The following is a 922,746-nucleotide window of genomic DNA, read 5'->3' as shown; positions in this document are numbered from 1 at the left end:
CACCGTCAGAAATGGAGCTGGAATTGGCGGCAGTGACGGTTCCATCGGCTGTAAATGCCGGGCGTAATTGCGAAATTTTTGTAATTTTTGCACGATCCGGTCCTTCATCTTGACTAATGGTAACGTCTTCTTTACGTCCATGTACGAGAATTGGCACGATCTCATTTTTGAAACTGCCATCTTCCTCTGCTTGCAATGCGCGCGTCATGGAGCGTGTGGCATAGGCATCCTGGTCTTCTCGGCTAAAATGATAGCGTTTAGCCGTGGCTTCTGCGAAAACACCCATTAATTTACCACGGTCGTAGGCATCTTCCAGGCCGTCAAGAAACATATGATCTTTTAGTTCTCCATGACCCAGACGATAACCGGAGCGAGCTTTATTCAGTAAATAAGGAGCATTGCTCATGCTTTCCATGCCGCTTGCAAGGATTACTTGCGCAGAGCCTGCTTTAATCAGATCATGCCCGAGCATGACGGCCTTCATGCCTGAGCCACACATTTTGTTAATGGTGGTTGCCCCTTTTGAGTCCGGTATGCCAGCGAGTCTTGCGGCTTGTCTTGCTGGTGCCTGGCCAATACCGGCCTGCAGCACACAGCCACTGAGAACCTCATCAATATCAGCAGGAGAAATGCCTGCCTGCTCAATGACCGCCCGATGTGCTGCAGCCCCCAACTCTGGAGCAGATAAAGAAGACAGGTTGCCCAACATATTTCCTGTTGGTGTTCTTTTGGCTGCAACAATAACCACGTCATCGTGTTTCATGGGAAAGTTCCTTATCTATGGTAGAGATAGAGTATATAGTCGTTATTTGGCAATAGGTAAAGTGATTTATTTTCCTTTTATAAAAGGGATTATTTTTGTGAGAACCTGTCTTCATAGTCTAACGGTGCAGGGCTAAAAGCCTAGCAAAACCCCGAAGACAGGTTCCGAGTTTCCATGCATTTGAACCAGACTTAAAAATCCCGATTTGTTTCCCTAAAAAGGAATGAGTGACAACAAACGTATGCAATAACGCCCCTTTTCTAATTATATATAAGAGAATAAACAAATGCAGGCTAATGAGCCGTCTCGTTAAATAATTCCCTTCCAATTAACATACGCCTAATTTCGGAAGTCCCTGCACCAATTTCATACAATTTTGCATCTCGTAATAGCCGGCCTGTTGGATATTCGTTAATGTAACCGTTTCCTCCCAGTGTCTGAATGGCTTGAAGGGCCATTTGCGTGGCTTTTTCAGCCGTATATAAAATGACACTGGCAGCATCTTTACGGCTGACCAAACCATGATCACACGCCCGAGCAACTGCATAGAGATAGGAACGAGAGGCGTTTAGCTCTGTATACATATCGGCCAATTTCCCCTGAATGAATTGGAATTCGCCAATCGGTTGTTTGAACTGTTTGCGCTCATGAACATAAGGCAGTACAACATCCAGGCAGGCTTGCATGATACCAACTGGGCCTGCAGCAAGAATGGTGCGTTCATAATCCAGCCCACTCATGAGTACTTTAACACCTTGATTGAGTTCACCCAGTATATTTTCAGCAGGTACTTCGCAATCTTCAAAAACAAGCTCGCAAGTATTGGAGCCGCGCATACCTAATTTATCGAGTTTCTGAGCAGTACGAAAACCTGGAAAATTTTTTTCAATGATGAACGCACTGATTCCGCGGCTGCCAGCCTGTTTATCGGTTTTAGCGTAGACCACCAGCACATCTGCATCGGGTCCGTTGGTAATCCACATCTTTGTGCCATTAAGGATAAAATAATTACCTTGCTGACGTGCATTCAATTGCATGCTTACCACGTCTGAACCAGAATTTGATTCACTCATGGCAAGGGCACCAATGTATTCGCCGCGAATCAATTTGGGCAAATAACGTTTTTTTGTTCACTATTTCCATTCAAATAAATCTGATTGACACACAGATTGGAATGAGCGCCATAGCTTAAGCCCACCGATGCAGAAGCACGTGATATTTCTTCCATGGCAATGGCATGCGCTAAATAGCCCATGTCTGCCCCACCGTATTCTTCGCTGACTGTGATACCCAATAAACCTAAATCGCCGAATTTTCGCCATAGATGGTTAGGAAAAGCATTATTCGCGTCAATTTGGGCAGCGATTGGAGCAATTTCATGACAGGCAAACTGATAAACACTGTCGCGGAGTAAATCATAAGTTTCGCCGAGTTGATGTTGCAGACCATGATGCATAATGACTTCCTGAAGCTATCATAAATACGTTAGACTATACCTGTCCTAGTTGTTGTTGTGAAGATATAAGGGAGAATAACCTGATGCGCGAGTTGGTACTTTGGGGTCATCATGTTGATGAATACGCGGAAATGTTTGATTTGTCTGAGAAAGATTTCAGTGCTCGTTTATTGGAATACGGTTGCGGCCCAAGCGCCATTAATGCAGAACTACATGAGGCAACTGATCATGTCGTTAGTTGCGATCCTTTATTTGCTTTGGATAAATCAACGTTATCGACTAAAGTGTCCTTAATTTTTGCGGATATGGTTGCTAAAGTAAAGCAAGCTCAGGATAAGTTTGATTTTACTCGTGATGGTAGTCTGGATAATTTAATTGCCAAACGTCGCAAGGGGATGGCAGAATTTTTTGCCGATTACGAACGAGGACGTGTCGAAAAACGGTATCTTCCAGTGACTGATTATCATCTGCCTTTTGCGGACTTTTCATTTGATTTTGCCTTAAGTTCCCATTATTTGTTTGCTGATTTGGATGATCAGGATGTTGATTTCCACTTGAAAATTATTCGCGAACTTGCCCGTGTGGCCAAGGAGGTACGGATTTTTCCATTAATTGACCGTTACGGCCAGCCATCGTCCTTTTTAGGACCGGTGCTGTTAGGATTGCAGGAAAGTAATTTTGGTGTGGAAGTACGCGAAGTGAAATATCACTTGCAATCTCATGGTAACGCAATGCTGCGTGTCTGGGCCCAGCAATGTGAGGTTTGAGATGTTACCATGTATCAACAACTAATCAGGCCACTGCTATTTTGTTTGGATGCGGAAACCGCGCATGAGTTGACCTTATTTGTTTTGCAGTATCTCCCCAAGCTATGTTTTTCCAAGCCGGCTTCTTCACCCGTGCAGGTCATGGGCCTGAAGTTTCCTCACCCTGTTGGACTTGCTGCGGGCCTTGATAAGAATGGGGCGTATGTGGATGCGTTAGCCAAACTGGGTTTTGCTTTTATTGAAGTAGGAACCGTCACTCCCAGACCTCAGCTGGGTAATGTTAAGCCACGTCTGTTTCGCTTACCGGCAGCCCAAGCACTTATTAACCGCATGGGGTTTAATAATCAAGGCGTTGATGTTCTGGTGGCCAACATAAAAAAAGCCAATTATCAGGGAATTTTAGGAATTAATATTGGAAAAAATAAAGATACGCCATTAAATGAGGCAGTAAACGATTATTTGTACTGTTTACGGAAGGTGTATTTACAAGCATCGTATGTAACCATCAATATTTCATCTCCAAATACACCGGATTTGCGGCAATTACAGCACCGTGAGTATTTTAATGATTTGATCAGCCAATTGCGGAAAGAACAGTTGCAATTGATGGACCATCATCAGCGTTATGTCCCATTAGTGATTAAGTTATCACCGGATGAATCTGATGAAGCGTTGAAAGAAATGGCAGACGTGATCGTATCTCATGGTATCGATGGTATTATTGCTACCAATACCACTTGTGCGCGTAACGATGTAAAACATCTATTACATGGAAATGAAGAAGGTGGTCTGAGTGGTCGGCCCTTGGCCGCAAGATCAACACAGTGTCTGCAACTATTAAAACAGAGGGTTGGAAATGAAGTTGCATTCATTGGTGTAGGGGGGATTGATTGTCCTGCGGCAGCGAAGGATAAATTGGCAGCAGGCGCTTCTTTATTACAAGTATATACTGGCTTGATTTATCAAGGCCCTGCCTTTGTAAAAGCATTGGTCGAAGGAATAGAGAGTTCTTAGCCTTTTATACGACGGTCTGCCATGCGTTTATTTTTTCTTGATACTCTTGGCATGCTTGAAAAATAAGATATGATCTTGCCTACCGTTACGACTTGAAAGCCATTATGAACGCATTTTTTTTCAGGTTATTAGGCCGATTTTTTTTGTTGTTTCCATTAGTTGCTCATGCTGCAGAACATCAAATTCCCTCAATTCTGCTATATCAGGGAAAGCCAATCGATGCGCTTTGTTTTTTGAGGCCGCTGAATCTGAAGGCGTTGCCGATTTAGCGCAATGCGGTCTGCATGCTGAAGCCGGGCGAGGTATTTCAGGCCAAAACAAACTGCTTACGGCAAAAGGATTTGTTGGTTATGATTACCACTGGCAAGTGGAGGGTGGTAGTGACATGCAGGGTTATAGCTATTACAAACCATTTGGAATGGTTGCTGAGTCTGCCATTGTTGAACTTCTTAATAACAGTGGTGGTACGGGGCAATTTTCAACACTCAGCTTGGTGGCACGTACAGGCAATAAAATAAAGGTGACTTCACTTCATGGTGGCGACCGGTGTAATGGTGGCCTGGTGAAGGTTGTCAGAAAAAAAAGCGGGGCAGAAGAGTATTTGCAATATAGCGTTAATGTAACCACCTATGATCTTTTATCGTTGGCTGGTGAACCTGTTAAAGCTTATGATGATCTGGAAGCTTGTGCTATATGCTGTAAAGCGGTTGCTATTTTTCAACGTCCTATTAGCGCTGATATTGCCAAAGAGAAGCTGCTTTATGTGGATTTATCTGCTTATCCTCAGAGCGAGGGAGAGGCTGCAGCGAATACTCCCTATCAAACATGCTTTAATAAGTTTTTACAAACATATCAGCGAAAAAATACATCAAGACTGGATTTAAAAGGACTGCAACGATTTGTGCAGCAATTTAATGAGCAATGTGTCTCACATTCTGGTTCGTGAGGCTGATGCTTCTTGAGGTGGGCAATAAGAGATTGCCCACTATCACAGTGCTGGAGTGGAATGATGCTGGTGGGCGACGTCTTCTTCAGCAAATTTCCGTTCAATAAACTGAATACGTCTGGCTAATGAGCCATTAATATTAACCAAATGAATTTTATTGAGCTCAGTAAGCAGGCTGTGTTTGTCTTTAATTATACCATCATCCATTTTTTTAACGATTTGTGCGACTTCTTGAATGTGATGACGATTCCAATGCCCAGTGAAAAAGCGCAGCCACCAGGAATTGCCTTTGGTATAATCATTCAATAGGGCGCGTGCGCTTTGTAATGGATCTTTTGACGTTTGATATAATTGATGATAAGACGCTGGTGCTGATAGAGTGGTAGCCTTGAAAAAAGATACGCTGTGTTGCGGATGCACTGTTTCAGCGTGCAACTGCGTTGCCTTTGGTTCCGGTTTATGAGCGGAAGATTGTTTTGCTGTTTCTTTTCTGATGACTGCCATTCTTCTCGGAGCCGGAGCAATTTCTCTGACGGGCTCCTCTTGTAAGGCGGGTAATATTCGTTCCATATCTCTTCTGCCGTCTTCAACAAGTCGTGAGCGTGGAAGTGGCTGGGGAGGTGTGGAAATAATAATTTTAGGCCTTGCTCCAGGAGGTTGTAACCAGGGATCATCCGAGTGCATTTGTCGCCCTTGTAAATAGGCAGCGTAAAAAGGATTGCTAGAATCAGTCGATGCCAGTTGCAATTTTTCGTCATCGGCAAGAGCCATAAAAGCATGCAACTTATCCAATTCAGTTGTGTAGTAGTTGGCCAGTGGTTTGTTTGGAATTTTTTGATTCTCTCCCCAAAAACTGGGTTCTGCCAAGCCATCGCTGTATTGCAAACCAGAATCAAAATAAGAGGTATTGCTATGCTCTCTAATGGGTAACATCAAACTGTAGCCTGCTCCAATGGCACGATAAACATCAGCGATTGCGCCGGCAACGATTTGTTGTTGAGTGAGATTTTTTGACCATTGTTCCATACTGGTCGTGGGTAAACTGAGCGTCGGATACCCTTTACGACCAATATCAGCCGAAGCGGCGGCAAGCCCTCCGCCCCCTTTAATTGAAAATAAGGTTATATTGCGGCCATGATGACCGGAGTTGCCAGGGAATAGAAAGACTACTTTTTGGGGATCCAACCCTTGATCGATGCAGGCGGTTTTGAATGAAGCTGCGTCGATATACCCTGCATAATAGATAATTTTCATAAAACATAATGAATCGTGATTTTGTTTTCAAATTATACTCCTTAGATTTTCCAAGTACAAATTCAATTCTAATTTTCATAAAAAGAGTTATAAGAAACGAATTGTTTCTTATAATTGCCGATTGCTGGTTTGTTACTGGATCGTTTCGATTTAAAGAAAATATTACCCCTCACGACACTCATCTCCGGAATTTCCTGTTTTGTGTTTTCTTATTCAGATCAAGTTGAGCAACTTGCGATTGCCCGTTTTCTCATGGAAGCGGCGGCATCATTTTTTTATTGGGTGCATTTTTGGTCATTCGTATTTATTTTGCCAATCATTTATTTCCTCTTTTATCGGGACTGACCTTGACCATTAGTTTTGACCAATCAGAGTTTTTAGCGTCCCTTATTTTTATTGGTTACGCCATTGGTGCACCACTGATTGCGTTATTAGCCCAGAGATTTGGGATTAGATGGATGATGATGTGTGCTGCACTTACGTCCGTGTTATCCACTTTTTTCCTTGTTTATTTTAGTTGGCCTATTTATCTGGTGGCAATCTTATTATTGTTGCAGGGAGTGACCACTGGTTCATTTGTCTTGACGGCTATGGCGATTAAGCGCCTCACCCCGGAAGATATTTTGGCAAGTACATTAAGCTTTAGCACACTTTTAGCGCAACTGATTGGCTCATTGATGTTGATGCTATTAAGTTGGGTTATTTATATTTGGCACGGCGAAAGTATTATGCATCATCATAACGTTTACTCGTCGGTTATTTTACAAAAAACCATGTATTTATTGGTGATAGCGCTGTGCTTTACTTTTATCGTTGCCTATTTAATCAAGCTGCCTCATCCAAAAAAATAAGTTAATTAAAAAACAATCATTTTATTTATGGTTGGGCATTAGAGATTATCTTAAAGCCCACAATGTTATATATCCCTTTAAAATGAGCAAGTTTGGACGTGATTTGCATTTGTAACGCCGGGGCTATTTGATTGGTATTAACAACCAAGTATGGGGTAGGGTGACTTGAAAATTTGGCAATGATTTTGTAATCCTGTTGATTAGACAATTTTTTCTCAAAATGATAATCCCAGATGCCTACGGCAGCGGCTTTTTGCTCTTTAACAGCAGCCAATGCCTGGGTAATGTTATCATATTGAACCCAGGTTGCTCGCACTCCGGCTTTGGATAATTCTTGCTTTAAACGAGTATAACCTGAGGAAGAGTAGGGATCTGTGTAGGCAATTTTATGGTTTTTCAGATCACGCAATGAGGTAACGCTTGAGTTTTTTTCTGCAATCACATAACTGCTGTAACTGGTCATGGGTTTACCTGTTTTTGGATTTTTTTCTATCACTTGAGCGATTGGCTTTAATGTTTTTTTATGTTCTATTAGGGCTTTATTTTTAACATAGCCCATTGCGACGTTGCCTTTTTTTAAAGCATTCACTAAGGCGCCCTGATCATTGAAGGTTAATAGTTGTACACAATGCCCGCTTGCTTTTTCTAACGCGTTGATAAATAGAGGCCATTCTTTTTCTAAAGCCGTGCTGGTGTATTTGGATTGACTGATACCAAACTTAAGACAAGACGTGTTTTTTGCAAAGATTGGTGCAGCTATCAATCCCAATACAAGGATTGCAATTATTTTTTTCAACTGTTCCATGGGATGCTCCTGGACGCATGCTAATGTAGCATGAAATAGATGGTTGATTTTTTTAGTATAACCAGGATTTTCTGATATGTTAAATGACAGAAAATAAAATAGGGAGGGAGTATCTTTGGCCAAGCAAGCCTGCATGTGCTGTTATATTTCAGGACGAGTTCAAGGGGTATGGTTTCGCGCTTCGACGAAAGAACAGGCAGAGCGGTTAAGACTCAATGGTTGGGCACGTAATTTGCCAGACGGCAGAGTAGAAGTATTGGCTTGTGGTGATGAAAACCGACTTAATTTATTATACGAGTGGTTAAAGCAGGGGCCGCAATTGGCCATCGTCCATGACTGCAGTCGAGAAGACATACCATGGCAGAATTATGAAGGATTCCATATTAAATAATGGCCCATTCTCCCTATGGTTATGCAGGGGCTCGGCTGGCTTGTTGCATTGGCTGCGAAACTTGATCTTCGTCAGGTTCCATGTAATTTCGCCCAATGATTTTACCCATGACACATAGGAAGTTGTACAGGCTTTCTATATTAATAGAATTGGTGTCGCCCGTCGGGTCTCTCTTCTTCTGGCAAGGGAGGAGCAGAAGGAAGAGGGAAAGAACCTGGGGCATTTGGTGCTGCAAAAAAAGAAGGTAATGTAAAATCAACGGTGATGCTGGATGCTTTAGCCAGTGTCCTGGCTGCAGATTGTTCATGCATCGCTATCTCATATTGAGCCGTGTGAATAGCGTTTTGTGTTTCACCTATTCTTGTATACAGTTGTGGTATTTCTACGGTAATAAGTGCTTGGATGTTACTGTTTTCCCGGTCTATGGTGACTATATTATCAGTAATGGTTTGTTCGTTATGCGCTTTTTTCTCGCATCAAGGACGTTTTTGATGCCATAGATTGCTGCAGCTATGAATAATCCTGTCATTGCCAAACCAGCTACTGCGACTGGAATGAGTAACAGAGGAAATAACGTCGCTGATACAGGGGCGGTTATTAAAAAAGGGCCGGCAACGAACGCCAGAGTGAATAGCAAGCTAATCATACCTGCTATGATGATGCGTTTGTTAAGCGCTTGATGTTTTTGAATGGTTTGTTCAAGCCGTTGGTTTTCCTGAGTTAACTGCGCATTTTGCGACTGCAGTTCTGGGATGTTTGCCTGTAATTGGATTTGTCGCTGTTGTTTTTGTTTTAACTCAAGTTCCAATGCGGCAAGTTGCTGCTGTATGGTGGCTAAACGTATTCTTTCGCGCTGTTCAGCGTCTTTTTCGGATAAATATTGTTGCATGCATATGATGATTTGTTCAAGAGCCTGATTAGCTTGCCATGGGAGATAAGGCATGGTCGACAATTGCTGTTGAAGCTGCGCTAAATAAATGGGATAGCACTTTTGTTCAGCCTGGCTTTTTAATTGCCGATATTGATCATTGAGAGTTGCATAGTGCTCCGATATTTTTTTTTGCAGAATACGCCGATTGTCGGCCGACAATTGGGTAAAATCAGGATCAGCCGTCAGTCGGGCCTGAGCGCGTACAGCGCGTGCACAAGCTCGTTCTTGGCGTTGTTGCTGCCTTTCAGGAAGCTGCTCTTTGATCTCCCGATCAATCGCTTCATATTCTTTCTGCAGCCTGGATTTTGTCGAACGTTGTTCATCGAGTTGAAGGCGCAATCGCACAAGTTCCAAAGAGCGCGAGGTGTGTTGTTGAGTTAGGGTTGTGATTGCTTCTTCATGCGTATGGGTATGCGTGTGGGTATGCGTGCCGTCTGAATGGTGATGTTCGTGGGCAGTCTCAGAGATTGGGCCCGAACTATGCTGGTGAGTCGTGGGGTGGAGTCGACGTCTTTCGCGAAGGTCTTGCTCGATGAGAATGAGCGCTTGTTCTATATGTCGTATTTGTCTTTCAGTCCTGCTGATGGTAATGGCATAATGAGTGATAGCATTATGTTTTTCTTCTAAAGTACGTAATAACGTATGAGTACGATGTCGGTCGTCACGTTCTTCTTTAACGTCTGAGGTGGCTTCTCGTTGATCGTATTCCGCTTGGCTTTTGCATGCTTCTTCTTCAAGTTGTTTTTTAGCTTGATGTTTATCGGCAGCGAGTACCATTTGCAATGACTCATCTACTCTATCCATAATTGGTCGAAGAGGGATTCTTGCCAGACAATGTTGCCGCAACGTTTCATAAGAGGGAGTTGTGCTAAAATAATCCAAAAATTTTTGATTGAGCAGCGCTTCGATGTGAACGTCTGAAAGAGACATAAAAAACCATTAAGAATTAATTTTGCACATATTATTTATTTTTTTTAAATAATTCAACCATAATGTGCAGTAATTAAAAAATAAGACACCATTAATCTTTTTAGGACAGTAGGCAGGTATTGCAGAACATGCAATAATCACCCTCATTTAATTAGAAAAGAGTCAAATCCATGTATAAGTTATTTACGTATTTATTAATTACGCTACTGGCTTTTGGACTGGTGGTGAATGAAGCATCGGCCAAGCGTTTTGGCGGTGGGCGAAGTTTTGGTGTTCAGCGTTCAAAAAGCAGTCTCTTTTCAGCAAATTATGCAAAAAATAATAAATCCTTAGGTCAACGTTCTCAAGCCAGCAAATGGGGCGGCGTGCTGGGTGGATTGTTAGTAGGAGGCTTATTAGCCAGTTTGTTTATGGGGCATGGCTTGGCTAATGGGTTAATATCCTGGTTAATTGTCGGTTCATTAATTTTCTTTCTTATAAGTTTCATGCGCAAAAGAATGCAACCCGGCTTTCAGACGGCTCGCTCTGCTGGCTTTAGTCAATACCGATTTAGCAATGCCGCGAATTTTTCTTCAGCCAGGGCGGAGGATTATCAGGCTGTTGATTACCCTAATGGCTTTGAACGGGAATCATTTCTTCGTGATGCTAAAGTCAAGTTTATCCGTCTGCAAGCGGCTTATGATCAAAAAAATATGCAGGATTTAAGTACTTTTACAGCTCCGGAAATATTTGCAGAAATCAAAATGCAGATAGAGGAACGAGGTGATGAGCCTAATGTAACAGAAGTCGTTCAGCTTGATGCTGAATTATTGGATGTTGCCAGGCAAGCGGATGGCTGGATAGCAACGGTACGCTTTACGGGTTTTATTAAGGAAAATAATGATCCTATGACGCAATTGGATGAACTGTGGCATTTTCGTCAGTTTGGTCACAGCAATGATTGGGTAGTGGGTGGTATTCAACAATAGGATAAAACAAGTATGGATAGCCATTCTATCCTTGGTTATGATTTGCATAACTAATTTTTGCTGCTGTTGCGTACTATGAGCGACTAAAAGCCAAAGTACGTAACCTGCAATAGGTGGCGATTTTTAATCATGCGTTTGCCCTGCTCTGGGGTTACCGAAGCAACTTACAAAGCCTCTTTTAAATAGTGTCTCTGTCGTCAGGAATACAGTGAGAAAATTAGGGAGATTTCAACAATTCTTCATTTAAGATCGTGATATCAATCAAAGGGTTCTGGAAACAGTTTTAGGAATGTGTTCATCAGCTGGTTTAATTGGTCTTGCGGAAATTAGTTAGATGTTTGAAGCAAACATTCATTCGAGGCCATACTTACAAGGAATATTATGTTAAGGATATGCTTTTCTTATTACTTTGTGTTTGCTTTCATGCTTTTTATTACGTCATGCACAAATCAAGGAACTGCTCAGATTGCTTCTAATAGGTTGGGTTATAATAATGCTTTACACTCCAGTGATGCACAGCAACAGCTTTTAAATATTGTGCGTTCACGCTATATGGATCCCCCTTATTTTTTGAATGTTAATAATATTGTTTCTCAGTTTTCTTATCAAAAACAAATTAATTCCACCGTCTCAAATAATAGAAATATGCCTCGTCCTGCCACTGTATATTCAGTTGGCGCAGGTGCTGGTGTTACTGAAACGCCTACCATTACTTTAGAACCTTTAGTTGGGAAAAAATACATTGACATGCTGCTCACACCAGTTGATTTTAGTGTTTTATATATGTTTTTGCATGAAGGTTGGGGACTTGGTCATATTTTAAATTTATTAGTTCAAGAAATAGGAAAGTATAAAAACATATCCTTGGCTTCCCCTTATCCAAACTGGAAAGAGTTTGCTGAATTTGCTCATACCCTAGATGAAATTCAATATGCAGAGCTTTTACGTATACAAGAGGTACAGCTCAACGGTCAACCCTCTGTTAAATTGGGAGTTTCTGACTTTAGCCGTTTAAATAAAAAACAACGTGCCATGTTAGCCGGTATTGGTTTAACTCGCGAGACACCTACTATCTTTTTCTCACGCCATCCTTCAAATAAGAGAAATGAAATTTATGTAAAAACCCGTACTGTATTTGGTATTTTTAATTACTTATCTAAAGGAGTAGAGGTCCCTGAATCCGATATAAAACAAGGTACGGTTCCCTTAATTCCTTTAAAAAATGGTAAAGTATTTCATTGGCCTGTTGTTACAAAAAATATCTTACATGTAAAAACTTCTAAAACAAAACCAAAAAATGCGACTGTATGTGTCATGTATCGAAATAATTGGTTTTATATTGCCGATGATGATATTCAATCAAAAGAAACACTTGATTTTCTAGCTATTATTACGGCGGTTTATCAGGGGGCAATGGGAACTTCTGCCCCAGTATTTACAATTAGTTAATTCAGCCATGCCTTGCTTCAGAAAAATTTTTTATTCAGTAAAGCGAAGGCAGAATTTTCAATGATATCAATGATGATTGGTTGTATATAGTTTGAACAACATTGGATGGCGATTAAAATAAAAAGTGTTATATTACTTTTTTAGAGCGATATTTTCATTTATTATTTATATACTTAGTTATACTCATCATAAAAATACTAATGGAGTGTAGTATGAAACAGATTATTATAGGAATTTTAATGGCATTTATTTGCCAACTGAGTTATGCACATCAAACGAAATGCAATTGTAATAATAACCATTTTTGCTCCCTCCCCGCTTTACAAACTGATAAACAATTACTGGAACAATTTCATTTTTATAAAGATCCTGCAGGTGTGGCTGCAGAAGCTAAAGGCAATTTAAAGGATGCTGAGCAGTCTTTACAAAATTATGCGAATAAACATGGTTGTGAGCTTTATACCCTTTCTATGTTTAGCTTGGCTCAAGGTTTGCTGAAAGGTTCTTTTGCCGATATAGATAAGCAGGGTGGTGGTTCAGAAATGCAAGGGATGGAAAAGAAATTAATTATTTTGGAGGGAGATAAAGCAGTTTGCATTAAGAAATTAGGTTTAAAATTACCGATAAATATAATTACTCCTTCTTCTAAAAATGGACATAACTCTTCTAAAAAGGGACATAAATAATCGCTTGTTTTGTCACCTAATAATTAGCAAAATTCAAGGAGTGATATCATGAAAAAAATTAGTCTAATGTTCATGCTGTTGTTTGTTCAGACTTGCATGGCAGATGTTGTTCCTAAAGATTCAGTGATTAAACCCGAGGTTGAAAAAAGTCTTTCTACCTATAAGGTATGTAATGTACAAGAGCTTGCACAAGCGTTGGGAAAGCAATTTAATGTTTTTTATATGACGGATTCTTTAGCAAAATATAATTATTATTTAATTAGAAATAGCTCGGCAATGAATGCTGATGAACTGCGCAAACAAACCTGTGATTATATTCTTAAAAATAATTGTTATCTATTTTGGGGGAATGTAGCTAACATAGCAATGATTGCAGAGCAAAAAGCAGCATGGTTTCCTGCAGATACTAGCCCACATTACATGCTTTCACCTATTATGACGTGTAATCAGTTTCATCAACCTAAAGCAAATAAGTCATAGTGGGGAAACGGTTGAAAGCGTCGACGCATGGTCTGCGATAGGCCGCGGTTTTTTTAAATCATCCCACAGTGATAAATCTATAGGCGGTCATAGAGTCTCATTGTGGGAGGCACATTTGCTTGCTCAAGAGTAATGTGCCGGACGCAGATGCCTGCTTTTTTGTTGGGCAGCCTGCATAAAGTTCCAATCTTATCTTAATCTTCTTTTAAGGAATACAAGATAAACTATTTATAAGCCTCGCAATTTATTAAATCGTTGTATGTCAAATTTAGCCTACGAATTTCGGCAAGCTCTACAAAGTTATCTTCGCGATATGAATCAGAAGGAAAATCAACGTCAATTGGTTCTTGCTTCCTATCGTATTTACGAAGAATTTGTTATAAATCAAAAATTAACGCAAGCGGATGATTTTTGGCCTAAAATCCAGGAATTATTGCAAGGATGCTCATTGGAATCTATTAAAGTCAGCGATGACACGTTGAGAAATATGGCTGTTTTTATTCGACAATTAACCTGGTCAGAGGATGACAGGGTTTGCCAGTCTTTTCATGCTTTAAACATGGCTTATACGCAATGGTTAAGCAAACAAGTTGTGTCTCAAGAAGAAGAAACCATTCGCTTCACGTTGGATGAATTAGAGCAAAGTGCGAGGGAGCTTCTTACCCGAGGAGAGAGGGAACTGGGTTCAATCATAGAGGGTGTTTATCAACAATTAAAAGAAAAAACAGAACAGCATTTTGCTTTGCCAGAAAAAGAACAAAAGCATCATTACCATGCTTTCGCAAGCGAGATAAAACAGATTTGTGCTGAAAACAAGCAATCAATCGATCAGGATATTCGCATCCGAACGGTGGTGCATAACTTGCTCGCAGCAGTGCTTGGCCTGGGTATTTTTTATGGCATTTACCTCTTGGCGACGGCAAGCAACCGCAACACTTTTTTCCTGCAGCCGAAAGAAGTGAAACCATTAGAAAATACAGCCCGTAAACTGGATGCCTTGCATGAAAAACTTATTGATGACGATGATTCCCCACCTTCGCTGTCGGGTAAAGGGGTTAATCGTCTGTTAATATTATTTTTGTTATACTGGCATTAGAAACAATAATTGGGAATGGCAATGAGAAACCACTCAGAATTATATCAAACGGAAGATTTAATTCGTCCTGTCGTCGTAGATGCTCATACCGAACACCATCTTGATGGGAAAAAATTGCATGCGCAGTTAGTGGCAGATGAACCGCTTGGTTATGAGGCTATGGCGGATTTACTGCGAGAAGTCAACGATGCGCAATTTAATATTATCTCTACGGTGGTGACAACACCTGAAGGTGAAACGCAGTGGTTGCGAGATGCCACTCGTGCTATTCCTCTTGCACAACGTATATCTCATGATGCGCCGGTCATTGAAGCCAATAATATGTTGTTGCGTACTTTATCACGTTTGCGACCCATTGACTTTGCCATTGATAAAAAATTAGGCGGTGAGGGGGCTGCAATACGTGCTGAAATGCGCACCGAATTCGCTAAATTGAGCGAAAAGATTTTAGCCATTGCTCAAGACTCCGCTAAAAGCAACGATGCGAAATTAGAAGAAATTAAAGCGGCTGAGAAGGCATTTAACACGTTTCTTGTTGAAAAACTGCATGACGCTCATTTGACAGAAGGTTGTGACAGCGCCAAGGACGCTGAAAATTTATTATTTCGTTATCGCAATCTCTCGAGTGTCTTAACTCCTGCACGCACCATGGTGACGCTGACTTATGATGAAACAGCGGGAATGTTGCAGCGTGAGACGCAATACCCAGTGACTAAAAAAACGCCCGAGCAGCAAGAAGAACTTGAGAAATTAAAAGAAGTCCTCCCTTATCCTGGACATGATGAAAAAAGCGCTCATACGCGTTTGAGTGTTGCTGAACAACAAGCAGATAGTTTGTTTGCGGAATTGATTGCCAGCGAAGATACAGCATTACCGGCGCAGGCAAGAAAAACGCACTTGGTTGGCGCAAAAAATGCATTTATTGTCAAAAATGAATTAATCCTCCTTGAAGAACCATCGGTGCTCGATAGGCCTGATGAGCTTGATGCTTTGCGAGCCGAGGAGGAGAACGTGCTTTGGCTAGCCCGCATGGGTTCACCAGCCTACGTTGGTAGCGGGGAAAGTACCGAGCGAGTCCGGCTTCATGCGGGGGCTGCATTGGAACAAGTGCGTGTAACAGCCGCGGAAAAAATGGGTCAAGAGGCAGCCGATTTGAAGTTGCATGTGACCACGTTAAATACGTACACGTTTCTGGAAAGTCAGGCAACCATCGTCAGTAATATTGCGGCAGTGACCAGGAAAGAAGGCCGTGGGGATGATTACTCCTATTTGCCTACTAATGATGATGGCACGTTTCGTGTTGTGGATATTGCAGAAGGCCTAGATTTTGGTGAAGAAGGCCGCCCGCGAGGGTCGGCGCCACTAGCAAAAGCAACCCGTCTTGACAGTGTTTCAAAAGTTATGCGTGCTGCAGCCAAAACATTTCTCAGTGTTGTCAATTGTGCAAGTGGCCAAGATAGAACCGGTACGGCTGTGGAAAAAACAACCCAGGATTGGACAAAAGAGCGCTATGTTGCCTTGGGAAAAGATCCTACCCACATTGAAGAAGTGCGGGCAAGGGGCGGAAATGCGGCTGAAATCACGGCGCATCATGTGCATGGGTCACCTGGAATGAAAGACGATTCCATCGCAAATAATTACATTGATAGTCACGAGACCTTCAGTGAAGCCGTAACTCGAGAGCTTTACCGTAAGAGCGCAGGGACTAATAAAGAAAATAAAGTCGGTGATGTCGCTTTTCTTAAGCATCCTTGTGCTCGTGCAATCCAAGCCTATGAAGATAACTTGCAGGCGTTTGAAAGGGCATTATCTGCGTTTGATGAAACACATCATTCTGAAAAACATCGAGCATTTTATAAAAAAGGTTGTGAATTATTAGCGTATGTGAAAGAGACTGCTGGCAATGATCTGGGGTCGTTGAAGCCAGATCATCTAGCCGATTTAACCCGAGTATTATCTTGTGCGACTCAAACGCTTAATGACGTGGATGATAAAGATAAAACCCGGAAAATATTGGGGAATTGGCCAAAATTTCCCAGCATGTTTCTGGACGAAGTTCAGCTTGGAAAAATGTAGGGATTGGATTATTAGTGTTTGCTTGTGCTGCGTTGCTGTGCATTGGTATTTTAGCGGCCATTCCTTCGGGCGGCAGCAGTTTGCTATTGACCGTAGCGGGCGCGGCGGGGTTAAGTGTTGCAGCAACGGCTGGCATTACCGTTGGTGCTGCTGCCAGTGCAGTAGCAGGTGCTGGACTTTTTGCTCATGGTAAAGAAAAAGGATTGGCAAAAGAAGTTTCCGAGTTTAAAGCGGCTTTAAAGGAAATAACCAAAGAAAATAGGAGTGAGAAGACCGATGACTTGTCAGAACCATTGCTCGAGGGGCAGCGTAGTAATATCTAGTAAAGGAAGTTTATCCTGAGGTAAAGGTGCCAAGAGTAAAGCCATGAGTTGACAGGCCTGCAGCGGTGAAATATCGTTGCAGGCTTTTTAGATTATTGTCTCACTTGGAATCATGGTCAACATCAGTCGAAAATCGCAATTTTATTACCTGTTTAATATTGTCTTAATCATCGTTTATTAAACTAACCGATATTCATCATCATGGCAGTTGGGGTATGAGCTGTTCAAATAGTGTTAAAAATGAAAAAAAAGCAATAAAATCAATCAAAATCCCGGTAAAATTTTCAGGAACCATTCACAAGGAACAGGATGAATTTTTTATTGCCTTGGCCAAAAAGGGTGGCCATTCTTTCATCATGCTTGGGGTGATGCAAGAGAATAAACCGGTTTTACTGGCGCGGGTAGGTAAAATTGTTATTGATAGTGATGATTGCTGCAAACTGAGTGGGAAATTGCTGTTTACTGGCGCAAAAGCCGAATTACAATCGGAATCTTTGCATCCTAAAGGTGAGATTAGTTATAGTGCTTATGCCATCAGTTATCGTCAGTATTTACAATTTACAAAATTGATGAGTTTTGCTCAAAGAGGTTCCATAAGTTGTTATTTACCGGACAGCGAGGATGACACAACGGCTACTTTAAAATTAAAAACAATACAAAAACGTGAGTTAAGCCCTGACAATACGGAGCAAGAAAGAAAAATTGTTGAGAAAACTCACCATACGACACTGTCAAATACCTGTCGACATACGGCGATTGATTTGATTGAATATACACAAGGCATTCGTACTTTAACCAATAATGTTTCTCGCCTGTTTTTTCGTTCACTCCCCTTAAAAACCAATTTTTCTTATGGAGTTCCACAAGATCATTTTTATATTTTTCCGCTGCCTCCTGATGCCTATCCTGCGGAAAAAGAAAAGAAAACCATCTTAACCAAGATTTATCAGAGAATGGAAAACCTCTTGAAAAAAGATCCTTATGGAGAAAATACACTTGCTAAATTTTCGGCTTTAAAACAGCTTTATATTCAACAAGCAGGGATTCCCATGGATGATATGGAGCAGGCATTGGCTAGCATTCGAACATGGAAATCAATGCATCAGCCGGTAATAGAACATTTAAGAGAGCAAAGCTTCTTTGGTAAACTGTTTGTTTCCGTTTCTTCCACAAAATCCATGGCAGATGAAATAGAACACTTGTTGGAACATCGGGTGAAGCATTGAGTGATATGAGTTTGAACGGGTTGGCACTTAAGCACAATAAGGAGTACAATTTGTCATTTTTACTGCCACTTCCTGATTGTTTTTATGAAAAAAAACACCCATCTTAAAGCTGGACCCTTATATTCTCGTTTATTGACTTACGTCAAACCTTTTTGGCCTGTCCTTCTTTTAGGCGTAGGTGCCAATATTTTTTATTCAGGCATCGATGCCGGTTTCACCTATATGATGCGCCCTTTTCTGGATAAAGGGTTTATTGATATTGATATGTCGTTTGTCAAACAAATTCCTTTAATTGTGCTCATCGGAATCTCAGTTCGCGGCTTGGTAAGTTCTCTTGGCAGTTATTGTATGACCTGGGTGGCGCGCTCGGTGGTTAAAATGCTGCGGCAGCGGGTTTTTGCCCATATCATTCGCTTGCCGGCGGATTACTACGATGAGGCTACCTCAGGTCAATTATTATCCAAGATTCTTTATGACGTTGAGCAAGTTGCCCAGGTCAGTGCGGATGCGTTAACGGATCTTGTGCAAAACACCTGTCTTGTCATTGGCTTGCTGGTGGTCATGATGGTGATTTGCTGGCAATTATCTTTGATGTTTTTATTGACGATCCCATTCGTTGGTTTGTTAGTGAATTTTACCAATAAACGAGTGCGGCGGATTAGTCATAAAGTGCAAAAAACGATGGGTGAGGTAACTGCAATTGCCGGAGAGGCCATAGATGGTTATCGTGTGGTACGTATTTTTGGTGGCGAGCATTATGAGGTCAATAAATTCAATAAAGCCACAGAGCTTTCGCGTCAAAATGATATGAAAGTAGCGATGAGCAAAGCAATCAATGTGTTTGGGGTGCAGTTTATTATTGCATCAGGGATTGCGGTAATTATTTTTGCGGCAATTAAGCTTGCCACCGTAATAACCATCAGTGCCGGCTCTTTCTTGGCTATCATCGCAGCGATGTTGCAGCTTATCAAGCCTATGAAAACATTAACAACGCTAAATGCTACCATCCAGCGAGGTCTTGCCGGGGCGGAAAGTGTGTTTAATTTATTGGACATGCCTGTAGAATCTGACACTGGTCAATCATTGGGTTCAAAGATTCGTGGTTCTGTTTGTTTTGATCGTGTTTCCTACGCATATCGTCAAGGTCAGCCTGTATTGCATGAAGTAGATTTTACTATCGAGGCTGGTGAAACTGTTGCCTTGGTAGGACATTCTGGCAGTGGCAAAACAACCATTGCCAGTTTATTGCCTCGTTTTTATGAAGTAAGCTGTGGCAAAATTACCCTCGATGGCATACCCATACGTGAATTATCTTTAAGCAGTTTACGCGCTAACATAGCCTTGGTTAGCCAGCATGTGACTCTTTTTAATGATACCTTAGCCAATAATATTGCCTATGGTCGTTTTGATGTTGATCGTAAACAAATTATTACTGCTGCAAAATTAGCCTATGCTGATGAATTTATTAAAAATTTGCCGCAGGGGTATGACACCCGTATTGGTGAAAATGGTGTGCTTTTATCTGGGGGACAACGGCAACGTTTAGCGATTGCACGCGCTATTTTAAAAGATGCTCCTCTTCTTATTCTGGATGAGGCAACGTCTGCTCTCGACAGCGAATCAGAACAATATATTCAGGCTGCGTTAGAAAAGGTAATGAAAAACAGAACAACATTGGTTATCGCACATCGGTTGTCTACCATCCAGCGCGCGAATAAAATTGTTGTCATGCATCAGGGGCGAGTGGTAGAGCAAGGAACTCATCAGCAATTATTGGCTTTGGATGGTCATTATGCCCAATTGTATAAAGTGCAGAAGTTAGGAATTAAAAATGAAGAGGAAGCGGTTGCTTAATGTTAGTTGCCATGATTGACAAGTTCTGGTACACACGCCATCCGCTGCGCTGGCTTTTATTTCCCTTTGCTTTGTTGTACGAATTCATCAGTAAATGCCGGCGTTTTTTTCTTCAGCGTTTTTGTCAACAACCAATACCGGTTCCGGTCATTGTGGTCGGTAATTTAACCGTAGGGGGGGTAGGTAAGACCCCTATGGTTATTGCTTTGGCACAGCAGTTATGTGCCCGCGGACTGCGAGTAGGAATCGTTAGCCGTGGTTATGGGGCAAAAGTAAACGTATTTCCTTATGAAGTAACACCGGATTCTAAAGCGGATGAGGTGGGTGATGAGCCGCTATTGCTTGCGAAAAAGACGGGATGCCCAGTGGTGATTGCACCAAAACGAAAACATGCTGTGCAATATCTTTTAGATACCTATCAAACTCAAATCGTTCTTAGTGATGACGGTTTGCAACATTATGCGATGGCGCGTGCGATGGAAATTGTTGTCATTGATGGGACACGCGGTTTGGGAAATGGCTTGTGTTTACCCGCAGGACCTCTGCGTGAAAGTGCCAGGCGCATCAAGTCTGCTGATTTTGTCATTGTCAATGGAGGAGAATGGCCTGATGCTTATCGTATGGAGTTAGTGGCCGGGAAATTCATTCAGCTCATGAGTGGCCAGGTGTTGGATGCATTTGAATTTAATGAGAAGGTAGCTGCCGTAGCCGCTATTGGCAATCCTCAACGTTTTTTACGTCACTCACTAAACTTGGTGTGCAGTTTAAGGCTTATCCTTTTGCTGATCACCATCGTTTTCAGCCAGAGGAATTGCGGTTTTCAGAAAAAAGAATAGTGATGACAGAAAAAGATGCGGTAAAATGCCAGGCGTTTGCTACAGAACACATGTATTTTTTGCCGGTCGAAGCAAAGGTTAGCGACGTCTTTTGGAAGAAGTTCTGGTCTCATAAACAACTACAGGATTATGTATAAGATGAGTCTGATTCAATGGGGTAAACGAATTATTTGTCTCGCATTGCTCATTAATCATAGTGTGCATGCCGGAGAAATAACATTAAAAGACAGTGTATCAACGACCACTGTTGAAGAAGCCGAACCCAAAAGTATGTTGCCCACGGAAACGGTATATGCCAACTGGATATTTTCTGGCATGGCAACCAATGAAAACGGTGGGCATTACGGGTATTTTTTTCAAGTGCAAAGGAATAATAATACCTTTCATGCCCTTTCTGCGGTATTTGATAGTGAAAGCAAGCGAATTCTTCTTTTTGATGAAAGTTCTGCCACTATACATGAACCTAAAACCAGCAGTTGGCAAATTGGTCGAGCCTTTTTAAGTTTTAACCCCATTAATGAAAGTTGGATTTTTGGATTTAAAATCAAAAATAAAGAAGGTTTTAATTTTAAAGTGGATATGTTAAGTCATCCTGAAAATACCCCAGTTATCCAGGATTTACGTTCAGGCATGGAATTGCTGGTTAGTCAAACAGGACGATTGAATGGTCATTTGCAAATTGGCGAAGAGGAAAAAGAGCAATTTGTCACCGCAAAAAATGCCTGGTATCGCCATGTCTGGCTGACAAAAGATCAGGAGACATCACATCCTTTTTCCAGTTTGTTATGCCGATTTAATGATGGCAGTGGTTTGTATTCAGTGAATGTACCTGAAGAAGACGCTTTTCGAGGAGCCGTGGCAGGGCTATGTGACGCTCAGGGAGCCTCCAGGGTCATATCACAATTTATCGACATTAAGAAAGATAAAAAAGAAGATGTTTGGCATATTCGTATCCCATCTCCTGCACTGCATTTGGTTTTATCAGAGACAATCAATCAGAATTCGGTAGTGGCAGGGTTTATTTCCAAAGGAGAGAAAACAGGATTTTGCTTATTAAGCAAGGATAAACTTGGCGAGTCAACTGCCAGCCAACCAGAACCTGCGAGCGAGCATTCAGCAGAACCTAAAGCTTAGTCGTATTTTATGACCTTATTAATTTTTAGGATTTCGCTCTGTTTTTTCAGGGAGAAAAAGCACTAAAATGCTGGCAATCAGGAGTGCTCCAGGGATGGTTAGGAGTGCCATCTGATAGTCGCCAAGTGTGTATTGGCCTTTTTGATTGAAAATATCTAATAGATAACCAATAAGGGTTTGAAAAATAGGAACTGTTAATACCGCTAAGGTGTTGGTGAAACCGGTGCATGTGGATAATAAATCGGCGGGTGCCAGTTCATTGGCAATGGTATAAGCCAGCATATAAGCGCCACAGCAGCAACCCATGATGAACATTAACAAACCGATGACAAAAGGATTATGTAAGGGTAAATACAGCAACGCTAGAAATAAAATGGTAGTCGACAGACATGAGCTTAAAATCAGAGGTCTTCGCTGATTAAACCAATTGGAAAGCATCCCGAACAAAGGACAACTGACCCCGGCGCCAAGGAAAAAAAAGGCTACTAAAATCGTTGCTTCTTGTAAACTTCCGGCCAGTTTTACCTGCAGAAAAGGAACTGCCCACAATGCTCCAAATACGGTGACAATAATAAAGCATAAGCCGACAAAAAGACCGTTGATCCAAGCTTTGCCGTTTTTCAGAATTTGTATAATTTGTTGGCCATAATCAGGGGTAGGTTTTGAGGATCGGGGGCTATTGGGAATATTTATCCAGCATAAACAGGATATAAATAGGCCAAGCATGCCTGCTGCAATGATAAAATAACGCCATCCCCAGGAAGAAATCACTTTTCCCATACTGATCATACCAATGACGGTGATGATAAAAGCCAGCGTTTCTGAAAAACCAATCATGAAGGCAAATTGTTTGATGGGAAAATATTGTCGCAGGATATGAGAAAAACCGACAAAAGCAAAGGCAGATCCGGCACCCATTAAAAAACGGCCTATAAAAAGTCCGGCAAGACTATCGCTTGCTGCAAATACGAAACAGCCTATGCTGCAAAGAAAAGCGTTTATCGCCAACAAGCTTCGACTGTTTTTGCGATCAAATAATATGCCAACTGGAATCTGCAGAGTGGTGTAAATAACATATAATGAGCTGCCGAGTAATCCTGCGGTCAGTGCGGTAAGATGCATGTTTTGCATGATGGCACCAATGACCACACCGGAAGAGAGTTGCATAAAAAACTGAAATAACACAAAAGAAACACCGGCCAACCAAATGCCGAAACGAGACCTTGGGATATCTACGCTAACTGTTACCATAATTAGGCTACTTTATGAATTTTGATTAGCATTCCTGCTTGGGGGTGATCAAGATAATAAACAACGTTGGGTTTTAAACGCTGTTTTTGAGAAAATATAAACGATAGCTCGTTACTGGTAGGGGATGAAAAAAATAATTCAGTATCAAGTAAATAATAATTGCTTTGTCGGACGCGTAAGGTGCCTTCCACATTCCAGCCGTTATTATGGGTAGAGGATAAAACAACAGGCCGTTGATTATTGCTGGGTTGCAGCCAAGTATAATGAAACAGTATTCGATATTGTGGTTTGCGGTTCAATACCCAATATTCATTGCGTAATTGAGAGGCAGATGCAGGCAAAAGATGGTAGGGGGTCCTTGTATTATCCAAACTTTGCAGCGGGATGGCTGTATGAGTGTCTGGGGTAACCAGCGGCGATAAAGTATGCTCAGGATTCTCAGAACTTTGTTGATGAGTAAAAACAATTATATCAATTTGATAGAGGGTGTGAGTGTTGGCATATCCAAAACAGCAATTCGCTAATAAACTAATAAATAAAGTGATTCGTAGCATAATAAAGGTTATCGATATTCAGTAGCGACATTATACACACTTGGTATGTTTTGTAATACTTTCCCTTGTCGCTGATAAAAATGGATTTTCAAGGATTGGATTGCTCGGTGATTAATAAAATGATAGCATGAGCAAATTTTATCCTTATCGATCGGTGAAAAATCCAACTATGCCATATTCACTCAGAAGTAAGTCTGCCAGAACCAGAAAAAGCCGAGTCCGAAAACTTCCAGAACGGTTTCGTGATTACACGTTAACCAGTAATCCTTTTGCCTTTCAGTTTTCATTGGATGAATCCAGTAAAAAACGCCACTTCGACTCGGATCATGGAAGAGCTAAAAAAGGACAAGTAAATAAAAGAGGGCGGGTAAAGGAACATGATGATGCGGTTGACACCGAAAGCACCATGTATTCACTTGGAATCAGCAATATGCATGCCACCGATTATCTTCCTTCTCCTTTGGACAAGCCTGAGTTATGTGCGGTAAGGCCTGTTAATCTTCTCAAAGCATTTGGTGGTTATGGATTGTATGCTACGGTAACGATTCCTGCTGAAACTTGCTTGGGAGAATACACAGGCAGGGAGTTTACGATAGACGAGTTTGAACGCTACCTGGAAACAGAGCCTGGAGCAAATCCTAGTTATGCCATGGATATGGATAATAGAATTATTGATGCAAGAATAGCAGGAAATTTTACTCGATTTATAAATTTTTCTGATAGCCAGGCTAATGTTGAGTTTAGGGAAGGAAGAAGAGGGCATCAACGAGTAGTGATGGTCGTCGCAACCAAACCCATCTATGCTGGTGAACAAATTTTAGTAGATTATAACAAGTATGATGAGCATGCCTCTAAAGATTATTATTTTTTAAATCCTCAAGACAGCTGGCAGTCCACGTGGGAAATGTATGAGGAACATTGTGCGCGTTATGAGCGAGTCAGATATCCTATTGTATTGGATTATTTCCATATTGCCGAAACAGATAAAGTGTATTCGACCAAGCTAGGGATGATGGTATTGGAAGGCGCTCATTTGGATGAGTCGGTGGAAGAACTGGCGGATGAGGTGAATTTGCCTTATTTAAAAATGGATAGCCATCGTAGGATACTGGATGCGTCTGAAACCGATTTATTTACCCCACTCATGATGGCTTGTTTTTTGGGCCAAGTGGAGAATGTTCAATGGCTCATTGAGCATGGTGCCTGCATTGATCAACAACAAAATCACTCAGGCAATTGCCCGCTTTTTTTTGCATTGGAAGGTTATCGCCGTGATGAAAGCCGGCGTCCAATATTCCTGGAAATCATGAGACGATTGATTCTTCAAAATGCAAATCCTGCAGTCCATGATAGAGCGGATTTAACGTTTCTGCATAAGGCTATCTCTGTTTTAGCGGTAGAGGATTTGGGTTTGGTGATTTCGTGGTTAACAAGTCAGCCTGATCGTGATTTTACTGCGTTGTATGAATATCTTAATGATCAGGATAATGACCTCATTTTACATTGCCTTAAAAATAAATTATTTGGTCAGTTTGGGCTTTTATTAAGCGCATACCCAACGTATTTTGAGGATAATTATACCAAGGCTGATGAAGAAGATATGGCATTTTATACCCAGCAATTTAAAAAAGCCACGGAGGCTTATTCAGAGGCTGAAATAGAGTGTCTCCTTGAATGTTTGACAGGTGCGGGCATTGAACTCCAGGATGAACTTCGTGAAGCGGTTGGCTTGCCGGCTGCAAGTTCGGCGATACGGCTGTAAAGTTCAGAAACCATCATACCATATAGAACCATCTAAGAAGCATAAAAAGTTGGATTTGCTGCATTTGTGGTAATATTCAAAATTGCAAATAAAACCGTGATTGCTTTTTGGTTTTGGATGACGCTAAAAAAACTCATAAGTCAAATCAGAAGAAAGAATTACTGAGAGTTATCAGTAAAGATAGTCATTCATTACCTTGATTTTGTTGTATGATACGCTTGTCTGACACAAGTTACCATTTTAAATGTGGTGATGCTCTAAGCATTTGGATTCTTTTATGGGGGCGCTTTTCATACCTCCTAATTCACTATAGACTGAAATAAGGTAAGTATTTCTTTAATAACCAATTACGACAGCTTAATTCACTAAGAAGAGAGCATTGTGAAATCGCATAAAACCCTAAACCACTCTGGAAAAACACCATTAAAATATCAATTATTGTGGATATTATGGAGCTTTTTTTTTCTCAGTCAGGCAATAGCGCCTGTATTTGCTAAAAATAATCCGTTAAAAGACCATACATGGCCAAATAAAGAACAATTGCACGTCATTGAACAAACCATCCAAAATTATCCTTTGGAAAAACAGTTAATTTACCCGCATCGCCGTTTTCTTAACAACGCTCAACCAATCAATGTCGTAAAGCAAGTATTTGATAAAGAGCAGAATTACAGTCAAATCACATTTCAAGAGGAAGTGAAGTTTTTTCTGACTACCTTTGAGAAGCCTGTTAAATTCATATTGTCTGTGTTTATGAAAGACGTTGTTTTTTCTAATGTTATTTCGCAGACATTCATCAATTTTGAATGGGCGTTTTTTATGAAAATGCTTCTTTTACTTATAACCAGTTTGATAATCAGATTAATTTTTACCAGGCTGTTTTTAAAAAACAGTCAATTTTTACGCCTCAAAATTTATGAATGCCAATTTTACCGATGTCAATTTTGATGAGAATGCTATTTTTACCAAGGCGATATTTAAAGACAATACGTTGTTTATTGATGCCAGTTTTGCCGGCGATGCTAATTTCAATGAAACTTATTTTGATGGCAAAACCAATTTTAGTCGTGCTATTTTTCAAGGTGATGTGACGTTTAATAGAGCAGTTTTCAAAGAATTTGCAAGTTTTTCCTATGCCCAGTTTAGAGGACATGTTTCATTAAATCATACCGAATTACCAAAATATTTTGATTTTTCCTATGTGACAAACATTCGAGATGTCATTAATTTTAATAACAGCAATGATCTTTATAGTTATGAAACCAGCATTAATCTGATAGGTACGGATATCAGTAAATTAAGGCTTGATTACAGCTTTTTTTCATTATACTTTCCTGAAGACACCAGTGATACCGACATCAGAAATGTGTATGAAGATCTTATCAAGTTGCAGAAAGATTATGGCTATGATGCAGGCTATAAGAAGATAATGATTGAATACAATACGTATACTTATATGAAAAATAAGCAATATATTAGATACTTTTTCGATAAGTACCTATGGAATTTTGGATTTGATAAAACCAACCTGATTTTAATTGTCATTTATATCATTATTTTCTTCAGTTTAATAAATAGTTTTTTTATTCTACGTTGGAGCGAGAAATTTATCATATTCCTTTTTTAAATATTCAATCAAAAAATAAAGTGATTGAAAATAATGTTTTCTTACGTTACTTGTTCTATTTCCCCCTTTCATTAATATACACATCACTGATTATGATGGGTGGGTTTATTGGTTTTAAAGCCGATTTTATATCCATTAAGAAAAAAAATCTGTTTCTTTCACTTTATCTATTACTCATGGTTATAAGCGGATTAATATCCATATTTTTGATACTGCAGTATATTGTAAAATAAGCAATACCATGATTTTGATTCAACAAATAATAAAAGCGTGGACTAAACATGACTAATAAATCCAAAATGGTTCGAGATGCTCGATATAGTAGCTTGCGAAAAACTCATAAAAAACTAGTGACGTTATGGGCGATGGTTCTTTTTTTTGCACTATTAAATCTAGTCTTGACCTTTGGGTTTATTATCCAAAAAAACAAATTGATAGCGTTAATTACAAAATCCGATGAAATCAATGTAAAAATGATTAAGCTGAGTAAAAAGGTCGATGCGGTGCCATTTTTGTTGGAAAAATATGTATTCACCTTATATTCCTGGTATCTTCAGATTTATTGGCAGCAATTGGAATTGGATTTTACAGTTGATAATTTAATTTATGAACTGTCAAAATTTAATGAATTTAAAAGGGAGGTTGAAGACATAAATAAGGCTGACAAAGAGTTAAGGGAAGAAGAAGTGCTGGCTTTAAAATTGATGTTTTCAGCGTATCATATTCCTCAAGAAGTCATTAATGATAAAATCAAAGCTTATCAACTTTCTGAACAGCAACAAATGTTATCGGATGCAGACAAGTTGCAACAAAGTCACGATATTTTATTTGACATCAACCGTCAAAAAAAATTGGATATGATTCAAAATTCTATTGAAACCCTACGTAAGAAAATAAGCCAGAAATATGACCATAAAATAAAAACTGTAAAAGAAACGATAGGCTGGCTTGAAATGCTGTTGATTATTTCTTCTGTGTTATTAATTTTATGCGTGATTTCCATTGTATGGCTACGTTTAATTAACAAATTAATTGTTTTAAGGTCAAGAGCTTTCATGCCATCTCCGAATTCCAAAAAATAAACATCATGTAAATCATTTTGCTCATACAGCTTAGGCAAGAGTATATTTCTGTTTGCTTGGGATCGCATGCAATTTTAGAAGTTCGGATCCTTGGGATGCATAATATTTCCTTAATCTTCCATTGATATTCTGTGAACATGAACCATGATTTAAGAAAGGATTGACCAATGCCTCCCAGAAGAACAACGGAAGATTATTTTCGCATCATCAAAGAAAATCATAAGAAATACCTTGATGAACATATGGTTACCCACCTTGAGATTAGCGGCGGGATAAAACAAGCGCAGTTGGTTGAGAAGTATGCTGATAAAATCAAACTTTATCGTGCTACTAAAGAACGATATTTAAATCATGCCGTCCAGCAAGTGTCTTTAGCATCAAAAGTTGGTCATGGTGCTTTAGCGGCATTGCTAGGCATTGGTGTAGGCGGGTTGGCTTATTATGCGCAAAAGGACAGCGCAATTTCTGAAGCGCTGAATCCTCTGTCAGGCGCTAAAAATATAGCAGCTGGGGCATTCAGTGCGGTGATTGGAGCCGGTGTCAGTTACTTGGCTTACCAAGCTTGGTTAAAAAGTGCCAAGCATGCGGCAACGGATGATTTTGCCCAATTTCAAGAAGCCATGAAAAAAGCAGGCTTCACGGATGAAAAGTACGCACAACTGTCAGCGGAATTGGTCAAATTATTTCATTTTAGAGAGTGTGTCCTGCTGGGATTAAAGGATGGTAGTGGTACGAACATACGGGAAGAATTTAAAAAGAAATACTCTCCTGATGATGAGCCGTTTGACGATAAGGCGCTTAATATAGCCATTGAAGCTTATTTTCTTGAGCAATTAAATCATTTATTCGATCATGCTTTTAAAGATATTTATGTTATCCATGATCATGAAATTCAGGCAGAAGAAGCACAAAATCCTATCTTAACCTGGTTAAAGAGCTTCTTTGAAAAACCAGAAGAAAGGCAAAAATTTACCCAACAATTGCAAATCCAGTTCATGGAGCAATGTTTAAATTATCTTGAAGCCGAGATGGCAGAACCAAGTTTTATTGCAAAGCATCCTTATGCAACGGCAAGCATCACTGGCTTGGCCGCAGGTTTGGTGGTGTTGACGGTCGCGGCCACTGTTTTGGGAGGACCTGTCACCCTAGGCATTATCACCATTGCCTTAATTACCACAGCAATTACGGCTGCGGCTACCTATTGGGCAGTCAATCATGTGGATGCATTGCACTACAAACGCAGCAAGGAAAATCGCAATGCCATTCATCAAACGATTGAACATGTCACTACCGAATGCACTCGTTTAGAGCGTTTGATTAAACAAGTCGTTGAAACAACCCCTGAAGATATTAAGCAATTAGAAAGGTATCGTGAACACCCTGAAGGAGGATCGTTTCTGGACCATTTCAAGCGGTTTGGCAGTCATGAAGAAGTAGCAACGGGGGCGGGGAAAGCCTGGATAAGAGAACATGCTTCTCGTTATCGTCATAGTAAAGCCATAGAAATTGACTTATCGGCGCAGCATAAGCAATTGATTGAAAAAGGTGAAGCACAAACGGCAGCAATGCAAGGTCATTTAAAAACAATGATGAACTCTGACCGAGTTATTGCCATGCCGGAACCTTTGCAGCGATACATTGATGATACCAAAGCGTATCTGATTAATCCTGAACATCATGATTTTATTAACAAATTTGAATTGGTCGAAAAAATCCGCCAGCAAGTTCTGGATATTGTTGCAGCCATTCCCTCAAACGCCCCACAATCATTGCCTCAGCCGTTGATTGATTTTTATACATTACCTGTTGAAAAAGGTGGATTGGGTGGACTGGCGTCTGATTTACAACAAGTACGTGTATTGGCTCCAATCTTACCTGACTCTATGATAGCTTCAGCTAAAGAGCATCCTTATTACCCATTGTTAGTCAGTGCACAACGACTTAATTTTGCCTTGTCTCGGGATGATAACCGGGCATTTATATTAATAGGCGATGCTGGTTATCGAGAAATGCTGGGATTGCCGGCGACTGTTCCCGTTGACCGCATTGAAAATACACTGCATGCAGGAAACATTCAACAATACTTGCAAGCTTCTTTTAATTTTTTATATTCACTAAATCAAACGGGAGCAATGGACACACTTGACAGTCTGGATAAGCCATTTCAAAACAGCAAGGAATTTAATTTGTATCGCATGTTGTTAATTAAACAGCTGGCTTGTCTTGCAGACCCCAATAATTTGCGTATTGATGAAGCAATACGGCGCGAAATCTATAAGTTTGCTCAAGAGCGATTGCAAATTGATCCAACCGTTGTGTTTGATGATGTGTTGAATCAGTCCTTATTTATTCAACGCGAAGCTGGTGGTCCTAGCATCCAGGATCCTTTAATGTTTGAACGCTCCGTTGCAGATTTAGAATACGTGGCCGAAGCCATTCGTGTCGACATGGCTTATGCTTCCACGCCAATGACTCCTCGTTTGTTGATTGCCATGGAAGCAAAAGATTTTTTAATTCAAATGGGAGATACGGAGAAAACGATATTTTGTTACGGCAATTCCAAAGCGGTTTTGATTCCAGAGGTATCCGAGTCTTATGTTGAAAGAATAAGAAATACTATCGCAACGACTCGAGCTTTTATTGTCGATATGGCCAACCGGGATGTTTTAATAAAATCCAATGCATTAAAAAGTTATTTGCGTGATTCAATGCAAGAAATAGCTCAATTACATCAGGCGATTATAAGTTTGGATCAAATGCTGGGGAATGCTAGTAAATTTAATTCTCCTGAGTTAAGTGCTGCTTCCGAATTATTAAAGCAGTACCAGGAAGAGTTGAATTTGCAATTACAGGAGCCTGTGGAGTCTGTTGAAGTAACGCCATCTAAAAGAGATTACTCTCTTTCCTTTAATTTCTTCAGGAAGCGCCCAAATGCCGAAGGGGTTACACGCCATACAGACGCGTTAACTACTGCAATGAAAGTGCAATGATGACTAGCCTGGATAGCGCGAAGCGATATCCGGGAGATAAGATGGACTTAAAACCTGGTTACCGCAAGGCGTTAACCAGGCTACGAGGCGGATGTGGTGTGGAAACTATTCCATCTCGATATCTTCATCTTCTTCTTCCGGCTCACGGAGTTCCTGATTGTATAATTTCACTTGCTCTCCCGGTTTCACATTGTTCAATTTATCAGCTTCTTCTTTTGGAACCACGGCTTTTATTGTTGTTCCGGAGTCCGTTTCTAACATAATGATGGTAGTGGCAGGTCGGGCTTCTGCAGAATCACCTTCTGCAAAGGCCGTTCCAGCAAGTAAAGCCATGGCAGCTCACTGAGAATCGCTTTCATCATCAATCTCCTGATTTAAAAAAAACGCAATTCAATAAAGTATAGACCAGAAGAAAAGTTGGGGTTGTAGCCTGGATAGCGCAGCGCTATCCAGGAAAAGGATTTAAACTGGACTATAAGATTACCAAAAAAGTCTCAGAACGAGGAATAAGATGATACTTAGCCCAATGAAAAATAAGGCTATGGCCAAGCGGTTTTTCTGTTGTTCTTGTTTGATCCATGGCTCAAAAGCGCCATTTAAACCAAGAAAATCATTAATGACTTTTGCTAGCTTAAGTTTAGGTTTTAAGAGCGAATCATAAGCAGAGTTTAATGGTATTTCAGTTTTATCGTTAAGAATCAATGCAACGCGATAGCAGCGTTGACCTTTACTCGTGGTACTTTCTTGAATTACCACGTCATGGATTTTATCTAAAGAATAATATTCTTCCGTTTGCTGAATGATGTTTTTGCGCACAATTTTAAGTTGATTGGTTGTCTTATTAAATGTCAACAGAACGTTTTTTGTTAACAATAACAAAAAAGCCCTATGCCAACAAAAATCAGAAGAAAGAATGTTGTCCACAGCGGTAGTAGTGGTTGCAGAGATGCAATAGCCAACGTTTGATTTTGGCAATGCTGCAAAAAAGCATTAATTTGATGGACAGCAGCCCACGCATTTGCCTGGCTTGATGTGCCATTGATAGAACTTAAAGGAATTTGTCCATCTTGGGTAAGCAACCCTACATGATAAGTTATGTTCCCTTTAGAAGAGCGTTGCGTGGTTACTGTTGCTTTTTGCAGCTTTAACAAGACGGTTTCTTGTGAAAAAATAACCGTTTGGTTATTAATCGGCATTGATTGGTGGAGTCTTCTGGGCGACATTGGCATTGTAACTCATAAGATTGTGTTATCAGCCATATTGAGCCAACGCCGATGAGTATAAATAACAGTCCTATTAACCGCATTGCATGTTGAGGTAAGTGGATAAGCAGCTGATTTTGGCGTACATTGATTTTCATGGGTTTTTTAGCTTTATAATTCTTAAACGAAGATCATATAAGTATTATAGACTTAAGTAAGGAGTGACAAGGATGACAACTAAAGAATGGCCTGCTGATAATTATGCTATTGGGTCTTACATACAAGCCACAGTGGCAGAACCCTATCTTGCTCATCTTGATATTAAAGCTGGTGATGCTGTACTGGATCTTGGTTGCGGCAATGGTGCATTCAGTTTAAAAATGGTTAAACAATATCCTATGGCCTCTTTTTTAGGAATAGACGCTTCTGAAAATATGCTGGCACTGGCGAGCAAAGAATTGGCTGAATATCCCCATGTTTCTTTACAAAAAGCGGATGTTGAAGCGATGGAGTTTAATAATCAGTTTGATTGGATTGTGTCTTTCTGGTGCCTGCAATGGGTACATGATGTAAAAACCGCATTTGCTAATATTTATCGAGCCTTAAAATCTGGCGGGCGATTGCTTTTGATTTTTCCAACCGGGGATGATCCTTTTATGACGACCTTTAAAGCAGTAAAGGAGTCCAGGCAATTTGCAATATTAGATGATTTTCAGCCGCCAGTGGATTACCAAAAATTTAAAGAGTTGGAACAGACGCTTCGCTTTTTGCCGTTTAAGTCATTTCAGGTAGAACGTGTATCACAAAGCTTGCTTTTGCCATCGCTTGATGTGTTCCGAACATTTGTGAATGGCATTGCTTTCTATCATGGTCAAGTGCCTGAAGAGCAAATAAAAGACCTTAATGAGGCGATGGTTACAGCATTTGCTGAACAATGTCGACAAAGGCATTCAGGCAAATTGCATTTTGATTTTACTATTTTTTACCTGACTGGAGACAAATAATTAAACCGGACTTATCGCAAGAAGGTAAATAAACCGGCTAATAGCAAGAGAAATAGAATGAATCCAGTATCTCTTAAACGCTCTTTGTCAAAGTTGCATGTGACCTTTTATGGATTAGGGACCATTTTAGGTGCCGGTATTTATGTCCTGGTTGGTAAAGTGGCTGCGAAGGCTGGCCTTTATACGCCATTGGCATTTTTATTAGCGTCCTTTATTGCTTTATTTACCGCCATTTCTTATGCCGAATTAAGTTCACGATTTCCTAAGAGTGCCGGTGAAGCGTTTTATGTATATAAGGCATTTCACAAACCATGGTTATCTGGCTTGATTGGCTGGTTGGTCGTTTTTACGGGGTTAGTGTCTGCGGCTGCCATAACTCGCGGATTTGTAGGATATGTTCAACTTTTTATCGATGTTCCAGCGTGGGTTGCTATTATAGGCTTGATTTTTCTAATGGGTGGTATTGCCATCTGGGGTATTAAGGAGTCGGTTACGATGGTGATGCTCATTACCTGGATTGAAGTAGGAGGCTTGCTCATCATTATCTTTCTGGCTCATGATAGCATTCTACGATTGCCTAGCTTATGGCATGAGGCCCCGGCCATGGGTAATTTCGAATGGACAGGTATTTTTTCTGGAGCTTTTCTGGCTTTTTATGCATACATTGGTTTTGAAGACATGGTTAATGTGGCCGAAGAAATAAAAAATCCTGAAAAAAATCTGCCTCCTGCCATCTTTTGGGCACTGGGCATTGCAACCTTATTGTATATACTGGTGGCATTGGCAATGATTCTGGCGCTTCCCATGGAAACACTGACGCAAAGCGAGGCGCCGCTTGCAACCTTTATTGCAGCAAAAGGATTTTCTCCCAGTTTAATTGGACTTGTCAGTCTGGTGGCAATCGTCAATGGCGCCTTGGCGCAGGTGATTATGGCTTCCCGTGTTATGTATGGTATGGCAAAACAGCACAATGCTCCCCGATTTTTAGCAACTGTCCATCCTCATACTCAGACCCCGGTGATGGCTACTTTGTTGGTCATGATGATTATCCTGATATTAGCCCTGTGGTTTAAGATAGAAGCATTGGCAAAATTGACCAGCACAGTCATCCTATGTGTTTTTATGATGATTCATTTAGCACTGATCCGGATAAAATATCAGAAGGAAAAAAATGAGGATGCTGTGACTTATTCTATTTTTTTTCCTATCACTGGACTTGTTTTATCCATTTTGTTTTTACTCGGTCAATTTTTGCAATTATAGGTTTCTCACATTGATTAAGATCTCGGCTGGCTTCGGACAAGCCGGACAATAAAAAGGCTTAGCCTGGAAGCATAAAAGGTATTTACTTCGTTGCAGGGTATTTGTTGCGAAGAAACCAGGCTTCATTAACGGTTGGTTTTTTGATTTAATTCACAAAACAATACCACTTGATTTCTTCCATGATTTTTAGCGTAATAGAGTGCTTTATCTGCGGAGTCTATTAATTCATCTGGTGTTTTACCATCGATAGGATATGAGGAAATTCCAAGCGAAACGGTGATTGGTCCTACTGCCTGCGCCCCATATTTGATTTGTAGTTTGGACACTTCTTTACGAATATTTTCAGCACGAGTTCTTGTGCTCTCAAGATCAATATCATAAAGAAGAATAAGAAATTCCTCGCCTCCATATCTTGAGGCTATATCACCTTCCCGAATGTCATGTTGCAGTATGCTTGCCACTTCTTTCAAGGCGGCATCACCGGCATCATGGCCATAGGTGTCATTGATTTTTTTGAAATGATCTAAATCCAGCATGATGAGGGAAAGAGGGGACTTCGTTCTTTGCGCTTGGCTGATTTGTTTAAAAAGAAAATCTTCCAAATAACGACGATTGTACAACCCGGTCAAGGGGTCACGTATCGATTGATAACGAAGATTTTCTCTTAAACGCACATTGGCTAAGGAAAGCGCTGTTAATTCAGAAAATGCAGTAATGAGCAGTTTCTGGTTTTCATCTTCGAGCGGTGAAATGTCTTGTATTATTTCAAGATATAACAATCCATAAATATCGTTTTGAGCCATCAACGGAATGCAAAGTAAAGAAGCCTTTTTTTCTTCAAAGGAATGAATATGTTCGCAGTGCAATGCCTGATGCGATAAATTGATATGATGGATGCGCCCCAAGCGGATGCCCCAGCATTCGTCTGGTGAAAAGGTCGTGTCTTGTGCATTAGGATTTCCCCAACTGGCTGCCTTTTCCAGATAATTTTTAGAAGGGTGCATGATGTATAAGTAGCCGCTGGCAAATTGCAGTAATTGTTTGGAATAATTCTCCATAACGTCGGTCAACTCTTTTTGCGAACTGCAGGCTAGCATGATATCGCTCATTTCAACGAGGAGAGTAATTTGTTCATTTTTAATTTCCAGTGCTTTCATCCCAATGGCAAGCTGTTCATAGGAGTGCTGCAGTTCGGAATGTTCCTCGATGCGTTTGGTAATATTACGAATACTTTGTACGGCGCCTTGAATCGAATTATCTCCGTTTTGAATCAGGCTTGAGCTTATTTCATAAATATTTTTTTTATGCTCGACAACACACTCTATTGTTTTTTCATACAGTTCGGAATGCAGTGACTCTTTCCAGAGTTGAGCTATTTCATGGCGATTTTCTGGAAGATTTATCAAAGCCTCTTCCAATTGCATACCAACAGCAACTGGCTTGCCAAAAAGACGCTTGAATTCTCGTTGATAAGAATCATTAAAAATAATAAGTCGTTCTTCTTTATCAAACGCTGCAATCATATCGTTTGAACTTTCAATAATTTTTCGCAAACGATCCTGCGTATTTTTATTGTGATACTCGGTTTCTTTTCGTGCGGATAGCTCACGATTGGCTAGAATAATGACAAATATTAACAAGGCGATGCCGAACGCGTTTCCAAAAATTAATATGAGGCTGGTAATATTTGCACTGTTGAGTACGGTTTCAGTGCGTTCTTGCAAGAGCACTCGCTCTACGGATTTAATTTCTTGGCCAAGTCCCTTCACACGGCTGGAAGCATCCTGGCTGCGACTAAATAACTCCAATCCTTCCTGAGTAAATAACTTATTGGTGATTTTAAGTTGTAATATTTTGTTTGAAATTAACAGACGTTGTTCAGTCAGGGTTATAAAACGCAAAACACGTTGATTTTGATCAGGATTGTCTTTAGTAAGGTTATTGAGATTTTCCAATGACTTTTTGAGTTGTGATTTTTTAGTATCAATATCTCCTAAAAAATATTCCTGGCCTGTAATATAATAAGCGCGGTTATGGGATTCAATGTCAACAATCTCATAAAGTGCGGCGTCAATGTTTTGAATGACTTCATGCGAATGAATGACCCAATCACTTTCGCGAATGAGTGCTTTTACCTGCGTATAGGAACCGACGCTTAGAATCAGCAGAAAAACAAGGGCTGAGATAAAAATCAAATTAAGCATGGGCCTGCTTAACCGCAGGCTTTTAACAGGTTGATTTGAAGAAATTAAGTTATTGTGAAAATTATTCAGCATTTAAGTCCATCATCCTGATGCATCATCCTAATTTGAGCAAAAAAATACTCATCATATTGTATCAGTATAGACGACAAGAGGGCGTTGGATGGTTTTTTAAGGCCTTAATTGGCCATTTCCATGAATGAGCCATTTGTAGGAAGTTAAGGCTTCCAGAGCCATGGGGCCACGAGCATGAAGTTTTTGCGTGCTGATGCCAATTTCAGCCCCCATGCCAAATTGTCCACCATCGGTAAAGGCGGTTGAGGCATTGACGTAAACCGCAGCTGCATCCACCTGTTGGAGAAAATAAGTGGCGGCCGCTTCATCTTCGGTAATAATGGCTTCACTATGACCAGAGGTATAAGTGGTAATGTGATCAATGGCTTGCTGCACTGATGAAACCGTTTTAATGGACATTTTATAAGAGAGAAATTCGCGGCCAAAATCGGCAGGACTTGCTTTATGCAGTAAGGTTTGTGGATAAAAGGATAAAAGCACAGGATAGCTTGCTTCATCGGCAAAAAGTTCAACCTTTTTTTCTAGAAGCAAGCCAACCAATTGCCTTAAATCGGTGAGTCTTTGTTCATGAATAATTAAGGTGTCCAGTGCATTGCAAACGCTGACCCGTCGAGTTTTGGCATTATTGATGATCAATTGCCCTTTTTGTAAATCACCGCTTTTATCGAAATAGGTATGTACTATCCCGGCGCCAGTTTCAATGAAGGGTATTTGAGCATGCATACGCACAAAGTTTATTAAGGCTTGGCTTCCTCTGGGAATGCAAACATCCACCAAATTAACGGCGTTTAAAAGAACATGCAATGCTTGTCGTTCGGATGGTAATAAATAAAGGGCGTAAGGATCTATTCCAAATTGAGTTAAGGTTTGATGAATTAAAGAAACCAAATATTGGTTACTGTTCATGGCTTCTTTACCACCTTTTAAAACACAGGCGTTTGCCGTCTTAAAACAAAGTGCAAAAACGTCAACGGTTACATTTGGACGTGATTCATAAATAATTGAGACAACGCCAAGAGGAACGGAAATCTTTTGAATGACCAGGCCATTTGACATGGTTTTTTCACTTAATGTTTTGTGAAGGACGGAAGGAAGCGATGCGACGTGAGTAACATCCTCAGCCATCGTATAAACGCGCTCTTCCGTTAATAACAGACGATCGTATCTTGGATCATCCTTTGCCATTAAGGCCAAGTCTTTGTGGTTTTCTTGCAATATCTTGGGGCAAGCTTGTCGTAAATGTTCAGCCAGCTTCAGTAAGATCTCTTGTCGCATGGTTTCATTTATTGCTATAAGGCGGCGACTTGTTTCTTTCACACGCTTCAAGCGGTTGACTAGATCTTCTTTCACAATCATCTTCCTTATTTGGATAAAAGTGCGCTGGATCAGCAAACGTTGGAATACTTCTCAGGATTTAAGGAAAGCATTCAGTGATTTTCGCAGCAATACCTTTAAAAGAGAAGGGTCATATTGAATACAGGTGCAATTGATCATAGTGGATAAATGCAGGTTTGTCCTTCTGTCCCAGGTAGTCGTTTAATTGAGTTGCATCATATCGTGCAATACCTACCCCGACTTTTTTGTCATCCAACGCGCGTATTTCAACTAGGTCGCCTTTTTTAAAAGCACCAGTCAGTTTTTCGATACCAACAGGCAATATGCTGATGATGCGATTTTTTTCTTCAAGGATTGCGAGCAAGCAGAGATTGACATAAATGGCACCGCTTGGGTTGTCACTGCTATAAGCAATCCATCGTTTGATGTTTGATTTTTTCCTGCTGGGTATGATGACTGTACCCAGAGATTCTTCTTGCATGAGACGAAGAATGATGTCAGGCTGATTAATGTTGGCAATATGCGTCGTAATGCCAAGCTCGGACATTTTTTTTGCTGTTCCAAGTTTGGTGTGCATACCGCCCCGCCCAAGGGTGCTTTTTGTCGAAGAAACATCCGGCCATTGGCTTGCAGAATCAATCCTTTGAATGAGTTTGGCATCCATATCATCAGGATGACCAAGATAAACGCCATCTACAATGCTTAGAATAATCAATTTATCGGCGTTGATTTGCGCAGCAATAAGACCTGCCAGTTCATCATTATCTGTAAACATTAGCTCTTCAATTGCCACACTGTCATTTTCATTGATGATGGGAATGATGTTGTTATGTTTTAATAATTCATGAATTAATCTTGCAATGTTTAAGTAGTGTTGCCGCGTTCGAAAGTCCTGTTTAGTTAATAATAATTGGGAGGCAAGCAAGTGATGTGACTTAAACATGCTGGCATAAAGATGCATGAGTTCATGTTGACCCAAAGAGGCTAATACCTGTTTTTCACCAATGGAGCTGCCATATCGACGACCAAGATATTGTTCCGCCACCTTTCTGCCTGAACCAACGGCACCTGAACTAACCAGCACCACTTGATGTCCGGCTTGTTGTAAAAAGGCAATTTGTTTTACTAAATCAAGCATGATGGCTTCGCATGGTGTTCCATCTTCGGACAAAATGCTTCGTGTACCTACTTTGATAACAATCTTCATAAGAATCCTGGTTACTTATTTTTTATAAATGGATTTTATTTAAATAATATCCTGCTCTTGGAGAGTAGGTACAGGCTTTGCGCCAAATATGTTATATATAGCAGGAGGTTGGATCAGCGGGAGCAATGGGGGCCTGATGAAAGTATACTGGGGACAGAATTTACCCTTGCATAAAAAGTAAACTGGATGCGTCTTTATCTGCATAAACGCACCACAAAATATTAAGCGCATCTTCATGTTGCAGAGGTTTGACAATACAGCCAGATACATCTAAATCACTTATAGCCAGCTTTTCTTGGGTTGTGTACGCACCAGTAAGCACGAATACCTTAACATCTAAAAAGTGAAAGTCTCTTCTTAATTCTTTCAAAAAGTCAATACCATTCATTTGAGGCATGTTGAGATCAAGCAATATCGCGCTTGGTTTGATTTTATGCTTGCCATTACGTCCATATAAACTATCCAGAGCTTGTATTCCATTCTTGGCGATAGTAATGTCAACTTGCTTATTCGTTTTGCTAAATTCACGCTGAACAGCCTTAATGTCAACATCATCATCTTCTACGTACAAAATATCAACCTTCGTGGTCATGTTAAATCTCCCTGACATTTTGCGCCCGGCGCATTATAAATGCCTATATTTACATTATACATCAATCGTGCGGCGTATTGGTCGAAAAAAGCCGTTATTTTGTGGAAATTTTAAGATTTCTTCAAAGCGTATACTGTCTGCAATAACTTTACGATTGCAGAAAGATTTTTAATGTTTTTGCAACCTGACGCTAAACTTTAGCCCTTTATTGCGAATCACATGTCTCAACATCCATCTCCATACCTGCATCACATAATCATTTCTTAATTAAAATGATTTATTATTTTAAATATGGTTTATTATTTATATTAAATGTATATAAATTTAGCATAAATAATACCATGATAACGATTTGCATAGGCAAAAAATTATCAATTTTTGCGTATGTACTATAGGGGAGGATAATAATGTTCCTTAACGTTGCTCAGCGGCTTAGATCCGCCCCCATAAAAGTACATGGACAAAGATTTGTGGCCTATTCGTTGGAAGCGATGCAAAATCGCGGAATATCCACCTATGCTTATGATCGATTTAAAGTGGAGTGGGATAAAATTGAAAAAAGGGAAATTGCTAAAGCGATTACCTTACAAACCATCGTGCCAACTTCCCACGCGCAACGACAAGGTGTGGTATTACCACCTCCTTTACCTTCTGGAAAACAACAGCATCCCTCTGTTATATATGCCATGGGGAGTACTTATGGCAAACCATGTGCCGTCGATAAAATTAACGCCATTTGTCCTGAGCATTATTTATTGATGCGAGTTGCTGTAGCAATAGCAAGGAATCCAGATCCCAAAATTCTTGAATTTGCCAGTATCATAGCTACAGTGCTTGGAAAAGAATTATCTAAGTTAAATCCAACAACGCTTGCCAGCATTTTTGATATTGGTTCAAATGTAAAAGAAAGTCGCTCTCAAGATGTGCTCGAAGATACAAGTGAATTGGTCAGTGTCCTGCAAGATCCTGAACAAGTCTCGCCCCAACGATTGTTAAGAGTTATTGAGGTTGTGTTATCTCCTTTGGGTATGCTTGCTAATGCATATGGGAGCGACTTATGTAAAATAAAGAAAGCACAACAAGCCGGAATGGATGTAAGTGGATTAGAAGATTTTATGCATGAGATGATGCCCTCATTAGAACCATTCCACGTTCCATATATCAAAGCACCGGGATCCCCATATGCCCATTTGCAAATGCAACAATATAGGTTAGGTGCTGAAATAACAGAGGAAGATCTTGTTACAGTAAATCATTTTCTTGAATGTTGTTCATGTAAAGGTAGCAAGATTCCAGATATTCCTCAGTTGCGTAGTGTGGTTGTCAGAGATCCGACTGGCAGGACCATACACCTCCATGATCATTTGAATCTTCCTCATTTCTTTGATGTTTCTGGCACTACCGGGGCAGTGATGCAAGCCGCATTGGGGCTTTTAGCTAGGGCGGGGAGGTCAGATCTTGTAGATGGTCCACATGCAACCATGCTGTTAGGCATGGTGATAGCTGGTTGTAATTTTTATAAACAAGGATATCATAATTTTTATGAAGTTATGCCCGCTTTAAACTGGGTCAATCATCATGTCTGGAAAACAGAGTTTGAAGTGTTAACACCTATGCAACTTCTCCATGCAGTTCCCGATGCGTTGAAGGAATGCGTCGACTCATCCAGTAGGGTAGCTCCCATGGTGAGTGAAACGATGGATTTGGTCACAGAACATTTCGAATTGCATTATGATTTATATAAGCAGGACCTTCAGGCAAAAGCTCAACAAAAACAAATGGCAACTCCGACTCCTCCAGGCATCACTGGAAACGTTACTTAAGAAAGAAAATCATGTTATGTTGATGGTTGTTTAGAAGTCAAAAACAGTTGCACACGAGCACTCATGGTCAAGCCTTTCATAATTGTATGCAAAAATCCGGCTGCAGTTTATTTTTTCATGATGATGTGGATAAATAAATTGCATACAAATTAGCGTTTTGTATGCGTTATTATTTGTGCAATCGTATCTAAATCGAGTGCTTTTTTTATGGAAGTATACGATGTTGGCTCAAGTAAACTATGGTCGAGGTAGTAAATAGGAACGCCATTGTCCGATGAGCTGGTGACACAATCGACGTCGCATAATAATTCATAATGGCCAATTTGCCCATAATATTTTTCAGCTATTTCGAGCCATTCTTGTTTTTCACGCAGGGAGAGTGCATTTAATATCTCAGGGTCGTAAACAGGTGCTGTGCCTAAAAAGCATGGCTTTACTGGAGTAACATTTAATCCAACAAGTTTTGTGCTTGTGGGTAAAGTCTTTATAGTTGCTGGTGTATTGTCGAGTTTAAATAATTTTTGTTGTAGCTTAAGGTGCTCTGTACTGTGAGGAATGGGTATATTCGTCGTTGAAAATAAACGACCGAAACTTTTAGATGTATGAGCTTTAATGCCTTGTGTGACGACTGGCGATAAGCTTTTTGCGAATTTCATAAACATAAAAATTTTTATTGAGAATGAGCAATGTAAAATTTTAACACAATAAGCGACTAAATAAAAATTTCGCATTTCTTCCCAGGATAAACGCATGACATAAAAATAAATACAATTCGTTGTCATTGCGAACGAAGTGAAGTAATCCAGGATATAATTTAATGGAGCATCGATCTGGATTGTCGCGCTTTGCTTCAATGACGGTATATTAGTATTATGAGAACAAAGCAGACGTTTGCTCTGATTTTTTCTAGCCCATCTTGAATGTTCAAGAATCACTTTATGAGTTTGGTCGGAGTGACAGGAATTGAACCTGCGACCCCTGCCTCCCGAAGGCAGTGCTCTACCAGGCTGAGCTACACTCCGCTTGAATACTTTTAATGATCACGTTGAATGGCATATTGAGCGAGATCGGCAAGGGCTTCTTTATACACCGAATCAGGGATAACTTGCAAGGCAGAAAGTGCTTTATCTACTTCTGTTGCAGCAATACTGCGGGTGTAATCTATCGCGCCGGTGGCTTCAATGGCTTCAAGTATTTCGGGAAGATATTGTAAAGTACCTTTTTTTAAACTTTCCTTGATTTTATCTTGCCGGCTGGTTGTGTCATGTTTTAGTACATGAAGCAAAGGCAGGGTTGCTTTACCATCAGCCAGATCATCGCCAATGTTTTTCCCCAGCGTTTTTACATCCGCACAATAATCCAGGGCATCATCAATTAACTGGAAGGCGTTGCCTAAGTGAAGGCCATAGGTGTATAAACCATTATATATGGTTTCATCTGCATGACTGATGAGTGCGCCCATTGATGCAGAAGCAGCAAAAAGAAGCGATGTTTTGGAACGAATAATATCGAAATATTCCTCTATGGTAAGAGAATGATTGTGCCGATTCGCCAGTTGCTTGATTTCACCGCAACTGATTTGATGGGAAATGTTTGTTAGCAGGCGCATGATGTTTAAATCGCCAACGCTGATCATAAGTTGCATGTACTGAATAAATAAGTAATCGCCAACCAGAATACTGGCTTTGCTACCCCATATTTCATTAGCAGTTTCTTGGCCGCGCCGCAACGTGGACCCATCGATAACATCGTCATGCAACAGCGTTGCAGTATGAAAAAACTCAATCATTGCAGCCAAATTAATATGGTCTTTACCTTTATAACCGCAAGCATGGCTGGCTAAAAGAACCAGTAATGGTCGAAGTCGTTTGCCGCCGCTTTGCACGATATGATGAGTTAAATTATCGATTAGAGAAATTTCGGATTGAATTTTTTCAAGAATTAGAGTGTTAACTGCATCAAAGTCTTCACTTACCAACATGCGCAAACGGCGAATCGCCATTAGTATTTCCTCATATAAAGAATGCAAGAATCCTAAGCGTGGTGCACGTGAATGTCAAGATTACTTCTTATAGAGAATAATATCCGGGAGCTGTGGTGTTCGTTTTTAAGAGGTATAGTTTTTGGTTTTATTACCATCTAAGACCTGAGAATAACTGGATTGTTACTTTATTAAGAAGGTTGAAGAAGCCTCTATGATTTTTATAATTTGATCAAAATGTATAAATTTTATATAAATATATATTATTGAATCATTTTTTTGAGGTTTTTCATGATAAGTCTCGGTAAGGCAAAAAAATACAGCATAGCTCACTGGTAAAGAAAAGACAGCGGCGAGACATTCCCCAATGATTAAGTCTCATACTCATTTTCCCTTAATTAGGTAATTAGGCAAAAGGTAGGTTCCGCACATGTTTTTCAATGTGCCCGGGGGAGTTGTCTGATATCGTGTCTGATACTAGGGTAACGGCTACAGGTAAACTTAAAGGCCAATAGTTTATCTGCATTCTAAGAGACTATATTTGCAGTTCTATCGCCTGACTTCAGAAAAAATAGCATTTATAATGCTTTAAAGAATTTTCTTGAAAATTCCATGAAAATAATGATTTAAGTTTCTTAATGATTGCAATGATTTGGAGTAGTAGTTTTACGCATTAAAATATTATTGACCTTTCAATTAAGATCCCTTAATAATGGAAGCATCAAGGATTTATAGTGAGTGAACACTATGCTTTGCGAATTATTTTCCTGGATGAATAATCATGATGGCATTTTGGAAGCTGACCACAGCAGAATTATTGTTCGGAGTGAGTTTGAATCTGAGCAATTGCTTGCCTCAGAAAAAAGACGAAAATTACTGGCTGCTTTGCGGATATTAAGGTTTGAAAACCCATCCGATTCTGTTGGTATTACCAACGCCAGCAGACAAATAGAGCATCATGAAAATTTTCTAAGATTCATGCAGTTTTGCAGGGCAAAATTTGAAACTCATGAAGCGTATTCTCTTATTCAATTGGGCTTAGAGTATCTTCTTTCTCTGGAAGAAGATTCAGCAATAGCCATACCAAGGCAAGAAAAATGCACGCAATTATTTCATGCTTTTTTAGAGCATCAAAAAGAGCAAGCTCATGCTTTTTATGAAGCAAATAAAGCAAAATTAAATGAAGAAATTCATGCAATGGTTGCTGTCGAAAATGTAAAAACATTTTTAGCGGATTTATCCGTAGGATTAAAGCATCAAGGCGTGCCACTTGGCGTTGCCCACTTATTTAAATGTTATCTTGATGATACGGAGAAATTTGCTGCTTCATTGTTATGGCTTGTCCGACAAGGTGTAACTGCTAAAGACATTGTTAAAACCGGCTTGCTCCATGAATTTATGCTATATCATTTAAGTTATTTGCATGACTCGGAAAGCCCTGTATTAGGCTTGTATTCTGTACTGAAACGTTTTCCTGAAGCGGAACTTTTAATTGCAGAGGCAGCGAGGGTTCGTTGTGAAGATAGAGGATTCCAACGATACAATTTAACAGGCGTGGTGCCCGTTGATCCAGACGTTTTGGAAAGCGTTGAGGCTGAGATGCCTGCCCCTGAATTTACGGCGACCCCAGAAAATTTCGCACTCCTGCATGAATTATTTAATGGGCCTTTCACTTATTCCGCCCTGCTATGGTATGCTGCATCAAATCATGAAGCTGGTGCTGCTTTTTTAAGAGAAGCATTAAATCGTGGTTTGCGTCCTGAACAATTGTCGGCACTTATTAATGGCATTGCTTCTTTAAATTCGCCAGAATTATTAGAAAAACTGGCCTCACTGCTTGCCGATGCAACCGTTGAGCATCTGGCTTCTTTAAAGCATGGCTCTGTGTTTCATTTAGTGACCTATATGCCAGCATTATGTCGTAAGATAAGCACCATGGACATGGGAGATTATCTGCAAAAAATACCTGCTGATACATCTGCTTTTGATTACATTGCTCAACTCATGGCATTATTTTTGGTATTTCGTAATACAAGTAGTACGGTGGCTGTCCCGGTATTTGAAGCAATCATCGACAAACTGCTGAGCCATCCAGAGTTTTTGGATGATTCCGAGTTCATTGTGGAATTAAGGAAATTCGCAAGAAAAATACGATCATTGCAGACAAGATGTCTCGATTGGAAACATCACTTGATGAATGTATTGCAGAGCAAACGCTGACTCTACCTTTTGTAGAAGAACATTATCATGCCATTGAAGATACCTGGTTTAGTGTAGCCAGACAAATCTCTTCATTAAGAGAAATTTTACCTATCCCCAGTTATTATCCACAAGATAAATACGCCTTACAGCTCAGTGTTGCCAAAGCTCTCTGGGCCCAACATCCTCGTGAATTTGCTTTGGGCGACTTTTTTGCAGCGCTTGAGATGGAGAGTGTATTCAATGAGGAGAATGTGAATGCTTATGAGCGTATGCTCATTGAAATAGTGACTGCCATCGATGATGAAATACTTCGGCAAGAAATTATCAGACGATTGGCTGAAAAATACAACGGCAATGAGTGGATATGCCATGATTATGGTGGGGGTAGTCTTTTTAACCGTGCTGCCAAGCAAGGCAATGTCGGATTTCTCACCTGGCTTATTGAGGTGGGGCATTTCGAACCAAACCGGTTTGTTATTCGCACGGTCGTGACCCAGGCGGCTGAAGCTCATCAGTGGAACATGGTTGAATTTTTTTGCCGTACCATGCTCGATCAGCTAGATCGCAGTATCATTAAAAAATTATTTAAACAAGCTGCTGAGCATGGTGAATTGAGGTGTGTGCAAATCATTCATGAAAAAGCTTCTCATCTTCTTGATAAAAAATCGATTGAGGAAGCGTTCAAAGACGCAGTTGCCAATGACCATTTGCCAGTGGTGCAATTTGTAGGTAGTTTAGAGCGTCATGAAGCACCATGCGATGCCGTCCAGGTAAAAGGATTTAAGCTGGCACTGGCATCGAATCAACTGGCTATGGCGCAATATCTTACCAGTTTACCTGGAAATAGATTGATGCAGCAGGAAGTTGAGCTTGCTTTAATTGAGTTTGCTGGTAAGAATGATGTGGCAAAAGTGAGACTTCTTTGTGGTTTAACAGAGAATGCACCACGTCAGATAGCCATAGAAAGGGCGTGTGAAAGAGCGGCATCTCGGGGAAGCTACGACGCCTTAATTTATTTTTGCGGTCTGCGGGAAAATGCGCCAAGGGTGCGAACGATTGAAAATGCTTTGCGATTGGCTGTTGGTAGGAGGCGGGTAAGGGAAGTGGATGCTTTATGTCATTTATCCCTTAATCCGCCACGCCCTGGTGCAATTGAACAAGCGTTTATAGGGGCAGCCAGCGCGAATGATCAGGAAATGGTTCGTTATTTTTGTACAAATGAAGCATTGTTAAGCCGCAAAGCGGTGGATTTAGGGTTGCAAGCAGCAGCGCAGGCAGGTCATCTTGCTATTGTACAAGACATTTACCTAAAAGCACCAAGTGCTAAAGCAGTGCGTTATGCGCTTCGTAAAGCTACTTCTGCGGGCCATGAAGCGGTTGTGGAATTTCTCCGTCATCCTTTGGCTATGGCAGTATCTGTGAGTGAACCGAAGCCCGCTACTTTGAAAAGACATTTAAGTGTGGGGGAGGGATTAGTTGCTTTTGGTTTATTTTCTCCTCCAGCGACGCCGTTGCAAAAATCTTTAAGTTATGGCTGCGAGTTATCGCGCCTCCGGGCAGGGCGGGCTATTGTTTCCTTCTAATTTACAATAAACATCAAGTTTGCTGCATCAGCACTTCTGTGGGATAATTTTTGTTTCGCGTATCCTACACAGGTGGATTTATGGAAGAAAATAAACAAAAAGCACTTAATGCTGCACTCGCCCAAATAGAACGTCAATTTGGTAAAGGCTCAGTCATGCGTATGGGAGATAGTACAGCAGTGCGTGATATCGAAGCCATTTCAACGGGTTCACTTGGTTTGGATATTGCTCTTGGAATTGGCGGTTTACCAAAAGGACGCGTTGTTGAAATTTACGGACCTGAATCTTCGGGTAAAACCACATTGACCTTGCAAGTGATTGCCGAATGCCAGAAAAATGGTGGTACTGCGGCTTTTATCGATGCTGAGCATGCTCTAGACCCAAGTTATGCTGAAAAACTGGGGGTCAAAGTGGATGAATTGCTCATCTCACAACCAGACACGGGTGAGCAGGCTCTTGAGATCACGGATATGCTGGTGCGTTCCGCTGCCGTGGATGTGGTGATTGTTGACTCCGTTGCTGCGTTGACTCCAAAAGCTGAGATTGAAGGTGAGATGGGTGATGCTCATGTCGGTTTGCAGGCGCGTTTGATGTCGCAGGCGTTGCGTAAATTAACGGCAAACATTAAACGTTCAAATACCTTGGTGATTTTTATTAATCAGATCCGCATGAAGATTGGGGTGATGTTTGGTAACCCGGAAACTACTACAGGCGGGAATGCCCTTAAATTTTACGCTTCAGTCCGACTGGATATAAGACGAACAGGGGCAATTAAGAAAGGGGAAGAAATACTGGGCAATGAAACGCAGGTTAAAGTCGTCAAAAACAAAGTCGCCCCTCCATTCAAGCGTGCTGAATTTGATATTCTTTATAATGAAGGAATTTCCCGAGAAAGTGAAATTATTAATCTTGCTACAGAATTAGGGCTGATTGATAAATCAGGAGCCTGGTATAGTTATCAGCAGGAAAAAATTGGACAAGGTAAAGACAACGTCCGTCAATACTTGAAGGATAATCCGCAACTTGCTGCCCATCTGGAGCAACAAATCAGAGCAGAATTGCTGATTAAAAAGCCAGTCGCTGCAAAAGACGCGGTTGAATTGTTTGATGAGTAAAGCATTATCTTGCGCCATGCGGCTTTTAGCCCGGCGTGAGCATGGAGCGCATGAGCTTGCTTACAAGCTTATGCAAAAAGGATACGCTGATTCTGAGATAAAGGACGTTATCTCAGAATGCCAGCGCCTTGGTTTTCAAAATGATCAGCGTTTTGCCGAAAGTGTTTGTCGTGCGAGAATTCAGCAGGGTTACGGCCCATTAAGAATTCAGCAGGAGTTGCGAAGCTTGCGGGTTGAGGAAGCACTGGTCAATACCGTCCTTCAGCAAGAACAAGATCATTGGTTAGACCATGCGATTGCGGTGAAGGAAAAGAAGTATAAAAAGCAAGATGAATTGACCTTTGTACAAGTGCAAAAACAGAAGCAATTTTTACTGTATCGAGGGTTTTCTGCAGATATTATAGCGATGATATTTAGGGAGTAATGAAGTTGAACATACAGGCGCTATCCGATTGGACAGGTGTATTTGGATTGTTTTAATAAGCCGTATTGGCCAATAAAGGATGACGGGATTGGTCCAATGCAGGTTGCCCATTATAGATAATAACCATGAAGTTGTAAAAAAATGAAAAGCTCAGACATACGAAAAGCATTTATTGATTATTTCGCCAAACATGGCCATCAGATTGTTGAATCCAGCTCATTGGTACCAGCGAACGATCCAACGCTGCTATTTACCAATGCAGGGATGGTGCAGTTTAAGGAAACTTTTTTAGGACTTGAACCCCGCTCTTATAACCGTGCAGTTAGTGCGCAGCGTTGTGTGCGTGCGGGTGGTAAACATAACGATTTGGAAAATGTAGGCTATACGGCGCGGCATCATACTTTCTTTGAAATGTTGGGTAATTTCAGTTTTGGTGATTACTTTAAACGGGAAGCCATTGGTTTTGCCTGGGAATTTTTGACGAACGTATTGAAATTACCTACTGAGCGTTTGTGGGTGACGGTCTTTGAGGATGATGATGAAGCAGCCGATATTTGGTTAAAAGAAATCGGAGTATCTGCAGAGCGCTTTTCACGTTGTGGTGAGAAAGATAATTTCTGGTCTATGGGGGATACTGGACCCTGTGGGCCCTGCACAGAAATTTTTTATGATCATGGCGAAGAAATCGCTGGTGGGCCGCCAGGAAGCCCAAATGCGGATGGTGATCGTTATATTGAAATATGGAATCTTGTTTTCATGCAATATAATCGTGATAAAGAAGGTCATCTGCACCCACTCCCCAAACCCTCCGTCGATACAGGAATGGGGCTTGAGCGTATTGCTGCTGTCGTTCAGGGAGTGCATAATAATTACCATATAGATAGCTTTCAACATTTAATTCGTGCCATAGCGGATTTAGCCACCATTGAAAACCTTGAGCATCCTTCCTTAAAAGTGATTGCTGATCATATCCGTGCTTGTTCGTTTCTAATCGCCGACGGAGTCATGCCTGGTAATGAAGGACGTGGCTATGTTTTGCGGCGTATTATCCGCCGTGCAGTGCGGCATGGACACAAATTGGGTTTGCCTACTCCCTTTTTCCATCGTTTAGTCACTCCATTGATTGATGTGATGGGGGAGGCTTATCCTGCGCTTGCTGCCAATCAAGTTCAAATTGAGCGTGTTTTAAAACAGGAAGAAAACCAATTTGCCCGGACGCTTGAGCAAGGATTACAGCTATTGCAAGAACAAATTCAGATTTTGGCCGGCAAAGACATTCCCGGAGAAGCTGCATTTAAGCTTTATGATACTTATGGTTTTCCTGTGGATTTGACGGCTGATATTGCACGTGAGCATGGTTTACAAGTCGATATGCAGGGATTTGAGAAGTGTATGCAACAGCAGCGCGAACAATCACAATCTGCCAGCCATTTTCAGGTGGATTATTCAACGCCGGTCGAATTAACAGAAGTTTCCGTGTTTGAAGGCTATGAGCATGATACAGTTCAAAGCAGCGTAGTGGCTCTGTTGGTGGATGGACAAAAGGTTAAGCGATTAACGGCTGGTACAAAAGCCGCTGTGATCTTGCATGAAACGCCATTTTATGCGGAAAGCGGTGGACAGGTTGGTGATCGTGGCCAATTATTGGCACCTGGGATGGTTTTTCAAGTGCATGATACTCAACGGCTTGGGCAATCGATTGTTCATGATGGTGAATTACTTTCAGGTGAATTAACGCTTGAACAAACCGTGACGGCTCAGATAGATACAGCAAGACGTGATGCGATTCGTTTGAATCATACAGCAACTCATTTGTTGCATGCGGCTTTGAAAATAGTTGTAGGAGAACATGTGCAGCAAAAAGGGTCATTAGTGGATGCTGAACGAGCTCGTTTTGATTTTTCCCATTTTGAAGCGTTGACTTCTTCTCAGATTGAACAGCTTGAAACCCTGGTAAATGATAAAATCCGCACTAATGATCTAGTGGCAACACAGATTATGTCGTTGGATGAGGCAAAGCAATCCGGTGCTCAAGCACTATTTGGTGAAAAATATAATGAAGAAGTTCGGGTGTTATCGGTAGGGAATTTTTCCAAAGAATTGTGCGGTGGAACGCACGCCAGACGAACCGGTGATATTGGATTATTCAAAATTACGGCTGAATATGGGATAGCAAGCGGAGTCAGGCGTGTTGAGCTGGTAACGGGTGCTTATGCGCTGCAATGGATTAATCAGCAGCTGGGGTTGCTGCAAGAGATGGCAGACAAGTTGAAGACCACGACCAGCAGCGTTGCAGAAAAATTGTCACAGTTTCTACAAGAGAGTAAGCAGCAGGAAAAGGAATTGGAGCGTTTGCAAGCAAAATTTGCAACACAATCCGGCAATGCCTTATTGAATGAAGTCAAAAAAGTGGGGCATATTAACGTATTGGTTAAGAAATTGGACAATGTGGATGGTCAGGGACTCAGAATGACACTGGATCAATTAAAAGCCAATCTTGATGCGGCTATCATTGTGTTATATACGATAAATCAGGAAAAAATAAGCGTTGTGGCAGGTGTCAGTAAGTCTATTTTAGGGACGGTCCCGACCGCGGCTGAATGGGTGCGTCATTTGTGTGGCAAAGGAGGCGGCCGTGACGATATGGCTCAGGGTGGCGGCATGGTGCCTGAAGATTTGGAAGCAAAGCTTGAAGGTATTCCTGCCATGATTGCTAACGGGAAATCTTCTTAATTTATCGACAAAACCCTTAAATTAAATTCTGACTTGCCGATATAGAGAGTAAGAACTTATTTTTGATGAGGCGCTGACATGGCATTGCTTGTGCAGAAATTTGGAGGAACATCGGTTGCTACCCAGGCACATATCAACCATGCGGCTGATATAGTGGCCAAGGCAAAGCATGCTGGGCATGATGTGGTGGTCGTTGTTTCAGCAATGAGCGGTGAAACCGATAAATTGATTGGTCTTGCTCATCAAATGAGTGAGAGCCCTGAACCGCGAGAATATGCCGCTCTGATTGCTACCGGCGAACAGGTATCTATGACCTTGATGGCCATGGCATTGATTAATCGTGGTATCCCGGCACGTTCTTATACCGGTGGGCAAGCCCGTATCCTGACTTGCAGTCAATTTAAAAAAGCACGTATCCATGCCATTGATACGCAACCTATACTGGAAGACCTTAAGCAAGGCAGAGTGGTGGTTATTGCAGGATTTCAGGGCGTGGATAAAGAGGGCAATATCACTACATTGGGAAGAGGTGGGTCGGACACGACGGCGGTCGCCATTGCCGCTGCTCTAAAGGCCGATGAATGTCAGATTTATACGGATGTGGATGGTGTGTATACGACTGATCCGCGGGTGGTGCCGGAAGCTAGGCGTCTAGATCAGGTGACGTTTGAGGAAATGCTAGAATTATCCAGTTTAGGTGCGAAAGTATTGCAAATTCGCTCAGTGGAATTTGCTGGAAAATATAATATTCCCTTGCGAGTGTTGTCTTCTGCGAAGGAAGGACCGGGCACTTTAATTACCTATCAGCAAGAACGACGTATGGAGTCTTATTCTGTAACCGGGATTGCTTTTAGTCGCAATGAAGCCAAAGTTTCTTTATCTGGCGTGCCGGATGCCCCAGGCATTGCTTCTACTATTCTTGATGAAATCAGCAGCATTGGCGTGAATGTGGATATGATTCTGCAACATCTGTCTGCTGATAACAAAACGGATTTTACTTTTACTGTCCATCGCGATGAATATCAAGCGACGATGCAGCATTTGCGTAAAATAGCCAAAGAAATGCAAGCAAGAGAAGTCATTGGGGTTGAAAAACTTGCAAAACTATCGTTGGTTGGCGCCGGCTTGAAAAGCCATCCGGAAGTAGCTCCCCTGATGTTTAAGACATTGGCAGCCAATGGCATCAATATTCAATTGATCGCCACGTCGGAAATCAAAATCTCTGTGGTGATTGATGAAGCGTTGTTGGATGAAGGTGTTCGAGCCCTGCATCGTACGTTTCATTTGGAAAAAGAGGTGGTGGATGAATCACGCCAACAGGTTGCTAACGCCTTGCCTAAAGCAGCCAAAGCACTATATTAAACAATCAACGAAAGGCGAATGAATAGGGATATGAATATGGATATGAATAACCTCTTGAATTTGTTTGCTAACATCATTGTGTTTGGTGTTATTTTGGGCTTGATTAATGCCTTTCTTCCTATGGCACGCGCCATTAAAAGTTTATTAAATTTATTAGTCTTGATTGTATTAATTTTATATATCCTTCAGTTTTTTGCGATTATTCCAACCGTGATACCGATGTTTAGAGTGATTCGTTGACTTGGTGTGTTTGGAGTTTGCATCTTCACCAAGAAATTAATATTCTTTGGCTTAACTGCTGTTTTAGTTACATTTCCAAATAATCAATTTCATCTTTTTGAGTGACGAATTTGCGTACTTGCCCATTAGGACCGCAATTTCCAAGCGCAATTGTGCAGGGTAAAAGAAAAGGGGGCTTGGTATACAGAACTTGATGCATTAAATCATTGTTTACCCTGCGGGATTGTTGATTTTGCTCGACTTGTTTTGCCCAAAGCGTAAAGTGCGGTTCATACTGCTCTTGTTGTGCTGTGATGCAGGTCCCTTTATTTCTTACCTTGTGGACGATTAAAGATTGCAAGTTTATTAAATCCACCGTTGGTGCAACTTGTAACCAATAAGCAAGCGCCAGTGTTGGATCATGAAACCCCTTTATAATAGCAGTTTTACTAAAAATACCCGCTACGGAAGACGTTAAGCCAGTAACTTGAACTTCTATAGAATGTCCAATGATATCTTGTAAATAATATTTGAGCGATTGCAAACAGTCCGGATTAAGAGGAATTTTTATATGGGCTATGGTGCAATGAGGTTTTGAGTAAATTCCATCATGTCGATGAGAATCCAATTGATAATAAGAGGGAGTTATTGCATTGAATTGGCTTGAAAGCGCAATGGCTGCTGCAATAAAGTCTTTTCCTATGGAATGAGCTTCATCCGGTACCAGGCAAACATTGATGATTTCAGGGAGCATTGCATCTAAACAAGCTTCAGTATGTTGAGTGCTTTTTAACAGATTTACAGCAACAAAGCAAAATAAGTCACGAAAGCACTTCTTTTCAACGAAACAGTTAAAGTTACCTAAAGATATGAGGCTTACGAAAAATTCCAAGGTCAAAGCAAGAAAACATGTTGATGCAGAGGTCTGGACGAACTAAATGACCAAATCAAAATTTCTTTTTAACGCAAGGATTGGGTGTTTTTGTAAGTTCTAAGAGATTAAAAAATATTGACTATACTTAGGATAACTAATTGATAAGGATGTGTGCGAATGAAACGAATTCTATTTTTGTCTTATCTATTTTTCCTAACAGGTATGTTGCACGCTGCCGATATACCGGATGTTGTGATTGGAGATGATCAATATAATCAAGACATGTGTGTTGAACGTTCTGCCAATGACTGCATCAATACAATGTGTTTGACTTCAGAAGATCGTGATTGCCAAGATAAATGTCAAACGGATGCAGAAGATAAATGTAAAGAGCAGTCAGAATAATCACCAACGCCTGCGCATGAAATATTCTCTACGCTTCGTTATTTTATCCGCAGAGTCTGGTTTAATTTTTATGCAAAGTCTCTCGCTAAAATATTTAATTTTGTAAATTACGCGATCAGCGGAAACATGTGCTTTAATAAAAGTAAAGCAACGTAATCAGACTAAACAAGTTAAACCATAGCATTGACGAGTGTTTGATCCCAGTATAAATTGAATGAATAAGAATAAGGAGAACGTCGTGAATGATGCTTTGGCTTCAGACGGCAAAGTGGAGAAACAAACGCAGGAAGCGTTGGTAAAAACTCATGCGTATATGGTCAAACGTATTGCCCATCATTTACTGGGAAGGCTGCCGCCTTCGATTCAATTGGATGATTTGTTGCAGGCAGGGATGTTAGGGCTTTTGGAAGCGGCACTTCATTATGATGCTGGGAAAGGAGCGTCTTTTGAAACGTATGCAAGTATTCGTATTCGCGGTCATATGCTTGATGAAGTGCGGCGTAATGATTGGGTACCGCGTTCAGTTTATCGCAATGCGCGCATGATTGCTTCTGCAGTGCGCGAGGTTGAGAATCGATTAGGGCGGGATGCCAAGGATCATGAAGTGGCAGAAGAACTTGGGATCAGTCTGGAAGAATATCATGAAATATTAAATGATTCCGCTGGAGGTCATTTGTACGCTTTTGAAGATTTAGGCGTCACGGATGATGTGCTATTGAGCGATGAAACAGTCGGTCATTCTACCGAGCCTCATATCAGCGCTTTGCAAGCGGATAGAACATCGCAATTATCTCAAATTATTGATAGTTTGCCTAAGAAAGAACAATTAGTGCTTTCACTGTATTACGAACAGGATTTAAATCTGAAAGAGATTGGAGAAGTATTGGGGGTTAGTGAGTCGCGAGTGTCCCAAATTCATTCCCAAGCGACACACCGAATTAAATCACGCTTACCTGAATTGTAAGGAAGCACATTGTCTTGTGCGATAAATCGCAATGGGTGGTTTTTTAAAGAAGGGATTTCTGTCTACTGACCCTGAATGTTGCATTCTTTCTCGTCTTCATGAGATATGTGTTCAAAGTGTTCTTTCAATGCATTCAGCAGTTGGTTTCCGGTAACGTCATCCCTATAGTTTGCGATGAATTTTTTTCCGAACGCATTACTCTGATAACACAAGTGTTTTTAAAGGATTTTATTTACATGACAAATCAAGTTAGATAGTTGGCGGCTTTAAGGGTAAACCATCAATTCTATGGCCAGAATAGGCCTTTCCTTGTAGAATATCGCCCTATTAATGATAATTAAGGCTGATTACTTATGTTAGAAGTCAATCAAATTAATATTACTCTGGCCGATTTGGAAAAGCGAGTCGAAGCGCTTCGGGGGTATCTTTGACTTCGATAAGAAACGTGAACGTTTGGAAGAAGTGGCGCGAGAGCTGGAATCTCCGAATATCTGGGAAAATCCAGAACAGGCGCAAGCATTAGGACGCGAGCGCGCGCAGCTGGAAGGGGTGGTGCATCAATTACAAGCGTTAAGTCAAGCTATTTCTGATTTGTCGGAATTGTTTGAATTGGCGCGTGCTGAAGAAGATGAGCAAGCCATCCATGATGTTGCAGAGGAAATGGTTATGGTCGCTCGACAAGTGGAAACACTTGAATTTCGACGCATGTTTTCTGGTAAAATGGATAATTCTAACGCATTCTTGGATATTCAATCAGGTTCTGGTGGAACAGAAGCACAGGATTGGGCTGAAATGCTACTTAGGATGTATTTACGTTGGGGCGAGCAGCATGGTTTCGAAACGGAGTTGGTGGAATGTTCTGCTGGCGAAGTGGCTGGAATAAAAAGTGCGACCATTCATTTTACCGGTGAGTTTGCCTATGGGTGGCTGCGCACTGAAACGGGTGTCCACCGACTTGTAAGAAAATCGCCTTTTGATTCAGGGAATCGTCGTCATACTTCTTTTGCTGCCGTATTTGTGTCACCAGAAGTGGATGATGACATTGATATTGAAATTAATCCTGCAGATTTGCGTATTGACACGTACCGGGCTTCTGGTGCCGGTGGTCAGCATGTAAACCGAACGGATTCCGCTGTGCGCATCACACACGAGCCAACTGGCATTGTGGTGCAATGTCAGACTGATCGCAGCCAACATAAAAATAAAGATCAGGCCATGAAGCAATTGCGTGCCAAACTGTATGAGCTGGAAATGCAAAAGAAAAACGCGGCCCAGCAAGCGTTAGAGGCAACCAAATCGGATATTGGCTGGGGTTCCCAGATTCGCTCATACGTGCTGGATCAATCACGTATTAAAGATTTACGCACAGGCGTGGAAACAAGTAACACACAGGCTGTTCTCGATGGTGATCTCGATCCATTTATCGAAGCTAGCTTAAAAGCAGGAGTAGGGGCAGTATGATAGAAGAACACATCGACGAAAGCGAAGTTTACCAAATCCGCAAACAGAAATTGGCACAATTGCGGGAGAAAGGGTTTAATTTCCCTAATCAATTCCAACGCCAGCATTTGGCACAAGATCTAATGGAGCAATATGGTGAAACCACCAAGGAAGACTTGGCGGATAAGCATGTTAATGTTGTGGTTGCTGGCCGTATTGTCTTGCGTCGTATCATGGGCAAAGCAAGTTTTTTTCATATACAGGATGTATCTGGACGTCTGCAAATTTATGTCCGACAAAATGACGTTCCGGAAATTTATGAGCAATTCAAACATTGGGATTTGGGAGACATCGTTGGTATAAGAGGTGAATTATTTAAAACGAATACCGGTGAATTAACGGTTCATGCCGAGCATGTTGAATTGTTAACCAAATCATTACGACCATTGCCTGACAAGTTTCATGGACTTGCGGATCAAGAAATGCGTTATCGTAAACGCTATGTGGATTTGATTGCTAATGAAGAGAGCCGTAAAGTATTTTTAACCCGTTCGCATTTAATCCGCGCTTGCCGGCAGTTTATGGATGGGCATCAATTTTTGGAAGTGGAAACGCCAATGATGCACCCTATACCAGGTGGTGCTTTGGCTCGTCCTTTTATTACTCACCATAATACCTTGGCGATGCAAATGTTTTTACGTATTGCTCCTGAGTTATATTTGAAACGGCTGGTGGTCGGGGGATTTGAGCGTGTGTATGAAATTAATCGTAATTTCCGTAATGAAGGAATCTCGACGCGCCATAATCCGGAATTTACCATGATGGAGTTTTATGAAGCGTATGCAACGTATCATGATTTGATGGATTTTACGGAAGAGTTACTGCGTTTTCTCTGTGATGAGGTAGTAGGCAGTCGTCAAATTGAGTATCAGGGGCAAGTCATTGACTTCACGAAACCTTTTCTTCGCATGAGCATTAAAGAGGCCATTTTAAAATTTCATCCTGAGTTGCAGGCCGTGCAGTTGGAAACCATTGAAGATTGTCGGGTCTTGTTGGATAAGTTTGGTTTTGCTTATAAGAAAACGGATGGGTTGGGCAAATTGCAAATGATTTTATTTGAAGAAACTGTTGAACATCAGTTAATTCAACCAACCTTTATCACCGAATATCCAACGGAGGTTTCTCCTTTAGCACGTTGCAATGAAATCAATCCAGAGGTTACTGATCGTTTTGAATTTTTTATCGCCGGTCGTGAAATTGCGAATGGTTTTTCAGAACTTAATGATCCAGATGATCAAGCGGTTCGTTTTCAAAAACAGGTTGAAGAAAAAGAGGCCGGAGATTTGGAAGCCATGCATTATGACAGCGATTATATCGAAGCGTTGGAATATGGAATGCCACCAACTGCTGGCGAGGGTATAGGAATTGATCGTTTAGTGATGTTATTTACGGATTCACCTTCCATTCGCGACGTGATCTTGTTTCCCCATTTGCGTATAAGCGTTTGATTTTTAAAAATGTCACCTGGATAACGCGAAGCGATATTCGGGAGATTGCTCTTGTAAACCCGGTTACCGCTCACGCGCTAACCAGGCTACAAGGGAGATTAATTATCTTCATCGCGGTTCGTAGCCTGGATAACGCCAAGCGATATCCAGGGGATTGTCCTTCGTAAACCCGGTTACCACTTGCGCGTTAACCAGGGTACACGGGAGGGATTAATTATCTTCATCATCCCAACTTAATGTACCGCCAGCTTGATACTCAATGACTCGGGTTTCAAAGAAGTTTTTCTCTTTTTTCAAATCCATCATTTCGCTCATCCAGGGGAATGGATTTTCGGCACCAGGATATTGCTCTGGTAAACCAATTTGATTTAAACGACGATTGGCAATGAAATGCAGGTATTCTTCAAACATGCCGGCGTTCATGCCCAAGATACCATGTGGCATCGTGTCTTTAGCGTATTGATATTCTAACTCCACGCCTTCTTTAATCATGTGAATCATTTCGTTTTTAAATTGCGGTGTCCATAAATGTGGATTTTCAATTTTAATTTGATTAATCACATCAATACCGAAGTTCATGTGCATGGATTCGTCACGTAAAATGTACTGAAATTGTTCAGAAGTCCCAACCATCTTGTTGCGTCTGCCCATGGATAAAATCTGGGTGAAGCCGACGTAGAAGAAAATACCTTCAAAAACCACGTAAAAGGCAATCAAGTCTCGTAACAGACGTTGATCGTTTTCAGGTGTACCTGTACGGAAGTTTGGATCGCTTAAACTTTGGGTAAATGGTAAAGCCCAGGCGGCTTTGGTAGCCACGGATGGAATTTCGCGATACATGTTAAATACTTCTGCTTCATTTAAACCTAAGCTTTCAATCACGTATTGATAAGCGTGCGTATGTAATGCTTCTTCAAACGCTTGCCGCAAGAGATATTGCCGACATTCAGGATTGGTGATATGGCGGTAAACAGCCAATACCAAGTTATTGGCAACCAGGGAGTCTGCGGTTGAAAAAAAGCCCAGATTGCGCTTAATAATTAAACGTTCATCGTTAGATAAACCGTTTGGATCATTCCACAAGGCCAGATCAGCACTCATGCTGATTTCATTAGGCATCCAATGGTTAGCACAAGCCGTTAGATACTTTTCCCATGCCCAAGTGTATTTGAAAGGCACTAATTGATTTAAATCAGCCCGACAATTAATAATTTTTTTATCGTCGACTTGGATGCGACCAGCCCCCATTTCGAGGGCTTCCAGGCCGGTTGCACCAAGTGATTTCGCAGCTTTTGATTGTTGTAATTGTTCGCTGGTCATAGATTTCTCCTTATTGGCAAGCTTCACAGTCAGGATCTGTAATAGAACAGGCCTTTGGTTCATTGATTTTAACAGCATTCAATGCGCCATCTGTGACGGTTGATTTTTCAGCATTACTGGCACCTACACTGCGTAAATAGTAAGTGGTTTTTAAGCCACGAACCCAAGCCAGGCGATATAGTTCGTCAAGTTTTTTGCCCGATGGTTTTGCCATGTAAATGTTTAAAGATTGGGCTTGATCCAGCCATTTTTGCCGTCGTGAACCGGCTTCAACCAGCCAGATTGGGTCAATTTCAAAAGCGGTTGCATAGCGGGCTTTTAATTCTGCTGGCACACGGCTGATCGGTTGCACGCTGCCATTAAAGTATTTCAAATCATTGACCATCACCTCATCCCACAGGTTCAGGGCTTTCAAATCGGCCACCAGATAAGGATTGACCACCGTAAATTCACCGGACAGATTTGATTTTACATACAGGTTCTGATAAGTCGGTTCAATGGATTGTGAAACTCCACAAATATTGGAAATGGTTGCGGTTGGAGCGATGGCCATGACATTGGAGTTACGCATACCTTGAGTGCGGACTTTAATGCGTAATGATTCCCAATCCAAGCGTTGTGAACGATCTTGCTTTAAATGTTGTCCACGTGCTTGCTGCAGCAAATTAATAGAATCAATGGGAAGGATGCCTTTACTCCATAAAGACCCTTCATAGCTTGAATAGCGACCGCGCTCTTTGGCCAACTCGCAAGAAGCTTCAATGGCATAGTAACTGATAAGTTCCATCGAGGTATCAGCAAACTCAACGGCTTCTTCGGAGGCATAATCCAATTTAAGTTGATACAACGCGTCTTGAAATCCCATCAAACCTAAGCCAATTGGACGATGTTTCAGGTTGGAATTACGTGCTTGGGGAACGGAATAGTAGTTAATATCAATCACATTATCCAACATGCGAATGGCAGTCTTGATGGTTTGTTGCAATTTTTCTCCATCCAGCTTGCCTGCTTTGATGTGGGCAGGCAAGTTTATACTGCCTAAGTTACAAACAGCAATTTCATCTTTCGAGGTATTAAGTGTAATTTCTGTACATAAATTTGAACTGTGAATGACTCCTGCATGCTGTTGAGGAGAGCGCAAATTGCAGGCATCCTTAAAGGTTAACCAGGGATGGCCGGTTTCAAAGAGCATGGACAACATTTTACGCCATAATTTGATGGCTGGAATGGTCTTTACATTTTTGATTTTGCCAAGACGGGCTTTTTCTTCATAGTCCAGATATAAGGTTTCAAAAGAATTACCGTATTGATCATGTAAATTGGGCACTTCATCAGGTGAAAACAGCGTCCAATCTCCTTGTTCATGCACGCGCTTCATGAATAAGTCAGGAACCCACAATGCTGTATTCATGTCGTGAGTCCGACGCCGATCGTCGCCCGTGTTTTTGCGTAATTCGAGAAATTCTTCTACATCACGATGCCAACACTCAAGGTAGGCACAGACGGCGCCTTTACGTTTACCGCCCTGATTAACGGCAATGGCCGTTGCATCAGCAACATTTAAAAAGGGAACTACGCCCTGTGATTTACCATTGGTTCCTTTGATATGAGAACCCATTGCTCTTACTGGTGTCCAGTCGTTGCCTAATCCCCCAGCAAATTTTGATAATAGGGCATTGTCTTTAATGGCGCTGTAAATGCCATCCAGATCATCAGGAACGGTGGTTAAATAGCAACTGGATAATTGAGGACGCACAGTGCCAGAGTTGAACAAGGTTGGTGTTGATGCCATATAGTCGAAGGATGAGAGCAAACTATAAAATTCAATGGCTTTCTCTTCTTTCTCGTGCTCACGGATTGCAAGTCCCATGGCAACTCGCATGAAAAAAGCCTGGGGTAATTCATAGCGTACACTGTGTTCATGAATAAAGTAGCGGTCATAAAGCGTTTGTAAGCTTAAGTAGGTGAATTGCATATCACGCTCGGGCAATAATGCGTTTGCGAGTTTATCCAGATCAAATTCACCAAGTTTTGGATCAAGCATGCCTTGTTGAATGCCTTTGGCAATGTAGGATTTGAAATAGGCTGGATAAAGAGAAGCCATTTCATCAAAGGTTGCTTCATTTTGTATTTCAAGCAGGCTAAGGGCTTCGGAACGTAAACTATCAAGCAGTAAACGGGCGCTGACGAATGTATAGTTGGGTTCAGTCTCAACCAGGGCACGGGCTGCCATAATTAATGCTTTATGAACATCATCCAAACTGGCCTGATTATATAAATTACGTAAGGCATCTTTTATAACAGGTTCAGTTTTAACGTTGGTAAGTTCACGGCATGCTTCTGCAACAATGGTGTGTACACGCTCCATATCCAAGGGAACGAGCTCGCCATCCGGCATGGTGATTAAAGGAACTTGCTTGTCGCTCGCTTGTTGTTTTAATTCTGTCGCGCGAGCTTTTCGCCGTTCTTCACGATAAAGAACATAGGCACGGGCTATTTTGTATTGGCTATTACGCATTAAAGCCAGTTCGACCTGATCTTGAATGTCTTCAATATGAATGGTTCCACCACTTGGCAGACGTCGTTTAAAGGTTTGAGTAATTTGTTGAGCTAATTCATCAATTTGTTGATGAATGCGGTTAGAAGCTGCGGCGTTCCCACCTTCGACAGCAATAAACGCTTTGGTAATGGCTACTTTTATTTTGCTTTCATCATAATGGACGACTTTGCCATTTCGTTTGATCGTTTTTAGCAAACCCGGTGTGTTTGCGGTTAATTCCAGTTGGCTTTGCTTGGGTAGGTCTTTTACTGGTTCAAGTATCTCAGACATGTTTTCTCCTGGGAAGGTGAATATTGTCAACAGCTTATGGCAATATCACATATTAATATTATAGCAAAACACAATATATAGATGTTAAATAGATTGAACTAACAAGATAATGTGTTTTGAATTTGATTTCAAGAGAATAACCCAAGGATATGCTGTGGATAAAATGTGGGTATTTAAGAGGGATACCTACATTAAGGAAGACGTGGTCGGACGATGACTGCATCACTGATGTTGGAAAAACCATGTACATTCAATTGAAACGAACCGATGTTTGCTGTCAGTTGACTGGAACTTCCGCCATCCAGATTAAGAGCGTCTTTACAGTTAAGTGGTGGTGATTTCATGAGTTCAGCTAATGTTTTGGTGGTCATGGGCGTGTTGTCCGTCACCAGGATGATCACGTCGTTGTTGGAGGTAATACCAAGGGCAGAGCGTTCGGCAATGCCAGGTTTAAGCGGCGGGATTTGTCCATCGACCAAAAGACGCGGGCCACTTTGCAATGCAAAATCAATGTTTCGGTCATGTCTAAATTGCCGTGGGCCAGATAAATGAGGTTTTTGGCCTTTGATATAAAATATTCCCCACCAACTGATCCGTTTTAATGGATTATGTTGTTGGTGATTACTAATTCGTAAACCGAGAGAATGATAGTCTCGGTCAAAAAATCCACCATTAATGGCAATCAAGGCATCACTGTGTCGAGCAAATTCATCGGTTGATGCATGTTTTTGAGATAATTGCTTGGCCATGACCAAATCAAATTGATTTTTTTTCAAATCAATGCGGAACACATGAATATGAGACCATGGATTTAATACGCTTGCGCTTAAGTCACGATATTGAATACCCGGGGCAAGTTCCCGCCAATTATCAGCAAAACTCAAAGGGGTTACCAATAAAAGCGTAACTAATAAAATAAGCGATTTTAGTCTTTGCCTTAAGTCAATGGTTTGCCTAAGCATATTAATCTTGTATCCTTGTGTACAAACTTTCAATGCAATGGGAACGTTATGCAAACATTACTGCAAAATAGCAATTCAGCCTTGGATAAGTCAACCGGCGAATTAAAGGAAATTATGCAAAACGTATTAAAATGCGCGGTTCGGCTAGGTGCCAGTGATGCCGCAGTAGGCATGAATGTCGATCGTGGTTTTTCAGTCGATGTGCGTATGGGTGAGGTGGAAACGGTTCAATTCAGTGAAGATAAAGGACTAAGTGTCACGGTATACATTGGTCATCGCAAAGGAGGCGCAAGCAGTACGGATACATCACCAGCTGCCATTGAAGCTATGGTTTCGGCGGCTTGTGATATTGCGCGGGTCAGTGCCGAAGATCCTTGTTTTGGGCTGGCAGACCGGGAATTGATCAATAATCATTACCCTAACCTGGATTTATTTCATCCTTGGGCAATCACTCCATCGGAAGCCATCGAGAAAGCCCTGGCTTGCGAACAAACGGCCTTGGCTACCGATAAAAGAATTAGCAATTCCGATGGCGTTCATTTGTCGACTTATACTTTTTCACATGGCTATGCAAACAGTTATGGTTGTGAAGGTGTTCTTCACAGCAGTCGTCATAGTGTCAGCTGTTCACTCATTGCCAAAGATGAAGAGGGAATGCAGCGTGATTATGATTATACAACGGCGAGGCATTTTAATGATTTGTTACCGCTTGATCTTTTGGCTAAAAGTGCGGCCAAGCGTGCTGTCAGTCGTCTTGGGGCACGAAAAGTAAAAACGCAAAAAACACCGGTAATTTTTTCTTCTCGGCTTTCCCATGGGTTGTTTTCAACGTTTATCAGTGCCATTAGTGGTTCAAATCTTTATCGCAAAAATTCTTTTTTGCTGGATGCCATTGGAAAACAGATTTTTCCCAAAGAAATCCATATTCATGAACAACCGTATTTATTGCGTGGTCTGGGGAGTTCACCACTTGATGGAGAGGGTGTGCCAACGCGAAATAATACATTCGTCAACGAAGGCAAGCTTTGTCAATATGTTCTGGGCAGTTATTCTGCACGGAGATTAGGATTAAAGACCACTGCAAATAGTGGTGGAGTGTTTAATTTAACGATCGACCCGACTGCGGGAGATTTGCAGGATTTATTAAAAAAATGGATAAAGGATTGTTAGTGACCGAACTGATGGGACAAGGAATTAATATTTTAACCGGTGATTATTCTCGAGGCGCCAGTGGGTTTTGGATTGAAGGGGGTGAAATTCAATATCCTGTTGAAGAAATAACAATTGCGGGTAATTTAACCACCATGTTTCGTACGATTGCTGCCATTGGTCGTGATATCAATCCGAATATAGCCACACGCTGTGGCTCTGTGTTAATCGAGGAAATGACGATTGCAGGCAGTTAGCAGCAATGATTGGGCATGGAATATGCCCCCTTTTAAAAGGAGGGGGCTATAAAAGCTTGCAATGGTGGTACCGCAAAAAAACAGGAGGGAAAACTAAAATTGCCAAGAAGAAATCTTAATTTTTATCACGAAAAATAATGCGGCCTTTCGTCAAATCATAAGGCGTTAATTCAACTTTTACTTTATCACCCGTTAAGATTCGAATGTAGTTTTTACGCATGCGCCCAGAAATATGAGCGGTAACAATGTGACCGTTTTCAAGTTCTACACGAAACATGGTATTAGGCAGTGTATCGATGACGGTACCCTGCATCTCAATATGATCTTCTTTTGCCATAGTTCTCCCGGAATTAATATAAACCCTGCATGATATGCAGTAATAAAGACAGTAAAGTGCAAATAGTGCCCTAAAACAAAGAAAATGGCAATTAATGTCAATTTAATCATAAAAAAACCGAAGTGGATCATTCACTCGGCGGACCCTAATATCAACTGGTTTGATTTGTCCATTGTCCCTGGCGGGTTGGGTATTGCAAACTGTTTTTTAAGAGTTTGAGAAACTGATGACGGCTAATGATTTCTGCTCCTAAACGTTGCAAGTGTGCTGTGGGCAATTGACAATCAATAAAATCAAATCCCCAGCTGGAGAGGGTTTGACATAAATAATAAAGAGCCAACTTGGATGCATCGCGAACTTCATGAAACATGGATTCCCCAAAAAACACATGTCCCAGACTGATTCCATATAATCCACCGGCCAAGCTATCTTCAAGCCATACTTCAAAAGAATGAGCATAACCCATGGTATATAACCTGGTATAGGCTTCTGTCATGTCGGTTGTTATCCAGGTATTATTAAGACGGCCATAGCTGGTGGCGCAGGCATGGATGACAGTAGAAAAGGCAGTATCTATGGTAAAATGAAATGGTTTCTTTAGTGATTGTTTCAAGCTGCGCGATGGTTTAAATGAGGTAGGTTTTAAAATAAGGCGAGGATCTGGAGACCACCATAAAATAGGGTAACCAGGATTAAACCAGGGAAATATTCCCTGGCGATAGGCGGTTAATAAACGCTCTGCTGACAAATCGCCCCCAATTGCCAGTAATCCTTGGGAATCGCTGGTTTCAGGATCGGGAAAGGTGAGTTCGTTTTGAGCCAGTAGTATCGGTTTAATAATTAACCGCCTAAGGAATCAAGATATTTTTCAGCATCCAGTGCTGCCATGCAACCAAAGCCAGCGGAGGTGATTGCTTGGCGATACACATGATCAGCAACGTCGCCGCAAGCAAATACTCCAGGAATATTGGTTGCGGTGGCCATGCCATTTAGACCTGAGCGAATGGCTAAATAACCATCGTTCATGTCCAGCTGTCCCTTAAATAATTCGGTATTTGGTGTATGACCGATGGCAATAAATACGCCATCTACGTTCACGTCGTCTTGTTGATTGGTAAGAACATGGCGTACTCGAACGCCAGTTACTTTCATGCCATCCCCAAGCACTTCTTGCAACGTGTGATTCCATAACAGTTTTATGTTTCCAGTGCGAGCTTTTTCAAACAACTTATCCTGCAGAATTTTTTCTGAACGTAGGGTGTCACGACGGTGTATTAATGTCACTGATGCGGCGAGATTCGATAAATATAACGTTTCTTCAACAGCAGTATTGCCGCCTCCTATAACACAGACATGCTTATTACGGTAAAAAAATCCATCACAAGTGGCGCAGGCAGAAACCCCGCGGCCTTGATAAGCTTTTTCTGACTCCAGACCTAAATAGCGGGCAGATGCTCCTGTGGCAATAATTAACGCATCGCAGGTGTATTTTTCGCTATCCCCACTTAAGACAAACGGGCGTCTGCGCAGATCGGCTTCGATGATATGGTCAAAAATAATCGTTGTTTGGAAGCGTTCGGCGTGTTGTTGCATGCGTTCCATTAATGCAGGCCCTTGTAATCCTTCAACGTCTCCAGGCCAGTTGTCGACATCGGTGGTGGTGGTCAGCTGTCCTCCAGGCTGCATGCCTGTGATAAGGACAGGGTTTAAATTCGCGCGGGCAGCATAGATTGCGGCTGTATAACCTGCGGGTCCGGAACCAAGGATGATGAGGCGATGATGGTTGGGTGAGCTCATTTTTCTACCTTTAAATAACCTGTTTTTTATTCTGTGCAAAAATATTTATGTTAAGATGACGATAGTATGATAAATCATGTTGCTTTAAAATACCTATGACAAAACAGCGTAAGGGTAACAAAGCTGCTACCCCTAAAGCAGCTACGCCGCATTTTTTCATGAAACGAATCAGTGAAGGCAGTTTTATTTTAGTGCTGACTGTGGCTTTATTTGTGTTGCTGTCTTTACTTACCTATCGTATGAACGATCCCGGGTGGATGCATATCGCAGATTCTTCTGAAATAGCCAATGCCGGTGGGCAGGTTGGTGCTTATATTGCCGATGCACTTTATTTGAGTTTTGGATATCTTGCTTACCTTCTTCCGGTTTGTTTTGCCTATGTAGCCTGGATGATTTTAAAAGACCATCGTGCTTTGCGTACGGTAAATAAGGCCATGTTACTGCTGCGTGGCGTCGGTCTTGTCTTTTTATTATGTGGTGGTTGTGGTTTGTTTTCTCTGGAATTGCATGCGGCTTCGCATGGAATTGCTCATCTTCCAGGAGGATATCTTGGGTACTATGTTGCCTTTTTTTTAAGCAAAGGCCTCAATGTTCAAGGTGCGACGCTTCTCCAGTTTGCCATGTTATTGGTTGGGGTAACTTGGTTGACAGGCCTGTCTTGGGTTTATGTAACTGAATTTATCGGTTGTTATACTCTGGTTATCATTCGCTGGCTGACTCACGGTGTTGTTAGCAGTTCTCGCCTGTTTTTATCTGCCGTGGCGTTGCTTAAAAAATTTCACTTGCAGAAACGGTCTGAAAAAATAAAAGTTTCTACCATGCCAATCATAAAAGCAGATAAGGTAAATGTAGATAAAGTAAATAAAGAGACGCCAACGATAAGAAAGCCTCTAATACGGGAGCAACCAGTATTAATCAAGAAGGCAAATGAACAGCGCTTGGCAAGCAAACCAGAAGTTTCTGGTACGATGCCCTCTTTAAGTTTGCTTAACAAGGGAGAACCAGGCAAACCTATGGCAGGCTATAGCCATCAGGAGCTTGAACTTTTGTCGCGCGAGGTAGAACAGCATTTATTAGATTTTGGCATACAAGCCGATGTGGTTGCGGTGCATCCCGGGCCTGTTATTACCCGTTTTGAATTGCAATTGGCTGCGGGAATAAAAGTCAGTAAGCTTACAGCGCTTTCTAAAGATCTGGCGCGCTCCTTATCAGTCACCAGTGTACGGGTTGTTGAGATTATCCCTGGCAAAACCGTTGTGGGTATTGAATTGCCAAATCAAAATCGTGCCACCGTATGTTTATCGGAAGTTTTATCCTCCGACGTCTATCAGAAAGCTCATTCACCATTAACATTGGCATTAGGGGTTGATATCGCTGGAAGTCCAATGATTGTCGATCTGGCAAAAATGCCGCATTTGTTGGTCGCAGGAACGACCGGATCTGGCAAGTCCGTTGGGATTAACGCCATGATATTAAGTTTATTGTTTAAATCTTCTCCTGAGCAGGTTCGTCTCATTATGGTTGATCCAAAGATGTTGGAGTTGTCCGTTTATGATGGTATTCCGCATTTGTTGACACCGGTTGTGACGGATATGAAAGAAGCTGCTAGTGCATTGCGCTGGTGTGTGGGAGAAATGGAAAGACGATACCGCTTAATGGCGTTTTTTGGTGTACGTAATTTATCTGGATTTAATGCAAAACTGGCAGAAGCGGCAGCAAGAGGCGAGCCGTTGGCTGATCCTTTATGGAAACCAGCCAATTCCATGGAAGAACAAGCACCCGAATTGCAGCCTTTACCATACATTGTGGTGATCATTGATGAATTGGCTGACATGATGATGGTTGTTGGCAAAAAAGTGGAACAATTAATTGCCCGAATTGCTCAGAAAGCAAGAGCGGCTGGAATTCATTTGATTTTGGCGACCCAACGGCCTTCTGTGGATGTTTTAACCGGATTGATTAAATCCAATATCCCGACCAGAATCTCTTTTCAAGTGTCATCAAAAATTGATTCGCGAACGATCTTAGATCAACAGGGTGCAGAACAATTATTGGGACATGGAGATATGTTGTTTCTGGCCCCAGGAACCGGTGCTCCCTTACGCGTGCATGGCGCTTTTGTTGACGATATGGAAGTGCATTGTGTTGCAAACGATTGGCGAGCGCGCGGCACACCGGATTACATTGAAGAAATTACCCAACACACTGGCGATGGTTTGGAAGGTAATTGGGGTGAAGAAGGGGAGGAGACGGAAGACTCTGACCCGCTTTATGATCAGGCGGTTGAATTTGTTATTCAAACTCGTAAAGCAAGCATTTCAGCAGTGCAAAGACGATTTAAAATTGGTTATAACCGCGCTGCTCGTTTGGTTGAAGAAATGGAAAGAGCTGGTTTGGTGGGCCCTCTGGAGGGTGGTTTTAGGGATGTATTGGTGGCACAACTTGAAGATTAATGTTGTATGTAACCTATAGACTTGACTGTTTACTGAAGAACCAGGCTGGCGACAAAGCGCAAGTCTAGATTTTATCGAGAGATATTATGAAAAAACTAACTTTATTTGTACTGCTGTTTTGTATGCAAAAGGCATTTTGTAATGCTGCCAGTGATGTTTTGCAGGAAAAGCTGAATTCAATTCGAACCATGAGCGCTGATTTCAGTCAAGTCATTAAGGCTAAGAAAAGGCAAGTGTCAAATTCTTCGGGTACGATGGCACTAGAACGGCCTGGGCGATTTCGCTGGCAAACTAAAAGCCCCATGCCGCAGTTGGTGGTTGCCGATGGTGAACGACTTTGGATTTATGATGTGGATCTTGAGCAAGTAACGGTCAAGAAGCAAGAAAAAGGTATTGGTGGAACGGCTGCTCTTTTTTTAAGTGGTTATGATGATACTGTCGCTCGGGATTTTGAAGTCACTGAACATAAGAAAGGCAATAATGACTATTTTGATTTGCATGCAAAATCAAATAAAGCAAATTTTCAGCAAGTCAAGCTTGCTTTTGAAGGCAATACTCTACGTGGCATCGAATTATTTGATCAATTGGGACAACATACGACTGTGCGTTTAAATCGTATAAAAATAAATCAAAAACTCGCGTCAAATTTATTTAAATTCAAGGTTCCGAAGGGCGTTGATGTGGTGAAACAATGAATGATCCGGCTGGCTCAATGGTAACACCGCTCGCGGAATCCTTGCGCCCAACAACCATTGATGAAGTCATCGGACAAGAGCATTTGCTTGGAGCGGGCAAGCCATTGCGTCTTGCTTTTGAATCGGGGAAGCCCCATTCCATGATTTTATGGGGGCCACCAGGGGTTGGGAAAACAACCCTTGCAAGATTGACCGCCAGCGCGTTTGATTGTGAATGGATTGCCTTGTCTGCTGTTTTTTCCGGTGTTAAAGATATTCGCGCCGCCATTGAAGCTGCCAAAACACACCAAGCAAAAAAACGCCATACGATTTTATTTATTGATGAGATTCATCGTTTTAACAAAGCTCAGCAGGATGCATTGCTGCCCTATACTGAATCAGGCTTGGTAACTTTTATTGGTGCAACCACTGAAAATCCATCTTTTGAAGTGAATCCATCACTTCTTTCTCGGGCGCAAGTGTATGTGCTTAAGTCTTTATCAGATAATGAATTGCAAGAGTTGTTGTTGCGTGCGCAAAAAAAAGTTCTGACGCATTTGCACTTTGCGCAGCAAGCAATGGATGTATTAATCACTTACGCGGATGGGGACGCACGGCGTTTGCTTAATTTACTGGAACAAATGAATACAGCGGCAGCTACGTTGAATAGAACGGATATTGAACCGGAATTTGTGCAACAAGTGCTCACTGTAGGCCCTAGACGTTTTGATAAGGGTGGTGAATATTTTTATGATCAAATTTCAGCATTGCACAAATCCGTACGCGGCTCTCATCCTGATGCGGCTCTTTATTGGTTATGCAGAATGCTGGATGGTGGGGTAGATCCTCGTTATCTTGCAAGACGAATTATTAGAATGGCGTGGGAAGATATTGGACTTGCAGATCCGCGTGCTATGCAATTGGTTCATGATGCGGCAGATGCCTATGAGCGTTTAGGTTCTCCGGAAGGAGAACTGGCCTTGGCCCAGGCTGTCATTTACCTGTCTGTTGCTGCAAAAAGCAATGCGGGATATAAAGCTTATCAACAAGCTGCGGCCTTTGTAAAACGTGATAAATCACGAGAAGTGCCTTTGCATCTTCGGAATGCTCCTACGGCATTAATGAAACAATTGGAGTATGGTAAGGCGTATCGCTATGCTCATGATGAACCCTATGGCTACGCCGCCGGAGTAAACTATTTTCCCGAAGGGATAAAAGAGCCGGGTTGGTATCAACCTGTAGATAGAGGTCTGGAAAGCAAAATTTCTGAAAAAATGGATTTTTTACGGAAGTTAGATGAGCAAAAACGATAAAGTAATGGCCAAATTTTTTAAACGATGCTGGATATTTTTTGCTGTCATTATCATCAGCTTTGCTATTTTATTTAGTCTTTTTCGTGCGCTAACACCTTGGGCAAGGCAATATAAAGGCGAAGTTGAACAGCATTTATCGACTTTGATTGGTCAACCCGTAACAATAAGCAGTATGGAAACCAGCTGGTATTGGTTTGAACCGGTATTGAAATTAAATCAGGTTACGGTTTCAAACGCTCAGCAGCCTGTCTTGAAATTGAATAAATTGCTGGTGGGAATTAATCTGTTAAGTTCTGTTTGGCATTGGCAGATACAGCCCGGGATTCTCTATATTGATCATTTACATTTATCGTTACGAGAAGTAGATCATCGCTGGCAGATTGATGGTTTGGGGTTTGGCAAACAATGGACGAAATTGGAACCCGATTCTTATTTACCTTTAATTGGTTGGATTTTGGCGCAACAGAAAATTATGTTGCGTCATGTTTCAGTTTTGGTGCATTTAAATAATGGCTCTCTTTTACCTTTAGAAGATATTAATCTTACGATTGCCAATCGCTCAGGCCATTATCGCCTTAAGGGAAATGCCAGATTGGCTCAGACTATGAACACCAAACTGTCGATTTTGGCAGACATGTACATCGATGCTTCCAATTTGGAGAAAACTAAAGGAGAAGCTTACATTTCAGTATCCCATTTTTTACCTGCACAATGGCAAGAATTGTTGCCTAAAATGCCTTATCATTTGGAAGGAGGGGAAGGAAGTTTTGAGTTATGGCTTAATTTTTTTCAGGGTGGATTAAATTTAATTCAATCACGCATGAATTTTCACCATCTTGCCTGGCGCGATCTTTCTAAGGAAACCAGTTATTTTGTTCGATCATTAGGAGCTAATCTTGCCTGGCAACCTAATGCCGATGGATGGAAGTTGAGTGCTGATCAAATTAAGATGCATCTGATGGGTTTTCGTTGGCCCGATAATAAATTACTGGTTGAATACAGTAAATCACAAGGTGCATACCGTCTGTTTGTCGAGACTTTATTTCTTGAGCCTATTTTAAATTTGAAATTCGATTGGCCAGAGACTGCTCTACCGTTTTTAGCAGCCAAACCGTATGGCGTATTGCATAACACTCAGCTTGAATTGCATGATAAGCAAATCACTTATTTGTTGACCCAATTTAGTGAAGCGGGTTGGCAAGAGGCTTCGAGCATGCCGGCTGTGGCTAATCTCGCAGGTGTATTACATTGGCAGCCTTCGGAGGGCCGTTTGGAACTTGATGCGAAAAATACCTCGCTTAAGTTTCATGATTTGCCGCCCGTGGATTTTGTACAGGCCAACGCTGCCTTTGAGTGGAAAACATTCAGCCATGGATTACGCATCAATATGGAAAGAATGGTTCTGGTTCGTCCTGATTTGGTATTAAGTGCTCGTGCTGCATTGGATAATCCTTCCTCGTCTTCTCCGGGGTATTTACGCCTGAATGCTGAGTTTTCTGCAGATAATGCTCAGCAATGGCTTGCCTATATTCCTTCTAACTATTTAAAACCTAAACTTGATGAATGGTTGAAAGAAGACATCAAACGAATTGCTAAAGCCAGTGGTCAAATTAAAGTGGAAGGAATTCCGGCAAATTTTCCTTTTGATAAGAGTGAGGGAGATTTTTCCATCACCAGTTACCTAAGTGGCGCTGATTTGTATATTACTAACAAATGGCCGCTTAGTCGGGATATTGAAGCTTATTTGCGTTTTAATAAAAGAACGCTGGAAGCGGATATTGTTCAGGCTGACTTACAAGGGGTTCCTGTTGATCAATTGAATTTACGTATTGATGATATTGGACTTGATCGAGAAACATTGCTGATTCATGGAAAGACGAAGGCACCGGCGGATAAAGTAAGGGCATTTGTATTGGCTTCACCATTACGCACTCGTTTAGCAAAATTAAACATGCTGGATGTGCAAGGCGCATTAGGATTAGAGTTGCGTTTGGAGGTTCCGCTGTATCCTGAAAATGATGATGTATTAGCCCGTGGCAGTGTGACCTTTAATGATAATAATTTGATTTTTCATCATACGATGGATGATGTTGAATTAAAAAATGTATCGGGAAATTTGCACTTCAATGAACATGGAATCATGGCAAGTTCACTGCAAGCAACTTTATTAGGCGATTCTGTGATCATGCATATTCAATCATTTCAACAGCCTCAGCCATACACAGAAGTGCTTATTAAAGGAAGCACAACGATTGATTTATTGAAAAAAAAGCTAAATTTTCCAATTTTTTCCCTGCTCCAGGGTAATTTAAATATGGAAAGTCGCTTGATGTTAACGGATGATCCAAATGATTTGGATCACATTGAGATAACGTCCTCATTAGCTGGGGTCTCAGTGGATTTACCGCCGCCGTTAGGAAAATCTTCAGAGGAGTCTGCTCCGTTAGTCCTTGATATGGATTTTAATCCAGAAAAAGCTATTCGAGTACGTTTTGATTATGATGATCGCTTAAGCAGCGATTTATGGTTTGATAGAACAAAACAGTCGTTTTCATTAAGAAAAGGTGAAATTCGGTTAGGGAGTGGGCATGCCGTTGAGCCTAAAAAAGATGATGTGTTGTTGGTTGGTTCATTGCCTTCTTTCGATTTACAGCAATGGTATGCGACGTTATCGAAAATTCCTGCGGATACTAGAACTCCCAATTTGGCTGAGCACATTCGGTTTGTGGATGTAAAGCTTGGGATGGCCAAGTTTTGGACTCATGAATATGAAAATCTAGTCATCAAGGCAACAAAACATGGTAAAAATGAATGGTTTTTAAATATCAAACAAAAAGACATTGAGGGCAGTTTAAGGTATCAGCAAGCAGAGCATAACTTAAGTGGACATATTAAGTATTTGCATCTTCCTAAGCCCTCTTTTTTAAATAAGAGAAATTCTGATTCTATGGGTACGGTTGAACCGGAAACCATTCCCAATATGGATTTGACGATCGATCAATTTAATGTTGGTGATGTTAATTTAGGCCAAATGAGTTTAAAAACCACCAGCAGAAAAAAATATTGGCAGCTTGATTATTGTAAAATCACCGCTCCTTCTTATCAACTATTCATAAATGGTGATTGGCGTCATTTTTCAGCTCAGAAAAATCAAACTGAAATTCACGGGAGTTTGGATATTTATGATTTAACTCAAAGTTTAAAACAATGGCATATTGCCCCAGTGGTTGAAGCTCATCATGGCAAGGTCGAATTTAAAGGCAGTTGGCCTGCTGCTGTTTATGACGTTGCATTAACGAAGCTTTCCGGGAATCTTAGTATGATTTTAAAAGATGGCCGTATTACCAATTTAAGTCCTGAAACAGAAGAAAAGTTAGGGTTAGGAAAACTGTTGAGTATTTTAAGTCTGCAAACCATTCCTCGACGTATTAAATTGGATTTTAGCGATTTATCAAAGGATGGCTATAGTTTTGATATTTTTAAAGGCAGTTTTGTCCTTAAAAATGGTGTTATGACTACTGATGACAGTTATATTGATGGGCCGGTCGCTTATGCAAGCATGAAGGGTGATTTGGATTTAATGAATCAATTGTATGATCTAAACTTACGGGTTTCACCTCACATCACTGCCAGCTTACCCGTGGTTGCCACGATTGCTGGAGGTCCTATTGCTGGAATAGCCACTTGGGTGGCTAGCAAGCTTATTAATCATGGCATGCAGAAAATAAGTGGTTATACTTATAAAATTTCCGGGCCATGGTTGGATCCTGTGGTGCAGCAAGTCAGTATTATTAAACATAAACAACAGTAGGTTATCTTTTTCTGATGATGTGGGCTGTCATCAACCATGACCTATGTATTCACGATGGCTTGCTATCAGCCTTGCAAGTTAACTACATAGCAATAAATCCTTTATTCATTTTCTTTCTGTGTCCTTTCGCTCTACTATAATGATATAGCTTATGAATATGCACGCTGATAGCAAAGAGTAATCCTATGTGGGCTGCATTAATAAAACAATATTGGCGAGTCAGTCTATTTAAAGAAACGCCAGCCAATACGCCTTATTCACCGTTCTTGTTAGGTGTTGTTACCATTTTATTTTTTTTATTAATTATGACGCAGTGGCAATTGGTTGATTATGAAAAGGAATTTGTGTTTAGGGTTAATTTATTCAGCGGATTATCATTAGTGGCTTCTTATTTGGTGTACACGTATTTGTTGTTACAAGTATTTAATCTGGCAAGTCGTATGGTGCAGACGATGACTTGCATCTTTGCGGGCCATATTATCGTGCATTTGTTTGCTTTCCCTTTAATCGTTATGGCATTGACGTTAGTGCATGGGAAAATGCCGCAGATATTGGCAATGATGATTACCTTTGCGTATTTATTTTTAACATTATTGCTAACAGCATGGCAATTTATGCTATCGGCTTATCTATATAAAGAGGCGCTGCAAATAGGCTATTTATCAGCCATTTTGGCCAGTGTTGGACTTCTTGCGGTCAATATTCTGACGGTGTCTTTCTGGCGGTGAATGGCCATTTAAAAATCAATTGGACGATGTTTACTGTGCACCGCTATAATCAGTGACACGACCAAAATTTGGGTAGAATTTTTAAATCATGACAGCACAACGTATTCACATATTAGGTGTGGGCGGCACGTTTATGAGTGCGCTGGCTTTGCTGGCACGGGAAGCAGGTTTTCAAGTTACTGGCAGTGACGCTAATTGCTATCCTCCTGTCAGTGATTTGCTCACGGCAAAAGGAATAGAATGGACCGAAGGTTATGAAGACAGTCAACAAGCTTTGGAGGCAGATGTTGTTATTGTCGGGAATGCAATTAAGCGTGGAATGCCAGTTTTGGAAGCGGTACTTAATGCAGGAATTAAATATACATCCGGTCCGCAGTGGCTAGCCGAGCATATTTTGCCACGTTATCGAGTGATGGCTGTTTCTGGAACCCATGGAAAAACAACCACCACGTCCATGCTTGCTCATATCCTCAATTATGCTGGAATGCATCCTGGATTTTTAATTGGTGGGGTAGCTTCTAATTTTAATACCAGTGCTTGTCTTGGTGATGGTGAATGGTTTGTTATTGAAGCGGATGAATATGACAGCGCGTTTTTTGATAAGCGCCCTAAATTTATGCATTATCGCCCTGAGATTGCTATTTTGAACAATTTGGAATTTGATCATGCGGATATTTATGATGATCTAAAGGCCATTCAACAGCAGTTTCACTATTTTTTAAGAACCATTCCTGGTAAAGGCCTGGTGCTTAAACCTCGTGATGATCTGGCCTTAAATGAAGTGGTAGCGCGCAGCCCATTTTGTCGTGTTGAAGAGATGGCGTTAAACGGTGAAGCAACGTGGCGAGCTGAACTGCTGGACGAGAGTGGACAGGCGTTTCGTTTTTGGCATGTGGGGAAAGAAGTGGCAGAAGTCAATTGGCCATTGATTGGACATTTTAATGTTGAAAATGCCTTGGCTGCTTTTGCAGCCAGTGTGCAAGCTGGCGTAAAACCAAGCATTGCAGCAAAAGCTTTAGAACATTTTAAGCCAGTAAAAAGACGTTTAGAGATAAAATCAAATCGCCATGGAGTCACGGTCTATGATGATTTTGCCCATCATCCTACAGCAATTAAAAAAACGATCGCTGCTCTTAAGCAAAGTGGCCGGCATCAACGAATCTTAGTGGTTTTGGAGTTTGCTTCTTATACGATGCGTATGGGTGTGCATGCTCAGGAAATGGCAGAGGCATTGACCAATGTGGATGCGGTTTACGTATTAAATCCAATGGATTTTTGCCTCTCTGAGGTGGCAAAAGATTGGCGTTGTCCCTATTTGGTATTGACCAGCATAGACTTGATTGTTGAGTCGGTAATTAAAGATGTGCAGGAAGGGGATGCTGTGTTGGTGATGAGTAATCGTGGATTTGGAAATATTCATCAGCATCTCATTTCACGAATTAATGAAAAATTTTCACATTAATAGTGTCCTCGGACAAAATAGTGGGAATAGCTAGCAAGTCTCAGCTCTTAATTAGGAGCTGAGGATTAACCGCAGTTGACAAAAGAACCGCCGTTTGTTGAACCTTTCGAAGGAGGATTACTATTATTATTAATTTCTCCTGAATCAATAGGAACAGCATTTCCATGTGCAGAGAGCGCTGAAATAAAGCTTGCTGCATTACCTTCAAAGGTCACGGTATTGGCCAAAATACCAATTGCATCTACATTACCATCCCCAGTGGCGTTAACGCTTGTACTAGCTGTAATGGTTAAGTTATTTATTATTACATTACCGCGATAACACTATTCGCATTGGCAGCACATCCTCTGCTCCTACACCCAAGTGCTAATACATTATCTGCATCACTGATAACCTCGATGCTACTGTCTTGTACCACCAGGTTGCCAGTGGCATATACTCTAGCCACTGAGGGCGATAAAACGTGGCACAAGTACATCATTTGCTATGCGCTGGTTGTTATTAGAAACACACATATTATAGACAGGCCGAGGTAGACGCCAATCAAACTCAAATTTAAAAAAAGAATATCTTCTCAAACGAGAAAATAAAAATAGATTATAATTTGTATATAGAGGGAGGTAATATGCCAGAAATTTCGGATCAGTGGGTACCTGATGATATGCCCCCCGATGCAGAAAAAACTGCAGCGTCTGATGATGCTGACGACCTTTTGGAGGGATGGGGGCGTCTTGATGATGAAGAAACTGAGGGAGCTTTGCAGCGGGAAAGAGCCTTTGAACAAGCCTTCATTCTAAGTTCACAAGGAAGGAAATCCGCTTTTTTCTTTGGTTCAGTTGATCAGTCATCCTTTTACAAAGCATGTGAACGGCAGCCAGATGTTCAAATTATTAGTAAGTTTCATCAGTCAGGGGTTCTTGGTTTCCTTCCTATGAGTGATCCTGGTGTTTGTAGTTTTATGAGTGATGACTTTGCTCGAGCAGTAACGGAAGGGCGATATAATACCTGGAAGGATAAAATCACTCAAACGGATAAAGAGTTCATAGAGCGGTTACGGGCGGGACAATACGATGGAGATATGAGTGTTCGTGCAAGATTTAATCTGGGAACCGATCGACCGTTTAGCCCTGCTACTACGCCGATAACGAGACATGATGAATCCGATAAAGATAAAATGGATGATTTTCAACTCGCATCGTTGGCTAAAAGCATACATGAAAAGATGAATGCCGACCCTCATGCAACCTCCTGTTTAGAATCGCCTTGCATCAAACTTACCGTCGGATTAGAGCGCCCGGTTCGTTTCGGCACAAATCATCGGTTTGGCCATGCCATGATGTTTACTATGGCTGTTAAGGAAGATGGTCGGTTAGATAAAGAGCATTTATTATTTATGGATGCAAATTCAGGAATAATAAAAATTAAAAATAGTGAGGAATCCCTACGTCAATTCCTGCAATCTGTTGATACTAAACTTTTTAGTGAAATGCGCATTAGAGGAGCACATATAAATGTTGTAACCAATCCTAATATACCAGAAAAAGGCACTCCTGAATGGGGACAACGGGATGACGCTATAAAAGCAGGTCGAGTACCTGATAAAGAGTCTAATTACGCACAATGCAAATTATGTCAGTTGGATAATTACCTTAAAGCACAGATCGCGCGTTTAGAAGTTAAAGGGATTTGGGAGCGAATCACTGGCAATGTGGATGAGAGCAGAGAAGCAAAGTTAGCCTATTTAAGAGCGCAGAGACAAGAATTTCATGACGGTTATCGTGCACTACAAGCAGGGTCAGAGCCCCTTGACAAGGCTGCCGATAAATTATTCCAAACAACCATGGCAACTCTAGATGAGAGTCTTGAATTAAAAACAAAACGTGGCTTATTTAAATCAACTGCCGCCTCAGAATTTGAAAAATTTAAGGAAAAATATCAACATGAGTTAGAAGAAATCAGAGAAGACATCAGAAGACCTGAACCAGAGGGGGAAGAGCGACAGTCAGAGGGAGAGCATCCTTAATTCATCGAAACTGGCTCGCTTGAGCCAGTCCCGCAATTTTTTCCTGGATTATTTGAAGTGTAAATTCCCGTTTTCCCAAGTGACGTTAATGGTATCTCCGGGTTTGAAGAGGCCAGTTAATAAATCTTGTGCTAAAGGATTTTCCAGTTTCTGTTGAATGACGCGTTTTAAGGGTCTTGCGCCATAGACTGGATCAAATCCTGCTTCCGCCAGATGGCTGAGTGCTTGAGATTCAACATGCAAAACAATGTCTTGCTGTTGCAAGCGTTCTTGCAAATAGTGAATTTGAATGGTTGCAATATTGGCAATCTGTTCTTTGGTTAAGGCATGAAATACAATGCTGTCATCGATTCGGTTGATAAATTCCGGTCTGAAATGTTGACTCACCAAATCCATGACGGCCGATTTTATTTGCTGGTAAGTGAGCTTACTGCCCATGTCTTGAATGAGGTGGGAACCTAAGTTGGAAGTCATGACAATAACCGTATTGCGAAAATCCACCGTGCGTCCCTGGCCATCGGTTAGACGGCCATCATCCAATACTTGCAAGAGAATGTTAAATACATCACTGTGCGCTTTTTCAATTTCATCCAGTAAAATAACCGAGTAAGGACGTCGTCGCACGGCCTCGGTTAAGTAACCGCCTTCTTCATAGCCTACATACCCTGGAGGAGCACCAATTAATCTGGCCACGGAATGTTTTTCCATGAATTCCGACATGTCGATGCGGACCATGGCGTCGACGGTATCAAAAAGAAAAGCAGCCAGCGCTTTGCAAAGTTCTGTTTTGCCTACGCCGGTTGGGCCTAAAAAGAGGAAAGAACCAATGGGGCGATTGGGGTCTGATAGCCCGGCTCTTGAGCGACGTATTGCATTGGAGACGGTGTCTACGGCTTCCTCTTGACCAATAACACGTTGATGAAGCGCTTCTTCCATGTGTAACAGTTTCTCTTTTTCGCCTTCGAGCATTTTGGCAACTGGGATACCTGTCCATTTAGATACCACTTCAGCAATTTCTTCTTCTGTGACTTTATTGCGGACCAATTTGGTGCCATGAGGTTCATTGCTGCCAACTTGTGCCAACTGCTTTTCGAGCTCCGGGATTCGCCCATATTGCAATTCGGACATACGTGCAAGATCACCGGCACGTTTAGCAGTATCCATTTCAATTTTTGCCTGTTCAAGCGCTTCCTTAATATGAGTCGCGCCTTGCATGACTGCTTTCTCAGCTTTCCATACATCTTCCAGATCAGCATATTGCTTTTCAAGATCGGCAATGGAATGCTCCAAGTCATCCAAGCGTTTTTTTGACGCTTCATCACTTTCTTTTTTCAATGCTTCCCGCTCAATTTTTAATTGAATAAGACGGCGATCGAGTTTGTCCAGGCTTTCTGGCTTGGAATCAATTTCCATGCGAATTTGACTGCCGGCTTCATCTATCAAATCGATGGCTTTATCTGGTAATTGCCGGTCGGTAATATAGCGATGAGATAACGTGGCTGCGGCAACGATGGCGGGATCAGTGATTTCTACTCCATGATGCACTTCATAGCGTTCTTTCAAGCCCCTTAAAATAGCAATAGTGTCTTCAACAGACGGTTCATCGACCAGTATTTTTTGAAAACGGCGTTCAAGCGCGGCATCTTTTTCAACATACTGACGGTATTCGTCCAACGTTGTTGCTCCAATGCAATGCAATTCACCACGTGCAAGCGCGGGTTTTAACATATTGCCTGCATCCATTGCGCCTTCTGCTTTTCCAGCGCCTACCATGGTATGCAATTCATCAATGAATAAAATGATTTGCCCTTCTTGTTTGGCCAAGTCATTTAATACACCTTTCAAGCGTTCTTCAAATTCGCCCCGGAATTTTGCACCGGCAATTAATGCCCCCATATCCAAGGACAGAAGGCGTTTGTCTTTCAGGCCTTCAGGAACTTCACCGTTGATGATGCGTTGCGCCAAGCCTTCAACAATGGCAGTTTTGCCCACACCAGGTTCACCAATAAGGACTGGATTATTTTTGGTACGGCGTTGTAGGACCTGGATGGTACGACGGATTTCATCGTCTCGTCCAATGACAGGATCCAGTTTGCCTTGTTCGGCACGTTCGGTGAGATCGATGGTATATTTTTCCAAGGCTTGTCGTTGTTCTTCTGCATTGGGATCTGACACTGTCTCGCCACCACGAATTTCATCAATGGCTTTTTCAATGGCTTTGCGCTCGGCTCCAGCTTGTTTAAGCAATTTTGCCAATGTGCCATTTTCTTCCATGGCCGCCAGAATAAATAATTCACTGGAAATATAATTATCCTTGCGCTGCTGTGATAATTTATCGGTTAAATTCAGTAAACGTCCTAAGGAATTGGAAATATGAATTTCACCAGCGGTTCCAGACACTTTGGGAAGACGCTCAAGTGCTTGATCGATCAGTGTTCTTAGTTGAGAAATATTAATACCGGCTTTGGACAACAGCGGTCTGCAGCTCCCACCCTCCTGATCCAATAAAGCTTTCATCAGATGTTCCGGCTCAATAAAACCATTATCTCGACCTAATGCCAAAGATTGAGCATCGGCCAAGGCCAATTGAAACTTTGATGTAAGTTTGTCCATTCTCATAAGATGGCCCTTAATATTAAAAGTGATTCAAATTATTTCCTATCTCCCGTAAAATGGGGGCTTCCTTTGTAAAATCAAGTCATACATTATGATTAATAACCATTCTTCTACAGATACTCCAGATTCGCAGGCATTATTAAATAAAATTGTACTGGAATATATGCGCGAGCAAAAACGCAAGCGTTTTTGGCGATGGGTTACCCGTATTTTTTTCTCATTCTTATTGTATGGGTGCTTTATCAAGTGTTGGTCTTACGCAAGGATGAAATAGCAGTAGGCGCAACACCACATGTTGGTTTAATTGATTTGAAAGGAACTATTTTTGAAAATCAATTGGCCAGCAGTGATAATTTGATTAAAAGCATGGAAAAGGCTTATGAAAACAAAGGAATGAAAGCATTAATTATTCGTATTGATAGTCCTGGCGGCAGTCCGGTACAGGCGGATTATATGTTTAATATCATCCACTATTATCGGCAAAAATACCCTGATATTAAAACGTATGCTGTCTGTGTTGATGTATGTGCCTCTGCGGCTTATTACATAGCCGCAGCAGCGGATGAAATTTATGCCAATCCTTCGAGTTTGGTTGGTTCGATTGGTGTGCTTTACAATGGATTTGGTTTTGTGGATACCATGCAGAAGTTGGGCGTCACCAGACGCTTGTACACTTCAGGTCAAAATAAGGGATTTATGGATCAATTTTCTCCTGAGCAGCCAGGGCAGATAAAGAAATTACAAGTCATGCTTAATTTGATTCACCAACAGTTTATTGACAAAGTTAAAGAGGGGCGGGGCAATCGTCTGCACATGAATGATGAGCTTTTTTCAGGTTTGTACTGGACTGGTGTCCAGGCAAAAGAATATGGTTTGATCGATGGCTTTGCCAGCAGTGGTCAGTTAGCGCGTGATATTATCGGTATTGATAAAATCGTGGATTATACTCATAAGGATACCGTCTTTGAGCAAGTGGCAAAAAACATTGGCACGGCAATGATCGATGAACTTCCCCACGCTTTGGGAGTAAGGCCAGGATTTCAGTAATATTTAGGATGTTTATGATGGCTGGATTTGATCTGGCCATGTTCTAAAATGAGTACTGGTGTTGTGTTCATCGAGACGGTGCGGGGCTCATGCGTTCTTCGAAAGGTTCATCAGTATCCGTTTTGAGCCTTTGTAGTCCTTCTTTCATCGTGTGTGTCGTTCTAATAGGGTCGGGAGGGGGCATTAACAGCATTTCCAGTTTTTTTTCGGTTGCACTAAGCTGCATCTCTTGTAGTTCGAGCTCTATACCGGATTTGGAAACGGCTACCTCATAAATGCATTTACCTGATAATATCGGGGCTTTTCCAGGCTTTTGTACGTATTCCGGATTATCGGGATCTTTTCTTGAAAGATTGCCTTGGTAAACAAAGAGTTCTTTTATTATAAAACCTTCGTCGGTCGGTATTAAGTCAGTACGTCTTTCCATGCCTCTTTTTACATTATCAAGCATCATGCCTTCGCTGTTTAATGATTTTTGTAACTCAGTTTCCAGTATAGTAGGCAGACCGCCTTGATGCAGAACTTGTGCCAGTTGATCATAGACTTGATCTTTGTCATGTAATGCAGCGGGAATAAGAGGGTCTAATAGTTTTTTAAATTGGGCCTGCAGTATTGGGTCATGAGGTGATTCCAATATTTTTGCAAGATCAATACCAACTTCTTCGGCGTGTTCTTGTAAAGATTGGCCATTGATATACAGGTAATGTTTCATACGGGGCCAGTCGATCATGAGTTGCGATAGATTGGCGGCCCTGGAAAATTCAGAGCGTTCAAGCGCTTGTTCAATGGCTGATTTTTGGATATTTTGATGAGACATATATCTCAAATAGTGATCATATAGTTTTATTTTAGATCAATTATGTGATATTAGTAGGGAAATTGAAGATATTTATCGTAATTGATGCCAGGATTGCCGACCAAAACGGCTGCTACCAGGATTTTCAGTCACTTTTTGAATATCACCACTTGTTCCTGGAAGATATTTATATTCGATATTGCCGGCATTAAGGACTGCAGGGGTGTTAACCAAGCCTACATCCGGATGAACGCCACTTGCCGGTACACTGATGTCTTGACCTCCTTCACTATGAACAACAGCGTCGTTACTATCAAACAGATTGTCATTATTCAAATCAAAGACGTGATAATTTAATCGTGCACCACTGAAGGCATTTAATTCCATCAACCAGCTTTCACCGCCAAAGTCACAAGGATCGTCCGTGGGAATAATGGTTGAAAAAATAATTTTTTTATTCAGGAAAAGCATGTTGGAAACGATGCGTTCTCCGCGGGCTACGCCACCGACGATTAAATCCAGATACCAGCCACGATCATTATTGGCAAGCAGGTTTTCGCTGACAACACGCACATTTCCTTGTTCTTCCAGGATGGTTTGTTGACGTAATTCGGCGCGTCCGCTAATGCTTGTAGTATGTGTATCGCGTAAGGTATATATGGTTTGAATGCTGGTGTCTGTTTTATCCGCTGTTTCCAGATATTTACCCGTTCCAATATGAATTTGCAATCCGGAAGCATTGACGTCTAGACGAGAGACGGTTGGTTTGATGGTAATAGGTTGGCGATTGCCATTACTGTCCCTGGCGACGTAAAATGGCAATGGGGTACTTCCTGATTTAAAGCTGAAATCCCATTGATTAGCGTTGGCAGAGGAGATGTTGATTTTCCAGACGTTTCCAAACAAGTCACCCGCATACACCAAATCGGCGATGCCGTTGCCATCGGTATCTACCACAACAGGTGATGACATGCCATTCGGCCGCCCAAGTCCTTGGGGGTCGGCACTCATGCCTGCCTTGGTGTCAAATTTTTTAATGATTGTACCGTTTGTCATGTTGACGATATAGAGTACCGCATTACCCGTCGTGCTTGCTGTGCCATCCGTATAGGTGTTGTTATAACCGTTGCCAAAAATGGCAGCCCATTGTCCGGTAGCAAGACGTACAATCGCCGGCTGGCTATAAGTGAATCCCAAATCTGCGTCGTTCGCATCAGTAAATTCCCATTTTACAATGGTTGCTGCATTATTTTCAGTAAATTGCCCAGGGTTGGTGACATCCAATGCGTACACGCCTTGACCACCGCCATTTAATCCGGCAACGAGCATGGTTCGCCATTGGTTACTAGAAAAAACATCAATGACGGTGGGCGAACCATCTACATAATAATGGTGGGTGTAATCAGGAGAGGTTAATTGCGACAGGTTTTTATAAACAGGTGAAGGAACATAGGCAAACAGTTCTACTCCTGTGTCTGCATTAAAAGCATGCAGCATGCCATCATTGGCTCCCACATAAAGTACCGCCTGGCGATTGAGATTGGCTTGACGAAAGCTGCTGTAGGACACATTATTTTCAGGAGAGTTCCCAGACCATAGCACCGGATATTGTTGTTCAGGCACACTGATTGCAATGGGGTTTGAATTGATAATATCACCAAGAATTGTGGAGCGATCGCGAAAAATACCGCCATGTTGTTCTTCTTGCGCTTGATTGCCGCGCAAATAATTTAAACGCGAGCTGCCTGCCGAATCATTGAGAGCAGTGATGGGATTGGTGTTTAAGGCATTAACTTGTACCAGATCAAGTTCATTACTGGTCGGAGAAGCAGGATTGTTTGGCCAGCGAAAAGGAATGCCAAGATTGGCAGATGGTTTATACGTCAGAATTTGTCTGCCGCTGTTGTAATTTTGGAGATTAAGTTTTTGCGCTGCGTCCCAGACGGAACCAGATGGCCCGCTGCCAGTGGTTAGAATATTACCATTGTTTTCATCAATGGCGAAAGCCAGTAATTGTCCACTCCAGTCTTTTGTACGGAATATGGCTTGATAAATTCTTGTTCCTGTACTCAGAAAACCACTGCTTAAGGCGGCGGATGAGAAAGAACCTGTACGTTCAATGATCAGAGCAAACGCTTTAGCTAATTGCGTTTGCAAATTATTGGCATTGGTGACTAAGAAATAATTATCAGGAGAACCTGTGCCGCTGCTATCGAATTCTTCTGTTTGATCCGGTGTGCCGCTGTTATTGGCGTCAGTAAATCCACCCCATTTTGCCGCATACCATAAAGGAGAATTAAGAATAGCGGCGTCAGGCTGATTGCTTGGTGTAAAGGTACGCGTGGTGACTAGCGGCAAAGCCGTGTTATCTTGCCATCCTTGTCCAGGTAATTGTCCGGGGGGAGTATCCAGAAAATAATTAACGTCACTGCTTGCAGTGGTATCACTATCGCGAACCTCAAGATACACGCCATCGGCTGTGGTACCGGAAATGACATACCCCATATGCTGGGTAATGGAACCCGCACTGTAAATTGTTTCCAGATTAACGGTCAGGGTATTATTGGGATTGACGGTAACGGTGTATTTGACGATGGCATCCATGTCAAAATCAGCGCCTTGTTGAACGTCTTCAAAATTAACTCGAAACACAGCGCTGCTATCTGTTAAGGATTCAATGTAGAAATCAACGATGTTATTAGTAGGCTGATACTGACCTTGCGTTGGGTTGATGCTAAAGCCATTGACCGACTTGCCAAAAGGTATAAGAGAAATCGGATTGCCGCCTACATTAAATTTAATTTCGGGTGAGGGAGAAGACAAGCCAATCATAAAAGATTTTATATTTTGCTTACTTTGAGCATTATTTACATCATTGGTCCAGCCATAGTAAGCCACACTAGCAGCGTAATAACTGCCTTTTGAATTGGCTTCATGGGGAGCCAGTCCGCGGATATTGCCGAAACTGGTAACGGTTTTTGGTGTTGGTGCACCATCACTTTCTCCTGCTGATTGGCCAATAAAGGCAAGTAAACTCGAGAAACCTTCTCCTGTGAAGATTTGTTGGCCTAGCGTTGCGGCATTTAGGGCAGGTGATAAATCGCCTGAAATACTGTTGAAATAACTTCCCGGCACTTGATCGCCGTCATAGGAAGGATAAATATCACTAATCACTAGCATATTGGCTTTAGAGCAGCGAGGATATTGGCTATAGGGATTTTGCCAGGACGGTTTAGGCAAATTAAGACTTGCGTCGGTTCCTCCAGAGTAATCAAACGCTGAAGTTGGTGTTGATTTACCAGCAAAGTAACGTACGGCTTCATACATCATTTCAGCGATGGGATTTCCCCACATTTGGCATTCGCCATTATTAATGTTACGTGTGGTTATCCAGCCGCAACTGTAAGAATAATCCGTTTGAAATCCAGTGACGGTCAAGCGATTTAATGTGGCAATGATGCCGCTTACGCTGGTGAATTGACCGGTGTTTAGGTTAATTTCATCGGTGATGGAGGATATATTTTTTCTGATGACGCCACCTGATAAGTTATTATTGTAGGTGCCTGTCAAAAGGCCAAATTGCATGGCGTCATTTTCACCAAATTCTTGCAGGAGGCCAATAGGCTTATGATATCCTGAGGCGTAAGCGCGGCAGTTGTCTTCCAGCCCTACAGCCGGGTCACAGACTTTTACGCGTACAACATAATCGGTGATTCCTGAAATGGATGGTCCACTGCTGCCATTTAAGGCACGGCTTCCTGCGACAGGGCGTTCTATACTAACCCACTCCCAAATGCGATAGGGCTGATTTAAGGCGACCCTCAGCAAGGGCAAGCCAGTTCCATTTCTAAGCGTCGTGTTGGCGAATAAATGATAAGAACTGCCAGAGGGTTGGCTGTAAGGAGTATAATGACTGATGTCATAGCCATCAACCGCCAAATTTCGATATTCTTTTCCCCAGCTATGGCCATCTTGAGGGATGTAAGTGCGCTGCAAGATGGTTTGATTTGTATCGTCACTAGAGCGATAACCACCATACAAGACTTTGCGTAAAGCATCCAGACGTGCCGTAGTAATATAATTAAGAAAATTGCCACTCCATTGTCCGGAGCATTGTTTGTTGGCCGTCACAGAAACGGGATAAAAATATTGTCCACCGCTGTTGTAAGAGTAACATTTGTAACTGTCAAAATAACCAAAATAGTCGACGCTGGGTTTAAAGCGGATGTCAATGATTCCATCACCGTCAATGTCGGTGGAATCATTATAGGCTTCAAAGTAAAGTTTATGATCACGGCTGACCACCAACATGGTTAATGGTGCAACTTCATCCGTAAGAAACAGTGGGGTTTGTGATAAATTTAAAGGTGCGGAAAAAGCCATACCTGACCACAGACTATAGGATAGCAAGCCGTATAATAGTCGATTGACAGAGAAGGCATGGTTCATCAGAATCTCCTTCCTATCGTTGTCTGTAAAATACTGACTGCATTGTTTGACGAGCCTGTTCCCCTTGCCGTTATCTTATAATAAAAAGTGCCGGTACTTTTTTCGATGAGTCCCCCACTTCAGGAGAATCGGGTACAAATTGCAGAAATTCAATGATGTAGCGAGGAGGGCTGGCGAGGCTATGCAATTGTGAAGCATAAACTGCGGAATTAGTTTGCCACCAGTTACTCGATTGAGTTGAAAAATCCAGATTTTGATAAGTTTCCTGAACACAGGGAAAGGGTGAGCAAGTGGCTAGTACAGGTGGTTGTTGGCTTAAAGAAAGAATCCAGGCCTCTCCTGCAGCGAGAGCGGATTCAGCAGCATTAAAGGATAATTCTTTATCTTGCAGGTTAGATGACATTTTTTCTTGAAAGTTCGATACTTGCATGGCACTGATGCTGAGTAAGGACACAACAAATAAAAGCAGTAATGTAACCGCTAGGGTGGCGCCGGAATATGTTCTCATGATGGCAGCCCTCTATTGCGTATGGTCACAAAACTTTGCCATTCCCGACGTAATTTACGATCCGTTGGGGTATAAGTCGCGCCATTAAATTGATAGGATTGCGGGCTGCTTGCGACGTTTTCAATGGTGGAAAACAGCAGGTTAATTTTGACGCTGATGACATTATTCCAATTATTGCTGTTATTCACTTCTGTGGCTGATTGATAACGATCAGCGGCTTTATCATCGTTAGTATCAACGCCATACAGTATGCGCATTTGTTCTACCCCTTCGACAATTTCCACTTCATTGCCATTGATGTCTTGCCTTACCAAGGCGTAAATGGGTTGATTATCAGCGTTGGTACGACCTGTATTTTTTATATAAAAAGCGTAATAGACATAACGCATGACATGAGATCCTGCTGTGTAAGAGGTGCTGAGATCATTGCTGGTATTCTCGGTTACGGTATGAGTAATGGCGGTGGCATTGGTGTTACCGCCGGCAACAAAAATGTCGCCGACAATGCAATTCGTAATCATGATAATTTCGCCGGCCTGGATTCCTAATCGGTCATAAACCAAGACGGGATTATTGGTTAAATTCATGTCATCTCTTAACTGCACGTTGGTGTTTGCTGCCATTCTTATTTCCAACACATCCGTGTTAGGTATCACTCTTCCCAACAAATTGGTTGGAAGACTCGGACTAAAAGAGGCGCTTAAACCATCAAAGCCAAGCAGTGGTTTTTCGTAGAGCAATATCGGCGAAGGATTTTTTACACGATTCGTGACTTGAGTAAATTCTTCACCAGCACATCCCTGATAACCGGCCATACGAATTTCGTAGTTAAGGAAATAATTGGCGTAACGGGCATTTTCTTGTAGCCGTGCCAATCCTGCCTGAATTCTGTAGTTGGTTTTATTGGTGAGATAAATGGAACCGGTGGTGGCAACCACTAAAGCTCCCAGGGTAATGGCAATCATGAATTCAACGATAGAAAACCCGCTTCCGTGTTTTTTGCAATTCTGTATCATAACTGCACCTCCATAATGAGGCAGGTTAAATCAACCTGACTATTGCCACTGCAATTTAGTCCAGTGGCACCAGTGCGGTTATTGTCCCAATACAGGGTGATGGTATAATGGTTGCCGTTATTGATGACGGTTCCCTGGCCAGAGGGTAGTAAGAGAGCATTGTTGCTATTCCATTGATAAGTATCCAGCTGAGCAATTTGGCTGGAATTGCAGGTCGTGCATCCAGGGTTAGCTGGGATGCCAGAGACGTTGTTATAAAGTCCCGTTTTGACTCCGGTGTAGTTAGCACGCATACGGTCAATCATGTTGTTCGCTTGTGCTATGGCAATTGAGCGCATTTGGGCGGAGTGGTTATAGCGGATCATATTAAGCTGGATTGCTGCAATTCCTAATAATCCAATCGCTAAGATCACCACACTTATTAATACTTCAATTAAAGTGAACCCTTTTTGGCATTGGGCTGATACGTCTTTGTCCATTGGCAAAAATTCCTACGGTTACACTATAATAATAGTTTAAATTTTGATCTTTTTGGTTTAGTTTTTACTGTATTTGTGAGTGGATAATCCAATGTACAGAGACTTTATGGTTAAGTAAAATGAACAAACTTGCAGGAAGGTTTTGTTCCTCCCTTCTTAAAAGGGAGGTGGAGAGAAAGAATTAGAGTTTAATCACAGGAGCTAGGGTTTGCAGAAGTGATTTGAAGATTTTTGGTGTGCCGGCAATAACATCACCCTGTTGCAGATAATTTTCACCGCCTTGCGGGTCACCAATCAATCCACCAGCTTCCCTGACCAGCAAAGCGCCTGCAGCAATATCCCAGGGTCGTAAACCAAATTCCCAGAAGCCATCCAGCCTGCTGCTGGCTACATAGGCTAAATCCAAAGCGGCGGAACCCGTACGCCGTAAACCGGCACATTGACCGTATAATGCTTCGAAGGTGGGTAGATAGCGCTTGGCTAATTCTTTATTGCGGGAATTAAATCCTGTGCCCAGTAAAGACAAACTAAGCTGTGATTGTTTTGATACACGAATGCGGCGATCATTTAAGCGAGCTCCACTGCCGCGGCTGGCCGAGAAGCATTCATGCCGCAATGGATCATAAACTACCCCATGTTCGATGCGTTCTTTGACGCGCACGGCAATTGAAACGGCGTAAAATGGAAAGCCGTGCAAGTAGTTATTGGTTCCGTCCAGTGGGTCAATAATCCACACCGTTTCAGCATCGTCACGATAAACGCCGCTTTCTTCGGCAATGATACCATGTTCCGGATAGGCTTTATGAATGGCTTGAATGATGGTTTGTTCTGATTTTATGTCTACTTCAGAAAAATATTCTTCATGACTTTTGGCGGTAATTTTGATACGGTCAAGTTGCTCAATGTGACGAATAATAATCTCACCGGCTTGGCGGGCGGCACTGACGGCTATATTTAAAAGTGGATGCATAAGGCACTCTTGGTTAACAAAAGTCAAAATTCTAACATAGTTTAGTCTAATGCCTCATCTTGAAAATAAATAGATCACAAATATTCAATAAAAATTAAATATTATTTCTCTTTATGGTATAAACAGTCCGATTTTTTGACTTAATAATAAATTATGAAGTTTGATTCTATTCGTATTGTTTTGGTGGCTACCTCACATCCAGGTAACATTGGCGCTGCGGCACGTGCGATGAAAACAATGGGGTTGCATAGACTTTATTTGGTTTCACCCAAATCATTTCCAGATATGCGAGCTTATGAAATGGCGGCTGGGGCCGATGATGTATTAGAGAGCGCTGTGGTAACAGATTCATTGTTAGATGCTCTTGCAGACTGTCAATTGGTTTTGGCAACCAGTGCACGCCCTCGTGATATCGCTTTACAAGGGCTAACTCCAAAAACACAGGCGGTACTTATCAGTGAGGAGCCGGATCATCTGGAGACTGCGATTGTGTTTGGGCGTGAGCATGCGGGTTTGACGAATGAGGAATTATTGCATTGTCATTACCATATTCATATACCAAGCAATCCTGACTACGGTTCTCTGAATCTTGCTCAAGCAGTACAGATTATTGCTTATGAGTTACGTATGCAACTGCTTTCACCAAAAGCTGAAGTGGATATGGGTAGTGAAAGTCAGGCGACTGTTAAAGAAGTTGAGCAATTGTATGCTCATTTACAGGACGTTTTAGTGGCTATTGATTTTCTAAAATTGTCCAATCCAAAGCGTTTGTTACAGCGATTACGGCGGATGTTTAACCGCATTAAACTTGAACGTATGGAAGTAAATATTTTGCGTGGCATACTAACGCACATTCAATATGCTATGAATAAAGGAAAAGATAAATGAAAGACACAGGCATTCCTATGAATAAACAGCCAATTTATTTTGATTATATGGCGACCACTCCAGTTGATCCGCGTGTTATTGAACAAATGATTAAATATTTAGGACCAGATGGACATTTTGGCAATCCTTCTTCCAAAACACATAGTTATGGTCAGACCGCTGCTAAAGCGGTAGAGCGGGCTCGAATGCAAATCGCTGAGGTAGTTGGCGCCTATCCTGAAGAAATTGTATTTACCTCAGGCGCAACAGAAGCAGACAATTTAGCCATTTTAGGTTCAGCACGATTTTATCAACGCAAGGGTCGTCACATCATCACCATGGTGACGGAACATAAAGCCGTATTGGACAGCTTTCATCAATTAGAGCGTGAAGGATTCGAAGTCACTTATCTTAAGCCCAAGGAAGATGGGTTATTGGATATGAGTGTTTTAGAACAATCATTGCGTAGCGACACGATTTTAGTATCCATCATGCATGTTAATAATGAAATTGGCGTGGTGCAAGACATACAAAGCATTGGAATGCTATTGCAAGGTAAAGGAATTATATTTCATGTTGATGCTGCGCAAAGTGCTGGAAAACTTGAATTAAATTTGCGGGAGCTGGCTGTGGATTTAATGTCTTTTTCTGCTCACAAAAATTATGGTCCCAAAGGAATAGGGGCTTTATATGTCAGACAAAAACCGCGAATTCGATTACAACCATTGAGCTTTGGTGGTGGGCATGAGAACGGGATGCGTTCTGGCACCTTACCAACGCATCAAATTGTAGGAATGGGAGAAGCCTTTACGCTCTCTGAGACATGTCGTCAGAGCGAACAATCCCGTATTCTGCATCTAAGAGAACAATTATGGCAGGGCATTAAACATTTACCAGGCATTCGGCTAAATGGTCATATTCAACAGCGAATTGCTGGTAATCTTAATATCAGTTTTACTGGGGTTGATGGTGAATCATTGTTAATGGCATTGAATGAGCTTGCTGTTTCAACTACTTCTGCGTGTTCGTCGGCCAGTTCGCAGCCTTCTTATGTTTTACGGGCATTAGGCCTTAGTGAAGAATTGGCCTATAGTTCCATCCGATTATCCCTTGGTCGTTATACTACGGAGGAGCATGTCAAACATGCCATAACGGTGATTTGCAAAGCAATCACAACGTTGCATGAGAAACATCATTTTGAAGTATAATAAACTTATTAAGTTGATTTTGAGAGGCAGTTGATGAGCGATGTAATTCAGCATGTAAATGATTCTGAGCAACGTATTGATTTAACGGAAGCGGCTATGAAACATGTGCTGTCCTACTTGACTAAGCAGAACGGCAAGGGAATTCGGTTATCCGTTAAAAAAACGGGATGTTCTGGTTTGTCTTATGTCGTTGATTATGTTCAGTCACCTGCGGTCGACGATATTGTCTTACCACTGATTGAGGATTATGTAATTTGTATTGATAGAAGAAGTTATCCCTATCTTAAAGGAACACAGGTTGATTATGTGAAACAAGGATTGAATCATAAATTTATTTTTTATAATCCAAATCAAACAGGACAATGTGGTTGTGGGGAAAGTTTTACCGTTGATTAAGTCCTATTTTACAATTTTGTATGGTCACGAGTAGATTTTGTTATGACTGTATGGCTATGAATTATCTTTGTTTTGTTATTTATTAATTAAAATGACTTTGTTTCTCTAATAAAATCTCAAATTTGATTTAAATGAATGCCAGGATTTTAATTTATGGTATTTTTTTTGCATTTTGGTAAAAAATAATCATATTCTGTGTAAAAAAACCCTTAAGCTTCGCTTAATAAATGAATATCATTAAAACAATATTTACACTCTTTGAGACATTTGTTATTATATAAATCATGATGTTCGGTCTATGGGATGTTCGATCGAATGTATTTGAATTGTTAAAAGTAAAAGTACAAATAGATTGGAGAAAAAAATGAGTGCAGTAATGCAAGACATTCAACAAAAAGAAGCATTATCACAACAAGTGATTCATGCGGTAAAAGGCTATCTGAATGCAGTAACGAGCAAAGATGCAAATTTAAATTTATACCAACTCATCGTTGAAGAAGTTGAAGCTCCTCTTTTTCGTACTGTAATGGAAATGACGCGTTATAATCAATCCAAAGCAGCTCGCGTTCTAGGCGTTAGCCGTGGTACCTTACGTACGAAGTTAAAGCGTTATTTTGATGATGAGTTTATTGGAACCCGTGAATTTTAATATGGTCTTATGCTAATCACTCTGCTATTATTACTTACAAAGTCGGTCAGGCAATCGCTCTTTGCTTTAGCAAAGGGAGGAAAGTCCGGGCTCCATAGGGCAGAGTGCCAGGTAACTCCTGGGAGATGTGAGTCTACGGAAAGTGCCACAGAAAATATACCGCCTGTATACTACAGGTAAGGGTGAAATGGTGCGGTAAGAGCGCACCGCACGATTGGTAACAGTCGTGGCAGGGAAAACCCCACTTGGAGCAAGACCAAATAGGAATCCATATGATCATTGCGATCATAACGCACGGCCCGTGTGGGATTCGGGTAGGTCGCTTGAGGTAAACGGTGACGTTTATCCCAGATGAATGGTTGTCCAAGACAGAACCCGGCTTATCGGCCGACTTTTATTACCTGTAGGTTAAGGTTTTTTGCCACTATTGCGATAGTTGTTGCAAGACATATTCTTATAAAGAGGTTCTTGTCGTTGGTGCTTATTCTTATCGTGATATAAGTTTATCCTTTTTAATCTCCCTTGATTCTTGTCTTATCTCCACTTACGATCCCGGCTTTCACTTAGGTAGAGTAACAACATGATGCTTTGTATTGATGTCGGTAATTCCCATATTTATGGTGGGGTGTTTGCTGATGAGGAGATCCGTTTACGTTTTCGCCACACATCCAAGATGAGTACTTCTGATGAATTGGGAATTTTTCTTAAAAGTGTTTTGCGAGAAAATCAGTGTTTTCCAGAAGCAATCAAGAGAATTGGTGTGTGTTCGGTAGTGCCTCAACTGGATTATTCGTTGCGCGCGGCTTGCGTTAAGTATTTTGATATTGAACCATTTTTTTTGCAAGCAGGTGTAAAAACCGGCTTAAATATTCAATATCGCAATCCATTAGAAGTTGGGGCAGACAGGATTGCTAATGCTATTGCAGCCACCCATCGTTTTCCAGGTAAAAATCTCATTATCATTGATTATGGAACGGCAACGACGTTTTGTGCTATTAACGCCAAAAAAGCATACTTAGGCGGCGCTATTTTGCCCGGGGTGCGTTTGGCTGTGGATGCTTTATCAAATAATACGGCAAAATTGCCGGCGGTGGAGATTGTCAAAATAGAGCAGGTGGTTGGCCGTTCTACCATTGAAAGTATTCAATCGGGTGTGTTTTATGGCGTGTTGGGTTCTTGCCGTGAGTTAATTCAACGTATTAAACAAGAAGCATTTCCTGCACAGGATGTCTTAGTGTTGGCAACCGGTGGGTTTGCTTCATTGTTTGATAAGCATGAACTTTACGATCATCTAGCGCCCGATCTCGTATTGCAAGGAATACGTATTGCCGTTGCGATGAATTAGTGCCTCTATCTAATAGGGCTACCTTAATTGCAATCCATTGATTTTGTCGGTTTGTTTGTAGCCTGGGCAGCGCGAAGCGCTATCCAGGATATGCTATCTGAGTACTCCTGTTCGCAAATAATGTCTTTAAAGCCACTGTCCAATCAATCCGGGTGAAATTTTAAATTCCTGCCAAAAATAAAAAGCTAAATGTCTTTTAAAAATCACAATGAATAATATATGATCACCAAAAAATTAGCCTAGATTTTTATTCTGAATTTTTTGAAAAAAATGGGATTTTTATCTTGACGCTAGTGAAAATGTATTCCTATAGTGTAGAAAAGTGGTTTAAAATAACTAAAAAGTGGAGAATTGTGGGGGGTAATTTTCCCACAAGATAGAAATCATGTTTCGTGGAATCAATGCAATCAGTGTCGATGCAAAAGGACGTCTTGCAGTTCCTGTCCGTTATCGAGATGCATTAGGGCAAGACAGAGCTCCGTTGGTGGTGACCATTGATACCGAAGAAACATGTTTGCTGCTGTACCCTGCAAGACAGTGGCAGGTGATTGAGGACAACTTGCAGCGTTTACCAAGTTTTAATACAGCTGCTCGTCGAATTCAGCGCCTGTTGATTGGTCATGCAACTGATGTGGAGTTGGATAGTAATGGGCGTATTCTTTTACCGCCTTTATTGCGGGATTACGCCCAACTAAGCAAACGCGTGGTGATGATTGGACAAGGTAACAAATTTGAAGTTTGGGATGAGTCGATATGGCAATCAAAGCGAGAGCAATGGTTAGCCGAAGAAGCATCCAGAGAAGATGGTTTGCCGGATGAAATGAAAACGTTTTCTCTGTAATCAAACCCCATTAAAAGGGGTTATGGAGAATGAATTATGGGTGCGCATCAATCGGTCTTATTGCAAGAATCTATTGAAGGCTTGGCAATTAAGGCAGATGGTATCTATGTGGATGGAACATTTGGACGTGGTGGCCATAGTCGCCTTATTTTGACAAATTTAAATAAAGCGGGGCGATTACTCGCAATCGATAAGGATCATGAAGCGGTTGCTTATGCCAAAGAACATTTTGGTCATGATCATCGATTTACCATTGTTCAGGGATCATTTAGCAAATTACATGAAATTGCTATCCAGGCAGGTGTCTATGGGCGAATTAATGGCATTTTGCTTGATTTAGGGGTTTCTTCGCCGCAATTAGATAATCCTGAACGTGGTTTTAGTTTTATGCAGCAAGGACCTTTGGATATGCGTATGGATAGTAACCAAGAAATAGATGCTGCGCACTTTGTGAATCAAGCGGAAGAACAGGAGATGGCTCTTGTTTTTAAGCAATATGGTGAAGAGCGTTATGCACGTCGCATTGCCCACGCAATCGTTCACGCCCGCGAACAAAGCCCTATTTTAACGACACAAGCATTGGCGGATATTGTCAAAGAAGCAAATCCTAAATGGGAAAAACACAAACATCCGGCAACCCGAGTGTTTCAAGCAATTCGTATTTACATTAATCAGGAATTGGTTGATTTACGGGAGTTTTTAAAGCAATGCATAGGCAGTTTGGCTATTGGAGGTCGGCTGGTCATTATTAGTTTTCATTCTCTCGAAGATCGTCTTGTTAAACAGTTTATGCGGGATGAGGAGCGTGGCATGCAGCCCCCACAGGGAATTCCTTTTAAAGCTTCTGAATTAGTAACGAATTTTAAACGTGTCGGCAAGGCAATTAAACCTAGTGATGATGAAGTTAGGAATAATGTTCGAGCTCGAAGTGCTGTACTTAGGATAGGAGAAAAAATAGCATGAATGCTGCAGCGAAAATGATTCACCAAAGCAATATATTTAGTGGACAATTTGCTGATATTCGCTTGTCCAGGCTGTTTTGCTTTCAGGTCTTCTTGTTGATTTCTGTGCTAGCAAGTGCCTTGGCGGTTATTTATGCAACCAATCAGCACCGTATGACGTTTAGTCAATTGCAGCGTGCTGAGCAAAAAGCACATGAATTGCAATTGCAATGGGGGCAGTTATTGCTTGAACAAGCAAGTCTTGCAACACCAGCACGAGTGCAACAATTGGCCAGGGAAAAATTTAAAATGTCTTTACCTGTAGACAAGCAAATCCTTATATTACGGGTCAAATGAGCAACAAAAATCATAAATTAAGATTATGGATGGTGTCGTTTTTTTTGTATTTTTGTTAACGGCACTGATTTGGCGCATGTATGATCTGACGGTCGAGAATAGACAGTTTTTACAAAATCAAGGAGATGCCCGCAGCCTGCGGACGATTAAAATTCCTGCCTATCGCGGCATGATCACTGATCGACAAGGGGCTCCATTAGCGGTAAGTACGCCGGTAAAATCATTATGGGTTAATCCTAAAGTGTTTAACCCGGATAATCAGCAATTAGTGTCTCTGGCACATTTACTTCATATGCCTGTAAAACAATTGGCAGAGCGCATAGCTCAGGCGAATACTCGTGAGTTTATTTATTTAAAGCGGCAACTAACACCCATGCTGGCTAAAAAAATTGAATCTTTAGCGCTCCCGGGTGTGTATTTTGAAGAAGAATTTAAGCGATATTATCCCCAGGCAGATAGCACGGCGCAATTAATTGGTTTTACCAATATTGATGATCAAGGCATTGAAGGGCTTGAACTTGCTTATCAACCCTGGCTGATGGGAATCAATGGCAAGAAGCGTGTTTTAAAAGACAGAACAGGCCGTATTATTGAAGAGTTGGGTGTCATAACGGAACCGCGTCCTGGTCATGAATTGCGCTTGAGCATCGATAGACGCATTCAATATTTTGCATACCATGAATTGCAAGACACACTCTCCAAGTTTTCTGCAAAATCTGGCTCAGTGGTTGTATTGGATACTCAGACCGGCGAGGTGTTGGCTATTGCCAATGCCCCGTCGTTTAATCCGAACGTACGTGAACATTATCCCCTAGAGATGTATCGCAATAAAGCTATTACGGATGTGTTTGAGCCAGGATCGGTCATGAAACCTTTCAGTATTGCCAGTGCGCTTGAAAGTGGTCAGTTTACGGCAAATAGTCTAGTGGATACTCGACCCAGCTGGATGGTGGTGCACGGCCATACGGTTCGCGATTTAAGAAATTATGGGTTGTTGGATGTCACTGGTATTTTACAACATTCAAGTAATGTCGGTGTCACTAAATTGGTATTAGCCAGTCCGCCAGAACAATTAATAGGCTTGCTGCGACGTTGTGGTATTGGCCAGCGCACCGAAAGTGGTTACCCGGGTGAAAGTGATGGCTTACTTGTTAGAGCCGCTGATGCAAATCCGTTTGTACTGGCAACCTTGGGATTTGGCTATGGCATGTCAGTGAATGCCTTGCAATTGGCAAAAAGTTATTTGATCTTTGCTAATCAAGGTCGTCTCATGCCTGTACGGTTATTGCACTATGACAAACCTAATGAAAGTGTTCAAGTCATCAATTCTAATACTGCTAATCAGGTGCTGGCTATGATGGAAGCGGTGGTTGACGTTGATGGCACCGGTAGACAAGCCAAGATTCCCGGCTATCGCGTTGCCGGTAAAACAGGAACGGCACGCATTGCCGGCAAACACGGTTATGAAGAAAAACGGCATATTGCGAGCTTTGTAGGAATTGCTCCAGCTTCTCAACCAAGATTAATTGTTGCTGTGGTCATTCATGAACCATCACGTTTGAGTTATTATGGAGGAGCAGTGGCCGCGCCCCTATTTGCTAAGGTAATGGGTGCTGCCTTACGTATTCTTGATGTTCCGCCGGATCAACCGATATGATGAGAATAATATAATGAATCTTGCCAAACTGCTTAACTCATGGCTTCCAAACTTCACGTCGGATTGCGAAGTTTTGGGGCTGCACAATGATAGCCGTCAAATAAAACCCGGTTATTTATTCATTGCTTATCCTGGGGCGGCAGCGGATGGCCGATTATATATTCATCAGGCTGTTAAGGCCGGTGCAGTAGCGGTTGTGTATGATCCGGAATGTTTGCCTGATGCTTGTTTGCCTATGCCAGACGTACCTTGTTTACCCATTCGGGAGTTAGGAAAAAATTGGCTGCCATTGCCAATGTTTTTTATGGATATCCCTCACGAGGTCTCACGGTTACTGGAGTGACGGGTACAAATGGTAAAACAACCATTGCTTATCAATTAGCACAAGCGTATGAGCTTTTGGGTCAAGAGTCTGCTTATATTGGGACATTAGGTCAGGGGAAAATACAGAAATTAAGTTCCTTGGCAAATACCACACCCGATGGATTATGTTTGCAACAATTGCTGCACACCTATAAACACGAACATGTAAATCAGGTATGTATGGAAGTATCCTCCCATGCATTAAGCCAGAAGCGGGTAGAACAAATAGATTTTGCTCATGCTATCTATACTAATTTAAGTCATGAGCATCTTGATTATCATCGCACGCTGGAAGCTTACGCTGAGGCAAAAAGTGCATTGTTTGCCTGGCCTACTCTTAAGTCGGCTATTATCAACCAAGATGATGCTTATGCACCTTATATGATTAAAAAATTGAGTGTAAGCTGTCAAAAACTTACGTATGGATTACATCCCCAGTGTGACGTGCGCGCAATAAACTTAAAAGTCAGCAGAACAGGCAGCGAATTTGAAGTTGTTTCTCCATGGGGGCTGCATGATCTGCATATTAAGACGTTGGGGCAATTTAATATATATAATAGTCTTGCGGTGTTTGCCAGCTTGTTAGCGAATGGGTATAAGCCCGCAGAATTGGTAGCAATTATGCCTAATTTGCAGGCGGCGCCTGGGCGTATGGAAGTGATTTCTCAAGAACCATGCATTATTGTTGATTATGCGCATACACCAGATGCGTTGGACAATGTACTTTCAACGCTAAATCAATTGAAATCCGGTCGTTTAATGGTTGTCTTTGGCTGTGGTGGCGATAGGGACAAGGCCAAACGTCCTCTCATGGGACGTATTGCCAGTGAGCACGCTGACTTATCTATTATAACCAGTGATAATCCTCGTACAGAAGATCCATTGCAAATTATTGCGGAAATTAGCGAGGGATTGTTGCCATCAACGCCAGTGTTAAAAATAGCCGATCGCAAACAAGCCATTCAAAAAGCGATTAGTCTTGCCAATAAGCAAGACATTATTTTAATTGCCGGGAAGGGACATGAGTCATACCAACAAATTGGCCATGAACGATTTGATTTTTCAGATCAGAATATTGTAGGGCAGTTAATGATTAGTGATGAGGCTTACTGCGGTGAAAGATCAGTGTAGAGCTGAGATATACACAAAATTATATGCGAATTTGAACAGGTTGCTCTTTTTGTGTTGCTAGCAACGTATCATCTTCAGGGCGCTGTGCATTTATTACCTATGGTCCTTGCATAGGCCGTTGAGGGACCCATGAAGCAGCATTTTGCTGTCCATATATTTGTGATTGTATCATCGTTTTTAATTGTTTGACTTGAAGATAAGAAGCGACGGAAGTAGGTGGAAATTGTTGATTATACATTACCCGTTTATACATTCCTGGCCCACTTGCCTGCATGACTGATTGCATATAAGCTTCTTTCCAGAAATCAAGAGAATTTCCATCAGTTATTTTGTTCATAATTTTAGCTCTTAAAGCAATTAATGGGCTGCTTGCTGTTAGCGGTCCTTTCGTACTTTCTATCATTTCAACGAACTGCTTTTCATCATCGACCGTTCCCTTAATCCGCATATTATTTAAAATATTCTCTAATCCTTCACCACGATACATTTTTACTATCGCAGCTTGCAATGCCGTAATAAAATTAAGTTCCGTTGCTTTCGCCTCGGAGGCAATGATGATAACATCATTACAATAACGGCCATCATGCCTTACCATGGGAATAAGAACAGCGGCAGGGATCTCTTCATAACCATTTTCGGAAAATAAACCATCTGCAAAAGATAGGGGCACGTCAAAATCAGTATAATTCCCCTGTTTATAACAAGGGCTTAATAGGCGTATAATATCACTAGCTGCGGCAGGGTTTCCTCCATGACCTAAGTTTGCCAATTCCAATCGGGCATATCCAAATAATTCTTGCTCACTTTCATCAAGCTTTGAAATAAAATCATCTGAGTCGATGTCAAGAAACTCTATATGGCAAAAATCTTCTTGATGTAAGTCATGATAGAATGTTTGCATCTTGCGTAATTGCTTTTTTCCTTCCTCATTTAAAATAGAACTGCTAAACAATAGAGTAAATTTCTTTTTGGAATTATCTTTTCCTAATGTCAGAAGTTGTTCAGCAATGATTGGATTTATAAATTGTTGAGGATTTGTAGAAAACCAGATTTTTACCCAGTTTTCATGGTTCATCCTAAATTTTTGATCAAAAAACATTTAGCATAGTATAAAAAATAAGGGTTATTTTTAACTTAAAAAGCTCTTCTATTGTTTCCTGCATTTCATCTTGATTCGACTTGGGTAAGAAGACGATAGAATGATTTGCTCAACCAGTGATTGGTTTTTATTTTTCAATGGCAATACGATCATCAAATACAAAGCACGTTCCTTCCCAAAAAGATTCCTGTTCCGGGATGCTATCCAGGTAATTTAAAATCCCTCCATCCAGCTGATACACGTCTTGAAATCCCAGATCTTTTAGATAAGCCGTTGATTTTTCGCAACGGATACCTCCCGTGCAAAACATAGCAATTTTTTTATCTTTTTTATCCATTAAATGGGTTTTAACGTACTCAGGAAACTCACGGAAATTATCTGTATGGGGATTAATTGCATGCTTAAACGTACCCAGATTGACTTCGTAGTCATTACGTGTATCGATGACTAAGACGTTAGGATCAGAAATCAGATGATTCCAATCGTCGGGAGAAACGTGAGTTCCTGACGAGTGTAGCGGCGAAACGCCTTCAACTCCCATGGTTACAATTTCTTTACGGAATTTTATTTTGGCCTTAGCGAATGGTAAAAAATCATCGTAGGTTTCTTTAAACCATAAATCATGAAAGCGGTTATCGTTTCTTAAATAATGATATAAGTGTTCAATCTCATCTCGGGTTCCCGCAACACTGCCGTTAATGCCTTCATGAGCGAGAATAATCGTTCCCAAAAGATGGTGGGTATTCATGACGTGTAAGAGGGGTTTTTTTAATGACTCAAATTCTGTGAGTTCAACAAATTTATAAAATGAGGCAATAACGTATTTCTTCATGTTCCACCTGATATCGTATGCTTTTGTTTGATTCTGCAATTATACTGACATTGTTGATGTCAGCATAGACGGGCTCAGCATATCTTCTGTGTCGGTGATTTGCTGGCGTTGCTGTTTAATGCGGCTAAATGAATGATGTATATTATCAACCTGATACACACGCAGACCAGCAGGTGGAGCTGGCTCGCTGGCTGGCAATAATGTTTCCAAATCTTCTTTTATTTCTTCGGCAATTTGAAAATTGTCCGTGATGTTAGCGTGTTTTCTATTAATTTCATCCTCATATTGTTGTTTTAATAATTGTAATTCGTGTTTTATGTCCAATACTTCATCTATTTTGCGTGCGGTGTCGGTTTTAAAGATAGAGGATATTTTTGCGAATAGATTGGATAACCAGACAAAAAAGTCATTATGTTTGGCCACGAATGCATCAATATGCTGATCCAGCGCTTTAATATCATTAAGTTTTTGCTGATTTCGGAGCATGATGGCTCGTAATTCTTGATATTCTTTGACCATGGCCTTAAGGGTGCTGGTGGACGCATGCAATCGTTTTAGTGCAGGACTGCTCATATTTACAAGTAGGGAAAGCATTTCTTCCTTGGCAGCACGGCGTTCGGTTAAACTGGCAGTGACTGTCGTAATGCCATTTTCTATGGCTTGCAGCCGTTTATTTAAATCAAGCTGGCGTTCCCGTGATAAGGCCATGAGTTCTTCTTTAAATTGACTATCAGCCGTGGCGGGAGCGTATTGACGAACGGTTTCTTGTACAGTCTTTGGAGCCCAGGCACGAAATGCGATGATAGGCAGAAAAGCAAGCGTGCTTATACCATATTGCACACCGCTGGTAATTTTTCTCAAGGGATCGGGATGCTCGAAATTAGCTAGTCGTTCTTCCCAGCGTCTTCTCACTTCTGGCGCAGAATGTTTTATGAGATTATCATAACTGACTCTATGAGTAGTGACTAATTCTAAAGCATATTTCCTGTTTGTGGTTAGGCTTTCATTTTCTTCGAAGGCTCCTAACAATAAGCTTGCATGGCGTAATTGCTTATCGAGCTTTACTTGATTTTCTCTAAATGTTATGAGGCGAGAAAGATTGGTTTCATCTTCTGCAAGCATCTGATGTAATTGTTCAAGTTTCTCTTCCTCTGAAAGGTCTGCCTGAAAGATATCAAGATACGAACCATTAAAATGTTTTATGAGAGGACTTAGCTCTAATAAAATATCTTCTTCCTGTCTTCTCAACAGTTCTTCAAGGTTTGTGCTCACATCCGCAATTTTGTCCAGAAGTATTTGCAACGTGGCTTGCATTTCGTTGACATTAATGCCATAGCTGGTTTTAAGAATATTTTTTAAAGCATCATCGAGTGTACGGTTACGAAGTTCAGTTATTTTTAACGCTGTATACAAAGAATGGCATAAATTTTTTGCCTGAGTTTTGTTTTTGCTATTCAGGGCGAAGCGTTCCAGCCATAAGGAAATGTTGGTAGAAACGTTATCAAGTCTGGTTTTTGGGGCATTGGTTGGATCTGTATATAGATGACCCAAGTCAGTTGCTATCACCGCAAGCAAGGCTTTTTCTTCCCGACTAATTCCCCAGTTTCTGTAGTCTTCCACCGCTAATTTTGCGAAGAGAAGAGCGCCTTGTAAACGTTTTTGACCCAAAGAAATATAATCTGGTGAATTTGCACTGGCGAGTCCCTTTTGAATATCGGTAAGTTTTTTTTGTTCCGTATAATTACTGATTAAAATGGCTGCTGCTAGATAATCTTCTTCCCCGGCAATGTTTACACCACGCCAGGCCAGGAATTGTGCACGAAACCGTTCATTTTTTAAAGCATCTACCATGCCTTACCTCTGAGCCAAGTAGGTATTTGGGCTATATTATACCACAATGATTAAGATTGTGTTAATTTATGCCAATCCAAGCAGCATTTTTTTCTGAAGACTCAACTGATTACCATCATAATAGCAAAAATCGTGGCGATGTTGATGGGCTTGGCGTTGCGCCAAAAAAGCCTGCCTTTTGTCTATTGCTGATTTTAAAATATGAGTGTCGATGCTGGGGTTATATAATGAAAGAATGCAATCCTGCCAGCTGCTCTTATTGGATAACAGTGGCTTGGACGGAACAGGAATGAGCGTCGATGTGATAGGCAAGCCGTAATCATGATAAAGTTGTTGAGCGATTTTAATCACGGCTGCGCGTTTTGCTTCGATACTATGACCTGCGATGTGAGGGGTGCAGAGTGTTGCAAAATTAATAATTTCAGGATTAATATCAGGTTCTGCAAGATAGACGTCTGTGCAATAAATGATTGATTTTTGCGTGGTGAGCAGGGCTTGTTCGTTAACAATGCCGCCTCGTGCCGCATTAATAATAGCCATGCCTGATGATATCGCAGAGAAAAAGTCCTCATCCAGCAGATTTTTGCTGGGATAAGGCAGGGAGTTATGTAGGTTGGCGTGAATGCAAAGTAAATCACAGGATAGTAATTCTGCTTTTGAAATGCATTGCAATTGAGGATCAAGCATGGTTTTTGGCGGATCGTAGAGCAATACCTCAAACCCTGCTGCTGCCAGGCGCTTTATGACTCGCTTTCCTACTTCTCCAACACCAATGATGCCTGCTTTGTTGCCTTTAAGCAGCCTATGTTGCTGCAAAAAGGCAAGGGAAGCTGTTACATAGTCAGCAACGGCATTGGCATTGCATCCTTTGGCATCTAACAAGCGGATGTTCCGTTTTTTTAAATAGTCTAAGTCAATATGATCAGTGCCGCTGGTTGCTGTCGCAACACAATGAATGGTGCTATTGCTTAAAAGTGTTTCATTAACCTGAATGGTAGAACGACAAAGCAAAATATCCTGGTGCGTGACTAAATCAAACAATTCTTGTTGATTTTTATAAGTGGCCAGTGTGAAAGGCTCTGTAAACCATTGGTGTAAATTAGGTAATGCAGCGTCGGCCAAAATTTTCATAAATTAAACAAATACTTGATAAAATAAAGAGACCAAATAAGCAGAGGGTTAAGCAGCCAGCCTAGTATACCTGTGATAAGTAATATGAGCATAATTAAAAATCCAAAGCGCTCCAGTCGTAAATAGACTGCGGCTTGGGCAGGACTTAGTACGCAGGCTACAATTCGACTGCCATCCAGCGGTGGCACAGGAAGTAGATTGAAAAAAGCCAGGATTAGGTTGATGATGATTCCGGCCTGAGAGGCAAGCATTAGAAACAGTGCACTTAAGGAAAATTGAGGATTAAGCATCCATGCCAATTTAAAACAAGCTGCCCAGAAGAATGCCATGATTAAATTGGTGATTGGTCCTGCAAGAGATACAAAGATCATATCACGCCTTGGGTTGCGTAATTGGTCCCAGTCAATTGGCACTGGTTTGGCCCAGCCAAAAACAAAATTAAATTTTGTTAAAATGCCAACAAAGAGTGGAACTAATATGGTCCCTACTAAATCGATATGATGCAGAGGGTTAATGCTTAATCGTCCAAGCTTTTTGGCGGTGGTATCGCCAAATCGACTTGCCACCCAGGCATGAGCTGCTTCGTGGAGGGTAATGGCGAGCAAGACAGGAATTGCCCAGACAGCAATTTTTTGAATCAAGGTTAATGTTGGCATGTAGGTCTCATGATGATTTCTGAACAAACGGACAAAGAACGGCTGCTTTATGCTCATTTTAGGATATGCGACCATTTAATACTAGAATTTCATGTCCAGTTTTAATAGGATGCGATTTTAATTCTTATGAGACCGCAAGTTGACAAGAATCAATCCCTATCTATTGCTTGGTTTATTTTCTTTATTATTGTTTTTACCTGGGATTTCAAATTTACCGGTTGTTGAGCGTGATGAGGCGCATTTTTCCCAAGCAACCCGACAAATGATACAGACTGGTGAGTATTTTCAGATTCGTTTCCAGGATAAAACTCGATTTCAAAAACCACCTGGAATCAATTGGTTGCAAGCGGTTTTTGTGCAGTTATTCAGTGATGGAGAGCGTTCAAGCATTTGGCCTTATCGTATTCCTTCGGTGATTGGTGCTTTATTATCGGTATGGTTTGCCTTTTTTTTCTCGCGTCGCTTTGTAAATGAACGAACGGCATTATTGGCGTCTGCATTTCTTGCTTCATCACTATTGCTTGTGGTTGAGACGCATATGGCGGTTATTGATGCTTCTTTATTGTCTTCGGTCGTGTTAATGCAGGGCGCTTTATGGATAATTTATTCAAAAGGATTAAATCATAAAGCCGTACATTGGGGTTGGGCATTGATTTTTTGGATGGCCATGGCTTATGGATTTGTCTTAAAAGGTGTAACCCCTTTGGTTGGTGTCTTATCGGTTGCCACCCTCTGTCTGCTTGAACGGCGATTGGACTGGTTGCGGGAGTTGCGTATTTTCTGTGGTTTACTGTTGTTTCTTATATTAAGTCTTGCATGGCTTTTCCTCGTGAATGCGGCAGAGCACAGTAACTATCTCTTGCAAATGGTGCACAAGGATTTATTGCCCAAATTACAGGGAGGGCATGAGTCTCATGGTAAACCACCATTGTTTCATTTGGCTATTTTACCGCTAACATTTTGGCCTGCGTCTTTGTTTTTATGGCAAGGAGTTGTCTATGCATACAAGCAAAGGCAGCAAAAAATCGTACGATTCTTAATAGCCTGGATTCTACCGACCTGGATTTTTTCGAAATCATGCCAACCAAATTGCCGCAGTATGTTTTGCCGACGTTTCCGGCTATCGCCTTACTGTTGGCACTGGCTATTGAGCAGAGGTCAGAAAAGCCTGGAAAATGGTTGCATACACTGCAATTTTTATGGGGATTATTGACCATAGGGCTGGCAGCTGGCTTATTAATATTGCCTTATCTTTTGTTAGGGTACTTTACCACGTCGGCCATTGCCTTATTTATAGGGGTTGGAGGATTAGGGGTTGTTTGTGTTCGTTTTGCCTGGAAAGGCGCTTATTCTAAAGCAAGTTTTTTTGTGTTATTAACGGCATTAATTACTTTTCCATTAACATTTTCCATGCTATTACCGCAATTAAAACCGTTGTGGATTTCTTACAATGTGGCGCAATTGATAAACAGGGATAATATTTCTGAGGAAAATCCTTTGCTGGTGGTTGGGTTTTCTGAGCCTGGACTTGTGTTTTATTTAAATACCAAGCACGTCCTATTCACGGATGGAGAGACAGCCTTGGCCAACATGAAACGTAATAAAAATTCTGTTTTATTAATCAGTGAACATGATATGGTTCCCATTGCAGAACAGATGCCTTTTACTATTCTTGGGTATGTCAATGGGTATAATTACAGCAAAGGGAAGTGGATTAAGCTTATATTGATAAAAAAGAATTCAGATTGAAGTTATCCATGCCTGATGAGGAGAATCTATTTTATGAAGCCATTTGATCGATTATTGTCAACATTGACAAAGCCATGGGTTGCGGCAGCTTACTGGGGATTTATTATTTTGTCCTTTTTATATTTTGATCAACCCACCGCATTTTTTTTCTATGATCTTGATCTTACGGCTCATTGGCCATTTTTAAAATGGATTACCAATATAGGATTGGGCGGTATTTATTTTATATCTCTTTTTATACTGGCCTTGGTGTTTCGTTATGTTTATCGTCAACCTCATTGGGAAGCCCAGGCTTGGTTTCTGTGGTTGTGTGTGGTTATTCCCAGCGTGATTTGTCTTTTAATAAAAGCCGCGCTTGGTCGAGCCCGTCCTGAATTGTTGTTTTATGATGGATTATATGGTTTCTACGGTTTGAAAACACACGCTTCCTTTTGGTCTTTCCCTTCTGGACACAGTACCACGATTATGGCACTGGTGTATGGTTTGAGCATTTTATTTCCTCGCTATGGGTATGCATTTATTGCAAGTGGTTTGACGGTAGCTATCTCTAGGATTTTATTGACCAATCATTATTTAAGTGACGTCTTGGCTGCCAGTTATCTTGCTCTTGTGGAAGTGGGATTATTGCTTTGCTGGTTGCGGCATAGAAATGTTTTAATCCATTTACCAGCGTTGATAAAAAATCGTTAAATGCTTGCATTAATGACGATGAAATACCTGTCGCCTAAAATCTCGCATTTTCAATGATAATGAGTATATAATGTATAAATTTTTAGCGATGTTAGGTATTAAAGGATGTCAGTTGATTTTCCCGTTGAATTATCTATTGTTATTCCGGTTTATAACGAAACAGACAATGTGGAACGCTTGTATAATGAAATAGCGAGTGTTTTGTCTGCCACTGGGTATCGATTTGAAGTTATTTTTGTTGATGATGGAAGCACAGACGGTACCAGAGAACGTTTGCGAGCTTTGGCAAAAACTCAAGAACATTTACGCTTGCTTTGTCATAAAAATAATTATGGGCAAAGTGCGGCATTATTAACGGGTGCGCGTGCCGCTCGTTATCGATTATTGGTGACTATGGATGGGGATGGTCAAAATGATCCTGCTGATATTCCGCGTCTCATTGAACAGTTGCCGGACACTCACAGTGTTGTGTTAGGCAACCGCCAGAAACGCGATGACAATTATTTACGCAAGCTTTCCTCACGAATTGGTAATGGCATCCGGCGCTGGTTGCTTAATGATGAGTGTCCTGACACGGGCTGCAGTTTGAAGGTTTTTCCACGCGAGACGTTTTTAAGTTTACCTCATTTTAATCATATGCATCGGTTTTTACCGGCTTTGTTTAAACGTGCCGGATTTAAATTAATTAATGTTAAAGTCAATCATCGTCCGCGTTGCCATGGAGTATCAAAATATGGAGTCATGAATCGCTTATTTGTTGGGATACATGATTTAATTGGCATGCGATGGTTATTGAAGCGCCCATGTACTCCGGAGGTATGTGATCATGAATGTTGAATATATTTGGCTTGGTATAGGTCTTTTGGGACAAGCTGTTTTTTCTGCTCGCTTTATCGTGCAATGGCTCGTGAGTGAAAAAGAAAAGCGAAGTGTGATACCTGTTGCATTTTGGTACTTAAGTCTTTTGGGTGGTATTACCTTATTGACGTATTCTATTTATAAACGTGATCCAGTCTTTATTTTGGGACAGTCAACGGGTGTTTTTATTTACTCTCGTAATTTACTGCTCATACAAAGGGAACGATTGGCAAGACATGAGAAATTGCGTGAGGCATAATTTTATACATGTACGATCCTGATGGGCGAAATTATTTTATATAAATCATATAGGAACAAGGATGCGCGCTGCCGTTAAAACATTATTGGGGTTATTTCTTCTTCTCAATGCGTCGCTTGTTTTCACGGATTCTCAATCAAATTATTGGTTTGAGAAAGAGAAGGAAGAGGTTCAAATTAATGTGGACTTGTTTTTGACGTCAACTTGCCCGCATTGTCAGAAGGCCAATGAATTTTTTCGCAACATGGAAAAGAACAATCCTTGGCTTGCTGTTCATCGCTATTTCATCAATCAGGATAAAAACGCACTGACGTTGTTTCATGAACGTTTGCAGCAACAAAATTCAAATGATTTTTCGGTTCCAGCCTTTTTTTTCTGCGATTCACGCTGGGCAGGGTTTGCTGAAGCGGAAACGTCCGGAAAAACATTAATGCACGCGCTGAATTACTGTCGTAAACATATTCAGCAGGATGGCCAGTTAACCCCGCGTACGGTGAATGTGTTGCGAGAATGGGGGGCTGCCAACCAATTTAATCTTAATAAAAATATGATACAGTCAGCAGCGCAGTTTATTCCAATGGCTGCCTTCATGGATGCCATCACTCCTTGTGCTGTTTTTAGTCTGGCAGCATTTCTTGCTTTTTTGTGGTTATATCCAAGATATCAGTCGCAACTTGCCACAGGTTGTATTTTTATTGTTTCGTTGGTTGTTATTCATTGGATAAGACAAGTCAATGCCATATATTATTATCAGGTGATACCATGGATGAGAGGGCCTGCGGTGATCGTAGGTTTTTTATTGCTGCTGTATATTGTGTATTTTTATCGTAAATTGCGTTTTAATGATGAAACTCGGCCTGCAAGATTACATTATGTATCTGTTTTTCTAACGGCTATTCTGGTGCAAATTTATCAACAAACGTGCGCGTTAAATGTAGCATTGATATTTGAGCAATGGTTGTCAAGCCAAACGCTCACCATGGCAGGGCGACTCTTTTACTATCTCGTGTATCATCTATTTTATGCATTGCCCTTAGTGTTGTTTCTTGCGTTCTATATTTTTTTAAGTCGGTCTGGGCGTCTGGCTTCTCTTTATCATAAGCTCAGCGTTGCCGCCTGTCTTATTTTATTGATGATTGCCGGGTTATTGGTTATTTATCCAACGTTATTAGCCAGCCTTTCTTTATCCAGTATGGTTCTTGTAATTTCTCTGCTGGGTGGGTGGATCATCGTGCGTTTGCAACAACGATATGGACGCTGAAATTTTTCCAGCCTTAATAAATGAGCTTGATCCCAAGAGTTTGATTTGGGAACATAGGCCATCGAATCAACAGGTATCAGCATGAGTAAACTAACGGATATCCCAATTGTTATTGAAAGCGGCCAGAAATATAAAACAAAACAAGGCATCGTGGCTATTAAGGATGGGGTCAAGACTGCCGACTTGCCCTATGAGCGTTTGCCAAAACCCAAATGGCTGCGGATCGTTAACCAAACAACGCCAGCCTATAATCAAGTAAAAGAACGTGTTAAAGAGCATCGATTGGCCACTGTTTGTGAAGAAGCAAAATGTCCAAACATCGCTGAATGTTGGTCTCATGGAACAGCGACCATTATGCTGATGGGGGATGTCTGTACACGAGCTTGCCGTTTTTGTGCAGTAGATACCGGTAATCCTCATGGCTGGCTTGATCAAAAAGAGCCTGAAAATACTGCACGAACGGTCTCTTTAATGAATTTGGATTATGTGGTTTTAACTTCTGTAAATCGTGATGATTTGCCCGATGGTGGGGCAAAACATTACGCTGAATCCATCCGTGCCATTAAGCATCGTTGTCCACACACTAAAGTTGAGGCATTGACGCCAGATTTTCAGGGAAAATTGGATGATGTTGCTGTGCTATTAGATAGCGGAGTGGATGTGTTTGCTCAAAATGTTGAAACGGTTGAGCGTTTAACCCACCCCGTACGAGATAATCGTGCGGGATATTGGCAAACCATAAACGTTCTTTCCTATGCCAAACAATATCGTCCAGATGTTTTAACCAAAACTAGCCTAATGCTTGGCTTGGGTGAAACCGATGAAGAAATCATTCAAACGATGGATGATTTGCGTGCTCATCAGGTTGATATATTAACATTAGGGCAATATTTGCAACCGACCAAAAATCATTTACCAGTCGCGCGCTACGTAACGCCAGAACAATTTTCTGCATTGCGTGATATTGGTTTGCAAAAAGGGTTTTTTGAAGTGGCGTCAGGTCCATTTGTTCGTTCTAGTTATCGAGCCGACCGAGTTTTTAAACGAGATAATCTGGGACTTTAATAAGTATTCAGATAAAACAATGGCTTTCGTTATTAGACCTCTTGCGGTCTATTTTTTGCCAGCACAACATCGATGATATGGGTATCCCGATAAGGGAAAGTAAAAATTTTACTAAATAAACGCTTTAACCGCTGAAGCAAAAAGTTTTTTGGTAATATCCGAATCGATAAGCTGTTTAAAAACCAAGTGCCCTCTATTCCAAACAATACCAACTCATCAATATTATTTATTTCAATAGGAATGCGAATTCGTTGATGGTTCACAATTTGAAACTGATGTTGGGTCAATGCGTGCAGTAATTCATCTTCACCAGCAGCAACCGTCGTATTTTTGACGATGGCTTTATAATAATGGCCAACGATGCGGCTAAGTATGGACTCTCTGGAAACAAAATCCGCTAATTGCTGTTGTGCGACTGGAAAAGATTCATAGGTGGTCGTAATTAATGAGAAATGTCCATTTGCACGGGTGAGGAGCTTGGCTTGATTAAATAATTTATTAATGGGTATGTAGGCGTTTATAAAATGGGCAAGCACCAAGTCTTGACTATGATGGGGCAGATAATGGCTAGCTTCCGTAGCGCTGGTTTCAATGGTGGTTAATTCAAGTGCTGCACGGGCTTGCTTCAGCATGGCGGGTGAGATGTCGATGCCCGTAAATTCAGCCATTGGCATGTAATGTTTAAGCTGTTTTAGAAAAGCGCCATTTCCTACTCCAAGATCAAGGACCTTGTAATGGGGTTTGATTCCTAAATGAGCCTTGGTTATTTGTGCAATGGCGCATTTATGACTTTCACTGATGGCGCCAAAGCGGTTGGCAGTGGAATAGCGGCTAGCAATGCTGTTATACATGACCTTAAGGGGCATGCAATGTTCCTTTTTTTACGCGTCTGGGAAGTATATCGTCAAATTTACAGTTTTGCAGTAATTATGAATGACATTTGAAGTTTATGAGAGCAATCATTCATGTTGATTGGGTTGATTTTAAATGTTAATGACAGTAAACGTTGGGTGGTAAAAAATAATGCAACTATGTTGGAAAATGTAATTTAACCCATTAGAAAATATATATTTTTTAATGGAAATGCGGAAATGAATTTTGTCTTAAATTTGACTAATTTCCATAGGCTTGTTAGTATCCTGCCAGCTTTTAGAGCGAGTTGTTCACCATGATAAAGTGGAGAGCATAGCCGCAGGATTATGCGCCTATGCATTGCGCGGTAAATCAGGCAGAGTTTATAATGTCGCCGTAGGTGTTGTAATGTCCATTTGGAATTTTCAGTGTTGATTAAGCATACGTTTGTTGTCTGGTGAATTAAAGAAAACTGTCGAATGGATAAAAAATATGGATACTATCAAGCGTTGCATGAACATCCATGCTCGCTATGTTCCTGAAATAAAAAATAATTTTGAGGAATATTATGCAGTTCATTGACTTGAAAGCACAATCAGATCGGATTGAAGAGCGACTGCTGCACCGTTTTAAAACGGTGTTAAATCATGGCTCTTACATCATGGGGCCGGAAATTGTTGAGCTTGAGAACGCATTAGCTCGATTTGTCGGTGTGAAACATGCCTTGGCAGTTGCCAGTGGAACGGATGCTTTGCTCATTGCTTTAATGGCCTTGGGAATTAAGGCCGGTGATGAAGTGATCACCACGCCATTTAGCTTTTTTGCTACAGCCGAAGTCATTGCGCTTTTGGGAGCAAAACCTGTATTTGTCGATATTGATAAAGAAACCTACAACATCAATGTTGCCAGCATCGAAGCCGCCATCAATGAGAAAACCAAAGCCATTATGCCTGTTAGTTTATACGGTCAATGTGCCGATTTCGATGAAATTAATACCATTGCGAAACGGTACAATCTTCCCGTTATTGAAGACGCAGCCCAAAGTTTTGGTGCAACTTACAAAGGGCAGCCGTCCTGCGGATTAACAACCATTGGCTGCACCAGTTTCTTTCCTTCTAAGCCTTTAGGATGCTATGGCGATGGCGGTGCTTGTTTTACTAACGACAGTGAATTGGCACAGCGGATGAATGAAATTCGTACTCATGGGCAATCCAAACGGTATTATCATACCCGTTTGGGTATTAATGGGCGTCTGGATACTATTCAAGCTGCAATCTTGCTAGAGAAATTGGAAATTTTTCCTGAAGAAATTCAGCTTCGGCAAAAAGTCGCACAGCAATACCAACGGTTATTGCCAACGGCCATCAAAAAGCCATTGACTAAGAGTCATAATCTTAGTGTCTATGCTCAGTATACGGTAGAAGTCGCTAACCGTGACCAGGTGCAACAAGCATTGCATGAAAAAGGAATTCCTACCGCGGTTCATTATCCACTGGGCTTGCATGAGCAACCTATTTTCAAAGAGCTTTATCCGGAAAAACAATCATTTCCTAATACGGAAGCTGCAGCAAGACGGGTGATGAGCATTCCAATGCATCCTTACTTAACGTTGGAAGATCAAAAGCAAATTTGTGAAGCGTTGCAAGAAGTATTAAGCAAGGAAATGGCAATTGCCTAAGATATGATTAAGTTTGTCTGAAGGATCAGGAACAAAGCTGGATGCTCATTGAAACATGAGACAAGGCTTATTATTTTTCTCTGCAAGAGAAACTTTAACAAGCCTTGTAAGTGGTTAAAATTGAAATAAATAATAATTGATAAATCATGGACAAGGTGTAGCAATGATGTTGAATAACCTCGTGGCAAGAATAAACAATAAAGAAGCGATCATTGGCATTGTCGGCTTGGGATATGTGGGATTACCATTGATGTTGCGATTTGCCGAAGTAGGTTATCGCGTTATTGGCATCGATGTGGACGAGCGCAAAAATGAACAATTAAATCAGGGGCGATCCTATATTCAGCATATTTCCTCCGAGCAGATAGCTAAAGTCAAAAGCCGTATTCACGCAACATCGGATTTTTCTAAGAGTGCCGAAGCCGATGCCATCATTTTATGCGTACCCACACCGCTTGATAAGTATCGCGAACCGGATTTAAGTTATGTTTTGGAAACCACAGAGGCTTTAGTACCGTATTTGCGTGCCGGGCAAGTTATTTCATTAGAAAGCACCACCTACCCAGGCACCACCGAAGAAGAGTTGAAACCTCGAATAGAAAGCACTGGCTTACAGATTGGTAAAGATGTATTTTTAGTTTACTCCCCGGAAAGGGAAGATCCAGGTAATCTGCATTTTACAACGGCAACGATTCCAAAAGTATGTGGTGGCGATACGGAACATTGTTCCAAGGCCGGCCAGGTTCTTTACTCAGCGGTTATTGATAAAGTGGTTTGTGTCTCTTCAACAAAAGTGGCTGAAATGACCAAACTGCTTGAGAACATTCATCGTTCGGTCAATATTGGCCTAGTCAATGAAATGAAAGTACTTGCGGACAAGATGGGTATTGATATCCATGAAGTGATTGATGCCGCTGCAACCAAACCATTTGGTTTTGTTCCCTATTATCCTGGGCCTGGAATTGGCGGTCATTGCATTCCTATTGATCCATTTTATCTTACCTGGAAGGCGCGTGAATACGGGTTGCATACTCGGTTTATTGAACTGGCAGGAGAAATTAATAGCAGTATGCCGACATGGGTGGTCAATAAAGTTGCTGATTCCTTGAACCTAAAAGAACGAGCAATAAAAAACAGTAAGATATTGGTCTTAGGCATTGCTTATAAACGAGACGTTGACGACATGCGGGAATCTCCTTCCATAGAAATTATGGAACTGTTACAGGCCAAGGGAGCAACCGTTTCCTATTCTGATCCACACGTACCTGTTTTTCCTGCCATGCGCGCCCACCATTTTGATTTGCATAGCGTTGCATTGAGCGAAACAGTCATCAGTCAGTATGATTGTGTGGTGTTAGCAACTGCTCATCGTGCTTTTGATTATGCGATGATTGCTCGACATGCCAAATTGATTATTGATACGCGCGGTGCCTTTAAGCAGTTTAAACAGGATAATATTGTGAGTGCCTAAATGATGAATAAAGCTCCTTGGTTCATACAAGATCGTAAAATCAATATTGCTCTGGTTGGCTGTGGCCGAATTTCAAAAAACCATTTGCAGGCTATTCAGCAGCATCAAGACCGCTTAACCTTAACTGCAGTGTGTGATACTCGAGAGGAAGCCATGCTGGCAGCAAGTCAGGAGTATGGGGTTGACGGTTATAATAATATTGATGATTTGTTAAGGCATTGCAATGCAGACATCGTTTCTCTTTGCACTCCCAGCGGAATACATCCCCTGCAGGCCATCAAAATAGCCGAATCTGGTCGCCATGTCATTACGGAAAAACCCATGGCAACTCGCTGGCAGGATGGTTTGCGAATGGTACGTGCCTGTGATGAAGCGGGTGTTCGTCTGTTTGTCGTTAAACAAAACCGATTGAATGCAACCTTGCAATTGCTTAAGAATGCCATTGTGCAAGAGCGATTCGGTAAAATATACATGGTCAATATCAATGTGTTTTGGACAAGGCCGCAAGATTATTACGATCAAGGTGGCGGCTGGCGTGGCACTTGGGAATTAGATGGTGGTTCATTTATGAATCAGGCAAGCCATTATATTGATTTGATTCACTGGTTATTGGGTCCCGTTCAATCCGTGCAAGCCATGATGGGAACGTTGGCAAGAAAAATCCAAGCCGAAGATTCAGGCGTCATGAATATCCGTTGGCGGAATGGAGCCATGGGATCCGTTAACGTAACGATGCTGACTTATCCTAAAAATCTGGAAGGCTCTATTACGATTCTTGGTGAAAAAGGCACGGTCCGTATTGGTGGCCTTGCCGTGAATGAAATACAACACTGGGAATTTGCAGATAAACAGCCAGAAGATGAACAAATAAAAGCAGCAAGCTACCAGACAACGTCGGTGTATGGATTTGGTCATCCATTGTATTATGACAACGTCATTAACAGCCTTCAAGGAACGGCTGAGCCATTGGTTGATGGACGGGAAGGATTGACTTCATTGGAGTTACTGATTGCTGCTTATCGAGCAGCCCGTGATAATCACACCGTGCATTTGCCATTGGAGTTGTAATGACCATTTATCAAGCGCATGAAACGGCTATTATTGATGAAGGAGCGCAGATCGGTGCCGGTACGCGTATTTGGCACTGGGTGCACATCAGCGGTGGTGCAAAAATCGGGGAACGTTGTAGTCTTGGTCAAAATGTATATGTTGGCAATCGAGTCACCATAGGTCATAACGTCAAGATTCAAAATAACGTCTCTGTTTACGATAATGTCACGTTGCAAGATGATGTTTTTTGTGGCCCCAGTATGGTATTTACCAATGTTTATAATCCACGTTCTGCGGTATCCCGAAAAGATGAGTATCGTAATACGTTGGTTAAGCGAGGTGTAACACTCGGGGCCAATTGTACCATTGTTTGTGGAGTTACTATCGGTGAATATGCATTTATTGGTGCAGGGGCAGTTGTTAACCGGGATGTTCCTGCTTATGCGCTGATGGTGGGTGTCCCGGCTCGACAAATAGGCTGGATGAGTGAATTTGGTGAGCAGCTGGATTTACCATTGCAAGGAATAGCTGAAACAGTGTGTAGGCATACTGGGGTTAAATACAAGTTAAATCATCAGCAAGTCATACGTGAAAATTAGTTGTTTTGAGTGGCTGTAACTTTGCCTCTATTGGCTAAAAATAAAAGAGAGGTTATAGGAAATGTAGTTGCCTGCTCCATGAGCGGGAGCAGAAAATCTGGATAAGGAGGGCATGGAGGTTTGAGAAAAAATATGCCTATTTGCGTAATATGTAGTAGTTTATGAATTGTTTTATTTTATTTTTAAATTTATTATTTATTTCATCTAATTTTTTTGATTATGTATGAAAGATAATAAAAAATAGTTAATCAGTACGAATACCCGGATTTTCTCGCTTCCGCTCTTGCTATTCATGGCTCTGTAACGCCTAAAGTATTAAAGCAAGTTTTAGTTACGACTCTTTACGCATGCTTTATATCGTTGTTAAGTTTATTTATCCCTTGGCTTGCTATTCCAATAAGTCCCTTTGAGTATGCAGGGCTTGTCATGGGCTTGATTTTGGTTTTTCGTATTAATGCTGGTTATGATCGATGGTGGGAGGCACGAAAGCTTTGGGGTAGTGTAGTCAATAGCAGTCGAAATTTAGCCATAATAACTGCTAATTATGTGTCATCAACGGAAAAACAATCTATACAGCATCTGATGGGATATATTGCAGCCATTCCTTATTTAATGAAAAATAATTTACGAATGGATGAGTCAATTAAAGAGGTAGAACATTTGATTGACCCAGTGACCTTTCAAGAGCTACCAAACATCATTCATAAACCTAATTTCATATCTAATAAAGTTGCAGGCTTACTTTCTTTACTGGTAAAAGAAATAAAATTAATGAATTTTCGTTCTTAAAAGCAGAAGAATGTCGTGAAATCGTAATAGATTGTCAGGGAGCTTGCGAACGTATACTAAAAACTCCAATGCCTTTTGTCATGGCAATTAAGTCGCGGCGTTTTATTTTATTATTTTTATTAATTCTTCCCATCGCTCTTGTCGATTATTCTATTTATATAAACCCTTTAGTGACGGCACTTGTTGCTTATGCACTGTTTTCTTTGGATCAAATTGGGGTAGAGCTACAAAATCCGTTCTCACCTGAAAAGCTTAGCCATTTGCCATTAGGAGATATTTGCCGAGGTATAGAGACGAATGTGATGGAAATTTATAAAAGTAATGGTAAAAATGAGTCTGAATTGCCTTCATGATAAAGTTTAAAACATTAGGGGCTTGTTGACAATTCACCTACTGCGTACGTGCCGCGGCTTGTTCCTGAGAGATTCTCACAAAATTTAACCATAGTGTTGGATCTCCAGTTGTGCTTGGGCGAGGCACAGATAAAGCATCATTAATGTTTTCAAATCCTTTTGAGTAATTAACCTTTTTCTAAAATAATTCCAATGAGATGTCTTAAGTCTTTAGTACTTAAATTGGTGCATACTCGTGATGCATTGTAATTGTTGAAGCTCTTCTTAATACGATTAAAAAATCTTTTTAAGGTAAATGGTTGTAAAAACCAAGCAGCAACGCATTCTGGAAACATCCATTTATATAACAAGTTTTTTCATAATCGGTTTTTTCATTAAAAGATTTATTTAATACAAATAAATCAATCATGGTTTGCGGAAGATTCATCCCTGCTTCAACAATTAACCGTGTTGTTCCCCATATTTTAGGGTTAATTTCGAGCAAATAGTACTCGTTTTTAGCTGTTTTAATGAAATCAAACAATGCAGGTCCATTCCATTGGAGTTCGCGAATAAGGTTTTTTGCATAGCCCATCATTTCGGGTTCATGAGTAGTAAGATTGATAATTCCACCGCCTCCAAAATCGCGAAGGGTCATGACTCTTTGTTGACTCAGCATCATGGCTGGATTTCCCTGGTAAGCACATAAGGCAACGTCATGCAACGTACCTTGTATCACTTCCTGAATAATGTAAGGTTCATGAATATCAGATCCAGGATCGATGTATCCAGTTAATTTATCAATGGAAGCTTTAAATTCATCAATAGAGTTAAAGAAAAGAACGCCATAGGAAGCATAAGAAATTCGAGGTTTTGCAATAATTGGGAATGTTAATTGCTTGATTTCTTCCAGAGTTTCTGGGGTATTTGTAAATAATATAGTTTTAGGAACCGGGATGCCTATTTTTTTGCATAATTTATAAGTCTCCCATTTGTCAGTTAACTGACTGAATGTTTCATAATTCTCCACAAGAATACTGGTTTTAACATGTTCTTGTAAGTCTTTTTTAAAATAGGAAAGATAGTTAGTAGCCGTGGTTCCTGTTGGAAAAATGGCATCAATGTTATGCTCATTGCAAATTTTAATTAAGTCTTGAAAAAATTGGTTCTTGTCTTCTGACGGATTAGCATATTCTTCTATTTGGGAGATGCGTTTGCTATAAAATAGATTTTTTGCATCCATTTTCGATAACCTTTGCTGCGATTAACGCCCCCAACAATAGTATAACTGGGATCTAGACTATTAATGACAGCCAAGGCATTACGGCTAAAACAGTTTAAAATTAAAATTTTCATGATGTCCTTTTAAAAACTCCAAAATAATTAATGGTTACTCAACTAAATATAATTTTGGCATCGCATTAATTATCTTCAGTGCTTCATCACAATCAAACCCAATGATGCGTGCATATTCTAATATTGATTCATAACGCGGCTGGTTTTCCGTTTTTGCCATGTTTAATGCTTCTTCCCTTGAAATGAGTCCTTCTCGGATTTGGTTGCTGCGAAACGTATCAATTTCGGAAAAACCTGCGGCAGTGTAATAAATGTAGTTGTAAAAAGCAGCAGTACCATCTCCAATTCGCCAGCTTGAATTTGTATCTGTAGCAAATTCCCAATTGTACTCGTCTTTTAAGGTGTTATTGATAAGATTTTCATCCCATTCCAAGTAATTAAATAACTGAATATAATTGGTTCTGTCTACAAAAAAGAATCATATACACCGGCTAATGTATCCAGCAAAGAGCTGTTTAAATATGACCAGTTAGTCATGTATTCTTTTAAATAATAAGATATTATTTTTAGCTTATCTTTGGCTGATATTTCGTAATACCATTTGCCTGCCTCGTTAACGCCGCAGAAGCCAGTCTTAAAATTGGTTTTCTCCATTTGATTACGACAATAAAATACAAGCTCTGTGTTTGTCCGTTTTCTCAGTTCACCAGGATAAGAGATGTATTGCTTATCACCCGCCATAAAGATGGGCACCGTTCCTAAAGAAGGTTTTTTAGCCATGCATGAATATTTTTTCGGATGTGATTACGTTTTTTCTTAATATCCGCAGAAATTAAAATATGTTCTATGCCTAGTTTTCCACACATTCTTGCTTGATTGCGTCGAGCTAAATCCGTCACCATGCCCCAATCATAAGTAAAAGCGATCGGCTTCATTTTTAAAATATTGGTAAGATAGTGAAGACCATAAGAGCTGTCGCGACCGCCACTGAACGCTAGTATGCAGTCAGGCGCGCCATTTTTTTTCCGGAAGGATTCAACACGCTCTAATAGTTTTTCTTCACCCTCGCGATGAACAGGGCGATAATTTTCGCAATAATTACAGATGCCTTGTTCGTTAAAACGTATAAAAGGCATGGTCTCGGGTAAAATGCAACGTTGGCATCTGCGTAGATTATCGCGTGCTTCCTCAGCCTTATTAGAGTGATCTTTAATATGGAGTTTTTTAATATAAGCCGATGTTTGGAACGTTGGTTGTTCGATGTTTTGGGCAAATTTAAAATGTCGTAGTTTGAAATCATGGATATTAAGTAAATAGCCTTCAAACGGTTTAATTTGTATAACATCTGCGTTTAATTTACCCTGAAGAAATTTTTTAGCTTGCTCTAAGATATAGGATTCTGAAGCAAACAATAAAATGTGATGTTTTTCATCAAAACAAATATAAAATGACCCTGTATTTGTGCTGAGGAGTAAATAATCTTCATCATTAAAAAAAGCCGCAAAAGAGGCGGCACCTTCTATTTCACCAAAAACATCCTGCACTGCAGCAAAGAGATTTTTCTTTTGATGATAGAATTTATTCGTTAACGCTAGTAAAACTTCGGAATCCACGTCACTATTGCGTTTAAGATCAGCATGTTTTTGCCATAATTCATCGACATTGACAATAATACCGTTATGAATTCCTACAAGACCGCTGTTTGTAACCGGTTGATTATTATTATTGTTTGCTTGAATACCATTGGTAACCAGCCTGGAATGCGCGATGAGGGCAAATGATTTTTCCAATTGATCGTTTTTGGAAACTTGAGACAGCAATTGACTCATGAGTTTGCGGTATTCAGCTGATTTAATCAGTTGGCTGGCAGAAATAGCTTGTTTATAAATCTGAATATCTTCCAAACGGACTGCAAGGCCAGAAGCTTCTTTCCCTCTGGACTCAGATAATTTAAACATTTTACGGATAAGGCTATCTAACAAACTGGTACTGAACTTAGAGTTTTGATCGGCTACAATTCCAAATATTCCGCACATAGTTGCTTACTCATATGATTTGATTGTGTATTAACAAGAAAAAGCTTGATTCTGTTTATTTAATTCACTGAAGCATGCACACAGTAACGCATTTATTTCCATTAAGGGCATCGTGAAGTCCAGATAAAAGCTGTTACACTAACATTGAAGTTAAAATTTTTACTCTTAATATCTCATGTCTGGATCAAGATAAAATTTAAACTCCAGCAAATTATTGGAAGGGTCTTTAAGAAAAAAAGTATAGTGTTCTTCTTTTTGACCCGGAAATCTTACAAACAATTCTTGAAAAAAAGGTGCTTTGTTCATGCGTGCTTTGTTGAGTAGATCATCAAACTTTGTTTTATCAACAAACGTTACACCAAAATGGCGTGGATACATTTTAGGCTGAACATCAATGTCTTCGGGTGCTAAGTGACAAACTAACTGATCACCAAAAAATTAACGGTGATGCGATCGTGATAACGCCGGGCCAGCTTACACCCTAATTTATTTATATAAAAATCTTGTGCTTCATCCAGATTGGAGCAGGGTATGGCCAGATGAAAAACCTGTATTGGATCTCTCATATAAGGTACTCCTTAATCATTCGGGTTGACCAGCGTATCGGAACGTAAACCAAGTCGTAAGGTTTCAAGCGCGATGACATCATCAAAAGCAATATTGGCCAGATTAACTTCATGACCAATATGTTTAATAAAATAAGTTTGCAAATCTTTATTAGGTGCTTCAAAAATAAGGGAATTTAAATCAATGCCAGAATGAATAATTTCCTCAATCAAGCCATAACGTAATTCACCATTGCTGCGACAAATACCGCTGGCTCCAGATTCTCTGGCTTCAGTAATGACCCGAGAAGCACCTGCATTTAAGTCTTCATTTATAAATTCAATCCATTTAGCTGGATGAAGCTCTTGTGAACGGATTTGATCTTTATACCCAACTTCACTGAATACTTCAAACTCAGATGCAAAGTCCGCTATAAACATGGCTTTTTCATGGTTATCCATGTCAATGGTGCCATTAGATATTTCAACTAACGTACATCCTAAGGCTTTTGCATAGCTTATGAAATCATCAATTTTTTCTGTAAATAAGCTTTTTCAAAAAACGTACCACCCAGAAATACTTCGATGTTATTTTGTCTGGCTGTTTCTATTTTTTTAGTAATATCTTTAGTGATATAAGCAGTGCCCCATCCAAATTTTACGTAGTCTATTAAATGGCCGTGGCTGTTTAATACGTCTGTAAAATAAGCAAGTGGGTATCCATTATCAATTAGGACAGTAAGCCCCTGTTTTCTTGGTTTATTTTGCCTTGAGGGTAGTTTTAAAAAGCTGTCCATTTTATCTCCGACTATGCGACTAAATGTTCTTGATAAATTAATTCAATCAATTGATTATTCAAAACTTGCACCTGATTCATCATTTTAAGATTTCCAAATCTGACAAACGATATCACTCCTCTTGTCCAGCTGCCATGGGAAAATATTAATAATTGTTCAAGGTGCTGATATTTTTCTAAGAATGCCCGTATACGCAATTCAAAATGGTGAATGGATTCACCCAGAACTAATTCTCTTGGATCATCGAACCATGGTTGTCCAAGTTCTTTTATTAATAATTCGCGTGGCTGTCCCTCAAATTTCCCAAAATTTAATTCATTAATCAGTGGTTCAACGAAAAAATTGGAAAATCCATATTCTAAGGCTGTCTCTTGAGTTCGACGCAGAGAGCTGGTTAACACGAGATCAAAAGAATTCACTTTCTCGTGAAGCATTTTTTTTTGTTGTTGGATGAGGTCAGTTACCTCTGGAGCTACCGGTAAAATGTTTAAATCATGAGTACCTTGTAAAATACCTTTTTTATTCCAGTCCGTTTGTAAATGTCGAATAATATATAAATGCATATGCTTATTGTTTCTTAAAGATTTTTATTTGGTAATATGTTATTAATCATTAACACACGCTTGGAATAAATCTTTATCCTGATGTTTTTGCAAGGTAGAATTATGCCACAATAGCGTAAAATTACCATGATAAAATTTGCACACCTGTTGCAATTTTTTTATTTCTTTATAAGCGTCTTCATGATTAAGATTCATATATCCTAAAAGTGATGCTTCCATGACCACTAAAGGGCGCTCAATGACTGCAAGTTGTTTACCGGTTGCCAAATCATAGAGATAATAATCAAAACAAGTTCCTGCTCGAAATCCTGTTTGTTCTGCATATCCTACGGTCGAGTCATGATTAATCGAAGCTTGATGAAGAATCGAAGCGGTACTTTGAGGATCCCATCTTAGATAGTGTTGACGATTCCCCCAATAATTTTGAGTGATGCCATAGCTATCACAAGTTTTTTTTAACCATTCTATTTCTTGGTGAACTATTTTTTCTGACTGATAAGAATAATAACTTCCATGCAAACCAATTTGATGTCCACGGTGATGTATCGTTTTCAGTAATTCTATGAGAAAAGGATGAGTCAGGCTGTAGTCGGCGTTCATACGATTGGTATGTTCAACCATAAAATAAAATGTCGCAGAAATGCCTTGCTTTTCAGCAATATCCATTAAAAAAGAAAACGTATTGAATGGATCACTTAAAGCTTTTTTGCGAACCTTGACCATATAAAAATTATATGGTTGCTGTAAGGCTTGCATGTATTGTTTATTCAATGTTAATTTGGCCATTTCTTTGGTGCAATTTTTCCAGCTTGCAAATGCATATCGAAACGGAATATCAACATCATGGGTTAATCGCAATTGATAGCGGTGTTGTTTTCTTTCCAAGTCTGGCCATAAGTGCTTCATGCAGGCCCAAAGGATTTCCAGATATTCATTAACAAGTGGGCGATGAACGTATTGATTTTGATAAGCATGAGACGCTTCAAAAGGGAAACGCCCATGAATATCACGTTCTTTTTTTACAAACTCTTCATAGCCTGTCAGTAGAAAAAATGAAGAACCAAACACATCTAGATTCAAATGGATCGCTTTGTCGGTGATAAGAAAAAACGTTCCATTTAAATCGTTTTTTCCATAAATGACAGGAAGCTTAGTATCGAGAATAAAGACGTTTAATGGAAAATCTTTGATATCCCAAATGGATGCTTTATTTCGGGGTAATGAGTGCTCGGTGAGCCAATGAACGGGCTTCGTCGAAAATAGCGTATCTTGAATATGCAATGTTTTATGGTTGCAGGTGAGTGTTATTCCCGAGGAATCGTGAGTATTTAATATATAATTGATTCCTAAAAACTGATGTAAAAGAGTATGTAAAATGTATTCTCTTTCTGCACGATAATTTTGGGGAATATTGACCGTAATCATGCTAAAAAAACATTTGTAGCCATGCTTCTACTGCAACCAGTTGCCACACGTATCTGCTGTCTATCTTGCCTTGATTAAACATGGACCAAACGTTCCAAATGACTTTTGGATGAAACAACTCTCGTTTTGCCAAAGAGGTCAGTTGAGTCGTAACATAATTGGACAGATCGTTTTTGATCCAATGGCTCATCGGTAGTGAAAAACCTTTTTTCTTCATGGATAAGCATTCCGGCGCAATGTATTTTTCAGCAACTTTTTTTACGATGTATTTTTGCTGTCCATTCTTAATTTTATATTTGGATGGAATCCGGAAAGCAGCTTCAATCACTTCATGATCTAGAAATGGGAACCGGCCCTCCAGAGAAAAAGCCATGGTAAATTGATCAACCCGATACACATGATGATTACCGATGTAATGAATCAAATCCATGTAACACATGGCTTCAATACTATCCGTAAATGTTGTGTCTTTGCCAATGTAAATTTGATTTAGTTTTTCAATGGTGTTCAGGGATGCTATGTCAGGATTTAAAAATAACTTTTGTTTAATGTTTTCCGACATAATTGTAAACAACAAGCTATAATAACGATCGGCTGTTTTTGCCATCGAAAACTCAGAGACACGAGCATATAATTCTTTATAATTTTTAAGAATCTTAAAAAAAGGTGCGATTGTTCGCATAAGTCGTTGACGGTTTGCCCAACGAGAATGTCTATAACCAGCAAATAATTCATCTCCCCCAAGGCCATTTAATACGACCGTTACCTCATGCTCACTGACCAAACGGGAAATTAAAAAATTGGGAGATAAAGAATAATAAGGCTCTTCAAAATGGCGTATATTATCTTGAATGTTGGTGAGTATGGAGTCTGCTTTTATGGTTCGCACAACATGTTCCAGTGGATACATGGCTGCTGTGGCTTTTGCTTGCGGAACTTCATCAAATTCGGAGGCATACCCTTCATAACCTAAAGTGAAAGCCTTAATTCCCGGGTGTTCTTTGGCAGCCATGGCGGTGATGAGGGTGGAATCAACGCCTCCGGACATGAAGGTACCTACTGTTACATCTGAAACAAGACGACGCTTTACTGAGGTTTTAAGTTTTCTTCCAGTAAATCCGCGGCATCCATTTCGGACATGGTTTGATCTTGAGTATTGATTGGAATTTGCCAATATCGCTGTTGAATGATTTCTCCATTGGGTTTAATAAGCATCCAATGAGATTGAGGAAGAGCAAATACATTTTTAAAGCAGGTATAAGGGCGAGGGGCTACCCCATAACTCATGGCATGATACAATCCTTCATAATCTATGTCTGGTTTATATAAGCCAGAAGCGATCAAAGTTTTGATATCGGAAGCAAAAATAAATCGATTGTTTTGAATGGTATAATATAAGGGCTTAATACCAACCCTGTCTCGCGCGCAAAACAGCGTTTTTTCCTTATCATCCCAAATAGCAAAGGCAAACATGCCATTAAACTTGTCTAATGCTTTGGCTCCCCATTGACGATAGCATTTGAGCAATACTTCCGTGTCGCTTCGCGAGACAATGTCAACGCCTAATCGTTTTAACTCGTCTGCCAGTAATTGGTAATTGTAGAGCTCGCCGTTATAAGTTATCCAATATCGGCGGTCTTCCGTACACATAGGTTGTAATGCAGCATCAGACAAATCAATGATAGACAGGCGTCTGTGAGCCAGAAATAAATCGGCTTTTTGAGGATAGAGGTTGGGATTAGCTTTACTTAAAAACTGGCTATTTTGATTATTTTTATAGGCGAAAAAATAGCCTTCGCCATTGGGTCCACGGTTAATCATGGCATTGGCCATTTTATGAACCGATTCTAGGCCGGAAAAACTGTCTGAACCTAAATTATATATCCCAGCTATTCCACACATATTGGATGATTCAACTTCTTGTTGTTGCCTATGGCATGCAAGTTAAGGAATGCCATTGTAATATAACCAATGGACTTGGCAATACCTAAATAGAGCACGGTGGTGAAATAACTGGCTGAATAAAAAAGTGCTGGCACGAATGCCAGCATGATTAAGGCGACGAAAAAAATATTCCAATATAAGCCAAGCGCTTGCTGTTCCATCAGTGCAAAATTTTGTGAGGGACCAATGATGGCAAATTCTAATAAGAACATGATTCCCAAAAGACGGGCAAACAGGCCAGCGTCATACCAGCTCTCTCCAAATGTCCAGCTGAATATGGAAGGGGCAAACAGTAAGATAAGAACAATAAAGGGAAAGGCAAGCATCAGTGAGTGGCGAATCGTTTTTATGTATAAAGTCCGTAATGCCAGAAAATTGCCTTGGTTTTTTAATACAGCGCCTTCCCCCAAATACACTTGGCCAATGGCTTGCCCTATTAATCCTAAAGGGATGCCAATGACTTGAGCCGTTAAGCCATACCAGCCTGCTACTTGGCTGCCGTAGGTGGCGGAAATGATGACTGCAGGTAAATAAAGCGCCAAGGCATTTATTAATCCTGAAGGCATTGAAAAAACAGGAAATCGCCAATAACGCTTGGCCGTAGTAAATAAAAAGGATGGTCTTATTTTTTTAAAAAAGAGCCTGTCAAAGCGAAGCAGGGCTGTTATAAAGGTTAGTGCTCCAAGAGTATGACCAACGGTTTGTCCAATTAATAATCCTAGGGGTTTAAACTGCATAAGACCTAACGTGATTTGCGTCGTAACAATACCACTTCCCTGGGTTACCTTGGTTTTCCCGATGTGTTCAAAGCTTCGATGACGGACAAACCAGTAACTTAAGGCATTATAAAATCCTACGGCCACTAAACTGATGGGCAGCAACCATAAATAATGACTGAGTTTAGCCATATGAAAGCGATCAGAAAGGGGCTGCCCCCAACCATAAATGATTCCTGCAGTAAACAAAGAAAGGATTAACGTACTTAACAGGGCGATGAGGAGTAAATGGTTTGCTTCCAGTTTTTTTTTGGCAATAGGGATAGCCACCTCAAAGCGCAGAGCAATGATGATGGATAAAATACTCAATAAAGAAAAGTAAACTGTATAGATGCCAAAATCTTCCGGTGCATAAATTCGAGTTATAATTGGCGATAAAAGAAAAACAAGCCCTTGTCCTAATACCGTTCCGCGAACAATCATTGAAACATTCCGTAACAATGGATTTTGTTTGAATAAAGCATTTGTAACATGCAGCAAAGATTTCATTTAATGGAGGATGGCTGAATATTCTTTTGCATTCTAGCATTTTGCAAAAAATGGATGCAAATATAGCAATGAACAAAGTCAACGGATTCTAATGGATTCCTTCAAAAAATAACCCGGTAAAATACCATTTGGAGGCGTCATATAAGTCATTATCATCGATAGGACATTGAAGTTTATTGATTAGAAACTCTGTATTCTTGGGGGCTTTCTTAAACATAGAACGCAAACGTTTTAAAAGAAATTGATCACTAGAATACCCCCTTTTTTGAAAATGTTTTTAAACGTGAGTTTGAAGAGAGTGTTGGAAAAATAATGGCTGCATAGTGTTCCTTATTGCAGTAGTTTTTTGCTTCTTGCAATAAACTCAAGTAAATATCGATACTTAAATCCTTGGCGACAATATCTTCAATCACACCATAATCCAGCCGACCGTGAGTTTTTTTCAAAATGATATAGCCAACTAATGTTTCTTCTTGTTTTGCGGCGATGAATGTATAGTTAATATTGGGATTCTCAAATATTCGCCATTGTAAAAAATGACTGCTTCTATCGATCGTAATACCAAAACAAGCTTTATTGTCCTCCCAAAAGCGGTCCAGTTCATTTCTTAATTCGTTAATGGACGTGATGTACGATAATTCTATTTTTTTATGCGTTACTTTTTTGGCTGAGAAAAAAGGATAAGAAAGACAAGTCAATAATCCAGCTATATTACTCAGAGTAAAGTTCAGTAATTTATTTACTTTTTTTCCTGACAAGCGCTTTTGCACGTTTTTTTTTACATGAGCAGCATTACATAAGGTAAAATAAATTTCATAATGACTGACAGGTTTATAATTTAGGCGCTTGCGAATCTTTCCTGGCGCACCATCCCCTGCAGTGGTAGCCAATAAGTCAAATTGTTCTGAAGATTCACTAAAAAATTTTTTTCGTATAAAAAATAAAGCCCATTTCCCAACAGTTTGGGGTGAATGATGGTATTTTCAGTTTTACCCAAACGGTAGCTTTTGCCCTGATAAACAATACGAACTGGAATCAACCCATGATGACCAATGATTTTTTTAGTGGTTTCATCTTCAATAACCCACATCATCCCTCGGCCTTCAGGCGGATGAAGCCATTCCCATTGGTGTTGTGGGACAGTACGATTGCGTCCTGTTATTTTATTGTATAATTCAACGACTTGCTCTTCATCGCCGTCTTGAAAAGATCTGCTTAACGGTTTAAGCATGGGCGACCTTAGTGCAATTTATTGAGTTGAGAAATAATCTTGCTGATGGAAGTCCATTCATTATTCGCAATGGATTCTTCACTGATTTTAATATTAAATTCTTCTTGTAGTTTAAATAAGATATCAAACATATCTAGCGAATCAATGCCTTGTTCAACCAAGTCTTTATTAATATCAATTTTTTCATGACTGATTTTGGAAACGTCTTGAATGATAGTTAATACTTTTTCTTTCATGATTCTATTCTCCGTATTACCGTTGCTGCCATTGAGAGCCCAACTCCAAAGCCACATAATAATAGAGTATTTGCTTTTTTGGTTAAAAAATATTCTTTTAATAAAATAGGAATGCTGGATGACACCGTATTGCCAAATTCTTCTATGGCAAAAGGCACTTTTTCCTGGTCATATTGTAATTTTTCTGTGAGTTTTTCAATGACGTATTTGCTGGCTTGATGAAATAAATAATAATCGACCTGATCGTGCGATAGATTGTTTTTATTTAAGCATTTTTCTATTAATCCTGGAATTTGCTTCAAAACAAAATTATATATTTCTCTGCCATTCATATATAAAGGAGCTTCTGGACGTTTTATTAAGGCTTGATATCCTTTGCCGTAACTTGCAAACACTCCTTTTTCCAGCGTATAAACCGGGTCATGAGTTAACAAAGTTACCGTAGCTGCATCTCCAAATAGTAAATGCGTATTTTTATCGTCTTTATCGACGATTTGTGAATAGGGATCGCTGGTAAACAATAATCCGCAGTGCATGCCATTGTCATTCATAAAGCTTTTCATGATATGAAGAGCATATACGTAGCCTGAACAGCCTAAAGAAATATCAAACGCTGCGCATTCTGATGATAGATCAAGCTTGCTGTGAACAATTGCGGAAGTATGAGGCAGTTGATAATCACCATTTTGTGTGCATACGCTGATGCAATCTATCTGACTTGCAAGAGCGGGATGACGACTCATTAAATCCTGAAAGGCTTTGACGCATAAATCGGATGAAAATTCTTCATTGCTTTTGCGTGCTGTGGTGTGGATACCAATTTTATTCGTTATAAAGTGAGCGTCCACTTGATAGTGGTTAGCCATGGCTAAATTGTCATTTCTATGTTGAGGGATATAAACCCCAATATCTTGGATTCCTATCATAAGACTGGCCTTGAAAAGAAAATATTACCTACTTTTGTTTCGTTTAAATAAATATTGGAACAGGCACTTTGTAGGCCCAGGTTGTTTCCTAATTGCAGGGATAGCGTGCCAGTTTCAGAGTGTAATGCATGCCAATTTAAATCGCATTTATAAAAATCCATTTTCCATGAACATTCGATGCTAAAACTTCATGGAGCAGTGCTTTATTTAAAGCAATTAATATCATCATCAAGGGGTGATTAGCATTCCATGAATAGGTAATTTTTTCTCAGAAGGAAGGAGGGTGTGCTGAGAAATAAGTACCTCTTCATCATAAGGAATGACTGTTGTTACTTCTTTTTGGGTTCCATTTAAAAGAACGAGATGCTCCACGCTATTACATCGTATTTTAAAGACAGTGGCACTTTTTTTAATATTATTATTATCCATCTGTTCATGCTTTATGAGTTCGTAGCAACCTTGTTCATTTAGCATGCTATAACATGCCATGTTCAAGTGTTGCAAGGCGCCCAAATTCCAGCTGGCAATTGCTTCTATTAGTCCTTGCACTAAGGTTGAACCTTGCACGTAATTACGATGGCCAAGTCTTACAAAATTTGAGTGAAAAGGGGGGTGATTGTTTGGCATACTTAGGTTCATAGGATTCCCAATGTTGCTTTTTTACATATCTTTGGGATGGAGTTTGATTTGCAAAGCTCAATCATAATCAAAGTCAGCCATGCTAGCATATTCTTGCATAGTTTGAAATCTTGGTTGATTTTCAAATTTTTAAACAGAAGCTCAAAGACTTTTGTAAAAAACGGATGCAAATATTGCTAAGTACCTATCATTTCTGAAAATAGACCCAGTATGGTAGGATCAGCGCTCATGAAATTTTTGTGGATGAACTGGCATGTCGTTCATGATTGAGTTGGAATCTTTTATTCATAAAATACCTAAAAAACAAATTATAGAAGACGCAGTAGCCACCACACATTGTAGTACACAGCAAATATCTTCCATACTGGATACTTATATTAATGAAACACGAGTTTCATTAAATCTGGTAAAAGAATACTTGTCAAAAGAGTTATCGATTCTGGAGATAGGGGCAGGATTATGTTTTTTTAGCTTATTTCTTAAAGAAAATGGATTCGCAATTACTGCCTTAGAACCTGCAGCTGGTGGGTTTGAGTTATTTGATACCTTGAAACGCATTGTTTTAAGTTATTATGCTCATCTTAAACTGCCAGTTTTTGATATTACTGCAGAAGATTTAACCATGGCTCATGGTCAATTTGATTTGATATTCAGCAGTAATGTCGTTGAACATATCCCTAATTTTCCCATGGCACTGGATGCGATGGTCAATGTATTAAATCCAAAAGGGAAAATGATTCATGGTTGCCCCAACTATTTAATTCCTTATGAACCTCATTTGGGAATAGTTGTTGTTAAACCCTTTAAACAAATCAGCGAACGGCTATTTAAAACTAAAATCCGTTCAAAGAGAGAGATTTGGGATTCGTTAAATTTTATTACTTATTTATCAGTAAAACACTACGCTAAATACAACGCGCTGAATTGCTATTTTAAAAAGGGCTTATTGTATGAGGCATTGATTAGAATAGAAAAAGATCCTCAATTTAAACAAAGGCATGCAAAAAGTTTGCTGATTTATTTCTACCATTTTCTGAAATACACAGGCACGTTAAGGCTATTGAAATACTTGCCTGCCTGTTTATCAACTCCTATGGTATTCGAGTTAAATCGAATGCAATAATTTTTACATCAGCATTATAAATAATTTTTTAGTTCAATATTTTGATAGAATAAAATGTGATTGTAGGGAATTCGACAAAAATTATCCAAATGGTATTGATAATTTTTCAACAGCTCCCGGTATTCATGGAGTTTTCTGACATAACTTCCGCGGTCTCTGGAAACAATAAATTTTGCAATCAAGTTTTGCTGTTCTAATAAGACTGGGTCAATGGTAAAAATGATGGCATTGGGATTAAAATCCATAAAATTTTCTTTGATTTTTAGTACGTCTTCATTAGCTAGGTGGTGCAAAAGCCCTATGCCAATAATGATGTCCCAACGGTTTGATAAGTTTGTATAGGACTGATGGGAAGATAAGTCAAATTTGATAAACTTGCCTTTATTCTTATACGTTTCCCTTGCGTAAGATAGGTATTCGTCTGAATAATCTACTCCGTGGTAATCGCAGACGTCATGAATCCATTCGCATAATTTCCCTTCTCCACAACCTAAGTCTAATAGTACAGGTTTACGTCCATTTGTTTTTATAAAATCAGTACATATTTTTTCTATGACAGTATAGGTCTTTGGTTTTTTACCACCAACAATCTGTTGAAATGCCCGGTAAATCTTGGGATGAGCAAGTATCTTATAGACAATGTTATTTTTTTCCATGATATGACTTAAAGAATATAATTTCCTGATTGCGATTATGCCTCTTTGTAATGGCAAACCAAAGTTACTAAAAAGTTAACAAACGTTTACTAAGCGTCGGGTATCGGCATCGGCCAATATCGATAATAAATATTCTCCATAAGTGGTTTTGCTGTAGCGTAAGGCTTGTCTTTTAACATCCTCGGCATGAATCCAATGATGATTGTATGCGATTTCTTCCAAACATGCGATTTTTAAGCCTTGACGATGTTCAATCGTCTGCACAAACATTCCGGCTTCGAGCAAACTTTCGTGAGTGCCGGTATCTAACCAGGCGAAACCTCGACCTAATCGTACGACGTTTAAAAGATTACGTTCCAGATAGGCTTGATTGATGCAGCTAATCTCAAGCTCACCTCGGGAAGATGGCTTTATACCTTTTGCAATATTAACGACTTGATTATCGTAAAAATATAAACCGGTAACCGCATAATTTGATTTGGGTTCTACTGGTTTTTCTTCTATAGACAGGGCGCGATTATTTTCATCAAATTCAACAACACCGAAACATGATGGATTCGTAACTTGATAGGCAAACACGGTGGCCCCTTGTTTTCTCGCCGATACTTCCTGCAATGTTGGTGTAAACCCTTGGCCATAAAAAATATTGTCTCCTAAAATCAGGCAAACGGGATCCTTTCCAATAAACGTTTCTCCTATGAGGAATGCTTGAGCAAGCCCCCCCGGATTGGGTTGTATGGCATAACTTAATTGAATGCCGAATTGCTCACCATGTCCTAATAAGCGTTGAAATGAACTTTGATCTTCTTGAGTAGTGATGATTAAAATGTCGCGAATTCCTGCCAACATCAATACTGATAATGGATAATAAATCATGGGCTTGTCATAAATCGGCAATAGTTGCTTGGAAATTCCTTTGGTTATTGGATGCAGTCTTGTGCCTGAGCCACCAGCTAAAATAATACCTTTCATATAAATCCTTACGATGGGTTATGACGGTAGGAACCGTCCAGTACACTTTGACTCCATGGCTGATTGGATAAGTACCATTGTACGGTTTTGTGCATGCCAGTTGCAAAATTTTCCACTGGTTCCCAGTTGAGGTGTGTTTTAATTTTGGTGGTGTCTATGGCGTATCGCCGATCATGGCCCGCTCTGTCCTTAACGTAAGTAATTAATTGCTGGTATTTAGTTATGCCAGCGGGTTTATGTGGCGCTAACTCTTCCAGTAAATGACAGATGGTTTGTACCACTTCCAGGTTTGTTTTTTCATTCAGTCCGCCAATGTTATAAGTTTCCCCAATATTCCCTTTCATGAGCACAAGGTATAAAGCTTTAACATGATCTTCAACGTATAACCAATCCCGTATTTGTTCTCCATCGCCATAAAGCGGCAATGATTTGCCTGCCAATGCCCGATGTATCATAAATGGAATAAGTTTTTCAGGGAATTGATAGGGGCCATAATTATTGGAACAATTGGTAAGAAGAACTGGTAAATCATAAGTACGATGCCAGGCACGTACCAAATGATCAGCGCTTGCCTTGCTTGCGGAATAAGGTGAACTTGGATTATAGGGGGTCTTTTCAGTAAAGGGCTTATCCAAATTAGAAAGATCACCGTACACTTCGTCTGTTGAGATATGATGAAAACGAAATCTTTCTTTTCGCTGAGGGGATAATGTTTGCCAGTAGTTTCTTGCTGCTTCCAAAAGTGTGTATGTCCCGACAATGTTGGTTTGAATAAATTCAGCAGGCCCTGTAATAGAGCGATCCACGTGACTTTCTGCTGCTAAATGCATAATGGCATCAGGTTGATATCGTGAAAAAATACTGCAAATTTTTTCAGCGTCAATAATGTCTGCTTTTTCAAATACATAACGTGAGTTGGTGTTTATGTAGGCTAAAGACAATAAGTTTCCGGCGTAAGTAAGATTGTCTACATTAACCACAAGATGTTCGGAATGCTTAATTAGATAACGAATTAAGGCTGATCCTATGAATCCGGCGCCTCCGGTAATTAATATATTCATTTGCTTAACCTCAACTATTTTTAAGGTTGTTATAAATTGCATGGGTCAGTGTCTCTACAATTCTATCTTGTTGTTCATTGTTCAAGCCAATCCACATGGGTAATCTGATGATGGATTCAGATTGTTTGTTTGTTTGTTGCAGCTCGCCATGGGTACGACAATAACGTTGCCCAGCAGGGGAGTTATGGAGAGGAATATAATGAAAAACAGAATGAATTTCATTATCTTTTAGTTCTGTTAAAACGGCTTGCCTATTAATTTCCGGAGCTAATAACACATAATACATATGAGCATTGTGCTGACAACCTTCGGGGACAATAGGACGACGAAGCAAGCCTTTTTCTTCCAATGTGGTAAAGGCAGCATCATAGTAGCTCCAGATAGCCAGCCTTTGTTGGGTAATCATGGCAGCGGCGTTTAATTGTGACCATAAAAAAGCGGCAATTAATTCACTAGGTAAAAAAGAGGAACCTATGTCCTGCCAGGTGTATTTATCGATTTCGCCGCGAAAAAAACGACTGCGATCAGTTCCTTTTTCCCATATAATTTCCGAACGAATGGCTACGTCTGGTTGATTGACCAGTAATGCCCCACCTTCGCCGCTAATCAAATTTTTAGTTTCATGAAAACTGTATGCTCCGAAATCGCCAATACTGCCCAAAGCGCGTCCCTTATATGTGGCCATGATTCCCTGAGCAGCGTCTTCAATGACTTTTAATTGATAGCGACGAGCGATAGCAAGTATCGTATCCATTTCACAAGAAACACCAGCATAATGGACGGGTACAATGGCTTTGGTTTTTGAGGTGATGGCATCTTCAATTAGATGTTCATCCAAGTTCAACGTATCTTCGCGAATATCAATAAAGACTGGTATTGCTCCTCGAAGCACAAATGCATTAGCCGTCGATACAAATGTGTAGGAAGGCATGATCACTTCATCCCCAGGCTGAATATCCAATAAAATGGCGGCCATTTCTAATGCGGCAGTACATGAATGAGTTAACAAGGCTTTGTTGCAACCGGTTTGCTTTTCAAGCCACTGATGGCAACGTTTTGTGAACATACCATTCCCGGATAGGGCTTGATTGGCTTTGACTTCTCGCAAAAGACCCAACGCTTCATCGGTGATGTAAGGTTGATTAAATACAATTTTTTTATGATTCATATTATTTCCATTCAGTCCGGAGGTATTTCAGTTAGTGTTTTTTCTGGCTTGCTAAATTAGGCATCATTAGCTATTGTCGTCAGGTCTCCTAGTAGGCCAATCATTGAAAAATATTGCTAGAGTCAAATAAAGCAATTTTTAATATTTATTCAAAGTCACAAATATACACGAGTAAATTAGATTAAAATTTAATGAGAGCCTTCCTCAGTAAGAAATTTTTTTTCAAGAAGTTCAATTGCTTTGCTTTTTTCTTTAACTCTTTTTGCAGGAATACCTGTGTAGATACCCCAAGGAGTGGTACTCTTTGTCACAAGCGTCATCGCTCCTACAGAGCAACCTTCTGCTACATGAACGCCAGGGAAAACGACTGAGCTCGCTCCAATAATGACGTGCCGGCCAATGGTTACTAGGGCTTTCAATTCATTTTTATATTCTGCTGGAACCAATGGACTAACCATAAACTGTCCACTGTAATCGTCGGATTGACTAAAAATTTGTGAACCGTAGGAAATGCCAGCGAAATCTTCAATAATAATTCCTTCTGTGCCACCAGCTATTAAACAAAAGGCAGCAATATGGACATAATTCCCTACAGTAATTTTTCCCGAAATTACACAAAAATCATCGATTCTAGAGTTATTGCCTATTGTAATAAATTCTGGATTATAAATACTTGCTTTATCACTAATTTTTACATTTGTACCCAATTGTTTAAAATTCATTGCGAGTAATTGTTCTTGAGATAAATACGCCACAGCATTCTCTTTTTTATTAAAATGGCCTTATGATAAAATACAAAATTGAAAATTAATACACCAATGGATATGAATGAAACTTTCAATTGTTGCTACGCTTTATAAGTCCGAACAATATATTCAGGAGTTTTGTCATAGGGCTTCTATAGCAGCTAAGCAAGTGGCAGGAGATGATTTCGAAATTATTTTAGTGAATGATGGTTCGCCAGATGCCAGTCTAAAAATATCTGTCAGTTTAATTGAAAAATTTCCCTCTCTCATTGTTGTCGACTTATCAAGAAATTTTGGCCACCATAAGGCGATGATGACCGGATTAGGTTACGCTAAGGGAGAAAAAGTCTTTTTGCTTGATAGTGATCTGGAGGAAGAGCCCGAATGGCTTATTTCCTTTTCTGAGCAAATGCAAACAGAACATTGTGATGTTGTATATGGAGTTCAAAAAAAGAGGAAGGGCAATTTTTTTGAACGTTACAGTGGAAAACTATTTTATTTTTTGCTTAACAGTTTAACAAAAGAGCGCTTGCCAGCAAATATAACGGTTGCTCGTTTAATGACTCGTCGCTATGTAAATGCGTTGATACGCCATCAAGAACATGAAATATATATTGCGGGGTTATGGCATATAACAGGCTTTCAACAACATGCTCAAATTGTTAAAAAACATTCTTCAAGTAAAACAACGTACACGCTTGGTAGAAAAATATCTTTATTAGTTAATTCAATTACTTCTTTTAGTAATTTACCTTTAGTTGCTGTGTTTTATTTTGGCTTACTACTTACAGTTTTTGCTTGCAGTTATACGATGTTCTTAATTATTAGTAAATTCTTTTATCATAAGATATTAGACGGCTGGACTTCAGTAATGGCATCTATTTGGTTACTTGGTGGTGCTATCATTTCCTCAATAGGGGTGATTGGAATTTATCTTTCAAAGATGTTTATTGAAATAAAAAGAAGACCTTATACTATCATTCGTGATGTTTATCGGTTGGAAAATACTAATAAATCCCAAAAATTAATAAAACAAGATGGGTAATACATTGCTCTATTATCTTGTAATAGGACTTCTAACTACCTGTTCTGGTTATGTTGTATTTACTCATAATTTACTATGGCGTAAGTGCAAAAGTAGCCTGTAGTTGCCTTTATTTATTTTGTGCAACAATTTAGTTTTCTAGGTAATTGGCGATTAACTTTCAGTAAATTTGGGGGCTTTGAGGTCATGCAACTTGATGTTATGGAGAAAATAAAAGTTCCTCTAGTTTCTCAGCCAAAAAGGTCTCCCTCATGTGATCTTGTTGCTAAACATAAGGAAATTGCTTCATTAATGGGGCGGGTCGGTTTTAAAATGTATTGAGTTCTGCTGTTCTCAAGACCACCAGTGCCCGCGGCTATTTTAAGCGCACCGACAATCTGAAAATCTTTGTCCAATTCTGCACCATAACTTGTAAGAATGTCCGAAGATATATTTCGCGGCCATTCAGGCTCTATCAGTAGCCATGCATGGGCAAGCTGTTTGCAGGAAACTTTTTTTAGGGCTGTTTTCGCAAATTGGTCGCTGCCAGAATATCCACCGAACATCCAGGGTGTTCCTACATTAATTCCACCTAACAAGTAGGGAATTCCAGGAGAATGCCCTGTCAAATCGATCATCGGCGTTCCAGATTTGAAATGTGCATTTTTGAGTATTTCTTTTGACTTTGTCAAATAGATAGCATCTTTATCACAAAGCTTTAAAGTGGTTGCAAATTCCTTTATCTCAAAAGTATAGTTATTTTGGCGCAACGGTTGTGGTTGGCGGTAAGGTTCTTCAATGCTGGAATTTATAAAAACCACGACTATAAATTGCGTAGCTAATACAAATGGAATCAATAAGATGGGTTTTTCTATTTTCAATGATAGGAACCAATAGGATGAAGCCGCTTAGTACCCAAAAGATTCCTGCCCGACTACCATGAGACCAGTAATTATTTCCTGTTCCGATGGCGTATAAATGAGGGAATAGAAGAAATAAAATAGCGAGAGCCCAGTGAGAGCGGGAAATTTTAGATAAGTACTTATACCCACAGAGAAAAAAACCACTCAAGAGCGCAGCAAATGGGATAGACCAAAGCAATAATCCTTGAAAATTGCCAATGGATATATTCTTATGAACTATTCCTAAAATAATTGCTAATTCAAGCAAAATAATCGTTAGCGATAAACCAATACCGAAGGAAATAAGAGTTTGCTTTCTGGAATTTAAAAAACCTACTAAGCACAAAATAGTAATGACTATGATGGTAAACAGATTTTTTGCATTTTGGCTTAGTTCAAACTCGTCTAGCCTGATTAAGTTTTTTAGATTATGGCTATCGCTGCCAAGTATTTGAGTCATTTCCAGTCCGGTTTTTATACGTGTCATAAAGGCAGGTATTGAGCTATCAATGTACCAGGCGCTGAGAATGAGTAAACCTGTGGCGATGCCAGCAGACAGAAGAAGATAACGAGTATGGAGCTTTCTTATCATGAATAAGTAGAGGATGGAGCAAATGGCCAATGCCACTGCGGTAGTGGGTTTGGCCATGACAGAAAGCCAGCCGCTCGTGCCTAAAAAAATCCAGCTCCAAATACGGTTAAGCGGTTTATCAGTAGTTGCACTTGCTGTTTGTTTATCAATTAAGATAAGTGCTATGGACGACATTAACAGAGCTTGCAATGTAAGGCTGTTATAACTTGGAGTTGCAATCCAGGATTGAAAAAAAGCAAAGCTTGCTGTTGCTGTGCCGCTGCTAATAATCCAGCGCTGGGGAGTGTTAATGGGTGATGCGGCATAAAAATATTTAATTAACAGATTAGTCAATAGAAATGATAATGTGAAAAGAATGGCAATATTAGCTTCTCTAAGCAGTGCAACATTGCCATGAAGCAGCTGATGCAGGGGGTGATAGATAAATCCGAATTGTGAAACAGAAGCCTTATATTGATAGGGATTTGTTATCCAAATCAGATAAAAACTCTCATCGGTGAAATCCAAGCCATAGTGACTGTAATGAAATAACCAGCCTAACATAGACATAAAGCTAATGGTTAAGAATAACCATAGGAGGTTAAGAAAAAAAGTTGATGGGGTGTTTGTATTGTTTTTTGTAAGTATTGTCACTTTAAAATCTAATTCATTGATAATGGGCGCACGGTACCCATTTTACAGCTGATTCATTATGAAACAAACAAGGTGCAATCGTAGCATGTGATTTTTATTGAAACAAGCATGGTATGAGGTGGTTTGCAGAATGACTGGACATTGTTTACAATCAAGCCCCTTCATCAGTTTACTAAGAATCACATGTGTGGAATTGCCGGTATCATTAGCTTTAATCAAAACGCTTTTCATGGTGCACAATCCATTCATAGAATGGCAAATGCCATGATTCATCGAGGTCCGGATGATGAAGGGTATTTGCTGGGTTTATCTGGTCAGCTGCCTTTAAAAATAGCATCCGGAGCAACGACCGCTAATATTGATGAAATTCCTGAGCAATATCGTCCGCGGACAGATATTGAGAATTTATACTCCGAAAAAGGAGATATTTTTTTAGCTCATCGCCGTCTTTCCATTATTGATCTTAAACCAACCGGACATCAGCCCATGTCTATCGCCGATGGCCGTTACTGGATTATTTATAATGGCGAGGTATTTAATTATCAGGAGATTGCACAGGAATTAATACAGCATGGAGTTCGCCTAATTGGCCAAAGTGATACGGAAGTCATTTTACATGCATATGCTCTTTGGGGGGAGGCTGCCTTAGAAAAATTCAATGGCATGTTTGCTTTTGCCATTCTCGATCTTGAGGAAAAAACCTTATTTTGTGCCCGTGACAGGATTGGAATCAAGCCTTTTTATTACACCATTCAAAATAATCGTTTTATTTTTGCCTCTGATGTCAAAACTTTGATTGCGTCCGGACTTTATAAACCGGAAGTGAATCTTGAAGGCTTATATCATGCCATGAGTTATGGGGTTGCCCCAAGGCCTTTGACCTCTTTTAAGGATGTTTTTGCTTTGGAGCAAAGCCATTGGTTGAAGATAAATATTGCTAATGGTCAAATGGTGAAACAATCCTATTGGCAGATTCCAGTTAATGCGCAAGATCACGCTTTATCTGAACAAAAGGCGGTGGAGCTTTTGGATGAGGCACTAACTCGCTCCGTAAAATATCAACTTCACAGTGACGTACCAGTGGGTACTTTCATGAGTGGCGGAATCGATTCTACGACCATTTCTGCAATTGCTTCCAAGCATCACCCCCACATCAAAGCATTCACCCTTGGTTTTGAAGGTGAACAGGCGGCTTATTTGAATGAAGTGGATGAAGCGCGTGCAACGGCTGCTATGTATGATATGGAACACATTGTTCATATGCAAAAGCCTGAGGCAATATTAGATGAAATCAATGGCTGTGTTAAAGCCTATGAAGAGCCATTCTTTTCATTGTCACCCAATTTGATTATTTCCAAATTAGTTGCCAGTCATGGAATAAAAGTGATACTGAATGGACTAGGGGGAGACGAATTATTTGCTGGCTATAAAACTTTCCAATTGGCAAAACAATATAATTTACTAAAACTCTTACTGCCTTTTTTAAAAATTGTAAGCTTCTATCATCCCCGGTGGCGACGGGCTTTGGACTTATCTTATGTGAAAAGCAACGCTGATCTTCATGGAGCGTTGTTGAATAATATGTCCTCATTTGAAAAAAACAGATTGTTTATTGATGAATCGGTTAAACATCTTCGTTCATTGGAGAAGTTAAGAGAGTTATATGTGCCACCCAATGTGCAGTTTAGCGATTTTATTGAGGCCATGTGTTACATGTATATGATGAATTACATCGGTAATCATCATGTCTATCGAGTTGATCAATTTACGATGAAATACTCTATTGAAGGACGCTTTCCATTTCTTGATCATCATGTGGTTGAGACAGCGTTTAAAATACCATCCCAATATAAAATGCGAGGAAAAGTCGGCAAATACATTTTGCGAGAAGTTGCCAAAAAATACATTGATTCTTCTTCTTTAACGATGAAGAAAAAAGGATTTGATTTGCCTATGGATTTTTGGATTCGTCATGTCTTAAAGGATTTAGTGCGAGAGAAACTGGATTTATTGTCGAAGCGTACTATTTTTCATCCCCACGCCGTACGTGCAGTCGCTGCTCACTTTGATAAAAAACGTTGCGATGACTACACTTTATGGCAATTGGTAGGAATTGAGTTGTGGTTGGAAGAATTTATAGATCCTTAAAAAATAAAATTCTGGAATTATTGTCGCAAAAAGAAGGATTTTTTCACAGCTCTTCTAATGTGGTCGGCTGGGTGGTTGCGTCGCAGATTCTTATGTTTGCAAGTATTCCGGTCATTAGTCGCTTATATATTCCTGCCATTTTCGGGGTATATGCAATATACACGTCCATTATGTACACCTTAAATCAGGTGATTGGGTTACGCAGTGAATTGCTGATTAATCTCCCCAAAAAAGATTCGGATGCTAAAAATATACTGGCAACTTGTCTTTTAATCGTGGTTTTTATGGGAGGCCTCGTTGCGATTATTACCTATTTTTTTTCATCCTTCATGATGCATTCATTGAGAATGGAAGCATTAAACGGATATTTGTGGCTTATTCCAGCAGGCATTATTATTATAGGAATACGCAATGGTTTATTATACTGGACCATTAGAAAAAGCCGATTCACCGTGGTTGGAATGGCTAATTTTATTCAGGTACCTTTCTTAATTGTTGTTCAGATTGTATTTGGCTTCTTATCACCTAAACCCATTTATCTTATTTTAGGCGCCATAGTCAGCTGGCTTTCCTCCCTAGTGTACTTACTAATAAAAATCGTTGATAGGCGATTTATTGCGAGCTTGTTTGTCCGATTGGGTAGAGCAACGATTATTTTTCGGCAAAATAAGGCGTTTATGCTGCATTCTAGCCTTGCCATTTTATTGCTAAGCATTGCTAATTACATGCCGGTCGTTTTAGTTTCCAGCATTTACGACACTCAGATAGCGGCCTGGTTTGCGCTAGCCATGCAAGCGGTATACAGCCCTCTTGATTTAGTCAGTTTATCTATAGGTCAAGTATATCTTAATAAAGGTGGAAAAATATTGCATGAAAATCCTAAAGGATTGAGTGTATTCTACGTCAAATTAACAAGAAATCTTATTTTACTTGGTGCTCTTCCATTGTTGTGCATCGCCTTATTTGCTGGTCCAATTTTTAAGTTAGTCTTTGGTGAACAATGGTATCAGGCGGGGATTTACGCACAAATTATGTCTGTTATGTTATTAATTCGTTTTGCCGTTTTATCCACGTCGCAAAATCTTGTTTTATTGAAAAAACAGGGACAAGCGTTGGCCTGGAGTTTATTTTTAATTGTTTTACTCATTAGTTCATTTATTCCCGGTTATTTCCTGACTCCAAAGCCAACGCCGGAAATGACCTTAGTGTTATTTTCAATCAATATGGTTATTGCTTATGGGGTTTTCTTTTTGATAAACTTGCGGGCTGCCCGAACATATTCCCAAGAAGTCTCGATGAGCCGTTTGGCATTCAAAACAGAAGATGCTTCGTTAGAGATCCGAAGCTAATTGGGAGCTTGGCAATTGGTTCTACATAGCCTTTGGGTGAATTACTGGCAAGCCTGATAACCAAGGAAAGATGCATGAGCTTTCATACCTATCCCCTTATTTTTGTTCTTGCTCAACTTATTTTTACTTATGGTATTTCCTCATTGGTTATTTACCAACTGTTTTGCCAGTTGTTGAATGCGCAAGGAGACAGTAAAAAACGGATGCTTGCATACAGCCTGGGAGTAGGGCCAATCAGTATTTCCTGGTTGACTGTGATGCTCTTTCTTGCTTTTCCAGGCCATGCAAACTGGTTTTACATGGCATTCATCAATACGATATTTTTCGTGCCTTTTATTTTATTAAGAAAACAGCTTTATGATTTTCCTCTGATCATAAAAGATGTATTTGCAAATATTAGAACCTATTGTAGTCAAGATAAGCCGGCTTTTTTTATTTTAATGCTTGGACTTGTGTTGATTGCTTGTAGCTTTATTTTAGCCATCTTCTTACCGTATTCCGAAAATGATGCTCTTGAATACTCTATGTTGGCAAAAATCATGTATGGGCAGCATTCAGCACGCATGTATCCAATATTGGATGGGACACAATTTGGTGGTTTTATTGCACCATTTACGCATCCATTAGGGTATGTTGGAATTTTTATTTGGTCTTATCTAATTCAAGGCACGGCCCAACATTTTGGCTTAATTAAAATCGTTTCTCCATTTTATGCGTTTTGTATTTTTACCCTAATTATTGCTGTTCTTTCGCATGCAAATAGACGCCTGGCGTATTTGGCCGGGTTATTGTTCATTGCAACTCCTTTATTGCTTAATGGGGTCATACGTCATCAAATTGATGCCTTAAGAATTTATACATTTTTTACTTTTTTCATGTTTTTGCGTGAGCTTCCCTTCTGGGAAAAATGGCAAATTATTTTACCCGCAGGTTTATTGCTGGGGTTGTGCTTATTTAGTCATTCCATAGGAATTCTGGCTATCCCTATTTTTTGGTTTATTTATCTTTTTTTCTCACGTGAGCATTTTTTTACGACATGTAAACGGTTAATCTTAATTACATTCATTGGATTGTTGTTTGTAGTAGTACGCTACGCCATTAGTTTTCATGCAATAGGGTACATCATTCATGATGGTACAATTGTGCGCTCGGTGCCAAGCCTGCATTTTTATGAAATCTATGAACTTATAAACGGCATTTACACCAATGCCCAAAAATGGGTTAATGGCTTTTTTAGCCTGTTTTCTAATACCTTGTATTTTGGTGTTAGCTATTCAATATTGATTTTGTCCTTATTGTTTATTCGCAAACATCATATTTATTTACTCATAAAAGATGGCATTTCCAGTAAAGATTATACGGAGGGAGTATTTGCTGTTTCCGTCTTAACGGTGCTTTGTTTTTTTGGCATGGTGGTTTTATCCATCCTTATAAAGGATGATAATTTTATTGCTAGCGGCCGATACATGATGAGTGTACAACCTTTTGTTGCTATACTCGGAGCATGGGGGCTATTAAAATGCTGCGAAAAAATTCAAATTAAATACCAGAATATTTTGCCGTTGCTTGGTTCTTCGTTGATTTTTTTTATGGCACTTTCATTTCCGATTAATAATGTATTTGATTACAAATTGTCTTTGACTACATTATTTAATAGCAATATGGCGAAAGCCAAGCATGTTCAGGAAACTTATAATCTGCTTGCCTATTTTAGTAAGAATACATCGCCAGATTCAGTATTATTGTCTTTTAGAAATGCAGAAGCAGCTTATTATGCCAACCATCGCTATGTCTACCACACCGATCGCAAAATGCTGCCAGTTTATACGGCAAAAGATAAATCTCAAGCCCATCAAGCGTTGATGGATTTAGGAATTAATTACCTGGCAGTACCGAACCATCCATTATCTTACATTGATCAATCTTACCTTGGAGAATTGATTGGAGATCCTGCGTTTTCCGAGCTTGTTTATCAAAATGGAAGCTCCAGGTTATACAAACTTTATGATAACCCATTATCGTATTCTGCAACGGAGTTGCAACTCACCAATCCTGACTTTTCGCAACGCAATAAAGATCGTCAGTTAATGAATTGGGCTGCATCGTGGAATAAGCGAGGCAATGGCATAGCGAAAGACGTTTATGACGGGGTAGTACTGTGTAATACGTCTCCGAGTCATAGTCAAACGGCGCTTTTTTCAGGTAATTCCTACAAAATTATTAGTGAAGCGTTTAATCGTTATTTAAGCCGGCAAACCACAGGCGACATTGTTCTTGAGCCAGAACAAACTTATCAGTTAAATGTTCGTATGCGAGGGTATGGGAATGTCATGGTTTATCTAGCCGAATACACCAAAGACGGGTATCTGGGTTTGCAAAAAATATGGCATACCATCAGTTATGGCAATGAAAGCAAAAATAAACAGGTTCAATTTCAATCGTCGTCTCTTGCCAGTCAGTATCGATTGGTATTTGTTTTGGATGGCCAAGGTTGGATCAATCTTCAAAACATTGGAATTCGACAAATTCATTATTCACATAAGCCCATCGACCCAAATGAGCAAAAGAAAATTGAATTAATTACACAAGGTTGGCGTGTTACCAGTCCTAATCCTGTACGGACTTATTTTGATCGTTTGAAAAAAGTGCTGGGTTTTAGGTCCGTTCATCTTAATTTTGTGGATAATTGGCAGGTAAGAAGCATGGAAGGCTCAGAGGTTGAATTAAACATTACTCCGGATGCCAGCATTCCCTATGTGATCCATAGTCCCCTTCTGCCCTATCAAGAAAACGATGTAAAGAAAGAATTTCATTTTGCTATTAAAGGAAAAGGACAAGCGGTTATTGAAGTGTTGGCGAATTCAATTCAAGGTCAGTCTTATCATTTATTTAAAGAAGCCATAAATTTAACGGATCACTATCAAACCGTTGATATTAATTTACCCGCTGAACTTTTTAAAAATACATTAATTTTAATTCGGATTTAGCAAACTATCAGCTGCGGATTTATTACTTAAAACCACGCTTTGTTAAGGTTGGTAAAATTAATGTAAAACTTAATCCAGCCACATATGGATGATGGGGTTGGACAAAATATTCGATAACTATGCCAGAAAAAATTGTTCATATAACAACCGTACACAGCGCCAGAGATCCACGTATTTATTATAAAGAATGCAAGAGCCTTGCTGATGCGAACTTTCAAGTAAGTTTGCTCGCGCCTGGGGATGAAAATTCTTGTGAAAATAACATCGACATAATTGCGTTAGGCTTTCCCAAAAATCGCATTCATCGAGCAACCTTATATCAGTTAAAAACTCTACTTAAGGCCATTCAGCAAAAGAGTTGTATTTATCATTTTCATGATCCTGAACTGATTTTTACAGGATTGATATTAAAAATAATGGGTAAAAAAGTCATTTATGATGTTCATGAAGATGTGCCGCAAGACATTTTGCTTAAAAAGCATATTCCAAAGATGTTACGTATTTTATTAGCTCAGGCAGCCCGGTTGTCTGAAAAAATAGCCGGTTATTGTTTCGATGCTATCATCACGGTGACGCCTACCATTGCTAAAAAATTTCCTGCTAAAAAGGTAAGTCTGGTAAGAAATTTTCCAAGAATAAATGCTCAGGATTTTAGTTTTTCAGATTATGATAAGCGAGACAAGGAGTTGGTTTATATTGGCAATATGAATGAACATCGTGGCTTAAAAGAAATGGTGGCGGCAGTGAGTCAATTGAATATGGAAACAAAAGCTTCATTGATGTTAGTTGGTAAAATGTCGGCAGACATGGAAGAAAAATATATAAAATTTAATAAGCACATTGAATATCTTTCCTGGCTGCCATTTCCTGAAGTCAGCAAGGTGTTGAATGCTAGCAAGATTGGCTTGGTTATTTTACATCCTACAAAAACGTTTATAAGCAGTTACCCGTTAAAGTTCTTTGAATACATGGCTTCTGGCCTTCCTATTATTGCCTCGAATTTTCCCGAGTGGGAAGCTATTATCCAAAAGTATGATTGTGGAATAACAGTCGATCCAGAGGATGTAGAGTCGATTACTAAGGCTATTGCTTATCTGTTAACGAATGTTGAGGAGGCCTATAAAAAAGGACAAAATGGCAGAAAAGCAGTGTTGGCTGAGTTTAGCTGGGAAGAGGAGGCAAGGGTATTAACCCAAGTTTATCAACGCTTAAGCTAAAAGAACTTGTCCTTATTGTTTAACTATGTAAGTTTTTGGTTTCAACTTGGCGACTCTGAAGACAGGTTCTAACATTGCTTGTTATCTAATTTTTTTAAGAATGCGTTTTACCACATTGGTCAATTGGTCTGATCCGTAGGAAATCAAAAAACTGGCGGGAGAATAAGCCCAGCGCTCGGGATGAGTTTGCAATATAACCGTTTGTTGGTTATGTTGTAAGAAGTTTATGATGTCCCGAGTTTTGCTAAACGATTCGGAACGCTCCTGCTGATTGACTTTATCGCGTAAATTATATTTTTCACCATCCCAGCGCCGTCCCGTATCGGTTAAATATAAAATATTTTTATAATCAATCGATAAGTAAGGTTCGCCAATAATTCCTAGACTTGTATAATCATAAGTTTTCCAAAGATCCCTATTGTCCCAGGGCGATAGTGGACGACCATGCATGCAGATGGTATTTACTTCTGAAAGTTGTCTAAAGTTATCCAGCTCTCGCTTAAAAATATGATAGGCTTTTTCAGAGTTTCCTTTGGCTTTGGCAAGCGTCTCATAATGATACCCTATTTCATGTCCCATGGCGGCAATTTCAAGGATGATTTTGGGTTTAAACGTTTGTGGCATATGGCGAAAATAATAGGTGGACTGAATTCCTAAATTTGCCTCAAGTTTAGCCATGTTAAGTGCATTTTTTGGCCTTCTATCCACATCATGCCGTAAAACAATTTTCTTTGCAGAAGAAGCAGGTTGATTGCTCATAAACTGCCTTACTGTGCAAGTGGCATGTTGCGTTTCCTGTATTTTCCGCAATAAATGTTCGTAAATGCTTAGAGTAAAATCCATCAAATGTCTCTATATTCAAACGTCATACCAAGTACCTACGTGCCCTGGATCAAGCGACTAAATCGCGGTTGTAATCCGAATCCATCCACATGGCAAATAAACACGTTTGAGCGCTCATAATGGAAGAAAATACAAAAGCTAACGCCGCCAGTCTTGGGATATAACCCGAAACGATCCAGACGTCAAAAATTCTTACCATGAAAGCCAAGCTTATGAAAAAGAGAAAGAAACCAAGAAAATAGAAAAACACCAACGGATGGAAATCTCGGATGATGTATTTTTCCTTAAGGCGCCAAAAGAAGAGCTTTAAGAGCAACCAGCTGATAGAAAATACTACTTTTCGGACTTTTATACCTGATTTTTCACCGACATTATAAACGGGTTTAATGATGACATCTTTCACACGAAAATTGTAAACATTTAAGCGCACCAGCAAGTCATTCGGTTGTCCATAGCGCTTGTACATGCTGTCCCAATCAATTTGTGCCAGTGCTTTTTTGTTAATGGCGGTGTAGCCAGTTTGTGAATCGGTGATATGCCAATAACCAGAAGCGATTTTGGTTAAAAGCGTTAAAATGGAGTTGCCAAAATAACGTATTTTAGGGATTTTTTTATAGGCTTCTCCGGAAGTAAGACGATTTCCCTTTGAATAATCAGCTTTATCTTCAACAACGGGATCAAGAATGGCTGGCAGATCGGCTGGATCCATTTGTGCGTCACCGGCCATGACGGCTGCCACATCAATGTGATTATCCCGTGCCCATTTATAACCTGTAGCAATGCCTCCGCCAACACCTTGATTGACTTCATGTTGAAGAAGAACGATTCTTTCGTGAGTTTTTTGATACTCTTTGACAACTTCAACGGTTTTATCCTTGCTGCAATCATCTATAATGACAATTTTATCGACAAAACCTGGCATGGTTTCAATGACTTTACCAATTTGAGTTTCTTCATTATAGGCAGGAACGACCACGCAAATGCTTTTTCCTTTATACACAGCTATATCCCAGGAGCATGAAAATGATACGATAGTATTTTATACAGACAGCGCAGTCAATAACTTGTTAGCCATTGTCTCCGTAAATGGCAAAAAATTGGTCATTATTGCCCAAGCAGACATCATTTCACAGCCTGCTTTTCCTAGACGTTGGCCTTTTTTAAAAAGAACCAAAAATGCCATCTTTGCATACGAAGTGAAGCAATTTAGACTGATTTTCAAAATTGCAATTCCAAACTAGACCATTGCTTCGCTAATGCTCCTAACTAACTTCAAAAAGTTAGTGCGGTACGTTTTCTAAGTCCCATATAAAGGCTCGTAAAGACAGTTTATCCGTCAATTTTTCAAAAAAGCCAACGTGTTCACTTTCGAAAATAAATTCTTTTTTACGCATAAATGGTAAAATAGGAATAATATTTAAGATATTTGCAAGAGATGGGAAAAACAGAGTCTAAAGTAATTTGGTATTGTCATCATTATGCTGGGGCACCTTCGCGGGGCATGTCTTATCGTCCTTATTATTTAACCCGGGAGTTTTGTCAGCTTGGCCATCAGGCCTATATTATTGGAGCAAGCTATCATCATTTACTCCATTCTACACAAGATGTAAAAGAACCAGTGCACCTGGAGATGGTGGATGGTGTTCCTTTCATTACTTTAAAAGTAAACCACTATGTAGGTAATGGCATTGGACGTGTGCAAAATATGCTGGGATACGCCTCGCGTTTTAAGAAACACGTAGGCGATTTGGTTTCATTAACTGGAAAACCTCATGTCATTATCGTGTCTTCCGCTCATCCATTTCACTATCGAATATTGGAAAAATATTCAAGACAATTTAAAGCAAAATTAATCTTTGAAGTGCGTGATTTATGGCCTCTTTCCTTGCAACAGTTGTTAAATATGCCACGTTGGAATCCTTTAATTTTGTGGTTGGCAAGCATAGAACGTCGGGCATATCGGAACGCGGACTGTGTGGTTTCTGTCTTGCAAGAAGCGTTTTCTTATATGAAAACCCGTGGTTTGACGTATGACCGTTTTCAAGTGATACCGAACGGCACAAACATACAGGAATTCCAGAATGAATGCTCGCTGTCCCAAGACTTGGAGCAATGGTTGCAATCCTTGAAAGTGCAAGGAAAATTTTTATTAGGGTATGCAGGTGCTATGGGTAAACCCAATGCCTTACAATATCTTATTCAAGCCATGGCATTGATTAGTCGGACAAACTCATCCATTCATTGTGTTTTGGTGGGCGATGGTCATTTAAAAAATGAATTGAATCAACAAGTAGTGCAGCTTGGATTGACTAATATAACTTTTTTGCCAGCCATCAAAAAACCTGAAGTTCCTGCCTTTCTAAAGCACATGGATGCGTTGTATTTGGGCTGGAACGAGGTTGATATTTATCGTTACGGTGTCAGTCCAAACAAATTGTTTGATTATATGATGGCTGCAAAGCCAATTATAGAATCAGGCGGAGAAGAGCAGAGCATCATAGAGAAAGTGGGATGTGGTTTGCAATGCAGGGCAGAAGACAGCGAAACCATTGCAAAGCTTATTATAAAAATAAGCAAGCTTTCAGAGATAGAAAAAAACAACATGGGTTTACGAGGGCAATCTGCAGTGCATGAACTCTACAATTATAAGATTTTAGCTGAAAAATACATCAAGCTTTTCTAAACACCTTAAGAAGGGAACCTTATGGCTTGATGGTTAATTTTTAAGCCAGTTGCTAATGTATTGTTGAGTAGCGTAGACGACGTTGATGAGTTGCTGATAAAGAAGTTCCAGTTGCTTGCGATGGCCTGCTTTATAATAGCGCTCTAGGTATTGGCAGGCGTATTTCATTTTAACGGTTCCAATGTAGACGGCGCCACCTTTCATTTTATGGGCAAGTTTTTCGATGGTTTCCCAATCTTTTTGTTCATGAGCGCTTTTAAGGTGGTTAATGTCATGTTGTATTTCCTCAGACATCATTAATTGTAAAATATCATGCATGGTTTCTTCATTACCAATGCTTTTTATGGCACTGTCCACATCAAGAAGGGGGTATTTATCGAGTGTAAATAACTCTTCTTCAGTATCGGGTAAATCAAGTCCTAATTTGCCGTACGAATCTGCAGTGACTTCGGATTTTTCTGTAGGGATGGAGTTTTTAGAGCTCAAATAAGTATTTAAAATGGCATGCATTTGATTAAGATTAATGGGTTTGCTGAAGATCTCATTCATGCCGGCTTTAAGGCATGAGGCTTTGATTTCTCCATCGGCATGTGCGGTGAGTCCGATGACAGGCATGGGATGTTTTTTGTGGTGGCTTTCCAGGCTGCGAATTTCTCTTGCCAGTTCATCCCCTGACATTCCTGGCAGTCCAATGTCTGTGATGACTAAATCAAACTCTTGCGACTGGACTAATTGCAATGCCTGCTCGGCATCAGAGATGGATAGGAATTGGCAGTTGCATTTGGTGGCGTAATTTTCAAGCATTTTAAGGGCGATGTGGTTGTCTTCCACCAATAAAAGCCGAGGTATAGACGCTTGCGTTGCTTGGGTGAAGTGAGTGTTGAGAACGTTTCCATGTTCTTGTTTGGTATGATTGGAATTGGATGATTGGATGAAGTCTTTATTAGAGCTAAATGGCAGCCACAAGTCAAAAAAGAACGTGGTTCCCACGCCAAGTTCGCTGGTTAATTGTATTTCACTGCCCAGCAAGCGCGTGTAAGCTTGAGCAATGTGTAAGCCTACGCCATGGCCGGTATAAATGCCTTTATAAGAAGGATTGACGCGATGAAAGCGGTCAAACACCTTGTCTTGCTGGTCTTTGGGGATACCAATGCCGGTATCGATGACTGCAAAATGGATGAGGGCTTGTTCTTTTTTTAGTGCAAGAAGCTTAACTTCGATGGTGATGGAGCCTTGATCCGTAAATTTAATGGCATTGCCCAATAGGTTTAATAAAATTCGATGAAGCTTGGTGCGATCGCTGATGAGGTATTGCGGCACTTCTTCGTCGACGTTCAATTGTAAATGTAATCCTTTTAATGTCGTTGAGGGTCGTTCGAGTCGAATAAGATCATTCAGACATTGTTTTAGATCAAACGTTTCTCGATGAATATCATATTCACTAACATGATCAGCGGAGGCGACGTCTAAAATACCATTAAGCAGATCCAGTAATTGCTCACCGCATTGATTTATCCATTCGGCATATTGTTGTTGTTCTGGATTTTTTGCGCTTTCTTTTAATAATTCGGACATGCCCACGATGCCGCTTAAAGGGGTGCGAATGTCGTGGCTCATGTTGGCAATAAATTCAGTTTTAGCTTGATTGGCTGCCTGGGCTTTTGCTCTGGCTTCTTTTAAAGCGGTAATATCCATTGAAATGCCGGCAATTCCTACAATGTCACCTTCTTGATTGCGTAGAGGAACTCGGCTTGTCAGAAAATTTGAACAGCTACCATCCGCATGAGGCATTGGAGGATCTTCTTTTCCTATAATAGGTATACCAGTACGCATGACCATCATATCGTCTTGTTTGAGTTTATCACCAAGACCTTCCGGCCAATTACAAAGCATGGATAATTCTTCATAGGTCTTGCCGCGAAATTCTTCTCGCGTCATGTTTAACATGGTTAATACATTTTGATTGCAGCCTATCATTTTTGAGTGTTTATCAACCCAGTAGAGATTGCAGGGAGTGTTTTCAATTAACGTTTCTAACTGATAAGTTTCATTGCGATACTTTTCTTCTAATTGCATGGTTTTCATTAAATAAAACCATTGAGAATGGATGATCGCGGTGTGTAATTGCCATTTGATTGGCAATTTGTGAATCAAGGAAGAGAATTCAAACATTGTATCTTTTCTATTTTGGATTAATTGGTCTTTGCTTATAAAGCAATCAATATTGGATTTGGAGCAAACTTCATCAAACAATGACCCAATCGCTAGAGAAGCTGGATAATTCAATAATGATTCAGCGTGTTGATTAAAGATAACCACATGAAATGATTCATTTAAAACGATAAGTGCTTCAGAGATTTGATCAGCAAGCACTCCGAGTAAAGGATGATATAAATTAGAACACTCTCGATCATTATTCATTCAAATGTGATATCCTTTCCGCACTTTGCGTAGTTATTTTTCTTAAAAACAATCAAATTAAAATAGGTCTTAACTTTAATTATATATAAGAAAAGGAAAAATATGGCTTTAACTTGTTGTTTGATAGGCGAAGATAGCTTGCTTATTCAATGCGGGAATCTGTTATTAAAAAGAAGTCATAAAATAGAACTTGTTGTATCTCCAGTAGCAGCTATCCAGGAATGGGCAAGAGATAACCGTATTTATTGGGTCTCCAAGATCACGGAACTGAATACTGATTTGTTACCCAACATGGATTATATTTTTAGTGTTGTCAACAGTTGTATTTTACCCAAGGAATTTATCGCGCTGGCTGATAAAGGTGTGATAAATTATCATGATTCTCCTTTACCGAAATACGCAGGCCTTAATTCAACCACATGGGCTATTTTAAATAATGAAAGGGAGCATGGAGTAACTTGGCATGTGGTTGATGAGAACATTGATGCCGGGGATGTGGTTAAACAAACAACCTTTGCTATTCATGAACAAGATACAGCATTTACCTTAAATCTTCGTTGTTATGAGCAGGCCATTCAAACCTTTACCGCACTGTTAGGTGATCTGGAACAAAATACTTTAACGTATAGCAGACAAGACTTGGATAAAAGAAGTTATTTTGGTAGAAGCCGCGTATTGCCAAATTCTGGTTTTATTGATTGGGATAATTTCACGGCAGAATACATTGAGCGCATGAGTCGTTCGCTGACGGTTGGCCATTACCATAATAACCTGGGTTCCTTAAAAATTTATATTAATAATGATTATTTCATTATTCCTCACGTTGACATTTCATCGTTTACAGCAAATGAACATGTGCCTGGCAAAGTGATTGCTATTGTTGAAAATGCCTTTCATATAACGACTATTACTCAGGTTATAAAAATAAATCATTTTCTTTCAAAAGAAGGCAAGGCTTTAACCATAGAGGACATGGCTGAACAATATGGTATTACTGAAGGTTTTCAATTTATGGCTTTGCCATCATCGCCAAGGATTGAAGATTTTTATAGTAAAGCATTAAAAAATGAAACTTACTGGCTTAGGCAATTAAAAGCGATAACGGATCACACCACCTTTTCTTCCATTGAAATTCAGAAAGGCGAACCATTTGAGGCTCTTGAGTCAGCCGTTTACCTGGATGAAATGTTGTCCTCCATCCATGGAGACACCCTAAAAACCATCCTTTTAAGCGCTATTTTAATTTATCTCTATCGTTTAAATGATTATGAAAACACAACCGTATCCGTTTTATGTACAAATTACAAAGAACTGGCTAATCAATTTGGTAATTTATTTTCTTCCTTTTTGCCGCTTCATGCTGATTGGCAGGCAGCAACTTCGTTAGAAAAAATGATTCAATATACGGCGGAAAACTGGGAGAAAGCGGAAAAACATGCCATCTTTTTGACGGACGTCTTGACCCGGTATCCTGAGCTAGAAGGGGGCGTTTTAAATTCACGCATCCTAATCAATATGACAGGGGAGTTAACAAACATTGAGTTACCTGAAAATACCGTCCTTTATTTTCAGTATGATGCAATGCATCAGGTGATTCGGATTTATCATCGTCTCAATGATGCTTATTATCCGGATAAAAACAGAGAAATTTTACTCAATATGCCTGGGCATATAAGCAATATTCTGCGCCATTTACTGTATAAACCGCATGTATTATCCCATGAATTTTGTTTTTTAACACCCCGAGAAAAACATACGTTATTGTCGGAGTTAGCCCAGGGTGAACGACGATCATTATCAGATATTTCCATTACAGCATTATTTGAAAAACAGGTAATGTTAAGGCCTCATCATCCAGCGATTGTGTTTGGAGAAACCACGGTTTCCTATTCAGCGTTGCTGGAGCAATCAGAGAAAGTAAGAGCATCGATTCATGAGATTGGCTTAAACTCCCAGTCACTCATTGGCATACACGTCAAAAGAAGCGTTGAAATGCTCGCCATTATTTTAGGCATTTTGCGGGCGGATTGCGTGTATGTTCCGCTGGATACAAAATACCCATTATTAAAAATTGATACGATTGTTCAGGAAGCCAATCTTGAACATCTCATCACTTCTGATAGGTATCTTGAGGAGTTAGAGACACATTTTAAAGCTAAGAAAGCAATCAAGTTGTATAGCATGGAAGCTATGTTAGCCAATCGGGAGAGTACTTCTGTGCACGTCATGCCTGAAGCTTGCGCACAGGTAGAAGATAAACTCGCCTATATCATGTTTACTTCGGGAACCACTGGTGTACCGAAAGGCGTGGCTGTTTCTCAAAGAAATGTTTTAAATTACTGTCATTGGTTTATTGAAACCACTCATTTTAATGCCACGTCCATTATGGATTTTTCTTCCTCCATTGCCTTTGATTTATCGGTTCCTTGCACGATTGCACCATTACTGGCAGGTGGCTGCATTGCCATTTGTGAAGAGAAAGAAAAAACAAATCCACAATGGTATTTACAGCATTTAAAAAAACATAAGATTACCCACACAGAATTAACACCTGGTTATATGGAAATGTTGCTTAATTACCCTGAGACGGTCAAAGAGCTTGTTGACTTAAACGTGTTGTTATTAGGTGCGGATGTGGTGCATTCACCGGAGGTATTGCAATGGCTGGAGCTTTGCCCAAACCATCAGATTGTCAATGAATACGGTCCAACGGAAACGACGGTTTCGGCAACGTCTTATTTTGTGCATAAGGAAATATTAGGTCGTGAATTGTCTGTGCCTATTGGAAGACCTGCTTTTAATTCGACTTGTTATATTTTGGATAAATTCAAAAATCCATGTCCATTAGGGATGAAGGGGGAGCTGTACATTGGTGGTGAACAGGTGACGTGCGGCTATTTCGGTAAACCCGAATTAACTCGAGAAAAATTCGTCGTTGTTTCTTTTCATCACAAGGAGGAGCGATGTTATCGAACGGGGGATCTTGTCGGCTGGCTTCCTGATGGTAATTTACAGTTTTATGGAAGAAACGATCATCAGGTGAAAATCCAGGGGTACCGTATTGAATTAGCAGGCATAGAATCCGTGCTTCTTAAGATTCCATCTGTTCATCAGGCGGTTGTCGTGGTGGAAAAAGGTCATTTTAAAGAAAAATACTTACGTGCTTATTTGGTAGCTGATGATAAAACCTTAAATATGAGTGATGTTAAAGCATTTTTATCGACCTATTTGCCTGCGTATATGATCCCGAAAGAGTATTGTATGACCAATAGCATCCCATTAAAGGAAAATGAAAAAATTGATTTTGAGGCGCTTGCAAAACAGCCCTGTCATTTTTTGACCTTTGATCATGATGTTGCCGAAGAACTTAATGAATTTGAACAAAAAATGATGCGTATTTGGCAACACGCATTTAACAATACCAACATTGCTGTTCATGATGATTTTTTTGATATTGGCGGCGATTCTTTGCTTGCCCTGCAGATTGTGACGGAATTAAAAAATGATTATCACATGGACATTCCCTTGTATTACCTTTTTGAATACCCAACCATTGCCAAATTTGCGAGCAAAATTGCTGAGCTTATTGAGAAAGTCGAGGCTATGCAAGTTAAGGGAAAGGAAAAACAACCTTCATCGCTGATTAAGCTTGCCAGCGGGAATTATGACATCCCCCTATTTTTTGTTCATCCTGTCGGCGGCTCTGTATTCTGGTATAAGCAATTGGCAAAGTACCTCGATGGTAAATATACCATCTACGGTATTCAAGACATCAGCATCGATGGCCATGATCTTCGTTTTGAAACGCTACAAGCCATGGCGAGTCATTATTTACAAGAGATTGCTCGTGTTTATTCAGGTGAGCGATATTGTTTGGCGGGAGCTTCCTTTGGTGCGACAGTGGCATTTGAAATGGCGCATCAGTTAGTAAAGTCGCATAAAAGAATTGAATTTCTTGGTTTATTGGATGGCTGGGCAGAATATCCGCAAAGACTTATGGAACAAAATACCATGGATCTACTGAGTCAGCGGGAAGATTCCGTGAGATTGATGGCGAAACATACGCAGCATTTGCAACAGCTGGAAGACTATAGAAAATCACTGTTGCTTAATTATCAGTTACCTGTTTTAGAAGCGGATGTCGTGTTATTTAAAGCGACGGAAATGTGGATACCGTTTGCTCAAATGGATGATCCATACAATCGCTGGCAGCCTTTTGTGCAGGGGCGCATAACGGTTTATAAAATACCAGGCAATCATGAAACCATGTTTTTTGATGCAAATGCGCATGTTTTGGCTCAGAGTTTGGACATGGCATTTTGATGCACCTATTAAAAACATATAAAAACGGCTTTATATGACAAAACCTGTTGAACTTTTAAATCAATGGCTTCAAGACGAGCGTGATGCTGGGGCACCTAATCCACAACAAGCTGTTCTGTGCACGGCGACCAAGGGAGCTGTTCCTCACAGCAGGGTGGTGGCTATCCGTGAAATTAATCCTGAAGGATTGCTATTTTTCACTCAAAAAGGAACGAGGAAGGTGACTGAGTTGAGCCAAAACCCAGTTGCTTCAATGACTTTCTGGTTTGAGTTATTACAACGACAAGTCATGATTGAAGGGACGGTTAAGGCACTGGGTAGTGCTAAAAATCAATATTATTGGCGAAGTTATCCTCGAGAAGCACAAGTCAGATTTTATAGTTACGCCCCCACTTCTGCTGAGCCCATTGCTAGTAAGCAAATACTCGAGGAAAAAAGAAGCAATGGGACGTGCAGTATGGCGGAGTTTCATTACCCATGAATGAATTTTACTGCGGTTTTAGAATAAAGCCTTTGAGGATGGTGTTTTATGCCTATCGTACCGATGAATTATCGGATGTTGTTGAGTATACTTATGTTTCAGAGGGATGGCATAAACGGCTATTATCACCGTAATGATCGTGAGATTAAGCCGTGAATTTATGGTGTAACTCGGTTCATAATATGTTCAATTAATAAACGAATATCCTTGCATTGATTGGGACGTTCTCCTTTGGGGCAGCGTGCAAGGCAATCCAGTAGCGACATCAAGTTAAGCAGGTGAATGGTGGTACGCCAATGTTCAGGTAACCTGTATTTTGATGTTAATCCCTGAAGAAAGGAATCTTCAAATTCTTTAGGCATGTGGTGGGCATAACGCAGCATGTTAGCGACGTCAAAAAGCGGGGAGCCGGCAAATGAAAATTCCCAATCTAAAATCCCGGAGACTTGCCATTCGTTGTTGGTTTTGGCAACCAGAATATTGGCAGGATCGTAGTCGCCATGAACCAAATGTGTCTCGCCTTCATCGGGAAAGAATAAGTTGAAGCGTTCGAGATAATGGCTGATGGTGGTTAGAATTTCAGGGCCTAATGTTTCCATAACCATGGTATTCCTTAAACATTGTTGGGCAAATTCCATATAACCATGTTGTGATGTCGGTTGAATAACATTTAATTCTTTATCAAAAAAGCCGGCTGCTGAAAATTGATGAGATTGAATTTCAGCAAGCAGGTTTCCTGTGGCAACCATGATGGCACTTAAGTCATAAGACCGATGGGTTAACAGCAAGTCTCTTAAAGTTATACCTGGAAGATATTCGGCTATTGCAAACAGATAATTTTCATCATGGCCGATAAAATAAATCTGGGGGATAGGAATGGTATGTTTTAAAAGTAACCCCAGCTTTTGTTCACGATAGGCTGCTTCTTTGTCACGTAAGTAAATACGCAAAATAAAAGGAGGCTTGTGCCTGGAGGCTAACTGAATTTGAATGTTCAAATTGGCACAACCCCCAGAAATGATTTTAAAAGATGAAAGTTTTTCAGCAGGAAAAGCCAATTTGATCATCGTTGCAATCGTATTAACAGACGGTTGGAACTGTTGGTTTGTTTTTTCCCAATGTTGTTTAAAAGTCACTGGTTTCCTTATAGAAGAAATATTCTAATCACGAACCCGGGTTACATCATCCTGGAGCGTTGAATGAAATTAAACCAATTTTTTTGTTTGTATATAAATGCAATAGCCACAAGTTATTCTTGTCTTTGCTTCACTACGTTCGCAACGACGATATCATCATTTAAGTGTTCATGAAAACGCTGTTCCACTTGTTTAATGGGGATTTCCGGGAGCCAGATTTTCCCAAGCACATCAAACCAGATTTTGGCGAGTGTTGGGATACAGTCAGGATGAGATTTGAGTAAATCAAGGGTTATCATCACGTGTACTTAACGAGCAGGTTATTTTTTGAGTTCATGCAGAATAACGGCATTTCCTTCAGAATCCACAATAATTGCCATTCTGCACACTGGAGAAGAAAAAACATCGAGTTTAAAATCCACTCCATTTTTTTTAAGTTGCGACATTAATAAATCAAGATCATCCACTTCAAAGGCAATACTTCCGCCGCTGAAAGCGCTTGGCTTAACGCCTTCAGCCAAAGTCGTTATTGCAAAACATCCACCATTGGGCAAATCATATTCTACCCAGCATCCATTTGCAGATATTTTATTTGGAATAAGTCCTAGATTATTTTTATAAAAAGCAATGGCTCGCTCCATGTTTTCAGCAGGATACATGGTAAAGGCTACTTTTTTTAACATGCTTATTTCCTTATTCTAAAATAACTTGATTGCCTGGCTAAGCAATCCTATCAGTTAGTAGGTTAAATCCTCCATCTGCGATGGATTCTTCTTGAAATAGTCTGCTTTGGTGAGGCGATACAGCACATGCCGTCTCAGCGGGCTATTTTTATCAAGTTTCGGATGATCAAAATCATCATTTGGATCATGATGCATACCAATTTTTTCCATGACTTTGCGAGACGCCATGTTATTAACAACTGTGAAAGAGACAATTTCATCAAGGTTTAGTCTTGTAAAAGCGTCATGGAGAACTGCTTTGGCACCTTCCGTCGCATAGCCTTGATTCCACTGCTTTGATGACAGTCGCCAGCCAATTTCAACAGCCGGGGTGAAATGGGCTTCAAAAGAAGGGGTCATCAAACCCAAAAAGCCAATCATGTCATGCGTGTTTTTTAATTCAACAGCATACAAAGTATAGTCTTTTTCATGATAATGGTTGATGCAACGTTGAATTCTTGCAGAGGTTTCTTCACGATTTCCGATTCCTGGCAAATATTGACAAACTTTTGGATCCTGATCGATGGCTGTCATGGCGTCCAAATCCTTGTCTTCCCAAGTGCGTAAAATTAGGCGTTTTGTTTCCAATATGTTCATGGTTCATTTAAATAGGCAGTTAGTCAAAACTTACTTCAAACATTACATTGGCTAGATTTTCTTTAATCGTCTCCTCCGTATTGTATTGCGTACGGCTCAAATACCCAATGATGAGATCGGTGGTTTTAGATAGTGATATCTTTATACCTAAAAACACGCGATTTTGGCTAATGGTTTTTTTTGAGACCCAATCCGGATGGTTAAGATTTAAAAAAATCTCATCATAAAGGATTGGGCGTGGCTTTATCTTGGGAAAAAGTTTCAATTCGACAAAACCACGTTCGCGAAGTCGTATGGCTTGTCCTTGGCCTAAGGTAGACAATCTATTTTCAAGCCGGGTGCGTGAAACCAAATTAATAGAGTTTGAATCAATCATCTTAATTTGGGCCTGCCCCCAGAATGCCTGGTTTATTCTTTCTGAATTATGAATTGATTGAAAAAAATCATAGCCAATCCATACACTGAGTTTTTTGCTGACGTTGTACGCCAAGGCTGGCCGCATTAATAATTCATCAACGTTGCTATGATTAAAATAAAATCTGCCTTCTGTTTTAAAATAAAAAAGAATGGTTTATTTTGATTGGAGGTAAAACGAAAACTATCCCAATTTCCATTGAGTGTTCTGTTTGAAAAAGACTCATTGCAATACAGGCAGAGTAACCAGAATGAAAGCAATAGTATCCGTTTCAATGAAAGGATCCTTATAAAAAAAATCGGATAATCATGCGTATGCCTAGCAATATGACAACAATTCCTGCCAACAACATAATAACTCTCGGCTGAATAAAACGGACCATAAGAGCGGCCAATGGAGCAGCAATGGCACCGCCAACAATCAAACCAAGAATGATAGGCCAATGAGACAGTCCTATTGTAAAGAAAAATGTGGCTGAAACGCTGACAGTTACTAAAAATTCCGTCAAATTAACCGAGCCAATTGTATAATGAGGTGTGGTGCCTTGTGCGAGTAAGTTTGAGGTTACAATAGGTCCCCAACCACCACCGCCAGAAGCATCAAAAAACCCACCAGCCAATCCGAGAGGAATTAAGCCCCGAGCTTCATCCGATGGTAATTTATGACTCTTGACTCGTTTCACAATGAATTTTTTTAGAGCCTGCCATAATTTTCCTCCTTGAGAAGCTTTATAGAGGATAAATCCACCCATCATGATTAAATAGAAAGCAATGAGAGGTCTTGCTATTTCTACTGGTATTTTTGTGAGTACATACGCTCCAATAATGCTGCCAATGATGCCTGGGATAGCCAAACGCCGGAATAAAGCATAATCAATGTTTTTAAACATGGCGTGTGAGAATCCTGAAATGCCTGTGGTTGCAATTTCGGCCGTATGCACAGCAGCACTGGCAACGGTTGGCGGGATTCCCATCGTAACGAGAACGCCAGTACTAATCACACCATAAGCCATACCTAACGCACCATCAACAATTTGTGCAGCAAAGCCTACTAGCACAAACAAAAGAAACTGGCTTATCATGAATTATTTCCTTAAAACAGTACATTTTCCTTTATTCCCATGAATAAGCTTAAGCTATGGGATGGGGAGTTAGTTTTCTACGCATAATAAAATCAGCTTATGATTTTATTATAGCAGTTGTTCTGCTTTTGCCGCAGTTATCAGGGCATCACAGATAGGTTGCTAATGGTGTAACGAAGAAGGATAGAATCATCCTCCATCCTGGGAGGGCATCAGAAAAATTACATGTTTGGGATATGGCTTTTAAGCAAGGAAAAATTCATGCTGAGACACCGCTCGCAAAAAGAAGAGTTAATGGATCTTGGGTCAGATTTTTATACCAAAGAAGAGTATGAGCAATGCTTAAGACAGTTGTTTAGAATGAATAAAATGCTTGGCATTTTTAAGCATACAGTAAAAGTACTCAAAAATTTTTCAAAAACTGCTTCTATAACCGATGTAGGCTGTGGTGGAGGATTATTTCTCCTGCACCTCAGTAAGTATTATCCAGACATGCAGATGGTAGGGATAGATATTTCAAAAGACGCAATAATATTAGCGCAACATGAATTAGAGCAATGGAGAAAAAATAATAAAACGCAGAATGTTAGTTTTGAATTACAAGGGAAGCATGAATTAGAGTTATCGTGTAACAGCAGAGATGTCATTTTATTAAATCTGGTGTGCCACCATTTAAAAGATGAAGAATTAATTATTTTTTTAAAAAAAGCGATCGAATCAGTTCGTATTGGATTAATCATTAATGACTTACATAGGAATACACTTGCTTATTGGTTGTATAAAATATTATGTCCTTTATTTTTTCGGAACAGATTAATCAGATACGACGGATTAGTTTCTATTGAAAGAAGTTTTACGCGACAAGAGCTAAATTATCTTTTGCGGCGAGCCAATATCTATCATTATCAGATTAAATGGTGTTTTCCATTTAGATGGAGTGTTGTGGTGTGGAAAAATGAACGCAAGGGATAATATTCTTGATGCTCTTATCATTGGAGGTGGCCCAGCAGGCGCAACTACCGGTATACTTTTGGCAAAGGCTGGTTGGTCTATTGGTATTATTGAAAAAAAAGTGTTTCCGCGAAGAAAGGTTTGCGGTGAATTTATGTCGGCAACTAACCTGGATTTGATCCATCAACTGGGTATTGCTGATTTTTATCTCAGAACAAGCGGGCCTGAAATACAACGAGTAGGATTATTTGCTGCCGATGCTATCTTGGCAACAAAAATGCCTTCAGAGAACAATTCATCCAGAAAGTGGGGCAGGGCATTAGGTAGAGAACATCTTGATCTGGCATTAATGAATAGGGCAGCACAGCTTGGCGTTACGCTATGGCAGCCTTGCATTGCTCAGGATTGGCAGCAAAAGCAAGGAGTATATGCGTGCAATATGATTTGTGATGATAGCGTTAAAGAAATTAAAGCACGTTTTTTAATTATAGCCTGTGGCTCATGGGAAGGTAATGATATACAGTGCAGTAAATATGCGCATAAACCATCAGATCTTTTGGCATTTAAAGCCCATTTTAGAAATACTGAACTTGATTTGGATTTGATGCCTCTTATCGCATTTCCAGGAGGATATGGTGGATTGGTACATAGTGATCACGGACGAGTATCTCTTTCTTTTTGCATTCGCCGAGATGTATTACAGCAAGTGAGGAAACGACATCCAGGAATGCAAGCTGGCGAAGCCTCTTTGTCTTATATAAAAGAACATTGTCTGGGAGTACAAAGAGTTCTTGCACATGCTCAGCGCGAAGGCGGTTGGCTGGCATGTGGCCCTATTCGCCCCGGCGTTCGTCAAAGATATCATAATGGAATATTCTATATTGGTAATATTGCAGGCGAGGCACATCCTATTGTTGCTGAGGGAATTAGTATGGCTATGCAATCAGCCTGGTTACTGTCTCACATTTTAGTAGGACAGCAAAAAAAAATAATAACGGCGTCAGGTCTTAATAAGGCAGGTAGAGAATATAGTGAGCGATGGTATCAGCATTTTGCGACTCGTATCCATGCTGCTGGATTGTTTTCACAGGTAGCCATGCGACCATGGACACAAGCTATTATGATTCAATTCATTAAATATTTTCCCAAGATATTAACTTATGGTGCAAAATTAAGTGGTAAAGTGAAGCAGGTAGTATGCGCAGAAGATATGATTGATAAGGATAATTAATGCCGAATATTATAGCCATTGGAGTGGCAAATCCACCATACAGGCGCGCGCAACATGAGGTTGCTGAATTGATTTGTGAAGGATTTAAATTAAAAGCTACGCAGAAAAAAGCACTGAAAGCCATCTATAAATCTTCAGGAATTGAGTATAGACATAGTGTGATCGAAGATTACACTAGATCCTCGGGTGATTTTCAATTTTTCCCTAATCATCATAAAGAGAAATTCCCATCTACCTCAGAACGGATGAAGTTATACCAAACCAGTGCCTTACCATTAGCACTTATGGCAATAAATAATTGTTTCAATCATGTGGATTCGTTTGATAAAAAGAAATTACCCATCTAATTACTATCAGCTGTACGGGCATGTATGCTCCAGGAATTGATATTGAAATTATCCAACACTTGGGATTGAATTCTTCTACTAAACGTACAGCCATTAATTTCATGGGATGTTATGGTGCCTTTAATGGTTTAAAGGTTGCCGATGCATTTTGTAAAGCAGATCCTAATGCAAAAGTATTAATGGTTAGTGTTGAATTATGTTCAATACATTTTCAAAATGATTTTTCTCTAGAAAGTGTGATTTCCAACGCCATTTTCGCTGATGGAGCCGCTGCAGTTTTAATTCAAGGACGTACTACGCAACAAAAACATTTTAAATTGGAATCTTTCCATGCTGATTTAGTGCCGGATACAGAGCAAGATATGGCATGGAGTATTGGAAATTATGGGTTTGATATGATTCTTAGTGCTTATGTTCCAAAAGTTATAAAATATGGCATTTCTGCGTTTACGGAAAAACTTCTCAGTCAATTAAATTGGTCATTAAATAATATAGATTATTTTGCGATTCATCCTGGCGGCCTTAAAATTCTGCAATCCTGTGAGGAGTCATTGAATATTACTGCTGAGGATAATAAGTACTCTTATGAAGTCTTACGTAACTTCGGCAACATGTCTTCAGCTACTGTTTTGTTTGTTTTAAAAGGTATTTGGGATGCATTAGATCAAGGAGCTTATGGTAAAAATATATTAAGTTGTGCCTTTGGGCCAGGATTAACTTTAGAATCCATGTTAATCAAGGTCTATTTTTAAAAGGAATAAAAATTAAGGCTCTCTATGGGGTTCGGGGTCTTATTGGCTGGAATGGTGCAGTAAAACACAACATGTATTGCGCACCATGGATTGCTAAAATCTTTCATGAAATAGTGCGACCCTTGAAAGAGAAATCCTGCAATTGCTGAGTGTGAAATCGATGAAGCCATAAAACTTTTCGGACATCGACACTTGCAGAGTTTATGTTGATCATCATTCATGAGCTGAATAATGTCTATGAATTAATCAGTAATGCTTGTTCATTATGACATGGTTGGAAAATCTCTAAGCAGAGTCTTAAGGGAGTTATTTTTCAAGGGGTTTAATAGTCTGTTCACAGGGTTATCCACAGATTTTGTGGATAACGATGTATTGATTAAAATTCAGTTTAATGAGCTAAAACCCTTGTGTTTATTGGATTTTTAAGGAAAGGGGAGGAAGGTTAATAAAAATTGACGAGTTGCTTAAAAAAAATATCCACAAGTTGTTTTTTGACAGAAATTTTCCAGGAAAAATAAACCGGTGTTAATCTTGGGCACTCAATGTAGATGACTTGATTGAATCATTTTTATTCTATAAAATGCGCACAAGTTAACCTATATGGATTTATTATAGTCTAAAGGACTTGCCTCGGCGTTTTACACTCATGCATAAATCCACATCTCTTGTGCTGCTGAGCAGAATGCAGAAAGTGAGTCACAAAGGTTAAAAATCCACCAGAACAAGTGAGCGTTCAATTAAAAACTAAAGAAGGCAAAGTGATTCTCGCTCAGGTTCCATCCCAATACCTTAAGGATCGCAAAAAAGGTGAAACAGTAGAATTGGATTGCTGCGGATTTTAAATTTATCTTACAAGCAAGCCTAGGTTGGCCTCATCGGCCCAACCTAGGTTTACCAAGAAGTGAGTTGTTAAGCAGCTGGAGCGGCGACTACTAGACTAATGGTAGTTTCCATCTTATCCAGTTTATAGGCACTGTCTGTTCTGAAGAATAAGAAGTTACCTGTGACTGCTTTGTTAATCAGGCTAGCGACGACATAGCCAATGCCAAGTCCGGCAATGGCGAGGCATAAATTACCAATGATTTGCTTCCAACCTCGATGCGTTTCCAGTTCAGGACGAGCTGTATTGATGGCATCGGTGCAAATATCTCTGAACTCGGCTTTAGTCAGTCTGTTATCAAAATAGAGTTCGGCATTTTTATCGAGTGTGAGGTATAACTGGTCTGCTTCATTGGCTGCTTTAATATGACCATTCTGACGCAATTCTAAAGCCTTGGTGTGAATGATTGCCAATTGAGCATAGAATCGAGTTTTTGAAGCATCCATTTTTATTGATGCATCATGTGGTGTGCTGCCCGCAAACAATGAAGGAGGCAATCGAATTGCAGTAGGGCTTGGCATTTCATCCATAACCGGTGGTAATTGAATAGTAATAAAGGGGGTAGATACAGGCAAGGCTCCGGTGAGAGCTTTTCTGTTATGTAGTTCAGAGGCATCCACGTGCAAGGCGGTTTCAATAGAAGCACTAATTCCATCCGCATAAGGTGCTTTGGCTATAGTGATTGTAGCCATGTCTTTAACCGTTTGTTTGTAGTTAGCGTCAATAAAGCCCTGGCCTTTTATGGTTGCTAAAGGCGTAACGGCGCCTCCAGCATAGTGATTAAGACGCAGTGTTACATTACTGGGTATTAATTCCGGGTATTTAGTAAAGAACGTTTGCAGGTGTTCAAGGATATCTATAGGTGCTCGCGCCCCATTGCCGCGGTCATCATAAAAGTCAAAAATAATGTCTTCTTCTGGATTTTCCTGAGCAACTTTATGCATTTGAGCATAGAGAATGGTCGTTTTGGTTTCATCAAATAACCATTCGCTGTGAGGGCCTTGGTATTTATCTTCCTGACTATCCCTGGCACGTTGGTAAGAGGTACCATCAGGTAAATCACCATAAATATCCGCAAGAAGGAAGGGATCTAGGGTTGTTCCAAGATAATCACTCACTGTTTTTACAGCTGGAAAACAGGAACCTTTCCCCAAACTGTTCGCAATATCAATGCTTAATGATTGTCGATTCGACCCTACAAAGGTAATTCTCTTGGTAAAATCTGAACTTGCTTCCCTAATGGCATCTAAAAAAACTCGGTTAGCAGCAATAACATCTTTAGGTTCACTGTATATATAGTTGAGGTTAAAAAGACAGCCATCAAAATCAAATGAGGTAACACGAATCGTCATAACAAATATTCAAGTAGTAAAAGTTTGGATAGTATATTAAATAAAGATTATGGCAATATTAAGGGATAGTTTTTAGTGCCGATGTTTTTTTAGAAAAAATTATGATGAAATTATACCATCTGCTGAGAAATGCGGTGCTGACTTTGTTTGCTAAAAGAACGGTTGGAGTAAGAGCTCTTTTGATTCATCAAGATAAAATTTTGCTTGTTAAGCATACTTATCAGACAGGTTGGTATACGATTGGTGGCGGCGTTGACCCAGGAGAAACACCAAGAGAAGCCATGGAAAGAGAATTGATGGAAGAGGTTGGTGTGCGTTTAACCTCGTCGCTGCAATTATTTTCTGTCTATCATAGCCGACATGAGAAACGTGATGATTATATCATCGTGTATGTCGGTCATGGCCATACCCAAGAACCCGTGATTTCTCCTGAAATCGCGCAACAACAATGGTTTCCGTTAAGCCAACTGCCTAAAGATATCTCGCCTGCGACTCAGCGAAGAATTCAAGAATATTTAGGGAAGGTCGAAGTGAGCGAGCGATGGTAAATTTATTTTGGTATATAAATCAATCATTAATACTTGCTTGTCAGGGATAGAATTCTTACTATACTTTTATAAATCTATAAATTTACATCGAGATTTCCATGGATTGGGATAAAAAACGCAACGATTATCAAGGTCGGCTTGCTCGTATTAAACCTTTTTTAAAAAATGAAAAAATAGCTGCAAGTAAGGACATGGTTGCCATTCTTGAAGCGGCCATAAAACCAAATGATAAGGTCTGCCTGGAGGGGGATAATCAAAAGCAAGCCGATTTTTTAGCTCGTAGTTTATGTCAGGTAAATCCGAAAAAAATACATGGATTGCATATGATCCAATCGGCCATCGCGCTTGCCGAGCACTTGGATTTATTTGAACGGGGAATTGCGGAAAAAATTGATTTTTGTTATGCCGGACCACAAGCTGCTCGTCTGGCGATCATGATTCAAAAAAGCCAAATAAAAATCGGGAATATTCATACTTATAATGAATTATATGCGCGTTATGTTATGGATTTAACTCCGGACGTTGCCTTAATTACTGCAGAACAAGCCGACCGCCATGGCAATCTTTACACAGGAGCTAACACCGAAGAAACCTCAACCATTGTGGAGGCCACTTCATTTAAAAATGGGGTGATCATTGCACAAGTCAATGAGATTGTAGATGAGTTGCCTCGAGTTGATATCCCAGGTGATTGGATAGATGTGATTTCTCAAGCACCATCACCTTCCTATCTTGAGCCACTGTTTACCAGAGACCCTGCATTAATTGATGAAGTTAAAATTCTAATGGCCATGATGGTCATTAAAGGAATTTATGCACCATATCAAGTCAATCGACTCAATCATGGTGTGGGATTTAATACATGCGCCATTGAACTGTTATTGCCGACGTATGCCCAATCGCTGGGCTTAAAAGGCAAAATCTGTAAACATTGGATGGTCAATCCACTGCCGACTCTGATTCCAGCCATCGAAGCGGGTTTCGTTGAATCCATTTTCTGCGTTGGCGGTGAAGTGGGTATGAATGATTTTGTGCGGGCAAAACCGGATATTTTTTTCACTGGCCGTGATGGTTCTTTACGATCAAACCGATTGTTAGGACAATTGGCAGGACACTATGGTTGCGATGTGTTTATTGGTGCAACTTTGCAGCTTGATACGCAAGCGAACAGTTCTACTGCAACAAAAGGCCGGATTGCTGGTTTTGGAGGTGCTCCTAACATGGGTTGCGATGCATTGGGTAGGCGCCATTCTTCTTATACTTGGCTTAAAGCAGGCCAAGAAAAAGGTCAAAGTCAACCGCATGCCATGCCGCGCGGTCGTAAATTAGTCATCCAAATGGTAGAGACATTTCAGTCAGCAGGTAAACCTACGTTTGTTGAGAAGCTTGATGCCTGGGAATTGCAGCAAGAGATGAAATCGGATTTGCCTCCCATCATGATATATGGGGATGATGTTTCTCATATTGTTACCGAGGATGGCATTGCCAATTTATTACTCTGTAAAACGAGTGAAGAAAGAGAGCAAGCCATTCGCGGGGTGGCAGGGTTTACGCCTGTGGGTTTAAAAAGGGATAAAGAGAAGGTAGCCGAATTAAGAAACCGGGGCATCATTCAACGTGCAGAAGATTTAAATATTTCATTAAAGGAAGCAGATCGGGATTTATTAGCAGCCAAAAGCATCCATGATCTGGTTGAAATTTCAAACGGGCTATACTGTCCACCTAATAAATTTAGAAATTGGTAGAGCAAATGATGGATACCTATACTTACACTTACCCTCTCGAAAAACCACTTAAAAAAGGTCAAGCTATTACGGTGGGCGTTGCAGGTTCCGGTAATCTGGAAGTCATTATCAAGCCAGGTTCCGATTCTAAACGAACCGAATTTATTGTGAAAACGGTGGTCACTGGTTTTAAACCAACCTGGGATGCAGTGATTGAGCGCTTTGTCGAAGATTATCCATTTGGCGGTTTATCCTTCACGCTGAATGATGCGGGTGCAACACCACCTGTGGTTTCTTTACGGTTACGTCAGGCTATTGAAACGTATCAAACCGGGTATCGTGAAAAAGAAAACTATCTGGAAAGTAGTGCACGCGCCAGAATTTATTCTTTGGTAGATAAAGAGAGCTTTCAGGAATTTTTGTTGACCAATGAAGATGCTGCCAGCCCTAATCTTCCAGCATTAAATATGCAAACAGAAGCCGATGATGGTGTCGTGATTGGAGCGGCGACTCTTAACGGCAATAAAATAGCCATCATCTCACAACAAAAAGATTTTATTGGCGGTTCTGTGGGTGAAGTCCATGGTGCCAAAATAAACGGTCTCATCAAATATGCCATAAAACATCAACTGGAGGCTATTGTATTTTTAATCGATAGTGGTGGCGTACGTCTGCATGAGGCAAACGTGGGTGAAATTGAAATTTCCGAGATTATTCGTTCCCTACTCGAGGCAAAATCTGCAGGAGTGAAAACCATTGGGGTTGTGTGTGGTAGCAATGGGGCGTATGGTGGAATGGGAATCATTAGTGGCATACTCGATTATTTAATTGTCAATCAAGTTGCAAGAATTGGGGTTTCCGGGGCGGAAGTGATTCAAGCAGTAAAAGGTGCCGAAGTATTTGATAGCAGCAATCGCTCATTGGTATGGCGTGTGTATGGTGGCAGAACACGCTATCTTCAACAAGCAGTACAAGATTATACAACCAACAAAGTGCAAGACATTCGCGCCTCTATCATTAAAGCAATGATTGCTTTAAATAATAAACCATTGATTAATGTTGATCTGGTGGCTGCAGAACAGGAAGCATTGATGCGGCGTATTAGGGATGCAAATGGTTGTAGTGAAGAGGGTGAATGGCTTGAGAAAAATCAACCGGATTTATCTAAACAGGATATTTTTAACATCCAGGACAGCCAATTTTTAACGCTCATCAAATCCAGGAGATAATTATGGCAAGCGAGACAATCCGTTTAAAAGAAGTCCTGGATACGGTATTTGATTGCAGTGAGACAAAGATTGCAAGTAACATCGTTGCTGGAACAGGTAAAATCAAGAACACAACTTTCCATATTCTTGGAACGATTGAAGACACAACCTTTGGTGTTGATGAAGCGTTGGAAATGGCAAAACATCTTTTAAATATCCTTAAAGTAAAAGATAAATCACCCATTTTATTGCTTGTTGACGTTACCGGGCAAAAGTTGGCAAAGCGTGATGAATGGCTAGGGATGTATGCTTATTTTGCGCATCTTTTAAAATGCTTGCATCTTGCACGTAAGCAAGGGAATAAATTGATTTCTTTAGTATATAACCAGGCCATAGGTGGGAGCTTTATTGCCTTTGGTATGATGGCTGATCGTATTTACGCGTTAGCGCATGCCAAACTTGCGGTCATGTGGTTGGAAGGCATGGCCAAAGTCACTAAAATTGATATCGATGTATTAAGAAAAATCAGCGAAACTTCACCCATCTTTGCCCCAGGGGTAGAAAATTTTAAAAATTAGGGGGGCTGCATGAGGTACTCACGTTAGATAAAGTGCCTGCACAATTATTAAAAACACTGGAAGAAGATTCTATTGATTTAGATAATCGGGCAGAATTGGGCGAACAATATGGTGGTCGCACGAAAGCATATGAAATCATAAGAGCAATAGAAAGCTTATGATTCATTTAAGGCATCATTTATGCTACTTGAAGAACTCCGCAATTTTGCTTGATGGCAAAGAAACAACATTTTTTGAGCAGTGGGTTGCACGGGGATTTCCGTTGATTTGCACAAGGCAGCCCAATCAGTTGTCACCGGCACAGATACAGCTTGCCATTCCTTACGTCGATTGCATGACTCAGCGAAAGTATCGTTTTAGTTTTAAAATTGCCAAGAAAGATATTGCAACCATAGTGGAACTCCCAACGATAGAAGAGGTATTTCCCAATCGATTGTTCAAGCAAATCAGCGCAATTCAAGTGTTTGGTTCCTATTGTTGGCAATATTTAACCGGGCATCCTTATGTACATTCTGCGTCGGATTTAGATTTACTGATTTCTTATGAGCAACAATCTCTTCAGGAGTTATCCGACTGTTTAGCATATTTAAAGGCCTTATTAAAAATCCAGCACATGGATGGGGAAGTACGTTTTAAACAATTTGGGGATTGTGCACTATTAGAACTTCTAGATCGTAAGACGCATGATATATTGTTCAAGACATGGCAAGACGTAACACTTGTCAGCCGGGATGTTTTATATGCAAATTTTCCAACACTGTCTGCCTGATGCGAGCAAGATTGCGCGATATTACGCTAAAATCGCGGTGAGAGCACTTTACGATGAAGTGTCTTTATATCCCAAGCCCGGATTGGTCAGTTTTGTTGACAGTGGGGCACATCGTGATATGAATGGAGAATTGTTTTTTAGAAGTTTATTTGGTTTAAGGCATTATTTTTTAAAAGTGGCTTTTCATTCTGCGCAAGGGGAACCACTGCAAAATTTGGTAAAGCTTGGGTTAGATGCCGAGACAAGAATGCATGCAATAACCTGCGGTATTAACACCCACCGCGGCGCTATTTTTGCGTTAGGGATTGTATGCGCAACCATTTCTCGATTGAGCTCACAAAAGACAAGATTTTCCACCATCGATTTACAGCAAGCCATTGTTGAAGATTGGGCTCCATATTTACAAGAGGTTCATCGTATCGAAAATACTCATGGTGCCTTGGTCAAAAAAAAATATAACGTTCCTGATGCCAGGGATATGGCCATTCGTGGTTATGAACCTGTTTTTAACGCATTTCATGAGCTTGCAGACATGCGCTTAACGGACAAAACATTCTTGGGTTTGCTGGCTTATAAAAAGCTGCTGCTCAGCATTGATGATATTAATATTTTATATCGTACAGGACCAAATGGGTTAGCCTACGCACGATATCACATTCAAAAAGCGATCGTTCTAAATGATAGAGAAACGTCAATTCTTAAAGCCACTAAGCTTCATCGGCTATTTTCACGAAATAACATCAGTCCTGGTGGAGTTGCTGATTTATTAGGTCTTGTCTATTTTTTACAACATGTTTTTTCCGGATACATATCATGAAAATCCTCCTTGTTTTTGCGGGACAAGGTTACAATGATTCAGAATTATTTAAACTTTTTCACGCGGACCAAGAGGCTTTAAGTTATCTCAATGAACTATCCGCAGCGGCAGGCTTTAATCTATTTAAAAATACTTCCCGAATGGAAGATCCTGATTTTGCTCAATTGCTTATTGGAGCCTATCAGTTAACTCTTTGCACAGCAATATCTTCTCTTCTTAGCCATCATCAGGTGGATGTTGCCGGCTATAGTCTCGGTGAAGTGAGTGCCTTTCTAGTCAGTGCACGAGCGTCCTCAAAAGACGCCATTGACGTCATCGGTCATCGTACGCGTTTAATGACGTCACTGATTAAAAGTAATCCGCAAGAGGAGTATGATCTTCTTGCCGTTACCGGAAAGTTCGATGTTGAAGAAATCAAGTGCATTTGTGAAAAACACCATGGGGCTCTTGCCATTATTGCTTCAGAAGAGCAGTTTATTATAGGCGGTAAACTGAGTGATTTAAAAAGATTGCTGCAAGAACTTGCCGCACATCACATGACGCGTTCCAAATTTTTATCCATTCATGTACCCTCGCATACGCCTTTTTATGCACAGCAAGCCAACCAATTTTACCAATTTCTTAGGTCAAAATTTGCAGTCTCAAGGCTTAACAATCCCATGTTTAGTCCGCTTGCACTGAAAAAAATATATGACCTAGAAGAAGAAATGCATTTGCTAGATAGCGAACTTTATTCCACACTGGATTGGCGAAGTGTGTGCCATCTTATGATTGAGTATCAATATGATTTGATCATTGATTTAGGGCCAGGCTCTGCAATGACGTCTTTATTGAAAGCAGCAGCTATCAATTTATTTAATACTTCGATTATTACCGTGGCTAATTTTAGTAGCCTGGCCGGTGTAAAAAATCAAATCAGGCAAATCATTCCAGGGTAAGCCATGGCATTTCATGTTAAGATATTCTGCTGTTGAAGCAGCAGTTACCGCATGACTTACCATGACAAAAGAACAATATAAGATAGTCGGACTCACCGCTATTGCTGGGGCATTGGAATTTTATGATTTCACCATTTATGCCTTATTTGCCCCATACATCAGCCAGCATTTTTTTGCGCATTCAAATCCTTTGATTGCCTTAATCAATACTTTTTTAGTATTTGCCTTGGGTTATTTGGCCAGGCCTTTAGGTGGTATTGTATTTGGTCATTTGGGTGATAAGTTTGGGCGTAAGTTTGCTTTTTCCCTATCGGTTTTTATCATGGCAATAGCCACGTTGTGTATAGGATGTTTGCCGGATTATCAGTCTATTGGTGTGATGGCACCGCTTAGCCTGCTTGGGCTTCGATTATTACAAGGCTTTTCAGTAGGTGGGGAAATACCTGGCGCTGCTGTTTTCACGATTGAGCATGTGCCACTCAATAAACGTGGGTTTTCTATTGGATTTGTCTTTATGTGTATTACCTTGGGGAACTCCTTGGGCGCATTGGTTGGTTTGTTTCTAACATGCTTGCTAAACCAGGAACAGATGATGTCGTGGGGCTGGCGTGTGCCCTTTGTCGTTGGTTTTATTTTAGGTATTCTCAGTTATTTCATTCGCAAAAGAACATTTGAGACGCCTGTGTTCCTTGCTATGATGAAAGAAGGCACACTCCAGAGAAAACCAGTATTAATATTATTAAAATCATCTCGAAAAAATTATTCAAAGGGTTTTTGTTAACGGCAGTATCGTCTGGCATCATTTCCCTATTTCTTTATCTGCCAACCTATTTGTCAAATATTATTCAAATCAATTCCTCACAAGTGTATTTGATTAATCTGGTTACTTTTTTAAGTTTTGCGATGACGACGGCATTTTTTGGCTGGAGTTCCGATCATGTGAATAGGAAAAAATTATTAGCCATAGGAGCTGTATTGCTAATTCTATTCAGTTATCCTTTATTTTTTGGGTTAACGGCGTTGGGCAAATCCTTTATATGGGTATTTTCGTTAGGTTTTGCTATATGCGGAGGTCTAATTAATGGGAGTTATGTGGTACTTATTACTGAATTATTTCCCCCATCCATAAGATATACAGGGGTAGGTTTAAGTTATAGTTTGGGAATAGCGATATTTGGTGGTATTGCACCACTTGTTTTTACCTGGCTTATTCAATGGCTGCAATCTGCCGAAGCTCCCGCTATTTATTTATTAGGATGTGCCTTGTTGACATGGCTGGCTATTTTGGCTGGTGATGAGAATTCTAATAAGGCAAGTAAGTTGGAATCTGCTATCAAGACTTCATGACCTGAAATCATTCAATTTAAGTCTCATGTCTTTATGCGGGATTCCGGCATCTAAATAGAGTTCACTGCATACTTCAAATCCCAATGTTTCATAAAAAGGAATGGCATGCGTTTGTGCGCCTAACTTGGCTGTTGTTATCGTCTTATTTTGAATAAGATCAATCAAAATGGTTTGCATCATATGTTTTCCCAAGCCTTGGCCTCGATATTCAGGTAGTATGGCAACTCGTTCAATTTTAGCAGTATCCTTAATATAGCGTACGCGGGCAGTACCAATCGGCTTTTCATTAAATGATAAAAGATAATGATCACTGTTTTTGTCTTTACCATCCAATTCCTCATGTAAGGGGACGTTCTGGCCTTCCACAAAAACCAGTTTACGAATGTCCAAACACGTCTGGATATCCTTCAATGCAGACACCTTTGCGATCACGATATGGTTTTTATGGTTCATGATTTCTCTGCACATATTTTTTGTTTAGGTAAAAAATAAAACAAATAGCTTAATAATTTATTAATGAAAACTAGATATACTATGCAATTTCAAATTTTATCGGCCATATTAAACTGTTAAGGGCTGATAATGGTTGTATTTTATCTGTTATTTATCATTTCCTTTCTGTTACAACCACTGCATAAGGAAAACGCTTCTTTTTGAGGTCTATATGAACGTTATAGTCATTAATCCTTTGACGATGGATGAGGGCAAAAGAGCAGTTCTCTATTCGTTATTTCATAGTAATGAAAATAAAGGTTTATGGCAAAAAGGGATTGATTATCGTCTTGAAGAGACAATAGTTCGGCTAACTCATGATGTTGTATTGCAACATCATGAATCTAACTACCTGGTCATCGGTAATGAAGTATTTGCTGAAGGTAGAAGAAGTAAAGTGTTTCTTGTGGAAAAAATATTATCCATGTCGGATGGAACGATTATTACACAAGATTCAGGACCACTCATTATTAAGCGCCAATATCATCAGCCTTATAATAATTCTCTCGCAGAACTTGAATCCGAATATAACAATAGTTTGGCGGCTCCTCACCTGGGAGTTAAACAACCGATTGTGGTTCCTAGAGGAAATCAGCGTTACATCAGCTTTACAGTAATGAACCGAATGCCTGGCATAGAATTGTTTTATTTAATCAATGGGAATCATGGAAAAAATCCATATGGTCCATTAACTCCTGCTTTAAAATTATTAATAACTAAACAACTGTTATTAGTGCTAAAAACGCAAGTGACGGATCAGGGGATCGTTCATCAAGACATCAAACCTGAAAATATTATGGTTGACCCAAGTGTCACTTCTCTCATTGTTAACATCGTTGATTTTAATGATTGGTGCAAGGCAGGAGCACCGCGTACTCAATGTGTCGTTACCGAAGGATATGTTGCACCTGAAGTGAATTCATTAGAGCCGGCAGCGGCTAAAACGGATGTTTTTTCTATGGGAAAAGTGTTACAAGAACTTTGGGATTTGGACAAGTTATCATTTTCTGTTTGGCGCAGGAGTCTGTCTTCGACATTGAGCGAACAGCAATGTGCCGGCATTTATGCGCTCGTTGCAACCATGAGCGAGCCTGACTTTGAAAAGCGGTTTTCTATCGATGAGGCGATTGATTTTTTTGCAGGTATTCCTGATCTTAATACGCTGATGAGTGTTCGGCTATCTTCTACTTCTGCGGACAGGCTGCAACAGCCGGAGGAGCATGTTGCACCACCATTAGCGAATAATCCCATACCGTTCGAATTGGAATCTTCAATCAGAACATTCCGTACGTCGTATCAATCTGCCTTTGATCCCACTCTGCTGCCTGGTTATATTCCTGAGATGGGCGTTGAAAACAGCGTTTCCCCCATTCAGGAGCCTGTAACAAGAAGAGTCGTTTATTTGGAAGAAGCACCAAAACCTATTTCAAGTGTGGCCAAGGTTGGGTTATTTAGTAAATTCAAGCGATTGTTGTGTTGTGGGGGGCATTTAAATACTGAGGAGCATGAGGAAGAACAGGGAAACCAGCTCGATGTCGTGGCGATTTCGCGAATTATTGGATAGTTATATTTGATGTATGCATGGAAAAATGATGGAAATGTCACTATAAATAATCATTCATATACTTGCTACAAGGTTATGGCCGTAATTCATCGGTTCTGCATTCTCCCGTTGTTCTTGCCGCTGCTTCTGTATCTGCTTCTGTATCTGCTTCTGTATCTGCTTCTGTATCTGCTTCTGTATCTGCTTCTGTATCTGCTTTAGTTGCTGCTGGTGTTGCTGCTGGTGTTGCTGCTGGTGTTGGGTTGGGGTTGGGTTGGGGTTGATGTTGCTGCTGTGGTTGGGTCAGGAATACCGGCAATGGATGCAGCGTCCAGCACTGCGGTTTTTGTTTCTTCACTTAATCCCATCGCTTCAGCCATGAAACTGGGCCTACAGTCAGTAAACACATAACTTTTGGTAGGCATTTTGCGGACAGAATCTAAATTGGTGCATAATGACAAACACGGTTTGAGACAGTCAATGCATTTTAATACCCGTATTTGGGTCGAACAATCTACAAAATCAATAATATTGGAAGGGTAAACTACGATAGGCCTTCCAACGTAGATTCTTGCAATTTTTTGAAATGTTTCGAGATCACCCCAGTCTTGCTGAATGGCAACTACTCCTGCAACGACTTTTTTTACATAATCTAATGAGTAAAGTTTGCTGAAATGTCTAAAATACTCTGGAGGTTCTATGCCACCGTCAAAACGAACGTTATCCATTAAAGTATCGATAATAAATTCCAGAAAACCATCGGATTTATGAAGAAAATCACGCCATGCTTCTTCCGGAGGCGATGCGGCAAAAAATGCTTGAATTTGCTTCCATGCCAAATAGGTTCGATGACTATTATCCACAATGATGACTTTAGGAAAAACATCAGGTGTTGCAGCAAGCTTGCACGCAATGTCTATGGAGCGAAATAAAGCGGTGCCAACAAGTACAAAGTTCGTATTTAGTGTATGCTCCGCAAGTTGTCGGCCAGTAAGAGGCGTGTCGTTTCCGAGAAAAAAGGGACATAATCGCTTGCCTCCTCGTCCGTTAATCGGGTTATTTTATAGCCAGAACGGGCTGCTATCCCTCGCACTGTTTTTTGAATCCGGCGGGCGGCAGCGGATTCTCTATCTTCTTCGTCCTCACCAGGTTTAGGCATATTATAAACCTATAAGTACAACATATATACATATATGGTTTAACTATTGCCTAATGTCAACTGAGAAAGTGTTTTTGGAATTAAATAAGTTTATAAAGCAGGAGAGATTCTTGAGTGGTCAATAATTACAGACTTAATCCTGAGACTGGAGACTCGTCTTCTATCGTTTCGGTTCTAAAAGTAGTGGCGTCTAGAGAGGCAAGAAAGTTTGTAACGTCGGTTTCTGGAAATGTTTCTAAGCCATTATTCAATAATTCTACGGTTCTTTCTCGCGTCGCGATTGCTTGTATAACGGTTTTAAAATCACCAAAACTAAGAGTCCCTAATTTGTTATTGCTTAAATTGACGATTCTGACTGTGTCGGCTACTTGTCTGAACGCATCAGCCAGATCGGCCGGGTTCATTTTGCCAAGCTGATTAAAACGTAAGTCAATTTCTTTAACAGCTGGTTTGGATGCGAGTAACTTTAATACTCTTGGGAGAAGGGCTGATTCACTTAACCCTAACCCATTGCCACTTAAGTTAACACAGTCAACACTCTCCGGAAGAGATTCTATTTCGGCAGCAAGCTCAGCTGGACGCATGCTCCCTGGCCGATAGGTGTCTTTTTTAAAGCCCAGCCAACTAAAATCCCCAGCCTTTCGGGCAGGTTTAGTTGTATCAAACATCTTAAACCCAGCGAGTTCACCAGCTTCCATAATCATCTCGATGTCTATTTTATTTTCTTTATGGTTAAATTATATATGAAAAAATATATTTTTACTGGTTGCTTTCATAAATTTAATGAATTACCTATGATAATACACAACTAAAAATATTCAGCTTACTTGAAGAAGTCAAGTAGAATAGGTAAGAGTCAGGGCATACGCATCTAAATTTTTAAACAAATACATGTTCAAAATTTAGATGCGTTTGCCCTGGGTAAGAGTGGAGTCCGTATGATGAAGCAACATTCCCCGCGTTTTTTAGCATTAGTGGCTCAAGCTAAGCAGCGTATCCAGGAAATAACAGCAGAAAAACTAAAGGAAAAAATGGTCGCGGAGGAGTTTTTTTATCTTATTGATGTGCGTGAAGACCATGAATGGCCATCAGGACATATTCCTTCTGCCAGGCATTTGGGCAAAGGCATTGTTGAGCGAGACATTGAAAAAGAAATTCCTGATATTCATGCACCCATTGTCGTTTATTGCAGCGGTGGATTTCGTTGTGCTTTGGTTGCTGATAGTTTACAAAACATGGGGTATTCGCACGTGTATTCTTTGGAGCATGGTTTGCGAGGATGGCTTGATGCTGGATTCAGCCTTGAACAATAGCTGCTAATTGATGGAGGCAGACTTGGATATCTGCCAAAAATAGCCTTTTAAATCTAACTCAACAATAACTTAAGGATGGATATTCAGGCTCTTCATAGGCCCCGTCTTCGTTGTAGAATCGCTCTGTATCCTGAGGTTTGAAACCATGAACCATGGTTATCAGCGGTCTTGTTATTAAACTGATGGCGGATTTAACGAGACTAACGGCTGAAAAAAGTAAAAAAGCGCCTGCTCCCAGTAAATAGCTCATGGCTAAGCGACTATGGTGGTCACCATCATCCCTCGCGAGTCCAATCCGAATGGATAATGCCTGCATACCTTCCCATAGAGCTGCAACCGTAAACACAACCGTGTTAGCTACGGATAAAATTGGAACAATGGTGGCGCCGAGTATCTCATCAGCGTAATCATAACCATCATAAAGCGCTTGAAATATTTTGATGCGCTCTCGCATTTGTTCACCAAGTAGGCTGAATTGTTTGCTGTACGATTGGTAAGACAAGAAGCGATAATAAGTCAAATTAGCTTGATGCTCCACATGCTTTAAATGATCGCCATAATTTTGCATAAAACTTTTTTCTGAAGCAGGTTTTTTTTGATTGCCAAAGAAGGTGGGCATAATGTCTCCTTTTTAGCCATGAAGGAGAAAGGAAATCAAATTCTATTTGAAAGTTCAATTTAAGTAAATACTTATTGTTCAATGTATCGAATTAAAAACCTCTTTGTTTTATTATTAATAATTTCATTAATACTTCATTAAACTACTATCTACGGATTCTATCCATTCTAAAATACCGCCTTTTAAATGACGAACATTGATAAAGCCAGCGTTTTGGAGTGTTCTGCAGGCTTGGGCGCTGCGAGCTCCCGATTTACAATAAAGCACCAGATCTTGATCTTTAGGCATTTGTTCAAGGTAATTGTCAAGTTCAACTAAGGGAATATGCTTACCGCCTATATGACAGATTTTGCGCTCATAAGGTTGGCGCACATCAATCAATTGTATTGTTCCGCTATCGGAGGACAGTAAATGAGATAATTCCAGCGCAGTTACAGAAACTATTTCTCGACAGGAGTTTATTCCCATATCAGTATGGAATGACACAGCAGGATGAAGGGCACAATGCTGTTTCTCAATTTCAAATTGAGTAAAGCGCATCGATAATAAATCAAGGCTCAGTAAGGTGCCTGATAAAACATCTCCTATCCCTAAAATGACTTTTATGGCTTCCGCTGCTTGCATTGTGCCGATTACGCCTGGTAAAACTCCTAAAACACCACCTAGGGCGCAATTAGGCGTCAGTGCTGGTGGTGGTGGGCTTGGGTATAAGCATTGATAACATGGGCCATTTTTATAGTTAAACACACTTAATTGTGCGTCAAACTGATAAATACTTGCTGAAATAAGAGGGATGTTTAAAGTACGACACGTCTCGTTCAATAAATATCTGGCCTCATAATTATCCGTTGCATCCAGAACGACATCAAAATGGTTTATAATCTTCTCGGCATTGGAGTTGGATAAATAGCCAGTATAAGCGTTGATGGATATTTCTGGATTTAATGCTAGCAAACGCTCGCATGCAACCTCCGCTTTATTGCGTCCGATATCAGCGGTTTGAAATAAAATCTGCCGTTGCAAATTACTCAATTCAATCATATCACCATCTACGATTCCAAGAGTACCAACTCCAGCAGCAGCTAGATATTGCAAAGCGGGGCATCCCAATCCTCCGCTGCCTACGCACAGGACTTTGGCTTGTTTCAGTTGGCGTTGGCCATCAACGCCAATAACTGGAAAATGGCGTTGATATCGTAGAAATTCGGATTGATTAAACTCATCCATCAGATTTCATCTCCGTGTATTATAATTTGCAATCTAATAATTATTGCTTTAAGTAACAACTGAATGGTTAGTAATAGACACCTGATTATCAAAATACAAGGAATAAGCATCATAAAGCCAATGATGATAATTAATTTTTATCATGCCTAATAAATGAACGGAAGAGGCACTAACATAAGCGGATAAAAATGACGTAAAAACTTGACGGTTTATTCCAATTTGGTTTATCCAGCTTTTAAATTGGGCATGACTATAATTTCGCCATTTTTTTAATTGTTTAAGATGGTACGGTAAATGTTTTTGGGAAATAGTCAAATTGGTCTGATGAACGTGTTGATTAATAGAAAATATAATGATCAATATGACTCGAAGTCTTTTTTGGGATTTTGCAACAAGAGCAGGTGGAAGGGCATAATAATGAGCAATGATCGGCAAATATTTGTCCAAAGTCTCAGAGGTTAAATGTGCAAGACATACCGCTTGACAGATTAGAAGATATACGTCCGATAAAAGCGGGTGGTTTTCATAAAAAGCAAAATCCTGTTCCGGTGAATACAGTTGATTTTTTCTAATATAATTAATTAACGCTTCATTGTTGATGGATTTTTTATCATTTGATGCCAACATCGCCAATTTTTGCATAAACGAAACGATTTCTGCGAGCAACATGTATTCCATGGGAGATTGAGTGTGGAGGGTTTGCAATTGATGTTCAATGTGTGGTAACCAGGGAGAACTATGCTGAAAAGGTGTCGTGTTGGCAAATAAGATGAGTTCTCTTAAAAAGCAAGTCATGGAATTTAAAGGTTTGGTTTGTACCAATTTTTTTGAATAAATAGCAGAGGTGTAGGATGCTTTAATATGTTTGAGCAGGGAGAGGGCGTCATTTTTTTTTATATCCACCACCCCATAATTATCTAGCCATTTTGCAAAAGCCGTATAACTCTGACGGTCGGTTTCCGATAAATATAGGACGGCTTTTTTTAAGGAGCGGTAAGGATAAAACTGAGCTTTACAGTAAGCTATTAGTGAATTTTTTGCAGCAAGCGTCAGTATTTTTTTGATAAGGCTAATTCACACGTTGCCCTAATGTTCACCATGGCATCATTAATTGCTGAAAATTCATCAACTTGGCTAAGATGTAAGACGGCTACTTCATCGTCATCAGAGAGTTTGCCTTCTTTGAAATCATGAAATATGTCACCAAAGCCTTTCATACCATAATGGTGCAGTTCCGCAGCCCGAAGGGCTCCCATACTGGCTGCTCCCCACACTTCAATCCCTGCCTGAATGGCAAAAAGAATTTCTTTATGCCACACTGCGGCCGTTGTTTCATATAAACCATCGATGATAACAATCATGCCTGGATTTAATCTCATTGAGCGAATGATATCCCCACACTGGATGGGAGGATGGTAATGGGCATTCGGCAGAATCTCGCGTGCGATATTTAAGTCAAGGGAAGGACCTAAAAACACATGGATATTATGCATGGTTTTTCCAAAAAATAATAAATTTCTAGAAGATGGCAATTTATCATGATCTTTTTCACAATACAGCTCATGCGGAAAAAACATTATGGAAAACGTAGATTCGGTCAATGACTTATGTAAAGATAGCCGGTTTAAAAATGATTTTTATTTAATAAATAATGGAGTTATAAAATGAGAAAAACTGTATTGCCAATGTTTTTTATGGGTGTATTGGCGCAAGGTGCCTACGCTGGTGGGATGGGGGGGGGCTCTTCGGTTGGAACAGGAAGTCTTGTGCCTTTTATTAGCGGTGAAGGCGCTGTCACCTGGAATACAGTGAAATCTGCGACAGTTTTTGGCAGTGGACCATCCATAAGCAAACAATTATGGGGCGGTCGAGGCGCTGTTGGTCTTGCTTATGGATACTCTAATCATTTTGGTTTTACATCTGAAGCAGGTTGGGGTTATTACGGCAGTACTAATTCGCATGTCTCAGGCAGTATTCCTTCCGGAAGATTATCCATTGCTAATTCCTCTTACCTCTATGGTTTTGACTTGTTGGCTGGTATTACGTACGATTTTGTACCCTTTAGTGTGTATCTAAAAGGTGGAGCCATGGCAGAGAACAGGCACGTCAAAGGGACTGCAATTTTTGAAAACAGCATTGGCAGCAGCAATTATACATCAACCAATCGATTAACAACCGTTTCAACAAACATCCATCCTGAAATTAAAGTTGGCGGCTTGTATAACTTTACTGATCATTTAGACTTCACGTTAGCTTACATGCATGTTTTTGGGAATAATGATTTTTCATCAACCGTCACGGGTGCATTTGCAAGTCCGCAAGCAACGGCAGGTATTTACAGCGTAGCGAATGCCCAAGCTCCATCGCTTGATAGTGTCATGTTTGGTCTCATTTATAATTTTGGATAATTATAAAAAAATTTAAGTTTTGGCTGGAGCAGTAAACAGGATGCTTGATTTAGGGGGAACGTATCGCGCGGTTAGTCCGGAGGAAACGTTGGGTAAAATAGAACCTCTGTTGTGGGATAGGTTTGGTATTACCCGCGTGGCAAATATTACCGGTCTTGATGATTTGAATATTCCTACCTACCTTGCCATTAGACCGGATTCAAGGATTTTAACTACGGCACAAGGGAAAGGGATAACGCATGAGCTTGCTAAAGTTTCTGCCATCATGGAATCAATAGAAAGTTGGCATGCGGAGCGTTTGCTTCCACCAAAACTGTTTGGCTCCTGCCAACAATTGAAAAGTCGCTACGAGCTAGTGGAACTTGAAACATTGGTTAATGGACATTTTGATATTAAACCAGATGCTCTTTATACCATGGAATTATCCTGGGCTTCTGGAATTGAATTAAATAGTGGACGAGAAATTTATTTTCCAAGCTCACTGATTGATCTCGATTCACTGGTTTTAAGTTCAAACCGATTAGGGTGTTTTCCTGGAACATCGAATGGTCTTGCTTCTGGCAACACGTTTGAAGAAGCCGTCTGTCATGGGATGTTTGAAGTTATTGAAAGACATAGTTGGACCCTTTCTGAATTATCTCCGCTGCGCTACATTGACCCATCTACCATCCATGCAAGTCATTTGGTTGCATTGTTAAAAAAAATAGAGCTTGATTCTGTGAAATTTAAGATTTGTGACATGACTTCCGCTAATGGGGTTCCAACGTACAGTGCTACCTTATTTGATTTCAGAGGAACGCGCGGTCTTGATTTTTTTACTGGGGCAGGGGCTCATTTATCCAGTGTGGTTGCCTTATCACGCGCTATTACTGAAGCCATTCAATCAAGGTTAACCATGATTTCAGGCTCAAGAGACGACATCTATCCTGCAAATTATAAATTTAAAAGAAAATTCTATCGCAATGAGTTACCGAACCTGGACTCATTAAAAGACAAATGTATGTCGTTTGTGGAAACTTCCGTCCCAATCGATTTTACCCATTGTATTCAAGAATTGCTTAAACGTTTAAAACAACAAGGATTTGGGAAGGTTATTGTGTTTGAGCATACCCGTCGTGAATTGGGCATTCCAGTGGTTCATGTCATCATTCCAGGCATGCACTTTGATTGGTTTAAACACAAGACGCAGGCTTATGTTCCGGAATTTTTTTGTGATGATTTTCCCAAACCGCATTAAATAAAATAAAGATAATGGGTATAAGCTAATATGATTGATTTAGGTGGGACATTTCGGGCAGTAACTCCTGAGCAAACGTTAGCCAAAATAGAACCTTTATTGTGGGACAGATTTGGTATTACCCGAGTTGCTAATATTACTGGACTCGATCATATTGGAGTTCCAACTTATGTTGCGATTAGACCTCAAGCGAAGCTTTTGACGTCAGCACAAGGCAAAGGCATTACGAATGATTTAGCTAAAATTTCTGCCATGATGGAATCCATTGAAGGATGGCATTGTGAAAATATGGCCCAACCTGCGTTATTTGGGTCTTATCAACGTCTTAAAAAAGATTATCCAATGCTTGAACTTCATCCTCATATTAACCATGGTCCTTTTGAGTGGATTGACATAGATTCTCTTGAAATCCCCTGGGGAAAAGGAACAGATTTAATCAGTGGCCAGGAAATCTATTTTCCATATACCACCTTTAATGTGAATACTACGTTTTTCCGTCCTGGTTATCGTTATTTTCCTCCGACGACCAATGGGCTTGCTTCAGGTAACACCATTGAAGAAGCCATTTGCCACGGTTTATTTGAAGTATTGGAGCGGGAGTTTACGGTAGAAAATTTATTGGTATCAAAATACGGTCAGGTGGATTTATCAACCATAACGTCTCCTTATTTACTGTCATTAATATCAAATATTCACCGTAGTAATCTTTATTTGGAAGTTTGGGATATTAGCACGCATTTAAACATTCCAGCGTATTTGACCATCTTGCACAATCCTGATGAAGTGCGGAACGTTGGCATGATGATGGGAACTGGTGCGCATTTTTCGAGTGTCGTTGCGTTGGCAAGAGCCATTACAGAAGCGATTCAGGCACGCTTAACCATTATCTCTGGTGCAAGAGATGATCAAACCCCGCGAGTGTATCAAAAAATAAAGCGCATTAGGGGAGATTTTGATGGTATGTTTGCGAAAACCCGATTAGAAAAAACACCATTTATTGAAACAAAAATACCCCAAGGTTATTCATTTTCCCAATGCCTGAGTGAATTAGTCCATGTGTTAAAAAATAATGGGTTCAAACACGTTATTGTTTATGATCATACAAGAGAAGATATCAACATTCCTGTTGTTCATGTGATGGTCCCGGGATTGCGTTATTTTCATGGAACCTGTTTTTCATGTTCATTATCTAAATTGTCGTAGAGGTAAGAGGAAACAAGCTGTATGGAGAGATACGACACACATGTTTTTTAGGTCCTACGCTTGATATAGAGACTGCCAAACATTATTTGAGACAAGCGCATTATCATCCCCCTATACAATGTGGTGACATTCTGCGTTTATTGCGATTGACGCCAAAGCGAATTATTTTGATTGATGGTTTGTATGAACAAGTGCCTGCTGTGTGGCATAAAGAAATTATGTTGGCTTTAGATCGTGGTGTTGAAGTTTATGGCGCTGCAAGTATGGGGGCGCTGCGTGCGGCAGAATTGCACGCGTTTGGCATGATAGGCGTCGGAAAAATTTTCCAAGCCTATGCCTCTCATGCTTTAGTGGATGATGATGAAGTGGCTGTGTTGCATTATGGCCAGGAACAAGGTTCATTGCCTATTAATGATGCGATGGTCAATATTCGAGCTACTCTTGAGCGTGCGCATCGGGAGGGAGTTATTGGCCTTGACGTAAAGCAATCATTAACCGCTTGGTGCAAAAAGCAATTTTATCCAAGCCGTTCATTGCGACAAGCATTAAAGCAGATGAATGTAGCGTTTCCTGAGGAATGTTCCAGATTAAATGCATGGCTTAATCAATATGGTTTGGTTGATGTTAAGCGACATGATGCCATTGAAGTGTTGCAACATGTGCAAACGGCTATTTTATCAAAAGGTAACATACCGACTGTTGATAATAAAATGCCGGTTTTGCCTTTTACTAAATTCATCGCTTCTTTAGTTGATGATGTGGATGGTACTCCTTTTCATACATTACAAGATTGGCTTCCGGATATTGAAAAAAAATTAAGGTATTATCTGATACCAAGGCGCAAGACTATAAACTGGTTTTTGAATTGGCAAAATTAATAAAATATTCATTTGCTGTGATTGAGTTGGATGATTTATTGGATGAAGAACATCACTATTTGCATTATATCCAAGCAAATGATCTTTATTTTCCAGAGAAATTTTACCAATATCTTCATCATCATGCAGTTTTATCTCCTTTATCTCGTTGGATGTTGCATTACATCTGTTTAGGCAATATTACAAATCAACGTATTAAAGCTTATTTACCGATTGTGGCTTTTTATTTTGAATACGACGTATTAAGTGATTTCAGTGCAGGTCAAGAATTGTTGTCGTGGATTTTGATGTTTGTTTTTTTGATGCAGCAGCAATTAAATGATCAGCGCTTGAAAGTAAAACGTGAAGTTCTGCTCGAGCATTTGGAAGATATTAAATTTTGGCAGCGTTATGCGCAGCATAAGAAGCGAAGTGCAGAAGAAAAACACGCGCCTGCTCCGATTAATTTGAAACTTGCGTTAAGTTTTGTGATGACTTATATGAAAATTATTTATATTCATCATGGTTTTAAAGATATTAAGCTTGGAGAGGCATGTGCGCCAGATTATTTTAAGTGGATTTATGATGCGATGGCGTTATATGAAAGCGATTCATTAATCGATGCTTTTTGAGTATGAAGAATGTTTAAGTTTCAAGCTTATGGTTTAACGATTTGTAGTGACTTGATGCTAGCGCAGTATTCACCAGTATTGGAACCTCCTTCGAATGCGGTGGCGGACGTGTGTATCACTTATGGGGATGTTTCGCCAAGCGGTTTTGAGGATGCGATTGAGCGAGGATTGTTTTATCAGGTTAAAGCAAACGGTTTATGGTTGAATGTACCGAATATAGGACGTTTCTGGGTAGATGGTGGGAGGCGAATTATCATTGAGCCGGAAAAAGAGATTGATGAAGCGTCTCTAGCCGTATTGGTCAGTGGCCCTTGCCTGGCGGCTTTGCTGATGCAGCGCGATTTCTTGGTGTTGAATGGCAGCGTCTTAAAAATGGATGATCACGCTGTGGCGTTCATTGGACAAAATAGCTCAGGAAAATCATTGCTCCTGGCGGCCATGATGCAACGAGGATATAAGATGCTGGCGGATGACCTATGTATTGTTCGGAAGGATGGTATGGTTTTTCCCGGGCTAAATCAAATTAACTTATGGTCTGAAGCAGTAGATTTCTTGAATATCAATGTAAAAGAGTTGCAAGCCATAAGGCCACAGATTAAAAAATATCGATGGGTTGCAGAAGATGCATTTTATGCAAAACCGCTACCGCTTAAAACTGTGTATACTTTAACCCTCCAACAGAAAGAAATGTTTCATGCAAAACATTTGACTGGCGGGGAGAAAATCAATGTTTTGCAGAAAAATTTTTATAATAAACTTTATTTGTCAGGGATGCGAAAGAATAATTTATATTTTAATTATTGTGCAATGTTAGCAAATCGTATTGGTATTGTATTGATTGAATACAATCGGATGCATGTTCATCTGCAGGATTTTATCGATTTACTAGAGAAGTCGCAGGTTAATAAACATGACATTTGATAAAGGAATTGTGTGGTTGGCTTCTTATCCAAAATCAGGAAACACCTGGTTTAGGATTGTTCTGACAAATCTCTTGTATGCTACTGGTGATAATCTGGATTTAAATAGGCAAACCATTCTTGGGACAGGCGCGGGCGATCGTTTTATGATAAACAGGGCCTTAGGATTTGATAGCAATTTATTAAACGAGGACGAAATAGAACGATTAAAGCCATTAATTTACCGCTGGTTCGGTGAACAACATGATGGTATCCAATATTTTAAAATCCATGATGCTTATTATAAAATAAATAATTGTATCCCCCTTGTTCCAAGCGAAGTGAGTGTCGGGATTATTTATTTTATAAGAAATCCTTTGGACGTCGCTATTTCTTTTGCACATCATATGAATTGTTCGATTGATTCTGCGATTGGGATGATGAATACGCCGTCTTTGACGCTAAGAGGATTTGCGTCTAGACCATCGTTACAAGTACGCCAGATTTGTTCATCGTGGTCATCGCATGTTGAAAGCTGGGTGTCAGTACGTGATATTCGATTGTTGATATTGCGTTATGAAGATATGAATTTTGCACCATTACCAACTTTTTCTAAGGCATTTGATTTTTTAGGAATCAAGATGTCTGACCATGTTATTTTGACTGCCCTGGAGAAAAGCCGGTTTGAAAAATTAAAACAGTATGAAGAGACATTTGGTTTTCGCGAAAGCTCACCAGTGTCTCGTGCTTTTTTTAGAAAAGGGATTGTTGGTGATTGGGAAAATACACTCAATGAGGAGCAAATAAAACGTATTGTGTCCAAACATGGTGCTGTGATGCGGCGCTTTGGGTATTTGAATGAGAGCGGGGAGCCGATTCGTTGTCATGTGAAGCAAACTAAAATGGGGAATTAGGTGGAGCTGTCATTTTTAGAATGTACAATTCGTAAACATCCGGAAGTATGCACAACCTTGATTGATAATGAATTGGTGGTCATGGGGCCTGATGACAATATTTATTATCGCATTAATGCTTCTGGGATTAAGATTTGGGATTTTCTCGAAGCGCCGTGTACAATCAAAGATGTGATTAATTATATTGCAAGTTACTATGGCGTAGAGCAACATTGTGTTTTTGAAGACGTACAAGCATTTCTTGTATGCCTGCTAGAAAAAAAATCTTATGTTATGTTTTTGGCGAAACTGACATCAAATAAGTAATAAGCCTTTGTTATCCTGCTAAATTCAATGTTTGAGTAATATGATCTGAAATTATTCTCGCCTGCTCTACAACCTGACCTATCTCAATCATTCTGAAACAAGCCCCTTTTACCAAATCTCCAAGAGCATAGATAGATGGAGGATTTTTTTGTTTGTCGGTTAAAACATGATGGGTATTGGTATCAATATAAATTCCACCCAAAGGGTGTTTTTTAATTAATTTTCTAGTGAGCATTTGCGCTAATAAAGGCACGGTTTTTGGATCATCGCCGGAACCTGTGGCTCGAATAAGATAATCAGCGGTTAATGATGTTCCATTGTTCAATGTAATAAAAAAATGCGGTTCATTGTATTCAATATCGATTATTCCTCCTTGAATCGATAATTGTTTACTAACCATCATGGATTGAATGATATAGGCATTGGTTAATGGAAATGCGCATAAAAAGGCGAACATTAAGCTCGCGTGCTTTTCCAGAAAGAATAATTGTTCCTGTGGATGTAATTTTGGCCAAATTTTAAAAAGAATTTGATAAAAACAGGATAGTACTAATTGCCAGTTAGCCTCATTTAGTTCGGCGTTTTTTATCTCATGCTTGAGACGCTTAAGAGGGGGCATTTTTTTGATTTGGTTTATAGTATCCCAAAGAGAGAGTCCGTGGGGAAAATATAAGGAGATTTCTTTCTCAAATAAGCGCTCTAATTGAGATAATAAGGTAGTAGAGTCATGCGTCTTTAGTAGATAGCGAATCGTTGAGGGAGTTAAATATTGCATGCTGTGTGAGAGTTTACGGCCTCTGACAGCGCTTAAAAGCCCTGTGCGCGAAACCATGGTCATATGACCTTGGTGTTTTTGACTGTATAACTTTAGCGCCACATCAATCGCTGTTAAATGGGTTCCAATAATGACTACATGATGGTGGGAAGCGAATTTGCGATAAGCTGACATGTCCCAAGGATTATGTTGATAATTGGGGAGATGATGATAATGGGAGAATAACGTCGATGGCAGATGTCCTGTTGCTAAAATAACCACTTGCGCAGTGTATAAAACGCATGTATGTTGATGCCGGGCATGGATTTGATAATTTTGATCGTCTTCTGAAAGGATGTCGAATACATCGTGTTCAGTAAGCGTCATAATTTTCAATGCAGGTGATTTTAAATTTTTTTTCGCATTTAATAACTGATTATGGGCATATTGACCAAAATAATAGCGTGAAGGGAACGTGGTGGATTCTGGTATCTTTTGTAAATCGTGCAGCCAGTTTGAAAAATGATGATGCTCACCAGGAATTAACGTCATGTATTCTCGGGGCAAGTTAATATTAAAAACGTTTTCGTTGATGGAATAGGGTAAGCCATAGCCTATGGCGGTGCTTTTTTCAAACAGAAGGAGATGAACATTGGACTTTAATGTTAAGTTTTTTAAGCTTTTTGCAAGCTGAAGGCAGAGCGATACTCCTGCGGGTCCACCGCCGATGATTGCGATTTTTATTAAATGCTTACTCACATCCTGTTCATTACCTATTTGTAATTCTGTGTGTCATTTTTACATAATATCTATCTAAAAAATACAGCAATGGGTATGATGAAACGGCGATTTTTGCATCCTTGAGGCACGACGATACAGGATTTAAAAAATATGATATTGTATGCTAACTTAATGAAAAGTCTACGGATAGCGGAGAATTAATATGTCAAATAAAACAGAAGAATTCCTGAATCAGTGCGCTGAAAATAAAAAAGCCATGCAGGAACATGAGGATTACTGTTCCCCAACGATCTCCGCGCTCGACCTTGATGATATTGTTGATACGAGGGGAGGAAGCGCAACAACCACGACTACCACAGGGGCTGCGGTTGCTGCCGGCGTGTCTGCGCTTTTTTAACGCCAGAATACATTTTGTTTTAAGCAATGCAACACGTTTTCAATGAATGAGCATCCGGTGAGTTATAAAAAGAGACGTTTGAAACGCGTTAAAACACCAATCTTTATGCAAATGGAAACGGTTGATTGCGGTGCTGCTGCGTTAGGGATTATTCTGGCCTATCATGGATGTCATGTGCCTCTTGCAACGTTACGTTCTTTATGTTTGGTATCACGAGACGGCGTTAGTGCGGCAAACCTCATAAAGGCGGCAAAGCATTTTGGTATGGACGCAACCATCTATCAAAATGGCTTGCCTCAAAACATGATTCTACCACGGATTGCATCTTGGAATCGTAAGCATTATGTGGTTCTTGAAGGGATATCAGGCAATAAAGTTTATATTAATGATCCAAAGCAAGGACCACAGATCATTGATTTGGAGACCTTCAATCGTAATTTTTCAGGTCTGTCGATCCACTTTAAAGCCGATGCCACGTTTAAGAAAATCCCCAAACCAAAACGCTATGTGACGGATTTTTTGCCTTTAATACGAGAACAATGCGGTCCTCTTTTGATCATGTGCTTTGCCATGATCATCGTAGCGTTAATTAATTTAACGCCACCTATCTTTACTAAGATTTTTATTGATCAATATATTTTGAAAAATCATGCTGATCCGGAATTCAGGCTTTTAGGCGTGATGATCACCATGTTTGGGGTGCAGATAGGAATTATTTATTTACAACGTTGGATGTTTCGTTTTCTGGAGACTCGTTTTGCAACCTGGCTTAGTGCGAGCCTTGTAAAGCATTTGATGCAGCTACCTCTTAGATTTTTCACACATCGACGCCCGGGAGATTTGCTTCATCGTTTGCAGGTCTCAGATAGGCTATCTGCTGCGCCCTGGGGCAGTATTTGCTTGATGGTTGCAGCCTTGTTGCAGGGCATTGTTTCATTTGCATTAATGCTTGTATACAGCCTGTGGTTGAGTGTGATTGCTGCTTTCATAGTGACTGTTTATTTCATAGGTACGAGGTATTGCCAAAGGCGCTGGGGGCATATGGCGAATGTTGTAAAAGCCAATATAGCGAGACTGACGACGTTAACGACGCAGGGGGTCTCTCTGATTTCTCAACTTAAGGCTGAATGTTCTGAACAAAGGTATTTTGCAATGTGGGAGGCGCAGTTAAAAGAATATTTGCGTGTTTATCGTCAATCCTCTCTGATGAACAGCATCGTGCAAATCATTTCGCAGCTTATGTTTTCAATAGGTTATATTGTCATGATGGCCCTAGGAACTTATGGGGTTTATAAAAACCTCATGACGGTTGGCGAGATGATGGCATGTCAAGTGTTATTTTTATCATTTAACGATGCCTTAATGCAGTGTTTGAGGCTGAGTAACCAGTCCAATCAAATAGAAGCAGATTTGCAAAGCATGACTGATATTATGGATTATCCTGCTGAAGTGGTTCAACACAAGACTGTTCCTATAGAGGCTTCCCAGCCTGATTTAAATCATCAGCAAGACAATAAAAGCATCCCAGGAAAAATTCAAATTATTGATTTAACATTTGGATACAGTCGTGAGTTTAAACCTCTGTTTGATCATTTTAATATGACCATAGAAGCAGGCAGTAAGACGGCTATTGTTGGTCATTCTGGAAGTGGAAAAAGTACTTTAATTCATTTAATTTCAGGGCTTTATCAACCTTGGTCCGGGACAATCATGATCGATGACATGCCTTTATCGGAACTTTCCTCTGCCCAACGAGCTCATTTAATAGGGGTAGTGAGTCAGGAACAATTTTTTTATCAAGGCAGTATTAGAGATAACTTATGCTTATGGGGAAAGTCATATTCTGAATCAGAAATTATGTTTGCATTGCGTATGGCAGAAGTTGATGAGTTAGTGCTGCAAACTCCACAGGGATTGGATTATCTATTGCTCGAGGGAGGTAAAAATTTAAGTGGGGGACAAAAGCAGCGTCTGGAAATTGCCCGCACGCTCCTTACCAGGCCACGGATATTAATTCTTGATGAAGCCACCAGCTTGTTGGATCCTCTGATTGAAATGCAAATTAAACACAATCTTAATCAATATACTGCAACTCGAATCAGTGTTGCCCATCGTTTCAATACCATACAAGATGCAGATGAGATTTTTATTCTTAATCATGGAAAATTGGTTGATGTTGGCTCAAAAGCCCAGCTTATTTCAAAAAAGAGTGCTTATTTTGCAGAGCTATTTTCTGTGCCAACATAAATTTTGATATATCAGTAGATCTGACTATGATGATGTTGGAGGAGGATCGTTGGAAAAAAGTAATGATGCGCAGCCTTTTGAAATAAAACATGCATTTCTCGTATTTTTAAAAAATAATGCATTTTTTTTGTGGATGATGGGGGCTTTATTTTTTTTTGTGGCACTCATAAGCATTCTTCGACCGGTTATCGTCGGCTATATGATTCATAATGGCTATGGGTTAAAGAACATAGGATTTTTGAGCCATTCTGTGGTGATGTTGTTAATCATTAGTATTTTTATTGTAATTTTAAGTGTAATACGCACGGTTATTTATACGCATCTTGAAGTAAACATTCTTCATTCGTTGCAAGCAATAGTCATGAAAAGAATTCTGGCGATTCCTGTTCATTTTTTTGACCGTTATCCTGTGGGTGATTTGGTGCATCGCATTTTATGGATTGCCTCGTTGGGTCCATTATTTAGCAGCAATCAAATGGGTTTGTTTTTATCATTCATAAGCCTGCTTATGAGCTTTAACATCATGCTCTATTTTAATTGGCAGCTGACGGTGCTTGTGTTCATGCTGGTTGGCGTGCTTACGGGTTTATCTGTATGGGCATCATGTCGCCTTTTTCCCCATTTAGAAGATCATATGAAGGGTATGGGGCAAGCTTATGGTTTTATGTTCCAAGTATTGCAGGGTATGTCACGGATTAAATTATTTGCAAGAGAGCAAGCAGTAGAAGCTGTTTGGATGGAGATGTATGGAGGTACGCGCAATAAGATGCAGCGCACGTATTATAAAGGTATCTTAGGTTATGCGTTTTTTTATAGTGTACCTTCTTTATTTTTGCTTATTATTTTTAATGCGGCTTTGCCACAATTAGATTCTTTATTGTCACAACATTTTGTAATTTTTTTCTGCAGTTTATGTTTGTTAATTGGCAGTATCGTGTCATTTTATATAAATTCGAGTGGTTTTATCGATGCTTTGATTGCCTATCGACGACTGCTGCCAATATTGCAAGCGCCCCTAGAGAATACTCATGCATTAATCATGCAAACCAACGATTTTCCAATCGTTGGTTTTATTCGTCTGAACAATATTCATTTTTGTTATCCTGATTCTCAGATGCAAGTGTTACACGGTGTGGATTGCCTGATATCTCCTGGCCAGCATGTGGCTTTTGTTGGTTTATCCGGTTCAGGAAAATCAACGATTTTAAAATTATTGTTAGGATTTTATTTTCCCCAACAAGGACATGTTGAGATTGACGGTAGACGGCTTTGCGAAATGGATTTGTCAAAATTTCGCTCTAATATTGGTGTTGTTCTTCAGGATAGTCAATTAATGTATGGTACAATTTTTGAAAATATCATGGGCCACATGCAGACAATAGAAGAAGCAGTAGCCTGGCAAGTTTTGGCAACCCTAGGTCTTGATGAGTTTGTTGCAGCGTTGCCTATGGGAATACATACGATGGTTTCCTCAAGTTTTTTGTCTGGAGGGCAAAAGCAATTACTGTTAATAGCAAGAGCGTTGGTGGGAAATCCAAAATTGTTATTATTAGACGAAGCGACGAGCTCATTGGATAATCGCACACAGACTATGGTTATAAGTCGCATTAATCAATTAAAGATCACGCGAGTTACCATTGCCCACCGTATTTCAACGATTAAAAATGCTGATAAAATTTTTGTGTTGCATCAAGGAAAAATTGTGCAGACAGGAACGTATCAGCAACTGATGAAGCAAAAAAGCTTATTTTATCAATTGGCAAACACCCAGGAATAATTACCCTCCCACCATAGCAGTTACAATATCTATTTTTGCATCAGCCATTAATGGTGTTCGTTCAGCGTAAGAATTTAAATTTTTCCGTTAATATAACAGTTAACATAAGGCGTTAATTCGCCTGCTTCATTGAGAATACTCCCTTTTAATTGTGGAAACATTTGGCACAAGGTAGGAATTAGTTCATCAATGGTGGAAACAGAAAGCTCAATCTTATTTTGATTATTAGTAAAGCGTATTAATGAAGGGTGAATGTAAATTTCTGCCATAATCACTCCGTAAAAAATCCTGTAATCCATAAGCTGAGTCGGCTTATCATTCCGGTAATCTCCGATAATAAGAGATATATAACTTGTTTTTTTTGAAATTATTAATTTTCGAGGAGATTTTATAGATACAGTCAATTTTTGCAATCCATCACTTGGATTTTATCAGAGTAAGATTCATACCAAGGCGTTATTGTCCAATACGATTATCGTTATCATGCGAACCTTATATAAGAAGTATCACTTGCAACAGGGGACAAGCTGTCTTCTTGTAAAGACACGGTATCTTCATTGAGGTTCGGATTAACAAACGTTCTCATTTTTAATTTGAAGACTTCTTCTTCTTTAATAAATCCAAAGTAGGCAATGAATTCATATACTTTAAGCAGAAGATGATGAACAGCCGTTGAGTTAAAATCAGAAAAAGCATTGGAGCAGGCCACTTGCAATGTATGGATGGAATCTTTATTATTTAATTCCGCATTTCTTAAGGCCGTTCTTAGATTTTCCAGCGACATGGTATTGCTTTCTTTAGTGGTGTCAATGATTGTTGAACATTGAGCAATCAGCTCTTCTTTTTTCTTTTTAAAAACTTCGATTAACTGGTCATTGAGGGCATCAAACGTTAATTGACGCAAATTAAAATCATAGCGGTGGCAAAGAGCGGAAATTTTGTCTGTTTCCTCAGGGAAAAACTGGCAAAAGATAAGGCCGAAGGAATAAATATCTGAATGTTCTCCAATGTCATCTTCATTTCCATACACATATTCTGGGGCAGTCTGCGGCTGAAAAAATAATCGAAACCCAGAGAAATGCAACGTTTTATCTTTTTCTTTTAAAGGAACGGCTCGGCCTAAGTCAATAATTTCTATGGGAGACGTTGGATTGGTTGCATCATAGATCATATTATCGGGTTTAATATCGCGATGAAGATATCCTTTACGATGTAACGCAATTAATTGCTCTCTAATTTTCATGGCAATATTTATTTTTCTATTAAACTTAAGCCATGATCCATGGCTTGTTTTAAATTGATGCCTTTAAAATACGGCATGGTGAAATAATGAATGCCATGAAGAGAGAGCACGATTGATGGATATCCATACACATTTTTAATGGCTTCAGATTCAGCTTGGGCACGCCTGCGACTATATTCAGATTTGATGCAACATTTTTGTCCTTGTGAATCCACGGCAAGGTAAGCGGTTCCCCAGCAGCCACTGCCTAATTTTTTTTTAATGGTGAATCCATAGTCAGAAAATGTTTCTTGAATAAATCCCATCGCAATACTCATCATAAAGCATTAGGTAAATATTTTACTTTTAGATTAAAAATAAGTCAATATGCGTGATTATTAGGGTATTACTATTAAAAAAGCATTACTCAATTTAAAGTGCATTTTGTCTGTGTGGACTGAATTGGCTATCATTCCTCTGTTATACTCTTATAGTCCAAACAAATTTAATATAAATTTTATGTCAATACCGGATTTTAAACCGAACCTTCTTGTTAGAAACAAGCATTTACAAACCATTCTCAGTTCTAAAAAGAGACCTGTCTTTGATCAAATGATTAAAAACGAGCAGTTAATAAATTTAAAAGTAGAAACTGATGAAATCGTACATTTGAATGGTTGTTATTCACCGCATGTTCAGCCAGTAGGGTTGGTCATTCTCCTGCATGGTTGGCTTGGCTGTGTTAGATCATCGTACATGTTGGCTAGGGGCGAGCAACTCTATAAAAAAGGTTATTCTGTTTTTCGTTTAAATATGCGTGATCATGGGCAGACCGTTGCTTTAAATGAGGGAATTTTTCATGGATGTCGCCTGGAAGAAGTTTTTCAGGCAGTCAAGCAAATTGCCGAATTAAAGCCTGAGTTGCCCGTGAGCCTCGTTGGTTTTTCCATGGGAGGAAGTTTTGCTTTGCGGGTTGGTTGGCGACAAAGCATTACGGACGAACCTATAAAGAATTTAAAAAAAATCATTGCAATTTGTCCTTCCGTTAATCCAGAGCAGGTAACGGATGCAATTGATAAATCTAAAATTTATCGCCATTATTTTTGCAATAGATGGCGAAATAATCTCATTGAAAAACAAAAATGCTTTCCTGAGTTGTATGATTTTTCGGATTTGCTTTCCATGAAAAGCTGCAAGCAAATTACAGCCGCTTTAATTGAAAAATATTCAGATTTTCCAGACATGGATGCTTATTTTTCGGAGTATCATTTTTCCCAAGATAAACTGCGTATGGTGAATATCCCCATGACTGTTTTAGCGGCAGCCGATGATCCGGTCATTCCCATCGATGGTTTTTCAGAATTAAAAATATTAACTCCTTGTTTAATTTGAACATCACGGATTATGGTGGTCATGTTGGTTATATTAATACGTTAATGGGAGATTCTTGGCTTGATATGGTTTTGCCAACCTTAATGGCGACAAAATGATAAGCGTAATAGCTGTTTGATTCTATAGGTAAAATAGACATGTAATTGTTCTAACCATTGGAGTCTTATTATGGTACAAAAAGAGATGTTGATGACATGGCAGCATTTCTTAATTCGCATTTATCTTGGATTGAATATGTTGCCGCATTGCTCAGAAAAATTATTTTTAGGTACGAGCAGCTATTACCAAGAAGTGCATGATTTCATGCTAATGGGGATTATCGATCCTAAATTCATGGTTATCCTCGCAGGAATAATAGAGTTTGCAATTTTCTTTGCTTTTACGTTTGGTTTTTTAACTCGTATAGCAGCTGTAGGTGCTAGCATTTATTTATTAATGACTACCCTCCTTGGTCACCATTTTACAAATGGTTTTATTTGGGTTTCTCCGGGCGGGGGTTGGGAATTTCCTATTATGTGGGGGTTTTTATATTTGACCTTTCTCTTAACTGGCGGTGGTTTATTTTCACTAGACAGCTGGTTATATAAACAATCTAAATTAAAAATATTCCGTTAATTTTAAGGCATTGAGTAAAAACTTAAAATTAAAAGATAGGCTTGCAAGTAAATTTGCTACTTAAGCGAACAATCCTACCTTTTTTTATTAAAAACCTTGGTGACGCCTTTCAACAGTAAAAATCCTGCTATTCCACTGGCAAGAATAACAACCGGCAAAGAGGGAGACGCTTTTATGCGTTTAAAGGTAGATTGACCTTTTTTAAGTTCAATATATCCAATGGGTTCAGCGACAATTCCTCCACCACCGCCTTCACCACGGTCTCCAGATTTTTTGTGGCCAAATCCGCCACCAATTCCATAGCGAATTCTCGTTACAGGTATTATTTTAGTGTCTTCATGCTCAATGGGGTCAGCAAAAATCGTTTTGCCTTTTATGGTTAAACTGATGGCGCTGACCACATGCTCTATAAAAGACTTTTGTGTTTCGTCAGGCATGTTCAATCTCACGGAGTGAATGGATTATTATTTATTATAACCCTGATTAATCAAAAGCCTAATTTAATAACCCTAAAATAAGGTGGGTTATTTTTCTAATTGGATTCTTTTAAAAGAGAGCTCCTCAGGTCGATTCTATCCAAAGTATTTATTGATAGTGACGTTAATACCTTGTTCAGTAACATGCACTTGTTGAGAAAATGCTGTGTATAATCCAGCAGTACCCGATTGCAAACGAATCGTTGGCAGGGTTTGCTTGCTGCTTGCTAAAAAGTTGTATGAAACATCCACCATGAAACGATTAGGTAACATGTATTCAAATCCTACTTGCGCCGCTCCTCCCCAGAGATACTTGGAATGAGTGGTGTTTACTGGCTGAAACGTAGTGCTGGTGGGCGCCAATATTTCAGCATTTAATTCTGCGGCCACATCGACCATTGCAGGACCTATGCCCCCATAGACAAGCCAAGAGCCAAATTGATAACCGCCGTTTAATAAGAGACTTAAATCTTGTCTGAGTTTAGTGTGTAATCCGGCTGATTGATATGCGCCATTTTGAAAAGTTCCTGACCAACTTTGGTCAAATTGTTCGACACCGATGTATTTGTAGAGCACTTTTGCGCCTAAATACCAGTCATTCTTTAAATCAAACAAATAGCCCACATTAACCAATGGGGCAAGATGATTTTTAAGGTTTTGATTTAACAAATACTCCACCGTAGCAGGAGTGCTTGAAACCATGGTAATGTTGGTGTTCCCGCCGACTTGCGAATAAATATAGCTGCCGCCAAAGCCTGCCCAAAGTCCCGCATAGGTGGATGGTAAAGTCCCTGCCGTTCCCGCATGCAACTCGGCTGAAAGAGGTAAGCAAGAGAGTATTAGCCATAAATTCCGTTTAAAACACATGGTTAAATCCTGAAAGAGCTAAAAGCTAGGAAGTATGCCAGAATGCGAGTCAAGAAAAAAGATAAATAAATCTCGTCTTCAAGCCAAATAGGTAAGGAAATTTATTTCAGTGTTCTGGAAGTAAACTCTCTCCTTCCGTAATATAGTCAGAAATATTGTCGCTACATTGAGGAGATTTTGTGAAACGATCTAAGAGTGTGAAAAGAGTTACTGGATTGGCAGCTTGCTGTTTTTTTATCAGTGTCTCATCTTTGGCAGCCTCCTCATCACTTACTTCCGGGCATGGGGCTTTTTTATATGACAGCCATCAAAATGCAGGACCTGCTTCGTCTATTACTAATGATCCTGGGCAGTGGGTGATGGATGTTCAGCAGTTTAATGCTAAAGCTAGCGCAGCAACACTCATCAATCGTTTGTACGTGTACAGCGGCGATATTGAAATGACTTGCACTACTCCTTCTGCTTGTGTTTATTCAGGCTCTGGCCAAAATGTTTTTGTGGGTTATGAGCCTCCTGCATTTGGCCAGGCATCGGTTGCTGCTTATCGAGCCAATTTTCCTGATGCGCTGATTCTTGCCATTATTGATGGGGACTTGGGTTCTTTGCCCTTGCTTAATAATGACAGTGTTGGGAAGGGAGTTGCGAACTTGCTCACCCAACAGCTTTGCGCCGATCCCAATGTGGATGGTGTGTTTTTTGATCTAGAGCCTTTTAGCGCAACGGCGTTTCAATCGCCAGGCCTCTTTGCTCTATACAACCAAACGGCAAAAAATCTCAAGGCATGCATTGACCCGGAACATCCACACGGTCGTGTCATGGGTGTGTTTGCAAATCCCAATAAAATTGCGGATTGGAGTCAAGTTAAAGGGGCTCTTAGTAACAATGGTTTTCTTGCGGTTGCGGCTTACGATATTAATGATACAACCCCACCTCGACCTACGCCGTATTCGCTGTATACCAGTAGCGTCACAGGAAAGATTCAAACATTTATGGATCCAAACTCCAAGCAATATCAAGTTTATTACACCGTAGCGATTCCAGCAGCATCAAGTTTTTCAGAGTTCGAACAATTTGGTTATTACAACACGGCGTATCCCGATGATTTCCAGGTCAGTAATGATTTTCGTACACAAGGTTTTACGCAGCTTGCTTATGTGCAAGCAGCCCGCGCCATTATTCTAAAAAATAGCAAAAGTCCCTACTACCTTGGCAAAGATTATTGGAGCTGGAACCAGTACATATCGCCTGCACCTAAACAGGGGCAAATGCTTTTGCCTAACATTCCATCGGCGGATGTGGTGGAGTATCTGCAACAGCGGGGTTAAACCTTATAAAGACTTTGCTGTGTCTATTCCAATAGCTAGGATAACTTGCTTGAAATCAGGTGTTAAAAACCATCAAGCAGACTTTAGAAATCATTAATCTCATGCTCAAGCGTAGGGGTATACAGTTGATAGTTATTTCGGCCGGTTTTCTTAACATGATACATAGCCATATCTGCATTATTTAAAAAAATTTCAGGCTTTTTACCTGCCTCAGGATAACAGGCGATACCAATACTATAAGTAATGGGGTAGTTTTTTTCTTCTATTTGATAAAAGAATGTAGCTTCACCTATTATTTTTTGGGCTAATTCTTCTGCGTCTTTAGGGGATTTTATGGGTTGAATAATGACAGCAAACTCGTCTCCTCCCATTCTGGCAATAAAATCGCTGACTCTAAAGCATGAAGTTAATCGCTTTGCTACTTCTTTCGCTTCCTTGGCTGGCAGCGAACGTCTCGAAAGGCCATTTTTATACATTATGGCTATAAATAGCGACTTTTAGAAAATATTTCGCCATCATGACTGCAATGGACTTTAAAAGATCGACTATTTTTTAAAATATTGTGGACTTAAATCTAAAATTTCTACAGACGTTGCCGTATTCAAATGATGTTGAGAAATATTCGTGTTAATAATATCCAGTATTTGTTTAGCAAGCTCGCTTTTAAGTTCATTAGTTCGGCCAGGAAGTATTTTAATGGTCAAATGAATAAATGCGCCATGTTCGAAATCATTGCCAATGAAATAATGGTCATGGATAACAACTCTACTTTTGCAACTGGTTATTTGCGTTGGTAATTTATCAGCCAGCAGTTGATGTAGCGTTTGAAACAATGGTTTAAAATCTATTGTTGAGGCGATGTTGTTGCTGCATTCCAGTATTAAATGGGGCATGACCAGAGTCTCTCTTCAATGAAACCAAAAAACTGCAAGCTGAGGCAGGGGGATATCGAAAAGATTGTACTTGGTCATTTGGCAATTAGCAAATGGATTGCTTGTAAACGTTCTCCCATAGAACAAAGCTCCTATATTGCTTCTAATGGGTCGTTTTTCTTTGAATATTTCCCAACAACCAATCCTTATTGACTTCAAGTTCATCAGCGATTTTCTGCATTGAATTGGAGTCAATCGTAACAACTCCATTTAATAAGGCTTCTACTTTAAATTTAGGTAATTTAAATAGTTTGGAACATGCTTGCACACGCTCAGTTATTAAACTGGGAACACCAAGTTCATCTAATTCGTGATTTAAACGTGCGGTCAGTATTTTATTAGGCATGGTACTCTCCTTTTTTGCTTTTTATTAGTGTAAAACACTAAAGCTTAAGGATTGATTAACAATAAATAGAAGGGGGGACGCTTAGCAGTTCAACATCGCCCCTGGAGAGTAGTTTTTTAGCAGCCTGCGCCAGATATAAGTACCGTAGGGATGAGATGATCTTGGTTTACGACGTAGGTTTTATTGGAAACAATATTTACCCAATTTGTGAGTAAATCAGGCTCCTGTTTATCAGTAGACCATACTACTATTCTAAAATACTGGGCATGTTGCGGTGGGGTTAGTTGGATTGGGCCTGTTTGAGAGAGCGTCATTAAAGAGCTTAACTCTAATTCTGAGCCATTCATAATGGCTTGATTGGCTTTTTGCGTGGTGTCAACAGAAGCTGCCCATTGTACTGCAATTTTGCCTGGCTTATCTTTTGTTGGATAATTTGTCTTGTTATCAAGCACGATATGATAAGCTAAGGCCGCTGAGGTCACGAAGTATAGGCATATATAAATTAAGATTTTTTTCATTATTTCACCTAATGATTATTGAATAATTTTTCCTTCTTGAGGCACACAAGTCACATTTTTATTGATTTTTGGTGTTGTTAGAGGAAATTTACCTTCAGAGCAAAGCGTGGTTGTTTTCCCGAAAGTTTTAAAGATTTCTTTAGGGATGTGGACGGCTACGTTTTTAATGACATTGACTGCTTCAGGAATGTCGAAATTTCCTACCAGACTTAAAAACTGGTAACTTTCTTGTGGGGAGAACCCTTGAGTGTGTACTAAAAGGCCAATTGCATTTTGAGAGGCAAGCTGCATGGCTTCAAATAAGTTTTCATGCAACCCCATTACAATCCATTCATTAGAGTTTTCGACAATTGGCCAGGTGAATAAACTGTTTCCATTGCGCTTGGTTTTATCAAATACTCCTTCGGCTTTCAGATCTTTTCTTACAATAAATTGCAAGGTAATTCCTTCATAAGAGGTCTCAAGGGCTGTGACATCAATTTCACCATTACTTTGCATGGCATGGGAATCACCAGTCCAAACCAAAGCCCCTTTTTGAAAAACAGGCAAATAAAGGATAGAACCCACCTGTAAACTTGGTTGATCTAAGTTACCTCCAAAAGGACCAGGCGGGACTGAATTGAATTGCCCTGGGATGGGTTGGCCCATGTGGGTTTCCATATGCACAGGCCACCCATCAGGCCAATCTGTAGGGGGAGCTACTGCGATAATTCCTGGAAATGGCTTTAGATGTAAGCATATGCCCTTGGTGAATTCAGTTGTATTATTTTCTTTATCATATTTAAAGTACATGATTCTGGGTTTGATAAACTCGGATAAAATCCCTTGAGTGGGACTTAAAAAGTTATAGCCAAAATCATTTAATTTGATATCTAACACTCGAATCTCAAGCACATCGCCTGGTTCGGCTTCTTCAATATAAACTGGACCAGTCAGGCTATGCATGCCACGGCGTTTTTGAATATCATACTTAGTATAGAATTTTGCAAGATCGGCGGATGTTGTTTTATTAAAGACCATTGCATGCAAGCAGCTATTCCATGTTTCTAGCGAAACAGAATCTCCAGAGTGAACTTTAATGACAGGGGGCTTATCCAGGATAAAAAGGCCTAGAGTTACTGTATTTTCTGTTGCTGGGACTTTATAAGTTTCTGCCGAAACAGTAGAAAAAAACACAGTGATTATTAATAAAGAGAACATTTGGATTTTATTTAGCATGTCCAGTCCTTATGACGAATGAAGGATGTTTGAAATGACGCATCAAACAATGTAATAGATTTAATATTAATTTTTTGATAATTCAAGTAATTGCATTGCGTTTGATAAAAATCTTTACGAAGGATTTTAATATTAACTGGTTTGGGTTGTTATAAGCTAAATAATGGCAATTGCATATTTTGAGGTATATTTTCTGATTTCAATTTAATCCCTATGCCTATCAATCGTACTGGAATGGATTTTCTGGCAAAACCTTCTTGTATTAATTGACGCAAAATGATGAGGTCAAGTTTGTCATGAACCCGTTCAACAGTCGTTTGCTGGAAATTATTAAACTTTAATTTTACAAACAGATTATGAATACCGAAGATTTCATCTGCACGTTGTATTCGCATTTCAAGCCGTGCAATCAGTTCTGGTAAAACCGCTAAGCATGCTTCGCTATTTGGTAAATCTTTTGGATAAGTCTCTTCAACGCTGATAGACTTTCGAATCCGTTCAGGATTGACGGGACGATTATCAATTCCTCGTGATAATTCGTACAGTTTGCGACCCATCGTACCAAATTTATTTAGCAAATATTCTACGGAATATTGTTGCAAATCAGCGCAGGTTTTAATATGGAGTGCTTTCAGTTTTTCTTCCATTTTCGGGCCGACGCCAAACAATTTTCGTACTGGTAAATCAAGAACAAACGCTGCAACATCTTCTGGTCTGATAACCATTTGACCATTAGGTTTATACCAATCACTGGCAATCTTGGCAAGACTTTTATTGGGGGCAATGCCTGCACTCGCCGTGAGTCGTCTTGTTTGATAAATTCGGGCACGTATTTCCTCGGCGATCCAAGTAGCACTTCCATGACATTGTGTGGATGCAGTAACATCAAGATAAGCTTCATCTAATGATAGTGGTTCAATGATGGTTGTATAGTCTGCGAATATGGTTCTAATATATTGGCTTTCCTTGCGATACGCATCCATACGTACTGGACGCAAGACTAATTCACGACAAAGTTTAAGTGCATGTGCCGTTGGCATTGCGGAGTGTACGCCAAATTTGCGGGCAGCATAATTACAAGTTGCTATGACTCCACGACGTGTTGCATCTCCTCCTACAGCGATAGGTTTATGCGCAAGCTCAGGGAAATCACGCATTTCAATTGCGGCATAAAAACAGTCCATGTCGATATGAATGATTTTTCGTGTAGGATTCATTGTCAATGGTGCAGCCTATATAGCCCGGCTGTTTGCAGCCGGGACCGAGGTAATCTCAAGTAAATCATTTATTGAGCGAAAAATAAAAATACTAATTATAATTTATAACAAATAACCGTTGTGCCAACGAAAAGGTAATTGCTTTTCTTGAGCTCAATACCTTGAAGTTAATTCAACGAAGAGCCTGGATTTAGTTCCATAGGCTGTACATTCGTTTGCTTCTTAGCATTCTTATGGATCCAATAAATGAATACGGTTCCCAAAAGAGCGCACACTGGAATAATGACCAGCGCATGTTGATAACATTGAAGACTGTAGTGTCTCAACCCAAATTCAGTTACGGTTCCCTCCCAATAAAAGTCCATGCTTTTACCTATTAAGGTATGAAAAAATGAGCCACCAAACATATTGATGCAATTTAAAAAGGCCACCGTTATTCCCAAATATTGATAAGGAACGAGTGTGGAACCTGCTGCAAACACAATGACTTGATAACAGCACATCAGCCCTATAATAAAGAATAGAGTGCCAAGTAACCATGCATTATTTATATTGTTAGAGAGTACTCCAAGGAAAGCAACGGCTAATCCAATTCCACAAGCTTCTATCACAGCATAGTTTCCTAACTTTTTACTAAGGAAGGCAAGCACTGGACCGCCAAAGAGCATTCCCATAAAGATCATGGAGATGAGTAGAGCCGCGTCAGATTTATCAAAACCATAGGCGGTTGTTAAATAGGGCACACCCCAAACATCAGCAAAACCCTCCAAAGCTCCCACCATTAATAAATTAGCCAATGCCAACACCCATAACTTCCAGGAAGAAAATAAAACAGAAAAATGAGAGAGGCTTATGGTATTAGTTTTGACTGTTTCAAGATTTCTTGGAGCACGTAAAATCAAATAAGCAAAAATCCCTATTCCTATAGAGCATGCGGCAAGTAATAATCCTACATAGTATCCACCATGGTGCGAGATTAATTGAGTTAATGGTTTGCCACCATAGATCGCTCCTAAAAGACCGACACTAAATGAAAATCCAATCATTTTGGAATATTGAACCCGACTAAACCATTCCGAGACAACTTTGGAGACTCCCAAAAAACCGACCGCTGAACCACAACCAATTAAAAATCTGCTTAATAAAGCCAGGTAAAAATTGTTAGTAGAGATAAAAAGTAGAGCGCCCATTCCACAGAGTAGAGCAAAAGTAAAAACAACGGTTCTGGTGCCAAATTTTTCAAGCAATAGTGCCATGGGAATTTGCATTCCTGCATATCCATAGTAATAAAATGCGGCTAATAGGCCAAAACTGGCAGCGTCAATTGAAAACTGAGCCATTATTTCTTGCATCATCAATCCAGGCCAAAGACGTAAGATAAATTGCAGCGCAAAAAACGATAGGGGAAGAAACCACATGATAAAAGGTAAATAATTATTCTTTGAGTTAAAAAAATTAGCTTGAGTCACAGTGCCTCTCCAGTCTTAATAATCAATCATTTAAAACACCCGATGCTGTCTCCCTAGAGAGGTACGGGGATTTAAATAACTGACCGCTCTAGGGTAAAGAGGGCAAAATAATAATGATTGCAGAGGCTGATATGGATAAAGAATCATGGCAGCGCACGGTCGTGGTGGAAGCGACGGAACAACGATTACTTATGTTAGTGCCACAATGATTCATATTGGGATTGGTTTGGCTAATTACACCTGTTAAGGGTTAAAAATAGCAAGTTGCGCTTAATTTTGTCAATAGTGTTTGATGCAAAAAGCCAGATTGTTGTCCACACATTAGATCATATAAATGAGTATTTACTTAGGAAATCCTTGTTCATCAAGTAACTACTATTATTGCTCTTGTATTATTATCGATTTCTATTCGCCGACGCAGTACACTGCCTAGCAATAGCCGAAGATTAATTTCATATGGACATGCTCATAAGACCTTATTTTCCTAATATTAAATCTCCTGTCCTCAAAGCTATTGTAGCTATTGTTCTTGCATTTACGGTTGATATCGCTGTGGCAGCACCTTGTCCAATGTATATTACTACCTCCATCCCTGGCGTCTGCGAGGTTACAAGTGGGAGCGTTACCGTTACAAATACAGGTAGTGTCGGTGGTATCGAGGCTAATGATAGCAGCATAGGCAGCATTCGAGTTCTTAAGGGTGGACATATAGTTGACAGTAATAATGCTGGCTCGGGGATTACTATTGAGGACTCGACGGTTTCAGGAAATATTTCCAATGCGGGTTCAATTTCTGCATATGATACGGGGATTGCAATTTTTCACGGTTCATCTGTAACTGGGGAAATTTCTAATACAGGTTCGATTTCTACAGCAACTGGTTCGGGGATTGTAGTCGAAGAATCTACTGTCTCAGGAGGTATTTTAAATGCAGGCTCAATTTCCGCATATGATACGGGGATTGCGATTTTTCATGATTCGCCTGTAACCGGCGGTATTTCTAATGTGGGCTCAATTTCCACGGCAACTGGCTCAGGAATTTTGGTTGAAGAATCCACGGTCTCAGGAAGTATTTCTAATACAGGTTCAATGTCTGCGGGTGATACAGGAATCGCGATTTTTTTCCACTCATTTATAACGGAAGGGATTTCTAATACAGGCCCACTGTCTGCGGCAAATGGTTCTGGGATTGTGGTGGAGGAATCCACAGTTTTGGAAGGTATTTCTAATACAAGTTCAATTTCTGCACATGATGCGGGGATTGCGGTTTTTTTTCACTCGCTTATAACAGAAGGTATTTCCAATGCAGGTATGATTTCTGCGACAGATGGTTCGGGGATTGTGGTCGAAGAGTCAACCATCTCAGGAAGCATTTCCAACGTAGGTTCAATTTCTGCGCACGATGCAGGGATTGCGGTTTTTTTTCATTCATTTGTAAGGGATATCTTTAATACAGGCCCGATTTCTACAATAAATGGTTCGGGAATTGTGGTTGAGGAATCAACCGTCTCAGGGAATATTTTCAATGCTGCTTTAGTTTTTGCACATGATGCAGGGATTGCGGTTTTTGGTCGCTCATCGGTGAGCGGAGGGATTTCTAACGCGGGTTTGCTTTCTGCGGCAACAGGCTCGGGGATTTTGGTTGAAGATTCAACTGTCTCACAGGGCATTTCTAACATGGGATTGATTTCTGCTCAGGATGCGGGAATTGCAATTTTTCGTGACTCGTCCATCACTGGGGGAATTTCTAACGGCGGAACCATTCAAGGCGGCCAATATGCTATTTTCGTGGATAATACAAGCCGTGTAAGTAAGCTGGATATTATCGGCCAAAGAGCTCGTATTATCGGGAATGTTTTTGCTGAGAATACCGACGTTAATATCACTGCCGGTGCTCATTTTACTAGCGAAGGTGCATTTAATGTGCAGAATTTTAATATCCAATCCGCTGCCTTTTTTAATATGGCTAACTCAATTACAACGGGAACCCTCGTTAACCGTGGTATCTTGTCCCTTGGAGTCCATTCCCAGTCTCTTGCGGGCACTGGTCATTATACCCAGGAAGCAACGGGACTCTTGCAAATCGGAGCTAAAAATACGACCAATTATGGTAAATTGTCCGCGGCAGGTACCGTTAACTTAACGAATAGTGGTGCCTTTGATGTACAACTAACATCTGATAGCTCTTTTCGATCAGGGAATGTCTTGTATAACGTCATCCGAGGTAATTTGCTGACGCCACCAACAGATGACTACACCGTTACGGACAACAGCTATCTTTGGACCTTTACCGCAGAAACCAATGCTGACAATGGCGTCAATCTTACTATCAAGCCTAATCCGGAAGCCTACTTTGCCTGCAGCGGAACTTATTGTGCCAATGCTGCATCGGTCATTATTGGACAAGTTACTTCTGGCAATACCAGTTTTAGTCCTTTTGTACCACTCCCAACGGCTACCGATTTTTGCACGGCTGCCGCTCAGTCAACGCCGGAGCTCTTCAATGAAAACATTCAGATTACTCGATTAATCTCGCGTTCGGTGATGGACAACTTGCCTATGTGGAGCACTCTTCATGGCCGGCCCATCGACGATAATATGCTTTATCAACCAGGACAATTTTGGTTAAAACCTTATGCTTCTTTCATCTCTCAACAACAACGTACTTCCGTTAATGGCTACCATGCTAATGCTTATGGGGTAATGTTTGGTAAAGACATGCAACTTCCCGACAATGGCATATTTGGCGCAGCGTTGGCTGGAGGCTATGATAAAGTGCAAGGGAAGACGGTGCTTGATGGCCAATCTATTAAGACTAATGCCTACCAAGCTTTTATCTACGCCACCAACTATTTTCCAAATAATGTTTATCTTACAGGCGAAGGCTCGCTCGGTCTCGGATTTAATAATTCAGAACGCTTTATGCCTTTATTTAACAGCACTGCGAAAGGTAATTACCATAGCTGGTTTACAAACTTCACTGCAGAGCTGGGCCGGGGCTATGCTTTAACTCAGCGATTGCTTTTTACTCCAGCTTTAAATGCTAGTTACATGTATGTCAATCAAACCGGTTTTACAGAAAATGGTTCTGTCATGGCTTTAAAGGTGCAAGGAAATAATAATAATTCCTTTCTCCTCGGCGCTGATACTCATCTTGCTTACCATGTAGCCACATCGTTCGCCTCACAATCTGTTATCCTGACAGCTCATGCCGGTATTGCTTATGACGTTCTAAATAATCAGCCTGTGACTGCCGCTACTTTCTTGGCTGGAGGGCCTACGTTTTCAACCTATGGTATTCAATACGATGATGTCATTTGCCGTGCAGGTATAGGCTTATCTCTAGGTAGACCCAAATCTCCCTTTTCACTGACTATGAAATATGATCTTCAGAATGGCAATGACGGTTACAGCGGATTCCTTTCCATGATACTTAAGTATAAAAATTAAGACGTTAATGGGCTAAAAGATTATGAAAGGGGAACATCAAAAATAACTCAGCGTCAAGACTGTTTTTTTTATTTTCTCTGGTAAGCTTTAATGCCGTCCGGTAAAAACATTCATCAGAATAATCTGTGGATATCTTTTTTGAACACTCTGCAAATGGTTCATGACAACATGCTAAAAATTCTAGAAAACCAATATATGCAAGGCGTTCGGCAAGTTTAAATCCATTTTTCTTTTTATTTATCCACAAATTCTGTGGATAACCCTGTGGGCAGATCATTAAAAACCTTGAAAAATAACTGTCTTCCTAGCATGGATAGAGATTTTCCACCTTATCTTAAATGAGTCAATAGAAGCCAATTATGGTGGCTTGGCAGCGACTTCTCTCAAATCAATTTTACGCTCTATTATTGAATTGGAATCCCAAGGAGGCTATGAATTATTTGGTAAGCCCTCTTTCGATGTGCACGATTTGCTACAAGTAAATTCTCAGGGGATAGGAGTTGCCTCTATTCTGAGACTAATGAACTTGCAGGATAAGCCAAAATTATTTTCTACTTTTATGCTGGGACTACTGAATTCCGTCTATTCAGCTTTTTCGGAAATTAGCGACTCAGATAAACCTAAGCTGGTTATTTTCATTTTACATAATAAACGTAAAAATTTTTATAAGCAGCCCTCATTGATATTGGTATTGATTGATACGCTACGATCAATGATGCGGTTGATCTTTAGATTCTTCTTCCTGCATAAGTTCTGGAGTTGACGTGGCGCTAGTTTTTGATGGAACAGCGTGTAGGTCATGCTCTTTGATTACAGTAAGGGCATCTTTTATTTTCACTACTTTTTCTTGTCGTGTAGATAAAGCAAAGTATCCTTCTCCTGCAGAACCAATAGGAGTTTTATCAGACGGTTGAGGGTGGCCTCTATTCATCCAAGCTTTTAATGACGATAAAGAATTGGCAATAAAATGCAAGAAGGAATGAAAGTAACCTAAACGACGGTTAGCTCCCATCTCTGTATAAGCTTTTTCTAAAGTTTTTTCTATGTCAGATGCCAAAGTAGCATCGACTGGTTGAAATCTTCCTTTTTCATCAGTAAGGAGTGTTTTTAAATGGATAGCTAATTGACAGCCCGCTATCCCTGCTCGAGTTTGTTCGGCATGAAGTTTTTCACTGTGTATGATTAAAGAAGCGGAATAATCATATAAATCATTTATAGTCTTTAATAGGTGTGTATGGTGAACATCCATCGTACGTTCATATTCTTTAGACCAAGAGGCAACCTGGGATTTTAATGCTTTATGGAGAGTGCTATTGATCTCTTCTGGCAATGGTGGGTTATCTATCTCCTCTTGAGCAAGCAGGAACAATAAATCTTTTTTCATCGCTGCACACAGTCCTGCTCCATGAGCTTCTAAATAGTGCTTTTGAAATACTAAACTAGTTAATACCTGTTTTAATTCTTTATAACTTGGAATAAGTAAAGTTAATTGATCGCGCATTAACTCACATACATCGCCGCATTGCTTTGCTGATAGGCATCTTAACATAGGTCCCAGATCTTCTGCTGAACGGATAATGGAAGAACATTTTTCTTTCATTGCTTGATAAGCAGCAACGGATTGTTCGTGAGAAAGAGAAGAAAACACGATTCCCAAATCTTTGGGAGATTGGATAGAAGATAAATCTATAGATTTACAAACTGCTGTGATCTGTTCAGGGGATAAAGAACTAAATATTTCACCCAGATCTTCAGCGGATCGAAGACCAACCAGGATATTACCTATCGCCATACATTGTTCTTCAGAAAGAAATTGTAAAGCCAAACCTATATCATTGGCGGATTCAATAATAGAAGGTTTTTCTATTTTTATCTTTTCACAAAGCATCATGCCTTGCTCTGGAGGTAAATAGCGCAAAATTTTACCCAAATCTTCTCCATCCTCTAAAAAAGAAAGTATTTTTTGATCTAGGTTTGCATAGAGTTCAACACGTTGCTCTTTTGATAAATGACTAAACGCATTAAAATCCATAACCGAATTAATCAGTGAAGGTAATGTCTCCTTCATTGCCTGATACATATCAAATCTTCGTTTTTCTGATAAATGAATCATTAATGAATTAAAATCTTGTCCTGATTTAATCATAGCGGGTGGATTTTTTTTATTTCTAGACAAGTCGCATCGAATTCTTCGGTTGATAAAGAACGAAGTTTCCATGCAAAATTATGAATGGATTCGGGTTGCTCCTGGTTTTTAGGCATGATTTACTCTGCTTAAATCAATATTATTAAGATTAGCACAGGCTAGATTACTTCGAAGGATTGAGAAAATAATACCACTGTAAAATTGCAATCCATGTGCATTTTTATTGAGAAGATATAAAATCAAGTGATTTGCAGCTGCTTTTATCCTAAATATTTCAAATAGGTTACTTTGATATAATCAATCACACTTTTTGCAGCTAGCATACATCAGACAAAAAGCATAGGTGCTTTTAGATGCTTTAGATTATAGTTTTGGCTTCAAGTATTGTGATACGTTTTCCTCAGAAGAGGTTGCTTTTATGGACCGGTATTGCTTTTTATACGTTTCAATTATTCCACGAAGCAGCTGATCAGACTGCCCCTTTTTTTCATGCTTCATATCTACATTATTTGAAGAATCATTATTTGATGAATTTTCTGCGTTCGGGGAGTTGGGGCTTACCGTACCAACCTCCACATTCGGTGAATTTTCATCGGTAGACTCTGGTTGCCTCAGCGCATCATTTAATCTGGATATCACATCTTGTTGTGGCTCAACGGCATTACGTTGAGCAATAAAAGCCGTTCTTGATGCAGCTGAAATTTGTCGGCCCAGGGGTGTGGTCGTATAAACATCAGAAAGTGCAACCCCAGATAATGGCACAGCAGTAGATACACTTTCACTCAAACCACGATTTTTGGCAACATCAAGCGCATGCCAAAATAGGTCAGACAAGCATGGCATATTTAAGTGATAGCTGTTTTCTGCATCTGGACCACCTCCACCTGCTCTTAAAGCAATATCTTCGGGTGTGAATTCTTTTTCATACAGCTCTTTTGCCGTTAATCCTGGTACTCCTGCTAACGCATTACAAGGACAATCTTGCGCACCAGCATCAAGTAATTTTTTAATGAGTTCATCATCTCGTAAAATAGCCGCCCAATGCAGGGGTGTCATGCCTTTGGGATCCGTCGCATGAACTAATGATGGATCTTTCTCAATTAATGCCAGTGCAACCTCTCTGTTACCTTTTTTCATTGCCAAAAGTAAAGGACTATTTCGACAAAAATCAACTTCATCTGGTTTTGCTAGCGCTTCTGTTGTACAAAGAGGAATAATTGCCAATGCGCTTGCCGTATGATTTTTAGCAATGGCCGCTAATAAATAAGTATTACCCATCCCGTCTACATTAAGCTCGCTTAGTATCTGAGGGTTTGCTTGTATGAATGTTTTATCTGCGCCGGTAAGTTCATAAGAGCCATTCACAAAATTAAACAATTTCGCTTTTATCGTTTCAACAGTTTCAGTGATTGTAATTGTTTCAGTTGCTTCAGAAAGATGTAAAGGCATGATTACCCACCGATTTTATGAGTCTCATAAGAAATTTATAGATCTAAATTTATAGATCTATATGTTGTCATTATGGTTTATTTTTGTTCTTTTATCGAATTTCTATAAATTATAGTTCTTGCCTATTTTTCAGGCAATAATAGGAAAGAGTAAAAGCAGTTTTTTCTGATTTTATATGCAGGAGCAATTCCTCTTGCTTATGTTGCTTCCTGGATGGCGCAGGCTATTTATATGATTGTGGCATTGATATGGCTGATTCCTGATAGACGTATTGAACGGGTGGTACAGTAGAAGGTCATGACAATCCTCCCGTTGTGGGGGCAGTGCATAAGAAGCAAAGTCCCCTTCGGCCAATCAGACAAATTTGCAGCTGTGAAATGAAATGTAAACAGGCCCTATACTTCAATTAATAATAATGTGGTGTCTGCAGATGAGGTAAATGTTATTGTATCGGCGTCCATTATTTCTGCCCCGTCACCTTGATTCAGGCTAATCTCATCAGCCATCAAACGACCTTCAATCACGATTAAATAGGCCTTGCCATCTAATTTATGTGTAATTTGGTTGTTTGCAGTAAGATTTCCTGCATAAATTTTTGCATCCTGGTTGATGGTTAAAGGTGCATTGCCATTGCCAGAAACAAGTAATTGCAGGCTATTTGTGCTTGGATGTTTAGGAAACTGATGCGTTTCCCAGCGAGGCTTAAGATTTTTTACTCGTGGTATAATCCATATTTGAAACAATTTCGTTTCAATCGTTTCAAGATTGTATTCTGAGTGGTAGATGCCACTGCCAGCGGTCATGACTTGTATATTACCCGCTTCAGTACGACCCTGATTGCGTTGGCTGTCTCTATGGGTAATGGCTCCTTGTGTGACATAGGTAATTATTTCCATATCTTTATGTGGATGAGTAGGAAATCCTGTGCCGGGCTTAATCGTATCATCATTAATGACTCGTAAATGACCAAACCCCATTCGTTTTGGATTGTAGTAATTGGCAAAACTAAAATGATAATGTGTGTTGAGCCATCCATAGTCAGCGCTTCCAAGTGTTGTGTAAGGATATGCTGTGATCATGTTGTCCTCCAGAACCAGAGTTTGGCTGCGTTTAAGTTTTGTATAACTTAAGTATAATAGTAATTAAAATTATTGTAATTTATATTAAAGTTATTTGATTAGTTACTAAAAGTTATTAATATGGCGAATTTATCACAAATAGAAATTTTTCTGGAAGTTGTTAAGCAGGGCAGCTTCATAGAAGCTGCCCGTGCATTAGGCATGACTGGGCCTGCAGTAAGTAAGCAGGTGCAATCACTTGAGAGAACGCTAGGCGTACGCTTACTAAATCGCACGACAAGACTAATTAGTTTAACGGAAGAAGGAGCGATTTATAGTGAAAAAGTTGAAAAGGCAATCAATGATATACATGAAGTAGAACAGGAAATTCTAGAATCCAAATTATGTCCAACTGGCCCACTTAGGGTAAGTGTACCCGTGTCATTTGGTCATCAGTATCTGATTGAACCAATCAACCGCTTTATCCAAGATTACTCCAATGTGGCACTGGAAGTATTGTTTGATGACAGGCGAGTTGATTTGATGGCGGAAAATTATGATGCAGCAATCCGAATTGGAACATTGGAGGATTCAAATTTAATCGCCAGAAAATTACATCACTGCCCCATCGTATTATGTGCAAGTTCACAATTGCTGCAACAATATGAATCACCTGTTCATCCAAAGGACTTAATGAATTTTCCGGCAATTATTTATAATAAGCATGGTCATGAAGATTATTGGCGTTATATTTCTCCAGATGGAGAAAAGGGGTTTGTTAAACTCAGCAAGAGAGTAGCAACCAATACGGCAGAAATGATGGTTCAAGCTTGTCTGAAGGGAGTAGGTATCGCTGCTATCCCAATATTTGCCTGTGTAAATCATTTAAAGAGTGGTGAATTGGTTGAAGTGTTACAAGAGTTTAAAACCCATCCTCAGTCTGATATTTATATCATTTATAAATCCAAACAGCATGTGTCAACACGATTACGAATTTTTATTGATAAGATGGCTGAGTTTGTTAAAACACTTTCTTGGTAAAAATGCTGATTAAATTGAAAGAACCTTTAGTTCGAAGAGAGTAATCGCTCTAAGGCGATGATACGGCCGGAACGGTTTTTTCTCATCGTTGGAAAAACAGCTTGTGTAACACGCCATACACTAAAGAAATTAACATTCATAACCTGTCGCGCTTGTTCAAGCGTTGTTTGTTCCATGGTTCCCAAAAAACCTGCGCCAGCATTATTAATCAAAATATCTATTTTCTTATAGCGCGATATGATGCTCTCAATTGCCGAGTGTACCGATTGATCATCGGCCACATCAATGAAAGCAAGTGTCAAGTTCAAATTTTCTACACGGGCACATTCTTCTAGATATGCACTTTTACTTATTTGACGAACACCGGCAATCACATGATAGCCAGCTCTGGCGAAAGCTAGGGCGGTAGCACATCCTATCCCTGAGGACGCACCGGTTATAAATACGATTTTTATATAAAACCTCCTGTTTTTTATTATTTTTAGACATTCGATCATTCATTAATCATTGATGCTTTGTAAGATATTATAATTGATGAATTTTTGTTTTATAGATTGCAAATATCACCATTTTCCTCTATAAAAACATATGAAACAATAATAAGTTACATAAAATTGGAAAGGGAACTACGATGCAATTTACTTATAGTATGGCTTTGAGCAGTATGATTCTTTTGGGACTTACGAATCCTGTTTTTGCAGATAGTCAAGCACATCAAGCAGAAAAACAAGCTAATATCACTAAAACCTTAGAAACGTATAAAGCTTGTGATATGAAAGAATTAATCGCAGAGCTGCAAGCTGTTCAACTCCAGAATAAAGCGGTCTTTAAGGTAAGCGACCAAATTACAGAAGGGGATTCTTACTATTACGAAGTTAAGGACACTCGTTCAGGGATATATGACGCCACTTTTATTAAAAGCAATGTATGTAATTACATTATGAAAAACTCTTGTTACGTCTACTGGAATAATGTAATGGCCACTGGAAAAATTGCACCCATTGCTCTTAAAACGGTATTAGTTTCTCCTCCAGATAATTTGCTTTCACCTTTATTGGGTTGTAAAACGTCTAGTTGATAAGTGCTATCAACTCTAAATCAAACAAGGATCCTTGAGCGTCATTGCTTATCGTGTGGCATTTTTTTGCATCGTGCGATGTACAAAGCAATGACCAGTTAAAACCAGCGAGTTATTTCTTATCCTTGCTTCCCCATCTATCTTTCAAAGATTTTTGTCCCGTACAAAGGCAGTGGTAAATTGATTATAAAGCTCATAAGGTTGTTTAAGTTAAAATATGATGGCTAAAATTTTCCTAAGAAAGCTTGGAAAGAGCTTCGAGGGTAAGGCCCTGATGTTTTGCCTCGATAAGAGAAATAGCTAAGTAGAAAAACCCTTGTAAAAAATAGTTAATTTCTTAATTTTTGTTTCGCTTTTTTTAATCCTGACAAAATCGCATCAGAAATATGATGGGGAAATGCTGCTGGCAGCTTTTTGGCAACTTCTTCAATAACGGAATCTGTTTTTTCCAACATTTCATTGAGTATGCGCTCAGCTCTATAAATGGAGTAATTTATCGTTTTTGCAGTTTCTCTAAAATCTCTGCCTTGAATGGTATGCCAGAGGTAATGGTTATTTTTGCCTTTCAAGGCCATAGCCATTTTAATTTTTTGGCTTTGCAGTTGTTTTTTATTTATGAGTGGATAGGCTGACATGATGTCATAAAGAGGCGTTAATCGATAGTTTCCCTCAGGCTCAATAAAGAGACTAAAATTTTTAGCATGCCCATCGATGCCGGCAATTAACCAAAAAAAAATCTGAGCACGGTAGAACATATCTCGGTCTTCAATGGCATTGGCTGATCCAAGCAATAGATTCATGATGTCTTTTATACCCGGTCCTCCATCAGATTGATATTTAAGATTATAAGAAACACCCAATGCTTGGCACATGTCTCTTGCGGTAATCTCATGATCCAGCTTTTATCATGAGATAAGCGACGGTCAAAACGCTTTACGGATAAAACCTTGATATCCTCGAAATTCAGAATTTCACACTCGGCAACTGGTAAACCGTAAGCTTTGGCAATGAGGGAACATAACCACTCATTTTCACAACTGTCTCGTAAATCCATTTGCTGGTGCGCGATAAAACCTATAGGTAGCTTAAAAATATGAGTGGTTGGTGTTTCTTGGAGAGGCTCACACCACTGGTGCTCATGAAATAAAAAAGCAGCTTTTTCCTGCGCACCAGCAATGGAGATGCGAAAATCTTCATCTTCCTCACTCATGCCTAAAGGGTTTATTTGATAATTACGCAAAAGAGAAGCAATTTTGTTTTCTGTTAGAGGTTTATATTTAATTTTTTTCTCAAATTTTGGTATTGGATCTGCCATCAGCTGAATGGCGCCTACGCAGTCTCTGCCGATATTTGCCAGTAAATCAAAGGGTTGACTGGTGGGTATTCAAAAGCGCGCTTGTATTCTGGCACGTATTTGCTGATTATCAGGCAGGAGATTATCAAAAAAATTATAAACTACGTCACCACTGTAGGAGTGCGCTACCAGTGGTAATGATAATGAAAGTGGGCGTGCGCCTTCCCTATTTAACCACTCTTGGTGATAAGTAAACTTCAATGCTCCTTGATTTGTTTTTTCAAGTTCACCCACTAGAAGGCCATTCATTAATAGGTGAAGTATTTGATTTTGCTTTACCATTCATCGTTCCATTGATCTTTGGTTTCACCAGGCTCATTTTTGGGTAATAATTTGATGTTTGTTTCAAGAGCTGCCAATACTCTGAATAGGGTGCTTATTTTTATATTTTCTGGATTATTTTCTATAGCAGAAATGGTTTTTTGTTTTAAACCCACCAAGTCACTCACTTCTTTTTGGGTTAGTTTGAGTTTTTTTCGCCGGCTCCTAATCAGCATTGCCAATTCATAGGGTGAGTGTATTAACATATTAGGCTCTAAATATATTTATACCTTATAAGGGATATTGGTAATTATATACCCTCTAGGGTATTAGATCAATAATATACCTTGAAAGGTATAAGATTATTTTTATAGCTTATAAGATAAGCGATGTTCAATTGAAAGTAGTATGAAGATCATATGCAAAAATAAAACTTAGGAATCGGTAATGGAAAGTCATGATGATGTGAAGCAACAATTGAATGAATGTCTTGTGGTACTAACAAAGATAATAGGCACTGATCTGTTAGGGGTTTATCTTTATGGTTCTTTTCTTGTAGGTGGTTTGCAAAAATACAGTGATATTGACTTGTTTGTTGTAGCCAATCGAGCCACTACCGCGGAAGAAAGGGTTGAGCTAACTACCTATCTTCTTCAAATATCAGGCATTTATATGAAAAGTACAAAGCGACCCATCGAAATGACCTTGGTGGAAAAGACAGCGATCAATCCTTGGCATTATCCTCCGCTTTTTGATTTTCAATATGGTGAATGGTTACGTCAATCATTTGATATGGGTAATTTTGAACCACAGTCGAATCGAGAAATGCCGGATCTTGCTTTAATTGTCACTCAAGTTTTATTGAGGAGTCATACATTGTTAGGGGCAAGTCCTGAACAATTATTAATCCCTGTTCCATACAATGACTTTATAAAAGCGATGCTCCATGAGCTTGATAGGCTTTTAGCTGATCTTGCATATGATACTCGAAATGTGTTGCTAACATACGCACGAATTTGGAGTACGTTAGAAACTAATGAAATTAGATCTAAACCTGCTGCAGCCGATTGGGTGATACATCGTATGCCTAAAGTATATCAACCTGTAATGAGCAGGGCTAAATCCATATGTATTGGCAGGGAAGATGAATATTGGGATGATATCAATGAACTTATAAAATCCTGTGCAGATTTTATGTTAAGTAGAATCAATGATCAAAAATTATCAATAAACTTAAAAGATCCTCAAAACTTAATAAAGTTAGCTACAGTTGACATGGCTTGACAGACGCGGGTATTTAAGCGTCGTTGATTTCATGGTGGCCAGAGGCAGAATCGAACTGACGACATGAGGATTTTCAGTCCTTTAAAATACCTTTTTAACATAGTTCGTTTAGTAATAGTAATATTTCCAAGCTCTGATCATAAGAGAAGACCCTCAAGAGCGTTAGTTCAATACGCAGATTTTATAAAACAGATAAGAAAAAATGCATTAAAAAATTCGCAACTTCCCGATCAAATTCCTGGTACTGACATACACAAACCAGAACAATGGTAAGTATAAAATTATTCTCTTGGTAAATCGTTGGTGCATGAGTGGTGATGTATTAATTTCTAATTCAAATGGATAACCATTTTCTTTAATAAAATGACAACGCTGATTGTCCTTTTTGAAGAATCCTTCCGTTACAAAGACTCTTCAAAGAGTCGGTCAGCCCCAATTAAAGGAATGATCCGAAACAGTACTTCCTCCATGACGAGATGCTCCGCTTCAATAATAAATTTGGCTTTTCTATCTTTCCAGGATAATGTTTGAATCAAGCTCGCAGCAACAACAGACGGCTCTTCAAGATTATATACTGGAACTTCAGTACTGCCTCCTCGAATACTGGTGCTTATTGGGCAGCAGATAATTAATCCAGTAGCGCGATTGTATTCTTTCGAGGACAATACTAAGGCAGGGCGGTATTTACCTATTTCTTTTCCTTTTGTAGGTTCAAAGTCTAGCCAAATAATATGATTTCTCTCAGGTATATAGGCTGTTGTCATTATTGCTCGACCTCGTTAGGCAGAGGTGAAGCAAGCAAATCAGCATGGGCTGTTTGTGCGGATAATCCTTTTAGGAGTTCTGATTCTTTAAAAGGAAAATGTTTTTTCATTTTTGATTTGGTAACGATAAAGCCATTTTCAGAAATCTCGATATCCACTTCAGTTCCTTCTTTAAAATGAGGAATCTCACGCATTGCACCACCAATACGCAAGGCTAAGCTGTTACCCCATTTTTGAATTTTTGCATGTACTTTCATGTAAACACCTAATGTATAAACAATGTATATATGTGTAGTATAAACAATGTATCATTGTTGCCGCAATTCATTGTATTAATTTTTTTGGCTCTACACCAATTAAGGGGGCACTTTAATCAAATTAGTCTAGACTAAGTCCTTGATTTAGCGATCAAAAGGAGATTAAAGTGCCTAAGAACAATCTTATCCTAAATTTACCTGGATTTTCCATATTAAAAGTGAGTGGGTATCAACCCTTATTATTAGATGTAACTTATAACCGATTAGCTCGGTGTAGTCATTGCCAAAGTAAGCAGGTTCGCAAGAAATCATCGTATATAAGAACAGTACATCATGAGTTAATAGGGCATCGTCGAAGTGTATTGAGGTTTAAAGCGTATAAGCTTTATTGTCATACTTGTTGTCGCTATGGTAATCAACAGTTTCCCGGTATCAATAAACATCAACGTGCTACTTGGCGAGCTCAAGCTGCAGTGTTTCATGAGCATAGCCGCGGGGTATCGCAAAAAGATTTATCAGAGCGTTATAAGAAAGGAAAAGCGACCATAGAGCGCTGGTATCAGCGGCATTATGAAGAGCAACATCGAGAATTAATCAATAAACCATGTCCTGTGGTACTGGGTATTGATGAACATTTTTTCAGTAAGAAAGAAGGGTTTGCAACTACTTTTTGTGACCTAAGAAAACATAAGATATTTGATGTGGTTCGTGGCCGTCGTGAGCAAGAATTAAAAGAATATCTCCAGCAATTACCTGGAAAAGAACGTGTCAAAGTGATTTGTATGGACTTGAGCAGTACATACCGTTCCTTAGTAAAGAAGTACTTTCCTAATGCTATGATAGTGGCTGATAGGTTTCATGTAATCCGTTTAATTCAACATCAGTGTATGATGACCTGTCGAGAACTCTCCACTGAAATTAAAAACAATAGAGGTATCTTAGCCTTATTAAGAACAAGACCTGATAACTTAAGTGATGAGAAGAAAGTCAAAAGAGATGCGTTTTTCACTGAAAATCCTGCAATAGAGGCTATATATCAATTTCAGCAACAACTGCACTCACTATTAATGAAAAGGGCGCTAACACAGCATGAGTGCCGTAAAGTAATACCTACTTTCTTAGAAATGTTGGCTGAGTTAAAGCAAAGTGGTTTTAAAGCATTAGCATCATTAGGTAAAACACTTTGGGCTTGGAAAGATGAAGTGGCCAGAATGTGGCGATTTAGTAAGTCAAATGGAATAACAGAAGGCTTTCATCGCAAAATGAAACTCATTCAGCGAAGAGCTTATGGTTTTAGAAATTTTGAAAATTATAGGGCTCTACACCAATTAAGGGGGCACTTTAATCAAATTAGTCTAGACTAAGTCCTTGATTTAGCGATCAAAAGGAGATTAAAGTGCCTAAGAACAATCTTATCCTAAATTTACCTGGATTTTCCATATTAAAAGTGAGTGGGTATCAACCCTTATTATTAGATGTAACTTATAACCGATTAGCTCGGTGTAGTCATTGCCAAAGTAAGCAGGTTCGCAAGAAATCATCGTATGTAAGAACAGTACACCATGAGTTAATAGGGCATCGTCGAAGTGTATTGAGGTTTAAAGCGTATAAGCTTTATTGTCATACTTGTTGTCGCTATGGTAATCAACAGTTTCCCGGTATCAATAAACATCAACGTGCTACTTGGCGAGCTCAAGCTGCAGTGTTTCATGAGCATAGCCGCGGGGTATCGCAAAAAGATTTATCAGAGCGTTATAAGAAAGGAAAAGCGACCATAGAGCGCTGGTATCAGCGGCATTATGAAGAGCAACATCGAGAATTAATCAATAAACCATGTCCTGTGGTACTGGGTATTGATGAACATTTTTTCAGTAAGAAAGAAGGGTTTGCAACTACTTTTTGTGACCTAAGAAAACATAAGATATTTGATGTGGTTCGTGGCCGTCGTGAGCAAGAATTAAAAGAATATCTCCAGCAATTACCTGGAAAAGAACGTGTCAAAGTGATTTGTATGGACTTGAGCAGTACATACCGTTCCTTAGTAAAGAAGTACTTTCCTAATGCTATGATAGTGGCTGATAGGTTTCATGTAATCCGTTTAATTCAACATCAGTGTATGATGACCTGTCGAGAACTCTCCACTGAAATTAAAAACAATAGAGGTATCTTAGCCTTATTAAGAACAAGACCTGATAACTTAAGTGATGAGAAGAAAGTCAAAAGAGATGCGTTTTTCACTGAAAATCCTGCAATAGAGGCTATATATCAATTTCAGCAACAACTGCACTCACTATTAATGAAAAGGGCGCTAACACAGCATGAGTGCCGTAAAGTAATACCTACTTTCTTAGAAATGTTGGCTGAGTTAAAGCAAAGTGGTTTTAAAGCATTAGCATCATTAGGTAAAACACTTTGGGCTTGGAAAGATGAAGTGGCCAGAATGTGGCGATTTAGTAAGTCAAATGGAATAACAGAAGGCTTTCATCGCAAAATGAAACTCATTCAGCGAAGAGCTTATGGTTTTAGAAATTTTGAAAATTATAGAGTACGTGTTAAGGTCCTCTGCGGGTGATTAAAGCTGCCCCCTTAAATGGGAAAGAGCCAGATTTCATGGTGGCCAGAGGCAGAATCGAACTGCCGACACGAGGATTTTCAGTCCTCTGCTCTACCGACTGAGCTATCTGGCCCCAAGAGGTTGCTATTAAACTCCGAGAACGGATTTGAGTCAAGAGTAGGCGACTTATTTTTTACAAATCTTATAAATTTCTTATTTGGGCTTTATTGTTCTGGAGAAAATCCGGCCGGTTTTTTTGAGCCTTCACCAAAAAAATAGTTGTTCATTTCCGTTTGTAGAAATTCACGCGCCTTGGGGTCAAAAAGATTTAATCGATATTCATTAATGAGCATGGTTTGATGATCCAGCCACATTTTCCAAGCTTGCTTAGAAACCTGGGCAAAGATTTTTTCACCTAATGGGCCGGGGAAGGGAGGAGCACTCATACCTTCCGCTTCTTGATTTAATTTAATACAGAATACCATTCTTGACATAATTACTGGTTAATCGTTAATGATTGGCACATTATGCGTCAAGATGACTGTATCAGCAACTTCATTGTGCTGATACAATACAGATTATAGATTTATACAGAATCGGGAAGTGGGAGAGGGATAGGCGGAATGGATGATGCCGTTGAGGTCGAAGCATCAGTTGGACTCAATACTTCACTAAGACTCACAAACTGATAACCATGGTCTTTATACATTTGGATAATATCTCCCATGGCGTGGCTGTTCAGCAAATTTGCATGAATGAGCAATATTTGCTTACTCACGGGTTTGTCTTGTGATTTTTTTTCTGCTCTTAACGTTTGTTGCCAAATATAATCAAGATATCGTTTTTTAATTTGATTAAGGTATTTGTTTCTTTCTCGCCAGTTAATGGCTAAAAGTTGTTCATTGAAGCGAAAGTCCTTACTGTCGATGGTGACCGGGGCTATAATGTAATCGTTTTCAATAAGGAAATTTTGGACTTCCTGTTTGGCTTCTCCTTTGCCTTCGGCAAGGTAAGGATATCGGAAATATTTGGGTTTTGACATTAAGGGCGTGAGGATTTGATCGGCGCGTGCGATGTCATTGATGTACTGTTTAGGGTTAGTACGATTTAGATTTGCATGAGAATACGTGTGATTTCCGATGACGAATCCCGCTTTTTTAAAGTCTTCTAGCAATTGCCATTGACCTTGTTCAATGGTTCCTCCTACCACAAATCCAGTTGCAGGAACTTGATGGTCAATTAAGCTCTGCATTATTTTCATAAAACGTTCCTGTTCCCGTTGTAAATTTCCGGGTTTATTATGCGTGGTTCCTACAAAAGGTAAATCGTCAATGGTGATTGCAATTTCATGCACCTGAGCGAAGATTGGAGAGATAAGAACGCATAAAAATAAAAAAGAAGACATCGACTGATTTTAAGCATGGATATTCCCTCACCACAAAAATATTGTTATTTATTAAATAGATTAGCAAGCTTTATTTAATTTGCATAATCGTATAGTTCAAATATTGGTATATTTTTATATTTGATATAAAATGAAAAATACATATTGGTATTTTATTATCCAATAAATGATTTATTGAACGTAGCATCGGCTAAAATTTTTATTCAAGGAGGATGTATGAAAGAATCAAGCAACGCCCATAACTGCCTTTGGGTCCACCGATTTGAGTTGTTGGGTCTTATTTTGTTACTTATTGCAACTATTTTAACCATTCTTACTGCTAATGGTATTGGAATTGCCGCGATGTTTTTAGTTGGCTTGGTATTATGTGCTCATAAATGTCTCTGTCACAAGACTTGCAATGTTTGTCATTCACAACATTTGGAAGAAGACACACCACCTTGGGAAGACAGTGAGGCGTTGCCCAAAAAAACGGTGGGCAAGAAAGAGACGACCGTTAAAAAGACAACCAAAACGCAAGTATAACGATACCTTTGCAGCGACGCTACGCGCATAGTTTGGATGTTTTAGGATGATTAAATTCAAACTATGTGCTGTGTTTTGCAAAAATTGTTAATATTAAATGTTGCATTCTGTAATACAACAGGGATTGGTTGGTTTTTATGGAATATATTAAGCATTTTAATCGGCAAACAGAAAATTATTTAAGTTACCGTCCTGATTATCCTGAATCTTTTTTTGATTTTTTAGCCACGTTGGCCCGAGCAAATGCTTATGTGTGGGATTGTGGCACAGGAAATGGTCAGGCCGCGTTTTCTCTATCCAAACGGTTTGATTTGATTGTGGCTACGGATATTAATTTTTCACCGCTGACCATTGCTCCCCGATGTGATAACCTTAATTACATTTGTTGTGCCTCAGAGAAAACGCCTCTTCTTGAAAGCTCCATTGACTTGATTACTGTGGCGCAAGCATTGCATTGGTTTAATTTTGATAATTTTTATGCTGAAGTTAGACGGGTTGCCAAACCGTCGGCTGTGTTTGCAGCATGGTGTTATTCTCTGGGTCGAATGAATGAAAAAATAGATGCAATTATTGGTAAACTCTATCTGGATATCCTGGGAGAACGCTATTGGCCGAAAGAGCGACGTTATATTGATGAACACTATCAGTCTATTCCTTTCCTTTTCAACGAATCATGACGCCAGCGTTTGTTATAGAAAAAAATCTTGATTTATATGCATTATTAGGATATTTGAATACTTGGTCTGCTGTGAAAGAATATCAAAAATATAATCACGAAAATCCAATAGAATTGATTATAAATGATTTGCAAGCAGTCTGGGGGGATCCAAAGGAACAGCGGATTATGCGCTGGCCTTTGCATGTTCTTGCTGGCTTGATTCATTAACGATAAATGGATGGAATTATGAAATTAATCATAGGGTGTCTGTTGTTTTGCTGTACACTTAATGCCAATGCCAATGCCAATGCCAATGCCAGTACTAATGCTACTGATACCATGACGATGACTGTAAACAAGTCACTCGCGCAGTTTAGAGTAAGATTGCCGGCCAATCCAACAACGGGCTACCAATGGGCAGTCAAGCAATACGACAAGACCTTATTGTCGCTAACGGATAGCACCTACATGGCACCTAAAACTCAATTGATAGGCGCAGGAGGGGAAATGGTATTTACCTTTGTGCGGAAGCCAAATAAAGCTTACCCGCAAAAAACGCTTATAGTTTTTAAATATGCACGTTTGTGGGAATCAACAGGTGCGAGTTTAAAACGGGTGGTCGTGTATTTTGATTCAAAATTGGAAAATAATAATCAACAGGTTAATGTTTCGCCTAAGTAAAAGTAGACTTATTCAGCGATAACATGAAATATAGGGCTAAAAACATTCAAGATTGTTTTTTAGCAAATTTCTGGGATACATCCCCTGTGTCTGGCAGGGGATGAGTAGAAAATTTTAGGGTTCTATTCTTCTATAGGGTAAATAACGCGGCTCCCAACATAGTTCCTGCACGAGTTTATTGAGATCCTTGTCCTGGTTGCATTGAGCAAGCCCGGTTTCAATGGCAGTACGGGCTACCGCAACCGCGATGTGTTTTGCTACGATTTGCGCTTCATCCAGAGAAGGCAATAGGGGCAGATAACTGTCTTTCTTGCTGGGTGAAAAATCGCTTAAGGCTTGAGTAGCGGCCCAAATCATTGCTTTACTTAATCTGGTTGCACGGACGGCTAAAATACCAAGACCAATACCAGGAAACACCAACGCATTATTACATTGTGCTATTTGCAGTAAGCGGTTTTGATACTCGATTGCCGGAAAAGCCGTGCCAGTGGCAATAAGGGCTTTGCCATTACTCCAGGCCAATATATCAATCGGTTGGGCTTCACATCGTTCATCAGGGTTTGAAAGTGGAAAAATAACGGGGCGCTCGCAGTGAGTCGCCATCATCTCAATGATATCTTGGGAAAAGGCGCCGGGTTGAGAAGAACAACCAATCAAAATGGTTGGCTTGATTTTACGGACGGTATCCGCCAAAGAAATGTATTTTTTATCATGATCGTTCCAGCCTATGACTTCACTTTGCATACGAGCATAGGGCGCTTGGGATTCAGTCAGATCTGGATCTCCTTTAATTAATAACCCTTGGCGATCGATGAGCCAAAAACGATCATAGGCGTCTTGTGGGCTGATGCCGCGTCGTATCATGGCATCGACAATTTGATCGCTGATGCCAGTACCTGCTGATCCTGCCCCATAAACAACAATACGATGCTGCTCCAGGCTTAGTCCAGTTATTTCACAGGCAGCAAGCAAGGCAGCAAGCGTTACTGCTCCCGTCCCCTGGATATCATCATTGAACGTGCATAGTTCATTTTGAAATTGATTGAGTATACGTCGGGCATTCCCTCGACCTAAATCTTCCCAATGTAAAAAAGCATTGGGAAAATGTTTATGAATGCTGTTTACAAAGGCATGCACAAAGGCGTCGTATTTTTCAGCATTGATACGTGGGTGGCGACATCCCAGATACATGGGATCAGCTAATAAGTCCTGATTGTTGGTTCCAACATCGAGAAACACTGGTAAGGTTCGGGTAGGATCGATACCGCCGCACAAACTATAAACCATGAGTTTTGCGACAGGAATATCCATCCCTCCTATGCCTTGATCACCAATACCCAATACTCCTTCACCATCGGTGACTACAATTAAATCAATGTATGGATTGGAGCGGTTGCTCATAATTTCATCAATTTGATTTTGGTCAGAATGGGCGATATATAAACCTCTTGGTTGACGATATTCTCGACTGTATTGTTTGACGGCAGTGCCAACAATGGGGGTATAAATAATGGGGAGCATTTCTGCCAGATGACGGCTTAACAGTTTATAAAACAGCACCTGGTTTTTATCATGAAGGTTATTCAAATAAATGTGTTGCTGCAGGCGAGTGTTATAGCTGGCGTATTGCATATAAGCACGCTTAACTTGCTCGTCCAGTGTTTCGACTCGATGAGGTAGTTTGCCTAGTAACCCAAAGGCACGACGTTCTTCCTGGGTAAAAGCGGTGCCTTTATTAAGCTGTGGCGTGGTTAACAAGTGTTTGCCGCAAATAGAGGTTTCAACAAACCATTCACCTGTTTGTTCGTCGCGAACAGTTTTAAAATCTAGCATGATGACTTAGAAGGTTAATAAAAAAATGCTACTACGATAGCCAATATATATGGATCTGTCTACCTAATAGCCTTAGATAACGACAGATGGTAATATCCACCCAATTAGACAACCTGCAGGATAAAGTGATGATAAAATATATTGCCCTAGTCATTGTGTCATTAGGGATGACAGGCTGTTCGGTGCATGATGAACATTATTATAGGATGAATCCTAAAGCTCTTCAGCATGCCATGCGTGACTGTCCCGCGCAATCCCATGCATCATTGAATTGTAAACAGTTAGAAGAAATTGCAGCAAGGTTACAGGAAATGGGGTATCAACTTCGCTTAAATCCACAAGAATATGGTATACGGATTTTGGCCTTACAGGAAACGATAGCCAAACAAGAGTTATCCTTAAAGCAGAATGAGGCACAGCCTGAACTGAAAGCGCAGCTTGATGAAAATAAACAGCAGCTTAGAGAGCGTCTTGCTGTTGTTAAATGGTTGGAATCACCTGAGAGTTAATATGAAGATTTTGATAAGCAATGATGATGGGGTATTTGCTCCCGGCATCCGCTCTCTGGCCAATGAATTGTCAACGGTGGCTGATATCGAAGTAATGGCGCCAGACAGGAATCGTAGCGGAGCCAGCAATTCTTTGACATTGTCACAGCCTTTGAGAGTAAAAAAACTGGATAATGGTTACTACAGCGTCGAGGGTACTCCCACGGATTGTGTGCATTTGGCTTTGACGGGATTTTTTGAATCTTCAGCCGACATGGTGGTCTCTGGCATTAATGAAGGTGCGAATCTTGGTGATGATATCTTATATTCCGGAACGGTTGCTGCTGCAATGGAAGGTCGTTATCTCGGTTTGCCTGCGATGGCTGTGTCGATGGTCGGGGATAATATTCAGCATTACGACACAGCCGCGACCATCACCAGGCAATTGATTTTAAAATTGCGGACTCACCGATTGCCAGCACAAACCATTTTAAATATTAACGTGCCCGATTTGCCTTTAGATAAAATTCTTGGATTTGAGGTCACTCGATTGGGTACACGTCATGGAGCTGAACCTGTTATTAAGGAATATGACCCTAGAGGTCGTCCCATATATTGGATAGGGCCCCCAGGAGTAGAAGCAGATGCAGGACCTGGAACTGATTTTTTGCAATCAGTCAGGGGTATGTGTCCATTACCCCTTTGCATCTTGATATGACACACTACAAAATATTTGAGCAAGTATCGACGTGGATGGAGGGAGTCAATTGGACGCTATGAAATTGTTTTCTCTTTTGTATGATAAAACGTTGCGTTGGTCTGGACATCGGCATGCCCCATATTATCTAGCTGGTGTCTCTTTTGCCGAGTCTTCCTTTTTTCCTATCCCTCCTGACGTTATGCTCATTAGCATGGGACTCGCGGCTCCAAAGCGAGCTTGGTATTATGCCTTGATTACCACGTTTTTTTCAGTACTGGGTGGAATATTGGGTTATTTAATTGGTATGTATGCCATGGAACTGTTAGAACCGTATTTGGCTTCTTCTTCCTATATGTCGAGTTTTAATCAAGTTGCACATTGGTTTAAACAACATGGAGTGTGGGTGGTTATTTTGGCAGGTTTTACGCCTTTTCCTTACAAGGTGTTTACGATCGCAGCCGGCGCAATGCAAATGGCTTTTCTTCCTTTTGTGTTGGGCTCTATTATAGGTCGAGGCCTGCGATTTTTCTTAGTATCAGCCATATTGTATTTTGCCGGCGCTCGAATTGAGACACGGCTTCGACATTACATTGATGTGATTGGCTGGTCGACGATAGTCATTTTCGTGATGGTTTATTTTTTAATAAAATGGATGTCTTGACAGAATGCATTTACGAGCAAGGTGGTGGGTTTCATATTTGTTGCTGATGCTTTGTGCCTGTACTCAACGAGAAGATTTAGCGCCGGTTGTGGAGTTGAATTGGAAAGCAGCAGGTAATCATCAGCGGCATGTGGTTATTCGTGGCGAGACATTGTATGCCGTGGCATTTCGTTATGACCAGGATTATCGTGAATTGGCCAGATTAAATAACTTGCATAGTCCTTATACCTTACGTGTTGGCCAAGTCTTACGCTTGGAGGGTAGAGTCACCCCTAAAGCAGTTAACCATGTGGTTAGGCCACAAGTGGTGACGCAGCATTACTATAAACCAATCGCTGTAAGAACGGGAATAAAAGCAAGAGAAAGAACAATAACAGGCAGTCAATCATCCACTGCCCCCTGGATATGGCCAGCTCATGGACGTGTGGCAGAAAGATTTATTCCCAATCAAGGAAAGAAAGGCATTAATATTGCGGGTAAAAAAGGCGAGAAAATTTATGCTGCGGCAGATGGCGTGGTTGCCTACGCTGGAAACGGTCTGTCTGGTTATGGCAATTTAATCATCATCAAACATGATCATCAATTTATGACAGCGTATGGAAATAACACGCGTAATTTGGTTCGAGAGGGTCAACGTGTCAAATCAGGGCAAGTGATCGCAGAAATGGGTGTGGTGGATAGACGGTATTGGGGTCTGCATTTTGAGATTAGAAAAGCCGGAAAGCCAGTAAATCCGTTAAGTTATTTGCAACAAGGTTGATGACTTATTTTCTATGTCCCTCGGTCCGCAAGAGCGGGAATCTAGCAATATATTTGGAGACCCTGCGCTAGGCACAATCAAACTGCTTATGATTTTGCCCTGCCTAATCTTGCGTTATCAAGGAATTTTTTAATAATTTCTGATATGCTTATAGTTATTATTGATTTTTTTGAAGTGATAATGTAGTAATAGAATCAATAAGTTCTGTAAAGTCGTGCAAATTTGTCGATGACCTCTAAAATCACAATAAAAACGTGCTATTGGTTAAACTAAGCAGGTAAAACAATGTGCCCAAATGATGAGCCCACAGAGGAAAAATTAGAACTGCAGGAAGAAAAGTTTGAGAATTCAAACGACGATGAGCCTGTGTTAGATGACAGCAGCCTTATTTTGGATGAGGATACGGATGAAGATCTGCCGGATTTCAGCGATGAGGAAATTTTTCCCAGTTATCATCGCGGAAAGAATGTGGCCAAAGTCATGGATGCAACTCAGATTTACCTCAGTGAAATTGGTTTTTCTCCATTACTCAGCGCCGAAGAAGAAGTTCATTATTCTACGCTGGCGTTAAAAGGCGATGTAGCAGCACGCAAGAAAATGATTGAATCAAACTTGCGCCTCGTAGTAAAAATAGCCCGGCGTTACCTTAATCGTGGCCTGCCGCTTCTTGATTTAATCGAGGAAGGTAATTTGGGGCTCATGAAAGCCGTTGAAAAATTTGATCCAAAGCGTGGATTTCGTTTTTCTACCTATGCCACTTGGTGGATTCGCCAAACGATTGAGCGGGCAATCATGAATCAAACTCGTACTATACGTTTGCCCATTCATGTCGTTAAAGAGCTTAATGTATACTTGCGTGCCGCAAGACAATTAACACAAAAACTCGATCATGAACCTTCTGCAGAAGAAATTGCCGAAATGGTTGATAAGCCCCTAGAAGACGTTGAAAAATTATTGGGCTTGAATGACAAGGTTACCTCCGTTGATACGCCAATTGGTTATGAAGAAAATAAATCATTACTGGATACCATTGCGGATGAAAACAGTGTTAATCCTGCTGAATTGCTGACGGATGAAAATTTAAGGGCGCATATAGAATCTCTTTTAGGTGAACTCACTGAAAATCAGCAACAAGTTATTGCAAGACGATTTGGTCTTCGTGGTTTTGAAAAATCCACGCTTGAGGAAGTGGGTAAAGAAATTAATCTCACCCGCGAGCGTGTTCGGCAAATTCAGGTGGAAGCGTTGAAGACATTACGCGGGCTGCTTGAACGAGTTGGTTTAACGCAAGAAGATTTATTCTAGCTTTGTTTTTTCAGTAATTTCAACAGTCCAAGTCGGCTTTTTAAGAGCATGGATGGACTGTCAGGAAACATTTTTAAAATTCTGCTTTAATCCTTGCCAGCAAGCTGCATAATCTCGTTGACGTGCAGGGTGATTAAATGCTTGTTCGGTCACCAGCCAGGGCATGCATGATTCAAACATAAATGCTAGGGTATTTTCATAATATTCTGGCTTAAGTTCTCTAGTTGCGGCTTGTTGATAGGTATCTGCATCCGGACCATGGGCTGTCATGCAGTTGTGAATGCTGACTCCACCAACGCAAAATCCCTCTTTTTTGCATCGTATTCACCTTTAATCAGTCCCATCAGTTCGCTCATGATATTGCGGTGAAAATAAGGAGGTCTGAAAGTATATTCAGCGACCATCCAACGTGATGGAAAAATGACAAAATCAAGATTTGCAACACCAGATACCGTACTTTCGGAAGTTAAAACCGTAAAAATGGATGGATCCGGATGATCAAAACTGACGGTATTCATGGTATTGAATAACGACAAATCGTAGCAATACGGGGCATAATTTCCATGCCAAGCAACAACATTTAGAGGAGAATGCTGGTTTTTCGCCATCCACCATTGATGTTGAAATTTACAAATTAATTCGACTTTTTCTTGAGTATCTTCAAAAGATGCTTGTGGATAAAGAAAATGACGAGGGTTAGCTAGACCATTGGCTCCTATTGGACCCAGCGGTGGCAAGGTAAGTGGTGAAGCACTATTTTCACAAAGATATCCCGCGGCATGGGAGTCAAGCAATTCGACCTTAAATTTGACTCCGCGGGGAATGACGGCAATGAATCCGGGAGAAATGTCCAACTTGCCGAATTCGGTATGCAATCTTATTGAACCTAAATAAGGCACAAATAATAACTCTCCATCGTTGTCGCTGAAAAAACGTGCATGCATCGATTGGTTGCATTGATAGAGGTAGGTGTTGAGCAGATGATTCCCTGCCAGATGAAATAACCCATCGATGAAATCTTGTTCCTGGTCAGCTGTAATTAAAGGTGACCATCTGAGTGGGTTAGGAGGAAGTGCCGTGACGTATTGATTTTGAATTTCGTGAGGGTAACGCTCATATCCTTGCTGAACAACAGAGGGGAGTATTCGATACATCCAGCTGAAAAGATTATTATGGCGCGGGCGAGTGAAGGCGGTACCGCTTAATTGTTCGGCATAAAGGCCAAATTCACATTGTTGGGGTGAGTTTTGTTTTTTAGGCAAAGCACCTGGTAAAGCTTCACTTTGATGATGATTTCCAAATCCTGCTAAATACACTGCTACTCTCCTTTATTTCAATGTTAAAAAGCATAGCTTGAATCAGGGTACATCATCAATCCCAAGAATCTTATTTAATGGCCAGGTATAACATTCTTTTTAAAACGCTGCCATTGTATAATTCACATAGAATTTAATTATATGTATTCACGGTGGAGTATTTTTCATGGCAGGTCATAGTAAATGGGCTAATATTCGTTTTCGAAAAGGACTACAAGACGCCAAACGAGGTAAAATTTTCACAAAACTGATACGGGAGATTACTGTGGCTGCCCGTATGGGGGGCGGAGATGAGTCGTCCAATGCAAGATTGCGTGATGTGATCACCAAAGCACTAAAAGCCAATATGAAGCGCGACACCATTGATAATGCAATCAAACGTGGGGTTGGGGGACTCGAAGGCCAGCATATGATGGAAATGCGCTATGAAGGATATGGTCCAGGAGGAGTCGCGATCCTCGTTGATTGCCTTTCTGATAATAAAAATCGAACCGTATCGGAAGTTCGCCATGCTTTTTCAAAGCATGGCGGTAATTTGGGAACAGACGGTTCTGTTTCTTATCTCTTTAATAAGCAAGGTGAGATTTTACTGGCCCCGATGCAGTCGCAGGAACAAGTCATGGAGATCGCTATTGAAGCGGGAGCGGAGGACGTCAATGAAGAAGAAGGACACATTGAGATCATCACGGCTGCAGAGTCTTATCATTCCGTATTATCTGCCTTACAAGCTAAACAAATGGAAATTGAGCATTCTCAGCTGACCATGCGTGCTCAAACCATGGTTCCAGTAGATAAAGAAACGGCAGAAACGCTTGAAAAGCTCATTGACATGCTGGAAGATTTGGATGATGTCCAAGCGGTGTATTGTAATGCAGAATTTCCGGACGGTATTTTTGAGTAATCATGATTATATTAGGGATAGATCCAGGCTCGCGCATCACAGGTTATGGACTCATAAAGGAAAATGATAAGCGTCAATTGCATTATCTTGATAGTGGCTGCATACGCACTCCTCAGGGTGAGTTAAGTGAAAGGCTATTGCAGATTTTTAATGGAATTTGTGAGTTAATGGATGCATTTAATCCCGATGAAGTAGCGATAGAACAGGTATTTATGCATCAGAATGTCAATGCTGCACTGAAATTAGGGCATGCGCGTGGAGTGGCGATGGTGGCTTCTGCGTCTCATCGTGTAAAAGTCAGTGAATATTCTGCACGAGAAATAAAGCAAGCGGTGGTTGGCTATGGAGCAGCACAAAAAGATCAAGTCAAGCATATGGTTGTGAGTTTGCTTAAACTTGATAGCTCCCCGCAAAGTGATGCAGCGGATGCGTTGGCCATTGCCATCTGTCATAGCCACATGCGCAACGGATCTGGGGTATTAAGGAGAAAAACTGTGCATAGGTGGCGTCGATGATAGGGTGGCTAAAAGGTCAGATTATTGATAGAAATCATCCAGGAAAAATAGTCATTGATGTAAATGGCGTTGGTTATGATGTAGAAATGTCTTTACTCACTTTTTTCCAGTTGGAAATGCATGATGGTGAGGTTGGTCTGCATATTCATACCGTTGTGCGCGAGGATGCCTTGTTGCTGTATGGTTTTTTGGATAAGGAAGAGCGTGCTTTATTCAAATCCTTGATTAAAGTTAACGGTATTGGTCCCAAGATGGCGCTGGTGATATTGTCGAGTATTACTCCGGATGAATTTATTCAATGCATTCATCAGCAGAATGCTGTTTTTCTTACTAAATTGCCTGGTATTGGCAAAAAGACAGCCGAGCGTTTGGTGGTTGAAATGAAAGATCGACTCACACATTTGCCACAAACGGCTGTGTTGCAAGAAAAAAACACAGACGGCTCGCTGGCTCAGGAAGAAGCTGTTAAAGCTTTGGAAGCTTTGGGATACAAACCACAGGAAGCAATCAAGGCCGTAAAAAAAGTCAATGAAGCGGGTAAAACTTGTGAGCAGTTAATTCGTCAGGCATTGCAGTTGCTGGCTGGGCATTAAGAACCTGTCTTCCTAGTCTAACTATGCGAGGGTAACAGCCTTGATGTTCTCCTGGCGTTCAACATGCTCAGGAAACCTGAAATTCATTCTTGTTTGGCAGATATTGGAAAATAAACTTTTACTATCAGACCAGTTCCTTCTTTTGGCGATTCAAGCGTGACACGGCCATTATGTAAGGCACAAATCTGTTGGACAATCGCAAGCCCAAGGCCGCTTCCCGTGCTTTTATTGCCGAGAACGCGAAAAAATCGTTCAAAAACACGGGATTGTAATTCAGCAGGTATTCCTGGACCATTATCTCGTACTTCAAGAACGGCCTCATTTTGTTCCTGATAGACTCTTACAATGACTTGCCCACATTCTCTTGAATAACGTATGGCGTTGTCGACCAGATTGCGAATTAATATACTGATTGCTGTAGGATTTCCGATGAAATTGGGCATTTGTTCGTCATGCTCAAGTTCGAGTTCAATTTGTTTTTCAACGGCTGTTGGTGCCAGCATCGCTAATACATCACGAGCAACTTTTGCCATATTAACTTCGTCAAGATCATTAATGGTTTCTGCCTCTGGAACCAGTTTACTCATGGTCAATAACTGCTGAACAATATGAGTACTGCGGTTAACACTGGCAATTAGTTTTTGCAAAGCTATATTTTTCTCATCGATGTTATTCGTGTTCAAAGCGACCTGAGCTTGTGTCTTGAGGGCGGCCAGAGGAGTACGAAGTTCATGGGCAGCATCGGCAGCGAAACGTTTTTCACGCTCAAAGCCTTGCTTTAGCCGGTAAAACAATTTATTTAATTCATCAATGACTGGCTTTATTTCTTCAGGGACTTCCTTAATGCTAACTGGCTCTAAATGATTGGGGGCACGGTTAGCGACTTCCTGTGCTACCCGGTCCAAACTATCTAAACCTCGGCCAATGATAATCCAAATCAGGAGGCCAGACAGTGGAAAAGTGAGCAACATGATATAAAGATCATCTTGAGCGATTCGTTGACCTAACTCATTTCGAGTATCATAGCGTTCACCCAAAACCGTACGTACTCCTGCCTTGTCATTATAAGTTGTGAATACGCGCCATTTTTGTTGATCAAGAACTTTATCGTTGAATCCATCGGTATCTTCAGTCAATGGTAGTTTTGGCGCACTCGATGAATGTAATAATAATTTTCCACCGTCAGTCCAGACTTGAAAGCTGAATTTGTCCAGATAATGCTCGGGCGTGTCGTCTTTAATTAAGGGCCGGTCGTAATAGGTTTTACTTTTTGGGAATCGTGTTCAGGGTATTTTGTATTTTCGATAATGGGCGTTGATGAACATCATCCCCTAATAAGGCTTGATAAGAGAGGGCTGAAACTGCCATTAAAGTATCCAGATGTTCCTGAATATCTTTTTGATCCAGATAATAATTTCCTATGGCAGTTAACGTCGTTGTGATTGTAATTGCCAGTAAGAGGTTAATTAATAAAAATTTACGTATTGAAGCTTTCACGGCCAGGGCCTGTTATGATTAACTAAAATGTGGCTCAGCCCTATCATGGAACGGTATGACATCGTTCGGCAAGATTTTGAGTCACCCGGGGCTGTTAGAGAACTAATTAAACCCCTTCACTTTTTTCGGTATTTTTTTCTGCCATATACCCAACGCCCCGTATGGTACGAATGTAGTTGGCATTAAGTTTTTTCCGTAAATTATGAATGTGTACTTCTAAAGCGTTGCTGTCGACGTCTTCATCCCATCCATAAATGCTTTGCATTAACTGTTCTCGTGATAAAACATGACCGCTGTTTTCCAACAATTTTTGCAGTAAAGCAAACTCGCGTCTTGGAACATTGATAATAACATCATCCACTGTAACGGAGTGTGCAGCCGGATCTAGGGTTACGTTTCGATATTGCAAAACGCTGTCTGCCCGTCCTTGCGAGCGTCTTATCAAGGCGCGAACCCTGGCGCTAAGTTCATTTAGGTCAAATGGCTTAATTATATAATCATCAGCACCGCTATCCAATCCTTTAACACGGCTTTCTACCGATTCCCTTGCCGTTAAGATAATAACAGGGGTTGTATTGCCTTCATGACGAATGGATTGCAAAAGGCTAATACCTGATAATTTTGGTAACCCCAAGTCTAAAATAATCAGCTCAAAAGATTCTGATTTCAACGCGGCGCGCGCGGCTTCCCCATCTTTCAACCAGTCTACTACATAACCAAACTGGGTTAGGCCAGTCTTGACAGCGTCGCCAAGTAATTCATCATCTTCAATCAGTAGCAATCGCATTCTTGCTCCTTACACTATCCGGCTAGCTTCGTGAGTCACTGGAGGAATGTTCCAGATCTTTCTCAACCAAGTGCCTGGTCAAATAAATTGCTTGAAGAAAGATAAAAAGCAGGGTGAATCCTGCACCACCAAATAATTTAAAATTAACCCAAAAATCCGTATCAAAATAATAGGCTACATACAAATTAAGGGCACCCATAACCATAAAAAAGATGGCCCAAGCGACATTTAATCGTTGCCATACCTTGGATGGAAGATTGATGTTACCATCCATCATTTTTTGAATAAGAGGTTTTTTACCAATCACCGATGATCCAAGAAATACGACAGAAGAGAGCCAGTAAATCCCTGTTGGTTTCCATTTAATGAACCAGGGATTATGAAAAAATAAAGTTGCTCCTCCCAAAACCATAATTAAAATCAAGCTGATAAGGTGCATTTTTTCATAATGTTGATTTTTGATGCGGTAAAATACAACCTGGGTAAGAGAAGCAACCATGGCTACTGCAGTAGCGGTGTATATCCCAAAAAATTTATAGCAAATGAAAAATATAAGAATAGGGAAAAAATCAAATAATAATTTCATTGTGTTGGATAAGCTCTTATCAATATACTAAGTATAACACACGATTTTATGCCATCTTGCAAGCTGGTCTTCGTCAAAAATTATATTTATTGCAAAAATAAGTCATTTTAGTGTGAGCTTTGCTAAATTATTGAACATTTCAGGTGTATTGTCCACTCTTTTAACCCAGTATTATTTTTTGCCCTGGCTTAAGCACATGTTTGTGAAGCTCTGGGTTTAATTGCATAATTGACTTGACATTTGTATGGAAGCGTTTGGCAATAGAGCTTAAGTTATCACCCTGTTTAATCGTATAAGAACCTCTATTATTGTATTTCCAGATGATCAATTGTTTCCCGAGGCTTAAAGGGGTGCGTGGTCCGAGCCGGTTCCATTTTCTGATGTTGCTTTCGGTAACCCCATATTTTCTTACTAACTGAGCATACGAGTCATTTTTTTGGATAATGTGGACTACTTTATAATAATGTATTTCATTGAAATGCGAGCTTTTGTTCATTGGTGGGGGAGATTTTCCCGCAGATGAGAGAGCGGGCGTATTTTTGTTGCTTGGTACCAGAACAAATTGCCCTTTTTTAACCGAATTTGTTTTTAACTGATTTAATTCTTTTATTAGATTGGCGGTGGTATGATATTTTTGGGCGATGAGAGTAAGGTTATCGCCAGCACTGACTTGATGGCGAGTCCAACTGACGCGTTTTTCTTCAGGAAAGTTCGCCAGATTTCGGCTAAAATCTTCAACACGATCCACTGGAATCAATAATTTGTATGGGCGATAGGGGGCGGTAGTCCAACGGTTATAGCCGGGATTTAATTTGATTAATTCCTTATAGGAAATACCCGCCAATTTTGCAGCATGGCTTAAATCAATTTGGCTGCCAATATTGACTTCTTCAAAATAAGGCATATGAGGAATTTCTGGCAATTGAATATGATATCGTTGTGGATTTTGAATAATTGCGGCTAAGGCAAGCAATCTGGGAACGTATATTTTAGTTTCCTGAGGGACAGGTAATGACCAAAAGTTAATATTGCGATTTTGCCCATTGTTTTTAATGAGCCGTGCAATGGTTCCCTCCCCGGAATCATAGGCAGCAAAAGCAAGTAGCCAGTTGCCATTAAAAAATTTGTTCAAATAACCGAGATAGTTAAGAGCTGCATCCGTAGATGGGCCGATGCTTCGGCGACCGTCATACCACCAATCTTGTTTTAATCCAAGTCCTGTGCCTGTTCCAGGCATGAGTTGCCAAAGTCCCGCAGCGCCCGCTCCGGAATAGGCAAAAGGATCGTACGCACTTTCTATCATAGGAATCAGGGCAATTTCACCGGGCATTTTCCGCTTTTTGACTTCAGTCAATATATGATAAATATAAGGCTCTGATTGAGTGAGTTTATGCAGATAACTTGGATGAGCAATAAGCCAGCGAATCTGGCTTTGGACTTCAGGGCGAGTAATTTCATGGCTAAGCAAAAATTGCTTGCGTAAAACATCCCATACGTTGGGTGGTGAATAGGCATGGGCTGCTTTAATAACATTCAAACTGGAAAGAATGAGGAGTAAGTAAAGTATAATGGATGACTTAAACTTCAAATTAACAACCAGATTAAATTAAGGAAATTGCAGTCTACTAAAAAAATAAGAAGCGATAAACCTTTTTTGATTGTGTTTTGTTCTTTAAGTATATAATTATATCCTTTCGCGTATTTTTTATTAAAAATGGTCTTTATTTTTACGTAATTGTTTAAATATTTCAAATTGATCCAATGGATTTATACCTTTATTTTTCGCAAAAATTTGTAATGCCGGAGTATCTGTTCTTAAAAAAGGATTAATTTTTTTTCTAACGCGATGGTGGATGGTAATGAGCACGCATTAGGGTGCTGCATGAGGTAGGTTTTGTAAGATTCAATGACTGGATTTTCAGGATCAACGGTTGTGGCAAATTGCAAGTTTTGGCGGGTGTATTCATGTGCACAGTAGACTTGGGTGTCTTGAGGTAACTTTTTTAGTGAAAGAAGGGAGTGATACAAGTCTTCCATGGTTCCGTCAAATACGCGCCCGCATCCGGCGGAAAATAAAGTATCACCACAAAATAACCAGCTTTTGCTTGGTTCATGATAACAAATATGAGAACAGGTATGTCCCGGGGTGGCCAAGACACGAAACGCATAATGATCAATGGGCACAATGTCTTCATTGCGTACAATGTAATTTACTTGTGGAAGCCTTTGATCTTGCGGCCCATATACAATCGTTTTGGGAAATGCTTGTAATAGTTCATCAACTCCTCCAAGGTGATCCGTGTGATGATGGGTGATAAGAATGTGCGTCAGAATGAGTTGATTATTCTTAGCATAAGTTAACACGGTTTGAGCATCACCAGGATCAACGCATAGGAGGGTGTGTTTTGATTCATTTACAATCGCCCAGATGTAATTGTCCTTAAATGCAGGCAGTGCAATGATGGCCATATAATTCTCCAGCTGAGTTCACCTGATTGTAAAATTCGTTTTTCATTATATTGCGTATTTAAATGAGAACAACGCTCCTAAGCTCATAGTTAATTTATTGAACTATACTTTTTATAGGTATAGAGCAGGACTGACCAAAAACTTGGAGGCTATTATGAGCTTGCATAAAGGTTATGATGAGAGTCAAGTGTTCTCTGACCTAAATCATGATGAAGAGATGGAGGAATTTGATCTCATCGATGAATCAGAACACAAAAAACGTGTGCGAAGAATGATTGAAGAGAGACTTGAACGTAAACGCTTGAGAGAGGAGTTTGAAGATGAGCTGGATGATGAGTTTGATTGGGACGAACTCGAGCGTTAGAAAATTGCGTTTTTGTAAAGCGTAATGGTTTTTGGTGATGACTGGATTCAGCACCATTCATGTAAATGAGATGCAGCATAGAATGTATTTTTCAATAAAGTGCTGATGGTCATAGGACCAACCCCCCCAGGGACAGGCGTTATCCACGCTACTTTATCTTTGGCAAGTGCATAATCAACATCACCGCGTAGTGTGCCATCTTCGTTGCGATGAATACCGACATCAATAATAATTTGCTGTTTATTCAGCCAATTGACATTAATGACATCAGGGACTCCAGTTGCTACCACCAGGATATCGGCAGCGCGGACATGATGTTCCAAATCTCGGGTAGCCCGATGGCATATGGTTACAGTGGCTTTAGCAAGTAAAAATTCAAGTGCCATGGGGCGGCCCACGATATTGGATGCGCCGACCACAACGGCGTGTTTTCCTGATAGAGTTAATTGATAATAGTTCAGCATTTGTATGATGCCATAAGGGGTGCAAGGTCTAAGTTGAGGATTCCCTTGTGCGAGCCTTCCCAGGTTGTACGGATGAAAGCCGTCTACATCTTTGGTGGGCTTGAGTCGTTCTATGATGGCTTGGGTATGAATATGGCTTGGTAGAGGGAGTTGTACCAGAATGCCATCAATGTCATTGGCCTCATTGAGTTGCTCGATGAGCATTAATAAATCTTTTTCACTGGTTTGTTCGGGAAGATCATAGGCATAAGATTTAAATCCAACTTCATGGCATGCTTTGCGTTTGTTATTGACATAAATTAAAGAAGCTGGATCTGCGCCAACAAGGATCACTGCAAGACCAGGAGGACGATGACCTTTTTGTTCGTGTGCCATAACGGTTTGCTTGATATCTTGCATGATGGCAGAGGCAATTGGTTTACCAGCTAGTAATGATGCGGACATTTTTTATGCTATGGATGAAGGAGTGACAGATTATGAAATATCTGTGAGGACTAAGCAACGTTAAAATCGTGCATGTTTTTGGTCATCTTATGAACTGATTATGAGATTGACTTACAGGTTAGTTGAATCACACTCCGTATAATGATAATTTTATTGAACAATTAACATGTTAATTGCTTTGAGCCCCTGGGAGCGCTGGTTGAAAAAAATTCTACTGCATACGTTTCTCATTTTGTTAGCGTTTCCTCCCGCTGTTTTTGCTATTGGTTTGGGTGAGATGGTTGTCCATTCCCATCTGAATCAACCGTTTGATGCTGAAATCAACTTACTTGATGTAGGAAATATTCCACTTGCTGGAATAAAGGCGAATCTTGCTGCTGTTGAGGATTTTCAACGCATAGGTCTCGAACGAAATTTTGTATTGGATCTATTAACTTTTCGCGTTGAAAAAAATAAAACAGGAAAAGCCATTGTACGGATTCAGTCGGTGGAAAGAATCTCTGAGCCTTATCTGGAAATATTAGTAGATTTGGCTTGGGCCAATGGGCAAGTTTATCGAGCTTATACTGTTTTGCTTGACCCGCCCGCTTATCAACTGACGTCTTCGGCAAAAACAATGCGTAGTAACGTAACAAAACATCAAATTTATCAATCCGATTCTTACCAGTCTGGAGTGTTAGAAAAAGAAGTGATAAGCCAGGTTGAGCATGCCCCAGATAGTGAAGCAGCACGTGCTCCCATGATTTACGGGCCAACGATGGCGAATGAAAATATTTGGCAAATAGCTCAGCGCTATAAAACACCGGACGTTACATTGCAGCAAATGATTCTTGCTATCGTAGGCACAAATCTGCAAGCGTTTGAACAAGGCAATTTGAATGGTCTTAAAGCAGGGATAAAATTAATTATTCCTGCCAGTGATGTGGTTAGAAAAATTCCAGAAAAACAGGCAAAACTGGAAGTTTATGCCCATGACAATGCATGGCAATTAAAACAGACGATTCAGCATGTTTTGTTACCCCCTTATATTGATGGAAAGCTGGCTAAGACAGGCGTTGTTATGGAAGAAGATGAACATGCTTCGATATTACCGTCTATACCCGCGGCTTTTCAGCCCACTGCAGCAAACGTTCCGACGTCTTATTTTTCTTCATTTTTACCCAAAGTGACGTCACTCTTATCTGTTCACGGTGATGTTGCGTCAGGATCATCAACGGTTACGGTGGATAATCAGCCAATGCCTGCGCAACAGGGTAAAATTAAGGCAGAAATGGATGTTGCTATTGCGGCCATTGAATCGGTCAGAGAAACAAATGCATTATTGAACGAGCAATTGCGCTTGTTACAAACAGAGAATAAACGTTTGCAACAACAATTAGCGCAACGTGAGCAAGAAATGCAGCAGTTACGCAAGCAAGTTCGCTCTCTTATGATAAGACAAGGATTGGCCGGACAGGCCAATGCTCAGCATGAAACAGAAACGGATTATCGTTGGTTATGGTGGCTATTATTCTTAATTATGGTTATTGCAGGCAGTGGGGCAGGTTATTGGTGGTTTTGGCTAAAAAGAAAAAACGACGTAAAACCACCTGTAAATCATGGCGAACCTGAAGTTAAGGAAGATATTTCCGCTTTGGTACCTGGTGCTAAAATTGATGAACGTATCATCACTAAACAATCTGAAAAGAGGCTAGAGCCGGAGGAGGGACCAGAACCGCAACCAGAACCAAGGCTAGAACCAAAGCTAGAACCAAAGCTAGAACCAAAGTTAGAACCAAAGTTAGAACCAAAGTTAGAACCAAAGTTAGAACCAAAGTTAGAACCAGAGCCAGGGATTGCTGTTGAACCTTCTTTACCAGAAGTGTCTGAACATGGTCTGGTATCAGAAGAATTGCATTTGCCTGAGAAAGCAAATGGTACATCAGAGAATAAAGTGCTACCTGACAAAGCTGAGGGCGATGAGTTTGTCATTGAATATGAACCAGTTTTGCCTCAAGAAATAAAACCAATGATGGATGATGGACATGATAAACCAGCGACCATACAGGAAGAAAAAGATGACAATATCATTGATTTCGACTTAAATTTTAGTGAGCCTGAGCCTGAGCCTGAGCCTGAGCCTGAGCCTGAGCCTGAGCCTGAGCCTGAGCCTGAGCCTGAGCCTGAGCCTGAGCCTGAGCCTGAGCCTAAACCTCATTTAGAAACCGATATGCTCAAACCGGTAAAAAGTAAGCGGGCTTTGGATACTTTAATTGATTTGGCAAAAACATACATTAGTATGGAAGATTTTGAAGCCGCAAGACAATCTTTGCAGGAAGTATTGGAGCATGGCAGCGAAGAGCAACAACAAGAGGCTAAGCGCTTGTTGAATGATTTAAAGTAAAAAGCTAAACCGAAAACATCCTAATCTCCCAATGCGCGAAGATATGTTTACTGAAATAATTGGTTTTCTTCGCGATGTCCCTTGTAGGTTAGGGAAAACTTCATAGAACCTAGACAAACTCTTTCCAGTGTTATACATTGGCCGTTTTTAGTGAGAATTGCGTCATGCGTATTGCCTTAATGGTTGAATACGATGGAAGTCAGTATCATGGCTGGCAAGCGCAAACTGGTCTGCGTACGATTCAGCAAGTCTTGGAAAATGCACTGAGTAATGTTGCTGATCATGAAGTCAGTGTGGTATGTGCTGGCAGAACGGATACCGGTGTGCATGCAACCAGCCAAGTTATTCATTTTGATTGTGAAAAAGAGCGTAACATCCGATCATGGATTCATGGAGCAAATGCATTTTTACCCAAAGATGTGTGTGTAAAATGGGGTAAGAGCGTACCTGATGATTTTCATGCACGTTATTCTGCCTTATCACGACGCTATCGTTACATTATATATAATTCTGCCATAAGACCTGCTTTACTGCGTTCCAATGTGACTTGGCAGTATCGGCAACTTGATCATCGTTTGATGCATGAGGCTGGCCAGTGCCTTTTGGGAGAACAGGATTTTACTTCCTTTCGTTCCATGGAATGTCAATCCAAAACCCCAATGCGAAATGTTCAGACTTTGCAAGTAGGACGTCATGGGGACTTGATTATTATTGATATTAGCGCAAATGCTTTCTTACATCATATGGTAAGAAATATTGCGGGGGTTCTTATTGCAGTAGGTTCCAACCGCAAACCTGTATCATGGGTTAAAGAGGTTTTACACGCCAAGGATCGGAAACTGGGTGCTGAAACAGCGCCTCCCTATGGCCTATACTTGGTGGAAGTAACGTATCCTCAAGAATTTGGTATAATGAAACATTCCCCTGGCCCGATGTTTTTGTGGGAGCCTAATTGATGCATCGCACACGCATAAAAATGTGTGGCATGACGCGTGCTGAAGACATCCTGCATGCAGGAATTTTAGGTGTTGATGCTATTGGCTTGATTTTTTATCCCCGAAGCGTTCGATGCATTGCTGTTGAGCAGGGAAAGGTGTTATTGAAAACCTTACCGCTGTTTGTTGATGTGGTTGCGGTATTTGTTGACCCAGAAGTTGAGTTGGTCAGGCGTGTTCTTAGTGAAATGCCTATCGATTATCTGCAATTTCATGGCGATGAGTCTCCAGAATTTTGTCAGCAATTCCGACAACCCTACATAAAGGCTGTGCCTGCTCTTTCAGCAGAACACATTTTGCAGGCGGCAAAACATCATCAGCAGGCTGTAGCGATATTACTTGATACGCCTTCAGATTCAAGTCGCGGAGGTAGTGGGAAAACATTTGATTGGAAACTGATTCCGCAACAATGTTCTAAACCGCTTATTCTGGCAGGCGGGCTTAATGCTGATAATGTGAAAAAAGCGGTCTCTAGCGGGCTAATTGACGCAGTTGATGTGTGCAGTGGTGTGGAAGCATCTTCCGGGATTAAGGATCATAACAAGATGAGTCAATTTGTCAGCGCTTGCCGCTGATTGACGTTGCATGATCAGGCGAACATCGTTCAGTTCAGCGAATTGATATTTTCTTGGTTTATTCTTTTTTAAAGAAAAGGGCATGATTATTAAAATCAGTGGTATATAGGAGAGAGGATGAGCGAAAAAGAGCTCCCTGATGAATATGGGCATTTTGGCCAATACGGCGGCGTTTTTGTGGCAGATACGTTAATGTTTGCCCTCCAAGAATTGCAACAGGTTTATCAAGAAGTTCGCCATGATCCTGAATTTTGGGCAGAGTTTACTAGTGAATTAAAAAATTATGTCGGCCGCTCAACGCCACTTTATCATGCTCAGCGATTAACCAGTCACGTTGGTGGGGCCCAGCTTTATTTAAAGAGAGAGGATTTAAATCATACGGGTGCTCATAAAATCAATAATACCGTAGGCCAGGCATTACTTGCCAAGCGTATGGGTAAAAAACGCATTATTGCGGAGACTGGGGCAGGTCAGCACGGCGTTGCTTCGGCAACGGTCGCCGCGAAACTGGGACTGGAATGTGTGGTATACATGGGTGCGGAAGACGTTGTGCGCCAATCCAGCAATGTTTATCGTATGAAGCTTCTTGGTGCGGAAGTGGTACCAGTCCATTCAGGCTCGAAAACGTTGAAAGATGCGTTAAATGAGGCCATGCGCGATTGGGTGAGTCATATTGATAATACCTTTTATATTATTGGGACTGTTGCTGGCCCTCATCCTTATCCGCAAATGGTTCGTGATTTCCAATCCATCATTGGTCAGGAAGCTCGTTCGCAATTGCATGAAAAAACAGGGCATTTACCGGATGCATTGGTGGCATGTGTTGGTGGTGGGTCAAACGCTATGGGTTTATTTTATCCCTTTTTACAAGATAAGACAGTCGCCATGTATGGTGTAGAAGCAGGTGGCAAAGGGATTGAAACAGGTCAGCATGCAGCTTCATTGTTAAAAGGAAGACCTGGGGTTTTGCATGGCAATCGTACGTATTTGTTATGTGATGAATATGGCCAGATTCAAGATACTTACTCCATATCTGCGGGTCTTGATTATCCTGGTGTTGGTCCTGAGCATGCTTATCTTAAAGATATTGGTCGGGTGCAATACGTCACCATTAACGATGATGAAGCGTTAAGCGCTTTTCATACTCTGGCACGAATTGAGGGTATTATTCCAGCGCTTGAATCCAGTCATGCAGTTGCGTATGCGCTAAAATTGGCAAAGCAAATGGATAAACAACGGCAGATTATTGTTAATCTATCAGGACGTGGTGATAAGGACATTCATACGGTAGCAGGTTTGGAGAAGATATCTTTATGAATCGCATTGATCAAACACTTACCCGATTACGTGAAACAGGAAAAAAATATTAAGCCCATACATCACAGCTGGTGACCCTGAGCCTGATATAACTGTGCCGCTTATGCATGCTCTGGTTGAGGCAGGGGCAAACATTTTAGAAATAGGTATTCCTTTTTCTGACCCTATGGCAGAAGGACCTGTGATTCAAGCCGCTATGGAAAGAGCACTTGCTCATGGGGTTCATTGTGCCACTGTGCTGTCTATGGTGAAAGAATTTCGACAAAAAGACAATGAAACGCCCATTATACTCATGGGTTATCTTAATCCGATTGAACAATATGGCTATGAAACTTTTGCGACTCAAGCCAAACAGGCTGGTGTTGATGGCACCATTCTTGTGGATTTGCCTCCAGAAGAAAGCCACGATATTGCCTCCATCTGGCAAGAGGCTGGCTTATATAATATTTATTTATGTTCACCGACCACGACGAATGAACGCATGGCATTAATTGCTGCTTACGCTCGTGGTTACCTTTATTATGTCTCGTTGAAGGGGGTGACTGGTGCTGATACGTTTGAATTGAATTCTGTGCAAGAACAGTATAGACAGCGCAAAGCTCATAGCAAGTTGCCGCTTATGGTAGGATTTGGTATTAAGACTCCGGAAATGGCGGCTCGTGTATCGCAATTTGCCGATGGGGTCATTGTAGGAGCGGCCCTTATTGAAGAGATACAACAGTCATACCTTGAAAATAAAGATGCAATCAAGGCTGGTGCGACAATTATCAATAGCATGCGACAAGCGATGGATATTGGAAGTAAATTATGAATGAACACAGTGAAAAACGATCCCATTTTATCAGACAATTAATTAGTGAAGATTTAGCCAGTGGTAAACATCAGGAAATAGTGACCCGGTTTCCTCCCGAACCCAACGGTTATCTGCACATCGGACATGCCAAGTCAATTTGCTTAAATTTTGGCTTGGCAGAAGAATTTGGCGGGCGATGTTTTCTCCGCTTTGATGATACCAATCCCATTAAGGAAGAAGAAGAATACGTCCATGCCATTATTGATGATGTACGTTGGCTGGGTTTTGATTGGTACGCGTTGACTCATTCATCGGATTATTATCAGCAGTTATATGATTTTGCAGTTATTCTGATTGAGAAAGGATTGGCCTATGTGGATAGCTTAAGTATGGAAGAGATTCGTGCTTATCGTGGAACACTGCAAGAGCCCGGGCGTGAAAGTCCGTATAGAAACCGCTCGGTGGCAGAAAATCTTGATTTATTTGCTCGAATGAAAGCTGGTGAGTTTAAGGATGGATCGTATGTTCTACGCGCTCGAATTGATATGCAATCAGGTAACTTGAACATGCGTGATCCGGTTTTATATCGAATTCGTCATGCACACCATCAGCGTACGGGTAATGATTGGTGTATTTATCCAATGTATGATTTTGCACATCCGCTTTCAGATGCACTAGAGAAGATTACTCATTCTTTGTGTACCCTTGAATTTCAAGATCATCGTCCTTTATATGATTGGCTTATTGATCATTTGCCGGTTCCTGCAAAGCCCGTGCAAACAGAATTTGCCCGGTTAAATTTGTCGCATACGGTAACCAGTAAACGCAAGCTTAGACAACTGGTTGAAGAAAAGATTGTCCGTGGTTGGGATGACCCGCGCCTGCCTACCTTGCGAGGCATGCGGAAACGAGGTTATCCTCCGGCGGCTATTCGTCAGTTTTGTGAAATGATTGGTATTTCACGAAGTGACTCCATCATTGACATGACTTTGCTTGAAGCTTGTGTCCGTGATGAGTTAAATCAGACCGCAAAACGTGCCATGTGCGTTCTTGAGCCCTTGAAAGTCATTATTGAAAATTATCCTGAGCACACCGTGGAGAATCTAACTGCTCCATGCCATCCACAAAATTCTGAGTATGGTCATCGAGTCATTCCTTTTGGCCGTGAAATTTATATTGAACGTAGTGATTTTATGGAGGAGCCGCCTAAGAAATATTTCCGTTTATCTCCTGGCGCCGAAGTGCGTTTACGTCATGCGTATGTGATCCGTTGTAAGGAAGTTATCCATGATGCTCAAGGTGAGATTGTTGAATTACGTTGTACCTATGATGAACATACATTAGGAAAAAATCCTGAAGATAGAAAAGTGAAAGGGGTGATTCATTGGGTCTCAGCCGCTCATGCGCATCCGGTTAATATTTATCAATATGACCGTTTGTTTAAAGATGAAAATCCAGGTCGTGAAGATGATTTTTTGCAATTTTTAAATCCTGATTCATTTCAGATCGTAAAGGGATGGTGTGAGCCATCATTAGCTTCTCAATCATTGGAGGAAGTATTTCAATTTGAGCGTTTAGGTTATTACATGGTTAATGATATTAAAAATGGTCAGGCCACGACATTTCAACGAGTGGTGGATTTGAAGGATTCCTGGGGGCAATCGTAGTCGGAGCATCTATGTTACATGTTTATAACTCATTAACGCGTAAAAAAGAAGAATTTATCCCTATCTCTCCGGGAAAAATTGGCATGTACGTCTGTGGTATTACGGTGTATGACCAGTGTCATCTGGGCCATGCTCGTTCAATGGTGTGTTTTGATGTGATGGTCCGTTTTTTACGTGCACAAGGATATGAGGTCAAATTTGTGCGTAATATTACAGACATTGATGACAAAATCATCATTCGTGCGCTTGAACGCGGAGTGTCCATTCAGGAGTTGACAGCCCACTATATTGCTGAAATGAATGCAGATACCAAGGCTTTGAATATATTGCCGCCAGATAGCGAGCCTCGCGCTACAGAGCATATTGGAGAAATCATCCTGTTGATTCAACGATTGATGGATAATGGCCATGCTTATGTCAGCGATAATGGTGATGTTTGTTTCCAAGTATCCCGTTTCACGAGTTATGGCAAACTTTCTCATAAAGATTTGGATGGTTTGATGGCTGGTGCGCGCGTTGATGTGGTTAAGGAAAAACGTTCTCCTTTGGATTTTGTCTTATGGAAAATGGCAAAATCGGATGAGCCAAGTTGGCCATCTCCTTGGGGAGAAGGACGTCCTGGATGGCATATTGAATGTTCAGCCATGGCCATGGAAGAATTAGGTGAGCAATTTGATATTCATGGGGGGGCGCTGATTTGCAATTTCCTCATCATGAGAATGAAATTGCTCAAAGCGAGGGAGCTACGGGGCATCCGTTTGCCAATTATTGGTTGCATGTTGGCATGTTACAAGTCAATCATGAGAAAATGGCAAAATCAACCGGCAATTTTTTTACCATTGCTGACGTATTAAAAAAGCATCATCCTGAAGTAATACGCTACTTTCTATTAAGCAGTCATTATCGCAGCCCGCTCAATTATTCAGAAGAAAATCTTTTGAATGCGAATAAAGCATTATTGCGTTTATATCAAGCCATTAAGGAAATCGATTGCGCTGATCAGGAACCTGATCAAGCGTGGATAACAAAATTTGTGTCTGCGATGAACGATGATTTCAACACGCCTGAGGCATTGTCTGTGCTTTTTCAGCTAAGCCATGAAATTAATAAAACAAAATCGCCTATGCTAGCTGCGACATTAAAGCAACTTGCGGAGATATTGGGATTGTTGCAAGAATCACCGGAGTTATTTTTACAGGCGGGACTTGCTGATGAAGATAAAGAAGTAATTGAGAAGTTGATAGAGCAACGTAATGAGGCGCGACAAAATCGTGCCTGGGCCAGAGCTGATGAAATCAGGCAGTTGCTTTTAGAGCAAGGAATTGAATTGGAAGATGGTCCGCAAGGAACCACCTGGCGACGGTTATGAGCTAAGGCGGGAGGGGAGGCTATGTTCAGGAAGCTTGAAATGTAAATGACTAGAAAAGCAATCGACGTACCATACACCACATTGAAAAATCTTGCAAAAACAATGTCAATCTGATTAAGGCCGGGAACATCTAAAAGCAATACTACCGTTAAAGCAATGGCCATCGTATTGGCAATTTGTGAAAGCCAGGATTTTACTCTTAAACAATAACCACATAGAAAGAGTCCTATCGTCAGGGGCAGAATAATCAAGTTATTATCTGCCGTAATGAATAATGCCGTTGCCCCGGCAAATAATGCAACGAGAATATGCGTATGAATGCGTTTCCAGGCATTTTTGATGGTTTTACCAACCAGCATTACTGATTGGTTCATTAGGTGCTGGTTACACGCAATATTTCTGCCAGAGACGTTTCCCCTGCTAAAACGCGTTTAAATCCATCTGCGCGAATACTTGGCATCGTTGGGCGAATGTATGTCTCAATGGATTGCAGACTTTCATTTCTGTGAATCATTCCGCGTAAGGTTTCATCAATCATAATCAATTCATAAATACCTGAGCGGCCACGATAACCGGTCTGATTGCAATGATCACACCCTTGTGGTGCATAAACATGAGATATGTCCGTGCCTTCTTTGATATTCATTAATTCTTGCTCATCGTCGCGTAACGCATGAGGAGTTTTACAATGGCTGCACAATTTTCTTACCAATCGCTGGGCGACCAATCCAAGAATGCTTGAGGACAAGAGAAAAGATTCTACTCCCATATCATGCAGTCGAGTGAGTGCGCCTAAAGCCGTATTGGTATGCAGGGTTGAAAGCACCAAATGACCGGTAAGACTTGCTTGGACCGCAATGTCGGCGGTTTCCAAGTCGCGGATTTCTCCTATCATGACCACATCCGGGTCTTGACGCAAAATAGCTCGTAAACCTTTGGCGAACGTCATTTGTACTTTAGTGTTTACTTGTGTTTGGCCAATGCCAGGCAAATCGTATTCGATAGGATCTTCAATGGTTAAAATATTACGACTGACCTGATTTAATTCGGTTAGCATGGCATACAATGAAGTGGTTTTACCCGACCCAGTTGGGCCAGTTACCAATAAAATTCCATGAGGCTGCGCGATTAAATGACGAATTTTACTTAAGATGTCTTGGGGCATGCCTAGTAGGTTTAAGTCAAGCTGAGCGGCTTGCTTATCTAGAATTCTTAATACAACCCGTTCACCGTGGTTTGAGGGCAGCGTTGATACACGCACATCAATATTATGACCACCAACACGCAAAGCAATCCGGCCGTCTTGTGGCACGCGTTTTTCGGCAATATCCAGTTTTGCCATGACTTTTACACGTGAAATAACAAGTGGAGCAATGCCTCGCTGGATTTCAAGAACTTCTTGCAATACGCCATCGATTCGATTGCGTACGAGTACGCGGTTTTCATAGGTTTCAATATGAATATCCGATGCTTTTTGCTTAATAGCCTGAGTGAATAAAGCATTTAACAGGCGAATAATTGGAGCATCATCCTGGTTATCCAGCAAGTCCTCGCTGACTGGAAGTTGGTCCGCTAACTGGTTTAAATCCAGTTCATCTTGCATTCCTTCAGCGGCATCAAGAATAGAGGATTGTGATTGATAGAAATTGGCTAAATGCTGTTGAAATTCTGTCTCGTTTATTTGTTGAAGTTTTAAATTACATCCTAGCATGCGTCTGATTTCAGAAAAAATCTGAAATGGTGTATCGGGCAAATGATACACCAGTATTTTTCCATCCGGTTCTACAGCGGCGGCAACAACGCCGTGCTTTTTGGCAAATAGATAAGGTAAATGTTGTTCCCGAATATCCATGGTTATTTAGTTACTGTTGCCGGTAATACCGCAGGAGGGGCAGGTGGTTTAACCGGAGGATGGCAGAATGGTTTTGGCAAACGTGCTTCCTGTAAAGGCGGTAAGATAACGTCTTTATTTTTTTCATTGTATTCTTCTTCTCGCACGGATTCCAATTGATACTGACGTACGTCATTATATTTACCACCAGTGACTTGCACGGTATCTCGTTCTGTTCTTAGGATAAGGGGACGGATAAAGACCATTAGAACTTTTTTCTCGCGGCTAGTAATATTATGCTGAAATAAGCGGCCAATGCCTGGGATATCACCTAAAATCGGCAAGCGGTTATCTTCATTTCCCAAGCTGTCTTGGGCCAACCCACCAAGCACAACGATGTCACCACTTTCCACATGTACGGAAGTGACGATAGCAGAAATATTAAAGGTGGGATTGGTGTTTGAATCAAGGGTACTGCCTGGATCAAGCGTATCATTGCCCTGATCAATCTGCATTTGAATGCCTTTCCCGCGAGTAATTTGCGGCCTGACGTATAAATGCAATGCGACATTTACCCGGTCAAATGTGGTAAAGGGACTCGCAGTAGTCGTGCCACCCGCATTATTTGGATAAGAAGAGGTAGCGACGGACACTTGTTTACCAATAAGAATTTTGGCTTGGCGATTATCTAATACCACCACGGATGGTGTGGAAAGAATGTTTGCTTTATGTTCTCTGGCAAGTGCATGAATTTGTGCTTGAAATTGATCCAGGGATGTTTGAGAGTTAATAATGGCAAAACCTGGTCTAAACGTAGAGTTTGATAATGTCTCCTGATTCACCGTTCCCCATTCAATACCCAAGTTGTTAATATCGCTTTCATTGATTTCTGCAACCATTGCTTCAATTAGAATCTGAGCGGGTTTTATATCCAGTTGGCTGATGACCACTTTCAGCATGCGAATCAGAGTGGCTGGCGCGTTAATAATAATCGAATTGGTGTTTGGTTCGGCAATGATTTGCACGGTAGGTTTAGTGCTTCCTTCATTTTGAGTTGCCGCTCCTGTTGTGTTTGGTGTCGCTTGAGGATTGGTAGCTGGCGTAAAATTGGCGCTTGCTGCGGCGGTTTGACCGCCGCTGGATGTACCGCTGGCCATATTGGATGCCGGATTGGTGCTGTCCAGCGCTGGTCTGGTGATTGTCCCGATGGTTGTCCCAACAGTACCGCTAAAACTTGCTTGAGCAATGCCGGCCAGAATAGGGACTAAATCTTCAGCGCGCAAATAGTTTAAGTAAATAACCTGGGTATTGCTATTACTACCATATGGTCCTGTTTTGTCCAATTGTAAAATCAGTAATCGTAACCGGATACGCTCCGTTTTTCCGCCACTAATGAGGATGGCGTTATTGCGGTCATCTGCCGCTATCATGGTTTGATTATGGAGTGAGCCAGGTTGCGTTTTGATTAGATCTTTTAAAGTATTGGCGATATCCATGGCTAGGGCATGCTTTAATGGCACTATATCGATACCGTTTGCGCTTGAGCTGTCTACTTGCTTGATGATATTGGCTAACTGTTTAATATTGTTTGCACGGCCCGATAATATTAGCATATTTGAGGGAGCATAAGCGGATATGCTGCTCCATTGTGGCATTAATGGTCGCAGCACCGGAACCAATTGTTCAGCAGGAACGTAATGAACAGGGATGACTTGCACCATCATATCGTCGCCTTGAGGCGGATTTGTCATTTGACTGAGTAAATCGGGTGCTTGCGTCTTTGCGTCAATGTTTGGAATGATTTTTATCACATCACCCGTTGGAACAGCTGCATACCCGGATACTTGTAACATGGAAAGGAATGCTTGATATAATTCCTTATCATTCATTGGGGTTGCGGAAATAATAGAGATTTTCCCTTGCACCCGCGGGTCAATCAGAAAATTTTTATGCGTCAATCGTGAAACCTCGGCAATGACAGCACGGATGTCTGCGTTTCTTAAATTCCAGATTTTCTCAGTATCAGTAGATGAGGAATGAGTCGTTTCTTCAGGAGATTTTTCAGCAGTAATTCTTTCAGCCGCGTTCTTTGGAGGGGTGTCGGGTTTGGGCGATGCAGGGGTTTTAGCCGATGGTTTATGAATAGAGCTTGCAATCATCTTTTTAAGATCAAGCGCAACGGCGTAATCACTGATTGGTCCAATTTGTACCTGATAAGCACTCTTATTGTCGATAGGCTCAATTCTGACAGGTTGTTTCAATGAGGCCGATAATCTTTTTTGAATCTCTTCCGCTTCTTTTTTTTGCGTAAAAGAACCCACTTCAACAAGGTAAGCATGCTTGCTGCCTCGGGTGAGGGTTTTAATATTAATTTCTGTCGCGTTGATCACAGAAGACCAGAACAGAATGACAAGATAAACCAAAAAATTCGCATTGAACAACCGTAAAATCCTAATTACATTCATAATAACCAAAAATAAATGTCTGTAACAGCGATTCCTGCTCTAAAGAGGTTAAATTCTTTTACATTGAACAAAAAATTTATAGGCTTAGATGGTTTAGGGCAAAATCATATTTTGATTGTATTATATCTATTTGTGCTATTTTAGAGCACATTAAAATCCATCTTGCAAACGAAGTCATGATCCATCATAAGGAATAGATTTCCACCTGCGCGAAAATGACAAATTTTTAGTCACTTTATGAAGGCGTTTGGGCTCTACACCAATTAAGGGGGCACTTTAATCAAATTAGTCTAGACTAAGTCCTTGATTTAGCGATCAAAAGGAGATTAAAGTGCCTAAGAACAATCTTATCCTAAATTTACCTGGATTTTCCATATTAAAAGTGAGTGGGTATCAACCCTTATTATTAGATGTAACTTATAACCGATTAGCTCGGTGTAGTCATTGCCAAAGTAAGCAGGTTCGCAAGAAATCATCGTATGTAAGAACAGTACATCATGAGTTAATAGGGCATCGTCGAAGTGTATTGAGGTTTAAAGCGTATAAGCTTTATTGTCATACTTGTTGTCGCTATGGTAATCAACAGTTTCCCGGTATCAATAAACATCAACGTGCTACTTGGCGAGCTCAAGCTGCAGTGTTTCATGAGCATAGCCGCGGGGTATCGCAAAAAGATTTATCAGAGCGTTATAAGAAAGGAAAAGCGACCATAGAGCGCTGGTATCAGCGGCATTATGAAGAGCAACATCGAGAATTAATCAATAAACCATGTCCTGTGGTACTGGGTATTGATGAACATTTTTTCAGTAAGAAAGAAGGGTTTGCAACTACTTTTTGTGACCTAAGAAAACATAAGATATTTGATGTGGTTCGTGGCCGTCGTGAGCAAGAATTAAAAGAATATCTCCAGCAATTACCTGGAAAAGAACGTGTCAAAGTGATTTGTATGGACTTGAGCAGTACATACCGTTCCTTAGTAAAGAAGTACTTTCCTAATGCTATGATAGTGGCTGATAGGTTTCATGTAATCCGTTTAATTCAACATCAGTGTATGATGACCTGTCGAGAACTCTCCACTGAAATTAAAAACAATAGAGGTATCTTAGCCTTATTAAGAACAAGACCTGATAACTTAAGTGATGAGAAGAAAGTCAAAAGAGATGCGTTTTTCACTGAAAATCCTGCAATAGAGGCTATATATCAATTTCAGCAACAACTGCACTCACTATTAATGAAAAGGGCGCTAACACAGCATGAGTGCCGTAAAGTAATACCTACTTTCTTAGAAATGTTGGCTGAGTTAAAGCAAAGTGGTTTTAAAGCATTAGCATCATTAGGTAAAACACTTTGGGCTTGGAAAGATGAAGTGGCCAGAATGTGGCGATTTAGTAAGTCAAATGGAATAACAGAAGGCTTTCATCGCAAAATGAAACTCATTCAGCGAAGAGCTTATGGTTTTAGAAATTTTGAAAATTATAGAGTACGTGTTAAGGTCCTCTGCGGGTGATTAAAGCTGCCCCCTTAAATGGGAAAGAGCCGGCGTTTGTTGCGTAAAATGGTATGATCTTATTTTGCTTAGATGGCTTTAATTAATAGCTTTTCAGGTTGGTTACGAGGATATAATAAGTCATTTCTGAATGAACTGGATAGGTAGGAATAAACATGGTGGCTATGGGTGGACTCGAACCACCGACCTCAGCATTATGAGTGCCGCGCTCTAACCGGCTGAGCTACATAGCCACAAGTGGCGGAGATTTTGTCCTTTTCAGGCGATGATGTCAAGACTGAAATTAAAATTCATAACGGGCCTGTGCAACGGTTTAGTTAGAAAGAAAGTATTGTCTAATATGTCAATACAGAATAGACAAATAGTGGTCAAGCTGATAAGATTTTAATTTCGTGCGCTAGAAACGATAATCCTACAAGAAACTTACAAATAACATCGGATTTCATTTAACTAACGGAGATATGAATATATGGCTTATAGCAATCCGCAATCGGCAGCTTCTGATATACTGTCTTGTAAGGCAATCATGCCTTGGATTGTGTGGGGTTTGGGATGTCTCTTCTATTTCTATGAATGTCTTTTGCAAGTTTCTCCTAGCGTTATGAGTTCGGAATTAATGCGCGATTTTTCAGTCACCAGCCATACCTTGGGAATTTTGTCTGGTGTCTATTTTTATTCTTATGCATCCATGCAGCTTCCGGGCGGTGTATTATTGGATTATTTTGGCCCCAGAAAATTGCTTACCATTGCGACCTCTATCTGTGCTGCCAGTACGATTGCTTTTGGCTTAACCAATAGTTTTTACATGGCTTGTCTGGCCCGACTTATGATTGGGTTTGGCTCAGCTTTTGCGGCGGTTGGTACGATGAAGTTGGCTGCCAATTGGTTTGCATCGGAACGTTTTGCCTTGTTGACAGGAATCATGGTGACCATAGGCATGCTGGGCGCTATTGGTGGTGAAACGCCGTTGGCTTTACTCATTGATTCCTACGGTTGGCGACATAGCATGGTGATTATGGGTAGTATTGGTATTGTGCTTGCATGTCTCATATATATGGTTGCCAGAGATGTTCCCAAAAACAATGGCAAGCAACAAACTGAGGTGTCGCCAAGTACCGATGATGAGCCTTTGCTACGCAGTCTGGTGGCGCTTTTAAAAAATAAGCAATTATGGCTGGTTGCTACCTATGGTGGTTTGATGTACATGGCCACTCCTGTATTTTGTGGCTTATGGGGCGTGCCTTTTTTAATGTTTAAGATGCAGATTGCAAAGGCAACCGCTGCAAATTATATTTCATTGGTTTTTATTGGATGGGCGGTGGCTAGTCCATTATGGGGAATATTTTCTGGTCGCATTGGCCGTCGTAAGCCTCCTATGTGTATTGGAAGCATTGGGGCACTCATTTGCAGCGTTCTTTTCATTTATGCTCCAATTGAATCCGGCATCATAATGCAATTTTTACTGTTTGCCTTTGGTGTTTTTTCAGCAGGATTTTTGCCTGCTTTTGCCGTAGCGAAAGAGTTATGTAATAAACGCTATGTGGCTACTGGTTTAAGTTTCATGAACATGATGAACATGATTGGTATAGCAGTTGCACAACCCGTGATAGGTTACATTCTTGATATGCTTTGGAAAGGAGAAACCGTCAATGGCGTTCGAATCTATCCTATTGAAGCATACCATATTGCTTTGGTATTGTTGCCGGTGGGTATGTTAATTTCACTGTTGGTTTTGCCACTCATACGCGAAACTTATTGTAAAAGTGTCGAGGGGTAGTCGAGCAGGCAATAGAATGATGTTGTTCTGTAACAACACAGCTTCAAACCAGGAACATTCATTGAATTATTATGACAAAAAAACTTTATATTAAAACAAATGGTTGCCAGATGAATGAATACGATTCGTCCAAAATGGCGGAAATATTGCTGCAATCTCATGGTTTAGAGAAAACGGAGCAAGTCGAAGAAGCGGATGTTATTTTATTGAATACGTGTTCGATTCGCGAAAAAGCACAGGAAAAAGTTTTTTCTCAACTAGGGCAATGGCGCGAATATAAACGTAATAATCCACATGTGGTGATAGGGGTTGGCGGTTGCGTGGCAAGCCAGGAAGGGGCGGATATTATCAAGCGTGCTCCATTTGTTGATTTGGTGTTTGGACCGCAGACATTACATCGGTTGCCTAGCATGCTTGAAGAGCGGATGAATACCAGAAAACCAGTGGTGGATATCAGTTTTCCTGAAATAGAAAAATTTGACCACTTACCTGCTCCGCGCGCAGAAGGACCGGTTGCCTTTGTATCGATTATGGAAGGTTGTAGCAAATATTGTAGTTATTGTGTTGTACCTTACACTCGTGGAGAAGAAATTAGTCGACCATTTGACGATGTGCTTGCTGAATGTTATCAATTGGCTGCCCAGGGGGTAAGAGAAATCAATTTGCTTGGTCAAAATGTTAATGATTATCGTGGTGCGATGCATCATGGTGAAGTTGCAGATCTGGCATTGCTTATTCATTATTTGGCTGCAATTGATGGCATCGACAGGATTCGTTTTACGACGTCTCATCCGGTTGCATTCTCGGATAATTTGATTCAGGCTTTTGCTGAAGTGCCTGAGTTGGCTAATCACTTGCATTTACCCGTGCAAAGTGGTTCCGATCGCATTCTTGCGTTAATGAAACGTGGCTATACGGCCATGGAATATAAATCAAAAATTCGTAAGCTGCGTAAAGTTCGTCCAGATATTCGTCTTTCAACGGATATCATTGTTGGATTTCCCGGTGAGACGGATCGTGATTTCCAGGATACCATGGATTTGGTACATGAGTTGGGCTTTGATACATCGTTTAGTTTTATTTACAGCGCAAGACCAGGAACCCCTGCGGCCAATCTACCGGATGAAACTCCAGTGGCGATTAAGAAACAGCGTTTGAAAATCTTGCAAGATCGCCTTTTGTTACAAGCCTCACGTTATAGTCAATCCATGATAGGTAGTACTCAGCGAATTTTAATCACGGGCACTTCCAAAAAAAATATCCAACAGCTGGCTGGACGCACTGAATGCAATCGTGTTGTGAATTTTGATGGTCCAGTTGAGTTAATTGGACAGTTTGCAGACGTTTTGATTACTGAAGCACAACCCAATTCTTTACGTGGTAGGTTGGTGGCAGAACAACCTGTGGCAGTCGCTTAACCCCAGTTGAACGATGGTTGGGACAACGATTCCTACTTATTATTTATCCAGCTTTTGTAAGGCTGAGTATTTTTTTATATGAATGAAAGGTTAACCAAAGAAATCATTGTGCCAGAGCAATATCGTGGCCAACGTATTGATGTGGTGCTTGCACAACTTTTTTCTGAGTTTTCTCGTTCCCAACTCAGTCATTGGTTGAAAGAAGGTGCAATTACCATCAATCAGCGTTTGTTTAAACCAAAGGATAAAGTATATGGCGGCGAGCAAATTCTATTGCAGGTGTTACTGCAAGCGGAAGAGACATCCTGTCATGCAGAACAAATTCCCTTAGATATTGTCTATGAAGATGATTGTTTGATTATTATTAATAAACCAGCGGGCCTGGTCGTTCATCCGGGAGCAGGCAATCCAAATCATACGTTGGTGAATGCGTTACTAAATCATCATGCGGATTTGCATCATTTACCAAGAGCCGGGATTGTTCATCGTCTGGATAAAGATACAACAGGATTGTTGATTGTTGCAAAAACGCTTTCTTCACATACTGCTCTGATACGGCAAATGCAGGCACGAGAAATACAACGGCGTTATTTGGCATTGGTGTATGGGCATGTGATTGCAGGTGGCAAACTGGAAACTTTTTATGGCCGCCATCCAAGAAATCGTTTGAAAATGACGGTATGCCAGCAAGGAAAAGAGGCTATCACTGAGTTTTCAGTGCATAAGCAATATCAGTATTTTACGTTGCTGGAAGTAAAATTGTTGACCGGACGCACCCATCAAATACGTGTCCATATGGAATATATCAATCATCCTATTGTTGGAGACTTGCTTTATGGGGGGCGAACGCGTTTCCCGGGTGGTGCTTCCCTGGAGTTACGTCAAATTTTACAAGCCTTTAAAAGGCAAGCGCTGCATGCCTACTTTTTATCTTTGCGGCATCCTGATTCACAGAAAGAGTTGACATTTTCTATACCATTACCGGATGATTTTCAAAAATTATTAACACAATTGGATGCCTATGTTTAATTTAGCGGCTAATTGGCCTGCTCCTGAAAATATTTTTGCGTTAACAACCACCCGCATTGGTGGTTTTAGCCAGCCTCCATACGATAGCAATAATATAGCGCTGCATGTGGGAGATGATGAAACTCACGTGCAAAAAAATCGTAACCAGTTAAGAACAACCTTGATGTTACCCCAAGAACCGGTTTGGCTGGAGCAAACCCATAGCAATCGCTGTATTGTTGTTGAAGAAGAATCACAACGGCTGGCTGATGCGGCAATTACTCGCGATAAAACGTACCCATTGGCGATTATGACGGCTGATTGTTTGCCAATCATGCTCTGTGATGCTCAAGGTACTGAGATTGCTGCTATTCATGCAGGATGGCGAGGATTAGTGAATGGAATCATTGAAAATACACTTGCAAAAATGCATAGCTCCAGCAGTGATATCATGGCGTGGATTGGGCCTGCCATTTGTCAGACTTGTTTTGAAGTAGGTGACGATGTTTGGGATGTGTATGTAAGTCGTTACCCCTATACAAAAGAGGCGTTTCGTAAACATAATCATCGATGGTTAGCGAATCTGCCGCAAATGGCAGAATTAATACTCAACACTTGCGGGATTGCGGCTGTGTACCAATCTTCTGCCTGTACATTGGAACATGAAAAACAATTTTATTCCTACCGTCGTGAGGCTCAAACCGGTAGAATGGCAACTTTAATTTGGTTTAAACAGGATAAATAGCATGACTTATTATTTTAAATATTGGTTAGCTGGTATATGTTTGTTTTTGGTCTCGTTTGCGCATGCAGCCGATGAACTTAAGCAAATGCCTACGCTGGCTCCCGTTTTAAAGTCTGCCATGCCTGCCATCGTTAACGTGGCAGTGCAAGGCATTATTCCTGGAAATGTTCCTCTTCCAGAGGATGATGATAATAATGATAATCAGGATAAATCGCAAAATGCTCCTGAAAAGCCCAGGAAATTCCAAAGCATCGGTTCTGGTGTGATCGTTGATCCTGAAAATGGTATTATTCTGACCAATGATCATGTGATTCGCAATGCAACACTGGTTACCATTACGTTAAATGATGGACGCCGTCTGAAAGCAAAAATCATCGGTGGTGATAGTGAAACAGATATTGCTGTGCTTAAGATTGATGCAAAAAATTTAAAGAGTTTGCCTATTGGCGATTCGGATAAAATAGAAGTAGGAGATTTTGTTGTTGCCATTGGTAATCCATTTGGTCTTAATAGTTTTGGTAACAGTCAATCGGCTACATTTGGCATCGTTAGTGCTATGAAACGCAGCGATTTGAATATTGAGGGCATAGAGAACTTTATTCAAACCGATGCAGCCATTAATCCTGGAAATTCTGGTGGTGCCTTGGTGAATGCTAAAGGAGAGTTAATTGGTATAAATACGGCGATTATTTCGCTGTACGGCGGCAACGTTGGTATCGGTTTTGCCATTCCTATTAATATGGCAAAAGATGTTGCTGACCAAATTATTAAGTATGGTTCAGTACATCGTGGTTTAATGGGAATTTTTGTTCAACACCTTACACCAGAACTTGCTCAAGCTCTAGGATATGAAGAAAATTTTCAGGGAGCTTTAATTTCTCAAGTCAATGAAAATTCTCCTGCCGAAGCGGCTGGTTTGAAATCAGGGGATGTGATTGTTCAAATCAATGATACAACCATTACCCAGGCATCGCAGGTGAAAACAACCATCAGCTTACTTAGAGTGGGTAGTACGGCTAAAATTAATATTAAACGTCAGGGCAAAGACATGACCTTTGATGTGGTTGTTACTGATGTTAAAAAACATGAGCAGAAGCTACAAGCTAAAAATCCATTCCTTTATGGTCTGGCTCTGCGAGATTTTGAACAAGACTCACCTTTGCATGGCCATATCGTTGGAGTGCAAGTGGTTGGAGCATCTGAAAATAGTTCGGGATGGCGAGCTGGATTAAGGCCTGGAGATATTATTGTATCGGCTAATCATCAGCCAACGAGAACAACTCGATCATTGCAAACTGAAGCTCAAAAGAAAAATAAACAGTTGCTCGTGCAGGTATTACGGGGAGCAGGAGCGCTTTATATTCTGATTATTTAGAAAGCATTTGTCGTAGCTTGGTTAACGCGCAGCGGCTAACCAGGTTTAGGGATGCTCCTGGATATCGCTGCGTACCCAGGCTAAGCAGGATTCACTCACTGTAGCCTGGTCATCATAAGATGATGACCAGGTTTTTTTTACGCGTATGTTTGCCTGGGTTAAAATGGTTTGTAACTCCCCACGTCATCCCGAGTGCAGCGAGGGATCTCCAGCAACTGGCAGGTATTAAATTAATGTAAAAAACACTTGAAAAATTATGCGGTTATGATCAAATAGCTGCATGAAAGACCATGAACAAATCATCATAACGCTTTTGGCAAAGATTGCTGAACTGGAAAAAATCGTAGAACAGCAAGCTGCACGAATAGCAGAGCTGGAAAAACGACTGAACAAGAATAGCAGCAACAGTTCAAAGCCCCCCTCAAGTGACGGGTTAGGCAAACTACCCCATACGACATCACTACGTGAAAATGGGAAACGTAACAGTGGTGGCCAAAAAGGCCACAAGGGCGAAACGTTAAAACAGATTAAATCACCAGATATTGTCAAAAACCATGTATTGCTAACATGCCCGGATTGTTATGGTTCATTAGTTTCAACGCCGGTGATTGGAATTGTGAAGCGCCAGGTTTTTGATATTCCACTACCCAAAATTGAAGTCACGGAACATCAGGCTGAAGTAAAATATTGCGAGTGCTGTAATAAAACGATAACAGCAGCATTTCCTGCAGGTGTTCTTGCCCCTGTCCAATACGGTGAAGTTATTCGTAGTTGGAGCGTGTATTATCAATATCAGCATTTTATTCCAGAAGACAGGCTGCAACAGTTGTTTTATGACCTGTATGGAATTCAACTGGCTACTGCAACACGGACTGGATATAACCGGATTGCCTTTGATACATTGGCATCATTTGAAGAATCGGTATTGTCTGCAGTCAAAACTGCTGCCGTAAAAAACCTGGATGAAACAGGGTTTCGTGTGGCCGGAAAAACACAATGGTTGCATGTGGCATCGACTAAAACGGCAACTTATTATCACATATCTCCAAAATGAAAATCATTACTGGATGGCCTTTCAGGTACCGTCATTCATGATCACTGAAAAGTTATTACAATTTGGGAGGTGTGGAGCATGCCCTATGCAACCAGCATCACTTGCGTGAATTAAAAGCAATAACCGAGCATGACAAAGAACCATGGGCACAGGCTATGACCCGACTATTACGTGTGGCTCTTCGCTGTCGTCATTTTAATGCACATCATGCAATACCTGTTGCTCGCATCAAGCGGTTGACCAACATCTACAAGAAGATTATTCGAGATGGGCTGGCGTATCATGAAACGCTGCCGCCATTGCCATGCAAAGGCAAACAGGTCGACAACCGTCGACGGACAGGTCACAACCTCTTGTGGCGTTTATTTCATTACAAACAAGACGTTTTACGGTTTCTTCATGATCTGGCAGTTCCATTTACCAATAATGATGCTGAGCGTGATTTACGAATGATGAAACGCAAACAAAAAATATCCGGTGGTTTTCGGACCGCTCAAGGCGCTGAACAATTTGCTCGTATCCGAGGATTTATCAGTACGATCCGTAAACAAGGATTAAGCATTATCAGTTCCATCCAATCTATATTTTCTGGTACTATCCCTGTGTTATCAGGAATCTGAGATAACAATACAGTCCAACAGAGCAAGGAATAGTATATGCATACGGAGTCTTACGTTTACCTTCTGACCAATAAACACAATAATGTTTTGTATACCGGTGTTACCCATGATTTGATACGCCGTGTTTATGAACACAAAAATAAACTGGTGGCTGGATTTACCCAAAAATACAATGTGGATCGACTGGTTTATTTTGAAGTTTGTTCAGGCATCGTCATGGCTATTGAGCGAGAAAAACAAGTCAAAGGGTGGTCTTGAAAAAAGAAGCATGATTTGATTAATGCATTGAATCCTGAATGGAACGATTTGTATCCATCGCTACTTTAAAAATTGTGCCACTGCAGGCAGATCCCTCGCTGCACTCGGGATGACGTGGGGAGTTACAATGGTTTTAAAAAGGGGCTCAAATCGGGCCTTTCGTTCATGCGATATTGATAGACAGCATAAAACGCAATGATGTTTTTATGTAATTACGAGTTTCATGCCAGGGAAGGGTTTCAATCCAGATATCAATTTGCTTGGGTGGATGATTTTTCAGCCAGTAATTTACCTGCCTTGGCCCAGCATTATAAGCCGCGGCCATCAACACCGGATGATTGCCAAAGCGTTTTGCCAGATATTGCAGGTAAGCTACTCCAATATTTATATTTTTCTGTGGTGAAAATAATTGTTTTTTGTCTTCATAGGAGATGTGTTGTTGTTTGGCAATATTTTGTGCAGTTGCCGGCATAACCTGCATTAATCCATGTGCGCCAGCAGGAGAAATAACTTGTTCACGAAACATGCTTTCCTGGCGAATAATGGAAAAAACCAAGGTTTGTGGAATTTGATAATTTTTAGCATATTTTGCGATGGTCTGTTGGTGAACGATTGGAAACCTTAAAGACAGTTGATTATTGAGTTCATTATTATTGCTAAGATACAGTGATTTATCATGCCATTGCAGCTCCCGGGCTAGCCAATACGCCAATGCACTTTTTTCTTCTTTCGGCAATTCAATCACAAAATCATTTAATAATCGCGACGCTTCCAAGCTTTGATTTGATAGGTATAATTCTTTGATTTGATTGGTAAATGGTTGGTATGGCTGTATGGTTTTCAGATCAGTGACAACTTGTTCATTTTCAAAGCTAAAATTTTTATTAATTCGTAAACTTGCAAGAAATCCATAATAACTCCTTGTTTTGGCAAGGTGTTCATACAGAGGGAGTGCTTCGGCTTTTTTCCCCCGAGCTTCCTTGGCGCGAGCAAGCCAATATTGCCAACAAGGATTGTCTTTGTCTTGCAATAATGGAATTAAATGTTCAACATCCTTCCAGCGACCTTGCTTTAAGGCAAAACGAATTCGCCAATCTAGTAAAGCATCGTTATAAAATTCAGGCTTTATTTTGGCAAACCACTGCAAGGTGTCTTCATGATTGCGCATGGCTTTATATAAGGCCACATGAGCTAAAAAGGATTGCTGTTGTTGTTTATTGAGTAATTTTTTGTTTTCACATGCTGCCAATATTGGATAGCCTGCTCCATATTGATGGATACCATGCGTTTAAGGCCATACAGATAATAGTCATCGTGTAACTCTCCCGTGTCCAGTAAGGTAATGCGGGATGGGCTTCGATAAATGTCGTTAAGTATTTGAACATCTTGATGCCGTGGAATTTTATATTGTTTTAATAAATGTCGTGCAAGAGATAGATTGCGTTTTTCCAAGGCTAAAACAATACGCTGGGTTATTAAATTCTCATCAAATTCATGACTGGCTAATAACAATTTAAAGAGTTCATTGCATTCGGCGGGCTGGGAAAGGCCAGTTAGCCATAGAGACTTTGCAGACTGCATGGCTTCTTGTGTTTGGCCTTGATGGTAGCGTGCAGTTAATGCATAACACTGAAGACCGATATCATCGAAATTTTGATAATATTGGGTATAAGCACTCCAGTTTTTGTTTCTGCCCAATTGGTAAAGCCATTTTCTTCTTAATTTTTGCGCCAAAGGCGTATTGGTATCAATAAAAGCAAGAAATTCAGGATCTGGAGACGTCGGTAAATTTTTGCTCCAATAAGTATAGGCTTGGAATTTTTCCAGGTAAGTTTCGGCAGGGGTCGCAAAAATTGGCAAACTTAAGCATAATCCACATAAAATAAGTCGAGTTTTATTCATGGTTGTTCAACGGCTAAATACGGCTTAATTGTCGTCGCATCCTTGTGATGGTAGCAGCATAATCAGTAGCATTAAATATAGCAGAACCTGCAACGAACTGAGTAGCTCCTGCTGAAGCTAAATGTGCAATATTTTCTATATTGACACCTCCATCTACACAAATTGGCAATTGCGGGTATTGCTGATGGACAGCAGCAATTTTTTTTATCATTTCAGGAATCAGGGTTTGCCCGCCAAAACCAGGATTAACCGTCATAATCAATAAAAAATCAAGACGATGAATGCACCATGACAAGCATTCGCTGGATGTGGAAGGATTTAATACCAGGCCTGCCTTGCATCCGTATTCATGAATCAATTGTAAACTGCGGTCAAGATGAGTGGTCGCATCAGGATGAATACTGATGCGTGTTGCTCCAGCTTCAGCAAATTGCTGAATTAAGGCATCTACTGGCGATACCATTAAATGAACATCAATCGGAAGGTCAGGGAAGTGTGCCCGCATTTTCTGGCAGATGACTGGCCCGAAGGTAAGATTGGGGACATAATGATTGTCCATGACGTCAAAATGAATCATGTCTGCACCAGCTTGGGTTACAGCACTTACTTCTTCTCCAATGCGCATCATGTCAGCAGAAAGCAGAGAAGGTAGGATTTGAAAACGCATTAACTTCCCCTAAAAAGCCATGAACGTCGTTTTCTACCCTCCTTTAAAAAGGAGGGAAAGAACATGTAAGCAAATTACATTAATCCTAGAGGCAATTGAATATACCATTAAATGAAAAATTAATGGTATGCACTTGCACGCGTGAATCTATAATGCTGTTAATTTTACCCGTGGTAATGTAGCGATAATCAAGGCCAAATGAAGTGAAATCGTCAAGATAATAGGCTGCTCCAATAATACCTTGACCTATAGGACTGCTGGTGCTTTCAGACAGGCTGGTGCAGGTGATCGGCTGGTTATTGCAGTAAAACTTAATGTCATTTTGTACATAGGCATATCCGACACCAGCGCCTATATAAGGAACAAAACTGGAAGCACCACCTGCCGTGTAAAAATCATAATAGCCATTGATTAATACGCCTACGGTGGTAGTGTCTCCTTTCAAACGTAAACCTTCGCTTTGGCTCGGACTCGTATAAGTGATGCCATTAACCGTTATATTTTGATAAGGGTTGTAATTGACCACGGGTTCTAGTTCAGCACGAAAATGGCTAAGGCGAATACCAATTTGGCCTCCTATATTCCCATAGCCATCGTATGAAAAAGAACCGGTTGTGCTCGTAGAACATGAGGCTCCAACGCTACAAGAACCTGTGGTTGGTGTATTGGGCAAATTGAAAGTCAGAGTCCCACCAGGTGCATAACTACCACCCAGAACAATGCCTGCATACCAACCATTGATTGGATTAAAGGCATGCACGGGATTGTTGCTCAGCATTAATATTGCTAAACTCATTTTTAATGACTGCTTCATGTTCTATCCTTATTTATAACGACCTTCATCAAAACGGTAAATTACCCCAACATTAGCCAGATGCACTTGAAAGATTTTACCTAGCTTGTCGGCTTTCTCGGTAGCAACATAACGATATCCGACATTCAGCGCATAATTTTCTGCAAAATTGTAAGTTAAACCGGCTGTCCCCTGGTAGGCAAAAACACTGTTTGAACCTGTAAAACGAGTTGTACCATAAGGGCCTTCGCTGTTTAATTTTGCATTAACCCAAGCATACCCAAGCCCAAGACCTAGAAATGGTTGAATGGAGGGGAGTACTGCCGGAAAATCATAATAAGCATTGGCCATTGCTAAAATGGCATTTGAATAACCACTTGGACTGGTTTGGTAAACGCCATTGATTTTGAAATTTTTAATGTTTGCATTGAGGTACGTAAGTTCTCCTTCATAACGCATGGGATTACTTTTATAGCCAATACTTCCTCCTGCATCAAAACCAGCCTGATAAGAAGCATCCGTTCGTGTAAGACTATACTGTGTGCGGCTGATATTATTGGGGATATAGGCATAACCACCGAAGACGCTTGAATATAAACCATCAATGGGAGTTGCTGCCGCCGCCATATGAGTGGCAAGTAATGCGGTAGAAACAAGAATAATTCTCATGACACTCCTTGTTATCCATCTTAAAATCATTCCATGTTAGCGATTTGGCTTTTTTTTGCAAGCAACTCTGCTTGAGTTTTACTATTTTATTGTCGACCAATAATGATTGCCACAAAATGAGAACCTGATTTCAGAGTTGCTAGACTGAGGCTAAAAGCTTTGATTTTAGAGCACTGTAGTGCAGAAAACCGAAGATTTTAGCCCTGCTAGTTAGACGATGCAGATAGGTTCTTATTTCGTAAATCCTGAAGTAATGGGGTAACGCCAATCGCGCCCAAATGCACAGGAACTGATTTTAATGCCTGGTGCTGACTGGCGCCGTTTATATTCGTTGCGCGTAATGAGTTTAATGACCCGCTGCACGATATCTAACGGATAACCACGTTCACTAATTTCTTCCGCACTTAAATTATATTCCATGTAGTAGGTAATAATGGCATCCAGAATTGTATAGTCGGGCAACGTATCCTGATCCGTTTGATTTTCAGCTAATTCTGCAGAAGGGGCGCGCGTAAACACTCTTTCGGGAATAACCGCTGAAATTGAGTTTCGATAGCGTGCAAGGGCATAAACTTGTGTTTTCAAGACGTCTTTTAAAACAGCAAACCCTCCCACCATGTCCCCATATAAGGTTGCGTAGCCCACGGCAGCTTCGCTTTTATTACTGGTTGTTATGACCATGTTTCCAGTTTTATTAGAAAGAGCCATGAGCAAAAGCCCGCGTATGCGTGCTTGCATATTTTCCTCAGTAACATCGGGTGGTAAGCCGGTAAAAGAAGCGGCAAGTGTTGTAAGTAGTGTCTTAAACGCTGGTTCTATGGATAAAGTGGTGTGTTGAACTTGTAAGGTATTCAATTGTTGCATTGCATCTTCCAGGCTCATGGCGGCAGTATAGCGCGAGGGCATCATCACGGCATGAACGCGTTCGGCACCAAGAGCATCAACGGCAATGGCCAGTGTTAAAGCGGAATCAATTCCCCCTGACAAACCAAGAAGAACACCAGGAAAACCGTTTTTTTCAATATAATCTCGTAAACCGCAGACCAATGCCTGATAAATCAAAGCTTCTTGCACTAATAGCGGTGTAATCGTACCTTGTAGGTGGTGATTCTTGAATTGGATGGTTTGCAAGTGTTCCGTGAAAGCAGGCGCTCGGGCCATGACTTGTCCTTCATGATTCATTGCCAAAGATTGGCCATCAAATAAAAGCTCATCTTGTCCTCCTATTTGATTGACATAAACAATAGATAGGCCTTGCTTTGCATAATGACGCAACAAGGTTTCGCGTTGCGAGTATTTTTCATAATCAAAAGGCGAGGCATTAATACAAATCATGAGATCTGTTTTGGCTTGAATCAACTGGTCCACCGGCCCTGTTTGCCATAGGTCTTCACAAATGCATAACCCTAGCTGATAGCCTTTAACAACCCATACACAAGGGTTGGCTTTTCCGGCTGTGAAATAACGCTCTTCGTCAAATACGCCGTAGTTGGGAAGCATTTGCTTATGATAGTGAGCGATACACATTCCTTTGTGCAGGACGCTGGCGGCATTAAAACGCTGTTCATCGTGAAGGGATGGATGACCGATAACAACATAACAATGCTGCGTATTTTTCTGTATTGTCTCTAAAGCTTGTTCAACTCGCCTATATAACTCATGGCGAAAAAGGAGATCCTCCGGTGGATACCCAGTAATGGTTAATTCCGGAAAAACAATGACATCATGGTGCTCTTGATGAGTCTGAATGACGTTAATTATTTTTTCAGTATTGGCTGTAATTGCACCGACGGTAGGATTAATTTGAGCCATGAGTAAAGTTAATGCTTGTGGCATGTTGCAATAGTTACCCAAAAACAAGGAATGATTATTTTATACTAAATAGAATAAATTTACCCAAGTATGCCCATTTTTTGTTAAAATAGATGGTTTGACTCAGAGTCCATCGTAAGGCTCTTAAATTCAGGTTCTTCATTATGTTGAGAGCAGCTTTGGCTCGGATGGCCGATGTGTTTCCGAATTATGTATTAAATCGAGGACAAGATTATCAGAGAAAAGGTTATGTGCTGAACGTCCGTTTAAGTGATGGCTTAATTAAAGCACGTGTCAAAGGGGATTCCAGCCAAATTTATAATGTGCATTTTGATTTAAAAACCTGGCCTGGTAGAGCTGCACAATGCAGTTGTTCTCATCATACAAATTGTGAGCATGCAGTTGCTTGTTTATTTGAGTTACAGAGTAAGGAAAACCCGAACACCACTTTTTCGCAGCCGCAATGGAGTTATCCAACCGATACGACGGTCTTGAATGCTGAAGAAGTTGAATGGTATTCCCGTCTTGATGAGCATGGTCAGAATTTTTTTTCTTATCAGTTAGGTATTCTGATTGATAGTAAACCGATCAGTATTGTGCCATTAGTGACGGATTTGATTACCCGCTGGGATGAGAAAACGCTTGAAAGTTTATCCGATGATTTGATCGTTAAATTGCCATTAGAGTTAGGTAAAATATTGAAGATCAAGTTAGCACGCATTAAGCCTTTATTGCGAATTTTATTGCAGTACAGCTTAGGAGGAACAGCAAAACAACAGGAGTTGCCTATTAAACGTTATCAACTGCTGTTGATGATGGAAGCAGAACAGGCTTTGGCTGTCACAAGAAATAGATGGCAGGCGACAGAAGACTTACGCACGAAACTGCAGCAGTTGCTGAACATTGACTCTTTGCCTGAAGCGGCAGTACCTAAAGGATTAAAAACACAATTGCGGGATTATCAACAGCAAGGTTTGGATTGGTTGCGATGTTTATCGCAATATCAGTTTGGAGGGGTACTTGCCGATGATATGGGGCTAGGAAAAACCGTGCAAACGCTTGCTCTTTTGCAGCATGAGAAAGAGCAAGGTAATCTTAAGAGTGCAAGTCTTATTCTTGCCCCTACCAGTCTTATGGGAAACTGGTTTGCAGAGGCCAAACGTTTTACTCCGGATTTAAAGGTTTTAATATTTCATGGTACAGAACGTCATCGCGATGAATTTAATGATTATGATTTGATTATTTCAACCTATGGTTTGGTGCAACGTGATAAAAAGCGTTTCCTTAACTATGCATTTAATTATCTTATCCTGGATGAAGCGCAATTTATTAAAAATGCGCGTACAAAAACCACTCAGATAGTTCAACAGCTTCAGGCGACGCACCGCCTTTGTCTAACGGGAACTCCTGTGGAAAATCATCTGGGTGAGTTATGGTCACTTTTCAATTTCTTAATGCCTGGTTTTTTAGGAGGAGCCAGACAATTCAAGCAGATTTTTAAAACACCGATTGAAAAATATGGTGATCAGGAAAAGAAAGAATTATTAACCCACAGAATACAGCCATTTTTGTTGCGTCGTACAAAAAATGAAGTGGCGAGTGAATTACCGCCAAAAACCATGATGACTCGTACTATTGAATTAACGGGCTCTCAACGAGATTTGTATGAGGCAATTCGTCTGAGCATGGAGAAAAAGGTAAGAGATGCTATTGCACAGCAGGGGTTGGGTAAGAGTCATATTGTATTGTTGGATGCTCTGTTGAAATTGCGGCAGATATGTTGTGATCCAAGACTGTTATCTTTGCCTCAGGCAGAAATGGCTTATGGAACCTCAGCGAAACTTGAGGCATTAATGGAATTGCTTGAAAACCTGATGGAAGAGAGACGAAGCGTTCTGGTATTTTCTCAATTTACATCGATGCTCAAATTGATTGAAAAAGAATTGCAGGAACGTCAGTTTGAATATCTAAAACTGACTGGTGATACGCGAAATCGAGCGGAGGTAGTACAAGACTTTCAAGAAGGAAAGGTAGCTATTTTTCTCATCAGTTTGAAAGCAGGGGGTACGGGATTAAATTTAACTCGAGCCGATACTGTTATTCATTATGATCCTTGGTGGAATCCGGCAGTTGAAGAACAGGCAACCGATCGTTCCCATCGTATTGGCCAGGAAAACCCAGTATTTGTTTATAAGTTAATTGCTGAAGGGACGGTAGAGGAAGCCATTTTGCGAATGCAGGAAAAAAAGCGAGCATTGGTGACGGGAATCTTGTCCATGCAGGAATCCGGAAAATTAGTGCTTACTGAAGAAGAGATTGCAGCATTTTTTGCGCCACTTTCATAAAAGTACTATTACTGTTTCCATTTAATTTTGATAGGTTGGGTGGTATCAATGTTTTTCTGTCATCCCCACTTCATCTGTTGTTATTCCCGCGAAGGCAGGGAGCCATTCTGAACAGAACATAGAGCCACATTAACATGGTTTCCGATTTCGCGGGAATGACAGATAATTTGTCAAAATTAAGAACCACATTGTTCACAACGAGCATTGGCGTTAAGGTTTTAGAGTCTGTTTATACAGATCCTGATTTTTCAGATTGAAAAAAAATCCGTCATCGCCTATTCTCTTATCTCTTTCTTTCCTATCTAAAGAACAATTGGAGATTACGTTATGAAACAGTGGAAACAATGCTTTTTGCTGGTTTTGGCTGTGTTGTATCTGCCATCTGGTTTTGCTCAATCTCTAACCGGTCTTTGGACAACCATGGATGATAAAACAGGTAAGAAAAGAGCGGTGGTTCGCCTTAATCTTGATGATGGTGTTTTAAGTGGTACCATCGTTCGTGTGTATAAGCAACCTGAGGATACAGGTATTTGTTCCAAATGTCCTGGTCAGTTTAAAAACCAGCCAATTGAAGGATTAACTTTTCTTTGGGGCTTGAAAGACAAAGGTAAAGGTGTTTGGGAAGGTGGTGAAATCCTGGATCCAAAATCTGGTAAAGTCTATAAAGCCAAGTTAACAGAGAAAGGTGACAAGTTATATGTTCGCGGTTACGTTGGGCTTTCCATGCTTGGAAGAACCCAAGTTTGGTTACGTGCGAAGCAATGACTTGCATGATGGTAAAATGCATCATTCAAGTTACAATAATGTTTTAGATCATAATTATTAGTATTATGTTAGATGTACAGTCGCGGAAAAAAACATCTGATCCATTGAAGCGGCCGCCTCATTCAATTGAGGCGGAGCAGTCAATCATTGGTGGGCTAATGCTTGAAAACCAGGTATGGGACAAGATTAGTTCCAAATTATGTGAAGCAGATTTTTATCGTACCGAACATAGAATTTTATTTCGCGTGATTCTTAGCCTTGCCAATAAAAGTCAGCCTTTTGATGTTGTCACCCTCCTGAATGCATTAAAGTCAACCAATGTTCTTGATGAAGCCGGCGGTGAAGCTTACTTGTTTGAGTTGGCAAATAATACGCCAAGTGTGGCCAATATTTCAGCCTATGCAGACATTGTTCGTGAAAAATCAGTCCACCGTCAATTGATAACCATTGCTAATGAAATTGCAGATTTGGCCTATAATCCCGTGGGACGGGAAGTCTCAGAACTGCTTGATTTTGCAGAGACTAAAGTGTTTGCAATTGCCGAGCAAACCACGACTGAGGGTGGGCCAGAGCCAATTAAATCCATTCTGGTGAAGGCGGTTGAACGTATCGATGAACTGTATCATAACGGTGATTCAATTACCGGATTGGCAACGGGACTTACGGATTTGGATAATCTGACCTCGGGTTTACAATCCTCGGATTTAATTATTGTTGCTGGTCGTCCTTCGATGGGTAAAACAACGCTTGTGATGAATATGGCTGAACATGCCGCAATCAAAGCGGGAAAACCTGTCCTGGTTTTCTCCATGGAAATGCCTGCTGATTCGTTGGCCATGCGAATGATGTCATCACTGGGGCGTATTGATCAGCATCATATTCGCACGGGTAAATTAGACGATGATGATTGGCCGAGGGTAACTTCTGCTGTGCATATGTTGTCTGAGGCGCCATTATTTATTGATGATACGCCAGCATTAAGTCCTGTGGAAATGCGTGCTCGTGCCAGACGACTCATGAAAGAACATGGTCAGTTGGGACTCATCGTCGTTGATTATCTACAGCTTATGAAAGTTCCAGGCTTTAAAGCTGATAACCGCACGGCAGAGATTTCTGAAATTTCTCGTAGTTTGAAATCTTTGGCAAAAGAACTGAATGTACCAGTCATTGCCCTGTCTCAGCTTAACCGTAGTTTGGAACAACGCCATGACAAACGTCCCATCATGTCGGATTTAAGAGAGTCGGGGGCCATAGAGCAAGACGCTGATCTCATTTGTTTTATTTATCGGGATGAAGTCTATAATGAAGACAGTCCAGATAAAGGAACGGCAGAAATTATTGTTGCCAAACAACGTAATGGCCCAATTGGCAAAGTTCGGGTTGCTTTTCTGGGTAAATACACTCGCTTTGAAGACTTGGCATTTAATGGTTATCAAGGGATAGATTAACGTGACCAGGCCTACTCGTGTCTACATTGATTCTACGGCATTGTTACATAACGTTCGTTGTGTAAAATCTTATGCACGCGGTAAAGACATTATTGCGATGGTGAAAGCCAATGCTTATGGTTGTGGACTAGCGGCTGTTTTACCTGTTCTTGATGGCCAGGTTAATGCATTTGGTGTCGCTTCATTAGAAGAAGCAATGAAGCTTCGGAATTTGGGTAGCCGCAGCGAATGCGTGCTGTTTCAGGGAGTATTTGGCGCTGATGAATTGTATCATGTTGCCAGTCAACGATTGCAATGCGTCATTCATCAGAAGCGGCAATTGCAATGGATTCTTGATACACCGCTTCCTCAAACAATTCGTGTATGGGTTAAAGTGAATACTGGTATGCATCGTTTGGGTTTTTTCCTAACGAAGTACCCAATATTATGGCCGCGTTGCTTGCTTGTCCGTGGGTTGATAAAAATATTGGTTTAATGACTCATTTGGCTTGTGCTGATGAGCCTTCTAAAGTCAGCAACCAGCAACAACTGCAAACATTTCAGGAATTATCTTTGACTTTTTTTGAGCATTCGCAAAGTATTGCAAATTCCGCGGCAATCATGGCTTTGCCGGAGTCTCACGCGGACGTTGTGCGTCCTGGCATCATGTTATATGGAGTTTCGCCTTTTGCTCATAGCACGGGAAGAGAGCTTGGATTGATGCCAGTCATGCATTTTATCTCTTCAATCAGTGCAATTCATCGATGTCCCCCTGCCTCTCCTGTTGGTTATGGCGGGATATGGCAAAGTGATAAGTCTTCTATCATTGGTATCGTGCCGGTAGGGTATGGAGATGGTTATCCTCGCCATGTGTCACAGGCATCCATCTGGGTAAATGGTTTTATGGCGCCGGTGGTTGGGCGTGTTTCCATGGATATGTTGATGATTGATTTGACTCATTGTCCTAATGTGCAAGTGGGCGATGCAGTGGAGTTATGGGGTAGAAATATTCCGGTTGAGCATGTGGCGCGAGCTGCGGGGACGATTGCGTATGAGTTACTGTGCCAGGTATCGCCACGGGTTCGTTTATAAGTGGAAACATTTCTTAAAAGTCGTCTATAGTTCAATATTGTCTTCTTGAGGTGGGATGATGGATAATTTCTATCCTTGATGCTAGAATGTCCGTCGTTTTTGCAAACAATTAAACAGGTGAATTAAAATGAAAAAATTAATAGTAGCCTCCTTGTCGTTATCAGTCTTTCTTGCTGGGTGTGCACAAGTGACGAATGAAGGTGTTGGCACGGTAACTGGTGGCGTAGTGGGTGGCTTGTTAGGCAGCCAGTTTGGTGGCGGTTCTGGTAAAGTCGCTGCAGCAGCTGGTGGTGCTTTGCTGGGCGCGTTCCTTGGTGGCAAAATAGGCCAATATATGGACCGTCAAGATAGAATGGAAATGCAGCGTGCGTTAGAGACAGCACCCACCGGTAAAGCAATATCTTGGAAAAACCCGGATACAGGCAATCAATACACTGTGAAGTCAACTCGCACATATTACAGCAATCAGCAACCTTGCCGTGAGTACATTACCAATGCAATGATTGGTGGTAAAAGTCAGCAGATTTATGGAAAAGCCTGTCGGCAGGCGGATGGTTCCTGGCGAGTTGTCAGCTAAGTTTGAAGCAGTGGATCTTTTAGCAGAAGGCTTTGATTACACCAAATCAAGGCCTTTTGTTTTTCTCGGTAATGATTTGTTAATTTGTCCTTTTTATTTCTCCTCACGTTTTTTATTCCTGTTTAAATAATAGAATGCGGCAAAGTCCCTTGTTATTTTGTGCTAAAATTGTACATAAAGGTGCTAGCGTTTGGGTTCACTATCAGCTATTAGCAATATAACGAATGCGGCTAATTCATTACTGCTAATACAAATACAAGGAGTGTGGCATGTCTCAGTTACTGCATTCAATTTTGCCGCAACCAAGACGTCCTATTGTTTACATTCATCCTGATGTGAGTGTTGCTCAGTGCGTTGAGCTGATGATTCAGGATAATATTGGGGCGTTGGTTGTAACAGATGATGAAAATTTACTTGGCATGGTCAGTGAAAGAGATATCGTTCGCTCTCTGGTGCATAAGGGGCTTGCGCCACAATCGACTAAAGTTTCAGACATCTTGCATGCAAATGTTAGTGTATTGCAAATAACGGATACCGTAGAAAAAGCCATGGAAGTCATTACCATGACCAAACGCCGGCATATTTTAGTGGCTGAAGAGGGTCAATTGGTTGCTCTTGTTTCTATTGGTGATCTTTTGTTTAGTTTGCTGGAGGACAAGGCGCGAGTGATTGAAGAGTTACAGAATTATATACATACTTATTAGGTAATAGAGCGGACAACCCTGCATAATCTGCTGGGGGAAATATAAAAAGGGGGCTATTTTGGAACCGAATGAGATACCTGATGTTCCAGCGGAAATACCAGATGCAACGCCGGAAGAGTCGCCGTCTTTACCGGAGCCTGCTGAGCCATTATCACCTGATACACCTGAACCTGAACCCATTGAAACCCCAGAGCCGTCTCCAATAGAAACTCCGGTGGATCCCGGTTCAAGCATGAAAGGAAGGTATTCAGTGAAGCGGTTATAAAATTTTTGCAAAAGCTAGGGTAAAGCAAAGTGCCAATCCATAGTTTTAGATAATTCTTCTAACATGATTTCTCCTCGAATGCTATTGCCTTTGGTGTTCACACGCGGACTTAAGACAACAATGCCGGCTTTACCGGGAAGTACGGCAAGGGTATACCCTGATACCCCACTTTTGGCAGGCATGCCGGTACGCACCATATGAGTTCCCGTTTCATCATATAATCCACAGGTTGCCATAATAGCCAGAGTAATTTTACAAGTCTCTATGGATATGATTTGTTTACCTGTCATGAAATCCTTACCATAATTGGCGAGTAAGCTTGGCAGATACAAAACTTGCTCTATAAGCGCTTCATAAGAACATAAGGAAAAATATAAATCGAGCGTTTCATGGACATTGGTTGCTAAATTATGGCGACTATGTAGCAAATAAGCGAGAGAGCGGTTACGATCGCCGGTGCGTTTTTCAGAAGCAAACACCAAAGGATTGATTCGTAAACGTTGATTGAAGAGTTTTTCGGTCCAATGTTCTAACCAGGCAAATTGTTGTTCTCCTGTGCCGGGAATGTGTGAGCAAAGTGTAATTGCTCCGGCATTAAGCATGGGATTGGATGGTTTTGGTCCAAATTGTTCCAGACGTGTGATGGAGGCAAAATCATCGCCTGACGGTTCTACCTTCACCCATTCAAATAATTGCTTGGCGCCAACGTCTTCGAGAAGACCGATCAATGGGATCAATTTGGCTGCACTTTGCAAAGTGACTGGTGGCAGGGGTGAATTGCTATATACTATTGGCTCACTACCAAGGGGGGCCACTGCAATCGCGGTGATTTCTTTATTCACATTAGCCAGTTCAGGAATGTAATTTGCTACATTACCTTCTTGGTTTTTTTCTGCATGACTTACTATTTTTTTAAGCAGTGCTGCCGTAAGTTTGTGTGGCGTCATAGTTCCCTCGATATTAAAAAATACTCTATGTTAGTGCAAAAGCAAAGTTTGCAGTAAGCGACCAATATCGTTAGAACGCATCAGTGTCTCACCAATCAGGAAGGCATGAATGCCATGAGATTGTAGATACTCAATATCTTCACGTGTGTGAATACCGCTTTCGCTTATCACTATTTTTTCAGAAGGAATGCAAGATTTTAAATCAATACTGCGTCTAATATCTGTATTAAACGTGTGCAGACTACGATTGTTTATCCCTATGAGCGGTGTGGGCAACAGTAATGCTCGTTCCAGTTCCTCTTGCGTGTGGCTTTCAACAAGCACAGCCATATTTAGTTCTAATGCCAGTTGACAATATTCTTGCAGCTGAACATCATCCAGCATGGCTACAATTAATAAGATACAGTCTGCTCCTAACGCACGACTTTCATAGAGCTGGTAGGGATCAATAATAAAATCTTTGCGCAGTATCGGTAGAGAGCAAAGAGACTTGGCAATGGCCAGATAAGACGGGTCGCCCTGAAAATAATGGATATCGGTTAATATCGACAGACAGGCGGCACCATGTTGTGCATACAGTTTTGTAATGGTAGCCACATCAAAATCTTCACGAATGATTCCCTTACTTGGTGAGGCTTTTTTTATTTCGGCAATGATGGCAGGTTTATTTGATTGCAGTGCAGCCACAAAATTACGTACAGGCAAAGGAGCATCATTAATGAATGTTGCAAGAGGCCGAAGACGCTTGGCTTTTGCCACTTCTTCTTTCTTATGAGCCGCGATTTTATTAAGAATACTATTCATGGTTGTTATCACATTGAGTTAGTGCTTTTAATTGCATAAATCGTTTATAAGCTAAGCCGCTATCAATAGCTATGGCGGCTTTATGGATGGCTTCCTCATAGGTAAGGCAGAGGTTAGCGCAATACAAAGCTGCGGCGCTGTTCAGTAAAATAATGTCACGAGCGGGACCCGCATGTCCGGCAAAAACAGATTCTGCTAACGCCAAACTTTGTGCCGGTGTTTCAACCACAATGTCATCCAGACTGGCATGCGCGCAATGATATTTTTTCGGGTCAATGCTCCATTCTTTAAATTCTCCATGAACGTATTCTACGACGTCGGTGATGGCACAGATACTGATTTCATCCAGATGATCTCGGGAATGGATGACCAGTGTACGCTCACTGCCTAAATTTGCCAGTACGTTCGCTGTAGGTTTTAGCCAATGATGGGCGTAGACACCAACCACTTGTTTTTTAACGTTGGCTGGATTTAGTAATGGACCCAGCAAATTAAACAAGGTACGTATGCCTAACTGTTGGCGGGCATGGCGTGCATGTTTGAGAGCTTGATGGAAATGAGGGGCAAATAAAAAAGCAATGTTGCATTCTTGCATACATCGCTTTAAGCCATTATCCGACAGATTAAGTTTAAAACCAGCATGCAATAATAAATCTGCGCTGCCACTTCGGCTTGAGACAGAATGATTACCATGTTTGGCAACATGCGCTCCTGCAGCGGCTGCAACAAAACTGCTGACGGTTGAAACGTTAAAGGTATTGCGACCATCACCACCTGTGCCAACAATGTCAATCAGATCATTGCCCAAATCAATAGAGTGGGCAAATTGTTGCATAACATGAGCGGCTGCGGTTAATTCTTCGGCTGTTTCGCCTTTCATCCGCATGAGCGCTAGGAAAGCAGCGATTTGAATATCATGTAATCGTCCTTCCATGCAATGCTTGATGATCTGTTGCATTTGGGACGTGGATAAATGCTCGCCACTAATCAATTGTTCAAATACTTGCTTTATGTTCATACTGCAAAAAATTGGTTAATAACTGTAACCCATGCTCGCTTAAGATAGCTTCTGGGTGGAATTGTAGACCATATAATGGATATTGACGATGAGAAATTGCCATGATGGTTTCATCGGCCCAGGCGTCGATAGCAAAGCATGCTGGTAATGTGTTGATATCTGCGACTAGAGAATGGTAGCGAGTTGCAAGAAAATGGTTGGGGATTCCTTGAAACAGACCTTGTTTGTGATGATAAATATTGGATGTTTTACCATGCATGATGGAGGGGGCTTGGATGATTTTTCCACCAAAAGCATGTGCGAGGCATTGATGACCAAGACAAATACCAAGAATAGGAATCGTTTGATAAAAATGTTTAATGGCCGATAAGGAAATACCAGCATCTTCTGGCGCTTTCGGGCCTGGAGAAATCACCAAGTAATCAGGGGATAAACGGGCAATGTCATTAACGGTGATTTTATCATGTGGATAAATGAATACCTCTTGTTCTAGGCATTGAAAATATTGAACAAGGTTATAGGTAAAAGAATCATAATTATCAATAATTAATAGCATGATTTAATTAAAGATATCACTGATGTCTATAGGATAATAAGCATTCCACAATTGGATGATTAAATCATCCAGATAGGCAGGAAAAGCATGGTATCCGCTGGCATAATTATTTTCAAGAAGCAGCTGGGCCGATAGATTATGGGCATAAAAAATAGGGTCAATAAAATGCAAGAGAGTTGGGTGTTTTAAGGAAAAATTAATGGCCATACGCTGACAGAGCACGTTTTCTCCGTTAAAGTGTTCGCCTATTTCATCATCAGCTCCCATATTGGCAAGATAGGCATGTTTGCAATCTTCCTGTGTTAAAAATTGCGATAATACATTTGCTTTTCCTGTAGCAGTAACAATACAAAAAGCTTCTTTTACACAATCTTTAATGGTGTCCGAGTGGGACGTATGCAACGTTTGTACGCCTAAGTTCTTCGCTTTTTCCAAGCGCTCCCATGATGGATCAATGACCGTAATTTGTGATGTTTCTTTTAAAAGATACTTAACGATGCCGTGACCAACTTTGCCAAAACCAAATACCACAAATGATTGATGGGTAATATTTTGCTTGGTTTTTTCTTTAATAGCACGTATAAATCCTTCGCCTGTACCGTACATACCTTCCAGTTTTTTTAAATTGGAATCATCGACATTGATCACTGGGAAAGGGAGGGGTATTCGTTTATAACGTTCACCACCACTTTGTGTTAGTTCGACGATTCCTTTCTTGATGGTGATTTTCTTCATGTCCAGAACTTCAGCACAACAATCCAGAGCAATATCAAATTCACCTTGCACGTCGGCATGATCTGCAATAAAAGGAATACCAAGTTGAGCGAGTAATGAGACAATGGATGGTTCTGGAGGAATGGGTAGAAATTTCGTGTGCGTCACGGTTAATTCTGCTCCTGCGGCCAGAAGCGATTCCAGTTTCACGAGTGTTTCGTACGTTAACGGAATATTGTGCAATATCTTCACACCGGCTAAAGAGGGCTTTTTTAACCATTGTTGTTTCAAGTTGGATAAAAGTCTTGCTTCTTGTTCAGAAAAAATGGCGAGATTGTGTTGAGCCAATAAAGAAAAATCGTTCTGCCGATGCATGCTGAAATGGCCTTACCAATAAGTTTGACTACGAATTATATGTTTTCGTAATTTTTTAGGCAAATAAGCTGAAAACTCTTATGACATACAGAAGCAGAAAGCTAATAGGTCGATAATGCAATGAGGCGTTAGATAAAATGCATCAACAAAGATTTTAAGTGGTTCTTCACTTTCTGTATGGAGTAATTTTATATTATTTTGTCTTGAAATATAAAATAGTTATTATTGAAGCATAAGGCTTTGGCCTTACTTTTTTAAAATGGCAAAAATTATAGTGAAAATTCTTCACCGAGATACACAGAGCGTACTTGCTGATTGGCAAGAATGGTTTCGGGAGCACCTTCGCAAAGAATTCTGCCTTGACTGACAATGTAAGCTCGTTCACAGATATCCAATGTTTCACGAACGTTGTGATCAGTGATTAATACTCCAATGTTTTTATCACAAAGATGTAAAATAATTTTTTTTATATCGAGCACAGAAATGGGGTCAACGCCTGCAAAAGGTTCATCAAGCAGAATAAACGCAGGTTCTATGGCGAGTGCGCGGGCGATTTCAACGCGTCGTCGCTCACCTCCTGACAAACTCATGCCAAGACTTTTTGTTAAGTGAGAAATATGAAATTCTTGTAGTAACTGTTCTAGTTTATTCTGACGTTGCTTGTTATTTAAATCGCGCCGCAGTTGTAAAATAGCCATGATGTTTTCAGTGACAGTCATTTTGCGGAAAATGGATGCTTCTTGCGGTAAGTAACCAATGCCCAGACGGGCACGTTGATGCATCGCTGTTTTGGTAATATTTTCTCCGTTTAAAAGAATTTGTCCTTTATCACAAGACTGTAAGCCAACAATCATATAAAAACATGTTGTTTTACCTGCTCCATTAGGACCTAATAATCCCACACATTCTCCTCGACCGATACGTATGCTGACATCATTGACCACGGTTTTTGATTTGAATGATTTTTTTAAATGAAGTGCTAATAACTCACTCATGACTTTTTCTCTGGATAAATAGTAATGACCGTACGGGCTTTTTGATCGCGGTGAGTTAATACATGTTGACGCTCGGTGTCATAGGTGATTTTAGGGGCCAGAAAAGAATTTTGACCCTGCTCAATGCGGGCTTGACCTATCAACTCGATAAGATGGCGTTCCGGATAATAGTAAATTTCATTGGCGTAGGCATGAAGCGGAGGTTTATCCGGTGCAGTAAGCGTCCAATAATGCGCTTGCTCTTCCTTATTTCCTTTGGCAACGGCGCGTATTAATTTATTGTCTGAATTACCTTGCGTGATGGCTTCGGCTGCACGTAAATGGGTAGAGCCTTGATCAAGTTCTACATGACCAATATAAATTCCAAGATGCTTTTCCTGATTAAGATCGGCTGAATCTGCACGTAATTGTAATACTTGCTGGCGATCTTCAGGTAAGGCAAAAGCAGCATTGGCTGCTATAAAAAAAATAAAAACAGTAAGAATTTAGGCAAACTCAAACTTACGATGGCTATGTATGACCTAGCCATGTTGTGGATCATAGGTACCTCTGGCTTGGTTTAACAATTGCACGCGTTTTTCTGCAAGATAAGCTTTCATACCGGTTGATTGGACAATATTACCAGGCTGCTGGTAAGTGACTTCTTTGTCGGTAATTGCCAACTTGTCTTTTGGAAAATAAATCATTTCTTCTGTTGTGAGCGTGCTTTCTGGTGTCTGCCCATGTTGAGATTGATGGATAATAACGTTTTTGTTGAACGTAATTTTCTGACCGCCATATAATGAAATGGCTTGCTTGGAGCGAATTTCCCAAGGCGATTCTTTTGCTTGAGTAATCATAATATGAGGTGTTTTTAACCAGTGTGTGTTGTCCTTTGGGATATGGCGCAATAAAGGGGTTTGCAGATAATTTGCCAATTCTCCATGAGCATCGTATTGACGAACCGTCAATTGACTGATGGTGGTATCAACGGTCGTCGATAATGTTTGAGCATCGAGTTTGATAGCAACGGCGGGCGTGCTTGCAAAATACCAACCTGAGCATGCAAGAGCAATGAGAGCTATGAATAGCCAAACAGCCTGCTTTCCGGCATTCATAGGCTAAAATACCCGTTCAATGCTTCATCGAATTTATTTTGTGCATTTAAAATATAATCACAAACTTCACGCACAGCACCGCGTCCGCCATGTTGCTGGGTCTGCCATATAGCAAACTCTTTTACTTGATTGACAGCGTTTGCCACGGCAATGCCCAAACCGACTTTACGGATGATAGGTATGTCCGGAAGGTCGTCACCAATATAGGCAAATGCCTCATCATTTAAGCCCAGAGACGCCTTCAATCGCTGATAGGCATCTTGTTTTTCTACCTGGCCTTTAAAATAGTGACGTATTCCTAATTGTTGCATTCGGTGTTCAATAACTGCGTTTTGTGATGTTGTGATGACAGCCACTTCAATACCTGCTGCCATTAACAATTTTAAACCCATGCCATCTTGGACATGAAAGGCTTTTAATTCATTGCCATGATTGTCAAGATAGAGGCGTCCATCTGTTAAAACACCATCAACATCGCAGATGACACATTTGATCTTTTTTGCTTTTTCTAACAATTCTTTCATTTTATTCTCATCGATTTAAAATACCCCCGCTCGTAACAAATCATGCAAATGCACTACCGCCAGAGGCCGTTTTTCCTTATCTATGACAATGAGCGAGGTGATGCTGTATTTTTGCATGATAGCCAGAGCTTCAGCAGCAAGCATACCTTGTGGAATAGTACGACAATTTCGAGACATGACGTCTTTTAGACGCGTTGTATTAATATCATGTTGTTGGGTTAATGTCCGACGCACATCTCCATCCGTATAGATACCGGCCAAGTACCCTTGGGTGTCCACCACGCAAGTCATTCCCAATTTTTTGGCAGTCACTTCTATTAATGCTTCACATACGGTTGCATCTTCATGAACAATAGGCAGTTCGTCTCCTGTATGGCTGATTTCATCAATGCGTAATAAAAGACGTTTGCCAAGGGTGCCAGCAGGATGAGATAAGGCAAAATCTTCGGCGGTAAATCCTCTTGCCTGCAATAAGGCAATGGCCAGCGCATCTCCCATGACTAATGAGACGGTTGTACTGGTTGTAGGAGCGAGTCCAAGTGGGCAAGCCTCTTGGCGGATACTGAGATCCAAATGGACATTGGCTGCTTTTGCCAAGAGGGATTCAGGATTACCACTGAGAGTAATCAATGGAACTTCCAGACGTTTCAATAAGGGAAGCAAAACAACAAGTTCGGCGGTATTCCCGGAGTTAGAAATAGCAACGACCGTGTCCTGGCGAGTAATCATGCCTAAATCGCCATGACTCGCTTCTCCTGGATGCATGAAAAACGCAGGGCTACCGGTGCTTGCAAAGGTTGCTGCAATCTTGCTGCCAATATGGCCTGATTTTCCCATGCCGGTCACAACGATTCGGCCTTTACAGGCAAGCAGTATTTCACATGCCTGTTCAAAGCGTTCATCGATTCGCTGTGTGAGTTCAAATACAGCCTGTGCCTCCGTTTCAATAACTGCAAGGCCAAGTTTGCAAAAATTCATATCCTCATCTAGCCTGTAAACGCCGGTTGAAAATAGTAACATATAATTACGAAAAAAGCAGCGATTGGCTAGTCAGGGTAATAGCTAGTGTTACTGGCGCGTCGAAATGAGGCGGATGGATCTGTTATCGATCTCTCGCTATACATGATATTCCGAGTATATAATGCTAAGGTATAGCAATTTAAAGAAAAATCTTATGCGCGATAATTTAGTGGAAATAACAAACCTGACGTTTTCCCACTCTTACGATAGCCGATTGATTTTTAAGGATATAAATATTAATGTTCGGCGTGGGAAAATAACAGCGATCATGGGGCCAAGCGGCAGTGGTAAAACCACCTTATTGCGTTTGATTGGTGGACTTTTAACGCCCAATGATGGACAAATTTTGGTGGATGGCTGTAATATTCATCAGCTTTCCCGCAAAAAATTACATGCAGCTCGACGGAAAATGGGATTATTATTTCAAAGCAGCGCCTTATTTACCCATTTGTCTGTTTTTGACAACGTGGCTTTTCCTTTAAGAGAGCATACCAATCTCAATGAAGCCATTGTACGTAACATCGTTTTAATGAAACTTGAAGCCGTAGGGTTGCGTGGGACAGCGCATTTAATGCCAGATGCCTTATCAGGTGGCATGGCAAGGCGAGTTGCTTTAGCCAGAACGATAGCGCTTGATCCCCAGTTGATGATGTATGATGAACCATTTACTGGGCAAGATCCAATTTCCATGGGGGTTCTGGTTCGGTTGATTAAGCGATTGAACCAATTGCTGGGTACAACAACCATCATTGTTTCACATGATGTGGATGAAACTTGTTCTATTGCTGATTATGCTTATTTAATTGCTGAGGGACAGGTGATTGGCCATGGTGAACCTCAAGAACTTCGACAATCTTCAAATCCGCAAGTCAAACAATTTATGCATGGTGAAGCTGATGGAGTGGTTCCTTTCCATTATCCGGCGCGGCCTTATATGGAGGAATTATTTGATGCTTGATATGATTGCGCGCCTTGGACAAAGCGGCCTTGGAATGCTCCAGATGCTTGGTAATTCGGCCCGATTTTTATTGCAAGTGTTGTTAAGAAAGCCGGATCTATCGCGGCTTTGGCCAGATTTAAGAATTCAACTTTATTATGCTGGTGTTTTATCCTGCTTGATTATCATTGTGTCTGCTTTATTTATTGGAATGGTTGTTGGTTTACAAGGGTATAATACACTTGAGAAATTTGGAGCCGACAGCCAATTGGGACAACTTCTGGCTTTAAGCATTGTGCGAGAATTGGGGCCTGTAATCAGTGCCTTATTATTTGCTGGTCGCGCTGGCTCAGCATTAACTGCTGAAATTGGCTTAATGAAAGCCACGGAGCAAATTGCAAGTATGGATATGATGGGAATCGATCCCCTAGGGCGCATTATTTATCCCAGATTTCTGGCTGGACTTATTGCCTTGCCGGTACTGACTTTAATTTTTTCGGCGGTTTCCATCTATGGTGGGTATTTAATCGGGGTAGAATGGTTGGGTGTTGATGGCGGCAGTTTTTGGTCTAATATGCAAGCGGCAGTAAATTTTCATATAGATGTCGTCAGTGGAATAATTAAAAGCGTCGTTTTTGCTTTCATAGTAATATGGATAGCAGTGTATCAAGGATTTGCCTGCATCCCAACAGCGGAAGGAATCAGTCAGGCAACGACGCGGACTGTGGTTTTTTCTTCGCTGGCAATACTAGGATTTGATTTTTTATTGACAGCGATGATGATTGGAGATTGGTAAATGAATAAGCAGCGATACATTGATATCAGCGTAGGTCTTTTTATGCTGCTAGGGCTGTTGGCTGTGTTTGTTATGGTCATGAAAGTAAGTGGAATGTCTGATTTTTCTTCTGCTGATGATTATCAGGTTACCGCTGAATTTACTGACATAGGTGGTTTAAAGGTACGAGCACCGGTGACTGTGGCTGGGGTGAAAATTGGCGAGGTTACCGCCATTGAGCTGCAGCCTGAACAATTGAATGCCAAAGTGACTATGTCTTTACGCCGCGATAAACCAATTCCTTACGAAGATAGTTCTGCACGTATCTTGACGGAGGGATTGCTTGGTTCAAATTACATCAGTATCGTCCCAGGTTTTGAGGATGACAGCAATAAAGAACATCCGTATTTACGTCAAGGAGACGTCATTGGCAAAACGCAAGAGGCAATTATACTTGAAAATCTGATCGGCCAGCTTTTGTTTAATATTAAAAAATAAATCAGTAATTACTTAAAATTAAAAGGTGATCTATGAAGCAAATTAAAGCCATAATGCTCATGCTGACGGTGTTCTTGACATCGGGAATTTGGGCTCAGTCTTCACCTATTCCTATGTTGGAAAATGCTGCAAATAAAATTATTGCAACACTCAATGAAAATAAATCCAGTCTGAAGAACAATCCGCAAGTCATACATCAAGCGGTAGAGCGTTACTTATTGCCTATTGTTGATGTTCAAGGCATGTCTCGTTCCGTGCTCGGTCGCCAGGCTTGGAATAAGGCTTCTGCTGCTGAGAGAAAACAGTTTACTCAGGAATTTACGCAATTAGTCATTCGTACTTATGCAAGTCCTTTGGCGGAATATACGGATGAAAAAGTCAAATTTTTACCTTTACGAAATTCCGTCGATGGCCGGTTTATTCGAGTAAATAGTATTATTGTGCGTTCAAACGGTCAGAATATCCCTTTAAGCTACAGTTTGATAGCAAAACAAGGACAATGGAAGATTTATGATTTAAGTGTTGAGGGAGTGAGTTTATTACAGAGTTTTCGCTCTCAGTTTGGTCAGGTTTTGCAAAATTCAAACATGCAAAATTTGATAACTCAGATGCGTCAACACAAGGCAGCTTGATGATGCAGCAATCGCTCGAATTTAAGCTGTCAAATGAATTAACATTTGATACCGTGGAATCTGATTACAAGCGACTGCTTAAGGCAATACAGGATAATGATACCAAGAATTTTTGCCTGGATTTGCAGCATGTCACTGAGTGCGACAGTGCCGGGTTAGCTTTATTAATTGAAGCCAAAAGATTGTGCAAGCAATATGACAAATCACTGTTGATTCATGGGATGTCAAAAGATATTTATGCTTTGGCAAAATTTGGTGGTGTGGAAGTAATGATAAATGATAAGCAATGAACAATTAGAACAGTATTTGAGTGCGACCGATGAGGTGGATTATGTGCGGGTAGAAGGGGATGGTTATCATTATCAGCTCACCGTTGTATCCGATGCATTTGTTGGTAAGCCAAAAGTCGCAAGACAGCAGTGGGTGTATGGTCAACTTAAAGATTATATTACGACAGGTCAGTTGCACGCATTAAGCATGAAGACTTGGACAAAAGAAGAATGGGAGAAGCAACATGGATAAGTTAATCATTAATGGTGGCAAGGCGTTGCACGGGGATGTGATTATTTCCGGCGCTAAAAATGCAGCATTGCCTATTATGGCGGCTACTATATTAGCCACTGATAATGTGACTATTTCGAATGTGCCTCATCTTAAAGATGTGACGACCATGATGGAACTATTAGGTCAACTGGGTGCTCATTTGGTCATTGATGAAAAAATGAATGTCCAGATTGATGCTGGTCATATTAATGAACTTGTGGCTCCTTATGAACTGGTAAAGACGATGAGGGCTTCTATTTTGGTGTTAGGCCCATTACTCAGTCGTTTTGGTCAAGCAGATGTGTCTTTACCAGGTGGGTGTGCCATTGGAACTCGCCCAGTTGATTTGCATTTAAAAGCATTAAAAACCATGGGAGCAGACATTACCGTTAAAAATGGTTTTATCAAAGCACGATGCCGAGAGGGGCGTTTACAAGGAAAAACATTGGTGTTTGATACCGTTACCGTGGGTGGAACAGAGAATGTCATGATGGCTGCTGTACTTGCAAAGGGAAAAACGATCATCAAAAATGCGGCTCGTGAACCAGAAATCGTTGATTTAGCTCATTTCTTGGTGCAAATGGGTGCAAATATTTCAGGAGCCGGGACGTCAACCATTGAAATTGAAGGCGTTGAATCTCTTAGTGGTGGTTCTTATGCAGTGATGCCAGATCGAATTGAAGCCGGTACTTACCTTGCAGCCGGCGCAGTTACCCGTGGGCAAGTGACTGTTCGGCGAGTTAAGCCAGATAATTTATTATCTTTGTTATGTAAATTTGAAGAAGCAGGTGCATCCATTACCATCGGGGAAGATTGGGTGACGTTGGATATGCATGGGATGCGCCCACAAGCGGTCAATATTGCAACCGCCCCTTACCCGGCTTTTCCTACGGATATGCAAGCACAATTTATGGTATTGAATTCAATTGCTGAAGGTTCTTCAACGATCGTTGAAACAATTTTTGAAAATCGTTTCATGCACGTTCAGGAATTACAGCGCATGGGTGCTCAGATTCGTTTGCATGGCAATACCGCTATGATCACAGGAATTGAAAAATTAACAGGCGCGCCAGTAATGGCGACAGATCTTCGTGCTTCTGCCAGCCTAATTTTGGCAGGATTGATAGCAGAGGGGGAAACAAGAGTTGAGCGCATTTATCATGTGGATCGTGGTTACGAACGGATTGAAGAAAAACTTTCGATGTTAGGTGCTGATATTAAAAGGTGTTCATTGTCGTGATTACGCGAGACAAGTTGGCAATCTATCTGCGAGATTATCTTGCGTGTGATAACTTCAATGATTATGCGCCAAATGGCCTGCAAATTGAAGGGAAAGAAACCATCGGTTTAATTTGCACGGCGGTGACTGCTTCGGAGGAAATTATACACAAGGCTTTGGCTTTGCAAGCGGACGCTCTTCTTGTGCATCATGGGTATTTCTGGCAAGGAGAGGCACAAATCATTACTGGCATGAAAAAGCGGCGCATTGGGCAGTTATTGAAAGGGGAAATTAATCTCTTTGCATATCATTTGCCATTAGATTGTCATCCTGACGTCGGGAATAATGCTTGCATCGCCGAATTGTTAGGCATAGAAGCAGTAGAAAAACATTGTGCTGGCAAAGTACCTAATCTTTTATGGTCTGGAAGATTCCCGCAACCAATTTCTGCTTATGAATTATCTCGCAATATTACTGAAAAATTAAAGCGAGAGCCTCTAGCAATCACCGTATCGGATAAACCGATTGAACGTTTAGCATGGTGCACTGGCGCTGCTCAGAACCTCATTGAAGATGCCTATCACCTTGGGGTAGATGCTTATTTAAGTGGCGAAATTTCTGAAAGAACATACTACCAGGCACAGGAGTTGGGAATTCATTATTTTGCTTGCGGCCATCACAGCAGCGAGCGCTATGGAATACAGGCTTTAGGTCAACATTTAAGTACAAAATTTGGTTTACGGCATCAATTTATTGATAGTGCCAATCCAGTTTAAAAAATGACAAAAATATCATCGGCTATGATGATTTATTTACAATGCAATACGTATTGTATGTATACTTATGATTTTTGGCCTAGTTCGAGTCAAGGTAATTTTTTAACATGCAAAAATTCACTTCTTATTGGCAAAAAATCTATTCAAAATTACCCGTATTGGCTTTTGATGCAGCATCGATTCCTATAGCTTGGTACGTTGCTTATTGGCTACGCTATAATATGCAGCCTTTCCCAAATTATTTGACCAGCCAGTATTCTTTAACTTCTTTAGGCGTTCTCACGCTTGTACAGATCGTTTGTTACTATCATTTTAAAGTGTATCGTGGACTTTGGCGGTTTTCTTCGCTAAATGACGTGATCCGCATTATAAAAGCAGTTGTTTGTGCTACTTTTCTCGTTATTCCTATATTTTACCTAACATCATTGCTTCAACACATACCACGGTCGGTATTACCTTTATACAGTATGATTTTGGTGACACTCCTATGTGGTGGACGAATGCTTCTGCGGCAATATTGGGATAAACAAAATTACCATGGCGATGTGGCTGACGTAAAGCGGGTATTAATTATTGGAGCCGGACAAGCAGGAGAAGGATTGGTTAGAGATTTAAAACGAGCTCCATCCTATTTGCCTATTGGATTTATTGATGACAATGTGGCAAAACGAGGACTTGAAGTGCATGGAGTACGTGTTTTGGGAACCGTGCGTGAAATAGCAGAATTAGTGGTGTCGCATCAGGCAGACTTAATTTTTATTGCCATTCCTTCTGCGCGTTCTGCTGCTATGCGGCGAATTGTTAGTCATTGTGAACGCTGTAATATTCCTTTTCGTACCTTGCCCAGTATTCAAGCATTGGTATCTGGCCGAGTGGAAGTGAATGCGTTAAGAGAAGTCAATATTGAAGATTTACTGGGTCGTGATCAGGTAGAACTGACTTGGGATAAAATTGCAGCCAGCATAGAGGGTAAATGCGTACTGGTGACTGGCGGAGGCGGTTCCATTGGGTCTGAGTTGTGTCGACAGGTTATGCAGCTAAACCCGGGAAAGTTGCTGATTTTGGATAATAGTGAATTTAATTTATATAAAATTGATCTGGAGCTGCAGGAGCGGTTTCCAATGGTCTCTGTTGAGCTGTCTTTAGCAAGCGTTACGGATTTAGTGGCGGTGGAGGATTTGTTTAAACGGTTTAAACCGGATATTGTTTTTCATGCAGCGTCTTATAAACATGTACCCATGCTGGAGCATCAAGTTCGAGTAGCCGTACAAAATAATGTGATTGGAACTAAAATCATGGCTGAAGCCAGCGTGGCTTTTGGCGTTGAAAAATTTATTCTTATTTCTACAGATAAGGCAGTCAATCCTACGAATGTGATGGGTACAACCAAACGTGCGGCAGAAATTTATTGTCAAAATCTCGATGCTCGGGTTGATACGCAATTTATAACCGTACGCTTTGGGAATGTCTTAGGATCAGTAGGTAGTGTGGTACCTTTATTTCAAAAGCAATTACAACATGGTGGTCCTTTAACCGTAACGCATCCAGACATAGAACGTTATTTTATGACGATATCAGAAGCTTGTCAGCTCATTCTTCAGGCAATGGCAGATGGCAATGGGGGCGAGATTTTTGTGTTAGATATGGGGGAACCTATTAAGATTCGTTATTTGGCTGAACAAATGATTCGTCTGGCGGGTAAAGAACCTGGAAAAGATATTCAAATCAAATACACTGGATTACGCCCAGGAGAGAAATTATTTGAAGAATTGTTTCATATATCCGAGCAGTTGGAACAAACGGAGCATGAAAAATTATTTAAGGCAAAATTTCGACCAATTAATTGGGATGAACTGACCGAAGTCATGCAAATGTTACAGGCGGCGTGCCATGCGCATCAGAATAATGAGCTCCTGATTTTATTGAGAAATTTGGTGCCAGAATTTCATTGTGACGTGGTAATGACTGCTTAAATTAAATATTGACGATTATTTTTATACTGGCATCATTGCTTCAATGGATGTTTCTCAGTGTTGTTATAATAATGGATGGATTTTAAGGATAGTCATGACAATAAGTTACGATGAATTTGCAAACGTTGACTTAAGAGCAGGTACCGTGGTGAAAGTGGAAGAATTTCCCAGGGCTAAAAAGCCAGCTTATAAAGTCTGGGTGGATTTTGGCCCTGTTTTAGGCATCTTACAAACGTCGGCACAAGTGACAGTTCATTATAAACCGGAATCTCTTTTGGGGAAAAAAGTCATTGGTTGTGTGAACCTAGGTGAAAAAAATATTGCAGGATTTACCTCACAGTTTTTATTGGTGGGATTTTCTGATGCTCATGGAGCAATTTCCCTGGCCACCGTTTTGCACGATGTAGCCAATGGAAGTAAATTGCATTAATTATACTTCCTATTTTCTTGAAAATAATACAGATTTAAGTTGATGGTCTTGCCCAAAATAACCAACATTCGCTAACGTTTGGGAAATATGTCATTAAAATGAGCATGACCATTTTCTGCCATTCGAACTTCCCGATATTTATGCAAGCCAAAATATTTATAGATAAGCATAGGCGCAGTCAGGCTGATAAAGCCAATGATAAAAGCCACTTTATAGCTTGGATCATCATTCATAACAAGAAAAACCAGGCATACCAACATTAGAGTAATGGCAATGATGCCTGTGTAAGGGGAACCAGGGGTTTTGTAACGGAGGTCGGCGGTTGTGTAACCGGCTTTATATAACCGACGACGAAAATTAATTTGTGCCCAACACAACGAAATCCAGGCAATGGCTCCGGTAAATCCTGAAACCAGCAATAAGGCAATGTATAACATGGATTGACCAAAAAAGTAGCCTGCAAGCAGCAGAATCCAGATGGAAATAAGGGTGACAACGCCAGCATTTTGCGGTACGGCATTCCGATTTAATTTTGCTAGCCTTTTAGGAGCCATGCCGTTGCGGGCCAAAGCATGTAAGGAACGAACAATGCCATATACACCGGAGTTGGAGCAGGACAAAGTGGCTGTGAGAGTCACAAAACTGGTTGCAGCACCAGCCCATCTCAAGCCATAGAGATTAAGAGCTTCGGCAAAGACAGAGTTGCTTAAGTTTGCTTTTTGCCAGGGGAAAATTAACACTAAGCAAAACACTGGGATGATGTAGATAAATAAAATACGGAAAGTAACGTTGCGTATAGCGCTTGGTATCATGCGGGCGGGATCAATGGATTCTCCGGCGGCAAGTCCAATGATTTCCGAACCTTGATAATTGACTAACAGAAGAACCATTGCGGTTAATAAGGCCATACCTCCATTGGGAAAAAGTCCACCCTGGTCAAAAATATATTTCCCGCCAATCATGCCTGGAGGTTGGGGACCATGAATAAATCCAAAGAAAATTAAGAGAGAAAGAACTACAAAGCCAAACAGAGCAAGGATTTTAATGAGAGCTAACCAGAATTCAATTTCACCAAATGTGCCTACTTTGGCAATATTAATGTAAGTAATTAATAAACCAAACCCTACTGCCCACACATAACCATTAATGCCGGTAAAATGCTCCATGATGATCCCACCGGCAACGCATTCTGCAGGAATATAGGCAACCCAACTGATCCAATAAGACCACCCGACCCCACAAGCAAGAGCAGGGGATATAAAATCAGCGGTATAATTGATAAAGGAGCCGGAAATTGGAATAGCAACAGCAAGCTCTCCCATACATAGCATGGTCAAATAAATAATTAGTCCTCCGAGTATATAGGCAAGAAAAACGGATGGTCCAACTTGATTAACAACTTCCCCTGTTCCCAGAAAATAACCGGAACCAATAATGCCACCCAATGCAATTAATTGAACATGACGGATTTTTAATGCCCGGCGAAATTCTCCATCGTGAATAGGCTTGATATTGCTTGCTTGTCGATCGGTCACTAGCTGTTTAATTCCTTAAAATATACACCTCAAAAGCGAGAGATGATGGATTTTAAATTCATTCGTCTGGATGTTAAGATCTAAGGACGAATGGCACTAAATTTAAGATCATTTAAGATCAATTTTTAACATCAGGCAAAAAATTAAGAAAATAGTCCTGCTTTTTGCGTAAATGAAATCCTAGAAACGGATTGACCGTTTAGGTTTTCCGTCTGCAAATCACGAGGGCTTATTTTTCGTCGTTTAGCGCCGTAAACCAAGCAGGAATTGTAAAATATTTTTATCTTTTGTCCATATTTTTAAATAGAGATTTCTAAAAAATTTTAAGGTTTGCCATTCGTTGAATTGACAAGAGGGTACGAGAGAGGAAATGGCAAGAATTTAACTAAAAATAGGAGTGGAATTAATACATAATGAAGCGATGCGTCTGGGCAGAACAGGTTAAGCCATATTATGAACAATATCATGATACAGAATGGGGCGTCCCTGTGCATGATGATGATAAGCTGTTTGAAATGCTCGTGCTGGAAGGGGCTCAAGCTGGTTTAAGTTGGAAAACGATATTAAAACGACGGGAAGGTTATCGTAAGGCATTTAAGCAATTTGACCCTCACAAAGTGGCCAATATGACCGATGAAGAATTAGAGGTTTTATTAAGCAATCCTGACATTATTCGCAATCGCCTCAAAATATTTTCTGCACGTAAAAACGCCATAATATTTTTATCCATACAGAAGGAATTTGGCTCATTTGATGCCTATGTCTGGCGTTTTGTCGGGGGGAAGCCTAAGGAAAACTTTCCTAAAAATCAGTATGAGGTACCAACGTCCACAAAAGAATCAGATGCCTTATCTAAGGATTTAAAAGCACGCGGAATGAATTTTGTTGGTTCTACTATTATGTATGCTTACATGCAGGCGGTGGGTATGGTAAATGATCATACGGCGGACTGTTTTAAATCGCACAGGTAAAGAGTTCAGTGCATTTGGCGGAGAGAGAGGGATTCGAACCCTCGATACGTTTCCGTATACACACTTTCCAGGCGTGCGCCTTCGACCGCTCGGCCATCTCTCCAACGCCGCAAGAGTATACTTGAACGCAGAAAAAATCAACTCGACGTTGGCATTTTAGGATCCAGGAGTATCTTTTATTCTGAAAATAATCATAAATGGATGATTTGTCTTGCAAGATATGGATAATTAAACAATAGGTTATGAGATGCATATTTATTGAATTAAAATCTATTCAATATTAACATCCGATTTGGATAAAAACAAAATCTGTATATAATTTATACAAAATAGATTCAAGGTATGGGCGATCATGATTAAAATAATAATCTTGTTTTTTAACATGAGTTTTATGGTTGCTGCACATGCTTTTCCGTGCTTTATTACCGTGATAAAAGACAATTGCTGGACTGATTATAATGTCACTGTAAATGTTCTTGATGCATCGAATGAAAATAATAATTTAGTAACGGTTATTGTCCCGGAGGGTTCCTCTTGGGCCAGACAAAAATTTACTTGCCAACCTAGCCAGAAACTAAAATTTCAAGCACAATTTACACCCGTATTTTGGGAGTCGGATGAGGGAAAATCTTACGATGGGCAACATTATTGGACATTGCCTCAACAAATTACGAAAGATGAAACCGCATGGAGTCTTACTATTTGTTATCCGGAACAATTCTCCGAAGTGCCACTTCCACCAACCGCAGGTGGACAATGTAAATGCAGTACTGCGGGTATTCCACCGGTTCCACCTCAATAATATACCGCACTGAAGTGGGATAGCATGCATTATTTTATTCAGGAGTATGATGCCGAGCTTAAGACATAAAATTGGCCAAATGTTAATCATGGGATTTTCCGGCCTGACAGTAGATGACAATAGCCCCGTTGCAAAATGGTTGCAGACGGACGGATTGGGTGGCGTATTATTGTTTAATTTTGATTTAATGACGAAACGCTATGGTAAAAATCTGAATGATAAAGAACAAATTAAGCGATTAAACGAGCAATTAAATCACTACTCCAAACAGGAAAATAATCTACCTCTTTTTATTGCATTGGATTATGAAGGAGGAGCGGTTGACCGTTTGGCGACGATTGATGGTTGCATGAAGACATTAAAAGCTTGTGAACAGGCCTCTCTTTCAAATGATGCTTTATACGCTGAAAGTGAAAAAATGGCTCTTACCTGTAAAGAACTTGGATTTAATCTTAATTTTGCTCCTGTTATTGATCTCAATTTAAACCAAGAACAAGGCATTATTGGCAAGCTTGGTCGTAGTTATTCTAACGATCCTGCGCAGGTTATTCGTGCTGCCAGCCAGTTTGTAAAAGCATTTAATCATCATAATATTGTTTGTGCTTATAAACATTTTCCTGGACATGGAAGCGCTGTCGGAGATACACATGAAGGTTTTGTCGATGTCAGTGGTTATTATCAGAACAGTGAGCTGCAACCTTATGAAAGCTTGCTGAAGCAAGATGCAGCGGCTATGGTTATGACGGCGCACGTCATTAACCGTCATTTGGATGCTGATGGATTACCGGCTACTTTATCATTTCCAATTCTGACCGGTTTATTGCGGCAACAAATGGGCTTTAATGGGGTCATTGTGAGTGATGATTTGCAAATGCAGGCAATCAGCCATCATTACGCAATTGATGAAGCTTTACGTATGACGATTCATGCTGGGGCTGATATGTTGATATTTGCCAATCAATTAGGACAGATAAGCGCAACAGAAGTTATTGATCGCATTGAACAGTTGACGCGAGCAGGTGAAATCAAAGTTTCCAGAATTGATGAATCGTATCATCGCATCATGCGCTTAAAAGAAAGGCTGACTATAGCTACTTTGTAGTTTCAAGCGAAAACCAGGAGAAATAAGTCTTGGTGCAATTGACATTGCCTTGCAATATGCTAAAATATGACCTTAATGTTCAAAATTAGTACTGTTTATATGAATGATTTAATAAGCGCAATAGGTCATACAATCTGCTGTATTTGCACTCTTCATCCTTGTTGTAGTTGTTAATATAAATTCATTCTTATTTTTCCTCTTATCCGTTGATTAAAAGGGTTGCAAATGTGCGCACAACATTCAGTTCAAAAAAATAATCTTTGGTTGAGTACCCCAGTTTTGTATTTTCTGATGATTTTGTTGGGTATTTTTAGTGGATTATCCGATATTAGTTTATTGAAAAATGTAGGATTGTTTATTGCTGATGTATTCATCAAAATTTTTAAATGCATCAGTTTGCCAATCATTGCGCTTTCCATCATTGTGACCCTATCCAATTATCGTACGGATGGTATGATGAAAAGTATTTGGCGCCGAACGATGTGCTATACGCTGGGTACAACATTGATTGCGGCGGCAATTAGTTGCTTGTTATATATCGTGATTCACCCAACCATGACGGGCGTTGTTTCCCAGGCTGCTTTTTTACCAACAAATCACGTGAATTATTTTCAGCATGTTGCCAATCTTATTCCATCCACTATTTTTTCACCATTTCTTGAGCATCAGGTTTTAAGTGTATTATTTTTAGGGATTGTTATTGGTATTGCCATACGATTTATTCCGGATGCTGAAGCAAGGCAGACCATTACGCAGTTTTTTCGTGGTGCGCATGGGTTGTTTATGGTCATAACCCGATGGGTAATCGCAATTATTCCTCTTGGTCTGTATGGGTTTATCACGACTTCTGTTGTGCAGTTGCGGGGTGGTACTTCCATCAAAGGCATAGGAGAATATTTATTAATTATTGTATTGGCTAATTTAATCCAAGGGTTTGTTATCCTGCCTCTTTGGTTAAAATCGCATGGCATTAAACCCTTTGCCGCCATGCGTGGTATGCTCCCGGCGTTATCCTTGGCTTTTTTCTCCAAATCATCGGTAGGCAGTTTACCGGTGACCATGGATACGGTGGAAAAAGCATTAAAAGTAAAACCGGAAATCAGTCGTTTTGTCTTGCCTTTATGCACCAGTATTAATATGAATGGGTGTGCAGCATTTATTTTTGTTACTGTGATTTATCTGATGCAGAATAATGGGATAGATGTGTCATTGGCTTCCATGGCGTTATGGGTAGTTGTGGCAACGGTCGCAGCCATTGGGAATGCTGGCGTGCCTATGGGATGTTTTTTCTTAGTGCAAGTCTGCTTGCAAGCATGAATGTACCCATCACGCTCATGGGAATCATTCTGCCTTTTTACAGCTTGATTGATATGCTGGAAACATCACTGAACGTATGGTCTGATTCTTGTGTGGCCAAGATAGTGGATGCAAAGCATACATCAGTAGAGGTCAATGAAACGCAGAAAGAAGAGTTAACACAAGCCGTTTATTGATTTTACCATCACGTACAAAACATGGCTTTACTGTAATAAAGCCATGCATTTATATTTATAGCAACAGTGCTTTGCAAAGTGAGTAATACATATCAGCGAGTATTGTTAAATCAGCAAGTGCCACGCATTCATTGACTTGATGTATCGTTTCATTGACTGGTCCAAGTTCAATGACTTCCACGCCATAAGGTGCAATGAAGCGGCCATCTGATGTCCCCCCGCTGGTCGATAATTCCGGTGTTTGGCCTGTTTGTGAGGTAATGACCTCAATACAGGCATCCAACAGGCGACCCTTCATGGTTAAAAAAGGCTCACCATTTAACCGCCATTCAATCAATGGCTGCAGGCCATGACGCTTAAAATATGTTTGTACGGTCTGTTTTAACGTTTCGGCATTTTGCTCAGTGGAATAGCGAAAATTAAATTGCAAAAGAAGTTCACCCGGAATGATATTGCTCGCTTGTCCACCAGACTGGATGTGGGTTATTTGTAATGAAGTGGGGGGGAAAAATGCATTTCCTTTATCCCATTCCGTGGATACTAATTCGACCAGCACAGGACTTATCGTATGAATAGGATTTTCAGCCAACTGTGGGTAAGCAACATGGCCTTGCTTGCCATGCAAGACTAATTTGGCGGTTAACGAACCGCGGCGACCAATTTTTACGACGTCTCCAATCCGTTTGCTGCTGGAAGGTTCACCGACAATACAATAGTCCGGATGGATGCCTTTTTGTTGTAGTTGCGACATGACATAGGGTGTACCTAGATTGAAATGGTCACCTTCTTCTCCACTGGTAATGAGAAAAGCAAGCCTGCCAGGAAAATCAGGATGTGCTTTTACAAATTGCGAGGCGGCGATGAGCATGCAGGCGAGGCTGCCCTTCATATCTGCTGTTCCTCGACCATACAGTAAACCGTTATGTTGATGCAACACAAATGGATCATGCAGCCATTTGGTTAAATCACCGCTGGGGACGACGTCGGTATGTCCAGCAAACATTAAGAGAGGCCCACGTTTACCAATGATAGCAAAAAAATTGGCAACAGGCGGGCTATCGAATTTTTGGCAATGAAACCCAAGTGCTTCCAGATAGTGAATCATGAAATCTTGGCAGCCATTATCATGAGGTGAGATTGACTGGTAACTAATTAAAGAGGTCAATAATTCTTGAAGGGAGTTCATGCCTTAATATCTCTCAATAACTCATTAATGCTTACTTTAGCACGTGTTTTTTCATCCACTTGTTTGACAATAATGGCACAATATAAGCTATGGCTTTTATCTTCGCTCGGCAAATTACCCGGTACGACAACAGAACCAGCCGGGATACGGCCATAGCTAATGTTGCCAGTCAAACGGTTGTATATTTTTGTGCTTTGTCCCAGAAAAACACCCATTGAGAGCACTGAACCACGTTCGACAATAACGCCTTCCACGACCTCGGAACGTGCGCCAATAAAGCAATCATCCTCAATGATGGTTGGATTTGCTTGTAAGGGTTCGAGAACTCCGCCAATACCTACGCCGCCAGATAAATGAACGTTTTTACCAATCTGCGCACAGGAACCGACAGTAGCCCAGGTATCAACCATGACGTTTTCATCAATATAGGCGCCAATATTGACGTAAGAGGGCATGAGAACACTATTTTTTCCAATAAATGCCCCGCGACGAACCATGGCATGAGGTACGATTCTCACGCCGAGCTTGTTATATTCTTCAGAATTTAAATGATTAAATTTAAGAGGAACCTTATCGTAAAATTGACAAAAACCAGCATCAATCATTTGATTAGAGTATATCCTGAACGACAAAAGAACGGCTTTTTTTATCCACTGATGAACGACCCAGTGATCTTCTATTTTTTCAGCGACACGAAGATGCCCTTGATCCAGCCCATGCAGCACTTCCTCAATGGCGTTGATAATTTCAGGCGAAGCCGTGGCCATTGAAAGCTGTTGTCGTTGTTCAAACTGATGTTCAATGATTTGTTGCAATGATGACATGTTTAACCTTGGTGGATGCAAAAATGCAAGTATAACTAACTTTTTATAGGAGTGTCTGCTACCAATCATCATGGTGCCAGCTGTTTTGTATATTCAGTCATAGGAAGTTTGCACAGGATGCAATAGGGAGTATACTGCATAAATTGTAGAGATAAGGTTTTATAATGCAGTTGTTAATTACTGGAAGCGCAGGATTTATTGGTTATCACTTGGCTCAAAAGCGCCTACAACAAGGTGATGTTGTTATTGGTGTGGATAACTTGAATGATTATTATGATGTTCGTTTGAAACTTGCCCGATTAGAGCAATTGCAACGTCATAAAAATTTTATTTTTTATAAAGCGAATATCAGTGATGCCAAAGAGGTAGATAAGATTTTTTCTAATCATCAACCACAGAGGGTGGTGAATTTGGCAGCACAAGCAGGAGTTCGCTATTCCCTTAAAAATCCACATGCTTATATTCAATCAAATTTGGTTGGTTTTACCAATGTTATTGAAGCTTGCCGTCATCATCAGGTTGAACATCTTGTGTATGCCTCAACCAGCTCGGTCTACGGTGCTAACAGTAAGCAGCCTTATGCAGAAAGTGATGGTACCAATCATCCTTTGGCTATTTATGCTGCGACTAAAAAAGCAAATGAATTGATTGCTCATTCTTATTCCCATTTATATCGATTGCCAACGACGGGCTTACGTTTTTTTACGGTATACGGCCCATGGGGAAGGCCTGACATGGCGTTTTTTTCCTTACTCGCGATATTCTCGCAGGCCATCCCATTAAAATTTACAATCATGGCCACATGCAGCGAGATTTTACTTATATTGATGATATTGTGGCTGGCATTTCCCTGGCTATTAATAATCCTGCAACTCCCGATCAGACCTGGTCAGCTGCGGCGCCAAACCCCGCAACCAGTAATGCACCTTATCGAATTTATAACATCGGTCATGGACATCCGGTGAATTTAATGGATTACATTCACGCTATTGAATTGGCGACAGGTAAACAAGCCATTAAAGAATTTTTACCAATGCAGGATGGTGATGTTTTGGCAACTCATGCAGATACTGAGCGTTTGCAGCAAGATTTAGGGTATGTAGCGCGTATTGATGTTAAGGAAGGCATTGCACGTTTTGTAGAATGGTATTTGAATTTTTATCATTAAAAAGGAGGGCGCTTACATGAAGTTAGCAAAATTATTTGTTGCTATGACGTTTGCAAGTGGAAGTGTATTTGCAAACAACATTGAAATTATTGGTAATATTCATCAACCAATCCAATCTCTTCATGCGCACGGAGACACCGTGACATTATTAAAGATGAAGCTGTCGGACAAGGCGTTAAAAGTTGTCCATAATCGAGCACAAAGGCAATATAAGCAACATGAAACAGTTGTTTCATCATCAAAATATCCAGCAAGAATTCAATTAGGCATGAATCAAGTTCCGGTGCTCAATCAAGGTACTCATGGTTCATGCGTTACATTTGCTAATACCGCTGCTGTTGATGCGGTGTTGGGTAAAGGGGATTACATCAGTCAATTATGCCAGCTGCAATTGGGTCGTTACCTTGAATACAACGCCTATGGTCACAGTGGCTGGAATGGTGCTTATGGCCCAGATGTTTTGAACCAGATGACCTTATTTGGAATCGTTAATAAAGAACAACAAAGAATGTATGGCTGCGGTGGTTTAACCGAATATCCTGTTATTGGCATGGATCCGGATACGGAAATGTCCTTGACGGATTATCATAACCTGAGTGAAAAAATACCTGATGATGAGGTTAGGTGGTCGTCTATTCTCGATGTGGACTCTTCTACCAGAGACCGAACTGATACAAATAAAACGTTGCAAGAGATTAAAAAGGCATTAAACGCTGGTGATCGAGTGACTTTTGGTTCTTTATTGATGGATGTTGAATTAGGAGTGGCCGGGGCTGTAGGTAGATACCATGCGGAGAATGATACGTGGGTGCTTACTACAGAAATTGCACGAGATATTTATTTGCGAGACAGCATTGCCGGGCATGAAATGATCATTACCGGTTATGATGATGATGCTATTGCTTTCGATGAGGAAGGACGTCAATATCGAGGATTACTCACGTTGCGAAATTCGTGGGGGGAAAAACGAGGTAATCATGGCGATTTTTACATGTCTTATGATTATTTCAGAACATTTGTATTGGAAGCACAGCGGATTAGAGCTTTGCAGCCAGAATGGATTGAACGTTATAAAGCTTAATATAGGATTAAAAATCCCTGCCAGCCCTTTCTATAAAAAAAGCTGGCAGAGATGCACTGCAATTGTTGCAAAATTTAGGTTAAGGCATACTCTAGATCAGCTTTCAGGTCGTCTATATGTTCGATGCCCACTGATAAACGGATAAATCCATCTTCAATGCCTAATGCTTTACGTTTTTCTGCAGGGATGGAAGCATGTGTCATGATGGCAGGGTGCTCAATTAAGCTTTCCACACCACCTAAGCTTTCTGCTAATGTAAATAGTTCACATCGTGATAAAAAGCGCTTGGCGCTGTTGAGATCACCATCAATGACCATGGAAATCATACCGCCAAATGCCTGCATTTGTTCTTTAGCCAACGAATGTTGTACATGACTCTTAAGCCCCGGATATATTACTTTTTGAATGCGTGGATGGCGTTCTAGCCAGTGGGCTAAAGCAGAAGCATTTTCACAATGCCTTTGCATGCGTAATGGTAATGTTTTTAAGCTTCTAAGAACCAGAAAACTGTCAAATGGTGCAGCGACACCACCGCAGGAATTTTGTAAAAAAGCCAGTTTTTCCGCAAGGTCTGGTCGATCACCTACAACAATCACACCGCTTATAACATCCGAATGACCATTTAAATATTTTGTTGCTGAATGCAATACCAAATCAAAACCCAATTCTAGAGGTCTTTGAATCCAAGGGGTGGCAAAAGTATTGTCAACGACACTAATGAGATTATGACGTTTGGCCATGGTTGCAATGTGACGCAAATCAGCAAGTTTAAGCATGGGATTTGAAGGAGTCTCTACCCAGATCATACGGGTCTGCGGACGAATCGCTTGTTCAATGCGTTCAGGATGACGCATGTCTATAAAAGAAAAGGAAAGATTAGAAGTGCGGGTTTTAACTTTATCGAATAAACGAAAAGTACCACCATAGAGATCATCCATCGCAATAACGTGGTCTCCTGCGTCAAGCAAATCAATTAATGTATTGATTGCTGCCATTCCGGAAGCAAAAGCAAATCCTCGCATTCCTGATTCAAGGCTGGCAATGCAGGCTTCATAAGCAGTACGAGTTGGATTATGTGTGCGTGAATATTCATATCCTTGATGGACACCTGGCGATGTTTGTCGGTAAGTCGAGGTTGCATAAATAGGTGTCATGACGGCACCAGTGCTGGGATCTGGATTTTGTCCGGCATGAATTGCGCGCGTGTCAAAGTGTTTATTTTCCATAAAAAACTCCAATAAAAAATTAATGTGGGGTAGGATCGAACAAAACATTTAAAATGGTATAAAATTAAATCAAAATGATCATTAATTACACGCTAAAGTGTAACCATCGATTGGCCGTTAATAACTAAAGAATGTCATTCTAGTGAGGGATGCATGGGTAAGCAAGGAATCAATTTTGAAAAAGTTGCAGCGATTGCTGCGCGTATAAAAAAGCAAGGCAAAGAACCTTCATTAATGGACGTTTGTGAGGAGATGGGTTTATTATCCATTATCTCAGAGGTGGCTTTTTTACTTGAGAAATGGCATCACTTACAACCAGAGTTTAAGCAAAGCCATGCCAAGTTACTTCTTGAAAACATGCCAATTGATGTGCTGTGGTCAGCAGAAAATCCGGAATTTGAGAAATCCATGGTATTACTTTATGCTTTCTTGGAGTCTACAGTAAATAACATTCTGATAACAGAAGCGGCGAATCAGGTACAAATTGATAAGGCCTTAAAGCACGCATTGGCAAATGAAGAGTTTTATCTTGTTTACCAGCCCCTTATTAATATAAAAAAACTTTCTACGGCAGGGTTTGAAGCATTGTTACGCTGGAATAGCCCTATGCTTGGGGCTATTTCTCCTTTTGAATTTATTCCTGTTGCTGAGAAAAATGGTTTAATCATTGAGATAGGCACTTGGGTGCTTGAGGAAGCCTGTACACAAATGATGCATTGGCATGAGCAAGGTTTTTCTGAGTTGACCATAGCTGTCAATATTTCAGGCCGACAATTGTATCAGACTAATTTTCCTCAGTTGATTGATGACGTGTTGCGTAAAACAGGATTATTACCAAAATATCTTGAATTAGAGTTGACCGAAAGTTTGTTTATTACCAATATTGCCCATGCAGTTAAGATTATGCATCAGTTTAAGGAAATTGGACTTAAGCTTGCCATTGATGATTTTGGAACTGGTTATTCCAGTTTATCTTATTTAAAGCAATTTCCGGTTGATAAATTAAAAATTGATAAATCTTTTATTCATGACTTGGTCAATAATGTCTACGATGCAGCGATTGTCAAAGCAGTGATTAATCTTGGACACAGTCTTAATTTACAAGTTCTGGCAGAAGGCGTGGAAAGTGAAGATCAGAAAAATTTTATTATCACGCATGGCTGTGATTTTGCCCAAGGCTTTTATTTTAATCCACCAGCCAAACCAGAAACGCTCAGTAACTACCTCAATCAATATTTATCTTGATGAATTGCTGAAAATAGAGCAGGAATATGAATGTTTCTTCATACCAATTTGAGCGCATGTGGGATATGATGAGTCTGAAACAATCTGTTGGTCCTGTCAATCGCCGACAGTCCTGTATTTTAAAGGGAAGGAAATTTTTTCGTGTTTTCAGAGCTAAAAGCACTTTTAGTAAAGCCTATAGTCCCTCAATTAATAGCGGTTGGCTTTATTATTCTGATTGTATGGCAAATCGGTGTTGGAATGATATCTGTCATTTTTCGTGATAAATCCATGAGCTCTACGATGACGCCTCCTCTGATAAATGGCGTTACAGTGAACCAGGATTCAACAATAAGCAGCATAACGACTCCTTTTTTTGGTGAATACGTACCTGCCAGTTTAAATGATGCCACCATCAAGCAGTCCATGTTAAATCTGAATGTGGTTGGCATTATCTTTGCGGAGCGTGAGCAGGATTCCAAAGTCATCATCAGTACGGCAAGTGGTAATGAGGAAGCGTATCAAGTGGGGGACTCTTTGCCTGGAGGGGTTGTCATTAAACGGATTACTCCACAAGGGGTCTTGGTCAGCCGTCATGGAGTCATTGAAAGTTTAAGTTTACCTAAAAATGAATTAATCTTTGAACCACCTGCTAAGCCGTTAATGAAGGAATAGAATGTATGTTTTTTAAATGCAGAATTTTTGTTTTTATTGGGGTTTTGTGTTTGTTAAATGGTTGTTCAATTTCCCACCTTAATTTTCAGGAAGGGATTAAAAGCTTTCAAATTCAAGATTATCGTCAGGCATTTATACGCTTAAAGCCTGAAGCAGAAAAAGGACAGCCTGATGCCCAGTATGCTGTTGGGTATATGTATTATTATGGGCAGGGAGTCGTGGAAGACAGAAAAAAGGCGCTTTATTGGATTAAATGTGCTGCCAATGCCGGGCAGCCAGATGCGATTGCTGCGTTGAAAATATTAGGTCATTCAAAATAAAGAAAGTTTAATAAGCATTCCTTATATTGAAATGCTTTTCTTGTGTGGCGTAAAAGGAAAAGTAACCAGTCATGCATGAACGACGAGAGATAGAATATAGCAACCGTAAATGAGAAGCAGTAATCCGCCATGCCAGCGAGTAATTTTTTTTTCTCGCGATAATTAATTAATAGCAATACTCCTGTAATGATGAACATGATTGGAATATCCCGCCAAAGGATTGCATGATTAATGGCTGATGGATTAATAATTCCAGGAAATGCCATGACTAGTAAAAGGTTATACATATTAGAGCCTAGTATATTACCAACGGCAATATCGTCCAGGCCTTTGAATGCTGCGACCAGGGAAGTGGTTATCTGCGGAAGACTGGTGCCAATGGCAATAATGGTTAGGCCTATCTTTAATTCATTGACGCCAAACCACGTCGCCAATTGAACAGCACTGTTCACAACAAAATGCGCACTGAAAGGAAGTACTATCATACCCAGCAGTAAACTGAGTACATTGGCTTTCACCGAACGTGTAGTGACCATGTATTGTTTGTATTCTCTGGCAAAGATATCTCGGCTTGAATGTTGTGCTATAAAAATAAAATAACCAATCAGCACAATACAGCCCAAGATTAAAAGGCAGCCATCCAAAACGCCTAAATAACCATCAATCACTAAAGAGTAAGCAAACAACATACTTAAAATAAGCAGAGGATATTCACGCCGCAACAGAGATGAACGTGTTGTCAAAGGGCGCAGTAAGAGAATAAGACCGAGGATTAAACCAATGTTGGCGATGTTTGAGCCCACTGCATTCCCAATAGCCAAATCATTACGGCCTTCCATCGCAGAGAAAAGGCTGATGGTAATTTCTGGTGCAGAAGTAGCGATTGCAACGATTGTTAATCCTATGATTAATGGGGTAAGGCGGTAGTGGATGGCAATGCCGCTTGCACCAGTAATTAAATGATTTGCTGCCCAAATTAATCCTATAAAACCAAATAATAGGACAAGAATTATAATCATGCTCACTCTCACAAAAAGTTAGGACTTAACAGATTTTTTCTATTATAAGAATTTTTAATCGGTTATTGTTTTACAGTCCCTTGCTCAAATTCTTATTAAAATTTATTCTCTTCATAAGTCCCGAAAGTACAGATATCTAGCTCATCCTATATCGCCGCTCATAGTAAATAATAGAGGCTGGTATTGAGGATTGTTTTCAAGAATTGAGTCGTGTTAGGCCATCACCATTTTTAGCTTCATACAAGTAATTGTCAACCGCTTCTGCAAAGATAGATTAATTTACAAATTAAATTTTATAAGCTAGATATTAGCTATGGTAGAAAAAAATTTATGAGTGTATTGTGGTGCTCACAAGACAAGTTATTCGCACAGAAGGGGAGCAAGTTTCCTCCTCAGCATCACCTGGATTGGAAGCGTCAGCTGAACCTGTTTCTGCCTCACTGGCTGGTCCTTCTCAACCAAAAGCTATTTTAATTGCAGTCAGTGATGGTTTTGGTGGTTATGGAGATTTTTATTTGCCTTAAAGTTATCGGAGCAATTAAGAAAGCAGTATGCTGATGCTGGTGCAACCGTACCGCCTGTTTATCTGGTTACTCAGCCAAGTGGGCAACAAAAAATTCGCTCTCTCAAGGGGGATGTTGAATTTGGCGTGGATGTTTTATCGCCAGATGAACTGCAGGCAAAAGTAGACACAAGAGAAATTGAAGTAGGCACGCTTATCGAAGCCCCTGTTTTTCAGGCCGAGCTGATAGAAAGAATTGATAGCGCTCTGGAGAATGCGCGCGGTCGAATACCACTCATTATGATGCCCGAGTATGGCTATAATAGTGGATCAGACAGGGAAAGAATTGCTTTTCATTGCCGCTTACGCCAACTTCGATGTTCTCATCTTGAATACGCTAGTACCATTTATTCAGGATTTAAAGAAGACGCTGCCGAGTGTGGAATCTTGCTTAGTGAAGCCCTGGTTCATCCTGCCCCTCCTGAAGAATTGGTAAGCCAATTAGATGAAAAGGTTCGTAGGCCTCTTTTAGGTGCGTTAGATGCTATAGATATTGCTCGCTATCAGGAAACGACTGAATTGTGTATGCAATACAGCCATGATACTTATACCTCTGGTAAAAAACCAGCTGCTCATTTTCTGCAAATTCATCGTGAATTCTGTAAAACCAGCGATAAAAATCAAGACGTTGTGATGGTGGGTAAAAGCCAGGATGATAAACGCGCTGCTTTGGAAAGTATTAAAGACAAACTTATTGCCGATGGGTTTAAACGCATTAGCTTTTATAATTCAGAGAGCGGCGAAGAAGAGATTCTTTATGATGCTGGAGAAGTTGGTAAAGCCTATCGAGTTATTTACGCCAGTGGTATGTCACACACCTCCATGATTGCTTGCAATGCTTTATCTGGTCCATTAATTGGTTCTACTGGAGACCAATCTTTTGGTGAAGCATTAAGTAGCGGTAAAATGATGGTGTATGAATGCCTTTTTATCTTTAGAGTCTGTTTACATTTCATTTCACGGCTGCAAATTTATCTGATTGGCGCCACATGGCGTTTGAATTCGTTAAATAGGGCTTGCTATTCGCGGCATTCAAACGCAAAGTGACTCTGAATCACCTAAATTTTCGCTTTGTGAAATGAAATGTAAACAGCCCCTAATCTCATGATATTGAATTTCGGCCATTAAAAAATTGATCGATGATGACCCTTATAGGTTTTGCAAGTCCAAGGTGTTCAATGTCTTTGACCGAAAACCAACGTCCGGATGGTTCTGCAAGAGTAGTATCATGTGCCGGATGTACTTTCATAGAAATGGCTTCAATGTTTAAATGAAAATGGCTGAAGGTGTGTTTCATTGTTAGCAGTGTGGCCATTATGTCAGTCTCCAAGCCGTAGGTATTGAGTACATGGGTTACAGGACATGTTGCTTTATCAATTTTGGGCGTGCACCAAAGACTACCCCATAGACCTGAAGCTGGCTGTTTTTCAAGGTAGAATAAGTTATTCTCAGTGTACATGAGTAAAAATTGCTGCTCTTTAACAGGTTTTATTTTTTCAATTTTTTATGTGGATAATGAGCGACTTCATTCGTTTGATAGGCAAGGCATGTTGTATGTAAAGGGCAATTTGAGCAGTTTGGACTTTTTATGGTGCAGCACGTTGCTCCCAAGTCCATAATGGCTTGGGTATAAGCTGCGCAATCATGAAGGGGCATGCATTGCTTGGCAAGTTGCCAGAGTTGGCGAGTGACGGATGTTTGTTCCATTGAGCCTGCAATTAAAAAGTAGCGGCATAAAACCCGTTTGACATTGCCGTCCAAAATGGCGGTGGGTTTATTAAATGCTAATGAAGCAATTGCAGCAGCGGTGGATGGGCCGATGCCAGGCAATTTCATTAATGTTTCTATATCATCGGGAAAATAGTCGTGAAAATCATTGCAAATGATTTTGGCGGTTTTATGCAGGTTTCTTGCCCGACTGTAATAACCAAGACCAGACCACTGGGCTAATACTTGATCTTCTGAAGCACAGGCCAGAGTTCTCAACGTAGGAAACGTATTCATGAAACGCAGAAAATAGGGAATAACAGTTCTCACTTGAGTTTGCTGCAACATGATTTCAGATATCCAGACGGCATACGCATTACCTGGAATCTGCCAAGGCAAATCTTTGCGTCCATACTGATGAAACCACTGAAGTAAAGGAAGGGTAAAATGCTCGTAAATTTCCTGAGTACTCATGATGATTTAGCGAATTGATTTGAACATAAGCGAAACGTTGCAATAGAACCCGTCACGGCAAATAGAAGTGGTACAAGAAAACTAAGTTTCATATGGGTAAATTCAAACATAAGTACGATGGCAGTAATTGGCATCTTTTGAGCTGCTGCAAGAAAAGCTGTGGCGCCGACCACGGAAAAAGCATTCATTGAAGAACCCGGCCATAAGGTATTCCACAAACCGCCCAGTATCACACCTAATAGTGCGCCATTAGCTAATGAAGGGGTTAACAGACCTCCGTAACTTCCTGCTCTGAGACTCGACCAGGTGATTAATAGTCTAAGTATGAGTAGAATGCAACTGATTCCAACTCCTATCTCATCATCGAATTCTAGTTGTACTGGGCTTTTGCCATTTCCCAGTATGGCAGGAAAATACATGGCCAGAACACCAATGATGATGAAATTAAGCAAACATAATAAAGGCAGTGACCAACCACCGCGCGGTGCTTTGTGACGGCAGAGATTGGCAATGCGGATATACCAGAAAGCGGATAAACCGAAGACAGGACTTGAAAGAATGGACCAAAAAGTCAAGCTATGACTAACATGGTAGGTAGCAAGAGCGTATTGTGAGTGATTTCCAAGTCCAATCCATGATACCACGACGGCAATGGTTGATGTAGCAAAGGCCGGGATTAAAATGGACCAGTTAAGCGTGCATAATAACACTTCCAGGATGAATAATGCGCCTCCCAGGGGAACATTGTATACCGCGGCAAAACCAGCACCAGCACCGCAGGCCACCATAATTTGCGTATCTTTTATACTTAGTCCGGCTTTTGCTGAAAGCCATTCGGCAAAGACAGCGCTCATTTCCCTTGGGGCCGTTTCACGGCCAAGAGGTGATCCTAATGCGATGGTAATAATTTGTAATAATGCATGAATGATGGTTGTCCATTTTGGCATGGATATTTTATTTTTTACTGCATCGCCGACGCTAACCAACGGGTTGCCATAGCGGTGAAGCAACCACCAGCCACCACCGGCGATTACACCGCATAAAGTGAGGATAAGAAAGCGTCGTTGAGGCGAGGCGGCACGGACTCCTTCCAGGAATGTTTCATTGCTGACGATTTGCAAGGGGCTATAACCATAGGCCAAATGCTGGATGGAACGAAGAAGTAAAGCCAGCAACATACCAGCAAATCCCGAACTGATTCCAACCAGGATAATGATGCCAATGAGGACAGGGATTCTATTGGTCTTCATGGTTGTTTATCGCAGCCATTCTTCAAGCCCTTTTTGTAATTTTTTCAATGGCTTATCAAAAGATTTTTTTAATAAATATGTGGATATAACTGGACTGATTTTGCGTAAATCCGGATAAATCATTGGCATTGACATTTTTCCACTGAGTTTAAAAGGCAAGCCGTTATCGAATAATTCCTGAATTTTATTAATGGTTTTATCGGATGTGAGTAGTTTTATTAATAATTCGTTTGCAATCGAAAGATTGTTCAAATCAATTTGACCATAACCTTTAACTTGCAGTTGCTCGGCTTGCAGCAACAAAGAATCATTAAATAAAAGATCATGTTTTAAATCATATTGGATGCTAAGTAATTGAAATTTTGTTTTGCCTTCCTGGTACGCGGCCAGATTCATGTTATCTAGCAGTGAAGCGAGCGATGCATCAAAAGATTTTTGGGTCATTAAAAGGTCAATGGTTTCGGCGATATGGTTAACCAGTTTTTTGATATCGGCAAAATTTAAAAATCCATCTTTAATGGTTACATTTCCTTTCGCTTGCAAGCGATTTTGCCAGTTAGGTTCACTTAAATTACCGGAAGCATGCAAGGAAAAGTCCAGTTTTCCTTTAAGAAGATTATTACCCGTCAAATCATTTAGCAATTGTTTGGCATTAAGGCCTGTAGCAGTCTGACTTAGCGTAAATGCTTTGGATGTCATTCGATAATTTAAATGACCTATGGCTTCTCCCTCATATAATGAGAGATTTAAGGGATTTAAGGTAATTTCCCCTGATTTTGACATGGCATTGGCATTGATTTTGCCAATTTTAAATTGATTAAACTGGAGATTTTGCAGGAACAGTTGCCCATCAAGAGACAAATTTTGCATGATGGATTGTGGATGCGTCAGTGCCTCTGTGGTCAGGCGCGTTTTACCCTTGAAATTCAGTGTGGCATTGACCTGATTGTTCAGTAAGGATCCGGCAATATTACCTTTTAGCTGTATAGAGAAATAATGATTGTTTAAATTCAGTTGATCCACACCAATTTGCAAATCAGTCAGTGCAATATGGTTTTGATGATCCGTAATGATAAGTTGGCCATGGGTTAAAAGTAGAGTATCAATAGCAAATCTTGTCATGAATTGACTAGAGGATTTTGTTTCTGATGGCGCGTGTTTTGTTGATGTTTTATCTGGTTGCGGGGTGGCAGCGATTTCAGGATTGATATTGGCTGTAAAACCGTCAACGTTGATTTCATTAAAAATCAGCTTGCCTTTCATCAGCGGTGTCAGCTGTAAATTAAGATGCAAATTATCTATGAATAAAAAATAATAAGCTTTCTGTTTACTTTCACCAATTTGGATGTTGGTTACTTTTATTCCTGGCCGAGGGAACAATTGCCAATGGATATCCCCATCAATACGACTGTCTTGTCCAGTCAGAGAGGTAATTTGCTTATTCAATAACTCTTTTACAGATTCTGGTTTGATGAATTGAATGAGGGCCCAAAATACAAAGACTACTATGATAAGAAACATCCACAGGAGCAAGAAGGATTTTTTAATTAATTTCATAATGACTACAGCATGTTAATAAAATAAAAAAGATAATAATTGGTGCTAAACCACAAGCATATAGGCATACACCTTGTAAATCAATTTACCCCGTCACTTCTAGGTAAGAAACCTTATTTTTGGCTGAGCTTTTCCTTATAATGAAACAAGCCATTTTGCTCATGCAATCAACGTATGGCTGTATACCATAATCGGTTGTATCGTCAAATAATTTTAGTATTAAGCATGTTGCAATTTTACATATGGAAATGTTAATCTGATAGCCTTCCCCAATGAAAAAAGTAGTTGATTTAGCTTTCAAGTTGTACTCAGGATGAGACACTAAATAAAGGAGAGCATCATGCAACCGAGTCAATGGGAAGTTGTCATTTTAAAACCCACATCTGTCTTTCAATCATTTTTGGCTTCTCAGTTATCGGATATCGAATTGCCGGCCCTTAAGGTGTTGCAAACGGACACAACGGCTTACACCATCCGTAGACACGATAACGAAGAAGACACCTTAGATGAAATCGAGCGGCATTTTCCTTCCATGTTTCGCTATGAAATAAGCCGGTGGTTAGGAAAAGATGCTCGTAATGAGATTGAAGGCAGTTTTCTTGATTTTCTCTGTTGTTTCAAATTTGAATTACATTCGCAAATTGTATTGATGGAGCCATCCATACAGGACGGACAACAGTTAATTTGTATCAAACCACGGTCAGTCTTATTAAAATGGATGAAATCTTCTGTAGAAGACCAAAGCGAATTGGCAACGGTACTGGAGCAAGTCAATTTGTCGCATCTTGCTGAAAATGCAACGGTAGTGGTCAAGAATTTCAAACAACTCTCAGACATTAAACCTTTTATTAAACATTATTATCGACCAATCTACAAAGCTGAAATGCTGCGCATGTGTGACCGGGCAGAGCAATGGCCTGAAGTAGATTCTTTCCAAACATTTAGCCGATATTTTGCGGTTGAAATACATACTCAGTTGATTCATTTGCACTAAGGAGAGTGGGCTATGGAACCCGTTACTATAGCTATCATTGGTACAATGGTATTTGGTGCGGTGACTGCCTTATCTATATTTATTCGTCAGCTTTTATTAAGTCGAGACAAAATGCTGAATGATAAAGCACAGATGAGAGCATTGACGCAAGAGACACGAGAGCTGGAAAAAATGCGAATGCAGATGGAAAATGGCAGACGGTTTGATTCGCATTACCAGGTTCTTGGTGCAAATAAAGATGCGATTCAATATCTTGATCAAAAAATTGAAGAAATTCTCAGTAAGAAACTGGCTTTGATTCATCGGTATGCTGAGGCAGCATCCAAACAATCTCTGGCAACTATTCAGGGAGAAACGCCTGAAGAGCGTAAAATCATTTGCGATAAACTAAGACAGGAAGTGGATTATGAAATTGCGTTTTACGATAAGGAGTTAGAGCAATTACAAGCACGACGCGCTTCCATATGGGATTCACACGCTGACCTTCAGGGGTATTTATTGGAGCAAGAAAAAACCCGTAATCGCCAATTGGATGACATTTATCGGCGTCATACAAGTGTTCTGGAAAAAGTGTATATTCGACATAACGAAAATTCGGAACATGTGGCTACAGCATCCATTGATGCAGGAACGCAAGCGTTTAAATTACTAACCCAACCCTTACAGTTTCTGCTGCAGTTTTTCAGGCTATCGTCCAATATTACGCCCCAGAAAGCGAAAGAGGAGGCAGATTCCAGAAGTGAGGTTGAAGACGCTGAGCGTGATATTAACGAAGGTAACGATTATGAAGAGGATGATGAGAATAATTATTATGCTTCTGAAGAGTCCGCTTCAGAGTTAATGACTTAAAGCATTATCATGATTTGTTTTGATTGTTCTGATTATTTTTCGGACTTATCGAAAGATAATCAGAACAGTTTTTTAAGTTTTTTCAACCATCTTGTATTTACTCATAGAAATTTCAATTTGTTGGCTGAATGTTTGGAAGTAGCATTGGAGTGGTTTCTTTAGAACATTCATCTAGAACATTAACTATTTGACAGGTTGCTTATTATTAAAGCATAATCGGGTCGCTATATCATTAGATTTTACACACCTTATTCATTCCATATGTTTTTATGATGGAGGATTATAATGAAACTCAATGGATTCCGTTTTATCTGCCTGTTTGTTGCCTATTGCGTTTCCCTGTCTGCTTCCGCCGCTAAAATGGATGAATTATTGGCTTATGAAAGAAACACGATTGAAATCTTTCAAAAAGCTTCTCCCAAAGTCATTTATGTTCATCGCATAAAAACTGTGGTGAATGGTTCTTACGAATTGTTGCATATTCCCTCAGGGGCGGGATCAGGAATCATCTGGGATAAAGAAGGTCATGTGGTCACTAACTTTCATGTGATCAACGGCGCTGATAATTTAGCCGTCAGCATTGGAAAGTATACTTTTCCGGCAAAAGTGATAGGGGCAGAGCCACGTAAGGATATTGCAGTGCTTGCTTTAACTTCCCCTAAAGCTCGTGAATTGTTGCAATCATTTACGCCGTTTGAGATAGCTCATACGGATGAGTTATTGGTGGGGCAAAAAGCCATTGCTATTGGTAACCCTTTTGGCCTGGATCATAGCTTAACCATGGGCGTGATTTCTGCGCTTGGTAGGCAAATGCCTGGTATAGGGGGCGTGACGATTCGAGATATGATTCAAACGGATGCTTCTATTAATCCGGGTAATTCTGGTGGCCCATTGTTAGACAGTTCAGGGCGATTAATAGGAATGAATACAGCCATTTATTCACAATCTGGATCGTCTGCAGGTGTAGGATTTGCGGTTCCTGCCGATGAAATTGTGCGTATTGTCAGTCAGATTATAAAAAATGGGCGAGTGGTTTTGGCAGGCATTGGTGTACAGCGTGTCGATCCAAGCGTTGCTTTGCGACTTGGAGTTAAAAAAGGTATTTTAATTTCGGAGGTATTGCCTAACTCACCAGCAGCTCAGGCAGGATTACGCGGTACCTATCGTGATCATTGGGGACGAATCCATTTGGGGGATGTGATTGTTGCCTTAGATGGTCAACCAGTGGGTAATTATGATACTTTGTATAATTTGCAGACGAAGTTGAACATAGGGCAGGAAATTACTTTGACCGTATTACGCAATGGAAAGCGTCTTAACTATAAGATGAAAACCATTGATATTGCTGCCTATTGAAGACAAGTTAAGAATTTTTTAAAAAGGGGTAAAGTGAATGAGACATGAAGTGTTATTGGTTACATTGGAGGATAAACCACAAGGATTTACCGACGGTGATATGCGGTTATTTGCTACACTGGATGCTGTTGAATTAAGGGCGATGGCGCAACATCGTTCACTGAAGGCAAATCGAACGATTTTACATCGTTTGGTGTTGACAGAAGGTGCTTGCCCTGAAGAAATAAAAGAACAATTTTTTAGAAATCTTGCAACATTATTGTCTTTAATGAAGCCTGTCTTAACGGAGGATGATACAAAACGCTTAACGCATCATGTTCTGATTACGGCTAATGTACCTTATGTTAAAGAGCTTGTTCGTACAGCCACAGAGCTTGAATTGGAGGTATTTTCGAATCGAGCGGTTATTGCAACTCATTTGGATTCACAGGAGTATTCTCATCGAGCAATGCGGTGTAGGGAGCTTGGTATAACCGTTCCCACAAAAGAAGAAATCAGACGACATAGTCAAAAAGTACTTCGTACAGAGGTTGCTGTGGCCAGTGTTTCGGTTGCTCCGGTGGTTGCGGAGAAAGAATCTGAATTTCTTCGCGAAATGTTGCTTGCGGTAGAAAGCAAGCTCGCTCGTGTGGAAAGAGAAAAGACGACCGCTGCAGAAGAACTTAGAAAGCTGCAAGAGCAACATGCTGAAACCCAGGCTTTATTAGGAGAAGCACAAGAGCGTTTGGCTAAAGTAGATGGTTTGGACAGTGAATTGGCACGTGAAAAAGAGCAACGAGAAACAGTGCAGGCACAATTACAGAGAACGAGAGCCAAGCTGCAACAAGCCAAAGACAGGGAAGCGCTTCTTAATGATAACCTGGATAAAGCTAACGAAAAAGCAGCTAGCTTGGAAGATGAATTGGCTCAGGCGGTGGCTGAGGCCAGAGAGTTGCAGCGATTAAATCAGCAGTTAACCGTTCAAAGTGGTGAGTTTCGTCGTCGAGAAAGGGCGACTACATTGCAACTGGAGCATGCCCAGCGCGCACAAACCCTGCTTCAGCAAGGCATGACTGCCTTAGCTATGGCCAATGGTGCCACGCCTGAGATTTCAGAAGGGGATGTTGTGTCGGCTGCGGCAAGAACAACTCACAGACGTCCTGCAGCACGTGAGGATCTTGCTGAAGCCGCAGCAGCATCTTTTTCAGGCGAAAGAATGTCTTCTCGTAAACGCTCAGCCGCACAACCGTCTGATGATTTAGAATTGGATAGCAGACAAGCTCCTACAGCTGCAGCGCCATCGGTAGCTCATTCTTCAAGCAGTATGTTTGCTAGTCGTAAACGCGCTGCGGCAAGCGAAGTATTGCCTGAGGCACCGGAATTTAAGCGCGTTCCCTCTCTACTCTGATGACAAGCAGCATTTGAAATCTACCATGTACACATACTCCGCAGAAGGGGAGTATGTGTTTTTGCCATTGAATATGGCCGAGGAAAAAAGCAGTTTGCAAGAAAGGCTGAATTTGATATTAATAACCGTATTGTTTTTGATAAGAGAGCAGTTTTTCAACTTTTTGATGTTCTTCTTGTTTTTCAAATAATCAATCAAATCGAACAGCGTGAGGATAGAAAATACCTGGATTCCTTGCTGTTGAATGTCTTGTATTGCTGATTGATGACTTAGACCTCGCTCACAACGATCGAGCGCAATGATAACCGTCGTTAATTGCCCGCCGTTTTCTTTAATTAATTGCTGTGCTTCACGAAATGCAGTGCCAGCTGTGATGACATCATCAATAATTACTGTTTTACCACTTAGTGGTGCCCCAATCAAATGCCCTCCCTCGCCATGGTCTTTGGCTTCTTTGCGATTAAAGGTAACCGTTGTGGTGATATTCAGGCTCGCAAGGGCAATGGCTGTTGCCGTGGCCAAAGGTAAGCCTTTATAGGCGGGACCAAAAAGATGCTGAAAATCCACTTTATTCTGCATAAGAACATTCGCATAAAATATCCCAAGGCGGCGTAAAGCATCACCTTGATAAAATAATCCGGCATTGAAAAAATAAGGACTTATCCGACCTGACTTCAGAGTAAATTCACCAAATTTTAATGCATTACATTGTAATGCTAGTTTTATAAAAGCTTCTTTTGACGTATTCATACATACTCCTAGGCAATTAAATTTATATTTATAATAGAGTGGTGAGGGAGCCCTTGGATGGCCATCCAGTTACAAACATATTGTCATACATAGAAAAACCATTAATAATCAATAAAAAAATGATATGCTGGTATTGTTGAAATCGTGATAATGATGGTATTTTAACGCAAGTTCACTGATTATTTTGATTTGAACTGAATTAAAAATGGAATTTATAATTCTTGAAAGCAACAAGTCTCAGAAAATACGCTTTTATGACACATCTTTGTAGCGTATCATTGATTTTTCTTGGATAATCTTCAAGAACTTATTTGTAAATTTCACTTATAGCAGATTTAAAGACTAAGAAGAGGAATAGTGAAAATGTCGCAGAGAGAAACTGGACAAGTAAAGTGGTTTAATGAAAAAAAAGGATTTGGTTTTATCATTAATCAGCAAGGGGACGATATCTTTGTCCATTATAAGGATATACAGGGTGTTGGTTTTAAAACTCTGCGTGAAAACGACATAGTAAGTTTTATTCTTGATAAAGGGCCTAAAGGTTTAAAGGCCCAAGACGTCATTATCATGAATGAATGAAAATAAGCAAATTGCGGTAATCACTGGTGCTGCGGACGGCATTGGTCTGGCTTTGGCAAAAATTTGCCTGCAGAGACAAATGCAAGTGGTTATGGCAGATAATGCAAAAGATGACTTGCAAGCTCGCGTCAATGAGTTAAGTCAACAAGCAGCTACGGAAGTGCTTGGCATTGTCTGTGATGTAAGCCGGGAAGAAGAAGTTAGACGATTAGCAGACCATAGTATGGGCCATTTTGGGCGCATTGATTTGCTTATTAACAATGCTGGAATCAGCGGTCGTTTGGCACCAGTGTGGAAGTTATCTGCGGCAGAAATTCGACAGGTGTTCGATGTCAATGTATTTGGCGTGATTCATGGAGTACAAGCTTTTCTGCCTTATATGCTTAAACAACAGCATTCTTCTCATATTGTTAATATGGCAAGTTTTTACGGCCTATGCAGTGGATCGAATATGTCTGCCTATGCCATGTCCAAACATGCTATTGTTAGTTTATCAGAATCCTTGTATTTTGAGTTGCAACCATTAAACCCGAGCATTCATGTTTCCGTTGTTTGTCCTTCATTTGTTAACACCAATCTATTAATTAATTCTTTTTCCGCTAACGCGGAACCTATCCATAAGAAAGTCATGGAGCTTATGGGGCGTGGGCGACCGACGGAAGATGTAGCACAGCATATTATGCATGAAATCAATAAAAAAACGTTTTATATCCTGCCAGATAAAGAGGTTAAGGAATATTGTGTACAGCGTACGCAAGCCATTATCGAGCAAACAATGCCTAATGAATATGCTATGGAAAAAATTATGAGGGCATTAAGTAGAAGGCATCCATCATAATCCCTAGATTCCTTGTTAGATAGATAAAGGGACTCGTTACATCATGACACCAATATTTTTTATTTTAATGGAATAGTCAGTCGAATAACAAACAGGCGCACCAGTTTTTAAAGAATACAATTAGGATAGGCATGGGATTATTATTACAGCTTTTAAGAAAAAAAATTTCTTTCCTCTTTTCTGTACCCAATTTTTTGGTGCATTTAATGATAATGCTTATAAGTTGGCCATGTTAACGTTAATCAGCTATTTTTTAAGTACTTCACAAGCTCAATCTGAAACCTATCAGGCCATAGCTGGTGGACTATTTATTTTCCCTTTTTCTTATTTTCGGCCACTGCGGGTCAAATGGCAGATAAGTATGATAAGGCGCGAATGACGCGCTTTATTAAGTTGTTTGAAATGTTCTTGATGATTCTTGGTGGGTTTGGTCTTTATTGGGGCCATGTTACGATGATGATGATCATTTTGACCGGTATGGGCATCCATTCAACTTTTTTTGGACCAATCAAATACGCCATTTTGCCTACCCATTTACCCAAAAAAGAATTATTAGGAGCAACAGCGTTAATTGAGGGAAGTACTTTCCTTGCCATCCTTCTTGGTACTACTTTAGGTGCACTAAGCATTGGCGGTATATCAGGAGGAGTAATCTATGCCATTTTTTTAACCTGTATGGCGGCTCTGCTTGGGTTAGTTGCAAGCTTTTTTATTCCATCAGCGCCATCCAAGGCAAAGGATTTATACATTGACTGGCGGCTGCTGCGAGCGACTTATCGTATGCTTAAAGACATCATGCGCAATAAGCATATTATTCCTGTGCTGTTAGCCATATCCTGGTTTTGGTTGATAGGTACTGTGATCCTGACCAAGCTGCCTGATTATACAAATTACGTGTTAAAAGCGGAAACATCCGTTTTTGCAGTATTTCTTGCCTTGTTTTCCATCGGCATTGCTGCAGGTTCTCTTACCATTAGTCAGCTATTAAAAGGCAGAATAACATTAAAATATGTACCACATGCAATGATTATCTTGTCAATCTTTGCCTGCGATTTATACTGGGCAACGCCATCTGCGAATACAGAGGATTCTTTGCAATTGCTGCAGGAGTTTTTTAGTCGGATTGCTCACGTGCGTGTGGCGGTTGATTTGTTCCTTATTGCGTTTTCAGGGGGATGTTTATAGTCCCATTGTACACGTTTTTGCAAATTGTCAGTGAAGAAACGTTTAGAGCGCGAACAATTGCAGCCAATAATATCCTAAATGCATTATTCATGGTGGCTGGAACCATATTCGTGATGATGCTTTTGTATTTTCATATGGCAATTTCGGAAGTGTTTCTTATTCTGGGTCTGTTAAATATTTGTGCAGCGGCAATATTTTGGCGTCCACTTACGAAACACTCCTAATGCGATTGGCTTACGACTTGTTTGCCAGCCAGTCACGTGCAGGCAAAAAATCAGTATATAAGGTTGCTTCAGGACTATTTTCTTCCGGTTGCCAATTGTAATGCCAGTGTACTTGCGGGGGGAGAGACATAAGAATCGATTCAGTACGTCCTCCTGATTGCAGGCCAAACAATGTGCCGCGATCATAAATAAGATTAAATTCCACATAACGTCCACGACGATAGAGTTGGAATGCTTTTTCTTTTGCGCCAAATGACAGTGATTTACGTTTTTCCACAATAGGGGCGTATGCTTTCATGAAATGGTTGCCTATGCTTTTCATTAAATCAAAACTGTGTTCAAATCCCTGTTCATTATAGTCATCAAAGAAAAGACCACCAATTCCGCGTGCTTCATGGCGGTGTGGAAGATAAAAATAGCGGTCACACCATTCTTTAAACCGGGGATAAACGTCTTTACCATAAGGTTCGCATGCCTGATGAGCCATGTGATGCCAGTGTTGGCAATCTTCTTGAAATCCATAATAGGGGGTTAAATCAAATCCGCCACCAAACCACCAGATAGGGGACATTCCTTGTTTTTCAGCAACAAAAAATCGAACATTTGCATGCGTGGTAGGTACATAAGGGTTATCAGGATGGATGACAAGGGAAACACCTAACGCTGAAAATTGACATCCAGCCAGTTCGGGTCGAATGGCACTGGCAGAGGGGGGGAGTTGCTCGCCACTGACGTGTGAAAAATTTACACCAGCTTTTTCAAACGTTGCACCTGCAGAAAGCACACGCGAAATACCGCCCCCGCCTTGCGAGCGAGTCCAGGAATCCTCTATGAATCTGGTTGCTCCGTCCAAGGCTTCCAGTTCATTGCAAATGTTGGTTTGCAATTGTAAAAGATATGTTTTGACCAATTCAATGGCGTTGTTTGGCAATGGATGTACATCAGTCATGATTATATAACTCCTAGCTCAATTAGACGCTCTTGTAAAAATTGTCCCGCTGTTTTTTGTAAAGAAAGTTGCACTTCGGGACGAGGATGCAGAAATAATGGCATGGAGAGCCGAGCTTCATTGCTCCCCTCGGGATTGACTACTTGATGAGTGGTGGAACGATAAAAGTCATTGGTTGCCAGTGCAAGCATGTCTCCTACGTTAACCACGATGTTTTCTTTTGAACAAGGAACTTCATGCCATTGCCCTTGGTTGTCTTTTACCTGTAAACCCGACGTTGTTGCACCAACTAAAAGAGTTAGTAAATTAATGTCTTCGTGGGCTGCAGCGCGCACAGCACCAACAGGTTCGTCACCCGATAATGCCGGATAATGCAGGATGCGTAGCATCGTTTGTTCACTGTCTCTGATCATTGCAGATAATGGCATGGATAATTGTTCGGCAATAACCACCGGCAATTCGACCTCTAGCCAATTCAGCAGAGTGGCTGCTAACTCGGTTAATTGGCGGTATAATGCTTTCGTGTTGGCACTCACCGAGGAAGGATATTGTCCCCACGGATAATATTGATAAAATTCCTTTAAATCTTTTAATGTGGCGCCTTTGGCTTTTTCCGAAATGGTCATGGGAAAATAGCCGTCTTGCGTTTCTTTTTTGTAAAGATAATCGTGCTTGTCTTGCCGATTAAAAAATTCGTGCCACTCGTCATAGATAGAGTCAATCAAATCGTTGTCAATTGGGTGATTTTCCAGAATGGCAAAACCGGTATGTCTGAGGGATTCACTGAATATTTTTGCTGCTTGCGGTTGGGTAAAATCGATTTTTAAAACACGCATGTCACAACCTGTCAAGGTAAGTTTCATATTACTGCCGCCATTATACCATGGCTAATCGCAGTAAATCTCTTTTTATTATCCATGACAGGGCAAAATCATACTTTGATTGTATTACACCTTAATTTGTGCCATATGTTCGTACATATTTTGGTCAAAATTGGAATGATGTATAATCTTTCATTTGTCAGGAAGTTTATTCGTGTCTGCCGTACTTTGTTCGCAATCTCCTCTCATATCTTCTCTGGCCATTGCGCCTATGATTGATTGGACTTATACCCATTTTAGGGTTTTTATGCGCATGCTTGCTCCCAAAGCGCTTTTATATACGGATATGCAAACTCCAGGCGCCGTTTTTAATAATTCATCTCGAGCCTTGGGATTTCATCCCATGGAAAATCCTTTGGCTCTACAACTTGGTGGGGCGGATAAAAAAGCATTAGTTTTAAGCGCAAAAAAAGCAGAGCAGCAAGGTTTTAATGAAATAAATTTAAATTTGGGTTGCCCCAGTGATCGAGTTCAGGCTGGACGTTTCGGTGCTTGTTTAATGGCAGAGCCTGAGCATGTTGCTGATTGCATTACTGCGATAAAACAGGCTGTGTCTATTCCGGTGACTGCCAAAACTCGTATTGGCATTGATCACCAGGACAGTTACGATTTTTTTTCGGCGTTTGCACATCGCTTGATTGCCTCTGGATGCGATAAACTTCTTGTGCATGCGCGCAAAGCATGGTTGCGGGGATTAAATCCAAAACAAAATCGTACTATTCCTCCCTTACATTACGAGTACGTATACAACATTAAACAGGAATTACCATCCGTACCAATAGTCATCAATGGAAACATTAATAGTTTGGAAGCTATCCGCCTGCATCTTCAGCAGGTGGATGGTGTCATGCTTGGAAGATTGGCTTGTCAAAATCCTTATGCAATTGCCATCATTCATCATGGCTTATACCCACAGATACCGTTGTTAAAACGTTCTGTCGTTTTGCAACAGTATTTGGATTATCTCAAAACCGCTTATGCCCATGGAGTGGCGATGAGTATTTTGCTCAAACCCATATTGGGATTAGCCCATGGTTTACCAGGGGCAAAATTATGGAAAGAGTTGTTGAGCAATGCCCAACGTGGGGGGGTAATTCCAGAGCATCGAAATGCAATTTCAATGATGGAAAACATGGAACAGCATGATTCGGATGATGTTTCATTGCTATCTTGTCAGGCATTAAATGATGGCTGATGCTATGATAATCATGTAGGACTTATGAAAAACGCCTATCTTTATGTTAAAAAGAAATTTTGATTTGGTCATTAGGTAATCTAAACTCCCGCCTCAAAATTTATTTTTGCTTTAACTTTGTGATTTTTTGTAAGTCACTTTCGCAGTGAGATTGTTTATTTTATTATCAGAAGTCTTTCCCGCAAGTGGTTATTCATGGCTTTTGTAGCTGATTTCTAGTAAATTAAGCAATTTTGAAATTTGGATTGTTGAGAGGATTGTAAAGGCCATGCTGAATACGTTGATGAAGAAGATGTTTGGTAGCCGCAATGAGCGCACTTTAAGGCGCATGGAAAAAACTGTATCAGCTATTAATGCCTTTGAATCTCAAATGCAGGCTTTGACTAATGAACAATTGGCAGCAAAAACTGCACATTTTAAAGCCCGTATGGCGGATGGAGAAACACTTGATGAATTATTGGCGGAAGCATTTGCAGTAGTTAGGGAGGTATCGGTACGTACCCTGGGGCTGCGTCATTTTGATGTGCAATTGATCGGCGGGATGGTGTTGCATGAAGGTAATATTGCGGAAATGCGTACGGGTGAAGGTAAAACGTTGGTGGCGACTTTACCCGCTTATCTTAATGCTCTTACTGGTCGGGGTGTGCATGTAGTGACCGTCAATGATTACCTTGCCAAACGGGACAGCCAATGGATGAAACCTATTTATGAATTTTTAGGTTTAAGCGTTGGGGTAATCTATCCGGACATGCCGCATGCAGAAAAACAAGCGGCTTATCAGGCGGATGTTCTTTATGGCACAAACAATGAATTTGGTTTCGATTATCTGCGCGATAACATGGCATTCAGTCTTGAAGATAAAGTTCAGCGCGAGCTGCATTTTGCAATCGTTGATGAAGTTGATTCCATTTTAATTGATGAAGCACGCACACCGTTAATTATTTCTGGTGCAGCAGAGGATAGCTCGGATCTTTACATGAAGATCAATCAACTTATTCCTCAGTTAAAACAGCAACAGGAAGAAGGAGATGGTGGGGATTACACGATTGATGAAAAACAAAAACAAGCGCATCTGACGGAGACAGGCCACCAGCGTATTGAAGAATTATTGGCTAAAGCGAAGCTTCTGGACCCTGGTGAAAGCCTTTATCATGCCAGCAATATCATGCTCATGCATCATGTCAACGCTGCCTTGAGAGCGCATACGATGTTTCATCGTGATGTGGATTATATCGTGCAAAACAAGCAAGTCGTGATTGTGGATGAGCATACGGGTCGAACCATGCCAGGCAGACGTTGGTCTGAAGGGTTGCATCAGGCGGTTGAAGCCAAAGAAAATGTGCCAATTCAGAACGAGAATCAGACATTAGCTTCCATTACATTCCAGAATTTTTTCCGTCTTTACGATAAATTATCAGGAATGACCGGCACAGCAGATACAGAGGCTTATGAGTTTCAGCAAATCTATCATCTGGATGTGGTGGTTATTCCAACCAATAAGCCAATGCTTCGTGTGGATCAGCCAGATTTAGTTTATTTAACTCAACAGGATAAATACCTGGCAATCATTGAAGACGTTCGTGATTGCGTGGCTCGTAAACAGCCGGTACTGGTCGGAACGGCGTCTATTGAAGCGTCTGAGTTATTGAGCAATTTATTAAAAAAATCAAATATTAAGCATCAGGTATTAAATGCCAAATTTCATGAAAAAGAGGCGCAGATTATTGCTGAAGCAGGGCGTCCAGGGGTAGTGACCATTGCCACCAACATGGCTGGCCGAGGAACGGACATTGTATTGGGTGGTAATCTTGCTGCTGAACTTGGCGAGTTGTCAGACGATGCAAGTGAAGCGGATCACGATGCAGTGAAAAAAGACTGGCAAAAGAGGCATGAAGCGGTGGTTGCTGCTGGTGGCTTGCGTATTATTGGTTCTGAGCGTCATGAGTCACGCCGTATTGACAATCAATTACGTGGTCGTGCTGGTCGTCAAGGGGATCCGGGAAGCAGTCGTTTTTATTTATCTCTTGATGATAATTTAATGCGTATTTTTGCGTCGGAACGCGTCGCTGCCATGATGCGTCGATTGGGTATGAAACCTGGCGAGCCAATAGAACATAATTTGGTCACAAGAGCCATTGAAAATGCCCAGCGAAAATTGGAAGGACATAACTTTGATATAAGAAAACAATTACTCGAATACGATAATGTGGCAAATGATCAAAGAAAAGTGATTTATTCACAACGGTCAGACATGATGGCAATGCATGACCCATTAGAGTCCGTCCAAGCGATTCGTGAAGATGTTTTGGGTGCTCTGGTGGACAGTTATATTCCTCCACAAAGCATGGAAGATCAATGGGATGTAAAATCATTACAGCAAGTTTTACGTGATGATTTTAAATTAAACACACCCGTTCAACAGTGGGTAGAGCAAGATCACAGCATTCAGCCAGAACAAATCAAGGAAAAAATAATAGCATCTTGCACAGAACAATATCGGGAAAAGGAAAAACAGATAGGTCGGGATGTTTTGGCGCAATTTGAGAAGTCAGTGATTTTACAAACGTTGGATAATCACTGGCGGGAGCACTTGGCAGCGATGGATCATTTGCGCCAAGGCATTCATTTACGTGGCTATGCGCAAAAAGATCCTAAGCAAGAGTATAAACGTGAAGCATTTACTTTATTTTCTATGATGCTGGATAATATGAAATACGACATCATTCGCTTGCTTTCTTCTCTTGAGGTGCAGACCGAAGATGATGTGGATGCGGTGGAAGAACAACGTCGTGCTGAACAAATTCAAAAAATGCAGTTTATCCACCAGAGTGACGTTCAAGCTTCTGAAGAAGATGAGGGTGGTGTGACTACATTTAAACGCTCCGAGAAAAAGATTGGCCGTAACGAGCCATGTCCATGCGGCTCCGGAAAAAAATATAAAACCTGTCATGGTACGATAAAATGAACGTTGCAGTGGCTGTAATTATTGATGCTGAAAAACGGGTTCTGATTACCAGGCGTCCAGAACAGGCTTCTTATGGTGGGCTGTGGGAATTCCCTGGCGGAAAATTAGAACTGGGTGAAAGCCCAGTTTCGGCTTTAATGCGCGAAATCAAGGAAGAAGTCGGGCTGGACGTCATTGATTGTGATTTTTTAGGCAATGTTCATTACACCTATGACCAATGCGAAGTTAATTTATTGATCTATCATGTGACTCATTTTACTGGCCATGCGACCTGTCGTGAGTCACAGATGGATTTGTGTTGGGCGGATTTGGTGTCTTTGCCCCAATTTGAATTTCCTGCTGCCAACATGAGTATTATTCATATGATTCGGCAAAAATTGTATTCTGAAGAAATGGCCTGATTTTTTATTCCTAGCTTAAAAGAGAAGGTGTGATAAAGGGCATTTAATTGTTAGAGTTGACAAATGGCTAAATCAATAGCGGTATTGGTATGACGTACTTCATTCATTGATTTAGCTTCACATAGTCTCAAACTTAAGCCATGATGACCAAGCTGCATTTGAGGCACAATCCCGCAATCTTTGTCCATTCTTAATAAAATTAAATGGCATGAAGTTTTTGATGGTAAAGAACGTTGATAAAAACCACTAAGCATATCAATTTTGTCAAATTCTGCAGTATTTCGTAATAAAGCCAAATAAATTGAAACCGTATCGGATAAGGATTGCAATTGTTTTAGCCAGGCATTCAAATCATATTGCCTTTTTTTAGGCTCATTTTCCAGCCACATTAAAAGTTGCGGTGAATGTAATTCACAGTCATTGTGCTCGCCTGCCTGAGCAAGCCGGATGGATTGTAGAAAAGGATCGCTATGAATGTTTTCACCAAATCGTCCTGCGGCATGACTAAGAAATTGAATTTGTACAAAGAGATTGGCATAGAGTGAGTTTGATATGATGATTTCAGCTTTATTCAAAATATGTTCGATACGCATCAATTCTTTTAAAAATCGACTTTTAAGTTCAGGTTTTTCAATCAATTTAATGACTTCAATGATATTTTTTAAAGCATAATGATGAATAACCGGATGCGTTTCTTCGCATGCCTGATTAATCGTAAGAAAAAGACATTCCAGCCGTAAGGCTACCTTGGATAAAAATGGGTTGCTAATTGAAAAGTTATCGTATCATGATGCATAAATGGATGCTGTCCTTTGCTTGTTTGAACAAGCCTATCATAAAATTAATTGAACACAAAAAATATGGCTAATTTATTAGCATTTAATATCTTGCATAAAAAAATAATATTCTTTAGCAAACAGGAACTTACTTAATTCATAAATTCCAAATGTTATAAAAGGTGCCGCAAATACATCAATACTGTAATGGATATGGCCAATAAGTACAATATACGCAAAAAATAGACTGGCTGCGAGCGAAAAATAACGCAGGGTTTTATTTCGCCAGAATAAAAGTGCAAGCAAGAAAGGTCCTCCAACATGCCCAGAAAAAAACAAGTCACCATTAAAGAGAAAGAATGATGAAAAATTTTCAGGAATGATTAACTGATTTGGTGGTGCACCAAGATGAGTCAAGCAAATAAAGGCGCTGCGGGTTATAATAAACACACTGGCTGTTTTGGTTATGAATGGAATCATTCCCGGTCGCATTAAAATATACATAGCAACGACAAACCAAAATAACAACGCTGCATACACATGAACAAATGTGACATCATACACAGGTAAGAGATTAAGAAGCAAATCATCGACCGGGTTTCCTGCTATGGCAGAAGCGTACAATCCAGCGCTATTGGCGATAAAAAACTGATGATTAATAAGGAAAATCCGGTTGTTAACGATCGTAAAAAACCGGGTTTTTGTGAGAGTGTTATGTAACGATCGACTAATATTTTCATTGGCTCATCATCTTTAAATAAAGCTGCTCATAGTGTTTGGTCGTTGCATGAATGTTATGAGACTCCGCTTTTTTTCTACTTTCAATGCCCATGCGTCGACTTTTTTCGGGATGACCAAGAACCTCAGCGAGATAGTATGACAAACTTGCAATGTCATTAGGTGGGAAAAGATAACCATTGACATCCGGTTGGACCAGCTCAGGCAATGCCATGGCATTCGCAGCAACCAGAGGCAAGCCAGAAGCAATTGCTTCAAGGGCGACAATACTTTGTAATTCAGCGGTTCCTGCATTTACAAAGCAATCGGCCAATCCATAAATTAGAGGATATTCCTCATCGCTCAAATACCCCGTAAAAGTGACGTGCTGGTCTATATTCAGATGTTTTGCTAGTTTTTCCAATGCGGGCTGTTCTTTACCACGGCCGGTTAAAATAAAATGGGCGTCTACTTGCTGCCTAACTAAATGAAATGCTTTAAGTACTATGTCCAGATTTTTTTCCCGATCAAGACGTCCTGTGTATAACAGGATTGGTTTATCGGGAATTTGGAATCGTTGACGAAGCGTCTTCGCATCCTGGTGGGGGCTGAATTTTTTTAAATCCACCCCACAAGAAATAACATGAATGGTTTTATGTAAATGAACTGATTTTAACAGGTTAGCCGCGGTTTCAGTCGGCGTAGTCACCATATTTACGTGCGATAGCATATCAACCACAATACGCCAAGTGTAACGCTTGAACCAGGTTTCATACTTTTTGGGAAGATGGGTATAGTGAAAAAAATTTTCTGGCATGAAGTGATTGGTAGCCATTAAAGGGATATTGAGCTTGCGACATGCCCTGTAACATAATCCACCCAGGAAAAACTTTCCTTGTAAGTGGACCACATCGGGTTTAAAGTTTAGGATGGCCTTGATGATATGACGTTTAATAAAAATAGGCCAGCAGACCCGAAAATTCTTATAGTTCGGAATTGGCCATGAGCGTATGGTACAAAGTGGAACCCCATCATAGGTAGTGTAGCCTTGTTTTAAGCTTCTCGATGGGCATAAGACTAAAACGTCATGTCCTCTTGCTTGTAATGATTTAGCCAGGCGATGAGTAAAGTAGGCCCCTCCGTTTAGGTCTGGTGGATAGCTGTCTAGTACAGTCAATATCTTCATAAAAAAGTTATTAGTCCAATTAATAGCCTATAAGATTAACATTTGCTCATATTGATCGCAAGAAAAATTGAATGCATGATAGAGCCCTCTGTTTTATCATCCATTAAAAATAGAAACCAAATAGAAACAAAATCAATCTTATTGATTATAAAGTATACTCGAAGTATAATAAATGTTCTTTTGTGCTTGGGAAGCGTTTCATGCCTGCCGTAAAAATAACTGGAATGGGGCAATATTTGCCTGTAAATAAAATCCTGTCTGTGGAATTAGATCAAAAACTTGGTCTTGCAAGAGGAAGTGTCGAAAAAAAATCAGGACTTGTTTCCCGCCATTTTGCACAAGAGCATGAAACCACGTCTTTTATGGCTGCTCAAGCAGCTCTGGCTGCAATTAAACAGGCTAAAATAGAGTTATTCGAACTCGATGCGATTATTGGTGCCTGCGGTGCAGGTGAACAATTACTCCCATGCTCAGCCGCTTTAATACAAAAAAAGCTTGGTCTTGAACAGTCTGGTATTCCTTGTTTTGATATTAATAGCACCTGCTTAAGCTTTTTAACGGCGCTGGATACTGCGTCTTATTTGATTGCTGGTGGACGGTTTAAACGGGTATTAATTGTTGCCAGCGATATTCCATCGGCAGGATTAAATTGGCAAGACATGGAAAGTTGTACTATTTTTGGTGACGGGGCAGCAGCTTGTATCCTTGAGCAAAGTGATGGTTCGAGTCGAATTCTAGCAAGTCATATGAGAACGTATAGTGCAGGAGCCAGCTTTTGTCAGGTTGAAGCTGGAGGAACACGAATTCCACCGGCTTCAGACTATGATAGGAAATATGGTTTGTTTGCGATGGATGGGAAAAAAGTATTTAAATTAGCTACCCATCTGGTGGTTGAGCTTCATGAATGCTTACTGAGCCAAATTGGTGTAACGCTTGCTGACATTGATTGGGTGGTTCCACATCAAGCCAGTATGCTTGCCATGCATCATTTAAGAAAGCGGCTTAACATTTCTGAAGAAAAATTTGTCGATATTTATGCAACTCATGGCAATCAAATGGCTGCTTCCATCCCGTCTGCGTTTTATCATCTGGTGCAAACCGGAAAAATACAACGAGGACAACTGGTCTATTTACTGGGTACCGGTGCAGGATTATCAGCGGCTGGGATGATCCTGGAGTATTAACATGAGGTATGTCGTAACGGGAGCAACCGGTTGTCTGGGACTAAATTTGACCCGGCGTTTGGTGCAAGAGGGGCATGAAGTCATTGCGATTGGACGAAATAAACAATTGGGGCATATCCTTACGGGCATGGGAGCAACATTCCATGCCTTGGACTTACATGAAAGAGCGCGGTTAGCAACGACAGTGCGTCGTGCGGATGTTATTTTTCATTGTGCGGCTTTCTCGAGTCCCTGGGGGAAATATAAAGATTTTTATCAGGCGAACGTGGTGGGTACCCAACACGTCATTGCCGTAACGCCACCTGGTAGGCGTCTTGTGCATGTTTCTACTCCCAGTATTTATTTTGATTTTATTGAAAAACATGACGTCAAAGAGGATGCAGTTTTACCTTTGCGGCCTGCCAATCACTATATAAAAACCAAATTATTAGCAGAATCACTGGTGGATAAAGCTTGGCAGGAAAACAAGCTTAATGTTATTACGGTGCGTCCCCGAGCTATCTTTGGACCGTATGATCGTGCCATTTTACCAAGATTGTTAAACGCTGAAAAACATGGAATTTTGCCAATAGTTGGGACAGGAGACAATGTGATCGATATTACTTACGTGGACAATGTAGTGGATAGCCTTATTTTGGCGGCCCAAGCTAAAGAACAGTTTTGTGGGAAAAAATATAATATTACCAATGATGAGCCTCGATCTTTAATCAGTATTCTTTCTGCTTTATATGCTGCATTGCAACGACCATTGAATGTTAAATGCGTTCCCTATTCATTAGCGAAATCCATGGCGTATATTTTGGAGAAGCTACATCGCTTGTTTTTATTGAAATCAGAACCACGATTAACTCAATACAGTGCTGCTGTCCTGGCGTTAGGGCAAACGTTAAATATAGAGGCAGCAAAAAATGATTTAGGTTATCGTCCCAAAATAACGCTCGATGAAGGCATGCAATTGTTTGCTCAATGGTATCAGTCATGACGATTACTTATCAGTTGTTTGAGGCCGGTTTTTGTAAACATTGTGAACGGATGACTTTAACGACTGGGCGATTTAAACAGTGCGAATATCCAGCACTTTGCGCTCTTATAAATCATCCTGAACGAGGCTATATTTTATTTGATACCGGTTATACGCAGAAATTTTATCATTTGACCAAAAAATTTCCTGCCTCTTTATACCGGCGTTTAACACCTGTTTTTTGAAAAAATCATTAAAAGAGCAATTAGCTGACAAGGGTATTTCATCGGAAGCCATTCGTTACGTCATCATTTCGCATTTTCATGCAGATCATATTGGTGGGTTGTGTGATTTTCCTCAAGCCCAGTTTATTTGTCATCGAGAGGCTGTCGATGCGATTCGCCATAAAAAGGGCTGGTCCGCTTTGATTAAAGGGTTTTTGCCAGGCTTACTGCCATCTGATTTTTATGAACGCTTAATTTTTTTGGAAAATGAAGTCAAGCTTGATGCAAACCTTGCTCCATTTTCTTTGGGGTTTGATGTGTTTAATGATGGTCGGTTAATGGCTATTTCTCTACCTGGACACGCGCCGGGCCATATTGGGTTATATTTTAAATCAATAAACGATACTTTTTTAATCGCAGACAGCTGCTGGCATCAGGAAACATTTCAAACATTGGTTTATCCCAGTGAGCTAACCTATTTGGTTCATCATGACCGAATGGCTTACCGGAAGACGATTCAAAATTTGCATGCTCTGTATCAGCAGAATAAGGCAATTCGCATGATTCCTGCGCATTGCACGCATGCCCGAAGAGAGATACAAGGAAATATGTGATGATACCTCGAGTTCTTTATTATTATTTTAAGGCGAACTCTTTAAGAGGTCGTTTAAAAACTCGAGCTCAATTGCGTCATTATCAGGAAAAACAATTCAAAAGGCTGGTTAAGCATACATTAAAATACTCACCTTTTTATCAGAATTATCTGGATAAACCGTTGCATCAATGGCCTGTCATCAATAAAAAAATCATGATGGAACATTTTGATGAAATTAATACGGTCCATATCAAAAAAAGGGACGCATTAGAGGTTGCCTTGCAGGCAGAGCATACACGTGATTTTTCTCCTATGCTGACCAATATTGCTGTTGGCCTGTCTTCTGGAACATCAGGAAACAGAGGGCTTTTTCTGGCCAGTGCGAAGGAGCGCGATGCATGGGCAGGCATCATGCTTGCTAAGGCAATGCCTAATGGGATATGGGCAAAAGAGCGTGTTGCCTTTTTTTTGCGGGCGAATAACCGTTTGTATACAACGTTGAATAAAAGCAAAAACATTCAGTTTATTTTTTGATTTATTGATGGATTTTGATGAGCATCTCCAGCGATTAAATCAAATTCAGCCGACCATACTCTCGGCCCCGGCCAGTGTTTTGCTGATGCTTGCAAGCCAACGATATCGATTAAAGATCAGGCCTAAAAAAATATTTTCTGTTGCTGAAGTGTTGGAAAAAGAGGAGGAAGAACAGTTATCTCATTGTTTTAGTTGTAAAATCTCACAAATTTATCAGTGTACAGAGGGATTTCTTGCCATCAGTGATAACAAGTCGAATCATTTGGTGATGAATGAAGAATTTCTCATTATTGAAAAAGAATGGCTGGATGAGAAACGATTTGTGCCAGTCATTACCGATTTAATGCGGACAACGCAGCCAATCATCCGTTATCGTCTTGATGATGTGTTGGTTACCAAAAATTCAACGTCGATTTTTACGGAACTCGATGCCATTGAAGGACGATTAGGGGATGTTTGTTTTGCAAAACAAGGAAATAAAGAAATTCCTTTGTTTGCCGATGTCATTCGTCAGCGGATGACAAGCAGTGGTGTTGATTTTGAAGATTATCGGATATGTCAACATGATATGGGTCAATTCAGCATTCAGGTTTATCCGAATGTGATGGACAAAGAGGCACTTATTCAGCATTTAAATCAGCTGTTTATTCAAAAAAATTGTGAAATTCCTCAATGGCACTGGCAAGCATTTAATCCTGATGAGCCTGGGGTAAAGCGACGAAGAATCTTGTCTTTAATTAATAAAGTTGCGTTAAAGAATGCCTAAATATAGTAATTTTCTTTTTTCCATAATTACGTATACTCGGTAATATAGCGTTGGTGCAGAGTCTCGATCTGATTTTTTAATTGTTGCAGGCTGCCGTTGTTAATTAATACATCATCGGCTATCTGCAAATGTTTTTCGGTGGCTGCTTGAGTTGTCAAGATGGTCTGGGCTTCTTGTCGAGTACACTGATCTCTTGCAATAAGTCTTGCGATTTGGATTTCTTTATCTGCTTGAATAAATAAAATACGGTCAAGATAAGGATAATCTTTTTTATCAGGGAGCAGAGGAATTTCAATGATGCAATAAGGACTTTGGCAATAATTGATTTCACGAGCAATTTCTTGGCGTATTAAAGGGTGCAATAGATTTTCCAGCCATTGTCTTTCTTTGGGTTTGTCAAAGACCAATTGTCGTAACTGACGACGATTGATATTCCCGGATTCCTCTTTAATGGTGTCTCCAAAATGCTCGATAATTTTATAGAACGCCGGTTGACCTTGCTGTGTTAGCTTTTTTGCAATCGTATCCGCACTAATAACATCAATGCCAAGCTTTGCAAACAACGCTGCAACCGTTGACTTGCCGCTGCCTATATTGCCTGTTAAACCAATGCAAAACAAAATAATCTTCTCCTTTAGGGTTGGGCATTAAGATTCTTACAGGTCACCATATTCACATAACAGGTGGTTGGAACAGTGCTGCGTTCTTGGCAATAAGCTTTTGCGCCCAGGGCAGCATCATCTTGATTTGAATAGACAGCACTAACCCATGGTTTGGCCATACGATCTAAGGCGGTACATTGCCACATTGGTCGAGTACTTATTCCATTAATAAAGCCTTCACAATATTCTTTTGCCGTTTTGCAAGTTTCTGGTTTTTTGCTTTGCTTTTTACAGGCCTCATAAGCTTTATTGACAGCGGTGCGTTCATAAGTGCTTTTTGCTGTCCATTGATAATTGTCTTGATCATAGGCACGACACTGCCAATAGCTGTTATCGCCTGTCGTCATCTTATTTTCCTGAGCCCATGCCAATGAAAACGAACAAGATAAGACAACAATCATAAGATAAGATTTACTCATATTTTCCCCTGCGCAGAAGTGTCAATAATTGTTCAATGGTCAATGCTTTAGCAAAGTACCATCCTTGCATTAAGGTAACACCATGGTCTTGTAAAAATTCAAGCTGCATTAATGTTTCAACCCCTTCAGCAATAATTTGCAGATTTAAATTTTTTGCCAAGTGAATAATGGATTGATTTAATGATTCGGTGATTGCTCCCGTACCAATGGCTCCAACAAATAATTGGTCAATTTTTAAATAATTAAAAGGAAAATGTTGCAAATAACTGATGCTGGCATGTCCCGTACCAAAATCATCCACGGCTAAAGAAAAACCAGCGTGGCGTAGTTCTTTCATATATTTAACAAGTTTAATGTCATGTTTACTTAATAAATCGCGTTCTGTTATTTCAAATATTAACTGATGAGAAGAAACTTTATATTGCTTACATAAATTAAAAAACGACTCAAAGAATTGATTATTGGCAAAGTGGACGGCAGAAAGATTAAAAGCCAGATGGAAATGTTTATATGCTTGCAATGCATGTTGGCATTGTTGAAATGTTGTTTCAACCAACTGCAAGGTAATAGGAACAATCAGTCCAGATTGCTCGGCTTCTTCAATAAAAAAATCAGGCATGATAATTTTTGGGTATCTTGCCAACGTAATAGAACCTCAGCACCAATACAAACATCACGATCATTATCAAAAATAGGTTGATATACTGGGAAAAAACGCTTGTCTTTAATGGCTTTAATCAGTTCACGATGAAGAGAAAAATGCCTGTTGATGAGATGGCGCAAGATAAAATAAATGAGAAATGAGCCCAGGATCATCAATAGAGCAATCATCACAATTCCGCCCCATGCCAGTTGGCTTATTTGTTGAGGATTTGCGAATAAAATAAGTTGAAAATGCTCCAAAGAGTTTAAGTTATCTCGTATTGAAAAAGATGGTTGGTCGCTATTAGCAGAAAAATGAATAAATTGTTGGGGACTATCAGTTTGCCAGACAGTACTTTGTGATTCTCTTGTGATTTGCAAAAGAACTTTATTTTGATTGCTGTTATAAAGAGCAATACGAAATATTGATGGAGAGGTAGTTTTTAATTGCTGTTCAATCAGGTATTGCAATACATACACGTCAATAAAATAATCGCCAAGTTGTTGTTGCAGAATAAAAGCAGGTTTGTCCTCGGTGCTGAATTTTATTGGTCCATATAAATTTAATGATTGAGCATTAGGAACGATTTGTTTGTCAGCTTGAAGGAGGGTGCTGCAAATTACTTGGTTTTGTTTATTTTTAATAGTCAATCCAGAGATTTGCGGATTATTAAACACGGTATGTTTCAAATATGATAAAAGAACTGTACTGCATTGATTAAAGTCGTGACCATGGATTGGCATGGTATACACGGATTGCATGATGTCCGTAATAAAATCATCCAATTGATCCGTCATTTCATTGGCGGCATGCCATAAGGATTGATGATTTTCCAGTTGGGCTTTTTCCCATGAGGAATACAACACAAACACTAGAAGAATGGCAGAAAGTACCCCCCAAATAATGTTGAGTACTACATGGGCGGTTGCTCGCTTTTCATGTACGGCATTCATGAATTATCCGCAATTAATAGACGGCTCTAATGGAGTTTAATGTGATTTCAGCTAATTTCTCAATGGTTTCTTTATCAGTCGTTAGGGGAGGGAGCCAATAAAGCGTATTTCCCATGGGGCGTAAGAGCGCACCTCGATTTAATGCTTCCTGGTAGAGTTGAAAGCCGATGCGTTTATCGACAATACCATCCAAATCACCTGCTACACAGGCACCAAGAGAGCGGATATTGCTGATTTTGCCAGTTTGTTTTGCTACTTCGGAAAAACACTGCTGCATCCATAGACCAAGCGTCTTGGCTTTTTGGTTTATAGCATGTTGCTGCATGACCTGGATAGTAGCCAAGGCAGCACTGACCGCCAATGGATTGCCGCTGTAAGTATGAGAGTGTAAAAAGGATTTACCCTGGGCAAAGTCATCGTAGAAAAGATCATAAATGGAATGATCAATTAACACACAACTTAGAGGTAAGGTTCCAGAGGTCAATCCTTTTGACAGACAAATCAAATCGGCATCAACTCCAGCATGATGACAGGCAAGCCATTGTCCGGTTCTGCCTAAGCCGGTCATAATTTCATCAGCAATGAGATAAATGCCATTTGCCTTCGTCCATAAGGCCAATTTACGCAAGAAATCTGCACTATAGCAACGCATGCCTCCGGCTCCTTGAATAAGCGGTTCAACAAGAAGAGCACATGCTTTATCCTTAATTTTTTCAAGTTCAGCAAGCGTGTGTTCCCATATGGAGTCACAGGTTTGCCATAATGAGTCTTCTTCACCACTGACGTAGGGAATTGTTTGTAAAAAATGACAATCGAGGCTAAAACTCTGGTATGGCTTTTTATAAAGCCCTAAATCACTGACGCTTAATGTTGCAAGGGTTTCGCCGTGATAGCTATTTTTCAAGGAGATAAATTGATTGCGTTCTGGATGGCCTTGTAATTGGCTGGCATGCAAGGCCAGTTTCATGGCGATTTCAACGGCGCTTGAGCCGTCACTGGCGAAAAACACATGCTGGCGATTGCTCAATGCGGCCAGTTCTTCTGCAAGCATGACAATTTCAGGGTAGGTAGTGGTCGCGCTAATGATGTGTTCAAAGCGATTTAATTGGTTTTGTATAGCCGTAATGACTTCAGGATAACCATGACCTAATGATTTGCACCACCAGCTGGAAATGGCATCAATGATTGGGCCGTGATTGGTTTCAAGATAACTACCTTTGGCTCCATATACGATAAACGGCGGTGATTGTTCAAAATCTTTCATTTGTGAACATGGATGCCAGATGTGCTTCAAGTCACGCTCAATTAATCCTGTGTTAACCATATAAAAAAAATTAGTTGACAATAGATGTCGTCACTCTATCATGTTCGGTTTTCAGTCTCAATTTAATGCTGATAAAAAGATATAAATACAGGAGTCATCATGACCGAATGCAAACAATCCTGGAACTTTGAGGAAGTGGCTCGAATTTATGAACAGCCATTTAATGATTTACTGCATAAAGCTCATACCATTCATCGTCAGCATCATCCGGCAAATGCGCTGCAATTGGCTACCTTATTAAGTATAAAAACGGGTGCTTGTCCGGAAGATTGTGGTTATTGCTCGCAAAGCGGTCATCATGCCACACATGTTGAAAAAGAAAAATTAATGTCAGTAGAACAAGTTGTGGCAAGTGCTCGCGACGCGAAAGCCGGGGGGGCTAAACGCTTTTGTATGGGAGCAGCCTGGCGATGCCCACCGGTTAAAGTGATGCCAGAGTTAAAAGCCATGATCGCAGAAGTTAAAAATCTTGGTATGGAAACTTGTATGACGCTAGGCATGTTGACGGAAGAGCAAGCGCAAGAGTTAAAAAAAGCAGGTCTTGATTATTACAATCATAACATTGATACTTCGCCAAGTTATTACGATAAAGTGGTTACTACGCGTAAATTCAGTGATCGGTTGCAAACGCTGGAGAACGTCCGGAATGCTGGAATCCAGGTGTGTTGTGGGGGGATTTTGGGACTTGGTGAAACACGCAGTGATCGTATTGAATTTCTATTGACGTTGGCAAATCTGGAAAAACCACCGGAAAGTGTTCCCATTAATCGCTTGATTCCTGTTCAAGGCACGCCATTGGCTTCAGCGACACCAGTTGACAGCATAGAGCTGGTACGTACTGTGGCCACAGCTCGGATATTAATGCCTGAAAGTGTGATTCGCTTAACGGCTGGCCGTACGGAAATGAGTGATGAATTACAAGCTCTGTGTTTTTATGTTGGCGCTAATTCCGTTTTTATTGGCGATAAATTATTAACTGAAGAAAACCCGCAAAGGGAAAAAGACAAATCCTTATTTGCAAGACTGGGTCTTCAAGCTGCCATGACAGAGGATGCTTCAATCTAGAGGCGTTACTGATTGTTTAAGGATTAAATTAAAGTTAATAACAGTCATTGAATTTGAATCATCGGCAAATTTATTAAAATCCATGTTGGCTATTAAACTTCAGAAATTCATATCTCAAATACAGGAGCATGGTCTGCATCGTCAGCGTCGGTTGGCTGGCCCAAGTGAAATGATTAATTTCAGCAGTAACGATTATTTATCATTTTCCAATGATCGTCGCGTCAAACATGCCTATGAAGAAGGGTTTCGCCGCTATGGTACTGGTAGTGGCGGTTCTATGGTGGTGTGTGGTTATCATCCCATACATCAGTCGTTGGAACAGGCTTTTGCCGAAGCTTTGGCCGTGGATCGCTGCCTTCTATTTTCTTCTGGCTATGCAGCCAATTTAAGTGTGGCTGGATTATTAGGGCAGCTTGGTATGCAGGCAGTGATTGATAAAGCCGTACATGCTTCTATATACGATGGTTTGAAATTAGCTCGGGTTCAGTATTTCCGCTATCGACATAATGATCTAATGGATTTATCAGCTAAAATAAAACGCGCTGAGGGTGATGCTGTTATTATGACAGAAAGCATCTTTAGCATGAGCGGGCAACAGGCACCGTTGGCTGCGATAGCTAAACTCAGTCAAAGTCATGTGAGCGCCATGATAGTGGATGAAGCTCATGCCTTTGGAGTTATAGGTACACAGGGATTAGGTGCTGTCATGCAGGATAATTTAACGCAAGAGGATGTTCCACTCCGAATTATTCCGTTTGGTAAGGCCTATGCTTCGGCAGGTGCTATTGTAGCAGGTCAAGCACTCTGGATAGAGGCTCTTTTGCAATGCGCCCGTCCATATATTTATTCTACGGCAATTAGCCCTGCTGTTGCTTATGGTTTATTGCAGACTTTGGAAATAATTCGTGGCGCTGAAGAGCGCCGGGCAATGCTTCGGGAAGCCATCTGTTATTTCAGAAATGCCTTATATGATTCACCACTGATGTGGCGAAATTCATCCACCGCGATTCAACAATTAAAGTTGGGATGCCCTTATCGTGCGCAAGAATATGCTGTGAAATTACGCGAGCAGGGGATCCTTTGCATGCCTATGCGTCAACCCACGGTCAGCAAACAAGAGACTGGATTACGCATCATTTTAAATTATGCACATCAAGCAGAACATATTGACTATTTAATGAAATGTCTTCATCAATTATGAAAATTAATCTCATGACAGCCGGACAGGGGTTGCCTCTGGTTTTATTTCATGGCTGGGGATTTGACTATACGATCTGGTCCTCTTTATTACCAGAGCTAATGATTCATCATCAAGTTTATTTAGTAGACTTACCAGGATTCGGATTAACACCTCTAATGGATTGGAATGATTTTAAAGCGTTGCTGTTAAAGCAATTGCCTGCGCATTTTGCTGTTGCCGGCTGGTCTCTGGGCGGTTTATTTGCAACTCGATTGGCGATTGAGGAATCATCACGCATTACGCATTTGCTGAACATTGCTTCTTCACCCTATTTTGTTAAAGAAGATCAATGGCCTGGGGTAGAAGGCAAAATCTTGACAGCATTTTATCGGATGCTAGAGCGAGATCCGCAAAAATCACTAACGCAGTTCATTGCATTACAATTGCAGGGGCAGACTGCGGGTGATCTTGTCCCTAAGCATTCATCATTACCAGGGTTACGGACGGGGCTTGATATTTTAATAGATTGGGATTTACGGCAGGCACTGCATCAGCTCGGCATCCCTGTTGGATATTTATTTGGTCGACTGGATGCCATAATCCCTTTCAAGACATTGATGGTCATGAAAGACCGATATCCTGAATTTAATTATTATTTATTTTCCAAGTCAGCTCATGTGCCTTTTTTATCAGAGCAAGAAAACTTTCTGGCGACGTTAGAGGACTTTTTGCAATGAAACGTTATTTTATTACTGGAACGGATACGAATTGCGGAAAAACGTATATTACGTGTCAGTTACTGCATCATTTTCAACAGCATTGTTATAATGCGATGGCAGTAAAACCTGTGGCAAGTGGCTGTTGGCAAGAAGGAAATGAGCGGCTTTGTGAGGATCTTCTTTTATTGCAACAATACAATCAGATATCAGAACAGGAGATATGTCCATGGCGTTTATCACTTGCAGTTTCTCCGCACTTGGCCGCTATGCATGAGCAACGATATTTATCCGCTCAGGAAATCACTGATTTTTGTTATCGCGCCGGATGTGAAGACACCGACTATTTATTCATTGAAGGTGCTGGTGGTTTGATGGTGCCCCTAAATAATCATGAAACCTGGATTGATTTTTTAATGCTCAGTCAAATTCCTGTGATTTTGGTGGTTGGTATGCGTTTAGGGTGTTTGAATCATGCCTTGCTGACTGAATCTGTTTTAAAAATGCATAACGTTGCTTGTGCAGGGTGGATCGCGAATTGTTTGGATAAGGATATGTTAATGTTGGAAGATAACATTGAAACATTATCGCAGCGCCTGCATTCACCTTTATTGGCGACAGTCTCTTATGGGGGGAACTTATTGAGCCATCACTCTTTTAAGGCGCTATGATGGCTGAATAGGAATTCAGATAGGAATGAGTTCTTTCCATGATGTTCACAGAATTATCCACAGAATTTGAGGATAGAATACTTTTTAAGATTGCTTTTATTTGGGAAAAAATTTATATTTTTCAATGTCGTTATAACCTTTTGTTACAGATCAAGACATGATAGAAAAATAATTATCCACAGCAATGAAGCACGTTGGAAAAAACCACCTTGCCCATCATAATCAAAGAACATTTAAAAAAACAGTCTTGACTTCTAATTTTTTTACTTGTCATTTAGAACCTGTCTGCATAATCCAACGATGCAAGGCTAAACGCTTAGCGATTCTGAAGGTAAGTTTTTTAACAAATACATGTTCAAAATTTAGATGCGTTTGCCCTGGGAGACGCGTATAAAGATTGTGTCATCAGAGGATGTTAGCTATAATTTACGCCTCATTTGTTGAGTTGAGTTTGGACATTTTGATAAAATATCGTTATTCAAGTGTTAAAGATTAGGGAGTGTTTTGATGCCAATTTATGAATACCAATGTACAGGTTGTCATCATCAGTTTGATTTGATGCAAAAAATCCATGATGAACCGGTTAAGCAATGTCCGCAGTGCTCAAAGAATACTGCCGTGCGTTTGGTATCCGCGGCAGGATTTCAGCTCAAAGGTACTGGATGGTATGCGACTGATTTTAAAAATAAGGGAAAGCCTGAAAAGCCAGCTGAAAAAACATCTTCAGAGCAGGGCACTGCAGGCAAGAGTTCAGACACTGCAACCAAAAGTCAAGGTGAATCGGTTTGAAAAGTAAATCCATCCGTAGCTACCTGCTTGCCGGTTTGGTGGTGTGGTTACCTATCTTAGTGACGTTTGTTATTCTTCGTTTCCTGGTTGATTTACTGGATCAAACCATGGCGCTTTTGCCAAAAGCATATCAGCCGGAGCAATTATTTGGGATTCATTTGCCAGGGCTTGGGGTATTGCTTTCTTTGCTGCTATTACTGGTTACTGGCATTATTGCTACTAATATTCTGGGGCAGCGCTTGGTTTCCTGGAGTGAGTCTATCTTGGAGCGAATTCCGTTGGTGCGTTCGATATATAATGCCACCAAGCAGGTTATTCAGGCAATCTTTGCAACGAATAGCCAGGCGTTTCGCAAAGTACTTTTAGTAGAATACCCACGTAAAGATATGTGGAGCCTTGCATTTCAAACTGGTGTGACGAATGCTGAATTAAATCGCCACTCAAAATCAGAATTGATTTCCATTTTTATTCCAACCACACCAAATCCTACCTCAGGCTATTTAATGATGGTGCCAAAATCGGATGTGATTGAGTTGGCAATGACGATTGATGAAGCGTTAAAATTCATTATTTCTTTGGGCGTGATGCAACCGCTTTCACCGGCTGCATTTGAAGTAAAAGAACAATTATCCAAATAGGCGGTTTTTATGAGATCACACTATTGCTCTGACGTGAATGAAGCGATGATAGATACCCTGACTACGGTATGTGGTTGGGTACATAATCGTCGTGATCATGGCGGTGTTATTTTTCTTGATGTCCGTGATCGTTCAGGGCTGGTGCAGGTAGTTTATGAACCAGAAAAACCGGAAACGTTTGCGATTGCAGAAAAATTGCGACATGAATACGTTGTACGCATCACAGGAAAGGTACGCTTGCGGCCTAGTGGTATGGTGAATGAGAAGATGGCAACTGGACATATTGAAATTGTCGGTACGGAGCTGGATATTTTAAATCAGTCACAAACACCACCATTTTTGCCGGATGAGCATCAATTAGTCAGCGAAGACTTGCGCTACCGTTATCGTTATCTGGATTTACGTCGCGCTGACATGCAGCATAATCTGACCATGCGCCACAAGTTAGTACGCGTCATTCGTGAATATTTAAATGACAGGGACTTTATCGACATTGAAACACCAATGCTTACCAAGGCAACACCAGAAGGTGCTCGTGATTATCTGGTTCCTTCCCGTGTTCATCCAGGGCAATTTTATGCATTGCCGCAATCTCCGCAATTATTTAAACAATTATTAATGATGTCGGGATTTGATAAATATTATCAAATTGTTCGTTGTTTCCGTGATGAAGATTTGCGTGCCGATCGCCAGCCGGAATTTACCCAGCTTGATTTGGAAATGGCATTCATTGACGAAAAAAACATCATAGAACTCATTGAAGGGTTGTTGAAAACCGTGTTTTTTGAGCTGCTGCAGGTTGAGTTGCCAGAAACATTGCCAAGAATTACTTACGCTGAAGCCATGCGGCGTTACGGCAGTGATAAGCCAGATCTCCGCAATCCACTTGAGTTAGTGGATATTGCTGATTTGGTATTGGATTGTAATTTCAATGTCTTTTCTTCTGCAGCGAATGATCCGGAAGGAAGGGTAGTTGCTCTGAAATTGCCTCAAGGCTGTCAGTTAACCCGTAAAGAATTAGATAACTATGGCCAGTTTGTTGGTATTTATGGTGCTAAAGGACTGGCTTACATTAAAGTGAATGATCGCACACAAGGGATAGATGGCTTGCAGTCTCCTATCCTTAAATTCCTCTCTCAACAACACATCGACGCCATTCTTGACCGTGTCCATGCCCAAACCGGTGATGTTATCTTTTTTGGTGCGGATAAGGAAAAAATAGTTAATGAGTCCATGGGGGCTTTGCGCATTCGCTTAGGACAAGATTGCCATTTAATTGAACCAGGATGGAAACTCTTATGGGTTGTTGATTGGCCTATGTTTGAATTAGACGTCGATACGCATAAATTGCAAGCCATGCATCATCCGTTCACGTCGCCAAGAAACCTGTCTGCAGATTCTTTAAAAGCGAATCCCTTAGGTACTCTGGCCAAGGCCTATGATATTGTCATTAATGGATTTGAAATAGGGGGCGGTTCCATTCGTATTCATCAACCAGAGCTTCAGCAAACCGTATTTGAGTTGCTTGGTATTCAGGAAGAAGAAGCAAAAGACAAATTCGGCTTTTTACTGGATGCATTGCAATATGGGTGCCCCCCTCATGGGGGCATTGCCTTAGGCGTAGACCGATTGGCTATGCTGTTGACCGCCTCAAGTTCTATTCGTGACGTAATTGCTTTCCCTAAAACGCAGTCTGCGTCTTGTCTTTTAACCAGTGCTCCTTCAGCGACAGGGCACGCACAATTGAATGAATTGGGAATACGCCTTGCTCCAACTGTACAGACAAAATAGAAGAAATGATACCAACACGGCACTTAAGTGTCTGTGTTGGCTTCAGGTTGTATTTTTTATTATTGGCTGTTTTTTTATTTCCATTGTTAGCTTATCTGCAGCACATGCAAAATCCTACGAAAACAACAACCGTCTCATTGAATTTCTGGCTCAAGAAAAAATCAATTTAACCATTGCCAACAATGAGCTTAAACAATTTTCTCCTCCTTACGACTATGAGAATTATTTAAAGCGTAGACAACAAAATAACACTCTTTTGGCATTAACTCGTGGCAAAATAGCCAATCTTGAAATTTTTTTGGCTAATCAGCACAAGCAACAAGAACAATTGATTCATCGTTTAAAGAAATTGCAGCAATCGCCACCGGGCAAATTGGAAGAAATGGTTGTTCAGGAGCAAATTGGCAAATTAAATACTTTAAATGATGTCAATAAAAAACCATAGAGTTAATGAATGATAATCTGGAATTTGCTCAGCGTTATGAAACAGCCTTACGGGCGGAACGTCATCAATTGGATTTATGGAAGGCTGATTTTGACAAAAAACAGCAATTGAAATCATTGAATAAAAAAATAGCTGGTTTAAGAGAAGAGCTTGATGGTTTATATCAACACAGCATTGCGTTGCAGCAAGAAAAGAAAACCGACGCTAATTTTAATGTGATATTTAATTATGAAGCCAGGTTATTACTTAATAATCAGACAATTAGTCTGATTCAAAACGAGATTTCCTCGCTTGAACTCCGTAAAAAACTAATAAAAGCAGATAATTTATTTTTTAAAAATCAGGATATTAAATCTATACAATCGGCTATTGAAACTTATAAGCAAGCCATTGAACAATTAATGGCCACGGAGCTGTCTTTAAAAAAGATGGTGGATTTGCTTGAGAACGAACAATCTTTATTGGCTGATAATGCGTTGAAGCAACCTTATCTGCAATTGCAAAGAACCATTATGGATCATCTTCAGGAAACTTCCGAACAGCAAGCCATGCTGAAGGGCGTTTTAGAGAAGAAGCAACAGCAGTTAAAAAACGATTATCGACTCGCCAGAGTCTCGCAGAATATCATTTAGACGTTTGGCCTTCCATCTTAAAGCAATTGGTTCTCATTCCTGGTCAATTTTATGATTATTTGAAAATCCTGGTTATCAAAGTCAAAGAAAATTACATTTGGCAGGATGCATTGCCGGCTGGTTTATATTGGCTTTGTCTAATGTTTATTTTATTTGCAGCAGTTGGTTTAAATCGTTTATTAAAAACAATGATTCAGGATAAGGAGCGTTCCAGATTATCTGCTCATCTGTATGATGGGGTGCTCATTCTTTTGCAACGAAATATTCCGCATTTAATGCTGATGGCAATGGTAATCACCACGTTATCTCTGAATCATGTCCCGATGATTAATTACCGGTTATTGATTAATTTGTTTTTGGTGTGGTTGACTTATCGTAACTTGATTTTAATTGCACGTCGGATGCTTTTGGAGCGTATCAGCGATGCTTCGGGAAAAGACGTTCGCTTATATTATCGCTTGAAATGGTTATTGCTTGCCGGGGGCTGGTCAACGGCACTTATGGTATTTAGCCATCAACTGCCATTGTCTTCGTTGTTGCAAGATATTTTCAACCGGATTTTTATGTTGTTTTTACTTGCATTATCTATTGTGGTATGGAAAAGTAAAGATGTTATTCCTTACCTGCTTCGTCCTTTTTTAAAAACAAGAAAACGGTATATCCGAAATGCCATTTCTTTATTGGTGATTCTTATTCCTCTAACGTTGTTTACCACGGCATTCATTGGCATGGCAGGGTACATCAGCCTGGCCTGGACGATGAGTCAATATCAAGTATACCTTTTACTGGTTATTACTGGTTATGTTTTGGCACGCGGCTTGATTTTTGATGCCCTTGAACTTTTATCCGAATGGATGATTTCAGCATTACGTAATGGCTGGTTATGGATAGAGGTTTTATTAAAACCACTGGATAAAATTCTCAGGGCCTTGTTATTACTGGCAAGTACGGTTCTTTTATTTCAATTGTTTGGTTGGTATTCCGATTCCTGGGTGATGACGCACTTGAAGGAGTTTGCGAGTTATCCGCTGGTCAATATTTCGGGCATACATATTACTTTTCTCAGTACGGTGGAATTCTTTATTTTATTGTTTATTTTTATCTGGATGGCAAAATGGACACGAGAATTTTGTTACCGGTGGTTATATCGTCATGCCCGAGATGCTGGTATTCGTAACAGTCTTTCAGTATTTACTCAATATGCAGTTATCTTAATTGGTGGCTTGATTACGTTACGTGTCCTTGGACTTGATTTTAGTGGCATGTCGATGGTGTTAGGTGGTCTTGCTGTAGGAATGGGATTTGGCTTACGTGATTTTGCCAGTAATATTGTTGGAGGTATCATGTTGCTTATTGAGCGACCGGTGCGTGAAGGCGATTTGATTACCTTGGGAGAGTACGAAGGGCGGGTCGCTCATATTGGTATACGATCGATGCGGGTTTCCTCCTGGGATAATATGGAAGTACTTATTCCCAATGCGGAGACATTCAACAAGCCATTCACCAACTGGACTCATCAAGACAGTGTGGTAAGAACCGTTATCCCTATAAAAGTCAGCCGCAGTGACGATCCTGTCATGATCCAGCAATTAATTTTGGATGTTTTAGCCATTATTCCTGAAATTCTTGATGATCCGCCACCGCAAGTTTTTCTGAAGCAAATTGATGATGCATTGATTGAGTTTGAAGTGCGTTATTTTATTAATGTTCAATTACATACCCGTTTTGAAATACGTTCCAAGGTGTTATTTGCCATTACTGCGCAGTTTAAAGCGGCTGGGGTGAAGCCGCCAATACCGCCACTGAGCATAGAGCTCAAAGACAGAGAACGCGATCATGTTAATCAGAAGCCTGTTAAAGAACGAAGCTGATTTATTGGCACGCTGCCAGCAAATAGAGGGACTTACATTAGCCCAGCTGGCAGTGGCATTGCAGTCAAATATTCCGAATCATCCTTTGCAGCGCAAGGGATGGGCTGGTCAGGCGATTGAATTGGCTTTGGGAGCAACGGCGGGCTCGCATGCTCAACCTGATTTTTTCGATTTAGGCATTGAGCTTAAAACCTTGCCAGTCAATCATTTGGGAAAACCTGCCGAATCCACGTTTGTGACATCGATTTCCCTACTTACTATTCATCAGGAAACTTGGGAAACTTCTCAATGTTTTGCCAAACTTAAACGCGTCTTATGGTTACCGATTGAGGCAGATAAGCGCCTTGCCTTTCCTCATCGCCGTATAGGCCGTGCCATTCTCTGGTCGCCCAGTCAAGAGCAGGAAGCGATTTTGGCGGAAGATTGGTCGGAGCTTTCTTGGATGATTAGTTCAGGCAAGCTTGCCGAAATTGATGCACGCTTGGGACAATATTTGCAGGTTCGGCCAAAGGCGGCAAATGGCCAATCATTATGTTATGGCTATGATGAATCAGGAAACAAAATATTAACGTTGCCACGCGGATTTTATCTACGCAGCAGTTTTACCGCCACGATACTATCTTAACTTATACGCTAACGGTCTGGGGATGGTATAGCCTAGGGTTTCTCCTGTAGCGTTTATCTGTGATTAGTCTAGCGGGTGATGGGTGGCGATGCGCGATGTGAGAGCAGAAAAACAAGACTGCCGAGGGTAGCCGAGATCAGTGAGCCTGTGACCACTCCAATTTTAACCATATTCATAAGATTAGAGCCGTTTTGAAATGCTAAGGAGCCGATAAATAAACTCATGGTAAAACCAACACCGCAAATTAAAGCAATGCCATAGATTTGCGTCAGAGTAATTTGATAGCTTTTATAAGATTTTATGTAATGGTCCTGTTTTATAAAAAACCATAGGGGTAAAAAAATCCCAATTTGTTTACCAAAAAATAACCCAGCGGCAATTCCTAAAACAATGGTATTGGTCAGCATGCTGCTGTCAATGCCAATAAAGCTAACACCAGCGTTAGCAAAGGCAAAAAGAGGCAGGATGAGGAACACCACCCACGGATGAATGCCATTTTCCAATTGTGCCAAGAGCGAGTGGGATGATTTATCGGGAATGGTCATGGCGATGACGATGCCGGCCAGTGTGGCATGAACCCCGGATTTTAATACGGCGGCCCAAAGCAGCACCCCAATCACCAGATAAATTGAGAGTCGCTTACAATCGAAGTAATTCAGGGCAATTAGAGCGCTGGTGAAAAAACCGGCTAATGCCAATGAAAGCCATGATAATTTATGCGTAAAAAATATGGCAATAATGACAATGGCGCCAATGTCATCAAAAATGGCAATGGCGGTTAATAAAATTTTTAGTGAGAAAGGAACTTTGGTATTCAGTAAGGATAGTATTCCTAAGGTGAATGCAATGTCCGTTGCTGTGGGTATCGCCCATCCTCTTAAATAAAAAGAATTACCGGAGTTAATTAGAGAATAAATGATGGCTGGAACCAGTAGACCGCATAAGGCAGTGATTGCTGGAACGAGGATGCTGGTTTTACTACTTAAGATGCCTCGTTTGATTTCACGCTTGATTTCAAGCCCTACCAGCATAAAGTAAATGGCCATTAAGCCGTCATTAATCCAAATATGCAGCGGCTTTTTGATTTCAAAGTCACCGATGTTAAGGTTAATGGGTAAGTGAAATAATTTGTCGTAAGCTTCTCGCAGAGGCGTATTAGCAATGATGATTGCCAGTAAAGCAGCAGCAAACAGTAATAGTCCGCCGATGGTTTCTAAATTATAAAAAGACTTCGGTTTATTCATGTCATGTCAGTAAAGATAATTTTGTCTTGGATAAGGGTAGCCTGGATAGTGCGCAGCAATATCCGGGAGCACATCAACCCTGGTTATTGCTGCGCATAACCAGGCTACATGGCTAATCCTGGTGCAAGTCTTAGGTTCTCTAAGGCACTTAGCCTTCTTGCAATTTAACATCAATTAGTTAAAGCTTAAATAGGTATAAAATTATTTTTACAAGGGAGTTAAAGATGAACAGAAGAATAATAATGGGTGGGGCTTGCTTATTGATGTTATCCAGTCTTAGTAATGCCTATGCGGATGATAATACCACCAAGCAAATTCAATTATTAAATAGTCAGATTCAGGCGCAATTGCAAAAGATTCAAGCGGATCAACAAAATCAAATCAAACAGCTTAATACTCAGATTCAGACGCAGCTAAAGCAATTACAACAACAATTGCAAGACCAAATACAGCAGGTAAATACGGATACGCAAAAGCAGATTCAGACATTGCAAACGACCTTGCAGAATCAAATTAAACAAGTACAGCAACAAGCAACACAAGCCGCGAAACAATAATCTCTTAATTCAATTTTGAAACGATGATGCATTTCCTTCTCCTTGACTTGAAAGGAGGAGGAAAATTCTTGTACTATTATTTCTGGTATGTTAATTGTCATGACGTACCTGTTTTAACGCATAGCAAGCATTTCAGTAGTCGCAATATTTGAAAAATCCCAACCTTCATCTGTCTTCTTACCATTTACATATAGGCAGGCTTGAATTTCAAGATAAGGAATATCATGTTTAAAAAGTGCCACATTGTCACCTTACTTTTAATGTTTCCCTGGGTGGAGGCTGTGTATGCAGCTAACCATGCTACTAAAGAATACGTAGACGCTCAAGTAAATAGGTTGCAGTCGCAAATTGCTGCCATTCCGGCTGGCCCTCAGGGCTCTCAAGGCCCTCAGGGACCCCAAGGTGCGCAGGGTCCTCAGGGGCCCCAAGGTGAGCAAGGCCCTCAGGGTGAACAAGGTGAGCAGGGTCCTCAGGGGCCCCAAGGTGAGCAAGGCCCTCAGGGCGAACAAGGTGAACAAGGCCCTCAAGGAGTACAAGGCGACCCAGGGCCTGGCGTTGCGGCTGGTGGGACTACCGGTCAGGTGCTCGCTAAAGCCAGCAATGCGGATTACGATACTGAATGGGTTGATCAAGGGGGAACCGTATATGCAGTTGGTGATTCATACCCTGCTGGAGGACCTCAAGAAGGAGTTGTATTTTGGATTGACGCCACCGGCCAGCATGGCTTGATTGCACAAACCGCAGATACTGGAGGACCTCTTGCCTGGGATAGTACAGTTCCCGTTCCTGTGCCTCCGATCTTTATAGGTGCGCAGGCAGATGGTGTAGGCGTAGGATTAGCCAATACAACTGCTATTCAGGCTGTACTTGGTGCGAACGGCCAAGCGGCAGCGGCGTGTATTGGTATTGGCGACGGCTGGTATTTGCCAAGCAAAACGGAGCTTAGCCTTTTATATCAACAAAGAAATTTGCAAGGCTTGGGTGGGTTTCAGCCAGCTCCTTACTGGAGTTCTACGGAAAGCAACAATGCTGGTAACACTGCATGGGATCAAAATTTTGTCAATAATGTGGGAGGAAATCAAATAGAGATTGCTAAAAATAATCCACTCTTTGTTCGCTGCATTAAAGCTTTTTAATTGCCTTCCTTTTGGCACAGCATTCGGCAAATCAAGGACTTTAAACCTGGTTACCGCTTGTGCGTTAACCAGGCTACCATAAACGTAGCCTGGATAGCGCGCAGCGATATCCGGGAAATCAAGAATCTTAAACCTGATTATCGCTGAGCATTCATTAGATTGCCAAAGAAATCTTAGCCTGAAAATAAACTCATTATTAATATGGCTTAATTTAATTCTTTTATACTATGCATAAAAAAATTACTCCAAGTTATGATTATGTTTGATGCGGAAATTTTCCAGCAAACGGTGACTCTTCTATCCAGTTATTGCGGTGTAAAAAAAGTCGATCCAGCTTTTGGTCAATATCAACAAGGTATCGAACGTGCTTTAAACGAGTTTATTGCAAATAGCATGGAGCAGCCGCTTGCTGAGCAACTTACGTACATCGAGCGGGAATTGAAGAAAAGAGACGGTATTCCTGCAGCACTGGAAGAAGCGAGTGATGGCAAATGTAGCTGAACATGGATTTTTGCGCTGGTTGCTGTTGCGGTTGAGCGAAAGAATGCTTTACCAGAAGATGGCCGAGAAAGAGAGGCTGTTGATGAACTCTTATCTCGGTTAAGCAATGCCTGGATAAACAACTTTGGTTCTTTGAGACTTACTGGCATTCGGCTTAATAAGAAGTGAGAAACTTAGCTGGAGAAGAGGTATCTATTGATAAGCCTGAAGACTTTAAGGGGCCTCTCCAACGAATGCAGGAGAGGCCAGGACATTCTATTTCGCTTATAGAAGCGATAGAAAAGTAACTAGAAGCGTTGGCTGATTTACAAAAAATGGATGTTGCATCATTGATCGAACAATGGGAAACACTTATCTCTAAATCTAGAGCTAAGAAACAAGATGTAGATGAAATTTACATGACTTATCGGCAAGTGCTTGTGGATATTGATAAAGCAAAAAATATTTTATTAATAAGTGATGAAGAGCGTTTTGAATCCATAACTCGTATATTCGGCTTATCGGAAGAGCCTCAAAGCCCAATACCTGTAGTCAGGCAATTTAAACTATTAAGAACGACGATTGAAACAGCTGTGCAAGCCAAAGCGATTGTTGTTGAAGATGGGGTATCAGTTATTTCTGCGAGGGCTGGTTAATAAAGCTCTGAATTATGCGAAGCAGGATTTGGGAAACCAATCTTGATCAGATTTTTTCTTTGCGTGACTTGCAAGCCACAAAGTATATTGCATTAATTTAATGAGAAGCCTGCTACAATATACTCTTTAACTCACAATCAGTTCCGTTATGTTCAAGCCATTGGCATTATATGTAGGATTGCGCTACACGCGCGCTAAAAAGAAAAATCATTTTGTATCGTTTATCTCATTGAGTTCAATGTTGGGAATTGGGCTGGGCGTCATGGTGCTTATTACCGTTCTGTCTGTGATGAATGGTTTTGATGAAGAAATACATAAACGATTTTTTGGCATGGCTCCTGAAATCACCGTGACTGGCCAGGAGGGTAAAATTAACAACTGGAAGGCATTGGCTAGCCAATTGGAAAAAGAGCCGGGTATTGTCGCCATCGCTCCTTACGTTGGCGGCCAGGGATTGTTGACGCATGAGGGGCAAGTATTACCCATTGTTTTAACAGGTATTGCGCCTGATTATGAACAGCGTGTCAATCATTTACAGGATAAGCTGCTCATCGGGGATATGAAGGAATTACAACATTTCGGCATTATCTTAGGTCGTGGTTTGGCAGATAGCTTAGGCGTCATGGTTGGTGATAAAGTGACGATCATGATTCCTCAGGCAACGGTGACTCCGGCAGGCATGATTCCCCGTTTTAAGCGATTTACGGTTAAAGGAGTATTTTCTGCCGGTTCTGGATTTAATTTTGATACAAAATTGGCGTTTATTAATTTGGAAGATGCGCAAAAGCTACTGCAGCTTGGTACGGCGGTGAGTGGTATCAAAATGAAAATTGCCAATATATATCAAGCGCCCCAACTGTCTGAACAACTGGCCGCAAAATTAGGACCAGATTATGAAGTGGGCAACTGGACTCAACAATTCGGCGCTTTTTTTCAGGCGGTAAAGATGGAAAAAACCATGATGTTTCTGATTTTACTGTTGATCATTGCCGTTGCTGCCTTTAACCTCGTGTCGTCATTAGTCATGGTGGTGAATGACAAACAAGCAGAAATCGCTATTTTACGAACGATTGGGGCAACGCCATCTTTGATCTTATGGATTTTTATTGTGCAAGGAATGATGGTGGGGTTTGTAGGAACGTTGTTGGGATTGATTGGCGGATTATTATTAGCCAGTAACGCAACCGACATCGTCAACTTTTTGCAATCTTTATTTGGTGTACAGTTGTTATCGTCCAACATTTATTTTGTCGATTATCTGCCTTCAAAAATTTTATTCCGCGATCTATGGCAAATCTGTGCTGCAGCGCTCTTGATGAGTTTTGCAGCAACCATTTATCCTTCCTGGCGCGCGTCAAAAACAGTTATTGCGGAGGCATTGCATTATGAGTAAGAACATTGTAAGTTGCCGCGCACTGAGTAAGTCCTACCATGATGGCAATACTTCGATTGAGGTATTAAAAGCGTTGGATTTTACTGTCAATGAAGGCGACAGGATTGCAATCGTTGGTCCTTCAGGCTCGGGTAAAAGTACCTTGCTGCATTTACTGGGAGGGTTAGACAAACCCAGTGACGGGCAAGTATTCATGCAGGATATTAATTGGCAAACTCTAACTGAAAAGCAACGTTGCCAGGTACGAAATAAATATTTAGGTTTCATTTATCAGTTTCATCATCTGTTGCCTGAGTTTAGTGCACTTGAAAACATCGCTTTGCCTTTGTTATTAGCCGGGCAATCCATTGAGGCAGCTGCGGCCGCGGCACGGCATATTCTAGAACAAGTAGGTTTAAGCGCACGGGAGGAGCATAAGCCGGCCCAGTTGTCTGGCGGAGAAAGGCAAAGAGTGGCTATCGCACGGGCACTGGTTCATCAACCGCAATGTGTGTTTGCTGATGAACCAACGGGGAACTTGGATCATGCAACGGCCGTGCGGATTTTTGAATTGATGCTGCATTTAAATAGCCAGAGGAATACAGCGTTGGTGATTGTGACCCATGACATGGAATTGGCCAAGAGAATGGATAGAATTATGAGCTTGCAGAACGGGTGTTTAATAGAGAGTTTGTAATTTGTGCTTTAGAAAAATACTTTAAAAGAGAAGAAAATTTAAACGGTTAAAACGTGTAAGTCCCCTCTTTTTTAAAAGAGGGGAAGAGGTTTTTTAATAGTCTGCATGACCAGGCGTGCGTGGGAAAGGAATGACGTCGCGGACGTTACTGACGCCAGTAACATAACTCACCAGACGCTCAAGACCTAACCCAAACCCTGCATGAGGAACGGTTCCATAGCGGCGTAAATCCCGATACCAACTGTATGTTCCTTTGTCTAAATGGCATTCATCCATGCGTTGGTCTAGTACATCAAGGCGCTCTTCCCGTTGGCTGCCACCAATAATTTCACCAATTCCGGGTGCGAGAACATCCATCGCAGCAACGGTGCGGCCATCTTCATTTAGCCGCATATAAAAGCCTTTGATGTCTTTGGGGTAGTTTGTGATGATGACTGGTTTCTTGCATAATTCTTCTGCAAGATAGCGCTCATGTTCAGATTGCAGATCCAATCCCCAATGAACCGGGAATTCAAATTTGATGGTAGCCTTTTGCAGCGCGTTAATTGCATCAGTATAAGTCATGATTTCAAAATCGGAGCGGACAAGATGCTCAAGTCGATCAATGCAAGCTTGGTCTACAAATTGATTAAAGAAACTCATGTCATCGCTGCGTTCATCGAGAACACTTTTACATAGGTAATGTAATAAATCCTGGCTGAGGGCGCAAATGTCTTTAAGAGAGGCAAACGCTAATTCAGGTTCAACCATCCAAAATTCAGCCAGATGCCGACTGGTGTTGGAGTTTTCAGCGCGAAAAGTAGGACCGAAGGTGTACACTTTAGACATTGCCAAACAGTAGGCTTCTACGTTTAATTGTCCGGATACAGTCAAGAATGTTTCTTTCCCGAAAAAATCGCTGGAAAAATCAATTTGACCTTGTTCGTTTTTGCGCAAGTTTTGTAAATCCAGGGTGCTAACTCGAAATAGTTCGCCGGCTCCTTCACAGTCGCTAGCCGTGATGATGGGAGTATGAATCCAAAAATAACCGCGCTCATGAAAAAATCGATGAATCGCTTGCGATAGACAATGCCTGATACGAGTTACGGCGCTGATGGTGTTTGTACGAGGACGTAAATGAGCTACTTCTCTTAAAAATTCAAGCGTATGGCGTTTAGCTTGAATTGGGTAAGTGTCTGGATTTTCTATCCAGCCAACCACTTCAATCCGTTCGGCTTGAATTTCAAACGTCTGTCCTTTGCCTTGTGAAGCCACTAATTTTCCAGACACAATGAGCGAACAGCCAGTTGTTAATTTAAGAATGTCTTGCTGATAATTTGGCAATTCAGTAGGGGCTACGATCTGAATGGGTGCAAAGCATGAACCATCATGCAGGCTGATAAAAGATAGACCGGCTTTTGAATCGCGCCTGGTTTTTACCCAACCTTGCACCGTCACGGTTTCATCAACACGGATATCACCGTCCAAACATTGTTTTATTGTGTAAACGTCAGTCATAATATACTCCAAATGATACTGTACTGGCCAACTTCTAGAGGCTTGTCGATACCTCTTTCTTGATATGTGCAGGAGAAGTGTTTGACAGAGGCACGATTGTCTTGCTGATGACAATAAAGGGAGAATAATACATCAGGCGTATTCAAAAACTCAATGAACGTTTAAGTATAAAATAGCATGAAATAAGGACAGGAATAAAAATATCATGAGGCAGAAGTTTTTCAAAAATGATTCTACACGTTGGATTCGCAGATTATTGGTATTAACAATGTGGCCAGCCGCTTTATTGGCTGAAGATACCGAATTATTGTTTTATCGACCGTTTGCTGAGACAACACATCATCCTTCTTTGATCATTGGCAGGAATGTAAAAGGTCACTGTCGTCAGCAATCGCAACTCATTGTTCGTGAAGACGCTTGGCAATGTATGGCGGAAGGTAAAATGTACGATCCCTGTTTTGTGAAACGTTTTGGTCCTAATAATGAAGCCGTGTGTACGGAATCTCCCTGGGCTGGGCAGGGAATAAAAATCACGGTGGACATGCCTTTGGATGACCGCATGCACAAGAGCCTGGATATTTCAAAGGCATATCCGTGGGCTATTGAATTGAGTCACGGCGAGCATTGTTTGGCCGTGGTTCCTACTGAAGTGTATGATGGCTTGGATGTACACTATCATTGCAACAATGAGGCGACGCTATTTGGTCGCATTCAGCGGTGTGCAACGACATGGACGGTGTTGCAGCGAACTTCTCAAGGTACTTCCACGGTAGAAATTACCAAAGCGTGGTTTTAGGAGTGTCTGGCTATAACAGACATTAAACCTAAAATAACATGCTGATGGTATGGTAGACAGTGCGCCCCGTAAAGTTTGTTGTTTTCATCGTCAAATAGTTGCAAAATAAGGGAATTCAGTCTATTAATTATAATAGAACAGTCAGCAGGGAGCGAGCTATGTTTGGTGCACTTTTTCATTCTTATTTGTTTGCCCAGATTTTCGGGCTATATATGGTTATAACCGCCATCGTCTTATTAAGTAAAGTTCAGTATTACCGTGACATCATTTCTAATCTGCAAGCGAATAATGTTTCTATTGTTTGCAGTGCATCATTTGGTTTAATGCTAGGGTTATTTCTTGTTCTCGTGCATAACATATGGGTATGGGAACCGCGGGTGGTTGTTACTATTGTTTCCTGGTTTATTCTCATTAAGTCCGTATTATGGTTGGCCATGCCGGAATCATTGCTTGCATGGAGTAAAAAGGCATATGCAGGCTCTGGGTATTATATTGCCGCAGTCATTCTGTTTGTAGTAGGGTTTTTTCTAATGACTCACGGATTTTATTTCTATATCCCGGACAGTCATGTACCATTTGATTAATGAGAAATCAATAAATCTGGAATAACCCGGAGGCTAGGCCTCCGGAGCTGCATCAATAAATGCTGGTAATTCGCGGCAATAATCATTAATTTCATTGATGAGTGGATAATCATTCATCGGGAAATTAAATCGTTTGGCGTTGTACACTTGGGGAATTAAGCATAGATCGGCAAGGGATACGTCATTGCCGTAGCAAACATGATTTTTTCGGGGTAAGTCTTTTAGCCGTTTTTCCAAAGCATCAAATCCCTTTTTTAACCAGAGATGATACCATTCGTTGACTTGCTCCTCGGTCGCTTGAAATTGTTGACGTAATTGCTGCAAAACCCTGAGATTATTAATGGGATGTATATCGCAGGCAATAATTAAACTAAGGCTTCTCACCAGAGCCCGCCCTAAGGGATGTTGTGGCAGTAAAGCCGGTTCTGGATTAATTTCGTCTAAGTATTCGATGATAGCCAACGATTGGCTTAGAATGTGACCGTTTTCATCCAGAGTAGGAACCAGCCCCTGTGGATTGATTTTAAGATAGTCCAAATGATGTTGTTCTCCCCCATGATTAATTAAATGCACAGGGATGGTTTCATAATTAATATTTTTTAAATTCAGAGCAATGCGTACTCGATAGCTCGCTGTGGAGCGATAATAATCATATAATTTCACGGTGGTCCTTGACTTTGTGGTGAGCGGTATGGTTATTGACAGAGCAAACCTGTTGTTCTATGGCACCAAAAATGCTTTGTCCTTGTTCATCGTGCATTTCAATGCGAATGGTGTCACCGAAATGCATAAAAGGTGTATTTGGTTTTCCTGTAGCAAGGATTTCCAGCATCCGTTTCTCAGCAATGCAGGAGGAACCTTTGCTGCGATCAAGATTTGACACGGTTCCAGAACCGATAATGGTTCCAGCACTCAGTGTTCTGGTTTTAGCAGCATGGGCAATAAGTTCTGGAAAAGAGAAGGTCATATCAATTCCAGCATTGGGTTGGCCGAATAATTTGCCATTTAAATAACTGTACAATGGTAAATGGAGGCGTTTTCCATCCCAATAGGAACCCAACTCCTCTGGAGTCACGGCAACGGGTGAAAAACTACTTGCCGGTTTTGATTGGAAAAATCCAAATCCTTTTGCTATTTCATTGGGGATGAGGTTACGTAAAGAAACATCGTTCACTAACATCAGCAAACAGATGTGTTGTTCTGCCGAGGTGGCATCAATGCCCATTTTTACATCCTCTGTGATGATGGCAACCTCAGCTTCAAAATCAACCCCATAAGCTTCATCGGTAACCACGATGGGATCGTTAGGAGCAAGAAAGCCATCTGATCCTCCTTGATACATTAATGGATCCGTCCAGAAATTGGCAGGCATTTCTGCGCCACGAGCTTTTCTTACTAATTCCACATGATTGACATAAGCGCTACCATCAGCCCATTGATAAGCTCGTGGTAAGGGAGAGGCCAGTGCGTGCGAATCAAAAGCAAATGTTTCTTTAAGGGAATCTTCATTTAATTGCTGATAAATTTCTTCAAGCTTCTTTTTAGTATGCGTCCAGTTTTCAATGGCTGCTTGCAGCGTTGGGACAATATGTGACACACAAATTGCTTTGGTCAGAGATTTATTAACGACGCATAATTCGCCATCGCGAGATTTTCCTGATTTAAGAGTTGCTAATTTCATCCTTATTCCTCTTGTAAAACAAATTCTAAAACGACCTAATGGGTTGTTTTAAGTGTCTTTTTTATAATGAAAAGCAAAATTTAAGGAGCGCTCCCTTAACTTGTTTCTTTTAAGGTGCCGCGCTTGATTTGATCACGCTCAATGGCTTCAAACAGTGCCTGGAAATTTCCTTCACCAAATCCTTGATTGCCTCGACGTTGAATAATCTCAAAAAAAACAGGGCCAAAAATATTTTCAGTAAAAATCTGCAATAATAAGCCGGATTCAGGAGTTTTTTCACCATCAATTAAGATTTTTTCTGCTTGGAGTTGGTTGAGAGGTTCTTGGTGCCAAGGAATGCGTTCAGCAATCATCTCATAATAAGTATCAGGAACGTCAAGAAAAGAAACGCCGTTTTTCCTTAAGGCATGAACTGTGTGATAGATATTTTCTGTACTGAGCGCCACATGCTGAATTCCTTCTCCATGATAGTCATGCAAGAATTCCTCAATTTGAGAATGATCATCTTTGGATTCATTTAAAGGAATTTTAATTTTCCGCAGGGACTTGCCAAAGCACGACTAACCAAACCAGTCATTTTTCCAGTAATGTTAAAGAAACGGATTTCACTAAAATTAAAAATGGATTCATAAAAGTGCGCCCATTTATCCATGTTGCCGCGATAAACGTTATGGGTTAAATGATCGATATGGGTCAGACCTGTGTTTACCCTTGTATTATCTTGTAAGGGCGTCCATTGTCCAGCAAAAGGTGTATGCTTATGATCAACAAAATAAATCACACTGCCGCCGATGGCTTCAATGGCAGGTAATTGGTGATCGGCATGCTTGCTGTCCCGAAAAGCTGTCGCGCCATGTTTGATGGCATGAGCAAAAGCAAACTCGGCATCTTCTACTAAAAATCCCATAGCACAAGCTCCTGCCCCATGGACGTTAGCGTGTTGCTCGGCTTGGCAGTTTTTGGCGGCATTCAGGATAAATTGGATATGGCCTTGTTCATATAAAGTAATGTTTTCTTTGATGTGAGTTTTGATTGGATAAAAACCCAGCTCAGAAAACTGGCGCTGCACAAAAGTTGCATCAGGGCCTGAAAACTCAAGAAAGGCAAAACCATTAAGGCCGCATGGATTTTCTTTCGAAGAATGACTCATTGCACGGACTCCTTGTAATCATTAACGCTGCACATTATCGGATTTAAGTTGTACTAAAAATATACCATCCCTCACTGGCAATAAGCTTGTGTATACGCGGTCATCTTGTTTAAGCAATGCATTTAACCTGCGGATTTCTCTGGTTTGGCCACCGGTTTCTTGCTCATCTATCACTTTGCCTCCCCAAAGAACATTATCGATGATAATGAGGCCTCGCGGGCGAATAAGCTGTAATCCCAACTCATAATAGTTGACGTAATTGGTTTTATCGGCATCAATAAAGATAAGATCAAATGAATGTGAAAATCCTTCTTCTAATAGTTGCTGCAGCGTATTAAGAGCAGGTGCCAGTCGTAATTCAATCTTATTGGCTTGTTTTGCCTGTTCCCAGTAAACAGGCGCCTTGCTGGTCCATTCTGCATTAATGTCGCAGGTGATTAAATGGCCATCTTCTGGCAAGGCCAGCGCGAGTGTCAGAGCACTGTACCCTGTAAAAGTGCCAATTTCCAATATTTTTTTCGCATCAATAAGACGAACGAGCAGTTGCATAAATTGCCCCAATTCCGGTGATATTTGCATAACTCCAAGGGGCATTTTAGCTGTTTCTTCCCGCAAAGTTCGCAGTACCGGATGCTCGTTGACGGAGACATCCAGTATGTATTCATATAAAGCGGGGGTTAAATTTAAATGACTCATCCATTCCTCTTAAGCCAGCTTTTCTTGTGCAAGGGCGTCTGCAATTTCGCTGACAGGGCGATTTTCATTCTGTGAGCGAGTAAATATCTGCAACAAGGTTGTACCAATTCCATTAATTTGTTCATTTACAAGATCTTCATGCGTATGTAAATATTTGCTGGCAGCAAAAATAAGCCCGCCGGCATTAATGACATAATCGGTAGCATATAATATGCCCTTATCATGCAGTTTCTGTCCATGATATGTATGAGCAAGCTGATTGTTTGCCGCACCAGCAATGATGGTGGTTTGCAACTGGTTAATAGAAATATCATTGATGATGGCTCCCAGAGCGCATGGGGCAAATACGTCACATGGGACTTTATGAATGTTTTCACTGGCAATTGCCGTAGCTCCAAATTCTTTTACAGCATGTTGCACTCGCTGTGGATCAATGTCAGCCACCGTAAGTTTTACACCCAATTCATGAAGATGGCGGGCCAATAAATAACCTACGTGTCCTAATCCCTGAATGGCAACATGCAAACCGTCTAAATTTTCTTTTCCTAATTTGAACAATACGGCAGCTTGTATTCCCCGTAATACGCCTTTGGCAGTATAGGGAGAAGGGTCACCATTATGGCTGGACAGACTGGCAACGTAGGAAGTTTGTGTGGCAATGATATCCATATCACGTAATTCAGTGCCGCTGTCCAAAGCGGTGATGTAACGGCCGCCCAGCTCATTGATAAATTGGCCAAAACGGGTTAGATACGCATGGCGGTCATAGGTTTGCGAGGGCTGAATAATGACGGCTTTTCCTCCACCCAAAGGCAAATTAACTAATGCTGCTTTATAACTCATTCCGCGAGCAAGGCGCATGGCGTCGTATAAAGCGGACTTAGTATCGGGATAAGGAATGAAACGACAGCCACCTAACGCCGGACCAAGTTTGGTGCTGTGAATGGCAACAATGGCTTTCATCCCTGTGTCAGGGTCAACTTTAAAGTGTAAATCACCAAATCCTCGCGTTAATGCGTAGTCAAGAAAATCATCATCATGATTCTTGGAGGTGTTATTTGCAAAGGTATCAATAGACATCATTGGGTAAGGCTCCCTAGGTAAATATTGTGTAATGTTATAGACGTATTTTGTTACTAAATCAATTTAAAATGTCAGTGTATAAGGATGAATAAAAGTAAAACATAGCGTACACTAGATTTTTTATCATTTTGGAGAAAAAAATGAAGAAAATAGCCGGACTACTTGGCTTGGTTTTGTTTAGTACGCAAGGATATACGTGTGATACGCCTGAGCCCGCACTTGATAAAATAGCCTTCCAAGTTTCGGCAAAACAATGGGTCAGTACAAAAACGGCCTTACTCACCGTAAACATCAACGCCACACTTAATAACGCTGAATTGATTAAAGCGCGCGCAGATATCATGATGCAGCTGGGAAAAATAGCAAAGGGAGAATGGCATTTGACTCAATTTGATCGTTCACAAGACAGTTCGGGACTGGAAAAATTGACTGTACAAGCCCAAGCTCGCGTGGATCAGTCCAGTTTGACTGACGTGTATAAAAATGCAAAAGCGGTTAGCAGACCTGGGACCAATTATGAAATTGGTTCCATTGAATTTAAGCCGAGTCTTGAAGAGGTTCAGGAAGTAAAAAACGCGTTGCGTGAGCAATTATATAATCAAGTACAAAACGAATTGACCAGGATAAATAAAGTATACACTGGTCAGGTGTACAGTGTGTATGATCTGGTATTTATTGATGGCGATTCGCTGCCGATGCCGCAACCTAAAGCATATCAAGCACGAGAGATGATTAACACCATGGCTATCGCTGCTCCAGCGCCTGCTTTAACCGTCAGTAATGAATTGGTTATGACAGCCATCGTGCAAGTGGCTTCCAGCCGTCAAGCGGAGAATTAAATTGTTACAGATGGAGCGGATTATAGGTCATCGCGGTGCTGCTGCTTATGCACCTGAAAATACGTTAGTTGCTTTTGATAAGGCATTAGCGATGGGATGTCGGTTTATTGAATTTGATGTGATGTTAAGTGCTGACCATGAGGCCTTTATATTTCATGATGAAACCTTGCAGAGAACAACCAACGGACGTGGTGCATTTGGACTAACCTCATCAGCCGTATTGAAAACCTTGGATGCCGGCGGTTGGTTTTCCAAACAATTTCGCGGTATACATATTCCTACGTTACAGGAAGCAATGGATTGGCTGATTACTGCAAATGTTCAAGCTAATATTGAAATAAAACCTTATCCTGGGCAAACGGAGGCCACCACTGTAGCGGTTTTAAGCCATTTAAATCGGTATTGGCCTCAGGATAAGGCTTGGCCCTTATTATCCAGTTTTGAATTGGAAGCGTTGCAACTGTGTCATAGCATTGCGCCGGAAATTCCCCTGGGCTTATTGTTGGATGAGTGGCAAGAAAACTGGTTACATACGGCACAGCAATTAAATTGTTATTCTGTGCATTTAAATAAACGGGCATTAACAAAGTCACGTGTGGAGGAAATCAGACAGCATCATTATAAAGTATGCGCTTATACGGTGAATCGAAGGCGCCAGGCCAAAAAGTTATTTAGCTGGGGAGTGGATGCTGTCTTCAGTGATTATCCGGATTTATTGTCCTGATTGGTTAAATGTAAATGATTTCTTGTTTTAAGATAAAATGGGCTGTGATGTTGGCAATAGTGATGTTCATATTCTCTATGCCTTCACAGGCCAAACCCATAGAAATTATATGGTGGCATTCATTGGCAGGGAAGCTGGGAGAAGAAGTCAAAAAATTAACTGATGGATTTAATCAAAACCAATCGGATTATTTTATAAAACCCATTTATAAGGGTGATTATCTTGAATGTTTAACCAGTTTTGCCGCTGCTTTCCAGGCAAAACAACCACCGGCGATGGTGCAGATTTTTGAAGTAGGTAAACCAACCATGCTGGCGCCTGCTGGCATTATTAAGCCCGTTGGGCAGTTGATGCAAGAGCAAGGGCTTTCTTTGCCCCAAAATAATTTTTTCCCTGCCGTGCGTGATTATTATAGTGAAGATGGCCGTTTGATGGCGATGCCTTTTAACGTTTCAGTGCCTGCCATGTTTTATAATGCGGATGCATTAGCCAAGATTGGATATACTGCCAAGAATTTCCCGCAGACGTGGGAAGAATTGGAAGTTTTGGCTGAACAACTTAAGAAAGCCGGCTACCCTTGTGTTTATACTTCTGCCCATCCAGCATGGATTTTACTGGAATCTTTTGCAGCCATTCATGGTTTGCCTATGATTGATGTTTATGGTAGGCAAGCATTGTATAATAATCCGCAGGTGATTCGTCATCTTGAACGGTTGGTGCGTTGGCAAAGGCTTCATTATTTTGAATATGGTGGACGTACGGATGATCCAACGCTGCTGTTTACCAGTGGGCGATGTCCGCTCTTTAGTCAATCGTCTGGCGCGTATAATAGTTTGGTTAATCTCGTGCCCTTCAAGGTGGGTGTAGCACCGATACCTCTGGATAAACAAGCTAGTGTTAAACGTTATACGAATGTTTCCGGCGGGGCTGCTCTTTGGGTTGTTGCAGGTTTATCGGCGATTCAATATGAGGGAATTGCCCGTTTTTTTGTCTATTTGGCACAGCCAGAAGTGCAACAACAATGGCATCGAAATACAGGCTATTTACCTCTAGGGGTAGGTGGTATTTATCAATCTTTTGTGGACAGAAAACAACATCCTTCTCTTACGTTAGCACAACATGAATTGGCAGGAATGCAAATGCAAGCAAATGGTTGTCACTTGGGTATGCAAAATCAAATCCGTGTTATCAATGATGAATCACTGGAAGCTATTTTTGCTGGCATTAAGAGTCCTAAAGAAGCAATGAATACCGCTGTTTTACGTGCAAATCATGCCTTATTACGTTTTAAACGCAACACAGGCCAATGAATATAATAAAAAGGGAGCAAAAAGATGCTATTTCGACAATTGTTTGATCATGAATCATCCACTTATACCTATTTAATTGCTGCCGGTTATGGGCGAGAAGCGGTCATTATTGATCCAGTAAAAAGAAACGTTAATCAATATGTGAAATTGATAGAGCAACTTGGCTTACGGCTGGTTGCAGCGATGGATACGCATTTGCACGCTGATCACATCACCGCGTTAGGAGACCTTAACAAACAGTTGCATTGTGTGACGATGATGGGAAAACAAAGTAAAGCCAATTGTGTTATGAAAAGATTTAATGATGAGGAACTTTTAAGTTTTGACGGGTTTGAACTTAAAGTACTTTACACTCCTGGGCATACGGATGATTCCTATTGTTTTTTAATGAGTGATCGAGTGTTTACCGGGGATACACTCTTTATTCGTGGAACTGGACGTACAGATTTTCAACATGGTGACCCCAGCATGCAATACGACAGCTTGTTTAATCGCTTGTTGAGTTTGCCTGATGATACTCTGGTTTATCCTGGTCATGATTATAATGGCATGACGGTCAGCACCATTGGTGAAGAAAAAAAATTTAATCCACGGCTGCAGGTACAATCACGTCATGAATACATCGACTTAATGAATGCGTTAAACTTGCCTAACCCTAAATTGATGGATATTGCAGTTCCTGCCAATCAGAAATGTGGTTTGGTGGACGAAGTGACGTAATTTTATCAGCATGGTAACATCATTTTCAATAGTTAGGATTGCCGGCGCCCGAGTCCTTTAAGCGCCGTGGTTCTTTCTTCGCTGTTCAAATCTCTATCATCAGGCAAATCATGGCCCTCTCTAACTGCTCTTAAAACACTTTTGCTTGCTTGTATTTTTTCTGTAAAGCTTGTTAATTTTTCAGCAAGCAAACCTTCTCGACGGTTATGATGACTAGAAACATCACGATTTTCTTTATCCATAGTCGTCACAATTGATTCTAACTGTATTAGAAACCTTTCATAATCCTGCAAATTATCTATTCGATTCAGTGCTTGTTCTTGAGTTTCTAAATATTCAATTAACGCTTTTGCTATTTTTAGTTTTTCTTCCGTTAGGGCTGTTTTATGGAAAATTGTATGCCATAGACCTTCTCGTTTGGTTTTATAGTCCATAATATCTTGTTTAATGGCATGCAATTCTTTTCTAAGAGTGGCTTTATAAGTTTGTAGCAAGTCTTGAGCCTGACTTTCGTAAAACCTGGGGTACGGAGATGGTTTGGCTGCGATATTCATGACAGCAGGATTTTCAAAGGAATAAAGTTTTGCTTCACTGACATCAACACCGCGTCTTTGAAAATAATCTAATGCCTTATAGATATTATAGAGTGTTGGGCGGTAGTGACCACTGTATGTGGTTATTGCCTTTAATTTACCATTTTCAATCTGAACTTCACCTGCACATACAACAGGACGACCTTCATTCATAGATGAATGAGCAATACCCGTTTTATCGTGGTCGATATGAGGAAAGACAGAAAGCTCACCATTCACATCTAAGGTAAAAGCAGCAAACCCTTTTTTACCATGCGACATGGAGTCATGTGTGCTGATTGGCTCCCCCATGCGCATGAAAAGTCCTCGGTGAATATCAACTCGGAAAGAGTCTCGTTCTAAGGGATTAAAAAATATTGTTTTCTGATTTTTGCCATGCTTTCCCCCGCGATCTTTTTGTTTGGCCTGGGTAATGACATCAAGAAGTTCGCTACTCTCAAACATTGATCTTATGGTAGGGTTATCCGTTTTTCTGAATCTGGCAGTCTGGGAAACGGCTGCCAGCACTTCAGGTGCTAGTACATCTCGAGGCAATGGTGAGCGTCCAGGGATAAAGTTTGGATTTTTATCTTTAATAAGCGCTCTTAGTGCCATTGCTGTTTCTATTTGCTCATTTAGTTTAAAGGCAGGGTTTTGGATGTCCAATGCATAAATTATAAATTCTTGAGCAATTTCTTTATCCATGAGATGAGCGTGCTCATCTGTGTACACAGCATATGCTTTGTCTAATAGAGATGCAAAAGAAGGTGCCTCTGAGGAAACTTGATAAAAACCAGCTTTCTTTTTTCGCGAATGGATTCAAGGTAATCCAGTACAGAGGCATTGAGTTCAGCATCTTCCGCAGAAACTTCTGCACCAAAAGAGGGGCTTTCACCTTTAAGCTTTGAGAAAACCTCTCGAACTTTCTGAGCTGAGCCTTCATCTTCTGATAAAAAAGTTTCTGGATCTTCATGTCGCATTCTTTTGGCAGCATTGATTTGTTTGATAATAAAAAGTGCTGCAGCATTTTGTTTGTCTGCAGAATCTTTTCCTGTCTGCAAACAATCCAATGCGGAGTCAATCCGTTCTTGAATAGGCACGAATTCTCGACGTGCAGGTGTTAATTTGGCGCGTACATTTGCCGTAGCTTCATCGTGATGCAGGAATACTTCATATCGTAATTTATCAAAAATTACACGTTGAAGCTCTTCCCCTTTTAATCTATCAAAAACCAGAGTTTCATAGGCTGCAACGCTTCCGTTGGCAGCATATCTCGTAGGTCTTTTGATTTCACCATCTGCATTGCAAAAACGTTCTCGATAAAAAGCACGTGCTTCTTCGGATAAAAGATATTGTTTGGCTGCGAATTTTTCTTCCCCCGTTTTTGGAGCACGATATTTTTTCCAATTTTCACTGATTCTTGCTTCAATATCAGAAAGTTTAGTGGCACGCGCTTCACTTTCTGCCGTAGTGCTTGTTAATTCAGCATGAACTGCGTTTCTCATAAAAAGTTTGTCATTATAGTCAATGGCACGATCCATGGCGCTCATAAAGCTTGCATCATTTTCTGTCTGGAATAATTGCCTGAGATTCAAGTCTGTAAATCCAGGTATATCTTTGAACATTGCCTGTACTTGTGGGAGTTGAAATACACCGGTAAATTCTTGTAACGAATGTCCACCGGAATTATATATCATGTATGAGATAAAACATTTGAAAAATGTTTTTAATTGCTCGGGATTGTTTTCGTATTCCAGTTTATGCTCTTCAAGTAATTTGGCCATTACTCTCAATTGGCACAGCATAGTGCCTGAAATGGAATTGACAAAGGGACTAACTTCGGATGAGAAAAACTTTTCAGGCATATCGGCGCCAGCAACATAAGTTGACGCATCAGCAGGACGACGATATTGATTTGCAGTTTCCATGGAGGGCTCTTCAAATAAAACATCATCTCGTGATACAGGCATGTAACTTCTCATAATGCCAATATTATTTGACCTGACAACTTGTTTGCCGCCATCGTCAGAGACACGGTTAGTACGACCTCTTCTAGGTCCTGAATAAACGGAATCTGCTTCTCCATAAATATTTAATGGGAAATGAGTATCCTTATGGCATTCTACTGCAGTCATTGCCGCATGTGCTGTTTTTACAAGAAGCATCATTTTATCCATTCTTTCTTTTAAAACATCTTCCGGTGATTCTGACCCAATGGTTTCATCTGGTCTGAACGATGAAAAATTATTTCTATTGCCAAGTTTTTGAATAGCAGTAATCTATTCTGGAGCAGTACTACTTATTTTAGTGACAAAGTCATTGACATTACCCTTATAGATCATTAGGGGTACCATTATCTTCATGGACTGAGGCATTTCAGCAAAAACTTTAGCAAAATGGTGCTGTAATGCAGTTTGATCCAAGCCATCAATACTGTCTCGTAAGGTGTCGTGACATAGGAGGCTTTCAAAATAACGTCTGGTCGGATCATTATTAATGAGTTCCAGTTTGGCTTTTGCCGCATCATACAATGGCACTTCTGTCTCAGTTAATTCCCCCGGTTTTTTTCGCAGCAGTACGAACTCGCTTGGCTCAACTAATGCAATCTCATGGTCTTTGAGTGCCTTATCTTTTAACAGATTTTTAAGTATATGCAGATCTTTCTCGTTTTCTACACCCATCAGGAAAAGATGCTTTACTTGTGCAAATACTTGGGCTTCTCGAGAGCCAGCATCAGCATGTCTGTACTGCTTAGCCAAAAGTGTTAATGCTTGAAATGGAGAAATTTTCATGGCTTTCAACCTTGACTATTTTCTATAATTGTAGTAAGGAAATAACAGTGTTGCCTGCTTCAAAGATGTTTCATGTTATTTTTGGTCACCTGAAATACCACTAAAACTATCAGTAATTAAATTGCTTGCTAATTGTGCTGGAAAAACTCATTATTGATGTTAATTTGACCTCCCGATTCACTTCGAACTTAATGTGGCTTGCTAAAAAAATTGATTATATGTGGACTAGCTTATATTTGAATTTGTTGTTTGATTTTTTTGCTTAAGGTTGGTATTAAACTGTAGCTTTTTGGAAAAAGTAAATTAGGTCATCATTGAGTAATTTTATTAAAAAGGGATTTTTATGGATGAATTTGATCTTTTAAATATTTTTTATGAAGAAATAAAGGCTCGGGGAGTAACCCACGATAAAGTTTTTCTCAATATTGATCAGGATATGGTTAGCCTGTTGCAACAAAATTTTGGTTACAATGTTACGTTGGAGAAACTTTATGAACTTGCAGATATTTGCATAGCTAATGAATGGCTGGAAAGGACAACGGCTGATCCATACTATAATTTTCTTTCTTTGACTGAAGATGGATTAAAAATTGCGGTTAAGCATGCCTATAAAGATAAGATTTGATTTTGTTAGTCATGTTCTAGGATGGCTGTTAAATAAGTGATTGGATCACGGAGAAAACATGGTCGTTGAAATTCTTTCCAGAATACAGTTTGCTTTTAGCATTGGCTTTCATATCTTATTTCCTACCTTGAATTTGGGCCTTGCTCTTTTTCTGGTATGTATGGAAGCGGCGTGGCTATGTACTGACAATCCTCTTTATCTCAAAATATGTAAATTTTGGGTGAAGATTTTTGCATTGACGTTCGGGATGGGAGTAGTTTCAGGGATTGTTCTTGCCTATCAAATAGGTACAAATTTTGGTCCTTTTATTTCTCAATTTGGGAATGTGCTAGGTGCTTTATTTGCCTATGAAACACTAACCGCTTTTTTCCTGGAAGCCGGTTTTTTAGGGGTGATGCTGTTTGGTTGGAAGCGTGTGCCACCTCCGATTCATTTTACTGCAACCTTATTGGTTGGAATCGGAACAACCATATCTGCTTTCTGGATTATGTCAGCTAATTCCTGGATGCAGACCCCATCAGGGTATGAATGGATTGATGGAAAATATCTTGTTCATGATTGGTGGCATATTGTTTTTAATCCTTCTTTTCTGGCACGCATGTTCCATATGCTGTTTGCCTCATACACCACCACTTGTTTTGTTATTGCCGGGATTGCAAGTTATTTTTTATTAAAAGGCAAGCACGATGAGGTTGCCCGAAAATCTTTATCAGTTGCCATGTGGGCAGCGTTATTTTTGGTTCCTGCACAAATTGTCATTGGGGATACGGTCGGTCTTAATGTTCATAAATATCAGCCATTAAAGACGGCAGCCATTGAAGGAGTCTGGGAAACTCAAAAAGGAGCCCCTTTAATCTTGTTCGCATGGCCTTCTCAGGAAAAGCAAAAAAATGAATATGTGATTTCTATTCCTAAACTGGCCAGTCTGATTAATACACATCATTGGGATGGCGAATTGCTTGGTTTACGCTCGGTGCCCCGAGATGCTCAACCATTCGTTGCCCCGGTCTTTTTTTCATTTCGAATTATGGTGGGTATTGGCGTTTTAATGCTGGTAACGGCATTGCTGGCTTTATTTTTACGTCCAGGCCAAAAACTTTTTAACGCTCGCTGGTTTCAATGCTGGAGTTTAATCATGGCACCGCTTGGGTTTGTTGCCGCCATTACCGGCTGGTTAACTGCTGAAGTTGGTCGACAACCCTGGGTCGTTTATTATTTGATGCGTACCTCGGAGGCCGTGTCCGCTATAGATAAGGAAGAGGTCATTATCTCGTTCATCTTGTTGGTATTAGCGTATGGCATCATATTTAGCTTCTATTTATATTATCTTTTTAAAACCATTCGCCTAGGTCCTGAAAGAGCAGAAGAAAAAGAAGTAGAGCATCATATTTTCCAATATATGACGGATCATTCTGGAGATAAAAAATAATGTTGCCATTTATTTTTGCAAGTCTTCTTGGTTTCATCATCATCATGTACGTTATCCTTGATGGTTTTGATTTGGGTATAGGCATTTTATTTTTGTTTACTCAAAGCGAGCGTGAGCGTGATCTGATGATGAATTCGATCGCGCCTGTATGGGATGGTAATGAAACCTGGTTAGTGTTTGGGGGAGCAATGTTATATGGCGCTTTCCCTATTGTGTATGGATTATTATTGCCCATTTTATACATGCCAATCATGCTCATGCTGATTGCATTGATTTTCCGTGGTGTGTGTTTTGAGTTTCGTTTTAAAGCTGAAACGTCCAAGCCGATTTGGAATTGGGCTTTTGCGATGAGTTCCATCATGGCAGCCTTTATGCAAGGTGTTATCTTGGGAGCGTTTGTACAAGGCTTTAATATCAATGAAGCCGCATTGGTTATCAGTGACTCGGATTGGCTAACCCCATTTAGTTTGTTAACAGGTATTGCCGTAATCTGTGGTTATGCGTTATTAGGTGCAACCTGGATGATTATAAAAAGCGAACAAAGCTTGCAAAAGAAAATGATTCATTTGGCGAAAGGATTTTTGATTATGGTGGCCATATTTTTGGTGTTTGTCAGTATATGGACCCCCTTACATAATGAAGAAATTTTTAATCGCTGGTATAGTTTTCCCAATGTGTTTCTGCTGATGCCATTACCAGTCGTCACGGCGGTGATGGTGTTTCTTGTCTGGAAAAACTTGTCCTGTGGGCAGGAGATTAAACCTTTTGTGTATAGTATTGTCATATTTTTTTGCTCTTATGTTGGTATAGGAATCAGTGTATATCCTTACTTGATCCCACATGAGATTACGATTTGGGAGGCGGCGGCCCCTAATACGACGCTTATTTTTATTTTAATTGGGGTAGTCATTATGTTACCTGTGTTGTTAGGATATACTTTGTACGCTTATCGTGTTTTTGGGGGCAAATCGGCTGGGGAAGGATATCATTAGGATGAGTATTCCTCTTACTTTTGAAAAGCAAGATAGCATGGCGGTAATTGAATATAGGTTTATAACAGGTCAGTGAGGATAACGTTAAAAGTTCATGATTGACAGCGTGTTAGTTGCATGAATTGGATTGTGAGGTATTGAGCATATGCATGATGGTACAGTTTTTTATACGATTTTTTTGATTTTTGGTGGTGCTGCTGCTTTTTCAACCGTTGTGCTCTATACCAGACAATCATTACTGGTTGCTTATATTTTATTAGGGGCAGCATTAGGGCCGTGGGGCTTGCAATTGGTTCCGGATTTAAGTGCTGTACAGCAAGTGGGGGATATGGGGATAGTCTTTCTGCTGTTCTTGTTGGGTTTGCACTTGCAGCCGCAAAATTTGGTGCATATGCTGAAGAAAGTGACTTGGATTGCTTTGTTCAGCTCTATCTTTTTTGCAATTATTGCCTATTTTATTGGAAGATGGTTTGGTTTAACCAATGCTGAATCATGGCTGCTTGGCGCAGCCATGATGTTTTCAAGTACCATTATTGGCCTTAAGCTATTACCGACGACGATTTTGCATCATCAACATACTGGGGAAGTCATGATCAGTGTGTTATTAATGCAGGATTTAATAGCCATTGTCGTGCTTATCTTGATTAATGGTGCGCAAGAAGGTAGTGGGTTGTCCTGGAATGATTTGGTTTTAGTTGGGGTGGCTCTTCCTTCTCTCATATTATCGGCTTTTGCCGCAGAACGTTACATTCTTGTCAAACTCCTAGCGCGTTTTGATAGAACTCAGGAATATGTATTTTTATTGTCTATTGGCTGGTGTCTTGGCTTGTCGATTCTTGCAAATCAATTAGGATTATCCGAAGACATAGGTGCTTTTGTCGCTGGGGTTGCTTTGGCAGCCAGTCCAATTTCATTGTTTATTGCGGAGAGTCTGAAGCCTTTACGTGATTTTTTCCTGGTGATGTTTTTCTTTTCAGTTGGAGCAACATTCAATTTTGGTTTTGCTGCGCAAGTTGTAATACCGGCACTAATTTTGGCTGTGCTAATGTTATTGCTTAAGCCATTATGTTTTTACTTTCTATTGATTAAGGCTGGTGAGAAAAAGCGGGTTTCAAAAGAAGTCGGTATTCGCTTGGGGCAAGGCAGCGAGTTTTCCTTATTGGTTGCAAGCATTGCTTTAAATAGTCATTTGATATCGGATGTGGCATCCAATTTGATTCAGGCCACAACGATTTTAACGTTCATCGTGTCCTCCTATGTGGTGGTATTAAAATACCCTACGCCAATGTCATTATCTGAAAAAATGCGTAAAGATTAATGTGGAATTTAATAAATGAAGCTTTTGATTATTGTTCTTTGCTTATTGAGTGAACGCTTTTTAGTTCATGTAAGTGCTCATAAACGATTTTATTGGTTTACTTCTTATTTTAATGCCGTGATCAAATTATTCCCTGAGCACCGCATGATGATAAATCCATGGATAATGCTCATTCTGGTTTTATTGCCATTGTTGCTGGCAACGGCAATCATTTTTTATTTTTTTGAACATTTTTTGTTTGGTTTTGTTGGATTATTGTTGAGCCTTATTATTTTTTATTATTGTCTTGGTCCAGGCCATCCATTTTATCCTGCATGCTCACAATCACCAGAATCAGCAATTCAGGATGACGTTGGTAATTATCTGGCAGAAGTCAATGGACAATTATTCGCCGTCATTTTCTGGTATATTATTTTGGGTCCGCTTGGAGTATTGGCTTATCGTCTCATTTCTCTTTGCCGAAATCAGGATAAGGTGCAAGTCCAAGCCAATTATCTAGCGGCAGTATTGGATTGGGTTCCAGCAAGAATGACGGCGTTGTTATATTTATTGGTGGGGCATTTTCAGGCAGGAATCCATTATTTTTCTAACCATGTCCTTACATCGCCTGATAATAATCAGATGATGTTAAAAACTTGTGGGTTATATGCGGTTGATGGTGATGAACAAGAATTATTGCTAATGTCGAAAGCTGAAACGCTTGTAGAGCACGCCACGATTGTTTTGCTGGTTTTCCTGGCTTTCTTCACCATAGCGGCGTGGTTGTCATGAGTTGAGCGTTGCTGGAAGAAATTAAAAACCACCAAAATAAAAGCAGTAGCCTTAACATTATTAAGAAGAGTGAACTACCATGCACGTCATTATTCGCTTAAGTATTATTTTTATTTTTGCTGTACTTGCCAGCTGCGTAAAGCAACCCTCATCTCCTGAACAGACAAGCTGCAAAATATCCTGTCAAAAACAATTTGATCACTGTAAAACCGTTTGCACGGATAATTGTCGTCGATGTTCTACGTGCGCTGATGTATCGGCTGCTAAAAGCTACGACCAATATAAACATGAACAATGCATACGAGGGGGAATTATTGCTCGTGAGTTGAAATCTTACCGTGATCCACTACAATGCCGCAAACCGACATGTAATTGCCTGGCAGATTACCGCATATGTATCCAGTCTTGTTCGGGCGTCATTCAAAAACGTCTGCAAGTTGCACCAACTTGCTGTTAGAAAAGTCTTTATAGACGGGGAATATTCATGACAGATGAAAAAATTAATGATATTGATCCGGTTGAAACTCGAGAGTGGCTGGATGCCTTGAAGGCTATTGTCGCTTACGAGGGCAATGAACGCGCAGAATTTATATTAAAGGAATTACTTAAAAAAGCCAGCGCCGAAGGAATTACGATTGCCAGCTCAATCAATACCCCTTATCGAAATACCATAAAATTGCATGAAGAAAAGCAAATGCCTCCAGACGAAGGGATAGGCAAACGCATCAATGCGTTGATTCGTTGGAACGCCGTGGCCATGGTATTGCGGGCAGGAAAATATGCACCGGAACTGGGTGGACATATTGCTACTTATGCTTCTGCTTCCACATTATATGAAATTGGCTTTAATTATTTTTTCAAAGGGCCAGATAAACAGTTGGCTGATTTGTTATACATTCAAGGACATTCTTCTCCTGGTGTTTATGCTCGTGCTTTTCTTGAAGGTAGGCTTTCAGAAGAACAGTTGGGAAATTTCAGACAAGAAGTTGAGGTGGATGGGTTGTCTTCCTATCCTCATCCTTGGTTAATGAGTGATTTTTGGCAGTTTCCCACAGTATCCATGGGGCTTGGACCTTTGCAAGCTATTTATCAAGCTCGATTTTTAAAATATCTGGAAAATAGAGGATTGATTGCAACCGAAGGGCGCAAAGTATGGGCTTTTCTTGGTGATGGTGAAATGGATGAACCAGAATCTGTGGGTGCCTTGTCGATTGCTGCCCGAGAGAAATTGGATAATCTTATTTTCGTTGTCAACTGTAATCTTCAGCGGCTTGATGGTCCTGTCCGGGGGAATAGCAAAATTATCCAGGAGCTAGAAGGGTTGTTTCGTGGTGCAGGCTGGAATGTGATTAAAGTCATTTGGGGGGGGCGATGGGATCCATTGTTTGCTCGTGATACTGATGGTTTGATGCAAAAGAGAATGGAAGAATGCGTTGATGGTGATTACCAGGCTTATAAGGCTTATGATGGTGCGTATGTGCGCAAGCATTTTTTCGGCCAGTATCCTGAGTTGAAAAAAATGGTGGAACATATGACGGATGATGAAATCTGGCGCTTGAATCGTGGGGGTCATGATCCACAAAAAGTATATGCTGCGTATGCTCGGGCTGTAGAACATCAAGGCAGTCCAACCGTCATTCTGGCAAAAACCATTAAAGGCTATGGCATGGGAGCTGCGGGTGAGGGCATGAACATCACGCATCAGCAAAAGAAAATGACCATAGAGCAATTGCGTGCATTTCGTGATCGATTCAGTATTCCAATCAGTGATGACAAGATTACGGAAGTTCCATTTTATCGTCCTGATGACGATAGCCCAGAAATACAATATTTGCGCAAGCAACGTGAGATGCTGGGTGGTTACTTACCCACTCGTAATACCGAGTTTGAAGCATTAAAAGTTCCTGATTTATCTGAATTTTCAGCACTAACCAAAAGTTCAGGTGACCGGGAAATATCCACGACCATGGCGTTTGTCCGTCTATTATCAGTTTTGCTGAAAGACAAGGAAATTGGCCAACGAATTGTGCCTATTGTACCTGATGAATCCCGTACGTTTGGCATGGAAGGGCTCTTTCGGCAAATAGGTATTTATTCTCCAGTGGGCCAATTATATACGCCGGTGGATCACGAGCAAGTCATGTATTATCGTGAAGCTCGCGATGGGCAAATTTTAGAAGAAGGCATTAATGAAGCCGGTGCATTTGCTTCTTGGATGGCTGCAGCAACTTCTTACAGCACAAACAAGTTGCCTATGATTCCTTTCTATATTTATTATTCCATGTTTGGTTTTCAGCGTGTGGGTGATTTGGCGTGGGCGGCTGGAGATATGCAAGCCCGTGGTTTTCTATTGGGTGGTACGGCCGGACGCACGACATTAGCGGGTGAGGGATTGCAACATCAAGACGGACATAGCCATCTGCTGGCTTCTACCATTCCAAATTGCGTTTCTTACGATCCGACCTATGCTTACGAATTGGCGGTGATTATTCAGCATGGTTTGTACCGAATGTATCAAAAACAGGATAATGTGTTTTATTACATCACGGTCATGAACGAAAATTATCATCATCCTGATATGCCGAAAGGGGTCGAAGAAGGCATTCTTAAGGGTATGTATTTGTTGCAAAAAAGTAATAAAACATTAAAACATCACGTACAACTATTAGGGTGTGGCACCATTTTGCGAGAAGTCATTCACGCCGCACAGCTATTGAAGGAAGAATTTTCCGTGTCTTCTGATGTTTGGAGTGTGACCAGTTTTACTGAGCTTAGGCGTGATGGTTTAGCGGCCGAGCGTTATAATCGTATGCATCCAGAAGAATCACCGCGGCAAAGTTATGTAAGCCAGCAATTAACTGGTAAAAAAGGACCAGTGATTGCTGCGACGGATTATATGAAATTGTACGCGGATCAAATACGGCCATTTATTCAGGCACCTTTTATCACGCTTGGTACAGATGGTTATGGTCGCAGTGATACCCGCGCGCGTTTACGTCACTATTTTGAAGTGGATGCAAAATTCATTGTTATTGCAGCATTAAATGCTTTGGCTGATCAAGGCGAGTTGCCAAAATCAACCGTGCTCAATGCTATGAAACAATTTGGTATCGACAGAGAAAAACTGGATCCGGCAACGCATTAGGATCAAGAGGTATTTTACCCTTTTGCATGTAAGGGAAAAATATGATGTTTGCACAATAAAGGCGAGAGATTATAGGTATGGCCGACGAAAAAAAATAAAAGTACCTGATATTGGCGGCGCTACAGGGGTAGACGTTATTGAGATACTCGTGCAAGTAGGAGACGAAATAAGCAAGGAAACGCCGCTGATTACATTAGAGTCTGATAAGGCAAGTATGGAAATACCTTCTTCTGAAGCTGGGGTTATTCAATCCATTGAAGTTAAGGTGGGGGATAAGGTATCGGCAGGGGATGTCATTTTACTTCTTGCGCCAAGTCAAAGTGAATCACTAAAAACAAAGGCTAAATCTCAAGATGATTCTGTCCGTAAATCAGTAAAGAAGACAAGCGATGACAGTAAGGAATCTGAGCGCAACATACAGAAAGGTTCTGTGGAAAAAGAAATAAAAATTCCTGATATTGGTGGTGCGCATGAGGTAGAGGTTATCGAGATACTGGTTCATGAAGGAGATAATGTTGCGAAAGATGCTCCACTGATTACGTTGGAGTCTGATAAAGCAAGTATGGAAATACCATCACCTTGCGAGGGAACGATTCAAGCCATCAAAGTAAAATTAGGGGATAAGGTTTCGGAAGGTGATGTGATTTTAACGCTAACGCAAGAAGAGGTAGCGTTAGAACCAGAATCAAAACCCGCTTTGTCTTCTACGAACGACAAGGACAAGGAAGAGCAGGGACGGGAAACACATCCGCCTGTTACGTCAGAAAAACCACCTGTTGCGAGTTCTGTATCCAGTTCTTCTGCGATTGGAATAAAGCCCGATGCGGCTATTTTTGCAGGACCTGCCGTACGGCGATTGGCTCGAGAATTTGGCGTTAATTTGGCTGAGGTACGAGGCACTGGCCGAAAAGCACGGATCAGTAAAGAAGACGTGCAACAATTTGTAAAAACAAAATTACAGGAAAAATCCACGGGTGGATTTGCGATACCGTCTGTGCCCAGCATTGATTTTAGCCAATTCGGTGGTATTGAAGCGAAACCATTGAACAAAATTAAGCGATTAACAGGAATGAATGTACATCGCTCTTGGTTAACGATTCCGCATGTGACTCAGTTTGATGAAGCTGATATCACGGAATTGGAAGCATTCCGTCAGGTCGAGGCAGAAAAAGCAAAGAAATTGGATTATAAGCTGACGTTGCTTGCTTTTGTATGTAAGGTAATCAGTAAGGCATTGGTTGAATTTCCACAGTTTAATGCCTCTCTTGATGCCAGCGGAGAAAATCTGATTTATAAACACTATTTCAATATTGGTGTTGCAGTTGAGACACCGAGTGGCTTGGTTGTACCTGTGATAAAAGAAGTGGATCGCTTATCCGTCAGTGATATTGCGAAGGAAATGGGGCGATTAAGTACCAAAGCGCGTGAAAAGGGGTTAATGCCGGCTGATATGAATGGCGGTTGCTTTACGATTTCAAGCCTGGGGGGAATTGGAGGCACTGCATTTACGCCAATCGTTAATAGCCCTGAGGTGGCTATTCTTGGATTATCTCGTTCCATGATAAAACCAGTCTATCGAGATGGTGAATTTAAGCCGCGCTTGATGTTGCCTTTATCTCTTTCTTATGACCACCGGGTAATCGATGGAGCAGAAGCAGCACGGTTTACCCGATTTGTGAGTGATAGTTTGGGCGATATTCGAAAAATTTTATTGTAATAGGTCGTTTCGGTACGATCCCAGTATTTATGAGGTTTTAAAATGACAAAACAGCTAAAAACAGACGTCGTTGTGATTGGTAGTGGCCCGGGTGGTTATACAGCTGCTTTTCGTGCGGCTGATTTGGGTAAAAAAGTGGTCTTAGTTGAGCGTTATGAAACGTTAGGTGGTGTTTGTTTAAATGTAGGTTGCATCCCATCCAAGGCATTGTTACACATTGCCAAGGTTCTCGATGAAACTCAGGAAATGGCAGAGTATGGCGTTTCATTTGCAAAACCAAAACTGGACAATAAAAAGCTGGTTGCCTGGAAAAATTCGGTGGTAAGTAAATTGACGGGTGGACTAAATGCATTGGCAAAGCAGCGTAAAGTTGAAGTAGTCACTGGTCGAGCTAAATTTTCGGGTTCACATCAAATCATTGTGGATGGACAAGAGGGCGATGTTCAAATTGATTTTGAGCATGCGATTATTGCTGTTGGTAGCGAGTCCGTACATTTGCCATTTATTCCTGAAGACAAACGTATTTTTAGCTCTACAGGTGCGCTTGAATTAGCAGATATTAAAGGCAACTTACTTGTTTTAGGCGGTGGCATCATTGGATTAGAAATGGCAACCGTTTATTCTGCTCTTGGAGTTGAAGTGACTGTGGTTGAATTTATGGATCAGCTTATACCTGGAGCCGATGCTGATTTGGTGAATGTATTGCAAAAACGCATGAGTAAAAAAGGCGTTAAGTTTTTATTGAAAACCAAAGTAACCAAAATGGATGCTAAAAAGGATGGTATTTATGTATCCATGGAAGGTGAACATGCAACGGATAAGCCGTTATGCTTTCAGCAAGTTTTGGTTGCGGTGGGGCGTAAGCCTAATGGGGGTGCAATTGCTGCTGAGAAGGCGGGAGTTAAGGTGGATGAACGTGGGTTTATTCATGTTGATAAACAAATGCGTACGAATGTTTCTCATATTTTTGCTATTGGAGATGTTGTAGGACAACCTATGTTGGCTCATAAGGCTATTCCGGAAGGCAAAGTAGCGGCTGAAGTCATTTCTGGAATGAAGCATTATTTTGATCCCAAGTGCATTGCTAGCGTGGCGTATACAGATCCGGAGATTGCTTGGGCAGGTTTGACTGAAAAAGAAGCGAAGGCGCAAAATATTGCTTATGAAAAAGCGTCGTTTCCATGGGTTGCCAGTGGGCGAGCATTGAGTATGGGGCGCGAAGAAGGAATGACCAAACTTTTATTTTGTCCGGACAGTCAACGTATTTTGGGAGCAGGAATCGTCGGCATTAATGCGGGGGATCTAATTGCAGAAACAGCGCTAGCCATTGAAATGGGTTGTGATGTGGAGGACATTGCCCTGACGATTCATCCGCATCCGACACTGTCTGAAACGGTGGCACAGGCGGCAGAAATCTTTGAAGGAACTATTACTGATCTTTATATGCCGAAAAAAAAGAAAAATAATATAAGCCATTTTTCCTTCCATGGAAGCCCGTGTCATTTCTGTAAAAAGGGAACGGCACGGGCACGATAAGCCATCTATGGCCGTATTAAGCAGGATTTAGTATGTCGTATCACATACGTCCTATGACGATTGATGATGTTGATGACGTGTATGCCATTGAACTTTCAGCACATAAAGCTCCCTGGAGCCGTGATATTCTGAGAGATTGTGTGCTTGTTGGGTATGATTGTCGTGTGCTTGAATCTTGTGAACGAGCGGAACCCGAAATAATCAGTTACATTATTTTACGTTATTATGACCATACTTGTCATATCTTAAATTTATGTGTTGCGCTTGCTTCTCAGGGGAAAGGCTATGGCCGCCTGCTTCTACAGAATGTGATTGATTCGTTAGTGGGTTCTGAGGTGGAAGCTTTAATTTTGGAAGTGCGGCCCAGTAATCTGACAGCGATAAGTCTGTATAAAAAAATGGGATTTTACCAGGCCGGCATTAAAAAAGATTATTATCAGGATGAACTCGGAGTGGAAGATGCCGTTTTATTAAAAAAAGACATCTGATAATGGCGGTTTATGGGGTGTGATTTAAAATGCGGTTTTTGTAACAGCAAAGGGTTTTGGCATATCGTCTGTCATTCTTCGCAGCGCTCGGGGGGATGACGAGATACTAAAAAACGCACTTTAAATCGCACCCCGGTTTAGGTCATGTTTTGTAAAAATTCTTGTAAATGAGGTTTATCTTTTTCTTCTTGCAAATAACAGCGAAGTCTTTCAATGGCACCTCTATACTCCACTTGATTAATAGCACCACGCATGAGTTCAAAGCGTAAATAAACGCAATAAGTGTTTAGAACATCGGTTTCACAATAATCACGAATTCCTTTTAGGTTTCCGCCTTGATATTCTTCCCATACTTTTGCACCACTCATGCCCATTTTCCCTGGAAAACCTAACATACTGGCGATTTCATCCAAGGGAGCGAATGCTTTGTTTTGATAGGCTGCTAGTACGTCCATCAAATCAAGGTGGCGATAATGAAAACGGTTTAGATAATTATTCCAGCGAAATGCTTGTTGATTTTCACCAGCTTCCCAATAGGTTGGGGCTTCTATGCCATGGAGTAAGGCACGATAATGTAATACAGGAAGATCAAAGCCGCTACCATTCCAACTGACCAGTGTTGGTGTGTGTTTGTCAATGCCTGTAAAAAAACGCTGAATGAGTTCGTGCTCTTCTGATTTCTCATCGCCTAGTGTCCAGACTTTCAATTGCGCTGCATTGCTTAAGATCAGTGAAATGGCAACGATTTTTTGAAGATGGTGAGGTAAAAATTCATGTCCTGTTTTAGCTCGGCGCATGGCATAAAGGGCCTTGGCAGTATCTGCATCTGATAACCCTTCCAAATCATACAGCTTACGGCCAGTATGAATGTCGGGGATGGTTTCTATATCAAACACTAAAATCGTCATGCCAGGAGCCCTTCTGAGAAATTGACACGTAAATGGTAGCCTCGATGGCGCATGCAAGCAATGTTCAGGATGCCAGCATTTTTCGTATGTTATCAGAAAAATAAGAATGTTGCGGTTCCTTTGTAAAGAATGAATGCATCGTCATATTTTATTTTCTTATGAATTTTGTTATTAATGCAGTGTCTGTTTACTCTCAGGGAACTTATGGGATGAGTCATGTAAAAATCTGGTTGGGTCTTTTATTGCTTTTGATGCTTTCAGGATGCGTAAGTCCGCCTCCAAAAGATGTTAATAACATTTGTAGTATTTTTAAAGAATATCCAGGGTGGTATGCCGATGCAAAAGATGTACAACGACGATGGCGGGTGCCCATCGCTGTACAAATGGCCATTATTCATCAAGAATCAAAATTTAATGGTAGAGCACGCCCGGAGCGCACTAAATTATTATGGATTATTCCCTGGACGCGGCCATCTACGGCCTATGGTTATACGCAAGCGCTGCGTAGTACCTGGGAGAATTATCAAAAAACGCATGGTCGGTTATGGGCTTCTCGGGACCACTTTGGTGATGGCGTGGATTTTATCGGTTGGTATGCAAATATTGCTCATAATAAAGCTGGTATACGACGTGATGATACGTATTCATTGTATTTGGCCTATCATGAAGGTGTTGGCGGTTATCAGCGCCAAACCTATCTAAAGAAAAAGTGGTTAATGGGTGTGGCTCATAAGGTTGCAGCCAGGGCCCAGATCTATCAGGCACAATTGGCTTCTTGTGAAGCATCATTGAATCGGAAAGCATGGTATAAAATGTGGTAACCAAACAAAGTATACCCCATATTAATCGACAGCCGCTTGTTCATTAATTTCAAGGTGACAATCGCTGTTTGAAACGGTACGATATGGGACACAATTCGGGTGGGAGTCGATGCATGGGGTTAAGGCGATTGATGTTATTAGGTGGTCCTGGAGCAGGAAAAGGTACACAAGCATCAAAATTGATAAATCATTTTGATATTCCGCAGATTTCAACCGGTGACATGTTGCGGGCTGCTATTGCTGCCAGAAGTGAATTGGGTTTAAGTGCAAAAAAAATCATGGATTCTGGCCAGCTTGTTTCAGATGATATTATGATTGGGCTGGTTAAACAGCGGCTGCAACAAGATGACTGTCGTAATGGTTTTCTTCTAGATGGTTTCCCACGCACCATTGTGCAAGCAGAAGCTTTAAAGCAAGCCGGTATTTTTCTAGATCATGTAATAGAAATATCGGTGGATGATGAAGAAATTGTCAAACGAATCAGTGGCAGACGTATTCATCCAGCTTCCGGGCGTGTTTACCACATTGAATATCATCCGCCAAAACAGCACGGCATTGATGATGTAACTGGTGAACCTTTGATACAGCGTGAAGATGACCGTGAAGAAATTATCCGTAAGCGCCTGCAAGTTTATCATCAACAAACTGAACCATTGGTTGAATATTATCGATTGTGGGCAAAAAGCAACGATAAGCAAGCACCACAATTTCATCATGTGATTGGCACTGGCAGTGTCGACGCCATTTTTCAAACCATCTTGGCTGCTATTCAATAGGAGAGAAATCATGTCAGGAAGCAGCATCACTCCATCCGTAAATCATGATAATTTTGAATCACTGATTGGTGATAATGAAATTGTTTTTATTGATTTTTGGGCAGCATGGTGCGCTCCATGTAAGCAATTTGCGCACACTTATGAGCGGGTTGCTAAATTATATAATCAAGTGGTTTTTGCCAAGATTAATATAGAGGAAGAAGCAGAGTTGGCCGAAACCTTTCAAATTCGCTCTATTCCTCATTTATTAGTCTTTAAGCAAGGCATTGTGATTTATTCCGAGGCTGGCAGTATGCCAGAATCAACGTTGAAAGAATTAGTTCAGCAAGCCTTGGAGGTTGACGTGAGTCAAATTCGTGCACAACTCGACCAGGATGAGAAATAATAACCATTGTTAGCCTTGCATGGTTAGACACTGAAGACAAATTCTAACTCCTTTTCTATTTAATTTGGACGGGTTGTCTGTCATCCCCGTGAGGCATTATTGCGTGGATGACAGAAACAAAACTATTTGTAACCACCCAACCCGTCAAAATTAAATGGAAGAGGTATTAGTTATTGTTCTCCAAGGACGGTTGTAGTGCGCTTTTGTGAGATGGGTGATGCTGCTGAGACAGATAATGTTGCAACTTGTTTTGAGCCGCCGTATTCAGTTTAAGACCAAGTTTAGTGCGTCGCCATAAGATGTCATCAACCGTTCTTGCCCATTCTTCCTGGAGAAGATAATTTACTTCTGCCTGATAAAGTGTTTCGCCGAAATGCATTCCCAAGTCATCTTGGGTCTTGCATCCCTGCAAAAATTGTTCTACTCGCGTTCCATAAGTACTTAAATAGCGATCCAGTATATTTTTGTCCAACCAATGGTATTTTTTTTCTGCAAATTTTTTATATTCAGTAAAATTCATTTCTGCCAAAGTAGCACCAGGAAGTGGGATGGTTGCTGAATTTGATGGTGGTAAATCAGGGAAGATGTTTTGTAATTGATTAATGACGTGTAACGACAGTTGACGGTAGGTCGTTAGCTTACCACCGTATATTGTTACGACAGGAGCTGGGGCGCTCGTGTAATCATAGGCGTAATCACGGCTAAGTGCTTTCGGTGCTTTTCGTTCGTCGGCCAGTAAAGGTCTTACGCCACTCCAGCTATGAATAATGTCTTCTGTAGTAAGTTTTTTCAAAAAATAATGATTCACAAGGTCCAATAAATAATTTATCTCATCGGGTTCAATGTGGACATTCTTAGGGTCGCCAGTAAATATCCTGTCGGTGGTACCTATCATGGTGAGATGATGATAAGGAATTACAAACACGATACGATTATCTTCGTGTTGTAACACATAAGCTTGTTTTCCTTCATAAAGCTTAGGCACGACAATGTGACTGCCTTTGACCAGAGACATTTTATATTTCAGTGGTCTATTGAGTAGATTACTCACTGGTTTTACCCAAGGACCTGCCGCATTAATGACGGATTTTGCCTGGATGTGGATGGCATCACCCAAAACAGGTTGTAAAGTCAATTGCCATACATGATGGTTGACTTCTGCTTTAATCAGAGTGGTTCTGGTCAGTATGGTAGCACCATGATATTTGGCTTGTAGCGCATTGATGAGTACCAAGCGAGCATCATCCGTGGCACAGTCATAAAAAAGAAATCCTTTTTGAACATCTTTTTTCAATGGTTGAAAATAAGAGGATTCATAAGCACGCCGAATAAACTTGGTTTTCGGCAGTTTATTTTTCCGACTTAAATGATCGTAAAGATATAAGCCAGTGCGCAACATCCAGACAGGCCTTCTGTTTTTTTGTGAGGTAAAACGAAAAGGATGGGATGGATTAAATGAGGTGCTTGTTGTAACAAAATTTGTCTTTCATCCAATGCTTTTTTTACCATGGCAAAGTCATAGTACTCAAGATAGCGTAACCCTCCATGAATAAGTTTGGTACTGCTGGACGAGGTTTGGGAGCCTAAATCATCCTGTTCACACAGTAAGACTGATAGACCTCGTAAAGCAGCATCAGCTGCACAACCACAACCATTGATTCCACCACCGATAATGGCTACATCGTAAACCTGAGTCATGCTGTTATTTTTCCTTTTTAAACCTTACATGGAGTTTTTTATGGTATAACAAGTTAATGGAGGAAATATAGGTGCGTTGATTTCGGCAGTCGCCGCAAAATTTTCTTTAGCTCCTTTTTGAAGGGAAAAGAATAATTGGCTTATGAGAAATCCCAAGGTCAAGACAAAAATAAATTTTGATGCGGAAGTTTAGACGAACTACAGGACTAAATTAAATTTTTTTAACGCAGAGATTGGACATTTTTCGTAAATCCTAATAAAAAGGTAACTCCCCACGTCATCCCGAGTGCAGCGAGGGATCTCCAGCAACTGGCAGGTATTAAATTAATGTAAAAAACACTTGAAAAATTATGCGGTTATGATCAAATAGCTGCATGAATAGCAGAGCTGGAAAAACGACTGAACAAGAATAGCAGCAACAGCTCAAAGCCCCCTCAAGTGACGGGTTAGGCAAACTACCCCATACGACATCACTACGTGAAAATGGGAAACGTAACAGTGGTGGCCCAAAAGGCCACAAGGGCGAAACGTTAAAACAGATTAAATCACCAGATATTGTCAAAAACCATGTATTGCTAACATGCCCGGATTGTTATGGTTCATTAGTTTCAACGCCGGTGATTGGAATTGTGAAGCGCCAGGTTTTTGATATTCCACCACCCAAAATTGAAGTCACGGAACATCAGGCTGAAGTAAAATATTGCGAGTGCTGTAATAAAACGATAACAGCAGCATTTCCTGCAGGTGTTCTTGCCCCTGTCCAATACGGTGAAGTTATTCGTAGTTGGAGCGTGTATTATCAATATCAGCATTTTATTCCAGAAGACAGGCTGCAACAGTTGTTTTATGACCTGTACGGAATTCAACTGGCTACTGCAACACGGACTGGATATAACCGGATTGCCTTTGATACATTGGCATCATTTGAAGAATCGGTATTGTCTGCAGTCAAAACTGCTGCCGTAAAAAACCTGGATGAAACAGGGTTTCGTGTGGCCGGAAAAACACAATGGTTGCATGTGGCATCGACTAAAACGGCAACTTATTATCACATATCTCCAAAACGAAAATCATTACTGGATGGCCTTTCAGGTACCGTCATTCATGATCACTGGAAAAGTTATTACAATTTGGGAGGTGTGGAGCATGCCCTATGCAACCAGCATCACTTGCATGAATTAAAAGCAGTAACCGAGCATGACAAAGAACCATGGGCACAGGCTATGACCCGACTATTACGTGTTGCTCTTCGCTGTCGTCATTTTAATGAACATCATGCAATACCTGTTGCTCGCATCAAGCGGTTGACCAACATCTACAAGAAGATTATTCGAGATGGGCTGGCGTATCATGAAACGCTGCCGCCATTGCCATGCAAAGGCAAACAGGGTCGACAACCTTGACGGACAGGTCACAACCTCTTGTGGCGTTTATTTCATTGCAAACAAGACGTTTTACGGTTTCTTCATGATCTGGCAGTTCCATTTACCAATAATGATGCTGAGCGTGATTTACGAATGATGAAATGCAAACAAAAAATATCCGGTGGTTTTCGGACCGCTCAAGGCGCTGAACAATTTGCTCGTATCCGAGGATTTATCAGTACGATCCGTAAACAAGGATTAAGCATTATCAGTTCCATCCAATTTATATTTTCTGGTACTATCCCTGTGTTATCAGGAATCTGAGATAACAATACAGTCCAACAGAGCAAAGAATAGTATATGCGTACGGAGTCTTGCGTTTACCTTCTGACCAATAAACACAATAATGTTTTGTATACCGGTGTTACCAATGATTTGATACGCCGTGTTTATGAACACAAAAATAAACTGGTGGCTGGATTTACCCAAAAATACAATGTGGATCGACTGGTTTATTTTGAAGTTTGTTCAGGCATCGTCATGGCTATTGAGCGAGAAAAACAAATCAAAGGGTGGTCTCGAAAAAAGAAGCATGATTTGATTAATGCATTGAATCCTGAATGGAACGATTTGTATCCATCGCTACTTTAAAAATTGTGCCACTGCAGGCAGATCCCTCGCTGCACTCGGGATGACGTGGGGAGTTACATAAAAAGAAAAAATAATGGATGATAAAATTTGCTCTATCAGAAGGATTAAAACACAATGAATTATTTTCTTGCGATTGATCAAGGCACAAGCAGCACTCGAGCCGTGTTGTATTCCAAGGACGGTCAACTTATTCGTATCAGCCAGCATCCATTAACGCAGTATTATCCCAATCCCGGTTGGGTTGAACATGATCCTGAAGAAATATGGGAAAAAACGACATTAGCCATTGCAGAGGTATTGAAGGATATAGCGCCACGCCAGGTGTTGGCTTGCGGCTTAACCAATCAGCGTGAAACAACGTTAATTTGGGATAAACGCACCGGCCAATGCTTATATCCAGCCATCGTTTGGCAAGATCGTCGTACTCAAGACTATTGCCTTTCTTTGTCTGATTACAAGGAAATGATTCAGGCAAAAACAGGGTTGCTTCCTGACCCTTATTTTTCTGCCAGTAAATTACAGTGGTTATTCAATCATATTCCCGAGGCACGACAACTTGCAAAGGAAGAAAAACTTGCATTCGGAACGGTGGATTCTTATCTGCTTTGGCGTTTGACTGGAGGAAAGGTTCATCGGACGGATGTTACGAATGCATCAAGAACACTCTTGTATAATATTATTGAACAACGTTGGGATGAACAATTATTAGAACTGTTTGATATTCCTTCTTCAATATTGCCTGAGGTGCAAGCCAGTGATGCTCATTTTGGTGTCATTGTCGAACCTTTACCAGGTGCTTCTATTGCAATTACTGGTGTGGCTGGTGACCAGCAAGCGGCTTTAATTGGACAATGTTGCTTTGCCGAAAGCATGATTAAAGCCACCTTTGGTACAGGTGGATTTTTATTATTAAATACTGGCAATAAGCCTGTTTTTTCAAAACATCATTTATTGACTACCATTGCTTATCGTATTCGTGGACAAACTGTTTATGGTTTGGAGGGGAGTTTGTATCAAGCTGGAACGACAGTAAAGTGGTTGCGGGATGACATGAAACTTATTCAGGCTGCAAGTGATACTGAATCTATGGCGAACAGCCTGACCAGCAATGAAGGCGTCTATTTGATTCCATCCTTTACGGGATTAGGTGCCCCACATTGGTTAAATACGACAGGGGCTATGATTATAGGACTTGCACGTACCAGCACTGCTGCCCATTTGGCGAGAGCGGCGCTTGAAAGTGTTTGTTATCAGACTCGCGATGTTTTGGCATGCATGCATGATGACAGCGGTCTGGATTTTTCCATTTTACGCGTGGATGGAGGCATGGCGAACAACCAGTGGTTTTTACAGTTTTTATCATCTCTATGCGGTCTATCAGTCCAGCGTCCAAAAGATATTGAAACCACGGCTTTAGGTGCTGCCATTCTTGCGGCCATTGGATGTGAGGCCGTTGATTCATTGGCCTCTTTGCAGCAAAGCTGGACGTATCAGCAACAATTTATTCCATCAACAGATAACAAGGTTATTGAAGCGTATTATGAGGGATGGTTACATGCTTTGCATATGCTGAAAGCGGGTGCAAGAAAGTATTGATGGATTTTGCAAACACATCCAAATGGTGTATGCACCATTTGGATGTCTCAGGTCAAGTTGATGCAAGTATTATTTTACATCGCGTTTCTTTTCCCCAGTATAAAGCTGGCGTGGTCGGCCAATTCTTGATTTGCTGGCAGCCATTTCCATCCAATGTGACATCCAGCCCACGGTGCGGGCCAAAGCGAAAATAACGGTGAACATGTTGGTGGGAATGCCAATGGCACTTAAGGTAATGCCGGAATAGAAATCGACGTTTGGATACAGTTTTTTCTCAATGAAATAATCATCTTCAAGAGCAATGCGCTCCAATTCCATGGCCAGTTTAAATAATGGCTCATTATGGGCATCAACGGCGTTTAAGACTTTATGGCAGGTTTCGCGCATGACTTTGGCGCGTGGATCATAACTTTTATAAACGCGATGACCAAATCCCATCAAGCGGAATGGATCATTTTTATCTTTTGCCCGCTTAATAAATTGATCAATGCGACTGATATCACCAATTTCTTTAAGCATATTCAGGCAGGCCTCATTTGCACCGCCATGGGCAGGCCCCCATAAGGCGCCAATTCCAGCTGAAATACAGGCAAATGGGTTGGCTCCCGTTGAACCGGCTAAACGCACGGTCGAGGTTGACGCATTTTGTTCATGATCGGCATGCAGTGTAAATATCGTATCCATTGCTTTTACAATGACCGGATCCGGTGAAATTTCTTCAGTGGGAACACCAAACATCATATGCAGAAAATTTTCAGCATAAGACATTTTATTTTGTGGATACATGTAGGGTTGGCCAATGGAATATTTATAACTCATGGCGGCCAGAGTTGGCATTTTGGCAATCAAACGAACGGCAGCCGTATAGCGGTCACTTTGGTTATTCAAATCCATGGTATCATGGTAAAAGGCGGAAAGCGCACCAACAATGCCAACCATAATGGCCATGGGATGAGCGTCACGACGAAACCCATTTAAAAATTGGTACATTTGTTGATGTACCATGGTGTGATTATTAATTAACTGATTAAAATGCTTTTTTTCTTCCATATTAGGAAGTTCTCCATTGAGGAGCAGGTAGCATACATCAAGAAAATCTTTTTTTTCTGCCAATTGCTCAATAGGGTAGCCGCGATAAAGCAACACCCCTTCTTCACCATCGATGTAGGTGATTTTAGATTCGCAAGAAGCGGTGGAAACAAACCCTTGGTCGAGCGTAAATACGCCGTAAGATCCAAGCTCACTGATATCAATGACATCGTTGCCCAATGTTGGGCTATACATTGAGAAATCAATTGGCTTTGACCCAGGTATAGTCAATTGCGCAGTTTTTTTTGTCATGGCGACTCCTGTTGATTTAAGCGCTGGCCGATGGTTCTATGTGCATACTGCCTGATGCAGTCGAGTGCAGAACTATATAAAAATGGCCGGCTTACGTCAATTTATCCATCCTTCGAACCAGGGCAAAATCATACTTTGATTGTATTATATCTTATTTGTGTCATTTCTGCACAGGCGGAAATCCATTTTGCAAGCAAAGTCATGACTCATTCTATGAAATAGATTTCCGCTTGTGCGGAAATGACAAATTTTAGTCATTTTATGAAGGCGTTTGCTGATCAAAGCCGCATGATCTTACCCTGTCCTTCTAACTAAATTCTAGATGATTTTTTATTTTTTTCTTAGGTAAATAATTCGCATCCATCTTGCTATTATTCATTTTTTGCAATAGTTTCGCTTGTTAATTCATTTTGTTGATCAGGAAATTTTTATGATTAAACCAGCTGAGTTACCGTTAAACGGTCGTGGGGCGGTGTATCATCTTGATTTACTTCCGGAAGAATTAGCGGATTTTATTATTACAGTGGGTGATCCTGCACGTGTGCAACAAATCAGTTATTATTTCGACCGCGTTGAAGTGAAGCGTGCTCATCGTGAGTTTGTAACTCATACGGGATATATTGGTCAACGGCGCATCAGTGTTCTTTCCACAGGTATTGGTGTTCCCAATATTGATATAGTCATGAATGAATTGGATGCTCTGGTCAATATGGATTTGGCAACGCGCATGCCGTATGAAAAAATAAAGCCGCTGACTATCGTGCGTCTGGGTACTACAGGCAGTTTGCAAAAAACAGCAGACCCGGCGATGTATTTGTGAGTCATTTTTCAGTGGGTTTTGATACCTTACTGGATTATTATCAAAGCGGGTTTTCTCCAGATACAGAGGCTCTGCATAAAGCACTGACAAAGCATTTGGCTGGAGAATGCGGCTCATTTTATGTGGTTGAAGCCGATCACGCCTTACGCCAGTTGTTTAAGAATTTAGGTACGGCGGCAATTACCGCCACCTGTGGCGGATTTTATGGACCACAAGGACGGTGTTTGCGTCTGCCATTACGTTTTCCTCATTTGCTGGAAAAATTAACAACATTTGATTTTTCTAATTTGAAAATATTGAACGTTGAGATGGAAACAGCAGGCATTTTAGGATTGGGGAAGCTCTTAGGCCATCGTTGCATTTCTGTTAGTGTGGTGCTTGCCAACCGTATCACGGGTGAGTTTGCTAGCAATGTCCAGGAACATGTGGAACATTTGATTGTTAAAGCACTGCAATGCATTAGCTAGCTGTCTTCCAATCATGGATCATGATATACTGCCAGACTAAATTTTATCGGGATCTATTGAATTATTTTAGCATTTCATAAAGACCCTAAAGTGATTGCATGAGGACACATCCCGCCATGATATCAGCCAAAGAAGTTACACCTGTTAATATTGAAGACGAACTGAAACAGTCCTATTTGGATTACGCCATGAGCGTTATCGTCGGCCGCGCCTTGCCTGATGTGCGCGATGGCCTAAAGCCAGTCCATCGCCGAGTGCTTTATGCCATGAGCGAATTAGGTAATGACTGGAATAAACCCTATAAAAAATCAGCACGTGTGGTGGGTGATGTAATTGGTAAATACCATCCGCATGGTGATACGGCCGTTTACGATACTATTGTGCGCATGGCACAGCCATTTTCCATGCGTTATATGTTGGTTGATGGTCAGGGAAATTTTGGATCGGTGGATGGGGATGCTCCTGCGGCCATGCGTTACACGGAAGTAAGGATGTCAAAACTGGCTCATGCGCTGTTGGCTGATCTGGAAAAAGAAACGGTTGATTTTAGTCCAAACTATGATGAAACCGAATTTGCTCCAGTAGTATTGCCGGCCCGGATTCCTAATCTATTAGTCAATGGTTCTTCCGGTATTGCTGTGGGTATGGCCACCAATATTCCGCCTCACAATTTGACTGAAATCATTGATGCCTGTGTGGCTTTGGTTGCTGACCCGGAAATCAGTGTTGATGATTTAATGACCATTGTTCCAGGTCCTGATTTTCCAACGGCGGCCATCATTAATGGTCGTGCTGGTATTATCCAGGCTTACCGCACGGGTCGTGGACGTATATTAATTCGCGCCAAAATTGATATTGAAACTGATAAAGACAGTGGGCGACAGGCCATTATTATTACGGAACTCCCTTATCAGGTGAATAAGGCTCGTCTTGTTGAGCGAATTGCCGAGCTGGTTCGTGATAAACGCTTGGAAGGTATTTCAGGCTTGCGTGATGAGTCAGATAAACAAGGTATGCGCGTGGTGATTGAATTGAAGCGCGGAGAAGTTGCTGAAGTCATATTGAATAATCTGTATGCCCATACCCAAATGCAAAATGTATTTGGTATCAATATGGTTGCTTTGGTTGACGGTCAACCACGTACGTTAAATTTGAAAGAAATTTTAGAGTATTTCATTAAACATCGTCGAGAAGTGGTGACACGACGCACCATTTTCGAATTAAAGAAAGCGCGGAATCGTGCTCATTTATTGGAAGGGTTGGGAATTGCCCTAGCCAATATTGATGAAATGATCGCATTAATCAAGCAATCGCCTACTCCGCAAGAGGCAAAAGATGCCTTATTAGCTCGGCATTGGCAACCCGGAATGGTGCGTACCATGCTAGAAAAGACTGGCAGCGATGGTTCTCGCCCAGATGATTTGCCGGTTCATTTTGGTCTAAGCGAACAAGGGTATCTTTTATCGCCTCAACAGGCACAAGCGATACTTGAATTGCGTCTGCATCGATTGACGGCACTGGAGCAGGATAAAATTCTGAATGAGTTTGAACAATTGCTTGCTCAGATTAAAGAACTGCTTGACATTTTGGCCTCGTCAGAGCGTTTGATGCAAGTGATTCGTGACGAGCTTTTGGAGATGAAAGCTCAGTTTGGCGATGGTAGGCGCACGGAGATCATTGCTTCCCAGGAAGATTTAACCATAGAAGATTTAATTACCGAGGAAGATGTGGTCGTCACCATGTCTCATCAGGGATATGTGAAATATCAGCCCTTGTCGGCTTATCAGGCACAGCGGCGCGGAGGTAAGGGCAAGTCGGCGACTCATGTTAAAGAAGAAGATTTTGTTGAGCGTCTGCTGATTGCCAATACGCATGACACCTTGTTGTGTTTTTCCAGTCATGGCAAAGTCTATTGGCTTAAGGTGTATGAGCTGCCGATGGCAAGCCGTATCTCAAGAGGAAAACCAATTATTAATGTATTGCCTTTGGCAGAAAACGAAGCCATCAATGCCATGATGCCGGTACGGGAATATAAGGAAGGCTATTCTGTTTTCATGGCAACCAGTAAAGGTACGGTTAAAAAGGTGCCGCTGGATGCGTTTAGCCGGCCACGCTCCAATGGCATTATTGCTATTGATCTTGATGAGGACGATTGTTTGATTGGCGCGGGTATAACGGATGGGTCTAAAGACATTATGCTGTTCAGTGACGCAGGGAAAGTGATCCGCTTTGATGAAAATCTTGTCAGAACAATGGGACGAACGGCGCGTGGCGTAAGAGGCATTCGTATGGGCGCCGGACAGGCTTTGATTTCTCTGGTTGTGGTGCATCAAGGCGGTACGATCCTGACTGCAACGGAATTTGGCTATGGTAAACGTACTGCAATAGAAGAATATCGTGTGACTGGCCGTGGTGGGCAGGGCGTTATTTCTATTCAGGTAAACGAGCGTAATGGCAAGGTCGTGCGTGCGTTGCAAGTGGATGATAATGATGAAGCAATGCTGATTACTGATAAAGGCACGCTGGTGCGTTTCAGGGTGAATGAGTTATCGATCATTGGCAGGAATACCCAAGGTGTACGTCTAATTAATGTCAGTGCCGGCGAGCGTGTTGTAGGCATGCAGCGGATCGAGGACATCCAGGATGATGAGGATGAGCAGGGTGAGTTAGAGGAGTGAAAGCCAGAGCGTATAATTTCGGCGCTGGACCCGCCATGCTGCCTGAGTCGGTTTTACGGGAAGCACAATCAGAATTAATGAACTGGCAGGGTTCAGGCATGTCGGTGCTTGAAATCGGTCATCGTACGGATGAATTTAAGGCAATGCTTGACGAAGCTGAAGCCTTGCTTCGTGAACTTCTTGCAATTCCTGATCATTATCATGTGTTGTTTTTGGGGGGGGCGGCGCGCACGCAATTTGCCATGATTCCCATGAATCTTTTATCTCCTGCTGAGCAGGCTGGTTATTTAGTATCCGGTCTTTGGTCGTCATTGGCTTTTACTGAAGCAACCAAACTGACGAATGCTTATTGCATCGCCAGTTCAGAATCCGATGGATTTGTTTCTATTCCAGAGCCGCAGAGCTGGCAGGTTCGGCAAAATACAGCGTATGTTTACTTTACTCCTAATGAAACCATCAATGGTGTTCGTTTTTCTTCACCGCCCAGCGTTGCAAATATCCCGCTCGTTGCCGATATGACGTCTTGTTTATTAAGCGAACCGTTAAACGTTGCTGACTATGGTCTGATTTTTGCGGGCGCGCAGAAAAATATTGCTGCTGCTGGATTGACGATTGTTATTATCCGCGATGATTTATTGCAAAAATCTGGCGATAGGCTGTTGCCAACGATGATGGATTATCGTACTCATGTGGCTTATCATTCAGTTTATGCTACACCACCGGTGTTTAATTGTTACCTCGCAGGAAAAATGTTTAAGTGGATCAAGGCTCAGGGCGGTGTTGAACCGTTATATCATCAAAACTGTCAAAAAGCCGCGAGATTGTATCAATACATCGATGAGTCTTCTTTTTACTATGGTCGAGTTGAACAGCATGCCCGCTCGATTGTGAATGTTTGTTTTGCTTTAAAAAAGCCATCACTAGAACAGGAATTCGTTCGAGCCGCCGCCCAACGAGGATTATTATCTTTGGCTGGGCATCGAATGGCAGGAGGATTGCGTGCAAGTTTGTACAATGCTATGCCAATGTCAGGTGTTGAATTATTGATTGCCTTTATGCAAGAGTTTTCTGAGGAACATCATTGATGAAGACGTATCATTTAATAAGTAGTCCCGCTCACTGTATACAGGGTGATATCACGGTACCCGGTGATAAATCTATTTCACATCGAGCGATTATGTTTGGGTCGCTTGCTCGGGGCATAACAACCATTAATGGTTTTTTAGACAGCGAAGATTGTCTGGCGACATTACGTGCTTTTCAGGCAATGGGGGTGCGTATCGAGGGGCCTGTTTTCCAACGAGTTGTGATTCATGGTGTGGGAAAGTATGGCTTGCAAAAACCGAAGCACGTGATTCACTGTGGTAATTCAGGTACAACAATGAGGCTGCTTACAGGCTTGCTGGCAGCTCAAGAGTTTGATAGTGAATTGACAGGCGACGCCAGTCTTTTGAAAAGACCAATGGAAAGAATTGCCAGGCCATTGATGAAAATGGGGGCTAGTCTTACCACGAATGAAGGTCGTCCACCCATTAAGATTCAAGGAGGGCAATTATTGCATGGCATGACCTACGAAATGCCAGAAGCCAGTGCCCAGGTTAAATCATGCATTTTATTGGCTGGATTGTATGCTGAAGGTGAAACTTGCGTTATTGAGCCAGGTTTAACCCGTGATCATACGGAACGTATGCTCACTACTTTTTCTTATCCTATTCAAAAATTTGATAATGCGATTATCATTAATTCATCCAGTGAATGTCAGGGTACAGATGTAATTGTACCGGCTGATATTTCATCCGCTGCCTTTTTTATCGTAGCTGCAACCCTTATACCCGGCTCAGAATTGTTTATTAGAAACGTAGGCATCAACCCAACACGAACGGGTATTCTTCAGATATTGCAACAGATGGGAGCAGATATTAGTTTCAGTAATAAACGCTTATGTGGTGAGGAGCTGGTTGCGGATTTGTACGTTCGCCATGCCCCATTGGAGGGTATTGATATTCCAGCGGCTATGGTTCCTTTGGCAATTGACGAATTTCCTGTTATTTTTATTGCGGCAGCCTGTGCCAAAGGTCAAACTTTATTGCATGGGGCAAAAGAATTGCGTTGCAAGGAAAGTGACCGTATTGCTGCTATGGTGGATGGACTGCAACGACTGGGTATTGAAGCTCAGGCACTGGAAGATGGGGTGTTCATCAAAGGTGGTGTATTGCAGGGAGGTGTGGTAGATAGCTTTGCTGATCATCGAATTGCAATGGCATTTGCAATCGCCGGTGCTGCGGCAAGAGAACCGGTGAACATTTTAAATTGCGCTAATATAGCCACTTCTTTTCCTACCTTTGTTAATACCGCAAATAACGTAAAATTGGCAATTCAAGAAATAAATGACTAATATGGCTTTTTTTAGTTCGGTCTATTTGGCAGGAGCGATGGTGAGACGTGGAAAAAATGACCGAATTTATCGCCTGTTTTACGCGTTACGAGGAATTTAAGATGTCTGAAGAACATGCGCCTGTTATTACCCTGGATGGTCCCAGTGGTACTGGTAAAGGCACAATAAGCCTTATGTTGGCAAGGCAATTGGGTTGGCATTTTTTGGATAGTGGTGCATTGTATCGTGTCCTGGCTTATGCTGCCAAAAAAAAGGCATTGATTTTGATGATATAAAAGAGATGGTAACACTGGCGTATGCATTGAATTTACGATTTGAAGTCAATAAAGAAAATAGTAGTCATGTCTTTCTTGATGAAGACAACATCAGTGATGCAATTCGTTCTGAACAATGCGGACAAGATGCTTCCCGGATTGCAGCTATTCCTGAAATTAGAAAGGCTTTATTGGGACGTCAACGTGCTTTTGCCAGGTTGCCGGGGCTGGTGACGGATGGCCGAGATATGGGGACGGTTGTTTTTCCAAATGCGATATTGAAAATTTATTTGTACGCAAGTCTTGAAGAAAGAGCATCTCGACGATATTTGCAGTTGAAAGAAAAGGGAAATGATGTTAGCCTCGCGCAGGTTGTAGAAGAATTGGCTAAACGTGACGAAAGGGATCAGGCACGTGCCCATTCACCATTGAAGCCAGCATCTGATGCTGTGCAGATTGATACAACCAAGCTAACAATTGCACAAGTATTTAACAATGTACTACAATTAGCTAAAAAGCGTTTGTTTGTACAGGCGGATCATAATAGCAATTGAATCAATTGTTGTTGTGATTTTGTCGTTTAAATTTGTGTAAGATAGGGGGAAGATGAGAGGATTTCAGCTTCCATTTTTTTACTAAAGAGTCTATTAACATGTCTGAAAGTTTTAAAGAATTATTTGAGAAAAGCATTGCCGGTGCCCAATTTTATCCAGGAGCTATTATTAACGCCAAAGTCATTGATATTGATGATGACTATGTGACCTTGAATGCAGGATTAAAATCGGAAGGTATTGTCGCCATTGAAGAGTTTCAGGATAAAAACGGTGACCTGGAAATTCATGTTGGTGACGTGGTAGAAGTGGCATTGGATTCCGTGGAAGATGGCCATGGAGAAACGCTTTTATCCAGAGAGAAAGCAAAACGTCAGGAAGCATGGCGCAGATTGTCAAAATGCCATGAAAATAATGAAACCGTCACTGGATTAATTTCTGGGAAAGTCAAAGGTGGCTTTACAGTAGAAATTGGCTCGATTCGTGCTTTTTTACCTGGTTCTTTAGTGGACGTCAGACCTGTACGCGATCCGTCTTATCTTGAAGGAAAAGAACTTGAGTTTAAAGTCATCAAGATGGATCTTAAACGCAATAATATTGTTGTTTCTCGTCGTGCAGTTGTAGAAGAGGAAAGCAGCGCAGATAGACAAGCATTACTTGAATCCTTACATGAAGGTCAAGTATTGAATGGTGTTGTCAAAAATCTTACGGATTATGGTGCATTTATTGACTTGGGGGGCATCGACGGCTTGCTGCACATTACAGATATTTCCTGGAAACGGGTTAAACATCCAAGTGAAATGTTGTCTGTTGGTCAGGATGTCAAAGTAAAAGTATTAAGTTTTGATAGCGAACGAAATCGCGTTTCACTGGGTATGAAGCAATTAGGTAACGACCCATGGGTCGACTTAGTTGATCGTTATCCAATTGGCAAGAGACTGGAAGGAAAGGTCACTAATATTACAGACTACGGATGCTTTGTTGAAATTGAAGAAGGCGTAGAAGGCTTGGTTCATATGTCTGAAATGGATTGGACAAACAAAAACGTTCATCCAAGCAAAGTTGTTTCTGTAGGTGATGTGGTTGAAGTCATGGTTCTTGAAATCGATGAAGAGCGTCGCCGTATTTCCTTAGGCATGAAACAATGCATTGGCAATCCATGGCAAGAGTTTGCAAAAACTCATAATAAAGGTGAAAAAGTCCGTGGTAAAATTCGCTCCATCACTGATTTTGGAATTTTTATTGGCTTGGAAGGCGAGATTGATGGTTTAGTTCATCTATCTGACATTTCTTGGGATATTCCAGGAGAAGAAGCCGTTAAACAATACAAAAAAGGCCAGGAACTGGAAGCTGTTATTCTTGCCATTGATGCAGAGCGCGAGCGTATATCTTTAGGTCTAAAACAACTGGAAACAGACAGCTTTACCAGTTATGTGGATGAGCATGGAAAAGGCGCCATTGTTACAGGAAAAGTGACAGCGGTTGATCCAAAATCGGTCGTTGTCATGCTGGCTGATGATGTGTTTGGAACCATTCGTGCCAATGACTTATCTGATGAAAAAGTAACCGATGCTTCCACCTTGATTAAAGAAGGTGATGAGATCGAGGCAAAAATTATCAATGTTGATAGAAAAAATCGTAATATTTCTCTTTCTGTCAAAGCCAAAGATGCTCATGATCAAGCTGAAGCAATCAAAAAATACTCGCGAAGTGGAGAAGCTACGGCAACACTTGGTGATTTATTGAAAGAAAAAATGGCTACGAAAGAAGATGAGTAATCTCTCTTTGTAAAGTCTCTTAAAAAAGCGTAGTTATCTACGCTTTTTTTTATAGATTTTTACGTATTGTTTGATGAAATTAAAATGTGGATAATTGAGATAAAAAATCTCTAAACAATAAATGTAGTCTGGATAACACAACGCGCTATCCAGGAATCAAAGCTTAATTCCAGTGGTGTATGCGCTGCTGGGCTACATCATTGTTATGTTTGTCCTAAGGTTTTTATCAGGCAAAAATGAATAAGTCAGACAGGCTTTTATAATCTTATCCAGGGATGTAAACCTGAATTTAATGTTTGAGTAAGGTTGATTTGATGCGGATAATAATAATTATTTTCTATTTGATATTAATTATAGTCGGTGTTAGTTTCGCTGTGCTGAATGCAACTCCTGTATCGGTGAATTTTTATTTTACTGTATTAAAAATGCCAGTGTCCATTCTGATGACCATCACGCTTGGATTGGGCGTGCTTATCGGAGCGTTTCTGTTTTTATGTAAATATTGGCGTCTTAAAGTAGAGCACCATAAACTTAAAAGCCAATTAAAACTTACCGAAAAAGAAATTAAGAATTTACGTTCGATACCATTACAGGATCAACATTAATGGGGGAGTTTAATGATTAATTTATGGCCATTATTACTGCCTGCCGCGGCTTGGTCCGGGTGGTGGGTTGCGAGCCGTAGTTATTCTATTAAAGGAAAGCGTACGAGTAATCATTTCTCCAGAGAATATGTGGTTGGCTTGAATTATTTATTGAATGAGCAACCTGATAAAGCCGTTGATGTATTTATTAAATTGCTGGAAGTCGATAGTGATACGGTAGAGACTCATCTGGCTTTAGGAAGTTTATTCCGCCGTCGCGGGGAAGTGGATCGTGCCATTCGCATTCATCAAAATTTAATTGCAAGACCACAGCTTAGTTTATTACAGCGAAAAGAAGCGTTGATGGCCTTGGGTCAGGATTATATGAGTGCTGGTGTTTTTGACCGAGCTGAGAGAATTTTTACGGAAGTGGTTGAGCTGGGTGGCAACCGTGAGACCAATAGCCTTCATGGTTTACTGGCGATTTATCAACAGGAAAAAGCTTGGGAAAAAGCATTAGATGTTATTAAAAAACTGGAGGACTCAACGGGAAACAGCATGCATGCCCAAGCTGCTCATTATTATTGTGAAATGGCCAGTCAGGCTTTAAAAAATGGTGCGTATGATAAGGCTTATCATGCTGTAAAACAGGCTCTTATGGTGGATAAGCAGTCTGTGCGCGCTAGCTTGATGCAAGCCACTCTAGAAATGAAGGGTGGACGTTATAAGCAGGCTGTGCGTGCTTTAAAACGAGTGCCTGAACAAGATCCTGAATTCTTAACTGAGATTATTGAACCATTGGTTCACTGTTATCGTGAATTAAACGCCATGGATGAATGTGTTCATTATTTGGAGCAAACATTGACGGAATATCCGCGTGCTTCACTGATTTTTGTTATTGGAGAACATTTACGTCGCGAAAAGGGCATTGATTTTGCCATAGATTTTGTTTCCATGCAGCTTAGCCGGCATCCTTCCATTCGTGGTTTGAATCGTCTTATTTGCTGGCATCTGGAGTCCGCTCATGGAAAGGTACGTGAAAAATTACAGATGCTGTATGATATAACCAGTAAATTTTTAGACAATAAACCAATTTATCGTTGTGGTCAGTGTGGTTTTGGCGGTAAATTCTTGCATTGGCATTGTCCAAGTTGTAAACAATGGGGGAGAATGAAACCAATTCACGGCTTGGAAGGTGATTGAGAATTATTATGTCAATAAAATTAATTGTTGCTCTTGACTTTGATAATCTTCCTGCCGCTTTGCGTTTAGTGGATGCGTTGGATCCTGCTCATTGCGCTGTCAAAATTGGCAATGAAATGTTTACCTTATTTGGACCTACTGTTGTCCAGACGTTAGTTGCGCAACAATTTAAAGTATTTCTTGATTTGAAATTTCATGATATTCCCAATACGGTAGCGCGCTCCTGCAGGGCAGCCGCTGATCTGGGTGTATGGATGATGAACGTGCATGCAATTGGTGGCTTATCAATGATGCAAGCTGCCAGGGAAGCGCTCATGTCTTACGGTGCAGCACGGCCATTACTGATTGCGGTGACGGTGTTAACCAGTATGGGGCATCATGAGCTTTTAACGCTTGGCATTCAGGAAACATTGGAAGTACATGTGCGTAAGTTGGCTTGTTTGGCCAAAGAGGCGGCATTGGATGGCGTCGTTAGTTCAGCCCATGAGGCACCCCTCATTAAGGAAGCGTGTGGCAGCAACTTTGTAACCGTTACTCCAGGTATCCGTTTAACCACGGCAAAGACGGACGATCAAACCAGAATTATTACTCCTGCGGATGCTTTAAAGGCTGGAAGTGACTATTTAGTCGTTGGACGGCCAATCACGCAAGCAGAAAAACCCGCGCAAGTGGTGCAACAATTGCTTGCAGAGATTAGATATCCAGCAAATTAACTATGCAAAACTCTCTTCGACAGTATTACTTGCAACAAATGGGTATTGAGACCTGGATTTTGCGTCAACCCAACTCTGGCAGCCAAGCATTGTGTTCATTGGCTGTGGAAGTTAAATCATGTACTCAATGTGTTCTTCATAAAACTAGGACGCAGACTGTATTTGCTCGCGGTAATCCCAAAGCCAAATTAATGATTATTGGTGAAGCCCCTGGTTTTCATGAGGATAAACAAGGTTTGCCGTTTGTAGGAAAAGCAGGTAATTTATTAAACAAGATGTTACACAGTATTGGTCTAAGCGATGAAGATGTGTATATTGCCAATGTCATTAAATGTCGGCCACCTGATAATCGTGATCCGAAAACTGAAGAATAAAAAAATGTTCAGCCTACCTGACCCGGCAAATTGCTTTAGTTAATCCACAATTAATTCTAGCGGTTGGGCGATTTGCTGGCCAATTTTTGCTTAATGAGCTGCTCCCATTGAATAAGATGCGCAATAAAGTTCATCATTATCAGGACAAACCAGTTCTGGTGAGTTATCATCCAGCCTATCTTTTAAGAAATCCACAAGATAAAAAGAAAGCCTATGCTGATTTGTTGCAGGTTAAGCGACTGATTGCATCATGGTTAAACACATCGGCTTAACATTGATAGAATTATTAATTGGACTCGCTTTTCTGGCGATGGTGTTGTGTTGCTGTATTCCTTCTTTGGATAAAAATTATCAAGAAAATCAATTGCAAATCGTGGTGGTGCAAATTAAAAATATTTTGCAATTTGCCAGAACCCAAGCATTACTGCGAGGACAAACATTAGCACTGACACCATTGCCTGATGCAAATGATTGGAAAAAAGGGATGATATTATTTGTTGATAATCCCAGGCATTTATATTCGCAAAACAGTGAAATAATCCACGAATGGCATTGGAATCATTCTGCAGAGGTAGACGTTCTCTGGCAAGGATTTCAATCTCGACATTATTTATTATTTTCCCCCACTCTTAGACAATCTACTCTTAATGGATATTTTTTGATAAAAAATAAGAGAATACAGCAGAAATTGATTGTTAATCGCTTTGGAAAGGTTAGAGAAAATATCGTCGCGCGTATTTTTTAGTCTATAATTAGTACGATATGCATAAAATTTTATTTTCTGTTGTATATGACTAAGAACCAATGGCGTGGATTTTCTCTGGTTGAATTATTAACCGTTTTGGCGATTGCTGCCATCTTGACTATCATGGCAGTACCAGGTTACAACGCATTAATTCAAAATAATAAAATTGTGAGCGCTGCAAATAAATTATCAGCAAGCCTTAACTTTGCTCGTATGGAAGCGGTAAAACGTGGTGTGCGAGTGGCAGTATGTCCAACAGCCAATGCAGGATTTACTGCTTGTGGTAATAACACGCAATGGTCACAAGGATGGATAATATTTATTGATTCAGATAATAACAATGCCATTGAGACGACCAATGATTTGGTGAAGGTTGCCCAACCTTTGCCCAATGATGCAGCGATCACAACGAGCAGCAATGTTATCAGTTATGATGGTTCAGGATTTTTAACGAGCGGAACTTCTTCCTTGTCATTAAGAATGACAAGATGTACTGGAAATAATGCTCGAGTCATCAATGTTGCCAGCAGTGGGCGAGTGAGCGTGAGTATGGCAGCATGCAATTAAGGTCTATCATTCGCCAAGAAAACCAATTTATAGTGGAAAAATCAATGGATGGCGGTTAATATAAACGCCTCGAATATTTAATATATTACTATGTTGATTAACCCAGACAATTTTCTTCAGGAAGAATGTCACCCTTCTTATGCACTATTGCCGTGGATCACCCATCAAAGTTCATTAACGGAAAGGCTTAAACAAAAAACTGGTGAAGCTCGTTTGACCGTCTTGGCCCAACAATGGGGGGCGCCTGATTGGTGGGACAAGCAGGTGTTAAAGCTTGAACATGAATCCGTGCTGCATCGAGAAATTCTAATGAGTGCGAGGAATGCGCCTTGTTGGTATGGACGTACCATCTTACCGAAGCAAACTTATGAAAGCGATGTCGCTTTGTTTACTAGATTGAAAACGGAATCTTTAGGTCAGTTACTCTTTAATAATATAACCATTAATAGATTGTGTTTGCTGCACTATGCAATCAGCCATCGGGTGATAGAATATCATTGGTTAACCGCTGAAATGCATGATCAGAAAGAGGTTCTCTGGGCACGTTTTTCGGCATTTACACTTCATAAACAATTTCCTTTTTACCTGGTTGAAATCCTGTTACCCGGATTGATGAGGTATGTAAATTGAATATAAGCGCTTACTTACGGTTGATGCGTTTCCACAAGCCGGTAGGTATTTTTTTATTGTGGTTTCCTATCGCCTGGGCATTGTGGCTTGCAAATCAAGGATTGCCGTCGTCTACGGTTCTGGTTTATTTCATCCTAGGTACTATATTGATGCGGGCAGCAGGGTGTGTTGTTAATGATATCGCTGATCGTAATATCGATAAGCATGTTAAACGGACTCAACTGCGTCCTTTAACCAATCATGAAATAAGTTTATCAGAGGCATTGATTGTTCTTATTTTATTGTTATTGGCGGCGTTTGTGATTGTGATTCAATTGCCGCGGGCCTGCTTTTATTACGCCTTGCTGGCTCTGGTGGTTACCATTGTGTATCCTTTTTGCAAGCGATTTATTGAGGTTCCGCAGCTGGTGTTAGGTGTCGCATTTTCCATAGGCATTCCCATGGCGTACAATGCCTCCATAAAAGTGCCGAATGTTGAAATGGCGATGCTCTTGCTGATTAATTTCGCCTGGATTATTTCTTATGACACTATGTATGCTATGGTTGATCGCGAGGATGATTTGCGAATTGGAGTAAAGTCTACGGCTATTCTATTTGCTCAGTATGATCGTTTGATTATTATGCTACTTCAGCTATTTTTTCATGCACTGTGGTTAGGGTTGGCACTTGTTTCGCATTTTTCATTATTATTCTATGGTTTTTGGTTAGTGGCGGCGCTTGTCTTAATGCATCAGCAGCGATTGGTCAACAGTCGTGGTGTGGAAGCTTGTTTTAAAGCATTTTCTACCAACGTCTGGTACGGTGCTATCATGTGGGGTGCTTTGATGGTGGCCAGATAATCTTTACGCTCAAAGGAAGAGGAAGCTGAGTGTTTAAATTTCAAGATGATCTTATTTGCTATAATCAGACAGATATTGCTCATGACGGCAATCTTATCTTTTTTCTGGAAAAACACAGTACTAAAGAAGGCACATGGGGATTTCTGCAATTAACTTCTGGAGAGATTGATTTTATTTTTCTAGATGGTTCGGGGCAAGAATTATCCAGGCAGCGTTTGAATCAAATGAATGCTTACCAGCTGATTCCTCCAGCGTCCTGGCACAAGATCCAACCCATCAGTGAAGTATTTACCGCCTCCCTTGAATTTTATTGTAAGCCACACCGCTTTTTTAATAAAAAGCACCGCCTAGCCACGGTTCACACTGACTTGCTATACGTTTATCAAACGTATATTCAGAAGCAAGGGAAGTTGGACATTCTTGATGTTGGATGCGGCTCTGGCCGTAATCTTTTATTTTTAGGATTGGCTGGTCATCGCGTGACAGGCATTGATATCAATGAGTCTTCGTTGCAGCAGATTGACCGCATTGCACATCAAGAAAAAATGACGACGGTCATGACAAGGGTTCATGATCTTCATCAGCCCTTGGATTTTGAAGTCAATGCATTTGATTTTGTTGTTTCAACCGTCAGCTTGCAATTTTTACAACCCGAGCGGATTCTATCATTATTGACCGAGTTGCAGTCGGCAACACGCCCACAAGGGTTACATTTCTTGGTGTTTCCCATTGCAACTAAAACGTTTGCTCTACCTGATTCATTTACTTATCTGGCAGCCAGTCATGAGTTGTATGAATTTTACCAGAACTGTGGTTGGTCAATACTGGAATATAAAGAAACGGTGGGGCATTTACATAAACTGGAGGAGTCGGGCAAACCAATGCAAGGGTTATTTGGATTGCTGCTGGCTCAAAAAATAGCATAGTCCTTAGAGCGATATGATATCCAGGCAAAATTAGCCATTGATACCCATTATATTTTTAATAACGGTGTCTACTGGCAATATTTCATGAATTAAATCAATTCAATCGTTGCATGAGTTGCTCCCTTTCAATATAAAGACAAAATTCCTAATGCTGGGTTTTCATGCATGATAAGTATATAATCAAAAGCACCCCTTTTGAACTTTAGGAAAATAAATGAAAAAAGTAAGCATGATTCTAATAATAGGGTGCTTTTCCAAGCTGCTGTTTGCAGGCAGTGGTTGTGGTTATTTTAATGTTTCTTTGGAAAATTATACAGGCTATCCATGCGCAGTACTTGCTGCAACGGTTCGTGGGGGGAATATTACTGGCGGTGGTGTACCGCAGTACGTCGGTAATGGTGAAATGATGCCAAGTTTCCAAATGCAGCAAGGTTTCTTTTCTGGACCAAAGATTCAACTTGATCTTCAATGCGGTAATAAAACCGTGACTCTTTTTTCCCAGCAAAATTATTGTTTCCTTGAAGCGGGCAATGTGTCGGGAGATGTTAGTACACCCAATAACATTCATGCGAAATACATTGCAGCAAATGGCAGTTATTGGTATTCACGGCCCGGCAGTATTGTCTGGACAATCTTTTAACGTAGGAAGTGCTCTCTTTCCTAGATAACGCGTTTCGCGCTATCTAGGCTGCCAGAGTGTTCAGATGGTGATTCGTAGCGTATGGTCCCGGGTTTGTGATGGATTATCCCCGGATATCGCTTTGTGCTATTCAAGTCCTATTTTTCTATGAATTTATTGATTGTTTTGGTTTGTTTTTTCAAGCAATCGATCCAATAAAGTACTGGCTCCTAAACGAAACCAATGGCTATCAACATTTCGATTGAGTACATGTTGCGCCAAATTGATGTATTCAAGAGACTGTTCTAGGGTTTTAATTCCACCGGATAATTTAATCCCGCAATCTGCCTGTGTATCCTTGATGGCCTTAAGCATGGCAAAAGCCGCTGGAATCGTAGCACCGGTTGGTATTTTTCCTGTGGATGTTTTTAAAAAATCGCAGCCGCGATGGATGATTTCGACGCTTGCTTCATAAATGGCCTCCATGGAAGGAAACGCTCCAGTTTCCAGGATGACTTTAAATAAAACTCCATGCTGCTTGCACAACTGATAGTTTTTTGCACATAAAGACAAGGCATCTTCGTGCTGACCCTGAACGTAGGAAGAATAAGAAAAAACATAATCGATTTCGTCTGTTTGCTGTGTTGCAATGACTTCCTCTATGGTTGCCATGACGTGCTTTGGTGGTTGATTTCCTGAGGGGAAATTGGCTACGGTTGCACGTTTTACCGTTAGAGAAGACGGCAGCCAGGCAAGATGTTGTGGCAAAACACAGACGGCAGCGGTTTGATGCTCTTCGGCTTTTTTCCCCAGGATTTGGATATCCGTTAGCGTGGCGTCGTTGTCCAAAAGCGTTAAATCGAGCAATGGAATAATGTCTCGCCGGCTTAATGTGTTGCTTGACGATTTTTTAAGCCTTTGCAAGGCTTGTGTCAATTGTTCTGTTAATAACGTCACATCAGTTCCGTAATGAGCCGTTTGACCAGTCGATTTAATTTTTCCGCGGCTTGTGAGGCCATAAGAACCACCGCTTCATGGCTATGGCTGGTGTGAGATAAACCGGTCGCATAATTGGTGATCGTCGCAATGACGCCCACTTTCATACCGCAATGGTTAGCAACCAAAACCTCTGGTACCGTAGACATGCCAACGGCATCTGCACCAAGAATACGAAACGCCCTGATTTCGGCGGCCGTTTCATAGTTAGGTCCTAAAACAGAAAGATACACACCTTGATGCAAAGAGATATTTTCTTTGTGAGCAAGAATTAATAATTTTTCGCGGAGCTCATGATCATAGGCATTATCCAGAGGAAAGAAACGTGGTCCAAATTCCTCATCATTTGGTCCAACCAGTGGATTGCCTGGCTGCATGTTAATGTGATCCGTAATTAGCATTAATTCGCCTGGCCCTACGTCTTCTCGCAATGATCCCGAAGCATTCGTTGCCAGGAAATAATTGCATCCTAATAATTTTAAGGTACGAACATAGGTTTTGACGACTTCAAAACTGGTGCCTTCATAAGTATGACTACGGCCTTGCAAGCAGACAACACCAACGCCTGAGAGATGACCTAATACCAGCTTACCACCATGACCGTGTACCGTTAATTTCGGAAATCCAGGTAATTCTTCATAATTAATGTACGTTGGATCATCCAATTGTTCAGCGAAACTACCTAACCCTGAACCAAGGACGATGCCAATGGTTGGTTTGAAGGAAGGTAATCGTTGGATAATTTGCTCAGCAGCAATATGTGCGTCAGTTAATTTTTTATTAGACATTTACTTCTTTCCACAAGTCGATTGTAAATTAAATGCCAACGGCAACAATTCATCAATGGTTAGCGTTTTTAAAACAGTGTCTTGATTGCATAAATGAATGCGTGTTTCCGGTGTTGAAAATTCATATATTCTTTGGCGGCAAGCACCACACGGTGAGCAAAGTGCATTATCTTTCGATAAAACAACGATGTCTTTTATTTGCCGCTTGCCTGCCGCAACCATTTGCATGATCGCAGACGTTTCGGCGCATAAAGTCAATCCGTAAGAACTGTTTTCTACATTGACTCCAGTGAATAAAATCTCCTCTTCACTGCAAAGACAACTGCTTACTGAATAGCCTGAATAAGGAGCATAAGAATGGCTGAGTGCCTGGTGCGCCTTATTAATCATTCGTTTAATTAATTGATTCATGAATCATTCCTGAAGACACGAGCGAGCACTATACTCATAATGTACGTTACAAACAAGGTCTCATCGCTTCATCGGCGGTTGGCTCGCTAAGAGGAACCAGTTGTATTTTTGAAGTCTTTTGCGTAAATAATTTACCCTGATGGTAGGCTGGCTCCGCGTCTTGGCTGCAAGCCATACGAGGATTCGGTCTTTCCTCGTCCATGGATAAACATTCTGCCAGGGTCGCGTAACTGTGAGGCATGACTCCATCAGGCTTGAACTCATCGAAAGTGCTTTTTTTCCAATAATAAAGAGCAATGACTGTTAAACCATTCCCAATAATGCTTGCAAGTAATACAGCCATTGACGCTGGTGGAAATAGAAATCCAAGAGTAGCTGCCAGCGCGGTAATTGCACTAACAGCTGTGGTTAGCAATACATAACGCAGATACGTTTCTTGACGAAGGCTTGAGTAATGCTCATCGTGCGTGGGAGGTTTTTTGTATTTATGATATTCACCGATGGTCCATATCAAATTACTGACGGCAAAGAGCCAAACTGCAGGCAGTATGAGAGAAGGGTATAAAGGACATAAAAAGCAAAGTATGGTTGCTACCGTGCCAATGACAGCAGCCGCTTGATATTGATCTTTAAATTCTGCAAAGCCATACCATGCTTCGCGTTTTCTGGGATGATTCGGATAAAATAAGGTCGCCAAAAACCAGGCTGTATAGCCAATGAGATAAGCAGCCAGCGATACCAGATTCAAGATAGAAGCAAGTAAAAGAATGGGAATACTTTTTAGCTTGGAGATGATAAAACCGGCCAGGAAAAAAGAACCACTTATTTTATCGAGTAATGCTGCCTGTTTCTTCAAACCACAATCCTTAGATTAATGCGGTAGTTTGATTGTAAAAAATCCTCAATGAAATGCAAGTTGATTTTTTTGGACTTTGAGGCAAGAGCAGTACAGTAAAGTATGATGTTGTACTGTTTTTATTCTATCGATTAAATGTTTGTTTTTTCATAGGTATAAATTTATTCGAAATGAATTCATCGTCTTAAAAATGAGTCAAGTTAATAATTTGTTAATGTTTTTATTTTAAACTTATTGTCATGTTAATTAACTACTTGTTTTAATATGCCAAAAGTAATCCTAGTGTATGCAAACTGCGTTAATCCCACCGCCAGAGGCGATTTTTCATTGGCAGGAAGTATTGCAAGGGACCTTGTCCGTGAAATTAAATCAAGTGGGGAAGCCGTCGATGTGGTTTTAACCAGCACGTTAGACGGCATCTCTCGCTTTGAAAGCCTTTATGGAAAGCCTGGCGATAAGCGAGTCACAATAGAAGGTGAAGAGGTTGGTTTATGCGCGCTGGAATTATTTGATGCGGTTGAAAATACAGTGGTTGCATTTATTGAGGCAAATCGTTGTAAATACGCACCAGCAGATATTGTAAAGCGTGTGCTTTCTCCTGAAAGCAAGATTTTATTTGTGGGTGCTGCTAATCAAAACCCCATGTCTGATTTATTCAGTCAAACCATGTATCGCTTGCAACTTGGTATCGATCAGCCTGGCGTTTACAGTAATTTTGACTCAGATGATTTGTTTGTTGGCAGCAGCGGTATCGGTGCGGATCGATTGGGTTTGCCAGCAATTACAAAGGCCGTTGCTCTACCTGCTCTGACTTCGTCACAAACGGCTTTAATGCCCAAAACAAGTTATGGTTTTATGTATCTTGCGGCAATAGACGATGCAAGAGATTATAAATTAATCGCACAATATATGCGGTTAACGGACTCGGTGGATAGTTATGTGTTGGTTGGTAATTTTGCTGGTAAAAGCTGGCAAATCGCTGATGCTTACAGGATGGATACAACCTTAAGCACGCCAAAACGAGCATTGCCGCCTATTGTTTATCATCAAGCCCTGGATAATGGTTTGATGCGCCATATGACGGCGAATGCTTCAACCTCATTAGTATTATCAACGGGCGTCATGGGTACGCTCGAGGCAATGCAAGACAGAAAGTTAACGTATTATCAGGATTTATCTAATAATACCGAATTTGTCGCTTCTTATTTACTGGCGGTGAAATCGATTGTTGCCAGTGATACGGCTTTATGGGGCGCTATGCCACAATTAATTATCGAATTGTCGCAGTTGCTTTTTGCCCAAAAGCCATTAAAGCCTGCAGAGATGGAACGAACGCATGATTTGTTAGCTATTTCTGCTGTTAGCGATAAATTAGTTGCTGCGAATGAGGCCATTGTAGCTCACGCCAATGGAAAATTAGCGCCAAAATTATTGAGCTTTATTGGTGGTGCGAAAAGTACGCATGAACATGCTCAATTGGCCAGCGTTTGTATTTCGTTACGTAAACCAGGAGAAATGGGAAGTCCCTTGCATGATCAAGCCTTAAGGCGTGCTGCCGCCTGGGGGCGATTATTTGAGCTTAAGGTATTAATCAAGGCCATGGCTGCAACAGATGGTTTAAATTTAGCGGATGCAACCCATCAACGAACGGCACTGCATTGGGCGGTTATTGCCCAGAGTGCTGATTGTGTGCGGGCTTTGGTGGTCGCTGGGGTGCTTTTGGATGTTCAAGATAAAGAGGGAAGAACACCCTTACATCATGCGATAGCCAATGGCAATAGACTCTTGATTCAAATTTTGGTAGAAGCAGGTGCTTCGCTGGATATCCCAGACAACAGCCGTAAAAGCCCTATGGAGTGCGCTGATGAGGGAACGGTATTATTTATCCAAAGTTGTAAAGCACATCATAGTGCGCCGGTTACTTATTCAAGCGTGAGTGCTTAAAAAGACGCTGTATGGCAGGATGAATCATTTTTCTTATGTGGTTATAGGCAAGGAAATTCTAACCGAGAGCCCACCTCGTTTTCGATTCCTTGCCTGAATGTCTCCTTGATGTAGTTTGATTGCTTGTTGAGCAATGGCTAGACCCAATCCAAATCCACCCGTCTTTTTTTCCCGAGACGTATCAACACGGTAAAAAGGATGGAAAATATTAGTTAGTTGTTCTTCCGGAACACCGGGTCCATGATCGTTTATCTCAATATAGACTTTGTTTTCTTGAGGATTAGTTCGTAGAGAAATCATTACCGGAGCGTCTGGGGGAGAATAACGCAAGGCATTGCGGAGAATATTTTCAATGGCTCGGTGAATTAAACGTTTATCGGCAGTCAGTGTACAGGGTTCTATGGTTTCTTTTACTACTCGGGGACTTGTGTTGGGAAACTCATAATTTGCATCTTGAGTGATTTGTTCAAGTAATTCCTGTAAATCCACCTGTGAGTATTCAATGGCATCGGTGGATTTTTCGAGTCGAGCAAATTCAAGTATTTCACCAATTAATGTATTCAAACGCGAGCACTCCAATTCCATGCGCTTGAATTCTTCATCGGCAAGATGATTGGTTTTATTGCGGCCAAGCTCAATCGCCAGCTGCAGGCGGGCGAGGGGGGAGCGCAATTCGTGGGAAATATCTTGCAGTAACCGTTCTTTGGATTTAACCAGTGTTTCCAGTTGTTCAGCCATGCGGTCAAATTCATCGCTAAGTTCAGCGATTTCATCTTTGTGATGTCCGGCAAAATGCCCAACACGTGTATTTAGTTTCCCAGTGGCAATGGACTTGGCTGCAAGCTGTAAAGAGCGCAATGGCTGGGTTAAATAAACCGAAAGTAAATAACAAATAAGGCCACTGATAAAAATGGCAATCAATAAGCGAATGGTTAATCCTGCCCAAGGTATTTGGACAAAATGCGCCAGTGGTTTTTCACTGACGGCAGCCAGCCGATAGGCAATGCCTGAAGTCGATAGAATTTCATGACTTACAAAGAGATTACCGGATTTGAAGATTCCTTCATCTAAGCGGTCGTATTCTAAGTTTTTAGCTACTTTTTTCACGATGTCTGGCGGTGGTTGGGCACTGATGATTTCGCCTTGGCTGGTTAAGAGATAAAGGCTCATGTGTTGAGCCAGCCCCGATTTGTTCAGCCATTGAATCAAGGCTTGTCGATGACCGGATTCAAACGTGGCGACAGCGGCGTTGGCATAACTGTCCATAAAGATTTGTTCTCTGGCAGGAATGGATGATTTTTTAGCAATTTCACTGGTTATCCAGGCGATGGTTAAAATGATAAGAATGGTGGCAAGCCAGAATGAAAAAAAATTTTCCAATATAAACTACGCATTGAATAAATAACCAAAACCGCGGACGGTTTTCACCCAATCGTCGCCTTCAGGATTGTAGCCAAGCTTATTGCGCAGGTTACTGATGTGCACATCAATGCTGCGATCATAGGCGGTGTATTTGCGACCTAAGGCATATTCAGTCAATTCTTCTTTGGAAAAGGCTTGCCCAGGTGATTTTATAAGCATTTCCAAAATATTAAATTCGGCGTTGGTTAATTCTAACAGAGTGCCATTAATGGATACCGTGCGTTTTGAGCAATCAACTTGAATATTTCCATGCTCAATGAGAGGACGATGCACGGGATGTTTTTGAGCACGGCGTAAAATCGCTCGTAGACGGGCTATCAATTCACGCGGATTGCAGGGTTTGGCCAAATAATCATCAGCGCCAATCTCAAGACCCACAATACGATCAATATCATCGCCGCGTGCGGTTAACATTAACACTGGAGTGTCCAAATGTTCGCGAATGGTTTTCAAGACTTCAAAACCGTTTAGCTTGGGCAACATGACGTCAAGAATAATGGCATCAAATGGCTGGTTCAGTGCTTTTTTTACGCCTGTTTCGCCATCATGGACACAGTTGACAAGAAACCCTTCAGGCTCCATGTATTGTTTAAGAAGATCAGTGAGTTCCGTGTCATCATCAATGATCAGAATTTTATTATTCATTGTCCGATTTCCTTTAGTAAAACCTGTTTATGTCGTTGATCGAAACATTCCAGTAATTTAATCCGTCTGGCATCGGCATTTAGTATTTTAAATTCGAACTGATCAATGGTTATCACTTCCCCGCGTTTGGGTAAATAACCGAAATTGGCCATCACAATGCCACCGATGGTGTCATAGGATTCATCGCTAAAATGAGCATGGAGCTGCTCATTAAATTCTTCAATAGGCGTATGGGCTTTTACAATATAATGAGCGTCACCATGAGCTTTTATATAAGCTTCTTCATCGATGTCAAATTCATCTTCAATATCGCCAATAATTTGTTCGATAATGTCTTCAAGGGTTACAAATCCTGCGACGGCCCCATATTCGTCAACCACAATGGCCATATGATTACGATTTCTGCGAAACTCGCTTAATAAAGAATCAAGACGTTTACTTTCAGGAACAAAGGTCACTTGCCTGACAATATCAAGCAAATCAAAGGCTAAGTTTTGCTGAGCTTGAAAACGTAAAAGATCCTTGGCGTGAAGAATCCCAATAATATCATCCTTGCTGTCGCCGGTTACTGGGAAACGAGAGTGGCCGGATTGAGTGACAATATCAATGACCTCATGCAGCTCAGCGTCTTGTGAGATGCAAGTCATTTGTTTTTTAGGCAGCATGATATCCCGGACTTTCATTTGTGAAAACAAAATGACGCCTTCAATCATGGCCAGAGTTTCAGCATCAATTAGGGAGCGAATTTGGGCATCTCTCAGCAAGCTTATTAATTGCTCTTTATTTTGTGGTTCAACTTGCAGGAATTGCTTTAATCGTATGAACCAATTGCTATCCTCTTCTTTACTCAATCTTATCATCCTCTGTTTGATAGGGGTTCTCAAAACCAAGTTTGGCAAGCATATCAATTTCAAGTGCTTGCATGATCTTCGCGTCTTTTTCTTCCATATGATCATACCCCAGCAAGTGAAGTACACCATGAATGACAATATGTGCCCAGTGTGCTGTTAAGGGTTTTTCTTGGGCATTACTCTCTTCTTTTAAGACCGTCGGACAAATAATCACATCCCCAAGAAGGGGATATTCTAATTCGACGCTTGTAGGAATATTGGTAGGAAAAGCAAGCACATTGGTTGCCTTATCTTGGTGGCGATAGGTGCGATTTAAATAGGTAATTTCTTCTGGCTCGACAAATCTTAACGTGAGTTCAGCCGAGTCTTTGCATGTTCCAAGAGCAAGTTTTGCCCAATCAATAAGGATGTCGTCATTAACCGGAAGAGGCTCAGCACATGCGTGTTGGATATCGATATGGTAGCTCATTTTTTATAATCCTTTAACTCTTCATCGTAGCGATCAATAATTCTTGATACTAAAGGATGGCGTACGACCTCGCGACTGGTAAAAGTATGAATGGCAATTCCTTCGGTTGATTTGAATAAATGAACGGCATGAGCAAGGCCTGAATCGGTACCTTTGGGCAAATCAACTTGAGTCATGTCACCGGTAACAACCGATTTGGATCCAAAACCAATGCGGGTTAAAAACATTTTCATTTGCATCAAGGTGGTATTTTGTGCCTCGTCTAAAATAATGAATGCTTCATTTAATGTTCTGCCGCGCATAAATGCTAAGGGCAATATTTCAATGACATCGCTTTGAATCAATTTCTGCGCTTCTTTGAAACCGATCATTTCGTATAAGGCATCATAGATAGGTCTTAGATAAGGAAGAACTTTTTCTACCAAGTCTCCTGGTAGAAAGCCCAGTTTTTCCCCAGCTTCTACGGCAGGGCGAACAAATACCAACCGCTGTACTTCCCCTTTTTCGAAATATTCTATCGCTTTTGCCACTGCAAGATAAGTTTTTCCTGTTCCGGCGGGACCCACTGCAAAGGTAAGATCATGTTGATCGATGCTGTTTAAGTAGTCTGTTTGCTTTGCATTGCGTGGAAGAATGGCTTTACGGCTTAATTTGATTGGATTGGTCATCTCAGTTTGATGTTCCTCGTGATTGAATAATGACATGATGGTTTGCGTGCTAATAGGTTGCGCCGCAAATGGATGTAATTTGACCAGCATTTTTTTCGCTCGATGAATATCTCCTGCTGAAAAGCCAGTTAAGGTGATACCATGTTGTCCAGGTTTGATGGTGACGTGATAGATGTTTTCCAGCATTTTGATGTTTTGGTGTAAAGAACCACACAAGTTCGCTAGTTCAAGTGCACTAAAGGCAGGTGATATCAGTGAATCGTTAAAAAATGTACCGCTCAAAGTGTTATTTAAAATAGGTTAATATACTATAAGAATAGTGCATGGACCGAAGGTTAGGCAAGTAAATCATCATGAAGCATCACTTGAATTCTGTCTATTGCCTCGTTGTGAAAATGCGCTCATGCAAAAAGTGATATAATCATTTTTTTTAAACATGATTTATTTTTATGATTGATTTGCATTGCCATAGTCATTGTTCTGATGGTGCTTTAAGTCCTGCTGAACTGCTTGGAAGAGCCATTAAATCCCAGGTTAAAATTCTGGCACTTACCGATCATGATACCATAGCCGGACTTCTTCCTTTACGGGCAGCAGCAGCGCGTCATGAAAGTGATATCACCATCATCAATGGGATTGAATTGAGTGTACGTTGGAAAAAATATGAAATCCATATCATTGGTTTAAACGTTTCATTAGAAGAGCCAGCGTTGAATGCATTAATTGCGCGCCAACATGAGAATCGTAAGGTCCGGGCTTTGCAGATTGCAGGGCGTTTGGAGAAGTATGGCGTTCATGACGCGTATAACAAAGCCTGTGTGGTAGCGGGGCATGAGCAACTGACCAGACCTCATTTTGCTCAGGTGTTAATCAATGAAGGCTTGACCAAAGATATACAAAGTGGATTTAAGCGTTATTTGGCACGTGGCCGCAGCGCTTATGTAACCACTCCTTGGGTCATGATGGAAGAAGCCATCACTGTAATTACTCAGGCAGAAGGAGCGGCAGTACTTGCCCATCCTCTGAAGTATTCATTGACTCGTACAAAGCTACATGAGTTAATCATGGCTTTTAAAATAGCAGGTGGTGTAGGGATAGAGGTTGTCTCAGGCGAGATGCCACTTACACAAATCAATGAACTTGCATTTCTCAGCGAGCGTTTTGGCTTATTGGCCTCCAGTGGGTCGGATTTTCATCGCGATGATCTGTCTCGCGCAGCTCTTGGCCGACAGCCGACATTACCGTTAAACTGTAAACCCATATGGCATCAATGGACTATTTAACCTGAGGATATTATGAGCCAGATTTTTGCAATACATCCAGATAATCCACAATCACGGCTGTTAAGGCAGGCGGCAACCATCATTGAAGAAGGGGGATTGATTGTTTATCCGACGGATTCAGGGTATGCGCTTGGATGTGCTTTAGGGAACAAATCAGCGTTAGAACGTATTCGTCATTTGCGACAATTGGACAAGCATCATAATATGACGTTGGTATGTCGTGACCTATCGCAATTAGGAACCTATGCAAAGGTCAGTAATGCCATTTTTCGCCTGTTAAAAGCATTCACTCCTGGCTCATATACATTTATCTTAAATGCAACGAGTGAGGTTCCAAGGCTGATGTTGCATCCAAAACGCAAGACGCTTGGATTACGAGTACCGGAAAATGTTATTACCTTGTCATTACTTGAGACTCTGGATGCACCATTAATGAGTTCAACGCTGATATTGCCTGGCGCAGCTGCACCGTTAAGTGAACCAGAGGCCATTCGGGATTTATTAGGTAATCAGGTGGATTTAATTATCGATGGGGGCAATTGCAGTCAGCAACCAACGACCGTGATTGATTTAACTGGGGACTATCCTGTCATTGTGCGTGAAGGTAAAGGAGATCCAACTCCTTTCAAATAAATTTTTAAAATATAGGATTGAGGATTTTGATGTCAGCGTTATTTAGTGCAAATAAACGAGTTGTTTCAGGCATGCGGGCCAGCGGTAAATTGCATCTTGGCCATTATCACGGTGTGTTGAAAAACTGGATAAAATTACAACATCAATACGATTGTTACTTTTTGTTGCTGACTGGCATGGGTTGACGACTCATTATGATGAGCCAGGCAGGATTGAACAGAGTCTTTGGGATATGGTGGTCGATTGGTTGGCTTGCGGTATTAACCCCAATCTTTCTCGCATTTTTATTCAGTCGTGGGTTCCTGAGCATGCTGAATTGCATTTGTTACTGTCTATGATTACACCTCTGGGATGGCTGGAGCGTGTTCCCAGTTATAAAGAACAGCAGGAAAAACTTCGTGAAAAAGACCTTTCCACGTATGGGTTTTTAGGATATCCATTATTACAAAGTGCCGATGTGTTGTTGTATAAAGCAGATTATGTGCCGGTAGGGGAAGATCAAGCGCCTCACGTTGAGTTGATTCGGGAAGTGGCTCGACGATTTAATTATTTATATGGACGAGAACCTAATTTTGAAAACTTGGTTAATGAAGCCATCAAAAAAATGGGTAAGAAAAATAGCAAATTATACGTCCAATTACGTAAAAAATTTCAACAGGAAGGTTGTTATGAATCTTTAAATACAGCGAGGGCATTGCTGACTAATCAGCCAAATTTGTCCATCGGTGATAAAGAACGGCTATTAGGGTATTTGGATGGCGAAGGTAAAATTATTCTACCGGAACCGCAAATCATGCTGACTGAGCATGCAAAAATGCCTGGCCTTGATGGCAATAAAATGTCCAAGTCTTATAATAATACCATCAGCTTACGTGAAGAACCTGAGCAAGTTGAAAAGAAAATTTTAACCATGCCGACCGATCCGGCCAGAGTAAAACGCACCGACCCTGGTGAGCCTGAGCGATGTCCTCTTTGGCAGCTGCATAAAGTGTATTCGGATGACGCAATAAAAGATTGGGCGCAGCAGGGATGCCGTACGGCAAACATTGGCTGCATTGATTGCAAACGCCCAGTGATTGATGCCATTAATCGTGAACTACGACCGATACAAAGTGCTATTAAGGAATATGAAGCAGACATGGGTTCAGTCAAGCGTATTTTGGTTGAGGGCAGTGAACAGGCCCGGGAAGAAGCCAATAAAACTCTGGAAGATGTGCGTGAAGTGATGGGGCTGGATTATTAAAATGACGACGGAGTCGGCGGAATCAGAACTTGAAGTTCTGGCAATCGTTGCGGGCAAACCGTTTACCGAGTTGCCCCATGATTTGTTTATTCCGCCAGATGCTTTAGAGGTTTTGCTGGATTCTTTTAGTGGTCCTCTTGATTTGTTACTGTATCTGATTCGTCGCCAGAACATTGATATTTTGAATATTCCAATAACACTGATTACCCAGCAGTACATGCAATACATTCATCTTATGGAAAGAAGACGAATGGAATTGGCTGCCGATTATTTAGTGATGGCTGCTTTGCTGGCTGAAATTAAATCGAGGATGTTGCTTCCTTCTCATTCCGAGCAACAAGATGAAGAGGAAGAAGACCCGAGAATGACTCTGGTGCGGCGATTACAAGCTTATGAACAAATCAAGACGGTTGCGTTGCTTATTGATGCTTTACCACGGTATGAGCGCGATGTATTTCAAGTGCAGTTATCTCCCATAGGAGTTGACACGGAAAAATTTATCCAACCGTCAAATTGACAGAACTGACCATGGTTTTTGCTGATTTGCTGCAGAGCCAACTTCATAAAGAGCATCATCAGGTTATTTGTGAACCATTGTCGGTTCGCGAGCGTATGACCGAGGTATTCGAGCACTTGCAAGGTGGGCGTCTGGTTGAGTTTCATTCTTTGCTAATCATTGCGGAAGGCCGTAGGGGATTGGTGGTCACTTTGTTGGCCGTGCTTGAGTTGTCTCGGCAATCTTTGCTCGTTATGACCCAAACGGATAATTTCGCACCAATTTATTTAAAGGTGGCTCATCATGGATAATTTAGAGCTAAAATTAGTGATAGAGGCATTGTTGATGAGCAGTAGTCAACCATTGTCTTTGGAAAAAATGCAGGATGTTTTTGATGAAGGGCAGAAGCCAACAAGTAGTCAGCTGGAAGCGATCCTTGCAGAATTGACCAATGATTATCATCATCGGGCAATCGAGCTAAAATGTCTGGCGGGAGGGTATTGTTTGCAGACCAAGGCAATGTATAGCTCATGGATAGCGCGTTTATTGGCTGAAAAACCAACGAAATATTCGCGAGCTTTATTGGAAACATTGGCTATCATTGCCTACAAGCAACCGGTTACCCGGGCAGATATTGAATCCATGCGAGGAGTGGCGGTCAGTACGTCCATGTTGAAGACTTTGCTGGAAAGAGAATGGATTCGTATAGCAGGTTATAAGGATGTGCCTGGAAAACCAGCCGTGTATGCCACGACAAAAGCCTTTCTTGATTATTTTAATTTAAAAAGTCTAAATGACTTACCTTCTTTGGATACTTATCATGAGCAATGAGCGATTGCAAAAAGTTTTAAGCCAGGCGGGGCTTGGTTCCAGAAGGGAGATGGAGCGATGGATTGAACGTGGCCTGATTCATATTAATGGTGTACCAGCCAAATTGGGCGATGGAGTAAAGGCGGAAGATAAGATCAGTGTTCGAGGACAAATGATTGCTAACCCCTTAATGGTTACTCAAAAAACTCGTATTTTGCTTTATAATAAACCAGTTGGCGAAGTTTCAAGCCGTCATGATCCTAAGCATACCAAGACCGTTTTTGATCATTTACCACCTCTGCAACAAGGGCGATGGGTGCAAGTTGGGCGTTTGGACATTAACACGTCGGGGCTGTTGATTTTTACTAATAATGGCGAACTGGCAAATCGTTTGATGCATCCAAAATATGAATTAGAGCGAGAATATGCTGTGCGTGTTCATGGGGAGGTTCGCCCAGAGTCCATTCAGGCTTTACTGAAAGGGGTTGAATTAGAGGATGGCTTTGCTCGATTTAAACGCATTGAATTTCGTGGCGGTGAAGGAAAAAATAGCTGGTATCATGTTATTTTAAGCGAGGGGCGAAATCGGGAAGTAAGGCGCTTATGGCAGTCTCAAGGCGTGGAAGTTAGCCGCTTGATACGAGTTCGTTATGGAGCATTATACATGCCTCGCTCCCTGGCTCGAGGACGGTTTGTGGAACTGTCGTCTGAAGAAGTGAACGGTTTTATATCTGCTTTAAAATGATTTGGATGAGTTAATGAGTAAAAGACGTAATCGTGTATCAAACGTACCAGTCATGGCAAGCATTGAAAAATTTAGCCATGATGGCAGGGGAATTGCTCGTATTGAAGGAAAAACCACCTTCATACAGGGGGTACTTCCTGAAGAAACAGTAATGTTTCAATATGTGCGGCAAAAACGTGATTATGATGAAGGCAAATTATTAACGGTGCTCACGCCATCGTTGCATCGGGTCGAGCCTCGTTGTAATCATTATTCTCTTTGTGGTGGTTGTTCATTGCAACACGTTGATGAAAAGGCACAAATTCAGGAAAAGCAAGAACTGTTACTGGATTTATTAATGCGCATAGGGCATGTTCAGCCTGAATGTTTATTGAAGCCTTTGACCCATGAACATTGGCATTACCGTAATAAAGCACGCTTAAGTGTTCGTTTTGTTGAAAAAAAGAATGCTACACTGATTGGTTTCAGAGAAAAAAATAACCCGCGGTATATCGCAGAAATTAGTGCTTGCCCCATTTTAAATGCACGAATTGATGCTGAAATCCCGGCTTTGCGAACGTTGATTGATTCTTTGTCTGCCCCTCATTGCATTGCTCAGATTGAAGTGGCGGCAGGCGATGAAGACATTGCGCTGATACTGCGAAACTTGACGCCATTAACATCAGAGGATGAAGATAAAATTAGAACGTTTGCTGAACGAGCCAATTTTCGAATTTTTCTCCAACCTGGCGGTATGGACAGCGTTTATTTATTTTATCCCAAGGATGGAAATGAGTTTTTAAGTTATTGTTTACCAGAAGAACAAATTCATTTTCATTTTCATCCAACCGATTTTACTCAGATAAATCCTGGCTTAAATCGGTTAATGGTTAAGCATGCCATGCAATTATTAGAACTGTCTGCACAAGATAAAGTACTTGATTTATTTTGTGGCTTAGGGAATTTTTCATTACCGATGGCCAGGCATTGCCGGCAAGTTATTGGTGTGGAAGGCAGTGAAGCCATGGTGGCACGGGCGCGTATGAATGCAAAAGCCAATGGTTTAAGCAATACTGATTTTATTTGCGCAAATTTAGAGGAAGAATCTGCGGTGGCTCAATTGGGCAATTCATTTAACAAACTATTGCTTGACCCGCCTCGTGCAGGTGCGATGGCGGTGGTTAAGCAAATTCATAAAATTGCCTCGCAGCGAATCGTATACGTCTCTTGTAATCCGGCGACCTTGGCGAGAGATGCAGATATTTTAGTCAATCAACAAGGTTATCGATTGACGGCAGCAGGTGTGATGGATATGTTTCCTCATACCACGCATGTTGAATCCATTGCTGTGTTTGAAAAAGCACGAAATTAAGGATAAGAAAGAAGTCATGGTTAAAGTGAAAGAAAATATACCGGTATTATCCGATGGAAGCATCGATGTAGAACAGTGGTTGCATCAGATAAGCAGTAAAGGTTATTTTCAAGAGCTTGAATTAATTCGCAATGCTTGCACGCTGAGTCAGCTGGCTGGCCATGACCAGGCAACAGAAACCGGTGAGTCTTCCTTTCAGCGAGGACTTGCCATGGCCGATGTATTAGCCGATCTGGAAGTGGATAGAGAAACATTGGCTGCAGCATTAGTCTATGAAAGCGTTCATTATGCTGAACTGTCTGTGGATGTAGTCGAAGAGCAATTAGGCAGTAATATTGCAAGGCTGGTGAAAGGCATCGAAAAAATGAACGCCATTTCCAGTTTGCAGGCTTTAAACAGATATCCGCAAAGTAAACATCAAGTGGATAATGTTCGTAAAATGCTGCTGGCTATGGTGGATGATGTGCGGGTAGTACTGATTAAACTTGCCGAACAGTTGTGTATTTTACGCGCTTCATCGCCTTTACCGGAAAGCATGCGCCGACACATTGCCACTGAATCTATGGAGATTTATGCCCCGTTGGCTAATCGTTTGGGTATTGGCGCTATCAAATGGGAAATGGAAGATTTGGCTTTTCGTCATTTATATCCTGACGATTATAAAGCCATAGCCAAGGGATTAAAAGCCAAGCGTTTGGAAAGGGATCGTTTTGTTAACTTTATTGTTGAAGAATTGAACCAGCAAATTGCTAACCTTGGGTTTCATCATTTCGCGGTGTATGGCCGTTCGAAACATATTCATAGTATTTATCGCAAAATGCAGCGCAAAAATGTTTCTTTGGATGAAATTTATGATGCCACGGCGGTAAGAATATTGGTTGAAACCCGAGAGCAGTGCTATGAAGTATTGGGCCTGGTGCATTCTTTATGGCCGCAAGTGGTTGCAGAATTTGATGATTATATTGTCAATCCCAAGCCAAATGGGTATCAATCATTGCATACAGCTGTCAGAGGCCCAGAAGACAAAGTATTTGAAGTGCAAATTCGCACGTTTGAAATGCATGACTTGGCAGAAATGGGGGTTGCTGCACACTGGAAATACAAAGAAGGCGGAACGGAGAAAAAAGAAAGCCATGAACGTAAAATAGAATGGTTGCGTGAAGTGTTGGCTTGGCATCGTGAAATGGCATCAAATCACGGCATTTCCGAGGCGATTGAACGAGAGTTTCTTGAGGACAGGGTGTATGTGTTTACGCCTGATGGTGATGTATTGGATTTGCCTCAGGGGGTGACTCCTCTTGATTTTGCCTATCAGGTGCACAGTGAAATCGGTCATCGTTGTCGAGGGGCAAAAGTCAATGGCCATATTGTGCCACTCACTTATGTTTTAAAAACAGGTGATAAAGTTGAAGTCTTAACCGGGAAGGACGCTAGGCCATCCCGTGACTGGATTAATCCTCATTTGAACTATCTTAAAACACCCCGTGCCAAAGCAAAGGTTTTGCATTGGTTTAGAATGCAAGATTTTGATAGAAATAAGGCCGATGGTCATGAAATCCTGGATAAAGAATTAAAAGCATTAGGGCTTAAAACCGATCGCTTGCAAGAGGTGGCTTTTGCTTTTAACCTTAAGACACTTGATGATTTGTATGCCACTCTTGGACGCGGCGACATAAAATTAGGCCAAATTCTTAATCGGTTGACCCCAGTCGAAACGATTGAAGAGACCGTACAAAATATTGTCAAGCCACAAACGCAACCTGGCATTTCAGGAAGTGATTTACGAATCGAAGGTGTTGGTAATTTATTGACTCATATGGCGCGTTGCTGTCAGCCAGTACCTGGTGATGAGGTTATTGGTTATATTACCCTTGGCCGTGGTGTTTCAGTTCATCGTAAAGATTGTCCTAATATTATTCATGCTGGTGAAAAGCAACGACAACGATTTTTGCAAGTGAGTTGGGGTAGTAACACGCGTGAGCAATATGTGGTTGATATATTAATCAAGGCATTTGACCGCACAGGACTACTAAAAGATGTGACCTCGTTGCTTGCGAATGAAAAAGCTCATGTGTATGCCCTGCAGACACAAACCAATAAGCAGGACAATATGTCCTACATTACCTTAAAAGTTGAAATTGATGGTTTAAACAGTTTATCGCGTTTACTGAACAAACTGGATCAAATTCCTAACGTTCTTGAAGCAAGAAGACAGGTATAAGCTAAGTTACTTAAAAAATAATTCCCAACACAACAGAACGTTGTTCATTTAACAATACATTAAAAGTACGGCAGGCCGCTCCTATCGACATGCATTCCAGACCAATTCGTCGTTTTGATAAAAATAAGTGGATTAAGATGGGAACTTGCAGGCTGGTTTGTTTATGGCCAAGGATAATCACTTCCGGGTTAAGTTCCAGGATGGGCGCCAAATGTTCTTCTGTTAAATCTTGTATCTCATGGATAGGCCATTCGGTAATAAGGGCTTGACGACTTATAATGATGCTTTCTTTATACAACGTGTTGTTAATTTTAATTTCTGAGTCAGAATACGATTGGATCGTATGCATATCAGCATGTTCGCGGGTGATATACATGGTGTTTAATAGCTCAATAATTTATACTGTGATAGCAATTGGACTCTTTATGTTAACATCGTAAGGGGTGATTCCAAAAGAGGGAAAGCCCCTCTTATATGGAAAGTTGCGCAATCTGACAGCAGGACATTTGTATATCTGACAGAGGTTATACCATCATGAGTCAATTTTCACGAATTAAACGCCTTCCTCCGTATGTGTTTAATACATTAACGCAATTAAAAATGGAGGCGCGGGCACGTGGGGAAGATATTATTGATTTTGGCATGGGTAACCCTGATCAAGCCACGCCATCTCATATTGTTGACAAACTGATAGAAACGGTTAAACGCCCAGATACCCATCGATACTCCATGTCTAAAGGTATTCCACGCCTGCGTCGTGCTATGGCAGCATGGTATCAAAAGAATTACCAAGTTACGCTAAACAGCGAAACGCAAATTATAACAACCATTGGCTCAAAAGAAGGGTTGGCACATCTTGCTTTGGCCATTTCTGGGCCGGGAGATACCATTCTTGTTCCAGATCCGGCTTACCCTATTCATACTTATGGGTTTGTCATCGCTGGAGCCAACATCAAGCAAATCCCATTGCGGGAAGAGACGCAATTTTTGCAGGATATTGAACAGGCCATTGAACAAAGTTGGCCAAAACCTAAGGCGTTGGTTTTAAATTTCCCGGCTAATCCGAGTACGCATTGTGTGGATTACCCATTTTTTGAAAAAATTGTGGCTCTGGCCAAACAGTATAAGATATGGGTGATTCATGATTTGGCGTATGCCGATATTGTATTTGATGATTACAAAGCGCCTTCTATTCTTCAGGTTCCCGGTGCGATTGATATTGCTATTGAAACGTATTCACTGTCTAAATCCTACAACATGCCAGGCTGGCGAGTTGGATTTGCTTGCGGAAATGAGGAACTTGTCGGTGCGCTGGCTCGAATTAAATCTTACCTTGATTACGGTACCTTTACTCCCATTCAGGTTGCAGCGATTGCTGCTCTGGAAGGACCTGATGATTGCGTGCGAGAGATTCGGGCGATGTATGAAAAACGTCGGAATGTATTATGCGATGGCTTGCAAGAACTTGGTTGGGTTGTTGCAAGGCCAAAGGCAACTATGTTTGTATGGGCTCCCATTCCTGCTTTTTATCATCATCTTGGTTCGGTCGAGTTTAGTAAATATTTACTAAAAGAAGCACAAGTCGCAGTGTCTCCAGGCCTTGGTTTTGGCCAGCAAGGCGATGGCTTCGTGCGATTTGGTTTGATTGAAAATACACAACGTATTCGCCAGGCCATACGTAATTTAAAACTTATGTTCAGACGGGATGGTTTTTTGCAGGCTGTATGATATGGATGTAATTATTAATGCAAGACAGGAGCTTCCTTGCCCTGAGGGCAGTGTTATGTTGAAGCCGCATGGAAATTTTTATCATCATCTTCTGTCTTGCCTGCATGATGCATCCGAATTTCCTCCCGTCGCTGATTTGTTGCGCTGTTATCATGGTTTACAAGGGCGTTGGTTGGTGGTTTCTCCAATACATTGGCAGGCCACGCATAATGATGCCATGGTGGTCGCAGAATCTCATGAGTTATGCTTATTTGAGGAAGAATCTCGCCGTTGGTTTTCTGCGTTTGCCGAATTCTCGGCTGCAGAAAATATGAATGCCTATTATTGTGATGCTCATACCTGGTTACTTCAGTATGACGATAAACCTGACATTCAGGCAAAACCTGTACATGAGTTATTGCAGCAGTCTTTATTGCCGCATTTGCAAACATTGGATAAGACAGGTTATTGGCAGCGTTTTATTACTGAAAGCCAAATGTTTTTTAGTGCTCATGGGTTAAATGACAAACGCCCTGATTGTATCGTTAATGGCGTATGGTTATGGGGCCATGGTAGGCTAAATGCACCGGTTGCTACACCTGTCATTTGCAGTAATGGACAAATGGCCAAACTCGCACAATACGTATCATCCGAAGTTTTATCGTATTCATCTGTAGCATCCTGTTCTAAAAATGCGATAGTATTGATGCATCATTTAGATTTAAAAGAATTAGAGCGCTTGCAAAAGCAGCTGCGTCATATTCCTGTGCGCTGGCATTGGAACAATGTTGTTTATCGTACACCGCCAAAAAAATGGTTTTCACGCCTGTGGAGTTCTGTTTATCATGCAAATTAAAAGGCGTACTGTCTCGGAGCCTCTGCCTTCTTTATCCGTTGAACATCCAGTGTTGCAGCGTATTTATGCTGCACGTGGAATAATGAACGATAGGCAGCTGGATAAACGACTGCAAACGTTATTGCCTTTTCATCTCTTGCTGGATATTGACAAAGCAACCTCACGACTGGAACAAGCGTTGCGTGAGCAGCAAAGAATATTAATTGTGGGGGATTTTGATGCTGATGGCGCTACTTCCAGCGCCTTGGCGGTTGCGGCGCTGCGTATCATGGGGGCTGACCACGTCGAATTTTTGGTGCCAAACCGATTTGAATATGGGTATGGATTGACGCCTGCCATTATTCATGTCGCAAAAAAATGGCGGCCGAAGCTGATTATCACCGTTGATAATGGCATTGCCAGCATCGAAGGGGTTGCCGCCGCTAATGAAGCTGGCATCGATGTCTTGATTACTGACCACCACTTGCCGGCAGAAACATTACCCGACGCATGTGCCATTATAAATCCAAATCGACAAGGTGACCATTTTCCTAGCAAAGCCATTGCCGGTGTAGGTGTGATTTTTTATGTAATGCTTGCCTTGCGGCGCCAGTTAAATAACAGCGGGTGGTTTAAAGCAAATGGTTTGGTTGAGCCGAACATGGCACAATTTCTTGATTTGGTTGCTTTAGGCACCATTGCAGATGTTGTGGCTCTTGATCAAAACAACCGTATTTTAGTTAATCAAGGCATTTCTCGGATTCGTCAGGGATTATGTCGGCCTGGAATTAAGGCCTTGATTGAGATTTCCGGAAAACGTTGTGAAACCATCAGTGAAAATGATTTAGGGTATGCCATTGCTCCAAGACTTAATGCAGCAGGGCGACTTGATGATATGTCGTTAGGCATTAACTGCCTTTTATGTGACACGATGAAACAAGCTCATTCATTTGCTCATCATTTAGATGAACTTAATCTTGAACGACGCAAAATTGAATCGGAAATGAAAGAACAAGCAACCCTTGCTCTGAATAAAATGATTTTTCCAGTGGCTGAAAAAACGACACAATTGCCAATGGCTTTATGTCTGTATGATGAGTCTTGGCATCAGGGAGTCATCGGAGTCTTGGCTGGTCGTCTAAAAGAGCGTTATCATCGACCAGTGATTGCATTTGCCAAAGTTTGTGATGATGAATTAAAGGGATCAGCGCGTTCTGTGTCGGGTTTAAATATTCGGGATGTGCTTGCTGCGGTGGATAAAGATCATCCGGGACTGATTATTAAATTTGGCGGCCATGCTATGGCGGCTGGTTTAAGTATACACCCACTGGTTTTTTCACAGTTTCAACAGGCATTGAATATTGAAGTGAGTAAATACATCGATGCATCGCAATGCCAGGATGAGATTTGGAGCGACGGGCCATTGCAGACTTCCGATCTGAATAGAGAGCTTGCAGCCCTTATCAAGCGAGCTGGACCATGGGGTCAGCAATTCCCTGAACCAGTGTTTGATAATGTCTTTGAGATCGTAGAGCAGCGCCTTGTTGGCGAACGGCATTTGAAATTAACATTGGTGCATGAGCAACGAGGGGAGCTGGTGGATGCCATTGCTTTTAACATTGATCTTAATGCATGGCCAAACCATCGTGCTCGCTATATCCATGCAGCGTATAAGTTGGATTTGAATGAGTATGGTGGTAAAACCCGATTACAATTAATGATTCTTGCAATGCAAGCTCATGCCTTATTAAATAAGGAGTAAACAGTATGTTTGCGTCAGCGCTGAATGATAAACACTGTGATTTAATATTGTTTGGTGCCAAAGGCGATCTGGCTTGTCGTAAGTTACTGCCTGCACTTTATCAATTGGAAAAAGCGGGGCTCCTTTCTAATGTGGAGCGTATCATTGGTGTCGCCAGAGATGACCTTGATCATGCTGGTTATTGCAAATTTATTGAACTTCATTTGCATAAATTCTTAAAAGAAACGATGGACGTTGAGGTTTGGCAGAGACTACAGAAAAAATTACATTATCTGCAAATGGATTTAACCAAAGCATGCGATTATGACAAACTTAAGAAGGTTGCACAGCCAAGTACAAACATCATCGTCAGTTATTTTGCAACGCTCCCTTCTCTATTTGGTTTGATAAGTCAAGGATTGGCCGAAATAGGGTTTACGCAAGAGCCCGCCAGAGTGGTTCTTGAAAAGCCCATAGGTCAGGATTTGGCATCTTCCAGGGTGATTAACGATGAAGTAGCACGCTATTTCAAAGAAAGTCAAATTTATCGAATTGATCATTATCTGGGTAAAGAAACGGTACTTAATTTACTGGCTTTGCGTTTCGCCAACACCATTTTTGCATCCAATTGGGACAGAACCATGATTGATCATGTGCAGATTTCTGTAGCCGAAGAAGTTGGTGTTGAGGGGCGCTGGGAATATTATGATGATGCTGGCCAAATGCGCGATATGGTACAAAATCATTTATTGCAAATTTTATCATTAATCGCTATGGAACCTCCTGCTAATTTGGACGCAGACAGCATCCGTGATGAAAAACTCAAGGTTTTAAAAGCATTGCGTCCGATTGATGCAGGAAATGTCAGTGAAAAAACCGTTCGTGGTCAATACGCACAAGGGTTTGTTGGTGGGCAAGCAGTGGTCGGTTATCTCGAAGAGCCAGGGGCACGGCCAAATAGTCAGACGGAAACGTTTGTGGCCATTAAAGTGGATATTGATAATTGGCGGTGGGCTGGTGTGCCTTTTTATCTGCGTACTGGCAAACGAATGCCCAAAAAATTAAGCGAGGTGGTGATTTGTTTCAGACCGCAATTGCATAATATTTTTTATCAGACTTATAAACATTTATCGCCTAATAAACTGATTATCCGTTTGCAGCCTGATGAAGGTGTGGAAGTTGAAATCATGAATAAAATCCCTGGGTTGGGTGAAACGATGTGTTTGCAACAAACCAAACTGGATTTAAGTTTTGATAAAACTTTTAAATCTCAACGCATTGCCGATGCTTATGAGCGCTTACTGTTGGAAGCCTTATTGGGCAATCAATATTTATTTGTTCGTCGAGATGAAGTAGAACAGGCTTGGAAATGGGTCGATGGCATTATTCATGCTTGGAAGGATTATCATGAGCTTCCCCGAACTTATCAGGCAGGGTCCTGGGGGCCTATTGCTGCAATTTCGTTGCTAGCGCGGGATGGTCGCAATTGGGATGAATAATATGAAACTGCATTCGTTTGAGGATACTGAGACCTTAAATCAGTATTTTGCTGAACAACTGGCCTCTATTTTATGCCAAGCCATTGCGCAACGTGGCAGTGCTTATCTCGTGGTTTCCGGGGGAAACACGCCTAAAGACTTATTTAAAAAGTTGGCTCAAACCCAAATAAATTGGGAGAAAGTGACCATTACTTTAACGGATGAGAGAAAGTTGCCAGCCACAGACAAAGATAGCAATGAACGCCTGGTTAGAGACTATCTATTACAAGGATTTGCAACGAAAGCAACCTTTATTGGCTTATGCCATAAGACTGATGATGCATTGGAAGAAGAGCAGGTTGAAACACAAATAGCTGCTTTACCAACGTTTGATGCAGTTATTTTAGGCATGGGAGAAGATGGCCATACGGCTTCATTATTTCCCGGCAGTCCTGAAATTCATCTTGGGCTGGCTGATGAAACACAACGCGCAACGGTCTCGGTGATGCCACGCTCTGCTCCCTATCCACGCCTGTCTTTAACCAAAAAACGTTTGCTAAATAGTCGAAGATTATTTTTGCATTTGATGGGTAAGACAAAATTAATGATTTTTAATGAGGCCATGGCAGGACAAGATCGTTTTACAATGCCGATTCGTGCGTTTTTGCACGATCCAACGGTGGATATACAAGTCATGTATGCGCCATAGAGGTGTATTTACAGGATGAACAAGGGGATTTTTCAGTGCCAAATCGAGTGTGATGATGAATCAAGTCATAAAACAGGTAACAGAACGAGTCATTCAGCGCAGTGAACGAAGTCGCAGCGTCTATCTTGAGCGGTTGGAGAAAGCCTGTTTGTCCAAGCCGCATCGAACGGTCTTGCACTGTGGCAACTTGGCTCATGGCTTTGCTGCTTGCAGTCAAAAAGACAAAATAGCATTGCGCGGTGACAGCCAAGCTAATATTGCCATTGTATCGGCTTATAATGATATGCTTTCCGCACATCAACCGTATGAATCTTATCCTGTCATATTAAAGCAGGCTATAGAGGAAGTTGGAGGTATTGCGCAATTTGCGGGCGGGGTTCCGGCAATGTGTGATGGTATCACGCAAGGTCAAGCTGGGATGGAATTAAGTTTGATGAGTCGTGATGTGATTGCCATGGCTACCGCTGTAGCTCTATCGCACAACATGTTTGACGGTGGGTTGTTGTTAGGCATATGCGATAAAATTGTTCCGGGACTGCTGATGGCAGCTCTTGCTTTTGGTCATTTGCCGTTTATTTTTGTGCCAGCAGGGCCCATGCCGTCAGGCATTTCAAATTTGGAAAAAGCTCGCATTCGCCAATTATATGCCCAGGGAAAAGTTGGTAAGCAGGCGCTGCTTGATGTGGAGGCGGCATCTTATCATACCGCAGGAACTTGTACGTTCTATGGGACGGCCAATTCAAATCAACTGTTAATGGAAATTATGGGATTGCAATTGCCTGGGTCGTCATTTGTGAATCCAAATACGCTGTTAAGGCGGGAGTTAACCAAAGCGGCTGCACAACAGATAGTGCAACTTACGCATCTTGGTGAACATTATTGTCCTATTGGCAAATTGGTCGATGCCAAAACTTTAGTCAATGGCATCATTGGATTATTGGCCACTGGAGGTTCAACCAATCATACCATGCATTTGGTGGCTATCGCTCGTGCAGCCGGATTCATCATTAATTGGGATGATTTTGCTGATTTGTCAGCCATTATACCGTTAATTGCGCGAATCTATCCCAATGGCCAGGCCGATATTAATCATTTTCAACGTGCCGGGGGCATGGCTTATTTAATTCGTACTTTATTGGAAGCAGGCTTACTGCATGAAGAGGTCAATACCATTGCAGGGTTTGGTCTGCATCATTACTTGCAAACACCAATATTACAGGGAGAACAATTAGGCTGGACAGAGGGTCCTACTGGTTCTGGCGATAAAGATGTCTTAAGGGCGGTTTCCGAACCGTTTAACAAACATGGAGGATTGCGTGTTTTAAAGGGCAATTTGGGCCGGGCAGTGATTAAAACATCTGCTTTGCCGGAACACGTGGAAAAAATTCAGGCGCCTGCCATTGTATTTTCCAGTCAGCATGAGTTAGAAGCTGCATTTAAAGCCGGTGAGTTGAATAAGGATTGTGTTGCAGTGATTCGTTTTCAGGGGCCTAAAGCGTGTGGCATGCCAGAGTTGCATAAGTTAACTCCTCTGCTGACGGTGCTGCAAGAGCGTGGATTTCAGGTAGGGCTTGTGACCGATGGGCGTATGTCTGGGGCGTCAGGAAAGGTGCCGGCAGCGATTCATATCTCACCGGAAGCGGTTGATGATGGCATGTTGGCTAAGGTTAAAACCGGCGATGTCATCTTAATGGATTGGGCGCATGGGGTTTTACAATGCATGGTTTCAGAGCAAGAGTTAGCACAACGCGAGGCAGCAAAACCTGATCTATCTCATTATTATTATGGCATGGGACGTGAACTGTTTGGCAGTCTAAGGCAACAGTTAAGTGGTGCGGAACAGGGGGCATGCAGTTTATTTACTCTTGAGAAATCATTGTATGAGTAATTCATTGCCATTCAATGAGCGTGTGGCCATTGTTGCCGATATTGGTGGAACCAATGCTCGTTTTGCTTGTGTCGATGTAAATCATTTGATGATCAAAAACATTGTAATCTATCGCTGTGCGGATTTTCCAAGTTTTGCTGACGTATTTCTTGCTTACCAACAACAACAAAAATTGACTGCTGTAAAACAGGCTGTCATTGCTGTGGCTTGTCCAGTGCAGAATGATTTTATCCGTATGACGAATTTTCACTGGCAGTTTTCTGTTGATGAAATGAAACAGCATCTTAGCTTAAACCGATCCATCGTGCTCAATGATTTTACAGCAGCGGCCATGAGTTTGACGAAACTGCCTTCTAATAAAGCGACTTTAGCGCGCTTTGAGGCAAAAGGACGGTTTCATGAATTTAACCGACAGATTGCAACGTATGTGGTTACTGCAGAGCAGCCAGGATTATTGGAGCGGCTGTGTATTTGAAACAAACAATGATGGAAAAGACGCATGATTTCTTGTAATTGGCAACAACAGGCTGAACGATTATTCACGGCAAGTCCGGTGATTCCTGTCTTGGTTATTCATGAGCTAAACGACGTTGTGCCTATGGCACAGGCAATACTGGCTGGGGGAATTCGAGTGTTGGAGGTGACTTTACGAACACCCATCGCGTTGGATGCGATCCAGTTATTACGCCGTAACTTGCCTGAGGCAATGGTTGGTGCAGGAACGATTCTGAATGCTCATCAATTACAACAAGCGATGGAAGCTGATGCCGAATTTGCCATCAGTCCTGGACTTACACCCACTTTATTGCAAGCAGGCCAGGAATCTGATATTCCGTTTATACCGGGAGCCAGTAGTCTTTCTGAATTGATGATGGGGATGGACTATGGCTATAAGCATTTTAAATGTTTTCCGGCCGAAGCCATAGGAGGAGTAAAGACGCTGAAATCTATTGCTGGCCCTTTACCTGATTTACGATTTTGTGCTACTGGTGGTATTAATGAACAAAATTTTCTAGATTATTTGATTTTGCCAAACGTCGCATGCGTTGGCGGTTCTTGGGTGATTCCGACCGAAGCAATCATTAAGAAAGATTGGCAGCGAATTACTGAAATATGTGCATTGGCGGTAAAAAAGGCTAAACAATGTAAACTTGCTTTTTAGGACGATAAACCAAGCGTTCTAACAAAGACTATCTCATGACTTAATTTTTTTCGTTGTTCCTGCGGGTTTCCTAATAAAAATAATCTAAGAGGAAGTGAATTTGATGAAGTAGTTGTGTCTTCTATTATTATATCGCTAATACTCTCTGTGAGCGAGTGATAAGACATTGGAATTGTTTCAACGACCTCAGGGGTTTCATCTTCCATATCATCATGGTTCCACGGAAGAAGTCGGCCATGCAAAATGCCTTCTTTTATACTTCCACCGTATGCAAATAACTTTCCTCGCCAGTCGGAAACAGAGCAAATCATTTCTGCCCAGGGATCAACAATCAAATCCTCAATAAATAAAAATTGATGATTTATACCATATTGACCAATGGAAACAGTACCAGGATATCCTGCAGTTCTTAGTATAATTGCAGAAGCATAAGCCATTTCTTGACAGTTTCCACATCCCGTTTTGAGAGCTTTCATGGCTTTTTTGGCCGCCGAAAAAGTGGGACTTCGGTAATTGCGTATGGTGATTTCAACCTCACCATCCTCAGGATAACCATCAACCTGAAGGGACAATCTGGTAGAACTCCAGGGAATTTCTTGCCGAATGTATTCTAATATGAATTGAGCGGCATCTCTGGCTGATGCTCTAGTCAAGTCAGGCAATACTTTCATGATAAAGACAGTCGCACATAGGTTGTTTTCTTATTTTACCACAAATAAAAAACAAATCATGTGGATCAGTTAATGAGCTTATAGATTAATTATCTATCTTATCAAGTATGGACGGAAAGTGACCATTGTTTGTGGTCGTTGCAATTTAATGCAGCCTGGAGGGTGGGGTCGGATTGTCTTCCTGGTCATGTTCTCGTGCCATAAGAGCGGTTGAATGAACGGTTGAGAAAAATCGAGCTTTTGTATAATGAGAAGGTGTTTCAGTTGTATCAATGGCTGCAGCAGATGCTTCTGTACCAGCAGCAACTTCAGTGGAGACTTCTGTTGCAGCAGGCATTAAAGAAGCGTAAATCTTTGTAACGTGTGCATTCCATAGAACTTTTTCATCGAGCGATAATGATTCATCAATCTTCCTTAAGAGTTCACCGATTTGCACAGAGAGGGTTGTTGATTCTGCTGCCTCGTTATATTTTCTGATGATGTATTCCAAACAGGACGGCTTTTCATTAATCTCACGAGTCAAGGCATTCATCAACAACGCTGGGTTACTGTTTATTAATTTAGAGAAAAGAGCCATAAGAGCCGACATGTCATGGCCATGTTCCATCCCTGCAATGAATGCTTCAACCAGCATGCGGATGCCATGTTTACCGCCATAGGTATGATCTTTACTTACAATCTCTTCGCTTAATGCATGAATGATGGTTGGCAACGGTATGATGTTAAAAAATTGCTCGAGCATGTCGATTACTGCCTTGATTGTTTCGTGGTTGCTATCATTGACATAGGCAGCGGAAGTAAGACTTCTTAAAATAATGTGTAAAGGCACTAAGCCCTCTTGGGGGCCTCTTGCTATTTTTGCCAGTAAAGCATTAGCTAATGAGTCAGCGGCTACATAATGAACCATGTCCCCGAGAACCTTGCAGATGATTTGGCTTGTTTCGGAATTGTCTTTTACGGAAAATTTAAGCGCGTTTGCTAATAGATATAAACCATGTTTATTATGAAATGCACCTGCCGCGATCGGTTGTATCAGCACTTGACTGGTGGCTTCAGGGTATTTTCCCATGCAAAACAACAAAAACTTGGCAATATGAGTGGTGGCGGGTTGGTTAAACCTGGTTTGTGCGGCTTGTATTAAACTCAACAACATAAGGATGAAAGGGCTTTTCCCTTGTTCCTGTCCTTCTTCCACTGCCTTGGTAAGCGCTGAGGAGAATTCTAACGTGGTATGTTCTATGACGTATGCAAAAATGTAATTGATGGCCACAATGTTGGTATAAGTTCGGGCGTCAAAAGTTGAAGAGTAGAGGGCATTCATCCAAACGAATAAAAGCGCTTGGCCTTTAAATGGGCCAACTTCAAAGTTTTTTTCTAATAAAGTAGACAACGTATCGATATCTTTTTCAGCCAATTTAAAAACAATGCTGCAAATATCGCGCACCGTAGACTCTTGTCTCATTTTTACCGATGAATACAGTGCATACGTCAACCATTCCATTAGGTAGCTTGCTTTTATTTCTTCATTGATAGCCGAATCAATGAATGTTCTTGATTGGGTAATGATTTCCTGTATTTCTGCATTGGAAAGGTCAGGAGACGTCGTTTCAAGAATAGGAGTGGTTGGGCCACCAAATTCAACGGGTGGGGCAAACTCCAAAAAACTGTCTTTATGAAAATCAGACATACTGACTTCCCTCATATACAAATCGTAACCGCCAGAATAGCATATTCTTAACGGGTGTAAAATTAAATCTATACCCTATTTCCCGTTACCCCAGGAGGAGCAGGAGTTGATGCATCGCCTGGTTTTGGAGCATCATCGTGTTCAGTTCGCTGATGTTCTGTTGCAGCAAACATGGCATGTCTTGAGTGACCTACAGATACTTCTGTAGACGACATATCTTCCCTACTTGTATGATGCCTATCATGACCATCATCAGCCTCCATTCTACTGGCAGTGGCAGGGGGTGCAGGGGGGATTGCAGCAGCGCTTGCAACGACTGGTGCAGCAATGGCCCTGTCTCTTGCTGCAAGTTCATCAGCTTTGCGAGCTGCTTCTTCGACTTCAAGTCTTGCTCTTTCCACAGCTTCTCGGGCTCTGATGGCCCATTCCGGGATACGCGGCATAGAAACACCAAGAGAATCGTCTTTTTCCGCAACAACCTCAATGGTGGGTAATGTAGAACCTTCAATTTGTCTTGTCATCGCACGTTCAGATCCTAACCCTCGGCTGCCCCCCACGGCACGATAGGCGATGAGTGCACGAAATTCCTCCTCCATGCGGTGTACTTGGGCAGCCAGCGCGTCTTTGTCAGGATCGCTGCCATGAACAACAGCCGCTTCAATGGTTCTCCTGGCGCTTTCAAAATCAATTCTTAATTCATCGACGCTGATGCGGCAAGGTTCTTGCTGCAGACCAAATATTCGAAACTCCAGAATGTCGGCGGCGTTTAGCCTTTGTGAAGGGTGCGACAGGTATTGTTCTTCTAGAGATAATGCTTCCCCTTCTTTATGTGTCCAGCGTGCATGAAACTCGGCAAAGCGTGCACACAATTCATCGACTTCGCCCGCTTCAAAAAACTCCTCATGCACTTCATGTGTTTTAAACGCCTGGAGGTGTTCAGTCAAATCTTTCGGGGTGACGGGCTGATTATCACGGATACGGTAATGATTGTGATTATGGGCGGCTTCTATTTCAAGATGATGCATGGTTTTGACATGAAAAGCATTACTGCCACGATAATATAAATCACAACCTCGTTCCACTTTAGTGTGGCATTCGGCGGCTGCTCCATACAGTCGGTCTCTAAACGCCTGCGGGTATTGATCTTTACCATCAGGAACCCAGAAATACCAAGTGATGCTATGGCCTTTGACTTGCAGAGCAACCCTTACATCAATTTTCTCGCCCTCGTCTCGTGTTTCATAGACAATCATGTCCGTAAGACGAAATGTTTTACCAGCTTCCTGGAACTCTCTTAGTTTTTTACCGTATTCAACGGTATCATTGGCATCTAGCAGTCTTTGTAACTCTCTGGCCTCTGGAGAGTGACTGGCATCGTATGAGGTTACTTTCGGTAACGTATGTACTTTCTTAAGGAAGACAAAGAATGGAGCAGGCATCACTGTTCTCCTAAGCCAATTTATGATCGCTATTATTAAATTTAGACCATATTGTATTCATGTAAAGTTTTATGTTCATTTTTTGAGATTAAATACTGAAACAAGCAGAGAAGGGAGGAGTAATAGGTATGAATCAAATGGCCGAGTTATTTAGCAAAATAATTTTATCTGTACTATATTAATCAACATGATTTATTTTTTCGTGATTGTAAAATCATAGAAAAATGCATAGAGGAAATGAACATGCCTAATCCAATCGATGCTTTGCCCCGTGATAAAAAAATCATAGCCGATAAAGTCATTGGCGGTTTACAGGCATTGAAGCCTTATGTAGATCATTATAAAGAGCGGATTGGTTCATTTAAAGAGCAGCTTGCTTCTGCAGAGTCTTCTGCAGCATTTATTGCAGTTGTTCGACAAATCGTAAGGATGGAAAAAGAACTCTTTAACTTAAAACATCAAGTCATGAGTGGCGTGGATGAAGGCATTGTAGGTGCTTTAAGTGAGTATATTGCTGGACATGCTGATTTAATGGCCGTCATGGGGTTATTTCAATACAACGAGGAACTGACTCGCAGCATCCGAGATACGAAACAGCGATTGAGTGAAAAAGAGTTATTTGGTGATTTATCATCCGAACAACGAGCTGTTTTAACAACATTTATTCATGATGTATTAGGACTTGAAAAAATCGTAGATGTATTAAAGCCTATAAAAGAACGTTATCAACAACGATTGCAAGACGCTGATTCGCATGAGGAAGTTGATGAAATAGAGCAGGAAATAGCAGCAAATGCTGCGGCACTCGCAGCTTTATATAAACAAGAGGTTTCTTATCCGGAAGATGAAAAAACTGCTGCGGCTTTAATTAAATACCTTGAAGCAAATCGTGAATTACTGATGGTTATCAAGACACTTGATGGCGGTTTTGCTGAATCGTTGGATGATGATGTGTTAGCGGCTAGAGCCAGTATAGCCAGTGCTTATTCACCGAGGATGTAGGTTTATTATCTATATCTCTATTAAATAGGCAAATAGTCGCTACAAGGAATAATGTTTAGGGACTAAATCGCCTGGGTATATAAAATATCATCTGAGCCACGCTCAATGGATTTTCCATTTCCATTTCCTTGTTCGACAAAATATCCCGTGGCATAGAGGTTTTTAGACATAAATAACCATTACATGGACGTTTTGATTGATTATAGATCTATTGTAACTCCCCACGTCATCCCGAGTGCAGCGAGGGATCTCCAGCAACTGGCAGGTATTAAATTAATGTAAAAAACACTTGAAAAATTATGTGGTTATGATCAAATAGCTGCATGAAAGACCATGAACAAATCATCACAACGCTTTTGGCAAGGATTGCTGAACTGGAAAAAATCGTAGAACAGCAAGCTGCACGAATAGCAGAGCTGGAAAAACGACTGAACAAGAATAGCAGCAACAGCTTGGGAAGTGTGGAGCATGCCCTATGCAACCAGCATCACTTGCGTGAATTAAAAGCAATAACCGAGCATGACAAAGAACCATGGGCACAGGCTATGACCCGACTATTACGTTTTGCTCTTCGCTGTCGTCATTTTAATGCACATCATGCAATACCTGTTGCTCGCATCAAGCGGTTGACCAACATCTACAAGAAGATTATTCGAGATGGGCTGGCGTATCATGAAACGCTGCCGCCATTGCCATGCAAAGGCAAACAGGGTCGACAACCTCGACGGACAGGTCACAACCTCTTGTGGCGTTTATTTTATTACAAACAAGACGTTTTACGGTTTCTTCATGATCTGGCAGTTCCATTTACCAATAATGATGCTGAGCGTGATTTACGAATGATGAAATGCAAACAAAAAATATCCGGTGGTTTTCGGACCGCTCAAGGCGCTGAACAATTTGCTCGTATTCGAGGATTTATCAGTACGATCCGTAAACAAGGATTAAGCATTATCAGTTCCATCCAATCTATATTTTCTGGTACTATCCCTGTGTTATCAGGAATCTGAGATAACAATACAGTCCAACAGAGCAAGGAATAGTATATGCATACGGAGTCTTGCGTTTACCTTCTGACCAATAAACACAATAATGTTTTGTATACCGGTGTTACCCATGATTTGATACGCCGTGTTTATGAACACAAAAATAAACTGGTGGCTGGATTTACCCAAAAATACAATGTGGATCGGCTGGTTTATTTTGAAGTTTGTTCAGGCATCGTCATGGCTATTGAGCGAGAAAAACAAATCAAAGGGTGGTCTCGAAAAAAGAAGCATGATTTGATTAATGCATTGAATCCTGAATGGAACGATTTGTATCCATCGCTACTTTAAAAATTGTGCCATTGCAGGGAGATCCCTCGCTGCACTCGGGATGACGTGGGGAGTTACGATCTATTTTATGAGTTCATAAACAATACCCATTGTGTATTTTATTGACACGAACTACAATGATGACCTTTATAAATGATTGAGCGACAGTCAGACATCATGGAAAAAGATTACGTTGCGCAAACCGTGCATTTAAAAAATAAAAATTCAAATAAGCTCGCACAAAACATCAGTCAGCTGATATTTATGGGACGTTGGTTACAGGCGCCTTTATACCTTGGTTTGATGTTTATCTTGACAGCCTATGTATACCGTTTTGTGATGGAACTGTTTCATTTGATGGTTCATATCAATTCGGCGGATAATACTCAAATCATGCTGGGAGTTTTGGATCTTATTGATGTGGTCATGATTGCCAATTTATTGATTATGGTGATTATGGGAGGATATGAAACGTTTGTGTCGCGCCTTAATCTTGATACTCATCCTGATCAGCCTGAATGGTTGGATCATTTGGATGCAGGTGCCATGAAAATTAAACTGGCGCTCTCTTTAATTGGCATTTCCTCTATTCACTTGTTGCGAACCTTTATTGATCCAGGCAAACAAGGCAATGATGCTGTTTTGTGGCAAGTTGTGATTCATTTAACCTTGCTTGTATCAGCATTGGCTATTGCATATACCAACTGGTTATTATGTAAAACCAAATAATATTTCTTGAATAAGTTAAATAATCTTTCAATCTTTTCTAGAATTTGTGCAATAAAGGCGGCTGGAATGTTTGCAGTCGGCATTGGTGAGCTAGCATACTTATACGAAGCAGATATAGTGTATTCTTCACTGCAATTATTTGATGTGCAATGTCATATAAATGATACGCCAATTTTATTGAAGCGATTGGCATTTTGAATGCTTATTTTGAATAAATGTTGATAAAAAGATTAAAAAAAGATAAAATTATAATCATTTTTATCGTTCTGTCCTGTTTTCTGCAAAATGATTGCCAAATAAAGCCGATGACGGAGCGGAAAGAATCATGATGGATTAGTTTATTTTTGAGTATGATTATGTTTTCCACAGAATACCGCGGTTCATTTTACGCCATTTTGTCTGGGTTTTTGTATGGCTTCATCGGCTACTTTGGATTAAGTGTGATGAATGCCCATGTTTCCGTGAGCAATATGCTGTTTTGGCGGTTTTTTATTTCAAGCATCATAATGTTGTTTATTTTACTGCCGCACATTAAACATATCACCGATTCCTGGGGTAATATTTTATTTGCATTCTTCTTGGGGGCTGCTTTATACAGTTTCTCTACCATGTTGTACTTTTATGCCAGTCAATACATTGGCTCAGGGTTGGCTATGGTTATCTTTTTTACTTACCCTGTCATTGTGATGTTATTTAATTATTTTTTTTACGGGCAGCAGATGCCTCGAATTTATTATTTGGCGACGATTATTATTCTTACTGGAATGGCGTTATTCATTGACATGCATGAGATAAAATTGGATTTAATAGGAATCATACTTGGGGTAATTTCCGCATTTTTCTATGCTTGTTATATTGTTGCCAGTAAACGCAGTTCTATTTCTCCTAATATGTCTGCCCTTATGGTATCTGTTGGTGTCATGGTGACTTGCTTGCTGTTGACCTGGATGGACCACAGCTTTTTTATACCCACGTCCTTGTCAGTATGGGGAAATTTAATTGGTATTGGCATTATCTCAACAGCAATTCCAATTTTATTGCTCTTATATAGTTTAAAATATATAAATTCGGAAAAAGCTTCTATATTATCAGTATTAGAACCTGTTTTTGTGGTTATTTTTGGCGTTATTCTGCTTGGTGAGGAACTTAGCCTTCAGCACATTGCGGGTATCATCATCGTGCTGGGAGGGGCATTGATTACCTTGTTTAGTCATAAAATTGAAATCAATAAAATGCAGCCTGCAAATGATTAACTTGGATGCCTCAAGATAAAAAATGTGAATGGTATGAGAACATTGAAAGAGGGTTGGCTTTTTTTTATCATTATTTAGTGAAACAAACAGAAGCTACCGGCCAGCAAATTAATTTATTTGCTCTGGTGATGATGATCAATTTTCCTTTATTTGGTGTCATCTGGAGGCTGGATAATCCATTATCGGCTGAAGAATTTACTTTTCGTATTGTTGCCACTATCTTATGCATTCTGCTTTTTTCCAATCGTTTTTGGCCCTCTTCTTGGTTAAAGTTTCTTCCCATTTTCTGGTATATTACGCTTTTGTTTTGTTTACCATTCTTTTTTTCTTATTTAACGTTTCTGCATAATGCTTCTACCATTTGGTTGATGAATTGTGTTTCCGCCGTATTTTTTCTTTTATTAGTCACCCGAGTTCTTGATGCACTTACCTTATTGGCATTAGGATTTAGCCTGGCCTTTTTTAGTTATTTTTATGTTGCGGAACATATGATGGAGTACCTCCCAGGTGATATCTCATTGTATAGTTTGGCAACCACTTTTACTGCGGCTATTATCATCGGTGCTTTATTTGCCCGAGATAGAGAAATCATGCATGACAGTCGTATTTCGGGAATGCGCCTTTTGGCAGGCAGTCTGGCACATGATTTACGAACATCCCTTGCTAGTATTTACTTACAAGCTGAATTACAAGAAATGATTGTTGAAAAATTGAACCAATCGGAAGTGCAGCGGGATTTAAAAAAGAGTCTTGATAAAATGATTCGTGGCATTGAGATGGGTAATCAACTGATCAGCATGCAATTGAATAACATTCAACATGAAAAATTTGATACAAAATATTTCACGATTCAGCCGATTAAAATGTTATTAGAAAAAACGCTTAAGGAATATCCACTTAAGGAACAGCAAAAATTACTTATAAAAACAGATTTAACGGATGATTTTTTGTATGGATTGAAGAAGTTGCTTTTAAAAATCTTATCTGGAATTTGTTAAAAAACAGCTTGGATTGCATCGAGGAAACAGGGAAAGGTGATATTTCTATTTGGTTAACTCGAGGAAATGAAGAGGATAATTTTAATTACCTGAATATCATGGATACGGCCAAAGGCATTTATCCAAAGCAAGCTGAGAAGATTTTTGAGTCATTTTACTCTGATCGTAAGGGAGGAACAGGAGTAGGGCTGGCTTATTGCAAGATGTTGATGAAAACAGCTGGTGGTGATATTTATTGTAAGGGAAAATTTAATCAATTTGCTCATTTTATTCTTAAATTTCCAAAAATAGATTGAACTTTAAAGATAGTTCTGGGAATGGGTGTGGTCCAAAAAAACGTCAATGTGGATAATAAGTTGTTAATGTGTTAGAAAGAGTTTGCCACATTTCAAGTTGGTGTGAATAGATAAAATTAAATGCCTCTTGCACTGTTTCAGGGGAAGATTGCCAAATTCCTGCTAATTGGTCGACCGTTGGCTCAAAATGTTTAACATATCTATGCACTTTGAAGAATTTCATTGCTTTTTCAGATAAATTCAAGGAACGAGCAAACTCGGTCAGCAAGGAATAATCAATGTTATCCAGACGTTCATAAGCAGAGAATGCAGCTAAATGTGAGTGCTTATCATGTTGTGATAACCAGCGAAGATGCTCTTGATTAAATTGTCTGGCAAAAAGCAGGTAATGGGTTTTATTGACAATTTCATCATGAATATTAACGCCGCATTCTTCGGCAAATTGTGCATATAGTTGTTCATGAGAAGCTCGGCCCTTTGAGCCAAGCTCTTCTTGAATATTTTTTAAAATAATATCTTTTATTTCTTCATCATTTGTAAAATTGGCAACATACCACATAAAATCAATGAAATAGCCTCGAAGATGGTAAAATACCGCAGCAAAGTACTTTTTTCGCTCGTTATCCCAGGCCGATGTAATGGCTTGATTAAACAAAGGAAGAGTGGCTATTTGCTGACGATAATAAACATCGGTTTGTTGCAGAAATTGATGAAAATCAAGTAGAGCGCTAATTTTCTTTCTCCTGAAAAGCTTTTAATTCTTAAAAAAAGCAACTAATAATACCATACAATGAATCATAAACGCATCTTAATGTTCAGTTAATAACCAATTTGGTTGATTATTATTTTATTCGGATTGTGAGTTCAATCTTGTATTATCTTTTCCTGATTATTGACATTTATTGGACAGTATTTATAAATTAGGGTCCCCTAAAGCGAGACAGCTTGAGTAAAACAACTGATTGACAATTTTACAATATAAAAGAAGGATAATCATGTACCTGCTCAAAAAATGTGGATTTTTATTGCTAATGATGAGTGTGGGAACGTTCATATGGGCGGCCAGCCATCATCCGCAGGACTTTTTAAAAGAAATTTCTGGTTCAAAAAATGAAGGGGAGCAAATTGTTCACCACTTTTGCAGCAATTGCCATGACAGAAAACCTCTGATTGCACTAGGAGCCCCCCGTATTGGTGTTGAGACGGATTGGGAGCCGCGAGTTAAACAGGGACTTGAAGTATTATTTAAGCACACTGATGAGGGTTTAAACGCCATGCCTGCGCGCGGTGGATGCTTTGAATGCAGTGATCAGCAACTGCTGAAAGCCATCCTTGCAATGATTCCGGAAAATGAAAAAGAAGCGTTATTGGACACCAAAAAAGATCATAATAAAAACAATTAGATAAAAAAATTATAAAAAGTTCTAAATTTATTCTAAATCCGCCCGATAAATTAGAAAAATAGGGAGGATTAACCTATGAAACATAAACTCATCGTTGTACCTTTTTGTTTATCGGCAGTAGCTTGTGCACCAACGGACCCTTCCACGATGGTTGTGGATGATGCCGGCTACACTCATTACACCATGCATTACACCATGGATAATAAAGGGAGCAGTTATTTCCCTGAAAAACGCCCGGCGACCGGCAGAAAGGTGTTTATTTTTGACCCGAAAGCCACCGCCTGGGCAGCTTATGATGCTCAAGGAAATCGAGTGAAAACTGGAAGTGCATCAGGTGGAAAAGATTTCTGCGAAGATGTGGGGCGTCCTTGCCGTACAGTAACAGGTACTTTTAGAGTTTATTCAAAAAAAGGTGAGGAGTGTACTTCCAGCATTTATCCAATAGAAACAAATGGTGGCGCTAAAATGCCTTATTGCATGCATTTTAATGGCGGTTATTCAATTCATGGCGCGTATGAAGTACCTAATTATAACGCCAGCCATGGTTGCGTCAGAGTGTTACCCAGTGCGGCGAAATGGTTGAATGAAAATTTCGTCGACGTTGGTACGACCGTTATTGTCAAACCTTATAATTAATGACAGTGTGCGACATAAAAGACTTCATAAGTCTTTATGTCGCCAGATAAGACACTTATTTTAAGTATTGACGCAATAATTCATTGACTTGTGCCGGGTTGGCCTTACCCTGTGTTTCTTGCATAATCTTGCCCACAAAAAAGGCAAGCAATTTGGTTTTACCAGCCCGATAGCTTGCAACTTGTTCTGGATAAGTTTCTATGACTTTGCGAATGAGCGAGTCCAACAGTGTTTGATCAGCAATTTGTTGATAATTTTCGGCTGCAATAAGGTCATCAACGGTTGTGTTTTCAATCAAGAGACGGTGAAAAATATCCTTGGCAATTTTTGTAGAAATAACATTACTATCCAGGCGATCCAGTAAACAAGCCAATTGTTCGGAGCTGACGGGAGGGTGACTGAAGGATCCTCCTGTTTCTTTTAATGCGGCAGAATAGCTTCCTTTTAGCCAATTAACTAAGGTCTTGGCTGAAGCTTGTGTTTTACCTATAACTTCATCAAAAAAGGCGACCAAAGCGGGCGAGGACAATACAAAATCAATATCGTCTTCGGAAAAATGATAGGTATGCTGCAGACGAAGACGAATGGATTCCGGTAACTCAGGCATGGTTTGTTTAATTTTTTGCAAATCCTGTTCATCAATGGCAATTGGTAGTAAATCCGGATCAGGGAAATAACGATAGTCTTTTTCGCTTTCTTTGCTGCGCATGGAATAAGTGCTATCAGATTCCGGTGAATAAAGCCTTGTTTCCTGCACGATCGTTTGACCTGTTTCTAACAAGTCCTGATGACGAAGTTGTTCATGAATGATTGCTTTTTCAATAAAACGGAATGAGTTTAGATTTTTAAGTTCTGTTCGTGTTCCAAGCACAGGACTGCCTGCGGGACGCAAAGAAATGTTAACATCACAACGAAACGAACCTTCTTGCATATTACCATCGCAAATGTCTAAGAATCGCAATAACTGATGTAAGGTTTTTAAATAGGCAACGGCTTCTTTGGCAGAAGCAAGGCATGGCGCTGTAACAATTTCAAGTAAAGGCGTACCGGCACGGTTTAAATCAATACCAGTGTAATCATGATGTGTTTCGTGTAGGGATTTCCCGGCATCTTCTTCCAAATGCGCTCTTTCAATGATAATGGTTTTTGAGGTGCTATCTGGCATCATGATGGCCAGATGTCCGTGACTGAGAATTGGACGACGATATTGACTGATTTGATATCCTTTGGGTAAGTCCGGATAAAAGTAATTTTTTCGCTCAAAATAAGAAAAATGATTAATTTCTGCGGCTATGGCCACACCAAATTTTATGGCCATATACACGGCTTCCCGGTTTAATACCGGTAATACGCCTGGTAATCCGGCATCAATAAAACTTGTTTGTGAATTAGGTGGCGCACCGTATTGGGTTGCGGCAGCGGAAAATAATTTTGACTGAGTCTTTAATTGCGCGTGTACCTCAAGGCCTATGACTGTTTCCCAATTCATATAGACTCCTTTGGTCTGGCCTGATGCCAGTCGGTATTTCTTTGATAAAAATGAGCCAGACTTAAGAGGCGTGTTTCACTGAAATGAGTTCCCATCAGTTGCAGGCCTATTGGTAATCCCTCATGATTAAAGCCGGCTGGAATGGATAATCCGGGAAGACCTGCCAAATTGGCGGCGACGGTAAATACATCCGCCAAATAACGCTGGGTCGGATCAGCGACTTTTTCACCCAATTTAAAAGCGCAGGTGGGTGTGGTTGGTCCAAGAATGATTTCAACCTGGGTTAAAACCTCAAGTAATTCTTCTTGTATCATTCGTCTTACTTTCTGTGCTTGCACGTAATAATCATCGAAATATCCGGAAGAAAGCACATAAGTTCCTGTCAGGATACGGCGCTTGACTTCAAGTCCAAAGCCTTCATTGCGCGAGCGGGTAATTAATTCAAAGAGATTGTCTGCCTTGGGTGTACGATAACCGAAGCGAATTCCATCATAACGTGATAAGTTGGAAGAAGCTTCCGCACAAGCGATGACATAATAACAAGGAACCCACAAGGATTGTAAGCTAAGATCCACCTCAATGATTTCACAACCAGCTTTTTTAAAGACATCGACAGCATTCATAATGGCTTGTTGAATATCGGCATCCACTTCAGGTTGAAAAAAACAACTTGGCAGGCCAATACGGCAGGGCTTAAAAGGCGTATCCAAAGCATGGATGTAGTCGGGTATCGGCTTATTGATTGACGTTGAATCTTTTTCATCATGCCCTGCAAGAACTTGCAAGATAAAGGCAAGATCTTCGGCGCTACGGGCCATTGGTCCAGCTTGATCGAGGCTGGAAGCAAAGGCAACCATACCAAAGCGAGACAATAATCCATACGTAGGTTTTAAACCAGAAATTCCGCAGAAGGCTGCGGGTTGGCGAATGGAGCCGCCGGTATCGGAGCCTGTCGCAAATGGCACGAGGGAGGCAGCTACTGCTGCAGCTGAGCCCCCTGATGAGCCACCAGGAACGCATTCCTGGTTCCAGGGATTTTTAACGACGCCAAAGTAACTGTTTTCATTAGCTGATCCCATGGCAAATTCATCCATATTGGTTTTGCCAATTAATACCGTCCCTTGTGCTGCCAAACGTTGCACGATAGTGGCTTGATAAGGTGATTGGAAATTTGCCAGCATTTTTGAACCGCAGGTCGTGGGCATGATTTGCGTGCAGAAAATATCTTTATGGGCCAAAGGAATACCGGTTAACGGTTTTGCGTTGCCTGTGTGGAGCAATTTATCCGCCATTTCTGCCGCCGAAATGGCATGCTGCTCATTAATATGAATAAATGAATTTAAAGAATGATTTAATTCAATTCGCTTTAAATAATGTTGCGTTAGTTCAACGCTGGACAATTCTTTATGATGTAAAGCGTGACTGAGCTCGCGTATTGATTTTGTATGCATACGCTTATTTTCCTATATCGATGACTTTAGGAACCAGATAGAGTCCCTCATTAAATAAGGGAGCAATGTTCTCCAATTGGACAACACGATTTTCTTCTTTTACTTCATCGTTTCTTAAAGGTTGATGCAGATCAAGAGGATGAAGCATCGGCGAATAATTTTTTGTATCGATTTTACGTAATTGTTCAACAAAATTCATAATTGCACCGACATCTTCGGTTAATTGTGTGATGCTGTCATGGCTTAGTTCAATACAGGCTAATTCAGCAATTTGATTTAACTCACGTTTTGATGTGAACATGATCGACCCCAATGCCGTTCTAAAGCAGGCCACCATTATACCGCCTGGCCGTAAAGTTACAATGACCTGGTTTTGAGGGTCTGTTTACAGACTCTGGTGATTTTTTTAATTCCAATCAAGGCAATAACATGTTAGAACATCATTCATTGTTTAATTTAAAGAGCATTTCAATTCATGTTGCATCAAGTTAAAACGGCGGGGGGAGTTCATGTTGAATATCAACAGCAGCCACTTTCCTACGCAAATGCCATAGAATCGCTTATAGAACGTTTAGACTCTCATCGCGGAGCTTTGTTTACCTCAAGTTTTGAATACCCCGGACGTTATACATGTTGGGATATAGGTTTTTATAATCCACCTCTTGCCATCACCTGCCGTAAAAATACATTGGTGTTAGCGGCGCTAAATCAGCGAGGGGAAGTATTGCTTGCTATCTTGGTTCATTTTTTAGAAACCTCCAATGAGATAGAGTTTCTTAAAAAATCAGCCCGCTGCTGTCAATTGCAAGTCATATCAGGGAAAAAAATATTTAATGAAGAAGAGCGTAGTCGACAACCTTCGATATTTACCATCGTGCGTCATATTCTTGCTTTGTTTAAGACAGAGGAAGAATCGTATTTAGGGTTGTATGGTGCCTTTGGTTATGATTTGGTATTTCAGTTTGAAACGGTGGAGCGCTCTCAGGAACGTGATGACGCCCAACGGGATATGGTGATTTACTTGCCTGATGAGATTTTTATTGTGAATCATCGCAAGGAAGAAGCATTTGTCAGGCGTTATGAATTTCAATTTCAGGGTAAAACCACCCAGGGATTGGCGCGTGCGGGAGACTATGTTACTTATCAGCCCATACAAAAGCCTGGTAGAGAATGCGATCATGGGCAGGGAGAATATGCACAAGTGGTTGAAAAAGCCAAACAACACTTTGCCTGTGGTAATTTGTTTGAGGTGGTACCAAGCCAGACTTTTTACCTGCATGCTCCGGAAAAACCTTCTGCTATCTTTAAACGAATGCGTCTTGTCAATCCATCTCCTTATGGATTCTTTATTAATCTGGGTGAAGAGGAGTATTTAGTGGGGGCATCCCCAGAAATGTACGTGCGAGTGCAGGGGCAACGTGTGGAAACCTGTCCTATTTCTGGAACGATTAAGCGCGGAGCAGACGCGATAGAAGATGCATTAAATATCCAAACGCTTTTGCAGTCTGAAAAAGAATGTTCAGAGTTGACCATGTGTACGGATGTGGACAGAAATGACAAATCGCGCATTTGTAAGCCTGGAACGGTTCGTGTGATAGGGCGTCGCCAGATTGAAATGTATTCCCGCTTGATCCACACCGTTGATCATGTGGAGGGTTATTTACGCGAGGAATTTGACGCATTGGATGCCTTTTTAACGCACATGTGGGTTGTAACGGTGACAGGGGCACCAAAGCTTTGGGCTATGAATTTTATTGAGCAACATGAAAAATCGCCACGAAAATGGTATGGTGGGGCTGTGGGGTGGTTTAATTTTAATGGCGATATTAATACAGGTTTGGTATTAAGAACGATGCGTATTCAACAAGGGATTGCTGAAATTCGTGTGGGAGCGACGCTGCTATATGACTCCGATCCACAGGCAGAAGAACAGGAAACACGCCTGAAAGCTTCTGCGTTCATTGATTTATTACGTCAGGCCAATGGTCATAAACAGGCAACAACATGGTTACCATCTTATGGTACGGGGAAAAAAGTGCTGCTTATCGACCATCAGGATTCATTTGTACATACTTTGGCAAATTATATTCGTCAGACTGGAGCACAAGTCATTACAGTACGTAGTGAGCATGCACTCGGTTATTTGCAACAGCATTCCTATGATTTGGTGTGTTTATCCCCAGGGCCAGGAAAACCTGAAGACTTTAATTTGTCACAAACCATTCATGCCGTATTGGCAGCCCATACACCATTGTTTGGTGTTTGTTTAGGTTTACAAGGTATTGTTGAATATTTTGGTGGCACACTAGACGTGCTTGATTATCCTGTGCATGGTAAACCGTCTACTATGAATATTTTGGTTGAAGGTGGGCTGTTTAGCGGTCTGGATAAATCATTTGTTGCAGGGCGCTATCATTCTCTTTATGCACGGCTTGAGAGCATACCAGACGAGCTGGAAGTGACTGCGGTAAGCCAGGATGGTATTGTCATGGCAGTATCGCATAAGACATTACCTGTACAAGCGGTGCAATTTCACCCTGAAACTATTCTTTCAATGCCAAAACAGGCCGGTTTAAAAATCATCAATAACTTAATGGAAATGGTTGGAAACAATGCGCGATAAAATTTTAATCATTTATGCCGTGGCTATTTTGTTAGGAATCCTGACGGGGATTGTGGGTTCAGTATTACAATTGGGAATTCAGTGGTGTACTAATCTGTTAGCATGGTGGTTTTCCTTTGCGAAAGCCCATGATTGGCCAGTTGGAATAGTATCTGCTGTAACGACGATGACCATGGTCTTTATTGCGTGGAGCTTGGTAAAATGGATTGCTTCGGAGGCCTCAGGCAGTGGTGTGCAAGAAATCGAAGGGACGTTGTTGCATGAGCGCCCGATTTTTTGGCGTCGGCTGTTGCCAGTAAAATTTATTGGCGGCATCTTGTCTATTTCCGCCAAAATGGTCGTCGGACGGGAAGGCCCAACGATTCAAATCGGTGGAAATTTGGGGGAGATGCTTGGTGAGTGGTTTCACATGGGTCGTCAGAGACGCGATGCGTTGATTGCCGCAGGTGCTGCCGCAGGACTGGCTACGGCGTTCAATGCTCCTTTGGCTGGTGTCTTGTTTGTTCTGGAAGAAATGAGAAATGAGTTTAATTTTTCATTTACTAATTTTAAAACCGTTGCGATTTGCTGCGTTTCGGCCACCATCGTATTACACATGATTTTAGGTGCGCATCCTGCCATTCCCATGAGTGTTTTTGAGTTGCCCAGCTTGAAATCATTATGGCTCTTTCTCATTTTTGGAGTTATCGTTGGTTTTGTTGGGCTTCTATTTAATATATTGCTCATAAAAACGCTTGATAATCTGGATAAGCTTGGAAGCTTGACTCGCCCCATGTATGTCTTGCTTATCGGCTTGGGCGTTGGTTATCTGGCGTATATTTATCCTGATACGGTCGGAGGTGGTTATGAAATCATTGAAAAAGCATTGACGATGCGGCCTGGTTTTGGGATGTTATGTGTTTTAATTGTTGTACGCTTCATCATGACACTGTTATGTTATGGTACAGGGGTTCCTGGGGGGATTTTCGCACCGATGTTGGCTCTAGGGACACTTCTTGGTCTGGCTGCTTCCTACCTCTTTCAACTCATCATGAGCGATATGACAGTACATCCTGGCATGTTTGCAGTAGCTGGAATGGGGGCATTGTTTGCTGCCGCCGTCAGAGCGCCTGTTACTGGAATTATTTTGGTGGTTGAGATGACACAAAATTATTTATTAATTCTTCCTTTAATGGTGACCTGTTTGACGGCAACGGTCGTGGTGCAGCTCGCAAATAACCCTCCTATTTATACACAATTGCTGCATCGAACGTTGAAAAAAGCCGGAGCCTATGTGCACGAAAGGTAGCGACTTTGACTGGAAATGCATGGACATGAGATTTAGGAGAGTTTTTTAAGAGGTAAAGCGTTCGAGTGGTTTGATGGCAAATTATAATCAACAGTCTAAATTAGCATTTTTGTTCATCATGCCACAGTTGCTGGTGACAGTTTTGTTTTTTATTTGGCCAGCCTGCAAAGCAATATGGCAATCACTGTTTTTCAGTGATGCATTTGGCTTGCATCATCATTTTGCAGGTCTTGCCAATTTTATGGATTTGTTGAGCAGTGCGGATTACCTTAAGGCGCTCAATATTACGTTGCTCATTGCATTTGCTGTTACGCTGTTAACGATGACGCTAGGTTTGACGTTGGCTTTGATGGTTTATGAGCGATGTAAGAAGCAGCAACTGTATAAAGCCTTACTTCTTTGGCCTTACGCCGTTGCTCCAGCCGTAGCTGCCATTTTATGGCGCTTTCTATTTCATCCAACGTTGGGGTGGATGACTCGTTTGTTAAATGCATTTGGTATGGATTTCAACTACCTTATTCATGCAAAGCAAGCATTATTTGTGGTTATTATGACAGCAAGTTGGCAGCAATTCAGTTACAATTTTCTCTTCTTTTTTGCCGCTTTAAAATTAATACCCCGTTCGCTTATTGAGGCTGCAATGATTGACGGAGCATCGGCGTGGCGAAGGTTTTGGCAAATTATTTTTCCTTTATTATCACCAACCACCTTTTTTTTACTGACGATGAATGTTATTTATTCATTTTTTGACACGTTTGGTATTATCCAAGTCATCACCCATGGTGGGCCTGAATACAGTACAACGACTCTGATTTATAAAGTCTATGAAGATGGATTTGTTGCCATGGACCCTGGCAGCTCTTCGGCACAATCGGTTATTCTGATGCTCATTGTGATTGGTTTGACCTTGCTGCAATTCCGTTATCTTGAAAAAAGGGTCCATTATCAATGAGCAGGCTATGGTTTGTTTGTAAATTCATGGCTCAAAAAATCGATGGGTTTTGCATCCAAGGCAGAGCCGATGCAAAAAGTCCCTGTTATAAAAATCCTATAGACGGAATGGAGAGCGGGCTGATTGACAAGATGACGTCTTTTGTTTTTGTAGCAAGATTAGATTCTTTCTCTTACGAACTGATGATTAAGCGTATTACTCGTTTATTTTCGCAGGTATTTTTGTACGGGTATATAGGGCTTATGTTTCTTCCGCTTTATCTTGCTTTGGTTGGTGCAAGTCATGACGGTGCTGTGCTGATGAAATCTCCAATTCCTGTCTGGCCAGGAACTTCGTTGCTGACTAACATGAAAGTGGTCTTGTTTGAAGGCCTGGCGGCAACGGGTGGAGAGCCGGTAACAAAAATGCTCATAAACAGCTTTATGATGGCGATATTGATTGCGGCTGGTAAAATCATTTTGGCTTTATTGTCTGCTTTTGCCTTGGTGTATTTTAAGCTTCCTTTCAAGCGTGTATGGTTTGTATTAATTTTGTTGACCATGATGTTGCCGGTTGAAGTGCGAATTGTGCCTACATTCCAAGTGGTGGCTTTGATGGGTGGATTAAATTCTTTTACAGGGCTGACCTTGCCGCTTATGGCATCAGCCACAGCGACTTTTTTATTTCGGCAGTTTTTCAAAACCATTCCTCAGGAATTAGTAGACGCTGCAACCTTGGATGGGGCAGGTCCTGTTCGTTTTTTATTGATATTTTACTGCCACTGTCAAAACCGCAACTGGCTGCGTTATTTATTATCATGTTTGTGTATGGTTGGAATCAGTATCTTTGGCCTTTGGTTATTACGACCAATCCTGATATGGCAACCATTGTCATGGGAATTCGTTCTCTTGCAGGCGTTGCCGATCAAATCCCGCAATGGCATTACATTATGACGGTTGCCTTGGTTGCTTTGTTGCCGCCATGTGTGATTGTTATCGTATTTCAACGTTGGTTTGAAAGAGGGTTGATGAATTAATGGCGACGGTAAATTTAATATCGGTCAATAAATATTATGATGATCAAATCATTTTGAATAATATTAATTTAAATATTGAAAAAGGAGAATTTGTTGCTTTAGTCGGACCATCAGGCAGTGGAAAATCAACATTACTGCGGTTGGTTGCGGGTCTTGACACCGTTAGTAATGGCCATATCATGATCAATAATCAATGTGTGAATAAAATGTCTCCTTCTCGCCGCGATATGGCCATGGTGTTTCAGAATTATGCTCTTTATCCGCATATGACCGTATTTGCCAATATGGCTTATGGTTTAAAAATGCGCGGAATGAAAAAGGCGTTGATTCGCCAGCGTGTGGAAGAGGTGAGCGAATTATTGCAATTAAAAGACTATCTTCATCGCAAGCCGATGGCATTGTCAGGAGGGCAACGGCAGCGGGTTGCGATGGGGCGTGCCATTGTCCGCTCGCCGTCTGTTTTTTATTTGATGAGCCATTATCCAATCTTGATGTAAAATTACGCACAGACATGCGTCATGAAATAAAAAACTCCATCAGCACTTACGTACTACTTGCTTATATGTGACTCATGATCAGACAGAAGCTATGACGTTGGCGGATAAGATCGTTATTTTAAATCGTGGCAACATAGAGCAGGCAGGGACGCCGCAAGAGCTTTATCAATGTCCTGCTACGATGTTTGTTGCAAGTTTTATTGGCCATTATCCGATGAATTTTTTGCCCGGAAAAGTGGATTTGTCGCGTAATACTATTCTTATGAACATGGGAATCGAGGTGCCATTACCTAAATTGCATGCAAAAATTACTTGCGGAACTGAAGTATTCGTGGGAATACGGCCAGAGCATATACTGATTAAGACCCAGCCTGAATCAGGCCAGGTGGAGGCGCGCATAGAATTTATTGATGATATAGGGTCAGATAAACTGGTAAAAGTGATGACCATGCGTGGTCAAGTGCCTTGTAGCATTCGCGTCCTAGACGATATGCCATTATCATCTAATAATCCATTGAGGTTTGAGCTATTGTTGAAAAAGGCCAATTTGTTTTGTCAACGAACAGGCTTTCTTCTTGGGAGATGGAATGAGTAAGAACAGTCAAAAATTACGCAGAGTGGATGCGCCAATTTTTCGTTATTGGCATGCCTTTTACATGTCTTTTTATTCTCGTCGACTATACGTGGATGTCTCTAAGCGCTGGCGTGGTTTCGGTCTCATTTATTTGTTTTTAATTTTGTTGATTGCCTCTATTCCACCATCGATACGAATTATTATGGATTTTAATCAATTCTTTAATGAGCAAGTACTGTCTCCTCTTGGAGAATTACCCCCTCTTTATATTCAAAATGGAAAGGTATTGTTTGACAAGCCTATACCTTACCTCATAAAAAATAAGCAAGGGAAGGTGGTCCTGATGGTTGATACCATGAGTACGAAGGCAGATCTGCCTAAATTAACCCGAACGTATCCAGACCTCAATGTTTTGATTACCAAAGATGCAATGTATTATCGGCCACCAACGCCGCGATTTTTTTTCAGTTTAAATACGCCAATGCCCAGCAGCAGTTTTTATGAGCAATCGTTTCCCAATTATGAAAATGAAGTGTTTGTCGGGCAGGAAATAATAAAATCGGCTAGCATTACACGAATAAAATATATGGCTGAGTTGCTTATTTATTTTTTTGTGTTTGCTTTTTTTTATTCAATATATCTGGTTTTAATGATTACCCTTGCTTTTCTTGGCCAGGTCTTTGCCCAAGTTTTGCTGAATGTAAAAATTAAATATAAGGAATCTTGCCGCCTGTTTGCCATTGCGGCAACCCCACAAATTGTGCTTTTCATAAGTCTGTTTACTGCCAATTTTATATTTCCCAATATTGGATTTTTCTTTCTTGGGCTATTGGCCATTTATTATTACTATGCGGTTATGGCGGTAAAAAGTGAGCGCAATAAGATGGTGATTTCATGAGAGAACTGCTGCATTTTGCTCACGGAAATGGATTTCCTTCGCCATGCTATCGACAAATGTTTCATTATTTGCAGCCCTGTTTTGATTATTGTTATATTGACCGGGTTGGGCATACTCCTGAATTTCCTGTGACTGAAAACTGGCATTATCTTGTTGATGAAGTGACCGCCAGCATTAAACGGCAGGCTTCAAAACCAGTGATTGCTCTGGGGCATTCTTTAGGGGGAGTATTAAGCTTTCGTGCGGCCGTGGCGGAGCCTTCTTTATTTAAAGCAGTCATTCTTTTGGATTCACCCATTATCGGACGTTTTAAATCCAATCTTTTAAGATTATCAAAAACGTTGGGGATGATTGATCATGTTACCCCGGCGTTTCGTACTCGCGGACGGCGCCAATATTGGCAAACCAAGGAGCAGGCTTGGTCTTATTTAAGAAGCAGAACCTTATTTAAAGACTTTACGGATGCCTGTCTTGAGGATTATATTGATTATGGCATGCAACAAGATGAACAAGGTTACTCACTACGATTTGATCGTCAGGTAGAATATCAGATATATCGTACTATTCCGCATATGCTCTATGAATATGAAGGAAAATTAAAAATCCCGGCAGTGCTTATCTACGGTAGTAAGAGCAATATAATTGACCGTATGGACTTGCGCTATATGCAAAAGCATTACAATATTAAAACATATGAAATACGTGGCTCTCATATGTTTCCAATGGAGCATCCTGAGCAAACGGCGAATTTAGTCATAAAAGCGGTGGATGCACTATTTAGATAATGAAGTAAATTTAGATAATGAAGTAAATAATAATATCTTTTCCATTTAATTTTGACAGGTTGAGTTGTACAAATGGTTCTGCTATCTGTTTGAGAGACAAACGGTTCTGTTTTTTTGTTTGAGTGACAAACAGTTCTGTCTTCTGTCATCTTCGCTCTGTTGTTTGTCATCCCCGTGCAGGCGGGGATCCATTACAGAACACAGAGCTAGATTAAACAAGGTTTCCCTCCTTCGCGGGAATGACAGATAACCGGTCAAAATTAAATGGAAGAGGTAATAGTGCTATCCAGGGAGTGTTGGACGATTGCTTTCAGGTTATTGTTTAACCAGGCTGCAGGATAATTATTAAAGGAGAAACCATGCTGCATAGTCTATTGATCGTGATGGTTTTAAGTGTAGTCTGTTTGTTGCTGGTCAAGCAGGCATCCCTCAAGGTCTGGTTCATCAGTTATGCGATTTTTGCATTGTTAGTCATGAAATATGGTTCTCCCGGTTTGTTTGCTCAGACTGGATTGTGGCTGGGTTTTGCATTGTTTCTCATCGGAACCATCAGGCCGCTTCGTCAGGGCTTGTTAACCCGTCCCTTGTTGCATATTGCACGGCAGGCAATGCCGGCAATGTCAGCCACTGAGCGAGAAGCCTTGGAAGCAGGAAGCATTGGCTGGGAAGGTGAGTTATTCAGTGGGGCGCCTGATTTTAGCCGCTTGCACGCCGTTCCTGCGGTGCGCTTAAGTGAGGACGAACAAGCCTTTTTGAATGGTCCAGTCAATACGTTATGCCGTATGATTGATGATTGGGACATCACCCATAATCGTGCCGACATGCCGCCAGAAATGTGGACTTTCATAAAGTCTCATGGTTTTCTGGGTATGATAATTCCCAAGCGGTACGGCGGACTTGGATTTTCAGCAACCGGGCAAATGTCTGTTTTAGTTAAGCTGTATAGCCGTTCAGTCACGGTGGCTTCCACCATTTCAGTGCCTAATTCGCTTGGCCCGGCGGAGCTCCTCTTAAAATATGGTACGGAAGAACAGAAAAATTATTATCTTCCTCGTCTCGCCAATGGCACGGACATTCCTTGTTTTGCCTTAACGGGTCCAAATGCGGGATCCGACGCCGCCTCAATTCCTGATCAGGGCATCGTATGCCGTGAACAAATTAATGGTCAAGAAGTGTTGGGTATCCGCTTAAACTGGGACAAACGTTATATTACGTTATGTCCCGTAGCAACGGTTATTGGCTTGGCATTTCGCTTGTTTGATCCAGACAATCTTCTTGGCAAGGGACATGATGTAGGTATTAGCTGTGCCTTGATTCCTGCCGATACTCCTGGCGTTATCAAGGGGCGTCGTCACTTTCCATTGAATATCGCATTTCTTAATGGACCTACACAAGGTAAAAATGTATTTATTCCTCTTGATTATTTGATTGGCGGGGAAAAGATGGCAGGCCAAGGATGGCGGATGTTGATGGAGTGTCTTAGTGCAGGCCGTGCTATTTCTTTGCCCTCCAGTGCTGCGGGTGGTACACAGGCAATTTCTCTAGGCAGTGGTGCTTATGCACGTGTCCGTAAGCAATTTAATCAACCGATTGGTAAATTTGAAGGCATTGAAGAAGTCTTGGCGCGTATTGCCGGAAAAACATACATGATTAACGCTGCTTTGGCTATGACCACCACCGTCATTGATGCTGGGGTAAAATCGGCAGTGGCTGGTGCCATCTTGAAATATCATACCACCGAATGGGCACGCTCCGTCGCACTTGATGCCATGGACATTCATGGCGGTAAAGGCATCTGCCTTGGGCCTAATAATTATTTAGGCCGGGGTTATCAAGGTGCCCCCATCAGCATTACCGTCGAGGGAGCAAATATTTTAACCCGCAGTTTAATTATTTTTGGACAAGGCGCTATTCGTTGTCACCCCTATGTCTTTCTTGAGATGGAAAGCATTAAGAACAATGATTTATCGGCGTTTGATCAAGCGTTATGGGGGCATGCGGCATTTATATTGGCAAATTTCACCCGCTCCTTGTTGTTTTCTTTTACTGATGGTCGTGTAAGTCATGCGCCAGCAGTAAAAATGAAACGTTATTATCAGTGGATTAATCGCTACAGCAGCCATCTTGCTTTTCTCGCGGATTTCTCCATGATGACTCTTGGCGCAACACTAAAGCGCAAAGAAACATTATCTGCCCGATTAGGTGATATGTTAAGTTATTTATATGTGGCTTCGGCGGTGTTAAACCGCTTTCAGCAAGACGGGGAGCCTGATGCTGATTTGCCATTGGTTGAATGGTGTTGTCAGTATTTATTGCATGAGTGCGAATCTGCCATGCGCGGCGTGATTGCTAATTTTCCACGGCGATGGGGTCGCGCTGTATTAAGGATTATGTTGCAACCCCTTGGAAGTCGACGAACAAAACCAAGTGATAAACTAGGTCAAACGGTGGCTCGTTTGTTGATTGAGCCTAATGAAACCCGCTCGCGCCTAACGTCACTGGTGTTTGCAGAACCTGGAATGAATTGTCCTTTAGGGCAATTGGAAGCTGCATTTCACAAACTGTGTGCTGTAGAGGCGCTGGAAAAGAAAGTGGCACAAGGCGTGCGTGAAAAAGTTATTCATGCTTTGACGCTTCTTGAACAAATTGAAGAAGCAAAAGCAAAAGGCATTCTCAATGCAGAAGAAGCACAGCAGTTAAAAGAAGCGGAACAAGCAAGACAACAAGTCATTGCCGTCGATGACTTCAACACGGAAGAACTTGTCCGGCAATCAGGAGGGTCTAAGGCTGGAAAAAAGCACTCGAATGAAGAAGTGGTGCCATTGGCAGTAGAATGACTTTGTGAGAGCCCCTATAGTGCTGGTTTTGCATCATTACTTACATCTACATGATGCTCTTCAGCAGCACTGGGTATTGGCTCTTCGTATTTTTCTCTAATGGCAGAAAACTTTTCCCTATACTGTTGAGTCTCTGATTTTCCTAAGTTAGAAAAAAAGCTACCTATTTTACTTGCAAGTTCAGAAAGGCCAGACCAAATTTTTTGTAAAACGGTTTGGTTTGGTACCACTTCCACGAATTTAGATTGACTGGCTGAGTCCAAAACAGTTGTTATGGCATTAGGGATTTGTTGAAACTGTAATCCAGCACGCTCATATTCAGCAGGATCCTTTCGAGCTATAGTTAACGTTGCTTCAACTTTATTTAATTGACTTAAGGCTGTATTTATGGAAGCAATCATTTTTCCGGCATCATTTAATAATATCTGATCTGTAGTCAGCGGAACACGAGGTGGATGCCACTCGTCACAAAATTTAGCAAACTGCTTTCCTGTGTCGATATAAGGTTGCTCGCGATTGATTATCGGCTCGCCTTCATCGCTATACGTTTGAACAGTATACGCTTTTTCAAGAAACGCGGATAATGGTAGGCTAGTGTCAGCACCAGCTGGTAGACTGCCGTTTGCTTGAAGTATAGCAGGAGATAAACCACTGGCATCAAGAGTTTTATATAATTCTTGCTTTAAAGACTCTAAATGAGCTCGTGCAGTGCTAATGTAAGATCTCATTTGACTTTGATTACGTTCTACAGTTGCGGCATCAACAGATGATACCTGATATTGATCTTCTGATGAGGATACGAGAGATGGCGTTTGAATTTTATCTATTTTGACTTTCATTTTTACCACTCAATAAGAAATTAATCTATTTGCTTATTATAACATCATTTTATTAAATTAGCGAGGTAGCTTGGTTAACGCAGGCGTTAACCAGGTATAAATGTACAGATTTATCGGATACCGAGTTGTGTTATCCAGACTGCGATTTTTTTCAGTATGGGATTGAATAAGGTAAGAAGGTTGTTGGAAAATATTGAGGAACAAAAAACCGCTGAGACTGTAATTTCAGATGAGTGAGAAGGAAATGCATCTATATTAAGCCAATGCCTCATCCGGCATGGTGACGTTCAGCTCAAGAACGGCATTATCACCCATGCGCTCGAGATTAACACTGACTTGATCATGGCTAATAGGGATGTATTTCGCAATGACGGCCAGAATTTCTTCCTGTAATTTTGGCAGGTAATCCGGCGTATTTCTTTGGGTGCGCTCGTGCGAAATGATGATTTGCAGACGCTCCTTGGCTACTTTGGCCGTCGCGTTGCGCTTGCGTAAGTAATTAAAAATACTCATGCTGGGAGATCCTCCTTGTTTTTTCCGAATAGACGGCGCAATATTCCTTTACGTTCGGCATGAATGAAACGCATGGGGCGCTCTTCACCCAGGAAACGGGCAATGGCATCCTGATAAGCAAGACCCGCATCGCTTTGCTCATCCAAAGTCACTGGCACGCCAGTATTCGATGCCTTAAGCACGGCTTTGGATTCAGGGATAATACCAATTAACGGGATGGCCAGAATTTCTTTAACATCGTCGACGGACAGCATATCCCCTCTGGTGACGCGCTCGGGGTCATAGCGCGTGAGCAAGAGATGTTCTTGTATTGGGGTGCTGCTTTCCTTTGCACGTTTTGTTTTACTGGCTAAAAGCCCTAAAATTCGGTCAGAGTCGCGAACAGAAGACACTTCCGGGTTGGTGACTACAATCGCATGATCGGCAAAATACATGGCCATTAAAGCGCCGGTTTCAATGCCAGCAGGAGAGTCACAAATGATGTAATCAAACTCTTTCGATAATTCGTTTAAAACGTTTTCAACCCCTTCCAGCGTTAAGGCGTCTTTATCGCGGGTTTGTGAAGCAGGTAAAATGTAAAGCTCCGGGATGCGCTTGTCTTTTATGAGTGCTTGCTTTAAGGTGGCATCGCCATTAATGACATTAATAAAGTCATAAACCACACGGCGTTCACAGCCCATGATGAGGTCAAGATTTCTCAATCCTATATCAAAATCAATGACAACGGTTTTATGCCCACGCAGTGCAAGACCCGCTGAAAATGCCGCAGAAGACGTGGTCTTACCAACTCCCCCTTTACCAGAAGTAACGACGATAATCTTGGCCAACGCTTAACCCTTCCCTTCAGTTGACAAAAAGTAATAAATTTGCTTCAGTTTACACGTTCTTATTGGGATTATTCAACTACCTATTGGTAAAATAATTTTCAATTGTACATTCTTGCTTATTTTAATACGGTTTAATGCCGTTAAGTTAAAAAAATTTATTTTCATAACTTCTGCTACAGTATTTAAGATGCAGGGCTGTCCCATGAAACGGTTGTCATTGCGAATGCTCGCAAAGTCGGATGATGAGTATATTACAATTAAAAAAGGCATTGGATGCTCAATCCTTTTCAAGGAGACAGCTTTGATTTAAGGATTTGATCTAAGACAACAAAGCTATTTATCTGTCCTGGTAATTATTATATAATGTTCGGTTAACTAAATTACCGGAGGGTAGTATGCCGCTTTCTATCATCCAACAAGCATTAACGTTTGATGATGTCTTGTTAGTTCCAGCCCACTCGACGATATTACCCAAAGAAGTGTCTTTGAAAACGCGATTGACACGCGACATCGAATTAAATATGCCACTTATTTCTGCTGCCATGGATACTGTAACTGAGGCACGCTTAGCCATTGCCTTGGCTCAGGAAGGTGGTATTGGGGTCATTCATAAAAATATGAGTATCACCTCTCAAGCCGAAGAGGTGAAAAAAGTGAAAAAATTTGAAAGCGGCATGGTCAAAGACCCTGTTTCTGTGGTACCCACCTTAAGCGTTAGGGAACTTCTTGCGGTCATGGCAAAACACAATTTTTCCGGTGTTCCTGTCGTGGATAACGATCATCTCGTTGGCATTGTCACAAGCCGTGATATCCGCTTTGAAACGAACTTGTCATTGCCTGTTTCAGCGGTTATGACACCAAAAGAACGATTGGTTACGGTAAAAGAAGGGGCCAGTCGGGAGGAAATCCGCCGTCTTTTACACAAGCATCGGTTGGAAAAATTACTGGTGGTCAACGACGCATTTTGTCTTCGAGGGCTGATTACCGTGAAAGATATTCAAAAGGCAAAGGAAAATCCTTATGCCTGCAAGGATAGCGCCGAACAGTTACGTGTGGGAGCAGCGGTCGGTGTAGGCGAGGGAACAGAAGACCGAGTCATGGCATTGGTTGAAGCTGGTGTTGATGTCATTGTGGTTGATACGGCTCATGGTCATTCTCAAGGCGTGCTTAATCGAGTTCAGTGGATTAAAAAGCATTTTCCAACCGTGCAGGTCATTGGCGGTAATATTGCCACAGCCGCTGCTGCCCGTGATTTGGTGGCTGCAGGGGTTGATGCCGTTAAGGTTGGTATTGGTCCTGGGTCTATTTGCACCACCAGAATCGTGACAGGAGTTGGTGTGCCACAAATTACTGCCATCACCAATGTGGCTTCTGGCGTGAAAGGAGAAGTCCCTGTGATTGCTGATGGGGGCATTCGATTTTCAGGCGACGTCTGCAAGGCATTGGCTGCCGGAGCGCACACCGTCATGCTTGGCAGCATGTTTGCAGGAACAGAAGAGTCGCCAGGGGAAATCGAGCTGTATCAAGGACGTACTTATAAAGGATATCGGGGCATGGGCTCAATTGGTGCGATGGCTCAAGCACAAGGTTCAAGCGATCGTTATTTTCAGGACATCAGTCAAGGGGCTGAGAAGCTGGTTCCTGAAGGTATTGAAGGACGTGTTCCTTATAAGGGCCCAGTACAGACGATTATTCATCAAATGCTGGGAGGCTTGCGTTCTTGTATGGGGTATACTGGTTGCGGCACGATTAGTTTGCTGCACGAAAAAGCAGAATTTGTTCGAGTAACCCATGCCGGCATGCGTGAGTCTCATGTTCACGACGTGAGCATCACCAAACAGGCACCTAATTATCAGATTGATGAATAGTCTCGTATCCAACTCTATAAACTTAAGATTTATGAAAGATATTAAACAAAACCATTGATTATTCTTGATTTTGGCTCTCAATACACCCAATTAATTGGCCGTCGGGTCCGCGAAATGGGTGTTTATTGCGAAATTTATCCTTTTGATGTGGATGTGTCGCATTTACAGAAATTGGCTCCGTGCGGTCTTATTTTATCTGGTGGGCCTTCTACGGTGATTTATGACACTAATCCCCGTGCACCAGAATGGATATTTCAAGCCGGCATTCCATTGCTTGGTATTTGTTATGGCATGCAAACCATGGCGATGCAATTGGGTGGACGTGTTGAATCATCCAAATTACGGGAATTTGGCCATGCTGAACTTCGCATTCACGGACACAGCGCGCTGTTGAGTCACATTGAAGATCGAACGACGTCAAGTGGCGAGGCCATGCTGGATGTCTGGATGAGCCATGGTGATAAAGTCACTGAACTTCCGCCCGGCTTTCAGATCATTTGCGAAACCGCAAACGCCCCCATTGCTGGTATGGCGGATGAATCGCGTCATTGGTATGGTTTACAGTTTCATCCAGAGGTCACGCATACTTTACAAGGAATGCGAATTCTGGAGCGTTTTGTTGTTGATATTTGTAAGGCAACGACCAATTGGACAGCGGATAATATCATCGAGCAAGCCATCGATAAAATTCGCCAGCAAGTCGGCACTCAAAACGTGTTGCTTGGTTTATCGGGTGGTGTGGATTCATCCGTTGTGGCTGCTTTATTGCATCGCGCTATTGGTAAACAGCTGGTATGTGTTTTTGTTGATACAGGCTTGTTAAGATTATATGAAATGGAACAAGTGATGACCATGTTTGGTCAACATATGGGCATTCATATTATTGCTGTCAACGCTGAAGAAAAGTTTTTGCATGCTTTGCAAGAAGTGAGCTGCCCGGAAGAAAAAGAAAAATAATAGGAAAGCTTTTTATTGAAGTATTTGAAGAAGAAGCTGCAAAACTTAGTAATGTTGGCTGGCTGGCTCAAGGCACTATTTATCCAGATGTGATTGAATCGGCTGCTACTCATATTCGTGGTGGGGCCGAAGTCATTAAGTCTCACCATAATGTGGGGGGATTGCCTGAAATAATGAATTTAAAATTGCTGGAACCTATTCGAGAGTTATTTAAAGACGAAGTAAGGCGCATTGGTTTGGAACTGGGATTGCCCTATGAGATGGTGTATCGTCATCCTTTTCCTGGTCCAGGTCTTGGTGTGCGCATTCTTGGAGAAGTAAAAAAAATCTATGCGGATATTTTACGCCAGGCCGATGCCATCTTTATCGAGGAATTACATGCGGCTGATCTCTATCATAAAGTCAGTCAGGCATTTGCTGTATTCTTGCCTGTAAAAAGCGTTGGGGTGATGGGAGATGGGCGTCGGTATGAGTACGTCATTTGTTTGCGTGCCGTTGAAACCATTGATTTTATGACGGCTAAATGGGCGCAATTACCTTGGGATTTCCTAGCGAAAGTATCTAATCGCATCATTAATGAAGTCAATGGTGTTTCAAGAGTGACTTACGATATTTCAGGAAAGCCACCAGCTACGATTGAATGGGAATAAGTGACGTGGTAAACCAGGACGCGTTCTGGATGTCACAAGCGCTGGAAATGGCTTTAAAAGCAAAAGCGCAAGGCGAAGTACCTATTGGAGCGGTATTGGTAAGCTCCGATAATCGGTTGCTTGGTCGCGGTTGGAACCAAGTCATTCAAACGCATGATCCTACCGCCCATGCCGAGATGATGGCTATTCGTGAGGCTTCCTCTTATTTAGAGAATTATCGGCTGTTGGATAGCACATTATACGTCACTCTGGAGCCTTGCAGCATGTGTGCCGGAGCATTGGTTCATTCACGAATACGACGATTAGTTTTTGCCGCCAGAGACTTTAAGGCTGGTGCAGCTGGTTCGGTTTATAATCTCATGCGAGGGTATCCTTTAAACCATGCCATTCAGGTGGATGAAGGTCCTTTACAGGAAAATGCTGCTGCATTATTAAGGGACTTTTTCGAAAGTCGCCGTAAATTGGATGGGAGTGAGTAATTTCTGTTGATCATTAGTACCGTTTCCATTTAATTTTGAGAGAAAAGATCAATGTGTACAATCAACTTATCAAAATTAAATGGAAACGATACTAATAATGACTGAGTTCATCGATTAATTTTTGATGCAAGCTGTTTTGTTGTTCCTTGGTTAAGGGTTGACCATCCTGGTTGCTTAGATAAAACATGTCTTCTACCCGTTCTCCAGCCGTTGCAATTTTGGCATTATGCAAATGAATTTTTTCATTTAAAAAAATGTGACTGATGCGTGCCAATAGCCCCGGTTTATCGCCTGTGACTAAAAACATGCGTGTGTTTTGATGCTCCATGTCATTGTTGAATGTTATCTGTGGCTTGATTTTAAAATGCGCCTGAATCCGGGATAATCGTCGTGATGCAATTTTGGGCGGATGACTGTGATCACTTAAATGATGCACCAGTGCCCGCTGTATGTTAGCTGCTTGCTGCCTATCAAGAAAGGCCTGATTTTTTCATCAAGAATGATGTAAGTATCCAAATCAAAGTGATTATCGCACGTTAGAATGGTTGCTTCTTGAATGGTGACATGATGATTATTAAGAACAGTGGTGGTGATGGTAAAACGTTCATCGCGATGCGGCATGTAAATAAACACTTCCGTTCCCCCATCACTGTGGTGGGGCATGATGAGCACTAATGGAAATTGTTTGCAAGAGAGTATGGCTTTCGTATGTCTGGCAATGACTTTGGGTGGCTCATGCAAAAAATATTTTTGTTTAAAGTGTTTCCATAGATCATGAACGGAGGCCGGTGCTATATTTTTTTGGCCAAGATAGCTAAAGCCTGCTGTTGACGTGAATGAACGAGGGCTGCTTCATCCAGTAATTTTTTCTCATGCTCCATAGCGCTTTTGGCAGCATAATACAATTCTTTTAGCAAAGAATCTTTCCAAGCATTCCATAAGCTTGGATTGGTTGCGCAAATGTCTGCAACGGTTAGCAAATAAAGATATTCCAGATAATCTGCTTTGGGAAGCAAGTTACAAAACTGTTGAATGGTTTTAGGATCGTAGATGTCTTGACGTTGAGCGGTCTGTGACATGAGCAAATGATTGCGGACTAACCATATTAATAATTGATGCTCTTCCGCATTTAAATGATGACGTGTGGCGAAATTAGATGCATCAATAACGCCCAATTCGGAATGGTCGCCGCCACGGCCTTTAGCAATGTCATGAAACAGGGCTGCTAAGTAGAGAATCTCACGCTTTTGCAATTTAGCCATTAAATGAGCGCATAAGGGAAACTGGCGAGCATATTGATCATTGAGGAAACGTCCAAGATTACGGATGACAAACAAGGTATGCTGATCCACTGTATAGACATGAAATAAATCGTATTGCATTTGACCTGTGACCATGGCGAAGCAATCCAGGTAATATCCTAATACGCCATAACGATTCATACGTTGTAAAGCTTCATAGGGGCTGTTTTCTGCTTTCATCAAGTCCATGAATAATTTAGTTGTTTTGGGGGATTGGTTAAATCGTTTGTCGATAAGATAAAGATGCTGGCGGATTAAGCGAATGGTGTTTGCCCGTACCCCATTGATGGTTGGATTCTTTGTAATCCATAAGAAAATTTGCAGTAACGTTTCCGGTTTTTGGCGAAATACTTTAGCATGCCGAACTTCAATATAATCATTCGATAATTGAAAATCGTCGTCCAGTGGTATTAATTTCTGTTTTTGTTGATGAACAATGGTTTCAGAAAACCATTGCAGTAGCATTTCATTTAATTCTCGGCTGCGCTTGATGATCTTGAAATAGGACTTCATAAATTGTTCGATCGCTAAGGAATGCGAATCATCTTTATAATTAAATAGATTTGCTAATTTAATTTGATGGTCAAATAGCAGGCGATCTTCCTTTTGGGCAGCCAACATATGCAGAGCGAAACGGACTTGCCAGAGAAAATGCTGACAGTGCATTAATTCTTCATATTCTTTTGCCGTTATAAAACCATAACGAATGCCATCTTTCAGTTTTTTGGTGCCAAAATGTCGTTTACTAATGCTGAATATGATTTGAAGATCACGCAATCCTCCTGCGCCATTTTTAACATTTGGTTCGAGATTATAGGCGGTTTCACCATATTTTTCATAGCGCTGGGTTTGCTCTTGCATTTTGGCAAAAAAATAATCATGACTGGTCCACATATGCAATGGATGGGTTTGATATTGTAATTCTTCCATAAGAGCACCGCAGCCACATACCAGGCGCATGTCCATAATACTGGATATGACCGTAAGATCCTGGCTGGCAAGATTGGCACAAGCATCGACGGTTGTGATTTGATGACTGATTTCCAAGCCAATGTCCCAGCAATCCTGAATGAAGGATTGAGCACATTGTAACTGGGTGTCTGAAGCGTCTTCACGATGCAATAATAGCAAGTCAATATCAGAATACAGCTGCAATTCCCGCCGCCCATAGCTGCCAAGGGCAAGAAGACAAAAATCTCCTTCTTTATGGAGCGTATGTTTTTGGAAAAGACATAATAGTAAGTCATCCATGTAGGTGACGAGTTTGTTGGTAATCGAGGTGATGTGTATTTTTTGACAAAAATGAATACTCAGCTCATCCTTAAGCTGTTTAAGATTTTGTTTTAATAAACGATTATCATAGTTCATAAGAAGGTTGAGCCGCTTGCAATGCTTCTCGTTCTTCATGACGCAATGTCAAAATTTCCACGCCGTTGTCTGTGACGAGTAAGGTATGCTCCCATTGTGCAGAGAGGCTATGATCTTTGGTTACCACGGTCCATTGATCAGGCAGCAAACGAGTATGCGGTTTACCGACATTAATCATTGGTTCTATGGTAAAGGTCATTCCAGGACGTAATATTTCTCCTGTTCCTGGTGTGCCATAATGCAATACTTGCGGATCTTCATGAAAAATGCGCCCGATGCCATGGCCGCAATATTCTCGCACGACAGAACAACGATTGGTTTCTGCATGTTGCTGAATGGCATGGCCAATGTCGCCTAAGCGTACGCCGGGTTTTACCATGTTAATTCCAATAAACAGGCATTCGTGGGCAATCTTGACAACGTGCTTTGCTTTAATAGATGGTGAGCCAATAAAAACATTTTACTCGTGTCACCATGGTAGCCATCTTTAATGACGGTAACATCAATATTAATGATGTCACCGTTTTTCAGTGCTCTTTTGCCGGGAATCCCATGGCAAACAACATGGTTGATTGAGGTGCAAATAGACTTTGGAAAGCCATTATAATTCAATGGGGCAGGGATAGCCTGTTGTTTATGAACGATGTAGTCATGGCAAATTGAATTGAGTTCATCGGTGGTAATACCTTCTTGCACATGAGGGGTTATCATCTCAAGAACTTCAGCCGCAAGTTGGCCGGCAACCCGCATTTTTTCAATTTCTTCAGGTGTTTTTATTGTAATTGCCATAGTTTGAATCCATAAATTTTAATCATAGCACAAGCAGCGGATTCGCTACCTATGGGTGTTTTACTCTTAAATTAAACCCTGCGTAAGCATTTTTTCTGCAACTAAAGAAAAGATCAAGTTAAAACATGGGGAAAGTTTTGTTCATTGTTTTTATGAACAATGAACAAAACAAGGGTCTATCAGTCATTCATTTCTTCGTCATGGGCTTTGTGTTTGCTTTCCCATTTATCCATTAGTGCGGAAAACTTTGCTTTTTGTTGGGCATTGAGCACATTGTAAATCTGATTTTTCATCATGATTTTTGTTTTCATTGCGGAGGCTATAATTTCTTTCTTTTGTTCAATGAGCTTATTGAGTTTGTCTTCATCTATTTTTTCTGATTGGATAAGCTCTTTTATTTGGCTGCGAATGTTTTTCATGTCTGCTTCATTCGCGCTCATGTCTTTTTGGGCTTGCTCTTTAATGGCTTTGATTTTGGCTTGTTGATCAGCAGTTAAGTCCAGTTCTTGACTCAGCTTTTGAAGACGCATACAAGGACATTGTCCACCGTTTTTGTCAGCAAAGCTCGGAGCACTGAATGCTAAAGATAAAGCCAAGGCAGGCAGTAAAATCATTTTTTAATCATCTTAATCTTCCTTAAGTTTGGTTAGTAATATCATTACCTTGCAATAGGCACTCAGTAGTATAGACATTCTGAAAAATTTTCCAAGTTATCATTAATTTATTTGTTATTGAAAGTAAATTGCTGATAATCAGTGATTATGGTATTATTCCTGCGCTTTTAACGACACACACGTTTCGACACATGCAGTAGGGTCCTGTTTTGCAATAGTTAAGCATGATGGGTGCTGTATGGGAAATGTGGAGGCTTAACCCTGGAGAAAAATAAAATGAACTTAAGTATGCGTGAATTACTGGAAGCGGGAGCTCATTTTGGTCATCGCACTCGTTTTTGGAATCCCAAGATGGCTGAATATATTTTCGGTTCCCGAAATAAAATTCATATTATAAATTTAGAAAAAACAATGCCCATGTTTAGCGACGCTTTGAATTTCATTGGTCGCCTTGCAGCAAACAAAGCAAAAATTTTATTTGTTGGAACGAAAAGGGCTGCGCAAGACAGTATTCGCGAACATGCAAAACGTTGCGGCATGCCATACGTTGATCACCGTTGGCTGGGTGGGATGTTAACGAATTACAAAACAGTTCGCCAATCCATTTTTCGTCTGAAAGAACTGAAAAAAATGCGCGATGAAGGTGCTTTCGAAACGATGATTAAAAAAGAAGCCCTGATGTTGTCCCGTGAATTGGAAAAATTGGAGCGCAGCCTGGGTGGAATAGAAGACATGGGTGGTTTGCCTGATGCGCTTTTTGTCGTTGATGTTGGCTTTGAGCACATTGCTGTCGAAGAAGCACGACGATTAAAAATTCCAGTTATTGGGGTAGTTGATACCAATAATGATCCAGACCCGATTGATTATGTTATTCCTGCTAATGATGACTCCATGCGAGCGGTTGAAATTTATGTTCGTTGTGTCGCGGATGCCATCATTGATGCTCAACGTGGGAATACGGTTGGCGGGGTATCTTCTGATGCTGAATTTGTTGAAGTTCCTACAGAGAAAGATTCTGAAGAAGCAGCTAAGTAATCTGCTTTAAATGAGTGCACGAACATGTGCACTTTTTTCATATCTCTTGCTGCATCATTGGCTGCAAGAGTTAAGTTCAGCCTGAATAATATGCAGTTGGGCTGCATACGGTAGCCCGCAATTCCCTAAGTTGGGAGGCTTAAGCCTTTCAAATCATTCAGGTTGACTCAATGATAATCTACGGAGAAATGAATTATGACGATTAGTGCTGCCCTGGTAATGAAATTACGTGAGCGTACTGGTGCCGGAATGATGGAATGTAAGAAGTTTCTGGTTGCCACCAATGGTGATATTGAACAAGCAATTATTGAAATGCGTAAAGCAGGTCAAGCTAAAGCAGATAAAAAAGCAGATCGAGTGGCTGCTGAAGGAATAATCGTTATTGCCCGTTCTGCAGATGGACGAAAAGCTACGATGCTTGAAGTTAATAGCGAAACTGATTTTGTGGCACGAGATGGTAATTTTGTCCAGTTTGCCAATCAAGTGGTTGAAACGGCTCTGCATACCCACGCAGCAAATGTCGACGCATTGGCTAATGAAACACTCGTTGGGCATCAAAGCAAAGTTGAGCAAGCAAGACAAGAGCTGATAGCAAAAATTGGTGAAAACATTAAACTGCGTCGCCTTGAACAGATGCAATGCGATGGTGTTATTGGTTCTTATCTGCATGGAAGTCGTATTGGTGTGCTGGTCGCGATGAAAAATGGCGATGAATCTCTGGCTAAGGATATTGCAATGCACATTGCCGCCAGCCGTCCTTTGGTGGTTAGTCGTGATCAGGTTCCAGCAGATGCCATTGAAAATGAGCGTGAAATCTTTACTGCACAAGCGCGTGAAAGTGGCAAGCCACAAGATATTATTGATAAGATGATTGAAGGACGTATCAGCAAGTTTGTCGATGAAGTAAGCTTGCTCGGACAACCTTATGTGAAAGATCCAAATAAAAAAGTAGGGCAGTTATTAAAAGAAAAAAATGCTGAGATTATGGCATTTACTCGTTATGAAGTTGGTGAAGGTATCGAAAAGAAAGAAGATAACTTTGTCGCTGAAGTAATGGCTCAGGTTCGTGAACAATGATGAATGACAATCAACCAAAACTGAAGTACAAGCGCATTATTTTAAAGTGCAGCGGTGAAGCATTAATGGGTAAGGCGCAGTTTGGTATTGACCCATCCATTTTGGATAAAATAGCCAATGATGTTGCTAAACTTATCCAGATGGGTGTGGAAGTTGGTTTGGTTATTGGTGGCGGAAATTTATTTCGCGGTAAAGCGTTGTCAGAAGCAGGACTTGGTCGAGTAACCGGAGACCACATGGGTATGTTGGCCACGGTTATGAATGCCCTGGCTTTGCGAGATGCGCTTGAACGAATTGATTTGCCGGCAAGAATCATGTCAGCAATTCCCATGCTGGGAGTTGTTGACCCGTATCATCGTCGGAAAGCAATGACCCATTTACGCAATGGTCATGCCGTAATATTTGCTGCAGGCACAGGTAACCCATTTTTTACAACGGATTCTGCTGCTTGTTTGCGTGCTATTGAAGTGGGCGCTGATATTGTATTAAAAGCAACAAAAGTGGATGGGGTTTATTCGGACGATCCAGTTAAGAATCCTCAGGCGGTTCGTTATGATTTTTTGACTTATAGGGACGTGTTAAGCCAGGGATTACAAGTCATGGATGCTACTGCGATTTGTTTGTGTCAGGAGCATGGAATGCCTTTGCAAGTTTTTAATATGTCAGAGTCAGATGCTTTAAGTAAAATTGTTATCGGTGAGCGCATTGGAACTATAATAGGAGCTAACCATGATCAATAAGATCAAACAGGATGCAGAAAAGCGAATGCATAAGACCATTGAGTCATTACGGCATGAAATGACTAAAATCAGGACCGGACGCGCGAACGCCAGCCTATTGGATCATGTGCAGGTGGATTATTATGGTAGCCTTACGCCATTAAACCAGGTGGCGAATGTGACGGTCAGCGATGCTCGCACTTTATTGGTAACACCATGGGATAAAGCGATGGTAGCTGCTATTGAAAAAGCTATTCTGACTTCCGATTTGGGTTTAAATCCAGCGACTGCCGGAACAGCCATTCGAGTACCTATGCCTCCCTTAACGGAAGAGCGTCGGAAGGAAATGATTCGCGTTGTTCGCGGAGAAGCTGAGCAAGGGCGTGTTTCCATTCGTAATATTCGGCGAGACGCGAATACCCAGCTCAAAGAAATGGTTAAGGAAAAGGAAATTTCTGAAGACGATGAGCGTCGTGGTAATGAAACGATTCAAAAATTAACCGATAAATACATTGCCGAAGTGGACTTGGTTTTAGCTGAGAAAGAAAAAGATTTGATGGCAATTTAGAGGCTATTGATAGTTAGCTTCAGTACTTACGTGCCGCGACTTGTGCGCGGCACCCAGCGTGCGTTAATTTTTATTTGCTGACACCATTTAGTTGGCGCTTTCCTTTAAATAAACCTGCGCAACCAACCACTGAGATTTCAATGTCAGTTAATGACCAATTAAATCTCGGCGATGCATCCCCAATGCGAATCCCAAGATAATTGTTTTAATTGCTGATTTTTTTTTAGCAATTTTGCCAGTGCCAGAGCGTTTTCTGTACGGGAAGCCAGGATAACCATGTTGGCGCTTCCTTTAACAGGCAGAGAGATAATCGCTTGCTTGAAATGAGTGCGGATGTGTTGGAGTACCGGCCATTGTTCATGTAAGTTTGCTAAATTGATGGCAAGTGTTCCTTCCGGAAGTAAAAGTCTGCGGCAATGCTCAAAAAAAAGGTCATTATTGCAATGTTCGGGGAAGGCGTGTGCATCCGATAAGTCAATCATGATGTGTTGATAGGTTGCTTGGCTATCTTGTATAAATAAATTTGCATCCTGATGAATGATTTTCAAATGTTTCAATCGATCCAGCATGAAATAAGTATGAGCGAGTTCAATAATTTCATTATCATACTCTACAACATCAAGTTGAAAATCCATAAGATGGGAAGACAATGCATGAGCAACGCCCGCACCTCCCAAACCTAACAGACAACAATTTGCTGGTTGCGCACGCACACCGACCGTTAACGGTTTAATATAATCAAGAATGGGTTTTCCCGGATGATGGCGATTAATTAGGGTTTGTATGTCATCATTGCCCAACGTTAGCCAACGGTACAAAAGATTTTGATGCACTTTAATACCTCGGGAGGAATGATAAATGCACCGTCCGCCAAACGTCTTTCGTCGTATTTTGTTCATGATGACAGGACTTAGTTAAAAAAACGTTCATCAACATTTTCCAGCTGGAAAGGGTAGATGCTGCCCAAATTAAGTATAGTTGTTAATTCATCAAGTGCTGAGAAACATTCATTAATCAAGGCAGGATCATCCAGATCATTAATATGTAATTGTGTGCGGTAATGTCGCTGAACCCATTTTTCCAAATCATCTAATAACTTATCATTAATCAAAATGCCTTGATGCATGGCCGCTAATTCCTGCACATTCAACGGAACTCGCAGGCGTAAGCAAGCAGGCCCACCCCCATTACGCATGCTTTGCTTAAGATCAAGATAATGTACTTCAGTAATGGGATTGGTATCATCAGCCAACATTTCGTCAATAAATACGCTGATTTGTTGATGATGTTGACATTCAATAGGCGCTATCAATGCCATTTTTTTCTTGCCATTCTCTGCAGGCAAGGTAATCAATTGGGAGTTAAATAAATAAGTATGGACTGCATCTGCAACTGAAATTTGTTTGGCACGGACTTCAATGATTTGCAAAGGAAAGTTTGCGAGGCGTTGTAATTCTTCTAATACATCGGCTTGTTGAAAAAAAGCTTCCTCATGAATCAATAAGGCCGATTCATTGACTACCGCAATAACGTCGTTATGAAATACTCCTTGATCGATGACTGCGGGATTTTGACAAGCGAATAAAACGTGTTGAAGATCAAGTTGGTGTTGACGAACTATGGCTTGTGAGGCTTCCAATGTTTGTCTGGCAGGGAAACGGCGAGGGCAGGGAAAGGAATTATTGACCGGCAAAGCTCGTTTCCCATATACAAAAAGGTTGATGCCTGGGTGGTCGTGAGAGGCACATATCCGGTTATGATTGGCGGCTCCTTCATCCCCTGTAATAAGCGTTTTAGGCAATGGTGGATGATGATGAAAAAACCGTTCATCAGCAAATATTTTTTTAATAATTGGTAAGAATAATCGGCTTCTTGATGGCGATGCAGATTTCCAACCAAATTGGCGGCAGTAAAGTGTACACGATGATTTTGAGTATCCAGACTTGCTGAGACTGTGGCAGCATTGGCGGTCCACATGCTGGAGGCTGAATAACACGCACCTAATAAATTAAGGTCGGCTTTTTTTGCCTGTTTTACAAGTTCCGCTGGTGAGCCATAAAAACCTAATTGATGTAATAAATGCAAATTGGGTCTTTGATGGGGCGGAAGTAAGGCCTGTTTTAATCCCATTTGGTGTAACAGGCGCATTTTTGCAATGCCTTGATGAGCGGCAGCGGCAGGATTGGCTGTGGTGAATGCATTGAAAGTCGAAGCAATATTACCCGCTGAAAGGCCTGCATAATGATGGCTTGGTCCGACGAGACCATCCATATTTAATTCATATACCTCCATGGAACTCTCCTGTATCTACTTTGATAGGATTGGATCAAAATAATTCAATTCCAGGCAATAATTTTTTAGGAGTTGATAATTGCGGTTGTTCCAGACTTGCAATAGGATAAACGCAATAATCTGCCGCAAAATAAGCACTGGGACGGTGGTTGCCGCTATGGCCAATGCCACCAAATGGCATATTACTTGCCGCTCCAGTGGTTGGTCGGTTCCAATTAATGAGTCCGGCACGAATCGTGTGATAAAATTGCTCATAGCGTTCATAATGGTCCGTTATAACTCCTGCGGCCAAACCATATTGAGTTTGATTAGCAAGAACAAGCGCGTCTTCAAAATGGTGGTAACGATAAATTTGCACGAATGGCGCAAATATTTCTTCATCGGCGGGATGTTTAACTTGGCTCATATCCATGATCCCCGGAGAAAGCAAGCCGGTATTGTCTACAAGTAGAGACATGGCAAGCAGTGAATTGCCTCCGGCTGTTTTTAACTGCTCTTGAGTTTTAAGATGAGTTAAAGCATGAGCATGGCGAATGACTGGGCCCATGAATGGTTCAGGGGTTTCTGTAAATTGCCCCACACGGATTTTTTTACAGGACTGAATGAAATGCTCCAGAAATTGGTCGCCGAAATGATCATCTGGAATCATCACTCGTCTTGCACAGGTACAACGCTGCCCGGCAGTGATGAACGCAGATATCATGGTATGGTATAAGGCTGCTTGCATGTCTTTTACTGTATCGATGATCAGAGGATTATTCCCCCCCATTTCCAGGGCAAGAATGATGTCTGGCCTTTTACTAAATTGTTGATGAATGGCTAATCCGGTTTTATAACTGCCCGTGAAATAAACGCCTTGAATATCCTGTTGCAATAATAGTTGAGCGCTGGTTGCATCCCCTTGAATGCCATTAAGAACACCGCCAGGCAGTCCACTGTCATGCCAGCATTGCAGAATCAACTCTGCTACAGCCGGTGCTAATTCACTTGGTTTATAAACCACAGTGTTGCCGGCCAGTAAGGCAGGAACAATATGGCCATTGCTCAAATGGGCAGGGAAATTAAATGGTCCCAGCACCGCGACAACGCCATGCGGTTTGTAACGTAAATGGCCTATGGTGGTGTCAGGGTTGCTTATTTTTTTTCATCAGTACGTTCTTTATAAGCTTGAATGGACAAATTAATCTTGCCAATCACAGAACTGACTTCAGTATCTGCTTCCCATAAGGGTTTTCCCGTTTCAAGTGCAATTAAGTAAGTTAATTCCTGGCGCTTCATTTCTATCTGATTGGCGAAATTTTGTATATAATTTGCCCGAGTAGAAAAATCATGGCGAGACCAGAAGGGCAAGGCTCGATGAGCGGAGTCAACGGCAGCAACCACCTCTGCTGCTGTTGCACTCCTTCCTTGCCAAATAGAATTTCCATCGGCTGGATTAACCGAGATAAATGAAGGTCCGGAGCCGATGGTCCAATGTCCGTCAAAATAATGAGAGAAGTTATTTTTTTTTGAATAATTCATTATGATTGCCTTAAAAACCTGCTTGATCGATTTGTAATGGAACAATACGTACACAATCGTTGCGCTCTACTTGCAATAATTCCGCTGTTTCTTTACTGATAATACAGGAGCTTTGAGTCTCATTAAAAATGACTTGGCATATGGTTGCCCGAAAGTCCAGTTGAGTATTAGCTATAATAAATGCCTTACTGCTGACGTCGTCAATAATATTTTTTACGGTCATGACTCTACTGGCTGCAACGGTGTGAATTCTTTTCCTAGGTACTTCCAGCGTTGGGCCAGCATCGAAGATGTCTACATAATTATTGTAGCGAAATCCCTCATGCATCAGGATATTCATGGCAGGGACGGTTGATTGATGTGGCTTGCCAATAACTGCCTGAGCGGCAGTATCAATTAATTTTACATACACTGGGTTTCTTGGCATGAGATCCGCAATGAATTGTTTATTGGTTGATATGGTCAATCGATCTGCTTCTGCAAAAGACATGTGGAAAAAATGACTGCCTATTGCATCCCAGAAAGGAGAATTCCCCTCTTCGTCTGAAATACCGCGCATTTCTGCAATGACCTTAGATGCAAAACGATGAGGGTAGTGCGCCATAAATAAAAAACGGGCTCTGGACAGCAATAAACCATTGTTGCTGTGACGATAGCCAGGATCTAGAAATAGGGTGCAAGTTTCACTGCATCCCTGATTATCATTGACCAGGCTTAATACCTCATAATCCGTACGAATGTTTAAAGAATGACAAATTCGGGTACGTTTTGACAGTTTGTAGGAATAAAAAGGGTTGTCATGTCCAGTCAAGGCTTCAAGGGCTGACGTTCCTACCACTTGATGGGTGGAAGGATCTTCGAGCACAAATAAATAATATTCATTATGAGGATGATTAACGGTTTTAGCAAAAGAAACGGTTGACCATTTGAGGCGTTTACTTAACAGCTCCATGTCATTTGGCAACGTGGTTAAGCCAATACCGCTGTGTTCTGCCAAGTGATAAATTGCAGGTAAATCAGTATCTTTTGCACTGCGAAATAGCATCATGGTCATCATGTCCTTAAGATTTATGATTTTCCGGACAGTTCTTCGAGGCCACCCTGTGCCAAATCGACCAGTAATAAAGCATTTAATGTGGCGCGCTCAACAAGACTGTCAAGCAATATATATTCATTCGAGCTATGAATGTGTCCGCCGCGGACTCCTAATGTATCAATGACCGGTAAACCATAGCGTGCCAGATTATTCCCATCACAACAACCACCACTGTCTTGCCAGTCAACCGTCAAATTAAGTTCCTCGCCAATGTGCTGGATTCGTTGAAACAATCGTTCTGTTGCGGGTGTTACTCGTTTAACTGGCCTACCAAAATCACCGTGAACCGTCAGAGAGTAATCGTCTTGTTGTAACTGATTAATAATTTGATCAAGTTGATCGCGAACCCATCGTTCATCTTCTGGTTGGCTGATGCGTATATCCAGCTTGGCCACTGCTTTATCAGGAACAACATTCAGAGCGTCTCCACCTGCGATTTTACCAATATTAATGGTCACCCCTTCTTTTTTACCATTTAATGCATCGACTGCAAGGATGGCATTTGCCAAATAACAAATGGCGTTTCGTCCCTCATGAAATGCGCGGCCTGCATGGGCTGCTCTCCCAGTAGCAATGAGTGTTAATTTACCACTTCCTTTGCGATTTTTTGCCAGCATGCCATCTGCCGTCATGGCAGGCTCATAGACCAAAGCAGCTTGATAATTGGGGGCAAGTTCATCCAATAAAGCACTGGAGGCTATTGAACCGGTTTCTTCATCGGCATTAATAATGACATCCCAACCTAATTTGGTTGCAAATGGCGTTTTTTCAAATGTACTCAGAGCATGCAACATGACGACTAACCCTCCTTTCATGTCTGCTACTCCAGGACCAATCAGATGGTTTTCGTTTACATACGTTAGAGTTTGAAAAGGGTGGTGGGCGCCATACACGGTATCCATATGGCCACTTAAAAGAATACGCCGTTTCAACTCTGGTCGTTTTCTTATATAAAGAATATTGCCAGAAGTTGTCATGGTTGCTTTGCCAGCCATATTGATGGTTGTTACCGGAGGCATGCTACGTGATTGAATTTCATCTGCTAGAGGAATATAAACAGAATGAAGGGCTTGATGCATTGCTTTTAATCCGGGAAGGTTATCGGTTCCAGAATTAATTTCACAAAATTGGTGCAATTGTGCAATCATCATTGAATGGTTTGCACGCACGGAGTGTATAAGTTCTGGTAATGAGTTGAGCATGTTGAGACTCGTCTGCGAAGACTATGACCTTATCTTAAATGATACGCCGCCGCAAGTCAGCCTAGGCAGATATAAGTTAAGATCATGATTTTACATTTAGATTACATTATAAATGAAGCGGAAGAAAACAAAGTACAGCATTCCTGTTGCCAAATTGGACGTAGGAACGCTGTTAGAGTCATTTTGTTACCCAAGACTGCATTTATTTTGCACGTTTGGTAAAGAGCCAGCGTCTTACTTATTGAATGTTTCCCATAATGCGACATGAGCCCCGGTAGGATCTGTGATAATGGCAAATTGACCAAATTCTCCTACTTTTGTAGTGGGAACTTTAATGGTGGCACGATGTTCTTGTACTTTTTTTAAGCTGTTTTCGAGGTTGTCCACTAAAATATAACTCATCCAGTGGGGTGGAATTTGTTTAGACTGATCTTGAGGGATTTCCCAGATACCCGCAAATTCTTTTTCACCGGATTTAATCATGGTGTAGGTTGAGCCATTCATTGAGTGGTCAGAAAATTTCCAGCCAAAGGCATTACCATAAAATTCTTTTGCTGCCTTGACATTGGGCGTTGCCAGTTCATTCCAACAAAACTCTCCTATCTTTGGTCCATTAGACATATTATATCTCCTGTTATTTTGAAGTTTAATTGACATTTAATGACATGAAGCGAGAATAGGGTATGGTTTAGGTTATATTTAAAAAAATGTCAAATGATGTTAGGAGGCTGCATGCGTAATATTATTGAGCAGGCCCACGAGCAGTGGCGTCCTATCCTGCATGAAGCACTTGATCAGGTGGCTGATGATTATCTGCAACAACTGGACACTAGCCAGGATTGGCTGCCGGGCAAGAAAAATTTATTTGCAGCATTTAGTATGCCTTTGACTGCGACTCAATATATCCTTTTAGGAGAGTCGCCATATCCCCGGGCGCAATCGGCAAATGGTTATGCATTCTGGGATAATTCTGTAGGGTCGTTGTGGAGCTCGAATGGATTAAGCAAGGAAGTTAACCGTGCAACTTCTCTGCGTAACTGGATAAAAATGTTGCTTTATGCGCGTGGAGATTTGAAAAAGGAAGATTTTTCACAGCAAGCCATCGCCAAACTTGATAAGACGCATTATATAAAAACGGCAAAAGAATTATTCAATGCTTTTATGGATAAAGGATTTTTGCTTTTAAATGCTTCTTTGGTATATAGTGAAGGAAAGGTAAATTATCATGCTCGCCATTGGCGGCCGTTTGTTCATTGTTTATTTAGAAAATTGGCTGAATTGAAGCCATCCGTGCAATTAATCTTGTTGGGCCATGTGGCAAAACAGATTCCTGAAGCCAATCTTTTTCCAAGCCTTGTGGCTGAACATCCTTACAATATTAGTTTTATCACAAACCCACAAGTGGTGGCATTTTTTAAACCCATGGATTTACTAAGATATCATGAATAAAAAAACTACAATTGATTCACAAGAGATTGCTAAATTTGCGCAATTGTCTAGTCAGTGGTGGAATGAACATGGTCCACTTAAAACACTGCATGATATTAATCCCGCGCGCCTTCAATTTATTCAGAAATTTATTAATTTATCTGGGCAGCATATTTTGGATGTGGGGTGTGGCGGTGGAATTTTAGCTGAAAGTATGGCGAGATTGGGAGCAAAAGTTACTGGCCTGGATGCTGAAAAGGATGCAATTGCTGCAGCCAGTGCTCATGCGAATGAAGGCCATTTGAATATTCAATATGTATGTCAATCGATTGAGACGTTTGCGACAAAATTATTTGATGCAGTAACGTGCATGGAAATGCTGGAGCATGTTTCTGAGCCAGAAACAGTGATTGAACATTGTTCTCGTTTGGTAAAACCAGGTGGTTATTTATTTTTATCAACGATCAACCGGACGCCAGCGGCGTACGCAGCAGCAATCATTGCTGCTGAATATATTTTGGAATTGTTACCACGCCAGACTCATGAATTTAAAAAATTTATCAAGCCCAGCGAATTGGCAACCATGGTGCGGGAGGCAGGATTAGAACCTATTGCCATATCCGGTATGTCTTATAATCCTTTGAATCACAAAGCTTCCCTGCAGCAATCGGTCAGTGTCAACTATTTACTTGCTTGTCAAAAGTTATAGGAGAAGGTTTTATATGCGAGCTTTGTTTTTTTTATCCGTGTAACGTTGCTGATAACGCTGATAAGCGTATTTTGCTTGTTCATCTGTAACAACGTCCACCTCATTTCCAAACAAATCCACTCGTGCAACGTTAGCTTTTTGGCAGCTCAGGTAGGCGGGTGATGCACTATAGTAATTCAATGCCTCGCGCAAGGTTTTTTTACTAAAAGGTGGCGTATCAAGACGTTCATAAAAGTCAATGATGTCATCAAATATCCCAATTTTAAGAGGTTTAACTTGGCTTGCTTTTTTAAAAAAAGCTGCGGGGAAATGTTCTGTTAGCCAATCGATTGTTTTGAATTTATCTTTTTTAGCAATAGTTTGTTGGTTCATTTAAGCATCCGGTAGCATACTTCCCGACCTTAAATTATCACAACAGAGCGTTGCAAACAATCTAATTACTGGATAAGGGCAGCTAATAGGTATCATTTCCGCGCAGGCGGACATCTCTCTTTTATGATGGTTTTTTTGCAAGATGGATGTCCGCTTGCGCGGAAATGACTTAAATAAGATATAATACAATCAAAGTATAATTTTGCTCCAATGGCGGGCTGGCCATGATTATGGTTGTTTTCTTGTAGAGTTCCATGTCTTGCGTGAGTAAGTATTAATTTCTTAAATTGCTGTAAGAAATTTCTTGGTTTTTTTTAAGATATTGCTTAAATTGTGGTTTTATAGCTTTTATTTATTCATAACTATATGAAAAATATAAATTAATAGATTTAATATTGATAAATTTATCATAAATAATTTTATCAGCTTGCCTTGCATATAGGCAATTAGACTGCTAGATTTAAATAGGACTTCATGGATTGAAGCTCTTAAAAGGGATTTTTGATCAGAAGGAACTGATCTTCAAGGATGAATTGCAAGACACTATGTCTTGATTGGAAGACTGTGAAAAGCCAGGGCAATCCCTGGCTTTATTTTTTATGCGACTGCTGCGTAACCGGAATGAGATAAATATTTCCTATCAGGATAATAGGCAAATACAATGGAGCCGCCTTTGATTGTATTGATGACTGGTTTTGCCAGTGTTTGCGCAATGGATGGGCATCCCCAACTGCGTCCCGCACGCCCTGCTCTTTTGATAAAGCTTGGTTCTACATACCAGGCTCCATGGATAACGACGCGACGGCTGTAAGCATTATCATTAAAGCCTTTTTCCAAACCTTGCAGGTTTAATGAATACCCTTTTGAACCAAAATAAGTATCACGGGTTACATACGTTCCCAGGCTGGTTGCTTTACTGGAAGGAGTATTTGAAAAATGGTGAGGAATGTCTAATCCTGAGTTTTTTCCATGCGCAACATGGGTATTGTATAAAAGTTTTTCTCTATTGACATCAAACACCCACATGCGTTGTTTTGAAGATGGAAGCGAATAATCAATCACCGTAAGGACTGGTTTTTTGACCTTGCCTTTCTCTTTTGCCTTTTGATAGGCCGCTAGCGCCAATTTAAGCACTTTTTTATCAAGTGTGGGTGCTTTTTGGCTTAGATGCTTGACTTCTGTATTAACATCAAAAGCAGGTTTTGCAAAACTTGGTGTGCTTGATGTCATATTGCTAGTAAGTAGTGCTACTGAAATTAAAGTAAAAATCGTATTCATAGTACTCCATTTTCTAGTTAGTTGCCCTAAAGGAAATGCGGCTATTCTTCCATAAACTTGGGTATACGGGATACTAAAAATCAACGTATGACTTTTAGCCGCAATACAGTCTGAAAGCCATGCCATAGGCGCTTCAGAAATGGCGATTATATTGACAAGTGAGGCAAAAGTAAAATTATAAGGGTTATTATTGTCCATCAGGAAAAAACATTATTCAATTCAGTCAGTTATAAAACGGCTAATGGCCATATCTGGCCAAAATATATTTAATTTGTTTATATTTTTAGCTAAAATTAGCCTTATTCCCTCTTTTTTTAGATCGAAATTTGTTCAAAAAGAATTAAATTTTAACCATATTTTGGCTGGATTGGAGAGGTAGACGGTCAGTTTTATGAGTGAAAATTATAAATTTAATTTAATTTAAACCCAAATTAAATTATCCTTCTCGAAATTAAAATTCTTATTTGTTTTGGAGGCAATATGCTGGATAGGCGATCACTACAACCGCCCCAAGGGTTACGCGCCACAATTAATGATGCTTATCGTGAAACAGAGTTAAAAAGCATAACCCGTCTGATTGAATACGCTAGCCTGGACGAAGGGCAGGTGAAAGTAGTACAAGGCGTTGCATCGCGGTTGGTAGAAGCCGTTCGCCGTGAACGTAAAAAAGTACAGGAATTGATTCCTTTCTGACGGCGTATGCGTTATCCAGCAATGAGGGAATTGCTTTGATGTGTCTGGCTGAAGCCTTGTTACGAGTGCCAGATACTGCAACCGTTGACCGACTAATTAAAGATAAGATAGTCGCTGCAGATTGGGAATCGCATCGAGGTCAAAGTGCTTCGTTTTTTGTTAATGCTACGACGTGGGCATTGATGTTGACTGGCAAGGTATTATCGCCTGAAAAAGCTGAATCTGTTTTAAGTAAGGCTTTAATGAAAGTCATTAATCGTAGCAGTGAAACGGTGATACGCAAGGCAGTGGATAAGGCCATGCGAATTATGAGCAAACAATTCGTTATGGGACGTACTATTAAAGAAGCCTTGACGCGAGCGAAGAAAAAGAAGCCCGTGGTTTTCGTTATTCATATGACATGTTAGGAGAGGCGGCACTGACAACTGCAGATGCTGAGCGTTATTATGATGCTTATAGCAAGGCCATTGAAGCCATTGGAAAGCAAACATTAGGCAGAGGAAGCGTTTATAGTAATCCAGGTATCTCCATAAAATTGTCTGCCTTGCATCCAAGGTATCAAGAATCACAATATCAGCGGGTGATTAAAGAGTTAACGCCAAAATTGTTGGCTTTAGCGCAATTGGCGAAAAAATTTAATATCGCTCTTACCGTGGACGCTGAAGAATCAGAGCGACTTGATTTATCGCTTGATGTGATTGAGCGTGCTTTTACCGATCCCAGTTTGGATGGTTGGGATGGTTTTGGAATGGCTGTGCAATCTTATCAAAAAAGAGCTTTTTATCTTCTGGACTGGATTGCTGTTTTGGCCCGAAGCAGAGGCCGGCGTGTCATGGTGCGTTTGATTAAAGGAGCTTATTGGGATAGTGAAATTAAGAAAACACAAATGCAAGGGCTGCAAGATTACCCAGTCTTTACCAGAAAACCGTTTACGGATGTCTCTTTTCAGGCTTGTGCCAAGAAATTATTGACCATGACGGATGCAATTTATCCACAGTTTGCTACTCATAATGCTTATTCTGTCGCCTTGATTTTAAATTTGGTGGGTGATTATCGTGATTTTGAATTTCAATGTTTGCATGGTATGGGAACAGAATTGTACGATCAGATTGTACCTGCCAATTGCTACGGGATTCCTTGCCGTGTTTATGCACCAGTTGGTAGCCATGAAGATTTGTTGCCTTATTTAGTACGACGTTTATTGGAGAACGGTGCAAATTCATCGTTTGTAAATCGGATTGTCGATGATACAGCCCCCATCAGTCATTTGGTGGAGGACCCAGTCAATAAGGCCAGGAAATTACTTGGTAAAATTAATCAAAATATATTGTTGCCAGCCTCGATATTCTTGCCCGAACGAAAAAATTCAGCTGGCGTGGATTTGGCAAACAGGAATGTTGTGGCTGATTTGCAGCAACAATTAGCCAAAATGGATTTAACTCATTGGCAAGCATCACCCATTCTTGCAGGTAAGTCAAAAGAAAATAGCCAAGCGCATGACGTTGTATCTCCCCAGCACACTGATCATAAGATTGGGCAAGTTGTTCATGCCAGCATAGAAGACGTTGACTGGGCGCTGACTAAAGCAGTAGAAGCTTTCCCTCAATGGAGTAAAACTTCAGTAGAAACAAGGAGTAAATTAATTGAAAAATTTGCAAACCTGTTGGAAGAGCATCAGGCGGATTTTCTTGCTTTGGCAACGTTAGAAGCAGGAAAAACCTGGAATGATGGAATTGCTGAAATACGGGAAGCGGTGGATTTTTGTCACTATTACGTTGAAAAAGCACAACAAATGATGGCGAAGCCAGTACGTTTACACGGGTATACCGGTGAGTTGAACGAGCTTAGTTTGCATCCTCGCGGTGTCATTCTTTGCATTAGTCCATGGAATTTTCCTTTAGCCATATTTACCGGGCAAGTTGTTGCTGCTCTTGCGACGGGTAATTGCGTCATTGCTAAACCTGCTGAACAGACTTCACTCATTGCCTATTTGGCGGTGCAATTGATGATTAAAGCAGGGATTCCACCCGGTGTTATCCAATTATTGCCTGGACAAGGAGAAACAATAGGCGCCGCGTTAGTAGCTGATAAACGTATAAAAGGCGTTATTTTCACAGGTTCAACTCAAACGGCTGCGCACATTAATAAAACGCTGGCAACCAGAGGTGGTGAAATTATCCCGTTGATCGCCGAAACTGGCGGACAAAATGCCATGATTGTTGATTCTTCCGCATTGCTTGAACAAGTTACTATGGATGTGTTGACGTCCGCTTTTGGTTCTGCCGGACAACGATGCTCGGCATTAAGAGTTTTATACATACAAGAGGATGTATATCCGCGGTTCATTGAATTGCTTAAGGGAGCAATGGCTGAATTACGTGTGGGTGATCCTAAATGGTTGACGACTGATGTTGGTCCTGTCATTGATGAAGAAGCATTATCAACCTTGAAAAAGCATGTGGCGGAGTTGAAAAATCATTGTGGATTGATTTATCAATGCAAGCTTAATGACGATTGTCAACAAGGACATTTTATGCCGCCAACGGCGATAGCCATTGAGCATCTGAACATGTTGAAGAAAGAAGTATTTGGACCAGTGTTGCATGTCATTCGCTTTAAACGCAAGGATCTCGATGAAGTCATTGCTCAAATTAATAATACCGGTTATGGGCTGACTCTGGGCATTCACAGTCGTATTAATCATACCGTGGAGTACATTCGTCAGCGTATTCATGTAGGTAATTGTTATGTTAACCGTAATATGATTGGTGCCGTTGTCGGTTTGCAACCTTTTGGTGGCGAAGGATTGTCAGGTACTGGTCCAAAAGCAGGGGGACCTCATTATTTACAGCGCTTATGCCATGAAAGAACGTATACAGTGGATACAACAGCCGCCGGGGGTAATGCCAGTTTGATGTCCCTACCTGAAGACTAACGTGTTGTCTATAAACCAGTGCTGTTGCTCTATGATTGTCTGCCGTGGCCTGTTCACGGCACTTCAATAAAAGTCAATAAACCTAATAAACGGGTTCATTTTTTTTGGCCAAAAACCATGGTAGCAATACAAAGAGGAGTAGTCCGCCAATCAAAAACAATTCGAAAAACCATTTATTTTTAATTGGAATCTGGGTGGGGGGAATAAAACCGATCATGATCGCTATGCTGCAGCAACCTATGCCCAGGCCTGCGATAAGCCACATGATGACGTTTCCACCAGGAATTTTATAAGCACCCGATTGTTCAGGTCGGCTATATCGTAAGCGAATGGCTGCTGAAAACATAAACACATACACCAATAAGGCCATTTGTGCGCATAAATCACTTAAAATCCAGTACGCTGCATTAATTGAATCAAATAAAACAAATACACTACTTAATAACGTGAAAATGATTCCTTGAGTGATGAGAATGGCAACAGGCGCTCCATATTGGTTTACCTGAGCAAAGGCATGAGGAATGCAGCCGTCACGCGCAGCGACTAGTAATCCTTTGGTTGGACCAATGATCCAGGCAGAAACGCCGCTTAAGCCACCAAGGATAATGAATGCAGCAGTCAGCGACGTCATCCACGGCATATGATAGGAGTTAAAAAAAATAGCGTAAGCATCAATTAATCCCGACACAACGCTTAGCATGGAATTCGGAACCACAATAACAATCGCGAGAGATCCAAGCACTAACGTCGAAAATATGAGGATCGTAGAATACAAAAGAGCACGAGGATAATCTCGTTGAGGATTTTTTACTTCTTCCGCATGCACGGCCGACATTTCCATGCCAAGTAAACCAAACAATACGGCAGAAAATAAAGACAAATTTCCTAGCGAACTAAAATCAGGCGTCCATGAAATGGGAGCTTCAATAGCGAGAGGGCGACCTTGTAGTAGCCATACAATCCCTAAAATAGTAATACCAATCATAGGCAAAAGAGTTCCAATCGATGCCCCAATGATACTGACTAGACTGGAAATTTTCATGCCAAAACAATTAAGCAAAGTAAATAACCAGAATAAACTGATAATGGTTGCTAATAAATAAAACTTATGATTGGCCAATTGCGGAGCAAAAAGATAGGCAAATGTAGCGGCGATGAATGCAAGAATCGTTGGATACCAGACGACGTTATATATCCATTGCAACCAAATGGTAATGAATCCTGCCCGACGTCCAAATGCTTCACGTACCCATATATAAATACCGCCTGTTTCAGGGTAGGCCGTTGCTAATTCTGCGGCTACCAGAGCCACCGGAATAAAAAAGCAACTGCAGCAATTAAATAATAAGAAACGAGTGATAAGCCCAATTTTGCAGTTAATGGCAATGTCCGTAAGCTGTCAACGGCAATGACATTGATCATGACCAGTGAAAAAACACTTAAAACTCGTTTTGAATGACGCACTCGTAGCCCTTAGTGAAATAAAAAAATTAAGCCTAAACGTCGGAAAAGTATCAGGTTAATGGTTCAAATGCAATGAATGATAAAAATAATGATTTATTAAAATTGCCTCATAGTGACATGAGCATAAAAAACTAATGAGCGTTATACTTAAAATAATCCAACTGACATAATCATTAATTAAACCACTTTGTAATGACTTTAATTTCATGGATGGGGGTATGATTAGGATGGTTACTATATTTTTTAACCATTGAGAGCAACGATGACCAAAAAGTGCTAATAGTCCAACCAAGACTGCTCCAAATACGCCTATTAGTTCAATAAGATAATTGCTTGATGTATGCATGAGAGGCTTGTCATATAGAGGTGGTGGAGGTTGATTAAATACAACGGATGAATACCATCTCTGGTTTTGAAATTCTTGTGCGGCTTCATTCAGTAAGACATTAAATTGAGTGAAAGTGTTCAATACAAGAAGTGTCACCATTAAAATGGTGATGGGAATTAACATGGTTATAGGGGTCGCTTTTTTGGTGTGTTCTGTTTCTTGTTGTTGTGTGATATTTTTTACTGGTGTATGTATGGTTTGATGTTTGCCAAAGCCTATAAATATTCTTCCTGATGCTCGAATTAAGGCTCCACCTGTCAGCAATGTCTCAAAGAGTATCAAAAAAATAAACATTTCTTTTTCAAATGATGGCAAGGAAAGTTCAATTAAATTTTTTGCAGTAAAAACTCCCCAAACGGGAAACCCGCACAGCCCAATGGTTGCGATGAAAAAAAGCACGCCTATCAGTGGTATGGCTTTGCCTTTTCTCCATAATTCTAATTCGTCTACGCTTCCAAAGTGATGTAATAATATGCCAACACACATGAAAAGAATTGCTTTTAATAAACCATGGGCAAAAATGTAGTAGATTAAACCCTGCAAACCAATGGGAGTGAGCGAAGAAAGGCCTATTAGCATAACACCCGAGTTACTGATGGTTGAAAAAGCAAGCATACGTTTAAGAGAACGTTCCATAAAACACATCATACTGCCTACCAAAATGGTAAGTGCGCCAATAGTAAAAAATAGAATCAAGAACTGATGTTCTAATGGAAAGGATGGTTTAGCAAACATGGTCCAATAAATTCTTGCCAAACCATATAAACCAAGTTGTGCCATGATGCCAGAAAAAAGCACTGAAATGGGTGTGGGGGCTACAGTATGAGCATCAGCTAGCCAGAAATGAAATGGAACAATGGCGGCTTTAATTAAGAAGCCACTGGTGATTAAAATAAATGATGCGACCATTGATCCATTCATGGATTGATGTATGTATAGGTTCCCAACTTGAGCAAAATTTAAAGCCCCTGTTTGGCTATAAGTAAAACCAATTCCCAGAAGAATTAATATTCCTCCAAGAGAATTGGTTACGACAAAATTGAGTGATCCTTGCAGTGAGCTGCGCGATTCATTTTTGTATCCTGTTAATGCGTAAGCGGAAATGCTCATTAACTCAAAAAAAACAAATAAATTAAATAAATCACTGGTAAAACAAAAACCAAGCATTCCTCCTAAAAAAATCAATACCAGCGCATGAAATAAATTGCCGGCCGCTTCAAAGTAATGCCAACAATAAATGAAAACACACAACGTAAGCAGACTTGCCAGTGTCGCCAGCAAAGCTGCACTTAAATCAATAACAAATCCAATTCCAACGACCGTTTTCTGGATGGGGATATGGTTGCCAAACCAATAAACTAAGGGTGCTTTAAAGACCAGCAGCAGGCAAATTAAGGTGACCAGCAATGAGGTAATAATCGCTATTGAATCTAAAACGCGTCTTTTGAAAAAAGGCCCAATTCCCAATAATAAAATAGCAATTAAAAAGGAAAAAAAATAGGAAAAAGCGGCAAATGATGCATATTAACCTTTCATCGCAATCAACTGATAAGGATCGAGGGTTCCAAACTGTTTATAAGCTTGAATAGCAATGGCAAGCAATAATGACGTGACTACCGATGCGACGATGATGTCGGTTAATGTAATGGCCTGTACAATCGGGTCAACCATAGCAGAAGCCTGTACATGATCTGAAAAAACAGGGGCTGTACCTGCTTGATGATAGCCAATGATTAAAAGAAAGATATAAGCAGAGGATTGTAGGATAGTCAGGCAATTAATCATATGAATTAAATTGCGACTGCTGAGGATTCCGTATAAAGAAACAACAAATAACCAAACAATCACAAAATAGGGGAGATGAGTCATGAGTTTTTCTTCCTTGTATTATGGCGTTTTGTGATGATGAGCTGTTCCATAAATTCATGCAATATTTGAATGATGGCAGCCGTAACCGTAATGCCCACAAGGATATTTAACGGCATAAGTATGCCGGCTGACAAAATATTGCCAAGCATTCCTTTGGGGAGGAAATTAGTTAGAAAGGGCTTTTGATGGAATAAGGGGATACTGCCTAATGTCATAAAGCCAATTAATCCAAGAGTTTCAATCATTTCCATCATTCTTAATGAAAGTTGCTTCATAAATTTAGTGTAAGTGCCGGCAAGATAAATTAACAAGAGAGCAGAACTTATAATAACTCCCCCTTGAAATCCTCCCCCGGGACTAAGCTGAGCATGAAGGATCATATAAAACCAAAAAGAGCAACAAAACCAAGGAGTGCCCACCCCATGGTTGCTGTTGCCGAACTACGGGTGGAAATGGTTTTTTTAATGCGTTTCTGCAACGAGTATTCTTCTTTTTCTCCTTTTCCTTTTCTTAAAAGAAGCATAATCCCAGCAACGGTAGTAAACAGGATAATGGCTTCGACAAAGCTGTCAAAGCAGCGATAATCAAACGCTACTGCAGCCACGGCATTTGCTGCTTTGATATGAACCGGATCATCGGCAAGAATAATGTTTCTATAGCTGTTTTGGGAATGACTATAAGGAGGGAGAGTGAGAAAACTTGCGATTAAAAACAGCGTGAATCCCAGCAGTGATACTAAAAAAAATAGGTTCTCCATGCATTATTCATTTGTTTTTTCCTGATCTTGCTGGCTGATTATCTTGTATTCTTTTATTTTTACCATCGACAATAGAATCATCAAGGGAATCACAGTCATTGTGACTACAATTTCTGATAGTGCCACTTCAGGTGCCTGAAGAATAAGAAATAAAATGGAAATAATAAATCCAAATAAACTTAATATAAGGGATTGTTTTAATGGATCTCTGGTGAACACAGCGGCCGTTCCAATAAAAATAATCAGTAGAAACACAAGATAATTGACAATAATCATGTTTTCCTCTTATGGGTCCGAATATGTATGGTGCGTGCGGTCGCATGCGTTAGGATTGGGCCCATTAATATGAGAAGGAGAATCACTACAATGGTTTTTATACCTTGTTGATTGAATCCTTCTTTCAGTAAGATGGCCACACCAATCAGGAGGGCTCCGAGAGACGTGGCTGGACTAAGATAATGCAGGCGGGCGTAGGCAGTTGGCATAATAAAAAGGCCAATGCAGGATAAACACTCTATGGCTATACCTAAAAAAAGTAGGACGGTGGTTAACATGGTTGACTCATAGCCATCTTTCTAAAAATCGAAGATAAACAAGTAAGTTAGCATAAGTCAATATTGCCATGGTAAGAGGTACGTCAAAGTAAATGGAGCGTCCATACAATTCAGCAAGTAATAACATGATTAAAGTAGCTACGATTCCAGAGAATTGAAGCGCAACTAATCGATTCATAATATTTCCGCGCAGTACACTGATGGCACAAAGAAATAGATTAACCAGCATCCAGATAATTCCGATTAACCAAATATTCATTTTTAATCCTAATTTTTCATGAGCTTATGAATCAATACCTTTCTATTTTTTCTATCGACGTAAATAACATACGTATTTGGGGTCACAGAAAAAGTATAAATGAAAAAGGTCCTATCTATTTTTCTTTTTAGGGAGTTTGTTTTTATACGTTCAAAAGGAATGCTGTCTAAATGGCCTCTTGGTTTTTTACCCGAAATAAAAAATAAACCAATGGCTTTAAACACCAAAAAGGTATCCAATAAAATTGCAACAGGGAGCTTGATCAGAATAAAAAGCCAAACTAAACGGGGTTTTAACGAAATTAAATTTGTTTTGGCCACGGTCAATTGAATCAGTGCTGTGAGGAATGCTGCACTTAGGCCTATTGCCATTTCAGCAAACGTTGCTTTTTCAATCAGCAAGTACCAGAAAGCACTTAATACAAACCACCATAAGAAAAAAATAGGGAAATCCTTAAAGTTCATACGGTATTCCTTTAATCATTTTGTAGCGGAAAAATTGGCAGGCCACATTAAACTATAGTGCTTTTTTTAAAGCCAGAGCAAATGAATTATAGAGTCACCCAGAGTACGATATCATACCATTTTAAATGATTAATAGATGATTATATGGTAATCCTGGCTGTCGGCAGCCAGGATTTTGCACGAACTTAGCAATTATTTCAGATTTCGCAGTACGTACTGCAAAATTCCGCCATGGCGGTAATACTCAAGCTCATTTAAGGTATCAATTCGACACAATACTTCAATACGCTGTTCACTACTATCCTCTCTATTGATGGTGACTTCAAGCAAAGCTCCAGGTCTTAATGAATCATCCACAGCGATGCTGATGCGCTCGCTTCCGTTCAGCTGAAGTGTTTTTCGAGTTGTGCCAGGAAGGAATTGCAATGGCAAAACACCCATGCCAATGAGATTTGAGCGATGTATGCGTTCAAAGCTTTCGGTGATAACGGCTTTAACACCTAATAAATTAGTACCTTTTGCAGCCCAATCACGTGAAGAGCCGGTACCATATTCCTGACCAGCAATCACAACCAGTGGCTGTTGCTCTTGCTGGTACAGCATGGCTGCATCATAGATGGGCATGGTTTTATTGGTCGGAATATGGCGAGTTACACCACCTTCTATACCCGGTGTCATTTCATTACGAATACGGATATTTGCAAAAGTACCGCGCATCATAACTTCATGGTTACCACGTCGCGAACCGTAAGAGTTAAAGTCGGCTTCATGCACTCCCTTGGATTTTAAATATAAACCGGCTGGAGAGTTAGCCTTGATTGAACCTGCAGGAGAAATATGGTCGGTGGTAATGGAGTCTCCTAAAAGAGCTAGAATATAGGCTTTATTAATTGGTTGAATAGGTTCTGGTTGTTCTTTTAAATCTTGAAAGAATGGTGGATGCTGAATATAGGTTGAATGCGTATTCCATTCGTAGGTTTTACCGTGCCCTGTTTGAATGGCTTGCCATTCTTTATCGCCCTTAAAGACTTCCGCATATTCTTTCTTGAACATGCTGCCATTAACTTTTGCCACTTCCGCTACAACTTCCATGTGAGTTGGCCAGATGTCTTTCAGATAAACGTCTTTTCCTTCTTTATCTTTACCTAATGGTTCGCTGCTTAAATCAATGCAAGTGGTTCCACTTAATGCATAAGCAACCACCAGTGGTGGTGATGCAAGCCAGTTAGCCCGTACCTGCGGATGCACTCGCCCTTCAAAGTTACGGTTACCGGATAAAACGGAACATACGATAAGATCATGGTCGGTGATGCTTTGGGCAACAGAGTCAGGTAAAGGACCGGAATTACCAATGCAAGTGGTGCAACCATAGCCAACCAGGTTAAACCCTAACTGATCAAGATAAAGTTGTAAGCCCGCGTGTTTTAAGTAATCGGTTACCACTTTTGAACCAGGTGCGAGAGAGGATTTAACCCAGGGTTTTCTTTGCAATCCTTTTTCAACTGCTTTTTTAGCGACCAGTCCTGCTGCCATCAAGACGCTTGGGTTGGACGTGTTTGTGCAACTCGTGATGGCTGCTATGACCACATCACCATGACTGAGAGTGAACGTTTCATTTTTTACGGCGAATATTTTATCCTTTTCCTCTATTTTATTAGATTGTTTTAGAAAAGCTGAGAATTCTTGTGGAAGCGTTGTTAAATTGACTTTATCCTGAGGACGTTTAGGGCCAGCTAAGGAAGGTTCAACGGTATCAAGATCCAGGCTTAGTGTATCGGTAAATAATGGATCGCTTGCTTCTTTGTCGTACCAGAGTCCTTGTGCTTTACAATACGCTTCAACCAAGGCAATGGTGTGCTCATCGCGGCCAGTTAGGCGTAGGTAACGTAATGTTTCATGATCGACTGGAAAAAATCCACAGGTTGCACCGTATTCGGGTGCCATGTTTGAAATGGTGGCCCGATCAGCAAGTGGTAATTGCGCAAGTCCAGGACCGTAAAATTCCACAAATTTTCCAACGACGCCTTTTTGGCGTAACATTTGTGTGACGGTTAAAACCAGATCGGTTGCGGTGATTCCTTCTTTTAATTTGCCAGTTAATTTAAAACCAATGACTTCGGGGATCAGCATTGATACCGGTTGTCCAAGCATGGCAGCTTCCGCTTCGATACCGCCAACTCCCCAACCTAACACCCCTAAACCATTGATCATGGTCGTATGCGAATCAGTGCCGACGAGCGTATCAGGATAAGCATAATGTATACCATCTTGTTCGCTGGTCCATACTGTTTGGCCAAGATATTCCAGATTGACCTGATGGCATATTCCGGTACCCGGTGGGACCACTTGAAAATTGGCGAAGGCTTTTTGTCCCCAACGTAAAAACTCATAGCGCTCTTTATTGCGTTGTATTTCAATAGCCGTATTAATTGTCATGGCGTCTGGGGTTGCGTATTCATCGACCATGATCGAATGATCGATGACTAAATCCACCGGGGATAGAGGGGAAATTTTTTCAGCGTCCCCCCCCATTTTTTCAATGGCGTCGCGCATGGCTGCTAAGTCAACAACGGCAGGGACCCCAGTGAAATCCTGCATCAATACTCGTGCTGGACGATAGGCAATTTCGTGTTGAGAGGTTCTGTTGTCAAGCCATGCTGCAATGGCTTTAATATCGTCTGTAGTAACGGTATGTCCATCTTCAAAACGTAACAAATTTTCAAGTAATACTTTAAGAGAATAAGGTAGCCGGTTGATCTCTTTAAAATGTTTTTTTTCAGCTTCCTTAAGGCTGTAGTAGTGATATGTTTTGCCTTCGACTTGTAATTGACTCTGAGTTGAAAGACTGTCTTGACCTACTTGCATAAACCAGCTCCTGAAATCAAAATGGCAATCATATCTTAAAATTTAAAAGTTTTCATGAGGCATCTTGATGATTATGGAAGAAACACAAAATGCCTAACCACTGAGGTCAGGCAAGTAGGTTGGTTCATAACAGGTAAGTGATTAATAACAACGTTGTACACAACGGATGACACGGCCCCAGTTATTGACTAGACATCGTTGTTGGCAGTAGCGGTTAATAGGGCGCCAGCCTGTCCAATAACGACCATAGCTGTATCTTGTTCCATATCGATATCTTGGATAAGGGCCATAATAATAGCTTAATACAATAGGAGCTGATACTATTTCTGGTAAGTAGGTATTGGGAGACGTTGCATGTGCAGCAGGTATGAACGCTAGACTTAATAAAAATAATAAAAATGCCGCGATCAAGGGCAGATGGATAGTGTTCCAATGAATGTGTGTGTCCATAATTCAATCCTTTGCTGGAATAACCCTTTAAATTATAGACTAGCAGGAAATAAATTGTACATTATGCGTGTGTTATCGACTACATGGAGTATTGCCATTGGTAATTTGTTAAACTAAAATTCATAATGTATAATAAATTTACAATCTCAATACAAGGACGCTACCATGAGACGATTTTTCATTCCTTTCTTTATCCTTATTTCAAGCTTGGCATTATCTGGTTGTGGTACATACGTGGCGTCTTGTGGCTCAACATGCCCAACGAGAACAACGTATGTTACGACAACCTCATCATGCTGTGCGACCTGTAATCCCTGCTATGGGTATGGATACAGTTGGTACTAAACAAGAGTTTTTATTTATCGTTAAAAACGACACTGTAAGAAAAGTGTCGTTTTTATATATTTCAGTAAATTAATTTTTTAAGGTAAGAACATCACATGGGGCATGATGAATGACGGCATGCGCCGTACTGCCAAGAAAGGCAGGCAATGTCGTTGGTCTGTGGCGACCAATAATAATAAGGTTACAAGCAAGCTCATTCACTTTTTCAAGGACATGCATTTTAATGGAGCCTACTTCAACGAATTGTTGACTGACAGGAATATTCAATGCTTCGCCCAAAACATTCATCACTGCCCAGGCATCCTCTTTAATTGGCTTATCAAACTCAGCAAATCCAAGGCCTTGGGCTAATTGGAGAGAGGTAGGTGGTTCAATCACATGCAATAAAAAAAGCTTGGCATTAAAACATTTTGCAATTTCCACGGCTTTTTCACTCATATGGAAGTGATTTTCACTTAAATCTGTTGGATGTAATATGCTAGTGTACACAAAATCCCTCTTAACTGGATGCAATGATGTGTTCAAGTTTAGTTGATTAGAATCAATAATATCAATATATTTTATGTGCTATTGATAGCTCCATGCCTTTTTGTCCCCTCAAATAATAAAACGTTTGCAATCAGCAAGGCCATTGCTGATGCTTTCTCCATGCGGCAGTTTCAAGCTAGGGGCGATTTCCAATAATGGGATAAGCACAAAATCACGGTTCATGATTTCACGGTGAGGTACAACGTAATCGTGTTCGTTGATAATTATTTCACCATACAGCAATACATCAATGTCAAGCGTCCGTGCTCCCCATTTTTTCTTGCGTACCCTTTGATGTTTTTTTCAATGAATTGACACCATTGTAACAAACGTCTTGGTGAAAGTGTGGTATTAATGGCCAACACCATATTGCAATATCGAGGCTGGAAACGGCTTCCCATGGGACGACTAAAATATAAACTGGACAATTTGGTGACTTCAGTTCGAGGCAATGTTTGCAATTTTGCTATCGCTTGTTTTAATTGACGTTGAGGCTGATTTAAATTGCTGCCTAATCCTAAATAACAACGAGTCATGATGTGGTTTTTGGTTTATAGCGTCGACGTCGCTTACGGGGTGATGGCGGTGAAAGAGTAGCGACCATTTCAAGTTGTTTCTGTTCGTCTTCTTCTTGAAAGGTTGTCCACCATTGCGCAAGCTCCATAGATTCATCCCCTGCTAAAGCGCGTAGAGCAAGAAAATCATAAGCGGCGCGAAAACGGGGATGTTGCAACAAATTAAATGCACGTTTGCCAGTACGTTTTGGAAATCGGTATTGCATTATCCACATTTCACGCATGATTTGAGTGTATCGTTTGGGAATGGTAATAATTTGATTTTGTTCGGAAATAACTTGTGACATAGCTTTTTCCAGCGCAGGTAAGGGCTCCATACCCTCTTTTTTAAATTGCTCAGTACGAGCGATCAAGGGAAACCATAAAAAGACAGCAAATAAAAAAGCAGGCGTCACAGGTTTGTTATCCTGTATTCGTGTATCGGTATTTTCTAGAGCGATTCCAACCAAGGCATTGACTGGGTATTCACCGTTTAAAAGATTATTGGTTAAGGGAAAAAGCTGAGAAAACAGACCATGTTTTACAAGTAAATTTTGTGCGGCTTCTGCTTCTCCACACTGATATAACTTTGTTATTTCATCAAATAATCTAGAACTGGAAACATGACGAATCAGGGTACTTGATTCCCGGATAGGCGCTGCGGTTGCCGGTTCAAGTGCAAAATGCAGTTTGGCACTGAAACGAATTGCTCGTAACATTCTAACGGGATCTTCTTTATATCGGATGGTGGGATTTCCAATGATACGAATCATACGGGAGTCAATGTCTTTAACGCCGCCGGTAAAATCGACAATGGAATAATCATCAATATTGTAATAAAGGGAGTTGATGGTGAAATCGCGCCGCCATGCGTCTTCTTCCAGTGTCCCATAAACATTATCACGTATTAGCATGCCTCGATCATTCGTGAGTTGTTGGGAATCTGTTGTTTCGTGGCTGCGAAAGGTAGCAACTTCAATAATTTCTCGATGAAAAATAATATGGACCAGTTTAAATCGCCGGCCAATGATGCGGGCATTACGAAATAGGGATTTGATTTGGTTTGGTGTGGCATTGGTTGCTATATCAAAGTCTTTAGGCGCTTTACGTAGCAATAAATCACGAACACTACCACCCACCAGGTAAGCTTCAAAGCCTGCACTGTTTATACGATTTAAGACTTTCAGTGCATTAACGCTAATATCAGTCTTTGAAATATGGTGTTGGGTACGAGGGATCACATAGCTGGAATCGACAGAAGACGAAGGTGTTCTGGATTTACGTAACAGCTTTTTGATTAATTTGATGATTGGTGCCACCTGAATCCTTGAAAAATTAGCAAAATATTATAGCCAAGGTAAATGCGAAAGTGAATCGTCAACACCTATGTTTTAGCATATCAGAATGTCAGTAAAAATGAGTCTTTATAATTGAATAAATAAGAGATAATCTTACCTAAAACGTAATTTTAAGTGATTCTATGGAATTATTGGACATTATATTAAGCTTATTTGCCCTGGTTATTTTGGAAATTATCCTTGGCATTGATAATTTGGTATTTCTCTCCATTCTGACGGAAAAATTACCTAGGGAGCAGCGTAAAAAAGCGCGAAGGTGGGGGTTGACTTTCGCATGGATGACGCGCCTTCTGCTGCTTGCATTTGCCGTATGGCTGGTAAAATTGGCTAAACCGTTTGTTACTGTGGGTGATTTTAGCTATTCCATTCGTGATCTTTTTTTACTGGTTGGTGGTGGTTTTTTAATTGCTAAAGCTACCCAGGAAATTCATTATGAAGTGGGAGATGGCAAAACGGAGTTACGTGAAAAAGGGGCTGCTTTAGCCACGTTTAAAGGCGTTGTGATTCAGGTGGCTTTAATGGATATTATTTTTTCCCTGGATAGCGTATTGACTGCGGTTGGTTTAACGGCGCGTTACTGGGTCATGGCGTTAGCCATTACATGCGCCATTCTTGTTATGATTTATGCAAGTGAACCTGTCAGTCAATTTATTGAAAAATATCCTACGGTGAAAATGCTGGCACTGAGTTTTTTAATCCTCATAGGAATGATTTTGGTCGCTGATAGTTTTTCTTTCCATGTGCCGCGTGGCTATGTTTACTTTGCAATGGGATTTTCACTTGGCGTAGAAGCGCTTAATTTGCTTCGGCATCGCAAATTGAATAAGACCGACAAAAAAGGGTCATAGACAGATATGTTAATTTTGAAAGCGTTTCATATTATAGTAATGGTGGCCTGGTTTGCAGGATTGTTTTATTTGCCAAGGTTGTTTGTTTATCATACAGATGCAAAAGATGATGCAAGTATGGCTCGCTTTAAGATCATGGAAAGACGTTTATATTACGGTATTACTTGGCCGGCAGCGGTATTGACTACGTTATTAGGATGGATGCTTTTGCATTATAATCCGCAGTATTACTTCCATGCTGGCTGGATGCATGTCAAGCTTGTACTCGTCATTTTTTTATGGGGCTATCATATAATGTGCGGCCATTTTGTCAAACAATTTGCAAAAGACGGTAATACACGAAGTTCCCGTTTTTTCCGGGTATTTAATGAATTGCCCACTATACTATTGATTGCTATTGTGCTTTTAGTCGTCGTTAAACCATTCTGACGTCAAACAATCAATTCATTTCTACCATTTCAAAATCTTCTTTGCCAGCGCCGCAATCGGGGCAGAACCAATTTTCTGGGACATCTTCCCATTTTGTTCCAGGCTCAATACCGTCCTCGGGCCAACCTTCGGCTTCATCATAAATAAAACCGCAAATAACACAAATATATTTTTTGTAAGACTGCATGTTTAATGCTCAATGTAAAAAGAGTGTAATTTATCCACTCAAGACGCTGATGTAAAGAATAGAAGTAAGAATCTGTAAAAATATCCTTTAATCAGACAGAATGGTTTTTAAAAAATAGGCATTAGTTGAGCAATAGACCTTGTCGCTGCTATCAAAAAAGTATCCCAATGATGAGGCAGGCAGTTTGTTTTGTCGTTTTGATCATTGTAAACTGCGCAGTCATACGATTTTTCACGAGAATTAAAATGAGTTATTCACAAGAGTTGTTTAGACAAGCTCAGGCCGTGATTCCTGGTGGCGTGAATTCACCTGTGCGGGCGTTTAAAGGAGTAGGAGGAGAGCCTATATTTTTTAAGCAAGGGAAAGGTGCTTATTTAATCGATGTGGACAATAATCAATACATTGATTATGTTGGTTCTTGGGGGCCTTTAATTTTGGGCCATTGCTATCCCAAAGTGATTGCTGCTGTAGAGAGCGTGTTGCATACGGGCATGAGTTTTGGTGCGCCTACCGAGCTTGAAATCAAATTGGCAAAAAAAATTACTTCCTTGATGCCTGCCATTGAGAAGGTGCGCATGGTGAATTCTGGAACCGAAGCCACCATGACGGCTATTCGTTTAGCAAGAGGTTATACGAATAGAAATAAAATTATTAAATTTAATGGATGTTATCATGGCCATAATGACAGCTTATTGGTGAAGGCAGGTTCTGGGGTACTTACTTTAGGAATTCCGGCGACCCCAGGAATTCCTGCAAGTATTACTGAACATACATTAACAGCAGATTTTAATCATTTGGAGCAAGTGGCGGCATTATTTGAACAGTATCCAAACGATATTGCCGGTGTTATTTTGGAGCCGATTGCCGGCAATATGGGATTTGTTTTACCAAAATCAGGTTTTCTACAGGGTCTGCGGGAATTATGCGATACGTATGGAGCGTTATTAATATTTGATGAAGTCATGACCGGTTTTCGTATTGCTTTGGGGGGAGCGCAGCAACATTATCAGGTGACACCTGACTTAACGACGCTTGGTAAAGTGATTGGTGGAGGCATGCCTGTGGGTGCTGTGGGTGGTAAGACATCTATTATGAATCAACTTGCGCCAGAGGGTCCTGTGTATCAAGCGGGTACTCTATCAGGTAATCCTTTAGCCATGGCGGCAGGATTAGCGACGTTATCTGAGCTGGAGGGACAGCCCAATTTTTATCAGCGTTTGGGAGACATTTCCGCTGCTTTGATTCATGCCTTAAAAGACGTTGCGGAATCATTCAATATTCCCTTTTGCGGTGCTTCGCTTGGTGGCATGTTTGGTTTTTGTTTTAATCATTTAAATGAAGTGAATAATTATTCGGATGTTGCTTCGTCGGATGAAAAACGATTTAAAGCGTTTTTCCATGGTATGTTACAACAAGGTGTTTATTTTGCTCCTTCTATGTATGAAGCAGGGTTTGTTTCCAGCGCACATCAGCAACAAGACATTCATCATACGCAAAAGGCAGCGGAATATGTTCTCCAGCAGCTGGTTTGACATGAACGACAGTAAACAATAAGAAGTAATTTGTAGTCATGCGGAATTCAGAGTGAGTACTCTTTTTGAAGCAATAACTCCTGCCAAAATTACATGGACATCGGGTTTGCCGTATTCATGTGAATTTGAGGATATTTATTTTTCTACTGCAAACGGTTTGCAGGAAGCCTCTCATGTATTTATTGATGGCAATCAGTTGCGAGAACGATGGGAAAAACTCCCGGATAAACAAGGCAGTCAATTTGTTATCGCTGAAACTGGTTTTGGCAGCGGTTTAAATTTTTTGCTGGCGTGGTCTTTGTGGCAAACGCATGCGCCCAAGTCAGCAAGGCTGCATTTTATATCTTGTGAAAAACATCCTTTAACGCGTGATGATTTATTAAAATCCTTAAGCTTATGGCCTGCATTAGCAGGGCAGTCGCAAGCATTATTAGAGAGTTACCCAATATTAACCCCAGGGTTTCATTTATTATCGTTTGAGGGGGGGCGGGTCAATTTAATTTTAATGCTGGGGGATGCACTAGCCTGTTACGATCAGTTACTAATATGCGGTGACGCTGCTGTTGAAAAGCAATTGCGTCACACGGCGGTTGATGCCTGGTTTCTTGATGGTTTTTCCCCTAAAAAAAATCCCGATATGTGGTGCGAACCATTATTTACAGTGATAGGGCGATTGTCTAGGCAAAACGCTACGCTGGCGACTTTTTCAGCGGCTGGCATTGTAAAGCGCGGCTTACAAGCAGTAGGTTTTACCGTGAATAAAAAGAAAGGATATGGCTGCAAAAGAGAGATGATTACGGCGGTATTCGATCAACCATCGACAAGGTCTTATGCTCGTTATACGCCGTGGCATGCAAGTTCAGTAAGTCCAGTTAAAGACCGACATGCAATGATTGTGGGAGGAGGGCTTGCAGGGTGTTATTCCGCCTATGCTCTGGCTCGGCGCGGTTGGAAAGTGACCCTAATTGATGAACAAAAGCACGCGGGGGAGGGCGCTTCAGGGAATCGACGGGCAGTATTATATCCTAAAATATCCTCTTATCGTTCTCCCTTAACTGAATTTATGCTAACGGCGTATGTATTTGCAATTCGAGCTTATAAAGCCTTGTTGAATCCTCATATCGGGCATTTAGGAGGGGGGTTGCAATTAGCATACAACTCCAAGGAACAAGTCATTCAGGCAGGCTTAAGACCATGGTTAACTCATTATCCTGAACTTGGGAGATTGGTTAATCACAAAGAGGCTTCATTGCTTGCTGGGATAATTTTGGAATCTGATGGATTATTTGTGCCTCATTCCGGCTGGATTGATTCATTGGCTTTATGTCAATTTTTAATCGAGAGCGAGCGCATTCATTGGGTAGGTGGTCATCAAGTCAATGCGTTGAATTATGTTGATGGGACATGGAGTACTGGTCAATATCAGGCTGAGGTATTAATTATTGCAAGTGGACATCATGCGAACCAGTTTTCTCAAACCAGCCATCTTCCCTTGAAACCGATTCGTGGTCAAATGACTATCATTAAGAGTAATGAGGCAAGTTCAAAGTTGAACATGCCATTATGCGCAGACGGCCATGTTTTACCGGCATGGGACGGGGGGCATTATTTAGGTGCCACGTATCATTTAGGATCGACGGATGCAACTTGTCAAAACGTGGATAATGAAAGTAATTTGGCGAAATTAGATAAATTATCTAGCGAATTGACTTGGTCTAAGGACGTTATTAATCATTGGTCAGCAATTCGCGCCGCAACGCCTGATTATTTGCCTTTAGTAGGTCCAGTCGCTCAACCTGAATCGTTTAAGCAACATTTTGCTGCGTTGGCGAGTAATGCCCAGCGCTGGTTGCCTTTTTCTGCGGCGTGTTTGCCTGGACTGTATGTTTGTGCCGGTTTTGGGTCACGCGGATTAACTTCAATTCCCATTAGTGCAGAATGGTTAGCCGCTATGATTAATCGTGAGCCTCACTGTTTACCACGTAAGTTGATTCAAGCCATTTCTCCCGCAAGATTTTTACGTCGAGAGATTATTCGTAGCAGACTCCACACTTGACAAAAGTCTGTCCTGTATGGAGTGCGCTAGACATTGCACATGCAAGTTTGCAAGCGTTGTTTTATTCTTTCATATTTGCCACATGGCCATGAAATCAGTGACAGGTTGCTGAGCAAGCTTATCAAGTTCACTCATGGAATTTATGATTTGCTTAATTTTTTCTGATGAGAATCGTGTGGCTAAATTACGTTCAAACTTCGCAAGCAGTACAGGCACGCCTTCTTTACGACGACGTTTATGTCCAATAGGGTATTCGATCGTTATCAGATCAGTTTCCTTGCCATCATTAAATATCAACTTAATGCTGTTGGCAATGGAGCGTTTTTCAGGATCATGATAATCCTGTGAAAATTGCTTACTTTCATGGATATGCATTTTTTGACGTAATGCATCAATACGTGGATCGGAGGCCTCGGAGTCTTCATAATGTTCAGCGCGTAAATCACCGTGCAATAAGGCAATTGCTACCATATATTGTAAGCAATGATCGCGATCCGCTGGGTTATGCAGCGGTCCTTCTTTACTGATGATGCGGATGGCTGACTCATGAGTCGTGATCTCAATACGAGCAATATCATCTATTCTGTTTTTTATTTGAGGGTGTAGTGCGACGGCACATTCAACGGCAGTTTGTGCATGGAATTCGGCTGGGTAGGATAATTTAAATAACACATTTTCCATCACATAACTTCCATAAGGCCGTTGAAATTTAAATGAATTGCCTGAGAACAATACATCATAAAACCCCCATTTAGGCGCGGTTAAGGCACTGGGATAACCCATTTCCCCAGTGGCGCAAATGAGTGCGAGCCGTACGGCGCGAGAGGTGGCATCGCCTGCAGCCCAGGATTTTCTTGAGCCTGTATTTGGGGTATGGCGATACGTACGTAAACTTTGCCCATCAACAAAAACCTGTGATAACGTGCGTTCTATCAGGGCTTTATCACCACCTAACAGCATGGCAGTTACTGCGGCACTGGCGAGTTTAACCAAAATAACATGATCCAAACCAACTCGGTTAAAACTATTTTCCAAGGCAAGACAGCCTTGAATTTCATGGGCTTTAATCATTGCGGTAAGTACAGTATGCATGGTTAAAGCGTCCGCCTTTTTATGGGTATTCTGGCGGCCTAGGTAATCCGCAACGGCTAATATGGCGCCAAGATTATCAGATGGGTGCCCCCATTCAGCAGCAAGCCAGGTATCATTGAAATCGAGCCATCGAATCATGGTACCAATATTAAAAGCAGCTTGTATAGGGTCAAGTTCATGATGAGTTCCAGGGACTCGAGCACCGCCAGCCAAGACAGCTCCTGGGACCACTGGCCCCAGTAATTTGGTGCACTCAGGAAAATTAAGTGCCAACAGGCCACAACCCAAGGTATCCATTAAGCAAAGTCGGGCTGTTTCATAGGCTTCTTGACTATTAATCTCATAATTCAACACATAATCCGCAATGTCGCTGATGACTGAATCATAATCTGGTTTTATGTTTGTTTCTACAAATGGCGAACTCATGATTATCCTCGGGAATCAATTGCAATATATGGACGTGGTTCTGGCCCTATGTATTCAGACGTTGGGCGAATGAGACGATTGTCTGCTCGTTGTTCAAATACATGGGCAGACCAGCCTGTGATGCGTGATATGACAAAAATCGGGGTAAATAATGAGGTTGGTATGCCACAATAATGATAGGCTGATGCACTGTAAAAATCGAGGTTCGGAAATAATTTTTTCTCGCGCCTCATGACTTCTTCAATGCGTTCAGAGATTTTGTATAACAGCAGATCATCTTGTGATTTCGCAAGTTTTTTTGACCAGGCTTTTATAATATCTGAGCGTGGGTCGCAATCCTTGTAAACACGGTGACCAAAGCCCATGATTTTGGCTTTATTTTCCAACATTACCATCAGTTGTTGCTCCGCTTCATCAGGTGTTTTAAAGCGTTGGATCAATTCCATGGCTGCTTCATTGGCACCACCATGCAATGGGCCGCGTAATGTGCCAATGGCGCTGGTTATAGAGGAATAAAAATCGGATAATGTGGCAGCGGTTACCCTTGCGGCAAAAGTGGATGCGTTAAATTCATGTTCGGCATAAAGAATTAAGGATACGTTCATCATATCGCGATGCAATTTTGGTGGTTTTTTACCATGTAATAACGCAAGAAAATGTCCACCTGTGCTTTGCTCATCGCTTTCGCCACTGATTTCTCTGCCCTGATGGTAGGCATACCAATAACAAAGCATCCCAGGAAAAATAGCTAAAAGCCGATCGGCAATATCATGTTGTTGTGAAAAATTATCTTCTGGTTCGAGATTCCCCAATAATGAACAGCCGGTACGCAAAACATCCATAGGATGCGTTTCTTTGGGAATGAGTTTAAGAACTTTTTTCAATGGATCAGGTAATGTGCGCAAACTGATTAGTTTATTGGTATAAGTCGCCAATTCTGCGCTGGTGGGAAGTTGTCCATACAGTAAAAGATAAGCAACTTCTTCAAAGGCAGCGTTTTCAGCCAAATCATCAATGGAATATCCGCGGTAGTTTAATCCTTTTCCTTCTTGCCCTACCGTGGCAATGGCTGATTGACCAGCAACAACGCCAGCCAGTCCTGCTGATTTATTTACCATCCTGTTCTCCCCTAATTTTATCTAGTGTTTTTTCAAAGTCACGGTATTTTAATACTTCATATAAATCATCGCGTGTTTGCATCGTATCAAGCGTTGTTTTTGCGTGCCTTGTTTAAGAATGGTGTGATAAACATGAAGGGCGGCATGAGACATCGCTCGAAATGCACTGAGTGGATATAAGATTAACTGGACTCCAGCTTCCTTTAATTCATCGCGAGTAAATAAAGGCGTTTTACCGAACTCAGTAATATTAGCCAGCACTGGCACATTTATTAAATGTTGGGTGAATTCCTGATATTGTGCAAGTGTGGTTAGTGCCTCAGGAAAAATCATATCAGCGCCAGATTCTATGTAAAATAATGCTCGCTCTATGGCACTGTTCATCCCCTCGTTGGCAAAGGCATCCGTTCGTGCCATGATAATAAATTGTTCGTCAACACGCGCGTCAACGGCTGCTTTTATGCGATCTCCCATTTCTTGCATGGAAACAACAGCTTTATTAGGACGATGCCCACAACGTTTAGCGATGACTTGGTCTTCTATATGAATGGCAGCCACATTGGTTCGTTCCATTAATTTAACGGTCCTAGCGATATTGAAAGCATGGCCCCAACCCGTATCCACGTCTACAAGCAAGGGTAAAGAACAGGCTTGCGTAACCCGCCGTACATCTTCAAGCACTTCTGCAAGGGAGGTCATTCCCAAATCCGGCAAGCCATAGGAGGCATTAGCAACACCTGCTCCTGATAAATAAATGGCTTGGGCGCCGGCATGTTCGGCAAGCATGGCGGAATAAGCATTGATGGTCCCAAGGATTTGTACAGGTGCCTGGGTTTGAACTAACGTTCGGAATATTTTTCCCATCGAATGCGACATTAACCGTTACTCCTTGAAATAAAAGAGCATTTGTATCATGCTGATTTTAGGATAGCAACCCGCTTTATTTAAATGACTAAATGGCCTTTGAAATACCATTTACAATAACCTGCTATGTGAATACGTTCTGCAAAAACGTCACATAAAACTTCGCCTTTACGAAACGATCCTTGAATGCCTTTAAGGCTCGTTTTATTTAATCGTTCGGCCCAGAAGGGGGCTAATACACAATGCGCTGATCCGGTCACTGGATCTTCTGGAATATGGTGTTTTGGATAAAAACAGCGCGAATAAAAATCGGCATCATTGCTTTTGGCTGTTAATATCAGGCCTCGTTTGGGCATTTTTGCCAGTGATTTTAAATCAACTTGAGCATTTAAGACATCACTTTCATTAGCAAGTAATATTAAATAATCCAGGTCGCTGATAAAGGCACCGGCTATTGGTTTGTCAATAAGGCTGGTCCATGGCCCAGCAGATTGGACCGTTTCATAATTGAGGCGAGGGAAGTCCATGACAAGTCGAGAGCTTTTTTTCTTAATGTATAGTGGACCACTGAGACTTGAAAAATGAATGGTCTCATTCATGCCTTTTCCCAATTCAAATAATAAAAAGCCGGCGGCAAGGGTGGCATGACCACACAAATTAATTTCACCATTCGGGGTGAACCAGCGAATTTGATACCCGTCTTTGGCTTCGAGAATGAATGCTGTTTCTGATAAATTATTTTCAACGGCAATAGCCTGTAATAATTCATCATTTAACCAATGTTTAAGTAAACATACAGCAGCAGGATTTCCATGAAACACCTTGTCTGTAAAGGCATCGATTTGGAAAATTTCAATGCTATACACAGCTTACCTCAAGCGATGAATCAATGGGCGAAGATTAGCAGGTCATTTGTAAATAGCAAGCTTTTAACCCTATAGCTTACGTTTAAGACCAGCTGCTGCCATGATTTTTGTGGTAATTTCTTCGATGGAGTAACGCGTTGAGTTAAGAAAAGGTATATTTTCCCTGCGATACATGGCTTCAACTTCTGAGACTTCAAGACGACATTGTTCACTGGATGCGTATTGACTATTGGGGCGTCGTTCAGTGCGAATTTGCTGCAGCCGCGAAGCATCAATTGTTAGACCAAATAATTTACTTTTATAGGGTCTTAATATTTCGGGGAAACGAAATTCTGACAGTTCTTCTTCCTCGGTAAAGGGATAGTTTGCAGCAAGAATCCCAAATTGTAATGCCATATAGAGGCAACTCGGCGTTTTTCCGCAGCGAGATACGCCAATGAGAATAATATCCGCTTTTTCATAATCGCTAGTTTTTATTCCATCATCATGAGCAAGAGCAAAGTTTACGGCCTCTATGCGTTGATCATAAGATTTTGCATCGGCTACGCCATGCGTACGTCCTACTGTATAGGAGGATTTGATGTTTAACTCTTGCTCGAGCGGTGCAAGAAACGCATTAAAAAGGTCAAAAACGCAAGCATTTGCCTGTTTTATACAAGTGCCAATAGCAGGGTTTACCAGCGTCATAAAAACTAAGGGTTTGATGCCGGTTTCTTCGAAACAATCGTTGAGTCTCGTTATAACCGCTTCGGCTTTATCAATGGAATCAACGTAGGGGATGGTTTGTTTTTCAAATTCAATTTGTTCAAATTGTGTCAACAAACTGTTGCCTAATGATTCTGCAGTTATGCCAGTACCGTCGGAAATCATAAAAACATATCGTATCATTACTTGCTTCATTTTATTGAAAAAAATCATTATAGTAAGCAGCTTCGTACTTGGCAATTATCAGGCTATCTGCTATGTTGATTAAAATCATCCATGGTGAAATAAGTGTTTTTATATGAAATGGGATCAGCAGGATAATTTGCTATACATCGCTGGGATGATTTGCCTTGTTATCAGCATGGCTTTATTAGTATTTAGTGCTTATATTTTTCCCTTTTTGTTATTTAATTGGGTATACGATGTACCTGAGTTTGTCCTCCGCTGGCGGCAATTTTTTCAGGTTGACTACGGTTTTAGTCTTCTTAGGGCGTCATGGGGGTTTTTTGTGTGTTTTTTATTCCGGCTCTGATAATGGCTTTACTTGCCTATGTTTTTTCCCACCGCATTGATGCCGAGCTGCATGGTGTTGAAACGCCGGTGCAAGAAAAAAGGAAAAAATAAGTCTGGAAGTGAAGGCAACCACAAGCATTTTATCAAAAATTATATTTACTGTTATACTGGTATTTATCATTGTCACGTTGTTTGAATGGTTGATTTATATTCCACCCGTTGGATAAAAGGAGCAGGTATGTTGTTCTTAAAACGGCTTAAAATAAAAAGGATTACAAAAAAAATCAAAGCATTACAGCATACTCGTATTCATAATCAACCCAGTGAAGAAGCTTTGAAAAAAGAAATGGCTTTATACCATACCCTTGCAGGAATCTATGAGTCGCTGCGTGGCAAGAAAAAATTTCCATTTGCACGGGAAATGTCCATGGAATGTTACCGAGCAGCAGCCACTATTGAAGATTCGCAAGCCCAATATATTTTGGGAAAATATTTATTGGATGTGGCAAAGTTTAGGGAAGATCTTCAATTAAAAGGTATTTTTGCAAATCCGAGTAACGAAAAACAAATGAAAGAGCATTATGAAGAAGCCCTGGCTTATTTAACTGCCGCCGAACAATTGGGTCATATTCAGGCAAAACGATTGCATGGTTTGTGTTATATTAATGGCTGGGGAGTTGAGGCCGATAAAAAACGCGGATTTGAGTTGGTGGTGGCGAGCATTGAGCAAGAAAATAGCTGGGATAAAGTGCCGCAAATTTTTGCTGCCATTGGTTTGAATAAGCCGGAATTTTTTTCTGCTCTGACGCAATTTCGTGGTAAATCCTAAGGTATTTTTCTTATTGAGGTGTTTGGGATTTCCTGGTGGATGTCACAGGATTCTGTCAGATTTATTCCATTATTAACTCATTAATTAATTTTATTGTTTTTTATGGTGAAACCGTACAAACTTACTGATTCAAATCCAATAAAACCAATACAGATTGACTTGATATTGAACATTTATAGCAATATAATAAGATAATCTTTATATTTATATTCATATTTTTATTATGCCACCAAGACGACCTAGGACACCTGTAAGACCTCTTAGTCCAATGCTGCAAGCATTTAAAATCATCACCAATAAAGATGGATTACCTAGTGAAATGGAAATCCAATCATTCCTGCGCCTATCTCGAACTTCTTCAGAATCTGCTTTATTGGAGTTATTTCAACCCTGGGAACGATTGAATCAACATGATATTGTACCTTCCACCAATTATCTGTTGATCCTGAGTCGTTTGCTGAAGTCTTGGCAGGATGCCGGACAAACTGTGTTGGCAGAAGAGGCATTAAAGAGATTGCATAGTGATTTTCCTTCACTTGCTCCCACAGGAGTTGGTCGGGGCAGCTTTATTTCACAGTCACTGGTCTATTTAAATAAGGTGATCAAGGAAAATAGCCGTTATCAAATGACGTTAGGATCGGTATACGGTGCCCGAGTAGGTGTGCTTGATCCAGGGGTGTTCCTTATTTATCTTGATAGTGGTGCAGTTCGTTATGCTGTTGTCAATTCTGATGGTGAACTCGAACAGGGTTTGCTCAATGTACCTGGCGCATACAAAGATGAGGTATTTGAGCGTTTGGCGGGTACCCGTGATCATTTAAGTCAAGAGGCGCTTAAATCCATCTCGGATTTTATGGAAACCAAGAAATACTACGCAAAACGAGTATTATCATCTCAGATTCATGGGAAAATCACGGCCGCCATGATGGCGATGAATTACATGGAAGCTATTCCAGCCGATTCCAGACAATTTAATGACATTGCTAAGGGAGTATGCGCGGGTATTGCAAACATCTATGCTGTTTCTAGTCTATTAGATGATTTAGAAAGCTTTGAAGCACGGGCCGCTTTTATCGATCAATTTCCTTCTGAATTATTAATTGATCTAATAAGCCTTGCACAAAAGAAAGCTCCGCGTGCAGGTTCTATTGATGGGCTGCCGGCTGTTCATGCAGATTTACTCGAAATGCAGCCATTTTTTGATTCTGTGATCGTGCACCAGAATTTTTCCGAAGTGTCGGAAACATTATTTGGTCGTAGCGTACTACCCCGCCAGGAATTATTGGATTCATTTAAATACATGGTGCCGGCAGAATATGGCCGCAGAGGTATGACATTAAGTAAAGTGTCTGGATTTGCAGGAGCTTATGATCAGGAAACGTTAATCCATGGCTATTTTGCTCCCTTGCAGGAAAATTTACGAGGAATAATTTATCCTGTTTCATTTCTTCTTTCGAGTGTTAATCATAGAATCGCTGTTGTGTATCATCCACGCCATGGTTGGTCGTTTTGTGATGGTGGTCATACTGAGCATTGTGGGGGTGATCTTGAGAAATTGGCAGGTTTGGTTGTCGGTGCATTTTCTACCAATGGTCAGACTAACTTTACTTCAGACGTTTACGTTAACAGTGAATATGCAAGCGATTTAGAACACCGTTTTGAGCAAACTTGCCGCCATGTTTCTTTTAAAACGCTACATCGTCTTACTGCAGATAAATTAACCACAAAAGACAGTGATGGAAACGACGTAGCCAAAATGTTTACTTTGGCTAACCGCAAAGATGGATTGATTAGAAATGTGGTTCATCAATATTTGTCTGCTCAACCAAGAGAAGACAAAATTCAACAATTGCAGTATGCCGTATGCATGGGCCATCTGGAGCAAGTGGAAGCGTTACTTGCCGATGTGGATAATTTGATAGACTTTTTTAGAACAGTTAAATTATCACTGTCCATTGGCACCGTTAACATAGAGCAACCCATTTTTGATTTAGCCCTGCATTCTGAGCGTGCTGCAGAGATGACAGCATTATTATTGAGAAACATATTGACAAGCAACCCGGCATTTTTTGCGTCTGGGGATAATAGCCTGTGGGAATCAAAAGCGAAGATTGTCGCCGCTTTAACCGAACGGGACCAGCACGCCCCGCTTGTACAACGGTTACTGACTTTGGAGGGAGCGGACCATGCGCTGCTGATTGCTTGCACGAACCTGACTCAATCTCCGCGTATTATGCAGACATGCATTGATTTTTATAAGCGACTACCTCCAAGTGCTCCATTGCGTGAGGAAATGAGAACAAGTTTATATCAACAACTGGCAAAATGCATGCTTGGCCATAACGATTTGGATGTAGCAAGAGTTATTCTGGCGAGCATGGGAGATATTATTGATCATCGTCAATTGTTACCCATTATAAATTTCACTGACAAGCGCGCAGCAGCCAGAATTTTTCGTTTTTATAAGGAAACTGAAGCATTAGCGAATGCTATTGCAGAGAATGATTTTCGATTTTTATCGGAATTTGTTGAAGCCATACCAGCGGACAGTATGAATGTTTCTTTGACCCATGGAAAAACGTTGTTGCGCTTAATTGTGGAGCATTGTGAAAAAAATCAGCGTCACTTTGATGTTCTACAACGAGATGCTGCTCAGCGCCTGATTTTACAGCTTCTTGAAAAAGGTGCTGTACTTCACTCTAATCATCCAATCACAGTGGAACTGAAAGTGTCTTTGCAGAGAGCTCCTTTAGCGCAAATGATTGAGCGCTTGCATTTAACGGTTCCGCAACCATCAGCCGCTCCTCGAGCAGAAGCGCCTCGTCAGCAATTTCTCAGGATATTGCGTTTAGCATCCAGTGCTTTGGATGAAAAAATGCTGACGCAAGCCATTGGACGATTAAGTGCAGAACCACTTTTATACCCAAAAGCAGAGCTTGCCTTGCAATTAAAGGAGCGTCTAAAAACCTGTTTAAAAACAATGCATACAAGATATATGGAAGCCCCTCAAGAGGTCGCTGTTTACGTGGAGGAGTTGAAAGAGCAATTTCTAAGAGAGCTTACAGATTCGCATTATGATGAATTACGTGGACTTCCAGGTTGGCCAGACATTTTTGATGGATTAAGAGCTGTTATCAATGGTTCTTCACAGCGTTTAACTCATGAGCCTCCCCGTGTAACGGAGGCACCCCATCGTCCAATTCGACAGGCGTCACCTGGCGCTGGTAAATTGCCGCCCAGCGCAGCGACCACACATCATAATAAGGGCCGTGGTTCTTTATTTCATCCGGTCGTTGGACAACCCCCGTCGGATGATGTCGAATTGCCGGATGAAGCAGCCGCGATTGCTGCTGGAAGACGGGATTCTGAAGTGGCCTCGCCCATATTAACGCTAGGGATGGTAGAATCACCGATTGCTTCCGCCAAAAAAGAAGCCGTAAATCGAGATGAGATTAAAAGGCGATTTTTGGATTTTTTGAGCGAATTTGAAAAGACGATAACCGAGCGCTTGGCGCCCAAGGTCAGGACTATCATAGCAACGGATCCAACTTCCATTGAAGCAATAGCGGCAACTGCCTTGCGAGATAACTTATATCGTCATATTCGCGATGCTCGCAGTCAGTGTGAATCTTCAAAAAATGATCCACTGGATGTTGCAAAAGCTTGGCAACTTAAAAGCATCCAAGAAGTAAATGATACGAAATATAAGGGGCGTAGTGCGAAGCAAATATTAGGTGAGCTTCATGGCATGAAGGCTATTCTTGACACGCTCATAAGAGGTATTAATGCTCTTATTTATTATCTGTCAGGTAAAAATTGCCCTCATTTTTTTGCGCGGCCAGAAACCCTGCTCCCTATGGATGCTTTGAATGGGTTAAATCAAGAGTTTAGTTCAGATGAATCGTTATTACCCAAACCGCCGTCATCCTCTTAACGGAGGTAACGTCAAAATAAAGAGATTAAGATACCAGCGAATAATCGCATCGCCATAAAATAAGGCAATCAGGCCTGCTAGACATAAAAAAGGGCCAAAAGGAATGGGCGTATCTCTTGTTTGCCTGGTTGCTTTTAAATATATGAGGCCTGTCAAGGCGCCCAGTATTGAAGAAAGGAGCAGAATAAAAGGTAACTGTACCCAGCCAAACCAGGCGCCAAAGGCTGCAAATAATTTGAAATCTCCTTGTCCCATCCCAATTTTGCCTGTTAATAGGTAAAATAGTTTAATAAATAGCCAAAGAGCTAGGTAAGCTCCTGCGGCACTTAAAACAGCAACGGAAAGGGAAGTAAATAACGTTTGAGTATTTGCTATTAAACCAAGCCATAAAAGACTTAAGCTTAAACTGTCAGGGATGAGTTGATGCTGTAGATCAATAAAACAAATCACAATAAGCAACCAAATAAATAAAAGAGCAAAAATCAAGGTTAAATTAAATCCAAAATGCCAAACAGCCAAAAGAGACAGGCCTAGGCAAAGTGCTTCAACGAACGGGTAGCGAAAGGGAATAGATTGTTGGCAGGTAGCGCATCGCCCGCGTAAAAAACAATAACTGACAAGGGGAATGTTATGCCAGAATGGAATTTTGTTTTTGCATTGGGGACAGAAAGACCGAGGAAAAAATAAATTTATTTTCTTAGAGGGAGTTTCATCGGGCAACTGTAATAAATTGCGACACTGAGAAGTCCATTCCATCTGTAGCATCAATGGCAGACGATGAATAATGACGTTTAGAAGGCTGCCAATGGCGAGCGAAAAAAGCGCCAAAAAAATATAAATGACAATAGGATAGACGTATAAAAGTTCAGCAATCATTCATTATACCACAGAGCCAAGTTTAAAGATGGGTAAATACATGGCGACCACCAGGCCGCCTACCAATATACCTAATATTGCCATGATCATTGGCTCTAATAAACTACTTAATGAGTCTACGGCATTATCAACTTCTTCTTCAAAAAAATCAGCCACCTTAGTAAGCATTTGTTCCAATGCACCAGATTCTTCACCAATAGCTATCATTTGTACCACCATATTAGGAAATAATTTCGTATTTTCCATGGCGATTTGCATTTGTTGCCCATTGGATACTTCTTCCCTGATTTTATCCGTTGCTTCAGCATATAAAATATTTCCTGTTGCGCCTGATACGGATTTCAAGGCTTCCACTAAGGGTAAACCGGCCGCAAAAGTAATGGAAAGGGTACGTGAAAAACGGGCTATGGCCGCTTTTTCAAGAATGGTGCCAACCACTGGAATTTTTAATAAATAGCGGTCTACTTGGTGGGCAAAATGCGCTGAATGATTGCGAGCATAGATAAAGCTATACACCCCAAGACCTAACAAACCAAATATAATATACCAATAGGATTGGAAGAATTCCGAGAGGCTGATGACACCACGGGTTAATGCTGGAAGATCGGCTCCAAACCCTTCAAATAAAGATTCAAATTGCGGGACAACAAAGATTAACAATCCAGCGGTAACGAGAAATGCTACCACAATAACGGCCATAGGATAGGTAAGTGCTTTTTTTATTTTCTTTTTAATGGTTTCTATTTTTTCCTTATAAGTGGCTATCTTATCAAGCATAACATCTAAAGAGCCTGATTTTTCGCCAGCATCCACCAGGTTACAAAACAGTTCGTTGAAAAAAGCAGGATGTTTTTTAAGGGATTCTGCTAGTGTTAAGCCGGATTCTACATCTTTTTTGATGGTCTCAATCAAATCTTTCATACGCTGATTGCTTTGGCCCTTGGCAACGATTTCAAACGATTGAATTAAAGGAATACCGGCTTCAATCATGGTTGCCATTTGGCGACTAAATACGGTGATGTCAATTGGTTTTATTTTTTTGCTTTTTTTAAAGAAAGGTGCTCTTTTTTTAACGATTTTGCGAGTGATAACTCCCTGTTTGCGCAACTCTGTTTTAGCGATAGCAATACTGCGAGCATCAATAACACCATTGAGTTTTTCTCCGGATTGATTCACTCCTTCCCACTGATAAGTGACGGTGGTGTTTGTGTTTTTAGCCATAATATTAATCCACAGTTACCCGATTGACTTCTTCAATCGTTGTAATACCTTCTTTAATTTTTTCAAGCCCGGATTGATAGACGGTGAGCATGCCTTCTTCTTGGGCTTGCTTGAGAATATCGAGAGAATTTCCGCCAGACATAATTAAGCGGCCAAGATTTTTAGTCATGGGCAAGACTTCAAATAAGCCAATACGCCCGCGATAACCATTAGTGCATTGGCTGCAACCATTAGCTTTGTAGGCTTTCAGAGTATTTGCTTCAACTTCTGAAAAACCAAGTTCAATTAAACTGGCAATGGTGAAATCATCACGTATAACCTTGCATTGATCGCACAAACGCCTCACCAACCGTTGAGCAATAATCAAGCTTACGGAGCTTGCAATATTAAAAGAAGGAATGCCCATATTGACCAGACGAGTCAATGTTTCAGCAGCACTGTTGGTATGCAAAGTGGATAAAACCAAGTGACCGGTTTGGGCGGCTTTAATGGCTATTTCTGCGGTTTCCAAATCCCGTATTTCACCAACCATGATAATATCCGGATCTTGACGTAAAAAAGCACGTAAAGCGCTGGAAAAAGTAAGGCCGGCTTTTGTATTGATATTCACTTGATTAATGCCTGGGACCTTAATTTCCACTGGATCTTCCGCCGTTGAAATATTATTTTCAGTAGTATTGAGTGTGTTTAAGGCGGAATAGAGAGTTACAGTTTTACCGCTTCCTGTAGGGCCGGTAACGAGAATCATTCCCTGAGGCCGCTGAATGGCTTGTAAAAAGTGTTCTTTTTGTTTTGGGTTAAATCCCAGGGATTCAACTCCAAGCTTGGTTGAGCCAGGGTCGAGGATTCTCATCACCACTTTTTCGCCAGCCACTGTTGGACAAGTGCTCACTCGAAAGTCAACAGAGCGGGTTGGTGACAATTTCATCTTAAAGCGGCCATCTTGCGGAATACGACGTTCAGAAATATCCAGATTTGACATGACCTTAATACGGGCAGAAATCCGAGCCGCCAGGCTGATTGGCGGTGTGGTGATTTCATTGAGGATCCCATCTTGCCGGTAACGGATACGATAGCTGCGTTCATAAGGCTCAAAATGAATATCAGAAGCGCTTTTTTTTATGGCTTCAACGATGATTCTATTCACAAATTTTACGATGGGCGCATCTTCACTTGATAAACCGGACGTATCTGCTTCATTATCTTCTTCATCCGTGCTGAATTCCAAGCCGTCAATATCTTTGGTTTCATCAAAATAAGAGGCTAAGCCCTGACTTTCTTTTTCGTGAATGAGTTTATCAATCAATTCATTTAATTTATCCGTTTCAACAATCAATGGCATGGCATGTAAACCGGTATGAAACTGAATTTCTTTCAATGAGGCATGTTTACTTGGATCATCTATGGCTATGTATAATTGTTTTCCGCGACTGAATAAGGGTATCAGACCATGACGTTGAATTAATTTATCGCTGACTAACGTGGTAGGTATTGAATCAATATCGATACAATCCAGATCAAGAACCGGGACACCAAAGTTTTGGGCTACTGACAAAGCAATCTGTTTGGCTGAAATAATGTTACTATCCACCAAGTATTGTTGAAGACTTTGCTTATTACGTGTTGCAAGTTGCTGATATTTCAAAGCATTATCTTTATCAAGTAAATGTTCTTGAACTAAAAGCTGAGCAATACCTTGTAAATGCTCTTCTGGCATAAGGGACATAATGAATAAATTTTTATTAACTTTATGATAACTATAGGCAAAAAAAGTAATGATTGCATTAGACAACGTCCATAAAGTTTCGTGAGGAGCGAAAAAGTGATAAATTGAGGCCAATTTATCGCTTTTGCAGCCCCGCGAGAACTTTAGGGACGTTGCCTATATATTGCGAGAGCGAATCCTAGTTTCTAGTGGTATGCTATGAAATGGAAATGATATAGTACAATGACATTGGCATAGGCAGGATTGATTTTGGCTTTGGAAGAGCAGGCAATTAAATATCGTTCACTGGATGATTGGTTCAAAACACCTCAAGGTGTTAGGGTCGCTTTGGCTTTTGCTTCCGAGCTAAAAAATTTCCACAGTCATTTGATGGGAGGGACCTTGTTGCAACTGGGGAGTTGTGGGGAAAATCTTTGGTTGCCTTCATTACGTTTTCAACATAAATGGATTGTAACGCCATATATTGATGCGCAAAAGGCTTCTTTGAATGCTTCCTTGAATGGATTGCCCATTGATAGAAACAGCATTGATTGTATTATTGCTCCTTTAACCATGGAAGCCTTTCAGCGAGATAAAAATCCTTTGGATGAAATGGATCGTATTTTAAAATCCATGGGATATATTATATTTTTAGGCATTAATCCTTGGAGTTTTTGGGGTGTTTCCTTAAAGTGGAGGCATTTGGCATGCTTTGGTGGCTTGTCAGCAAGCCTGACTTCTTCTTTTTCAGTAAAACGAATTTTGATGCATCGCGGCTATAGCCAGTTTGTGCATACCAGTTTTTATTATGTACCACCGGTCATTCAGGAAAATTTACTTAGGAAATTAGAGTTTTTTAATGAAATGGGAAAGATGATATGGCCATTTCCTGCCGGACTATATTGTCTGATTCTGCAAAAACAAGAACCATGCTCTCCTTTGGCATTATTGAATATGCTTGAAGAAGAGGAGCGGCTGCTTGAAAATAAACCATCATTACCCGCCGCAGGGCGGCAATGGTTGCACAAGTGATTATTTAGTAAAAATATTTGTATCTGGCAAGGGTGAGCATTTGAACACTGTCCTGATGTTTTTGTATACTATGCATCTTTTATTTTCTGGCTTATTTCATGACAAAAAAAATGCTGTACCGCATCACTTTCTCATATCTTGATGCTATTTATGAAATCTATGCGCGTAAAGTGTGTGAAAGTGATATGTTTGGTTTTCTCGAAGTTGAGGATTTTGTTTTTGGAGAAACAACTTCCCTTGTTGTTGATCCTTCGGAAGAACGTTTAAAGGTTGAATTTAATGGCGTCCAACGCACGTTCATTCCCATGCACTCGGTGTTTCGTATCGATGAAGTAAATAAAAAGGGGACAGCCAAAGTTCGGGACAAAGCATCAGACTCTAGTAAAATAAGCATGTTCCCCATACGTGGCAAGCCACAAGAATAAATTAACCACTATTATTTGGAAACCAAATGACAATACCAAGTAAAATTCAAAGCGTGTATAAACGCTCTTCTCGTCTTTTTACGACAGAAGAGGTGGAAGCAGCCTTAGATAATATGGCCGCGAATATTCGAGATGTGTTGCATGACAAAAATCCAATTATTATTTGTGTCATGATTGGCGGAATGGTGCCTTTGGGTAATTTATTGCCGCGCCTGGATTTCCCATTGGAAGTAGATTACGTTCATGCTACCCGTTATCGCGGAGAAACAAGTGGTGGAGAACTTCTTTGGAAAGTAAAACCCTCCTTGAATTTACGGGATCGAACAGTGTTGGTCGTCGATGATATTTTAGATGGAGGAGTAACGCTTGCTGCCATTCTTGCTGAAATTAAAGCGATGGGTGCAACACAAGTCTATAGCGCTGTTTTGGTGGATAAACATCATAAACGAGTAGAAAATGGCTTGAAAAATGCTGATTTTGTCGGTTTGCGCGTGGATGATCATTATATTTTTGGTTACGGCATGGATTATAAAGAATACTTGCGCAACGCACCGGGCATATTTATTGTTGCGCCAGAAGATGAATAAATGTTTATGGCTTAGGATATTTTTTTAGAAGTAGAAAATTGACTTAATGCTACGGATAGCTCTTTATACAATTCCGGCAACCATCTGGGTTGAGCAAACGTTGAGGTGGCCGGTTTTTCCCGCCGTAAGTCATTAGGTGCGATAATGATTTTAGTATGACTCAAGCCAACGCGACGTACCAATAGAAATAATTGGTCAATGGCTTTATCGCCAACAGCAAGACAGCCTACGGAAGAAGATTTTCCATGCAAAAAGATGTTACCACCAAGTTTTGTGCGCCCATCTTTGATGGCTTGCAGTCGATCAAAATGGTTTGGATAATCAATCATCATCGATAAATGATGGGCACTAAATGGATTAAAAGACGTTAAATGATAAATTCCTTCTGGAATTTGCAGATCATGTTCTTTAAGTTTAGGCCCTAAACGCCCGCTAAATGCTGTTAAAGGATACGTGTGTATGTAGCGCCACAGTGTATGTTCGCCTCTTGCCCATAATTCTATGTGTCTTTCTTTCTTAAAGGCTAACAAGGTAATGTCTTTAGGTGGATAATCAACGCCGGCTCTGGAAAACAACGTTTTTAAATGAGGTTCCGTTTGCAAGCCATAACGCCTAACCGCGTTATCAATGGCTTTATTTAAATTAACTTTGGGTGCCATTCCATACATAAGCGAATGGTAGGATAATAAAAGAATAATAAATAAATAGCGCATAGTACTATCTAAAACCGAACCTTCAGTATGGTATCAAAAATAATTTAATAGAACAATTTATAGCCATTAATATGGTCTGTTACTGTCTAATAACGTCCACTATAACTCATTGCATCGGTTGTACCAATTGCCTGGTTAAAAAATCAGGCGTAACATCCAGAGTGCCTACGGATGGAATAAGCCCATAATGATTGGGACATAAGTAGCTTACCCTGTTATTGACATCAATCTTATAAAATACATAGCGATAAGAGCAATAGCTTGGCGGATTAAAAGATGCAACTTGCATCAACGCTGTTCCCGGAAGTTTATTGGCAATGAATCGGGCGTTTATCCATAGATTAATAAGTAAAATTACACTTCCTGTAACCAGCAATGCAAAAGCAAGACCAGCGAGATAACGGATGTATTTTTTTTGAAACATTGGCGTATGAAGCATCCAATAAAATAATGAGCCAAGCATGCTTGTCAGGGTGATTGTATAGAGTGTGGTGTTTTGATAATCAAAATGAGTGCCAAGTATTTCTCCACCGGCATGTTGATATTGCATATAAAGAGCAGCCAGAGATAACCATAGCGCTATCAATACGTAATTGATTCGCTTTCTCATTAAGCCTAGAACTAGTATGACGAGGGATAATAAAGGAAGTATATAATAAATGACACTCGCTAATACATTCATGGCACGAATCCTTCATGACATTTAAAATTAAGGCTTACATTTTACCTCAGCAAAGATAGGTTGTCGCTAGGGATGCCAACATTTCAACGTTCTGAATCCGTCGTTGCAAGACATCATTTTCTCTCATTCACTGCATCATTTTCTAATGGTTCTTTAATGAAGAGCAATTCGGGCGAAATGGCATGAGGAAGTGCTTCTATTTGCTTATTATTCAAGCGAATACGATTAAAATTAAAACCATGTAAAGCTGGTAACATGTATTTAAAAGGATATTGCCAACTGGCTTGTAAATTATTTTGCTTGATTCTTTTTTGTGATGTATGGGGATGAATACTGCCTAGCCAGATGGGTTGTTGATAATGACGTAAATGATAATTGGAACGCCATAATCTTAGTATTAAAAATGGTTCACCTCGACCGGGAGTATATGTCATTACCAATGCTGGCTTTCTATTTTGATATAATTGCGCCATTAATGGCAATTCTTCAGGAGCGTTTTTACCTCCAGCGCGCAGCAGTAAAGAATATAAGAAAGAATTTGATTGTTTTTTCCATCCGTAATTTCTTAAGGCATGCTCAAATACTTCAATTGAACCAGCGTATTGAATATTAAAAAGACCTGTCTGTTGCCCTAATCGATTCGTGGTATAGATAGGAAGCAAAGGTCGGTTTTGATGCCACCAGACTTGATGTGTCAGTATGTATTGCTTGATATAGGGATGATGTGCCTTGACAAGTTTTTTGTAGTAAAACATGCAAGAGATTGCAGTCGTTATTAATAATAATAGGCAGGAACATACGATAGGCAATTGCGAATGTTCAGTCATGTGGGGGGTGCGCCGATAAAATATCCAATGACCTAAACAAATCGACAATCCTATGAAATAAGCACCCATAACACTGTTTAGCCAATTATCGCCAAGATAAACAGAACCTAACCCACTGAGTACTAGCAACAATAAAAGAATAATGCGAATCGCCAGCGTTAGGATGGTACGATATTGCGTACTGATGTATAAAATTAAAAAGCCAAAAAATGTCATGGCAAATGTCAAATCAATGGCTGGATAATGTAAATTGGTTTGATATTTTAGTAAGCCATGAGGTTTTGGTGGATGGATGATGGTCGCAAGTAAGGTGGTGATGATGATGCAAAAAAAACCCAGACTTAGCCAATATTTTAAAGTGCGCCAGTCACGATGATAAATTAAATAAAAAGCGATCGACAAAATGAGTGTTAATAAAGAAAGTGGATAAATAAACAGACTGATGACTATAAAGAAGGCATCAAACGATTGGGTTCGTAAACTTTGTAAAAAATGATGGATAGGTTGATTAATGGCGGTTATCCAGGTTTCTTGAAAAGCCAGCGTGGTAAAAATAAGAGAAATAAGAAATGTAAATAAGAATAAAAAGATTAATGCGGCGGTGGGGTAGTAATTTGTCTCATGGGCCGGCGTCAATACACGAATGTAATTGGCTAGGCGTGGGTGATCTTTTGACCATGCCCAGAACCGATGCAGATGGACACGAAGAATAATATTAAGATGTTTAAGAACCCATTTCATCGCAATGGTAAGTATCCAGATTAAAATAAGCAGCATAAGAATCAGGATGAATAAACGGCTTGCGGTTTCTGCTGACAGCTCACTGCTTGCGGCGCCTATTAAAACTCCAGGCATTACGTACAACATTGCCCAGGCAATGGCTGAGATTATATTTGCTAAAAGAAAATGCCAGCGGTTCATATGCATCATGCCGGCTATAACGGGTATCATAGAGCGCAACGGACCTATGAATCGTCCTATTAAAACGCTCTTTCCACCATGTTTTGCAAAGTAATCTTTTCCATAATGAAGCCAATTGGGATAGCGACTAAATGGCCAAATATTGGTGATTCGATTCCTAAATATGTAACCTAGAAAATAACTGGCACTGTCACCAGCAACTGCGCCTAGAGAAGCTGCAAGTAACGTCAAATCAATTCGCATGATTCCGGAACCGGCAAGAATTCCGATAGCCGTCATAGTAACAGAGCCTGGAATGATGCTGCCTATGATGGCAAGAGACTCACTAAAAGAAATTAAAAAGGTAATAAACAATGCCCAGCTGGGATTGGCATATATCCAGGTCGTCAATGGTTGCAAATAATCCGAAAATAAATGCATGGTTTCTCAATGTTCAAATAGAGTTAAAAAATTTTGAATAAATTTTCCGCTGACCTCGTTGATATGGATGCTTGTGACAAAGTCTTGAATTTGAGTCATTTGCATTTTTGCATATCCACATGGATTTATGCCGGAGAATGGCTCTAGATCCATGGCAACATTGAGTGCTATTCCATGATAGGTGCAGCCATTTTTGACACGCAAGCCAATAGATGCAATTTTTTTCCCGTTGACGTATACACCAGGTGCACCACATTGCGTTTGTGCTTCAATATGATAGGTGTTTAACATATTAATGAGGACTTGTTCTAATCGTGAGACTAAAGTACGGATTCCCAGGTGCCGCCGACGTATGTCCATGAGAACATAGACAACCAGTTGTCCAGGTCCATGATAAGTTACTTGGCCTCCTCGGTCGCTTTGAATAACAGGAATGGCGCGGGGGTTCAAGACATGTTCAGCTTTGCCTGCTTGTCCTTGAGTATAAACAGGTAAGTGCTCAAGTAGCCATAATTCGTCTTGTGTTGCTTCATGCCGTTCAAGAGTAAATTGTTTCATGGCATTCCATACATCGAGATATGGCTGAGTTCCGAGATGATGAATCGTAATCATTACAGTACCATTTTAATATCGGGATGTTGGGTTAAGTCCATATACAATGCATCTAGGGTAATTTGGTCCTGTACATACACAGTGATTGTGATAGAAAGATAATTTCCCTGTTGACTGAATTGAGTACTAATTGCCTTATTTTCAAGGGAAGGGAAATGTTTTTTTGTCATGGTTATAATTTCAGAGAGAAATGTCTCTTTATTTATCCCAATGATTTTAATTGGAAAATCACAAGGAAACTGCATGAGAGTTTGATCTTTTTTCATAGTTTCTGCTTCAGTGATTGTTGAAATTTTGTTTCCAACTGTTGCCAGTATCGTCCTCCATATCCAATTCCTATGGTTTGATTGTTTATATGGGTTATAGGAAAGACTTCTTTTGTTGTACTGGTTAACCAAACTTCCTGGGCATTTATAAGTGCTTCTTGGCTGATGGTTTCTTCGCGCAATGGCCAGTTTAGTTCCTTAATTAATTCTATCACTATTTCACGAGTGATGCCGGGAAGACAAAGGTTGTTTTTAGGTGAAGTACGAATAACGCCATCACTATCCACAATAAAAATATTGCTTGCACTGCCTTCGGTGACAAAACCATCGCGGACAAGAATAGCCGTTTGCGCACCGGCTGAAACTGCTTCATTATTAAGAAGTATATTGGCAAGCATTGAAGTGGTTTTAATATCGCATCGTAGCCAGCGTATATCGTTGACCAAGTGAGCGTGTATACCAAGTTTTTTACTGGCATAGGTTGGATAGGGCACATGCAAAGTAAAAGCAATAATGGTAGGCACTGGATCTTTAGGTAAGTCGTGGTGACGTTTTCCTTGATTACCGCGTGTAATTTGCAAATAGATTTGTAAATCACCGGAACCATTTTGTTTGATAAGCTCTTGAAAGATCATGCGCCAATTTACTGAAGGCATGGCCATTTTTATGCTGTCTAGACTCGATGCAAGACGAGCCATATGTCTTGCATAGAAATAAATCTCTCCTTGATAGACGGGGATAACTTCATAAACGCTGTCTCCGAAGAGAAGGCCGCGATCGAAAACCGAAATTTTCGCATCGGCGGCAGCAACGTATTCTCCATTAATATAGACGATTTGTTTCATGATAGGCGATTAAGAACCAAACCAACCCTTAAAGGTCAGGCGAATGCTATCTTTTACGCGTGTGAAGAAGCCTCCTTTAGGAACCGTTTGTAAGGCATATAAAGGTTGGGTAATAATGATTTTATTATCAAACTGAACCAGCAATTCTCCGACTTGATCGCCTTTATTAATGGGGGCTTGCAGATGTTTTGGAATTCGAGTATTTACACTTAAACGCTGGTATTGACCTTCTGGAATGGTCACGAATTGATCTTTTAGAAGACCAACGGTCACTTTATCGGTTTTACCTTTATATAGGGGTAGCTCGGCAATACTCTTTCCACCTTGATACAGGGTATGAGTTTCATAGAAGCGGAATCCATAATTCAGCAATCGTTCGCTGTCATCTGCTCTTGATTTTTCATTTGGTGCACCAAGGACTACAGCCAGCAAGCGCATGTTATTCCGTTTTGCAGATGAAACCAGACAATAACCGGCATCATTCGTATGGCCAGTCTTAAGACCATCCACTTGATTATCTCGCCATAAAAGTTGATTGCGATTTGGCTGGCGGATCCCGTTAAAAGTAAACCACTTTTGCTTATATAAGTGATAATATTGTGGAAAATCATTAATGATAGCTCTGCCAAGTATGGCTAAGTCTTTGGCAGTCGTGTAAAGTTCTTTATCAGGTAAGCCGGTACTGTCTGTAAAATGACTGTTTTTCATACCTAAATTAATAGCTTGATGATTCATGATTTCAGTAAAAGCTTGTTCGCTGCCACCCAAATATTCAGCCATAGCAACGCAAGCATCATTTCCGGAATCAACAATGATGCCTTTTAGAAGATCTTCCACGCTAACCTGTTGACCTTCCTTAACAAACATTCGAGAACCGCCTGTTCTCCATGCTTGTTCACTGATACGTACATTGTCATTAAGATGGATCTGACCGTTACGCAATGCATTTGAGATGACATAAAGTGTCATCATTTTTGTCAAACTGGCGGGTGGTAATTTTTCTTCACTGTTTTTTTCAGCAAGTACTTTCCCACTGTTGACATCAATTAAAATATAAGCCGTGGCATTTAAAGTAGGGGCAGCAGGAGTAATGAGAGGGCTGCTGTGAATGGTGTCGGGTTGCACTAAGTCTTGCGACAAGGGGGGGTTAGCATAAAAACAATAGAATGAATTGATAAGTATATGAACAATGCGGATTTTGTTATAAAAGAGGAGGGTTTACTCATGTCATTATCCAGTGTTAAAAATGAAGTTATCTTATCACAGCCTTAAGCCGCCAACCAAATGACAAAATCGCATTTTCAGGTAGATCCTAATATTTCCTCGATAAAAAATGTTGCCTGTGGCTAATTCGCTTTTTCATTTTGAAAAGGTATAGTATGTTTTAGGTTGGAGTCTGCTACAGGGCTCTATGTATTAATTGTAAGCAGAGTTGAATTTATGAGGACTTTATTATTGTTTATCATTGTATTATTAGCCAGCTGCCAGCATCAAAAAAATGCCGATAATCTTGACGTTGTGCCACAGAAAAAGGCCAGGGTAAACAAGTCTTCTAACATTAACAGTAAAAAAGTAGCCCAAAAGGCAGTCAAGGAAGTTCGTGATGGAGCGCCAAAGGGCCCTATTCCTACCTCGTTTGCTGAAGTAAAACCTGCAACAGAACCACTAAGTCGTTATGGAAACCCTGATGCGTATAGAATAAATGGTCAAACTTATGAAGTTATGACGACATCAAGTGGTTATCGAGCTCGTGGCCTGGCTTCTTGGTATGGAACAAAATTTCATCGTAAACGGACATCAAGTGGCGAAGATTATGATTTATATGGGCTCACTGCCGCACACAAAACATTACCGTTACCAACGTATGTAAAAGTTAAAAATTTGAAGAATGGGAGAGAGGCTATTGTCAAGGTGAATGATAGAGGGCCTTTCCATCAGGATAGATTGATTGATTTATCCTACGGAGCTGCTGCTAAACTCGGTTTATTACCGGAAGGTACAGCACCGGTTGAAATAGAGGCATTGACAACAAATGGACCCAAAGGGCACGAGGCACATTATTATTTGCAGGCAGGGGCGTTTTCTTCCAAGCAATATGCGCATACCTTACAAAATAAATTGGCAAATCTAACACCGTCTCCTGTATTTATTGAACCATATCAACGTTATTATGTGGTCAAAGTAGGACCATTCGCTAATAAAAAAATGGTGGATAATTTGAAAATGGTTTTAGTCAAGCATGGAATCAACGGCGGTTTTTCTGTCTTGCAATAGCGTTTTTTAACGTTGTTATTTAATTTAGGGAAAAAGCGATATGGCAAAAGATTTAGACTCCGAAATCAAGCAGTTTAATCAAATGGCCCTTGAGCGGGAGTTAACCAGTGCTTTAATCATTAAACATCAATTACAACATATGTTGACTGATTTTGAACACCATTTTCCCGGTGAGCAGTCAGCCAAGATTAAAGAAGAAATCATGAATTCTGCTGATGACAGCATAAAAGGTATGCTGCATGCAGAGAATAAAGAATCTTTTGTTCTGCAAGAAAAACGCCTGAATCACTTGGTTGAACAGCTTAAGGAAAAGTTTGGATTAAAAGAAAAAAATCCGAAGCAGCATTAAGTAGCTATCGTTTGCTGTATGTTGTTCTTCGAGGATTAAAAGAAACGAATTATGAAAGGAAAGACCAACTTTCAACCATCTGGTCTGATTGTGATTGGTGTAAAGAGCACCCTGAATATCCTTCCTGGGTAGAACAGTTGAACGATTTGCAAAGACAAAATAATGAACATGATTTTGAACAGCGTAAATCAGAGCTTTTGGCAAAAATATTAAACGACATCTCTGAAAGAAAATTAGATAGTTTGTCTGCTTTAGCTCTTGTTGAGCAGAATATGCAATTATTAAGCGAAACTCGCTTGTCTTATCTTAAGGAATCCCAAAGTCGTTCCAAGTTGATGAAAAGTATGGGATGGGTTGGCCTTGGTGTTTTGTTAGTGGCAGGCGCAACCGTAGCAGCATTGGCTTTTCCTGTTGTAGCTATCCCCGGAATTATTTTAGGTGGGGCGGTCGTTGGTTATGGGGCGATTGATTTTGCTAAAAAAAGTGCAAACTTTTATACAAAAGCAAGCACGGTTCCTATTGGCAGTCGAGAAGAAGATGCACAAACCAGGGCTCATTTGCAGGGATTGGCGGATCAATTAGGGGTTGATTTACCTAAGTTTATTGAAAAGCAACAAGTCCGAGAAGAAAAAAATCTAATGAAAAAAATGGGTTAAACGATTGGGGATGGCTGCCTCATTCACGGGGCTTGCTCTGGGAATAGCGGCCTTGGCGGCTGCTTTGCCATTTATTGGCATGCCATTGGCTGCAGTCGTGGTTATTGCCGTTATCTCATTAGCAGTTGCAGCATTAACAACCACTCTTTTAGCATATAGAGCACGCAAAAAACAAACAGAATGGAAGAGGGAAAAGCAAGAAGTTGAGCAACAAATAACGGAGGATAATAAATTAATGGATGAAGTTTCTTTGCGAGAGCAGGCGAGGGAGCGTTTGGACAGTACTGCAAAAATTATTATGGATGAAGAAAAAGTTAGTGAGCGACTTCACGAAAGCATTAAGCTAGAGCCGAAGCCTACACCTACACTTGTTTCGTCACCTGCCCCAACTCCTGCCTCGGCTGATGTAACTATGACGCCGATGCCAGCATCTAATACCGTGGTGGAGGAAGAACGTAAAATTGCAAGTCTGTATTTGAAAGAAAAAGCCTGTTTGCTAAAAAAGAGAAAGAGGACACTGATCATGATAAATTAGCCGAGGATCAAGAAGGCAGTGATGAGGATGAGATGAATGAAAGGTTATAAGCCAATTTTATATAAGATTATTTTAATTTAACTTTCCACGGAATCTATGATAACGCGCGTTCCTTTCTCACCGTAGCCAGGAAGATTGATGAATTCTTCATTCAACCAGCGTGCGTCTTCAATAAACATGCGGACACAACCATGGCTAGCACGATAGCCTGGTACCGTATCGCTGCCATGCAATGCATAGCCACGGAAAAAATGCATGCAGTAAGGCATTTCAGCGCCACCATGGTTTCCGTCCGCCCGTCTTGGAAAGGCAGTTGAAATACAATCTATGTCTTGTTTGCGAATAATGCGGAATGAACCAGCGGGAGTTTGACAATAATTATCTCGTTGTGAGCATTGACCAGTTCCTGATGAAATAGGGCCCCACCATATTAATTCGCCAGTTTCATCGTAAGCTCCCCAGGCAAGTTGTTTTTGACTGACGTAAATGGTTTTCTCACCATCGGCTTCGATGTAACGAGGAAAAGGAGCCACATCATAAATCGTTAAGCGCTCAATGTTTTTAGGAACGGCGATCACCATGCCTTTCCTTAGAGGAATGTTCATGCGATTAATTCGTTTGACGATATCACGCTCTTCAACGTTCGGGAAAAGATTTTCCCATTGTTCACCCTGTTTGACATGAATGCAGAAATAATCCGGTGCATTACATAAAGTCTCTCCATAGCGTTGTTGTGAAAAGGCGATTTGTGCCATAAAGAGAGATACAGTGGTGACTATTATCGTAAATGATCTCATGATAACCTCACTGATCTTGCTTTATTCATTTATGCAAATATTAACGGCGATTTTAAAAAAACTTAACATGGGAGTCGTCTCACTCTTATAATCTGTGTTAGAGAGTGATTTAAATCGTGATTGAATTTGTTAAATGGAAACGGTACTAGTATGTTATACTCTACAGCAAACATTCGGCGCCATATGGCCTATTATGTAGTTTGATTAGACGGATTAATTTTTATGAGTTGGCTAAAGAAACTATTGCCTTCAAAAATCAGAACAGAAACGTCACAAAAAAAGGCGTTCCAGAAGGGTTATGGATTAAATGTGAAGGGTGTAATGAAGTCCTTTATCGTACTGAATTAATTAAAAATCTTTCTGTTTGTCCAAAATGCAGTCACCATCATCGCTTATCCGGGCGCGATCGCCTTGCGTTATTTCTTGATGCCGAAGGACAAGAAGAGGTTTTTGCTGAGCTAGAACCAATTGACCGCTTGAAATTTAGAGATTCTAAAAAATATAAAGATCGTATTGTTCAGGCTCAGAAAGCGACGGGAGAAAAAGAAGCCTTAATTGTCTATAAAGGGAGCCTGGAAGGACACCCTGTCGTTGCAAGCGCATTTGAATTTAGTTTTATGGGTGGTTCCATGGGGGCTACCGTTGGCGAGAAATTTATTCGTGCTGTGCAGGTGGCAATGGCAGCACGCTGCGCTTACGTCTGTTTTACGGCCAGTGGTGGCGCAAGAATGCAAGAAGGACTGTTTTCATTAATGCAAATGGCTAAAACTTCTGCAGCACTTGCTAAATATGCGGATACTGGCTTGCCATTTATTGTTGTTTTGACGGATCCTACCATGGGAGGCGTTTCAGCTAGTTTTGCCAGTCTTGGAGATATAATCATTGCTGAACCCAAAGCATTGATTGGGTTTGCAGGCCCCCGAGTGATTGAACAAACTGTACGACAAACGCTTCCTGAAGGATTTCAAAGAAGTGAATTTTTATTGGAGCATGGACATATTGATATGATTGTTGAACGTAAGGCTTTACGTTCTACCGTTGCTGAGTTGGTTAATAAGCTGACGCGGCATGTTCCTCAGCAAGCATTAAAGTAATGTTTGCTTTCAATTCCTTTAAGCTGGATGAGTGGTTGTATTTTCTCGAAAACCGCCATCAACAGGAAATTCAGTTGGGTTTATCGCGTATTCAAACGGTGGCGCAACGGTTAAATCTTTTAGCACTTGAGGCGCGCATTATCACCGTTGCTGGCACAAATGGCAAAGGATCTACCGTAGCAGCATTAGAAGCCATTTATCAGGCTGCCGGATATCAGGTTGGATGTTATACGTCACCACATTTGTTGAAGTTCAATGAACGTATTCAGGTTAACCATCAGCCAATTTCAGACGAGTATTTATGTGCCGCATTTAGATTCATTGAGGAAAATCGTGATGAAATAGCGCTCACGTATTTTGAAATGACTACACTTGCCGCATTTTGGTATTTCAAGCAATTTAAGCTGGATATTATTATTCTGGAAGTTGGTATGGGGGGGCGCCAGGATGCCACCAATATCATTGACGCTGATTTGGCTATCATTACGACTATTGATTTGGATCATCAAGAATATTTAGGGGCGAGCAAGGAGGCAATCGCTTATGAAAAAGCAGGTATTTTAAGGGCGAATAAGCCTTTTCTGTATGCAGACACGGATATTCCTGTAAGCCTTATGAAGGAATCTAGCCGACTGAATGCCTCGATGTGCAGTTTGAATAAAGATTATTTTTTTAAGTCGTCAAACGACTATTTACAACTGGTTTTCCCCTCAGGAGATACAATCAAAGTACCTCGCCCGTCTATTAACCATAAGGCTGCTGCTGCCGCCATCACAGCGAGTCGATTGTTGGAGCATTTGCTTCCAGTAAGTGCTGCTCATCTCTGTCAGGCGATGAAAAATGTTATGATCGCTTGCCGGCAGCAGGTGATTCAAGGAAAAATTACAACGGTCTTGGATGTGGCTCATAATCCCCAGGCTGTAAAATTACTGGTTGATTTTATTGAACAACTGCAACCTAAAAAAAATGTGCATGCGGTGTTTTCAGCATTGAAAGACAAAGATCTTTGCGGTTTAATTAAACCTATGAATGCATGTGTTGATTTTTGGTACCCAGCCCTGCTAACAGGAAAACGTGCGGCTACAAAATCGATTTTATTGCAGGCGTTTAAGAATGCCATTCATGACGAGCCGCCATGTTTTGAAAATCCTTTGATGGCTTATCATGCAGCCTGCAGGCAAGCAGGGCCGGATGATGTAATTATTGTTTATGGTTCATTTTTAACGGTTAATGTAGTTTTTTCCGAAACACATAACTTTGTAGCTGAATAGCAAATTCTACTAAAAAAAGGCAAAATGTGTTATTTTATGCCTTTCGTGAAAATAATATACTTTTTGTCTTATTTATAATGAACTTGTTATCAACGCTCTTATAAAGCAGGAGAAGTGCTAATGAAGTTTGGACTGGATGAGCGCCGAAAACATCGCTTGGTCGGGATCGTGGTCATATTATCGATCACTGCCATATTTTTACCTGCCCTTATGAAAAAATCCAATGAACATCTGGACGAAAAAATTAATTTGTCAGTACGGCTTCCTGCTAAACCATCCCTTCCTGAGGTGATAAAACCTGAAGAAAAAACAATGTTTCAATCTATTAAAGTGGCGCATGTTGATATCGCTGCGGTCAATGAACCGACACGGCTTGCCCATTCAGTAAAGGCAGAATCATTAAGCACAGTGAGTGTCGCGGCTATCCCTGAAAAAGTACAAGCACAATTAGCAACCAATCAGATAGAATCGGTTGTAAAAAATCAGGTCGTTATTCAAGAGGTTGCTTCTCGTCAATCCAATCAAAACAAGATCATGGAAGCGAAAGGGAACGTTAAAAAAGAAATCGTTGCAACGACGGTTCCTTCTAAAAATACGGTGATTACTGCTGCAGCCAATAAAAAAGATTTTTATTCAGTACAGTTGGGAACGTTTTCTTTAAAAAGTAACGCCGTTTCTTTGGTGTCACGCTTACGCAATAAAGGTTATAAGGCCACCTATACAAAAACAAGCAACAAAAAAGGGGACTTTTATAAAGTAATCGTTGGCGAGTTAACTCAGAAAGAAGAGGCACAACATTTGCAAAAACAATTGGCGGAACAAATCCAGTTAAGTGGTTTTGTTGTTAAAACAGGGGTGAGCTGAAGATATGGCCTGGCATTGGGTAGATTATTTTATTTTGATTGTCATTGGGTTGTCGGTGATCACAGGATTGTGTCGCGGCTTCATTAAGGAGCTTATTGCTTTAAGTGTGTGGGTGTTGGCGATTTGGCTTGCGTTCAATTATTCCCAAAGGTTAGATCCTTGGCTACAACCTTATCTCCAAGACAATACCGCACGAATGGCAGTTGCTTTTATTGCTGTTTTGTTAGCTACGTTGATTGTTGGTGGCTTGTTTAATGCTTTATTGAGCTTCATATTAACCAAGTCTGGATTAAGCGGGACAGATCGAATATTAGGAATAGGATTTGGGTTTGTACGCGGTGTGTTTATCGTGGCATTAATTATGCTTGTGGTTAAATTAACATCGTTGCCTTATCAGGAATACAGTCAGCAATCTCGTTTGTATGCCAAATTTGATCCAGTGGTGAATTGGCTTTCTGGCTTTATGCCAGATTTCATAAAACAGGTGAAGATGTATGATAAAAATGAAACAATCATTGATATAGAGCCTGCTCCTTGATGTATTGATATACTGCTGAAGGCAAGTAATTCCGGACATCTGTCCTGCTTTTTATCTGTTTACGCAACCATGAAGATGAAATATCGTATTGGCCAGCATCATAACAAAATATTTTTCCATGGGATTCTGTGAGCAGGTTGCTTTTTTCTGTGGTTTTTTTCAGTGATAACAGCGCTTCCAATGATTGAGGCATGGCAGGCGGATTTATTTGAGGGCGTTGAATCACTAAAATATGACTGAGTGCCAATAGCCGTTGCCACTGATACCATTCTGGCAAGCGAAGAAATGCATCCATCCCCATGAGAAGTGTGATAGGAATTTTTTCACCGATTTCCTCCCGAAAGCTTTCCAAGGTATTTACCATATAAGAGGGCGCATCACGTTCAATTTCCCGAGTATCGATGTGAAATTCCCGATAAGGCAGCAAGGCTAGTTGCAACATGCTAATACGCTGTTCACAAGAGGCTTGAGTGGCTTCCTTTAACACAGGAGTTTTGCAAGGTAGAAATACAAATCTTTCAAAATGAAATTCATTTTGTACGGCAATTGCAGTGTTTAAATGACCATTATGGGGAGGATCGAAACTTCCCCCATAAATAATTAAATGACGCATTTGATTTAATCCCATTCCATAAAGGATTCAATTTTGGTGTCCGCTTTATGCGCTGCAAGAGGGAAACCAGAAGAGTGTTCTGTTCGACTTTTTAAAGCTTCATCCAGACTGACAAAGCGATAACCATGTTGCCGATACATGGTGAGAATGTCTGGCAAAGCATAAGCGTTCAACAAATTAGCATGAATAAGCAGGATTTGCGATTGCTCAGTTTTTCGTGAAGTACGACTACGTTCCTCGGCCATCAATGTTTGTTGCCATAGAAAATCAAGATAGGCAGGTTTCAATACGGTCATAAAGGCCCGGCGACTGTTCTCAGGAACTGCCAATAAAAGTTGATTAAAAATAAAATCCTTACTATCTATCGTCACAGGAGCGATTTGATAATTTTTTGAAGAAAGATAATGCAGCACTTTATTTTTTTTGTTGTTATTTCCCATTTCTAAGTAAGGATAACGAAAATATTTAGGCTCACTGAGTATTGGTTCCAATATTTTATCAGCTTCATCAACGTCTTGAATGTAGGTATCCGCATCTACTTTTTTAAATTAATATGGGATGAAGTATGATTTCCCAAACCTAATCCAGCATCACGGAACTTACGCAGCACCGGCCAATTTTCTGGCTTGACGTTATTTGCAATGATGAAGCCTGTTGCTGGAACTTCATTGTCTTTAAATGATTCAATGATCATGTTTAAATGAAAGTTTTTGCTTTCACCAACAAAAGGCAAATCATCAATTGTAATAGCAACTTGCCTGTTTTGAGCAACACTCACGTTTGTTAAAAAAGGAAAAAAATGACAGGTAGCAAATATAATCTGGACAAAGCAATTCTCGTTTTTAGTTAAATTTATCACTGGTATATCATTTAACCTACATAGGTAAAACTTAACCAACATGGGATCATAAGGCAATATAATATTAAAAACAATCAAATCGATTGCTAAAAAATTAATTTGTGCTTGAGCAAAATAGAATGGCTAGGTATTCCAATCCATGCCAGATTTGATTGTTTTGATTCGATTTAATTTGTTCATCCAATTGCTTGCTTAAATGTAATAATTGATACAACTTATCAAGAGAAAAGCGGGTTGATGCGGCCTGGTATAATCTGGCACGTTGCGGCCATATATTTAATTGGCTGCAAGCCATTGTAAATGGTATAGATTGTTTAATTTTATGTAACAATTGAATCATCTGCCGAATTTCCTGTGTTATCAGCCATAAGATCAAAGTTGGTTCTTGGCGATTATGACAGGCTTGGCGCAGAAGATGAACGGCTTTTTCTATCTGGGCGGCTAAACAGGCATCCGCTAATTCATACAATTGATAATCACATTGATCAGTCAAATGTGGTATGACATGTTGGCTGGTCAGTACATTATTTTCTTCATAAATCAAGGCCAGTTTTTCAATGATCTGGGCACAAGCAAGCATGTTTCCTTGAGTGTATTGATGAATCAATGCAGGGATTGCTGAATCATGATGTATGGAACGGTGCTTCAATTCGGAAGCAATCCAGCTTTGCAGCGCTGCTGCTGTCAATGGGAATGCTTGTACTATCAAGACATTATCATGGTTAGCTAACCATTGTAATTGCTTAATGGGTATTTGCGGTGCTCTTAATATAATCAGGCAGTGGGGATTAATGTGTTCCAGGTAATGATTTAACACTTCTTTACCGGGTTTTTCAATCGTTTTTTTATCCAGATAAACATTCAGCAGGGTTTGTTTGGCAAAAAGAGAATAACTGTTTGCTTCTTCAATGAGCAAAGTCCAGTCGGATGTGGTGTTGCAATTAAGAGTCTTTTCATCGGTTTCAGCCTGGCATAACCAAGTTTTTTAACCTGCAGAGCAGCGTCATTGAGCAAATAAGGATCGTGCCCGATTAAAATATTCATGGCATAAAGCTTATGTGTTAAGGTCGTAGCCAGTGCTTGATGTTTAATGAGCATGTTAACGATGTTTGATTGAACATTGGCTGGTTTTACCATGCAGGAACTGCCATTCCGTGCATAAAGACATTGCCGTTTTGCAGGCATCACTTCCTGTTGCATTCCAGGAGTGCCCATTATTATCAGTAACTAAGCAACGGTCTTCAATTAAAGAAAGAGGCCCTTGCTCACAATACGATTGTGCGGTTTTGCAATGCTGTTGAGCAGATTTATTTTTACATTGGGCTTCAGCAGCCTCCATTGCTTGTTGCAAGGTATCACCTAACCCTTGATAACTGCGTTCCTGAGAATCAAAAGCAAAACATTGCCATTGCCCAGGAGGGATGGCGGCGGAAAGAGAAGTGGTAACTAAGTATATTAATAAGCTGGCGTATTTCATGTTTACATTTCCTTAATAGGCAAGTCAATAACAATCTTTTATTTAAAAAAGTGTCTGTTATTACTGCAGGAATGCAAGCGTTTTGTATGCGAGCAATTAGCTGGCTTGATATCGACTAAGCCGATATAGCATTTGTAACGCTGCATCACGGCGCATTTCCCTTTTAATAATGGCTTCTTCCTCATCTGAGCCCAGTATTCTGTCACTATTCACAGTGAGTTGTCGAGTAATAACCAGTTGACCCGATGGAATAATTTCTTTGCCTTTTGCTTGTTGCAGTTTAAATTGTACGGTATAGATTAGTTGATATTGGCGAGGCGTTGTACTGGAGCTGACACTGGCAATTTGCTGTTGAAATGAATCATTTTGCAGAAACAACCAATAATGTGCTGATGCTGGATCAGAGCTAACATCAACATGATAAGCCTGCAATTGTTCTGCCAATAATTGCTCCAGTTCACGGTGTTCACTTTGATTGATAATGGCAACACGGTCAAGCCAAGGTGGCATATCAACCATGCCGCGCAAATGAAATCCACAGCCTGTTAGTAGCAGTAACAACAGGCAAGTCAAATAATTATATCGCATAAAAAATTTCATTAGCCAATAACAAGATTGATGAGTTGGCGATGAGCGACGACAATTGTTTTTTAATGGATTTCCCATCAAGAAAAGCAGAGACATTCTTCTTTGCCAATTCAATTAATGAATCCTCGGAAGTATCAACAGCAGCAGTAAATTGTCCTCTGAGCTTACCATTGACTTGCACAATAAATTCAACTTCATCCATTTTTAAAGCGCTTTTGTCAACTTTCGGCCAAGGTGCGTCAATAATAATTTTCTCAAATCCCAGCTGCTGCCATAAATGATGACAAATGTGTGGGGTAATAGGAGCTAGAAGACGAAGAAGAATGCTTAAACCCGCATGCAGAAAATATTTATCATCCTCTGTTTCAATTTTATAAGAGGAAAGCTCATTAAACAGTTTCATGCAACCTGAAACGACCGTGTTGAATTGCTGCCGTTCATAATCTTGATTGACTTGGGCTAAAATTTGATGCACTGTCAAACGTGATTTTTGTAACCGGCTATCACAATTTTGCCAATTGATGGCGCTATTCCCATCTAGTATGAGTTCATTAATTTCTATTATTAATGAACGATATTGATAGGCAAAGGCCCAAAGACGTTTTAAAAATCGATGTGAACCTTCTACACCAGAATCAGACCATTCCAAAGATTGCTCTGGTGGGGCCGCAAACATGACAAATAAACGCGCAGTATCTGCTCCGTAGGTTTCAATTAAATGATTGGGATCAACAATATTTCCCAACGATTTCGACATTTTATGACCGTCGCGAAGAACCATGCCTTGACTTAATAGTGCTTTGAAAGGTTCGTCCGAATTTACCAAACCTTCATCACGCATTAATTTATGGAAAAAGCGAGCATAAAGTAAATGCATAACGGCATGTTCAATGCCCCCAATGTATTGATCCACTGGTGTCCAGTATTTTGCCCGGTCATCCAGCATGGCATTTTCCTGGCCTTTGCAAGCAAAACGGGCATAATACCAGGATGACTCAACAAAGGTATCAAACGTATCTGTTTCCCGCATGGCGTCTTGTCCACATTTAGGACAGTTGGTGTGGACAAATTCATTGCATTGTGCCAGAGGAGACCCGTTTCCGGTAAATTCAATATTTTCCGGCAAAACAACGGGTAATTGATCTTCCGGCACCGGCACAATACCGCATATTTCACAACTGATCATGGGGATAGGTGTTCCCCAATAGCGCTGTCTTGAAACTCCCCAATCACGAAGGCGGTAATTGACTTTTTGTTTACCTGCTTCATGTTTTTCCAGCCATGCTGTCACTGCCGTTTTTGCTTCAGCAGAGGATAATCCGTTGAATTCATCAGAATGGATTAAGATGCCTTCCGTTGTGAAGGCTGATTTTTCTAAATCATGGGTTTGCTTGTCTGCAGGCTGAATTACTTCCAATTGTGGTAATTGATATTTTTTTGCAAATTCCCAATCACGTTGATCATGAGCCGGTACGGCCATAACAGCGCCGGAACCATATTGCATCAGAACAAAATTGGCTACCCATATGGGCACTTCCTTCCCGCTAATTGGATGAATGGCAATCATCCCGCTGTTTATACCACGTTTTTCCATGGTAGCTATTTCTGCTTCGGCCATTCTTACTCCCTGACAACTGTCAAGAAAGGCTTGTACTTCTTGATTCTGCAATGCAGCTTGTTTGGCAAGAGGATGATCGGGCGCTACAGCCAAATAGGTAACACCCATGATGGTATCGGGTCTGGTGGTGTATATTTTAAGCCGTTTTGGATAATCAGGAACTTTAAAATAAATTTCAGTCCCTTCAGAACGCCCAATCCAGTTGCGCTGCATTTGTCTGACTTGTGCGGGCCATTGTTCTAGGGTATCCAGATCATTTAATAATTCATCTGCATACGCGGTAATTTTTATAAACCATTGTGAAATTTCCTTATGTTCTACCAAGGCTCCTGAACGCCAACCACGACCATCAATCACTTGCTCATTGGCCAGTACAGTCTGGTCGACAGGATCCCAATTTACAATGGCATTTTTTTTATATACAAGGCCTTTTTCATAAAGTTTAATGAAAAACCATTGTTCCCAGCGGTAATAATCTGGATCACAAGTGGTGATTTCGCGCTTCCAGTCGTATGCATTCCCCAATTTTAAGAATTGCTCTTTCATGGCCGCGATGTTTTGTTTTGTCCAAACGGCTGGATGAATTCCATGTTTGATTGCTGCATTTTCAGCGGGTAAGCCAAATGCATCCCAGCCTATGGGTTGTAAAACATTCTTTCCAAGAGCTCGCTGATAGCGGGAAATAACATCGCCGAGCGTATAATTGCGAACGTGCCCCATGTGCAGAGAGCCACTGGGGTAGGGAAACATGGACAGACAGTAAAATTTTTCTTTATTCAAATCTTCAGTGACGTGAAAAACTTGTTTTTAAGCCAAAATTGTTGGGCTTGTTCTTCAATTTCTTGCGGTTTATAACTGTTATCCATAGTTTGTAAGTCAAAATTTAACGTAAGTTGGTAAGAATAGCGTCTCTTGTGTTTTGCAGCAATAGTAGATTCGCCATGAAATTAGATTCATCATGTCAGGTTGGAATAAAATTATCCAAATTCAACATGGTTTTGCTGAATGTTGTCATGAGTTACCGATTTGATTTTTTATTCAATAAGGCCATGGAAAAAATAAATAGGCTGATGAGCAATATAGGAAGGTCGCCTAGATAAACCCAAGGTGAGGCACCAGTCAATGGCTGTATCATGGCCTCAAGCGTTCCTGCCGTGAAAGCTGGTAATGAGGCAAGAACATCACCATTGGCATCAATAACAGAAGATAATCCGTCATTATTGGCGACGACCTGAAATCTTGCTGTTTGAATGGATAACGCTTGAGCCATTTGCAATTGTTGATACATAGCAAAGGAATGACCAAACCAGCCATCGTCGCTGATGGATACAATCCATTCGGCTCTTGGCAATTGATTGCGTAATAATAGTGGGTATGCCAGCTCATAACATATTAAAGCGGCAATGGGATGGTTTTGCACCTCAATAAGAGATTGATTTTTTTTGCCATGATTCATATTGGCTGTTGGTAAAGACAGCCATTCAATTAATTGTTGAAATGGTCGGGGAATGAATTCACCAAAAGGTACAAGATGTTGTTTTAAATAACTGCCTTTGGCTTGTCCGAGAGATACCATGGCATTGTATAATTGCATTTCATCTGCGCCAGCAGGTTGAAGAATTCCAAGTAATATGGCGCTGCCATTTTGTTGTGCTTTGTTATCCAAGGTATCAAGAAAATCGCTGATGTAACTGGCTGGAACAGGGATGGCTGACTCAGGCATGACGATCAATTGATTTTTCCCAATTAATTGTTCGGTAGTGGTTTGATAGTATTGCTGCAATTGCCAGAACAGTGATTCATCCCATTTGTCGCGCATGGATAAGTTGGCTTGAATAATCCCAACAGAAATTGGTGAAGCGCTGGCCGTTCCCCAGGCTTGATTTTTCAAGAGAGAAGGACATAGTAGCACTAAGGCAAAAGCAATAAACCACGGGTATTGCTTATATCGCCCGGATAGTGCGCCGGTTGCCAGAAACGTAGCAGACAAACAGGCAAAAAAACTGGCACCATAAACACCAAGGATTGGCAACAAATACCTAAGTGGTGTGTCTGTTTGCCCAAAGCCAAGTAACAACCATGGGAATCCCCCCATGATGGTGGCTCGTAGAAATTCTCCCAGGCACCAAAGAGCGCTGAATAATAAACAGGAAAAAATAAAAGAACGTTTTGGGGAGAGCTTTTTATACACGAACGTTATTAATGCCGGATATAAAGCCAAATAGGCAACAAAAAACAAGGTAATGGTTGCAGAACCCAGAGAGTGGAGGTGGCCATATTCATGGATGCTGATATAAACCCATGAAACGCCTAAGCCTGCTGAACTTAACCCAAATACGAAGCCGATGTAAAAAGCATGCCTTAATGAGGCGTGATGAAGCAAACCAAATAAGATTGCAATTCCTAATATGGCGAGTCCTGGAAGATGAAATGGAGCAAAACCTAATGGAAATAACAGACCAGCTAAAACAGCAGGGAATAGATAAACATACCGGTAGGAAGATGAGTGGGCTGCAGGCAACCAGTTGGTTGCAGTTGTTTGAGTCATTTTTACAGGTAAATATATAAATGCTGTGACAATAGATGAGTTGGTTGCGAAGGTCAAGTTTGTTCCAACTCATGATAAGGCAAAATCATGCTTTGGTTATATTATATTTTATTTACGTCATTTCCGTGTAGGCGAAAATCCATCGTATACACGCAGTCAAGAGTCATCATAAAAAATAGATTTCCATTTGTATGGGATGACGCATTTTAGTCACTTTGTTCGGGCATTTGTTAATCAAATTGATATGATCTTACCCTGCCTTCATAACAAACAAGCCATGCCAGGTAAGTTTGTTTTTGCTGGACATGGATACAGTAGCAAGGATTTTTATATTACCCAACACTGACATATGACAGAAGACATGCTTTAATGGTTGGGGAACTAAGTTTAGTGTACGATGACATCTCATGATTAAAGGAGGCGTATTGTATGTATAACGTAATGATTACAGGGGCAGGGAAAATTGGTGCTTTGATTGCGTGCTTATTGGCTGACAGTGATGATTATCAGGTTCATTTGGCGGATTTGGAGTTCAATGGCACGGATGTTGCCCGTCTATTAAAAGCCATACCTTGCATTAAAACAGTTGCGCTGGATGTCAGAGAAAAAACATCCATACAATCGTACATTCAAAAGCATAACATTATTGCAGTTATCTCTAGTCTACCTTATTTTTTAAATACGCACGTGGCTAAAGCGGCTAAAGAAGCCAAAGTGCATTATTTTGATTTAACAGAAGACACGTCTGTGACACAAGCTGTTAAATCTATTGCAGCTAACGCCAGTACCGCTTTTGTTCCGCAGTGCGGCTTAGCACCTGGTTTCATTAGCATTGCTGCAAACACATTGATGCAAGAATTTGAACATTGTCATCATGCCAAACTGAGGGTCGGTGCATTACCTCAACGAGCAAGTAATGCTCTTCATTATTCGTTGACTTGGTCCACGGATGGTCTGATTAATGAATACGGCAATCCATGCCATGGTATTGAAGCTGGTAAACCAATGGTACTGGCACCGCTGGAAGGTTTGGAATCAATACAAATTGATGGTTGTGAATATGAAGCTTTCAATACCTCAGGGGGATTAGGAAGTCTTGGTGAACTTTATGCCGGTAAAATTCAGAGTTTGAATTATAAAACCATGCGCTACCCCGGCCATTGTGCAAAAATGCGCTTTCTAATGAATGATTTGAAATTAAATGATGATCGAGAAACCTTAAAACATATCTTGGAAAAAGCCATTCCGAAAACTTATCAGGACATTGTGATTGTGTATGTTGCCGTAGAAGGAATTAAGGAAGGTGAGTTAACTGAGAAAAGTTATGTAAAAAAAATATATCCAAAATCAGTACGTGGTCTGGAATGGTCCGCTATCCAAATTAGCACCGCTTCAGGAGTTTGTGCGGTGGTTGATTTGGTTTTAGGACAAGCGAACGAATATCATGGCCTGATACTACAAGAAAATTTTCGCCTGGCTGATGTATTGGCAAATCGGTTTGGCCAACATTACGTCTAGATTCTGAAAAAAGGTTAACGTATCTGAGCGGCCTGGCAGAGCATGAGGTGTGTCCATCGTCATGGATAATGACGCGTCGTTACAAAATTGGATAATTCAGGAGACAATATTATGGATTTTTTATCGCGTCTTAATATTCAAACGGTTAATCCCGGGGCCTATGCTGGGTACTCGTGGGAAAGTAAAACGACTCATAACCGTTTTCAGTCAATCAATCCAAGTAATGGCGAAAAAATTGCTGAAGTGGCCAATTGTACCGTGGAAGATTATCAATATGTTATCCAACGTGCCCAAGAAGCCTTTATAACCTGGCGTGAAATTCCTGCTCCCAAGCGTGGTGAAATCATTCGTCAGATAGGTCAAGCATTGCGTGAACATAAAGATTGGCTAGGAAGTCTCGTTTCTTTGGAAATGGGGAAATCAAAACAAGAAGGAGATGGTGAAGTACAGGAAATGATAGATGTGGCTGATTTTGCTGTTGGGCAATCCCGTATGTTATATGGGAAAACCATGCATTCAGAGCGGGCAAACCACCGCATGTATGAACAGTGGCATCCTTATGGCGTCATTGGCATTATTTCTGCTTTTAATTTTCCAGTGGCGGTATGGTCATGGAATGCTTTTATTGCTGCTGTTTGTGGTAATGCCACCATTTGGAAACCTTCTGCTAAAACGCCATTATGCGCTATTGCAACCCATTATATTTGTAGTCAAGTACTAAAACAAAATAATTGCCCTGATATCTTTTCGCTTATTATCTCCGAATCTCATGATGTAGCCGAGACGCTAGTGAATGATCATCAAATACCATTGATTTCATTTACCGGCTCAACGGCTGTAGGTAAAAGGGTTGCGGCAAATGTGGCTAAACGTTTGGGGAGGACCATTCTTGAGTTGGGTGGGAATAATGCCATTATTCTGGAGGAATCTGCCAATCTTGAGTTAGCCATACCCTCGATTGTCTTTGGAGCGGTAGGAACGGCAGGACAGCGCTGTACGTCAACACGACGTTTATTGGTTCAAAATACTATTTATCAGCCGGTTATTGCGCGATTGCAGCAGGCTTATAAGCAAATTACCATAGGTGACCCACTGGATAGTAAACATCTGATGGGACCTTTAATTGATAAACAAGCTGTGGAGCAATTTAATCGCGCGATTGAGCGTATTGTTGCGGAAGGCGGACAATTATTATTTGGTGGCAAATCTTTGGAGCAGGCGGGATATTTTGTTCAGCCGACATTAGTGGCAGGCTTGAGTAACAGCAGTAAAATTGTCCAGGAAGAAACATTTGCGCCGATTCTCTATGTCATGCCCTTTGAGTCAATAAATGAAGCAATCCGGCTGCAAAATGAGGTGCCTCAAGGATTATCTTCTGCACTGTTTACTCAGAATTTGAAATACGCAGAACAGTTTTTAAGTGTGCGTGGCAGTGACTGTGGCATTGCCAATATTAACATTGGTACCTCAGGGGCTGAAATTGGCGGCGCTTTTGGTGGTGAGAAAGAAACAGGTGGTGGACGTGAATCTGGTTCAGATGCTTGGAAAGGTTACATGCGTCGACAAACTAATACGATTAATTGGGGGGATTCATTGCCATTGGCCCAGGGAATAAAATTTGAGATCTAATAAAGGAAGTCATTATGCAAGAATCATTGGTCATACAAAAAGTCGCCGTTCTCGGTGCGGGTGTTATGGGGGCGCAAATAGCTGCCCATTGTGTTAATGCAGGTTTTGAAACGCTCCTGTTTGATTTACCGACAAAAGAAGCAAGTCATAATGCTATAGTAGACAAAGCCATTATTAACTTAACGAAATTAAAACCATCTCCGTTGGCGACACCAAAAACAGCGACGTTATTGAAAGCAAAAAATTATGACGATAACATAGCGGACTTAAAAGATTGTGATTTGATTATTGAGGCTATCGTAGAACGCTTAGATTGGAAAGAAGCCTTGTATCAACGAATCTCTCCTTATTTGCATGAACAATCCATTCTTGTCAGCAATACTTCCGGACTGAGTGTTAATTCATTAGCCCAATCTCTTTCCAGCAATCAGCGTAAACGTTTTTGCGGCGTGCATTTTTTCAATCCCCCCCGGTACATGCATTTAGCGGAATTGATTCCATCGGCAGCAACGGATACAGCGTTATTGGATCATCTTGAGGCATGGTTGACTCGTTATCTTGGAAAAGGTGTGGTGCGAGCTAAAGACACTCCTAATTTTATTGCAAACCGTATCGGTGTGTTTTCCTTACTGTCGACCATGCACCATGCTTTGGAATTGGGACTTGGGCTTGATGAAGTCGATGCGTTGACTGGAACGTTATTAGGACGTCCAAAATCGGCGACGTTTCGTACTATGGACGTCGTTGGACTTGATACGATGGCGCATGTGATTCATACCATGCAACAACAACTGACGAACGACCCCTGGCATGCTTTGTTTAAATTACCGACTTGGCTAAGTCATATGATTGATCAGGGTCATCTGGGTCAAAAATCAGGGCAAGGTATTTATCGTAAACAGGGTAAATCCATTGAAGTATACGATGTTGAAACCAATCAATATCGTGAAGCGCATGGAAAAGTGGATCATGAAATTCAAGACATCATGCGCTTGCCAGCACCAGAGCGCTTTAAGCAATTGCTGCACTCCAACCACAAGCAGGCTCGTTTTTTAGCGGCTTGCTTTTGTGATCTTTTCCATTATTGTGCTTATCACCTAGAAACGATTGCCCATACCGTGCGTGATATTGACTTGGCGATGCGTTGGGGATTTGGCTGGCAATATGGACCTTTTGAAACATGGCAAGAAGCGGGTGTGGCTGCCATCAAGCAATTCATCGAGCAAGCCATTCAGACGGGGCATGCGTTAGAACATGCCAAGCTTCCATCCTGGCTGACGAAATTGAATGATTTTTATAGCAAAGAAGGCGCATTTTCACCAGCCAGTCAAGAATTTCAAGACCGTAGTTCATTGAGTGTTTATAAAAGACAATTTTTCCCTGATCGAATAATAAACGAGCCTCGTTATCAAACTGAGACTTTGTATGAAAATGAAGGCGTGCGTTTATGGCATTTGCAGGACAATGTGGCGGTGGTTAGTTTTAAAACCAAGGCTAACACAATTGGTCAGGCTGTTCTTGATGGTTTTAGTAAGGCATTGGACATTGCAGAAAAACAGTGCCAGGGACTAATTTTGCATCAATGGGATGAAAATAATTTTAGTTCAGGCGCAGATTTGCGAGGAGTTGCTGAATTAATCCGCACTCATCAAACCAATGCGCTAGAAACCATGATAGAACAATTTCAACATCTGGCCATGCGATTAAAATACAGTCCGATACCCATCGTTGCTGCGCTGCGAGGACGCGCCTTGGGTGGAGGGTGTGAGTTAATGATGCATTGTGATCGTGTCGTAGCTGGTTTTGAGTCCTATCCCGGCTTGGTGGAGGTTGGTGTCGGTCTTATTCCTGCTGGTGGTGGATGCAAGGAAATGGCCATGCGTGCAGCCGCGAAAGCTACGGATGCAGACTTGATGGTTTTTTAAAACCTTACTTTGAACAAATTGCAACAGGTTATGTTGCAGGCAGCGCGCCAGAGGCATCGCAACGCGGGTATTTGGGCAATAAAGATGGTTGGGTCATGCATAAAAATGAAGTGTTGTATGTGGCGCTGGTCGAAATTAAAGCGATGCAAGCTGCCAATTATACCCCTCCCATGGCGAGTCGTTTTAAAGTGGCTGGGCGAGAAGGGTGGGCACGTTTGCAGGTTGGGCTGGTCAATTGGCTCGAAGGAGGATTTATATCGCAACACGATTATTTTTTGGCGGATCAATTAGCAAGCGTATTATGTGGAGGCGATGTCAATCAAGGTGAATCTGTGGATGAAGCTTGGATATTAAAATTGGAAAAGGAAGCGTTTATGACCCTTGCTGCGATGGAACAAACCCAGGCAAGAATTGGTCATTTGTTAGAAACCGGCAAGCCGCTGCGTAATTAAAAGGAGATTCATCATGACAAATGTATATGTAGTAGACGTATTACGCACTCCGGTTGGTAAAGCTCCAAGAGGAGTTTTTAAAGATACTTTGCCGGATGATTTGCTGGCTCATACGATAAAGAGTCTAATGCAACGCCATCATGATATAGATTGGCAAAAAACAGGAGATGTGGTTATTGGCTGTGCTATGCCTGAAGCGGAACAAGGTATGAATGTGGCTCGTATTGCATCGTTGCTTGCTGATTTGCCACAATCTGTGCCCGCTATGACCATTAATCGTTTTTGTTCCTCTGGTGTGCAAAGTATTGCAACGGCAGCGGCTTCGATTGCTCAGGGTGATCTGTCATTTGCTTTGGCAGGTGGTGTTGAAAGTATGTCCAAGGTGCCTATGGGGGGAAATAAATATACAGCCAACCCCGCCATTTTTAATAACGAGCATATCGCCATTGCCTATGGCATGGGGATTACTGCAGAAATTGTAGCAAAACGTTGGGATATATCACGCGAACAGCAGGATGAATTTGCAGCGGAAAGCCATAAACGTGCCATTGCAGCACAACAACGTGGCGATTTTAAAGAAGAAATCAGTCCAATTGAAATTACAGTGCGTCAGGTTGATTTAGCCAAGTCGGAAGTGCTCCCTAAGAAACGTTTAATTTGTGATGATGAGGGGCCAAGAGCGGATACGTCTTACGAAACCATTTCACGGTTAAAGCCTGTTTTTGCAGCCAAAGGAAGCATTACGGCTGGCAACAGTTCTCAAATGAGTGATGGTGCCGGACTTGCTTTACTTGCAAGTGAAAAAGCCTTGAAAGAGTATCATTTAAATCCTTTGGGCCGCTTATTGAGCTTTGCCGTCGCTGGTGTTCCCCCGGAGATAATGGGGATAGGGCCTGTGCATGCGATACCGCTTGCTTTAAAAAAAGCTGGATTAACATTGGATAAACTTGACTGGATAGAATTAAATGAAGCGTTTGCTGCACAAGCGCTGGCAGTGATTAAAGCATTAGACTTGCCTCGTGATAAGGTGAATCCGCTTGGTGGTGCCATTGCCTTAGGCCACCCATTAGGTGCAACGGGCGCTATCCGTACCGCAACTCTATTGCATGGTCTACGTCGCATAAAAGGTCGGTATGGCATGGTAACCATGTGTATTGGTACTGGTATGGGTGCTGCCGCAATTTTTGAAGCTTTGTAGGCATGATTTATACATGATAAAATTTGAACGCTCAGTAGCATTTTGGCACCTAAAATAGGAGAAGCTATGACTCGAGAAGAAATGATTTGTCGCATTGTTCGTACAATAACCAATAATAAATCATGGCGAAAAGCCTGTTGCGGTTAATGCAATCACCTAAGTTATCGGAATTACTTGCTTATAAAAATCAGCGAGTCATCCAATATTATTGCCATTACCATATTGAGGTAACCCCAGAGCAAGCAAATCAACTCTTTACTGATTTGCTTGCTTGGTTATGGCTTAATGTCTATCGCCAATTAAATAATCGCCGTACTTATTTGTTTGGGCCATTACTACTATTGGATGACCTATGGCATGCTTTTATCCTGCATACCCGCGATTATTATGCATTTTGTATTCATTTTTTTGATGCGTATATTCACCATGAGATTGAGACGCCTGGTGCCGAGCATGAATTATCAGCAGAAGAACTTGCTGATTTCTTGCAAGATTGTTTTGAGCATCTGGGTGAAGAATGGGTGCTGCGATATTTTTCTTCTTTGCTAGGCAACTCAAAAACTGATTGAACGTAGTCACTTGATTGACGGTTTAGGGATAGAATCATTTATGGAAAAAAACATTGTAGTCATCATCAGAAACCCCTTAAAAAATAAGTCCAATGGCTTCGGCAAGCCATGATACTGCTGTGTATGTTTGTCCGATGCATCCAGAAGTTAGGCAAGCAAAGCCAGGAAGTTGCCCAATTTGCGGTATGAGTTTGGAGCTTGCAACCACAGCAAGCGACGACATTGAAAGCACAGAATATAACGATATGTATTTAAGATTTTGGTTGGCACTCATCTTAAGTCTACCAATTGTTGTTTTGGACATGGGACAGCACTTCTTCGCAGAAGTTATATCTACTCAACATGCAGTCTGGATTCAAATGATGCTAGCAACGCCTGTGGTGTTATGGTGTGGTTGGCCATTTTTTCAGCGTGCAGGGAAGTCATTTGTATCTAAACATTTAAATATGTTTACGTTGATTTCCATTGGGATTGGAGTTGCATGGGGATATAGTGTATTTGCAGCACTATTTCCTGCGTTATTCCCTAAAACCTTTCGCAATGCACAGGGGATGGTAGCTGTTTATTTTGAAGCGGCCGCAATGATTACAACGCTTGTTTTGTTAGGACAAGTTTTAGAGTTAAAAGCGCGCAAACAAACTGGCAGCGCTATTCGCGCTTTATTAAAGTTGACACCAGACGTTGCTCATCGCTTGAATGAAGAAGGTCATGAAGAAGAAACTCTACTCTATGAGATTCAAGAGGGAGATTTGTTGCACGTGCGCCCTGGAGAAAAAATTCCGGTGGATGGAGAAATTCTTGACGGTAAAAGCCATGTTGATGAATCGATGGTGACAGGTGAGCCAATGCCGGTGGAAAAAACAAACACTCCAAAGTCATTGGTGGCACTATCAATCAAACTGGTAGTTTCACGATGAAAGCACTGCATGTTGGTCAAGACACCATGCTTGCTCGTATTGTGCAAATGGTTAGTGACGCTCAGCATAGCCGGGCTTCAATCCAGCGATTAGCTGATCAAGTGTCTGGATGGTTTGTGCCTATTGTATTGCTGGTTGCATTAACGACGTTTATTGTTTGGGCAATGGTTGGACCAGAACCTTCTTTTGCATACGGTTTAATTGCTGCAGTCTCCGTGCTTATTATTGCCTGCCCTTGTGCTTTGGGGCTGGCAACTCCTATGTCTATTATGGTTGGTGTAGGGGAAGGTGCCCGAAATGGAGTATTAATTAAAGATGCGGAAGCATTGGAATGTATGGAAAAAGTAGATGTGTTGGTGGTTGATAAAACCGGAACATTAACGGAAGGAAAACCTACTTTGACTAAGATCATCACGGCTGCAGGATTTCGTGAGGAGGATGTGTTAGCGGCTGCCGCTGCTGTAGAGTATAACAGTGAGCATCCTTTGGCTCATGCCATTGTCAGGGCAGCTAAAGAAAAGAAATTATCTTATTCTAACGTGACTGATTTTGACGCCCTTACGGGAAAAGGTGTTATAGGCATTGTAAATGCTCAGCGGGTGGCGGTCGGCAATGCTAAATTAATGGAAGAAATATTAATTGGGGAGAATCTATTTTTAGAGTCTGCCGATGAATGGCGTTCTGAAGGGGCTTCTGTGATGTATGTAGCCATCGCTGATAAACTAGCAGCGCTTTTTGTTGTTGAAGATCCAATGAAACCCAATACAAAAATGGCGATTAACCGATTGCAGAAGCAGGGAATTTATATGGTCATGCTCACAGGAGATAGTCGAAAAACTGCAGAAGCGGTGGCCAGTAAGCTTGGAATTCAGCAAGTAGAAGCTGAAGTGATGCCAGAAGATAAAAATAATATAATTGAAGCCTTAAAAAAGAAACACCATACAGTGGCTATGGCTGGAGATGGTGTCAATGACGCTCCGGCTTTAGCGCGTGCCGATATTGGTATAGCCATGGGCACTGGTACAGATGTGGCGATAGAAAGTGCCGGCATCACCTTGCTGCATGGCGATTTGAATGGCATTGTTAAAGCAAGGGACTTATCCAAAATGACGTTGCATAATATTCGGCAAAATTTGTTTTTTGCTTTTATTTATAATGCATTAGGCGTACCTATTGCTGCCGGAGTGTTATATCCATTTTTTGGATTACTTTTAAGTCCTATCATGGCCGCAGCAGCCATGTCGTTGAGTTCTGTGTCGGTGATTGCTAATTCATTACGATTACGTTGGGTAAAGTTAGGCAATTCGCTTTGAAGTGCGTTTTGTAATTGGTTATTTGCTTATTTATGGTTTTGTATACAGTCCTATTAATACATCTTCTGCAAGAATATGGTCTTGCATGGCATTGATAACGTCCTGCTTATTGGCACTGGAATTTAAAGATAGCACGGTGTCTAAAGCGTACAATTTAAAATAATAATGATGAGTCCCACTTGGAGGGCAAGGACCTTGATATTTTGTATTACCCCAACTATTTAGGCCAATCATAGCACCTGCAGGAATTTCAGTATTGGCAGATAAGCCCTGTTGATTCGCAGGGATATTAAATAGTATCCAGTGATCCCAGATGCCACTTGGTGCATCAGGATCCTCCATAATCAATGCGTAGGATTTTGTTCCTGCTGGTGGATTTTTCCAGCTTAAAGGAGGAGAAATATCTGAACCATCACAAGTATATTGTGAAGGAATTCTGGCGTTAGGGGCAAATGCCGGACTGGAAATCGATAAGCTCATGGCAAAACTCCTTATGCTCAAGGTGCTTAAAATAATTAAAATAACAAAATAGTCATGTTTCCTCATGTTTAACTCCATGTTTCCATCCTTGAATACTTCCTGGCGGAGCAAAACTCAGAAAATGCATCATGTTGGCTATGTGTTTTAATTATAGTTTAAAATTTTACTGAGCCTATGATAAACCAGGCCAGAATTTTACTAACCATGATGAATGATTAAGAAACAGAGTAACCGACATTCCCACGCTCGCTTGCGCGGAGATGACAGACTGTATTGATTTAAAATATTTCTGTGTAGTATTGAAGTTATTCTAATTTAAAAGATGCACAAAAGAGCGTGGGAATATGAGAATTAAGATAATTCATAGGATAAAATGTTGCATTAAATTTCATCTAGTGTAAACTTTACCCAGTTATGAAAGCAAAATTACCTCTTATACTCATTATTTTAATTATCCTGGTGTTGCTTACTACCATGTTTTTGTTATGGAAGAAGCAGCCGCCTGTTCAAGAACTGCATTTAAAGCAATTAACTTTTACAGCATTGCCTGGTTGGGAAAAAAGCAATCCCATGACTTCTTTTCAGGCATTTCAAAAATCTTGTAAGGCTTTTTTAAAACAGAAACCAGAGAAAAATGTTGGTAGTAAGTACATTAGTCTAAAAGCAAAAGATTGGTATCCTATTTGCCAAGCGGCACAGAATGTGGATGTCAGCTCGGACAAATCAGTCAAAATGTTTTTTGAACAGTGGTTTACTCCTGTGGCATTTTATGAAGATAAACCTGTTGATGGTTTATTTACAGGCTATTATATGCCAATGCTCAAGGGTAGTTTAACTAAAACAAAAGAATATAATACCCCCATTTATGGACTTCCTAGAAATCTGATCACCGTTAATTTGGGGCTATTTTTTCCAGAGTTGAAGCATCATCGGAAAATCATTGGGCGACTTAAAGGGAATCAATTAATTCCTTATTATACCAGTAAACAAATTACAGATGGTGCTATTGATAACCATGCACCAGTGCTTGCTTGGATTAATAATCGAATTGATCGTCAATTTCTGGAAATTGAAGGTTCGGGTGGTATCGAGTTGACTGATGGGAAAACACTGTTTCTAGGATATGCTGGTGAAAATGGCAGGCCATATACCTCCATCGCTCGTGTATTAATTGATAAGGGGGTCATGACGAAAGATACAGCCTCCATGCAGCGTATCCGCAAATATTTTAAAACTCATCCACAACAAGTTGACTCCGTGTTAAATCAAAATCAGTCGTTTGTGTTTTTCCATGCATTACCTCGGGAAGAAGCCTTAGGATCACAAGGGGTTGCTCTCACACCTGGTTATTCTTTGGCCGTTGATCTGCAATGGGTCCCTATGGGGGTTCCAGTTTGGCTTAATACCAATCGACCTGATAAAGAGAAAAAAACAGTCACTTTCCAACGCCTGATGATTGCACAAGACACTGGCGGCGCTATTCGTGGACCAGTTCGTGGAGATATTTATTGGGGAGCTGGAAAGGAAGCGATATACATTGCCGGTCATATGAAAAATAAGGGGTATTACTGGTTGCTATTGCCTAAGCTTATTCTTCCGCAATTACAGGATAAAATGATTTAAAATCCATATTTTTTTATTTCCATGCAGACGTAAATGACGTAACTGCGTCAATAAATGATTCTCCTTGCTTCCATACTCAATTAATTGTTTAAAAGTTTGATTTATTGATTGGTTATTCTACTCTAAAGAATAAGGGATTGTTTTTGGAGTGGACATGCGTCCTATTCTATTTGGGCTAATTCTTGCAATAAATACCGCATTTGCTGATGATTTCATCGGATTTTCTGCTTACGAAAATGGCGATTATCATACGGCTTATCAACAATTAATTATTTCCGCCAAAGGAGGAAATGAGGAAGCTATGTATTTGATAGGCCGTATGTATCAATATGGATTAGGGGTCAATAAAGATATAAAAAATGCCTTATATTGGTATCAAAAGTCAGCTGAAAAAAATAATGCCTTAGCAGAATTAAGTCTTGGGTTTTTATATGATGCCGGAGAAGGTGTTCCTAAAAGCTATTCTCAGGCGTTTTCCTGGTATTTAAAAGCAGCAAAACAAGGTAATGAAATCGCTCAGCGCAATGTTGGCTTAATGTATGCCACAGGAGATGGCGTTGATAAAGATGAAAAACTTGCTTTTGAATGGTTTAAAAAATCAGCGATGCAAGGATACAGTAAAGCCCAGGTTAACTTAGGCTATCAATACATGATGGGATATGGAACAGAAAAAGATGTGAACGAAGCCTTAATATGGTACGAAAAAGCAGCCTTACAGGGTGATGAAAAAGGACAATACAGTCTTGCATTATTATACAGTGGCAAATATGGTATTCCTCCAAACCCGGAAGCTACAACATACTGGCTGCAACAGGCAGCAGCTCAGGGTCATATTAATGCTCAAGCTTATCTGGCATATCAATATTTAAATGGTTTTGGGGTACAACGTGATGTTCAAAAGGCAGTATTTTGGTATCATGAAGCGGCTCAGCAGGGTAATCCTTTTGCACAAGCCGAGCTTGGCCAATTGTTATTGACTGGCATAGGATTAGATAAAGATTATCAAAAGGCGGCTTTTTGGTTTCATAAATCAGCTGAGCATGGTAATGCTACAGCACAAGGAAAGCTTGGCTATTTATACGCAGCAGGTCTTGGTGTTCCCAAAGACGCCATTAAGGCTTATGGATGGCTAAAATTGGCTGCTCAAAATAATAATGAACAAGCTAAAAAAGATTTAAAGCGTTTGGAAGCAGAATTATCCACCAGCGATAAAGAACAGGGCGAGCATTTCTTAAAGGAAATCGCTGTTCAAAATGAGCAATTCTATGATGAGGGCCCTTAATATTGCTAGAGCAAAATCATAGTTGCTCACTTCGTGACTATATGATTTGAGCTTTAAATTCATGATCAACCGTGAATTACTCGGTGATATGCATAGCTTACCCAATCTGATTTCCATGATAAAAAGGTGGTGAGTTGAATGTTTACACTTAAATTATTAAACCTATATAAATTAATCCACCAAGCAGGCTGGGTGAATTTTTTTTCAAATCACCTGCACTTAGAGGAGTACTTTGCAAATTAAAAATTGCGTAATTAATTTGTTCCGCAATGTAAATATTCTTTGTTATTTTTTGCTCTGCACCAATACTCGCTATAGCACCATATACAAAACCCGAATTTGAGCCAACTGACTCCGGAGAGTTTTCAATGTAGGTACTTTTCATAAATGCTGCTTCTGGGCCAATCATTCCATAAAACATATTATTACTTGATAATGCATACCCTAACTTGGCGCTGGCTCCATAGTTCCAGTTAAGGGAGTGATTTGCGCTGATTAAACCAGGTATTGCCCGACTTGGGCCAGAGTTGTTATTTTGATAGGCATTATGTTGCATATGCAGATCAGGACCTAATAACCAGCCCTTGGTGAGAGGGAATAAATAACCTACACTTAAAGCCGTTGCAAAGCCAGAATTACCATATCGGTGATTTTCATTTTGATTTCCAATCTTGTCATACCCAAGATGATGATAATTGGTAGAAGACAGGCCCATACTCGCTCCAAGGTGAGTGCCTGCGAATTTGTTATTGGCAAAGGAAGAGTTTGTAAATACATTACCCGTAAGAAATAAACTTATGCCGCTTAACAATACAATATTGATATTTTTTATCCTAATTTTATTCATTAAATGATGTCCGACTTTTTCATGGCATAGACTATCCTAATTCCCCCTAAACAAAATTTCACCATTATCATAATGAATTTAAAAAAAGACGAGAAGCAGTACTCAATTTTATTTCCTGTTTCATCAAATACCCCTATGATAAAAATTTATCCTTTGTAATTTGTAAAAAGTACATGTCTGAAATTATTTTTAGAGCAGAAAAGTGGGGTTTATAAGACATAAGACGCTTACTAAAAATGAATTCTGAAACCATTCTTAATTTTTTTAATGACTTAACGCCAATATAGTGGTGGAAAAGATTCAAAAATTGGTCAAATTATCACCATTCAATTAGCTTCTTTACATCGTCAGGTACTTCTTTGTGCAAGTCATCAAGCCTTATTATTCGAGGTTTTTAATAGGCTGCTCACAAATTTATCCACAGATTTTGTGGATAAAAATCGTCGCTGTTGTGAAATGGGGTTGTTTAATTTAAAAACTCTATTCTTATTTTGCAACCTAAAACAGCCAGTTGCGCGTTTTCATGTCTTAGTTTTCATATAAATGGGCAATTTTTTTTCATGAGTCGTCTGAACAAAGTAATGTATAAAGCAAATGAGGAGAGGCGATAAGTTCTTCTTTTTTCGTGCGAGATAACTTTTTAATACGATGCTCCAATTTCATAGCCAGTGATTTATCTCCCATAATTTCCCAGGATTGAGCCAGGCTTATGGGTTTAAAGCTTCGAGTATATTTGCATCCTGTCCCTTTTTTATGAGATTGATAGCGTTTCATCAGGTTTGTTGTATACCCTGTATAATAGGTATTATTCTCACAATGGAGTATATAAATCCAATACGGTTTCTTTTTAGAGATTGGAGTATTCATAAGCAATCATTTTTAAATGGTATTCAGGCTTTCATAGATGAGGCTCATGGTTATTTTTCCTTGTTTATCTTTATTGCGCTTTAAAATAGTAAATGTGGTTAAATTCAAGTCTTCGGAAGTAGCATAGGCTACACTTAAAAAGTATTGGCTTTCGAGTGTTATTTGTTCGGCAGGGATATCCAATTTTTTAATAATAACGGTAGGGTATTGGCGTTGAACATTCCTTCCTCGCCTCGTGCCTGTATGATTTCATTGACTTGAGACTGATTTAAACCGTTTCCCAATGTCATTAATACGGGTAAAGGGGCTGTATTAATATTAATGGGTGTTGTTTCAGGCAAGGCAATGACATAAGGTGATAGAGTTTGATAAATTTGTGAATCAACACCGTGCAGCAGGCGAAATTCCGAGACGCTTTTCATGAGTTGATGACTGGGCAGATATGGGGGATTTTGTTGCAAGTAGAATGCTTGAAATTCATCATGGCCGCTATCAGGGCGATATGGTGTAATCCAGTTTTGGGTAGCCCTGACGATGGTTTTGCGTTGAGCATCTGAGGTTTTTTTTAATAAAATTTCTAGTAGTCGATAAAAAGAAGCCTGATGTTTTGCATCCTGTAAATTATTTAGATTAAATCGTGCCTGCAAGTCATATAGACGGCCTTTAGTGACAAGTTGTGGATAAATGGTTGCAAATTCTTGAGGAAATTTCAGACCTTCTATGGGGAGGAGAATGGTTTCTTTTTTTGAAAGTTTATCCATTGCCCAGAAAGTAACTGCCTGCGACGCAAGATGTAATTTATCGCTGGTTATGGTGAGACGTGTACGATAGATATCCAATTGCAAGCGGGTACTCATGGCGGTTGCAGCAATGGCCACCAGCGTCATGATAAACAAGGCGGAAAGTAAGGCACTACCGCTTTGAGGCGATGATTTATCCTGCATACAGTCCCTCGGGTATAATAAAAAGTAAGCTCATTTCTCCCCAATTATGTAATTTAAGAGTCCATTGTATGGCAATTGGCATAGGGTCTTTTATCTGATTTTGCATGACAACATGCTCATGCCAGTCGGTTAATACTTGGCGATTGTGTGATAAATAGGCAAAAGAGCAGCTATCCAGATTATTGAGTATGATTTTATCCTGATATTGTTTGCGTTTTGGTTCATCAAGATTCCAGCTTCTTCTTATTAATTGTTGCTCTTGGCAAATAAAAGCAATTCGTTTCATAGTGCTGCGCTTTTCCGTACCATTAGGATTGACGATTCCTCCGCGAGTAAATTCAAAATAAAGCGGCTGGCCGATAAATGAAGAAGATAAATGCATTTCTGCTTCACGAACAGGGCGGTTTACCGCTTGCTGCGCATCACGTGTTATTATTGTCATGGCTAACTGCAATTCACTGAGTCGATCGGAGTGTATATTAACGCGGGCGCGAGTATTAAAGGCATGATACATGGCAACGGAGGTTAAAACAGCCAGGATAGCAAACACAGCAAGAGCAACCATGATTTCAATCAGTGTGTATCCTTGAGTTTTCATGACATGTACCTGAATGCAATCACTGGATCATGAAAAGGTCCTGTCTGATTTTTACTGGTGGTAATCTGAATCTCTTCCATTTTTTTTATTTGAGTGGGCAACAATTTTGCTCGCCAATACCATTGCTCTCCAAGCATGCTAGTGACCTGAGTCACTTCCTGTCCTGAATGAATAGGTAACAGACCTAACTGAATCATATGAATACCCTGCATTGCAACCCAATGACGAATTGTTTTTTCCTTAATTCGGTCGGTTAAAGCTACGTCTTCGGAGGTGGCTTTTAACAGAGCGGTTAGGGCAATTGCGATAACGGCAAGGGCAAGAAGCACCTCAATTAAAGTAAATCCTTTTTGTTTATTCATGGTGAAGTCATGGTTTGAAAAAAAACACTGCCGTTCTGTTGGCCAATTACGGCAGCTAGCTTCGGTACTTTATATGAGCCAAAATATAGAGTAAATGGTGTTATATCTCCCGAAGCATGAATAATAATATCGGGAGAAACACTCTTTTTCTTCTCTGTTGCCCAATGAAGCATGGTATTATTTGGAACCGCCTGGATGTGAAAAATACCTTTTGGCGGCATGGCCTGCCAGTGTCCTGAAGTATTAAAACGGAACACTTGATAAGTCTGATTATGAAAGCGAATGCCTAAGGTACTAGCTTCAAGAATCGCTTGCTGCTGGGTTAATTTGACGTAGTTGGCGAATTGTTCAGCGGCCATCATAACACGTCGTTTTTCACCAAAATCTCCAAAAGCAAGAAGCGCAAAACCAAGAGTAATTCCAATGATGACAAGAACCACCAAAATTTCAAGAAGGGTAAACCCTTTTTCCTTGTTAGGCGAAGTTGGGTTATGAGTTTGCATCCCAATTACCAACTTCTGCATTAACGCCTGTACCGCCTGGTTGACCATCGGCACCTAGTGTAAAAACATCAATTTCTCCATGCTGACCAGGATTTAAATATAAATATTCACGACCCCAGGGATCCTTGGGCAAGGATTTAAGATAAGGTTTCCAGTCACGGGGGATAGGATTCGTTGTGGGTTTCTCAACCAAGGCAAGCAAACCTTGGTCTGTGCTGGGGTAAAAGCCGTTATCTAACTTGTACAAGTCCAACGCATTTTGAATGGCCAATACATCCTGCTTGGCTTTAACAATTCGTGCTTCATCGGGTCTGCTGATAATTCTGGGAACGACGATGGATGCCAGAATACCAAGAATAACAACAACGACCATAATTTCAATAAGAGAAAAGCCATGCTGTTTGTTCATATTACAAGTTGCTCCATAGAAAAAATTGGCAATAAAGTTGCCAAAACAATAAAAAGAACGACCCCGCCCATTAAGAGTATGATTAAAGGCTCCAACAGGGTCAACGCAGTGTCAATTAATCGTTTTACTTCATTATCAAGATGTAAGGCGGCGCGTTCCATCATGGAGGCAAGTTGACCGCTTTTTTCTCCGCTGGCAATTAGATGGACCGCCATGGGCCCGAGAAATCCAGTTTCTTTAAGAGCCACATGAATGGCCGTTCCTTCCTTGACCCGGACAGCGGCCATATCAAACGCCTGACGCATGACAAGATTGCTAATCAGGCTGGTTGATACACGCATGGTTTCTAAAACGCTGACACCTGCGGCAAATAAAATGCTAAATGTATGGATGTAGCGTGCTGTGTTAATTGATTTTACAAGATAGGCCACAATGGGCAATTTTAAGATCAGTCGATGCCATGCTGTTTTTATTCGTACATTCGCCAAGCTTTTTTTAAATCCTAGCAACAGCAAAATTAAAATGAATACAACGTATAATCCATAGGATTTAACAAAGGTGCTAATTAGGATAAGAACATTCGTCATGGGCGGCAGAGACTGGCCGCTGTTGCTGAATACGTCAATAATCTTGGGAACCACAAAGGCCAGTAAAAAGCTGATGATGGCAGTCGAGACGACTATCATAAGCGCTGGATAAATAAGGGCTTGTTGAATTTTTTGCCGGGTCTGTTGTTGTTTTTCCGTATAATCAGCCAGTTTTTCCAGCACCAAATCCAAACGACCGGTTTGTTCTCCCGCCGCGACGGTTGCTTGATATAATTCTGGAAATGCATAGGGGTATTCTGTCATGGCTTGAGCTAAGGAATAACCTTCTACCACTTTAGAGCGAACACCGATAATTAATTGTCGGGTTTTGTCTTTTTCAGTTTGCTCGCTTACTCCGCGCAACGATTCATCAACTGGGATCCCTGCCGCAAGCAAAGTAGCCAGTTGGCGAGTAAATAAAGATAAATCCTGTGCGGACAATTTATTTTTATGTTTTGATTGCTGTATTTTTTTAAAGGTATGAATTTGGGTCGGAATTAAGCCTTGTTCCCGCAATAATTGCCGGGCATGCCGTTCGGAGTCTGCTTCAATGATGCCTTTACAGGCTGTTCCTGATTTTTTCAGCGCTTGATATTGATACGCGCCCATAGTTTTATAACCGATTTAATGGAGTAATTAAATAAATAGAAAACGCAATAGCCTCTAGTATTAATCCATGATTTATTGTATATGGGATAGTTTAATCTATTGGGTTTCATAAGTCACTTAAGGTAAACTAGCCACGGCCAATCACGGAGACAATAATGAGTAAAAACGCGCTACTTGATGCGATTAAACAATACGACGCTAAATTTATTGATTTGCGTTTCACCGATACAGTAGGAAAAGAACAACATATTACCATCCCTGTCTCTGCAGTCAGTGACGATTTCATAGAATATGGGAAAATGATTGATGGGTCCTCGTTTAAAGGATGGCAAAAAATACATCAATCTGATTTGGCACTGATGCCTGATTTAGACAGCATTCTTCCCGATCCCTTTTATCAAGAAAATACCTTGTTTGTCCGTTGTAACGTGGTTGATCCACAAACAATGCTAGGGTATGAACGGGATCCACGATCTTTAGCGCAAAGAGCAGAAGCCTATTTGCAATCCACTGGGATTGCTGATCAGGCTTTATTTGGCCCTGAACCTGAATTTTTCCTGTTTGATGATGTGCGATGGGAAACAAACATCAGCGGATCATTCTATAAGATTGATTCAGAAGAAGCGCAATGGAATTCAGGTAAGGTGGTGGAAGGAGGCAATATTGGCCATCGTCCCAGCATTAAAGGTGGATATTTCCCTGTGCCGCCAGTCGATTCGTCTCAAGATATTCGTTCTGCTATTTGTCAGACGCTTGAAACATTAGGCATTGAAGTGGAAGCGCATCATCATGAAGTTGCAACCGCAAACCAATGCGAAGTGGCAACCCGCTTTAATACCCTGACCAAAAAAGCAGACGAACTGCAGATTTTAAAATACGTGGTTCATAATGTTGCGCATAATTATGGTAAAACAGCAACGTTTATGCCAAAACCATTGGTAGGAGACAATGGCAGCGGGATGCATTGTCATCAGTCTTTGGTCAAAGATGGGGTTAATCTGTTTTCTGGTGATCAATACGCCGGTTTATCTGAAACTGCTTTATATTATATTGGCGGCATTATTCATCATGCGCGTGCAATCAATGCATTTACCAATCCGGCGACAAACAGCTATAAGCGATTAGTGCCTGGCTTTGAAGCACCTGTATTGCTGGCTTATTCTGCACGTAACCGCTCTGCAGCCATTCGTATTCCGCATATCAATAATCCCAAGGCTCGTCGTATTGAGGTGCGTTTCCCTGACCCAACGGCGAATCCATATCTTGCTTTTACAGTCATGATGATGGCGGGGCTTGATGGAATCAAGAAAAAAATTCATCCAGGACAGCCAATTGATAAAGATTTATATGATTTACCTCCAGAAGAATTAGTTGACGTTCCAACGGTTTCCGGCTCTCTGGAAGAAGCAGTGTACCACTTGCGTAACGATCACGATTTTCTTTTGGAAGGAGATGTATTTAGTAAAGATTTCATTAATAGCTATATCGCGTTGCGTGAAATGGACATCGCTCATGTCCGTAGTCTGGTTCATCCAATTGAGTTTGAGCTTTACTACAGCAGTTGAGGTTTGCCGGCAATATGGATGCTTCTGATATTGATTCAGAAGCATCCATATAAATCATCAGTATCAAGGCATATATACTCAATCCATGGCTTAAAGAAACACAGTGGCCAGCGAGGTAGTTTTTGCGCAACAAAAATAGTAGAAGGATTTCGTGTCATCTGTATAAGGATCGTTGAATATGAGGATAGATAAACTGCTTTTTTGTTTTGTGATGGCGATTAGTCCATTGCACGCGCAAATTTATAAGTGGACCGACAGCAACGGAAACGTTTATTTCAGCGATAAACCTCATCCTGGCGCCGAAAAAATAGAATTACCCGAGGTGCAAACTTTTTCTTCTCCTGCCCCTTCTTCGGAAAGTTCAGCGGCGATGCAACAGGAAGCAATAGAAGCTTCAACGGATTATGCGATGACTATTCTTGCCCCTAAAGATCAGGAGACGATACGGAACAATCAAGGGTATGTAGCCGTCAATGTGCAATTAGAACCATCATTAAAAGCAAATGATAAGTTACAAATAATCTTTGATGGTAAGGCGTTAGGTAAACCGCAAGCAACCACCGTTTTTGCTTTACAAAATATTAATCGCGGTTCCCACACGATTGCCGTTCAACTCGTCAATGAACAAGGGGATGTGCTCAAAACCAGTCCGTCCGTGACGATTTTTATGCATCGACCCCGAGTTGGGATGGTACCTCAAACTCGTCCAAGTCAAACCCCTTGAAATTTCGCTTTTTTGCCCTCATATAGGTTGCTTATTCCAGTATATATTGACAGGAGATTTATCAATGGTGGCTAAGCAACAAACAATGGGTTTTCAGACTGAAGTAAAGCAAATGCTTCATCTGGTTGTTCACTCACTTTATAGTAATAAAGAAATTTTTTACGTGAGTTGATATCCAATGCGTCTGACGCTCTGGATAAATTGCGATTTTTAGCCCTGGCTGACAGTGGACTGTACGAAGGGGATTCCGATCTTAAAATTACGGTTGAATTTAATCAAAAACTTAAAACCATTACCATTACGGATAATGGAATTGGATTAAGCAGGGAAGAGGCGATAGAAAATCTGGGAACGATCGCCAAATCCGGTACTAAAGAATTTCTAAGCCACATATCGGGTGAAAAAGCAAAAGACTCTCATTTGATTGGTCAGTTTGGTGTTGGCTTTTATTCAGCCTTTATTGTCGCTGACAAAGTAACCGTTAAAAGTCGCCGTGCTGGCTTGACATCTGAAGAAGGCATTGTTTGGGAGTCTCATGGAGAAGGAGAATTTACTATTGGTCAGGAAGCCAAGAAAACTCGTGGTACTCAAATCATATTGCATTTGAAAAAAGAAGAGGAAGATTTTTTAAGCGATTGGCGCTTGCGTAGCATCATCAGCAAATACTCTGATCATATCTGCTGGCCCATCGTCATGAAAAAAGTACGGACGAAGATAAAGAAGATAAAAAAGAAGAATATGAAACCGTCAATAAAGCAACAGCACTTTGGACTTTACAAAAATCTGAAATTTCGGATGATGAATATAAAGAACTTTACAAACATATTTCTCATGATTATCAAGAACCGCTTGCGTGGTCGCATAATCATGTTGAAGGTAAACAGGATTATATAAGTTTGCTATATATTCCAAGTCATGCACCCTTTGATTTATGGCAGCAAGAAGTAAAACACGGCTTGAAATTATACATCAAACGTGTGTTCATCATGGATGATGCGGTTCAGTTTTTGCCGCGTTATTTACGTTTTGTCAAAGGGATTGTCGATGCCAGTGATTTACCTTTAAATATTTCGCGTGAAATTCTGCAAGATAATAAACAAGTCGATAATATTCGTGCAGCATGCACTAAGCGTATTTTGTCCATGCTTGAAAAAATGAGCCAGGAGGATGTTGAAAAATATCAACGTTTTTGGGATGAATTTGGTTTGGTATTAAAAGAAGGCCCTATTGAAGATTTTGTAAATCGTGAAGCAGTGGCCAAACTATTAAGATTTACAACCACCGTCAATGATTCGGAAAAACAAACCGTTTCTCTTAAGGAATACGTTGACCGCATGCAGAAAGATCAGGATAAAATTTATTATGTCACGGCTTCAAGTTACAATGCAGCCAAGCATAGCCCGCATTTGGAAATTTTCAGAAAGAAAGGGATTGAAGTCTTGTTATTAAGTGACCGTGTGGATGAGTGGCTGGTTGGTTATCTAAGTGAGTTTGACGGTAAAAAATTACAATCCATCAGCAAAGGCAAAGTGGATTTAGAGGATGCAAAAGAGGTTGAGAAGCAAGAAAAAACATTCGAACCCATGCTAAAACAAATTAAAGAAATTTTGGGTGAGCGAGTGAAAGACGTGCATATTACAAGCCGTCTGACCGATTCACCAGCTTGTGTGGTAGCGGATGAGCAAGATATGGGGCTTGAAATGCAGCGTATTCTCCAGGCTGCGGGTCAGAAAATGCCCGAAATAAAACCTATCTTTGAAATCAATCCTGAACATGCGTTGATAAAACGTTTGCATGCCATGGAAGATGATGATCGTTTTGCTCAGTGGGTGGTCGTTCTCTTTGAGCAGGCTGTTCTGGCAGAAGGTGGCCAATTGGATAATCCCGCCGATTTCGTGCGACGCATCAATCAATTGCTTGTTGCCTCTTAAAAACAAACGCAACTGAGTGGGCTGCATCGCAGCCTACTCTTATCTAAAGAGAGAGTGAACATCGCTTTAGCAATTTTTTCAGGCAAAAAATCAAGCCATCTTATTCTCAGTTCAACCTATTTTACTTGTATAATGTCTATCCATATGCTACATCTTTGAGTAAGAAATACTCAAAATGAGTGTGCTTATGCCTAATATGTACGATGAAGCAGATTCTCCTGCTGACGTGGCTATTGTTGGTTTGGGTCCTGGCGGTTTGGCTGCCGCTTATAAAGCTGCTCAAAAAGGTTTGAGAGTGGTCGCTTTCACTGATCGAAAAGATTATATTCGTGGGCAGAGATTAGTTGTATCTGAAGAGACAGAAAAGTTTCTTCGTGAGATACGAAATCCTGCTGATCCTTTAGATCAAGTATTTTGGGATAACTATGCAAAAGAGGGAACACTCAAGACAAAAGATATTGAAATGTATATTTATCGAAAATTAGAAACGATGGAAAATGTTACGATTGTTCAAGCTACTAAAGGAACTGAGCATGCAATTAGCGCAATTAAAGCAGGAGATGGCGCCGATTATGTCGAGTTAGGGACGGGTGAAAAGTATCATTTTAGGCATTTGCTTGGTGCAGACGGGGCACGTCATGGTGTGGCTGATATGGTTCGTGATGGTTTGGGGAAAGAAATTTCGTATGCTGATAGCAAAGAACAGGAGAGGCACCCATATCATGCTGTTGTACAATTAAAATTAAAAGAGGGCGCGGCAGTAGATGAGGCGCTCAAACAAGTTCGAGGTACAAAAGTGGCTAAACTTGGTTGGATGGAAACATTCATGCCGAAATGTTATGTATTTCCAAATAAAGATTTAACTGAATTTTATTTCGCAGGTGAAGTGCCTCAATCCATCTTTCGAGCGAGTGAAGAGGATAGACCGGAATTATTAAAGCAATGGGCTGGGGCAGCGATTAAGGAAAAATATGGCGTAAATATTGATGATTTGGAATATCGGGTTACGGGTAATAGAGCTGAAGATGCTCTACAAGCAACGGTATTTGAAATGAGGATGAGACAATCCCAACATTCTTTAATTGATGTTCAGGCAGGGAAATTCGCAAGAATTGGAGATGCTCGAAGAACACCAAACTATAATTTAGGTCATGGCATGAATGATGCTATTGCAGGTGGTTTGGCATTTGTCGAATGTATTGGTAAACCTCCACATGCCGATGAGTTTGATTCTGCTCAATTTAATAGAACAATGCAATCTATGGATGCGCAAGTGGAAAGGAGAATGGCTTATTTACAAAATAATCAAGCTTCTCAAAGGCAAAAAGCACAAGATGAATTAATGATTAAAATTAATCAAGTTTCTACAGACGTCAATGAAACCATGCGAATTTTGGAAGTGGAGTTAGCAAAAGGTGATGACAGGGCAGCCGCTATTCAGCATGCTTTGGATTTATGTCGCGGTGCACGGCTGAATTTGGAAGTGCTACGCGAGACTGTAAGAGAGGATACTAATATTAGCTCTTTACTAGAATGCATGGAGTCAACCAAGTTAATTCTCACAGAGACTCATGAAGCCGTTCAAGCACTTCATATTGACATAACCCCCCATATAGAGGAAAGCAGCAGTAATCTTCTTGTGCGATTCTTTAATTGGCTTGCATCCTTGTTTTCTGATAAAGCTGTTCAGGCTAATCCTATGACTATAGAGCAACATGTAAAATCTCTTGAAGACATGCAATCAGTAACTCAAAGAATGTAATTTAGGCTCTAATATAGATATTGCAAGTTGCATTTGAGATTAAATAAGAAAGGCCCATATATGGGCCTTTCTTATTAGGGCAAAAGTATTATTCCTCAGTTAAACGGAAATATTTGGTTCCAAAATAACGCTGTAATTTTTTCCTGATGGTTCCGCGGCTAATCCCTAGCATTTTTGCGGCTTGAAGTTGATTTCCTCGGCGCTTCTCCATAACCGCCTGTAAAAGAGGAGGCTCTACTTCAGATAGAATCATGTCATATAGACCGTCAATAGATTTATTTTTATTGTCAGCTAAGAAGCGGCTGACCAAGGTGTATACTAAATCTTGAAGTCCTTGCTCTTGTTTGACGTTGCTATTGGTTTGTATTTCAGTGACATTCATCGTAACTTCCTTATCTTGGTTAAATCAAACTCTCCAAATGCTTTCAAAGGCAATGAAAGCAAAATTTATTGTACATGAAGGATAAATGATAAGCTAGGAGTTGCTATTAAGTTTATTCATTTCACGTTCAATCAACGCACTTATTTTACAGTCAGCTTGTTGTATTGAAAGTGAGGATTTAAGCATATGCAAGCGTTTTGTTATACCCTGGGAAGTATTTGGGTTCATTAATAATTCTGAAACAAGGCGGGTTACTTCCAGTGGATTGCAATCATATTGCAGTAATTCAGGGACAATCATTTTATTCTGTAATAAATTGCATAAACCTAAATATTTAACTTTCATCAGCTTGGACGCGGCGATAAATGTTAATAAGGAAGCTTTGTAAATAATACACATTGGTTTTTCAAGTAACGCACACTCCAAGGAAGCGGTTCCTGAGGCAACAATCACACAGTTGCTGCCGGCAACCACGTGCATAGCATTCCCTTGAATGAGGGTATAATCAATGGCGTAATTAGTAAAATAGTTGTTTACCATGTCAGAATCAATGGTGCTGGCAATGGGGATTACGAAATGCAAATCACTAAATTGCGCGGTTAACTGTTGAGCGCTACTGACTAATATGGGCATGTGCCGTTCAATTTCATGAGTTCTACTACCGGGAAGCATGGCAATTAAGCGTTTATTTTGTGGTAAGCCAAGCGTATGCCGTGCCGTTTTCATATCAGGGCAGTTATTTATCTTTTCTACCAAAGGGTGGCCTACATATGTGACTGGAACTCCTGCATTTTCATAAAGTTTTTTCTCAAAAGGAAAAATGACAGCCATGTGATCAATGTTATCCCGAATCGTTTTAATACGGCCTGCTTTCCAAGCCCAAATTTGCGGACTGATATAGTAGAGAATACGAAGGCCCAATTCTTGTTTAGCGTATTTAGCCAAGCGAAGATTAAATCCAGGATAATCAACCAGAATCAATAAATCCGGTTTGTTTTCTTTTAGATGAGCTTTTATGTCTTTGAATGCTTTTTTTATCGTGTGAAGATGACGTACGACTTCTGAAATGCCAGTGACACCAAAGCGGGCGAGGTCGCTAATAAGAGTGGCGCCGGCTTTTTGCATATGCTGTCCGCCAATGCCGCTAATTTGTAGTGCAGGGTAAGTGACCTGCAATTCTCGAATAATAGCAGCTGCATGGATATCACCTGACTCTTCACCAGCAATGATGACCAGTCGCTTAATTGGTTGCATATCGTGCAGTCAGATTTTTGTTAATCAGCGATGTTATTTTTTCCGCAGTTGATAAAGCAGCGCATCCTTCTTCACCAGTAACGAGAGGGTTACTATCTTGTTGGATGCATTGAATAAAAGCCTTAATTTCTTCAAGTAAGGCATCTCCTTTTTCAAAAGCGGATTGATGACGCGTAATCTCGGGAATACCGGGAAACATTTCACCTTCTCCTTTTTGAAAAACGGCGAATTGCTTGTTTTGATAATCAATGGAAATGTAGGAATCTTTCTGAAAGATACGGGTTTTTCTTTCTGTTTTAAAACTGATGCGACTGGCAGTAACATTTGCAACACAGTGATTTTCAAACGTAATGCGCGCATTGGCGATATCAATGGATTTGGTCAAGACAGGTGCGCCTTGAGCCTCAATGCTTTTTATAGGGCTTCGAACAATGGTTTGAATGATATCAATATCATGAATCATTAAATCCAGGATCACATTCACATCAGTTCCTCGTGGATTAAATGGAGCCAGTCTTTGAGATTCAATAAATAATGGTTGATCAAGATGATCATCGAGTGCAAGTCGTGCCGCGTTAAATCGTTCTAAATGACCAATCTGAAGTTTGGTTTGATGAGCGGCAGCCAGTGTAATGAGTTCTTTTGCCTGAGCAACGGTTTCTGTCATTGGCTTTTCTAACAAAACGTGAATGCCTTGTTCCAGACAGTCTTTAGCGATTTGATAGTGCATATTTGTTGTGGCTGCGATGCTGACCGCATCAACCTGACCAAACAAATCATGATAGTTAAAATAAGCTGGTACGTTCAGTTCTTTTGAAACGGCTTCACACGCGTCTGGATTAACATCACAAACGGCAATGAGCTCTACATCATCCTTTAAAGAACAATATTTCTGGGCATGAAATCGTCCAAGATATCCCACGCCAATAACCGCACATTTAAGTTTACTCATAGCATGACAACTGGTAATAATGTGCGCGTATTATCGCACTATCTAACCTGGTTATCAATTTCAATACGTAGAGTGGCGTCCCAGGCAGGATTCGAACCTGCGACCTGCCCCTTAGGAGGGGGCTGCGCTATCCATCTGTGCCACTGGGACGTTAAGACAGAAGTTTGTAAAATAAAACCAAGGCAAGTCTACAATCATCCCCCACAAATAACAACACGCCTTGCCGCTGTAACTTCATATTTTTAATTTACATACCAACGTAATTAGGGCCACCGCCGCCTTCCGGCGCGCACCAAACAATATTTTGTCGTGGATCTTTAATATCGCAAGTTTTGCAATGGATGCAGTTTTGTGCATTGATTTGCAATCTTGGTCCGGATGATTCTTCTATAATTTCGTAAACGGCAGCAGGGCAGTACCGTGTTTCAGGCGAAGCGTATTGCTTATAATTAATTTCTATTGCTAATGTTTTATCGCGCAGTTTCAAGTGAGAGGGCTGATTTTCTTCATGAAACGTATTGGATAAATAAACGGATGACAAACGGTCAAAGGTTAAAATGCCATCGGGCTTCGGGTAGTTGATTTTTTTTGATTTGCTTGCTGGTTGTAATGTTAAATGGTCAGCATGATTTGCAAGTGTCCAGGGCGATTTACCGCGAATGATATACGTTTCAAACGCAGCATTGGCCAAGCCAGCAATCAATCCATAGCGGAAACCTGGTCGAATGTTTCGTACTTTATAAAGCTCTTTTGCGACCCATGATTGCCTAATTTTGTCAGAATAGTTAATTAATTCAATAGGGTTTTGCACGTCTTGCGATAATAGTTCAAAACAGGCTTCTGCAGCAAACATACCAGATTGCATGGCCGTGTGTATGCCTTTTATTTTGGCGACGTTTAGAAAACCTGCAGCATCACCAATCAAAGCACCGCCTGGGAAAGTCAATTTAGGTATGGATTGCCAGCCGCCTTCATTTAAAGCTCGGGCGCCATAAGCAACACGTTCACCACGATGTAATACATCACTTACGAGCGGATGGGTTTTGAAGCGTTGCATCTCTGCAAAAGGATTTAACCAGGTATTTTGATAATCAAGGCCAACCACAAATCCAATAGCGATTTGATGATTAGAAAGATGATAAATAAAAGAACCTCCATACGTTTTATGGTCAAGCGGCCAGCCCACGGTGTGGATTACTAATCCTTGGCGATGTTTTTCAGGTGGAATTTGCCATATTTCCTTTATGCCCAAACCGTAAGTTTGTGGTTGAACGTTTTGATATAATTGAAAGCGGTTCATTAAATTAAGGCTTAATTGACCTCGACAACCTTCGGCAAATAGGGTTTGCTTGGCATGAAGATGCATGCCGGGTTGGTAGTTTGCCGTTTTTTTGCCTTCTTTATCAATCCCCATATTGCCGGTTGCTACCCCAATGACTTCTCCCTTGCCATTGTACAGAATGTCAGTCGCAGCAAATCCTGGATAGATTTCACATCCCAATTTTTCGGCCTGGATGGCTAGAAACTTGCATAGTTCGCCAAGGCTAATGATAAAATTTCCATGATTTTTCATTGGCTTGGGAGTAGGAAGGCGAACCGCGCGCTTTTGGGTCATATAATAAAATTCATCTTGAGTCACTGGGGAATCCAGAGGGGCTTCTTGCCAAGTATCTGGTAATAAGGCTTGTAAACTGCGAGGCTCTAATACCGCACCAGATAAAATATGTGCCCCAACTTGTGCTCCTTTTTCCAGAACGCATATACGAACATCTTTATTCTGGGCAGCGGCTAATTGCTTTAATTTAATTGCTGCTGCTAACCCAGAAGGACCAGCTCCGACAATCAGTACATCGTATTCCATGGTTTCTTGTTCCACACCAACTCCGATTTGTGAAAACCAAAATAATCGCTTTTATAGAGTTTAAGATCAAGAATCAATTCAACCTAATTTAGATGCGCTATACTTATCACCGGTTTGAAAAATGATTGATGGTTAAGGAAGAACAACATGGATGCACAGCAATGGCTTGCAAGTCTGATAAGTTTTGATACTACATCACGCAATACCAATATACCGTTAATCGAAGTGATTGAAGCCTGGTGTAAACGTCATCATCTGGCTTCCCAAATTATTTTGGGGCGCCATGAAAAAAAAGCGAACTTGTTTGCAACCATCCCAGCAAAAAACGGCGAAGTAGAGGGCGGTATTATACTATCAGGACATACGGATGTTGTGCCGGTAGACGGGCAGCTATGGGATAGTGATCCATTCGTTGCAACAGAACATCATGGAAAGATCTATGGCCGAGGAACAGCCGATATGAAAGGATTTATTGCCGTCGTATTAGCTTTGTTACCAGAATTTAAAACATTAAAATTAAAGAAACCCATTCATGTTGCTTTTACCTGCGATGAAGAAATTGGTTGTTTGGGTGTGCCTTATTTATTGGATTATCTGCAAAGAGCTGGAATTCATCCAGAAGCGTGTATTGTCGGAGAACCGTCCGGAATGCGTCCTATTGTGGGCTATAAAGGTCGACAAGTATATCATTGTCAAATTAGAGGACTTGCAGCTCATTCATCATTAACAACTCGAGGGTGTAATGCCATTGAATACGCTTGCCGCCTCATTTGCTATATTAAGCAAATTGCAGATTATTTAAAAAAAGAAGGGCCATTTGATAATGATTTTGATGTGGAATTTACTACCATGACCACCAACATCATTAGTGGCGGCGAAGCAAGTAACATCATTCCAGGTAATTGCGAGTTTATTTTTGAAATACGTTATATTCCTAATAGTTCTCTTGAGAATATACGCAGCCAAATTGAAAACTATATCAATCATACGTTGCTTCCTGAGATGCAGAGTGTGTACTCAGAGGCGGCCATCTATCTGGATTTAACGTCCGATGCCCCCGGATTTACTGCGCTTGAAGATGAACCAATTACAAGTTTGGTGCGCACGATTACAGGAGAAAAAGAGCGCTTTAAAGTCTCTTATTCTACTGAGGCTGGGTTATTTCAGCGTGCTCATATTCCAACACTGATTTGTGGTCCTGGCCATATTGAGCAGGCTCATCGCCCAAATGAATACATCAGTATCGACCAGCTAAAAATTTGTGAGTCTGTGCTGCGGAATGTGATTCATTTTTTTTGTTTAAATTAAAGTACTCCTAGAATGTTGTTTTTTTGTCATAGAATCGTGACCTATTCCTGGTTTTTTATTCGATAAAATTTGCTTTTCATACCTTTGTATGTCCCATCTTTATAATAGGTCATGCCGCATTTTTCCATGACGCGAAAAGACGCTTTATTATCCTTATCCGCATAGGCAATAATGTAGTCTGCATCAATATTTTTTTTGGCCCAATCTAATAAAGCACACAATATTTCACTGGCATATCCCTTATCCCAATAGTTTTTATGAAACAGATAGCCGATTTTAACCTCGCCTGTTTCATAATGATCAAAATAAGCTCTTCCCACAAATTGTTCAGTATCCCGCCTAAAAACTACAAAGGCAGGTAAATTGCGATGTTTGCAGTTGGACAAATAATCTTCTATGAGTTGTTGCAATTCTTTGCGATCGAGCGTACCAGAGGGAAAATACTCTTTGACTTCTGGATCATTATCCAACTCTTCAAGATAGTGGATATCTTCTTTAGTAATAAAACGCAAACCAAGGCGGTCAGTTTTTATCAGATATTTCTGCATGATTTTTAAGAATCGCCTGTTAACTTTAGTATCAACTATACTTTTATATAGACAATAATATTAGAAAAGCAATTAATAGACTCAAGGACGAAGATGAAAGTTCTGCCGTTTAAAACCTCCAAGAAGGTTTCCATTGGTGTTGAGTTAGAGTTTCAGATTATTGATATTCATAGTTTTTCTTTAATTTCTCGCGCAAAAGAATTTTTTAGAAACTTAAATGAAATAAACTATAAAGAAAGAATAAAACCTGAAATAACTCAAAGCATGATAGAAATAAATTCATCGATTCATCATGCTCCAACAACGCTATTACAAGAATTGTTGGAATTGCAATCTTTTTTAAAATCAAAGACCGCAAGTACTGACATAGGTTTTTGTGGAGGAGGGACGCATCCTTTTCAGCAATGGTCCATGCAAAAAATATACCCAAGCCAGCGGTATAGAAAAATTTCTCGACGATTCCGTTACTTAAGCAAACGAGCAACGGTATTTGGCCAACATATTCACGTAGGTTGTGCTAGTGGCGATGATGCAATTTATTTGACGCATGCTCTCGCAAGATATGTACCGCAATTTATCGCATTAAGCGCTTCATCACCTTTTTATCAAGGCATTGATACAGGTTTTTTTTCTGCACGCTCTTCTATTTTTAATTCATTCCCATCAAGCGGTGTGATGCCTTATTTTAAAGATTGGCAGGAATTTTCTAATTATTTTTATAAAATGCGGGATTGGGGACTCATCAAAACCATGAAAGATATTTATTGGGATATTCGACCTAAGCCCGAATTTGGAACGGTGGAGATACGAGTATTCGATACACCGCTTACTATAAAAAAATCCGTTGCCATGGCTGCTTATGTTCAAGCATTAGCGCTTTATCTTTTAATGGAAAGGCCTGAACTTATCTCGCGGGATTTATATTATTTATATAATTATAATCGTTTTCAGGCCAGTCGTTTTGGTCCTAGTGGGACGTTTATTAATCCTTATACTAATCAACATGATTTGATTCTTGATGATGTGCTCGATACCATGAAAAAATGGAGCAATATACGAGACAGCTTGACAGTGATGCTTATATTGCAAGTCTTAGAGACGATGTGATTAATAATAAAAGTGATGTGATTTTATTAAGAAAAATATTTAAAGAATATCAAACATTTACACAGGTGGTTGCTGAACAATATAGACAATGGATAGGTCAAAATGAATTATAAAAAAAATGGCTTAATCCGCAAAGCCGAATTAGAAGCTCAAATTAAATATTTGCAACACGGTGTATTAAGTCATTATCTGAGTCGCCATGAGTTGGAACAGATGCTAACCCATTGTGATATCGTGGTGTTTGAACCCAATGCACTTATTATACAACAGGGTAAGAATACAGATGGTTTTTATCTTATTGTTGCAGGTCGGGTTGATTTGATGGCAAGAATTTTGGGGAAAGGGATACAAAAAATAGAAACCCTTACCGTAGGTCATTTTATAGGGGCGGCAAGTTTTATTGAAGACGCTCCATGTGCAACCTCGGCCGTGGCTCAAGAACAGGTTGAGTGTTTACATATTACCCCTCTTTATTTTGAACTGTTGGCAAGCTATTTTCCACAGACGCAGTATAAAATTCTTAATGCGGTTAGCGTGCAGGTTTGTCATCACTTGAAACGCATTCATGATAAAGCAACGGCGTTTATAGCTCATTCTGATATGATCACTTTATCCTTCTTTGGCCGGGTTATTCATACATTAACTCAGCCAAAAAAGCTCGCTTCCATGTCTGATCAGGAAGCCAAGACGCTGCTACAGGGGAAACCGATATTCCAGGGATTTACCCCAGATGATTTAACGGTTTTATTTGCACATTCTACCTTTTTAGAAGCGCCAAAAGATTGCATTTTAATTCATGAAAGAGAGAAAAATGCTTCTTGCTTTATTGTTCTTCATGGTGCTGTGCAATCCAGTATTATGCAAGACAATAAACTTGCCAAATTATCCGTTATTGGACCGGGATCATTATTTGCAAGCATTGCCTGTGTGGATCGTAATTCTGAATTTACCATCACCTTTTTGACTTGCGAATCGGCGGTACTATTAAAAATTCCGGAAAAAGCTCTGAATTTTTTTGAAGTACATCATCCTGAGCTTTGGTACAAACTATTTAATCTGATTTGTGAATCATTAGTGGCTCTTAGTAAATCAATTAATAAATTAGATATCAGGCTGCATATTGAGGCCTATAACAGGTGAACGGGTATGTGTAGAATATTGTCTTATCTTGGGCGGCCAGTGATGGTTGAAGAATTGCTTTATAAACCTGATAATTCATTTATCAAACAAAGCTATCATCCAAAGTACATGTCCTATCTGCTTAATTTGGCTGGTTTTGGCATGGCGGCTTGGGAGCATACTTCACGCAATCCGTTAAAACCTTATTTGTATAAAACCCCACAACTGCCATTTTACGATGAAAATTTACGCCATCTAGCCTCAAAAATTACCCCTCATTGTTTGCTTGCCCATTTGCGAGGGGTGTCTTACCATGAATCCCAAGTGGTGGCTAATCAAAATGTTCATCCATTTGTATTTCCCGACTCCAATATTGCTTTGGCGCACAATGGCTCGCTTCATAATTTTAATACAATGCGCTACGATTTACTCGAATACATACACGATGATTATAGAAAACTCATAAAAGGAACAACGGACAGCGAATGGATTTATGCCGTCTTTTTGTCACAGTTATCAAATCCATTGGGAACGTATGAAATTGATGATATTGTTAATGCAATTATTTCAACATTAAAAATACTTAAATACGTTCGTCATCAACATGATATTGCGATAAATTCACCCGTTAATCTTTTTATTACGAATGGTGAATTTATTGTTGCCACTCGATTTGTACTGGACTATGGATGGTTGCCAGATAATGCGCCGCCCTCGAGTCATTTTTCTTACCATTCATTATGGTATACCTATGGTGAAAGCTATGGATATTATGATAATGAATACAAAATGAAAAGCGGCAAAAATAAATCAAGTATTATTATTGCATCAGAACCGTTGACAGAGGACACAACGACCTGGCTTGAGGTGCCGGAATATACATTGATTCTGGCCTATCTTCAGCAAGAAGAAATTAAGATTATTTCGCATGATATTTCCCTATGATTTTGTCAAAAGTCCTAGAGTTGTTCGGAGCGTTAAGAAATTAGATAACTTATCGATGATTTAATTCAGTCCAACGATTTTTACTGATGATTCTATAAGTTACAGGTACGCAAGGTTAAATAAATACATTATAATGCCGAATCCTTAGGGGTTTGGATTCATTATGACCATCAGCGCTTGGTATTTGCCGTCGTTTGTTTCTTTATTTCTTTATGGTGTTTGGGGATACTGGGGCGCAAAAGCATCCAGTCTGATTCAACCGCTTTCTACCGTTTTTTATTCAAGCCTTGGTGTGTTAGTGGCTGGGTTCATTGCCTTATTTCTTTTAGGGTTTAAGCCTGAGCTTTCTATGAAAGGAGGTGCTTACGGTTTGCTGAATGGTCTGGCCAATGGCATTGGTTGTATTTTTTTTATTATTGCCTTGCGCAAAGGGCCAGCGATGCCTGTTATCTTAATTACATCCATGTATCCTTTTATTACGTTATTATTTTGCGTTCTTTTCTTAAAACAGGGCGTCACCTGGAAACAAGGCATTGGTATGCTGTTTGCCATTATGGCTTTGATTTTTTTGTCTTTGGAATAGACATTTGCTAGCTAATGACGGGTTGAGAAGTCAATTTCATTTCTGCCCCGAGGATTTTCCGCTGCAAAATTGGATTTAAGATATTAAGTTCCTGTTCTTCTGTCCTGATGAGTTTTGCAAGCGTGGCTAAATGAATTCTAGTTTTGTTAGCTTGCTCATTTAACTGGTGGATACTTGCAGAAATACGTTGCATCTCATCATGATACGCAGCCATGGGAGAATAGCTCAGTAAAGAAATTCGAATAAGATAATTGTCAACAGATCGGTCCTCAAGGCTATCAGCCAGTGCTTGCTTTCTTGCTTCTTCCTGCTCAATAATTTCTTGTTCTCTAGCTTTAAGACTTGTCAATTGTGATTCTTTGTCAAGCAGTTGAGCTGTGCATTGCTGCAATGACGTTTCTGTCAATTGTTGACGTCTAGATAACTTTGTCAGGGTGAGATTGTATTGTGTTTTTAACAATTCTAATTGTTCTAGTGAAGACTCATTTAAAGCATTTTTTATTTCCAGGGGAGATTTGCCTAGAAAAAAAGCCATATTGTTCTCCAAGAACCAAAAATGATTTTATTAATCTAGCTTATTGTGTGCTGCATCACCAGATTTTTGATAAAAAATATTAGAAAATTTTAAGCATAGACATCATACATTTTTTCTGTGCAGAAAAATGACTGCAATAGCTAATCGATAGTCCAAGTCAGAGTTGCTGTAGCATAATAATTTGTTTTACTTTGATTACCATTCCATTGTTGGAGCAGCGGGAAGGCAATACCAGCTTGGATAATTAAAGTCTGAGTGGAGTACCATAAAGAAGGTGTGATATTGACGATGTTGCCACCTGAATTTGGATCTTTTTTCCAAATAATTTGTTTTTTCAGAATAAACACCATCCAATTCCAGCAGGCCTGCCCATATAAAACGATCGCGCTGGCTTTGAAAGTTTTTTCCTATTCCGAATTGATACAGATATTGGGAACCCATAAGAGTATGATCTTTGACAGCAAACCAATTAATGCCGGGAGACACAAACCATGACCAATCGATAAATATCTGATTATAAGTACCGCCTATGAAAAAATTGTAAGTATCGTTGCCTGTTGGAGGATTTTTAGTTGATGAACCTGTGGGGAACGTAATGGCTGTAACCATGGTTGCCTGTTGCGTTGATTTGCTGTTTGAATTGTCATAAAAAGCATACTCTCCTTGCAAACTTACGTCTGAGAGGCCTGAAGAGTGATTAGATCCTGTGGTGTATTTGACAGCTACAGGAAGTGTGAAAAAGATAGAAGCTGTATCGCTTAGGCCATATAAAAAAGAAGTGCTGAGTGCTAAAAAAGAACTATTGGTTTGGTATAAGTAGCTAGGATCAAAATCAATTTGAATCTGATTCTTCCCAATAATATTTTGTCCAAATGAAAGAAATGGCCCTGGTTGTTGAGGAGCTGGCAAGGCAAAGTTGCCCTCAGCAGGGGGCTGATTATTGGATAGTATAGTATCACAAAATCCCATTGCTGAATAAAATGAAAAAATAAAAAATAGAAGAGTTCCTTTCATAAGCAACTTTAGCATACACTTATGAGTGTACGTTATTGATTAAGGAGTGTCATAAAGGATCTGTTGACTAAACGTTAAATTGGCTCATCAAATCCTTTCATGATACTTTTCATTAAAGACTGCACAGACATCACCTTAGTAAAGTAATTTCTCATCCATGTTGCAAAAGAAGAGCTGACAAACATCATTTTTGCTAATTTGCGTGAGTCATTTTGCGCGCCTTCAACACGTGCTTTTCGGCGTTTCTCGAATAAACTTAAAGCATGAGGAATAAATTCAGTGCTGGTGCGAGATAAAACGTCGTTTAAAACAGCAGCCGATTCTAATGCCATGGAAGCTCCGACGCCTGCAGTTGGTAAAAACGCAGCAGCAGAATCACCAACCAGTACCACACGCCCCTTATGCCAGGTTGTAGCCCGCTGATCGTTTAAAGACCAAAAAAATACAGGTTCTTGATCTGGTGGTAAATCATTCAAAAAATCTGGGTGCTGCTGAAAAACTTTGGCAAATTTCTGTGAAATAAATTCTTGTCGACTTTTTTCTCCCTCCAATGCTTTTTCTGCTGTGGGAGAATCGATTGCTGCAATAAGACCTGCTTTTCCTTTAACTGGATAGGCGCCTAAAAAAGTACCTTGCCCCCAGAACTCCTGAATGGTGTTTCCCGGTAATGTTTTTCCTTGAGACCACCATACCCAACCACCCCAGCCGGTATTAAAATACTGATATTCATGACTGCTTAAAATAAAACTTCTAACTTGAGAATGGAGTCCATCTGCACCCACCACCAAGTCAAATCGAGCTTTGGTTTTATCATGAAACTGGACTTCGACCTCATGTTCATTTTGCGTCAACGAAGATACTTCCGTATTGAAACGGATGTTTAAATCACCACAGGTTTGGCGAAGAATGTACAATAACTCATAGCGCGTAATTAATTGGTAAGGGCCATATTGTTCTACCATCGGTGTAAAAGAGAATTGTTTAAGCAGTTTATTGTCACTCGTATAGGCTGCATACGCTTGACCAGGTACTGAAACTTCAAGATATTGATCATAGCAATTTAAAGCCCGCAATACATTAGCCCCTGTTGGGTATAATCCAAGCATGTATCCCACGGCGCCAAATGATGCTGACTTTTCTATTACGGTAGGCTCCAAACCACGCTGCTTTAGCAGTGCTGCCAAACTTAAGCCGGCAATGCCCGCACCAACAATTAATACCCTCATGACCTATCTCCTGTGCAATGATTCCTTTTTATACCGTCATATTTTTCAGGTTTTTACTTGTATTAGATTAAAGCCTATTTCGTTGTTATACCCAGTTATTAATAAATGTTAGTTGTCATTAATATATGATTAAAAGAGATAAAAACAAATAAGTAGAGTTTTTAGGTGTTAGTTTTTCAGAGTTTCGGCGGCTATAGGAAGCGTATCAAACAAGCGTTCGTTGATGGTGGATTGATGATCATTTGCTAGCTTATTTTGGAAAAATTATAAACAAGGAATTAAGGAGGAAGGATGAGTTATCGTCATGACTCACTCACTATATGATCGTTCATTTTAGATTGGAATATATTGATCATTTTGTCTAGACTATTAAACATGTCATTGAAAAATAAAGCACATCGTTTATGAAAATACTAGGAGTGTTGCTTTTTTCTTTTTTGATGTGTTCCCAATTACTTGCCGAACAACTCATTGTTGCCGCCTCTCCTTTTAATCCTCCTATGGAAATGCAAGCTAGTGATAAGGGAGTTTTTGTTGGGTTTGAAATTGATATTGTCAATGAAGTCTGTCGCCGTATTAATGCGTCGTGTATTTATAAGGCGATGACATTCTCCGATATTATGGCGGCTGTTCAGGCCGGAGAAGCAGATTTAGGGATAGATGGTTTTTTCATTACCCAAGCAAGACTGCAATATTTCTTATTTAGCTTACCTTATTTGCAATCTAAAGCGCAATTACTCACAAATGCTGACTCTAATATCAATGATAATAACATCAATAAAGGGCAACGCATTGGTGTTGAAAAAGGTACTATATTTCAAGATCTGTTATTAGAAAAATACAATAATGTTCAGGTGATTACCTACGCAGAACAACAAGATATGCTACATGATTTAGAGAGTCGTAAGATTGATCTTATTATGTTTGATTATATTGACGCTTCCTATTGGGTCGAGAATAACCCCCAAAATCTTAAATATGTTGGAGCTCCTATCCCAGTTGGTCTTGGTTATGGGATCTTGGCAAACATCAACAATGCCCAACTCATCATTCGAATCAATAAGGCCTTGATTGATATGGAAAATGATGGAACATACTTATCTATTTATAATCGATATTTTTAAATAATGACAAAATCAATTTTTTAATTCAAAACCCACCGTGCTTGAGTTAGATGCAGGCCATGAATAGAAATACACAGCTATTTTGAGCCCCATATTGGTAATAGAAATGCAGTAATTAATGGTGTGATAAACATCCTGGATAAGATTTACGCCTCAGTTATCAATTGGCACCTCCATGCTCAAGGATTCAGGCATAGCGGATTTTTTCTCCATCAATTAGACAAATTTTCTGAATATATTGCGCAATATCAATATGAAGAAGATACCCCGAAAACCTTCATGACCCACATCATTTAGTATAAATAAATTTATTTATTATTTAATCAACAAGAACAAAATAAAAACAAAACCCATAGTTAGTCTATAATTGTTCATATAGTTTAATTATGGAGCATAATTATGCCCGAGCCTACTTCAGGATCATCAACCAAAACAATTAGTGAGGGATTAACGGCGGGTAGTACTGAACACAGTGCAGCAACTTCTGCTGGGGCTGGTGGCCAGGCAAGACCACATAGTGATATATGCCGATGCACCATGTGCATGAAAAGTAAATTAGATGATGAGGTAGCTGCCAGTCACGAACATGCATTAAAATCGACGATGGTGGATAGAAGAAATCCTGATAACCCCATTAGACCTTTAATGAAAGCAATGGAAGCTCATGCGATCCTTAGGGCAGGGACACAAGTTGATTTATTAGCAGTAACTGGGCTGCAAGCGGATGATTTGCCCATCAGCTATGATGCTGAACCCGTAGAGCCAGAAGAATTAATTGTTGAGGCAACCTGGAAACATCGCTCCGTAGAAGCAGCAAGAAGTGGCAGGGATGCCAGCGTATTTGGTGGGTTAGGGGTATTGTTAATTCCTAAGGATATAAAACTTGTCGATATTCCTAAAATGAATGCGCTTGCTGTTCCACCATCTTTCTTAAAGCATTATGGAGCAGAGCTGATTTCTCTAAAAGAACCTGTGACCATCGACCCCGTTGCTCATAAAGAATTGGAAGAGCTTTATTTGGTGCAATATGATTTTGATAAAGATTATATTGAGCAATACGTAATGAATATAGCAGGGGGAGGTGGTTTGTTTGTTGAAACCCATCCATTTGCTCATGTGTTTACACCCTTATCCCGCGATTGTAGTGGCGCACTGATTCTTGGAGTTAATTTAGGGGATGGTCGCTTTAGTTTTGCGGCATTTCAAATTCCTTTTGGATTTACCATGAAAATAGGGGCGAATGTCATTCATGGAGATTCATTTTTTGTGGGACCTTATGCCATTGCATTAACTGAGACGGATTTGGCCGATTCTGTCTTATTTAAACAAGAAACACCAGAACGAGGCATCCAACGGGTGAGCCAAAGAGCTGTTGCACCCGCACAATTGCCCATTTTAGCTGAATATCGGTTAGCAAGAACCATTAATAATCTGATGATGATTGATAAAATACGTCATGAAGGCGCGGCTGGCAAAGGCTTAAGTTTCTTCCAGCAATTGCCAACAGAAGTTTTAACACGAGTCAGTGATCTCTCTGAGGAAGCAGAAGAAGCTTATGAGGAACGATTAAAGATGCTAGGGCGATAAACAGGCAGAGTATTCAATCTATGGTTTATTAATGTGGTTTGAATTGCATAGCACAGGCTTTAAAAAACAGGTTGTTTATTTAGTGGTTCATCGTGTGCATTAACGATGCACTTCTTGAACAACCTATGTTTATAAGGTATTCAACCGTCTAAACACAGACTTATCCACAGATTTTGTGGATAAGATGCTTTTTTTCCATAAAACGATCCATTTGGTGTATAATATGTAAACACTTTTGTAAGGTAAATAGTCTTATGTTTTCTCATACTATCTTAGGCAAGATGGCCGAAATGTTTTCAGCTTCGGCTCCCCATGGGCTTTGTTATGGCGGAGTGGGGATGTGGATGAATGCCATGTTTGCTCGTGATTTATCCTCTTTTGAGGCTCGACTTATTACCTTAAGTACCTACTTTCATTCACCTACAGCACTGATTGAAGGCATTACGGCAGTACGTACCAAGGTAAAAAATGGTATGCCAATCACTGAGAAAGAATACCAACTGCTTGAGATAGAAGCATTTTTTCAAATGCAGAAAATGCTGCTAACGTCTCATTCCGACATTAGTCTGGTTGGGGAGGTTGCAATAAGTCAAATGGATATGGCAGCCAAACTGAAACTTTTTTCTGATTTTAGCGGCGAACGAAATCCTGCAGTGACTCGAATCCATGGGGTTACGCGGGCGTTTGCTCCAGCAACCTTAAATGATTATTTAATCAGGTTAACGCCCATTTTGGAGAAAGCGCAAGAATCGGGCAAACCATATCCTCTCATGTTGAATGCGAATGGCCATGGTGTTGGCTTTCATTATGATCAAGCACATAAAACCTGGACTCTCTTTGATTTGAATTTATTGAGTGCGGATAATCCTACGGGTCAATTATCTGGACTTTCTGTCGATGAATTAACGAATAAGTTATTCGAAGTTGCGGATTTTTATAAATCTCAAGGATTTTTAATAGCAGGCATTCAGGTTATTGGCGAAGAAAACATTGAATTAAGCAAAGCATTGGTTGAACTAGACGCGACCATCCCTGTGCAATCACTGCATTTTTTAATTAAGGATGGGGAAGGGAAATCATTATTAGAGTGCGCAAGAATAAACGCAGATAACATACCGCCCCCGAACGAGTTTGAGGATGAGCGTATAGAGCGCCTCATTCTGGCCATACAAGTGAATGATGCAGATGTGGTTGTTTCGCAATTAAGCAGGTTTACTGCAGAGGAGCAATGGGCGCTCATTAACAATCCGTTTTTCGAATATCTATTGTATCAAAACGCGACTCTAACTTGTTTGCAATATTTTCTTCCTGAGGATTTGGATGATGAGCTAGGCCAGGAGCAACTGCTCAAAGCCTTAGAAAAAGCGGTAAATGCTGATAGGGATGATCTTGTTTATGAAATAGTGAGTAAACTGAATGAACATGCCGTCGGACGTCTCGAGTTTCTGCTTGCTTTAAACGCGGCCATGAGTGCCAAAGGGAACTCAGCACTCATATTACTGCAAAAGCTGGAGCAAGAGTTCTATAGCTATAGGGCGGAAACTTGGCTGACTTTATTAAAAAACGCATTCTACAATGGTGCTTTGCATAATGTGCAAGCCATGGCTAAAGAACCAGAACGATTGTTTTTTAAGGATGGTGCTGGATTTAATGCGCTTCATTTGGCGATTCGTCATGGTAACGAGGAGATGGTTGAATGGGTGTTATCACAAATGGCCATACGCCCAAAAGAACTGGTGACAAAAGCATTTGAGAGAACAGCGTATGGTTTAAATGCATTTGATTATGCCAGGCTTTATGGTGAAGAATCTTTACAGAAAAAAATACTTGCTTCTGTAACCAGCGCCTTCCAGACGCTTACTCCAACAGAGCGTGCCAATATTCCAGATTTCGAATCTCAAATCATTTTCCCACCGAACGGTATTCAACGAATTTGGTCCAATCTTATTAATAAATTAAGTCAATGGTTTTGGTCATGTGTGCATTACATAGCGGATGGATTTAATAGAATTAAAAATGCTATGGTATCCATCATGAAATGTGCTTCTTTACCAGAAGAAGAGCTTATGCCTGGGTCAACCACCGCAAAAATATCACTGACTCTGGCGCAAGGGGATAGGCAGACAGCAACCACTGCTTTGAAAACTTCAGGCTTTGTACAACAAGAATTAGGAGTCCCAATCCCGCATTCCGAAGTATTGTTCAAGGCAATGACTTTTGAAACAAAAACACAAGAATCAGAATCTCCCCATCATGATAGTAGGCCTGGGTTTTGAGGCTGACCTGGAATGAGTTATGATAGGAACATTCGTTTATTGGCCGATACCATGCAACCTATCCAAGATATATATCAACTTATTTTAGAGTTAAACAAGCTTAAACTTGTTTTTCGAAATACAACAACTCATTCTGATAGAAAAGAAAGTACTGCTGAACATTCGTGGTCAGTCAGCATGATCACGATGATGCTTATGGGGGAACTTAAAAAAGAGTTTGCTGACATTAATGAATTAAAAGCCATTAAGTTGTCACTCATTCACGATGTTGTGGAAATTTACGCTGGGGATGTCATTGCTTTTGATACGAAAGCACGGCAAGAAAAAGAAAAAATTGAAGCGGAAGCATTGGAAAGGCTTGCTGATATTTATCCGCCATTTGGGCAACATTTGCGGGAGTTATGGCATGAATTTGAGCAGGGTGAAAGTCTTGAAGCAAAAATTGCAAAAGCTGCCGATGCCATTTGCCCTATCTTTCAGCGACTTAAAGCAAAGCAGTCTTATATTCCATTTAATATTACAATCGCCGATCTGGAAAAAGTAAAATATCCGCGTTTTGCATTCAGTAAAACCTTTTTAGCCTTGTATCAGCAATTAAAAGTTGATTTACTGGATAAAACATTGATAGTAAATTCTTAGTTTATCTAAAAAATAGACGCGGGTGGGTTAACGTTTAAGGCTGTTATTGTATGTATGCATTGCAAGAAATAGATGCGTTGGAACTGTTTGTTTTAATGGATAATGTCTCTGATCCGTTTACCAAAAGCTCGACAGGCATTCATTGGAATGAATCACAATATCGACCAGATAGGCCATGAATCTTCTTAATTCACTGTCTCATAGGTGGGTTTCATTTGGCAGGTGAGGAGTTTGTTAACCGCGTTCATTCAACGTTGGTGGATTTAAAGATAATAAACCCTGACTATGTGATTACCGGGCATTGTACTGGCAGGAAAACCCAGGCAGAACTATCCAATGTATTTCATGAGCGTCATATTCCTTATGGGGTTGGCGCTGCCTTCAAACTTTAGTGTAATAAGGTGATTTATGAATCATACTGAAAAATTATTTTCTTATGGCACACTGCAATATGAGACCGTCCAGTTTGCTAATTTTGGACGTAAATTGGTAGGCCAAGTAGACCGTTTATCAGGATTTAAGTTGTCCAGCGTTGAAATTACCGATGCGAATATGATTGCTGCAAGCGAAGAAAAAGTATATCCCATTGTTTCTTACACAGGGTTATTGTCTGATGAAGTCTGTGGCATGGTATTTGACATAAGTTTGAATGAGTTAGAACAAGCAGATGCTTATGAGGGCAAAGATTATAAACGCATTCAAGTCCAACTGGCATCAGGAGTTAAAGCCTGGGTTTACGTGGATGCAAGACAAGAAGGAAGTATAAATGCATAAATTGTTTGCTCTTGCTTTATTGACTATCAGTATAAACACAGCTGCTTATGCGATCACATCACAAGAGTACTCCCAGTTATTTAAAAACTATGATGCTTGTTTCATTCTTTATAATATGAATGAGCACAAGATCGTTAGTCAATATAATCCAAATCATCGTTGTAGCGAGCGCATTGCCCCAGATTCTACGTTTAAAATTCCTTTGTCGCTGATGGCATTTAATCAGGGCATCATCAATCAAAATACCGTGTTTAAATGGCAGGGAGAGCAGGGGGTTTTAGCAGAGCATGAGCAGGATCAAACGCCCGGAAGCTGGCTTAAATATTCTGTGGTTTGGGTTTCACAACAAATCACTCCACAATTAGGTTATGCACGTACCAAACATTATTTGGCAGGCTTTGATTATGGCAACCAGGATTTTAGTGGCGATCCCGGTAAAAACAATGGACTGAGATATGCCTGGTTATCAAGTAGTTTAAAGATATCAGCCATGGAGCAGCTTAATTTCTTAAAAGCCATGTTGAGTTATGAATTGCCAGTGACCAAGGAAGCCATAGAAAATACTAAAACAAACTTATATCTTGGAAAACTTGATAATGGGGCTGACTATTATGGTAAAACGGGTTCTGGGCGGCATGGACAGAATGAAAGGGAAGTAAATCCAAGTGCGTTACGTGATGGCTGGTTTGTGGGCTTTGTTGAGCAGGGTTCCCAACGATATATTTTTGTAAGCAATTTGACTGATAAAACTGCGCCAAAATCTACAGACAAAACCTTTGGCAGTCAACTTTTAAAGCCAATCACAATGAAACTATTAAATGATTATTTCTCTTCAAAAAACCATTCATCAAATTCAAGGAATGAAAGCAGGGGATAGGGAAAAATTATACTTTGATTATATTTTTCGTGCAGGGCACGGAAATCCATCTTTCAAACGCAGCCCTAAAAACGCGACTTGACATTAAATTTGTGTTAAAATTGTTCCATTATATTATATATGATTCAAAATGTCATTTTTTGCATCATTAAGAGGCATTTTAAATGATTCCTGCAAAAGAAGAGGCTGAGCTATTTCGCTATCGTGCGTCTAAAGCAGATATCGAACTACTGATTGCTGATAAAAAAGAAAAACGCGATATTAATTGTCATGTTATTGTAGGTAATGATCCTTGCTCATTGTCTGATTTTTTAGATAATCTCAGCAAAAATGGCCAAAAGCGTACGCAATTGATATTCAAAATTGCTAGCGGGGAGCATTGGTCGGTCATGGACATACAACGAGACAAAACAGGTCGATTAAGCATTTTTTTCTTGATGCCATTGGTCATGAACATAATTTAAAACCGCTCTTAAACTATAGCAAAGGGAAAAAGATTAAAGTCATTACTTCCATGGGAGAATTACAAAAAGATAGTTCCAGTTGTAGCATCTTTTGTATTGATCAGGCATTTCATATGTCTAAAATAGTTGATCTACATGCGCAACTTGCACAAGTAAAAAACAAGATCCAAAGCATAAAGCAAGACTTCATGTAGATCCCTTTGATTTACCTCCAGTCTTAGTAAAAAATGTGCAATCAGTATCATTCATAGGAAAATATCTAACAAAACATCCCGAGTATGAACACCTAATCATCAATAAAAAAGGACAAACCTTAAGAGAATATGCTGCATCGCATTACGTTACAACTGCCGATGGCACAATAGCAGGTGCCATTCAATATAAACAACAACGCTATAGAACCCGGGTAAATAAAAGCAAAGGATATCCAGAAGACCCTCATTATAAAGAAAAACTAGCAGCGCAGGCTCAAAATACGATTGCGCAAGCAATCAAGAAGATTGATCATCTTAATGTCGATTTTGATCCTTCTCAGTCTTTACAGGAAATCCATTCAGCATTATTGCTGCAATTAAAAAAATAAGGGATTCTCGTCCCTTAAAAGACGCCTACACTGTTTTAAATTTAAAAAAGCCACCGCAAGCACTGCAAGAGGTCATCGCTAAAAAACAGGAGCAAATTGATCGTTTACTTTTTCTTTCTGAAATGAAGTTTGATAAGCATCTTGTAATTTTTATCGCAAAAAACGATGAAATGATGGAAAAAGCAAAAAAAATCCTGACTACGAAAAAGCCACACAGACAACAACCGTGTTTTGTGAAGCTTTGGTAGCTGCCATGAACAAGTTTTTGCATGCTAGAGCAGAGCAACCGTTCAAAGAAAATCTATATGACGATTGTAAAATGGCCATTAGAAATGCAAGTAAAATCCTGCATAAACATCGGGAATGGATTGGTGCCATTAAAAAGTTTTTGATTGATATTGCTGCTTTTCTGACACTGGGATTCAGTGATGGTAAATTAGGCATATTTGCGAAAACAGATTCCGGCCAAAAACTGGATGCCTTTGAAGTAGACGTTGTAAATCAATTAAATGCAACGGGATGATGTTTGACGTAAATATACTCTATACTTCCTCTCTAATTCTGTCATTTTGTATGTCTTTTATTGAGTTACATTCCAATAAAATAAAATCACAAAGAGCCTCTACCTTATGAGTAACGTGCGGAGAAACTTCTATTACAGCAGGAGCTTGAATAAATTCACTATATTTCTCAGTTGTTCCGATTTTCCTATAAGAAAATGTAATATCTCCTGATAGCAAGACAAACACTTTCGGATTTGTCGCGGTATTTTTTCCTTCATGATAAGTGTTTCCAGAGACGGATTTTTCTTTTCGAGTAAGAAATACAAACTCAGCTTGTTTTCTTGGAAGGGAAAACTCAGCCGTCAAGCCACGCTCATCATGTCCTACAACATCAAATTTTTTTATTCGAACAAGCTCTTTATTAGACATCCTATTTTCTCCTTATATTATTTTTTAGTAAATTTTTTGATATTTTATGGATTAAATTTTTGAAATTTTGCTTATAGCATCAATGGCTTCATCAATGGTTAAGACAAAACTTACAAGATTTGCGTGGCCTGGTGCAGCAAATTTTTCTTCGATGACATTATGCACGAGAGCTTTGAGTGGATCCCAATATCCTATTGTATTGATGATAATGATGGGTTTATCATGCAACTGTAATTGGCGCCAAGTCAAGGTTTCAAACAGCTCATCTAACGTTCCAAATCCACCTGGCAAAATAATAAAAGCGTCTGCAAGTTCAGACATTTTACGTTTGCGCGTATGCATCGAATCGACAATTTGAATATCTGATAAAGCAGGATGAGCCCCTTCAAGCTCGGTGAGTAATGCCGGAATAATCCCTGTGACATAGCCTCCATTGGCTAAGGCATGATCTGCGAGAATGCCCATAAGCCCCAAACGCACTCCCCCATAAACAATATTAAAACCGGACTTGGCTAGTAGCTCGCCTGTTCGTGCTGCAACTTCTTTATAAGGAGCATCCGCCTGATTTGAGGCACCACAATAAACACCAACTGTTTTTATTGCTGGCATGATTATTCCTTTTTATTAGACTTATACCTATAAGTATAATATCTATCTTGATAAACAAAATCTTGAAAAAACTTATGATAAGACCACCCCTCTGTATGCAAAGGGGCTGAACCAAATGTTACCCCTTCTTCATTGTCTGTATAAAGCCTATACCATCTTTTGCTTATCACCTTCATAGACTAATTATCTTAAATAGGAGTGATTTCATGCACGCATTCTGGAGTATTATTATGCACAAAATATCTTCCTACTTTTAAAAAAATGCAATGAAATTAATCTATGTTTTACCATTTGGTTTTTGGTGTTTTCAAGCAATAGCTTTACATAGCACAATGCTTGATCCTTTAGGAAAAATTCGTGAAATCTATTATGTAAATCAAGATGGTTATGCTGTAGTGGAAGACGATATCATTTTAAAATTTACCTAACCTGCATGCATCTATTATTCCTAACGTAGGCGGTACTCGCTGGCCAGAAGGGAAAGTACCATTCAAAATTGCTAGTAATCTACCAAAAACAAGTTTAATTGCATTCAAAGAAGCGATTGCTCTTTGGCAAGAAAAAACTCATATTCAATTCATTGAGATTACTTCTGATGATATTGACCAGTATCCAGACTACCTTTTGATTCAGCCCGCTGAAGGGACTATCTGCGAGTCAGAAGTAGGCAAAAAATATGGGGAGCAGCCTCTGTGAGATTATCCACACATTGCAATACCATGAGCATTGTACACGAATTGGGCCATGCATTAGGCTTATGGCATGAGCAATCACGTCACGATAAAGATCAATACATTCAAGTAGTCTGGGAAAATATTAAAGATGGGCACGCATTTAACTTCACTCAACACTTAACTGATGGAGAAGATTATGGGCCTTATAATTATGATTCTATTATGCATTATTCTGCTTATGCATTTTCTAAAAATGGTGAAAAAACAATGATTCCTCTTCAAGAAAACATTTCCATAGGTCAAAGGAATCATCTAAGTCAGGGTGATATTGATGCAGTTAATGGAATGTATCCTTAATAATCAGCAGTTATATTTGTTGGAAAAAACCAAATCATACCTACCCATATGAGTATCATCGTGCCATTTCAATTTCTTTTCTTTGCGCTTCTTTCTAGCTGTTATTTCCAAGCTCTTCCTCAAGAAAGGGGTAGGGTACAAGTCCCTGCTGGCTTGAATAACTTTAAGGAGATGAAAGCCCTAAACGCTTCGAGTTACAATTTCAATTTTATTGAGAAGTGATTACAGTGGCCATTAAGTCTGATTATTTTGATAATCAGACTTAATCTATAAAGTGTAGTCAATGTAGTCAACGTTAAATAACTGGCATATATTTGCCCATTAACGTTGGAGCTATACTTATGAAAGTACAAAAAATAAAACTAAATAATTATGATTACACCTGGCTAGTTCTAGACAATAATTATTTACCCAATTCTATATAATCGGGACTTAGTAGTTAATAATAGGGATTTAACTAGCTTTCTAACCGCTCGTTAAAAATTGCTACAACTTTAACTCAGATTTTACAGTGTTTGGGGGGGCACTACAGGGCGTTATATTTTTACAGAGCGTAATTCACTTAGGTTGCAAAAAAAATAGGAGTCATTTAACTATTCTTCCTCCGGCTTATAAGAGCAATGAAACTTTAGCCAGAGGGAAAGCTCTTTTGTCGTTACCAATCCATTGGCTAATAAAACAATCATATCTGATGCGCGATCGTTTTGAACATTGAGCTCCATTTCGTTTAACAAAAGAAAAATTATCATGCTGCCAAGAGCAGTTCTTTTGTTTGCACTATTAAAACATTGTTGACATGCTAAACACTCGGCATATAAAGCGGCAATATCAAATATTCCGGTCACACCATTATAATGAACGTGATTTGTTATTCGATTTAGAGTTGCTTCTAGAGACTTGTCTTTAGCAAGACCCGTTGGTTCATCCGGATAGTGCTTGAGAATAACCTCATTTAAAGTGATGATATCTTGTAGATTTAGATATGTTAACTCCTTCATCTTTTTGATAAATCATCAAAGGCAGATTTATATTTTGCTAAAACTTTTTCAGTGACCTCTCTCACTTGTTGTCTAGTTGCAAAATGTCTGTCTTTCAATTGATTTTTTTTGTCATCAAATTGATTAGGGCTTTTGTCAGTGTGTTTCATTTAAATCTCCGTCCTGTCATATAACCAAGTATAGCCTTTTTAAATTAATACAATATTAACTTTTGCCTGCTAGAATAATAATCACCAAATCTATGACTTATACCGGCAACTCAATCTTATACTTTTTAGGTTATTTTGTCTTTATCAACTATCCTTTCAATAATCTTTCTTTATATTCTAACTCAGATTTTTGATCCTATATAAGGCCATGATACATTGATAGTAACCCCAGTAATGGGTTTTAAATTTCAAAATGAATTATTTTTCAAATTGTTATTGAATTTTCAGGTAGGAAAAGTAGCTGGAACAACGTACTATCGCAATTTTTTCCCGTCTAAAGGATATTGTGATATGGACATGCACCAGCTGGTTGATATTTTCTGTGAAGTAGATGATTTTTGCAATGAGTTAGATAAACACTGCCAAAATTACATGCTATCAGGTCCAACAAAAAGTAATCGTGGCCCCACCTGTGATTTGTCGATTAGTGAAATTATGACTATTTTAGTCATGTTTCAAATGTCTGGATTTAGGGACTTCAAAAATTTCTACACGGGTTTCCTTAGCTTCTATCATAAAAGCTATTTTCCGAATTTGCCTTGCTATGGACGTTTTGTTCGAGCTATTTTTCCATTAACAATTTTCACGCAATTAAAGGCTGGAAAACAAACAGGTATTTACTATATTGACTCGAGTTGTTTGCCTGTTTGTCATATAAAACGCTCAAAAAGGCACAAAACATTTGATTTAGTTGCTGCATATGGGAAGACTTCTGCGGGTTGGTTTTTCGGTCTCAAGTTGCATATTGTGACCAATGATCATGGAGAATTATTGGCTTTTAAAATCACAAGAGGTAATAAAAGTGACAGCCAAGAGGCTGTGCCTTTATTAAAGTCTCTTAAGGGTCTTGCCTTTGGCGATAAGGGTTATATTGGTAAAAAATATTTGAGGAACTGCTTAACGGTGGTTTGAAACTGATCACAAGAAAACGTAAAATATGAAGGATAAGCAGCTTTTATCATGCTATGAAAAACAGCTCCTGAATCAGCGTGGTATTATTGAAACTGTAATCGGCCACCTTAAACATTGTTATCAAGTTTGGCATACAAGACATCGCTCTATCATAAACGCAATGACTCATTTGGTAGCTGCCTTGGCTGCTTATGCAATCGAACCCTTAAAGCTCTCTGCAATTAAATTGCTTGCAAATTGTGCATAGAAAAACCCATTACTGGGGTTAAATTAAAATTATACCGCCAATTCTAATGCTTTTATTTCAAAGGGCGAAACTCGTGATCTTGTCTATAATTACTCTACACAAAGAACTAATGTTACTAGAAAATAATCTGCAATGAAGTAAACATCTGATTAGAAGCATTTGGAGGCTATGATGGGCAGCGATACGAATGTTCAGAAATATGCAAACAATATTAGGCACATAATAAAAGAATGTTCTGAATATAAAGAGCATATTGATAAAGCTCTTTTGACCCATCTTAATGTAAAAGGGGAGATAGACCAAAAGAGACTCGAGCTCCTTGGTAGTTCTACCAATAATAACATTAAACAACTGCTCGAAAAGAGGCGCATTCTAATACAATTAATAAACGCTATTCCCAATGAAGATGATAAGACAGAGGAGGATAAGCTTGAGAAACTTAAGCAGTTTCAATCCATCCTGGAATCGAACAAAAATACTCTTGAGAAAAGTCGTGATACTTATTTTGTTCGATTCATTAAAGCAATTGCATTTTCATTCTCATGTGCATTTTTTTGGATAGCCCCTCCTCTACTTGGGAGTGGTGATATCCTCAGGTATAAAAATAAACGTGCCATTACTATACCTGGAGATTTATATAATCGCCTATATACAGTTGAAGGACAATTTTTCTTCGAACAAGTCAATACGAGGACGTCCTATGAACTAGATATTACTTCTTGGATAATAAAAAAAATAAAATCCTATTGAAACTAAATGATAGAAAACTTTCTTTTATCATGATTCTTCCAAATGGAAGATATGCTTACGGTGATGTTGAAGGGATAGATCTTCCCAACTCCTTAACTAATGAATTTATACGATCAACAGGCGAAAAAATTAAAAATCAAATCTTGAGTACAATTAGTGAGCAGACTAAATTCCTTATTTTACCCGAGGAAACATCTAGTGAGCAGCCAGTCGCTCTAGAGAGAGGTAAGAAACATAAAAAATAATTCACCTCCTAGATTTAAAATCAAGAAATCTAAATACAGACTGCTAAATCATCAGAGAAAAAAGTCAATTGAAAGTAAAAAATTATCTGCGTAAATTTTAGATCTACTTGGCCTCAGCGCAGCGGTCTTAATGTCGGGCCAAATAAAATATATAATTTCATACTTTTGAAGAGTAAAAATTTTTTATCATCTGGATGACTCGATCAATATCTTCGTGTGTTACATCAAGATGCGTGACCAATCTGATTAAATTCTTATTATTAGGTTGCTTGGGGAAAAGAATTCCTTGTTGATGCAAATATGTTTGTAAATCTGTGTAATGATTAGGAGTTTTGATAAAAAGAATATTTGTTTGCAACGAGTCTTTATCAACTTCAATGGCATGAATCGTAGTCAGGCTTTCAGCAAGCCATGCGGCATTGTCGTGATCCTGTTTTAAACGTGCAATATTGTTTTCCAAAGCATAAATACCTGCTGCGGCCATGATACCTGCTTGACGCATGCCTCCACCCAGAACTTTTCGCCAGCGCCGCGCTTTTTTAATAAAGTCTTTTGTTCCACATAATACAGAGCCAACAGGTGCACCTAATCCTTTTGATAAACAGATGGAAATGGAATCAAAATACTGACTGATTACCCGTAATTCGACATTGAGTTTAACTGCGGCATTAAAAACTCTTGCACCATCCAAATGACTAGCTAACCCGTGGGATTGACAAAACTGGGCTGCATTTTTTAGATAGTCAAGCGGCAGCACCTTGCCGGCTATTGTATTCTCAAGACAAAGCAATTTGCTTCGTGCATGATGATCATCAATAGGTTTAATAGCGAGCTTGACTTTATCCAAAGCGAGGCTGCCATCTTTTTCAAAATCAAGCGGTTGTGGTTGTACGCTGCCTAATACCGCTGCCCCACCCCCCTCCCATAAATAAGTATGGGCGGTTTGTCCAACAATGTATTCATCTCCCCGTTCGCAATGCGCCATAATTCCAAGCAAATTAGATTGGGTGCCGCTGGGTGCAAAAATAGCCGCTTCCATTCCAGCGCGTTCAGCAAGCATTGCTTCAAGTGTTTGAACGGTTGGATCTTCTCCAAAGACATCGTCACCTACTTTGGCACGCATCATGGCATCCAGCATGCATTGGCTGGGCCTGGTCACTGTGTCACTACGTAAGTCTATGATTTTCATTTTTTGCAATTGGTTTGAAAACGCAAGATAATAACAAATAAAAGAAAAGAATATAACCCATAAGGGTTATATTGACTCATGGTTAAAATAAATCGCCTTATCCACCAAGTTTTTAAACAGCCATTCAAACGTAATATCCATGTTTTCTTTAATATCTTTTTCTTTTTGCTGAAAAGATTTAAACAAAGATGCGATTTCTTGATTAACAGCATCAAGTTTTGCGGCATTTTTTTCAACTTGTGCGATGAATCGCAGCTGCTCTTCATTAGGATTTTGATTTCGCCAATGTTTACATTGGGCAAATAATGCCCAGTTATCTGTGTTTTGTGAGCGGTGACTTTTGACTAGGCGAAAGAGTGTTTCTTTATCTACATAATCTGAATGGGGTTTCATTTGTTGTAGTTTTTTCAATTGGGCACAAGATTCTTCTAACCAGCTTTCTACCATTTCAACATAAATCGGCAACAGATTTAATCCATACCATGTGATGTTTTTGGACATGATTGACCTATTCATGAGAGTGAGTTGGTCTTTATTAGTAAAGTACATGTATGATCATTTGTACAGGGATATGATAAAAATATCTTTGCCCCTATTTTTATTTGTTTTATTTTTATTTATTCTTTGTACGTGTGATGAACGATCCGGATGAGGGTATTTGATCTCACCAACCGTTTCTTTTGCGGGCGTAGTTTAATGGTAGAACTTCAGCTTCCCAAGCTGATAGCGTGGGTTCGATTCCCATCGCCCGCTCCATTTTTTGCCTATTAAAAACGAGTCAATAACCGCAGGAAAACTTATTCTAAAATAAAGAGGCAATTGGATTGCCTCTTTATTAACTGCATTATGAAAAAGCGCGGATGCACCGAACCCGAAAAGTGTTATCCTTATCGAAATGTTCTGGCTCACCATTGACGGAAAACTGCAGAAGCCATGCTTGATCTTGACTAAACTCAGTTGAACTCCAGTAGTTGCCATCAACAAGATTAAACCCACCCACCACAGCTCTTTGCAAATACAGTTGATTCAGCTCAAATTTCGACGGTAGATACCAATCAGCATAGCAACTGGCTCCTGCAGCACCTACAGAGGCGCAATCTGTGGTGCCATCAGCTTGGATAGCATAATTGGCGCAAACTTGTGCGGCAAAATTATTAGCACCATTCTGTATTAGAATTGCCATGATTTGACCATTATTTGCCCTTCCAGCGAATATGCCATCGCTTGAAGCGCCAGTAATGGAATATGGATCTTGTGGAGTTCCTGCAGCAGAATCCCAAACGATTCCAGCTCCGCCGTCATTATCTGCCGTAGCCGCAATCAAACCATGTTGGCCTGTATCATCCACCCAAAACACAATACCACCCATCGCTTGGTCACCAACGGCATACGATGGAGCAGGTTCGCCTTGCGTACCTTGAGGACCTTGCGCACCTTGAGGACCTTGTGCACCTTGAGGACCAGCAGGAATGGCAGCAATTTGCGACTGTAGTCTCGTTACTTGAGCATCCACGTATTCTTTGGTAGTCGGATTGCCAGCATAGCCCGTACTTGCCATGGTAAAAGCTGACCACAGCGCAATTAAATAGCGTTTTTTATTCATGAGGAAGTCCTTTTATAAAGCAACAGTTAAACCAAGCAGCACACCATTTTGCATGGGAATGTTAGATACTCGTGCGGTGGCATTATCGGCATTGTAACGAAAATCAGGATTACCACCATAAATACCCTGGTATGACAGACTCAAGCTTGTCCGCTCACTGATAGCATATCCCAAGCCTGCCTGTAATTCGCCGGCAATCAGGGATTTATCGTTGATGCTGTCGCGATCGTTAAACTGCCAGTGGCGATAGGCAATCCCGCCTTTAAGTACACCAAACACAGGGGTTGTACCAAACGACGCCGTTTTCACGGTTGCCAACAAATCAAGCATGGGTTTTACCGTCGTTTGGATTGGAAGGCCGCCTAATGCATCAATAGCTGCTTGCGACGGGAAATAACGCATGGTATTGCCGTTTTGCACGCCAACTTCAAAGCCCCACTGTAGAAAATGACTGGTATAAATCTCGCGGCCAATGGCAAAACGACCTACCGCCGTTTGACCATCGCTGCGGTACATGTCTTCATACACCGTATAACCAAGACTTCCAGTGACTGACCACGGATGAGCGGCAGGAAGATTTACGTTTCCCATGTTGCCGGCAATAGCAGGTAATGTCATACAGGCCAGCGTCAGGCCAATAAAACCAATACTTGCGCTCTTTAATCGAAACGTACTTCCTGAAAAATCCATAATATTTCCTTTAGTGTGATCAAATCAATCACAAGATAACAACAAAAAATATAAATCACAATGCTTTCATTGATCCTCAATTGCTTGAAATTAATCTAGCGCTTCTTGACCCAGTGCCGGGGAATCTAATTACCACATCCACGCTTGATTGGGCCGGTATCAGTCTTGCTAAAAAGACCATGGATTTAAGAGCATGTAAACCTTTAAAAAACGTACTGACACTTTATCCTCATCAACCTCTGCCCACACTTGCTGTTCATGCGCCATTATTTAGTCTTTATCCTGAACACACCAAGATAGACGAAGATGTTATTGCAGGGTGTCATTCTGGTGCACAATTTCAATATTATGATGCAAATGAAGTGCATTTTAAACGCGACAGTTTTATAACGTTTGCGCGTATTGTCAAATTCCTTCAAGGCTGTGGTACTCAATTTAAACCATTTCCTGAATTAAGTGTTGCAGACATGCCTGATTTACGAGTGAGTACAAATGCATTGGAACCGGCATTATTGTCTGTATATCAGGCAGAAAATGAAGCCTATCATGAGAAAACCACGAGAAGTTGTCACTCAGCGACAGGTGTTTATATTAATACCAAAAGTAGCGCCGATTTTTTTAATGTGCATCATCAACGGCTCGCAGGCATTTCAGAAGATAAAAGTCGTGTGCGCGTGACCATAGAAGAAAACCATGATCCTGTTTCACAATTAAAACGAACGATGTTGCATTACCCTAAAACTTGGCAAATGATAAAGTGGTCCTTATTAAGTATAGGGGTAGCTAGCTTGATTTTTTTCACAGGCGGCTTGGGAATAATTCCAGTATTAACTGGTGTCATTGCTAAATTGGGAGTGTTAAGTATCGTTGCTTCAGCTCCAATTGTTGGAGGAGTTTTAGCCAGCTTATGGTATGGGGGAATTAAGCCGTTGTCGCAATGGGCCATTAACCGCTTTTTTATCCTAAATTCGACATTCGTCACATCGAGCCTGTTGAAGAAGTCATCACAGGATCGCCACAACGATTGATGGCCAATTTAGGAGTTCCCCATAGACGTGAGCACACATTGCTAGAGCGTGAAAAAAGAGCTGAGCCTTACCAACATCCATCGATATTTGCAACTCCTGCTAGTATTCTGGCAGAGGAAGATGAAAAGTTAAATTCCATAGGAAATTCCATGAGTTACCTATAAAAAATCAGTGTTGTTAGGGTTACGCTGCATAGTCAACCACTACAACGGATTCAAAACCGTTTTCCAACATAGGGAAAATAAGTTCGGCAGCTATTCTTTTATGTTCTGGATGATTTAAATAAACGTCTCTTCCATGGGCATCATCAAATTTCATGATGAACGCATGCGTGTATCCCTGGCTCAGTTTTTCAGGGCTACAATTCTTTCCAAATGAAAAATCTTTCATGGCGGGAATAACAGTCATTAAATGACCTAACTGTTCTAAAACAGAGTTAATTTCAGATTCTGTTATGTGAGCTTTAAAGGTTAAGAAAACAATATGATTGATCATGAAATTTTAATCCCCATAAAAAAATGTTTTAAGACTTTAGACATTTACCTCTGTACATGACAAAAAAATCTGTCATGCCCGCGCAGGCGGGCCACCATTTCTGGTTTGGCACGGAAGTAAATTAAGATAACTCGCTGACATACAATGAAAATCATATAATCTCGATCGCCAAAAGGAGGTTATATGGAGTGTATCAACGAGTTGAAGGATAGTTTAAACGTGTATTTTGGCTGGAACAAGGCGAGAATGACATGTTTTGTAAATATGCTACTTGTAGGATGAAACATGGAAGAAAACAATATTATGTTTACATATTAGCCAGTAAAAAATATGGAACCCTATATACCGGCATAACAAGTAACCTTGTGCAACGAATTTGGCAACATAAAGAAGGCTTGGCTGAAGGATTCACCAAAAAGTACAATGTTCATCACTTGGTTTATTATGAAATTCATTCTGATGTCTACGAAGCGATAACTAGAGAAAAACGCATCAAGAAATGGAGCCGACAATGGAAAATAAACCTTATCGAGCAAAACAATCCCCAGTGGCTTGATTTGGGTATTGGATTATTTTGATAGATGGTTGCCCGCCTGCGCGGGCATGACAGATTTTTTTGTCATGTACAGAGGACATTTACAATATCTCAAATGACACGTTTTCATTTCATGAATGTTTTAATTTTTCCACAGTAATGGTCCAATCTGGTCCGGCGTTTACGTGATATGTTTTAGCAAAATTGCCTTGATTGGTGGCAATAGCCAAATTCAGCAAACTATTTAAATAAAGTAAATTCGCACCTTTTGCAGTTTCACCAAACGTATTATGCAAAGAAAGAATACCTGCATATTTTTGCGTTTGATTATGGTAAATTTTTACTTGATAACGTTCATTGATGTTCATGCCGTATTTTTCCATCAGACGTTTATCGATGTTTGTCCAAATATTTCCATATTGTGGGTCTAGGATGACAAGAGTGCCACGCAACACATTCTTGTCCATCATTGGTTTTTGATAAGGTAGTTTTACAATAGGTTCATTTAGGACAGGCCCTACTTCTTCAAAAGTAATTTTGCCTGAAGCAAGTTTTGCAGCCGTATACGCGTAGACATCTCTACCATAAAAAGTATAAGAAGCATTCGAAGATTTTAGGCGATGTTTTGTTTCATCAATGATTCTTGTTTCTTTTATGCCATAAACATCATTAATGAGTGTTAAAGTGCCATTGTCAGGTGTTACGAAATATTGCCCATTATTACTGAGAGCCACGACAGAACGCCGCTTTGTGCCAACTCCTGGGTCCACCACGCTGACAAAGACAGATTGCTTTGGCCAATAAGGGGCTGTTTGATAAAGGCGATAAGAAGCCTCCCAAATATTATAAGCCGGAATTTCATTGGTTAAATCTGAGATAATGAGCGATCGATCAACGGAATACATGACGCCTTTTACCGCACAGACAGCCCCATCTTTTTCACCAAAATCACTTTGAAATATCACCATGCCCGGTTCAGCAAAACCATGGGATGCAAAAAAGAAAAGAAAAATACTCCCTTAAACCACTGACGTACGCTTGATTTAAGCATGGTGAAGTACTCCGATATCATTGTAGATAATTTTCCAGTATTTTTTGTTGATAAGATTCAGGAGTTACCCTAAGGTTATAATTTCCCCATCCGTGACCAACCGACCATATCGTCCAGCCCATAAAACCAGACTCTTTGTCTTTCGCTGAATTATCTTTCAGGTAATTCATAAACTCTATGAGTGCTGGTGTACAACTGTCTGAATTTCTACCAACACCAAATTCTGTTACCATCGCTTTAAACTGATTTTGTTGTAAGTAGTCCACGAATGCCATCAAGTTAAACCCAGAAGGCCCAATCGTAGACAAATCCTGCTGACAACTGTCTTGTGTACCACTAAAGTTACTGTCTAAATATTGATGAACATTGATAATAATTTTGGATAAATCGTAAATACCAGCCTTATTAAAATTTTCTCGTGTAAACAAGGTAGCATTCGTATACGTTTGGCCATTACTGCCCTGCCATTGTTCTGTCGCCCATGAATGCAATCCAGACCACGCATTTCCTTCGACTAATATGTAACCTTCAAATCCTTGTTGTCTAAGCATTTTGATTAAATTAGCTTGGATAGTAAACACTTTATCATCAGGAACCCCCACTGGCTCGTTGACCAAATCTATCATGATATAATGTTGGTCAATGGTAGAATCATTTTTGATTAAAGCATACAGTTTTTTCCAAACATCCTCATAAGCCTTAGAATCTGTGATTAATGTGCCATCAGGGCATGGGCCATCCATTCCGCAGCCAGCATATTGTTTACCGAATTGGGAATATCGCATGTAAGCATGCAAATCGATGATGGTATAAATTTTAGCGTGCGTTAATGTTTGCAATAAAGGGCGAACGTAATGATTATAATAATCTGCATAAATATCTCCTTTTCCTGGTCCCTGTAATTGCAGATATCCCCAATGTAAAGGGATTCTAACTGTGTTAGTACCCTGTTTAATGAAGGCATTGATTGCATTGAGATCGCTATTAATGGTATTGATGTCTGCTGCCGACAAGTTAGGAATCACAAAGGGGTCAATGGATTTGCTAAATTCCAAGCCCGATAGATTAATGCCGGTAAAATCCCAATATTTTCCCTGTTTAGCTGGTTTAAGATCATAATTGGCAGCAATTTGAGTATAGCGAATCTTACCGGTTACACGTCCTTGAGCATCAATGGCACCTTGCTCATAGGCGATGTGAACCCCTTGTGGTGGGGAATAATTATTAATAGAGTTATTTCCCTGATCACTTACATTAAAACCAACGTATCCAAGATAGGAATTATTGTAACCACATCCATCAAACCTTAAGGTAGCGCCTACATAATAGGGATTTCCTGCCATTTTATTACCATCAATGGATTGACCTGGCGCCAGAGCATAAGTCACCTGACCTGAGTCATTTTGAATACAAAGGTAAGGTTTTACCGAATTATTTAGCCCGACACCCTCTATTTGATTGCTCAGATTAGCGGCCAGACCACTTCCTGGTATGAGCAAGGTCAATGCTATTAATATTCTGAAAGAGCATAACTTGATGAATGGGTTGTTTAAAGTATTCATAAAACTCTCAATAATGATAAAAATAAGACAAGCAATCCATAATTGACTTTTTAATGTCATATGGTCATTTTTAAAAATGCTCATAAAAATGTTGTCTTTGCGAATGAAGTGAAGCAATCCAGTTCGATGTTCAATTAGAATGCTTTCGCTATCGCTCGCGAGGACAAGTTATTAGCCATTTTTATAAAAATAGTTAAAGTCCTTGAGGATGTATTATAACTAAATTGATCTATTATTTTCAAATTTGTTTCTAAAAACAACAATTCATATTAGAATATGAGGGTCTTGTAAATCATACAATGAGTTGCTTTTATAGTGATTAATCCAAGACGTGCTTTATATCATTATGCTAAAATTACTGCATATATCTATCAATGGAGACTTTGATGTCTAAAGAGCAACAAAGAGAACTTGAGCGTTTGAGAGAATTAAGAGCCAAAGAAGAACGAACGAGGGAAGAAAATGAAGAGCTTGAACGATTAAGAGCTAAGCATGCCGCCTATATGCAAGCTACGGCAGACATGAAAGCCCAATTACGCCGTGAATCAATGGAAGAATTGGTGGTAAAAAGTGAAGACCAGGATAAAATGATTCAGGATTATATGGAGTTCATGAGGCGAATCACCAAAAAGCCTTTTGATGAAGTTCCTGAAACAGAAAATGGCATGACAAAACTGTCATTTCCTTCTTTGGCGGATGCAAGTCTTTTTTTCCAGGAGCAATCTGAAAAAAATCGGCGTTTTATTGTTGTCGATGCCGACACCCAAACCGTTATGGCTTATTCCAATGGGAAAGATGGAAAACTTTATCACGGTGATGGCAGGGAATTCCAAAAAGGCGATGTATTAACTCCTTCAGGCATTAGTCACGAAGATTTTAAAATACCTGAGCCTGATTCAATCACTCCTAAACCACGTTAGGGGATAATTTTATCATTCTTGAAAAATCATACATTACAGAACGAACAAGGTGGCTGTATCTAAGAAGTAGATTATTATTACCTTGATGGCTTAGCATTCCGGAACCTGTGCTAATGCAAAAATTTGAGCAATTTTCATTGCCTGAGGGGCATTAAGTTTAATGTTTTTTCACATGCTTCATGAGCCGCTTTTTTCGTTTAATTTGTCTTGGACTGAGTTTGTTTTTCTTATCTTTAAATGGGTTTTCCCCTCCTTTAAATTCTATTTTTAAAGGAGTGCCCACCAAATTCAGTTTTTCAGTGAACGCATTGATCAAATAACGTTTATAACTACTAGGTAAGGCGTCAAGCTGATTACCATGAATAATAATAACCGGGGGATTATGGCCGCCAGCATGAGCGTATCTCATTTTAATGCGTCGCCCTTTAACCATAGGAGGGGTATGCTGTTGAATAAGGTCTTGCAATAAACGTGTTAAATACGGTGTAGAAAGTGCTTGTACAGCGGATGCATAAGCTTGCTCAATATCTTTAAACAATAAGCCTACTCCACTGCCGTGCAGCGCTGAGATAAAACGAATTTTGGCGAATTGAACAAAACCTAACCGTCTATCTAAATCTTGACGTACTTTTTCTTTATGTTCTTCTTCTAATCCATCCCATTTATTCACTACAACGACTAAGGCTTTACCTGTTTCAATGATAAACCCTAATAAATGCATATCTTGCTCAGTTAAACCTTCTTTAGCATCAATAAGCATCAAGCAAACATGGCAAGCTTTAATCGATTGTAGGGTTTTAATGATTGAAAACTTCTCAATTTTCTCATCCACTCGTGCACGCCTACGCATACCTGCCGTATCAATTAATGTATATTGCTGCTTATCGCGTTCAAAAGGAATAGAAATACTATCGCGGGTCGTGCCTGGCATATCATAGACCACCACCCTTTCTTCACCCAAGATCCGGTTTATCAAGGTAGATTTACCAACATTGGGCCGTCCAACAAAGGCAATTTTAATCGAATGGTCTTCTGCAGCTGAAATTTCTTCCGAAGGTAGAAAAGATACCGTCACAGATCTTAATAAAGAGTGTAAACCGCGGCCATGCGTGGCTGAAATGGCATAAATATTAACAAATCCCAATGATCGAAAATCAGAACAGGCAATTTCTTCATCCAATCCATCTGTTTTATTTACAATTAAATAAATTGGCTTACTTGTTTTTCTCAATCGATCGGCAATTTCCTGATCAACCGCCGTCAATCCCGAACGTCCATCCACTAAAAAAAAGACGATGGAGGCCTCCTCCAAGGCAATGCTGGATTGCCTGGACATTAATTTATCCACGGCTAAATCATCAACACCTATCCCACCCGTATCTACTACAATGAATGATTTATCATTAAATTTAGCTTCGCCATATTGGCGGTCACGGGTTAGTCCGGGAAAATCGGCAACCAGAGCATCTTGGCTATGAGTTAACCGATTAAATAAAGTTGATTTTCCTACGTTGGGACGACCAACCAATGCAATCACTGGCAGCATAGATTAACTCACTGAAAAACGACTTAATTTGCCATTTGCACTTATCACGTAGGCATGATTTTCTGATATCGCAGGTGCAATATATACTGGCCCAGCTAATGGCGCGCGGCTAAGAAATTCACCATTTTGGATTGATAAGGCATGAAGATATCCGGCTTTATCAGCGATGAGCAGGTATTTGCCCATTAATACAGGTTCAGTCAAGCCACGTGCTTTTAAGTCAAGTTGTTTCCATTTAACTTGCCCATTTTTTTTATCAAAAGCCCAAACGACATCATCACTGTCTGTCATATAAAGATTTTTTCCATCCATGGTGATATTTTTATAGGTCGAGGCCGGTTTACGCCAGATAAATTGACCATCTGTTAGCGATAAAGCGCCTACATAACCTTGATAGCTTGCCAGATAGATAATATTTCCTTGCACGATCGGATCAGCATCGATATCGACTAAACGTTCAACATCACTGGCTCCACTGGCATATGCAATGCCACGTTGCCAAACGATGGTGCCTGACTGCAGATCGACAGCGTCCAATTTTCCATCAGAAAATCCAACTAAAGCAAGTTTGTCTAAAATAACAGGGGCAGAACTGGCTTTTAGGACAAGATTAGGTGCTCCATGATCAGCCGCCCATAATTTTTTGCCATCCAGCAAATTAAATGCGTATAAGTTACCATCAATGGTTTTAACGATAACTTTTTGACCAGAAATAACAGGTTTGGCCAAAGCATCTCCAGAAACATTGGCGTTCCATACTTCACTCCCGTCCGTTTGTTTTAAAACAATGATGGTTGATGCATTTGTTCCTAGAGCAATATAACCATGGGCAACCGTCGGTCCACTGATGATGCCTTGATTTAATTGTTTTGCCCAAAGCACTTTTGCCGTTTTTTTATCGATTGCCTGCACCAAGCCGCCCGCATCAGCAGTATATAGTATCTGCCCTTGAATAACTGGTTGCAGTTTTAAATAATGACTGCTTTTAGCAGGTTTGCCCACGGGAATAGACCAGTCTTCGACCAAACTCACCTGAGATTTTATAGGTTGCAATGCGCTTGGTTTAGGGGTGTTGTCTTTGCCAAGCATGTAGTCATCCACTTGTGTACAAGCCTGAAGCAAACAACATAGGGCAAAAATAATACTTGTTTTATTAATCATAAATCCTCAGTGTCTAGGCAGCCTGCAATGTTTCTTGAGCCAAATTTAAATTCAAGGAGTGTGTTAGCGCTGCTAACTCATTGGTTTTCATTTCTAAAAAGAGATTACCTACTCCTTGAGACTGAGCTTCATGAATTGCCTTACGATAAGAAGCAACTGCTTGTGGATAACGCCCAGTCGCAGCATAGATATCGCCTTTTAATTCGTTAATGACTGGCATATAAGATGCATCATTGATATGACTTAATTCTGTTAATGCCTTATCATATGCTTTTTCCGCTACAAGCAAACGTGCTAAACGTATTTTGGCAACTTGCTGTATTGTTGGGATTGAGGAATAGGATGCTACTTGCTGCAATTGTTCCTGAGCTTTTTTATAATTTTCATGAATAATGAAAAGCTTTGCTAATGTCAGGCGCGCAGCATCAGCATACACGGTTTTTCCATATTCTTTTATTAATTGATTCGCATAAGATTGAACTTTTTTATTATCCTGATTTGAAAAAGCAATCATAAGATGCTCATAAGCGTCGGAGGCTTGCTGTATTAAGCGAGATTCATGCCAGTTCCAATATTTATATCCGGCAATTGCTAATAATGTAACAGACACTACGATCGTTATAATACCATTGTAACGATGCCACCATTTTTTTATCGCTTCTAATTGTTCCTGTTCTGTCATATAAACCGACATGCTTTGTTACTCCAACTGGGATTTGATGTATTGAGTTAATTCATGTTGAGGAATCGTTTTTTGTTCTTCGGAATGACGTAGATCCTTAATGCCAACCTGCCGTTGACTAACCTCATCGCTTCCAAGAATTAATGCGAATCGAGCTCCACTTTTATCAGCTTTTTTAAATTGACTTTTAAAACTGCCGCCAGATGTATGAACAATAATATTCCATTGATGTTCAGCATTCCGTAGCGTTTCAGCCAAAACAAGCGCTTGTTGTAATGCTTCATCACCTACAGCAATGAAATAAATGAAGGGGGGCGGTTCTTTAAATTGTTCTGCAGCAATTGTTTCGCGAAGTAATAATAAACGTTCAATACCCATTGCAAAACCCACTGCAGGGGTTGGATTACCACCAACTTGTTCAATCAGTTTATCATAACGACCACCGGCACAGACAGTGGCTTGGCTACCCAATTTATCAGTCACCCATTCAAATACCGTATGGCCATAATAATCAAGACCGCGCACCAGAAATGGATTCACTGTATAAGAAATGCCTAATGCATCTAATCCCTTGCATACGGCTAAAAAATGTTGTCGGCTTGGTTTACTGATAACATCAATCAGTTTGGGAGCTTTCTGGATAATCGATTGCATGTCCGGATTTTTACTGTCCAGTATACGCAATGGATTTTTATTTAAACGACGTTTGCTGTCATCGTCCAGCTGTTCAAAATAAGGCTTAAGATAATTAATTAATGCTTCTCTATAGGCATGTCGCTCGCTAAGTTCGCCCAAGGTATTAATTTGTAAACGCACAACGTTGGTAATGTCTAATTGTTCCCATAATCGCTTACAAATAGCAATAAGTTCAAGTTCGATACCAACGCCAGCGATTCCTAATGCTTCCACTCCTAATTGATAAAATTGGCGATAGCGTCCTTTCTGTGGTTTTTCATGGCGAAACATCGGACCACAATACCATAATTTCTGCTGTTGGTTGTGCAATAATCCATGCTCAAGACATGCACGCACACAACCTGCAGTACCTTCTGGTCTTAATGTAATGCTATCTCCATTTAAATCCGTAAAGGTATACATCTCCTTTTCTACAATATCTGTGACTTCACCGATGGTGCGTTTGAATAATTGCGTGCTTTCCACCAAAGGAAAACGAATTTCTTGATAGCCATACTGACTTAAACAATTAGCAAAAGATTGTTCGAGGTGCCGCCAAGCAAATGTTTGCTCAGGCAGTACATCGTTCATACCCCGTACTCCTTGAACTTTTTCACTCACCGGGCTCCTCCACTGTACTGTATTGATTGCCTGAAGAGAGTAAAGACCGCATTTTTGATAAATCGGTAAGCCTTATCTCATTTTCCGATTTATTTGATGAAGAGTCCTGATGGCTTACGTTTGCAGGGAAAATACGCTCGTTATCTTTATTTTTATACCACCATATACCCACTGCGATTAGCGCACCGATGGCAAATAATGCGGTTAACCACCGTATGGCATGTTCTGCCTTGTTTGTTTCTCGTCGACTTTGCCATAAAGCCCTTTCCAATTTACGTTCACCGCTGTACAAACCATTAAATGCTTCAAGCAATGGTTCTGGAGAAACATCCAGCAATTTTGCATAAGCACGAAGGTAGCCTTTAATAAATACAGGCTCGGGCATGCTGTGATATTCATCGGCTTCTAATAATTCAATTAACCGCACGCGCAGATGAAGTTTACCTGCAACATAATCAGTGCTGTATCCTTTTGCTTGACGCACTGCAGCTAACTGTGCGCCAGGTTTTTCCTGCATGCTTTCTTCTATTTCATCCATTATCGTTGTTGTATGCATGTTTCTCTCCGGTATTGTCCGAAAAATTACTCAGTTGCTGCAAACGCGCTCTATAGTCTGCCTCAAGGTCAATCTTTCCTGCTTTATGGGCAGCCTCGGCTGCCAAAGATAACAAGGCATGATCACGCAAAGAAAGATTAGGATATTTTTGCAAATAAGCCAGAGCCTCATTTTGCTGATCTTGTTTGATGCTCATAGTGACTAATTCATATAATGATTGCTTGCGCGAAGAATCTTGTTCAAGCGCTTTAATAAAGTATTCCTTTGCTCTGGTGTAATTAGGAATAACCATCGCACATAAGCCTGCATTTTCATAAGCCCCTGCTGTATTTTCATAACGGATATCTTTTACAGCTTTCATGAAATATTCTTCTGCTTTATTGTACTGACCTTGTCTGCATAAGAAAGCACCATAATTATTTAATTGAGCCCCGCTTCCTGGCGCTAATGACAGGGCTTTTTGATAATAAGATTTGGCTTCCTGAATTTCCCCTGTTTTTTCCATAAAGTAAGCCATAGCCGAATTGACAGACGGCGAGTCAGGAGCTTGAGACAATGCAATGAGTAATTTTCGCTTAGCCCTTGGTCTGTTGCCTTGTTTCAAGTAGGCTAATCCGAGCTGGGTATTGTATGAAGCAGCTTCACTACGATTGTATTCTCGAGTAACAACGTCTTCTTTAACTTCGCTCTTTTGTTGGCAAGCCTGCAGCAACAGTAATAAGCCAATGCTCAGAAGATAATGAAATTTCAATATTTGCTCTCAGCTTATATGAAATGGATGGTCATTATAACCGTGAACATAAGAGGTCACAAATGAATTTGTAATTTTTATCGTATATATGCCACTTAGTTGTTCAGAACGTCCTTGGGTTTAAAATGCAATTTTTGCCAACGTTGCGAACGGCTGGTTTTATCTTTTACTGAACCCGCTAATTGCCCACAGGCAGCATCGATATCATCGCCTCGAGTCTTGCGAGTAATCGTATTAATTCCTTTCGCCACTAATAAATCACGAAATGCATCGATGGTTTTTGTGGTGAACGCTCATATTGTGTTAATGGAAAAGGATTAAAGGGAATTAAATTTACTTTAGCAGGAACATTATGCAACAACTTAATTAATTGAGCCGCATGTTCAGGTTGATCATTAACGCCCTTGAGCATCACATATTCAAAGGTGACTTTTCGCTTTGGTTCATTTTGAAAATAATGCTTACACAATGCTATTAATTGGGCAAGAGGATACTTTTTGTTAATAGGAACCAGCTGATTTCGTAATTCATCCGTAGGCGCATGCAGTGAGACGGCCAGAGAAACTGGACTGCGTTGTTTTAACCGCTCCATCTCCGGAATAACCCCTGAGGTACTTAACGTAACGCGCCGTTTGGATAAACCATAAGCAAAATCATCCATCATAATATCCATGGCAGTGACAACATTGTCAAAATTCAATAACGGTTCACCCATCCCCATCATCACAACGTTTGTTATCCGTTTGTCATGCATGCCGTTTTGGCAAGATAATTCACGAACCGCCAGCCATACCTGACCGATAATTTCTGCTGTGGTTAAATTGCGATTAAATCCTTGTTTGGCCGTGGAACAAAAACTACAGTTTAAACCGCATCCTACTTGTGATGATACGCATAAAGTTCCACGACTTGTTTCTGGAATAAAAACCGTTTCGATGCAATTACCGCAATCGAGCTTAAGTAACCATTTATGCGTACCATCACTGGATTTTTGACAACTTACAATTTCAGGCAAATGAATTTCGGCAATGTGTTCGAGTCGTCCTCGCATCACTTTGCTTAAATTACTCATTTGAGAAAAATCATGATATCCCGCTTGATGAATCCACTGCATCAACTGTTGGGCGCGATAAGGTTTTTCACCACAGTCGGCGACAAATTGACGCATTTGTTCATAATTATAATTCAGGAGATTGATTTTTCTGTTCATCGCTTGCCTTAACTATGCTTTATGAGCGCTTGTGCAATTCATGCGGCTCAAAGAAAAATGCTATTTCCTGAGTGGCGGTTTCATGACTGTCTGAGCCATGTACTGCATTTGCATCAATGCTATCAGCAAAATCTGCACGAATAGTACCAGGAGCTGCTTCTTTAGGATTAGTCGCGCCCATAATTTCTCGATTTTTGGCAACCGCATTTTTACCTTCTAAAACTTGTACCATGACCGGGCCTGAAATCATGAATGAAACCAAATCATTAAAAAATGGTCGTTCTTTATGAATAGCATAAAAACGCTCTGCTTGCTCTCGAGACAAATGCGTCATTTTTGCTGCAACAATATTTAACCCAGCTTGCTCAAATCGCGTGTAAATTTGACCAATGACAGATTTTGCAACAGCATCGGGTTTAATAATAGATAAGGTTAATTCCATCGTAGACTCCCTGAATAAATAAAAAGCAGGAATTATACACGAAAAGAGTCCAAACTGGCCAGGATTTAAGATAAATACACGATTCTTTTATTTTTTACTGCTATTGACCATTTTCTTATGACCCTTCCCTTATGCAAAGGAAATTCAGAGGAGTTTCTGCTTTGAGCCCTCTTTTAACGGCCATTTAGAACGAGTAGGCTTAAATGAACAAGAAAATCGCCATCATTCTTCGCCTATTTTTGCATCAAAATCAAGAGACTCCAAATTTTCTGCTCGGCGAGTTTCATCATCACGATAGTCAGGCAATAACTGGATCAGTTCAGATGCTCGAAGAATTTGTTTATAAAATTTGCTGCGAAAATCTCGAAGCACCTTAGTCATTTCATTGGTCAATTCAAGATAAATTTCAAGAACTTCATCGATCTGGTTTCTTGCCTCTCTAAATTCATTTAATACGTCAGCTGATTGCTGACGCAATTCATCGTTTAAAGTAAGATTTAAATCTTTTTCCATGATGGACCAAAATAAGGAAGTGTTACTGAATATCTCATGGTCTTCCTTATCATAATGAATGGTAGCGGCACGAATGGCGTGTTGAATGGCATCATGAGATTTGGCAATCTTTTGAGTCTGGAAAATACGACTAATCTTTTGCGCCGCTGATTCCAGAGTTTTTTGTAATTCTCGAGCGAGTTTAATAAGACTGGCCTGGCTTTCAGAAATTAATTTTAGATGTGCCGATTCTTTTTCACTAAACGCTTCTCCCAGCTCAACAAGATTTTTTCGTTCTGTTTCCATGTCTTCACGAATACTTGCGCCAGGTGCTTCTTGAGGTTTGTCGGCTTGGCCAGACATAAGATAATCAATAAATATTTTTTGAGCGTATACTTGATAATCCCGAATCTGCTGGAGAATGATGCCATTAAATATATTTTTCAATGGGACGCGTAACAGCTGAAAATAGATGCTGCGGGGATTTTTTATAGCACTGACCAATTCATCATGATCAAGCTGAATTTTAAATCCTTCAAGAATTCGCTCGGCTGTCAGCATGCCGTAAGTTGAAAACCATAAGGCTAAATCCGGTTCTTTTATTTCTTCATTCATAATTTATCTTAAGACACGTATAATATTATTTTCCAAAGTATAGTGTATTATTTTATGTTAAAGCCAGATATTCCCGATGTTCAAGTTCTTATTCAATTCTTACATACCCCAACTCCCTCAGCATGGCTGGAACAAGCAATACAACAACTGCCTTTATTATTACTGGACCATGCGCATTGTGAAAGAAAAGCAGCAGCAACGGCAATCAATTTCATCAGTAAATATCCGGAAAAAGAGGAATTGGTTGCTGTCATGTCACCACTGGCACGAGAAGAATTATTGCATTTTGAAAAAGTCATGATGATTTTAAAAGAACAAAACATTCCTTATGGACCATTACAACCTTCTGCCTATGCTCAAAGATTGCATAAAGAAGTAGCTATTCATTGTGGTACTCCCCGCCTATGCGATCAATTAATTGTCGGGGCTATCATTGAAGCGCGCTCTTGCGAACGATTTAGCGCTTTGGTTCCTTTATTGCAAGATCAATCATTGGCAAAATTTTATGCCTCTCTTGTTAAATCTGAGGCTCGACATTTTCAAGATTATTTGCGTTTGGCAACCCTGTATGGCAAAAACATCGAAACACGCCTGCAACAATTTATTGCACTTGAAAACGAATTAATTTGTGCAAACGATGCGGCATTCCGCTTTCATAGCGGAATACCGGCAGAATGCATGAATTGATGTAAATCTAGGATCTTATTGGAGAAGGCGCGGGTGATTCATCCTCTTCCATGGCAGCAGCATTTCTTGCGGCTTTGCGTAAATCCACGCCAAGTTCTTTGGCACGGGCATACAGGGCGTCCTTATCCGTCTCATTGTAGGCTTGAGCTGCATTCAGTTGCTTCTGATATTTAACAGAATCAAGCAACTGAGCTACTCTTTGGTGTCCTTCAAGGAACAGTTTACCCATGGGATCGGAGGCCGCCATAGCAGTACCTAATTTTTTGCAAAGCCCTACAATTCTGCTCATGGCAGACACCCAGTTATCAAAACCATTTTGACCTTCTGCAATTAATGCATCAGCGGCTTTAGCCAATTCATCCCATTTCTCATCGGCGTGAGCGGTTTTTTCTCGCGCCTTGCTCTACGCTCCAAGGCACCGATTTGCGATTCCTGAAGCTCACGTTTAGCATTTTCTTCCATTTTTGCGCGAATGAATTCTCGAACTTCTTTTAATTCTCGTAAAAGCGCTTCATCGGCTTTCTTTTTGTCTAAGTCGCCCGCCATGTTACTCTTCCTCCGCGATGAGGTCAAAATAAAAACCATTTGAATTATCATAGCACACCAAAACAGGTTTGTCATCCCAGTCACTTAATACGAATTGGCTGTAGGATTTGCCTTGGTATTCATGAATATTTAATCCAGGTTTGTGTATGTGGCCATGAATGACAACTTTAACATTCAATTGTTTCATATGCTCTAACATCGAATCAGAAACTACTTCAAACTGCCACGAGGGTAACTGTCGCCCGCTTTGACTATATGCTCGAACTTTGTTAACGAATTTATTTCTGATCTTAAAGGGAATCCGTAAAAATAATTTGGGGAAAATACGATTGCGAGTCAGACGCCTTAGCCATTGATGACGAACATCCTTGGTGCAATAGCGATCGCCATGAACCAATAATACCCGTTCCACCCCTAATTTAATAACGGCGGGTTCCTCAAGCAACCGTATGTTTGCAAGCTGCGCAAACCGTTGCCCCAATAAAAAATCACGATTTCCATGCATAAAATAAATTGAAACACCTTGGGAGGCCAACCAGGCCAATTGTTCAGCAATGGAGATGCTCCAGGCATCCAGTGCGTCATCCCCAGGCCAGACGTGAAAAAAATCACCCAATATATAGACAGCACGACTATTTTTTGCAGCCCATTTGACAAAATCAAAGAATCGTTTAGTAATCTGCTTTTCTTCAGGATGCAAGTGCAGATCGGAGATAAAAACAGCGGCAATCATAGCAGTTCGATTTGAATATGATCGTCCTGAAGGTAAATCTGGCATGGCTTGGACAAAGGTTCAATTGCATCACTTAGGCGATAATATCCAGCAATAGAAACAAGTTCAGCTTCGAGAGACTGGCAAAAAATTCGAGCCTGTTTGTTGCCATCGATTCCAGCCAGAGCTCGGCCCCGCAAGGCTCCATAGACGTGGATATTTCCATCCGCTAAAAGCTCAGCACCATGACTAACAGCAGCAGTCACAATGAGATCGCCCGCTGTAACCACCTGTTGGCCGGAACGCACTGGCGTTGTTATCAACTTGGTTTTAATGATTTCAGTCACAGACGTTTCTTCTTGATGATTATCCAGCAATAATTTGTCATGGCTGGAAGAAGCATGAACCACTGCAAGTCCTTGACATTGGGCTAATGTATCCAGCATGGCATTACCTCCCTGTACAGCAACCGGGATTAACCCATGTTCACGCGCTACTTGGCAAAAAGCTTGTAAATCCAGCTGACTGCTATCAATAGCTGAACAATCCAAAACAACTGGTGTCTGTTTAAACAAGCGGGGAGCTTGTAATACAATTTCCGCCAGTTGTTGAGAAAAAAGAACCCTATCTGTATCTAATATAGATAGTACAGTAAGGGTATATAGCCTACCTTTTAATTTAAATGCCTGTGATTTCAGTATTTTATCTGCCATGCCTGCGATATCCATCGCTATTTTTTTGTTTATACTAACATGCAGAAATCAATAACAGAAGGCCAGAAACGTGGAGAAATTATGGTTGTCACAGTATCAACAAACTGTCCCAAGTGAAATCAATATGAGTGATTATGTTTCTATCGTTCATATGTTTGAGGAGAGTTGTCAAACCTTTAAAAATCATATTGCTTATGTAAATTTGGGTACTGAAATCAGTTTTGGAGAGCTAGACAAGTTGACTTTACAATTTGCAGCTTATTTACAAGGGCTTGGTTTAAAAAAAGGAAGCCGCATCGCCATTATGATGCCCAACTTATTGCAATACCCTATTGTACTTTTTGCCAGTCTGCGTGCTGGTTTGATTGTTGTGAATACGAACCCGCTTTATACTAGTGATGAACTTGTTCATCAGGTCAATGATTCGGAAGCGGAAGTCATTGTCGTTTTGGCTAATTTTGCCAAAACGGTCGAAAAAGCATTGCCGCAAATGCCTTCTTTAAAGCATGTTATCGTTACTCAGATTGGCGATGTATTTCCCGCCATAAAGCGCATGCTGGTCAATGCTGTCGTTAAATATGTAAAAAAGATGGTTCCTGCTTACCATATTCCAAATGCAATCGATTTTACTCGAGCGCTGCAACGCGGGAAAAATACGACATTCCAGCCCGTTGAGCTAAATCAACAAGATATTGCGTTTCTTCAATACACAGGCGGGACAACCGGTGTTGCCAAAGGAGCCATGCTGACGCATGGGAATATGATTGCGAACGTTTTGCAAGCTTCTGCCTGGATAAAACCCCTGGCAATGGACGATAAGGAAATTATCGTTACCGCTTTACCTTTGTATCATGTGTTTTCTCTTACAGCCAATTGCCTAACATTTTTAAAGCTTGGGGCTAAAAATATATTAATCACCAATCCTCGTGATATTCCCCATTTTATTAAAGAAATCAAACACACAAAGTTTACTGCCATTACTGGCGTCAACACATTATTTAATGCGTTGCTTCATCATCCAAAATTCGATGAAATTGATTTTTCCAAACTTAAATTGGCACTTGCTGGTGGCATGGCATTACAAAAAAGTGTTTCAGTTGAATGGCGGGAAAGAACAAAATCACGGGTGCTTGAAGCTTATGGCCTTACAGAAACAAGCCCTGCTGTTACCATTAATCCTATGTACCTTGAAGAATATAATGGCAGTATCGGTTTGCCCTTGCCATCAACCGACATCTCCGTTCGCGATGAAGATGGCCGCGAACTTCCATTGGGAGAACGCGGTGAGTTATGCGTGAAAGGACCGCAAGTTATGGCGGGGTATTGGCAACGCCCTGAAGAAACAGAGCGTGTGTTTTGGCCCGATGGATTTTTGCGTACTGGGGATATTGCAACCGTTGATGAACAAGGATTTGTTTATCTGGTTGACCGTAAAAAAGACATGATCGTTGTTTCAGGGTTTAACGTGTATCCCAATGAAGTTGAGCAGGTCATTAACATGCATCCCGATGTTTTGGAAGTCGGAGTCATTGGTGTCAATGACGAAAACTCCGGTGAAAAAGTAAAAGCCTGCATTGTAAAAAAACATCCTTCCTTGACAGAAGAAGAAGTCATTACTCACTGTCGTGAGCATTTGACTGCTTACAAGGTTCCAAAAATTATTGAATTTTATGAAGAGTTGCCAAAGTCAAATGTAGGAAAAATTTTAAGGCGAGCATTAAGATAATGTTGCTTTTCCGCGCCCTTTTTTATAAAAATTGGCGCGGAAAATAGCATGTTCGTATATCCAGCCAACAGTATAAATCAATAGGCCAATATGTGGATCATAACGATTTTTTCAATGCATGACGAGTGATCGTTAAGATGGATTATGTCTTGCTCCGTCATCAATAGGGATAATACAACCATTTAAAAAACTTGAACCTGAACTGGCTAAAAAACCACGAGATCGGAAACCTCTTTAGGCTCAGCAAAACGATGAAGAGGGATTCGCCCCTCTATTTTTTGCGCATCTCTTTTCGCGAAGGATCATCCCATACTTCCTTTCCCATATCAGTTAAAACCACAGTAGGACAGATCGCATTAATTTGAATGTTATAGGGCCCCCATTCTACAGCCATGGTTTTTGTGAGCTGATTAAGTCCCGCTTTTGAAGCGGCGTAAGCACCTAAGCCAGGGGTTCCAAAAAAGTTCCTAGGGAGGACACATTAATAATTTTTCCATACCGTTTTGCAATCATACCTGGAACAATATATTTTGATAAAAGAAAAGCGGCGCGTAAATTAACTTGATAGATATCATCCCAGTCTTTAGCAGCTAATTCTAATAAGGGAGCCGCTTTAGCAATTCCAGCATTATTGATCAAAATATCCCAGGAACTATTTAATTCGAGGAGTTTTTTAGCCGCCTCTTCAATGAGATTTACTTCTTTTAAATCAACCTGAATTAAATGGCAATGTCCGCCCGTATCCTCTATAAGCGATTTTGTTTTTTCAAGCCCTTTAATATCTCGACCTAAAACAGCAACATACGCACCTGATTTAGCTAAAGATACCGCAATATCAGCGCCTAATCCCTTAGAGCCACCTGTTACAATTGCATTTTTTCCCTTAAGAGAAAGTTCCATAGAATTCCTTCAAATGTTAATTTCAATAAAAATACTATCCTCAGTAGAGTAAATGGCTCTACCCCAAAAACTGTCTCTTGATCACATTTTCATTAACTCAGTAGCTATCCTCAGTCCTTCAACTCGCTCTTGTAAATGGAACCATCCTTTCGAGATAGTATAGACCAAGCTGGTAGATAATCGTTGTTCCACAATTTTTTATAGTCAGATGGCATTTTCTAGGGGGTTAAATTGCCAATCAACGGGCTGGTTTAGTATAACATAATTGCCTCATAATACGGGCCGTTGCTCCCCATACAAACTGCTCACTGGCAGTAAACTGCCAGCATGAAAAGGTTTTGCCATGCCGTTTTATAGCAATTTCTTGGTAATTACTGAGTTTAGTCACCTCTGCCATAGGTAACGTAATGACGTCGGATACTTCATTTTTATTGATTTCATAGGGCTTTAACGTTGGAATTGTGGCAAACCACGGATAGATGGTTGTTCCAATCAGTGTTTGCTCCGGTTGTAATTCCATGATGAATTTCACTCTTGACGAAGCGATACCCAATTCTTCATGCAGTTCACGTAAGGCGGTTGACCATAAATTAATGTCCCCGCGTTCCCAGCGTCCTCCTGGAAAACAAAATTCCCCGGGGTGATGCCGCAGCTGAAGGCTTCGTTTGGTCAAGATTAACGAATCGCACGATTGTTCATGTAATACAACAACAGCAGATTTTTTAGACATAATTTTATAGCGATGCTCAACACGTTACCAAGTTATTCATAATGGCCTTGATTTTAGTATAGCATTCTAAATACTCTTCTTCGCATGTTGAATCAATGACAATGCCTCCGCCAACCGGTAAATATAAAAAGCCATTTTTGGCTACTGCTGTGCGAATAGCAATGTTTGTATCAAAACGACCATGCAATGAAAAATAACCAATGCTTCCACAATAAACCCCACGCGCAAATGGTTCTTGTTCAGCAATAATACGCATGGCTTCTCTTTTAGGAGCCCCGGTGATTGACCCGCCAGGGAAACAAGCAGCAAACGCTTCCAAAGGTCGGACATCAGCAAGACAATGCGCTTTAATATGACTTACCAAATGATGCACGGCATTAAAACTTTGTAGCTCGCATAAGGAATTCACTTTTACACTCCCAGGTACCGCAATTTTGCCTAAATCATTACGCAACAAATCAACGATCATGATGTTTTCAGCACGATTTTTAGGACAGGAAAGGAGCATTTTTTGGCATTGATCATCTATAACAGCATCATTTGAGCGTTTGGCGGAGCCCTTAATTGGAGAAGCCAACAAATGCTTGTTATTTAGCAAGAGAAAACGTTCTGGAGAAAAACTGAGAATATCAGCATTGTCTAATCGTAAAAAAGCTGAAAAAGGAACAGGATTGCGTTTGTGAATCAAGCGATACATGCCCCACGTATCCCCGGAATAATGAGCTAAAAATGGTTGTGTGTAATTAACTTGATAAGCGCGGCCTTGTGTCAATGCTTGATGAATGGCTTGAAATGCCTGTTGATAATTTTCTTTTGATAATAAAGGCGTCAAGGATTGCAATAAAGTAAATGGCTGAGGAAAGACGGGTTGTTGATGCCAACGCGCCTGAATTTCTTTAAGTATGCTGGCTGTTTCAGGTTTCAGATTCGCTGTTATTAAATGGACTTGCTTGGTTTTATGATCGGCAATGATTGCCCAGTCATAAAAACGTAAGTCAACCATTGGCATATCGGCCAATAAAGGATGAAGAGAGGACTGTATACCAAACAGTTTTGCGCCTAAATCATAGGAAAAATAACCAATCGCACCGCCTTGAAAAGGAAGATCAAGCGTTGTAGAGATACTAGGCAAACGATTTTGGATCTGTTCAAACACACGATTAATTTCAGAATAATCATGCTGAATTTTAAATTCGTCGTAAGGACAAGCGCTCACAATATCATAACGCCCTCTGATTTTATCGCTACTTTCCAGCAATACAAATCCCGGAAGATCACTAAGCGCGTGATAACGGCTAATAAGATCCTCCGTATAGCTTAAAGAATGAACCGTTACATTACTCATGTTTTAATTATTGTTTACCACTGACTTATTAATTGCCATAGCAGAAGTAGTCTTAGTTGTATTTATACCACTAATCGAAATAAGTGCGGGCGGATAAGCTGTGTTCTCAACCGTAAAGTATAATTTACAAGATTTACCTGGTTTGATTTTCAGGCAATCTGTAGCGTCTTGCTTCACATTAGTCCAATTATCCGGTAATTGAGCCTTAACTTGTTCTGCTCTTCAGTATAATTCAGCGTAAATTCTTTTTGCGCCTGGGCATAGGCGCGTTAACATTATACCCATAGTTAACATAGTAGAAAATATATAGTTTTTCATCGCTTGTCCCGAATGATGATCCTTAGGAAATGATAGCATTCCAGGTAATTAATTCCACATTGGAATCCGTATGCAATATTAGAAATGACTATTTTTGAATGGCTCACCGACGCTTGTACTTGTTAATAATAGTCAGAGTCTACCCATTGCAATGGCTGGTGTTTACAAAAAATTATGAGTATTCTATGGGGCTTCTAGCTTAAATGGAGATAAGCCATGGCAACAACAATCGTTGCACGCTTTGAAATACCTTTTAGTCAAATACTCAATAGTGATGGTGAGTTATGTGCTGCCCTACCTGATTTTGCTGAAGACTCATCCACGTTAATTGATTTGTACCGCCAGATGGTTCGCGCCCGTATGTTTGATAAAAAGGCAATCGCCTTACAGCGCACTGGCAAAATGGGAACCTATGCGCCCATTAATGGTCAGGAAGCCATTTCAACTGCAATCGGCCATGCCATGCAGGCAAACGATGTATTGGTGCCTTATTATCGCGATTACGCTGCTCAATTCCAGCGAGGCGTAAAAATGTCTGAGATCCTGGCCTACTGGGGTGGAGATGAGCGAGGCAGCCAATTTTCCTGTGATTCTGAAGATTTACCTATATGTGTTCCTATTGCCTCCCAATGCCTGCATGCTGCAGGCGTGGCTTTTGCTTTTAAACATCGCGCACAACAGCGTGTAGCCGTCGTTTGTATTGGTGAAGGCGGTACTTCAGAAGGTGATTTTTATGAAGCCATGAACGTTGCAGGCGTCTGGAATCTTCCCTTAGTATTTGTGGTTAATAACAACTGCTGGGCTATATCGGTCCCATTAAATAAGCAAACAGCATCGCAAACCATAGCCCAGAAGGCAATCGCTGCTGGATTTAACGGATTACAAGTGGATGGCAATGATATTTTGGCAACGAGACAAGCCCTTGGTGAAGCTATTGCCAAAGCACGACAAGGAGAAGGCCCTACATTAATTGAAGCATTAACCTATCGTCTTTGTGATCATACGACTGCGGATGATGCTACGCGTTATCAGCCTTCACAAGAAGTGAAAGAAGCGGCATTAAACGAACCTCTCAAACGATTTAAACGCTATCTTGAAAAGCAAGGCATTTGGAACGAGGAAAAAGAAGCGGAATTAATTCAATCTTGTTCAAATGAAATACAAAAAGCCGTGGATGAATATTTAAGCAAAACACCCCAATCAATCAGCAGTGCTTTCGATTATCATTTTGAAACACTTCCGGATTATCTTGTTGAACAACGCGCAATTGCTATGGAGGAAGCAGCAAATGGCTGATATTACTCTTGTAGAAGCGGTGACCCAGGCATTAGCCTATGAATTGGCGCATGATGAAAACGTCGTCGTGTTTGGTGAAGACGTCGGTAAAAATGGCGGTGTTTTCCGTGCAACCGTTGGTTTACAGGAACGATTTGGTGAAACACGGGTGTTTGATTCACCGTTGGCCGAATCAATGATTGCAGGTCTTGCCGTAGGGATGTCGGTTCAGGGATTAAAGCCTGTGGCTGAATTTCAATTCATGGGCTTTATTTATCCGGCAATGAATCAAATAATATCGCATGCTGCCCGCATGCGTAATCGTACCCGCGGCCGATTGCATTGTCCTTTGGTATTTCGCGCTCCATTCGGCGGTGGCATTCGAGCACCAGAACATCATTCCGAAAGTACTGAAGCATTGTTTGCGCATATCCCGGGGTTACAGGTTGTTATTCCTTCCTCACCAAAGCGTGCCTATGGATTGCTGCTTGCCGCCATTCGTAACCCTGATCCAGTTATTTTCCTTGAGCCTAAACGAATCTATCGCTTGGTCAAACAACCTGTTGAAGACGATGGCAAGGCTTTGCCTTTAGGTACATGTTTTACTCTCCAGGAAGGAGAAGATGTCACCTTGATAAGCTGGGGTGCAAGCATGCACGAAACTTTACAAGCAGCAAAGCAGCTGGCTGATGAAGGGTTGTCTTGTGAAGTCATTGATGTCGCTACCATCAAACCGTTGGACATCGAGACGATTCTAGCTTCCGTCGAAAAAACAGGACGTTGTGTCATCGTTCATGAAGGTGCAAAAACTTGCGGAGTGGGTGCAGAGATTTCAGCGCAAATCATGGAAAACTGCATGGCGGAATTACTTGCTCCTGTGCAACGGGTAACAGGCTATGATGTTGTCATGCCTTATTTTCAATTGGAAAAACACTATCTTCCCAGCATACGCCGGATTAAAGAAAGTGTTTTAAGCATAATGGAGTAATCATGAATATTTTTAATTTACCTGATTTAGGGGAAGGTTTACCGGACGCCGAAATTCATGAATGGTTTGTTAAAGTGGGAGATCAGGTCAAGGTAGATCAACCCCTGGTTTCCATGGAAACAGCAAAAGCGGTTGTGGATGTTCCCTGCCCGCAAGATGGCACCATTACCAAGCTTTTTGGTAAATCAGGTGATGTCATCAAAACAGGAGAACCGTTAGTTGCCTTTGCAACAGAAGAAACGGTCATTAAAGATAAGGGAACGGTGGTTGGCAATCTTGAAGAAAGTACGGAAATCAGCGAGGACCACTTTGTCATTGGTTCAGGTGCCAATACTCAAAAACGTATTAAAACCACTCCGGCCGTGCGTCTATTAGCAAAAAAACTCGGCGTTGATTTAACGGCGTTGCAAGGCAGCGGTGAACATGGCGTGATTACCCGTGAAGACGTGCAGCGAGAAGCCGACAGAAAATCTCGCCCTAAAGAAGGCTTTGAACCTTTAAAGGGAGTACGCCGAGCCATGCTGAACAGCATGGTGCAATCGCATCAAGAGGTTGTTCCGGTTAGCCTCTTTGATGAAGCAGATATTGAATGCTGGAAGCCCAATGACGATATTACCGTGCGTCTGATTCATGCCATCACTGCTGCTTGTAAAAAAGAGCCTGCATTAAACGCCTGGTTTGATACGGAGCATGGAGCACGCCGCTGTTTTGATGAAGTCCATTTGGGTCTGGCTATGGATACTGAAGATGGCTTGTTTGTACCCGTCATTCGTAATGTGGCTCAATGCTCGGCTAAAGAGTTGCGCGATATTATAAATGAATACAAGCATTCCGTACGTGAACGTGCAGTATCGCCAGAAAAACTAAAAGGCGCAACCATCACCTTATCTAACTTTGGCAAATTTGCTGGGCGTTTTGCAAGCCCAATCATTGTGCCACCTATGGTTGCTATCCTTGCTGTAGGCCGATTATATCAAGGAGCGGTGAGCGTCAATGGGAAAATCGAATCACATCGTTTATTGCCACTTTCATTAAGTTTTGATCATCGTGCGGTGACAGGAGGAGAGGCAACTCGCTTTCTGGGCGCTGTCATGGATTCATTACAACATCCATAATACCAATATGTGCTGTGATGCAGGCCGCCACAGCACATGAGCCGTATCCATTCTCGTAGCCAACCAACCTTAATCACTCAAATCTCCTATCCTTCTCACCCTCAAGATTTAATCAAAATATATACTATAATTGAGTTATCCCTCTTGCTGATGAGATAAAGAATGCCAAAAACCACCTTAGCAATATCGGTTGACACCATTAGGATGAATTCTGATCTTAAGAATCCAGAAAATACTATGTCATTCAACTTTAACGGACTTGATTTTAATGTCAGTTTTCATGAGGATGGGCGTGTGGCTCTACAGATCAATCTCCCTGATGGTGCCGGGCAGGCTGATGAAATACGGTTTCGAGAATATGCTGTCCTGGCACAACAGGCAGCAACCACGGAAGGCGAAGATAGTTTGAAGGCCGTTATTAATTTTTTAGATAATAAGCGTTTTGGTGATGGTCGGTTTGGTCATTGCAGCAATGCAGAAGATTTGAAAACGGTTTTAACCAGATTTTTGCAGCCATCTCAGCCAACCCTGGAAGCGTTGGTGGCTAGGAGCAGAGCTGAACGAGCTGCCGCAAATGACTCTGATACGCCAACTGTACCTGTACCCTCAGTCAAGAGACCAAGACAGGACATACCACCAGGTTTTTTAGAAATATCTGAGGATACCATTCGAATTAGAATGGGGAGCATTGATTCTGAATCCAGGTCACGTACGTTCAAAGTCAAAGGCCTCGATGCTGAAGTTCATTTTGATAGAGACGGAACAGGTATTGAACTTGTGGTGAAAAAACCGCCAGAAGGAGGAGAACAGTTTTCAAACGTTGTCAGGCTGGCACTCACTGCAATGCATGATGTGCAAGAGTCAGAGGAAAACAGAGGCATTAAAAAAATAACTTCGTTTTTAAGCAGATTACTTTTAGAGCCACCAGAGCTCAAAAGTCCAACAACAGCAAAAAGTTTAGAAAGTGCTCTAAACTTCGTTGTGAATAGGCAGGAAGAACAACGTGCTGATGCAAAAGCCAGGGCTCAAGCTGCTGCTGAACAAGAAGCCAGAGAAGCTGCACAAGCCAAAGCAGCTGAAGAAGCCAAGGCTGAAAAAACACATACTGCCACTTTTATGAGTAAATATAGAGAGCGTGGTCCTTCTTCTAAAAGTCATTGGAATGAAAATCGAGTTGTTTTTGATAATTTAGTCAAGCATGCTTATGGTGAGTTGAATTCAGGTAGCGGTCAACGATCAAAAATAACTCTAATTGTTTTAAATTGGGTGCGTGAAGACCATCAAGGCAACTTAACAGCAACGGAGACTGCCCCAGCCAGCTTTAAAAAAGCGCTGGATACTTACAATGCAAGCCCAGAACATCAGTTTATGATGAAATATAAAGAAAGTTTGGGGGTTTTTGCAACGAATCATTGGGCAACGCATGAAGTAAGTTTGGAGGCTATTATTCACCATGCTTATGGTGAAACAGGGGGTACCGGTAAAAGAACAAGAGAGGCTCTCGCAGGCTTAGGTTGGGTGTCTATGGATGAACACGGCAAGTTATCCGCTCGAGAAGATGCTCCAGAAGCCTTCAAAACAACACTTGCAGAGATCAATTCACACAAGTTTCCCGAGCCTCAACAAACTGCTGCATCTCCCGAGCATGAGCTAGGCATGAGCCCCCTACCAACCAAACCTTGATATCTTGCTTGCATACTGCCCTTTTGCACTCTTCACGCTAAGGCCGAGATGCAAGACGCAATTTCTTGCGTCATTTCTTTAGTAGACTTTTGTCAATTTGATTTAGCATGGCCGCTAAACGGCAACCGGCCAAGGCAAGACGTTGCTCAGTAATCCGTTGAGCATTTCGCTGATATTGAGCAGTGGGTATTGCATTATTTTTTAGCGTATAAACGTATTTTACTGCGAGATCGTGCGATTCTTGGGCCCAATGCATTGGTTTATTATCTAATCCCGGCTTGCATGGCCAGCGTTTCTCAATATTTGCTGCCATAGTCATGATTTGTGATTGGCTAAAACGTTTTCCTATCAATAGGCCAGCCCCTTTATCCCAATATAAATGAAGATTATCTGCAATTGGATTTTTCCTGAGAGCTACCTTATTACCACCACGATCGCCTGCTGGCATCGATTTACTAACTCTTGATGCGGCATGCAATGGTTGGTGAAGATCACCGACAACATGCAAAAGAATACGTAAACTAAATCCTTTCTCAAATTCATTAGACTTTTTACTGTTCAAAATGCGACGAGCTTCTTTGATTGCCCAAACGGCATTAACAGGTTGTGGGGAAGGTAAAAGACTGCCATCTTCAGTAAAATACCAGTCTATATAATGCAAACTATTAAACCAATTGACATCATGGTGCCTTAAGCTATCCAGCCATACGGCTGCATTGATGAAACTGTCCGCACGATATTCCTTATCTAAAGCATGATTATAATGATTAAACGTAGCACGGGCATGTGGGGTCAAATAATCATAAGCAATTTGTGCAATCAATTGATGCCCTAACGCGTTCCAGGCGAAGGTCTGAAACGGTAAAAGACACCCTGCCAGTATGAATGCAAGCGTTTTATTTTTCATACCAATAGGCTGAATCATCCTAAATAGGGGGACCAGGATGGCTCCTGCACATCTCCTTGTCGGGATGGCAAGCGCATTCGAATACGTCCATCAATCGATACTACTGCCAATACTCCTTTATCTTGATGATGGGTTGCATAAAGGATTAAGCGTCCATTTGGTGCAACGGAAGGAGATTCATCCATTGGAGAGTATGTCAATTGCGTGATTCGACCGGTATCGGTATTTTGCACACCGATGTTAAATTGTTTATCTTCACGATGCAGTAAGACAATGTTTCTCTGATTCGGCGTATAAGAGGCGCGAGCATTATAATTACCCTCAAAGGTCACTCGATTTATTCTTCCATCTGCCAATGACAGCCGGTAAACTTGCGGTGCCCCTCCTCTGCCAGAAGTAAATAATAAAGAGCGACCATCTGGCGCATAATGAGGTTCGGTATCAATCGCATCACCGAAGGTCAATTGTTTCATAGCACCGCTGGCTAAATCGACCCTGTATATTTTAGGTGTGCCTTCTTTTGAGAGAACGACAGCCAATTCACGGCCATCAGGAGACCAGGCAGGAGCACCATTAATGCCTGGGAAATTAGTGACCAAACGACGATTTCCGGTTGCAACATTCACCGTAAAGATTTGCGCCCGTTTCTTTTCAAAGGACACATAGGCAATCTGCGTCCCATCAGGAGACCAGGCTGGGGACATGATGGGCTCCGTTGAAATGAGCAAGCTTTGGGGATTGTGGCCGTCAACATCCGCTACTTCCAAAGAATATTTTTGTCTTCCCTGGTCGCGTTGAACTAAAATATAAGCAATTCGAGTAGAAAATACGCCACGTTCCCCGGTTAATTTTTGATAGACTTCATCGCTTATATGATGTGCCAGTGCTCTTAACTCATTGGCATTGATTTGAAAGCTCTTTGCTAACAGCAAGCGACCGTGCGCCGCTGCATCCAATAATTCAAAGTGAACATCATAACGATTAAACCCAATTTGCGTTACTTGTCCTGATAACACACTATCAGCCCCACCTTGGCGCCAAGTATTCACATCAGAACCAGGCTGAATTTCGGGAATGATTTTAAATTGGCCGGAAAAACGCAGATCATTTTCAATAATGCCATTGAGCATTTGTCCAGCTTGCCCACCATTAAAGGTATTAATGCCAATAGGCAATGCGGCATTAATGCCTTGCGTTAACTCCAGATCGAGCGAAAAAGCCATTTTAGTAAACAATAAAAACAGAATGGCTATAAATCGATTCATCACAAATTACCCCCTGACGTTTTCGGGACGTACGGTTAAACTTATATCACGAAACATATTAAATGCATCCGGATCACTTGGCACGGGCAGTGGAGATGCTTTATAAATGGCTGACTGGGCTGAGCGGTCAAGAATAGGATCCCCGCTACTGCGAATCAGACTAACTTCAAGAACAGCACCATTGGGAGCAAGTCGAATACGGAACTTGCTGGATAATTGGTTATCGACATTCTCAGGCAATATCCATTGACGACTAATGGCATTAATGATTAATGCCTTATATTTATCCACCTCTCCGGCAATCCGGGCATTTTTTTCCGCATCTCGTGCTGCTTGTTCTATCTCAGCCTGTCTTTTTCTTTCTTGCTCGGCTTTGGCTTGCGCTTCACGCGCCTTTTGCTCCCGGGCTTCTTCCTCTGCTTTTTTCTTTTTCAATTCAGCCAGTTTAGCTGCTTCTTCTTCCTGCTGTTTTTGCAGCTGGAGCTGTTTCTTTTTCATGTCAGCCAGACGTTGCTCTTCTTCTTGCTTTTGTTTTGCTAATTGTTGCAAGCGTTTTTGTTCTTCAACCAGTTGCTGTTGGCGCGCCTTAGCCAATTTGGCAGCTTCATTTTTTAATTTTTCCAGACGTTGCTGTTCTTCAACACGACGTTTACGAGCCACTTCCGCCTGTTGCATCAATGCCCGCTGTCTTCTTTCTTCAGCCTGTTTCTGTCGTAAGCGTTCGGACTTTAAACGGTTAACCGTTTCCATGACTTCCTGATTATCAACGCTCACTGCTTTAATGGCCTGTTCTTGAGGTTGCGGTTCCATTTGCTGGATTTGATGATTCTCATTTTTAGCCTCAAGCGTTAAAACAGGGTGCTTATTGCTAGGTTCTGATACTAAAAAAATCACAATCAAAACATGCAACATAATGGCAGCGGCAAACGCCACACGATAACTTTTCTCCGCCATCATGCCATATCCCCCTGAGTTAATTCAGAAGAATCAGTAATTAGCCCAACCTGTTCAGCGCCAGCTTGTTTTAATAGACTCATTGCAATAACCACTTTACCGTAAGGAACTCCTTGATCACCCTTAACCAGAACATTAATCGGTTTTCCTGATTGACGTGCCAACTCCAATTCGGCAGCAACACGCACCATCAAGGCTTGCGGCGCCATTGGCATGTCCGGGGTTGAACTAATATTCAAAAAATAATCGCCTTGTCGATCGACAGACACAATAATAGGTTCACGTTCAGCCGCCTTAATTGTGTCACTCGCTGCTTTAGGTAAATCAACGGTGACCCCTTGCGTCAACATGGGAGCTGTGATCATAAAAATAACCAAAAGAACCAGCATGACGTCAATGTAAGGAACAACATTAATTTCAGCAATTGGACGAGTACGTATGCCTTTCTTTTTCATCATGAAATTCATCCTCTTCCAGGTGATGAAGTTTGCTGTGTGATTAATGCGATGAGCTCTTCTTGAAAAAGATCATATCTATCCAGCAAAGCATTTGACCATGCCGTATAACGGTTAAAAGCAATAACCGCGGGGATAGCAGTAAATAATCCAAGCGCTGTTGCCACCAAGGCTTCTGAAATACCAGGAGCCACCATGGCAATAGTGGCTTGTTGAGCATGACCTAATGCTTGGAAAGAAGTCATAATTCCCCATACCGTGCCAAATAGACCGACGTAAGGGGCAATAGAACCCACCGAAGCAAACAAAGGCAAATGTTGTTCAAGTCGCTCAGCTTCTTTGGCATGACTGATTTGCATCACTCTTTGTATGGGCTCCAATACAATTTGACCCAGTTTACGGATACGTAAAAACTCTTTGAATCCAGAGTGGAAAATAGCAGCCAAGCCATACCTATCCGTTGAATTTGAATCAAGTTCTGCGTAGAGCTTGCTTAAATCACCAGACTCCCAAAAGCGTTTACTAAATGTTTCATAGTGCTGCTTGATGCGTCTAAAAAACCAAGCTCTTTGTATAATAAGCGTCCACGAAACAATCGAGGCAGCCAGCAAAATCAGCATGACCGTTTTTACAACCAATCCTGCTTGAAAAAAATAACCCAAAACATTGGCATTGGCCATGTTCTACTCCTTTAATAAAGTATCTGGTAAACGTTTCGGCTTTAAATGGTCATTTACACAGACAACACAGACAATCACTTCACTTAATAAATGGTTTGTTTGATTATACATCAGTTGTCTAAACTCCAAAGTGCTTGCTCTGGAACGCGTGCACTTTGTTTTAATCGTCAGAAGCTCATCCAATCTGGCTGGATGAAAATAGCGTATGTGTACATCACGAATGGCGAAATGTGTACCATATTTTGCCATTGAAGTCAAAGATAACCCAAAATCACGTAACATATCCGTGCGTGCGCGCTCAAAAAAATACAAATAATTCGCATGATAAACAATGCCCATGTGATCGACATCTTCAACGTACACCCTAAAATAGCTGTTATGTTCCTTATCTATTATCATAAATATTAATCAGGCTCTGTCATTACCAGGCCAAAATGCTGATAAGCCAATTGAGTTGCCATTCTTCCTCTGGGGGTTCGCATTAAAAATCCCTGTTGGATAAGATAAGGTTCAAGAACATCTTCTATCGTTCCTTTTTCTTCCCCAATGGCCGCAGCAATGCTATCAATACCCACAGGACCACCGGCAAAACGTTCAATAATAGCAAGCAGCAATTTCCTGTCCATCACATCAAAGCCATGTTCATCCACATGCAACATGTCTAAAGCACATTGTGCTATTGATTTATCGATGACGCCGTTGCCTTTTACTTCTGCATAGTCCCGTACTCGTCTTAATAAGCGATTGGCAATACGCGGTGTTCCACGAGCGCGTAAAGCAATTTCACTCGCACCTTCATCATCGGTTGGGACATGCAATAATCGGGCTGAACGGCTCACAATATGCGTCAAAGCGGCAACAGAATAAAACTCCAGGCGTTGAACGATTCCAAAACGATCGCGCAGAGGAGAAGTTAAAGAACCGGCACGTGTCGTTGCACCAATTAACGTAAATGGTGGCAATTCCAATTTGATAGAGCGTGCTGCAGGACCTTCACCTATCATAATGTCCAATTTATAATCTTCCATGGCTGGATATAATATTTCTTCAATAACAGGACTAAGCCGATGGATTTCGTCAATAAACAAAACATCGTTTTCCTGTAAATTAGTCAAAATAGCAGCAATATCTCCGGCGCGCTCCAACACAGGACCGGACGTCTGTCGCAAATTAACACCCATTTCATGAGCAATAATATTAGCGAGTGTTGTTTTACCCAATCCTGGCGGTCCAAAGACAAGGACATGATCCAGCGCATCATGACGTTTCAGCGCAGCATCAATAAATATCCTCATTTGTGATCGAACCTCATCTTGACCAATGTACTCTTCAAGATTTAATGGTCTAATCGCCCTATCGATGGCATCTTCTGATAAGATGGCTTGCGAACTAATTAAACGATCACTTTCCAGCATGGAAACAAGGTTGTTAGTTATGATGTCAGGATTTTAACATAGGTTTTATAACAAGGCTTGTTAGAATTTTATCAAATTTTTAAAAAAATATTTTTATCTGAATGGTTTTTATATGGTACAAATTTTGTTAATATGTATAAAAAATGCTTACTATAATGCACTCTGAATTTCTTATTATCTTATGTCTGTTGCGCAATCGTCCCCCTATGTAAAGTCTTCTCGCCTTTTAGCTCTGGATGTATTTCGCGGTTTAACCGTTGCACTAATGATTTTGGTTAATAGCCCAGGCAATAAAACAGCATACTCATGGCTAATGCATTCTTCATGGCATGGATGCACCTTGGCTGATTTTGTTTTTCCCTTTTTTATCTTCATGGTTGGAATATCCTTAAGCTTCACATTGACGAAAGCTCGTACTCAACACGCATCGCTTCAAAATTTATTACAAAAAATCTGCAAGCGTTCTATCGCGTTGTTTTTAATTGGGTTGGCTTTAAACTTATTTCCTCATTTTGATTTCACCACACTTCGTTTTTTCGGTGTGTTGCAGCGTATCGCCATTTGTTACTTTGTTGCTTCCTTGCTCTTTTTAACGACAAAACCACGGACACAGCTTCTTATTTCATTCTTCATACTGATTGCCTATTGGATTATGATGACCAAAATTGCCATTCCTGTATATGGCGCAAATGATCTCAGTCAGACAGGAAATGTTGCAGCTTTTGTGGACCGATTACTTTTTTCTTCGTCCCATTTATATGGCAAGGTCTTTGATCCAGAAGGATTGTTAAGTACTCTTCCTGCCATTGCCACCGCATTATTAGGCAATCTTACAGGTATCTGGCTGTTGTCTGTTTATTCAAAAAAACAAAAATTAACTGGACTGTATAGTATAGGTGCCCTTTTGGCCACTACCGGATGGATATGGGGAATAGAATTTCCAATTAATAAAGCACTTTGGACCAGTTCTTATGTTTTATGGACTGGTGGAATGGCATTACTTGTTTTGGCTCTCTGCTATTGGTTAATTGAAATAAAAGCTTGGCAAAACTGGACAGAACCCTTTAAAGTATTTGGAACCAATGCCATGCTGGCGTATGTTCTGCATGTTTTTTTCTTAAAAGTTCAAGCCATGATTGTTTTGCAACATGCGGATGGTTCATCAGGCAATTTAAAACAATGGATTACTGACTCCATGTTTGGTTGGGCGCCCCTCCCCATGTCTTCTTTGTTGTACGCATTCAGTTACACTGGCTTATGGCTAGCTATTCTCTGGATTTTTATTTCTAATAAAAAAAATCAGCTCAACCTTCCCTCTACCAAGCATAATTGTATTATTTTATTTTCGTCAGAATACACAATAGACTTTTTTGTGAAACCGGTATTTGATCCGCAAACAAAGTTATGTTTTTTCGACAACCATGAGCCCCAGTTAAGCTCAAAATAAAAAGAACCCGGCATCAAAGCAAATGGACATGCGTTCATATTTAATCTGTTGCCCATTTGCGTGGTGTAAAATCCACTCCCCAGACTGGTAGGACAACTTGCTATAAACAGACAGCGAATTATTAAAAAAAAGGGCAGAACGCAGCAAAAGAAATAAGATTCCTGATATCGTTATTAGGGTAATCAGCGACCATGCAGATTGCCACCATGCAAACGCCGCTATACCATAAGCAAGCAATGTCAACTTTAAATAATCTCTGGATGGATTAATGATTACCGTGATGTTTGACAATGGCGACAATATCAATCAACTCCCTGTCCTTAGGCTGCTCATATCCCATTAGCCAAGCATAAATATCCGGATCCTGACAGCTCAATAATTTTTCAAATGCCTCAACCTGGTTGCTTGATAAAAATTCGAATTGTTTTTCCATAAATCGATTAAGAATTAAATCCAGTTCAAGCATGCCTCGACGGCAATGCCAAATTATTTTGGCCCTTTTTTCAGAAGAAATCATTTAACAGCATAATAGAAGATTTTAATACGCTCCAATGGTACACTACGCACCTTGTAACAGCAATCCAATATCCCAATGACTGGAACACAATATCTTATTAATCATCGTCCCCTTTCCATATACTCACCTCTGAATCAGGAGTTATTTTTTGAATCTCATAAAAATTATCTGTTTGATTTGTCTTATCTTGGCGTGATGAATGTCGAAGGAAAACATGGCAGCGAGTTTTTACAAGGACAAATCAGTTGTGATGTGCGGGAAATCAATACCAAGCAAATGCGCCAAGGCGCTCTCTGTAATTTAAAAGGACGAGTGACGGCTTTACTTGATGTATTGGCATGGCAAGGGCTTCATCTCATTCTTCCTGATGATTTGGTCATTGAAACCCAACGGTCACTGATGAAAGCTGCCATGCTTTCCCGAGTGAACGTACAACGGTCCTCGGCTCATCAACTGTTTGGATTATATCTACAAAATAAAGATGATTTGCTTCCTTTTAACATCGAGCTACCTCTGGAACGATGGGGGGTATCGAGTCATGAAACATACTGCTGTTATCACTTAGGAGATAATTTTTTTATTGTCCTTGTATCATCCAAACAGACGGCGACCTTTATATCCTCCTTTCATGCACAAAACCAGTGGCGCGGCTCCCTGGCATGGCATGCATTGCAACTGCAGCATCGCCGCATTGAAATTTACCCAGAATCACGCGGATTATTTCTGCCTCATCGGCTAGGTTTGCATCTTTCAGGTTATTTGAATTTCAATAAAGGATGTTACAAAGGGCAGGAAATTATTGCACGAACCCATTTTCGTGCAACATTAAAACACGAGTTAAAATTATTTGTCATAGAGACCAGCGAACCCTTATGCTCAGGCCAAAAAATGTACGCTAATTATCGTGATATAGAAATTGGGGAACTCATTGATTTTTGCCCCATAAAAGATGAAAAATTTATCATTGCTGCAAGTGTCTTATTTGATCACCCGTCTCAGTGTTTGATTGAAGGGCATCAGCATCCTGTTTGCCTTTCCTAGAGCCGGGTAACATGCTTTGCAACACATCATCCTTATCAAGGAAGAAATGTTTCATAGCACCGGCAACATGCAACACAATCAGGACAATTAAAATCCAGGCAATGACTTCATGAGTTTCATTCATGAATGTTGCCAGTTCTTTATTCGGCGTAATTGGCAAAGGAACTGGAAATAATCCAAAAAAAATGGGCGTTCTATTTGCAGCCACTGACATAATCCAGCCGCTCATTGGCATGGCGAACAAAAATATATACAAGCCGTATTGCACACTTCTTGCCAATATTTTTTGCCAACCAGGGACGGTGGGCGGTAAAGATGGCTTACCGCGATAAAATATCCAAATAATACGCAAAAAAAGCAGGAAAAGAACAACTAATCCAAACGACTTATGCGTCAGATACCCCAACGGTTGATGCCTTTCAGGCAAGTCTTCCAGAAAAAAACTTAATGACAACATGGCTATCACAATGACAGCACTTAACCAGTGAATTATTTTAGAACTCTTTGAATAAGTATCTACAGCCTGTTTTAACACGTCCACTCCTTGTTGTTACCGTAAAAAAACACCGGCATAAAACTATTACATCGCACAATACATTGACGAATGTAATAAAATCTATGCCTCTGCCAATGCCTTGCGATTTTTATTTTCATTCATTTGCATGGTGGTTTGAGTTAAATCCAACAGCTCACGAGTGGCCACAAAAAACATGGTGTAATTCAGCGGGCTGGTGGAACGTAAATTACTCAACACATGGCGCCATCTTTCAATAAGATTGGACTGTTTTTCTGCCCATGCATTAAAACATTTCATAAAATTTTTTTCTTTTCATCATATTGAATAATACCAGCAGTTAATTGTCGTTGCTGCCAATCCAAATCGTCCCGTAAGGCTTCTCTTGATAAAGCGTCCCAATGATCATCTGTAGGATGGATAATCACTTGAGTCCGGATCCATTCCAGTTCAAGAAACTCGCCTATATTAAAGTAAATTTCAGCCACCTTGCTTATATTAACGTTTGATTGATGTGCTACTTCAATGATATCCAATACGGCAAATAATGCACGAGTTATTGCCAGTTCATGAGCCAAATGCTCTGTCAGTCCCATTTCTTTATACTTGCCATAGTGTCGCTCGTATTTAGTGCGGTTATTTTCCCCTAAAATATCGGGCAAGGATTTTTTTAATTCCTCCACCCCAGGCCCATATAACTTAACCGCCTTGGAAATATCCAAACGTTTACGTTGGTTTCGCAAGAACCAGCGAGTCAGTCGTCTGAGAAGACGTACATACATCATCATAATTTCTATCTGACTCTCTGCTACAATCTGATTGCTCAGTGCATCAATTTGCTTCCAAATGGTTTCCATATCCAGAACACTACGAGCAATCATATAGGCCCGCACAATGGCTGAAACCGGTGCCCCAGTTTCATCCTGCATACGAAATACGAAAGAAAATCCCATTTCATTGACAACAATATTACTTAATTTAGTCGCAATGATTTCTCGTTTTAATGGGTGATGCTGCATCTCTTCACAAAAGCGAACTTGCAATGGTTCAGGAAATGATTGAACCAACAATTGTTTAAGATAAGTATCTTCAGGCACATCTGATGATAAAATCGCTTCTTTTAGCAGAATTTTGCTGTAACAAAATAATACAGACATGCTAGGCCTGCTTAACCCTTTCCCGCTTAATTTACGTTCCAATAACGTTTTTTCATCCGGCAAAAACTCAAGTCGTCGGTCTAATTTGCCACTACGCTCGAGCTCATTGATATAACGAGAATGTAATTCCAATGAACGCAATGATTGAGTGGCCATTAAACTAATAGCACGAGTTTGCAAGAAGTTTTCACGTAAAACCAAGTGTGCAACTTCATCCGTCATTTCGACCAATAATTCATTGCGCTGTTTAATGGTTAAATCGCCAGCCGTCATAATCATATTAAGCAATATTTTGATATTAACTTCTTTATCAGAACAACTGACACCGGCAGAATTATCAATAAAATCCGTATAACTTAACCCACCATTTAAGGCATATTCAACGCGTGCCAACTGAGTAAGGCCCAGATTTCCTCCCTCACCAATGACTTTGCAACGCAATTGTTTTGCATTGATACGAATAATGTCATTAGTACGATCGCCAACCTCCGCATTGGTTTCTGATTTTGCTTTCACAAATGTACCAATACCAGCACTCCAAAGCAGGTCAACGTTAGCTTGCAATACAATTCGTATTAATTCATTCGGCTCGACAGAAGCTTGCTTAATCCCAAACACTTGCTTCATTTCCTTGCTGACTACAATGGACTTGGCATTACGATTAAACACACCGCCACCTTTGGAAATTAATTTCTTATCATAATCAGCCCAGGTCGAGCGTGGTAAATTAAACAAGCGTTGCCGTTCTTTAAAACTTGTTTCCGGGTCTGGGTCTGGATCAATAAAAATATGCATGTGGTTAAAAGCAGCAACCAATTTAATACGTTTCGATAACAACATGCCGTTACCAAAAACATCACCAGCCATGTCGCCAATTCCTACGACCGTAAAATCAGTGGTTTCAATATCCACTCCCATTTCATAGAAATGGCGTTTAACTGATTCCCATGCACCTTTAGCGGTAATACCCATTTTTTTATGGTCATAACCGATAGAACCACCAGAGGCAAAAGCATCGCCTAACCAATAACCATATTTTAATGAAATTTCATTGGCAATATCCGAAAAAGTAGCCGTGCCTTTATCAGCAGCAACGACAAGATAAGGATCATCTTCGTCATAACAAATAACATTAGTTGGCTTTGCAATTAGGCCTTCTTTATAATTATCTGTAATATCTAATAGGCCACGAATGAATAATTTATAACAATTAATTCCTTCAGCAAATATTTCTTCACGACTGCCGTTAAGCGGTAATTGTTTGACAACAAAACCTCCTTTGGCACCACTAGGAACAATAACGGCATTTTTTACCTGTTGGGCTTTCATCAACCCTAATATTTCAGTACGGAAATCCTCTTTACGATCAGACCAGCGTATGCCACCTCTCGCAACTTTCCCGCATCGCAAATGCACACCTTCCAGTCTGGGCGAATAAACGAAAATTTCAAACATTGGATATGGTCTGGGAACCCCTGCAATGGTCTTGCTGTTCAATTTTATGGAAATATAGTTTTTATATTTACCTTCATCATCGAGTTGATAAAAATTAGTACGTAATGTTGATGTTATCGCTTGAACATACTGCCGAATAATTTTATCTTCATCCAGATTATCTACTGCATCTAGATCAGTCAGTATTTCTGCAACCAAACCATGAATTTGACTTTCACGATTTTTTATTTTAATTGGCTTAAAGTGCAACTCAAACAGCTGCACTAATTTTTTAGCAAGCAAGGTATTATTATTCAATGCAGAGACCATATAGTCCTGACTAAATGTTATGCCAATCTGCTTAAAATATTTGGCATAAGTCCGTAACACAGAGACTTGTCGCCAATCCAAACCGGCAGCCAATACCAATTGGTTAAAACCGTCATTTTCCGCATCACCAAACCAAATACTGGTAAATGCATTTTGAAATAGCTCCCGGATATCATCAAAATTAAAGATATTGCCGCGCGTATATTGCATGGCAAAATCATTAATCCAAGTAATTTTTTCATCATCGAATTTCAGTGCATAGGGACGTTCGGTAATCGCCCTCATTCCAAGATTTTCAATGATAGGTAATACATCCGACAAAGGAATGGTGACGTCATGTTGATATATTTTAAGTCTGAACGTATCAGAAAACTCATCCAAAGGACGGTAAAAATTCATACTTAACGCATTTTCCTTAGACAGCTGTTCAATGTGTTTAATGTCAAACACTGCCGTTCTGGGTGGAAAATTAGTTTTATAAACAGCCGGGAAGGCATCTTTATATTGTGCATATAAGCGATTAGCTTTTTCTTCACCAAATGCTTCTGCCAGGTGCTGCTGTAAATCATCGGTCCATGAGCGCCCCACTTCAATTAATTTCTTTTCAACTTCCTTAAAATTGAACTCCATACTTTCTTGCGGATTGATACGGATAATAAAATGAATCCGAGCCAAGATAGATTCAGAGAAGCGTGTAGAAAAAGTAATTTCCTGAGCATTAAAACTTTCGCGTAATATTTCTTGCATCTCTTGCCTGAGTTCGGTATTAAACCGTTCTCTGGGAACATACACCAAGCAAGATATAAATCGACGATAGACATCCACACGAGCAAACATTCTGATGCGTCGCCGTTCTTGCATGTAGAAAATTCCCATTGCAATTTCAAGTAACTCATCTTCTGATGCTTGAATTAAATCATCACGGGGAAAAGTTTCCAAAATATTGAGCAACACTTTACCAGCATGGCTACGAGGACTTAGTAATGAATTTTTCATGATTTGCGCAACTTTATGGCGCAGAAATGGGATGTGCTTAGGATTTGTGTTGTAGGCAGCTGAAGTATATAAACCAATAATGCGACATTCACCAATCACTTGCCCTTTTTTATTGAAACGCTTAACACCAATATAATCGGTATAGGCATCACGATGCACGCTGGCGAGTGTATTTGTTTTAGACATCACTAAAATACGAGAGGACAGTATCAATTCTCTTGCTTCCGGTGTCATGGTAGAGATACTGCGTGCTTTTGATTTGCTTAACTGCTGCCGCAAAACACCCAATCCGGTTTCAGGAATAGCTTGCAGAATGGCTTCTTTGTCTTTTTCAACGATTTCATAATCTCGAATGCCAAGAAACGTAAAATGATGGTCTTCAATCCAATTTAAAAAAGCCTTAGTTTCTGCAACTTCATTGGCATCCAACGTAGTAGAGATCGTATCCAATTCATGGATGATTGTCCTGACTTTTTCGCGCATGAGGGCCCAATCTTCAACAACGACCCGGTTATCTTCCAATACACGTTCAAAATTTCGATATAATTCATCAAGCACATGTGGGTCAGTTTGCCGGTCGATTTCCATAAAAATGGGAGCATCTGTTTCTGCTTCTGGATGGGTTTGATCATATTGTGGCAATACGGCGGTCACTTCATTGTCTTTACCTCGTAATAAACGTACTCCCCCCATATGAATAATGAGATGGGAAGCTAATCCCATCCGGTTAACAACCATACGAATGGAATCCACTAAAAAGGCATGTCTTTGCAAAGGATTTCAACCACGGTATGGGTTGTTTGCCAACCATGGCGCTCAAAATCAGGATTATAGATTCGAATTTTGGTCTCATCAGGCGCACGACGATAAATAAGTGACCAGAAATTAACGGCAGCGCCATAAAGGTCATCCGTGTCCCACTCTAACAAATCATCCAATGCCACAGTGCCAAAGAATTGACGCACAAATTCCGCGCAAAAGACGGCTTGTTCGCCAGTCATTTTTTGCTTTATTTTTTCAATAACGGTTTCAATGATTTCATCTTTACCTGCTTCAAATTTGTAAGACATTCAAGCACCCCATCAGGCATGGAATTTTAACAAAAATAATTTGAGGCAAATTATATACCTATTGTATGGTAGTTGCGATATATGTAAGCAGGAGACTACACAATATTTATGTAAATCAGGCCAAATCAGCAAGTAAAATGTCTTAGTATTATTCTATACACACCCGGGTATCTATTTTTACCCAATTTGCCAATTCTATAATATCTTGATTATGCATGCGTACACAGCCACGGGAACCAGGAATTCCTAGTGGAGTCGTATCAGGCGTGCCATGAATATAAATATAACGTTCCAAGCTGTCTACATTGCCTCCTTTATTACGGCCAGGTTCCAAACCATCTAATTGTAATATACGCGTCAGAATCCAGTCGCGGCCAGGATATTTTACTGCCAACTCAGAGCTGTATATTTCACCAGTCCAAAGTCTGCCAACGAAAACGCTATTGACCTCATTCTCGAGGCCAATGATGCTATGAATTCTATGCCAGCCACGTGGGGTACACTCACTGCCCTGTTGTTCACCCAATCCATTTTTACCAGTAGACACAGGATAAGTTTTAAAAAGCTCATCCTGCTCATAACAATGCATCTGCTGAGATTGCGCGACTATAATGATTAATTGATTCGTTTGCATATCATTTGATACTGACTGTTTTGGTATTAACGAACTCAAGAATTCCTTCTCTTGATATTTCTCGTCCAAACCCCGAGCGTTTAATTCCCCCAAACGGTACACGCGGATCTGAGGCGACATAAGTGTTTACAAAACAACTGCCTACTTCGATTTCTTCCGTCGCAATTTTTTCACCACGCGCTAAATCACTGGTAAATACAGCACCACCCAAACCATACTTGCTTTGATTCGCTAAACGAATGGCATGTGCCTCATCTTCAGCACTCACTATCGCAATAACAGGCCCAAATAATTCATCATCAAACGCGGGCATGCCAGGACTAACGTTTGTCAATATGGTAGGAGGATAATAAAAGCCTTTGCGATGAGGAACAGTCCCGCCGCGCAGTATTTTAGCGCCTTTTTTTTCGCTATCAAGCACTTGCTGATGCAGTGTATCCCGTAAATCTTTGCGTGCCATAGGCCCAAAATTGGTTGAAGGATCGAGTGGGTTTCCCATTTGAAATTTTTCCACCAGCTTCACAATGTGCTCAACAAACTCCTCCACCACTTCATCAACAACAATCGTTCTTTTTGCTGCAATACAAACCTGGCCACTATTATTCATGCGTGAAGTGACCACACAATTTGCCGCCAGTTCAAGATCAGCGTCTGCAAGAATAATATAAGGATCGTTCCCTCCCAACTCCAATACGGATTTTTTTAAATGACTCGCTGCGTGGCTTGCCACAATACTTCCTGCTTTTTCACTACCAGTCAGACTAACACCGACAATTTTTTCATTGGCAATGACTTTCGCAGCCAACTCATTGTCTAAGATAAAATGCTGAAATAAATGCTCAGGGAAACCGGCTTCAAGAAATAATTCGGCAATAGCATTACCAGCTCCAGTGGAAATAGGAGCATGTTTCAAAATGGCCGCGTTTCCAGCCATGATGGTAGGCGCTGCAAATCGAAAAACCTGCCAGAAGGGAAAATTCCATGGCATAATAGCAAAGACTACCCCTAAAGGTTGATAACATACCTTTGTTTTTGTCATTTCAGTCTGAATCAATCTTGGCGCAAGATACTGTTCTGCTTGTTTGGCAAAATGTTCACAAACCCAGGCGCATTTTTCAATTTCACTTTTCCCAGCAGTTAGCGGCTTTCCCATTTCTTTAGCCATAAGCGCGGCATATTCTTCTTGTTTCTTTCGAAGAAGTTCAGCCATCTTCAACATGCGTTGTCGCCGTTGTGAAAAACTTGTTTTACGCCATGCCTGATAACACAGATGGGCTGCATCAATAAAGGCATGAACCTGTTCTTCTTTAAATAAGGGGTATGATTGCAATATTTCTTCGGTAGCCGGATTAATTGTTTTGATTTGCATTATTTAGCTCCTTGCTCATATTTTATTCCAAAGTGTCATGAATTAAATGGAATTCTTGCAGATAAGTTTTAATTGTTGATACCATCGCCTAGGAAAAATTTAACGCGTTAAGATTTATTTTTATTATAAGAAATATCCATTATCCTGTAAAAAGCTGTTAAATCCATAAAATTTGCTTTTTAAGCCGAATTCATATTAAGTAGGGTAACTAATGAAAAATAAAAGTGGTTGTCGCATTATGCCGTACCTATTGGCCTGGGCTGTTCATATATTTACTGCCAGCGCTGTTTTTATAGGTTTATTAAGCCTTATTAAAATATATCAGCATGAATACGTCGTAGCACTTTGGTTAATGGCAATCACCGTTGTCATTGACTCGGTAGATGGCTCATTAGCAAGGCTTGTTAATGTTAAGAAAGTTTTGCCAAAGATAGATGGTACCTTACTTGATAATATGGTGGATTACTTAAATTATGTAGTAACTCCTTCTTTCTTTCTACTCGTCAAACCCGATATGCTCCCACCCGAGTATGATTTATGGCTAATTTTTGCCATTACTCTTACATCAGCTTATCAATTTTGTCAAGACGATGCTAAAACACCGGATCATTTTTTAAAGGATTCCCCTGTTATTGGAATTTTGCTGTTTTTTACATGTTTATTTTTAATACCTCGATGGTTACCAACGCTTGGATTTTAAGTATTCTCTGTCTTTTAATTTTTATTCCCATCAAATACGTTTATCCCTCACGCCTTGATTATCTTACTACATCGACAACCCTTAAAGCGCTTATGCATAGCTGCTCAACGATTTACGGAATAAGTTCCGCTTTTTTATTATGGAATTATCCACAAAGTAACCCCATTTGCTTAGCTATTTCTTTAGGATATGTGGTTGTGTATTTAATTTTAAGCATCTATCGCACCTATTCACCCATGATAATCATTAAAAATAACGGTTCGCATGGATGAATGAACATTTTGCAACCATTAGAGAATAGATTATTGGACTTTGCTTTTTTTAAATTAAAATAAGGCCCCTATGATTGCTTCTGAGACTGTTCATGGCACGTAATAAAAAAATTATTATCCTTTTTGCATGGCTATCGATTTGGACTAACATGAGCATCGCCGCCACTACTGTTTTTCCTAGGGGTTGTGAAGTATCGGGATTTGGCTATAGTGATAATTATCTTATTTTGAACGATAAAGGTGAGCAAACCTTTTATTTAATTCAAAATCGCTCTGATACCCAAATCGAACTTGAACGTCATGAAACACGCGAAGTATTCATGAGCCCTACTTTAAAAAGCAAATTGGATCCATCGCAATGGGCAGCATTTGCGTCAGACCTGGAAAATTTGCATTTTAAATGTTTTACTCATCAGGATAACAATGTTGCAATGGTTAATTGTAATGATGTTCTTGAAGTCTGCCAGTATCCTCGTGTTAAATTTGCTTTAAGTAACATGGGTAACTACTGGGTATCAACCAATAAGCCACAAGCCCAGGTAATTAAAGATGCCGTTGCCAAAGGAATCTTACTTCGTTGGTAATTCAGCAAGTAAAAAAATTATATCGTTTGTTGTATTAATTGCTGGTATAGTTGGCGCCCTGATTGTTCTGTTTGGTTTTACCCAGACAACCCCACAGATTTATTATGCATCAGGCGCCTGTTTACTGCTTCTTACGGCTATTTACTATAAACTAACTTACTTTATTGCGCTTGAACTCATTCTTCTTGCCGAACATGGTGCCGACCTTCTGGGAATAGGACCTATTTTACAAGTTGTGCTTCCTATTTTATTAAGCTTGCAAATGCTGGTTTATTATCTTTTAAGCGGCCAACTTAATAATATTTTTCGCTTAATTGGCGTCGTAGGAATTGCTTTACTGTCGATAGGATTTTCCTTTCAAAATAATTGGATTTTTTTATTTGGAAGCTTGGCTGTAGGCATCTATGCGCTTGATAATGTGTATCGCGGTAAATACATTGCCCTGTTGTGGGCAATCCTAAATTTATTTTTTGTATTTGCTATGGCGCTTGTTATTATATTTTAGTCATTTGGAGAAATTTTATGGCAAAAACACCATCAACGATGTTGCCTCTTGGAACGCATGCTCCTGAATTTTCATTGCCTGATGTTGTTGGTGGAAAAAACATTAATCTGCGTAGCAATCAAAATGTTATTGCCACAGTCATTATGTTTATTTGCAATCATTGTCCTTATGTAAAGCACGTTAATCATGAGTTAACCCGACTTGCAACGGATTATATGGCAAAAAATATCCGCTTTCTTGCAATTAACTCCAATGATGTCGAAAGCTACCCGGATGACTCCCCTGAAAATATGATAAAAACCGCTCAAAAGTATCACTATCCTTTTCCTTATTTGTATGACGAAACGCAAGAAGTTGCCAAGGCTTACCATGCTGCCTGCACACCAGACTTCTTCGTGTATGATAAAAATCTTATTTTGGCCTATCGTGGACAATTGGATGACTCGCGTCCTGGGAATAGTATAGAGCCTGATGGGCATTCCATACGAACCGTGCTTGATTGTCTTATTAATGGAAGTCCTGTTCCTGAAAATCAGAAACCAAGTATTGGCTGTAATATCAAATGGAAGAAATAATGCAATACCAACTTATTTTTATGTACCTGAAAGCCATCTTGATGCAGTAAAGCATGCCTTATTTAGTATTGGCGCAGGCAGGCAAGGAGACTACGGTGAGACTTGCTGGCAAACACTAGGCCAAGGCCAATTTCGTCCGCTTGCAGGAGCTAATCCCGCCATTGGTGAATTAGGAGAGTTAACGTTTGTTAATGAATACAAAGTTGAAATGCTTTGTTCTGCTGAATTAATTCACTTGGCTGTACAAACATTAAAAGAAGCACATCCTTATGAAGAACCAGCGTATGCCATCATTCGTTTGGAAACATATTAGACGTTATTGTCTTTAATCCAAAATTATTTAAAATAAATACTTTTTGTTTGATACTTGTTCTTAAATTTTATAAAATGACCAACCAATATTATTAGCAGTCTTATCTTACACAAGTCTAAAATGCCGTGGTGAGGGAACGCCGCTTTATCTGGAGTTTCCTATGCCGTTAACAGAAACAGGTTATGTCTTACAATACACCGGGCTGCGTTTTACCGAAGATTCATTTACTTCTACCAATCAATACATCGATCCAGATGTTTCACTATCGCCATTTCAAGCATTTGTCGAGCGTTTTAGCAATCTTGGGGCATTGGTGATTCGTAATCATTTGTCTCATGGCAAACGAGCGGGTCTGCTGCAACAGATTGCAAGAATTGACTATGCAACCAATCCAGTTGAGCGACCAGCCGAAGGAAGCGACGAAATTGGTTTGTTTTTCCGAGAAAAAATGGGTGGCCGACCAATTCATGCTACCGTTACTACAACGCAAGCGTATGAACACAATGCCCATTGTACCTTAGGACAAGGTAAAGTATTAAATACCAGGGCACAGCCTTTGATTCATACCAATTCCAAAGGTTATTATGGGGAACAAGGCGTCTGGGACATTCTGCATGCACCCGTTTGGAATGTTGGCCGTGGCATGCAATTTGAATTGAAAAATCAAGGTTTTAAATACGTAACGTGTCCTGCTGGAATCACATCGGAACAACGATCATTACTGGATGGAATGCTTCGAACACGTCGTCCTCGTCTTGAAGAAGACAATACACTTCACCTGGAAGATACGATATTGACGGCAGCCGACATTTCGACCTTGAATATCATCACCGATGATAAAAAAACATACACCAAAGAAACCAATGGATTGGCTATTCAAGTAAAATTCAGCGGTGCAGAAAGTACCCCAGCGCCGTTAGGCTGGATCATTCACGAAGCAACGGGTGAAATTTTGCCGCAGGATATTACTGAAGACATCATACGGGTAACCGCCATCTCCAAAGGTGGATTTTATGAACGTACTAAAGCTCAACAAGCTATTTTACAGGCAGGGCGTTTAAGTAACACTTCTGGCTTGGGGTTATTTGTTCAAAATCAAGCATTTAATGCCATGTACGCTATTTTTGATTATCTTCAAAAATATGAATTTGATCCACGTCCATTGTTAGACAATGCTTTGTTTGTTATGAAAAAACGACTGACAGAAAAATTTGCAAGCGAACCGGATGTCATTGATGATTTACTGACAGGGGCATTGCTCAATGAAATTGTAGAACCTTTGCACGTCAGCCGTCCCAGAAGCGAACGAGCAGCATTACCAATTCGCTTTACGAATTCAAGCCATGTATGTTGCAATAATCTTAAAGCCATTGCTTATGCGTTTGACTTAAAAGATCATGATGGTGCTTCCTTATTTAAATCTTACGATGATGCACCGTTAGTTGAACCAACGCCCTCCATGATTGATAGGAGACTGAACGGTGAATTGGCAACCCCTTCTTTCAATACTGGCGTTCATGTAAGCGCTGTTTTATCTGCAGCAGGTTTGGTTGCTGAACAAATGATATTAGAGCAATTACTGGCCAGGGCACTGGAGTCTGAAGCACCAATAGAAGCCAGCGACTTATATAAGCTATGCCTTAATGTATTGGAAAATGAAGCTCGAGCGGGAGCATTGGTTCGTCAATTAATGGAATTAGCCAGAACAATCGGTGTTCAAGGTAAAAACCCTGATGCTCCCAAATTAGCCTTAGGTTTACAATACAGTTATTGCCAAGAGTTGGTTGCTGCATTACGTGAAGGCTTAGGACTTGACCAACTAGCAAGGATAAGCTGTTTATTTGGTTTTCCAGGAAAATCGACTCAAGACGTCGTGACCGAAATGAGCCGGGATGATCAAGAAAAGCTTCAAACCATTCTGAAAGCCTTATACAAAATAGGAAATCATTTACAAAGCTCCCGACATACTTCTGTTGAAGCAGAACATTCTCACGGCCTCAATGCCGGTGTTATTCCTCTTATGGAACATTTATCGCCATCGTTGATCGTTGAACTGCATGGGGCAGCAAGTCATCGACCCAAAGCCAGCGTTCCTGCAGTCACACCAGAAAACATTCATAAACGACTTTCCACCCAAGATTTTGTAACCGGTTGTCCTTTTCTTGCACGCCGTCAAAAAGAACGTAGAATAGCCATAGTATCGCCACCACCGGTTGAACCATCTAGGGGGATCGCTCAATTACTGAGTAGCGTTGGAAGTTTCCTTTGGGAAAACAAAACTCATATTGCAGTTGCTGCTGGGGCCGTCGCTGTCGAGTATCTGATATAGATAACAATGTTTCAGAAAAGAGGGTTTTAAATATTTAAAACCCTTAAAAATCAAACATAGAGACTAAAAAAGTTTACCCTTGAAAAATTCAAATGAGCATCAAGATCCTAACTACCATCTTTGATGGTAGTTAGGAATAAGGCATTATTTAGCCTGAGTGACTTCCACTTTTAAATTTGCAATGACGTCACTATGTAAATGAATTTCAACGGTATACTCACCTATTGAATGTAAAGGCCCTTCCGGCATAATAATCTCGCGCTTATGAACGTCAATAGAGCGCTTAACCAAAGCATCCTTAATTTCATGCACACCAACTGAGCCATATAATTTACCTTCATCACTCGCTTGAGCGGAGATAACGACGGTAATATCATTTAACTTGGCAGCCCGTTGTTCTGCAGTAGCTAATGTTTGTTGTGCTTTTTTCTCCAATTCAGCACGTCGTTGCTCAAATAATTCAACATTTTTTGCTGTTGCAAATACAGCCTTATTTTGTGGAATCAAAAAGTTCCTGCCATATCCGGCCTTAACGGACACTTTATCACCCAGATTTCCCAAATTTCTCACTTTTTCCAACAAAATAACTTCCATCTTAACCCCCTTCATATTTTACATCCGCACGTACCATCGTTTTTCTAAGAATACGATCTAGGCAGATATAATCTAAAATTAAATAAACTATCCAATGAACCCACAACCACATACACTGGTAACATCACCAACGGTATGAGTAACAATGGTGCAATCAACAATAAAAAAGAGCCCAATGGCCTTTTTTTAGCAAATAGATTAAAGCCCAAGCTTAATCCTGAAAGTAAAAAATAAACTATTAATACCGGCAAAATAGTCATGGCAAGAACATTGTCATGACTTGCAGCAATCATCATGATTACCAGTAAAAACAATCCTAATTTTTCACCCCTGAAATCAAGCATCTCTTTTCTAAAACCGCCAGGATAATAAAGCTGAGATTGCAAAGAGCGAGCAAGCATCAATGACAAAGCTGCAGAAAGAACAATTCCCGCAGCTTGAATACCAAGCAAGTAATTCGCCAGCGTTAAATCCTTTATACCATGATTACCATTTACAAATTCCAATAAGGTATTATCGTATTGTAAATCTCGTAAAGCAGTCTTGAAATAAAGAAATTGTGTCATACTGAAATCAGGCAGCATCGCTTGCAACAGCATCATGGCAATGGTTACTTGCAGAAAAAAACCTCCTGCTACAGCCCGCCAACTGGCGGTTATACGTAACAGAATAGCTGCTAGATAACATGGCATAAAAACAAGCAATGTATTAATGATGGCCAGCTTGGCCGTTAATGTTGTCAACGAAAAAGCGAAATGAGCCAACAAAACAGCGGCTAACAGCACCCCACCTTCTCGGCTGCCCTTTCGCAAAGTCACCAAAGCAATCAATGCTACGGACAGCCAAGAAGTATAAGGCAGCAACGCTAATACAACAGCACATAATATTGCATGCCAAGGGTTTTCCAACAAAAACTTAGCCTGATTACGCATAAACATGCTCAACCTGGTTATTTTTACTGATGTCGATCACAATAAGGCAAAAGTGCAAGAAATCTTGCATGCTTTATGGCTTTAGCCAATTGCCGTTGAAAACGAGTTTGCACGCCAGTAATTCGACTTGGTACGATTTTACCCGTTTCGGTAATGTAATTTTTTAATAGATTAATATCTTTATAATCAATACCTTCTGCGCCTTCGGCAGCAAATCGGTTCATTTTTTTGCGACGAAAATAAGCTGACATTATCATGTTCTCCTTAAGCTGCTCGGCTTTCTTTTTCTTTTTTCATCATAACGGATTCTGTAGTAATTGCATGTTTTTGCTTAACAACCAGATATCTTAATATTGCATCATTGAATTTGAATGCAGTTTTTAATTCATCCAGAGCGGCTTGATTACATTCAATGTTCATCAAAATATAGTGAGCTTTATGAACATCATTAATGGGATAAGCTAATTGTCTACGACCCCAATCTTCTTTACGATGAATTTTTCCCTCATTTTTGGTGATAATGCCTTCATAACGTTCAACCATACCGGGCACTTGTTCACTTTGATCGGGATGCACTAGAAAGACAATTTCATAATGTCTCATGAGTTTCTCCTTTTGGATTACAGTCTTCCCGAATTAAATCCGAGTAAGACAAGGTTTTAAAAAAAGCGGTTAATCATAACCTATTTATACGTACTGAGCAATTTTTTGCTTTAATTTTGAGTAAACTAAAAGTTTCGCCGTTTTTTTTCTATTTCCCTCTTTTGTCAGATTGCATTTACTAGATGAATAAGTTATAACACGTTAAAAAATAAAGAGGTTTTTTATGCATATTGTAACTGTCCCCTTCGAAGAACCATTAATTATTGATATTAACGGCAACATTGTTCAAATCATCGCTTTTAAAACCCAGGAGCATGGCAACATTAAATTTGGCATCAATGCTCCCAGGTCAATTAATGTTCATCGAGAAGAAATCTATCATGCAATCAAACAGAAAGAACAAGCGGCTAGTGAATGATTAATACCCAAAAAACATGCGTACTCTGAAAACAACATGTATCATTTCTTCGGGCGCAGGGTTGTGTGGCTTTGCTATTATAGTCATGGCCATCAATTACTTTTTTACCAATACCCGGGTAATAATTATATTCCACCGATATTTTTAACTATCGCGCTTTTTTTATTGCTCACTTATTCAGGGGCAATCTTGCAGTATGGTCGTTCCGGTAATCTAACCTTAATGATAAAAGAAGCCATTTACTATTACACCGTCGTTATGATCCTGCTTTTTGCATGTAATGCAATTCAATATACCCCTTTCCCACCAATCGACAAATATATTTTAAAATTTGAATCCTCGCTATATATTAATATGGAAGGCATTGTCCGTTGGACTCGTGAACATCCTAACATCAATACCCTGTTAATGTATTCTTATCGAACCCTGGACTATCAATTAAACTTCATTCCCATTCTGGTGATTGCGGCAAAACGTTTTCAATTAATGCGTGAATATTATTTTTTATTGTTCTCAAGCGCGCTTATTGGATACACTTTTTACTATTTTTTTCCTACGACGGCACCAGCCAGTGTCATTGACAGTCCTTTATTTTTTGAAGCCCAAAGAGCAACCGGACTTAAATTTCAACAAATTCACAGCTATATACAGCCAACAACACTAGAAGGAGGCATGATTGCAACACCATCTTTTCATGCAATTTGGGCATGGTTCTGCCTCTATTTGTTACGCCCGTGGCCTATTGCATTTGGAATACTACTCATTGTGAATTTACTATTATTTACTTCTTGCATTCTTTTAGGATGGCATTACCCTATCGATCTTGTCGCAAGTGTTATTATTGTCCTCATCGCTCATAAACTATATGCAATTTGTCAACGACCTTTATACAAAAAATCAATTTACAAACCTTAGAAACACTGACAAAATAACATCTAAACGGGCAAATAATGATCTAATAATGAGTGTCTTTCCCACGAAAGCAGAAATCCATTTCGAATAAAGCTTCAATTTTTAATCATACATGGATCTCCGCCTTCGCGGAGATGACATTAAAAAACACCATGAAAAACTTTTGCTAGTGTGTAACTCCTAAACTTTTAGACTGATATTTTCCGAGGAACACCAGAAAGACGTTTAAGTTCTTGATGTAAAACGTTCTGATTGATAGAACTATTTTTATTCAAATGTCTAAAAAGACGCTCTGCTAATCCTTGTAAATCAGTACTGCACTTTTCTTTTAATACGGGATGCGCTTCCAAATAAAGCATGCCATTTAATTCACCAAGTTTTAATGGTTCATTTATGACCCTCACGGGTGTACCAACCTGAACTAATTCATATAAATACTCAATATCATCAGGCAACATACGAATACAACCTGCACTTACTCGCATCCCCACACCATCCGCATGATTAGTGCCATGAATCAGGTAGGTTGGCCATCCCAGACGCAGAACATAACGCCCCAGCGGATTCACCGGTCCAGGAGGAAATTCTTCCGGCAGCAGTTGTCCCTGTTCGTTCGCGTAAGCTTTCAAATTCGCTGTCGGCCGCCATACTGGATCTTTTTGTTTGGCAATAACTTGTGTTACCCCAACGGGAGTATTCCATCCCTGGCGCCCAATGCCTACGGGGTATGTAATGACCACATTATCATTTTCCGGAAAATAATAAAGGCGATATTCTGGCAAATTAATGACGAGACCCCGTCGAGGTGCAGCAGGTAAAACAAACTGTGAAGGAATTAGAAGGGTAAGATGTGGTGATAATGGCTGCTCTTCATCAACGTGCGGATTCGCTCGTCGCATTTCATCAAAACCAATATCAAAACGAACCCCCACCTCACTTAAAGTTTCGCCTGGTTGCGGATGGACAAAATGCAGCTTCCCTATCACATTTCCATCCAGCGGCAACACGTATATGGCAGCAATTAAAGGATTTGCATACAGTAAAAAAAGACAAAACTTCAAAAGCTTGCGCATCATCATGATTTCCTCATTGCTCTTCCAGTAAAAGAGCAGACGAACCTTGGCAAACAAAGGGATGATAGTCCATAGAAATATTTAAAACATTCCTCTCAATCTCCCTGTTGGAACCGATAGGAAAAATAAATATTAATCAGGCTGCCTTTTATAAGCAGCCTCAAAAAATATCACAATCCGGTATCCGCCTTGAATCGCTCTCCATATTGTGTTTCAAGCTGTGAAAACAATTCATTGAGCTTATCTCGACCGAAATGCTTGGCATAATGCATAGGGCCACCTCGAAATGGCGCAAACCCAGTTCCAAAAACCATGCCAGCATCCAGCAAGTCGGCATCAACCACCACTCCTTCGCGCAAACAGGCCGCAGCCTCATTGACCATACGCAAAATCAAGCGATTGGCAATTTCCTTTTCATTACCATGACTGGTTATTTGATGTTTTACTGGTTTTCCATTTTTATATCGATAAAAACCTTCCCCTGATTTTCGGCCTAATTTACCTGCCTTAACCATGTCTTGCAATTTTTGAGGAACCTTGCCACCAAAATGACCCGTCAAATTTTCTGCAACCGCAAGGCATACATCCATACCTACCGTATCAGCCAATTCAACAGGCCCCATAACCATACCAAATGATTGTGCTGCCTTATCAATAAGTTCTGCACGGTAACCCTCATCAAGCAATTGCACACATTCCATTAAATAAGGCATCAGGACCCGGTTAACTAAAAATCCCGGACTGGATTTAACAGGTAAGGGCAAGCGACTAATTTGATCGACAAAAGAACAGGCATCTTGTGCAATCTCTTTTGATGTCTTGGAACTGCTAACCACTTCAACCAAATCCATTTTGGCCACTGGATTAAAAAAGTGAATGCCAACCAATCGATGTGGATGGCTCATTACTGTACTGATTTCATCCAACGGAATACTCGACGTGTTAGTCGCAATAATAGCATCCGGCTTTGCGCGCTCTTCCACCGCTTTCATGATGGTTTGTTTTACATCCAGATTTTCATAAACCGCTTCAATGATAACGTCTGCCCGGAAAACACCATATCCGTTTGGATCAGCAATGAGACGATCAGCTGCAGCCTGAATTTCTCTAGCCGTACGTAATTTTTTATTAAACAGCTTACGTGCTCTCCCGATAGCTGGGGCAATATATTCATAAGACTTATCTTCAAGCGTCACGCGCAGTCCCTTTAAAGCGCACCATGCGGCAATATCCCCCCCCATGACCCCGGCACCAATAACATGAACATGTTCGGCCTTAAAATTACTTTTTTTCGCAAATCCCTTCAGCCGTTCACGCAATTGAAAAATGCGAATCAAATTGGTTGCTGTTTCATTTTCGGTAATCAATTGCTCAATAGAATCCACTTCTTTTAAATAAGCTCTTTCATCAAAACTACTTTCTTTCTCCCATAAATCAATAACAGCAAACGGCGCCGGATAGTGCTCTTTTTGTACCTTTTTAGCAACTTGTTTGCGAAATAGTTTAGCCAACAAGACTCGAGCCCAGGCATAATTGCTTAGGGATTGCAGAAACGCAGGTTTATGTTTTTTCGGCCGATTTTCTACGTAATAAACCGCAGCGCGGTCCAATTGCCGAAGTGGTGTAACATCATCAACAAATCCTAATTTTTTTGCTTTATGAGAAGACAAGGTTGCGCCCGTTAAAATAACTTCTGATAAAGCGTGGAAACCACCAATCAATCTGGGCAAACGCACGGTTCCACCCCACCCAGGATGAATACCAAGTAACACTTCAGGCAAGCCCAAGCGTGTGCTTTTATCATCGGTTGCCAGACGATAATCACAGGCCAAAGCCAATTCCAAGCCGCCTCCCATGCAAAAACCATTAATAATTGCAACCGTTGGAATGGACATAGATTCTATACGGTTAAATACAGCTTGCCCTTTGCGCAAAAAATCAATGGCACGTGCCGGATTGTCAAACTTGGCAAACTCATTGACATCCGCTCCAGCAATGAATCCTTTTTGCTTAAGGGAATGAACAATTAAACCTTTCGCATCTTTTTCCTGGGCTACCTCTTGCAATAGACCATTTAATTCATCAAGCACTTCATCATTAATGGTATTAACGGACGTATCTTTACGATTCAGACCAAGCCAAAAAATATTTCTAGAATCTTTTTTTACTATCCAATGTTTATAATTACTCATGTCCTTTTACCTCTGTCGTTCGCTCCAAAAACATCGCCCCTCCCTGACCACCCCCAATGCAAATTGCGGCCATCCCGCGCGTTCCATTTCGTTGCTGAAGATCCTGCAACACATGCAATACAATGCGTGCACCACTTGCACCAATTGGATGCCCCGCAGCAATTGCACCACCATCTTTGTTTAAAACAGCACGAGACGGTGCACCCATGGCCTGCTTTAATCCCAACTGAGTACGACAATATTCGTCATCATCCCAGGCAGCAAGGCATGCCAGCACTTGGGCAGCAAAGGCTTCATTAATTTCCCAGCAATCAAAATCCTGCGGTTTTAAATGCTGACGTTCCATAATGGGGGTAGCGGCATGTACTGGCCCAAGTCCCATCTGTGCCGGGTCTAATGCAGCCCATTGGGAATCAACAATTTTCCCCATAACAGGAAGCTTATATTTTTTAACTGCCTCGGCACTTGCCAAAAGCAACAAACAAGCTCCATCAGTAATTTGTGAACTATTTCCCGCCGTTACCATTCCATATTTTTTGTCAAAAAATGGTTTTAATTTTGCCAGCTTTTCTACGGTTGAATCTTCTCGAATACCATCATCTTTAAGATACAATGTTCCTTTTGCATCAATCATGGGAACTACTTCTTGCATTCGTCCCTCCTGAAACGCTTCTGCTAATCGACGATGGCTTTCACAAGCATACTCATCCATTTGTTCCCGAGTAATATTAAATTTAAATGCTAATTTTTCAGCAGTCTGCCCCATGTTTAGACCAACAATCGGATCTGTTAACCCTCGCAATAAAGCAACAACAGGCGCAAGATAAGAAGGTCTAAATTCTGCGATTAAACCTGCTCGCTGTCTAAACGTTTTAGCGGCATACCATTTGGCAAGCCATGCAGCCATTTTTTGATTAAACAATAAGGGAGCATGACTCATGGCATCCGTCCCTCCTGCTAAAATCAGATGGCTGCGTCCACTAGCAATTTGCATGGCAGCATTATCTAAAGCCTGCATACCAGATGCACAATTTCGCATCACAGTAAATGCTGGGACCTTCTCCCCACATCCCAGTCTTAAGGCCGTCACCCGGGCTATGTTTGCTTCATCCGGCCCGGGCATTGCTGAACCAATAATGACTTCATCCAATTCTTTAGGAGAAAAAGGCTGTCGATTTAACAAAGGCAGACCAGCGGCTACCGCCAAATCCGAACCACTGAAAGGTCCTACCTCTTTAGCTTTTAAAAAGGGCGTACGGCTTCCATCAACCACATAAACATCTTTGCCGTTTAAATTTGATTTATGTTTCATTACTCCTCCTGATACTTGCCATCATGGCCAACAAACCATATCGATAGGGCAATTGCTCGATTTCGATGGACAAATCTAATGATACTTAAAACTAAGCCCTGAATAAGGCGTTTAAAATGCTAGACTAAAGATAGCAGTAATCCCTATTTTTTGGAAATATTGTATTCATCATTATTGCTTGTCCATCCTCAGTGGATTTTTTTAAATGTTTTGAATAAACCTTCAGCTAGAGTTGACGGCATCCGAATACCTGATATACTTCCCGTCCATTGATTGGAGAGATGGCCGAGTGGTCGAAGGCGCTCCCCTGCTAAGGGAGTATGGGACAAAATCCCATCGAGGGTTCGAATCCCTCTCTCTCCGCCACGAAACACGCGCCCGTAGCTCAGTTGGATAGAGTATCTGGCTACGAACCAGGGGGTCGGAGGTTCGAATCCTTCCGGGCGCGCCATTTTTGGCTCATATAAATATGGCCATATCCCTAAATATGGGGCAACAATCAAACGCAGAATCATCAGGCATCATTCAATGGTTGTCTGAGCACAAGGAGGCTCTTCCCCAAATCCGGGGGCACTAATCAAGGACGTATTATGCTGTTCAGAAGGCAGCTCATTACTCACATTAAAAAATCTGGCTCTTTCCCATTTAAGGGGGCAGCTTTAATCACCCGCAGAGGACCTTAACACGTACTCTATAATTTTCAAAATTTCTAAAACCATAAGCTCTTCGCTGAATGAGTTTCATTTTGCGATGAAAGCCTTCTGTTATTCCATTTGACTTACTAAATCGCCACATTCTGGCCACTTCATCTTTCCAAGCCCAAAGTGTTTTACCTAATGATGCTAATGCTTTAAAACCACTTTGCTTTAACTCAGCCAACATTTCTAAGAAAGTAGGTATTACTTTACGGCACTCATGCTGTGTTAGCGCCCTTTTCATTAATAGTGAGTGCAGTTGTTGCTGAAATTGATATATAGCCTCTATTGCAGGATTTTCAGTGAAAAACGCATCTCTTTTGACTTTCTTCTCATCACTTAAGTTATCAGGTCTTGTTCTTAATAAGGCTAAGATACCTCTATTGTTTTTAATTTCAGTGGAGAGTTCTCGACAGGTCATCATACACTGATGTTGAATTAAACGGATTACATGAAACCTATCAGCCACTATCATAGCATTAGGAAAGTACTTCTTTACTAAGGAACGGTATGTACTGCTCAAGTCCATACAAATCACTTTGACACGTTCTTTTCCAGGTAATTGCTGGAGATATTCTTTTAATTCTTGCTCACGACGGCCACGAACCACATCAAATATCTTATGTTTTCTTAGGTCACAAAAAGTAGTTGCAAACCCTTCTTTCTTACTGAAAAAATGTTCATCAATACCCAGTACCACAGGACATGGTTTATTGATTAATTCTCGATGTTGCTCTTCATAATGCCGCTGATACCAGCGCTCTATGGTCGCTTTTCCTTTCTTATAACGCTCTGATAAATCTTTTTGCGATACCCCGCGGCTATGCTCATGAAACACTGCAGCTTGAGCTCGCCAAGTAGCACGTTGATGTTTATTGATACCGGGAAACTGTTGATTACCATAGCGACAACAAGTATGACAATAAAGCTTATACGCTTTAAACCTCAATACACTTCGACGATGCCCTATTAACTCATGATGTACTGTTCTTATATACGATGATTTCTTGCGAACCTGCTTACTTTGGCAATGACTACACCGAGCTAATCGGTTATAAGTTACATCTAATAATAAGGGTTGATACCCACTCACTTTTAATATGGAAAATCCAGGTAAATTTAGGATAAGATTGTTCTTAGGCACTTTAATCTCCTTTTGATCGCTAAATCAAGGACTTAGTCTAGACTAATTTGATTAAAGTGCCCCCTTAATTGGTGTAGAGCCAAAAATCTCTTGCGATTTGTTTTTTCATCAGTGTAAGCACTCCTTTGGTTGCACAACATGAACATCATCGCACTCCAATGCAAGCATCCACCTCTTCGGTAACATCAACTCCCCAATCTGCGCAATCTAAAAAAAACATCAGCTCTACTGAGTTGAAAAAACCTATTTTTGCTGGAACCGAACGTATTATCAATTTGGACATCAGCTATAAAACGGTTCATTTCGCAGGAGAAACAAGAAAAGCCATTGCAGTCAATCATCAAATTCCTGGACCCACCTTACACTTTAAAGAGGGTGATCGTGTCATTATTCATGTACACAATCATTTGGATAAGGGAACTTCAATCCACTGGCATGGTATCCTTGTTCCGTGGCAAATGGATGGTGTACATGGAGTCAGCCAAACGGTGATTCCTCCTGGCGGTGTTTTCCATTATCAATTTACTCTTTATCAAAGAGGAACCTATTGGTACCATGCACATACCGATGAGCAAGAACAAGAAGGATTATATGGTGCCTTCCTGATTGATGCACCCCAACCCCCGCCCTATCATTACACCAAAGATTATGTGGTTATACTCTCCGATTGGAGTAATACTCCCGCCCAGGCGGTTTTCGCCAATTTAAAAAAAGATGGCGATTACTATTCACCAAAATTCCCTTTACAACCATCGCTCAATAAATTTATTCATGACTATCGTCAAGCCTCTCCTGACGAAAGAAAAAACTAATCAGTGATTACAACATGATGCAACACATGCGCATGAGTATTTATGATTTAAGTGACGTTGCCTATGATGCCTATTTGCTCAATGGCAAACCTAAATCCCATCCTTGGACAGCTCCTGTGCGTGTGGGTGATATCGTGCGTTTACGCTTCATAGGGGCAGCAGGCAGTACCATTTATCGGGTTAAAATCCCAGACACGTCCATGGAAATGGTTCACATTCAAGGCAATGACATACAGCCTTACGCCATTAAAAATTTTACCATTGCTCCAGGAGAAACCTATGACGTCTTGGTGCGTATTCAAAAAAACAAGCCCTATATTATTTATGCCGAATCCATTGATACTCGTGGAAAAGCTTATGGCGCATTAGTCACTGACCCGCATCAACCTATTCCTTATGCTCAGGTTAAATCATTTCCCGAACCTTTGCCTGTCACTCGAGAAATGATGGCTAATGGGATGTCGGACATGCATGAGAAGATGAAGCATTTAACCACAACGCATGCTCATCCCCTTCCCATGAATATAGAATCATTACATTCAACGATGCATAACACATCCTCCAAATTAACCAGCCATCACACCATGCCAACCGAACCAACCATCATCGGTGATAAAATATCAGCTCCAAATTCTTCTACCGCTACCACAAGCGGAACGAAGTATCAAAACTTAATGGCCGCTGCCAAAACCAATAATCCTGATAAACCTGTGGATGGAATCATCAACATGGAATTATTTGGTTATATGGAACGTTTTATCTGGTTTATTAATGGATTGCCAGAATATAAAGCAAACCCCATACCTCTGGAGCCAGGAAAACGCTATCGAATTATCTTTACCAATAACTCGATGATGCGCCACCCCATGCATATTCATGGGCATTGGTTCATTCTTCGTAATGGCCACGGCGCTTATGATCCTCTATTACATACCATTTCAGTTCCACCTGGCGCTACCGCCGTGGCAGACATAGATGCCGATGCCAGTGGTCAATGGTTTTTCCATTGCCATCATCTTTATCACATGATGGCGGGTATGGCACGAACGTTTCAATATAAAACGCTTATTGAGCTGGTCAAAGGGCAAGTAAAACCAGCGCATTATGTGGCATTACAACCTTATGTGAATCGAGCTATTGTCAGAGAAGATGAAACCATGCCTATTAATCCCTCGCTGGTTTACCATCCTCTTGGACATCATCAGGGATTATATAGCGCAAACTTCGTCGATGTTGGGGAAGATCCTTTCCATAATATCCAGGAAATGACATTTAAAGGATTATATGGTGGCGATTATCATAAGCTTGAATTCTTGACGGAAGATGCTGAAATTAATAAAGGAGCCATAGAAAATGCCGACATTGACGTTTTTTATTGGCATTTGATTAGTCAATTTTGGGCTGTTAAAGGCGGTATTAATTATTTCTATCGACCCGCTAAAACCCCCTATTGGCAGCCAGGAATTGGTATTGAAGGAGTAATGCCTTATTTTATTGACACCAACGTGAGAGGATATTTTTATAAAGGCAGCGCCAAACTTGATATGGAATTATCACGTGACACACTCCTGGCCAATAACTTCTTAATTCGATTAGGCATACGAAGCATTCTAGCGACAAAAACCGTAGCCTCAGCGGAGATTGGCAATGGTTTAAATCAAATGCGCTACATTGTGCGACCCTATTACCGTTTGATGCCAGGCCTGAACTTATTTACTGAATACGAACGCACTCAAAATTATGGTGCATTTAAAACCATGCAGAGGCGTGCCGGAGAAGCAGCCAATGAAACCTCATTAACGTTTGGTTTGTCTTTTTTATTCTAAAATCGGTATAAAGCTACCTCATGACCAATCAATTTTCTGGAATGTGCCAGCCATAAAATGCTTTTGTAAAAAAATATTAATATCAACGGTTGATTCCGTGTCTATAGCCATACAACATGCTTCTTGCATATGTCTTCCTTGTTGCAGTGCCAATAACAGAACATACTCGCCAGCAGTTAATTTTTCAAAATATATTTGCATGTTTCTGCGGGTGACTAAAACATATTCTCCATTACTATCAAGGTTTAAATGCTCGCTATGCGGTTCATAACAAAAATCCCGGATAGCCAATACAGGAAATTTAAATGCAAAAAGATGACAGGCGGCAGTAAGTTGCAGTTTAATTTTGCCATAGCTTTCTTCTGGAATTTTAGCCAATATCTGCCAATCAACAACGGGACTTTCTTCTGCATGATAAGCTTGATGGCCTGCCCATTCCATCTGTGCTATTTCAGGCAAATACGGCAGCGTTTGTGTGGGAGGGAAATCATCAAGAAAGCGCGATAATTGGCCGCCAAACTCATGCAAATCACCAGAAATAGAAGGATAGCAACGAATATAAGCTTTGGCTGTGGCTGCAAAAAATCCTTACCTACAAGTTTCTGAGTGAGTGGATATATGTTTTCTAAGGCCTCGGTTAAACTAATGTAATAATTATTGCGGTAAACTTGCAACAAGCGTTCAGGATGCAACCTCTTATTTTTTTAATATAAACATGAAAGGCTGGATCTTCATTTAACACACCTTGTTTAAACCGGTGTTGTACCTCATGCAGAGATGGCATACACATCGTCTAAAATCCTTTTTGCTTTTTCCGCCTCACCTAAAAGAATGGAAAGATCGGGAAGATTTGCATCCCATTCAATCAACGTAGGCTTTGGGCCAAGATATTGCAAGCTTTGCTCATATAACATCCAAACGTCCTGGGTCACTGGCTTATCATGGGTGTCAATTAATAATAAGGCATCATCAAACACTTTTTGGGTAAATCCAGCAAGATGTATTTCCTGAACTGCTTGTGGAGCTAAATGATGCAAGTATGTCTTTGTATCCCAACCATGGTTGACTGAATTTACATACAGATTGTTCACATCCAAGAGAATGCTGCATCCTGTTGCCTTGATAATCTCCATCATGAATTCATACTCAGGGATTACAGAATGATCATATTCCAAATAAGAAGAAATATTTTCAATTAAGATGGGACGCTTTAAATAATCCTGAACTTGATGAACATGCTTGATGACCAGCCACAAAGATTCGGGGGTATAAGGCAGTGGCAATAAATCATTGAAATAAGTTCCTTCCACGGAGCCCCAGCAAAGATGCTCTGAAACAAACATCGGTTCAAAGCGGTCAATTAATGCTTTAAGTTTTCTTAGATGTTGGGCACTGAGCCCATCGGTTGATCCCAGAGACAAACCTACGCCGTGAAAACTCAGAGGATAATGGTTTGCAATGTGTTCCAGGCAAACAAGAGGTTTGCCACCTTGGCCAAAATAATTTTCACAGTGAACTTCTAAAAACCCAATATTGGGAAGGGAGTCAAGAAAGTTTGAATAATGTTGACTGCGCAAGCCAATCCCCACACTGCCGGAAACTGGCTTGAACGCTCTGCTGTGGGATCGCATTAGCTTTTGGTTTTAGCTTCAAGCGAACCACCAACTATTTTTTACACACACCTTCCGGCAAAAGAACATACGCGTCTGCTTGCCCATCGGTCTTGGAGGTTCCAGCACAAGAAGAAGTTGCTGTATTGCAATCGTTCATACCAGCTTTCGCAATCCCATAGCATTTCTCTTGACCTTTCTCTGCAGCCATAGCTTGAGTAGACGCCATCAATGCCCCTGCAGCAGTTAAACTCAAAACGCCTGTAATCGCCGACTTGATTATTTTATCCATTTTTTCTTTTCCATCGTTAGCTCCATTTATTATTAGACAATCAATTACAGCCATACTCAATCTAGCAAAGATTACGAATCATATTAATTTTATAAGGACGATGAAGCTTTATTGGCCGCCTGTTCGATTTCCTGCCCACCCTGAGAGACGTCTTTTCCAAACCCCTTCACCGTATTACACCCACTTAAAAATAAACACGCAGAGCACATTAATCCGATAAACAATTTTGTTATTTTTTCATGAATGCGATCCTTCTTATTGGTTTTAGTAATTCATTATAAAATGAAAATGCATTTTTTCAATGAAAAACCGTGCTGCGACTTGTTGTACATCTGACATACACCTGAATATAATTTTTTGAATTATAATGTTTTTGATATGAATAAGATATTTAATTTAATCATTTTTGCTTTTTGGCTTTTTCTTCATACATGTTCATGTCAGCTTGGTGAATCAAAGCATCAATGTCTATTCCATCATCAGGATACAGCGCGTAGCCTATGCTGGCTATGATAGGCAACTTACTTTCTTCATGCTGAATGGTTGAATCCTTCATGGCATTTAATAGATTTTGAATAAACATGGCCGTAATTTCCCTGGTTTGTATATTTGGTAATACAATCATAAACTCATCCCCTCCAAATCTGGATAAAACATCCGACTCCCTTAGATGATCTTTTAAAAATTTGGAAAACTTAATGAGGTATTCATCACCAACATGGTGGCCATATCGATCATTAATGGGTTTAAAATCATCCAAATCAATAAATAAAACAGCCAATTTCTGCTGATTACGCTTTGCATGCCTCATTTCATGGTGCAATTCTTCTTTAAATAATCGTCTGTTAGGCAAATTGGTTAAGGGATCATAATAGGCGTAATGACGAGTTATATCATCCAATTTTTTTCTGGAGGAAATATCTGTCAAAACCCCAACATAGTACGCGGGCGTATGACGCTTATCTTTTATAATGCTGATGTTAATCCATTCAGGAAAAAGTTCGCCTGATTTTTTACGATTCCATATTTCCCCTTCCCAATAACCTTTTGACTCAAGAATAGACCACATTTTTTCATAAAATTCCTTGTTTTGTCTGCCAGAGCTTAAAACATTTGGATTTTTTCCAACCACTTCTTCAGAGGCATAACCAGTAATTTCTGTATATTTTTTATTTACATATATAATTTTGTTTTGTTTATTGGTTATAACAATACCATTTCCTAATGAGTCAAACATTTTCAAAGCAAGTTTTAAATTTCTCTTTAAAGAATTTTTTTGATGCCAGACATGAGCGGTGGTAAGACTAAAAACGATGATTAAACATGCGATGATACTTCGCATCCAAAATTCATTTTCGTCTTTTGGAAATAACTGAGAGACAATCGTTCCTGAGTGAAAAACATACACATGGATTATGGATTCTATAAACCAGAACGTTACTGCAAACATTATCCCAAGGATAAATGCCTTTAGATAAAGACCTATTAATCCTGAGGTAAAAAATAAGGCTTGTTCAATTGACTACCTGTTTTTAGCCTAACTATTAAATAATAATCTATTTTTAGTAAAATGGCTTTAGGACTCACTGTTGTATCCCAAAAAACTTATTTTAGGATAAGCCAATCCCGCCATGTCGATGATTTTAAAATCATTTCGGCCATAATTGGCGCAAATTCAAATTCCCAGTAGCTTAAAATGCTAATTTGTGGCGATAAAAAACAAATTTTCTACGAAAGCCTATTTGCAGATAAATAAATTAATGGTACTAATGTCCTTAATATTTATGGATATTCATGCGCATGTTAAAGATTTTAACACTCATCTCCTATTTACTTCTTGCAGCCTGTATGGTCGGACCTAATTACAAAGAGCCGAAAGTAAAAGTTTCCGATCACTGGTTACAGACTCGTAAACATTCGCCTGTAACAGAAGCCCCTACCAGAAATGCAAACTGGTGGAGTGTATTTCATGACCCTACGCTTACTTCGTTAATTCATCAAGGTTATCAAAATAATATATCTTTACAGATTGCCGGAGTTCGGGTATTGCAAACCAGAGCGCAACTTGCGCAATCCGTTGGGGAGCTCTATCCTCAAGAACAAGCCATGACTGGCAATTATACTTATCAACGCATTGGCGGTGGTTCATTACAATCATTCTTGCCATCGAGCTTTGAATCGGCTTCATTAGGTTTTTCAGCCAGTTGGGAACTTGATTTTTGGGGAAAATATCGCAGAGCCATTCGCTCAAATGATGCTACCTTCTTAGCTTCAGTTGCAGCGTATGATAACGCCCTGGTCACTCTTACCGCAGACATTGCCAGCACCTACATTAATATTCGTACTTACGAAGAATTGATAAAAGTAACAAAAGCAAATATTCAATTGCAAACCATGAGTTTGCAAATTGCCAAGTCCCGCTTTAAGGCCGGGCAAACCAGTTTATTAGACGTTCAGCAAGCACAAACAGAACTTGCGCAAACGCAAGCCAACCTTCCTACACAACTTAGTCAACTACAGCATTATAAAGACACATTAGGTGTCTTACTTGGTATTGTTCCCACTGACGTAGATGCTTTGCTCAAGAAAAATCGAAGCATTCCTAAAGCATCCCGTACCGTAGAAGTTGGCATTCCCAAAGAAACACTAGTACAACGACCAGATATTTATCAAGCCAGATTGGAAGCTATCGCCCAATCCGAAGCCATAGGTGCTACAAAAGCAAACCTTTTCCCGGCATTTTCATTAGCTGGAACCTTTTCTTTTTCTTCAACGAATATTGGGAATTCATCCATCAGCGATATGTTTAACTGGGCAAATCGCACCATCACTGCAGGGCCTTCATTCAACTGGCCTCTCCTTAACTATGGCCAAATTACCAACTCTGTACGGGTACAGGATGCGGCATTCCAGCAGGCTTTATTAAAGTATATCAACCTAATATTACAGGCCCAGCAAGAAATACAGGACAACATTACAAAATACCTCGAAGCCAAAAAGACTGAGCGCTCCCTGACGGTTGCTAACAATTCAGCGATCCAATCCACAAGATTGGCATTAATCCGTTATAAAGAAGGAGAAGCGGACTACACTACCGTACTTGATGTAGAACGGCAACAACTCCAAGTACAAACCTCATTAACGACTGCAAAAGGGGACGTTTCTCAAGCTTTGGTGGCGCTGTATCGCGCATTAGGTGGTGGTTGGCAAATCCGAGGCTGCAATGATATTGTTCCGCAGCAAATTAAAAAGGAAATGGCTACACGTACCAACTGGGGCAATCTGTTGCAACAGCAAAACCATATGCCGCCTACGACCAATGAACAAAGAATAAAACAACTATATTTACCGAGCTGGTGATGGACCATGAATCAAGATAGAAAATTAAAATTAATAAAAACCACTGCCATGATCATTGTGGTTGTTCTTCTTGCTTATTTTATTGTGTTTCATAAAACAAAAAGTACTACCCCAGCGCTACAACCTCCGGTTGTTATTGTTAAAAAACCAATATTAGCTGAGATGGCTGAATACATCACAGAAACAGGCAATACGGTGGCTTATAATTCGGTGAATTTAGTCGCGCGTGTTGAAGGCTATCTTGACGCAATCAAATTTACCGACGGTACTTTTGTTAAAAAAGGACAAGAGCTGTTTGTTATCGAACCTCAACCCTATTTGGATCAACTTAAGGAAGCCCAGGCGTCTGTCGCTGCCCAAAAAGCGAATCTTGCCTATAATAAAGCAGAGTATGCCCGCCAGCAGCAAATGTATAAAGAAAATGCGACTTCTCTAAACAGCGTGCAAAAATGGCTGGCCAAACAAGAAGAATCCGAGGCAGACGTCGCCAAGGCCGAAGCAAATGCTAATAGTGCTGGCATCACTTATAGCTATACTCATGTTTTAGCTCCCTTTGATGGACGAATCGGTCGTCATTTGATTGACGTAGGAAATCTGGTCGGCAACGGCAAAGCGACTGATTTGGCAACCATTGAACAAATTGACCCCATCTATGTGTACTTTAATGTCAATGAGCTGGATTTAATTAAAATTCGTACGGCAGCGCGAGCTCGAGGCTTTAAACCATCTGATATTAATAAAATTCCGGTGTATGTTGGCATGCAGAATGAGGCAGGATTTCCACATGAAGGTCGACTTGACTTCGTTAATACCGGTCTTAATGCATCTACCGGAACGATGGAATTTCGCGCCCTATTCCCTAATAAAAATTACACTTTGGTACCTGGTCTTTTTGTGCACGTACGCATTGCCATCAGTAAACCCTCACCACGACTAACGGTACCCGATACCGCTGTTCAATCCGATCAAATTGGTCCTTATTTACTCGTGGTTGATAAAAATAATATAGTCGTTACGAAACGAGTAGAAATTGGTGGTTTAGAGCAAGGCATGAGGGCGATTACTAAAGGACTTGATGCCCAAGACGATGTCATTGTTAGTGGATTGCAAAATGCCACACCTGGCAATCCAGTCACTCCTCAATTCTCTTCATGAGGAGCAATAAATGATTTCTAAATTCTTCATTGAGCGCCCAGTACTAGCAAACGTTATTGCATTAATGCTAATGTTTCTTGGTTTGATCTTTATTGCAGTTTTACCAGTATCACAATACCCGGCGATTGTTCCTCCAACCATTCAGGTAACCACAAATTACCCAGGTGCTGATGCAAAAACATTAATTAATACCGTCGCGCTTCCTATTGAACAACAAGTCAATGGGGTGGAAAATATGCTTTACATGCAATCCACCAGCACCAATAGCGGCAATTATAATTTAATCGTTACCTTTGCAATTGGAACTGATCTCAATTTTGCACAAGTGTTAGTACAAAACCGCGTGCAAGCAGCCATGGCGCAACTACCACAACCAGTTCAACAGCAAGGTGTCTTAGTACAACAAAAATCCACGGCCATTTTACAATTTATTACTCTAACCTCTGAGCATGGGGAATACGACGGATTATTTCTTAATAATTATGCCACCATCAACATGCAAGATGAATTGTCACGTCTTCCTGGTGTAGGAAATGTGGTTATTTTTGGTTCAGGCACGTACGCTATGAGAATATGGCTTGACCCACAAAAAATGCGAGCGTTTTCTTTAACACCACGTGAAGTACTTGAAGCGATTAGCAATCAAAATAAGGAAGTGTCTGCTGGGCAAATTGGTAACCCGCCAACGGTTGGCCCGCAGGCCTATCAATTGACCGTCAATGTTCCTGGCCAACTTGCTGACCCAGAGCAATTTGGCGATATTATTATTAAATCACAAGCCACAGAAGCGGATGAGAATGCCAATGCCAGCAGTAGTGCGCAGATCATACGTGTTCGTGATGTAGGCCGCGTGGAACTTGGTTCCTCCACCTATAGTCAACTTGCCAAACTGAATGGGAAGCCCACAGCGGCCATCGGAATATTCCAGCTCCCGGGCGCCAATGCCCTGCAAGTCGCCAGTGAAGTGCGCAAAACTGTAGATAAAATGGCAAAAAAATTCCCTCCGGGAATGCAATACTCTATCCCTTTTGATACCACCATCTTCGTCAAAGCATCCGTCGACGAAGTATATAAAACACTCTTTGAAGCAGGCATTTTAGTCTTGCTTGTCATTGTTGTTTTCTTACAGAATTTTCGGGCAACCCTGGTTCCGGCAACCACAGTTCCCGTAACCATTATTGGAACATTCATAGCCATGTTTATGCTGGGTTACAGCATTAACTTGCTGACTCTATTTGCATTGGTATTAGCTATTGGTATCGTGGTGGATGATGCCATCGTTATCGTTGAAGGGGTCACTCAACATATCGAGCGAGGCATCCCTCCCAAAGAAGCAGCCATTCAAACCATGAAAGAATTGTTTGGACCAATTATTGGCATCACTTTAGTGCTTATGGCGGTGTTTGTACCAGCCGGATTCATGCCGGGCTTAACTGGCTCAATGTATGCGCAATTTGCTTTGGTCATTGCCGCGACTGCATTTATTAGTGCTATTAATGCCATGACTCTTAAACCTACTCAATGTGCTTTATGGCTTAAACCGATCGATGAAAACAAACCCAAAAATATTTTTTTCCGCACTTTTGACCGACTATACAACCCAGTAGAAGCAGCATACGTACGTTTTATGGATCGCCTCGTGCACCATAGCGGTCGCGTTTGTTTAATTGGGATTGTATTAGTTGCTTGCGCAATTTTTGGGCTTAGTCGAATTCCAACCGGTTTTATCCCTATCGAAGACCAAGGCTATGTTATTTTAAGTGTTTTATTGCCGGATGGCGCCAGTTTGCAGCGCACTGAAGCGGTTTTAGATAAACTAAGTAAAGAAGCATCGAAAGTGGCTGGCGTTGCAAACGTCATCGCAATTGATGGAATTTCACTGTTAGACAATAACTCAAGTCTTGCCAATGCCGGGGTTGTCTACGTTATGTTTAAAGATTGGAGTGTACGCGGTAAAAACGAAGATTTGCTGGCCATGTATAAAACATTTAATGACATTGCTACAAAAACACTCGATGCCAAAGTATTGGTTGTTGTACCCCCACCGATCCAAGGTTTAGGGTTGTCAGGTGGTTTCCAAATGCAGGTTGAATTACAAGATGGCTCATTTGATTATAAAAAATTACAAGACGTCACAGATCAGCTCATCCATTACTCTACTCAATGGCCAGAAGTACAAAAATTAATGACTTCCTTTCGCTCTTCAGTACCGCAACTGTTAGCCCCTATTAATCGAACAAAAGCAGAATCTTTAGGTGTTTCCATTGGCGATGCCTTTGATACATTACAAACCTATCTTGGTTCTTCTTACGTTAATCTTTTTACAAAATTTGGACAGGTATTCCAAGTGTATGTGCAAGCGGATGCCTCCTCACGAATGACGATTGAAGACGTACGTAACTATTATGTAAAAAATCAATCCGGTGAAATGGTGCCGCTGGGTACCCTGACTGATATGGTGCCAGCCGTAGGTCCTGGGATTATATCCCTTTACAATCTTTACCCTTCCAGTAGTATCAATGGCATGGCAGGAACGGGCTACAGCTCGGGACAAGCCATGCAAACTATGGAAAAACTGGCACAGCAATTATTGCCAGCTGGAGTATCTTACGAATGGACGAGTACCGCTTATCAAGAAAAGATAGCTGGGAATCTCAGTTACTTTATTTTTATTTTGTCGCTGATTTTGGTCTATATGATTTTATCTGGGCAATATGAAAACTGGCTCACTCCCGCCGCCATCATTCTTAGCGTGCCCTTGGCATTAATTGGTACTGTCTTGGTTCTGTCTCTATTAGGCTTGGCTAATAACATGTACACGCAAATTGGTATATTATTGCTCATTGCTTTAGCCGCCAAAAATGCCATCTTGATTGTTGAAGTTGCCCGTGAAGAACGGCTCATTCATAATAAATCCATTATAGAAGCAGCCGTTCTAGGAGCAAAAACACGTTTTCGGCCCATTTTAATGACGTCCTTTGCATTCATCATGGGAGTCATGCCATTAGTCTTTGCCAGTGGAGCAGGAGCCAATGCACGGCGCTCTATTGGTATTGCGGTAGCCAGTGGTATGCTGGCTTCTACTTGTCTTGCTGTGGTATTTGTCCCAGTTTTTTACGTGCTGATACAAAGCTGGCAAGAACGCAGACGATTGCAAAAAGAAAGACGTTTAGCGGGCTAATCCATTCATATCTAGCTTCTATCTATTTGCCAATTGGATATGGCGAATTTTTTAAGTCATGTTTGCTATTTATTGTTGGAGCAAATGTCACATAGGTTCAATGATATGTGTATTAGAAAGTTTGCTTTTAGTCAGTTTAATGCTCACGCGATTGCGTCAGATCACTAATTCTCACTTCATCGATGCAGTTTTCTAATGTGCTATTTATTTGATAAATTTTAAAACACATAGTAAAATCTATGAACCTTGCCTACAGTTTGATGAAAATCAAGTATGTAAACCAGTAGATTACCTTGATTGGATACCCCCTATTTAAAAAATAACTCGTCTTTTTATCCAAACTCAAGCGTGGCATTAAAAATGCAGTCAATTATTTTAGGTTATTGAATGTTTAGAACAAAGCAAAAAACCATGACCGATGAGCTTAAGTCAGTCCAGCAAGAAATTAAAATGCGTCATAAAGAATTTTTTGAATCTCAGTTGGCATACCGACTTCTTTCCCATCCGGAATTATTCCCTGCAGTCAAAAAATATCAGGATCGATTTGCTATCTAATAACACAAAATAAAGAAATCCTATTAAAGATACTTGCGGAAAATAAAATAATCTCTGATGAGTTATTAGATGAAAAATACTATGGTCGCTTAAAATCCATAGACTCCACTCCTGTCACAGGCGAAATAATCTTGCAAAAAATACTGGAAGTGCTTTGCAGTGACAAAATCAATTTAAGTCAAATTTTACAAATTCATATGGTCTTTATTCATAGACTATTTGATGAAATAATAAATTTTTCTGACTCAAACACCATGCGAGAAATCACTGCAAGAAAAGCCGCGTTGGTGAAGCAACTGTTTCCTGATGCTCTTTTTCGAGATCGAGCAAGAAAAGAAATAAATACCAGCCCTTCTCTCACCAGGCAACTAGGTATTACACGACATCCCGTGTTTAATAAACTTGTCGGAATGAGTGAAGACGCTCATCTACGTGCACTTGACCGCTTTGCAATTGATCAAGGCTCTGTATTTTATAAAAATACCATTGGAAAAATCATTCCTAAAGTGGCAGGTCCCTCAGGACATACAGGAGCATTACTATTAGGTGCCAACCTGTATGGCAATCTTACATCAGAGGAATTACACCAATACACAATTGCCTGCTTCGTGTTTTTGGCCACTGGTGGCAATCATAGTTTTCATGAAGTGATGATCGTTGCTCAACAAGTAGGTATTCATTATCGGGAAAATGATTATTTGCACAATCTCCCCTCATCAATTAAAGACACTGAATTTTTCAAAACATTTTCCGCTGAATTCCCGCAATATTTCCAGGAAAATGACATAGAAAACTATTCTTCGTTATCGCCTGGGGCTTAAGAACGCGCTCCATTATGCTGATAATATTCATTTTTGACCGGAAAGAGGCGTTCCCTGATGAAAAACCATCCGCCACTTTCCTTGATGCAACCGCCATATGGAAGAACGGAACACTTGCTTACGATTTGCACCCTGATTTTCTTTGTTTTCACTGATATACGTCAGCAGGATAACTTCATCAGCCAGTTGTTTGGCATCAAACTGAACACCATAGTATTCTGAGCGTTCATCACTCATCAACCAGCGAGCAACTTCTGCTTTGTCATGCATTTCACCGTATTTTCCAATTTCCATAAACTCATCATCAATTAAATCAATTAAATTTGAAACAGGCTCTTTTCTCGCTAGTAATTGATTTTCCTGTCGGATGATCGTCTTAAAGATTTCCTCATGCATATTCTGTTCACCATGTAAGTCTTTTTATCTTAATCTTCATGACCCATTTACATAAATTATAAATAAAATAGTCTTAACCAAGTATTTTAATGTGTATTCTTTTTCTAAACATTCATGTTAAGCTGTCCCTATTTAATCAGTGACTCACCATGAAATCTATTTGTGTCTATTTAGGTGCTAACCTTGGTCAAGAACAAGCATTTTCTCAATGCACCGTGCAAATGGGGCAAGAGCTTGTTCGACGCAATTACAGATTGGTATATGGTGGCTCAAGCCATGGACTAATGGGCATTTTAGCTAATACCGTTTTGGATTGTGGTGGGAAAGTTACTGGCATCATACCAAAACATCTCATTGCACAAGAAGAACCGTTGGAAACCTTGGATGAGCTGTTCATCACCGAAAACATGCAAGAACGCAAATTGATGATGCAACAACACTCTGATGCCTTTATCGTCATGCCTGGCGGATTAGGAACGTTGGAAGAAGCATTTGAAACTTGGGACGCAATTAAAATTGGAGTCGTCAATAAACCGCTGGGATTTCTCAACGTAGGCAATTTCTACGATGGTTTATTTTCTTTTATTACCCATTGCGTGCATCATAAATTCATTTCTCAAAGCCAAATGCGCATCCCCAAAATTCATTCCAATCCTACGCTTTTACTCAATGACATGTTTGAGCAATCTTTAGAAACGTTAGTTTAATCCATGCAATCAGACCATATTCACCATCAGCACAAACCTCGCGTATCAGGAATATGCTGATGACTGAGATGGTAATTTGATTCCCAGTTTTTCAGCATTTTTTGAGCATATTTTCTGATAGAGGCTATCTGACAGCCCGCTCGTCTTAAGAAAATCCATGGATTGATTTGCATTTTCATACGGATAGTCGGTTGCCAACATGACACGATGTTCACCCATAATTTTTAATGTATAGTCCAGCAACTCTTTAGAAAAACGACCACTGGTGGTAACGTAAAAATTTTCAAGAATCACTTGCGATGGTATACGTTTAATATCAGGGCGTTGCTTAATAAATCCCGGCAACTTCGATATTTGTGGGTTGCTATAGGCCCAATCTATTCTGTCTGGCATTAAAAAAGGAAGCATTTCCCCCATATGACCAAGAATAATCTTCAATTTAGGAAATGCATCAAATACACCAGCGTATATCATACGCAAGGCGCATAAGGCCACATCCGTCTGAAATCCCAGTGGCGGTCCTGCCAACGCAAAACCATATTGACCAAATTCTTTGGTCAAAGGTGTTGTCGGATGAAGGTAAATGGGTATATTTAAGGATTCAGCAGCTTCCAGCAATGGCCAATATTTTTTATCATCGAAATAGTTATTTTCGCCAAAATTGGAATGAGCAAGCCAACCGACAAATTTTAATTTTGTAATCGCTCGCTCCAACTCCCTTACACCCTGAGAAACATCATAAGGAGAAATGGTAGCAAACCCAAGGAAACGGGTCGGATGTTGTTTGATGGTTTCATAAAGCAAATCATTTAATTCTATAGCCGCTGACCCTGAAAATTTATGATCAGCATCGAATTCATCAATTCCCGGCGAAGAAAAGCTAAGAACTTGAATATCTATGCCGGCTTTATCCATTGCATTAATCCGACTTTCACCAAGATCACACAACTGATTGATAAAAGCGGTGCTTTGAAAAAGCGCTATTTGTTTAGTAAACCATAGATTGTAAGAATCGGGTTCTTTTTCTTTCACCAATCGGGGAAAAGTATCCTGTTTTCGTAGGTACTCAAAGATAGCTTTGGTATAAAAATGCGCTTCAAGATCAATTGCAGTCATAATTTCCTTATTGTAACTAAATTAAAATACCTTTAAGTGAATCTAATTTGCAAATTTGCATTAACAATACATTACAATTGATTTTCTGAAAATAAGCAATTTATAAACCCCCTATTTTTTGTGACAATGGACGTATTTTCAGCTAATCTTAGAAACTAGAATCCTAAGGGTCTCAAATGCTATTTTTACAAGGAATGTGACCATGTCTATACCAGTAACAACCAGCAACTCGATTGATGGGCATCCCATCAAACAATATCTAGGCATTGCTCGAGGAATTGTGGTTCGCTCTCCAACCATCGCACAGGGATTCATGGGGGGACTAAAATCCATTGTTGGGGGTAAAATCGGTGCCTACACACAAATGTGTGAGCATGGGCGGGAAGAAGCTTATCAACTCATGTTAGCGCATGCCCAAGAACTCGGCGCCAATGCCATTATTGCCATGCGCTATGACACAGGAGAGCTTGGTCAAGTGGGAACTGAAGTGTTATGTTATGGAACGGCTGTTATCATATAGCACTGCAGAAAGGAAAAAACACCCAATAGCGCACGCTAAACGCTATTTCTGCGAAAATTTGCGCAATTGGAAACACTCGTTCCTGAACAAATGCAGTATTTATTAAATATTAAATGCCATCGGCCATTTTATAAAGAGTCATAACTAATCCAAAAAATTGTTTAAAATCATAATAGATCATCGTGGATAAAACAGGATAGTAGCCTTTCTCTATGGTATCCGTTAAAATAATCGTAAAAAAAATGAGCAAAAATATCTTTGAGCAATGGGAATAAAAATGAATGATTTGGTTTTTGAAAACATTCCATTGGGAATACATTGGAATTAGGTAAAACGTCAGACTATGAATCAACCTATAATCCAAATCGACTCTACCCTATCCCAAGAGCAGCAAAGCGACAAGACATTGGTATTGATCCCGCCCATCCTCCTTTTTTAGGATTTGATTGCTGGAATCATTATGAGGTGTCCTGGCTTAATGAAAAAGGAAAACCTGTGGTTGCTATTGCTGAAATTGTCTATGATTGCAATTCACCCATGCTGATTGAGTCCAAATCATTAAAACTTTATTTTAATTCATTCAATAATACGATATTTAAAAGTATTGAGGAGCTAGAAAACATTATTAAAAGAGACTTGGAAACCCGTATCAACGCTGATGTTTTAGTGTGTATTCATCCTTTAACTCGCGCCCAAGTCATCACGTTGCAGGACTCTTTTACCGGTGAATCCATTGATGATCTGGATGTAGAATGTTCCGTTTATATGGTTGAGCCATCCTTTTTATCCGTCAGCAATGAAGACGTAGAGGAAGTCCTTTATTCTGATTTATTAAAATCCAATTGTCTCGTCACCAATCAGCCAGATTGGGGCAGTGTGCAAATTGCCTATAAAGGAAAAAAATAAACCGGGAAGGTTTATTAAAATACCTTGTATCCTACAGAAACCACAATGAATTTCATGAACAATGCATCGAGCGTATCTTTGTAGATATTATGACCCATTGTAAACCTGAATCATTGACCGTTTATGGACGCTACACACGCCGTGGTGGCTTAGATATCAATCCATACCGCTCAACGGAACGCGCTCTGTTTGAAAACAGTAAAAATACGCGGTTAATTCGTCAATAAATAAAGCTCGTTAGCATACATTCCGTTTAAGATCCGGACTTGTAATTTTATACTAAAATTAAAACAAATAGACTTTTAAATTTACAATCCGGATAATATAATGCCTAGAAAAGTCTTTTTTTCGTTTGCAGGGACGGGAGATACTGCAGATAATATAAGCAATTTTCATGAACGAAAGCCTTTTGGTGAAAACGTCATTCGAATTTATTTTAATGGCTGCCAGGATAGTAAAATAGGTGGCGGTTCCCCTGGTATAGGTTATATTGCTCCTGATCTTGATGTTGTTGCCAGTAAACTGCGCACCTGTTTCACGGAAAGTGGAGAACTTTCACTTGAAACACTAAAAAGACAGTTTGGCAGTTCCATTATCATTAAAGGAGCCGAAGCAGACCTTGATCGTGTGGCCATTGACGATATTCATTTGCAAGGATTCAGCCGTGGGGCGGTAACCACCTTTGCTACAGCCCGTCATTTAGATGATCTTAATATACCCATCTCGCTTATCGCCGCAGACCCTGTGCCAGGAAACACTAAAGCTTATGCTTTAAAGCCTTCTTCTGAATTTTATAAAAATCGCGATCTGCGAGGATGCAAAAACCTGCGCCATGCAGAAGTTATATTGGGGACTTATGATAAAGAAGTAAACCCGCTTCACAATACATATTTTAGGCAGATGGCGCCTCTTTTTAGTACCGATTGTCAGCATTTTATTTATACGGTACCTAAAACTCATCATCTTGAATTCTCCCGCAAAGCAGAAAATCATGTGTTTGATTATTGCACTAAAATGGGACTGACTACTCATGCTTTAGAATACGATGAAACACTCGATCGCATGTTTTATACACCCAAAATATTGCAACAAAAATTTCATGTTAGTGTTGCTGGTCGTACACAATTGTCTTTACGTTATAAACAAGCCTTATTTAGAGAAGTGTCTAAATCCCGAGCAACACTTACCATGGATGAGATGGTCAAAGCTGGCCAGGCGCTGTACGCTCTGAACCGCAGCTCTGACTTTCCCGGAAAAGATACGTTATGTGGTAAAATTACAGAAAATCGCTCGACTGAAGGGAAAGCATTACGAGAATTTATCGTTGAATTTGAAAATATCCTGCAATATTTTTTTCATGATAATGAAAAAATTGCTCCTGTTTTAGATAATATTCGCCAGGATATTTATCAATTAATTAATCAATACTCTTGTGAAACAGCTAACCACCACCAAAAACAAGCCTTGATAGATAATATTCTAAAATCGCTGGAATCTCTGAAAGGTAATATTCCTGCAAGACAATACACCGCGTTCTATGTAAGCATGGCTCATTTTATGAAAGAAAACGTCATGACTCATCCAGAACTTGTACACTATCTTGACGAAACAGAAACCTATCATGAAACACCTTGTCGCACCATTACAAGCGCTAATCCTTTTGCCGATATTAAGTATGCAACAAGCGCAGAAGAGCTAGCTACCATTTTATACCACATGTCAGAACGTTCCAGGGCAGCTGCTTATGATGATCTTACTCCTTTACTTCCAAGGCTTGTTACCAATGCCAACCAATTGGGAGACATTCTTCGCTTTCTTCCATCGGATAAAATCAAAGACGCCCTTAATATGCCCCATATCACAGCGCTCATTAACAATATAGAAGACGCCAATCTCATCATGGGAAAACTATTTACTAATGGGCAACGAAACCAAGTATTTCAATCCATATTAGCCACATTTAGGGATCGACTTAAAGATTCCCCTTTAAGTTTTGAGGCCGTTGGTAATTTAATGCAATTTTTATCTGCAGACAAATGCAGGGTATTTTTCACTACGGTGCCATTTGCAAGTATCCATGCCACATCAAATAGTGATGTTTTAAAATTTTTCGAAAAACTAACCACCAAGCAATTAAATGCCATTTTACCCTTAATTGCAAAACAATTAACGGATTACATCAAAGATAAAATGGAGCCCACCGCAAGAACCGCACTCGAGGAACATCTAACCGGTAAAATGACAGGAGAATCAAATCTTAGGTTGTTATCAAAAATCTTTCCAGAACGCCATCCACCAACGCCCAGCCAACATGAGTTAAAAGCAAAAATAACCATTGCTCGCAGCGAGATGCTTGATTGTACTCTAGAAAGTAGCTCCATAGCATCCCATGGCGCCTAAGTTAGGATAACCTGATGATTATTTTGGGGACAGTCCATCTTCTTCTTTTTTCTCTTCACCCTCTAAATGCTTACGCATTTCTTTATACATTTTTTCGGTAGACGTTGAAAAGAGTCTGCTAAAAACGCCTGGATCTCGTTTTTCATGTAAAACCGTTTTATTTGTTGCTTCATGGTCGTTGATTTTTACCAAAAGCTCGCTGGCAGACAACTGGTTTTTTCCTGCCAGCTGGGTATAAAGCTCTTTTAATTTATCAAACTTTTCACGAGTTTTGGTATCTTCTGGTTTTATTTTAGGGATCTTTTCCAGCCTTGCGTATAATTTTTCTAACACGTATTGTTGTTGAGTAGATACACCATGGCACGTATTGGGAGGAGGAGGCAGGATATAAAAACTATCCTTATCAGGCTGACCTGCACGCAATGTACTTTTATAATCCGGATCAATAAAAAAATGGCGAGATACCTTGGTTTTAAAGCCTAAAATCGATTCAAGAATATTAAGCGACGTCGTTCGGCAAGTATTGCTGACATGCAGGCTTTGTGCACCAGTCACAATAGCCGAATCAGCAGAAGATTCTCGATGATATCCTGCACCCTCGAGCGTTTGATATTTTAAAGTGATACTATCTGCCTCCACCCCACTTTCAATGGGTATATAACACTGTATTCTTTCATCCCTTACAGCGTCCCGGATAGCCGGATTAGCAAGCTGCCTTCTCTCAATGTCCCCAATTAATTCCAGAAACTGTTTAAATTGGTTGTAAGTAATAGCATACGCTTTATAATTAACATCTGCCACATGATCATCGCGACGAGTAATGCCTTCATCGGCAAGCCTTGCCATCGTTTGACTAAGAATTGCTTTTCTCGTCATCGTGGCTTGACTTGCAAAATCAGGGTCAATGTCATTTGTCTTCCCAACCCTGGCCAATAATTGCGGTGAACCATCCGCACCAACCACCCCAAGCATGATAAAACTATGTATCCCTTGCTTGGCAATTGAGATAAAAAACTCACTATCCCGTCTAACCGTCAAATCACCAAGCATGTTTCTATCCAATAAAAATCAATCTATTGAATAATTATAGAACATACAGATAATTATTTTATTTATTAATAAATTAACGGATAAATACATAAAACAAAATGCCTTAGCCACTTTTGATGATTGTCAATGGTGCACTCCCAGAAATATTAGCCATCGCCTGTTGTAAGACAGGAACATCCAGCATCAACTCCCCTTTTTTGCTTAGCCAGCCAAGCTCCTTTAATACATGACGCGTTCTTGTCCCACCCTCCTGAAGAGCATGACGCAATATCTCCTCTAAAGAAGCCTGTTTATAATCAATTCTGGGATGCTGAAAAGCATAAAAAAATCCTTGCTTGTCCTTATCAAGAGACGTTTTATACTGCTTGCGAAACGAGGCAAGCAACGCTTCTTCAGAACATGCTCTTTTGGATTTTAATACTCGATCGGGCTCCAGGAGTTCATACTGTGTCGATAAGCGCGAATAAAAATGAGACGCTAATAAGGCGTGCATGTCCGCTGAAGGATGCAAGTCATCATAAAACAGGTATCCTCTGGCAGGAGAAGAACCATCGGATGGGTCATCAAAATCTTCAGAGTCTGTATAAGCAATCGCTCGTTTTTCCGGGTCAAAATAATAGCGTGCTGGATTTTGATAGATGTTTAAGAATTCAGTATTTACATCAAAAACATTCACGATACAATGCGGATAATCACGATTCAATTGCTCACAAGCATTCTGTAATTGTGTGTTGAAATACAAAGAACATTGCCTGGCTTCTTCACGTTCTTTTTCAGATTTTGCCTGAAAGCGAGGGGTTAGCGATAAGTCAGGAAGATTAAATAAAATAAAATGCCGATAACCTGCAGCCATAAGCTTTTTAGCATTTTGAATTCTTGCTGCCATCGCTTTATCCACTTCTTCAAAAGAAGGTTTGGCATTCACAGTAACCAAATCATTGGCTCCCGACCATTCAATCACGAGCGTTTCTGCTTTTTGTTGGTGGGAAATATGATGTTTGTCATCATATTGTAATATCTTTTTTCGCATGTCCGTCAACGCCGATAATATAATGCGGCTGAAAAAACGGGGAATGCTTGAACTCAGTGTCCAACTGTAGTCATGAGACATAAGCCCGCCTTCACAGTAACTTCTTACCCATACCTTGCCGCGATAATTCACAAATCGGTCATCATCGAGGGAGTAACTGTCATAAACTGCTCGCAAAATACGTTTGTCGCGAGCAATGACGGCATCAGCAATATCCTTATCATCCAATTGCCATTTTTTTGTAATCGTTTTATCGTAAAATCACTCGCAATGCTTGCTGTCACATGATCACTCCATACCAAACCATTCGTAAATCGTCCGTCTGGCGAATGCTTATTCAGACCGCTTAGGTACCGCATGGGAATACACCCAAACAAGAAAGTCTTATTTAAGGTTCCTCTGTCAGAAAGACTGTCTCCCATCATAATGATATGTTTAATTTGAACCGGTTCCCTGAATGTTGCAGATAAGTGTTGCGCTCCGAATGCCACCATCAATAACCTCCATTATTATTCATGAGTGTTCAACCATTAAGGTTAGTACAATTTTGGAATTAGCAATGATTTTTTAACATTTAGGTACTATTCGGCTATGGACATGAATTCAATGGTTCAGAATAATGAGCGGCGTGTGCACAAGAAACCTCATAGGCTTCATCTAAAAAATGACGTTCATGGGCAACAGAACGACAAAATCCAGTCGTCATGGCATCAATAGCTTGTTGTTGTTCATATTGAGCATACTCGTTAAATACTTCCACAACGTATTGGGTAGCCATTCTGAATGATGGACTTGAGTACGTTTGGACCCAGTCTTTATAGGGATGGTTGTCAGGCAAGAATGCTCCGGGCATTTGCTCGCCTAATCTGCAATAAATCCAAAAGCAAGGGATACAGCCTGCGATGGCCGTGGCAATGGATGCATGTGTCGCCCCGTCAAGAAGATGCATACGATACGCTTTGATGACCGGCGACTCTCTTCTGGTTGAATGGGCAGAAAAAATAGATAAGGAGAGGGTTTTAAGTATTTTTGCAACAACGTTTGCTCTGTACGTATCATTCTAGTCGCCAGCCGTTCAAATTTATATTGTTGCTCTTTATGAGGTAAACGCTTGGTAATAACCATTAAGGTTTTAGCAAAATGATGAAGATAGATTTGATCTTGCATAACAAAATGTCTAAAAGCTAGCGGGGACAATGTGCCACGATATAAATGGCGATTAAATGGATGAGTATATATTTTTTGTACGTTCGCTTCAGCGACACGCAGCATGTGTTGCAAGATGGGCACGTAAATCTTCCAAAAAATAAAAATGATCAATTGGGCCATGGCCATGACCAATATGCCTATGACTTCCCGATGCAAGCGCATTAGCAAGATAGTGTTTTGCAAATCCAATCGCCGTTTCCAACGGCTCTTCCTGAGCTAGGAAGGAAGCGATGGCAGCGGATAAACTGCAGCCAGTTCCATGCGTATTTTTAGTAACAATGCGTTTGGCATGAAACCATGTCATGGTTCGTGTTTTGATGGAATAAAGCACATCAGAAGCTTGTAAAGAATTTAAATGACCTCCCTTAAGTAAGACATTAACGCCATATGCTTCTGCCATTGTTTTTGCAGCATCAGCCATGTCCTCCCTGGTTGTAATCGCAGCATTCAATATCTTTTCTGCCTCAAACAAGTTTGGAGTAAGTAGATGAACGTTTGGAAAAAGTCTGTCTTTAAGATAAGCAAGAGTTTCTATTTTAAGCAGCGGCGAGCCATTTTTTGCCACCATCACCGGATCGAGTACCACATGCTTGGGTTTGTAAACCTGGAGAGACTGAGTGACCACATCAATGACGTCTATGTTGTATAACATGCCAATTTTCACACTAATAATATTCAAATCCTGACAAACTGAATCAAGTTGCTGCCGAATAAAAGAAGCCGGCACGTCTAAAATGGCCTGCACGCCTTGGGTATTTTGCGCAACAAGCGCAGTAATGACAGAAGCCGCATAGCTACCGGTTGCTGAAATCGCTTTAATATCTGCCTGGATTCCAGCACCACCCGAAGGATCAGTTCCGGCAATGGTCAGTACACAAGGATGATTTTTTTTATTCATTACTGTTTCCTTGAGAATATTGATACAACGCATCCAGAAAATGCATTTTAAAAGAACCAGGGCCTTGCGCTTTATCAGCAGCCAACCGGCCACAAGCACCATAAAATCGTGTAGCCGCTTGTGCCGCCATATAATAATCGTTATGAACTGCACAAAAAGCTGCAATAATCGCGGTAAACAAGCAGCCTGTACCGGTCACATATGGCATGATTTCCGAGCCACCATGAATGCAAATTGACTGCGTCTGACTAACAATCACATCCGTTTCCCCACTGATTGCAATCACGGCCTGGCTTAATGAGGCAAGCCGTTGCGCTGCTGCAATGGCTTCTATGGCAGCCCTGGAACTGTCCACACCATTCGTTCTGACGTTTGAGTCGACCAATGCCATGATTTCACTGGCATTCCCACGAATCACTGCAATGGCATTAGAATCCAGCAACTGCCAGCAAGCATTGGTACGAAGAGAGCTCGCCCCTGCACCCACCGGGTCAAGAATAATTGGGACGGAAAACTGATTGGCAAGTTTGCATGCTTGGTGAGCTAAAGAAATAAAGTCCGTATTTAATGTTCCAATATTAATCACAACTGCCTTGGAACATTGCAATAAAGATTCAAGCTCTTCTTCCGCAAAGCTCATTACTGGTGCAGCGCCGATACACAATAAACCATTGGCGACTAATTCAATGGAGACATAGTTTGTCAAATTCAAAATCAAGGGATTTTGTGCTCTGATTTGGGCAATAATTGCCTTATCTTGGCTCATGATGTTCATCAATAACTCTCCTTAATGCGCTTGCCGCTTGTTGATAATCTCTTGCCTGATGGACAGCACTTACCACGGCTACCCCATAGGCACCTTGCTCAAGAACAGATTGCAAGTTAGACGTATTAATTCCCCCTATTGCAACCACTGGATGCCTTGAAGCATTTACCAATGTTTTTAAACCTTCCAAGTGCCAGACGGTTTTACAATCCGTTTTAGTTAGGCTTGGGAAGACTGCGCTGGCAGCAATATAATCAAGGCAATCCAATGTATTGGCATAATCCAAGTCTGAAAATGACTCTACGGATAATCCAATGAGCTTCTTTGGTCCTAAATACTCGCGCGCAAAGATGGGAGAAGCATCACTCTGCCCCAAATGGACACCCTCCGCATCAACGTCATACGCCAACTTAACGGAATCATTGACGATGAGAGGTACCGATAAAGGTTGTAAAATCGATTTAAGAATGCGAGCCCGGTGGTATAAATCAGAGGAAGAACTATTTTTGTCGCGTAATTGTATGGAGGTTACCCCACCGCTTACTGCTTGCTGAATAAGCTTAAGATAACTTGAAAATGAACAACCATGAATATGTGTTACCAAACACAATTTGAGTGTGGATATCATCACTCTCCCTCCGCAGGCATTATCCAGTGCAGGTTATAAGGGTGTTTCTCAGCCCTGATTAATTTCAGAGCACCCCTGGTGAATTTTTTTTACATACTAACGAGACATGATGAAGGAGTCAACGATTCTCCATGGATTTTTCTCCTACATGACAAAAACTCGCACATTGAACGAGAAAAACAAATTAAGGGATGGTCACAAAAAAAGAAGCATGCTCTGATTAATGCATTGAATCCTGCATGGAACGATTTGTATCTATCACTACTTTAAAAGTTATGCCATCGCAGGGAGATCCCTCGCTACGCTCGGGATGACGTGAAGAGCCATGCATCCGCTTCTTGCTCCAATCTGCCTGTTGGGCAAAAATTGACATCATCATTCTATCTCGTGTATGCTAGCAATCTATTATTTTCAACAGGTATTCCTCCAATGCGCAAATAATTTTCCATTTTTTTGTTTTGGCATAAAAAGCGGAGATTATTCATGCGTGATTTACCTCAGATTTTTCTTAATCATTTGTCTTATTCCATCCCTGGTACCAGCGTTGGATTTCAAGACGTGTCATTTGCTTTTAAGCAAAGACGATATGGTATTGTCGGCGATAATGGAACAGGAAAAACAACCTTATTAAAATTAATTGCCCAATGCATGCTACCACAACATGGTACCGTAAAAAGTACTGGACGCATTGCCTATTGTCCTCAGCAATATAAACCGGCTCACCCCAAAGAACAGATATCTGAGCTGTTAGGCATTGCAGATAAACTGCAAGCCCTCCATCGCATTCAGCAGGGCCAAATCTCTGAAAAAGACTTGCTTCTCCTTGCAGACAACTGGGACATTCATGCCAAAGTAGCCCAGGCATTCGCCACTATTGGTTTAGATGAGTTGGATTTAGCACGTCCTGTCTTAAGTTTAAGCGGTGGAGAAACAACCAAATGCTTATTGGCTCGTGTCATGCTTACGAATGCAGATTTTATTTTATTGGATGAACCTACTAACAACCTGGACAGGTTGTCACGAAAAAAACTGTCTGTCTGGATAAAACAGGCCAAACAAGGGTTTTTAATTGTAGGTCACGATCGTCATTTGCTTGACACCATGGATGAAATTATTGAAATAACCCCAATTAGCGTCAATCATTATGGGGGCAATTATTCGTTTTATCAGCAACAAAAACAAATTCATCAGGGCGCTTTAGAGCAACAATTACAAGAAGCCAAACATCAAATTCATACAACACAATGCAGCATTCAACGTTCCCTAGAAAAACTCGAGCAACGCCGAAAACAAGGAAAAACATTAAAGCATCAAGGCAAAATTGATAAATTAATGGCAAATTCCATGCGAGGCCGAAGCGAACGAACACAATCCCGACATGCCACGCAAGCCGATAAAATGCTGCAACAGGCAAAAGCAAACATGGCGATGGTCCGTTCCCAAATTGAAGTTAAAGAACCCATTCGGGTCAACCTTGAAGCAACGCAAGTGCCTAATGGTAAAATAGTGCTTCGTATTAATGCGCTAAATTATGCCTTTCCCGGGCAACCTGACTTATTTTGTGATTTTCATTTACTCATCACGGGTCCTGAGCGTGTGGCAATAGCAGGCAACAATGGCACAGGAAAAACAACATTAATTCAATTGATCTTGGGTCATCTCAAAGATTATCAGGGAGAGATTCATCTTGGCGTTTCACCAGTGTGTTATTTGGATCAACAAGTGCATTTTCTTAAATCTAATCTTTCTCTGGTTGAGAATTTACAAATATGCAATCCTGACATGCAAATTCAAGAAGCTTATGCCGCTCTGGCTTCCTTTAATTTTAGAAATAAAGATGCTGAAAAAACCGTTTGTCATCTTAGTGGTGGCGAGCGCTTACGTGCAGGCCTAGCTATCCGTCTTTTATCCAAAATACCACCGCAATTAATGATTCTAGATGAACCGACGAACCATTTGGATATACGAAGTATTGAGGCCATTGAACAAATGTTACGTCGCTATGAAGGGGCGTTGGTCGTGGTTTCCCATGATCAAGCGTTTTTAAACAACTTAGGAATACATCGAACCATTATTCTGGAGAAATACGATGGCTAATAATCACCATGCTCCGCAATCATTAACTATTTGGGGATTTTTATGGACCATCATTAAACCCTATCGTTGGTGGTACGTGTTGATGCTTCAAGCTCCATTAGTCACCGCACTCTATGTATTTGCAAATAACTATTCATTGAAATTGCTGATTGACGCTTTTTCCATGGAGTCAATCATTGATTATCATCATTTAATTTACCCTATTGTTTTATTCATTACTGCCCAGATTGTTTTGGACTTGTCATGGCGAGTAAGCAACATTGCTGAGTGGAAAGCGGAACCGTTCGCGCGACGCCGCTTATTATTAAAAACGTATGATTACATTCAATACCATTCCTATACTTATTTTCAAAATAATCAAAGTGGCACTGTCATTAGCAAACTAAAAGGTATTCTTGATGGATATGACAGTGTGTTTGACAACATTCACCACATCATTGGCAAGAATTTTTGTGTGGTCATTCTCTCTATTTTGGTCTTATGGTTAATCAATACGACGGTTTTTCTTTTTATGCTAGCCTGGTGTATTCTTGTGGTCTCCGTTCTTTATCCCATGGCTTTGCGATTAAATCAGTTATCTAATGAGGTTGCTGAAAGCAAACACCATGTTATTGGATTATTATCCGACAACATTACTAATATCTTTTCTTTATTTTATTTTGCAACTCGTAAAATCGAGCTTAAACGTGCTGACTCTTTCATGTCAAAAGACTACGTACCACGTCAAATCAGCATGTATCGTTATGATTTTGTTTTTAATTTTGTCGGCAGCATCTTGTATTGGATCATGCTGATTTCTGTTTTTTTATTCATGATTCATTTACGTACAAACGCTTCTATTTCAACTGGAGATTTCGTTTTTGTCATGCTAACTGCCATTGCCATTTCTTTTGAACTATGGGGATTTATTTCCGCAATGTGTAAATTTATGAAAGACATAGGCGATTTCAAATCCTCTTTTTCAGTATTAACTACACCACATACAGTCATTGATCGCCCCGACGCCATAGATCTTCATGAAATTCAAGGAGCTATTGAATTTAAAAACCTATTTTTTGCCTATGAAGGCGGAAAACCGATATTCACCGATTTAAATTTGACCATCAGAGCAGGTGAAAAAATCGGACTTATTGGTCATTCTGGTGCTGGAAAGTCCACACTTATTTCCTTATTGCTTAAAAATTTCCAGCCATCCTCAGGCAACATTTTAATCGACGGCCAGGATATTGATGCCATCACCTCAGATTCATTAAGAAAACAAATTTCACTCATTCCGCAAGACATCATGCTTTTTCATCGCTCCATTGCGGAAAACATTGGCTATGCCAAAGAAACAGCCTCTTTACAAGACATTAAAAAAGCCGCCAAAATGGCCAATATCGATGAATACATTGACTCTTTACCCGATGGCTATCATACCTTGGTAGGGGAACGCGGCATAAAGCTGTCCGGTGGCCAAAGACAGCGTATTGCCATTGCTCGTGCCATTTTAAAACATGCCCCTATTATCATTCTTGATGAAGCAACCTCCAGTCTTGATACCGCCACAGAACAACAAATTCAACAATCGCTGAACTTAATACTGGAAGAAAATAAGACCACCGTTATCGCCATTGCCCATCGTTTATCCACCATTCGTCATATGGATCGCATTGTGGTGATGGAAGAAGGACACATTGTTGAAGAAGGCAGTTTTAATCAACTGATGAACAAGAAAAATGGTTACTTCCGGCAATTATGGGACAATCAGGTGAATGGCATGGTTTTGTAACCGTTGCATTAATACGTCACATATTCGTAACAATAGTTTGTAAACAATGTGTGGAATCCAATTTTTTTATATAAATGAAACCCCATACCAGATGCTTCTAGAAAGCAATATCGTGCATTCAATTCTTTTGCCCGTTTTAAGGCGGCAAAAACAAGCGCGCTGGCATAACCCGCACGCTGATGAAACGGCATCGTTGCAAGGTCATCAATACGTGCTTTATTGCCACACAATGATAAGGATAAGGAACAAACCACTTCCTTACCCAAAAAACCGGAGAAATGATAAAGCTTTTTTCCTAACGCAACTGCCTCTTGGTGTCTGATTGCATAAGGACTTGTTATTTCTGGCGTTGATTCAAATCCATAAATCAACGGTATGGACCATTCTTCCAAATTTCCTTGTATTTCTTTAATTTCTAATGGCGTTTCTTGTGAAGGAAATTGAATGTCCTCCAGCATGATGGCCATTGCCATGCCATTGTCTCCATTTAACACAAAATGATATCGGGACAACATGCTTTCAACGTCTTTATTATAATAATATTCAGGTAATATTAATGCCCAAGGTAACTGTTTTTCAGCATAGAAATCACGGCATGACAGTAAATTCTCTGCAAATTCTGCATCTATCTGTTGCACAATGGCTGGATTTAGACCTGGCGCTTGTATGCCTGTAGCGAAAGCAATTAAATTACCATAATCAACCTGCTCAAGGCTCACCATACTAAAGAAATTTTTTTCCATTGTATGAAACGCATCCACTAAATAAGGCATACCTTTGTCTCTATCATGTTCCAAAATGATAATTTTTCTTTAATTTTAAAGTACTTCTGTTTCCGTATACAAAACTTTAATCACTTGTTTTCAAAAAACGCCTGCACGATAATAAATCAGCTGAGATAAACCGACCATCCCGCTTTGCTGTATTTTTAATATATTATTCTGTGTATGACGCAAAAAAAGTCTGCCCTATAGGAACTATTATTAAATTCTATTAAATATAGAACTGGTAAAGTCATAAAAACATGCTAGAATTAAAACTCCTATATTAGAGAATAAACAACATGTCAGAAAAAGTACGCGGTACCGTAAAATGGTTTAATGAGAGTAAAGGCTTTGGATTTATTGAAAGTGAAGGCAAAGATTATTTTGTTCATTTCAGTGCTATTCAAGGCAGTGGCTTTAAAACTTTAGCTGAAGGAGCTTCTGTTTTATTCAAAGCTGCTAAAGGTCAAAAAGGCCCACAAGCTGAAGAAGTAGAAATTGCCTAAATTCAGTGATTTTTTCTTCATTATCCTATAGAGCGCCATCAGTTTGCATATCTGGATTGATGGCGACGCCTGTCCCAATGTCATAAAAGAAATTTTATTTCGTGCAGCCGTTCGCACAAAAACCAATCTCATCATCGTTGCCAATCATCCTGTTAAAATTCCTCCTTCTTCCTTAATAAAAAATGGGTAGTTGCCAGTGGCATAGATGTTGCTGATGACACTATTGCCAATCATGTAGCCAAGCATGATCTGGTGATAACAGCAGATATACCTTTTGCCAAGACAGTCATTGATAAGGGGGCAAGCGTGTTAAATCCAAGAGGAGATCTATATACTGCAAATAATATTCATCAGATTCTTGCCATGCGCAATTTGAACGAATCCCTGCGAAGTTGTGGCCTCATCAACGGTGGTGCTGCAAAAATCAGCCCAAAGGAAATACAAAATTTTTCCAATCATTTGGATAAAATTCTAAACAAGCACCTTAAGAACGGAACTTGTTAACTCCATAGGGAGCGTCTAAATTTACAATTAGACTACTTTCCAAAACGGACTTGGCATGCATGACGCGTCTCTACAGTTTTTAAATCCTGATACCTCTTTTTCTACTATGCTTTATTTCACCTTGATTGGACTACCCATCATCCTTATTTGGATGTATTCGGTCACAACTATTTTCTGACTAAGCATACTATGAATTCAAATATTCAAGACCTAGCATGGCAATTTTTTAGAGAAAAAGTGGAATTTTTAAAACAACCCGATTCCTATTATGAGGATAACTCCATCATTGATACCATTGAAACTCATCTGTCATCGGTATTTCTTACCGACAGGCACGCTTATAAAATTAAAAAACCTGTAGCATTTTCTTTTCTTAACTTCAGTCATATAGCAAGCCGTTTTTTAAATTGCCAGAAGGAACTTGAATTAAATCGACAATTAGCACCTGATGTCTATTTGGATGTTGTTCCTATGATTCAAAGCCGCCCACACCATTTTTATCCTATTGGCTGGACGCAAAAAGGGAAAATTGTTGATTGGCTGGTAAAAATGCGTCAATTTCCCAGGGAGAAAACACTTGATAATGCCATACTGAGAAATAAAATCGACCGCACGTTACTTACAAAGGCCGCCCATACATTAATAAATTTTTATCAAGACGCCAAACCTCTTGCATTATCTCCCTATGAATACAAACACCAATTGTGTCAGAGCATTGATGAAAATCATCAATCATTAAGTAAGCCGGAATATCAATTTAATCAAGCGGTCATTCGAGAAATACATGAAGCACAGATGCATCAACTGAATGTATTGTCAGACTATCTTACTCAACGAGTGCTCCAAGGCCGCATCATCGAATGTCATGGTGATTTGCGGCCTGAGCATATTTGTCTAATATCCCCTCCGGTTTTTATTGATCGCCTTGAATTTAATATCCGTTTACGGATTATGGATGCAGTGGCCGAATTATCGTATTTATCCCTTGAATGTGAGCTACTGGGTAAACCTGAAATTGGCGAGTTTTTTTTAAAAATTTACCAACAAGAATTTGATGATATCCCCGATCCAAAACTTGTTGAATTTTATAAAAGTTACAAGGCATGCCTTAGGGCAAGAATTTCAGCATGGCATCTTGACGATGCGCAAATTATAAATCAGGAAAAATGGCACAAGAAAGCCAACGCTTATTTAAACTTGGCAACAAACATTCTCAATTAAGTGACCTCATTTTATCCCAATAGAAAACCTATTTTTTATGATGGGATCATAACAAAATGACAAAATATTAGTCACTCTATCAAGACGTTTATTGATCAAAATGGTAGGCTCTTACCCTACTCCATCTTCCTGATATTTCTGTAATAATTCAACCACTGATCCATTATCGTGCATGATTTTTACTGCCTGTGCAAATAATCGCGAAGCATCCAGCATCACCACTTTTTCCTGCAATAATGGTTTAGCCAACCGATATGGCAAAACCGTGTTGGTCACCACAATTCTTTCAAGTCTTGAATCGGCAAGCGTTTGATTCGCTTTATCCAAAAATACACCATGAGTAGCACATGCCATAATGCGTTTGGCACCCTCACGATGCAGCGCCGCTGTTGCCAGGCTAATGGTTGTACCGGAACTTATCATGTCATCTATAATGATGGTCGTACGATTTTTAACTTCACCAATAATCACGCCTCCGCCACTAACCTCACCGGCGCTTCTTTTTTATCCAAAAATGCTTTACCAACCTCTCGGTGCAAAAGCTCACTTAGCGTCTCGCGAAACTGCTCCGCTCTTTTTGCTCCTCCAACATCAGGTGACACCACGGTTACTTCTTCATCCTGAATGAGGTTAGCAAAATAGGGAGCAAATAATAGTCTGGCTTCTAAATGCTCTGTTGGTATACGAAATGCATTTTGGAAAGCAGCGAGATTATGAACATCCATGGTCACAACATTATCAGCCCCTGCCGTTTCCAACAATCGCGCAACATATTTCATGGTCACCGGATCCCTGGATTTGGTTTTACGATCTTTACGGGCATAAGCCAAATAAGGAATAAGCACAATGACCTCACGGACCGACGCATCCTTCAAAGCACTAATAAAAAAAGCAACCGACAAAGTTTGTCATTTACACTTTGCTTGTGATCACTAAACAACGATTGCAATAAAAAACCCTTTGGCCTCTCACACTTTCCAGAGAACGTGCCTTATGCTCCCCATCTTCAAAATCTCGCTCTTCATGGCGGGCAAGCCGAATATTTTTAATGTGCGAAACCAAGTGATTTCCCCATTCCTTTGAAGCATTCAATGCAAAAAGCATAATATCCATATTCTTTTCACCATCCCTTGATTTATTTTTCTTGTTCAATAGCGACGATGATACCTTAATTTCATAGGTACTGTTTACTAGCGATCCCTCACTACGCTCGGGAGGACATAATGAGTAATAATTGATTGACTGTTTGTAAAACTCACTCCTTTATCCGCAAGTTTATGTTTTATTTCCTTATAATCCTCTTTATTTAAAGGCTGAGTGGCGTCTTCTATCAACCAACATTTGAAACCCTCAGTTAAAGCATCTTGAATGCTAAAATAAACACAAATGTCTGCTGCAAGACCACAAAAATACAACTGGCCTATCTTTTTATCATGAAGGTACCCTGTCAACCCGGTACTTTTACGATGGCCGTTATCATAAAAACTGCTATAACTGTCTATGTCAGGATCGGTGCCTTTACGGAAAATAGCCTCAATTGGCCGAATATCAAGCTCAGGATAAAACTCCGCTCCCTGGGTGCCTTGAATACAGTGATCAGGCCAAAGTATCTGTTTCATCCCATGCAAAACGATTTGCTCAAATGGTTTTTACCAGGATGATTTGAGGCAAAGCTTGAATGGTTTGCAGGATGCCAATCTTGCGTCGCCAGCACCAAATCAAAATAGTTTTGAATGCGGTTAATGACAGGAACAATGAGATGGCCATCTGGAACCTCCAGAGACCCATTTTTATAAAATCATTCTGGACATCAATGATAACAAGAGCTCTCATAATCTATCCTTTATGGATATGAATCAATTGATCACGAATCGTTTTTAATTGCTCACTGATTCCAATTTTATAAACACTTGGATCGTCAAAACGTTTAAATTCTTTAGGTAATAATTTTAGTCGATCTTGACTAAAATGAGCGATTTCTTTAAGTGATTTAGGCTTTTCCGTGCGTTTTCCATTTTTTACGACCTGCTTCAATAAAGGTTCCTGTTTAAGATTTTTGAGTACTATAGGATTAAAATGATTAAAAGGACAATACATGCGTGTCATATCTTCTTCATCATCTAAAGAGATCACATCAGCCCCCCAAAATATATCATCCTTAAGAATTCGATGTACTTGTTTCTTACCTGGAATGGTAACTTTACTTATATTTTCTGAGAGCTTAATTCTTGGTTTATCATCTGCAAAAACCAGCTTATAAACACCATCTAATGCGCCGTCTGGTTGTCCTATGACCAGGTTTGTACCAACACCAAACACATCAATGGGCGCTTTTTGTTCCAGCAATTGTTTAATTACAAATTCGTCCAGTTGATTGGACGCAGCAATTTTAACATAATGCATCCCTGCTTCATCTAGTAATTGTCGAGACTGCTTAGCAAGTAACGCCAAATCACCGCTATCCAAACGAATGCCTCTAAGCCGGTGTCCTTTAGCTTCCAACTCCTTACCAATTTTAATTGCATTAGGCACACCGCTCTTTAAAGTATCATAAGTATCCACTAATAAAACACACTCATCCGGCCATACTTGCGAAAAATCATGAAATGCAGAATATTCATCATCATAACTTTGAATAAAAGCATGAGACATCGTACCAGACACAGGAATACCATAGTCACGACCTGCCACTACATTACTGGTCGCATCAAAGCCACCAATAAAAGCCGCACGAGTCGCATAGTATCCTCCGGCACCCTGCGCTCGCCGTAATCCAAAATCAATTAATTGACGTTGCCCAGCTACCTGACGCATGCGATTTGCTTTAGTTGCAATCAGGGTTTGAAAATTTAAAATATTTAATACCAACGTTTCAATCATTTGAGCTTCAAGAATATTTGCTTCAATGATGATAACTGGCCGAGTCGGAAAAACCACATCCCCTTCCTGAGAAGCATAAATATTCCCATGAAAACGAAATTGTTTAAGATATTCAATAAATTCCGGCGCAAATTGTTGTTGTTTTAAAAATTGTAAGTCTTCATCATTAAATTTGAGATGTTCTAAAGCAGTCAATAAATCTTCTAAACCAGCAAATATAGCGTAGCCACCATCAAAAGGAAGTTTTCGAAAAAAATAATCAAAAACCGCTGAATGATTTGCTCGTCCCTTGAAAAAGTAAGTCTGTGCCATGGTAAGCTGATATTGATCAGTATAAGTTCCTGTAAATGTGAGCATAACTATATGGATTCTCTAAAAACATTAATGACCGTTACTATAGCCGACATTGCATCCCTTTTTCATCATGACCGGCAATTATAAAAGTTCAACATTGAATTATCACCAAACATATCCTTTAATTTCCAGAACAAGGTGACAACACACTTACTGCAAATAATGTAGAACTGCTTCAGCCTGTCATGGTGCCGGCCGTTCCATGAGCAGACATCAAGCCAAGAAAAAATGGCGAGAGAAAGACATCATTGATGAGTTGGTTAGTCAGGCATATACATTAGAAATACTTCTTATCGCGGCGTTGCCGAAGCCCCCCAATGCTTATAAAAACATCCATGCTGTGGTTGTGAATAAGGTTATTTCATTGATGGGACAAATCATTGCGCAAAACCTAGTCTCGCAGAAGGTTAGACATAAGGCCTACTGATCTGCACGCAAAAAAATCTGAGTATAGTAAGCCCAGCCTTGCTTACTGTGCGCAATTCCTATACCAGTTAAATTGTAATGGCCTTGAATGTTTCTACGGTGACCTGGGCTTGCTATCCAGGCATCCACAAGTTTTTTAGCATCCAGCTTGTAATAAGCCACATTTTCAGCACCTCCACGGCAATTTTTTATTTCCTTATACAATCGCTGGATGCGGGCATCAAAATGTTGGTGTCCAAATGGGATAGATTTATTTGCCATATCTTGACTATGTTTCTTGGCTTCAAGTGACATAACGGAATTCATCTGCAATGGAGATAAATGATGTTTTAACCGATACTCATTAATATACTGCAATATCAATGTCTGATAATAAGCATCAGACGTCGCCTGCTCGTTGGGATGAATAGCTAAACTGACTGGCGAAAACACAAGACATGGTATAATAAATAAACTCAATACTATACGAATCATACAATAGCGCATTTTTAAATTCATGTTGCGCAATATTATATCATTTAAAAAGGATTATGAAGCATCCATTTGCTCTTATTACATCATTCTCAACGTCATAGGAATGACGCAATAATTGCATGGGGTTATATAATGATTCTGTGTATAACTGCAATTTTATACTGAGCATATTGCAGCAACCGCAGACGCTCCTACATTCACAAGATATACGCTCGTACCTGGCTCTGCACTGACTGAAATTTGATCGTTATTTTTACCGTAAGAAACGTGGCTTGCCCTTGAGATAAACTCTTGCCATTCACCTTACCTTTATTGTTTAAAACACTGACTCGAATTTTACTTTTGTATTATCATTCTGAACATTGCAAGTCGCATTTAAAGTCCAGGCATAATGATTAGTTAAAGACTTAGACTCCTTGGGAGCAAGCTTAATCATTTTTTGTGCATATGCATGTACAGTAAATAAACAAACCAAAATAAAAACAGCGCCACGAAAATAACTTGACATATCACTCCTCACTTGGGACAACCTTGGATCTTTATATTTTTTAACAAATATGTATAAATTATATACATTAATTCTTAACATTTTATTAGGGATGTCTCATGGTTTCATTAAAAATCTGTTTCAGGAATTTCGTGCATAGACTGATCTCCTATTTTATGCACCAAGGAAATCGTTGCTTAAGTGTTATAAAATATTACGGAGGATAGGTAATTTCCGAAAATAATTGGCCAGTAAAAACGTTAAAGGGATGGCCAAAAGACAGGTTAGCACCCATCCAATAATCCCATCATACCCCAGCCATTGATATTCATAATAAGACACCGGTACGATAATCAACGGATGAATCAAATAAACGGTGAAAGATAATTTGGCTAAGGTCTGAAACACTGGATTTGTGTTATTAAAGTAAGCCTTACTTAAAGCCAATAAACTGATAATCAAACCAAACGCAGAAAAAGCTTCCCATTGTGCCCATAAGAAAGCATACCCATTAGCCCCACCTATCACTGCCGTTATTAAATGATGCTCCAAGACATATTGAAGGTAAAAACCAATAAACCCTATGCTGACCAATGCACTGATGTACCACGGCTTAGCAAACGCTGAATTAACTTTATAGAGCCAATCATTGCGAGCGGCAATAATGCCTGCCACAAACAAAAAAGATACATAGGATAATAACCGAATTGAAAACCATGCCAATGAGTACCGATTGGCCAGTAAAATCTTACCAAAAACGTGATGCATCCCATCAAAAAACTTATCAAAATAATCAACCCTTGTGAAGGTAAGCGTAAGTTTAATTTTGGTGGATAAAAATTGATGTATCGATACATGGAATACAAGAAATTAAAGACAAATAACGTGACAATAAACCAAGTAGGACCAAAAGAAAAAGTATAATGCAACGCCTGGTGATCAAAAAATGAAGCCATTGCCACCACCAAGGGAGAAAAACAAAAAGAATATTAACGCCGGAATGATTAAGCGTAGACACTTATCTTTTAGAAAAAAATTCGACCTTTTTTATCAAAAGATAGGGGGGTAAAAAATGCTGAAATAAAAAGAAAAACCCCATGAAAAAAGATTGATTGATAGCTAGAAAAAATGTTAACCAATAAGAAGAAGCGGAGGATGACCGTTGCGGGACAATATAATACCACCCTCCTAAGCCTCCAAAGGCAATGTCCACATGATGAGCCAATACCAGAATAATAAGCGCCCATTTAAGATGGTCAAGGTAATTCAATCGAGCCATAATAATAAAAAATTTTAACGGTCTTTATAACCCATCACCGCCAATATGCATGGCCCATTGGCTATAACGTTGATATTATTTTCCACGCATTCGTTCATTGCTTTTTCGCTTTCTGCTCCAGGCTGCATCCATATATTTTTTATGCCTTTCGCAATAGCCTGCTCAACTATTTTTTCAGTGATGGCAGGAGGTGTCACCATTGAAATGCTATAAACATCATCGGGTAAATTGTTGATGGTTTGTACACATGGTACTCCTTCAATCATTGTTTCTTTCGGATGAACTGGAATCACTTTTTTATGATGCTGTAAATAACAACGCAACACTTTGTTACCATATTTTTCACGATTGGTTGATGCTCCAACGACTGCATAACCCTTGGAAGTAAAAAACTGTTTTATTTTATCATCCATGATCTTCTCCTAGTGACCAAGCGCCATGCCTTGTTGTTGAGAGCGCTCAAAATCTAGGTCTTCTTTTGCTTTTTTCAGTACAGGGATATTCAAATCCAGGTTACCCGCTGCATCTATCCATTTTAATTCGGTGATGACTGCATGTGTACGATGCCCCCCACCATATAATGCATGCGCCAATATTTCTTTAAGACTTGCTTGTCTGAAATTGATATGACTACGTCTGAAACTGCCAAAAAAACCGGATTGTTCCGCCTGCAATTTACTTTCATATTTTCGAATAAAAGATGCCCTCAGCGCCTCTTCGCTGATGTCTAACTCTTCCTTTTCCAGTGTTTCTTCCTGCGGTTCTGAAAAATGGAATTCTTGACTGTATTTTTCGTAAAAACGCTCAGCTAATAACGCATGCAGATCAGCCGTTGGATGAACATCATCCCAAAACATATATCCTGTGGCTGGTGAAGTACGGTCAGGATTGATTTTAAAATCCTCTGACTCCGTGTATGGTGTTCTAAGTTTTGCTGGATCAAAACCATGCTCTTCAGGATGTTGATAAATCTCGGTAAATAAAGAGCCTACATCAAACACTTCCACCGAACAATGAGGATAGGTTTCTGCCAACTCCTTACATGCTTTGGCTAATTGTTCGTTAAAATACAAAGAGCATGCATGAGCATTATCACGCTCTTCCTGGCTTTTAGCCTGATATCGTGGAGTCAACGAAAGATCAGGAAGATTAAATAAGACAAAATGACGATAGCCGTTTTTAATCATCTGTTCTGCATTGATGATGCGATCTTTAATAGCGCGATCAACTTCTTCTTTTGATGGGTGAGCATTCACCGTAATTAAATCATTTGCTCCAGACCACTCAAGCACAAGAGTTTCTGCTTTATGCTTTCTTGACAATTCATGGTCTCGATCATACGCCAGTAATTTATCACGCATCGTTGCCAGCTTAGATAAAATGATTCGGCTTACAAATCGGCTCACACTGGTGCTGGGCATCCAACTGTAATCATGAGCGGTCAACCCACCTTCATCATAATTACGGACAAGATCACGTCCCTGATAACGAACAAAACGGTCATCGTTTAAAAAATAGGAATACTTGGCCAATTTTCTTATACGCGGATCATCTGCCAAAATTTCATCGGCAATTTCAGAAGGCTTCAACGCATCCGCAGGCGTTTTACGACGAGAATCCGAATGAGTAATGATATCATCGGCAATATCCGTAGCATCACGCTCTTCTCGATGCTCTCCCGTTTCTTGATCGCGTTCTTCCGCTTCCTCGATTAAAAATTCATCCGCGATCATTGCACTGATAAAATCACTCCAGGCCAATCCATTTGTAAAACGGCCTAACGGAGAATGTTTGCTTAACCCACTCAAAGATGCCATGGGAATACAGCCCAACAAATAACGATGGTCTAACGTACCCCTATCAGAAAGACTATCGCCCATCATAATAAAATGAGAAATTTTTTTAGCTTTCATGATTCCCGTCATATATAATTGTTAATAATTTGCACATTATATCCTATTTTAAATATCCTGTAATTAGAAACTAACTGAATTCATCGCCAATTAACTTCTTGATAAAGTCTCTATATGACGCTGCTGTTCAACAACACCCGCGACACGTCCAAGCATCTCTGTCAATAAATCGGTGATATCATCGATGGTTATGATGCCAACCAATTCCCCTTGTTTCCCAATGACCGGTAATCGACGAATGCCTTTAATCCGCATCAAATCAAGAGCGTCGTACAAACTGTCTTCCTCTCCTATGGTTAACAGCGGCCCCGTAATCAAATCCCGGACAACCAGATCTTCAGGGGAAATTTTAGGGACCATGACTTCTATCACCAGATCTCTATCTGTAATAATTCCAATGGGCTTACGAAAATCATCGTGTTTTTCCACTAAAATCACATTCCCTACATGATGTTTACGCATCAGCTTGGCTGCAGTCATGACCGATTCGTCACTATAAATGACGATAACTTCACGATTACAAAATTCGCCTACCTTCATACCATCCCCCCAACAATTGATTGACGGCTAAAATCATCATAGTACAGAATGGATGAATAACAACTGAAGACCATCAATCATGGATTATCTGACTTTTTTTACTCCTTTGCGCGGATTTATTGGGGGTATTTTAATTGGACTTAGTGCTGTCTTGTTTTTATGGTTAAACGGCCGTATTGCAGGCATGAGTGGTTTGATTCATGGCCTTTGTCCTCCCAAAAAATTGTTCGAATTCTGGCGTTTGACTTTTTTATTAGGATTAATCACGGGAGGCTTGAGCTTTTATCTATTGCTCGCAGTTCAATTTACATTACGAAGTCATTATCCAGTTTATCTGTTGCTTTTAGGGGGTTTTTGTGTTGGTTTTGGTACAAGAATGGGGCAAGGTTGTACATCTGGACACGGTGTATGTGGCATTGCAAGATTTTCAAAACGCTCCATTGTTGCCACATTCACGTTCATTATTTCGGCCATGATAACCGTTTTTATACTTAGACATATCCTTGGAGTGTACTGAATGTATTCCTTGATGGCGTTTTTATGCGGTTTAATTTTTGGTTTAGGCCTAACGGTCTCAAATATGATTAACCCTAATAAGGTCTTAAATTTTTTAGACGTATTTGGAAATTGGGATCCCACCTTATTGGTGGTCATGGCGGCCGCTTTGCTGATTACCGTACCTGGATATCAATTCATTTTAAAACTAAATAAACCGATGTTTGATAAACAATTTTATATGCCTAAAAAAATAAACATTGAGAAACATCTAATAATTGGCAGTATGATTTTCGGCATTGGCTGGGGTTTATCTGGTTATTGTCCTGGCCCAGGTATTGCGGCTTTATCCACCTGGGCGGTGGATCCTCTTTATTTTGTCATTGGGCTACTGATAGGCTCTCTGACTTTTTTCGGATTTTTTAAGCAATAAATAACATTCAAAAAAGCATAGCAAGCATTGCGACCACAGATTCATGGTTTGGATACAAAAGAATTTCCTTTAATATAAAATCTTAATAATCTTCTTGCCCAGTGTTTAGCGTAAGAAACTCCAATTCTTGGTTTTTTGACGATAGTAATGCTTGGCTCATCGCGCATTGCAGCAATAAAAAAATCATCGCTTAATAAATCATGACCATTTAATTTTTTATTAATATCCATCGCTTTGCACAATAACCCAGGACCCTGAGTACGGCTATCGATGTTAACCACAGGCTCAAGTGCACGCAATAACACTGCACATCCATTCCCTTCCTCTTCAGTCACCACATTCATACAATAATGAAGACCGTAAATTAAATAAACATAAGCATAACCTGGAGGGCCAAACATGACCTGAGTACGCTTCGTAATCCCTTTTGCCGAATGAGCTGCCAAATCATGGCTACCAAGATAGGCTTCTACCTCTACAATTCGGCCAATACGTATTAAGTGTCCTGTTTGATGCACTAATAATTTGCCAAGTAATCCTTGAGCAACCAATACGGTATCTCTGTTATAAAATTCGCGATTCAGTTTTTGCATCATGAACACATTGATGTTGAAAAAAAATATTGCAGATAATTTTGTTAAGGTATGCTTTTGTTTCAGCGCCCAAATGACCACTATTTTACCTGGATAAAATAGGGTACGCTTATTAAATATCAATCTTATTCGTAACTCCCCACGTCATCCCGAGTGCAGCGAGGGATCTGCCTGCAGTGGCACAATTTTTAAAGTAGCGATGGATACAAATCGTTCCATTCAGGATTCAATGCATTAATCAAATCATGCTTCTTTTTTCGAGACCACCCTTTGATTTGTTTTTCTCGCTCAATAGTCATGACGATGCCTGAACAAACTTCAAAATAAACCAGCCGATCCACATTGTATTTTTGGGTAAATCCAGCCACCAGTTTATTTTTGTGTTCATAAACACGGCGTATCAAATCATTGGTAACACCGGTATACAAAACATTATTGTGTTTATTGGTCAGAAGGTAAACGCAAGACTCCGTATGCATATACTATTCCTTGCTCTGTTGGACTGTATTGTTATCTCAGATTCCTGATAACACAGGGATAGTACCAGAAAATATAGATTGGATGGAACTGATAATGCTTAATCCTTGTTTATGGATCGTACTGATAAATCCTCGGATACGAGCAAATTGTTCAGCGCCTTGAGCGGTCCGAAAACCACCGGATATTTTTTGTTTGCATTTCATCATTCGTAAATCACGCTCAGCATCATTATTGGTAAATGGAACTGCCAGATCATGAAGAAACCGTAAAACGTCTTGTTTGTAATGAAATAAACGCCACAAGAGGTTGTGACCTGTCCGTCGAGGTTGTCGACCCTGTTTGCCTTTGCATGGCAATGGCGGCAGCGTTTCATGATACGCCAGCCCATCTCGAATAATCTTCTTGTAGATGTTGGTCAACCGCTTGATGCGAGCAACAGGTATTGCATGATGTGCATTAAAATGACGACAGCGAAGAGCAACACGTAATAGTCGGGTCATAGCCTGTGCCCATGGTTCTTTGTCATGCTCGGTTATTGCTTTTAATTCACGCAAGTGATGCTGGTTGCATAGGGCATGCTCCACACCTCCCAAATTGTAATAACTTTTCCAGTGATCATGAATGACGGTACCTGAAAGGCCATCCAGTAATGATTTTCGTTTTGGAGATATGTGATAATAAGTTGCCGTTTTAGTCGATGCCACATGCAACCATTGTGTTTTTCCGGCCACACGAAACCCTGTTTCATCCAGGTTTTTTACGGCAGCAGTTTTGACTGCAGACAATACCGATTCTTCAAATGATGCCAATGTATCAAAGGCAATCCGGTTATATCCAGTCCGTGTTGCAGTAGCCAGTTGAATTCCGTACAGGTCATAAAACAACTGTTGCAGCCTGTCTTCTGGAATAAAATGCTGATATTGATAATACACGCTTCAACTACGAATAACTTCACCGTATTGGACAGGGGCAAGAACACCTGCAGGAAATGCTGCTGTTATCGTTTTATTACAGCACTCGCAATATTTTACTTCAGCCTGATGTTCCGTGACTTCAATTTTGGGTGGTGGAATATCAAAAACCTGGCGCTTCACAATTCCAATCACCGGCGTTGAAACTAATGAACCATAACAATCCGGGCATGTTAGCAATACATGGTTTTTGACAATATCTGGTGATTTAATCTGTTTTAACGTTTCGCCCTTGTGGCCTTTTGGGCCACCACTGTTACGTTTCCCATTTTCACGTAGTGATGTCGTACGGCATAGTTTGCCTAACCCGTCACTTGACGGGGGGCTTTGAGCTGTTGCTGCTATTCTTGTTCAGTCGTTTTTCCAGCTCTGCTATTCGTGCAGCTTGCTGTTCTACGATTTTTTCCAGTTCAGCAATCTTTGCCAAAAGCGTTGTGATGATTTGTTCATGGTCTTTCATGCAGCTATTTGATCATAACCGCATAATTTTTCAAGTGTTTTTTACATTAATTTAATACCTGCCAGTTGCTGGATATCCCTCGCTGCACTCGGGATGACGTGGGGAGTTACTCTTATTCATTATATATAAACTAATAATTCATGATAGGCTAATTTCTAGCATGAAACCTTGTAAAAATATCGAATCCTGATGTTTACCCTTCACTGCGCTCAGGATGACGATAATGTGCGCAACAATGGTGTTGAATTAACTTAAAATGGCCTGAAAGCTTCATATAAATCCGTACATCACAAAACATTTGTCCTCTATAGAGTAGAAAATTATAAAATAATGCATTCTTTATAAGCATAAGCGTAATTTTATTTTTAAAAAATCCTAAAGATTCCTCAAGTGCAGACGATAACCAGGAAGGATACTATTGAGGAGGATGCAATGAACCAAATTGATGATTTGAACACCCTAAAAAACATGGATGCCAAGTCGCCCCGTCAAATGCTCGATGCTTTTATGCAATCCTTAAGCTTTGATGATACTGTTAAACAAATCGCTGCATTGAAGGCGATGATTTTTAATGTTCCAGACATCAATCAGGCAAAAATTCAATTCATTAAAGAAGAAATAGCGGCTGGCAGATATCAAATCCAAAGCACAAGAATTGCCCAAAAATTAACAGAATACAATCAAAGCATGAAAGAACCTGAAATTGCCTAATTTTAAGACAAAACTTATTTTAAATGTCTTGGCATTTGTTAGGAAACATCTTGCGAAATACTGGGATTTTTCAAATCCTAAAGTGAAACGCCAGAGAATCATCGTCTTAAATTTGTCCGGAGTAGCAAACCTACTTCCGGACTATGATTATTTTGGTTGCATACGTAGCGCCCCGTCCAAACGGATAACTTCTCCATTGAGCATGCTGTTTTCAATAATATGCAGCACAAGCGCTGCATATTCTTCCGGTTTTCCTAATCGCTTGGGAAATGGTACCGTGTCAGCAAGACTTTGCTGAACCTCTTGGGGCATATTTAAAAGCATGGGAGTCGCAATCAAACCAGGGGCAATCGTATTTACCCGGATACCAAATTGAGCCAACTCACGCGCTGCGGGTAAAGTCATCGCTACAACGCCTCCTTTGGAGGCGCTGTAAGCTATTTGTCCTATTTGACCTTCATAAGCAGCAATGGAAGCGGTATTAATGATAACCCCGCGCTCGGCTGAATCACCAATAACTTCCAGCTCTGTCATGGCAGCAGCAACCACTCTCATGACATTAAAAGTTCCTATCAAGTTGACATCAATGACCTTCTTAAACTCGTCCAAAGGCATAGCGCCCGCTTTTCCTACCATGCGTTTAGCTGGCGCAACTCCCGCACAGTTTATACATATTCTGGGAATTCCAACTCGGGTGATGGTCTCGTGCAATGCCCGTTCTACAGCCTGTTCAGAACTCACATCACAAAAAATAATATCGTCATCCATGTCTTTGGTCTGTTGATCCCAAATGGCCACGCGGACACCACGCTGCCTTAACAGTTGAGCACACGCTCTCCCCATCCCGGAAGCCCCACCGGTGACGACTGCGATTTGATCATCAAGATTCATGTAACGTCTCCCTGCTGCGTTAGCGTAAAAAGGTTTGACTTAATGCTTTAAATTGTGCTGTACCTGCGTGCCTTACCCATTCAAAAAATACCATTTCCGCCGTAACTAAATGAATGCCATTTGCCTTCATGCGCTTAAGCCCATATTTATGATCAATGTCATATCGACTGCTTACGGCATCAGCCACCACAAAAACGTCTATGCCAGCCTCCTTCATTTCCATAGCCGTTTGCAATACGCAAACGTGGGTTTCGATACCGGCGATAACCACTTGTTTTTTATTGATTTCCTGCCAACAATGAACAAATGCTTCTTCTCTATAACTGGAAAAATAAACTTTATCAATACACTTTCCAGCAGATGCCAATTCTTTTAATGCTGTAACTGTATGACCTAACCCCCGGGGGTATTGTTCACTAATTAAGAGAGGAACATGAAGCTCATGAGCCAATCGCATTAGCCATTGACAACGAGCAACCAAAGCATCCGGTTTTATAACGTAAGGAGTTAATTTTTCTTGCACATCCACTAACAACAAACAAGATTCCTCTTTTTTCAACAACATATTCTCCTCCTTAAGGCATCTTTTTCAAAGATGCATCGCATTTGTCTTTCATTCTCTAAAAGATAGCAAACAATGCCGCTGTTAAATACTGTCCTTCCGGAAAAGCCGTTAAAGTCGGATGACAGCTTGCAGGCCCATAAACCCCAAGCGTTCTGATTGTTTTGCCAACTGCCATCGCCTGCTGACTAACCAGCTCGGTAAATTCACTGGTGCTTAAAGCCGAAGAACAGTTACAAGTCAGCAATAAAGAACCTGATCGCATCGCTTTTATTGTTTCCTTGTGCAAATAGCGATAATAATTTTTTGCACGCTGCAAATGTTGTCTTGAAGGCACGAGTTTAGGTGGGTCAAGGATAACCAAATCATACTCCCCTGCTTTTGCTAAATAATCACGGGCATCTGCTTTAATAAATTCAATATTATCAATATGATTTAATTGAGCATTGCGTCGAGCAAGTATAATAGCTTGCTCCGAACTATCCACCGCTGTTACAGCAACGGCTCCTCCTTTCGCAGCATGTAAAGCAAATCCCCCGGTGTAAGTATACAAATCCAGAACTCGTTTACCTTGCGCAAGAGCAGAAATACGCTGATGGTTTTCACGTTGATCGAGAAAAAGCCCTGTTTTTTGGGTGTTAGAGAAATCAACCTGAAAACGTATCCCCGCCTCCATGATTTGTTCACTGTCTGATATGCTTTCCTGAACAGCACTCTCCCAACCATCTTGTGCAAGCGCTTTTATTTGGGGCAACCAGATGATTCGGTCTTTAGGACAAATCCCTTGAATTCCTGCGCAAATGCTTTCCTTATTTGCTTCTACCCAATAGGCTGAACTGGAGACAACACACACGTCATTAAAACGGTCAATGGTAAGACCGGATAAACCATCAGCCTCGCTGTTGAAAAGCCGATAAGCATTGGTTAAAACGTTCGGCAGCCCAAGATTTCGCCGTAATGACGCAGCCTGACGTAAACGCTGCAAAACAATCTCAACAATGGATTCATGATGAATGCTTTCAAACGCTCGTGTTAATATACGGACTCGGTAAAGTGAATGTTCATTATAAATTCCTGTTGCCAAATACTCACTCTCATCACTACATACATCCACCAATTGACCCGTTTCAGGGTTTCCGGCCTGTCTTTTAATGGCTTTGGGGAAAATCCAGGGATGTCCTCGATGCAACGCCGATTGTTTGGCAGGATGGAGATAAACGGTTGGTTTCTTCACTATTTTCATCCTTATAAAAGTCGGTTAATCTACACCACGGATGTTTGATGCTCAAGTGAGTAAAAGTTTTAGTGTTCATTTAAGGGGTTATCATGCAAAAAATAGTCGGATCGATATGCCTGGCTGCGTGCTTTGTGATTTGCGATTTAGCTTATGGCGATCCTTGGTTTACTGGTCCTTTACTGGCTCCGTCAGGAAAAACAATTCCCCGTGGACATGTCAATCTTGAAACCTATGGTTTTTATACTGAAAATTCTGGTATGTTTGACCGCCACTGGAAATTAATTGAAGGCCCCGCCTCTCAAAATATTCAAATCAACCCCTTATTCTCCTATGGGTTAACCGATTTCATGGACCTGCAATTTAGCCTGCCTTACGTCATTAATCGCAGTCAAGGACAAACAGGAAGGCACATTGGTGATACTGCCGCAAGCCTGGGCTTGCAAGTCCTTAAACAAAATCAATCCTGGTGGCGTCCTGACCTTCGTGTTTCTTTACAACAAGTTTTCCCAACAGGACGATATGAAGAATTTAATCCCATAAACCAAGGTACAGCAGCAACAGGCATTGGCAGTTATCAGACAGCACTGGGATTTAATTTTCAACATTTAAACGTAATTGGCCAAACTCATTATTTCCGCCAGCGCCTCAGTTTGACTTACTTATATGCTGCATCAGTAAATATTAGAGGGCATAATAGTTACGGCGGTAACATGGATACCAAAGGCTCAATTAAACCAGGAAATCTATCGAGTGTTGATTTAGCCGGTGAACTAAGTATCACCCAAAACTGGGTGGCTGTTATGGAAGCTTATTATTTTATCCGAGGAGCTTCTAAATTTCAGGGTAATCCAGGCTTTAATACCCAAGGATTACCTCTGACGATTGGACACGCAACCATTGCGGAACTTAGTTTAGCCCCAGCCATTGAATATAATTTTTCCGCCAACTACGGCATCATTGCTGGAGTTTGGTTTTCAAGTCGTGGCAAAGATGCTCCAGATTTCATGTCTACGGTCGTTGCTTTTAACGCCTTTTGGTAATGATCTCTCCTGACATTTTTATGTTTTGCATGTCAGGAGATTACCTCAAGTTGTGTCTTGATTAAGCCGTAAATTCAAATCGCCACCCCTGCTAATTCATGGTAGCATCAACATTTTTCATGAGGGATTAAGAATGTGGTTTAGTAATGCCTTAATATTTCAGTATGATTTTGACAAACCTTTTGATTTAACAACTGCTTTAGCCAATGAATCCCTAAAGCCATGCCCACCTCATGCACGCTTTATTTATGGTTGGCTACCCGCCCATGCCGATGAGTTGGTTCAGGAAGTTGCAGGATCCATGCTCATTTGCCTTGGAAAAGAAGAACGACTATTGCCAAGAAGCGTTATCCATAAGATGCTTGCTGAACGGGTTCAAACCTGGGAATCTCAGCAAGGCAGAACCATGAAGCGTGCAGAAAAAGCGCAACTCGCAGAAGAGCTGGAATTTGAATTGCTTCCCAAATCTTTCTGTTTACAAAAGCGAATGTTTGCTTTATTGGATACCGTCAGCAAACGATTAATCATCAATACAGCAAGTAATAACCAGGCAGCACAACTCACTGCTCTTTTACGTAAATCCCTTCCTGGCATCAGTATCGAACCTTTACAATATAGTGAAAATTTATCTCATCATTTTGCCGAATGGATAAATCATCCAACGACTTTATCTTCCGCCTTTCAATTAGCCTCAGATTGCCTTTTATTCTCACCGGATGACGAAAAAAAGCGTTTTAATTGCAAAGGATATGAATTGCCTGCGGAAGAAATTTTAACCCTCTTATCGCAAGGATTAGCACCTGCTGAAATTTCGTTAATCTGGAATGAGCGCATTCAGTTTACTTTAACTCATGATTTTACTTTAAAACGCATCAAATGCCTGGATTATTTGCTGGATGAATTTAATGAAATTGGCCAACTTGAAGAAGACTATCAGCAACAAGATGCAGCATTAACACTACTTGCCGGTGAATTAAGATCATTGATTAATGATTTACTGGAGGTATCCAAACAACCTCAACCAATCGAACCACACTCATCTGTAAAACATCCTGAGTTAGAACTTACTATTTAGTTTATCTTTTTTTCCATTTCTACTTGCCATAGCCTTTCCTAAGCTTGCCCTTAAAGGGGCAAGCTTATTTAATTAAAACCTTCAACGCTCATTAAAAATAACTTCCTATAAGTTGAATATACATTTAATAAAATGAAATTATATTCAATTTAACTTGACATGCAATCAACAAACCATTAAATTCCAAAAATGAATAAAAATTGGATTTAAAACCAAATGCAACGATTTATACTTATTTTTTTGTGTTCATTGTTACTTACAATTTCTGGATGTTATAAAGAAAAAAACAAATCAAACGAACTGCGTTTTTCCACCGCTGCTGAGTATCCACCATTTGAATATATTGAGCATGGAAACATGAAAGGATTTGATATTGATTTGGCACAGTTGATAGCCAAAGAATTAGGTAAAAAAGCCATATTCGATGATTTGCAATTTAGCACGGTATTAACTGCAGTGGCATCAGGACAAGACGATGCCGCGATTGCCACCATCACCATCACAAACGATCGCAAGAAAAATTTTGATTTTAGTCGCCCCTATTATTTTGAAAGCATGGTAGCCGTTTTTAAGCACCAAGCCCCTATTAAAAATCAACAGCAGCTTGCTGGAAAAAAGTAGCCGCGCAATTAGGTAGTGTCATGGATATATGGCTGCATCAACATATTGCAAGCGCTGATATCATTACTTTTGATAGCAATAATCAAGCCATAGAAGCCTTAATGAGTGGCCATGTGGATGCTGTCGTAGTGGATGGGGCTCAAGGACGGGCATTCAGTCAAAAATACCCGGAATTATCTTATCACGTTCTTGCCAAAGCAGACGATGGATATGGCATTGCTCTGCAAAAAAACTCTCCGTTGACCAAGCAAATCAATCAAGCACTAGCTAACTTAATAAAGCGTGGGGACATTAGCAAGCTCAAGAAAAAATGGCTGGAGGATAACTCATGGATGAATTAAATCAAAGCCTCTTGTTTATTGGTAAGGGAATTGGATTAACGCTGCAATTATTAACCGGCAGTATTACGATTGGCTTAATACTCGGTATTTTATGGGCTATCTGCCGCTATCAAGGGTTGGCGGTTCCATTGATTAATCGTTTTATTTCCATTATGAGAGGAACCCCTTTAATTCTACAATTAAGTCTGGTTTATTTTTCCACTCCGGCCATTTTAGGAGTTAAACCCAGCATTTTGGTTGCTGGCATTATTACCTACGGTTTAAACAGTTCTGCTTATTTGGCGGAGATTTTACGGGCGGGAATTGAAAGTTTGCCGAAAGGACAATTTGAAGCAGCGAAAACATTGCACATTCCTACCTTTTATGTGTGGAAAGACATTATTTTACCTCAAGTATTGAAAAATATTTTTCCAGCGCTGGTGAATGAATTGATTTCCTTACTAAAAGAAACAGCCTTAATTTCCACCATTGGCGGCATGGATTTAATGCGCCATGCGCAAGCATTGGCAGCAGAACAATTTACTTATTTTTTACCGCTGACCATCGCTGGAGCCTATTATTATGGGCTGGTTTTATTGATTGAAACCGCAGGAAAACGAATTGAAAAAAGAGGCCAATATGTTGCAAATTATTGATGCCAGTAAACAATTTGGCAAGACCATGGTGTTGAATCGACTGAATTTAACAATTGCAGAAAACAGCATTGTGGGCTTGGCTGGACCATCTGGAAGTGGTAAATCAACACTGCTGCGCTGCATACAACACTTAGAATTACTGGATTCAGGAACAATTCAATTTACAGGTCAAAGTGGCTTTATATTTCAGGACTTTCAACTGTTTCCACATATGACCGTTCTTAAAAATATGGTGTATGCGCCAACACGACACAATAAACACGGTCATCATATTGAAAAAGCAATGGATTTACTGACAACCCTGGAACTTGCGGACAAAGCGCAGGTTTATCCACAGCAATTATCAGGAGGGCAAAAACAACGAGTGGCGTTAGCGAGAAGCTTAATGATGCAACCGGATTTGCTGCTTTGTGACGAACCAACTTCCGGGCTGGATATGGCCAGCATTGGCAGCGTTATCACTTTATTAAACACTGCAAAATCCATGCAAAAGACGATGATTATTGCTTCTCATGATTTGGAATTTCTTACACAAATTGCCGATCGAATCATTCTATTAAAAGAAGGACATCTAGCTGCCGACATCCAACCAATGACATTGGTTGATCCAATATCTCATTTAAAACAATATTATCAGCTACAGTCGGAAGGGACCTAATTCTGTCACTGGAAACACGGTCTTTTTAATGTTTCTGTCATATCCATCATCCATGAAAAAATTTAAAAAACTTAAATAAAAAAATCTTTATTCTTAGTAATAAATAAATTTTCTTTAAATAAACGTGCATTAAAAACATAACGTCTATGTTTTTTATATTTTTATTTTTTCTTTTGATTCATTACTGCAGAAAAATAAAATTTTTTCTGGAAAAATTGAAAATGTAGACTAATTTTAATTGACCAGATGCGTCTCATATCTGCAATAAACTAACCCGGTTGTGAAATCTCAAGATGTGGTAGGAACTTATGTTAAAAGTACTAAAGGAGAAGATTTAGGGAAAGTTTAGGAAGTAATCCTTGATAAATTGCAAGGGTGTGTGTCTTATGTGATTTTTAGAGATGGGAGACAAGTTGTTTGCGATGCCTTGGGATGTTCTTAAAAATCCATAATTATTACGGCACACATCCCCATACGCTTCACCACTAGAAAGATGCTTCTAGAGTATTAAGCAATGAGTAAAAGACTTAAGGCAGGGTCGAAAACTTCGACCCTATTCTCCCACCTCTTATCACGCAGAATTTTTGATTTCCTCGGGATTGCTATGATAAGTTGCCTGATATACCCGCATGGCATCATCGGCTGCCTTTTTTAATCCCAAAGCCATGTTGGCATGGTAAACCAAAGATAAGGCAGGTTTAGCGCTCGGAGCCTGAGGATACGTTTTAATCAAATAATTGGCTCGCTCTGCTGCGGCAACATACATCTGACGAATGTAATAATAATTAGCAATATTTAATTCTCGCTGAGCGAAAAGATTTCGAAGATAAATCATGCGTTGTAAGGCATTTGCCTTATATTGACTATCTGGAAACTTCTGAATCAACGTCGCAAAATCAGAAAATGCCTGAGATTGTGTGCCAGGATCACGCCAGGATTCATCAATAGGGAAAATATTTGCCAAAGTACCCCGCGTTTGCTGGAAGTTAGCCAACCCTTTCATGTAGTAAGCGTAATCCACCCGTTTAGCCCGTGGGTAAAGATGGATAAAACGTTCAGCCGTTGCAGCAGCAGACGGGTAATCCCCTTTTTTATAATAAGCGTATATTAAATCCAGTTCAGCTTGTTCGGCATAATCATTAAATGGATACATTGTTTCCAACGCTTCCAAACGTTTAATTGCGCTTTCGTACTCTTCTTTAGCTAATGCTTGCTTGGATTCAGTATACAATTGCTGGGCTGACATATCTTTAAATGGCCCTTGGTCATCCTCATCGCTGCCCCATTTTGCACAAGCCGTTATTGATAACAGGAAAAAGATCACAACCAGCATTTTAATTTGTTTCATAAAAAATACCTTAAAACCATACCAGAACGATGAGCATCCATGTATATCAGACAAGAAAAGTACCTGAATGGTGCACAACGCGACATTCAGAAATCATAAGTCAATTGACGGACACCAAGAATATTTAGCCATAATCACTTCGGCACATTATAACCATTACAAATCATTTTTAAAAATGATTGCAAACAACATTCTGTTACGATAGTATTTGCAACCGGAGAGATGGCAGAGCGGTCGATTGCGGCGGTCTTGAAAACCGTTGAAGGGCAACCTTCCCAGGGTTCGAATCCCTGTCTCTCCGCCAACTAACCTTCCATTTAAATGATCTCACCTGCATGTTTAAACACACCATCAATTGTTATGAGCGTTTCTAAGAGCGATTTCATTTTTGCTAAAGGCCAACTGTTCGGACCATCACTCAAGGCCTTATCCGGATCAGGATGGGTTTCCATAAAAATGCCAGCCACACCGGCAGCAACCGCTGCGCGGGCTAAGACAGGGATAAATTCACGCTGCCCGCCTGAAACACCATGACCACCACCTGGTAATTGCACTGAATGCGTCGCATCATAAACTACAGGACACTCTGTTTCGCGCATGATTTTTAAAGAACGCATATCAGATATCAAATTGTTATAACCAAAACTCACCCCGCGCTCGCACACCATAATATGTTCGTTGCCACAGGCTTTTGCTTTGGTAACCACATGCTTCATCTCCCAGGGAGACAAAAATTGTCCTTTTTTAATATTGACCGGTTTATTCATTGCAGAAACTTTTTGAATAAAATTAGTTTGTCTACAGAGAAACGCTGGTGTCTGAAGTACATCAACCACACTGGATACTTCGAGCAATGGTGTATCCTCATGAACATCCGTCAACACCGGCACTCCAATTTGATTTTTTACCTTTTCAAGAATCATTAAACCTTTTTCAAATCCAGGCCCGCGATAACTGCTAACGGACGAACGATTGGCTTTATCAAAGGATGATTTGTAAATGAAGGGTAATGACAATTGCGCGCACATTTCCTTAAGATAACCGGCTGTTTCTAAAGCAAGCGCCTCACTTTCAATAACACAAGGGCCTGCAATTAAAAATAAAGGAGAATCAATGCCTACTTCAAAACCACATAATTTCATGCTTAAACCTCCTTTTTTTGATGGTAATCACGTGCCGCAAGCACAAATGATTTAAACAAAGGATGACTGTCTCGAGGAGTCGATGTAAACTCAGGATGAAACTGACAGGCAAGAAACCAAGGGTGATCGGCAAGTTCTATCATTTCAACCAAATTTTCATCCCCTGAACGTCCGGAAATGATCAACCCGTGCTGCACGAGCGAGTCAACAAATAAATTATTGACTTCATATCGATGCCTATGGCGTTCAATGATTTGTGCTTTTCCATAGGCTTTCCTGGCTAATGAATCTTCCACTAAATTACAAAACTGAGCACCTAGACGCATCGTACCACCTAAATCACTATTTTCATTTCTGGTATGAATGCGACCATCAGCTTCCATCCATTCACTAATCAAAGCAATGACCGGATAAGGGGTATGTTTATCAAATTCAGTTGAGTTAGCCTTTAATAAGCCTGCAATATGGCGCGCATATTCAATCACCGCCACTTGCATGCCAAGACAAATACCAAGGAAAGGAATGTTATTTTCTCGAGCAAATTGCACCGAGTGTATTTTGCCTTCAACACCTCGCTCGCCAAACCCTCCAGGAATTAATATGGCATCAAGACCTGATAACAATGAAGTACCGTGCTTTTCAATTAATTCCGCATCAATATATACAATTTCAACACGGGTTTGCGTATGGATACCGGCATGCAGCAATGCTTCATTTAAAGACTTATAGGCATCATTCAATTCGGTGTATTTACCCACCATGGCGATCTTAACCGTCATGGACTGTTTAGCTTGAGCATCAATAACTTTTTGCCATTCTGAAAGATCCGCTTCTGGAACATCCAAACCCAATTTTTTACAACGATTTCATCTAATCCTTGTTCATGCAAAATCATTGGTATTTGATAGATACTTTTTGCATCTTGCAACGGAATGACACCATCTTTTTCCACATTGGTAAATAAGGCTATCTTTGCTCGATCATGCATGGATAAAGGCTGCTCCGAGCGACATATCAGAATATCGGGTTGAATTCCTATGGAACGCAATTCTTTCACAGAGTGCTGTGTTGGTTTGGTTTTGGTTTCACCTGATGTTGGAATATAGGGAACTAACGTCAAATGAATAAATAATGAACGCTGGCTTCCCAGTTCAATGCGCATTTGACGGATCGCTTCAAGAAAGGGCAAAGACTCGATATCACCAACCGTTCCACCAATTTCCACCATCGCAACATCAAAACCATCTGCTCCCAGTTTAATGCAACGCTTTATCTCATTGGTAATATGAGGAATCACTTGGACCGTACCGCCAAGATAATCACCCCGGCGCTCTTTTTTAATTACGTTTTCGTATATTTTTCCAGAAGTAAAATTATTCAGTTTAGTCATGGTAGTACGAACAAAACGCTCATAATGCCCAAGATCAAGATCAGTTTCCGCCCCGTCTTGAGTTACGAAAACTTCACCATGTTGAAAAGGGCTCATGGTGCCTGGATCAACATTAATGTATGGGTCAAGCTTGATGAGAGTCACTTTGAGATTGCGTGCTTCCAGAATGGCAGCAAGTGAGGCAGCGGCAATTCCTTTCCCCAAAGAAGAAACCACCCCGCCGGTAACGAAAATATAACGTGTCATAAAAAAAATCCCGTTGTCATGCGTAATCCGCTGCATAAGCGGAACGATAAAATGCATATAAACGGGTGCTTATTTTACCAAATAAAGAATATAAATAACACCAGGAGATACGCGCTTATGTTGATTTCTACTCAACTAACTGTTGTAGCACAGAATACATTGTTATTGCTGCATCAGCGGCATCCATACCTTTATGCCCGTGATTTCCTCCAAGGCGATCCCAAGCTTGTGCTTCGTTTTCAGTGGTGAGCACGCCAAATATTACTGGAATATTTTGCTGCAAAGCAACCTGCTGACAACCATGACTGACCTGTTGGCAAACATAATCATAATGGGTTGTTTCCCCACGAATAACCGCACCTAATGCAATAATGACTTTCCCTTGCTTGTGTTTCGCTAACTGCTGAGCCACAAGAGGAATTTCGACAGCTCCAGGCACTTCAACCACCGTAATATCCTCTTTTTGAAACCACGCTCCAAAAGCCGTTTTACGGCACCCTGCATGAGTTCATGAGTAATGTCTTGATTAAAATAACTAACCACAATGGCAATAGGAAAAGATTGTCCTTGCTCATTTAAGATACCTTTAATATACCTCACGTCTACTCCTTTTTATCGATATTGCTAGCGATTGCAAATCTATTCAACCATTAAAAAATGGCCAAGTTTTTCTTTTTTGGTTTTTAAATAAGCTCGATTTTCACTGGTTGGCTTAATATCAAGGGGAATACGTTCACTGACTTTAATGCCATAATTGGCAATGGACTCTACTTTCGCCGGATTATTGGTCAGTAACCTTAAGACATCGATGCCAAGGTACTTCAAGATTTGAAATGCAATGGCGTAATTACGATTATCAACGGGCAAACCCAACTGTAAATTCGCTTCTACGGTGTCAAAACCCTTTTCCTGCAATGCATAAGCTTTTAATTTATTTGCCAGGCCTATTCCTCTGCCTTCTTGTCGCAGATAAATCAAAACACCGCCTTCAGCCGCAATCAATGCCAATGATTGCTGTAATTGAGAGCCACAATCGCATTTACAAGAACCAAATACATCTCCGGTAATACACTCCGAATGAATACGCACTAAAGGAACCTGATTACTAAACAAAGGAGCTTTAATCAAGGCAAAATGCTCGGCATCATCAAGCCAGTTTTCAAAAACAGTCATGGTAAAATCGCCATGTTTATGCAGTGGAACCCGACTGGTTGCAACGGCTTTGACCAATTGCTCATGACGAATGCGATATTGAATTAAATCTTTAATCGTGATCATGGGTATGTCATGTTTTTGAGAAAACACAGCCAACTCATCTCGCCGACTCATGGTTCCATCGTCATTGATGATTTCGCAAATAACGGCAGCCGGCGTAAGACCTGCCAATTTCATTAAATCGACGCTGCCCTCCGTTTGGCCTGCCCGCTCCAAAACACCTCGTGCACGCGCACGCAAAGGGAAAACATGTCCAGGTGAAATAATATCTTCCGGGCCACTGTTTGGGTCAATAGCAACTTGAATGGTGCGTGCGCGATCTTTGGCAGAAATGCCAGTGGATACACCGTCAGCAGCTTCGATGGACACCGTAAATGCAGTACCAAATGGGGAGCGATTATTTTGAGCCATCATCGGCAGATTTAGCTTATCGACCAATTCATCTGCCATGGGCAAGCAAATCAAACCACGTCCATATCGAGACATAAAATTAATGGCCTCATCAGAAACATAATTGGCAGCAATTACAAGATCGCCCTCGTTTTCACGATGTTCATCATCCACTAAAATCACCATGCGACCATTTTGAAGCTCGGAAATCGCCTGGCCAATAGTGGCAAAAGGATTTGTCATATTTTAAAACCTCATATAAGTAACGTCAGTTTGATATAAAACGCTATAATATATGCTCACAATATCGCAGATGATTGAGTTAATAAACTTAATTGATGAGCAACAACGCGGGTCAAATAATCAAACTCTACATTCAAATAGTCACCTACACATCGTTTTGCCAACGTTGTGTTCGCAAGAGTATGTGGTACCAATAACACACTCACGCCCCGATTTTCTATGGCATTAATAGTCAAACTGACACCGTCCAGAGTAATACTGCCTTTGGGCAATAAAAATCGCATCTCCTCCGGCTTAAATTCGCCAACGTTCATTTCGATGTATTCACCAATATTAGTGACTGCATTCAAATGAATGGTTCTATCCACATGACCACTGACGTAATGCCCCCCAAAACGTGCGGTGGCGGTCATAGCGCGCTCAAGATTAACTGCATCTCCAACACGAAGGGCGCCAAGCGTTGTTCGTGCAAGCGTTTCCGGAGAAACGTCAAAAGCAAGATGAGATTTAAACTTAGGTAATAAAGTCAAACAAACCCCATTCACAGCAATGCTTTCACCCTCTTGCAAGTGTTCAAAAGGAGCGTCAATTAATAACCGCTGGCCAGTTACATTCGTTAAATTAGCAACCACTGCGCCCTGCTGTTCAATCAAGCCGGTAAACACATCCCCTCCTCACGCTGCCATTCGAGCGATACTATCATATTATCTCCCATTGGTTGCCATGTTACCGTTTTTGCGCGTGTGAAAATATCTTCATTAGGATAACCAGTGGTTGCGCTTTCCCCTAATAGACTGGGCACAATATAAATATAACTTCGCTGAACAAGACCCAATCGATGCAATGCACTGAACAAGCGCCCCCCGGCCTCGACCCAGACATCATGATACCCTATTTCACCCAAATGCTTGATAACGGCCATTAAATCAATTTCATCATGTTGAGTTGGTATGCCATAATAAGAGCTATTAGGACAATGTTTATTGATTTGATGATGTTTATTGTAATAAATGTGACATTGTTTCGCTGCAGCAAACAGTTTAGCCTTTGGATTTAAAATGCCTTTGCCATCAATAATCGCAATCGGTTTACTGATGTGCCCATCAGACAAACGCACATTCAATAAAGGATCATCCTGATTAATAGTGCGAGCAGTAGTCAGAATAACATCACTTTGCAAACGTTTCTGATGAGTAAATTCGGAACATAGGGAATTTGACAGCAAAACTCGTTTACCTTCCTTACCCGCGATTTTACCGTCAAGGGTTTGAGCAATTTTCGCAGTCACCCACGGCAACCCTGTGACCATCCACCGATGATAGCTTAAATAAAATTCATCAATTTCAGGCAAAGGATAATGGATAACCTCTATATTTTTCTCTTGTAAGCGTTTGGGTGTTTCATTCGCCGCAACAATTGGATTAGGGTCTGAATATCCATAAACAACCCGTTTAACGCCATAATTTATAATGGCATCCACACAAGGTGGCGTTCGCCCCCAATGATTACACGGTTCCAACGTTACATACAATGTAATATCGGTAAGATTTGCAGGCAACTGGTTTAATAATAATTGTTCAGCATGTGGCGTTCCTGCACCATGATGACGTGCTTGTGCTATAATGGTCCCATTTTGTACTGCAACGGCTCCCACGCTGGGATTAGGGGCACAAAACCCGCGTCCATGAAGCGCTTGCTCGAGAGCTGCAAGCAGAAACTGTTTATGCATAGTTAAAAACCCTTAAAATGGGCATGTATGATAACAAATTATTCAATTTTTGAGTAGACTCATGACCTTGTCGAAAAAGGCCCAGCAATTTACAATGGTTTTTAAAAAAATACGCATATTTATGGCAAAATTGAATCGATGTTTTATTTTTTTCTGAGCCTATTATTTATTTACCAGACAACCTGGGCAACCTACTCTCCTTATTCAACAACAGAATTGGAAGAATTGGAAAAGGAGTTCATTCAGCAAATTAACGAATCTGACAGTGTATTACGCAACCCTTTAGCTAACCAATACATCAACCACTTGGGTAAAACCCTGGCACGTAGCTCCCAATTGCCCATTCCTTATTTTTTTATTGTTAAATCGAATGAAATCAATGCATTTGCCGGGCCAGGCGGTTATATCGGGATAAATTCACAACTTATTCTTGCCACTGAAAATGAAAGTGAACTTGCCGCTGTCATGGCCCATGAAATAGCGCACGTACGCCTCCACCATCTATATCGCCTTATTCAACACCAAGAACAAATGCGCATCCCTATGCTCGCCTCCATTTTAGCCGCGGCAGCTCTTGGCATTGTGAATCCCACGCTCGGCAGCGGAGCACTGATGGCTTCTCTTACGGGGATTGCTCAGGATAATATTAATTTTACGCGCGCTAATGAAAAAGAAGCCGATAGAATTGGCATTGGCATGCTTATAAAATCAGGACTTGATCCCCGAGGTATGGCAGGATTTTTTAAAAAAATGCAGCAAAATTCACGTTATTATTATACAGCCAATATTCCGGCTATTTTACGTACCCACCCGTTAGATGACGACCGAATCGCTGAAGCAGAAAACCGCAGCCTGCCTTTGGCCAAAAAGCATTACGCCGATAATAGCATGGATTACCGCTTATTTAAGGAGTTAGTCAGAACCTCTGTCGCCGGAGACAATAAGCAATTACTGGATTACTATCAACAGCAATGTCAAAAAAATAACACAGAAAAAGCCTGTCAATATGGAAATGCTCTAGCCCTCCTGAATATCAATCAATACGAAAAAGCCAAGGAAAATTAAATTCTTTGGTCAGCCGTGATCATGATAATTTATTTTTTGAAATTGCGATGGCTCAAGCCGAACTTGGCTGTCATCAGTACGCCGATGCGTTAACAAGACTCAGTGAATTACAAGCCAATTATCCCGATAATTACGCCGCACTCATAAGCTACGGGCAAGGTTTGCTAAACGCCAACAAGGCTGAACAAGCAGCAAGTCTTTTACTTAAAGGCAGCCGCGTGTTTAAGGAAGATTTACCACTTTGTCAGTTACTCGCTCAAGCACAAGCAGCCGCTCATCGCAAAGATTACGCCTATTTTACTCAAGCACAATGCGAATTAATGCAAGGCCATCGCCACAGTGCAATGAAGCAGTTAAAATTGGCTGAGAAGTTATCGACAAAAGACCATTTATTAAGCGCAAGAATTACTGCCAAAATTGAAGAAATCAAGTTTCTTAGCGAACAGTAAGCCCATATCAAAATAAAAAAATCTCACCGTTTTTATAGAGCAATAATCAACGAACTCTAATCAAGTCCCAGCTTTTTTAATCGATAACGCAACGTGCGAAAACTGACTCCCAGTAATCTTGCGGCTGCCGTACGATTCCATTTTGTTTTTTCTAAGGCATGCAAAATTAATTCTTTTTCATGTGCTTGCAATGCTTTCTCAAGATTCAGCGTTTCAGTTGGCGTGTGCAACATGCGTTGCTGTGTTTGCGAAAGCTGTAAATCGGTGACATCAATCGTCTTCCCATTACACAACGTCATAGCACGTTCTAATATATTTTCAAGCTCACGTACATTTCCTGGGAAAGAGTATGCTTGCAATGCTTGTAAAGCTGCTTTTGATAATACTGGCGGTTTTTGTTCTTGCTCTTTGGCAAGTTTTTGTAAAATATTATCCGCGAGCAAAGGAATATCAGAAGCTCGTTCCTGTAAAGCGGGAACATGCAACTCAATCACATTAATTCGATAATATAATTCTTGCCGAAATCGACCGGCAGCAATCTCGTCCTGTAGATTTTTATTGCTTGCACTTAAAATACGGACATCCACAGGGATTTCATTTAATGCACCGACAGGTTTGACGGCTTTTTCCTGAATCGCACGTAATAGTTTCACTTGCATGGCTAAGGGTAACTCCGCCACTTCATCAAGAAATAAAGTACCTCCAGCCGCCGCTACAAATAATCCCTGTTTATCATTAAAGGCACCTGTAAAACTTCCTTTTTTATGTCCAAAAAACTCAGACTCCATTAATTCACTTGGGATTGCGCCACAATTGATTGCAATAAACGGCTTTTCATTTCTTGGACCATACGCATGAATAAGGCGAGCAACCAATTCCTTGCCGACGCCTGATTCACCCTGAATAAACACTGGAGCCTGGCTACGTGCTAACTTACGAATATTTTGCCGTAATGTTTGCATGATCTCACTCTTGCCTAAGAGTAATTCATCCGGTGTTTCCGGCCGCTGATACATTCGTAATGCCGTATTAACGAGAGATTTAAGCATGGTTAAATCGACCGGTTTGGAAACATAATCAAAAGCGCCCGCTTTTAAGGTGTTCACAGCACCCTCCACATTCCCATAAGCTGTAATCACTGCCACTGGCAGTTGAGGAGATTGTTTTTGTATATAACGAACGATCTCATACCCATCTCCATCGGGAAGACGCATGTCCGTTAATACCAGAAAATATTCATTGTTTTTTATGCAGGTAATGCCCTCTTCAAATCCTGCGGCAATATCACAGGATAACCCCATGCGTTTTAATGTGAGGGATAGCAATTCACGAATATCAGGCTCGTCATCAATGACGAGCACTTTTTCATTGCTCATAATTTTATCTCATTGCCATAATTGAAATTAATACTAAAACAGCATCCCTGTTTACTTTCAACAAAATTAAGACGTGCCTGGTTTATTTCACAAAGATCCTTGGCAATAAATAATCCCATACCATTTCCACTTCTTAGCGTACTAAAAAAAGGGTCAAAAATATTATTACGTATTTCTTTTGTGATGCCTGGTCCTGTATCGCATAGAGTAAGCAGCATGTGCCGAACGTGTTCTTCAACAGCAATCGTTATATTGACTTCGCCTGTGCTATCTCGTCCATGTTGCATAGCATTATCGCAAAGAATAATTAACACTTGCTCGAGTTGACTCTTGTCAAAAACTACTTTTCTAGCCTTATTAAGCGGTAAATTAATCGTAATATTGCACTGATTAATGAGGCAAAATTCGTGCTTGAACTGCTGAAGAAATGAAGTCAAATCTATAGCTTCAGGTGAAGATTGCTGCCTTCTGGACATTTGTAAAACGTTTTTTATGACCTGGTTCATGCGCTCACAATTCTTAAGGATAAGCTGTTTTAACCGACTATCCTCCTCATTTAAATATTCCTCCTCTCCTAACAATTGAATTGCATGAGAAATAGCCCCCAAAGGATTACGCAATTCATGAGCAATACTTGCAGAAAAACGTCCCAGCGATGCCAGTTTTAATTGTTGCGCCTGCTGGGCAATATTCATCATATCGTCAATAATAATTAAAACCGCTGTTTTCTCAGCATCGGAAGCAGAAAAAAAATGCACCTGCAAATAAGGTTTATCAATCGTTGCTTGAGCAGACTGTTCGTTTGCCTGTTTTTGAGATAAAAATTGCAGATATTTTTTATATAAAGGCAGAGAAACTTCCTCTAAGGTAGAATGATTTTGTTGGAAGGCAAGATTTAAAAATTGGCGCGCAGCCTTATTAATCACTTTAATTTGCCGATTAGAATCTACATAAATCACGCCATATTGCAAACGTTCGACAATGTATTCATTTAATCGATGCATACTAGCCAGTTCTTTGGCACGATCTTGGGCCAAATGTTCGCTGCTGCGAATAAGACTTGCCAAATACCAAGCCGTCAGGGCCGTAGCAAAAAAACCTGCGCCATAAATTCCGGTGGAAAAAAAACCACTCAAATCGTTCTGATTACCATGGACATAGGCAGCTATGCTAATTGCTAATAACAAACAACTGGCAATCGCTGCAAAATAGATAGCCAGACGACCAGGAGCAAGGATGCTTAAAACAGCAATATAGGCATATAATAGAATCCCAAGCGCTGATTCAATGTATCCAATCTTATTAATTAAAAAGACTACGACAATAATATCAATGGTTCCAGACCAAAGTACCTGTTGTTCAAAATGGGGAAACCGTTGATACCATAGATAAAGAAAACTAATCCAAAAATAAAATAAGCCGTTAGTGACCCAATATAAACGGTCCAATCTGAACGATGATAAGCATCCAGCCAGAATACCCCAAATAAGGCAATAATGCTCCCCAGGCGATAAATATTATATACCAATAACAATCGCCACTGTCTTACCAGAGAGTAATTGTTTGATTTTTTTCCATTTGTGAAGTTCATTGGCTTTTAATAACTATAGGTCAGTCAGAGCAAGCATGCCAGTATTGTTTTTATTAATGGAATTTTTTTATGTTCATCAATTGATGCAATTTTTATTTTTTGCACTATGCTTAGAAACAGAGAGAAAAAAGACAGACAAATAAAAGGGAGTCACCATGTTAAACCAAAATCAATACAAAGAACCGGAATCAGAAAAAATAAATGAAGAAAATGCATCCAGCGCTCGCTTATTTTATTCCAATTACAATGCTTCGTCCTCAGGATTATATCCACCTTATGATTTTGATCTGGAAGAAGAATTTGATGCTGTACGCTCCATCAATTAAAAAAGTAAAAAAATTTTCAAAAGCGCTGCATTTTTCATAATACCACGTAATGCAGCAGCTTATTTTGATAGTGATTTTTTCTTGTATTCGCTAAAAAAATTTTAGATGAAAACTTAATAATACTTGCTCAAAAAATAGTATACGTTTAGACTCTTGGCCGGCAATTTTTTTCCGAACCACAAGGATATTTATGGCTGTACGTGTACTATCGTTTGATTTTGACGGTTGTCTTTTCAATGAAGCTTATTGCGAAGCTGCTTCTGATGACAAAAACATCATCGCTCATAATCGGGCTTTTTTGGAAAAAATAAAAGCTGAAAATCAACTCTTTAGTCATGTCACTGCATTCATCGGCTCAAACCGTCAATCCCTTGAAATCGACGAATTTTGCACGACCGATTTTAAAGGCTCCTGCTTCCCTGAGATAAAGCATATATGCGACTATCTTGGCGTCGATTTTGATCCTCTATTACTTGCGGATATTTGCGGCAAGCTGCCTGATGGAATGTCCTACGCCCGTGCCATAGATAAAGATTATACTGGCGAACATAGCGCCTGGGTATTTGATGCAAGCAAACTTATCATCTTATATGCTCAAATCCATAAAATGGCAAACCAGTATTCTGATGAATCGATTGTATTTGATTTTTATGATGATAAAGGTAAGGGATGTCGTGCAGAAGGTGATGACTTGCTGGAATATTTACAACAATTTTTTAATACTTATCCAGAATTGCTGCCTGCCAATGTAACCCTGCGCCTGAATCATTATGCCGGAAGCGACGTTTCCCCCTATACTCCTATACAAGGAACGGGCAGAATTGACCCAGCCTATCGCCAAACCATCCTCGATATGATCCAGATATCCGAGGAAGAGGCGTTCAGAAAATATCCCGATATTGACATGGAAGACAAAATTTCTGCCACGGATTTTGTCACGCCGGAATTATTACGATTAAAAGCGCAGCAACGTGCGCTCATCGCGCGTCCGCTTGAGCTTATAGAAGAAAGAATAGAACGGCTTCGTCGGCAACTGGAAATAGCACAAAAATTACACGAAGAATTATCAGCAAGCTCCGCCGGTTATTATCCTACGGTAGGCGAATTACGAATGCAGCTTGTACCAAATATTCTGGCGGCAAGGGATCAATTAAGTACCAATGATTCACTTTGGACTGAAAAAATGAGTGAGCATGCTCGCCATGTCTTAGAATTTGCACACAGTGAAACGATGCCAAGTATACGTTCAGCGGCCGCTTCTGGTCTACTGGTCTTCGCCTCTCCAGTAAAAACAGCAGGTGCCCCAGACCAACCTTCCGAAAAAATAATGGCAGCAGGAGCTGCTTTTGTTCCACAATAAGCACTATGACCCAAGAGAGAGCAAAGCCTAGCGTTTTCGTAAATACCACGATAAATCCACATGGTATTCCTTATCAACAAGGATTATCATAAAAGTATTTTGCTATGGACAACGCCCAATGGCTAAAAACATCCATCGGATTACTTCATGTTAGCATTCATCTCTCATCGCGATTGTCTTCTGCATGATATGGGAGCATCGCATCCTGAATGCCCAGAGCGTCTCAAGGTGATAGCCGATGCTGTCAAACACTCTCAGCTTGAAGAAAAAATTCATTATTACAATGCTCCATTGGCTAAAAAAGAAGATTTATTACGTGTGCACGATAAACAATATATTGATTACCTTTTTAATATAAATCCAGGCGAAAAAATCATACCACTTGACCCAGATACCTGGATGAATCAGCATACTTTACAGGCTGCCTTACGGGCCGCGGGCAGCGTCATCCTAGCCGTTGATTTGGTTATGAATAAAACGTGTGAAGCCGCGTTTTGTAATGTTCGGCCTCCAGGACATCACGCTGAAAAATCCCAAGCCATGGGGTTTTGTTTTTTCAATAACATTGCTGTTGGCGCAGCCTATGCTTTAGCGCGCTATGATTTAAAACGCATAGCCATTATTGATTTTGACGTTCATCATGGCAATGGAACAGAAAATATTTTTCAAAATAATGAACACATATTGCTTTGTTCATCGTTTCAATATCCTTTTTATCCTCATCATGAATTATTAACCAAGCAGGATCATATCATTCATACTCCATTACCTGCAGGTACCGAAGGAAAACAATTTCGCAAGCAAATAGAAAAGCAATGGCTAGGAAAGATCGATGCCTTTAAGCCTCAAATGATATTTATTTCCGCAGGATTTGACGGTCATCGCCAAGATATAATGGCCAATTTTCAGTTAGAAGACGATGACTATGTCTGGATAACGAAAAAATAAAACAGCTCGCTGATAAACATTGCCCAGGGCATCTTATTTCTGTGCTGGAAGGTGGATATGCTTTATCGGTTTTGGGTCAATCCGTCTTGCAACATATTTGTCACTTAGTTAATCCCCCCGTTTAAAGGAGAAAAACCCATGAATTCGATGCCGGCATGTCCCCAGTGTGGTTCTGTCTATACTTATGAAGATAACGACCTTTTTATTTGCCCCGAATGCGCCCATGAATGGACTAAAGACACCATTACAGAATCTCAGACGGCGGAGGATGTGATTAAAGATGCCCATGGTACGGTACTTCAGGATGGTGATACGGTCCAAATCATCAAAGATTTAAAAGTAAAAGGTTCCTCATCTATCATTAAAGTGGGAACCAAAGTCAGAAATATTAAACTGGTCGGCGGCGATCATGATATTGATTGCAAAATTGACGGCATTGGCCCCATGAAATTAAAATCCCAATTTGTGAAAAAAGTATAAACGCAGGCCATTCGTAGAATGTCACTGACTTTATCTAATGCCCCATTGAAGCATGTTATCCATTTCGGGCCACGTGTGCTTCTTCAGCCAGCGTGGCCATTATGTAAGGGCCCGCTTGCTGACGGATAATGTCATAAATACCGCCGTTCCCATTTTTCCAAGGCCAATAAATGTAATGTTCATAGCAATCGTCTTATCTCCATTCTTGGTTGACTTTTTCTAATCTAAGAGTTCGTCATCAAGATAACTTGGAACATAACAATGCCAGCCATATCGTTTTTCAATTTTTTCCTTAAGTGCTGCGGATGCGTCATTTTCTCCATAGGTGATAAATAATTTCTTTGGCACTTGCTTTACACCACCTAACCATGCCAATATCTCTTCATAATCTGCATGTGCTGATGTATTTTGCAAACGTACTATCTCTGCACGAATTGGAACCATCTGACCAAACATTTTTATTTTATCTTCTCCTCTTAACAGGCGATCTCCGCGAGTACCTGCCGCTTGAAATCCACACAAAACAATTGTGTTTCGCCGAAAGGAAAATCAATTAAGGAAATCCAAACCTTAAGTGATTTACAGAAAGACATGCAATTAATTAAAAACACTGCTCATTATTTTTGCGATTGAGAGTCTTTTACTTCCTGATATGTTGAAGAAATCCGACTGTCTGAGGCAAACGTTGCAATAGCTTTAAGAGCAATCAGCCATGCGTTCAACATTAAATGCAAGAGTTTTGTTGTCAACACACTAAACTTATGTTTTTGTACGGTCATGATAAGCACTTCCTATGCTAAATAAATACTGTCCTATTGCTATTATAATCATGATTATGCCCACCATTCCAGCCTGTTTAGGAAGATCATTTTTATAAAATTCAATCGTTTGCTGCCTGCGATTTTTCTGAATTCAGCTGAGATGTATTTTAAAACCCCACTTGCCTCAATGCGTTGTCTTCCTATTCCTATAGGCTTTTTTCCAAATGAACACGAAGAAACTTTCCGATCGGGCATAAACAGCGCGCTTATTGTACAATTTGTAGTCTATAATGTAAAAATGAAAGGATTTCGAGCTTCCGCATGAAGGTAATACATCTTGGCCAACTTCATAAATTACCGTTCGAGTACGGTCCAACTGATAACTATGTTCAAAAGTTTTTACAAAATCAACTTGAAATTGCCAAATATTTACGATATCACCTTGATAGTCCTGTATTGCTGGAAGGCTTGGAATACACGTCTGAACATTATACAGGTCCCATGAATCGAGTGGTTCAAACCATTTTTCCTGAGGCACTGCCGCGCCAAGCGACTGAACTCAATAAAATGCAGCGAGAATTTTTATATCAAATTGGTTCCGTCAGAACCCTTCATTATCTAGGTGAATTAACCCAAATCCACCGCGCCATTCGTCCTGAAAAATTAGAAGAAATCAATAAAACAGCAACCAGTGGTGACAGTCTTACCATCATTAAACCCAGGGAAGAAGAAGCCATTGCTTGTCTTCAAGAGGTCATTGCGCAAAAAGAATCTTGCCATGAAGTCATTCTGGTCTTTGGGGAATTTTATGATTTCCACCCACATTGTACAGAATATGGCTATGAGTATGAAAAAATAAATTGTGGTGCACCAAACGCTACCAAAGAAATGCACACATCAGATGATTCTTTAAAACGTCATGCTTTATCATCATTTAGAACAGCGAATTTATTTTTTTTCCGGCCACAAAAGGAAGAGGAAAAAAGCTATCATGTGAAAGGAAATTTATTTTTTACTATTAAAAGAAGTAATCATTCCGATTATCATTTAATGGTCTTATTAAATGGAGAAGAAGTCAATAAAGTGATTCTTTCAAAACGGGAGGCCCTTAAAATTGTTGCCAATCTGAGTAATCCCGACCGCCTAAGCTCTGTATTAAAATCCATGGATTCTACCCTGAAAATTGCAGACATTGTCGACGCAGCAGATGACATGCCAACCCCTTCCTAAGGGGGATAGTTGCATTAACCCCCTTAAAAATAAGGGGGGGTAGATAAAAAGAAAACATTGCAAGATTTATTTGATTTTTTCAATCGCCAAAGCTTGATCCATTGCTTTTAATACGGCAGCCATACGAATAGATGTTTGAATCGCTGATTTGGTTAAACCATGAGACATTAGTTGTTTTACATGCGAATCCATACATAAACCACAACCATTAATCGCTGAAACGGCTAAAGCAAGCAGTTCAAAATCAGCTTTTGCCATGCCATGTGACTGCAACCCATTCATCCGTAATTGCGCCGGCATGCTGGCAAACTCCTTATCACTGACAAGATGGATAAAGCGATAATACACATTATTCATTGCCATCAACGTTGCCGCAATTTTTGCGGCTTCTTCCAATGCTTGATGACAATGGCTGCCACCTTCTTCCTTAATAGCGGCAACCATAAGCTGGTTATTCAAACTGAAAGCAACGGCCAATGCCACTCCATAAAATTGCTCTGCCGTCAATCCGGATTGAGCGTAATTATTAAATAAGGCGCTCACATTCAACCGAATATCTTTTGCAAAATCCGGAAGAGAATTTTTCAATGGTTCAATCGCCATGATATCTCCTTGCATTTATTTTTAAATTAAAGTGTCTCACCACCTAATGGTCGATTACATGGGCATAATTCGTTGGTTTGCAATGCATCAAGAATTCGCAATATTTCTTGTGGATTACGACCAACATTCAAGGCGTTAACACTGACATGCTGAATGATATTATTAGGGTCAATAATAAACGTTGCCCGTAAAGCAACTCCTTCGGTTAAATCACGTATGCCTAACGCATCAGTAAGTTGTCCTTGAGTGTCTGCAAAACTATACTGATTTAATCCAGCTAAATCCTTATGCTCTCGTCGCCAGGCCAATTTTACAAATTCATTATCCGTACTGCCCCCTAGAATTACAGCATCTCTGTCAGCAAACTCACCTTGTAACTTGGCAAATTCAACGATTTCAGTCGGACACACAAAGGTAAAATCCTTAGGATAGAAAAAATAACTTTCCATTGTCCTGGAAAACTGTTTTCATTAAATTTTTCAAAAGCACTCACCCCATTTTCTTCATGATGATTAAACCCGGGCTTGACAACGATAAGGCTAAATTCCGGTAATTTTTGGCCAACAGTAAGCATAATCTTCTCCTAAATTGTTATTTCATCATGATAAGTTTACGATTGGTTCTTGATTATTTAAAATGAATAAAATAGGTAATTTTAATAGAAAAATCGATGATAAAACTTCCAAGCATCCGTCATTTGCAATATCTAATTGCTCTTTATGATCATCAACACTTTGGACAAGCTGCTGAATCTTGTTTTATCAGCCAATCTACTTTAAGTGCTGCAATCACTAATTTAGAAGAACAACTGCAAGCGCAATTATTGGAGCGTGATCATAAAACGTTTATTTTCACACCGTTAGGACATGAAATTGTACGAACAGGTCGAAAGATAATACAAGATTATGCAACTTTGGTTGAACATGCCCGTTATCATGGCCAACCGATGAAAGGCATTATGCGCTTAGGATGCATTCCCACCATTGCGCCATTTATCTTAAGTGATTTAATGACTTTAACCAAAAAACGATATCCTGAAATCCAGATGCTATTAAGAGAGGACACCACAGAAAATGCCCTGGATGCCTTGACTAAAGGCTATTTGGATTTGGTTATCCTTGCTTTACCTTATGAAACAAACCAATTTCATACTAGAGTACTTGCTCGTGATCCGTTTAAACTGGTATTACATCACGACTGGTTAACAAAAGGGTTTACAAAAGACATGCACCAGTGGCCAGATGAAAGCGTTTTTTTGTTGGAGCGCGAACATTGCATGACGAACCACGCATTGATGGCATGTCAGTTAAGAGATAAGAAAAAAATCAATCCCTTCTTTGCCACCAGCCTGCACACCTTAACTGAAATGGTCAACCATAAATTAGGTGTCACGTTTTTATCGCAGTTGGCAATCCAAAGTGGTATTTTATTAAAAACCAATTTGGTAGCACTCACTCCAACAGCAGAACAAGCCTATAGAGAAATTGGGATTGCCTGGAGAAAATCTTCTGTCCGCCAACAGGAGTTTCGATTGATAGGCGATATGATCACTGAATTATTAGCCAATAAAGGCATTCATGCCTAACCTGATTCTTTTATTTTAAAGTAGGCGCAAATGTTTTGAAGATACGCTGTAACTCCCCACGTCATCCCGAGTGCAGCGAGGGATCTCCAGCAACTGGCAGGTATTAAATTAATGTAAAAAACACTTGAAAAATTATGCGGTTATGATCAAATAGCTGCATGAATAGCAGAGCTGGAAAAACGACTGAACAAGAATAGCAGCAACAGCTCAAAGCCCCCCGTCAAGTGACGGGTTAGGCAAACTACCCCATACGACATCACTACGTGAAAATGGGAAACGTAACAGTGGTGGCCCAAAAGGCCACAAGGGCGAAACGTTAAAACAGATTAAATCACCAGATATTGTCAAAAACCATGTATTGCTAACATGCCCGGATTGTTATGGTTCATTAGTTTCAACGCCGGTGATTGGAATTGTGAAGCGCCAGGTTTTTGATATTCCACTACCCAAAATTGAAGTCACGGAACATCAGGCTGAAGTAAAATATTGCGAGTGCTGTAATAAAACGATAACAGCAGCATTTCCTGCAGGTGTTCTTGCCCCTGTCCAATACGGTGAAGTTATTCGTAGTTGGAGCGTGTATTATCAATATCAGCATTTTATTCCAGAAGACAGGCTGCAACAGTTGTTTTATGACCTGTACGGAATTCAACTGGCTACTGCAACACGGACTGGATATAACCGGATTGCCTTTGATACATTGGCATCATTTGAAGAATCGGTATTGTCTGCAGTCAAAACTGCTGCCGTAAAAAACCTGGATGAAACAGGGTTTCGTGTGGCCGGAAAAACACAATGGTTGCATGTGGCATCGACTAAAACGGCAACTTATTATCACATATCTCCAAAACGAAAATCATTACTGGATGGCCTTTCAGGTACCGTCATTCATGATCACTGGAAAAGTTATTACAATTTGGGAGGTGTGGAGCATGCCCTATGCAACCAGCATCACTTGCGTGAATTAAAAGCAATAACCGAGCATGACAAAGAACCATGGGCACAGGCTATGACCCGACTATTACGTGTTGCTCTTCGCTGTCGTCATTTTAATGCACATCATGCAATACCTGTTGCTCGCATCAAGCGGTTGACCAACATCTACAAGAAGATTATTCGAGATGGGCTGGCGTATCATGAAACGCTGCCGCCATTGCCATGCAAAGGCCAACAGGGTCGACAACCTTGACGGACAGGTCACAACCTCTTGTGGCGTTTATTTCATTACAAACAAGACGTTTTACGGTTTCTTCATGATCTGGCAGTTCCATTTACCAATAATGATGCTGAGCGTGATTTACGAATGATGAAATGCAAACAAAAAATATCCGGTGGTTTTCGGACCGCTCAAGGCGCTGAACAATTTGCTCGTATCCGAGGATTTATCAGTACGATCCATAAACAAGGATTAAGCATTATCAGTTCCATCCAATCTATATTTTCTGGTACTATCCCTGTGTTATCAGGAATCTGAGATAACAATACAGTCCAACAGAGCAAGGAATAGTATATGCATACGGAGTCTTGCGTTTACCTTCTGACCAATAAACACAATAATGTTTTGTATACCGGTGTTACCAATGATTTGATACGCCGTGTTTATGAACACAAAAATAAACTGGTGGCTGGATTTACCCAAAAATACAATGTGGATCGACTGGTTTATTTTGAAGTTTGTTCAGGCATCGTCATGGCTATTGAGCGAGAAAAACAAATCAAAGGGTGGTCTTGAAAAAAGAAGCATGATTTGATTAATGCATTGAATCCTGAATGGAACGATTTGTATCCATCGCTACTTTAAAAATTGTGCCACTGCAGGCAGATCCCTCGCTGCACTCGGGATGACGTGGGGAGTTACGATACGCTTATATTGGTTTAAAAATCATCAAATAAAAAATAATCAATACCGCAATAAATGCTGGCCAACCTAGATAAAACCAAAGACGCTCATAAGTCACATAACGTTTGGATAACCCAATCGACTCAGCCACTTCAGGCATGATTAATAATTGATGCATTTTAATTTGCAGCCAGACCACTGGCAACCAACAAACTCCAGCAAAAACATAAAGCCCTAATGACCACATGATCCACTTACTGGTGAACGGATAATGAAGAATATGCATTAACCAAAGACCCGTAATGGGTTGAATGATGATAGCAGGCGTAGTAAATACCCAATCCGCAATGACCACATTCCTTGCCGCAAACTGCATGGCCTGTAAATTCTTGCTTTGATTAGCTCGCCACATATAAAAAGCGCTGCCTAATCCTGTGCCGAAAATTAACGTGGAACTAATAATATGAACATATTTTAAAATGAAATAAAGCATGATTTCTTTCTCTTAACGCTCATCAGTCATTCCCATCCAAATTAGTACGGCAACTAAAATCGGAATATTTTTTAATAAAGGCCCCAGAGGATCGAGCCATAAACCAAAGGCTCCCACAGTCGCCACCATAGTATAAGCACCAATGGTTAACAGCTGCAGTATACCAAAAAACCATTTTTGACGAGTCATTACCATGCCTATGGCAAGAAAAACATCCCAAAAACAACTGATAACTCTTACAACAGAAACCATCGCGGAAGGGAACCCAAGATGATGCAACAGTTGTTCTGCTGCTTGCTGATTAGTTAGCAAAGGAATTATCCCGGAAAAAAACCAAAGTAAAAACAAACTGATCGTCAGAGCGGGTTGTAAGAAATATAATCTAGCATACCATCTATCTTGAGTCTGGCTTGGGTAAAAATTAAGGCCTTCCGGAAATGGAGTTAAATCAAAATTAAGCAATGCGCGTAATGCCTTATAATCACTCATGTTTTCTTTCAATATCATTTGATAAGAAACTGAATTCAGCGGGCCTGAAGAAAAGACATTACCAAACATGACGAACAGCTTAATGAGCCAATGAGGAATTGCGTAGGTTTTTGCAAAAGGCAACCCCAGCCATTGACGAAACGAAAGCAGAATTGATTTAACCGTTGCGGTTTTGGGCCCGACCACATCAATAACACCATGGTAATCTTGCTCTAAAAAATGCTCAATTACTCGAACCAAATCAAACATGGCAATGGGTTGAAAGCGAAATTGCCCAGAACCTATCAAAGGAATTGCATAGGGAAGAGCAGCCAAGGCACGTAATAAAGAAGTGCCGCCGTAAGCACCACTTGCATATACTAAAGATGGTCTTAAAACACAAGCCGATACGCTCATATTCAACAACGCCTCATCGGCTTTGCGTTTGGTAATAACGTAATCAATCTCAGGCCCATCAACCACTCCCAGAGCCGATATCTGAAGCACGCGTTTTATCTGCAATTGTTCACAAGCTTTAAATAATGCAACAGGTGTTTGATAATGAATATGATGAATATTTTGCTGTCGGGAAGCAGTCAAAACACCCGCACAATTGATTACAACATCAATATTCGCAAGGCGAGGTAACCAATCCGAGATATGAGTATCACGATTGAAATCACAAGATATCACCGTGGCTAATGGAAATCGTAATTGCGTTTGACAAACAGCGCGAACACAACATACAACTTGATGGCCGCCTTTTAAAAGATGGGCAACCAAATATCCCCCAATAAAGCCATTTGCCCCAGTGATAAGTATTCGCATAAATTATCATTAAAATTTAGCATGCATGGTCACTCTAATATAACCTCAAAATAGGGAAACTTTTCATACAACTTATGAAATTTTTAAGATTTATTTATCTTGACTGCAATTCTTGGCAAAATAATTTATTTATCTGAGCGCATTCATTACTGTGCTGATTAAGTCATCATTAGATGGAATAGGATCAGGCGCCACACTACTTCAAATAGGAGCATCGCGCCTGCTTTCTTCAAAGAAAGTGCTCCCAACAGGCTAAGTATCTAGGCAAAAACACGCATCACAACAACCTGTACATCCGATCTAATCTGGCCCATCAGTATTCACTTTTATTTCAAAATCAGGATACCGGCCCACAGAATGAAGATAATAAGGATTTCGTTGAATATCATCTTTATATCCTACAATGATTAATGTAATTATGATTAGAATGCTGATTAAAAACTCACTCATTTTGAATATAAATCCATTAATAAGCATTTTTTTGAATATATTATCATTTGCTTGTGATGTCAATCGCACCTAGATATAATTTCAATAAAAATTTTTGAATCCATTTTAAGGATATAGATGACACACGACAGGATTTTGGATGGGCACATATTAGCGATTGTGCAAAACCAGGAAATTCATGAACAAAGTGAATTACAGGATAAATTGAAAGAACGAGGTTATGACATCCCTCAAGCCACCCTCTCACGCCGGTTGAAAAAACTAAAAATTGCCAAAGTTGCCAACGTTTATAAAATTGTTGATTTTAATCTTCCCAATTTACCGATTGTTTTAAACATTCAAGTCTCTGAATTTGGCTTGATTGTGTTACACACGCACCCAGGTAATGCTAACAGCCTAGGTTATTTTATTGATCAAAAATACGTAGCGCTGCATTCACAATCTTCTAAAAAAACAGGAATTCTTGGCACCATTGCAGGCGATGACACGGTACTTCTAATTATTGAAAGTAAGGCGCAGCTGGAACCGGTTTTGCAGTTATTGCAAGAAGAATTCCCTTATTTGAAATCTTCTGCAATAACCCGCTAATCTCGAAAATGCTGACCGTGCTCTCATAACACAACACATTTACTTCCTATTTTCCCAGATTCACCTTCCGTGATGCAATGCAGTAAGAGCGTGGCCGTGCATTTTCTTTTAAATAAAATAAAAGCATCCATTTCTACATAGCTTGGCAATGACAATTCACATGGGGAAGCCCACTGCCTTTTGCGAATTTTTGTTGGCCTTGGCCTACATTCAGGCTCCTCTAAAATCGTATTATCCTGAATATTTTTAATCAACCTTGCAAGATATCCATCTTCATGTGTTGTACTTTGATAATTCGGAAGCCTTTCTTTAAAATAAGATAACAAATCCTCTTTGGAGCAATCAAAAAGCGCTGGATTCCTTGTTCTATACCATAAAGAAAGAATTTCGATTTCAAAAATACACGCATTTTCTTCTGAATTACTTATTTTTGCAGCCACATTAAAAGCATGGCCAACTTCATGAGTCAGGATGCCAATAATCTGCATCGAAGACTTTTCTAACAGATTTTCTTGAACAGCAATGGTTTTATTTTTTCCCAGGTTCTATGATATCGCCCTAATAATTTATATGTATTTTCGTTAACAAAAATAGCTGGATTGCTACCAACTCCAAGAAAATTATTAGGAGGCGTTAAAAAGTCAATTATAAGATCATCAATAGTCGCCTGAATTCCATTTTCAAGACCATGCCTTCCTGCGATACGACACTCCGTTATGATTCTTTGTATATCCTCTTTTGTCAGCATCGTGTTGCCCTCCGTGATTGTTAACATTCCTTTAAAACAATTAAACAGATAGCACCATTTAAACTTAAACTGATTCAAATATTTCGTCAAATTTTATTAATAAGCGCAGAGGTTAGATTACACCATTTTGTTTATATTATAAGCAAATCATGATTTTGCCCTGAATAAACGAAGAAGTCTCTTATTAGTCATGAAATAGCAAGCGTGTCGCTCGCTTCCTTGGCTGGCAGCATGAAAGCATTTGTTAGGGGGTTTGATAGTAATCAAGATAAGAGTCTTACAAATTTGGCTCGATAATAAGACGCATTGGTTATAATATGCGCATCATTTACTAAAATACTGACCCTCACTTTTAGCTGCTGTTCTTATTATGCCTTGTGCTGTGGACAACATTTTTTAAGCGGGATTAAAACCATTCATTGAAAATTGTTCCATTGCCTGACATAGTTCGTCACCATCATTATATACTTCTTCAGTAAACTCATATTGTAATACAGGTGGGTTTCCGCCATTTAAGCTCGCTAAGAAAAGCATCATACTTTCTTCCTCATAAATAGACGAACTAACGATATCATTCTCAAAGTCAATGAAATTCAGCTCATCCATTGGATATATATCATTATCAATTTTTGATATCCAGCCATCAACAAATAAGACTCTTGAATTAATATGTTCCCATAAGTAATTGATAGGCAACTCTATTTTAACAAAAGCATGATTTGAACCATTCATAAAATCTACAAAACATTTACTAATCACAGTACCCTGAGGTAGACCCGCTATATGTTTTAAATTATATGCTATCAAATCAGCAAATTCTCCACACTGCCCCGTCCGAGTCATCTTGGTATTCATTACCCTATGAGCCAGATTGGAATAATCTTTATTAAAAAATCCTATTTGTTTTCTAGCCCACACAATATCGCCATGACCTATATTTTTGTTAGGCACGTGATAAATAGTATAGAAGGCTGATAAAATTGGACTTTTGATGTATTGAATGTTTAGCAACATATTGAATAGCCCTTTTGTTTGATAAAAACAAATCGATTGGAAAATATTATACCAATTGTATATATTTAAATCAACATGCACTATGGTACGCTTAAAGGGGAGCAATAGGATGACAAATCATCCACCGCCCAGAAAAAATTTAAATGTAACAGATATAGAGCTAATACGTAGTAACTCCCCACGTCATCCCGAGTGCAGCGAGGGATCTGCCTGCAGTGGCACAATTTTTAAAGTAGCGATGGATACAAATCGTTCCATTCAGGATTCAATGCATTAATCAAATCATGCTTCTTTTTTCGAGACCACCCTTTGATTTGTTTTTCTCGCTCAATAGCCATGACGATGCCTGAACAAACTTCAAAATAAACCAGTCGATCCACATTGTATTTTTGGGTAAATCCAGCCACCAGTTTATTTTTGTGTTCATAAACACGGCGTATCAAATCATGGGTAACACCGGTATACAAAACATTATTGTGTTTATTGGTCAGAAGGTAAACGCAAGATTCCGTACGCATATACTTCCTTGCTCTGTTGGACTGTATTGTTATCTCAGATTCCTGATAACACAGGGATAGTACCAGAAAATATAGATTGGATAGAACTGATAATGCTTAATCCTTGTTTACGGATCGTACTGATAAATCCTCGGATACGAGCAAATTGTTCAGCGCCTTGAGCGGTCCGAAAACCACCGGATATTTTTTGTTTGCATTTCATCATTCGTAAATCACGCTCAGCATCATTATTGGTAAATGGAACTGCCAGATCATGAAGAAACCGTAAAACGTCTTGTTTGTAATGAAATAAACGCCACAAGAGGTTTTGACCTGTCCGTCGAGGTTTGTCGACCCTGTTTGCCTTTGCATGGCAATGGCGGCAGCGTTTCATGATACGCCAGCCCATCTCGAATAATCTTCTTGTAGATGTTGGTCAACCGCTTGATGCGAGCAACAGGTATTGCATGATGTGCATTAAAATGACGACAGCGAAGAGCAACACGTAATAGTCGGGTCATAGCCTGTGCCCATGGTTCTTTGTCATGCTCGGTTATTGCTTTTAATTCACGCAAGTGATGCTGGTTGCATAGGGCATGCTCCACACCTCCCAAATTGTAATAACTTTTCCAGTGATCATGAATGACGGTACCTGAAAGGCCATCCAGTAATGATTTTCGTTTTGGAGATATGTGATAATAAGTTGCCGTTTTAGTCGATGCCACATGCAACCATTGTGTTTTTCCGGCCACACGAAACCCTGTTTCATCCAGGTTTTTTACGGCAGCAGTTTTGACTGCAGACAATACCGATTCTTCAAATGATGCCAATGTATCAAAGGCAATCCGGTTATATCCAGTCCGTGTTGCAGTAGCCAGTTGAATTCCGTACAGGTCATAAAACAACTGTTGCAGCCTGTCTTCTGGAATAAAATGCTGATATTGATAATACACGCTCCAACTACGAATAACTTCACCGTATTGGACAGGGGCAAGAACACCTGCAGGAAATGCTGCTGTTATCTATTACAGCACTCGCAATATTTTACTTCAGCCTGATGTTCCGTGACTTCAATTTTGGGTGGTGAAATATCAAAAACCTGGCGCTTCACAATTCCAATCACCGGCGTTGAAACTAATGAACCATAACAATCCGGGCATGTTAGCAATACATGGTTTTTGACAATATCTGGTGATTTAATCTGTTTTAACGTTTCGCCCTTGTGGCCTTTTGGCCACCACTGTTGCGTTTCCCATTTTCACGTAGTGATGTAGTATGGGGTAGTTTGCCTAACCCGTCACTTGAGGGGGGCTTTGAGCTGTTGCTGCTATTCTTGTTCAGTCGTTTTTCCAGCTCTGCTATTCATGCAGCTATTTGATCATAACCGCATAATTTTTCAAGTGTTTTTTACATTAATTTAATACCTGCCAGTTGCTGGAGATCCCTCGCTGCACTCGGGATGACGTGGGGAGTTACAATACGTATTTAATGAAAAAATAATCTTCATCAGAAAGATAGGATTGATGTATTGGGAACCAAGATAATGTATCAACGTTTCTAAATAATCAGCACAAATTAAATAAATTACATGAACTGTTACACCTCATGGCAGAGCAGGAAAATCTCAAACGATAAAATCGACATTGAAAAAGCACATGCCAAGCAAAACTGAACAACGGTTGAAAATTGGCCCACAAAATGAAAATCGCTTGTCAATACCTGGAAAGTCAATGCAAAATTACCCTTTATATCTTTTCCTTATATCAACTCCTATCTGTTTTCTATGGCATAGGAGTTTACTCGATAGCTAAAACAGCATCCAACAATGAGACATAGGCTTTGCAGGACAATTGCGTGTCCTGTAAATATCGCTTAATGAATAAATCCAGCGACGCCTTTTTGGATTTTGGAGGCGTCCCACCTTGAGTTTCAAGCGTTAATGCTATTGCTGCGTTAATAACCGCCATATGCTCCAGTATGTTGCATATGTTCAAACTTTGTTCCTCAAAGTTTAACAATTTCATTGTTTTTATATCAGCCATTAAGTCATCAATCTTGCTTTTAAATAATGGTTTATGCGAATTATTATCATCCACTCGTTCTAATTGTTCGAATAAATAAGCAAGAAATAATTCATCCACATTAAATTTATGCATATCTCTTAAAATTTGCATCCACAAGGTAAAATGTGTGCCCTCCCAATTTTCGCAAACAATACAATCTCTTAGTAACCGCGGTAGAGAAGAAAAACTTTCAATGGTACCGTTGCCGGCTAATACATCAAGGCAATGATGAATATTTTCCACACAACGTTGGGCTGTAAAAATTTATTTAAATTGGCCAATGTTCTTAACAACCATAATTGCTTTTTCAATTGCTTTTCTCGTGGTTGACTATCAAGTTTATCCTGCTGCTGCACCATCTGAAAAATACTGGCAAGCATGGCGATATTTTCTGCCTTAATATGAGCCAACTTTTCTTTGACTAAAGGATAATCAATAATAGGGTGAGCAAAAGCCAATCGATTACAAGCATAATAATAAGCAATTTGATAAGCGCGTCTGGCCATTCCTAACACTGCAAATGCATTGAAGATTCTTGATAAATGCAATACATTTTCCATGACCAAATGAATTCCTTCGGTAACATCCCCCATGGGATAGGCAAACGCTCCATCAAAGTCAATTTCCGCTGTTGCCATGGTTCTGGTGCCAATTTTCTGTTTTAAACGTCTTAATCGGTAATGATTTTGACTGCCCTTCGGCAAACGACTTGGAACCAAAAATAATCCTAATCCTTGAGTTCCTGGTAACTCTCTATTAAAACGTGCGGTCATTAAAATCAAATCGGCATTGGCATTGGAACAAAACCATTTTTCGCCAGTAATTCGCCATTGCTGTTGTTCATCTAAATGTGCTTGTGTTGCATTTGCGCCCACATCAGAACCGCCTTGCACTTCAGTTAAGAATTGTGCGCCTGTGTAGTTATCACGAAAAGACGGCTCCGTTAATTTATCCAGATAATCGTGGGTTTCCTTCAGATTAGAATAATGACTTAATACACGAATAACACCAGCAGAACAGGCAATAGGACAATTATGTCCTGCTTCTCCCGCATGGGAAGACAATAAAAACAAGCTTAGGGTTTTTAGCATCTGACCAGGTGCCAGTAGATAGCGCATTAGACCAGAACCGTAAATGATGTCCCCTGCTCTTTCGTAGGAAGGATGATGTATAACCTTATCCTGCCGCTCCCCAATTGCATTATATTGTTCAAGGCCAGGAAGATTGACATCTAAGTTATTTTCCATGACAACTGGCTCTAATTCATTAGCCACCGCCGCTGAAAAATCAAGGAGTTGTTGGATAAACTCTGGATCATCAGGAAAATACAATCGATAAGTATGCAGCAAACAAGATTGCTTCAATAATATACTTTCTCTAAGTTGGACATTCCATTTTACAAAGTGCTCTCTTGCTTCTTGATATGAATCTTTATTAATCATTTTGCCTCCTGCTCTCTTGCACTTAATGGTTTTACTGTAGCAAAGAACTTTTGTCTTCGTACAGTACAACCCCATTTAACCGTCGACTAAACCTGCCAAAATTCAATGGAAAAAAGATTATTTAGCTACAAAAAAATACTGATTGCTGCCAGAAGAAAATGCATCTAAGCGGCGCACCTATTTAAAATACAAATGCCTGTTTTGCGCCTAGCGCGTAGACAAAAACTATTCAAGAATTAGATGCGTTTACCTTGCTATCTCTGCTAAACAGTTGGCGAATGATAAATTTCATGATAGTGTAATCGCCTTACTGCTCATAATTTTTACATACCAGTTGTATCACATGCCGCTCCCGTCTCTGGGATAATGGTAATTATTTAATTTTAAAATTTACTTTTTATTTGGCTTGATAAAGGATTTACTAAGATGTCTAATACATTTTTAAAAAAATAAAACTTCCAGTTTGTCTGCTTGCCATCCTCATTGCCCCTCTTTTTTCGGTCCATATATTCCCCTTGAAATCAAATCTATTAGTTATGCTCTAAGTTTGAGCATGAAAAGCATTCTTGAATTTTTATTACCTTTTATTATTTTCAGCTTTGTTTTTTCTTGTCTGGCTAATTTACAGAAAGGAGCAGTTTTTTTTGTGTTTTTATTGGTGACGTGCGTCTTCTTTTCCAATCTGTTAGCACTCATGCTTGGCTATTCATCCGGTTGTTTAGGCCTTAATTTGCTTCACTTTAAAGAAACCGCCGTGGGAATATCATCGCCACTGGCTCCTGCATGGCAATTTCATTTAAACAAGCTAATATCCAATGACATTGCCTTATTAATTGGCTTTATCACGGGAATTTTCTTTTCTATCTGGCCAAATGAAAAAGCAAAAATGATTGCAGACCGCTTAAACAGGTTATCGAATGGTTTTCTAAGAAAAGTATTTATTCCAGTCTTACCTCTATTTATTCTGGGCTTTGTCTTCAAATTAGAATATGAACAAGTATTACAGACCTCTTTAAAAATATATGGCCCTATCCTCATTCTTGTCATCATTACTCAATGGCTATACTTAAGTTTCTGGTATCTTGTAGCCAGTAATTTTTCCATTAAACAAATGCTTTTTTATCTCAAAAATGTATTGCCTGCGAGTTTAACTGGCCTAAGCACCATATCAAGCGCAGCCTCAATGCCGGTATTACTGGTATCCACTGAAAAGAACTTAAATAACCCACAACAAGCTAAAATGCTTGTTCCTGCCATTATTAATATCCATACCATTGGCAGTGCTATTGGCGTCCCTATTTTAAGCCTGGCTACTATTTCTACTTTTGGTCTACCTATTCCTTCTCTATCGACGTTTTTTATTTTTGCTTTATATACAGCACTTGCAAAATATGCCGTAGCTGCTGTGCCTGGTGGAGTGATTATTGTGGTCACACCATTATTGGAAGCCCATCTTGGTTTTTCAAGCGACATGATAGGATTAATCACTGCGGTATACTTAATATGCGATCCATTTGGAACAACCGCTAATGTTACAGGAAACGGAGTGTTCCCTATTCTATTTACTAAATTACATGCTAAATTAAAGCAGCTGCAACTGCCGGACTTTCTAGGCGCAAAAAAGCCATCCATAAAAAGAATTCATGGTGTCGAGTAATGCATCGACACCACCCATTACACTTCTCACTTCAAAATACGGTGTTCAGACGACCTGAAGCGGACTAAAATAAATCCATACATCACTCCATGGAGATAAACGTTATGGCAATATGGTTCAGACCAATCACCCCAGATGATCTTAATCGACGAGGAGAACATACTCTGGCTGATTTTCTTAATATTCGCTTTATAGAAGTTGGAGAAGAGTCTCTTACTGCAACCATGCCAGCCAATGAACGAACAAAACAGCCTATAGGTATTATTCATGGTGGTGCAAACGTTGTTTTGGCAGAAACCGTTGCCAGTACCGCAGCAAATGCTGTGATTGACTTAAATAAATGTTATTGCGTCGGGCTGGAAATTAATGCCAACCATATCAGACCAGTTAAAGAAGGCATTGTTACGGCCATTACTCGCCCCATTCATCTAGGGCGCACAACCCAAGTATGGCATATTGATATTTTCAATGAAGAAGGTAAGCAAACGTGCGTTTCAAGGATGACTGCCTCTGTGATTTCTCGATCATTTAAATAAGTTATTAATGACAATAATAAGCTATTAAATCAACTAAAAACTGGCGATAACGCTCCAGGGCATCAATGCAAATGGACTCATTTGGTTGATGCGCCTGTTCTATCTCCCCCGGACCAAATACGACCGTTGGAATGGAAGCCTGCTGAAAAAGTCCTGCCTCTGTTACAAAAGGTACGGTGGTAACCTTGATGCCTTCTGGTAAAAACTGCTGCAAAATTTGAATGGCAGTCTGATTTCCAGACGCAGTCAAGCCCGGTACAAACGAGATAACATGATTTTTAATCTCCACTTGCGAACAGGTACGAATTATTTGGCTCATGGACTCCACCGACTTATTGATTTGTTGGATATTGATCTGAGGAAGAGGTCGACACTCCCAATCAATTTGGCAGTGTTCTGCAATAATATTAAGCGCATTGCCACCATGAATACTTCCCGCATTAAAAGTAGTTCTTGACGGATTAAATCGTTTATCTTCCTCCATAGGCATCACGGAGGGCAATTTTTGTAAAAAATCAGCCGCTGCCATAATGGCGCTATGGCCCAAATGAGGGCAGCTTGAATGAGCCGGTTGGCCAACAAATTCTGTTCTGGTTGCCTGCAAGCTTTTATGGGCATTCACAAGCGTATAATTGGTCGGTTCACCAATCAAGGCAAACTCTATTGAAGTTGCCAACTCTGCCAGTTTCTTTTGCAAGGCTTTTGCACCAAAGCAACCAATTTCTTCATCGTAAGTAAATACCAAATATAAAGGTTTCTTTAGACGATTTAAATCCATGGTTCCCACAACATCACAAACCACAGCAAGAAACCCTTTCATATCTGCCGTGCCACGACCAATCAAACGGTTGTCTTTTTCAATCAATTGAAAAGGAGAAGCATACCAATGTTGTTCTGCCACTGGAACAACATCCGTGTGGCCAGATAACAAAATGCCACGTTCGTCTTTTGGTCCAATGACAGCAATCAGATTAGCTTTGCTTTTATCCTCATTGTAATAATAATTAGTTTCAAACTGATGTTGCTGTAAATAAGTAGCCAAACAGTCAATAAAGGGTAAATTGCTTTGACTTGAAACCGTATTAAATGCAATAAATTTCGCTAATAGTTCCTTATAGCCAGGTTTAATAACGGTCATACCATCCTCTTTAATGATTTTTAAACGATTCTTTTCAACTAAAACATCCTAAATAATTCATTCTAACTGATGTAAAAAGAGCAATATACTCTTTGACACATAGTCCATGTTTTACAGCAAACAAAAACCAAAATAGCCAAACTAAACGGTTTACGATAAAATGGCGCGCATCATTCATTGGTCTAAAAAAATCCAGTGAAGTTCGCTGCTAAAGGAATAGTCAAATGAGTTATGGAAAACCAACCACTCTATCTAGATCATTAAAATTACCCTCTTTAAGAAAAACCACCTTTATTACCCCTAAGACAAGTCAAGAAAGTCTAAACCAACTTCGTACGGCCCAGCAGCAAATTTCAGACGTAAAGAATTCCCTTGGCACCCTCCTCACTTCCTTAGAAGAGAATTCAAGTCTGATAACAAAAGCAGCTAATTTCTGGGGGAAAAGACCACTCTGGCAAAAAATTGTCATAGGTCTTGTAATATTTGGAACACTCATGAGCGTTGGCTTATCAGTACACTTAATGATTCTTGCCGTCATCGGCGGTATTGGTGGTCTTACTTATCTAGGAGCCAGTTTACTATTGGATAACCATTATAATGAACACACGCGAGTAAAAGATAACTTAAAAAGCGGAATACTAGCCCTGGCTAACCTTTTTGATACCATGATTGCAGCGTTAAATAAAATTCGTCTTCAATTGATGCAAGAAATTGCTCATTTCAAGGAAGAAAATAAGAAACTTACGGTAAATATTCAACGTCTGAATAAAGAAGTCACGCATCTTGGCGAAGAAGTTCAGCAGCTGTCCAGAACGCAAAAAACGCTCGAAGCAACTGAGCAAAAATTATCTAAGCTCCAAGAGGAATATCAACGCACTACCGATGAATTACAAGAAAAATCAATGAATTAACTTTATTGCAAACTGCCTCCTCATTAGAAATTGAAAAACTTCGAAAAATCAACCTGACTCTGCAAGGCACAGTACAAGCCCTATCAAACACAGTGATTGAAGACGAATCTCAACGCCGTGAATTTTTAAATCGTCTAGAAGCGTTTCTGGCCGACAGTACCGCCAGTTTTCATCAGATTGCAGACAGAATTTGTGAAGCAGAACGTGAGCTCTCTCAGATAAAAAAGGAGCTCGCGCTCAGTAACCGGCGTTATAAGCAATTACTAAATAGGCACGCCATTGAGATTGGCCGTCTTGAACGTCTAGGTAAAATAATGTCCAATGCTCTCCCCGACCATGAGCCAGTAAGTCCATCACCACAAGTTAAATTGAGCCTATATAGCAAAAAAATACGTGAAACTATGCAGCGGAGCCATTTTAAAGATTCCAATAATGAGCAATTAAGACACTTACCCTATTAATATGAGGAGAGCTTATGTTTGCGGCAGTCATTTTTGATTTTGACGGTGTGATTTTAGACAGCGAACCCATGCATTATGAAGCCAGTCGTTTGACCTTACAAGAAATAGGCATTCATTTGGAATACCAAGAATATTCTAATGAATACCTTGGGTTAAGTGATAAAGAAATGTTTCCCCAAATATTGATGAATAAGAAGCTCTTCTACTCTTCTAATGAAATCAGTGCCCTGGTAGACAAAAAATTAAACATTACATTCATATTATAAATAACTGTGATAGATTGCCCATTACCCCAAATGTGGATCAATGCATCAGATCCATAGCCCGAGCAAATAAAAAGATAGCCATTTGCACAGGATCTACCAAACGAGAAATATTTCCGGTGCTTGAAAAATTAATTATGGTCATCTTTATTCTTACTTTGACACTATTGTTACTTCGGAAGATGTGCAATATGGAAAACCCTCTCCCGAAGGTTACTTATTAACAGCAAAACGTCTAAATGTTCCAACGCATCAATGCCTCGTCATTGAAGATTCACCACACGGTGTTGATGCGGCTAAAAAAGCAGGAATGTACGTTATGGCCCTCTTAACGTCCTATGAGAGGCAGGAAGAACTGCAAGCAGCAGACAAAATCATCCACAACCTGGAAGAACTGTTGTGTGTAACAACGAATGAACAGGTATTGTTTTGATAAGCATTTTTATTTAATTAATGCCAAGTTTCAGGTTCCAAGGGCACCAAAATCCATAAAATAACATAAGCCAGCAACGCGGACCCTCCAAGGAAAAAAACAGGATGAAAATTAATCGCATCCAGGTGGGATCTATCTCAAAATATTGAGCAAGACCACCACATACGCCAGCCAACATACGCTCTCGCCGCGAGCGGTAAAGTTTTTTATAAGGTTTTGACACCTGTTTCATTATCCTTCCGTCATAAAACGTTCAAAACGTTATTTTATGATATTTTCAGTACCTGCAACAGTGACTATTTTATTAAATCCTGTCATGAAACTTCATCGTTTAAAATCACGCCTTTTTGAAAAAATTTTTTATGTTAAAAGTTTCGTATTGAATACCAATTATCCAAAATAAACCTTAAACAACAAAAATATTCCTATCACCAAAAAAACGACTCCGGCGACAATCATTCTGGCAGGACGCTCCAAAAAAGACTGCCCCATTTTTGCCGCTACATCTGGAAAAAATAATCTAACGATGCCGCTAAGCAAAATAAGCCATGCAAACAGGGTTATAATAACGGGCCACCCCATCACCCAAATATTATGACTGGTTACTAAAAGTAATCCTAATATCAAGGTAATAATTGCCAGAATAAACAATAAAGCACGATGAGTCATAATTTCACTCATCACTGGCCTTACAAGCTCATGCTTGAAAATCAACAGCAAACTTGTAATCACCAAATACCATCCAATGACTGTTGCTAAAAAAATTGAAATCATCACAATGCTCTCTTTCCTGTTCCCTTAGTTTAAGTATAGTTAATTGTAAAAATATTATACAGATCAATTATTAACTATTGGGAAACAATAACCGGTAAAGAGACAATATTGATGCTTCTAATAACGCTATGAATTCGTTTAATGGAGCTTGGCTGTGAAGTAAAAACTTACCCACAAATTCTGTGGGTAAGTCTGTGATTAGGTTATTAAAATCTTTTAAATATATCTTTCCAATGTCGTTCATGAATGAGTGAATTTAGCACTTTCGTCGGGCGCATCTTCCATGATGTGGGCTGCCCTCATCACATCTTCGGTTGGACTCGTAATTAACTTTTTAAAGTCTTCCCATTCCATTGGTTTTCCTTTGCTATCTACCGCCATCGGCCGGCTTCTGACAACACCGTCGTCGTCAAAAAATGATACACCTTTCTCGTAGGCATTTCTTATTACCCGCCAAATCTGAACTTCAGAAGGAATAAATTTTTCGAAACTGTGTTTTACTCGATCCTCAATATTCCTGAAAAATTCAGGTTGAATCTGCACACCAGCAGCCGCTGCTTTTTTCGCAATAGCATCTTCCCAAGCAGTGGTTAAAAGCATGGCATTTTTTTCATCCAGTGCAAAATGACCAAGCTCATGTTGAATTTTTAAAAAATTGAGCATCATATTACCATTTGGTACTACCGTGCCCCGCAAATCCATTGCTTTTACGGTTTCCACTCCAGTACTTGAAATAAATACCTTAATGGCATCAGGACTGGGCGCAGTATCTACATACTGGACCCGACTAGGGTCATCAGTCACTACCAGCGTACGATCCAACTTAAAGCCCATGGCTGAAAATAGTTGTGAAGTCATGACCCGCATGTCGATTGTTCGACCACGAAATACATCCTTGGCAAGAATGCGCACATCCTCCTCATCAAGAAACTCTAATTGCGCGTCTTCGAGCTGAATAGCTGCATGAAGCTTATCCGCAAGTTCAGGACGAGCTCTATCGCCAGGAGGAATAAGATGGATAATAGGGGAAAGATGATGCATATCGCGACAAGCCCAATCAAGATTTAAACCGCTGCCTATGACCACTCGCGGTATTTGAGAGTCTTTTTTAGAAACTGAGTAAGCATCACCAAAATGCTGAACCGGAATGCCTTCTGGTCCAATAGGAACGCGGCCGGTATGTACGACTTGATAATCAGTACCAGTCGCTATTTTGATGACCTCATCACTACAATGAATTGCAACGCCATCCACACCACCTACAATACGATGAACGATATCTTCAATTAAAGGAATCCCTAACCCCTTTAGTTGTTTTCGTTGTTCTTCTTCAATGGCTTTCATCATGCCAAACGTCATCAATTTATCATCAGGATAATGAGGAAAGAGAACATCTGCAATGCCTCGGCTTACGTCAGGAAGATAACGCTTAGGCTGTCCCCATGGTTTTTCATACCAATCAGGATGAAGTTTCTGTAACCAGGTTAGAGAACTGACAACCGTGGTTTTACCCACAATCTCAGGCTTTTTTTGAGCTTGGGCTAAAACACTTGCTTGTACTGACATGCCGCCGACAAGAATCCGATGGACAGCTTTTGATGTTGCCACTGGAGGAACAGCAATCTCTACTCTCGGAACGATTGGAGAGACAACAGGCATGGTAACAAACCCTCGATGAATATCCAGATGCAAGGCTTCCGATATTTTATGACCGGCAAATTGTTTTACTTTGTGCACGGTTTCAACAACTCTAGGAGCACGAAACATGATGCAACCTCTCTGTTTTTTACTTTGTATATAAAAATATTACACTATAATTATTAATTAATTATTAAGATAATTATTTGAACACAAAATTAACCTTATTGGACAAAGAACACAGAAAGATTTATAAATCTAATAGTGGTTATTGCGTGCCCAAGTAGAAGGCAAGCCATATTTTTATTTTAAAAGGATCGGGAAAATGAAAAAAAAGGATGACGTAATTGTCATTATTTTAAGACCAAGAGCACTTTTTTATGCTTGGGTAACGGATGTTCTCTCCCATCTTAAAGAAAAAAACGACGTTAACATTCAAGATATTGCTACTAACCATACGGTTCTTATGGCTCCTGCAAAAAGCTCAGAAGACCTTTCCATGTTGTTTGCAGAACATTTAGAGGCCATTTTAAAACGAGAATTTTCTCGCTGGACCACTGATGAAACCCTTTGGCCTCCTCGTTATGATCTTGATGTATTAACGCAATATTTTGATTTGGAAATACATAATACGGTTGTAGACTGTCATTAATTTTAAACGTTTAGTGGATACTTATCATGGATGTTAAACAACAATACGTTCTAATTGTTAAACCGAAATCACCCGTAAAAGAGTGGTTAAAAAGGTATTTATATTAAAAAATGAATTGCCGGGTAAAATTGAGCATATTGATTTTTCTCTTTTTGAAAGAGATTCGACCGTTTATTTATTGCCTTCATCGGTTAACTCGATGAATGAATGCACTTTATTTATACAAAAAGAAGCGATTGCCATACTGGAATTTGAGTTGGAGCAATTCATTCAGGATAAATCATTATGGCCTCAAGAACGCTCTTTCACTTTATTGACAGAATGGTTTGATTTCGAAGTCTATCCACAAATACTAACTTTTTGACATTCCTATCTATTATAACAATACGCTTCATGATTAACGCATGGGTAAATCATGCTTTTCCCCATCCAAAAAACACAGATCTGTTTATGTTTTAAACATCAGGCTAAAATAACTTGACTATTTTTACTCCAATTATTAGCATGGTAAGCACGTCTTCTTTTATGGATAATTTATGATACCTCGAGTCTCTTTTTTTGCAGCAAGCGCGGTAAAAGAATCTATTCCCGTATTGAAAAACGCCACTCCAGTAGTCCAAAGAGCAGCCCAACGCTTTTTCTCAGCGGCAGCACATAGTACAGATTATCTTCGAGCGCAACAAGAAGCATTTGCTCGCAGAGCCAAGCCTGTTGAAGTGAATCACTTGCCTAAGGGTGCACGTTTTGTTGGACCTAACGTGCAAGTCCACGAGCCTGATCTTTTAGACAGTGTCCCTTTATACGAGCGTAGCTCATTGGCTAAATTAAGTGAACAGGAAAAGGAAGCTCTTTTGGAAATGAAAAAGAGGTACTTGGGAAGGCTCGTGGAGTATGAAGTGCGAGAAGACATTCCTTGTGTGACGAGTAAAACAGAGCAAGGTGCCCCAGTTCATCACGTGCATCATCGCGCTCTAAAAATGCGCTATCCATCTGAACCTCTTGAGGAATTGCTTAGCTCATCGACACCAACCTCACCTAGAAGGTAATAAAGTTATTATGTGGCAGGTGGGACAATAAAAATCCTGACCTGCCAATCCTAAAAATATATATTCAGAACATCTTTACAATAAGTCATACCGTACGTGGATGGTCGTAAACCACACGACATGACATTACTTTCTCTCTATTACCGTTGGTTATTTTTCTTGCATCATGCAGATTATTTACTCTTGCCCTAAGCATGTGAGATACTTATTCTACAGATTTACATAATGGTAATATATTATGACAAAGTTCAGCGAAGCTCAAAGAATCGTTTCTACCGCCGGAAAACCAAAAACATCCACAGAAGTTAGAGAAAGGTTTAAGGAAACCCTAACCCCCAGCACAGAACCCAGTGGAATACTGGCCTTAAAAAAGGAAATTGATAGGAATGTTAAAGAAATTGCTCGTGCTGTTGGCCGACATCCAGCACCAGAAGTATCCCATCAACTTGCTATCATCCACAGTAAAATGAAAGAGCAATTTCTGCATTTACCAGATGCATCCATCGAATGGCTGCTTGGTGGCTCATCAGAAATGGCAAGAGGAGGATTCCAACCCGAAGCAGGGAAAAGCGCTGCGCAAAAATTTAAAGACTTTTTAAGAGCCGATCCAAACGCCATTGCCCCACAAAAACTCTTAACGAACATTGAAACCATCGCTACGGCAATGGGATATCGCGCCATCTATGCTGATTGGGTTGAACCGCCATTTTATCCAGAAACATCTGAACAACAAACAATGTCTGATGTTATACAATCAATGATGCAAGGACGATTAGTGCGTTCTATAGGAGAGGTATACACTGAACGTGGAAATGACGATGTTGCAAGAGCGCTTCAAGGAAATCCAACGTTGTATTCTCCTGAACAGCTGGTATATGGTGAGCAACAAGCTGTTTCAACAGCAAGCGAAGTAGACAATGAGGACAAATACCCAAAGAAAAACCTTGATTCAAGAACCTTTAGAAAGAACGTGGATGAAGAAACGCGTTCTTGGGTAGGTGCTGCATTAGAAAGTGGCATTGCAATTCGCGGCCATACCTCAGGCACTTGTCCTTTAGCCATGGCAGCCATAGATGGTTTATGTCGTACCGGAACATCTCCAGATACCTGGTTGATGGATGATGAGAACTTCAAACAATTGGCTGGTGCTTTATTCATACCCACGTTTGTACGAGGCGATTATCATAGCATTGCCGAAACCGCTGCAGGTGTTCATCATTATTTAAATGAACGCGCTATTAACGCTCATGATACCACAAGGAAAAACGAACCCATGAAACCTTATCGAGCTTTTTCAGAGGCTCTTTCCATGATGACGCAAGCAGCAACCCCTAAAAAGTTACATGAAGGTGATGCATTAAGTTTAAGAGAAGCTATTTCACAACGAGCGGATGAAGCAAAACAGCAAGTACAGCGTGTCATGCACCCACCACTTTCTACGCAGGCTGATGAAGCAGCCTTACTTAGAACACAACAATCTACTGCATTTCGTGTGGCATTGGCCGCATTAAAAGAAGATGATGATGGAGAAGATTTTTCTGAGGGAGAAAGTTTTTCCGATTCTGAAGAAAGTCTTTTGATAAGATAACGCCTATAAACATGCAATCTTCGTTTCTGGCTTGTTTTAAACAAGCCAGGCGTAGTTTTTTAACTGAGCAGAACAGAGCGCCTCGCCTTTTAGTTTTATTTAACATACAGCAAATGTAGTTTCATATCTAGGCATTACCTCCACGGAATGATCAATGACACCTTCTATTTTCTCCGTTAGTGCAGTACCAATCTTTGGCTTATAGGGGATTTGACGAGCAGATAAATAGGCATCGAGTATTCTAACAACAGCCGCATGATTCATTTGCGCAGCCAATCGAATGCATCGAAAATTATCCACAGACGCATCCGAGCGGCCATCATCTAACAATAACGCCACCACTTTGTCATGCCCCTTATAACAGGCCATTTGTAAGGCATACGAATCCGTTACTGCTGGTGAAATTGCAAATTCTCTTGCTTGGAATGAACAAGCAGCAGGATTTGCTCTTTTGTCTGCAAGCATCCTCTTTACAATATCACTGAACCCTTCTTCGGATGCTTTTTGCAGTGCTTCATCAAGTTCTCGCTGTGGTATAACTTGACTCAGGGATAAAATACCATCTACCGCAGGCCAATCATTCTTCGAGGCGGCTTCAACGAGTCTCATGTATGCTCTCCAAGATAAAACAAGATATAAAATGCATTAAAACCCTAAAAAATATAACATACACTTTGTCCTCGTGCCTATGAAAATTAGGCATTAAGTCATTCAAAAATCATCAAATGCTCATCTTTTATTCATTTTTTAATAAAAAATAAGCGCGGATGCGTCAAGAGAAAATAATTATAAAAATTTATTTCTCATTTGCCTTAAAAATAATCTATCTTAATTAATATAAGTCAACTTGTAGGTAGAATTGGCTTCAATAAGGAAAGACAATGAAAAAGAAAAAAAATTATGGATATTTGCATTAACCATTGCCTGCTGTTCTTTGCCATCATATGGTATGCCCCTTGACAATCCTTATTGCAAACGACCAACGATTGATGATTCTGCATCCTTGTTAGGAATCACGCCAAGCGACTCTCAAAAGCTTACCTACTTTCTTCATGGAATCAAAACCATGCTTCATCATGAAGCGCCAACCATGAATCAAGCCATGGTAGATAAAATATTAACAACCTTAAAATGTGCTAATCAATACGACGTCGAGCACACTCCTGTTTTGACCGTCATTGATTATTCGAGACCTTCCAGTGAAAAACGCTTATGGATTTTTGATTTAAAAGGAAAAAAATTACTCTTTCATACTTATGTATCGCACGGCATAAAATCAGGCATATTATCGTCAAATTATTTTTCTAACCAATACAATAGCAAAGCCAGTAGCATTGGTGTGTATAAAACAGATAAAGCTTATTATGGCCGCCATGGACTTTCGATGCGCTTGGACGGGCTGGAAAAAGGATTCAATGATAACGCATCCAATCGCGCTGTTGTCATGCATGGCGGCTGGTATGTTGACGAGAAATTTGTAAAAAAATATGGTCGTGCAGGCCGAAGCTGGGGATGTCCGGCGGTCCCATCAGAATTAACAAAACAAATCATCAATACAATAAAAGATAATTCATTATTTGTGGCTTATTATCCAAATGAGAACTGGTTTTTAAAATCAAAATACTTACATTGCGATAATTATTCTCATCTCCCACAAGTGGCACAACTGGAAACCAATGCCACGGAACCGTTGGAAAATAGAGATGAAATTCTTTTTGCAGAAAAAAATAACAATAATAAACGTGAAGAAAACGAACCAATCGTCGTTATGGCAGCCGACAGTTATCAACGAATATTCAATACAAAAGTTCCTTTAAAACGTATGCTTCGTCGTCAAATCAATCATACGGAATACGTTGCCTTAAACAATAAAGAATTTAAAAACATTGTTGCGGATAATCCCGAACTTTTAAATTCAGCAACAAAAGATGGTTCAAATGAACTGTGTTTCGTCATACCGGTTATTAAGAAAGTACGAGGTTACTATGCAACAGAAATGCAAATCATACCGCTTGGAAAAATAAAGGAAGTCGTCACCAGCAGCACTCAGAAAAATCAACCGAATTACACCATTCATTTTCAAACAAATGCTTCAATTCATCTAAAAACCACAAATCAATTTATCCGTTGGCTAGGATTATAGGCTATGGGTTATCATGCTCTTTGTAACCTTCTGCCTGTCCACTATCAGACAGTATACTCGATAGCGTCTTTATAATATAAAATTGCGCCCTATAAGATTGCTGCAAGCAGGCAAGACTTCTTGCTCATACAATGGATTAAGATTTGCATGAAAATAAAAATAACAATATTGACCAGTACATTGGCATGTTTATTATATCCCATCCATCATTTTGCTGCTCAACTCGCTCCTGATAAACAGGTAAATTATCATGCAGATAAATTATCTATTAATACAGCATTAGGCTATTTGGGAGGTGAAGCCAATGAGTACGTTTATGATGAAGATACCCATTGGAAAGTCAGCCAGTTAAATTGGAAAATAAAGCGGGCGGCAATTATTAAAGGAGAAATCAATTACGATGTCCTAACTTGGCTTACCGCAAACGCCAGTGGCTGGATTACATTGACAACAGGGCAAGCAAGCATGGATGATTATGATTGGCTCAATCCCAATCAGATCAACTGGACAGACTGGTCCCATCATGAAAATACCGATCTTCGTTACGCCAACGATATAGACTTCAACCTCAGAGGATGGGTTCTACAAAACAACCATTTAAAACTTGGCATGACAACAGGCTATAAGCGAACCTCTTTTAGCTTTTTGGCAAAAGGAGGCTGCTTTCAATACAGTAATGGAACCTTCATTGGATGCTTTCCTTACAATGAGCCTGGTTTGGGATATCAACAGAAATTTAATACAGTCTATCTTGGTTTGGCAGGAAATTATTCCATCAATAACCTCGAATTTAACGCCGTTTTAAAATTTAGTCCTTGGGTTTGGGCAACTGATGTTGATCAACACTATCTTCGCAATCTCACCTTTAAGGAACATGGAGATAATTCAAATTTCTATTCCGCAGGAATTATGGCGGGCTATTATATTACTCATCATACAAAAATTTTTGCTGAAGCAACCTACAATCGTTTTACAAATGGGAAAGCGGATACGGAAATAGTGGATAACCGCGATGGAACGTATACTTATCTAAACAATACAGCTGGTTTAGGTAATAAAAATTATAGTCTGGCAATTGGGATACAATATAGAACTTGATTAACCTTTAAAATACAATTCATATCACTTTTATTGCCGTGGTTTTCCTGCTGAATTTTGTCAGATGAAGGCGCAGAACAATTTCAGCGACTCGTTGCCCCAATGCTTCACCTTGTTTTATAAATTCAGAGTTCACTGCCTGCGGAGGATCGTCACTTCGTATTAGCGCATTATCCACAATAGCGGATGCCCCAAAAGGCTGATGCTGGCTTGCGCCCCCACAATAATAAATTAAAAATCATCATGGCTCTTAAAAGATCCATCTGAGTTGCTTCTTCGCCAGCAGAAATTTCACCCGCTATTACAAAAACCGCCCCTACTTTATCTTTGTAAGAAGGATCATGAAGTGGCCAAGTATTAATAAATTGCTGAACTTGGGGCGCGGCATTTGCATTATAAACAGGACTACCAAGGATTACTCCCGCTGCATTCTTGACATCACTAAACGTTGTTTTTTCAATAGGCAGAACTTTAACATCAACGCCAGACACCGCTTGTACTCCCTGAGCAATTGCTTGAGCCATCACATCCATCGAACTCGTAGAATAATAAGAAATCAATACCAAAGGTCTAGCCATAGCGCTTTGGCATAAAAACGATAAAAAAAGGATGAAATATACGATTCTTGTATTAAGGAGACGATTCATTCCAATTCCATGTAGGTTATACAAAAATAATTTTTATGTTTATTAACGATTTTTACCATGTGGTGATGGTTAACAGTCAACCAGCTATTCTTCTTATTTTGGATAGCCATATCGATTTCTTTTTTGATGATGAGCTCGTTTTTCAAAATGCTGGTAATCTTGAACATCGAACCAATCTCCACCCCAATCCCAACCATATTTAATAAATTCCTTATATATAAAACTATCTTTCGTAATTTTTCCCCGATAAGCTTTATTTCTCGTCACAAATGGTTTACCAGCAACCGGCAATATTTGTTCGCCTTTAACGTAGGGATTAATTAAAGGATTAATATCAATGGCACGCCCATAGCTGTGTTGAGACAATACACTTGGCTGACCTGTCACCTCTCGGCAATTAAAAGCAGACGTATTATTTGCTGCCATGGCAGCCAAGTCATCTCCATGGTAATCCTCCATGAGTTCCATTCTCTGGATAGGAAACTTATGAACATAGAGCGCCCGAAAAATAGCAACTATTTCAAGCGCCAATTCTTTATTAACAATCAAGGTACCTTGATGCGTTTTTTCATCAAAACCCCAATAACTTAATTTGACTTCTCTTAAATCATTGTATAGGAAAGAGCAAGGTGAATTCATCATCTGTAATTTAGTGCTTATAGATAGAGGTTTGATGCTGCTTTTAAAGCTTATCTCATGGATTATTTTAGCAGCAGTAACTTCGGGAAATAAAAAAACATAAACACTAATAACAGACATGACTTCATTTCAGCCCCATAGAAGCATTGTATTATTTATCTAAAGACAACAATACTTCATAATGACCATAGGCATTATTCGATAATTCAAATTTTTGCACACTGCCAGTGCTACTAACTATTGGGCCTTCTTTTTGATTGGGCATGCTCCAGCGCGCCTGCAAATGACCGTGTTCATTGTGCAGTTCCACTCGAATCACGCCAATAACATCATCAGGATTCATAGGTTTTGCGTCCTGATCTATGAGCGAAATAATCAGAATAATTTTTTGCCCGTTCTTAAGCGATTCAGACCACAAAGGAACCGATTTAAGAGAAGCAAGCTCAGTAGATGGCCAATATAGCGGATATTTGGGTACTCGAAGATATTGAGTTGGCTGATTTGCTTTTAAGATGCTTATGTCAAAATACAAATCGTCACCAAGCGCTTCTCCCCCTTTTATCATCTTTATTTGATTTAAATTAAGACTGGGCTGAATAGTTTGGTTATTGGCAGCCAATACAACTGATGAGAAAAATAAGCCTATGAATACCCCCCAATGAATCCGTCGCATGATTTTACTCCTTAAGCCAGTAACTGTTTTTCTTATTTTGCCTTTCATGCATTTTCTTCAGGACGTAAGTCCCTTCGTTTCAAACCCTGTAAATTACCATGCTTTCTTTGCAAAGTGCTCGTTTAACATACAATAAACCATTAGAATCCTATTATTCAGTATGGTATATCTCCAGAAAAATAACCATAATATCAAGCATTATTGCTCAACATACACATGCATTCATGTCTTTTAGATAAGGATATTTCAAATGAATCATAACCACGCTGATATTTTATTTACTCCTTTTAATTTGCGAGACATAACCCTGCAAAATCGTATTGTTATGGCACCCCTGACCCGCAATCGCGCTATTCCTGGCACCGATGCACCGCACGCATTGAACGCTCAGTATTATCGTCAACGGGCTTCTGCTGGATTAATTATTTCTGAAGCCACTCAAATTTCACCGACTGCAAAAGGTTATGCCTGGACACCAGGCATGTACTCCCCAGAACAAATTGCCGGATGGAAATTAGTCACCGACGCTGTGCATGCACAAGGCGGTGTTATGTACGCACAATTATGGCATGTGGGACGTATTTCCCACCCATCCTTGCAACCGGGAAATGCTCTACCAGTCGCTCCTTCTGCGCTTATGCCTGCGGGTCAAAAAACTTTTATTGAAACCGGTGTCTTCACGGACATTGGAAAGCCGCGCGCGTTGGAATTATCGGAAATTCCATGCATTGTGGAAGATTACCGCAAGGCGGCAAAAAACGCATTACAAGCGGGATTTGATGGCGTTGAAATCCACGCTGCAAATGGCTATCTTATTCAACAATTTTTATCAGATGGTTCCAATCATCGGACCGATCAATACGGCGGCTCCATCACCAATCGTTTACGTTTTGCCCTGGAAGTGGTCGAAAGCATCACGGCTGAAATAGGCGGACATCGCACAGGCATTCGTTTATCGCCAGTCACGCCCGCAAATGGCATTACGGATTCATCCCCTACTGAGGTTTATTTTCCGTTGGTGCGAGCGCTCAATCGTTTCAATTTGGCTTATATTCATGTCATTGAGGGCGCAACCCAGAGTTCGCGTGAGTTTCATGGCTTTGACTTTCAAGCATTACGCAAAGAATTTCATGGCCCCTGGATGGTTAATAATAATTATACTCGCAAAATGGCCATTGACGCCGTTTCCTCAGGCTATGCAGACCTAATCGCCTTTGGCCGCCCCTTCATTGCTAATCCGGATTTGGTCAGACGTCTTAAAGAAGATGCGCTGCTCAATGAGCTTGATCGCGCAACGTTATATGGAGGCTCTGCCAAAGGTTATACGGATTATCCAGCATTAGAGGGAAAATAATGGACAAATCATGTTACTATGCAAACCGCTATTATTTATTGGAGTATCCATGATGTTTGGAATTTTAAACCTATCCATTTGGGGTTACTTGGTAGCCGGTCTTATATTGACACAAATCACTACCGCATCAGTCACCCTCTATTTGCACCGTTGCCAAACGCATCGAGCATTAACGTTACATCCAACCATCAGTCATTTTTTTCGCTTTTGGCTTTGGCTAACTACAGGCATGGTCACGGCAGAATGGGTTGCCATTCATCGAAAACATCATGCAACCACCGATGTTGAAGGCGATCCTCACAGCCCTATTGTACTCGGCCTGAAAAAAGTGTTTTGGCAAGTCCCCGAATTATATCGTAAAGCGCGTTATGACAAAGACATGATTGCCAAGTATTCGCATGGGACTCCTAACGATTGGATTGAGCGCACATTATATTCCCGCTACAATTCCAAAGGCATCTTACTCATGTTCTTAATTGATTTACTGCTATTTGGAATTCCCGGCGTTACCATGTGGGCAATACAAATGATGTGGATTCCTCTTTCAGCAGGCGTTATCAATGGAATAGGACATTTCTGGGGTTATCGTAACTTTGAATGTCCTGATGCATCAACCAACGTCTTCCCTTGGGGATTTTTGATTGGTGGTGAAGAGTTGCATAATAATCATCACACGTTTGCTTCTTCTGCCAAATTCTCAATCAAATGGTGGGAGTTTGATTTAGGTTGGTTCTATATTCGCTGCTTATCTTTTTTAGGGCTTGCCAAAGTTAAAAAGTTACCCCCAAAATTAGTTAGGGACAAAGGAAAAAGGCATATTGACTTGGATACTGTAAAAGCCGTGATTGCGAACCGATTTCCAATCATGTCCGATTATTACGAACGCGTGATATGTCCAATTCTTCATCATGAAAAATGCAACAGTACGGACAATAAAGCAGATCAACGCTTATTTCACCATGCCAGGCACCTGCTGCGGCGACAAGAAAATTTATTATCGCCACATGCCAACTTTCATTTGCAAGCCTTATTAAATCGTTTTGAACCGTTACGCCTCGTGTATACGTTTCGCCAGTCTCTACAACATATCTGGCTCAAGACTGCTTCATCACAAACTGAATTGATTGAAGCCTTGCAACAATGGTGCAAGCAGGCAGAAGAATCAGGACTTGATGTGTTGCACGAATTTGCTCAGCGGTTGAAAAGTTATGTTCCTAAACCGATTCTTAACTAAGACCACTGACTTATTCTGCCGATCGGCTAAATTTTTTCTTATCTTTTGCATAGGATTAAATCTAGAGTCTTTCTTAAGCGGGTGATTGCCTCTTTTAGAGGTAGCCACCTTTGAAGCTGGCAAATGATGCGTGGGTTCAAAATCATCAATTTCAATGCGCTCAAGCGTTTGTTTAATTAACTTTTCAATGGAGTGTAATTGGGTCACTTCATCAGCACTGACCAATGATACAGCAAGACCCAATGCCCCAGCACGCCCTGTTCTCCCGATCCGATGCACATAATCTTCAGCAACCTGAGGTAAATCAAAGTTCACCACACAAGGAAGTTTTTCAATATCAATGCCACGTGCTGCAATATCGGTCGCTACCAGAATCTGTACTTTACCAGATTTAAAATCCGCCAGCGCCTTGGTTCGCTGCGCTTGAGATTTGTTTCCATGGATTGCTGCGGAATGAATATGCGATTCAGCCAGTTGTTTCACCAGTTTATTCGCACCGTGCTTCGTTCGAGAAAATACCAGCGTTTGCCCCCATTGATTCTTATGGATTAAATGAGCAAGAAGAGCTGATTTTCGATGTTTATCTACTGGATGAATGGTTTGCTGGATGGCGGCGGCCGACGCATTCCTGGGAGCCACATCAATTTCCGCTGGTTGCTTTAGGATCCCTTTCGCTAGAGTACGAATGTCTTCAGAAAACGTGGCAGAAAACATTAAGTTTTGCCTCTTTAGAGGTAATAATTTGATGATTCTTTTAATATCATGAATAAATCCCATATCCAGCATCCGATCCGCTTCATCCAGAATCAAGGCATCAACCTCATCAAATTGGATGGCGTGTTGCTGATATAAATCCAACAGTCTTCCCGGGGTTGCAACCAGCAGTTCCACCCCTGAACGTAATCGCATCATTTGCGGATTAATTTTTACCCCACCATAAACAACGGTGGAGCGAAGTGATAAATAACGGCTATATTGAATAACATTTTCATGTATTTGCGCGGCTAACTCGCGAGTTGGCGTAAGAATTAATACCTTAACACGATTAGATTTAGCACGCGGCTTTTTGCTTATCTGCTGCAAAAGAGGTAATACAAAACTTGCTGTTTTTCCTGTTCCTGTCTGCGCGGAAGCTAACAAATCACCACCTCGTAAAATAACCGGTATGGTTTTCAATTGGATGGGGGTAGGTTCTGTATAACCCAATTCGCTGACAGCGCGAATCAAAGGCTCAATTAAACCCAATGCTGTAAAACTCATGATTATTCCTTATTGTAAAAAGACCCATGGCAGTGTGCATTGGGCAAATGAGCTGAAGTTCGGTGAAATCGTTCTGAATTTGATGTTACATTGCTTCAAAGTGATTTTTTTTAAACCATTATAACACAAATGTAACTTCCCACATCATCTCTTGCTATGCTCAGGATAACTCGTGGAGTTACAACATAAATAATAAAAGGAAAGAATCCAAGCGATAAACCCACTTACGATGAAAACAGCCATGTTTTTTGGTGGTTAAGCCCCGTTGAAGGAAACATCACATCACCAAAACCACCCAGCTGTTGCTGATTCTCAGCCAAAAACTGCCCGGTGGCACGTGCTGGATATTCTGGTACGGGAAAACTCGGAAACAGATTGGCATAACTGACCGTGGTATTAAACAAAGTAATGGCAACGAGCGATAATTTTGGCTTCATCCATAAAGTCCTGTCATTAAAAATTAAACGTCGTAAAATGAGAAGATTTGTCAGCAGGCCCCAGCGTGGCATATACAAAACAGCAATGCTTTAAATTAATGCGTTGATAAAATACTTAATTTTCCAACTTAACAATCACTGAATAATTGGGCAAGTTTTTACAGTAACTACTCTTAAATGGCCGCCACTATTTTCTCTACAGCCCTGCTTGCTGCATCAAGAAAAGGCAAAAACACCATGTCTACACCTTGTACTTTAAGTGCCTCGACCTGATTTGCATGTTGAGTGGAAACAGCAATTTTTCCTTGATAGTGATGAGTTTTCAACCCATTGATCAGCATTACACGAGGATCATGGTGTGTTAAACCAGGAGCATGCTGCGGTATTGCGCAAATAACCCATTTAACTCCCGTTAAGGGAAGAGAACGGATGAATTCAATATCGCAAGCATCTCCATACATCGCATGCTGGCCTCGTTTTAACCATTTCTTCACTTCATCAGGATTAAAATCGATGGCAAGCACCTTAAGATTATTTTGCAACAGGTGTTCGGCAATGGCTTGACCATACCGACCTAAACCAAACAGTACAATCTCATAGCACTTATCGAGCAATTGTTGTCGAACATTATTGGATTCTTCGCGATGAGGAAGTTTGCGTTCAAATATACTTAATACAGGATCAAACCATTGGTATAATGATTGTGAATAAGTAATCATATACACTGAAACCGTTATAGTAATCAACCCAACCAGTGTCACTAGTCCCAACGATTCAGCGTTTATATGGCCGAGCTTTAAACCCATCGCCATAAAAATAAAAGAAAACTCGCTGATTTGTGCAACCGTAAGGCCGACAAAAAAACTGGTACGCTTACGGTATCCCATAATTCCCATAATCACTAACATAATAAGCGGATCGCCAATCAATACAAATAAAGAAAAGATGGCTGCAGGAACAATTTGCTCCCCAAGTTGATTAAAGTGAAGCTGCGAACCTATGGTAATAAAGAAAAACAATAATAAAAAATCACGCACAGAAGACAGGCGTGAAGCAATTGCATCCCTGAACGGTGTAGAAGCCAAAGATATCCCAGCCAGTAACCCGCCCAACTCTTTACTTAAACCCAAGACACTGCCTAAACTAGCTAAACAGGCAGCCCAGCCAATTGAAAAAATGATGAGTAATTCAGGCGAATGAGCAACACTCCTTACTAGCGGGTTTGCAATACATCGAATAAATAACCCGAGAAAAAATAAGACAACCATCGCTGATAAAAACATCATGACAATATCGGCCATAACCTGGCCTAATGTCCCATCATGAATATTTAGATCAAACGCGGATAAAATAATCATCGTCAAGACTACAAAAATGTCTTGTACTATCAAAACTCCGATCGCAATGCGTCCATGCAATGAGTCCGCTTCCCGCTTATCAGACAACATTTTGACAATGATGATGGTGCTGGAAAAAGTCAGAGCAACACTAACGTATAGTGCGTTGATAACATTCAGCTTAAGTGCCAAAGCAATAAAAAAACCAATGATTGCCGTAAAAACTACCTGACCTATTCCTGTAGCCAAAACAACAAGCCCAAGTGTTCTTATGAGCTGAATATCCAGCTTAAGACCAACAAGAAAAAGTAATACCGTAATTCCCAATTCCGCCAGTAATTCGATAGAACCATAAGATTGAACGATACCCAAAAAGCCAGGTCCAACAAGAATACCCACCACAATGAAACTAACCACCATTGGCTGACGTAAGAAAAGACTGACCCAACCAGCCGCTATGGCAAAAAGTAAAAGAGCAGCTAACTCATAAAATGGTGATGTGTGTAAAAAAGTCATTATAATTCATCGCCATGACGATTACACAATTCCATATGGCGCAAAGAAATAAGGTGTAAACGAAGTTGTTTTTCTATTTCAAGTATAGAAAAAAACACCACACCAACCAGGATGATCAGAATTCCGTCCAGAACAGGAACTGATCCTGTCATGAAAATTGTTTGCAATGGTAACCAATAAGTAATTGAAAATTGAGCAACAATAATAACAATAATACTTAACCACACCATGGTTGTTCCCTGAACTGCTTTCCATGTCAATGATGTTCCATAGATATTACGAATATAAAACAGATGAAAAATTTCCATAACCACCAACGTGTTCAAAGCAATAGTACGAGCAAGCGTCAATGAATACCCTCTATCCAGAGCATAATAATAAATACCAAAGACCCCACCTATAAACAGCATTGATACGAAAATAATATGCCAGGCTAATTCTCCAGTTAAAATAGGTTCATTACGAGGGCGAGGCGGACGCTGCATGGTATTTTTTTCGGGTGGCTCAAATGCCAAAGCTAATCCTAGCGTGGTTGCAGTAATCAAGTTAAGCCATAAAATTTGAATAGGGGTCACGGGAAGGCTTACATCAAGAAGTAAAGCCAGAATGATAACCATCGCTTCGCCCGCATTCGTAGGCAAAGTCCAACTGATCACCTTTTTTAGATTGTCATAGACTGTACGACCTTCCTGAATAGCTGCTACAATCGAGGCAAAATTATCATCTGCCAAAACGAACTCAGAAGCTTCTTTTGAAACTTCATTGCCTTTTTTGCCCATAGCAATACCCACATCTGCTCGTCTTAAGGCAAGTGCGTCATTCACGCCATCTCCAGTCATTGCTACAATCATGCCATGAGATTGCAAAGCCATCACCAAGCGTAATTTATGCTCTGGGCTTGTACGGGCATAAATATCATACTCTAATACAATACCCGCCAGCTCACTATCACTCATTTTATCCAGGTCAACGCCCGTTAGAATTTTATCTGAATAACGAAGTCCTATTTGCTGCCCTATTGCCTTTGCAGTGGCCGCATGATCGCCCGTAATCATTTTTACCTGAATACCAGCATTTAGACAGTGTGCCACAGCAACAATGACCTCTTCACGTGGCGGATCAATCATTCCGGTCATGCCAAGCAAGGTTAATTCTTGAACCTCGGAAAACTTGAGAATCATTTGTTCAAGTTTTACCGGTTTCAATGCGAATGCCAGCACACGCTGACCTTTTGCAGCAATTGCTTCAATTTGTTGGCGCCAATATTCAATATCGACCGCTTCAAATCCACCATCGTCTGTTTGTTGTTGTCGGCACATGCTTAAAATCCGTTCGGGGGCTCCTTTGACAAAAATAAAAGCTTCTCCTTGATAATTATGATGCAGGGTTGCCATAAAATGATGTCTGGAATCAAATGGAATCATATCGGTTCGCGCCCATATTTTTCGTTCCTCAGCAATCGATACACCAATTTTTCCAGCCAGTGTCAGCAACGCCCCTTCCATAGGGTCACCGTTAACAATCCAGTGTCCATTACTTTCAAACAAAGCGGCGTCGTTACAAAGTATTGCAGTACGAGCTAATTCCTTCAGCAACGGATAACTACTATTTTCAATGACATGCTCCTTTAATGTAATCAAACCAGACGGAATATATCCTGCCCCTGAAATTGTAAAAACATGGCGACTGGTCACCAGAGATATAACCGCCATTTCATTGCGGGTTAATGTACCTGTTTTATCCGTACATATAACCGAGATAGAACCAAGGGTTTCAATGACAGGCAAATGGCGTACGATAGCATTTTTACGTGCCATAACCTGTACCCCAACAGCCAGCGTAATAGACAAAACGGCAGGAAGTCCCTCAGGAATAGCGGCAACGGATAACCCGACCACGATCATAAATAATTCACTAAACTCATAATGCTGTACAAAATAACCGTACGTAAGGAGTAACGCCGCCACCAATAAAATCAACAAGGTAAGCCATTTGGAAAATAATTCCATTTGTTTAATCAGAGGGGTGGTTAACGTTTCCACTTGTGATAGTAAACTGCTGATTTGACCGATTTGAGTCATTTTTCCAGTAGCAACCACCACTCCTTTTCCTTGACCATTAATAACGAAAGTTCCGTTATAAGCCATACACACTCGATCACCTAAAACAACATCCTTTCTAACTGGTTTATTATATTTTTCAACAGGAATCGACTCTCCTGTGAGAATGGCCTCATCAATGATTAAGCCGTGGGTTTTTAAAAGGCGTAAATCTGCGGGCACTTTATCGCCTGCTTCCACAAGAACAATATCGCCAGGAACCAGTAAATGACCATCAATACTCTGACGCTTGCCATCACGTAATACCGTGGCTGTGGGTGCTAACAGGTGACGAATCGCATCCAGTGCTTTCTCTGCTTTACCTTCCTGGATGAAACCAATTATGGCATTCACAAAGACCACAGCGAGAATGACTAAGGCATCCATTCTATGATGCAACAGAATGGTAATAACTGCCGCCCCCAACAAAATATAAATCAAGATATTATGAAATTGCCGGAAAAAACGAATCCAGGCACTTTGTTTGACCGTCTTGGGCAAACGATTTTGACCATATTTTCTCAATCGAATTGTTGCTTCAAACGCACTTAACCCTGTTATTTCAGCTTGCAACTTAGTCATGACATCATCCACCGATTGTGCGTGCCACTTCATTTCCTTCAAGCTTCTTTCCTCCTTCAGCATCACCTTTATCCTTGGTTTAGAAAGTATTAAACAGGTGAAACAAACCCCGGAGGTTTCAATGCTAACAGTGAACAATCAATTTTCTGTAAAATATTTTCTGCCGTGTTCCCAATGATAAAACCCGTGATTCCTGTTCGAGCCACGGTTCCCATGACTAAAATATCAATGACTTGTTCTTCAATGAAGGTGGGAATCTGTTGTTCCGGCCGACCTTTTAAATGATACAACTGATAATCTTCATCATTGAGTTTCGTCGCCTTCATTAGCGCTTGTAAGGCTTCCATGTTTAGTTTTTCTTCATCCGCAATCATTTGCTTCAATTCATTTTCAGACGTTTTTATCCAAATATTTTCACGAAAATATTCTTCAAATGGAAAATGCCAACAAGACACCACATCTAGGTAACCCGAGCCATTTTTTGCCAATGAATGCGCGATTTCTAAAAGAGTAAGCGACAGGGATGTTCCCGCTGGATCGTCATCTTTAGGATCAATTGCAACGGCCACATACGCTTTTTGCTGCGCATGTTTTAATGGCCGACTCAGAAATAGAGCACAAGGACATTTACGCAACAACTCCATATCTAACGCCCTAAACCCTTTGGAATTCTCATTTAATTCTGTCGCTTTAATTAAAAGGTCGTGAGCATGCTGCAGCACATGGCGAATAATTCGCACATCCGGGGCAACATCACATTCTAATGTTATTTTAATCGGTAAAGTTCTGATGCCTAATGCCAACTGCGCTGCCTTAACAGCCTTCTGCATATTGTCAAGCAATGATGCCTCGTAAGATGCTTCATATTCTTTAAGAGGTTGTGGGACTGGAGGACAAACGATCAAAATGCTTAATGAAGCCTTATTATCATAACTCAGTTTGAGTGCCTGTCTTAAGGTGTCTTCTTCATTGCCAATTCCATGGCTGACAAATAAAATATTATGAAATCGTCGCATATTTTATTTCCCTTTGTTCTGTCATCCAAAATTTACCGTAGCAAACATCGATAATAAGGTGCAACAGAAATACTTGCCATTCATAAATGTTAACCCTCTTTTTTATTTCATGTTGCTTGAGCCATGATAGGGCAGTTGACTGAACAATTTTGTTTTATCTATAGCATGAGTAAGTTTACAGAATAGATTTATTAAACTTAACTGTTCAACGTTCTTTGCAGACACTTCCAGTAATCCTGGGCTATAAACAATGATGGCCATGCACTGAGCTCGCGATATGGCAACATTCATGCGATTTTTATTAAATAAAAAATTGATGCCACGTGTCGATTCATTTCCATGACTGGCGCACATGCTTAAGAAAACAACAGGCGCTTCTTGTCCTTGAAATTTATCGACGCTTCCAACGTTTGCCTGTTTTCCCAAGGCAGATTTAAGCTTGTTAACCTGATGGTTATACGGTGCGACAAACAATAAATCTTCCCAACCGATTAACCGTTGGGAGCCATCTTTATTAGTAAATTCGCGGCCAAGCAATTGCATGGTTAAACTCACAATGCATTGGACCTCTTCATCACTGGCTTGAGTATTTCCTTCATGCATCACGGGAATAGCAATGATTCCAGCTTCCTTATTTAAGAGACCTTGATAATCATTAGGAACATGAATACGTTGCTTGTCATTTTCTGGCGCTGATTCAAGCCGACCCTCATAAATTGTATCACTGATAAATTGATTGACGGCGGAATGCATGCGATACGTTGTTCCCAGAAAAATCCCCATATCTTCTGCAATAGTGGGTGTTGCATGCAAAAGATAATCAAGGATGGATAAACCGCTTTCTTCAGGGTGACTGCCTTGCGATGGCTGCCCCAACTGCATTTGATCTCCCATTAAAATAATATTTTTGGCGGCACGACTCATGGCAATTAAATTAGCAACACTGACCTGGCCAGCTTCATCAATAAACAAATAATCAAACGCACTCGCCATCTCATCGCGGGCAAATCCCCACGCCGTTGTTCCAACGACACTGGCAGATTGCAACCATTGGGCAATATTCTTATTTTCAATAATAGTCACGCCTAATTTTTTTAATGACTCATCGGTTTCCCTGGTACAGGCAAAATGCCCTTTTATTTTTTCTCTTTGACAATATTCAACGGTATTGAGCAAAAGATGATTAATAGCCTTGTGACTGTTGGAAGAAATTCCTATGGTCTTACCTTGTTGCAACAAGGCCGCAATAATGTGTTTAGCAGTATATGTCTTTCCGGCCCCCGGCGGCCCCTGAATCACTAAATAACTGGCATCCAGATTATTTACCGCGTAAATAATTTGTTCCAGACGTTTTTTGGAATCATGACTTGAAGCAATTGGATGCCCACTTTGATGACCAATAATTCTTGGTCTGCTTCTTTGAAGAAAATCCAAAATAGCGGATTTATCGAGCATGCTCTGTTCAAATGCTTCGGCCTGTTTAGCAATGGCTTGGGGAATTGGCTCAGGCCGTAAGTAATCATCAGGTACTAATGTAATCATTCCATCCAATTCGTCTTTCATTTGCAAGGCAATAAACCCATCTGCCAATCGACTATCCTCTTTATAAAATGTAACTTTTAAAGGCTTGCCTTCAGCCGTTTCTTTTCCCAGGATGTAATATTGCTCGCTGGTTCCTTTAAATTCCTGATTAGGGTCAAAAGAATATTCATAAACAAGATGACGTGCTTTCGGCGTTGGCTTATAAGGTGGCTTATCGGTGCGCATGCAAAGAGCAAGACAATCCAAATCATCTAATAACTCCTCATCGCTTAAGCCAAGTCTGTCAAACAAACGCCAGAAAACAGGCTTGGATTCACGACGATGAAACTCCAGTGACCAAGCAAACATAGAATAAACGGCAGCATCCCGACCCTTACCCTGCAAATTTAAATCATGAACTTTCTGCAATAACCGATCGCGCAATTGCAATCGTTCATGAATTTCTTCTTTTTGCTCAACGGTAACAAGCTCGACTTTTCCAAGATAAGGAATACCTTGTTCTTTTTGCCTGAGTCTAAGCCAATCAACTAATTCCTGGGTCGAATTGCAATCATCAATGTTATAGTCACGAATGTCTTGCAATATCTTTGATGTCTGCCAAGTATCCCCATCCGGATTTTCCCGCCAATGCCCGTAAACCACGACAGAATCACTACCAGTTCCAACGTCTGTCAAGCGCTTGGAACGATACAAATGTTCAACATTTTTAATGGAATATCGAGGTTCCCCTAAAATCAACGCATTCTTTACTATTTTATAAAGATCAATAAACACTTCATTTCGTAATAATTCATCCACTTCATGTTCACATACTCCATAGCGCCCCATCAGTTTGCGACAAGCACTCACCTCATAGCTGGCATAATGATAAATATGCATGTTTGGATCTTGCTGCCATCTTTTATAAACCCAAGCAACAAATGCCATGAAGGCTTCTTTTTCCTGGGTTGAATTATGAGCCCAAAAGTCTTTATATTGACGGGTTCCTTGCTTATCGAAGTAAGTCATCCCCCAAAGATACTCCAACCCACCTTCTGTCAGTGGAAATCCTTCCATATCAAAAAACACATCGAGCGGTGTTGGTGGGGGAAGTAATGCCAACCCTTGTTTTTTACCTGATTCATGAGGCAATAGTTTGTATAAAGGAACCTCATGACCAACGCTTTGTTTCTGAATAGCGGCTTGTGCTTTCAAGCGTTCAAATACGGATTGGTTAAGACCCTTGATACGTTTAGAATCGGTAGTAGTTAACGCCTGCATGGTATAAATTCCGGCGTTATGCAATTTTTTAATCTGACTTTTGGTTATGGTTGCAACCTGAGCAAGATGATCAGATTGCTTAAGTAACTCCTCTGCATAACGAGACCACCTTCCCCAATGACCCGAATCCGCAGGATCAGGCTGCTGATAAGCATCAAAGGTCTGATGCGCCTGCAGGAAACGATCTTTTAAATAGAGATAATAGTAAAAATAATCACTCGTGCGCACTGCTTGCTTCTCACCATGGCCTAACAGAACCCAAAGCTGTTTTGGTCTTCTTCCTTGCATGGCTTCCAATAGGTCTGCATAGCAGCACAACTGCATGATAACCTGTGGTTTTAGTGTGCTGGCTAGTTTGGTATCCAAGATTTCATAATGGTAGTTGCCCAATAAACTATCACCTTGAGCTTTTACTAGAAAATCAGCAAATCCTTTGAAGGGTGATACCACCAGGCTAGCTTGATAAATGACATCAGCACCGGCTTGCATAGCCAATCGTGTGGCATGGGCTGCGTCCATAGCCCTTGACAAATTAACGACATTAAATCCTTCTGCTGAAAAGGAAGCCAGCGCTGCAGCTTCATGTTCATATCCCTTTGTTGCAATACCGCTCCTAAGGCATCTTCTACATCAGGCATTGGCAATAATTCAGGATTGGTCAATGCCAAATGCTCCATCCAGGAAGCAAATGGACTATCCATGTATTGAGTTAGATCGGATGGTGAAAAAACAATTTGACCAGCTTCAAGGTACATGACCTTTACCATGACAGTTTTTAAATTTTTTCTCACTGCCGCAAGGACATACACTATTGCGACCAATTTTTTGACTTTTTTGTGCCTTGCTGTTTATAGGATAGTGTCCATCAACGTAGTACCATTGCCCTTGCTGACAATGAAATTCGCTGATTTCATGAAGGGATTTCACAGTATTTCCATCAATAAAATGCGCAATGAATTCAACGTATCCCAACTCAGGTGTTTCGTTCCTTGCATGCATCACCTTCAAACCAAGCCATATCACTTGCTTGGCCCATGCCCGAGCTTCTGTTTCATTAAAACCATGTAACGGCTTTCCATGCATTGTTTTTTTTATGTAATCTATATTAGCTAAGGAATATGCTGTATACCGCGAACGCATTAATGCCTCTGGTGAGGGGGGAGTTTGCTCTCCTTCCAGATATAATCCGCAACAATGTAGATAGTCCATATTGGAACCGCATGGGCATTGAGTCATAAAAAATTTAAATTCATATCATTATAGATTGAGTGTAACACATAAGACATTAGAACAATTTAGATGATTTTTCATCCAGTGACTCCAGATGATGTGCTTTTTTCGGGTTCATTAACCTATATATATCATCATCGAAACTGAACTGATTTTCTTTCCAAAGCAAGAGAACAAAGCATCAGGATGATACCCACCATGGCGCCAAGTGCTGTTCCAATACCAAGCAATTTTAAACTACCGATGACGGCACCTATGGCCATGCCAATGGCTATCTCCAAACTAATGCCTAAACCACTCAAAAAAATCTCAATCACCTGCTCCGAGGATAATTGAGGCAACTGATATGTTTTTTATGAATTTTGTAAAGAGAAAAGCAGCCTGTGAGAATGCCTCCTAAAATAGCACCCATAATAAGGCCAAAGAGCGCTCCTGCGACACTACCAAAATTTACCCCCACAAGAGGAACCGCCCATCCTGGGCATAATTCAAGTCTAATACCAATAAATCCTCCCGATACGGCGCCAACGACTCCTCCTACAGCTCCTCCCGGAACGGTGCCAACTACAGCAGCCACGTATAGATTGGGATTTTTTACAAGATTTGTAATGTGTTTTTTAATACTCATGGACGGATCAAACTGAATTTAAACTCATCGCTATCAGATTATTAGCATACCCCATTTTTCTTCTCTTATCATCAAAAGAAGGTATGATAATCTCAATCTCTAATTTGATAGATATAGAGCTCCTGAAGGGAATTGAATGTGTATTGGTCAAAGAAATTCAATGAAATTTGCATATAATGTCATTGTTCCACTGCAAATTATTTTCGTGCTGTTAGGACTGCCTTTTCTTGTATTTTTAGATAGTCCTTGGCTAAGTCATTATTTTTTGCATGGACAAGACACTGTCAATATCATTATGATTTTTTTCTACAGTTGGCTTTTACTCAGCGTAAAACGTCGATTATATTGGCTAATATTACTCATGACTATCGTGAGTTTTTTTGCCGAAGTATTTGGATCTTTAATCTTAGCCTTATATCAGTATCATCTAAAAAATATTCCCATGTATATCCCGTTAGGTCACGCTGTTATGTACGCTACCATATACCAAATTTGCCGACGGCCATTCATTTGGCACCATCATATAATCATAGAAAAATGCTTGTATCGAATTGCCTTTATCATCAGTTTTATGTCGTTAGTGATTCTTAAGGATGTAGCCGGTTTCTTATGTTATATCTTTTTTCTAAGTATCTCCTATCAGAGAAAAAAGCCTTTATTCTACTTAAGCATGTTTGTTATGGTGTATTATCTAGAACTTTTGGGAACAGTTTTTTCAGCATGGTCATGGTATGCCGTTCTTGGCAATCATCCAAACTTTCCCTCAATTGCCTATACTCCATCAGGTATTGCAGGTTTATACATGCTCATTGATATAACGACTAATTCCGTTTATTTCCATACAAAAAAATAAAAAATACCTTTATAAATTGGTAACAGGCTCAACATTCAATACGAAAATAGCCAGTACTATTTCTTAATTTAACTCCAGTTTGAAGTTCTTGCTTAATGAGCTGTGAGTATATCAGCCGAAATTATTGGTTATTAAATTTACTATAAGATTTAAAATTAAATACTTTGTGATATTATCTTTCTAAAATATTTTTTAAATATCTCTATGAATCTTGAAAAAATACCGCGTTTTGAACATAAAAATCTAAAATTACAAGCCGCAATGGAAAACAGGAATAGGCCTCGTAGTTAGGTGGTCAATAGATAATAACGATGCCATTAAGGTGTACGGTCTATGAGCTTTAATACCGCTTCAGGATAACGCTCTCCTGCAAATTTAAAAGTGGCGAGGAATTGACCCAGTTTATCCCAATCAGACGTTGGTATCACGATATGGGTTGCCTGGAGATTGTCTTCAAGATGAGAAAGCCGTTTTGTACCAGGAATAGGAACAATGTTATTGCCTTGTTTTAATAACCAGGCAAGAGAGATTTGCGTTGGTGTGACGTTATTTTTTGTTGCTAACTCCTGCAAGAGTTCAATTAGTTTAAAATTATGTTTAAGATTTTCATCATGAAACCGCTCCAGCATTTGACGAAAATCCCCTTCTTCCAGCTCTTTGGTACTGTGTATTTGTCCTGAAAAAAAACCACGACCCAAAGGGCTGTATGGAACAAAACCAATACCAAGCGCATTTAAAGTTGGCAATATGTCATCTTCAACGTTTCTATCCCATAAGGAATATTCAGATTGAACGGCTGTAATCGGATGTATTGAATGGGCGCGACGAATAATGCCCGAACCCACTTCAGAAAGACCAATGTAGCGAATTTTCCCCTCTTTTACGAGATCTGCAAGGGTAGCAACGGTATCTTCGATAGGTGTTTCAGGATCTAAGCGATGTTGATAATAAAGATCAATATAATCCGTTTTCAATCGTTTGAGTGACCCATCAATAGATTGTCTAATATGTTCTGGCTTGCTGTTAACGCCATTTGGAAACCCTTCTGAATTCCAGGTAAACCCAAATTTTGTGGCAATAACGATGGATGCACGTGGTTTACTATTTAACCAATTTCCAATTAATTCTTCGTTTTTATAAGGACCATATACTTCAGCCGTATCAAAAAAGTTAACACCCAACTCCAGAGCACGGTCCAGCACTCGCAAACACTCTGTTTGATCGGCAGAACCATAGGCATAAGACATCCCCATGCAACCTAAACCTAATGCAGAGACTTCCAACCCTTGTCGACCTAACTTTCTTAATCTCATTCTGTCACTCTTTGTAGTATGGTTAATACAAAAGAATACGTCATACTCATCATTCCTTCAAAATTCTTATTTTAAAAGTATTCCACAATATGGATAAATTTATTACAATTAGACAAATTTAACTACCACATGACAATCGTGAAGCGATTTTTACTGACTTTATTCCTAATCATTTACTCTTGTAGTGCTGCCGCTAATTATAACATCACGGATTATCAAAGAGTTTTTTACCGGTCTATTCAGAGCATGGTGATTTTCTAATGGCTATACGAGTGTTTAAAATGAATGAAATTCCATCCTTTCTGGTGGTTGATCCTGAAACTTTACAAACAAAAGTCATGCCTGTTAAAACCTTACTGCCTCGTGATTTCAGACAAAAAGACAAGCCCGGATATTTTACTCGGTGGAATATAGCCAGCACACGCTACTATCAATTATTACATAAGACCACTGCAGCTCCTTACGTATTAGAAAATCAGGGTATAAAACATGCTCAGCATGGCAAGCATGGTAACGTTCTTACTATTGATTTATGTCCATCAACCAAACCATTTGAATCTGAGTTTTTCAATAGTCTGGTCAAATTATCTGAAACGTCTAATAAACCAATACCCGTTACCATTGCTATTTCAGGCATGTGGCTTATTGAACATCCGGAAGAATTTCAATGGCTCATTGCCCAGGAAAAAGACAAAAAATTAGCAATAACCTGGGCAAATCACTCTTTCAGTCATGTTTATTATGATGATTTGCCATATTCTGAAAATTTCTTGCGCTCCCCGGAAACCAATATTGAACTGGAAATATTGACCACGGAAAAATACCTTTTAGAATCAGGAGAAGTGCCTTCTGTATTCTTCAGATTTCCCGGCCTTGTTTCAAGTAAAAAATTAATTAGACAGTTAAGACAATATGGCTTGATACCACTAGGCACAGATACTTGGCTAGCAAGAAATCAAACCATTATCCCAGGCGGGATCCTTTTAGTTCACGGCAACAGCAATGAACACGAAGGCATCGTAAAATTATTACCCATATTAAAAGAGCTTAATTGGTTAGACATCAAATCTGCCGTTTAACCTCATGTAACATTCCGCGATAGCCAAAACAAGGTAAGCGATTCAGCCCATCATCCATATCAACCGAGCACACATCCTGTTTGATTAATAGTAATCACCGTGCCTGTTTTAACAACATTTTGTAAATTTTGACAACTTGCCGCATTAAATGGATAGCCTTTTTTCTTTGTGGCTTCGTTTAACGATATATTTAATTGAAATGTGTTTTCGGTCGTCAACCAACCACGATCACTCATGTCTTTCAGATGACTCACTACCAGCCCGCCTATATTTTGATATACATAATGACAATCAACGGACTCAACCGGATATTTCGTTGGGCAATGGCCCCATTGCTTCCGCCATTGAATATCAATTTTATCAGCATCCAATAAGTCGCCTTGTTTTAAATAAAAAGTGCCTGCCCATGCGTTTGATGCAATTAAAGTTGTGTATAATCCAATCATTAACCATTTTTTCTTCATTTTTATGTTCCATCCTTATTTAAGCAACCATGCATTTTATCACGACTTTACTATACAACAATATCATAGCTCAACCATGAAAATAGACTATATTCAAATAGATAAATTAAAATTTCAAGGAGACAATGATGAACGCTGACAAGGATAGTCCAATAGCCCATATCAACAAAATACAACGACTTTTTAAAGAGCAAGTTGAGCATCTTCGTAAAGATATTACAGAGATTGATGAATCTCCATGCAAAGCAATGTTTGAAACCAGCGCTGAAGTATTACTTGGTTTAATCAAGGCATTTGAAGATTATAAAGAAAAGAAAGAAACTGCATGGCAACATTAACAGCCATTAAACAGTCATTATTTGTATATTTTAACTTGTAATCTTTCATCGCAACCAATCCAGGCGCAATGCGATTGCAATAGTCATGTTTAAATCTCGCTTCTAATTATTTTAATTATTTTCCTGCATAAAACATCAAGCCAACGGATTTAATTCAATGTAGGTTAAGATCATGCCATTAGCAATAAAAAACCAGTTAAAATTAAATGATCATCTCTAATTCTATTATTCAGGCAATCCTGTTTTCTTTTTGATTTTATTAAAAATCAACCTATACTTTAAAGAAACGCATTCATTCGCAGCTTTGGCTTATATAGGGAAGCATTATTAAGGAGTTCATCATGTTAAGCTGGGCTATTTTGTTTTTTATCATTGCAATTATCGCAGGAGTATTTGGCTTTACTGGAATTGCAGGTACTGCAGCCGGAATTGCAAAAATATTATTTTTCCTATTTCTTGTAATGTTTGTCGCATTTCTGGTTCTTGGACGTCGGGGACCTCCACCTCTTTAATCATTTTTTGTATTTTGATCTTAACGCTTATTATCTTTAAACTAAGCGGTCTTAAACGACAAAAGCCACGTCATCGTGGCTTTTGCAGAGAGCCGTTGCTCAATAATGCAAACAACCAGCTCTACATTTAAATTATAGTACCCCAACTAAAATTGTTCAATTTTTTATCTAAAATACTCCTTAACATAACTAACATAAACCATAAAAATACATTATCTTAATGCCAATAATTTTTTTTAAATTCTTTTATAATTCTCTTGGCTTCCTCTCGGGAGTAACCATAATGCTTTTGAATTTTCCCACAAAGTTCCTGATGATTTCCCTCGATTTCTTTTAAATCATCATCGGTTAACCATCCCCAGGCTTGTTTGATTTTTCCTTTGGTTTCTTCCCATTTTCCTTCAAAAATATCTCTATTCATTTGAATCTCCCTATTCAAATAAAAATCGCCATCATTGCTGCATAGTCGTTGCATCTGAATCTGAATCAGAAGGCATGGCGGCTCCATTACTTTGCTCACTGCCTTGATATTGCAGTGTATCTCCTTGTTTTAAGCCTTTTAAATCATCTTCATGAATCAACGCATTAATCGTTTGACCAGTATTTGTTTTAAGTTGCACATCGACGTGATTATCAGATGCCGGAGTGCTTTGCATAGTACTGCTACTGTCTTGCATGCCATTAGAATTATTAGTACTGTCCATTTGAGAAAATGCCATAGGTGAACAAAACATGGCTAGTGCAGCGGTTAATCCTAATATATTTTTGTTCATCATTGCTCTCCTTGCTATGTGTACAACTTTAAGTTTAGTACAAAAAAATGGAAAATATTTTTTATTTTTTTTTGAATAAATTTTTATTAAAAAAACACGCAATGTATTGAAAAATTTAATTAATAAAAATATGTATTTTTATGATCGATAATAGTTTCAAAAACTGTAACTCCCCACGTCATCCCGAGTGCAGCGAGGGATCTCCCTGCAGTGGCACAATTTTTAAAGTAGCGATGGATACAAATCGTTCCATTCAGGATTCAATGCATTAATCAAATCATGCTTCTTTTTTCGAGACCACCCTTTGATTTGTTTTTCTCGCTCAATAGTCATGACGATGCCTGAACAAACTTCAAAATAAACCAGCCGATCCACATTGTATTTTTGGGTAAATCCAGCCACCAGTTTATTTTTGTGTTCATAAACACGGCGTATCAAATCATTGGTAACACCGGTATACAAAACATTATTGTGTTTATTGGTCAGAAGGTAAACGCAAGACTCCGTATGCATATACTATTCCTTGCTCTGTTGGACTGTATTGTTATCTCAGATTCCTGATAACACAGGGATAGTACCAGAAAATATAGATTGGATGGAACTGATAATGCTTAATCCTTGTTTATGGATCGTACTGATAAATCCTCGGATACGAGCAAATTGTTCAGCGCCTTGAGCGGTCCGAAAACCACCGGATATTTTTTGTTTGCATTTCATCATTCGTAAATCACGCTCAGCATCATTATTGGTAAATGGAACTGCCAGATCATGAAGAAACCGTAAAACGTCTTGTTTGTAATGAAATAAACGCCACAAGAGGTTGTGACCTGTCCGTCGAGGTTGTCGACCCTGTTTGCCTTTGCATGGCAATGGCGGCAGCGTTTCATGATACGCCAGCCCATCTCGAATAATCTTCTTGTAGATGTTGGTCAACCGCTTGATGCGAGCAACAGGTATTGCATGATGTGCATTAAAATGACGACAGCGAAGAGCAACACGTAATAGTCGGGTCATAGCCTGTGCCCATGGTTCTTTGTCATGCTCGGTTATTGCTTTTAATTCACGCAAGTGATGCTGGTTGCATAGGGCATGCTCCACACCTCCCAAATTGTAATAACTTTTCCAGTGATCATGAATGACGGTACCTGAAAGGCCATCCAGTAATGATTTTCGTTTTGGAGATATGTGATAATAAGTTGCCGTTTTAGTCGATGCCACATGCAACCATTGTGTTTTTCCGGCCACACGAAACCCTGTTTCATCCAGGTTTTTTACGGCAGCAGTTTTGACTGCAGACAATACCGATTCTTCAAATGATGCCAATGTATCAAAGGCAATCCGGTTATATCCAGTCCGTGTTGCAGTAGCCAGTTGAATTCCGTACAGGTCATAAAACAACTGTTGCAGCCTGTCTTCTGGAATAAAATGCTGATATTGATAATACACGCTTCAACTACGAATAACTTCACCGTATTGGACAGGGGCAAGAACACCTGCAGGAAATGCTGCTGTTATCGTTTTATTACAGCACTCGCAATATTTTACTTCAGCCTGATGTTCCGTGACTTCAATTTTGGGTGGTGGAATATCAAAAACCTGGCGCTTCACAATTCCAATCACCGGCGTTGAAACTAATGAACCATAACAATCCGGGCATGTTAGCAATACATGGTTTTTGACAATATCTGGTGATTTAATCTGTTTTAACGTTTCGCCCTTGTGGCCTTTTGGGCCACCACTGTTACGTTTCCCATTTTCACGTAGTGATGTCGTACGGCATAGTTTGCCTAACCCGTCACTTGACGGGGGGCTTTGAGCTGTTGCTGCTATTCTTGTTCAGTCGTTTTTCCAGCTCTGCTATTCATGCAGCTATTTGATCATAACCGCATAATTTTTCAAGTGTTTTTTACATTAATTTAATACGTGCCAGTTGCTGGAGATCCCTCGCTGCACTCGGGATGACGTGGGGAGTTACCAAAAACTTATATAAGTTAAAAAAAATACACATTATTGCAGCATCTAATTATTGAAATACCAGTCTTACTCCGTGCTTATAAAAACCCTTGTGTTGTATACAACGCATTGTTCATATTAAAATCAATTTTTTAATTAAATGCTCATCATGTTCCCATTTACAATCCCACTGATCGATGAATTACGTGAACGCATCCAAAAAGAAATTGAGCTAATACGTCAAGCCAGGATGATTACAGATGCACGCACCAAGCTTGAGCTGGCGTGCACACTTTGTGAAATGAATGGTGATTTTTCCTACGCAGCAGAACAATTACCATTATTGAAGCATAAAATACGGCAAGTTGAAACGACGCTTGATTTGCAAAATGCTTTAAAAGAATTAATTCATATTTCCACAATGAATATAGATATAGATCACGAAACAATCGAATCTCGTGCTAATCGTTATAAACCAACATTCTGGAATACCTGTCCGGAAGAAAAAGGAATACTCTTCGTTACCATACATGCAATGTTGCCCTCCTGGTTACGGCCACAATTAGACGAAGTAATGCGTTCAGAAAGCAGACTGTCTTTTTCAAGCTGGAATTCGCAACCTGTTATCTAATTTGATTCAGATTCAATGAAATTAAAATGCATCTAGGACGCAGGCATTGTAATTAATTCTTGCCCGTCCTCTTTTTTCAAATGCATAAATACAATGGTTGATAAAAGTGTCAATATCCCTATCGCAATAAATACTTGATGGAAAGTATGTATGGATAAAGACAAATGATTGGGAAATTTAATTGAAAACAATTTTACAAGAATGGCTGCAGCAGCTACTCCAAAGCTTTGAGCCAACTGCTGAATAGTACTCATAATGCTCGTTGCAGCACTAAGATCCTCATGAGAAATATTGGCATATGCCAATGAATTCATACCTGTGTATTGTAATGAAATTAAAAACCCATAAATAAAGGTTAAAAATCCAATACTATAAATTGAAGAAAATTGGTCAATTAAAGAAAAAATCGACAGTACTAAACTAACCAAAATTGTATTTAAAATTAATAATTTTTTATAACCCAAAAACCTTAATATGGACACTGACAAAGGCTTCACCAAAATAACGCCGAGAGCGGTTGGTGCCAATAATAATCCAGATAACTGTGGAGAAAATCCAAGACCAATTTGCAAAAGCAACGGCAATAAAAAAGGAAGACCACCAAATCCTAAGCGTGCAAGCAAATTACCCATCACAGAAACACGAAATGTCCTTGAATGTAATAGCTCGATTCTCACGATGGGATGTTGCTGTCGATGAGAATGCCAAATATAAAAAATCAATAACAAACATGAAATTCCAATGATTAAGATGGAATGAACATCTTGCACTTCCGATTCACTAAGGATGGATAAGCCATAAGTTAATAACGCAAGCCCACTGCCAAACAAGATGAAACCAAATTTATCCAATGCATGGACAGGAAGAGCAGGCATGACAGGCAATAAATAGATGGATAAAAATATTGCCAGAAAACCAACAGGCACGTTTACCCAAAATATCCAGCGCCACGAGAAATAATTCGTGATAATACCTCCTAATACTGGACCCATCATCATCCCAACGGCAGCAACTATCACTACAATACTCATTTTTGCAACTAATTCATGGCGCTCACAAGTACGCACAATGATCAATCGTCCAACAGGAAGCGTTAAAGATCCCCCTAAACCTTGTATAAATCGTGCAATAATCAGCTCTGATAAACTATGCGAAAATCCACACCAAATTGAGCTCAGAGTAAAAATAGAAATAGCAGCTATAAAGATTTTTTTAACGCCATATTTGTCTGCTATCCAACCACTAATTGGAATAAAAATAGCCAAACTAACCAAATAACTGATTAAAGCTAATTTAAGGTCTATGGGATTTACATTTAAACTGCGCGCCATCATTGGAACGGCCGTATTAATGATGGTGGTATCTACTGTTTCCATGAACATGGCAAAAGAAACAATAAATAATATGATATTTTTTTTCATTAAATCAAAACCGTCCTAAGACATTGACCTTTACAGATTAGGTAACTGATCTTTCATTTGCAAAATGATAAAACAATACTACACGCTTGTTATTAGAACCTAATATTTACTTATCTTAAGGTCAGGCCAAGTAGAAAAACACCTGACCTTAAGACTAATTTTTATTCTTGATTAGTTCCTTGATTCATTTTGACGTTTTCTCGCTGCAGTTTTTTATCCAGCTCTGCTTTGCATTGCTGAAGCTGATCTTCACTGAATGTAACATTGGGTATCGTTTTTTATGATTAATAATTGGCATGACACAATCTTCCACTAATCCTTTCCCAACTTTATTGCCGCCAATATAATATCCCTCTTGCACGCAAGCTTCAGCCAATGATTTACATGGAGTATCTTCCGCCCACCCAGGTAAAGATATCCCCATTGCAGCCATTAACACACATAATTTTAAATGTAATTTATTCATAATTCGTTCCCTGATAATAAGATATCTCAATGGTGTACAAACATTATAGCATATGAATTGTTATGGTTACGTTTGAAGCAGTTATGATCACTTAGTTTGCAAACAATATACTTGTTCAATCGCAGATTTAAGTCCCTTGGCATGAAGGTGATCTGGAATAACCTTAATTATTTTTTTATACAACTGTTTTATATTAAAATGTTCTCCATACAACGCCTTAACTTCCTGTTCATCTACTGAAAATGGCGGCCCTTCCATGTCACGCTGATCATAAGACGTGACGATTAAAAATACCTGTGTGTTTTTATCCAGTAATGTCAATAAATAAGCCACATAGCGTTTACGTAACTCAGTAGGTAATGCAATCAATGCTGCCCGATCATACACAGCATCGAGCTGACCAATTTGTTTTTTACTTAATTGAAAAAAATCCCCTGCAAACAAAGTAATGGGCTCTTTCTGAAACACAGTAAAAGCTGAAAGTTCAAATACGCTAGCCACCTTATTGTTTTCTTTAAAAAAAGCATCGCAGGCCAGTTGGCTGAGCTCCACACCAATGACTTCATATCCTTGGGCTGAAAGCCATAACATATCGATACTTTTTCCGCATAAAGGAACAAAAATCCGGGCATGCGACTCCAGATTTAAACAGGAAAAATAACGCTGCATTAATTGATTAGGTTCTGCCTGATTGAATCCAATCTCGTTGGATTGCCATTTTTGCTGCCAGTATTCTGCTTTCATGATAATGAAATTAAAAGCAAATAATGTTAATCAATGACATTTTAATGGAATATAGTCAATGCCACTAAAACATCAGTCTTGAATTGATAAAAAATAACCTCTCCATAGAGGAGAGGTCTACAGTATAACCCTATATAGTATATAAAGCAGAAATTCCGACGTAATTGCTGCATACTTGCTGGGTAAAACTGGTATTAAACGCTCCTGCCGTTGTATTCACTTTTGGATAATGCGTATAGAAGTAATCTAAACCAATACCTAGATTACTATTAAATGCAAAATTTAACCCCGCACCAATTCGTCCACCCCATTTATTTTCAGAAGAATTAAACGCTGGCACCAACGCAGTCGCTGCTTGATTAAGCTCAAAATGAGCATAGGTTAAACCAGCTCGTCCATATAATAGCCAAGCTTCATTCAGTCGATACCCGGGCAATGCATCGATAGTCGCGTAATCTTGAACACGCATGGTATCAGTAAATGTTGACGCAGTGATAAATACGCCCGGACGACCATAATTCGTGGCAGAACGGCTAGGAAAATAAGTGCCAAGTTCTCCTGCCAAATAAAATCCGGAATCAGCGGTGCCACCATAGCCAACAAACACATTCCCGACCGCACTGGTTTTTTCATTCATTGGGCTTTTTACAGTAAACCCATTGATGATGTTTTTTGTTGTTAAATCAAATTGGTCGAATGCCGCACCAATACCTGCACCAAAATAAAGCCCATCTCGGCTACTTGCATGCACATTGATGGCCAGACATGTTCCTACGCATGCCAGAGTCAATGGTTTCCATTTTATGTTTATCACCGTTTTGTTCTCCCCCTAAACTTAAGATAAGCAATCAACCGGGCATTATTCAAAAAACCTTTGGGGATTGCAAGCATGCTTTTAAGTTGTACTATGGTGACTGCATCATTCAATTGCTATATTGAGAAAAAATAGGTAAGGAGTGTCTATTATGAACAAATACATCATCGGTCTGCTATGGGTATTATTTTTTCTTCCCGCGCAAGCGGCTGATGTTTCTGAAGAAGCCATGCAAGCACAACAAAGCGATCAAGCGCTATGTGTACAACAACAGCTAACGTTATGCATCGATAAATGCCGAAGTCGTGAAGATAATCATTGCATGCAACTGTGCAAAGAAAATATTAAAAATGAGTGTCGCGATGCGGGGGAATAAATGACTTAAAACCCGGTTACCGCAAGCATTAACCAGGCTACAAGGCTATAAATATTGAAGTGCGCCTGAAAACTTACGAAATCGCATATTTATATTCAGTCTGAAGGAAGCGTGATATGAATAATAAAGCCATGATTGTTATCAGTCTAAGCGTTGATGTTGAACTTGTCGCCGCTATGCCAGTCATGGAAGAACTCCAACAAAATATCTCACTCTCTATGAAGCAAACGGCCCGGAAGGGCTAAAAAACTTTTCTAAGCCTCATGCGTGCCCCATATCGTTTAAAATAAAATGCGTCTTGGAAACAATGGGACTTGGGGAAAAATGCAGTCATCATCAAGGAAGATGCCACCACGTTTATTTCAATATTCAGGTATCCAGATTAAACAGACATCGATGGCAACAAATCATCCCGAAGAACAGGTTCCAATTTCTTTTGCACAGCTATGCTTAAATGTTCCTATAGAACATTCCCAAGATAAGTACTGTATAAATTAATGTAAGTTCCATCGTTTTCCATAATTTGAAGCTGCTGATTAAATTGCTGAATTAAGTTGATATTTTTGGGCAGCGCCATGATTCCCATCCCTTCGCCTATAATGGTCGGAGGTCCCAGCAATTGAAATTGTCCTCCTCCATTTTGTTGCCAATAAATGGCTGTCGATTCATGGACGAATGCTGCTGCAATCTCTTTATTAGATAAAGCAGTAAGAACATCCGCTATATCATCAAAAGCTTTAATTTGAAATTCATCGGCATAATTGGTATTTAAATAATTATAAAAGACTCCTTCGTCTTGTTCGCCTCTGATGACGCCAACGCTCTTTCCCTTTAAACCGGTGATGGACTGGAGATTATTATCCTGTAGCGTTAAAAACTCTCCTTTACTAAGCAAATAAGGAGTAGTAAATATATAGCGATTCAACCTTTCTGGGGTAATGACAATCCCCCCAATAGCCACATCAATAGCTCCTGAGTCTAATGCTCCAAAAATTTTATTAAAATCCATAGGCACCATCTGACATTGCAAATTCGTTCTACGACAAAGAGACTGAATTAAATCCACATCAAATCCTTGATTGACGGACATGACAAACGGTGGGTAGAAAATCATGGTTCCTACTTTAATGACATCGGCAAAAACAAGAGAGGTATAAGCGTAAAAAATGATGGGAAATACTATAAATTTGAACCATTTCATTTAATCTTCCTTTCACATGCATCATCCTATAAATATAAAGATAGTCCAACGTTTTAAAAAAATATACATTTCAAGTATTTTTATAACAAAATCAACAGAGATTAAACTGTTTAAACCTTAATCCTACTTATCACTCCATTTTGATCATTAAAAGTTCGTCATTCATTTCATTAAAACGTTATGACTTTATCGCTACTAATCACCCACTCTGCCAATTCCGCCATCGTTGACTTTTCAGCACCTTCAAAATATGGGTGATTTTTATATAAGCCGCACCGCGCCATACAAGTGCCACATACTTTTACGGTTATCCCTTTGATAATTAAGGATTTTAGCATTGCCGATAAGTCTTGATCATAACCAGCAGGAGGCTTGTTTGCCTCACGAGCCATATCGACAGCATCATTCATCAAAAACAGCCGTACTTCTTGACCGGTTTCTAAAAGCTTTTCTGCCAATCGCAATCCATTCCATGCCACATCAGAGCCGTCGTATGGGGCATGATTAAAAATGATAAGACAACTCATGTGTAGATTTCTCCTTTCATAAAATATGATAAATTCAGCCCAAAACCAAGTTTATAACTTAACATGCATCATTTTTTTCCATCTGTATAAAAAAGCCTCAGCACCCTTCTTGATCTGTTCACTCGTCAAATCTTGCTTGTGTGTGGCGAGCCTCCAGGAATAACCAAATGGGTCATTGATTTGTCCCACCCGATCCACGGACTGGTTACTTTAATCGGACTGCTTAGTAAACACGGTATTTTAATCGTACCATTTGCTAATGACTTACAACAAGAAGGTAAAAATAAACGCCAGGCTGTTGAAATGGCCGCCAGCATACGGCTTCGCCCGATTTTAATGACCACTGGTGCCATGGTTCTGGGTGTCATTCCATTGATTCTCGCCACTGGAGCAGGAGCGGTCAGTCGTTATAATATTGGTTTGGTTATTGCTTCCGGCATCGACATTGGAACTTTATTTACCTTATTTGTTGTACCGGCGGTGTATATGCTTCTAGCCACAGAACATTCATCAGAACATACGAAAAAACGCTAATCTGCGCGTTAAAAAGAAAATTTTGATTTGGTCATTTAGTTAGTCTAAACTTCCGCATCAAAATTTCTTTCTGCCTTGATCTTAAGCGTTTTTCATAAATCCAGGAATCCCATGGAAAATTTCCAATTTTTATTTAAACCTGTTGCTAAAACTCAACAGCAGCTCATTCATGAATGGATTGCTCAACCACACATTAATCAATGGCTCCATGGGGAGGGATTAAAAAATACAATTAAAGATTTAGAGCAATTTGTTCACGCCAAAAATCCTTGGGCTATGCATTGGATAGCTTATGATAACGATGTGCCTTTCGCTTATCTTTTAACCTCTGAACTTGAAAAAACACTCGAGCAACCAAAAAGTGCCATCACACTTGACTTGTTCATTGGTAGGCTGGATTACATTGGAAAAGGAATTGCGGTTCAAATGATCCATGAGCTTTTAATGCAACATTTTTTGCATGTGGAAGAAGTCCACATTGACCCAGAAATCCGTAATGAACGTGCAGTGCATGTCTATAAAAAAGCAGGCTTTAAAATTACAGGTGAATTTATTGCACCTTGGCATCCTGTGCCACATTATAAGATGCGACTTATCATGGCAGATATCATTCAACCATAAATCGCTCATGACAGACGGACTCGTAATTTAGATTTTTTAATCTAAAATTATACAAAAACCTATGTTTTAAAACGCTTTAAAACACAAGGGCAACATTATGCATATTAAATTGGCTGTTTTTATCTTTTTCATGTTTTCCTGCACCGCCTATGCAGATGATACAACAACCATTGGTCACTGGGCTCAACACGTATTAGTGGAAACTCTTTCAGCCAGTTATAAAGACACGCCTGCTGAAATTGCAGCCGTAAGAAAAAATTACCTTCCAGGCGCCTGGGGACCAATGCATCAGTTTTTGCTTGATAAGCGTGTTGAGATTAATAAAAAGAAACTTACTTTACACCCTAAACCGCTACACCCCCCTGTCGTAATAGCCAGTAATGATTGTGGATTATCACCGTGCTGGAAGGTAAGCCAATCTTTTAATATCCCTGAAATGTCTCTTACACTTGATTTTTCCTTGCAAATTGTTCCGGCAAGTCTTGTTAAAAAGGCCACCTCTCTTTTTTAATTCAAAGCCTTTCTATTGTTATCCATGATCAAACCAGAACGTTTTGATACACACATTTAAGTTAAACCAAGATCAGCATTAACGAGTCTAATCTCAATTCGTTCTTTTCCCCTGCCAATATTGCTCCTTTTTAAGGTAATAAACCCAACTTCTGAAGTTGTTTTTACATGCGTACCACCGCAAGCTACTTTGGAAAAACCATGAATTTCCCAAAAACGTCGTTGCTGCTTAATATCAGAAAAACCTGTATTAATTGGTTTGTCTTCCAGGATGATTTCATTATATTTAGCCAATACATGTTCAAAGATATAAGAAATATTTTTATTGTAAAAAAGTCTATTCTGGCTTTGGTTTCACCAATATGCGCTCCTATTTTTTTAATGCCGAACATTTGCGTCATAAGCTCAAGCACCAATTCAGCAGCAAAATGCAAACGCATGAGTCTATATCTTCGAGGCCAATCAATTTCCATCGCCACTGTATCGCCTGGAGTCAGGGCATGGTTGTCTGGAAGAATATAATAAATCAGGTTACCGATCATTTCTGAATGAATAACAGCTAATCCATTAATGTAAGCTCTATCGCTTTCTTGTCCGCCAGAAAAAGAAAATGCAATGGTGTCATCAAATAAAACTCGATTATCATCAACCGTCAAAACGGTGGTTATTAAATGACGTTGATAAGGGTCGGTCCAAAATAATTTTCTCATCATTAACCTATTTCACTGAAACTATTTGTCCATGAATCAACCATTCGATATCACGAGCATACAGACTAAAAACAGCATGTGGAGTTCCAGCTGCTGCCCACAATGTTTCAAATTTCAGCAAGTCTTCATCGATAAAAATAGAATGGATGATCTGTTTATGTCCCAGCGGTGGCACACCCCCTATCGCAAAGCCAGTTATCTCCCGCGTAAAATCAGCATCAGCTTTAGTAATTTTTTCCCCCAGTAAAGTTTCAATGCTCTTCTCATTAACACGATTGGCCCCAGAAGCCAAAATAAGAATAGGTTGATTTGTTTCTGTTGAACGAAATAATAATGACTTCATAATTTGCCCTACATCACATCCTAAGCTTGTCGCTGCATCATGAGCGGTATGTGTACTGGAAGACAGCTCCAATATCTCAACAGTTAATCCTTTTTTTAACAACGCCGTTTGTACACTCTGCGCACTTTGACTCAATGGCTTATTACCCTTAGGCATGTTTACCTCCATTTATTATCGCCAAAGTGAACATTTTCTAGTTAATTCAGTCACCTTATTCCAATCACCAAATAAAACAATTCCAAAATAAATAAGATGTTCATCATGCACTTGCAATGTTCTCTCAAGTTGTTCTTTATACGTACCGACCGTCATCGTATCCGTGAAATCATTAAATAAAATATGGTTTGCAATAGCTTCTGCACGCAACTTTCTAATTTTATTTGAATTTTCTGATAAAATAATAAAAGGCATTTCAGAAATAAATGGATGTGAGCCATCATCAGCATCATAATAAGTAGCGAGACGTAATGCCTCTTTACCGATAACTGAACCTAATCCAATGCACAGATGAGCCAGCGCATTCATGACTTTACCCGGCTCAATATTTTTATTAAGAACTGCCACCAACTTATTTTTAAACTGTTCTGCCGCCATACATCTCCTCCATATTAAAGTTTTAATTCACAACTTGTGCGCTATAACGCATAATAGAATAATCGTATCATTGTGCGTTATAGCGCACAAGCTGTTTCTTTGAATTTAGACGAGATTGATTATGGACGATATATATAAACGTATTGCATTAACTTTAAAAAACCTACGTCATGAACGCGGATGGAGTCTAGACAAAGCGGCGCATGCAACAGGCGTGAGTAAAGCCATGCTAGGACAAATAGAACGAGAAGAATCTAGTCCAACGATTGCGACTTTATGGAAAATTGCCAGTGGTTTTCACACATCGTTTTCTTCCTTTATTGAAAACATAACGACGGACTTTGATGAAGCGATTTATCGAACTGGGCAGGCACAAAATCTCCATCCCAATGATGAGAACATTCGAGTACTGCCAATTTTTCCTTTTGATGGCCAATTAAATTGTGAAATTTTTATTATTGAATTATTGCCTGGATGTGAGCATCTATCTCCCCCCCATAAACATGGGGTCATTGAACATGTCATTGTAATAGAAGGAACCATGGACGTTTTAATTAGGGGAAACTGGCAAACGATAGGCTGTGGAGAAGGAGTGCGATTTAATGCCAATCAAGCCCATGGGTATCGAAATCCCTCCCTTGCCATTGCCCGTTTTCATAACATCATCCACTATCCTGAATCTTGAACAATAAGCATTCATAGACCTTTTACCTAGGCAAAAGGTCTAATGAATCTTACTGCTTGCATCATCTTCATTTTTCAAGGCTGCAAGCAACGCTAACACAGCTAACTGCCCCATGTCTTCTTTGGGGCAAAAATCCATAGCCGTTGCAAATCCTACTTGAGACTCATCGACAGGAAAATCAACCGTACCATGCAGAATGGGGGCAATTTTTTTAATCATCGCCTGCATGGCAATATCATCCATCAAGACGACAGCTTGTTTCCTGTTGGATATCATTTCATATAATGTTGTATAAAGCGCGTATTTCAATAAATACAAGGCGTGATCCTTCGCTTGCTCTAGTGTATCAAGCTGAATTAGATTTGATCCATGATATAAGTGGGTAAATTCATAATCATAAGGTGAAAAATCATTGTGAATGATAGACTGATAAACATCCTTAGCTTCACATCTGAAAAAAAGCAGGTGCCTACCACGCCTACTTAATTCAATGATCTTAAAATATCCTTGAAAAATGCATGAAGATTCCCAAATAGCAACAAGCACCAGGGTTTCAATATTGATGTCGATAAAATTTTCTTTATTTACCATCACAGAACTACTGTCTATTCTGAAGATTTTTATTACACTTGTTCTTTACTATATCATTTTTAAAAGATAGGGATAACGAGATTTTTCATGATTTCTATTGGGGATATATTACTTAAGATAGACATTCGGGCACGTTACGCGCCCGGATTCAATACACAGCATCATGCCATGTTGGTTTGTGACATTCAACAAGGTCATCCTGTTGTGGCGCATATGAAATTCACCGATTTCGCCAAATACACAGGCCACCTTGTGATCGAGCCATGTCCAGCGGCGAAAGATGTGGTTGTCATTCATTGCCCCCTTTTTAGTGAGGCATTACGCGCTGAGATTGCTGCGATTGCCTATGAAGCGGCACACAATAATGTTTTACGAATTGAAAAAGAGTTTTTAGAAACCGAATATCATGAAGCCAATGATTATTGCAGTCTTAATTTATCTGAATTAAGAAAAAACACGAGGCGTTATCCCATTCCCCGACAGATGTTTTGACCGAAAAAGAACGCCTAATCAGTTGTCATGATTTTGTTTTATCCACCATCCATCTTGCTTGTGCTCGTTTAAGTGTCCCCATTCCTGATGGTTTAAATCTTCCTCCTAAATTGGCATGGTCTCCTCTGCTGTATGCATCAGTCCAAGCTGATCCAGAACTTGAATACAATGTGATTGATCGCCTAACCCCCCCATCAACATCCATCATCGCAAATAAACCGGCTTTTTTCGCTCCGCAACGACCTCAACGCACAACAGCATCCTGTTTTACAAATCAATGTGCTATTTTATAAGCATCATAGTGCTCATGAACACACTCATCATTAGAATGAGCACCGCAAAGTCGCCTAATCAGGGACATTGCCAGGTTTCAATCGGTACGTTGTCAAACCAATAATACAACATGGCTAAAATAAGAAACCATCACAGCAATATTAAAAAACCCAATGATAAAACTCCATTTTAATCGTGTTGAGGGAGTATTGGGTAAACAATTGGCTAAATAAAGCGTTAAAATAACGCCCAATAACATGCTAACTTGCGTTAAAAGTTGTTGTGTCAATGGAGTGAAATTAATAACAATAATCATAAGCCCCACGTACAGCAGAAACCAGGCAATGTAGATTGAAACAATGAGTTTAACAATACAAAAGCTTAGGATATTGCTTGTGTCCGCTGTTTTTGCTAGTGAGCGTTTCACGATAAAAAGGACACAATACAATAAGAGGGCAACCATTCCTAATATATTAATAAGCATGAGATTAAACGACATCATTTGCAAGGCTGAAAGAACCATTACAAATTGCAGGAGCCAAAAAATAACTGGAAAATTTATAATAATTTTTAATTTTTTCCAGATAAAAGCATTGGATTGGCTTTTCAGGCATGCAGCCCATCCATTGTGAAACAGGGTAAAATCATTATCATTATATACCCAGGAAGTAAGCAAAAAACAAAAGAACCAACTTACGGTAAAAAATAGCCCAAAACCTAAATTTTGTATTAAAGACTGATGATAAAGACTGCCAAATATAAATAAAGAAAGTAACAGGTAAAGCAAGGCTAAATGCAATACTTCCCCTGCAATATTGTTTTTAGCTTGACCAAGCTGATTTGAATTATCCAAGTGTTCTCCCTGCTTCTTGAACTTCTGTCTTAATATTGCCAGTTTTTATCGTTGCTGGGAACTAAGAACGTTTATAGCAAGCATACAAAAAACAAATGCAGTTAATTTATTAAAAAAAGCTTGAGCGGTAGCATTGGAAAAAAGACGATCTTTTAAATAAACAAATAAAAAACATACAGAAAATTGATGGCTGTTCCTAAAATTAAAAACACCCTCCTAACGTTACTAACTGCAGCTCTACCTTACCCTGTCCAGGATCTACAAACTGAGGTAAAAAGGTTAAAAGAAAATACCCACTTTAGGATTTAATATATTGGTAAACACTCCATTTTTATAAGATTTCCAAACAGAAATTACTCGTACCTGATGAAGATTAGGTTGCTTTTTTGCATACGACCATGCTTGATAAGCAAGATAAAATAAATAAAAAGCCCCAATGATTTTAATGACATTAAAAAGCAGTGGCGAATGCATCAAAATACCAGATAATCCCAATACCGAAGCAATAACGTAAATGGCAAGTCCCGTTCCAACACCAATGGTTGCAACTACTCCATGCTTAAAGCTGTTAAGACTTTGACTGGCAATGTACAATACATCATTGCCTGGCGTTAACCCTAAAATAATGGTTGCCGTTAGAAAAAACAAATTCTGTTGCATCAGGAAACATCATCTCCATCTCTATTTTATTCAGCATTAAAACCATTATTGAAACATAACAGCCTATGTTTACATGCCATGAAATACTCTTCAAACTCACAATTATACACAAAACCCCAATGATGGTCTTAATTTTTCCTTAATGTATTTTATTTAGAATACCATTTTTATTTTGGGAGTAACCAATGCCTTTTAATATAGAATTAACTAAACAAAGCAATGCAATAATCAAAATACAATCTGTAAAAAACACCATTAGTATTTATATTAAAGGCACGTCGAAAGCTGTGGAATTAGCTACTTTAAGAAATTGGCAGCATTTGGAAAATCATTTTATTAACACAATGCCAGAATATCATGCCGATTGGGTAAGAGGCCCTGATGCCCCTCATATTAAGAAAAACCATACTTCTTCCTATGAAGTAACTTCTACTCATTATCATTCTGAATTTAATACTGAAATTACTCCCGGGATGTTTTCTTTTTATTTAAGAAATATTTTTACACAACAACTTGCACATCCAAGTGATGAATATCAATTTTTGTCAACTCCGCTGAAGTTGAAAGCATTATTGAGACATATGCCATCTACTATCGTGAGTATAAAGACTCAAGTACAGAAGAAATATATGAATCGGAAACGACACTGACTTCTGAAGAACAACAAGCGTATGATGCGGCTGTTATGGATAGTAAAATTCATCGCTCCATTGGTAGCCTATTACCGTTAATATTCTTAGTAGGCAGTGGCCGGCATGGAATATATCGTGCGCCAGCAGCTGCCACTTTAGCAGATAAAGAAGACACTTTGTCTTTAGACGATGGAAAGTGCTCTATTATGTAATATTTTAATGCCTGAGCAAAAGCTAGGGCTCAGGCTTAAACTACTTTCGGAGTTTTAAACCAAGTCATTTACGACCCATAGGCAAATAGCACTATCCACCTTATAAATCAAACATCCTTATGGCAAGAATAAAAAGAATCAATGCCCCTATTAAATTAAATAACGGCCCTAATCTCTTTGACACTCGTTTTGCAATCGCCATTCCCAAGATGGTGGATGCAAAAGCCCAACCGCCAATGGAAATAATAAAAGGAATTATAGGCTTATCAGCAACACCTAATCCAACGCCCACAGCAAGCGCATCGATGCTCGTTGCCAGAGAAACCATGAGTAACCTGATAAATCCGTGAAATTTAACATCCAGTTGAAAGTGACTAGGCTTAAGCCCCGATAGACCTTCATAAACCATATGGATTGCAACTGCTGCTAACAGCAAAAAAGCTATCCACTGGTCAACTGGACTGAAGCGAGAAACAATCTTTTCCCCAGTCATAGCTCCTATGAGTGTAATCAAGGCTTCTGTGCCACCTGATAAACAGGCAAATATTAAAGCATCACGGTTTTTATGAGGCCTAAACCCCATAGCTAACGCCGCCGAGAAAGAATCAGCACTTAAAACAAGTCCAATAAGAATTACTTCCATTAACTGCATCATAAGAAATTTTGTAACTCCCCACGTCATCCCGAGTGCAGCGAGGGATCTGCCTGCAGTGGCACAATTTTTAAAGTATCGATGGATACAAATCGTTCCATTCAGGATTCAATGCATTAATCAAATCATGCTTCTTTTTTCGAGACCACCCTTTGATTTGTTTTTCTCACTCAATAGCCATGACGATGCCTGAACAAACTTCAAAATAAACCAGTCGATCCACATTGTATTTTTGGGTAAATCCAGCCACCAGTTTATTTTTGTGTTCATAAACACGGCGTATCAAATCATTGGTAACACCGGTATACAAAACATTATTGTGTTTATTGGTCAGAAGGTAAACGCAAGACTCCGTATGCATATACTATTCCTTGCTCTGTTGGACTGTATTGTTATCTCAGATTCCTGATAACACAGGGATAGTACCAGAAAATATAGATTGGATGGAACTGATAATGCTTAATCCTTGTTTACGGATCGTACTGATAAATCCTCGGATACGAGCAAATTGTTCAGCGCCTTGAGCGGTCCGAAAACCACCGGATATTTTTTGTTTGCATTTCATCATTCGTAAATCACGCTCAGCATCATTATTGGTAAATGGAACTGCCAGATCATGAAGAAACCGTAAAACGTCTTATTTGTAATGAAATAAACGCCACAAGAGGTTGTGACCTGTCCGTCGAGGTTGTCGACCCTGTTTGCCTTTGCATGGCAATGGCGGCAGCGTTTCATGATACGCCAGCCCATCTCGAATAATCTTCTTGTAGATGTTGGTCAACCGCTTGATGCGAGCAACAGGTATTGCATGATGTGCATTAAAATGACGACAGCGAAGAGCAACACGTAATAGTCGGGTCATAGCCTGTGCCCATGGTTCTTTGTCATGCTCGGTTATTGCTTTTAATTCACGCAAGTGATGCTGGTTGCATAGGGCATGCTCCACACCTCCCAAATTGTAATAACTTTTCCAGTGATCATGAATGACGGTACCTGAAAGGCCATCCAGTAATGATTTTCGTTTTGGAGATATGTGATAATAAGTTGCCGTTTTAATCGATGCCACATGCAACCATTGTGTTTTTCCGGCCACACGAAACCCTGTTTCATCCAGGTTTTTTACGGCAGCAGTTTTGACTGCAGACAATACCGATTCTTCAAATGATGCCAATGTATCAAAGGCAATCCGGTTATATCCAGTCCGTGTTGCAGTAGCCAGTTGAATTCCGTACAGGTCATAAAACAACTGTTGCAGCCTGTCTTCTGGAATAAAATGCTGATATTGATAATACACGCTCCAACTACGAATAACTTCACCGTATTGGACAGGGGCAAGAACACCTGCAGGAAATGCTGCTGTTATCGTTTTATTACAGCACTCGCAATATTTTACTTCAGCCTGATGTTCCGTGACTTCAATTTTGGGTGGTGGAATATCAAAAACCTGGCGCTTCACAATTCCAATCACCGGCGTTGAAACTAATGAACCATAACAATCCGGGCATGTTAGCAATACATGGTTTTTGACAATATCTGGTGATTTAATCTGTTTTAACGTTTCGCCCTTGTGGCCTTTTGGGCCACCACTGTTACGTTTCCCATTTTCACGTAGTGATGTCGTACGGCGTAGTTTGCCTAACCCGTCACTTGACGGGGGGCTTTGAGCTGTTGCTGCTATTCTTGTTCAGTCGTTTTTCCAGCTCTGCTATTCATGCAGCTATTTGATCATAACCGCATAATTTTTCAAGTGTTTTTTACATTAATTTAATACCTGCCAGTTGCTGGAGATCCCTCGCTGCACTCGGGATGACGTGGGGAGTTACGAAATTTTTTACTAAAGCATCAAAAATACATCATGTTAAATACTTAGTCACAGGATGACATACAATGGTGAATAGTAGCGATTTATTGCTTTCTTTGCAGAGATAATACCAACATCACCAATGCTAATGGCACCATCACGTAATCAGCGACATGTCCAGGTGCAGTGCCCGTAATATGGACAGGTTTGACATGCATGAAGAACATGCGAAAACTGTATTCCAGAAAAATGAGCAAGTACATAAAAGGAATCCAAGCTTGATAACGCCAAATAACAGCAAGATAGACAACAGCCATCAGCAGTTGCGACGCCCCCCATAAAGCAAAGATTAAAATGACCGTAGCAGCACCATTTGAGGTAAATGTATTGAGTGGAATCGTAGCAATGCTTTGCGCCCCGCCATCAGGAAGAAACATATGGAGTAAACTACGAACAATTGTTATCAAAGTAATAAGATAAAATATCCATTTAGCAATGGCATAACCTTGATAATTATTATTCAATGCGCGGGGAAACAAGCGATCTAACATATTTTTTCCTTATCGATGTTTATTTTAATCAGTAAATCCTGTTAATACTCTCATCAATTAAAATAATTTTTTGCAAATTACTTACAATAATATAAAAATATTCTATCCATGGAATAATAACCATAAAAAGGAGAAAAAAATGTTACTCAGATCATTAGCTATCTTATTTAGTTGTGTGTTGTGTTTTAATCCAGCAGCCGCTTTTGCTGATGACACAAAAGAATGCAATGCTGAGCAAACCGCAAAATGCGAGCGTTTTTGTGGTCAGCATGATGGTTTGGAGTCGTGCATTATTGACATTACCACACGCAGTGGCACATGCACCTGCCAGGACGGAGCATCAGTCACAAGATAATAAGCGATGTTTCAAAAAAAATAAGAAGTTATTTCTTTGTTTCTCTCCCTTTATTCTAAGGGGAGTCAAAGAAGCCAGTTCATTCCCATCGACTAATATTATAATGACATTGATCATCATGGTTTTCGCATCGCCAAAAAGACTTTGGGCTCCAGTATCAGATCAGTTTCTAATCCAAGAGCAGTTTTCACTGAAGCACCACCCTCTTTTCTATTTTTAAAATAATCGAGCCAAGCTTACCCTGACAAATACTTAAACCCAAACCTTTACCCCCAAGGCAAATACGTCGATCTTTTTCAGAGGAAGCTGGCCGTTCCAAAAAAGGCACGCTTTTCTCCACTCCTTTAAATCCCGAACCATTATCTTTTACCTTTAAATAAGTTTGCCCTGTTATATTGGTAGCAATCGTAATTTTTATCTCGAGGTAAGCAGAAGTTTTTTCTTGGGAAAAAAAGGCATCAAAGCTATTTCTAATCGTCTCTCTTAGAAAAAAATACAACCATCGACTTTCATGTCCAGGATCATAAGTATCTGGAAACGTAGGGAGGTTCAGATTTTTTACCTTTTTAACCTCGTTGAGAAATAAAGTTGCTTTACCTAACACTTCATCAGCAAGTTTTTGTTTGATTTCTCGAGAAATGACTACATATGAGGACAGGTCTATTTTGAATGTTGTTTCTTCGTGTAATGGCATGGTTTAAAAACTTCTATATATAAAGAGTAAAAAGATTGGCAAAATTCTAATTTTAGACGCTAACTCTGCGTGGAATAGGTGGCGGGTCAATTAGAAGGCTGTTTAACTAATCTCTTAGTGTACCAAAAAACAGCAAATACGACAAAATTTGCTTATAGTATAAAGAGCTTTTATAATCAACCTATAGACTAATTTGGTCATCCATGAACAATAAAAGATGTTGGAGATTTCCAACATCTTTTTATTCAGCACCGTTATGGTGAAAGCATGTGAAAATGACGACGATGAGACTATGACCATCACGCTCCTGATACTACTCTGCTAACGAGCTCTGCTTCTTGATAGCTCTCGTCCGGCTTCTCTGATTTTAATCTGGCAGCGTGAACGGCTTTAAAAAAAGATTGTAATATAGAAGCGTAACGAAACACCGGCTCTGATACAAAATGACTAGGTTTCCCCTCTTTATCTGTTTTTAATATAAATCCTTTCTCTGCTGCTTCAGATGCTTTCATAAAAGATACAACGCATTTATTACGCGCTTTCTCAACTTCAAAAACAGCCGCATTATGCCATGGAGTGCCACCTGGAGAATGATCTTCGTTAAACCATATACCAATTTTGTCAGAATCTACTGTTTTAGGATGACATGATAGTCGCAGTGCTTCTGGCTCAATAACGGATAGATAAGTGCTAAGTGCAGCACTCATGCGTGCCACACCACGAGCGACAATGGCAGCATCCTTTTTTATTCGCGACATGGATCTATCCGGGTAAGCCATACTTAATTCAGTTGTAAAAAATCGGATTTCACCTCGATACAAATTAAGACTATCAATATCCGCATGAGTTTTAGGCTTTCTAACTCGCTCTTCAAAACTTGCATCCGTTTCTGCGTATTTATTTAGATCAACAGTACCTGATAAATTAACAATTTTTATATTGTTCAAGTGACTTTGCTCAATCATACTCGTTAATTGAGCCAAGTAACGTTCGCGTTTATCTTTAGTATGAATATCAGGAAATACCTCATCAAATGCAAATCCATCAGTATAAATAACCATCTCAGCCCCCGCAGGATAAACGGCCGCTATCTTCTGACAGATGTTATTTAAATGTTGTAAAGAAACCAATTCTGCCATATCGGGAGAATCACTGAGTGTTTTACCTCGAACAGGTGCTTTTTCTGGAAATGCAGGCATCACAAGCCGTATTTTTTCACCTTTAATGACCATGGCATCTACGATTTCAATAATCTTGCTTGAAAATTCAGTTATACTAGATGCCTCTCCATCTTGAGGAATTCTTCTATGTTCTGATAATACTTCAAGAATTTTCATTGTATAAAGGCTTGGCATTTAAATACTCCATGAGACAACACCAAACAAATTATACTTTTTTTGCACAGTTAAATCAATAAAAATACAATTGGCGCGTTTTAAGACTCCAAAGTCGCTCTTAAGATTTCATTAGCAATCAATTTGCCCTAACTAAATGCTATAGTGAGTGTCTGGCGGGAGAAAAAGCCTTTATTAATATCAAAGAAATAAAAAGTTAAATATTCAATATTTATTAATACCCATCCATGGGTTGCTCATTTTTTCAATTTCCGTATGGGTAGAATCTCAACCATCAATTAAAAAAATACAAGGGAAGGACGAACGAGGCCTGTTCAATCTGGAATATATCGAGTTAGGGAAGAGCTTTACCCCTCAACACCGAAAAGCCGTAAATCGACTTTTATATCAAGATATGGTTTCTGATAAATGGTGCTCTGCCGACACTGCCAATCAAGATACCCTGTATTCCAAAAGTATTGTGCAGTTAAAATAATCACCAAAGTATTTGCTAAGTTTTACGAACAATATGGATATTTATTGTGCTGGCCCTTATCCGATACAGCCGCTTTGTATTCTACGTATGATTTAGATTCTTTAAAAAAGATAAAATTATTTAAAGAAGTTCGCAATGAAAAAAAGTTTAAACACTTTTTTGTAAAGCAGTTTCTTAAACAAAAACCCCAATTATCGAAAGATTGCAATCAGCTGCTCAAAAGAGAATCGACCTCTGATATTCTTTATTGAAAGAGGACGACTTATAATAAAGCAAAAATATCCCCACGCCACAGAGCTTGCGAATATGACATCACAATAAGTTGCTGTGAGTTAATTAAATTCCTAAAACAAGAACCACCATTAATGTATTTTTGTCGACCAGCTGTACGACATCCAGTTAATGCGGCATCTCTCTCTGTCTCATAGAAAGAGGTTGGGAACAATTCCCACCTTTTTTAAAAATCTTCACTTCCATTATCTGGAACTACACGGGTATGCGTACCGTAAATCACTAAAATATGTTGTTTATTTTTAAGTTTAATATCCTCTGCCTGAACAACGGAGATGATACCGCCACTATTGAGTCGAATCACGTATTCATACCCCTTGCTTCGACCAGGACCACTACTGCCCGCACTACTCTCAGGGGTCGCCTCTGAAGAGAGTGTTTCATCAGCTTTGCTATGTAGTCTAACCGGACGCATAGAAATGATGGTTCCAGGCACTACTTTTTTAATTTTTCCAACTTCTGCTGAATCGTAATCTCCAGGTGGTATATCTTTACTGCAACTGACCAATAATAGGCAGCCCACTAATCCTGCCATGAATGATGTTTTTTTCAATTTCATTTTCTTCTCCATAAAGTAGGAAGGAGCTTGATATAAAAATATTGGCCAATATAGTAATGTGACCGCCGTTCAAAATCAATGGAATTTACGACAGGAAAAAGACTACCGTGTTGCATCACTGGAAACCCAGACTATGGCATTTTAGCCTATTATTTATATATAAATCCGTTAACAATGGGAATGACATGTTTGCCATGCTTATGGAAAAGCCAGGCCAATCATTAAAATGTACAAAATTAGAAAAACCCCATCCAACCTCTAATGAACTACTTATCAAAGTAACAGCATGTGGAATTTGTCGGACCGATCTGCACGTCGTTGATGGTGACTTAAAACATCCCAAGCTCCCCCCTTATCCCAGGACATCAAATTGTGGGCATTATTGAGGCGGTGGGCTCAACCGTTAAAGAATTTACTGTTGGGCAGCGAATCGGGATTCCATGGTTGGGAGAAAGCTGTGGAACGTGCCGCTTTTGTCTATAAAGAGTTTTTAGCACTAGCACCTAAAATTCCCATCAAAACCGAAATACACACTTATTTTTTGTCTGAAGCAAACCAGGCGCTGGATGATCTTCGGCAAGGGCGTTTTACAGGAGCCGCTGTACTTATGTTAGACCCAAGCAAGCATGAACATTCTTAAATTGCGCGATGATTATCCATCTATAAGCATAAACTGTGTTTTATAAGGAGCAACGTAATGTATTACCTTCTTACAAAGTTGCTCATTGGTTGGATCTTCAATGGCCACAATTAAGCATTGTTTATCTTCATCCACTTTAAGAGGACTGACTCCATGGTTAACCAACCATTTCATTTTTCTTTTAGACAATGACACTGCGCAACGATTTCTGGCCACAGGAATTTGATCTCGTGGGAATAAAGAGAGATTATATTGTGTTGCTAAAATTTGCATGAGCTGAGTGTGATTGATGAAATTTAATCGGCACAGGATCTGGCCCAAACGCTCTCCAGTTTTATATTGCTCCAAGAGTCCTTGACGTAATTGTTCTCTACTAATTAAAGAATGTTCAAGTAATAAGTCACCTAATCTTCTTCTGTAAGGCACCAGTAAATGACTGCCTGGAAATTGATGCTCGGTTTTATCCCAGACAGGCTGATTGCCGGATGATTGCTTTTTCGGCGAACTAAAATAAATGCTGTATGCTCGGATTAAGGCATGCAAATTTAATATATTGCCATATAATGAACGCGGTATAGCAAGAAAGGCCGGTATAAACCCATAAATACGAAATGTTGCAATGGTTCGTTGAATGAGCCGTTCACACATAATCATGACAGCAATAAAAATCAATCCCTTGATCCATGGATGTAAATTAAATTGCTCTTGCAAAGCCGGGTACTCCGGATTTGCATTGGTAAAAAAAGCATACAAGACCCAAAAAATAAACGTTAGATAGCCAAATCCGTTAATAAAATGGGTGATAAAGGCTTTTCTATCATGGGCCAACGTATAGCGAACTCTCCATTCCCGCGGCCACCGGCTATGACGCCACTCCTGAAAGACAATACCAATGATCCAACGCGATTTTTGACGAATGGCTTTGGCATACTCGAGCGGGAATAATGCACGGGTCGCAATAACTTCTTTCACAGGCTTTTGTACGTATCTTTGGCCCCAAAACCAACGTTTCTTCCATTGCATACGTATAATATGCCGGGTCAAAAATATTTGCTTTAATCCATACACCCGCAACGTCAATGAAGTACGGTAATCTTCCGTTAATGAATCGGTAGAAAATGGTTCTCCAGTATCTGAATGTTCAAGAATCTCTAAGGAGCGCCTGGAAAAAGCAGTTCCAACCCCTGCGGAAGGCACATGGGCTCCAATGGATTCACGGACTACAATATCTTTCGTATGGCTTTCTGCAAATTCATCTGCATAAAGCCAATGGGTGAAATTCCAATAATTTACCTCTAAGGGGAAAATTGGAATTTGAATCATGTCTTTTCGGGGAATTAAGTAATTGTAAAATTTAAAGGATAAGGGATGAATAACATCTTCTGAATCATGCAGCACAAAGATGGTAAACGACTGATTCAGCGTGCGTTCAAACGCTTTGATAAATTTGTATATTCCATTTAAGTTCGTGGCTTTATTTGTTGGCCCAGGATGTTCTCCAATAATACACTGCACGTGTTTATTCAGATTTGCTACCTGTTGCACTTCTGCAATCGTGTCAGGATCATTGGGATAAACACCAACAAAAAAATAATAATTATTATAATCAATGGAATAAGTATTATGTTTCAGCATGGTTGCAATAACATTTGCTTCATGCCAACAAGGAACTAATACAGCGATTAATTGCTCCTCATGAGCAAGCAATTGTTCATACGTAAGAGGACTATAGCGACGTGTTTTCCAGATTCTCCATACGTATCGACACCAATAGTACAAGTCGATAAATAAATCATCTAATCCCGAAAGAATAAACAATAAACATAGGCCAACCAACAAATACCACATCAAAAAATATAAAATCAATATTGTTTCGTTTGGCATTACATCGTCACGTAAAAATGAAGTTGAACGAGATTGTTGCTATAGTATTTACCGTAAGGATTAATCGAAGCTCCCCCCACTGGCAAATAAGCACCCTTTATATGTTCAAATCGCAATTGCAAATTAAAGCGATTTGAAGGAACAAATGCGATACCCGGCCCAACTTCGGCCAGATTATTGAAAAACTCACGGCGCGTATCTGCAATGACCCGCCCCGTCATGTATAAATTCAACAGGCTGCTGTGATATTGCAATAAATGGATGCCCTGATGCGTACGTATTAGCCCAATCACATCATTTTTATATCTGGAAAAATAAGTGACATCGGCATACCAATCGCTGTAATAACAAAAACTTATTTGCAATTTATCAAAATAAGCAGGCCTCGCACCATATTCCTGGTAATACATAAAACCGCCGCGCAAGTCCCCTCGCCAACGATTTCGGTCACGATACACCAGATCGTATGCGGCACCCGTTTCAACAAATCCAACAATAGGCAATCCTCTGAACGGTGTTACTTGCCCACCAATGCCCATGATTTGAACATTATCTTCGTATATTTGTGAAATTTCACCCAAATTTTTGGAACGATTATCATCCGTTCGACGGAAAAATAAATATGTCCTACTCTGCATTAAATCGTGTTGCTCAATACCAATCCTGAAAACAAATGGCCTTACCGTTAAACCAAAACGGCTTTGAGTAAATGGATTAAAATAGATTTCTGAAAAATAAGGTGATGGCAATACCTTAGTTTGCTGACCGCCAAGAATGGTTAATGCATTTTCAGCCTGAAAAGATAGATTTTTATCCAAGCTGCGGCTTGCTAATTTAAAATATTGATAAGCTGCGGGTTTATTATTAATTTGATCATATAAGTAGGCCAGCTGCATTGCCAAACTTGGTTCATTACTCTCATTATAAGCTTGAGTAAAGTAATGTATTGCTTTGATTTTCTTCCCTTTTCTTATGGCAGCATAGCCTGCTTCTTTGAGTGTTTGTATATTGTCGGGTTGTTTATCAATGGCATGCTTTAAGAAACGACTTGAAACCGCAATATCTTTTTTCTTAAACCTGTCATCGTTTAAAAGCACATTTGCTTCTTTCGCTGGTTCAATGTTATTTTTTGACTCATGAGGAATGGTTTTTAAATTTGCAAAAAAAACAGTAGGCTCCGTACAACAATCAATGACCGATCCTTTTATGAACCATTCAGCAGAAGCATACAATGCAGGCACATCCTCTACAAAGGCATAATCCTGGTAGAAAGGCAAATATGAAGCCATTGCATTTAATGCTTGTTGCGCCTGGAGTTTAACTGTTCCTTTCACGTGCTCCATCATCCGCACATATAAACGTGTCGACTTTTCCCAATCACCATTCAAATAATATAAATACCCCAATTGCAAAGCATATACATCGTCATTATCAGGCAAAAGATTATCTATACGCTCTAATGAATGGAGTGCTTGCTGTACATTATCACCATTCAGTAGCCATTGACTGAATTCCTTATGAGCGGGCAAATAATTATTATCCTGATTTAAAACAATAAGAAGTGCGTTTTTTGCCGCTTCGGGATTTGATTGTTTTAATCGGTAGTATTTATTCATTAACACGATGGGATCACGATGTAGTTTCTTAGCTTGCTTCATTGCAAAATAGAATAACGTTGCCATGATGAGCAATAAAACGCCTATTAAAATAATAACCCACTTCCTAAGCATATTTCCCTCTACTGCCCTTACCAGGCAAATCCAACAATCTCCGCCATTTAACCATGTTGAAAAGCGTATTTCTCACGACAAAGATCAAGCAGGATTTGGATACATATCACTGGCAGCACCTACACAACGGTATAATAAAGATTCAAATATCCACAAACGAGTCGCTAAAAGCAGGAGAATTTATAAATAATTCTTTTTTTAACGCTTCAACAATCCGTTTAGCCGCGTTTCCATCCCCATAAGGGGAAACACCTCGCGCCATATTCGAATACATGTTTGTATCGGTTAATAATTGACTAACCGCCTGAATAATGTGGTTAGTTTCTGTTCCAATCAATAATCCAACTCCTTCGGTGAGAATGGCAAGTCGTTCTGTCTTGTTTCTTAATACCAACACAGGCTTGCAAAGAGCAGGCGCCTCCTCCTGAATGCCTCCTGAATCTGTTAATACAAATAGTGAACGTTGCATTAGATGGGTAAATTCATCATATTTTATGGGTGGTAAAAGATGAATACGTGTTTTTTGTGAAGTAATGCTTCAATCTTTTGTTGCACAGAAGGGTTAGGATGAACCGGTAAGATAAAATGAATATGCTCAAATCGGGCAACCAGCTCAATCATGGCTGAACAAATGTTTTGCAAATTTTTGCCAAAATTTTCTCGGCGATGGGCCGTAACTACAATGATGTTTGTCAGATCTCGAGCATAAGCATTTTGATCTGGTCTATTTTTTAGAACCCAAAACAACGCATCAATAACAGGATTTCCGGTGACAACAATTTTAGAAGCAGGAATCTGCTCACGCAGAAGATTTTCTTTTTCTAATATGGTCGGAGCGAAATGCCAGGTTGCAAGAGGAGCCGTTAAGGTACGGTTCATTTCTTCTGGAAAAGGTTCTTGAGAATTAAACGTCCGTAATCCTGCTTCAATATGTCCAAAAGGAATTCGATGATAAAATGCAATTAATGACGTGGTAAAGACGGTTGTGGTATCCCCGACTGCAAGCAGTGCATCAAAATGCGTGTTTTTCATCAAGTCATCGAGTTTTTCACACAAATTAGCCGTCAGCTTGCCCAACGATTGGTTAGAAATCATCACATTTAAATTGACATCAGGAGATACATTAAACACTTCTAACATATCCTCGAGCATGTCCTTGTGCTGGCCTGTATTAATCACAACCACCTTTGCCCAAGCACACCTTTGTAATTGAAAAATAACAGGAGCCATTTTAATAACTTCAGGCCTCGTTCCTAAAACGCAGCCAATGGTAAAGGACTTAAATGCTTGCATCCCTTAATCCTTGATTTTTAATGCCTATTGCTGTGACGACTTCCACCTGAAACGAGGGAGACCGCTAACCGTCATTAGGATAACTTAATATCATGATTTAGCAATCAAAAAAGTTATCTCATGATCTTATTTTGTTATAAAATATAATAATAAAACCACATTTTCCATTGTCATCGCGCAAAATCCAGGCCTATTGGCCCACATGGAGATTTAAATTATCGATGAAGACCATTCTGTTGTTGCTTGGCTCGAATGTTTTTATGACATTTGCATGGTATGGCCATCTTAAGACTTTAAATCATAGACCTTTAATAATCGCTATTTTGATGAGCTGGGGAATCGCATTTTTTGAATACGTCTTACAAGTCCCTGCTAATCGTATTGGTTATAAGGACTTTGATTTAGGGCAATTAAAAATCATCCAGGAAATCATCACCATGGGTGTCTTTGCTCTATTTGCTTATTTTTATATGGATAAGCCCTTAGGATTAAACTTCTTTTATGCTGTCTTATGCATGATCGCCGCAGCTTATTTTATATTTCATCAATAAATTTTTACTTTATGTTAATTTTGTTTAAACGGTATTTTTATTATAAACCATTGTCTTATTCCGCCCTGAATTTTTAGCATGATAAAGAGCCATATCGGAAGCAGCAATAAGATCATGCATGTTTTTACCATGCAGCGGGTATACTGCTAAACCAATAGAAATCGTGATTTGCATTAAAGCATTTCCTCCATATCTTAAGTGAATATGACTTACTGCCTCATGCAGCAGCTGTGCTCGCTCCAATGCTGTATCTAACCCAATTTCAGGTAAAATAACAATGAATTCTTCGCCACCATACCGACATGCGATATCCTCTTTTCTTACAAAATTATGTAATACTTTAGCAAGAGCCTGTATTACTATATCTCCTGCTTCATGTCCAAATGTATCATTGAATTGTTTAAAACGATCAATATCTATCATGAAAAGCGCAAGAGTTGTCAATCTTCGCGCACAACGACTTATCTCACGTTCTAACGTTTCCTCTAAATAGCGTCGATTGTAAAGACCTGTGAGCACATCACGAAAAGATTGATTGCGTAAAGTTTCGCGAAGTTTGATATTTGAAATACCAATTGCTATCTGTTCTGCAAGCATGCTTGCTAAAAGATATTGATCTTTTTTTTGCGCAGCATCCTCATAATTTTTTGTATGTTTCCATTCCAAATAAAATAAACCTAGAATATCGCTTTGGGCAAATAAAGGAATGCACATATAAGGTCGAAAATTTTTATTTCTTTTAAAATGGGGGCAAATTAACTCATTTTTTGGTTCGTCTACTCTGTAAATAGAACCACGCCGCAAACCTAAACATTCATCTGGTTTTATAATTTTTTCTTCTAATAAAGGGTGCTTCCAGGAAACCATTGCTTCTAAATAATTGCGTGAAGGGTGCATTAAATAGAAAATTCCCGCTGCATCAGGCAGCAACTTATAAGTATATTGAGCAATTAACTGATACGCTTCTTCAATAAATAAACAGGTTTGCAAAAATGAACTGAACTCTTTCAATAATTGTATTTCTTCATTACGACGATTTAATTCATCTAAAGTACTCTCAAGCTTTCTATTGGCTTCCATTAATTTTCTAGTAATTTCAATTTGTGCTGATGTTTCTTTAGATCCTTGCTCCAATTGAGAATGGAGTTGAACATTTTCCATGGCTACAGACGTCGCATCAGCAAGCGCTTTTAATAAATTTAGTTGTTCTTCAGTAGGCAGGTAATTTTCAGCCCAATAAGTGCCAATTGCACCAATAGGAGATACATTTCTTATAGGTACCATTGCCAAACTCTTTACAAAAGTAGGCCGATAAGCATCCGCTGGAATCCTAGGATCAGAATAAATATCTTCAATCATAACCGACTGACGATTTTCCATAACCCAACCACTGATACAAATTTTCATAGGAAATCGTTTTCCTTTCCATAAGGGTGCAATAGCATCTTCATCTGCATAATAACACTGATCTCCATCACGCAGTACAAACGTTGCCCCATCAGCTCCTGTTAAATATCGAGCTGCACGGCGCACAATAAACATGATGGTTTCCAGATCTTTTGCCAAAGACAGTTTTTGTACTACATTTAATAAAAATTCAACTTGGACATTAGAGCCTTGCGACATCAGAGATGTGGGATTTTGATCTGGGAAAGATTCTACGGTAATTTTCTTCGCTACCGCTTTAACATTTTTGTCCATTTTCTTTCAATGCATGCTTGTCATATATCTTTAATATATAGTATAGAGCATAGCGAAATCCTATAATCTCTCTCATGACATTGAAGTCTCGAGTCTTTTTTCAAAAGATAAGTCGGAATCCAAATCAGCATCCATTGTTGCCGATAGTTTCCTTGCCTTTTTAGCGGGCGGCTGAAAAGGAGATGAAGAACTAAACATGGAAAATTGACTGAGTTGACTCGGTTGAACAGGAGATGGTGATAATGTATAAAAATCCGCTCCTGAAGTTGTTTGCACTGACTCAACTGTTGCAGCTGGCACAGTGGTTACATTATTAAAAAAGGGGAAATTTCTGAAAGGAAATTCGTCATTTCTCCTGGTTCAGTAGAGAGTTGTGCTATATAGTCATCAAAGCTTGTCACTGACGTTGACTCCAAGTGCTGCGCTTTGGGGGCTAACTCTTCCAAAATGACTTGCTTCCACGACATGTCCTTTCTGTCCAGGTCAAGGCAACTCTTTCTAAGTCTTATGACCAGTTCTGGTGTAATATTATCCTCAGGTAAATGGTAAGTTACGTGTATATCCATGATGTACAACAACATTTCCATCGTAGGTACATCAAGAGGAATACGTCGCTCACGAAATATATGTAGCTTTTTAATAACTGCCGGGGTGATGTACTCATCAATGAGGTCAGACGAGGCAAGATATTGCTCCATGTACAGCAACGTTTTTAGAATGGCTACGATATTAGATTTATTATAGGGAGGCCTTTCCAACTTTGACCAATAGCTTATAATTGCTGCCTGATTTTCAGGATCACTGAGGAATGCTACGGTCGCAGGCGAACCTCGCTGCAGAGCTTCATCCGTATCAACTAATAAGGCGCGCCCTTGGTGCATTAAAAAATTTCCAGGGCTGGCCGCATCAATAACAATATTTCTTGTCCGTCTATAAATATCTATCAAAGAATCTTCAATGGCAGCATCTGGTGCAGTCTGATTTCCAAAATAAGGAAACAACAAGGCTTGACGAGAACAATCTAATGCTTGAAAAATTTTATTTTCCTGCCAGGGTAAAAGATGCAGTCTATGTGAACTTTCAGTTTTGCTCTTATTTTTTAATGTCTTAAACTGGCGTCGGATAGCATGGTCGTTGTCAATGCTGTCCAATGTTACTCGTTGCAATGCACCGTCCGAATGAATTGACGCAGCCATAAGAGACTGATTGGCCATATACACATACAAAATACCAGGATGAATATCACTGTCAGCGGGTATGGCATTAAACGTCAATTTTAATCGATACCCTTCGATCGTAAAGACAGGGTATTGTGGGTTAATTGCCTGTAATTTTCGTGCAGCCCTTGCAGGTTGACTCATAACGTCTAATTCATCTTCCGTCGCATGAGGGTATTTAAGAACCCAATGGCTGGTATGGCCTGCCACGGTAAATGATGTTTTAGATTTTATTGCGTGGTTAAATGAACCGCTTCCCAAGGAGATCCAATCCATATTTTGCAGCAGCTTAACTAATTCAGAACGACTCATGCAGCACTCTATTTAATTAAAATAATAACAATTAGATTAACATTTGACTTTTCCAAGTGCAAATGCCGCTGCTTATAAGATAAAAAAATGAGAATTTTCTTGAACGCTTACTATGGCCCACCAGGGGCTGCTCCATCACCCATTAAACCATGTTGAAACTCAATTTCTTCTTCTTCACAAATATGTTCAATCATCTCAGCAAGCCTGGCGCTAAATGCTTCTATATCTAATTCTCGATGAGCGCCACGATTAAAATCTGCAACACTGCTTCTTAATCGTTCAAAAGCAGCACGTTGATCATCGTCAGCACTATTAAGTTCTTCTTGAATGCGCTCAAGAGTAGTTCTAATAATTTCATTTCGATCTTCAACGACTTGATCATGTTCTGGAACACCTATAATCGATTGCTCTCTAAATAAACCTGGAGAATAACCTGGTGGCGGTGGTAGGCATCATCATGATCCGGCATAACAATCTCCTAAACAGTTAAAAATTTAACTTAATGATAAAAATAAATGCTATTAAAATATATAGCATAATTTTTTAATCGGCGCTGCTACTGCTATACCAGATGCTTGCTAAAACGGAAGATTGTATTTTTTGCAATTATAAGTTTTGAAACTCTCCGTACTAGACGAGCATCCATTCATACTGCTGAATATGTTACAATTTATCCAATAATTAGCATTGGAATCTGATATGCCAGCTCCGGAAACCTCTCAAATTGACTCTCATAACCTCAATTGTTTTGCCTACCTAAGTCAAATCGCACTTAATACACCAGATAAAATTAAAGAAATATTTAAAGATCAAACCATAAAACATTTTTTTCTGAACCCAGAGCCCTACAATCCAACCATATCGTACGCCAATTTATATACGAAATTTTTAACAGCGCTTGAACGTCAAATTGAAAAAACCAAACGGCAATCCCCGCAGCCTTCTCCGCCGCAGATCCATCCCATGGAAAGAAAAACTATCAACAATGGATTAATACCATTTATCAAAACAGAAATGATATTCTACCAGAAACCTATGAACGATTTAGAGGTGCTTTGGCAACAAGGAGACTCGTCGATTCAAGACCAGAGAAACTGGTTCGTTCTGCAATGAAATCTTACACAACCTCTGAGACATCTCATCAGTATACTCCTCAAAGAGAAGGTGGGTTATGGAGACGAATCCGTACTACCACCTCCAGTACGTTTAAACCTATGCTAACCACCAGCATCCCTTCTACTCGAGATTATCAATATACTTTATTACTAAGGGAGGCCGATAAGAGTTATCCGCAAGAATTAAGATTTGGCACACAAGGTCAACGTCATCAGGACAAACCACGAGTCTCGCCTTTATTCAAAGAATGGCTACGTCAAAAGAATGATAAAAAATTGCGCATGTTTATTTTAATTTATTAGGCTATGACCGAAGCAACTATGAAGGGAGTAAAGAACGTGAATTAAGTTTGGCACTGCATGAACTGGAAACAGAACATCCCAATATTGTTGTCATTACCTTACCTGCTGACCAAGGATTGATGGAACAACATGCGTATGAACATACCCAAAATGACCCCGAGTTAACGACAGAAACATTCTTTGCTGAGATGATGGAAATCGCAAATGGCGAGAGCCGTTCTCCAATTAAAGACTTTGTCATCAGCCTCAAAGCCAAACAATTACTGTATGGGGAAGCTGGTGAGGATTATAATAAAACCAAAGAAGTTGAAGTTCTTACTCGATTATTGGGCAATAGTTTTCGGGCGATGGGACTTGAAATTAATAATCAAACACTCCTAAGTCCTGCTCAACAGCAAGCCATCTGGTTTCATTTTACCAAGTATGAGATGCCACAGTATGTTTTAACAGCGCTACAACCGGACACCTGGAATGCTTCATGCAAAGATGCCATTGACCGAGGAGGCGTGGCTTCAGCCTATTTAAATCTAATGCGTTCACTCCGCTCCCCTCTCCCTATGTCTCGAGATGAATTTGAACAAGCCTTGCATGCAGCAGCCACCTTGGTCAAGGGCCGAGGGTTAAATCATCACTATGAAATCATATGGAATGCCCTCGATAAATACATTGATGCTAATTTTACAACCTTATCCAGTGATCCTAATAAAACCTGGTTGATTCACTGGCGTAATGATAATACACCGCAGATCATTGCACGCATGCCTTCATACTTTGCCAAGGTTCTTAAACAAAATGAAGCGCTACTGAATCAAAAATTAGAGGAACTGCATGGTTTACCACGACCCCATAATAGATTTACCGTCAATCATATAGTCGCCATTCATAAAGCTCAGCAGATCCTGGCATCCGTCAAAGAACAATTATTTGATGAAAACGGCAATCCCAAAGCAAGTAGCGGTAAACGCTTATTATTGGAGATTGTCTCCCATACGGCGCAAATGGCATTATCTCCCAATTCACCGCCGGCCAAAGACTTAAGCCTGGTATTGTCCGAATTAGGTGAAAATCCCATGTGGGGTAAAATCTGTGGTTATTTCAAGGTATTTGTGGGATTTATCGTCTCTTTTACAGACTGGGGTAAGACATTAATGCAGAAAGGATTTGATAGCATTGAGCGATACAGTGACATCAACCTAGAACGCCGAACAGAAATAGAAACTAAATTTAAAGACATGAAAACAAAGCTCCAGGAAGAGCACATTGAGGAACAGTCTTCTGAACTCGAATCGACGCTCACGTTGGTAATTTCATGACTTATGCTCTTGAATTGGCACAACGCTTAGAACATATTTGCACTAGGCAATACGGCATGTGCTAAACCAATAATTCCAGCTTGTTCATCGGCAAATAATACAATTGGACAATCTGCGCTATCGGAAGCAAGCACCATTTGTTCCTGTTTCGTCACCATGGCATCGGCTTTAGACCGATTATCGTCATTCCATGGCATATCAACAATAACGACGTTATTTCCATGCACCATACTGACGGTGATCATCGAAATCGAAGAAAGATTCAATTGTTCTAAGGCCCTGCATTTATTTTACTTGATGTATTCGGGTCGATCAGCGCTGGTATCATTGCAATTAAGAGAAGCATAATACCCTCTACTAACGCCACCTTTACGTGTAAAAAAAGCGTGCCCTATTGATTTTAACTTTTTAAATTCAGAGTCCAGAATAATATCGATCACTGTTTATCCTTGAAGCAGAAAAATCATTATGTGTAATATATAGAAAAAAATGACTGGATATAAAGAATTGTTTATTAGAACCGTTAAACAATCGGATTTTTCTGATTGGAAAATACTTTATAAAAAATATTTAATTTTTTATAAAACAAATCTGACGGAAACAGAACTTGTAAAACTTTGGACTTGGTTTTTTGAACCACAGAAACAAATTTACTGTTTTATAGCTATTGTTCAAAATAAGCCTATTGGCTTAATCCATTTTCGTGAGTATTTGCGGCCCATTAAAGCGACTAACGGTATGTTTATAGACGATTTATATGTAGACAATGCATTCAGAGGACAAGGTACAGCACGAGCATTGATTAAAGCAGTCCGTGAATTCTGCGTGAATAAAAAAATCAATTCTGTACGCTGGATTACAGCACAAGATAATCATGACGCCATGAAATTATATGATCAACTTGCTATTCAAACACCATGGCGGATGTATGAAATGCCTATCCAAGACGAAGTCTGAACCCCATTAACGATAGGTTACTAGACACCTCTCATGGAATCTGCTAGTAATTTGATTAATACTCCTATGTTTTTAATTTACTGTATGAAAAATAAAAAATTTTCCCTTATAGCTCTCTTTCTGATCTTAAGCGCATTCCGTATCGCCATGATATTTACTGCACCACCTGAAGCGGCTTCTCTACCCGATCCAAATCAGCTTGGGTACACTGGTCTTTTAAAAAATTCAATCATCCAATTATTATTCTGCATAAGCTTTATTATTATGTTAGGCGGTTTTAGTTATGTCCTCAGTATATTACCCAAAGAAAAACACACCACCTCTTCAAACATTGAACAGCTCATTTTTGTGCTGATTGCAGGATTAACCTGCATTGCTGCAAGTATCTTATGGATAAATTGGACTTATATTCATCTAGAATTTAGAAATTTAATTTCAATGCTCATGTATGAGTCATACAATCCGCTATCAGCACCCCATATGAGTTATTACCAGTGGAAGTATTCTATTAACCCAGCCAAACTGACGGTAAGCTTATTAATTGTACCAGTACTTCTTCCCTTACTTTATTATCAATTAAAAATCCGCAAACAAAAATAAAAAGCGCCTAATACTGATTGAGTTTCACCGAGCATCAAACACACCATTCAATCAGTAAAAAGCGACGTTACAAACACAGGAATTTAATAGCGAATACAACAAACAAAAAGAGGGGCTCACTCTTCTGAGTTGAGTAAAAAATAACTCATGAACACCTGTATACCTCTAAGGGAGCATACTTATCCGTCTATGCGGGTCTAGGAGGCTCTGTGGATTCTGGTTGCTCTGGGCTCTCAGGAAGTTCTGGTTGTTGTGCTTCTTTTCCTTTTCTTTTTGCAAGAGCTATTTTTTGAAGTGCTTCTGCCGTCAAAGTGGTTTCTTGTGCCAAAACATGTTTTCTATCTTTTCGATCATAGGCTTCTGCTTCTTTTCTACAGGATTTACCCCATTCTTCATCTGGAATTCTTTTAAAGAAAGTCATAATATGCTCCATAGTTATATTTTTGGCATTGTACCACGTTCTTCTGTCATTTTCTCGCCCTCACCTTCGTGTTGTCGAAGATAATCTAACTCATAACTGTTTGGTGATGCAGATGTCAACTGGATTGTGCCGATGGTACAACGTTCGTCTAGTAAAGGCTGTAAGTATGAGATATGACTAGGATCTTCTGCGGCCTCAAGATATAATTCATCTTTAGAACGTGCATTAATATTAATTTGCGCTTTTGCCATAAAACGCTCCAAGTTAACTTTAGAAAAAATTTCAATTTCTCCAGATCTTAAGTTAATCGCCATGACATCTTTTGCCTGTTCTCCCCTAGGCACATTATTATCTACCAGCAGAAAAGAAACTTCTTGGCCGACAAATTTGGCTAACGTTTCCGGTATTTGCTGACACATAAGCTTATGGCAACGTAATATACCCTGGGTGTGTTCATAGCGTCCTTTTGTACCCTCTTCCAATCCCCGGGCATAGGAGCGTTCTATAGCATCTGTAACGTCTGTAGAAACAATAATTCCTCTAACTTTACCACCATTCAATAAGCCAAATTCAATTTTATCTTTACCTAAAAACACTTGGTCTATAAAGACATGGGGAGCTTTTCCCTGTTGTGCCATTTGCATCAATCGCCCTTGAATTTTTTGATGAATAATGGAAGCTTCTTCCTGTGCTAATTGAGAGTATAACTCAGGCCTTACCGTACCTGGCTCAAGCAACAATGATTTGTAACTATCGGTATTAATTTTAACAACATTATCCCATTCCACCCCTGCCTCTTCGACACTTCGCTTGATTCGTGTTACTGAAGAACCTTTGCCCGAAGCTTGTCCGCCAGCAACCATCAAAGTAAGCCTTTCTGTTGGTGCTGGTATGTCTAAAGGAGTAAGAGTGTCAGATTCACTGATTGTACGTTGAACCAATTCGCCAATTTTTTTATTGGCTGCTTCTGTATAAAACACATCAGTTAGATAAGTAATCATTGCATCTTTAGCCGTATAATGTTCCTTATATGTACCAAAAGTAGCGCCACTCTCCTCTATTTGTTTGCAAATTTTAGCAATTCTTGCTCCCTCAGGCCTACTGCTAATATCAATGCCTCTTAAATAATCATTAACCATTTGTGTAGTATATCTTTTGATTGTTTCTCGCTTTTGATCCAAATCCAAGCTTTCAAGCTCATCAAGAACACTTCCATACACTTGCATGCATTTTTTATACATATCCTGCTCATTTTCAACCTTAATTTGAGTGGATACTGCCACAATCGTTTCGTGCCATGCTAATCGTTCTGGTCTAAAGGCTACAAACTCTTTGGGAGGAAGCCTGGGATTAATTTGATGTAACTCCGCTAGTTCCTCTGCATCATGATAGGAAACATGCTCACCATCTAAAACCGTATACTTTAGATCACCTACCAAAACCCCATCGACAGTGGGCTGTTTTTTTAATGAGGATAAAATGCTTACCGTAGATACTTCCCATGCTTGCTTTGTCATAATAACAATGCCTTTGAATTGCTATTTATTGGAATTATAGAATAAAATTTGATCTTTATTTAAATTTTTTGATCAAATGTATCGGCATAGGGTATCTTAGAATAATCAAAAACCTGATTTGCTTGAAAAACAATCGCTCCATTGAGTTCAAGCAACCTAATATGTTGATTTCAGGTCAAGCGAGGAGATAAAAACGAGAAATATAAGAAATACTAATGAGAACCAAAGTTTGGCTTGAGCACAGCTAGCAATGAATTTTCAATGAAAATTGGCTGTGCATCCGCAAAAACCACTATGAATACTAACCCCAAGTCCCTGATGTGCCTCGATAAATCCCCCGTGTTATGGTATCAGCAACTGTATCCCTTACCCACGTTTGAGCATTATTAGTACTTACCATTAAGAGAGGTTGGTCCACCGTATTATCAACTCCGGCTGCCGTACAAATGGTTTTAGAACCATTATAGGTGCAATTTGTACTAAATAACGCGCCACGATTAGGCAAGGTTGGTATTGCCTTCATTGCCCAGTTACTACCACCATCCGTGCTCACAGCCAGCATAGGAGCAGCGGCAGCTCCTCCTCCAGTTAAATCTTCACCTGCTGCCACACAAACCGCAGTATTCCCGCTTGTCCCACAACTAACCCCATTGAATATCCCCAATGCGGGGCTATTAAGCACAGCTTTTACATTCCAAGTTAGCCCCCCATCACGGCTAACCACAAGAAAAGGAGCATTTTGCATCCGTCCTACCGCTACACAGGTTGCAGTAGCACCACCACCTTGGCAATCAATATCATCGAGGAAACCACCAGCAACCGCAGAAATAATTGGCCTGGAGCTCCAAGTATTTCCACCATCCGTGCTTACAGCAATAAAAGGCCCTGTCGCAGTATTATAACCAGCCAAACCACAAACAACCGCATTACTGGCGCCAGTACAACTTACCGAGTTAAATACGGTTAATCCTACCGGTAAAGGATTAGTTAAATTTTTAGTGACCCAGCTATTCCCACCATTCGTACTTACTGCCAAGAGCGGACCAACTTGAACACCCAAGTTATTTGCTTCTGCACCAACCGCAGCGCATATGGCTGTATCACCATTTCCAGTGCAACTTGTTGCATTGAACTCTCCAAAAGGAGGAATGCCAGCAACTGCTTTGACTTCCCAGTTATTACCGCCATTCCTCCCAACAGTCAATAAAGGCGTGTCTGTTTGACCAACAAGCACCTGCCCTACAGCAACACAAACTGCATTATTTTCTTCACCACTACAACTTGTACCAGAAAATAGACTGTCCGCTGGTGCGCCAGTAGGAATTGTTTCCCAGGTTTTACTGCCATCCCTGGTAATAGCGAGAATAGCGTCTGCAAAATTATGGCCAGCGGCCGTACAAATAGCAGTTAAATCCTGTCCCGTGCAACTGGTTGTAGTATAAAAACCGGCTAGAGAAGGATTTATAATCGCCTGCAAATCCCATGTAACGCCTTCATCCGTACTTGTTGCAATAAAGGGAGCAACTCCTGAACCGCCACCGCCACCACCTACAGCAGTCAAAACACTGTTTGTTGCATTATTTGGTACTGAAAATGCCATGGTAGCGCTTAACGGTCTTCTTCCTTGATAATCGACCAGTAATGTTTGATTAATGGATAAACCGGCAATCGTTTGGGTCGGAGAAATTTTTATTCCAAGATTACATATTGAGGGACCAGCAGGCAGAGTGTTACCACAGTCATTTGCAACCGTCACTCTACTAATTGGATTAGAAATACCGCGAATTGAGATTGGAAAACTTGATTGAGGGACATTATTAGTTATTGTATAAATAAGAGTAGTGGAACTTCCAATCATATAAGTATTGGCTAAAGCAGGATTAGGTCCTGACAGGATAACTGGGATTGCAGCCTTTGCCGATTTTATAATAAATAAAAATATTGGATACAAAACTAAAGCCATCCATTTCATATTTTATCCTTTAAAAGCACCAACGAATTCCCGCCATTATATTCTGGCTATGAAAAGTAAACACCGGTGGGGTCTGTAAAGCCACATCATTAGCACGAGCATAAGACGCTGACACACTCCCTAGATAGGTATACAAATATTCCAGCATTACACTAAGTCGATTTGAAATTTTAACTTGCATACCAAATCCTAAATCGTAAGCAATTTTATGATTTTGCTTCTCCTGCAAAGGCAAATAACTGAGCGGGTCTATACCCGCTCCTGTTACTCGTTCACGGTAAGTTAAATCATTCCACGCCATACCAACACCAAAGATGGCATAAGGAGAAATATATTGATAGGTAAATAAGTTGGGCTTTGCTTCCAGCATGACACGGGTACTGGTAAATGGCGCATTAAAACTGTAATTATTAAACTGTGGTAATTTGTACTGCCATACATCACCGTATATTGTGGTTGACGTATAATAAACATTAACTTCCAAGAGCAGTTGATTTAAAAGTTGGCGATTTTGTAATCGCTCCATTAAAATGGGATAACCTACTCCTCCCTTCCATAGGGAACTGCGTGCCACATGAAGATTATGAAGACTATCTGTTTCATAATCAGAAATAACGAGTTGATTATTTTTAGATGTTTGCAGCCAACTGCCACCACCAGCAAAAGAAAATTGCAATTTTTCTCTGACACTTTTATCAATGGAGGAAGCAAATGCATGTTGACAAAAGATACATATCATTGCACATAGCATACTAATTAACTTAGGCATATTCCCTCAATTCTAAGTTAGGTATTAGGATTATACTCAATCCAGTCTATCAAAAAATATAATGAAAAAAAGCGTTAGAGATGGAAAAATCAGCTCTATTTTCAGGACAAATTATTTCCTGCTCAAGAGCAAAGAAATAGCCACATGATAAACATGCAAATGCGCCTTTCATCATCAGTGTCGCATCAAAAATTATTTTTTTGCTCAAATGCTTTTTTATATTTACGAAGGCTAATCAAATCAGCATCAACAAACTCTTGCCCTTTATGCGCGGTTTTAAGTGGTTTACTCGGTTCATCATCCGCAACGCCAACAATGGCATCCAGTATCACACTTAACAATCGAAATGCCTTTTTCATTTGCAGTGTCCCTATAGTAAAAATTATCATAGTCCAACCATTATAGTCTTGAATCAGACTTTTTTGCCAATGTCGGCCAATACGCTATCACTACCATCTATTAACTTAAGCTTCAAAGCACTAAGTTTTTCAAAAAGCAACGAAAAGCACATGTTCGGTGGGACAAAATCCAAACCGATAAACTGAGTATCCTCCAGATCAGTATTACGCTGTTTACACCATAGTTGCTTCAAAATACGATATTCTTGATTAATAAAGCACACAAATATCACAGGAATATTGTATTTTTTAGCACTCCAGATGGAGTGAATAGCGTATAAACGCCCCCCCATCACCAACAAAACAGACTGCATGTTTGATGAATCATTTCTGCTGTTTTACCCATTTTTTTCAAAGCTTCGACAGAAGTAAAAAATTCATTTTTGTAAATACTGCTGATTTTGCTGTAGTGTCCAAATGCACTAACACTTGACGCAATGTAGTGCCAATATCTCCCACTACACATAAATCGCAAGGATAATCAAAGCCTAATTGTTGTGACGACGATGAAATTTGAATAAGCTGCTTATCGTGAGGAATGCTTGGTTTTCCTGTATATAAAAAGGTAGAGATTTTTTCTCCCAATACTACAAACGTTGCAATAAGAGAGCAAAATCATCAATCCGTTGTACCTCACATGCATATTTGACTGCAGTTGCTGCCAGCCCTGTTAAATTGCCTGATAGCACAGGATTATAAATAAGATGCCGCCGATCTTGCTGCCCAACCGTAATCAATAGCGGAATCCCTGAAGTAAACGCATTGTACAAATTACAAAGAGAATTGGCCAAGCCAGGATAGGTATGAACATTCACGATGGCAGGTTTTTTGGTTACCATGGCATAACCCGCTGCTATACCAATAACACTAGATTCTTGCAATGCTAAAATATACTCCAAATGCCGACATTCAGCTAAAGCAGCTAGAAATGTCGTTTCAGTGGTACCTGGATTTCCAAAAACATATTTAATATGATTGGATTCAATAAATTCTTTTAAAACTTCCCAGCCTTTTTTCATCATTGATATCCCTATGCGCTCCTGGAAATGAGGATAAGCCTTTTTAGTAGAGATCAAGAATCCCTAAAAAGAATTGGATCATGTTTCTTAACAATAGACAAGATTAGGACTTACGAAAAAACCCTGTATTACGGCTACACCTAATACAGGCTACAAGAACTAACTAATTGTTTTTTTCATTAAAAAGTAACCTAATCATTATTTTCTTGTAACTCCCCACGTCATCCCGAGTGCAGCGAGGGATCTGCCTGCAGTGGCACAATTTTTAAAGTAGCGATGGATACAAATCGTTCCATTCAGGATTCAATGCATTAATCAAATCATGCTTCTTTTTTCGAGACCACCCTTTGATTTGTTTTTCTCGCTCAATAGTCATGACGATGCCTGAACAAACTTCAAAATAAACCAGTCGATCCACATTGTATTTTTGGGTAAATCCAGCCACCAGTTTATTTTTGTGTTCATAAACACGGCGTATCAAATCATGGGTAACACCGGTATACAAAACATTATTGTGTTTATTGGTCAGAAGGTAAACGCAAGACTCCGTATGCATATACTATTCCTTGCTCTGTTGGACTGTATTGTTATCTCAGATTCCTGATAACACAGGGATAGTACCAGAAAATATAGATTGGATGGAACTGATAATGCTTAATCCTTGTTTACAGATCGTACTGATAAATCCTCGGATACGAGCAAATTGTTCAGCGCCTTGAGCGGTCCGAAAACCACCGGATATTTTTTGTTTGCATTTCATCATTCGTAAATCACGCTCAGCATCATTATTGGTAAATGGAACTGCCAGATCATGAAGAAACCGTAAAACGTCTTGTTTGTAATGAAATAAACGCCACAAGAGGTTGTGACCTGTCCGTCGAGGTTGTCGACCCTGTTTGCCTTTGCATGGCAATGGCGGCAGCGTTTCATGATACGCCAGCCCATCTCGAATAATCTTCTTGTAGATGTTGGTCAACCGCTTGATGCGAGCAACAGGTATTGCATGATGTGCATTAAAATGACGACAGCGAAGAGCAACACGTAATAGTCGGGTCATAGCCTGTGCCCATGGTTCTTTGTCATGCTCGGTTATTGCTTTTAATTCACGCAAGTGATGCTGGTTGCATAGGGCATGCTCCACACCTCCCAAATTGTAATAACTTTTCAGTGATCATGAATGACGGTACCTGAAAGGCCATCCAGTAATGATTTTCATTTTGGAGATATGTGATAATAAGTTGCCGTTTTAATCGATGCCACATGCAACCATTGTGTTTTTCCGGCCACACGAAACCCTGTTTCATCCAGGTTTTTTACGGCAGCAGTTTTGACTGCAGACAATACCGATTCTTCAAATGATGCCAATGTATCAAAGGCAATCCGGTTATATCCAGTCCGTGTTGCAGTAGCCAGTTGAATTCCGTACAGGTCATAAAACAACTGTTGCAGCCTGTCTTCTGGAATAAAAAATGCTGATATTGATAATACACGCTCCAACTACGAATAACTTCACCGTATTGGACAGGGGCAAGAACACCTGCAGGAAATGCTGCTGTTATCGTTTTATTACAGCACTCGCAATATTTTACTTCAGCCTGATGTTCCGTGACTTCAATTTTGGGTAGTGGAATATCAAAAACCTGGCGCTTCACAATTCCAATCACCGGCGTTGAAACTAATGAACCATAACAATCCGGGCATGTTAGCAATACATGGTTTTTGACAATATCTGGTGATTTAATCTGTTTTAACGTTTCGCCCTTGTGGCCTTTTGGGCCACCACTGTTACGTTTCCCATTTTCACGTAGTGATGTCGTACGGCGTAGTTTGCCTAACCCGTCACTTGACGGGGGGCTTTGAGCTGTTGCTGCTATTCTTGTTCAGTCGTTTTTCCAGCTCTGCTATTCATGCAGCTATTTGATCATAACCGCATAATTTTTCAAGTGTTTTTTACATTAATTTAATACCTGCCACTTGCTGGAGATCCCTCGCTGCACTCGGGATGACGTGGGGAGTTATATTTTCTTTTTTATAAGAATTGTTTATTCCGTCATTCAAATACGGATGCAAAGTCATTTTTTGACGGTAGCCAGAAGCTTTTTTTAGAGTACAAATTTACATTTAATTTACACGCCTATGCTTAAAATATAGGTATATTACCACACAAAGTGGACTATATTTACACTGCAATTATCATTTCATGGGAAGTAACTCGTAAAGTACAAAGTTAAAGGCATGCTACTTTAACGACTGAAAGACACTGAATAGCGATCAAAAATAACTCTCAGAAGCTGCAGTACGTAGTATCAATGCCTATTGCTGGGAGACGCATCATGAGTGACCAAACATTAAGTTTGCGAGGGATCGCAATTTCTGGCGCTGAAGCAGGATCAGACGTAAGTTATGCTTATTTAGGCATGCCGTCTTACGCCGTCGACATGGCCTATTATGCAGAGCATGGAATGAATACGGTTAGAATACCAATCAATTGGTCTTATATTGTAGACCATGCGAACGATATTCAAGCTTCAATAACAGGGCAAACCTATTTAGCACGGGTTCTAAGCTCGGTTGAGGATATGCTTGATCATGGTCTCAATGTAATGTTAGACCTGCATTCTTATATGCGATTTTCGCCGGGCAGCTATGCTGGCTCAGGCAACCAAATTGCCACCGCCCAAGAAATGTACAACATTTGGTCAATAATAGCGGATACCATGCATGATGTTGCTCAAGAACACCCTAATGCTCTGCTGTTCGAAATTGCCAACGAACCAAACAGCATGTCTTCACAACAGATGCTTGCCAATAATAATGCCGGCATTGCCGCCATTCGTGATGCCGGATTAGAAAATATGGTGGTATTACAAGGCAACAGTTGGAGTGGTATGCACTCCTGGTATGAAGTTGGTAGCGCCACTGATGGCATCAGCAACGCGCAAATCTTAATCCCAGAAAATATTATTGACCCTTTGAATAACTATGCGATAAGTGTGCATCAATATGTGGATTGGAACGGCAGCGGAACCTCCCCTACCGGTCAATCACTGAATAATTTTATCAACTATGCCAATTTCAACGAATTTATGGAATGGGTTCATGAGCATGATGTTAAGGTTATACTCGGAGAATTTGGGGGTGGTAATGATCCGAATGCAATTGCGGATGTGAATTACTTACTTCAACAAGTCGAGTCTAATCCTTATACAGAAGGAGAAGGAGGATTTATTGGTTGGACCGCTTGGGTAGGAGGTCATACCTGGGCACAATACAACTTTAATTATATTGGGCCCAATGCAGACGGTACGGATAATGCATTAATGACACAGATTTATGATAATTTTTTAGACGGTAGTTTTGTACCACTGCCTACGCCAGATCCACAGCCAGGACCAGAGATAGATCCATCGCCAGAACCAACCCCGGATCCAACTTCAGATCCCGTAAATAATGTAGGTGAAACACACCAAATAACCTGGAATTGGGGCGCACGGGAAGTGATACAGGGTTTCGATGCCCAATCAGACGTCATTGATTTGGGAGCCTTTTGGAAAGGGTATCAGGATATAAGCCTGCATAATGACGGCCAGGGTAATTTGGTCATTAATTTGCTGAATGTAGACAACCACCTGATTACTTTGATGGGAATCACCCTTAATGAATTCGGTGCTGGCAACTTGCATGGAATGACTGGGGGAAATTTCCAAGATGCGGTGGAGAATGATGCAAAATTTTATTCCTTCAAATGGAACTATGGATTACAGACGGTCATTAATGATTTTGATCCAAACGCTGGTGTAATCGACCTAAAAACATTTTCCAGCAAGCAATTTAGCGATCTTGTCATCAATGAGAATGCGGAAGGAGATGCAACCATCTCTCTTGGCTTTAACAATCAACTCATAACGCTCGTTGGTGTGGATGCAAATGCATTATCCGCCGATAATTTCGTGGGCCTAAATGGTCAGTTTGCAGATGCACTGGCACCAAATATCATTGCACAACCAGAGCCAGAGCCAGAACCAGAGCCCGTTCCTGAACCAGGACCAGAACCAGAGCCAGAGCCTGTTCCTGAACCAGGACCTGTGCCTGGGGAAACAGAAGTGGAGACACAAGTTTTCACGTTCGGATGGAATTGGGGTGGTCGACAAATCATCCAAAATTTCGATGCAGATCACGATCAACTTGACCTAACGGCTTTTTGGACTAATTTTAGCAGTTTCAATATTCATGAAGACGGCGAAGGTAATGTTGTGATTGACATGCTCGAACTAAATAACCAAACAATCACCTTGTCGAATACAACCTTAGCCTCGCTAAGCGCGGAAAATTTTAAGGGGGTCACAGGCAGCTATACAAGTGCAGTCGAAGTAGATCCTGTAAAATTTTATGACTATAACTGGAGTTATGGTACAAATTCCAGCATTGATAATTTTGACCCCGATATTGGAGTGATTAATTTACTAGCCTTTAATCAAAGTTATGATAAGGTACAAGTGTCTGATAACGCGAATGGAGATGCCGTCGTAAACCTACCGTTCGATCATCAAACCATCACCTTAATAGGGGTTTCATCGGATGATATTTCGTCAGATAATTTTCTTTTCTAGAAAATCTAAAAAAACCTGTATTACGGCTACGCCTAATGCAGGCTACAAGTGCTAAACAACTCTCAGGCAAGATTAAATAAAACCCCTCAAACGAGGGGTTATTTTAATCATCGAACGGTATTCGTTGTGGCAGGTGCTTTGAGTGTTTTTGGTTTTGGTACGATCGGTGCCAACTGACCAGCCGGTGCTAAACCTTCTATACGTTGGTAATTTTTACCTGGCGTATCAGTGGCTCGTATTTTATTTGCATCGCGACAACGCTGATTATAACATTTTATTTTGCAGACACCATCAACGCAGCCATAGCACCCCCAGTCGGCCCAACAGCAAGCCCAATTACCGCCAGACTCTGTCCAAGTTCCACCAGAGACTTCACAAGTGTTTTTCACGTCGCTGTTATCACTTGCTTGTTGAGCAAAAACTGAGAAACTGAAGGTAAACAATAAGATTCCTAATAAGCTAATCCATTTTTTCATACACAATTCCTTTAAATCCATTTTGATTTATTAATAATAGCTCAGAGTTAACATCAGGGGTAATACTTTGCTTTAACTACCCCCAGAGTCCCATATTTATAGAAACAACGTGTTATTGCGCGTAGAAAACCAGAAAACTCATATATATACAGTCATACCACTGACGCTGTAAATCTTGTTATACCGCTTTTTAACGTAAGCGCAGATATCTTTTACGTAGAGAAAGGTTACCGCACGAACATCGGCTTTAAGCTCTGCTATCTCATGTGCCGCCGTTACGTAGCTTTCACTACCCCCATTCTGCAAGCATGGTTAGAGAAGCCTAATATTAATATCACTAGAGAAGACAACCGCCCTCCCACGACACCTGAAACGATTGCAAAAGTTGTAACAGCACCATACAATTCCACCGAAAATCCAATCACGCAAATAACTTTGCGAAGGAATTTTTGCAAATCGCTTCAGAATTTCTTTCGTAGTATGACCATGTTCTAAGTTTTTTATTGCCAAATGATTGTTCCTATAAAATAAAGGTGGCGATGATAAAATAGATTGACACACTAATAACATCTTGTAGAGCTGTTGCCAAAGGACCGCTGCCCAAAGCTGGATCTCCCCGATAAATGTTAAAAACAATAGGCGTCATACAAGCTAAAACCGTAGATACTGTAACTGCCAGGAACAAGGATACACTCACCACTAAACCGATAGAAATATCTTGGGAAATCAAAATAGCACCTATTCCTCCCAAGAGACCAAGAAAACCACCAATAAACATTCCTATAATTAATTCTTTGAAAAGATAAGCAAAAATATTAATTTTGAATACTGTTATTGCTCGAATAAAAAGGGTTTCTGTCTGAGTACCAACTGAATCAGCAATATAGGCAATGACGGGAATAAAAAAGGCTAAAGCTATATTTTGTTGTAAAGTTCTTTCAAATCCTCTTGCAATCACACCCAATCCTATACCAACCACTAACCCCATAATCAGCCAAGGCAGCCTCGCTTTAAGGATAAACAATAAATTACCGGTTGCAAGTTCTAAGATATGAGATCCTTTGCCTCGAATACCTGAAGACCTTAAAAAATACTCGAGGTGCTCCATATGCAGGATATCAATTATTTTATCAGCAAGAATAACACCCAATAGCTTGCCATCCTTCTCAACAACAGGAACTGATTCAACATCAGCCTTAATGGCCTCTATAGCTACTTTCTCTTGACTTAAAGATGCAGAGATAGTGATTTTAGGTTTAGTCATTAAATATTTAACTGGTTCACTTTTATTAGCGGCTAAAACCTTTAAAACTGGAATTAAACCTTGTAAAATACCTTCCTCCGATAATACAAAAACGTTATGAATATCTCCCCAGTCTCTGCTCGAGAGCATTTCCACTACATCAGCAGCTGTATCTGACACTTTAACTATAGGTACCGAGGTCACCATTAAGCTTCCAGCAGATCCAGTAGAATAGATCTCTTTAGGACTTTCTGTATATCCAGCCCAAACAGGCAATGAATTTTTATGTGTCATGGCAAATCCATTTTAATATCGTTCCCAAAATTAATTTTAATGCATTGGTAAATTATAACGCTGGAATTATCCTTAAATCATTGACACGGAAAGTCGCACCACAAGAAACTAGAAATAGACCATCAATTTGTTAGGGAACCACCAGCGTTGTTTCCCCCATAACCTCCATCAACTTCTTGTGAATCTTGATTAACCGCACCATCACATGAGCTCAAAAAGAACATTGTTCCAATTAGTCCAATGAACGCAACCATTTTGCTTATTTTAAATTTTGATATTTGACACCCCTTAATAATAAACGCTGTTTCAACTTGAACTTTTAAGGCTTCTTACTAACTTGTTTTTACTAAGGCATCCACAATCAAATCACTGACATCAATGGCATTAGTTACATGACTTATGGTGTTGCAAGTGAAGATTTGCGTACCCATCATTCCTGATAACACAGAATAAGCATCTTCTGCAAAAAGTGCATGCACGCCAATACAAATTACTGAATTAAGCCCTGAATTTTGTAAATGCTTCACAGTTTCCATCATGGTTCTGGCGGTTGAAATGATGTCATCGACTAATACAGGTGTAGAGGATTTAATATCGGAGATACTTGGCACCGAAATAACCACTTCTTTATCACCGCGTCGAATTTTTTCCAAAATTACATAAGGAAAATTCCCCTTTTCCGCAATGTCGGCAACCCATTGTTGACTTTCCATATCAGGACCAATAATGACTGGCTTATTAACATGATTTTTTATCCATATTGCTATATTCCCTGTGGCATGCAAGACAAAAGTGGGTATTGAATAGATTTCATCCAAGGAGTTATAACGATGCAAATGAGGATCAATTGTCATCAACCAATCAAAGGATGTTGACAAAATTTCAGCAAAATAACGCGACGTAATCCCCTCACCCTTATGAAAACGTTTATCTTGACGTAAATAGGAAAGGTAAGGAGCAATCAAACCAATTTTTTTAGCGCCTAATTCTTTGGCTGTTTTAGCAAAAAATAGTAAAGGTACTATCTTTTCATCGGGTTGACTTAAGCTGTTCACCACAATAATGTTGCGATTTTTTATTTCCGAATTTATTTTTAAATAACACTCTTTATCTGGAAAACGATGTAATGTCACATCACCTTGTTCCACATCAAGATGTCCAATGAGCTTCCTGCTTAGTTCAGAGGGCTCAAAAGAAAACAGGATAGGCTTCACGATAGTTCTCCCAGAGAAATCATCTTTTTGCTCTGAATAAAACCCCGCGCATAATTTAGCTCACCGGCTGATTCGGCATGAATCGTAAAGAGTGGTTGCCCCTTTTCAATGGTGGTTCCTATTGGGGCATGAAAATCAACTCCCGCAGCTTTTGAATGAGGAGCACCTGCAAGCTTACCCATTTTGGCTAATAGGCGATTATCAACGGCTATAACCTTCCCTGTATGTTCTGATACAACGGTATGTGTGAATTGTGCTGTTGTCGGCATTGACATACCGCCTTGTGCCTCACATATGGCTTGAAATTTTCTAAAGGCTTGCCCTGAATCTAATAATGATTTAGCTATACTCATACCACTACCAGCTTTTACCGTAGGGGAAAATTCAAGCGCTGTTCCCGCCAAGGTTAATGCTCTTTCACGCAAATCCAGTGGCGCATCAGGTAAGCCTTGCAATACTGCTAATACATCACGAGCCTCCAAAGAAGGACCAATCCCACGTCCTACAGGTTGGGAACCATCAGTAATTAAAGTATGGATACTCACTCCTAACTGCTTCCCTATTTCTTCAAGAGCCTGCTTCAGTTCCGAAGCCATAGTAACATTTCGAATTTTTGCAGTAGGTCCTACTGGCATATCGATAACAATGTGCGTCGAACCTGCAGCAATCTTTTTTGAAAGAATGGAAGCAATCAGCTGGCCCTCAGAATCCAAATCAAGTGCTTTCTCAACACGAATGAGTACGTCATCGGCAGGACTTAATGCAACGGAGCCACCCCAAACGATGCAACCCTGTTCCTTTTCAACTACCCGACGCATTTCATCTGGACTCAGTGCTACCGGTGCCAAAACCTCCATCGTATCGGCCGTTCCCGCTGGAGAAGTAATCGCTCGTGATGAGGTTTTAGGAATCATCAATCCAAATGCTGCAAGAATAGGTACCACAATGAGCGTAGTACGATTTCCAGGCAGTCCACCAACACAATGTTTGTCTACAACAAGATTAGAAGACCATTTTAATTGTTCACCGCTACAAATCATTGCATGGGTAAGTGCCTTAATTTCACCCCTATTTAATCGTCCGCCAGCGCATGCAGTTAAAAAAGAGGCGATTTGAATATCTGAAAGTTGACCACTCAATATATCATTCACAATTTCTTGCATTTGCTCCAATGAAAGCGAATTTCCATAAATTTTAGAATGAATAAAACTCAATGATTCAAGTGGTGCTGGGTGAGACAAACGAATTTCGTCACCTTCTGCAGCATGCAGGGTTTCCCAGGCATAATCAGATAAACCCGCCTCACCTGGAAGAATAACCTCTGATTCAATGAGATTAAGTGTAGCAATTATTGAATAGCTACCTAGACTCACTTGAATACGCGTCTGAACCTCAAAACCTTCCGAACGACAAATATGACAATCCGGTCGCATGTAGATAATTGCTTCATGATAGGTATTAATTCCAAGATGTTTTAACCTTAATGTATGGTTAACCTTGATCACTGCAAGTTCTCCGATTGCAAATAGGAAGGAACAGAACAGTGCCAGCCAAATTGTTTTTCGACTTTTTCTTTAAAGGACTGTGCACTTTTTATCTCGCCATGAGTGATAAACACTTTTTTGGTGGACGCTTAAAGTGTTTTAACCAATCCAGTAATTCTTGATAATCTGCGTGAGCTGAAGCACTGTTCAATATTTCCACCTTCGCACGCACAGGGATTAGTTGACCATGAATTTTTAATTCTCGCTCACCTGCCATTAACCTTGCTCCTCGCGTACCACCTGCCTGATATCCAGCAAGAAGTATGGTACTTTTATTATCCGGTGCAAATTCTTTTAAGTGATGCAATATACGACCACCTGTCAGCATGCCACTCGCAGAAATAATAATTTGTGGTATTTTTTGGCGATCAATTTGTTTCGATTCATCAGGAGTACTGGTGTAGGTTGCAACATCACACAGCCCCTTACATTCTTCCTTACTTAATCGGTGATCGTTCATATAAGCACATAAAATATGAGTAGCATTGATCGCCATAGGACTATCCAAATAAACAGGAATACTATTTGGAATAGCACCACTTTTTTTAAGTTGATACATATAATAAAGAAGGCTTTGTGCTCGACCCACAGCAAAAGCTGGAATAATGACTGATCCACCTCGTTTAATCGTTTGGTTAATAATTTTACCTATTTTAGGAAGTGGATCGGTTGTATCATGTAATCGATCACCATAAGTTGATTCCATCACCATATAATCGGCCTCATCAATCAAAGTAGGTGCTTTCATAACCAGTTCATTAGGGCGACCTATATCCCCGGTAAATAAAATTGAAGTGTCCCCTTTTTTATTTTTATAAAAGAAGCGCCAATAATATGTCCTGCCCGGCTAAACTCAAAATTCAGATCGTTAAATAACGGAAAAGAAACACCAAATTCAACTGTTTCACAGTGTAATAATGCCTTTCTTGCATCAGCTTCTGTATAAAGCGGTAAGGCAGGCTGATGTTTTGAATAACTGTATCTATTCGCAAATTTAGCATCATCCTCCTGGAGATGGCCACTATCAGGCAACAAAATAGACGATAAGGCTTTTGTTCCAGGTGACATATAGATCTTCCCTTTAAAACCATTTTTCACCAATAAAGGTAAGTAGCCTGTATGATCGATGTGTGCGTGAGTCACAATCACTGCATCTATCTCTTGAGGATTGATAGGAAATTTTTCCCAATTACGTAAACGTAATTCTTTATAGCCCTGGAAAAGACCACAATCAATGAGAATCTTTTTTGAATCTACTGTTAATAAATATTTAGATCCTGTAACCGTCTGGGTCGCTCCTAAAAATGTAAGTTTCATTTAATCTCCTGAATTGTTTGTTCCTTTAACTCACTATGCCAGCGCCACATCACATAAACCACAGGAATTACAATTAAAGTCAGTAAAAGGGCCGAAAAAACACCTCCTACCATGGGAGCCGCAAGCCGCTTCATGACATCCGCACCAATACCAGTTGCCCACATCACCGGTAATAGACCAAGTATATTAGCCAACCCTGCCATCACCATAGGGCGAATACGTGACACCGCACATTGTTGCACCATCTGAATTAAATCCGGCAAGGTTTTGAGTAATCCTTTTTCTTTTTGGCTGTTGTAATCCGAATCAAGATAAGCAAGCATCACTGCACTAGTTTCCGCAGCAACACCTGCCAGGGCAATCATTCCTACCCAAACTGCGATACTCATGTTGTATCCCAATAAATAAAGCAGTAAAAATCCACCAAATAAAGCAAAAGGAACACCAAGCATCACCATCAAAGTCTCGGTGATGGTGCGGAAGGTAAAGTAAAATAAGACAAAAATAATGGCTAAGGTGAGTGGCACAAAAATTTTAAGCCGCTCATAAACCCGTTGCATGAACTCGTACTGACCTGACCATGCCAATGTATAGCCTGGAGGTAATTTCACTTTGGCTTTGACTGCTTGTTTTAACTCCTCCACATAGCCACCAATATCACGATTACTGATGTCAATGAACACGTAACCTGCTAGCATGGCATTCTCATCGCGAATCATGGCAGGACCTGAACGAAAGCTTAAAGTCACCAATTGCGCAATAGGCACTTCAGCACCACTGGGAGACTTGACTAAAATGCGATTGAGCTTATCCGGATCATCGCGTAATTCTCGCAAATAACGCACGTTAATTGGATAGCGCTCGCGCCCTTCAATCGTGGTGGCAATGTTCTCACCACCAACGGCCGACTCTATAATCCGATTGACATCCATAATCGTTAAGCCATAACGTGCCAATTGATCGCGATTAATCTGGAAATCAAGAAAGTAGCCCCCAGCCACCCGCTCAGCATAGACAGTACTTGTACCCTTTACTTCTTTGGCCACCATTTCAATTTCTTTGCCAATGGCTTCAATCTTTTTAATGTCAGGACCAAAAACCTTAATTCCTACCGCAGTTCGAATTCCTGTGGTGAGCATGTCATTACGTGCTTTAATGGGCATGGTCCAAGCATTACTCACTCCTGGAAACTGCAAAGCTTCATCCATCTCTTTCACTAAGCTTTCATAAGTCACCCCTTTACGCCAAAATTCTTTAGGCTTTAACTCAACAATCACTTCCATCATGCTAAAGGGTGAAGGATCGGTTGAGGTTTCAGCTCTTCCTGTCTTTCCAAACACATGCGCCACTTCAGGGAAGGCTTTTAATTTCTTATCCATTTCCTGAAGCAAAGAGGAAGCTTCTGTCACAGAAATACCAGGTAAAGTCACTGGCATATACAAAATGGTGCCTTCATAAAGGGGTGGCATGAATTCAGAGCCTATGAGTTTATAAAGAGGGACCGTACTTAATGCAGCGACCACTGCAAGCCCTATCACAACATTGCGATGCTTCAAAGCTGATTTTAAAACCGGTGCATACATTTTTTGCATTAAACGGGTAATCGGATGTTTTTGTTCAGGAATGATTCGACCACGTACCAAAAGAGGCAATAGCACGGGAATCAAAGTAATCGCGAGCAAAGCACTCATAAAAATAGCCAGGTTTTTGGTGTAAGCCAAAGGTGAAAACAGTCGTCCTTCCTGAGCTTCCAGGGTAAAAACAGGCATGAACGAGATGGCAATCACCAATAGTGAGGAGAAAATCGCAGGACCCACTTCCTTTGCCGAATCGATTAGCACTTGAGTACGATCGCCTGGACTTCCTTTCGCTTCCCAATCTGCCAAGCGTTTATGGGCATTGTCGACCATGATAATGGCCGCGTCCACCATATCGCCAATGGCCACAATGATGCCACCGATGGACATGATGTTAAGACCTATTTTGAAAAAATAAATGGGAATAAACGAAATCAAAATCGCAAGCGGTAAGGTAATGATCGGAATCAAGGCCGAGCGAAAATGACCTAAAAAAACTATGATGAGTAACCCCACCACCACCAACTCTTCAATCAAGTTCCAATTGGCGGTTGAAATGGCCTCGTTAATGAGATGACTGCGGTCATAAACCGTGACCATTTTAATCCCTTCAGGAATCGCAGAAGCCAATTCTTTCAATTTATCCTTGATGCGACCTATCACTTGCAGCACGTCTTCACCAAAGCGCATAATGACAATGCCACCGACTGTCTCCCCTTGACCATTTAAATCAACCACACCCCGACGCATGTCCGAGCCAAGCTGAACACTCGCCACATCACGCAGTAAAATCGGCGTTCCATTGGCATTGGTGCCAACGGCTATTTTTTCGATATCATCGGTCGACTTAATGTACCCTCGCCCGCGGATCATATACTCTACCCCTGAGAACTCGATCACCCGACCACCGGTGTCGTTATTGCTCATGCGAATTTTTTCGATGATGTCAGGAACCGATAGATTGTAGGCAAGGACTTTGACTGGATCCAAATTGACTTGATACTGCCTGACAAATCCTCCTACACTTGCCACTTCAGACACCCCAGGAATCGCTCTTAACCAATAACGTAAATACCAATCCTGAAACGTGCGTAACTCGGCCAGATTATGCTTCCCATTTTCATCCACCAAGGCGTATTGATAAATCCAACCCACCGGCGTTGCATCAGGTCCTAATTGCGGGGTCACCCCTTCGGGTAATTTCCCAGCCAGTTGACTCATATACTCCAAAACACGACTTCGCGCCCAATAAATATCGGTACCGTCCTCAAAAATGATATAGACATAAGAAAAACCAAAATCAGAAAATCCTCGAACAGCAACAACCTTCGGTGCAGATAGCAATGCGGTTACAATGGGGTAAGTGACTTGGTCTTCCATGAGATCGGGAGAGCGTCCCATCCAAGTGGTGTATACAATGACTTGCGTGTCTGAAATATCAGGAAGCGCATCCATCCGGGTATTTTTCAAGGCGATGTAGCCCATGAAAGAAAATCCGAGCACAAAAAGCAACACAATAAAGCGATTGCGTGCACAAAATTCAATAATCCATTCAACCATAAAATCCCTTTTACTCCATAAGAATCTCCTACACTTTCTCTGCTTTCACAAGGAAGAGTGTTATGTGATAACGTCTGTTTCGCACATAAAAAGCACTTCATGCTTTTTGTTATTAATGCCGCATCCCGCCCATAGCGGCTTTTAACTGGCTCTCTGAGTCAATGAGGAAATTAGCCGAAGTAATGATGTTATCCCCTTCTTTAACTCCTTGTAAAATTTCTAACAAATCACCTGCCCGCACCCCAAGCGTGACGTCTCGCCATTCAATCTTACCATTGCCATGATAAATAAAGACCACCGCCCGTTCACCCGTGAGTAAAACGGCGTTTTTAGGCACGACAAGACGCTCTCCTAATGGGATTTTTAATTCCAGATTAACATACATACCTGGTTTTAATTGTTCTTTTTGATTATCTACTTCAAAGCGCACCTTGGCCGTGCGCGTTTTCATGTCAATGATGGGATAAATAAAATCAAGCTTGGCTTTAAATAATTCATTAGGTAAATAACTAAGGGTCAAATCAGCCATTTGTCCAAGCTTAATGTAAGGAAGCTCGTATTCGTAAATATCTCCCAAAACCCATAAGCGCGATAAATCAGCAATCGTGTACAATTCATCTCCCGGTTCAATGCGCATGCCTATCAGCGCCATTTTTTTAAGAACTGTTCCTTGAATGGGTGAATGAATAGTCATCGTCCGAGTGATTTTCCCAGTGCGCTTTAATTGTTCAATATCTTCCTCAGTAATCCCCCACAGCAACAACCTTTGATGAGCTGCTTGAAAAGCCCCAAGGGCTCCGCGAGCAGCACTCGATGTGGTGTTTTTGCTTAAGATTTTTTGCGCATTAAAAGCAAGTAAATATTCTTGCTGAGTAGCCACAAGTTCCGGGCTATAAACGGTAAACAGAGCTTGGCCCGCTTTCACTTGTTCACCCGTGAAATTGATGAACAATTTCTCTATCCAACCATCAAAGCGTACATGAATATGAGCAACACGTCGCTCATCCGCTTCAACGCGCCCTACAGTGCGGATTGTTTTTTCAACCATTTGACGGCGTACTGGCTCTGAAGTGATGCCAATGGCTTGCAAGCGGACTGGATCAATCACAATCTCATTGTTCTGAGTGGGCTGTTTCATATCCATCTTGTCATGCCCAGCGGTTGTATTTTGCGCATGGATTAATGGCATCAAAGACAGCAGGCTCATAATGAGAAAACTCTTTATAATCAACTGATAATTCATAAATACGTCCCTGTAATTTCTTCGATTTCTGCGATCGCTTTTTCATGTTCAGCAAGCTCACCATGCCATTCCAATTCGTTTTCTTGAAGGGTCAATAAATTATTCAGCGTCGTTAAAAAATCGACTTTGCCTACCCCGTAATTGGCTTGAGAGGAAGTAAACGTCAAAGTGGCTTGCGGGATAATGGTATGTTGAATTAATTGGATGAGTTTTGCAGAACGCTCAGCCAACAAATAGGCATTCTTCACTTGAAAGGAAAGCATGCGATACGTTGTGTGCAAATCTTCAACATCCGCATTGTAGCGGGCGAGTGATTCACGCACCGCATTATTTTGTTTTTGCATGAAATAAAGAGGAACAGTCGCCTTCAGCAACACTTGGTAGCCTTTGGTATTCATCGCCGTATCACGAAGTCGTCCCCCCTCGATTTCAACATCAGGGAAATAATCCATTTTGCTTAACTTTATGGCTTGCTGCCCCTTTTGAACACTGCGTTGTTGCATGATTAATTGGGGGGCTCGCTGCTTAACCAGTGAATAAAAATGTGACAAATTATGACGAAGAGGCGTGACTGACAAAGTCGAAGGGGTACTCACTGCAATTTCCAAAGAACGATTTAAAAGGCGATTGATATCCGCTTGCAGGGATTCACGTTGTTGCTTTAAGATGACCAAGCGCATCAAAAGACGCGAAATCTCCGTTTGAGCTCGATAAATATCTTGTTGCGGTGTTTTTCCTACACTGTAATTGACTTCGGCACTTTGTTCCATTTCATGAAGAAGCTCTTGATTTCGTTGCACAATTTCAATGGATTTATTAACAAAATAAAGGTCATAATAAAGCCTTTTTAATTGAGCAATAACCGCGAAACAAGTCGCTTGGTATTCCGCTTGCGCTCGTTTAGCCTCCAAGGTAGCTATTCTTCCTCGAACAATGAGCTTGCCAGGAAAAGGGATTTCTTGTCCTGCGCCCAACATTTGCTCGCGTCTGGGGTCAACATCCATAGGAATGTTCTCAGACATATGGATGTAACCGGCATTAAGCTTGGGATCAGGCAAAGCACTGGCTTGTGGAATCACATGGATTGCTGCAAACAAACGATCGCGCGCGGCCCGAATCTGTGGATTGTTTTGGGTGGCTTCCTGAATTAACTGAGTTAAACCGGGCATTGGCTTGGCATAGGTTAAACTGCCAATTAGACAAGAAATCCATACCATAGCCCAAACCATTTTTTAACACTAAAAAACCTCATCAGGTGCCTTCCTTAGCCATTTTTGGGCTTCAATTACTAATAAAGGCAGCATGCCTAATAAGATCCAGGAAAGACATTGGATGGATGAGACGGACTCAATCCCAAATAATTCACGCAGCATGGGAATATGATGAATCAAGACTTGCAGTGAAAAGCTGATGCTTACAATAAAAACAACCGCAGATTGGAAAAGAACCCGACTTGCCAAATGGACTTCGTATCGCTACGCGCCCCAAAGGCACGCAGAAGCTCCGCGGTGACTAGTACTGAAAAAGCGGCGTCCTGAGCCTGGATTAAGTCACCATCAATTAAATATTCATAGGCAAACACACCGAGTGTGACTAGAGCCGTTAAGCAACCAATAAACGTCACCCGTTTGAAAAACACAACATCCATCAGGGATTTTTGTGTGGCTCTCGGTGGATGATTCAAAATTCCCGGTTCAGAGGGGTCAGTCGCCAAAGCGATTGCTGGCAAACCATCCGTGACCAAGTTAATCCATAATAATTGGATAGGGAGTAAGGGCAATGGCCAGCCAATTAAAAGGGCTACAAAAACAACCAGTAATTCCCCACTGTTGCCTGCCAATAAATAAGAGAGCGTTTTAGCAATGTTATCGTAAATGGTTCGACCTTCCTCAATACCGGCCACAATCGAAGTGAAGTTATTGTCCATGACAATGATGTCAGCGGCCTCCTTGGTGACCGCTGTTCCCGTTTTCCCCATCGCAATACCCACTGCCGCTTCTTTTAAAGCCGGAGCGTCATTGACTCCATCGCCTGTCATGGCAACAACCTTATTCTGCTTTTTCCAGGCCCGAACAATTTTTAACTTATGCTCCGCAGTCACACGGGCATAGACCGCAATGTCTTTGACGCAGTGATTAAATTCTTCATCAAGCATGTTTTCAAGCTCATTGCCGGTGAGTAATCGGTCACCTGCTTCCAAAATGCCAAGTTCTTGAGCAATGGCTCTTGCCGTATCAGGATGGTCTCCGGTAATCATCACCGGTTTAATACCCGCTTTTTTACAGCGGCTGACGGATTCCTTGGCACTGGCGTGTGGTGGGTCTTGAAGACCAATAAGGCCTAAGAATACCAAGTTATTTTCAATTTCTTCCTCTGTTTTTTCTAACCCCAAAGAGTCTAATTGACGCTCAGCAAAAGCTAACAGTCTCAATGCTTCGCTGGCCATGAGTTCACACGATTGTTTCATGCGCGCCCGGTCATTCGGTGTTAATTTTTTAATGCCCGTTTTCGTCAAAATATGGGTGCAACGTTCCAAAACAATTTCCGGTGCTCCTTTTACATAAGCGACCAATTCATTGTCTTGTTGACATACCACCGTCATGCGCCTGCGTTCTGAACTAAACGGTAACTCTTTGATACGAGGTAACGAGGTTTGCAGCTTTGCGCGCCATATACCCCCTTTGGCTGCGGCAACCAAGAGTGCCACCTCGGTTGGGTCACCCACCGTTACCACTTGCTCCTCTTGCTGGCTAAATTCGGCGTTGTTACAAGCCACCATAGCATGTAAGGCGGCTTGTAACAGCTTGTCTTCAGATACCATCATTTCTTGGCCTTGAAGAGCAAATCCCCCACTGAGGGTGTAACCTTCCCCTCGAATACTATAAACATCTCCTGCAGTAACCAGTTTGCGCGCCGTCATTTCGCCTACGGTCAACGTTCCTGTTTTATCAGTACAAATGACTTGTAAACAGCCAAGCGTTTCTACCGCCGATAACCGTCTTACCAGTACAGCACGTCGCACCATGCGTTGGACACCAAGGGCTAAAGCCACCGTCACCACGGCAGGCAATCCTTCAGGAATAGCCGCAACAGCCAGACTCACCGAACTCATGAACAGTTTAAAAATGGGAATGTTGCGCAGCAAACCTAAACCAAAAATAGCAATGATAATGAAAAAACAAAGCCACAACAAACGTGAACCCACTTGGTTAAGTTTTTGCTGCAAAGGGGTTTCCCCATGAGAGGCTTCGCTCAGCATCTCGGCAATATGGCCCATTTCCGTTTGCACCCCAGTCGCCACGACAAGAGCACGACCTATGCCATCGACAATGGAGGTTCCCATAAACACCATGTTTTTACGATCGGCTAGTGGGGTCTCTGTTGTACAAACATCAAGATGTTTAGCAACCGGTATGGATTCTCCCGTGAGCGGCGCTTCATTAACTTTCAGTGCTGACAGCTCAAAAAGCCGAGCGTCTGCAGCAATTAAATCGCCACTTTCAAAAAGGATAATATCACCTGGCACGATATCTGAAGCAGCAATCATCTTCGCATGGCCATCGCGAAGCACCGTTGCTTTAGGAGCGGCCATTTGTTGCAGGGCTAACATGGCACGATCGGCGCGATATTCTAACGCAAAACCAATGATGGCATTTAAAATGACAATGGCAAAAATGGCAATGGCATCGGCTTTTTCATCGAGTAAAAAAGAAACAATCACCGCACCTAAAAGTACCCAAATGACTACGCTCTCAAATTGCTGAAAAAAAATAATGAGTGCCGATGATTTCTTCTGCTTGCCGAGCAGGTTGGGACCTACTTCTTCTAATCGCCTCTGAGCAGTTGCCTCAGTTAAACCTAAAGTCAGGTCTGTTTTAAACTGAGAAGTAATATCCTCGATTGTTTTTTCATACCATCGTTCTGCCGTTGCATCCATCCATTGCCCTCGCCCATCCATCCTTGAGTGAACTAAATTTTTACCAACTTTAGTGCTCTAGTAGGTCATCATTACAGATAACTACTTATAAAATAGAACATTTATTGAGGTAAGTATAACAATCTATATTATGTTATCATCCCACTTATTGATTAAAATCAACAGTAAACAGACAAAAATAATTGAAAATGATCCTTCAGAACGTTTGATTGTCTTGGAGACCACCGCCTCGTGAAAAAATTTGCCGCTACCCTAATGAGCTTGTCATTAATCAATTTATATCATCCTATTGCTTTTGCTGAGAATTCCCATCATCATTTGATGCAAAATCTAACAACAACCGCTTTGAAACCAGAGAATAGCCCTGGCATGCAATTATCAGTTCAGAAGGTAATTGATAAAAAGGATAAGAAACTGGTATTGATCCAATTAACTGACACGAAAAATAACAAACCAGTCACCTTAAATGATCTCATTGAGGCGCATACACAAAAGATTCATTTGTTGATTATCGATGACACGCTCGTGGATTACAGCCATGTCCATCCAGTCGAAACGATTACTCCGGGCGTGTATCAATTTGAATGGCGACCTGCTCTCAAGAACGCTTCTTATCGAGCATGGGCCGACTTAATAGCGGAAAATACAAAAAAACAAGAGTATGTTATTGCCGATTTTCCTTCTCCAAAGACTATGAAAAAAAAGGAAAATACCATTGATCACCAACCATTATTCGAAAGCACTGTGGATGGCTACCATTTCAAATTGTCTTTTGATAAAACACCATTACAAGTGGGTCAACCTGCCATGGGTAAAATTGAGGTTATTGATACCAAGGGAAATCCCGTCCATACGTTAGAGCCGATTATGGGTGCTTTTGCGCACATCGTTGGCTTTAATAATGACTTTAAAACAGTAACTCATGTCCATCCTATGGGCAAAGAACCAATAAACAACTCCGAACGAGGAGGATCTCCGTTGCAATTTCATATTGAACCCAATAAAGCGGGATTTATTAAACTGTTTGCCCAAGTCCAAATCCATGGAAAAACGCTCTTTGCTCCTTTCGGGCTCCCAGTAAGAAAGGCATAGAAGTGTAGCAAATCAGGTAAAATGGATGCGGTGGATTCGAGGAGTAATCCAGTTCTGTTTGGCTGGAAATAAAGAAAAATTTAACACAAAATTTAATCTGTATTAAATGTAAACAGCGTTTTAATCATACCCTACCACGGGAGCAAACTCCCGTGTGGGATTGCTCCATTCACATAAGGAGATAATCCCACCCTATACAATAGAAGAAATAAGTCTCTGTGTTAATGGAGAAGTCATTGATTGACCAAAAGTATAAAAAGGAACGAGTAACCATAACGAAAATTTTCCTGATTTTTTTAAAACTGGGATGCATTAGCTATGGTGGCCCCATAGCACATCTTGGTTATTTCCGTGATGAGTTTGTCGGTCGATTAAAATGGCTGAGTGACCATGCCTACGCTGATTTGGTCGCATTATGTCAATTTTTGCCAGGGCCAGCGAGTAGCCAAGTGGGTATTGCACTTGGCCTGTCAAAAGCGGGTGTTCGTGGTGCCATTGCTGCCTGGCTTGGATTTACTCTGCCTTCTGCTTTGCTGATGGTGATATTTGGCCTTGCTCTTATCAAGATGGGTATTCATGATAATCCTCCCTGGATTCATGGCTTGAAAGTCGTCGCTGTTGCGGTTGTTGCTCAAGCACTTTGGGGCATGAGCGTTTCTTTATGTCCTGACAAAACAAGAGCAAGCCTTGCCGTATTGGCTTGCATTGGCTCAAGCATCATTCCTTATGCCAGTGGACAAATAGCGATGATAGTGCTTGGCGGTCTTTTTGGTTTGTTTTTCTTTCGACTGAAAAATCACTTCCTACCAGTGAATTGAGCATTAATCTCAGTAGGCGTGCAGGGATTATTGTGTTGCTTACTTTTTTTATTTTGCTCACTCTATTACCGCTTTTGTCTTTTTATATCGCAAGCTACCCTATGCAGTTATTTGAATCCTTTTATCGAGCTGGTTCTTTGGTCTTTGGTGGGGGACATGTGGTTTTACCTCTATTACAAGCCAAGGTTGTTCCGAATGGTTGGGTCGATAACTCTCTTTTTCTGGCAGGATATGGTGCCGCACAAGCATTGCCTGGCCCTCTTTTTACTTTCGCAGCGTTCCTTGGTGCGGTATCGACAAGTACCCCAAATGGATGGATTGGGGCAATCATTGCCTTAGTTGCTATTTTTCTGCCTTCGTTTTTATTGATAATTGGAGCATTACCTTTATGGGAAAACCTGCGCCAACATCCATCCATGCAAAAAGCCATACTGGGAATTAATGCATCCGTTGTTGGTTTGTTATTAACAGCATTCTATCAACCCGTTTGGACCAGTGCGATTTTCTCGTTGAATGATTATTTGTTAGCAATGACGGCTTTTCTTTTGCTGCAATTTTGGCGTGTTCCAGCATGGATTGTTGTCCTTCTTTGCGCCGTATTGGCCGGATTAGGATAGCATTAAACCAGATTAATGGGTGTCTATCTAACCGAAAAGCTCTTAACTTTCTTTCACTTAACCTGTTTTCGTATTAATTTTACAAATACTTATGCTGTGAAGTTGCTCAGAAAGCGGAAATACATACTGATGAATTAGGGGAGAAATATAAATTATGATGCTTGTAGAAAGCAAAGCAACAATAGCACCACCTAACATATCAAAGGGAAAATGCACACCTACATAAATACGAGCCCAAGCAACCAAAAAAGATGACACTATGAGTACAGATAATGGTTATTATTGTATATTTCTTAAAAATAACCGCCTATAACAAAGATTAAATATAAAAAACCAAGCTCCCGCCCATCCATCGCGATATTCTTTGCGTTAACATGAAAAGAGAGATTACGATCATGGTGAGCAGGCAAAAAGGTAGGTAAAACATCAACGTTTGCTTATCGAACGTAACTGGTTTTATCATGGCAATGATACCTGCATTAAATAAGAAAAAAGCAAAAATTGAACCCACCACATTACCAAAGCTTATCTCTGCTCTTCCTTGAAGTGCTGCAGGCAATTCCCGTGCTATTTCTTCGATACTGACTAAAAAGGCAAGAATAATCATTCCAAAAAAGGTGCCAGAAAGTCCCAAATAACGAATCATGGTTTTGGATGCCATAACGATGAACTCACTACCGATAATAATGGCTGCAAGAGAAAGAACTAAGAGTCCTAAAGCTTTCCATCGATGTTCTTTTTTAACGGAATCAATGGTCTCCGAAAGCTCATGAGACGGCTTGATGTCATACCCTTTTTTATTGAGCCATAATAGATAGATTACTGAAAGAATAAAACTTAAAAATAAAATCAATCCATCGATTCTCGAAAGCTCTCCATCGAGTGCTAATAGTCCTAATAAAAGAATGGCCAGATTAGGTAAAATAAGAATACGTTTTGGTGTTTTCTTAAATGTCATGGGTGCAATTAATGCCGTGATGCCAAAAGCGAGTGCAATAGCCACCATCGTGGCGCCGATGATGGAACCTAAAGCAATCCCTGCCATTTCATTAAAAGACCCAACCGCACCAACAGCCAGATTTTCTGGGTCAAACCCAATAAAAACAACACTTATGAAAAAGGTAGAAATTCCAAAACTGACCGAAGTTCCCACAGCTCCTTTCACCAGTTTTTCAGCAAAATAAATCACTAATACAAGCCCTACTATAAAGAGCCCAACGGCCAGAAAAATATTCAAATTTTTTCTCCGAGAATGGATTGGAGCGTAAATTTTGCAAGGTCATAAATATTTAATTCTTTTGCCCCTTTTGTCCCGGCGTGATGACAAACTTATGACATATGAATAGCAATATAACTAAATATAACCTATAATAACTAAAAGATAAAAGTTGTTTTTAAGATGTCATACACATTGCTTATTAAAAAACAGGCTAAGAAAACACTGCAAAGTGTACCACAACCCGACAAAACCAGAATTATAGAAAAGATTGTGTTATTAGGCAAAAATCCTGACAACACGAGTTTAGATATAAAGAAGTTAAAAAGGTGAGCCCTATTTCCGATTGCGCATAGGGTCATGGCGAATTATTTTTGATAGAGATGATCGATCAGGTAAAGATTATCTCCATTGAAAAAATCAAACCACGTGGAGGTGCTTACAAATGAACCTGCAAACGATTAAATCTCTCGATGGCAAAGTGGAATATGTTTTATTACCTGTTGCTGCTTATAAAGCCTTACGTCACCAAATTACCGAGCAGCTAAGGCAAACGCAGGAAAGCGATGATTATGAAGTCTTTGACCCCTCCGATTACGTGGATAATCCAGTAGCATTGGCTCGTATTCAGGCTGGACTTACTCAAGAGGAACTAGCCAAATTGATGGATGTAACTCAGGCTTATATTAGTAAAATTGAGAATCAAAAAAAGGTATCTGTAAAATTATTAAACAAAGTTAACAAGGCTTTGGGAGAGAAATAGTTAGATACAAATCTTGATGCGCTGCGCTTGCTTAGATTAAATACTCCAAGAGAACAAATTTATTGGTTTAAAATTCAAATGCAACGAGAATTAAGCGGGGAGCTGATGAAAATAGATGATATTGAATACACAATCAGAACAGTGAAGGCGACTGATTTGGATCAATTATTTAGCATGTTGGTCGATTTAGTAAAACATGAAGGCACGTTTAATCGCTTTAAATTAACAAGAACACGCTTAGAAGATGAATTATTTGGAAATAACGCTGACTGGCATTGTTTAGTAGTGGCAGACTCTTGCGAAAAATTGTTCGGGTTTTGCCTTTACACTTTTGCTAATATCAATAGAGCTTTTAATACGAGTCCTATGATCCAGATTGATGACTTATATGTAAGTCCAGAGGTTAGGAATGCAAAAATTGGTTCTAATTTAATTTATCAGCTAGCTTTGATAGCCAAAAATAAAAATATCGGACGCTTAAATGTCTGGTGTGTAAAAGACAATGTACAAGGACAAAATTTTTATCAAAAAATAGGTGCGGATAAAATAGATTTTATTGATGTGTATTCAATTCAGGTAACCAATTTATTAACTTTGTTTGAGTAATGAATTTTATAGCATCCAAAATTTCTTAATTTACATAAAATTATAGCGAATTAAAATTTGGCGGAATTTGGGCTCTACACCAATTAAGGGGGCACTTTAATCAAATTAGTCTAGACTAAGTCCTTGATTTAGCGATCAAAAGGAGATTAAAGTGCCTAAGAACAATCTTATCCTAAATTTACCTGGATTTTCCATATTAAAAGCATGAGTAAAGGTGATTTTCAATTTGCAGCATCTTTTTTAATAGATAAATTAATGCGTGAATTAGAGACTAAATTTTTAAATCAATACACGCCTTGTAAATTTAGTGGCGACGAACTGACATACGCGCTGGGTATTGTTCATGTTGAATTGATCATTATTCACCCCTTTAGAGAGGGTAATGGCAGAGTATCCCGTTTGCTCGCAAACTTAATGGCAATGCAGGCGGGATTCCCACAATTAAATTTTGAGCCTATTGATAAAACAGAAAATACGGATGGATTTAATCAATACATTGAAGCAATACATGCTGGTTTTGATGGACATTACCAACCAATCAAACAAATTTTTGCAAAAATTTTAAATGCGTCCTAGCTTGATTGCAGCCTTTTTTTCATCTTGGCATATACGGAGTTTGAACGAGAATGATCAATTTTTATTGATAAGGGTCTGTCGGTAACAACAATACCCTCAACACCGCAAGAGGTTCGGGCAGAGCGTTCATTTAAGCGCTTGGCGAGCTCCTTATCCTGTAGATAAGGATTTGTTTCTGATAATGTTTTCATAATTTTAATTATAACATATTTTTAACTTCTTAACCCAGAAACTTTTTGCACCTTGTTTAAATGATGGGACGCTTGGGACAACTGGGGCAGCCTTACTATTACTGGATTATAGGCGTCCCCAGCTTTAAAAACAATGATGGGATAAATGGGACATTTGGTGAATAGAGTGGGATCTAGTTGGTGAAGGTTAAACTCATAATCCGTTGGTCCTAGGTTCAAGTCCTAGTGGGCCCACCAATAACACACACAAGCACTTCTAGTTAGAATTTGCCGCCCAAAAACTCGAAAATCTCATGTAGACGCAATGTAGACGGATAAAAAAGCTGAATGGAAGCAACTGAAAATAAACTATTGAACTCATTTGATGAGTATATTCTATGCTCTGACTGCTTTAAGGACTATGGTTTAATACTCCAGGCGCAAAAAATTGGTATAAATAATAAAGAAGCTTGCATAAATTGCTGTTCTACTGAGGGCTCAAAACTAACCGGGAAACTGATTCAAGATATTGCCAGTTTATTCTTCGTTGAAGGTACCATTTCAAAATCTAAGTACGGTGCATGTCCTATAATTCAGTTCAACTATTCAAACCCAGGTGATTCATTTGACGATTTTTCAGATGAATTAAGAAAAGATATGGCTCTAATCGAATCCAAAATAGGATTAAAATTTTTTACTATGGGCCAAGGTTATGGATGATAGGTGAAAATGAACCATTGAAATCTCTTCAAAAAAAACCGAACAGCAGGCGATTCTGGATAGGATTATTAATGAGTACCCGTCAAGGACTTTACATACTGAAGATATATTCTACCGTTTAAGAATCAATCCAGATAAAACGCACCACCACGCTGATTATGATAGTCCACCAGAAAATATAATTAAAAAGGGTCGTCTTGAATCAAAAAAATTACCAATACTGTACTGTAGTCAAGATATTGAAACATGTATTCATGAGTGTAGAACCACAGCAGAGGATAATTTATATATAGCTGTGTTAAATCCTACCAAAGAACTAAAAGTTATAGACCTTACGCCAATTGTTGGAAATGATGATGAAACTGAATTTGAAAGCCTTGACATAGCAATTCATATGTTATTTATGGCTTCAAAGCATTCATATAACATTTCTAGAGAAATTGCTTTAGAAATATATAATAATGGATTTGATGGTCTAATTTATCCTTCTTATTTTAGTACCCTAAGAACAGGTGCTACCCCACTAGAAACTATATTAGGCATATCCATTAGAAAAATCCCGCAATTGACAGAATATGCTGAATCACAAATCAAATCTAACATAGCTCTATTTGGGCGACCAATTCAAGATGAAAAGGTTACTATCAAGGGAATAAACAGAATAGTGTTAAAAAAGGTAATTTATGACTATGATTTTGGACCTGTAGAAAAAGCTCCTTAGCGTGCGTAGCCGTTAGGAGCGGAGCGGATTATGGGTTATATATTTCTTGCAACAGCAAGTAACCCGTTTGCTTGCAAACGGGGAAACCAACGATGATTCCCAACAAAACCATAGATTAGTTACGGTCTTATAAAAATTGATAGGGACAAAGGGGACAAGTGGGTCACCCGCGTCATTCCTGAGCTATTACCGTCCCCAAGACAATTCTACTAAATGGGGCAATTGGGACATTTTTGGATTTAGCGATCATGACCCTCTTTTTTCTAAAGGTATTTTTAATCTATTGATAAAGCTCTAGATATAAGTTTTTAACTTGATCTGCCACACTAACTTATTGACTACATTTTGGAGTAAATAAAGTATTATTATTTTCTTCTTTACTTTCCAAATTTTCTTTAAAAGAACTATTTCTTTTTAACTCTTTTTCAATAGAAATTTTAACAAACTCATTTAAACTTATATTATTCTCAAAAGCAGCAATAGCAGCTAATTCATGAAGCTCATTCCCTATACGTATATTAAAAGATCCCTTAAGTGGTTTTTCAGGAGTTTGACCCGATTTTTCACATGTATCTAGATAATCATCTACAGCTTCTTCAAAAGCTATTTTAATATCTTTTGGAGTTTTTCCTTCATAACTTACTAAATCTCTAATAAATTCTAATTTTCCATATAATATGTCATCTTCAAGATCAGTATTTATAGAACCGTAATAACCTTTATAATTCATCATATTTTTCATAATAACCCCTCATCTTGGAGTTGCTGGATAATTTGTTTTACTTGGTATTTTCTAAGTACTGGTGGATTGTGAGGCTTATGCAAATTTATCATACTGTAAGTCTTATGTATGAAACTAACGCGCGAACCACTTGTTTTGCCTTTTTGAAACTCTCTATATCCCATACTAGCTAGTAACTTTGTTAACTCATCCCAAGTAAAATCTGTAGGAACACCCAATAACCTAATTTTTAATTTATCTATTTTGGTCATTATTGCACCGTTAAATATTCATAACACAAGTATAGTGTAAGGCTAAAAAATGTGCAACCATATTTAGTTGCAAAAAATAATCATAGATTATTTGCAATTAGTTAAACAGCAAGGTACAAGTGAGAGTTGGAGCCCAATCATTGCTATATTGTCGTCCCCTTCTCAAATTTTCAGTGTGTGACATAGTGGACATTTTTAGATTTTTTTGGCGTAAACGATCATGTTATAAATTTAACCATTTACCGATTTATTTTCTACCTTATAAGTCATGATGTCATTGGGATCTAATAACATCTCTCTGCTAGTTATTGGACACTCATTAAAGTACTGCACTATTTCTATTATATTTTGAGCTAATATATCTGAGTATTTGTCAGCAATTTTGTATTTATTTTGCAAGCATTTTTCATGTGTTATTTTACATTTAGCAAGCTGAATTAGTTCTCCTTTATATTTAAAAAATAAAAACCATCACTATTCACGGTGATTTCAATATTTTTATCAATATTTTTGTCAACAAGAATAAAAATTTTTTCAAACTCTCGATCCAATATATGACCAAAAGTTTTAATTCTTTTATGTATTTTTATAAGGGATTTCGCTTCTTCGGAATTTAGGTTATCTGCAATGAGGTTACTATCAAATAATTTTTCTAGTTTATTTAAGTAAGCTAACCAATCAATAAAAATATCGAATCCCAAAAATTCTTTATTTGATAAGACATCTGAAAGTGTATCTTTTGTATGCTCGCCTAACGTTTTAAAATCCTTAAGCTTAGTAGGCTTCGTGTTGTTCAAACAAACTATACGACATAGCCTTTGAAGTATCTCCATTAAAATTTTGGTTGTCTTATAATTTATATATTGGTGAATTTCCTCGTTGAGTTTTCTATTTGCAAAATACTCAACTGTTTCAACAAGTAGAAATACACCTACGATTGAAAACGAGGTTGAGCTTATTCCTATAAAAAGATCTTTATTACTAGGAAAATAGTTTGCAAGGATAAGGAATACAACGCCAAGTATTATTGAAACAGCATAGGGAGCTAAGTTAAAATAAAATTTATTACTCTTCCTACTAAATATAGCCATATTCTTCCTTGAATCATTTGTTTAATAACTATTGTAGCTAAGTTAGTACAAATCTTATGCGCCACTGCAATTTATGTGCAGTGACGCGTAAATCGGCTTTTAATTTTATCCAGTAAAATCAATCTATTAAGCAATGATGTTCAGGCACGCTCAACGCGTTTGAACAAAAACACAATGAATTACTAATTTTTCTAAAAAAATAACTAATGTCATGACAATGCTATCAAAAACCACAGGGACAAATGGGACTATTGGGGCAACCGTGTCATTGCTGGTCTAAAAGCGTCCCCCACCTTAAAATTCAAGATGGGGCATATGGGACATATTTGATGATAAAAATCCATGCAATCAAAGCAGCTCATCAATATTAGGGATAGGATTATAAGTAAAACCCTTGATTTCATGTGTGGCGTTACTTTTTTTCACTGCATTCTTATTAACCAATTTTTTGGGTTTAGGGAATGGGCTGTCCTTTTGCGAATACCCTGGCTTTTGGCCATTAAGATATTCGGCTCTACCCCAAATAAAGGGGCACTTTAATCGGATTAAAGTAATCTAACTCTTTGATTCCGCAATCAAAAGAGGATTAAAGTGCCGAAAAAAGATATTATCCTAAATTTACCTGGCTATTCAATAACTAAGGTGACGGGAAACAATCCCGTTTATATTGAAGTAAATTATAACCGAGTAGTACGATGCATTTACTGTAATGAAAAGCGGTTAAGGAAGAAGGATAGTTTTGAGCGAAAGATACGTCATGAATCGATAGGATTGCGTTATAGCTATTTAATTATCAAGTCGCATAAGTTTCAATGTTATGGGTGTAAGCGCTATTTTAACCAGCGTTTTCCAGGTATAGGTAAATACCAGCGAGCCACAGAGAGCTTACGTAAAGAGGTGTTTCATCATCATACTCAAGGCGTTAGTCAAAAGGATTTAAGCCGTCATTTTCATACCGGCAAATCAACGATAGAACGCTGGTATCATTATGGTTATGAGCGACAGGAGAAGCGCATTACCTCCCCTTTATGCCCTAGGGTGTTAGGTATCGATGAACATTCATTTACAAAGAAGCAAGGCTATATCACCACATTGTGCGATTTAGGTAAGCATAAGGTATTTGATATTGTTAAAGGCCGTTCAGGACGTGACTTGGAAAGCTATTTTAAAGCTTTGCAAGGTAAAGAGCGTGTTCGAGTTGTCTGTATTGATTTAAGCAGCAGTTACAAGTCGTTGGTCAAACGTTACTTTCCAAATGCCAAAATTGTGGCTGATAGGTTTCATGTCATTCGTTTAATCAACCAACTTAGCATGCAAACCTTTCATCAAATCGACCCTGCTATGAAGTACCAAAGAGGTACGCTCATGGCCTTGAAGACCAAGCCGGAGAATCTAACACCATTGCGCCTAAGTAAACGCAACCGTTACTTAGAGCAACAACCAGCAATTGCTGCAATTTATGATTTTAAACAACAATTACATCAACTACTAGCTAAGAAGCATTGTACGGCTAAAGAATGTAAACGCTTGTTACCGCGTTTCTTGGAGATGGTTAAAGAGCTAAAACAAAGTGCTTTTCAACACCTTAGAACATTAGGGAATACTTTATTTAAATGGAGAGAAGAAGTCGTTAGAATGCTGCGTTTTACGAAGAATAATGGAATAACTGAGGGATTTCGGCTCTACACCAATTAAGGGGGCACTTTAATCAAATTAGTCTAGACTAAGTCCTTGATTTAGCGATCAAAAGGAGATTAAAGTGCCTAAGAACAATCTTATCCTAAATTTACCTGGATTTTCCATATTAAAAGTGAGTGGGTATCAACCCTTATTATTAGATGTAACTTATAACCGATTAGCTCGGTGTAGTCATTGCCAAAGTAAGCAGGTTCGCAAGAAATCATCGTATGTAAGAACAGTACACCATGAGTTAATAGGGCATCGTCGAAGTGTATTGAGGTTTAAAGCGTATAAGCTTTATTGTCATACTTGTTGTCGCTATGGTAATCAACAGTTTCCCGGTATCAATAAACATCAACGTGCTACTTGGCGAGCTCAAGCTGCAGTGTTTCATGAGCATAGCCGCGGGGTATCGCAAAAAGATTTATCAGAGCGTTATAAGAAAGGAAAAGCGACCATAGAGCGCTGGTATCAGCGGCATTATGAAGAGCAACATCGAGAATTAATCAATAAACCATGTCCTGTGGTACTGGGTATTGATGAACATTTTTTCAGTAAGAAAGAAGGGTTTGCAACTACTTTTTGTGACCTAAGAAAACATAAGATATTTGATGTGGTTCGTGGCCGTCGTGAGCAAGAATTAAAAGAATATCTCCAGCAATTACCTGGAAAAGAACGTGTCAAAGTGATTTGTATGGACTTGAGCAGTACATACCGTTCCTTAGTAAAGAAGTACTTTCCTAATGCTATGATAGTGGCTGATAGGTTTCATGTAATCCGTTTAATTCAACATCAGTGTATGATGACCTGTCGAGAACTCTCCACTGAAATTAAAAACAATAGAGGTATCTTAGCCTTATTAAGAACAAGACCTGATAACTTAAGTGATGAGAAGAAAGTCAAAAGAGATGCGTTTTTCACTGAAAATCCTGCAATAGAGGCTATATATCAATTTCAGCAACAACTGCACTCACTATTAATGAAAAGGGCGCTAACACAGCATGAGTGCCGTAAAGTAATACCTACTTTCTTAGAAATGTTGGCTGAGTTAAAGCAAAGTGGTTTTAAAGCATTAGCATCATTAGGTAAAACACTTTGGGCTTGGAAAGATGAAGTGGCCAGAATGTGGCGATTTAGTAAGTCAAATGGAATAACAGAAGGCTTTCATCGCAAAATGAAACTCATTCAGCGAAGAGCTTATGGTTTTAGAAATTTTGAAAATTATAGAGTACGTGTTAAGGTCCTCTGCGGGTGATTAAAGCTGCCCCCTTAAATGGGAAAGAGCCACTGATTCAGAGAAGAGCATATGGATTTAGAAATTTTGAAAATTATAGATTAAGAGTTAGAGTGCTTTGTGGATGAGTAAAGTGCCCCCGGATTTGGGGAAGAGCCCGATTTTACTGGTGCCGTTGAGAGGAGTCGAACCTCCGACCTATTGATTACGAATCAATTGCTCTACCGACTGAGCTACAACGGCAAGTACGCGAAGTATAACCTCGAGACTAGGATTGATGCAACACCACACCCAAGGTCCAATCAGAGTTTTTTGAACTTGGCAGATAATTTATTGGCTGTTCGGGTTGAATGCCATAACCATTAACGATTAATGCATAATAGTAGGAAGGAAATAAACAATATCCATACAGAAAATCATTGCCTGGAAATCCATCTAGCAATTCTTTCCATGGTTTATGGCAAACTTCATTGTCAGCCTGCTCCAGAAGTCTTTGACTGGTAAATTGGTTATTTTCAAAATGAAAAGGTTTATCTTCTACCAAATTAGTCAAACCACCCATGGTATACCAAGCATTGACTGGGTTTTCAGCAATCACGGGTTTAACCATTTGCCCTACGTCATGAACGTTATTAATTAATTTGGAAACTCCTGTCTGACAGGAAGCTGCATCACCTTCTGCTAAAGAGCCATTCGGTAATTGATAATCATTGGAAAAACAACTGGGAGAATCAAGAAACTGATAAGCAAATACTGTTTGTCCTAATCCTAAGAAGCTGTGGACAAATAACTTGACATGCCGTCCATACACATCAACATCGATCAAATTGCTTTTATCAATATTGGTGGTATTCTCCACGGGGAAAGCCACTTGCACGGATGCTCCACCCATGTCCATCACACCAGCGAACGCCTTACTTTTATCCGTCAGCGCACCTAATTGATAATTCACTGCCAACCAGCCAAACAAGCCTTCTTCACTGCCAGTAATGGTTTTGGATTCCATTAATTGCCATTGCGGGTTATTAGCGAACCAATGACGTAATTTTTGATAATACATGGCTTGTTTGGGTTCAGAGAGCAATCTCATGCCCGCTGTGGCATAAAAATATACCGGAAGATTCTGCTGAGGCGCGTCAGTAAACAGCGCATTTAAATAATTGTTAATGGACTCCTGGTTGGCATCAAGCGTTGCAAAACCAGGTTTGATTTTCTTTGACCATACTTCATTGATGTCAACAGCACTATTCACTTCATTTAAATCATAAGCATAGATATGTAACCGAGAGCCTGTACTGCCTCCATCAACGATGGCAACACAATGATGTTGCTGACATGGCTGCTCTCGAAGACTATAAGCTTCTATGTTCCCAATGAACGTAAATAACAAAATCAGCAATGTAAACATGCGCACCATACAGCATCTCATTACAAAAAATTGTACAGATAGTACATTTTGCGCATTGTTTTGTCAATTACAGCATTAGATTCAACCCATGCGATTTAAGAATGGCAGACCATAAAACTCTAACAAGTATTTCCACACAATGCATGAAGATAATATCTAGAAGTCTCATCCTGATCCAGTCCAGACGACTATCTATTTTCTACAGGATTTAAGAATATCTAGCGCTTGCATAATACTACCCGAAAATGCGCACTGGCACATTTTCGGGCATATATGGCATCAAAGCAAACTCTTACGCACCAGAATCATCAAGACACTAATGCCTAAAAAATACAATGGCATAGGCAGAAGTGTTCCATTATGGAACAAAGCCATTCCAAACGTTAATAATGAGATAACGCAATAATAAAAAAAACCAAATAAGCTAGATGCCGTACCAATACACCATTTGTAATCGACCAATGCCAGGGCCAACGCATTACTGACTGTCATGCAACTGCCGAACATCATAATCATTTGTGCACCAACCGTCACGGCAACTAGCCATGTAACCGATGTATTAATTATTTGAGACATCAAAATAAATAAAGTAAATAAACCACTTCCCAAAAACATGATGGTAAGCCCATAACCAATGATGGTCTTTGCATCGTGGCGATCATGCAGTCTTTTGGACATAAGACCACCCGCAATGGTACTTGCCGCAATGGCAACAAAACTTAAACCATACTGACTGGGTGCGATCCCTAATAGCTTAATCAGGAAAAACGAACCCTCAGCAAAATAACTGAAATTGATGCCATTACATCCTGCAACGATCATCCCAAAGCCAATCACTTTTTTATTTTGTAATAAACTTAAAACCACACCCATCAAGGGGACAGGCTGGCGATTATGAGCATGATGCGTTTCTGGCAAATGCCATATCACCATAAAACACAAAAGCGTCCCCACGAGAATCAAACATAAAAAAATCGTAGGCCAACCAAAATGCTCTGCAATTAAACCGCCCACAACAGGCCCAATGGCTGGAAATACAGCCAGAGCGCTACTTACCGTCGCATATACTTTTCCCAAGGCTGGGCCTTGAAAAGCATCACGGCAAACGGCTTGTCCTAATACCGAACCGATGCTGCCACCAAATGCTTGAATAAAACGGCTGGCCAGTAATACCTCAATGGATTGAGCTTGATAGCAACCAACACATCCTGCGATAAACACCAAAAGCCCCATAACCATGCATGGCTTGCGACCATAATGATCAGACAGTTTTCCCCAAAAAAGCGTTCCAACAGCAAAGCCAAACAAATAAATAGTTAGCGTATATTCAACGTTTGCTTCGGAGACTTGCAAGGCATGAGCAATAGCAGGCAAAGCGGGTGTATAGACGGTTTCAGATAATTGAGGTAATCCAACAATGAATAAAATAAGCCAAATGGCCGGCGTGATAACCTGTGACATAAAAACCTCGACGTTTAAAATTTAAGCAAAAATCAACCGCTCTTTAACGCATTAAAGAGTTTGTCAATGATTATGCTTTTCAAACGACGACAATTCTTTTCACAGTCACCCTCATAAAGAAAAATTTCTAACAAAGGGGGATTTTAGCAAAAATCTCTTTACTAAGTAAGAGCCTAGGAATGGAAACAAAACGGCGGTGAGGCTCCACCTTTTTCAAATTTAATACTAATCATTCCACAATCTACGGTGTTAAAAACCGCAATGTGTTGCGCCTTATAAGCAGCCATTGCTTGGGTATGCGGAAAATGATAACGATTGTCAAACCCATAGGAAGCCATGGCATAACGAGGAGCAACCTGCTTTATAAACGATGGCGAAGAAGACGTTTTGCTGCCGTGGTGCGGAATTAAAAGCACCGTCGATGCCAGCTCCTGCCCATAGGTTTGCGTCAAATAACGTTCAGCCAATGTCTCAATATCTCCTGTCAATAAAAACTGACCTCCCGGCGCCCGCACTTGTAAAACGCACGAATGATTATTTTTCCCCTTTAAATCCTTTTTAATAGCGAAAAATCGAAACGATATTCCATCCCACACCCAACCAGGGTGATCATGACAAGAGCTGCCACGTCCATAATAAGAAGGATCGTCCACAATCAATTCAGTCCTACTGTATTTCTCTTCCAAAGACGGCAAACCACCGCGATGATCAAGATCAGGATGACTGATTACTATTTTATCCACTTGCTTAATCCCCAGAGTATCGAGATAAGGCATGATGGCAAGCTTACCCATGTCCGTGCCACGGTAAAATTTAACGCCAGTATCATAAATCAATGCATGATGGGCGGTACGGACCAATACCGACAATCCTTGTCCAACATCCAACACATCCATTCTGACTTCTTGCGCTTTAATGGTTTCATAAGCGGGAAACAGGCCGGCCATGATCAATATTAAAACGGCTGGAAATAAACGACTGTATGGGAAAAAGACCAGGATTATTATCACCGCCATGCATGCTAATGGTGAATACACTTTGGTAAAAGGTACATTCAGATTGACTACCGCAAATGCATCAATCCACTGCAAAAAATACAATAAGCCATGGATAGCAAAGTTAAGAAGCTCCACCAAACCTGGAAAAATTAACCATTGCCCCAGGACAAGGGTAAGCAAAGATAAGGGAATCACCACAAAACTCACCCAAGGGACGGCTACCAAATTGGCAATTAATCCATTGACTGCGCCATAGGAAAACCAAAATAGGGTCAAAGGCATCAATCCAAACAAACAGGCTGCTTGCATGACGACCATTTTTTTTAATCCCGTATAACTTAGGCGTTGATTTACGGATAATAAAATAGCCACCGCCAGAAAAGATAAATAAAATCCGGGCATCAACACGGAATGAGGTTCACACACCAGCACGGTAAACAATGAATATCGCCATGCCTGCCAGGCACTGAAACGCTGATTGCAAAGGTATCGTAACAACATAAAAAAACAGACAATCAATGCACGCTGTGCAGGAACCCCCATCCCCGCCAGTAAGGCATAAAGCAGTGCCATGAACAACGCCATAATACTCGCCGCTTTTTGTGCAGCAAAATAGATGCAAAGTCGACTACAACGACACCACAACCATCGGGTAAGCATATACATCATGCCCGCAACCAATCCAATATGCGCGCCAGAAATAACCATCAAATGAATGGTTCCGGTTCTCCGAAATAAATCCCATTCCCCTTTATCGATGTAATTGGTTACCCCTAAGGTCAATGCCTGTAAAACTCCCAATGTTTTCTCGTTTGAGTCAACTTGTGCAAGCAAAAGCGCTAAACGTTCACGTAACGCCAATAAAGGGTAAGCGTTATGTTGGATTGATAATGGGTGAAAAGAACCACGCTGCACAGAACCTGTCCAGCTAATATGGCGTGTGTTTAACCAGCCAAGATAATCAAATGCGCCGGGATTTCCAATGTTATGCGGTTTTTTCAGTTTGGCGGTCAATTGCCAATACTGGCCAGCATGTAACTCGGGACAATGATCATAGCACGTCAACAATAACATTGCCTTGACCGATTTGTTATTAAGACGCTCGGCATGAAATTGAAATTGTATTTTTGTCGTCGTACGCGTTGGAATGGAAGCAATATACCCTTGCAATAAGGCGTTTTTAATGATTTCCTCATTAGGCATGCCCCAATCAGCTATCCACCACTGGTGAATAGTTGCCCATCCAAAGGCTGCAAAAAACCAGATAACCAAGCTTGCTCGAGCTCGAGGTCTAAAAAAGAAAACGGCCAATAAAAATAGCAGCAGAAAAACATGTTTTGTATAAAAAAATGCTGTCCCTGCAAAAAAACAGAGAATTTCCATATGCATTCAGGTTGGACAAATCCTAGAGAAAACTTTACAGCAAATGTTGCCTAAGCTCAAATACCAATCTTAAAAATACTCAGATCCTGGGTCGCATTCCCTGATTGTCTGAGGCTTATGTCTTATAAAGCGGATAAAAATATAATAAGATTTGGTAGGTTATCTAAAATTCTCATCACATCAGATTAACTAGTTAAGCTTTGCAAATTGCTATGGATTTTATAAATGAAAAAAATGCACCTGACTCGAATCATATTAATTTTTTTTGCAACTTGTTTGGCGGCCGGTTTTCTGATTGTCAACTGGAAGCATGATGTCCATAAAAAAGAAACACCAGAATTTTTGGTTACGAATCCATGGGTAGAAAAGCTTACGATAGATAATGATTACGTAGCTCAAATTAAGTCCATTCAACACATTGAACTGCGTTCATTGGAGAAAGGTTATTTACAACGTATTTACGTAGATGAAGGTCAGTTTGTTAAAAAAGGTCAGAAAATGTTTCAAATTATGCCTCTCGTGTTACAGGCTGAATTTGAGAAAACCAAAGCTGAATATGAAATTACCCGCATTGAATATGAAAATACTCAACGCCTGGAATCCAAACAGGTAGTTTCTCCTAATGAATTAGCCTTATCCAAGGCAAGGTTAGATAAAGCACTGGCAAAAATGAAACTTGCCGAAATTCACTTGCAGTTTACGACCATCACAGCACCATTTGATGGCATAATAGATCGTTTTCGAGTGCGCTTGGGCAGCCTGGTTGAAGAAGGGCAACTTTTAACGACCATGTCAGACAACAGTCGAGTCTGGGTATATTTCAATGTTTCCGAAGTCGACTACCTTGATTTTATGACAAAACAAAATACCGATAAGAAATCCTCCCTTAAACTTATGCTGGCTAATGGCCAATATTTTAATCAAAAAGGTCAAATTGATACCGTTGAAGCCGATTTTAATAACGAAACCGGTAATATTGCATTCAGAGCCAGTTTCCCCAATCCAGAAAATCTATTACGGCATGGTCAAACAGGTACGATCATTCTAACTGCACGACTGGATAATGCGCTTGTCATCCCGCAAAAGGCAACTTTTGAAGTATTGGATAAAAAGTTTGTTTATGTCGTTGATGAAAAAAATAAGATTAGGTCACAAGAAATTGTCATTGCGCAAGAAGTTCCTCATTTATATGTCATTCAATCTGGTCTAAAAAAGATGACAAAATTCTTTTAGAAGGTTTAGGTAAAGTTCATTTGGGACAAAAAATAAAACTACGCTATCAAAATCCATCAAATGTAAAACACAGCTTAAATTTGCCGGTAAAATAATTATTAGGGATTATGAATGTTCAAACGCATTATTAGAAGACCAGTTCTTGCCATTGTCATATCCCTTTTGATTACATTTTTGGGGTTTCTTTCTATAAGAGCACTACCAGTATCACAATTCCCTAAAATAGCTCCTCCCCGAGTCATGATTGCTTTAGCTTATCCGGGCGCAAGTGCTGAGGTACTGATAAACTCAACGCTCATTCCCTTAGAACAGGCATTAAATGGTGTGCAGGGAATGCGATATTTGATTTCTGACGCAACCAGTGCAGGAGAAGCAACGATTCAAGTGATTTTTGACTTGGATACAGATCCAAATGATGCAGTGATAAGAGTAAAAACCAGGGTTGATCAAGCCATCAGTCAACTGCCCTCATTAGTACGGCTTGAAGGCATCATTATTCAACCTGTACAACCCAGTATGTTGATGTACGTAAATCTTTACAGCACAAACAAACATGATGATGAAAAATTTCTTTTTAATTATGCAAAAGTATATATCTTACCAGAGTTGAAACGAATCAATGGCGTTGGACAAGCAAGAATTTTAGGAAATCGTAATTATGCCATGCGCATCTGGCTAAATCCTGACAGAATGCGCGCCTACAATATTTCCACAGAAGAAGTGATGCAAGCCATCAGTGAGCAGAGTATTCTTGGCCGACCTGGCCAGATAGGCAAGAGCTCTGGAAAAAAAGCCCAGTCACTTGAATACGTACTCTCATACGAAGGTCGATTTGATGAGCCAGACGAGTATGAAAACATCATCATCCGAGCAAACGCTGATGGTGAAACGCTGTATTTAAAAAATATAGCTAAAATTGAATTAGATAGTGAATTTTATGATATCTATTCAACGGTTGATGGGCATCCATCTGCCGCTATACTTTTAAAACAAACATTTAACAGTAATGCAAATGAAGTCATTAAAGAAGTAAAAGAAAAATTAAAAGAATTAAGCCACAATTTTCCAGCTGGCATGCATTATAAAATCAGCTATGATGTCTCAAGTTTTTTAAAAGCCTCTATTGATAAAGTATTGCATACTATTTTTGAGGCTTTTATCCTTGTCACGCTTGTGGTATTTATTTTTCTTGGTGACTGGCGTTCAACTCTGATTCCAATTCTTGCTGTCCCTGTTTCGCTGATAGGCGCATTCATTATTATTCAATACAATGGACTAACCATTAACCTGATTACTTTATTTGCCTTAGTGCTTGCTATTGGTATCGTGGTTGATGACGCCATTGTTGTGGTTGAGGCCGTTCATGCAAAATTATCAGATGAATCGCTTTCCCCCTACGAAGCTGTAAAAAAAGTTCTAAGAGAAATTAGTGGTGCGGTCATTGCTATTACCCTTTTAATGGTCGCTGTTTTTGTTCCTATTGCTTTTATGACAGGGCCTGTTGGTGTTGTATTAAAACAATTTTCCATCACCATGGCATCCGCCATTATCCTTTCCGGTTTGGTTGCGTTGACACTGACTCCAGTATTGAGTGCCATAATTTTGAAAAAACACTCCAAGAATACCTCTCACCAAAAAATGCCAGTCGCCTATTTTCTTGAAAAATTTAATCAAGGCTTTGAAAAAATTTCTAACTACTATGTTAAGTTTTTAAAAATTACCATTCATCGAAGGCTAGTGACATGGGCTGCTCTGGCTCTATTTAGTGCAGGCATTTTTTTTATCATCAAATATATCCCTTCGGGTTTTATACCTAATGAAGATCAATCGATGATTTATGCGATCATCCGTACGCCTCCCGGTTCAACCCTGGAAAAAACATTTGATGTTGCTCAAAAACTTCAAAAACTCGCCATAGAGGTTGAAGGCATTGAGTCAGTTTCCTCCTTAGCAGGATTTGAGATATTAACCGAAGGAAGAGGGTCAAACGCAGGAACATGTTTTATTAATTTAGATCCCTGGAACAAACGTCATAAATCGGTGCATGAAATTATTGAGGAGTTGGAAGAAAAATCCAAAGAACTGGGGGCAATCATTGAGTATTTTGAGCCACCTGCGGTGCCAGGATATGGTGCTGCAGGTGGAGTAGCGTTTAGGCTTTTGGATAAAACCAATCTGACGGATTACCATAAATTTGATGTTCTGAATACAGAATTTATAAATCATTTAAGTCAGCGAAAAGAATTGACAGGATTGATTACTTTTTATGCCGCAAATTATCCACAATATAAAATTGAGTTAGATATAAAAAGAGCGATGCAAAAAAATGTTTCCATTGGAAAGGCCATGGAAAATTTAAATATATTAATTGGTAGTACCTATGAACAAGGATTTATTCGTTTCGGTCAATTTTATAAAGTATACGTGCAGTCAGCACCTGAGTTTAGAGATTTGCCTACGGATGTTTTAAAGTTTTATATAAAAAACAATAAGGATGAAATGGTTCCATATTCCGCTTTTATGACGCTGAAAAAAACGCAGGGACCAAATGAAATTACCCGTTTTAACTTGTACAACTCATCCGTTATTCGTGCAAAACCTGCATCAGGTTATACCACCGGCGATGCTATACAAGCGATCCGTGAAGTCGCTAAAGAAACGCTACCCAAGGGCTACGATATAGCATGGGAAGAGCTTTCCTACGACGAAGCTTCGCGCGGTAATGAATCCATTTATATTTTTTTCACGGTTCTTTTTTTCGTCTACCTTGTTTTATCAGCACAATATGAAAGTTTTATTATCCCTCTGGCTGTTTTGTTTTCCCTACCACCAGGCATTCTGGGCTCATTTCTTATGATAAAAGCAATGGGCGTTGCCAATGACGTGTATGCGCAAGTTGGCTTGATTATGCTGGTTGCACTCTTAGGCAAAAATGCGGTTTTAATCGTTGAATTTGCAAAACAAAAACAAGCCCAGGGAATGTCTGTATTAGACGCCGCGATTGAAGGAGCCAAAGTTCGTTTTCGACCTATCTTAATGACTTCTTTTGCTTTTATGGCTGGATTAATTCCTCTGGTGCTAGCAAGCGGTGCAGGCGCTGTTGCCAATCGTACTATTGGAGCCTCTGCATTGGGAGGCATGTTGTTTGGAACAATCTTTGGCGTACTGATAATTCCTGGGCTTTATTATATCTTTGGCTCGATTGCGGAGAATAAGAAACTGATTCAGGATGAATCGAGCAGACCGCTAACAGAAAGACGTGAAGATTATAAAAACGAGTAGGAAAAATCTTGATTAATCAACAACAAACCGTTTTAATATGGTGTATGTGCCTTTGTCTGCTATTACAGGCTTGTGTTCCATCACCACCTGTAAATCAGACACAAAATCCACTGATTACAGTACCAAAAACTTATCCTGAATATAGCCGCCAATCACCACGTTTGAGCGATTCGTCAAAAACACAACAAAGCAATAGTACAGCGGATAAAAACTGGCAAGATTTTTTTACTGATAAGCACTTAAATACACTGATTAAAACAGCGTTAGAGCATAATCAAGAATTAAAAATTTTAGAGCAAGAAATTCAAATTGCTAATAATGACATTATAGCTCGCCAAGGAAAATATTATCCAAAACTCCGTGGAGGATTTAGCTACCAGGTTGAAAAATTTGGGGAATTTACCAGCGAGGGGGCAGGCGATGCGGCCACAGAGTTTCTACCTGTTCCAACAGTACCCACAGTTTTACATAATCATCAAGCAGGTTTACTCACCACATGGGAAATAGATATTTGGAAAAAACTTCGCAATGCAACCCGTTCAGCTTACTATCGTTATCTAGCTTCCATTGAAGTTAAAAAATTTATGGTGACGCATCTGGTTGCAGAAATTGCTACCACTTATTATGAGTTAATTGCATTGGATAATCAGCTTCAAATTGTAACGCAGTTTATACATACGTTGAAACGCGCGCAGGAAGTGGCGAACATCCAGAAAAGTTCAGCAAGAACCACCTCCCTGGCAGTAAAAAGATTTGAGGCAGAAGTTTTTAAAAATCAAAGCCGAATTTATAAAATAAAACAAGAAATCATCATTCATGAAAATAAATTAAATGCGCTGGTTGGACGGTTTCCACAACAAGTAACCAGAAGTCCAAAACAACTGGATGAATTGATTCCCAAGGAATTCAAAACAGGCGTCCCTTTTAGATTGCTTGAAAATCGTCCCGATGTAAAACGCTCCTCGCTTGAACTTATGGCAAGCAAAATCGATATAGAAGTTGCCAAAGCCCGTTTTCTTCCTTCTTTAGGCATAGAAGCAGGAACAGGTTATGAAGCATTTTCAGGTCAATATTTCATTACCCCAGAATCCATATTTTATAATATGGCTGCAAATGTAACCTTACCTCTTTTAAATCGCCAGGCGATTAAAGCGGCTTACTTTACTGCTAACAATAAACAAATCCAATCTATTTATAACTATAACCTGACTGTTTTAAATGCTTATAAAGAAGTGGCAAATCAGCTTGCTACCATTAATAATTTAAATAAAACCTATCAATTGCGCTTAAAGCAAGTCAAGGTGCTTACGGAGTCCGTAGATATTGCAAATATGCTTTTTCAGGCAGCAAGAGTCGACTATCTAGAATCATTATTGACCCAAAGAGACTTACTTGAAGCACAAATAGAGCTGGTAGAAATTAAAAGAGATCAATTTACCGCTTACATTGCACTCTATAAAGCTTTAGGTGGAGGATGGCGTGATAATGCCAGAGTAAACTGCTGAGAGGGTTACGGCTGAATGTTGTGTACAGCCATGGATTCTTACGTGCCATAATCGATGCAAATTGCTAGGATTTTCTCTGGTAAAAATCACTGGGTTGCCATAGGATATATGGACAATGGTAAAAAGGACCTTAGCCATGATTATTGCGGCAATGCATGAAGGCGGTAATGAAACCCGGGTTGCCATCACACCGGCTGCGGTGAAACGTTATACCAAACTTGGTTTTGAAATCCTCTGTGAACACAATGCCGGCAAGGCATCTGGCTTCAATGATAAGGAATATGAAGCAGCCGGTGCGGAAATGGTCAAGGATAAAAATATTCTCCTGCAACATGCGACCATTCTTTTATGCGTGAATGAACCTTCTCCACAAGAATTAAAAGGTTTGGCGCCCGAATCATTATTGATAGCACCGATTGATGGGGACGCGCAAAGTGCCCTCATTATCTGGTGTTTAAAACAGCGCATCAGCGTGTTTTCCATGAATCATATCCCCCGCATTAGTCGCGCCCAAAGCATGGATAGCTTGTCATCGCAGGCTAATTTGGCTGGATATCGCGCCGTATTGGAAGGCGCCACGCATTTTAATCGCGCCCTGCCTATGATGATGACGGCGGCCGGCATGATTCAACCGGCTAAAGTGTTAGTTTTAGGGGCCGGCGTGGCGGGCTTGCAAGCGATTGCGACGGCAAAACGTCTGGGGGCTGTGGTCTATGCATTTGACGTTAGGACAGCCGTAAAAGAACAAGTTGAAAGCCTGGGGGCTGAATTCATCGAAGTCAGCCAGGCGCAGGACGCTGAAACCTCTGCGGGTTACGCAGGTGAAGTCAGTGATGAATATCGGCATCTGCAAGCACAACTCATCGACCAATACGCACGCCTTGCCGACATCATCATTTGCACAGCCCTTATCCCAGGTAAAAAAGCACCTGTTTTGCTGAAAGCAGAAACAGTGGAACGTATGAAACCAGGCTCTGTCATCGTCGATTTGGCCACTTCGCGTGGGGGCAACTGTGAGCTTAGTGAGCGCGATGCAATCATCCGCCACAACAGCATAACCATCGTCGGTTACAGTAATATGGCAGGTCTCATACCCGCCACAGCCAGTGAATTATACGCAAACAATTTGGTGCATTTAGTGCAAACGTTTACCGCCCCTGACTCTGCCCTTTCTTTTAATGAAGAGGATGAAATCATCCGCCAAGGCCTGTTATGCCATGATGGGCAATACCTTCCTTTTCACTTCGTCAAGGAGCACTAGCATGACTTCTATCAATACGCTCGCCAATCCCTATATTGCCATTATTACTATTTTTATGTTGGCCTGTTTTGTTGGTTATTACGTGGTCTGGAAAGTGACTCCTGCGTTGCACACGCCATTGATGTCGGTCACCAACGCCATATCCAGCATCATCATTCTTGGGGCCTTAATCGCTACTGGCAGTCACAGGTTGGGTCATTTAACCATGCTCGGCGGTATTGCGATTTTTATAACGGCCATCAACATTTTCGGTGGCTTCGTGGTCACTCATCGCATGTTACGCATGTATAAAAAATAACCGCAAGGTGCCGCTACCATGACAACGCTTATTTCATTTCTTTATTTACTCGCTGCCATCTGTTTTATATTGGCACTTAAAGGATTAGCCAGCCCTGCCACGGCAAGACGGGGCAATTGGTTAGGCATTTTTGGCATGATCATTGCCGTTGGCTCAACGATGATGATGCCTTTTATCCATCATCATCTCCTGTTGCTGGCGCTAATCCTTGCTGGCGGTGGTGTTGGTACCCTCATCGCATTAAAAATCAATATGACCGCCATCCCTCAACTGGTTGCCGGCTTCCATTCATTGGTTGGCATGGCTGCGGTATTGGTGGCATTTTGTGCCTTTTTAACGCCGAATTCTTTTGGCATTGGCGTACCCGGCGCAATTGCCCTCACCAGTCTGCTTGAAATGAGTCTCGGTTTAATCATTGGGGCGATTACCTTTTCCGGCTCTGTCATTGCATTTTTAAAACTGCAAGGATTGTTGTCTGGTAAACCGCTGCGTTTCAGTGGACACGCCCTGGTGAATTTACTCATTGCTTTAGTCATACTGGCTGTATTGGTTCTTTTTATGATGACCCAATCCTTGCATATATTTGTAGGGCTTGCATTGCTGTCTTTTCTCATTGGCGTGCTGTTAATTGTCCCCATTGGCGGAGCGGACATGCCCGTTGTGATTTCCATGTTAAACTCATACTCAGGCTGGGCTGCAGCTGGCATTGGCTTTACCTTGAGCAATCATTTGCTTGTTATTACCGGAGCATTGGTTGGCGCAAGCGGGGCTATTTTAAGTTACATCATGTGTGTGGGCATGAACCGCTCCATCATTAACGTTATTTTTGGAGGATTGCAAAGCCACAGCCATACTGCTCAAACCAGCCAAGGAGAAGCCTTGCAAGTCCGCCAGGCCAATGGTGAAGATGCGGCTTTTCTCTTAAATCAAGCCAAAGATGTTATTATTGTTCCCGGCTATGGGATGGCCGTTGCCCGGGCACAACATGCGGTTAAAGACTTGGTGGAAGCCTTGGAAGCCCGTGAGATCAAAGTACGGTTTGCTATTCATCCCGTCGCTGGTCGCATGCCTGGACATATGAATGTATTATTGGCTGAAGCCAATATTCCTTATGATCGGGTTTTTGAGCAAAGCGAAATTAACCGCGATTTTACTACTGCCGATATTGCTCTGGTGGTTGGCGCCAATGACATCACCAACCCCGCCGCCAAAACCAACCCAAGCTCTCCCATTTATGGCATGCCAGTCCTGGATGTGGAACACGCTAAAACGGTTTTGTTTGTTAAACGCAGCCTTTCGCCAGGCTATGCTGGCGTTGAAAATGATTTATTTCATCGTGACAACACTTACATGCTATTTGGTGATGCCAAGGACATGATCGAGTCCATTACCAAATCCATTGAAGAACTATGAGACAAGATCATCTCATTTTGAGTTCTCATATTAAGCAAATTATCGTCATAAGCAAATGATCGTCATCCTGAGCGAAGCGAAGGATCTCCTTGCCTAAACATCAGGATTATCTACAGAGACTTCGCTTCGCGCAGGATGACACCGTTTGCAAGAGATCTAATGTTTTTTTATTTGCCATAGATGCAATTGAGCGGTATCTTAGTGCGTTATATGATCATTAAGGAGAGAGATATGATTCGTAAAATGAGTACTATGATGCTTTGTATGGCTATGTTGTTTATAGCTAATACATCCTTTGCAACCACCGTCCATCCCCTTGTGCAAGGCGTCTCGGTCGACTATGATTTGCCTCCTCAAAATCCGCAAATATTCAGCAATGTTTTTTTCTGGACCGTCAAAGCCAGCTGCACCATCATCACGGAAATGCCTGAAAGCGCTATTGTCATCAAGGCATTGAGTAAAACCGGTTCCGTCAATGATATGCATTTATCAGCCGGGCAAACGGTAAGCATCGCCGTCAGAAATGGCGATAAGTTCACGATTTCTGCTGCCTCAGGAGCCAAAGTCGAACTAACCAATCAAGGTGAGAAAAACATCGTCGCCAGATGCACAACCGTCTAATTGTCTTGAATGAGTATAAAAAAAATTAGAACCTGTCTTCACAGTCGCTAGGCTGAGATAAGATGTGCTGGTTTTAGAGGACCGTTGCGCAGCATACATAGAAGTATGTGAGCAACGGACCGCAGAAAATCGGCGCATTTTAGCCAGCATAGTAGACTGTGAAGACAGGTTCTTAATGTTCCCGTGTTGCAGAAAACTGTACTTTAGGATAACGCTCTTCTGCCATGGAGAGATTCACTCGGGTAGGTGCTAAATACGTCAGAGTATCACTACCGTCTAAGGCCAAATGATCAAACGCTTTTGTGCGAAATTCAGTCATTGCTTTTTCGTCTTCGGAATGAACCCAGCGAGCGCAGGAAATACTAACCGCCTCATAAATACAATCCACTTTATATTCATGTTTCAAGCGGTGAGCAACCACATCAAATTGTAACGTTCCTACCGCACCAAGAATCAAATGATTGCTGTTCAAAGGACGGAACACTTGTGTAGCCCCCTCTTCCGACAATTCAATCAACCCTTTTATTAATGCCTTGCTTTTCAAAGGATCCGTTAGGCGAACCAGACGAAACAACTCGGGTGCAAAATTAGGAATGCCGGTGAATTTCAATAATTCTCCCTGAGTAAACGTATCCCCTATACGAATCGTGCCATGATTATGCAGACCAATGATGTCGCCTGCCATTGCAATCTCCGTATGACTGCGATCGCCTGCCATAAACGTCAAGGCATTGGCAATTTGTACTTCTTTTCCCAGACGCAAGTGATTGAGTTTCATGCCTTTTTTATACGCCCCCGAACAAATACGCAGGAAAGCAATGCGGTCACGATGTTTGGGATCCATATTCGCCTGAATTTTGAATACAAATCCTGAAAAAGTCAGCTCTTCTGGTGAAACAAGCCGCTCTTGCGTTGCTCTTGGCATTGGCGCCGGAGCGTATTGGGCGAAATCGTCCAATAATTCCTTAATGCCAAAATTATTAATGGCCGAACCGAAATAAACCGGAGTCATTTTCCCTGCCAAATAAGCGTTTAGATCAAACGCGTGCGAGGCTCCTTGCACCAACTCGATTTCATCACGCAATTCCTGGGCGCTGTCACCCAGTAACTCATCCAACTGCGGATTATTCAAGCCTTTAATCGCCAGAGCATCCTGCTTTTGCGCATTTTTGCCCGGCTGATATAAATACACTGTATCCTGATGCAGATGATAAATGCCTTTAAAGCGTTTCCCCATACCAACAGGCCAAGTCACTGGCGCACATTGAATTCCTAACACGGTTTCTACTTCATCCAATAATTCAATAGGCTCTCGCCCTTCCCTATCCAGTTTATTGATGAAGGTCATGATGGGGGTGTCACGTAATCGGCATACTTCCATCAATTTAACTGTACGCTCTTCCACCCCTTTGGCAACGTCAATCACCATTAAGGCAGAATCCACCGCCGTCAAGGTACGATAGGTATCCTCGGAAAAATCCTCATGCCCTGGCGTGTCGAGCAAGTTCATCACATGATCATGATGGATAAATTGCATGACGGATGTGGTGATTGAAATACCTCGCTCTTTTTCCATTTCCATCCAGTCTGATGTCGCATGGCGTGAGGCTTTGCGGCCTTTCACCGTACCGGCAAGCTGAATTGCACCGCCGAACAATAGCAATTTTTCCGTCACGGTGGTTTTACCGGCATCGGGGTGAGAAATAATCGCAAACGTTCGACGTTTGCTAAAGTCTTGATAAATATCGGACATGAAGACCCTATAAATAAATGAGGCTTGTGCTTTTTAAAAAGCACTTATCCTAAAAAATAATTTAAATAAACAATTTATCCAACCAGCATTGCAGACAAAAATTATACGTTGATTGTATATTTTTATGGGCAAAGCCTGTCATTCCCGCGCAGGCGGGAATCCATCTTCCAAAATAAAACAACGCTTTCTGTAATAGATTCCCGCCTACGCGGGAATGACAAAAACACGACAAAATTAGCATACAAAAGCACACTGCATACCCAAACTGATATTCTCTTGCCCTAATCCGCATCACCGTATTTTTAGACAGTTATTTAAAAAAATACAACTAAAAATACTCCGCTGAAAAAAATTTTCAATAAACAAGATGCTCTTAACAATTCGTTAATGTTGTTTCGTTACACTGAAATTAATGAAATTAAACGAAATGATTAAGTATCAATCATGCGGAAAATTCATTGGACATTATATCAAACTTTGATTGCTTCTGTATTAACTGACATTTATCATTCATTTTGTTTATATAGTATATAATTTGACTATATTAAATACAAACAACATCCATGAGGTGTGTTATGGTAACTAACGAAACTATTCAAAGACTACTTGATGATCAGAAAGCCCATCTACAAGACTGGGTTGGATTGCAAATGTCTCCTGTGGATTCAAAATTAATACTCTTCATGCAAAGAAAAAAGAGTTGATGGAACAATTTAAAAGTAAATTACCGGCTGAATTATTACCTAAAACTTTATCTGAAGGCCCATCTGAAGAGGAAAAACTGCGGCAATTCGAAGAAGCTCAAAGACAATTAGAAATCGCTAGCACGCCACAACAACTATCCCGAGCCAAAAACACATGGGCAGGATTAATCGGCAAAGCGCGAGAAGAATTGCAGCAACTTGTTGCCCTGTCAGTCGGTCAACTTGAACACGAAACTAACGAAGAGCTCGCTGCGCTCATTGCAGAAGCAAACAGTGAAGTGGCACAAAGTAAATTGGCATCTGGCGAACGCGAGGTTCTTAAATACTTGGAAGAACTTTTTGCCAATGAAAGTACATTTATTGCGAATATCTTAAAACTTAGAACCATTTTAAGCCCTTATCGCGAAGAGGTAAATTTAAGAAAACTAACTCCTGCCCAACGTGAAAGCGTGACCACGTATTTAAATGATATAGACCGCTTATTAGAAGCCTATCAAACACTAGGATTTCATCAACCCATTGCGGAGGCTAGCACCACACCAGAAGAAGTAATCATAGATGCAGATAGAGTTTTTAAAACGGAACAATTTGCACGATATACAGACATAATCAAGGCATTAGCCCATAGCCAAAAAACAATCGATGCTATTGCCGAAGAAAATGCAACGTTCCAACAAACGACCGCTGCCGGAGCGACACAAGTAGGAGAAATGTCACTTAGCAGTTGTACCATTCGTCCTCCACAACACATTGCAAGATATCGTTTGCAATGGACAACCATTGTCAAAGAATTAAATGGGCTCGTTGAAAAAGCAGAAGCCGTTGAGAGAACAGCCATCAGTGATGGGCGAGATTCTCCCCGCAGTAGCGGATCAGAGGTTTCTATATCTTCTGAGAGTTCGCGCTCAAGTGCCGGAAGCGCCTATGAACAGGCAAAGAAAATAGGCGATAGTTTAAATTTAGAGGTCGGAAATAAAGAGAGTATTGCAATTGCCGAAGCTCAAATGAAAGCAGCCCCCCGTGCAGGCGCAGAGCGACAAGCATTTGCATTACGAAAAATTTTAGAACTCAATTTAAATACCCCTCTGCAAAATAATTCAACTCATCCAGAAGGCAAATACCTGGACCCTTATTTAAAAACGATGTTGGCTCAAAGCTATTCCGATGTCTTTAGTCTCGATCGTCGAGGAGAGCTTGTCGTTAATATCAGTGTAGGCCATGCTAAATATGGGGCAATATATGAAGCATTTGGCTTAGATACTCGTGCTCCAGCCGCCACCTTTAAGCTTGATCCGGCAAAGTTTAATGCAGAAACATTCGACAGACTCTATAAAGGCGCTGATAGACTTTCAGGTGATGCTAATCCTTTATGGCTCGTTTTAAAAAGCACCATGCCGGTCAGCGAAACGTTTACTGCAGAGCAAAAAATTCAAACCTACCAAGAACTCGCCGCTGCGGCGGCTGCAGGACAACTCGGTGGCACCGATAAATACATCGTGGCATTGAATCTGCAAAAAGCCGCTTTTGCCATCGCAACAGAACACGATGCCTTGCCTGCTTTTACGGCTGCTTTTGGTCCAGACAGTGAGCTTGGAAGATACATCGATGGTAAAATCAGGGAACATCGCAGTGAACTAAGATCCGTTTCCATTGCGGATATTCAAGCAGTAGAAATAAGCAAAGTTGAAGCAGCGGTTGCTGCACAAAAAGAATCCATCCAGGAAAAACTCGGTGAAGTCACTCCAAAACTAACAACTGAACCTGAAGATACCCGAAGCCTACATCAGGAACTGAGTGTAGAACTGCGAAGAACACTAACCTCGGCTAAAGAATCAATGAATGCTTTAAAAACAGCAGCCAGTATTTTACAAACCAGCTTAAACAGGCCAGATGCTGATAGAGCGGAACTTGCAAGAGAGCATGCAAGAATAAGCAATGAACTGGCAACAATCTATGATCATGGTAGAGTACAATCACAATTACGTTCTGTTGAACAACGCGCTGCTGCAAAAAGAGAAGAAGTAGCGCAATTGGAAACTTTGCTTCGTGAACTGAAAGAGCGCTGCACAACAGAAGAAGCAAGACTAACCACCGTAGGCTCGACCAATGCCACACTCAAGGGAGCCTTAAGCGAACAAAAAGCCGCAATAATCGCATTACAAGAAAAACTTATAGCGGTTAACGCCGAGCTGGACGGCTTACAAATCACTCATCAAGCACTATCGCAAGAAGCAACCGCATTGGCGAGCGAGAAAAAATCACTCAACAGCATGTTAGCTACCCTCGACACCGTGCTAACGCTTCAAGCAGAAAAGCGTGAACTTGCAGGACAACTCGCAGAAACCACCAGCACGTTGCGCAGTGAACGAGAGGCCTTGAGCCGTGCGAACGATGAACTCATCCATATTCGTTCTTCTTTAGACACAGCAAGCCAGGAATCCACTCGCTTGAGAAGGCAAATCGAAGAATTAACGGTAAGCCATACTGCAAAACTTAAAGAAATCGGCCTTGAAAATACAGAAGCCAGAAGACAATTGGTAGAGGAACACTCTAGCCAACTACAACAATTGCAAACCAGACTGCAACGCTCAGAAGAACATGGATCGTCTTTAGCTGAGCAATTAACCACAAAAAGCCGTACTCTCGAAGATCGTGAAACTGAGTTAAGTCGTTTACGCGATACACTTGTAAAACAAGAACTTGCTCAACAACAATTACAAGAGCGATTTGAGGCATTAACCTCAACTCATCATGAGTTAGGGGTACAATTACACACGCAAGAAGAAGCCACTGCAGAAGCCAGGCATCAGTTCGAAGAAGCCAACGCAGCTCTGGCTTCATTGCGAGCAACACATCATGAATTAATGCAACGTTCTGAGCGTTTAGCTTCTGAAAATGGTGCTTTACGCGAGCAAATCGCACCACTGCAAGCGCGTGTTCAAGACTTAGAGCTCCAATTAGCTGCCCGTGATGAAGAATTGCGTGCAGCAAGAGAAACAGCATCCATGGCAATGGCAGAACTCCAAAGCAAGTCATCCGCATTAGAAGAAGCAACGATTGAAATTTCAGCACTTAGAGCCCAGCTGGATGAACTACGACGACAACAAGAACTTCCTCCTCCATTAATCAGAGATACCGTCAGCAGTGCCAGAGCAGCTATAAGAACAATGAGAGATGGATCTGAAGAAGTTCACGCTGCCCCAGCTAAAATAAGTTTTGCAGAGTTTTGTGCACAATTTAAGGCAAGATTTCCAAAACAAACAGTGACGGCATCAAAGACATGATAAAATTTATGGAAAGTATACGGAATGATGGTCATTATACATCTGACGAAGATAAATTTGCCGCCACTGCAAAACGCATGCATGACATAGCAGCTGATAGAGCTGATAGTGCCTGGCTGCAAAATAAGAAACTTGGTCTCTTTGGCAGTGGCAGAAGCCCGGAAGTGCAAAAACTCTATAATGCAATGAAGCAAGACGATTTTTCTCTGAATTCGGAAATCACAAAAAATTTCCTTCTTGGCCGTGAATCTGCTGCCCCAAGCAGTGAACGAGCCTTCAAATCGTAACACCCTCTCAAAAAGATGTTCGGAAAAGACAAACACTCTTTTCCGGGCATTTTCTTCACAAGCACAGGCCAAACGCATCTAAATTTTGAACATGTATTTGTTAAAAAATTTGTCTTTGCGCGATAGCGAAGCAACCCAGATCGACACCCTAGTGAAAATTGGGTCTAGATTGCTTCGCTATCGCTCGCAAAGACGACATTCAGGATTATTTTTAGTCATAAGATGCGTTTGCCCTGTCGCAAGCATGAAACCCTATACATTATTTTTCTATACGATATGATTTAAATATACTCTTCGCACTTGAGATTTCGGCGTTGCTGCAAACTCATTCGTCATCGGCCATGCACTGCTTGTACACTCCCTCGACTCATTCATTTGCGCCTAGCCAAAATTTCAATTGCTGTGAGTATAACCGTCATTGCGAGGAGTACGACGACGAAGCAACCCAGAAATGATTTTACATAAAGCGGGTCCAACAAAGAAAAGGAATAAATCACATGCGTGAACGACAGCCTGCTGTGTATATCATGGCGAACAAGCGTAATGGCACCATTTACACCGGCGTTACAAGCAATTTAATCAAAAGAGTGTATGAACACAAATACGCTGATCTCGATGGATTTACTAAAAAATATGGTTGTAAGTACCTTGTCTATTATGAACTTATTGAAGACATGGCTAGTGCCATATCTCGAGAAAAGCAACTCAAAGGTGGATCTAGAAAAAAGAAACTAGCGTTGATTGAAAAAATAAACCCTCTTTGGGAAGATTTGTATGAAACACTAACCTAATGCAATTGGTGATATTCTAGATTGCTTCGTCGCGACACTCCTCGCAATGACGCAGGGCAATTAGCGCTATTCAGCCATTATTTTGCTTTTTTTCATGAGAGCACACATTGCAAAATGCAACATTTAGCGTTTTTATGCCTATGATTATTATAGATCTAGTTATGGAGAATACTATGGCACAATCCGTCAGATTATCTGATAGCCTGGTAAAACAAGCTAAAGCCATTGGCGAAGTCATGTCACGCTCTGGAGCAGGTCAAATTGAACACTGGACAAAAATAGGAAAAATGGCAGAAGAAAATCCTGATTTATCCTATGAATTCATCGGAGACAGCCCAAAGCAGAAATAGACAACGGATTGGTTAACGATTATGACTTTGGCAGTTAAAGAATCTAACTCATTTAAAAAGACAATTAAAAAATTAGTGCTCAATCCATTTTAGATAAGACTAAGTAAAGGCAACTCCTCACCATCCTTGAAATACTGCTCAACCATACGCTCATTGACGTCCGCAAGGGTTGGCGGCTGCCATCGAGGCGATTTATCCTTATCCACCAATAAGGCACGGACCCCCTCATAAAAATCCTGTGCCTGCATAAAATGCCTGACCAGGCAATAATCCATTTTTATGCACTCTGCCATAGTCATTCCTTTGGCTTTTCTTATTTGTTTATGGGTAATTTTAAGGCTTAACGGTGATTTTTGTTGCAAAATAGCCAATATCTCTCGATGCCAATTGTCCTCACCTTCTTTCAAAGCGTCCAGAATCGTTTCAACATCACTTTGACCGAAGGTGTGATTAATAAGCGCTGCTAATTCCAGAACAGGCGCAGAAGTAATAGGAGTAGCAAAGCGTTGCAAACAAGCATTCACCGTTTCATGGGGTGCAACGGATAAATCTGCCGCAAGCAAATGATGAAAGGCTGCTTCCCATTGCTCAGAAGCAATCACTTGTTTCACTAAGCCAAGTTCATACGCTTCCGAGGCATTCAAACGGTTTCCGGTTAATCCTAAATACATGCCAAATTGCCCAGGACAACGGGACAGCAAATGGCTTGCGCCAATATCCGGAAAAAATCCAATGGTGGTTTCCGGCATGGCAAAAACAAACTGTTCAGACGCAATCGGGTGAGAGCCATGCAAGGAAATACCGACACCTCCCCCCATGGTGATGCCATTCATGTAGGCAATATAAGGCTTACTAAAATGATGGATAAAGTGGTTTAGGCGATACTCATGAAAAAAGAATTGCATTTGCTGAGGATCATGCTGGCGGCCCTGCTCGTACAACCAGCGAACATCACCACCTGCACAAAAGGCTTTACCGGGGGCGGCACAAACAACCACCGCATGAATGGTCTTATCATGTTGCCAGGCTAATAATTGCTCTTGTAACGCAAGAATCATTGGCAACGTCAGTGCATTCAGTGCTTGCGAACGATTTAATGTAATGATCCCAACTTGGTTTTCACGGGTAAATAACACATCATCTGCCATGACCGACTCCCAACCTTAATGGCCTTTAAAAGTGGGTTTGCGTTTTTCCAGAAAAGCATGAACGCCTTCTGTTTTATCGTCACTCGCACAAACCTTGGCAAAATGCACAGCCTCTAAATGCAAGGCATCCGACAAGGACACATCATAGCCTCGATCAATAACCTCCATGACACTCGCAATCGCTAAAGGGGCCATGGCCAAAATATTCTTTAAAATAGCCTTGCTTTCGGTTACTAATTGCTCTGAACTGACCACTTGATTCACCAATCCCCAATTTAATGCCGTGCGTGCATCGATAAATCGGCCCGTGAGGCACAGATCGAGCGCCCTTCCCTTGCCCACCAAGCGAGCCAGCCTTTGCGTACCACCATAGCCAGGGATGACGCCAAGTTTCACTTCAGGCTGGCCAAACTGGGCTTCTTCCGCTGCAACACGCAGGGTCGCTGCCATCGCAAGCTCACATCCGCCACCAAACGCATACCCATTCACCGCGGCCAAAGAGGGCTTGCCCATAGTCTCCAATTGGCGAAAAACATCCTGGCCAAAGCAAGCAAACCGATAACCGCTTTGTGCATCACATTCAGCCAGACGATTAATATCCGCACCAGCACAAAATGCCTTTCCTGTACCCGTCAATAAGATGGCTTTATTTTTTATTGTCTTTAGCTGAGATAAACAATTCCGATAAGGCTTGCAACGCTTCCGTGCTCAAGGCATTTAATTTATCAGGTCGGTTCAGCGTTAGCGTGAGGATGCCATCATCATCCAGATGTTGTTCAATTAAATTCATATTCCGCTCCCTAATCGATTAAATAGTCATCATCCAACGTCGTTTTTGCAATGATTTCTCGCATGATTTCATTCGTACCCTCAAGAATTTGATGTACTCTTAAGTCCCTGAAAATTCGTTCAATTTGATAATCACGCAAATAGCCATAACCACCATGAAGCTGCATTGCTTTATCACTGATTTTAAAAGCAACATCGGTTGCCATACGTTTTGCCATGGCACAATTCATAGGTGCCTTTGGATGTTGTTTGTCTAAAGAATCCGCCGCCCGATACACCATTAAACGTGCGGCTTCAAAATCGGTGAGCATGTCTGCAAAATAAAATCGTAATGCTTGCATGTCGGTTAAAGACTTTCCAAATTGCTTACGCTCTTTCATATACGATTGGGTGAGGCGTAAGCAGGCAAGCGCACCACCCAATGAGCAAGCAGCAATATTAACACGGCCGCCATTCAAAGCATTTAAAGCAATCTTAAACCCCATGCCTTCTCGCCCGATACGATTAGACACTGGCACTCGGCAATTTTCAAAAAAAACCATGGAAGTAGGTTGGCTGCGCCATCCCATTTTCTTTTCCAGTTTGCCAAAACTTAATCCTGGCCTGTCTTTTTCAATCAGTATACAGCTGATGCCCTGATAAGAATCATCTCCCGTTCTCACCATACATAAATAAACATCGCTTGCACTACCGCCAGAAATAAACGCTTTACAACCATTGATGACATACTCGTCACCCTCAATGACTGCGCGAGTTTTTAACGAAGCGGCGTCAGACCCTGACTCCGGTTCGGTCAGGCAATAGCTGGCTAATACTTCCATAGCCGTCAGCCTTGGCCCCCACGCTGCCCTGAGCGCATCGTCCGCATAGCGGTCCACCAGTGACGCAACCATATTATGAATGGAAAGATAAGCACTGGTGCTGATGCATCCACTGGCTAATTGCTCAAAAATAAGAGCGGCATCCAAGCGACTTAACTGAGCCCCGCCGATGTCTTCACGCACTACCATACCAGCCATGCCAAGCCGGGCCGCTTCGCGTAAGACATCGATGGGGAAATGACTGTGCTCATCCCAATGAGACGCTTGGGGAAATAATTTGTTACGTGCAAATTCAGCCGCCATATCACGAAAGGCAAGATGCTCTTCGCTAAGTTGAAATTGCATAGTCCATACTCCTATTTAATTCACTATCCGTGATGAAAAATGTTATTATTGCCAATTTTTATCGCCCATGAAAGAAAAAGAAAGAATAATCATATGGAAATTTCAGAGCGATTTCAGCCCGCCGCCCGTATTTTGAAAGATTATTACGGTTTTGATGCTTTTCGACCACCGCAAGAACAAATCATACAAGACTTAACAGCCGGTTTGGATGTATTGGTACTGATGCCCACAGGTGGCGGAAAATCCTTATGTTATCAAATTCCTGCCCTGTTACGACAAGGCATTGGCATTGTGGTGTCACCGCTCATTGCACTCATGGAAGATCAGGTTGCCGCCTTGAAACTACAAGGCATACGCGCCGCTTACTATAATTCATCGCTAAGCAGCACAGAAGCAAGAAGCGTCCTGGCACAATTGCATAAACAAGAACTGGATTTACTGTACATTGCACCTGAACGCCTGGTAAGCCCGGCATTCCTTGAGCGCTTGCAAGAATGCCAAATCGCTCTTTTTGCAATCGATGAGGCGCATTGCATTTCGCAATGGGGTCATGATTTTCGCCCGGAATACGCCGCTTTGGGTATCCTCAAATCGCAATTTCCCCAAGTTCCTGTGATTGCCCTGACCGCCACCGCAGACAAGCAAACCCGACAAGATATTATTCGCAAATTAAACTATCAGCCCAAAGAATACATTGCCTCATTCAATCGTCCAAACATTCACTACCGCGTTCTTATGAAGGATAATCCGTTTAAGCAATTAAATCTTTTTTTAGAAACGCAACATCAGCAATCCGGCATCATTTATTGTGGAACTCGTTCCACGGTTGAACGGCTGGCAGCAAAACTTCAGCAACAAGGACATCGTGCCCGTGCCTATCATGCCGGCCTTGCGCATCGAGAGCGGCGAGAAGTGCAATCGTTATTCCGCCATGACCGCATTGATATTGTCGTCGCTACCATTGCATTTGGTATGGGCATTGACAAATCTAATGTACGATTTGTCGTGCATTACGACTTACCTAAAACCATTGAAAGTTACTATCAGGAAACTGGACGAGCAGGACGGGATGGATTACCGGCACAAGCCCTGCTGCTTTACGATCCTGCCGACAGTACACGTTTTCGTGGTCTTATTGCTGCCCTCTCCAGTGAAGCACAGCAACGAATCGAACATAACAAATTAAACCATATGTTGGCCTTTGCCGAAGCATCCTGCTGCCGCCGACAAATTTTGCTTCGTTATTTTGATGAACATTATGAAAAAGCTTGTCGCCATTGTGATGTCTGCGATCACCCGCCTGAAACGGTTGATGCTACCGTTGATGCGCAAAAATTTCTATCCTGCATTTATCGACTTCGTCAAAATTATGGTATGACTTATCTCATCGAAGTCCTGCGCGGCAGTACTTCCGAAAAAATCAGGCAATCAGATCATCATCAATTGTCAACATTTGGCATTGGTCAAGATAAATCAGCGACTTATTGGAAGCATTTAGCATGGCAATTGATTCACCGTGACTATTGTTTTCAAGACCTGGAGTATCATCAGGTATTGCGTTTAACCCCAAAGGCAATACCTGTACTACGTGGCGAACAAAAAGTAGAGCTGACCATTGCAGCGCAAAAACCGGAAAAAAACCAAAAGATAAAAGAACGTCAGGCATTCACCAGTTCTAACGCTTCTTTATTTGACGCCTTGCGCGTTTTGCGACGACGATTGGCGGACGAAGAAAACAAACCACCATTCATGATTTTTAGCGATGCTACTTTGCATGAGATGGCACACGTCAAACCTAAAACGTCAGAAGAACTTCTCAACATTTCAGGCGTTGGTCAGCACAAACTCAATCTCTACGGATGGCAATTTTTAAAGGCTATAAAAGAAGCCAATGTGGATGCCACTCTTTAATGCGCGTGGCAGCCAATTTTCAAACGTACTTGGTAATATTTACTTTTATTGCCTTCAATAAAACCACGAGTTTCCAACACTTCATACCAATCCAACTTGCCGTGAGACTTTGCCGCCTGAGAAATCGCATTATTTATGGCGTCCTCAATACCATCCATTGAAGTCCCTACCAATTCAATCACCTGATATACTTTTTCTACCATGTCTTCCTCCTTTAAATGTCCATTACAAATTGGTTTATCTCTAAATCCGGTTATCGCCATGCATTAACCAGGCTGCGATGATTATTGTATGCTCTGTTGAGCTTTAGCGATGGCCTTACGTATTGCCTTCGCATCGTCCGATTCAGGGGGAACTACCCTCAACAGACGCTGCCAATAATCCACAGCGAGTTGATAATCATGGCTCATGAAAGCGTCCATGGCAAGCATTGCCAATGCATCAGGCTGATTTGCATCCTGTTGCAGTACTGATTTAAATAAGTTGCGCGTGGTATCATCAAATTGGCGTTGCTTCACTTGCCACCGGCTTTGTGCGTAATTAATGGTTATTTTTTCATCCTGCGGCATCAAACGATGAGCCCTGGCAAACGCATCATAAGCCTGTTGCCATTCATTTTGACTTACATACAATCGACCCAGCAAATACCAGCCACGGGCGCTGTCAGGTTGTTTATTTAATTGCGCTTTGAGCTTGTCTATTAATTCCTGAGGTCCCTGAATGGATTTCAAGATCTGGCGGACCTGTTGTTGCCTTGTTTCTGAACGCGAGTATTCTTGCCAACCAGACCAGCCCCCCCAACGCCAATAAGAGGAGGCCACCAAAATAATTAAAAGCGGGATCATAGTCAGTATAAGTGCTCTATCCTTACGCAAAGGATACAACGCCATCCCCAGAGCAAGGATTAATAATCCCAAAAAAACAACGTATAGCCACCATTCATTCATCACTGCGCCGCTTCATACAAGTATGCCAAAAAATCCAAATGCCCAATACCATAAACAAGATAGGCCCAAACCAAAGCAATGCAGTAATAGACTTAACTGGTGGTTTAAATAAGATAAAATCACCGTAACGTTCCGTTAAATAACCAGTAATTTCTCCATCGGTTTTTCCTTCCTTCACCAATTGATAGACTTCTGCACGCAAATCCTTGGCCAACTCAGCATTTGAGTCAGCCAAATCCTGATTTTGACAAACAAGGCAACGAAGCTCTTTTAAAAGATGATTGAACTGAGCTTCCTGGCGTAGAGTATCCAAAGGATATAAAGAATTGGCCAAGGCCATCTCTGTCAGAACACTTAGCAATAACCCTATTAATATTCTAACGCTTGCTTTTACTTTCTGAACCGTCATGCCGTTTTCTCCAGGGCTTTGATTCGAGGCAAAAATTCCCGTGTCCACACTTCATCATTCAAAGGACCCGCATGACGATATTGAATAACGCCTTGAGCATCGATCAAAAACGTCTCCGGTGTTCCATAAACGCCCAACTCAATGGCTACTTTTCCATTTAAGTCATTTCCGGTCCTCTTATAAGGATTTCCCCATTCTGCTAACCAGCGAGTCGCGTCTTTGGGATTATCTTTGTAATTTAATCCATACAAGGGAACACCTTGTCGTGCCAATTGCAATAAGAATACTTGTTCTTCACTGCAAGCAGCACACCAGCTTGCCCATACGTTCAATAGGGTTGTTTTTCCTTGCAACAGGTTAGACGTAAAAAGTGTATGCTCATCGTTTAAATCAGGTAACTGAAAAGGTGGTATGGTTTTACCAATCAGAACGGATGGTAAATGTTGCGGCTCAAGGGATAAACCACGCCAAAAAAAACGGCCAAAGCAATAAAAACAATAAGGGGATTAATGGCCAATACAGCTTCATGGCATAACCTCTTGCATGGTGGTATGATTTTGGCGTTGCCTATAATAGCGGCGATCAGACAAAGCCAATAAACCACCTGTCAATATTAAAAATCCTCCACCCCATATCCAGCGTACAAAAGGCTTGTAATATAAACGCACGGACCAGGCATTTTCTCCTAAGGGTTCGCCTAAAGCCACATACACATCACGAAAAGGAGTAACATCAATGGCGGATTCAGTCATTGGCATGTTTCCTACCTCATAAACACGCTTTTCAGGATAAATCACCGCTTCATGACGATGGTGATTGATTTTAAAACGTGCACGTGTGCCATGATAATTGGGTCCTTTCATAGACGCTTCATCCTCAAACTGGATACGATAATCAGCCAGCATAGCGCTTTCTCCAGGCGCCAGTTTAACATCATCTTGTATCCCATACCCCGAAGATACAGCAATCCCTATGACCGTGGCAGCAACACCACAATGAGCGATGATCATTCCCCAAAATGCCTGACTAAATTGCGCTATTCCGCGTGATTTAATTCTAATTGCCAGTAATTTCAATGTGCTTAGAATAATCCAAAACGCCAATATCAAACCAAACAATACAGAAGCATGGATTGTTTTTGTCAAACTGAATAATAAGAGCACAGGCAACAGTAAGCTCAGCAATGCCACGCCACGCAATCGCAATAATACGCTTTTAAGGCGATCCTGCTGCCAGCGTACATGCACGCCAACCCCCATCAATAATAATAACGGCATCATTAAAGGAACAAACACGGCGTTAAAATAAGGAGCTCCTACCGATAATTTTCCCAATCCCAAACCGTCAATGAGCAGCGGATATACCGTGCCCATTAATACCGTGAGCATGGTGACTGCCAGAAAAACATTATTCAATAATAAAGCACTTTCACGGGAAACAGGATTGGGTTTCACCTGGTTTTGCAGCGTCTGGGCACGCCATGAAAACAAGAATAATGAACCACCAATAACCAACAGTAAGAACAATAAAATATAAAGACCTCGCTCTGGATCCACTGCAAACGCATGGACAGACGTCAAGACACCCGAACGGACAAGAAATGTTCCTACCAGACTTAAAGAAAAAGCGCTAATGGCCAACAGCAATGTCCATGCCTTAAATTGTTGGCGCTGCTCATTGACTGCCAGAGAGTGCAATAATGCTGTCCCCATCAACCACGGCATAAAAGAAGCATTTTCAACCGGGTCCCAAAACCACCAGCCACCCCAGCCCAACTCACGATAAGCCCACCAGCTGCCAAGCGTAATTCCTGCGGTTAAACAACACCAAGCAGCCAGCGTCCATGGCCTTGTCCATTTGGCCCAAGAAGTTTCTATTCGTCCGGCCCATAATGCTGCAATAGCAAAAGCAAACGCTACGGAAAAACCAACATACCCCATGTACAACATGGGTGGATGAAATAAAAATCCAGGATCTTGCAAGAGAGGATTTAAATCCCGACCTTGACTGTCCAATATCTGAAACTGACGCGTAAACGGATTGGAGGTCATTAATAAAACAAGATAAAACCAATGCTAAGCCATCCCAACACCGATAAAACCCGGGCACGCATGGCTAAATCCAATGGAGCACTTAAAAAGGCAACCGCAAGCATCCACGTACTGAGAATGGATACCCATAACAACATGGACCCTTCATGCCCCCCCCATACCGCACAAAGCTTATAAAACCAGGGAAGCATCAGACTGGAATTGGTAAGGACGTATAACACCGTAAAATCATTACGGAGAAAACAAATTGTCAGGCATCCATAAGCCAGGGCTACAAAAGCAAATTGTCCACAAGCATACGTCGGTGCCGCTGCTTGCCAGTTCAATTTATTTCGCCAGACCCCCAAAGCCGGGATCACAGCAAGTAATACTGCAAACAATAAAGCCAACACCAAACAAAATACACCTATTTCAGCAATCATATTGTACAAACATCTCCCAGGGGCGACCTTTAAAAATCTCTATCCGACGTTCCTTTAAGAGTTCCACCGATAACCGTCCATATTAACTTGTTCTTCCATTCTTCGCCAAAGCGGCTTTTACTTCTGGCGGCATATAATTTTCATCATGTTTTGCCAACACTTCTGTTGCCTGAAAATGACCTTTTGCAGTCAACTGCCCCTGCGCCACAATCCCCTGCTCTTCACGAAACAAATCGGGCAGAATACCGCGATAGACGATTTCCACGGTATTTTGAAAATCAGTTACCCTAAAGCGTACGGATAAATCATTTGTATCTCGGACCACACTACCTTTAACCACCATACCCCCTACACGCACAGCACGATGAAGCGGCGCTTCCCCTGCCGCAACCTGCGTCGGTGTATAAAATAAGCTGATGTTTTGCCTTAATGCATACAACACTAAAGCAGTCGCCACCGATAAAATAGCAACGACCAATAAAAGCATGAACAATTTGTGCTTTCGAGCTGACTTCATCGTTATTGTCTTTTAAACCATTGCTGTAATTTTTTGCGAGTGCGGGTACGTTGCCATTTGATGCCGAGCAAATTCATCACCAAAACAACACAAACCAAACCATAAGCAGGCCAAATGTAGATAGAATATCCTCCCATGGCTAGCCATTCTAAAAACTGATTCATTGTTCTTCTCCTACAATCAGAGCCTTAACCCAGCTTTGTCGGCGTTCGCGCAACAACAATTCATTACGAGCTTTCATTAAAATAATCAGAAAACAATACAGAGAAAGTCCTATGAGCATCAGTAATAAGGGATAAAGCATGCTCGTATGAATTTTAGGTTTGGCAAACATCGAAAGAGTTGCCCCCTGATGAAGCGTATTCCACCAATAAACGGAATAATGAATGACAGGCAAATCCACAAGCCCTACCAACGTTAAAATAGCCAGTACCTTATCTCCCTGTTCCTTATTTTGAAAAGCACTACCAGTGGCTAAAATAGCGCCATATAGAAACAACAATATTAATTCCGAAGTCAAACGTGCATCCCATACCCACCAGGTCCCCCACATGGGCTTTCCCCAAATACTGCCTGTCACTAGCGCCAAGAAAGCCATGCAAGCGCCAATCTGAGCAAAGATGGATAACATAAGTCCAGCCATTTTAATCCGCCAGACTAAGAGCAGTAACGCTAAAAACCCCATCCAGGCATACAATGCCATGGATAAAAAAGCGCTGGGAACATGCACATACATAATTCGAAATGCATCGCCTTGTTGATAATCCGCTGGCGCAAAAACCAATCCCCACACCAAACCGGAAACTAATAAAAATACAGTACTGGCACCCAGCCAAGGAAGCCAGCGACCAGATAACTGATAAAATTGCTTAGGCGATGCCAATTGATAAAACAACTTCCACATAGGAAATATTTGCAACAGAAAAAAAGATAGAAATTTTAACACGCCTTTGCCGACATGTCTGCAACCCGCTTTACTAATCCAGAGCAAACGCATCTTATGACTAAAAATAATCCTGAATGTCGTCTTTGCGAGTTTTTTAACAAATACATGTTCAAAATTTAGATGCGGTTACCCTATTTACTAATCCGCAAGGCTGATGCGCATCATAGCGGCAATCGCGAAAGGCAAAAATCCGACGGTAACCAATGACATCGCCAATAACAGGGCCAGATATCCTCGTACCTCCATGCCTTGCATGGCCATCGTAACAGTACCACTGCCAAAGATCATAACGGGAATGGTTAACGGTAACAAAATCAGCGCCATAAATACACCTCTTTGCTTTAATCCTCCGCTGAACACTGCAGCTAAGGCACAAAGAAAAAGAAGTGCCGGTGAGCCACACATTAAGCTCATGATAAGAATGACGGTTTCATGAACATTGAATGCAAACAGCAACGCAATAGCCGGGCATAAAATAATTAATGGCAATAAATTAAATAACCAATGTGTTAGAATTTTAGCCAAAACCATTAAACTGACCGGATAACCTGATACGAGCCATTGTTCAATCACTCCATCTTCATAATCCTGTTGAAACAAACGCTCAGCAGATAATAACATAGCAAGCAGTAAGGCAATCCAGATAAGGCCTGGAGCAATCATACGCAATAATGCCCTGTCTGCCGGCATGGTTAAGGGGAAAAATATTAAAATCATCAAAAAAAGAGGATTGCATTAACAATAAACCGTAATTGTCTTGTAATCAGCAACGTTTCTCGTTGCAATTGCCGTTTAAAAAGCAGCCCAAGACTCATCACAAGCCATACTCCTGATAACGTTGTTGTTCACTCATTACAAAACGTTGATGAGACGTTAAAATAATCTGACCACCCTGTGCAAGATGCTCGTCAAGGCAGTTCATCAAGAGATAAACGCCTTCTTTGTCAAGCCCAACCAGTGGTTCATCCAACAACCATAATGATGCGTCCGATACAAGCAATCGGGTCAGGCCGACGCGGCGGCGTTGCCCCATGGACAATAAATGACAAGGAGTATCTTCCAGGCCATTTAGAGCCAGTTGTTTCATGATTTTATCGAAGTGCTTTGCCTCACGAACAGCAGACAATCCCAAAAAGCAATTTTCCCTCACCGTCAATAAAAGGCTGATGCCTATTTTATGACCAATATAACAAAGATTTTGCTGATACGCGGCAAGATCATGTTCAATGGGAAAACCATCGTAATGAATCTGGCCGCCATCGGGATGCAATAAACCTGCCAGTAATTTCAATAACGTTGTTTTCCCCGCACCATTTGCTCCACGCAAATGCAAAAGGTTTCCTGCACTTAACGTGAATCGAACCTTTTGTAAAACTGGCTTGTCCGGATAGTCATAATTCAAATCAATGACATCGAGCATAATATGGGAGATAGATTTAAAAGAGGCAGACTATCTTCAATTGCAAATTATGGCAAGGTCTTCACTTGCATGCAGGGAGAATGATAGCGATAATTGCAGCTTTAAATTCTTTAAAGGTAAACAATGGAATTTCTTGCCGAATATGGTTTGTTTGCATTAAAAACATTTACGCTGGTGATTGCCGTCTTGCTATTAATGGCTGGAATTTTTTCCTTAGGACGCAAACCCAAACCTAAATTGGAGATCACATCACTGAATAAACACTGGGATGACATTAAGCAGCGCATGCAAAAAGAAATTTTCAATAAAAAACCTGAAAAAGAAAAATCCCAACATAAAAAAGAGAAAAAATCAAAACCTTCGTTGTATGTTCTTGATTTCAATGGAGATGTAAAAGCCTCTCAGGTCGATCAATTTCGTGATGAAATTTCAGCCATTCTTGCCGTCATAAAACAAGATGATGAAATCGTTGTACGCTTGGAAAGCCCTGGTGGCGCCGTCAATGCCTACGGATTAGCCGCCTCACAATTACAACGAATCCGTGATAAAAACATACCATTAACGGTTTGTATTGATAAAATCGCCGCCAGCGGCGGCTATTTAATGGCCTGTGTTGCCAATCATATCATCGCAGCCCCGTTTGCCATTATTGGCTCCATTGGTGTCGTTGCCCAACTGCCCAATTTTCACCGTTGGTTAAAAAAGAATGATATTGACATCGAATTATTAACAGCAGGTGAATACAAACGTACCTTAACGCTTTTTGCTGAAAATACTGAAAAAGGCCGGCAAAAATTCAAAGAAGAACTGGAGCAAATACATCAATCATTTCGCGGTTATGTGCTGGCAAACCGAGAGCAATTGGATATTGAAAAAGTAGCGACTGGCGAACACTGGCTTGCTCAGGATGCTTTTGATCTGCACCTGGTGGATACCTTGAAAACCAGTGATGAATATTTGTGCGAGAAAATGACTGCATTCAACTGCTTCAAAATCACCATGCATGGTAAGCAATCGCTGGCAGCTAAACTGTTAAAACCCACACTGAAACTGCTACACCCATGGGCGTAAATCAGCCATTTAATAAAGGACTGGCAATAATATTTCGCAAAATGGTGATGGATGTATATAATTATATTAGGATTCCCATTCAACGACGGAGCGCAACATGAGTGATTTCAAATCCAAATTGCCTGATCTGAAAGAGCTAGGCTCAATGACCGGTAAATTAGTAAAAGACATTAAAGCCAGCGTTACTGAAATCATTGCCGACTATAAGAAAAAACGTGAAGAAGAAGCACTGGCAGAAAAAAAAGCTGAAGAAGCAAAACCAGCTGCAGCACAACCTGTAGAAGAAACCAAAGCACCGGCGGCGGAAACGACCACCAAACCAAAGGCTGAACGAACTTCGAAGGAAACTCCCGTGCAAGAGGCTCCTGTGCCTGAAGCTGCCAAACCTGCCGTTGAAGAAGTGCCTCCAGCAGAAACCGCAATACCAGAAGAAACGGCTATTAAATCAGAAGAAGAGAATAAAACCGATAAAGAATAACGCTGTTATTCCATAGCCTGGTTAACGAATGGGCGATAACCAGGTCAATGGGGCTATCGGTAACAAATAATCTCACTAAATCCGACGCATTCTTTACCAAAACATAGTTTCTGGTTGCCTATCGCTTTCGTTGCAGGAACATGGTCTTGTTTCTTGTATCCATCTGTTCTTAAATAACCCATTCGCCGGCAAAAAGAACGCGCAGCCTGACGCCCGCAGCCTTTTCCGTTTTCATAACACCAGTCAACGCGGTAATGCTCCATACGAGGGAAAGAAAAACGACGATAGCGATAATAATAGATTTGCGGAGGCTTATGAGAAATATTTCCCACGCAACGAATCAACTTGAAGCCATTACAACGCCACCCCTTGCATTGGGCCTTGGATAAAAGATAGTTGGTTAATCCAACATTATATTCAATGATTTGCTTATCCGCGTCTTTATAGCCCATCATCTGACAATAACGACGTGCCACAGACATCCCACATTCTTTGCCGTCTAACGTACAATAATTTAAACGTTGCACATGAAACGTTGGACTCCAAAAATTCCGGTAATAATTTTGATTTCGTCCCTCAGCATTTACTTTGCCAATCGCTACGCAAAGCAACGTCAATAGAAGGAAAGCGTGACGAACAATGATCATTAAATAATCCTTTATCCTGTACGTTAATGAATACTGAATCAAGACTTGGCAACAAATCTCTACACATGCGAAGTATCCTACCAACCCCCTCTTGCTTCGTTAAATCTTGCATACAGGGCACAAGCCACAAGCTCTAGCTCAAATGTAGCAAGGGGTTGAAATTTGAGTTAATTCTGCACTTATATGTTAGCGTATCATGCCTGGTTTGTTAATAACGCAACTCAACCCGCTGATTATCCAGTAAATCAGCCAAACTCTTCAAGACTTCATCACTTGGGTTTACCCGCCAGGAAGCATCCAGATTTAAAACAGCCTGAGCTTTTTCATTTGCATACTGTATTTGAATGGCGCATTCTCCCTTATGAGCCTTTAATATCGACTGCAGTGCGGGCAGGAGTTGCTGATCGTTTACAGTCAACTTTAAAAGCAGACACTTGGCAAAACGAACCCGCGCTTCCTCTAAGGGATACAACGCAGCCGCGGTCATTTTAAGTCCTCCACTGTAATCATCCTGAGAAACTTCACCGTCAACCACCAGAATTTGCCCCACCTGAACATTCAATTGCTGCGCTTCGAGTACTTCTTCAAATACAATCACATCCAGGTTGGCAGAAGCATCTTCAAACCCGATGATCATGATTTTCTTCCCGCGTTTGGTCAGTAAACGGCGAATACTCTTGACCAGACCACAAACCATGTATTTTTTAGAAGCAGCAGGATTAAGTTTGGCAATAGGGGCCGTATAGTCTTTAAATTCCTGCAGATAAGCCGATGCAGGATGTCCGGTTAAATAAAATCCTAATGTTTCTTTTTCGCCCTCCAACCGCAGCGTTTCACTCCAGGCATTACAATGAATGTATTTTTCTTCCTGAGTATCTGTTTCCTCCAGTAACCCAAATAAATCCGTTTGGCCACTGCTTTGATTTTGCAAAAAGAGAAGGCCAGTCTGCATGGCCTTATCCAATGACTCAAATAAAACCGCACGCTCCATCTGCCAATCATCCATCGCACCACTTTTTATCAGTGCTTCCAACACGCGCCGATTCACCTTTCGTAAATCCTGGCGTTTACAGAAATTAAACAGCCCCGTGTAGGGTCCCTCTTTTTCCCGAGCACTCACAATGGTTTGGATTGCTGCCTCACCGACCCCCTTGATTGCCCCAAGCCCATAAAGAATTGTATCGTCATTAATGGCTGAAAAACGATAATCTGATTGGTTCAATGAAGGCGGCAATACTTTTAGATTCATACGCCCACATTCTTGAATGAAATTCACCACTTTATCAGTATTATCCATATCGGAAGACATAACCGCTGCCATGAATGCAGCAGGATAATGAGCTTTTAGCCAGGCTGTCTGATAGGCAACCAAAGCATAAGCAGCGGAGTGTGACTTATTAAAACCATAGCCTGCAAATTTCTCCATTAAATCAAATATATTTTCAGCCGTCTCAGCAGCAACTCCGCGTTTGGCGGCACCCTCCGTAAAGATAGCACGCTGCTTTGCCATTTCTTCAGGCTTTTTCTTTCCCATGGCGCGTCGTAACAAATCAGCCGCTCCCAAAGTATAATTGGCCAGAACTTGGGCAATTTGCATGACTTGTTCCTGATAAAGAATAACGCCATACGTGGGTTTTAAAATTGGCTCTAAATCAGGATGCGGGTATTCGACTTTTGCCCGTCCATGTTTTCGGTCAATGAAATCGTCCACCATACCGGATTGCAATGGACCAGGCCTAAATAAAGCCACCAGCGCAATAATGTCTTCAAAACAATCAGGCTGCAAACGGTGTATTAACTCCTTCATGCCCCGAGATTCAAGCTGAAAAACCGCAGTCGTCTGGCAAGACTTCAACAAGTCAAAAGCAGCCTTGTCATCCATTGCAATTTCATTGATATTAATTGGTGGTAAACCTGCTTTGCTCTGCTGATGATTAATGATATTGAGCGCCCAATCAATAATGGTTAAGGTGCGCAGCCCCAAAAAGTCAAATTTGACAAGCCCTGCCGCTTCGACATCATCTTTATCAAATTGACTGACTAACTGTGCTGAACCTTCCTCACAATAAATCGCGGTAAAATCAGTCAACTCGGAAGGAGCAATCACCACTCCCCCTGCATGCTTGCCTGCATTCCGTGTAATGCCTTCAAGTTTTAAAGCCAGATCAATAAGCTCTTGGACTTCTTCTTCCTGTTCATAGCGACGACGTAACTCTTCTTCCTGTTCAAGTGCTTTTTTTAATGTAATGCCCAGCTCGAAAGGAATTAATTTGGCAAGTTTATCCACAAAACCATAAGGATGACCCAAAACCCGGCCTACGTCTCTGACTACTGCTTTTGCGGCCATCGTACCAAAGGTAATGATTTGCGAAACACTTTGCCGGCCGTATTTTTCAGCCACGTATTCAATCACGCGGTCACGCCCTTCCATGCAAAAATCAATATCAAAGTCAGGCATGGAGACACGTTCTGGATTTAAAAATCGCTCAAACAGCAAATCATATTGCAGTGGGTCAAGATCAGTAATTTCCAAAGCATACGCAACCAGAGAACCAGCCCCTGAGCCGCGCCCAGGCCCGACAGGGACGCCATTCAGTTTTGCCCATTTAATAAAATCAGCCACAATCAGGAAATAACCGGCAAATCCCATGGAATTAATCACATCCAATTCAATCTGCAAACGCTGATCATAGATACTGCGTGTTTCATGCAATGCGTGCTCTTTGCCGCGAAAAATGTGCTGTAAGCGCTTTTCCAAACCATCCTTCGACAAATGAGATAAATAATCTTCGACCGTTGAGTTAAGAGGAACTGGAAAATTTGGCAAATAATTTTTCCCAAGCTCAAGCTTCACGCTGCATCGTTTGCTAATTTCAACCGTATTTTGCACGGCCTGAGGCAAATCACTAAATAATTCCACCATTTCCTCTGCAGAGCGCAGATATTGTTTTGCATGATAACGTATAGTACGACGTGGATCGGCAAGCGTATATCCCTCATGAATACATACCCGCGCTTCATGAGCTTCATAATCTTCTTCATGTAAAAAACGCACATCATTGGTTGCAACCAGAGGAAGTTGTAATTGTTCAGCCATACGCACAATTTTTTCATTGTAAACGGCCTCATCCGAACGATTGGTTCGCTGAATTTCCAAATAAAACCTATCCGGAAACACTTGTGCCCATGATTTGGCTAGTGTATTGGCAGTCATCTCATCTCCCGCCAGCAATGCCTGCCCTATGGCACCCAGACGTCCTCCGGACAAAGCGATAAGTCCTTCCGCATGCTCTCGTATCCAGGGAGTCTGTATGCGAGGTTCACCGTGATATTGACCTTCCTGGTAAGCCTTGGAAACCAAGCGTGTTAAATTACGATAGCCAACCTCATTTTGACACAGTAAAACCATAGAATGAACCACATCCGGTTTATCCGGATCATGGCAAACAAGATCACAACCCAAAATAGGTTTTATCCCTGCAGCTACGGCAGATTGAAATACTTTAACGGCTGCAAATAAGTTACAATGGTCCGTGATTGCAACTGCATTCATGCCCTTTTCAGGAAGCGCTTGCATTAAAGGTTTGATGCGTACCAACCCATCCACTAATGAATATTCAGTATGCACTCGAAGATGAACAAAACGTGATTGCATAAAAATGCCATACCTCATTAAATCCATGGCAGCAATGTGCTAGACTCATTATGTCCCAGCAAACATTATGCCTATTAGCACAACAGTGTTATTGATTAGAGCTTATTAACAAATTCTACTAAAAATGAACACTAACCGTCATTTTCTGCGCTCCGCTGCTCATGTACCTCTATATACACTGCACTGCGATGCTCGTAAATAATGGCTATTGTTCTATTTTTAGCGATTTTGTTAACAAACTCTTAGACCGTTTTTATCATAAACTTGCTCGCCGCGGGTCAAAGGCATCTCGTACCGCATCGGCAAATAGGTTACTGGCTAACACCAAAACAAACATAAAAAGAAATGCAGCAAACATTGGCCACCAAATAATTGGTTCGCGTGCCAATTCAAGTCGAGCGGCATTAATCATATTTCCCCAACTGATGGTCAGCGGTGAAACACCAACGCCAACGTAAGATAATACAGCTTCTGCCAGCACCAGAAAACTAAAATCCAGAACAAGCGTAATTAAAACAATATGCATCACATTTGGTAGTAAATGTTTAAAAATAATTTTAAATGCATTACTTCCCAACGCCTGAGCAGCCAACACAAAATCAATTTCACGCAATTTCAAAGCCTCGGCACGTAACAGACGACAAAGGCTAGTCCAGCTGGTCACTCCGAGGATAAAACATAACGCCAGCAATCTTGCATCCGCATTTTGCCCCAGCGTAGTAAATTGCTCAGGATGATTGGCAATGTATGTTTGCATGGATAAAATCGAGGCAGTAATGAGCAATACTCCTGGGATAGAACTTAGCGTGGTGTATATGTATTGGATAATATCATCAATCATACCGCCAAAATAACCGGCTGCAATGCCCAATATCAGCGCCAGCGGCATCATAAACAAGGTCGTTAAAATACCAATCACCAACCCTGTACGAATACTTTTTACCGCATAGAAAAAAATATCCTGGCCAATTTTACCGGTTCCTAATACGTGCAAATAACGAGACAGCCAATAACCTGCAATCATCAGAGTACAGCAGATAAATAAGGTAACTAACGCACTCATTTCTGCCCGGCTGATCGTAAAAGAGAGTTTGCCAGTATAAAAAGTTCTGACGGCAATCATGATAGCCCAAAAGGTAGCAACCATAGCCAGAGCTAAAGCCACTGTGATCAATAAAATAGGTTCAACAAGCTGATGCCAAATATCTTTATCGTCTTGGAGAGTTTTTGGTGGATATTTTAAACGTGGATAGATTTGCTCGACTTGTCCATCAACCATGATGGTTTCTGTTGCATACAACGTCAGAGACATGGGCGCGGAATATGTTTTTTCATAGTCATCTCCTAACGGCGCAAGAATTCTGTCCAGCAAGGATTTAGGCTGATGTTCGTCTGCGGTTTTATAGTGAAGCGAATCCATCACGGCAATGATGAGAAAAAACATTAAAATGATTGCCGCACTTACCGCTATCGGTTGCTTGAAAATCCGTTGAAATGCTCTTCGAACATGCATCTTGCGCATGCTTTTCATCCATACGGCAGCACTCAACAGTAAAACCAGTAAAAAACATTCATCGGTCCATAATAACTCCAGCGTCATTGCAATCTCACTCGTGGGTCAACCAATGTATAGGAGATATCCGTCAAAATTAATCCTGCAATATAAAGCACAGAACCTAAAAACACCATGGCCCTAACAATAGCAAAATCTTGCTGTTGAATAGCATCGATGATGTAATTTCCCAATCCCGGAACGCCAAAAAATGACTCAAGCACCAAACTGCCCATAAATAAGGAAGGAATAATAACGACTACTCCTGTTAAAATAGGTAACATGGCATTTTTCAAAATATGGCGAAATAACACACTCAACTCAGACAAACCCTTAGCACGTGCTGTTTTTACATAATCTTTGTCCATTTCTTCTAAAAACAGAGTTCTATACCAGCGACTCCCGGCTCCCAAACCTCCTATCACAGCAACCAAAATCGGCAACGCCACAAATTTGATGCTGTCTAAACCATCGTCGTATCCAGAGATAGGGACTAATCGCAGCACTTTTCCAAACAAATATTGGCCACCAATAATATAAAACATGGTGGAAATCGACATCAAGATGATGCAAAAAATCACCCCAGTGAGGTCAAGATAACTGGAACGGAAAAAAGCCATCATCATGGCAAATAAAATATTTGCCAGCATCCCAAACACTAACACCGGAAAGGCAATGGCAAGACTTGGCCACATTCTTTGGGAAATATCATAACTGATGTCTCTGCCTGCATCGGAAACGCCAAAATCAAATACAAACAATAACAACGATTTTTTAAAAAACAACGTGTGTGTCACTGTCTGTAATCCACTTGCATTGGCATTATAAAACAGCGGCAAATCGTAACCACGCTGCGTTTTCCATTGTTGAATAGCCACAGGAGAAATATGTTTTTCACCCAATTGCATGCGTGCCATATCATCTGGCGTATTCACCATAAAAAAAAGTGCAAAAGTCAGTATATTGATTCCTAACAAAATAGGAATGGCATAGAGAATACGTCGAATCAAATAGCCTGTCATAAATCCATCCTCGGTGCACAACGTCGTTGTTTACGACGGTAAGCAAAGACAAACGGTAACAAAAACAATAAAAATAACCCTATAAGCACGCCGATAGGCCATAATACTGGTTTATTCCATGCCGCACGCAATGCATTGCGCAAAGGAACATCAATCGCCATGTATTTTAAAATATTGGAAGAAATAGTATTAGGTTTTATAGGTGTCACCCATTGCTGAGTAAGGATAAGGCTCTCACTATTAATTCCCCACACCCATGGGGCGTCCTTGCGCACAATCGCTATCATGCTGTCAATTAGCTGCTGCCGTTTGGCATCATTGCTACGATTTTTCATCAAAGTATACAAGCGATCATACGTAGGATTCTGGTAATTGGAGGCATTTTCTCCTCCATATTTAACTTTTCCATTAGGGCCATACAGTAAAAATAAAAAATTTTCCGGATCTGGATAATCCGCATTCCATCCCCAACTGAATATTTGGGCATTTCCATTACGCATTTTTTCCTGGAAACGATTATATTGCGTCGCACGGATATTAAGTGAAATACCCAGACGAGCGAATTGTTTACGCATCCAGTTTAATTGCTCTTTATCATCAGGACCACCAGTCGCTGCCACATCATAATGCAAGATTAAAGGATTACCCGTAGCGGGATCTATGCCGTTAGGATACCCTGCTGCTTTCATTAATGCTTTCGCATCTTCAATGGGCCGCCGTTTTGCAGCATTTTTAACCCATGTATAAACATACGGATTAATGCCTTCTTTTCCTTCACGATAACCAAAAATTCCAGGAGGAATTGGGCCTTGCGCAGGCTCTCCTCGCCCATTGAAAAAAATGGCAATATTTTCATCATAATTGACCGCGATGGAGATGGCTTGCCGCAGCTTCCGCGCTCGTTCACTTTTTCCACCGACGACATTATCCAGCATATTAAAACCAAGATAATAAATCGAAGGATCAACCATTTGAGTCAAACGCACACCTTGCTCACGCATGGCAGGTGTTAATTTTGCATCCCCGGAACGGGTTATTTGGATCGCTTGATCAAAACTATCTGCACTGATGCCCGACAAATCATAATAGCCTTGCAAAAATTTGCTCCAACGCGGAATAGCTTCTTTTTCAAGCGTATAAACCGCTTTTTCTATGAGTGGCAATCGCTCTCCATGATGGCGCAAATAACCTTTTTGTTCATCTTCCTGATTGTCTGAAACAGGGAAATACGTATCACGATAATTGGGATTTTTATCCATAACCATACGGCTGTTTGGATTATTTTCACTGAGCATGAATGGACCTGTACCAAGAGGATACCAACCAAGTCCAAGGTTCCTATCATCCATATCCGGTTGAGAATAGAAACGATCAGCCTCCCAGGGAACGGGAGAGAAAAAAGGCATGGCTAACCAAAAAGAAATTGAGGGTATTGGCCGTTGATAACTATCTCAAACGTGTAATCATCCACTTTTCGCACGCCTGATAAAGGATATTGACGCAAATCAATATAACCCTGGTGAGCGCCTTTACCTGGTAAAGTGGCTCCATAATCACGAAATCCTTGGATGTATTCACTCATTAATCCATAAATCGGTGAATTTACTGCTGGATTAGCTAATCGTTGTATCTCATAGATGTAATCATCTACAATGAGTTCTCTCGTCCCAGTATGTTCAAAATCAGACAATTGGTTAATGCCATGCTCATCAAGAAAATCAGCGGATAATTGATGATAAAAATAATGACCGTGCTTATCTTTAGCAAATGCAGGATGCGGTTGATAATAAATACCAGGAAGTATATGTATGGTATAAACAGAATAAGCAATGCGCCCATCTTGTGGGTTAGTCAACGCATTGCCTTGGTCATCGTAGTAACGCACGTCGGGCATTTGTGCCGCCGTTAAAGGAATTAATTTATAAGGGCGGATTAAATAATCATACTGCAAGACAGGTTCATAAATTTGGGCAATGAATTGATATTCATTGCTGGAATAGGATTTGGCCGGATCCAGTGTTTTGGGTTGCTCACTAAAAGAAGTGTAGTAAATTTTCTGCTGGGACTCATTGGCCGGATATGGATTATTTAATACCCAGCTACCAGCATGCACCAAAGGGGTTACCAGCAGAAAAACAAGCCACATCCGTAGTACAATGGCAGAAAGCAAGGAATCGTCTCCTGTTTTATTATTGCAGTGACATCATGTTAAGCAACTCATCCTCACTCAACACACGCACACCAAGCGCCGTCGCTTTATTGAGTTTGGAACCTGAATCCTCCCCGGCGATGACATAATCTGTTTTCGCCGAAACACTGCCACTCACCCGAGCTCCTAACGCCACGAGCCGTGACTTTGCTTCGTCACGACTCATCGCAGTTAACGTACCAGTCAAAACCACCGTTTTATCATACAGTGGATGATGAGTGTCTATTTTCTTTCTTTCTTCAACCGGCCAATGCACGCCATAGTCCAGAAGTTTATGGATGACCTCCATATTATGGGTCTGCGCAAAAAAATGCACCACATGCGATGCGACAACCGGCCCAATGTCTTTTAATTTCGTTAATTCTTCTATGGTTGCTTGTTTAAGTGCTTTTATATCGGAAAAATTTTCTGAAAGAATATGGGCGCTCGCTTCACCAATTTCGCGTATGCCCAAAGCATAGAGAAATCGTTGAAACGTCGTTTTCTTGCTTTTCTCGATGGAGTTCACCAAATTCTCAGCCGATTTTTTCCCCATCCTCGGCAATTGAGCCAATTCCTCCTTCGTCAAGGTATACAAATCGGATACATCGTTTAACCGGCTTCTATCGACCAATTGTTCAATCAGCACATCGCCCAAGCCATCGATGGCCATTGCTTTGCGAGACGCATAATGCCACACCATTCGCTTTAATTGCGCTTTACAAAACAAACCACCAGTACAGCGAGCAACGGCTTCATCTTCCTCACGGATAACATCGGCACCGCACACCGGGCAATGGGTTGGCAAATGAATAATTTGTGTCTCTTTAGGCCTTTTTTCCTTAACAACAGAAACCACTTCTGGAATAACGTCACCTGCCCGACGAATAACCACCACATCGCCTATATGAATGTCTTTACGTTCAATTTCATCCATGTTGTGCAATGTTGCATTACTCACCGTAACACCTGCCACACTGACCGGTTTTAACCGGGCAACGGGCGTTAACGCCCCCGTTCTTCCTACTTGAAAATCAACGGCCAGCAACGTGGTCATCTCCTCACTGGCAGGAAACTTGTGAGCGCAGGCAAACCGTGGCGCACGCGCAACAAAACCCAATTTTTCCTGCAAAACCGCACTGTCAACCTTATAAACTACCCCATCAATTTCATAAGGCAACGCTGCTCGAGATGCCAGCATACGCTCATAATACGCAAGGCAGCCTTGCAGTCCCCGAGCAGTTTTAATTTCGTCATAGGCCACCCTAAATCCCATGCGCCGCAAACATTCCAATTGTTGCCTATGACTATCAGGAAAAGAATATTCGTCGCTGACTGCCCCAATACCATAACAATAAATGGCCAAGGGTCTGCTTGCGGTTACTGCCGGATTCAACTGACGTAAACTGCCTGCAGCAGCATTGCGTGGGTTAGCAAATGTTTTTCTTCGCGCCGCCGGGCTTCTTCATTGTATGCCTCAAAACCTGCCTTGGGCATATAGACTTCCCCACGAACTTCCAGCAAATCGGGTGGCTCATCCGTCATCAATCTTAAAGGCACAGCGGCTATGGTCTTGATGTTATTGGTAATATTCTCTCCTACCGTCCCATCGCCACGAGTTGCGGCAGATTTCAATGTTCCTTTTGCATACGTTAAATTGACAGCCAAGCCATCCAGCTTTGGCTCGCAAGCAAACACCAACTCGTCTTGCCGGATGTCTAATCTGTCCGATACCCGTTTGATAAATGCCTGCAATTCTTCTGTAGAAAAAACGTTTGAGAGAGACAGCATGGGTTGCAGATGAGCAATGGGCTCCAATTCTGTTGCCGGGGCAACACCCACTCGTTGAGTAGGGGAATCTGGGCTAACGTATTGGGGATATTGTGCCTCAAGAGATTCCAATAACTTAAAGCAACGGTCATATTCCACATCAGGGACTAATGGTTCATCAAGAACATAATAATGATAATCGTACAGCCGGATGCGCTCACGCAATGTTGTAATCTGTTCTAATATAGAGTTATCACGCATGTCAAATAGCCAAAACCAAGAAAATCATGTCTTAAATGATTGAATAGTTACATTTTTACCACATCGAATCAACTTGACGTTATACTGTGCATCATTGCCCCAACATTTAAATTTAATATGACTGACTTACCAATACTTGCCATTATTTATGGTGCAGGCATTGTCCTGCAACTAGGACTGCTGCTTTTTTTATTGCGTCGTTACGACACATTTCAACAAACGCTGACGACACAATTTCAGCAATTGCATATGGATTTGCAACAAGCCCAGCAGACAAGTCAACAAACGATTTATGAAAAAATTGCTCAAGGCCAATTGACCACTCAGCAATTAATCACTGAAACCGTTCAGCGGCAAATGACGGATGTACGTGAGCAAATGAATCATAGCTTTAAACAACATGCCGGCTCCTTAAGCGCCCATCTCCAGACCTTAACCGAAGAAATACGCAATCACTTGCACAGCTTAACCCAGCAGGTCAATCACCGATTAACAGAAGGCTTTGAAAAAACCTCATCGACGTTTACGGATGTTATTCAACGGTTAACCATCATCGATGAGGCACAAAAGAAAATCACGGAATTATCCAGCCATGTCGTTAGTCTTCAGGATGTTCTAGCCGACAAACGCTCCAGAGGGGCTTTTGGTGAAGTGCAATTATCCACGCTCATTGCCAATATGATTCCGGCCCATCATTACAGCATGCAATACACATTAAGCAATCAGAAGCGGGCTGATTGCATCTTATTCTTACCAGAACCAACGGGTAACGTGGTGATTGATGCCAAATTTCCACTGGAAACTTATCAAAAACTTATGAATACCGAGGCAAGCTCTGCCGAAAAAAAATCATTGCAACAACAATTTCGTCAGGATTTGCAAAAACACATCAAAGACATCGCTGAAAAATACATTATCCCTAATGAAACTGCGGATGGTGCTGTTATGTTTATACCAGCAGAAGCCATTTTTGCAGAAATTCACGCCAATTACCCTGAAATCATTACCTTGTCACAACGCTTGAAAGTCTGGCTGGTTTCACCCAGCACATTAATGGCGGTATTAACCACAGCAAGAGCTGTCCTTAAAGATGACATCACTCGTAAGCAAGTGCACATTATCCAAAAACATTTACAAGCACTGGCGGATGATTTTCAACGTTTTGAAAAACGTATGGACAAATTATCAAAACACATTGATTTAGCCCATCAAGATGCCACAGAAGTTAACACATCAGCGAAAAAAATTACGCAGCGCTTTCAAAAAATTGAATCGGTAGAAATAGGATTGGAAGATAAATCGCTCGCCTAACTGGAAAAATTAAAATGAATTGCTTAATTTTATACAATAGATAAAGCCACAAAAAGCTTTGCAGGTTAAAGAAATTTAGCTGATAATCTTTGCAAAAACAGCGGATGAAAAATCGCAATCACATTAGGTAAATTCTGAAGGATTCGCATGGTGAATAAAAAAAAATAAGATTTAACAATCGCATACTAATTATTGGATTTGGTAGCATAGGGCAAGCCTTGCTTCCTCTACTTTTTAAGCATCTAGAGATTCATCCTGAACAAATCACCATTCTGACCAAAGATGAAGAAGGATTAACAATTACACAAGAATTTGGTATTTCTTTGCAATTAACAACCATTACCGAACAAAACTATCTCAAAGTACTTGCCAACAGGCTGGGAAAAGGAGACTTATTACTAAACCTATCCATTGACATCTCAAGTATTAGCTTGATTCGTTTTTGCCAGCAAAAAGAAGTATTGTATCTCGACCTTTGCATAGAACCTTGGGCAGGCTTTTACGATAATAGCCAAGTCGCCCCCAGCGCACGCACCAATTATTTATTACGTGAATCTGCCCTCCAATTAAAAAGTAATAAAAGCACCACCGCCGTTTTAACACATGGAGCAAACCCAGGCCTAGTCTCTCACTTTGTAAAACAAGCGCTCTTAAACATGGCTCACGATAACGAAATTTCCTGCAGTCTTCCCACCACCTCTGCAGAATGGGCCAATTTGGCTATGAAGCTCAACATTAAAGCCATCCATATTGCAGAACGTGATACTCAGATTTCCAATCGACCCAAAAAACCTGGAGAATTCGTCAATACCTGGTCAGCAAATGGTTTCATATCAGAAGCGCTCCAACCGGCTGAGCTGGGATGGGGAACGCACGAACGGCATTGGCCTTCCGATGCAGGGAAACACGATCATGGGCAACAAGGTGCCATTTATTTAAATCGTCCGGGAGCCAGCGTTCGTGTACGCAGTTGGACCCCTGGCTTCGGACCTTTTCACGGATTTTTAATTACCCACTCTGAATCCATGTCCTTGGCTGACTATTTAACGTTGAAAGATGAAAACCAAGTGTCATATCGCCCTACGGTACATTATGCTTATTTACCTTGCCCGCTTGCCGAACTTTCCTTGCATGAATTGGCAGGAAAGGAATGGCAAAAGCAAAAGAACAATGTCTTAATGATGGATGACATCATGACTGGCACGGATGAATTAGGTGTTTTGTTAATGGGAAATAAACGAGGCGCCTACTGGTATGGCTCGCAACTGAGCATTCAAGAAGCACGTCAGTTAGCCCCCCATAATAATGCGACCACACTGCAAGTTGCAGCAGGAACCCTAGCAGGCCTGTTGTGGCTCATTGAACATCCTAACAAAGGGCTGGTGGAACCAGAAGATTTAGATTTCAAATACATCTTGGATATTGCCACTCCTTATCTAGGAAAGGTAGGTGGTTTTTATACCGATTGGACTCCCTTGACTCACCGGGAATCTTTGTTTCCGGAAAACGTGGACCGCACGGACCCCTGGCAATTTATCAATATCCGAGTGGGCTAATAAGATAGCAGCATGTATTGAAAAATCCCTATCAACCTCTCTTTATAAAAGAGAGGTTGATACTCTCAGAGATTTTGATTCAAATTGATTTGCAATGAGACTATGATATCCTAAGTATATGTAACCAAATGGAATTAGTAATGCGACGTTTTCTTATTGCAATTGCAATGCTGTTGGTGTTTTCAACAGCCATAGCCGAAAATTATTGCGCCAATCCTTGTCCAAAACCGGGTGGAACTTGCTATTCCCCTTGTCCTAGCTGTTGTGAAAATATGGGAGGGGTAAGTTACTGCGATTCATCAGCTGGCCGTTTTGTATGTAACAATGGCTATTATTCATCCTGCTACTGTTCTCGACATGCCGTGATGGATTTGCAAAAACTCAAGGGATGTTGTTTATGGCAAGGTGGTGTTATGAGCGCAGACGACCAAGGATTAGTCGTTTGTAATAATGGCGGAGTATCGGAAGTCTGCAGCACGCAAAATGCCATGGATAAATTGTCTTGGTAATCTTAAAGCAGCACTAGCTGCTGCTTTAAAAGCCCTGATGATCACATTTCGATAATGAGGTTGCCGCTATAATCCTTATGCTAAAAAATCCTATGCATTAGCAACATGAAAGCCATAATAATCATTCCAATATCTTCTGTTAGAGTGACGGTAGATAATGGTACATCAAGCACCGCCCCCATGCATGGGCAATGAATCTAGGGAAAAATAATACTATTTTGATTAACAAATGCCCATCATAAAGTGATGGAAATCTGTCATCCCCGCATAAGCGGAGATCCATTATATAAAATAGCAACGCCTATTGATATAGTATTTTGAGATGCACTCAATCAAGCTGGACAAATAATATGCCAAGCCTCATAATCTCAACTTTTTTAAAATCATTTTAAAAATGATAAAGGTCGGTGACTGAAGAATAAATGAATAAAAGTAACCTTTTTATAATACAAGCATGCTAAATCCATTGATTGAACTTAAACAAATCTATAAATCCTATGGTTCAACTGACATTTTAAATAATATCTCCTTGTCGGTTTATCCAGGTGAGTTTCTAACATTACTGGGTCCATCAGGCTGTGGCAAAACGACGTTGTTGCGCTTGATATCAGGATTTGAAGCCCCGTCTTCCGGTGAAATTTTCATCAATGATGTTTGCGTAAATCACCTGCCGCCACAGAAAAGAAACGTACACACCGTTTTTCAAAGTTATGCCCTATTTCCACATTTATCCGTATTTGAAAATGTGGCCTTTGCTCTGCGTTGCAAGAAAGTTAAACAAGATGACGTCATGGAACGAGTCGATGAGGCTTTAAAACTTGTTCATCTTGAGTTATTTGCCCAGCGAAGTATCCGCCAGTTAAGTGGAGGTCAGCAGCAGCGAGTTGCAATCGCCCGGGCCATTGTCAACCGCCCACAAGTCTTACTTCTTGATGAACCATTAAGTTCGCTTGATTACCGTTTACGTAAAGCCATGCAATATGAACTGAAACAATTGCAAAAAACCTTGAACATGACCTTTATTTTTGTCACTCATGATCAAGAAGAAGCCTTATCGATGTCTGATCGTATTGTCATTTTTAATCATGGCCATATTGAACAAATTGGCACACCAAGGGAAGTCTATGAAACACCAAGCAACCTGCACGTTGCCAAATTTATCGGTGAAACCAATATTTTTGACGTTGAAATCCGTGCCTTAAATGAAGGATATTTGCAAACTGAAATTGAATCCATTGTTCTTCAATGTAAAAACACGGGAAATTTTCAACCAGGCGAAAAGGTCCACTTGATTATACGACCCGAAGATATCCGCGTCTGGGGTCAAACGGAGGTCAGCGAAAGTGCGGACATGCTACCAGGAAAAATCGTAGATATTGTTTACAAAGGTTCAACGGTTGATCTTAAGGTGGAATTACATTCAGGTAAAATCATTAATGCTTCAGAATTTTTTGATGAAGATGATGACAAACTTGAATATTCATTGAATGAAGACGTCTGGGTGCACTGGTTGCCAGGTTGGGAAGTGCTACTACCTTATGAAAGCTAAACCTTATTCGCTTTATTTCCTATATTTCTGGTTAATAGCATTTGGCTTTTTACCACTGGGGTTAATCTTTATCACCAGTTTTCTGTCAAAAGACAGCGGACATTTAGTTTCACTGCCATTTACCTTAAATCATTATGCTGAATTATTTTCTCCATTATTTGCCAAAGTATTTTTGCGCTCATTTATTATCGCGCTTGTAACAACGCTCTGCTGTCTTATTCTTGCTTATCCTTTCAGCTATTTATTAATTAAATCCAAACACCAATCGGTCTTGTTATTGTTGATCATCATCCCTTTTTGGACCAGCTCATTAATCCGAACCTATTCTCTTATTGCCATCTTGAAATTTCGGGGAATCTTAAACGCCATTCTCCTGAAATTGCATCTGATTGATCAGCCACTGTCATTACTTTATACCAATTTTGCAGTTATCAGTGGCTTGGTATATAACCTATTCCCATTTATGGTACTCCCTATTTTTACCAACATGGAACGCTTTGATTTCAGATTAATTGAGGCAGCGAAGGATTTAGGTGCTAGCCAATGGGCCATTTTTTTTCGAGTTTTTTTACCCAATACGGCTGGAGGAATCATTTCCGGTTGTCTACTGGTATTACTGCCGGCAATGACTTTATTTTATATACCAAACGTTTTAGGCGGAGCACGCTCCATTTTATTGGGTAATATGATCCAAAATCAATTTCTGGTTTTGGAAAACTGGCCACAAGGAGCCGCAACCAGTGCCATTCTGACAATACTTTTATTGCTTTTACTGTTTTTTTATCGTCAACATGGACGGGAGGTCATCCATTGAAGACGCTGTTGCAAAAATCGTACCTTTCGCTCATTTATGTTTTTCTTTATTTTCCGATTCTGATTTTAATCTTGTATTCGGTAAATCAAGCCAGATTTTCATTGCAATGGCATGGTTTTTCTACCCATTGGTACATGGAGCTCTTCCACGATCGCGAGCTCTGGTCTGCTTTTTTACATTCAGTCATCTTAGGGCTTAGCGCTTCCATCATAGCAACCCTGGTGGGCTTATTTACATGCGTCCATTTCTTTTTGCATCGTAACAACCGCCGTCGTCGCTCATTATTTGCGATGTTGTTACTATTAGTCATTATCCCTGATCTGGTATTAGGGGTCGCCTTGCTGATATTTTTTAACCTTATCTCATTATCACTTGGTTTTTTCAGCCTGCTAATTGCCCATATCACCTTCTGCATTCCTTTTGTGGTGCTTACCATTAATAGCCGGATTCACACCCTGGATGCCAATATTTATTACAGCGCCTTGGATTTGGGCGCCAGTCATACAAGAGCACTAGTTAAAATTTTATTGCCCTTGTTATGGCCTGCAGTTCTAAGTGCATTATTGCTGTGTTTCACTCTATCATTTGACGACGTTATCATCAGTTATTTTGTTGCAGGACCGGATTTTAATATTTTGCCTTTAACGATTTATTCTCTGGTTAGAGTGGGAGTAACTCCTGAGTTAAATGCTTTATGTTCAATTACTTTCTTCATCTCCATGATCCTTGTGATCATTGCCCATCGATTAGCGCGGAAATCGGCATGAAACAAAGCATACGTACTTTCTTTTTATTACTCATTGTTTTATTCACTGCCCCAACTTACGCTAACAATGTGGTCAATGTCTATGTCTGGGGCGGAGAAATCCCTAAATCACTCATCCATCAATTCGAACGAGAAACAGGGATCAAGGTGAATTTCTCCACCTATGACAGCAATGAAACCATGTATGCCAAATTAAAAGCAAGCCGGCAATCCGTTTATGATGTCATCATGCCGTCTGGTTATTATGTAGAACGGATGAAAAAACAAGGCATGCTGACTAAGCTTACCCACGATAAAATACCTAACTTGGACAACATCGACCCGCTGTTTACAAAAAGCCAATATGACGCCGGCAATCATTACAGCGTGCCACTCACTTGGGGAGCCACTGGTATTTTTTATAACACCCAGTGGGTGCATGACATTCCTAAAAAATGGAGTGACCTATGGGAAAAACGCTGGCATCGCCAATTGCTGTTACTTGATGATTCTCGCGAAGTCTTTTCAATCGCTTTAATGAGCTTGGGCTATCATCCTAATGATAAAAATCCTGCACATATCCAACAAGCTTATGAGCAATTATTAGCCTTGGTTCCTAATATTAAACTCTTTGCCAGCGACAGTGTGCAAGCCATCATTATTGATGAAGACGCCATCGCAGGTTCAGCCTGGAATGGTGATGCTTATAAAGCGCAAGCAGAAAACAAGCAAATCCATTTTATTTATCCCAAAGAAGGATACGTCATTTGGGTAGGCTGTCTTTCCATTCCCAATCACCCTCCTCATCCCAAAGAAGCTTATGCGTTTATCAACTTTATGCTCAAACCAAGCAGCGCTGTTCAAATTGCATTGCGGGAAGGCCATGCCATTACAAACGCCAAAGGAAAAGCGTTGTTACCAGACACGATTCGCCATAATCCAATGATATACCCTTCTCAGGAAACACTTAAACGTGGTTATTTTCAGCAAGATGTTGGTGATAAAACCATCGCTTTATACAATCAATATTGGGAACAGTTAAAACTTTCTTTTTAACACTAGAAGTTGACCCGTACCTGCAAGTTTTATTATAAACTATACTGCTTTAATCAATGACCTAAAAAACACAATACCAGAACAGGACTGAGTTAAAATAGTGAACCCATGCGAACAAGCATTACAATGGGCATTGCAATACCTGGTTTCTCATAAGAAATCTAATGTTCAGCATTATCAAAAAATTGTTCAAACGTCCTATTCCATAGTTTATAGGATTAAAACAACCACCGATATTGTTTACTTAAAACAAACGCCTGAAGCGTTATTTATAGAAGCAAAAACATTAACTTTTCTTCATGCTCAAGGCTGTAAAAATATACCTGAACTTCTAGCTGAAAATGGTGCCTTACATTGCTTTCTTATGACTGCATGTGGAGATCACTCACTACGCCAACTTTTCCAAGGACAAATTGATTTCAACACACTGAAACAAGGGATTTTAAATTATACCAACATTCAACGTTTACTAGAAAACAAAGTCCAAGCCCTACTATCTCTGAGTGTTCCTGATTGGCGACTCCAAAAATTTGCTTCATTGTATTATCAACTCATCACACAAGAGAGTTTATTAATAGATGACGGATTAACCAGAAAAGAAATTGACCGTTTGCATCAACTATACCCTCTGTGCAATCAGTTGTGTGAGGATTTGTTGGAATACACAATACCTGAAACCATAAATCATTGTGACTTTCATGAAAATAATATGCTGCTCGATAAGAAAACAGGGGGCATCAATATTATTGATTGGGGTGAAACTGTGATTACTCATCCATTTTTTTCATTAAATGGCTGTTTATGGAATATTACTCATTTCAATGCACTCAAACAAACAGATTCACTATATCTTAAATTACAATCACAATGCATTGCCTCCTGGTTAGATTTATATGACAAAAAAGAGTTACTTCGAGCATTAAGTATTGCTAACCAACTGAATGGAATTTATGCGGCACTTGCTTATGAACACATGTACATTACAACCAAAAATCAAATAAATACAGTACAGCAAGAACACCCTGGCTCAATCGCAGGTTGTTTAAGGTCATTTTTAAATCTTCACTCTACCCTTTAGCGCACTGAGGGAAATATAGTAAGTGATGTAATTTGTGTGATTTATAGATAAGTCCTCAAATCAGCAGCGCCCGTTTTGTAATCCCTCCGTGGCACATATTTAAATGAAATTACACACCATATAAATGATACAAAGCTGAATTACAAAAATGAACCTCTTAATGCCATACAATATTATTATGTAGCATTAGCCCATTTTTAACCTTTTGCAAACTAATATATCTATAGAGAGTAAATCTAATGCACAATTGTTCAAGGACTAGCGCTATGGAAATAAAACAACAAGAAATGTTAAACCAAGATGAGACTACAAAAATCATAGAAGCAACCAAACAAGCATTTGATTCTCCAATTCTTATCGAAACAGGTAAAAAAATCGCCCCTTTTCTAAAAGGCTTTCGAGGAAAACAAGGGAAGGCAATTGCTGCCGTCTATCCTGGTACGGCTGTTGAACTTTATAAATTAATACAACTTTATCGAGAATTAAATGTAGGTTTCATCTTGCAAGGAGCAAACACAGCTTTGAAAGGTCAGGGAACGCCTAATGGAGAAGATAAACCTGTTGTTATCATTAAAACTTCAAAGCTAAATAAAATTAAAGTACTCAATATTCCTGGAAATAATGAATATAAGATTTTGCTGGCGCAGTCTGGTGCTTCTTTAAAAGAAGCAGAGCATATTCTTGAAAAAATAAATTTTGAGTTGCCACATAAAACAGGTTCACATGATTTAGGAAATACCTTTGGCGCCAGTTGTGCAAACGCTTGTGGTGGCGTACAAGTCGATAATAGAGATGGTAGGCCTTCATTAACTGATACAGGTAATATGGGCGTAGTAGCCATTGGTACTAACGGGATTATTTACAATGGCTTTATTGAGCCTCAGCGTATTCAGTCGGGCAAAAAATTATTAGAGCGTATTGATGCAAACGATATTGAGATTAGCGATATTCTTATGCCTAGCTTAAACGAAATTAATACCTTTTTAGAAAAACTATTTTTTGAAAAAATTATCCGATTAGAAACCACCGCGGTGAAATTCTTTTTTCAGGGGATGGCGGAGAAGGCTTACAAGCGATTGTGTACCAAATGTACTTAATTCGTAAAAAACCGCAAAAATTGCGTACTTATGCCTTATTATTCAAAGAAAACCTAAAAGAGCATTTTTATAAAGAAGTCATTTTTTCTGAAGGGCCAGAAAAAACAGATGCATTACCTACGCTATGCGAATCGATGAATTCTAACATCGTTCAAGAAATTGTAACAAATGGATTCGGATTCCTATCCGCCATTCTTTTAGCATTAAAAAATCGTTGGTTGACTGGGCATATACAAAAATTGTTATCTTTACGTAACCAGTTAATCCAACTAATTCCAAGCGTATATATTAAATTTGAATTATTTTTAGGCAAATATCTTTCAAAACTACTAATACCCTCTGTGATCCGCAAAAGTAAGTATAAAGAACTTCTTGTTTTGCAAGTTTCAGAACGCGAATCTAATCCAGGAAACATCGCTAACTTCGAAAAAAAATTATCACAATTTATCGAACATCATCCTAATGCGCTTCAATTAATTCAGTATCAACCTCATAGTTTTTCAGAAAAAATCATACTCAATACTCGCATGAGTGCAGCCCTAGCGACGTTGACGCTAACGATTTATAAAAGAGGGGTATTATTCCCTTTTGACGATGCAATTATGCCTGGAGAAATGACAGAAAGTTATGCCTCTCAATTAGCTCAAAAACTTTCAGAGCTCTGTCCAAAGCACGAGTTACTAGGCCCTTATTTATATGGACATGATTTAAAGCAGATCAATCATAATGATTGGATTATCACAGGCGAATTATCTGAAGAAACTTTAAAAAAAATCCACCATGTACAATGTGAGCTTGTTCAAGCCGTTGGAGGGCATCCTCATGCAGAACATGGAGTAGGCGATTATGCAGATACTGACCTCAATTATGATGAGCTTGTGAAATTAGTCGCCCATCGATTACTCAATGATGTTTCAGGCTTAGCTAACCCGGGTGGTGCTTATCAAAAAGCCTTTAAAAAAGCGATTGAAGATAAAGGTATTGTGGGGGATGCTATTCAATTTGCTATTAAGGCCATCGAAAGGGAGCAAACCCGCTTTACTTTGTTCAATTGGAATGAAGCGTTAAGTCTGCCAAAAATGATGGAGGTTTTTCATAAAAATCTTGAGGAATTGCGCTCTAGATTCCAGCATGAAGTGAATTAGTTTTGACTTAATCTGACTCCACTTGAAAAGTGAGAGTTTCTGGTTTTGATAGAAGAGTGAACTTTAATCAAACCTAAAAGGAAAACTCTCATGTTAGACAATAACGTTAAAATCATTAAACACAAAGTTGGTCTTCAATGAGCTTCGTAAACAAGGTATCTTTCTTTCTCCTAGTGGTGTTCATAGTATTTGATTGCGATATGAACTTGCCAATTTCAAAAATCATTTAAAAGCAGAGAATAAAGTAGCTTCTAACACCAACTATTTTAATTAACTGAATTGTAATGTTCTAAGTAATTATCATATATTCAAGACTCTCTTCATCTAACAAAAACTGATTATGAACATATTACCTCTACCTCAAACTAAACCATGTCTTGTGGGTGAAAGTCCACACTGGGATGCGCCAACACAATCCCTTTATTGGGTTGATATTTATGGTAAAGCAATTTTCCAATATGAATTAAATAAAAACCAAATTAACCAAATTGATTTACCCGAAATGGTGGGTCCTGTTATTCCTATTTCTAAAGAAGAAGTGATGGTTTGCATGCCAAGTGGCATTTATAAGCTGCAACTTTCAAATAAAAAACTAGACCAAATCTCTGAGCTTGAACCCCAGTTACCTAACAATCGTCCGAATGATGGTAAGTATGATCCCCAGGGCCGTTTATGGGTAGGAACCTGCGATTTAGAGTTTAAGCCTGGTGCATCTTCCTTGTATCGTTTAGATTCTAATGGACACTTAACTCAAGTTCTCAAAGGGTTAACGCTCGCCAATGGCATGGCGTGGGATACTGTGAATAATATTTTTTATTTTATAGACTCATCCGTTCAATCTATTTATAAATTTAATTACCATCCCCAAAGTGGTGATATTTCTGGCGGCTCAGTCGCTTTTTCTTATGATCAATCGTTCGGAATACCCGACGGTATGTGCATTGATTCAGAAGGCATGCTATGGATTGTGGGTTTTGGTCGCGGAAACGTCAGCCAATTCAACCCAAAAACAGGCAAATTAATTAAAAAATTGAACTACCTACCCCTTACCCTACCGCTTGCGCTTTTGGAGGAAAGGATTTAAATCAATTATTTGTAACGAGCGCAAGTCATTTAGTCACTGATAAAAATAAAGATGCGTATTCAGGGCTAACGTATATGATTACTTTTTAATAACAAGCATGGTTTGGTTGATACCCGCCGAGATATTGACGATATTTTTTCACGAATTTCCTTCTGTCTCTTCAACGTTAGGCACGCGTTGCATGTCTTCATCAGGATATAATTGCTTTAACCCACGTACAAAAGTCCCCTGAGCATTGAGCAAGGCCAACACAAGGCCATCTCGACCATCCAGAAAACCACGCTGCAAAATAAAACATCGAAAAAACATCCAGCCAGTACCAACGATGACTCGCATGATATTAGTTGGTTTTTTTTGCGCAAGACGGATTCTTGCACTATAAGACGAATAACGATTCATCTTGTAGATTGCATGTGAAATATCATAATAGCAATGATGACGGATGGGATGGGTTATTTTTCCAATCCTGGCTTTTGGAGGTAAAATAACTTTCTCATGAACAATGTCGTGGCTGTAAGAGGCGTCTTTTCTTTTAAACAACCGAACATGTCGCGAAGGACTTCCCGAATGGCGCAACTCTTTACCATAAAACCACATGCGTATCGGAACCTGATAGGCATCAACCTCATCAGACGCCATTGCCTCAATCATTTCCTGTTTTAAATCTTCATCAACGAATTCGTCTGCATCAAGATTAAGTACCCAATCGCCAGTAGCAAACGATAATGCCCGATCTTTTTGTATGCCATAGCCTTTCCAATCGGTTTCATAGACATTTTCCGTGTATTCCAAAGCAATGGTGGTGGTTTTATCCGTACTGCCTGAATCGAGTACAATAATTTCGTCTGCCCATTTGATAGATTCCAGACAGGTTCTTATTCTTTTCTCTTCATTTTTTGCGATGATGATAACACTGAGCATAGTGTGACTATTCAGCAAAACATTGTAACATTTTAACGAAACCTCCCAAGAATTGTAAGGGCCATACATTTCATCGAGTGATGCGCTCAACCCTTCCATCTTATAATCTGGCTACCTATTTGCGACGAGTAACCAGATTGGTTAGTTTATTGTCCAAATCAAGAAGCTTCAGCACACCCCTTCCCGATGATCCTGGCAATCAAAATGCAGCTTTCCATCTTTCATTCTTAACGTAACATGGCCGCCATTAGCTAATTTACCGAACAGTAATTCGTCAGCCAGTGGTTTTTTAACGTTTTCTTGAATTAGCCGCGCCATGGGCCGTGCGCCCATTGTTTTATTATATCCATGTTCTATTAACCATTCACGTGCTGACTTTTCAACCTTAAAGGTAACTGCCTTATTACTTAACTGTTCTTCAAGCTCCATAATGAATTTGTCTACAACCAGTCCAATAGTTTTCACATCGAGCGCCGTAAAGTTAATGATGGCATCGAGGCGGTTTCTAAATTCAGGACTGAATTGACGCTTAATCACTTCCATACCGTCGTTGCTGTTGTCTTGGAAAGAAAACCCAATGGAATTACGGCTGATTTCGCTCGCACCAGCATTACTGGTCATAACTAATATAACATGACGGAAATCGGCTTGACGTCCATTTGTATCCGTCAACGTGCCATGATCCATAATTTGCAACAACAGATTAAACACATCGGGATGTGCTTTTTCAATTTCGTCAAGCAACACCACAGAGTGCGGATTTTTGGTGACAGCCTCAGTCAAAAGCCCACCTTGATCGTAACCAACGTACCCTGGAGGTGCACCAATCAGGCGTGATACCGTGTGTTTCTCCATGTATTCAGACATATCAAACCGTAACAACTCAATTCCCAGAACATTGGCAAGCTGTCGGGTTACTTCCGTCTTACCAACCCCTGTTGGGCCAGCAAAAAGAAAACACCCCACCGGTTTCTCTGGTTCACGCAATCCAGAACGAGCCAGTTTGATTGCTGAAGACAATGCGGTTATGGCATCATCCTGGCCATACACCAAGAGTTTTAAATCACGCTCGAGATTTCGCAACGTATCTTTATCACGCGCAGACACTTTTTTAAGAGGAATCCGTGCAATTTTTGCCACAACGTTCTCAATTTCAGTGACACTAATAATTTTCTTGCGTTTATTTGCTGTTAGGAGATTTTGATAAGCTCCGGCCTCGTCCACCACGTCAATGGCCTTGTCCGGTAGAAAACGATCATTGATGTATTTGGCGGACAATTCGGCGGCTGCTTTTAATGCGGGAATTGAAAATTTTACGCCATGATGAGCTTCCAGCCGTGCTTTTAGCCCTTTTAAAATTTCAAACGTTTCCTCAACGGTCGGCTCAGAAATATCGATTTTCTGGAATCGTCTGGCAAGCGCACGATCTTTTTCGAAAATACCGCGATATTCCTGATAAGTGGTCGAACCAATGCATTTCAATTCACCATTGGCCAATAACGGTTTGATCAGATTTGATGCATCCATAACACCACCAGATGCAGCGCCGGCTCCAATAATGGTATGAATCTCATCAATAAATAATATACCGCCCTCTTGCTCACCCAATTGTTTTAAAACTGCTTTTAACCGTTTTTCAAAGTCACCGCGATATTTTGTACCCGCTAATAAGGCACCCAAGTCCAGTGAATATACGACACAATTCTTAATTGCCTCAGGCACTTCACCATCAACAATCCGACGTGCCAAACCTTCAGCAATAGCCGTTTTTCCAACCCCGGCTTCCCCTACCAACAAAGGATTATTTTTGCGTCGACGACAGAGAACCTGCACGGTACGCTGGATTTCTTCATGACGACCAATCAACGGATCAATTTTACCCAATCGAGCGCGTTTATTGAGATTCATGCAATAGCTTTCCAGCGGCGATTCATTGCCTTCAGAAACCATCATGTCTTCATCCATTGACGAATTCATGCTGTCTTGCAAATCATTATTTTGATATTTGGACACACCATGTGAAATATAATTAATGACATCCAGGCGAGTGATATTTTCGCGACGGAGAAAATAAACAGCTTGGCTTTCCTGTTCACTAAAAATAGCCGCAAGCACATTTGCACCGCTGACTTCCGTTTTACCGGCAGACTGCACATGGAAAACAGCCCGTTGCAATACTCGCTGAAAACCAAGCGTTGGTTGCGTTTCACGCTCTGATTCATCCTCAGGAATTTTTGGCGTTGTTTCATCGATAAATTCGGTCAAATCACGTCGCAATGATTCAATATTCGCATCGCAAGCCTGCAATACATTGCCGGCAGCGGGATTATCAAGCAGCGACAAAAGCAAATGCTCAACCGTCATAAATTCATGTCGTTTTTCTTTCGCTTCTTTGAAAGCCAGATTTAAGGTGAATTCAAGCTCTTTATTTAACATGATCGCTGCTCCTCCTATCCAGCACTGCTATCATTCCGGCTCCATTCTACACAGCAATGGATGTTCATTACTCCTGGCATAATCATTAACCAGGACAACCTTTGTTTCTGCTATATCACGTGTGAAAACACCACACACACCCCGTCCCTGGTAATGGACCTGAAGCATGATTTGAACAGCTACTTCTTCATTTAACCGAAAAAATCGCTTCAGGACCTCTACTACAAATTCCATAGGTGTATAGTCATCATTGAGCAATATAACTTTATATTTTCGAGGCTCCTTAAGCTGCGGCAGCGCTTGCGACTCTGCCGTTTTTTGCTCTACAACATCCTCTAAATACCACCCACTCATTTACATACACCCTTTACTAATTTTATAGACTTACATGTCTCATTTGGCCAGTAAAATTGATCAATTTTACATATGTTTTATTATAGCCTGTGCAAAGCCAGAACAGCTGACGCACGTCGCACCATCCATCAACCGTGCAAAATCATAAGTCACTGTTTTAGCTTCTATTGCTCCTTCAATGCCGGTAATAATCAAATCAGCCGCTTCTACCCACCCTAAATGCCGTAGCATCATTTCTGCGGATAAAATGATTGAACCGGGATTCACTTTGTCCTGACCCGCATATTTAGGCGCAGTACCATGCGTCGCTTCGAACACAGCAACACGTTCGCCTATGTTGGCGCCTGGAGCAATACCTATTCCTCCAACCTGAGCGGCAAGAGCGTCTGAAATGTAATCGCCATTTAAATTTAAAGTTGCAACCACGCTATATTCTTCTGGCCTTAATAAAATCTGTTGTAAAAACGCATCAGCAATGACATCCTTGATAATAATTGGCTGACCACTTTTAGGATTTTTAATTTCCAGCCATGGACCACCTTGATATTCTTTAGCGCCAAATTGATCTTGAGCAACTTGATATCCCCAGTCTTTAAAGGCACCCTCTGTAAATTTCATAATATTGCCTTTATGGACTAAAGTAACAGAATCACGTTGATTATCAATAGCATATTGAATAGCGGCTTTTACCAGACGTGATGTTCCCTCTTTGGAAACCGGTTTAATTCCAATACCGCAATGTTCTGGGAAACGGATTTTTTTAACCCCCATTTCTTCACGAAGAAACCGGATGACTTTTTTTGCCTCTTCTGAATCCGCTTGCCACTCGATGCCAGCATAAATATCTTCAGAATTTTCACGGAAAATCACCATGTCAGTATTCCATGGCTCCTTCACAGGGCTTGGAGTTCCTGAAAAATAACGAACAGGTCTAAGGCAAGTATAAAGATCCAGTTCCTGACGAATAGTGACGTTTAATGATCGGATGCCACCTCCGACTGGTGTGGTCAGTGGACCTTTGATGGATACAGAAAATTGCTTCATGGCATCCAGCGTTTCTTTCGGCAACCATTGACCATCTCCATACACCGTGGTGGCCTTCTCGCCTGCATAAATTTCCATCCAGGCAATTTTCTTTTTATCCCCATAGGCCTTTTGTACGGCTGCATCAACCACTTTTAGCATTGCAGGCGTGACATCCACACCAATACCATCCCCTTCAATAAAAGGAATAATCGGATGATTAGGGACTTTTAAGCTTAAATCTTCATTGATGCTAATGGTTTCACCATGGAGCGGTACATTAATTTTTTCGAATGGCATAAACATCTCCGTCTAATTAAAGACGGTCATCATAGCATGTGAAAAACATTATTTCAGCTCAAGCCAATGTTTTATACACGCCTACTTTTTATAGCGCAAAAGCATAATCTGCAAGAAGAAACACGGCCATATAAATCATGTCTTAACGATATGTCATTTTGGTTACTTTGGTTAATAAAGTATTGTCTGCCAGTATTCTTATCCATGGCCATGCCAATGTAGCAACCATTGAACTGCAGATCACTTTAAATGGCATAAATTGATAACCAGATACAGCATCAATCATAAGAATAATGCATTGGTAAATAGAACAAAATAATAAAATCAGCATCATTTGCTGACCAATGGGAAAAAAGTTAAAGCGCCTCGCTTTCCCGGAAGCCAACCAGGCAGTCAGCAACAAAGCAAAAACATGTTCACCAAGAATGGTTGAGAGCAAGACATCCAAACAAAGGCCGACTAAAAAATAAAAATTACATTAAAAAAGCGAGGAAGAAAAAATTGAATGTATAGAATAAGTAGCAAGGCCCAAGGTGGTCTAAATTCACTCAGCCATGTGGGTAAAGGCATAATACTTAACGCCAACACAAGCAGCAAAAACAGTAAAAATCGAACTCTAAAATAAATCATATTCATCCACTTAGCTTGGCAAACCCGGTTAACGCTGAGCGTTAACCAGGCTACGCGATTCATTGTAGCCTGGATAGCGCCGCGCAATATCCGGGAAAAGCTCCTTAAGCATTTTGCTTGAAGCCATCCAGTACACTCATTCGTTCAACGATTTGGGCAGCTAATTCCGCATGCTCTTTCCCGGGCCAAAGAAGTAATACCAGTTGATTACGGTTTAATAAAGCGATTGGACTCACGCTTACTTTGATGAATTCTTCACCAGGAATATGTTTTACTTCTCCCACCCGACCCACAGGATACCCTTCAGGATAACGTCCTCCAAGTCCTGATGTCACTAATAAATCACCCCTCATAATAGAAGACGATTTAGGCAAATTAATTAACGACAATTGGTTCATGCTATTAGTGCCTATGAGAATAGCACGTTCCCCAGTACGATTATTCTGAACGGGCACGGCACTTTTTGAGTCTGAAATTAACAAAACAGTACTCGTCATAGAGCCAACATCAATGATTTGCCCCATGACCCCTTTGGCATCTAGCACCGATTGGCCAGAAAAAACCCCATCGCGTTTGCCTTTATTCAACACCACTAACTGCCTTGAGCTACTTGTATCCACAGCAAGGATCTGTGCGGCCATGACGCGCGTTTTCGTATTTGCTGAAGCCAACAGCAATTCCTTGAGTTGAGAATTTTCATTGCGAATAACAAGCAATTTTTGCAATTGCGCCTCAAGCATGGTTTGCTGATAACGCAATTGCATATTTTCATCAATTAATGCTTTTTTGGAACTTACCACCAGTTTTACCCAGTCAATGACATGTACAGGATAATCAACCGCATATTGCAACGGCGCAACAAAAAAGAAAAACCACTACGGACACTATCCAGATAACGATAATGGAAATCCGCAATCATAAAAATAAAGGAAAGCAACAGAGCAAACGCAAAACTCAAGGGTGAGCGTCTGCCCTGGCCAAAAAGAGGATTCTGAGAATTATTCTGTTGAAAGGAAATCACCGCCGCGTAAATCCATGGTTTCCAATGCTTTACCGCCGCCACGAGCAACACAAGTGAGCGGATCTTCTGCGACCAGCACGGGCAGGCCAGTTTCTTCCATAAGCAAGGTGTCCATATTTTTCAACAATGCACCGCCTCCGGTTAAAACCATACCACGTTCTGCAATATCGGCCGCTAATTCAGGAGGAGCTAATTCAAGTGCCGCACGAACTGCACCTACGATACCTGATAGAGGTTCTTGCAAGGCTTCAAGGATTTCGGCACTGGTCAAAGTAAAGCTACGTGGAACACCTTCAGCCAAATTTCTACCACGTACTTCAATTTCAAATAAATCACGGCTTGGGAAAGCAGAACCAATTTCATGTTTGATACGCTCAGCCGTCGTTTCACCAATTAACGTGCCATAATTACGCCGTACGTAGGAAACAATTGCATCATCAAATTTATCACCGCCAATACGAACGGATTGATGGTAGACAATACCGCTTAATGAAATGATAGCCACTTCCGTTGTACCGCCGCCAATATCAACAACCATAGAGCCGCTGGCTTCTTCAACTGGCATGCCGGAACCCAATGCTGCAGCCATTGGTTCTTCAATGAGGAATACTTCCCGAGCACCTGCTCCCATAGCCGATTCACGAATAGCCCTTCGCTCTACTTGTGTAGAACCACAAGGGACACAAACCAATACTCGAGGGCTGGGGCGTAGGAATCGATTTTCATGGACCTTATGAATAAAATGCTGCAACATTTTTTCTGTAACAAAAAAGTCGGCAATCACGCCATCTTTCATGGGTCTTATCGCATTGATATTTCCTGGCGTTCTGCCAAGCATGCGCTTGGCTTCAAGTCCAACCGCCGCCACTCTTTTCTGTCCTGATTCATTGCGCAGAGCAACAACGGATGGCTCATTTAAAACAATGCCCTTATCTCTGACGTATATCAGTGTATTTGCTGTTCCCAAATCAATGGACAAATCATTGGAGAACACCCCCCTCAATTTCCTGAACATGACCTCTACTACCTCGATCGTTTTTGTGAGCACTTTAACTCAAATTTGGATAAAAATCGACTGATCTTTTGCAAAAGATTTTATTACAAAAAACAGTTAAGCTTCCTCGTGTTGATAAATATTAATGATGTCAACTTGCCACAAGAGCTGTATCTCCTGAGCATTCCCCTCTTTTCTCTTCACATTTCTTTTACCGCCGCATAACAAAAGAAATCTATTCTACAGAAAATTTTTCTTGCAATTGCGCAAAATGAAGTCTTACAAAAGAACGACTGATGCCGCGCACTTCAGCAAGATCTTCAATCGATTTGAAAGCCCCATGCTCTTTACGATATTGAATAATAGCTTCCGCCTTTTTTTGACCAATTCCTTTAATTGAATGAATCAACGTCTGAACGTCGGCTTGATTTAAATTAATTTTAACAATGGGGCGAATGGTTGTTTCTGCAATAGCCGAAGTGGCAGGTTGAATTGGCACTGCAGCGGCAGGAATTGATACAGCAATAAAAGAGAGTGCAGCAGCACCCAAAATTGCCTTCATAATAATCTCCATTATTGATTGGACTCCACTCTTGTTTCTTCTAACAAGAGGTGCTCAGTATCGCAAGATTTTTCTCCTCTGTCGAGAGCATTGTTTAATGAATTGCCATAATATGCTTGTGAAGCACATAAGCAACACTGGCGGTTAATTTTTTTACCATGTCCAGATGTAAAAACTCATTCGGGCCGTGCGCGTTTGCATTTGGACCTAATACCCCAGTTATCATAAATTGAGCCTCGGGAAACAGGTTGCCCAACATCGCCATAAACGGGATAGTGCCACCTTCCCCCATATAAATGGCAGGTTTCTGAAAAAATTGCATGGAGGCATCATAAGACGCTTGGGCCAACCAATCTGCAAGCAAAGGCGCATGCCATCCCATGGCGTGATCATCCACTCTGAACGACACGTTTACCTCATAAGGTGGATTTTCGGTCAATACTTTTTCTATGGATTGTGCTGCTTTTTTGCATCAACCAAAGGCGGCAAACGCATGGATAATTTCAAAGAAGTGTTAGGACGTAATACATTCCCAGCACTGGCGATAGCAGGCAATCCTTCTGCGCCAGTAATGGATAAGGCAGGCCGCCAAGTACGGTTCAAAATCAATTGCTGAATATTTGAAAGTACTGGTTTGGCATGAGGAAGAAAAGGGAAAACATCATAAACATGCTTGCCCAAAACAGCAGCACAGTCAGCCGCTTCATTAATCCTTGCAGGAGGAATATCGCAATATAAATCTTTTAATTGAATCTCGCCATTGACTTCATCTTCAAGGCGACTCAGCAAATGTCGAGCAATACGAAAACTATCGGCTACAATACCACTGGCATTACCGGAATGCACCCCTTCAGCAAGCACTTCAACCGCTAACTCTCCAACCACATTGCCCCGTAAAGACGTCGTCATCCATAATTGTTCATAATTGCCTGCACCCGAATCCAAACAAATAACCAATTTTGGGTATTTTATTCTATCTTTAACAACATCAAGATAATAAGGCAAATCATAACTTCCACTTTCTTCACATGCCTCAATAAGAATGACGCAACGCGCATGAGATAAATTCTGTTCTTGCAAGGCACAAATTGCCGTAAGAGCAGCATAGACAGCATAACCGTCATCTGCTCCACCTCGTCCATACAAACGTCCATCTTGCAACACAGGTTGCCATGGCCCTAATCCTTCTTTCCAACCTGTCATTTCTGGCTGTTTATCCAGATGTCCATACAACAAGACGGTTTCCTCTGTCTTGCCAGGTATATCAATAAACAACAGTGGAGTACGCCCCTCAAGACGCAATATTTCAAGGTTCATGTGTTTCGGTGCATGAGTTTCACACCATTTTGCCACATGAGCAATCGCTTCCTCCATATACCCATGTTCTTGCCATTTTGCATCAAAATGCGGTGATTTATTAGGAATCTTGATGTAATCACACAAACTGGCAATGATGTGTTCCTGCCATTGCTTTTCAATATATTCAAACAGTCGTTGCGGGTTCAACATGCCCAACCTCCCTAATAATTGCCATGATGTGATCGGTTGCGGAATGAATATTCAAGGCTTTTATTTTTTCAATGATTTCATTCTCATGCGCACCTACTTCATCCACTGCGGCCATTAATGCTTCTGGAGTCAACTTCTCTTCATCAATCACAACACTGATGTTCTGTTGTTGAAAATAACGTGCATTTTGAATCTGATCACCACGGCTGGCACGGCGTGATAAAGGAATCAGAATATGCGGTTTGGTTAAAGCCAGGATTTCATATAATGAATTGGCTCCCGAACGGGAAATAATCAACTGGCTTGCAGCAAACAAATCCGCCAATTCTTCCTTGGCATATTCCAATTGGCAATATCCTTGTTGACTGGTAAGAGACGGATCAATTTTTCCTTTCCCACATAAATGAATCACCTGAAACTGCTTGCATAAAAGTCCCAGTGCTTTTCTTACACAAGCATTCATTGCATTCGATCCCTGGCTGCCGCCAATCACGAGTAAACAAGGTTTATCTTCATGAAAGCCACATAGAGCCAAACCTTTGGTTTTGTTGCCATGGAATAATGTCTCGCGGATTGGCGTACCGGTTACTACCACTTTATCAGGGCGTTTAAAATGTTTTTGTGCCGCCGCAAACGTTACACATATTTTATCAACGAAGGGAAAGCTTAAGCGATTGGCAAGGCCGGGACTCATATCCGATTCATGAGCAATCACTGGAATCCGATTCAACCAAGCCCCTACGACGACCGGAAACGCAACAAATCCTCCCTTGGAAAAAACAACATCGGGCTTTAGTTTGCGTATCAGAAAATAGGATTGAACAATCCCTGCCATAATCTTTATAGGGTCAATAAAATTTTTCCAGCTAAAATAGCGACGTAGTTTACCACTGCTTACTTCATGATACGGAATCTGAACCGCCATGATCATCTCTTTTTCAACACCATCAGGTGACCCTATATAATGAACTTGCCAACCCTCTGCCTGCAATACTTCGATCAATGCGATATTCGGTGTTACGTGCCCAGCGGTGCCCCCACCCGTCAATATAATTTTATGATTCATCATATCTTATGCTCTAAGCTTCATTAATTAATAAACTCAAATCAATCGCCCGTATTGATTTGGTGATGGCACCTACTGAAATATAATCCACTCCCGTTTCAGCAATGTTCGCCAGTGTAGATAACTCAATACCGCCAGATGCTTCTAATGCGCATTGCTTTGGGTTGTTAATAGCCACTGCTTCTACCATCATATCACGCGTAAAATTATCCAGCAGAATTCGGTCAGGTCTTGCCGCAAGCGCTTCCTGAAATTCTATAAGATTTTCTACTTCGACTTCTACCAGCTGTCCCTTACTCATTGTTCTTGCCAGTGTAATGGCTGCCTGAATAGAACCACAGGCTTTAATATGATTTTCTTTAATTAAAAAAGCATCATACAAACCAATTCGATGATTAACACCACCGGCGCACGCAACAGCATATTTCTGAGCATGACGCAATCCAGGCAATGTTTTACGAGTATCCAGTAAACGGGTCGAATATCCTTTAAGTTGCAAAAGGTATTGGTACGTCTGCGTTGCTGTTGCAGAGAGGGTTTGCATAAAATTCAAAGCACTGCGCTCGGCCGTCAAGATAGCACGCGCCTGACCATACAGATGACAAAGAGTCGCTGGTTCATCAAGCCAGGCACCCTCTTGGACTAGCCAATGAATTTCAATCCCTGGATTAACCCTGGCAAAAACGCATTCAACCCAGGGACGGCCACATACCAACATTGGTTCTCGTGAAATAATTTGAGCACTTACCATCAACGTCTCGGGTAAAAGTGCTGCAGTAATATCTCCTGTTCCAACATCTTCCGTTAACGCTCGCTCAACATCCGCTAAAATATCTTCTTGTTTAGGAAGCATGTTTCGATTCCTTATAACGCGATTTAAACCAGGGAGGAGCAATTAGCGTGGTCACAATGACCATCAAGATAATGGCAGAAAACAGTTTATCAGACATAATGCCCAACTTTCTACCAATGGATGCAAACACTAATCCCACCTCACCACGGGGTACCATGCCAATGCCAATTAAAACGCGATCATCCCAACGATTACCCCCAAAACCACTTAATAACTTTCCCAAAATAGCTGCCATGATCAAGCCACTGGCCATCAACAATACCTGCCAGTCCATGAATAACTCAATCTTGACTTGCATGCCAATCAACATAAAAAACAGTGGCACCAAAATAAACTCCAGGGGTGCTATCAACTCTTTAATCGTCAAAGCATTGCGATGATTATTTTCCTGTTCAAAAAACCATCATGAATGATAATGCCTGCAGCAAAAGCACCTATAATGGTTGCCAATTGCACCGCCGTTGCAAGCCATGCCAAAAACATCACAAAGACAAACGAAATAAAGAGTTTTGCTTCCCAAGGCTCAAGAAAACGAAAAATCTTATTGCTTTTTGTAATACCCAGGGACCAATCCATAAGGCACATACAAAAAACAGGATGGCTAATACAATGATTTGGTTGATTTGCATCATATTAACCACGTCACTAATGACGATGCTGCTGACAATAGCCAGAATGACCAACCCAAGAATATCGTCAATCATGGCAGCACCCAATATGGTTCTTGCTTCACGGGTGTGCAATTGTTGCATTTCTTTCAGTACACGTGCCGTAATACCAATGCTGGTTGCCGATAGCGTTGCTGCAATAAATAAGTTAGCCTTAAACGAAGAGTTTGGCATCAGGACATACATGCTCAATAAACCCAATACAATCGGGGCAACAATTCCTATCATGGCAACCTGAAACGATTCGCGCCCCGTATGTTTAAGTTCTTCGATCGATGTTTCTAGTCCCACCATGAATAGCAAAAAAATAACCCCATAACGGGAAAAAATATCTACAATATAGGCTACTTTAATCCAATCAATACCGCGACTGCCACTTAAGGCGTTGATAATTTGACCCGTAT

At 40.5% G+C, this 922,746-nt stretch carries 859 protein-coding genes, 12 tRNA genes, 1 other RNA gene, 78 pseudogenes and 1 riboswitch (2 of these 951 running past the window's edge); of the genes and pseudogenes, 473 read left to right on the top strand and 477 right to left on the bottom strand.

All coding sequences use genetic code 11. The annotated features are described in order from the left end of the window. Positions 1 to 763, bottom strand: the 5' portion of a protein-coding gene (locus LOA_RS09915) for a thiolase family protein (RefSeq protein ID WP_025386207.1). It extends 422 nt beyond the left edge of the window; the window shows 763 of its 1,185 coding nt (coding positions 1-763); the start codon lies at positions 761 to 763; its stop codon lies off the left edge, out of view. 293 nt (positions 764 to 1,056) lie between these two features. Next, positions 1,057 to 2,219 (bottom strand): annotated as a pseudogene (locus tag LOA_RS09910) (isovaleryl-CoA dehydrogenase). Positions 2,220 to 2,302: 83 nt separating this feature from the next. Here LOA_RS09910 and LOA_RS09905 point away from each other — a divergent pair. The 3 genes from LOA_RS09905 (at position 2,303) to LOA_RS09895 (ending at position 4,946) form a co-directional block, all read left to right on the top strand. Beyond that, positions 2,303 to 2,986: a class I SAM-dependent methyltransferase gene (locus tag LOA_RS09905; protein ID WP_025386206.1), complete on the top strand. Its 684-nt coding sequence runs from the start codon at positions 2,303 to 2,305 to the stop codon at positions 2,984 to 2,986. Between the two features lie 9 nt (positions 2,987 to 2,995). Next, positions 2,996 to 4,000, top strand: a complete 1,005-nt coding sequence (locus tag LOA_RS09900; RefSeq protein ID WP_025386205.1) for a quinone-dependent dihydroorotate dehydrogenase — start codon at positions 2,996 to 2,998, stop codon at positions 3,998 to 4,000. A 226-nt stretch (positions 4,001 to 4,226) separates the two neighbouring features. After that, the gene (locus LOA_RS09895; RefSeq protein ID WP_025386204.1) at positions 4,227 to 4,946 is read left to right on the top strand and encodes a hypothetical protein; all 720 of its coding nucleotides are present in this window, start codon (positions 4,227 to 4,229) and stop codon (positions 4,944 to 4,946) included. Between the two features lie 42 nt (positions 4,947 to 4,988). Here LOA_RS09895 and LOA_RS09890 read toward each other — a convergent pair whose 3' ends face one another. Further along, on the bottom strand, positions 4,989 to 6,200 hold the full coding sequence (locus tag LOA_RS09890; RefSeq protein WP_025386203.1) for a DUF5617 domain-containing protein: 1,212 nt from the start codon (positions 6,198 to 6,200) through the stop codon (positions 4,989 to 4,991). A 290-nt stretch (positions 6,201 to 6,490) separates the two neighbouring features. Here LOA_RS09890 and LOA_RS09885 point away from each other — a divergent pair, with 290 nt between their 5' ends. After that, on the top strand, positions 6,491 to 7,051 hold the full coding sequence (locus tag LOA_RS09885) for an MFS transporter (RefSeq protein WP_158423050.1): 561 nt from the start codon (positions 6,491 to 6,493) through the stop codon (positions 7,049 to 7,051). Positions 7,052 to 7,076: 25 nt separating this feature from the next. On the opposite strand, the gene LOA_RS09880 is transcribed toward LOA_RS09885, so the two are convergent. Next, positions 7,077 to 7,856, bottom strand: coding sequence for a phosphate/phosphite/phosphonate ABC transporter substrate-binding protein (locus tag LOA_RS09880; protein ID WP_158423049.1), 780 nt, complete (start codon positions 7,854 to 7,856; stop codon positions 7,077 to 7,079). 115 nt (positions 7,857 to 7,971) lie between these two features. Here LOA_RS09880 and LOA_RS09875 point away from each other — a divergent pair, with 115 nt between their 5' ends. Next, positions 7,972 to 8,247 carry an acylphosphatase gene (locus tag LOA_RS09875; protein WP_025386200.1) on the top strand — a complete coding sequence of 92 codons (276 nt, stop codon included), beginning with the start codon at positions 7,972 to 7,974 and terminating at the stop codon, positions 8,245 to 8,247. 140 nt (positions 8,248 to 8,387) lie between these two features. Here the strand turns inward: LOA_RS09875 and LOA_RS14735 are convergent, their stop codons facing one another. Continuing rightward, positions 8,388 to 8,558 carry a hypothetical protein gene (locus LOA_RS14735; protein ID WP_158423048.1) on the bottom strand — a complete coding sequence of 57 codons (171 nt, stop codon included), beginning with the start codon at positions 8,556 to 8,558 and terminating at the stop codon, positions 8,388 to 8,390. Between the two features lie 119 nt (positions 8,559 to 8,677). After that, positions 8,678 to 10,108 (bottom strand): hypothetical protein, encoded by a 1,431-nt coding sequence (locus LOA_RS09870; RefSeq protein WP_025386199.1) that lies wholly within the window; start codon positions 10,106 to 10,108, stop codon positions 8,678 to 8,680. Between the two features lie 170 nt (positions 10,109 to 10,278). On the opposite strand from LOA_RS09870, the gene LOA_RS09865 reads away from it, so the two are divergent. From LOA_RS09865 to LOA_RS09815, 11 genes and pseudogenes are all read left to right on the top strand, one after another. After that, positions 10,279 to 11,076: a Tim44 domain-containing protein gene (locus LOA_RS09865; RefSeq protein WP_025386198.1), complete on the top strand. Its 798-nt coding sequence runs from the start codon at positions 10,279 to 10,281 to the stop codon at positions 11,074 to 11,076. 381 nt (positions 11,077 to 11,457) lie between these two features. Further along, positions 11,458 to 12,525 (top strand): hypothetical protein, encoded by a 1,068-nt coding sequence (locus LOA_RS09860; RefSeq protein ID WP_042238916.1) that lies wholly within the window; start codon positions 11,458 to 11,460, stop codon positions 12,523 to 12,525. A gap of 212 nt (positions 12,526 to 12,737) precedes the next feature. Next, the gene (locus tag LOA_RS09855; RefSeq protein WP_025386196.1) at positions 12,738 to 13,211 is read left to right on the top strand and encodes a hypothetical protein; all 474 of its coding nucleotides are present in this window, start codon (positions 12,738 to 12,740) and stop codon (positions 13,209 to 13,211) included. Positions 13,212 to 13,259: 48 nt separating this feature from the next. After that, on the top strand, positions 13,260 to 13,691 hold the full coding sequence (locus LOA_RS09850) for a hypothetical protein (RefSeq protein WP_025386195.1): 432 nt from the start codon (positions 13,260 to 13,262) through the stop codon (positions 13,689 to 13,691). A 259-nt stretch (positions 13,692 to 13,950) separates the two neighbouring features. Then, the gene (locus LOA_RS09845) at positions 13,951 to 14,787 is read left to right on the top strand and encodes a hypothetical protein (protein ID WP_025386194.1); all 837 of its coding nucleotides are present in this window, start codon (positions 13,951 to 13,953) and stop codon (positions 14,785 to 14,787) included. A 21-nt stretch (positions 14,788 to 14,808) separates the two neighbouring features. Further along, positions 14,809 to 16,863, top strand: a complete 2,055-nt coding sequence (locus tag LOA_RS14825; protein WP_025386193.1) for a hypothetical protein — start codon at positions 14,809 to 14,811, stop codon at positions 16,861 to 16,863. Between the two features lie 14 nt (positions 16,864 to 16,877). After that, positions 16,878 to 17,186, top strand: a complete 309-nt coding sequence (locus LOA_RS09835) for a hypothetical protein (protein ID WP_025386192.1) — start codon at positions 16,878 to 16,880, stop codon at positions 17,184 to 17,186. Between the two features lie 215 nt (positions 17,187 to 17,401). Then, positions 17,402 to 18,412: a hypothetical protein gene (locus LOA_RS09830; protein ID WP_025386191.1), complete on the top strand. Its 1,011-nt coding sequence runs from the start codon at positions 17,402 to 17,404 to the stop codon at positions 18,410 to 18,412. Positions 18,413 to 18,496: 84 nt separating this feature from the next. After that, complete coding sequence (gene msbA / locus LOA_RS09825) at positions 18,497 to 20,266, top strand: lipid A export permease/ATP-binding protein MsbA (protein ID WP_025386190.1); 1,770 nt, start codon at positions 18,497 to 18,499, stop codon at positions 20,264 to 20,266. Positions 20,267 to 20,277: 11 nt separating this feature from the next. Then, positions 20,278 to 21,239: pseudogene (gene lpxK / locus LOA_RS09820) on the top strand (tetraacyldisaccharide 4'-kinase). A gap of 1 nt (position 21,240) precedes the next feature. Next, positions 21,241 to 22,236, top strand: a complete 996-nt coding sequence (locus LOA_RS09815) for a hypothetical protein (RefSeq protein WP_051399005.1) — start codon at positions 21,241 to 21,243, stop codon at positions 22,234 to 22,236. A gap of 18 nt (positions 22,237 to 22,254) precedes the next feature. Here LOA_RS09815 and LOA_RS09810 read toward each other — a convergent pair whose 3' ends face one another. Together LOA_RS09810 and LOA_RS09805 are read right to left on the bottom strand one after the other, a co-directional pair. After that, entirely contained in the window at positions 22,255 to 23,487 is a 1,233-nt protein-coding gene (locus LOA_RS09810) for an MFS transporter (protein ID WP_081726646.1), read from the bottom strand. A gap of 2 nt (positions 23,488 to 23,489) precedes the next feature. Next, entirely contained in the window at positions 23,490 to 24,041 is a 552-nt protein-coding gene (locus LOA_RS09805) for a CsiV family protein (protein WP_025386187.1), read from the bottom strand. A 127-nt stretch (positions 24,042 to 24,168) separates the two neighbouring features. Between LOA_RS09805 and ankI the strand changes: the two genes are divergently transcribed. The 5 genes from ankI (at position 24,169) to LOA_RS09780 (ending at position 31,502) form a co-directional block, all read left to right on the top strand. After that, the gene (gene ankI / locus LOA_RS09800) at positions 24,169 to 25,803 is read left to right on the top strand and encodes a Dot/Icm T4SS effector AnkI/LegAS4 (RefSeq protein ID WP_051399004.1); all 1,635 of its coding nucleotides are present in this window, start codon (positions 24,169 to 24,171) and stop codon (positions 25,801 to 25,803) included. 381 nt (positions 25,804 to 26,184) lie between these two features. Then, positions 26,185 to 26,751: a hypothetical protein gene (locus LOA_RS09795; protein WP_025386186.1), complete on the top strand. Its 567-nt coding sequence runs from the start codon at positions 26,185 to 26,187 to the stop codon at positions 26,749 to 26,751. Further along, entirely contained in the window at positions 26,720 to 27,430 is a 711-nt protein-coding gene (locus tag LOA_RS09790; protein ID WP_025386185.1) for a pentapeptide repeat-containing protein, read from the top strand. Before LOA_RS09795 ends, LOA_RS09790 begins: the two co-directional genes overlap by 32 nt. Before the next feature lie 281 nt (positions 27,431 to 27,711). Then, on the top strand, positions 27,712 to 28,512 hold the full coding sequence (locus tag LOA_RS09785; protein WP_025386184.1) for a hypothetical protein: 801 nt from the start codon (positions 27,712 to 27,714) through the stop codon (positions 28,510 to 28,512). Between the two features lie 167 nt (positions 28,513 to 28,679). Beyond that, on the top strand, positions 28,680 to 31,502 hold the full coding sequence (locus LOA_RS09780) for a hypothetical protein (RefSeq protein WP_025386183.1): 2,823 nt from the start codon (positions 28,680 to 28,682) through the stop codon (positions 31,500 to 31,502). Positions 31,503 to 31,607: 105 nt separating this feature from the next. On the opposite strand, the gene LOA_RS09775 is transcribed toward LOA_RS09780, so the two are convergent. From LOA_RS09775 to LOA_RS09765, 3 genes are all read right to left on the bottom strand, one after another. After that, positions 31,608 to 31,835, bottom strand: coding sequence for a hypothetical protein (locus LOA_RS09775; RefSeq protein WP_025386182.1), 228 nt, complete (start codon positions 31,833 to 31,835; stop codon positions 31,608 to 31,610). A 147-nt stretch (positions 31,836 to 31,982) separates the two neighbouring features. Then, positions 31,983 to 32,375: a hypothetical protein gene (locus tag LOA_RS09770; protein ID WP_158423047.1), complete on the bottom strand. Its 393-nt coding sequence runs from the start codon at positions 32,373 to 32,375 to the stop codon at positions 31,983 to 31,985. Beyond that, positions 32,369 to 32,698, bottom strand: a complete 330-nt coding sequence (locus LOA_RS09765; RefSeq protein ID WP_148294896.1) for a hypothetical protein — start codon at positions 32,696 to 32,698, stop codon at positions 32,369 to 32,371. The genes LOA_RS09770 and LOA_RS09765 overlap by 7 nt, the downstream gene beginning before the upstream one ends. Before the next feature lie 236 nt (positions 32,699 to 32,934). Here LOA_RS09765 and LOA_RS09760 point away from each other — a divergent pair, with 236 nt between their 5' ends. Both LOA_RS09760 and LOA_RS09755 read left to right on the top strand, forming a co-directional pair. Then, complete coding sequence (locus LOA_RS09760; protein WP_025386179.1) at positions 32,935 to 33,708, top strand: class I SAM-dependent methyltransferase; 774 nt, start codon at positions 32,935 to 32,937, stop codon at positions 33,706 to 33,708. Between the two features lie 57 nt (positions 33,709 to 33,765). Continuing rightward, positions 33,766 to 34,971 carry an APC family permease gene (locus LOA_RS09755; RefSeq protein ID WP_025386178.1) on the top strand — a complete coding sequence of 402 codons (1,206 nt, stop codon included), beginning with the start codon at positions 33,766 to 33,768 and terminating at the stop codon, positions 34,969 to 34,971. A gap of 125 nt (positions 34,972 to 35,096) precedes the next feature. On the opposite strand, the gene LOA_RS09750 is transcribed toward LOA_RS09755, so the two are convergent. From LOA_RS09750 to LOA_RS09735, 4 genes are all read right to left on the bottom strand, one after another. Then, the gene (locus tag LOA_RS09750; RefSeq protein ID WP_025386177.1) at positions 35,097 to 37,247 is read right to left on the bottom strand and encodes a sensor domain-containing diguanylate cyclase; all 2,151 of its coding nucleotides are present in this window, start codon (positions 37,245 to 37,247) and stop codon (positions 35,097 to 35,099) included. A gap of 96 nt (positions 37,248 to 37,343) precedes the next feature. Next, on the bottom strand, positions 37,344 to 38,597 hold the full coding sequence (locus tag LOA_RS09745; protein ID WP_025386176.1) for a glutamate-5-semialdehyde dehydrogenase: 1,254 nt from the start codon (positions 38,595 to 38,597) through the stop codon (positions 37,344 to 37,346). Positions 38,598 to 38,712: 115 nt separating this feature from the next. Next, positions 38,713 to 39,789 carry a glutamate 5-kinase gene (gene proB, locus LOA_RS09740; protein WP_025386175.1) on the bottom strand — a complete coding sequence of 359 codons (1,077 nt, stop codon included), beginning with the start codon at positions 39,787 to 39,789 and terminating at the stop codon, positions 38,713 to 38,715. Positions 39,790 to 39,949: 160 nt separating this feature from the next. After that, on the bottom strand, positions 39,950 to 40,381 hold the full coding sequence (locus tag LOA_RS09735) for a response regulator (protein ID WP_025386174.1): 432 nt from the start codon (positions 40,379 to 40,381) through the stop codon (positions 39,950 to 39,952). Positions 40,382 to 40,788: 407 nt separating this feature from the next. Between LOA_RS09735 and LOA_RS09730 the strand changes: the two genes are divergently transcribed. Further along, on the top strand, positions 40,789 to 42,204 hold the full coding sequence (locus LOA_RS09730) for a hypothetical protein (RefSeq protein WP_025386173.1): 1,416 nt from the start codon (positions 40,789 to 40,791) through the stop codon (positions 42,202 to 42,204). Positions 42,205 to 42,353: 149 nt separating this feature from the next. On the opposite strand, the gene LOA_RS09725 is transcribed toward LOA_RS09730, so the two are convergent. The 3 genes from LOA_RS09725 to LOA_RS09715 all read right to left on the bottom strand — a co-directional run bounded on the left by LOA_RS09725 (position 42,354) and on the right by LOA_RS09715 (position 44,206). Next, positions 42,354 to 42,935 carry a hypothetical protein gene (locus tag LOA_RS09725; RefSeq protein ID WP_158423045.1) on the bottom strand — a complete coding sequence of 194 codons (582 nt, stop codon included), beginning with the start codon at positions 42,933 to 42,935 and terminating at the stop codon, positions 42,354 to 42,356. A gap of 214 nt (positions 42,936 to 43,149) precedes the next feature. Further along, positions 43,150 to 43,226 (bottom strand) — tRNA-Pro (locus LOA_RS09720). Between the two features lie 11 nt (positions 43,227 to 43,237). Continuing rightward, complete coding sequence (locus tag LOA_RS09715; RefSeq protein WP_025386171.1) at positions 43,238 to 44,206, bottom strand: polyprenyl synthetase family protein; 969 nt, start codon at positions 44,204 to 44,206, stop codon at positions 43,238 to 43,240. Positions 44,207 to 44,923: 717 nt separating this feature from the next. Here LOA_RS09715 and LOA_RS09710 point away from each other — a divergent pair. The 7 genes from LOA_RS09710 (at position 44,924) to LOA_RS09680 (ending at position 53,844) form a co-directional block, all read left to right on the top strand. Then, positions 44,924 to 46,405 (top strand): hypothetical protein, encoded by a 1,482-nt coding sequence (locus LOA_RS09710; RefSeq protein ID WP_148294893.1) that lies wholly within the window; start codon positions 44,924 to 44,926, stop codon positions 46,403 to 46,405. Continuing rightward, a complete protein-coding gene (locus tag LOA_RS09705; protein WP_025386169.1) occupies positions 46,354 to 47,970 on the top strand; it encodes a hypothetical protein in 1,617 nt (538 codons plus the stop codon). The genes LOA_RS09710 and LOA_RS09705 overlap by 52 nt, the downstream gene beginning before the upstream one ends. An 80-nt stretch (positions 47,971 to 48,050) precedes the next feature. Then, entirely contained in the window at positions 48,051 to 49,085 is a 1,035-nt protein-coding gene (gene recA, locus LOA_RS09700; protein ID WP_025386168.1) for a recombinase RecA, read from the top strand. After that, positions 49,078 to 49,509 (top strand): recombination regulator RecX, encoded by a 432-nt coding sequence (recX, locus tag LOA_RS09695; RefSeq protein WP_025386167.1) that lies wholly within the window; start codon positions 49,078 to 49,080, stop codon positions 49,507 to 49,509. The genes recA and recX overlap by 8 nt, the downstream gene beginning before the upstream one ends. 141 nt (positions 49,510 to 49,650) lie before the next feature. Further along, a complete protein-coding gene (gene alaS, locus LOA_RS09690; protein WP_025386166.1) occupies positions 49,651 to 52,242 on the top strand; it encodes an alanine--tRNA ligase in 2,592 nt (863 codons plus the stop codon). Positions 52,243 to 52,320: 78 nt separating this feature from the next. Then, on the top strand, positions 52,321 to 53,604 hold the full coding sequence (locus LOA_RS09685; RefSeq protein WP_025386165.1) for an aspartate kinase: 1,284 nt from the start codon (positions 52,321 to 52,323) through the stop codon (positions 53,602 to 53,604). A gap of 42 nt (positions 53,605 to 53,646) precedes the next feature. Further along, positions 53,647 to 53,844 carry a Thivi_2564 family membrane protein gene (locus tag LOA_RS09680; protein ID WP_025386164.1) on the top strand — a complete coding sequence of 66 codons (198 nt, stop codon included), beginning with the start codon at positions 53,647 to 53,649 and terminating at the stop codon, positions 53,842 to 53,844. A gap of 67 nt (positions 53,845 to 53,911) precedes the next feature. Here the strand turns inward: LOA_RS09680 and LOA_RS09675 are convergent, their stop codons facing one another. After that, entirely contained in the window at positions 53,912 to 54,715 is an 804-nt protein-coding gene (locus LOA_RS09675; RefSeq protein WP_025386163.1) for a hypothetical protein, read from the bottom strand. A 159-nt stretch (positions 54,716 to 54,874) separates the two neighbouring features. On the opposite strand from LOA_RS09675, the gene LOA_RS09670 reads away from it, so the two are divergent. From LOA_RS09670 to lysS, 4 genes are all read left to right on the top strand, one after another. Then, complete coding sequence (locus LOA_RS09670; RefSeq protein WP_025386162.1) at positions 54,875 to 55,102, top strand: hypothetical protein; 228 nt, start codon at positions 54,875 to 54,877, stop codon at positions 55,100 to 55,102. Positions 55,103 to 55,316: 214 nt separating this feature from the next. Next, positions 55,317 to 56,066, top strand: a complete 750-nt coding sequence (locus tag LOA_RS09665) for an RNA polymerase sigma factor FliA (RefSeq protein ID WP_035895156.1) — start codon at positions 55,317 to 55,319, stop codon at positions 56,064 to 56,066. 353 nt (positions 56,067 to 56,419) lie between these two features. Further along, a protein-coding gene (gene prfB, locus LOA_RS09660; protein ID WP_118996661.1) for a peptide chain release factor 2 occupies positions 56,420 to 57,527 on the top strand; the annotation gives its coding sequence in 2 pieces (ribosomal slippage) (positions 56,420 to 56,494 and positions 56,496 to 57,527; 1,107 coding nt in all). Beyond that, a complete protein-coding gene (gene lysS, locus LOA_RS09655; RefSeq protein WP_025386159.1) occupies positions 57,524 to 59,014 on the top strand; it encodes a lysine--tRNA ligase in 1,491 nt (496 codons plus the stop codon). Before prfB ends, lysS begins: the two co-directional genes overlap by 4 nt. A 210-nt stretch (positions 59,015 to 59,224) precedes the next feature. Here lysS and LOA_RS09650 read toward each other — a convergent pair whose 3' ends face one another. From LOA_RS09650 to LOA_RS09640, 3 genes are all read right to left on the bottom strand, one after another. Continuing rightward, positions 59,225 to 60,334, bottom strand: a complete 1,110-nt coding sequence (locus LOA_RS09650) for a ribonucleotide-diphosphate reductase subunit beta (protein WP_025386158.1) — start codon at positions 60,332 to 60,334, stop codon at positions 59,225 to 59,227. Between the two features lie 10 nt (positions 60,335 to 60,344). Next, positions 60,345 to 63,164, bottom strand: a complete 2,820-nt coding sequence (locus LOA_RS09645) for a ribonucleoside-diphosphate reductase subunit alpha (RefSeq protein ID WP_025386157.1) — start codon at positions 63,162 to 63,164, stop codon at positions 60,345 to 60,347. A 191-nt stretch (positions 63,165 to 63,355) separates the two neighbouring features. Continuing rightward, the gene (locus tag LOA_RS09640; protein ID WP_025386156.1) at positions 63,356 to 64,126 is read right to left on the bottom strand and encodes a phosphodiester glycosidase family protein; all 771 of its coding nucleotides are present in this window, start codon (positions 64,124 to 64,126) and stop codon (positions 63,356 to 63,358) included. 48 nt (positions 64,127 to 64,174) lie between these two features. Here LOA_RS09640 and pmbA point away from each other — a divergent pair. Further along, positions 64,175 to 65,532: pseudogene (gene pmbA / locus LOA_RS09635) on the top strand (metalloprotease PmbA). 115 nt (positions 65,533 to 65,647) lie between these two features. On the opposite strand, the gene infA reads toward pmbA, so the two are convergent. The 3 genes from infA to trxB all read right to left on the bottom strand — a co-directional run bounded on the left by infA (position 65,648) and on the right by trxB (position 67,666). Continuing rightward, a complete protein-coding gene (gene infA / locus LOA_RS09630) occupies positions 65,648 to 65,869 on the bottom strand; it encodes a translation initiation factor IF-1 (RefSeq protein WP_025386155.1) in 222 nt (73 codons plus the stop codon). Positions 65,870 to 66,020: 151 nt separating this feature from the next. Further along, positions 66,021 to 66,692 (bottom strand): leucyl/phenylalanyl-tRNA--protein transferase, encoded by a 672-nt coding sequence (gene aat, locus LOA_RS09625; protein WP_025386154.1) that lies wholly within the window; start codon positions 66,690 to 66,692, stop codon positions 66,021 to 66,023. Between the two features lie 17 nt (positions 66,693 to 66,709). Continuing rightward, positions 66,710 to 67,666 carry a thioredoxin-disulfide reductase gene (gene trxB, locus LOA_RS09620; protein WP_025386153.1) on the bottom strand — a complete coding sequence of 319 codons (957 nt, stop codon included), beginning with the start codon at positions 67,664 to 67,666 and terminating at the stop codon, positions 66,710 to 66,712. Positions 67,667 to 67,761: 95 nt separating this feature from the next. On the opposite strand from trxB, the gene LOA_RS09615 reads away from it, so the two are divergent. The 8 genes from LOA_RS09615 (at position 67,762) to LOA_RS09580 (ending at position 80,130) form a co-directional block, all read left to right on the top strand. Next, a complete protein-coding gene (locus tag LOA_RS09615; protein WP_025386152.1) occupies positions 67,762 to 70,119 on the top strand; it encodes a DNA translocase FtsK in 2,358 nt (785 codons plus the stop codon). An 86-nt stretch (positions 70,120 to 70,205) separates the two neighbouring features. After that, positions 70,206 to 70,814, top strand: a complete 609-nt coding sequence (gene lolA / locus LOA_RS09610; protein WP_025386151.1) for an outer membrane lipoprotein periplasmic chaperone LolA — start codon at positions 70,206 to 70,208, stop codon at positions 70,812 to 70,814. Further along, positions 70,811 to 72,106 (top strand): replication-associated recombination protein A, encoded by a 1,296-nt coding sequence (locus tag LOA_RS09605; protein ID WP_025386150.1) that lies wholly within the window; start codon positions 70,811 to 70,813, stop codon positions 72,104 to 72,106. The genes lolA and LOA_RS09605 overlap by 4 nt, the downstream gene beginning before the upstream one ends. Further along, positions 72,090 to 75,917 (top strand): YhdP family protein, encoded by a 3,828-nt coding sequence (locus LOA_RS09600; protein ID WP_025386149.1) that lies wholly within the window; start codon positions 72,090 to 72,092, stop codon positions 75,915 to 75,917. The genes LOA_RS09605 and LOA_RS09600 overlap by 17 nt, the downstream gene beginning before the upstream one ends. Positions 75,918 to 76,102: 185 nt before the next feature. After that, positions 76,103 to 76,645 carry a hypothetical protein gene (locus LOA_RS09595; RefSeq protein ID WP_025386148.1) on the top strand — a complete coding sequence of 181 codons (543 nt, stop codon included), beginning with the start codon at positions 76,103 to 76,105 and terminating at the stop codon, positions 76,643 to 76,645. Between the two features lie 88 nt (positions 76,646 to 76,733). Beyond that, on the top strand, positions 76,734 to 78,107 hold the full coding sequence (gene mpl, locus LOA_RS09590) for a UDP-N-acetylmuramate:L-alanyl-gamma-D-glutamyl-meso-diaminopimelate ligase (protein ID WP_042238908.1): 1,374 nt from the start codon (positions 76,734 to 76,736) through the stop codon (positions 78,105 to 78,107). Between the two features lie 75 nt (positions 78,108 to 78,182). Continuing rightward, a complete protein-coding gene (locus LOA_RS09585) occupies positions 78,183 to 78,428 on the top strand; it encodes a hypothetical protein (protein ID WP_025386146.1) in 246 nt (81 codons plus the stop codon). A 304-nt stretch (positions 78,429 to 78,732) separates the two neighbouring features. Continuing rightward, positions 78,733 to 80,130: a hypothetical protein gene (locus tag LOA_RS09580; protein ID WP_025386145.1), complete on the top strand. Its 1,398-nt coding sequence runs from the start codon at positions 78,733 to 78,735 to the stop codon at positions 80,128 to 80,130. Between the two features lie 48 nt (positions 80,131 to 80,178). On the opposite strand, the gene clpB is transcribed toward LOA_RS09580, so the two are convergent. Continuing rightward, positions 80,179 to 82,749 (bottom strand): ATP-dependent chaperone ClpB, encoded by a 2,571-nt coding sequence (gene clpB / locus LOA_RS09575; protein WP_025386144.1) that lies wholly within the window; start codon positions 82,747 to 82,749, stop codon positions 80,179 to 80,181. Positions 82,750 to 82,941: 192 nt separating this feature from the next. Between clpB and LOA_RS09570 the strand changes: the two genes are divergently transcribed. After that, positions 82,942 to 83,793, top strand: coding sequence for a S49 family peptidase (locus tag LOA_RS09570; protein ID WP_238551216.1), 852 nt, complete (start codon positions 82,942 to 82,944; stop codon positions 83,791 to 83,793). Between the two features lie 67 nt (positions 83,794 to 83,860). Here the strand turns inward: LOA_RS09570 and LOA_RS09565 are convergent, their stop codons facing one another. The 7 genes from LOA_RS09565 to LOA_RS09540 all read right to left on the bottom strand — a co-directional run bounded on the left by LOA_RS09565 (position 83,861) and on the right by LOA_RS09540 (position 92,011). Further along, positions 83,861 to 84,610, bottom strand: a complete 750-nt coding sequence (locus tag LOA_RS09565; protein WP_025386143.1) for a hypothetical protein — start codon at positions 84,608 to 84,610, stop codon at positions 83,861 to 83,863. 72 nt (positions 84,611 to 84,682) lie between these two features. Next, on the bottom strand, positions 84,683 to 89,038 hold the full coding sequence (locus LOA_RS09560; protein WP_025386142.1) for a pilus assembly protein: 4,356 nt from the start codon (positions 89,036 to 89,038) through the stop codon (positions 84,683 to 84,685). Continuing rightward, positions 89,038 to 89,112: a hypothetical protein gene (locus LOA_RS16250; RefSeq protein ID WP_420795677.1), complete on the bottom strand. Its 75-nt coding sequence runs from the start codon at positions 89,110 to 89,112 to the stop codon at positions 89,038 to 89,040. Before LOA_RS16250 ends, LOA_RS09560 begins: the two co-directional genes overlap by 1 nt. Further along, positions 89,109 to 89,546 (bottom strand): pilus assembly PilX family protein, encoded by a 438-nt coding sequence (locus LOA_RS09555; protein WP_052335936.1) that lies wholly within the window; start codon positions 89,544 to 89,546, stop codon positions 89,109 to 89,111. The genes LOA_RS16250 and LOA_RS09555 overlap by 4 nt, the downstream gene beginning before the upstream one ends. Continuing rightward, positions 89,543 to 90,562 (bottom strand): PilW family protein, encoded by a 1,020-nt coding sequence (locus LOA_RS09550; RefSeq protein WP_025386141.1) that lies wholly within the window; start codon positions 90,560 to 90,562, stop codon positions 89,543 to 89,545. The genes LOA_RS09555 and LOA_RS09550 overlap by 4 nt, the downstream gene beginning before the upstream one ends. Next, positions 90,559 to 91,041: a type IV pilus modification protein PilV gene (gene pilV / locus LOA_RS09545; protein ID WP_051398997.1), complete on the bottom strand. Its 483-nt coding sequence runs from the start codon at positions 91,039 to 91,041 to the stop codon at positions 90,559 to 90,561. The genes LOA_RS09550 and pilV overlap by 4 nt, the downstream gene beginning before the upstream one ends. Positions 91,042 to 91,222: 181 nt before the next feature. After that, positions 91,223 to 92,011, bottom strand: coding sequence for an inositol monophosphatase family protein (locus LOA_RS09540; protein WP_025386139.1), 789 nt, complete (start codon positions 92,009 to 92,011; stop codon positions 91,223 to 91,225). A 153-nt stretch (positions 92,012 to 92,164) separates the two neighbouring features. Here LOA_RS09540 and LOA_RS09535 point away from each other — a divergent pair, with 153 nt between their 5' ends. From LOA_RS09535 to LOA_RS09490, 11 genes and pseudogenes are all read left to right on the top strand, one after another. After that, complete coding sequence (locus tag LOA_RS09535) at positions 92,165 to 92,899, top strand: RNA methyltransferase (RefSeq protein WP_025386138.1); 735 nt, start codon at positions 92,165 to 92,167, stop codon at positions 92,897 to 92,899. A gap of 17 nt (positions 92,900 to 92,916) precedes the next feature. Further along, entirely contained in the window at positions 92,917 to 94,086 is a 1,170-nt protein-coding gene (locus tag LOA_RS09530; protein WP_025386137.1) for an IscS subfamily cysteine desulfurase, read from the top strand. 33 nt (positions 94,087 to 94,119) lie between these two features. Next, positions 94,120 to 94,482, top strand: coding sequence for a HesB/IscA family protein (locus tag LOA_RS09525; protein ID WP_025386136.1), 363 nt, complete (start codon positions 94,120 to 94,122; stop codon positions 94,480 to 94,482). Positions 94,483 to 94,846: 364 nt separating this feature from the next. Further along, positions 94,847 to 95,131: a helix-turn-helix domain-containing protein gene (locus tag LOA_RS09520; protein WP_025386135.1), complete on the top strand. Its 285-nt coding sequence runs from the start codon at positions 94,847 to 94,849 to the stop codon at positions 95,129 to 95,131. Positions 95,132 to 95,169: 38 nt separating this feature from the next. Continuing rightward, an RNA gene (gene rnpB, locus LOA_RS13965) (RNase P RNA component class A) lies at positions 95,170 to 95,530 on the top strand. Between the two features lie 181 nt (positions 95,531 to 95,711). Beyond that, positions 95,712 to 96,476: a type III pantothenate kinase gene (locus LOA_RS09515; protein WP_025386134.1), complete on the top strand. Its 765-nt coding sequence runs from the start codon at positions 95,712 to 95,714 to the stop codon at positions 96,474 to 96,476. A 385-nt stretch (positions 96,477 to 96,861) separates the two neighbouring features. After that, positions 96,862 to 97,317 (top strand): division/cell wall cluster transcriptional repressor MraZ, encoded by a 456-nt coding sequence (gene mraZ / locus LOA_RS09510; RefSeq protein WP_025386133.1) that lies wholly within the window; start codon positions 96,862 to 96,864, stop codon positions 97,315 to 97,317. A gap of 36 nt (positions 97,318 to 97,353) precedes the next feature. Continuing rightward, complete coding sequence (gene rsmH, locus LOA_RS09505) at positions 97,354 to 98,280, top strand: 16S rRNA (cytosine(1402)-N(4))-methyltransferase RsmH (protein WP_025386132.1); 927 nt, start codon at positions 97,354 to 97,356, stop codon at positions 98,278 to 98,280. After that, the gene (gene ftsL / locus LOA_RS09500; RefSeq protein WP_025386131.1) at positions 98,277 to 98,615 is read left to right on the top strand and encodes a cell division protein FtsL; all 339 of its coding nucleotides are present in this window, start codon (positions 98,277 to 98,279) and stop codon (positions 98,613 to 98,615) included. Before rsmH ends, ftsL begins: the two co-directional genes overlap by 4 nt. Before the next feature lie 25 nt (positions 98,616 to 98,640). After that, a complete protein-coding gene (locus LOA_RS09495) occupies positions 98,641 to 100,272 on the top strand; it encodes a peptidoglycan D,D-transpeptidase FtsI family protein (protein ID WP_025386130.1) in 1,632 nt (543 codons plus the stop codon). A 13-nt stretch (positions 100,273 to 100,285) separates the two neighbouring features. After that, positions 100,286 to 101,766, top strand: a pseudogene (locus tag LOA_RS09490) (UDP-N-acetylmuramoyl-L-alanyl-D-glutamate--2,6-diaminopimelate ligase). Between the two features lie 97 nt (positions 101,767 to 101,863). Here the strand turns inward: LOA_RS09490 and LOA_RS09485 are convergent. The 5 genes from LOA_RS09485 to LOA_RS09465 all read right to left on the bottom strand — a co-directional run bounded on the left by LOA_RS09485 (position 101,864) and on the right by LOA_RS09465 (position 107,335). Further along, the gene (locus tag LOA_RS09485; RefSeq protein ID WP_158423044.1) at positions 101,864 to 102,841 is read right to left on the bottom strand and encodes a glycosyltransferase family 88 protein; all 978 of its coding nucleotides are present in this window, start codon (positions 102,839 to 102,841) and stop codon (positions 101,864 to 101,866) included. 151 nt (positions 102,842 to 102,992) lie between these two features. Then, complete coding sequence (gene trhO, locus LOA_RS09480) at positions 102,993 to 103,697, bottom strand: oxygen-dependent tRNA uridine(34) hydroxylase TrhO (RefSeq protein ID WP_025386128.1); 705 nt, start codon at positions 103,695 to 103,697, stop codon at positions 102,993 to 102,995. 39 nt (positions 103,698 to 103,736) lie between these two features. After that, the gene (locus tag LOA_RS09475; RefSeq protein ID WP_025386127.1) at positions 103,737 to 105,548 is read right to left on the bottom strand and encodes a hypothetical protein; all 1,812 of its coding nucleotides are present in this window, start codon (positions 105,546 to 105,548) and stop codon (positions 103,737 to 103,739) included. Between the two features lie 66 nt (positions 105,549 to 105,614). Beyond that, a complete protein-coding gene (locus LOA_RS09470; RefSeq protein ID WP_025386126.1) occupies positions 105,615 to 106,679 on the bottom strand; it encodes a 4-phosphoerythronate dehydrogenase in 1,065 nt (354 codons plus the stop codon). Beyond that, positions 106,676 to 107,335 carry a site-2 protease family protein gene (locus LOA_RS09465; protein WP_025386125.1) on the bottom strand — a complete coding sequence of 220 codons (660 nt, stop codon included), beginning with the start codon at positions 107,333 to 107,335 and terminating at the stop codon, positions 106,676 to 106,678. The genes LOA_RS09470 and LOA_RS09465 overlap by 4 nt, the downstream gene beginning before the upstream one ends. A 139-nt stretch (positions 107,336 to 107,474) precedes the next feature. On the opposite strand from LOA_RS09465, the gene LOA_RS09460 reads away from it, so the two are divergent. The 7 genes from LOA_RS09460 to lipA all read left to right on the top strand — a co-directional run bounded on the left by LOA_RS09460 (position 107,475) and on the right by lipA (position 113,217). Next, positions 107,475 to 108,548: an ArnT family glycosyltransferase gene (locus tag LOA_RS09460; protein ID WP_025386124.1), complete on the top strand. Its 1,074-nt coding sequence runs from the start codon at positions 107,475 to 107,477 to the stop codon at positions 108,546 to 108,548. Further along, the gene (locus tag LOA_RS14730) at positions 108,515 to 109,084 is read left to right on the top strand and encodes a hypothetical protein (protein ID WP_025386123.1); all 570 of its coding nucleotides are present in this window, start codon (positions 108,515 to 108,517) and stop codon (positions 109,082 to 109,084) included. The genes LOA_RS09460 and LOA_RS14730 overlap by 34 nt, the downstream gene beginning before the upstream one ends. 33 nt (positions 109,085 to 109,117) lie before the next feature. Then, entirely contained in the window at positions 109,118 to 109,774 is a 657-nt protein-coding gene (locus tag LOA_RS09450; RefSeq protein ID WP_025386122.1) for a phosphatase PAP2 family protein, read from the top strand. 105 nt (positions 109,775 to 109,879) lie between these two features. Further along, the gene (locus LOA_RS09445) at positions 109,880 to 110,611 is read left to right on the top strand and encodes a glycosyltransferase family 2 protein (RefSeq protein WP_025386121.1); all 732 of its coding nucleotides are present in this window, start codon (positions 109,880 to 109,882) and stop codon (positions 110,609 to 110,611) included. Beyond that, positions 110,601 to 110,891, top strand: a complete 291-nt coding sequence (locus tag LOA_RS09440) for a lipid-A-disaccharide synthase N-terminal domain-containing protein (protein WP_025386120.1) — start codon at positions 110,601 to 110,603, stop codon at positions 110,889 to 110,891. The genes LOA_RS09445 and LOA_RS09440 overlap by 11 nt, the downstream gene beginning before the upstream one ends. A gap of 61 nt (positions 110,892 to 110,952) precedes the next feature. After that, positions 110,953 to 112,152 carry a thioredoxin domain-containing protein gene (locus tag LOA_RS09435; RefSeq protein WP_025386119.1) on the top strand — a complete coding sequence of 400 codons (1,200 nt, stop codon included), beginning with the start codon at positions 110,953 to 110,955 and terminating at the stop codon, positions 112,150 to 112,152. 81 nt (positions 112,153 to 112,233) lie between these two features. Continuing rightward, positions 112,234 to 113,217 carry a lipoyl synthase gene (gene lipA, locus LOA_RS09430; RefSeq protein WP_025386118.1) on the top strand — a complete coding sequence of 328 codons (984 nt, stop codon included), beginning with the start codon at positions 112,234 to 112,236 and terminating at the stop codon, positions 113,215 to 113,217. A gap of 32 nt (positions 113,218 to 113,249) precedes the next feature. On the opposite strand, the gene LOA_RS09425 is transcribed toward lipA, so the two are convergent. After that, on the bottom strand, positions 113,250 to 114,083 hold the full coding sequence (locus tag LOA_RS09425; RefSeq protein ID WP_025386117.1) for a class I SAM-dependent methyltransferase: 834 nt from the start codon (positions 114,081 to 114,083) through the stop codon (positions 113,250 to 113,252). Between the two features lie 554 nt (positions 114,084 to 114,637). On the opposite strand from LOA_RS09425, the gene LOA_RS09420 reads away from it, so the two are divergent. The 5 genes and pseudogenes from LOA_RS09420 to LOA_RS16345 all read left to right on the top strand — a co-directional run bounded on the left by LOA_RS09420 (position 114,638) and on the right by LOA_RS16345 (position 120,009). Further along, positions 114,638 to 115,747: a DegT/DnrJ/EryC1/StrS family aminotransferase gene (locus LOA_RS09420; RefSeq protein ID WP_025386116.1), complete on the top strand. Its 1,110-nt coding sequence runs from the start codon at positions 114,638 to 114,640 to the stop codon at positions 115,745 to 115,747. A gap of 163 nt (positions 115,748 to 115,910) precedes the next feature. Then, the gene (locus tag LOA_RS09415; RefSeq protein ID WP_202814059.1) at positions 115,911 to 117,218 is read left to right on the top strand and encodes a nucleotide sugar dehydrogenase; all 1,308 of its coding nucleotides are present in this window, start codon (positions 115,911 to 115,913) and stop codon (positions 117,216 to 117,218) included. After that, positions 117,219 to 118,286, top strand: a complete 1,068-nt coding sequence (locus tag LOA_RS09410) for a Gfo/Idh/MocA family protein (protein WP_272946929.1) — start codon at positions 117,219 to 117,221, stop codon at positions 118,284 to 118,286. Beyond that, on the top strand, positions 118,286 to 118,867 hold the full coding sequence (locus LOA_RS09405) for an acyltransferase (protein WP_025386113.1): 582 nt from the start codon (positions 118,286 to 118,288) through the stop codon (positions 118,865 to 118,867). Before LOA_RS09410 ends, LOA_RS09405 begins: the two co-directional genes overlap by 1 nt. Before the next feature lie 240 nt (positions 118,868 to 119,107). Continuing rightward, positions 119,108 to 120,009: pseudogene (locus LOA_RS16345) on the top strand (bestrophin family protein). Between the two features lie 286 nt (positions 120,010 to 120,295). Here the strand turns inward: LOA_RS16345 and LOA_RS09395 are convergent. The 16 genes and pseudogenes from LOA_RS09395 to LOA_RS09330 all read right to left on the bottom strand — a co-directional run bounded on the left by LOA_RS09395 (position 120,296) and on the right by LOA_RS09330 (position 132,879). After that, positions 120,296 to 121,231 (bottom strand): ATP-grasp domain-containing protein, encoded by a 936-nt coding sequence (locus LOA_RS09395; protein ID WP_025386112.1) that lies wholly within the window; start codon positions 121,229 to 121,231, stop codon positions 120,296 to 120,298. Between the two features lie 147 nt (positions 121,232 to 121,378). Further along, complete coding sequence (locus LOA_RS13835) at positions 121,379 to 121,717, bottom strand: hypothetical protein (RefSeq protein ID WP_052335935.1); 339 nt, start codon at positions 121,715 to 121,717, stop codon at positions 121,379 to 121,381. Positions 121,718 to 121,749: 32 nt separating this feature from the next. After that, complete coding sequence (locus LOA_RS13830) at positions 121,750 to 122,064, bottom strand: hypothetical protein (protein ID WP_052335934.1); 315 nt, start codon at positions 122,062 to 122,064, stop codon at positions 121,750 to 121,752. Continuing rightward, positions 122,043 to 123,320 carry a hypothetical protein gene (locus tag LOA_RS09390; RefSeq protein WP_052335933.1) on the bottom strand — a complete coding sequence of 426 codons (1,278 nt, stop codon included), beginning with the start codon at positions 123,318 to 123,320 and terminating at the stop codon, positions 122,043 to 122,045. The genes LOA_RS13830 and LOA_RS09390 overlap by 22 nt, the downstream gene beginning before the upstream one ends. Before the next feature lie 419 nt (positions 123,321 to 123,739). Continuing rightward, positions 123,740 to 123,886: a VOC family protein gene (locus LOA_RS14920; RefSeq protein WP_202961879.1), complete on the bottom strand. Its 147-nt coding sequence runs from the start codon at positions 123,884 to 123,886 to the stop codon at positions 123,740 to 123,742. Positions 123,887 to 123,898: 12 nt separating this feature from the next. Next, positions 123,899 to 124,662, bottom strand: a pseudogene (locus LOA_RS09380) (phosphosulfolactate synthase). An 11-nt stretch (positions 124,663 to 124,673) separates the two neighbouring features. Continuing rightward, positions 124,674 to 125,225: a histidine phosphatase family protein gene (locus tag LOA_RS09375; RefSeq protein WP_025386111.1), complete on the bottom strand. Its 552-nt coding sequence runs from the start codon at positions 125,223 to 125,225 to the stop codon at positions 124,674 to 124,676. 42 nt (positions 125,226 to 125,267) lie between these two features. Next, positions 125,268 to 126,650, bottom strand: coding sequence for a polysaccharide deacetylase family protein (locus LOA_RS09370; RefSeq protein ID WP_025386110.1), 1,383 nt, complete (start codon positions 126,648 to 126,650; stop codon positions 125,268 to 125,270). 1 nt (position 126,651) lies between these two features. Further along, the gene (locus LOA_RS09365) at positions 126,652 to 127,698 is read right to left on the bottom strand and encodes an asparagine synthetase B family protein (RefSeq protein ID WP_025386109.1); all 1,047 of its coding nucleotides are present in this window, start codon (positions 127,696 to 127,698) and stop codon (positions 126,652 to 126,654) included. A gap of 38 nt (positions 127,699 to 127,736) precedes the next feature. After that, the gene (locus LOA_RS09360; protein ID WP_025386108.1) at positions 127,737 to 128,552 is read right to left on the bottom strand and encodes an asparagine synthetase B family protein; all 816 of its coding nucleotides are present in this window, start codon (positions 128,550 to 128,552) and stop codon (positions 127,737 to 127,739) included. Then, a complete protein-coding gene (locus tag LOA_RS09355) occupies positions 128,540 to 129,859 on the bottom strand; it encodes a lipopolysaccharide biosynthesis protein (RefSeq protein ID WP_025386107.1) in 1,320 nt (439 codons plus the stop codon). The genes LOA_RS09360 and LOA_RS09355 overlap by 13 nt, the downstream gene beginning before the upstream one ends. Positions 129,860 to 130,107: 248 nt before the next feature. Further along, positions 130,108 to 130,749 carry a GNAT family N-acetyltransferase gene (locus LOA_RS09350; RefSeq protein ID WP_025386106.1) on the bottom strand — a complete coding sequence of 214 codons (642 nt, stop codon included), beginning with the start codon at positions 130,747 to 130,749 and terminating at the stop codon, positions 130,108 to 130,110. After that, positions 130,698 to 131,090, bottom strand: coding sequence for a GNAT family N-acetyltransferase (locus LOA_RS09345; protein ID WP_025386105.1), 393 nt, complete (start codon positions 131,088 to 131,090; stop codon positions 130,698 to 130,700). The genes LOA_RS09350 and LOA_RS09345 overlap by 52 nt, the downstream gene beginning before the upstream one ends. 8 nt (positions 131,091 to 131,098) lie before the next feature. Continuing rightward, on the bottom strand, positions 131,099 to 131,326 hold the full coding sequence (locus tag LOA_RS09340) for an acyl carrier protein (protein WP_025386104.1): 228 nt from the start codon (positions 131,324 to 131,326) through the stop codon (positions 131,099 to 131,101). Continuing rightward, complete coding sequence (locus LOA_RS09335; protein ID WP_025386103.1) at positions 131,323 to 132,252, bottom strand: ketoacyl-ACP synthase III; 930 nt, start codon at positions 132,250 to 132,252, stop codon at positions 131,323 to 131,325. The genes LOA_RS09340 and LOA_RS09335 overlap by 4 nt, the downstream gene beginning before the upstream one ends. Before the next feature lie 228 nt (positions 132,253 to 132,480). Further along, a complete protein-coding gene (locus tag LOA_RS09330; protein ID WP_025386102.1) occupies positions 132,481 to 132,879 on the bottom strand; it encodes a hypothetical protein in 399 nt (132 codons plus the stop codon). 274 nt (positions 132,880 to 133,153) lie between these two features. Between LOA_RS09330 and LOA_RS09325 the strand changes: the two genes are divergently transcribed. Further along, positions 133,154 to 134,014 carry a class I SAM-dependent methyltransferase gene (locus tag LOA_RS09325; protein WP_025386101.1) on the top strand — a complete coding sequence of 287 codons (861 nt, stop codon included), beginning with the start codon at positions 133,154 to 133,156 and terminating at the stop codon, positions 134,012 to 134,014. Positions 134,015 to 134,028: 14 nt separating this feature from the next. On the opposite strand, the gene LOA_RS09320 is transcribed toward LOA_RS09325, so the two are convergent. The 5 genes from LOA_RS09320 to LOA_RS09300 form a co-directional block, all read right to left on the bottom strand. Continuing rightward, positions 134,029 to 134,670 carry a class I SAM-dependent methyltransferase gene (locus LOA_RS09320; protein WP_025386100.1) on the bottom strand — a complete coding sequence of 214 codons (642 nt, stop codon included), beginning with the start codon at positions 134,668 to 134,670 and terminating at the stop codon, positions 134,029 to 134,031. A gap of 75 nt (positions 134,671 to 134,745) precedes the next feature. Beyond that, a complete protein-coding gene (rfbA, locus tag LOA_RS09315) occupies positions 134,746 to 135,642 on the bottom strand; it encodes a glucose-1-phosphate thymidylyltransferase RfbA (RefSeq protein WP_025386099.1) in 897 nt (298 codons plus the stop codon). Between the two features lie 8 nt (positions 135,643 to 135,650). Then, on the bottom strand, positions 135,651 to 136,703 hold the full coding sequence (gene rfbB, locus LOA_RS09310; RefSeq protein WP_025386098.1) for a dTDP-glucose 4,6-dehydratase: 1,053 nt from the start codon (positions 136,701 to 136,703) through the stop codon (positions 135,651 to 135,653). 10 nt (positions 136,704 to 136,713) lie between these two features. Further along, positions 136,714 to 137,871, bottom strand: coding sequence for a dTDP-4-amino-4,6-dideoxygalactose transaminase (gene rffA, locus LOA_RS09305; protein WP_035894985.1), 1,158 nt, complete (start codon positions 137,869 to 137,871; stop codon positions 136,714 to 136,716). Positions 137,872 to 138,059: 188 nt separating this feature from the next. Then, the gene (locus tag LOA_RS09300) at positions 138,060 to 138,626 is read right to left on the bottom strand and encodes an acyltransferase (RefSeq protein ID WP_025386096.1); all 567 of its coding nucleotides are present in this window, start codon (positions 138,624 to 138,626) and stop codon (positions 138,060 to 138,062) included. Positions 138,627 to 138,699: 73 nt separating this feature from the next. On the opposite strand from LOA_RS09300, the gene LOA_RS09295 reads away from it, so the two are divergent. Next, entirely contained in the window at positions 138,700 to 139,662 is a 963-nt protein-coding gene (locus LOA_RS09295) for a glycosyltransferase family 2 protein (protein ID WP_025386095.1), read from the top strand. A gap of 230 nt (positions 139,663 to 139,892) precedes the next feature. On the opposite strand, the gene LOA_RS13825 is transcribed toward LOA_RS09295, so the two are convergent. Further along, positions 139,893 to 140,462, bottom strand: coding sequence for a hypothetical protein (locus LOA_RS13825; RefSeq protein WP_025386094.1), 570 nt, complete (start codon positions 140,460 to 140,462; stop codon positions 139,893 to 139,895). Beyond that, complete coding sequence (locus tag LOA_RS09290) at positions 140,437 to 141,678, bottom strand: hypothetical protein (RefSeq protein ID WP_025386093.1); 1,242 nt, start codon at positions 141,676 to 141,678, stop codon at positions 140,437 to 140,439. The genes LOA_RS13825 and LOA_RS09290 overlap by 26 nt, the downstream gene beginning before the upstream one ends. Before the next feature lie 273 nt (positions 141,679 to 141,951). On the opposite strand from LOA_RS09290, the gene asnB reads away from it, so the two are divergent. The 4 genes from asnB to LOA_RS09270 all read left to right on the top strand — a co-directional run bounded on the left by asnB (position 141,952) and on the right by LOA_RS09270 (position 149,469). Next, complete coding sequence (gene asnB / locus LOA_RS09285; RefSeq protein WP_025386092.1) at positions 141,952 to 143,916, top strand: asparagine synthase (glutamine-hydrolyzing); 1,965 nt, start codon at positions 141,952 to 141,954, stop codon at positions 143,914 to 143,916. After that, complete coding sequence (locus tag LOA_RS09280; protein ID WP_025386091.1) at positions 143,889 to 145,265, top strand: lipopolysaccharide biosynthesis protein; 1,377 nt, start codon at positions 143,889 to 143,891, stop codon at positions 145,263 to 145,265. The genes asnB and LOA_RS09280 overlap by 28 nt, the downstream gene beginning before the upstream one ends. Before the next feature lie 74 nt (positions 145,266 to 145,339). Next, positions 145,340 to 148,252, top strand: coding sequence for a hypothetical protein (locus LOA_RS09275; RefSeq protein ID WP_025386090.1), 2,913 nt, complete (start codon positions 145,340 to 145,342; stop codon positions 148,250 to 148,252). A 119-nt stretch (positions 148,253 to 148,371) separates the two neighbouring features. Beyond that, the gene (locus LOA_RS09270) at positions 148,372 to 149,469 is read left to right on the top strand and encodes a glycosyltransferase family 4 protein (protein ID WP_025386089.1); all 1,098 of its coding nucleotides are present in this window, start codon (positions 148,372 to 148,374) and stop codon (positions 149,467 to 149,469) included. Between the two features lie 81 nt (positions 149,470 to 149,550). Here the strand turns inward: LOA_RS09270 and LOA_RS09265 are convergent, their stop codons facing one another. Next, entirely contained in the window at positions 149,551 to 150,312 is a 762-nt protein-coding gene (locus tag LOA_RS09265) for a polysaccharide deacetylase family protein (protein WP_035894973.1), read from the bottom strand. Between the two features lie 49 nt (positions 150,313 to 150,361). Continuing rightward, positions 150,362 to 151,312 (bottom strand): glycosyltransferase family 2 protein, encoded by a 951-nt coding sequence (locus LOA_RS09260; RefSeq protein ID WP_025386087.1) that lies wholly within the window; start codon positions 151,310 to 151,312, stop codon positions 150,362 to 150,364. Between LOA_RS09260 and LOA_RS09255 the strand changes: the two genes are divergently transcribed. Then, complete coding sequence (locus LOA_RS09255) at positions 151,293 to 151,553, top strand: hypothetical protein (protein ID WP_025386086.1); 261 nt, start codon at positions 151,293 to 151,295, stop codon at positions 151,551 to 151,553. The genes LOA_RS09260 and LOA_RS09255 overlap by 20 nt on opposite strands. 194 nt (positions 151,554 to 151,747) lie before the next feature. Next, positions 151,748 to 152,995 (top strand): glycosyltransferase family 4 protein, encoded by a 1,248-nt coding sequence (locus LOA_RS09250; RefSeq protein WP_025386085.1) that lies wholly within the window; start codon positions 151,748 to 151,750, stop codon positions 152,993 to 152,995. Positions 152,996 to 153,028: 33 nt separating this feature from the next. Here the strand turns inward: LOA_RS09250 and LOA_RS09245 are convergent, their stop codons facing one another. Further along, a complete protein-coding gene (locus LOA_RS09245; RefSeq protein WP_025386084.1) occupies positions 153,029 to 155,416 on the bottom strand; it encodes a PAS domain-containing sensor histidine kinase in 2,388 nt (795 codons plus the stop codon). 102 nt (positions 155,417 to 155,518) lie between these two features. On the opposite strand from LOA_RS09245, the gene LOA_RS09240 reads away from it, so the two are divergent. Genes LOA_RS09240 through LOA_RS15405 form a run of 3 tightly spaced genes read left to right on the top strand, consistent with a single transcriptional unit; the run spans position 155,519 to position 160,354 of the window. After that, positions 155,519 to 159,739: an amino acid adenylation domain-containing protein gene (locus LOA_RS09240; RefSeq protein ID WP_025386083.1), complete on the top strand. Its 4,221-nt coding sequence runs from the start codon at positions 155,519 to 155,521 to the stop codon at positions 159,737 to 159,739. Between the two features lie 34 nt (positions 159,740 to 159,773). Further along, the gene (locus tag LOA_RS09235) at positions 159,774 to 160,220 is read left to right on the top strand and encodes a pyridoxamine 5'-phosphate oxidase family protein (RefSeq protein ID WP_238551212.1); all 447 of its coding nucleotides are present in this window, start codon (positions 159,774 to 159,776) and stop codon (positions 160,218 to 160,220) included. Next, on the top strand, positions 160,217 to 160,354 hold the full coding sequence (locus LOA_RS15405; RefSeq protein WP_238551211.1) for a pyridoxine 5'-phosphate oxidase C-terminal domain-containing protein: 138 nt from the start codon (positions 160,217 to 160,219) through the stop codon (positions 160,352 to 160,354). Before LOA_RS09235 ends, LOA_RS15405 begins: the two co-directional genes overlap by 4 nt. 24 nt (positions 160,355 to 160,378) lie before the next feature. Here LOA_RS15405 and LOA_RS09230 read toward each other — a convergent pair whose 3' ends face one another. The 6 genes from LOA_RS09230 to LOA_RS09205 all read right to left on the bottom strand — a co-directional run bounded on the left by LOA_RS09230 (position 160,379) and on the right by LOA_RS09205 (position 164,171). After that, positions 160,379 to 161,356, bottom strand: a complete 978-nt coding sequence (locus LOA_RS09230; RefSeq protein ID WP_025386082.1) for a phosphotransferase family protein — start codon at positions 161,354 to 161,356, stop codon at positions 160,379 to 160,381. A gap of 113 nt (positions 161,357 to 161,469) precedes the next feature. Then, complete coding sequence (locus LOA_RS09225) at positions 161,470 to 161,658, bottom strand: hypothetical protein (protein ID WP_147370122.1); 189 nt, start codon at positions 161,656 to 161,658, stop codon at positions 161,470 to 161,472. A gap of 18 nt (positions 161,659 to 161,676) precedes the next feature. Further along, on the bottom strand, positions 161,677 to 162,039 hold the full coding sequence (locus tag LOA_RS09220) for a VOC family protein (protein ID WP_025386081.1): 363 nt from the start codon (positions 162,037 to 162,039) through the stop codon (positions 161,677 to 161,679). A gap of 54 nt (positions 162,040 to 162,093) precedes the next feature. Further along, entirely contained in the window at positions 162,094 to 162,675 is a 582-nt protein-coding gene (locus tag LOA_RS09215) for a GNAT family N-acetyltransferase (RefSeq protein ID WP_025386080.1), read from the bottom strand. A 19-nt stretch (positions 162,676 to 162,694) separates the two neighbouring features. Continuing rightward, positions 162,695 to 163,243 carry a DUF2490 domain-containing protein gene (locus tag LOA_RS09210; protein ID WP_081726643.1) on the bottom strand — a complete coding sequence of 183 codons (549 nt, stop codon included), beginning with the start codon at positions 163,241 to 163,243 and terminating at the stop codon, positions 162,695 to 162,697. Between the two features lie 133 nt (positions 163,244 to 163,376). Further along, complete coding sequence (locus tag LOA_RS09205) at positions 163,377 to 164,171, bottom strand: sulfite exporter TauE/SafE family protein (protein WP_025386078.1); 795 nt, start codon at positions 164,169 to 164,171, stop codon at positions 163,377 to 163,379. A 261-nt stretch (positions 164,172 to 164,432) separates the two neighbouring features. On the opposite strand from LOA_RS09205, the gene LOA_RS09200 reads away from it, so the two are divergent. From LOA_RS09200 to LOA_RS09190, 4 genes are read left to right on the top strand one after another with little or no spacing between them, the layout of a single operon-like run. Continuing rightward, a complete protein-coding gene (locus LOA_RS09200) occupies positions 164,433 to 165,143 on the top strand; it encodes a methyltransferase domain-containing protein (RefSeq protein WP_025386077.1) in 711 nt (236 codons plus the stop codon). Continuing rightward, the gene (locus LOA_RS09195) at positions 165,127 to 166,353 is read left to right on the top strand and encodes an NAD(P)/FAD-dependent oxidoreductase (protein ID WP_025386076.1); all 1,227 of its coding nucleotides are present in this window, start codon (positions 165,127 to 165,129) and stop codon (positions 166,351 to 166,353) included. The genes LOA_RS09200 and LOA_RS09195 overlap by 17 nt, the downstream gene beginning before the upstream one ends. Beyond that, positions 166,353 to 166,700, top strand: a complete 348-nt coding sequence (locus tag LOA_RS15400) for a beta-ketoacyl-[acyl-carrier-protein] synthase family protein (protein ID WP_238551210.1) — start codon at positions 166,353 to 166,355, stop codon at positions 166,698 to 166,700. Before LOA_RS09195 ends, LOA_RS15400 begins: the two co-directional genes overlap by 1 nt. 20 nt (positions 166,701 to 166,720) lie before the next feature. After that, positions 166,721 to 167,452 (top strand): type III polyketide synthase, encoded by a 732-nt coding sequence (locus LOA_RS09190; protein ID WP_238551209.1) that lies wholly within the window; start codon positions 166,721 to 166,723, stop codon positions 167,450 to 167,452. Positions 167,453 to 168,361: 909 nt separating this feature from the next. Here the strand turns inward: LOA_RS09190 and LOA_RS09185 are convergent. After that, a complete protein-coding gene (locus LOA_RS09185; RefSeq protein ID WP_025386075.1) occupies positions 168,362 to 169,684 on the bottom strand; it encodes a hypothetical protein in 1,323 nt (440 codons plus the stop codon). 101 nt (positions 169,685 to 169,785) lie between these two features. On the opposite strand from LOA_RS09185, the gene LOA_RS09180 reads away from it, so the two are divergent. The 10 genes from LOA_RS09180 (at position 169,786) to LOA_RS13815 (ending at position 177,613) form a co-directional block, all read left to right on the top strand. Further along, positions 169,786 to 170,232 (top strand): NUDIX domain-containing protein, encoded by a 447-nt coding sequence (locus LOA_RS09180; RefSeq protein ID WP_025386074.1) that lies wholly within the window; start codon positions 169,786 to 169,788, stop codon positions 170,230 to 170,232. A 98-nt stretch (positions 170,233 to 170,330) separates the two neighbouring features. Beyond that, the gene (mdcA, locus tag LOA_RS09175; RefSeq protein ID WP_025386073.1) at positions 170,331 to 171,977 is read left to right on the top strand and encodes a malonate decarboxylase subunit alpha; all 1,647 of its coding nucleotides are present in this window, start codon (positions 170,331 to 170,333) and stop codon (positions 171,975 to 171,977) included. Between the two features lie 8 nt (positions 171,978 to 171,985). Continuing rightward, positions 171,986 to 173,185 carry a biotin-independent malonate decarboxylase subunit beta gene (gene mdcD, locus LOA_RS09170; RefSeq protein WP_025386072.1) on the top strand — a complete coding sequence of 400 codons (1,200 nt, stop codon included), beginning with the start codon at positions 171,986 to 171,988 and terminating at the stop codon, positions 173,183 to 173,185. Between the two features lie 2 nt (positions 173,186 to 173,187). Continuing rightward, positions 173,188 to 173,742, top strand: coding sequence for a biotin-independent malonate decarboxylase subunit gamma (locus tag LOA_RS09165; RefSeq protein ID WP_238551208.1), 555 nt, complete (start codon positions 173,188 to 173,190; stop codon positions 173,740 to 173,742). A 32-nt stretch (positions 173,743 to 173,774) separates the two neighbouring features. Next, on the top strand, positions 173,775 to 173,903 hold the full coding sequence (locus LOA_RS15880) for a hypothetical protein (RefSeq protein ID WP_274544553.1): 129 nt from the start codon (positions 173,775 to 173,777) through the stop codon (positions 173,901 to 173,903). Continuing rightward, a complete protein-coding gene (gene mdcG, locus LOA_RS09160; protein ID WP_025386071.1) occupies positions 173,900 to 174,511 on the top strand; it encodes a malonate decarboxylase holo-[acyl-carrier-protein] synthase in 612 nt (203 codons plus the stop codon). Before LOA_RS15880 ends, mdcG begins: the two co-directional genes overlap by 4 nt. Then, on the top strand, positions 174,483 to 175,328 hold the full coding sequence (locus LOA_RS09155; protein ID WP_025386070.1) for a triphosphoribosyl-dephospho-CoA synthase MdcB: 846 nt from the start codon (positions 174,483 to 174,485) through the stop codon (positions 175,326 to 175,328). Before mdcG ends, LOA_RS09155 begins: the two co-directional genes overlap by 29 nt. Next, positions 175,325 to 176,266 (top strand): acyltransferase domain-containing protein, encoded by a 942-nt coding sequence (locus LOA_RS09150; protein WP_025386069.1) that lies wholly within the window; start codon positions 175,325 to 175,327, stop codon positions 176,264 to 176,266. The genes LOA_RS09155 and LOA_RS09150 overlap by 4 nt, the downstream gene beginning before the upstream one ends. Before the next feature lie 61 nt (positions 176,267 to 176,327). After that, the gene (locus tag LOA_RS13820) at positions 176,328 to 177,047 is read left to right on the top strand and encodes an MFS transporter (protein ID WP_052335931.1); all 720 of its coding nucleotides are present in this window, start codon (positions 176,328 to 176,330) and stop codon (positions 177,045 to 177,047) included. Further along, positions 177,041 to 177,613 (top strand): MFS transporter, encoded by a 573-nt coding sequence (locus tag LOA_RS13815; RefSeq protein WP_052335930.1) that lies wholly within the window; start codon positions 177,041 to 177,043, stop codon positions 177,611 to 177,613. Before LOA_RS13820 ends, LOA_RS13815 begins: the two co-directional genes overlap by 7 nt. Here LOA_RS13815 and LOA_RS09140 read toward each other — a convergent pair. Continuing rightward, complete coding sequence (locus LOA_RS09140; RefSeq protein WP_035894941.1) at positions 177,608 to 178,066, bottom strand: GNAT family N-acetyltransferase; 459 nt, start codon at positions 178,064 to 178,066, stop codon at positions 177,608 to 177,610. The genes LOA_RS13815 and LOA_RS09140 overlap by 6 nt on opposite strands. A 211-nt stretch (positions 178,067 to 178,277) precedes the next feature. Between LOA_RS09140 and LOA_RS09135 the strand changes: the two genes are divergently transcribed. Together LOA_RS09135 and LOA_RS14725 are read left to right on the top strand one after the other, a co-directional pair. Next, on the top strand, positions 178,278 to 179,669 hold the full coding sequence (locus tag LOA_RS09135) for a protein kinase domain-containing protein (protein ID WP_025386067.1): 1,392 nt from the start codon (positions 178,278 to 178,280) through the stop codon (positions 179,667 to 179,669). Positions 179,670 to 179,731: 62 nt separating this feature from the next. Next, positions 179,732 to 179,932 (top strand): hypothetical protein, encoded by a 201-nt coding sequence (locus LOA_RS14725; RefSeq protein WP_158423041.1) that lies wholly within the window; start codon positions 179,732 to 179,734, stop codon positions 179,930 to 179,932. Here LOA_RS14725 and LOA_RS09130 read toward each other — a convergent pair. Together LOA_RS09130 and LOA_RS09125 are read right to left on the bottom strand one after the other, a co-directional pair. Continuing rightward, positions 179,867 to 180,511, bottom strand: coding sequence for a hypothetical protein (locus LOA_RS09130; RefSeq protein ID WP_148294890.1), 645 nt, complete (start codon positions 180,509 to 180,511; stop codon positions 179,867 to 179,869). The two genes, LOA_RS14725 and LOA_RS09130, sit on opposite strands and share 66 nt — an antisense overlap. Positions 180,512 to 180,932: 421 nt before the next feature. Then, the gene (locus tag LOA_RS09125; RefSeq protein WP_147370121.1) at positions 180,933 to 181,475 is read right to left on the bottom strand and encodes a hypothetical protein; all 543 of its coding nucleotides are present in this window, start codon (positions 181,473 to 181,475) and stop codon (positions 180,933 to 180,935) included. A gap of 273 nt (positions 181,476 to 181,748) precedes the next feature. On the opposite strand from LOA_RS09125, the gene LOA_RS09120 reads away from it, so the two are divergent. Then, complete coding sequence (locus tag LOA_RS09120) at positions 181,749 to 182,120, top strand: rhodanese-like domain-containing protein (RefSeq protein ID WP_025386063.1); 372 nt, start codon at positions 181,749 to 181,751, stop codon at positions 182,118 to 182,120. A gap of 58 nt (positions 182,121 to 182,178) precedes the next feature. Here LOA_RS09120 and LOA_RS09115 read toward each other — a convergent pair whose 3' ends face one another. The 4 genes from LOA_RS09115 to LOA_RS09105 all read right to left on the bottom strand — a co-directional run bounded on the left by LOA_RS09115 (position 182,179) and on the right by LOA_RS09105 (position 185,459). Beyond that, positions 182,179 to 182,739: a hypothetical protein gene (locus tag LOA_RS09115; protein ID WP_025386062.1), complete on the bottom strand. Its 561-nt coding sequence runs from the start codon at positions 182,737 to 182,739 to the stop codon at positions 182,179 to 182,181. 126 nt (positions 182,740 to 182,865) lie between these two features. Next, a complete protein-coding gene (moeB, locus tag LOA_RS09110; protein WP_025386061.1) occupies positions 182,866 to 183,966 on the bottom strand; it encodes a molybdopterin-synthase adenylyltransferase MoeB in 1,101 nt (366 codons plus the stop codon). A gap of 48 nt (positions 183,967 to 184,014) precedes the next feature. Continuing rightward, positions 184,015 to 184,869 (bottom strand): hypothetical protein, encoded by an 855-nt coding sequence (locus LOA_RS13810; RefSeq protein ID WP_158423040.1) that lies wholly within the window; start codon positions 184,867 to 184,869, stop codon positions 184,015 to 184,017. A gap of 146 nt (positions 184,870 to 185,015) precedes the next feature. After that, positions 185,016 to 185,459 (bottom strand): TfuA-like protein, encoded by a 444-nt coding sequence (locus LOA_RS09105; RefSeq protein WP_158423039.1) that lies wholly within the window; start codon positions 185,457 to 185,459, stop codon positions 185,016 to 185,018. Between the two features lie 171 nt (positions 185,460 to 185,630). Between LOA_RS09105 and LOA_RS09100 the strand changes: the two genes are divergently transcribed. From LOA_RS09100 to LOA_RS09065, 8 genes are all read left to right on the top strand, one after another. Next, the gene (locus LOA_RS09100) at positions 185,631 to 186,374 is read left to right on the top strand and encodes a hypothetical protein (RefSeq protein WP_025386060.1); all 744 of its coding nucleotides are present in this window, start codon (positions 185,631 to 185,633) and stop codon (positions 186,372 to 186,374) included. 40 nt (positions 186,375 to 186,414) lie between these two features. After that, a complete protein-coding gene (locus LOA_RS09095; RefSeq protein ID WP_025386059.1) occupies positions 186,415 to 187,611 on the top strand; it encodes a YcaO-like family protein in 1,197 nt (398 codons plus the stop codon). Between the two features lie 30 nt (positions 187,612 to 187,641). Next, complete coding sequence (locus LOA_RS09090; RefSeq protein ID WP_025386058.1) at positions 187,642 to 188,814, top strand: YcaO-like family protein; 1,173 nt, start codon at positions 187,642 to 187,644, stop codon at positions 188,812 to 188,814. A 167-nt stretch (positions 188,815 to 188,981) separates the two neighbouring features. After that, positions 188,982 to 189,692, top strand: a complete 711-nt coding sequence (locus tag LOA_RS09085) for a TfuA-like protein (RefSeq protein WP_238551206.1) — start codon at positions 188,982 to 188,984, stop codon at positions 189,690 to 189,692. Next, complete coding sequence (locus tag LOA_RS09080) at positions 189,680 to 190,303, top strand: hypothetical protein (RefSeq protein ID WP_025386056.1); 624 nt, start codon at positions 189,680 to 189,682, stop codon at positions 190,301 to 190,303. The genes LOA_RS09085 and LOA_RS09080 overlap by 13 nt, the downstream gene beginning before the upstream one ends. A 9-nt stretch (positions 190,304 to 190,312) precedes the next feature. Further along, positions 190,313 to 191,224 (top strand): hypothetical protein, encoded by a 912-nt coding sequence (locus tag LOA_RS09075; RefSeq protein WP_025386055.1) that lies wholly within the window; start codon positions 190,313 to 190,315, stop codon positions 191,222 to 191,224. Further along, positions 191,214 to 192,116 (top strand): sulfotransferase domain-containing protein, encoded by a 903-nt coding sequence (locus LOA_RS09070; protein ID WP_025386054.1) that lies wholly within the window; start codon positions 191,214 to 191,216, stop codon positions 192,114 to 192,116. The genes LOA_RS09075 and LOA_RS09070 overlap by 11 nt, the downstream gene beginning before the upstream one ends. Beyond that, the gene (locus tag LOA_RS09065) at positions 192,117 to 192,422 is read left to right on the top strand and encodes a PqqD family protein (protein WP_025386053.1); all 306 of its coding nucleotides are present in this window, start codon (positions 192,117 to 192,119) and stop codon (positions 192,420 to 192,422) included. It begins immediately after the preceding gene. A gap of 10 nt (positions 192,423 to 192,432) precedes the next feature. Here LOA_RS09065 and LOA_RS09060 read toward each other — a convergent pair whose 3' ends face one another. Further along, positions 192,433 to 193,935, bottom strand: a complete 1,503-nt coding sequence (locus LOA_RS09060; RefSeq protein WP_025386052.1) for an FAD/NAD(P)-binding protein — start codon at positions 193,933 to 193,935, stop codon at positions 192,433 to 192,435. Positions 193,936 to 194,119: 184 nt separating this feature from the next. Between LOA_RS09060 and LOA_RS09055 the strand changes: the two genes are divergently transcribed. From LOA_RS09055 to LOA_RS13805, 3 genes are read left to right on the top strand one after another with little or no spacing between them, the layout of a single operon-like run. Next, complete coding sequence (locus LOA_RS09055; RefSeq protein ID WP_025386051.1) at positions 194,120 to 194,314, top strand: hypothetical protein; 195 nt, start codon at positions 194,120 to 194,122, stop codon at positions 194,312 to 194,314. 57 nt (positions 194,315 to 194,371) lie between these two features. Further along, positions 194,372 to 196,561 (top strand): peptidase domain-containing ABC transporter, encoded by a 2,190-nt coding sequence (locus LOA_RS09050; RefSeq protein ID WP_158423038.1) that lies wholly within the window; start codon positions 194,372 to 194,374, stop codon positions 196,559 to 196,561. Between the two features lie 49 nt (positions 196,562 to 196,610). Continuing rightward, positions 196,611 to 198,338, top strand: a complete 1,728-nt coding sequence (locus LOA_RS13805) for an ATP-binding cassette domain-containing protein (RefSeq protein WP_025386049.1) — start codon at positions 196,611 to 196,613, stop codon at positions 198,336 to 198,338. A gap of 74 nt (positions 198,339 to 198,412) precedes the next feature. Here the strand turns inward: LOA_RS13805 and LOA_RS14720 are convergent, their stop codons facing one another. From LOA_RS14720 to LOA_RS09030, 3 genes are all read right to left on the bottom strand, one after another. After that, a complete protein-coding gene (locus LOA_RS14720; RefSeq protein ID WP_158423037.1) occupies positions 198,413 to 198,742 on the bottom strand; it encodes a ubiquitin family protein in 330 nt (109 codons plus the stop codon). Between the two features lie 77 nt (positions 198,743 to 198,819). Next, positions 198,820 to 199,581, bottom strand: a complete 762-nt coding sequence (locus LOA_RS09035; protein WP_025386047.1) for a protein kinase domain-containing protein — start codon at positions 199,579 to 199,581, stop codon at positions 198,820 to 198,822. 8 nt (positions 199,582 to 199,589) lie between these two features. Then, the gene (locus tag LOA_RS09030; RefSeq protein ID WP_025386046.1) at positions 199,590 to 199,886 is read right to left on the bottom strand and encodes a hypothetical protein; all 297 of its coding nucleotides are present in this window, start codon (positions 199,884 to 199,886) and stop codon (positions 199,590 to 199,592) included. 193 nt (positions 199,887 to 200,079) lie between these two features. Between LOA_RS09030 and LOA_RS09025 the strand changes: the two genes are divergently transcribed. Both LOA_RS09025 and LOA_RS09020 read left to right on the top strand, forming a co-directional pair. Beyond that, on the top strand, positions 200,080 to 200,952 hold the full coding sequence (locus LOA_RS09025) for a YheT family hydrolase (RefSeq protein ID WP_148294887.1): 873 nt from the start codon (positions 200,080 to 200,082) through the stop codon (positions 200,950 to 200,952). 168 nt (positions 200,953 to 201,120) lie between these two features. Next, positions 201,121 to 201,567: a DoxX family protein gene (locus tag LOA_RS09020; RefSeq protein ID WP_025386044.1), complete on the top strand. Its 447-nt coding sequence runs from the start codon at positions 201,121 to 201,123 to the stop codon at positions 201,565 to 201,567. A 74-nt stretch (positions 201,568 to 201,641) separates the two neighbouring features. On the opposite strand, the gene LOA_RS09015 is transcribed toward LOA_RS09020, so the two are convergent. Both LOA_RS09015 and LOA_RS09010 read right to left on the bottom strand, forming a co-directional pair. After that, a complete protein-coding gene (locus tag LOA_RS09015; protein WP_025386043.1) occupies positions 201,642 to 202,004 on the bottom strand; it encodes a spore germination protein GerW family protein in 363 nt (120 codons plus the stop codon). 135 nt (positions 202,005 to 202,139) lie between these two features. Further along, positions 202,140 to 202,910, bottom strand: coding sequence for an outer membrane protein (locus LOA_RS09010; RefSeq protein ID WP_025386042.1), 771 nt, complete (start codon positions 202,908 to 202,910; stop codon positions 202,140 to 202,142). A gap of 179 nt (positions 202,911 to 203,089) precedes the next feature. Here LOA_RS09010 and LOA_RS09005 point away from each other — a divergent pair, with 179 nt between their 5' ends. Next, positions 203,090 to 204,235 (top strand): hypothetical protein, encoded by a 1,146-nt coding sequence (locus LOA_RS09005; protein ID WP_147370118.1) that lies wholly within the window; start codon positions 203,090 to 203,092, stop codon positions 204,233 to 204,235. Positions 204,236 to 204,318: 83 nt separating this feature from the next. Here the strand turns inward: LOA_RS09005 and LOA_RS09000 are convergent, their stop codons facing one another. The 7 genes from LOA_RS09000 to LOA_RS08970 form a co-directional block, all read right to left on the bottom strand. Continuing rightward, entirely contained in the window at positions 204,319 to 204,711 is a 393-nt protein-coding gene (locus LOA_RS09000) for a diguanylate cyclase domain-containing protein (RefSeq protein WP_025386040.1), read from the bottom strand. 69 nt (positions 204,712 to 204,780) lie between these two features. Next, positions 204,781 to 205,128: a 5-carboxymethyl-2-hydroxymuconate Delta-isomerase gene (locus tag LOA_RS08995; protein ID WP_025386039.1), complete on the bottom strand. Its 348-nt coding sequence runs from the start codon at positions 205,126 to 205,128 to the stop codon at positions 204,781 to 204,783. A 142-nt stretch (positions 205,129 to 205,270) separates the two neighbouring features. Continuing rightward, positions 205,271 to 205,513, bottom strand: coding sequence for a hypothetical protein (locus tag LOA_RS08990; RefSeq protein WP_025386038.1), 243 nt, complete (start codon positions 205,511 to 205,513; stop codon positions 205,271 to 205,273). Positions 205,514 to 205,629: 116 nt separating this feature from the next. Further along, entirely contained in the window at positions 205,630 to 206,031 is a 402-nt protein-coding gene (locus LOA_RS08985; protein WP_025386037.1) for a hypothetical protein, read from the bottom strand. A 15-nt stretch (positions 206,032 to 206,046) separates the two neighbouring features. After that, positions 206,047 to 207,249 (bottom strand): acetamidase/formamidase family protein, encoded by a 1,203-nt coding sequence (locus LOA_RS08980; RefSeq protein WP_025386036.1) that lies wholly within the window; start codon positions 207,247 to 207,249, stop codon positions 206,047 to 206,049. Between the two features lie 149 nt (positions 207,250 to 207,398). Beyond that, the gene (dinB, locus tag LOA_RS08975) at positions 207,399 to 208,466 is read right to left on the bottom strand and encodes a DNA polymerase IV (RefSeq protein ID WP_025386035.1); all 1,068 of its coding nucleotides are present in this window, start codon (positions 208,464 to 208,466) and stop codon (positions 207,399 to 207,401) included. Between the two features lie 167 nt (positions 208,467 to 208,633). Beyond that, positions 208,634 to 209,884, bottom strand: a complete 1,251-nt coding sequence (locus LOA_RS08970; protein WP_118996696.1) for an MFS transporter — start codon at positions 209,882 to 209,884, stop codon at positions 208,634 to 208,636. A 507-nt stretch (positions 209,885 to 210,391) separates the two neighbouring features. Between LOA_RS08970 and LOA_RS08965 the strand changes: the two genes are divergently transcribed. Next, positions 210,392 to 213,385 carry an autotransporter family protein gene (locus LOA_RS08965; RefSeq protein WP_025386033.1) on the top strand — a complete coding sequence of 998 codons (2,994 nt, stop codon included), beginning with the start codon at positions 210,392 to 210,394 and terminating at the stop codon, positions 213,383 to 213,385. 367 nt (positions 213,386 to 213,752) lie between these two features. Beyond that, a complete protein-coding gene (locus tag LOA_RS14200; RefSeq protein WP_237758080.1) occupies positions 213,753 to 214,148 on the top strand; it encodes a helicase HerA-like domain-containing protein in 396 nt (131 codons plus the stop codon). Here LOA_RS14200 and LOA_RS08955 read toward each other — a convergent pair. From LOA_RS08955 to LOA_RS08945, 3 genes are all read right to left on the bottom strand, one after another. Further along, positions 214,095 to 215,561 (bottom strand): hypothetical protein, encoded by a 1,467-nt coding sequence (locus LOA_RS08955; protein WP_148294885.1) that lies wholly within the window; start codon positions 215,559 to 215,561, stop codon positions 214,095 to 214,097. The two genes, LOA_RS14200 and LOA_RS08955, sit on opposite strands and share 54 nt — an antisense overlap. Before the next feature lie 333 nt (positions 215,562 to 215,894). After that, entirely contained in the window at positions 215,895 to 216,980 is a 1,086-nt protein-coding gene (locus LOA_RS08950) for an ankyrin repeat domain-containing protein (protein WP_025386030.1), read from the bottom strand. A 395-nt stretch (positions 216,981 to 217,375) separates the two neighbouring features. Next, positions 217,376 to 218,059, bottom strand: a complete 684-nt coding sequence (locus LOA_RS08945; RefSeq protein WP_025386029.1) for a pirin family protein — start codon at positions 218,057 to 218,059, stop codon at positions 217,376 to 217,378. A 120-nt stretch (positions 218,060 to 218,179) separates the two neighbouring features. Here LOA_RS08945 and LOA_RS08940 point away from each other — a divergent pair, with 120 nt between their 5' ends. Beyond that, a complete protein-coding gene (locus tag LOA_RS08940; protein ID WP_025386028.1) occupies positions 218,180 to 219,079 on the top strand; it encodes a LysR family transcriptional regulator in 900 nt (299 codons plus the stop codon). A 26-nt stretch (positions 219,080 to 219,105) separates the two neighbouring features. Here the strand turns inward: LOA_RS08940 and LOA_RS08935 are convergent, their stop codons facing one another. Further along, positions 219,106 to 219,576: an SDR family NAD(P)-dependent oxidoreductase gene (locus LOA_RS08935; protein WP_025386027.1), complete on the bottom strand. Its 471-nt coding sequence runs from the start codon at positions 219,574 to 219,576 to the stop codon at positions 219,106 to 219,108. 134 nt (positions 219,577 to 219,710) lie between these two features. Here LOA_RS08935 and LOA_RS08930 point away from each other — a divergent pair, with 134 nt between their 5' ends. Beyond that, positions 219,711 to 220,157 (top strand): hypothetical protein, encoded by a 447-nt coding sequence (locus LOA_RS08930; protein ID WP_025386026.1) that lies wholly within the window; start codon positions 219,711 to 219,713, stop codon positions 220,155 to 220,157. 329 nt (positions 220,158 to 220,486) lie between these two features. On the opposite strand, the pseudogene LOA_RS08925 reads toward LOA_RS08930, so the two are convergent. From LOA_RS08925 to LOA_RS08920, 3 genes and pseudogenes are all read right to left on the bottom strand, one after another. Further along, positions 220,487 to 221,367, bottom strand: a pseudogene (locus LOA_RS08925) (HipA domain-containing protein). 174 nt (positions 221,368 to 221,541) lie between these two features. Continuing rightward, positions 221,542 to 221,793 (bottom strand): HipA N-terminal domain-containing protein, encoded by a 252-nt coding sequence (locus tag LOA_RS15395; RefSeq protein ID WP_237758085.1) that lies wholly within the window; start codon positions 221,791 to 221,793, stop codon positions 221,542 to 221,544. Continuing rightward, positions 221,787 to 222,038: a helix-turn-helix domain-containing protein gene (locus LOA_RS08920; protein ID WP_025386025.1), complete on the bottom strand. Its 252-nt coding sequence runs from the start codon at positions 222,036 to 222,038 to the stop codon at positions 221,787 to 221,789. Before LOA_RS08920 ends, LOA_RS15395 begins: the two co-directional genes overlap by 7 nt. A gap of 181 nt (positions 222,039 to 222,219) precedes the next feature. Between LOA_RS08920 and LOA_RS08915 the strand changes: the two genes are divergently transcribed. Beyond that, positions 222,220 to 223,056, top strand: coding sequence for an aminoglycoside adenylyltransferase family protein (locus LOA_RS08915; protein ID WP_025386024.1), 837 nt, complete (start codon positions 222,220 to 222,222; stop codon positions 223,054 to 223,056). Positions 223,057 to 223,088: 32 nt separating this feature from the next. On the opposite strand, the gene LOA_RS14515 is transcribed toward LOA_RS08915, so the two are convergent. The 3 genes from LOA_RS14515 to LOA_RS08905 all read right to left on the bottom strand — a co-directional run bounded on the left by LOA_RS14515 (position 223,089) and on the right by LOA_RS08905 (position 224,077). Continuing rightward, positions 223,089 to 223,155 (bottom strand) — tRNA-Phe (locus tag LOA_RS14515). 302 nt (positions 223,156 to 223,457) lie between these two features. Next, positions 223,458 to 223,820, bottom strand: coding sequence for a type II toxin-antitoxin system PemK/MazF family toxin (locus LOA_RS08910; protein WP_025386022.1), 363 nt, complete (start codon positions 223,818 to 223,820; stop codon positions 223,458 to 223,460). Next, positions 223,820 to 224,077, bottom strand: coding sequence for an AbrB/MazE/SpoVT family DNA-binding domain-containing protein (locus LOA_RS08905; protein ID WP_025386021.1), 258 nt, complete (start codon positions 224,075 to 224,077; stop codon positions 223,820 to 223,822). The genes LOA_RS08910 and LOA_RS08905 overlap by 1 nt, the downstream gene beginning before the upstream one ends. 167 nt (positions 224,078 to 224,244) lie before the next feature. On the opposite strand from LOA_RS08905, the gene LOA_RS08900 reads away from it, so the two are divergent. Both LOA_RS08900 and LOA_RS08895 read left to right on the top strand, forming a co-directional pair. Beyond that, entirely contained in the window at positions 224,245 to 225,441 is a 1,197-nt protein-coding gene (locus LOA_RS08900; protein ID WP_025386020.1) for an ISL3 family transposase, read from the top strand. Between the two features lie 32 nt (positions 225,442 to 225,473). Then, positions 225,474 to 226,649 (top strand): ISL3 family transposase, encoded by a 1,176-nt coding sequence (locus LOA_RS08895; protein WP_025384767.1) that lies wholly within the window; start codon positions 225,474 to 225,476, stop codon positions 226,647 to 226,649. Positions 226,650 to 226,688: 39 nt separating this feature from the next. On the opposite strand, the gene LOA_RS08890 is transcribed toward LOA_RS08895, so the two are convergent. The 3 genes from LOA_RS08890 to LOA_RS08880 all read right to left on the bottom strand — a co-directional run bounded on the left by LOA_RS08890 (position 226,689) and on the right by LOA_RS08880 (position 228,036). Continuing rightward, positions 226,689 to 226,764, bottom strand: a tRNA-Phe gene (locus tag LOA_RS08890). Between the two features lie 91 nt (positions 226,765 to 226,855). After that, the gene (locus tag LOA_RS08885; RefSeq protein WP_025386019.1) at positions 226,856 to 227,125 is read right to left on the bottom strand and encodes an oxidative damage protection protein; all 270 of its coding nucleotides are present in this window, start codon (positions 227,123 to 227,125) and stop codon (positions 226,856 to 226,858) included. A 92-nt stretch (positions 227,126 to 227,217) separates the two neighbouring features. Next, positions 227,218 to 228,036 (bottom strand): polysaccharide deacetylase family protein, encoded by an 819-nt coding sequence (locus tag LOA_RS08880; protein ID WP_025386018.1) that lies wholly within the window; start codon positions 228,034 to 228,036, stop codon positions 227,218 to 227,220. A gap of 216 nt (positions 228,037 to 228,252) precedes the next feature. Here LOA_RS08880 and LOA_RS08875 point away from each other — a divergent pair, with 216 nt between their 5' ends. The 4 genes from LOA_RS08875 (at position 228,253) to LOA_RS08865 (ending at position 229,900) form a co-directional block, all read left to right on the top strand. Further along, positions 228,253 to 228,561 carry a hypothetical protein gene (locus LOA_RS08875; RefSeq protein ID WP_025386017.1) on the top strand — a complete coding sequence of 103 codons (309 nt, stop codon included), beginning with the start codon at positions 228,253 to 228,255 and terminating at the stop codon, positions 228,559 to 228,561. A 137-nt stretch (positions 228,562 to 228,698) separates the two neighbouring features. Next, positions 228,699 to 229,238 (top strand): class I SAM-dependent methyltransferase, encoded by a 540-nt coding sequence (locus tag LOA_RS08870; protein ID WP_052335926.1) that lies wholly within the window; start codon positions 228,699 to 228,701, stop codon positions 229,236 to 229,238. Next, positions 229,235 to 229,447 carry a hypothetical protein gene (locus tag LOA_RS13800; protein ID WP_052335925.1) on the top strand — a complete coding sequence of 71 codons (213 nt, stop codon included), beginning with the start codon at positions 229,235 to 229,237 and terminating at the stop codon, positions 229,445 to 229,447. The genes LOA_RS08870 and LOA_RS13800 overlap by 4 nt, the downstream gene beginning before the upstream one ends. Before the next feature lie 18 nt (positions 229,448 to 229,465). Next, positions 229,466 to 229,900 carry a protease inhibitor I42 family protein gene (locus LOA_RS08865; protein ID WP_025386016.1) on the top strand — a complete coding sequence of 145 codons (435 nt, stop codon included), beginning with the start codon at positions 229,466 to 229,468 and terminating at the stop codon, positions 229,898 to 229,900. Positions 229,901 to 230,014: 114 nt separating this feature from the next. On the opposite strand, the gene LOA_RS08860 is transcribed toward LOA_RS08865, so the two are convergent. After that, positions 230,015 to 231,733, bottom strand: coding sequence for an NAD-dependent malic enzyme (locus tag LOA_RS08860; protein ID WP_025386015.1), 1,719 nt, complete (start codon positions 231,731 to 231,733; stop codon positions 230,015 to 230,017). Between the two features lie 128 nt (positions 231,734 to 231,861). On the opposite strand from LOA_RS08860, the gene LOA_RS08855 reads away from it, so the two are divergent. The 5 genes and pseudogenes from LOA_RS08855 (at position 231,862) to rpoS (ending at position 235,647) form a co-directional block, all read left to right on the top strand. After that, complete coding sequence (locus LOA_RS08855) at positions 231,862 to 232,242, top strand: hypothetical protein (protein WP_025386014.1); 381 nt, start codon at positions 231,862 to 231,864, stop codon at positions 232,240 to 232,242. Position 232,243: 1 nt separating this feature from the next. Continuing rightward, positions 232,244 to 233,001, top strand: a pseudogene (gene surE, locus LOA_RS08850) (5'/3'-nucleotidase SurE). Beyond that, positions 232,998 to 233,582 (top strand): YqaA family protein, encoded by a 585-nt coding sequence (locus LOA_RS08845; protein WP_025386013.1) that lies wholly within the window; start codon positions 232,998 to 233,000, stop codon positions 233,580 to 233,582. The pseudogene surE and the gene LOA_RS08845 overlap by 4 nt, the downstream one beginning before the upstream one ends. Before the next feature lie 4 nt (positions 233,583 to 233,586). Then, positions 233,587 to 234,342 carry a peptidoglycan DD-metalloendopeptidase family protein gene (locus LOA_RS08840; protein WP_025386012.1) on the top strand — a complete coding sequence of 252 codons (756 nt, stop codon included), beginning with the start codon at positions 233,587 to 233,589 and terminating at the stop codon, positions 234,340 to 234,342. A gap of 285 nt (positions 234,343 to 234,627) precedes the next feature. After that, positions 234,628 to 235,647, top strand: a complete 1,020-nt coding sequence (gene rpoS / locus LOA_RS08835) for an RNA polymerase sigma factor RpoS (RefSeq protein WP_025386011.1) — start codon at positions 234,628 to 234,630, stop codon at positions 235,645 to 235,647. A 60-nt stretch (positions 235,648 to 235,707) separates the two neighbouring features. Here the strand turns inward: rpoS and hmgA are convergent. Beyond that, positions 235,708 to 236,963 (bottom strand): annotated as a pseudogene (gene hmgA, locus LOA_RS08830) (homogentisate 1,2-dioxygenase). Positions 236,964 to 237,129: 166 nt separating this feature from the next. Between hmgA and LOA_RS08825 the strand changes: the two are divergent. Genes LOA_RS08825 through ruvA form a run of 3 tightly spaced genes read left to right on the top strand, consistent with a single transcriptional unit; the run spans position 237,130 to position 238,972 of the window. Then, positions 237,130 to 237,864 (top strand): YebC/PmpR family DNA-binding transcriptional regulator, encoded by a 735-nt coding sequence (locus tag LOA_RS08825; protein ID WP_025386010.1) that lies wholly within the window; start codon positions 237,130 to 237,132, stop codon positions 237,862 to 237,864. Continuing rightward, entirely contained in the window at positions 237,864 to 238,379 is a 516-nt protein-coding gene (gene ruvC, locus LOA_RS08820; RefSeq protein WP_025386009.1) for a crossover junction endodeoxyribonuclease RuvC, read from the top strand. The genes LOA_RS08825 and ruvC overlap by 1 nt, the downstream gene beginning before the upstream one ends. Continuing rightward, positions 238,376 to 238,972 carry a Holliday junction branch migration protein RuvA gene (ruvA, locus tag LOA_RS08815; protein WP_025386008.1) on the top strand — a complete coding sequence of 199 codons (597 nt, stop codon included), beginning with the start codon at positions 238,376 to 238,378 and terminating at the stop codon, positions 238,970 to 238,972. The genes ruvC and ruvA overlap by 4 nt, the downstream gene beginning before the upstream one ends. An 83-nt stretch (positions 238,973 to 239,055) precedes the next feature. On the opposite strand, the pseudogene LOA_RS08810 reads toward ruvA, so the two are convergent. The 5 genes and pseudogenes from LOA_RS08810 to gloB form a co-directional block, all read right to left on the bottom strand. Further along, positions 239,056 to 240,469, bottom strand: a pseudogene (locus LOA_RS08810) (ATP-binding protein). Between the two features lie 106 nt (positions 240,470 to 240,575). After that, positions 240,576 to 241,256, bottom strand: a complete 681-nt coding sequence (locus LOA_RS08800) for a response regulator (RefSeq protein WP_025386007.1) — start codon at positions 241,254 to 241,256, stop codon at positions 240,576 to 240,578. Between the two features lie 22 nt (positions 241,257 to 241,278). After that, positions 241,279 to 241,842, bottom strand: a complete 564-nt coding sequence (locus tag LOA_RS08795; RefSeq protein WP_025386006.1) for a septation protein A — start codon at positions 241,840 to 241,842, stop codon at positions 241,279 to 241,281. A 160-nt stretch (positions 241,843 to 242,002) separates the two neighbouring features. After that, positions 242,003 to 243,430, bottom strand: coding sequence for a lytic transglycosylase (locus tag LOA_RS08790; protein WP_025386005.1), 1,428 nt, complete (start codon positions 243,428 to 243,430; stop codon positions 242,003 to 242,005). A 120-nt stretch (positions 243,431 to 243,550) separates the two neighbouring features. Further along, positions 243,551 to 244,311 (bottom strand): annotated as a pseudogene (gloB, locus tag LOA_RS08785) (hydroxyacylglutathione hydrolase). A 154-nt stretch (positions 244,312 to 244,465) separates the two neighbouring features. On the opposite strand from gloB, the gene LOA_RS08780 reads away from it, so the two are divergent. Then, complete coding sequence (locus tag LOA_RS08780; RefSeq protein ID WP_025386004.1) at positions 244,466 to 244,675, top strand: PA3496 family putative envelope integrity protein; 210 nt, start codon at positions 244,466 to 244,468, stop codon at positions 244,673 to 244,675. Positions 244,676 to 244,722: 47 nt separating this feature from the next. On the opposite strand, the gene folD is transcribed toward LOA_RS08780, so the two are convergent. Continuing rightward, positions 244,723 to 245,583, bottom strand: a complete 861-nt coding sequence (folD, locus tag LOA_RS08775; protein WP_025386003.1) for a bifunctional methylenetetrahydrofolate dehydrogenase/methenyltetrahydrofolate cyclohydrolase FolD — start codon at positions 245,581 to 245,583, stop codon at positions 244,723 to 244,725. Positions 245,584 to 245,749: 166 nt separating this feature from the next. On the opposite strand from folD, the gene LOA_RS08770 reads away from it, so the two are divergent. The 7 genes and pseudogenes from LOA_RS08770 to cysS all read left to right on the top strand — a co-directional run bounded on the left by LOA_RS08770 (position 245,750) and on the right by cysS (position 254,682). Next, entirely contained in the window at positions 245,750 to 247,966 is a 2,217-nt protein-coding gene (locus tag LOA_RS08770) for a FimV/HubP family polar landmark protein (protein ID WP_025386002.1), read from the top strand. A 164-nt stretch (positions 247,967 to 248,130) separates the two neighbouring features. Beyond that, on the top strand, positions 248,131 to 248,922 hold the full coding sequence (gene truA / locus LOA_RS08765; RefSeq protein ID WP_025386001.1) for a tRNA pseudouridine(38-40) synthase TruA: 792 nt from the start codon (positions 248,131 to 248,133) through the stop codon (positions 248,920 to 248,922). Beyond that, complete coding sequence (locus LOA_RS08760) at positions 248,922 to 249,536, top strand: phosphoribosylanthranilate isomerase (RefSeq protein WP_025386000.1); 615 nt, start codon at positions 248,922 to 248,924, stop codon at positions 249,534 to 249,536. Before truA ends, LOA_RS08760 begins: the two co-directional genes overlap by 1 nt. A gap of 117 nt (positions 249,537 to 249,653) precedes the next feature. Beyond that, positions 249,654 to 250,853, top strand: coding sequence for a tryptophan synthase subunit beta (gene trpB / locus LOA_RS08755; protein WP_025385999.1), 1,200 nt, complete (start codon positions 249,654 to 249,656; stop codon positions 250,851 to 250,853). Then, a pseudogene (gene trpA, locus LOA_RS08750) lies at positions 250,850 to 251,664 on the top strand (tryptophan synthase subunit alpha). The gene trpB and the pseudogene trpA overlap by 4 nt, the downstream one beginning before the upstream one ends. Then, entirely contained in the window at positions 251,661 to 253,313 is a 1,653-nt protein-coding gene (locus tag LOA_RS08745; protein ID WP_025385998.1) for a glutamine--tRNA ligase/YqeY domain fusion protein, read from the top strand. Before trpA ends, LOA_RS08745 begins: the two are co-directional and overlap by 4 nt. An 11-nt stretch (positions 253,314 to 253,324) precedes the next feature. Further along, a pseudogene (gene cysS / locus LOA_RS08740) lies at positions 253,325 to 254,682 on the top strand (cysteine--tRNA ligase). 373 nt (positions 254,683 to 255,055) lie between these two features. On the opposite strand, the gene lspE reads toward cysS, so the two are convergent. After that, complete coding sequence (gene lspE / locus LOA_RS08735; protein ID WP_025385997.1) at positions 255,056 to 256,534, bottom strand: GspE family T2SS ATPase variant LspE; 1,479 nt, start codon at positions 256,532 to 256,534, stop codon at positions 255,056 to 255,058. A 2-nt stretch (positions 256,535 to 256,536) separates the two neighbouring features. Continuing rightward, positions 256,537 to 258,978: a GspD family T2SS secretin variant LspD gene (gene lspD / locus LOA_RS08730; protein ID WP_025385996.1), complete on the bottom strand. Its 2,442-nt coding sequence runs from the start codon at positions 258,976 to 258,978 to the stop codon at positions 256,537 to 256,539. Positions 258,979 to 259,309: 331 nt separating this feature from the next. Here lspD and LOA_RS08725 point away from each other — a divergent pair, with 331 nt between their 5' ends. After that, a complete protein-coding gene (locus LOA_RS08725; RefSeq protein ID WP_025384767.1) occupies positions 259,310 to 260,485 on the top strand; it encodes an ISL3 family transposase in 1,176 nt (391 codons plus the stop codon). 156 nt (positions 260,486 to 260,641) lie between these two features. On the opposite strand, the gene LOA_RS08720 is transcribed toward LOA_RS08725, so the two are convergent. Continuing rightward, positions 260,642 to 260,718 (bottom strand) — tRNA-Met (locus LOA_RS08720). Between the two features lie 236 nt (positions 260,719 to 260,954). On the opposite strand from LOA_RS08720, the gene LOA_RS08715 reads away from it, so the two are divergent. The 8 genes from LOA_RS08715 (at position 260,955) to LOA_RS08680 (ending at position 268,740) form a co-directional block, all read left to right on the top strand. Further along, positions 260,955 to 262,262 (top strand): MFS transporter, encoded by a 1,308-nt coding sequence (locus tag LOA_RS08715; protein WP_025385995.1) that lies wholly within the window; start codon positions 260,955 to 260,957, stop codon positions 262,260 to 262,262. 71 nt (positions 262,263 to 262,333) lie between these two features. After that, positions 262,334 to 263,680 carry a tRNA (N6-isopentenyl adenosine(37)-C2)-methylthiotransferase MiaB gene (gene miaB / locus LOA_RS08710; protein ID WP_025385994.1) on the top strand — a complete coding sequence of 449 codons (1,347 nt, stop codon included), beginning with the start codon at positions 262,334 to 262,336 and terminating at the stop codon, positions 263,678 to 263,680. A gap of 78 nt (positions 263,681 to 263,758) precedes the next feature. Further along, positions 263,759 to 264,709, top strand: coding sequence for a 23S rRNA pseudouridine(1911/1915/1917) synthase RluD (rluD, locus tag LOA_RS08705; protein ID WP_025385993.1), 951 nt, complete (start codon positions 263,759 to 263,761; stop codon positions 264,707 to 264,709). After that, positions 264,702 to 265,433 carry a peptidoglycan editing factor PgeF gene (gene pgeF, locus LOA_RS08700; protein WP_025385992.1) on the top strand — a complete coding sequence of 244 codons (732 nt, stop codon included), beginning with the start codon at positions 264,702 to 264,704 and terminating at the stop codon, positions 265,431 to 265,433. The genes rluD and pgeF overlap by 8 nt, the downstream gene beginning before the upstream one ends. A gap of 1 nt (position 265,434) precedes the next feature. After that, positions 265,435 to 266,808: a Do family serine endopeptidase gene (locus LOA_RS08695; protein WP_025385991.1), complete on the top strand. Its 1,374-nt coding sequence runs from the start codon at positions 265,435 to 265,437 to the stop codon at positions 266,806 to 266,808. A gap of 280 nt (positions 266,809 to 267,088) precedes the next feature. Continuing rightward, complete coding sequence (locus LOA_RS15875) at positions 267,089 to 267,862, top strand: DUF6444 domain-containing protein (protein WP_042238886.1); 774 nt, start codon at positions 267,089 to 267,091, stop codon at positions 267,860 to 267,862. A gap of 62 nt (positions 267,863 to 267,924) precedes the next feature. Continuing rightward, positions 267,925 to 268,482 (top strand): IS66 family transposase, encoded by a 558-nt coding sequence (locus tag LOA_RS15870; protein ID WP_042238883.1) that lies wholly within the window; start codon positions 267,925 to 267,927, stop codon positions 268,480 to 268,482. A gap of 36 nt (positions 268,483 to 268,518) precedes the next feature. Next, positions 268,519 to 268,740, top strand: coding sequence for a GIY-YIG nuclease family protein (locus LOA_RS08680; protein WP_042238880.1), 222 nt, complete (start codon positions 268,519 to 268,521; stop codon positions 268,738 to 268,740). A 122-nt stretch (positions 268,741 to 268,862) separates the two neighbouring features. Here the strand turns inward: LOA_RS08680 and LOA_RS16245 are convergent. The 5 genes and pseudogenes from LOA_RS16245 to LOA_RS08655 all read right to left on the bottom strand — a co-directional run bounded on the left by LOA_RS16245 (position 268,863) and on the right by LOA_RS08655 (position 274,607). Further along, a pseudogene (locus LOA_RS16245) lies at positions 268,863 to 270,642 on the bottom strand (transglycosylase SLT domain-containing protein). A gap of 13 nt (positions 270,643 to 270,655) precedes the next feature. Next, complete coding sequence (rpe, locus tag LOA_RS08670; RefSeq protein WP_025385990.1) at positions 270,656 to 271,309, bottom strand: ribulose-phosphate 3-epimerase; 654 nt, start codon at positions 271,307 to 271,309, stop codon at positions 270,656 to 270,658. An 85-nt stretch (positions 271,310 to 271,394) separates the two neighbouring features. Next, entirely contained in the window at positions 271,395 to 272,123 is a 729-nt protein-coding gene (locus tag LOA_RS08665; protein ID WP_025385989.1) for an outer membrane protein, read from the bottom strand. A gap of 9 nt (positions 272,124 to 272,132) precedes the next feature. Continuing rightward, positions 272,133 to 272,771 carry an outer membrane protein gene (locus tag LOA_RS08660; protein WP_025385988.1) on the bottom strand — a complete coding sequence of 213 codons (639 nt, stop codon included), beginning with the start codon at positions 272,769 to 272,771 and terminating at the stop codon, positions 272,133 to 272,135. A gap of 231 nt (positions 272,772 to 273,002) precedes the next feature. After that, positions 273,003 to 274,607, bottom strand: coding sequence for an NAD+ synthase (locus LOA_RS08655; RefSeq protein ID WP_025385987.1), 1,605 nt, complete (start codon positions 274,605 to 274,607; stop codon positions 273,003 to 273,005). A gap of 437 nt (positions 274,608 to 275,044) precedes the next feature. Here LOA_RS08655 and LOA_RS08650 point away from each other — a divergent pair. The 7 genes and pseudogenes from LOA_RS08650 to LOA_RS08620 form a co-directional block, all read left to right on the top strand. Next, positions 275,045 to 276,928, top strand: a pseudogene (locus LOA_RS08650) (DEAD/DEAH box helicase); the annotation flags it as partial. A gap of 327 nt (positions 276,929 to 277,255) precedes the next feature. Then, positions 277,256 to 277,693 (top strand): DUF2147 domain-containing protein, encoded by a 438-nt coding sequence (locus LOA_RS08645; RefSeq protein WP_025385985.1) that lies wholly within the window; start codon positions 277,256 to 277,258, stop codon positions 277,691 to 277,693. A gap of 65 nt (positions 277,694 to 277,758) precedes the next feature. After that, complete coding sequence (gene dnaB / locus LOA_RS08640) at positions 277,759 to 279,141, top strand: replicative DNA helicase (RefSeq protein WP_025385984.1); 1,383 nt, start codon at positions 277,759 to 277,761, stop codon at positions 279,139 to 279,141. Between the two features lies 1 nt (position 279,142). Next, a pseudogene (alr, locus tag LOA_RS08635) lies at positions 279,143 to 280,146 on the top strand (alanine racemase); the annotation flags it as partial. A gap of 193 nt (positions 280,147 to 280,339) precedes the next feature. Further along, complete coding sequence (locus LOA_RS08630) at positions 280,340 to 280,789, top strand: RT0821/Lpp0805 family surface protein (RefSeq protein ID WP_025385983.1); 450 nt, start codon at positions 280,340 to 280,342, stop codon at positions 280,787 to 280,789. Between the two features lie 269 nt (positions 280,790 to 281,058). Continuing rightward, positions 281,059 to 281,493 carry a CBS domain-containing protein gene (locus LOA_RS08625; protein WP_025385982.1) on the top strand — a complete coding sequence of 145 codons (435 nt, stop codon included), beginning with the start codon at positions 281,059 to 281,061 and terminating at the stop codon, positions 281,491 to 281,493. A gap of 58 nt (positions 281,494 to 281,551) precedes the next feature. Beyond that, a complete protein-coding gene (locus LOA_RS08620) occupies positions 281,552 to 281,758 on the top strand; it encodes a hypothetical protein (RefSeq protein WP_025385981.1) in 207 nt (68 codons plus the stop codon). Between the two features lie 14 nt (positions 281,759 to 281,772). Here the strand turns inward: LOA_RS08620 and glsA are convergent, their stop codons facing one another. The 10 genes from glsA to LOA_RS08570 all read right to left on the bottom strand — a co-directional run bounded on the left by glsA (position 281,773) and on the right by LOA_RS08570 (position 289,766). Continuing rightward, entirely contained in the window at positions 281,773 to 282,705 is a 933-nt protein-coding gene (gene glsA, locus LOA_RS08615; RefSeq protein ID WP_025385980.1) for a glutaminase A, read from the bottom strand. A gap of 30 nt (positions 282,706 to 282,735) precedes the next feature. After that, positions 282,736 to 283,509, bottom strand: coding sequence for an indole-3-glycerol phosphate synthase TrpC (gene trpC / locus LOA_RS08610; RefSeq protein ID WP_025385979.1), 774 nt, complete (start codon positions 283,507 to 283,509; stop codon positions 282,736 to 282,738). Beyond that, positions 283,502 to 284,527: an anthranilate phosphoribosyltransferase gene (gene trpD / locus LOA_RS08605; protein WP_025385978.1), complete on the bottom strand. Its 1,026-nt coding sequence runs from the start codon at positions 284,525 to 284,527 to the stop codon at positions 283,502 to 283,504. The genes trpC and trpD overlap by 8 nt, the downstream gene beginning before the upstream one ends. Beyond that, positions 284,505 to 285,083: an aminodeoxychorismate/anthranilate synthase component II gene (locus tag LOA_RS08600; protein WP_025385977.1), complete on the bottom strand. Its 579-nt coding sequence runs from the start codon at positions 285,081 to 285,083 to the stop codon at positions 284,505 to 284,507. The genes trpD and LOA_RS08600 overlap by 23 nt, the downstream gene beginning before the upstream one ends. A 3-nt stretch (positions 285,084 to 285,086) precedes the next feature. Then, complete coding sequence (locus tag LOA_RS08595) at positions 285,087 to 286,172, bottom strand: NAD(P)-dependent oxidoreductase (RefSeq protein ID WP_025385976.1); 1,086 nt, start codon at positions 286,170 to 286,172, stop codon at positions 285,087 to 285,089. A gap of 269 nt (positions 286,173 to 286,441) precedes the next feature. Next, positions 286,442 to 287,167 (bottom strand): LPS export ABC transporter ATP-binding protein, encoded by a 726-nt coding sequence (gene lptB / locus LOA_RS08590; RefSeq protein WP_025385975.1) that lies wholly within the window; start codon positions 287,165 to 287,167, stop codon positions 286,442 to 286,444. Next, positions 287,164 to 287,628 (bottom strand): lipopolysaccharide transport periplasmic protein LptA, encoded by a 465-nt coding sequence (lptA, locus tag LOA_RS08585; RefSeq protein WP_420795676.1) that lies wholly within the window; start codon positions 287,626 to 287,628, stop codon positions 287,164 to 287,166. The genes lptB and lptA overlap by 4 nt, the downstream gene beginning before the upstream one ends. A gap of 60 nt (positions 287,629 to 287,688) precedes the next feature. Further along, on the bottom strand, positions 287,689 to 288,264 hold the full coding sequence (gene lptC, locus LOA_RS08580) for an LPS export ABC transporter periplasmic protein LptC (RefSeq protein WP_025385974.1): 576 nt from the start codon (positions 288,262 to 288,264) through the stop codon (positions 287,689 to 287,691). Continuing rightward, the gene (locus tag LOA_RS08575; protein ID WP_025385973.1) at positions 288,261 to 288,788 is read right to left on the bottom strand and encodes a KdsC family phosphatase; all 528 of its coding nucleotides are present in this window, start codon (positions 288,786 to 288,788) and stop codon (positions 288,261 to 288,263) included. The genes lptC and LOA_RS08575 overlap by 4 nt, the downstream gene beginning before the upstream one ends. 15 nt (positions 288,789 to 288,803) lie before the next feature. Then, on the bottom strand, positions 288,804 to 289,766 hold the full coding sequence (locus LOA_RS08570) for a KpsF/GutQ family sugar-phosphate isomerase (RefSeq protein WP_025385972.1): 963 nt from the start codon (positions 289,764 to 289,766) through the stop codon (positions 288,804 to 288,806). 196 nt (positions 289,767 to 289,962) lie between these two features. On the opposite strand from LOA_RS08570, the gene LOA_RS08565 reads away from it, so the two are divergent. The 10 genes from LOA_RS08565 to LOA_RS08520 all read left to right on the top strand — a co-directional run bounded on the left by LOA_RS08565 (position 289,963) and on the right by LOA_RS08520 (position 297,591). Beyond that, positions 289,963 to 290,766, top strand: coding sequence for an ATP-binding cassette domain-containing protein (locus LOA_RS08565; protein WP_025385971.1), 804 nt, complete (start codon positions 289,963 to 289,965; stop codon positions 290,764 to 290,766). Continuing rightward, complete coding sequence (mlaE, locus tag LOA_RS08560; RefSeq protein ID WP_025385970.1) at positions 290,759 to 291,541, top strand: lipid asymmetry maintenance ABC transporter permease subunit MlaE; 783 nt, start codon at positions 290,759 to 290,761, stop codon at positions 291,539 to 291,541. Before LOA_RS08565 ends, mlaE begins: the two co-directional genes overlap by 8 nt. After that, positions 291,542 to 292,018, top strand: coding sequence for an outer membrane lipid asymmetry maintenance protein MlaD (mlaD, locus tag LOA_RS08555; RefSeq protein WP_025385969.1), 477 nt, complete (start codon positions 291,542 to 291,544; stop codon positions 292,016 to 292,018). It begins immediately after the preceding gene. A gap of 32 nt (positions 292,019 to 292,050) precedes the next feature. Then, complete coding sequence (locus LOA_RS08550; RefSeq protein ID WP_025385968.1) at positions 292,051 to 292,650, top strand: MlaC/ttg2D family ABC transporter substrate-binding protein; 600 nt, start codon at positions 292,051 to 292,053, stop codon at positions 292,648 to 292,650. Then, entirely contained in the window at positions 292,650 to 292,940 is a 291-nt protein-coding gene (locus LOA_RS08545) for an STAS domain-containing protein (protein WP_237757991.1), read from the top strand. Before LOA_RS08550 ends, LOA_RS08545 begins: the two co-directional genes overlap by 1 nt. Beyond that, the gene (locus LOA_RS08540; RefSeq protein WP_025385966.1) at positions 292,927 to 293,172 is read left to right on the top strand and encodes a BolA family protein; all 246 of its coding nucleotides are present in this window, start codon (positions 292,927 to 292,929) and stop codon (positions 293,170 to 293,172) included. The genes LOA_RS08545 and LOA_RS08540 overlap by 14 nt, the downstream gene beginning before the upstream one ends. Then, the gene (gene murA, locus LOA_RS08535; RefSeq protein ID WP_025385965.1) at positions 293,165 to 294,433 is read left to right on the top strand and encodes a UDP-N-acetylglucosamine 1-carboxyvinyltransferase; all 1,269 of its coding nucleotides are present in this window, start codon (positions 293,165 to 293,167) and stop codon (positions 294,431 to 294,433) included. The genes LOA_RS08540 and murA overlap by 8 nt, the downstream gene beginning before the upstream one ends. Further along, complete coding sequence (locus LOA_RS08530) at positions 294,430 to 295,188, top strand: Nif3-like dinuclear metal center hexameric protein (protein ID WP_025385964.1); 759 nt, start codon at positions 294,430 to 294,432, stop codon at positions 295,186 to 295,188. The genes murA and LOA_RS08530 overlap by 4 nt, the downstream gene beginning before the upstream one ends. A 107-nt stretch (positions 295,189 to 295,295) precedes the next feature. Further along, positions 295,296 to 297,161 (top strand): polysaccharide biosynthesis protein, encoded by a 1,866-nt coding sequence (locus LOA_RS08525; protein ID WP_025385963.1) that lies wholly within the window; start codon positions 295,296 to 295,298, stop codon positions 297,159 to 297,161. Between the two features lie 94 nt (positions 297,162 to 297,255). After that, a complete protein-coding gene (locus tag LOA_RS08520) occupies positions 297,256 to 297,591 on the top strand; it encodes a tRNA-binding protein (RefSeq protein ID WP_025385962.1) in 336 nt (111 codons plus the stop codon). 71 nt (positions 297,592 to 297,662) lie between these two features. Here the strand turns inward: LOA_RS08520 and LOA_RS08515 are convergent, their stop codons facing one another. Further along, positions 297,663 to 299,126: an amino acid permease gene (locus tag LOA_RS08515; protein WP_025385961.1), complete on the bottom strand. Its 1,464-nt coding sequence runs from the start codon at positions 299,124 to 299,126 to the stop codon at positions 297,663 to 297,665. 413 nt (positions 299,127 to 299,539) lie between these two features. Here LOA_RS08515 and LOA_RS08510 point away from each other — a divergent pair, with 413 nt between their 5' ends. Then, a complete protein-coding gene (locus tag LOA_RS08510) occupies positions 299,540 to 300,097 on the top strand; it encodes a DNA-3-methyladenine glycosylase I (RefSeq protein ID WP_025385960.1) in 558 nt (185 codons plus the stop codon). A 15-nt stretch (positions 300,098 to 300,112) separates the two neighbouring features. Here LOA_RS08510 and LOA_RS08505 read toward each other — a convergent pair. Beyond that, positions 300,113 to 300,200, bottom strand: a tRNA-Ser gene (locus LOA_RS08505). A gap of 249 nt (positions 300,201 to 300,449) precedes the next feature. Here LOA_RS08505 and LOA_RS08500 point away from each other — a divergent pair. The 3 genes and pseudogenes from LOA_RS08500 to LOA_RS08490 all read left to right on the top strand — a co-directional run bounded on the left by LOA_RS08500 (position 300,450) and on the right by LOA_RS08490 (position 303,494). After that, positions 300,450 to 300,899, top strand: a complete 450-nt coding sequence (locus tag LOA_RS08500) for a hypothetical protein (RefSeq protein ID WP_051398985.1) — start codon at positions 300,450 to 300,452, stop codon at positions 300,897 to 300,899. A gap of 49 nt (positions 300,900 to 300,948) precedes the next feature. Next, positions 300,949 to 302,001 (top strand): glycoside hydrolase family 3 protein, encoded by a 1,053-nt coding sequence (locus LOA_RS08495; RefSeq protein ID WP_025385958.1) that lies wholly within the window; start codon positions 300,949 to 300,951, stop codon positions 301,999 to 302,001. A gap of 291 nt (positions 302,002 to 302,292) precedes the next feature. Then, positions 302,293 to 303,494: pseudogene (locus LOA_RS08490) on the top strand (dicarboxylate/amino acid:cation symporter). Between the two features lie 55 nt (positions 303,495 to 303,549). On the opposite strand, the gene dapE reads toward LOA_RS08490, so the two are convergent. Together dapE and dapD are read right to left on the bottom strand one after the other, a co-directional pair. Continuing rightward, positions 303,550 to 304,680 carry a succinyl-diaminopimelate desuccinylase gene (dapE, locus tag LOA_RS08485; protein WP_025385957.1) on the bottom strand — a complete coding sequence of 377 codons (1,131 nt, stop codon included), beginning with the start codon at positions 304,678 to 304,680 and terminating at the stop codon, positions 303,550 to 303,552. Further along, the gene (gene dapD, locus LOA_RS08480) at positions 304,677 to 305,504 is read right to left on the bottom strand and encodes a 2,3,4,5-tetrahydropyridine-2,6-dicarboxylate N-succinyltransferase (RefSeq protein WP_025385956.1); all 828 of its coding nucleotides are present in this window, start codon (positions 305,502 to 305,504) and stop codon (positions 304,677 to 304,679) included. Before dapD ends, dapE begins: the two co-directional genes overlap by 4 nt. A 164-nt stretch (positions 305,505 to 305,668) precedes the next feature. Here dapD and LOA_RS15865 point away from each other — a divergent pair. From LOA_RS15865 to LOA_RS08470, 3 genes and pseudogenes are all read left to right on the top strand, one after another. Continuing rightward, positions 305,669 to 306,181: pseudogene (locus tag LOA_RS15865) on the top strand (GDP-mannose 4,6-dehydratase); the annotation flags it as partial. 284 nt (positions 306,182 to 306,465) lie between these two features. After that, the gene (locus tag LOA_RS15855) at positions 306,466 to 306,672 is read left to right on the top strand and encodes a hypothetical protein (RefSeq protein ID WP_274544684.1); all 207 of its coding nucleotides are present in this window, start codon (positions 306,466 to 306,468) and stop codon (positions 306,670 to 306,672) included. A gap of 16 nt (positions 306,673 to 306,688) precedes the next feature. Beyond that, a complete protein-coding gene (locus LOA_RS08470; protein WP_025385955.1) occupies positions 306,689 to 307,753 on the top strand; it encodes a C1 family peptidase in 1,065 nt (354 codons plus the stop codon). A 74-nt stretch (positions 307,754 to 307,827) separates the two neighbouring features. On the opposite strand, the gene LOA_RS08465 is transcribed toward LOA_RS08470, so the two are convergent. After that, positions 307,828 to 308,979 (bottom strand): trans-sulfuration enzyme family protein, encoded by a 1,152-nt coding sequence (locus LOA_RS08465; RefSeq protein WP_025385954.1) that lies wholly within the window; start codon positions 308,977 to 308,979, stop codon positions 307,828 to 307,830. A 153-nt stretch (positions 308,980 to 309,132) separates the two neighbouring features. On the opposite strand from LOA_RS08465, the gene LOA_RS08460 reads away from it, so the two are divergent. From LOA_RS08460 to LOA_RS08450, 3 genes are all read left to right on the top strand, one after another. Continuing rightward, positions 309,133 to 310,224: a putative bifunctional diguanylate cyclase/phosphodiesterase gene (locus LOA_RS08460; protein WP_025385953.1), complete on the top strand. Its 1,092-nt coding sequence runs from the start codon at positions 309,133 to 309,135 to the stop codon at positions 310,222 to 310,224. A 141-nt stretch (positions 310,225 to 310,365) separates the two neighbouring features. Beyond that, positions 310,366 to 310,878: a type II secretion system protein N gene (locus tag LOA_RS08455; protein ID WP_025385952.1), complete on the top strand. Its 513-nt coding sequence runs from the start codon at positions 310,366 to 310,368 to the stop codon at positions 310,876 to 310,878. Positions 310,879 to 310,883: 5 nt separating this feature from the next. Next, positions 310,884 to 311,198 carry a tetratricopeptide repeat protein gene (locus tag LOA_RS08450; protein WP_025385951.1) on the top strand — a complete coding sequence of 105 codons (315 nt, stop codon included), beginning with the start codon at positions 310,884 to 310,886 and terminating at the stop codon, positions 311,196 to 311,198. Here LOA_RS08450 and LOA_RS08445 read toward each other — a convergent pair. Next, the gene (locus tag LOA_RS08445) at positions 311,186 to 312,217 is read right to left on the bottom strand and encodes a calcium/sodium antiporter (protein ID WP_025385950.1); all 1,032 of its coding nucleotides are present in this window, start codon (positions 312,215 to 312,217) and stop codon (positions 311,186 to 311,188) included. The genes LOA_RS08450 and LOA_RS08445 overlap by 13 nt on opposite strands. Before the next feature lie 344 nt (positions 312,218 to 312,561). Here LOA_RS08445 and LOA_RS08440 point away from each other — a divergent pair, with 344 nt between their 5' ends. Next, complete coding sequence (locus LOA_RS08440; RefSeq protein WP_147370116.1) at positions 312,562 to 312,741, top strand: hypothetical protein; 180 nt, start codon at positions 312,562 to 312,564, stop codon at positions 312,739 to 312,741. Positions 312,742 to 312,866: 125 nt separating this feature from the next. Then, on the top strand, positions 312,867 to 313,826 hold the full coding sequence (locus tag LOA_RS08435; RefSeq protein ID WP_025385948.1) for a hypothetical protein: 960 nt from the start codon (positions 312,867 to 312,869) through the stop codon (positions 313,824 to 313,826). 55 nt (positions 313,827 to 313,881) lie between these two features. On the opposite strand, the gene LOA_RS15375 is transcribed toward LOA_RS08435, so the two are convergent. From LOA_RS15375 to LOA_RS08420, 4 genes are read right to left on the bottom strand one after another with little or no spacing between them, the layout of a single operon-like run. Next, positions 313,882 to 314,238 carry an NUDIX domain-containing protein gene (locus tag LOA_RS15375; protein WP_238551203.1) on the bottom strand — a complete coding sequence of 119 codons (357 nt, stop codon included), beginning with the start codon at positions 314,236 to 314,238 and terminating at the stop codon, positions 313,882 to 313,884. A gap of 29 nt (positions 314,239 to 314,267) precedes the next feature. Next, positions 314,268 to 314,960, bottom strand: a complete 693-nt coding sequence (gene mutY / locus LOA_RS15370; protein ID WP_238551202.1) for an A/G-specific adenine glycosylase — start codon at positions 314,958 to 314,960, stop codon at positions 314,268 to 314,270. After that, on the bottom strand, positions 314,957 to 316,210 hold the full coding sequence (locus LOA_RS08425; protein WP_025385947.1) for a chloride channel protein: 1,254 nt from the start codon (positions 316,208 to 316,210) through the stop codon (positions 314,957 to 314,959). The genes mutY and LOA_RS08425 overlap by 4 nt, the downstream gene beginning before the upstream one ends. A gap of 6 nt (positions 316,211 to 316,216) precedes the next feature. After that, on the bottom strand, positions 316,217 to 317,767 hold the full coding sequence (locus LOA_RS08420; RefSeq protein ID WP_042238872.1) for an AsmA family protein: 1,551 nt from the start codon (positions 317,765 to 317,767) through the stop codon (positions 316,217 to 316,219). 340 nt (positions 317,768 to 318,107) lie between these two features. On the opposite strand from LOA_RS08420, the gene LOA_RS08415 reads away from it, so the two are divergent. From LOA_RS08415 to LOA_RS08400, 4 genes are all read left to right on the top strand, one after another. Beyond that, complete coding sequence (locus tag LOA_RS08415) at positions 318,108 to 318,761, top strand: hypothetical protein (protein WP_025385945.1); 654 nt, start codon at positions 318,108 to 318,110, stop codon at positions 318,759 to 318,761. A 12-nt stretch (positions 318,762 to 318,773) separates the two neighbouring features. Continuing rightward, complete coding sequence (locus tag LOA_RS08410; RefSeq protein ID WP_025385944.1) at positions 318,774 to 319,610, top strand: hypothetical protein; 837 nt, start codon at positions 318,774 to 318,776, stop codon at positions 319,608 to 319,610. Positions 319,611 to 319,895: 285 nt separating this feature from the next. Continuing rightward, positions 319,896 to 320,966, top strand: a complete 1,071-nt coding sequence (locus LOA_RS08405; protein WP_025385943.1) for a S1C family serine protease — start codon at positions 319,896 to 319,898, stop codon at positions 320,964 to 320,966. Between the two features lie 37 nt (positions 320,967 to 321,003). Continuing rightward, the gene (locus LOA_RS08400; RefSeq protein WP_025385942.1) at positions 321,004 to 322,353 is read left to right on the top strand and encodes a hypothetical protein; all 1,350 of its coding nucleotides are present in this window, start codon (positions 321,004 to 321,006) and stop codon (positions 322,351 to 322,353) included. 118 nt (positions 322,354 to 322,471) lie between these two features. On the opposite strand, the pseudogene pyrE reads toward LOA_RS08400, so the two are convergent. Then, a pseudogene (pyrE, locus tag LOA_RS08395) lies at positions 322,472 to 323,103 on the bottom strand (orotate phosphoribosyltransferase). Positions 323,104 to 323,466: 363 nt separating this feature from the next. Between pyrE and LOA_RS08390 the strand changes: the two are divergent. The 3 genes and pseudogenes from LOA_RS08390 (at position 323,467) to LOA_RS08380 (ending at position 325,929) form a co-directional block, all read left to right on the top strand. Further along, complete coding sequence (locus tag LOA_RS08390; RefSeq protein ID WP_025385940.1) at positions 323,467 to 323,682, top strand: cold-shock protein; 216 nt, start codon at positions 323,467 to 323,469, stop codon at positions 323,680 to 323,682. Further along, complete coding sequence (locus tag LOA_RS08385) at positions 323,675 to 324,520, top strand: SDR family NAD(P)-dependent oxidoreductase (RefSeq protein WP_035894715.1); 846 nt, start codon at positions 323,675 to 323,677, stop codon at positions 324,518 to 324,520. Before LOA_RS08390 ends, LOA_RS08385 begins: the two co-directional genes overlap by 8 nt. A 136-nt stretch (positions 324,521 to 324,656) precedes the next feature. Beyond that, positions 324,657 to 325,929: pseudogene (locus LOA_RS08380) on the top strand (MFS transporter). A gap of 10 nt (positions 325,930 to 325,939) precedes the next feature. On the opposite strand, the gene hemF reads toward LOA_RS08380, so the two are convergent. Both hemF and LOA_RS08370 read right to left on the bottom strand, forming a co-directional pair. Beyond that, positions 325,940 to 326,878 (bottom strand): oxygen-dependent coproporphyrinogen oxidase, encoded by a 939-nt coding sequence (hemF, locus tag LOA_RS08375; protein ID WP_025385939.1) that lies wholly within the window; start codon positions 326,876 to 326,878, stop codon positions 325,940 to 325,942. A gap of 2 nt (positions 326,879 to 326,880) precedes the next feature. Further along, positions 326,881 to 327,741 (bottom strand): isopenicillin N synthase family dioxygenase, encoded by an 861-nt coding sequence (locus tag LOA_RS08370; RefSeq protein WP_237757989.1) that lies wholly within the window; start codon positions 327,739 to 327,741, stop codon positions 326,881 to 326,883. 172 nt (positions 327,742 to 327,913) lie between these two features. Here LOA_RS08370 and dusA point away from each other — a divergent pair, with 172 nt between their 5' ends. The 3 genes from dusA (at position 327,914) to mutT (ending at position 332,320) form a co-directional block, all read left to right on the top strand. Next, the gene (gene dusA, locus LOA_RS08365; protein ID WP_272946919.1) at positions 327,914 to 328,954 is read left to right on the top strand and encodes a tRNA dihydrouridine(20/20a) synthase DusA; all 1,041 of its coding nucleotides are present in this window, start codon (positions 327,914 to 327,916) and stop codon (positions 328,952 to 328,954) included. 268 nt (positions 328,955 to 329,222) lie between these two features. Beyond that, entirely contained in the window at positions 329,223 to 331,919 is a 2,697-nt protein-coding gene (gene secA, locus LOA_RS08360; protein WP_025385936.1) for a preprotein translocase subunit SecA, read from the top strand. After that, the gene (gene mutT / locus LOA_RS08355) at positions 331,916 to 332,320 is read left to right on the top strand and encodes an 8-oxo-dGTP diphosphatase MutT (protein WP_025385935.1); all 405 of its coding nucleotides are present in this window, start codon (positions 331,916 to 331,918) and stop codon (positions 332,318 to 332,320) included. Before secA ends, mutT begins: the two co-directional genes overlap by 4 nt. Positions 332,321 to 332,370: 50 nt before the next feature. Here the strand turns inward: mutT and zapD are convergent, their stop codons facing one another. The 4 genes from zapD to LOA_RS08340 form a co-directional block, all read right to left on the bottom strand. Then, entirely contained in the window at positions 332,371 to 333,000 is a 630-nt protein-coding gene (gene zapD, locus LOA_RS08350) for a cell division protein ZapD (protein WP_238551375.1), read from the bottom strand. A gap of 192 nt (positions 333,001 to 333,192) precedes the next feature. After that, positions 333,193 to 333,720, bottom strand: coding sequence for a sphingomyelin synthase family protein (locus LOA_RS08345; RefSeq protein WP_238551201.1), 528 nt, complete (start codon positions 333,718 to 333,720; stop codon positions 333,193 to 333,195). Beyond that, positions 333,702 to 333,836, bottom strand: coding sequence for a hypothetical protein (locus LOA_RS15850; RefSeq protein WP_274544552.1), 135 nt, complete (start codon positions 333,834 to 333,836; stop codon positions 333,702 to 333,704). The genes LOA_RS08345 and LOA_RS15850 overlap by 19 nt, the downstream gene beginning before the upstream one ends. Beyond that, a complete protein-coding gene (locus LOA_RS08340) occupies positions 333,833 to 334,999 on the bottom strand; it encodes a glycosyltransferase family 4 protein (protein WP_025385934.1) in 1,167 nt (388 codons plus the stop codon). The genes LOA_RS15850 and LOA_RS08340 overlap by 4 nt, the downstream gene beginning before the upstream one ends. A 200-nt stretch (positions 335,000 to 335,199) precedes the next feature. On the opposite strand from LOA_RS08340, the gene LOA_RS08335 reads away from it, so the two are divergent. The 5 genes and pseudogenes from LOA_RS08335 (at position 335,200) to LOA_RS15360 (ending at position 339,263) form a co-directional block, all read left to right on the top strand. After that, complete coding sequence (locus LOA_RS08335) at positions 335,200 to 336,183, top strand: beta-ketoacyl-ACP synthase III (RefSeq protein WP_025385933.1); 984 nt, start codon at positions 335,200 to 335,202, stop codon at positions 336,181 to 336,183. A 1-nt stretch (position 336,184) separates the two neighbouring features. Further along, the gene (locus tag LOA_RS08330; protein WP_025385932.1) at positions 336,185 to 337,165 is read left to right on the top strand and encodes an NAD-dependent epimerase/dehydratase family protein; all 981 of its coding nucleotides are present in this window, start codon (positions 336,185 to 336,187) and stop codon (positions 337,163 to 337,165) included. Then, a pseudogene (locus LOA_RS08325) lies at positions 337,150 to 337,982 on the top strand (MBL fold metallo-hydrolase). The gene LOA_RS08330 and the pseudogene LOA_RS08325 overlap by 16 nt, the downstream one beginning before the upstream one ends. Then, positions 337,982 to 338,497 carry a hypothetical protein gene (locus LOA_RS15365; protein WP_238551200.1) on the top strand — a complete coding sequence of 172 codons (516 nt, stop codon included), beginning with the start codon at positions 337,982 to 337,984 and terminating at the stop codon, positions 338,495 to 338,497. Before LOA_RS08325 ends, LOA_RS15365 begins: the two are co-directional and overlap by 1 nt. Positions 338,498 to 338,504: 7 nt before the next feature. Further along, positions 338,505 to 339,263 (top strand): hypothetical protein, encoded by a 759-nt coding sequence (locus tag LOA_RS15360; protein ID WP_238551199.1) that lies wholly within the window; start codon positions 338,505 to 338,507, stop codon positions 339,261 to 339,263. Between the two features lie 26 nt (positions 339,264 to 339,289). Here LOA_RS15360 and coaE read toward each other — a convergent pair whose 3' ends face one another. The 5 genes from coaE to bioA are packed head-to-tail and all read right to left on the bottom strand — an operon-like array spanning position 339,290 to position 343,264. Further along, positions 339,290 to 339,883: a dephospho-CoA kinase gene (gene coaE / locus LOA_RS08315; protein WP_237757987.1), complete on the bottom strand. Its 594-nt coding sequence runs from the start codon at positions 339,881 to 339,883 to the stop codon at positions 339,290 to 339,292. Positions 339,884 to 339,897: 14 nt separating this feature from the next. Beyond that, on the bottom strand, positions 339,898 to 340,344 hold the full coding sequence (locus LOA_RS08310) for a hypothetical protein (protein ID WP_025385930.1): 447 nt from the start codon (positions 340,342 to 340,344) through the stop codon (positions 339,898 to 339,900). Continuing rightward, positions 340,337 to 340,963: an EAL domain-containing protein gene (locus LOA_RS13795; protein WP_052335923.1), complete on the bottom strand. Its 627-nt coding sequence runs from the start codon at positions 340,961 to 340,963 to the stop codon at positions 340,337 to 340,339. The genes LOA_RS08310 and LOA_RS13795 overlap by 8 nt, the downstream gene beginning before the upstream one ends. After that, positions 340,921 to 341,940 (bottom strand): EAL domain-containing protein, encoded by a 1,020-nt coding sequence (locus tag LOA_RS16240; protein WP_052335922.1) that lies wholly within the window; start codon positions 341,938 to 341,940, stop codon positions 340,921 to 340,923. The genes LOA_RS13795 and LOA_RS16240 overlap by 43 nt, the downstream gene beginning before the upstream one ends. A gap of 13 nt (positions 341,941 to 341,953) precedes the next feature. Beyond that, complete coding sequence (gene bioA / locus LOA_RS08300; RefSeq protein WP_035894680.1) at positions 341,954 to 343,264, bottom strand: adenosylmethionine--8-amino-7-oxononanoate transaminase; 1,311 nt, start codon at positions 343,262 to 343,264, stop codon at positions 341,954 to 341,956. 99 nt (positions 343,265 to 343,363) lie between these two features. On the opposite strand from bioA, the gene bioB reads away from it, so the two are divergent. From bioB to mutH, 9 genes and pseudogenes are all read left to right on the top strand, one after another. Beyond that, entirely contained in the window at positions 343,364 to 344,329 is a 966-nt protein-coding gene (bioB, locus tag LOA_RS08295; RefSeq protein WP_025385929.1) for a biotin synthase BioB, read from the top strand. Positions 344,330 to 344,411: 82 nt separating this feature from the next. Further along, positions 344,412 to 345,530, top strand: coding sequence for an aminotransferase class I/II-fold pyridoxal phosphate-dependent enzyme (locus LOA_RS08290; RefSeq protein WP_025385928.1), 1,119 nt, complete (start codon positions 344,412 to 344,414; stop codon positions 345,528 to 345,530). An 11-nt stretch (positions 345,531 to 345,541) separates the two neighbouring features. After that, a complete protein-coding gene (locus tag LOA_RS08285) occupies positions 345,542 to 346,246 on the top strand; it encodes an alpha/beta fold hydrolase (RefSeq protein WP_237757983.1) in 705 nt (234 codons plus the stop codon). Continuing rightward, positions 346,243 to 346,896, top strand: coding sequence for a dethiobiotin synthase (gene bioD, locus LOA_RS08280; protein ID WP_025385926.1), 654 nt, complete (start codon positions 346,243 to 346,245; stop codon positions 346,894 to 346,896). Before LOA_RS08285 ends, bioD begins: the two co-directional genes overlap by 4 nt. Before the next feature lie 507 nt (positions 346,897 to 347,403). Next, positions 347,404 to 347,685, top strand: coding sequence for an FmdB family zinc ribbon protein (locus LOA_RS08275; RefSeq protein ID WP_025385925.1), 282 nt, complete (start codon positions 347,404 to 347,406; stop codon positions 347,683 to 347,685). Continuing rightward, entirely contained in the window at positions 347,682 to 348,323 is a 642-nt protein-coding gene (locus LOA_RS08270; protein WP_025385924.1) for a DUF502 domain-containing protein, read from the top strand. Before LOA_RS08275 ends, LOA_RS08270 begins: the two co-directional genes overlap by 4 nt. A gap of 9 nt (positions 348,324 to 348,332) precedes the next feature. Beyond that, positions 348,333 to 350,114, top strand: a complete 1,782-nt coding sequence (gene aspS, locus LOA_RS08265; RefSeq protein WP_025385923.1) for an aspartate--tRNA ligase — start codon at positions 348,333 to 348,335, stop codon at positions 350,112 to 350,114. Further along, positions 350,071 to 353,062, top strand: a pseudogene (locus tag LOA_RS16235) (mechanosensitive ion channel family protein). The gene aspS and the pseudogene LOA_RS16235 overlap by 44 nt, the downstream one beginning before the upstream one ends. Further along, the gene (gene mutH / locus LOA_RS08255; protein WP_035894659.1) at positions 353,028 to 353,687 is read left to right on the top strand and encodes a DNA mismatch repair endonuclease MutH; all 660 of its coding nucleotides are present in this window, start codon (positions 353,028 to 353,030) and stop codon (positions 353,685 to 353,687) included. The pseudogene LOA_RS16235 and the gene mutH overlap by 35 nt, the downstream one beginning before the upstream one ends. A gap of 68 nt (positions 353,688 to 353,755) precedes the next feature. Here the strand turns inward: mutH and nhaA are convergent, their stop codons facing one another. Further along, a complete protein-coding gene (gene nhaA, locus LOA_RS08250) occupies positions 353,756 to 354,931 on the bottom strand; it encodes a Na+/H+ antiporter NhaA (RefSeq protein ID WP_025385921.1) in 1,176 nt (391 codons plus the stop codon). Positions 354,932 to 355,155: 224 nt separating this feature from the next. Here nhaA and LOA_RS08245 point away from each other — a divergent pair, with 224 nt between their 5' ends. Continuing rightward, positions 355,156 to 355,488 (top strand): hypothetical protein, encoded by a 333-nt coding sequence (locus tag LOA_RS08245; RefSeq protein ID WP_035894652.1) that lies wholly within the window; start codon positions 355,156 to 355,158, stop codon positions 355,486 to 355,488. A 113-nt stretch (positions 355,489 to 355,601) separates the two neighbouring features. Here the strand turns inward: LOA_RS08245 and LOA_RS15845 are convergent, their stop codons facing one another. Continuing rightward, on the bottom strand, positions 355,602 to 355,730 hold the full coding sequence (locus LOA_RS15845; RefSeq protein WP_272946918.1) for a hypothetical protein: 129 nt from the start codon (positions 355,728 to 355,730) through the stop codon (positions 355,602 to 355,604). Between LOA_RS15845 and LOA_RS14850 the strand changes: the two genes are divergently transcribed. The 5 genes from LOA_RS14850 (at position 355,713) to lolD (ending at position 359,829) form a co-directional block, all read left to right on the top strand. After that, positions 355,713 to 356,624 (top strand): DUF1566 domain-containing protein, encoded by a 912-nt coding sequence (locus LOA_RS14850; protein ID WP_025385919.1) that lies wholly within the window; start codon positions 355,713 to 355,715, stop codon positions 356,622 to 356,624. The two genes, LOA_RS15845 and LOA_RS14850, sit on opposite strands and share 18 nt — an antisense overlap. A 258-nt stretch (positions 356,625 to 356,882) precedes the next feature. Beyond that, entirely contained in the window at positions 356,883 to 357,125 is a 243-nt protein-coding gene (locus LOA_RS08235) for a hypothetical protein (RefSeq protein ID WP_035894599.1), read from the top strand. Between the two features lie 296 nt (positions 357,126 to 357,421). Beyond that, entirely contained in the window at positions 357,422 to 357,760 is a 339-nt protein-coding gene (locus LOA_RS08230; RefSeq protein ID WP_025385917.1) for a hypothetical protein, read from the top strand. Positions 357,761 to 357,908: 148 nt separating this feature from the next. Beyond that, positions 357,909 to 359,153, top strand: coding sequence for a lipoprotein-releasing ABC transporter permease subunit (locus LOA_RS08225; protein WP_025385916.1), 1,245 nt, complete (start codon positions 357,909 to 357,911; stop codon positions 359,151 to 359,153). Then, entirely contained in the window at positions 359,146 to 359,829 is a 684-nt protein-coding gene (lolD, locus tag LOA_RS08220) for a lipoprotein-releasing ABC transporter ATP-binding protein LolD (RefSeq protein WP_025385915.1), read from the top strand. The genes LOA_RS08225 and lolD overlap by 8 nt, the downstream gene beginning before the upstream one ends. Before the next feature lie 93 nt (positions 359,830 to 359,922). On the opposite strand, the gene asnS is transcribed toward lolD, so the two are convergent. Next, entirely contained in the window at positions 359,923 to 361,326 is a 1,404-nt protein-coding gene (gene asnS, locus LOA_RS08215; RefSeq protein ID WP_025385914.1) for an asparagine--tRNA ligase, read from the bottom strand. 205 nt (positions 361,327 to 361,531) lie between these two features. Between asnS and LOA_RS15340 the strand changes: the two genes are divergently transcribed. Beyond that, the gene (locus tag LOA_RS15340; RefSeq protein WP_042238866.1) at positions 361,532 to 362,122 is read left to right on the top strand and encodes a hypothetical protein; all 591 of its coding nucleotides are present in this window, start codon (positions 361,532 to 361,534) and stop codon (positions 362,120 to 362,122) included. A gap of 158 nt (positions 362,123 to 362,280) precedes the next feature. After that, complete coding sequence (locus LOA_RS08205; protein ID WP_025385912.1) at positions 362,281 to 362,706, top strand: hypothetical protein; 426 nt, start codon at positions 362,281 to 362,283, stop codon at positions 362,704 to 362,706. 33 nt (positions 362,707 to 362,739) lie between these two features. Here LOA_RS08205 and maiA read toward each other — a convergent pair whose 3' ends face one another. The 5 genes and pseudogenes from maiA to LOA_RS08180 form a co-directional block, all read right to left on the bottom strand. Further along, positions 362,740 to 363,369, bottom strand: a complete 630-nt coding sequence (maiA, locus tag LOA_RS08200; RefSeq protein ID WP_025385911.1) for a maleylacetoacetate isomerase — start codon at positions 363,367 to 363,369, stop codon at positions 362,740 to 362,742. Further along, complete coding sequence (locus LOA_RS08195) at positions 363,356 to 364,387, bottom strand: fumarylacetoacetate hydrolase family protein (protein ID WP_025385910.1); 1,032 nt, start codon at positions 364,385 to 364,387, stop codon at positions 363,356 to 363,358. Before LOA_RS08195 ends, maiA begins: the two co-directional genes overlap by 14 nt. Positions 364,388 to 364,482: 95 nt before the next feature. Further along, positions 364,483 to 365,572 (bottom strand): annotated as a pseudogene (gene hppD, locus LOA_RS08190) (4-hydroxyphenylpyruvate dioxygenase). Continuing rightward, positions 365,559 to 366,233, bottom strand: a complete 675-nt coding sequence (locus LOA_RS08185; RefSeq protein ID WP_025385909.1) for a class I SAM-dependent methyltransferase — start codon at positions 366,231 to 366,233, stop codon at positions 365,559 to 365,561. Before LOA_RS08185 ends, hppD begins: the two are co-directional and overlap by 14 nt. Before the next feature lie 9 nt (positions 366,234 to 366,242). Then, positions 366,243 to 367,316: a Leu/Phe/Val dehydrogenase gene (locus tag LOA_RS08180; protein WP_025385908.1), complete on the bottom strand. Its 1,074-nt coding sequence runs from the start codon at positions 367,314 to 367,316 to the stop codon at positions 366,243 to 366,245. A 140-nt stretch (positions 367,317 to 367,456) separates the two neighbouring features. Here LOA_RS08180 and LOA_RS08175 point away from each other — a divergent pair, with 140 nt between their 5' ends. The 4 genes from LOA_RS08175 to LOA_RS08160 all read left to right on the top strand — a co-directional run bounded on the left by LOA_RS08175 (position 367,457) and on the right by LOA_RS08160 (position 370,909). Next, positions 367,457 to 368,155: a hypothetical protein gene (locus LOA_RS08175; RefSeq protein WP_025385907.1), complete on the top strand. Its 699-nt coding sequence runs from the start codon at positions 367,457 to 367,459 to the stop codon at positions 368,153 to 368,155. 10 nt (positions 368,156 to 368,165) lie between these two features. After that, the gene (ugpQ, locus tag LOA_RS08170) at positions 368,166 to 368,879 is read left to right on the top strand and encodes a glycerophosphodiester phosphodiesterase (protein ID WP_118996654.1); all 714 of its coding nucleotides are present in this window, start codon (positions 368,166 to 368,168) and stop codon (positions 368,877 to 368,879) included. Between the two features lie 62 nt (positions 368,880 to 368,941). Continuing rightward, positions 368,942 to 370,189, top strand: coding sequence for an extracellular solute-binding protein (locus tag LOA_RS08165; protein ID WP_237757981.1), 1,248 nt, complete (start codon positions 368,942 to 368,944; stop codon positions 370,187 to 370,189). A 24-nt stretch (positions 370,190 to 370,213) separates the two neighbouring features. Next, the gene (locus tag LOA_RS08160; protein ID WP_025385904.1) at positions 370,214 to 370,909 is read left to right on the top strand and encodes an MBL fold metallo-hydrolase; all 696 of its coding nucleotides are present in this window, start codon (positions 370,214 to 370,216) and stop codon (positions 370,907 to 370,909) included. A 32-nt stretch (positions 370,910 to 370,941) separates the two neighbouring features. Here LOA_RS08160 and LOA_RS13775 read toward each other — a convergent pair whose 3' ends face one another. The 3 genes from LOA_RS13775 to LOA_RS08145 all read right to left on the bottom strand — a co-directional run bounded on the left by LOA_RS13775 (position 370,942) and on the right by LOA_RS08145 (position 374,273). Then, positions 370,942 to 372,213 carry a hypothetical protein gene (locus tag LOA_RS13775; protein ID WP_025385903.1) on the bottom strand — a complete coding sequence of 424 codons (1,272 nt, stop codon included), beginning with the start codon at positions 372,211 to 372,213 and terminating at the stop codon, positions 370,942 to 370,944. Between the two features lie 14 nt (positions 372,214 to 372,227). Continuing rightward, a complete protein-coding gene (locus tag LOA_RS08150) occupies positions 372,228 to 373,649 on the bottom strand; it encodes a hypothetical protein (RefSeq protein ID WP_158423036.1) in 1,422 nt (473 codons plus the stop codon). 111 nt (positions 373,650 to 373,760) lie between these two features. After that, positions 373,761 to 374,273 carry a hypothetical protein gene (locus tag LOA_RS08145; RefSeq protein ID WP_025385901.1) on the bottom strand — a complete coding sequence of 171 codons (513 nt, stop codon included), beginning with the start codon at positions 374,271 to 374,273 and terminating at the stop codon, positions 373,761 to 373,763. Positions 374,274 to 374,616: 343 nt separating this feature from the next. Here LOA_RS08145 and LOA_RS08140 point away from each other — a divergent pair, with 343 nt between their 5' ends. The 10 genes from LOA_RS08140 (at position 374,617) to rimI (ending at position 386,294) form a co-directional block, all read left to right on the top strand. After that, positions 374,617 to 374,898: a hypothetical protein gene (locus LOA_RS08140; protein ID WP_025385900.1), complete on the top strand. Its 282-nt coding sequence runs from the start codon at positions 374,617 to 374,619 to the stop codon at positions 374,896 to 374,898. A gap of 58 nt (positions 374,899 to 374,956) precedes the next feature. Continuing rightward, positions 374,957 to 376,327 (top strand): cytochrome ubiquinol oxidase subunit I, encoded by a 1,371-nt coding sequence (locus tag LOA_RS08135; protein WP_025385899.1) that lies wholly within the window; start codon positions 374,957 to 374,959, stop codon positions 376,325 to 376,327. After that, positions 376,327 to 377,319 carry a cytochrome d ubiquinol oxidase subunit II gene (gene cydB / locus LOA_RS08130; protein WP_025385898.1) on the top strand — a complete coding sequence of 331 codons (993 nt, stop codon included), beginning with the start codon at positions 376,327 to 376,329 and terminating at the stop codon, positions 377,317 to 377,319. Before LOA_RS08135 ends, cydB begins: the two co-directional genes overlap by 1 nt. A gap of 145 nt (positions 377,320 to 377,464) precedes the next feature. Further along, complete coding sequence (locus LOA_RS08125) at positions 377,465 to 378,637, top strand: cation:proton antiporter (RefSeq protein ID WP_025385897.1); 1,173 nt, start codon at positions 377,465 to 377,467, stop codon at positions 378,635 to 378,637. 15 nt (positions 378,638 to 378,652) lie between these two features. Further along, positions 378,653 to 379,408: a regulatory signaling modulator protein AmpE gene (ampE, locus tag LOA_RS08120; protein ID WP_025385896.1), complete on the top strand. Its 756-nt coding sequence runs from the start codon at positions 378,653 to 378,655 to the stop codon at positions 379,406 to 379,408. Between the two features lie 79 nt (positions 379,409 to 379,487). Beyond that, positions 379,488 to 379,865 (top strand): hypothetical protein, encoded by a 378-nt coding sequence (locus LOA_RS08115; RefSeq protein WP_025385895.1) that lies wholly within the window; start codon positions 379,488 to 379,490, stop codon positions 379,863 to 379,865. Between the two features lie 27 nt (positions 379,866 to 379,892). Continuing rightward, on the top strand, positions 379,893 to 382,553 hold the full coding sequence (aceE, locus tag LOA_RS08110; protein ID WP_025385894.1) for a pyruvate dehydrogenase (acetyl-transferring), homodimeric type: 2,661 nt from the start codon (positions 379,893 to 379,895) through the stop codon (positions 382,551 to 382,553). A 55-nt stretch (positions 382,554 to 382,608) separates the two neighbouring features. Next, entirely contained in the window at positions 382,609 to 384,270 is a 1,662-nt protein-coding gene (gene aceF, locus LOA_RS08105) for a dihydrolipoyllysine-residue acetyltransferase (protein ID WP_042239290.1), read from the top strand. A 42-nt stretch (positions 384,271 to 384,312) separates the two neighbouring features. After that, positions 384,313 to 385,806, top strand: a complete 1,494-nt coding sequence (gene lpdA / locus LOA_RS08100) for a dihydrolipoyl dehydrogenase (RefSeq protein ID WP_025385892.1) — start codon at positions 384,313 to 384,315, stop codon at positions 385,804 to 385,806. 32 nt (positions 385,807 to 385,838) lie between these two features. Continuing rightward, positions 385,839 to 386,294 carry a ribosomal protein S18-alanine N-acetyltransferase gene (gene rimI, locus LOA_RS08095; RefSeq protein WP_025385891.1) on the top strand — a complete coding sequence of 152 codons (456 nt, stop codon included), beginning with the start codon at positions 385,839 to 385,841 and terminating at the stop codon, positions 386,292 to 386,294. Between the two features lie 137 nt (positions 386,295 to 386,431). Here the strand turns inward: rimI and LOA_RS08090 are convergent, their stop codons facing one another. Further along, positions 386,432 to 387,202: a 3'-5' exonuclease gene (locus LOA_RS08090; RefSeq protein WP_025385890.1), complete on the bottom strand. Its 771-nt coding sequence runs from the start codon at positions 387,200 to 387,202 to the stop codon at positions 386,432 to 386,434. Between the two features lie 209 nt (positions 387,203 to 387,411). On the opposite strand from LOA_RS08090, the gene LOA_RS08085 reads away from it, so the two are divergent. From LOA_RS08085 to LOA_RS08075, 3 genes are all read left to right on the top strand, one after another. Then, complete coding sequence (locus LOA_RS08085; protein WP_025385889.1) at positions 387,412 to 388,023, top strand: transglycosylase SLT domain-containing protein; 612 nt, start codon at positions 387,412 to 387,414, stop codon at positions 388,021 to 388,023. Between the two features lie 113 nt (positions 388,024 to 388,136). Further along, positions 388,137 to 388,799, top strand: coding sequence for an adenylate kinase (gene adk, locus LOA_RS08080; RefSeq protein ID WP_035894549.1), 663 nt, complete (start codon positions 388,137 to 388,139; stop codon positions 388,797 to 388,799). Positions 388,800 to 388,809: 10 nt separating this feature from the next. Further along, positions 388,810 to 389,184: a thioredoxin family protein gene (locus tag LOA_RS08075; RefSeq protein ID WP_025385887.1), complete on the top strand. Its 375-nt coding sequence runs from the start codon at positions 388,810 to 388,812 to the stop codon at positions 389,182 to 389,184. Between the two features lie 166 nt (positions 389,185 to 389,350). Here LOA_RS08075 and glpD read toward each other — a convergent pair whose 3' ends face one another. Continuing rightward, positions 389,351 to 390,583 (bottom strand): glycerol-3-phosphate dehydrogenase, encoded by a 1,233-nt coding sequence (glpD, locus tag LOA_RS08070; protein WP_274544551.1) that lies wholly within the window; start codon positions 390,581 to 390,583, stop codon positions 389,351 to 389,353. Then, on the bottom strand, positions 390,547 to 390,882 hold the full coding sequence (locus LOA_RS15840; RefSeq protein WP_274544550.1) for an FAD-dependent oxidoreductase: 336 nt from the start codon (positions 390,880 to 390,882) through the stop codon (positions 390,547 to 390,549). Before LOA_RS15840 ends, glpD begins: the two co-directional genes overlap by 37 nt. 521 nt (positions 390,883 to 391,403) lie before the next feature. Between LOA_RS15840 and LOA_RS08065 the strand changes: the two are divergent. From LOA_RS08065 to glpK, 4 genes and pseudogenes are all read left to right on the top strand, one after another. Then, positions 391,404 to 392,285: pseudogene (locus LOA_RS08065) on the top strand (IS66 family transposase); the annotation flags it as partial. A gap of 18 nt (positions 392,286 to 392,303) precedes the next feature. Then, positions 392,304 to 392,570 carry an IS66 family transposase gene (locus tag LOA_RS16035; RefSeq protein WP_042238854.1) on the top strand — a complete coding sequence of 89 codons (267 nt, stop codon included), beginning with the start codon at positions 392,304 to 392,306 and terminating at the stop codon, positions 392,568 to 392,570. A gap of 36 nt (positions 392,571 to 392,606) precedes the next feature. Next, on the top strand, positions 392,607 to 392,897 hold the full coding sequence (locus tag LOA_RS08055; protein WP_025384817.1) for a GIY-YIG nuclease family protein: 291 nt from the start codon (positions 392,607 to 392,609) through the stop codon (positions 392,895 to 392,897). A gap of 114 nt (positions 392,898 to 393,011) precedes the next feature. Beyond that, positions 393,012 to 394,493 carry a glycerol kinase GlpK gene (glpK, locus tag LOA_RS08050; RefSeq protein ID WP_025385886.1) on the top strand — a complete coding sequence of 494 codons (1,482 nt, stop codon included), beginning with the start codon at positions 393,012 to 393,014 and terminating at the stop codon, positions 394,491 to 394,493. A gap of 69 nt (positions 394,494 to 394,562) precedes the next feature. Here the strand turns inward: glpK and gltA are convergent, their stop codons facing one another. Beyond that, complete coding sequence (gltA, locus tag LOA_RS08045) at positions 394,563 to 395,834, bottom strand: citrate synthase (protein ID WP_025385885.1); 1,272 nt, start codon at positions 395,832 to 395,834, stop codon at positions 394,563 to 394,565. Positions 395,835 to 396,264: 430 nt separating this feature from the next. Between gltA and LOA_RS16030 the strand changes: the two are divergent. The 16 genes and pseudogenes from LOA_RS16030 (at position 396,265) to LOA_RS07965 (ending at position 411,998) form a co-directional block, all read left to right on the top strand. After that, positions 396,265 to 397,121: pseudogene (locus LOA_RS16030) on the top strand (nucleoside phosphorylase). 98 nt (positions 397,122 to 397,219) lie between these two features. After that, positions 397,220 to 399,799 carry a DNA gyrase subunit A gene (gene gyrA, locus LOA_RS08035; RefSeq protein WP_118996651.1) on the top strand — a complete coding sequence of 860 codons (2,580 nt, stop codon included), beginning with the start codon at positions 397,220 to 397,222 and terminating at the stop codon, positions 399,797 to 399,799. Continuing rightward, positions 399,796 to 400,884, top strand: a complete 1,089-nt coding sequence (gene serC, locus LOA_RS08030) for a 3-phosphoserine/phosphohydroxythreonine transaminase (protein ID WP_025385883.1) — start codon at positions 399,796 to 399,798, stop codon at positions 400,882 to 400,884. Before gyrA ends, serC begins: the two co-directional genes overlap by 4 nt. Next, on the top strand, positions 400,884 to 402,194 hold the full coding sequence (gene aroA, locus LOA_RS08025) for a 3-phosphoshikimate 1-carboxyvinyltransferase (protein ID WP_025385882.1): 1,311 nt from the start codon (positions 400,884 to 400,886) through the stop codon (positions 402,192 to 402,194). The genes serC and aroA overlap by 1 nt, the downstream gene beginning before the upstream one ends. Before the next feature lie 101 nt (positions 402,195 to 402,295). Beyond that, positions 402,296 to 403,002 (top strand): annotated as a pseudogene (gene cmk, locus LOA_RS08020) ((d)CMP kinase). A gap of 98 nt (positions 403,003 to 403,100) precedes the next feature. Then, complete coding sequence (gene rpsA, locus LOA_RS08015) at positions 403,101 to 404,777, top strand: 30S ribosomal protein S1 (protein ID WP_025385881.1); 1,677 nt, start codon at positions 403,101 to 403,103, stop codon at positions 404,775 to 404,777. Between the two features lie 314 nt (positions 404,778 to 405,091). Beyond that, complete coding sequence (locus LOA_RS08010) at positions 405,092 to 405,382, top strand: LapA family protein (protein WP_025385880.1); 291 nt, start codon at positions 405,092 to 405,094, stop codon at positions 405,380 to 405,382. A 12-nt stretch (positions 405,383 to 405,394) separates the two neighbouring features. Further along, positions 405,395 to 406,564, top strand: a complete 1,170-nt coding sequence (lapB, locus tag LOA_RS08005; protein WP_025385879.1) for a lipopolysaccharide assembly protein LapB — start codon at positions 405,395 to 405,397, stop codon at positions 406,562 to 406,564. A gap of 8 nt (positions 406,565 to 406,572) precedes the next feature. Continuing rightward, positions 406,573 to 407,277, top strand: coding sequence for an orotidine-5'-phosphate decarboxylase (gene pyrF, locus LOA_RS08000; protein WP_025385878.1), 705 nt, complete (start codon positions 406,573 to 406,575; stop codon positions 407,275 to 407,277). Positions 407,278 to 407,279: 2 nt separating this feature from the next. Next, positions 407,280 to 407,923 (top strand): annotated as a pseudogene (locus tag LOA_RS07995) (uracil-DNA glycosylase). Next, entirely contained in the window at positions 407,902 to 408,396 is a 495-nt protein-coding gene (locus LOA_RS07990) for a GspH/FimT family pseudopilin (RefSeq protein ID WP_025385877.1), read from the top strand. The pseudogene LOA_RS07995 and the gene LOA_RS07990 overlap by 22 nt, the downstream one beginning before the upstream one ends. Positions 408,397 to 408,441: 45 nt before the next feature. Further along, positions 408,442 to 408,963, top strand: a complete 522-nt coding sequence (locus LOA_RS07985; protein ID WP_025385876.1) for a GspH/FimT family pseudopilin — start codon at positions 408,442 to 408,444, stop codon at positions 408,961 to 408,963. A 90-nt stretch (positions 408,964 to 409,053) separates the two neighbouring features. Continuing rightward, positions 409,054 to 409,593, top strand: coding sequence for a chorismate--pyruvate lyase family protein (locus LOA_RS07980; RefSeq protein ID WP_035894462.1), 540 nt, complete (start codon positions 409,054 to 409,056; stop codon positions 409,591 to 409,593). After that, on the top strand, positions 409,590 to 410,432 hold the full coding sequence (ubiA, locus tag LOA_RS07975; protein WP_118996650.1) for a 4-hydroxybenzoate octaprenyltransferase: 843 nt from the start codon (positions 409,590 to 409,592) through the stop codon (positions 410,430 to 410,432). Before LOA_RS07980 ends, ubiA begins: the two co-directional genes overlap by 4 nt. A gap of 29 nt (positions 410,433 to 410,461) precedes the next feature. Beyond that, positions 410,462 to 411,358 carry a methyltransferase domain-containing protein gene (locus LOA_RS07970; protein WP_025385873.1) on the top strand — a complete coding sequence of 299 codons (897 nt, stop codon included), beginning with the start codon at positions 410,462 to 410,464 and terminating at the stop codon, positions 411,356 to 411,358. 214 nt (positions 411,359 to 411,572) lie between these two features. After that, on the top strand, positions 411,573 to 411,998 hold the full coding sequence (locus LOA_RS07965) for a hypothetical protein (protein WP_025385872.1): 426 nt from the start codon (positions 411,573 to 411,575) through the stop codon (positions 411,996 to 411,998). A 153-nt stretch (positions 411,999 to 412,151) separates the two neighbouring features. Here LOA_RS07965 and LOA_RS07960 read toward each other — a convergent pair whose 3' ends face one another. Genes LOA_RS07960 through LOA_RS07945 form a run of 4 tightly spaced genes read right to left on the bottom strand, consistent with a single transcriptional unit; the run spans position 412,152 to position 415,028 of the window. Next, positions 412,152 to 412,934 (bottom strand): hypothetical protein, encoded by a 783-nt coding sequence (locus tag LOA_RS07960; RefSeq protein WP_025385871.1) that lies wholly within the window; start codon positions 412,932 to 412,934, stop codon positions 412,152 to 412,154. Continuing rightward, positions 412,931 to 413,761, bottom strand: a complete 831-nt coding sequence (locus LOA_RS07955; RefSeq protein WP_025385870.1) for a purine-nucleoside phosphorylase — start codon at positions 413,759 to 413,761, stop codon at positions 412,931 to 412,933. The genes LOA_RS07960 and LOA_RS07955 overlap by 4 nt, the downstream gene beginning before the upstream one ends. Next, positions 413,762 to 414,172 (bottom strand): cytidine deaminase, encoded by a 411-nt coding sequence (cdd, locus tag LOA_RS07950; RefSeq protein WP_025385869.1) that lies wholly within the window; start codon positions 414,170 to 414,172, stop codon positions 413,762 to 413,764. Positions 414,173 to 414,218: 46 nt separating this feature from the next. Then, the gene (locus LOA_RS07945; RefSeq protein ID WP_025385868.1) at positions 414,219 to 415,028 is read right to left on the bottom strand and encodes a hypothetical protein; all 810 of its coding nucleotides are present in this window, start codon (positions 415,026 to 415,028) and stop codon (positions 414,219 to 414,221) included. Positions 415,029 to 415,292: 264 nt separating this feature from the next. Between LOA_RS07945 and ankY the strand changes: the two genes are divergently transcribed. Beyond that, a complete protein-coding gene (gene ankY / locus LOA_RS07940; protein ID WP_025385867.1) occupies positions 415,293 to 416,972 on the top strand; it encodes a Dot/Icm T4SS effector AnkY/LegA9 in 1,680 nt (559 codons plus the stop codon). Between the two features lie 33 nt (positions 416,973 to 417,005). Here the strand turns inward: ankY and cpxA are convergent. From cpxA to LOA_RS07915, 5 genes and pseudogenes are all read right to left on the bottom strand, one after another. Next, positions 417,006 to 418,366, bottom strand: a pseudogene (gene cpxA, locus LOA_RS07935) (two-component system sensor histidine kinase CpxA). Continuing rightward, the gene (gene cpxR / locus LOA_RS07930) at positions 418,359 to 419,039 is read right to left on the bottom strand and encodes a two-component system response regulator CpxR (protein ID WP_025385866.1); all 681 of its coding nucleotides are present in this window, start codon (positions 419,037 to 419,039) and stop codon (positions 418,359 to 418,361) included. Before cpxR ends, cpxA begins: the two are co-directional and overlap by 8 nt. Next, positions 419,036 to 419,890, bottom strand: coding sequence for an HlyC/CorC family transporter (locus tag LOA_RS07925; RefSeq protein WP_025385865.1), 855 nt, complete (start codon positions 419,888 to 419,890; stop codon positions 419,036 to 419,038). The genes cpxR and LOA_RS07925 overlap by 4 nt, the downstream gene beginning before the upstream one ends. Beyond that, positions 419,883 to 420,359, bottom strand: coding sequence for an rRNA maturation RNase YbeY (ybeY, locus tag LOA_RS07920; protein WP_025385864.1), 477 nt, complete (start codon positions 420,357 to 420,359; stop codon positions 419,883 to 419,885). Before ybeY ends, LOA_RS07925 begins: the two co-directional genes overlap by 8 nt. Continuing rightward, positions 420,356 to 421,309, bottom strand: a complete 954-nt coding sequence (locus tag LOA_RS07915; RefSeq protein WP_025385863.1) for a PhoH family protein — start codon at positions 421,307 to 421,309, stop codon at positions 420,356 to 420,358. The genes ybeY and LOA_RS07915 overlap by 4 nt, the downstream gene beginning before the upstream one ends. A gap of 167 nt (positions 421,310 to 421,476) precedes the next feature. On the opposite strand from LOA_RS07915, the gene LOA_RS07910 reads away from it, so the two are divergent. The 8 genes and pseudogenes from LOA_RS07910 to relA all read left to right on the top strand — a co-directional run bounded on the left by LOA_RS07910 (position 421,477) and on the right by relA (position 429,809). After that, positions 421,477 to 422,310, top strand: a complete 834-nt coding sequence (locus tag LOA_RS07910; RefSeq protein WP_025385862.1) for a PHP domain-containing protein — start codon at positions 421,477 to 421,479, stop codon at positions 422,308 to 422,310. 12 nt (positions 422,311 to 422,322) lie between these two features. Beyond that, positions 422,323 to 422,943, top strand: a complete 621-nt coding sequence (locus LOA_RS07905) for an L-threonylcarbamoyladenylate synthase (protein WP_025385861.1) — start codon at positions 422,323 to 422,325, stop codon at positions 422,941 to 422,943. Between the two features lie 29 nt (positions 422,944 to 422,972). Then, positions 422,973 to 424,186: pseudogene (locus LOA_RS07900) on the top strand (tryptophan--tRNA ligase). A gap of 1 nt (position 424,187) precedes the next feature. Next, positions 424,188 to 424,993 (top strand): annotated as a pseudogene (locus LOA_RS07895) (segregation and condensation protein A). After that, the gene (scpB, locus tag LOA_RS07890) at positions 424,986 to 425,513 is read left to right on the top strand and encodes an SMC-Scp complex subunit ScpB (protein ID WP_035894441.1); all 528 of its coding nucleotides are present in this window, start codon (positions 424,986 to 424,988) and stop codon (positions 425,511 to 425,513) included. The pseudogene LOA_RS07895 and the gene scpB overlap by 8 nt, the downstream one beginning before the upstream one ends. After that, positions 425,503 to 426,237, top strand: a complete 735-nt coding sequence (gene rluB / locus LOA_RS07885; protein WP_025385859.1) for a 23S rRNA pseudouridine(2605) synthase RluB — start codon at positions 425,503 to 425,505, stop codon at positions 426,235 to 426,237. The genes scpB and rluB overlap by 11 nt, the downstream gene beginning before the upstream one ends. A 13-nt stretch (positions 426,238 to 426,250) precedes the next feature. Then, positions 426,251 to 427,588 (top strand): 23S rRNA (uracil(1939)-C(5))-methyltransferase RlmD, encoded by a 1,338-nt coding sequence (gene rlmD / locus LOA_RS07880; RefSeq protein WP_025385858.1) that lies wholly within the window; start codon positions 426,251 to 426,253, stop codon positions 427,586 to 427,588. Between the two features lie 16 nt (positions 427,589 to 427,604). After that, positions 427,605 to 429,809 carry a GTP diphosphokinase gene (gene relA / locus LOA_RS07875; protein ID WP_025385857.1) on the top strand — a complete coding sequence of 735 codons (2,205 nt, stop codon included), beginning with the start codon at positions 427,605 to 427,607 and terminating at the stop codon, positions 429,807 to 429,809. A 10-nt stretch (positions 429,810 to 429,819) separates the two neighbouring features. Here relA and LOA_RS07870 read toward each other — a convergent pair whose 3' ends face one another. Continuing rightward, positions 429,820 to 430,185, bottom strand: coding sequence for an Mth938-like domain-containing protein (locus LOA_RS07870; protein WP_025385856.1), 366 nt, complete (start codon positions 430,183 to 430,185; stop codon positions 429,820 to 429,822). Positions 430,186 to 430,343: 158 nt separating this feature from the next. On the opposite strand from LOA_RS07870, the gene alaC reads away from it, so the two are divergent. Genes alaC through LOA_RS07830 form a run of 8 tightly spaced genes read left to right on the top strand, consistent with a single transcriptional unit; the run spans position 430,344 to position 439,329 of the window. Then, positions 430,344 to 431,537 (top strand): alanine transaminase, encoded by a 1,194-nt coding sequence (gene alaC / locus LOA_RS07865; protein ID WP_025385855.1) that lies wholly within the window; start codon positions 430,344 to 430,346, stop codon positions 431,535 to 431,537. Position 431,538: 1 nt separating this feature from the next. Continuing rightward, complete coding sequence (locus LOA_RS07860) at positions 431,539 to 432,372, top strand: hypothetical protein (RefSeq protein ID WP_025385854.1); 834 nt, start codon at positions 431,539 to 431,541, stop codon at positions 432,370 to 432,372. Then, positions 432,362 to 434,113 carry a single-stranded-DNA-specific exonuclease RecJ gene (gene recJ, locus LOA_RS07855; RefSeq protein WP_025385853.1) on the top strand — a complete coding sequence of 584 codons (1,752 nt, stop codon included), beginning with the start codon at positions 432,362 to 432,364 and terminating at the stop codon, positions 434,111 to 434,113. Before LOA_RS07860 ends, recJ begins: the two co-directional genes overlap by 11 nt. Before the next feature lie 5 nt (positions 434,114 to 434,118). Continuing rightward, complete coding sequence (gene zwf / locus LOA_RS07850) at positions 434,119 to 435,591, top strand: glucose-6-phosphate dehydrogenase (RefSeq protein ID WP_025385852.1); 1,473 nt, start codon at positions 434,119 to 434,121, stop codon at positions 435,589 to 435,591. A 1-nt stretch (position 435,592) separates the two neighbouring features. Then, entirely contained in the window at positions 435,593 to 436,279 is a 687-nt protein-coding gene (pgl, locus tag LOA_RS07845; protein ID WP_025385851.1) for a 6-phosphogluconolactonase, read from the top strand. Positions 436,280 to 436,334: 55 nt separating this feature from the next. After that, a complete protein-coding gene (gene edd / locus LOA_RS07840; RefSeq protein WP_025385850.1) occupies positions 436,335 to 438,167 on the top strand; it encodes a phosphogluconate dehydratase in 1,833 nt (610 codons plus the stop codon). Continuing rightward, positions 438,160 to 438,642, top strand: coding sequence for a glucokinase (locus tag LOA_RS07835; RefSeq protein ID WP_025385849.1), 483 nt, complete (start codon positions 438,160 to 438,162; stop codon positions 438,640 to 438,642). The genes edd and LOA_RS07835 overlap by 8 nt, the downstream gene beginning before the upstream one ends. Before the next feature lie 24 nt (positions 438,643 to 438,666). Further along, positions 438,667 to 439,329: a bifunctional 4-hydroxy-2-oxoglutarate aldolase/2-dehydro-3-deoxy-phosphogluconate aldolase gene (locus LOA_RS07830; protein ID WP_025385848.1), complete on the top strand. Its 663-nt coding sequence runs from the start codon at positions 438,667 to 438,669 to the stop codon at positions 439,327 to 439,329. On the opposite strand, the gene LOA_RS07825 is transcribed toward LOA_RS07830, so the two are convergent. The 3 genes from LOA_RS07825 to LOA_RS07815 form a co-directional block, all read right to left on the bottom strand. Then, positions 439,326 to 440,000 carry a transglutaminase domain-containing protein gene (locus tag LOA_RS07825; RefSeq protein ID WP_025385847.1) on the bottom strand — a complete coding sequence of 225 codons (675 nt, stop codon included), beginning with the start codon at positions 439,998 to 440,000 and terminating at the stop codon, positions 439,326 to 439,328. The two genes, LOA_RS07830 and LOA_RS07825, sit on opposite strands and share 4 nt — an antisense overlap. Positions 440,001 to 440,145: 145 nt before the next feature. After that, positions 440,146 to 441,687: a hypothetical protein gene (locus LOA_RS07820; RefSeq protein WP_025385846.1), complete on the bottom strand. Its 1,542-nt coding sequence runs from the start codon at positions 441,685 to 441,687 to the stop codon at positions 440,146 to 440,148. Positions 441,688 to 441,755: 68 nt separating this feature from the next. Beyond that, entirely contained in the window at positions 441,756 to 443,126 is a 1,371-nt protein-coding gene (locus tag LOA_RS07815; protein ID WP_025385845.1) for a hypothetical protein, read from the bottom strand. 243 nt (positions 443,127 to 443,369) lie between these two features. Between LOA_RS07815 and LOA_RS07810 the strand changes: the two genes are divergently transcribed. The 7 genes from LOA_RS07810 (at position 443,370) to LOA_RS15320 (ending at position 448,720) form a co-directional block, all read left to right on the top strand. Continuing rightward, positions 443,370 to 444,128, top strand: coding sequence for a hypothetical protein (locus tag LOA_RS07810; RefSeq protein ID WP_025385844.1), 759 nt, complete (start codon positions 443,370 to 443,372; stop codon positions 444,126 to 444,128). A gap of 323 nt (positions 444,129 to 444,451) precedes the next feature. Further along, positions 444,452 to 445,138: an IS66 family transposase gene (locus LOA_RS07805; RefSeq protein WP_025385843.1), complete on the top strand. Its 687-nt coding sequence runs from the start codon at positions 444,452 to 444,454 to the stop codon at positions 445,136 to 445,138. A gap of 36 nt (positions 445,139 to 445,174) precedes the next feature. Next, entirely contained in the window at positions 445,175 to 445,465 is a 291-nt protein-coding gene (locus LOA_RS07800) for a GIY-YIG nuclease family protein (protein ID WP_025384802.1), read from the top strand. 132 nt (positions 445,466 to 445,597) lie between these two features. Further along, positions 445,598 to 446,173 (top strand): TIGR00645 family protein, encoded by a 576-nt coding sequence (locus LOA_RS07795; protein ID WP_025385842.1) that lies wholly within the window; start codon positions 445,598 to 445,600, stop codon positions 446,171 to 446,173. Positions 446,174 to 446,529: 356 nt separating this feature from the next. Then, the gene (locus LOA_RS07790; protein WP_025385841.1) at positions 446,530 to 447,426 is read left to right on the top strand and encodes a DMT family transporter; all 897 of its coding nucleotides are present in this window, start codon (positions 446,530 to 446,532) and stop codon (positions 447,424 to 447,426) included. Between the two features lie 5 nt (positions 447,427 to 447,431). Continuing rightward, entirely contained in the window at positions 447,432 to 448,424 is a 993-nt protein-coding gene (locus LOA_RS07785) for an ATP-binding protein (RefSeq protein ID WP_042238845.1), read from the top strand. Then, on the top strand, positions 448,418 to 448,720 hold the full coding sequence (locus LOA_RS15320) for an ATP-binding protein (RefSeq protein ID WP_238551189.1): 303 nt from the start codon (positions 448,418 to 448,420) through the stop codon (positions 448,718 to 448,720). The genes LOA_RS07785 and LOA_RS15320 overlap by 7 nt, the downstream gene beginning before the upstream one ends. 43 nt (positions 448,721 to 448,763) lie before the next feature. Here LOA_RS15320 and LOA_RS07775 read toward each other — a convergent pair whose 3' ends face one another. After that, complete coding sequence (locus tag LOA_RS07775) at positions 448,764 to 449,375, bottom strand: iron-containing redox enzyme family protein (RefSeq protein WP_025385840.1); 612 nt, start codon at positions 449,373 to 449,375, stop codon at positions 448,764 to 448,766. 340 nt (positions 449,376 to 449,715) lie between these two features. On the opposite strand from LOA_RS07775, the gene LOA_RS07770 reads away from it, so the two are divergent. Both LOA_RS07770 and LOA_RS07765 read left to right on the top strand, forming a co-directional pair. After that, positions 449,716 to 450,123 carry a c-type cytochrome gene (locus tag LOA_RS07770; RefSeq protein ID WP_042238836.1) on the top strand — a complete coding sequence of 136 codons (408 nt, stop codon included), beginning with the start codon at positions 449,716 to 449,718 and terminating at the stop codon, positions 450,121 to 450,123. Between the two features lie 75 nt (positions 450,124 to 450,198). After that, positions 450,199 to 450,759 carry a L,D-transpeptidase gene (locus LOA_RS07765; RefSeq protein WP_025385838.1) on the top strand — a complete coding sequence of 187 codons (561 nt, stop codon included), beginning with the start codon at positions 450,199 to 450,201 and terminating at the stop codon, positions 450,757 to 450,759. Between the two features lie 55 nt (positions 450,760 to 450,814). On the opposite strand, the gene gatB is transcribed toward LOA_RS07765, so the two are convergent. The 3 genes from gatB to gatC are packed head-to-tail and all read right to left on the bottom strand — an operon-like array spanning position 450,815 to position 454,000. Then, the gene (gatB, locus tag LOA_RS07760; protein WP_025385837.1) at positions 450,815 to 452,248 is read right to left on the bottom strand and encodes an Asp-tRNA(Asn)/Glu-tRNA(Gln) amidotransferase subunit GatB; all 1,434 of its coding nucleotides are present in this window, start codon (positions 452,246 to 452,248) and stop codon (positions 450,815 to 450,817) included. Continuing rightward, positions 452,245 to 453,699, bottom strand: coding sequence for an Asp-tRNA(Asn)/Glu-tRNA(Gln) amidotransferase subunit GatA (gatA, locus tag LOA_RS07755; RefSeq protein WP_025385836.1), 1,455 nt, complete (start codon positions 453,697 to 453,699; stop codon positions 452,245 to 452,247). Before gatA ends, gatB begins: the two co-directional genes overlap by 4 nt. 4 nt (positions 453,700 to 453,703) lie before the next feature. Further along, positions 453,704 to 454,000, bottom strand: coding sequence for an Asp-tRNA(Asn)/Glu-tRNA(Gln) amidotransferase subunit GatC (gene gatC / locus LOA_RS07750; protein WP_025385835.1), 297 nt, complete (start codon positions 453,998 to 454,000; stop codon positions 453,704 to 453,706). Positions 454,001 to 454,174: 174 nt separating this feature from the next. Between gatC and LOA_RS07745 the strand changes: the two genes are divergently transcribed. The 8 genes and pseudogenes from LOA_RS07745 to LOA_RS07710 all read left to right on the top strand — a co-directional run bounded on the left by LOA_RS07745 (position 454,175) and on the right by LOA_RS07710 (position 465,168). Continuing rightward, positions 454,175 to 456,322: an anthranilate synthase component I gene (locus tag LOA_RS07745; protein ID WP_025385834.1), complete on the top strand. Its 2,148-nt coding sequence runs from the start codon at positions 454,175 to 454,177 to the stop codon at positions 456,320 to 456,322. Next, on the top strand, positions 456,312 to 457,610 hold the full coding sequence (gene clcA, locus LOA_RS07740) for a H(+)/Cl(-) exchange transporter ClcA (RefSeq protein WP_025385833.1): 1,299 nt from the start codon (positions 456,312 to 456,314) through the stop codon (positions 457,608 to 457,610). The genes LOA_RS07745 and clcA overlap by 11 nt, the downstream gene beginning before the upstream one ends. 73 nt (positions 457,611 to 457,683) lie before the next feature. After that, on the top strand, positions 457,684 to 458,562 hold the full coding sequence (gene ugpA, locus LOA_RS07735) for a sn-glycerol-3-phosphate ABC transporter permease UgpA (RefSeq protein ID WP_025385832.1): 879 nt from the start codon (positions 457,684 to 457,686) through the stop codon (positions 458,560 to 458,562). 182 nt (positions 458,563 to 458,744) lie between these two features. After that, a pseudogene (gene ugpE, locus LOA_RS16025) lies at positions 458,745 to 459,577 on the top strand (sn-glycerol-3-phosphate ABC transporter permease UgpE). Beyond that, positions 459,577 to 460,669: pseudogene (locus LOA_RS07725) on the top strand (ABC transporter ATP-binding protein). The pseudogenes ugpE and LOA_RS07725 overlap by 1 nt, the downstream one beginning before the upstream one ends. Beyond that, a complete protein-coding gene (locus LOA_RS07720) occupies positions 460,662 to 461,546 on the top strand; it encodes a DUF1189 family protein (RefSeq protein WP_025385831.1) in 885 nt (294 codons plus the stop codon). The pseudogene LOA_RS07725 and the gene LOA_RS07720 overlap by 8 nt, the downstream one beginning before the upstream one ends. Continuing rightward, positions 461,543 to 462,331, top strand: a complete 789-nt coding sequence (locus LOA_RS07715) for an alpha/beta fold hydrolase (RefSeq protein ID WP_025385830.1) — start codon at positions 461,543 to 461,545, stop codon at positions 462,329 to 462,331. Before LOA_RS07720 ends, LOA_RS07715 begins: the two co-directional genes overlap by 4 nt. 359 nt (positions 462,332 to 462,690) lie before the next feature. Continuing rightward, a complete protein-coding gene (locus LOA_RS07710; RefSeq protein WP_025385829.1) occupies positions 462,691 to 465,168 on the top strand; it encodes an acyl-CoA dehydrogenase in 2,478 nt (825 codons plus the stop codon). A gap of 14 nt (positions 465,169 to 465,182) precedes the next feature. Here the strand turns inward: LOA_RS07710 and LOA_RS07705 are convergent, their stop codons facing one another. The 3 genes from LOA_RS07705 to minD all read right to left on the bottom strand — a co-directional run bounded on the left by LOA_RS07705 (position 465,183) and on the right by minD (position 467,347). Then, positions 465,183 to 466,007 carry a hypothetical protein gene (locus LOA_RS07705; protein ID WP_025385828.1) on the bottom strand — a complete coding sequence of 275 codons (825 nt, stop codon included), beginning with the start codon at positions 466,005 to 466,007 and terminating at the stop codon, positions 465,183 to 465,185. Between the two features lie 255 nt (positions 466,008 to 466,262). Next, positions 466,263 to 466,520, bottom strand: a complete 258-nt coding sequence (minE, locus tag LOA_RS07700) for a cell division topological specificity factor MinE (RefSeq protein ID WP_025385827.1) — start codon at positions 466,518 to 466,520, stop codon at positions 466,263 to 466,265. Then, positions 466,517 to 467,347: a septum site-determining protein MinD gene (minD, locus tag LOA_RS07695; protein WP_025385826.1), complete on the bottom strand. Its 831-nt coding sequence runs from the start codon at positions 467,345 to 467,347 to the stop codon at positions 466,517 to 466,519. Before minD ends, minE begins: the two co-directional genes overlap by 4 nt. A gap of 395 nt (positions 467,348 to 467,742) precedes the next feature. Here minD and guaB point away from each other — a divergent pair, with 395 nt between their 5' ends. The 3 genes and pseudogenes from guaB to tadA all read left to right on the top strand — a co-directional run bounded on the left by guaB (position 467,743) and on the right by tadA (position 471,301). Then, positions 467,743 to 469,215, top strand: a complete 1,473-nt coding sequence (gene guaB / locus LOA_RS07690; RefSeq protein ID WP_025385825.1) for an IMP dehydrogenase — start codon at positions 467,743 to 467,745, stop codon at positions 469,213 to 469,215. A gap of 31 nt (positions 469,216 to 469,246) precedes the next feature. Next, positions 469,247 to 470,822 (top strand): annotated as a pseudogene (guaA, locus tag LOA_RS07685) (glutamine-hydrolyzing GMP synthase). Positions 470,823 to 470,827: 5 nt separating this feature from the next. Continuing rightward, positions 470,828 to 471,301: a tRNA adenosine(34) deaminase TadA gene (gene tadA, locus LOA_RS07680; protein ID WP_272946923.1), complete on the top strand. Its 474-nt coding sequence runs from the start codon at positions 470,828 to 470,830 to the stop codon at positions 471,299 to 471,301. A 91-nt stretch (positions 471,302 to 471,392) separates the two neighbouring features. On the opposite strand, the pseudogene glnD reads toward tadA, so the two are convergent. The 3 genes and pseudogenes from glnD to LOA_RS07665 form a co-directional block, all read right to left on the bottom strand. Then, positions 471,393 to 473,970, bottom strand: a pseudogene (glnD, locus tag LOA_RS07675) ([protein-PII] uridylyltransferase). Continuing rightward, a pseudogene (gene map / locus LOA_RS07670) lies at positions 473,960 to 474,759 on the bottom strand (type I methionyl aminopeptidase). Before map ends, glnD begins: the two co-directional pseudogenes overlap by 11 nt. 179 nt (positions 474,760 to 474,938) lie before the next feature. Continuing rightward, positions 474,939 to 475,373 carry a Spy/CpxP family protein refolding chaperone gene (locus tag LOA_RS07665; protein WP_025385823.1) on the bottom strand — a complete coding sequence of 145 codons (435 nt, stop codon included), beginning with the start codon at positions 475,371 to 475,373 and terminating at the stop codon, positions 474,939 to 474,941. Positions 475,374 to 475,649: 276 nt separating this feature from the next. On the opposite strand from LOA_RS07665, the gene rpsB reads away from it, so the two are divergent. The 4 genes from rpsB (at position 475,650) to frr (ending at position 478,772) form a co-directional block, all read left to right on the top strand. Further along, on the top strand, positions 475,650 to 476,408 hold the full coding sequence (gene rpsB, locus LOA_RS07660; protein ID WP_025385822.1) for a 30S ribosomal protein S2: 759 nt from the start codon (positions 475,650 to 475,652) through the stop codon (positions 476,406 to 476,408). Positions 476,409 to 476,600: 192 nt separating this feature from the next. Next, complete coding sequence (gene tsf / locus LOA_RS07655) at positions 476,601 to 477,485, top strand: translation elongation factor Ts (protein WP_118996648.1); 885 nt, start codon at positions 476,601 to 476,603, stop codon at positions 477,483 to 477,485. Then, entirely contained in the window at positions 477,482 to 478,225 is a 744-nt protein-coding gene (gene pyrH, locus LOA_RS07650; RefSeq protein WP_025385820.1) for a UMP kinase, read from the top strand. Before tsf ends, pyrH begins: the two co-directional genes overlap by 4 nt. Further along, on the top strand, positions 478,215 to 478,772 hold the full coding sequence (frr, locus tag LOA_RS07645) for a ribosome recycling factor (RefSeq protein ID WP_025385819.1): 558 nt from the start codon (positions 478,215 to 478,217) through the stop codon (positions 478,770 to 478,772). The genes pyrH and frr overlap by 11 nt, the downstream gene beginning before the upstream one ends. A 158-nt stretch (positions 478,773 to 478,930) precedes the next feature. Here frr and LOA_RS07640 read toward each other — a convergent pair whose 3' ends face one another. From LOA_RS07640 to LOA_RS07615, 6 genes and pseudogenes are all read right to left on the bottom strand, one after another. Continuing rightward, positions 478,931 to 479,605 (bottom strand): spermidine synthase, encoded by a 675-nt coding sequence (locus LOA_RS07640; protein ID WP_051398980.1) that lies wholly within the window; start codon positions 479,603 to 479,605, stop codon positions 478,931 to 478,933. Positions 479,606 to 479,682: 77 nt separating this feature from the next. Further along, positions 479,683 to 481,064, bottom strand: a pseudogene (gene astB / locus LOA_RS07635) (N-succinylarginine dihydrolase). 34 nt (positions 481,065 to 481,098) lie between these two features. Continuing rightward, positions 481,099 to 482,585, bottom strand: a pseudogene (gene astD / locus LOA_RS07630) (succinylglutamate-semialdehyde dehydrogenase). Between the two features lie 10 nt (positions 482,586 to 482,595). Further along, complete coding sequence (locus LOA_RS07625; protein WP_025385817.1) at positions 482,596 to 483,633, bottom strand: arginine N-succinyltransferase; 1,038 nt, start codon at positions 483,631 to 483,633, stop codon at positions 482,596 to 482,598. Between the two features lie 20 nt (positions 483,634 to 483,653). Continuing rightward, positions 483,654 to 484,883: a hydrolase gene (locus LOA_RS07620; protein WP_025385816.1), complete on the bottom strand. Its 1,230-nt coding sequence runs from the start codon at positions 484,881 to 484,883 to the stop codon at positions 483,654 to 483,656. 234 nt (positions 484,884 to 485,117) lie between these two features. Further along, positions 485,118 to 485,504, bottom strand: coding sequence for a VOC family protein (locus LOA_RS07615; protein ID WP_025385815.1), 387 nt, complete (start codon positions 485,502 to 485,504; stop codon positions 485,118 to 485,120). A gap of 111 nt (positions 485,505 to 485,615) precedes the next feature. Here LOA_RS07615 and LOA_RS07610 point away from each other — a divergent pair, with 111 nt between their 5' ends. Continuing rightward, positions 485,616 to 486,332, top strand: a complete 717-nt coding sequence (locus LOA_RS07610; RefSeq protein ID WP_025385814.1) for a uracil-DNA glycosylase family protein — start codon at positions 485,616 to 485,618, stop codon at positions 486,330 to 486,332. Continuing rightward, positions 486,325 to 487,020 carry a bifunctional 2-polyprenyl-6-hydroxyphenol methylase/3-demethylubiquinol 3-O-methyltransferase UbiG gene (gene ubiG, locus LOA_RS07605; RefSeq protein WP_025385813.1) on the top strand — a complete coding sequence of 232 codons (696 nt, stop codon included), beginning with the start codon at positions 486,325 to 486,327 and terminating at the stop codon, positions 487,018 to 487,020. The genes LOA_RS07610 and ubiG overlap by 8 nt, the downstream gene beginning before the upstream one ends. A 9-nt stretch (positions 487,021 to 487,029) precedes the next feature. Here the strand turns inward: ubiG and LOA_RS07600 are convergent, their stop codons facing one another. Both LOA_RS07600 and LOA_RS07595 read right to left on the bottom strand, forming a co-directional pair. Then, entirely contained in the window at positions 487,030 to 487,392 is a 363-nt protein-coding gene (locus LOA_RS07600; RefSeq protein ID WP_025385812.1) for a ProQ/FINO family protein, read from the bottom strand. A 597-nt stretch (positions 487,393 to 487,989) separates the two neighbouring features. Then, on the bottom strand, positions 487,990 to 488,670 hold the full coding sequence (locus LOA_RS07595; protein WP_025385811.1) for a murein L,D-transpeptidase catalytic domain family protein: 681 nt from the start codon (positions 488,668 to 488,670) through the stop codon (positions 487,990 to 487,992). Between the two features lie 480 nt (positions 488,671 to 489,150). Between LOA_RS07595 and putA the strand changes: the two are divergent. Next, positions 489,151 to 492,298 (top strand): annotated as a pseudogene (putA, locus tag LOA_RS07585) (bifunctional proline dehydrogenase/L-glutamate gamma-semialdehyde dehydrogenase PutA). An 82-nt stretch (positions 492,299 to 492,380) separates the two neighbouring features. On the opposite strand, the pseudogene LOA_RS07580 reads toward putA, so the two are convergent. The 14 genes and pseudogenes from LOA_RS07580 to pcnB form a co-directional block, all read right to left on the bottom strand. Beyond that, positions 492,381 to 493,762 (bottom strand): annotated as a pseudogene (locus LOA_RS07580) (APC family permease). A gap of 55 nt (positions 493,763 to 493,817) precedes the next feature. Beyond that, the gene (locus LOA_RS07575) at positions 493,818 to 495,617 is read right to left on the bottom strand and encodes a proton-conducting transporter transmembrane domain-containing protein (protein ID WP_025385809.1); all 1,800 of its coding nucleotides are present in this window, start codon (positions 495,615 to 495,617) and stop codon (positions 493,818 to 493,820) included. A gap of 57 nt (positions 495,618 to 495,674) precedes the next feature. Further along, positions 495,675 to 496,019 (bottom strand): cation:proton antiporter subunit C, encoded by a 345-nt coding sequence (locus tag LOA_RS07570; protein ID WP_025385808.1) that lies wholly within the window; start codon positions 496,017 to 496,019, stop codon positions 495,675 to 495,677. Beyond that, a complete protein-coding gene (locus tag LOA_RS07565) occupies positions 496,016 to 496,399 on the bottom strand; it encodes an MnhB domain-containing protein (RefSeq protein WP_025385807.1) in 384 nt (127 codons plus the stop codon). Before LOA_RS07565 ends, LOA_RS07570 begins: the two co-directional genes overlap by 4 nt. Next, positions 496,396 to 496,776 carry a hypothetical protein gene (locus LOA_RS07560; RefSeq protein WP_025385806.1) on the bottom strand — a complete coding sequence of 127 codons (381 nt, stop codon included), beginning with the start codon at positions 496,774 to 496,776 and terminating at the stop codon, positions 496,396 to 496,398. The genes LOA_RS07565 and LOA_RS07560 overlap by 4 nt, the downstream gene beginning before the upstream one ends. 3 nt (positions 496,777 to 496,779) lie before the next feature. Then, complete coding sequence (locus tag LOA_RS07555; RefSeq protein WP_025385805.1) at positions 496,780 to 497,052, bottom strand: DUF4040 domain-containing protein; 273 nt, start codon at positions 497,050 to 497,052, stop codon at positions 496,780 to 496,782. Beyond that, positions 497,049 to 497,330, bottom strand: coding sequence for a cation:proton antiporter (locus tag LOA_RS07550; protein ID WP_025385804.1), 282 nt, complete (start codon positions 497,328 to 497,330; stop codon positions 497,049 to 497,051). The genes LOA_RS07555 and LOA_RS07550 overlap by 4 nt, the downstream gene beginning before the upstream one ends. A 7-nt stretch (positions 497,331 to 497,337) precedes the next feature. Beyond that, positions 497,338 to 497,508: an MrpF/PhaF family protein gene (locus LOA_RS07545; protein WP_158423035.1), complete on the bottom strand. Its 171-nt coding sequence runs from the start codon at positions 497,506 to 497,508 to the stop codon at positions 497,338 to 497,340. An 89-nt stretch (positions 497,509 to 497,597) separates the two neighbouring features. Further along, positions 497,598 to 498,053, bottom strand: coding sequence for a hypothetical protein (locus LOA_RS07540; RefSeq protein ID WP_025385802.1), 456 nt, complete (start codon positions 498,051 to 498,053; stop codon positions 497,598 to 497,600). 192 nt (positions 498,054 to 498,245) lie between these two features. Then, on the bottom strand, positions 498,246 to 500,918 hold the full coding sequence (gene acnA / locus LOA_RS07535) for an aconitate hydratase AcnA (protein ID WP_025385801.1): 2,673 nt from the start codon (positions 500,916 to 500,918) through the stop codon (positions 498,246 to 498,248). Positions 500,919 to 501,059: 141 nt separating this feature from the next. Then, positions 501,060 to 501,368, bottom strand: coding sequence for a hypothetical protein (locus LOA_RS14500; protein ID WP_147370115.1), 309 nt, complete (start codon positions 501,366 to 501,368; stop codon positions 501,060 to 501,062). Positions 501,369 to 501,782: 414 nt separating this feature from the next. Then, entirely contained in the window at positions 501,783 to 502,202 is a 420-nt protein-coding gene (locus tag LOA_RS07530; RefSeq protein ID WP_025385800.1) for a universal stress protein, read from the bottom strand. Positions 502,203 to 502,310: 108 nt separating this feature from the next. After that, a pseudogene (folK, locus tag LOA_RS07525) lies at positions 502,311 to 502,777 on the bottom strand (2-amino-4-hydroxy-6-hydroxymethyldihydropteridine diphosphokinase). Continuing rightward, a complete protein-coding gene (gene pcnB / locus LOA_RS07520) occupies positions 502,774 to 504,084 on the bottom strand; it encodes a polynucleotide adenylyltransferase PcnB (protein WP_025385799.1) in 1,311 nt (436 codons plus the stop codon). The pseudogene folK and the gene pcnB overlap by 4 nt, the downstream one beginning before the upstream one ends. Before the next feature lie 191 nt (positions 504,085 to 504,275). Between pcnB and LOA_RS07515 the strand changes: the two genes are divergently transcribed. Together LOA_RS07515 and hemJ are read left to right on the top strand one after the other, a co-directional pair. Next, complete coding sequence (locus LOA_RS07515) at positions 504,276 to 505,001, top strand: TerC family protein (protein WP_025385798.1); 726 nt, start codon at positions 504,276 to 504,278, stop codon at positions 504,999 to 505,001. Between the two features lie 6 nt (positions 505,002 to 505,007). After that, complete coding sequence (gene hemJ, locus LOA_RS07510) at positions 505,008 to 505,430, top strand: protoporphyrinogen oxidase HemJ (protein WP_025385797.1); 423 nt, start codon at positions 505,008 to 505,010, stop codon at positions 505,428 to 505,430. Positions 505,431 to 505,440: 10 nt separating this feature from the next. Here the strand turns inward: hemJ and LOA_RS07505 are convergent, their stop codons facing one another. After that, positions 505,441 to 505,617 (bottom strand): rubredoxin, encoded by a 177-nt coding sequence (locus LOA_RS07505; protein ID WP_025385796.1) that lies wholly within the window; start codon positions 505,615 to 505,617, stop codon positions 505,441 to 505,443. 245 nt (positions 505,618 to 505,862) lie between these two features. Between LOA_RS07505 and hemL the strand changes: the two genes are divergently transcribed. Both hemL and mnmC read left to right on the top strand, forming a co-directional pair. After that, positions 505,863 to 507,149: a glutamate-1-semialdehyde 2,1-aminomutase gene (gene hemL, locus LOA_RS07500; RefSeq protein ID WP_025385795.1), complete on the top strand. Its 1,287-nt coding sequence runs from the start codon at positions 505,863 to 505,865 to the stop codon at positions 507,147 to 507,149. Between the two features lie 52 nt (positions 507,150 to 507,201). Then, positions 507,202 to 509,205, top strand: coding sequence for a bifunctional tRNA (5-methylaminomethyl-2-thiouridine)(34)-methyltransferase MnmC2/FAD-dependent 5-carboxymethylaminomethyl-2-thiouridine(34) oxidoreductase MnmC1 (mnmC, locus tag LOA_RS07495; RefSeq protein ID WP_025385794.1), 2,004 nt, complete (start codon positions 507,202 to 507,204; stop codon positions 509,203 to 509,205). 69 nt (positions 509,206 to 509,274) lie between these two features. Here mnmC and LOA_RS07490 read toward each other — a convergent pair whose 3' ends face one another. From LOA_RS07490 to ppsR, 5 genes and pseudogenes are all read right to left on the bottom strand, one after another. Then, entirely contained in the window at positions 509,275 to 510,723 is a 1,449-nt protein-coding gene (locus LOA_RS07490) for a bifunctional 2-methylcitrate dehydratase/aconitate hydratase (protein ID WP_025385793.1), read from the bottom strand. Between the two features lie 2 nt (positions 510,724 to 510,725). Further along, positions 510,726 to 511,841, bottom strand: a complete 1,116-nt coding sequence (gene prpC / locus LOA_RS07485) for a bifunctional 2-methylcitrate synthase/citrate synthase (RefSeq protein ID WP_025385792.1) — start codon at positions 511,839 to 511,841, stop codon at positions 510,726 to 510,728. Beyond that, positions 511,831 to 512,717 (bottom strand): annotated as a pseudogene (gene prpB / locus LOA_RS07480) (methylisocitrate lyase). Before prpB ends, prpC begins: the two are co-directional and overlap by 11 nt. A gap of 68 nt (positions 512,718 to 512,785) precedes the next feature. After that, positions 512,786 to 513,571, bottom strand: a complete 786-nt coding sequence (locus LOA_RS07475; protein ID WP_025385791.1) for a PhzF family phenazine biosynthesis protein — start codon at positions 513,569 to 513,571, stop codon at positions 512,786 to 512,788. 69 nt (positions 513,572 to 513,640) lie between these two features. Continuing rightward, a complete protein-coding gene (gene ppsR, locus LOA_RS07470) occupies positions 513,641 to 514,459 on the bottom strand; it encodes a posphoenolpyruvate synthetase regulatory kinase/phosphorylase PpsR (RefSeq protein ID WP_025385790.1) in 819 nt (272 codons plus the stop codon). Between the two features lie 568 nt (positions 514,460 to 515,027). On the opposite strand from ppsR, the gene LOA_RS07460 reads away from it, so the two are divergent. Together LOA_RS07460 and LOA_RS07455 are read left to right on the top strand one after the other, a co-directional pair. Next, a complete protein-coding gene (locus LOA_RS07460) occupies positions 515,028 to 515,618 on the top strand; it encodes an SEL1-like repeat protein (RefSeq protein ID WP_025385789.1) in 591 nt (196 codons plus the stop codon). A gap of 223 nt (positions 515,619 to 515,841) precedes the next feature. Then, complete coding sequence (locus LOA_RS07455; RefSeq protein WP_147370113.1) at positions 515,842 to 519,552, top strand: hypothetical protein; 3,711 nt, start codon at positions 515,842 to 515,844, stop codon at positions 519,550 to 519,552. On the opposite strand, the gene LOA_RS07450 is transcribed toward LOA_RS07455, so the two are convergent. Genes LOA_RS07450 through pilB form a run of 3 tightly spaced genes read right to left on the bottom strand, consistent with a single transcriptional unit; the run spans position 519,541 to position 523,375 of the window. Beyond that, positions 519,541 to 520,428 carry a prepilin peptidase gene (locus LOA_RS07450; protein ID WP_025385787.1) on the bottom strand — a complete coding sequence of 296 codons (888 nt, stop codon included), beginning with the start codon at positions 520,426 to 520,428 and terminating at the stop codon, positions 519,541 to 519,543. The two genes, LOA_RS07455 and LOA_RS07450, sit on opposite strands and share 12 nt — an antisense overlap. Positions 520,429 to 520,431: 3 nt before the next feature. Further along, complete coding sequence (locus tag LOA_RS07445; RefSeq protein WP_025385786.1) at positions 520,432 to 521,649, bottom strand: type II secretion system F family protein; 1,218 nt, start codon at positions 521,647 to 521,649, stop codon at positions 520,432 to 520,434. Between the two features lie 4 nt (positions 521,650 to 521,653). Next, complete coding sequence (gene pilB / locus LOA_RS07440) at positions 521,654 to 523,375, bottom strand: type IV-A pilus assembly ATPase PilB (RefSeq protein WP_025385785.1); 1,722 nt, start codon at positions 523,373 to 523,375, stop codon at positions 521,654 to 521,656. Between the two features lie 249 nt (positions 523,376 to 523,624). Between pilB and LOA_RS07435 the strand changes: the two genes are divergently transcribed. The 3 genes from LOA_RS07435 (at position 523,625) to LOA_RS07425 (ending at position 525,398) form a co-directional block, all read left to right on the top strand. After that, the gene (locus LOA_RS07435) at positions 523,625 to 524,386 is read left to right on the top strand and encodes a methyltransferase domain-containing protein (RefSeq protein WP_025385784.1); all 762 of its coding nucleotides are present in this window, start codon (positions 523,625 to 523,627) and stop codon (positions 524,384 to 524,386) included. A gap of 98 nt (positions 524,387 to 524,484) precedes the next feature. Continuing rightward, positions 524,485 to 524,811, top strand: a complete 327-nt coding sequence (locus LOA_RS07430) for a DUF1820 family protein (RefSeq protein WP_025385783.1) — start codon at positions 524,485 to 524,487, stop codon at positions 524,809 to 524,811. Between the two features lie 26 nt (positions 524,812 to 524,837). Beyond that, positions 524,838 to 525,398: a hypoxanthine-guanine phosphoribosyltransferase gene (locus tag LOA_RS07425; protein WP_025385782.1), complete on the top strand. Its 561-nt coding sequence runs from the start codon at positions 524,838 to 524,840 to the stop codon at positions 525,396 to 525,398. Positions 525,399 to 525,409: 11 nt separating this feature from the next. On the opposite strand, the gene LOA_RS07420 is transcribed toward LOA_RS07425, so the two are convergent. The 7 genes from LOA_RS07420 to LOA_RS07390 form a co-directional block, all read right to left on the bottom strand. Further along, entirely contained in the window at positions 525,410 to 526,111 is a 702-nt protein-coding gene (locus tag LOA_RS07420; protein ID WP_025385781.1) for a L,D-transpeptidase family protein, read from the bottom strand. Positions 526,112 to 526,217: 106 nt separating this feature from the next. Further along, on the bottom strand, positions 526,218 to 526,793 hold the full coding sequence (locus LOA_RS07415; protein ID WP_035894210.1) for a hypothetical protein: 576 nt from the start codon (positions 526,791 to 526,793) through the stop codon (positions 526,218 to 526,220). Positions 526,794 to 526,906: 113 nt separating this feature from the next. After that, the gene (locus LOA_RS07410; protein WP_025385780.1) at positions 526,907 to 528,961 is read right to left on the bottom strand and encodes a VTT domain-containing protein; all 2,055 of its coding nucleotides are present in this window, start codon (positions 528,959 to 528,961) and stop codon (positions 526,907 to 526,909) included. A gap of 6 nt (positions 528,962 to 528,967) precedes the next feature. Continuing rightward, complete coding sequence (gene lipB, locus LOA_RS07405; protein WP_025385779.1) at positions 528,968 to 529,570, bottom strand: lipoyl(octanoyl) transferase LipB; 603 nt, start codon at positions 529,568 to 529,570, stop codon at positions 528,968 to 528,970. A 2-nt stretch (positions 529,571 to 529,572) separates the two neighbouring features. Further along, positions 529,573 to 529,839 carry an HP0495 family protein gene (locus LOA_RS07400; protein WP_025385778.1) on the bottom strand — a complete coding sequence of 89 codons (267 nt, stop codon included), beginning with the start codon at positions 529,837 to 529,839 and terminating at the stop codon, positions 529,573 to 529,575. Next, entirely contained in the window at positions 529,836 to 530,684 is an 849-nt protein-coding gene (locus LOA_RS07395; protein ID WP_025385777.1) for a D-amino acid aminotransferase, read from the bottom strand. Before LOA_RS07395 ends, LOA_RS07400 begins: the two co-directional genes overlap by 4 nt. Before the next feature lie 9 nt (positions 530,685 to 530,693). Next, on the bottom strand, positions 530,694 to 531,824 hold the full coding sequence (locus tag LOA_RS07390) for a D-alanyl-D-alanine carboxypeptidase family protein (RefSeq protein WP_025385776.1): 1,131 nt from the start codon (positions 531,822 to 531,824) through the stop codon (positions 530,694 to 530,696). Positions 531,825 to 532,124: 300 nt separating this feature from the next. Between LOA_RS07390 and LOA_RS07385 the strand changes: the two genes are divergently transcribed. Genes LOA_RS07385 through LOA_RS07370 form a run of 4 tightly spaced genes read left to right on the top strand, consistent with a single transcriptional unit; the run spans position 532,125 to position 534,498 of the window. Then, complete coding sequence (locus LOA_RS07385; RefSeq protein WP_025385775.1) at positions 532,125 to 532,958, top strand: septal ring lytic transglycosylase RlpA family protein; 834 nt, start codon at positions 532,125 to 532,127, stop codon at positions 532,956 to 532,958. A gap of 40 nt (positions 532,959 to 532,998) precedes the next feature. Beyond that, positions 532,999 to 533,307 carry a hypothetical protein gene (locus LOA_RS07380; protein WP_025385774.1) on the top strand — a complete coding sequence of 103 codons (309 nt, stop codon included), beginning with the start codon at positions 532,999 to 533,001 and terminating at the stop codon, positions 533,305 to 533,307. A gap of 11 nt (positions 533,308 to 533,318) precedes the next feature. Further along, positions 533,319 to 533,963, top strand: a complete 645-nt coding sequence (locus LOA_RS07375; RefSeq protein ID WP_025385773.1) for a hypothetical protein — start codon at positions 533,319 to 533,321, stop codon at positions 533,961 to 533,963. 10 nt (positions 533,964 to 533,973) lie between these two features. Then, positions 533,974 to 534,498: a hypothetical protein gene (locus tag LOA_RS07370; protein WP_025385772.1), complete on the top strand. Its 525-nt coding sequence runs from the start codon at positions 533,974 to 533,976 to the stop codon at positions 534,496 to 534,498. A 77-nt stretch (positions 534,499 to 534,575) separates the two neighbouring features. Here LOA_RS07370 and LOA_RS07365 read toward each other — a convergent pair whose 3' ends face one another. Beyond that, a complete protein-coding gene (locus tag LOA_RS07365; RefSeq protein WP_025385771.1) occupies positions 534,576 to 535,295 on the bottom strand; it encodes a L,D-transpeptidase in 720 nt (239 codons plus the stop codon). 222 nt (positions 535,296 to 535,517) lie between these two features. On the opposite strand from LOA_RS07365, the pseudogene accD reads away from it, so the two are divergent. From accD to LOA_RS07345, 4 genes and pseudogenes are all read left to right on the top strand, one after another. Then, positions 535,518 to 536,389: pseudogene (gene accD / locus LOA_RS07360) on the top strand (acetyl-CoA carboxylase, carboxyltransferase subunit beta). Next, the gene (gene folC, locus LOA_RS07355) at positions 536,389 to 537,660 is read left to right on the top strand and encodes a bifunctional tetrahydrofolate synthase/dihydrofolate synthase (RefSeq protein ID WP_035894198.1); all 1,272 of its coding nucleotides are present in this window, start codon (positions 536,389 to 536,391) and stop codon (positions 537,658 to 537,660) included. The pseudogene accD and the gene folC overlap by 1 nt, the downstream one beginning before the upstream one ends. A 120-nt stretch (positions 537,661 to 537,780) precedes the next feature. Next, positions 537,781 to 538,524, top strand: a complete 744-nt coding sequence (locus tag LOA_RS07350; RefSeq protein ID WP_025385769.1) for an SPOR domain-containing protein — start codon at positions 537,781 to 537,783, stop codon at positions 538,522 to 538,524. Positions 538,525 to 538,528: 4 nt separating this feature from the next. Further along, on the top strand, positions 538,529 to 539,062 hold the full coding sequence (locus LOA_RS07345; RefSeq protein WP_025385768.1) for a CvpA family protein: 534 nt from the start codon (positions 538,529 to 538,531) through the stop codon (positions 539,060 to 539,062). Here the strand turns inward: LOA_RS07345 and nadD are convergent. The 8 genes and pseudogenes from nadD to lnt form a co-directional block, all read right to left on the bottom strand. After that, complete coding sequence (gene nadD / locus LOA_RS07340; RefSeq protein ID WP_025385767.1) at positions 539,037 to 539,675, bottom strand: nicotinate-nucleotide adenylyltransferase; 639 nt, start codon at positions 539,673 to 539,675, stop codon at positions 539,037 to 539,039. The genes LOA_RS07345 and nadD overlap by 26 nt on opposite strands. A gap of 5 nt (positions 539,676 to 539,680) precedes the next feature. Continuing rightward, entirely contained in the window at positions 539,681 to 540,166 is a 486-nt protein-coding gene (locus LOA_RS16230) for a polysaccharide deacetylase family protein (RefSeq protein ID WP_420795664.1), read from the bottom strand. Between the two features lie 44 nt (positions 540,167 to 540,210). Next, complete coding sequence (locus LOA_RS16225) at positions 540,211 to 540,534, bottom strand: polysaccharide deacetylase family protein (RefSeq protein WP_420795663.1); 324 nt, start codon at positions 540,532 to 540,534, stop codon at positions 540,211 to 540,213. 94 nt (positions 540,535 to 540,628) lie between these two features. After that, positions 540,629 to 541,492, bottom strand: a pseudogene (gene holA / locus LOA_RS07330) (DNA polymerase III subunit delta); the annotation flags it as partial. Positions 541,493 to 541,633: 141 nt separating this feature from the next. Continuing rightward, positions 541,634 to 542,011 carry a hypothetical protein gene (locus LOA_RS07325; protein ID WP_025385766.1) on the bottom strand — a complete coding sequence of 126 codons (378 nt, stop codon included), beginning with the start codon at positions 542,009 to 542,011 and terminating at the stop codon, positions 541,634 to 541,636. A gap of 96 nt (positions 542,012 to 542,107) precedes the next feature. Next, positions 542,108 to 542,599 carry an LPS-assembly lipoprotein LptE gene (locus LOA_RS07320; RefSeq protein ID WP_025385765.1) on the bottom strand — a complete coding sequence of 164 codons (492 nt, stop codon included), beginning with the start codon at positions 542,597 to 542,599 and terminating at the stop codon, positions 542,108 to 542,110. 11 nt (positions 542,600 to 542,610) lie between these two features. After that, positions 542,611 to 545,083, bottom strand: a pseudogene (gene leuS / locus LOA_RS07315) (leucine--tRNA ligase). Between the two features lie 152 nt (positions 545,084 to 545,235). After that, positions 545,236 to 546,765 carry an apolipoprotein N-acyltransferase gene (lnt, locus tag LOA_RS07310; RefSeq protein WP_025385764.1) on the bottom strand — a complete coding sequence of 510 codons (1,530 nt, stop codon included), beginning with the start codon at positions 546,763 to 546,765 and terminating at the stop codon, positions 545,236 to 545,238. Between the two features lie 429 nt (positions 546,766 to 547,194). On the opposite strand from lnt, the gene LOA_RS07305 reads away from it, so the two are divergent. From LOA_RS07305 to LOA_RS07280, 6 genes and pseudogenes are all read left to right on the top strand, one after another. Continuing rightward, positions 547,195 to 548,283, top strand: coding sequence for a saccharopine dehydrogenase family protein (locus LOA_RS07305; RefSeq protein WP_025385763.1), 1,089 nt, complete (start codon positions 547,195 to 547,197; stop codon positions 548,281 to 548,283). A gap of 111 nt (positions 548,284 to 548,394) precedes the next feature. Continuing rightward, on the top strand, positions 548,395 to 549,912 hold the full coding sequence (amaB, locus tag LOA_RS07300; RefSeq protein ID WP_025385762.1) for an L-piperidine-6-carboxylate dehydrogenase: 1,518 nt from the start codon (positions 548,395 to 548,397) through the stop codon (positions 549,910 to 549,912). Positions 549,913 to 549,926: 14 nt separating this feature from the next. After that, positions 549,927 to 552,289 (top strand): annotated as a pseudogene (locus tag LOA_RS07295) (3-hydroxyacyl-CoA dehydrogenase NAD-binding domain-containing protein). Positions 552,290 to 552,302: 13 nt separating this feature from the next. Continuing rightward, complete coding sequence (locus LOA_RS07290) at positions 552,303 to 553,487, top strand: acetyl-CoA C-acyltransferase (protein WP_025385761.1); 1,185 nt, start codon at positions 552,303 to 552,305, stop codon at positions 553,485 to 553,487. 122 nt (positions 553,488 to 553,609) lie between these two features. Further along, positions 553,610 to 554,056, top strand: coding sequence for a glycine-rich domain-containing protein (locus tag LOA_RS07285; RefSeq protein ID WP_337589107.1), 447 nt, complete (start codon positions 553,610 to 553,612; stop codon positions 554,054 to 554,056). A gap of 104 nt (positions 554,057 to 554,160) precedes the next feature. Continuing rightward, a pseudogene (locus tag LOA_RS07280) lies at positions 554,161 to 556,286 on the top strand (copper-transporting P-type ATPase); the annotation flags it as partial. 30 nt (positions 556,287 to 556,316) lie between these two features. Here the strand turns inward: LOA_RS07280 and LOA_RS07275 are convergent. Beyond that, positions 556,317 to 556,766, bottom strand: a complete 450-nt coding sequence (locus LOA_RS07275; protein ID WP_035894307.1) for a YbhB/YbcL family Raf kinase inhibitor-like protein — start codon at positions 556,764 to 556,766, stop codon at positions 556,317 to 556,319. A 414-nt stretch (positions 556,767 to 557,180) separates the two neighbouring features. Here LOA_RS07275 and mltA point away from each other — a divergent pair, with 414 nt between their 5' ends. Continuing rightward, complete coding sequence (mltA, locus tag LOA_RS07270; protein WP_025385758.1) at positions 557,181 to 558,389, top strand: murein transglycosylase A; 1,209 nt, start codon at positions 557,181 to 557,183, stop codon at positions 558,387 to 558,389. Between the two features lie 154 nt (positions 558,390 to 558,543). Continuing rightward, positions 558,544 to 559,671, top strand: a complete 1,128-nt coding sequence (locus LOA_RS07265; protein WP_025385757.1) for a tetratricopeptide repeat protein — start codon at positions 558,544 to 558,546, stop codon at positions 559,669 to 559,671. 148 nt (positions 559,672 to 559,819) lie between these two features. Here the strand turns inward: LOA_RS07265 and LOA_RS07260 are convergent, their stop codons facing one another. The 8 genes from LOA_RS07260 to lspF all read right to left on the bottom strand — a co-directional run bounded on the left by LOA_RS07260 (position 559,820) and on the right by lspF (position 565,397). After that, on the bottom strand, positions 559,820 to 560,518 hold the full coding sequence (locus tag LOA_RS07260; RefSeq protein WP_025385756.1) for an outer membrane protein: 699 nt from the start codon (positions 560,516 to 560,518) through the stop codon (positions 559,820 to 559,822). A gap of 558 nt (positions 560,519 to 561,076) precedes the next feature. After that, positions 561,077 to 561,385, bottom strand: coding sequence for a GIY-YIG nuclease family protein (locus LOA_RS07255; RefSeq protein WP_025385755.1), 309 nt, complete (start codon positions 561,383 to 561,385; stop codon positions 561,077 to 561,079). A gap of 158 nt (positions 561,386 to 561,543) precedes the next feature. Continuing rightward, positions 561,544 to 562,329 carry a type II secretion system minor pseudopilin GspK gene (gspK, locus tag LOA_RS07250; protein ID WP_238551182.1) on the bottom strand — a complete coding sequence of 262 codons (786 nt, stop codon included), beginning with the start codon at positions 562,327 to 562,329 and terminating at the stop codon, positions 561,544 to 561,546. Beyond that, positions 562,319 to 562,927 carry a GspJ family T2SS minor pseudopilin variant LspJ gene (lspJ, locus tag LOA_RS07245; RefSeq protein ID WP_025385754.1) on the bottom strand — a complete coding sequence of 203 codons (609 nt, stop codon included), beginning with the start codon at positions 562,925 to 562,927 and terminating at the stop codon, positions 562,319 to 562,321. The genes gspK and lspJ overlap by 11 nt, the downstream gene beginning before the upstream one ends. Beyond that, entirely contained in the window at positions 562,924 to 563,289 is a 366-nt protein-coding gene (lspI, locus tag LOA_RS07240) for a GspI family T2SS minor pseudopilin variant LspI (RefSeq protein ID WP_025385753.1), read from the bottom strand. Before lspI ends, lspJ begins: the two co-directional genes overlap by 4 nt. After that, positions 563,286 to 563,792 carry a type II secretion system minor pseudopilin GspH gene (gene gspH, locus LOA_RS07235; RefSeq protein WP_156411356.1) on the bottom strand — a complete coding sequence of 169 codons (507 nt, stop codon included), beginning with the start codon at positions 563,790 to 563,792 and terminating at the stop codon, positions 563,286 to 563,288. The genes lspI and gspH overlap by 4 nt, the downstream gene beginning before the upstream one ends. Beyond that, entirely contained in the window at positions 563,779 to 564,201 is a 423-nt protein-coding gene (gene lspG, locus LOA_RS07230) for a GspG family T2SS major pseudopilin variant LspG (RefSeq protein ID WP_025385751.1), read from the bottom strand. The genes gspH and lspG overlap by 14 nt, the downstream gene beginning before the upstream one ends. Beyond that, positions 564,198 to 565,397, bottom strand: coding sequence for a GspF family T2SS innner membrane protein variant LspF (lspF, locus tag LOA_RS07225; RefSeq protein WP_025385750.1), 1,200 nt, complete (start codon positions 565,395 to 565,397; stop codon positions 564,198 to 564,200). Before lspF ends, lspG begins: the two co-directional genes overlap by 4 nt. Before the next feature lie 155 nt (positions 565,398 to 565,552). Between lspF and glnA the strand changes: the two genes are divergently transcribed. The 4 genes and pseudogenes from glnA to LOA_RS07205 all read left to right on the top strand — a co-directional run bounded on the left by glnA (position 565,553) and on the right by LOA_RS07205 (position 571,379). Next, entirely contained in the window at positions 565,553 to 566,962 is a 1,410-nt protein-coding gene (gene glnA / locus LOA_RS07220) for a type I glutamate--ammonia ligase (RefSeq protein WP_025385749.1), read from the top strand. Between the two features lie 178 nt (positions 566,963 to 567,140). Next, positions 567,141 to 567,686, top strand: a complete 546-nt coding sequence (locus LOA_RS07215; protein WP_169728701.1) for a DUF4124 domain-containing protein — start codon at positions 567,141 to 567,143, stop codon at positions 567,684 to 567,686. Positions 567,687 to 567,750: 64 nt separating this feature from the next. Continuing rightward, positions 567,751 to 569,617 (top strand): annotated as a pseudogene (htpG, locus tag LOA_RS07210) (molecular chaperone HtpG). Between the two features lie 175 nt (positions 569,618 to 569,792). Beyond that, positions 569,793 to 571,379, top strand: a complete 1,587-nt coding sequence (locus tag LOA_RS07205) for an NAD(P)/FAD-dependent oxidoreductase (RefSeq protein WP_118996646.1) — start codon at positions 569,793 to 569,795, stop codon at positions 571,377 to 571,379. An 88-nt stretch (positions 571,380 to 571,467) separates the two neighbouring features. On the opposite strand, the gene LOA_RS07200 is transcribed toward LOA_RS07205, so the two are convergent. The 5 genes from LOA_RS07200 to LOA_RS07180 all read right to left on the bottom strand — a co-directional run bounded on the left by LOA_RS07200 (position 571,468) and on the right by LOA_RS07180 (position 575,843). Then, positions 571,468 to 571,761: a helix-turn-helix domain-containing protein gene (locus LOA_RS07200; protein WP_025385746.1), complete on the bottom strand. Its 294-nt coding sequence runs from the start codon at positions 571,759 to 571,761 to the stop codon at positions 571,468 to 571,470. A 93-nt stretch (positions 571,762 to 571,854) separates the two neighbouring features. Then, a complete protein-coding gene (lpxB, locus tag LOA_RS07195) occupies positions 571,855 to 573,015 on the bottom strand; it encodes a lipid-A-disaccharide synthase (RefSeq protein WP_025385745.1) in 1,161 nt (386 codons plus the stop codon). Further along, positions 573,002 to 573,967 carry a Gfo/Idh/MocA family protein gene (locus LOA_RS07190; protein ID WP_025385744.1) on the bottom strand — a complete coding sequence of 322 codons (966 nt, stop codon included), beginning with the start codon at positions 573,965 to 573,967 and terminating at the stop codon, positions 573,002 to 573,004. Before LOA_RS07190 ends, lpxB begins: the two co-directional genes overlap by 14 nt. A 73-nt stretch (positions 573,968 to 574,040) precedes the next feature. Then, a tRNA-Arg gene (locus LOA_RS07185) sits at positions 574,041 to 574,117 on the bottom strand. A gap of 97 nt (positions 574,118 to 574,214) precedes the next feature. Next, on the bottom strand, positions 574,215 to 575,843 hold the full coding sequence (locus LOA_RS07180; RefSeq protein WP_025385743.1) for a 4Fe-4S dicluster domain-containing protein: 1,629 nt from the start codon (positions 575,841 to 575,843) through the stop codon (positions 574,215 to 574,217). A 132-nt stretch (positions 575,844 to 575,975) separates the two neighbouring features. Here LOA_RS07180 and argE (LOA_RS07175) point away from each other — a divergent pair, with 132 nt between their 5' ends. Then, positions 575,976 to 577,136 carry an acetylornithine deacetylase gene (gene argE / locus LOA_RS07175; protein WP_025385742.1) on the top strand — a complete coding sequence of 387 codons (1,161 nt, stop codon included), beginning with the start codon at positions 575,976 to 575,978 and terminating at the stop codon, positions 577,134 to 577,136. Positions 577,137 to 577,177: 41 nt separating this feature from the next. On the opposite strand, the gene LOA_RS07170 is transcribed toward argE (LOA_RS07175), so the two are convergent. Beyond that, complete coding sequence (locus LOA_RS07170) at positions 577,178 to 577,684, bottom strand: GNAT family N-acetyltransferase (protein ID WP_025385741.1); 507 nt, start codon at positions 577,682 to 577,684, stop codon at positions 577,178 to 577,180. Between the two features lie 93 nt (positions 577,685 to 577,777). Between LOA_RS07170 and LOA_RS07165 the strand changes: the two genes are divergently transcribed. From LOA_RS07165 to LOA_RS07150, 4 genes are all read left to right on the top strand, one after another. Continuing rightward, entirely contained in the window at positions 577,778 to 578,791 is a 1,014-nt protein-coding gene (locus LOA_RS07165) for a YbdK family carboxylate-amine ligase (RefSeq protein ID WP_238551181.1), read from the top strand. Between the two features lie 102 nt (positions 578,792 to 578,893). Then, positions 578,894 to 579,931 (top strand): Crp/Fnr family transcriptional regulator, encoded by a 1,038-nt coding sequence (locus LOA_RS07160; protein WP_025385740.1) that lies wholly within the window; start codon positions 578,894 to 578,896, stop codon positions 579,929 to 579,931. A gap of 6 nt (positions 579,932 to 579,937) precedes the next feature. After that, complete coding sequence (locus tag LOA_RS07155) at positions 579,938 to 580,855, top strand: class II glutamine amidotransferase (protein ID WP_025385739.1); 918 nt, start codon at positions 579,938 to 579,940, stop codon at positions 580,853 to 580,855. Positions 580,856 to 581,018: 163 nt separating this feature from the next. Then, positions 581,019 to 581,438, top strand: a complete 420-nt coding sequence (locus LOA_RS07150) for an EamA family transporter (RefSeq protein WP_025385738.1) — start codon at positions 581,019 to 581,021, stop codon at positions 581,436 to 581,438. A gap of 7 nt (positions 581,439 to 581,445) precedes the next feature. Here the strand turns inward: LOA_RS07150 and LOA_RS07145 are convergent, their stop codons facing one another. From LOA_RS07145 to LOA_RS07135, 3 genes are all read right to left on the bottom strand, one after another. Continuing rightward, positions 581,446 to 581,973 carry a hypothetical protein gene (locus LOA_RS07145; RefSeq protein WP_025385737.1) on the bottom strand — a complete coding sequence of 176 codons (528 nt, stop codon included), beginning with the start codon at positions 581,971 to 581,973 and terminating at the stop codon, positions 581,446 to 581,448. A gap of 195 nt (positions 581,974 to 582,168) precedes the next feature. Further along, on the bottom strand, positions 582,169 to 582,987 hold the full coding sequence (locus tag LOA_RS07140; protein WP_052335919.1) for a hypothetical protein: 819 nt from the start codon (positions 582,985 to 582,987) through the stop codon (positions 582,169 to 582,171). A 74-nt stretch (positions 582,988 to 583,061) separates the two neighbouring features. Continuing rightward, positions 583,062 to 584,213: an FAD-dependent oxidoreductase gene (locus LOA_RS07135; protein WP_025385736.1), complete on the bottom strand. Its 1,152-nt coding sequence runs from the start codon at positions 584,211 to 584,213 to the stop codon at positions 583,062 to 583,064. A 404-nt stretch (positions 584,214 to 584,617) separates the two neighbouring features. Here LOA_RS07135 and LOA_RS07130 point away from each other — a divergent pair, with 404 nt between their 5' ends. The 11 genes and pseudogenes from LOA_RS07130 to LOA_RS07090 all read left to right on the top strand — a co-directional run bounded on the left by LOA_RS07130 (position 584,618) and on the right by LOA_RS07090 (position 593,060). Beyond that, a complete protein-coding gene (locus LOA_RS07130; RefSeq protein ID WP_025385735.1) occupies positions 584,618 to 585,337 on the top strand; it encodes a transporter substrate-binding domain-containing protein in 720 nt (239 codons plus the stop codon). A 399-nt stretch (positions 585,338 to 585,736) separates the two neighbouring features. Further along, on the top strand, positions 585,737 to 586,924 hold the full coding sequence (locus LOA_RS07125; protein ID WP_025385734.1) for a hypothetical protein: 1,188 nt from the start codon (positions 585,737 to 585,739) through the stop codon (positions 586,922 to 586,924). 254 nt (positions 586,925 to 587,178) lie between these two features. Continuing rightward, complete coding sequence (locus LOA_RS07120) at positions 587,179 to 589,200, top strand: ankyrin repeat domain-containing protein (RefSeq protein ID WP_147370112.1); 2,022 nt, start codon at positions 587,179 to 587,181, stop codon at positions 589,198 to 589,200. A gap of 12 nt (positions 589,201 to 589,212) precedes the next feature. After that, entirely contained in the window at positions 589,213 to 589,839 is a 627-nt protein-coding gene (locus LOA_RS07115; RefSeq protein ID WP_081724974.1) for an HD domain-containing protein, read from the top strand. A gap of 50 nt (positions 589,840 to 589,889) precedes the next feature. Continuing rightward, positions 589,890 to 590,018, top strand: coding sequence for a hypothetical protein (locus LOA_RS15830; protein ID WP_272946924.1), 129 nt, complete (start codon positions 589,890 to 589,892; stop codon positions 590,016 to 590,018). 36 nt (positions 590,019 to 590,054) lie between these two features. Continuing rightward, positions 590,055 to 590,231, top strand: a complete 177-nt coding sequence (locus LOA_RS14710; protein WP_156411357.1) for a hypothetical protein — start codon at positions 590,055 to 590,057, stop codon at positions 590,229 to 590,231. 16 nt (positions 590,232 to 590,247) lie between these two features. After that, complete coding sequence (locus tag LOA_RS07110) at positions 590,248 to 590,613, top strand: gamma-glutamylcyclotransferase family protein (RefSeq protein WP_025385731.1); 366 nt, start codon at positions 590,248 to 590,250, stop codon at positions 590,611 to 590,613. Further along, positions 590,606 to 591,490: a penicillin-binding transpeptidase domain-containing protein gene (locus LOA_RS07105; RefSeq protein ID WP_025385730.1), complete on the top strand. Its 885-nt coding sequence runs from the start codon at positions 590,606 to 590,608 to the stop codon at positions 591,488 to 591,490. The genes LOA_RS07110 and LOA_RS07105 overlap by 8 nt, the downstream gene beginning before the upstream one ends. Before the next feature lie 164 nt (positions 591,491 to 591,654). After that, complete coding sequence (locus LOA_RS07100) at positions 591,655 to 591,954, top strand: hypothetical protein (RefSeq protein ID WP_025385729.1); 300 nt, start codon at positions 591,655 to 591,657, stop codon at positions 591,952 to 591,954. 178 nt (positions 591,955 to 592,132) lie between these two features. After that, positions 592,133 to 592,537 (top strand): annotated as a pseudogene (locus LOA_RS07095) (YopJ family acetyltransferase); the annotation flags it as partial. A gap of 253 nt (positions 592,538 to 592,790) precedes the next feature. Beyond that, positions 592,791 to 593,060, top strand: coding sequence for a hypothetical protein (locus tag LOA_RS07090; protein WP_025385727.1), 270 nt, complete (start codon positions 592,791 to 592,793; stop codon positions 593,058 to 593,060). A 19-nt stretch (positions 593,061 to 593,079) separates the two neighbouring features. Here the strand turns inward: LOA_RS07090 and LOA_RS07085 are convergent, their stop codons facing one another. Further along, positions 593,080 to 593,469: a polysaccharide biosynthesis C-terminal domain-containing protein gene (locus tag LOA_RS07085; RefSeq protein WP_025385726.1), complete on the bottom strand. Its 390-nt coding sequence runs from the start codon at positions 593,467 to 593,469 to the stop codon at positions 593,080 to 593,082. 51 nt (positions 593,470 to 593,520) lie between these two features. Further along, positions 593,521 to 594,078, bottom strand: a complete 558-nt coding sequence (locus tag LOA_RS07080) for an LOG family protein (RefSeq protein ID WP_025385725.1) — start codon at positions 594,076 to 594,078, stop codon at positions 593,521 to 593,523. Between the two features lie 429 nt (positions 594,079 to 594,507). Here LOA_RS07080 and LOA_RS16220 point away from each other — a divergent pair, with 429 nt between their 5' ends. Both LOA_RS16220 and LOA_RS14480 read left to right on the top strand, forming a co-directional pair. After that, positions 594,508 to 594,774, top strand: coding sequence for a M12 family metallopeptidase (locus LOA_RS16220; RefSeq protein ID WP_118996693.1), 267 nt, complete (start codon positions 594,508 to 594,510; stop codon positions 594,772 to 594,774). After that, the gene (locus LOA_RS14480; protein WP_272946925.1) at positions 594,771 to 595,109 is read left to right on the top strand and encodes a M12 family metallopeptidase; all 339 of its coding nucleotides are present in this window, start codon (positions 594,771 to 594,773) and stop codon (positions 595,107 to 595,109) included. The genes LOA_RS16220 and LOA_RS14480 overlap by 4 nt, the downstream gene beginning before the upstream one ends. A 593-nt stretch (positions 595,110 to 595,702) precedes the next feature. Here LOA_RS14480 and LOA_RS13765 read toward each other — a convergent pair. Together LOA_RS13765 and LOA_RS14705 are read right to left on the bottom strand one after the other, a co-directional pair. Further along, positions 595,703 to 596,107, bottom strand: coding sequence for a type II toxin-antitoxin system death-on-curing family toxin (locus tag LOA_RS13765; protein ID WP_025385724.1), 405 nt, complete (start codon positions 596,105 to 596,107; stop codon positions 595,703 to 595,705). Continuing rightward, positions 596,104 to 596,256, bottom strand: coding sequence for a hypothetical protein (locus LOA_RS14705; protein WP_155831642.1), 153 nt, complete (start codon positions 596,254 to 596,256; stop codon positions 596,104 to 596,106). The genes LOA_RS13765 and LOA_RS14705 overlap by 4 nt, the downstream gene beginning before the upstream one ends. A 234-nt stretch (positions 596,257 to 596,490) precedes the next feature. On the opposite strand from LOA_RS14705, the gene LOA_RS15825 reads away from it, so the two are divergent. From LOA_RS15825 to LOA_RS07055, 4 genes are all read left to right on the top strand, one after another. Further along, positions 596,491 to 597,228, top strand: a complete 738-nt coding sequence (locus tag LOA_RS15825) for an IS982 family transposase (protein WP_052335917.1) — start codon at positions 596,491 to 596,493, stop codon at positions 597,226 to 597,228. A 25-nt stretch (positions 597,229 to 597,253) separates the two neighbouring features. Then, positions 597,254 to 597,475 (top strand): transposase, encoded by a 222-nt coding sequence (locus LOA_RS16215; RefSeq protein WP_052335916.1) that lies wholly within the window; start codon positions 597,254 to 597,256, stop codon positions 597,473 to 597,475. Between the two features lie 168 nt (positions 597,476 to 597,643). After that, on the top strand, positions 597,644 to 598,225 hold the full coding sequence (locus tag LOA_RS07060) for a hypothetical protein (protein WP_148294881.1): 582 nt from the start codon (positions 597,644 to 597,646) through the stop codon (positions 598,223 to 598,225). Next, the gene (locus tag LOA_RS07055) at positions 598,195 to 598,470 is read left to right on the top strand and encodes a hypothetical protein (RefSeq protein WP_025385722.1); all 276 of its coding nucleotides are present in this window, start codon (positions 598,195 to 598,197) and stop codon (positions 598,468 to 598,470) included. The genes LOA_RS07060 and LOA_RS07055 overlap by 31 nt, the downstream gene beginning before the upstream one ends. A gap of 157 nt (positions 598,471 to 598,627) precedes the next feature. Here the strand turns inward: LOA_RS07055 and ltaE are convergent, their stop codons facing one another. Then, entirely contained in the window at positions 598,628 to 599,659 is a 1,032-nt protein-coding gene (gene ltaE, locus LOA_RS07050; RefSeq protein ID WP_081724971.1) for a low-specificity L-threonine aldolase, read from the bottom strand. A 66-nt stretch (positions 599,660 to 599,725) separates the two neighbouring features. Further along, complete coding sequence (locus LOA_RS07045) at positions 599,726 to 600,208, bottom strand: hypothetical protein (protein WP_158423034.1); 483 nt, start codon at positions 600,206 to 600,208, stop codon at positions 599,726 to 599,728. A gap of 133 nt (positions 600,209 to 600,341) precedes the next feature. Between LOA_RS07045 and LOA_RS07040 the strand changes: the two genes are divergently transcribed. After that, positions 600,342 to 600,415: transfer RNA gene (locus tag LOA_RS07040), tRNA-Gly, on the top strand. Between the two features lie 88 nt (positions 600,416 to 600,503). On the opposite strand, the gene LOA_RS07035 is transcribed toward LOA_RS07040, so the two are convergent. Continuing rightward, positions 600,504 to 601,262, bottom strand: a complete 759-nt coding sequence (locus tag LOA_RS07035) for an Lcl domain-containing protein (protein WP_025385719.1) — start codon at positions 601,260 to 601,262, stop codon at positions 600,504 to 600,506. Between the two features lie 12 nt (positions 601,263 to 601,274). Continuing rightward, entirely contained in the window at positions 601,275 to 601,952 is a 678-nt protein-coding gene (locus LOA_RS07030; RefSeq protein ID WP_025385718.1) for a hypothetical protein, read from the bottom strand. 80 nt (positions 601,953 to 602,032) lie between these two features. Between LOA_RS07030 and LOA_RS07025 the strand changes: the two genes are divergently transcribed. Further along, the gene (locus LOA_RS07025) at positions 602,033 to 602,980 is read left to right on the top strand and encodes a hypothetical protein (RefSeq protein WP_025385717.1); all 948 of its coding nucleotides are present in this window, start codon (positions 602,033 to 602,035) and stop codon (positions 602,978 to 602,980) included. A gap of 183 nt (positions 602,981 to 603,163) precedes the next feature. Here LOA_RS07025 and LOA_RS07020 read toward each other — a convergent pair whose 3' ends face one another. Then, entirely contained in the window at positions 603,164 to 603,475 is a 312-nt protein-coding gene (locus LOA_RS07020; protein ID WP_025385716.1) for a Dabb family protein, read from the bottom strand. A 251-nt stretch (positions 603,476 to 603,726) separates the two neighbouring features. On the opposite strand from LOA_RS07020, the gene LOA_RS07015 reads away from it, so the two are divergent. Beyond that, a complete protein-coding gene (locus LOA_RS07015; RefSeq protein WP_238551180.1) occupies positions 603,727 to 604,053 on the top strand; it encodes a GIY-YIG nuclease family protein in 327 nt (108 codons plus the stop codon). 88 nt (positions 604,054 to 604,141) lie between these two features. On the opposite strand, the gene LOA_RS07010 is transcribed toward LOA_RS07015, so the two are convergent. Both LOA_RS07010 and LOA_RS07005 read right to left on the bottom strand, forming a co-directional pair. Further along, positions 604,142 to 604,978 (bottom strand): SAM hydrolase/SAM-dependent halogenase family protein, encoded by an 837-nt coding sequence (locus LOA_RS07010; protein WP_025385714.1) that lies wholly within the window; start codon positions 604,976 to 604,978, stop codon positions 604,142 to 604,144. Positions 604,979 to 605,078: 100 nt separating this feature from the next. Further along, positions 605,079 to 606,623, bottom strand: coding sequence for a glycoside hydrolase family 5 protein (locus LOA_RS07005; protein ID WP_035894126.1), 1,545 nt, complete (start codon positions 606,621 to 606,623; stop codon positions 605,079 to 605,081). A gap of 386 nt (positions 606,624 to 607,009) precedes the next feature. Here LOA_RS07005 and LOA_RS07000 point away from each other — a divergent pair, with 386 nt between their 5' ends. Further along, positions 607,010 to 607,543, top strand: coding sequence for a hypothetical protein (locus tag LOA_RS07000; RefSeq protein WP_035894124.1), 534 nt, complete (start codon positions 607,010 to 607,012; stop codon positions 607,541 to 607,543). Positions 607,544 to 607,700: 157 nt separating this feature from the next. Here LOA_RS07000 and der read toward each other — a convergent pair whose 3' ends face one another. The 9 genes and pseudogenes from der to LOA_RS06955 form a co-directional block, all read right to left on the bottom strand. Then, positions 607,701 to 609,089: a ribosome biogenesis GTPase Der gene (gene der / locus LOA_RS06995; protein WP_025385712.1), complete on the bottom strand. Its 1,389-nt coding sequence runs from the start codon at positions 609,087 to 609,089 to the stop codon at positions 607,701 to 607,703. 3 nt (positions 609,090 to 609,092) lie between these two features. After that, positions 609,093 to 610,250, bottom strand: coding sequence for an outer membrane protein assembly factor BamB (gene bamB / locus LOA_RS06990; RefSeq protein WP_025385711.1), 1,158 nt, complete (start codon positions 610,248 to 610,250; stop codon positions 609,093 to 609,095). A gap of 13 nt (positions 610,251 to 610,263) precedes the next feature. Next, positions 610,264 to 610,944: a YfgM family protein gene (locus LOA_RS06985; RefSeq protein ID WP_025385710.1), complete on the bottom strand. Its 681-nt coding sequence runs from the start codon at positions 610,942 to 610,944 to the stop codon at positions 610,264 to 610,266. A 6-nt stretch (positions 610,945 to 610,950) separates the two neighbouring features. Further along, positions 610,951 to 612,198 carry a histidine--tRNA ligase gene (hisS, locus tag LOA_RS06980; protein WP_237757963.1) on the bottom strand — a complete coding sequence of 416 codons (1,248 nt, stop codon included), beginning with the start codon at positions 612,196 to 612,198 and terminating at the stop codon, positions 610,951 to 610,953. 22 nt (positions 612,199 to 612,220) lie between these two features. Continuing rightward, entirely contained in the window at positions 612,221 to 612,784 is a 564-nt protein-coding gene (locus LOA_RS06975; protein ID WP_025385708.1) for a helix-turn-helix domain-containing protein, read from the bottom strand. Beyond that, the gene (gene pilW / locus LOA_RS06970) at positions 612,759 to 613,535 is read right to left on the bottom strand and encodes a type IV pilus biogenesis/stability protein PilW (RefSeq protein WP_237757959.1); all 777 of its coding nucleotides are present in this window, start codon (positions 613,533 to 613,535) and stop codon (positions 612,759 to 612,761) included. Before pilW ends, LOA_RS06975 begins: the two co-directional genes overlap by 26 nt. Positions 613,536 to 613,630: 95 nt before the next feature. Further along, positions 613,631 to 614,745, bottom strand: a pseudogene (gene rlmN, locus LOA_RS06965) (dual-specificity RNA methyltransferase RlmN). 19 nt (positions 614,746 to 614,764) lie between these two features. Continuing rightward, on the bottom strand, positions 614,765 to 615,187 hold the full coding sequence (gene ndk / locus LOA_RS06960) for a nucleoside-diphosphate kinase (RefSeq protein WP_025385706.1): 423 nt from the start codon (positions 615,185 to 615,187) through the stop codon (positions 614,765 to 614,767). A gap of 222 nt (positions 615,188 to 615,409) precedes the next feature. Next, entirely contained in the window at positions 615,410 to 616,294 is an 885-nt protein-coding gene (locus LOA_RS06955; RefSeq protein WP_025385705.1) for a hypothetical protein, read from the bottom strand. Between the two features lie 54 nt (positions 616,295 to 616,348). On the opposite strand from LOA_RS06955, the gene LOA_RS06950 reads away from it, so the two are divergent. After that, on the top strand, positions 616,349 to 616,981 hold the full coding sequence (locus LOA_RS06950; protein ID WP_025385704.1) for a MiaE family protein: 633 nt from the start codon (positions 616,349 to 616,351) through the stop codon (positions 616,979 to 616,981). Between the two features lie 7 nt (positions 616,982 to 616,988). Here the strand turns inward: LOA_RS06950 and LOA_RS06945 are convergent, their stop codons facing one another. From LOA_RS06945 to minC, 4 genes are read right to left on the bottom strand one after another with little or no spacing between them, the layout of a single operon-like run. Next, positions 616,989 to 617,336, bottom strand: a complete 348-nt coding sequence (locus LOA_RS06945) for a hypothetical protein (protein WP_025385703.1) — start codon at positions 617,334 to 617,336, stop codon at positions 616,989 to 616,991. Beyond that, complete coding sequence (locus tag LOA_RS06940; protein ID WP_025385702.1) at positions 617,312 to 617,527, bottom strand: hypothetical protein; 216 nt, start codon at positions 617,525 to 617,527, stop codon at positions 617,312 to 617,314. The genes LOA_RS06945 and LOA_RS06940 overlap by 25 nt, the downstream gene beginning before the upstream one ends. A gap of 1 nt (position 617,528) precedes the next feature. Next, positions 617,529 to 618,260 carry a UDP-2,3-diacylglucosamine diphosphatase gene (locus LOA_RS06935; protein ID WP_025385701.1) on the bottom strand — a complete coding sequence of 244 codons (732 nt, stop codon included), beginning with the start codon at positions 618,258 to 618,260 and terminating at the stop codon, positions 617,529 to 617,531. After that, a complete protein-coding gene (gene minC, locus LOA_RS06930; protein ID WP_025385700.1) occupies positions 618,257 to 618,952 on the bottom strand; it encodes a septum site-determining protein MinC in 696 nt (231 codons plus the stop codon). Before minC ends, LOA_RS06935 begins: the two co-directional genes overlap by 4 nt. A gap of 70 nt (positions 618,953 to 619,022) precedes the next feature. Between minC and LOA_RS06925 the strand changes: the two genes are divergently transcribed. Further along, a complete protein-coding gene (locus LOA_RS06925; protein WP_025385699.1) occupies positions 619,023 to 620,678 on the top strand; it encodes an AMP-binding protein in 1,656 nt (551 codons plus the stop codon). A gap of 271 nt (positions 620,679 to 620,949) precedes the next feature. Here LOA_RS06925 and LOA_RS16210 read toward each other — a convergent pair. The 4 genes and pseudogenes from LOA_RS16210 to pabB all read right to left on the bottom strand — a co-directional run. Beyond that, positions 620,950 to 621,075 (bottom strand): annotated as a pseudogene (locus tag LOA_RS16210) (SDR family oxidoreductase); the annotation flags it as partial. Between the two features lie 44 nt (positions 621,076 to 621,119). Then, positions 621,120 to 621,578: an SDR family NAD(P)-dependent oxidoreductase gene (locus LOA_RS06920; RefSeq protein WP_052335915.1), complete on the bottom strand. Its 459-nt coding sequence runs from the start codon at positions 621,576 to 621,578 to the stop codon at positions 621,120 to 621,122. A 238-nt stretch (positions 621,579 to 621,816) separates the two neighbouring features. Beyond that, a complete protein-coding gene (locus LOA_RS06915) occupies positions 621,817 to 622,308 on the bottom strand; it encodes an NUDIX hydrolase (RefSeq protein ID WP_025385698.1) in 492 nt (163 codons plus the stop codon). Between the two features lie 16 nt (positions 622,309 to 622,324). Then, complete coding sequence (pabB, locus tag LOA_RS06910) at positions 622,325 to 623,653, bottom strand: aminodeoxychorismate synthase component I (protein ID WP_025385697.1); 1,329 nt, start codon at positions 623,651 to 623,653, stop codon at positions 622,325 to 622,327. Positions 623,654 to 624,187: 534 nt separating this feature from the next. Between pabB and pdhA the strand changes: the two genes are divergently transcribed. From pdhA to LOA_RS06890, 4 genes are all read left to right on the top strand, one after another. Beyond that, entirely contained in the window at positions 624,188 to 625,267 is a 1,080-nt protein-coding gene (gene pdhA / locus LOA_RS06905; protein ID WP_025385696.1) for a pyruvate dehydrogenase (acetyl-transferring) E1 component subunit alpha, read from the top strand. Next, a complete protein-coding gene (locus LOA_RS06900) occupies positions 625,260 to 626,234 on the top strand; it encodes an alpha-ketoacid dehydrogenase subunit beta (protein WP_025385695.1) in 975 nt (324 codons plus the stop codon). The genes pdhA and LOA_RS06900 overlap by 8 nt, the downstream gene beginning before the upstream one ends. A 2-nt stretch (positions 626,235 to 626,236) precedes the next feature. Further along, positions 626,237 to 627,349 carry a dihydrolipoamide acetyltransferase family protein gene (locus LOA_RS06895; protein ID WP_025385694.1) on the top strand — a complete coding sequence of 371 codons (1,113 nt, stop codon included), beginning with the start codon at positions 626,237 to 626,239 and terminating at the stop codon, positions 627,347 to 627,349. A 162-nt stretch (positions 627,350 to 627,511) separates the two neighbouring features. Continuing rightward, a complete protein-coding gene (locus tag LOA_RS06890; protein WP_025385693.1) occupies positions 627,512 to 629,032 on the top strand; it encodes a hypothetical protein in 1,521 nt (506 codons plus the stop codon). Positions 629,033 to 629,102: 70 nt separating this feature from the next. Here the strand turns inward: LOA_RS06890 and LOA_RS06885 are convergent, their stop codons facing one another. Genes LOA_RS06885 through ruvB form a run of 7 tightly spaced genes read right to left on the bottom strand, consistent with a single transcriptional unit; the run spans position 629,103 to position 634,708 of the window. Next, positions 629,103 to 629,939, bottom strand: a complete 837-nt coding sequence (locus tag LOA_RS06885) for a S1/P1 nuclease (RefSeq protein ID WP_025385692.1) — start codon at positions 629,937 to 629,939, stop codon at positions 629,103 to 629,105. Positions 629,940 to 629,953: 14 nt separating this feature from the next. Continuing rightward, entirely contained in the window at positions 629,954 to 631,204 is a 1,251-nt protein-coding gene (gene tolB / locus LOA_RS06880; RefSeq protein WP_420324032.1) for a Tol-Pal system beta propeller repeat protein TolB, read from the bottom strand. 6 nt (positions 631,205 to 631,210) lie between these two features. After that, positions 631,211 to 632,161 (bottom strand): cell envelope integrity protein TolA, encoded by a 951-nt coding sequence (tolA, locus tag LOA_RS06875; RefSeq protein WP_025385690.1) that lies wholly within the window; start codon positions 632,159 to 632,161, stop codon positions 631,211 to 631,213. Beyond that, positions 632,158 to 632,616, bottom strand: coding sequence for a protein TolR (gene tolR / locus LOA_RS06870; protein ID WP_025385689.1), 459 nt, complete (start codon positions 632,614 to 632,616; stop codon positions 632,158 to 632,160). Before tolR ends, tolA begins: the two co-directional genes overlap by 4 nt. Positions 632,617 to 632,621: 5 nt before the next feature. After that, on the bottom strand, positions 632,622 to 633,293 hold the full coding sequence (tolQ, locus tag LOA_RS06865; RefSeq protein ID WP_025385688.1) for a protein TolQ: 672 nt from the start codon (positions 633,291 to 633,293) through the stop codon (positions 632,622 to 632,624). A 3-nt stretch (positions 633,294 to 633,296) separates the two neighbouring features. Further along, complete coding sequence (locus LOA_RS06860; protein ID WP_042238803.1) at positions 633,297 to 633,692, bottom strand: YbgC/FadM family acyl-CoA thioesterase; 396 nt, start codon at positions 633,690 to 633,692, stop codon at positions 633,297 to 633,299. Positions 633,693 to 633,697: 5 nt separating this feature from the next. After that, complete coding sequence (gene ruvB / locus LOA_RS06855) at positions 633,698 to 634,708, bottom strand: Holliday junction branch migration DNA helicase RuvB (RefSeq protein ID WP_025385686.1); 1,011 nt, start codon at positions 634,706 to 634,708, stop codon at positions 633,698 to 633,700. 181 nt (positions 634,709 to 634,889) lie between these two features. On the opposite strand from ruvB, the gene LOA_RS06850 reads away from it, so the two are divergent. Beyond that, positions 634,890 to 636,155 (top strand): acyltransferase family protein, encoded by a 1,266-nt coding sequence (locus LOA_RS06850; protein ID WP_025385685.1) that lies wholly within the window; start codon positions 634,890 to 634,892, stop codon positions 636,153 to 636,155. Between the two features lie 265 nt (positions 636,156 to 636,420). Here the strand turns inward: LOA_RS06850 and LOA_RS06840 are convergent, their stop codons facing one another. Then, positions 636,421 to 636,672, bottom strand: a complete 252-nt coding sequence (locus LOA_RS06840) for an FAD assembly factor SdhE (RefSeq protein WP_025385683.1) — start codon at positions 636,670 to 636,672, stop codon at positions 636,421 to 636,423. A gap of 75 nt (positions 636,673 to 636,747) precedes the next feature. On the opposite strand from LOA_RS06840, the gene ygfZ reads away from it, so the two are divergent. Then, entirely contained in the window at positions 636,748 to 637,713 is a 966-nt protein-coding gene (ygfZ, locus tag LOA_RS06835; RefSeq protein WP_025385682.1) for a CAF17-like 4Fe-4S cluster assembly/insertion protein YgfZ, read from the top strand. On the opposite strand, the gene LOA_RS06830 is transcribed toward ygfZ, so the two are convergent. The 4 genes and pseudogenes from LOA_RS06830 to LOA_RS06815 form a co-directional block, all read right to left on the bottom strand. Continuing rightward, positions 637,634 to 638,248, bottom strand: coding sequence for a cytochrome b (locus LOA_RS06830; RefSeq protein ID WP_025385681.1), 615 nt, complete (start codon positions 638,246 to 638,248; stop codon positions 637,634 to 637,636). The two genes, ygfZ and LOA_RS06830, sit on opposite strands and share 80 nt — an antisense overlap. A gap of 81 nt (positions 638,249 to 638,329) precedes the next feature. Further along, a pseudogene (locus LOA_RS16205) lies at positions 638,330 to 643,214 on the bottom strand (NAD-glutamate dehydrogenase). 148 nt (positions 643,215 to 643,362) lie between these two features. Then, positions 643,363 to 643,848: a L,D-transpeptidase gene (locus LOA_RS06820; protein ID WP_025385680.1), complete on the bottom strand. Its 486-nt coding sequence runs from the start codon at positions 643,846 to 643,848 to the stop codon at positions 643,363 to 643,365. A gap of 1 nt (position 643,849) precedes the next feature. Beyond that, positions 643,850 to 645,217: an NAD-dependent succinate-semialdehyde dehydrogenase gene (locus LOA_RS06815; RefSeq protein ID WP_025385679.1), complete on the bottom strand. Its 1,368-nt coding sequence runs from the start codon at positions 645,215 to 645,217 to the stop codon at positions 643,850 to 643,852. A gap of 211 nt (positions 645,218 to 645,428) precedes the next feature. On the opposite strand from LOA_RS06815, the gene LOA_RS16340 reads away from it, so the two are divergent. The 6 genes from LOA_RS16340 (at position 645,429) to ceg17 (ending at position 650,495) form a co-directional block, all read left to right on the top strand. Next, positions 645,429 to 645,917 (top strand): CDP-alcohol phosphatidyltransferase family protein, encoded by a 489-nt coding sequence (locus LOA_RS16340; RefSeq protein ID WP_476630043.1) that lies wholly within the window; start codon positions 645,429 to 645,431, stop codon positions 645,915 to 645,917. A gap of 364 nt (positions 645,918 to 646,281) precedes the next feature. Next, entirely contained in the window at positions 646,282 to 646,773 is a 492-nt protein-coding gene (locus LOA_RS06805) for a hypothetical protein (RefSeq protein WP_025385678.1), read from the top strand. Continuing rightward, positions 646,739 to 647,278 (top strand): hypothetical protein, encoded by a 540-nt coding sequence (locus LOA_RS06800; RefSeq protein WP_237757961.1) that lies wholly within the window; start codon positions 646,739 to 646,741, stop codon positions 647,276 to 647,278. Before LOA_RS06805 ends, LOA_RS06800 begins: the two co-directional genes overlap by 35 nt. A 17-nt stretch (positions 647,279 to 647,295) precedes the next feature. Further along, positions 647,296 to 647,853 (top strand): thioredoxin family protein, encoded by a 558-nt coding sequence (locus LOA_RS06795; protein ID WP_025385676.1) that lies wholly within the window; start codon positions 647,296 to 647,298, stop codon positions 647,851 to 647,853. Next, positions 647,825 to 648,166, top strand: coding sequence for a YqfO family protein (locus LOA_RS06790; RefSeq protein WP_025385675.1), 342 nt, complete (start codon positions 647,825 to 647,827; stop codon positions 648,164 to 648,166). Before LOA_RS06795 ends, LOA_RS06790 begins: the two co-directional genes overlap by 29 nt. Before the next feature lie 160 nt (positions 648,167 to 648,326). Next, complete coding sequence (ceg17, locus tag LOA_RS06785; RefSeq protein ID WP_025385674.1) at positions 648,327 to 650,495, top strand: Dot/Icm T4SS effector Ceg17; 2,169 nt, start codon at positions 648,327 to 648,329, stop codon at positions 650,493 to 650,495. Between the two features lie 144 nt (positions 650,496 to 650,639). Here ceg17 and rplI read toward each other — a convergent pair whose 3' ends face one another. The 4 genes from rplI to rpsF are packed head-to-tail and all read right to left on the bottom strand — an operon-like array spanning position 650,640 to position 652,624. Next, positions 650,640 to 651,089: a 50S ribosomal protein L9 gene (rplI, locus tag LOA_RS06780; protein ID WP_025385673.1), complete on the bottom strand. Its 450-nt coding sequence runs from the start codon at positions 651,087 to 651,089 to the stop codon at positions 650,640 to 650,642. A gap of 44 nt (positions 651,090 to 651,133) precedes the next feature. Then, positions 651,134 to 652,021 (bottom strand): hypothetical protein, encoded by an 888-nt coding sequence (locus tag LOA_RS06775; protein ID WP_052335914.1) that lies wholly within the window; start codon positions 652,019 to 652,021, stop codon positions 651,134 to 651,136. 23 nt (positions 652,022 to 652,044) lie between these two features. Then, entirely contained in the window at positions 652,045 to 652,272 is a 228-nt protein-coding gene (gene rpsR / locus LOA_RS06770; protein ID WP_025385671.1) for a 30S ribosomal protein S18, read from the bottom strand. Between the two features lie 13 nt (positions 652,273 to 652,285). Further along, positions 652,286 to 652,624, bottom strand: coding sequence for a 30S ribosomal protein S6 (gene rpsF / locus LOA_RS06765; protein ID WP_025385670.1), 339 nt, complete (start codon positions 652,622 to 652,624; stop codon positions 652,286 to 652,288). A 223-nt stretch (positions 652,625 to 652,847) separates the two neighbouring features. Between rpsF and LOA_RS06760 the strand changes: the two genes are divergently transcribed. Next, complete coding sequence (locus LOA_RS06760) at positions 652,848 to 653,042, top strand: carbon storage regulator (RefSeq protein ID WP_025385669.1); 195 nt, start codon at positions 652,848 to 652,850, stop codon at positions 653,040 to 653,042. 63 nt (positions 653,043 to 653,105) lie between these two features. After that, entirely contained in the window at positions 653,106 to 653,957 is an 852-nt protein-coding gene (locus LOA_RS06755; protein ID WP_158423033.1) for a phosphatase PAP2 family protein, read from the top strand. A 185-nt stretch (positions 653,958 to 654,142) separates the two neighbouring features. On the opposite strand, the gene LOA_RS06750 is transcribed toward LOA_RS06755, so the two are convergent. From LOA_RS06750 to LOA_RS06740, 3 genes are all read right to left on the bottom strand, one after another. Continuing rightward, the gene (locus LOA_RS06750; RefSeq protein ID WP_118996645.1) at positions 654,143 to 655,033 is read right to left on the bottom strand and encodes a L,D-transpeptidase family protein; all 891 of its coding nucleotides are present in this window, start codon (positions 655,031 to 655,033) and stop codon (positions 654,143 to 654,145) included. A 164-nt stretch (positions 655,034 to 655,197) separates the two neighbouring features. Beyond that, positions 655,198 to 657,219: a 3-hydroxyacyl-CoA dehydrogenase NAD-binding domain-containing protein gene (locus LOA_RS06745; RefSeq protein WP_025385667.1), complete on the bottom strand. Its 2,022-nt coding sequence runs from the start codon at positions 657,217 to 657,219 to the stop codon at positions 655,198 to 655,200. Continuing rightward, positions 657,212 to 658,531 (bottom strand): acetyl-CoA C-acetyltransferase, encoded by a 1,320-nt coding sequence (locus tag LOA_RS06740; RefSeq protein ID WP_025385666.1) that lies wholly within the window; start codon positions 658,529 to 658,531, stop codon positions 657,212 to 657,214. Before LOA_RS06740 ends, LOA_RS06745 begins: the two co-directional genes overlap by 8 nt. A gap of 275 nt (positions 658,532 to 658,806) precedes the next feature. Here LOA_RS06740 and LOA_RS06735 point away from each other — a divergent pair. Both LOA_RS06735 and LOA_RS06730 read left to right on the top strand, forming a co-directional pair. Then, positions 658,807 to 658,897, top strand: a tRNA-Ser gene (locus tag LOA_RS06735). Positions 658,898 to 658,905: 8 nt separating this feature from the next. Then, positions 658,906 to 658,982: transfer RNA gene (locus LOA_RS06730), tRNA-Arg, on the top strand. A gap of 212 nt (positions 658,983 to 659,194) precedes the next feature. On the opposite strand, the gene LOA_RS06725 is transcribed toward LOA_RS06730, so the two are convergent. Beyond that, positions 659,195 to 660,370, bottom strand: a complete 1,176-nt coding sequence (locus tag LOA_RS06725; RefSeq protein ID WP_025385061.1) for an ISL3 family transposase — start codon at positions 660,368 to 660,370, stop codon at positions 659,195 to 659,197. A 158-nt stretch (positions 660,371 to 660,528) separates the two neighbouring features. Between LOA_RS06725 and LOA_RS06720 the strand changes: the two are divergent. Continuing rightward, positions 660,529 to 663,008: pseudogene (locus LOA_RS06720) on the top strand (multicopper oxidase domain-containing protein). An 18-nt stretch (positions 663,009 to 663,026) separates the two neighbouring features. On the opposite strand, the gene LOA_RS06715 reads toward LOA_RS06720, so the two are convergent. The 6 genes from LOA_RS06715 to LOA_RS06700 all read right to left on the bottom strand — a co-directional run bounded on the left by LOA_RS06715 (position 663,027) and on the right by LOA_RS06700 (position 666,252). After that, on the bottom strand, positions 663,027 to 663,536 hold the full coding sequence (locus LOA_RS06715; protein WP_025385665.1) for a hypothetical protein: 510 nt from the start codon (positions 663,534 to 663,536) through the stop codon (positions 663,027 to 663,029). Continuing rightward, complete coding sequence (locus LOA_RS16200; protein ID WP_081726638.1) at positions 663,455 to 663,700, bottom strand: HvfC/BufC family peptide modification chaperone; 246 nt, start codon at positions 663,698 to 663,700, stop codon at positions 663,455 to 663,457. Before LOA_RS16200 ends, LOA_RS06715 begins: the two co-directional genes overlap by 82 nt. Before the next feature lie 75 nt (positions 663,701 to 663,775). Continuing rightward, complete coding sequence (bufB, locus tag LOA_RS06710; protein WP_025385664.1) at positions 663,776 to 664,639, bottom strand: MNIO family bufferin maturase; 864 nt, start codon at positions 664,637 to 664,639, stop codon at positions 663,776 to 663,778. A 34-nt stretch (positions 664,640 to 664,673) separates the two neighbouring features. After that, entirely contained in the window at positions 664,674 to 664,910 is a 237-nt protein-coding gene (locus tag LOA_RS06705; protein WP_042239241.1) for a BufA1 family periplasmic bufferin-type metallophore, read from the bottom strand. An 89-nt stretch (positions 664,911 to 664,999) separates the two neighbouring features. Next, positions 665,000 to 665,119, bottom strand: a complete 120-nt coding sequence (locus LOA_RS14175) for an entericidin A/B family lipoprotein (protein ID WP_081726637.1) — start codon at positions 665,117 to 665,119, stop codon at positions 665,000 to 665,002. A 191-nt stretch (positions 665,120 to 665,310) separates the two neighbouring features. Next, entirely contained in the window at positions 665,311 to 666,252 is a 942-nt protein-coding gene (locus LOA_RS06700; RefSeq protein WP_158423032.1) for a sensor domain-containing diguanylate cyclase, read from the bottom strand. A 458-nt stretch (positions 666,253 to 666,710) separates the two neighbouring features. Between LOA_RS06700 and LOA_RS06695 the strand changes: the two genes are divergently transcribed. The 5 genes from LOA_RS06695 to LOA_RS06680 all read left to right on the top strand — a co-directional run bounded on the left by LOA_RS06695 (position 666,711) and on the right by LOA_RS06680 (position 673,982). Further along, complete coding sequence (locus LOA_RS06695; protein ID WP_025385662.1) at positions 666,711 to 668,270, top strand: efflux transporter outer membrane subunit; 1,560 nt, start codon at positions 666,711 to 666,713, stop codon at positions 668,268 to 668,270. Positions 668,271 to 668,276: 6 nt separating this feature from the next. Then, the gene (locus tag LOA_RS06690) at positions 668,277 to 669,425 is read left to right on the top strand and encodes an efflux RND transporter periplasmic adaptor subunit (RefSeq protein ID WP_025385661.1); all 1,149 of its coding nucleotides are present in this window, start codon (positions 668,277 to 668,279) and stop codon (positions 669,423 to 669,425) included. Positions 669,426 to 669,435: 10 nt separating this feature from the next. Beyond that, entirely contained in the window at positions 669,436 to 672,606 is a 3,171-nt protein-coding gene (locus tag LOA_RS06685) for an efflux RND transporter permease subunit (protein ID WP_025385660.1), read from the top strand. A 387-nt stretch (positions 672,607 to 672,993) separates the two neighbouring features. Next, positions 672,994 to 673,161, top strand: a complete 168-nt coding sequence (locus LOA_RS14700; RefSeq protein ID WP_158423031.1) for a hypothetical protein — start codon at positions 672,994 to 672,996, stop codon at positions 673,159 to 673,161. 131 nt (positions 673,162 to 673,292) lie between these two features. Continuing rightward, positions 673,293 to 673,982: a hypothetical protein gene (locus tag LOA_RS06680; RefSeq protein WP_025385659.1), complete on the top strand. Its 690-nt coding sequence runs from the start codon at positions 673,293 to 673,295 to the stop codon at positions 673,980 to 673,982. Between the two features lie 27 nt (positions 673,983 to 674,009). Here the strand turns inward: LOA_RS06680 and LOA_RS06675 are convergent, their stop codons facing one another. Then, positions 674,010 to 674,378, bottom strand: a complete 369-nt coding sequence (locus tag LOA_RS06675) for a nuclear transport factor 2 family protein (protein ID WP_025385658.1) — start codon at positions 674,376 to 674,378, stop codon at positions 674,010 to 674,012. 149 nt (positions 674,379 to 674,527) lie between these two features. Here LOA_RS06675 and LOA_RS06670 point away from each other — a divergent pair, with 149 nt between their 5' ends. Next, the gene (locus LOA_RS06670; RefSeq protein WP_025385657.1) at positions 674,528 to 675,085 is read left to right on the top strand and encodes an LOG family protein; all 558 of its coding nucleotides are present in this window, start codon (positions 674,528 to 674,530) and stop codon (positions 675,083 to 675,085) included. 45 nt (positions 675,086 to 675,130) lie between these two features. Here the strand turns inward: LOA_RS06670 and LOA_RS06665 are convergent, their stop codons facing one another. After that, positions 675,131 to 676,201 (bottom strand): amidohydrolase family protein, encoded by a 1,071-nt coding sequence (locus LOA_RS06665; protein ID WP_035894046.1) that lies wholly within the window; start codon positions 676,199 to 676,201, stop codon positions 675,131 to 675,133. 202 nt (positions 676,202 to 676,403) lie between these two features. On the opposite strand from LOA_RS06665, the gene LOA_RS06660 reads away from it, so the two are divergent. From LOA_RS06660 to LOA_RS06645, 3 genes and pseudogenes are all read left to right on the top strand, one after another. Next, entirely contained in the window at positions 676,404 to 676,721 is a 318-nt protein-coding gene (locus tag LOA_RS06660; protein WP_025385655.1) for a YbjQ family protein, read from the top strand. Positions 676,722 to 677,027: 306 nt separating this feature from the next. Beyond that, positions 677,028 to 677,854, top strand: a pseudogene (gene queF, locus LOA_RS06650) (NADPH-dependent 7-cyano-7-deazaguanine reductase QueF). A 100-nt stretch (positions 677,855 to 677,954) separates the two neighbouring features. Next, entirely contained in the window at positions 677,955 to 680,027 is a 2,073-nt protein-coding gene (locus LOA_RS06645) for an alpha/beta hydrolase family protein (RefSeq protein WP_025385653.1), read from the top strand. Between the two features lie 18 nt (positions 680,028 to 680,045). Here LOA_RS06645 and LOA_RS06640 read toward each other — a convergent pair whose 3' ends face one another. The 7 genes from LOA_RS06640 to thiE form a co-directional block, all read right to left on the bottom strand. Further along, a complete protein-coding gene (locus tag LOA_RS06640; RefSeq protein ID WP_025385652.1) occupies positions 680,046 to 681,077 on the bottom strand; it encodes a hypothetical protein in 1,032 nt (343 codons plus the stop codon). 103 nt (positions 681,078 to 681,180) lie between these two features. Then, positions 681,181 to 682,335: an SGNH/GDSL hydrolase family protein gene (locus tag LOA_RS06635; RefSeq protein ID WP_148294879.1), complete on the bottom strand. Its 1,155-nt coding sequence runs from the start codon at positions 682,333 to 682,335 to the stop codon at positions 681,181 to 681,183. A 361-nt stretch (positions 682,336 to 682,696) separates the two neighbouring features. Then, positions 682,697 to 683,056, bottom strand: coding sequence for a thiaminase II/PqqC family protein (locus tag LOA_RS15820; RefSeq protein WP_081726636.1), 360 nt, complete (start codon positions 683,054 to 683,056; stop codon positions 682,697 to 682,699). Beyond that, a complete protein-coding gene (locus LOA_RS15815; protein ID WP_158423030.1) occupies positions 682,969 to 683,397 on the bottom strand; it encodes a thiaminase II/PqqC family protein in 429 nt (142 codons plus the stop codon). The genes LOA_RS15820 and LOA_RS15815 overlap by 88 nt, the downstream gene beginning before the upstream one ends. After that, positions 683,363 to 684,214 (bottom strand): bifunctional hydroxymethylpyrimidine kinase/phosphomethylpyrimidine kinase, encoded by an 852-nt coding sequence (thiD, locus tag LOA_RS06620; RefSeq protein WP_025385649.1) that lies wholly within the window; start codon positions 684,212 to 684,214, stop codon positions 683,363 to 683,365. Before thiD ends, LOA_RS15815 begins: the two co-directional genes overlap by 35 nt. Continuing rightward, complete coding sequence (gene thiM / locus LOA_RS06615; RefSeq protein WP_081724966.1) at positions 684,207 to 684,989, bottom strand: hydroxyethylthiazole kinase; 783 nt, start codon at positions 684,987 to 684,989, stop codon at positions 684,207 to 684,209. Before thiM ends, thiD begins: the two co-directional genes overlap by 8 nt. Then, entirely contained in the window at positions 684,967 to 685,608 is a 642-nt protein-coding gene (gene thiE / locus LOA_RS06610) for a thiamine phosphate synthase (RefSeq protein ID WP_025385647.1), read from the bottom strand. The genes thiM and thiE overlap by 23 nt, the downstream gene beginning before the upstream one ends. Then, positions 685,596 to 685,695: riboswitch (TPP riboswitch) on the bottom strand. (Overlaps the previous gene by 13 nt.) Before the next feature lie 396 nt (positions 685,696 to 686,091). Here thiE and abc-f point away from each other — a divergent pair. Together abc-f and LOA_RS06600 are read left to right on the top strand one after the other, a co-directional pair. After that, a complete protein-coding gene (gene abc-f, locus LOA_RS06605; RefSeq protein ID WP_025385646.1) occupies positions 686,092 to 687,705 on the top strand; it encodes a ribosomal protection-like ABC-F family protein in 1,614 nt (537 codons plus the stop codon). Then, positions 687,698 to 689,476, top strand: coding sequence for an ABC transporter ATP-binding protein (locus tag LOA_RS06600; RefSeq protein WP_051398963.1), 1,779 nt, complete (start codon positions 687,698 to 687,700; stop codon positions 689,474 to 689,476). Before abc-f ends, LOA_RS06600 begins: the two co-directional genes overlap by 8 nt. A gap of 8 nt (positions 689,477 to 689,484) precedes the next feature. Here the strand turns inward: LOA_RS06600 and LOA_RS06595 are convergent, their stop codons facing one another. Further along, positions 689,485 to 690,249, bottom strand: coding sequence for a GNAT family N-acetyltransferase (locus LOA_RS06595; protein ID WP_025385644.1), 765 nt, complete (start codon positions 690,247 to 690,249; stop codon positions 689,485 to 689,487). 290 nt (positions 690,250 to 690,539) lie between these two features. Here LOA_RS06595 and LOA_RS06590 point away from each other — a divergent pair, with 290 nt between their 5' ends. From LOA_RS06590 to LOA_RS06580, 3 genes and pseudogenes are all read left to right on the top strand, one after another. After that, a complete protein-coding gene (locus LOA_RS06590) occupies positions 690,540 to 690,746 on the top strand; it encodes a cold-shock protein (RefSeq protein WP_025385643.1) in 207 nt (68 codons plus the stop codon). A 43-nt stretch (positions 690,747 to 690,789) separates the two neighbouring features. Beyond that, positions 690,790 to 691,250: pseudogene (locus LOA_RS06585) on the top strand (YaiI/YqxD family protein). Between the two features lie 189 nt (positions 691,251 to 691,439). Then, on the top strand, positions 691,440 to 692,471 hold the full coding sequence (locus LOA_RS06580) for a hypothetical protein (protein ID WP_025385642.1): 1,032 nt from the start codon (positions 691,440 to 691,442) through the stop codon (positions 692,469 to 692,471). Positions 692,472 to 692,582: 111 nt separating this feature from the next. On the opposite strand, the gene LOA_RS14910 is transcribed toward LOA_RS06580, so the two are convergent. The 6 genes from LOA_RS14910 to LOA_RS06565 form a co-directional block, all read right to left on the bottom strand. Beyond that, entirely contained in the window at positions 692,583 to 692,942 is a 360-nt protein-coding gene (locus tag LOA_RS14910) for a phosphoribosyltransferase family protein (RefSeq protein WP_202961902.1), read from the bottom strand. Beyond that, on the bottom strand, positions 692,939 to 693,373 hold the full coding sequence (prs, locus tag LOA_RS14905) for a ribose-phosphate diphosphokinase (RefSeq protein ID WP_202961901.1): 435 nt from the start codon (positions 693,371 to 693,373) through the stop codon (positions 692,939 to 692,941). Before prs ends, LOA_RS14910 begins: the two co-directional genes overlap by 4 nt. Before the next feature lie 10 nt (positions 693,374 to 693,383). Next, the gene (locus tag LOA_RS15810) at positions 693,384 to 693,584 is read right to left on the bottom strand and encodes a ribose-phosphate pyrophosphokinase-like domain-containing protein (RefSeq protein ID WP_202961900.1); all 201 of its coding nucleotides are present in this window, start codon (positions 693,582 to 693,584) and stop codon (positions 693,384 to 693,386) included. Positions 693,585 to 693,661: 77 nt separating this feature from the next. Beyond that, entirely contained in the window at positions 693,662 to 694,090 is a 429-nt protein-coding gene (locus LOA_RS06570; RefSeq protein WP_238551357.1) for an isochorismatase family protein, read from the bottom strand. 19 nt (positions 694,091 to 694,109) lie between these two features. Next, a complete protein-coding gene (locus LOA_RS15805; protein ID WP_274544671.1) occupies positions 694,110 to 694,238 on the bottom strand; it encodes a hypothetical protein in 129 nt (42 codons plus the stop codon). A 69-nt stretch (positions 694,239 to 694,307) separates the two neighbouring features. Continuing rightward, positions 694,308 to 695,708 carry a nicotinate phosphoribosyltransferase gene (locus LOA_RS06565; protein WP_025385641.1) on the bottom strand — a complete coding sequence of 467 codons (1,401 nt, stop codon included), beginning with the start codon at positions 695,706 to 695,708 and terminating at the stop codon, positions 694,308 to 694,310. A gap of 181 nt (positions 695,709 to 695,889) precedes the next feature. Between LOA_RS06565 and LOA_RS06560 the strand changes: the two are divergent. Beyond that, positions 695,890 to 696,132, top strand: a pseudogene (locus tag LOA_RS06560) (RtcB family protein); the annotation flags it as partial. Here the strand turns inward: LOA_RS06560 and LOA_RS06555 are convergent. From LOA_RS06555 to LOA_RS06525, 5 genes are all read right to left on the bottom strand, one after another. Beyond that, positions 696,126 to 696,605, bottom strand: a complete 480-nt coding sequence (locus LOA_RS06555) for a CAP domain-containing protein (RefSeq protein WP_237758087.1) — start codon at positions 696,603 to 696,605, stop codon at positions 696,126 to 696,128. The pseudogene LOA_RS06560 and the gene LOA_RS06555 sit on opposite strands and share 7 nt — an antisense overlap. Positions 696,606 to 697,296: 691 nt before the next feature. Beyond that, entirely contained in the window at positions 697,297 to 697,860 is a 564-nt protein-coding gene (locus LOA_RS06545) for an acyltransferase family protein (RefSeq protein ID WP_025385638.1), read from the bottom strand. Between the two features lie 525 nt (positions 697,861 to 698,385). Next, positions 698,386 to 698,787, bottom strand: a complete 402-nt coding sequence (locus LOA_RS06535) for a CoA-binding protein (RefSeq protein WP_025385636.1) — start codon at positions 698,785 to 698,787, stop codon at positions 698,386 to 698,388. A 6-nt stretch (positions 698,788 to 698,793) separates the two neighbouring features. Next, positions 698,794 to 700,284, bottom strand: a complete 1,491-nt coding sequence (locus tag LOA_RS06530) for an SGNH/GDSL hydrolase family protein (RefSeq protein ID WP_035894056.1) — start codon at positions 700,282 to 700,284, stop codon at positions 698,794 to 698,796. 90 nt (positions 700,285 to 700,374) lie between these two features. After that, positions 700,375 to 700,824 (bottom strand): CBS domain-containing protein, encoded by a 450-nt coding sequence (locus tag LOA_RS06525; protein WP_025385634.1) that lies wholly within the window; start codon positions 700,822 to 700,824, stop codon positions 700,375 to 700,377. Positions 700,825 to 700,903: 79 nt separating this feature from the next. Here LOA_RS06525 and LOA_RS06520 point away from each other — a divergent pair, with 79 nt between their 5' ends. Next, positions 700,904 to 701,341 carry a YeeE/YedE family protein gene (locus tag LOA_RS06520; RefSeq protein WP_025385633.1) on the top strand — a complete coding sequence of 146 codons (438 nt, stop codon included), beginning with the start codon at positions 700,904 to 700,906 and terminating at the stop codon, positions 701,339 to 701,341. Beyond that, complete coding sequence (locus LOA_RS06515) at positions 701,342 to 701,752, top strand: DUF6691 family protein (protein ID WP_035894026.1); 411 nt, start codon at positions 701,342 to 701,344, stop codon at positions 701,750 to 701,752. Between the two features lie 41 nt (positions 701,753 to 701,793). Here LOA_RS06515 and LOA_RS06510 read toward each other — a convergent pair whose 3' ends face one another. The 5 genes from LOA_RS06510 to LOA_RS14690 form a co-directional block, all read right to left on the bottom strand. Continuing rightward, positions 701,794 to 702,345 carry a DNA-3-methyladenine glycosylase gene (locus tag LOA_RS06510; protein ID WP_025385632.1) on the bottom strand — a complete coding sequence of 184 codons (552 nt, stop codon included), beginning with the start codon at positions 702,343 to 702,345 and terminating at the stop codon, positions 701,794 to 701,796. A gap of 188 nt (positions 702,346 to 702,533) precedes the next feature. Continuing rightward, positions 702,534 to 702,824, bottom strand: a complete 291-nt coding sequence (locus LOA_RS06505; RefSeq protein ID WP_025385575.1) for a GIY-YIG nuclease family protein — start codon at positions 702,822 to 702,824, stop codon at positions 702,534 to 702,536. A gap of 36 nt (positions 702,825 to 702,860) precedes the next feature. Continuing rightward, entirely contained in the window at positions 702,861 to 703,757 is an 897-nt protein-coding gene (tnpC, locus tag LOA_RS06500; protein ID WP_052335901.1) for an IS66 family transposase, read from the bottom strand. Positions 703,758 to 703,760: 3 nt separating this feature from the next. Continuing rightward, on the bottom strand, positions 703,761 to 703,976 hold the full coding sequence (locus LOA_RS14695; RefSeq protein ID WP_274544659.1) for an IS66 family transposase zinc-finger binding domain-containing protein: 216 nt from the start codon (positions 703,974 to 703,976) through the stop codon (positions 703,761 to 703,763). 130 nt (positions 703,977 to 704,106) lie between these two features. Then, entirely contained in the window at positions 704,107 to 704,256 is a 150-nt protein-coding gene (locus LOA_RS14690) for a DUF6444 domain-containing protein (RefSeq protein ID WP_158423016.1), read from the bottom strand. Positions 704,257 to 704,688: 432 nt separating this feature from the next. Here LOA_RS14690 and flgM point away from each other — a divergent pair, with 432 nt between their 5' ends. Further along, positions 704,689 to 704,967: a flagellar biosynthesis anti-sigma factor FlgM gene (gene flgM, locus LOA_RS06495; protein ID WP_025385631.1), complete on the top strand. Its 279-nt coding sequence runs from the start codon at positions 704,689 to 704,691 to the stop codon at positions 704,965 to 704,967. Between the two features lie 147 nt (positions 704,968 to 705,114). Here the strand turns inward: flgM and LOA_RS06490 are convergent, their stop codons facing one another. Genes LOA_RS06490 through LOA_RS06480 form a run of 3 tightly spaced genes read right to left on the bottom strand, consistent with a single transcriptional unit; the run spans position 705,115 to position 707,654 of the window. After that, positions 705,115 to 705,858: an SDR family oxidoreductase gene (locus tag LOA_RS06490; RefSeq protein WP_025385630.1), complete on the bottom strand. Its 744-nt coding sequence runs from the start codon at positions 705,856 to 705,858 to the stop codon at positions 705,115 to 705,117. 19 nt (positions 705,859 to 705,877) lie between these two features. Next, positions 705,878 to 706,423, bottom strand: a complete 546-nt coding sequence (locus LOA_RS06485; RefSeq protein ID WP_025385629.1) for a hydrolase — start codon at positions 706,421 to 706,423, stop codon at positions 705,878 to 705,880. A gap of 55 nt (positions 706,424 to 706,478) precedes the next feature. Further along, positions 706,479 to 707,654: a class I SAM-dependent rRNA methyltransferase gene (locus LOA_RS06480; protein WP_025385628.1), complete on the bottom strand. Its 1,176-nt coding sequence runs from the start codon at positions 707,652 to 707,654 to the stop codon at positions 706,479 to 706,481. 92 nt (positions 707,655 to 707,746) lie between these two features. On the opposite strand from LOA_RS06480, the gene LOA_RS06475 reads away from it, so the two are divergent. From LOA_RS06475 to LOA_RS06455, 5 genes and pseudogenes are all read left to right on the top strand, one after another. Beyond that, the gene (locus LOA_RS06475) at positions 707,747 to 708,697 is read left to right on the top strand and encodes a hypothetical protein (RefSeq protein ID WP_025385627.1); all 951 of its coding nucleotides are present in this window, start codon (positions 707,747 to 707,749) and stop codon (positions 708,695 to 708,697) included. 133 nt (positions 708,698 to 708,830) lie between these two features. Beyond that, entirely contained in the window at positions 708,831 to 709,772 is a 942-nt protein-coding gene (locus LOA_RS06470; protein ID WP_025385626.1) for a recombination-associated protein RdgC, read from the top strand. A gap of 216 nt (positions 709,773 to 709,988) precedes the next feature. Beyond that, positions 709,989 to 710,734 (top strand): annotated as a pseudogene (locus LOA_RS06465) (substrate-binding periplasmic protein). After that, a complete protein-coding gene (locus tag LOA_RS06460) occupies positions 710,722 to 711,369 on the top strand; it encodes an amino acid ABC transporter permease (protein WP_025385625.1) in 648 nt (215 codons plus the stop codon). The pseudogene LOA_RS06465 and the gene LOA_RS06460 overlap by 13 nt, the downstream one beginning before the upstream one ends. After that, entirely contained in the window at positions 711,353 to 712,027 is a 675-nt protein-coding gene (locus LOA_RS06455; protein ID WP_025385624.1) for an amino acid ABC transporter ATP-binding protein, read from the top strand. Before LOA_RS06460 ends, LOA_RS06455 begins: the two co-directional genes overlap by 17 nt. A gap of 571 nt (positions 712,028 to 712,598) precedes the next feature. Here the strand turns inward: LOA_RS06455 and LOA_RS06450 are convergent. After that, positions 712,599 to 713,375 (bottom strand): outer membrane protein assembly factor BamD, encoded by a 777-nt coding sequence (locus tag LOA_RS06450; protein WP_025385623.1) that lies wholly within the window; start codon positions 713,373 to 713,375, stop codon positions 712,599 to 712,601. A 216-nt stretch (positions 713,376 to 713,591) separates the two neighbouring features. On the opposite strand from LOA_RS06450, the gene LOA_RS06445 reads away from it, so the two are divergent. Next, a tRNA-Ser gene (locus LOA_RS06445) sits at positions 713,592 to 713,679 on the top strand. 13 nt (positions 713,680 to 713,692) lie between these two features. Here LOA_RS06445 and kdsA read toward each other — a convergent pair. The 6 genes and pseudogenes from kdsA to ribD all read right to left on the bottom strand — a co-directional run bounded on the left by kdsA (position 713,693) and on the right by ribD (position 719,730). After that, entirely contained in the window at positions 713,693 to 714,517 is an 825-nt protein-coding gene (kdsA, locus tag LOA_RS06440; RefSeq protein ID WP_025385622.1) for a 3-deoxy-8-phosphooctulonate synthase, read from the bottom strand. A gap of 2 nt (positions 714,518 to 714,519) precedes the next feature. Next, positions 714,520 to 716,153: pseudogene (locus LOA_RS06435) on the bottom strand (CTP synthase). A 127-nt stretch (positions 716,154 to 716,280) separates the two neighbouring features. Next, positions 716,281 to 716,753 (bottom strand): annotated as a pseudogene (ribH, locus tag LOA_RS06430) (6,7-dimethyl-8-ribityllumazine synthase). Between the two features lie 39 nt (positions 716,754 to 716,792). Further along, complete coding sequence (locus LOA_RS06425; protein WP_025385621.1) at positions 716,793 to 718,001, bottom strand: bifunctional 3,4-dihydroxy-2-butanone-4-phosphate synthase/GTP cyclohydrolase II; 1,209 nt, start codon at positions 717,999 to 718,001, stop codon at positions 716,793 to 716,795. Between the two features lie 56 nt (positions 718,002 to 718,057). Next, complete coding sequence (locus LOA_RS06420) at positions 718,058 to 718,666, bottom strand: riboflavin synthase (protein ID WP_025385620.1); 609 nt, start codon at positions 718,664 to 718,666, stop codon at positions 718,058 to 718,060. Further along, entirely contained in the window at positions 718,651 to 719,730 is a 1,080-nt protein-coding gene (gene ribD / locus LOA_RS06415) for a bifunctional diaminohydroxyphosphoribosylaminopyrimidine deaminase/5-amino-6-(5-phosphoribosylamino)uracil reductase RibD (protein WP_025385619.1), read from the bottom strand. The genes LOA_RS06420 and ribD overlap by 16 nt, the downstream gene beginning before the upstream one ends. Positions 719,731 to 719,868: 138 nt before the next feature. On the opposite strand from ribD, the pseudogene LOA_RS06410 reads away from it, so the two are divergent. Then, positions 719,869 to 721,244 (top strand): annotated as a pseudogene (locus LOA_RS06410) (M48 family metalloprotease). A 56-nt stretch (positions 721,245 to 721,300) separates the two neighbouring features. Here LOA_RS06410 and LOA_RS06405 read toward each other — a convergent pair. Further along, positions 721,301 to 722,620: a sigma-54-dependent transcriptional regulator gene (locus LOA_RS06405; protein WP_025385618.1), complete on the bottom strand. Its 1,320-nt coding sequence runs from the start codon at positions 722,618 to 722,620 to the stop codon at positions 721,301 to 721,303. After that, complete coding sequence (locus tag LOA_RS06400; protein WP_238551355.1) at positions 722,617 to 724,068, bottom strand: sensor histidine kinase; 1,452 nt, start codon at positions 724,066 to 724,068, stop codon at positions 722,617 to 722,619. Before LOA_RS06400 ends, LOA_RS06405 begins: the two co-directional genes overlap by 4 nt. A gap of 298 nt (positions 724,069 to 724,366) precedes the next feature. On the opposite strand from LOA_RS06400, the gene LOA_RS14685 reads away from it, so the two are divergent. The 4 genes from LOA_RS14685 (at position 724,367) to LOA_RS06385 (ending at position 727,325) form a co-directional block, all read left to right on the top strand. Further along, the gene (locus LOA_RS14685; RefSeq protein ID WP_155831636.1) at positions 724,367 to 724,537 is read left to right on the top strand and encodes a hypothetical protein; all 171 of its coding nucleotides are present in this window, start codon (positions 724,367 to 724,369) and stop codon (positions 724,535 to 724,537) included. A 190-nt stretch (positions 724,538 to 724,727) separates the two neighbouring features. Next, a complete protein-coding gene (locus LOA_RS13750; protein ID WP_025385617.1) occupies positions 724,728 to 725,897 on the top strand; it encodes a hypothetical protein in 1,170 nt (389 codons plus the stop codon). A gap of 147 nt (positions 725,898 to 726,044) precedes the next feature. Further along, on the top strand, positions 726,045 to 726,845 hold the full coding sequence (locus LOA_RS06390; RefSeq protein ID WP_202961899.1) for a histone deacetylase family protein: 801 nt from the start codon (positions 726,045 to 726,047) through the stop codon (positions 726,843 to 726,845). A gap of 138 nt (positions 726,846 to 726,983) precedes the next feature. Continuing rightward, positions 726,984 to 727,325 carry a zinc ribbon domain-containing protein YjdM gene (locus LOA_RS06385; protein WP_025385616.1) on the top strand — a complete coding sequence of 114 codons (342 nt, stop codon included), beginning with the start codon at positions 726,984 to 726,986 and terminating at the stop codon, positions 727,323 to 727,325. 219 nt (positions 727,326 to 727,544) lie between these two features. Here LOA_RS06385 and LOA_RS06380 read toward each other — a convergent pair whose 3' ends face one another. Beyond that, positions 727,545 to 727,847 carry an MBL fold metallo-hydrolase RNA specificity domain-containing protein gene (locus tag LOA_RS06380; protein WP_237758039.1) on the bottom strand — a complete coding sequence of 101 codons (303 nt, stop codon included), beginning with the start codon at positions 727,845 to 727,847 and terminating at the stop codon, positions 727,545 to 727,547. Positions 727,848 to 727,942: 95 nt separating this feature from the next. Further along, positions 727,943 to 728,104 carry a hypothetical protein gene (locus LOA_RS14680; RefSeq protein WP_155831635.1) on the bottom strand — a complete coding sequence of 54 codons (162 nt, stop codon included), beginning with the start codon at positions 728,102 to 728,104 and terminating at the stop codon, positions 727,943 to 727,945. A 303-nt stretch (positions 728,105 to 728,407) separates the two neighbouring features. Between LOA_RS14680 and LOA_RS06370 the strand changes: the two genes are divergently transcribed. Further along, complete coding sequence (locus LOA_RS06370; RefSeq protein WP_025385613.1) at positions 728,408 to 729,316, top strand: hypothetical protein; 909 nt, start codon at positions 728,408 to 728,410, stop codon at positions 729,314 to 729,316. A gap of 66 nt (positions 729,317 to 729,382) precedes the next feature. Here the strand turns inward: LOA_RS06370 and LOA_RS06365 are convergent, their stop codons facing one another. Continuing rightward, on the bottom strand, positions 729,383 to 729,919 hold the full coding sequence (locus LOA_RS06365) for a carboxymuconolactone decarboxylase family protein (RefSeq protein ID WP_025385612.1): 537 nt from the start codon (positions 729,917 to 729,919) through the stop codon (positions 729,383 to 729,385). 26 nt (positions 729,920 to 729,945) lie between these two features. After that, a pseudogene (locus LOA_RS06360) lies at positions 729,946 to 730,493 on the bottom strand (peroxiredoxin). A 96-nt stretch (positions 730,494 to 730,589) separates the two neighbouring features. Between LOA_RS06360 and LOA_RS06355 the strand changes: the two are divergent. The 4 genes and pseudogenes from LOA_RS06355 to LOA_RS06340 all read left to right on the top strand — a co-directional run bounded on the left by LOA_RS06355 (position 730,590) and on the right by LOA_RS06340 (position 733,236). Continuing rightward, complete coding sequence (locus LOA_RS06355) at positions 730,590 to 731,504, top strand: hydrogen peroxide-inducible genes activator (RefSeq protein ID WP_025385611.1); 915 nt, start codon at positions 730,590 to 730,592, stop codon at positions 731,502 to 731,504. Positions 731,505 to 731,697: 193 nt separating this feature from the next. Further along, entirely contained in the window at positions 731,698 to 732,693 is a 996-nt protein-coding gene (gene tnpC / locus LOA_RS06350; protein WP_118996644.1) for an IS66 family transposase, read from the top strand. Positions 732,694 to 732,705: 12 nt separating this feature from the next. Continuing rightward, a pseudogene (locus LOA_RS14465) lies at positions 732,706 to 732,978 on the top strand (IS66 family transposase); the annotation flags it as partial. A 36-nt stretch (positions 732,979 to 733,014) separates the two neighbouring features. Then, positions 733,015 to 733,236: a GIY-YIG nuclease family protein gene (locus LOA_RS06340; protein ID WP_042238781.1), complete on the top strand. Its 222-nt coding sequence runs from the start codon at positions 733,015 to 733,017 to the stop codon at positions 733,234 to 733,236. A gap of 133 nt (positions 733,237 to 733,369) precedes the next feature. Here the strand turns inward: LOA_RS06340 and LOA_RS06335 are convergent, their stop codons facing one another. Both LOA_RS06335 and LOA_RS06330 read right to left on the bottom strand, forming a co-directional pair. Then, positions 733,370 to 733,837, bottom strand: coding sequence for a DUF2269 family protein (locus tag LOA_RS06335; protein ID WP_025385610.1), 468 nt, complete (start codon positions 733,835 to 733,837; stop codon positions 733,370 to 733,372). A 12-nt stretch (positions 733,838 to 733,849) separates the two neighbouring features. Continuing rightward, positions 733,850 to 735,133 (bottom strand): SDR family oxidoreductase, encoded by a 1,284-nt coding sequence (locus LOA_RS06330; protein WP_025385609.1) that lies wholly within the window; start codon positions 735,131 to 735,133, stop codon positions 733,850 to 733,852. A gap of 567 nt (positions 735,134 to 735,700) precedes the next feature. Between LOA_RS06330 and LOA_RS06320 the strand changes: the two genes are divergently transcribed. Further along, positions 735,701 to 736,171 (top strand): arginine repressor, encoded by a 471-nt coding sequence (locus tag LOA_RS06320; RefSeq protein ID WP_025385607.1) that lies wholly within the window; start codon positions 735,701 to 735,703, stop codon positions 736,169 to 736,171. Positions 736,172 to 736,194: 23 nt separating this feature from the next. On the opposite strand, the gene LOA_RS13745 is transcribed toward LOA_RS06320, so the two are convergent. The 10 genes and pseudogenes from LOA_RS13745 to LOA_RS06295 form a co-directional block, all read right to left on the bottom strand. Further along, on the bottom strand, positions 736,195 to 736,659 hold the full coding sequence (locus LOA_RS13745; RefSeq protein WP_052335909.1) for a hypothetical protein: 465 nt from the start codon (positions 736,657 to 736,659) through the stop codon (positions 736,195 to 736,197). A gap of 11 nt (positions 736,660 to 736,670) precedes the next feature. After that, complete coding sequence (locus tag LOA_RS13740; RefSeq protein ID WP_052335908.1) at positions 736,671 to 736,919, bottom strand: hypothetical protein; 249 nt, start codon at positions 736,917 to 736,919, stop codon at positions 736,671 to 736,673. Positions 736,920 to 737,315: 396 nt separating this feature from the next. Beyond that, complete coding sequence (locus tag LOA_RS06310) at positions 737,316 to 738,014, bottom strand: hypothetical protein (protein WP_025385606.1); 699 nt, start codon at positions 738,012 to 738,014, stop codon at positions 737,316 to 737,318. Positions 738,015 to 738,160: 146 nt separating this feature from the next. Next, complete coding sequence (locus LOA_RS06305; protein WP_025385066.1) at positions 738,161 to 738,451, bottom strand: GIY-YIG nuclease family protein; 291 nt, start codon at positions 738,449 to 738,451, stop codon at positions 738,161 to 738,163. Between the two features lie 34 nt (positions 738,452 to 738,485). Further along, on the bottom strand, positions 738,486 to 738,824 hold the full coding sequence (locus tag LOA_RS15795) for an IS66 family transposase (RefSeq protein WP_274544667.1): 339 nt from the start codon (positions 738,822 to 738,824) through the stop codon (positions 738,486 to 738,488). Between the two features lie 112 nt (positions 738,825 to 738,936). Beyond that, positions 738,937 to 739,452 (bottom strand): annotated as a pseudogene (locus LOA_RS15790) (IS66 family transposase); the annotation flags it as partial. Beyond that, the gene (locus tag LOA_RS14675; RefSeq protein ID WP_274544665.1) at positions 739,449 to 739,598 is read right to left on the bottom strand and encodes an IS66 family transposase zinc-finger binding domain-containing protein; all 150 of its coding nucleotides are present in this window, start codon (positions 739,596 to 739,598) and stop codon (positions 739,449 to 739,451) included. The pseudogene LOA_RS15790 and the gene LOA_RS14675, both read right to left, overlap by 4 nt. Positions 739,599 to 739,636: 38 nt before the next feature. Then, positions 739,637 to 739,783 carry a DUF6444 domain-containing protein gene (locus LOA_RS15265; RefSeq protein ID WP_420324037.1) on the bottom strand — a complete coding sequence of 49 codons (147 nt, stop codon included), beginning with the start codon at positions 739,781 to 739,783 and terminating at the stop codon, positions 739,637 to 739,639. A 443-nt stretch (positions 739,784 to 740,226) separates the two neighbouring features. Further along, positions 740,227 to 740,586, bottom strand: coding sequence for a hypothetical protein (locus LOA_RS15260; RefSeq protein WP_238551354.1), 360 nt, complete (start codon positions 740,584 to 740,586; stop codon positions 740,227 to 740,229). A gap of 116 nt (positions 740,587 to 740,702) precedes the next feature. Then, the gene (locus tag LOA_RS06295; protein ID WP_238551353.1) at positions 740,703 to 741,935 is read right to left on the bottom strand and encodes an acyl-CoA dehydrogenase family protein; all 1,233 of its coding nucleotides are present in this window, start codon (positions 741,933 to 741,935) and stop codon (positions 740,703 to 740,705) included. Positions 741,936 to 742,398: 463 nt separating this feature from the next. Here LOA_RS06295 and LOA_RS06290 point away from each other — a divergent pair, with 463 nt between their 5' ends. Further along, a complete protein-coding gene (locus LOA_RS06290; RefSeq protein WP_081726634.1) occupies positions 742,399 to 743,592 on the top strand; it encodes a cation:dicarboxylate symporter family transporter in 1,194 nt (397 codons plus the stop codon). 104 nt (positions 743,593 to 743,696) lie between these two features. Then, positions 743,697 to 744,128 (top strand): hotdog fold thioesterase, encoded by a 432-nt coding sequence (locus LOA_RS06285; RefSeq protein WP_025385604.1) that lies wholly within the window; start codon positions 743,697 to 743,699, stop codon positions 744,126 to 744,128. Between the two features lie 4 nt (positions 744,129 to 744,132). On the opposite strand, the gene argE (LOA_RS06280) is transcribed toward LOA_RS06285, so the two are convergent. Then, entirely contained in the window at positions 744,133 to 745,266 is a 1,134-nt protein-coding gene (argE, locus tag LOA_RS06280; RefSeq protein WP_025385603.1) for an acetylornithine deacetylase, read from the bottom strand. Between the two features lie 224 nt (positions 745,267 to 745,490). Between argE (LOA_RS06280) and LOA_RS06275 the strand changes: the two genes are divergently transcribed. The 4 genes from LOA_RS06275 (at position 745,491) to LOA_RS16005 (ending at position 747,334) form a co-directional block, all read left to right on the top strand. Continuing rightward, positions 745,491 to 746,177 carry a hypothetical protein gene (locus tag LOA_RS06275; RefSeq protein WP_025385602.1) on the top strand — a complete coding sequence of 229 codons (687 nt, stop codon included), beginning with the start codon at positions 745,491 to 745,493 and terminating at the stop codon, positions 746,175 to 746,177. Positions 746,178 to 746,182: 5 nt separating this feature from the next. Beyond that, positions 746,183 to 746,638, top strand: coding sequence for an intermediate filament family protein (locus LOA_RS06270; protein ID WP_025385601.1), 456 nt, complete (start codon positions 746,183 to 746,185; stop codon positions 746,636 to 746,638). Between the two features lie 14 nt (positions 746,639 to 746,652). Then, a complete protein-coding gene (locus tag LOA_RS16010) occupies positions 746,653 to 746,904 on the top strand; it encodes an HAD hydrolase-like protein (protein WP_042238776.1) in 252 nt (83 codons plus the stop codon). A gap of 181 nt (positions 746,905 to 747,085) precedes the next feature. Further along, on the top strand, positions 747,086 to 747,334 hold the full coding sequence (locus LOA_RS16005) for an HAD family hydrolase (RefSeq protein WP_338010473.1): 249 nt from the start codon (positions 747,086 to 747,088) through the stop codon (positions 747,332 to 747,334). Positions 747,335 to 747,347: 13 nt separating this feature from the next. Here LOA_RS16005 and LOA_RS06255 read toward each other — a convergent pair whose 3' ends face one another. The 3 genes from LOA_RS06255 to LOA_RS06245 form a co-directional block, all read right to left on the bottom strand. Further along, positions 747,348 to 747,566 carry a PspC domain-containing protein gene (locus LOA_RS06255; protein ID WP_238551352.1) on the bottom strand — a complete coding sequence of 73 codons (219 nt, stop codon included), beginning with the start codon at positions 747,564 to 747,566 and terminating at the stop codon, positions 747,348 to 747,350. A 158-nt stretch (positions 747,567 to 747,724) separates the two neighbouring features. Continuing rightward, positions 747,725 to 748,108, bottom strand: coding sequence for a hypothetical protein (locus LOA_RS06250; RefSeq protein ID WP_025385600.1), 384 nt, complete (start codon positions 748,106 to 748,108; stop codon positions 747,725 to 747,727). A gap of 240 nt (positions 748,109 to 748,348) precedes the next feature. Further along, positions 748,349 to 749,875: a hypothetical protein gene (locus LOA_RS06245; protein WP_025385599.1), complete on the bottom strand. Its 1,527-nt coding sequence runs from the start codon at positions 749,873 to 749,875 to the stop codon at positions 748,349 to 748,351. 196 nt (positions 749,876 to 750,071) lie between these two features. Between LOA_RS06245 and LOA_RS06240 the strand changes: the two genes are divergently transcribed. The 4 genes from LOA_RS06240 (at position 750,072) to LOA_RS06225 (ending at position 753,032) form a co-directional block, all read left to right on the top strand. Next, positions 750,072 to 750,398 (top strand): hypothetical protein, encoded by a 327-nt coding sequence (locus LOA_RS06240; RefSeq protein WP_025385598.1) that lies wholly within the window; start codon positions 750,072 to 750,074, stop codon positions 750,396 to 750,398. Positions 750,399 to 750,480: 82 nt separating this feature from the next. Then, complete coding sequence (locus LOA_RS06235; RefSeq protein ID WP_025385597.1) at positions 750,481 to 750,762, top strand: hypothetical protein; 282 nt, start codon at positions 750,481 to 750,483, stop codon at positions 750,760 to 750,762. 172 nt (positions 750,763 to 750,934) lie between these two features. Next, positions 750,935 to 751,444: a hypothetical protein gene (locus tag LOA_RS06230; protein ID WP_025385596.1), complete on the top strand. Its 510-nt coding sequence runs from the start codon at positions 750,935 to 750,937 to the stop codon at positions 751,442 to 751,444. Between the two features lie 238 nt (positions 751,445 to 751,682). After that, a complete protein-coding gene (locus LOA_RS06225; RefSeq protein WP_025385595.1) occupies positions 751,683 to 753,032 on the top strand; it encodes a hypothetical protein in 1,350 nt (449 codons plus the stop codon). A 99-nt stretch (positions 753,033 to 753,131) separates the two neighbouring features. Here LOA_RS06225 and LOA_RS06220 read toward each other — a convergent pair whose 3' ends face one another. Next, positions 753,132 to 753,641, bottom strand: a complete 510-nt coding sequence (locus LOA_RS06220; RefSeq protein WP_025385594.1) for an ankyrin repeat domain-containing protein — start codon at positions 753,639 to 753,641, stop codon at positions 753,132 to 753,134. Positions 753,642 to 753,891: 250 nt separating this feature from the next. On the opposite strand from LOA_RS06220, the gene LOA_RS06215 reads away from it, so the two are divergent. Together LOA_RS06215 and LOA_RS06210 are read left to right on the top strand one after the other, a co-directional pair. Then, positions 753,892 to 755,175: a murein L,D-transpeptidase catalytic domain family protein gene (locus tag LOA_RS06215; protein ID WP_238551351.1), complete on the top strand. Its 1,284-nt coding sequence runs from the start codon at positions 753,892 to 753,894 to the stop codon at positions 755,173 to 755,175. 147 nt (positions 755,176 to 755,322) lie between these two features. Continuing rightward, the gene (locus tag LOA_RS06210; RefSeq protein ID WP_025385592.1) at positions 755,323 to 756,273 is read left to right on the top strand and encodes an omptin family outer membrane protease; all 951 of its coding nucleotides are present in this window, start codon (positions 755,323 to 755,325) and stop codon (positions 756,271 to 756,273) included. A gap of 170 nt (positions 756,274 to 756,443) precedes the next feature. Here the strand turns inward: LOA_RS06210 and LOA_RS06205 are convergent, their stop codons facing one another. The 3 genes from LOA_RS06205 to LOA_RS06195 form a co-directional block, all read right to left on the bottom strand. Then, a complete protein-coding gene (locus LOA_RS06205; RefSeq protein WP_158423028.1) occupies positions 756,444 to 756,851 on the bottom strand; it encodes a flavodoxin family protein in 408 nt (135 codons plus the stop codon). Positions 756,852 to 757,013: 162 nt separating this feature from the next. Next, entirely contained in the window at positions 757,014 to 757,679 is a 666-nt protein-coding gene (locus LOA_RS06200) for a M15 family metallopeptidase (protein WP_025385591.1), read from the bottom strand. A 31-nt stretch (positions 757,680 to 757,710) separates the two neighbouring features. Beyond that, positions 757,711 to 758,232, bottom strand: coding sequence for a hypothetical protein (locus LOA_RS06195; RefSeq protein WP_025385590.1), 522 nt, complete (start codon positions 758,230 to 758,232; stop codon positions 757,711 to 757,713). Between the two features lie 250 nt (positions 758,233 to 758,482). Between LOA_RS06195 and LOA_RS06190 the strand changes: the two genes are divergently transcribed. Next, positions 758,483 to 759,586 carry an alkene reductase gene (locus LOA_RS06190; RefSeq protein ID WP_025385589.1) on the top strand — a complete coding sequence of 368 codons (1,104 nt, stop codon included), beginning with the start codon at positions 758,483 to 758,485 and terminating at the stop codon, positions 759,584 to 759,586. 49 nt (positions 759,587 to 759,635) lie between these two features. Beyond that, on the top strand, positions 759,636 to 760,820 hold the full coding sequence (locus LOA_RS06185) for a DesA family fatty acid desaturase (RefSeq protein ID WP_025385588.1): 1,185 nt from the start codon (positions 759,636 to 759,638) through the stop codon (positions 760,818 to 760,820). Here the strand turns inward: LOA_RS06185 and LOA_RS06180 are convergent. The 10 genes from LOA_RS06180 to LOA_RS14445 all read right to left on the bottom strand — a co-directional run bounded on the left by LOA_RS06180 (position 760,749) and on the right by LOA_RS14445 (position 772,727). After that, positions 760,749 to 762,080, bottom strand: coding sequence for a DEAD/DEAH box helicase (locus LOA_RS06180; RefSeq protein WP_025385587.1), 1,332 nt, complete (start codon positions 762,078 to 762,080; stop codon positions 760,749 to 760,751). The genes LOA_RS06185 and LOA_RS06180 overlap by 72 nt on opposite strands. 224 nt (positions 762,081 to 762,304) lie before the next feature. Further along, entirely contained in the window at positions 762,305 to 762,517 is a 213-nt protein-coding gene (locus LOA_RS06175) for a hypothetical protein (RefSeq protein WP_147370110.1), read from the bottom strand. 173 nt (positions 762,518 to 762,690) lie between these two features. Next, the gene (locus LOA_RS06170; protein WP_025385585.1) at positions 762,691 to 764,370 is read right to left on the bottom strand and encodes a cation:proton antiporter; all 1,680 of its coding nucleotides are present in this window, start codon (positions 764,368 to 764,370) and stop codon (positions 762,691 to 762,693) included. Further along, entirely contained in the window at positions 764,370 to 767,114 is a 2,745-nt protein-coding gene (locus LOA_RS06165) for a cation-transporting P-type ATPase (RefSeq protein ID WP_042238771.1), read from the bottom strand. Before LOA_RS06165 ends, LOA_RS06170 begins: the two co-directional genes overlap by 1 nt. Positions 767,115 to 767,140: 26 nt before the next feature. Then, a complete protein-coding gene (locus tag LOA_RS06160; RefSeq protein WP_025385583.1) occupies positions 767,141 to 768,067 on the bottom strand; it encodes a universal stress protein in 927 nt (308 codons plus the stop codon). Between the two features lie 102 nt (positions 768,068 to 768,169). Further along, positions 768,170 to 771,388 carry a TM0106 family RecB-like putative nuclease gene (locus tag LOA_RS06155; RefSeq protein WP_338010472.1) on the bottom strand — a complete coding sequence of 1,073 codons (3,219 nt, stop codon included), beginning with the start codon at positions 771,386 to 771,388 and terminating at the stop codon, positions 768,170 to 768,172. Further along, positions 771,283 to 771,624 (bottom strand): hypothetical protein, encoded by a 342-nt coding sequence (locus LOA_RS16000; RefSeq protein WP_338010471.1) that lies wholly within the window; start codon positions 771,622 to 771,624, stop codon positions 771,283 to 771,285. Before LOA_RS16000 ends, LOA_RS06155 begins: the two co-directional genes overlap by 106 nt. Further along, positions 771,614 to 772,105: a YchJ family protein gene (locus tag LOA_RS06150; protein ID WP_025385582.1), complete on the bottom strand. Its 492-nt coding sequence runs from the start codon at positions 772,103 to 772,105 to the stop codon at positions 771,614 to 771,616. Before LOA_RS06150 ends, LOA_RS16000 begins: the two co-directional genes overlap by 11 nt. A gap of 128 nt (positions 772,106 to 772,233) precedes the next feature. Further along, positions 772,234 to 772,416, bottom strand: a complete 183-nt coding sequence (locus LOA_RS14450) for a hypothetical protein (RefSeq protein ID WP_052335904.1) — start codon at positions 772,414 to 772,416, stop codon at positions 772,234 to 772,236. Further along, the gene (locus tag LOA_RS14445; protein ID WP_052335903.1) at positions 772,413 to 772,727 is read right to left on the bottom strand and encodes a hypothetical protein; all 315 of its coding nucleotides are present in this window, start codon (positions 772,725 to 772,727) and stop codon (positions 772,413 to 772,415) included. Before LOA_RS14445 ends, LOA_RS14450 begins: the two co-directional genes overlap by 4 nt. 160 nt (positions 772,728 to 772,887) lie before the next feature. On the opposite strand from LOA_RS14445, the gene LOA_RS06140 reads away from it, so the two are divergent. Next, a complete protein-coding gene (locus LOA_RS06140; RefSeq protein ID WP_238551350.1) occupies positions 772,888 to 773,580 on the top strand; it encodes a hypothetical protein in 693 nt (230 codons plus the stop codon). 317 nt (positions 773,581 to 773,897) lie between these two features. Here LOA_RS06140 and LOA_RS06135 read toward each other — a convergent pair whose 3' ends face one another. Then, a complete protein-coding gene (locus LOA_RS06135; RefSeq protein WP_025385581.1) occupies positions 773,898 to 774,893 on the bottom strand; it encodes an aldo/keto reductase in 996 nt (331 codons plus the stop codon). 260 nt (positions 774,894 to 775,153) lie between these two features. Here LOA_RS06135 and LOA_RS06130 point away from each other — a divergent pair, with 260 nt between their 5' ends. Beyond that, positions 775,154 to 775,972 (top strand): polysaccharide deacetylase family protein, encoded by an 819-nt coding sequence (locus LOA_RS06130; protein WP_081726633.1) that lies wholly within the window; start codon positions 775,154 to 775,156, stop codon positions 775,970 to 775,972. A 59-nt stretch (positions 775,973 to 776,031) separates the two neighbouring features. Here LOA_RS06130 and LOA_RS06125 read toward each other — a convergent pair whose 3' ends face one another. After that, entirely contained in the window at positions 776,032 to 776,436 is a 405-nt protein-coding gene (locus tag LOA_RS06125; protein ID WP_025385580.1) for a hypothetical protein, read from the bottom strand. 125 nt (positions 776,437 to 776,561) lie between these two features. Between LOA_RS06125 and LOA_RS06120 the strand changes: the two genes are divergently transcribed. Together LOA_RS06120 and LOA_RS14160 are read left to right on the top strand one after the other, a co-directional pair. Then, positions 776,562 to 776,774: a hypothetical protein gene (locus LOA_RS06120; protein WP_025385579.1), complete on the top strand. Its 213-nt coding sequence runs from the start codon at positions 776,562 to 776,564 to the stop codon at positions 776,772 to 776,774. A gap of 341 nt (positions 776,775 to 777,115) precedes the next feature. After that, complete coding sequence (locus LOA_RS14160; RefSeq protein WP_025385578.1) at positions 777,116 to 777,286, top strand: DUF1328 domain-containing protein; 171 nt, start codon at positions 777,116 to 777,118, stop codon at positions 777,284 to 777,286. A gap of 217 nt (positions 777,287 to 777,503) precedes the next feature. On the opposite strand, the gene LOA_RS06110 is transcribed toward LOA_RS14160, so the two are convergent. The 5 genes from LOA_RS06110 to LOA_RS14670 form a co-directional block, all read right to left on the bottom strand. Continuing rightward, positions 777,504 to 777,707 carry a CsbD family protein gene (locus LOA_RS06110; protein ID WP_025385577.1) on the bottom strand — a complete coding sequence of 68 codons (204 nt, stop codon included), beginning with the start codon at positions 777,705 to 777,707 and terminating at the stop codon, positions 777,504 to 777,506. A 31-nt stretch (positions 777,708 to 777,738) separates the two neighbouring features. After that, on the bottom strand, positions 777,739 to 778,062 hold the full coding sequence (locus LOA_RS06105; RefSeq protein ID WP_148294877.1) for a hypothetical protein: 324 nt from the start codon (positions 778,060 to 778,062) through the stop codon (positions 777,739 to 777,741). A 219-nt stretch (positions 778,063 to 778,281) separates the two neighbouring features. Then, complete coding sequence (locus LOA_RS06100) at positions 778,282 to 778,572, bottom strand: GIY-YIG nuclease family protein (RefSeq protein WP_025385575.1); 291 nt, start codon at positions 778,570 to 778,572, stop codon at positions 778,282 to 778,284. 36 nt (positions 778,573 to 778,608) lie between these two features. Continuing rightward, complete coding sequence (gene tnpC, locus LOA_RS06095) at positions 778,609 to 779,505, bottom strand: IS66 family transposase (protein WP_052335901.1); 897 nt, start codon at positions 779,503 to 779,505, stop codon at positions 778,609 to 778,611. A gap of 3 nt (positions 779,506 to 779,508) precedes the next feature. Beyond that, the gene (locus LOA_RS14670) at positions 779,509 to 779,724 is read right to left on the bottom strand and encodes an IS66 family transposase zinc-finger binding domain-containing protein (RefSeq protein ID WP_274544659.1); all 216 of its coding nucleotides are present in this window, start codon (positions 779,722 to 779,724) and stop codon (positions 779,509 to 779,511) included. A gap of 457 nt (positions 779,725 to 780,181) precedes the next feature. Here LOA_RS14670 and LOA_RS06090 point away from each other — a divergent pair, with 457 nt between their 5' ends. Continuing rightward, a complete protein-coding gene (locus LOA_RS06090; RefSeq protein ID WP_064101369.1) occupies positions 780,182 to 780,643 on the top strand; it encodes a hypothetical protein in 462 nt (153 codons plus the stop codon). Positions 780,644 to 780,675: 32 nt separating this feature from the next. Here LOA_RS06090 and LOA_RS06085 read toward each other — a convergent pair whose 3' ends face one another. The 4 genes from LOA_RS06085 to LOA_RS06070 all read right to left on the bottom strand — a co-directional run bounded on the left by LOA_RS06085 (position 780,676) and on the right by LOA_RS06070 (position 784,088). Further along, positions 780,676 to 782,064, bottom strand: coding sequence for a DHA2 family efflux MFS transporter permease subunit (locus LOA_RS06085; RefSeq protein WP_025385573.1), 1,389 nt, complete (start codon positions 782,062 to 782,064; stop codon positions 780,676 to 780,678). A gap of 184 nt (positions 782,065 to 782,248) precedes the next feature. Next, the gene (locus tag LOA_RS06080) at positions 782,249 to 782,530 is read right to left on the bottom strand and encodes a hypothetical protein (RefSeq protein ID WP_238551349.1); all 282 of its coding nucleotides are present in this window, start codon (positions 782,528 to 782,530) and stop codon (positions 782,249 to 782,251) included. Positions 782,531 to 782,617: 87 nt separating this feature from the next. Beyond that, complete coding sequence (gene tmpT, locus LOA_RS06075; RefSeq protein WP_025385572.1) at positions 782,618 to 783,274, bottom strand: thiopurine S-methyltransferase; 657 nt, start codon at positions 783,272 to 783,274, stop codon at positions 782,618 to 782,620. Between the two features lie 130 nt (positions 783,275 to 783,404). Next, positions 783,405 to 784,088 (bottom strand): outer membrane beta-barrel protein, encoded by a 684-nt coding sequence (locus tag LOA_RS06070; protein WP_035893920.1) that lies wholly within the window; start codon positions 784,086 to 784,088, stop codon positions 783,405 to 783,407. Between the two features lie 151 nt (positions 784,089 to 784,239). On the opposite strand from LOA_RS06070, the gene LOA_RS06065 reads away from it, so the two are divergent. Then, positions 784,240 to 784,464, top strand: a complete 225-nt coding sequence (locus LOA_RS06065) for a hypothetical protein (RefSeq protein ID WP_025385570.1) — start codon at positions 784,240 to 784,242, stop codon at positions 784,462 to 784,464. Positions 784,465 to 784,580: 116 nt separating this feature from the next. Beyond that, positions 784,581 to 784,709 (top strand): hypothetical protein, encoded by a 129-nt coding sequence (locus tag LOA_RS15785; RefSeq protein ID WP_272946930.1) that lies wholly within the window; start codon positions 784,581 to 784,583, stop codon positions 784,707 to 784,709. Between the two features lie 215 nt (positions 784,710 to 784,924). Here the strand turns inward: LOA_RS15785 and LOA_RS06060 are convergent, their stop codons facing one another. Together LOA_RS06060 and LOA_RS06055 are read right to left on the bottom strand one after the other, a co-directional pair. After that, the gene (locus LOA_RS06060; protein WP_025385569.1) at positions 784,925 to 785,665 is read right to left on the bottom strand and encodes a transporter substrate-binding domain-containing protein; all 741 of its coding nucleotides are present in this window, start codon (positions 785,663 to 785,665) and stop codon (positions 784,925 to 784,927) included. Between the two features lie 170 nt (positions 785,666 to 785,835). Continuing rightward, positions 785,836 to 786,192, bottom strand: a complete 357-nt coding sequence (locus LOA_RS06055) for a DsrE/DsrF/TusD sulfur relay family protein (protein ID WP_025385568.1) — start codon at positions 786,190 to 786,192, stop codon at positions 785,836 to 785,838. 198 nt (positions 786,193 to 786,390) lie between these two features. Between LOA_RS06055 and LOA_RS06050 the strand changes: the two are divergent. The 3 genes and pseudogenes from LOA_RS06050 to LOA_RS06040 all read left to right on the top strand — a co-directional run. Further along, a pseudogene (locus LOA_RS06050) lies at positions 786,391 to 786,726 on the top strand (efflux RND transporter permease subunit); the annotation flags it as partial. A 111-nt stretch (positions 786,727 to 786,837) separates the two neighbouring features. Beyond that, positions 786,838 to 787,347 carry a GNAT family N-acetyltransferase gene (locus LOA_RS06045; RefSeq protein ID WP_035893908.1) on the top strand — a complete coding sequence of 170 codons (510 nt, stop codon included), beginning with the start codon at positions 786,838 to 786,840 and terminating at the stop codon, positions 787,345 to 787,347. Positions 787,348 to 787,444: 97 nt separating this feature from the next. After that, a complete protein-coding gene (locus LOA_RS06040; protein ID WP_238551348.1) occupies positions 787,445 to 787,858 on the top strand; it encodes a hypothetical protein in 414 nt (137 codons plus the stop codon). 56 nt (positions 787,859 to 787,914) lie between these two features. Here the strand turns inward: LOA_RS06040 and LOA_RS06035 are convergent. The 3 genes and pseudogenes from LOA_RS06035 to LOA_RS06025 form a co-directional block, all read right to left on the bottom strand. Next, a pseudogene (locus LOA_RS06035) lies at positions 787,915 to 788,567 on the bottom strand (alanyl-tRNA editing protein). A gap of 7 nt (positions 788,568 to 788,574) precedes the next feature. Further along, positions 788,575 to 789,066 carry a YbaK/EbsC family protein gene (locus LOA_RS06030; protein WP_025385566.1) on the bottom strand — a complete coding sequence of 164 codons (492 nt, stop codon included), beginning with the start codon at positions 789,064 to 789,066 and terminating at the stop codon, positions 788,575 to 788,577. Between the two features lie 15 nt (positions 789,067 to 789,081). Continuing rightward, positions 789,082 to 789,504, bottom strand: coding sequence for a DUF2000 domain-containing protein (locus LOA_RS06025; RefSeq protein WP_025385565.1), 423 nt, complete (start codon positions 789,502 to 789,504; stop codon positions 789,082 to 789,084). Between the two features lie 121 nt (positions 789,505 to 789,625). Here LOA_RS06025 and LOA_RS06020 point away from each other — a divergent pair, with 121 nt between their 5' ends. Then, positions 789,626 to 790,189, top strand: a complete 564-nt coding sequence (locus LOA_RS06020) for a helix-turn-helix domain-containing protein (RefSeq protein ID WP_025385564.1) — start codon at positions 789,626 to 789,628, stop codon at positions 790,187 to 790,189. A 39-nt stretch (positions 790,190 to 790,228) separates the two neighbouring features. On the opposite strand, the gene LOA_RS06015 is transcribed toward LOA_RS06020, so the two are convergent. Beyond that, entirely contained in the window at positions 790,229 to 790,780 is a 552-nt protein-coding gene (locus LOA_RS06015; RefSeq protein ID WP_025385563.1) for a hypothetical protein, read from the bottom strand. Positions 790,781 to 790,867: 87 nt separating this feature from the next. Here LOA_RS06015 and LOA_RS06010 point away from each other — a divergent pair, with 87 nt between their 5' ends. After that, positions 790,868 to 791,272, top strand: coding sequence for a hypothetical protein (locus tag LOA_RS06010; RefSeq protein ID WP_025385562.1), 405 nt, complete (start codon positions 790,868 to 790,870; stop codon positions 791,270 to 791,272). Next, positions 791,269 to 791,565: a hypothetical protein gene (locus LOA_RS06005; protein ID WP_025385561.1), complete on the top strand. Its 297-nt coding sequence runs from the start codon at positions 791,269 to 791,271 to the stop codon at positions 791,563 to 791,565. The genes LOA_RS06010 and LOA_RS06005 overlap by 4 nt, the downstream gene beginning before the upstream one ends. Positions 791,566 to 791,657: 92 nt before the next feature. On the opposite strand, the gene LOA_RS06000 is transcribed toward LOA_RS06005, so the two are convergent. Beyond that, positions 791,658 to 792,398 carry a hypothetical protein gene (locus LOA_RS06000; RefSeq protein ID WP_025385560.1) on the bottom strand — a complete coding sequence of 247 codons (741 nt, stop codon included), beginning with the start codon at positions 792,396 to 792,398 and terminating at the stop codon, positions 791,658 to 791,660. Between the two features lie 279 nt (positions 792,399 to 792,677). After that, a complete protein-coding gene (locus LOA_RS05995) occupies positions 792,678 to 793,058 on the bottom strand; it encodes a LysE family translocator (RefSeq protein WP_052335900.1) in 381 nt (126 codons plus the stop codon). A gap of 185 nt (positions 793,059 to 793,243) precedes the next feature. Here LOA_RS05995 and LOA_RS05990 point away from each other — a divergent pair, with 185 nt between their 5' ends. Then, positions 793,244 to 793,708, top strand: a complete 465-nt coding sequence (locus LOA_RS05990; protein WP_025385559.1) for a hypothetical protein — start codon at positions 793,244 to 793,246, stop codon at positions 793,706 to 793,708. 35 nt (positions 793,709 to 793,743) lie between these two features. Further along, positions 793,744 to 793,902: a hypothetical protein gene (locus LOA_RS14665; RefSeq protein WP_158423026.1), complete on the top strand. Its 159-nt coding sequence runs from the start codon at positions 793,744 to 793,746 to the stop codon at positions 793,900 to 793,902. Positions 793,903 to 794,002: 100 nt separating this feature from the next. On the opposite strand, the gene LOA_RS05985 is transcribed toward LOA_RS14665, so the two are convergent. The 5 genes and pseudogenes from LOA_RS05985 to LOA_RS05970 form a co-directional block, all read right to left on the bottom strand. Next, positions 794,003 to 794,557 (bottom strand): manganese efflux pump MntP, encoded by a 555-nt coding sequence (locus tag LOA_RS05985; RefSeq protein WP_238551347.1) that lies wholly within the window; start codon positions 794,555 to 794,557, stop codon positions 794,003 to 794,005. Positions 794,558 to 794,720: 163 nt separating this feature from the next. After that, the gene (locus LOA_RS05980; RefSeq protein WP_238551346.1) at positions 794,721 to 794,915 is read right to left on the bottom strand and encodes a GIY-YIG nuclease family protein; all 195 of its coding nucleotides are present in this window, start codon (positions 794,913 to 794,915) and stop codon (positions 794,721 to 794,723) included. A gap of 36 nt (positions 794,916 to 794,951) precedes the next feature. Then, positions 794,952 to 795,176 (bottom strand): annotated as a pseudogene (locus LOA_RS14435) (IS66 family transposase); the annotation flags it as partial. A gap of 15 nt (positions 795,177 to 795,191) precedes the next feature. Next, positions 795,192 to 796,232, bottom strand: a complete 1,041-nt coding sequence (gene tnpC / locus LOA_RS05975; protein WP_118996637.1) for an IS66 family transposase — start codon at positions 796,230 to 796,232, stop codon at positions 795,192 to 795,194. Positions 796,233 to 796,459: 227 nt separating this feature from the next. After that, the gene (locus LOA_RS05970) at positions 796,460 to 796,906 is read right to left on the bottom strand and encodes a hypothetical protein (protein WP_025385557.1); all 447 of its coding nucleotides are present in this window, start codon (positions 796,904 to 796,906) and stop codon (positions 796,460 to 796,462) included. Between the two features lie 139 nt (positions 796,907 to 797,045). On the opposite strand from LOA_RS05970, the gene LOA_RS05965 reads away from it, so the two are divergent. Then, positions 797,046 to 797,261: a hypothetical protein gene (locus tag LOA_RS05965; protein ID WP_025385556.1), complete on the top strand. Its 216-nt coding sequence runs from the start codon at positions 797,046 to 797,048 to the stop codon at positions 797,259 to 797,261. A gap of 187 nt (positions 797,262 to 797,448) precedes the next feature. On the opposite strand, the gene LOA_RS05960 is transcribed toward LOA_RS05965, so the two are convergent. The 3 genes from LOA_RS05960 to LOA_RS05945 all read right to left on the bottom strand — a co-directional run bounded on the left by LOA_RS05960 (position 797,449) and on the right by LOA_RS05945 (position 800,635). Continuing rightward, a complete protein-coding gene (locus LOA_RS05960; protein WP_025385555.1) occupies positions 797,449 to 797,955 on the bottom strand; it encodes an ATP-binding protein in 507 nt (168 codons plus the stop codon). 299 nt (positions 797,956 to 798,254) lie between these two features. Further along, on the bottom strand, positions 798,255 to 799,310 hold the full coding sequence (locus tag LOA_RS05955) for an L-tyrosine/L-tryptophan isonitrile synthase family protein (RefSeq protein WP_025385554.1): 1,056 nt from the start codon (positions 799,308 to 799,310) through the stop codon (positions 798,255 to 798,257). 932 nt (positions 799,311 to 800,242) lie between these two features. Next, positions 800,243 to 800,635, bottom strand: coding sequence for an outer membrane lipoprotein (locus tag LOA_RS05945; protein WP_420324036.1), 393 nt, complete (start codon positions 800,633 to 800,635; stop codon positions 800,243 to 800,245). Between the two features lie 185 nt (positions 800,636 to 800,820). On the opposite strand from LOA_RS05945, the pseudogene LOA_RS15995 reads away from it, so the two are divergent. Beyond that, positions 800,821 to 801,112: pseudogene (locus LOA_RS15995) on the top strand (alcohol dehydrogenase catalytic domain-containing protein); the annotation flags it as partial. Then, positions 801,006 to 801,275, top strand: a complete 270-nt coding sequence (locus LOA_RS05935; protein WP_025385550.1) for a hypothetical protein — start codon at positions 801,006 to 801,008, stop codon at positions 801,273 to 801,275. The pseudogene LOA_RS15995 and the gene LOA_RS05935, both read left to right, overlap by 107 nt. Positions 801,276 to 801,287: 12 nt before the next feature. Here the strand turns inward: LOA_RS05935 and LOA_RS05930 are convergent, their stop codons facing one another. The 3 genes and pseudogenes from LOA_RS05930 to wecB form a co-directional block, all read right to left on the bottom strand. Continuing rightward, positions 801,288 to 803,159 (bottom strand): glycosyl transferase family protein, encoded by a 1,872-nt coding sequence (locus LOA_RS05930; RefSeq protein ID WP_025385549.1) that lies wholly within the window; start codon positions 803,157 to 803,159, stop codon positions 801,288 to 801,290. Then, positions 803,159 to 804,889, bottom strand: a complete 1,731-nt coding sequence (locus LOA_RS05925; protein ID WP_025385548.1) for a tetratricopeptide repeat protein — start codon at positions 804,887 to 804,889, stop codon at positions 803,159 to 803,161. Before LOA_RS05925 ends, LOA_RS05930 begins: the two co-directional genes overlap by 1 nt. Positions 804,890 to 805,031: 142 nt before the next feature. Continuing rightward, positions 805,032 to 806,119 (bottom strand): annotated as a pseudogene (wecB, locus tag LOA_RS05920) (non-hydrolyzing UDP-N-acetylglucosamine 2-epimerase). 284 nt (positions 806,120 to 806,403) lie between these two features. Between wecB and LOA_RS05915 the strand changes: the two are divergent. Beyond that, positions 806,404 to 806,733: a DMT family protein gene (locus LOA_RS05915; RefSeq protein WP_025385547.1), complete on the top strand. Its 330-nt coding sequence runs from the start codon at positions 806,404 to 806,406 to the stop codon at positions 806,731 to 806,733. Between the two features lie 24 nt (positions 806,734 to 806,757). Here the strand turns inward: LOA_RS05915 and LOA_RS05910 are convergent, their stop codons facing one another. Then, complete coding sequence (locus tag LOA_RS05910) at positions 806,758 to 808,434, bottom strand: sensor domain-containing diguanylate cyclase (RefSeq protein WP_025385546.1); 1,677 nt, start codon at positions 808,432 to 808,434, stop codon at positions 806,758 to 806,760. Between the two features lie 305 nt (positions 808,435 to 808,739). After that, the gene (locus LOA_RS05905) at positions 808,740 to 809,963 is read right to left on the bottom strand and encodes a hypothetical protein (RefSeq protein WP_025385545.1); all 1,224 of its coding nucleotides are present in this window, start codon (positions 809,961 to 809,963) and stop codon (positions 808,740 to 808,742) included. A gap of 699 nt (positions 809,964 to 810,662) precedes the next feature. Here LOA_RS05905 and LOA_RS05900 point away from each other — a divergent pair. Genes LOA_RS05900 through LOA_RS05890 form a run of 3 tightly spaced genes read left to right on the top strand, consistent with a single transcriptional unit; the run spans position 810,663 to position 812,694 of the window. Continuing rightward, positions 810,663 to 811,076 (top strand): hypothetical protein, encoded by a 414-nt coding sequence (locus LOA_RS05900; protein WP_025385544.1) that lies wholly within the window; start codon positions 810,663 to 810,665, stop codon positions 811,074 to 811,076. Next, positions 811,073 to 811,381, top strand: coding sequence for a hypothetical protein (locus LOA_RS05895; RefSeq protein WP_025385543.1), 309 nt, complete (start codon positions 811,073 to 811,075; stop codon positions 811,379 to 811,381). Before LOA_RS05900 ends, LOA_RS05895 begins: the two co-directional genes overlap by 4 nt. 47 nt (positions 811,382 to 811,428) lie before the next feature. Further along, complete coding sequence (locus LOA_RS05890; protein ID WP_025385542.1) at positions 811,429 to 812,694, top strand: hypothetical protein; 1,266 nt, start codon at positions 811,429 to 811,431, stop codon at positions 812,692 to 812,694. Positions 812,695 to 812,720: 26 nt separating this feature from the next. On the opposite strand, the pseudogene LOA_RS13710 reads toward LOA_RS05890, so the two are convergent. Further along, a pseudogene (locus LOA_RS13710) lies at positions 812,721 to 812,972 on the bottom strand (laccase domain-containing protein); the annotation flags it as partial. Positions 812,973 to 813,183: 211 nt separating this feature from the next. On the opposite strand from LOA_RS13710, the gene LOA_RS05880 reads away from it, so the two are divergent. Further along, the gene (locus LOA_RS05880) at positions 813,184 to 813,651 is read left to right on the top strand and encodes a GNAT family N-acetyltransferase (RefSeq protein WP_025385540.1); all 468 of its coding nucleotides are present in this window, start codon (positions 813,184 to 813,186) and stop codon (positions 813,649 to 813,651) included. 33 nt (positions 813,652 to 813,684) lie between these two features. Then, positions 813,685 to 814,251, top strand: coding sequence for a hypothetical protein (locus LOA_RS05875; RefSeq protein WP_147370109.1), 567 nt, complete (start codon positions 813,685 to 813,687; stop codon positions 814,249 to 814,251). Between the two features lie 187 nt (positions 814,252 to 814,438). Here LOA_RS05875 and LOA_RS05870 read toward each other — a convergent pair whose 3' ends face one another. The 11 genes and pseudogenes from LOA_RS05870 to LOA_RS16195 form a co-directional block, all read right to left on the bottom strand. After that, a complete protein-coding gene (locus LOA_RS05870) occupies positions 814,439 to 814,672 on the bottom strand; it encodes a hypothetical protein (RefSeq protein ID WP_025385538.1) in 234 nt (77 codons plus the stop codon). 14 nt (positions 814,673 to 814,686) lie between these two features. Continuing rightward, complete coding sequence (locus LOA_RS05865) at positions 814,687 to 816,189, bottom strand: zeta toxin family protein (RefSeq protein WP_025385537.1); 1,503 nt, start codon at positions 816,187 to 816,189, stop codon at positions 814,687 to 814,689. A gap of 301 nt (positions 816,190 to 816,490) precedes the next feature. Further along, positions 816,491 to 818,161, bottom strand: a complete 1,671-nt coding sequence (locus LOA_RS05860) for a WD40/YVTN/BNR-like repeat-containing protein (protein ID WP_025385536.1) — start codon at positions 818,159 to 818,161, stop codon at positions 816,491 to 816,493. Between the two features lie 10 nt (positions 818,162 to 818,171). Then, positions 818,172 to 818,930, bottom strand: coding sequence for an outer membrane protein (locus tag LOA_RS05855; RefSeq protein WP_025385535.1), 759 nt, complete (start codon positions 818,928 to 818,930; stop codon positions 818,172 to 818,174). A 185-nt stretch (positions 818,931 to 819,115) separates the two neighbouring features. Then, positions 819,116 to 819,319 (bottom strand): hypothetical protein, encoded by a 204-nt coding sequence (locus tag LOA_RS14660; RefSeq protein ID WP_147370108.1) that lies wholly within the window; start codon positions 819,317 to 819,319, stop codon positions 819,116 to 819,118. A gap of 23 nt (positions 819,320 to 819,342) precedes the next feature. Further along, positions 819,343 to 819,642: a thiamine pyrophosphate-dependent enzyme gene (locus tag LOA_RS05850; protein WP_025385534.1), complete on the bottom strand. Its 300-nt coding sequence runs from the start codon at positions 819,640 to 819,642 to the stop codon at positions 819,343 to 819,345. Positions 819,643 to 819,915: 273 nt separating this feature from the next. Beyond that, positions 819,916 to 820,350, bottom strand: coding sequence for a thiamine pyrophosphate-binding protein (locus LOA_RS05840; RefSeq protein ID WP_025385532.1), 435 nt, complete (start codon positions 820,348 to 820,350; stop codon positions 819,916 to 819,918). Positions 820,351 to 820,612: 262 nt separating this feature from the next. Then, positions 820,613 to 820,903: a GIY-YIG nuclease family protein gene (locus LOA_RS05835; RefSeq protein WP_025385531.1), complete on the bottom strand. Its 291-nt coding sequence runs from the start codon at positions 820,901 to 820,903 to the stop codon at positions 820,613 to 820,615. Between the two features lie 36 nt (positions 820,904 to 820,939). Beyond that, on the bottom strand, positions 820,940 to 821,497 hold the full coding sequence (locus tag LOA_RS14425; RefSeq protein ID WP_025385530.1) for an IS66 family transposase: 558 nt from the start codon (positions 821,495 to 821,497) through the stop codon (positions 820,940 to 820,942). A 62-nt stretch (positions 821,498 to 821,559) separates the two neighbouring features. Then, on the bottom strand, positions 821,560 to 821,844 hold the full coding sequence (locus tag LOA_RS15780) for an IS66 family transposase (protein WP_052335864.1): 285 nt from the start codon (positions 821,842 to 821,844) through the stop codon (positions 821,560 to 821,562). Between the two features lie 83 nt (positions 821,845 to 821,927). Continuing rightward, positions 821,928 to 822,056: pseudogene (locus LOA_RS16195) on the bottom strand (IS66 family transposase zinc-finger binding domain-containing protein); the annotation flags it as partial. A 624-nt stretch (positions 822,057 to 822,680) separates the two neighbouring features. Between LOA_RS16195 and LOA_RS05820 the strand changes: the two are divergent. Further along, a complete protein-coding gene (locus tag LOA_RS05820) occupies positions 822,681 to 824,957 on the top strand; it encodes a cellulase family glycosylhydrolase (protein ID WP_042238757.1) in 2,277 nt (758 codons plus the stop codon). A 107-nt stretch (positions 824,958 to 825,064) separates the two neighbouring features. On the opposite strand, the gene LOA_RS05815 is transcribed toward LOA_RS05820, so the two are convergent. The 9 genes and pseudogenes from LOA_RS05815 to LOA_RS05775 all read right to left on the bottom strand — a co-directional run bounded on the left by LOA_RS05815 (position 825,065) and on the right by LOA_RS05775 (position 839,383). Continuing rightward, complete coding sequence (locus LOA_RS05815; protein WP_025385528.1) at positions 825,065 to 825,433, bottom strand: hypothetical protein; 369 nt, start codon at positions 825,431 to 825,433, stop codon at positions 825,065 to 825,067. Positions 825,434 to 825,953: 520 nt separating this feature from the next. After that, a complete protein-coding gene (locus LOA_RS05810) occupies positions 825,954 to 826,970 on the bottom strand; it encodes a magnesium transporter (RefSeq protein WP_025385527.1) in 1,017 nt (338 codons plus the stop codon). Between the two features lie 332 nt (positions 826,971 to 827,302). Then, positions 827,303 to 828,184: a ribose-phosphate pyrophosphokinase gene (locus LOA_RS05805; protein ID WP_025385526.1), complete on the bottom strand. Its 882-nt coding sequence runs from the start codon at positions 828,182 to 828,184 to the stop codon at positions 827,303 to 827,305. Continuing rightward, entirely contained in the window at positions 828,181 to 829,689 is a 1,509-nt protein-coding gene (locus LOA_RS05800) for a thymidine phosphorylase family protein (protein ID WP_025385525.1), read from the bottom strand. The genes LOA_RS05805 and LOA_RS05800 overlap by 4 nt, the downstream gene beginning before the upstream one ends. After that, positions 829,686 to 831,045 (bottom strand): annotated as a pseudogene (locus LOA_RS05795) (MBL fold metallo-hydrolase RNA specificity domain-containing protein). The gene LOA_RS05800 and the pseudogene LOA_RS05795 overlap by 4 nt, the downstream one beginning before the upstream one ends. Continuing rightward, positions 831,042 to 834,182: an efflux RND transporter permease subunit gene (locus LOA_RS05790; protein ID WP_025385524.1), complete on the bottom strand. Its 3,141-nt coding sequence runs from the start codon at positions 834,180 to 834,182 to the stop codon at positions 831,042 to 831,044. The pseudogene LOA_RS05795 and the gene LOA_RS05790 overlap by 4 nt, the downstream one beginning before the upstream one ends. A gap of 112 nt (positions 834,183 to 834,294) precedes the next feature. Then, positions 834,295 to 835,425, bottom strand: coding sequence for an efflux RND transporter periplasmic adaptor subunit (locus LOA_RS05785; RefSeq protein WP_025385523.1), 1,131 nt, complete (start codon positions 835,423 to 835,425; stop codon positions 834,295 to 834,297). Beyond that, the gene (locus LOA_RS05780; RefSeq protein ID WP_042239211.1) at positions 835,422 to 836,642 is read right to left on the bottom strand and encodes a TolC family protein; all 1,221 of its coding nucleotides are present in this window, start codon (positions 836,640 to 836,642) and stop codon (positions 835,422 to 835,424) included. The genes LOA_RS05785 and LOA_RS05780 overlap by 4 nt, the downstream gene beginning before the upstream one ends. 21 nt (positions 836,643 to 836,663) lie before the next feature. Beyond that, positions 836,664 to 839,383: pseudogene (locus tag LOA_RS05775) on the bottom strand (cation-translocating P-type ATPase). Positions 839,384 to 839,593: 210 nt separating this feature from the next. Here LOA_RS05775 and LOA_RS05770 point away from each other — a divergent pair. From LOA_RS05770 to LOA_RS16330, 3 genes are all read left to right on the top strand, one after another. Further along, entirely contained in the window at positions 839,594 to 840,454 is an 861-nt protein-coding gene (locus LOA_RS05770; protein ID WP_025385521.1) for a hypothetical protein, read from the top strand. A gap of 236 nt (positions 840,455 to 840,690) precedes the next feature. Continuing rightward, entirely contained in the window at positions 840,691 to 841,272 is a 582-nt protein-coding gene (locus LOA_RS16335) for a chromate transporter (RefSeq protein WP_238551345.1), read from the top strand. A gap of 32 nt (positions 841,273 to 841,304) precedes the next feature. Next, positions 841,305 to 841,889 (top strand): chromate transporter, encoded by a 585-nt coding sequence (locus LOA_RS16330; RefSeq protein WP_238551344.1) that lies wholly within the window; start codon positions 841,305 to 841,307, stop codon positions 841,887 to 841,889. A gap of 57 nt (positions 841,890 to 841,946) precedes the next feature. Here LOA_RS16330 and LOA_RS16185 read toward each other — a convergent pair whose 3' ends face one another. After that, a complete protein-coding gene (locus tag LOA_RS16185) occupies positions 841,947 to 842,147 on the bottom strand; it encodes a phosphatase PAP2 family protein (RefSeq protein WP_025385520.1) in 201 nt (66 codons plus the stop codon). 61 nt (positions 842,148 to 842,208) lie between these two features. After that, positions 842,209 to 843,126 (bottom strand): sodium:calcium antiporter, encoded by a 918-nt coding sequence (locus tag LOA_RS05755; RefSeq protein ID WP_238551343.1) that lies wholly within the window; start codon positions 843,124 to 843,126, stop codon positions 842,209 to 842,211. A 424-nt stretch (positions 843,127 to 843,550) separates the two neighbouring features. On the opposite strand from LOA_RS05755, the gene LOA_RS05750 reads away from it, so the two are divergent. The 6 genes from LOA_RS05750 to LOA_RS13690 all read left to right on the top strand — a co-directional run bounded on the left by LOA_RS05750 (position 843,551) and on the right by LOA_RS13690 (position 846,661). Further along, entirely contained in the window at positions 843,551 to 843,868 is a 318-nt protein-coding gene (locus LOA_RS05750) for a helix-turn-helix domain-containing protein (RefSeq protein WP_025385519.1), read from the top strand. Positions 843,869 to 843,895: 27 nt separating this feature from the next. Further along, the gene (locus LOA_RS13700) at positions 843,896 to 844,474 is read left to right on the top strand and encodes a GNAT family N-acetyltransferase (RefSeq protein WP_025385518.1); all 579 of its coding nucleotides are present in this window, start codon (positions 843,896 to 843,898) and stop codon (positions 844,472 to 844,474) included. Positions 844,475 to 844,678: 204 nt separating this feature from the next. After that, positions 844,679 to 845,050 carry a Fic family protein gene (locus tag LOA_RS05740; RefSeq protein WP_025385517.1) on the top strand — a complete coding sequence of 124 codons (372 nt, stop codon included), beginning with the start codon at positions 844,679 to 844,681 and terminating at the stop codon, positions 845,048 to 845,050. 359 nt (positions 845,051 to 845,409) lie between these two features. Further along, a tRNA-Ile gene (locus LOA_RS14410) sits at positions 845,410 to 845,478 on the top strand. Positions 845,479 to 845,568: 90 nt separating this feature from the next. Beyond that, complete coding sequence (locus LOA_RS13695) at positions 845,569 to 845,940, top strand: hypothetical protein (protein ID WP_052335899.1); 372 nt, start codon at positions 845,569 to 845,571, stop codon at positions 845,938 to 845,940. Between the two features lie 16 nt (positions 845,941 to 845,956). After that, a complete protein-coding gene (locus tag LOA_RS13690; protein ID WP_202961905.1) occupies positions 845,957 to 846,661 on the top strand; it encodes an RES domain-containing protein in 705 nt (234 codons plus the stop codon). A gap of 331 nt (positions 846,662 to 846,992) precedes the next feature. On the opposite strand, the gene LOA_RS05725 is transcribed toward LOA_RS13690, so the two are convergent. From LOA_RS05725 to LOA_RS05715, 3 genes are all read right to left on the bottom strand, one after another. Then, positions 846,993 to 847,403, bottom strand: coding sequence for a type II toxin-antitoxin system HicB family antitoxin (locus LOA_RS05725; protein WP_025385515.1), 411 nt, complete (start codon positions 847,401 to 847,403; stop codon positions 846,993 to 846,995). After that, entirely contained in the window at positions 847,400 to 847,654 is a 255-nt protein-coding gene (locus tag LOA_RS05720) for a type II toxin-antitoxin system HicA family toxin (protein ID WP_025385514.1), read from the bottom strand. The genes LOA_RS05725 and LOA_RS05720 overlap by 4 nt, the downstream gene beginning before the upstream one ends. Before the next feature lie 437 nt (positions 847,655 to 848,091). Next, entirely contained in the window at positions 848,092 to 848,745 is a 654-nt protein-coding gene (locus LOA_RS05715; protein ID WP_025385513.1) for a hypothetical protein, read from the bottom strand. Positions 848,746 to 849,336: 591 nt separating this feature from the next. On the opposite strand from LOA_RS05715, the pseudogene LOA_RS05705 reads away from it, so the two are divergent. The 3 genes and pseudogenes from LOA_RS05705 to LOA_RS16180 form a co-directional block, all read left to right on the top strand. Beyond that, positions 849,337 to 850,422, top strand: a pseudogene (locus LOA_RS05705) (ISL3 family transposase); the annotation flags it as partial. Positions 850,423 to 850,504: 82 nt separating this feature from the next. Beyond that, positions 850,505 to 851,680, top strand: coding sequence for an ISL3 family transposase (locus LOA_RS05700; protein ID WP_025384767.1), 1,176 nt, complete (start codon positions 850,505 to 850,507; stop codon positions 851,678 to 851,680). Then, complete coding sequence (locus LOA_RS16180; protein ID WP_158423024.1) at positions 851,677 to 851,787, top strand: transposase; 111 nt, start codon at positions 851,677 to 851,679, stop codon at positions 851,785 to 851,787. Before LOA_RS05700 ends, LOA_RS16180 begins: the two co-directional genes overlap by 4 nt. A gap of 39 nt (positions 851,788 to 851,826) precedes the next feature. On the opposite strand, the gene LOA_RS05695 is transcribed toward LOA_RS16180, so the two are convergent. From LOA_RS05695 to LOA_RS05680, 4 genes are all read right to left on the bottom strand, one after another. Further along, positions 851,827 to 851,902 (bottom strand) — tRNA-Thr (locus LOA_RS05695). 25 nt (positions 851,903 to 851,927) lie between these two features. Continuing rightward, a complete protein-coding gene (locus LOA_RS05690) occupies positions 851,928 to 853,076 on the bottom strand; it encodes an acetate and sugar kinases/Hsc70/actin family protein (RefSeq protein WP_237758006.1) in 1,149 nt (382 codons plus the stop codon). A 270-nt stretch (positions 853,077 to 853,346) separates the two neighbouring features. Further along, entirely contained in the window at positions 853,347 to 854,528 is a 1,182-nt protein-coding gene (locus LOA_RS05685) for a multidrug effflux MFS transporter (protein ID WP_025385509.1), read from the bottom strand. 173 nt (positions 854,529 to 854,701) lie between these two features. Then, the gene (locus tag LOA_RS05680) at positions 854,702 to 856,909 is read right to left on the bottom strand and encodes a DNA internalization-related competence protein ComEC/Rec2 (protein ID WP_025385508.1); all 2,208 of its coding nucleotides are present in this window, start codon (positions 856,907 to 856,909) and stop codon (positions 854,702 to 854,704) included. A 225-nt stretch (positions 856,910 to 857,134) separates the two neighbouring features. On the opposite strand from LOA_RS05680, the gene LOA_RS05675 reads away from it, so the two are divergent. The 7 genes from LOA_RS05675 (at position 857,135) to LOA_RS05645 (ending at position 866,522) form a co-directional block, all read left to right on the top strand. Beyond that, positions 857,135 to 858,142 carry an efflux RND transporter periplasmic adaptor subunit gene (locus tag LOA_RS05675; RefSeq protein ID WP_202961897.1) on the top strand — a complete coding sequence of 336 codons (1,008 nt, stop codon included), beginning with the start codon at positions 857,135 to 857,137 and terminating at the stop codon, positions 858,140 to 858,142. Between the two features lie 111 nt (positions 858,143 to 858,253). Further along, the gene (locus LOA_RS05670; RefSeq protein ID WP_025385507.1) at positions 858,254 to 861,424 is read left to right on the top strand and encodes an efflux RND transporter permease subunit; all 3,171 of its coding nucleotides are present in this window, start codon (positions 858,254 to 858,256) and stop codon (positions 861,422 to 861,424) included. Positions 861,425 to 861,432: 8 nt separating this feature from the next. Beyond that, positions 861,433 to 862,929: a TolC family protein gene (locus LOA_RS05665; RefSeq protein WP_118996630.1), complete on the top strand. Its 1,497-nt coding sequence runs from the start codon at positions 861,433 to 861,435 to the stop codon at positions 862,927 to 862,929. Between the two features lie 136 nt (positions 862,930 to 863,065). After that, positions 863,066 to 864,190 (top strand): Re/Si-specific NAD(P)(+) transhydrogenase subunit alpha, encoded by a 1,125-nt coding sequence (locus tag LOA_RS05660; RefSeq protein ID WP_025385505.1) that lies wholly within the window; start codon positions 863,066 to 863,068, stop codon positions 864,188 to 864,190. 1 nt (position 864,191) lies between these two features. Continuing rightward, positions 864,192 to 864,488, top strand: coding sequence for a proton-translocating transhydrogenase family protein (locus tag LOA_RS05655; RefSeq protein WP_025385504.1), 297 nt, complete (start codon positions 864,192 to 864,194; stop codon positions 864,486 to 864,488). Between the two features lie 18 nt (positions 864,489 to 864,506). Then, entirely contained in the window at positions 864,507 to 865,901 is a 1,395-nt protein-coding gene (locus tag LOA_RS05650) for an NAD(P)(+) transhydrogenase (Re/Si-specific) subunit beta (protein WP_025385503.1), read from the top strand. 231 nt (positions 865,902 to 866,132) lie between these two features. Further along, entirely contained in the window at positions 866,133 to 866,522 is a 390-nt protein-coding gene (locus LOA_RS05645; RefSeq protein WP_025385502.1) for a hypothetical protein, read from the top strand. Positions 866,523 to 866,694: 172 nt separating this feature from the next. Here LOA_RS05645 and LOA_RS05640 read toward each other — a convergent pair whose 3' ends face one another. Further along, positions 866,695 to 868,275 (bottom strand): peptide chain release factor 3, encoded by a 1,581-nt coding sequence (locus LOA_RS05640; protein ID WP_025385501.1) that lies wholly within the window; start codon positions 868,273 to 868,275, stop codon positions 866,695 to 866,697. 703 nt (positions 868,276 to 868,978) lie between these two features. On the opposite strand from LOA_RS05640, the gene LOA_RS05635 reads away from it, so the two are divergent. From LOA_RS05635 to LOA_RS05620, 4 genes are all read left to right on the top strand, one after another. Beyond that, positions 868,979 to 872,263 (top strand): RhoGEF domain-containing protein, encoded by a 3,285-nt coding sequence (locus tag LOA_RS05635; RefSeq protein WP_025385500.1) that lies wholly within the window; start codon positions 868,979 to 868,981, stop codon positions 872,261 to 872,263. A gap of 8 nt (positions 872,264 to 872,271) precedes the next feature. Beyond that, positions 872,272 to 872,550 carry a hypothetical protein gene (locus LOA_RS05630; RefSeq protein ID WP_158423023.1) on the top strand — a complete coding sequence of 93 codons (279 nt, stop codon included), beginning with the start codon at positions 872,272 to 872,274 and terminating at the stop codon, positions 872,548 to 872,550. A 497-nt stretch (positions 872,551 to 873,047) separates the two neighbouring features. Next, on the top strand, positions 873,048 to 873,341 hold the full coding sequence (locus LOA_RS05625; protein ID WP_025385498.1) for a GIY-YIG nuclease family protein: 294 nt from the start codon (positions 873,048 to 873,050) through the stop codon (positions 873,339 to 873,341). 173 nt (positions 873,342 to 873,514) lie between these two features. After that, positions 873,515 to 873,691: a TA system antitoxin ParD family protein gene (locus tag LOA_RS05620; RefSeq protein ID WP_237758007.1), complete on the top strand. Its 177-nt coding sequence runs from the start codon at positions 873,515 to 873,517 to the stop codon at positions 873,689 to 873,691. Between the two features lie 89 nt (positions 873,692 to 873,780). Here LOA_RS05620 and LOA_RS05615 read toward each other — a convergent pair whose 3' ends face one another. The 3 genes and pseudogenes from LOA_RS05615 to LOA_RS05605 all read right to left on the bottom strand — a co-directional run bounded on the left by LOA_RS05615 (position 873,781) and on the right by LOA_RS05605 (position 876,794). Further along, a complete protein-coding gene (locus tag LOA_RS05615) occupies positions 873,781 to 874,839 on the bottom strand; it encodes an enoyl-CoA hydratase/isomerase family protein (RefSeq protein ID WP_025385497.1) in 1,059 nt (352 codons plus the stop codon). 15 nt (positions 874,840 to 874,854) lie between these two features. Further along, positions 874,855 to 875,629 (bottom strand): annotated as a pseudogene (locus LOA_RS05610) (enoyl-CoA hydratase/isomerase family protein). 10 nt (positions 875,630 to 875,639) lie between these two features. Beyond that, positions 875,640 to 876,794 (bottom strand): acyl-CoA dehydrogenase family protein, encoded by a 1,155-nt coding sequence (locus tag LOA_RS05605; protein WP_025385496.1) that lies wholly within the window; start codon positions 876,792 to 876,794, stop codon positions 875,640 to 875,642. 93 nt (positions 876,795 to 876,887) lie between these two features. Between LOA_RS05605 and recQ the strand changes: the two genes are divergently transcribed. Then, positions 876,888 to 878,705: a DNA helicase RecQ gene (recQ, locus tag LOA_RS05600; protein WP_025385495.1), complete on the top strand. Its 1,818-nt coding sequence runs from the start codon at positions 876,888 to 876,890 to the stop codon at positions 878,703 to 878,705. On the opposite strand, the gene LOA_RS05595 is transcribed toward recQ, so the two are convergent. From LOA_RS05595 to ccmA, 10 genes and pseudogenes are all read right to left on the bottom strand, one after another. Beyond that, entirely contained in the window at positions 878,702 to 878,908 is a 207-nt protein-coding gene (locus LOA_RS05595; RefSeq protein WP_025385494.1) for a dodecin, read from the bottom strand. The genes recQ and LOA_RS05595 overlap by 4 nt on opposite strands. Positions 878,909 to 878,989: 81 nt before the next feature. Continuing rightward, positions 878,990 to 879,652 (bottom strand): tetratricopeptide repeat protein, encoded by a 663-nt coding sequence (locus LOA_RS05590; protein ID WP_025385493.1) that lies wholly within the window; start codon positions 879,650 to 879,652, stop codon positions 878,990 to 878,992. Beyond that, positions 879,645 to 880,061 carry a cytochrome c-type biogenesis protein gene (locus LOA_RS05585; RefSeq protein WP_025385492.1) on the bottom strand — a complete coding sequence of 139 codons (417 nt, stop codon included), beginning with the start codon at positions 880,059 to 880,061 and terminating at the stop codon, positions 879,645 to 879,647. Before LOA_RS05585 ends, LOA_RS05590 begins: the two co-directional genes overlap by 8 nt. Continuing rightward, entirely contained in the window at positions 880,058 to 880,474 is a 417-nt protein-coding gene (locus LOA_RS05580) for a DsbE family thiol:disulfide interchange protein (protein WP_238551369.1), read from the bottom strand. The genes LOA_RS05585 and LOA_RS05580 overlap by 4 nt, the downstream gene beginning before the upstream one ends. Before the next feature lie 111 nt (positions 880,475 to 880,585). Next, positions 880,586 to 882,534, bottom strand: a pseudogene (locus LOA_RS05575) (heme lyase CcmF/NrfE family subunit). 82 nt (positions 882,535 to 882,616) lie between these two features. Beyond that, the gene (ccmE, locus tag LOA_RS05570) at positions 882,617 to 883,051 is read right to left on the bottom strand and encodes a cytochrome c maturation protein CcmE (RefSeq protein WP_025385491.1); all 435 of its coding nucleotides are present in this window, start codon (positions 883,049 to 883,051) and stop codon (positions 882,617 to 882,619) included. A 2-nt stretch (positions 883,052 to 883,053) separates the two neighbouring features. Further along, the gene (ccmD, locus tag LOA_RS05565) at positions 883,054 to 883,215 is read right to left on the bottom strand and encodes a heme exporter protein CcmD (RefSeq protein ID WP_025385490.1); all 162 of its coding nucleotides are present in this window, start codon (positions 883,213 to 883,215) and stop codon (positions 883,054 to 883,056) included. Continuing rightward, positions 883,212 to 883,955, bottom strand: coding sequence for a heme ABC transporter permease CcmC (gene ccmC / locus LOA_RS05560; protein ID WP_025385489.1), 744 nt, complete (start codon positions 883,953 to 883,955; stop codon positions 883,212 to 883,214). Before ccmC ends, ccmD begins: the two co-directional genes overlap by 4 nt. Before the next feature lie 180 nt (positions 883,956 to 884,135). After that, positions 884,136 to 884,714: a heme exporter protein CcmB gene (gene ccmB / locus LOA_RS05555; protein ID WP_238551368.1), complete on the bottom strand. Its 579-nt coding sequence runs from the start codon at positions 884,712 to 884,714 to the stop codon at positions 884,136 to 884,138. Positions 884,715 to 884,811: 97 nt separating this feature from the next. Further along, the gene (gene ccmA, locus LOA_RS05550; RefSeq protein WP_025385488.1) at positions 884,812 to 885,417 is read right to left on the bottom strand and encodes a cytochrome c biogenesis heme-transporting ATPase CcmA; all 606 of its coding nucleotides are present in this window, start codon (positions 885,415 to 885,417) and stop codon (positions 884,812 to 884,814) included. A 123-nt stretch (positions 885,418 to 885,540) separates the two neighbouring features. On the opposite strand from ccmA, the gene sohB reads away from it, so the two are divergent. Both sohB and LOA_RS05540 read left to right on the top strand, forming a co-directional pair. After that, positions 885,541 to 886,488, top strand: coding sequence for a protease SohB (sohB, locus tag LOA_RS05545; RefSeq protein WP_025385487.1), 948 nt, complete (start codon positions 885,541 to 885,543; stop codon positions 886,486 to 886,488). Positions 886,489 to 886,585: 97 nt separating this feature from the next. Beyond that, a complete protein-coding gene (locus LOA_RS05540) occupies positions 886,586 to 886,966 on the top strand; it encodes a hypothetical protein (RefSeq protein ID WP_025385486.1) in 381 nt (126 codons plus the stop codon). Between the two features lie 53 nt (positions 886,967 to 887,019). Here LOA_RS05540 and LOA_RS05535 read toward each other — a convergent pair whose 3' ends face one another. The 6 genes and pseudogenes from LOA_RS05535 to ligA all read right to left on the bottom strand — a co-directional run bounded on the left by LOA_RS05535 (position 887,020) and on the right by ligA (position 898,061). Beyond that, the gene (locus LOA_RS05535) at positions 887,020 to 887,613 is read right to left on the bottom strand and encodes a hypothetical protein (RefSeq protein ID WP_025385485.1); all 594 of its coding nucleotides are present in this window, start codon (positions 887,611 to 887,613) and stop codon (positions 887,020 to 887,022) included. A gap of 208 nt (positions 887,614 to 887,821) precedes the next feature. Further along, positions 887,822 to 891,268, bottom strand: a complete 3,447-nt coding sequence (dnaE, locus tag LOA_RS05530) for a DNA polymerase III subunit alpha (protein ID WP_025385484.1) — start codon at positions 891,266 to 891,268, stop codon at positions 887,822 to 887,824. 256 nt (positions 891,269 to 891,524) lie between these two features. Next, complete coding sequence (locus LOA_RS05525; RefSeq protein WP_025385483.1) at positions 891,525 to 892,868, bottom strand: ABC transporter permease; 1,344 nt, start codon at positions 892,866 to 892,868, stop codon at positions 891,525 to 891,527. After that, positions 892,865 to 893,842 (bottom strand): ABC transporter permease, encoded by a 978-nt coding sequence (locus LOA_RS05520; RefSeq protein ID WP_025385482.1) that lies wholly within the window; start codon positions 893,840 to 893,842, stop codon positions 892,865 to 892,867. The genes LOA_RS05525 and LOA_RS05520 overlap by 4 nt, the downstream gene beginning before the upstream one ends. Then, positions 893,839 to 895,988: pseudogene (locus LOA_RS05515) on the bottom strand (ABC transporter substrate-binding protein). Before LOA_RS05515 ends, LOA_RS05520 begins: the two are co-directional and overlap by 4 nt. A gap of 43 nt (positions 895,989 to 896,031) precedes the next feature. Further along, positions 896,032 to 898,061 (bottom strand): annotated as a pseudogene (gene ligA / locus LOA_RS05510) (NAD-dependent DNA ligase LigA). Between the two features lie 117 nt (positions 898,062 to 898,178). Between ligA and LOA_RS05505 the strand changes: the two are divergent. The 11 genes and pseudogenes from LOA_RS05505 (at position 898,179) to LOA_RS05455 (ending at position 910,094) form a co-directional block, all read left to right on the top strand. Next, the gene (locus tag LOA_RS05505; protein ID WP_042238751.1) at positions 898,179 to 899,372 is read left to right on the top strand and encodes a DNA recombination protein RmuC; all 1,194 of its coding nucleotides are present in this window, start codon (positions 898,179 to 898,181) and stop codon (positions 899,370 to 899,372) included. A 164-nt stretch (positions 899,373 to 899,536) separates the two neighbouring features. Then, positions 899,537 to 900,928, top strand: a complete 1,392-nt coding sequence (locus LOA_RS05500; RefSeq protein WP_042238749.1) for a homospermidine synthase — start codon at positions 899,537 to 899,539, stop codon at positions 900,926 to 900,928. A gap of 140 nt (positions 900,929 to 901,068) precedes the next feature. Continuing rightward, the gene (locus LOA_RS05495; protein WP_025385480.1) at positions 901,069 to 901,437 is read left to right on the top strand and encodes a hypothetical protein; all 369 of its coding nucleotides are present in this window, start codon (positions 901,069 to 901,071) and stop codon (positions 901,435 to 901,437) included. Positions 901,438 to 901,891: 454 nt separating this feature from the next. Then, positions 901,892 to 902,986 carry a spermidine/putrescine ABC transporter ATP-binding protein PotA gene (potA, locus tag LOA_RS05490; RefSeq protein ID WP_025385479.1) on the top strand — a complete coding sequence of 365 codons (1,095 nt, stop codon included), beginning with the start codon at positions 901,892 to 901,894 and terminating at the stop codon, positions 902,984 to 902,986. Next, the gene (locus LOA_RS05485) at positions 902,976 to 903,800 is read left to right on the top strand and encodes an ABC transporter permease (protein WP_025385478.1); all 825 of its coding nucleotides are present in this window, start codon (positions 902,976 to 902,978) and stop codon (positions 903,798 to 903,800) included. The genes potA and LOA_RS05485 overlap by 11 nt, the downstream gene beginning before the upstream one ends. Next, positions 903,797 to 904,567 (top strand): ABC transporter permease subunit, encoded by a 771-nt coding sequence (locus tag LOA_RS05480; protein WP_025385477.1) that lies wholly within the window; start codon positions 903,797 to 903,799, stop codon positions 904,565 to 904,567. The genes LOA_RS05485 and LOA_RS05480 overlap by 4 nt, the downstream gene beginning before the upstream one ends. Then, positions 904,564 to 905,601, top strand: a complete 1,038-nt coding sequence (locus tag LOA_RS05475) for an ABC transporter substrate-binding protein (protein ID WP_025385476.1) — start codon at positions 904,564 to 904,566, stop codon at positions 905,599 to 905,601. The genes LOA_RS05480 and LOA_RS05475 overlap by 4 nt, the downstream gene beginning before the upstream one ends. Before the next feature lie 100 nt (positions 905,602 to 905,701). Next, the gene (locus LOA_RS05470; protein ID WP_025385475.1) at positions 905,702 to 906,679 is read left to right on the top strand and encodes an aminoglycoside phosphotransferase family protein; all 978 of its coding nucleotides are present in this window, start codon (positions 905,702 to 905,704) and stop codon (positions 906,677 to 906,679) included. 266 nt (positions 906,680 to 906,945) lie between these two features. Beyond that, entirely contained in the window at positions 906,946 to 907,776 is an 831-nt protein-coding gene (locus LOA_RS05465) for an FAD-binding protein (RefSeq protein WP_025385474.1), read from the top strand. Next, positions 907,767 to 908,921, top strand: a complete 1,155-nt coding sequence (locus LOA_RS05460) for a hypothetical protein (protein ID WP_025385473.1) — start codon at positions 907,767 to 907,769, stop codon at positions 908,919 to 908,921. The genes LOA_RS05465 and LOA_RS05460 overlap by 10 nt, the downstream gene beginning before the upstream one ends. A 340-nt stretch (positions 908,922 to 909,261) precedes the next feature. After that, positions 909,262 to 910,094 (top strand): annotated as a pseudogene (locus LOA_RS05455) (SMP-30/gluconolactonase/LRE family protein). Between the two features lie 49 nt (positions 910,095 to 910,143). On the opposite strand, the gene LOA_RS05450 reads toward LOA_RS05455, so the two are convergent. From LOA_RS05450 to LOA_RS05395, 13 genes and pseudogenes are all read right to left on the bottom strand, one after another. Beyond that, complete coding sequence (locus LOA_RS05450; protein ID WP_025385472.1) at positions 910,144 to 910,926, bottom strand: glycosyltransferase family 2 protein; 783 nt, start codon at positions 910,924 to 910,926, stop codon at positions 910,144 to 910,146. A 168-nt stretch (positions 910,927 to 911,094) separates the two neighbouring features. Next, positions 911,095 to 913,362 carry an ATP-dependent Clp protease ATP-binding subunit ClpA gene (clpA, locus tag LOA_RS05445; RefSeq protein ID WP_025385471.1) on the bottom strand — a complete coding sequence of 756 codons (2,268 nt, stop codon included), beginning with the start codon at positions 913,360 to 913,362 and terminating at the stop codon, positions 911,095 to 911,097. 30 nt (positions 913,363 to 913,392) lie between these two features. Continuing rightward, a complete protein-coding gene (gene clpS / locus LOA_RS05440) occupies positions 913,393 to 913,716 on the bottom strand; it encodes an ATP-dependent Clp protease adapter ClpS (protein ID WP_025385470.1) in 324 nt (107 codons plus the stop codon). A gap of 66 nt (positions 913,717 to 913,782) precedes the next feature. Continuing rightward, positions 913,783 to 915,039: an NADP-dependent isocitrate dehydrogenase gene (gene icd / locus LOA_RS05435; protein ID WP_025385469.1), complete on the bottom strand. Its 1,257-nt coding sequence runs from the start codon at positions 915,037 to 915,039 to the stop codon at positions 913,783 to 913,785. Between the two features lie 142 nt (positions 915,040 to 915,181). Continuing rightward, a complete protein-coding gene (mreD, locus tag LOA_RS15235; RefSeq protein ID WP_238551342.1) occupies positions 915,182 to 915,487 on the bottom strand; it encodes a rod shape-determining protein MreD in 306 nt (101 codons plus the stop codon). A gap of 286 nt (positions 915,488 to 915,773) precedes the next feature. Further along, positions 915,774 to 916,520, bottom strand: a complete 747-nt coding sequence (gene mreC / locus LOA_RS05425; RefSeq protein ID WP_238551341.1) for a rod shape-determining protein MreC — start codon at positions 916,518 to 916,520, stop codon at positions 915,774 to 915,776. A gap of 147 nt (positions 916,521 to 916,667) precedes the next feature. Continuing rightward, the gene (locus tag LOA_RS05420; RefSeq protein ID WP_025385468.1) at positions 916,668 to 917,705 is read right to left on the bottom strand and encodes a rod shape-determining protein; all 1,038 of its coding nucleotides are present in this window, start codon (positions 917,703 to 917,705) and stop codon (positions 916,668 to 916,670) included. 214 nt (positions 917,706 to 917,919) lie between these two features. Continuing rightward, positions 917,920 to 918,246 carry a ComEA family DNA-binding protein gene (locus LOA_RS15775; RefSeq protein WP_025385467.1) on the bottom strand — a complete coding sequence of 109 codons (327 nt, stop codon included), beginning with the start codon at positions 918,244 to 918,246 and terminating at the stop codon, positions 917,920 to 917,922. A gap of 94 nt (positions 918,247 to 918,340) precedes the next feature. Further along, positions 918,341 to 919,755: pseudogene (locus tag LOA_RS05410) on the bottom strand (M20 family metallopeptidase). Beyond that, positions 919,730 to 920,821: an undecaprenyldiphospho-muramoylpentapeptide beta-N-acetylglucosaminyltransferase gene (locus tag LOA_RS05405; RefSeq protein WP_025385466.1), complete on the bottom strand. Its 1,092-nt coding sequence runs from the start codon at positions 920,819 to 920,821 to the stop codon at positions 919,730 to 919,732. The pseudogene LOA_RS05410 and the gene LOA_RS05405 overlap by 26 nt, the downstream one beginning before the upstream one ends. A 13-nt stretch (positions 920,822 to 920,834) precedes the next feature. Next, positions 920,835 to 921,674 carry a carboxylating nicotinate-nucleotide diphosphorylase gene (gene nadC / locus LOA_RS05400; protein ID WP_025385465.1) on the bottom strand — a complete coding sequence of 280 codons (840 nt, stop codon included), beginning with the start codon at positions 921,672 to 921,674 and terminating at the stop codon, positions 920,835 to 920,837. Beyond that, positions 921,664 to 921,999 carry a cation:proton antiporter gene (locus LOA_RS15770; protein WP_274544676.1) on the bottom strand — a complete coding sequence of 112 codons (336 nt, stop codon included), beginning with the start codon at positions 921,997 to 921,999 and terminating at the stop codon, positions 921,664 to 921,666. The genes nadC and LOA_RS15770 overlap by 11 nt, the downstream gene beginning before the upstream one ends. Before the next feature lie 157 nt (positions 922,000 to 922,156). Next, positions 922,157 to 922,746, bottom strand: the 3' portion of a protein-coding gene (locus tag LOA_RS05395) for a cation:proton antiporter (RefSeq protein ID WP_274544642.1). The gene runs 346 nt beyond the window's last position; the window shows 590 of its 936 coding nt (coding positions 347-936); the start codon falls outside the window, past its right edge — the gene reads right to left on this strand; its stop codon occupies positions 922,157 to 922,159.

It is taken from the genome of Legionella oakridgensis ATCC 33761 = DSM 21215, from assembly GCF_000512355.1.
GTDB lineage: Bacteria > Pseudomonadota > Gammaproteobacteria > Legionellales > Legionellaceae > Legionella_A > Legionella_A oakridgensis.
Note: the sequence above shows the minus strand (reverse complement) of the source record. Positions and strands in the feature narration are given on the sequence as shown.

Bases quoted from the DNA above. Each gene is read 5' to 3' on its own strand.
- scpB (WP_035894441.1), top strand. From the start codon at position 424,986: ATGGATAATTTAGAGCTAAAATTAGTGATAGAGGCATTGTTGATGAGC.
- LOA_RS07490 (WP_025385793.1), bottom strand. From the start codon at position 510,723: ATGAGTTCGCCATTTGTAGAAACAAACATAAAACCAGATTATGATTCA.
- LOA_RS06850 (WP_025385685.1), top strand. From the start codon at position 634,890: ATGTCTGTTGCGCAATCGTCCCCCTATGTAAAGTCTTCTCGCCTTTTA.
- hisS (WP_237757963.1), bottom strand. From the start codon at position 612,198: ATGAACGATGTACTGCCTGAGCAAACATTTGCTTGGCGGCACCTCGAA.
- LOA_RS16340 (WP_476630043.1), top strand. From the start codon at position 645,429: ATGAAAAATAAAAGTGGTTGTCGCATTATGCCGTACCTATTGGCCTGG.
- LOA_RS07625 (WP_025385817.1), bottom strand. From the start codon at position 483,633: ATGATGCTATTTCGCAGTGCAAAAGATACTGATTTACCTGCAATTTAT.
- LOA_RS09000 (WP_025386040.1), bottom strand. From the start codon at position 204,711: ATGTATAAAAATGGCCTTTCGAGACGTTCGCTGCCAGCCAAGGAAGCG.
- LOA_RS06670 (WP_025385657.1), top strand. From the start codon at position 674,528: ATGAAATCTATTTGTGTCTATTTAGGTGCTAACCTTGGTCAAGAACAA.
- LOA_RS08780 (WP_025386004.1), top strand. From the start codon at position 244,466: ATGAGCTTGCATAAAGGTTATGATGAGAGTCAAGTGTTCTCTGACCTA.
- LOA_RS06320 (WP_025385607.1), top strand. From the start codon at position 735,701: ATGACACACGACAGGATTTTGGATGGGCACATATTAGCGATTGTGCAA.
- LOA_RS09140 (WP_035894941.1), bottom strand. From the start codon at position 178,066: ATGAACCATAAAAACCATATCGTGATCGCAAAGGTGTCTGCATTGAAG.
- LOA_RS05965 (WP_025385556.1), top strand. From the start codon at position 797,046: ATGTTACTCAGATCATTAGCTATCTTATTTAGTTGTGTGTTGTGTTTT.
- LOA_RS09555 (WP_052335936.1), bottom strand. From the start codon at position 89,546: ATGAGAACATATTCCGGCGCCACCCTAGCGGTTACATTACTGCTTTTA.
- cydB (WP_025385898.1), top strand. From the start codon at position 376,327: ATGTTGCCATTTATTTTTGCAAGTCTTCTTGGTTTCATCATCATCATG.
- glpK (WP_025385886.1), top strand. From the start codon at position 393,012: ATGAATTATTTTCTTGCGATTGATCAAGGCACAAGCAGCACTCGAGCC.
- LOA_RS06195 (WP_025385590.1), bottom strand. From the start codon at position 758,232: ATGCGACGGATTCATTGGGGGGTATTCATAGGCTTATTTTTCTCATCA.
- LOA_RS08370 (WP_237757989.1), bottom strand. From the start codon at position 327,741: ATGAAACTTACCTTGACAGGTTGTGACATGCGTGTTTTAAAAATCGAT.
- rpsF (WP_025385670.1), bottom strand. From the start codon at position 652,624: ATGAGACATTATGAAATTGTCTTTCTAGTGCATCCCGATCAAAGTGAA.
- ltaE (WP_081724971.1), bottom strand. From the start codon at position 599,659: ATGAAAATCATAGACTTACGTAGTGACACAGTGACCAGGCCCAGCCAA.
- LOA_RS05990 (WP_025385559.1), top strand. From the start codon at position 793,244: ATGCCTTTTAATATAGAATTAACTAAACAAAGCAATGCAATAATCAAA.
- miaB (WP_025385994.1), top strand. From the start codon at position 262,334: ATGACAAAAAAACTTTATATTAAAACAAATGGTTGCCAGATGAATGAA.
- LOA_RS07060 (WP_148294881.1), top strand. From the start codon at position 597,644: ATGATGGGCAGCGATACGAATGTTCAGAAATATGCAAACAATATTAGG.
- nadD (WP_025385767.1), bottom strand. From the start codon at position 539,675: ATGCGTCATTTAATTATTTATGGGGGAAGTTTCGATCCTCCCCATAAT.
- LOA_RS06105 (WP_148294877.1), bottom strand. From the start codon at position 778,062: ATGATGAACAAAAATATATTAGGATTAACCGCTGCACTAGCCATGTTT.
- LOA_RS07985 (WP_025385876.1), top strand. From the start codon at position 408,442: ATGACTAAGAACCAATGGCGTGGATTTTCTCTGGTTGAATTATTAACC.
- LOA_RS06040 (WP_238551348.1), top strand. From the start codon at position 787,445: ATGCATATTAAATTGGCTGTTTTTATCTTTTTCATGTTTTCCTGCACC.
- LOA_RS07115 (WP_081724974.1), top strand. From the start codon at position 589,213: ATGAGTTATGATAGGAACATTCGTTTATTGGCCGATACCATGCAACCT.
- LOA_RS08460 (WP_025385953.1), top strand. From the start codon at position 309,133: ATGGGTAAGCAAGGAATCAATTTTGAAAAAGTTGCAGCGATTGCTGCG.
- proB (WP_025386175.1), bottom strand. From the start codon at position 39,789: ATGAAGATTGTTATCAAAGTAGGTACACGAAGCATTTTGTCCGAAGAT.
- mutH (WP_035894659.1), top strand. From the start codon at position 353,028: ATGTTAATCAGAAGCCTGTTAAAGAACGAAGCTGATTTATTGGCACGC.
- LOA_RS09475 (WP_025386127.1), bottom strand. From the start codon at position 105,548: ATGGTAGATGCTTTAAAAAATGAACGGTTTCGTGCACAATTCCTGGCC.
- LOA_RS06390 (WP_202961899.1), top strand. From the start codon at position 726,045: ATGTTAGCATTCATCTCTCATCGCGATTGTCTTCTGCATGATATGGGA.
- LOA_RS05585 (WP_025385492.1), bottom strand. From the start codon at position 880,061: ATGACGGTTCAGAAAGTAAAAGCAAGCGTTAGAATATTAATAGGGTTA.
- LOA_RS07015 (WP_238551180.1), top strand. From the start codon at position 603,727: ATGTTTTGTAAATATGCTACTTGTAGGATGAAACATGGAAGAAAACAA.
- LOA_RS06060 (WP_025385569.1), bottom strand. From the start codon at position 785,665: ATGAAATGGTTCAAATTTATAGTATTTCCCATCATTTTTTACGCTTAT.
- LOA_RS08195 (WP_025385910.1), bottom strand. From the start codon at position 364,387: ATGAAATTAGCAACTCTTAAATCAGGAAAATCTCGCGATGGCGAATTA.
- LOA_RS08695 (WP_025385991.1), top strand. From the start codon at position 265,435: ATGACTTATTATTTTAAATATTGGTTAGCTGGTATATGTTTGTTTTTG.
- LOA_RS06305 (WP_025385066.1), bottom strand. From the start codon at position 738,451: ATGCGTACGGAATCTTGCGTTTACCTTCTGACCAATAAACACAATAAT.
- LOA_RS07820 (WP_025385846.1), bottom strand. From the start codon at position 441,687: ATGTCTGATTTTCATAAAGACAGTTTTTTGGAGTTTGCCCCACCCGTT.
- LOA_RS07830 (WP_025385848.1), top strand. From the start codon at position 438,667: ATGATTTCTTGTAATTGGCAACAACAGGCTGAACGATTATTCACGGCA.
- LOA_RS07120 (WP_147370112.1), top strand. From the start codon at position 587,179: ATGTTTTCTCATACTATCTTAGGCAAGATGGCCGAAATGTTTTCAGCT.
- LOA_RS07460 (WP_025385789.1), top strand. From the start codon at position 515,028: ATGTTGTTCTTAAAACGGCTTAAAATAAAAAGGATTACAAAAAAAATC.
- gatA (WP_025385836.1), bottom strand. From the start codon at position 453,699: ATGCATACAAAATCAATACGCGAGCTCAGTCACGCTTTACATCATAAA.
- LOA_RS06250 (WP_025385600.1), bottom strand. From the start codon at position 748,108: ATGATTTCAATTTTTTTAGCAACAGTCATTGGATGGTATTTGGTGATT.
- rlmD (WP_025385858.1), top strand. From the start codon at position 426,251: ATGAGTAAAAGACGTAATCGTGTATCAAACGTACCAGTCATGGCAAGC.
- LOA_RS06015 (WP_025385563.1), bottom strand. From the start codon at position 790,780: ATGGTAAATAAAGAAAATTTTATCGACATCAATATTGAAACCCTGGTG.
- LOA_RS05650 (WP_025385503.1), top strand. From the start codon at position 864,507: ATGACAACGCTTATTTCATTTCTTTATTTACTCGCTGCCATCTGTTTT.
- LOA_RS07035 (WP_025385719.1), bottom strand. From the start codon at position 601,262: ATGAATAAAAAACGCTATTTAATTGCGCTGTGGTCAGCTTTTACCATG.
- LOA_RS06295 (WP_238551353.1), bottom strand. From the start codon at position 741,935: ATGATTAATAAAGATTCATATCAAGAAGCAAGAGAGCACTTTGTAAAA.
- LOA_RS08905 (WP_025386021.1), bottom strand. From the start codon at position 224,077: ATGAAAGTACATGCAAAAATTCAAAAATGGGGTAACAGCTTAGCCTTG.
- LOA_RS06665 (WP_035894046.1), bottom strand. From the start codon at position 676,201: ATGACTGCAATTGATCTTGAAGCGCATTTTTATACCAAAGCTATCTTT.
- LOA_RS15830 (WP_272946924.1), top strand. From the start codon at position 589,890: ATGTATGCATTGCAAGAAATAGATGCGTTGGAACTGTTTGTTTTAATG.
- LOA_RS05895 (WP_025385543.1), top strand. From the start codon at position 811,073: ATGAAATCTTACACAACCTCTGAGACATCTCATCAGTATACTCCTCAA.
- LOA_RS09520 (WP_025386135.1), top strand. From the start codon at position 94,847: ATGAGTGCAGTAATGCAAGACATTCAACAAAAAGAAGCATTATCACAA.
- LOA_RS06800 (WP_237757961.1), top strand. From the start codon at position 646,739: ATGCCGTTGCCAAAGGAATCTTACTTCGTTGGTAATTCAGCAAGTAAA.
- LOA_RS06475 (WP_025385627.1), top strand. From the start codon at position 707,747: ATGCAAAAAATAGTCGGATCGATATGCCTGGCTGCGTGCTTTGTGATT.
- flgM (WP_025385631.1), top strand. From the start codon at position 704,689: ATGAACCAAATTGATGATTTGAACACCCTAAAAAACATGGATGCCAAG.
- LOA_RS08915 (WP_025386024.1), top strand. From the start codon at position 222,220: ATGGAAAGTCATGATGATGTGAAGCAACAATTGAATGAATGTCTTGTG.
- LOA_RS07595 (WP_025385811.1), bottom strand. From the start codon at position 488,670: ATGAATACGATTTTTACTTTAATTTCAGTAGCACTACTTACTAGCAAT.
- LOA_RS15825 (WP_052335917.1), top strand. From the start codon at position 596,491: ATGGGTTTTAAATTTCAAAATGAATTATTTTTCAAATTGTTATTGAAT.
- ppsR (WP_025385790.1), bottom strand. From the start codon at position 514,459: ATGATACGATATGTTTTTATGATTTCCGACGGTACTGGCATAACTGCA.
- clpS (WP_025385470.1), bottom strand. From the start codon at position 913,716: ATGAGTGGGTGGTATTTAGAGGATGTTGTAGAGCAAAAAACGGCAGAG.
- LOA_RS07410 (WP_025385780.1), bottom strand. From the start codon at position 528,961: ATGCATTTATTTTCGGATTATTTGCAACCATTGACGACCTGGATATAT.
- LOA_RS15395 (WP_237758085.1), bottom strand. From the start codon at position 221,793: ATGGTAAAGCAAAATCAAATACTTCACCTATTAATGAATGGCCTTCTA.
- LOA_RS06795 (WP_025385676.1), top strand. From the start codon at position 647,296: ATGGCAAAAACACCATCAACGATGTTGCCTCTTGGAACGCATGCTCCT.
- LOA_RS06230 (WP_025385596.1), top strand. From the start codon at position 750,935: ATGATACCTCGAGTCTCTTTTTTTGCAGCAAGCGCGGTAAAAGAATCT.
- LOA_RS09125 (WP_147370121.1), bottom strand. From the start codon at position 181,475: ATGTTTGATACAACTAAACCTGCCCGAAAGGCTGGGGATTTTAGTTGG.
- LOA_RS08410 (WP_025385944.1), top strand. From the start codon at position 318,774: ATGGAACCCGTTACTATAGCTATCATTGGTACAATGGTATTTGGTGCG.
- LOA_RS08390 (WP_025385940.1), top strand. From the start codon at position 323,467: ATGTCGCAGAGAGAAACTGGACAAGTAAAGTGGTTTAATGAAAAAAAA.
- gspH (WP_156411356.1), bottom strand. From the start codon at position 563,792: ATGCAAACTCATAACCCAACTTCGCCTAACAAGGAAAAAGGGTTTACC.
- LOA_RS09730 (WP_025386173.1), top strand. From the start codon at position 40,789: ATGTTCCTTAACGTTGCTCAGCGGCTTAGATCCGCCCCCATAAAAGTA.
- LOA_RS07145 (WP_025385737.1), bottom strand. From the start codon at position 581,973: ATGGCTTTTTTTCTAGGCAAATCTCCCCTGGAAATAAAAAATGCTTTA.
- rimI (WP_025385891.1), top strand. From the start codon at position 385,839: ATGTCGTATCACATACGTCCTATGACGATTGATGATGTTGATGACGTG.
- cpxR (WP_025385866.1), bottom strand. From the start codon at position 419,039: ATGAATAATAAAATTCTGATCATTGATGATGACACGGAACTCACTGAT.
- ubiG (WP_025385813.1), top strand. From the start codon at position 486,325: ATGAATAAAAAAACTACAATTGATTCACAAGAGATTGCTAAATTTGCG.
- LOA_RS06745 (WP_025385667.1), bottom strand. From the start codon at position 657,219: ATGAGTAATTATAAACATTGGATAGTAAAAAAAGATTCTAGAAATATT.
- potA (WP_025385479.1), top strand. From the start codon at position 901,892: ATGCTAAATCCATTGATTGAACTTAAACAAATCTATAAATCCTATGGT.
- murA (WP_025385965.1), top strand. From the start codon at position 293,165: ATGGATAAGTTAATCATTAATGGTGGCAAGGCGTTGCACGGGGATGTG.
- LOA_RS06685 (WP_025385660.1), top strand. From the start codon at position 669,436: ATGATTTCTAAATTCTTCATTGAGCGCCCAGTACTAGCAAACGTTATT.
- LOA_RS09905 (WP_025386206.1), top strand. From the start codon at position 2,303: ATGCGCGAGTTGGTACTTTGGGGTCATCATGTTGATGAATACGCGGAA.
- LOA_RS09540 (WP_025386139.1), bottom strand. From the start codon at position 92,011: ATGCATCCACTTTTAAATATAGCCGTCAGTGCCGCCCGCCAAGCCGGT.
- LOA_RS05465 (WP_025385474.1), top strand. From the start codon at position 906,946: ATGGAAATAAAACAACAAGAAATGTTAAACCAAGATGAGACTACAAAA.
- LOA_RS06515 (WP_035894026.1), top strand. From the start codon at position 701,342: ATGTATTCCTTGATGGCGTTTTTATGCGGTTTAATTTTTGGTTTAGGC.
- asnB (WP_025386092.1), top strand. From the start codon at position 141,952: ATGTGTGGAATTGCCGGTATCATTAGCTTTAATCAAAACGCTTTTCAT.
- rpsB (WP_025385822.1), top strand. From the start codon at position 475,650: ATGAACTTAAGTATGCGTGAATTACTGGAAGCGGGAGCTCATTTTGGT.
- adk (WP_035894549.1), top strand. From the start codon at position 388,137: ATGGGGTTAAGGCGATTGATGTTATTAGGTGGTCCTGGAGCAGGAAAA.
- LOA_RS08150 (WP_158423036.1), bottom strand. From the start codon at position 373,649: ATGATGCTTCTTGTAAAAACAGCACATGCGGCAATGACTGCAGTAGAA.
- LOA_RS07345 (WP_025385768.1), top strand. From the start codon at position 538,529: ATGGCCTGGCATTGGGTAGATTATTTTATTTTGATTGTCATTGGGTTG.
- LOA_RS07190 (WP_025385744.1), bottom strand. From the start codon at position 573,967: ATGAGTAAACTTAAATGTGCGGTTATTGGCGTGGGATATCTTGGACGA.
- LOA_RS06185 (WP_025385588.1), top strand. From the start codon at position 759,636: ATGATGTTTGGAATTTTAAACCTATCCATTTGGGGTTACTTGGTAGCC.
- LOA_RS08745 (WP_025385998.1), top strand. From the start codon at position 251,661: ATGAATGAACACAGTGAAAAACGATCCCATTTTATCAGACAATTAATT.
- LOA_RS09235 (WP_238551212.1), top strand. From the start codon at position 159,774: ATGACAAAACCTGTTGAACTTTTAAATCAATGGCTTCAAGACGAGCGT.
- LOA_RS06240 (WP_025385598.1), top strand. From the start codon at position 750,072: ATGAAAAAAAAGGATGACGTAATTGTCATTATTTTAAGACCAAGAGCA.
- LOA_RS09760 (WP_025386179.1), top strand. From the start codon at position 32,935: ATGACAACTAAAGAATGGCCTGCTGATAATTATGCTATTGGGTCTTAC.
- LOA_RS14920 (WP_202961879.1), bottom strand. From the start codon at position 123,886: ATGAGAGATCCAATACAGGTTTTTCATCTGGCCATACCCTGCTCCAAT.
- LOA_RS09810 (WP_081726646.1), bottom strand. From the start codon at position 23,487: ATGGTAACAGTTAGCGTAGATATCCCAAGGTCTCGTTTCGGCATTTGG.
- LOA_RS08985 (WP_025386037.1), bottom strand. From the start codon at position 206,031: ATGAAAAAAATCTTAATTTATATATGCCTATACTTCGTGACCTCAGCG.
- rpsR (WP_025385671.1), bottom strand. From the start codon at position 652,272: ATGTCAGCTTATTTTCGTCGCAAAAAAATGAACCGATTTGCTGCCGAA.
- LOA_RS06160 (WP_025385583.1), bottom strand. From the start codon at position 768,067: ATGCGACGATTTCATAATATTTTATTTGTCAGCCATGGAATTGGCAAT.
- LOA_RS07010 (WP_025385714.1), bottom strand. From the start codon at position 604,978: ATGGTGATATTTCAAAGTGATTTTGGTGAAAAAGATGGGGCTGTCTGT.
- LOA_RS15360 (WP_238551199.1), top strand. From the start codon at position 338,505: ATGGATTTTGATGAGCATCTCCAGCGATTAAATCAAATTCAGCCGACC.
- LOA_RS09805 (WP_025386187.1), bottom strand. From the start codon at position 24,041: ATGCTACGAATCACTTTATTTATTAGTTTATTAGCGAATTGCTGTTTT.
- mdcD (WP_025386072.1), top strand. From the start codon at position 171,986: ATGGATACCTATACTTACACTTACCCTCTCGAAAAACCACTTAAAAAA.
- rplI (WP_025385673.1), bottom strand. From the start codon at position 651,089: ATGGAAGTTATTTTGTTGGAAAAAGTGAGAAATTTGGGAAATCTGGGT.
- LOA_RS09205 (WP_025386078.1), bottom strand. From the start codon at position 164,171: ATGATAAGCCAGTTTCTTTTGTTTGTGCTAGTAGGCTTTGCTGCACAA.
- LOA_RS05915 (WP_025385547.1), top strand. From the start codon at position 806,404: ATGAAGACCATTCTGTTGTTGCTTGGCTCGAATGTTTTTATGACATTT.
- LOA_RS08595 (WP_025385976.1), bottom strand. From the start codon at position 286,172: ATGCATCGGCAGAACGATTTTTCTTTATTGGCTCAACACAATCTCGCC.
- LOA_RS06010 (WP_025385562.1), top strand. From the start codon at position 790,868: ATGATTTCTATTGGGGATATATTACTTAAGATAGACATTCGGGCACGT.
- LOA_RS07980 (WP_035894462.1), top strand. From the start codon at position 409,054: ATGTTGATTAACCCAGACAATTTTCTTCAGGAAGAATGTCACCCTTCT.
- LOA_RS09185 (WP_025386075.1), bottom strand. From the start codon at position 169,684: ATGACGATTCGTGTTACCTCATTTGATTTTGATGGCTGTCTTTTTAAC.
- LOA_RS06460 (WP_025385625.1), top strand. From the start codon at position 710,722: ATGGATGAATTAAATCAAAGCCTCTTGTTTATTGGTAAGGGAATTGGA.
- LOA_RS07155 (WP_025385739.1), top strand. From the start codon at position 579,938: ATGTGTAGAATATTGTCTTATCTTGGGCGGCCAGTGATGGTTGAAGAA.
- LOA_RS09330 (WP_025386102.1), bottom strand. From the start codon at position 132,879: ATGCCAAACAATCACCCCCCTTTTCACTCAAATTTTGTAAGACTTGGC.
- LOA_RS07430 (WP_025385783.1), top strand. From the start codon at position 524,485: ATGACAAAAAAAATGCTGTACCGCATCACTTTCTCATATCTTGATGCT.
- LOA_RS09755 (WP_025386178.1), top strand. From the start codon at position 33,766: ATGAATCCAGTATCTCTTAAACGCTCTTTGTCAAAGTTGCATGTGACC.
- LOA_RS09750 (WP_025386177.1), bottom strand. From the start codon at position 37,247: ATGCTGAATAATTTTCACAATAACTTAATTTCTTCAAATCAACCTGTT.
- LOA_RS08160 (WP_025385904.1), top strand. From the start codon at position 370,214: ATGCTATTTCGACAATTGTTTGATCATGAATCATCCACTTATACCTAT.
- LOA_RS05905 (WP_025385545.1), bottom strand. From the start codon at position 809,963: ATGAGTCGTTCTGAATTAGTTAAGCTGCTGCAAAATATGGATTGGATC.
- LOA_RS09725 (WP_158423045.1), bottom strand. From the start codon at position 42,935: ATGCGAAATTTTTATTTAGTCGCTTATTGTGTTAAAATTTTACATTGC.
- LOA_RS06180 (WP_025385587.1), bottom strand. From the start codon at position 762,080: ATGAGTTTTACAGCATTGGGTTTAATTGAGCCTTTGATTCGCGCTGTC.
- LOA_RS07505 (WP_025385796.1), bottom strand. From the start codon at position 505,617: ATGCAGTCTTACAAAAAATATATTTGTGTTATTTGCGGTTTTATTTAT.
- LOA_RS08450 (WP_025385951.1), top strand. From the start codon at position 310,884: ATGTTTTTTAAATGCAGAATTTTTGTTTTTATTGGGGTTTTGTGTTTG.
- LOA_RS07515 (WP_025385798.1), top strand. From the start codon at position 504,276: ATGGAATTATTGGACATTATATTAAGCTTATTTGCCCTGGTTATTTTG.
- ygfZ (WP_025385682.1), top strand. From the start codon at position 636,748: ATGACTGGAACACAATATCTTATTAATCATCGTCCCCTTTCCATATAC.
- LOA_RS09515 (WP_025386134.1), top strand. From the start codon at position 95,712: ATGATGCTTTGTATTGATGTCGGTAATTCCCATATTTATGGTGGGGTG.
- LOA_RS06545 (WP_025385638.1), bottom strand. From the start codon at position 697,860: ATGCATCACGTTTTTGGTAAGATTTTACTGGCCAATCGGTACTCATTG.
- LOA_RS05605 (WP_025385496.1), bottom strand. From the start codon at position 876,794: ATGCAATTTCAACTTAGCGAAGAGCATCTTGCCTTTCGTGATATGGCG.
- dapE (WP_025385957.1), bottom strand. From the start codon at position 304,680: ATGAACTCCCTTCAAGAATTATTGACCTCTTTAATTAGTTACCAGTCA.
- lysS (WP_025386159.1), top strand. From the start codon at position 57,524: ATGATAGAAGAACACATCGACGAAAGCGAAGTTTACCAAATCCGCAAA.
- LOA_RS13820 (WP_052335931.1), top strand. From the start codon at position 176,328: ATGACAAAAGAACAATATAAGATAGTCGGACTCACCGCTATTGCTGGG.
- sohB (WP_025385487.1), top strand. From the start codon at position 885,541: ATGGAATTTCTTGCCGAATATGGTTTGTTTGCATTAAAAACATTTACG.
- bioD (WP_025385926.1), top strand. From the start codon at position 346,243: ATGAAACGTTATTTTATTACTGGAACGGATACGAATTGCGGAAAAACG.
- LOA_RS08545 (WP_237757991.1), top strand. From the start codon at position 292,650: ATGATGCAGCAATCGCTCGAATTTAAGCTGTCAAATGAATTAACATTT.
- LOA_RS06340 (WP_042238781.1), top strand. From the start codon at position 733,015: ATGCATACGGAGTCTTGCGTTTACCTTCTGACCAATAAACACAATAAT.
- LOA_RS09465 (WP_025386125.1), bottom strand. From the start codon at position 107,335: ATGCCAACATTAACCTTGATTCAAAAAATTGCTGTCTGGGCAATTCCT.
- LOA_RS09440 (WP_025386120.1), top strand. From the start codon at position 110,601: ATGAATGTTGAATATATTTGGCTTGGTATAGGTCTTTTGGGACAAGCT.
- rsmH (WP_025386132.1), top strand. From the start codon at position 97,354: ATGGGTGCGCATCAATCGGTCTTATTGCAAGAATCTATTGAAGGCTTG.
- argE (WP_025385603.1), bottom strand. From the start codon at position 745,266: ATGACCGTTATTAAACCTGGCTATAAGGAACTATTAGCGAAATTTATT.
- ccmB (WP_238551368.1), bottom strand. From the start codon at position 884,714: ATGATTTTAATATTTTTCCCCTTAACCATGCCGGCAGACAGGGCATTA.
- LOA_RS15340 (WP_042238866.1), top strand. From the start codon at position 361,532: ATGAGGCAGAAGTTTTTCAAAAATGATTCTACACGTTGGATTCGCAGA.
- LOA_RS06935 (WP_025385701.1), bottom strand. From the start codon at position 618,260: ATGATTGCCGCTGTTTTTATCTCCGATCTGCACTTGCATCCTGAAGAA.
- rffA (WP_035894985.1), bottom strand. From the start codon at position 137,871: ATGAATCATAAAAAAATTGTATTTAATCAACCTTACATCACCGATGAA.
- LOA_RS07425 (WP_025385782.1), top strand. From the start codon at position 524,838: ATGACAATACCAAGTAAAATTCAAAGCGTGTATAAACGCTCTTCTCGT.
- LOA_RS05615 (WP_025385497.1), bottom strand. From the start codon at position 874,839: ATGGCAGATGATGTGTTATTTACCCGTGAAAACCAAGTTGGGATCATT.
- LOA_RS08415 (WP_025385945.1), top strand. From the start codon at position 318,108: ATGCAACCGAGTCAATGGGAAGTTGTCATTTTAAAACCCACATCTGTC.
- LOA_RS16240 (WP_052335922.1), bottom strand. From the start codon at position 341,940: ATGAATGCCGTACATGAAAAGCGAGCAACCGCCCATGTAGTACTCAAC.
- LOA_RS09215 (WP_025386080.1), bottom strand. From the start codon at position 162,675: ATGAACATATTGGAAACAAAACGCCTAATTTTACGCACTTGGGAAGAC.
- LOA_RS15260 (WP_238551354.1), bottom strand. From the start codon at position 740,586: ATGCATAAATTTAATGTGGATGAATTATTTCTTGCTTATTTATTCGAA.
- trhO (WP_025386128.1), bottom strand. From the start codon at position 103,697: ATGAAGAAATACGTTATTGCCTCATTTTATAAATTTGTTGAACTCACA.
- LOA_RS06895 (WP_025385694.1), top strand. From the start codon at position 626,237: ATGAATATTTTTAATTTACCTGATTTAGGGGAAGGTTTACCGGACGCC.
- mutY (WP_238551202.1), bottom strand. From the start codon at position 314,960: ATGAGTACTCAGGAAATTTACGAGCATTTTACCCTTCCTTTACTTCAG.
- LOA_RS06020 (WP_025385564.1), top strand. From the start codon at position 789,626: ATGGACGATATATATAAACGTATTGCATTAACTTTAAAAAACCTACGT.
- LOA_RS09450 (WP_025386122.1), top strand. From the start codon at position 109,118: ATGAAGCCATTTGATCGATTATTGTCAACATTGACAAAGCCATGGGTT.
- LOA_RS08340 (WP_025385934.1), bottom strand. From the start codon at position 334,999: ATGAAGATATTGACTGTACTAGACAGCTATCCACCAGACCTAAACGGA.
- relA (WP_025385857.1), top strand. From the start codon at position 427,605: ATGGTTAAAGTGAAAGAAAATATACCGGTATTATCCGATGGAAGCATC.
- LOA_RS05590 (WP_025385493.1), bottom strand. From the start codon at position 879,652: ATGAATGAATGGTGGCTATACGTTGTTTTTTTGGGATTATTAATCCTT.
- LOA_RS09010 (WP_025386042.1), bottom strand. From the start codon at position 202,910: ATGTGTTTTAAACGGAATTTATGGCTAATACTCTCTTGCTTACCTCTT.
- LOA_RS07085 (WP_025385726.1), bottom strand. From the start codon at position 593,469: ATGTCTAATAAAGAGCTTGTTCGAATAAAAAAATTTGATGTTGTAGGA.
- LOA_RS14175 (WP_081726637.1), bottom strand. From the start codon at position 665,119: ATGTGCTCTGCGTGTTTATTTTTAAGTGGGTGTAATACGGTGAAGGGG.
- LOA_RS14825 (WP_025386193.1), top strand. From the start codon at position 14,809: ATGAGAAACCACTCAGAATTATATCAAACGGAAGATTTAATTCGTCCT.
- LOA_RS07200 (WP_025385746.1), bottom strand. From the start codon at position 571,761: ATGAATGTCACTGAAATACAAACCAATAGCAACGTCAAACAAGAGCAA.
- LOA_RS08885 (WP_025386019.1), bottom strand. From the start codon at position 227,125: ATGTCAAGAATGGTATTCTGTATTAAATTAAATCAAGAAGCGGAAGGT.
- LOA_RS05685 (WP_025385509.1), bottom strand. From the start codon at position 854,528: ATGTCACAGGTTATCACGCCGGCCATTTGGCTTATTTTATTCATTGTT.
- LOA_RS09830 (WP_025386191.1), top strand. From the start codon at position 17,402: ATGAGCTGTTCAAATAGTGTTAAAAATGAAAAAAAAGCAATAAAATCA.
- LOA_RS14705 (WP_155831642.1), bottom strand. From the start codon at position 596,256: ATGAAACACACTGACAAAAGCCCTAATCAATTTGATGACAAAAAAAAT.
- LOA_RS06175 (WP_147370110.1), bottom strand. From the start codon at position 762,517: ATGAAGCCAAAATTATCGCTCGTTGCCATTACTTTGTTTAATACCACG.
- LOA_RS06055 (WP_025385568.1), bottom strand. From the start codon at position 786,192: ATGAGTTGTCTTATCATTTTTAATCATGCCCCATACGACGGCTCTGAT.
- ampE (WP_025385896.1), top strand. From the start codon at position 378,653: ATGAAGCTTTTGATTATTGTTCTTTGCTTATTGAGTGAACGCTTTTTA.
- LOA_RS08075 (WP_025385887.1), top strand. From the start codon at position 388,810: ATGTCAGGAAGCAGCATCACTCCATCCGTAAATCATGATAATTTTGAA.
- LOA_RS07860 (WP_025385854.1), top strand. From the start codon at position 431,539: ATGGATGTAATTATTAATGCAAGACAGGAGCTTCCTTGCCCTGAGGGC.
- LOA_RS05690 (WP_237758006.1), bottom strand. From the start codon at position 853,076: ATGGTGCGCATGTTTACATTGCTGATTTTGTTATTTACGTTCATTGGG.
- ceg17 (WP_025385674.1), top strand. From the start codon at position 648,327: ATGCCGTTAACAGAAACAGGTTATGTCTTACAATACACCGGGCTGCGT.
- LOA_RS09565 (WP_025386143.1), bottom strand. From the start codon at position 84,610: ATGTCTCATCAAAATATCCAAAAATCAGCCATTGAACAAGCGCTTGAA.
- LOA_RS08865 (WP_025386016.1), top strand. From the start codon at position 229,466: ATGAAATTAATCATAGGGTGTCTGTTGTTTTGCTGTACACTTAATGCC.
- LOA_RS16215 (WP_052335916.1), top strand. From the start codon at position 597,254: ATGAAGGATAAGCAGCTTTTATCATGCTATGAAAAACAGCTCCTGAAT.
- LOA_RS06580 (WP_025385642.1), top strand. From the start codon at position 691,440: ATGAATTCAAATATTCAAGACCTAGCATGGCAATTTTTTAGAGAAAAA.
- LOA_RS06205 (WP_158423028.1), bottom strand. From the start codon at position 756,851: ATGGCTAGACCTTTGGTATTGATTTCTTATTATTCTACGAGTTCGATG.
- LOA_RS15375 (WP_238551203.1), bottom strand. From the start codon at position 314,238: ATGTACACTGAGAATAACTTATTCTACCTTGAAAAACAGCCAGCTTCA.
- LOA_RS05520 (WP_025385482.1), bottom strand. From the start codon at position 893,842: ATGACAGGCTATTTGATTCGACGTATTCTCTATGCCATTCCTATTTTG.
- LOA_RS05595 (WP_025385494.1), bottom strand. From the start codon at position 878,908: ATGGTAGAAAAAGTATATCAGGTGATTGAATTGGTAGGGACTTCAATG.
- LOA_RS07260 (WP_025385756.1), bottom strand. From the start codon at position 560,518: ATGAATAAAATTAGGATAAAAAATATCAATATTGTATTGTTAAGCGGC.
- LOA_RS09775 (WP_025386182.1), bottom strand. From the start codon at position 31,835: ATGGCTTTACTTGCTGGAACGGCCTTTGCAGAAGGTGATTCTGCAGAA.
- LOA_RS08855 (WP_025386014.1), top strand. From the start codon at position 231,862: ATGATAAAATATATTGCCCTAGTCATTGTGTCATTAGGGATGACAGGC.
- LOA_RS05750 (WP_025385519.1), top strand. From the start codon at position 843,551: ATGAACCTGCAAACGATTAAATCTCTCGATGGCAAAGTGGAATATGTT.
- LOA_RS06365 (WP_025385612.1), bottom strand. From the start codon at position 729,919: ATGGCGATTGAACCATTGAAAAATTCTCTTCCGGATTTTGCAAAAGAT.
- cdd (WP_025385869.1), bottom strand. From the start codon at position 414,172: ATGAATCAATTAATTAAACGAATGATTAATAAGGCGCACCAGGCACTC.
- LOA_RS13795 (WP_052335923.1), bottom strand. From the start codon at position 340,963: ATGCCTGATTTTTTTATTGAAGAAGCCGAGCAATCTGGACTGATTGTT.
- alaS (WP_025386166.1), top strand. From the start codon at position 49,651: ATGAAAAGCTCAGACATACGAAAAGCATTTATTGATTATTTCGCCAAA.
- LOA_RS06190 (WP_025385589.1), top strand. From the start codon at position 758,483: ATGAATCATAACCACGCTGATATTTTATTTACTCCTTTTAATTTGCGA.
- LOA_RS08495 (WP_025385958.1), top strand. From the start codon at position 300,949: ATGCCGAGCTTAAGACATAAAATTGGCCAAATGTTAATCATGGGATTT.
- LOA_RS05655 (WP_025385504.1), top strand. From the start codon at position 864,192: ATGACTTCTATCAATACGCTCGCCAATCCCTATATTGCCATTATTACT.
- LOA_RS06820 (WP_025385680.1), bottom strand. From the start codon at position 643,848: ATGCAAACGAATCAATTAATCATTATAGTCGCGCAATCTCAGCAGATG.
- ybeY (WP_025385864.1), bottom strand. From the start codon at position 420,359: ATGAGCTACCATATCGATATCCAACACGCATGTGCTGAGCCTCTTCCG.
- LOA_RS08500 (WP_051398985.1), top strand. From the start codon at position 300,450: ATGATTAAAATAATAATCTTGTTTTTTAACATGAGTTTTATGGTTGCT.
- LOA_RS06510 (WP_025385632.1), bottom strand. From the start codon at position 702,345: ATGCAAAAACTGAATCGCGAATTTTATAACAGAGATACCGTATTGGTT.
- LOA_RS05525 (WP_025385483.1), bottom strand. From the start codon at position 892,868: ATGACGCTGGAGTTATTATGGACCGATGAATGTTTTTTACTGGTTTTA.
- clcA (WP_025385833.1), top strand. From the start codon at position 456,312: ATGCGCGATAAAATTTTAATCATTTATGCCGTGGCTATTTTGTTAGGA.
- LOA_RS08570 (WP_025385972.1), bottom strand. From the start codon at position 289,766: ATGAATTTTTGCAAACTTGGCCTTGCAGTTATTGAAACGGAGGCACAG.
- minC (WP_025385700.1), bottom strand. From the start codon at position 618,952: ATGGCAGATAAAATACTGAAATCACAGGCATTTAAATTAAAAGGTAGG.
- thiM (WP_081724966.1), bottom strand. From the start codon at position 684,989: ATGAACATCATGAGCCAAGATAAGGCAATTATTGCCCAAATCAGAGCA.
- ruvA (WP_025386008.1), top strand. From the start codon at position 238,376: ATGATAGGGTGGCTAAAAGGTCAGATTATTGATAGAAATCATCCAGGA.
- LOA_RS06490 (WP_025385630.1), bottom strand. From the start codon at position 705,858: ATGAATCTTGATGATCAAATCGCAGTCGTCACCGGTGGGGCTTCCGGG.
- recA (WP_025386168.1), top strand. From the start codon at position 48,051: ATGGAAGAAAATAAACAAAAAGCACTTAATGCTGCACTCGCCCAAATA.
- edd (WP_025385850.1), top strand. From the start codon at position 436,335: ATGAATCAAGTCATAAAACAGGTAACAGAACGAGTCATTCAGCGCAGT.
- folC (WP_035894198.1), top strand. From the start codon at position 536,389: ATGTTTGCTTTCAATTCCTTTAAGCTGGATGAGTGGTTGTATTTTCTC.
- LOA_RS06155 (WP_338010472.1), bottom strand. From the start codon at position 771,388: ATGGACGCAGCCCATGCCACACGATTGGCTATGCAAGCCGGTGCTGAT.
- LOA_RS05635 (WP_025385500.1), top strand. From the start codon at position 868,979: ATGGAACAATTTAAAAGTAAATTACCGGCTGAATTATTACCTAAAACT.
- LOA_RS06385 (WP_025385616.1), top strand. From the start codon at position 726,984: ATGAATTCGATGCCGGCATGTCCCCAGTGTGGTTCTGTCTATACTTAT.
- LOA_RS07905 (WP_025385861.1), top strand. From the start codon at position 422,323: ATGAGCCAGATTTTTGCAATACATCCAGATAATCCACAATCACGGCTG.
- LOA_RS06840 (WP_025385683.1), bottom strand. From the start codon at position 636,672: ATGATTTCTTCTGAAAAAAGGGCCAAAATAATTTGGCATTGCCGTCGA.
- tolR (WP_025385689.1), bottom strand. From the start codon at position 632,616: ATGATGAAAAAGAAAGGCATACGTACTCGTCCAATTGCTGAAATTAAT.
- LOA_RS07350 (WP_025385769.1), top strand. From the start codon at position 537,781: ATGAAGTTTGGACTGGATGAGCGCCGAAAACATCGCTTGGTCGGGATC.
- LOA_RS08445 (WP_025385950.1), bottom strand. From the start codon at position 312,217: ATGATTATAATTCTTGTCCTATTATTTGGTTTTATAGGATTAATTTGG.
- LOA_RS09075 (WP_025386055.1), top strand. From the start codon at position 190,313: ATGTTTAAGTTTCAAGCTTATGGTTTAACGATTTGTAGTGACTTGATG.
- LOA_RS05535 (WP_025385485.1), bottom strand. From the start codon at position 887,613: ATGATCATTGTTCGTCACGCTTTCCTTCTATTGACGTTGCTTTGCGTA.
- LOA_RS08145 (WP_025385901.1), bottom strand. From the start codon at position 374,273: ATGAAAATTTCTCCATTTCAAGCATTAACACTTTTGGCTAAGCAGTAC.
- LOA_RS09245 (WP_025386084.1), bottom strand. From the start codon at position 155,416: ATGAATAATGATCGAGAGTGTTCTAATTTATATCATCCTTTACTCGGA.
- LOA_RS06275 (WP_025385602.1), top strand. From the start codon at position 745,491: ATGAGTTATGGAAAACCAACCACTCTATCTAGATCATTAAAATTACCC.
- LOA_RS09295 (WP_025386095.1), top strand. From the start codon at position 138,700: ATGAAACTTTCAATTGTTGCTACGCTTTATAAGTCCGAACAATATATT.
- LOA_RS07420 (WP_025385781.1), bottom strand. From the start codon at position 526,111: ATGCGCTATTTATTTATTATTCTTTTATTATCCTACCATTCGCTTATG.
- LOA_RS05910 (WP_025385546.1), bottom strand. From the start codon at position 808,434: ATGGACAAAAATGTTAAAGCGGTAGCGAAGAAAATTACCGTAGAATCT.
- lspG (WP_025385751.1), bottom strand. From the start codon at position 564,201: ATGAACAAACAGCATGGCTTTTCTCTTATTGAAATTATGGTCGTTGTT.
- LOA_RS09870 (WP_025386199.1), bottom strand. From the start codon at position 10,108: ATGTCTCTTTCAGACGTTCACATCGAAGCGCTGCTCAATCAAAAATTT.
- LOA_RS06695 (WP_025385662.1), top strand. From the start codon at position 666,711: ATGTTAAAGATTTTAACACTCATCTCCTATTTACTTCTTGCAGCCTGT.
- LOA_RS06150 (WP_025385582.1), bottom strand. From the start codon at position 772,105: ATGACTCAATGCCCATGCGGTTCCAATATGGACTATCTACATTGTTGC.
- lapB (WP_025385879.1), top strand. From the start codon at position 405,395: ATGATTAATTTATGGCCATTATTACTGCCTGCCGCGGCTTGGTCCGGG.
- LOA_RS06690 (WP_025385661.1), top strand. From the start codon at position 668,277: ATGAATCAAGATAGAAAATTAAAATTAATAAAAACCACTGCCATGATC.
- LOA_RS05640 (WP_025385501.1), bottom strand. From the start codon at position 868,275: ATGTCCGATATTTATCAAGACTTTAGCAAACGTCGAACGTTTGCGATT.
- LOA_RS07870 (WP_025385856.1), bottom strand. From the start codon at position 430,185: ATGTATATCACCCGCGAACATGCTGATATGCATACGATCCAATCGTAT.
- LOA_RS07560 (WP_025385806.1), bottom strand. From the start codon at position 496,776: ATGGAGAACCTATTTTTTTTAGTATCACTGCTGGGATTCACGCTGTTT.
- LOA_RS08840 (WP_025386012.1), top strand. From the start codon at position 233,587: ATGCATTTACGAGCAAGGTGGTGGGTTTCATATTTGTTGCTGATGCTT.
- LOA_RS05620 (WP_237758007.1), top strand. From the start codon at position 873,515: ATGGCACAATCCGTCAGATTATCTGATAGCCTGGTAAAACAAGCTAAA.
- LOA_RS06675 (WP_025385658.1), bottom strand. From the start codon at position 674,378: ATGCATGAGGAAATCTTTAAGACGATCATCCGACAGGAAAATCAATTA.
- icd (WP_025385469.1), bottom strand. From the start codon at position 915,039: ATGCCATTCGAAAAAATTAATGTACCGCTCCATGGTGAAACCATTAGC.
- LOA_RS09605 (WP_025386150.1), top strand. From the start codon at position 70,811: ATGAATGATCCGGCTGGCTCAATGGTAACACCGCTCGCGGAATCCTTG.
- LOA_RS07045 (WP_158423034.1), bottom strand. From the start codon at position 600,208: ATGTACTTTACTAATAAAGACCAACTCACTCTCATGAATAGGTCAATC.
- LOA_RS05720 (WP_025385514.1), bottom strand. From the start codon at position 847,654: ATGACCAAAATAGATAAATTAAAAATTAGGTTATTGGGTGTTCCTACA.
- clpA (WP_025385471.1), bottom strand. From the start codon at position 913,362: ATGTTAAATAAAGAGCTTGAATTCACCTTAAATCTGGCTTTCAAAGAA.
- LOA_RS06125 (WP_025385580.1), bottom strand. From the start codon at position 776,436: ATGAAGAAAAAATGGTTAATGATTGGATTATACACAACTTTAATTGCA.
- LOA_RS05815 (WP_025385528.1), bottom strand. From the start codon at position 825,433: ATGAAAAAATGGATTAGCTTATTAGGAATCTTATTGTTTACCTTCAGT.
- LOA_RS08525 (WP_025385963.1), top strand. From the start codon at position 295,296: ATGCAAAAATTCACTTCTTATTGGCAAAAAATCTATTCAAAATTACCC.
- LOA_RS09415 (WP_202814059.1), top strand. From the start codon at position 115,911: ATGATGTTGAATAACCTCGTGGCAAGAATAAACAATAAAGAAGCGATC.
- LOA_RS08385 (WP_035894715.1), top strand. From the start codon at position 323,675: ATGAATGAAAATAAGCAAATTGCGGTAATCACTGGTGCTGCGGACGGC.
- LOA_RS07125 (WP_025385734.1), top strand. From the start codon at position 585,737: ATGCCCGAGCCTACTTCAGGATCATCAACCAAAACAATTAGTGAGGGA.
- LOA_RS05880 (WP_025385540.1), top strand. From the start codon at position 813,184: ATGACTGGATATAAAGAATTGTTTATTAGAACCGTTAAACAATCGGAT.
- LOA_RS06130 (WP_081726633.1), top strand. From the start codon at position 775,154: ATGGCTATACGAGTGTTTAAAATGAATGAAATTCCATCCTTTCTGGTG.
- LOA_RS06225 (WP_025385595.1), top strand. From the start codon at position 751,683: ATGACAAAGTTCAGCGAAGCTCAAAGAATCGTTTCTACCGCCGGAAAA.
- alaC (WP_025385855.1), top strand. From the start codon at position 430,344: ATGAGTCAATTTTCACGAATTAAACGCCTTCCTCCGTATGTGTTTAAT.
- LOA_RS07810 (WP_025385844.1), top strand. From the start codon at position 443,370: ATGCCTAATCCAATCGATGCTTTGCCCCGTGATAAAAAAATCATAGCC.
- LOA_RS07400 (WP_025385778.1), bottom strand. From the start codon at position 529,839: ATGAAAAAAGATCAAACTCTCATGCAGTTTCCTTGTGATTTTCCAATT.
- ccmE (WP_025385491.1), bottom strand. From the start codon at position 883,051: ATGAAGTCAGCTCGAAAGCACAAATTGTTCATGCTTTTATTGGTCGTT.
- LOA_RS08945 (WP_025386029.1), bottom strand. From the start codon at position 218,059: ATGATCACAGCATATCCTTACACAACACTTGGAAGCGCTGACTATGGA.
- LOA_RS08420 (WP_042238872.1), bottom strand. From the start codon at position 317,767: ATGAAATTAATTAAAAAATCCTTCTTGCTCCTGTGGATGTTTCTTATC.
- LOA_RS09265 (WP_035894973.1), bottom strand. From the start codon at position 150,312: ATGGATTTTACTCTAAGCATTTACGAACATTTATTGCGGAAAATACAG.
- LOA_RS14685 (WP_155831636.1), top strand. From the start codon at position 724,367: ATGTTAAACCAAAATCAATACAAAGAACCGGAATCAGAAAAAATAAAT.
- LOA_RS07100 (WP_025385729.1), top strand. From the start codon at position 591,655: ATGATTCCTGCAAAAGAAGAGGCTGAGCTATTTCGCTATCGTGCGTCT.
- LOA_RS05495 (WP_025385480.1), top strand. From the start codon at position 901,069: ATGCGACGTTTTCTTATTGCAATTGCAATGCTGTTGGTGTTTTCAACA.
- LOA_RS08135 (WP_025385899.1), top strand. From the start codon at position 374,957: ATGGTCGTTGAAATTCTTTCCAGAATACAGTTTGCTTTTAGCATTGGC.
- LOA_RS09015 (WP_025386043.1), bottom strand. From the start codon at position 202,004: ATGCCTGACGAAACACAAAAGTCTTTTATAGAGCATGTGGTCAGCGCC.
- gspK (WP_238551182.1), bottom strand. From the start codon at position 562,329: ATGCAGGATAAATCATCGCCTCAAAGCGGTAGTGCCTTACTTTCCGCC.
- trpB (WP_025385999.1), top strand. From the start codon at position 249,654: ATGAGCGAAAAAGAGCTCCCTGATGAATATGGGCATTTTGGCCAATAC.
- LOA_RS14665 (WP_158423026.1), top strand. From the start codon at position 793,744: ATGGATAGTAAAATTCATCGCTCCATTGGTAGCCTATTACCGTTAATA.
- LOA_RS15785 (WP_272946930.1), top strand. From the start codon at position 784,581: ATGAATAATAAAGCCATGATTGTTATCAGTCTAAGCGTTGATGTTGAA.
- clpB (WP_025386144.1), bottom strand. From the start codon at position 82,749: ATGAGAATGGACAAACTTACATCAAAGTTTCAATTGGCCTTGGCCGAT.
- LOA_RS09165 (WP_238551208.1), top strand. From the start codon at position 173,188: ATGGCAAGCGAGACAATCCGTTTAAAAGAAGTCCTGGATACGGTATTT.
- LOA_RS06220 (WP_025385594.1), bottom strand. From the start codon at position 753,641: ATGAGACTCGTTGAAGCCGCCTCGAAGAATGATTGGCCTGCGGTAGAT.
- ftsL (WP_025386131.1), top strand. From the start codon at position 98,277: ATGAATGCTGCAGCGAAAATGATTCACCAAAGCAATATATTTAGTGGA.
- thiD (WP_025385649.1), bottom strand. From the start codon at position 684,214: ATGAATAAAAAAAATCATCCTTGTGTACTGACCATTGCCGGAACTGAT.
- LOA_RS07795 (WP_025385842.1), top strand. From the start codon at position 445,598: ATGATTGAGCGACAGTCAGACATCATGGAAAAAGATTACGTTGCGCAA.
- bamB (WP_025385711.1), bottom strand. From the start codon at position 610,250: ATGATTAATAAAACAAGTATTATTTTTGCCCTATGTTGTTTGCTTCAG.
- mutT (WP_025385935.1), top strand. From the start codon at position 331,916: ATGAACGTTGCAGTGGCTGTAATTATTGATGCTGAAAAACGGGTTCTG.
- LOA_RS07205 (WP_118996646.1), top strand. From the start codon at position 569,793: ATGAGTGTGCTTATGCCTAATATGTACGATGAAGCAGATTCTCCTGCT.
- LOA_RS09435 (WP_025386119.1), top strand. From the start codon at position 110,953: ATGCGCGCTGCCGTTAAAACATTATTGGGGTTATTTCTTCTTCTCAAT.
- LOA_RS05625 (WP_025385498.1), top strand. From the start codon at position 873,048: ATGCGTGAACGACAGCCTGCTGTGTATATCATGGCGAACAAGCGTAAT.
- LOA_RS09715 (WP_025386171.1), bottom strand. From the start codon at position 44,206: ATGGCGATTCGCCGTTTGCGCATGTTGGTAAGTGAAGACTTTGATGCA.
- LOA_RS06975 (WP_025385708.1), bottom strand. From the start codon at position 612,784: ATGCATACAACAACGATAATGGATGAAATAGAAGAAAGCATGCAGGAA.
- LOA_RS06860 (WP_042238803.1), bottom strand. From the start codon at position 633,692: ATGATAATAGATAAGGAACATAACAGCTATTTTAGGGTGTACGTTGAA.
- LOA_RS05945 (WP_420324036.1), bottom strand. From the start codon at position 800,635: ATGAAATTGAAAAAAACATCATTCATGGCAGGATTAGTGGGCTGCCTA.
- dinB (WP_025386035.1), bottom strand. From the start codon at position 208,466: ATGAATCCTACACGAAAAATCATTCATATCGACATGGACTGTTTTTAT.
- LOA_RS07805 (WP_025385843.1), top strand. From the start codon at position 444,452: ATGAAAGACCATGAACAAATCATCACAACGCTTTTGGCAAGGATTGCT.
- LOA_RS06030 (WP_025385566.1), bottom strand. From the start codon at position 789,066: ATGCCTAAGGGTAATAAGCCATTGAGTCAAAGTGCGCAGAGTGTACAA.
- LOA_RS08520 (WP_025385962.1), top strand. From the start codon at position 297,256: ATGACAATAAGTTACGATGAATTTGCAAACGTTGACTTAAGAGCAGGT.
- LOA_RS14735 (WP_158423048.1), bottom strand. From the start codon at position 8,558: ATGCATGAACAATCTGCAGCCAGGACACTGGCTAAAGCATCCAGCATC.
- LOA_RS06200 (WP_025385591.1), bottom strand. From the start codon at position 757,679: ATGTCTGTTATTAGTGTTTATGTTTTTTTATTTCCCGAAGTTACTGCT.
- LOA_RS16000 (WP_338010471.1), bottom strand. From the start codon at position 771,624: ATGTACCTTGAAGCTGGTCAAATTGTTTTTTCACCATCCGATCTAACT.
- LOA_RS08330 (WP_025385932.1), top strand. From the start codon at position 336,185: ATGAGGTATGTCGTAACGGGAGCAACCGGTTGTCTGGGACTAAATTTG.
- frr (WP_025385819.1), top strand. From the start codon at position 478,215: ATGATCAATAAGATCAAACAGGATGCAGAAAAGCGAATGCATAAGACC.
- LOA_RS09120 (WP_025386063.1), top strand. From the start codon at position 181,749: ATGAAGCAACATTCCCCGCGTTTTTTAGCATTAGTGGCTCAAGCTAAG.
- bioA (WP_035894680.1), bottom strand. From the start codon at position 343,264: ATGGTTAACACAGGATTAATTGAGCGTGACTTGAAGCACATCTGGCAT.
- LOA_RS08930 (WP_025386026.1), top strand. From the start codon at position 219,711: ATGCAATTTACTTATAGTATGGCTTTGAGCAGTATGATTCTTTTGGGA.
- truA (WP_025386001.1), top strand. From the start codon at position 248,131: ATGCGTATTGCCTTAATGGTTGAATACGATGGAAGTCAGTATCATGGC.
- LOA_RS14850 (WP_025385919.1), top strand. From the start codon at position 355,713: ATGTTTAAAAAGTGCCACATTGTCACCTTACTTTTAATGTTTCCCTGG.
- LOA_RS08175 (WP_025385907.1), top strand. From the start codon at position 367,457: ATGAAGAAAATAGCCGGACTACTTGGCTTGGTTTTGTTTAGTACGCAA.
- LOA_RS13695 (WP_052335899.1), top strand. From the start codon at position 845,569: ATGGAAGCAACTGAAAATAAACTATTGAACTCATTTGATGAGTATATT.
- LOA_RS07380 (WP_025385774.1), top strand. From the start codon at position 532,999: ATGGCAAAAGATTTAGACTCCGAAATCAAGCAGTTTAATCAAATGGCC.
- LOA_RS07020 (WP_025385716.1), bottom strand. From the start codon at position 603,475: ATGATCAATCATATTGTTTTCTTAACCTTTAAAGCTCACATAACAGAA.
- LOA_RS07255 (WP_025385755.1), bottom strand. From the start codon at position 561,385: ATGAATACTCCAATCTCTAAAAAGAAACCGTATTGGATTTATATACTC.
- LOA_RS07545 (WP_158423035.1), bottom strand. From the start codon at position 497,508: ATGAATCGATTAGTTGCGCTTCAATTCTCTGGAATCGTAGCTACTTTA.
- LOA_RS07135 (WP_025385736.1), bottom strand. From the start codon at position 584,213: ATGAGGGTATTAATTGTTGGTGCGGGCATTGCCGGCTTAAGTTTGGCA.
- LOA_RS06210 (WP_025385592.1), top strand. From the start codon at position 755,323: ATGAAAATAAAAATAACAATATTGACCAGTACATTGGCATGTTTATTA.
- LOA_RS06120 (WP_025385579.1), top strand. From the start codon at position 776,562: ATGATGAACGCTGACAAGGATAGTCCAATAGCCCATATCAACAAAATA.
- LOA_RS08085 (WP_025385889.1), top strand. From the start codon at position 387,412: ATGAGTCATGTAAAAATCTGGTTGGGTCTTTTATTGCTTTTGATGCTT.
- LOA_RS05740 (WP_025385517.1), top strand. From the start codon at position 844,679: ATGAGTAAAGGTGATTTTCAATTTGCAGCATCTTTTTTAATAGATAAA.
- dnaE (WP_025385484.1), bottom strand. From the start codon at position 891,268: ATGCAATCACGTTTTGTTCATCTTCGAGTGCATACTGAATATTCATTA.
- LOA_RS05780 (WP_042239211.1), bottom strand. From the start codon at position 836,642: ATGGTATGGATTTCTTGTCTAATTGGCAGTTTAACCTATGCCAAGCCA.
- LOA_RS08405 (WP_025385943.1), top strand. From the start codon at position 319,896: ATGAAACTCAATGGATTCCGTTTTATCTGCCTGTTTGTTGCCTATTGC.
- hemL (WP_025385795.1), top strand. From the start codon at position 505,863: ATGAGTTATTCACAAGAGTTGTTTAGACAAGCTCAGGCCGTGATTCCT.
- LOA_RS06590 (WP_025385643.1), top strand. From the start codon at position 690,540: ATGTCAGAAAAAGTACGCGGTACCGTAAAATGGTTTAATGAGAGTAAA.
- LOA_RS06140 (WP_238551350.1), top strand. From the start codon at position 772,888: ATGAAATTTGCATATAATGTCATTGTTCCACTGCAAATTATTTTCGTG.
- LOA_RS06425 (WP_025385621.1), bottom strand. From the start codon at position 718,001: ATGACAAATCCTTTTGCCACTATTGGCCAGGCGATTTCCGAGCTTCAA.
- zwf (WP_025385852.1), top strand. From the start codon at position 434,119: ATGTTTGCGTCAGCGCTGAATGATAAACACTGTGATTTAATATTGTTT.
- LOA_RS13745 (WP_052335909.1), bottom strand. From the start codon at position 736,659: ATGCAGATTATTGGCATCCTGACTCATGAAGTTGGCCATGCTTTTAAT.
- mpl (WP_042238908.1), top strand. From the start codon at position 76,734: ATGACAGCACAACGTATTCACATATTAGGTGTGGGCGGCACGTTTATG.
- LOA_RS08425 (WP_025385947.1), bottom strand. From the start codon at position 316,210: ATGAAGACCAATAGAATCCCTGTCCTCATTGGCATCATTATCCTGGTT.
- nhaA (WP_025385921.1), bottom strand. From the start codon at position 354,931: ATGAATAAACCGAAGTCTTTTTATAATTTAGAAACCATCGGCGGACTA.
- LOA_RS07715 (WP_025385830.1), top strand. From the start codon at position 461,543: ATGAGAGAACTGCTGCATTTTGCTCACGGAAATGGATTTCCTTCGCCA.
- LOA_RS06370 (WP_025385613.1), top strand. From the start codon at position 728,408: ATGAAGGTAATACATCTTGGCCAACTTCATAAATTACCGTTCGAGTAC.
- LOA_RS15805 (WP_274544671.1), bottom strand. From the start codon at position 694,238: ATGGCCATCTCATTGTTCCTGTCATTAACCGCATTCAAAACTATTTTG.
- LOA_RS08180 (WP_025385908.1), bottom strand. From the start codon at position 367,316: ATGATGTCTATTGATACCTTTGCAAATAACACCTCCAAGAATCATGAT.
- LOA_RS07825 (WP_025385847.1), bottom strand. From the start codon at position 440,000: ATGAAAGTATTGCCTGACTTGACTAGAGCATCAGCCAGAGATGCCGCT.
- LOA_RS08715 (WP_025385995.1), top strand. From the start codon at position 260,955: ATGGCTTATAGCAATCCGCAATCGGCAGCTTCTGATATACTGTCTTGT.
- LOA_RS14160 (WP_025385578.1), top strand. From the start codon at position 777,116: ATGTTAAGCTGGGCTATTTTGTTTTTTATCATTGCAATTATCGCAGGA.
- LOA_RS08470 (WP_025385955.1), top strand. From the start codon at position 306,689: ATGAAGTTAGCAAAATTATTTGTTGCTATGACGTTTGCAAGTGGAAGT.
- LOA_RS13740 (WP_052335908.1), bottom strand. From the start codon at position 736,919: ATGCTGACAAAAGAGGATATACAAAGAATCATAACGGAGTGTCGTATC.
- LOA_RS07395 (WP_025385777.1), bottom strand. From the start codon at position 530,684: ATGAAACAAATCGTCTATATTAATGGAGAATACGTTGCTGCCGCCGAT.
- LOA_RS06165 (WP_042238771.1), bottom strand. From the start codon at position 767,114: ATGCTGAAGGAGGAAAGAAGCTTGAAGGAAATGAAGTGGCACGCACAA.
- LOA_RS08910 (WP_025386022.1), bottom strand. From the start codon at position 223,820: ATGACAACAGCCTATATACCTGAGAGAAATCATATTATTTGGCTAGAC.
- LOA_RS08660 (WP_025385988.1), bottom strand. From the start codon at position 272,771: ATGAGAATTATTCTTGTTTCTACCGCATTACTTGCCACTCATATGGCG.
- ndk (WP_025385706.1), bottom strand. From the start codon at position 615,187: ATGGAATTAACCTTATCTATTATTAAACCCGATGCTGTTGCAAAATCT.
- LOA_RS09785 (WP_025386184.1), top strand. From the start codon at position 27,712: ATGACTAATAAATCCAAAATGGTTCGAGATGCTCGATATAGTAGCTTG.
- aceE (WP_025385894.1), top strand. From the start codon at position 379,893: ATGACAGATGAAAAAATTAATGATATTGATCCGGTTGAAACTCGAGAG.
- LOA_RS08125 (WP_025385897.1), top strand. From the start codon at position 377,465: ATGCATGATGGTACAGTTTTTTATACGATTTTTTTGATTTTTGGTGGT.
- trxB (WP_025386153.1), bottom strand. From the start codon at position 67,666: ATGAGCTCACCCAACCATCATCGCCTCATCATCCTTGGTTCCGGACCC.
- LOA_RS09420 (WP_025386116.1), top strand. From the start codon at position 114,638: ATGCAGTTCATTGACTTGAAAGCACAATCAGATCGGATTGAAGAGCGA.
- ccmA (WP_025385488.1), bottom strand. From the start codon at position 885,417: ATGCTCGATGTCATTGATTTGAATTATGACTATCCGGACAAGCCAGTT.
- amaB (WP_025385762.1), top strand. From the start codon at position 548,395: ATGGATTTTTTATCGCGTCTTAATATTCAAACGGTTAATCCCGGGGCC.
- glpD (WP_274544551.1), bottom strand. From the start codon at position 390,583: ATGTTGCGCACTGGCTTATATCTTTACGATCATTTAAGTCGGAAAAAT.
- LOA_RS14660 (WP_147370108.1), bottom strand. From the start codon at position 819,319: ATGATAATTTTTACTATAGGGACACTGCAAATGAAAAAGGCATTTCGA.
- folD (WP_025386003.1), bottom strand. From the start codon at position 245,583: ATGTCCGCATCATTACTAGCTGGTAAACCAATTGCCTCTGCCATCATG.
- LOA_RS06065 (WP_025385570.1), top strand. From the start codon at position 784,240: ATGAACAAATACATCATCGGTCTGCTATGGGTATTATTTTTTCTTCCC.
- LOA_RS05715 (WP_025385513.1), bottom strand. From the start codon at position 848,745: ATGGCTATATTTAGTAGGAAGAGTAATAAATTTTATTTTAACTTAGCT.
- pilB (WP_025385785.1), bottom strand. From the start codon at position 523,375: ATGTCCCTTATGCCAGAAGAGCATTTACAAGGTATTGCTCAGCTTTTA.
- LOA_RS09200 (WP_025386077.1), top strand. From the start codon at position 164,433: ATGCTGAGACACCGCTCGCAAAAAGAAGAGTTAATGGATCTTGGGTCA.
- LOA_RS08995 (WP_025386039.1), bottom strand. From the start codon at position 205,128: ATGCCCCATTTAATACTGGAATGCAGCAACAACATCGCCTCAACAATA.
- LOA_RS08870 (WP_052335926.1), top strand. From the start codon at position 228,699: ATGGAATATATTAAGCATTTTAATCGGCAAACAGAAAATTATTTAAGT.
- LOA_RS07105 (WP_025385730.1), top strand. From the start codon at position 590,606: ATGCATAAATTGTTTGCTCTTGCTTTATTGACTATCAGTATAAACACA.
- LOA_RS05810 (WP_025385527.1), bottom strand. From the start codon at position 826,970: ATGACACATAAAAATTCATTGCCTGTTTGGGCTGGATATACAGAAAGT.
- LOA_RS07555 (WP_025385805.1), bottom strand. From the start codon at position 497,052: ATGATTATTGTCAATTATCTTGTGTTTCTACTGATTATTTTTATTGGA.
- LOA_RS07150 (WP_025385738.1), top strand. From the start codon at position 581,019: ATGACCATCAGCGCTTGGTATTTGCCGTCGTTTGTTTCTTTATTTCTT.
- LOA_RS06565 (WP_025385641.1), bottom strand. From the start codon at position 695,708: ATGCTCACATTTACAGGAACTTATACTGATCAATATCAGCTTACCATG.
- LOA_RS09360 (WP_025386108.1), bottom strand. From the start codon at position 128,552: ATGTGTGGAATAGCTGGGATATATAATTTAGGTTCAGACAGTTTTTCC.
- LOA_RS09030 (WP_025386046.1), bottom strand. From the start codon at position 199,886: ATGGGATTTATTCAAGAAACATTTTCTGACTATGGATTCACCATTAAA.
- LOA_RS06090 (WP_064101369.1), top strand. From the start codon at position 780,182: ATGTTCCCATTTACAATCCCACTGATCGATGAATTACGTGAACGCATC.
- LOA_RS06135 (WP_025385581.1), bottom strand. From the start codon at position 774,893: ATGAGATTAAGAAAGTTAGGTCGACAAGGGTTGGAAGTCTCTGCATTA.
- LOA_RS07005 (WP_035894126.1), bottom strand. From the start codon at position 606,623: ATGAATACTTTAAACAACCCATTCATCAAGTTATGCTCTTTCAGAATA.
- glnA (WP_025385749.1), top strand. From the start codon at position 565,553: ATGAGTAAAAACGCGCTACTTGATGCGATTAAACAATACGACGCTAAA.
- dnaB (WP_025385984.1), top strand. From the start codon at position 277,759: ATGTTAGATGTACAGTCGCGGAAAAAAACATCTGATCCATTGAAGCGG.
- LOA_RS06330 (WP_025385609.1), bottom strand. From the start codon at position 735,133: ATGCGAATACTTATCACTGGGGCAAATGGCTTTATTGGGGGATATTTG.
- LOA_RS09425 (WP_025386117.1), bottom strand. From the start codon at position 114,083: ATGCCCCTTAAGGTCATGTATAACAGCATTGCTAGCCGCTATTCCACT.
- LOA_RS09090 (WP_025386058.1), top strand. From the start codon at position 187,642: ATGATTGATTTAGGTGGGACATTTCGGGCAGTAACTCCTGAGCAAACG.
- LOA_RS05790 (WP_025385524.1), bottom strand. From the start codon at position 834,182: ATGGTTGAATGGATTATTGAATTTTGTGCACGCAATCGCTTTATTGTG.
- tolQ (WP_025385688.1), bottom strand. From the start codon at position 633,293: ATGGCCAATGCCAATGTTTTGGGTTATTTTTTTCAAGCAGGATTGGTT.
- LOA_RS05865 (WP_025385537.1), bottom strand. From the start codon at position 816,189: ATGACAAAGCAAGCATGGGAAGTATCTACGGTAAGCATTTTATCCTCA.
- LOA_RS07165 (WP_238551181.1), top strand. From the start codon at position 577,778: ATGAAAGTTCTGCCGTTTAAAACCTCCAAGAAGGTTTCCATTGGTGTT.
- LOA_RS09890 (WP_025386203.1), bottom strand. From the start codon at position 6,200: ATGAAAATTATCTATTATGCAGGGTATATCGACGCAGCTTCATTCAAA.
- LOA_RS09735 (WP_025386174.1), bottom strand. From the start codon at position 40,381: ATGACCACGAAGGTTGATATTTTGTACGTAGAAGATGATGATGTTGAC.
- kdsA (WP_025385622.1), bottom strand. From the start codon at position 714,517: ATGAAATTATGTGGTTTTGAAGTAGGCATTGATTCTCCTTTATTTTTA.
- LOA_RS08290 (WP_025385928.1), top strand. From the start codon at position 344,412: ATGTTGGCTATTAAACTTCAGAAATTCATATCTCAAATACAGGAGCAT.
- LOA_RS14445 (WP_052335903.1), bottom strand. From the start codon at position 772,727: ATGAGTATTAAAAAACACATTACAAATCTTGTAAAAAATCCCAATCTA.
- LOA_RS08010 (WP_025385880.1), top strand. From the start codon at position 405,092: ATGCGGATAATAATAATTATTTTCTATTTGATATTAATTATAGTCGGT.
- LOA_RS07160 (WP_025385740.1), top strand. From the start codon at position 578,894: ATGAATTATAAAAAAAATGGCTTAATCCGCAAAGCCGAATTAGAAGCT.
- pgl (WP_025385851.1), top strand. From the start codon at position 435,593: ATGAAACTGCATTCGTTTGAGGATACTGAGACCTTAAATCAGTATTTT.
- LOA_RS06645 (WP_025385653.1), top strand. From the start codon at position 677,955: ATGCCTAGAAAAGTCTTTTTTTCGTTTGCAGGGACGGGAGATACTGCA.
- LOA_RS06555 (WP_237758087.1), bottom strand. From the start codon at position 696,605: ATGATTCGTATAGTATTGAGTTTATTTATTATACCATGTCTTGTGTTT.
- LOA_RS15810 (WP_202961900.1), bottom strand. From the start codon at position 693,584: ATGGATATTATGCTTTTTGCATTGAATGCTTCAAAGGAATGGGGAAAT.
- LOA_RS09615 (WP_025386152.1), top strand. From the start codon at position 67,762: ATGACAAAACAGCGTAAGGGTAACAAAGCTGCTACCCCTAAAGCAGCT.
- lpxB (WP_025385745.1), bottom strand. From the start codon at position 573,015: ATGCAACCAATTAAGCGACTGGTCATCATTGCTGGTGAAGAGTCAGGT.
- LOA_RS06915 (WP_025385698.1), bottom strand. From the start codon at position 622,308: ATGTCTAAAAAATCTGCTGTTGTTGTATTACATGAACAATCGTGCGAT.
- LOA_RS05835 (WP_025385531.1), bottom strand. From the start codon at position 820,903: ATGCATACGGAGTCTTGCGTTTACCTTCTGACCAATAAACACAATAAT.
- LOA_RS07790 (WP_025385841.1), top strand. From the start codon at position 446,530: ATGTTTTCCACAGAATACCGCGGTTCATTTTACGCCATTTTGTCTGGG.
- LOA_RS09600 (WP_025386149.1), top strand. From the start codon at position 72,090: ATGAGCAAAAACGATAAAGTAATGGCCAAATTTTTTAAACGATGCTGG.
- LOA_RS07610 (WP_025385814.1), top strand. From the start codon at position 485,616: ATGCGTAATATTATTGAGCAGGCCCACGAGCAGTGGCGTCCTATCCTG.
- LOA_RS07600 (WP_025385812.1), bottom strand. From the start codon at position 487,392: ATGAACCAACAAACTATTGCTAAAAAAGATAAATTCAAAACAATCGAT.
- LOA_RS05485 (WP_025385478.1), top strand. From the start codon at position 902,976: ATGAAAGCTAAACCTTATTCGCTTTATTTCCTATATTTCTGGTTAATA.
- LOA_RS09650 (WP_025386158.1), bottom strand. From the start codon at position 60,334: ATGACCAGCGAACAATTACAACAATCAAAAGCTGCGAAATCACTTGGT.
- LOA_RS09880 (WP_158423049.1), bottom strand. From the start codon at position 7,856: ATGGAACAGTTGAAAAAAATAATTGCAATCCTTGTATTGGGATTGATA.
- LOA_RS06760 (WP_025385669.1), top strand. From the start codon at position 652,848: ATGCATATTGTAACTGTCCCCTTCGAAGAACCATTAATTATTGATATT.
- LOA_RS08980 (WP_025386036.1), bottom strand. From the start codon at position 207,249: ATGCTAAATAAAATCCAAATGTTCTCTTTATTAATAATCACTGTGTTT.
- LOA_RS09250 (WP_025386085.1), top strand. From the start codon at position 151,748: ATGGGAAAAACAGAGTCTAAAGTAATTTGGTATTGTCATCATTATGCT.
- rfbB (WP_025386098.1), bottom strand. From the start codon at position 136,703: ATGAATATATTAATTACCGGAGGCGCCGGATTCATAGGATCAGCCTTA.
- lnt (WP_025385764.1), bottom strand. From the start codon at position 546,765: ATGACTCAAACAACTGCAACCAACTGGTTGCCTGCAGCCCACTCATCT.
- LOA_RS07720 (WP_025385831.1), top strand. From the start codon at position 460,662: ATGAGTAAGAACAGTCAAAAATTACGCAGAGTGGATGCGCCAATTTTT.
- LOA_RS09495 (WP_025386130.1), top strand. From the start codon at position 98,641: ATGGATGGTGTCGTTTTTTTTGTATTTTTGTTAACGGCACTGATTTGG.
- LOA_RS09100 (WP_025386060.1), top strand. From the start codon at position 185,631: ATGAGAAAAACTGTATTGCCAATGTTTTTTATGGGTGTATTGGCGCAA.
- ccmC (WP_025385489.1), bottom strand. From the start codon at position 883,955: ATGTGGAAGTTGTTTTATCAATTGGCATCGCCTAAGCAATTTTATCAG.
- mraZ (WP_025386133.1), top strand. From the start codon at position 96,862: ATGTTTCGTGGAATCAATGCAATCAGTGTCGATGCAAAAGGACGTCTT.
- LOA_RS05900 (WP_025385544.1), top strand. From the start codon at position 810,663: ATGCCAGCTCCGGAAACCTCTCAAATTGACTCTCATAACCTCAATTGT.
- LOA_RS13765 (WP_025385724.1), bottom strand. From the start codon at position 596,107: ATGAAGGAGTTAACATATCTAAATCTACAAGATATCATCACTTTAAAT.
- acnA (WP_025385801.1), bottom strand. From the start codon at position 500,918: ATGCAAGTAGGTCAAGACAGTCTTTCAACTCAGAGTCAATTACAAGTC.
- LOA_RS08625 (WP_025385982.1), top strand. From the start codon at position 281,059: ATGTCTCAGTTACTGCATTCAATTTTGCCGCAACCAAGACGTCCTATT.
- LOA_RS08165 (WP_237757981.1), top strand. From the start codon at position 368,942: ATGTTCATATTCTCTATGCCTTCACAGGCCAAACCCATAGAAATTATA.
- LOA_RS06595 (WP_025385644.1), bottom strand. From the start codon at position 690,249: ATGCCTTATTTAGTGGATGCGTTTCATACAATGGAAAAAAATTTCTTT.
- LOA_RS07215 (WP_169728701.1), top strand. From the start codon at position 567,141: ATGAGGATAGATAAACTGCTTTTTTGTTTTGTGATGGCGATTAGTCCA.
- LOA_RS08645 (WP_025385985.1), top strand. From the start codon at position 277,256: ATGAAACAGTGGAAACAATGCTTTTTGCTGGTTTTGGCTGTGTTGTAT.
- LOA_RS05925 (WP_025385548.1), bottom strand. From the start codon at position 804,889: ATGCTTAGGAAGTGGGTTATTATTTTAATAGGCGTTTTATTGCTCATC.
- LOA_RS07365 (WP_025385771.1), bottom strand. From the start codon at position 535,295: ATGAGATCATTTACGATAATAGTCACCACTGTATCTCTCTTTATGGCA.
- LOA_RS09530 (WP_025386137.1), top strand. From the start codon at position 92,917: ATGAATAAACAGCCAATTTATTTTGATTATATGGCGACCACTCCAGTT.
- LOA_RS05670 (WP_025385507.1), top strand. From the start codon at position 858,254: ATGTTCAAACGCATTATTAGAAGACCAGTTCTTGCCATTGTCATATCC.
- mltA (WP_025385758.1), top strand. From the start codon at position 557,181: ATGAAAGCAAAATTACCTCTTATACTCATTATTTTAATTATCCTGGTG.
- mlaD (WP_025385969.1), top strand. From the start codon at position 291,542: ATGAATAAGCAGCGATACATTGATATCAGCGTAGGTCTTTTTATGCTG.
- LOA_RS15875 (WP_042238886.1), top strand. From the start codon at position 267,089: ATGAAAGACCATGAACAAATCATCATAACGCTTTTGGCAAAGATTGCT.
- LOA_RS09355 (WP_025386107.1), bottom strand. From the start codon at position 129,859: ATGAAATCTTTGCTGCATGTTACAAATGCTTTATTCAAACAAAATCCA.
- LOA_RS09115 (WP_025386062.1), bottom strand. From the start codon at position 182,739: ATGCCCACCTTCTTTGGCAATCAAAAAAAACCTGCTTCAGAAAAAAGT.
- LOA_RS07550 (WP_025385804.1), bottom strand. From the start codon at position 497,330: ATGTTAACCACCGTCCTACTTTTTTTAGGTATAGCCATAGAGTGTTTA.
- LOA_RS09640 (WP_025386156.1), bottom strand. From the start codon at position 64,126: ATGCTTAGGCAAACCATTGACTTAAGGCAAAGACTAAAATCGCTTATT.
- LOA_RS09815 (WP_051399005.1), top strand. From the start codon at position 21,241: ATGAGTCTGATTCAATGGGGTAAACGAATTATTTGTCTCGCATTGCTC.
- LOA_RS08680 (WP_042238880.1), top strand. From the start codon at position 268,519: ATGCATACGGAGTCTTACGTTTACCTTCTGACCAATAAACACAATAAT.
- abc-f (WP_025385646.1), top strand. From the start codon at position 686,092: ATGCGTGATTTACCTCAGATTTTTCTTAATCATTTGTCTTATTCCATC.
- LOA_RS09665 (WP_035895156.1), top strand. From the start codon at position 55,317: ATGAATAAGAATAAGGAGAACGTCGTGAATGATGCTTTGGCTTCAGAC.
- LOA_RS05630 (WP_158423023.1), top strand. From the start codon at position 872,272: ATGGAAAGTATACGGAATGATGGTCATTATACATCTGACGAAGATAAA.
- LOA_RS06285 (WP_025385604.1), top strand. From the start codon at position 743,697: ATGGCAATATGGTTCAGACCAATCACCCCAGATGATCTTAATCGACGA.
- LOA_RS06805 (WP_025385678.1), top strand. From the start codon at position 646,282: ATGGCACGTAATAAAAAAATTATTATCCTTTTTGCATGGCTATCGATT.
- LOA_RS08795 (WP_025386006.1), bottom strand. From the start codon at position 241,842: ATGAAATTATTATTTGATTTTTTCCCTATTCTTATATTTTTCATTTGC.
- LOA_RS05995 (WP_052335900.1), bottom strand. From the start codon at position 793,058: ATGCAACAGAATTTGTTTTTTCTAACGGCAACCATTATTTTAGGGTTA.
- LOA_RS05725 (WP_025385515.1), bottom strand. From the start codon at position 847,403: ATGAAAAATATGATGAATTATAAAGGTTATTACGGTTCTATAAATACT.
- LOA_RS06985 (WP_025385710.1), bottom strand. From the start codon at position 610,944: ATGTCGGTTTATATGACAGAACAGGAACAATTAGAAGCGATAAAAAAA.
- aroA (WP_025385882.1), top strand. From the start codon at position 400,884: ATGAAGACGTATCATTTAATAAGTAGTCCCGCTCACTGTATACAGGGT.
- LOA_RS07665 (WP_025385823.1), bottom strand. From the start codon at position 475,373: ATGATTTTACTGCCTGCCTTGGCTTTATCTTTAGCATTCAGTGCTCCG.
- LOA_RS06485 (WP_025385629.1), bottom strand. From the start codon at position 706,423: ATGTTGTTGAAAAAAGAGGAATCTTGTTTGTTGTTAGTGGATGTGCAA.
- LOA_RS07710 (WP_025385829.1), top strand. From the start codon at position 462,691: ATGCTGCATAGTCTATTGATCGTGATGGTTTTAAGTGTAGTCTGTTTG.
- lptB (WP_025385975.1), bottom strand. From the start codon at position 287,167: ATGAGTGAGTTATTAGCACTTCATTTAAAAAAATCATTCAAATCAAAA.
- LOA_RS05645 (WP_025385502.1), top strand. From the start codon at position 866,133: ATGATTCGTAAAATGAGTACTATGATGCTTTGTATGGCTATGTTGTTT.
- LOA_RS08630 (WP_025385983.1), top strand. From the start codon at position 280,340: ATGAAAAAATTAATAGTAGCCTCCTTGTCGTTATCAGTCTTTCTTGCT.
- lspE (WP_025385997.1), bottom strand. From the start codon at position 256,534: ATGGATATTCGGGAACAACATTTACCTTATCTATTTGCCAAAAAGCAC.
- LOA_RS09135 (WP_025386067.1), top strand. From the start codon at position 178,278: ATGAACGTTATAGTCATTAATCCTTTGACGATGGATGAGGGCAAAAGA.
- mlaE (WP_025385970.1), top strand. From the start codon at position 290,759: ATGCTTGATATGATTGCGCGCCTTGGACAAAGCGGCCTTGGAATGCTC.
- LOA_RS14690 (WP_158423016.1), bottom strand. From the start codon at position 704,256: ATGAAAGACCATGAACAAATCATCACAACGCTTTTGGCAAAGATTGCT.
- LOA_RS08400 (WP_025385942.1), top strand. From the start codon at position 321,004: ATGAGACATGAAGTGTTATTGGTTACATTGGAGGATAAACCACAAGGA.
- LOA_RS08860 (WP_025386015.1), bottom strand. From the start codon at position 231,733: ATGCTAGATTTTAAAACTGTTCGCGACGAACAAACAGGTGAATGGTTT.
- LOA_RS08055 (WP_025384817.1), top strand. From the start codon at position 392,607: ATGCGTACGGAGTCTTGCGTTTACCTTCTGACCAATAAACACAATAAT.
- LOA_RS09155 (WP_025386070.1), top strand. From the start codon at position 174,483: ATGCAAATTTTCCAACACTGTCTGCCTGATGCGAGCAAGATTGCGCGA.
- mdcA (WP_025386073.1), top strand. From the start codon at position 170,331: ATGGATTGGGATAAAAAACGCAACGATTATCAAGGTCGGCTTGCTCGT.
- LOA_RS06045 (WP_035893908.1), top strand. From the start codon at position 786,838: ATGGAAAATTTCCAATTTTTATTTAAACCTGTTGCTAAAACTCAACAG.
- LOA_RS05955 (WP_025385554.1), bottom strand. From the start codon at position 799,310: ATGCCAAGCCTTTATACAATGAAAATTCTTGAAGTATTATCAGAACAT.
- LOA_RS08235 (WP_035894599.1), top strand. From the start codon at position 356,883: ATGTTTGATGCGGAAATTTTCCAGCAAACGGTGACTCTTCTATCCAGT.
- LOA_RS08845 (WP_025386013.1), top strand. From the start codon at position 232,998: ATGAAATTGTTTTCTCTTTTGTATGATAAAACGTTGCGTTGGTCTGGA.
- LOA_RS09865 (WP_025386198.1), top strand. From the start codon at position 10,279: ATGTATAAGTTATTTACGTATTTATTAATTACGCTACTGGCTTTTGGA.
- tolA (WP_025385690.1), bottom strand. From the start codon at position 632,161: ATGATGGCGGAGAAAAGTTATCGTGTGGCGTTTGCCGCTGCCATTATG.
- LOA_RS09405 (WP_025386113.1), top strand. From the start codon at position 118,286: ATGACCATTTATCAAGCGCATGAAACGGCTATTATTGATGAAGGAGCG.
- LOA_RS06525 (WP_025385634.1), bottom strand. From the start codon at position 700,824: ATGAAGGTAGGCGAATTTTGTAATCGTGAAGTTATCGTCATTTATAGT.
- LOA_RS09190 (WP_238551209.1), top strand. From the start codon at position 166,721: ATGTATGCTCCAGGAATTGATATTGAAATTATCCAACACTTGGGATTG.
- LOA_RS09580 (WP_025386145.1), top strand. From the start codon at position 78,733: ATGCCAGAAATTTCGGATCAGTGGGTACCTGATGATATGCCCCCCGAT.
- LOA_RS08655 (WP_025385987.1), bottom strand. From the start codon at position 274,607: ATGCCACAAGCATTAACTTTACTCATGGCTCAAATTAATCCTACCGTC.
- LOA_RS08920 (WP_025386025.1), bottom strand. From the start codon at position 222,038: ATGTTAATACACTCACCCTATGAATTGGCAATGCTGATTAGGAGCCGG.
- LOA_RS07835 (WP_025385849.1), top strand. From the start codon at position 438,160: ATGAGTAATTCATTGCCATTCAATGAGCGTGTGGCCATTGTTGCCGAT.
- LOA_RS09070 (WP_025386054.1), top strand. From the start codon at position 191,214: ATGACATTTGATAAAGGAATTGTGTGGTTGGCTTCTTATCCAAAATCA.
- LOA_RS14500 (WP_147370115.1), bottom strand. From the start codon at position 501,368: ATGGACACACACATTCATTGGAACACTATCCATCTGCCCTTGATCGCG.
- LOA_RS09340 (WP_025386104.1), bottom strand. From the start codon at position 131,326: ATGAAAGAAAAAGTATTAACTATCATTCAAGACGTTTCCAAAATCAGT.
- LOA_RS05875 (WP_147370109.1), top strand. From the start codon at position 813,685: ATGGAATCTGCTAGTAATTTGATTAATACTCCTATGTTTTTAATTTAC.
- LOA_RS08990 (WP_025386038.1), bottom strand. From the start codon at position 205,513: ATGCCTAATAAAATACTGACCGCACGTTTAAATCACGAATTAGATGAA.
- mdcG (WP_025386071.1), top strand. From the start codon at position 173,900: ATGATTCATTTAAGGCATCATTTATGCTACTTGAAGAACTCCGCAATT.
- ccmD (WP_025385490.1), bottom strand. From the start codon at position 883,215: ATGAATCAGTTTTTAGAATGGCTAGCCATGGGAGGATATTCTATCTAC.
- LOA_RS09780 (WP_025386183.1), top strand. From the start codon at position 28,680: ATGCCTCCCAGAAGAACAACGGAAGATTATTTTCGCATCATCAAAGAA.
- LOA_RS05675 (WP_202961897.1), top strand. From the start codon at position 857,135: ATGAAAAAAATGCACCTGACTCGAATCATATTAATTTTTTTTGCAACT.
- LOA_RS09645 (WP_025386157.1), bottom strand. From the start codon at position 63,164: ATGTCTGAGATACTTGAACCAGTAAAAGACCTACCCAAGCAAAGCCAA.
- LOA_RS08140 (WP_025385900.1), top strand. From the start codon at position 374,617: ATGGATGAATTTGATCTTTTAAATATTTTTTATGAAGAAATAAAGGCT.
- glsA (WP_025385980.1), bottom strand. From the start codon at position 282,705: ATGACGCCACACAAACTTACGGCAGCACTGCTTAAAAAAATAGTAAGT.
- LOA_RS07265 (WP_025385757.1), top strand. From the start codon at position 558,544: ATGCGTCCTATTCTATTTGGGCTAATTCTTGCAATAAATACCGCATTT.
- pyrF (WP_025385878.1), top strand. From the start codon at position 406,573: ATGTCAATAAAATTAATTGTTGCTCTTGACTTTGATAATCTTCCTGCC.
- ankY (WP_025385867.1), top strand. From the start codon at position 415,293: ATGCCAAAAGTAATCCTAGTGTATGCAAACTGCGTTAATCCCACCGCC.
- LOA_RS09550 (WP_025386141.1), bottom strand. From the start codon at position 90,562: ATGATACAGAATTGCAAAAAACACGGAAGCGGGTTTTCTATCGTTGAA.
- LOA_RS06025 (WP_025385565.1), bottom strand. From the start codon at position 789,504: ATGGCGGCAGAACAGTTTAAAAATAAGTTGGTGGCAGTTCTTAATAAA.
- LOA_RS09595 (WP_025386148.1), top strand. From the start codon at position 76,103: ATGTGGGCTGCATTAATAAAACAATATTGGCGAGTCAGTCTATTTAAA.
- LOA_RS06335 (WP_025385610.1), bottom strand. From the start codon at position 733,837: ATGCTTTATTTCATTTTAAAATATGTTCATATTATTAGTTCCACGTTA.
- LOA_RS06085 (WP_025385573.1), bottom strand. From the start codon at position 782,064: ATGAAAAAAAATATCATATTATTTATTGTTTCTTTTGCCATGTTCATG.
- LOA_RS08225 (WP_025385916.1), top strand. From the start codon at position 357,909: ATGTTCAAGCCATTGGCATTATATGTAGGATTGCGCTACACGCGCGCT.
- LOA_RS06170 (WP_025385585.1), bottom strand. From the start codon at position 764,370: ATGACTTTTTTACACACATCACCATTTTATGAGTTAGCTGCTCTTTTA.
- hemJ (WP_025385797.1), top strand. From the start codon at position 505,008: ATGTTAATTTTGAAAGCGTTTCATATTATAGTAATGGTGGCCTGGTTT.
- LOA_RS15840 (WP_274544550.1), bottom strand. From the start codon at position 390,882: ATGACTCAGGTTTACGATGTAGCCATTATCGGTGGTGGAATCAATGGT.
- LOA_RS06255 (WP_238551352.1), bottom strand. From the start codon at position 747,566: ATGAAACAGGTGTCAAAACCTTATAAAAAACTTTACCGCTCGCGGCGA.
- LOA_RS15400 (WP_238551210.1), top strand. From the start codon at position 166,353: ATGCCGAATATTATAGCCATTGGAGTGGCAAATCCACCATACAGGCGC.
- LOA_RS05855 (WP_025385535.1), bottom strand. From the start codon at position 818,930: ATGCCTAAGTTAATTAGTATGCTATGTGCAATGATATGTATCTTTTGT.
- LOA_RS09335 (WP_025386103.1), bottom strand. From the start codon at position 132,252: ATGATAGGAATCCAAGATATTGGGGTTTATATCCCTCAACATAGAAAT.
- secA (WP_025385936.1), top strand. From the start codon at position 329,223: ATGCTGAATACGTTGATGAAGAAGATGTTTGGTAGCCGCAATGAGCGC.
- asnS (WP_025385914.1), bottom strand. From the start codon at position 361,326: ATGACTGACGTTTACACAATAAAACAATGTTTGGACGGTGATATCCGT.
- LOA_RS09680 (WP_025386164.1), top strand. From the start codon at position 53,647: ATGAATAACCTCTTGAATTTGTTTGCTAACATCATTGTGTTTGGTGTT.
- LOA_RS07450 (WP_025385787.1), bottom strand. From the start codon at position 520,428: ATGATTGCTGAACTTTTATACGTCTATCCTATTGTCATTTATATTTTT.
- LOA_RS05980 (WP_238551346.1), bottom strand. From the start codon at position 794,915: ATGCATACGGAGTCTTGCGTTTACCTTCTGACCAATAAACACAATAAT.
- LOA_RS08510 (WP_025385960.1), top strand. From the start codon at position 299,540: ATGAAGCGATGCGTCTGGGCAGAACAGGTTAAGCCATATTATGAACAA.
- LOA_RS08335 (WP_025385933.1), top strand. From the start codon at position 335,200: ATGCCTGCCGTAAAAATAACTGGAATGGGGCAATATTTGCCTGTAAAT.
- LOA_RS09855 (WP_025386196.1), top strand. From the start codon at position 12,738: ATGAAACAGATTATTATAGGAATTTTAATGGCATTTATTTGCCAACTG.
- LOA_RS07445 (WP_025385786.1), bottom strand. From the start codon at position 521,649: ATGGCTAAAAACACAAACACCACCGTCACTTATCAGTGGGAAGGAGTG.
- LOA_RS15775 (WP_025385467.1), bottom strand. From the start codon at position 918,246: ATGAAGGCAATTTTGGGTGCTGCTGCACTCTCTTTTATTGCTGTATCA.
- lspD (WP_025385996.1), bottom strand. From the start codon at position 258,978: ATGAATGTAATTAGGATTTTACGGTTGTTCAATGCGAATTTTTTGGTT.
- LOA_RS08285 (WP_237757983.1), top strand. From the start codon at position 345,542: ATGACAGCCGGACAGGGGTTGCCTCTGGTTTTATTTCATGGCTGGGGA.
- LOA_RS06505 (WP_025385575.1), bottom strand. From the start codon at position 702,824: ATGCATACGGAGTCTTGCGTTTACCTTCTGACCAATAAACACAATAAT.
- LOA_RS05405 (WP_025385466.1), bottom strand. From the start codon at position 920,821: ATGAATCATAAAATTATATTGACGGGTGGGGGCACCGCTGGGCACGTA.
- LOA_RS07955 (WP_025385870.1), bottom strand. From the start codon at position 413,761: ATGTCTAATAAAAAATTAACTGACGCACATATTGCTGCTGAGCAAATT.
- LOA_RS16010 (WP_042238776.1), top strand. From the start codon at position 746,653: ATGTTTGCGGCAGTCATTTTTGATTTTGACGGTGTGATTTTAGACAGC.
- infA (WP_025386155.1), bottom strand. From the start codon at position 65,869: ATGGCAAAAGAAGATCATATTGAGATGCAGGGTACCGTCATCGATACA.
- LOA_RS08565 (WP_025385971.1), top strand. From the start codon at position 289,963: ATGCGCGATAATTTAGTGGAAATAACAAACCTGACGTTTTCCCACTCT.
- LOA_RS15795 (WP_274544667.1), bottom strand. From the start codon at position 738,824: ATGAAACGCTGCCGCCATTGCCATGCAAAGGCAAACAGGGTCGACAAA.
- LOA_RS09255 (WP_025386086.1), top strand. From the start codon at position 151,293: ATGCTTTTTCCTTTATACACAGCTATATCCCAGGAGCATGAAAATGAT.
- LOA_RS15850 (WP_274544552.1), bottom strand. From the start codon at position 333,836: ATGAAAATATTAGTCGATCGTTACATAACACTCTCACAAAAACCCGGT.
- LOA_RS06815 (WP_025385679.1), bottom strand. From the start codon at position 645,217: ATGCAAATCAAAACAATTAATCCGGCTACCGAAGAAATATTGCAATCA.
- LOA_RS07620 (WP_025385816.1), bottom strand. From the start codon at position 484,883: ATGCTCAACTCATTACCAGAACTTATACACTCCGTGCGTGCAAACCAT.
- trpC (WP_025385979.1), bottom strand. From the start codon at position 283,509: ATGAATAGTATTCTTAATAAAATCGCGGCTCATAAGAAAGAAGAAGTG.
- LOA_RS09410 (WP_272946929.1), top strand. From the start codon at position 117,219: ATGATGAATAAAGCTCCTTGGTTCATACAAGATCGTAAAATCAATATT.
- LOA_RS06940 (WP_025385702.1), bottom strand. From the start codon at position 617,527: ATGGCGGGCGACTTAGACAAAAAGAAAGCCGATGAAGCGCTTTTACGA.
- LOA_RS15820 (WP_081726636.1), bottom strand. From the start codon at position 683,056: ATGCATCTTCTTGACGGGGCGACACATGCATCCATTGCCACGGCCATC.
- LOA_RS08465 (WP_025385954.1), bottom strand. From the start codon at position 308,979: ATGGAAAATAAACACTTTGACACGCGCGCAATTCATGCCGGACAAAAT.
- LOA_RS07565 (WP_025385807.1), bottom strand. From the start codon at position 496,399: ATGATCCTTCATGCTCAGCTTAGTCCCGGGGGAGGATTTCAAGGGGGA.
- recJ (WP_025385853.1), top strand. From the start codon at position 432,362: ATGCAAATTAAAAGGCGTACTGTCTCGGAGCCTCTGCCTTCTTTATCC.
- LOA_RS09445 (WP_025386121.1), top strand. From the start codon at position 109,880: ATGTCAGTTGATTTTCCCGTTGAATTATCTATTGTTATTCCGGTTTAT.
- ugpA (WP_025385832.1), top strand. From the start codon at position 457,684: ATGGCAAATTATAATCAACAGTCTAAATTAGCATTTTTGTTCATCATG.
- LOA_RS09845 (WP_025386194.1), top strand. From the start codon at position 13,951: ATGTCAAATTTAGCCTACGAATTTCGGCAAGCTCTACAAAGTTATCTT.
- aspS (WP_025385923.1), top strand. From the start codon at position 348,333: ATGAGATCACACTATTGCTCTGACGTGAATGAAGCGATGATAGATACC.
- trpD (WP_025385978.1), bottom strand. From the start codon at position 284,527: ATGAACATAAAGCAAGTATTTGAACAATTGATTAGTGGCGAGCATTTA.
- LOA_RS07110 (WP_025385731.1), top strand. From the start codon at position 590,248: ATGAATCATACTGAAAAATTATTTTCTTATGGCACACTGCAATATGAG.
- rfbA (WP_025386099.1), bottom strand. From the start codon at position 135,642: ATGAAAGGTATTATTTTAGCTGGTGGCTCAGGCACAAGACTGCATCCA.
- ribD (WP_025385619.1), bottom strand. From the start codon at position 719,730: ATGCATAAACAGTTTCTGCTTGCAGCTCTCGAGCAAGCGCTTCATGGA.
- ugpQ (WP_118996654.1), top strand. From the start codon at position 368,166: ATGGAGCGGATTATAGGTCATCGCGGTGCTGCTGCTTATGCACCTGAA.
- LOA_RS09685 (WP_025386165.1), top strand. From the start codon at position 52,321: ATGGCATTGCTTGTGCAGAAATTTGGAGGAACATCGGTTGCTACCCAG.
- ankI (WP_051399004.1), top strand. From the start codon at position 24,169: ATGAGCAAATTTTATCCTTATCGATCGGTGAAAAATCCAACTATGCCA.
- LOA_RS09705 (WP_025386169.1), top strand. From the start codon at position 46,354: ATGTCTCGATTGGAAACATCACTTGATGAATGTATTGCAGAGCAAACG.
- LOA_RS08600 (WP_025385977.1), bottom strand. From the start codon at position 285,083: ATGCTATTAATTATTGATAATTATGATTCTTTTACCTATAACCTTGTT.
- lptC (WP_025385974.1), bottom strand. From the start codon at position 288,264: ATGAATGCCGGAAAGCAGGCTGTTTGGCTATTCATAGCTCTCATTGCT.
- rpoS (WP_025386011.1), top strand. From the start codon at position 234,628: ATGTGCCCAAATGATGAGCCCACAGAGGAAAAATTAGAACTGCAGGAA.
- LOA_RS09850 (WP_025386195.1), top strand. From the start codon at position 13,260: ATGAAAAAAATTAGTCTAATGTTCATGCTGTTGTTTGTTCAGACTTGC.
- LOA_RS09345 (WP_025386105.1), bottom strand. From the start codon at position 131,090: ATGCTTAAACCGTTAAGCAGATCTTTTCAAGACGGCGATGAAGAGCAA.
- LOA_RS05870 (WP_025385538.1), bottom strand. From the start codon at position 814,672: ATGACTTTCTTTAAAAGAATTCCAGATGAAGAATGGGGTAAATCCTGT.
- LOA_RS06740 (WP_025385666.1), bottom strand. From the start codon at position 658,531: ATGAAACATAAATCAAATTTAAACGGCAAAGATGTTTATGTGGTTGAT.
- LOA_RS09765 (WP_148294896.1), bottom strand. From the start codon at position 32,698: ATGCCGATTAATAACCAAACGGTTATTTTTTCACAAGAAACCGTCTTG.
- LOA_RS08770 (WP_025386002.1), top strand. From the start codon at position 245,750: ATGTTAATTGCTTTGAGCCCCTGGGAGCGCTGGTTGAAAAAAATTCTA.
- LOA_RS07170 (WP_025385741.1), bottom strand. From the start codon at position 577,684: ATGCAGAAATATCTGATAAAAACTGACCGCCTTGGTTTGCGTTTTATT.
- LOA_RS07275 (WP_035894307.1), bottom strand. From the start codon at position 556,766: ATGAGCTTATCGATTTCCAGTCCGGCATTTGCCCCTAACGCCAGAATT.
- LOA_RS09860 (WP_042238916.1), top strand. From the start codon at position 11,458: ATGTTAAGGATATGCTTTTCTTATTACTTTGTGTTTGCTTTCATGCTT.
- LOA_RS06920 (WP_052335915.1), bottom strand. From the start codon at position 621,578: ATGGAACTTTCTCTTAAGGGAAAAAATGCAATTGTAACAGGTGGCTCT.
- LOA_RS09390 (WP_052335933.1), bottom strand. From the start codon at position 123,320: ATGTGCGGAATATTTGGAATTGTAGCCGATCAAAACTCTAAGTTCAGT.
- LOA_RS08090 (WP_025385890.1), bottom strand. From the start codon at position 387,202: ATGACGATTTTAGTGTTTGATATAGAAACCATCCCCGACATTCATACT.
- LOA_RS05785 (WP_025385523.1), bottom strand. From the start codon at position 835,425: ATGAATTATCAGTTGATTATAAAGAGTTTTCTCATTATGAGCCTGCTG.
- LOA_RS07705 (WP_025385828.1), bottom strand. From the start codon at position 466,007: ATGAAAGTCAAAATAGATAAAATTCAAACGCCATCTCTCGTATCCTCA.
- LOA_RS06570 (WP_238551357.1), bottom strand. From the start codon at position 694,090: ATGAAACAGATACTTTGGCCTGATCACTGTATTCAAGGCACCCAGGGA.
- LOA_RS08825 (WP_025386010.1), top strand. From the start codon at position 237,130: ATGGCAGGTCATAGTAAATGGGCTAATATTCGTTTTCGAAAAGGACTA.
- LOA_RS06890 (WP_025385693.1), top strand. From the start codon at position 627,512: ATGCCAAAAACCACCTTAGCAATATCGGTTGACACCATTAGGATGAAT.
- LOA_RS07615 (WP_025385815.1), bottom strand. From the start codon at position 485,504: ATGTCTAATGGACCAAAGATAGGAGAGTTTTGTTGGAATGAACTGGCA.
- lolD (WP_025385915.1), top strand. From the start codon at position 359,146: ATGAGTAAGAACATTGTAAGTTGCCGCGCACTGAGTAAGTCCTACCAT.
- LOA_RS07285 (WP_337589107.1), top strand. From the start codon at position 553,610: ATGGCGAAAAGCCTGTTGCGGTTAATGCAATCACCTAAGTTATCGGAA.
- LOA_RS05970 (WP_025385557.1), bottom strand. From the start codon at position 796,906: ATGTTAGATCGCTTGTTTCCCCGCGCATTGAATAATAATTATCAAGGT.
- ruvB (WP_025385686.1), bottom strand. From the start codon at position 634,708: ATGCTGGAAAGTGATCGTTTAATTAGTTCGCAAGCCATCTTATCAGAA.
- LOA_RS09325 (WP_025386101.1), top strand. From the start codon at position 133,154: ATGATTGAGTTGGAATCTTTTATTCATAAAATACCTAAAAAACAAATT.
- LOA_RS06955 (WP_025385705.1), bottom strand. From the start codon at position 616,294: ATGAATGAAGAAATAAAAGAACCGGATTTAGCCTTATGGTTTTCAACT.
- LOA_RS09670 (WP_025386162.1), top strand. From the start codon at position 54,875: ATGAAACGAATTCTATTTTTGTCTTATCTATTTTTCCTAACAGGTATG.
- LOA_RS08935 (WP_025386027.1), bottom strand. From the start codon at position 219,576: ATGATCGAATGTCTAAAAATAATAAAAAACAGGAGGTTTTATATAAAA.
- LOA_RS07570 (WP_025385808.1), bottom strand. From the start codon at position 496,019: ATGACTCATCTCCCCTATTTTGTGATTGTTTGGTTATTTGTTGTTTCT.
- LOA_RS05540 (WP_025385486.1), top strand. From the start codon at position 886,586: ATGAGTGATTTCAAATCCAAATTGCCTGATCTGAAAGAGCTAGGCTCA.
- LOA_RS09470 (WP_025386126.1), bottom strand. From the start codon at position 106,679: ATGAAAATTTTGGCCGACGCTGCATTACCTAATTTACACCAATGGTTT.
- gatB (WP_025385837.1), bottom strand. From the start codon at position 452,248: ATGAATTGGGAAACAGTCATAGGCCTTGAGGTACACGCGCAATTAAAG.
- LOA_RS08800 (WP_025386007.1), bottom strand. From the start codon at position 241,256: ATGCGATTGCTACTGATTGAAGATGATGAATTACTTGGCGACGCTGTC.
- LOA_RS09105 (WP_158423039.1), bottom strand. From the start codon at position 185,459: ATGCATAATATCCATGTGTTTTTAGGTCCTTCCCTTGACTTAAATATC.
- LOA_RS14700 (WP_158423031.1), top strand. From the start codon at position 672,994: ATGTTTAGAACAAAGCAAAAAACCATGACCGATGAGCTTAAGTCAGTC.
- LOA_RS05985 (WP_238551347.1), bottom strand. From the start codon at position 794,557: ATGATGCAGTTAATGGAAGTAATTCTTATTGGACTTGTTTTAAGTGCT.
- LOA_RS07910 (WP_025385862.1), top strand. From the start codon at position 421,477: ATGATTGATTTGCATTGCCATAGTCATTGTTCTGATGGTGCTTTAAGT.
- LOA_RS06900 (WP_025385695.1), top strand. From the start codon at position 625,260: ATGGCTGATATTACTCTTGTAGAAGCGGTGACCCAGGCATTAGCCTAT.
- LOA_RS05960 (WP_025385555.1), bottom strand. From the start codon at position 797,955: ATGCCATTACACGAAGAAACAACATTCAAAATAGACCTGTCCTCATAT.
- LOA_RS06100 (WP_025385575.1), bottom strand. From the start codon at position 778,572: ATGCATACGGAGTCTTGCGTTTACCTTCTGACCAATAAACACAATAAT.
- LOA_RS09290 (WP_025386093.1), bottom strand. From the start codon at position 141,678: ATGTTAGGCTGGTTATTTCATTACAGTCACTATGGCTTGGATTTCACC.
- LOA_RS06355 (WP_025385611.1), top strand. From the start codon at position 730,590: ATGATAAAACTTCCAAGCATCCGTCATTTGCAATATCTAATTGCTCTT.
- pilV (WP_051398997.1), bottom strand. From the start codon at position 91,041: ATGGACAAAGACGTATCAGCCCAATGCCAAAAAGGGTTCACTTTAATT.
- argE (WP_025385742.1), top strand. From the start codon at position 575,976: ATGGATGCACAGCAATGGCTTGCAAGTCTGATAAGTTTTGATACTACA.
- LOA_RS05680 (WP_025385508.1), bottom strand. From the start codon at position 856,909: ATGGAAATTCTCTGTTTTTTTGCAGGGACAGCATTTTTTTATACAAAA.
- LOA_RS15365 (WP_238551200.1), top strand. From the start codon at position 337,982: ATGATACCTCGAGTTCTTTATTATTATTTTAAGGCGAACTCTTTAAGA.
- recQ (WP_025385495.1), top strand. From the start codon at position 876,888: ATGGAAATTTCAGAGCGATTTCAGCCCGCCGCCCGTATTTTGAAAGAT.
- bioB (WP_025385929.1), top strand. From the start codon at position 343,364: ATGACCGAATGCAAACAATCCTGGAACTTTGAGGAAGTGGCTCGAATT.
- LOA_RS08205 (WP_025385912.1), top strand. From the start codon at position 362,281: ATGTTTGGTGCACTTTTTCATTCTTATTTGTTTGCCCAGATTTTCGGG.
- LOA_RS14680 (WP_155831635.1), bottom strand. From the start codon at position 728,104: ATGACCGTACAAAAACATAAGTTTAGTGTGTTGACAACAAAACTCTTG.
- lolA (WP_025386151.1), top strand. From the start codon at position 70,206: ATGAAAAAACTAACTTTATTTGTACTGCTGTTTTGTATGCAAAAGGCA.
- gltA (WP_025385885.1), bottom strand. From the start codon at position 395,834: ATGACAAAAAAAACTGCGCAATTGACTATACCTGGGTCAAAGCCAATT.
- LOA_RS06600 (WP_051398963.1), top strand. From the start codon at position 687,698: ATGGCTAATAATCACCATGCTCCGCAATCATTAACTATTTGGGGATTT.
- LOA_RS09035 (WP_025386047.1), bottom strand. From the start codon at position 199,581: ATGAAAATTAGAGAGCAATTAATTGCGTTACATCGTAAAGGATATCTT.
- LOA_RS06520 (WP_025385633.1), top strand. From the start codon at position 700,904: ATGGATTATCTGACTTTTTTTACTCCTTTGCGCGGATTTATTGGGGGT.
- LOA_RS13800 (WP_052335925.1), top strand. From the start codon at position 229,235: ATGACGCCAGCGTTTGTTATAGAAAAAAATCTTGATTTATATGCATTA.
- LOA_RS06530 (WP_035894056.1), bottom strand. From the start codon at position 700,284: ATGAAAGCTAAAAAAATTTCTCATTTTATTATGATGGGCGATAGTCTT.
- LOA_RS09020 (WP_025386044.1), top strand. From the start codon at position 201,121: ATGGTACAAAAAGAGATGTTGATGACATGGCAGCATTTCTTAATTCGC.
- LOA_RS15405 (WP_238551211.1), top strand. From the start codon at position 160,217: ATGAATGAATTTTACTGCGGTTTTAGAATAAAGCCTTTGAGGATGGTG.
- LOA_RS05460 (WP_025385473.1), top strand. From the start codon at position 907,767: ATGTACTTAATTCGTAAAAAACCGCAAAAATTGCGTACTTATGCCTTA.
- moeB (WP_025386061.1), bottom strand. From the start codon at position 183,966: ATGGATGAGTTTAATCAATCCGAATTTCTACGATATCAACGCCATTTT.
- LOA_RS06660 (WP_025385655.1), top strand. From the start codon at position 676,404: ATGTCTATACCAGTAACAACCAGCAACTCGATTGATGGGCATCCCATC.
- LOA_RS05930 (WP_025385549.1), bottom strand. From the start codon at position 803,159: ATGCCAAACGAAACAATATTGATTTTATATTTTTTGATGTGGTATTTG.
- LOA_RS09535 (WP_025386138.1), top strand. From the start codon at position 92,165: ATGAAGTTTGATTCTATTCGTATTGTTTTGGTGGCTACCTCACATCCA.
- LOA_RS09525 (WP_025386136.1), top strand. From the start codon at position 94,120: ATGAGCGATGTAATTCAGCATGTAAATGATTCTGAGCAACGTATTGAT.
- recX (WP_025386167.1), top strand. From the start codon at position 49,078: ATGAGTAAAGCATTATCTTGCGCCATGCGGCTTTTAGCCCGGCGTGAG.
- LOA_RS07130 (WP_025385735.1), top strand. From the start codon at position 584,618: ATGAAAATACTAGGAGTGTTGCTTTTTTCTTTTTTGATGTGTTCCCAA.
- LOA_RS07385 (WP_025385775.1), top strand. From the start codon at position 532,125: ATGAGGACTTTATTATTGTTTATCATTGTATTATTAGCCAGCTGCCAG.
- gyrA (WP_118996651.1), top strand. From the start codon at position 397,220: ATGAGGACACATCCCGCCATGATATCAGCCAAAGAAGTTACACCTGTT.
- LOA_RS09485 (WP_158423044.1), bottom strand. From the start codon at position 102,841: ATGAACCATGAAAACTGGGTAAAAATCTGGTTTTCTACAAATCCTCAA.
- tmpT (WP_025385572.1), bottom strand. From the start codon at position 783,274: ATGAAAGCAGAATACTGGCAGCAAAAATGGCAATCCAACGAGATTGGA.
- LOA_RS08540 (WP_025385966.1), top strand. From the start codon at position 292,927: ATGATAAGCAATGAACAATTAGAACAGTATTTGAGTGCGACCGATGAG.
- pyrH (WP_025385820.1), top strand. From the start codon at position 477,482: ATGATGAATGACAATCAACCAAAACTGAAGTACAAGCGCATTATTTTA.
- rluB (WP_025385859.1), top strand. From the start codon at position 425,503: ATGAGCAATGAGCGATTGCAAAAAGTTTTAAGCCAGGCGGGGCTTGGT.
- LOA_RS07030 (WP_025385718.1), bottom strand. From the start codon at position 601,952: ATGGATTTTTCAGGAAGTACGTTTCGATTAAAGAGCGCAAGTATTGGT.
- LOA_RS07140 (WP_052335919.1), bottom strand. From the start codon at position 582,987: ATGAAAGGAACTCTTCTATTTTTTATTTTTTCATTTTATTCAGCAATG.
- rpe (WP_025385990.1), bottom strand. From the start codon at position 271,309: ATGCGTTTTCAAATCCTACCTTCTCTGCTTTCTGCTGACATGATGCGC.
- rpsA (WP_025385881.1), top strand. From the start codon at position 403,101: ATGTCTGAAAGTTTTAAAGAATTATTTGAGAAAAGCATTGCCGGTGCC.
- LOA_RS08245 (WP_035894652.1), top strand. From the start codon at position 355,156: ATGAACAGAAGAATAATAATGGGTGGGGCTTGCTTATTGATGTTATCC.
- LOA_RS08950 (WP_025386030.1), bottom strand. From the start codon at position 216,980: ATGCCTTTACATCTTTCTGAAGCAACTGAAACAATTACAATCACTGAA.
- LOA_RS06080 (WP_238551349.1), bottom strand. From the start codon at position 782,530: ATGAATAAATTACATTTAAAATTATGTGTGTTAATGGCTGCAATGGGG.
- lipA (WP_025386118.1), top strand. From the start codon at position 112,234: ATGAGTAAACTAACGGATATCCCAATTGTTATTGAAAGCGGCCAGAAA.
- LOA_RS09095 (WP_025386059.1), top strand. From the start codon at position 186,415: ATGCTTGATTTAGGGGGAACGTATCGCGCGGTTAGTCCGGAGGAAACG.
- LOA_RS09055 (WP_025386051.1), top strand. From the start codon at position 194,120: ATGTCAAATAAAACAGAAGAATTCCTGAATCAGTGCGCTGAAAATAAA.
- LOA_RS09375 (WP_025386111.1), bottom strand. From the start codon at position 125,225: ATGCATTTATATATTATTCGACATTTACAAACGGACTGGAATAAAAAA.
- LOA_RS09395 (WP_025386112.1), bottom strand. From the start codon at position 121,231: ATGGATGCAAAAAATCTATTTTATAGCAAACGCATCTCCCAAATAGAA.
- LOA_RS07370 (WP_025385772.1), top strand. From the start codon at position 533,974: ATGGCTGCCTCATTCACGGGGCTTGCTCTGGGAATAGCGGCCTTGGCG.
- LOA_RS09900 (WP_025386205.1), top strand. From the start codon at position 2,996: ATGTATCAACAACTAATCAGGCCACTGCTATTTTGTTTGGATGCGGAA.
- LOA_RS05850 (WP_025385534.1), bottom strand. From the start codon at position 819,642: ATGCAGTCTGTTTTGTTGGTGATGGGGGGGCGTTTATACGCTATTCAC.
- LOA_RS08880 (WP_025386018.1), bottom strand. From the start codon at position 228,036: ATGTCTTCTTTTTTATTTTTATGCGTTCTTATCTCTCCAATCTTCGCT.
- LOA_RS09365 (WP_025386109.1), bottom strand. From the start codon at position 127,698: ATGTCCGGAGGCGTTGATTCCACCCTCATCACCGCCATGGCTGCCAAA.
- bufB (WP_025385664.1), bottom strand. From the start codon at position 664,639: ATGCGATCCCACAGCAGAGCGTTCAAGCCAGTTTCCGGCAGTGTGGGG.
- LOA_RS05475 (WP_025385476.1), top strand. From the start codon at position 904,564: ATGAAACAAAGCATACGTACTTTCTTTTTATTACTCATTGTTTTATTC.
- LOA_RS06950 (WP_025385704.1), top strand. From the start codon at position 616,349: ATGTTAAAGCCAGATATTCCCGATGTTCAAGTTCTTATTCAATTCTTA.
- LOA_RS08275 (WP_025385925.1), top strand. From the start codon at position 347,404: ATGCCAATTTATGAATACCAATGTACAGGTTGTCATCATCAGTTTGAT.
- LOA_RS09150 (WP_025386069.1), top strand. From the start codon at position 175,325: ATGAAAATCCTCCTTGTTTTTGCGGGACAAGGTTACAATGATTCAGAA.
- LOA_RS09370 (WP_025386110.1), bottom strand. From the start codon at position 126,650: ATGATTACGGTCAATATTCCCCAAAATTATCGTGCAGAAAGAGAATAC.
- LOA_RS08575 (WP_025385973.1), bottom strand. From the start codon at position 288,788: ATGAAAGAATTGTTAGAAAAAGCAAAAAAGATCAAATGTGTCATCTGC.
- LOA_RS05505 (WP_042238751.1), top strand. From the start codon at position 898,179: ATGACTGACTTACCAATACTTGCCATTATTTATGGTGCAGGCATTGTC.
- LOA_RS09180 (WP_025386074.1), top strand. From the start codon at position 169,786: ATGATGAAATTATACCATCTGCTGAGAAATGCGGTGCTGACTTTGTTT.
- LOA_RS09025 (WP_148294887.1), top strand. From the start codon at position 200,080: ATGTCAATACCGGATTTTAAACCGAACCTTCTTGTTAGAAACAAGCAT.
- LOA_RS07415 (WP_035894210.1), bottom strand. From the start codon at position 526,793: ATGAATGTATTAGCGAGTGTCATTTATTATATACTTCCTTTATTATCC.
- LOA_RS08115 (WP_025385895.1), top strand. From the start codon at position 379,488: ATGCACGTCATTATTCGCTTAAGTATTATTTTTATTTTTGCTGTACTT.
- LOA_RS08185 (WP_025385909.1), bottom strand. From the start codon at position 366,233: ATGAGTCATTTAAATTTAACCCCCGCTTTATATGAATACATACTGGAT.
- LOA_RS09220 (WP_025386081.1), bottom strand. From the start codon at position 162,039: ATGTTAAAAAAAGTAGCCTTTACCATGTATCCTGCTGAAAACATGGAG.
- LOA_RS13750 (WP_025385617.1), top strand. From the start codon at position 724,728: ATGGCTGTACGTGTACTATCGTTTGATTTTGACGGTTGTCTTTTCAAT.
- LOA_RS07000 (WP_035894124.1), top strand. From the start codon at position 607,010: ATGTCTAAAGAGCAACAAAGAGAACTTGAGCGTTTGAGAGAATTAAGA.
- LOA_RS07800 (WP_025384802.1), top strand. From the start codon at position 445,175: ATGCATACGGAGTCTTGCGTTTACCTTCTGACCAATAAACACAATAAT.
- LOA_RS09790 (WP_025386185.1), top strand. From the start codon at position 26,720: ATGAATGCCAATTTTACCGATGTCAATTTTGATGAGAATGCTATTTTT.
- LOA_RS08875 (WP_025386017.1), top strand. From the start codon at position 228,253: ATGAAAGAATCAAGCAACGCCCATAACTGCCTTTGGGTCCACCGATTT.
- LOA_RS08665 (WP_025385989.1), bottom strand. From the start codon at position 272,123: ATGAAGCAGTCATTAAAAATGAGTTTAGCAATATTAATGCTGAGCAAC.
- LOA_RS07965 (WP_025385872.1), top strand. From the start codon at position 411,573: ATGAAAAAAGTAAGCATGATTCTAATAATAGGGTGCTTTTCCAAGCTG.
- lspF (WP_025385750.1), bottom strand. From the start codon at position 565,397: ATGGGCGCGTATCAATATCAAGCGCTGAAAAAATCAGGAACAGCCTGT.
- LOA_RS06245 (WP_025385599.1), bottom strand. From the start codon at position 749,875: ATGTTTCGTGCTCCTAGAGTTGTTGAAACCGTGCACAAAGTAAAACAA.
- LOA_RS05840 (WP_025385532.1), bottom strand. From the start codon at position 820,350: ATGATGAAAAAAGGCTGGGAAGTTTTAAAAGAATTTATTGAATCCAAT.
- LOA_RS08550 (WP_025385968.1), top strand. From the start codon at position 292,051: ATGAAGCAAATTAAAGCCATAATGCTCATGCTGACGGTGTTCTTGACA.
- LOA_RS07785 (WP_042238845.1), top strand. From the start codon at position 447,432: ATGCCTCAAGATAAAAAATGTGAATGGTATGAGAACATTGAAAGAGGG.
- LOA_RS05450 (WP_025385472.1), bottom strand. From the start codon at position 910,926: ATGCTCAGTGTTATCATCATCGCAAAAAATGAAGAGAAAAGAATAAGA.
- hemF (WP_025385939.1), bottom strand. From the start codon at position 326,878: ATGACTGATGTACATCCATTGCCAAACAACGCCATTGAATTGGTCAAA.
- LOA_RS06450 (WP_025385623.1), bottom strand. From the start codon at position 713,375: ATGAAACAAATTAAAATGCTGGTTGTGATCTTTTTCCTGTTATCAATA.
- LOA_RS09570 (WP_238551216.1), top strand. From the start codon at position 82,942: ATGGGTTACCCGTATTTTTTTCTCATTCTTATTGTATGGGTGCTTTAT.
- LOA_RS07990 (WP_025385877.1), top strand. From the start codon at position 407,902: ATGGTTAAACACATCGGCTTAACATTGATAGAATTATTAATTGGACTC.
- LOA_RS05860 (WP_025385536.1), bottom strand. From the start codon at position 818,161: ATGAAATGGATGGCTTTAGTTTTGTATCCAATATTTTTATTTATTATA.
- der (WP_025385712.1), bottom strand. From the start codon at position 609,089: ATGCTGCCAGTGATTGCATTGGTTGGTCGTCCCAACGTAGGAAAATCA.
- prpC (WP_025385792.1), bottom strand. From the start codon at position 511,841: ATGGTAAATAAATCAGCAGGACTGGCTGGCGTTGTTGCTGGTCAATCA.
- thiE (WP_025385647.1), bottom strand. From the start codon at position 685,608: ATGATATCCACACTCAAATTGTGTTTGGTAACACATATTCATGGTTGT.
- LOA_RS08970 (WP_118996696.1), bottom strand. From the start codon at position 209,884: ATGTGGTTTCTTCCCCTATCGTTTTTTGCGCTGCAATTTATCTTACGT.
- LOA_RS07455 (WP_147370113.1), top strand. From the start codon at position 515,842: ATGCCACCAAGACGACCTAGGACACCTGTAAGACCTCTTAGTCCAATG.
- minE (WP_025385827.1), bottom strand. From the start codon at position 466,520: ATGAGTATTTTTAATTACTTACGCAAGCGCAACGCGACGGCCAAAGTA.
- LOA_RS05660 (WP_025385505.1), top strand. From the start codon at position 863,066: ATGATTATTGCGGCAATGCATGAAGGCGGTAATGAAACCCGGGTTGCC.
- LOA_RS07090 (WP_025385727.1), top strand. From the start codon at position 592,791: ATGAACAAGTTTTTGCATGCTAGAGCAGAGCAACCGTTCAAAGAAAAT.
- LOA_RS05420 (WP_025385468.1), bottom strand. From the start codon at position 917,705: ATGTTCAGGAAATTGAGGGGGGTGTTCTCCAATGATTTGTCCATTGAT.
- msbA (WP_025386190.1), top strand. From the start codon at position 18,497: ATGAAAAAAAACACCCATCTTAAAGCTGGACCCTTATATTCTCGTTTA.
- LOA_RS09270 (WP_025386089.1), top strand. From the start codon at position 148,372: ATGCCAGAAAAAATTGTTCATATAACAACCGTACACAGCGCCAGAGAT.
- LOA_RS06885 (WP_025385692.1), bottom strand. From the start codon at position 629,939: ATGAAAAATAAAACGCTTGCATTCATACTGGCAGGGTGTCTTTTACCG.
- nadC (WP_025385465.1), bottom strand. From the start codon at position 921,674: ATGCTTCCTAAACAAGAAGATATTTTAGCGGATGTTGAGCGAGCGTTA.
- LOA_RS08760 (WP_025386000.1), top strand. From the start codon at position 248,922: ATGCATCGCACACGCATAAAAATGTGTGGCATGACGCGTGCTGAAGAC.
- lspI (WP_025385753.1), bottom strand. From the start codon at position 563,289: ATGAATAAACAAAAAGGATTTACTTTAATTGAGGTGCTTCTTGCCCTT.
- LOA_RS07080 (WP_025385725.1), bottom strand. From the start codon at position 594,078: ATGCCAGCAATAAAAACAGTTGGTGTTTATTGTGGTGCCTCAAATCAG.
- guaB (WP_025385825.1), top strand. From the start codon at position 467,743: ATGCCGCTTTCTATCATCCAACAAGCATTAACGTTTGATGATGTCTTG.
- LOA_RS09320 (WP_025386100.1), bottom strand. From the start codon at position 134,670: ATGGAAAAAAATAACATTGTCTATAAGATACTTGCTCATCCCAAGATT.
- LOA_RS09240 (WP_025386083.1), top strand. From the start codon at position 155,519: ATGGCTTTAACTTGTTGTTTGATAGGCGAAGATAGCTTGCTTATTCAA.
- lpdA (WP_025385892.1), top strand. From the start codon at position 384,313: ATGACAAAACAGCTAAAAACAGACGTCGTTGTGATTGGTAGTGGCCCG.
- LOA_RS08965 (WP_025386033.1), top strand. From the start codon at position 210,392: ATGGACATGCTCATAAGACCTTATTTTCCTAATATTAAATCTCCTGTC.
- LOA_RS08310 (WP_025385930.1), bottom strand. From the start codon at position 340,344: ATGAGTAAATCTTATCTTATGATTGTTGTCTTATCTTGTTCGTTTTCA.
- LOA_RS07765 (WP_025385838.1), top strand. From the start codon at position 450,199: ATGAAACATAAACTCATCGTTGTACCTTTTTGTTTATCGGCAGTAGCT.
- tolB (WP_420324032.1), bottom strand. From the start codon at position 631,204: ATGAATCGATTTATAGCCATTCTGTTTTTATTGTTTACTAAAATGGCT.
- pabB (WP_025385697.1), bottom strand. From the start codon at position 623,653: ATGAGTAATGTAACGGTTCATTCTTTAAGCTATACGGAGGATCTTATT.
- rluD (WP_025385993.1), top strand. From the start codon at position 263,759: ATGAATGAAAGGTTAACCAAAGAAATCATTGTGCCAGAGCAATATCGT.
- LOA_RS09275 (WP_025386090.1), top strand. From the start codon at position 145,340: ATGAGCTTTCATACCTATCCCCTTATTTTTGTTCTTGCTCAACTTATT.
- gatC (WP_025385835.1), bottom strand. From the start codon at position 454,000: ATGTTCACATCAAAACGTGAGTTAAATCAAATTGCTGAATTAGCCTGT.
- LOA_RS07540 (WP_025385802.1), bottom strand. From the start codon at position 498,053: ATGAACTTTAAGGATTTCCCTATTTTTTTCTTATGGTGGTTTGTATTA.
- LOA_RS06705 (WP_042239241.1), bottom strand. From the start codon at position 664,910: ATGGATAAAATAATCAAGTCGGCGATTACAGGCGTTTTGAGTTTAACT.
- LOA_RS13830 (WP_052335934.1), bottom strand. From the start codon at position 122,064: ATGGCTAAAAAACCTTCTTTAGGAACGGTGCCCATCTTTATGGCGGGT.
- LOA_RS08940 (WP_025386028.1), top strand. From the start codon at position 218,180: ATGGCGAATTTATCACAAATAGAAATTTTTCTGGAAGTTGTTAAGCAG.
- LOA_RS09560 (WP_025386142.1), bottom strand. From the start codon at position 89,038: ATGAACCATGCCTTCTCTGTCAATCGACTATTATACGGCTTGCTATCC.
- LOA_RS09195 (WP_025386076.1), top strand. From the start codon at position 165,127: ATGAACGCAAGGGATAATATTCTTGATGCTCTTATCATTGGAGGTGGC.
- LOA_RS07770 (WP_042238836.1), top strand. From the start codon at position 449,716: ATGTACCTGCTCAAAAAATGTGGATTTTTATTGCTAATGATGAGTGTG.
- LOA_RS07745 (WP_025385834.1), top strand. From the start codon at position 454,175: ATGTTGCATCAAGTTAAAACGGCGGGGGGAGTTCATGTTGAATATCAA.
- lspJ (WP_025385754.1), bottom strand. From the start codon at position 562,927: ATGAAAACTCAAGGATACACACTGATTGAAATCATGGTTGCTCTTGCT.
- LOA_RS06750 (WP_118996645.1), bottom strand. From the start codon at position 655,033: ATGATGATGCGCAAGCTTTTGAAGTTTTGTCTTTTTTTACTGTATGCA.
- LOA_RS06775 (WP_052335914.1), bottom strand. From the start codon at position 652,021: ATGCGTAATCAGGCTAAGTTTTTGTTGGAAAACCCTTGGCATGCAATA.
- pgeF (WP_025385992.1), top strand. From the start codon at position 264,702: ATGTTTAATTTAGCGGCTAATTGGCCTGCTCCTGAAAATATTTTTGCG.
- LOA_RS07325 (WP_025385766.1), bottom strand. From the start codon at position 542,011: ATGAAATACGCCAGCTTATTAATATACTTAGTTACCACTTCTCTTTCC.
- LOA_RS06405 (WP_025385618.1), bottom strand. From the start codon at position 722,620: ATGAGCAATGAAAAAGTGCTCGTCATTGATGACGAGCCTGATATTCGT.
- LOA_RS06700 (WP_158423032.1), bottom strand. From the start codon at position 666,252: ATGCGAAGTATCATCGCATGTTTAATCATCGTTTTTAGTCTTACCACC.
- LOA_RS07815 (WP_025385845.1), bottom strand. From the start codon at position 443,126: ATGCCTGCTCCATTCTTTGTCTTCCTTAAGAAAGTACATACGTTACCG.
- LOA_RS06455 (WP_025385624.1), top strand. From the start codon at position 711,353: ATGTTGCAAATTATTGATGCCAGTAAACAATTTGGCAAGACCATGGTG.
- LOA_RS06640 (WP_025385652.1), bottom strand. From the start codon at position 681,077: ATGCTTGGTGATTTGACGGTTAGACGGGATAGTGAGTTTTTTATCTCA.
- LOA_RS06470 (WP_025385626.1), top strand. From the start codon at position 708,831: ATGTGGTTTAGTAATGCCTTAATATTTCAGTATGATTTTGACAAACCT.
- LOA_RS07290 (WP_025385761.1), top strand. From the start codon at position 552,303: ATGACAAATGTATATGTAGTAGACGTATTACGCACTCCGGTTGGTAAA.
- LOA_RS05820 (WP_042238757.1), top strand. From the start codon at position 822,681: ATGAGTGACCAAACATTAAGTTTGCGAGGGATCGCAATTTCTGGCGCT.
- pdhA (WP_025385696.1), top strand. From the start codon at position 624,188: ATGGCAACAACAATCGTTGCACGCTTTGAAATACCTTTTAGTCAAATA.
- LOA_RS07320 (WP_025385765.1), bottom strand. From the start codon at position 542,599: ATGCGATATAATTATTTGACTTGCCTGTTGTTACTGCTACTAACAGGC.
- dapD (WP_025385956.1), bottom strand. From the start codon at position 305,504: ATGTCATCATTGCAACAAATCATTGAACATCAGTTTGAACAACGACAA.
- LOA_RS07305 (WP_025385763.1), top strand. From the start codon at position 547,195: ATGTATAACGTAATGATTACAGGGGCAGGGAAAATTGGTGCTTTGATT.
- LOA_RS06110 (WP_025385577.1), bottom strand. From the start codon at position 777,707: ATGAATAGAGATATTTTTGAAGGAAAATGGGAAGAAACCAAAGGAAAA.